The organism is Streptomyces griseiscabiei (assembly GCF_020010925.1).
In the GTDB taxonomy this organism is placed as follows: Bacteria; Actinomycetota; Actinomycetes; order Streptomycetales; family Streptomycetaceae; genus Streptomyces; species Streptomyces griseiscabiei.
Map to the genome: position 1 here is coordinate 2,987,699 of NZ_JAGJBZ010000002.1, position 922,746 is coordinate 3,910,444.

General features: G+C 71.6%; 678 protein-coding genes, 32 pseudogenes and 2 riboswitches (2 of these 712 only partly in view). Of the genes and pseudogenes, 395 read left to right on the top strand and 315 right to left on the bottom strand.

Annotated features, from left to right (window positions below; translation table 11 throughout):
• Positions 1 to 1,324, top strand: partial view of an alpha-L-rhamnosidase-related protein gene (locus J8M51_RS30240; protein WP_086758408.1) — the final stretch only. The gene continues 2,042 nt to the left of window position 1, outside the view; 1,324 of the gene's 3,366 nt are visible here — the last part of the coding sequence; its start codon lies off the left edge, out of view; it ends in the stop codon at positions 1,322 to 1,324.
• A gap of 24 nt (positions 1,325 to 1,348) precedes the next feature.
• Here J8M51_RS30240 and J8M51_RS30245 read toward each other — a convergent pair whose 3' ends face one another.
• Entirely contained in the window at positions 1,349 to 3,304 is a 1,956-nt protein-coding gene (locus tag J8M51_RS30245) for an APC family permease (RefSeq protein ID WP_086758406.1), read from the bottom strand.
• A 223-nt stretch (positions 3,305 to 3,527) separates the two neighbouring features.
• Between J8M51_RS30245 and J8M51_RS30250 the strand changes: the two genes are divergently transcribed.
• The 5 genes from J8M51_RS30250 to J8M51_RS30270 all read left to right on the top strand — a co-directional run bounded on the left by J8M51_RS30250 (position 3,528) and on the right by J8M51_RS30270 (position 8,373).
• A complete protein-coding gene (locus J8M51_RS30250) occupies positions 3,528 to 4,070 on the top strand; it encodes an RNA polymerase sigma factor (RefSeq protein WP_086758415.1) in 543 nt (180 codons plus the stop codon).
• Positions 4,067 to 4,921 (top strand): cupin domain-containing protein, encoded by an 855-nt coding sequence (locus tag J8M51_RS30255; protein WP_086758404.1) that lies wholly within the window; start codon positions 4,067 to 4,069, stop codon positions 4,919 to 4,921. Before J8M51_RS30250 ends, J8M51_RS30255 begins: the two co-directional genes overlap by 4 nt.
• A 292-nt stretch (positions 4,922 to 5,213) precedes the next feature.
• Positions 5,214 to 6,131, top strand: coding sequence for an ABC transporter ATP-binding protein (locus J8M51_RS30260; RefSeq protein ID WP_267299715.1), 918 nt, complete (start codon positions 5,214 to 5,216; stop codon positions 6,129 to 6,131).
• The gene (locus tag J8M51_RS30265; RefSeq protein WP_086758400.1) at positions 6,128 to 7,666 is read left to right on the top strand and encodes a hypothetical protein; all 1,539 of its coding nucleotides are present in this window, start codon (positions 6,128 to 6,130) and stop codon (positions 7,664 to 7,666) included. The genes J8M51_RS30260 and J8M51_RS30265 overlap by 4 nt, the downstream gene beginning before the upstream one ends.
• Positions 7,663 to 8,373: an ABC transporter gene (locus J8M51_RS30270; protein ID WP_179203226.1), complete on the top strand. Its 711-nt coding sequence runs from the start codon at positions 7,663 to 7,665 to the stop codon at positions 8,371 to 8,373. The genes J8M51_RS30265 and J8M51_RS30270 overlap by 4 nt, the downstream gene beginning before the upstream one ends.
• Here the strand turns inward: J8M51_RS30270 and J8M51_RS30275 are convergent.
• Genes J8M51_RS30275 through J8M51_RS30300 form a run of 6 tightly spaced genes read right to left on the bottom strand, consistent with a single transcriptional unit; the run spans position 8,345 to position 13,005 of the window.
• Entirely contained in the window at positions 8,345 to 9,388 is a 1,044-nt protein-coding gene (locus tag J8M51_RS30275; RefSeq protein ID WP_086758398.1) for an LLM class flavin-dependent oxidoreductase, read from the bottom strand. The genes J8M51_RS30270 and J8M51_RS30275 overlap by 29 nt on opposite strands.
• A complete protein-coding gene (locus tag J8M51_RS30280) occupies positions 9,385 to 9,606 on the bottom strand; it encodes a tautomerase family protein (protein WP_086758396.1) in 222 nt (73 codons plus the stop codon). Before J8M51_RS30280 ends, J8M51_RS30275 begins: the two co-directional genes overlap by 4 nt.
• A 1-nt stretch (position 9,607) precedes the next feature.
• Positions 9,608 to 11,095, bottom strand: a complete 1,488-nt coding sequence (locus J8M51_RS30285) for an aldehyde dehydrogenase (RefSeq protein WP_086758394.1) — start codon at positions 11,093 to 11,095, stop codon at positions 9,608 to 9,610.
• A complete protein-coding gene (locus tag J8M51_RS30290) occupies positions 11,088 to 11,819 on the bottom strand; it encodes an alpha/beta fold hydrolase (RefSeq protein WP_086758392.1) in 732 nt (243 codons plus the stop codon). Before J8M51_RS30290 ends, J8M51_RS30285 begins: the two co-directional genes overlap by 8 nt.
• Before the next feature lie 11 nt (positions 11,820 to 11,830).
• Positions 11,831 to 12,382, bottom strand: a complete 552-nt coding sequence (locus tag J8M51_RS30295) for an amino acid synthesis family protein (RefSeq protein WP_216587932.1) — start codon at positions 12,380 to 12,382, stop codon at positions 11,831 to 11,833.
• Positions 12,379 to 13,005 carry an amino acid synthesis family protein gene (locus J8M51_RS30300; RefSeq protein ID WP_086756118.1) on the bottom strand — a complete coding sequence of 209 codons (627 nt, stop codon included), beginning with the start codon at positions 13,003 to 13,005 and terminating at the stop codon, positions 12,379 to 12,381. Before J8M51_RS30300 ends, J8M51_RS30295 begins: the two co-directional genes overlap by 4 nt.
• Positions 13,006 to 13,247: 242 nt before the next feature.
• Here J8M51_RS30300 and J8M51_RS30305 point away from each other — a divergent pair, with 242 nt between their 5' ends.
• From J8M51_RS30305 to J8M51_RS30360, 12 genes are all read left to right on the top strand, one after another.
• A complete protein-coding gene (locus J8M51_RS30305) occupies positions 13,248 to 14,918 on the top strand; it encodes a BCCT family transporter (protein ID WP_086756116.1) in 1,671 nt (556 codons plus the stop codon).
• A complete protein-coding gene (locus J8M51_RS30310; RefSeq protein WP_086756115.1) occupies positions 14,905 to 15,342 on the top strand; it encodes an ester cyclase in 438 nt (145 codons plus the stop codon). The genes J8M51_RS30305 and J8M51_RS30310 overlap by 14 nt, the downstream gene beginning before the upstream one ends.
• Before the next feature lie 26 nt (positions 15,343 to 15,368).
• A complete protein-coding gene (locus J8M51_RS30315) occupies positions 15,369 to 15,872 on the top strand; it encodes a flavin reductase family protein (RefSeq protein WP_086756113.1) in 504 nt (167 codons plus the stop codon).
• 73 nt (positions 15,873 to 15,945) lie between these two features.
• The gene (locus tag J8M51_RS30320) at positions 15,946 to 16,599 is read left to right on the top strand and encodes a GntR family transcriptional regulator (protein WP_086756111.1); all 654 of its coding nucleotides are present in this window, start codon (positions 15,946 to 15,948) and stop codon (positions 16,597 to 16,599) included.
• A gap of 155 nt (positions 16,600 to 16,754) precedes the next feature.
• Entirely contained in the window at positions 16,755 to 18,098 is a 1,344-nt protein-coding gene (gene glnT, locus J8M51_RS30325) for a type III glutamate--ammonia ligase (protein WP_086756110.1), read from the top strand.
• Between the two features lie 11 nt (positions 18,099 to 18,109).
• Entirely contained in the window at positions 18,110 to 18,967 is an 858-nt protein-coding gene (locus tag J8M51_RS30330) for a class II glutamine amidotransferase domain-containing protein (RefSeq protein WP_086756108.1), read from the top strand.
• Positions 18,955 to 19,632, top strand: coding sequence for a GltB/FmdC/FwdC-like GXGXG domain-containing protein (locus J8M51_RS30335; protein ID WP_086756107.1), 678 nt, complete (start codon positions 18,955 to 18,957; stop codon positions 19,630 to 19,632). Before J8M51_RS30330 ends, J8M51_RS30335 begins: the two co-directional genes overlap by 13 nt.
• A 16-nt stretch (positions 19,633 to 19,648) precedes the next feature.
• Positions 19,649 to 20,968, top strand: coding sequence for an FMN-binding glutamate synthase family protein (locus J8M51_RS30340; RefSeq protein WP_086756105.1), 1,320 nt, complete (start codon positions 19,649 to 19,651; stop codon positions 20,966 to 20,968).
• A complete protein-coding gene (locus J8M51_RS30345; RefSeq protein ID WP_267299599.1) occupies positions 20,965 to 22,053 on the top strand; it encodes an FAD-dependent oxidoreductase in 1,089 nt (362 codons plus the stop codon). The genes J8M51_RS30340 and J8M51_RS30345 overlap by 4 nt, the downstream gene beginning before the upstream one ends.
• Before the next feature lie 9 nt (positions 22,054 to 22,062).
• Positions 22,063 to 22,740: an XRE family transcriptional regulator gene (locus J8M51_RS30350; protein WP_256966347.1), complete on the top strand. Its 678-nt coding sequence runs from the start codon at positions 22,063 to 22,065 to the stop codon at positions 22,738 to 22,740.
• A 95-nt stretch (positions 22,741 to 22,835) separates the two neighbouring features.
• Positions 22,836 to 23,762, top strand: coding sequence for an alpha/beta hydrolase (locus J8M51_RS30355; RefSeq protein ID WP_179203537.1), 927 nt, complete (start codon positions 22,836 to 22,838; stop codon positions 23,760 to 23,762).
• Between the two features lie 2 nt (positions 23,763 to 23,764).
• Positions 23,765 to 25,066 (top strand): MFS transporter, encoded by a 1,302-nt coding sequence (locus J8M51_RS30360; RefSeq protein WP_218781495.1) that lies wholly within the window; start codon positions 23,765 to 23,767, stop codon positions 25,064 to 25,066.
• Positions 25,067 to 25,104: 38 nt separating this feature from the next.
• Here the strand turns inward: J8M51_RS30360 and J8M51_RS30365 are convergent, their stop codons facing one another.
• The 4 genes from J8M51_RS30365 to J8M51_RS30380 all read right to left on the bottom strand — a co-directional run bounded on the left by J8M51_RS30365 (position 25,105) and on the right by J8M51_RS30380 (position 31,258).
• Positions 25,105 to 26,784 (bottom strand): glycosyl hydrolase family 28-related protein, encoded by a 1,680-nt coding sequence (locus J8M51_RS30365; protein WP_398857141.1) that lies wholly within the window; start codon positions 26,782 to 26,784, stop codon positions 25,105 to 25,107.
• A gap of 168 nt (positions 26,785 to 26,952) precedes the next feature.
• Complete coding sequence (locus J8M51_RS30370) at positions 26,953 to 29,280, bottom strand: glycosyl hydrolase family 95 catalytic domain-containing protein (protein ID WP_267299600.1); 2,328 nt, start codon at positions 29,278 to 29,280, stop codon at positions 26,953 to 26,955.
• Between the two features lie 228 nt (positions 29,281 to 29,508).
• Entirely contained in the window at positions 29,509 to 30,471 is a 963-nt protein-coding gene (locus tag J8M51_RS30375) for a PfkB family carbohydrate kinase (RefSeq protein ID WP_267299716.1), read from the bottom strand.
• A gap of 88 nt (positions 30,472 to 30,559) precedes the next feature.
• Positions 30,560 to 31,258 carry a TetR/AcrR family transcriptional regulator gene (locus J8M51_RS30380; protein ID WP_179202889.1) on the bottom strand — a complete coding sequence of 233 codons (699 nt, stop codon included), beginning with the start codon at positions 31,256 to 31,258 and terminating at the stop codon, positions 30,560 to 30,562.
• Between the two features lie 93 nt (positions 31,259 to 31,351).
• Here J8M51_RS30380 and J8M51_RS30385 point away from each other — a divergent pair, with 93 nt between their 5' ends.
• The 7 genes from J8M51_RS30385 (at position 31,352) to J8M51_RS30415 (ending at position 40,900) form a co-directional block, all read left to right on the top strand.
• Positions 31,352 to 32,068 carry an NAD(P)-dependent oxidoreductase gene (locus J8M51_RS30385; protein ID WP_086752628.1) on the top strand — a complete coding sequence of 239 codons (717 nt, stop codon included), beginning with the start codon at positions 31,352 to 31,354 and terminating at the stop codon, positions 32,066 to 32,068.
• Positions 32,069 to 32,209: 141 nt separating this feature from the next.
• On the top strand, positions 32,210 to 34,588 hold the full coding sequence (locus J8M51_RS30390) for a SpoIIE family protein phosphatase (RefSeq protein WP_086752630.1): 2,379 nt from the start codon (positions 32,210 to 32,212) through the stop codon (positions 34,586 to 34,588).
• Between the two features lie 155 nt (positions 34,589 to 34,743).
• The gene (locus J8M51_RS30395; RefSeq protein WP_086752632.1) at positions 34,744 to 35,829 is read left to right on the top strand and encodes an S-(hydroxymethyl)mycothiol dehydrogenase; all 1,086 of its coding nucleotides are present in this window, start codon (positions 34,744 to 34,746) and stop codon (positions 35,827 to 35,829) included.
• 313 nt (positions 35,830 to 36,142) lie between these two features.
• Positions 36,143 to 37,900, top strand: coding sequence for a BCCT family transporter (locus tag J8M51_RS30400; protein ID WP_179202890.1), 1,758 nt, complete (start codon positions 36,143 to 36,145; stop codon positions 37,898 to 37,900).
• Between the two features lie 216 nt (positions 37,901 to 38,116).
• Complete coding sequence (locus J8M51_RS30405) at positions 38,117 to 38,479, top strand: bifunctional 3-phenylpropionate/cinnamic acid dioxygenase ferredoxin subunit (protein WP_086753106.1); 363 nt, start codon at positions 38,117 to 38,119, stop codon at positions 38,477 to 38,479.
• Positions 38,476 to 39,639, top strand: a complete 1,164-nt coding sequence (locus tag J8M51_RS30410; protein ID WP_086753108.1) for an NAD(P)/FAD-dependent oxidoreductase — start codon at positions 38,476 to 38,478, stop codon at positions 39,637 to 39,639. Before J8M51_RS30405 ends, J8M51_RS30410 begins: the two co-directional genes overlap by 4 nt.
• Positions 39,640 to 39,769: 130 nt before the next feature.
• Entirely contained in the window at positions 39,770 to 40,900 is a 1,131-nt protein-coding gene (locus J8M51_RS30415) for an aromatic ring-hydroxylating oxygenase subunit alpha (protein ID WP_086753110.1), read from the top strand.
• Position 40,901: 1 nt separating this feature from the next.
• Here J8M51_RS30415 and J8M51_RS30420 read toward each other — a convergent pair whose 3' ends face one another.
• Positions 40,902 to 41,648: an IclR family transcriptional regulator gene (locus J8M51_RS30420; RefSeq protein ID WP_086753112.1), complete on the bottom strand. Its 747-nt coding sequence runs from the start codon at positions 41,646 to 41,648 to the stop codon at positions 40,902 to 40,904.
• 206 nt (positions 41,649 to 41,854) lie between these two features.
• On the opposite strand from J8M51_RS30420, the gene betA reads away from it, so the two are divergent.
• Positions 41,855 to 43,525, top strand: coding sequence for a choline dehydrogenase (gene betA, locus J8M51_RS30425; protein ID WP_086753114.1), 1,671 nt, complete (start codon positions 41,855 to 41,857; stop codon positions 43,523 to 43,525).
• Positions 43,526 to 43,528: 3 nt separating this feature from the next.
• On the top strand, positions 43,529 to 44,365 hold the full coding sequence (locus J8M51_RS30430; protein WP_086753116.1) for a methylenetetrahydrofolate reductase: 837 nt from the start codon (positions 43,529 to 43,531) through the stop codon (positions 44,363 to 44,365).
• A gap of 87 nt (positions 44,366 to 44,452) precedes the next feature.
• Here J8M51_RS30430 and purU read toward each other — a convergent pair whose 3' ends face one another.
• Positions 44,453 to 45,325 carry a formyltetrahydrofolate deformylase gene (gene purU, locus J8M51_RS30435; protein WP_086753119.1) on the bottom strand — a complete coding sequence of 291 codons (873 nt, stop codon included), beginning with the start codon at positions 45,323 to 45,325 and terminating at the stop codon, positions 44,453 to 44,455.
• 219 nt (positions 45,326 to 45,544) lie between these two features.
• Between purU and J8M51_RS30440 the strand changes: the two genes are divergently transcribed.
• The 10 genes from J8M51_RS30440 (at position 45,545) to folP (ending at position 60,843) form a co-directional block, all read left to right on the top strand.
• Entirely contained in the window at positions 45,545 to 47,014 is a 1,470-nt protein-coding gene (locus tag J8M51_RS30440; RefSeq protein ID WP_086753121.1) for an aldehyde dehydrogenase family protein, read from the top strand.
• Between the two features lie 19 nt (positions 47,015 to 47,033).
• A complete protein-coding gene (locus J8M51_RS30445; protein ID WP_086753122.1) occupies positions 47,034 to 48,119 on the top strand; it encodes a quaternary amine ABC transporter ATP-binding protein in 1,086 nt (361 codons plus the stop codon).
• Positions 48,119 to 50,137 carry an ABC transporter permease gene (locus J8M51_RS30450; RefSeq protein ID WP_086753124.1) on the top strand — a complete coding sequence of 673 codons (2,019 nt, stop codon included), beginning with the start codon at positions 48,119 to 48,121 and terminating at the stop codon, positions 50,135 to 50,137. The genes J8M51_RS30445 and J8M51_RS30450 overlap by 1 nt, the downstream gene beginning before the upstream one ends.
• A 13-nt stretch (positions 50,138 to 50,150) precedes the next feature.
• Complete coding sequence (locus tag J8M51_RS30455) at positions 50,151 to 51,128, top strand: ABC transporter substrate-binding protein (protein WP_086753126.1); 978 nt, start codon at positions 50,151 to 50,153, stop codon at positions 51,126 to 51,128.
• Positions 51,129 to 51,376: 248 nt separating this feature from the next.
• Positions 51,377 to 53,815, top strand: a complete 2,439-nt coding sequence (locus tag J8M51_RS30460; RefSeq protein WP_086753128.1) for a GcvT family protein — start codon at positions 51,377 to 51,379, stop codon at positions 53,813 to 53,815.
• A 37-nt stretch (positions 53,816 to 53,852) separates the two neighbouring features.
• Entirely contained in the window at positions 53,853 to 54,713 is an 861-nt protein-coding gene (locus tag J8M51_RS30465) for a bifunctional methylenetetrahydrofolate dehydrogenase/methenyltetrahydrofolate cyclohydrolase (RefSeq protein WP_086753130.1), read from the top strand.
• A 58-nt stretch (positions 54,714 to 54,771) separates the two neighbouring features.
• A complete protein-coding gene (locus J8M51_RS30470) occupies positions 54,772 to 56,004 on the top strand; it encodes a sarcosine oxidase subunit beta family protein (RefSeq protein ID WP_086753132.1) in 1,233 nt (410 codons plus the stop codon).
• A gap of 12 nt (positions 56,005 to 56,016) precedes the next feature.
• Entirely contained in the window at positions 56,017 to 59,253 is a 3,237-nt protein-coding gene (locus tag J8M51_RS30475) for a sarcosine oxidase subunit delta family protein (RefSeq protein WP_267299601.1), read from the top strand.
• Positions 59,246 to 59,848 (top strand): sarcosine oxidase subunit gamma, encoded by a 603-nt coding sequence (locus J8M51_RS30480; protein ID WP_216587951.1) that lies wholly within the window; start codon positions 59,246 to 59,248, stop codon positions 59,846 to 59,848. Before J8M51_RS30475 ends, J8M51_RS30480 begins: the two co-directional genes overlap by 8 nt.
• 41 nt (positions 59,849 to 59,889) lie before the next feature.
• The gene (gene folP, locus J8M51_RS30485) at positions 59,890 to 60,843 is read left to right on the top strand and encodes a dihydropteroate synthase (protein ID WP_256964071.1); all 954 of its coding nucleotides are present in this window, start codon (positions 59,890 to 59,892) and stop codon (positions 60,841 to 60,843) included.
• Here the strand turns inward: folP and J8M51_RS30490 are convergent.
• Positions 60,831 to 61,628: an IclR family transcriptional regulator gene (locus J8M51_RS30490; RefSeq protein WP_086753134.1), complete on the bottom strand. Its 798-nt coding sequence runs from the start codon at positions 61,626 to 61,628 to the stop codon at positions 60,831 to 60,833. The two genes, folP and J8M51_RS30490, sit on opposite strands and share 13 nt — an antisense overlap.
• A 332-nt stretch (positions 61,629 to 61,960) precedes the next feature.
• Between J8M51_RS30490 and J8M51_RS30495 the strand changes: the two genes are divergently transcribed.
• The 7 genes from J8M51_RS30495 (at position 61,961) to J8M51_RS30525 (ending at position 70,115) form a co-directional block, all read left to right on the top strand.
• The gene (locus tag J8M51_RS30495) at positions 61,961 to 63,073 is read left to right on the top strand and encodes an S-(hydroxymethyl)mycothiol dehydrogenase (RefSeq protein WP_086753136.1); all 1,113 of its coding nucleotides are present in this window, start codon (positions 61,961 to 61,963) and stop codon (positions 63,071 to 63,073) included.
• Complete coding sequence (locus J8M51_RS30500) at positions 63,070 to 63,702, top strand: MBL fold metallo-hydrolase (protein ID WP_086753138.1); 633 nt, start codon at positions 63,070 to 63,072, stop codon at positions 63,700 to 63,702. The genes J8M51_RS30495 and J8M51_RS30500 overlap by 4 nt, the downstream gene beginning before the upstream one ends.
• Before the next feature lie 42 nt (positions 63,703 to 63,744).
• Complete coding sequence (locus J8M51_RS30505) at positions 63,745 to 64,878, top strand: aromatic ring-hydroxylating oxygenase subunit alpha (RefSeq protein WP_086753140.1); 1,134 nt, start codon at positions 63,745 to 63,747, stop codon at positions 64,876 to 64,878.
• Positions 64,879 to 64,979: 101 nt separating this feature from the next.
• Complete coding sequence (locus tag J8M51_RS30510; protein WP_086753142.1) at positions 64,980 to 66,161, top strand: NAD(P)/FAD-dependent oxidoreductase; 1,182 nt, start codon at positions 64,980 to 64,982, stop codon at positions 66,159 to 66,161.
• A gap of 64 nt (positions 66,162 to 66,225) precedes the next feature.
• Positions 66,226 to 67,482, top strand: coding sequence for a serine hydroxymethyltransferase (gene glyA, locus J8M51_RS30515; RefSeq protein WP_267299602.1), 1,257 nt, complete (start codon positions 66,226 to 66,228; stop codon positions 67,480 to 67,482).
• A gap of 70 nt (positions 67,483 to 67,552) precedes the next feature.
• Positions 67,553 to 68,935, top strand: coding sequence for an L-serine ammonia-lyase (locus tag J8M51_RS30520; protein WP_086753146.1), 1,383 nt, complete (start codon positions 67,553 to 67,555; stop codon positions 68,933 to 68,935).
• 241 nt (positions 68,936 to 69,176) lie between these two features.
• The gene (locus J8M51_RS30525; protein WP_086754488.1) at positions 69,177 to 70,115 is read left to right on the top strand and encodes an amidohydrolase family protein; all 939 of its coding nucleotides are present in this window, start codon (positions 69,177 to 69,179) and stop codon (positions 70,113 to 70,115) included.
• Between the two features lie 23 nt (positions 70,116 to 70,138).
• Here J8M51_RS30525 and J8M51_RS30530 read toward each other — a convergent pair whose 3' ends face one another.
• From J8M51_RS30530 to J8M51_RS30540, 3 genes and pseudogenes are all read right to left on the bottom strand, one after another.
• Positions 70,139 to 70,954: an SAM-dependent methyltransferase gene (locus J8M51_RS30530; RefSeq protein WP_086754498.1), complete on the bottom strand. Its 816-nt coding sequence runs from the start codon at positions 70,952 to 70,954 to the stop codon at positions 70,139 to 70,141.
• 83 nt (positions 70,955 to 71,037) lie between these two features.
• Positions 71,038 to 71,313 carry a hypothetical protein gene (locus J8M51_RS30535; protein ID WP_086754500.1) on the bottom strand — a complete coding sequence of 92 codons (276 nt, stop codon included), beginning with the start codon at positions 71,311 to 71,313 and terminating at the stop codon, positions 71,038 to 71,040.
• Between the two features lie 51 nt (positions 71,314 to 71,364).
• Positions 71,365 to 71,942, bottom strand: a pseudogene (locus J8M51_RS30540) (LuxR C-terminal-related transcriptional regulator).
• A gap of 39 nt (positions 71,943 to 71,981) precedes the next feature.
• On the opposite strand from J8M51_RS30540, the gene J8M51_RS30545 reads away from it, so the two are divergent.
• The 4 genes from J8M51_RS30545 (at position 71,982) to J8M51_RS30560 (ending at position 75,605) form a co-directional block, all read left to right on the top strand.
• Positions 71,982 to 72,584 (top strand): SgcJ/EcaC family oxidoreductase, encoded by a 603-nt coding sequence (locus J8M51_RS30545; RefSeq protein ID WP_086754490.1) that lies wholly within the window; start codon positions 71,982 to 71,984, stop codon positions 72,582 to 72,584.
• 105 nt (positions 72,585 to 72,689) lie between these two features.
• A complete protein-coding gene (locus J8M51_RS30550) occupies positions 72,690 to 73,802 on the top strand; it encodes an acyl-CoA dehydrogenase family protein (protein ID WP_086754492.1) in 1,113 nt (370 codons plus the stop codon).
• A gap of 141 nt (positions 73,803 to 73,943) precedes the next feature.
• Positions 73,944 to 74,966 carry a sulfotransferase family protein gene (locus tag J8M51_RS30555; RefSeq protein WP_086754494.1) on the top strand — a complete coding sequence of 341 codons (1,023 nt, stop codon included), beginning with the start codon at positions 73,944 to 73,946 and terminating at the stop codon, positions 74,964 to 74,966.
• Positions 74,967 to 75,152: 186 nt separating this feature from the next.
• Positions 75,153 to 75,605, top strand: coding sequence for a GtrA family protein (locus J8M51_RS30560; protein WP_216588182.1), 453 nt, complete (start codon positions 75,153 to 75,155; stop codon positions 75,603 to 75,605).
• 35 nt (positions 75,606 to 75,640) lie between these two features.
• Here the strand turns inward: J8M51_RS30560 and J8M51_RS30565 are convergent, their stop codons facing one another.
• The 3 genes from J8M51_RS30565 to J8M51_RS30575 form a co-directional block, all read right to left on the bottom strand.
• On the bottom strand, positions 75,641 to 77,533 hold the full coding sequence (locus tag J8M51_RS30565) for a rhamnogalacturonan lyase family protein (protein WP_267299603.1): 1,893 nt from the start codon (positions 77,531 to 77,533) through the stop codon (positions 75,641 to 75,643).
• Between the two features lie 119 nt (positions 77,534 to 77,652).
• Positions 77,653 to 79,416 (bottom strand): SulP family inorganic anion transporter, encoded by a 1,764-nt coding sequence (locus J8M51_RS30570; protein ID WP_086751788.1) that lies wholly within the window; start codon positions 79,414 to 79,416, stop codon positions 77,653 to 77,655.
• Between the two features lie 162 nt (positions 79,417 to 79,578).
• Positions 79,579 to 79,812: a three-helix bundle dimerization domain-containing protein gene (locus tag J8M51_RS30575; protein WP_086751786.1), complete on the bottom strand. Its 234-nt coding sequence runs from the start codon at positions 79,810 to 79,812 to the stop codon at positions 79,579 to 79,581.
• A 226-nt stretch (positions 79,813 to 80,038) separates the two neighbouring features.
• Here J8M51_RS30575 and J8M51_RS30580 point away from each other — a divergent pair, with 226 nt between their 5' ends.
• The 3 genes from J8M51_RS30580 to J8M51_RS30590 all read left to right on the top strand — a co-directional run bounded on the left by J8M51_RS30580 (position 80,039) and on the right by J8M51_RS30590 (position 83,892).
• On the top strand, positions 80,039 to 80,875 hold the full coding sequence (locus J8M51_RS30580; protein ID WP_086751784.1) for a PIG-L family deacetylase: 837 nt from the start codon (positions 80,039 to 80,041) through the stop codon (positions 80,873 to 80,875).
• 226 nt (positions 80,876 to 81,101) lie between these two features.
• Complete coding sequence (locus tag J8M51_RS30585) at positions 81,102 to 83,147, top strand: DUF11 domain-containing protein (protein WP_086751782.1); 2,046 nt, start codon at positions 81,102 to 81,104, stop codon at positions 83,145 to 83,147.
• 181 nt (positions 83,148 to 83,328) lie between these two features.
• A complete protein-coding gene (locus tag J8M51_RS30590) occupies positions 83,329 to 83,892 on the top strand; it encodes a snapalysin family zinc-dependent metalloprotease (RefSeq protein WP_086751780.1) in 564 nt (187 codons plus the stop codon).
• Between the two features lie 94 nt (positions 83,893 to 83,986).
• On the opposite strand, the gene ppk2 is transcribed toward J8M51_RS30590, so the two are convergent.
• The 3 genes from ppk2 to J8M51_RS30605 all read right to left on the bottom strand — a co-directional run bounded on the left by ppk2 (position 83,987) and on the right by J8M51_RS30605 (position 86,340).
• Positions 83,987 to 84,868, bottom strand: a complete 882-nt coding sequence (ppk2, locus tag J8M51_RS30595) for a polyphosphate kinase 2 (RefSeq protein WP_086751778.1) — start codon at positions 84,866 to 84,868, stop codon at positions 83,987 to 83,989.
• A gap of 19 nt (positions 84,869 to 84,887) precedes the next feature.
• Positions 84,888 to 85,121, bottom strand: coding sequence for a hypothetical protein (locus J8M51_RS30600; protein WP_086751776.1), 234 nt, complete (start codon positions 85,119 to 85,121; stop codon positions 84,888 to 84,890).
• 64 nt (positions 85,122 to 85,185) lie between these two features.
• Positions 85,186 to 86,340: an inorganic phosphate transporter gene (locus tag J8M51_RS30605; RefSeq protein ID WP_086751774.1), complete on the bottom strand. Its 1,155-nt coding sequence runs from the start codon at positions 86,338 to 86,340 to the stop codon at positions 85,186 to 85,188.
• Positions 86,341 to 86,615: 275 nt separating this feature from the next.
• Here J8M51_RS30605 and J8M51_RS30610 point away from each other — a divergent pair, with 275 nt between their 5' ends.
• Positions 86,616 to 87,050 (top strand): cupin domain-containing protein, encoded by a 435-nt coding sequence (locus J8M51_RS30610; RefSeq protein ID WP_216588176.1) that lies wholly within the window; start codon positions 86,616 to 86,618, stop codon positions 87,048 to 87,050.
• Positions 87,051 to 87,063: 13 nt separating this feature from the next.
• Here J8M51_RS30610 and J8M51_RS30615 read toward each other — a convergent pair whose 3' ends face one another.
• Positions 87,064 to 87,858 carry a class I SAM-dependent methyltransferase gene (locus J8M51_RS30615; RefSeq protein WP_267299604.1) on the bottom strand — a complete coding sequence of 265 codons (795 nt, stop codon included), beginning with the start codon at positions 87,856 to 87,858 and terminating at the stop codon, positions 87,064 to 87,066.
• 129 nt (positions 87,859 to 87,987) lie between these two features.
• On the opposite strand from J8M51_RS30615, the gene J8M51_RS30620 reads away from it, so the two are divergent.
• From J8M51_RS30620 to J8M51_RS30630, 3 genes are all read left to right on the top strand, one after another.
• Positions 87,988 to 88,854 carry an LLM class flavin-dependent oxidoreductase gene (locus tag J8M51_RS30620; protein WP_086760884.1) on the top strand — a complete coding sequence of 289 codons (867 nt, stop codon included), beginning with the start codon at positions 87,988 to 87,990 and terminating at the stop codon, positions 88,852 to 88,854.
• 64 nt (positions 88,855 to 88,918) lie between these two features.
• Entirely contained in the window at positions 88,919 to 89,905 is a 987-nt protein-coding gene (locus tag J8M51_RS30625; RefSeq protein WP_086760882.1) for an LLM class F420-dependent oxidoreductase, read from the top strand.
• A gap of 23 nt (positions 89,906 to 89,928) precedes the next feature.
• Complete coding sequence (locus J8M51_RS30630; RefSeq protein ID WP_267299605.1) at positions 89,929 to 90,756, top strand: class I SAM-dependent methyltransferase; 828 nt, start codon at positions 89,929 to 89,931, stop codon at positions 90,754 to 90,756.
• A gap of 23 nt (positions 90,757 to 90,779) precedes the next feature.
• Here the strand turns inward: J8M51_RS30630 and J8M51_RS30635 are convergent, their stop codons facing one another.
• Entirely contained in the window at positions 90,780 to 91,016 is a 237-nt protein-coding gene (locus J8M51_RS30635; protein WP_086764647.1) for a DUF6480 family protein, read from the bottom strand.
• A gap of 212 nt (positions 91,017 to 91,228) precedes the next feature.
• On the opposite strand from J8M51_RS30635, the gene J8M51_RS30640 reads away from it, so the two are divergent.
• Both J8M51_RS30640 and pgm read left to right on the top strand, forming a co-directional pair.
• Complete coding sequence (locus J8M51_RS30640; protein WP_267299606.1) at positions 91,229 to 92,107, top strand: oxygenase MpaB family protein; 879 nt, start codon at positions 91,229 to 91,231, stop codon at positions 92,105 to 92,107.
• A gap of 93 nt (positions 92,108 to 92,200) precedes the next feature.
• Positions 92,201 to 93,841 (top strand): phosphoglucomutase (alpha-D-glucose-1,6-bisphosphate-dependent), encoded by a 1,641-nt coding sequence (pgm, locus tag J8M51_RS30645; RefSeq protein WP_086762110.1) that lies wholly within the window; start codon positions 92,201 to 92,203, stop codon positions 93,839 to 93,841.
• Positions 93,842 to 93,885: 44 nt separating this feature from the next.
• On the opposite strand, the gene icmF is transcribed toward pgm, so the two are convergent.
• A complete protein-coding gene (gene icmF, locus J8M51_RS30650) occupies positions 93,886 to 97,116 on the bottom strand; it encodes a fused isobutyryl-CoA mutase/GTPase IcmF (protein ID WP_267299607.1) in 3,231 nt (1,076 codons plus the stop codon).
• Positions 97,117 to 97,255: 139 nt separating this feature from the next.
• The gene (locus J8M51_RS30655; RefSeq protein WP_267299608.1) at positions 97,256 to 98,044 is read right to left on the bottom strand and encodes an IclR family transcriptional regulator; all 789 of its coding nucleotides are present in this window, start codon (positions 98,042 to 98,044) and stop codon (positions 97,256 to 97,258) included.
• Between the two features lie 175 nt (positions 98,045 to 98,219).
• On the opposite strand from J8M51_RS30655, the gene J8M51_RS30660 reads away from it, so the two are divergent.
• The gene (locus J8M51_RS30660) at positions 98,220 to 99,557 is read left to right on the top strand and encodes a gluconate:H+ symporter (protein ID WP_086763022.1); all 1,338 of its coding nucleotides are present in this window, start codon (positions 98,220 to 98,222) and stop codon (positions 99,555 to 99,557) included.
• Between the two features lie 47 nt (positions 99,558 to 99,604).
• The gene (locus tag J8M51_RS30665) at positions 99,605 to 100,939 is read left to right on the top strand and encodes an enolase C-terminal domain-like protein (RefSeq protein WP_086763024.1); all 1,335 of its coding nucleotides are present in this window, start codon (positions 99,605 to 99,607) and stop codon (positions 100,937 to 100,939) included.
• A 22-nt stretch (positions 100,940 to 100,961) separates the two neighbouring features.
• Here J8M51_RS30665 and J8M51_RS30670 read toward each other — a convergent pair whose 3' ends face one another.
• Positions 100,962 to 101,774: a hypothetical protein gene (locus J8M51_RS30670; protein ID WP_086763026.1), complete on the bottom strand. Its 813-nt coding sequence runs from the start codon at positions 101,772 to 101,774 to the stop codon at positions 100,962 to 100,964.
• 313 nt (positions 101,775 to 102,087) lie between these two features.
• Between J8M51_RS30670 and J8M51_RS30675 the strand changes: the two genes are divergently transcribed.
• Positions 102,088 to 102,555, top strand: coding sequence for a VOC family protein (locus J8M51_RS30675; protein ID WP_086763028.1), 468 nt, complete (start codon positions 102,088 to 102,090; stop codon positions 102,553 to 102,555).
• A 29-nt stretch (positions 102,556 to 102,584) separates the two neighbouring features.
• Here the strand turns inward: J8M51_RS30675 and J8M51_RS30680 are convergent, their stop codons facing one another.
• From J8M51_RS30680 to J8M51_RS30690, 3 genes are all read right to left on the bottom strand, one after another.
• Positions 102,585 to 103,565 (bottom strand): beta propeller repeat protein, encoded by a 981-nt coding sequence (locus tag J8M51_RS30680; protein WP_086763030.1) that lies wholly within the window; start codon positions 103,563 to 103,565, stop codon positions 102,585 to 102,587.
• A gap of 200 nt (positions 103,566 to 103,765) precedes the next feature.
• Positions 103,766 to 104,656, bottom strand: a complete 891-nt coding sequence (locus J8M51_RS30685) for a class I SAM-dependent methyltransferase (protein ID WP_256966271.1) — start codon at positions 104,654 to 104,656, stop codon at positions 103,766 to 103,768.
• Between the two features lie 193 nt (positions 104,657 to 104,849).
• Entirely contained in the window at positions 104,850 to 105,962 is a 1,113-nt protein-coding gene (locus tag J8M51_RS30690) for a ligand-binding sensor domain-containing protein (protein WP_086763034.1), read from the bottom strand.
• A gap of 216 nt (positions 105,963 to 106,178) precedes the next feature.
• On the opposite strand from J8M51_RS30690, the gene J8M51_RS30695 reads away from it, so the two are divergent.
• Together J8M51_RS30695 and J8M51_RS30700 are read left to right on the top strand one after the other, a co-directional pair.
• Positions 106,179 to 107,720, top strand: coding sequence for an AMP-binding protein (locus J8M51_RS30695; RefSeq protein ID WP_086763036.1), 1,542 nt, complete (start codon positions 106,179 to 106,181; stop codon positions 107,718 to 107,720).
• A 187-nt stretch (positions 107,721 to 107,907) separates the two neighbouring features.
• Positions 107,908 to 108,618: a TetR/AcrR family transcriptional regulator gene (locus tag J8M51_RS30700; protein ID WP_086763038.1), complete on the top strand. Its 711-nt coding sequence runs from the start codon at positions 107,908 to 107,910 to the stop codon at positions 108,616 to 108,618.
• A 1-nt stretch (position 108,619) separates the two neighbouring features.
• Here J8M51_RS30700 and J8M51_RS30705 read toward each other — a convergent pair whose 3' ends face one another.
• Genes J8M51_RS30705 through pdxA form a run of 3 tightly spaced genes read right to left on the bottom strand, consistent with a single transcriptional unit; the run spans position 108,620 to position 112,596 of the window.
• Positions 108,620 to 109,327, bottom strand: coding sequence for an SDR family NAD(P)-dependent oxidoreductase (locus tag J8M51_RS30705; RefSeq protein ID WP_267299609.1), 708 nt, complete (start codon positions 109,325 to 109,327; stop codon positions 108,620 to 108,622).
• Positions 109,324 to 110,136 (bottom strand): DeoR/GlpR family DNA-binding transcription regulator, encoded by an 813-nt coding sequence (locus tag J8M51_RS30710; protein ID WP_216588161.1) that lies wholly within the window; start codon positions 110,134 to 110,136, stop codon positions 109,324 to 109,326. Before J8M51_RS30710 ends, J8M51_RS30705 begins: the two co-directional genes overlap by 4 nt.
• Before the next feature lie 57 nt (positions 110,137 to 110,193).
• Positions 110,194 to 112,596 (bottom strand): 4-hydroxythreonine-4-phosphate dehydrogenase PdxA, encoded by a 2,403-nt coding sequence (gene pdxA, locus J8M51_RS30715; RefSeq protein ID WP_267299610.1) that lies wholly within the window; start codon positions 112,594 to 112,596, stop codon positions 110,194 to 110,196.
• A 214-nt stretch (positions 112,597 to 112,810) separates the two neighbouring features.
• Between pdxA and J8M51_RS30720 the strand changes: the two genes are divergently transcribed.
• The 9 genes from J8M51_RS30720 (at position 112,811) to J8M51_RS30760 (ending at position 122,015) form a co-directional block, all read left to right on the top strand.
• The gene (locus tag J8M51_RS30720) at positions 112,811 to 114,385 is read left to right on the top strand and encodes an ABC transporter substrate-binding protein (RefSeq protein ID WP_267299611.1); all 1,575 of its coding nucleotides are present in this window, start codon (positions 112,811 to 112,813) and stop codon (positions 114,383 to 114,385) included.
• 3 nt (positions 114,386 to 114,388) lie between these two features.
• Entirely contained in the window at positions 114,389 to 115,318 is a 930-nt protein-coding gene (locus J8M51_RS30725; RefSeq protein ID WP_086755655.1) for an ABC transporter permease, read from the top strand.
• A 3-nt stretch (positions 115,319 to 115,321) separates the two neighbouring features.
• Positions 115,322 to 116,227 carry an ABC transporter permease gene (locus J8M51_RS30730; RefSeq protein WP_086755654.1) on the top strand — a complete coding sequence of 302 codons (906 nt, stop codon included), beginning with the start codon at positions 115,322 to 115,324 and terminating at the stop codon, positions 116,225 to 116,227.
• Between the two features lie 3 nt (positions 116,228 to 116,230).
• Complete coding sequence (locus J8M51_RS30735) at positions 116,231 to 117,076, top strand: ABC transporter ATP-binding protein (RefSeq protein WP_086755653.1); 846 nt, start codon at positions 116,231 to 116,233, stop codon at positions 117,074 to 117,076.
• Entirely contained in the window at positions 117,073 to 117,957 is an 885-nt protein-coding gene (locus J8M51_RS30740; protein WP_086755652.1) for an ABC transporter ATP-binding protein, read from the top strand. Before J8M51_RS30735 ends, J8M51_RS30740 begins: the two co-directional genes overlap by 4 nt.
• The gene (locus J8M51_RS30745; protein ID WP_086755651.1) at positions 117,954 to 118,934 is read left to right on the top strand and encodes an aldo/keto reductase; all 981 of its coding nucleotides are present in this window, start codon (positions 117,954 to 117,956) and stop codon (positions 118,932 to 118,934) included. The genes J8M51_RS30740 and J8M51_RS30745 overlap by 4 nt, the downstream gene beginning before the upstream one ends.
• A gap of 25 nt (positions 118,935 to 118,959) precedes the next feature.
• Positions 118,960 to 119,739, top strand: a complete 780-nt coding sequence (locus J8M51_RS30750; protein WP_086755650.1) for an HpcH/HpaI aldolase family protein — start codon at positions 118,960 to 118,962, stop codon at positions 119,737 to 119,739.
• Positions 119,736 to 120,956, top strand: coding sequence for a sialidase family protein (locus J8M51_RS30755; protein ID WP_086755649.1), 1,221 nt, complete (start codon positions 119,736 to 119,738; stop codon positions 120,954 to 120,956). The genes J8M51_RS30750 and J8M51_RS30755 overlap by 4 nt, the downstream gene beginning before the upstream one ends.
• A gap of 135 nt (positions 120,957 to 121,091) precedes the next feature.
• Positions 121,092 to 122,015 carry an ADP-ribosylglycohydrolase family protein gene (locus tag J8M51_RS30760; protein WP_086755648.1) on the top strand — a complete coding sequence of 308 codons (924 nt, stop codon included), beginning with the start codon at positions 121,092 to 121,094 and terminating at the stop codon, positions 122,013 to 122,015.
• Positions 122,016 to 122,073: 58 nt separating this feature from the next.
• On the opposite strand, the gene J8M51_RS30765 is transcribed toward J8M51_RS30760, so the two are convergent.
• The 4 genes from J8M51_RS30765 to modA form a co-directional block, all read right to left on the bottom strand.
• A complete protein-coding gene (locus J8M51_RS30765) occupies positions 122,074 to 123,282 on the bottom strand; it encodes an MFS transporter (RefSeq protein ID WP_086755647.1) in 1,209 nt (402 codons plus the stop codon).
• A 187-nt stretch (positions 123,283 to 123,469) separates the two neighbouring features.
• Positions 123,470 to 124,663, bottom strand: a complete 1,194-nt coding sequence (locus J8M51_RS30770) for an ABC transporter ATP-binding protein (RefSeq protein ID WP_086755646.1) — start codon at positions 124,661 to 124,663, stop codon at positions 123,470 to 123,472.
• Complete coding sequence (gene modB, locus J8M51_RS30775; RefSeq protein WP_086755645.1) at positions 124,660 to 125,547, bottom strand: molybdate ABC transporter permease subunit; 888 nt, start codon at positions 125,545 to 125,547, stop codon at positions 124,660 to 124,662. The genes J8M51_RS30770 and modB overlap by 4 nt, the downstream gene beginning before the upstream one ends.
• Entirely contained in the window at positions 125,544 to 126,371 is an 828-nt protein-coding gene (gene modA / locus J8M51_RS30780; RefSeq protein ID WP_086755644.1) for a molybdate ABC transporter substrate-binding protein, read from the bottom strand. The genes modB and modA overlap by 4 nt, the downstream gene beginning before the upstream one ends.
• A 317-nt stretch (positions 126,372 to 126,688) precedes the next feature.
• Between modA and J8M51_RS30785 the strand changes: the two genes are divergently transcribed.
• The 20 genes from J8M51_RS30785 to hypE all read left to right on the top strand — a co-directional run bounded on the left by J8M51_RS30785 (position 126,689) and on the right by hypE (position 144,763).
• Complete coding sequence (locus J8M51_RS30785) at positions 126,689 to 127,153, top strand: molybdopterin-dependent oxidoreductase (protein WP_398857432.1); 465 nt, start codon at positions 126,689 to 126,691, stop codon at positions 127,151 to 127,153.
• 474 nt (positions 127,154 to 127,627) lie between these two features.
• Entirely contained in the window at positions 127,628 to 128,077 is a 450-nt protein-coding gene (locus tag J8M51_RS30790) for a spore-associated protein (protein ID WP_086755641.1), read from the top strand.
• 104 nt (positions 128,078 to 128,181) lie between these two features.
• Positions 128,182 to 128,847, top strand: coding sequence for a TOPRIM nucleotidyl transferase/hydrolase domain-containing protein (locus J8M51_RS30795; protein ID WP_086755640.1), 666 nt, complete (start codon positions 128,182 to 128,184; stop codon positions 128,845 to 128,847).
• Between the two features lie 118 nt (positions 128,848 to 128,965).
• The gene (locus tag J8M51_RS30800; RefSeq protein WP_086755639.1) at positions 128,966 to 129,280 is read left to right on the top strand and encodes a DUF6400 family protein; all 315 of its coding nucleotides are present in this window, start codon (positions 128,966 to 128,968) and stop codon (positions 129,278 to 129,280) included.
• A complete protein-coding gene (locus J8M51_RS30805; protein WP_086755638.1) occupies positions 129,267 to 129,524 on the top strand; it encodes a hypothetical protein in 258 nt (85 codons plus the stop codon). The genes J8M51_RS30800 and J8M51_RS30805 overlap by 14 nt, the downstream gene beginning before the upstream one ends.
• Before the next feature lie 143 nt (positions 129,525 to 129,667).
• Positions 129,668 to 131,374, top strand: a complete 1,707-nt coding sequence (locus tag J8M51_RS30810; protein WP_267299612.1) for an enoyl-CoA hydratase-related protein — start codon at positions 129,668 to 129,670, stop codon at positions 131,372 to 131,374.
• 138 nt (positions 131,375 to 131,512) lie between these two features.
• Positions 131,513 to 132,601, top strand: coding sequence for an NADH-quinone oxidoreductase subunit B family protein (locus tag J8M51_RS30815; protein ID WP_086754028.1), 1,089 nt, complete (start codon positions 131,513 to 131,515; stop codon positions 132,599 to 132,601).
• 89 nt (positions 132,602 to 132,690) lie between these two features.
• Positions 132,691 to 134,475 carry a nickel-dependent hydrogenase large subunit gene (locus J8M51_RS30820; protein ID WP_086761605.1) on the top strand — a complete coding sequence of 595 codons (1,785 nt, stop codon included), beginning with the start codon at positions 132,691 to 132,693 and terminating at the stop codon, positions 134,473 to 134,475.
• Entirely contained in the window at positions 134,472 to 134,990 is a 519-nt protein-coding gene (locus J8M51_RS30825; RefSeq protein ID WP_086761603.1) for a protein kinase family protein, read from the top strand. Before J8M51_RS30820 ends, J8M51_RS30825 begins: the two co-directional genes overlap by 4 nt.
• A complete protein-coding gene (locus J8M51_RS30830) occupies positions 134,987 to 135,616 on the top strand; it encodes a DUF5947 family protein (protein WP_086761601.1) in 630 nt (209 codons plus the stop codon). The genes J8M51_RS30825 and J8M51_RS30830 overlap by 4 nt, the downstream gene beginning before the upstream one ends.
• The gene (locus J8M51_RS30835) at positions 135,613 to 136,314 is read left to right on the top strand and encodes a DUF6084 family protein (protein ID WP_086761599.1); all 702 of its coding nucleotides are present in this window, start codon (positions 135,613 to 135,615) and stop codon (positions 136,312 to 136,314) included. Before J8M51_RS30830 ends, J8M51_RS30835 begins: the two co-directional genes overlap by 4 nt.
• The gene (locus J8M51_RS30840) at positions 136,311 to 137,771 is read left to right on the top strand and encodes a hypothetical protein (protein ID WP_086761597.1); all 1,461 of its coding nucleotides are present in this window, start codon (positions 136,311 to 136,313) and stop codon (positions 137,769 to 137,771) included. Before J8M51_RS30835 ends, J8M51_RS30840 begins: the two co-directional genes overlap by 4 nt.
• On the top strand, positions 137,768 to 138,313 hold the full coding sequence (locus tag J8M51_RS30845; RefSeq protein ID WP_216588844.1) for a hydrogenase maturation protease: 546 nt from the start codon (positions 137,768 to 137,770) through the stop codon (positions 138,311 to 138,313). Before J8M51_RS30840 ends, J8M51_RS30845 begins: the two co-directional genes overlap by 4 nt.
• A gap of 11 nt (positions 138,314 to 138,324) precedes the next feature.
• The gene (locus tag J8M51_RS46320; RefSeq protein ID WP_398857170.1) at positions 138,325 to 138,429 is read left to right on the top strand and encodes a DUF6893 family small protein; all 105 of its coding nucleotides are present in this window, start codon (positions 138,325 to 138,327) and stop codon (positions 138,427 to 138,429) included.
• A gap of 154 nt (positions 138,430 to 138,583) precedes the next feature.
• A complete protein-coding gene (hypA, locus tag J8M51_RS30850) occupies positions 138,584 to 138,982 on the top strand; it encodes a hydrogenase maturation nickel metallochaperone HypA (RefSeq protein WP_086763622.1) in 399 nt (132 codons plus the stop codon).
• Positions 138,983 to 138,985: 3 nt separating this feature from the next.
• Positions 138,986 to 139,774, top strand: coding sequence for a hydrogenase nickel incorporation protein HypB (gene hypB, locus J8M51_RS30855; RefSeq protein ID WP_086763624.1), 789 nt, complete (start codon positions 138,986 to 138,988; stop codon positions 139,772 to 139,774).
• Positions 139,771 to 142,179, top strand: coding sequence for a carbamoyltransferase HypF (hypF, locus tag J8M51_RS30860; protein WP_086763626.1), 2,409 nt, complete (start codon positions 139,771 to 139,773; stop codon positions 142,177 to 142,179). Before hypB ends, hypF begins: the two co-directional genes overlap by 4 nt.
• 40 nt (positions 142,180 to 142,219) lie before the next feature.
• A complete protein-coding gene (locus J8M51_RS30865; RefSeq protein WP_086763628.1) occupies positions 142,220 to 142,555 on the top strand; it encodes a HypC/HybG/HupF family hydrogenase formation chaperone in 336 nt (111 codons plus the stop codon).
• Entirely contained in the window at positions 142,552 to 143,682 is a 1,131-nt protein-coding gene (gene hypD, locus J8M51_RS30870) for a hydrogenase formation protein HypD (protein ID WP_086763630.1), read from the top strand. The genes J8M51_RS30865 and hypD overlap by 4 nt, the downstream gene beginning before the upstream one ends.
• Positions 143,675 to 144,763 (top strand): hydrogenase expression/formation protein HypE, encoded by a 1,089-nt coding sequence (hypE, locus tag J8M51_RS30875; RefSeq protein ID WP_086763632.1) that lies wholly within the window; start codon positions 143,675 to 143,677, stop codon positions 144,761 to 144,763. The genes hypD and hypE overlap by 8 nt, the downstream gene beginning before the upstream one ends.
• Before the next feature lie 39 nt (positions 144,764 to 144,802).
• On the opposite strand, the gene J8M51_RS30880 is transcribed toward hypE, so the two are convergent.
• Entirely contained in the window at positions 144,803 to 145,972 is a 1,170-nt protein-coding gene (locus tag J8M51_RS30880; protein WP_086763634.1) for an RNA polymerase sigma factor, read from the bottom strand.
• Positions 145,972 to 146,385, bottom strand: coding sequence for a YciI family protein (locus J8M51_RS30885; protein ID WP_216588851.1), 414 nt, complete (start codon positions 146,383 to 146,385; stop codon positions 145,972 to 145,974). The genes J8M51_RS30880 and J8M51_RS30885 overlap by 1 nt, the downstream gene beginning before the upstream one ends.
• A 765-nt stretch (positions 146,386 to 147,150) precedes the next feature.
• Here J8M51_RS30885 and J8M51_RS30890 point away from each other — a divergent pair.
• From J8M51_RS30890 to J8M51_RS30915, 6 genes are all read left to right on the top strand, one after another.
• Positions 147,151 to 151,419 carry a HAMP domain-containing protein gene (locus J8M51_RS30890; protein ID WP_267299613.1) on the top strand — a complete coding sequence of 1,423 codons (4,269 nt, stop codon included), beginning with the start codon at positions 147,151 to 147,153 and terminating at the stop codon, positions 151,417 to 151,419.
• A complete protein-coding gene (locus J8M51_RS30895) occupies positions 151,416 to 153,794 on the top strand; it encodes a SpoIIE family protein phosphatase (protein WP_086756068.1) in 2,379 nt (792 codons plus the stop codon). Before J8M51_RS30890 ends, J8M51_RS30895 begins: the two co-directional genes overlap by 4 nt.
• Positions 153,795 to 153,838: 44 nt before the next feature.
• Positions 153,839 to 154,960, top strand: coding sequence for a lipid II:glycine glycyltransferase FemX (locus J8M51_RS30900; RefSeq protein ID WP_267299614.1), 1,122 nt, complete (start codon positions 153,839 to 153,841; stop codon positions 154,958 to 154,960).
• Between the two features lie 96 nt (positions 154,961 to 155,056).
• Entirely contained in the window at positions 155,057 to 155,473 is a 417-nt protein-coding gene (locus J8M51_RS30905) for an ATP-binding protein (RefSeq protein WP_086760993.1), read from the top strand.
• Between the two features lie 63 nt (positions 155,474 to 155,536).
• Positions 155,537 to 155,890: an STAS domain-containing protein gene (locus tag J8M51_RS30910; RefSeq protein ID WP_107473814.1), complete on the top strand. Its 354-nt coding sequence runs from the start codon at positions 155,537 to 155,539 to the stop codon at positions 155,888 to 155,890.
• Complete coding sequence (locus tag J8M51_RS30915; RefSeq protein ID WP_086760996.1) at positions 155,887 to 156,816, top strand: sensor histidine kinase; 930 nt, start codon at positions 155,887 to 155,889, stop codon at positions 156,814 to 156,816. Before J8M51_RS30910 ends, J8M51_RS30915 begins: the two co-directional genes overlap by 4 nt.
• 50 nt (positions 156,817 to 156,866) lie before the next feature.
• On the opposite strand, the gene J8M51_RS30920 is transcribed toward J8M51_RS30915, so the two are convergent.
• Positions 156,867 to 157,532, bottom strand: a complete 666-nt coding sequence (locus J8M51_RS30920; protein WP_267299615.1) for a GntR family transcriptional regulator — start codon at positions 157,530 to 157,532, stop codon at positions 156,867 to 156,869.
• A 96-nt stretch (positions 157,533 to 157,628) separates the two neighbouring features.
• On the opposite strand from J8M51_RS30920, the gene glyA (J8M51_RS30925) reads away from it, so the two are divergent.
• From glyA (J8M51_RS30925) to J8M51_RS30950, 6 genes are all read left to right on the top strand, one after another.
• Positions 157,629 to 158,981 carry a serine hydroxymethyltransferase gene (gene glyA, locus J8M51_RS30925; RefSeq protein ID WP_267299616.1) on the top strand — a complete coding sequence of 451 codons (1,353 nt, stop codon included), beginning with the start codon at positions 157,629 to 157,631 and terminating at the stop codon, positions 158,979 to 158,981.
• Positions 158,978 to 160,198 carry a sarcosine oxidase subunit beta family protein gene (locus J8M51_RS30930; RefSeq protein ID WP_086759047.1) on the top strand — a complete coding sequence of 407 codons (1,221 nt, stop codon included), beginning with the start codon at positions 158,978 to 158,980 and terminating at the stop codon, positions 160,196 to 160,198. The genes glyA (J8M51_RS30925) and J8M51_RS30930 overlap by 4 nt, the downstream gene beginning before the upstream one ends.
• Positions 160,199 to 160,215: 17 nt before the next feature.
• Positions 160,216 to 160,512, top strand: a complete 297-nt coding sequence (locus J8M51_RS30935; RefSeq protein WP_086759044.1) for a sarcosine oxidase subunit delta — start codon at positions 160,216 to 160,218, stop codon at positions 160,510 to 160,512.
• Positions 160,509 to 163,409, top strand: coding sequence for a sarcosine oxidase subunit alpha family protein (locus J8M51_RS30940; RefSeq protein WP_086759042.1), 2,901 nt, complete (start codon positions 160,509 to 160,511; stop codon positions 163,407 to 163,409). Before J8M51_RS30935 ends, J8M51_RS30940 begins: the two co-directional genes overlap by 4 nt.
• Positions 163,402 to 164,061, top strand: a complete 660-nt coding sequence (locus J8M51_RS30945) for a sarcosine oxidase subunit gamma (RefSeq protein WP_086759041.1) — start codon at positions 163,402 to 163,404, stop codon at positions 164,059 to 164,061. The genes J8M51_RS30940 and J8M51_RS30945 overlap by 8 nt, the downstream gene beginning before the upstream one ends.
• Before the next feature lie 141 nt (positions 164,062 to 164,202).
• Complete coding sequence (locus J8M51_RS30950; RefSeq protein WP_086759039.1) at positions 164,203 to 165,321, top strand: beta propeller repeat protein; 1,119 nt, start codon at positions 164,203 to 164,205, stop codon at positions 165,319 to 165,321.
• 27 nt (positions 165,322 to 165,348) lie between these two features.
• On the opposite strand, the gene J8M51_RS30955 is transcribed toward J8M51_RS30950, so the two are convergent.
• From J8M51_RS30955 to J8M51_RS30975, 5 genes are all read right to left on the bottom strand, one after another.
• Entirely contained in the window at positions 165,349 to 166,002 is a 654-nt protein-coding gene (locus J8M51_RS30955; RefSeq protein WP_086759038.1) for a hypothetical protein, read from the bottom strand.
• A 46-nt stretch (positions 166,003 to 166,048) separates the two neighbouring features.
• The gene (locus tag J8M51_RS30960) at positions 166,049 to 167,461 is read right to left on the bottom strand and encodes an FAD-dependent oxidoreductase (RefSeq protein WP_086759036.1); all 1,413 of its coding nucleotides are present in this window, start codon (positions 167,459 to 167,461) and stop codon (positions 166,049 to 166,051) included.
• Positions 167,462 to 167,642: 181 nt separating this feature from the next.
• Positions 167,643 to 169,229, bottom strand: coding sequence for an oxidoreductase (locus J8M51_RS30965; protein WP_086759035.1), 1,587 nt, complete (start codon positions 169,227 to 169,229; stop codon positions 167,643 to 167,645).
• A gap of 131 nt (positions 169,230 to 169,360) precedes the next feature.
• A complete protein-coding gene (locus J8M51_RS30970; RefSeq protein ID WP_086759033.1) occupies positions 169,361 to 169,600 on the bottom strand; it encodes a chaplin in 240 nt (79 codons plus the stop codon).
• Positions 169,601 to 169,762: 162 nt separating this feature from the next.
• Positions 169,763 to 170,950, bottom strand: a complete 1,188-nt coding sequence (locus J8M51_RS30975) for a hypothetical protein (protein WP_398857434.1) — start codon at positions 170,948 to 170,950, stop codon at positions 169,763 to 169,765.
• 288 nt (positions 170,951 to 171,238) lie between these two features.
• Here J8M51_RS30975 and J8M51_RS30980 point away from each other — a divergent pair, with 288 nt between their 5' ends.
• Both J8M51_RS30980 and J8M51_RS30985 read left to right on the top strand, forming a co-directional pair.
• Positions 171,239 to 172,258 carry a phage baseplate protein gene (locus J8M51_RS30980; RefSeq protein WP_256965543.1) on the top strand — a complete coding sequence of 340 codons (1,020 nt, stop codon included), beginning with the start codon at positions 171,239 to 171,241 and terminating at the stop codon, positions 172,256 to 172,258.
• Positions 172,259 to 172,265: 7 nt separating this feature from the next.
• On the top strand, positions 172,266 to 172,724 hold the full coding sequence (locus J8M51_RS30985; RefSeq protein ID WP_086759032.1) for a PPOX class F420-dependent oxidoreductase: 459 nt from the start codon (positions 172,266 to 172,268) through the stop codon (positions 172,722 to 172,724).
• 32 nt (positions 172,725 to 172,756) lie between these two features.
• Here J8M51_RS30985 and J8M51_RS30990 read toward each other — a convergent pair whose 3' ends face one another.
• Together J8M51_RS30990 and J8M51_RS30995 are read right to left on the bottom strand one after the other, a co-directional pair.
• A complete protein-coding gene (locus J8M51_RS30990; RefSeq protein WP_216588863.1) occupies positions 172,757 to 173,527 on the bottom strand; it encodes a DUF5995 family protein in 771 nt (256 codons plus the stop codon).
• A gap of 105 nt (positions 173,528 to 173,632) precedes the next feature.
• On the bottom strand, positions 173,633 to 176,560 hold the full coding sequence (locus tag J8M51_RS30995) for a WD40 repeat domain-containing protein (protein WP_267299617.1): 2,928 nt from the start codon (positions 176,558 to 176,560) through the stop codon (positions 173,633 to 173,635).
• 134 nt (positions 176,561 to 176,694) lie between these two features.
• On the opposite strand from J8M51_RS30995, the gene J8M51_RS31000 reads away from it, so the two are divergent.
• The 3 genes from J8M51_RS31000 to J8M51_RS31010 all read left to right on the top strand — a co-directional run bounded on the left by J8M51_RS31000 (position 176,695) and on the right by J8M51_RS31010 (position 180,319).
• Positions 176,695 to 177,942: a tryptophan dimethylallyltransferase family protein gene (locus tag J8M51_RS31000; protein ID WP_267299618.1), complete on the top strand. Its 1,248-nt coding sequence runs from the start codon at positions 176,695 to 176,697 to the stop codon at positions 177,940 to 177,942.
• 65 nt (positions 177,943 to 178,007) lie between these two features.
• A complete protein-coding gene (locus J8M51_RS31005; protein WP_267299619.1) occupies positions 178,008 to 179,375 on the top strand; it encodes a tryptophanase in 1,368 nt (455 codons plus the stop codon).
• A gap of 107 nt (positions 179,376 to 179,482) precedes the next feature.
• Positions 179,483 to 180,319, top strand: coding sequence for an endonuclease/exonuclease/phosphatase family protein (locus tag J8M51_RS31010; RefSeq protein WP_086756495.1), 837 nt, complete (start codon positions 179,483 to 179,485; stop codon positions 180,317 to 180,319).
• Between the two features lie 82 nt (positions 180,320 to 180,401).
• Here J8M51_RS31010 and J8M51_RS31015 read toward each other — a convergent pair whose 3' ends face one another.
• Entirely contained in the window at positions 180,402 to 183,428 is a 3,027-nt protein-coding gene (locus J8M51_RS31015; protein ID WP_086756501.1) for an MGH1-like glycoside hydrolase domain-containing protein, read from the bottom strand.
• A gap of 196 nt (positions 183,429 to 183,624) precedes the next feature.
• Positions 183,625 to 185,133, bottom strand: a complete 1,509-nt coding sequence (locus tag J8M51_RS31020) for an MFS transporter (RefSeq protein ID WP_267299620.1) — start codon at positions 185,131 to 185,133, stop codon at positions 183,625 to 183,627.
• A 235-nt stretch (positions 185,134 to 185,368) separates the two neighbouring features.
• On the opposite strand from J8M51_RS31020, the gene J8M51_RS31025 reads away from it, so the two are divergent.
• Positions 185,369 to 185,548, top strand: coding sequence for a hypothetical protein (locus J8M51_RS31025; RefSeq protein ID WP_236067712.1), 180 nt, complete (start codon positions 185,369 to 185,371; stop codon positions 185,546 to 185,548).
• A gap of 66 nt (positions 185,549 to 185,614) precedes the next feature.
• Positions 185,615 to 186,241 carry a class I SAM-dependent methyltransferase gene (locus tag J8M51_RS31030; protein WP_086756153.1) on the top strand — a complete coding sequence of 209 codons (627 nt, stop codon included), beginning with the start codon at positions 185,615 to 185,617 and terminating at the stop codon, positions 186,239 to 186,241.
• Between the two features lie 7 nt (positions 186,242 to 186,248).
• Here the strand turns inward: J8M51_RS31030 and J8M51_RS31035 are convergent, their stop codons facing one another.
• The gene (locus J8M51_RS31035) at positions 186,249 to 187,655 is read right to left on the bottom strand and encodes an FG-GAP repeat domain-containing protein (RefSeq protein WP_086756151.1); all 1,407 of its coding nucleotides are present in this window, start codon (positions 187,653 to 187,655) and stop codon (positions 186,249 to 186,251) included.
• A gap of 155 nt (positions 187,656 to 187,810) precedes the next feature.
• The gene (locus J8M51_RS31040) at positions 187,811 to 189,652 is read right to left on the bottom strand and encodes a serine/threonine-protein kinase (protein ID WP_086756150.1); all 1,842 of its coding nucleotides are present in this window, start codon (positions 189,650 to 189,652) and stop codon (positions 187,811 to 187,813) included.
• Between the two features lie 199 nt (positions 189,653 to 189,851).
• Between J8M51_RS31040 and J8M51_RS31045 the strand changes: the two genes are divergently transcribed.
• Both J8M51_RS31045 and J8M51_RS31050 read left to right on the top strand, forming a co-directional pair.
• A complete protein-coding gene (locus J8M51_RS31045) occupies positions 189,852 to 191,036 on the top strand; it encodes an NAD(P)/FAD-dependent oxidoreductase (RefSeq protein ID WP_256964807.1) in 1,185 nt (394 codons plus the stop codon).
• Between the two features lie 21 nt (positions 191,037 to 191,057).
• Positions 191,058 to 191,987 carry an RNA polymerase sigma-70 factor gene (locus J8M51_RS31050; RefSeq protein WP_398857183.1) on the top strand — a complete coding sequence of 310 codons (930 nt, stop codon included), beginning with the start codon at positions 191,058 to 191,060 and terminating at the stop codon, positions 191,985 to 191,987.
• A 51-nt stretch (positions 191,988 to 192,038) separates the two neighbouring features.
• On the opposite strand, the gene J8M51_RS31055 is transcribed toward J8M51_RS31050, so the two are convergent.
• The gene (locus tag J8M51_RS31055) at positions 192,039 to 193,568 is read right to left on the bottom strand and encodes a hypothetical protein (RefSeq protein WP_086756148.1); all 1,530 of its coding nucleotides are present in this window, start codon (positions 193,566 to 193,568) and stop codon (positions 192,039 to 192,041) included.
• A gap of 12 nt (positions 193,569 to 193,580) precedes the next feature.
• Entirely contained in the window at positions 193,581 to 194,609 is a 1,029-nt protein-coding gene (locus tag J8M51_RS31060) for a LysR family transcriptional regulator (RefSeq protein WP_086756146.1), read from the bottom strand.
• Positions 194,610 to 194,739: 130 nt separating this feature from the next.
• Between J8M51_RS31060 and J8M51_RS31065 the strand changes: the two genes are divergently transcribed.
• Both J8M51_RS31065 and J8M51_RS31070 read left to right on the top strand, forming a co-directional pair.
• Positions 194,740 to 195,939 (top strand): cysteine desulfurase-like protein, encoded by a 1,200-nt coding sequence (locus J8M51_RS31065; RefSeq protein ID WP_086756144.1) that lies wholly within the window; start codon positions 194,740 to 194,742, stop codon positions 195,937 to 195,939.
• 73 nt (positions 195,940 to 196,012) lie between these two features.
• A complete protein-coding gene (locus tag J8M51_RS31070) occupies positions 196,013 to 196,801 on the top strand; it encodes a thioesterase family protein (protein ID WP_086756143.1) in 789 nt (262 codons plus the stop codon).
• A 34-nt stretch (positions 196,802 to 196,835) separates the two neighbouring features.
• Here J8M51_RS31070 and J8M51_RS31075 read toward each other — a convergent pair whose 3' ends face one another.
• Positions 196,836 to 197,114 carry a hypothetical protein gene (locus J8M51_RS31075; RefSeq protein WP_086756141.1) on the bottom strand — a complete coding sequence of 93 codons (279 nt, stop codon included), beginning with the start codon at positions 197,112 to 197,114 and terminating at the stop codon, positions 196,836 to 196,838.
• A 293-nt stretch (positions 197,115 to 197,407) separates the two neighbouring features.
• Between J8M51_RS31075 and J8M51_RS31080 the strand changes: the two genes are divergently transcribed.
• Positions 197,408 to 198,034 (top strand): NAD(P)-dependent oxidoreductase, encoded by a 627-nt coding sequence (locus J8M51_RS31080; RefSeq protein WP_086756140.1) that lies wholly within the window; start codon positions 197,408 to 197,410, stop codon positions 198,032 to 198,034.
• A gap of 35 nt (positions 198,035 to 198,069) precedes the next feature.
• Here the strand turns inward: J8M51_RS31080 and J8M51_RS31085 are convergent, their stop codons facing one another.
• Entirely contained in the window at positions 198,070 to 198,828 is a 759-nt protein-coding gene (locus J8M51_RS31085; protein ID WP_086756138.1) for a DeoR/GlpR family DNA-binding transcription regulator, read from the bottom strand.
• Between the two features lie 73 nt (positions 198,829 to 198,901).
• Between J8M51_RS31085 and J8M51_RS31090 the strand changes: the two genes are divergently transcribed.
• From J8M51_RS31090 to J8M51_RS31120, 7 genes are all read left to right on the top strand, one after another.
• Positions 198,902 to 200,119, top strand: coding sequence for an MFS transporter (locus J8M51_RS31090; protein WP_086756137.1), 1,218 nt, complete (start codon positions 198,902 to 198,904; stop codon positions 200,117 to 200,119).
• Between the two features lie 161 nt (positions 200,120 to 200,280).
• The gene (locus J8M51_RS31095; protein ID WP_086756135.1) at positions 200,281 to 201,465 is read left to right on the top strand and encodes a cytochrome P450 family protein; all 1,185 of its coding nucleotides are present in this window, start codon (positions 200,281 to 200,283) and stop codon (positions 201,463 to 201,465) included.
• Positions 201,466 to 201,625: 160 nt separating this feature from the next.
• Positions 201,626 to 201,835, top strand: coding sequence for a hypothetical protein (locus J8M51_RS31100; protein ID WP_398857188.1), 210 nt, complete (start codon positions 201,626 to 201,628; stop codon positions 201,833 to 201,835).
• Positions 201,832 to 202,875 carry a D-erythronate dehydrogenase gene (denD, locus tag J8M51_RS31105; protein ID WP_086756132.1) on the top strand — a complete coding sequence of 348 codons (1,044 nt, stop codon included), beginning with the start codon at positions 201,832 to 201,834 and terminating at the stop codon, positions 202,873 to 202,875. Before J8M51_RS31100 ends, denD (J8M51_RS31105) begins: the two co-directional genes overlap by 4 nt.
• A gap of 130 nt (positions 202,876 to 203,005) precedes the next feature.
• Positions 203,006 to 203,560: a hypothetical protein gene (locus J8M51_RS31110; protein WP_143673202.1), complete on the top strand. Its 555-nt coding sequence runs from the start codon at positions 203,006 to 203,008 to the stop codon at positions 203,558 to 203,560.
• Between the two features lie 341 nt (positions 203,561 to 203,901).
• Positions 203,902 to 210,102: a DNRLRE domain-containing protein gene (locus J8M51_RS31115; protein ID WP_256964801.1), complete on the top strand. Its 6,201-nt coding sequence runs from the start codon at positions 203,902 to 203,904 to the stop codon at positions 210,100 to 210,102.
• Between the two features lie 150 nt (positions 210,103 to 210,252).
• The gene (locus J8M51_RS31120) at positions 210,253 to 210,903 is read left to right on the top strand and encodes a GntR family transcriptional regulator (RefSeq protein ID WP_086756128.1); all 651 of its coding nucleotides are present in this window, start codon (positions 210,253 to 210,255) and stop codon (positions 210,901 to 210,903) included.
• Between the two features lie 13 nt (positions 210,904 to 210,916).
• Here J8M51_RS31120 and J8M51_RS31125 read toward each other — a convergent pair whose 3' ends face one another.
• Genes J8M51_RS31125 through J8M51_RS31140 form a run of 4 tightly spaced genes read right to left on the bottom strand, consistent with a single transcriptional unit; the run spans position 210,917 to position 216,038 of the window.
• A complete protein-coding gene (locus tag J8M51_RS31125; RefSeq protein WP_086756127.1) occupies positions 210,917 to 211,753 on the bottom strand; it encodes an ABC transporter ATP-binding protein in 837 nt (278 codons plus the stop codon).
• Positions 211,750 to 213,537 (bottom strand): dipeptide/oligopeptide/nickel ABC transporter permease/ATP-binding protein, encoded by a 1,788-nt coding sequence (locus J8M51_RS31130; RefSeq protein WP_256964799.1) that lies wholly within the window; start codon positions 213,535 to 213,537, stop codon positions 211,750 to 211,752. The genes J8M51_RS31125 and J8M51_RS31130 overlap by 4 nt, the downstream gene beginning before the upstream one ends.
• Positions 213,534 to 214,475: an ABC transporter permease gene (locus J8M51_RS31135; RefSeq protein ID WP_086756125.1), complete on the bottom strand. Its 942-nt coding sequence runs from the start codon at positions 214,473 to 214,475 to the stop codon at positions 213,534 to 213,536. The genes J8M51_RS31130 and J8M51_RS31135 overlap by 4 nt, the downstream gene beginning before the upstream one ends.
• 9 nt (positions 214,476 to 214,484) lie before the next feature.
• The gene (locus J8M51_RS31140) at positions 214,485 to 216,038 is read right to left on the bottom strand and encodes an ABC transporter substrate-binding protein (protein WP_086756124.1); all 1,554 of its coding nucleotides are present in this window, start codon (positions 216,036 to 216,038) and stop codon (positions 214,485 to 214,487) included.
• Positions 216,039 to 216,432: 394 nt separating this feature from the next.
• Between J8M51_RS31140 and J8M51_RS31145 the strand changes: the two genes are divergently transcribed.
• Positions 216,433 to 217,440: a LacI family DNA-binding transcriptional regulator gene (locus J8M51_RS31145; RefSeq protein WP_216589421.1), complete on the top strand. Its 1,008-nt coding sequence runs from the start codon at positions 216,433 to 216,435 to the stop codon at positions 217,438 to 217,440.
• Between the two features lie 154 nt (positions 217,441 to 217,594).
• Here J8M51_RS31145 and J8M51_RS31150 read toward each other — a convergent pair whose 3' ends face one another.
• The 3 genes from J8M51_RS31150 to J8M51_RS31160 all read right to left on the bottom strand — a co-directional run bounded on the left by J8M51_RS31150 (position 217,595) and on the right by J8M51_RS31160 (position 222,437).
• Positions 217,595 to 220,237 (bottom strand): alpha-L-rhamnosidase, encoded by a 2,643-nt coding sequence (locus J8M51_RS31150; RefSeq protein ID WP_267299621.1) that lies wholly within the window; start codon positions 220,235 to 220,237, stop codon positions 217,595 to 217,597.
• Between the two features lie 77 nt (positions 220,238 to 220,314).
• The gene (locus J8M51_RS31155) at positions 220,315 to 221,091 is read right to left on the bottom strand and encodes an alpha/beta hydrolase (RefSeq protein WP_216589419.1); all 777 of its coding nucleotides are present in this window, start codon (positions 221,089 to 221,091) and stop codon (positions 220,315 to 220,317) included.
• A complete protein-coding gene (locus J8M51_RS31160) occupies positions 221,088 to 222,437 on the bottom strand; it encodes an MFS transporter (RefSeq protein WP_267299622.1) in 1,350 nt (449 codons plus the stop codon). The genes J8M51_RS31155 and J8M51_RS31160 overlap by 4 nt, the downstream gene beginning before the upstream one ends.
• A gap of 319 nt (positions 222,438 to 222,756) precedes the next feature.
• On the opposite strand from J8M51_RS31160, the gene J8M51_RS31165 reads away from it, so the two are divergent.
• Positions 222,757 to 223,794, top strand: a complete 1,038-nt coding sequence (locus J8M51_RS31165) for a LacI family DNA-binding transcriptional regulator (protein WP_267299623.1) — start codon at positions 222,757 to 222,759, stop codon at positions 223,792 to 223,794.
• Positions 223,795 to 223,940: 146 nt separating this feature from the next.
• Here the strand turns inward: J8M51_RS31165 and J8M51_RS31170 are convergent, their stop codons facing one another.
• The 3 genes from J8M51_RS31170 to J8M51_RS31180 all read right to left on the bottom strand — a co-directional run bounded on the left by J8M51_RS31170 (position 223,941) and on the right by J8M51_RS31180 (position 225,855).
• Positions 223,941 to 224,351, bottom strand: coding sequence for a nuclear transport factor 2 family protein (locus J8M51_RS31170; protein WP_216588214.1), 411 nt, complete (start codon positions 224,349 to 224,351; stop codon positions 223,941 to 223,943).
• Between the two features lie 2 nt (positions 224,352 to 224,353).
• Complete coding sequence (locus J8M51_RS31175) at positions 224,354 to 225,160, bottom strand: MBL fold metallo-hydrolase (RefSeq protein WP_086765202.1); 807 nt, start codon at positions 225,158 to 225,160, stop codon at positions 224,354 to 224,356.
• Between the two features lie 71 nt (positions 225,161 to 225,231).
• The gene (locus J8M51_RS31180) at positions 225,232 to 225,855 is read right to left on the bottom strand and encodes a DsbA family protein (RefSeq protein WP_216588216.1); all 624 of its coding nucleotides are present in this window, start codon (positions 225,853 to 225,855) and stop codon (positions 225,232 to 225,234) included.
• Positions 225,856 to 226,087: 232 nt separating this feature from the next.
• Here J8M51_RS31180 and J8M51_RS31185 point away from each other — a divergent pair, with 232 nt between their 5' ends.
• On the top strand, positions 226,088 to 226,489 hold the full coding sequence (locus tag J8M51_RS31185; RefSeq protein WP_086753406.1) for a DUF6896 domain-containing protein: 402 nt from the start codon (positions 226,088 to 226,090) through the stop codon (positions 226,487 to 226,489).
• 5 nt (positions 226,490 to 226,494) lie between these two features.
• On the opposite strand, the pseudogene J8M51_RS46325 reads toward J8M51_RS31185, so the two are convergent.
• The 6 genes and pseudogenes from J8M51_RS46325 to J8M51_RS31210 all read right to left on the bottom strand — a co-directional run.
• Positions 226,495 to 226,830, bottom strand: a pseudogene (locus J8M51_RS46325) (transposase); the annotation flags it as partial.
• A gap of 11 nt (positions 226,831 to 226,841) precedes the next feature.
• Positions 226,842 to 227,116: pseudogene (locus J8M51_RS46330) on the bottom strand (transposase); the annotation flags it as partial.
• 170 nt (positions 227,117 to 227,286) lie between these two features.
• Positions 227,287 to 228,435 (bottom strand): amidohydrolase family protein, encoded by a 1,149-nt coding sequence (locus J8M51_RS31195; protein ID WP_086753404.1) that lies wholly within the window; start codon positions 228,433 to 228,435, stop codon positions 227,287 to 227,289.
• Between the two features lie 844 nt (positions 228,436 to 229,279).
• Positions 229,280 to 229,774 (bottom strand): MarR family winged helix-turn-helix transcriptional regulator, encoded by a 495-nt coding sequence (locus J8M51_RS31200; RefSeq protein ID WP_086753402.1) that lies wholly within the window; start codon positions 229,772 to 229,774, stop codon positions 229,280 to 229,282.
• Between the two features lie 149 nt (positions 229,775 to 229,923).
• Complete coding sequence (locus J8M51_RS31205; protein ID WP_086753400.1) at positions 229,924 to 230,271, bottom strand: hypothetical protein; 348 nt, start codon at positions 230,269 to 230,271, stop codon at positions 229,924 to 229,926.
• 170 nt (positions 230,272 to 230,441) lie between these two features.
• Positions 230,442 to 231,485: a LacI family DNA-binding transcriptional regulator gene (locus J8M51_RS31210; RefSeq protein WP_086753398.1), complete on the bottom strand. Its 1,044-nt coding sequence runs from the start codon at positions 231,483 to 231,485 to the stop codon at positions 230,442 to 230,444.
• A 257-nt stretch (positions 231,486 to 231,742) separates the two neighbouring features.
• Between J8M51_RS31210 and J8M51_RS31215 the strand changes: the two genes are divergently transcribed.
• The 5 genes and pseudogenes from J8M51_RS31215 (at position 231,743) to J8M51_RS31235 (ending at position 241,287) form a co-directional block, all read left to right on the top strand.
• Entirely contained in the window at positions 231,743 to 232,690 is a 948-nt protein-coding gene (locus tag J8M51_RS31215; RefSeq protein WP_256964084.1) for a carbohydrate ABC transporter permease, read from the top strand.
• Positions 232,687 to 233,508 carry a carbohydrate ABC transporter permease gene (locus tag J8M51_RS31220; RefSeq protein WP_086753394.1) on the top strand — a complete coding sequence of 274 codons (822 nt, stop codon included), beginning with the start codon at positions 232,687 to 232,689 and terminating at the stop codon, positions 233,506 to 233,508. The genes J8M51_RS31215 and J8M51_RS31220 overlap by 4 nt, the downstream gene beginning before the upstream one ends.
• 121 nt (positions 233,509 to 233,629) lie before the next feature.
• Positions 233,630 to 234,856: pseudogene (locus J8M51_RS31225) on the top strand (ABC transporter substrate-binding protein).
• Positions 234,857 to 235,026: 170 nt separating this feature from the next.
• Positions 235,027 to 238,176 carry a family 78 glycoside hydrolase catalytic domain gene (locus J8M51_RS31230; RefSeq protein ID WP_086753392.1) on the top strand — a complete coding sequence of 1,050 codons (3,150 nt, stop codon included), beginning with the start codon at positions 235,027 to 235,029 and terminating at the stop codon, positions 238,174 to 238,176.
• Between the two features lie 75 nt (positions 238,177 to 238,251).
• Positions 238,252 to 241,287 (top strand): alpha-L-rhamnosidase, encoded by a 3,036-nt coding sequence (locus J8M51_RS31235; RefSeq protein ID WP_086753390.1) that lies wholly within the window; start codon positions 238,252 to 238,254, stop codon positions 241,285 to 241,287.
• A gap of 60 nt (positions 241,288 to 241,347) precedes the next feature.
• On the opposite strand, the gene J8M51_RS31240 is transcribed toward J8M51_RS31235, so the two are convergent.
• Positions 241,348 to 242,709 carry an NlpC/P60 family protein gene (locus J8M51_RS31240; protein ID WP_086753388.1) on the bottom strand — a complete coding sequence of 454 codons (1,362 nt, stop codon included), beginning with the start codon at positions 242,707 to 242,709 and terminating at the stop codon, positions 241,348 to 241,350.
• Between the two features lie 292 nt (positions 242,710 to 243,001).
• Here J8M51_RS31240 and J8M51_RS31245 point away from each other — a divergent pair, with 292 nt between their 5' ends.
• Positions 243,002 to 243,976 (top strand): trypsin-like serine peptidase, encoded by a 975-nt coding sequence (locus tag J8M51_RS31245; protein ID WP_086753386.1) that lies wholly within the window; start codon positions 243,002 to 243,004, stop codon positions 243,974 to 243,976.
• A 52-nt stretch (positions 243,977 to 244,028) separates the two neighbouring features.
• On the opposite strand, the gene J8M51_RS31250 is transcribed toward J8M51_RS31245, so the two are convergent.
• Positions 244,029 to 244,556 (bottom strand): DinB family protein, encoded by a 528-nt coding sequence (locus tag J8M51_RS31250; protein ID WP_086753384.1) that lies wholly within the window; start codon positions 244,554 to 244,556, stop codon positions 244,029 to 244,031.
• A gap of 195 nt (positions 244,557 to 244,751) precedes the next feature.
• Between J8M51_RS31250 and J8M51_RS31255 the strand changes: the two genes are divergently transcribed.
• The 3 genes from J8M51_RS31255 to J8M51_RS31265 all read left to right on the top strand — a co-directional run bounded on the left by J8M51_RS31255 (position 244,752) and on the right by J8M51_RS31265 (position 247,697).
• Positions 244,752 to 245,750: a 3-oxoacyl-ACP synthase III family protein gene (locus tag J8M51_RS31255; protein WP_086753382.1), complete on the top strand. Its 999-nt coding sequence runs from the start codon at positions 244,752 to 244,754 to the stop codon at positions 245,748 to 245,750.
• Positions 245,751 to 245,836: 86 nt separating this feature from the next.
• Positions 245,837 to 246,874, top strand: a complete 1,038-nt coding sequence (locus J8M51_RS31260) for a 3-oxoacyl-ACP synthase III family protein (protein WP_216588227.1) — start codon at positions 245,837 to 245,839, stop codon at positions 246,872 to 246,874.
• A gap of 25 nt (positions 246,875 to 246,899) precedes the next feature.
• Complete coding sequence (locus J8M51_RS31265; protein ID WP_086753380.1) at positions 246,900 to 247,697, top strand: SDR family NAD(P)-dependent oxidoreductase; 798 nt, start codon at positions 246,900 to 246,902, stop codon at positions 247,695 to 247,697.
• Between the two features lie 131 nt (positions 247,698 to 247,828).
• Here the strand turns inward: J8M51_RS31265 and J8M51_RS31270 are convergent, their stop codons facing one another.
• Together J8M51_RS31270 and J8M51_RS31275 are read right to left on the bottom strand one after the other, a co-directional pair.
• Complete coding sequence (locus tag J8M51_RS31270) at positions 247,829 to 249,337, bottom strand: class I adenylate-forming enzyme family protein (protein ID WP_086753378.1); 1,509 nt, start codon at positions 249,335 to 249,337, stop codon at positions 247,829 to 247,831.
• Positions 249,337 to 249,588 carry an acyl carrier protein gene (locus J8M51_RS31275; protein ID WP_086753376.1) on the bottom strand — a complete coding sequence of 84 codons (252 nt, stop codon included), beginning with the start codon at positions 249,586 to 249,588 and terminating at the stop codon, positions 249,337 to 249,339. Before J8M51_RS31275 ends, J8M51_RS31270 begins: the two co-directional genes overlap by 1 nt.
• A gap of 219 nt (positions 249,589 to 249,807) precedes the next feature.
• Here J8M51_RS31275 and paaA point away from each other — a divergent pair, with 219 nt between their 5' ends.
• From paaA to kynU, 8 genes are all read left to right on the top strand, one after another.
• Entirely contained in the window at positions 249,808 to 250,851 is a 1,044-nt protein-coding gene (gene paaA, locus J8M51_RS31280; protein WP_086753374.1) for a 1,2-phenylacetyl-CoA epoxidase subunit PaaA, read from the top strand.
• A complete protein-coding gene (gene paaB / locus J8M51_RS31285; protein WP_086753372.1) occupies positions 250,848 to 251,156 on the top strand; it encodes a 1,2-phenylacetyl-CoA epoxidase subunit PaaB in 309 nt (102 codons plus the stop codon). The genes paaA and paaB overlap by 4 nt, the downstream gene beginning before the upstream one ends.
• On the top strand, positions 251,146 to 251,946 hold the full coding sequence (paaC, locus tag J8M51_RS31290; protein ID WP_218781398.1) for a 1,2-phenylacetyl-CoA epoxidase subunit PaaC: 801 nt from the start codon (positions 251,146 to 251,148) through the stop codon (positions 251,944 to 251,946). The genes paaB and paaC overlap by 11 nt, the downstream gene beginning before the upstream one ends.
• Positions 251,940 to 252,440, top strand: a complete 501-nt coding sequence (paaD, locus tag J8M51_RS31295) for a 1,2-phenylacetyl-CoA epoxidase subunit PaaD (protein ID WP_086753370.1) — start codon at positions 251,940 to 251,942, stop codon at positions 252,438 to 252,440. Before paaC ends, paaD begins: the two co-directional genes overlap by 7 nt.
• Positions 252,441 to 252,448: 8 nt before the next feature.
• Positions 252,449 to 253,564, top strand: coding sequence for a 2Fe-2S iron-sulfur cluster-binding protein (locus J8M51_RS31300; RefSeq protein WP_086753415.1), 1,116 nt, complete (start codon positions 252,449 to 252,451; stop codon positions 253,562 to 253,564).
• 77 nt (positions 253,565 to 253,641) lie between these two features.
• On the top strand, positions 253,642 to 254,487 hold the full coding sequence (locus J8M51_RS31305; protein ID WP_086753368.1) for a tryptophan 2,3-dioxygenase: 846 nt from the start codon (positions 253,642 to 253,644) through the stop codon (positions 254,485 to 254,487).
• Positions 254,480 to 255,286, top strand: a complete 807-nt coding sequence (locus J8M51_RS31310; RefSeq protein WP_086753366.1) for an alpha/beta hydrolase family protein — start codon at positions 254,480 to 254,482, stop codon at positions 255,284 to 255,286. Before J8M51_RS31305 ends, J8M51_RS31310 begins: the two co-directional genes overlap by 8 nt.
• A gap of 3 nt (positions 255,287 to 255,289) precedes the next feature.
• Positions 255,290 to 256,561, top strand: a complete 1,272-nt coding sequence (gene kynU, locus J8M51_RS31315; protein ID WP_086753364.1) for a kynureninase — start codon at positions 255,290 to 255,292, stop codon at positions 256,559 to 256,561.
• Between the two features lie 55 nt (positions 256,562 to 256,616).
• On the opposite strand, the gene J8M51_RS31320 is transcribed toward kynU, so the two are convergent.
• Complete coding sequence (locus J8M51_RS31320) at positions 256,617 to 257,204, bottom strand: RNA polymerase sigma factor (RefSeq protein ID WP_256964082.1); 588 nt, start codon at positions 257,202 to 257,204, stop codon at positions 256,617 to 256,619.
• Positions 257,205 to 257,447: 243 nt separating this feature from the next.
• Here J8M51_RS31320 and ccrA (J8M51_RS31325) point away from each other — a divergent pair, with 243 nt between their 5' ends.
• From ccrA (J8M51_RS31325) to J8M51_RS31340, 4 genes are all read left to right on the top strand, one after another.
• On the top strand, positions 257,448 to 258,806 hold the full coding sequence (ccrA, locus tag J8M51_RS31325; RefSeq protein WP_086753362.1) for a crotonyl-CoA carboxylase/reductase: 1,359 nt from the start codon (positions 257,448 to 257,450) through the stop codon (positions 258,804 to 258,806).
• 62 nt (positions 258,807 to 258,868) lie between these two features.
• Positions 258,869 to 259,867, top strand: a complete 999-nt coding sequence (locus J8M51_RS31330) for a 3-oxoacyl-ACP synthase III family protein (protein WP_086753360.1) — start codon at positions 258,869 to 258,871, stop codon at positions 259,865 to 259,867.
• Complete coding sequence (locus J8M51_RS31335) at positions 259,864 to 260,754, top strand: 3-hydroxybutyryl-CoA dehydrogenase (protein ID WP_086753358.1); 891 nt, start codon at positions 259,864 to 259,866, stop codon at positions 260,752 to 260,754. The genes J8M51_RS31330 and J8M51_RS31335 overlap by 4 nt, the downstream gene beginning before the upstream one ends.
• Positions 260,755 to 260,838: 84 nt before the next feature.
• Positions 260,839 to 261,666: a thioesterase II family protein gene (locus tag J8M51_RS31340; RefSeq protein ID WP_086753355.1), complete on the top strand. Its 828-nt coding sequence runs from the start codon at positions 260,839 to 260,841 to the stop codon at positions 261,664 to 261,666.
• A gap of 25 nt (positions 261,667 to 261,691) precedes the next feature.
• Here the strand turns inward: J8M51_RS31340 and J8M51_RS31345 are convergent, their stop codons facing one another.
• Positions 261,692 to 262,528 carry an AfsR/SARP family transcriptional regulator gene (locus tag J8M51_RS31345; RefSeq protein ID WP_086753410.1) on the bottom strand — a complete coding sequence of 279 codons (837 nt, stop codon included), beginning with the start codon at positions 262,526 to 262,528 and terminating at the stop codon, positions 261,692 to 261,694.
• 750 nt (positions 262,529 to 263,278) lie between these two features.
• Here J8M51_RS31345 and J8M51_RS31350 point away from each other — a divergent pair.
• Positions 263,279 to 264,568: a sensor histidine kinase gene (locus J8M51_RS31350; protein WP_086753353.1), complete on the top strand. Its 1,290-nt coding sequence runs from the start codon at positions 263,279 to 263,281 to the stop codon at positions 264,566 to 264,568.
• Positions 264,484 to 265,095, top strand: coding sequence for a response regulator transcription factor (locus J8M51_RS31355; RefSeq protein WP_086753351.1), 612 nt, complete (start codon positions 264,484 to 264,486; stop codon positions 265,093 to 265,095). Before J8M51_RS31350 ends, J8M51_RS31355 begins: the two co-directional genes overlap by 85 nt.
• 44 nt (positions 265,096 to 265,139) lie before the next feature.
• Here J8M51_RS31355 and J8M51_RS31360 read toward each other — a convergent pair whose 3' ends face one another.
• The 3 genes from J8M51_RS31360 to J8M51_RS31370 form a co-directional block, all read right to left on the bottom strand.
• Positions 265,140 to 265,919 (bottom strand): SDR family oxidoreductase, encoded by a 780-nt coding sequence (locus J8M51_RS31360; protein ID WP_086753349.1) that lies wholly within the window; start codon positions 265,917 to 265,919, stop codon positions 265,140 to 265,142.
• Positions 265,920 to 266,156: 237 nt separating this feature from the next.
• On the bottom strand, positions 266,157 to 270,113 hold the full coding sequence (locus J8M51_RS31365) for a type I polyketide synthase (protein WP_256964081.1): 3,957 nt from the start codon (positions 270,111 to 270,113) through the stop codon (positions 266,157 to 266,159).
• Positions 270,106 to 279,018 (bottom strand): SDR family oxidoreductase, encoded by an 8,913-nt coding sequence (locus J8M51_RS31370; RefSeq protein WP_267299624.1) that lies wholly within the window; start codon positions 279,016 to 279,018, stop codon positions 270,106 to 270,108. The genes J8M51_RS31365 and J8M51_RS31370 overlap by 8 nt, the downstream gene beginning before the upstream one ends.
• 503 nt (positions 279,019 to 279,521) lie before the next feature.
• On the opposite strand from J8M51_RS31370, the gene J8M51_RS31375 reads away from it, so the two are divergent.
• From J8M51_RS31375 to J8M51_RS31390, 4 genes are all read left to right on the top strand, one after another.
• Positions 279,522 to 280,238, top strand: a complete 717-nt coding sequence (locus J8M51_RS31375) for a thioesterase II family protein (protein WP_398857208.1) — start codon at positions 279,522 to 279,524, stop codon at positions 280,236 to 280,238.
• A complete protein-coding gene (locus tag J8M51_RS31380) occupies positions 280,235 to 281,059 on the top strand; it encodes an SDR family oxidoreductase (RefSeq protein WP_267299625.1) in 825 nt (274 codons plus the stop codon). Before J8M51_RS31375 ends, J8M51_RS31380 begins: the two co-directional genes overlap by 4 nt.
• A gap of 74 nt (positions 281,060 to 281,133) precedes the next feature.
• The gene (locus tag J8M51_RS31385) at positions 281,134 to 284,181 is read left to right on the top strand and encodes an amino acid adenylation domain-containing protein (RefSeq protein ID WP_267299626.1); all 3,048 of its coding nucleotides are present in this window, start codon (positions 281,134 to 281,136) and stop codon (positions 284,179 to 284,181) included.
• An 83-nt stretch (positions 284,182 to 284,264) separates the two neighbouring features.
• A complete protein-coding gene (locus tag J8M51_RS31390) occupies positions 284,265 to 285,578 on the top strand; it encodes a phthiocerol/phthiodiolone dimycocerosyl transferase family protein (RefSeq protein ID WP_406707628.1) in 1,314 nt (437 codons plus the stop codon).
• Positions 285,579 to 285,647: 69 nt separating this feature from the next.
• On the opposite strand, the gene asnB is transcribed toward J8M51_RS31390, so the two are convergent.
• From asnB to J8M51_RS31435, 9 genes and pseudogenes are all read right to left on the bottom strand, one after another.
• On the bottom strand, positions 285,648 to 287,471 hold the full coding sequence (gene asnB, locus J8M51_RS31395; RefSeq protein ID WP_256966307.1) for an asparagine synthase (glutamine-hydrolyzing): 1,824 nt from the start codon (positions 287,469 to 287,471) through the stop codon (positions 285,648 to 285,650).
• 46 nt (positions 287,472 to 287,517) lie between these two features.
• Positions 287,518 to 288,027 carry an SRPBCC family protein gene (locus J8M51_RS31400; protein WP_216591833.1) on the bottom strand — a complete coding sequence of 170 codons (510 nt, stop codon included), beginning with the start codon at positions 288,025 to 288,027 and terminating at the stop codon, positions 287,518 to 287,520.
• Positions 288,028 to 288,194: 167 nt separating this feature from the next.
• A pseudogene (locus J8M51_RS31405) lies at positions 288,195 to 295,088 on the bottom strand (type I polyketide synthase); the annotation flags it as partial.
• Positions 295,089 to 295,160: 72 nt separating this feature from the next.
• On the bottom strand, positions 295,161 to 300,974 hold the full coding sequence (locus J8M51_RS31410; protein WP_256965983.1) for a type I polyketide synthase: 5,814 nt from the start codon (positions 300,972 to 300,974) through the stop codon (positions 295,161 to 295,163).
• 50 nt (positions 300,975 to 301,024) lie between these two features.
• Positions 301,025 to 307,579 carry a type I polyketide synthase gene (locus J8M51_RS31415; RefSeq protein ID WP_256965985.1) on the bottom strand — a complete coding sequence of 2,185 codons (6,555 nt, stop codon included), beginning with the start codon at positions 307,577 to 307,579 and terminating at the stop codon, positions 301,025 to 301,027.
• 12 nt (positions 307,580 to 307,591) lie between these two features.
• Positions 307,592 to 313,279: a type I polyketide synthase gene (locus tag J8M51_RS31420; RefSeq protein ID WP_086761026.1), complete on the bottom strand. Its 5,688-nt coding sequence runs from the start codon at positions 313,277 to 313,279 to the stop codon at positions 307,592 to 307,594.
• A 74-nt stretch (positions 313,280 to 313,353) separates the two neighbouring features.
• Positions 313,354 to 315,888 carry an acyltransferase domain-containing protein gene (locus tag J8M51_RS31425; protein WP_086761028.1) on the bottom strand — a complete coding sequence of 845 codons (2,535 nt, stop codon included), beginning with the start codon at positions 315,886 to 315,888 and terminating at the stop codon, positions 313,354 to 313,356.
• 380 nt (positions 315,889 to 316,268) lie between these two features.
• Positions 316,269 to 317,120, bottom strand: coding sequence for an ABC transporter permease (locus tag J8M51_RS31430; protein ID WP_267299718.1), 852 nt, complete (start codon positions 317,118 to 317,120; stop codon positions 316,269 to 316,271).
• Positions 317,121 to 317,131: 11 nt separating this feature from the next.
• A complete protein-coding gene (locus tag J8M51_RS31435) occupies positions 317,132 to 318,043 on the bottom strand; it encodes an ABC transporter ATP-binding protein (protein WP_086752707.1) in 912 nt (303 codons plus the stop codon).
• 231 nt (positions 318,044 to 318,274) lie between these two features.
• Here J8M51_RS31435 and J8M51_RS31440 point away from each other — a divergent pair, with 231 nt between their 5' ends.
• Both J8M51_RS31440 and J8M51_RS31445 read left to right on the top strand, forming a co-directional pair.
• Complete coding sequence (locus tag J8M51_RS31440; protein WP_256964054.1) at positions 318,275 to 318,988, top strand: GntR family transcriptional regulator; 714 nt, start codon at positions 318,275 to 318,277, stop codon at positions 318,986 to 318,988.
• 67 nt (positions 318,989 to 319,055) lie between these two features.
• Positions 319,056 to 320,222 (top strand): NAD(P)/FAD-dependent oxidoreductase, encoded by a 1,167-nt coding sequence (locus J8M51_RS31445; RefSeq protein WP_086752703.1) that lies wholly within the window; start codon positions 319,056 to 319,058, stop codon positions 320,220 to 320,222.
• Between the two features lie 19 nt (positions 320,223 to 320,241).
• Here J8M51_RS31445 and J8M51_RS31450 read toward each other — a convergent pair whose 3' ends face one another.
• Together J8M51_RS31450 and J8M51_RS31455 are read right to left on the bottom strand one after the other, a co-directional pair.
• On the bottom strand, positions 320,242 to 321,408 hold the full coding sequence (locus J8M51_RS31450) for a hypothetical protein (RefSeq protein WP_086752701.1): 1,167 nt from the start codon (positions 321,406 to 321,408) through the stop codon (positions 320,242 to 320,244).
• Positions 321,409 to 321,462: 54 nt separating this feature from the next.
• Positions 321,463 to 323,937, bottom strand: coding sequence for an ATP-binding protein (locus J8M51_RS31455; protein WP_267299628.1), 2,475 nt, complete (start codon positions 323,935 to 323,937; stop codon positions 321,463 to 321,465).
• Positions 323,938 to 324,128: 191 nt separating this feature from the next.
• Here J8M51_RS31455 and J8M51_RS31460 point away from each other — a divergent pair, with 191 nt between their 5' ends.
• Positions 324,129 to 324,512, top strand: coding sequence for an SH3 domain-containing protein (locus J8M51_RS31460; protein ID WP_267299629.1), 384 nt, complete (start codon positions 324,129 to 324,131; stop codon positions 324,510 to 324,512).
• A 546-nt stretch (positions 324,513 to 325,058) separates the two neighbouring features.
• On the opposite strand, the gene J8M51_RS31465 is transcribed toward J8M51_RS31460, so the two are convergent.
• The 3 genes from J8M51_RS31465 to J8M51_RS31475 form a co-directional block, all read right to left on the bottom strand.
• Positions 325,059 to 326,276, bottom strand: coding sequence for an NAD(P)/FAD-dependent oxidoreductase (locus tag J8M51_RS31465; RefSeq protein WP_267299630.1), 1,218 nt, complete (start codon positions 326,274 to 326,276; stop codon positions 325,059 to 325,061).
• A gap of 169 nt (positions 326,277 to 326,445) precedes the next feature.
• Positions 326,446 to 327,390 (bottom strand): RNA polymerase sigma-70 factor, encoded by a 945-nt coding sequence (locus J8M51_RS31470; protein WP_086760146.1) that lies wholly within the window; start codon positions 327,388 to 327,390, stop codon positions 326,446 to 326,448.
• Positions 327,391 to 327,467: 77 nt separating this feature from the next.
• Complete coding sequence (locus J8M51_RS31475; RefSeq protein WP_086760187.1) at positions 327,468 to 328,415, bottom strand: DMT family transporter; 948 nt, start codon at positions 328,413 to 328,415, stop codon at positions 327,468 to 327,470.
• Between the two features lie 21 nt (positions 328,416 to 328,436).
• Between J8M51_RS31475 and pdxR the strand changes: the two genes are divergently transcribed.
• Both pdxR and J8M51_RS31485 read left to right on the top strand, forming a co-directional pair.
• The gene (gene pdxR, locus J8M51_RS31480; protein WP_086760148.1) at positions 328,437 to 329,939 is read left to right on the top strand and encodes a MocR-like pyridoxine biosynthesis transcription factor PdxR; all 1,503 of its coding nucleotides are present in this window, start codon (positions 328,437 to 328,439) and stop codon (positions 329,937 to 329,939) included.
• Between the two features lie 266 nt (positions 329,940 to 330,205).
• The gene (locus tag J8M51_RS31485) at positions 330,206 to 330,667 is read left to right on the top strand and encodes a hypothetical protein (RefSeq protein ID WP_143673330.1); all 462 of its coding nucleotides are present in this window, start codon (positions 330,206 to 330,208) and stop codon (positions 330,665 to 330,667) included.
• Between the two features lie 132 nt (positions 330,668 to 330,799).
• On the opposite strand, the gene J8M51_RS31490 is transcribed toward J8M51_RS31485, so the two are convergent.
• On the bottom strand, positions 330,800 to 332,362 hold the full coding sequence (locus J8M51_RS31490; RefSeq protein WP_267299631.1) for an RICIN domain-containing protein: 1,563 nt from the start codon (positions 332,360 to 332,362) through the stop codon (positions 330,800 to 330,802).
• Positions 332,363 to 332,760: 398 nt separating this feature from the next.
• Here J8M51_RS31490 and J8M51_RS31495 point away from each other — a divergent pair, with 398 nt between their 5' ends.
• A complete protein-coding gene (locus tag J8M51_RS31495; protein ID WP_143673331.1) occupies positions 332,761 to 333,381 on the top strand; it encodes a hypothetical protein in 621 nt (206 codons plus the stop codon).
• Between the two features lie 44 nt (positions 333,382 to 333,425).
• Here J8M51_RS31495 and J8M51_RS31500 read toward each other — a convergent pair whose 3' ends face one another.
• Both J8M51_RS31500 and J8M51_RS31505 read right to left on the bottom strand, forming a co-directional pair.
• Positions 333,426 to 334,946: a pyruvate, phosphate dikinase gene (locus J8M51_RS31500; RefSeq protein ID WP_086760156.1), complete on the bottom strand. Its 1,521-nt coding sequence runs from the start codon at positions 334,944 to 334,946 to the stop codon at positions 333,426 to 333,428.
• A complete protein-coding gene (locus tag J8M51_RS31505; protein WP_256965801.1) occupies positions 334,943 to 335,602 on the bottom strand; it encodes a transcriptional regulator in 660 nt (219 codons plus the stop codon). The genes J8M51_RS31500 and J8M51_RS31505 overlap by 4 nt, the downstream gene beginning before the upstream one ends.
• Positions 335,603 to 335,785: 183 nt before the next feature.
• Here J8M51_RS31505 and J8M51_RS31510 point away from each other — a divergent pair, with 183 nt between their 5' ends.
• Complete coding sequence (locus J8M51_RS31510) at positions 335,786 to 336,895, top strand: TetR/AcrR family transcriptional regulator (protein WP_086760158.1); 1,110 nt, start codon at positions 335,786 to 335,788, stop codon at positions 336,893 to 336,895.
• Between the two features lie 98 nt (positions 336,896 to 336,993).
• On the opposite strand, the gene J8M51_RS31515 is transcribed toward J8M51_RS31510, so the two are convergent.
• Complete coding sequence (locus J8M51_RS31515; protein ID WP_086760160.1) at positions 336,994 to 337,863, bottom strand: AraC family transcriptional regulator; 870 nt, start codon at positions 337,861 to 337,863, stop codon at positions 336,994 to 336,996.
• A 202-nt stretch (positions 337,864 to 338,065) separates the two neighbouring features.
• Here J8M51_RS31515 and J8M51_RS31520 point away from each other — a divergent pair, with 202 nt between their 5' ends.
• The 5 genes from J8M51_RS31520 (at position 338,066) to pntB (ending at position 344,251) form a co-directional block, all read left to right on the top strand.
• On the top strand, positions 338,066 to 339,727 hold the full coding sequence (locus J8M51_RS31520; RefSeq protein ID WP_086760162.1) for a bifunctional 3-(3-hydroxy-phenyl)propionate/3-hydroxycinnamic acid hydroxylase: 1,662 nt from the start codon (positions 338,066 to 338,068) through the stop codon (positions 339,725 to 339,727).
• A 65-nt stretch (positions 339,728 to 339,792) separates the two neighbouring features.
• Positions 339,793 to 340,149, top strand: a complete 357-nt coding sequence (locus J8M51_RS31525) for a hypothetical protein (protein WP_086760164.1) — start codon at positions 339,793 to 339,795, stop codon at positions 340,147 to 340,149.
• 350 nt (positions 340,150 to 340,499) lie between these two features.
• On the top strand, positions 340,500 to 341,006 hold the full coding sequence (locus J8M51_RS31530) for a hypothetical protein (RefSeq protein ID WP_143673332.1): 507 nt from the start codon (positions 340,500 to 340,502) through the stop codon (positions 341,004 to 341,006).
• A 248-nt stretch (positions 341,007 to 341,254) separates the two neighbouring features.
• Positions 341,255 to 342,814 (top strand): Re/Si-specific NAD(P)(+) transhydrogenase subunit alpha, encoded by a 1,560-nt coding sequence (locus J8M51_RS31535; RefSeq protein WP_086760168.1) that lies wholly within the window; start codon positions 341,255 to 341,257, stop codon positions 342,812 to 342,814.
• Positions 342,815 to 342,820: 6 nt separating this feature from the next.
• Positions 342,821 to 344,251, top strand: coding sequence for a Re/Si-specific NAD(P)(+) transhydrogenase subunit beta (pntB, locus tag J8M51_RS31540; RefSeq protein WP_086760170.1), 1,431 nt, complete (start codon positions 342,821 to 342,823; stop codon positions 344,249 to 344,251).
• A 102-nt stretch (positions 344,252 to 344,353) separates the two neighbouring features.
• On the opposite strand, the gene J8M51_RS31545 is transcribed toward pntB, so the two are convergent.
• Together J8M51_RS31545 and J8M51_RS31550 are read right to left on the bottom strand one after the other, a co-directional pair.
• On the bottom strand, positions 344,354 to 344,839 hold the full coding sequence (locus J8M51_RS31545; protein WP_256965805.1) for a hypothetical protein: 486 nt from the start codon (positions 344,837 to 344,839) through the stop codon (positions 344,354 to 344,356).
• A 22-nt stretch (positions 344,840 to 344,861) separates the two neighbouring features.
• A complete protein-coding gene (locus tag J8M51_RS31550; protein ID WP_256965806.1) occupies positions 344,862 to 345,227 on the bottom strand; it encodes a hypothetical protein in 366 nt (121 codons plus the stop codon).
• Between the two features lie 255 nt (positions 345,228 to 345,482).
• Here J8M51_RS31550 and J8M51_RS31555 point away from each other — a divergent pair, with 255 nt between their 5' ends.
• The 9 genes from J8M51_RS31555 to J8M51_RS31595 all read left to right on the top strand — a co-directional run bounded on the left by J8M51_RS31555 (position 345,483) and on the right by J8M51_RS31595 (position 353,364).
• A complete protein-coding gene (locus J8M51_RS31555; RefSeq protein ID WP_086760172.1) occupies positions 345,483 to 345,875 on the top strand; it encodes a VOC family protein in 393 nt (130 codons plus the stop codon).
• Between the two features lie 126 nt (positions 345,876 to 346,001).
• On the top strand, positions 346,002 to 346,442 hold the full coding sequence (locus J8M51_RS31560) for a VOC family protein (protein ID WP_086760175.1): 441 nt from the start codon (positions 346,002 to 346,004) through the stop codon (positions 346,440 to 346,442).
• 132 nt (positions 346,443 to 346,574) lie between these two features.
• Positions 346,575 to 347,015: a hypothetical protein gene (locus J8M51_RS31565; protein WP_086760177.1), complete on the top strand. Its 441-nt coding sequence runs from the start codon at positions 346,575 to 346,577 to the stop codon at positions 347,013 to 347,015.
• 127 nt (positions 347,016 to 347,142) lie between these two features.
• Positions 347,143 to 348,030: a YwqG family protein gene (locus J8M51_RS31570; protein ID WP_086760179.1), complete on the top strand. Its 888-nt coding sequence runs from the start codon at positions 347,143 to 347,145 to the stop codon at positions 348,028 to 348,030.
• Positions 348,031 to 348,355: 325 nt separating this feature from the next.
• Complete coding sequence (locus J8M51_RS31575) at positions 348,356 to 348,760, top strand: hypothetical protein (RefSeq protein WP_086760181.1); 405 nt, start codon at positions 348,356 to 348,358, stop codon at positions 348,758 to 348,760.
• Between the two features lie 105 nt (positions 348,761 to 348,865).
• On the top strand, positions 348,866 to 349,795 hold the full coding sequence (locus J8M51_RS31580; RefSeq protein WP_086760183.1) for a hypothetical protein: 930 nt from the start codon (positions 348,866 to 348,868) through the stop codon (positions 349,793 to 349,795).
• Complete coding sequence (locus J8M51_RS31585) at positions 349,788 to 351,299, top strand: efflux RND transporter periplasmic adaptor subunit (RefSeq protein WP_216587394.1); 1,512 nt, start codon at positions 349,788 to 349,790, stop codon at positions 351,297 to 351,299. The genes J8M51_RS31580 and J8M51_RS31585 overlap by 8 nt, the downstream gene beginning before the upstream one ends.
• Entirely contained in the window at positions 351,296 to 352,063 is a 768-nt protein-coding gene (locus tag J8M51_RS31590; RefSeq protein WP_267299632.1) for an ABC transporter ATP-binding protein, read from the top strand. The genes J8M51_RS31585 and J8M51_RS31590 overlap by 4 nt, the downstream gene beginning before the upstream one ends.
• Positions 352,060 to 353,364, top strand: a complete 1,305-nt coding sequence (locus J8M51_RS31595; protein WP_256964152.1) for an ABC transporter permease — start codon at positions 352,060 to 352,062, stop codon at positions 353,362 to 353,364. The genes J8M51_RS31590 and J8M51_RS31595 overlap by 4 nt, the downstream gene beginning before the upstream one ends.
• Before the next feature lie 4 nt (positions 353,365 to 353,368).
• Here J8M51_RS31595 and J8M51_RS31600 read toward each other — a convergent pair whose 3' ends face one another.
• A complete protein-coding gene (locus J8M51_RS31600; RefSeq protein ID WP_086754205.1) occupies positions 353,369 to 353,791 on the bottom strand; it encodes a hypothetical protein in 423 nt (140 codons plus the stop codon).
• 131 nt (positions 353,792 to 353,922) lie between these two features.
• On the opposite strand from J8M51_RS31600, the gene J8M51_RS31605 reads away from it, so the two are divergent.
• The 3 genes from J8M51_RS31605 to J8M51_RS31615 are packed head-to-tail and all read left to right on the top strand — an operon-like array spanning position 353,923 to position 359,775.
• Positions 353,923 to 355,335: a hypothetical protein gene (locus tag J8M51_RS31605; protein WP_086754207.1), complete on the top strand. Its 1,413-nt coding sequence runs from the start codon at positions 353,923 to 353,925 to the stop codon at positions 355,333 to 355,335.
• Positions 355,335 to 356,711, top strand: a complete 1,377-nt coding sequence (locus J8M51_RS31610) for a hypothetical protein (protein WP_086754209.1) — start codon at positions 355,335 to 355,337, stop codon at positions 356,709 to 356,711. Before J8M51_RS31605 ends, J8M51_RS31610 begins: the two co-directional genes overlap by 1 nt.
• A gap of 16 nt (positions 356,712 to 356,727) precedes the next feature.
• Positions 356,728 to 359,775 (top strand): tetratricopeptide repeat protein, encoded by a 3,048-nt coding sequence (locus J8M51_RS31615; RefSeq protein WP_107473680.1) that lies wholly within the window; start codon positions 356,728 to 356,730, stop codon positions 359,773 to 359,775.
• Between the two features lie 24 nt (positions 359,776 to 359,799).
• Here the strand turns inward: J8M51_RS31615 and J8M51_RS31620 are convergent, their stop codons facing one another.
• Entirely contained in the window at positions 359,800 to 362,106 is a 2,307-nt protein-coding gene (locus J8M51_RS31620) for an FdhF/YdeP family oxidoreductase (protein WP_086754213.1), read from the bottom strand.
• Positions 362,107 to 362,320: 214 nt separating this feature from the next.
• On the opposite strand from J8M51_RS31620, the gene J8M51_RS31625 reads away from it, so the two are divergent.
• Positions 362,321 to 363,244 carry a LysR family transcriptional regulator gene (locus J8M51_RS31625; RefSeq protein ID WP_086754237.1) on the top strand — a complete coding sequence of 308 codons (924 nt, stop codon included), beginning with the start codon at positions 362,321 to 362,323 and terminating at the stop codon, positions 363,242 to 363,244.
• Positions 363,245 to 363,383: 139 nt separating this feature from the next.
• On the opposite strand, the gene J8M51_RS31630 is transcribed toward J8M51_RS31625, so the two are convergent.
• The 3 genes from J8M51_RS31630 to J8M51_RS31640 are packed head-to-tail and all read right to left on the bottom strand — an operon-like array spanning position 363,384 to position 367,097.
• Positions 363,384 to 364,262, bottom strand: coding sequence for an aldehyde dehydrogenase family protein (locus J8M51_RS31630; protein WP_179202973.1), 879 nt, complete (start codon positions 364,260 to 364,262; stop codon positions 363,384 to 363,386).
• Positions 364,255 to 364,938 carry a response regulator gene (locus J8M51_RS31635; protein WP_086754217.1) on the bottom strand — a complete coding sequence of 228 codons (684 nt, stop codon included), beginning with the start codon at positions 364,936 to 364,938 and terminating at the stop codon, positions 364,255 to 364,257. The genes J8M51_RS31630 and J8M51_RS31635 overlap by 8 nt, the downstream gene beginning before the upstream one ends.
• Positions 364,935 to 367,097: a sensor histidine kinase gene (locus J8M51_RS31640; RefSeq protein WP_086754218.1), complete on the bottom strand. Its 2,163-nt coding sequence runs from the start codon at positions 367,095 to 367,097 to the stop codon at positions 364,935 to 364,937. The genes J8M51_RS31635 and J8M51_RS31640 overlap by 4 nt, the downstream gene beginning before the upstream one ends.
• Positions 367,098 to 367,193: 96 nt before the next feature.
• Here J8M51_RS31640 and J8M51_RS31645 point away from each other — a divergent pair, with 96 nt between their 5' ends.
• Positions 367,194 to 367,562, top strand: coding sequence for a PLAT/LH2 domain-containing protein (locus J8M51_RS31645; RefSeq protein ID WP_086754220.1), 369 nt, complete (start codon positions 367,194 to 367,196; stop codon positions 367,560 to 367,562).
• A 98-nt stretch (positions 367,563 to 367,660) separates the two neighbouring features.
• Positions 367,661 to 368,179, top strand: coding sequence for a carboxypeptidase-like regulatory domain-containing protein (locus J8M51_RS31650; protein WP_086754223.1), 519 nt, complete (start codon positions 367,661 to 367,663; stop codon positions 368,177 to 368,179).
• Between the two features lie 216 nt (positions 368,180 to 368,395).
• Here the strand turns inward: J8M51_RS31650 and J8M51_RS31655 are convergent, their stop codons facing one another.
• The 5 genes from J8M51_RS31655 to J8M51_RS31675 form a co-directional block, all read right to left on the bottom strand.
• Positions 368,396 to 369,817, bottom strand: coding sequence for an eCIS core domain-containing protein (locus J8M51_RS31655; protein ID WP_086754225.1), 1,422 nt, complete (start codon positions 369,815 to 369,817; stop codon positions 368,396 to 368,398).
• Positions 369,818 to 370,015: 198 nt separating this feature from the next.
• On the bottom strand, positions 370,016 to 370,948 hold the full coding sequence (locus J8M51_RS31660; RefSeq protein WP_086754227.1) for an ABC transporter substrate-binding protein: 933 nt from the start codon (positions 370,946 to 370,948) through the stop codon (positions 370,016 to 370,018).
• 11 nt (positions 370,949 to 370,959) lie between these two features.
• Positions 370,960 to 371,622, bottom strand: coding sequence for an ABC transporter permease (locus tag J8M51_RS31665; protein WP_086754229.1), 663 nt, complete (start codon positions 371,620 to 371,622; stop codon positions 370,960 to 370,962).
• A 1-nt stretch (position 371,623) separates the two neighbouring features.
• Positions 371,624 to 372,265, bottom strand: coding sequence for an ABC transporter permease (locus J8M51_RS31670; RefSeq protein WP_086754231.1), 642 nt, complete (start codon positions 372,263 to 372,265; stop codon positions 371,624 to 371,626).
• A gap of 43 nt (positions 372,266 to 372,308) precedes the next feature.
• Positions 372,309 to 373,343 carry an ABC transporter ATP-binding protein gene (locus tag J8M51_RS31675; RefSeq protein ID WP_086754233.1) on the bottom strand — a complete coding sequence of 345 codons (1,035 nt, stop codon included), beginning with the start codon at positions 373,341 to 373,343 and terminating at the stop codon, positions 372,309 to 372,311.
• Between the two features lie 142 nt (positions 373,344 to 373,485).
• Here J8M51_RS31675 and J8M51_RS31680 point away from each other — a divergent pair, with 142 nt between their 5' ends.
• The 4 genes from J8M51_RS31680 (at position 373,486) to J8M51_RS31695 (ending at position 379,356) form a co-directional block, all read left to right on the top strand.
• Positions 373,486 to 374,994: an aromatic amino acid ammonia-lyase gene (locus J8M51_RS31680; protein WP_267299633.1), complete on the top strand. Its 1,509-nt coding sequence runs from the start codon at positions 373,486 to 373,488 to the stop codon at positions 374,992 to 374,994.
• Positions 374,995 to 375,095: 101 nt separating this feature from the next.
• Positions 375,096 to 376,760 (top strand): urocanate hydratase, encoded by a 1,665-nt coding sequence (gene hutU, locus J8M51_RS31685; RefSeq protein ID WP_267299634.1) that lies wholly within the window; start codon positions 375,096 to 375,098, stop codon positions 376,758 to 376,760.
• Between the two features lie 59 nt (positions 376,761 to 376,819).
• Positions 376,820 to 378,022 (top strand): allantoate amidohydrolase, encoded by a 1,203-nt coding sequence (locus J8M51_RS31690; protein WP_267299635.1) that lies wholly within the window; start codon positions 376,820 to 376,822, stop codon positions 378,020 to 378,022.
• Positions 378,019 to 379,356: a formimidoylglutamate deiminase gene (locus tag J8M51_RS31695; protein WP_267299636.1), complete on the top strand. Its 1,338-nt coding sequence runs from the start codon at positions 378,019 to 378,021 to the stop codon at positions 379,354 to 379,356. The genes J8M51_RS31690 and J8M51_RS31695 overlap by 4 nt, the downstream gene beginning before the upstream one ends.
• A gap of 115 nt (positions 379,357 to 379,471) precedes the next feature.
• Here the strand turns inward: J8M51_RS31695 and J8M51_RS31700 are convergent, their stop codons facing one another.
• Positions 379,472 to 380,086, bottom strand: a complete 615-nt coding sequence (locus J8M51_RS31700) for a HutD/Ves family protein (RefSeq protein ID WP_086753960.1) — start codon at positions 380,084 to 380,086, stop codon at positions 379,472 to 379,474.
• Between the two features lie 471 nt (positions 380,087 to 380,557).
• On the opposite strand from J8M51_RS31700, the gene J8M51_RS31705 reads away from it, so the two are divergent.
• Positions 380,558 to 381,868: an MFS transporter gene (locus J8M51_RS31705; protein ID WP_086753985.1), complete on the top strand. Its 1,311-nt coding sequence runs from the start codon at positions 380,558 to 380,560 to the stop codon at positions 381,866 to 381,868.
• 39 nt (positions 381,869 to 381,907) lie between these two features.
• Here the strand turns inward: J8M51_RS31705 and J8M51_RS31710 are convergent, their stop codons facing one another.
• Positions 381,908 to 382,834, bottom strand: a complete 927-nt coding sequence (locus J8M51_RS31710; protein ID WP_086753962.1) for a LysR family transcriptional regulator — start codon at positions 382,832 to 382,834, stop codon at positions 381,908 to 381,910.
• Positions 382,835 to 382,955: 121 nt separating this feature from the next.
• Here J8M51_RS31710 and J8M51_RS31715 point away from each other — a divergent pair, with 121 nt between their 5' ends.
• The 10 genes and pseudogenes from J8M51_RS31715 to J8M51_RS31760 all read left to right on the top strand — a co-directional run bounded on the left by J8M51_RS31715 (position 382,956) and on the right by J8M51_RS31760 (position 393,490).
• On the top strand, positions 382,956 to 383,942 hold the full coding sequence (locus J8M51_RS31715; RefSeq protein ID WP_086753964.1) for a fumarylacetoacetate hydrolase family protein: 987 nt from the start codon (positions 382,956 to 382,958) through the stop codon (positions 383,940 to 383,942).
• Complete coding sequence (locus J8M51_RS31720) at positions 383,939 to 384,898, top strand: cyclase family protein (protein WP_086753966.1); 960 nt, start codon at positions 383,939 to 383,941, stop codon at positions 384,896 to 384,898. Before J8M51_RS31715 ends, J8M51_RS31720 begins: the two co-directional genes overlap by 4 nt.
• A 46-nt stretch (positions 384,899 to 384,944) precedes the next feature.
• Entirely contained in the window at positions 384,945 to 386,075 is a 1,131-nt protein-coding gene (locus J8M51_RS31725) for an FAD-dependent oxidoreductase (RefSeq protein WP_086753987.1), read from the top strand.
• A gap of 59 nt (positions 386,076 to 386,134) precedes the next feature.
• On the top strand, positions 386,135 to 387,133 hold the full coding sequence (locus tag J8M51_RS31730) for an amidohydrolase family protein (protein WP_086753988.1): 999 nt from the start codon (positions 386,135 to 386,137) through the stop codon (positions 387,131 to 387,133).
• 25 nt (positions 387,134 to 387,158) lie between these two features.
• Positions 387,159 to 388,097, top strand: coding sequence for a VOC family protein (locus tag J8M51_RS31735; RefSeq protein WP_086753968.1), 939 nt, complete (start codon positions 387,159 to 387,161; stop codon positions 388,095 to 388,097).
• 36 nt (positions 388,098 to 388,133) lie between these two features.
• A complete protein-coding gene (locus tag J8M51_RS31740; protein WP_086753970.1) occupies positions 388,134 to 389,105 on the top strand; it encodes a fumarylacetoacetate hydrolase family protein in 972 nt (323 codons plus the stop codon).
• Positions 389,102 to 389,851 (top strand): SDR family NAD(P)-dependent oxidoreductase, encoded by a 750-nt coding sequence (locus J8M51_RS31745; protein WP_086753972.1) that lies wholly within the window; start codon positions 389,102 to 389,104, stop codon positions 389,849 to 389,851. Before J8M51_RS31740 ends, J8M51_RS31745 begins: the two co-directional genes overlap by 4 nt.
• A 62-nt stretch (positions 389,852 to 389,913) precedes the next feature.
• On the top strand, positions 389,914 to 390,669 hold the full coding sequence (locus tag J8M51_RS31750; RefSeq protein ID WP_086753974.1) for a CoA transferase subunit A: 756 nt from the start codon (positions 389,914 to 389,916) through the stop codon (positions 390,667 to 390,669).
• Positions 390,666 to 391,340 carry a CoA transferase subunit B gene (locus tag J8M51_RS31755; RefSeq protein WP_086753976.1) on the top strand — a complete coding sequence of 225 codons (675 nt, stop codon included), beginning with the start codon at positions 390,666 to 390,668 and terminating at the stop codon, positions 391,338 to 391,340. The genes J8M51_RS31750 and J8M51_RS31755 overlap by 4 nt, the downstream gene beginning before the upstream one ends.
• A 197-nt stretch (positions 391,341 to 391,537) precedes the next feature.
• Positions 391,538 to 393,490, top strand: a pseudogene (locus J8M51_RS31760) (alpha-L-fucosidase).
• A 67-nt stretch (positions 393,491 to 393,557) separates the two neighbouring features.
• Here the strand turns inward: J8M51_RS31760 and J8M51_RS31765 are convergent.
• The 3 genes from J8M51_RS31765 to J8M51_RS31775 all read right to left on the bottom strand — a co-directional run bounded on the left by J8M51_RS31765 (position 393,558) and on the right by J8M51_RS31775 (position 396,683).
• On the bottom strand, positions 393,558 to 395,573 hold the full coding sequence (locus J8M51_RS31765; RefSeq protein WP_406707527.1) for a serine/threonine-protein kinase: 2,016 nt from the start codon (positions 395,571 to 395,573) through the stop codon (positions 393,558 to 393,560).
• Between the two features lie 229 nt (positions 395,574 to 395,802).
• Positions 395,803 to 396,294 (bottom strand): SRPBCC family protein, encoded by a 492-nt coding sequence (locus tag J8M51_RS31770; protein WP_086753978.1) that lies wholly within the window; start codon positions 396,292 to 396,294, stop codon positions 395,803 to 395,805.
• Positions 396,291 to 396,683, bottom strand: coding sequence for a metalloregulator ArsR/SmtB family transcription factor (locus J8M51_RS31775; protein WP_086753980.1), 393 nt, complete (start codon positions 396,681 to 396,683; stop codon positions 396,291 to 396,293). The genes J8M51_RS31770 and J8M51_RS31775 overlap by 4 nt, the downstream gene beginning before the upstream one ends.
• A gap of 296 nt (positions 396,684 to 396,979) precedes the next feature.
• On the opposite strand from J8M51_RS31775, the pseudogene J8M51_RS31780 reads away from it, so the two are divergent.
• Both J8M51_RS31780 and J8M51_RS31785 read left to right on the top strand, forming a co-directional pair.
• Positions 396,980 to 398,080, top strand: a pseudogene (locus tag J8M51_RS31780) (pectate lyase family protein); the annotation flags it as partial.
• Between the two features lie 207 nt (positions 398,081 to 398,287).
• Positions 398,288 to 398,953 (top strand): response regulator, encoded by a 666-nt coding sequence (locus tag J8M51_RS31785; protein ID WP_086753983.1) that lies wholly within the window; start codon positions 398,288 to 398,290, stop codon positions 398,951 to 398,953.
• A 5-nt stretch (positions 398,954 to 398,958) separates the two neighbouring features.
• Here J8M51_RS31785 and J8M51_RS31790 read toward each other — a convergent pair whose 3' ends face one another.
• Together J8M51_RS31790 and J8M51_RS31795 are read right to left on the bottom strand one after the other, a co-directional pair.
• Positions 398,959 to 400,452: a sensor histidine kinase gene (locus J8M51_RS31790; RefSeq protein ID WP_267299637.1), complete on the bottom strand. Its 1,494-nt coding sequence runs from the start codon at positions 400,450 to 400,452 to the stop codon at positions 398,959 to 398,961.
• Between the two features lie 196 nt (positions 400,453 to 400,648).
• Positions 400,649 to 401,935 carry a DUF418 domain-containing protein gene (locus tag J8M51_RS31795; protein ID WP_086754100.1) on the bottom strand — a complete coding sequence of 429 codons (1,287 nt, stop codon included), beginning with the start codon at positions 401,933 to 401,935 and terminating at the stop codon, positions 400,649 to 400,651.
• A gap of 395 nt (positions 401,936 to 402,330) precedes the next feature.
• Between J8M51_RS31795 and J8M51_RS31800 the strand changes: the two genes are divergently transcribed.
• The 3 genes from J8M51_RS31800 to J8M51_RS31810 are packed head-to-tail and all read left to right on the top strand — an operon-like array spanning position 402,331 to position 404,489.
• Positions 402,331 to 402,783 carry a hypothetical protein gene (locus tag J8M51_RS31800; protein ID WP_086754098.1) on the top strand — a complete coding sequence of 151 codons (453 nt, stop codon included), beginning with the start codon at positions 402,331 to 402,333 and terminating at the stop codon, positions 402,781 to 402,783.
• Complete coding sequence (locus J8M51_RS31805) at positions 402,784 to 403,647, top strand: DUF3592 domain-containing protein (protein WP_086754096.1); 864 nt, start codon at positions 402,784 to 402,786, stop codon at positions 403,645 to 403,647.
• Complete coding sequence (locus J8M51_RS31810) at positions 403,644 to 404,489, top strand: hypothetical protein (RefSeq protein ID WP_143673104.1); 846 nt, start codon at positions 403,644 to 403,646, stop codon at positions 404,487 to 404,489. The genes J8M51_RS31805 and J8M51_RS31810 overlap by 4 nt, the downstream gene beginning before the upstream one ends.
• 79 nt (positions 404,490 to 404,568) lie before the next feature.
• Here J8M51_RS31810 and J8M51_RS31815 read toward each other — a convergent pair whose 3' ends face one another.
• From J8M51_RS31815 to J8M51_RS31825, 3 genes are all read right to left on the bottom strand, one after another.
• A complete protein-coding gene (locus J8M51_RS31815; protein ID WP_086754092.1) occupies positions 404,569 to 404,892 on the bottom strand; it encodes a MoaF-related domain-containing protein in 324 nt (107 codons plus the stop codon).
• A 52-nt stretch (positions 404,893 to 404,944) separates the two neighbouring features.
• Positions 404,945 to 405,706 carry a nuclear transport factor 2 family protein gene (locus J8M51_RS31820; RefSeq protein WP_086754090.1) on the bottom strand — a complete coding sequence of 254 codons (762 nt, stop codon included), beginning with the start codon at positions 405,704 to 405,706 and terminating at the stop codon, positions 404,945 to 404,947.
• Between the two features lie 182 nt (positions 405,707 to 405,888).
• Positions 405,889 to 406,080: a Rossmann-fold NAD(P)-binding domain-containing protein gene (locus tag J8M51_RS31825; protein ID WP_086754088.1), complete on the bottom strand. Its 192-nt coding sequence runs from the start codon at positions 406,078 to 406,080 to the stop codon at positions 405,889 to 405,891.
• A 221-nt stretch (positions 406,081 to 406,301) separates the two neighbouring features.
• Here J8M51_RS31825 and J8M51_RS31830 point away from each other — a divergent pair, with 221 nt between their 5' ends.
• A complete protein-coding gene (locus tag J8M51_RS31830; protein ID WP_179202964.1) occupies positions 406,302 to 407,255 on the top strand; it encodes a helix-turn-helix domain-containing protein in 954 nt (317 codons plus the stop codon).
• Here J8M51_RS31830 and J8M51_RS31835 read toward each other — a convergent pair.
• From J8M51_RS31835 to J8M51_RS31845, 3 genes are all read right to left on the bottom strand, one after another.
• Complete coding sequence (locus J8M51_RS31835; protein ID WP_086754085.1) at positions 407,243 to 408,703, bottom strand: aldehyde dehydrogenase family protein; 1,461 nt, start codon at positions 408,701 to 408,703, stop codon at positions 407,243 to 407,245. The two genes, J8M51_RS31830 and J8M51_RS31835, sit on opposite strands and share 13 nt — an antisense overlap.
• Before the next feature lie 56 nt (positions 408,704 to 408,759).
• Positions 408,760 to 409,866 carry an NAD(P)-dependent alcohol dehydrogenase gene (locus J8M51_RS31840; RefSeq protein WP_086754083.1) on the bottom strand — a complete coding sequence of 369 codons (1,107 nt, stop codon included), beginning with the start codon at positions 409,864 to 409,866 and terminating at the stop codon, positions 408,760 to 408,762.
• 189 nt (positions 409,867 to 410,055) lie between these two features.
• Positions 410,056 to 410,895, bottom strand: a complete 840-nt coding sequence (locus tag J8M51_RS31845; protein WP_086754081.1) for an IclR family transcriptional regulator — start codon at positions 410,893 to 410,895, stop codon at positions 410,056 to 410,058.
• 153 nt (positions 410,896 to 411,048) lie between these two features.
• Between J8M51_RS31845 and J8M51_RS31850 the strand changes: the two genes are divergently transcribed.
• The gene (locus tag J8M51_RS31850) at positions 411,049 to 412,551 is read left to right on the top strand and encodes an aldehyde dehydrogenase family protein (protein WP_086754079.1); all 1,503 of its coding nucleotides are present in this window, start codon (positions 411,049 to 411,051) and stop codon (positions 412,549 to 412,551) included.
• Positions 412,552 to 412,842: 291 nt separating this feature from the next.
• Positions 412,843 to 413,001 (top strand): hypothetical protein, encoded by a 159-nt coding sequence (locus J8M51_RS31855; RefSeq protein WP_236067103.1) that lies wholly within the window; start codon positions 412,843 to 412,845, stop codon positions 412,999 to 413,001.
• A gap of 211 nt (positions 413,002 to 413,212) precedes the next feature.
• Here the strand turns inward: J8M51_RS31855 and J8M51_RS31860 are convergent, their stop codons facing one another.
• Entirely contained in the window at positions 413,213 to 413,629 is a 417-nt protein-coding gene (locus tag J8M51_RS31860; protein ID WP_086754075.1) for a hypothetical protein, read from the bottom strand.
• 130 nt (positions 413,630 to 413,759) lie between these two features.
• The gene (locus J8M51_RS31865) at positions 413,760 to 414,356 is read right to left on the bottom strand and encodes a TetR/AcrR family transcriptional regulator (protein ID WP_086754073.1); all 597 of its coding nucleotides are present in this window, start codon (positions 414,354 to 414,356) and stop codon (positions 413,760 to 413,762) included.
• A gap of 70 nt (positions 414,357 to 414,426) precedes the next feature.
• Here J8M51_RS31865 and J8M51_RS31870 point away from each other — a divergent pair, with 70 nt between their 5' ends.
• Positions 414,427 to 415,020, top strand: coding sequence for a dihydrofolate reductase family protein (locus J8M51_RS31870; protein ID WP_086754071.1), 594 nt, complete (start codon positions 414,427 to 414,429; stop codon positions 415,018 to 415,020).
• A 95-nt stretch (positions 415,021 to 415,115) separates the two neighbouring features.
• Here the strand turns inward: J8M51_RS31870 and J8M51_RS31875 are convergent, their stop codons facing one another.
• Entirely contained in the window at positions 415,116 to 415,553 is a 438-nt protein-coding gene (locus tag J8M51_RS31875; RefSeq protein ID WP_086754069.1) for a glutaredoxin domain-containing protein, read from the bottom strand.
• A gap of 105 nt (positions 415,554 to 415,658) precedes the next feature.
• The gene (locus J8M51_RS31880; RefSeq protein WP_179202963.1) at positions 415,659 to 417,575 is read right to left on the bottom strand and encodes a pentapeptide repeat-containing protein; all 1,917 of its coding nucleotides are present in this window, start codon (positions 417,573 to 417,575) and stop codon (positions 415,659 to 415,661) included.
• A 118-nt stretch (positions 417,576 to 417,693) separates the two neighbouring features.
• On the opposite strand from J8M51_RS31880, the gene J8M51_RS31885 reads away from it, so the two are divergent.
• On the top strand, positions 417,694 to 418,281 hold the full coding sequence (locus tag J8M51_RS31885; protein WP_086754065.1) for a 3'-5' exonuclease: 588 nt from the start codon (positions 417,694 to 417,696) through the stop codon (positions 418,279 to 418,281).
• An 84-nt stretch (positions 418,282 to 418,365) separates the two neighbouring features.
• Positions 418,366 to 418,557: a hypothetical protein gene (locus J8M51_RS31890; RefSeq protein ID WP_086754063.1), complete on the top strand. Its 192-nt coding sequence runs from the start codon at positions 418,366 to 418,368 to the stop codon at positions 418,555 to 418,557.
• 107 nt (positions 418,558 to 418,664) lie between these two features.
• Here J8M51_RS31890 and metE read toward each other — a convergent pair whose 3' ends face one another.
• Positions 418,665 to 420,983: a 5-methyltetrahydropteroyltriglutamate--homocysteine S-methyltransferase gene (gene metE, locus J8M51_RS31895; protein ID WP_086754061.1), complete on the bottom strand. Its 2,319-nt coding sequence runs from the start codon at positions 420,981 to 420,983 to the stop codon at positions 418,665 to 418,667.
• A 181-nt stretch (positions 420,984 to 421,164) separates the two neighbouring features.
• Positions 421,165 to 421,364, bottom strand: a riboswitch (cobalamin riboswitch).
• Between the two features lie 132 nt (positions 421,365 to 421,496).
• Positions 421,497 to 421,673, top strand: a riboswitch (cobalamin riboswitch).
• A 205-nt stretch (positions 421,674 to 421,878) separates the two neighbouring features.
• On the opposite strand from metE, the gene J8M51_RS31900 reads away from it, so the two are divergent.
• The 4 genes from J8M51_RS31900 to J8M51_RS31915 all read left to right on the top strand — a co-directional run bounded on the left by J8M51_RS31900 (position 421,879) and on the right by J8M51_RS31915 (position 425,034).
• On the top strand, positions 421,879 to 422,295 hold the full coding sequence (locus tag J8M51_RS31900) for a hypothetical protein (RefSeq protein WP_086754059.1): 417 nt from the start codon (positions 421,879 to 421,881) through the stop codon (positions 422,293 to 422,295).
• 255 nt (positions 422,296 to 422,550) lie between these two features.
• Positions 422,551 to 422,997, top strand: a complete 447-nt coding sequence (locus J8M51_RS31905) for a GntR family transcriptional regulator (RefSeq protein WP_086754057.1) — start codon at positions 422,551 to 422,553, stop codon at positions 422,995 to 422,997.
• A 4-nt stretch (positions 422,998 to 423,001) separates the two neighbouring features.
• On the top strand, positions 423,002 to 423,934 hold the full coding sequence (locus J8M51_RS31910) for an ABC transporter ATP-binding protein (protein ID WP_086754055.1): 933 nt from the start codon (positions 423,002 to 423,004) through the stop codon (positions 423,932 to 423,934).
• On the top strand, positions 423,931 to 425,034 hold the full coding sequence (locus J8M51_RS31915; protein ID WP_267299638.1) for an ABC transporter permease: 1,104 nt from the start codon (positions 423,931 to 423,933) through the stop codon (positions 425,032 to 425,034). The genes J8M51_RS31910 and J8M51_RS31915 overlap by 4 nt, the downstream gene beginning before the upstream one ends.
• A 399-nt stretch (positions 425,035 to 425,433) precedes the next feature.
• Here J8M51_RS31915 and J8M51_RS31920 read toward each other — a convergent pair whose 3' ends face one another.
• On the bottom strand, positions 425,434 to 426,756 hold the full coding sequence (locus J8M51_RS31920; RefSeq protein WP_086755372.1) for a hypothetical protein: 1,323 nt from the start codon (positions 426,754 to 426,756) through the stop codon (positions 425,434 to 425,436).
• A 115-nt stretch (positions 426,757 to 426,871) separates the two neighbouring features.
• Between J8M51_RS31920 and J8M51_RS31925 the strand changes: the two genes are divergently transcribed.
• Positions 426,872 to 428,134 (top strand): molybdopterin-dependent oxidoreductase, encoded by a 1,263-nt coding sequence (locus J8M51_RS31925; RefSeq protein ID WP_086755373.1) that lies wholly within the window; start codon positions 426,872 to 426,874, stop codon positions 428,132 to 428,134.
• A 349-nt stretch (positions 428,135 to 428,483) separates the two neighbouring features.
• On the opposite strand, the gene J8M51_RS31930 is transcribed toward J8M51_RS31925, so the two are convergent.
• From J8M51_RS31930 to J8M51_RS31940, 3 genes are read right to left on the bottom strand one after another with little or no spacing between them, the layout of a single operon-like run.
• Positions 428,484 to 429,251, bottom strand: a complete 768-nt coding sequence (locus tag J8M51_RS31930) for a class I SAM-dependent methyltransferase (RefSeq protein WP_086755374.1) — start codon at positions 429,249 to 429,251, stop codon at positions 428,484 to 428,486.
• Positions 429,248 to 429,865: a TIGR04282 family arsenosugar biosynthesis glycosyltransferase gene (locus tag J8M51_RS31935; protein ID WP_086755375.1), complete on the bottom strand. Its 618-nt coding sequence runs from the start codon at positions 429,863 to 429,865 to the stop codon at positions 429,248 to 429,250. Before J8M51_RS31935 ends, J8M51_RS31930 begins: the two co-directional genes overlap by 4 nt.
• Positions 429,862 to 430,578 (bottom strand): glycosyltransferase family 2 protein, encoded by a 717-nt coding sequence (locus J8M51_RS31940; RefSeq protein WP_086755376.1) that lies wholly within the window; start codon positions 430,576 to 430,578, stop codon positions 429,862 to 429,864. The genes J8M51_RS31935 and J8M51_RS31940 overlap by 4 nt, the downstream gene beginning before the upstream one ends.
• Positions 430,579 to 430,693: 115 nt before the next feature.
• On the opposite strand from J8M51_RS31940, the gene J8M51_RS31945 reads away from it, so the two are divergent.
• Positions 430,694 to 431,503 carry a response regulator transcription factor gene (locus J8M51_RS31945; protein WP_086755377.1) on the top strand — a complete coding sequence of 270 codons (810 nt, stop codon included), beginning with the start codon at positions 430,694 to 430,696 and terminating at the stop codon, positions 431,501 to 431,503.
• Positions 431,504 to 431,505: 2 nt separating this feature from the next.
• Positions 431,506 to 432,618, top strand: a complete 1,113-nt coding sequence (locus J8M51_RS31950; RefSeq protein ID WP_086755378.1) for a sensor histidine kinase — start codon at positions 431,506 to 431,508, stop codon at positions 432,616 to 432,618.
• 28 nt (positions 432,619 to 432,646) lie between these two features.
• Here the strand turns inward: J8M51_RS31950 and J8M51_RS31955 are convergent, their stop codons facing one another.
• Complete coding sequence (locus J8M51_RS31955) at positions 432,647 to 433,648, bottom strand: NAD-dependent epimerase/dehydratase family protein (RefSeq protein ID WP_267299639.1); 1,002 nt, start codon at positions 433,646 to 433,648, stop codon at positions 432,647 to 432,649.
• 192 nt (positions 433,649 to 433,840) lie between these two features.
• Between J8M51_RS31955 and J8M51_RS31960 the strand changes: the two genes are divergently transcribed.
• From J8M51_RS31960 to J8M51_RS31970, 3 genes are all read left to right on the top strand, one after another.
• A complete protein-coding gene (locus J8M51_RS31960) occupies positions 433,841 to 434,416 on the top strand; it encodes a DM13 domain-containing protein (RefSeq protein ID WP_086757489.1) in 576 nt (191 codons plus the stop codon).
• A 105-nt stretch (positions 434,417 to 434,521) separates the two neighbouring features.
• On the top strand, positions 434,522 to 435,262 hold the full coding sequence (locus J8M51_RS31965) for a flavodoxin family protein (protein WP_107473751.1): 741 nt from the start codon (positions 434,522 to 434,524) through the stop codon (positions 435,260 to 435,262).
• Positions 435,263 to 435,575: 313 nt separating this feature from the next.
• Positions 435,576 to 436,418 (top strand): PhzF family phenazine biosynthesis protein, encoded by an 843-nt coding sequence (locus J8M51_RS31970; protein ID WP_086757492.1) that lies wholly within the window; start codon positions 435,576 to 435,578, stop codon positions 436,416 to 436,418.
• A 73-nt stretch (positions 436,419 to 436,491) separates the two neighbouring features.
• Here J8M51_RS31970 and J8M51_RS31975 read toward each other — a convergent pair whose 3' ends face one another.
• Genes J8M51_RS31975 through J8M51_RS31985 form a run of 3 tightly spaced genes read right to left on the bottom strand, consistent with a single transcriptional unit; the run spans position 436,492 to position 438,882 of the window.
• Positions 436,492 to 437,628, bottom strand: a complete 1,137-nt coding sequence (locus J8M51_RS31975; protein ID WP_086757490.1) for an ABC transporter substrate-binding protein — start codon at positions 437,626 to 437,628, stop codon at positions 436,492 to 436,494.
• Between the two features lie 46 nt (positions 437,629 to 437,674).
• Entirely contained in the window at positions 437,675 to 438,325 is a 651-nt protein-coding gene (locus J8M51_RS31980; RefSeq protein WP_086757491.1) for an NAD(P)-dependent oxidoreductase, read from the bottom strand.
• Between the two features lie 44 nt (positions 438,326 to 438,369).
• A complete protein-coding gene (locus tag J8M51_RS31985; protein WP_179203185.1) occupies positions 438,370 to 438,882 on the bottom strand; it encodes an allene oxide cyclase barrel-like domain-containing protein in 513 nt (170 codons plus the stop codon).
• A 123-nt stretch (positions 438,883 to 439,005) separates the two neighbouring features.
• Between J8M51_RS31985 and J8M51_RS31990 the strand changes: the two genes are divergently transcribed.
• The 4 genes from J8M51_RS31990 (at position 439,006) to J8M51_RS32005 (ending at position 444,333) form a co-directional block, all read left to right on the top strand.
• On the top strand, positions 439,006 to 439,443 hold the full coding sequence (locus J8M51_RS31990; protein WP_086757495.1) for a MarR family winged helix-turn-helix transcriptional regulator: 438 nt from the start codon (positions 439,006 to 439,008) through the stop codon (positions 439,441 to 439,443).
• A gap of 810 nt (positions 439,444 to 440,253) precedes the next feature.
• On the top strand, positions 440,254 to 441,777 hold the full coding sequence (locus J8M51_RS31995; protein WP_267299640.1) for an ABC transporter substrate-binding protein: 1,524 nt from the start codon (positions 440,254 to 440,256) through the stop codon (positions 441,775 to 441,777).
• Between the two features lie 6 nt (positions 441,778 to 441,783).
• Positions 441,784 to 443,634, top strand: a complete 1,851-nt coding sequence (locus J8M51_RS32000; RefSeq protein ID WP_267299641.1) for an ABC transporter permease subunit — start codon at positions 441,784 to 441,786, stop codon at positions 443,632 to 443,634.
• Between the two features lie 150 nt (positions 443,635 to 443,784).
• Positions 443,785 to 444,333, top strand: coding sequence for a snapalysin family zinc-dependent metalloprotease (locus J8M51_RS32005; RefSeq protein WP_086752072.1), 549 nt, complete (start codon positions 443,785 to 443,787; stop codon positions 444,331 to 444,333).
• A gap of 104 nt (positions 444,334 to 444,437) precedes the next feature.
• Here J8M51_RS32005 and J8M51_RS32010 read toward each other — a convergent pair whose 3' ends face one another.
• Positions 444,438 to 445,259, bottom strand: coding sequence for a hypothetical protein (locus J8M51_RS32010; protein ID WP_143673066.1), 822 nt, complete (start codon positions 445,257 to 445,259; stop codon positions 444,438 to 444,440).
• A 628-nt stretch (positions 445,260 to 445,887) separates the two neighbouring features.
• Here J8M51_RS32010 and J8M51_RS32015 point away from each other — a divergent pair.
• Positions 445,888 to 446,340 (top strand): nuclear transport factor 2 family protein, encoded by a 453-nt coding sequence (locus tag J8M51_RS32015; RefSeq protein WP_086752068.1) that lies wholly within the window; start codon positions 445,888 to 445,890, stop codon positions 446,338 to 446,340.
• Between the two features lie 597 nt (positions 446,341 to 446,937).
• On the opposite strand, the gene J8M51_RS32020 is transcribed toward J8M51_RS32015, so the two are convergent.
• Positions 446,938 to 447,162: a hypothetical protein gene (locus tag J8M51_RS32020; RefSeq protein ID WP_143673065.1), complete on the bottom strand. Its 225-nt coding sequence runs from the start codon at positions 447,160 to 447,162 to the stop codon at positions 446,938 to 446,940.
• A gap of 103 nt (positions 447,163 to 447,265) precedes the next feature.
• Between J8M51_RS32020 and J8M51_RS32025 the strand changes: the two genes are divergently transcribed.
• The 11 genes and pseudogenes from J8M51_RS32025 to J8M51_RS32075 form a co-directional block, all read left to right on the top strand.
• The gene (locus J8M51_RS32025; protein WP_179202869.1) at positions 447,266 to 448,240 is read left to right on the top strand and encodes an acetamidase/formamidase family protein; all 975 of its coding nucleotides are present in this window, start codon (positions 447,266 to 447,268) and stop codon (positions 448,238 to 448,240) included.
• Positions 448,241 to 448,371: 131 nt separating this feature from the next.
• The gene (locus J8M51_RS32030) at positions 448,372 to 449,418 is read left to right on the top strand and encodes a substrate-binding domain-containing protein (RefSeq protein WP_086752061.1); all 1,047 of its coding nucleotides are present in this window, start codon (positions 448,372 to 448,374) and stop codon (positions 449,416 to 449,418) included.
• Between the two features lie 111 nt (positions 449,419 to 449,529).
• Positions 449,530 to 451,008, top strand: coding sequence for a sugar ABC transporter ATP-binding protein (locus J8M51_RS32035; RefSeq protein WP_086752059.1), 1,479 nt, complete (start codon positions 449,530 to 449,532; stop codon positions 451,006 to 451,008).
• A gap of 23 nt (positions 451,009 to 451,031) precedes the next feature.
• Complete coding sequence (locus tag J8M51_RS32040; protein WP_218781393.1) at positions 451,032 to 452,015, top strand: ABC transporter permease; 984 nt, start codon at positions 451,032 to 451,034, stop codon at positions 452,013 to 452,015.
• Positions 452,012 to 453,049, top strand: coding sequence for an ABC transporter permease (locus tag J8M51_RS32045; RefSeq protein ID WP_218781392.1), 1,038 nt, complete (start codon positions 452,012 to 452,014; stop codon positions 453,047 to 453,049). The genes J8M51_RS32040 and J8M51_RS32045 overlap by 4 nt, the downstream gene beginning before the upstream one ends.
• 160 nt (positions 453,050 to 453,209) lie before the next feature.
• Entirely contained in the window at positions 453,210 to 454,493 is a 1,284-nt protein-coding gene (otnK, locus tag J8M51_RS32050; RefSeq protein WP_267299642.1) for a 3-oxo-tetronate kinase, read from the top strand.
• Positions 454,490 to 455,131, top strand: coding sequence for a class II aldolase/adducin family protein (locus J8M51_RS32055; protein WP_086762864.1), 642 nt, complete (start codon positions 454,490 to 454,492; stop codon positions 455,129 to 455,131). The genes otnK and J8M51_RS32055 overlap by 4 nt, the downstream gene beginning before the upstream one ends.
• Before the next feature lie 14 nt (positions 455,132 to 455,145).
• Positions 455,146 to 455,949: a 2-oxo-tetronate isomerase gene (otnI, locus tag J8M51_RS32060; protein ID WP_086762866.1), complete on the top strand. Its 804-nt coding sequence runs from the start codon at positions 455,146 to 455,148 to the stop codon at positions 455,947 to 455,949.
• Entirely contained in the window at positions 455,946 to 456,974 is a 1,029-nt protein-coding gene (gene denD, locus J8M51_RS32065; RefSeq protein WP_267299643.1) for a D-erythronate dehydrogenase, read from the top strand. The genes otnI and denD (J8M51_RS32065) overlap by 4 nt, the downstream gene beginning before the upstream one ends.
• A 9-nt stretch (positions 456,975 to 456,983) precedes the next feature.
• Positions 456,984 to 457,688 (top strand): FadR/GntR family transcriptional regulator, encoded by a 705-nt coding sequence (locus J8M51_RS32070; RefSeq protein ID WP_086759139.1) that lies wholly within the window; start codon positions 456,984 to 456,986, stop codon positions 457,686 to 457,688.
• A gap of 77 nt (positions 457,689 to 457,765) precedes the next feature.
• A pseudogene (locus tag J8M51_RS32075) lies at positions 457,766 to 458,097 on the top strand (aldehyde dehydrogenase family protein); the annotation flags it as partial.
• Here the strand turns inward: J8M51_RS32075 and J8M51_RS32080 are convergent.
• Entirely contained in the window at positions 458,096 to 460,555 is a 2,460-nt protein-coding gene (locus tag J8M51_RS32080; protein ID WP_267299644.1) for a SpoIIE family protein phosphatase, read from the bottom strand. The pseudogene J8M51_RS32075 and the gene J8M51_RS32080 sit on opposite strands and share 2 nt — an antisense overlap.
• An 837-nt stretch (positions 460,556 to 461,392) precedes the next feature.
• Here J8M51_RS32080 and J8M51_RS32085 point away from each other — a divergent pair.
• Positions 461,393 to 464,434 carry a S8 family serine peptidase gene (locus tag J8M51_RS32085; protein ID WP_267299645.1) on the top strand — a complete coding sequence of 1,014 codons (3,042 nt, stop codon included), beginning with the start codon at positions 461,393 to 461,395 and terminating at the stop codon, positions 464,432 to 464,434.
• Positions 464,435 to 464,730: 296 nt separating this feature from the next.
• Positions 464,731 to 465,399, top strand: a complete 669-nt coding sequence (locus J8M51_RS32090; RefSeq protein ID WP_179202987.1) for a helix-turn-helix transcriptional regulator — start codon at positions 464,731 to 464,733, stop codon at positions 465,397 to 465,399.
• Positions 465,400 to 465,543: 144 nt separating this feature from the next.
• On the opposite strand, the gene J8M51_RS32095 is transcribed toward J8M51_RS32090, so the two are convergent.
• Positions 465,544 to 466,512 carry a LacI family DNA-binding transcriptional regulator gene (locus J8M51_RS32095; RefSeq protein WP_218781410.1) on the bottom strand — a complete coding sequence of 323 codons (969 nt, stop codon included), beginning with the start codon at positions 466,510 to 466,512 and terminating at the stop codon, positions 465,544 to 465,546.
• 245 nt (positions 466,513 to 466,757) lie between these two features.
• Between J8M51_RS32095 and J8M51_RS32100 the strand changes: the two genes are divergently transcribed.
• The 9 genes from J8M51_RS32100 to J8M51_RS32140 all read left to right on the top strand — a co-directional run bounded on the left by J8M51_RS32100 (position 466,758) and on the right by J8M51_RS32140 (position 477,482).
• Positions 466,758 to 467,669, top strand: a complete 912-nt coding sequence (locus J8M51_RS32100; protein WP_398857438.1) for a carbohydrate ABC transporter permease — start codon at positions 466,758 to 466,760, stop codon at positions 467,667 to 467,669.
• Positions 467,662 to 468,564 carry a carbohydrate ABC transporter permease gene (locus J8M51_RS32105; RefSeq protein ID WP_086754637.1) on the top strand — a complete coding sequence of 301 codons (903 nt, stop codon included), beginning with the start codon at positions 467,662 to 467,664 and terminating at the stop codon, positions 468,562 to 468,564. The genes J8M51_RS32100 and J8M51_RS32105 overlap by 8 nt, the downstream gene beginning before the upstream one ends.
• 108 nt (positions 468,565 to 468,672) lie before the next feature.
• Positions 468,673 to 469,995, top strand: coding sequence for an ABC transporter substrate-binding protein (locus J8M51_RS32110; RefSeq protein ID WP_179202988.1), 1,323 nt, complete (start codon positions 468,673 to 468,675; stop codon positions 469,993 to 469,995).
• 92 nt (positions 469,996 to 470,087) lie between these two features.
• A complete protein-coding gene (locus J8M51_RS32115; RefSeq protein WP_086754641.1) occupies positions 470,088 to 471,203 on the top strand; it encodes a Gfo/Idh/MocA family protein in 1,116 nt (371 codons plus the stop codon).
• Positions 471,200 to 472,138, top strand: coding sequence for a DUF6807 domain-containing protein (locus tag J8M51_RS32120; protein WP_086754643.1), 939 nt, complete (start codon positions 471,200 to 471,202; stop codon positions 472,136 to 472,138). Before J8M51_RS32115 ends, J8M51_RS32120 begins: the two co-directional genes overlap by 4 nt.
• Positions 472,139 to 472,295: 157 nt before the next feature.
• Positions 472,296 to 473,054, top strand: coding sequence for a cupin domain-containing protein (locus J8M51_RS32125; RefSeq protein ID WP_256964181.1), 759 nt, complete (start codon positions 472,296 to 472,298; stop codon positions 473,052 to 473,054).
• Positions 473,055 to 473,131: 77 nt separating this feature from the next.
• On the top strand, positions 473,132 to 475,486 hold the full coding sequence (locus J8M51_RS32130) for a family 43 glycosylhydrolase (protein WP_143673117.1): 2,355 nt from the start codon (positions 473,132 to 473,134) through the stop codon (positions 475,484 to 475,486).
• Positions 475,487 to 475,911: 425 nt separating this feature from the next.
• Positions 475,912 to 476,670, top strand: coding sequence for a hypothetical protein (locus tag J8M51_RS32135; RefSeq protein ID WP_143673118.1), 759 nt, complete (start codon positions 475,912 to 475,914; stop codon positions 476,668 to 476,670).
• A gap of 44 nt (positions 476,671 to 476,714) precedes the next feature.
• Positions 476,715 to 477,482, top strand: coding sequence for a hypothetical protein (locus tag J8M51_RS32140; RefSeq protein ID WP_143673119.1), 768 nt, complete (start codon positions 476,715 to 476,717; stop codon positions 477,480 to 477,482).
• A gap of 122 nt (positions 477,483 to 477,604) precedes the next feature.
• Here J8M51_RS32140 and J8M51_RS32145 read toward each other — a convergent pair whose 3' ends face one another.
• The 11 genes and pseudogenes from J8M51_RS32145 to J8M51_RS32195 form a co-directional block, all read right to left on the bottom strand.
• Positions 477,605 to 478,084, bottom strand: a complete 480-nt coding sequence (locus J8M51_RS32145; RefSeq protein ID WP_308114108.1) for a LuxR C-terminal-related transcriptional regulator — start codon at positions 478,082 to 478,084, stop codon at positions 477,605 to 477,607.
• A gap of 395 nt (positions 478,085 to 478,479) precedes the next feature.
• Positions 478,480 to 478,902 carry a hypothetical protein gene (locus J8M51_RS32150; RefSeq protein ID WP_086754649.1) on the bottom strand — a complete coding sequence of 141 codons (423 nt, stop codon included), beginning with the start codon at positions 478,900 to 478,902 and terminating at the stop codon, positions 478,480 to 478,482.
• A 572-nt stretch (positions 478,903 to 479,474) separates the two neighbouring features.
• Positions 479,475 to 479,801, bottom strand: a pseudogene (locus J8M51_RS32155) (response regulator transcription factor); the annotation flags it as partial.
• 26 nt (positions 479,802 to 479,827) lie between these two features.
• Complete coding sequence (locus J8M51_RS32160; protein ID WP_256964183.1) at positions 479,828 to 479,998, bottom strand: hypothetical protein; 171 nt, start codon at positions 479,996 to 479,998, stop codon at positions 479,828 to 479,830.
• Between the two features lie 68 nt (positions 479,999 to 480,066).
• Positions 480,067 to 480,366: a hypothetical protein gene (locus J8M51_RS32165; protein WP_256964184.1), complete on the bottom strand. Its 300-nt coding sequence runs from the start codon at positions 480,364 to 480,366 to the stop codon at positions 480,067 to 480,069.
• 169 nt (positions 480,367 to 480,535) lie between these two features.
• On the bottom strand, positions 480,536 to 480,910 hold the full coding sequence (locus tag J8M51_RS32170; RefSeq protein ID WP_086754650.1) for a toxin Doc: 375 nt from the start codon (positions 480,908 to 480,910) through the stop codon (positions 480,536 to 480,538).
• The gene (locus J8M51_RS32175; protein ID WP_086754651.1) at positions 480,910 to 481,149 is read right to left on the bottom strand and encodes a hypothetical protein; all 240 of its coding nucleotides are present in this window, start codon (positions 481,147 to 481,149) and stop codon (positions 480,910 to 480,912) included. Before J8M51_RS32175 ends, J8M51_RS32170 begins: the two co-directional genes overlap by 1 nt.
• Before the next feature lie 106 nt (positions 481,150 to 481,255).
• Positions 481,256 to 481,450, bottom strand: a complete 195-nt coding sequence (locus J8M51_RS32180; protein WP_086754652.1) for a helix-turn-helix transcriptional regulator — start codon at positions 481,448 to 481,450, stop codon at positions 481,256 to 481,258.
• Entirely contained in the window at positions 481,447 to 481,866 is a 420-nt protein-coding gene (locus tag J8M51_RS32185; RefSeq protein ID WP_086754653.1) for a hypothetical protein, read from the bottom strand. The genes J8M51_RS32180 and J8M51_RS32185 overlap by 4 nt, the downstream gene beginning before the upstream one ends.
• 42 nt (positions 481,867 to 481,908) lie before the next feature.
• A complete protein-coding gene (locus J8M51_RS32190; RefSeq protein ID WP_256964185.1) occupies positions 481,909 to 482,313 on the bottom strand; it encodes a type 2 periplasmic-binding domain-containing protein in 405 nt (134 codons plus the stop codon).
• Between the two features lie 375 nt (positions 482,314 to 482,688).
• Positions 482,689 to 483,576, bottom strand: a complete 888-nt coding sequence (locus tag J8M51_RS32195; protein WP_086754654.1) for a LysR family transcriptional regulator — start codon at positions 483,574 to 483,576, stop codon at positions 482,689 to 482,691.
• A 120-nt stretch (positions 483,577 to 483,696) separates the two neighbouring features.
• Between J8M51_RS32195 and J8M51_RS32200 the strand changes: the two genes are divergently transcribed.
• A complete protein-coding gene (locus J8M51_RS32200; RefSeq protein ID WP_086754655.1) occupies positions 483,697 to 484,692 on the top strand; it encodes an NADP-dependent oxidoreductase in 996 nt (331 codons plus the stop codon).
• 83 nt (positions 484,693 to 484,775) lie between these two features.
• Here the strand turns inward: J8M51_RS32200 and J8M51_RS32205 are convergent, their stop codons facing one another.
• Together J8M51_RS32205 and arsM are read right to left on the bottom strand one after the other, a co-directional pair.
• Entirely contained in the window at positions 484,776 to 485,492 is a 717-nt protein-coding gene (locus J8M51_RS32205) for a hypothetical protein (protein WP_143673120.1), read from the bottom strand.
• Positions 485,493 to 485,746: 254 nt separating this feature from the next.
• Complete coding sequence (gene arsM / locus J8M51_RS32210) at positions 485,747 to 486,646, bottom strand: arsenite methyltransferase (RefSeq protein ID WP_086754657.1); 900 nt, start codon at positions 486,644 to 486,646, stop codon at positions 485,747 to 485,749.
• 104 nt (positions 486,647 to 486,750) lie between these two features.
• Here arsM and J8M51_RS32215 point away from each other — a divergent pair, with 104 nt between their 5' ends.
• The 4 genes from J8M51_RS32215 (at position 486,751) to J8M51_RS32230 (ending at position 489,281) form a co-directional block, all read left to right on the top strand.
• Complete coding sequence (locus J8M51_RS32215; RefSeq protein WP_086754658.1) at positions 486,751 to 487,125, top strand: ArsR/SmtB family transcription factor; 375 nt, start codon at positions 486,751 to 486,753, stop codon at positions 487,123 to 487,125.
• The gene (locus J8M51_RS32220) at positions 487,122 to 487,856 is read left to right on the top strand and encodes an aquaporin (RefSeq protein WP_086754659.1); all 735 of its coding nucleotides are present in this window, start codon (positions 487,122 to 487,124) and stop codon (positions 487,854 to 487,856) included. Before J8M51_RS32215 ends, J8M51_RS32220 begins: the two co-directional genes overlap by 4 nt.
• A gap of 31 nt (positions 487,857 to 487,887) precedes the next feature.
• Complete coding sequence (locus tag J8M51_RS32225; RefSeq protein WP_179202990.1) at positions 487,888 to 488,319, top strand: arsenate reductase ArsC; 432 nt, start codon at positions 487,888 to 487,890, stop codon at positions 488,317 to 488,319.
• 86 nt (positions 488,320 to 488,405) lie between these two features.
• Complete coding sequence (locus J8M51_RS32230; protein WP_086763787.1) at positions 488,406 to 489,281, top strand: acyl-CoA thioester hydrolase/BAAT C-terminal domain-containing protein; 876 nt, start codon at positions 488,406 to 488,408, stop codon at positions 489,279 to 489,281.
• Positions 489,282 to 489,671: 390 nt separating this feature from the next.
• On the opposite strand, the gene J8M51_RS32235 is transcribed toward J8M51_RS32230, so the two are convergent.
• Complete coding sequence (locus J8M51_RS32235; RefSeq protein WP_256966305.1) at positions 489,672 to 490,196, bottom strand: hypothetical protein; 525 nt, start codon at positions 490,194 to 490,196, stop codon at positions 489,672 to 489,674.
• 199 nt (positions 490,197 to 490,395) lie between these two features.
• Complete coding sequence (locus J8M51_RS32240; protein ID WP_267299646.1) at positions 490,396 to 491,835, bottom strand: VWA domain-containing protein; 1,440 nt, start codon at positions 491,833 to 491,835, stop codon at positions 490,396 to 490,398.
• Positions 491,836 to 492,090: 255 nt separating this feature from the next.
• Between J8M51_RS32240 and J8M51_RS32245 the strand changes: the two genes are divergently transcribed.
• The gene (locus J8M51_RS32245) at positions 492,091 to 492,480 is read left to right on the top strand and encodes a S24/S26 family peptidase (RefSeq protein WP_086751876.1); all 390 of its coding nucleotides are present in this window, start codon (positions 492,091 to 492,093) and stop codon (positions 492,478 to 492,480) included.
• 140 nt (positions 492,481 to 492,620) lie between these two features.
• Here J8M51_RS32245 and J8M51_RS32250 read toward each other — a convergent pair.
• Positions 492,621 to 492,917 (bottom strand): annotated as a pseudogene (locus tag J8M51_RS32250) (FCD domain-containing protein); the annotation flags it as partial.
• A 237-nt stretch (positions 492,918 to 493,154) separates the two neighbouring features.
• On the opposite strand from J8M51_RS32250, the gene J8M51_RS32255 reads away from it, so the two are divergent.
• Positions 493,155 to 496,856, top strand: coding sequence for a WD40 repeat domain-containing protein (locus tag J8M51_RS32255; RefSeq protein WP_256964017.1), 3,702 nt, complete (start codon positions 493,155 to 493,157; stop codon positions 496,854 to 496,856).
• A 111-nt stretch (positions 496,857 to 496,967) separates the two neighbouring features.
• On the opposite strand, the gene J8M51_RS32260 is transcribed toward J8M51_RS32255, so the two are convergent.
• The 4 genes from J8M51_RS32260 to J8M51_RS32275 form a co-directional block, all read right to left on the bottom strand.
• Positions 496,968 to 497,759: an NPP1 family protein gene (locus J8M51_RS32260; RefSeq protein ID WP_256964016.1), complete on the bottom strand. Its 792-nt coding sequence runs from the start codon at positions 497,757 to 497,759 to the stop codon at positions 496,968 to 496,970.
• Positions 497,760 to 498,096: 337 nt separating this feature from the next.
• Positions 498,097 to 499,020, bottom strand: coding sequence for an alpha/beta hydrolase (locus J8M51_RS32265; protein ID WP_267299647.1), 924 nt, complete (start codon positions 499,018 to 499,020; stop codon positions 498,097 to 498,099).
• Positions 499,021 to 499,190: 170 nt separating this feature from the next.
• Complete coding sequence (locus J8M51_RS32270) at positions 499,191 to 499,886, bottom strand: type 1 glutamine amidotransferase domain-containing protein (protein ID WP_086754301.1); 696 nt, start codon at positions 499,884 to 499,886, stop codon at positions 499,191 to 499,193.
• A 111-nt stretch (positions 499,887 to 499,997) separates the two neighbouring features.
• Positions 499,998 to 500,174 carry a hypothetical protein gene (locus tag J8M51_RS32275; protein WP_179202975.1) on the bottom strand — a complete coding sequence of 59 codons (177 nt, stop codon included), beginning with the start codon at positions 500,172 to 500,174 and terminating at the stop codon, positions 499,998 to 500,000.
• Between the two features lie 392 nt (positions 500,175 to 500,566).
• On the opposite strand from J8M51_RS32275, the gene J8M51_RS32280 reads away from it, so the two are divergent.
• Positions 500,567 to 501,298 carry a nuclear transport factor 2 family protein gene (locus tag J8M51_RS32280; RefSeq protein ID WP_267299648.1) on the top strand — a complete coding sequence of 244 codons (732 nt, stop codon included), beginning with the start codon at positions 500,567 to 500,569 and terminating at the stop codon, positions 501,296 to 501,298.
• Between the two features lie 190 nt (positions 501,299 to 501,488).
• Here J8M51_RS32280 and J8M51_RS32285 read toward each other — a convergent pair whose 3' ends face one another.
• Positions 501,489 to 503,348 carry a ricin-type beta-trefoil lectin domain protein gene (locus J8M51_RS32285; RefSeq protein ID WP_086754305.1) on the bottom strand — a complete coding sequence of 620 codons (1,860 nt, stop codon included), beginning with the start codon at positions 503,346 to 503,348 and terminating at the stop codon, positions 501,489 to 501,491.
• A gap of 91 nt (positions 503,349 to 503,439) precedes the next feature.
• Positions 503,440 to 505,671, bottom strand: coding sequence for an alpha-L-fucosidase (locus J8M51_RS32290; protein ID WP_086754307.1), 2,232 nt, complete (start codon positions 505,669 to 505,671; stop codon positions 503,440 to 503,442).
• Between the two features lie 554 nt (positions 505,672 to 506,225).
• Between J8M51_RS32290 and J8M51_RS32295 the strand changes: the two genes are divergently transcribed.
• Both J8M51_RS32295 and J8M51_RS32300 read left to right on the top strand, forming a co-directional pair.
• Positions 506,226 to 506,840 (top strand): TetR family transcriptional regulator, encoded by a 615-nt coding sequence (locus J8M51_RS32295; RefSeq protein WP_218781405.1) that lies wholly within the window; start codon positions 506,226 to 506,228, stop codon positions 506,838 to 506,840.
• 520 nt (positions 506,841 to 507,360) lie between these two features.
• Positions 507,361 to 508,644 (top strand): sensor histidine kinase, encoded by a 1,284-nt coding sequence (locus J8M51_RS32300; protein ID WP_267299649.1) that lies wholly within the window; start codon positions 507,361 to 507,363, stop codon positions 508,642 to 508,644.
• A 278-nt stretch (positions 508,645 to 508,922) separates the two neighbouring features.
• Here the strand turns inward: J8M51_RS32300 and J8M51_RS32305 are convergent, their stop codons facing one another.
• The 9 genes from J8M51_RS32305 to J8M51_RS32345 form a co-directional block, all read right to left on the bottom strand.
• Positions 508,923 to 511,148 (bottom strand): ABC transporter permease, encoded by a 2,226-nt coding sequence (locus tag J8M51_RS32305; RefSeq protein ID WP_086754311.1) that lies wholly within the window; start codon positions 511,146 to 511,148, stop codon positions 508,923 to 508,925.
• A gap of 721 nt (positions 511,149 to 511,869) precedes the next feature.
• Positions 511,870 to 513,624: an ABC transporter ATP-binding protein gene (locus tag J8M51_RS32310; protein WP_256964155.1), complete on the bottom strand. Its 1,755-nt coding sequence runs from the start codon at positions 513,622 to 513,624 to the stop codon at positions 511,870 to 511,872.
• A complete protein-coding gene (locus tag J8M51_RS32315; protein ID WP_256964156.1) occupies positions 513,621 to 515,381 on the bottom strand; it encodes an ABC transporter transmembrane domain-containing protein in 1,761 nt (586 codons plus the stop codon). Before J8M51_RS32315 ends, J8M51_RS32310 begins: the two co-directional genes overlap by 4 nt.
• Complete coding sequence (locus tag J8M51_RS32320) at positions 515,378 to 516,574, bottom strand: alpha/beta hydrolase (RefSeq protein WP_086754313.1); 1,197 nt, start codon at positions 516,572 to 516,574, stop codon at positions 515,378 to 515,380. The genes J8M51_RS32315 and J8M51_RS32320 overlap by 4 nt, the downstream gene beginning before the upstream one ends.
• A complete protein-coding gene (locus J8M51_RS32325; RefSeq protein WP_256964157.1) occupies positions 516,567 to 517,421 on the bottom strand; it encodes an ABC transporter ATP-binding protein in 855 nt (284 codons plus the stop codon). Before J8M51_RS32325 ends, J8M51_RS32320 begins: the two co-directional genes overlap by 8 nt.
• Positions 517,418 to 518,464 carry a FecCD family ABC transporter permease gene (locus J8M51_RS32330; RefSeq protein WP_086754351.1) on the bottom strand — a complete coding sequence of 349 codons (1,047 nt, stop codon included), beginning with the start codon at positions 518,462 to 518,464 and terminating at the stop codon, positions 517,418 to 517,420. Before J8M51_RS32330 ends, J8M51_RS32325 begins: the two co-directional genes overlap by 4 nt.
• 8 nt (positions 518,465 to 518,472) lie before the next feature.
• Entirely contained in the window at positions 518,473 to 519,516 is a 1,044-nt protein-coding gene (locus tag J8M51_RS32335) for a FecCD family ABC transporter permease (RefSeq protein WP_256964158.1), read from the bottom strand.
• Positions 519,513 to 520,493 carry an ABC transporter substrate-binding protein gene (locus J8M51_RS32340; RefSeq protein ID WP_086754315.1) on the bottom strand — a complete coding sequence of 327 codons (981 nt, stop codon included), beginning with the start codon at positions 520,491 to 520,493 and terminating at the stop codon, positions 519,513 to 519,515. The genes J8M51_RS32335 and J8M51_RS32340 overlap by 4 nt, the downstream gene beginning before the upstream one ends.
• Positions 520,494 to 520,534: 41 nt before the next feature.
• Positions 520,535 to 522,400 carry an SIP domain-containing protein gene (locus J8M51_RS32345; protein WP_086754317.1) on the bottom strand — a complete coding sequence of 622 codons (1,866 nt, stop codon included), beginning with the start codon at positions 522,398 to 522,400 and terminating at the stop codon, positions 520,535 to 520,537.
• 127 nt (positions 522,401 to 522,527) lie between these two features.
• Between J8M51_RS32345 and J8M51_RS32350 the strand changes: the two genes are divergently transcribed.
• Positions 522,528 to 524,162 carry an AraC family transcriptional regulator gene (locus J8M51_RS32350; RefSeq protein WP_086754319.1) on the top strand — a complete coding sequence of 545 codons (1,635 nt, stop codon included), beginning with the start codon at positions 522,528 to 522,530 and terminating at the stop codon, positions 524,160 to 524,162.
• Between the two features lie 23 nt (positions 524,163 to 524,185).
• Here the strand turns inward: J8M51_RS32350 and J8M51_RS32355 are convergent, their stop codons facing one another.
• Complete coding sequence (locus J8M51_RS32355; RefSeq protein ID WP_086754321.1) at positions 524,186 to 524,551, bottom strand: VOC family protein; 366 nt, start codon at positions 524,549 to 524,551, stop codon at positions 524,186 to 524,188.
• Positions 524,552 to 524,643: 92 nt separating this feature from the next.
• On the opposite strand from J8M51_RS32355, the gene J8M51_RS32360 reads away from it, so the two are divergent.
• The 5 genes and pseudogenes from J8M51_RS32360 to J8M51_RS32375 all read left to right on the top strand — a co-directional run bounded on the left by J8M51_RS32360 (position 524,644) and on the right by J8M51_RS32375 (position 529,460).
• Positions 524,644 to 525,615 carry a helix-turn-helix transcriptional regulator gene (locus J8M51_RS32360; protein WP_086754323.1) on the top strand — a complete coding sequence of 324 codons (972 nt, stop codon included), beginning with the start codon at positions 524,644 to 524,646 and terminating at the stop codon, positions 525,613 to 525,615.
• Between the two features lie 74 nt (positions 525,616 to 525,689).
• Positions 525,690 to 525,761: pseudogene (locus J8M51_RS46155) on the top strand (DNA-binding response regulator); the annotation flags it as partial.
• Between the two features lie 95 nt (positions 525,762 to 525,856).
• A complete protein-coding gene (locus tag J8M51_RS32365) occupies positions 525,857 to 526,288 on the top strand; it encodes a hypothetical protein (RefSeq protein ID WP_086754325.1) in 432 nt (143 codons plus the stop codon).
• A 66-nt stretch (positions 526,289 to 526,354) separates the two neighbouring features.
• Positions 526,355 to 528,586 carry a protein translocase subunit SecD gene (secD, locus tag J8M51_RS32370; protein ID WP_086754326.1) on the top strand — a complete coding sequence of 744 codons (2,232 nt, stop codon included), beginning with the start codon at positions 526,355 to 526,357 and terminating at the stop codon, positions 528,584 to 528,586.
• 91 nt (positions 528,587 to 528,677) lie between these two features.
• On the top strand, positions 528,678 to 529,460 hold the full coding sequence (locus tag J8M51_RS32375; protein WP_086754328.1) for a maleylpyruvate isomerase family mycothiol-dependent enzyme: 783 nt from the start codon (positions 528,678 to 528,680) through the stop codon (positions 529,458 to 529,460).
• A 61-nt stretch (positions 529,461 to 529,521) separates the two neighbouring features.
• Here the strand turns inward: J8M51_RS32375 and J8M51_RS32380 are convergent.
• Positions 529,522 to 529,737, bottom strand: a pseudogene (locus J8M51_RS32380) (endo-1,4-beta-xylanase); the annotation flags it as partial.
• 234 nt (positions 529,738 to 529,971) lie between these two features.
• Between J8M51_RS32380 and J8M51_RS32385 the strand changes: the two are divergent.
• The gene (locus tag J8M51_RS32385; RefSeq protein WP_086754332.1) at positions 529,972 to 530,424 is read left to right on the top strand and encodes a DUF5707 domain-containing protein; all 453 of its coding nucleotides are present in this window, start codon (positions 529,972 to 529,974) and stop codon (positions 530,422 to 530,424) included.
• A gap of 105 nt (positions 530,425 to 530,529) precedes the next feature.
• Here J8M51_RS32385 and J8M51_RS32390 read toward each other — a convergent pair whose 3' ends face one another.
• Positions 530,530 to 531,672, bottom strand: coding sequence for a GH12 family glycosyl hydrolase domain-containing protein (locus tag J8M51_RS32390; RefSeq protein WP_086754334.1), 1,143 nt, complete (start codon positions 531,670 to 531,672; stop codon positions 530,530 to 530,532).
• 899 nt (positions 531,673 to 532,571) lie between these two features.
• Between J8M51_RS32390 and J8M51_RS32395 the strand changes: the two genes are divergently transcribed.
• Both J8M51_RS32395 and J8M51_RS32400 read left to right on the top strand, forming a co-directional pair.
• Positions 532,572 to 533,135, top strand: a complete 564-nt coding sequence (locus tag J8M51_RS32395; protein WP_086754336.1) for an MBL fold metallo-hydrolase — start codon at positions 532,572 to 532,574, stop codon at positions 533,133 to 533,135.
• 301 nt (positions 533,136 to 533,436) lie between these two features.
• Positions 533,437 to 535,902: a SpoIIE family protein phosphatase gene (locus J8M51_RS32400; protein WP_086754338.1), complete on the top strand. Its 2,466-nt coding sequence runs from the start codon at positions 533,437 to 533,439 to the stop codon at positions 535,900 to 535,902.
• Positions 535,903 to 535,934: 32 nt separating this feature from the next.
• Here J8M51_RS32400 and J8M51_RS32405 read toward each other — a convergent pair whose 3' ends face one another.
• Positions 535,935 to 536,705, bottom strand: a complete 771-nt coding sequence (locus J8M51_RS32405; protein WP_216586204.1) for an SDR family NAD(P)-dependent oxidoreductase — start codon at positions 536,703 to 536,705, stop codon at positions 535,935 to 535,937.
• A 216-nt stretch (positions 536,706 to 536,921) separates the two neighbouring features.
• Between J8M51_RS32405 and J8M51_RS32410 the strand changes: the two genes are divergently transcribed.
• Entirely contained in the window at positions 536,922 to 540,134 is a 3,213-nt protein-coding gene (locus J8M51_RS32410; protein ID WP_086754392.1) for a bifunctional cytochrome P450/NADPH--P450 reductase, read from the top strand.
• Between the two features lie 200 nt (positions 540,135 to 540,334).
• A complete protein-coding gene (locus J8M51_RS32415; RefSeq protein WP_086754395.1) occupies positions 540,335 to 541,522 on the top strand; it encodes an MFS transporter in 1,188 nt (395 codons plus the stop codon).
• A gap of 118 nt (positions 541,523 to 541,640) precedes the next feature.
• On the opposite strand, the gene J8M51_RS32420 is transcribed toward J8M51_RS32415, so the two are convergent.
• On the bottom strand, positions 541,641 to 542,264 hold the full coding sequence (locus tag J8M51_RS32420; RefSeq protein ID WP_267299650.1) for a TetR/AcrR family transcriptional regulator: 624 nt from the start codon (positions 542,262 to 542,264) through the stop codon (positions 541,641 to 541,643).
• A 266-nt stretch (positions 542,265 to 542,530) separates the two neighbouring features.
• On the opposite strand from J8M51_RS32420, the gene J8M51_RS32425 reads away from it, so the two are divergent.
• Positions 542,531 to 543,169, top strand: a complete 639-nt coding sequence (locus tag J8M51_RS32425) for a restriction endonuclease (RefSeq protein WP_267299651.1) — start codon at positions 542,531 to 542,533, stop codon at positions 543,167 to 543,169.
• 84 nt (positions 543,170 to 543,253) lie between these two features.
• Here the strand turns inward: J8M51_RS32425 and J8M51_RS32430 are convergent, their stop codons facing one another.
• On the bottom strand, positions 543,254 to 545,311 hold the full coding sequence (locus J8M51_RS32430; protein WP_267299652.1) for an RICIN domain-containing protein: 2,058 nt from the start codon (positions 545,309 to 545,311) through the stop codon (positions 543,254 to 543,256).
• Positions 545,312 to 545,581: 270 nt separating this feature from the next.
• Positions 545,582 to 546,646 (bottom strand): LacI family DNA-binding transcriptional regulator, encoded by a 1,065-nt coding sequence (locus J8M51_RS32435; RefSeq protein WP_086754842.1) that lies wholly within the window; start codon positions 546,644 to 546,646, stop codon positions 545,582 to 545,584.
• 330 nt (positions 546,647 to 546,976) lie between these two features.
• Between J8M51_RS32435 and J8M51_RS32440 the strand changes: the two genes are divergently transcribed.
• The 10 genes and pseudogenes from J8M51_RS32440 to J8M51_RS32485 all read left to right on the top strand — a co-directional run bounded on the left by J8M51_RS32440 (position 546,977) and on the right by J8M51_RS32485 (position 556,529).
• Positions 546,977 to 548,287 (top strand): ABC transporter substrate-binding protein, encoded by a 1,311-nt coding sequence (locus J8M51_RS32440; protein WP_179203011.1) that lies wholly within the window; start codon positions 546,977 to 546,979, stop codon positions 548,285 to 548,287.
• Between the two features lie 212 nt (positions 548,288 to 548,499).
• Positions 548,500 to 548,817: pseudogene (locus tag J8M51_RS32445) on the top strand (carbohydrate ABC transporter permease); the annotation flags it as partial.
• 42 nt (positions 548,818 to 548,859) lie between these two features.
• Positions 548,860 to 550,899 (top strand): beta-galactosidase, encoded by a 2,040-nt coding sequence (locus tag J8M51_RS32450; protein WP_086754844.1) that lies wholly within the window; start codon positions 548,860 to 548,862, stop codon positions 550,897 to 550,899.
• 39 nt (positions 550,900 to 550,938) lie between these two features.
• Positions 550,939 to 551,235 (top strand): hypothetical protein, encoded by a 297-nt coding sequence (locus J8M51_RS32455; protein WP_236067110.1) that lies wholly within the window; start codon positions 550,939 to 550,941, stop codon positions 551,233 to 551,235.
• A gap of 12 nt (positions 551,236 to 551,247) precedes the next feature.
• A pseudogene (locus J8M51_RS32460) lies at positions 551,248 to 551,505 on the top strand (sugar-binding domain-containing protein); the annotation flags it as partial.
• A gap of 49 nt (positions 551,506 to 551,554) precedes the next feature.
• Positions 551,555 to 552,565 carry an MMPL family transporter gene (locus J8M51_RS32465; protein ID WP_256964244.1) on the top strand — a complete coding sequence of 337 codons (1,011 nt, stop codon included), beginning with the start codon at positions 551,555 to 551,557 and terminating at the stop codon, positions 552,563 to 552,565.
• Between the two features lie 238 nt (positions 552,566 to 552,803).
• On the top strand, positions 552,804 to 553,739 hold the full coding sequence (locus tag J8M51_RS32470; protein ID WP_086754846.1) for a ribosome-inactivating family protein: 936 nt from the start codon (positions 552,804 to 552,806) through the stop codon (positions 553,737 to 553,739).
• A 197-nt stretch (positions 553,740 to 553,936) separates the two neighbouring features.
• Entirely contained in the window at positions 553,937 to 554,392 is a 456-nt protein-coding gene (locus J8M51_RS32475) for a hypothetical protein (protein ID WP_086754847.1), read from the top strand.
• A 97-nt stretch (positions 554,393 to 554,489) separates the two neighbouring features.
• Positions 554,490 to 555,167, top strand: a complete 678-nt coding sequence (cseB, locus tag J8M51_RS32480; RefSeq protein WP_086754848.1) for a two-component system response regulator CseB — start codon at positions 554,490 to 554,492, stop codon at positions 555,165 to 555,167.
• Positions 555,168 to 555,230: 63 nt separating this feature from the next.
• Positions 555,231 to 556,529: a sensor histidine kinase gene (locus J8M51_RS32485; RefSeq protein WP_086754849.1), complete on the top strand. Its 1,299-nt coding sequence runs from the start codon at positions 555,231 to 555,233 to the stop codon at positions 556,527 to 556,529.
• Between the two features lie 42 nt (positions 556,530 to 556,571).
• Here J8M51_RS32485 and J8M51_RS32490 read toward each other — a convergent pair whose 3' ends face one another.
• Together J8M51_RS32490 and J8M51_RS32495 are read right to left on the bottom strand one after the other, a co-directional pair.
• Positions 556,572 to 557,579: a Gfo/Idh/MocA family protein gene (locus J8M51_RS32490; RefSeq protein WP_086754850.1), complete on the bottom strand. Its 1,008-nt coding sequence runs from the start codon at positions 557,577 to 557,579 to the stop codon at positions 556,572 to 556,574.
• A gap of 85 nt (positions 557,580 to 557,664) precedes the next feature.
• Complete coding sequence (locus J8M51_RS32495; protein WP_086754851.1) at positions 557,665 to 558,957, bottom strand: glycoside hydrolase family 1 protein; 1,293 nt, start codon at positions 558,955 to 558,957, stop codon at positions 557,665 to 557,667.
• Between the two features lie 341 nt (positions 558,958 to 559,298).
• Between J8M51_RS32495 and J8M51_RS32500 the strand changes: the two genes are divergently transcribed.
• Together J8M51_RS32500 and J8M51_RS32505 are read left to right on the top strand one after the other, a co-directional pair.
• Positions 559,299 to 560,309 (top strand): LacI family DNA-binding transcriptional regulator, encoded by a 1,011-nt coding sequence (locus J8M51_RS32500; RefSeq protein WP_086754852.1) that lies wholly within the window; start codon positions 559,299 to 559,301, stop codon positions 560,307 to 560,309.
• A gap of 249 nt (positions 560,310 to 560,558) precedes the next feature.
• Positions 560,559 to 561,551 carry an alpha/beta hydrolase gene (locus J8M51_RS32505; protein WP_086754853.1) on the top strand — a complete coding sequence of 331 codons (993 nt, stop codon included), beginning with the start codon at positions 560,559 to 560,561 and terminating at the stop codon, positions 561,549 to 561,551.
• Between the two features lie 350 nt (positions 561,552 to 561,901).
• Here J8M51_RS32505 and J8M51_RS32510 read toward each other — a convergent pair whose 3' ends face one another.
• From J8M51_RS32510 to J8M51_RS32525, 4 genes are all read right to left on the bottom strand, one after another.
• Positions 561,902 to 563,413: an alpha/beta hydrolase gene (locus J8M51_RS32510; protein WP_086754854.1), complete on the bottom strand. Its 1,512-nt coding sequence runs from the start codon at positions 563,411 to 563,413 to the stop codon at positions 561,902 to 561,904.
• A gap of 283 nt (positions 563,414 to 563,696) precedes the next feature.
• Positions 563,697 to 565,715 (bottom strand): FtsX-like permease family protein, encoded by a 2,019-nt coding sequence (locus J8M51_RS32515; RefSeq protein WP_086764114.1) that lies wholly within the window; start codon positions 565,713 to 565,715, stop codon positions 563,697 to 563,699.
• Between the two features lie 20 nt (positions 565,716 to 565,735).
• Positions 565,736 to 566,419 carry an ABC transporter ATP-binding protein gene (locus J8M51_RS32520; protein WP_086764116.1) on the bottom strand — a complete coding sequence of 228 codons (684 nt, stop codon included), beginning with the start codon at positions 566,417 to 566,419 and terminating at the stop codon, positions 565,736 to 565,738.
• Positions 566,420 to 566,444: 25 nt separating this feature from the next.
• On the bottom strand, positions 566,445 to 566,756 hold the full coding sequence (locus tag J8M51_RS32525) for a hypothetical protein (RefSeq protein ID WP_256966331.1): 312 nt from the start codon (positions 566,754 to 566,756) through the stop codon (positions 566,445 to 566,447).
• 608 nt (positions 566,757 to 567,364) lie between these two features.
• Here J8M51_RS32525 and J8M51_RS32530 point away from each other — a divergent pair.
• The 3 genes from J8M51_RS32530 (at position 567,365) to J8M51_RS32540 (ending at position 570,047) form a co-directional block, all read left to right on the top strand.
• On the top strand, positions 567,365 to 567,874 hold the full coding sequence (locus J8M51_RS32530) for a GNAT family N-acetyltransferase (protein ID WP_086764120.1): 510 nt from the start codon (positions 567,365 to 567,367) through the stop codon (positions 567,872 to 567,874).
• A gap of 890 nt (positions 567,875 to 568,764) precedes the next feature.
• The gene (locus tag J8M51_RS32535) at positions 568,765 to 568,905 is read left to right on the top strand and encodes a hypothetical protein (RefSeq protein WP_179203526.1); all 141 of its coding nucleotides are present in this window, start codon (positions 568,765 to 568,767) and stop codon (positions 568,903 to 568,905) included.
• 251 nt (positions 568,906 to 569,156) lie between these two features.
• Positions 569,157 to 570,047 carry a S1 family serine peptidase gene (locus J8M51_RS32540; RefSeq protein WP_086764122.1) on the top strand — a complete coding sequence of 297 codons (891 nt, stop codon included), beginning with the start codon at positions 569,157 to 569,159 and terminating at the stop codon, positions 570,045 to 570,047.
• Between the two features lie 114 nt (positions 570,048 to 570,161).
• Here the strand turns inward: J8M51_RS32540 and J8M51_RS32545 are convergent, their stop codons facing one another.
• Positions 570,162 to 571,319, bottom strand: a complete 1,158-nt coding sequence (locus J8M51_RS32545; RefSeq protein WP_256966332.1) for a sensor histidine kinase — start codon at positions 571,317 to 571,319, stop codon at positions 570,162 to 570,164.
• A gap of 303 nt (positions 571,320 to 571,622) precedes the next feature.
• Between J8M51_RS32545 and J8M51_RS32550 the strand changes: the two genes are divergently transcribed.
• The gene (locus J8M51_RS32550) at positions 571,623 to 574,583 is read left to right on the top strand and encodes a glycosyl hydrolase (protein ID WP_267299653.1); all 2,961 of its coding nucleotides are present in this window, start codon (positions 571,623 to 571,625) and stop codon (positions 574,581 to 574,583) included.
• 203 nt (positions 574,584 to 574,786) lie between these two features.
• On the opposite strand, the gene J8M51_RS32555 is transcribed toward J8M51_RS32550, so the two are convergent.
• Positions 574,787 to 575,698, bottom strand: a complete 912-nt coding sequence (locus tag J8M51_RS32555) for an alpha/beta hydrolase (protein WP_086755663.1) — start codon at positions 575,696 to 575,698, stop codon at positions 574,787 to 574,789.
• Between the two features lie 174 nt (positions 575,699 to 575,872).
• Positions 575,873 to 576,886, bottom strand: a complete 1,014-nt coding sequence (locus tag J8M51_RS32560) for an NADP-dependent oxidoreductase (protein WP_086755664.1) — start codon at positions 576,884 to 576,886, stop codon at positions 575,873 to 575,875.
• Between the two features lie 148 nt (positions 576,887 to 577,034).
• Between J8M51_RS32560 and J8M51_RS32565 the strand changes: the two genes are divergently transcribed.
• The 3 genes from J8M51_RS32565 (at position 577,035) to J8M51_RS32575 (ending at position 581,380) form a co-directional block, all read left to right on the top strand.
• Positions 577,035 to 577,508 (top strand): winged helix-turn-helix transcriptional regulator, encoded by a 474-nt coding sequence (locus J8M51_RS32565; RefSeq protein ID WP_086755665.1) that lies wholly within the window; start codon positions 577,035 to 577,037, stop codon positions 577,506 to 577,508.
• A 536-nt stretch (positions 577,509 to 578,044) separates the two neighbouring features.
• Positions 578,045 to 578,818, top strand: coding sequence for an ABC transporter ATP-binding protein (locus tag J8M51_RS32570; RefSeq protein ID WP_086755666.1), 774 nt, complete (start codon positions 578,045 to 578,047; stop codon positions 578,816 to 578,818).
• A gap of 42 nt (positions 578,819 to 578,860) precedes the next feature.
• A complete protein-coding gene (locus J8M51_RS32575; RefSeq protein ID WP_086755667.1) occupies positions 578,861 to 581,380 on the top strand; it encodes an ABC transporter permease in 2,520 nt (839 codons plus the stop codon).
• 214 nt (positions 581,381 to 581,594) lie between these two features.
• Here J8M51_RS32575 and J8M51_RS32580 read toward each other — a convergent pair whose 3' ends face one another.
• The 3 genes from J8M51_RS32580 to J8M51_RS32590 all read right to left on the bottom strand — a co-directional run bounded on the left by J8M51_RS32580 (position 581,595) and on the right by J8M51_RS32590 (position 586,247).
• Positions 581,595 to 582,230 (bottom strand): TetR/AcrR family transcriptional regulator, encoded by a 636-nt coding sequence (locus tag J8M51_RS32580; RefSeq protein ID WP_086755668.1) that lies wholly within the window; start codon positions 582,228 to 582,230, stop codon positions 581,595 to 581,597.
• A gap of 55 nt (positions 582,231 to 582,285) precedes the next feature.
• The gene (locus J8M51_RS32585) at positions 582,286 to 584,733 is read right to left on the bottom strand and encodes a beta-glucosidase family protein (protein WP_267299654.1); all 2,448 of its coding nucleotides are present in this window, start codon (positions 584,731 to 584,733) and stop codon (positions 582,286 to 582,288) included.
• A 101-nt stretch (positions 584,734 to 584,834) separates the two neighbouring features.
• A complete protein-coding gene (locus J8M51_RS32590) occupies positions 584,835 to 586,247 on the bottom strand; it encodes an MFS transporter (RefSeq protein WP_086762943.1) in 1,413 nt (470 codons plus the stop codon).
• 623 nt (positions 586,248 to 586,870) lie between these two features.
• Between J8M51_RS32590 and J8M51_RS32595 the strand changes: the two genes are divergently transcribed.
• Together J8M51_RS32595 and J8M51_RS32600 are read left to right on the top strand one after the other, a co-directional pair.
• Positions 586,871 to 589,678, top strand: a complete 2,808-nt coding sequence (locus tag J8M51_RS32595; protein WP_267299655.1) for a glycoside hydrolase family 78 protein — start codon at positions 586,871 to 586,873, stop codon at positions 589,676 to 589,678.
• A gap of 340 nt (positions 589,679 to 590,018) precedes the next feature.
• Entirely contained in the window at positions 590,019 to 590,315 is a 297-nt protein-coding gene (locus J8M51_RS32600; protein ID WP_086763284.1) for a hypothetical protein, read from the top strand.
• On the opposite strand, the gene J8M51_RS32605 is transcribed toward J8M51_RS32600, so the two are convergent.
• Positions 590,291 to 592,942 carry a family 78 glycoside hydrolase catalytic domain gene (locus tag J8M51_RS32605; protein ID WP_086763286.1) on the bottom strand — a complete coding sequence of 884 codons (2,652 nt, stop codon included), beginning with the start codon at positions 592,940 to 592,942 and terminating at the stop codon, positions 590,291 to 590,293. The two genes, J8M51_RS32600 and J8M51_RS32605, sit on opposite strands and share 25 nt — an antisense overlap.
• 146 nt (positions 592,943 to 593,088) lie before the next feature.
• On the bottom strand, positions 593,089 to 594,129 hold the full coding sequence (locus J8M51_RS32610) for an alpha/beta hydrolase (protein WP_143673460.1): 1,041 nt from the start codon (positions 594,127 to 594,129) through the stop codon (positions 593,089 to 593,091).
• 840 nt (positions 594,130 to 594,969) lie between these two features.
• Here J8M51_RS32610 and J8M51_RS32615 point away from each other — a divergent pair.
• The 6 genes from J8M51_RS32615 (at position 594,970) to J8M51_RS32640 (ending at position 602,693) form a co-directional block, all read left to right on the top strand.
• Complete coding sequence (locus tag J8M51_RS32615; protein WP_086762803.1) at positions 594,970 to 595,587, top strand: TetR/AcrR family transcriptional regulator; 618 nt, start codon at positions 594,970 to 594,972, stop codon at positions 595,585 to 595,587.
• A gap of 252 nt (positions 595,588 to 595,839) precedes the next feature.
• Complete coding sequence (locus J8M51_RS32620) at positions 595,840 to 597,420, top strand: ABC transporter substrate-binding protein (protein WP_086762801.1); 1,581 nt, start codon at positions 595,840 to 595,842, stop codon at positions 597,418 to 597,420.
• Positions 597,421 to 597,573: 153 nt separating this feature from the next.
• On the top strand, positions 597,574 to 599,001 hold the full coding sequence (locus tag J8M51_RS32625; protein WP_216586234.1) for an amidase: 1,428 nt from the start codon (positions 597,574 to 597,576) through the stop codon (positions 598,999 to 599,001).
• Positions 598,998 to 600,029 (top strand): ABC transporter permease, encoded by a 1,032-nt coding sequence (locus J8M51_RS32630; RefSeq protein WP_086758134.1) that lies wholly within the window; start codon positions 598,998 to 599,000, stop codon positions 600,027 to 600,029. The genes J8M51_RS32625 and J8M51_RS32630 overlap by 4 nt, the downstream gene beginning before the upstream one ends.
• Positions 600,019 to 601,875: a dipeptide/oligopeptide/nickel ABC transporter permease/ATP-binding protein gene (locus J8M51_RS32635; RefSeq protein ID WP_086758136.1), complete on the top strand. Its 1,857-nt coding sequence runs from the start codon at positions 600,019 to 600,021 to the stop codon at positions 601,873 to 601,875. Before J8M51_RS32630 ends, J8M51_RS32635 begins: the two co-directional genes overlap by 11 nt.
• On the top strand, positions 601,875 to 602,693 hold the full coding sequence (locus J8M51_RS32640; protein ID WP_086758138.1) for an ABC transporter ATP-binding protein: 819 nt from the start codon (positions 601,875 to 601,877) through the stop codon (positions 602,691 to 602,693). The genes J8M51_RS32635 and J8M51_RS32640 overlap by 1 nt, the downstream gene beginning before the upstream one ends.
• Positions 602,694 to 602,806: 113 nt before the next feature.
• Here J8M51_RS32640 and J8M51_RS32645 read toward each other — a convergent pair whose 3' ends face one another.
• From J8M51_RS32645 to J8M51_RS32690, 10 genes are all read right to left on the bottom strand, one after another.
• Positions 602,807 to 604,294, bottom strand: a complete 1,488-nt coding sequence (locus tag J8M51_RS32645; protein WP_086758140.1) for an FG-GAP and VCBS repeat-containing protein — start codon at positions 604,292 to 604,294, stop codon at positions 602,807 to 602,809.
• Positions 604,295 to 604,827: 533 nt separating this feature from the next.
• Positions 604,828 to 605,133, bottom strand: coding sequence for an NIPSNAP family protein (locus J8M51_RS32650; protein WP_086758142.1), 306 nt, complete (start codon positions 605,131 to 605,133; stop codon positions 604,828 to 604,830).
• The gene (locus J8M51_RS32655) at positions 605,130 to 606,821 is read right to left on the bottom strand and encodes a bifunctional 3-(3-hydroxy-phenyl)propionate/3-hydroxycinnamic acid hydroxylase (protein WP_086758144.1); all 1,692 of its coding nucleotides are present in this window, start codon (positions 606,819 to 606,821) and stop codon (positions 605,130 to 605,132) included. Before J8M51_RS32655 ends, J8M51_RS32650 begins: the two co-directional genes overlap by 4 nt.
• Positions 606,818 to 607,666, bottom strand: coding sequence for an alpha/beta fold hydrolase (locus J8M51_RS32660; protein WP_086758146.1), 849 nt, complete (start codon positions 607,664 to 607,666; stop codon positions 606,818 to 606,820). Before J8M51_RS32660 ends, J8M51_RS32655 begins: the two co-directional genes overlap by 4 nt.
• 1 nt (position 607,667) lies before the next feature.
• Positions 607,668 to 608,279 carry an amino acid synthesis family protein gene (locus J8M51_RS32665; protein WP_267299656.1) on the bottom strand — a complete coding sequence of 204 codons (612 nt, stop codon included), beginning with the start codon at positions 608,277 to 608,279 and terminating at the stop codon, positions 607,668 to 607,670.
• A 37-nt stretch (positions 608,280 to 608,316) separates the two neighbouring features.
• Positions 608,317 to 608,880, bottom strand: coding sequence for a VOC family protein (locus J8M51_RS32670; protein WP_267299657.1), 564 nt, complete (start codon positions 608,878 to 608,880; stop codon positions 608,317 to 608,319).
• Positions 608,880 to 609,902: a WD40/YVTN/BNR-like repeat-containing protein gene (locus J8M51_RS32675; protein WP_267299658.1), complete on the bottom strand. Its 1,023-nt coding sequence runs from the start codon at positions 609,900 to 609,902 to the stop codon at positions 608,880 to 608,882. Before J8M51_RS32675 ends, J8M51_RS32670 begins: the two co-directional genes overlap by 1 nt.
• 34 nt (positions 609,903 to 609,936) lie before the next feature.
• A complete protein-coding gene (locus J8M51_RS32680) occupies positions 609,937 to 610,731 on the bottom strand; it encodes an SDR family NAD(P)-dependent oxidoreductase (RefSeq protein ID WP_086759226.1) in 795 nt (264 codons plus the stop codon).
• 42 nt (positions 610,732 to 610,773) lie between these two features.
• Complete coding sequence (locus J8M51_RS32685; RefSeq protein WP_256965592.1) at positions 610,774 to 612,324, bottom strand: aldehyde dehydrogenase family protein; 1,551 nt, start codon at positions 612,322 to 612,324, stop codon at positions 610,774 to 610,776.
• 29 nt (positions 612,325 to 612,353) lie between these two features.
• Positions 612,354 to 613,958: an acetolactate synthase large subunit gene (locus tag J8M51_RS32690; RefSeq protein ID WP_086759224.1), complete on the bottom strand. Its 1,605-nt coding sequence runs from the start codon at positions 613,956 to 613,958 to the stop codon at positions 612,354 to 612,356.
• A gap of 154 nt (positions 613,959 to 614,112) precedes the next feature.
• Here J8M51_RS32690 and J8M51_RS32695 point away from each other — a divergent pair, with 154 nt between their 5' ends.
• Complete coding sequence (locus J8M51_RS32695) at positions 614,113 to 614,859, top strand: IclR family transcriptional regulator (RefSeq protein WP_086759223.1); 747 nt, start codon at positions 614,113 to 614,115, stop codon at positions 614,857 to 614,859.
• A gap of 182 nt (positions 614,860 to 615,041) precedes the next feature.
• Here J8M51_RS32695 and J8M51_RS32700 read toward each other — a convergent pair whose 3' ends face one another.
• On the bottom strand, positions 615,042 to 615,995 hold the full coding sequence (locus tag J8M51_RS32700) for an AraC-like ligand-binding domain-containing protein (RefSeq protein ID WP_086759221.1): 954 nt from the start codon (positions 615,993 to 615,995) through the stop codon (positions 615,042 to 615,044).
• Positions 615,996 to 616,342: 347 nt separating this feature from the next.
• Here J8M51_RS32700 and J8M51_RS32705 point away from each other — a divergent pair, with 347 nt between their 5' ends.
• The 4 genes from J8M51_RS32705 to J8M51_RS32720 all read left to right on the top strand — a co-directional run bounded on the left by J8M51_RS32705 (position 616,343) and on the right by J8M51_RS32720 (position 621,168).
• Entirely contained in the window at positions 616,343 to 617,824 is a 1,482-nt protein-coding gene (locus J8M51_RS32705; RefSeq protein ID WP_256965589.1) for an APC family permease, read from the top strand.
• A gap of 258 nt (positions 617,825 to 618,082) precedes the next feature.
• Positions 618,083 to 620,026, top strand: a complete 1,944-nt coding sequence (locus J8M51_RS32710) for a primary-amine oxidase (protein WP_086759218.1) — start codon at positions 618,083 to 618,085, stop codon at positions 620,024 to 620,026.
• A complete protein-coding gene (locus J8M51_RS32715; RefSeq protein WP_143673298.1) occupies positions 620,019 to 620,546 on the top strand; it encodes a hypothetical protein in 528 nt (175 codons plus the stop codon). Before J8M51_RS32710 ends, J8M51_RS32715 begins: the two co-directional genes overlap by 8 nt.
• A gap of 34 nt (positions 620,547 to 620,580) precedes the next feature.
• The gene (locus J8M51_RS32720) at positions 620,581 to 621,168 is read left to right on the top strand and encodes a TetR/AcrR family transcriptional regulator (RefSeq protein ID WP_086759215.1); all 588 of its coding nucleotides are present in this window, start codon (positions 620,581 to 620,583) and stop codon (positions 621,166 to 621,168) included.
• 149 nt (positions 621,169 to 621,317) lie between these two features.
• Here the strand turns inward: J8M51_RS32720 and J8M51_RS32725 are convergent, their stop codons facing one another.
• The 5 genes from J8M51_RS32725 to J8M51_RS32745 form a co-directional block, all read right to left on the bottom strand.
• A complete protein-coding gene (locus tag J8M51_RS32725) occupies positions 621,318 to 622,763 on the bottom strand; it encodes an aldehyde dehydrogenase (protein ID WP_086759213.1) in 1,446 nt (481 codons plus the stop codon).
• A 278-nt stretch (positions 622,764 to 623,041) separates the two neighbouring features.
• Positions 623,042 to 624,388 carry a UDP-glucose dehydrogenase family protein gene (locus J8M51_RS32730; protein WP_086759212.1) on the bottom strand — a complete coding sequence of 449 codons (1,347 nt, stop codon included), beginning with the start codon at positions 624,386 to 624,388 and terminating at the stop codon, positions 623,042 to 623,044.
• Positions 624,389 to 624,443: 55 nt separating this feature from the next.
• Positions 624,444 to 625,742, bottom strand: coding sequence for a right-handed parallel beta-helix repeat-containing protein (locus J8M51_RS32735; RefSeq protein ID WP_086759210.1), 1,299 nt, complete (start codon positions 625,740 to 625,742; stop codon positions 624,444 to 624,446).
• Positions 625,743 to 625,774: 32 nt separating this feature from the next.
• Positions 625,775 to 627,793 carry a right-handed parallel beta-helix repeat-containing protein gene (locus tag J8M51_RS32740; RefSeq protein ID WP_256965585.1) on the bottom strand — a complete coding sequence of 673 codons (2,019 nt, stop codon included), beginning with the start codon at positions 627,791 to 627,793 and terminating at the stop codon, positions 625,775 to 625,777.
• Positions 627,790 to 629,043, bottom strand: a complete 1,254-nt coding sequence (locus J8M51_RS32745; protein WP_086759209.1) for a glycosyltransferase family 2 protein — start codon at positions 629,041 to 629,043, stop codon at positions 627,790 to 627,792. Before J8M51_RS32745 ends, J8M51_RS32740 begins: the two co-directional genes overlap by 4 nt.
• Before the next feature lie 966 nt (positions 629,044 to 630,009).
• Between J8M51_RS32745 and J8M51_RS32755 the strand changes: the two genes are divergently transcribed.
• Positions 630,010 to 630,690 (top strand): DUF6308 family protein, encoded by a 681-nt coding sequence (locus J8M51_RS32755; RefSeq protein ID WP_086759206.1) that lies wholly within the window; start codon positions 630,010 to 630,012, stop codon positions 630,688 to 630,690.
• 329 nt (positions 630,691 to 631,019) lie between these two features.
• On the opposite strand, the gene J8M51_RS32760 is transcribed toward J8M51_RS32755, so the two are convergent.
• Positions 631,020 to 632,213, bottom strand: a complete 1,194-nt coding sequence (locus J8M51_RS32760) for a hypothetical protein (RefSeq protein ID WP_143673297.1) — start codon at positions 632,211 to 632,213, stop codon at positions 631,020 to 631,022.
• A gap of 449 nt (positions 632,214 to 632,662) precedes the next feature.
• Positions 632,663 to 633,748, bottom strand: a complete 1,086-nt coding sequence (locus J8M51_RS32765) for a helix-turn-helix domain-containing protein (RefSeq protein WP_216586252.1) — start codon at positions 633,746 to 633,748, stop codon at positions 632,663 to 632,665.
• Between the two features lie 124 nt (positions 633,749 to 633,872).
• Between J8M51_RS32765 and J8M51_RS32770 the strand changes: the two genes are divergently transcribed.
• Both J8M51_RS32770 and J8M51_RS32775 read left to right on the top strand, forming a co-directional pair.
• Positions 633,873 to 634,088: a hypothetical protein gene (locus tag J8M51_RS32770; protein WP_086759371.1), complete on the top strand. Its 216-nt coding sequence runs from the start codon at positions 633,873 to 633,875 to the stop codon at positions 634,086 to 634,088.
• A 1,452-nt stretch (positions 634,089 to 635,540) separates the two neighbouring features.
• Positions 635,541 to 636,830, top strand: a pseudogene (locus J8M51_RS32775) (hypothetical protein); the annotation flags it as partial.
• Positions 636,831 to 637,432: 602 nt separating this feature from the next.
• On the opposite strand, the gene tpg reads toward J8M51_RS32775, so the two are convergent.
• Positions 637,433 to 637,744: a telomere-protecting terminal protein Tpg gene (tpg, locus tag J8M51_RS32780; protein ID WP_398857295.1), complete on the bottom strand. Its 312-nt coding sequence runs from the start codon at positions 637,742 to 637,744 to the stop codon at positions 637,433 to 637,435.
• 112 nt (positions 637,745 to 637,856) lie between these two features.
• Entirely contained in the window at positions 637,857 to 638,690 is an 834-nt protein-coding gene (locus J8M51_RS32785; protein ID WP_086759360.1) for an SDR family oxidoreductase, read from the bottom strand.
• A gap of 819 nt (positions 638,691 to 639,509) precedes the next feature.
• Between J8M51_RS32785 and J8M51_RS32795 the strand changes: the two genes are divergently transcribed.
• The gene (locus tag J8M51_RS32795; protein ID WP_256965619.1) at positions 639,510 to 639,653 is read left to right on the top strand and encodes a hypothetical protein; all 144 of its coding nucleotides are present in this window, start codon (positions 639,510 to 639,512) and stop codon (positions 639,651 to 639,653) included.
• Positions 639,654 to 639,883: 230 nt separating this feature from the next.
• On the opposite strand, the gene J8M51_RS32800 is transcribed toward J8M51_RS32795, so the two are convergent.
• Positions 639,884 to 640,501 carry a TetR/AcrR family transcriptional regulator gene (locus J8M51_RS32800; protein WP_086759362.1) on the bottom strand — a complete coding sequence of 206 codons (618 nt, stop codon included), beginning with the start codon at positions 640,499 to 640,501 and terminating at the stop codon, positions 639,884 to 639,886.
• Positions 640,502 to 640,661: 160 nt separating this feature from the next.
• Between J8M51_RS32800 and J8M51_RS32805 the strand changes: the two genes are divergently transcribed.
• Positions 640,662 to 642,071: an aldehyde dehydrogenase family protein gene (locus tag J8M51_RS32805; RefSeq protein ID WP_086759374.1), complete on the top strand. Its 1,410-nt coding sequence runs from the start codon at positions 640,662 to 640,664 to the stop codon at positions 642,069 to 642,071.
• Positions 642,072 to 642,230: 159 nt separating this feature from the next.
• Positions 642,231 to 643,001, top strand: coding sequence for a maleylpyruvate isomerase family mycothiol-dependent enzyme (locus tag J8M51_RS32810; RefSeq protein WP_086759364.1), 771 nt, complete (start codon positions 642,231 to 642,233; stop codon positions 642,999 to 643,001).
• Between the two features lie 25 nt (positions 643,002 to 643,026).
• Here J8M51_RS32810 and J8M51_RS46335 read toward each other — a convergent pair whose 3' ends face one another.
• Positions 643,027 to 643,650 (bottom strand): nSTAND1 domain-containing NTPase, encoded by a 624-nt coding sequence (locus tag J8M51_RS46335; protein WP_398857441.1) that lies wholly within the window; start codon positions 643,648 to 643,650, stop codon positions 643,027 to 643,029.
• A gap of 250 nt (positions 643,651 to 643,900) precedes the next feature.
• On the opposite strand from J8M51_RS46335, the gene J8M51_RS32815 reads away from it, so the two are divergent.
• The gene (locus tag J8M51_RS32815) at positions 643,901 to 644,872 is read left to right on the top strand and encodes a ribosome-inactivating family protein (protein WP_086759366.1); all 972 of its coding nucleotides are present in this window, start codon (positions 643,901 to 643,903) and stop codon (positions 644,870 to 644,872) included.
• 296 nt (positions 644,873 to 645,168) lie between these two features.
• Here the strand turns inward: J8M51_RS32815 and J8M51_RS32820 are convergent.
• Positions 645,169 to 645,417 (bottom strand): annotated as a pseudogene (locus J8M51_RS32820) (transposase); the annotation flags it as partial.
• A 321-nt stretch (positions 645,418 to 645,738) separates the two neighbouring features.
• Between J8M51_RS32820 and J8M51_RS32825 the strand changes: the two are divergent.
• From J8M51_RS32825 to J8M51_RS32835, 3 genes are all read left to right on the top strand, one after another.
• Positions 645,739 to 645,981 carry a hypothetical protein gene (locus J8M51_RS32825; protein ID WP_086759368.1) on the top strand — a complete coding sequence of 81 codons (243 nt, stop codon included), beginning with the start codon at positions 645,739 to 645,741 and terminating at the stop codon, positions 645,979 to 645,981.
• A gap of 65 nt (positions 645,982 to 646,046) precedes the next feature.
• Positions 646,047 to 646,850 (top strand): alpha/beta fold hydrolase, encoded by an 804-nt coding sequence (locus J8M51_RS32830; protein WP_086759370.1) that lies wholly within the window; start codon positions 646,047 to 646,049, stop codon positions 646,848 to 646,850.
• A gap of 18 nt (positions 646,851 to 646,868) precedes the next feature.
• Positions 646,869 to 647,129, top strand: a complete 261-nt coding sequence (locus J8M51_RS32835) for a hypothetical protein (RefSeq protein WP_267299659.1) — start codon at positions 646,869 to 646,871, stop codon at positions 647,127 to 647,129.
• Positions 647,130 to 647,395: 266 nt separating this feature from the next.
• Here J8M51_RS32835 and J8M51_RS32840 read toward each other — a convergent pair whose 3' ends face one another.
• The 3 genes from J8M51_RS32840 to J8M51_RS32850 are packed head-to-tail and all read right to left on the bottom strand — an operon-like array spanning position 647,396 to position 649,313.
• Positions 647,396 to 647,998 carry an RraA family protein gene (locus J8M51_RS32840; RefSeq protein ID WP_086754426.1) on the bottom strand — a complete coding sequence of 201 codons (603 nt, stop codon included), beginning with the start codon at positions 647,996 to 647,998 and terminating at the stop codon, positions 647,396 to 647,398.
• Entirely contained in the window at positions 647,995 to 648,651 is a 657-nt protein-coding gene (locus J8M51_RS32845; RefSeq protein ID WP_086754428.1) for an RraA family protein, read from the bottom strand. The genes J8M51_RS32840 and J8M51_RS32845 overlap by 4 nt, the downstream gene beginning before the upstream one ends.
• Positions 648,651 to 649,313, bottom strand: coding sequence for an RraA family protein (locus J8M51_RS32850; RefSeq protein WP_086754430.1), 663 nt, complete (start codon positions 649,311 to 649,313; stop codon positions 648,651 to 648,653). Before J8M51_RS32850 ends, J8M51_RS32845 begins: the two co-directional genes overlap by 1 nt.
• A 74-nt stretch (positions 649,314 to 649,387) precedes the next feature.
• Here J8M51_RS32850 and J8M51_RS32855 point away from each other — a divergent pair, with 74 nt between their 5' ends.
• Positions 649,388 to 650,350, top strand: coding sequence for a LysR family transcriptional regulator (locus tag J8M51_RS32855; RefSeq protein ID WP_086754432.1), 963 nt, complete (start codon positions 649,388 to 649,390; stop codon positions 650,348 to 650,350).
• Here J8M51_RS32855 and J8M51_RS32860 read toward each other — a convergent pair.
• The 9 genes from J8M51_RS32860 to J8M51_RS32895 form a co-directional block, all read right to left on the bottom strand.
• On the bottom strand, positions 650,342 to 651,184 hold the full coding sequence (locus J8M51_RS32860) for an HpcH/HpaI aldolase/citrate lyase family protein (RefSeq protein WP_086754434.1): 843 nt from the start codon (positions 651,182 to 651,184) through the stop codon (positions 650,342 to 650,344). The genes J8M51_RS32855 and J8M51_RS32860 overlap by 9 nt on opposite strands.
• Complete coding sequence (locus J8M51_RS32865) at positions 651,181 to 652,044, bottom strand: hypothetical protein (protein ID WP_086754436.1); 864 nt, start codon at positions 652,042 to 652,044, stop codon at positions 651,181 to 651,183. The genes J8M51_RS32860 and J8M51_RS32865 overlap by 4 nt, the downstream gene beginning before the upstream one ends.
• Before the next feature lie 24 nt (positions 652,045 to 652,068).
• Positions 652,069 to 653,415: an MFS transporter gene (locus J8M51_RS32870; protein WP_086754438.1), complete on the bottom strand. Its 1,347-nt coding sequence runs from the start codon at positions 653,413 to 653,415 to the stop codon at positions 652,069 to 652,071.
• 83 nt (positions 653,416 to 653,498) lie between these two features.
• A complete protein-coding gene (locus J8M51_RS32875) occupies positions 653,499 to 654,965 on the bottom strand; it encodes an aldehyde dehydrogenase (RefSeq protein WP_086754440.1) in 1,467 nt (488 codons plus the stop codon).
• Positions 654,966 to 654,980: 15 nt separating this feature from the next.
• The gene (locus tag J8M51_RS32880; protein WP_086754442.1) at positions 654,981 to 655,577 is read right to left on the bottom strand and encodes a thiamine pyrophosphate-dependent enzyme; all 597 of its coding nucleotides are present in this window, start codon (positions 655,575 to 655,577) and stop codon (positions 654,981 to 654,983) included.
• A complete protein-coding gene (locus J8M51_RS32885; RefSeq protein ID WP_086754444.1) occupies positions 655,577 to 656,116 on the bottom strand; it encodes a thiamine pyrophosphate-binding protein in 540 nt (179 codons plus the stop codon). Before J8M51_RS32885 ends, J8M51_RS32880 begins: the two co-directional genes overlap by 1 nt.
• A 122-nt stretch (positions 656,117 to 656,238) precedes the next feature.
• On the bottom strand, positions 656,239 to 656,568 hold the full coding sequence (locus tag J8M51_RS46160; RefSeq protein WP_317852994.1) for an alpha/beta fold hydrolase: 330 nt from the start codon (positions 656,566 to 656,568) through the stop codon (positions 656,239 to 656,241).
• Positions 656,466 to 656,801, bottom strand: a complete 336-nt coding sequence (locus J8M51_RS46165; RefSeq protein ID WP_317852987.1) for an alpha/beta fold hydrolase — start codon at positions 656,799 to 656,801, stop codon at positions 656,466 to 656,468. Before J8M51_RS46165 ends, J8M51_RS46160 begins: the two co-directional genes overlap by 103 nt.
• A gap of 327 nt (positions 656,802 to 657,128) precedes the next feature.
• Positions 657,129 to 658,112 (bottom strand): LysR family transcriptional regulator, encoded by a 984-nt coding sequence (locus J8M51_RS32895; RefSeq protein ID WP_086754446.1) that lies wholly within the window; start codon positions 658,110 to 658,112, stop codon positions 657,129 to 657,131.
• Positions 658,113 to 658,273: 161 nt separating this feature from the next.
• Between J8M51_RS32895 and J8M51_RS32900 the strand changes: the two genes are divergently transcribed.
• The 4 genes and pseudogenes from J8M51_RS32900 to J8M51_RS32915 all read left to right on the top strand — a co-directional run.
• Positions 658,274 to 659,473 carry a CaiB/BaiF CoA transferase family protein gene (locus J8M51_RS32900; protein ID WP_086754448.1) on the top strand — a complete coding sequence of 400 codons (1,200 nt, stop codon included), beginning with the start codon at positions 658,274 to 658,276 and terminating at the stop codon, positions 659,471 to 659,473.
• A gap of 29 nt (positions 659,474 to 659,502) precedes the next feature.
• The gene (locus tag J8M51_RS32905; RefSeq protein WP_086754450.1) at positions 659,503 to 660,669 is read left to right on the top strand and encodes an acyl-CoA dehydrogenase family protein; all 1,167 of its coding nucleotides are present in this window, start codon (positions 659,503 to 659,505) and stop codon (positions 660,667 to 660,669) included.
• A 14-nt stretch (positions 660,670 to 660,683) separates the two neighbouring features.
• Positions 660,684 to 661,262: pseudogene (locus tag J8M51_RS32910) on the top strand (electron transfer flavoprotein subunit beta/FixA family protein).
• Positions 661,255 to 661,504, top strand: a pseudogene (locus tag J8M51_RS32915) (electron transfer flavoprotein subunit alpha/FixB family protein); the annotation flags it as partial. The pseudogenes J8M51_RS32910 and J8M51_RS32915, both read left to right, overlap by 8 nt.
• A 198-nt stretch (positions 661,505 to 661,702) precedes the next feature.
• Here J8M51_RS32915 and J8M51_RS32920 read toward each other — a convergent pair.
• On the bottom strand, positions 661,703 to 662,107 hold the full coding sequence (locus J8M51_RS32920; protein WP_086754452.1) for an FKBP-type peptidyl-prolyl cis-trans isomerase: 405 nt from the start codon (positions 662,105 to 662,107) through the stop codon (positions 661,703 to 661,705).
• Between the two features lie 393 nt (positions 662,108 to 662,500).
• Between J8M51_RS32920 and J8M51_RS32925 the strand changes: the two are divergent.
• A pseudogene (locus tag J8M51_RS32925) lies at positions 662,501 to 662,980 on the top strand (MFS transporter); the annotation flags it as partial.
• A gap of 147 nt (positions 662,981 to 663,127) precedes the next feature.
• On the opposite strand, the gene J8M51_RS32930 reads toward J8M51_RS32925, so the two are convergent.
• A complete protein-coding gene (locus J8M51_RS32930) occupies positions 663,128 to 663,688 on the bottom strand; it encodes a hypothetical protein (RefSeq protein WP_179202980.1) in 561 nt (186 codons plus the stop codon).
• Between the two features lie 341 nt (positions 663,689 to 664,029).
• On the opposite strand from J8M51_RS32930, the gene J8M51_RS32935 reads away from it, so the two are divergent.
• The 3 genes from J8M51_RS32935 (at position 664,030) to J8M51_RS32945 (ending at position 667,904) form a co-directional block, all read left to right on the top strand.
• Complete coding sequence (locus J8M51_RS32935; protein ID WP_086754455.1) at positions 664,030 to 664,692, top strand: class I SAM-dependent methyltransferase; 663 nt, start codon at positions 664,030 to 664,032, stop codon at positions 664,690 to 664,692.
• Between the two features lie 1,319 nt (positions 664,693 to 666,011).
• Positions 666,012 to 666,671 carry a response regulator transcription factor gene (locus J8M51_RS32940; RefSeq protein ID WP_086757185.1) on the top strand — a complete coding sequence of 220 codons (660 nt, stop codon included), beginning with the start codon at positions 666,012 to 666,014 and terminating at the stop codon, positions 666,669 to 666,671.
• A 288-nt stretch (positions 666,672 to 666,959) separates the two neighbouring features.
• Positions 666,960 to 667,904 (top strand): sensor histidine kinase, encoded by a 945-nt coding sequence (locus J8M51_RS32945; protein ID WP_179203172.1) that lies wholly within the window; start codon positions 666,960 to 666,962, stop codon positions 667,902 to 667,904.
• 108 nt (positions 667,905 to 668,012) lie between these two features.
• Here the strand turns inward: J8M51_RS32945 and fabG (J8M51_RS32950) are convergent, their stop codons facing one another.
• The 25 genes and pseudogenes from fabG (J8M51_RS32950) to J8M51_RS33075 all read right to left on the bottom strand — a co-directional run bounded on the left by fabG (J8M51_RS32950) (position 668,013) and on the right by J8M51_RS33075 (position 694,612).
• Positions 668,013 to 668,759 (bottom strand): 3-oxoacyl-ACP reductase FabG, encoded by a 747-nt coding sequence (gene fabG / locus J8M51_RS32950; RefSeq protein WP_086757181.1) that lies wholly within the window; start codon positions 668,757 to 668,759, stop codon positions 668,013 to 668,015.
• A gap of 484 nt (positions 668,760 to 669,243) precedes the next feature.
• The gene (locus tag J8M51_RS32955) at positions 669,244 to 670,317 is read right to left on the bottom strand and encodes a beta-ketoacyl synthase N-terminal-like domain-containing protein (RefSeq protein WP_086757200.1); all 1,074 of its coding nucleotides are present in this window, start codon (positions 670,315 to 670,317) and stop codon (positions 669,244 to 669,246) included.
• A 5-nt stretch (positions 670,318 to 670,322) separates the two neighbouring features.
• Positions 670,323 to 671,579, bottom strand: a complete 1,257-nt coding sequence (locus J8M51_RS32960; RefSeq protein WP_086757179.1) for a beta-ketoacyl-[acyl-carrier-protein] synthase family protein — start codon at positions 671,577 to 671,579, stop codon at positions 670,323 to 670,325.
• Between the two features lie 50 nt (positions 671,580 to 671,629).
• Positions 671,630 to 671,887: an acyl carrier protein gene (locus J8M51_RS32965; protein ID WP_086757177.1), complete on the bottom strand. Its 258-nt coding sequence runs from the start codon at positions 671,885 to 671,887 to the stop codon at positions 671,630 to 671,632.
• 162 nt (positions 671,888 to 672,049) lie between these two features.
• Positions 672,050 to 673,594, bottom strand: a complete 1,545-nt coding sequence (locus tag J8M51_RS32970) for an acyl-CoA carboxylase subunit beta (RefSeq protein ID WP_086757198.1) — start codon at positions 673,592 to 673,594, stop codon at positions 672,050 to 672,052.
• A 98-nt stretch (positions 673,595 to 673,692) separates the two neighbouring features.
• A complete protein-coding gene (locus J8M51_RS32975) occupies positions 673,693 to 674,505 on the bottom strand; it encodes a hypothetical protein (RefSeq protein ID WP_086757175.1) in 813 nt (270 codons plus the stop codon).
• Between the two features lie 2 nt (positions 674,506 to 674,507).
• Complete coding sequence (locus J8M51_RS32980; protein WP_086757172.1) at positions 674,508 to 675,521, bottom strand: 3-oxoacyl-[acyl-carrier-protein] synthase III C-terminal domain-containing protein; 1,014 nt, start codon at positions 675,519 to 675,521, stop codon at positions 674,508 to 674,510.
• 11 nt (positions 675,522 to 675,532) lie between these two features.
• The gene (locus tag J8M51_RS32985) at positions 675,533 to 676,921 is read right to left on the bottom strand and encodes an NDP-hexose 2,3-dehydratase family protein (protein WP_086757170.1); all 1,389 of its coding nucleotides are present in this window, start codon (positions 676,919 to 676,921) and stop codon (positions 675,533 to 675,535) included.
• A gap of 9 nt (positions 676,922 to 676,930) precedes the next feature.
• Positions 676,931 to 677,719, bottom strand: coding sequence for an NAD-dependent epimerase/dehydratase family protein (locus J8M51_RS32990; protein ID WP_086757168.1), 789 nt, complete (start codon positions 677,717 to 677,719; stop codon positions 676,931 to 676,933).
• Positions 677,716 to 678,699: a dTDP-glucose 4,6-dehydratase gene (gene rfbB / locus J8M51_RS32995; protein WP_267299660.1), complete on the bottom strand. Its 984-nt coding sequence runs from the start codon at positions 678,697 to 678,699 to the stop codon at positions 677,716 to 677,718. The genes J8M51_RS32990 and rfbB (J8M51_RS32995) overlap by 4 nt, the downstream gene beginning before the upstream one ends.
• Positions 678,696 to 679,766 (bottom strand): Gfo/Idh/MocA family protein, encoded by a 1,071-nt coding sequence (locus J8M51_RS33000; RefSeq protein ID WP_267299661.1) that lies wholly within the window; start codon positions 679,764 to 679,766, stop codon positions 678,696 to 678,698. Before J8M51_RS33000 ends, rfbB (J8M51_RS32995) begins: the two co-directional genes overlap by 4 nt.
• A gap of 2 nt (positions 679,767 to 679,768) precedes the next feature.
• Entirely contained in the window at positions 679,769 to 680,836 is a 1,068-nt protein-coding gene (locus J8M51_RS33005; RefSeq protein ID WP_086757164.1) for a glucose-1-phosphate thymidylyltransferase, read from the bottom strand.
• 43 nt (positions 680,837 to 680,879) lie between these two features.
• Positions 680,880 to 682,025: a glycosyltransferase gene (locus J8M51_RS33010; protein ID WP_086757162.1), complete on the bottom strand. Its 1,146-nt coding sequence runs from the start codon at positions 682,023 to 682,025 to the stop codon at positions 680,880 to 680,882.
• Positions 682,022 to 682,492 carry an acyl-CoA carboxylase subunit epsilon gene (locus tag J8M51_RS33015; RefSeq protein ID WP_256965075.1) on the bottom strand — a complete coding sequence of 157 codons (471 nt, stop codon included), beginning with the start codon at positions 682,490 to 682,492 and terminating at the stop codon, positions 682,022 to 682,024. The genes J8M51_RS33010 and J8M51_RS33015 overlap by 4 nt, the downstream gene beginning before the upstream one ends.
• A 45-nt stretch (positions 682,493 to 682,537) precedes the next feature.
• Positions 682,538 to 683,113 carry an NADPH-dependent FMN reductase gene (locus J8M51_RS33020; protein ID WP_256965073.1) on the bottom strand — a complete coding sequence of 192 codons (576 nt, stop codon included), beginning with the start codon at positions 683,111 to 683,113 and terminating at the stop codon, positions 682,538 to 682,540.
• Between the two features lie 106 nt (positions 683,114 to 683,219).
• Positions 683,220 to 684,728, bottom strand: coding sequence for an MFS transporter (locus J8M51_RS33025; protein WP_086757158.1), 1,509 nt, complete (start codon positions 684,726 to 684,728; stop codon positions 683,220 to 683,222).
• A gap of 92 nt (positions 684,729 to 684,820) precedes the next feature.
• Positions 684,821 to 687,111, bottom strand: a pseudogene (locus J8M51_RS33035) (SDR family oxidoreductase).
• 2 nt (positions 687,112 to 687,113) lie between these two features.
• Positions 687,114 to 688,058, bottom strand: a complete 945-nt coding sequence (locus tag J8M51_RS33040; RefSeq protein WP_086757151.1) for an aromatase/cyclase — start codon at positions 688,056 to 688,058, stop codon at positions 687,114 to 687,116.
• A 62-nt stretch (positions 688,059 to 688,120) separates the two neighbouring features.
• The gene (fabG, locus tag J8M51_RS33045; RefSeq protein ID WP_086757149.1) at positions 688,121 to 688,906 is read right to left on the bottom strand and encodes a 3-oxoacyl-ACP reductase FabG; all 786 of its coding nucleotides are present in this window, start codon (positions 688,904 to 688,906) and stop codon (positions 688,121 to 688,123) included.
• A gap of 65 nt (positions 688,907 to 688,971) precedes the next feature.
• The gene (locus tag J8M51_RS33050) at positions 688,972 to 689,241 is read right to left on the bottom strand and encodes an acyl carrier protein (protein ID WP_086757193.1); all 270 of its coding nucleotides are present in this window, start codon (positions 689,239 to 689,241) and stop codon (positions 688,972 to 688,974) included.
• 55 nt (positions 689,242 to 689,296) lie between these two features.
• Positions 689,297 to 690,511, bottom strand: coding sequence for a ketosynthase chain-length factor (locus J8M51_RS33055; protein WP_086757147.1), 1,215 nt, complete (start codon positions 690,509 to 690,511; stop codon positions 689,297 to 689,299).
• Between the two features lie 32 nt (positions 690,512 to 690,543).
• Positions 690,544 to 691,806, bottom strand: a complete 1,263-nt coding sequence (locus J8M51_RS33060; RefSeq protein WP_086757145.1) for a beta-ketoacyl-[acyl-carrier-protein] synthase family protein — start codon at positions 691,804 to 691,806, stop codon at positions 690,544 to 690,546.
• Between the two features lie 79 nt (positions 691,807 to 691,885).
• Positions 691,886 to 692,215 carry a TcmI family type II polyketide cyclase gene (locus tag J8M51_RS33065; protein WP_086757143.1) on the bottom strand — a complete coding sequence of 110 codons (330 nt, stop codon included), beginning with the start codon at positions 692,213 to 692,215 and terminating at the stop codon, positions 691,886 to 691,888.
• Between the two features lie 70 nt (positions 692,216 to 692,285).
• Positions 692,286 to 693,740: an FAD-dependent monooxygenase gene (locus tag J8M51_RS33070; protein WP_086757141.1), complete on the bottom strand. Its 1,455-nt coding sequence runs from the start codon at positions 693,738 to 693,740 to the stop codon at positions 692,286 to 692,288.
• A gap of 455 nt (positions 693,741 to 694,195) precedes the next feature.
• Positions 694,196 to 694,612 (bottom strand): hypothetical protein, encoded by a 417-nt coding sequence (locus J8M51_RS33075; protein ID WP_179203171.1) that lies wholly within the window; start codon positions 694,610 to 694,612, stop codon positions 694,196 to 694,198.
• A gap of 534 nt (positions 694,613 to 695,146) precedes the next feature.
• Here J8M51_RS33075 and J8M51_RS33080 point away from each other — a divergent pair.
• From J8M51_RS33080 to J8M51_RS33150, 15 genes and pseudogenes are all read left to right on the top strand, one after another.
• Complete coding sequence (locus J8M51_RS33080; protein ID WP_143673233.1) at positions 695,147 to 695,536, top strand: hypothetical protein; 390 nt, start codon at positions 695,147 to 695,149, stop codon at positions 695,534 to 695,536.
• Between the two features lie 81 nt (positions 695,537 to 695,617).
• Complete coding sequence (locus J8M51_RS33085) at positions 695,618 to 696,850, top strand: MAB_1171c family putative transporter (protein WP_086757137.1); 1,233 nt, start codon at positions 695,618 to 695,620, stop codon at positions 696,848 to 696,850.
• Between the two features lie 373 nt (positions 696,851 to 697,223).
• Entirely contained in the window at positions 697,224 to 697,628 is a 405-nt protein-coding gene (locus J8M51_RS33090; RefSeq protein WP_216586292.1) for a hypothetical protein, read from the top strand.
• Positions 697,629 to 697,967: 339 nt separating this feature from the next.
• Positions 697,968 to 698,747, top strand: coding sequence for an enoyl-ACP reductase FabI (fabI, locus tag J8M51_RS33095; RefSeq protein WP_086757135.1), 780 nt, complete (start codon positions 697,968 to 697,970; stop codon positions 698,745 to 698,747).
• A gap of 65 nt (positions 698,748 to 698,812) precedes the next feature.
• A complete protein-coding gene (locus J8M51_RS33100) occupies positions 698,813 to 700,240 on the top strand; it encodes a DHA2 family efflux MFS transporter permease subunit (RefSeq protein WP_086757133.1) in 1,428 nt (475 codons plus the stop codon).
• 154 nt (positions 700,241 to 700,394) lie between these two features.
• Positions 700,395 to 700,922, top strand: coding sequence for a YceI family protein (locus tag J8M51_RS33105; protein WP_086757131.1), 528 nt, complete (start codon positions 700,395 to 700,397; stop codon positions 700,920 to 700,922).
• A gap of 249 nt (positions 700,923 to 701,171) precedes the next feature.
• Complete coding sequence (locus tag J8M51_RS33110; protein ID WP_086757128.1) at positions 701,172 to 702,041, top strand: NmrA family NAD(P)-binding protein; 870 nt, start codon at positions 701,172 to 701,174, stop codon at positions 702,039 to 702,041.
• Positions 702,028 to 702,678, top strand: a complete 651-nt coding sequence (locus J8M51_RS33115) for a hypothetical protein (RefSeq protein ID WP_086757126.1) — start codon at positions 702,028 to 702,030, stop codon at positions 702,676 to 702,678. Before J8M51_RS33110 ends, J8M51_RS33115 begins: the two co-directional genes overlap by 14 nt.
• A 128-nt stretch (positions 702,679 to 702,806) precedes the next feature.
• Positions 702,807 to 703,607 (top strand): class I SAM-dependent methyltransferase, encoded by an 801-nt coding sequence (locus J8M51_RS33120; protein ID WP_179203170.1) that lies wholly within the window; start codon positions 702,807 to 702,809, stop codon positions 703,605 to 703,607.
• 278 nt (positions 703,608 to 703,885) lie between these two features.
• On the top strand, positions 703,886 to 704,464 hold the full coding sequence (locus J8M51_RS33125; protein WP_256965064.1) for a nucleoside/nucleotide kinase family protein: 579 nt from the start codon (positions 703,886 to 703,888) through the stop codon (positions 704,462 to 704,464).
• On the top strand, positions 704,451 to 706,169 hold the full coding sequence (locus tag J8M51_RS33130) for a GH3 family domain-containing protein (RefSeq protein ID WP_086757123.1): 1,719 nt from the start codon (positions 704,451 to 704,453) through the stop codon (positions 706,167 to 706,169). The genes J8M51_RS33125 and J8M51_RS33130 overlap by 14 nt, the downstream gene beginning before the upstream one ends.
• Positions 706,166 to 707,062, top strand: a complete 897-nt coding sequence (locus J8M51_RS33135) for a class I SAM-dependent methyltransferase (protein WP_256965062.1) — start codon at positions 706,166 to 706,168, stop codon at positions 707,060 to 707,062. Before J8M51_RS33130 ends, J8M51_RS33135 begins: the two co-directional genes overlap by 4 nt.
• Entirely contained in the window at positions 707,059 to 708,237 is a 1,179-nt protein-coding gene (locus J8M51_RS33140; protein ID WP_317852988.1) for a hypothetical protein, read from the top strand. Before J8M51_RS33135 ends, J8M51_RS33140 begins: the two co-directional genes overlap by 4 nt.
• Positions 708,234 to 709,127, top strand: coding sequence for a DUF6182 family protein (locus tag J8M51_RS33145; RefSeq protein WP_086757122.1), 894 nt, complete (start codon positions 708,234 to 708,236; stop codon positions 709,125 to 709,127). Before J8M51_RS33140 ends, J8M51_RS33145 begins: the two co-directional genes overlap by 4 nt.
• 167 nt (positions 709,128 to 709,294) lie before the next feature.
• Positions 709,295 to 709,794, top strand: a pseudogene (locus J8M51_RS33150) (transposase); the annotation flags it as partial.
• A 30-nt stretch (positions 709,795 to 709,824) separates the two neighbouring features.
• Here J8M51_RS33150 and J8M51_RS33155 read toward each other — a convergent pair.
• From J8M51_RS33155 to J8M51_RS33175, 5 genes are all read right to left on the bottom strand, one after another.
• Positions 709,825 to 711,036: a cytochrome P450 gene (locus J8M51_RS33155; protein ID WP_267299662.1), complete on the bottom strand. Its 1,212-nt coding sequence runs from the start codon at positions 711,034 to 711,036 to the stop codon at positions 709,825 to 709,827.
• 41 nt (positions 711,037 to 711,077) lie between these two features.
• Positions 711,078 to 711,530, bottom strand: a complete 453-nt coding sequence (locus tag J8M51_RS33160; protein WP_086758683.1) for a flavodoxin domain-containing protein — start codon at positions 711,528 to 711,530, stop codon at positions 711,078 to 711,080.
• Between the two features lies 1 nt (position 711,531).
• Entirely contained in the window at positions 711,532 to 712,833 is a 1,302-nt protein-coding gene (locus tag J8M51_RS33165; protein WP_086758681.1) for an FAD-dependent oxidoreductase, read from the bottom strand.
• 151 nt (positions 712,834 to 712,984) lie between these two features.
• A complete protein-coding gene (locus J8M51_RS33170) occupies positions 712,985 to 714,400 on the bottom strand; it encodes an APC family permease (protein WP_218781464.1) in 1,416 nt (471 codons plus the stop codon).
• A gap of 242 nt (positions 714,401 to 714,642) precedes the next feature.
• Positions 714,643 to 715,626, bottom strand: coding sequence for a C-terminal binding protein (locus J8M51_RS33175; RefSeq protein ID WP_086758680.1), 984 nt, complete (start codon positions 715,624 to 715,626; stop codon positions 714,643 to 714,645).
• Between the two features lie 220 nt (positions 715,627 to 715,846).
• On the opposite strand from J8M51_RS33175, the gene J8M51_RS33180 reads away from it, so the two are divergent.
• The 4 genes from J8M51_RS33180 to J8M51_RS33195 all read left to right on the top strand — a co-directional run bounded on the left by J8M51_RS33180 (position 715,847) and on the right by J8M51_RS33195 (position 721,031).
• Positions 715,847 to 716,773, top strand: coding sequence for a LysR family transcriptional regulator (locus tag J8M51_RS33180; RefSeq protein ID WP_179203237.1), 927 nt, complete (start codon positions 715,847 to 715,849; stop codon positions 716,771 to 716,773).
• A gap of 233 nt (positions 716,774 to 717,006) precedes the next feature.
• On the top strand, positions 717,007 to 718,629 hold the full coding sequence (locus J8M51_RS33185) for a flavin-containing monooxygenase (RefSeq protein WP_086758675.1): 1,623 nt from the start codon (positions 717,007 to 717,009) through the stop codon (positions 718,627 to 718,629).
• 36 nt (positions 718,630 to 718,665) lie between these two features.
• Positions 718,666 to 720,036 (top strand): NAD-dependent succinate-semialdehyde dehydrogenase, encoded by a 1,371-nt coding sequence (locus J8M51_RS33190; RefSeq protein WP_086758673.1) that lies wholly within the window; start codon positions 718,666 to 718,668, stop codon positions 720,034 to 720,036.
• A 107-nt stretch (positions 720,037 to 720,143) separates the two neighbouring features.
• Positions 720,144 to 721,031, top strand: a complete 888-nt coding sequence (locus tag J8M51_RS33195; RefSeq protein WP_086758671.1) for a fumarylacetoacetate hydrolase family protein — start codon at positions 720,144 to 720,146, stop codon at positions 721,029 to 721,031.
• Positions 721,032 to 721,121: 90 nt separating this feature from the next.
• Here J8M51_RS33195 and J8M51_RS33200 read toward each other — a convergent pair whose 3' ends face one another.
• Positions 721,122 to 723,914 carry an FAD-binding and (Fe-S)-binding domain-containing protein gene (locus J8M51_RS33200; RefSeq protein ID WP_267299663.1) on the bottom strand — a complete coding sequence of 931 codons (2,793 nt, stop codon included), beginning with the start codon at positions 723,912 to 723,914 and terminating at the stop codon, positions 721,122 to 721,124.
• Positions 723,915 to 724,035: 121 nt separating this feature from the next.
• On the opposite strand from J8M51_RS33200, the gene J8M51_RS33205 reads away from it, so the two are divergent.
• From J8M51_RS33205 to J8M51_RS33215, 3 genes are all read left to right on the top strand, one after another.
• Entirely contained in the window at positions 724,036 to 724,686 is a 651-nt protein-coding gene (locus J8M51_RS33205; protein WP_086761789.1) for a TetR/AcrR family transcriptional regulator, read from the top strand.
• Between the two features lie 27 nt (positions 724,687 to 724,713).
• Positions 724,714 to 725,109 carry a cupin domain-containing protein gene (locus J8M51_RS33210; protein WP_086761787.1) on the top strand — a complete coding sequence of 132 codons (396 nt, stop codon included), beginning with the start codon at positions 724,714 to 724,716 and terminating at the stop codon, positions 725,107 to 725,109.
• Between the two features lie 133 nt (positions 725,110 to 725,242).
• The gene (locus J8M51_RS33215) at positions 725,243 to 726,490 is read left to right on the top strand and encodes an MFS transporter (protein WP_086761785.1); all 1,248 of its coding nucleotides are present in this window, start codon (positions 725,243 to 725,245) and stop codon (positions 726,488 to 726,490) included.
• A gap of 660 nt (positions 726,491 to 727,150) precedes the next feature.
• Here the strand turns inward: J8M51_RS33215 and J8M51_RS33225 are convergent.
• Together J8M51_RS33225 and J8M51_RS33230 are read right to left on the bottom strand one after the other, a co-directional pair.
• A complete protein-coding gene (locus J8M51_RS33225) occupies positions 727,151 to 727,807 on the bottom strand; it encodes a response regulator (RefSeq protein ID WP_086761783.1) in 657 nt (218 codons plus the stop codon).
• Complete coding sequence (locus tag J8M51_RS33230) at positions 727,804 to 728,943, bottom strand: sensor histidine kinase (RefSeq protein ID WP_086761781.1); 1,140 nt, start codon at positions 728,941 to 728,943, stop codon at positions 727,804 to 727,806. Before J8M51_RS33230 ends, J8M51_RS33225 begins: the two co-directional genes overlap by 4 nt.
• 163 nt (positions 728,944 to 729,106) lie before the next feature.
• On the opposite strand from J8M51_RS33230, the gene J8M51_RS33235 reads away from it, so the two are divergent.
• A complete protein-coding gene (locus J8M51_RS33235; protein ID WP_086761779.1) occupies positions 729,107 to 729,598 on the top strand; it encodes a DUF6326 family protein in 492 nt (163 codons plus the stop codon).
• Between the two features lie 197 nt (positions 729,599 to 729,795).
• On the opposite strand, the gene J8M51_RS33245 is transcribed toward J8M51_RS33235, so the two are convergent.
• The 3 genes from J8M51_RS33245 to J8M51_RS33255 form a co-directional block, all read right to left on the bottom strand.
• Positions 729,796 to 730,782, bottom strand: coding sequence for a S8 family serine peptidase (locus J8M51_RS33245; RefSeq protein WP_267299664.1), 987 nt, complete (start codon positions 730,780 to 730,782; stop codon positions 729,796 to 729,798).
• A 374-nt stretch (positions 730,783 to 731,156) separates the two neighbouring features.
• Positions 731,157 to 732,158: a cyanobactin maturation protease PatG family protein gene (locus J8M51_RS33250; RefSeq protein WP_179203257.1), complete on the bottom strand. Its 1,002-nt coding sequence runs from the start codon at positions 732,156 to 732,158 to the stop codon at positions 731,157 to 731,159.
• A gap of 49 nt (positions 732,159 to 732,207) precedes the next feature.
• Complete coding sequence (locus J8M51_RS33255) at positions 732,208 to 732,435, bottom strand: hypothetical protein (RefSeq protein WP_086758992.1); 228 nt, start codon at positions 732,433 to 732,435, stop codon at positions 732,208 to 732,210.
• A gap of 313 nt (positions 732,436 to 732,748) precedes the next feature.
• On the opposite strand from J8M51_RS33255, the gene J8M51_RS33260 reads away from it, so the two are divergent.
• Positions 732,749 to 733,033, top strand: a complete 285-nt coding sequence (locus tag J8M51_RS33260) for a hypothetical protein (RefSeq protein WP_086758994.1) — start codon at positions 732,749 to 732,751, stop codon at positions 733,031 to 733,033.
• A 499-nt stretch (positions 733,034 to 733,532) separates the two neighbouring features.
• Here J8M51_RS33260 and J8M51_RS33265 read toward each other — a convergent pair whose 3' ends face one another.
• The 3 genes from J8M51_RS33265 to J8M51_RS33275 form a co-directional block, all read right to left on the bottom strand.
• Positions 733,533 to 736,304, bottom strand: a complete 2,772-nt coding sequence (locus J8M51_RS33265; protein ID WP_086758997.1) for a helix-turn-helix transcriptional regulator — start codon at positions 736,302 to 736,304, stop codon at positions 733,533 to 733,535.
• 238 nt (positions 736,305 to 736,542) lie between these two features.
• A complete protein-coding gene (locus J8M51_RS33270) occupies positions 736,543 to 737,115 on the bottom strand; it encodes a hypothetical protein (protein WP_179203258.1) in 573 nt (190 codons plus the stop codon).
• On the bottom strand, positions 737,076 to 737,594 hold the full coding sequence (locus tag J8M51_RS33275) for a hypothetical protein (protein WP_256965532.1): 519 nt from the start codon (positions 737,592 to 737,594) through the stop codon (positions 737,076 to 737,078). Before J8M51_RS33275 ends, J8M51_RS33270 begins: the two co-directional genes overlap by 40 nt.
• Positions 737,595 to 738,320: 726 nt before the next feature.
• Between J8M51_RS33275 and J8M51_RS33280 the strand changes: the two are divergent.
• The 10 genes and pseudogenes from J8M51_RS33280 to J8M51_RS33325 form a co-directional block, all read left to right on the top strand.
• Positions 738,321 to 746,174: pseudogene (locus J8M51_RS33280) on the top strand (type I polyketide synthase); the annotation flags it as partial.
• Between the two features lie 2 nt (positions 746,175 to 746,176).
• Complete coding sequence (locus tag J8M51_RS33285; RefSeq protein WP_455568216.1) at positions 746,177 to 761,338, top strand: type I polyketide synthase; 15,162 nt, start codon at positions 746,177 to 746,179, stop codon at positions 761,336 to 761,338.
• On the top strand, positions 761,335 to 776,364 hold the full coding sequence (locus tag J8M51_RS33290) for a type I polyketide synthase (RefSeq protein WP_434976794.1): 15,030 nt from the start codon (positions 761,335 to 761,337) through the stop codon (positions 776,362 to 776,364). The genes J8M51_RS33285 and J8M51_RS33290 overlap by 4 nt, the downstream gene beginning before the upstream one ends.
• An 81-nt stretch (positions 776,365 to 776,445) precedes the next feature.
• Complete coding sequence (locus tag J8M51_RS33295) at positions 776,446 to 788,175, top strand: type I polyketide synthase (RefSeq protein WP_267299668.1); 11,730 nt, start codon at positions 776,446 to 776,448, stop codon at positions 788,173 to 788,175.
• Between the two features lie 49 nt (positions 788,176 to 788,224).
• Entirely contained in the window at positions 788,225 to 803,152 is a 14,928-nt protein-coding gene (locus J8M51_RS33300; RefSeq protein WP_267299669.1) for a type I polyketide synthase, read from the top strand.
• 36 nt (positions 803,153 to 803,188) lie between these two features.
• The gene (locus J8M51_RS33305) at positions 803,189 to 809,344 is read left to right on the top strand and encodes a type I polyketide synthase (RefSeq protein WP_086753813.1); all 6,156 of its coding nucleotides are present in this window, start codon (positions 803,189 to 803,191) and stop codon (positions 809,342 to 809,344) included.
• A gap of 1 nt (position 809,345) precedes the next feature.
• Entirely contained in the window at positions 809,346 to 810,218 is an 873-nt protein-coding gene (locus J8M51_RS33310) for a 3-hydroxyacyl-CoA dehydrogenase family protein (RefSeq protein WP_086753815.1), read from the top strand.
• Entirely contained in the window at positions 810,215 to 810,493 is a 279-nt protein-coding gene (locus tag J8M51_RS33315) for an acyl carrier protein (RefSeq protein ID WP_179202948.1), read from the top strand. Before J8M51_RS33310 ends, J8M51_RS33315 begins: the two co-directional genes overlap by 4 nt.
• Positions 810,486 to 811,601, top strand: coding sequence for an acyl-CoA dehydrogenase family protein (locus J8M51_RS33320; protein WP_086753818.1), 1,116 nt, complete (start codon positions 810,486 to 810,488; stop codon positions 811,599 to 811,601). The genes J8M51_RS33315 and J8M51_RS33320 overlap by 8 nt, the downstream gene beginning before the upstream one ends.
• On the top strand, positions 811,598 to 812,755 hold the full coding sequence (locus J8M51_RS33325) for an HAD-IIIC family phosphatase (protein WP_086753820.1): 1,158 nt from the start codon (positions 811,598 to 811,600) through the stop codon (positions 812,753 to 812,755). Before J8M51_RS33320 ends, J8M51_RS33325 begins: the two co-directional genes overlap by 4 nt.
• A gap of 121 nt (positions 812,756 to 812,876) precedes the next feature.
• On the opposite strand, the gene rfbB (J8M51_RS33330) is transcribed toward J8M51_RS33325, so the two are convergent.
• From rfbB (J8M51_RS33330) to J8M51_RS33375, 10 genes are all read right to left on the bottom strand, one after another.
• Positions 812,877 to 813,857 carry a dTDP-glucose 4,6-dehydratase gene (gene rfbB, locus J8M51_RS33330; RefSeq protein WP_086753822.1) on the bottom strand — a complete coding sequence of 327 codons (981 nt, stop codon included), beginning with the start codon at positions 813,855 to 813,857 and terminating at the stop codon, positions 812,877 to 812,879.
• Complete coding sequence (gene rfbA, locus J8M51_RS33335) at positions 813,854 to 814,762, bottom strand: glucose-1-phosphate thymidylyltransferase RfbA (protein ID WP_086753824.1); 909 nt, start codon at positions 814,760 to 814,762, stop codon at positions 813,854 to 813,856. The genes rfbB (J8M51_RS33330) and rfbA overlap by 4 nt, the downstream gene beginning before the upstream one ends.
• A 161-nt stretch (positions 814,763 to 814,923) precedes the next feature.
• Positions 814,924 to 816,876, bottom strand: coding sequence for a carbamoyltransferase family protein (locus tag J8M51_RS33340; protein ID WP_256964137.1), 1,953 nt, complete (start codon positions 816,874 to 816,876; stop codon positions 814,924 to 814,926).
• A 609-nt stretch (positions 816,877 to 817,485) separates the two neighbouring features.
• On the bottom strand, positions 817,486 to 818,229 hold the full coding sequence (locus J8M51_RS33345; RefSeq protein ID WP_086753828.1) for an NAD-dependent epimerase/dehydratase family protein: 744 nt from the start codon (positions 818,227 to 818,229) through the stop codon (positions 817,486 to 817,488).
• Positions 818,229 to 819,278 carry a Gfo/Idh/MocA family protein gene (locus tag J8M51_RS33350; RefSeq protein WP_086753830.1) on the bottom strand — a complete coding sequence of 350 codons (1,050 nt, stop codon included), beginning with the start codon at positions 819,276 to 819,278 and terminating at the stop codon, positions 818,229 to 818,231. Before J8M51_RS33350 ends, J8M51_RS33345 begins: the two co-directional genes overlap by 1 nt.
• A complete protein-coding gene (locus tag J8M51_RS33355; RefSeq protein WP_086753831.1) occupies positions 819,278 to 820,777 on the bottom strand; it encodes an NDP-hexose 2,3-dehydratase family protein in 1,500 nt (499 codons plus the stop codon). Before J8M51_RS33355 ends, J8M51_RS33350 begins: the two co-directional genes overlap by 1 nt.
• Before the next feature lie 107 nt (positions 820,778 to 820,884).
• Entirely contained in the window at positions 820,885 to 822,138 is a 1,254-nt protein-coding gene (locus J8M51_RS33360; protein WP_086753833.1) for a glycosyltransferase, read from the bottom strand.
• A 697-nt stretch (positions 822,139 to 822,835) separates the two neighbouring features.
• Positions 822,836 to 823,504 carry an O-methyltransferase gene (locus tag J8M51_RS33365; protein WP_086753835.1) on the bottom strand — a complete coding sequence of 223 codons (669 nt, stop codon included), beginning with the start codon at positions 823,502 to 823,504 and terminating at the stop codon, positions 822,836 to 822,838.
• A 127-nt stretch (positions 823,505 to 823,631) separates the two neighbouring features.
• Positions 823,632 to 823,955: a hypothetical protein gene (locus tag J8M51_RS33370; RefSeq protein WP_086753837.1), complete on the bottom strand. Its 324-nt coding sequence runs from the start codon at positions 823,953 to 823,955 to the stop codon at positions 823,632 to 823,634.
• A gap of 20 nt (positions 823,956 to 823,975) precedes the next feature.
• Positions 823,976 to 824,761, bottom strand: a complete 786-nt coding sequence (locus J8M51_RS33375; protein ID WP_086753839.1) for a thioesterase II family protein — start codon at positions 824,759 to 824,761, stop codon at positions 823,976 to 823,978.
• 203 nt (positions 824,762 to 824,964) lie between these two features.
• Here J8M51_RS33375 and J8M51_RS33380 point away from each other — a divergent pair, with 203 nt between their 5' ends.
• The 5 genes and pseudogenes from J8M51_RS33380 to J8M51_RS33400 all read left to right on the top strand — a co-directional run bounded on the left by J8M51_RS33380 (position 824,965) and on the right by J8M51_RS33400 (position 831,108).
• On the top strand, positions 824,965 to 825,786 hold the full coding sequence (locus J8M51_RS33380) for a metallophosphoesterase (protein ID WP_086753841.1): 822 nt from the start codon (positions 824,965 to 824,967) through the stop codon (positions 825,784 to 825,786).
• Positions 825,783 to 826,463, top strand: coding sequence for a 4'-phosphopantetheinyl transferase family protein (locus J8M51_RS33385; RefSeq protein WP_086753843.1), 681 nt, complete (start codon positions 825,783 to 825,785; stop codon positions 826,461 to 826,463). Before J8M51_RS33380 ends, J8M51_RS33385 begins: the two co-directional genes overlap by 4 nt.
• 114 nt (positions 826,464 to 826,577) lie before the next feature.
• On the top strand, positions 826,578 to 828,683 hold the full coding sequence (locus J8M51_RS33390) for an AfsR/SARP family transcriptional regulator (protein WP_086753845.1): 2,106 nt from the start codon (positions 826,578 to 826,580) through the stop codon (positions 828,681 to 828,683).
• A 177-nt stretch (positions 828,684 to 828,860) separates the two neighbouring features.
• Positions 828,861 to 830,249, top strand: coding sequence for a crotonyl-CoA carboxylase/reductase (gene ccrA, locus J8M51_RS33395; protein ID WP_267299670.1), 1,389 nt, complete (start codon positions 828,861 to 828,863; stop codon positions 830,247 to 830,249).
• Positions 830,246 to 831,108, top strand: a pseudogene (locus J8M51_RS33400) (3-hydroxybutyryl-CoA dehydrogenase). The gene ccrA (J8M51_RS33395) and the pseudogene J8M51_RS33400 overlap by 4 nt, the downstream one beginning before the upstream one ends.
• 472 nt (positions 831,109 to 831,580) lie before the next feature.
• Here J8M51_RS33400 and J8M51_RS33405 read toward each other — a convergent pair.
• The 4 genes from J8M51_RS33405 to J8M51_RS33420 all read right to left on the bottom strand — a co-directional run bounded on the left by J8M51_RS33405 (position 831,581) and on the right by J8M51_RS33420 (position 835,379).
• Positions 831,581 to 832,279 (bottom strand): hypothetical protein, encoded by a 699-nt coding sequence (locus J8M51_RS33405; protein ID WP_256966367.1) that lies wholly within the window; start codon positions 832,277 to 832,279, stop codon positions 831,581 to 831,583.
• A 421-nt stretch (positions 832,280 to 832,700) separates the two neighbouring features.
• The gene (locus J8M51_RS33410; RefSeq protein WP_267299671.1) at positions 832,701 to 833,537 is read right to left on the bottom strand and encodes an LLM class flavin-dependent oxidoreductase; all 837 of its coding nucleotides are present in this window, start codon (positions 833,535 to 833,537) and stop codon (positions 832,701 to 832,703) included.
• On the bottom strand, positions 833,534 to 834,391 hold the full coding sequence (locus J8M51_RS33415) for an alpha/beta fold hydrolase (RefSeq protein ID WP_086761527.1): 858 nt from the start codon (positions 834,389 to 834,391) through the stop codon (positions 833,534 to 833,536). The genes J8M51_RS33410 and J8M51_RS33415 overlap by 4 nt, the downstream gene beginning before the upstream one ends.
• Positions 834,392 to 834,485: 94 nt before the next feature.
• Positions 834,486 to 835,379 (bottom strand): LysR family transcriptional regulator, encoded by an 894-nt coding sequence (locus J8M51_RS33420; protein WP_086761514.1) that lies wholly within the window; start codon positions 835,377 to 835,379, stop codon positions 834,486 to 834,488.
• A 231-nt stretch (positions 835,380 to 835,610) separates the two neighbouring features.
• Between J8M51_RS33420 and J8M51_RS33425 the strand changes: the two genes are divergently transcribed.
• Together J8M51_RS33425 and J8M51_RS33430 are read left to right on the top strand one after the other, a co-directional pair.
• Complete coding sequence (locus J8M51_RS33425) at positions 835,611 to 836,786, top strand: cytochrome P450 (RefSeq protein WP_086761516.1); 1,176 nt, start codon at positions 835,611 to 835,613, stop codon at positions 836,784 to 836,786.
• Between the two features lie 1,027 nt (positions 836,787 to 837,813).
• The gene (locus J8M51_RS33430; RefSeq protein WP_086761518.1) at positions 837,814 to 838,104 is read left to right on the top strand and encodes a hypothetical protein; all 291 of its coding nucleotides are present in this window, start codon (positions 837,814 to 837,816) and stop codon (positions 838,102 to 838,104) included.
• Positions 838,105 to 838,125: 21 nt separating this feature from the next.
• On the opposite strand, the gene J8M51_RS33435 is transcribed toward J8M51_RS33430, so the two are convergent.
• The gene (locus tag J8M51_RS33435; protein ID WP_179203391.1) at positions 838,126 to 838,806 is read right to left on the bottom strand and encodes a protein kinase domain-containing protein; all 681 of its coding nucleotides are present in this window, start codon (positions 838,804 to 838,806) and stop codon (positions 838,126 to 838,128) included.
• A gap of 687 nt (positions 838,807 to 839,493) precedes the next feature.
• Between J8M51_RS33435 and J8M51_RS46340 the strand changes: the two are divergent.
• Positions 839,494 to 839,562: pseudogene (locus tag J8M51_RS46340) on the top strand (hypothetical protein); the annotation flags it as partial.
• Between the two features lie 229 nt (positions 839,563 to 839,791).
• On the opposite strand, the gene J8M51_RS33440 reads toward J8M51_RS46340, so the two are convergent.
• The 4 genes from J8M51_RS33440 to J8M51_RS33455 form a co-directional block, all read right to left on the bottom strand.
• Positions 839,792 to 843,337, bottom strand: a complete 3,546-nt coding sequence (locus J8M51_RS33440; RefSeq protein ID WP_086761522.1) for a trypsin-like peptidase domain-containing protein — start codon at positions 843,335 to 843,337, stop codon at positions 839,792 to 839,794.
• Positions 843,334 to 843,534 carry a hypothetical protein gene (locus J8M51_RS33445; protein ID WP_086761524.1) on the bottom strand — a complete coding sequence of 67 codons (201 nt, stop codon included), beginning with the start codon at positions 843,532 to 843,534 and terminating at the stop codon, positions 843,334 to 843,336. The genes J8M51_RS33440 and J8M51_RS33445 overlap by 4 nt, the downstream gene beginning before the upstream one ends.
• Positions 843,535 to 843,721: 187 nt before the next feature.
• The gene (locus J8M51_RS33450; protein WP_267299672.1) at positions 843,722 to 846,973 is read right to left on the bottom strand and encodes a tetratricopeptide repeat protein; all 3,252 of its coding nucleotides are present in this window, start codon (positions 846,971 to 846,973) and stop codon (positions 843,722 to 843,724) included.
• On the bottom strand, positions 846,970 to 847,296 hold the full coding sequence (locus tag J8M51_RS33455; RefSeq protein WP_086756425.1) for a trypco2 family protein: 327 nt from the start codon (positions 847,294 to 847,296) through the stop codon (positions 846,970 to 846,972). Before J8M51_RS33455 ends, J8M51_RS33450 begins: the two co-directional genes overlap by 4 nt.
• Positions 847,297 to 847,448: 152 nt before the next feature.
• On the opposite strand from J8M51_RS33455, the gene J8M51_RS33460 reads away from it, so the two are divergent.
• Positions 847,449 to 852,167, top strand: a complete 4,719-nt coding sequence (locus J8M51_RS33460; RefSeq protein WP_179203131.1) for a trypsin-like peptidase domain-containing protein — start codon at positions 847,449 to 847,451, stop codon at positions 852,165 to 852,167.
• Positions 852,168 to 852,737: 570 nt separating this feature from the next.
• Here the strand turns inward: J8M51_RS33460 and J8M51_RS33465 are convergent.
• Both J8M51_RS33465 and J8M51_RS33470 read right to left on the bottom strand, forming a co-directional pair.
• Positions 852,738 to 853,580 (bottom strand): transposase family protein, encoded by an 843-nt coding sequence (locus J8M51_RS33465; RefSeq protein WP_086756428.1) that lies wholly within the window; start codon positions 853,578 to 853,580, stop codon positions 852,738 to 852,740.
• Between the two features lie 62 nt (positions 853,581 to 853,642).
• Positions 853,643 to 854,098, bottom strand: coding sequence for a hypothetical protein (locus J8M51_RS33470; RefSeq protein WP_256964870.1), 456 nt, complete (start codon positions 854,096 to 854,098; stop codon positions 853,643 to 853,645).
• A gap of 458 nt (positions 854,099 to 854,556) precedes the next feature.
• On the opposite strand from J8M51_RS33470, the gene J8M51_RS33475 reads away from it, so the two are divergent.
• The 3 genes from J8M51_RS33475 (at position 854,557) to J8M51_RS33485 (ending at position 855,817) form a co-directional block, all read left to right on the top strand.
• Positions 854,557 to 854,997, top strand: coding sequence for a transposase family protein (locus tag J8M51_RS33475; protein ID WP_256964872.1), 441 nt, complete (start codon positions 854,557 to 854,559; stop codon positions 854,995 to 854,997).
• 203 nt (positions 854,998 to 855,200) lie between these two features.
• Positions 855,201 to 855,440 (top strand): hypothetical protein, encoded by a 240-nt coding sequence (locus J8M51_RS33480; RefSeq protein WP_086756430.1) that lies wholly within the window; start codon positions 855,201 to 855,203, stop codon positions 855,438 to 855,440.
• A complete protein-coding gene (locus J8M51_RS33485; protein WP_086756432.1) occupies positions 855,440 to 855,817 on the top strand; it encodes a fic family toxin-antitoxin system, toxin component in 378 nt (125 codons plus the stop codon). Before J8M51_RS33480 ends, J8M51_RS33485 begins: the two co-directional genes overlap by 1 nt.
• 330 nt (positions 855,818 to 856,147) lie before the next feature.
• Here J8M51_RS33485 and J8M51_RS33490 read toward each other — a convergent pair whose 3' ends face one another.
• The 3 genes from J8M51_RS33490 to J8M51_RS33500 form a co-directional block, all read right to left on the bottom strand.
• Entirely contained in the window at positions 856,148 to 856,666 is a 519-nt protein-coding gene (locus J8M51_RS33490) for a hypothetical protein (protein WP_143673211.1), read from the bottom strand.
• Between the two features lie 213 nt (positions 856,667 to 856,879).
• Positions 856,880 to 857,269: a hypothetical protein gene (locus J8M51_RS33495; protein WP_086756435.1), complete on the bottom strand. Its 390-nt coding sequence runs from the start codon at positions 857,267 to 857,269 to the stop codon at positions 856,880 to 856,882.
• A 454-nt stretch (positions 857,270 to 857,723) separates the two neighbouring features.
• Positions 857,724 to 858,032, bottom strand: a complete 309-nt coding sequence (locus J8M51_RS33500) for a transposase (protein WP_256964882.1) — start codon at positions 858,030 to 858,032, stop codon at positions 857,724 to 857,726.
• Positions 858,033 to 858,370: 338 nt separating this feature from the next.
• Between J8M51_RS33500 and J8M51_RS33505 the strand changes: the two genes are divergently transcribed.
• Positions 858,371 to 858,625 carry a hypothetical protein gene (locus tag J8M51_RS33505; protein ID WP_179203130.1) on the top strand — a complete coding sequence of 85 codons (255 nt, stop codon included), beginning with the start codon at positions 858,371 to 858,373 and terminating at the stop codon, positions 858,623 to 858,625.
• Positions 858,626 to 858,661: 36 nt separating this feature from the next.
• Here J8M51_RS33505 and J8M51_RS33510 read toward each other — a convergent pair whose 3' ends face one another.
• Positions 858,662 to 859,201 (bottom strand): hypothetical protein, encoded by a 540-nt coding sequence (locus J8M51_RS33510; RefSeq protein WP_086756437.1) that lies wholly within the window; start codon positions 859,199 to 859,201, stop codon positions 858,662 to 858,664.
• Positions 859,202 to 859,694: 493 nt separating this feature from the next.
• Here J8M51_RS33510 and J8M51_RS33515 point away from each other — a divergent pair.
• Positions 859,695 to 859,838 (top strand): annotated as a pseudogene (locus J8M51_RS33515) (cobalt-precorrin-5B (C(1))-methyltransferase); the annotation flags it as partial.
• A 120-nt stretch (positions 859,839 to 859,958) separates the two neighbouring features.
• Here the strand turns inward: J8M51_RS33515 and J8M51_RS33520 are convergent.
• From J8M51_RS33520 to J8M51_RS33535, 4 genes are all read right to left on the bottom strand, one after another.
• A complete protein-coding gene (locus tag J8M51_RS33520; RefSeq protein ID WP_086756439.1) occupies positions 859,959 to 860,303 on the bottom strand; it encodes a hypothetical protein in 345 nt (114 codons plus the stop codon).
• Between the two features lie 219 nt (positions 860,304 to 860,522).
• Positions 860,523 to 862,214 carry an ISAzo13 family transposase gene (locus tag J8M51_RS33525; RefSeq protein ID WP_256964874.1) on the bottom strand — a complete coding sequence of 564 codons (1,692 nt, stop codon included), beginning with the start codon at positions 862,212 to 862,214 and terminating at the stop codon, positions 860,523 to 860,525.
• 134 nt (positions 862,215 to 862,348) lie between these two features.
• Complete coding sequence (locus J8M51_RS33530) at positions 862,349 to 863,032, bottom strand: haloacid dehalogenase type II (RefSeq protein WP_086756466.1); 684 nt, start codon at positions 863,030 to 863,032, stop codon at positions 862,349 to 862,351.
• A gap of 459 nt (positions 863,033 to 863,491) precedes the next feature.
• Complete coding sequence (locus tag J8M51_RS33535; RefSeq protein WP_179203132.1) at positions 863,492 to 864,709, bottom strand: PucR family transcriptional regulator; 1,218 nt, start codon at positions 864,707 to 864,709, stop codon at positions 863,492 to 863,494.
• Positions 864,710 to 865,128: 419 nt separating this feature from the next.
• Between J8M51_RS33535 and J8M51_RS33540 the strand changes: the two genes are divergently transcribed.
• The gene (locus J8M51_RS33540) at positions 865,129 to 868,155 is read left to right on the top strand and encodes an aminotransferase class III-fold pyridoxal phosphate-dependent enzyme (protein WP_086756443.1); all 3,027 of its coding nucleotides are present in this window, start codon (positions 865,129 to 865,131) and stop codon (positions 868,153 to 868,155) included.
• A 185-nt stretch (positions 868,156 to 868,340) separates the two neighbouring features.
• Here J8M51_RS33540 and J8M51_RS33545 read toward each other — a convergent pair whose 3' ends face one another.
• Genes J8M51_RS33545 through J8M51_RS33560 form a run of 4 tightly spaced genes read right to left on the bottom strand, consistent with a single transcriptional unit; the run spans position 868,341 to position 875,124 of the window.
• Complete coding sequence (locus tag J8M51_RS33545) at positions 868,341 to 869,786, bottom strand: purine-cytosine permease family protein (protein WP_086756445.1); 1,446 nt, start codon at positions 869,784 to 869,786, stop codon at positions 868,341 to 868,343.
• Entirely contained in the window at positions 869,783 to 872,827 is a 3,045-nt protein-coding gene (locus J8M51_RS33550) for an aminotransferase (protein ID WP_086756447.1), read from the bottom strand. Before J8M51_RS33550 ends, J8M51_RS33545 begins: the two co-directional genes overlap by 4 nt.
• Positions 872,820 to 874,253 (bottom strand): amidase, encoded by a 1,434-nt coding sequence (locus J8M51_RS33555; protein ID WP_086756449.1) that lies wholly within the window; start codon positions 874,251 to 874,253, stop codon positions 872,820 to 872,822. Before J8M51_RS33555 ends, J8M51_RS33550 begins: the two co-directional genes overlap by 8 nt.
• A 58-nt stretch (positions 874,254 to 874,311) precedes the next feature.
• Positions 874,312 to 875,124 (bottom strand): SDR family NAD(P)-dependent oxidoreductase, encoded by an 813-nt coding sequence (locus tag J8M51_RS33560; protein WP_086756451.1) that lies wholly within the window; start codon positions 875,122 to 875,124, stop codon positions 874,312 to 874,314.
• Positions 875,125 to 875,405: 281 nt separating this feature from the next.
• On the opposite strand from J8M51_RS33560, the gene J8M51_RS33565 reads away from it, so the two are divergent.
• Positions 875,406 to 876,050 carry a TetR/AcrR family transcriptional regulator gene (locus J8M51_RS33565; RefSeq protein WP_179203133.1) on the top strand — a complete coding sequence of 215 codons (645 nt, stop codon included), beginning with the start codon at positions 875,406 to 875,408 and terminating at the stop codon, positions 876,048 to 876,050.
• 421 nt (positions 876,051 to 876,471) lie between these two features.
• Here J8M51_RS33565 and J8M51_RS33570 read toward each other — a convergent pair.
• From J8M51_RS33570 to J8M51_RS33585, 4 genes and pseudogenes are all read right to left on the bottom strand, one after another.
• A pseudogene (locus tag J8M51_RS33570) lies at positions 876,472 to 876,606 on the bottom strand (IS5/IS1182 family transposase); the annotation flags it as partial.
• A 47-nt stretch (positions 876,607 to 876,653) separates the two neighbouring features.
• Positions 876,654 to 876,896: a hypothetical protein gene (locus tag J8M51_RS33575; RefSeq protein ID WP_256964877.1), complete on the bottom strand. Its 243-nt coding sequence runs from the start codon at positions 876,894 to 876,896 to the stop codon at positions 876,654 to 876,656.
• Between the two features lie 163 nt (positions 876,897 to 877,059).
• Positions 877,060 to 877,134, bottom strand: a pseudogene (locus tag J8M51_RS33580) (hypothetical protein); the annotation flags it as partial.
• A gap of 90 nt (positions 877,135 to 877,224) precedes the next feature.
• A complete protein-coding gene (locus tag J8M51_RS33585) occupies positions 877,225 to 877,362 on the bottom strand; it encodes a hypothetical protein (protein ID WP_256964878.1) in 138 nt (45 codons plus the stop codon).
• Between J8M51_RS33585 and J8M51_RS33590 the strand changes: the two genes are divergently transcribed.
• Positions 877,355 to 877,516 carry a hypothetical protein gene (locus J8M51_RS33590; protein ID WP_256964880.1) on the top strand — a complete coding sequence of 54 codons (162 nt, stop codon included), beginning with the start codon at positions 877,355 to 877,357 and terminating at the stop codon, positions 877,514 to 877,516. The two genes, J8M51_RS33585 and J8M51_RS33590, sit on opposite strands and share 8 nt — an antisense overlap.
• Before the next feature lie 20 nt (positions 877,517 to 877,536).
• On the opposite strand, the gene J8M51_RS33595 is transcribed toward J8M51_RS33590, so the two are convergent.
• Both J8M51_RS33595 and J8M51_RS33600 read right to left on the bottom strand, forming a co-directional pair.
• Complete coding sequence (locus tag J8M51_RS33595; RefSeq protein ID WP_179203134.1) at positions 877,537 to 879,489, bottom strand: RICIN domain-containing protein; 1,953 nt, start codon at positions 879,487 to 879,489, stop codon at positions 877,537 to 877,539.
• A 307-nt stretch (positions 879,490 to 879,796) separates the two neighbouring features.
• Complete coding sequence (locus J8M51_RS33600) at positions 879,797 to 882,448, bottom strand: RICIN domain-containing protein (RefSeq protein ID WP_086756456.1); 2,652 nt, start codon at positions 882,446 to 882,448, stop codon at positions 879,797 to 879,799.
• 402 nt (positions 882,449 to 882,850) lie between these two features.
• On the opposite strand from J8M51_RS33600, the gene J8M51_RS33605 reads away from it, so the two are divergent.
• From J8M51_RS33605 to J8M51_RS33615, 3 genes are all read left to right on the top strand, one after another.
• Positions 882,851 to 884,272, top strand: coding sequence for a non-reducing end alpha-L-arabinofuranosidase family hydrolase (locus J8M51_RS33605; protein ID WP_086756458.1), 1,422 nt, complete (start codon positions 882,851 to 882,853; stop codon positions 884,270 to 884,272).
• 284 nt (positions 884,273 to 884,556) lie between these two features.
• Positions 884,557 to 885,408 carry an ABC transporter permease family protein gene (locus tag J8M51_RS33610; RefSeq protein ID WP_267299673.1) on the top strand — a complete coding sequence of 284 codons (852 nt, stop codon included), beginning with the start codon at positions 884,557 to 884,559 and terminating at the stop codon, positions 885,406 to 885,408.
• Positions 885,405 to 886,046 (top strand): ABC transporter permease subunit, encoded by a 642-nt coding sequence (locus J8M51_RS33615; RefSeq protein WP_267299674.1) that lies wholly within the window; start codon positions 885,405 to 885,407, stop codon positions 886,044 to 886,046. Before J8M51_RS33610 ends, J8M51_RS33615 begins: the two co-directional genes overlap by 4 nt.
• Here J8M51_RS33615 and J8M51_RS33620 read toward each other — a convergent pair.
• Complete coding sequence (locus J8M51_RS33620) at positions 886,015 to 887,709, bottom strand: PucR family transcriptional regulator (RefSeq protein ID WP_179203135.1); 1,695 nt, start codon at positions 887,707 to 887,709, stop codon at positions 886,015 to 886,017. The genes J8M51_RS33615 and J8M51_RS33620 overlap by 32 nt on opposite strands.
• Positions 887,710 to 888,035: 326 nt before the next feature.
• Between J8M51_RS33620 and J8M51_RS33625 the strand changes: the two genes are divergently transcribed.
• From J8M51_RS33625 to J8M51_RS33640, 4 genes are all read left to right on the top strand, one after another.
• A complete protein-coding gene (locus tag J8M51_RS33625; RefSeq protein ID WP_086756460.1) occupies positions 888,036 to 889,304 on the top strand; it encodes an aspartate aminotransferase family protein in 1,269 nt (422 codons plus the stop codon).
• The gene (locus J8M51_RS33630; RefSeq protein WP_267299675.1) at positions 889,301 to 892,204 is read left to right on the top strand and encodes an FAD-binding and (Fe-S)-binding domain-containing protein; all 2,904 of its coding nucleotides are present in this window, start codon (positions 889,301 to 889,303) and stop codon (positions 892,202 to 892,204) included. The genes J8M51_RS33625 and J8M51_RS33630 overlap by 4 nt, the downstream gene beginning before the upstream one ends.
• A complete protein-coding gene (locus tag J8M51_RS33635; RefSeq protein WP_267299676.1) occupies positions 892,201 to 893,640 on the top strand; it encodes an NAD-dependent succinate-semialdehyde dehydrogenase in 1,440 nt (479 codons plus the stop codon). Before J8M51_RS33630 ends, J8M51_RS33635 begins: the two co-directional genes overlap by 4 nt.
• A gap of 127 nt (positions 893,641 to 893,767) precedes the next feature.
• The gene (locus J8M51_RS33640) at positions 893,768 to 894,121 is read left to right on the top strand and encodes a cupin domain-containing protein (RefSeq protein WP_267299677.1); all 354 of its coding nucleotides are present in this window, start codon (positions 893,768 to 893,770) and stop codon (positions 894,119 to 894,121) included.
• 14 nt (positions 894,122 to 894,135) lie between these two features.
• Here J8M51_RS33640 and J8M51_RS33645 read toward each other — a convergent pair whose 3' ends face one another.
• Together J8M51_RS33645 and J8M51_RS33650 are read right to left on the bottom strand one after the other, a co-directional pair.
• Positions 894,136 to 894,879: an IclR family transcriptional regulator gene (locus J8M51_RS33645; RefSeq protein WP_267299719.1), complete on the bottom strand. Its 744-nt coding sequence runs from the start codon at positions 894,877 to 894,879 to the stop codon at positions 894,136 to 894,138.
• A gap of 343 nt (positions 894,880 to 895,222) precedes the next feature.
• On the bottom strand, positions 895,223 to 895,969 hold the full coding sequence (locus J8M51_RS33650) for an IclR family transcriptional regulator (RefSeq protein WP_267299720.1): 747 nt from the start codon (positions 895,967 to 895,969) through the stop codon (positions 895,223 to 895,225).
• Between the two features lie 280 nt (positions 895,970 to 896,249).
• Here J8M51_RS33650 and solA point away from each other — a divergent pair, with 280 nt between their 5' ends.
• The 14 genes from solA to J8M51_RS33720 all read left to right on the top strand — a co-directional run bounded on the left by solA (position 896,250) and on the right by J8M51_RS33720 (position 911,606).
• Positions 896,250 to 897,389 (top strand): N-methyl-L-tryptophan oxidase, encoded by a 1,140-nt coding sequence (gene solA, locus J8M51_RS33655; protein WP_267299678.1) that lies wholly within the window; start codon positions 896,250 to 896,252, stop codon positions 897,387 to 897,389.
• Between the two features lie 2 nt (positions 897,390 to 897,391).
• A complete protein-coding gene (locus J8M51_RS33660; RefSeq protein WP_267299679.1) occupies positions 897,392 to 898,453 on the top strand; it encodes a M14 family metallopeptidase in 1,062 nt (353 codons plus the stop codon).
• A 77-nt stretch (positions 898,454 to 898,530) separates the two neighbouring features.
• On the top strand, positions 898,531 to 899,637 hold the full coding sequence (locus J8M51_RS33665; RefSeq protein WP_267299680.1) for an ABC transporter substrate-binding protein: 1,107 nt from the start codon (positions 898,531 to 898,533) through the stop codon (positions 899,635 to 899,637).
• Positions 899,630 to 900,769: an ABC transporter ATP-binding protein gene (locus J8M51_RS33670; protein ID WP_086752423.1), complete on the top strand. Its 1,140-nt coding sequence runs from the start codon at positions 899,630 to 899,632 to the stop codon at positions 900,767 to 900,769. Before J8M51_RS33665 ends, J8M51_RS33670 begins: the two co-directional genes overlap by 8 nt.
• Positions 900,770 to 900,772: 3 nt before the next feature.
• Positions 900,773 to 901,669, top strand: coding sequence for an ABC transporter permease (locus tag J8M51_RS33675; protein WP_086752421.1), 897 nt, complete (start codon positions 900,773 to 900,775; stop codon positions 901,667 to 901,669).
• Positions 901,669 to 902,532, top strand: a complete 864-nt coding sequence (locus J8M51_RS33680; protein ID WP_256964042.1) for an ABC transporter permease — start codon at positions 901,669 to 901,671, stop codon at positions 902,530 to 902,532. Before J8M51_RS33675 ends, J8M51_RS33680 begins: the two co-directional genes overlap by 1 nt.
• Complete coding sequence (locus tag J8M51_RS33685) at positions 902,529 to 903,911, top strand: aminotransferase class III-fold pyridoxal phosphate-dependent enzyme (protein WP_086752417.1); 1,383 nt, start codon at positions 902,529 to 902,531, stop codon at positions 903,909 to 903,911. The genes J8M51_RS33680 and J8M51_RS33685 overlap by 4 nt, the downstream gene beginning before the upstream one ends.
• Positions 903,912 to 903,934: 23 nt before the next feature.
• Positions 903,935 to 904,888 carry a succinylglutamate desuccinylase/aspartoacylase family protein gene (locus tag J8M51_RS33690; protein ID WP_086752415.1) on the top strand — a complete coding sequence of 318 codons (954 nt, stop codon included), beginning with the start codon at positions 903,935 to 903,937 and terminating at the stop codon, positions 904,886 to 904,888.
• Positions 904,885 to 906,345, top strand: a complete 1,461-nt coding sequence (locus J8M51_RS33695; RefSeq protein WP_086752412.1) for an aldehyde dehydrogenase family protein — start codon at positions 904,885 to 904,887, stop codon at positions 906,343 to 906,345. Before J8M51_RS33690 ends, J8M51_RS33695 begins: the two co-directional genes overlap by 4 nt.
• Positions 906,342 to 907,280, top strand: coding sequence for an aldo/keto reductase (locus tag J8M51_RS33700; RefSeq protein ID WP_086752410.1), 939 nt, complete (start codon positions 906,342 to 906,344; stop codon positions 907,278 to 907,280). Before J8M51_RS33695 ends, J8M51_RS33700 begins: the two co-directional genes overlap by 4 nt.
• Before the next feature lie 44 nt (positions 907,281 to 907,324).
• The gene (locus J8M51_RS33705; RefSeq protein ID WP_059085101.1) at positions 907,325 to 907,990 is read left to right on the top strand and encodes a haloacid dehalogenase type II; all 666 of its coding nucleotides are present in this window, start codon (positions 907,325 to 907,327) and stop codon (positions 907,988 to 907,990) included.
• 48 nt (positions 907,991 to 908,038) lie between these two features.
• Positions 908,039 to 909,322 carry an NAD(P)/FAD-dependent oxidoreductase gene (locus J8M51_RS33710; protein ID WP_086752407.1) on the top strand — a complete coding sequence of 428 codons (1,284 nt, stop codon included), beginning with the start codon at positions 908,039 to 908,041 and terminating at the stop codon, positions 909,320 to 909,322.
• 90 nt (positions 909,323 to 909,412) lie between these two features.
• Positions 909,413 to 910,822: an aspartate ammonia-lyase gene (gene aspA / locus J8M51_RS33715; protein ID WP_086752405.1), complete on the top strand. Its 1,410-nt coding sequence runs from the start codon at positions 909,413 to 909,415 to the stop codon at positions 910,820 to 910,822.
• Positions 910,823 to 910,871: 49 nt separating this feature from the next.
• Positions 910,872 to 911,606, top strand: coding sequence for an SDR family NAD(P)-dependent oxidoreductase (locus tag J8M51_RS33720; RefSeq protein ID WP_086752403.1), 735 nt, complete (start codon positions 910,872 to 910,874; stop codon positions 911,604 to 911,606).
• A gap of 53 nt (positions 911,607 to 911,659) precedes the next feature.
• Here the strand turns inward: J8M51_RS33720 and J8M51_RS33725 are convergent, their stop codons facing one another.
• Positions 911,660 to 914,359, bottom strand: coding sequence for a SpoIIE family protein phosphatase (locus tag J8M51_RS33725; protein ID WP_086752401.1), 2,700 nt, complete (start codon positions 914,357 to 914,359; stop codon positions 911,660 to 911,662).
• 225 nt (positions 914,360 to 914,584) lie between these two features.
• Positions 914,585 to 915,682 carry an ABC transporter substrate-binding protein gene (locus J8M51_RS33730; RefSeq protein ID WP_086752399.1) on the bottom strand — a complete coding sequence of 366 codons (1,098 nt, stop codon included), beginning with the start codon at positions 915,680 to 915,682 and terminating at the stop codon, positions 914,585 to 914,587.
• 285 nt (positions 915,683 to 915,967) lie between these two features.
• On the opposite strand from J8M51_RS33730, the pseudogene J8M51_RS46345 reads away from it, so the two are divergent.
• Both J8M51_RS46345 and J8M51_RS46350 read left to right on the top strand, forming a co-directional pair.
• Positions 915,968 to 916,519 (top strand): annotated as a pseudogene (locus J8M51_RS46345) (ABC transporter substrate-binding protein); the annotation flags it as partial.
• A 425-nt stretch (positions 916,520 to 916,944) separates the two neighbouring features.
• Positions 916,945 to 917,247 (top strand): annotated as a pseudogene (locus J8M51_RS46350) (transposase); the annotation flags it as partial.
• A 67-nt stretch (positions 917,248 to 917,314) separates the two neighbouring features.
• Here the strand turns inward: J8M51_RS46350 and J8M51_RS33745 are convergent.
• Positions 917,315 to 917,920: pseudogene (locus tag J8M51_RS33745) on the bottom strand (IS256 family transposase); the annotation flags it as partial.
• Positions 917,921 to 918,022: 102 nt separating this feature from the next.
• A complete protein-coding gene (locus tag J8M51_RS33750; protein ID WP_086752397.1) occupies positions 918,023 to 918,568 on the bottom strand; it encodes an IS1096 element passenger TnpR family protein in 546 nt (181 codons plus the stop codon).
• A 174-nt stretch (positions 918,569 to 918,742) separates the two neighbouring features.
• On the opposite strand from J8M51_RS33750, the gene J8M51_RS33755 reads away from it, so the two are divergent.
• The 6 genes and pseudogenes from J8M51_RS33755 to J8M51_RS33780 form a co-directional block, all read left to right on the top strand.
• Positions 918,743 to 920,329 carry an ISL3 family transposase gene (locus tag J8M51_RS33755; RefSeq protein ID WP_267299183.1) on the top strand — a complete coding sequence of 529 codons (1,587 nt, stop codon included), beginning with the start codon at positions 918,743 to 918,745 and terminating at the stop codon, positions 920,327 to 920,329.
• 82 nt (positions 920,330 to 920,411) lie between these two features.
• Positions 920,412 to 920,747: pseudogene (locus tag J8M51_RS33760) on the top strand (transposase); the annotation flags it as partial.
• 17 nt (positions 920,748 to 920,764) lie between these two features.
• A pseudogene (locus tag J8M51_RS33765) lies at positions 920,765 to 921,049 on the top strand (transposase); the annotation flags it as partial.
• A 38-nt stretch (positions 921,050 to 921,087) separates the two neighbouring features.
• On the top strand, positions 921,088 to 921,801 hold the full coding sequence (locus J8M51_RS33770; RefSeq protein ID WP_086757294.1) for a prepilin peptidase: 714 nt from the start codon (positions 921,088 to 921,090) through the stop codon (positions 921,799 to 921,801).
• A gap of 202 nt (positions 921,802 to 922,003) precedes the next feature.
• Positions 922,004 to 922,552: a hypothetical protein gene (locus J8M51_RS33775; RefSeq protein WP_107473746.1), complete on the top strand. Its 549-nt coding sequence runs from the start codon at positions 922,004 to 922,006 to the stop codon at positions 922,550 to 922,552.
• A gap of 93 nt (positions 922,553 to 922,645) precedes the next feature.
• Positions 922,646 to 922,746, top strand: partial view of a hypothetical protein gene (locus tag J8M51_RS33780; protein WP_256965112.1) — the 5' portion only. The gene runs 16 nt beyond the window's last position; the window shows 101 of its 117 coding nt (coding positions 1-101); the start codon lies at positions 922,646 to 922,648; its stop codon lies off the right edge, out of view.

Genomic DNA, 922,746 nt, shown 5'->3' on the forward strand with positions numbered 1-922,746 from the left:
CGCCGGTGTCCGCCCCACCGAGCCGGGCTGGGAGACGTACGAGGTGATCCCGCGGACCGGCACGCTCACGAAGATCAGCACAGTGACGTCCACGGTGGAGGGGGACATCCGCTTCGGCATCACCCGAGACGGAACGCGGGTGACGGTGACCCTCACCTCCCCGGGCGGAACGACCGCGCGGGTCGGTGTGCCCACCTACGGCGGCGCGTCCCCGGTCATCGAGGCGGGTGGCACCACCGTCTTCACCGCGGGCTCCGCCACCGGGAACGTCGGCGGACTGCGCTATGACGGCAAGGACTCCGCGTATGTCTACTTCCTTCTCCAGCCGGGCACCTGGACGCTCACGGCGACGGGCGTGGGCCGTCTCGACGATCTCGCCCTCGGGCGGCCGGTCACCAGCAACAACAGCCTGGAGAACGGCGAGTGGGGCAGGAACCGGCTCACCGACGGCAGGCTCACCGGCGTGTCCGGCGCGCGAGGCTACACCAGCGGCGAGTTCACCTCCGCAGAGGTGAGCGCGAACCCGGTCTGGGTCGAGATCGACCTCGGCGCGGACACCGACCTCGACGCCGTACGCCTCTTTCCGCGCACCGACACCCCGGCCGCCGGCGGCGGCACCGCGGGCTTCCCGGTCGACTTCACCGTCCAGACCCGTCCCGACGGATCGAGCGCGTACACCACCGTCCGCACGGTCACCGGGCAGAGCGACCCCGACGGCCGGGTCCAGACGTACGGCTTCCGGACGGTCACCGCCCGCCACGTCCGCCTCCAGGCCACGCGGCTCGGCGCCCCCGCCGCGGACGAGACCACCAAGTACCGCCTCCAGCTGGCCGAGCTGACCGTCCCCACCGCCGCGACCACCGTCACCGCCGACTGCGCGCTGGAGAACGGCGACTGGGGCAGGACGCGGGTCCTGGACGGTGCCCCCACCAGCGTGGCCGGGGCCAAGGGCTTCACCAGCATCGACTTCCCCGCCGCGGATGTCGGCGCGAACCCGGTCTGGGTGGAGGTCGACCTCGGCGCCGACCGGCCCATCGGCACGGTCACCCTCCACCCCCGTACGGATGCGGGCGCCGCGAGCGGCGGTACGGCCGGTTTCCCGGTCGACTTCACCTTCCAGACCCGCGCCGACGGCGCCACCACGTACACCACCGCCCGCACCGTCACCGGTGAACCCAACCCGAACGGGGCCGCCCAGAGCTACACCCTCGGCTCCGCGAACGGCCGTCATCTGCGGCTGCGGGTCACCAGGCTCGGCCGGCCCGCCTCGGACGAGACCACCAAGTACCGTCTCCAGCTCGCCGAGATCCGTATCGGACGGTGATGAGGCCGAGGTGAGCGCCGCCGGTCAGCCCACGTGGACGCGGGGGCGGCGGGACCGGTCGCGTTCCGCCTCGCGCAGGACCTCGCGGGTGACGGGGGCGACCTCGCCCTGGCCGAAGAGGAAGAAGCGGAGGAAGTTGGCGAAGGGGCCGCCCTCGGTCCACTCGAAGTAGATGTGGGGCAGGGCGCCGGTGGAGTCGCGGACATGGAGGAGCAGGGCGGCCAGGGCGTTGGGGATCGAGGAGGACTCCAGTGTCAGGACGCGGTAGCGGCCGTGCATCACCTCGCCCCGGACGGTCAGGCCCGCCTCGAACTCCGAGGGGTCCGTCACCGTCACCTCCACGAAGACGAAGTCCTCGGCGACGGGGACGTCGTTGTCGTGACGGATCTGCTCGATCTTCTCGCGGTACTCGGCCAGGTCGCGGCTGTCGGGTTCGTTGGCGATGAAACGGATCCTGCGGTGGGCGATGTCGCGGACGAATCGTTCCGCCATGGCGTCGAGCGTCACGCTCGTCACCCGCAGTTCGAAGGCGCGGGCGAGGCGGGAGAGGAGGGAGACGAGGATGATGCCGGCGATGAAGCAGGCGCCGATCTTCACACCGTCGGGGCGTTCGACGACGTTCAGGGCGGTGGTGTAGAGGAAGACCGCCGAGATGACGCCGAAGGCGATGGTCCAGTTGCGCTGGCCTGCCTTGCGGGCGGCGATGGTGACCGCGATCGCCGCCGAGGAGATGAGGACCAGCACGCCGGTGGCGTACGCGCCGCCCTGGGCGTCCACGTCCGCGTCGAAGATCCAGGTGACGAGGAAGCCGACCAGGGTGAAGACGACGACCATGGGGCGGACCGCGCGGGCCCAGTGCGGGGCCATGCCGTAGCGCGGGAGGTAGCGGGGCATGAGGTTGAGCAGGCCGGCCATCGCGGAGGCGCCCGCGAACCACAGGATGGCGATGGTGGAGACGTCGTAGACCGTGCCGAAGGCGCTGCCCAGGTAGTCGTGGGCGAGGTAGGCGAGAGCCCGGCCGTTGGCGTCGCCGCCCGGTTCGAACTCCTTCTCCGGGATGAGGAGGGTGGTGATGAAGCTGGTGCAGATCAGGAAGACGCTCATGATCACGGCGGCGGCGGTGAGCAGCTTCTTGGTGTCGCGGATACGGCCCTTGGGGTTCTCCTCCGTGTCGCCGGGGTCTCCCTTCACATGCGGCATGACGGCCACGCCCGTCTCGAACCCGGAGAGGCCGAGGGCAAGCTTGGGGAAGACGATCAGGGCCACGCCGATCATGACGAAGACGTTGCCGTGCTCGGCGGTGAGCGCGGTCGACCAGTCGGTGACGACATGGCCCTCGGTGACGACGTGCCACAGGCCGACCGCCACGACCACCACGTTCAGCCCCAGGTAGACGGCGACCAGGGCCACCGCCACACCGATGGCCTCCAGGAAGCCCTTGAGGAAGACCGCGCCCAGCAGGGCGATGAGGATGAGCGTGATCAGCAGCTGCTTGTCGTGCAGGGTGTCGGTCAGATGGGGGTTCTCGATGAGGTGGGTGGAGGCGTCCGCGGCCGAGAGGGTGATGGTGATCAGGAAGTCGGTCGCCGCGAAGCCCAGCAGGGTGAGGACGAAGAGCTTGCCCTTCCAGAACGTCAGCAGGCGTTCCAGCATCGCGATCGAGCCCTCGCCCCGGGGGCTCTCCTCGGCCACCCGCCGGTAGACGGGGAGCGCTCCCGCGAGGGTGACGACCACGAGGACGACGGTCGCGACGGGGGAGAGCAGACCGGCCGCGAGGGCGGCGATGCCGGGCTGGTAGCCGAGGGTGGAGAAGTAGTCCACGCCGGTCAGGCACATCACCCGCCACCAGCGCTGACCCTGGTGCGCGGGCTCCGGCCGGGCGTGCGGTCCGGTGTGTCCGCCGCCCTTTCCCATGTCGGACAAACCCTCCAGCATCCACGCCCGCAGGCGGGTGCCGCGCTTGTCCTCCGTGGTGGCCATGAACGCTCCAGACGTGCGGTGCTACGAACAGTTCCGGCCATCGGGGGACCGCCGCATCAGCGTAAGCAAGGGGTGATGCCCAGGCCATGGGAAGCGGGGCCGGGAGGCGTCAAGACCGCGTTAAGGTCTGCCGCCGGACGCACACGGGGCACTGTCGGAGAGGCTCCCGGAAGACGCCGTGAACCGTCGAGGGGGGCTCGTCCGATGAGGGGGTGTGAGCGAGATGAAGCGGGGGAGTCCGGGCGACGCCGAGCTGATGCGGGCGGTCGCGGACGGGGACCGTCGGGCCTTCGAGGAGCTGTACCGGCGGTACGCGCCGTGGCTGGTGCTGCGGCTGCGCGGACGGTGCGCCGACCCGGTGCTGGTCGACGACGTCGTACAGGACACCTTTCTCGACGTGTGGCGGGGCGCCGCCCGCTACCGGCGCGAAGGCGATGTGGCGGGCTGGCTGTGGCGGATCGGATCGCGGCGTCTGGTGGACGCGCTCCGGGGCGACGGGGCCCGGGGGCGGCTGCGGCAGGCGCTCGCCCGGCTGCGGCACCGCGACGAGGAGTCGGCCGAGGAGCAGGTGCTCGCCCGGGTGCGGCACGGCGACCTCGCCGGGTCGCTCGCCGGACTCTCGCCGGAGCTGCGGGCGGTGCTGCAGGCCACGGTCATCGACGGCCTGACGACACGTGAGGCGGCGGTCCTGCTCGGCATCCCACCGGGCACGGTCAAGACCCGGGCCATGCGCGCCCGGAAGCACCTGCGGGAGGGCCTGACATGAGCTGGCACGCCGACGACGGGGATCTGCGGGAGTACGCCCACGGAACGCTGGCGGCCCCCCGGCTGTGGTCCGTCGAGACACATCTCGCCGCCTGCGGCGACTGCCGACAGGCGCTCTCGGCCCATGTCCCCCGCGCCGAGACCGACGCGGGCTGGGCGCGGCTGGACGCCGAACTGGACGCCCCGAGGCCCGGCTTCGCGGAGTCGCTGCTGCTCCGGCTCGGGGTCGCCGACCACACCGCGCGCCTGCTCGCGGCGACTCCGGTGCTGCGCCGCTCCTGGCTCGGCGCGGTGGCGCTCACCCTGCTGCTCGCGGTCGGTGTGGGGCTGGTCGCGTCGCCGCTGATGCTGCTGGCCACCGCGCCGCTGCTGCCGCTGGCGGGGGTGGCGGTGTCGTTCGGGCCGGGGCTCGACCCGACGCACGAGATGGCCGTGGTCGCGCCGATGCACACCTTCCGGCTGCTGATGGTCCGGACGGTCGCCGTGCTCTCGACCACGACGGTGCTGAGCGGGCTGGCGAGCCTCGCACTGCCGTCGTTCGGGCCGGCCGCCCTCGGCTGGCTCCTGCCGGCGCTCGCGCTGACCGCGACGGGCCTCGCGCTGACCGCCCGGCTGGGCCCGGTCCTCGCGCCCGCGCTGGTCGGCGCCGGCTGGACCGCGCTGGTGGTGCTCAGCCGGCTGGCGGCCTCGGGCACACCGCTGCCCTTCACCGCCGAGGGGCAGGGCGCGGCGGCGGCGGTCGCCACGGTGGCGACACTTCTGCTGATCGCGGCCCGGGACCGCTTCGACAGCGGCCGACCGCTCGGCCCCTCCCTCCGACCCCTTCGCTTCGCAGCCAGGAGGCTGTCATGACCCACCCCTCGGCCTCGAACCCTCCGGCGGGCCCCACCCCTTCCACGGCCTCGTCGGAGCGGACGGCCTCGACGGGCCGGACGACGCCGACCCGCCCCTCGGTCTCCGCCGCCGGGCTCACCCTGAGCTTTCGCGGCACCAGGGCCGTCGACGACGTGAGCGGCCGACCGCTCGGCCCCTCCCTCCGACCCCTTCGCTTCGCAGCCAGGAGGCTGTCATGACCCACCCCTCGGCCTCGACCCCCGCGGCGGGCCCCACCCCTCCCACGGCCTCGTCGGACCGGACGACCCCGATGGACCGGACCGCCTCGACGGACCGGACGACCCCGACGGACCGGACGACGCCGACCCGCCCCTCGGTCTCCGCCGCCGGGCTCACCCTGAGCTATCGCGGCACCAGGGCCGTCGACGACGTGACGTTCCGGCTCACCGAAGGTGTCACCGGTCTGCTCGGGCCGAACGGCGCGGGCAAGACGACCCTGCTGCGGATCCTGGCGACGGCGACCCCGCCGGACAACGGCGCCTTCACCGTCCTCGGGCACGACCCGAGGACGGTCCGCGGACGGCAGGACGTACGACGGACCCTGGGCTATCTGCCGCAGAACCCGGGGTTCCACCCGGACTTCACGGCCTTCGAGTTCATCGACTACGTGGCGATCCTCAAGGAGCTGACGGACCGTCGGGCCCGGCACGCCGAGGCCCGCCGGGTCCTGGACGCGGTCGGCCTCGCGGATGTGCGCGGCAGACGGATACGGCGGCTCTCCGGCGGTATGCGCCAGCGCGTCGCGCTCGCCGCGGCCCTGGTCGGCGACCCGGGCTTCCTGGTCCTGGATGAGCCCACGGTCGGCCTCGACCCCGAACAGCGTATGCGGTTCCGGGAGTTGATCGCGGACGCCGGCGAGGGCCGGACCGTGCTGCTGTCCACCCACCAGACCGAGGACGTGGCGATGCTGTGCCATCGGGTGGTGGTGATGGACAGGGGCCAGGTGCGGTTCGACGGGACGGCCGCCGAGCTGACGGCGGTGGCGGCCGGCCGGGTGTGGCACAGCGCGGAGCGGCAGCCGGGTGCCCGCGCCGGATGGCGCACCGGGACGGGCGAGTACCGCAACATCGGGGACCCGCCCCCGGGCGCCCGCCCGGCCGAACCGACGCTGGAGGACGGCTACCTGCTGGCCCTCGGCGCCGACCGGGCCGGGGAGGTCGCGGCATGACGGCGTCGATCGGGACCCGGGTCCCCGCGCCCGCGACCGGGCCGGCACCGGTGCCGGTCCACGGCGGCCGACGGGCGGTCCTCGCACTGGCCCGGGTGGAGGCGCGGCGCCTGCTGCTGCACCCCCTCGTCGTGCTCGCCCTGGTGGCCTATCCGGCGCTGCTGCTCTGGCCGAGCGGCGAGACCGAGGACGCCTATCCGGTCCTCCAGGACATCGACCGCGAGACCCAGCTGGGCCAACTGCTGCTCGGGCTCGCGGTGATGGTCGCGGTGAACCTGGCGGTGCTGCGCTCGCACCGGCGGGGCACGGACGCGACGTTCGCGGTGCTGGCCCTGGAGCCTTGGCGGCGCACGGTCGCCCATCTGCTGTCGGTGCTGCCGACGGTACTGGTCGGAGCGCTCATCGTGGCCGGACAGTTCACGGCGGCGGCGCTGAAGCCCGGGGCGGTGGGCCACGGTTCGGTGTCCGAGCTGGCGACCGGGCCGCTGCTGATCCTGCTGCCCGCGGCCGTGGGCGTACTGCTCGGCAGGGTTCTCAGAACGGCGTTCGCGGCGCCGCTGGCGGTGATCGCCTTCCTGGCGCTCACCATGGTCTTCGTCGCCGACTCGGAGAGCCCGGCCTGGCTGCGCGGGACGGCCCCCGTGCTGTTCGACGAGGGCTCCCGGCCGCTCCCGTCCGAGCTGTTGGGGCGGCCCGCGGCCTGGCACGCGCTGTATCTGCTGGCGCTCGCGGCGCTGGTGGCGGCGGGGGCGGTCCTGCTGAGCGGCGGCCGGACCCGTGCCGTACGGGCCACCGTCCCGGCCGCGCTCGGAGTGGTCGTGGCTACCGTGGTCCTCCAGGGCATGGCGCCGTCGGACGCGGTGCGCGAGGCACGCGAGGTGGCGACCCGTGACCCGGCGAGAACGCAGGACTGCCAGCGGCGCGGGGCGACGACGTACTGCGCCTTCCCCGAGTTCACGCCCTGGATCGGCGAGTGGGCCCGGGTGACGGACCGCGTCCGGTCGCTGGCCGGCGGCACCGGGACGACGCGGGCCCTGACCGTACGGCAGCAGGTCGCCGCGCTCGACGGGCCGTCGGCCACCGCGGAGATCCCGCCCGCCGCGCCCGGCGAGGTGACCGCGACGACGGCGTGGGGCGGCGAACGCGAACTGGAGTTCGCCGCGAGTGTGGCCCGGGGACTGGTCGTGGGACACGAGCGGTACGAGGGCGCGCACTGTGACGCGCGGGGCGTCCTGCTGGTGTGGCTGGCGGTCCGCGGCACCCGGGACGGCGAGGCCATGTTCGAGAAGGCCGGGGAGGGCTTCAACAGCCCCGGTGTGATTCAGGCCCCGGCGGGCGCGGTCGCCCTGCGGGGACGTGAACTCGCCGTGGTGCACGAGCTGTTGGCCGCGCCGCAGGCGGAGGTGGGGCGCCGGGTGAAGGCGTCCTGGGCGGAGCTGTCCGCCGCCGGTACGTCCACCGACCGCGCGGCGGCCCTGCTGGGCGTCACCGCCCCGGCCGAGACCGCCGACGACCGGGAGTACCTGTGCGCGTGAGACGACGGCTCCTGGTGACGGCGGCCCTGGTGCGGCCCACGGCGCGGTCGCTGCCGTGGATCCCGTTCGCCGCCGGCTGGGCCCTGGGACTCGCCGTCGCCGCCGTACCGGCGCTGTTCTCGACGGACCTCCCGGCGGAGGTGCTCGTGAACCTGCTGCGGGTGGCCGCGCTGTGCGGGGCGGTTGGCACGGCGTTCGTCCTCGACGATCCGGCCCGGCACACCACCGGCGTCCCTCCCGTGCCGCGCCCGCTGCGGCAGGCGCTGCGGGTGGCCGTCGTCCTGCCGGTGTGCGCGGTGTGGTGGGCGGCGGTGCTGGCCCTCGTACGGGCGGGCGCCGCACCCGAGGAGTGGGCCGCGCTCCCGCCGGGCGCGCTGACGGTGGAGGCCGGCGTGTTCACCGCGTCGGCGCTCGCCCTGGCCGCCGCGACCGTGCGGTTCAGCGCGACCCTGATGCCGGGCCCGGCGGTGGCGGGTGCGGTACTGGCCCTGCCGATCACGGCCGGGGTGCTCCTCCCGCCCCACCTCACCCTGTTCGTGCCGCCGGGCGACCCGCGCTGGGACGACGCCCATGTGCTGTGGGCCGTCTGCCTCGTCGCCGCCCTCACCGGCTGGCTGCTGTGCGGCCCGGAGCCTCGCCGCCGCCTCGCGGGCAGGCGGCCGGGACGCCGGGGCACGCTCACTGGAAAGCCGGCACGACTTCCTTGATGAACAGCTCCAGCGACTTGCGCTTCTCCTCGTGCGGCAGGCTGTTGTCGATCCAGAAGCTGTACTCGTCGACACCGAGCTCCTGGTAGAAGCGCAGGCGTTCGACGACCTCGGCCGGGGTGCCGATCATCGCGGTGCGGTGCAGGGCCTCCGGCGCGAACTCCGGGCGGCCCTCGAACTTCGACTCCGGGCTGGGCGGCAGGAAGCCGTTGACGGGGGTGGCCTTGTTGCCGAACCAGGCGTCGAAGGTGCGGTAGAAGCGGTTGACGGCCTCGGCGGCCGGGCGCCAGCCCTCGGGGTCGTCGGGGGAGTGGACATGGGTGTGGCGCAGCACCATCAGCTCGGGGCGCGCCACCTCCGGGTGGTTCGCCACGGCGGTGTCGAACTTCCGCTTGAGGTCGACGACTTCCTCGTCGCCCTTCATCAGCGGGGTCACCATGACGTTGCAGCCCTCGGCCACCGCGAAGTCGTGGGAGGCGGGGTCGCGCGCGGCGATCCACATGGGCGGGGTGGGCCGCTGCACCGGCTTGGGCACACTGGTGGAGGTCGGGAACCGCCAGATCTCGCCGTCGTGGGCGTAGTCGCCCTGCCACAACGCCCGGACGGCCGGGACGAGTTCGCGCAGGTGCTTGCCGCCGTCCGCCGCCGGCAGCCCGTCCGCGAGCCGGTCGAACTCGAACTGGTAGGCACCCCGGGCGAGTCCGACCTCCATCCGGCCGTCGCTGATGACATCGAGCAGCGCGCACTCACCGGCGACCCGCAGCGGATGCCAGAACGGGGCGATGATCGTCCCCGCGCCCAGCCGGATGACCGAGGTCTTCGCGGCCAGATGCGCCAGCAGCGGCATCGGGCTCGGGGAGATCGTGTACTCCATCGAGTGGTGCTCGCCGATCCACACCGTGCCGAAACCGCCGGCCTCGGCCATCAGCGTCAGCTCGGTGAGGTTCTCGAAGAGCTGCCGGTGGCTGACCTCCTCGTCCCAGCGCTCCATGTGCACGAACAACGAAAACCTCATGACTGCTCCTCTGCTGCGGCGTGTGCGGCGGCGTCCATCTCCGTGAGGGTGAGGTCACCGGTGGCCCAGTGCGTGCGGGGGACCTCGTGGACGACGACACGGATGTACTCGGGCCGGGTGTTCACGGTGCGCAGGACCGCCTCGTGCACCTCGTGGATCAACTCCCGGATCTGTGCCGGGCTGCGGCCCTCGGCGAGGGTGACGGTGACCTGTGGCATGTCAGCTCCGCATGGTGAACGGGTCGGCCACGGGCTCCTCGCTCGTGTTGATCCAGACGCTCTTGAGCCGGGTGTACTCCTTGACGGTCTCCGTGCCGTGCTCGACACCGACCCCGCTCGTCTTGAAACCCTGGCGCGGTGACATCGGCGACATGGCCCGGTAGGTGTTGACCCACACGGTCCCGGCCTCCAGGCGCGCCGCCATCCGGTGCGCCCGGGACAGGTTCGTCGTCCACACACCGGCCGCGAGCCCGTACTCGGTGTCGTTGGCCAGCCGGACGACCTCCTCCTCGGTGTCGAACGGCATCACCGCGAGGACCGGGCCGAAGATCTCCTCCCGTACGACGCGCATGCCGTTGTCGACGTCCACGAGCACGGTCGGCTCGTAGAACCAGCCCCCGAGGCCGCCGTCCGTGGCCCGGCCGCCGGTCAGCACCCGGGCGCCCTCGTCGCGGCCGAGGTCGACGTATCCGGCGACCTTGTCGCGCTGCCCCTCGAAGGCCAGCGGGCCCAGCTCGGTCTTCTCGTCCAGGGGGTCGCCGATGACGATGCTCCGGGCGCGCTCCGTGACGCGTTCGAGCAGCTCGTCGTAGACCGACCGGTGTGCGAAGACCCGGCTGCCGGCGATGCAGGTCTGTCCGGCGGCGGCGAAGATGCCCGCCACCACCCCCATCGCGGCGTTCGGGACGTTCGCGTCCTCGAAGACGATGTTGGGCGACTTGCCGCCGAGTTCGAGCGTGGAACCGATGAAGCGGCTCGCGGTGGCGGCGGCGATACGCGCCCCCGTCGCCGTGCTGCCGGTGAAGGAGATCTTCGCGAGGTCGCGGTGGTCCACCAGGGCCTGCCCGGCCTCGGCGCCGAACCCGGTGACGACGTTCACCGCGCCCGGCGGGAAGCCCGCTTCGAGCGCCAGCTCGGCGAGCCTCAGCACGGTCGCCGAGGTGTACTCCGAGGGCTTGATCACGACCGTGTTGCCGGCGCACAGCGCGGGCGCCAGCTTGCTGCTGGTCAGGGTCAGCGGGGAGTTCCAGGGGGTGATCGCGCCGACCACGCCCAGGGGTTCGCGGGCCGTGTAGTTGAGCACCCGCCGGTCGGAGGTGGGGATGAAGTCGCCGTGGATCTTGTCGGCGAGCCCGGCGTAGTAGTGGTAGTACTCGGGCAGGGTGGCCAGCTGCCCCCGCATCTCGCGCAGCAGCTTGCCGTTGTCCCGGGTCTCCATACGGGCCAGGTCCTCGGCGTTCTCCGCGATCAGATCGCCCAGCCGGCGCAGCAGATGCCCGCGCCGCGTCTGGCTGAGGTCGCGCCAGCGCGGGTCCTCGAACGCCTTGCGCGCGGCGGTCACGGCCCTGTCGATGTCGGTGGCGTCGCCGCGCGCGGCCCGGTAGAGGACCTCGCGGGTGGCGGGGTTGGCGCTCTCGAAGTACTCGCCCGACGCGGGCTCGACCGATGCCCCGCCGATGACGTGCCGCAGCGTGGTGAGGTCAGACATGGGCGCACTCTCCGATGAAGGTGGTGAGGCGGTCGGCGAACGCCTCCGGGCGCTCGACGGGCAGCATGTGACGCGCTCCGGGGACGATCTCCGCCCGGCAGTCGGGAAGCGCCGCCGCGAGCCGGCGGGTCATCTCCGGCGTGGACCCGGGATCGCGCTCACCGGTCACCGCCAGCGCGGGTACGGCGATGGCGGGCAGATCCGGCGCGAGGTCGGCGTCGGCCGTGGCGAACACGCGGTAGCAGCTCAGGAAGGACCCGGTGTCGTTGGCGAGGAGGGTGGCCTCGGTACGGGCCACCTGGTCGGGCGCGACACCGGTGTCGTCGTACCACCGCTTCAGGGACGCGGCGGCGCTCGCCGGGAAGTCGGCCTCGGCGGCGCGCAGCCGGTCGAGCACGGACGCCCGCTCCTCCGCCGTACGCGCGCACACCGAGCTGACCGAGGTCAGCGTGGCCACCAGCTCCGGGCGGTGCAGGGCCAGGTGCTGGGCGACCAGGGCACCCAGGGAGAACCCGACCAGATGGGAGCCCGCCGGGATGTCGCCGGCCACCCCGGCGGCCAGTTCGGCGAGGGTCACCCCGTCGCGTACGGGCGGGCGGGCGCCGTGGCCCGGCAGATCGGGGGCGATCACGGTGAAACGGTCGGCCAGGAGCGCGGCGGTGGGCTCCCACATGGTGTGGTCGAGCCCGACACCGTGCAGCAGCACCACGGGGGGCTTGCTCATGTATGCCTGGCCTACTGCTCGGTCGAGAGGGGGGCCAGACGCTGCTGGGGGCGCCCCTGGGCGGCGGCGGCCAGCGCGATGACGATCTCGTGCGGATGGGGGGCGTCGGCGATCCGGACCTCGACGGTCTGGTGGTGCGAGCGGATCGTGGCATCGGTGATGTGCTTCAGCGGAATGTCGAACAGCACCCCGGCGGGCCCGCGCTTCTCGACCGCCGGCAGCAGTGTGGTGGCGTTCGCGGCCTTGCGGAAGTGGTCGCCGAACTTCAGCGTGTGGATCAGCGCCGAGCCGTGCTCGATCTCGCCGTCCAGGCCGACGATCGCCGCCTTGCCGTACGCCTCGGCGGGCTCCTCCAGCGCGTCGAGCACCGCCGGGGCCAGCAGCGCGCCGAGGTCGGAGGCGTGCGCCTCGATCCCGGGGTGGAGGTCCTCCACGAAGCCCTGGCCGGCCCAGGGGTTGTCGATCACCGCCGCGACGACCGCGATCCGGGCCGGGCGGGCGAGCGCGCGACCGCCCTCGGTGCGGATCTCCTCGACGACGGTCACGATCTTGCGGACGCTCATGAGGGAACAACCTCCAGGGTTTCGGTGGTGACGACGGGATCGGTCATGCGGTCCCCGATACGGGGGTGCGGACGGGGTCCCGTGGACGCCGCCGCCACGACGACGATCTCGTCGGAGCGCGGGGCGTCGGAGACCCGGGCACTGATGGTCTGGTAGTGGCTGCGGGTCGAGGCCCGGGTCTTGTGCCAGAGCGGGACGACCAGCGTCTCGCCGGCGTCGGCCCGGGTGTCGGCGAAGCAGATGATCGACTCGCCCTGGAGGAACTCGCGCACCAGGTTGCCGAAGTACGGGGTGTGGATGAGGGCCCCGGCGTGCTCGATCTCGCCGGCCGCGCCGACGACGGCGGCCTTGCCGAACGCCTCGATCGCGTCCACGCCGCCCAGGGAGGAGACGAGCCGGTCGGTCAGCAGCCGGGCGAGCACCGGGCCGACACGGGCCTGCTCCCCGGACAGATCGGCCGCGGGGCCGGTGCCCGCCCAGGGGTTCCGGACGACCGCGGCGACACTGGCGCGCCGCGCGGGCCGCGCGGGTCTCTCCCCGGCCTCCGTGAGGACGACGTCGCGGTAGACCACGAGCTTGCGGAGACCGATGCGCTCGTCGAGGTGATCCATGCGCTCTTGCATGCCACAGGACGATAGGTGTCGTCTGTTGGTCGGTCAAGAGGGCGGACGGAACGGCGCTCCGGACGCTCACCTTCCTCTCCGGAAGCGCTCGTTGCAGGCTCTTAACCTGCGGTGATCAGCGATCTTTCGTGTCGGTGCAGGATTCCGCGTACCGAACCCTTGACGCTCCATCGGTGGCGTGCCTTACTGCTGCTTGTATGCCAGACCAGGTGGCCATCGGGCCCCCGGACCCAAGGAGTTCCATGTCCAGTCACCTTGGAGCGGGCGCGGACACAACGCCCGTGTCGACATCGGGGAGCGAGGGGAAGAGCGCCGCGAAAGGCGTCGCGCAGGGCGCCGGGGAAGGAAGCGGAGCCGGCCCCGACGGCGGCAGACTCGGTTCCGTCTTCTGGACCTCGCTCGGGATCTCCGCGATATTCGTGGCCTGGGCGGTGCTCTTCACCGACAACCTGAACAAGGTCACCAACACCTCGCTGAACTGGGTGACGTCCACCTTCGGCTGGTCCTACCTGGTGATCACGCTCGCCATCCTGATCTTCCTGGTGTTCCTGGCCTTCAGCCCCGCCGGCGACATCCGCCTGGGCAAGGACGAGGACCGCCCCGAGTTCTCCACCCCGACCTGGTTCGCCATGATCCTCAGCGCGGTCATGGGCATCGGCCTCGTCTCCTACGGTGTCGCCGAACCGATCTCCCATCTGGCGACGCCCCCGCACGGCCTCGCCGAACCGAACACACCGGCAGCGGCGGTACGCGCCCTGCAGTACTCCTACTTCGACTGGGGTCTGCAGGCCTGGGCGATCTTCGCCGTCTTCGGTCTGGCCATCGCGTACTCGACCCACCGCAAGGGCCGGCGCACCCTGGTCAGCCAGCTGTTCGAGCCGCTGCTCGGCGACCGGGTCAACGGGCCGATCGGCAAGGCCATCGACGTACTCGCCGTGTTCGCCACGCTGTTCGGCACCACGACGTCGCTGGGCCTCGGCGCCCTCCAGGTCAACAACGGTCTCGGCCGGCTGTGGGGGATGCCCGTCAACAACGTGAGCCAGGTGCTCATCATCGCGGTCGTCACCGCGGTCTTCACGCTGTCGGCGGTGACCGGGGTCAGCAAGGGCATCAAGTTCCTGAGCCAGGGCAGCACCGTGCTGGCGATCGCGCTGTTCGTCTTCATGCTGGTCGTCGGCCCGGCCGTGTTCATCGCCAACCTGTACATCGAGTCCGTGGGCCAGTGGGCCACCGACTTCTTCCGGATGAGCCTGCAGGGCACCGCCTTCGGCGGGCTCGAATGGATGCAGTGGTGGACCTACTTCATGATGGCGTGGTGGGTCTCCTGGGGCGCCTTCGTCGGTGTCTTCCTGGCCCGGATCTCGCGGGGCCGCACCATCCGCGGCTTCGTCATGGGTGTCCTCGTCGTCCCCAGCGTGGTGTTCTTCACCTGGTTCACCGTCTTCGGCGGCACCGCCATCCACGTCGACATGTTCGAGAAGGGCGACATCGCCAAACAGACCGCCGCCGACATCAACAGCGCGTTCTTCGCGACCCTCGACCACTTCCCGCTCGCCGGTCTCACCTCGGCGATCGCCGTCCTGCTGGTCGTGATGTTCTTCGTCTCCGGCGCGGACGCCAACACCTATGTGCTGTCGATGATGACCTCCGACGGCTCGCTCACCCCGCGCCGCCCGGTGCTCATCCTCTGGGGCGTCCTCACCGGCGTCACCGCCGTCGTCCTCATGCTCGCCGGCGGACTCAACGCCCTGCAGAACACCGTCATCGTGACGTCCCTGCCGTTCCTCGTGATCATCGCCGGACTGGCGGTGTCCTTCTGGAAGGAACTGCGCTCGGACCGACACGCGTCACGTGCCGCCCTCGCCGCGGACGTCGACGCGGAGACCAAGGAGAAGGCCGATGCCGCACTCTGACCCCCTCACCGACGCCCGTCGCGCGCTCATCGAGAAGACCTGGGCCGCCGCCTGGGGCCACGGTGACGTCGACGCCCTCGACGCCCTGCTCAGCCCGGACTACCTCCGCCACGGCGGGGACCCGCACCCGCAGGACCTGACCGCCTTCAAGGCGGCGATCGTCTCGACCCGCGCGGCCTTCCCCGACCTGGTGACGGCCATCGACGACCTCGTGGTCGAGGGCGACCGGGCCGCGATCCGCTGGCACAGCAGCGGCACCCAGACCAACTCCTTCCTCGGAGTCCCGCCCACCCGGCGCCAGGTCGACGTCAGCGGCGCCACGTTCGCCCGCTTCGAGGGGGACCGGATCGTCGAGGAACATGTGACCTGGGACCCCCGGGCGCTGCTCTCCGCGCTCGGTGTGATCCGGGTGGGACAGGACTGACGATCACGATGACAAGGAGCATTCTCATGGCCCCGCTCGCGGCGAAGCCCGACCTCGACGTGATGAAGCAGGTCAACCGGCGGTTCGTCACCGGTGTCACGGTCGTCACCGCCATGGACGGGGAGACCCCCAGAGGGCTGGCGGTCAACGCGTTCTCCAGCATCTCGCTCGACCCCGCCACCGTGATGGTCTGCGTCCAGCGCACCTCGACCACCCACGACTGTCTGTTCCGGGCGACCCACCTCGCGATCAACATCCTCTCCACGGACCAGCTCGACGTCGTCGCCACCTTCGCCGGCAAGTCCGACGACAAGTTCAAGGAGGTGGAGTGGGAGAGCGGCCCCTTCGGCAGCCCGCTGCTCGCCCGCAGCAGCGCGGCGATGGAGGTCGAGATCCGCGAACGGCTGCAGGCCAGCACCCACACCGTGTTCATCTGCCGTGTGGTGCACGCCGAGGTCGCCGAGAACCATCCGATGGTCTACAGCGCGGGTAAGTTCTTCGACGGCGGCGCGCTGGCGCCACTGGGATGAGGAGGGTTCGGTGAATCGCGAAAAGGGCGAGCCGAAACGGGGGTCTGCCCGGCCGGAGGCCGGTGGAGGGTCGATGCAGGCCAGAGTGATCGCCGACATGCGCCGGCGGATCATCAAGGGCGACATCGAGCCCGGCGCCCCGCTCTCGGAACTCGCCCTCGCGGAGGAGTTCGGCGTCAGCCGTACACCGGTGCGCGAAGCCCTCAAGCAGTTGCAGACCGAAGGACTGGTCGAGATCAGGCCCCGGGTCGGGACGTTCGTCTCCACCCCCTCGCGCCGGGAGATCACCGAACTCTTCGAGATGAAGGAACTCATCGAGGGCGCCGCCGCCCGGCTGCTCGCCCGGCGCGGACGCGTCGCGGAGATCGACCTGCTCGAACGCAATCTGGTCGAGGCCGACGAGGCGGTGGCCCGCGACGACCGGGAGCGGTACGCGGAACTGGTCCAGGAGTTCCACGACCTGCTGATAACCGGAGCCGACAACAGCAAGCTGGAGGCCCACTACCGGATGCTGATGAACCAACTCGCCTACTACTCCCGGCTGGTGCACACCTCGCTGAGCCGGCCGGGCCGCGCCCTGCAGTCGGACCGTGAGCACCACGTCGTCCTCGAACTGATCCTGGAGAAGGACGGCGACAGCGCCGAGCAGGTGATGCGCGAGCACGTCAGGGCCAGCAGACGCGCACTCCTGGCCGGGCTGCCCCTCGGCGGTTCGCACACCTCCTGAGGGTGCGTCAGGGCCGGGTTCCGTCTCCTCGTGGGACGGGACCCGGCCTTCGCGCTTACCGGGAGCTTCCACGGCGGAAATCTCTCCGTAACGCCCAGTGTGTCTACTCGTATGCAACAACGATTCACCACAGTGGACACCCTAAGGAGGGGCCCATGGTGACCGCATCCCCCGATCTCCCTGCTCTCCCCGCACCCCCCGATCTCGCCGAACTCGTCCGCGCCGACGGCGTCGAGTTCGTGCTCGCCCTCTTCGTCGACCTCACCGGCAAGCCCTGCGCCAAGCTCGTCCCGGCCCAGTCCGTCGAGGAACTCCGCGACGAGGGCGTCGGGTTCGCCGGATACGCGGCCGGCGCGCTCGGCCAGCGGCCCAGCGACCCCGACGTCGTCGCCCGCCCCGACGCCACCTCGTACACCCCCGTCCCCTTCGTCAGGCCCGGTCTCGCCCTCGTCCACTGCGACCCGTACGTGGAGGGCGAACCCTGGCCCTACGCCCCGCGCGTCATCCTGCGCCGACTGCTGCAACGGGCCGCCGCGCGGGGGCTGTCGCTGTCCGTGGGCGCCGAGGTCGAGTACTTCCTCGTCGACCGCGACGAACACGGTGTGCTCCGCGTCGCCGACGCCCGGGACACCGCCGCCCGGCCCTGTTACGACGCACGCGGGCTGACCCGGATGTACGACCACCTCACCGCCGTCTCCAGCGCCATGAACTCCCTCGGCTGGGGCAACTACGCCAACGACCACGAGGACGGCAACGGCCAGTTCGAGCAGAACTTCAAGCACGCCGACGCCCTCACCACCGCCGACCGCGTCATCACCCTGCGGTACCTGGTCTCCGTACTGGCCGAACAGCGGGGCATGACGGCCACGTTCATGCCGAAGCCGTTCACCGACCGCACCGGCACCGGCATGCATCTGCACATGTCGCTGTGGCGGGGCGAGGAACCGGCGTTCCCCGACCCGACGGACGAGCGCGGTCTAGGACTCTCCCCGCTCGCCTACTCGTTCGTCGCCGGGATCGTCGAGCACGCGCGGGCTCTCCAGGCCGTCATCGCACCGACCGTCAACTCCTACAAGCGCACCGGTGCGGTGAACACCCACTCAGGCGCCACCTGGTCCCCGCGCATCGCCGGGTACGGCGGCAACGACCGCACCCACTTCGTCCGCGTCCCCGACGGCAACCGCGTCGAACTGCGCGGCGGGGACGGCGCCGCCAACCCCTACCTCGCCGCTGCCGCCGCCCTCGCCGCGGGCCTCGACGGCATCGAACGCGGCCTCGACCCGGGTGAGCCCGGCGCGGCGGGCAAGGGCCCGGAACTCCCGCCGACCCTGCTGCACGCCATGGACGCCCTCCAGGAGGACGAGGTGATCAGCGGTGCGCTGGACGCCGCCGGGACCGGTGTGAGCCGGTACTTCGCCGACCTCAAGCGCGAGGAGTTCTTCGACTGGCACGCCACGGTCGGCCCCTGGGAGCTGGACCGCTATCTGACCGCGTTCTGAGAGGAGTGGGTATGTGCGGAATCGTCGGGCTCCATCTGCGGGAGCCCGCACTCGAACCCCGGCTGGGGCGGCTGCTGGCCGCGATGCTGGGCCAGGTCGTGGAACGCGGCCCCGACTCCGCGGGCGTCGCCGTCTACGGCGACCCGCGCCTCACCCCGCCGGGCACGAACGTCGTCTCCCTGCTGGGCACCTCGAAGGCCGAGGTGGAGGCGGTACTGCCCGGCACGGTGGCCTACGACGCCGACGCCACGACGGTCGTGCACGCACAGGCGGCACGGCTCGCCGCCGCGCTCCCGCACGCCAGGGTCATCGGCTCCGGCGAGGGGTGCGCCGTCCTCAAGGGCACGGGGAATCCGGTGGAGCTGGCGGACGCCTTCGGCCTCGCCGACGTCACCGGCTGGCAGGGTGTCGGCCACACCCGGATGGCCACCGAGTCCGCCGTGACACCGGAGGGCGCCCACCCCTTCTCCGTCGGCCCCGGACAGTGCCTCGTACACAACGGCTCCTTCGCCAACCACGCCACCATCCGGCGTGAACTGCGGGCGCGGGGCGTGGAGTTCGACAGCGAGAACGACTCCGAGGTCGGCGCCCGGTTCGTCGCCGACCAGCTGGCGCAGGGCGTGGACCTGGAGAAGGCCCTGAAGCTGCTCTGCGAACGCTTCGACGGCTTCTACACCCTGCTGGTGTCCACCGGCGACTCCTTCGCCGTCGTCCGGGACGCCATCGCCTGCAAACCGGCGCTCGTCGCCGAGACCGACGCGTGGGTGGCGATGGCCTCCGAATACCGGGCCCTCGACGTCCTCCCGGGCATCGAGCACGCCCGTATCTTCGAACCCGAACCGGAAGAGGTGTACGTATGGCGACGCTGATCGACCTGGCGAACTCCCCGGTGCGGGAGCTCAACCGGGCCCTGCACGCGCCCGGCGGCGCGGACACCTGGCGGGTGCTGAACCCGCGCGGGGCGCACGCCGTCGCCTGCGGCATCCGCGACCGGCTCACCGTCGACATCGAGGGGCACGTCGGCTACTACTGCGCCGGCATGAACCAGCACGCCACGGTCACCGTCCACGGCAACGCGGGCACGGGTGTCGCCGAGAACATGATGTCCGGCACGGTCCGGGTGCACGGCAACGCCTCCCAGTCGGCCGGGGCCACCGCCCACGGAGGTCTGCTCGTCGTCGACGGCGACGCCTCCGCGCGGTGCGGGATCTCCATGAAGGGCGTGGACATCGTGGTCGGCGGCGACGTCGGCCATATGAGCGCGTTCATGGGACAGGCCGGGCGGCTGGTGGTCTGCGGGGACGCGGGCGACGCCCTCGGCGACTCCCTGTACGAGGCCCGGATCTATGTGCGGGGCACGGTCAAGTCCCTCGGCGCCGACTGCGTGGAGAAGGAGATGCGCGACGAACACCGCGTGGAACTCGCCGAGTTGCTGAAGGCCGCCGAGCGGGACGAGGACCCGGCGGACTTCCGGCGGTACGGGTCGGCCCGCGAGCTGTACCACTTCAAGACCGACAACACGGCAGCGTACTGAGGGAGTCGACACCACCATGGAACCCGCGTCCCACGGCCTGCGCGAGTCGGCCACCTTCGACCGCGCCACCGTCCACGCCATCCAGCGTGCCGCCGAGACCGGCGTCTACGACATCCGGGGCTGGGGCGCCAAGCGCAGCCTCCCGCACTTCGACGATCTGCTGCTGCTCGGCGCCTCCATGTCCCGCTACCCCCTGGAGGGCTACCGCGAGCGCTGCGACACGGACGTCGTCCTCGGCGGCCGGAACGCCAAGCACCCGCTCCGTCTGAGGACGCCGGTCACCATCGCCGGGATGAGCTTCGGCGCGCTGTCCGCCCAGGCCAAGGAGGCCCTCGGCCGGGGCGCCAGCGAGGTCGGCACCTCGACGACCACCGGCGACGGCGGGATGACCCCCGAGGAGCGCGGCCACTCCACCCACCTCGTGTACCAGTACCTGCCGTCCCGGTACGGCATGAACCCCGACGACCTGCGCGCCGCCGACGCCATCGAGATCGTCCTCGGCCAGGGCGCCAAACCCGGCGGCGGAGGCATGCTCCTCGGGCAGAAGGTCACCGAACGGGTCGCCGGCATGCGCACACTGCCCGTCGGCGTCGACCAGCGCAGCGCCTGCCGGCACCCCGACTGGACCGGCCCGGACGACCTCGCCATCAAGATCCTCGAACTGCGCGAGATCACCGACTGGGAGAAGCCCGTCTATGTGAAGGTCGGCGCGACCCGCACCTACTACGACGTGAAGCTCGCCGTGCACGCGGGCGCCGACGTCGTCGTGGTCGACGGCATGCAGGGCGGTACGGCCGCCACCCAGGACGTCTTCATCGAACACGTCGGCATCCCCACCCTGGCCGCCCTGCCCCAGGCCGTCCGCGCACTCCAGGAACTCGGCGTCCACCGTGAGGTCCAGCTCGTCGTCTCCGGCGGCATCCGCGGCGGGGCCGACATGGCGAAGGCGCTCGCCCTGGGCGCGGACGCCGTCGCCATCGGCACGGCCGCGCTGATCGCGCTCGGCGACAACCACCCGAAGTACGACGCCGAGTACCGCGCACTCGGCTCGGCGGCGGGCTACTTCGACGACTACCAGGACGGCCGCGACCCCGCCGGCATCTCCACCCAGGACCCGGAACTCGCCGCCCGCCTCGACCCGGTGGCCGCCGGCCGCCGGCTCGCCAACTACCTCCGGGTGATGACCATGGAGGCCCAGACCCTCGCCCGCGCCTGCGGCAAGGCCCACCTGCTGCATCTGGAGCCCGAGGACCTGGTCGCCCTCACCGTCGAGTCGGCGGCGATGGCCCGCGTCCCGCTCGCGGGCACCGACTGGATCCCGGGAGCCGCCCGGTGATCGCGGTGATCGGCGCCGGACTCATGGGCGCCGCCACCGCCTGGCAGCTCGCCCGGCGCGGCCACCAGGTCACGCTGATCGAGGCGTACGCCATCGGCCACCGCCACGGCAGCTCGCACGGCAGCTCCCGGATCTTCCGCCGGGCCTACGCCGACCCCTTCTACGTACGGCTGACCGGGCAGGCGTACGAGCAGTGGCGGGAGCTGGAGCACGACAGCTCGACTCCCCTGCTGCGGAAGACCGGTGGCCTCGACATGGGCGAGGACCGGGACACGGGCGCGATCGCCGCTCTCCTGGAAGCGGCCGGTGTGCCCCATGAACTCCTCGGCCCCGAGGAGGCCGCCGAACGCTGGCCGTACATCCGGGCCACGGGGCCGGTGCTCCACCATCCTGACGCGGGAGTCGTCGACGCCGACGCGACGGTCGCCGCCTGTGTGCGGCGGGCCGTCGAGCACGGCGCGGAGGCGGTCGTCGGCACGCGCGTCACGGGCATCGAGGTCCGGGGCGGGGGCAGGGTGGGGCTGCGTACCGACGACGGCCGGGAGATCGTCGCCGACACGGTCGTGGTCGCGGCCGGAGCCTGGCTGCCCGACCTCCGACTCCCCGTCCCGCTGCCGCCGTTGACGGTGACCCAGCAGCAGGTCTTCCACTTCGGGCAGCGGGACCCCTCCGTCCGGTGGCCGACGCTGATCTGGGACGGAGCCGTGCACCTCTACGGCCTGCCCTCGGGCGGCGACGGCGGCCCGCTCCCCGCGATGAAGATCGCCGAGCACGACCGGGGCCGGCCCACCACCGCCCGCACCCGTGACGGGGTCGTCGACCCGACCTCGCGCGCCCGGGTCAGCGGCTTCGTGAGCGACCGTCTGCCCGGTCTCGTCCCCGACCCGGTGGCCGAGGCGACCTGTCTCTACACCACCACCCCCGACGAGGACTTCGTCCTCGACCGGCACGGTCCCTTCGTCGTCGTCTCCCCGTGCTCCGGCCACGGCGCCAAGTTCACTCCGCTCATCGGGGCGATGGCCGCCGACCTCGCCACCGGCCGGGCGGAACCCCACCCCCGGTTCCGGCTGGACCGGCCGGGCTAGGATGCGGCGGTGGCCGAGCACCCCGAACCCGCAGCCGATTCCCAGGACGCCCAGGAGGCCCGGGACGCCCAGGACGCCCGGGAATCGCGGGGCCTCCAGGACCCCGACGACAAGGCGCTGGAGCGGGTCATCGCGGTCCGGGCCCGCGAGTACCGGCAGGCGGTCGGGCTGTCGGTCGGGGAGATGGCACAGCGGGTCGGGATCTCCAAGGCCATGCTGTCGAAGATCGAGAACGCGCAGACCGCGTGCAGCCTCACCACCCTCTCCCGCCTCGCCCGCGGCCTCGACGTCCCGGTCACCGCGCTGCTGCGGGGCATGGACGACGAGCGCGAGGCCGTCTTCGTCCCCGCCGGGCACGGCGCCCTGATCGTGCGGCGCGGCACCCGGGTCGGCCACGAGTACGCGCAGCTCGGCTCGTTGCGGGGCGCCCACAAACGCATGGACGCCCTGCTGGTCACCCTGACCGAACAGAGCGAGGTCTTCCCGCTCTTCCAGCACGCCGGAACCGAGATCATCTACATGCTGGAAGGCGTCATGGTCTACGGCCACGGCAAGTCCAGCCACACCCTCCACCCCGGCGACGCCCTCCAGTTCGACGGCGAGGCCCCGCACGGCCCCGAACGCCTGGTCGAACTCCCGATCCGCTTCCTCACGGTGACGGCGTTCGGGGACAGCCCGGCCCACTGAGCCCCGCCGCCCCGTTCACCCACCCGTGGCGGCGCGGGTGCGGCCACCGACCGGGCGGGAGACCCTTGGCTGCCCCCACCCGGAGGAGAGCGACCATGACCGGACCGGCCCACACGGCCCCGCACGAGGTGCGCCGGATCACCCTGGACGCGGCCGGACTGCCGCTGTCGGCCCTGCTCTGCGAGCCGTCCGGCGGCTCCCCGCGGGCCGTCGTGGTCGCCGTGCACGGTGGCGGCATGAACGCGGGCTACTTCGACTGCCGGGCCCACCCCCGGCAGTCGCTGCTGACCCTGGGAGCGAGCCTCGGCTACACGGTGCTCGCCCTGGACCGGCCGGGCTACCGGCACTCCGCCGCCCGGCTGCCCGAGGGCCAGGAACTGGCGGAACAGGCCGTGTCCCTGCGCGCTGCCCTGCACGACTTCGCCTCCCGTCACGACACGGGCGGGGGCCTGTTCCTGCTGGCCCACTCCTACGGCGGCAAGGTGGCCCTCACCGCCGCCGCCGACCCCGCCCCGCCGCACCTGCTGGGGCTGGACATCTCCGGCTGCGGCCATCTGTACGCCGTCGAGCCGCACGAACTGCCCACCGACCCCGACGACCGGGGCCGACTGCGCCGGAGCTGGGGGCCGCTGCGGCTGTATCCCTCGGGCACCTTCCTGGAGAGCGGCACGATCGTCGAGCCCGTGCCCGCCCTGGAACGGGCCGAGCTGGCGCGCTGGCCGCGGCTGTTCCGCACCACGGCACCCCGGGTCCGGGTACCGGTACGGCTGACCTTCGCCGAGCACGAGGCATGGTGGCGCCACGACGAGGAGGCCCTCGCCGATCTGGCCGCGCACTTCACGGCCGCGCCGCGCGTGAGCGTGGACCGCCAGCCCGGGGCCGGGCACAACATCAGCCTGGGCTGGGCCGCCCGCTCCTACCATCTGCGGGCCCTCGCGTTCCTGGAGGACTGCCTGACCGCCCGGGAGACCACCCTTCCGCCGCGCGCCGCCCGCCCCGAGCCGTCGGCGACGCTCTCCTGACCGTGCCCGGCGGGCCGCGGACCGCGCCCGGCGGGTCCCGGGGCGTACCCAAGGCGCTCAGGACCGTCTTCCGGTCGCTGGCCGTCCGCAACTTCCGGCTCTTCGCCTGCGGACAGGTGCTCTCGGTGTCCGGGACCTGGATGATGGTCGTCGCCCAGGACTGGCTCGTCCTCTCCCTCACCGACGACTCCGCCACCGCCCTGGGAGCGGTCACCGCCGCGCAGTTCGCCCCGCTGCTGCTGCTCACCCTCCACGGCGGCCTCATCGCCGACCGGTACGACAGACGCCGGACGCTGACGGTGTGCAACCTCGTCTCCGGTACCTGCGCGCTCGGGCTCGCCGTCCTCGACCTCGGCGGCGCGGTCCGGCTGTGGCACGTGATCCTCTTCGCCCTCTGCCTCGGTACCGTCAACGCCGTCGAGGTCCCCACCCGGATGTCCTTCGTCAGCGAACTGGTCGGCACCGACCTGCTGCCCAACGCGTCCGCCCTGAGCGCCGCGTACTTCACCATCGCCCGGGTGATCGGCCCGGCCGTCGCCGGTCTGCTCATCGCCGGCTTCGGCACCGGCGCCGTCATGGTCCTGAACGCCGTGAGCTATCTGGCCGTGGTCGCCGGGCTGCGGATGATGCGGCCCTCGGAACTACGGTTCGTCGACCGGGACGGCCGGGCCCGGATCACGGACGGCCTGCGCCACCTGGCCTCCCGCCCGGACCTCGTCACCCCCCTGACGCTGGTGCTGTTCATCAGCTTGTTCGGCCTGAACTTCCAGCTCACGCTTCCCCTGCTCGCCAAGACGGTCCTCCACGCCGACGCCGCCTCGTTCGGACTGCTCACCGCCGCCTTCGCGGCGGGCTCCCTCGTCGCCGCCCTCGCGGGCACGGCCCGGCGGGGACGCCCGTCCGCCCGTACGGTGTTCGTCGCCGCGCTCGCCTTCGGCGCGATGGAGACCGCGGCGGGCCGGGCCTCCACCTTCGCGAGCGCGACCGTGCTGCTGGCGGGCACGGGATGCGCCGCCCTCTGGTTCACCCAGGCCGCCAACCACCGGATCCAGCTGGGCAGCGACCCCCGGTACCGGGGCCGGGTGCTCGCCGTCCACACCCTGATCATGCAGGGCACCACCCCGCTGGGCGCCCTCCTCATCGGCTGGGCGACCGTGCGGCTCGGCGCCCGGGGCGGTCTGTACGTGGGCGGCGCGGTCTCGGTGGCCGCGACCCTCGCCGTCCTGCTCGTCGACCGGATCCGAGCGCACCGCCGGACGGTACGACCGGAACCGGCCGAAGCGATCGAGCGTTCAGGTGGGTGAACAGCGCCGACCTGCCCACGGCGGACGCCGGCGTACCGTCACGAGCCTCCGACGGTCGGACGCGTGGGCGCGGGAAAGCTCTCGCGCTGGGCCTCGTACAGGTTGGCCGGCCGTACGGCGTGCGGGCGACCGTACAGCTCCAGGCGCGTGTGCAGGTCGCCCGTGAAGTCGGGGACGTCGATCTGGTCGAACTCCCGGACCTCGTCGATGCCGACGGTGGCCGAGTACGGGGCCAGCCCGTCGATTCTGACCAGGCCCGCGCGGGCGTTGGTGACCCGGATGTTCCAGTGGGTGAAGCGCGCCCCGAACAGTGGCCCGGCGCTCGCGTCCCCGCCGTGGCGGCCGTTGTTGTTCAGGGTGATGTCCGTGCGGACGTTGGCGAAGGGCAGGCCGCGGTGGCTGTCGAAGGTGCCCATCCGCATGTCGCCGCGTGACCAGACGTTGTAGGAGGACAGCCCCTCGACGTTGATGCCGTGCAGTTGGGTGTTCGAGGGCGCGGGGCCGGTGCGCTCCTCGATGGTGAAGTCCTCGATCAGGTTGTCGTGCGAGCCCTCGCGGCAGAAGTAGGGGTGGTGGGAGCCCCGGCCGGTGACACGTGTCCGTCGTAGGGTGCACGCCGAGGAGGACACCAGACCGAAGCCGTTGTCGACGTGCCGGACCGTCACGTCGTCCACCCAGCAGTCGTACGCGCACTGCAGCACGACCCCGTTGTGCCCCTTGTCCAGCAGATGCGGCTGCTGCGGGGTCTCCGCCGCCTCCAGCGTCAGGCCCTCCACCCCGGAGCCTGTCAACTCCGTTGCGTGCGTGGTGAGCCGAGGGTTCCACTCGGGGCGTACGTCGAGCGGGAGCGGTCGTTCGAGGGTGACCTTCCGGCCCCGCACCCGGACGATCCGCACGGGCCACTCGTAGGGGACGTACGACGTCAGTTTCGTCTTGTCGTCCCAGGAGTAGGCCGCCGGCCCCGGGCCGTCCCCGCACATGTGCCGGAGCAGGGTGTGGTCCGCGTCGTCGGCCAGCCGGAGGAGGACCAGGGCGCCGGGGCGCAGGGGCGACGGGTCCGTCACCGTGATCGTCCAGGAACCGCGCCGGGCCGGGGCGACCGCCGTGAGGGGACGCCACTCGTCGCGCGCGTTGCCCGTCCACCCCTCGAAGGGCCATGCCTTCGCCCGGATCGCGGCGACGAGAGAGGCCAGGCGGTCCCGGGGCGCCAGCCAGATGAGCCCTCCCGCCCAGGACCAGCCCGACTTGTCGCCGCCGTAGCGGGAGCCGTACGCCCCGATCAGCTCGGTGAGGTTCCTGGTCGCGTACAGCGTGGTACGGCCGCTGCCCGCGCCCTTGAGGATCACCTGCGACCGGTCGAGGCGGATCACGTCGTCGATGCGGAAGGTGCCGGGCGGGAGGGCGACCGTGCCGCCGCCGGCCCGGCCCGCGGCGGCGATGGCCCGGTTGATCGCGGGAGCGGAGTCGGTCGTGCCGTCCGCCACGGCGCCGAAGTCCCGTACGTCGGCGACCACGGGGCGCCGGGGCGGGCGGACCGCGCCCGCGTGACAGCCCGCCCGTCCGACGTACGGGATCTGCGGATGCGTGAAGGGGGCGCGGATCAACTCCCGCCACAGGAGCGGGGTGCCGTTCGGCCGGGTTCCCGGTCCGGCCGCCGCGGCGGCACCGGAACCGGCCGCGACGGCGATCGCGCTTCCCAGCAGGGTTCTCCTGGTCATGCTTCCAGTCATGCCCATGACATTCAGATGGCCGCTCGTGGCCCTGTGTGCGTCTCTCATGCCCGTTCGCCCTTCCCATGGTCTTTCATGGATGTGAACGACGTTCAGATGTGCGCTGAGCGGTGAGCATGCCACGAGCTGCTGAAGGGGGAAAGGCCTGATGCGGACTCAGTCGCCGGGCAACCCCCAGCGCGGTGTGGGCCCGTTCGGGCGTACGGGCCGGACGCCCAGGTCGGGGCGGTCGCCCCGGGCGGTGATCAGCGCCGACTCGCCCCTGCGCAGCGACACCCGGATCGCGCCGTCACCGGCGGGGGAGTACCGCAGTGGACGCCCCCGCCCGTCCCGTACGTCGACCGGCCCCGTGATCCCGTGCCGCACCACGCAGGGGGCTCCCGCCTCACTGGCCAGCCGCACCCAGCGGGTGGCACCGCCCTGACGGCGCGCGCTCAGCAGGAAGGCGCCCTCGGTGCGGAAGTCGTGCACCGCCACCTCGGTCCACGCGGCGGGCAGGGCGGGAAAGACCCGGATGACGCCGCCCCACGACTGGCACACCATGTCGTGCAGCGACTGGGCCGCGGACAGGGGTGTCTCGATGACCGGCCCCGACTCCTGGTACATCGTGTTGGGCTTGATGAAGCGGGTCATCAGCTCACCGAGGTACCGCAGCGCGTCCTCGCCCTTGCCCAGCAGTGCGGAGATCGAGGCGGCGCCGGTGAAGGTGTAGCCCTGGAGGGCGCCCTCGAAGCCCACCCAGTGTTCCAACGACCGCTCGATCAGGGCGCGTTCGGCGGGATCGCGGCCGGTCACCTCGTACAGCGGGTAGACCGCGAGCAGATGGGAGTAGTGCCGGTGCGACTTCGCGAACGGAAGGTCCGCGCCGATCATGAACCCGTTCTCGTCCGTCGGATACGGGGCGCGCTTGCGCAGCACCTCTCGCCAGCGGGGCGCCGACGGGTCGTCCACGCCCAGGAGTTCGGCGGCTTCGAGGAGGGTGCGGCAGCCCCAGGTCAGGAGCATCAGGTCGTAGTTGCAGTCCCGTGAGTTGCCGCCGTACTCGGGGGAGAAGGTGGCGGGCAGATGCAGCCGGCCGTCGGGGCCGGGTTCGAGGAAGTGCAGGTAGTAGTTGATCGCCCCGCGCAGCAGCGGGAACAGGACGTCCCGCAGGATCGACTCGTCCATGGTGTGCCGGTAGCTGAGCCAGACGTTGTGCAGCGCCCAGGTCAGATTGCCGACCTCGGGTGTCGGCGGGTCCTGGCCGGGGACACCGACGCCGTATCCCATCAGGGCACTGGCCGCGCCGTTGACCAGGCTCGGATCGGTGGTGCGGGGGATACCGAGCGAGTCGGCCCGGTACGGGGCGGGCACCTCCTTGGCGAGATTGTCCCGGTACTCGCCCAACGCCCGTGTGATCGCGTCGAGTTCGAGATGGTTGGAGCCGTGGACGAGCCAGTACTCCAGCTGTGCGTTGAGGTTCCACCAGGTGTTGGGCCAGGGCGTCGGTTCCAGCCAGGGGCCGCAGGTCGCCATCACCGGGGCGTCGCGGCGGGCGGCGGAGGCGGTCTTGTAGAGCTGGATCCAGTAGAACCGCTGGATCCGGGCGTCCGGGACGGACAGGAAGCCCTTCCGGTAGAAGGCGTGCCACCAGGAGCGATGGGGCGCGGCCAGCCCGGAGTACGGCAGCCGGGCCGCGGCGCGGACCGCCGCGAGGGCCCGGCCCAGAGCGGTCGTCCGCGGATACGAGTGCGCGACATGCGCGTACAGCGTCCGCGTCCGCCCCCCGGTCCGCTCCCGCCACGCGGTCACATGCTGCCCGCCGGCCAGCAGCGGCTGTACGGCGGCCCGTACGCCGTCGTGGTCGCGGACCTCGGCGGGCGGGTTGCCGCGATAGCCGTCCGGCAGGGGTTTGAAGGCGGCCCGGGGGCTGATCGCGTCCGCCGGGTGGAACACCCAGCGGAAGTCACGCTCACCCCTGCTGGGTGTCACCTCCACGGCGAGCAGGGAGCGGTCGTTGTGCACGAGTGCCCGCAGGGACAGCGTGCCCCTCTCCGTGGTGAGGGTGCCGGTCAGCTCGGCGTCCCGCAGGGACAGCCGCCAGTCCACACCGGTGATCGCACCGACCGGCTCCAGCGTGAAGTGCCCGATCGGCAGCCGGGCGAGCCCGAACAGTGAGCCGAACTCCGGCCTGTGGTCCTGCACCTCGGAGTGCTGGACATTGAAGCGCACGGCCGTCGGCGCGGCGCCCGGCGCGCTGCCCGGCTCGGCGTAGATCCCGGAGCCGAGGAGGCCGTTGCCGAGGAAAGGGCCCTCGTACCAGGTCGTCGGCAGCCGCCGCCAGACCATGTCGGCGTCGTCGAGGACGGCACGCCAGGGGTCGACGGGAGGCGCCGCCGCGGCGGTCTGCGCGGGCAGCCCCGTGGCCAGCAGGGCGCCACCGACGGCGGACCCGGTGGCGAGAACGGTACGTCTGGACGGATCGGACGCGGAGGGAGAGGTCATGGTGCCTCCAAACAGGCTCACGCGAATCATCGGAGCAATACCGCGATGAAACTTAGGGACAGAGGTGAGCGTGCGTCAATGAGGCAGTCAGTAAGGCGTCAATGAGGCGCCAATATGGCGAAAGATGGGCAGTGGGGGAGAGGTGGGGGAGAGGTGGGGCGGCGGTGGGACGGCGGCGAGGCGAGTCCATAGCTCCGATGTATGGACGGGAGTTGACTCAACGTCGGCTCACTCCGGCCGCATCCACGCCCGGGTCCCGAACGACGCGCACGCCCTGGACGCCACCTCGGCGGCTCCACGCAGCGCCTCGGCGAAGCCCCGTGCCGTCACCTCGTCCCGGACCGCGAGGCCATGGGCGAGCGCCCCGTGCAGGACGTCACCCGCGCCCAGCGTGTCCACCACCCGTGCGGCCGGGACCTCCACCGTGCCCCCGCCGTCCGGACCCGCCCACACCAGGGGCCGCCCGCCCCGGCTGACCGCCGACCACCCGACCCCGTGGTCCCGCAGGAACCGCAGGGTCTGTGCCGGTGCACTCGTGCCGGGCGGACGGAAGTCGTCGGAGCAGACCGCCACGTCGACCGACGCCAGCAGCCTTTCCGTACCCCTCTTCCAACTGCCCCCGTCGAAGACGGTCCGACGGCCGGCGGCACGCGCCGCGCGGGCGGCGGAGACCGCCAACTCCATGTGATGACCGTCGAGTTCGACGATGTCGCAGGCCGCCACGAGCGCGTCGAGATCGTCGGGCGGGGCGAGCCGGTGACCCGCGGCGTTGGTCGAGGCGACGGCACGTTCCCCGGTGGACGCGGTCACCAGCACGGACGACACGGCGGGCGGACCGGCCGAGTCACCCGCCAGATCCACCACGGTCACCCCCCGCTCCTCCAGGTCCGCCGCGACCACGGCCCCCAGCGGATGCCGGCCGATCGCGCTCAGCAGCGTCGCCGAGCCGCCCAGATGCGCGAACGCGACAGCCGCGTTCGCCGCCGGACCGCCCGCCGCCACGACCTGGTCCCGAGCGGTCAGCTTCTCGTTCGCCCCCGGCGCCCGGTCGACGAGCTGGACGACATCCAGCGTGCACAACCCGACGAACAGACCACGAGGCTCCCGCCCCGCCACCGACCGCACCGGCCCCGGCGCCGACTCCGTCACGACGACCCACTCTCCCGTCGCCCGGCCGCCCCGGCGACGCATCACGGCCTCGACTCTCCCTGGGCGGAGGGTACGTCCACGGACGGTCACCGAGTCTTCGAATGATGCGAAGCATGTCGCCGGGTCGCCGTCAGTCCCGTACGGGCTCGTCCGGGCGGAGGCCGTCGAGGATGAGGTCGAGGCCGAAGGTGAACTCGTCGGAATGGTCGTACCCGGGCCTGAGGACGTGCTCGACGGCCAGTTCGGTCAGATGGGGGTAGGCGTCGGCGGGCATCTCGCTCAGGATGGCGCCCGCGACCTCGTCCACCTCCTCCGGGCCCGTGAACGGCAGGCTCTGCTCCTGGAGCACGAAGCCGTACAGATAGCTGTCGACGAGTGAGACGGCGTGCGCGGTCATCGTCACGGAGAAGCCTCCGGCGCGCAGGGCCCCGATCACCGCGTCATGGTGGCGCAGGGTCGCCGGGCCGGGCCGGGAGCGGGAGTCCATGAGGCCGATGGCCCAGGGGTGGCGCCCGAGGGCGGCCCGGGCGGAGAGCGCGCGGCGGCGCATCGCGGTCTTCCAGTCCGTGTCGCCCGGCGGCAGCTCGATCTCGCCGAAGACCGTGTCCACCATGCCGTCGAGGATGTCCTCCCGGCCCGCCACATGGTGGTAGAGCGACATCGCCTCGACCCCCAGCGGCTCCGCGATCGCCCGCATGGTCAGCGCGGCCGACCCCTTCTCGTCGGCCACCGCCACCGCCGCGCGGATCACCCGCTCACGACTGAGTGGAGCGCGTGCCGCCGCACCACGCCGTCCCCCGCCCCGCGCACCCGTCCCCGCCGCGCCCATCCGCTCTCCCTCTCGCGCCCCTTGACCGCCTTACGGCATAAGGCTAGCTTGCCTTACAGCATAAGGTGGACAGTTCGGTGAGGGGGCCGCGCCATGGGCACGGAACGAGTGAAGAAGATCTGCGTCGTCGGAGCCTCGGGGAAGCTCGGGCGCTACATGGTCGGGCACGCGCTGGAGCGCGGGTACGAGGTGGTCGGTGTGTGCCGGGAGCGCAGTGTGCCGAAGCTGGCCGCGTTCGAGGGCCGGATCACCGTCGTACCCGGACAGACCGACGATCCGGAGGTGATCCGGCGGGCGGTCGCCGACTGCGACGGGGTGCTGACCGTGCTGGTGCCCTGGGGCGTGCGGCAGTACTCCTCGGGCACCGCGCAGGCGGTCCTCGACCACGCCCGGCCCGGTGCCCGCCTGGTCTTCTCCTGCGGCTGGCACATCACCCGCGACGGCAAGGACCGGTACTCCCGGATGTTCACCCTCGGTGTACGGATCGCCGCCGTGCTGGGCCGGCTCGTCCGCGCCGTCGAACTCGACGACCAGGTGGAGGCGTGCCGGCGGGTCTTCGCCAGCGACACCCGCTGGACCGTGGTCCGCGGCAGCAGCCTGGAGGAGGGCGAGAGCCAGGGCCTGCCCGTGTGGAGCCGGCATGTGGGCGATCCGGTCCTGGCCAGCGACCTGACCCGGCGGGTGGACTTCGCGCTGTTCATGGTGGAGGCGCTCACCGACGACACCCTCGTCAGGGAGGCCCCCGCCATCGTGGGCCGTACGACCCCCAGTGCCCTCGCCCACGCCCACGGTCCGCACGACCACGCATAGCTGCTGTCGGGGTTCGGCGGATTCGGGCGGTCGCGCGCGAGGTGCGGTGCGTCCGGAGCACAATGAACCCGTCGAGCAGTGCTCGCCGCCGGTCCGTGGGCCCATGGACCGACGGCTGGGGTCGTACGGAGAGAAGGAACGATGGGCGAGCAGGGTGTCGCCTCGGCCGCGGTCGACGCCAGGGGGCTGGTCACCGCGTGGAGCGCCGACGCCCGACGCGTGCTCGGGTACGAGCCCGGAGAGGTGATCGGCCGCCGGGCCTCCGACCTGCTGGCCGACGCCCTTCCCGCCTCGGCCCGCGCCCGTCTCGCCCAGCCCGCCGACTGGCGTGGCCCCGTGAACGCCCGGCACCGCGACGGCCATGACGTGGAGCTGGAGCTGGAGGCCCATCCGCTGCTGGACGCGGCGGGGGAGACCCAGTGGTTCCTGACGGCCACGGTGCCGGAGCCCGCCGCGCGGCTGCGCCGGTGGGCCCTGGACCAGCTCCCCGTCCCGATCGCCCTCTTCGACCAGGACGGACTCGCGGTGTCCGCGAACTCCGCGATGGAAGGGGTGATGGGCAGGCCGCAGGAGGACCTGCTGGGCCGACGCGTCGGGGTCTCGGTCGACGGCCGGCGCCGCCTCCCCGGCTTCGAGGGGCTCGACGACGCCGTCCAGCGGGTGCTGCGCACCGGCGAGCCGAAGCCGTACGAGGCCTGGCTGCGCGCACCGGGCGAGGCCCGGGAACACGCGTGGCTGGTGTCGCTCAGCCCGCTGAAGGACGCCGGCGGCGAGGTGCGGGGCATGTGCCTGGCCGCGATCGACAGCACGGAGCAGTTCCTCGCCCGCCGCCGGCTGAGCATGCTCAACGAGTCGGGCAACCGCATCGGCTCCACCCTGGACATCACCCGTACCGCCGAGGAACTCGCCGAGGTGTGCACCGACCATCTCGCCGACTTCGTCATCGTCGACCTCCTGGACTCGGTACTGGCCGGCGAGGAGGCCGCCGTCTCGCCCGGCGCCGACCCCCAGGTCTTCCGCCGCACCGCCCAGCGGTCCGTGCTGGAGGGCTGCCCCGAGGCCGTGATCCCCGTCGGCAGCAGACACACCTATGTCGACGGTTCGCCGCCGGGCCGCTCCCTGACCAGCGGCCGGGCCCTGCTGTACGAGATCGACGACGTCACCGCGCAGCTGTGGGCGGCGGGCTCCCAGGAGCGGGCCCGCAGCATCGAGGTGCACGGCATCCACTCGATGATGGCGGTGCCGCTGCGCGCCCGCGGCATCACCCTCGGCCTGTCGATCCTCTCCCGCCACCGCACCGCCGAGCCCTTCGGCGAGGACGACCTGCTGCTGGCCGAGGAACTCGCGGCCCGCGCCGCCGTCTGTGTCGACAACGCCCGCCGCTACACCCGCGAACGCGCCATCGCCCTCGAACTGCAGCGCAGCCTCCTGCCCCACCGCGCACCCCGGCAGGCCGCCGTCGAGGTCGCCTCCCGCTACCAGCCGGCCAGCACCCGCGCCGGGATCGGCGGCGACTGGTTCGACGTCATCCCCCTGTCCGGCGCCCGGGTGGGGCTCGTCGTCGGCGATGTCGTCGGCCACGGCGTCCAGGCCTCCGCCACCATGGGCCGCCTCCGCACGGCCGTCCGCACCCTGGCCGACGTGGACCTCGCCCCGGACGAGCTGCTCACCCAGCTCGACGACATCGTCCTGCGCCTGGACTCCGAGCGGACGGCGGACGAGGCGGAGGACGCGGAGAGCCCCGGCGAGATCGGCGCCACCTGTCTGTACGCCGTGTACGATCCCGTCGCGCGCCGCTGCTCCATGGCCCGGGCCGGCCATCCGCCACCGGCCCTGATCGCCCCGGACGGCGAGGCCGCCTTCCTCGACCTGCCGATCGGGCCGCCGCTGGGCGTGGGCGGGCTGCCCTTCGAGACCGCCGAGTTCGACGTTCCCGAGGGCAGTGTGTTCGCCCTCTACACCGACGGCCTGGTCCAGGCGTCCGGCCGGGACCTGGACGACGGACTCGACCGGCTGCGCCGGGCACTGTGCGGCACGGACCGCCCCCTGGAGGAGACCTGCGACGGGGTCCTGAGCAGCCTGCTGACGGACCGGCCCGTCGACGACGTGGCCCTGCTCCTGGCCCGGACCCGGGCCCTGGACGCCGACCGGGTCGCCACCTGGGAGATCCCCGCCGACCCCGCGTACGTCGGCCACGCCCGCAAACTGGCCACCGACCAGCTGGCCGCCTGGCGGCTGGAGGAGGTCTCCTTCGTCACGGAACTCGTCGTGAGCGAGCTGGTCACCAACGCCATCCGCTACGGAGGCTCCCCGATCCAGCTGCGGCTGATCCGTGAGGCCACCCTGATCTGCGAGGTCTCGGACTCCAGCGCCACCGCTCCGCACATGCGCCGGGCCCGCGCCTTCGACGAGGGCGGGCGCGGTCTGCTGCTCGTCGCCCAGCTCACCCAGCGCTGGGGCAGTCGCCACACCCGCACGGGCAAGACCATCTGGGCCGAGCAGGCTCTCCCGGGCGCGTAGCCGCGCGCAGGGGCACCAGGTCCCGAAACAGGGCGGACGGCTGTGGAACTTCTTGACCGCCCGTCGGCCCTCCACGATGCTGTGTTGCGGTACGCGCGCCGCGTACCGCGATAAGCAACTTCAGACTCAGGTCTCGTACCAGCCGAGGAGTGGCCATGACGCACCAGGTCCGTGCTGTCGTCGCGCGGGGCAAGGGCGCCCCCGTCAGCCTGGAAACGATCATCGTGCCCGACCCCGGCCCGGGCGAGGCGCTGGTGAAGATCGAGGCCTGCGGGGTCTGCCACACCGATCTGCACTACCGGGAGGGCGGCATCAACGACGAGTTCCCCTTCCTGCTGGGCCACGAGGCGGCGGGCGTCGTGGAGTCGGTGGGGGAGGGCGTCACCGATGTGGCCCCCGGTGACTTCGTGATCCTCAACTGGCGTGCGGTGTGCGGAAATTGCCGGGCCTGTCTGCGCGGGCGCCCCTGGTACTGCTTCAGCACCCACAACGCCAAGCAGAAGATGACCCTGCTCGACGGCACCGAGCTGTCGCCCGCGCTGGGCATCGGCGCGTTCGCCGAGAAGACCCTGGTGGCGGCCGGTCAGTGCACCAAGGTGGACCGGGCCGCCTCGGCCGCCGCGGCCGGTCTGCTGGGGTGCGGGGTGATGGCCGGCATCGGTGCGGCGATCAACACCGGGAACGTGGGCCGCGGTGACAGTGTCGCCGTCATCGGCTGCGGCGGTGTCGGCGCCGCGGCGGTCGTCGGCTCGAACCTCGCGGGCGCCGCGAAGATCATCGCGGTGGACATCGACGACGCCAAGCTGGAGACCGCCCGGAAGCTCGGCGCGACCCACACGGTCAACTCCAAGGACACCGACGCGGTGGAGGCGATCCGCGAGCTGACCGGCGGCTTCGGTGCCGACGTCGTCATCGAGGCGGTCGGCCGCCCGGAGACGTACAAGCAGGCGTTCTACGCCCGCGACCTGGCCGGCACGGTCGTCCTGGTCGGCGTCCCCACCCCGGAGATGAAGCTCGAACTGCCCCTGCTGGACGTCTTCGGCCGTGGCGGCTCCCTCAAGTCCTCCTGGTACGGCGACTGCCTGCCCTCCCGGGACTTCCCCATGCTCATCGACCTGTACCTCCAGGGCCGGCTGGACCTCGACGCGTTCGTGACGGAGACCATCGCGCTGGACGACGTGGAGAAGGCCTTCGAGCGGATGCACAAGGGCGACGTGCTGCGTTCGGTGGTGGTCCTCTGACGGCCGGGCGGGCCGTGCCCGCGCCGGCGTAGCCGCGGAGCGTGACGGACGAGCCGTGGTCGGGGACGCCCCCGACCACGGCTCGTCGTCGTTCCGGGGGTGACACGTGGCTCGACTCTTCTTTGACACGACCCTTGACAGCCTCTCTGAGGCGTCAGATTGTGTTGCCCATAGCGAATCCAGATGCGCAATCCGCAACACGAATCGAGCGGCGCTCGCCGCCCTCGCCCGCGTATCCCCCCTTTTTTCCCGGTCGCGCAACCGTCGTCCGCGACAGGAAGCGTCCCCTGCCGTCTGTGGAAAGGACGAGCTGATGAGCAATGCCCGCGAACGGAACGGGAGCCCAGGCCATCCCGTCGAGGCGGAACTGCCGGGAGGTGGTGCGGCCGGCGCCCGACCCCAAACCGACCTTGTCGTCTTCGGTGTCGCCGCGGCCCTCACCCTGGCCTTCGTCGTGTGGGGAGCCACGGCGACCGACACGCTGGAGAGCGTGTCGGGGAAGCTGCTGGACGGAACCATCCGCAACGGCGGCTGGGCCTTCGTCCTCGCCGCCTCGGGCTTCGTGGTCTTCGCCCTCTGGCTGGCGATGAGCCGCTACGGGCGGATCACCCTCGGAAAGGAGGGGGAGGAGCCCGAGTTCCGCACCGTCTCGTGGATCGCCATGATGTTCAGCGCGGGCATGGGCATCGGCCTGATGTTCTACGGAGTGAGCGAGCCGCTCTCCCACTTCATGACGCCACCGCCCGGCACCGACCCCGCCGACGCCAACCAGGCCATGGAGACCGCCATGGCCACCACCCTCTTCCACTGGACGCTCCATCCCTGGGCGATGTACGCGGTCGTGGGTCTCGCCATCGCCTACAGCACCTTCCGACGCGGACGCCGCCAGCTGATCAGCGCGGTGTTCACCCCGTTGCTCGGTGAGAAGCGGGTGAACGGCTGGCCGGGCCGGGCCATCGACATCCTCGCCATCTTCGCCACCCTCTTCGGGTCGGCGGCCTCCCTGGGGCTCGGTGCCCTCCAGATCGGCAGCGGCTTCACCGGCCTGGGCTGGCTGTCGTCGGTCGGCACCGGACTGCTGGTCGTCGTGATCGCCGTGCTGACCGTGGCGTTCGTCGCCTCGGCGGTGTCCGGCATCGAGAAGGGAATCCAGTGGCTGTCCAACACCAACATGGTGCTGGCGGTGGGGCTCGCCCTCTTCGTCTTCCTGGTCGGCCCGACCATCTTCATCCTCGATCTGCTGCCCACCTCCGTCGGTGCCTTCTTCGGCGACCTGGCCCAGATGGCGGGCCGTACCGAGGCGTCCAGCGGCAAGGGCGTCGCCGACTGGCTGGCCGGCTGGACGGTCTTCTACTGGGCGTGGTGGATCTCCTGGACGCCCTTCGTCGGCATGTTCATCGCGCGCATCAGCCGCGGCCGTACGATCCGGCAGTTCGTCGGCGGTGTCATCCTGGTCCCCAGCAGCGTCAGCCTGCTCTGGTTCGCGGTCTTCGGCGGCTCGGCGATGCACCTTCAGGAGTCCGGCCGTCTCAATGACGCCGCGACCGCCCAGGGGCAGCTCTTCGACGTGCTCCAGCAGTACCCGATCGCCACGGTGACGAGCATCGTCGTCATGGTCCTCGTCGGCATCTTCTTCGTCTCCGGCGCCGACGCCGCCTCCATCGTGATGGGGACGCTCTCGCAGCGGGGCTCCCTGGAGCCGTCCCGGGGCGTCGTGGTGTTCTGGGGTGTGCTGACCGGAGCGGTCGCCGCCGTCATGCTGCTCATCGGCGGCGGCAAGGGTGACGCGCTCACCGGGCTGCAGAACCTCACCATTCTCGCGGCGGCCCCCTTCACCCTGGTGATGATCGGGTTGTGCATCGCGCTCAACCGGGATCTGCGCCACGACCCGCTCATCATCCGCGGACGCATGGGCAAGGAGGCCATCGAGACGGCCGTCATCGCCGGCCACGAGAAGTACGACGGGGACTTCGAACTCCGCATCGGCCCCGCCACGTCCACGGACGGCACGGAGCCCCTGCCGCCCGAACCGGCCGGGGAGTCCGCGCGTTCCACCACCTCCGCCGTCTGAGACCGAGGCACCCACCGCCCGGTGGGGCCGTGGCACCGCCCTGCGCGGCCACGGCCCCACCGGGCCTTTGTTGTTCTATGTGAGGTGAGTTGTGAATACCGCAACGCTCTAAGTGGCTCCGAACGGCCCCCTGGATGCCTTGACAAGGGTTCTGGGCGACTCCAGACTGATGTTGCGCTTACCGCAATCCGTTTCGTTATATGCACCCGAGGTGTCATGATGATTCCCGCGTGCCGTCTCGCGGATCTCCCGCGAGGTGAGGCCTTCCGGCTCGACACCGACCCGCCGGTGTCGGTGTTCCACACCGACGACGGCGAGGTCTTCGCCATCGACGACACCTGTACCCACCAGGACGCCTCGCTCGCCGACGGCTGGCTGGAGGGCTGCGAGGTGGAATGCCCGCTGCATGCCTCCAAGTTCGACCTGCGCACCGGCGCGGTCGACTCCCCGCCGGCCAAGCTGCCGGTCCGGACGCACGAGGTCGTCGTCGAGGACGGCATGATCTACGTCCGGCTCTCCACGGACGCCCCGAACCTGCCGCCCTGCATCTCCGCCCGGCTCGCCGGGGGTCCCGCGTGAGGACCGTCGCCGTGGTCGGCGCCTCCCTCGCCGGCCTGTCGGCGGCTCGCTCCCTGCGCAAGCAGGGCTTCGACGGGCGCCTGGTCGTCATCGGCGACGAGCTGCACCGCCCCTACGACCGGCCCCCGCTCTCCAAGGAGTTCCTGGCCGGCACCCTCGGCGAGGCCGAACTCTCCCTGGAGACGGAGGGCGAGGACCTGGCGGCGGAGTGGCTGCTCGGCACCCGAGCCACCGCGCTCGACCACACCGCGCGCGCCGTTCGCCTCGGCGACGGCCGCGAGGTGCGCGCCGACGGCTTCGTCATCGCCACCGGCGCCGTGGCGCGGTCCCTGCCCGGCTCCGAGGGCCTCGCCGGGGTGCACACCCTGCGCACCCTGGACGACGCCCGCGCCCTGCGGGACGAACTGGCCGGCGGCGGACGCCTGGTGGTGATCGGCGGCGGTTTCATCGGCGCCGAGGTCGCCTCCACCGCGAAGGCCCTCGGCCTGGAGGTGACCGTCGTGGAGGCGGCGTCGACCCCGCTCGCCGGACCGCTCGGCGACACCATGGGCGCCGTCGTCTCCGGCCTCCACTCCGACCACGGTGTACGGCTGTTGTGCGGCGTGGGGGTCAAGGGGCTGAGCGGCGAGGACCGGGTCGACGCCGTCCTGCTGGAGGACGGCCGCAGCGTCCCCGCCGACATCGTCGTCGTCGGCGTCGGGGCCCGCCCGTGCGTCGAGTGGCTGCAGGGCTCCGGCATCGCGCTGGACAACGGCGTGACCTGCGGCGCCGACGGCCGTACCAGCCTCGCCGGAGTGGTCGCGGTCGGCGACTGCGCCAACTGGTACGACCCCCGCGCGGGCCACCACCGCCGCGTGGAGCACTGGACCGGCGCGCGCGAGCGCCCGGAGGCCGCCGTCGCCACCCTGCTGGCGGGGGGCGCGGTCGAGCCCGGCGTGCCGAGGCCGCCGTACTTCTGGTCGGACCAGTACGGCGTCCGCATCCAGTTCGCCGGTCACGCGGCCGAGGCGGACAGTGTCGCCGTCGAGGCGGGCACGGTCGACGACCGCGACGTCCTCGCCGTCTACCGGCGCGCCGGCCGGCCGGTCGCCGTGCTCGGGATGAACCAGCCGCGGCTGTTCATGAGGGTGCGCAAGGAACTGGCCGCCACCACGTCTTGACACCGCCCCGGCGTCACCCCATGCTGCGGTTGCCCACAGCGCGCAGTGTTGCTCCATACACAACGCCGACCGGAGTCGTTCCTCCCGGCGTCCGCATGACCCCTCCGCGACGTTCCCCGAGGAGTGCCCCGTGACCTCGACCAGCCTGCCCGACAGCCTGATCGCCACTCTTCCCGGCTCCTCCTACACCGATCCGGTGGTCTTCGCCCAGGAACAGGAGCACATATTCGAGACCATGTGGTTCTGTGTCGCCCGCGCCTCCGAGCTGGCGAAGCCCGGTGCCTTCCGCACCGTCGACGTGGGCCGCGAGAGCATCCTCGTCACCCGCGCCCGGGACAACTCGATCCGCGCGTACTTCAACGTCTGCCGGCACCGCGGCGCCAAGCTCTGCACCGAGGAGACCGGTGAGGTCAAGCGGGCCTTCCAGTGTCCGTACCACGCCTGGACCTACGGCCTGGACGGCAAGCTGGTCGCAGCCCCCAACCTCACCAAGATGCCCGACGTGGGACGCACCGAGTACGGCCTGGTGAGCGTCGCCGTGCGGGAGTGGCTCGGTTATGTCTGGGTCTGTCTCGCGGAGAACCCGCCGTCCTTCGACGAGGACGTCATCGGTGAGGTCGTCGCGCGCCTGGGCGACGTCGAGTCGATCGAGCGGTACGACATCGACAACCTCTCCGTCGGCCGCCGGATCACGTACGACGTGAAGGCGAACTGGAAGCTCATCATCGAGAACTTCATGGAGTGCTATCACTGTGCCACGATCCATCCGGAACTGACGGAGGTGCTGCCGGAGTTCGCGGACGGGTACGCCGCGCAGTACTACGTGGGGCACGGTGCGGAGTTCGGTGAGGAGGTGCGGGGGTTCACGGTGGACGGTTCCGAGGGTCTGGACCGTATCCCGGGTGTCGCCGAGGACCAGGACCGCCGGTACTACGCGATCACCGTCCGGCCGCAGGTGTTCATCAACCTGGTGCCCGACCATGTGATCTTCCACCGGATGTACCCGGTGTCCGTGGACCGCACGGTCGTCGAGTGCGACTGGCTCTATCTGCCGCACGTCGTCAAGAGCGGCAAGGACGTCAGCCGGTCCGTGGAACTCTTCGACCGGGTCAATCTCCAGGACTTCGAGGCCTGCGAGCGGACCCAGCCCGGCATGAGCTCCCGGCTGTACGCCAAGGGCGGTGTGCTGGTGCCCAGTGAGCACCACATCGGAGCGTTCCACGACTGGGTGAACGAACGCCTCGGCACCCCTCAGGGGTGAATCAGCCCAGGAAACCCATCCGGTGGCTGATCTCGGCGGCGCCCTGGAGCAGTACCGGCGACATCTCGTGCAGGCGCTCCTCGGTGAGCCGGTAGGAGGGTCCGGAGGCGCTGAGGGCGGCGATGACCTCGCCGTCCCGGTTGCGCACCGGAGCGGCCATGGCGTGCAGGCCGATCTCCAACTCCTCCAGGGTGAAGGCGTAGCCCCGCTCCCGCGCGGCGACGAGGTTCTTCTCCAGCTTCGTCTTCGCGGTGATGGTGTGCGGGGTGACCTTCTTCATGCCCACGTCGGAGAGGAGCGCGGCGCGCTCCTTCGCCGGCAGGTGGGCCAGCAGGATCTTGCCGCTGGACGTGGCGTGCAGGGGAGTCAGCTGGCCCACCCAGTTGTGCGCGGTGATGGCTCCCGGTCCGCGCACCTGGTACAGGTTGATCGCGTACTGCTCCTGCATCACGGCGATGTTGACGGTCTCGCCGATCTCCTCGGCCAGCCGCTCGCAGACGGGACGGCCCTGCTGGGTGATGTCGATACGCCCCGTGACCGCGCCGGCCAGCCGCACGATGCCGAAGCCGAGCCGGTACTTGCCGCGCTCCCCGGCCTGCTCCACCAGTCCGCGCGCCTCCAGGGCGCCGAGGAGACGGAAGGCGGTGGACTTGTGCACCTCGATCTCCGCCGCCACCTCGCTGACGCCGGCCTCGCCACGCTGCGCGAGGATCTCCAGGACGCTGATGGCGCGGTCCACCGACTGCACACCGCCGGCGCCCGCGTGCGAATTCGACGTTTCCGTGTCAAGGCTGTAGTTGCTCACAGTGAAACTATACGCGCAGTAAACAACACACCTGCAAGTAACCTCCGCGAAACGAAGATCCCGAAGTTGCGCGTTTCGCAACCTGGTGCGTATAGCGCTACCCGTCTAGCATGCCTCGCATATCTACGGCGCGAGCGAGACGAGGCACCATGGCTCCTGTGCAGTACGACTTCGTCATCGTCGGTGGTGGTTCCGCGGGCAGTGCACTGGCAAACAGGCTGTCCGCCGATCCGACGAACCGGGTCCTGGTCCTGGAGGCGGGCCGGACGGACTTCCCGTGGGACGTCTTCATCCACATGCCCGCGGCGCTGACCTACCCGATCGGCAGCCGCTTCTACGACTGGAAGTACGAGTCCGAGCCCGAGCCCCACATGGGCGGCCGGCGCGTCTACCACGCGCGCGGCAAGGTACTGGGCGGGTCCAGCAGCATCAACGGCATGATCTTCCAGCGCGGCAACCCCATGGACTACGAGCGCTGGGCGGCCGACCCGGGCATGGAGACCTGGGACTACGCGCACTGTCTGCCGTACTTCCGGCGCATGGAGAACTGCCTCGCGGCCGACCCGGACGACGAGTTCCGCGGTCACGACGGTCCCCTCGTCCTGGAGCGCGGCCCGGCGAGCAACCCCCTCTTCGGCGCCTTCCTCAAGGCCACCGAGGAGGCGGGCTACGCGCCCACCGACGACGTCAACGGCTACCGGCAGGAAGGCTTCGCCAAGTTCGACCGGAACGTCCACCGCGGACGCCGGCTCTCGGCCTCGAAGGCGTATCTGAAGCCCGTCCGCAAGCGCCCCAACCTGACCGTCACCACCCGCGCCCTCGTCACCAGGGTCCTCTTCGAGGGCAAGAAGGCCGTCGGCGTCGAGTACCGGCGCGGCAAGGGAGCCCCGAAGCAGGTCCGCGCCAAGGAGGTGATCCTCTGCGGCGGCGCGATCAACTCCCCGCAGCTGCTCCAGCTCTCCGGCGTGGGCAACGCCGAGGAACTCCGGGCCCTGGGCATCGACGTCGTCCACGACCTCCCGGGCGTCGGCGAGAACATGCAGGACCATCTGGAGGTCTACATCCAGTACGCCTGCAAGCAGCCGGTCTCCATGCAGCCGTACCTGGCGAAGTGGCGTGCGCCCTTCATCGGGCTCCAGTGGCTCTTCCGCAAGGGCCCCGCCGCCACCAACCACTTCGAGGCCGGTGGGTTCGCCCGCAGCAACGAGGACGTCGACTACCCCAACCTGATGTTCCACTTCCTGCCGATCGCGGTCCGTTACGACGGCTCCGTGCCGGCCGGCGGCCACGGCTACCAGGTGCACGTCGGACCCATGTACTCGGACGCCATCGGCTCGGTGAAGATCAAGAGCAAGGACCCGCGGCAGCACCCCGCCCTGCGCTTCAACTACCTCTCCACCGAACAGGACCGCCGCGAGTGGGTCGAGGCGATCCGGGTCGCCCGCAAGCTGCTCAACCAGCCCGCGCTCGCCCCCTACAACGACGGGGAGGTCTCGCCCGGACCGTCCGTCGAGTCGGACGAGGAGATCCTCGCCTGGGTCGCCAAGGACGGCGAGACCGCCCTGCACCCGTCCTGCACCTGCAAGATGGGCACCGACGAGATGTCCGTCGTGGACCCCACCAGCATGCGTGTGCACGGCGTGGACGGCCTGCGGGTGGTGGACGCCTCCGTCATGCCCTACGTCACCAACGGCAACATCTACGCGCCGGTGATGATGATCGCCGAGAAGGCCGCCGACCTGATCCTCGGCAAGCAGCCGCTGCCGGCGTCGAAGGCCGCGTACTACCGCCACCGCGACGCCCGGACGCAGGCGGAGTAGGCCTTGGGCGCTGCGGGGCTCCGCGCACTGCTGAGGACGGTCCGCTACGAGGTGCTGCCGGCGAGGGCCACCGAGGAGAAGGTCCTCGCCCATGTCCCGCGCGACGTCGTCGTCACCGTGACGGCGTCGCCGGTCAAGGGCCTGGAACCCACCCTCGACCTCGCCGGCCGGCTCGCCGCGCACGGCTACCGGGTCGTCCCGCACGTCCCCGCCCGGCTCCTGCGGGACGACCTGCACCTCAAGGAGGTCGCGGGCCGGCTGTGCGAGGCGGGCGTGGACGACGTGTTCGTCCCGGCGGGTGACGCCGACCCGCCGGCCGGATCGTACGACGGGGCGCTGCCGGTGCTGCGCCGGCTGAGCGAGCTGGGACGGCCGTTCACCCACGTCGGCGTCACCGGCTATCCCGAGAGCCATCCGCTCATCCACGACGACATCACCGTCCAGGCGATGTGGGACAAGCGCGAGCACGCCACGTACATCGTGAGCAACCTCTGCTTCGACCCGCGGGTGCTGGGGGACTGGCTCGCGCGGGTAAGCCGCCGGGGTGTGACCCTGCCGGTGCACGTGGGCGTCGCGGGGCCCGTGCAGCGGGCGAAGCTGCTGGCGATGGCGACGAGGATCGGGGTGGGGGAGTCGACCCGCTTCCTGACCAGGCACGCGTCGTGGTTCGTGCGTTTCGCGGCGCCCGGCGGCTACTCACCCGAGAAGCTGCTCACGCGCACGGAGAACGCCCTCACCGACCCCGTGTCCGGGGTGGCGGGGCTGCACCTGTTCACCTTCAACCAGATCGCGGAGACGGAGAGATGGCGGCGGTCCGTACTGGACCGGCTGGAGGGCTGAGCACGTCGCCGGACAGCGGAACGCCGAACGCCGGGACGGATGTGGACCCGTCCCGGCGTTCGGCTTCGTATACGGAGGAGCTTCCGCTCAGCGGAAGACGACCGTGCGGTTGCCCTCGACCATCACCCGGTTCTCGCTGTGCCACTTCACCGCGTGCGCGAGCACCTGGGCCTCCACGTCCCGGCCGACCGTGACCAGCTCGCCGGGGTCCAGCGAGTGGTCCACCCGGACCACGTCCTGCTCGATGATCTGGCCCTCGTCCAGGTCCGAGGTCACATAGTGCGCCGTCGCGCCGACCAGCTTCACACCGCGGTCGTAGGCCTGGTCGTAGGGGCGCGCGCCCTTGAAGCTGGGGAGGAAGGAGTGGTGGATGTTGATGGCGCGGCCGTCCAGCTCCTTGCACAGGTCGTCGGAGAGGATCTGCATGTAGCGGGCCAGGACGACCAGGTCGATGTCCAGCTCGCGGACGAGTTCGAGCAGCCGGGCCTCGGCCTCGGGCTTGGTGTCGCGGGTCACCGGCACGTGGTGGAAGGGGATGTCGTACGTCTCCGCGAGCTTCTCGAACTCCCGGTGGTTGGAGACGATCGCGGGGATCTCGATGTTGAGCGCGCCCGCCTGCCGGCGGAAGAGCAGGTCGTTCAGGCAGTGCCCGAACTTGGACACCATGATCAGGGTCCGGGTCGGTGTGGCGGCGTCGCTGAGGGACCACGAGATGCCGTAGGCCTGGGCGACGGGGCCGAAGCGGTACCGCAGTCCCTCCAGGTCGACGTTCGGGTCGGAGACGTCGAAGTGGACCCGCATGAAGAAGCGTCCCTGACGTCGGTCGTCGAACTGCTGGCTTTCCAGGATGTTTCCGGAGTTCCTGACGAGGAAGCCGCTCACGGCGTGAACCAGCCCGGCACTGTCGGGGCAGGAGAGGGTCAGGACGAACTCGCGGCCGGGTTGCGGTCGAGGGGACATGTGCGGGCCTCCGTCGGTGCGTATTGCACAACAAGGTGAGCGATACGCAACATGGTCGGCTCGGTGCGGCTTGTGGTCAAGGGTGGGCGGGTAAGTGATCACATGGTCAAATCGTCATCCGCCAACATCTTGACGTCCGTCTGACCAGCCGACAGGGTGTTCCATCACAAGCAATCGGGTGCACGATGCGCAACGAATTTCAGTCGGAAGGCTCGGCGCGTGGCAGACCTGTATGTGAATGGCGAATGGCGGGTTCCGGTGGCCGGCGGCCTCCGGGAGATCCGATGTCCCGCTGACGGCACGCTCACGGCGACCGTCTCGGAAGGAACGCGCCCCGACACCGAGGCGGCGATCGCCGCGGCCCGGGACGCCTTCGACACCGGCCCCTGGCCGGACACCCCCGAGCGGGAGCGCGGCGCCCTGCTGCTGCGCACCGCCGACATCATCGAGCGCGACACCAAGGCCTTCGCCCGCGCCGAGTCCCTCGACACCGGCAAGCGGGTCGTGGAGAGCGAGTACGACATCGCCGACGTCGTCTCCTGCTTCCGCTACTACGGCGGACTCGCGGGCACCGACGCCGGCCGGGTGATCGACACCGGCCGCGACGACGCCGTCAGCCGGGTCGTCTACGAGCCGGTCGGGGTGTGCGCGCTGATCACCCCCTGGAACTACCCCCTTCTGCAAGCCAGTTGGAAGGTCGCCCCGGCGCTCCTGGCCGGCAACACGATCGTCCTCAAGCCCAGCGAGCTGACCCCCTCCACCTCCGTCCTGCTGATGAGGGCGCTGGAGGAGGCCGGGCTGCCGGCCGGCGCGGCCAACCTGGTCCTGGGCGCCGGCCCCGAGGTGGGCGCCCCGCTCTCCGAGGACCCCCGCGTCGACCTGGTCTCCTTCACCGGCGGCCTGGACACCGGCCGGCGCATCATGGCCACCGCCGCCGCGACCGTGAAGAAGGTCGCCCTGGAGCTGGGCGGCAAGAACCCCAACGTCGTCTTCGCCGACGCCGACTTCGAGACGGCCGTGGACTTCGCCCTCACCGCCGTCTTCCTGCACTCGGGCCAGGTGTGCTCGGCCGGCGCCCGGCTGATCGTCGAGGACTCCCTGCACGACCGCTTCGTCGACGAGGTCGTCCGCCGCGCCCGGCTCATCCGGCTCGGCGGCCCCTACGACACCGAGGCCGAGACCGGGGCGCTGATCTCCGCGCAGCACCGGGACAAGGTCGAGGCGTACGTCGCCTCCGGCCTCGCCGAGGGCGCCGTGCTGCGCTGCGGCGGCGCCCGCCCCGACGACCCCGCGCTGGCGGACGGCCACTACTACCTGCCCACCGTCCTCGACGAGTGCCGGCAGGACATGCGGGTGGTGCACGAGGAGTCCTTCGGCCCCGTGCTCACCGTGGAACGCTTCACCGACGAGGACGACGCCGTACGGATCGCCAACGACACCGAGTACGGACTGGCCGGGGCCGTCTGGACGCAGGACGCGGGCAAGGCCCAGCGGGTCGCCCGGCGACTGCGCCACGGCACCGTGTGGATCAACGACTACCACCCCTATGTGCCGCAAGCGGAATGGGGCGGGTTCGGGCATTCGGGTGTGGGCCGGGAGCTGGGACCGACCGGCCTGAACGAGTACCGAGAGCCCAAACACATCTGGCAGAACATCCAACCCCGGCCGCAGCGCTGGTTTAGCGGCTGACGCCGAAAGAAGGTCGAACATGACCACGCAGACCGAGGTGCCGCAGCGGCGCGGCACGCCCCAGGACTCGGGTCCCACCCCGGTCATCTCCGTGCGCAGGCTGTGGAAGGTGTTCGGGCCCAAGGCCGACCGGGTGCCGGAGTCCGAGGAACTGTGCGGACTCACCCGCCGTGAACTGATGGACCGCACCGGCTGCACCGCCGCCGTGCGGGACGTGAACTTCGACGTCTCGCCCGGCGAGGTCTTCGTCGTCATGGGCCTGTCCGGCTCCGGCAAGTCCACCCTGGTGCGATGTCTGACCCGGCTGATCGAACCCACCGCGGGCGAGGTCGTCTTCGAGGGCGAGGACATCCGCCAGGCCGACGACAGACGCCTGCGCGAGCTGCGCCGCCGCAAGTTCTCCATGGTCTTCCAGCACTTCGGGCTGCTGCCCCACCGCCGGGTCGTCGACAACGTGGCCTTCGGGCTGGAGATCCGCGGCATGGGCCGGGCCGAGCGCGTCAGGCGGGCCCAGGAGGTCGTCGAGCTGGTCGGCCTCGCCGGTTACGAGAAGTCCTACCCCGACCAGCTCTCCGGCGGTATGCAGCAGCGCGTCGGGCTGGCCCGCGCGCTGGCCGGCGATCCGGACGTGCTCTTCTTCGACGAGCCGTTCTCGGCGCTGGACCCGTTGATCCGCCGCGACATGCAGAACGAGGTCATCCGGCTGCACCACGAGGTCGGCAAGACGATGGTCTTCATCACCCACGACCTCTCCGAGGCCCTCAAGCTGGGCGACCGCATCCTGATCATGCGCGACGGCAAGATGGTCCAGTGCGGCACCGGCGACGAACTGGTAGGGGCCCCGGCCGACGACTACGTGCGCGAGTTCGTCAAGGACGTCCCGCGCGGCGATGTGCTCACCCTGCGCTGGATCATGCGGCCGCCGGCGGACGGCGACGCCCTGGACGGCCCCGAGCTGGGACCGGACGTCGTGGTCAAGGAGGCCACCCGGGCGGTGCTCGCCGCCGACAAGCCGGTCAAGGTCGTGGAGAACGGCAAGCTGCTCGGCATCGTCGGCGACGAGGAGATCCTCGCCGTGGTCGCCGGGCAGGAAGGCGGCGCCTGATGACCGTCGTCGTGGAGAAGACCGAGCCGCCGGGGAGACCGGAGGAGACCCGCCCGGTCGAGGAGCCCGCCGCGGCCGCGGAGCCCCGGAGGATCAGCCGCTCCGTGGTGCTCGGCGCGATCGTGGTCGTCTGGCTGGTGCTGTTCGCGATCCTGCGCGGCAGGCAGACCCTCGCGCTCGGGGCGGCGGACCTGACCGATCTGCACCGGTGGTTCAACGAGGTCAACGACTCGATCGGCGCGAACCGCAACTCCAACCCGCTGTTCCTGTACTTCTTCAACGAGATCCGCCTGGTCATCGATTCCCTGGCGACCTTCGTGCAGGAGCTGATCTCCCAGCCCTCCGCCGGGCGGCCCCTTCCGCAGATCGGCTGGCTCGGCGTCGTCGGCATCGCGGGCTACGTCTCCTGGGCCTTCGGCAACTGGCGGGTCGCGCTGCTGGCGGTGGCCGGCTTCACCTTCCTCGGCCTGCAGGGCCTGTGGCAGGAGAGCATGGACACCCTGGCGCTCACCGTCTCCGCGGTCCTGGTGGCGCTGCTGTTCGGGATCCCGCTGGGTGTGTGGGCGGGGCTGTCCGACCGGGTCAACCGGATCGCCACGCCCCTGCTGGACTTCATGCAGACGATGCCGACCTTCGTCTACCTGGCCCCGCTGACCCTGTTCTTCCTCATCGGCGGAGCCTCCGCCACCATCGCCACGGTGGTCTACGCGGCGCCGCCGGCGATCCGGATCACCGCGCACGCCATCCGGACCGTGCCGGAGACGACGGTGGAGGCGGCCGACTCGCTCGGGGCGACGCGTGGGCAGGCCCTGATGAAGGTCCTGCTGCCGATGTCCAAGCGGACGGTGGTGATGGGCGTCAACCAGACCATCATGGCCGCCCTGGCCATGGTGACCATCGCGGCCCTGATCGACGCTCCCGGCCTCGGCAAGACCGTCGTCCAGGCGCTGCAGTCGCTCGACGTGGGCACGGCCTTCAACGCGGGCCTGTCCATCGTCGTCATGGCGATCGTCCTCGACCGGGTCACGACCGCGGCCAGCGCCCGCGAGGAGGAGGCCCGGCGCTCGAAGAACCGGTTCCTGGCCTGGCGGCGGCCCCTGCTGGGGGCGGGCGCGGTGGTCACGGCCGTCCTGGTCTTCATGTCGCACACCTATGTGTGGGCGGCGGAGTTCCCCGGCGAGGGCGGTCTCGGCAGCTCCATCGCGAGCGCGGCGGACACCACGACGACCTGGGTCCAGGACAACCTCTCGGGCGTCACCAACACCGTCCGCGACCTCATCACCAACGGGCTGCTCAACCCGTTCCAGTCGCTGCTCACCGACTCACCGTGGTGGCTGGTCGGCGCGGTGCTGATCGCGCTCGGCGTCGTCCTCGGCGGCCGCCGTGCCGGAATCACCACGGCGGTGTGCGTGGGGCTCCTGGTCGCCACCGGTATGTGGTCGGACAGCATGACGACGCTGGCCTCGACCGTGGTGGCCACCATCCTCGTGATGCTGCTCGGCATCGGCTTCGGCGTCTGGATGGGCCGCAGCCGGCTGGTGGACCGCATGCTGCGGCCGAGCCTGGACGCGGCACAGGTCATGCCGCCGTTCGTCTATCTGGTGCCGTTCCTCGCGCTCTTCGGCGCGACCCGTTTCACGGCGATCGTCGCCGCGATCGTCTACGCGGCCCCCGTCGCCATGAAGATCATCGCGGACGGGGTGCGGAACGTGCCCGCGACCACCGTGGAGGCGGCCACCTCCGCCGGGTGCAACACCTGGCAGATCATCACCAAGGTCCAGCTGCCGATGGCGCGCGGTGCCCTGACTCTCGCCACGAACCAGGGTCTGATCTATGTGCTGTCGATGGTTGTGGTGGGCGGCCTGGTAGGTGCCGGCGCCCTCGGCTACGACGTCGTGGCCGGTTTCTCGCAGGGCCAACTGTTCGGGAAGGGGCTCGCCGCAGGGCTCGCCATCGTCCTTCTCGGAGTCATGTTCGACCGCATCACTCAGGCCGCGGCGCGGCGAACCAGCGCATAAGGAGCAACTGACCATGTCAAGGCAAGCAAGACGATGGAGAGTCGGCGCGGCCGGCATAGCGGTCCTCGGTCTCACCCTCACCGCCTGTGGCGGTGCGAAGGTCGGTGACGAGTCCTCCGGTACGAGCGGCTCGGGCGGCTCCGCCAAGTGCGGCACCTTCAACCTCGCGGTCAACCCGTGGGTCGGCTACGAGGCCAACGCGGCGGTCATCGCCTACGTCGCGGAGAACGACCTCGGCTGCAAGGTCACCAAGAAGGACCTGAAGGAGGAGATCGCCTGGCAGGGCTTCGGGACCGGTGAGGTGGACGCGGTCGTCGAGAACTGGGGCCACGACGACCTGAAGAAGAAGTACATCACCGACCAGAAGACCGCCGTGGACGCCGGCGCGACCGGCAACGAGGGCCTGATCGGCTGGTACGTACCGCCGTGGCTGGCCAAGGCGCACCCGGACATCACGGACTGGAAGAACCTCGACAAGTACGCGGCGAAGTTCAAGACCTCCGAGTCCGGCGGCAAGGGCCAGCTCCTCGACGGCGACCCGTCGTTCGTCACCAACGACGAGGCGCTGGTGAAGAACCTGAAGCTGGACTACAAGGTCGTGTACGCGGGCAGCGAGACCGCGCTCATCCAGACCTTCCGCAAGGCGGAGAAGAACAAGGAATGGGTGATCGGCTACTTCTACGAGCCCCAGTGGTTCATGTCCGAGGTGCCGCTGGTGAAGGTCAAGCTGCCCGACTACAAGGCGGGCTGTGACGCCGACGCCGAGAAGATCGCCTGCGACTACCCCGTCTACACGCTGGACAAGATCGTCGCCAAGAAGTTCGCCGACTCGGGCAGCCCCGCCTACGACCTGGTGAAGAACTTCAGCTGGACCAACGACGACCAGAACATCGTGGCCAAGTACATCGCCGTGGACAAGATGACCCCCGAGGCCGCGGCGAAGAAGTGGGTCGACGCCAACCGCGTCAAGGTGGACGCCTGGCTGAAGTAGGGGCGAGGACCGGACGCGGGAATCCGGTCGGATCATGCCCGGTGGGCGGCGCGCGCCACACGCGCCGCCCACCGGGCATCGCCGTGTCCGGGCCCGTTCCCCGGCTGCTTCTCCGGCCCGTTTTCCGAGGTCCCGGGAACCCTTGACACCCACCAGTGCGGAGGGCACATTGAGTTGCGCAACCTGAACCGCGTTGCGTAAACAGCAACTCGATCGGCTCGGCTGATCAACAGACCGGAGGTGCGGCGATGGCGGGACCCCGAGTGGTCATCATCGGAGCGGGAGTCGTGGGAGCGGCTCTCGCGGACGAGATCTCCGCGCGAGGCTGGACCGAGGTGACCGTGGTCGACCAGGGCCCGCTTCCCGCCACCGGGGGCTCCACCTCGCACGCCCCGGGCCTGGTCTTCCAGACGAACTCCTCCAGGACGATGACCGAGCTGGCCCGGTACACCGTCGAGAAGTTCTGCTCCCTCGACGTGGACGGCAAGCCCTGCTTCCTCCAGGTCGGCGGCCTCGAAGTGGCCACCACCCCCGAGCGCCTGACCGAACTGCGCCGCCGCCACGGCTGGATCACCGCCTGGGGCATCGAGGCCCGGCTGCTCACCGCGGACGAATGCCTCGCACAGCACCCGCTGGTCAACCCCGACAAGGTCCTCGGCGGCCTGCTGGTCCCCACCGACGGCCTCGCCAAGGCCGTCCTCGCCGTCGAGGCGCAGATCCGCCGGGCCACCGAGCGCGGCGTGACCTTCCTGCCGCGCCACGAGGTCCTCGACGTCCTGAAGGCCGACGGCGAGATCACCGGCGTCCTCACCGACCAGGGCGAGATCCCCGCCGACATCGTCGTGTGCTGCGCCGGCATCTGGGGCCCGAAGATCGCCCGCATGGCCGGCATGAACCTCCCGCTGACCCCGCTCGCCCACCAGCTCGCCTGGACCGGGCCGATCCCGGCCCTCGCCGGTCAGACCGAGGAGGCGGTCCGGCCGATCCTGCGCCACCAGGACGCCGACCTCTACTACCGCGACCGCTTCGACGGCATCGGCATCGGCTACTACGGCCACCGCCCGATGCCCATCACCGCCGACGAGATCCTCTCCGTCGACGAGGCCGACGACATGCCGTCGGTCCTGAAGTTCACCGAGGACGACTTCGCCGACGCCTGGACCGAGACCCAGTCGCTGCTGCCCGCCACCAAGGAGGCGGACATCGCGGAGGGCATCAACGGCCTGTTCTCCTTCACCACCGACAACTTCCCGCTGCTCGGCGAGTCGCCGGACGTCAAGGGCTTCTGGGTCGCCGAGGCGGTCTGGGTCACCCACTCCGCCGGAGTCGGCCGGGCCATGGCCGAATGGCTGGTCGACGGCTACTGCTCCTCCTTCGACCTGCACGAGTGCGACGTCAACCGCTTCGAGCCGCACCAGCTCTCCCCGGAGTACGTCCTGGCCCGCGACTGCCAGAACTTCGTCGAGGTCTACGACATCCTCCACCCCCTCCAGCCGTCCGGGGACCCCCGCCCGATCCGCACCAGCCCCTTCCACACCCGGCAGAAGGAGCACGGCGCCTTCTTCCTGGAGGCCAACGGCTGGGAGCGCCCGCAGTGGTACGAGGCCAACTCCGGCCTCGTCGAGGGCCGCTCCATCCCCACCCCGGGCGACTGGGCCGCGCGGTACTGGTCCCCGATCGTCGGCGCCGAGGCCCAGGCCACCCGCGAGACCGTCGCGATGTACGACATGACGGCCCTCAAGCGCCTGGAGGTGAGCGGCCCCGGCGCCGCCGACCTCCTGGAGCGCCTGTGCACCGGCAAGGTCGCCAAGTCCGTCGGCTCGGTCACCTACACCCTCTTCCTCGACCACGACGGCGGCATCCGCAGCGACGTCACCGTCGCCCGGCTCGCCCGCGACACCTTCCAGATCGGCGCCAACGGCAACCTCGACCTGGACTGGATCAGCCGCCACCTCCCCGCCGACGGCACCGTCCAGGTCCGCGACATCACCCCCGGCACCTGCTGCGTCGGACTGTGGGGCCCCCTGGCCCGCAAGGTCCTCCAGCCCCTCACCGACGCCGACTTCAGCAACGACGGCCTGAAGTACTTCCGCGCCAAGCACGCCTACATCGGCTCGGTACCCGTCACCGCGATGCGCCTGAGCTACGTCGGCGAACTCGGCTGGGAGATCTACACCACCGCCGACCAGGGCCAGAAGCTCTGGGACACCCTGTGGGAGGCGGCGAAGCCCCTCGGCGGCGTCATCGCCGGCCGCGGCGCCTTCAACAGCCTCCGCCTGGAGAAGGGCTACCGCTCCTTCGGCACCGACATGACCTACGAGCACGACCCCTACGAAGCCGGCGTCGGCTTCGCCGTCAAGCTCGACAAGGACGACTTCATCGGCAAGGACGCGCTGCTGCGCCGCAAGGAGAACGTCCGGCGCAAGCTGACCTGCCTCGTCATCGACGACCCCCGGTCGGTCGTCCTCGGCAAGGAACCCGTCCTCGACGGCGACCGGCCGGTCGGCTACGTCACCAGCGCCTCCTACGGCTACACCATCGGCAAGGGCATCGCCTACGCCTGGCTCCCCACGGAACTCACGGCCCCCGGGACCGTGCTGCACATCGGCTACTTCGACCAGCGCGTCGAGGCCGTCGTCACCGAGGAGCCCCTGTTCGACCCCACCATGTCCCGCCTGCGTGGCTGACACCCGGCCACGACCGACGAGGGAAGGAACACCGCCGGTGAACGCACAGTTGCTCGACGGCAAGGCGACCGCCGCCGACATCCGCCGCGAACTCACGGAGCGCGTGGCCAAGTTGACCGCCACCGGCGCCCGCCCGCCGGGCCTCGGGACCGTCCTGGTCGGCGAGGACCCCGGCAGCCACGCCTATGTCGCCGGGAAGCACCGCGACTGCGCCCAGGTCGGCATCGCCTCCATCCGCCGCGACCTGCCCGCCGACGCCACCCAGCAGCAGGTCGAGGACGTCATCGACGAGCTGAACGCCGACCCGGCCTGCACCGGCTACATCGTCCAGCTCCCGCTGCCCCGCCACCTCGACGCCAACGCCGTACTGGAACGCATGGACCCGGCCAAGGACGCCGACGGACTGCACCCCGTCAACCTCGGCCGGCTCACCCTCGGCGTCGACGCCCCGCTGCCCTGCACCCCGCGCGGCATCGTCGAACTCCTGCGCCGCCACGACGTGCCGCTCGCCGGCGCCCGGGTCTGCGTGGTCGGCCGGGGCATCACGGTCGGCCGTCCCATCGGCCTGCTGCTCACCCGCCGCTCCGAGAACGCCACCGTCACCCTGTGCCACACCGGCACCAAGGGCCTCGCCTGGCACACCCGGGAGGCCGACATCGTCATCGCGGCCGCCGGTTCACCCGGACTGATCACCAAGGACATGCTGCGCACCGGCGCGGCCGTCCTGGACGTCGGCATCACCCGCACCGACCAGGGCCTGGTCGGCGACATCCACCCGGACGCCGCCCAGGTCGCCGGCTGGATCGCGCCGATGCCCGGCGGAGTGGGCCCCATGACCCGCGCGATGTTGCTGGCCAACGTCGTCGAGGCCGCCGAGAGGAACGCCACCGCCGTATGAACGCGCACGTCCCCCAGGATCCGCAGCATCCGCACCTCTCAGCCGAGGGAGACGCCCGATGAGCCCCCGCACCCCCGGTGCCGACCTCCCCGAGCACCCCGAGTGGCTGTGGCGGGACCCCGAGCCGAAGAAGTCGTACGACGTGGTGATCGTCGGCGGCGGCGGACACGGCCTGGCCACCGCCCACTATCTGGCGAGGAACCACGGCATCACCGATGTCGCGGTGCTGGAGAAGGGCTGGCTCGGCGGCGGCAACATGGCCCGCAACACCACGATCATCCGCTCCAACTACCTGTGGGACGAGAGCGCCGGCATCTACGAGCACGCCCTCAAGCTCTGGGAGGGACTGGAGGAGGAACTCGACTACCCGATCCTCTTCTCCCAGCGCGGTGTGCTGAACCTCGCGCACAGCCTCCAGGACGTCCGCGACAGCGTGCGCCGGGTGGAGGCCAACCGCCTCAACGGCGTGGACGCCGAGTGGCTCGACGCCGACGGCGTCAAGGACGTCTGCCCGATCGTCAACATCTCGCAGGACGTGCGCTACCCGGTCCTCGGCGCCACCTACCAGCCGCGCGCGGGCATCGCCAAGCACGACCACGTGGCCTGGGGCCTGGCCCGCTCCGCCGACGCGGCCGGCATCGACATCATCCAGAACTGCGAGGTCACCGGCCTCGACGTGGTCGACAACCGCGTCGTCGCAGTCCGCACCACCCGGGGCCGTATCGCGGCCGGCAAGGTCGCGCTCTGCTCGGCCGGCCACACCTCGGTCCTCGCCGCCATGGCGGGCATCGAACTCCCCGTCCAGTCCCATCCGTTGCAGGCACTCGTCTCCGAACTCCTGGAGCCGGTGCACCCCACGGTCGTGATGTCCAACGCCGTCCATGTGTACGTCAGCCAGGCACACAAGGGCGAGCTGGTGATGGGCGCGGGCATCGACGCGTACAACTCGTACACCCAGCGCGGCGCCTTCCACATCATCGAGGAGCAGATGGCCGCGGCCCTGGAGCTCTTCCCGGTCTTCGCCCGCGCCCACGTCCTGCGCACCTGGGGCGGCATCGTCGACGTCAGCCCCGACGCCTCGCCCATCGTCGGGCTCAGTCCCGTCGACAACCTCTACCTCAACTGCGGCTGGGGCACGGGCGGCTTCAAGGCGACCCCGGGCGTCGGCTGGGTCTACGCCCACACCATCGCCCACGACACCCCGCACGCCCTCAACGCCCCCTTCTCGCTCGACCGTTTCACCACCGGCGCGCTCGTCGACGAGCACGGCGCGGCCGCGGTGGCCCACTAGGGAGCCCCACACATGCTGCTCATCACCTGCCCGTGGTGCGGGCCCCGCGACGAGGCCGAGTTCCACTACGGCGGCCAGGCCCACGTGGCCTACCCCGAGACCCCCTCGGCCCTCACCGACGAGGAGTGGGCCCGCTACCTCTTCTTCCGCGACAACACCAAGGGCCCCTTCGCCGAGCGCTGGAGCCACGCGGCGGGCTGCCGCCGCTGGTTCAACGCGATCCGCGACACCTCCACGAACGAGATCCTGTCGGTGTACCGCGCGGGCGAGGAACGCCCCCCGACCCCGGAGCCGAGCCCGGTCACGTCGCAGCCGCGTCCGGCACCACCAGCCCGTCCGGCGTTCGAGGACGAGGCCGTTCAGGCCGAAGGGGGGTCCGGGGGCGCAGCCCCCGGGGATGGGACGGGTAGGGGCGGCGGGGGCGGGACAACCCAACCGTTCCGCCACCCCACCCGAGGCCGCGTCGACCGCGACACGACCCTCACGTTCACCTTCGACGGCACCGAGTACCAGGGCCACCGGGGCGACACCCTCGCCTCCGCCCTCCTCGCCAACGGCGTGATCCACGCGGGCACCAGCATCAAACTCGGCCGCCCCCGAGGCATCTTCTCCGCCGGAGTCGAAGAGCCCAACGCGGTCATCCAGATCGAGGAACCCTTCCCCGAGCCGATGCTCCCCGCGACCACCGTCGAGCTGTACGACGGCCTGGTCGCCACCAGCCTCCCCGGCCAGGGCCGCCTCGCCACCGACCCCGACCCGGCCCGCTACGACGCCGTACACGCCCACTGCGACCTCCTGGTCGTCGGCGCGGGCCCGGCCGGCCTCGCGGCAGCCGCCGCGGCGGCGAACAGCGGAGCCCGCGTCATCCTCGCCGACGACCAGCCCGAACCCGGCGGCAGCCTCCTCGGCACCGCCGAACACCTCGACTGGGTGGGCGAGACGGCAGGCCTGCTCGACGCCGCCCCCGAGGTCCGCGTCCTGCGCCGCACCACCGTCTTCGGTTACTACGACGACAACCACCTCCTCGCCGTCGAGCGCCGCACCAACCACCTCGGCGGCGCGGCCCCCGAGAACATCTCCCGGGAACGCGTCTGGCGCATCCGCGCCCGCCGCGTCGTCCTCGCCACCGGCGCCCACGAACGCTCCCTGGCCTTCGCGGACAACGACCGCCCCGGCGTGATGCTGGCCTCCTCGGCCCGCACCCACGTCAACCGCCACGGCGCCCTGCCCGGCCGCCACGCGGTCGTGTTCACCACCAACGACAGCGCCTACGCGGCGGCCCTGGACCTCGCCTCGGCCGGTCTGGACATCGCGGCGATCGTCGACACCCGTCCCGAGCCGGGGGAGTGGGCCGAGCGCGCCACGGCCGCCGGCATCGAGGTCCTGGCCGGGCACGCCGTCACCGGCACGTCGGGCGAGCCCCGTCTCACCGCCGTGACCGTCGCCCCGTACGGCGAGTCCGCAGGCCAGCGGGAGTGCGCCGCCGACCTGCTGCTCGTCTCCGGCGGCTGGAACCCGGCCGCGCACCTGTTCAGCCAGTCCGGCGGCAAGCTGCGCCACGACGAGACACTGGGCTCCTTCGTGCCCGACACCGGCCGCCAGGCCGTCGAGGTCGTGGGCAGCGCGAGCGGTCTCCTCGACACCGCCGGTGTCCTCGCCCAGGGCGCCGCCGCCGGTGCCCGCGCGATCGAGGCCGAGGGGTACACGTCCGAGGCACCCCGTCTGCCCGCCGTGCCGGCGCGGCCGCGGCCGACCCCGGTGATGCAGGTGTACGTCGTCCCGGGCGAGACGGACGCCCCCAGGTTCGTCGACCTCCAGCGCGACGTCACGGTGGCCGACCTGGCCCGCGCGACCGGCGCCGGACTGCGCTCGGTGGAGCACACCAAGCGCTACACGACGGCCGGTACCGCCAACGACCAGGGCAAGACCTCCGGCGTGCTGGCGAGCGGGGTCGTCGCCGAACTGCTCGGCGTGGACGTCTCGTCCCTCGGCACCACCACCTTCCGCCCGCCGTACACCCCGGTCTCCTTCGCCGCCCTCGCGGGCCGTGACCGGGGTGTGCTGAGCGACCCGGTCCGTACGACCGCCCTGCACGAGTGGCACGTCGGGCACGGCGCGCTGTTCGAGAACGTCGGCCAGTGGAAGCGCCCCTGGTACTACCCGCGGGACGGCGAGGACATGGAGAGCGCCGTGCTCCGCGAGTGCGCCGCGACCCGTGAGGGCGTGGGCTTCATGGACGCCTCCACCCTCGGCAAGATCGACGTCCAGGGCCCGGACGCCGGTGTCTTCCTCGACCTGCTCTACACCAACATGATGAGCACCCTGAAGGTCGGCATGATCCGCTACGGCGTCATGTGCCGCCCCGACGGCATGGTCTTCGACGACGGCACGGTCATCCGGGTCGAGCGGGACCGCTACCTGGTCACCACGACGACCGGCAACGCGGCCACCGTGCTCGACTGGATGGAGGAGTGGCTCCAGACGGAGTGGCCCGAACTCAAGGTCCACTGCACCTCCGTGACCGAGCAGTGGGCCACGGTCGCCCTGGTCGGTCCGAGGTCCCGCGAGGTGATCGGCTCCCTCGCACCGCAACTCGCCGTCGCCAACGAGGACTTCCCGTTCATGGCCTGGCGCGAGACCACCGTCGCGGGCATCGACGCCCGGGTCTGCCGGATCAGCTTCTCCGGCGAACTCGCCTACGAGATCAACGTGTCGCCGTGGGAGGCCCTGACGCTCTGGGAGGCGCTGTACGAGGCCGGCGCCCCGTACGGCATCACCCCGTACGGCACCGAGACCATGCACGTCCTGCGCGCCGAGAAGGGCTACCCGATCATCGGCCAGGACACCGACGGCACCGTCACCCCGCAGGACCTCGGCATGAGCTGGGTCGTCTCCAAGAAGAAGTCGGACTTCGTCGGCAAGCGGTCCTACACCCGCCCCGACACCGTCCGGCCCGACCGCAAGCACCTGGTCGGCCTCCTCCCCGAGGACCCGGGCGACTTCCTCCCCGAGGGCACCCACCTGGTCGCCGACGGCGTGCTGCCGCCCCCGCCCGTCCCGATGCTCGGCCACGTCACCTCCAGCTACCGCAGCGCCGCCCTCGGCCGGACCTTCGCGCTCGCCCTGGTCAAGGGCGGCCGGGACCGCATCGGCGAGCGGCTGTACGCCCCCGTGGGCGACCGACTGGTCCCCGTGACCGTCGCGAGCCCCGTCCTCTACGACCCCGAGGGAGCCCGCCGCGATGGCTGACACCGCCCTGACCGCCCGGCCCCGCAGCCCCCTGTCCGGGGCCGCCGACCGGCTCGCCGCGGCCACCCGTGACTCCGGGGGCACGATCCGGCTGGCCGAACTCCCCTTCCTGACCCAGCTCGACGTACGTCTGGACGCCAAGGGCGCGGCGGCGGACGCCGTCGGTCTCGCGTTGGGCCTCCCGCTGCCGCTGGAGCCCGACACCGTCGCCCGCGCGGGGGAGTTGACCGCGCTGTGGCTCGGCCCCGACGAGTGGCTGCTCGTGGGGCCGCCGGGCGGCGAGCGCGAACTGGAGAGCCGGATCCGGGAGGCCGCCGGAGAGGAGCCGGTCTCCGTCACCGACGTGTCCGCGCAGCGCACCACGGTCCTCGTCGCGGGCACGGGTGCCCGCGACCTGCTGGCCCACGGCTGCGCGCTGGACCTGCACCCCAGGGCCTTCGGTTCCGGGCGCTGCGCCCAGACCACCCTGGCCCGCACCCAGGTCGTCCTGGTCGCGCGGGAGGGACTCGGCGCCGGTTTCTGGATCCTGGTGCGTTCCTCGTTCGCCGGCTATCTGGCGGACTGGCTGCTCGACGCGGCGACGGAGTACGTCTGAGTCATGCGAGCCCCTGTCAGCGCGTCGAAGGCCGGTCACCGGTGACCGTCACGGCCCACGACCACGCCCCGCCGCCGTACCCGGGCACCCCGGACCCGCATCCGCACGGGCTGCCGAGGCCCGGACGGGCGCTGGTCATGGGCGTCGTGAACGTCACGCCGGACTCGTTCTCCGACGGCGAGCTGTCGTTCGCCGCCGACGCGGCCGTGGCACGTGGCCGCGCCCTGCTGGAGCAGGGCGCGGACATCGTGGACGTGGGCGGCGAGTCGACGCGTCCCGGCGCGGTGCGCCCATCGGTCGAGGAGGAGCTGCGACGGGTGCTGCCCGTCGTCCGGGACCTCTCGGCGGCGGGCGCGGTCGTCAGTGTCGACACCATGCGGGCCGAGGTCGCCGCCCGCGCGCTGGACGCGGGCGCACGGCTGGTCAACGACGTGTCGGGAGGCCTCGCCGACCCCGCGATGCTGCCCCTGATGGCCCGGGCGGGTGTGCCGTACGTGCTGATGCACTGGCGTGGACACTCCGCCGGGATGCAGGCGAACGCCGTCTACGGCGATGTGGTCGACGACGTGCTCCGGGAGCTGCGGCTGAGGATCGACGCGGCCCTGGAGGCGGGCGTGCCCGCCGGTTCGCTGATCGTCGACCCCGGGCTGGGCTTCGCCAAGGAGGCCTCCCACAACTGGGAGTTGCTGGGCCGGCTCGGGGAGGTGCGCGCGCTGGGCCGTCCCGTCCTGGTCGGCGCGTCCCGCAAGGCGTTCCTGGGGCGGCTGCTGGCGGACCCGGCGACGGGGGAACCGCGCCCGGCGCGCGAGCGCGACGCCGCGACCACCGCCGTGTCCGTGCTCGCCGCCGCACAGGGCGCCTGGTGTCTGCGGGTGCACGACGTCGCCTCGACGCTGGACGCGGTACGGGTGACGGCCCGTTGGGGCGCCGAGGCGGCGATGGCGGCGCGGTCGCCGCTGGGTGGGTCGCCTCTCGTGGGCGGTCAGCCCAGATAGCCCATCCTGCGGCTGATCTCGTCGGCGCCGCGCGTCAGCACCGGCACGAGTGCGTGGATGCGTTCCTCGGTGAAGCGGTAGGCCGGGCCGGAGGCGCTGAGCGCGGCGATGACCTCGCCCTCGCGAGAGCGGATCGGGGCCGCCATGGCGTGCAGGCCGATCTCCAGCTCCTCCAGCGTCACCGCGTACCCGCGCTCGCGCGCCTCGCTGAGAGCCTTCTCCAGCTGCGTCCCGGCCGTCAGCGTGTGCGGTGTCAGTCTGCGCAGTCCGGACGCCTCCAGCACCTCGGCCCGCCGCCGCTCCGAGAGATGGGCCAGCAGGATCTTGCCGCTGGACGTGGCGTGCACGGGGGTGAGCTGGCCGACCCAGTTGTGGGTGCCGACCGCGCCCGGGCCGCGCACCTGATGGAGGTTGACCGCGTAGTGCTCCTGGAGCACGGCGATGTTGACGGTCTCGCCGATCTCCTCGCTGAGCCGCTCGCAGACCTGCCGGCCCTGCTGGGTGATGTCCAGCCGGCCCGTGACGGCGCCGGCGAGCCGTACGATGCCGAAGCCGAGGCGGTACTTGCCCCGGTCGGCCGACTGCTCGACCAGTCCGCGTGCCTCCAGCGCCCCGAGCAGCCGGAACGCGGTCGACTTGTGGACGTCGATCTCGGCGGCGACCTCGCTGACACCGGCCTCGCCGCGCCGGGCGAGGATCTCCAGCACGCTGACGGCGCGGTCGACCGACTGCACACCGTTCACCGCGGGACCCGTTGTTGCGCCCTCTGCCGCGTAGTTGCTCATGGTGCAACTATACGCAGCCGCCCCGACGGTTCCGAGGGGTTCGAGGAGTGCGGTGACCCTGGCCGGAACCGGTCGCCCGCATGCTCGCACGGCCCCTCCCGTCCGGGGAAGGGGGAGGCGTCGAGGCGAAGCGGACAAGTCGGCGCGACCAACCTCTTGACAGTGGGTGCCCCCAAGGAGACAGTTTGGTCGTCGTTGCTCATAGCGAAGATGGTTGCGCTATATGGAACGCAGTGGTCTGCGGCCCGGCCACGGTCCCGTCCCGGCCCGGTGCAGTGAAGTCCCTCCCCCACTCCCTCCCTTCCTCCCCTTCCTCGACGAGGAGATCGACCGTGACACACGAGGTACGCGCCGTCGTCGCCCGCAAGAAGGGCGCCCCGGTCTCGGTGGAGACCGTCCTGGTGCCGGACCCCGGCCCCGGTGAGGCGCTGGTACGGGTGCAGGCCTGCGGTGTCTGCCACACCGACCTGCACTACCGGGAGGGCGGCATCAACGACGAGTTCCCCTTCCTGCTCGGCCACGAGGCGGCGGGCGTGGTGGAGTCGGTCGGCGAGGGCGTCACCGACGTCGCTCCCGGCGACTTCGTCGTCCTCAACTGGCGCGCCGTCTGCGGCACCTGCCGTGCCTGCCGCCGTGGCAGGCCCTGGTACTGCTTCGCCACCCACAACGCCACCCAGCCGATGACCCTGGCTGGGGGCACCTCCCGGACGAAGTCTGGGGGAGGCACCCCGCTCTCCCCGGCCCTCGGCATCGGCGCCTTCGCCGAGAAGACCCTGGTCGCCGCCGGACAGTGCACCAAGGTCGACTCCATGGCCTCACCGGCCGCCGCCGGGCTTCTCGGCTGCGGTGTGATGGCCGGGTTCGGTGCCGCGGTCAACACCGGGGGCGTGGGACGCGGTGACTCCATCGCGGTGATCGGCTGCGGCGGCGTGGGCATGGCCGCGATCGCGGGTGCCAAGGTCGCCGGAGCGGGCCGCATCATCGCCGTCGACGTCGACGAGCGGAAGCTGAAGTGGGCGGAGCGGTTCGGCGCCACCGACACCGTCGACTCCTCGCAGGCCGACGCCGTCGAGGCGATCCGCGAGCTGACCGGCGGCTTCGGCGCCGATGTCGTCGTGGACGCGGTCGGCCGCCCCGAGACCTTCCGGCAGGCCTTCTACGCCCGCGACCTGGCCGGCACCGCCGTCCTCGTGGGAGTCCCCACACCCGAGCTGAAGCTCGAACTGCCGCTGCTGGACGTCTTCGGCCGCGGCGGCTCCCTCAAGTCCTCCTGGTACGGCGACTGCCTGCCCTCCCGCGACTTCCCCGCCCTGATCGACCTCTACCTTCAGGGCCGCTTCGACCTGGGCGAGTTCGTCACCGAGACCATCGGCCTGGACGACGTCGAGGCCGCGTTCGCCAAGATGCACCACGGCGACGTCCTGCGTTCGGTGGTGGTCCTGTGACCGCCCGCATCGAGTGCCTCGTCACCTCCGGCACCTTCGAACTGGACGGCGGCAGCTGGGAGGTCGACAACAACGTCTGGCTGGTCGGCGACGACGAGGAGGTCCTCGTCGTCGACGCGGCCCATGACGCGGACGCCATCGCCGCCGCCGTCGGCGACCGCCGTCTGGTCGCCGTCGTGTGCACCCACGCCCACAACGACCACGTCAACGCCGCCCCGGCCCTGGCCGCCCGTCATGGCGCGCCCATCCTGCTCCACCCGGACGACACCGTCCTGTGGAAGATGGCGCACGGCGAGGAGGCGCCCGCCTTCCGCCCGCTCGTCGCGGGCGAGACCCTCACGGTCGCCGGCGTCGGGCTGACGGTGCTGCACACCCCCGGCCACTCGCCCGGCGCGGTCTGCCTCCACGCACCCGAGCTGAACGCCCTGTTCTCCGGCGACACGCTCTTCCAGGGCGGCCCCGGGGCCACCGGCCGCTCCTTCTCGGACTTCGGCACCATCATCGTCTCCCTCCGGGACCGGCTGCTGACGCTGCCCGCCGGCACCACCGTCCACACCGGTCACGGCGACACCACCACGATCGGGGCCGAGGCGCCCCACCTCGACGAGTGGATCGCCCGCGGCCACTGAACCGCCCGCCACCGCCTCCCGACATTTTCCGAAGGTGACTCGATGACCCTCACGAATCTGCCGCCCAGCCTGATCCCCACGCTGTCCGGCGAGTACTACACGGACCCCGGAGTCTTCGCCCAGGAGCAGGAGCGGGTCTTCGAGGCCATGTGGTTCTGTGTGACCCGCGCCTCCGAACTGGCCAAACCCGGCGCCTTCCGCACCTGTCAGGTCGGACGTGAGAGCGTTCTCGTCTCCCGCTCCCGTGACGGCTCGATCAAGGCCTTCCTCAACATCTGCCGGCACCGCGGCGCCAAGCTCTGCCTGGAGGAGTCCGGCGAGGTCAAGCGGGCCTTCCAGTGTCCGTACCACGCCTGGACCTACGGCCTGGACGGCAAGCTGGTCGCCGCGCCCAACCTGACCTCGATGCCGGACATCGACCGGACCGAGTACGGCCTGGTCAACGTCCATGTGCGGGAGTGGCTCGGCTATGTGTGGGTGTGCCTGGCCGACGAGCCGCCGTCCTTCGAGGCCGACATACTGGGCGCGATCGTCGAGCGGCTCGGCGACCTGGAGTCGATCGAGCGCTACGACATCGACAACCTGCGGCTGGGGCGCCGGATCACGTACGACGTGAAGGCGAACTGGAAGCTCATCATCGAGAACTTCATGGAGTGCTACCACTGCGCCACGATCCATCCGGAACTGACCGAGGTGCTGCCGGAGTTCGCGGACGGGTACGCCGCGCAGTACTACGTGGGGCACGGCGCCGAGTTCGGTGAGGAGGTGCGGGGTTTTACCGTGGACGGTTCCGAGGGGCTGGACCGTATCCCGGGTGTCGCCGAGGACCAGGACCGCCGGTACTACGCGATCACCGTCCGGCCGCAGGTGTTCATCAACCTCGTGCCCGACCATGTGATCTTCCACCGGATGTACCCGATGGCCGCCGACCGCACGGTCGTCGAGTGCGACTGGCTCTATCTGCCGCACGTCGTCGAGAGCGGCAAGGACGTGGAGCGTTCGGTGGAACTGTTCCACCGGGTGAACCAGCAGGACTTCGACGCCTGTGAGCGCACCCAGCCGGCGATGAGCTCGAAGGCCTACGCCAAGGGCGGTGTGCTGGTGCCCAGCGAGCACCACATCGGTGAGTTCCACACCTGGCTGCAGAACAAGCTCGACGTGGGACCCACGCACTGACCGGAGCCCGGCCCCTTGACACCTCAGAAATCCATCGAAACCATGTTGCACATGACGCGTGTCGTTGTGCGATGTGAGACATCCTCTCGTCTGGAGCCCGCATGAGGAGCATCACCGTCGTCGGAGCGTCGCTGGCGGGCCTGAGCACGGTCCGCGCGCTGCGCGCGGAGGGCTACGACGGCGAGATCGTCGTCGTGGGGGAGGAGCGCCACGCTCCCTACGACCGTCCGCCGCTGTCCAAGGACTTCCTCAAGGGTGACCTCGACGCCGAAGCACTCGCCCTCGGCGACGCCGACGAGTACGACGACCTGGATGTGCACTGGCTCCTCGGGGAACGGGCGGTGCGCCTCGACCCCGCCGCCCGGACCGTCACCCTGGCCGGGGGCCGGCAGGTGCGCACCCATGGCGTGGTCGTCGCCACCGGCGCGAGCCCGCGCACCCTCCCCGGCTCCGACGGACTGGCCGGTGTCCACACCCTGCGCACCCTGGACGACGCCCAGGCCCTGCGGTCCGAGCTGCTGACCGGCCTGCCCAGGCTGGTCGTCATCGGCGCCGGTTTCATCGGCGCCGAGGTGGCCTCCACCGCCCACCGGCTCGGACTGCACGTCACCGTCGTCGAGGCGGCCGAGGTGCCGCTGGAGCGCCAACTGGGCCGCGAGATGGGCCTGGTCTGCTCCTCCCTGCACACCGACCACGGCGTCGACCTGCTGTGCGGCACCGGCGTGGCCGAACTCCTCGGCGAGGACCGCGTCACCGGTGTCCGGCTGGCGGACGGACGGGTGCTGCCCGCCGACGTCGTCGTGGTCGGTGTGGGAGTACGGCCCAACACCGACTGGCTCGCCGGCTCCGGAGTGCTGGTGGACGACGGCGTGGTGTGCGACACCGGCTGCGCGACCACCGTCGCGGGCGTCGTCGCCGTCGGCGACGTGGCCCGCTGCCCCCACCCGTTCACCGGACGGCACGCCCGCGTCGAACACTGGAGCAACGCCACCGAGCAGGCGAGGACCGCGGCCCGCACGCTGCTGACCGGCGTGCCCGCGCCCGCCCCGCTCACCGCCCCGTACTTCTGGTCCGACCAGTACCGCACGCGCATCCAGCTGGCCGGGTACGTCCCCCCGGGCGCCGTGCCCGAGGTCGTCGAGGGCGATCCGGACAGCCGTACCTTCACGGCCGTCTACCGCCACCAGGGCGACCCGGTGGCCGTGCTCTCCCTCAACCAGCCGAAGTTCTTCAACCGGCTCCGCCGCACCCTCGTCCCCGTGGCCGCAGTCGCCGTGTCCTGAGCCTTCTGCTCGTGAGCGTCCCGCCCTCGCCTCCTCCCTCCGGAACCCGCACAGGAGACCGCCGATGACCCTGTTCAACCAGTCCCTGCACGAGCTCGACCCGGAGGTCGCCGCGGCCCTCGACGCCGAGCTGGACCGTCAGCAGTCGACCCTGGAGATGATCGCCTCCGAGAACTTCGCCCCGGTCGGGGTGATGGAGGCGCAGGGTTCGGTCCTGACCAACAAGTACGCCGAGGGCTACCCGGGCCGCCGCTACTACGGCGGCTGCGAGCACGTCGACGTCACCGAGCAGATCGCCATCGACCGGGTGAAGGAGCTGTTCGGCGCCGAGTACGCCAACGTCCAGCCGCACTCGGGCGCCTCCGCCAACCAGGCCGCCCTGTTCGCGCTGGCCCAGCCCGGCGACACCATCCTCGGGCTGGACCTCGCCCACGGCGGTCACCTCACCCACGGGATGCGGCTGAACTTCTCCGGCAAGCAGTTCAACGTCGTGGCCTATCACGTGGACGACGCCGGACTCGTCGACATGGCCGAGGTCGAGCGCCTGGCCCGGGAGCACCGGCCGAAGGTGATCATCGCGGGCTGGTCGGCGTACCCGCGGCAGCTGGACTTCGCGGAGTTCCGGCGGATCGCCGACGAGGCCGGCGCGTATCTGTGGGTGGACATGGCGCACTTCGCCGGCCTGGTCGCGGCCGGCCTGCACCCCAACCCGGTGCCGTACGCCGACGTGGTCACCTCCACCACCCACAAGACGCTCGGCGGACCGCGCGGCGGCATCATCCTCGCGAAGAAGGACTTCGCGAAGAAGCTCAACTCCTCCGTGTTCCCCGGCTTCCAGGGCGGCCCGCTGGAGCATGTCATCGCGGCGAAGGCGGTGTCCTTCAAGGTCGCGGCGAGCGAGGAGTTCAGGGAGCGCCAGCGGCGCACGGTCGACGGCGCCCGCATCCTCGCCGAGCGGCTGACCGCCCCCGACGCCCGCGAGGCCGGGGTCGACGTGCTCTCCGGCGGCACCGACGTGCACCTGATCCTGGTCGACCTGCGCAACTCCGACCTGGACGGCCGGCAGGCCGAGGACCGCCTCCACGAGGTCGGCATCACCGTCAACCGCAACGCCGTCCCCGACGACCCCCGCCCGCCGATGGTGACCTCCGGACTGCGCATCGGCACCCCCGCCCTGGCCACCCGCGGCTTCACCGCCGAGGACTTCACCGAGGTCGCCGACGTCATCGCCGAGGCACTCAAGCCGTCCTACGACACGGAAGCACTGAAGACCCGCGTCAAGGCCCTCGCCGACAAACACCCGCTGTACCCGGGCCTGTAACCGACAACCTCCCGCACGGGGGCGTGCCGTCACCGATCGGCACGTCCTCTCCAACTCCACGGAGCGTGGCGTGGCAATCAGTGTCTTCGACCTGTTCTCCATCGGCATCGGCCCGTCCAGCTCGCACACCGTGGGCCCGATGCGCGCCGCCGGGATGTTCGTCAGGCGGCTGAAGCAGGACGGAGCGCTGGCCCAGACCGCCGCCGTGCGGGCGGAGTTGTTCGGTTCCCTCGGCGCCACCGGCCACGGCCACGGCACCCCCAAGGCGGTACTGCTCGGCCTGGAGGGCAATGAGCCGCACACGGTCGACGTCGCCCAGGCCGACCTGGACGTCGAGCGGATCCACGCGACCGGGCGCATGCGTCTCCTCGGCGCCGAGATCGGCCCCGCCCACGAGATCGCCCTCGACCCCTCGAACGACCTGGTCCTGCACCGCAGGCGGTCACTGCCGTACCACGCCAACGGCATGATCCTCTTCGCGTACGACGCCGATGGTGTGCCGTTGCTGGAGAAGACGTACTACTCGGTCGGCGGCGGCTTCGTGGTCGACGAGGAGGCCGCCGGCGCGGACCGGATCAAGCTCGACGACACCGTGCTGCCCCACCCGTTCAGCACGGGTGACGAACTGCTGCGGCTCACCCGGGAGACCGGCCTGTCCATCTCCGCGCTGATGCTGGAGAACGAGAAGGCCTGGCGCACCGAGGCGGAGATCCGCACGGGCCTCCTGGAGATCTGGCACGTCATGGAGGCCTGCATCGCACGTGGCCTGGGCCGCGAGGGCATCCTCCCCGGCGGTCTGAGGGTCCGGCGCCGGGCCGCCGCTGCCGCCCGCGCGCTGCGCAGCGAGGGCGATCCGCTGGCCCGCGCCATGGAGTGGATCACCCTCTACGCGATGGCCGTGAACGAGGAGAACGCCGCCGGGGGCCGTGTCGTCACCGCGCCGACGAACGGGGCGGCCGGGATCATCCCCGCCGTCCTCCACTACTTCCTGGAGTTCGTGCCGGGCGCCGACGACGAAGGCATCGTGCGGTTCCTGCTCGCGGCCGGCGCCATCGGCATGCTCTTCAAGGAGAACGCCTCCATCTCCGGCGCCGAGGTCGGCTGCCAGGGCGAGGTCGGCTCCGCCTGCTCCATGGCCGCCGGCGGCCTCGCCGAAGTCCTCGGCGGAAGCCCCGAACAGGTCGAGAACGCCGCCGAGATCGGCATGGAGCACAACCTCGGCCTCACCTGCGACCCCGTCGGCGGCCTCGTCCAGATCCCCTGCATCGAACGCAACGGCATGGCCGCGGTGAAGGCCGTCACCGCCGCCCGTATGGCGATGCGCGGCGACGGCCGTCACCATGTCTCCCTCGACAAGGTCATCAAGACCATGAAGGAGACCGGCGCCGACATGAAGGTCAAGTACAAGGAGACCGCCCGCGGCGGGCTCGCCGTCAACGTCATCGAGTGCTGAGCGCGGAACCGCGTGCTGGGCGCGGGCCACGTCCGTGTGGGCGGGTCAGGCGCGTGTGGCCGGGGGCGTCGGCGGTCGGACTGGGCCGTCCGGGTGGTTCGGGGGTGGGGCGTACCGGCTGTCCGGGGGCGGCTCGGCCCGTCCGGCAGGGCCGTGCCGGGGCAGGGGGTACGTCGTCGGGGCGAGCCGTCTCGACGCCGGACCGCATCCGCACCCCCCAGCCGAGGAGGCCCGCACCGCCATGCCGGACGCCGCGCGCATCGACGTACATCAGCATCTGATCCCACCGCACCTCGCCCGTGCGATGTCCGAGCGGGCCGCGGCCCTCGGCTGGCCCGCTCCCGCGTGGGACGTCGCCGGCGCGCTCGCGATGATGGACCGCCGGTCGATCGCCACCGGCCTGCTGTCGTTCCCCGCACCGGTCGCGGCCCCGGACGACCCCGACGGCGCCCGTACCGGGGCCCGGAAGGTCAACGAGTACACCGCCGAGGTCGTCAAGGACCGGCCCGACCGCTTCGGCCACTTCGCCGTCCTCCCGCTGCCCGATGTGGACGCCGCCCTCGCCGAGGCCGTGTTCGCGCTGGACGAGCTGGACGCCGACGGACTGATGGTGCTGTCCAACGCGCACGGCCGGTATCTGGGCGACCCGCTGTTCGAGCCGCTCTGGACCGAACTCGACGCCCGCGGCGCGGTCGTCCTCGTGCACCCCACGGCCCCGCCCGTCGCACCGGTCCCCGGACTGCCCGGCCCCCTGGTGGACTTCCCGTACGACACCGCCCGTACGGCCCTCCATCTGGCGGTGAACGGGGTGCCCCGACGCCACCCCCGTCTCAAACTGATCCTGCCGCACGCCGGTGGCTTCCTGCCCTACGCCGCCCACCGCTTCGCCGTCGCGGCCCGGGTCCACCCGGAGTCCACCCCCGAGGAGCTGCTGAGCGACCTCCGGAGCTTCTACTTCGACACCGCCATCTCCGCCGGCCCGGCCGCCCTGCCCTCCCTGCTCGCCTTCGCCGAGCCCGGCCATGTCCTGTACGGCAGCGACTTCCCGATGCTGCCGGAGCAGTGGGCCACCGGCTTCGACAGTGGACTGGACGACTATCCGCACTGGCGGCCGGGGGAGTTGCACGCCGTCAACCGCGGCAACGCCGAACGGCTCGTCCCCCGGCTCGCCCGGCCCTGATTCCGCGCGAGCGCGGGCGGTCGTCAGGGCTTGCGTGCCACGGCCCCCAACTGGGGTACGACCACGGGCTCGTCACCGGGATCGGGGCGCCACAGGGAGCAGGAGACGAGGCCCGGTTCCAGGAGTGTGAGGCCCTCGAAGTACCGGCCGACGTCCTTGACGGCGCGTGCGGTGACCGGCGGCTTCGCGTGCGCGTTCCAGAACTCCATCGCCTCCAGCTGGAGGTCGCCGCCGAGTTCGGGCTCGGTGGTGGGGTGCGTCAGCACCAGGAAGCTGCCGGGGGCGAGCGGTTCCAGGAGCCGGCGGGCGATGTCCAGGGCCTCGGTGTCGTCGAGGACGAAGTTCAGGATGCCGAGCAGCATCAGGGCGACGGGCTCGCCGAGGTCGAGGGTCCGGGCTGCGCCGTCGAGGACGGTGTCGGGGTCGCGCGCGTCGGCGTCGAGGTAGACCGCGGCGCCCTCCTCGGTACCGCTCAGCCGGGTGCGGGCGTACATGAGCACCGTCGGGTCGTTGTCGACGTACACGACCCTCGACGCGGGCGCGACGCGCTGGGCGATCTCGTGGGTGTTCTCCAGGGCGGGCAGACCGGTGCCGACGTCGAGGAACTGGCGTATCCCCTGCTCCTCGGCGAGATGCCGTACGGCGCGGACGAGGAAGCGCCGGTCGGCGGAGGCGATGTCCCGGATGACGGGGATGAGGCCGGCGACGTGGTTACCGACCTGCCGGTCGACCTCGTGGTGGTCCGTGCCGCCCTGCCAGTAGTTCCAGACGCGGGCGTTGTGCGCCGTACCGGTGTCGGGGCGCCGCTGCGGGGTCTCCTCGGCCTGGGTCTCGCTCACGTCCACGTCCGTCCTCTCCTCCTCGCACGCCCAAGGATGCTACGGCGGCGGGCAGTTGATGCCCGCCGCGGCGTGACGTGGCGTCATTGTGCCGTCGGACCGGCGTCGGCCGCCTCGTCCTTGGCCATGCGCAGGAAGCGCTGGATCGCCCCGACCGACATGTCGAGGGCGTCGGACGCGGCCTGCTCGTCGCCGAACATCTGCACGGCCTCGGCGACGGCCACGGCCAGTTCGGCCTCCGCCTTGCGGACCTTGCCCTCGGCCTTGTCGACGGTGTCGACGACGGCCAGCTGACGGCGCTGCTTCTCCTGAAGCCGCTGTTTACGGGAGAGGGTCTTGTCGGTGCTCTGCACAGTCATGACCAAGATCATAATTCCTCGGAGGCCAACGCCCGTACAGGTCCGGGAAGTTCACCCCGGCCGACCGGGGTCTGTCCGGTCCGGCCCACTGTTCCGCCACACCCAGGCCGCGATGCCGACACGATTGCGGGCACCGAGTTTGCGCTGGATGTTGGCCACATGGGTCTTGGCGGTGCCGGCGCTGACGAAGAGCGCGGTGCCGATCTCCGCGTTGGTCCGTCCCTGCGCCACCAGCGCCGCGACCTCCGCCTCCCGGTCGGTCAGCGGTTCCGTCGGACCGGGTGGTGCGGGGCGTCGGCGCGGGGGCCGAGGTGGCGCAGCAGTCGTACGGTGACCGACGGGCTGATGAGGACGTCGCCCGCCACGGCCGCGCGGACGGCCTCGGTGAGCAGGGCGGGCCCGGACCGCTTGAGCAGAAAGCCGCAGGCGCCGTTGGCCAGGGCGGTGTGGACGTACGCGTCGAGGTCGAAGGTGGTGACGACGATGACCTTGGTCGGGTCCACCGCGTCGGGGCCGGCCAGGACGCGGGTGACCTCCAGTCCGTCCGGTCCGGGCATACGGATGTCGGCGAGGACGACATCGTCCGGCGGGCGCACCCCGACGCTGGTACCGGTCCCGAACCGGCCCACGACGGGCCGGAACCCCAACTCGCCCTAGGGAGCACTGACATGACGTCATCCACGCCCGCGCCGGACCACCGCCGAACCGCCCGACGGCCGACCGGTCCGCGCCGCCCCCGTGTCCTCGCCCTGGCCGCCGCCCTGTCGTTCACCCTCGCCACGGGCGCGAACGCGGCGACCGGGTCCGCCGGGTCCGCCGCACCCCGAGAGTCCGACGCACGCACCCACCCCGCCGGATCCGCCCTTCCGCAGCTCAAGCGCCTCATCCAGCGCCAGGCGGACGCGTGGAACCGGGGAGACGGCACCGCCTTCGCCGGCACCTATGCCGAGGACGCCGAGTTCATCACCTTCGACGGCACACACCTGCGCGGCCGGGAGGAGATGGCCCGCGACTTCCAGATCTACTTCGACGAGTACACGAAGGGGACCCGCCTGGTCTTCACCGAGGTACCCGTGACCCTGCGCCGTCCGACGCCCGACACAGCCGTCATGATCACCACCGGCTGTGTCGCCGACCCCGGTGAACCGGAATGCCGTCCGGACAGCCATTCCGTCCAGACCTATGTGGCCGCCCACCGGGAGCGCGGCTGGGAACTCGTCTCCTTCCAGAACACCCGGGTCCGGGGGCTCCTGCCGTCGCCGCGCGTGTGACGGACCCCGCCCCGGGGAGGCGAGTTCGGTCTTCCCTCCGGCAAGTCGCGGCGAATGGGGGAGAGTTGGGGAGGCGAACCACCCGGCGACGCGAAGGGATCCCTCATGGCACGGACGTTGGACCGGGTGCTGGCGGTGGTGGCGGAGCGGCGGGCCGAGTTCGAGGAGAAGCGGCACATCCCGCGAGACGTGATCGCCGTGTTCAAGGAGGCGGGACTCTACCGGGCGAGCGCGCCGAGGCGATTCGGCGGCGACGCCCTGCCGCCCGCCGAGTTCCTCCGTCTCGTTGAGCGGATCTCGGTCGTCGACGGCTCGGCCGGCTGGGTCGCGAGCTTCGGATCGGCCCTGGTCTATCTGGCCGCCCTGCCGCTGGACACCCAGGCCGAGTTGTACGCCGACGGGCCCGATGTCGTCTTCGCGGGCGGCCTGTTCCCCGTACGGCCCGCCAAGCGGGTCGCGGGCGGCTACCGGGTCGCGGGCCGCTGGAGGTTCGCCAGCGGCTGCATGGCCGCCGACGTGCTCGGCGTGGGCATCAAGGCCGGAGCGGAGCGGGCCGGACGGCCTCTCACCGCCGTACTGCGCCCCGACCGGGTGAGGATCGCCGAGAACTGGGACGTGGTCGGTCTGCGCGGCACCGGCAGCCATGACCTGGAGGTCGACGGCGAGGTCGTGGGCGAGGAGTGGACGTTCGTGCGCGGCGGCAGGGCCACCGTCGACGAACCCCTCTACCGGTACCCGACCGTTGCGTACGCCTCCCAGGTCCTGGCCGTCGTCGGCCTCGGTGTCGCCCGTGCCGCCCTCGACCACGTCGTCGCACAGGGCGGCAGGCCCGGCCACACCGGCGCTCCCAAGCCGGCCGAACGCGCCACCTACCGCATCGCGGTCGGCCGGGCGGAGGCCCGACTGCGGTCCGCCCGCGCCTTCTTCTACGAGGCCACGGAGGAGACCTGGGCCGCGGTCGAGGCGGGCGACCCCGCGACCGCCGGGCAGGCGAGCACCCTGCGCCTGGCATCCGCCCACCTCGCCAGGACGTCCTTCGAGGTCGTACGGGCCGCCTACCAACTCGGCGGTATCGACGCCGTCGACGAGGCGAGCCCCCTGCAGCGGTACCTGCGTGACGCGTCGGTCGTACCGCAGCACGCCTTCCTCCAGGAAGGCGTGTACGACGGTGCGGGCGCCGTCCTCATGGGCGTCGACCCCTTCCCCGGCTACCCCTGAACCCGTGCGGTCCGCCCGCGCGGCGTGACGGGTGCGCGGCCCGGCGGACCGGGCAGAGTGGGACGGCGCGCACACGCCGTGCGCCGCCGGGCGTGGCGCCGGTCGCACGAGCCCACCCGGTGAAACATGCGAAAGGGGACCATGACCTCTCCGACCTTCGTCTACGGCACGGGGCGCAGCGGTTCGACGGCGCTGTCCCGCATCCTCAACGCCCACCCGGACGTACTGAGTCTGAACGAGTACATGGCCTCCGTCGGCGACGCGGCCTTTCCCGCGGGGGAGGTGGACGGGGAGCAGTTCTGGCAGGCCCTCTACCGTCCGGCGCCGCACTTCGAGCGGATGATCCGCAGCGGTGTGCCGCTGCCGGAGTTCCTGTACACCCGCAGGCCCGGCAGATACGCGTCCGGGACGACGGGTATTCCCGCGCTCTCCCTGATGGTGCTGCCCCATCTCACCGACGACCCGGACGGGCTCCTCGACGAACTCGGCGCGGCGGTGGTCCACTGGCCCCGGCGCACCGCCGCCGAGCACCACCGGGCCCTGTTCGGCCTGCTCTGCGCCCGGTTCGGACGCACCGCCGTCGTGGAGCGCTCCGGCTATTCGACCGGCTGGGCACCGAGACTGCGGGCGGCGTTCCCCGACGCCCGGTTCGTGCACCTGTTCCGTGACGGCCCGGACTGCGCCCTGTCGATGAGCCGCCATCCCGGCTACCGCGCGATCTCCCTGCTCCGCGAGATCAAGGCCCGTTGCGGTGTCGACAGCTTCGCCGACCTGACCCCCGAGCACGTCCGCGCGCTGCCCCCGGACCTGGCACCCCTGCTCGGTGAACGCTTCGACCCCGCCCTGGTGCGCGACCGGCACATCCCGCTGCGTGTCTTCGGCGCCCTGTGGTCCGAACTGGTCACCGAGGCGACGGAGTTCCTCGTCCGGCTGCCCGCCGACCGGCGTGCCACCCTCTCCTACGAGCGTCTCCTGGACCACCCCGCCGAAGAGCTGACCCGCCTGGCGGAGTTCATCGGTGTGGACCCCCTGCCGCACTGGCTGCACACCGGGTCCGCCCTGCTCGACCACGGCCGGCGCGGCTCCGCCCTGAGTCTGCCCGCAGCCGAACTGGCCGGACTCCGGGACGACTGCGCTCCCGGCGCCCGCGTCCTGCGGGCATAGCGTTCACCCTCATTGATTGCAACGAACTGAGGAGATCTCGTTGCGTTGAAAAGTGATTGAGTGCAACGAAATATCGGCTCCCACCTGCCAATATCTCTGATCTACGCAATAACTATGTTGCTGACCTTGTGAATGCAACGTAGCGTTTGCGTATCGAGAAACAAGCGGGCGATCAGGGGGCCGGTCATGGAGGCAGTACAGAGTCGGCAGCAGGCGGCACCCGGCGCCTTCACCGCCTTCGCCCGCTTCGTGGTCTGCGGCGGTGGTGTCGGCGTCGCCTCCAGCTTCGCCGTGGCGGCCCTGGCCTCACGGCTGCCCTGGGCCCTGGCCAACGCCCTGATCACCGTGGTGTCCACGCTCCTCGCCACCGAACTGCACGCCCGCTTCACCTTCGGCGCGGGCGGGCGTGCGACCTGGCGTCAGCACGCGCAGTCGGCCGGGTCGGCGGCGGCGGCGTACGTGGTGACCTGCGGGGCGGTGCTCGTCCTGCGGGAGTCGGTCGCCGAGCCCGGTGCGCTGCTCGAACAGGTCGTCTATCTGTCGGCCTCCGCGCTCGCCGGGGTCGCCCGCTTCGCGGTGCTGCGCCTCGTCGTCTTCGCGCGGAACCGCCCCGGCCGGACGCTCTGCCTCGTCGCCTGACCGTCGGGCGGGGGCCGGGCGGGCCGGGTGCCGCGCTACTCCGCGGAGCCGCTTCCGGCGTAGGCGATGTCCGGCCGGGGCGGCTGTGCCATGCCGGCCCCGAGGAAGTAGTCGGGGTGGTGGGACTGCATGTAGCCCTTGAACGTCATGGCGTTGCGGTAGGCGGGGTTGTGGGCGAGGGTGTACAGCCGGGTGCTGGTCGGCTGGTTCGTGGTGAACACGATCAGCTCGTCGTGGGCGGCGTCGGTGTACACCGCTTCCTCGCGCCAGTCGCCGACCAGGTCACCGACGAGGGTGGGCCCGCCCTGCGCGGCCGTGACCGCGCCGTGGTTCCAGGTGCTGACCAGCCGGGGCAGACCGCCGGTCGGCGTGGGGTTCAGCGGGTTCCACTTCTCGATCTTGCCGTCGTTGAGCAGTTCCATGGTGAGGTCGCCGTCCCACCACAGGCCCAGCTGGGGCCACGGGCGCAGCGCGCTGTTCGGTTCGGTGAGGCGGTCGGCGGCCGCGTTGTACAGGCCCGAGAAGGACCAGACCTCCATGCCGGGGAAGCGGGCGTCGACATCACCGGCCATGCCGCGTCCTACGTCGGCGGGGGCGCCGGTGTGCCGCCAGATCACGGAGCCGGTGGCGGCGTCGTAGGTGTACTCCAGCAGACCGCTCGGGTTGTCCTGCTGGACGCCGTAGCCTTCGAGCCCGGGGCGGCCGGGGTCCAGGTCGGCGAGGTGGAAGCGGTCGCCGTGGACGATGCCCTGGGGTCCCATCGAGTACCGCAGCGAGCCGTCGCCGTCGAGCACGAACCCGATCTCGGCGACCTCGTCCGTGCCGTCGCCGTCGACGTCGACGGCACGGGTGTTGTGCCCGTCGGGCGCGTTCCGGTCGCCGCGCAGCCAGGTCCACTCCTGCCGGAGCGCACTGCCGGTGAAGCGCCAGGCGGCCATCATCAGGTTGAAGGACCCGTCGTCCCGCCGGTTCTTCATGTACGCGACGAGGCTGGGCGTGGTGCCGTTGAGATACGCGACCCCGAGCCGGGCGCCCATCGGACCGTCGGCCAGGTAAGTGGTGGGCACCGCCGCCCAGTTGCGCAGCGCCCCGGTGCGGCCGTCGAGGACGGCCATGAACTGGCGTGCGTCGTCCGCGTGCGTCCAGGTCGTCCCGTCGCCGAACCGCACGCCGTCGGCGATCTTCAGGGCGACCTCCGCGCGGCCGTCGCTGTCGAAGTCGTAGACCGTGACACCGTCCCAGTGGCCCACGTCGATCGTGGACGACCCGGGCTCGATGTTGTCCTGGTTCCGGCTGTTCGGGCCCAGGTCCACGTCCCACAGGAACTGCCCGCGGCCGGTGTACGCCTCCAGCCGCTGGGGCGAGGTCTGCCGGTCCACGACGTAGTCGTACTCGCCGTCGCCGTCGAGGTCACCGGCCCAGACGAACTTCACCGGGCCGCCGGAGCGCAACGGCACCCGGACCACCGGCTCCGTCGCGTGGTTCGCCGTCAGGGTGAAGGCCCCGCTGGGCGCCTGCTCCTGACCGCCCACCACCGGTGCCACGCGATAGCTGTTGGCGCGGGTCAGGTCGGCCGTGGTGTCGGTGAAATTGGTCCCGCCGGTCAGGACGGACGCGGTGAGTCTGGTGTACGCGCCGCCGCCGGTCGACCGGTAGACGTGGAAGCCGATGCCCTCCGGGTCGAGCCCCAGCAGCCGCCAGGAGACCAGGACTTGAGCCGAACCGGAACGCACCGCGACGACCCCGCGCCCGAGGTTCTCCATCATCCGCGCGGCCCGCACCGCCGGGGCGCCCGCCGGGGCGCCCGCCGGGGCGCCCGCCGGGGCGTCCGCCGGAGCCGCGGCGGTGCTCGCGCCGGACGGCGCGAGGCTCGTCGGCCCGGTGAGCAGCGCGGCACAGACGGCCAGTGCCATTGCAGTCATGCGCATGACAATCACTCCTCTTCGTGCGGAGTCGAAACCCGGGGAGAACCGGGGGAGTTGAACCGTTTACACGCTTGCGATGGAAGCAGCGAGAGGTAGGACAGTCAAGGCGCCTGCAAACGCTTTCACACCCGCTTGCCCTCGGGACGGTCGTCGCCGTCCTCCGTCCACTCCGCCCCGGTACGCAGCCGGAAGGCGGCGACGGCCGCCTCCACGGTGGGGAAGAAGTGCCGGGGGTCGATCGTGCGCGTCAGCCCGTACCGTTCGATCTTGCCGCGGACCGGGTCCTTCAGCTCGGCGAACACCAGATGCACACCACGGGCGTTGAGCGCCTCGTCGAGCTCCTCCAGGACGTCCGAGGCGGTGGTGTCCACATCGGTCATGGGCTCCGCCGCGATCACGATCCAGGTCGGCCGCGGGTCGGCGCCGGCCAGCCGGTTGATCTCGTCACGGAAGGCCTTGGCGTTGGCGAAGAAGAGCGGGGCGTCGAACCGGTAGATCACCAGGCCCGGCAGCCGCCCGGCCCCCGGATGGGAGCGGATGTCGTGGTACCCCTCCAGGCCGGGGACCCGCCCCAGCACGGTGTTGTACGGCCACCACGCGCGCCGGAAGACGTTCAGCACGGACAGGCCCACGGCGACGGCGATGCCCGGCAGCACCCCGAGCAGCGCCACGCCGACGAACGCCGCGAGACAGAGGAGGAACTCCGCCCGGCGCTGCCGCCACAGCCGTACGGCGCCCGGAATGTCGGCCAGGGACAGTGACGCGGTGATCACCACGGCGGCCAGGGCGGGCTGGGGCAGATCCCGGAACAGACCCGGAACCAGCACGAGCATGAGGACGATCAGCGCCGCGCCGACCACGCCCGTGAGCTGGCTCCTCGCCCCCGCGCGCTCCGCGACCGCCGTACGGGAGCCGCTGGTGCTGACCGGGAAACCCTGGAAGAGACCGGCCGCCAGGTTCGCGACGCCTACGCCGGCCATCTCCTGGTTGCCGCGGACCTCCTGACCCGTGCGCGCCGCGAAGGCCGACGCGTTGGAGATGGTGTCGGCCAGGGACACCAGCGCGATGCCCAGCGCACCGGCGAACAACGGCGCGAGATCGGCGAGCCGGATCTCCGGGACCGTGAACGGCGGGAAACCCTCGGGCAGTTCACCGACCAGCTTCACCCCGTGCCCGCCGAGGTCGAACACGACGGCCGCGCCGATCGCCAGCACCACCATCACCAGCACGGCGGGGATCTTCGGCAGCAGGCGCTGCAGGACGAGGATCAGCGCGATGCCACCGATGCCGACCGCCGCCGCGGCCGGTACCACCGCCCCGTCGGCGAGTCCCCGGACGAGACCGGCGCACTCGCCGAGCAGATCGTCCGCGTCGACCTTGAAGCCGAGCAGCTTGGGCAGCTGCCCGATCAGGATCGTCAGGGCCAGGCCGTTCATATAGCCGATCATCGTCGGCTTGGAGATCAGATCGGCGACGAAGCCGAGCTTCGCCACCGAGGCCAGGATCATGATGGCCGCCACCATCAGCGCGAGCACCGAGGCCAGCGCCACGGCCCGGTCGGGGTCGCCGTCCGCCACCACCAGCGGCAGCACGGTCGCGGCGATCATCGGCCCGAGCGAGGAGTCCGGACCCAGCACCAGGATCCGGGACGGCCCGCACACCGCGTAGCCGAGCAGACAGAGGATCGTCGTGTACAGCCCGGTGATGGGCGGCAGACCCGCCAGCTCGGCGTACGCCATGCCCTGAGGCACCAGCAGTGTGGTGAGGACGACCCCCGCGACCAGATCCTTGACCAGCCACTCGCGCCGGTACGACGACACCGCGCGGACCCCGGGAACGGCCCGCAGCCGGGGGAGCAGTCCCCGGCCGTTGTGCTCGGTTCTCACAGACCGTCCTTCCGTCCTGCCCCGCCGCTCCCGGTCTTCCCCGGCCGGCGTCACGAGTGCGTCGAGCGTGCACGCGCGGCAAGCGTGGCACGAGAACGGTGGTCCCGTGCGCGCGAGGTCAGGCGCCGGCCCCCGGATGCCGGGCGTACGACGCCCCCGGACTCACCCGCTCTTCGCTCCGAGCGCCTTCCGGGCCCGGCGTTCGGCCAGGATCGGGACGTAGGCCCGGACCCTGGCCAGCCGGAACGAGTCGTACGCGGCCCTCACCGTCGCCTCGACGGTGGCCGGGTCGACCGAGGGGAAGGCCGCGCTCAGCCGCGCCGCCATGTTCCGGACGGACGCGAGTTCGTCCTGCGAAAGCTGCTCTTCGACCGCCATGGACGCACTGATCCCCATGTCCCACGACCTCCGCACCGCAGAACCACGGACCCCGCCACCGCCTCGACAGGATCCCTCGGCCCCATTGTCCGCGCGCTCACACAAGATCGCCTCTCCCCGAGCGGCCGGTTCGGGAACAGCCGGTACGGCCGGTGCGGTTGCATCGACCGAGGGACCCGGGTGTGCCGCACGCGCACCCGGACCCGGACGTGGACGCAGACGGATTTCGCAGGAGGACTTTTCCATGACTGACCGGCCGTTGACGCTGATGGCGGTGCACGCTCACCCCGACGACGAGGCGACCGGAACCGGAGGGGTCCTCGCGCGGTACGCGGCGGAAGGCATCCGCACGGTTCTCGTGACGTGTACCGACGGCGGTTGCGGTGACGGGCCGGGGGGCGTCAAGCCGGGCGATCCCGCACACGATCCGGCGGCGGTCGCCTCGGTACGCCGCCAGGAACTCCGGGCGAGCTGCGACGTCCTGAAGATCAGCGACCTGGAGACCCTGGACTACGCGGACTCCGGGATGGCCGGCTGGCCCGGCAACGACGCCCCCGGATCGTTCTGGCGGACCCCCGTGGCGGAAGGCGCGGCCCGGCTCGCGGACCTCATGCGGCACTACCGGCCCGATGTGGTCGTCACCTACGACGAGAACGGCTTCTACGGCCACCCCGACCACATCCAGGCCCACCGCATCACCATGGCGGCCCTGGACCTGCTGACCACGCCGGCACCGAAGGTGTACTGGACCACGATGCCGCGCTCGACGATGCGGCGGTTCGGCGAGATCATGCGCGAGTTCCATCCGGACATGCCGGAGCCGGACCCCGCCGAGGCCGCCGCGCTGGCCGAGATCGGTCTCCCCGACGAGGAGATCACCACCTGGGTGGACACCACCGCGTTCAGCGGTCAGAAGTTCGACGCGCTGGCCGCGCACGCCAGCCAGGGCGAGAACATCTTCTTCCTCGGGATGGGCAAGGAGAGGTTCGGTGAGCTGATGGGCACGGAGACCTTCGTACGCGTCCGGGACACCACCGGCGCGGCCGTACCCGAGAACGATCTCTTCGCCGGACTGCGCTGACCCGCCCGGTGAACCCCGGGGCCCGGGGCGGCGTTTCGCGTCCGTGGCGCGCGTCGGAGCCCCTGCCCCGGGCCGTGCGCGGCCCGTGCTCCGGGCCGCGCGTGGTCCATGCCCCGGCCGTGCCTGGCCCGCGCTCACCCGCGCGGATGGATTCCTGCGGCCGGCGAGGGCAACGCCCACCCCTGGAGCCCGTCAGTGTGTGCGAAAGCCGTCAAGGCTGTCGCACATGCCCACACCTCATGTGCGACCGGCCCGGCTGCCACGGGGCGTACGCCCCCGCCGGGCCTTCCCGGCCAGGGCCGCGACCGTCGCGGCCACCGTGCTGGCCCTCCTCCTGACCTTCCCCGGCACCGCCACCGCGGCCCCGGGCGACCTCGATCCCGCCTTCGGCGGCGACGGCAGGCTGCTCACCGACCTCGCCGACGACGACCGCGCCCACGACGTGGCCGTACAGCCGGACGGGAAGATCGTCTCCGTCGGTTCCTCGGCCGACCACTCGGTGACGGAGAGCCGCTTCGCGCTGACCCGGCACCACGCCGACGGCACCCCGGACACCGGCTTCGGCGGTGACGGCACGGTGACCACCCCCGTCAACAACATGGACCCCGACCTCCAGTGGAGCGAGGCCCACGCCCTGGCGCTGCAGCCCGACGGCAAGATCGTCGTGGTGGGCTCCAGCTGGCGCGGGTGGGAGAACTGCTGCTGGTTCACGGTGGCCCGGTACAACGCCGACGGCACCCTGGACTCCGGTTTCGGCGGCGGTGACGGCCGGGTCTTCACCGACTTCGGAGGCCCGGACGAGGCCCGGGACGTGGTCGTGCAGCCCGACGGAAAGATCGTGGCCGTCGGCAGTGCGGGCGGCCGGGTCGCGCTGGCCCGGTACCAGGCGGACGGCTCCCCGGACACGGGTTTCGGCGGGGGTGACGGCCAGGTGGCCACCGACCCGGCGCCGGGGCTGAACGAGGGCGGCGACGGGCGCACCCTGGCGCTCCAGGCCGACGGCAGGATCGTCGTCGGCGGCCAGGTCGGGTCCACCCGCTTCGACTTCGTCGTCCTCCGCTACACCGCCGACGGCACCCTGGACCCGTCCTTCGGCGGCGACGGCATGGAGCGCACCGACTTCGGCGCGTACGAGTCCGTCGAGGGGATCGCCGTCCAGCCCGACGGCAGGGTCGTCGCCGCGGGCGGCAGCAGCGGCCGATTCGCCCTGGCCCGCTACCGGACCGACGGCACCCTCGACCCGGCGTTCGACGGCGACGGACGGGTGCTCACCCCCGGAGGCGGCGGAGCCGCGGACGTGGCGCTGCAACCGGGCGACGGCCGGATCGTCGTCGCGGGGAGCAATGGGCCCGGCGGTGACTTCGCCGTCCTGCGCTACAACCCCGGCGGCGGCCAGGACACCGGCTTCGGCACCGGCGGCGTCGCGACCGCGGACTTCGGCGGCGGCGACGCGGCCCAGGGCGTGGCGCTCCAGCCCGACGGCCGCATCGTCGCCGCCGGCTGGGGCGGCCCCGACACCGACTTCGCGCTGGCCCGCTTCGAGGGCGGCGGCACGCCACCACCGGCCGGCGTGGACCTGTCGGTCACGAAGTCCGGCCCCGCCACGGCCGCCATCGGTGACCGGCCCGTCCACACCGTGCGCGTGACCAACACCAGCGCCACGACCTCCGCCACGAACGTCTCCCTGTCCGACACGCTCAGCGGCGTGGCCGCCTCGGTCGTCTCGGCGACCACCACCTCGGGCACCTGCACCACCACGGCCACGAGCGCCAGTTGCTCCCTGGGCACCCTCGCCCCCGGAGCCGTCGTCACGGTGACGGTCGCCGTCGAGCCCCGGGCCGCCGGCACGCTCACCGACCGGGCCACGGTCGGCGCCACACAGGCCGACCCCGTCGCCGGGAACAACACGGCCACGGCGACCACCACGGTCACCAACTCCCGTGGCTGCACCCGTATCGGCACCAGCGGCAACGACACCATCACCGGCACCTTCGGCAACGATGTGATCTGCGCCCTCGGCGGCGACGACACCGTCAACGCGGGCTCCGGCAACGACACCGTCCACGCGGGCCACGGCAACGACCGGATCGACGGCGGCGCCGGGAACGACACCCTCGGCGGCGGCCCCGGCAACGACAATCTGATCGGCAACAGCGGCACCGACAACCTCAACACCGTCGACAGCGTCTCCGGCAACGACACCGCCAACGGCGGCCTCAACACGGACACCTGCACGACCGACCCGGGCGACATCCGCGTCAGCTGCCCCTGACCCGCACGGCACATCGACACCCCCGGGCCCCGCGCGACCGTACGCGGGGCCCGGCGGCATTCGGCCGGTGCCCGTCTCGGATTGACGGATTCACCGCCGCCTCCGCCGGGTAGCGAACCGCTAATGTCATGAGCACGATCAATCTCGATCAGTCCTTCCTTCCCCCACAAGGAGGTCGAACATGCACATCCGTACGCTGACCGGCGGCCTGGCCGCCGCCCTGCTGGTGTCCTTGTCCCTGACGGCGGGCCAGGCCGTGGCCGCCCCCACCGACACGGCCGACGCCACCCTGGCCGCCCGGGTCTTCACCTACGACGCCAGCGGCTCCGCCGAGTTCAGGAGCGCGGTCGACCGGGGCGCGGCGATCTGGAACGAGAGCGTCGACGCCGTCGAGCTGCGCCCGTCCGCCACCGGGCAGCGCGCGAACATCCGGGTCGTCGCGGACAACGGCTGGCCCCGCGCCCTGACCACGAGCCTGGGCAACGGCACCGTCTACATCGGCCGCCAGGCCGTCGACCAGGGCTACGACACCATCCGTATCTCCGCCCATGAACTCGGCCACATCCTGGGCCTGCCCGACCGCAAGCCCGGCCCGTGCTCCAGTCTGATGTCCGGCTCCACCGCGGGCACCGCCTGCACCAACCCGTACCCGAACGCGGCCGAGAAGGCGGAGGTCGAGGGCAACTTCGGCGGCCTCCTCGCCGACCGGGCCCCGGCCGCGCGCCCCCAGCTGATCGTGGACTGACGTCCGCCGCACCACGGACGAGGGCCGCACCCGCTCCGGGTGCGGCCCCCGCCATGACGGAGAACACGGTCGCCCCACCGACCGGTGAATCGCCCTACCGGTCGTCGTCCTCCCCGGCCTCCAGCAGGGTCGCCGCCTCGCCGACGATCCTGCGGTCCGGTTCGCCGACCACCTCGTGGTCCCTGCCGGTGTAGTCGAAACGGGCCAGCACACTGCGCATGGCCTCCACCCGGGCCCGCTTCTTGTCGTTGCTCTTCACCACGGTCCACGGCGCCTGCTCGGTGTCCGTCTCACGGAACATGGCCACCTTCGCGGCGGTGTAGTCGTCCCAGCGGTCCAGGGAGGCCAGATCCATCGGGCTGAGCTTCCACTGCCGTACGGGATCGACCTGACGGATCGTGAAACGGGTGCGCTGCTCGCCCCGCGACACCGAGAACCAGAACTTCACCAGGTCCACGCCGTCGTCGACGAGCATCCGCTCGAAGGCGGGCGCCTGCCGCATGAAGCGCCGGTACTCGTCGTCCGTGCAGAAGCCCATCACCCGCTCCACACCGGCCCGGTTGTACCAGGACCGGTCGAAGAGCACGATCTCCCCGGCCGTCGGCAGATGCTCGACGTAACGCTGGAAGTACCACTGCCCGCGCTCGCGCTCGGTCGGCTTCTCCAGCGCCACCACCCGGGCGCCGCGCGGATTGAGGTGCTCGGTGAACCGCTTGATCGTGCCGCCCTTGCCGGCCGCGTCCCGCCCCTCGAAGACCACGACCAGCCGGCGCCCGGTCTCCTTGATCCAGCTCTGCAGCTTCAGCAGCTCGATCTGCTGCAGCCGCTTGTGCCAGTCGTACTCGCCGCGTTCCATGCGCCGGGCGTACGGATAGTTCTCCCGCCAGGTGTCCACCGGGCTGCCGTCGGGGCGGATCAGCACCGGGTCGTCGTGGTCGCTGTAGTCGACACGCATGTCGGTCAGCAGTTCGGTCATCGCTTGCTCCCGAGGAGAGTCAGTGGAACTGCGGCACGATCAGGAAGATCCCGTACGCCACTACCGCGGCGCACGCCAGGAAGCACAGCCCGGCCACGCCGAGGCCCACCGCGTCGGTGCCCCCGTCGTCCTCGCGCGCGGTCTCGGCGCGGGCCAGGCCCAGCACCCCCAGGGCGAAGACGACGACCACCCCGACCGTGACTCCGGTGCTCACCGCGGCGACCTCGCCGAGGGCGCTCCAGTCCAACTGCATCGTTCCTGCTCTCCTTGCTCTCGCGGACCCGGGCTGCTCGACGGACTCGGCAGGGGGATACGGCTCAGGCGGCGGTGGAGACCTCGGCCGGCACCGCGCCGCGGACGCCGACCTCGTGGGTCTCGTTGACGTTGGACGCGTGCACCGGGTCGCGGCGCGACATCAGGACGATGACGGCGGCGACGGCCAGGGCGAGCAGCGCGATGACCACGAGACCGAGGTTCCCGCCGTGCGTCACCACGCTCGCGGCGAGACCGCCGACCAGGGCGGCGGCGGGCAGGGTCACCAGCCACGCCACGACCATCCGCCCGGCCGTGCCCCACCGCACCTCGGCCAGACGCCGGCCCAGACCGGCGCCGAGGATGCCGCCGGAGCAGACCTGCGTGGTCGACAGCGCGAAACCGAGATGCGCGGAAGTCAGGATGACCGTCGTCGAGGCCGCCTCCGCCGCGAAGCCCTGCGGCGACCGGATGTCGGTCAGCCCCTTGCCCATCGTCCGGATGATCCGCCAGCCGCCCAGATACGTGCCGAGGCCGATCGCCAGTCCGGCCGACCCGATCACCCACAGCGGCGGTCCGGCGTCGTGGCCGAGCGCCCCGGCCGAGATCAGGGTGAGCGTGATGACGCCCATCGTCTTCTGCGCGTCGTTGGTGCCGTGCGCGAGCGAGACCAGCGACGCCGAGGCGATCTGCCCGAGCCGGAAGCCCTTCGTCACCGTCTTCTGCCGGGCGCGGGCGGTGACCCGGTAGGCCAGATACGTCGCGATCAGCGCGGCGACGCCCGCGACCAGCGGCGAGGCGACCGCCGGGATGAGCACCTTCTCGACCACCTTGGCGAAGTGCACCCCGTGCTCGCCCGCGCCCACCCACACGGCCCCGATCAGACCGCCGAACAGCGCGTGCGACGAACTGGACGGCAGCCCCAGCAGCCAGGTCGTCAGGTTCCACAGGATCGCGCCGACCAGACCGGCGAAGATCATGCCCGGGGTCACCAGGGTGTCGTCCACGATGCCGCCGGAGATCGTCCTCGCGACCTCGGTGGACAGGAACGCGCCGACGACGTTCAGGACACCGCTGATCAGGACCGCTGTTCTGGGCCGCAGCGCGCCGGTGGCGATCGAGGTCGCCATCGCGTTGGCCGTGTCGTGGAAGCCGTTGGTGAAGTCGAAGGCGAGGGCCGTGACGATGACGACCGCCACGAGGAACGTGATGTGGTCCATGCCGACGATGCAAGCAAGCCGAGGCATACGGGCGGCGAAGCGGAGGCAAAGCCCACGCGTGCGCGCGGTCATGCCACCTACAAGTCCGCCGCTCCGCCGCCGCACGCCCCGACGACGTCGGCCCGCGTTCAGGCGGACGCGGCCCGACTGTCGAGAACGCGTCGTTTTCTCGGGGGACGGGTGCCGATCCACGCCATGTTCCCCCGACCGGCCCCGCCGCCCCCTATGTTCACGGCGGTAGCCGCCGTCGTCACCGCCCCCGCAGGAGGCCCCGCATGCGCCGCACCCCCCGTACCGTTCTCGCCGGGGCGGTCACCGCCGCCGTCCTCGTGGCCGGCGGAACCGCCCATGCCACGCCCGCGGGGCCGGGGGTCACCGGCCGTGTGATCAGCAAGACCACCGCGCACGGCACCGACTACGTCCTGCGCGAGGTCACCGTCCCACCGGGCCAGGCCACCGGCTGGCACTACCACGACGGCCCCCTGTACGGGGTCGTCGAGCAGGGCACCCTCAGCCACTACGACTCCACGTGCGAGACCGACGGCGTCTACTCCACCGGCGACACCATCCAGGAACCGGCCGGATCCGACTACGTTCACATCGGCCGCAACCTCGGCGACACCCCCCTCGTCCTGGTCGTCCTCTACGTCCTGCCCCAGGGCGCCCCGTTCTCCGAGGACGCCCCGAACCCGGGCTGCTCCTTCGAGTGAGCGTCGGTCGGTGTCAGGCGCGGCGGCCGACGGCGACATAGGTGTGGGCGAAGAAGCGGAGGCCGGACAGGTCCTTCTCGACCTCCGCGAACGCCGCGTCCCAGCGGGCGATGTCGTCGGCGGTGACGATGCCCTCGGCGAGCAGCGCGTCACGGGCGGCCCAGGCGGGGCCGCGCATGCCGGGCGGGGGAGTCATCACGTCGATATGGCCCTGGTGGACGACGACGTCGAGTCCGGCGGCGGTGAGGAGTTCGTCGAGCCGGACACCGACGGAGAGGTCGTTGCCCCGGCGCCGGTGCAGCTCGCGGTAGCACTCGTCCATCTCGTCGTACGCGGCCGGCGCGCCCCGCAGCCGGAAGCCGGTCGCGTCGACGTCGACGAGGTACACCGTGCCGCCGTCCGGCCCGGCCAGCTCGGCGAGGTGGTCCACGATCGCCTGCTCCCGGCCGCCGTTGTGGGCGAGCACATGCCGGAGCATCACCACGTCGAACGTGCCCTCGGCGAGTCCGGTGGCCTCGGCGGAGCCGGCGGAGGTGTGCACGGGCACACCGGAGTGTCCGGCCAGCGCGGAGGCGACGGCCAGCGCGTCACCGTCCCGGTCCACCGCCCACACACCACCGTCCGGTGCGGCGATCCCCGCCAGCCGCACCGCGATCGCCCCCGGCCCGCACCCCACATCCGCGATCCGCGCCCCCGCCACCACCCCGGCAGCCGTCCACAACTCGCGTTCCCGCCGCTCGGCGATGTCGGCCATGAGCCGGTACCGCGCGATCTCCGACTCGTCGAGCGCCAGTGAGTAATCGGCCACTTGAGGACTCCTCCCATGCTTCGTCGACGGCCCATTGTGGACGCCAGGCCCCCACAGCCCATGACGCACACGGCGTCTTTCCGGTTTACGTCGTTGATCCGATTGCCGGGCGGCGCATAGGTTCGCTGTATGACGAACGTACGGATCGGTGTGATGCACGACCGCGACTGGGCCCCGGAGGGGCTGCCCGAGTTCGCGCGGCGGGTCGAGGCACTGGGTGTGGACGATCTGTGGGTGGTGGAGGACCTCAACTGGAACGGCGGCGTGTCGGCGGCGGCCGTGGCCCTCGGGGCGACCCAGCGCCTGCGGGTGGGCATCGGCATCACCCCGGCCCCGCTGCGCAGCCCCGCGCTGCTGGCGATGGAACTGGCCACTCTCGCCCGGGTGTTCCCCGGTCGGCTGGTGGCGGGCATCGGGCACGGTGTGGGGGAGTGGATGGCCCGGGCCGGTGTCGCGCCCCGTTCCCCGCTGGCCCTGCTGGAGGAGACGATCACCTCCGTACGCACCCTGCTGCGCGGTGAGCGCGTCGAGCTGGCGGGTCGTGAAGTACGGCTGGACGGCGTCGAGTTGGTGCATCCACCGGCCGAGGTCCCGCCGGTCGTCGCGGGTGTGGTGCGCCCCCGTTCCCTGGAGCTGTCCGGCCGGGTCGCCGACGGCACACTGATCGCCGAGGGGCACGGCCCGCGCGACCTGGAGCGCGTCCGCGAGCTGACGGCCAAGGGCGGCGCCACCGACGACCACACCCTGACCGTGTTCGCCTTCGCCCGTGTCGGCGACGACCCCGACGAGGTGGCCCGCGCCCTGCACCCCCACACCGAGGGCCACGGCGCCTGGCTGGGCCGCCCCCAGGAGGAGGTCTTCACCGTCTCCGGCGACGCCGCCCGCGCCGCCGACGGCATCCGCGCCCTCGCCGCCGCCGGCGCCGACACGGTCGTCCTCCGCTTCGTGGGCGACGATCCGCTGCGCCAGCTGGAGGCCGTGCTCGGGGCGCGCTGAGCCGGTCACCTCCACCCGGGCCGGGCGGCTGTTTTCATCCGCCCGGGCAGGGGACCCGGGCCCCATGGTGCACATCGGATACACGATGATGACCGAGCAGGCCGGACCCCGTGAGCTCGTCGACCATCTGGTGCGGGCCGAGGGCGCGGGGTTCGACTTCTCGGTGACGTCCGACCACTACTTTCCGTGGCTGCGTTCGCAGGGTCACTCGCCGTACGCGTGGACCCTGCTGGGCGCGGCCGCCCAGGCCACCTCGCGCATCCCCCTGATGACGTACGTGACCTGCCCGACGTTCCGCTACCACCCGGCGGTGGTGGCGCAGAAGGCGGCGACGACGCAGCTGCTGTCGGAGGGCCGGTTCCGACTCGGGCTCGGCGCGGGCGAGAACCTCAACGAGCATGTGGTGGGCGGTGGTTGGCCCTCGGTGAACGTGCGGCACGAGATGCTCCGGGAGGCGGTGGAGATCATCCGGGCGCTCTTCGAGGGCGGCCATGTGAACCACCACGGCGAGCACTACGACGTGGAGTCCGCCCGGCTCTGGGATCTCCCGGACGACCCGCCGCCGATCGGTATCGCCGTCTCCGGCGAACAGTCCTGCGCCCTCGCCGGCGAACTCGCGGACCTGGTCATCGCCACGGAACCCGAGCCCGGACTGCTCCGGGCCTTCGACCGGCACGGCGGCACGGGCAAACCGCGCGTGGGACAGCTGCCGGTCTGCCACGACCCCGACCGCGACACCGCGATCCGGCGCGCCCACGACCAGTTCCGCTGGTTCGGCGGCGGCTGGAAGGTCAACTCCGAGCTGCCGCACCCGGATTCGTTCGCCGCCGCCACGCGGTACGTCACGCCCGACGACGTCGCCGCGTCCATCCCCTGCGGCGACGACCCGGAGGTCTTCGTCGAGGCCGTACGGCCGTACGCCGAGGCCGGGTTCACCGAGATCGCCCTGGTGCAGATCGGCGGCGAGTCGCAGCCGGCCTATCTCGACTGGTCGGAGAAGACCCTGCTGCCGGCGCTGCGCGACGCCTTTGGCGAACCCGCCCACCGCTGAACCCGGCGCGCTAGTCTCGCGCCATGTCCGAGGCATCCGCGGCGCGCTTCTACGACGAACTGGCCGACGACTACCACCTGATCTACGCCGACTGGGACGCGAGCCTGCGCCGGCAGGGCGCCGCCCTCGACGCCCTGATCGGCCGGTCCGGTGCCGATGTGCTGGACTGCTCCTGCGGCATCGGCACCCAGGCGATCGGCCTGGCCTTGCGCGGGCACCACGTCACCGGGACGGACCTCAGCCCTCGCGCTGCCGCCCGCGCCGCCCGTGAGGCCGTCTCCCGGGGCGTCCGCCTGCCCACGGCCGCCGCCGACATGCGGCGACTGCCGTTCCCCGACGGCCGGTTCGACGCGGTCGTCTGCGCCGACAACTCACTGCCCCATCTGCTGACGGAACGGGACGCGCGTGCCGCCCTGACCGAGATGCGCCGCGTACTGCGTCCCGGCGGCCTGCTGCTGGTCAGCACCCGCCCGTACGACGACCTGCTGCGCGACCGCCCCGCATCGACGCCCCCACAGGTCCACCTCCACCGACCCGCCGGCCCCGCCCCGGCCGACCTCGCCGGTCCCGGCGCGGGCACCGGCGGCGGAGAGCGCACCGTCACCTTCCAGCTCTGGCACTGGCACGACGACGGCGAGCACTACGACCTGGAGCACTTCCAGCTCCTCCCGGAAGGCGGCGGATGGCGGGTCGAGGTCCGCCGCACCACGTACTGGGCGCTCGGCCGGGACCGGCTGGCCGGCCTCGCCGCCGAGGCCGGGTTCGTCGACGGCGTCTGGCGCACGCCCGACCGGACCGGCTTCTTCCAGCCCCTGTTCATGGCCCGTGCCGCACTCCGCCCGGAAAGCTGACCCACGTCCTCGACGAGGCGCCCTCAGAGCACCACGGCCATGCTGATCAGGCCGATCGCCACCAGGACCACCACCAGCATGATCACGGTGAGGGACATCGCCTCCCAGCCCTTGCGCGGCGCGGGCGGCTCCGGGTGGGAGATACCGGACGTGGAGCCCTCGGCGGGTGGTGTCTCGCCGGGCGGCACAGCGTGGAGTGGTTCCACTGTCATGGGCCGCGGCGCGGCGGGATGCCGGAGGGCGGGATCAGGAGTGGCCATGACGCACGCTCCCTTCGGTGCTCAGGCAGGCTCAAGTACTGTGACCTACGTACCCATATCGTATGAAAAGGAACGTCATTCCTCTTTCCCGTGTGCCTTCTTTCCTCTGTGCCTTCGCCGCACAGGGTCGCCCGTGGTGACCGTGAGTGTGCGGGGACGGCGTCGCGGACACTGGAAGGACAGCTGGAAGGACAGCAGAGGGGAGGCCGACCATGCTGACCGCCGTCCGTGAACAGCTGGGCCAGGCCCTGTTCCGCCGGGTCGCCGGTCCCGACGGACCCGACACACGTGCCCGTATCCATGAGACCCCCGGCCCGCGCTGGTTCGGTCCGGACCGCCCCATCCGCACCGTCCACGGTGACGCCTCCATGTTCATCGGCGGGCTGAGCGCCCTGCTGCTGCAGTCCCTCCACCCGCTCGCCATGGCGGCCGTCGCCGGGCACTCCGGCTACCGAGGAGACCCCTGGGGCCGGCTCCAGCGCACCAGCACCTTCCTGGCCGTCACGACCTACGGCACCGCCGAGGACGCCCGGCGGGCGGTCGACCACGTCCGGGGCATCCACGAGCGGATCCGCGGGACCACGGCCGAGGGCGTGCCGTACCACGCGGCCGATCCGCGGCTGCTCGGCTGGGTGCACACCGCCGAGACGGTCAGCTTCCTGCGCGCCCACGAACGCTTCGGGGCCCAGCCGCTGGACGCCGCCGGCTATGACGCGTACGTCGCCGACACCGCGCGCGTCGCCGAAGAACTCGGCGTCACCGACCCGCCGCGCGACCGCCGTGAACTCGCCGAGCGCCTCACCGCCTACCGGCAGGAGCTGCGGGCCACGTCCGAGGCCCGCGCCGCCGCCCGCTTCGTGCTGTTCCAGCCGCCCCTGCCACTCGCGGTACGGCCCTTCTACGGCGGGCTGGCCGCCAACGCGGTCGCCCTGCTGCCGTCCTGGGCCCGCGGCATGCTGTGGCTGCCCCGGGTGCCGGTCGTGGAGCACCTCGCCGTACGCCCCACCGGCCAGGCCCTGACCCGGACGATCCGCTGGGCCATGGCACCGTCCCGCCCCTCCCGTCCCTCCCGTCCCTCCGGCCCCGGGTGAGCCCACGGCCCCCGATGCCCGTGCGTCCCGGTGGGGCGCGCGGGGGAGAATGAGGGCCGTACTCAACTCGACCTCTGCGACAGGAGCGGGGACATGCAGGACGCGCGAGCGGGACAGGTCGCCGGGCCCGAGGATCTCATCGACGTGGCCCGTCTGGTCACGGCGTACTACGCGCTGCACCCCGACCCGGCAGACCCCGGGCAACGGGTGGCGTTCGGGACGTCGGGACACCGCGGCTCGTCCCTGACGACGGCGTTCAACGAGGACCACATCGCGGCCACCAGCCAGGCCATCTGCGAGTACCGCGCCGCACAGGGCACCGACGGCCCCCTCTTCCTCGGCGCCGACACCCACGCCCTGTCCGAGCCCGCGCGGATCACGGCACTGGAGGTGTTCGCCGCCAACGACGTGACCGTCCTCATCGACGCCGCCGACGGCTACACCCCCACCCCGGCGGTCTCGCACGCCATCCTCACCCACAACCGCGGCCGGACGTCCGCGCTCGCCGACGGCGTGGTGGTCACCCCCTCCCACAACCCGCCCGCCGACGGCGGCTTCAAGTACAACCCGCCGAGCGGTGGCCCCGCCGGTTCGGAGGCGACCTCCTGGATCCAGGACCGCGCCAACGACATCATCACGGCCGGCCTGAAGGACGTACGGCGCATCCCCTACGCCCGTGCCCTGGCCGCACCCGGCACCGGCCGTCACGACTTCCTCGGCGCGTACGTGGCCGATCTCCCGAACGTGCTGGACCTGGAGGCGATCCGGTCCGCCGGAGTGCGGATCGGCGCCGACCCGCTCGGCGGCGCGTCGGTCGCCTACTGGGGGAGGATCGCCGAACAGCACCGGCTCGATCTCACGGTGGTGAACCCGCTCACCGACCCCACCTGGCGTTTCATGACGCTGGACTGGGACGGCAAGATCCGGATGGACTGCTCCTCGCCGTACGCGATGGCCTCGCTCATCGAGGCCCGCGACCGGTTCGACATCGCCACCGGCAACGACGCCGACGCCGACCGGCACGGCATCGTCACGCCGGACGGCGGACTGATGAACCCCAACCACTACCTGGCCGTGGCGATCTCCTATCTCTTCGCGCACCGGGAGCAGTGGCCCGCGGGCGCGGGGATCGGCAAGACCCTGGTGTCGTCGAGCATGATCGACCGGGTCGCGGCGGACGTCGGCCGCCCCCTGGTCGAAGTCCCCGTCGGCTTCAAGTGGTTCGTGGACGGCCTGTCCGACGGGACGCTCGGCTTCGGCGGCGAGGAGTCGGCGGGCGCCTCCTTCCTGCGCCGCGACGGCTCGGTGTGGACCACCGACAAGGACGGCATCATCCTCGCCCTGCTCGCCTCCGAGATCACGGCGGTCACCGGACAGACCCCGTCACAGCACTACGCGCGGTTCACCGACCGCTTCGGCGCCCCCGCCTACGCCCGCGTCGACGCCCCGGCCTCCCGCGAGGAGAAGGCGCTGCTCGCCAAGTTGTCCCCGGCCCAGGTCACCGCCGACACCCTCGCCGGTGAACCCGTCACCCAGGTGCTCACCGAGGCCCCCGGCAACGGCGCCGCCCTCGGCGGCATCAAGGTCGCCACCGCCAACGCCTGGTTCGCGGCCCGCCCTTCGGGCACCGAGGACGTCTACAAGATCTACGGGGAGTCCTTCCTCGGCCCGGACCATCTGCGCCGGGTCCAGGAGGAGGCCAGGTCCGTGGTGCTTGCGGCACTGAGCGCCTGACGGGACGCCGCCGGACCGGTTCGGCCGGCCCGGCGGCACCCGGTTCAGACGTTACGGCGGTACTGGCCGCCCACCTCGAAGAACGCCTCGGTGATCTGCTGCAGCGAGCAGACCCGGGCGGCGTCCATCAGGACGGCGAAGACGTTGGTACCGCTCACCGCCGCGTCCTTGAGGGCGACCAGCGCGGTGTGGGCCTCGTCGCGGTGCCGGTTCTGGTGCTCCCGTACGCGGTCGAGCTGGGACTGCTTCTCCGTCTCGGTGGCACGGGCCAGCTCGATGACGACCGGCTCGGCGGTGTCGGCGTGCGGGTTGCGGAAGGTGTTGACGCCGATCACGGGCAGCGTGCCGTCGTGCTTGCGCTGCTCGTACAGCATCGACTCGTCCTGGATGCGGCCGCGCTGGTAGCCGGTCTCCATCGCGCCGAGCACACCGCCGCGTTCGCTGATCCGCTCGAACTCCCTCAGGACCGCCTCCTCGACCAGGTCGGTGAGTTCGTCGATGACGAAGGAGCCCTGGAGGGGGTTCTCGTTCATGGCCAGCCCCCATTCCCGGTTGATGATCAACTGGATGGCCAGGGCCCGGCGCACGGACTCCTCGGTGGGGGTGGTGACGGCCTCGTCGTAGGCGTTGGTGTGCAGGCTGTTGCAGTTGTCGTAGATCGCGATGAGCGCCTGGAGGGTGGTGCGGATGTCGTTGAAGTCCATCTCCTGGGCGTGCAGGGAGCGGCCGGAGGTCTGGACGTGGTACTTGAGTTTCTGCGACCGCTCGCCCGCCCCGTACTTGTCCCTCATCGCCACCGCCCAGATCCGGCGGGCGACCCGGCCCAGCACCGCGTACTCGGGGTCCATGCCGTTGGAGAAGAAGAACGACAGGTTGGGGGCGAAGTCGTCGATGTGCATGCCCCGGGCGAGGTAGGCCTCGACATAGGTGAAGCCGTTGGCGAGGGTGAAGGCGAGCTGGCTGATGGGGTTCGCGCCGGCCTCGGCGATGTGGTAGCCGGAGATGGACACCGAGTAGAAGTTGCGGACCTTCTGCTCGATGAACCACTCCTGGATGTCGGCCATCATCCGCAGACTGAACTCGGTGGAGAACAGACAGGTGTTCTGGCCCTGGTCCTCCTTGAGGATGTCGGCCTGGACCGTGCCGCGCACGTTCGCCAGCGCGTGCGCGCGCAGCTCGGCGGCCTCCGCCGGTGACGGGTCGCGGCCCTCGGCGGTCCGGAAGGCGTCGATCCGCTGGTCGACGACGGTGTTGAGGAAGAACGCGAGGACGGTCGGCGCGGGCCCGTTGATGGTCATGGAGACCGAGGTGGTCGGCGCGACCAGGTCGAAGCCGTCGTAGAGGGCCTTCATGTCGTCGAGGGTGGCCACCGACACGCCCGAGGTGCCGACCTTGCCGTACACGTCGGGGCGTTCGTCGGGGTCCCGGCCGTAGAGGGTGACCGAGTCGAACGCCGTGGACAGCCGGGTGGCGGGCTGGCCCTCGGAGAGCAGCTTGAAGCGGCGGTTGGTGCGGAACGGATCGCCCTCGCCGGCGAACATCCGGGCGGGGTCCTCGCCGTCCCGTTTGAAGGGGAACACCCCGGCGGTGAAGGGGAAGTGGCCGGGGAGGTTTTCCCGGCGCCAGAAGTTCACCAGTTCCCCGTGGTCGGTGAACCGGGGCAGCGCCACGCGGGGAATGCGGTTCCCCGACAGCGACTCGCGGGTCAGTTTGGTGCGGATCTCCTTGTCCCGCACCTTCACGACCTGCTCGTCCCCGGAGTACGACGCCACCAGGGCGGGCCAGTTCGCGAGCTGTTCGCCGAGATCGTGCGGGAGCTGCCGGCGGGCGTCCTGGAGCAGGGCCCGCACGTCGTCCGTGCCGTGGCCGGCGTCGGCGAGTTCACGGCCGACCAGGTCCAGGCGCTGCACCCGGCGGGCGGCCTCGGCGAGCCTGCCGGTCTCGGCGTGGTAGCCCCGGACGGAGTCGGTGATTTCGGCGAGATAGCGCACCCGGTCCGCGGGCACGACCTGCCGGATGCCGGAGGAGTGGCGTACGTCGACCGGCGCCAACGCGCCCTCGGTCAGCGGCAGTCCGTGCTCGGCCAGGGCGGTCCGCACATGCTGGTAGAGCGCGGTGACGCCGTCGTCGTTGAAGGTGGCCGCCGAGGTGCCGTACACCGGCATGTCCTCGGGGCGCAAGCCGAACGCCTCGCGGTTGCGCACCAGTTGGCGTCCCACGTCACGCAGCGCGTCCTTCGCGCCCCGCCGCTCGAACTTGTTGATCGCCACCATGTCGGCGAAGTCGAGCATGTCGATCTTCTCCAGCTGCGAGGCGGCACCGAACTCCGGTGTCATCACATACATCGAGGTGTCCACGAACGGGACGATCGCCGCGTCGCCCTGTCCGATGCCCGGGGTCTCCACGATCACCAGGTCGAACCCTGCGGCCTTGACCACGTCGATCACATCGGGCAGGTGCTCGGGCAGCTCGCGGCTGCCCCGGGTGGCCAGGCTGCGGAAGAAGATCCGGCCGCCGTCCAGGGAGTTCATCCGGATCCGGTCGCCGAGCAGCGCGCCACCGCCCCGGCGGCGGGTCGGGTCGACCGCGATCACGGCGATCCGCAGCTTGTCCTGCTGGTCGACACGGAACCGGCGCACCAGCTCGTCGGTCAGCGAGGACTTGCCCGAACCGCCGGTGCCGGTGATGCCCAGCACCGGAGTCACCCGGGCCGAGGCGGCGGTCCGCACCTGGGCCAGGAGGTCCGGCGGGAGCTTCCCCAGCTCGGCCCCGGTGAGGGCGCGGGCGATCGCGAACCGGTCCCCCGCGAGCACGGCGGCGGCATCCGCCGGCCCGCTGTCCCACAGGTCGAAGTCGCAGTCCCGTACGACCGTGTTGACCATTCCGGCCAGCCCCATCCGCTGACCGTCCTCGGGGGAGAAGATGGTCACCCCGCTGCGGCGCAGCCGGGTGATCTCCTCCGGCACGATGACACCGCCGCCACCGCCCACCACCCGGACGTGGTCGGCGCCCCGCTCGCGCAGCGACTCGACCAGGTACTCGAAGTACTCCACGTGTCCGCCCTGGTAGGACGAGACCGCCACACCGTGGGCGTCCTCCTCCAGCGCCGCGTCCACGACCTCCCGCACCGACCGGTTGTGCCCGAGGTGGATCACCTCGGCGCCCTGGGACTGGAGGATGCGCCGCATGATGTTGATCGACGCGTCGTGTCCGTCGAACAGGGCCGAGGCGGTGATCAGACGGACGGGGTGCACGGGGCGGTGCAGGTCGCTCATGGGGGCCTTCCCGGGCGGGTCGGGGGAACGCTGTCTGAAGAGATAGTAGGACGTCCTAGTAAATTATCGGTAGTGGCCTCGCCGCGCCCGCGCGGCCCCCGGCCCGCCGGGGCCGCTCGGGCGCGGCGAGGCCGCCGGCTCAGCGCCAGGCGGGTGCCCCCGGCGCGGGCGGCGGCCGGGTCTCGATCCTCGTGCGGATGTCCCGCATCACGGAGACGATGCGGGCCTCGTGGTCCGGGGTCAGCCGGGCCACCGGGACCGAGCAGCTGATGGCGTCGGTGGCCGGGGTGTCGTACCGCAGGGCGAAGCCGAAGCCGGCGATACCGGTCACCGTCTCCTCGCGGTCGACGGAGTGGCCGCGCTCGCGCACCTGGGCCAGGTCGGTGAGCAGGGCGGCGCGGTCGGTGTGGGTGGTCCCGGTGAGGGCGGTCAACGGCCCGTCGGGGAGCGGAAGTTCGTCGTCGGGCCGCTCGGCGAGCAGTGCCTTGCCCAGGGCGCCGGCATGGGCGGGGACGCGGCGGCCGACCCGGCTGATGGTGCGCAGATACTCGTGGGACTCGCGGGTGGCCAGATAGACGACGTCGGGGCCGTCGAGGCGCGCCATGTGGATCGTCTCGCCGAGTACGTCCGACGCCTCGTCGAGGAAGGGGCGGACCGCGCGGATGTGCCGGTCGCCGTCGAGGTAGCCGGTGCCGGTCAGCAGCGCGCGGATCCCGATGCCGTAGAGGGAACCGGTGGCGTCGGTGCGGACCCAGCCGCAGTCGACGAGGGTCTGCAGCAGCTGGTACATGCTGCTGCGCGGTACGCCCAGATCCTCCGCGAGCTCGTCCAGACGCGAGGGTCGCTCGCCCCGCGCGGCGAGCAGTTCCAGCAGCGCGACGGTCCGGGACGCCGACTTCACGCCGCGGACCCCTCTCCCCTCGGTCATCCGCCCATCGTAGATCCGGGCCGATTGGCCACCGCACACCCATTGACCGCCCGATGTTCACACACCTAGCCTCCATCTGCATACGTGGACAACATCTTCATATGGGGATGGAGGGATGTCTCCGTCGCCCGTCGTGCCCCGGTCCCCGCCCTCATCGGTTCAAAGGAGAACTGTCTTGCCCCTCCTCGTGGTCGCGGTCGGTGTTCTGATCCTGCTTCTCCTCATGACCCGGCTGAGACTGAACGGATTCGCGGCTCTTCTGCTCGTCGCGGTCGGCGTGGCACTGGTCCAGGGCATTCCGGTGGCGACCATCCCCGACGTCCTCTCCGAAGGCATCGGGGGCCAGATCGGCGACACCATGCTCACCATCGGACTCGGTGCCATGGTCGGCCGTGTCATGGGGGACTCCGGCGCCGCGCAACGGATAGCCGGCAAGCTCCTCGACGCCTTCGGCCCGCGCTGGGTGCAGGTGGCCATGGTGGTCACGTCCATGCTGATCGGCGTGACCATGTTCTACGAGGTCGCGTTCATCATCATCGTGCCCATCGCGTTCACCCTGGTCAGGGTCACCGGTGCGAAGCTGCTGTGGGTGGGCCTGCCGATGTCGATCGCGCTCTCCACCATGCACAGCTTCCTGCCGCCGCACCCCGGCCCCACCGCCGTCGCCGCGACCTTCCACGCCTCCGTCGGACTGACGCTGTTCTACGGCCTGTTCATCGCCGTCCCCGCCGGCGCGCTCATCGCCCTGACCTGGCCGCGCCTCCCCTTCGTACGGGCGATGAACCCGTCCATCCCCCAGGGTCTGGTCACCGAGCGCGAGTTCACCGACGAGGAGATGCCCGGCCTCGGCTGGTCGCTGTTCGTGGCCCTCTTCCCCGTGGTGCTCATCGTGGCCGCCGCCGTGACGGACATGGCCACCTCCACCGAGAGCCCGCTCCTGAACACGGTCGCCTTCGCCGGCTCGGCACCGATCGCGCTGCTGCTGACCCTGTGCCTGGCGATCTGGGCGTTCGGACCGCGGATCGGGCGGAGCCTGGACGAGGTCGGCGCCTCCTGCACCTCGGCGGCGAAGGCCATGGCGATGATCCTTCTGGTGATCGGCGCCGGCGGGGCCTTCAAGAACGTCCTCGTCGAAGGCGGCATCTCCGACTACATCAAGGACGCCACCGACAACTGGTCCGTCTCACCCATCATCCTCGCCTGGCTCGTCGCCGTCATCCTCCGTATCGCGCTCGGCTCGGCGACGGTCGCCGTCGTCACCGCCTCCGGCGTGGTGCTGCCGCTCCTGGCGGGCAGCGGGGTCCACCCGGAGATGATGGTGCTGGCCGTCGCCTGCGGCTCCATCGCGTGCTCCCATGTCAACGACCCGGGATTCTGGCTGTTCAAGGAGTACTTCAACCTCTCCGTCATCGAAGCGATCAAGGTCCGCACCTCCTATACGACGGTGCTCGCGATCCTCGGTCTGGGCGGCGTCCTGGCGTCCGAGTGGGCCCTCGACGTCCTCGGCCTCTGAACCCCACCCGTGTTTCCCCGAACCACCTCACCCTGGAAGGGCACCAGATGAGCAGCGGACAGCCGACCGTCACGGCGTTCTCCGTCTACCCGGTCGCCGGACGGGACAGCATGGAGCTGAACCTCTCCGGCGCCCATGGCCCCTACTTCACCCGCAACATCGTCGTCCTCACCGACTCCGAGGGACGCACCGGGCTGGGGGAGGTCCCCGGCGGGGAGAAGATCACCCGCACTCTCCGCGACGCCGAACCCCTCGTCCTCGGTGCGAAGTTGGGCGACCACAAGCGTGTCCTGCGCGAGATCGGCGAACGGTTCGCCGACCGCGACACCGGCGGACGAGGCGCCCAGACCTTCGACCTGCGGACCACCGTGCACACGGTCACCGCCGTCGAGTCGGCGCTGCTCGACCTCCTCGGGCAGCACCTCGACGTACCCGTCGCGGCACTCCTCGGCGACGGCCGGCAGCGGGATTCCGTCCGGGTGCTGGGATATCTGTTCTACGTCGGCGACCCGGACCGGACCGACCTGGAGTACGTCCGCGAACCCGACGCGGACGCACCGTGGCACCGCATCCGCCACGAGGAGGCACTGACCCCCGAGGCGATCGTCCGCCAGGCGGAGGCGGCCCACGACCTCTACGGCTTCCGTGACTTCAAGCTCAAGGGCGGCGTCCTGGAGGGCGCGCGGGAGGTCGAGGCCGTCCAGGCGCTGAAGAACCGCTTCCCCGAGGCCCGGATCACCCTCGACCCGAACGGCGCGTGGTCACTGCGCGAGGCGATCGACCTGTGCCGGCCCCTGCTCGGCACCCTCGCCTACGCCGAGGACCCCTGCGGCGCCGAGGACGGGTACTCCGGACGGGAGGTCCTCGCCGAGTTCCGCCGCGCCACCGGACTGCCCACCGCGACCAACATGATCGCCACGGACTGGCGGCAACTGGCCCACGCCCTGACCCTCCAGTCGGTCTCCATCCCGCTGGCCGACCCGCACTTCTGGACCATGCAGGGCTCCGTACGCGTGGCACAGCTGTGCAACGCGATGGGTCTCACCTGGGGCTGCCACTCCAACAACCACTTCGACATCTCCCTGGCCATGGTCACACACTGCGGCGCCGCCGCCCCGGGCGAGTACAACGCCCTCGACACCCACTGGATCTGGCAGGAGGGCCTGGAACGGCTCACCACCGCCCCGCCCCGCATCGTCGACGGTGAGATCGCCGTGCCGGCCGCCCCGGGCCTGGGCGTCCACCTCGACCGGGAACGCCTCCTCGCGGCCCACGAGCTCTACAAGGAGAAGGCGGCCGGATCCCGCGACGACGCCGTCGCCATGCAATACCTCATCCCCGACTGGAAGTTCGACAACAAGCGCCCCTGCCTGGTGCGCTAGACGGCCGAGCGGTTGTGCGGACTCACTCGGACTCGGCGGCCTCGGACGAGGCCTGGTGCTGCTCCCGCGGCTGGTCCTGGGCGGGTTCCTGGGTGTCGGGGGCGGTGTAGTAGACGGACGAACCCTGCCTGGTGCGCTGCGCGTTGCTCTTGGCCACCAGGCCTTCGAGGGTGGTGCGCACGACGTTGGTCTGGATACGGCGGTCGGGGTGCGCCTGGGTGAGCGCGGTGGCGACCTCGGCGGCGGAACGCGGTTCGCTCTGCTCGGTCAGGTGACGGCGGATCAGCTCGACGAGAGTGGGCTGTGTCTTCTTGGCGGGCGCGGGCTTGGCCGCCGTGGTCTTGGCCGCCGTGCTCTCGGCCGTGGAGCTCTTCGCAGTCGCGGTCTTCGCCGGGGCGGCTTCGGCCGTCGCGGTCTTGGCCTGGGTCTTGGCCTGGGCCTTGGGCTTGGTGGCGGCGGGCTTCTTCGCCTGCTTGCCGGTCTGCGGGGCCGGAGCCTTCTTCGCTCGTGTCCGCTTGCCGGACGTCGGAGCGGTGGCGGTGGCGGTGGGGGTGGCGGTCTTCTGCCGGGGTACGGACGGCGCCGCGACCTCCTCGGTCACGGAAACCGGTTCGGCGGCTGATCCGGCGGCGGGCCCGGGAGTCACGACGCCCAGTGCCTGCTGCATGTTCGCCAGCACGCTCCGGTCCTGCTGGAGGCTCTGGAGCTGCTCCTGCAGAGCGTCGATCTCCTGGCGAAGACGCTCCTGCTCCTTCGCGTTGCGTTCGAGGTCGGCGGAGACCTGGGCGGTGTACTGGGCCTTGAGGTCGGTTGTCTCCGAAGGTGTTTCGGTCATGGTGGTTACCTCCCGGCAACGAATGGGGTGTGTGCGGATGTTACTCACCCTCCCTGTCTCACCGTTCGTGAGTCCGCGCAGATTCCCACGGAGAGGTGGAGTACGGCAGCCGGTATGTCTGTGGTCCGCGGCCGACGGGATTCCCACGAAGGAGCGACGGCGCGGACCCGCTGTCTGGCTGCGTGGACCGGTGAAGAGTGCCAGGCTTGACGTGTGTCCCGGTATTCACCGGGGTGACGAGCGTGTCCGGGCAGCGGCGACGGCAGCCGCGGGGCCATGGGCACGGCCATCACCTGTCGGAAGGTGGCAGACAGTGAGCACACAGCCCTTCTCCGAGGACTATCCCCGGCTCACGCCGTACCTCTGCGTGGACGGCGCGGCGGCCGGGATCGACTTCTACATCGCCGTCCTGGGCGCCACGGAACGCATGCGGATGGCGTCGCCCGACGGCAAGGTCCACCACGCCGAGCTGGAGATCGGCAACTCGGTCGTCATGGTCGCGGACGAGTTCCCGGACCTGGGGTTCCGCAGTCCGAAGACGCTCGGCGGGACACCGGTGAACCTGTATGTGTACGTCGAGGACGTCGACGAGGTGTTCGCCGCCGCCCTGTCCCTGGGCGCGACCGAGGTGACCGCGGTCAAGGACGAGTTCTACGGCGACCGGGTCGGGCAGTTCGAGGACCCCTTCGGCCACCGGTGGCATGTCGCCACACATGTGGAGGACATCTCGCCGGAGGAGATGGAGAAGCGCGCCAGGGAGGCCATGCCGGGCGGGGACTGAGCCGGGCGGGGACCGCCCCGCCCCGGGTGTCAGTAGTACCGCCGGTGCCACTCGCCGGTGGTGAGGTCGAGTTCCGAGTACGCGGCCTCGCCGGGTGTCTCGGTCACGTAGACGCGGCTCTCTCCCCCGGTGATCGACCACGGGACGAGGTCGGCGCGCAGTGTCCTCGGGCCCTCCGGGGTCAGCTCCAGGACGCCGCCCTTCGGTGCGGCGAGGAACAGGCGGCCGTCGACATGCGCGAGGTCGATGACGGGGATGTCGTAGCGGCCCAGTACCGAGAAGCCATGGGCCGCCGAGCCACGCAGTACGCGCCCGCCCCGGGACTTGCCGGAGAGGTAGACCCGCCCGGTCTCGTCGAAGGCGATACCGGACAGCAGGTCGCCCGCGTCGGGTCCGTCGGGATCCGTGAGCCGGGTCCATCCGGCGCCGTCGAAGTGCAGCATCGTGCCGTGGCGGCCGACCGCGTAGACGTCGTCGCGTGCCCGGCCGCGCAGGGCGCCGACGGACGCGCCGCCCCCTGGCCGGAACTGCGACCAGTCGCCGCCGTTCCAGTGGTAGAGGACGCCACCGAAGGTCGCGACATGCACGTCGTCGTCCGAAGTCCCCCAGATCGCCGTCGGGTTGGGCCGCGCCCGATCGTGCTCCTGCGGCGGCAGCGCGGCGTGGTGCCAGACCACCCCGCCCTCCGGTGTCTCGAACTCCAGGTCCGACGGCATGACCTCCGGCCACGACACCGGGGCGCTGGTCCAGATCAGACCGGTACTGCTCGCCGTCCACACATGACCGTTCGGCGAACACCACAGCTCGCGGAGCGTGTCGTTGGTGGCGAGGATGTTCTCCGCCGGCCCGTCGCCGCCGACCGGACGACGGAACACATAGCCCGCCGCGTTCCCCGCGTGGCCGGGCCGGTAGGTGATCAACAGGAAGTACACCGTGCCACCGGTCTCCTGGACGACGACGATGTCCTCGACGAAGTCGTTCGAGAGCCCGTCGGCGGCGTCGTCGGACATCGGGCAGCCCCTCACACTCGGCGTGGCGTGACGTGGCGCCGTGCACCACGTTCGACCGCACGATAGACGCGGCCGGCCGCACTCCCGTCCCCGGTCCGGCCCCGCCACCGGGGAATCAGTGACTGGTTACGTGCTTCCACCTATGTGCGGTACTTCTGCGCCCGTCCGGCCCGACCCGGAGCGACGTGGGACGGGGCAGCTCAGCGCGGGCCCGCCCCCGGCTTCCGGCCCCAGGCGGTGAGCATGCCGGCCGACAGCGCGGTGCACTCGTCGGAGTCGAGGTAGCGGATCGCCTCGTCGAGCGTCGCGTCGTCGACCAGGCCGGTCGCGACCATCGCCGCTCTGCTCCGCTCCCAGGTGTCGGCCCAGAAGCGGCTGAGCGGGCTTCCCGGCAGCAGGGGCGGCACATGGACCTCGGCGGCGACGGGCATGAGTCCTGCCGCACGCAGCAGGCGCGGGTAGGAGGGCACCCAGGAGACGTCGGTGCCGATGGTGTCCCGCAGCCCCTGCCACATCGCCCGCATCGCCGTGTCGTACGGCGTAGCGGGCGTCCGGCCGCTCGCGACCCCGGTCGGAGCCGCTGGAGCCGCCGGAGCCGCCGGAGCTGTCGGGACGGTCACGTGCGTGAGGTCGATGGCGTCGCTCAGGACCAGTACACCGCCTGGCTCGACGAGTTCGGCCAGTGTCGCGACCAGACGGTCACGCTCGGGCAGATGCATCAGGACGAAGCGCGCGTGGACGAGCCGGAAGCGGCCGGGGGAGAAGTCCGGGGCGGTGATGTCGGCCTCCAGCACGTCCAGCCCGGGCACGGGGCGCGCGGCGAGGAACCGTACGTCGCGGTCCACCGCGAGCACACTCTCGACCCCGCCCTCGTCCAGCAGCCGCCGCGAGACCGTGCCCGTGCCGGCCCCCACATCGAGGCAGCGCCACCCGGGTCCGACCCCGAGTGCCCGGAACCGCGCCATGCTGACGTCGTCGTAGGCGAGAGCGCCGTAGTCGATCCGCTCACCCTCACCGGCCAGCTCCGGACGGAAGACGTCCTCTCCGTAGCGGCCCCCGCCCGGCCCGTCCCCGCGCACCGCGCCGGTCACATCGCACCCGGCACGGTGCCGAGACAGGATGCCTGCGGGTCGTCGTACGTGTGCATGGCGGGACCTCATCGCTCGGTGGGCGGGGTGGTGGTGCCGGGCGGCGCGAACCGACGGCGCCGCCCCACCGATCCTCCTCCGGCATCGGTCCACGAGGCCGAGGCGCGCCGGGCCCCGGCCGATCGGCACAGGTGCGTCAGGACCGCAGGTGCTCGGTATAGGCCTCGGTCGGCGGGTAGGGCGCGGGGCGGGTCATGCCCACCGACCAGAAGCCCGTGGTCCCGGGAACGGCGGTGACGTCGTTGAGATACGGCGCCGGGGCGGGGCCGGCCGGACCGCGGACGACGGTCCAGGTGTCGCCGTCGCGCCGGAGGTACGTACTGCGGCTCTGGTCCTGGTAGTTCCAGCCCGAGATCCACGCGGCGCGGCCCCGCGCATCGCCCGCGATGCCGGTCAGCGACCCGAGGGTGAAGCCCGCTTCGACCCTGGTCCAGGCCGTGCCGTCCCAGTGGGCGAGGGCGGGGTTGCCGGGACGCCCGACCGGCCCGCCGACGCCGGCCTCGGTGCCCACCGCCCATACGTCGTCCGGGCCGGCCGCGTGCAGATCGGCGATGCCGAGCCGCAGCCCCGCGATCGGCGGCAGGGCCGTCCACGCCCCGTCCCAGCGGGCCACGGTCCCGGACCAGCCGCCGCCGTTGGACTGGTCGCCGCCCACCCAGACCTCGCCCCGCGAGCGCACCACGACCCGGTAGAGGTTCACGCTCGCGACGGGCAGGGGGTCCAGCCAGCGCCAGCGTCGCCCGTCCCCGTGCAGCAGTCGGGCGGCGCCGCCCCGGCTGCCGCAGATCCACACCTGCCGGTCGCGCCCGACCGCCACCGAGTTGAGCCGTACGTCCGGCTCGCCCCGGCCGGGGAAGTCGGCCTCGCACCAGGTGGTGCCGTTCCAGCGCAGCAACGGGCTGCCGTCCCCGGTGGGCAGGCCCACACTCCAGGCCGCGTTCGCCCGTACACCGGCGACATCGGTCAACCGGGTGTGGGCGAGATGGGACAGGTCGGTCTTCGTCCAGGCGGTGCCGTTCCACAGCATGGCCAGCGGCCGCTGCTGGGCCTGGGGGACGAGGTTCTCCTCGCCCACGGCCCAGGCGAGCCGGGGCCCGGCGACGGCGACGCTGCGCAATTGCGCGGCGGGAACGCTGCCGGGAGCGGGCACGGCCTGCCAGTCCCGCACACGGGGTGCCCGGGCACCGGCCAACGCCGGTGTCGGGGCACCGAGCGCCAACCCCGAGAGCGCGCCGACGGTGCCTGCCACAAATCGCCTTCGTCTCACTGCGTAATCCCTCCGGACGGTCGCGCGGACAGGAGGAACCACCGTGAATCAGTGAACCCGAAACTTCTAGCTATGTACGTGACAAACCGTGCGGTACTCGATCGGGTGACGAACCAGCGGTGTGTGCCGCCCGTTGTGCGAGGAACAACCTGTGGCAAGTGACCAGTGACCGACCACGAATGACGAGTGGGGAGACAGATGCGCGTTCCGATGACCATTGCCGACTTCCTGGACCGGGCCGAGCAGGGGTTCGCCGACAGCCCCGGGGTGATCGACGAGCCGGACCAGCCCGCGACGCCGGTCGCGCCCTCGACGTACGGGCGGCTGGGTGAGCGGGTGCGGGCCTGGCAGGCGGGGCTGGACGCGCTGGGCGTCGGGGAGGGCGAGCGGGTGGCGGTGGTCAGCCACAACTCGGCCCGGATGCTGGAGCTGCTGTTCGCGGTGCCGATGAGCGGGCGGATCTGTGTGCCGGTCAACTTCCGTCTGAAGGCGGAGGAGATCGAGTACGTGGTCCGGCAGAGCGGTGCCTCGGTGCTGCTCGTCGACCCCGAGGTGCAGGACACCGTGGCCGGGGTGAAGGCGGCCCACCGGTTCACGCTGGGGGAGCAGACGGAGAGCGAGCTGATGCGGTTCGGGGTGGAGCCGAGGCGCTGGTCGAACCCGGACGAGGACGCCACCGCGACGATCAACTACACGTCCGGAACGACCGCACGCCCCAAGGGAGTTCAGCTCACGCACCGCAACATCTGGGTGAACGGCCTCACCTTCGGACTGCACACCCGGGCCTGGGAGCGGGACGTCTATCTGCACACGTTGCCGATGTTCCACTGCAACGGCTGGGGGATGCCGTTCGTGATGGCCGGGCTGGGCGCCGAGCAGGTGGTGCTGCGCAAGGTCGACGGCGCCGAGATCCTGCGCCGGGTGGACCGGCACGGTGTGACGCTGATGTGCGGTGCGCCGGCGGTGTGGAACGCGGTCCTCGACGCGGCGGCCGACTGGGAGGGCCCGGTACCGGGGCGTGACCGGGTACGGATCGTGTGCGCGGGCGCGCCGCCGCCGAGCCGGATGATCCAGCGGGTCGGCGAGGAACTGGGATGGGAGTTCACCCAGATCTACGGTCTGACGGAGACCTCACCGCTGCTGACGTTCAACCGCGCCCGGCCCGGCGACGAGGCCCTGCCGGGCGAGGAGCGGGCGCGGAAGCTGTCGCGCGCCGGACTCCCCGCGCTCGGGGTGAAGCTCGAAGTGGCCGACTCCGGTGAGGTGTTGGCACGCTCGAACGTGGTCCTCGACGGCTACTGGGAGAAGCCCGAGGAGACGGCGGCCGTGTTGGAGGACGGCTGGTTCCACACGGGCGACGGCGGGACCCTCGACCCCGTGGACGGACATCTCACGATCTCGGACCGGAAGAAGGACGTCATCATCACCGGCGGCGAGAACGTGTCGTCGATCGAGGTCGAGGACACGATCTTCAGTCACCCCGGGGTGGCCGAGGTCGCCGTCATCGGGGTGCCGGACACCAAGTGGGGCGAGACGATCAAGGCGCTGATCGTCCGTGCCGACGGTGCGACGGTCGGCGAGGCGGAGATCATCGCGCACTGCAAGGAGCGGCTCGCCGGGTACAAGGCCCCGACGAGCGTGGAGTTCCGCGACGCCATTCCACGGACGGCGACGGGAAAGATCCAGAAGTTCAAGCTCCGCGAGCCGTACTGGGCCGGGCAGTCCCGGAACGTCAACTGAACCGCCGTGCCGGCCAGGGCCCCGGCCGTGTCGGGTCCTAGTCCCAACAGCCGAGGCGGGCCGGGACCGCGGTCGCATCCCGGCATCGCCGCACCTCGCTAGCCTGGCCGTCGGCCGCGCCCCGGCGGACCCGGGGACCACGTTCTCACGCATCGCAGCAGTACGTACGCCTGACGGGAGATGGTCGATGGCAGCACCGGACGTCAGCGCGGCCGCCGTCGAACGCGCCGACGGGTCGTGCTCCGGCGAACGTGCCGACGCCGCTCGCAACCGCGCCCGGCTGCTGGAGGCCGCCCACCGTCTGGTCGTCGAGTGCGGCGCGGAGCACATGACGATGGAGGCGGTCGCGAAAGAGGCGGGCGTGGGGAAGGGAACCCTCTTCCGCCGGTTCGGCGACCGGGACGGCCTGCTGTGCGCGCTCCTCGACGAGGTCGAGGCGGAGTTCCACGAGGCCTACCTCACCGGCCCGCCGCCCCTGGGCCCCGGAGCGCCCGCGGCGGACCGGCTGACGGCCTTCGGATGCACCCTGATCGCCCGCATCGCCGCGGCCGAGGACCTCGGCGCGTCCCTGGCCCGCCGGCTCCGCCTGCGTGACCGCAACGCCTCCGAGACGGGGCGCGCCTTCCACCGTCACGTCGCGGCCCTGCTGCGGGAAGCGGGAGTCGATGCGGACCACGACCTCCTGGCCCACGCCCTGCTGGCCTGCACGACCTTCGGGACGGCGGACTGTCCGGGGCACGAGGACGACGTCTCCACCGAGCGCCTCCAGGCCACCTGGACGGATCTCGTACGCCGGGTGACCCGGCCGGAGGGCCCCACGGCAGCCGCGGACGCCCCCACCGTCCGACAGCCGGGCCGGCCAGGTCGGTCGCTTCGGCCCGCTCCGCCCGGCCGGTAGGTCAGAGCGACGCCCCGGCGCACTGGACGAGTTGCTGGCCGGTGATCGCGCCGCCCTCCGGGCCGAGGAGGAACGCCGTCAGACCGGCCACCTCGTCGGGCGAGACGAACCGGCCGAGGGGCGGCGTGGCCGGGGGCGTACGGGCGCGCGCGGGATCGGACAGCATCGGTGTGTCGGTCGGACCGGGGGCGACCACGTTGACGGTGATGCCCCGGCCGGACAGTTCGGCGGCCCAGGACCGCGCCAGCGCGGGCAGGGCGGCCTTGGTCGCGGCGTACTGGCTCTTGCCGGGAACCCCGGTCGCGGTGCGGCTGCCGACGAGGACCACGCGGGCTCCGTCGGGCAGCCGGCCGGCGAGCGCGTCGAGCAGGACCACGGCGGCCTGGACGTGCACCCGCCACATCAACTCGCCGTCGTCGGACGAGAGTTCGCCGAGCGGTGCCGAGCGCTGGAGACCGGCGGCGTGCACGACCGCGTCGGGCGCGGGCAGCCCTTCGAGGGCGGTCGGCAGCGTGGCGGGCTCCGCCAGGTCCGCCCGCAGCCAGGTCAGCCCGGCCGCGGGTACGGGCGGGCGGCGGCTGATCCCGGTCACCCGCCACCCCTCGCGCAGCAGCCGCCGGCAGATCGCCTCCCCGATCCCCGAACTGACCCCGGTGACGAGCGCGTGCGGCGACGGTTCGGCCCGCCCACCGGCCTCCCGGACGGTCATGCGGCCGACGCCCTGTGCTCCGGTTCCGGAGTCGGCGGTACCTCGGCCAGCACCACCTCGACGCCGCGCCCCCGCAGGTCGTCCACGATCGACGGGTCGGCGTCGGTGTCCGTGACCAGGGTCCAGCCGGCGGGGAGCGTCGCCCAGGCGTGGAACGGACGGCGACCGAGCTTGGCCGCGTGGGCGAGGACGTACACCCGGTCGGCGCGGCGGGCCATCAGTTCCTTCAGCCGGGTCTGCCGCAGATCGGCCTCGCAGATGCCGTGCTCGGGGGAGATGCCGTCGGTGCCGAGGAAGACCCGGTCGAACGTCATACGTTCCAGGGCCGCCTCGGTCAGCGGGCCGACGAAGCCCTGGCTGAGCGGGCGTAGCGTGCCGCCGAGGCATTCGACGTGCACGGTCTCGACGTCGGAGAGTTCTTGAAGGGCCGTCAGCCCCGTGGTGGCGACGGTGAGTTCCTTCGCCGCGCGCAGTTCGTGGGCGAGGGCGCCCACCGTCGATCCGGCGTCCAGCAGCACGGTCTCACCGGCGCGGACCTCGGCGGCGGCCCTGCGGGCGATGGCGCGCTTGGCCTCGAACGCCTCGCCCGTGCGCTGCCGCAGCGACGCCTCGGGGTGGGCGGTGAGCGCCATCGCGCCGCCGTAGGTGCGGGCCAGCCGGCCGTCGGCGGTCAGCTTCGCGAGGTCGCGGCGGATCGTGGAGGGTGTGACGCCGAAGCGCCGGGACAACTCCTCGACGCTGGTGAGGCCGGTGGTGGTGGCCACATGCAGGATGCGTTCGCGCCGGGCCTTGGAGCTGAGGGGAGACATGTGTCGTGGAGTCCTTCTCTGCGCGGGAGACGGGCCGCGGGCCGCTGGACGGTGGCCTCAGCGGGCCGGTACGGAGGACATCTCGGCTGCCTGGCGCAGGGCCTCGACCATGCTACCGGCCTCGGCCACGCCCTTCCCCGCGATGTCGAAGGCCGTTCCGTGGTCCACGGAGGTACGGATCACGGGCAGGCCCACGGTCAGGTTGACGCCCGCCTCGATGCCCAACACCTTGACCGGGCCGTGCCCTTGGTCGTGGTACATCGCGACGATCAGGTCGTAGTCGCCGCGCCCGGCCAGGAAGAAGGCCGTGTCGGCGGGGAGCGGGCCCCGTGCGTCGACGCCGTCCGCGCGCAGCACGTCGAGGGCGGGGACGATCTTCTCCTCCTCCTCGCCGTACCCGAACAGGCCGTTCTCCCCGGCGTGCGGATTGATACCGCAGACACCGATCACCGGCTCGGCGACCCCCGCCCGCACCATCGCCTCATGGCCCCGCCGCACGGTGCGTTCGACGAGACCGGGCTCGATGCGCCGCACCGCGTCGATGAGACCGATGTGGGTGGTGACGTGGATGACCTTCACCTTGGGCGTCGACAGCATCATCGACACCTCCTCCACACCGGTGAGCCGGGCGAGCAGTTCGGTGTGCCCCGGGTAGAGGTGCCCGGCCGCGTGCAGGGCCTCCTTGTTGAGCGGCGCGGTGCAGATGCCCTGTACGGCCCCGCTCATGGCGAGGTCGGCGGCCACCCGTACGTACTGGTAGGCGGCCTCGCCGGCGGTGGCCGACAGCACGCCCCACGGCAGGTCGGCGGGGAGCAGACCGAGGTCGACGACGTTGACGCGGCCGGGCGTGAACTCGGCGTCCGCCGGGCCGTCCACCGCCACGATGTCGCAGTCGACGCCCAGGATCGCCGCGGCCTGCTGCAGCCGCCTGGCGTCACCGACGACGACGGGACGGCAGCACGCCAGGGTGTCGGGATGCAGCAGCGCCGGGACGATCACCTCGGGGCCGATGCCCGCGCCGTCCCCCATGGTCACCGCGATCAGCGGCAGCGGGTGGGGGGCGGCGCCGGTGGGGGTGGTCGGGGTGGTCGGTGTGGCGTTCACCAGGGAGTCTCCTTGCGGTGAGAGCGAGAGTGGGAGAGGGGGGAGTGGCTGCCGTAGCGCCGCGGTGATCCGCAGCAGGGAGTCGGTGTCGCCGAAGCTGCCGGGCCGGGTGACGACCCGGCGCCCGTCGGGCGTCAGTGCCTGCACGGCGCCGTGGTGGATCTGGCCGAGCGGCGTCAGCCGCGTGACTCCGAGCGCGTCGAGGACCCGGCGGGCTGTCTCGCCGCCGGTCAGGACGAGATCGGCGTCCCCTGCGCGGTCGGCGGCCAGCCGCGCGAGCCCGTCCACCGGACGACGGGCCGAACCGGGCCGTGCGCGGGGGCTGTCGCCGATGCTGAGGACGGTGACGGCGGCGGGTGCGGCGGCGCGCGGGAACGACCGGTCCGCCCGCCCCGGCAGGAGGTCGTCGGGGGACAGGACGAGGTGCCGCGCGCCACGCGCGGTGAGTTGCGCGATCTGCGCAACCGCGTGAGGTTCGGCGGTACCGACGACGACCAGGACGGACCGCCGAACGCTGCCGGGTCGTCCGGGAGTTGCGGCCGGTTCGGCCGGTTCGGGTACGCCGGCCGGTTCGCCCGGCTCGGGTACGCCGGGCGGTTCGGGCATCGCCGCCTGCGTGCCCCGCGCCGCCGATCCCGCCGATCCCGCAGATCCCTCCGTGCCCGTACGGCCGAGGACGCGCCCCACCGCGGCCGCCAGACCCCCGGTGCCGACCAGCCGGACCCCGGGGCCGGACGCGAGCGCCGCTTCGGCGATCAGGTCCAGGTCGGCGTCCGACTCGGCGTCGCACAGGGCCAGGTGCCCGGTGCCGATCACCGTGCGCAGCACACCGGCGAGCGTGCCGCCGCGCACGGCCGCCAGCGGTACGACGGTCGTACGGCTGTCCCCGAGCGCGGCGGCCAGCGACGGCGGGGGAGCGCCCGCCTCCGCCCGCCAGGCGTCCGTGCGGTGCAGGGGAGTGTCGCCGAGGCGCACCACCCCGTCACGAACCGTGCGCCCCAGCGCCGGCAGGGCCGTCGCGACGACGACCCCCTCGGCCCCGTCCGCGAGGGCCGCCGTCTCCGCCGCGAGATTGCCCCGCAGCAGCGAGTCGGCCTTCTTGAAGACCAGGGTGTCCACGGGTGCCGCCCGCAGCGCGTCGTGTACGCGCCGGGCCGCGTCGGCCCCGGGCAGCTCGCGGCAGTCGAGATCGACGACGACGGTCTCGCCGTGCACGGGCGGGTCCCAGGGCGCGGGAGCGAGCACGATCCGGCCCGGACCGCCGAGGGCCACCGCGGTCTCCGCCGCGCCGGAGAGGTCGTCGGCGAGCGCGAGCAGCGGCCGGGGCGCCCGCGTACGGCGGGGAGGAATGGACATGTCCGCCTCCAAACGGTGTGCGCGACCGGCCGGCGCCGACCGGCAGGGTGGCCCGGCGTCAAATGATGACACGGAGTGCGCGATTCGCGCGAGACCCCTTGCGTGATTCGCGCAACCGTGGAACGGTTTCCGGCGCGACAGAAACCGATGGCGCCCCGCGAGAGCGGACGCCGTCCCGAGCCGGTCGCCGCACGAGAACCCCGAGAGGTCGACGATGACCCGAACTCCCCCGAGTGAGACGCCCAGCCGTCGCACCCTGCTGCGTTGGGGCGCGGCGGGCGGCGCCGGCCTCGCGCTCTCCCCCCTGGCCGCCTGCGCCGGACCGACCGGAGCCCCCGGCCCCGGCACCCTCACGCTCGGGCTGAACCGCTCCCTGGTCAGCCTGGACAACAAGCTCAACCAGTTCGACGCCGCGGTGACCGTGCAGCGGGCCGTACGGCAGGCCCTCACTGCCATCGGCCCGGACATGCGGCCCGGCCTGGTCCTCGCCGACCGGTTCGAGATGACCGCGCCCACCACCTGGAGCGTCCGGCTGCGCGACGGGATCCGCTACTCCGACGGCCGGCCCGTGACCGTCGAGGACGTGTCCACCGCCGTCCGCATGTACGGCGAGGTCGCCGGATCGTTCATCCTCGGGCTGTTCCCCGAACTCCCCGAGGTCGAGGCGACCGGCGAGCGCACCTTCCTGCTCCACACCCGCGCACCGGTGCCCGTCCTGGACCGGCTGATGGCCAACATCCTCATCACCCCCGCCGCGGACAACCGCCCCGAGGAACTCCGCTCCGGCGTCGGCACCGGCCCCTACCGGGTGACCGGCGCCGACAGCGGAGCCGGCGAGTACACCCTGGCCCGCGTCCCCGAGTACTGGGGGAAGCGACCCGCCGTCGACCAGGTCCGGGTCCGCTTCGTCCCGGAGGAGTCGAGCCGCGTCGTCTCCCTGCGCAGCGGTGAACTCGACGTCATCGACACCATCACCCCCGACTCCGCCGAGCAGCTCACCGGCCTGCCCGGGGTGCACCTGGAGGAGACCTCGGGGGTCAGGATCTGCCAGCTCTTCTACAACTTCCGCAAGCCGGGCAAGCACCCCCTGGCGGACCCCCGGGTACGCCACGCGCTCACCTACGCCATCGACGGCGAGTCCCTCGTCCGGGACGTCCTCACCGGCTCGGCGGAGCAGGCCGAGGGTGTCGTCCCGCTCTCCCTCCAGGGCGCCGAACGCACCGGCCGCTACACCTACGACCCGGACCGGGCGCGGAAGTCGCTCAGCTCCCTCGGCGCGGACGGGCTGAAGGTCAGGATCATCTGGGAGTCGGGCGAGTTCGCCGCCGACGCCTCCGTCATGGAGGCCGTCGCGGAGATGCTGAAGGACGTCGGTGTCCGCGCCGACCTCCTGCAGTTCGAGCCGGGCGGCGACATCCTCAAGTGGCGTCAGGGCAAGGGCGGCGACTGGGACGTCATCGGCAACGGCTTCCCCGGACCCACCGGCCAGGCCGTCACCATGCTCCAGGCGATGTACGCCGGCACGGCCGAGGACGAACGCACCGGGGACGCGTTCATGGGCTACGTCATCCCCCGCATCGCCCGCCGGCTGTCCGCCGCGGCCACCGAGTCCGACGCCGCCACCCGGGACCGTGAGCTGGCCGCCGCCCAGCACGCCGTCTGGGACACCTGGCCCTGCCTGTGGGCCTTCGTGCCCAAGACCGTGCTCGCCCGCCGCACCCGCGTCGACGGCATCGGGCTGCTGCCGGTCAACTCCTACGACCTGTCGACCGTACGACTGGAGGGCTGAGCCATGCCGAAGTACCTCGCCCGCCGTCTCGGCCAGAGCCTGCTGACCGTGTTCATGACCCTGACCACGGTCTTCGTCCTGGTCCGGCTCGCCCCGGGCGACCCCGCCTCCGCCTACGCGGGACCCACCGCCACCAGCGCAGACCTGGCTCTGGTCCGCGAACAGTTCGGCCTCGACAAGCCCCTGATCACCCAGTACGGGATCTTCCTGCGCGACCTGCTGAGCGGAGACCTCGGCACCAGCTACTCCTTCCACGAGTCCGCGCTCGGCGTGGTCCTCGACCGGATGCCGTACACGATCACGCTCTCCGTCGCGGCGATCGCCGTCACCGTGGCCGTCGCGGTCCCGCTGGGTGTGTGGATGGCCCGCCGCGCCGACACCTCACGCGAACTGGGCGCCAACGTCCTCACCATCGCCGGGCAGTCCATGCCGGACTTCTGGACCGGCGTGATGCTGCTGACCGTCTTCGCCGTCCTGCTGCCCGTGCTGCCCGCCTCCGGTTTCACCTCCTGGAGCGGGCTGATCCTGCCCACGGTCACCATCGCGATCCTCCAACTCGCCCTGATCTCACGCCTCGTACGACGGGAGATGACCACGGCGCTCGCCTCCCCGTACATCACCGTCGCCCGCTCCCGCGGGGTCTCCGAACGCGCCCTGACCTGGCGCTACGGCCTCGCCAACTCGGCCGTGCCGCTGGTCACCGCCGTCGGCACCCGCTTCGCGGCGCTCCTCAACGGCGTCGTCGTGGTCGAGGTCGTCTTCGGCTGGCCCGGCGTCGGCTCCCTCGTCGTCCGCGCCCTGGAGACCCGCGACTACCCGCTCATCCAGGCCACCGTCCTGGTCACGGCGACCCTCGCCGTCCTCGTCCAACTCCTCGTCGACCTCGCCTACCCGCTCCTCGACCCGCGGGTACGACTCGGAAAGGCGGCCTGAGCCATGACCACCCCCGTGGCCGAGACGGAACGGCCCAGCGCCGTCACCGCACGGCACCTCGCCCGCGCCACCGCCACCCGCCGGCGGCGCGGCGCCCGGATCAAGCTGTGGGCCGGAGCCGTCTGCACCGCGCTCGTCGCCCTGCCCGTGGCCCTCGCGAGCCTGCTGCCGCTGCCCGACCCGAACGCCCAGGACCTCTCCGGGCGCCGACTGCCACCGCTCACCGACGGACACCTGTTCGGCACCGACCAACTCGGCCGCGATCTGCTCTCCCGCCTCCTGCACGGCGGCCAGGTCTCGCTGTCCGTGGGCGTCCTCGCCGTCGTCGTCTCCGGTCTCATCGGGATCGTGGCGGGCTCGGCGGCCGGCTACTTCGGCGGCTGGATCGACACGGTCGTCAGCCGGTTCCTCGAAGCCCAGCTGGCGCTGCCGTTGCTGATGATGCTGCTGCTCGTCGTCGCGCTCTTCGGCCCCTCGGTCACCGTCATCACCTGTGTGATCGCCATCGCCCAGTGGCCCGAAGTGGCCCGGCTGACCCGCTCCCTGGTCCTCGTGGAACGCGAGAAACCCTATGTGGCGGCGGCCCGGCTGCTCGGCATGCGCGGCTGGTCCGTCCTCGCCCGGCACATCGTCCCCAACATCGTGCGCCCGGCGAGCCTGGTGGTCCTGCTGCTGCTCGCCCAGGCCGTGCTGCTGGAGAGCGCCCTCAGCTTCCTGGGCGCCGGCCCCCAGCGGCCGTTCGCCACCTGGGGCCGCATCATCTCCGACGGCCAGGACTACATCACCACCTCCTGGTGGCTGGTCACCCTCCCCGGGCTGGTCATCGCCCTCCTGGTCGTCGGGGTCAACCTGCTCGGCGACGGCCTGCGCGACCGCGTCCGCGCCCGCAGGACACCGAAGGGAGCCTGAGCCATGAACCCGCTGCTGGAAGTCGAGGACCTCCAGATCGAACTGCTCACCCCGCACGGCGTCGTCCGCGCCGTCGACGGCGTCGGCTTCACCGTCGGACACGGCGAGACCGTCACCCTCATCGGCGAGTCCGGCTCCGGCAAGTCCACGACGGCGATGGGTGTGCTGCGGCTGCTCCCCGAGGGACTCGCCGTCCTCTCCGGCACGGCACGTATCGCCGGTGAGGACGTCGTCGCGGACCCCGGAGCCGCCCGCCGGGCCCGCGGCCACACCGTGTCCCTGATCCCCCAGGACCCGATGACCGCCCTCAGCCCCGTCCACACCGTCGGACGGCAACTGGGCGACGCCCTCCGCCTGCGCCACCCCGGCCTGTCCCGGGCCGACGCCCGCGAGCGCGGCACCCTCCTGCTCGACCAGGTACGGATCAGCAGGCCCGAGACACGCTGGAAGGCCTACCCGCACCAGTTCTCCGGCGGCATGCTGCAACGCATCCTCATCGCCGTCGCGCTCGCCGCCGAACCACGGCTGCTGATCGCCGACGAACCGACCTCCGCCCTCGACGCCACCGTCCAGGCCAGCGTGCTCGACCTGCTCATGGACCTCCAGGCACGCACCGGCGTGGGCATGCTGATGATCACCCACGACCTCGGCGTGGCCCGGCTGGTCTCCGACCGCATCCATGTCATGAAGGAGGGCAGGTTCGTCGAGTCGGGACCGGCCGAGGACATCGTCGAGCGACCGGCACACCCCTACACCCAGAAGCTCCTCGCCGCCGTCCCGAGCCTCGGCCCCTGGGACGAGGACGAGGACGGATACGCGGGCCGGACCGCGCAGGGAGCCGCACGATGAAGCAGACGACATCACAGGAACCGTTCCTCGCCGTCGAGGACCTCGTCGTCGACTACCCGACCCCGGCCGGGAACGTCCGCGCCGTCGACCACGTCAGCTTCAGCGTGCCGCGCGGCGGCTCGCTGGCCGTCGTCGGAGAGTCGGGCTGCGGCAAGTCGACCCTCGCCCGCGCGATCGTACGGCTGCTGAAGCCCGTGTCCGGGCGGATCGTGCTGGACGGCACCGACCTCGCCGCACTGTCCGAGCGACGGCTGAGGCCGCTCAGACGCCGTGTCCAGATGGTGTTCCAGGACCCCTACGGCTCCCTCGACCCTCATCTGACCGCCGAGGAGATCGTGGCCGAACCGCTGCGCCTCGCGGGCGTCGGGGAACGGGCCGAACGGCACCGCCGCGCCGCCGCGCTCCTCGACCGCGTGGGACTCCCGGCGACCGCGCTGCAGCGACGGCCCGGCGAGTTCTCTGGCGGACAGCGCCAGCGCATCGGGATCGCCCGTGCTCTGGCCTCCGGCCCCGATCTGCTGGTGTGCGACGAGGCCACCTCGGCACTCGACGTCTCCGTACAGGCCCAGGTCCTCGATCTGCTGCGGGAGTTGCAGGCCGAGACCGGCACCACGTACATCGTCATCGCCCACCACCTCGGCGTGGTGCGCGAGATCAGCACCGAGGTCGTCGTCCTGCGGGCGGGACGCGTCGTCGAGAGCGGCCCCACCGCCGACGTGCTCGTCTCGCCCACCGACCCGTACACGCGCGCGCTGCGCCGGGCCGCCCTCGATCCCAAGGCGATCCACGGACTCAAACCCCGCGCCCCGGCGGCCACCACCGCGCCGCCGGAACCGTCTCGCACCCCCCTGACCGTCCCACCGGAAGGAACCGGCAAGTGACCACCGGCATCGCACTGCCGAACGTACCCGTGCCCCTGTCCCGTCTCGTCCTCGGCACCATGACGTTCGGCGACACCGTCGACCGGGCGGGCGCCGCGGACATGCTCGCGGCGGCGCTGGAGGCCGGCGTCACCGGCGTGGACACCGCCAACGGCTACGCGGGCGGGGAGAGCGAACGCATCCTGGCCGGCCTGCTGCCCGCCCACCGCGACCGGATCGTGCTCGCCACCAAGGCCGGCATCCCCCACCCCGACCAGGGCGAGCACGCCCCGCTGTCCGCCGCCGGACTGCGGGCGGCCCTGGAGGGCAGCCTCAAGCGCCTGGGCACCGACCACGTCGACCTGTTCTATCTGCACCAGCCCGACCGGACCACGCCGCTGACGGAAACCCTCGCCACCGTCGCCGAGTTCGTCACCGAGGGCAAGGTCCGCGCGCTCGGCGTCTCCAACTTCGCCGCCTGGCAGATCGCCGAACTCGCCCGCACCGCCGACGAGGTGGGCGCCCCGCGCCCGGTCGTCGCCCAGCAGCTGCACAATCTGCTCGCCCGCCGGATCGAGGAGGAGTACGTCGAGTACGCGGCCGTCACCGGACTGCGCACCCTGGTCTACAACCCGCTCGGCGGCGGCCTCCTCACCGGACGGCACAGCTACGGGCAGGCCCCCGGGTCCGGCCGGTTCGGCGACTCGCGGCTCGCCGGGATGTACCGGCAGCGCTACTGGGACCCCCGCCTCTTCGACGCCGTCGCCGAACTGGCCCGGATCGCCGGCGAAGCGGGCGTCCCGCTCACCGAACTGGCGCTGCGCTGGCTCCTCGACCGCCCCTCCACCGACGCGCTGCTGCTCGGCGGTTCCCGGACCGCGCACCTGACCGCCAACCTCGCCGCCGCCCAGGCCGGCCCCCTGCCCGCCGATGTCACCGCCGCCTGCGACGCGGTCGGCGCGACCCTGCGCGGCCCCATGCCCGCCTACAACCGCTGAGCCCCCTCTCCGCAGAAGGAACCCCATGACCCCGGCAGAGTTCACCGCCGCCCTGCGCGCCCGCGAGCAACTCCTCGGCTACTGGTGCCTGTTGGACGCGCCCGTTGCCACCGAACGCATCGCCCGCCTCGGCTACGACTACATCGCCCTCGACGCCCAGCACGGCCTGTTCGGCTACTCCGGCATGCTCAACAACCTCCTCGCCGTCGACTGCCAGGGCTCCACCGCTGTCGGCCTCGTCCGGGTGGAGGCCAACGACCCCGGCCCGATCGGCCGCGCCCTGGACGCGGGCGCCACCGGGGTGATCGTGCCCCTGGTCGACACGGCCGCACAGGCCGCCGAGGCCGTGGCCGCCGTCCGTTATCCCCCGCACGGCCGGCGCTCCTACGGACCGATGCGCTCGGCCCTGCGGATCGGCCCCGACCCGGCCGCCGCGCACGACGCCACGGTCGTCCTCGCCATGATCGAGACGGCGGAGGGACTGGCCGACGTCGAGGCGATCTGCGCGACCCCCGGCCTGGACGGCGTCTACGTCGGCCCCTCCGACCTGCGCCTCGCCCTCGGCGGCGCCACGTCCACGGACCCGGCCCTCGCCGACACCTTCGAGGCCGCGCTCGTCACCGTCCGCGAGGCGGCGGCCTCCGCCGGTATCGCCGCGGGCATCCACAACCCGGACGGGGCGAGCGCCGCCAAGCGCCTCGCCGAGGGCTTCACCTTCGCGACCGTCGCCTGCGATCTGGTGCACCTGGAACAGAGCGCGCGCCGCCACCTGTCCGCCGCCCGCACGCCCGGGGAGGCGCTGTGACCGACCACCTGTCCGAACTCTCCGACCTGTCCGCCACCGTCGACCGCACCGACACCACACTCCCGGCGCCGGCCGTACAGAACCACGCCGCCAACCTCACCGTCCTGCCCGGCGGCGACCTCGGCTGCGTCTGGTTCGGCGGCACCCAGGAAGGTGTGGCCGACATCTGCGTCTGGTTCTCCCGGCTCACGCCCGGCGCCACCACCTGGACCGACCCGATCCGGCTCTCCGACGACCCGGCCCGCTCCGAGCAGAACCCCCTCCTCTTCCCCGCACCCTCCGGTGCCCTGTGGCTCCTGCACACCGCCCAGCGCGGCGGCGACCAGGACACCGCAGAGGTACGGCTCCGGGTCAGCCACGACAACGGCGTCACCTGGGACGAGCCCCGCACCCTGTTCCCCGCGACGCCCGGGACCGGAGGTGTCTTCGTCCGCCAGCCACCCGTCCTCCTGCCCACCGGCCGACTGCTGGTGCCCGTCTTCCGCTGCCGGACCACACCCGGCGAGAAGTGGTCCGGCGACCTCGACACCAGCGCGGTGATGATCAGCGGCGACCAGGGCGGCACCTGGCGCGAGCAGCCCGTGCCCGGCTCCACCGGCCTCGTCCACATGAACGTCCACCCCCTCCCGGACAGCTCCCTCCTCGCCCTCTTCCGCAGCCGCCGCGCCGACGCCGTGCACCGGTCCGTGTCGCTGGACGACGGCGACACCTGGAGCGAGCCGCAGCCGCTCGACCTGCCGAACAACAACTCGTCGATCCAGTACCTCCCCCTGACCGACGGCCGCCTCGCCCTCGTCTACAACCACAGCAGCGCCGCCGACGCCACCGCCCGCCGCGTCTCCCTCTACGACGAGATCGACGACTCGGGCGCGCTCGGCGACAGCGGGGGAGAGGCCGCCCACGCGACACCCACGGCGGCCCGGCGGGACGTCGCGACGCCCACCGCGTCCACGGCCCTCGCGGCGGCGCCCGGCGCCTTCTGGGGTGCTCCCCGCGCCCCGCTCAGCCTCGCGCTCTCCTCCGACGCCGGCCTCACCTGGCCCCTGCGCACCGACCTCGTCACCGGTGACGGTCACTGCCTCACCAACAACTCCCGCGACGGCCTCAACCGCGAGCTCTCCTACCCCTCGATAGCCCAGACCCCGGACGGCGCCGTCCACATCGCCTACACCCACCACCGCAAGGTCATCCGCCACATCCGCCTGGTCCTGCGGTAGCGGCGGCGAGGCGGCAGCGGCCCTCAAACGCGGTCGCGCGCATGACAGGGTTGCGACGAGAATGCCGTGGCGATGCCGGAACCCACCCGCGTCGCACCCACTCTCCAGCGCACCCACTCTCAGAGGAGCACTCCGATGGCCGGCCCGCCGCACGCACACGCCAGCCTGGACGGCCTCGTGTGGGGCGATGCCTTCGGGGACGGCTGGTTCACGAGCTCCGACGAGAACGCCGAGGAGCTGTGGGGCGCGCGGACGCCACGCCCGAGTCCATGGCTGTGGACGGACGACTCCGCGATGGCCTTCGTGCTGTTCGCCCATCTGACGGCCCATGGTGAGGTCCGGCCGGACGGGCTGGCGGAGGAGTTCGCCGCCGAGTACGAGCGGGACCCGGAGCGCGGGTACGGGCCGTCGATGCACGGTCTGCTCCGGGGCATTCGCGAGGGCGCGGACTGGCGGGCCGTCACCACGGCGCAGTTCGGCGGGCAGGGCTCCCACGGCAACGGTGCCGCGATGCGGGTCGCCCCCCTCGGAGCGTGGTTCCGGGACGATCTGCCCCTCGCCGCCGAGCAGGCCCGGCTGTCCGCGCTGACCACGCACGCCCACCCCGAGGCCGTCGCCGGCGCCGTGGCCGTGGCCGTCGCGGCGGCACTGGCGGCCACCCACGAGGGGCCGGACACCCCGCCCCGCCCGGAGTTCCTGCGCGAGATCGCCGGCCATGTGCCGGACAGCGACGTCCGCTCCCGGCTGCTCGTGGCCGCGAACTTCTCCGACCGCACCTCGGTGCGCCACGCGGCGTCCGTGCTCGGCTCGGGGACGCTGATCTCGGCCCAGGACACGGTTCCCTTCGCCCTGTGGTCCGCCGCGGGACACCTGGACGACCTGACCGAGGCGCTCTGGCAGACCGTGGCCGGATGGGGCGACCGCGACACCACCTGCGCGATCGCGGGAGGCGTCGTCGCGGCCCACAGCGGTACGGCCCAGATCCCCGACGCATGGCGCGAAGCCCGCGAGGCCATCCCCGCCCGGAGCCGCTGGGACGCCGCCACGGGCGTCCGGTAGGGCACGGTGCGGGCCGGACCCGGCGCGCGGAGCCGGTGCGGGGAGCAGGTGCGCGCGGTCAGCGCGCCCGCTCCGTCTCCCGCGCCGCTACCGGCCGCCGCCGCAGCAGATAGACGGCCGCGACCGACACCAGAAGAGCCATGCACGCGATGAACACCAGCCCCGCACCCTCCAGTCCGATCGGTTCCGCGAGCAGGCCCACGCCGATGACCGGTACCGAGATGCCCGTGTAGGCCACCACGAACAGGGTCGAGATCACGGCCGCGCGCCGGTCCGGGTCGGACGCGGCGGCCACCGCGGACAGGGCCCCACGGAAGGCCAGCCCCTGCCCGGCCCCGCCCACGACGGCGCTCAGCACCACCAGGGCCAGCAGTTCCCACCACAGCGCCCCGGCCAGCAGTGCCAGCCCGGCCAGCAGCCCGGCGCAGCCCAGCGGCAGCGAGCGGGTCGTCCCGACCCGGCCGACGGCCAACTGCCCGGCGGTCGAGGCGAAGAAGGCCAGCGCGACGACCAGCCCGCTCACCGCGTGATCGTGTACGTCCAGGGACTGGGCGAGGAAGGCCGGGCTGACCGAGGTGAACACCCCGAACAGGGCGAACCCCACGAACGAGGCGGTGGCGGCCGGCCCGAAGACCGCTCGCACCCGTGGCGGCAGACTGGGGCGTTGCGGCCGTACGGCGCCGAGCGGCCGACGCTCCCGCACGGTTTCCGGGAGCCGCAGCAGGACGGCGGCCGAGCACACCACCAGGGCGAGATGGACGGCGAACGGCAGGTACAGCGGCCGGTCCGCGTACTGTGCGAGCACCCCGGCGAGCAGCGGACCGCAGCCGAGGCCGCCCATGTTCGCCGCCGTCGCCACGAACGTGGCCCGCGAGGCGCCGCCCCGTGGTGCCAGCTCCATGACGTAGGCCGTGGCCGCCCCGGTGAACAGGCCGGCGGACAGCCCCGACAGCAGCCGCCCCGCGTACAGCCAGCCGAGCGCGGTGGCACACAGGAAACAGACGGCACTGGCCGCCGCGAACCCGAGGCCCCACAGCAGCACGGGCCGTCTGCCCACGCTGTCCGAGGCGTTGCCCGCCAGCAGCAGTACGCCGATGACCCCGAAGGCGTAGACGGCGTAGACGACGGTGACCGTCAGCTCGGAGAAGCCGAACTTCTCCTGGTAGAGGCCGTAGAGGGGGGTCGGCAGGGTCGTGCCCGCCATGCACACGGCGAACACGGCCCCGGCGAGCAGGCACGGGCGCCAGCGTCCAAGATCACCGTCCATACCGCCGAAGGTAACCTCGCCCGCCGCCGCACGCGCCCCGACGCCGACCCTCTCGGGGGGCACGCGGTCGGTTCGCCGCCCGCGTCGGTGACACTGACGGAGGCCATCGCCGCACCCGCGGCGAGGCCGAGTTCGCACACCGGACCGGTGCGATCCGGTCCGGGCGACAGCCCTCCCGTACGCGTCCTCAGACGGGATAGGCGTGCGTCTGTGTCGCCTTCACCGCCGCCCAGACCTCGGCGCCCGGGTGCAGTTCGAGTTCGGCGGCGGCGACCGTGGTCAGATCGGCGGCGAGCGCCAGCTCTCCCGTGAGGTCGGCGCGGATCTGGTCGCCGTGGGTCTCCAGACCGGCGACCTCGCAGCGCCAGAGGTTGCGGGCGCTGGCCCCGGTCGGACGGTCGCGGTAGAGGGTGACCGCGCTGGGCCGGAACGCCACGAAGACCGGACCGGACAGCACCTCCGTCGTGGTGACGGCCGGTCCGGTGCCGAGCCGGACGGTGTGACCGTCGGCCTCGCCCCGGTAGAGGTTCAGGCCGACCAGCTGGGCGATGTAGTCCGTACGGGGATGGCGGGCGATGACGGACGGGGCGCCCTCCTGGACCACCCGGCCGTCCTCGACGACGACCAGCCGGTCCGCCAGCACCATGGCGTCCAGCGGATCATGGGTGACCAGTACGGCCACGGCCTCGAAATCGGCCAGGTGGCGCCGGAGCCGGGCCCGGACCTCCAGCCGGGTACGGGCGTCCAGCGCGGCCAGGGGCTCATCGAGGAGCAGCAGACGGGGGCGGGTGGCCAGGGCGCGGGCGAGGGCGACCCGTTGCGCCTGGCCGCCGGAGAGCCTGCGCGGCTTGGACCCGGCGTGGTCGGCGAGCCCCAGACGGTCGAGCCACTCGGCGGCCCGCGCACGCGCCTCCGCCTTGGTCGCCCCCTGGCAGCGCGGGCCGAACGCCACGTTGTCCAGGGCCGTCAGATGGGGGAAGAGCAGATAGTCCTGGAAGACGACACCGACCGGCCGGGACTCCGGCGGCGTACGCTCAAGCGCCGCGCCGTCCAGCCGCAGACGGCCGGCGGTGAGCGGCGTCAGACCGGCGAGGGCACGCAGGGCGGTGGTCTTCCCCGCACCGTTCGGACCCAGCAGCGCGACGACCTCACCGGGCGCCACACGCAGCGTCACATCCAGCCGGAACGCGTCACGCTCGACGACGAGACGGGCGTCGAGCCCTTCCTCGGAGGACGCGGAGGACGCGGAGAACGCGGAGGACGCCGAGTCACGGGAAGCGGCAGCGGCCCCGGCAGGGGTGCCGGAAGCGGCATCGCCGGGGAACCCGCTCGTCCCGCCGCGGCGCGGCTCGTTCGTCCCGCCGGACCGACGCGCCCTCATCCCGCCGTCATCCAACGGTCACGCAGCCCCGCCAGCACCGCGACGGACACGGCCAGCAGGACCAGACTGAGGGCGATGGCGGCCTCCGGGTCGCTCTGCAGGGCCAGATACACGGCCAGCGGCATGGTCTGGGTGCGGCCGGGGAAGTTGCCCGCGAAGGTGATCGTCGCTCCGAACTCACCCAGCGCCCGCGCCCAGGCCAGCACGGCACCGGCGGCGATGCCCGGCATGATCAGCGGCAGGGTGACCCGGCGGAAGGCGGTGAAGCGGGAGGCGCCGAGCGTGGCGGCGGCCTCCTCGAAGCGCGGGTCGGCGGCGCGCAGGGTGCCCTCGACGCTGATGACGAGGAAGGGCATCGCGACGAACGCCTCCGCGACCACGACGCCCGCCGTGGTGAACGGCAGCGTGATCCCGAACCAGGCGTCGAGCGACTTCCCTACCACGCCGTTGCGGCCCAGCGCCATCAGCAGCGCCACACCGCCGACCACCGGCGGCAGCACCAGCGGCAGGGTGACCAGAGCCCGGACGAGTCCGCGTCCGGGGAACTCGACGCGGGCCAGCAGCCAGGCCAGCGGCACTCCGATGACCACGCTCACGGCGGTGGCGGCGGTGGCGCACACCAGGGAGAGCCGCAGCGCCTGCCACACCTCGGCGCTGGTCAGCAGCGCGGGCAGACTGCGCCACGGGGCCCGTACGAGCAGCGCGACCAGCGGCACGATCAGGAACGCCAGGCCGATCAGCGCGGGCACCAGCAGCGGCAGGGGCGCCCCCCGGCCGCCGTGGCCGCCCCGTCCGTTCCGGCCGTACGCGCGGACGCGCCGACGCCGCGGACCGCCCCGGAGGGTGTCGGCCGCGGCGTCGGTCGCGTCGGTCGGTCGGGTCACGGCTTGAGGAACCCGGCCTCGGTCAGGACCTTCTGGCCGTCGGCGGACCGCACCAGCTCGATGAACGCCTCGGCGGCGTCGGCGTTCCGGGCGTCCTTGAGCTGGACGATCGGGTAGTCGTTGATGGCGTCGGCGGACTCGGGGAACTCCACGCCCTCCACCTTCTCACCCGCCGCGCGCACATCGGTCCTGTAGACCACGGCGGCGTCGGCCTCCTTCAGCTCGACCTTCGTCAGCGCGGCCTTGACGTCCTGCTCGTAGGAGACAGGGGTGAGCTTCAGCTTGCCGGCGTCCAGGGCCTTCTGCGCGGCGGCGCCACAGGGCACCTCCTTGTCGCACAGGACGACCTTCAGACCGGACTTGGTGAGGTCCTTGAGGGAGGCGATCCTGTCGGGGTTGCCCGGCAGGGTCGCGATCTCCAACTGGTTGCGGACGAAGGTGGCCGGAGTCCCGGACGCGTCCCCGGCGTCCGTCACGATCGCCATCGTCCTGGGGCTGGCGGAGGCGAACACGTCCGCCGGGGCGCCACCGGTGATGCTCGCGGCGAGCGAGTCGCTGCCGCCGAAGCTGAAGGTGACCTTCGTCCCGGGGTGCTCCTTCTCGAACTGCTCGCCCAGCGTCGTGAAGCTCTCCTTCAGCGACGCGGCGGCGAACACGGTCACCGTGCCGGACGGCCCGTCCGACGACGAGGCGGACGCGGAGGAGTCCGACTTCGCCGACGACGGGCCGTCGGACGACGAGCACGCGCTCAGGGCCAGCAGCGCGGAGGCCCCCAGCGCGGCCAGCTGCAGCGGCCGACGGGTCCGGCGCGCGGTTCGGGTCATCACGGGTCCACTCCCTCTGGTCCTGACGGACACGATCACCTGCGGTCCTGGCGGACCGTTCCGCACCCCCGTGTGCGGCAGGTGTGCGTGCGCCGATGATACTGCCGCAGATGCGAGCGGAATGTCGCCTGTAGCTTCGCATGAGCTGGGAGGAGAACGGGCGGGGCTGGCATGTGCGTTTGCACGGGGCGCCCGCCCGGGTACTGTCCTCCGGGAGGTGACAGCCCATGAGTCAGCCCCTCGCACCCGCGGGCAGGACCGCCGGCAAGGCCGCGGCCGGAGCCGCGGACAGGGCCTTCGGTCCGGCCGCCGTGCCGATGGCGGAACTGGCCCTGGCCGGTGATCTGGCCCGGCCGTCCCGGCTGACGGTGCCCGATCTGTTGACCTGGCCGCAGCACGAGACCGACGTCGCATTCGAGTGCGCCACCAGCGGCGTCCGGCACCACCGCTTCACCGGACCACTGCTGCACGACGTGCTGTCGGCGGCGGGCCCCGGCTTCGACCCCGTGCGCCGCAAGGACCGTCTGCGCTTCCTGATCGCCGTCACCGGCGTGGACGGCCACCACGCCCTGCTCTCCTGGGCCGAGATCGACCCCGACTTCGGGCGGGCGCCCGTCCTGCTCGCGGTCACCCTCGACGCCGCCCCGCTCGACCGCACCGGACCCCAGCTCGTCCTCCCGCAGGACCGCTGCGGCGCCCGGCACATCAGCGGCATCACCGAGATCCGCGTGGACGGCGGCTACCGGGCCGGTGCCACGGACCCGTCGCCGGGAGCGGTCTAGGGCCCTTCCGATGGATCTCCGCGGCGTCGCGACGCCCGGCACGCACTCCCCCACTGCCTCAAGGGCGTGGGGGGACCCCCAGCCGCACGGCGCGAAGGGCCAGGTGGCTCCGCCACAAGACCCTCCACGCCGCACGCCGAGCGCACGCACCGAACGCCGCTCCTTCGCCCACGGAGATCCATCAGAAGGGCCCTAGGCGACGACGTTCGCCTCATCGCGGACGGCGAACAGGGGAGCACCCGCCGGACCGGGCGGTGCCGCCGGCGGATCCTGCGGCTCCCGGAGATCCATCTCGTCGGCCAGGGAAGCGAGTTCGCCGGTTTTCCCGGGGCACTCCACACCCCCTGACAAGCACGGACGCCCCACCCCGCTCCGCCGACGGCCGACCACCTCCGAACCCGGTACAACCATCCGCACCACTCGCGGGTCATATCAAGTGGGAGCAAAGGTGCTCCCATGACCCAAGGGGGAAATATGCGATCCATCCGCAATCTGGCGACCGTCGGAGCGTTAACGGCTCTGGCGGTGGGCTCCGCGACCGCGTTCAGCGCGACCGCGTCCGCCGCTCCCAACGTCACCCCGCAGGGTGTCTGCGGGAAGGCCTACAAGACCGTCAACTCGGCGCCGATCGGCACGCTGGGCAAGGTGTACCTGACGTACAACTCGTCGAACGGCGAGAACTGCGTCGCGACCATCCGCACCAACCCGGGCTCGCTCAAGCCCATGTCCACGTGGATCTACGTCCCCGCCACCGACGAGTACGCCAGTGACGCCGACAACTACTCGTCGTACGCGGGGCCGGCCTACGTCTACGGCAAGGGCCACTGCGTCAGCTGGGGCGGCAGCATCGACAACGTGTACGTGTCGGTGGAGAACTCCAACTGCGGCTCCCTGAAGGAGACCCGGACCACCGAGATCCGCTGATCCGGAGCCGCGGTCACTCGTGAACCGTTCGGCTGCGCGGGCGCGCGACCGCGCAGCCGAATATCGCGTGCGCCGCTGTCGGTGGACGTAGCAGACTCCCCGGCATGGGCGACATACGGATGTTCCGGGACGAGGTCACCGGCTGGGCGGCCGGTGGCTCCGGCGGGCCCGCGAGGGAACTCGCGGAGCACCTCGGAGTGCACACCGCGGTCCTGCTGGAAGGGCTCAGCGACCTCGCTGCGGTCGAGGCGCTGGCCGAGCGGCGGGGCCGTGACCTGGCCGCCGAGGGCGTGTGCGTGATGCCGATGGGCGGGGCGATGAGCGTCGGCCGCTACGCGGGACTCCTCGGACCGTCCGGCCTGGGCCTGCGTCTGCTCGGCCTGTGCGACGAACGCGAGAGGCCCTTCTTCGACCGTGGCCTCGGCGGCGGAGACCGCGCCGACCCGAACCGCGCCGACCGCCACCGCGACGACCCGGCCCCGGCACCCCGCCCGAGCGTCTTCGTCTGCACGGCGGACCTGGAGGACGAGCTGATCCGCGCGCTGGGCCCGGCCCGGGTCGAGCAGATCATCGAGGCGGCGGACGAACTGCGCCCCTGGCAGACCTTCGTACGGCAGCCCGCCCAGCACGGCCGCTCCCGGCACCAGCAGCTGCGCCGCTTCCTCGGCACGAAGAAGGGCCGCAAGATCCGCTACGGCCGCCTCCTGGTCGAAGCCCTCACCCCCGAGCAGGTGCCCGCCCCGCTGGACGATCTCTTCGCCGGTCTGTGAGCGTCGGCGAGCAGACCTCCGGCCGCCGCCCCCGAACCCCAGTCCGGCGCCCTGACCTGGTGTGACTTCTCCCACTGGCTCTTGCCGGGGCGGAGAAGGCTTACCTACGTTCGGTCATATGTCCCACCATGGCCGTGCCCTTCCCGGTGAACCGGATGAACCCGTCACCGCGAGCGAACCCGCCGAGGCCCGTCCCGACGCCTCCCCGACGGTCGACCTGGTCGTCGACCTGACCGCGCACGAAATGCTCCGGCGCGCCCATGTCCTCGACGCCCTCGGCCCCGACTGGGACCCCGTGGCCGCCCTGCACGACGAGGAGGCGGCGTACGCGCTCCTCTACTCCGGCCTCAGCGCGGAGCAGCAGCGGGTGTACGACGAACTGGTCGCGGCCGGGGTGCTGCCGGGCGGAGGCGGCGGCCGTGCTGCCGCTTGACCCGCAGGCCGACATCGGACGCCGTGCCTGGGTGGCCTGCCCGAACTGCGATGACCGGCGCGGATGCGGCACCTGCGAGGAGGGCCGCACCTGCTCCGAGCACTGGCGCTACCTCCTGGCCCACCACGGCAGCCTGCTCCATCTGCAGTGCCGCTCGTGCACGCACATCTGGGCCCACGAGACCCACTTCGGCGCCACCCGCACCCCCTGGGAGCGCATCGTCAGCGGACTGCGACGCCGCTGAGGGGCCGCGCGCGGCCGTACGGCGGAGCGCCGCCCGCTTTCGGATGACCCGGCCCGTCTGTCGCCGGGGACGGCGGACCCCCGTGGCCGAGGATCTCGGTCGGCGGTCATCCCTGCCTGCCGTTCGTCCGCCCGGAGGCAGCCGTGCACATCCTGATCCTGGCCAGCGCGTTCAACAGCCTCACCCAGCGCACCCATGCCGAGCTGCGCGACCGCGGCCACACCGTGGCGGTCGAACTCGCCCTGCCGGACAGCCCGTTGGCGGAAGCCGTACGACGCCACGCGCCCCGGCTGATCGTCGCCCCGATGCTGCGGACGGCGATCCCCGAGGAGGTCTGGTCGGCGCACACCTGCCTCGTCGTCCACCCCGGACCCCTCGGCGACCGGGGACCCTCCTCCCTGGACTGGGCGATCCACGAGGGCTTCGAGGAGTGGGGCGTCACCGTCCTCCAGGCCGACGCGGAGATGGACGCCGGAGATGTGTGGGCCACCGTGCCGTGCCGGATCCCGCCGGTGTCCAAGAGCGAGCTGTACCGGGGCGAGATCGCCGACGCCGCCGTCGAGGCCGTCCTGCTCGCGGTGGAGCGCTTCGCCGGGGGCGTCCACGTACCGCTCCGGCAGAACGCGGCAGCCGGGACCGACCCCCGGCTGCGCACACGTCCCTACCTCGACCAGGGCGTCCGGCGCATCGACTGGGCCGAGGACTCCACCGAGGACGTGCTGCGCGCGCTGCGGGCGGCCGACTCGCAGCCCGGTGTGCTGGACGCCCTGCTCGGCGGCGAGTGGTACCTGCACGGTGGACATCCCGAGAGCGTGCTGCGCGGCCGGCCGGGCGAGCTGCTGGCCACCCGCGCCGGGGCCCTCTGCCGGGCCACCAAGGACGGCGCCGTGTGGATCCCCGAGCTGCGGCCCCGGCGCGCACCCGGGCAGCCGCCCACCTTCAGACTGCCGGCCGTACGAGCCCTGGGTGACCGGCTGCCGCCGCTGCCCGAACACGCCCTGCCCCCGTTGCCCGAGGTGCCGTACGACACGTGGTCGGACATCCGGTACCGGGAGGACGGGAACGTGGGCTTCCTGTCCTTCTCCTTCCCCGGCGGCGCCATGAGCACGGACCAGTGCCGGCGGCTGCTGGACGCCTACCGGGAGGCCTGCGCGCGGCCCACGACGGTGCTGGTGCTGGGCGGGGAGCGGGACTTCTTCTCCAACGGCATCCACCTCAATGTCATCGAGGCCGCCGCCGACCCCGCCGCCGAGTCCCGGGCGAACATCGAGGCCATCGACGACCTGGTCGAGGCCGTCCTGACCACCACCGACCGGCTCGTCGTCGCGGCGGTCGCGGGCAACGCGGCGGCGGGCGGGGTCATGCTCGCCCTGGCCGCCGACGAGGTGTGGTGCCGCGCGGGCGCCGTGCTGAACCCGCACTACCGGCTGATGGGCCTGTACGGCTCGGAGTACTGGACGTACTCGCTGCCGCGCCGGGTGGGACCGGAGGCGGCCGAACGGCTCATGCGCGACGCCCTGCCCGTGAGCGCGGCGGGCGCCCTGCGCCTCGGGCTCGTCGACCGGGTCGTCGACCGCGGTCCCGGCGCGTTCGCGGGGGAGGTCGGCGGCCTGGCGGCGCGTCTCGCCGCCCTTCCGGCGACGGCGGCACGGATCACCGCGAAGAAGGCCGAGCTGGACCGGCTGGAGAGCACCACCCCGCTCGCCGGCTTCCGTGAGCGGGAGCTGGCCCGGATGCGCCGGACCTTCGACGACCCGGCCGCCCCGTACCACGCCCTGCGTCGCGCCTTCGTCCACAAGGAGCGGCCGGCGCACACCCCACCGCATCTGGGACCCGCCCCGGTTGCGTGAACCGCCCGGTTCCGCTCCTCGGCCGATGTCACCGGAACGGCCCCCGATGGCGGCCCGTCGCGGCCGATCGGCTGATACGAAGAGAACCGATGGTCGAAATCAAGGCTTTCATCCCTTACCTCCCCAGGAGGCGGTCCCATGACTGAGGCGACGCCGGCAACAGTCGATGCCACGAACGCGGGCGGCGCGCCCGCCGACGAGGCCCCCACGATCCACATTCTCTGGATCAACGCGGGCCTCAGCTGCGACGGCGACTCGGTCGCGCTGACGGCGGCCATGCAGCCCAGCATCGAGGAGATCGTGCTCGGCGTGCTGCCGGGGCTGCCCAAGATCGCCGTCCACTGGCCGCTCATCGACTTCGAGTGCGGTCCGGTCGGCGGCGCGGACACGTTCATCGAGTGGTTCTTCAAGGGGGAGCGCGGCGAGATCGACCCGTTCGTGCTGGTCGTCGAGGGGTCCATCCCCAACGAGGCGATCAAGCCCGAGGGCTACTGGTGCGGCTTCGGCGACAACCCCGAGACCGGCCAGCCGATCACCACCAGCGAGTGGATCGACCGGCTCGCCCCGAAGGCCCTGGCGGTCGTCGCCATCGGCACCTGCGCCACCTACGGCGGCATCCACGCCATGGCGGGCAACCCGACCGGCGCGATGGGCGTCCCGGACTACCTGGGCTGGGACTGGAAGTCGCAGGCCGGCATCCCCATCGTGTGCGTCCCCGGCTGTCCGATCCAGCCCGACAACTTCTCCGAGACGCTCACCTATCTGCTCTACCAGGCCGCCGGCGCCGCCCCGATGATCCCGCTCGACGACAAACTCCGCCCCACCTGGCTGTTCGGGGCCACCGTGCACGAGGGCTGCGACCGGGCCGGCTACTACGAACAGGGCCAGTTCGCCACGTCGTACGACTCGCCGACCTGCCTCGTCAAGCTCGGCTGCTGGGGCCCGGTCGTCAAGTGCAACGTCCCCAAGCGCGGCTGGATGAACGGCATCGGCGGCTGCCCCAACGTCGGCGGCATCTGTATCGCCTGCACCATGCCCGGCTTCCCCGACAAGTTCATGCCGTTCATGGACGAACCCCCCGGCGCCAAGCTGTCCAGCAACGCCAGCGGGGCGTACGGCGCCGTGGTCCGCAGGCTGCGGTCGATCACCGCCAGGACCGTGGACCAGGAGCCCAAGTGGCGCCGTACCGGAGAGAAGATCACCACCGGATACCGGCCCCCGTGGTGAGCGGCCCCCGCACGTAGCCGGCCCCCCGCCCAGCGCACCCCCCACCCCAACCTCCCGCGCAATGACGCAACGAAGGGCACGCACCCAAGATGGCACCGAAGACGAAGACGGCCGGTGACGGCAGTGGCCTGGTGGAGATGGCCTGGGACCCGATCACCCGGATCGTGGGCTCCCTCGGCATCCACACGAAGATCGACTTCAAGCAGAAGCGGGTCGCCGAGTGCTACAGCACGTCGTCGGTCTTCCGCGGCTACAGCGTCTTCATGCGCGGCAAGGACCCCCGCGACGCGCACTTCATCACCAGCCGCATCTGCGGCATCTGCGGCGACAACCACGCCACCTGCTCGGTGTACGCGCAGAACATGGCGTACGGCGTGAAGCCCCCGCACCTCGGCGAGTGGATCATCAACCTCGGTGAGTCGGCGGAGTACATGTTCGACCACAACATCTTCCAGGAGAACCTGGTCGGGGTCGACTACTGCGAGAAGATGGTCAAGGAGACCAACCCCGGCGTCCTCGAACTCGCCGAACGCACCGAGGCCCCGCACGCCGCCGAGCACGGCTACCGCACCATCGCCGACATCATGCGCTCGCTCAACCCGCTGGAGGGCGAGTTCTACCGCGAGGCGCTCCAGGTGAGCCGCTACACCCGCGAGATGTTCTGCCTGATGGAGGGCCGCCACGTCCACCCCTCCACGCTCTACCCGGGCGGCGTCGGCACCATCGCCTCCGTCCAGCTCTTCACCGACTACATGAGCCGCCTCATGCGGTACGTCGAGTTCATGAAGCGCGTCGTCCCCCTCCACGACGACCTGTTCGACTTCTTCTACGAGGCACTGCCCGGCTACGAGGAAGTGGGCCGCCGCCGCGTCATGCTCGGCTGCTGGGGCGCGCTCAACGACCCCGAGCACTGCGACTTCACCTACGCCAACATGACCGACTGGGGACGGAAGATGTTCGTCACCCCCGGCGTCGTCGTGGACGGCAAACTCGTCACCAACGACCTCACCGAGATCAACCTCGGCATCCGCATCCTGCTCGGCAGCTCCTACTACGAGGACTGGCAGGGCCAGGAGCAGTTCGTCACCCACGACCCGCTCGGCAACCCGGTCGACCCGCGCCACCCGTGGAACCAGCACACCATCCCCGCCCCGCAGAAGCGGAACTTCGACGACAAGTACAGCTGGGTGATGTCCCCGCGCTGGTTCGACGGCAAGGACCACCTCGCCCTGGACACCGGCGGCGGCCCCATCGCCCGCCTGTGGTCCACCGCCCTGTCCGGGCTCGTCGACATCGGCTACATCAAGGCCACCGGCCACAGCGTGGTCATCAACCTGCCGCGCACCATGACCAAACCGGAGACCACCTTCGAGTGGAAGATCCCGAAGTGGTCCAACGCCCTGGAACGCAACCGCGCCCGTACCTACTTCCAGGCGTACGCTGCCGCCGTTGCCCTGCACTGCGCCGAGAAGGGCCTCGCGGAGGTCCGCGCCGGACGCACCCAGACCTGGGAGAAGTTCGAGGTCCCGGACGAGGGCATCGGCGTCGGCTTCACCGAGGCCGTACGCGGCGTCCTCTCCCACCACATGGTCATCCGCGACGGCAAGATCGCCAACTACCACCCGTATCCACCGACCCCCTGGAACGCCAGCACCAGGGACACCTTCGGCACACCGGGCCCGTACGAGGACGCCGTGCAGAACACACCCATCTTCGAGGAGAACACCCCGGAGAACTTCAAGGGCATCGACATCATGCGCGCCGTCCGCAGCTTCGACCCCTGTCTGCCCTGCGGCGTCCACATGTACGTCGGCGGCGGCAGGACCGTGAAGTCGATGCACGTGCCCACCGGCCTGAGCGGACTGGGCGGATGAGCGCCGCCACGACGGCCCGGCCCGTCGACGCGCAGCAGACCGGACGCCGCGTCGAGGAGATCCTCGACCGGCTGGCGACGAGCGGCGACCCCGCCGTCACCACGGCTGCGGAGGAACTCGTCCGGTCCCTCATGGACTTCTACGGCGCGGGCCTCGCCCGCGCCCTCCACCTGCTGTCCGCCGCCCCCGGCGACCCGACGGCGCGCCTGCTCGGAGACGAACTGGTCGCGAGCCTCCTCGTCCTGCACGAGCTGCACCCCGAGGACCGCGACACCCGCATCGCCCGCGCCCTCGACAGCGTCCGCGAACACGCCCTGGAGATCGAGGACTTCGACGAGGACACCGGCACGCTCACGCTGCGGTCCCCGGAGAGCGGCGGCGGCTGCGGCTGCGGCTCGGGCGAGGACGCCCGGCAGGCCGCCGAAGCGGCGCTCACCTGCTTCGCACCCGAGGTCACGGTCGTCGAACTGAAGGCCGCGCCCACCCTGTTGCAGATCGGGACGAAGAGCCGGTGACCGCCGCCACAGCCGGCCTGCGCCGGTTCGTCACCGAACGCCCGCCGCGGCCCGAACGATGCGAACTGTGCGCGGTGGCGGTGCCCGGGGAGCACCGCCATCTGGTCGACACCGAGAAGCGCGCCCTCGTCTGCGCCTGCACCGCCTGCGCGCTGCTGATGGAACAGCCGGGCGCCGCCGCGGGCCGCTTCCGCGCGGTCCCCGCCCGCTACCTCACCGACCCCGGACACCGCCTGGACGACACCGCGTGGGAGGCCCTGCAGATCCCGGTCGGCGTCGCCTTCCTCTTCCGCAACGCGGCGCTCGACCGGCTGGTCGCCCTCTACCCGAGTCCGGCCGGAGCCACCGAGAGCGAACTCGATCCGGCCACCTGGGAAGCGGTCCTCGGCGGCAGCCGCCTCGCCGCACTCCTCGAACCCGACGTCGAGGCGCTCCTGCTGCACCGCACCGGCGAACGCGGCCGGTGCCACCTCGTCCCCATCGACATCTGCTACGAACTCGTCGGCCGTATGCGCCTGTTGTGGCAGGGCTTCGACGGCGGGGCCGAGGCCCGCGCCGCCCTGGACACGTTCTTCGCCGAGGTCGCGCGCCGTGCCCGTCCGGTGGCCGAGGCGGTGCGCCCATGACGACGGAGTTCTCCTTCGCCTGCACCGGCGTCCGCGCCGACCGCTACGCCGCCGGCCCGACCCTCGTCTTCCGGCTGCGCGTCACCGCCGCCGACAACGCGCGCGTGCACGCCCTCGCGCTGCGCTGCCAGATCCGTATCGAACCCGCCCGGCGCGGCTACGAACCCGCCGAGGCCGACGGACTCGCGGACCTCTTCGGCGACCGCTCCCGCTGGGGCAGCACCCTCCAGCCGGTGCAGTTCGCCCAGGTCGCCGTCATGGTCCCGAGCTTCACCGGAGAGATCGAGACCGACCTCGTCGTGCCCTGCACCTACGACATGGAGATCGCCGCCACCCGCTACCTCACCGCCCTCACCGAGGGCGAGGTCCCCCTGCTGATGCTCTTCTCCGGCACGGCGTTCACCGGCGACGGCGGCTTCCGGATCGAACCCGTCCCCTGGGACCGGGAGGCCACCTTCCGGATGCCCGTCACCGCCTGGCGGGAGATGGTCGAGCAGCACTTCCCCGGCTGCGGCTGGATCCGGCTGCCCCGCGCGACCATGGACGCCCTCCTCGCCTACCGCTCCCGGCACGCGCTGCCCTCCTGGGAGGCGACCCTCACGGCCCTGCTCGACGGGAGCCGCGCCGCGGACGCGCCCGCGCCCGCGCCGGACCCGTTCCGCGCGCTCACCGGCACCACCGGAAGGACCGACCCGTGACCGTCACCGCGTTCGCCGCCGAGACCGAGGAACGGTTCGCCCTCGCCCGGCAGGTGGCCGACGCCGTCCTCTTCGAGGGCTATGTGCTCTACCCGTACCGCGCCTCGGCGGCCAAGAACCGGCTGCGCTGGCAGTTCGGGGTCCTCGTGCCGCCCGGCTGGGGAGCCGAGTGCGAGGAGCACGACTTCCAGCACACCGAATGCCTGATGGAGCCCAGGGCGGGTGCCACCCTCTCGGTCGAGGTGCGGTTCCTGCACGCCCGGCGGCGCACCGTGCAGCGGCTCCGCCCGGACGGCGGCTACGACACCGTCCCCCAACTCGACCTCGACGACCGGGTGCTGGTGCCCTGGGACGAGGGGTTCGAGGAACGCGTCGAGGTGATCGCTCTGGTCGACGACCTCCTCGGCGACGGCGTCACCCACCCCTTCCACCTCCTCGCGCGGGAGGACACCGCACCCGTCCTGGACGCGGCCGGTCGCGGCGTCGGCCGGCTGGTCCGGCGCTGCGAGGAGATCAGGGGGACGGTCCGCCTGTCCGCCCGTGAACTCGACGGCCCCTACCGGGTGCTGCGGCTGACCGCCGTCGTCGAGAACACCAGCGGCTGGACCCCGCCCGAGGGCCGGGCCGCCGACCGGGACGCGGCACTGCCGCACTCCCTGGTGGCCACCCACCTCCTCATGGCTCTCAGCGCCGGCTCGTTCCTGTCGATGACCGATCCCCCCGAGTGGGCCAAGGGCGCGGTCGCCGCCTGCCGCAACCTCCACACCTGGCCCGTCCTCGCCGGCGAACCCGGCCGCGCCGACCTCGTGCTGTCCTCGCCGATCATCCTGGAGGACCACCCGGCCATCGCCCCGGAGAGCCCCGGCGCGCTCTACGACGCCACCGAGATCGACGAGATCCTCGCCCTGCGCACCGCGGCCCTCACCGACGAGGAGAAGCGCGAGGCCCGGGGCACCGACGAACGGGCCGCCGCCGTCATCGAGTTGGCGGACTCGATGCCGGCCGAGGTCCTGGAACGGCTGCACGGGGCGGTGCGCAGCCTGCGCGAGGTCACCGGCCCCGATCCCGCCGGACCCACGCCTCCCGGCCCCGATCCCGCTGTGCGGGCCGACGGCTTCCCCGACGAGTGCGGGGTGCCACGGCCGGACACCCCCTGGTGGGACCCCGCGAGCGACGCGGGCTTCGACCCGGAGCGGGACCGGGTCGTCGTGGACGGCCGGCCGGTGGGCAAGGGCAGCCGTGTCGCACTCCACCCCGGCCTGCGGCGCACCGACGCGCAGGACATCTTCCTGCGGGGCCGCACCGCGACCGTCGAGGCCGTCCTGCACGACGTCGACGGCGGAGTGCACCTCGCCGTCACCGTCGAGGGCGACCCGGGCGCCGACATCCGCCGCGAACAGGGCCGCTTCCTGTACTTCCAGCCCGACGAGGTCACCCCGCTGGAGGACCCCGCATGAACCCCACGGACCCGCCCGGCCCTCGGACCCTCGTCGCCGGTATCGGCAACGTCTTCCTCGGCGACGACGGCTTCGGCGTGGAGACCGCGCGACTGCTCGCCGAACGCGAACTCCCGGCGCACACCGAGGTGGTGGACATCGGGGTGCGGGGCGTGCACCTCGCCTACCAGCTCCTGGACGGCTACGACACCCTCGTCCTCGTGGACGCCACCGCACGCGGCGGAGCCCCCGGCACGCTGTACGTCATCGAGCACGACGTCGGCGGCGCGAGCCCGTCACCGGCCGCGCCCGCCCTGGACGGCCACCGGATGACCCCCGACACCGTCCTTGCGCTGCTGGGCACCCTCTGCGCCGGTACCGGCGGCGAACCACCGCGCCGGGTCCTGGTCGTCGGCTGCGAACCGGCCTCGGTGGACGAGCGCATCGGCCTCAGCCTGCCGGTGTCCGAGGCCGTACCGGAGGCCGTCCGGCTGATCGAAGAGCTGCTGCGGAACGGTGAGCCGTCCGCGGCACAGGCCTCAACCGCTGAGGCCGCGACATGAGGAGAGACGGGATGAAGAAGATCGTCATCGGAGGAGCGGCCATGGCCGCCCTGGTCGCCGTGGCCGCCGAGGTGCTGCCGGACATCAGGCGCTACCTCCGGATCCGCCGGATGTGACACGCGGGGCGGCGCGCGGTGTGTCGCCCGCCGCGCGGTTGCGTCGAACGGCGTACCCGCCGGCCGGTGACGGCGTGCCGGGCCGGGTGACCCGGGCGGACACCCCTGTAATGAACCCCGGCTGAGGCAGGCGGCGAAAGGACGGCGACGACCCATGCACGAGATGTCCGTCGCGCTGGCCGTGGTCGACCAGGTCGCCGAGGCCGCCGACCGGGCCGGGAACGTCACGGCGGTCCGATCGGTACGGCTCCAGGTCGGCGAACTCGCCGGTGTCGTCCCCGACTCCCTCACCTTCTGCTTCGAACTGGCCTGCGCCGGAACCCTGTTGGAAGGCGCCGAACTCGTCACCGAAGCCGTGCCGGGACGGGCCCGCTGCACTGCCTGCGCGCACGAATGGGCTGTCGGCATGCCGCCCCACCTGACCTGCCCCGCGTGCGGCGGGACACGGACCGATCTGCTCGCCGGCCGGGAACTGCAGATCGTCGACGTGCGCTGGGAGGACGGCGGCCCCGCGCACACCCCCACCCGCGAACCGATCCCCGAGGAGCGCTGACCCATGTGCCGTGTCGCCGACCTGCGCCAGGCCGTCCTAGCGAAGAACGACGCGAGCGCCCACGCACTGCGCTCCGTCCTCACCGAGCGGGGCACCGCCGTCGTCAATCTGCTGTCCAGCCCGGGCAGCGGCAAGACCGCGCTCCTGGAGCAGGAACTGCTGCGGGCACGGGAACGGTCCCTTCCCGTCGCGGCGCTCAGCGCCGACCTCGCCACCGAGAACGACGCGGTCCGTCTGGCGCGCTCGGGCGTCCCGGTCAAGCAGGTGCTCACCGACGGACTGTGCCATCTGGAGGCCGGGATGCTCGCCGGACACCTCGACGGATGGCTGCCCGACGACACCCGGCTGCTGTTCGTGGAGAACGTCGGCAACCTCGTCTGCCCCGCCACCTACGACCTGGGGGAGACCCTCAGGGTCACGCTCGCCTCCGTCACCGAGGGCGAGGACAAACCGCTCAAGTACCCCACCGCCTTCGGCCTGGCCCAGCTGGTCGTGGTCACCAAGACGGACCTCGCGGAGGCCGTCGAGTTCGACGACTTCGCGTTCCGCGCCAATGTGGAGCAGGTCAACCCGGGAGTCGAGATCGTCATGACCTCGGCACGGGCGGGACGGGGGATCGGCGCCCTGCTCGACCGGGCGCTCGCGGCCCTGGACGGCGCCCCCGTCCACACGCCGGTGATGGCCCGGCAGCCCCACACCCACGGTCACCCGGACTCCCACTCCCACTCCCACGACGGCCACACGCACGCGCACCCGGAGGTCCCCGGCGCCATGGCCCACACCCACTCGTGAGCGGTCCCCAGGCACCGGCCCAGGCCCCCGTCGTCGCTGCCGCCGTCGCCGAGGAGACCCCGTCACGCCGCCGGGTCACCGTCCGGGGAGTGGTGCAGGGCGTGGGCTTCCGGCCCTACCTGTACGGCCTCGCCACCGAACTCGCCCTGGCGGGCCATGTGACCAACACCCCCGAGGGCGTCGTCGTGGAGGTCGAGGGCTCCGCCACGGCCGTCGCCGGGTTCTGCGACCGGATCGCGGCCCAGGCGCCCCCGCTGGCCCGCGTCGAGTCCGTCGACCACCGGGAACTGCCGCCCGTAGGCGGCACCGCCTTCACCATCCTCGCCTCCCGCGCCGGCGGACCGGCCCGCACCCTGGTCTCCCCGGACTCCGCCACCTGCGCCGACTGCCTCGCGGAGCTGGCCGACCCGGCGGACCGGCGCCACCGCCACCCGTTCGTCAACTGCACGCACTGCGGCCCGCGGTTCACGATCGTCACCGGAGTGCCGTACGACCGGGCCCACACCACCATGGCCGGCTTCGCGATGTGCGCCGACTGCTCCCGCGAGTACGCCGATCCGGCCGACCGGCGCTTCCACGCCCAGCCGGTCGCCTGCCCGGCCTGCGGGCCCCGGCTGCGGCTGATCGCCGGACCGGACACAGGGACCGTGGGCGCCGACGGGACGGACCCGGTCGCCGGGGCGCGCGCCCTGCTGGCGCGGGGCGCCGTCGTCGCCGTGAAGGGGCTGGGCGGCTACCACCTCGCCTGCGACGCCACGAACGAGACCGCGGTCGCCCTCCTGCGGCGCCGGAAGGCACGCGGCGACAAACCCTTCGCCGTGATGGCCGCGACGGCGGACGACGTCCGGCACCTCGTACGGCTGAGCCCCGAGGAGCGGAACCTGCTCGAAGACCGGGCCCGGCCGGTCGTGCTGCTCCGGCGCCGTCCGCACGCACTCGGCGATCCACGCCCCGCCGACGCCGTCGCGCCCCGCAGCCCCGACCTCGGGGTGATGCTGCCCTACACGCCCCTGCACCACCTGCTGTTCGGCCTGCCCGGTGACCCGGACGGCCCCCGGCTGCTCGTCATGACCAGCGGCAACGTCTCCGGCGAACCGATCGTCACCGACGACACCGAGGCACTGGAACGGCTGGCGCACCTGGCCGACGCCTGGCTCACCCACGACCGGCCGATCCATGTGCCCTGCGACGACTCCGTGGTCCGGGTCTGCGACGGCGAGCCGCTGGTGCTCCGCCGCTCACGGGGCCATGCCCCGCTCCCGGTCGACCTGCCGCTGCCCGTACGCCCGGCCCTCGCCGTCGGCGGCGACCTGAAGAACGCCTTCTGTCTGGGGTCGGGGCGACAGGCCTGGCTGTCGGCGCACATCGGCGACATGGACGACCTCGGCACCCAACGGGCCTTCGAGCGCGCGGAGGCGCAGTTGGAGTCCATCACGGGCGTACGGCCCGAGATCCTGGTGTCCGACCGGCACCCCGGCTACCGCTCCGCCCGCTGGGCCGACCGGAACGCGGCGGGGCGGCCCGTCGGGCGCGTCCAGCACCATCACGCGCACATCGCCGCCGCGATGGCCGAGCACGGGCTCGACGGCACCCGGCCGGTCATCGGCGTCGCCTTCGACGGCACCGGCCACGGCGACGACGGCGCCGTGTGGGGCGGGGAGTTCCTGCTCGCCGACTACGACCGCTTCACCCGGTTCGGACACCTCGCCTACGTCCCGCTGCCCGGCGGCGACCTCGCGGTGCGCCGGCCGTACCGCATGGCGCTGGCCCATCTGCGGGCGGCCGGGATCGACCGGTCCGCCGACCTCCCCTGCACGGCCGCCTGCCCGCCCGACGAACTCCGGGTCCTGGAGCAGCAGTTGGAGCGGGGCCTGAACTGCGTCCCCACCTCCAGCATGGGCCGGCTCTTCGACGCCGTGTCCTCGCTGGCCGGTGTGTGTCACCACGCCGGGTACGAGGCACAGGCCGCCGTCGAACTGGAGGGCGCGGCGCTGTGCGCACCGGCCCGCGACACCACGGCGTACACCTTCGCCCTGCACGACCCGGAGGCGGGGGAGGGCGCGGCCGTACGGGCCGATCCGGCGCCCGTGCTCGCGGCGATCGTCGGCGATCTGCGCGCGGGCGCCGAGCCGACCCTGATCGCGGCACGCTTCCACCAGGGTGTGACGGCCCTGGTCCACCGGATGTGCGCGCGGGCGCGGCAGGGGCACGGAACGGACACGGTCGTGCTGTCCGGGGGCGTGTTCGCGAACACGCTGCTCTCCTCCGCCTGCGCCGCCGCCCTGCGCGCGGACGGCTTCACGGTCCTGCGGCATCACCTGGTGCCGCCGGGCGACGGCGGACTGGCCCTGGGCCAGTTGATGGTGGCCGGGCGGGCCACCCCCGCCGCGGCCCCCACCGACTGAGCGACGCGCCACCCACAGCGAGGACAGCGAGGAGAGGCTCATGTGCCTGGCGGTACCCGGCAGAGTGCTGGACATCGAGGAACGGGACGGCACCCGGATGGCCACCGTCGACTTCGGCGGCGTGGTCAAGGAGGTGTGCCTGGAGTATCTGCCCGACCTCCAGGTCGGCGAGTACGCCATCGTCCACGTCGGGTTCGCCCTGCAGCGGCTGGACGAGGAGTCGGCCCGGCAGACCCTCGAACTCTTCGCGGAACTCGGCATGCTGCAGGAGGAGTTCGGCGACCCCTGGGAGACGGCGGCGAAGGAGGCGGGCGTGGACCCGTTCGCGGAGGTGCCGGTGGAAGAGGTGCCGGTGGAAGAGGTGCGCAACCCGTGAAGTACATCGACGAGTTCCAGGACCCGGAGCTGGCGCGCCGGCTCCTCGACGACATCCACGCCACGGTGACCCGGCCCTGGGCGTTGATGGAGGTGTGCGGAGGGCAGACGCACAGCATCATCCGGCACGGCATCGACCAACTCCTCCCGGACGAGGTCGAGTTGATCCACGGCCCCGGCTGCCCGGTGTGCGTGACCCCGCTGGAGGTCATCGACAAGGCGCTGGAGATCGCCTCCCGGCCGGGGGTGATCTTCTGCTCCTTCGGGGACATGCTCCGGGTGCCGGGCACCGGCCGGGACCTGTTCCAGGTCCGGGGCGAGGGCGGGGACGTACGGGTCGTCTACTCACCGCTCGACGCCCTGCGGATCGCCCAGCTGAACCCGGACCGCGAGGTGGTGTTCTTCGGCATCGGCTTCGAGACGACCGCACCCCCCAACGCCATGACGGTCCATCAGGCCCGCAGGCTGGGGATCGGGAACTTCAGCATGCTGGTGTCCCACGTCCGCGTACCCCCCGCCATCGAGGCGATCATGTCCTCGCCGAGCTGCCGGGTGCAGGGCTTCCTCGCGGCCGGACATGTGTGCAGCGTGATGGGCGTGGAGGAGTACCCGGAGCTGGCGGAGCGCTTCCGGGTGCCGATCGTCGTGACCGGCTTCGAACCCCTGGACATCCTCGAAGGCGTACGCCGGGCCGTCCGTCAGCTGGAACGCGGCGAACACACCGTCGACAACGCCTACGCCCGTGCCGTCCGGCCGGAGGGCAACCCGGCCGCCCGCGCCATGCTGGAGGACGTCTTCGAGGTCACCGACCGGGCCTGGCGCGGCATCGGCGTGATCCCCGACAGCGGCTGGCGGCTGGCGTCGAAGTACCGCGACCACGACGCCGAGCACCGCTTCGCCGTCGAGGGGATCAGGACGAGTGAACCCGCCGAGTGCCGCAGCGGCGAGGTCCTGCAAGGACTGCTCAAGCCGCACGAGTGCGGGGCCTTCGGCACCCTGTGCACACCGCGTACGCCGCTGGGCGCCACGATGGTGTCCAGCGAGGGGGCCTGCGCGGCGTACTACCTCTACCGGCGGCTGGACCTGCCCGCCGCCACCGCGGTCCGGGAGGCGAGCCCCGTTGTCTGACACCACCGCGTCCGGCGTCACCGGTCCGCCCGTCCTCGACGTCGAGGCGTGGACCTGCCCCCTGCCCGTACGGGACCGGCCCCGGGTCGTCATGGGGCACGGCGGCGGCGGGGTCCTCTCCGCCGAACTGGTCCAGCAGATCTTCGCGCCCGCCTACGGGGGCGAGACGCTGTCCCAGATGGGCGACGCCGCCGTCCTCTCCCTGGGCGGGGCCCGGCTGGCGTTCTCCACCGACTCCTATGTCGTACGGCCGCTGTTCTTCCCCGGCGGCAGCATCGGTGACCTCGCGGTCAACGGAACCGTCAACGACCTCGCCATGAGCGGGGCCCGGGCCGCCTACCTCTCCTGCGGGTTCATCCTGGAGGAGGGCGTCGAACTGGACGTGGTGACCCGGGTGTCCCAGGCGCTCGGCGCGGCGGCGCGCACCGCCGGGGTGGAGGTCGCCACCGGTGACACCAAGGTCGTGGAGGCCGGGCACGGCGACGGGATCTTCATCAACACGGCGGGCATCGGCCTCGTCCCGGCGGGGGTCGATCTGAGGCCCCAGCGGGTCGTCCCCGGCGATGTCGTGATCGTCAGCGGCGCCATCGGTGTCCACGGCGTGGCGATCATGAGCGTGCGCGAGGGGCTGGAGTTCGGGGTGGAGATCGCCAGCGACTGCGCGGCGCTCGGCGGTCTGGTCGAGACGATGCTCGCCGTCACCCCGGATCTGCATGTGCTGCGTGACCCCACCCGAGGAGGCCTCGCCGCCTCGCTCAACGAGATCGCGGCGGCCTCCGGCACCGGCGTCGTCATCCGCGAGCGTGCCGTCCCGGTTCCCCCGGCCGTGGCCAACGCCTGCGCCATCCTCGGACTGGACCCCATGTACATCGCCAACGAGGGCAAGCTCGTGGCCTTCGTGCCCCGTGAGCACGCCGACGCGGTGCTGGAGGCGATGCGCGCCCACCCGCTCGGCGCGGACTCCGTGATCATCGGCGAGGCCGTCGAGGAGCACCCCGGCATGGTCGTGGCCCGCACCGGGCTGGGCGGGACACGGGTGGTCGATCTGCCGATCGGGGAGCAGTTGCCTCGTATCTGCTGACGGGGCCGCCGCGGACCCGCCCATGGTCGGCCGGGCGGCCTACCGGGCGGGTCCGCGCCCGTCGGTGTCGAGCCGACCGGTGTTGAGCCGGGCCGCCTGGCGGGTCAGATGATCGCGCTCGGCGACCGTGGGGGCCTTGCGGGCCGCCTCCGCGTAGAGCCGGGCCGCCGTCGGCAGATCGCCGTCGCGCTCGTGGAGATGGGCCGCCACGGCCGTGTAGCGGGGCAGCGAGTCGTCCAGGACCGCGAGTGCCGCCAGACCGGCGCGCGGTCCGTCGGCCTCGCCGACGGCCACCGCCCGGTTGAGCCGGACGACCGGGCTGTCGGTGAGCCGCGCCAGTTCGTCGTACCACTCGACGATCTGCACCCAGTCGGTCTCCTCGGCGGTGGGCGCGTCCGCGTGCAGGGCGGCGACGGCGGCCTGGGCCTGGAACTCGCCGAGACGGTCCCGGGCGAGAGCCGCCTGAAGGATCATGACGCCCTCGGCGATCAACGCCTTGTCCCACCGGCCGCGGTCCTGTTCGGCCAGCGGGACGAGACTGCCGTCGGGAGCGGTCCGGGCCGCGCGCCGGGCGTGGTGGAGCAGCATCAGGGCGAGCAGCCCCGCCACCTCGGGATGGTCGACGGAGGCCGCGAGCTGCCGGGTGAGCCGGATGGCCTCGGCGGCCAGGTCGACGTCACCGGAGTAGCCCTCGTTGAAGACCAGATAGAGGACGCGCAGCACGGTGGCCACATCGCCGGGCCGGTCGAGCCGCACCTCGGAGACGGTGCGCTTGGCCCGGCTGATGCGCTGCGCCATGGTCGCCTCGGGCACCAGGTAGGCGCGGGCGATCTGCCGGGTGGTGAGGCCGCCGACGGCGCGCAGGGTGAGGGCGACCGCCGACGACGGGGTCAGCGACGGGTGGGCGCACAGGAAGTACAGCCGGAGCGTGTCGTCCACCCCGGGCGCGGGGCCGGGCGCCGGCTCCTCGTCGACGAGGTCCTCGCGCCGGCGGCGGGCGGTGTCGGCGCGGGTCGCGTCGAGGAACTTCCGCCAGGCCACGGTGACCAGCCAGCCCTTCGCGTCCCGCGGCGGGTCGGCGGGCCACACACGGACCGCCTCGACCAGCGCGTCCTGCACGGCGTCCTCGGCCGCCGCGAAGTCGACTCCGCGGCGGACGAGGACGGCGAGGACACCCGGGGTGAGGCTCCGGAGCAGGGCCTCGTCCATCAGTGGCAGTCCGTGGTGTTCGGCTCGACCGCCAGGAACGGGCGCAGTTCGAGCCACTCGTGGATGGGCTTCCCGCCCGCCCCGGGAGCGGCGGACAGCTCCCCCGCCAGCTCGACAGCCCGCTCGTGGCTGTCGACGTCGATCACCATCCACCCGGCGATGAGGTCCTTGGTCTCGGCGAACGGGCCGTCGGTGACCGGCGGACGCCCCTCGCCGTCGTAGCGGACCCAGGTCCCCTCCGGTGCGAGCGCCTGACCGTCGACGTACTCGCCCGTCTTCTCGAGCCGGTCCGCGAAGTCGCGCATGAACTGGATGTGGGCCGAGATCTCCTCGGGCGTCCACCGGTCCATCGGTACGTCGTTGACGGCGGCCGGGGCGCCCCGGTAGTGCTTGAGCAACAGGTACTTGGCCATCGTGGGTCTCCTCGGTACTGGTGCGGCCATTCTGGTCGCGTTCACACCGGGGACGGAGCGGGGCACGGGATCTCGACATCGGCGGCCGAGATTTTTTCGCGGACCTTCGGGCCTTCGGAAACGCGTCGGCCGGTCGGGTCCGAGAACGGCGGCGTGGTGGCCCCCGCACGACCGGGTCCGCGACTTCGCCGTGGCCCTGCGCCCCCCGTGGCCGCGCGACCTCGCGGCGACGTCGGCGGCCTGCGGGAATGCCGAGAGGCCGGCCGACGACGACGGTCCGAACGCCGCCCGCGATGGTGGAGGCGGGTGACGACGGCGGGGCGGCAGGGCGGGAGCGGTGTCGGGACGGCGAGCGGGGGAGGGACAGCGGGCGTGGGAGGGACAGCGACGCCGACGGCTACGAGGAAGGCGACGGTCGCCCTCCCGGGGGACGCGATGGCCGCGGCTGCCAGGAGGGTGAGGGCGACGGCGGGCGGCGCGGTCTCGCAGGGGTCTCGCGAGGGTCTCGGAATCGTCGGGACAACCGTACCGAGTGCCCCTCGTCCGGCCGGTTATTCCGCCTCGGGCGGTATCTTTTCGGGGCGGCCGCGATCTCCGTGACAGGCTTTGGTTGTCGGACGACAACTGCGTTAACCTTCACCGGATTTTCTCATCCGGTCGTTCCGTGAACTGCGGAAACGCGGGCGGTGAGCGGGCCGTTCACGGCCCGGCGCGGGTTCCGAGTCCTCGGCGCGGGGGCTCTTGGGGAGCGGAACGAGGGTGCGCATGAGCAGCAGGACGACCGAGGCCACCGACCGGGCGCCGGGTGAGCAGGAGCTTCGGCAGCTGCTGGCCGGTCTGACCGCCGTACGGGACGGGGACTTCGGTACCCGACTGCCCTCCGACGGGGAGGGACTGCTCGGCGACATCGCCACCGTCTTCAACGGCATGGTGGACCAACTCTCGCTGTTCACCTCGGAAGTGACCCGGGTGGCGCGCGAGGTGGGCACCGAGGGCACGCTCGGCGGTCAGGCCGAGGTGCCGGGGGTCTCGGGCACCTGGGCCGACCTGACGGACTCGGTCAACGCCATGGCGGGCAATCTGACCACCCAGGTGCGGGACATCGCGCAGGTGGCGACCGCGGTCGCCCGGGGTGATCTGTCGCAGAAGATCGACGTGCCCGCGCGGGGCGAGATCCTTCAGCTGAAGGAGACCGTCAACACGATGGTCGACCAGCTCTCCGCGTTCGCCGACGAGGTGACCCGGGTCGCCCGTGAGGTCGGCAGCGAGGGCCGGCTCGGCGGCCAGGCCCAGGTGCCCGGTGTCGGCGGCGTCTGGCGGGACCTGACCGATTCGGTCAACTTCATGGCGGGCAACCTCACCTCCCAGGTCCGCAATGTCGCCCAGGTGACCACGGCGGTGGCGCAGGGCGATCTCTCGCAGAAGATCACCGTGGACGCGCGGGGTGAGATTCTGGAGTTGAAGAACACGATCAACACGATGGTGGATCAGCTGTCGGGGTTCGCGGACGAGGTCACCCGCGTCGCGCGCGAGGTCGGCACCGAGGGGCGGCTCGGCGGTCAGGCGGACGTGCAGGGGGTGAAGGGCACCTGGCGCGATCTCACCGACTCCGTGAACTTCATGGCGGGCAACCTCACCGCGCAGGTCCGCAATGTCGCGCAGGTGGCCACGGCGGTGGCGCAGGGCGATCTCTCGCAGAAGATCACCGTGGACGCGCGGGGTGAGATTCTGGAGTTGAAGAACACGATCAACACGATGGTGGATCAGCTGTCGGGGTTCGCGGACGAGGTCACGCGCGTCGCGCGTGAGGTCGGCACCGAGGGCAATCTCGGCGGACAGGCCATCGTCCGGGGCGCCTCGGGCACCTGGAAGGACCTCACGGACAACGTCAACGTGATGGCGTCCAACCTGACCGGCCAGGTCCGTTCGATCGCCCAGGTCGCCACGGCCGTCGCACGCGGCGATCTGTCCCAGAAGATCACCGTCGAGGCGAAGGGCGAGGTCGCGGCCCTCGCGGACGTCATCAACACCATGGTCGACACGCTCTCCGCGTTCGCGGACGAGGTCACGCGGGTCGCCCGCGAGGTCGGCACCGAGGGGCGCCTCGGCGGCCAGGCCCATGTGCCGAACGTCGCGGGTACCTGGAAGGACCTCACCGACAACGTCAACTCGATGGCGAACAACCTCACCGGCCAGGTCCGCAACATCGCCCTGGTGACGACGGCCGTGGCGGGCGGCGACCTGTCGAAGAAGATCGACGTGGACGCCCGCGGCGAGATCCTGGAACTGAAGACCACCATCAACACGATGGTCGACCAGCTGTCGTCGTTCGCTGCCGAGGTCACCCGCGTCGCCCGCGAGGTCGGCAGCGAGGGCCGGCTCGGCGGACAGGCCGAGGTCGAGGGCGTCGAGGGCACCTGGAAGCGGCTCACGGAGAACGTCAACGAACTCGCCGGGAACCTCACCCGGCAGGTCCGCGCGATCGCCGAGGTGACCAGCGCCGTCGCCGAGGGCGACCTGACGCGCTCCATCACCGTGGTCGCCTCCGGCGAGGTCGCCGAACTCAAGGACAACATCAACTCCATGGTGGAGTCCCTGCGGGAGACCACCCGCGCCAACCAGGAACAGGACTGGCTGAAGACCAACCTCGCCCGGATCTCCGGCCTGATGCAGGGCCACCGCGAACTGCCCGTCGTCGCCGAACTCATCATGGACGAACTCGCGCCGCTGGCCTCCGCGCAGTACGGCGCCTTCTACCTCGCCGAGGACACCGAGCGCGGACCCGAACTGCGGCTCGTGGGCTCGTACGGCTACCCCGACGACACCGACCGGCCGCATCGCATCCCCGTCGGCCGCTCCCTGGTCGGGCAGGCCGCGCGCAACCGCCGTCCCATCAGCGTGGAGGAGCTGCCGCCCGGCTATGTGACCATCTCCTCCGCTCTCGGACAGGCCGTGCCCAGCGCCCTGGTGGTGCTGCCCATCGTGGTCGAGGACCAGGTCCTCGGCGTCATCGAGCTGGGCTCCGTCACCCCGTTCACCCAGATCCACCAGGACTTCCTGACCCAGCTGATGCCGTCCATCGGCGTCAACCTCAACACCATCGTGGCCAACGCCCGCACCGACGAACTGCTCGGCGAGTCCCAGCGGCTGACCGCCGAACTCCAGGCCCGGTCCGAGGAGTTGCAGGTCCAGCAGGACGAACTCCAGCGCTCCAACGCCGAACTGGAGGAGAAGGCGTCCCTGCTCGCCTCGCAGAACAGCGACATCGAGGCCAAGAACCTGGAGATCGAACAGGCCCGGCAGGAACTGGAGACCCGCGCCCAGCAGCTGGCGCTGGCGTCCAAGTACAAGTCGGAGTTCCTGGCCAACATGAGCCATGAACTGCGCACCCCGCTCAACAGCCTGCTGATCCTCGCCCAGTTGCTCGCCCAGAACCCCTCGCGCAACCTCACGCCCAAACAGGTCGAGTACGCGGGCATCATCCACTCGGCCGGCTCGGACCTGCTGCAGCTGATCAACGACATCCTCGACCTGTCGAAGGTCGAGGCGGGCAAGATGGACGTCACCCCCGAACGGGTCCCGCTGCGCAAGCTCCTGGAGTACGTCGAGGCCACGTTCCGGCCGATGACGACCCAGAAGAGCCTGGACTTCACGGTCGCCACCGCCCCCGGCACCCCCGCAGACCTGCTCACCGACGACTCCCGGCTGCGGCAGATCCTGCGCAACCTGCTGTCGAACGCGGTGAAGTTCACCGAGGAGGGCGGCGTCGCCCTGCGCATCGAACCCGCCGCCGACCGGGAGGTGCCCACCGGCGTCCTGCGCGGCGGTCCCGTCGTGGCCTTCCGGGTGAAGGACACCGGCATCGGCATCCCCCAGCAGCAACTGGAGACGATCTTCGGGGCCTTCCAGCAGGCGGACGGCACCACCAGCCGCAAGTACGGCGGCACCGGCCTCGGCCTGTCCATCACCCGGGAGATCGCCCATCTCCTCGGCGGCGCCGTCACCGTCGACAGCACACCCGGCCAGGGGAGCACCTTCACCCTCTATCTCCCCGTGGCCCGCGCCGACTTCGAGGATCTGCTCGACGGCGACGGCAGGCCGGCGGAGCACCCGCAGACCGGCGGCCGTGAACTCACCTCGGCCGCACGGCCGGACACGGCCTCCCCCGCCGTGCCCGAGCAGCGCAGGCGCCGGCTGCTCGTGGTCGAGGACCGCCCGCGCGGACTGCTGACCCTCGTCGCCGAACGCGCGGTCGCCGACCTCGCGTCCGACGGCGACCCGCTCGGGGCCATCGACATCATCACGGCGATCGGAGCACAGGAAGCGGCGAGCAACCTGGCCGCCGAACCCTGCCACTGCGTCGTCCTCGAACTCGGCATGCCCGACGACGAGGGCGCACGCCTCCTGGAGGCCATGGAGGGCGACTCCGCGCTGGCCAGCGTGCCCGTGCTGGTGCACACCGGCCACCGCGTGGACCTGGCGCACGAGCGGACGCTGCGCTCCCGGGCGGACGGCCGCCCGCTGGACTTCCTGTCCAGCCTCGACGAACTGCGCGAACGGATCACCCTGCACCTGTCCGCCGAGGAGCCGGGCGACGTGCTGTCCCTGGTCCGCGCCGAGGAGGCCCAGCGCCCGGCCGCGCAGATCGTCGACGGCGCCTTCGCCGGCCGCAAGGTGCTCGTGGTCGACGACGACGCGCGCAACCTCTTCGCCCTCAGCGGCATGCTGGAACTCCACGGCTTCCACGTCCTGCACGCCGAGAACGGCCGCAAGGGCATCGAGATGCTCCTCGCCCACCCGGACATCGCCCTGGTCCTGATGGACGTGATGATGCCGGAGATGGACGGCTACACCGCCACCGCCGAGATCCGCGCGATGCCCCAGTACGCCGAGCTGCCCATCATCGCCGTCACCGCGAAGGCCATGCCCGGCGACCAGGAGAAGAGCCTCGCGTCCGGCGCCAACGACTACGTCACCAAGCCGGTCGACACCAACGACCTGATCGGCCGCGTCCGGCGCTGGCTCTCGGCATGACGGGCCGTCACACCACGCAGAGCACGGGCCCTTCCGCCGTCGGCCGGCTCGCGGCGACCGTCGAACGGCTGCGCCGCGAGGTGCAGGCGGCCCAGGCGGAGGCGGACGGACGCGCCCTGATCGAACTGGCCAAGGGCATCCTCGTCGAGCGGCTCGGCTGCGGGCCCGCCCAGGCGGCCCGCCAGCTCGCCGAACTGACCGAGCAGGCGGGCGCGACACCCCTGGAGTTCGCCGTCGAGGTCATCAACCAGGCCGCCCGCGACCGGCTCTCCGAGGTCACCACCGCCTTCCTCAACCTCACCGCGGCCCGCGCCGACACCGGCGACCCGTCACCGGGGAGCGACTCCCCGGCCGTACGGCTGCGGACCGCCGAGAGCGCCGCGCTGGCCGCGCACGACGCCCAGTCCGTCGCCGACTCCCTGCTGGAACACGCCCTGACGCCGCTGGGCGCGGAGGCCGTGGCCATCTGGGCGCTCGGCGCCGACGGCTCCCTCACCCTGGCCGGCAGCGCCGGATTCTCCACGGCGGAGGCGGCCCGCTGGCGGTATGTGCCGCCGGGCGTGGTGACGGTGGCCCGTCATGGCCTCGGTGAGCGCACGGGCCGCTGGATCGGCTGCCTGTCGGAGACCGGTCTGCCCTCCATCGGCCGGCACCACCACCCCGACGGCGGCCGGGTCGCCGTACCCGCGGGCACCGGCGGCCGGATCCACGGCGTTCTGGAGATCGTCTGGCCCGTACCGCTGGAGGCCCAGCCCCCGCAGATCGTCCGCCAGATAGAGGCGCTGGCCGAGCTGTGCGCGCACACGCTGGAGACCTGTGCCCCGCACCACGCCGACGGGGACGGGCGGCCCGGCGTCCTGCCGGACGTCGCCGAGCTGATCGATCTGGCCGACGGTCTGCGCGACCCCGCGCTGGTGCTGGTCCCGCACCTGGACTCCGCCGGGGACCTCGTCGACTTCCGTATCCACCACGTCAACAGCCGCTTTCTGGACCCGGCCGGACGGCCGCGCGGCGTCGTCAACGGGGCGCTGCTCCTGGAGACGTACCCGATGGCCGCGGGCGAGAGCGAACTGTTCGAGCAGATCGAACGCGTCTACGCCACGGGGGAGGCGTTCCGGGCCCGCCGGATGCGACTCACCTCCCTCGTGGAGGACGTCCCGCTGGCCGCTGTCGCCGACATCAACATCAGCCGGCACGGCGGCAGCGTCCTGCTGATCTGGCGGATAGAGGACGAGACCGCCCGGCTCGCGAGCCTGCTCCAGCACGCGCAGCGCCTCGGCCGTATCGGCGGATTCGAGGAGAACCTCGTCACCGGCGAGATCACCTGGAACGGCCAGCTCTACAGCCTGTACGGCAAGCCCGCCGTCAGCGGCCCGGTCCCGCTGGAGGATCTGCCCGCCCACGCCCACCCCGACGACGCCGTCGCCATCGGCAGGTTCCTGCGCACCCTGCTGCACCACCGCCGCCCCGCGTCCGAGGCCTTCCGGCTCCAGCGGCCCGACGGAGTGACCCGGCACATCCGCGTGGTCGCCGAGCCGGTCCTCGACTCCGACGGCAGGCTGTCCGCCGTCCGGGGCGCCTACCAGGACATCTCCGCCCATCACTGGACCGAGGTCGCCCTCGCCGCCACCCGCGACCAGCTCGCCCACTCCGAGCAGCAGGCCAGCGAACGCGACCGGCTCACCCTGCAGCTCCAGCACGCGATCATGCCCCCGGCGCAGGCCCCGCTGGAGGCCCCCGGGCTGCGGGTGGCCGTGCGCTACCGGCCCGCGGAGACCCAGCACCTGGTGGGCGGCGACTGGTACGACGCGGTGGTGCTGCCGTCCGGGCTGGTGCTGCTGTGCGTGGGGGACGTCGCCGGACACGGCATCGAGGCGGCCACCAGCATGGTCGTCCTGCGCAACGCGTTGCGCGGGCTCGCGGTGACCGGCGCCGGTCCGGGACAACTGCTGTCCTGGCTCAACATGGTGGCCCACCACCTCACCGGCTCCGTCACCGCGACGGCCGTCTGCGGTCTGTACGACCCCGCCCGGCACACCCTGCGCTGGGCGCGGGCCGGCCATCTGCCGCCCGTCCTGGTGCGCGTCGGCGAGGCGACCTCGCTCCCCCTGATCAAGGGCCTGCTGCTGGGCGCCCTGCCCGAGGCGACGTACGAGGAACACGAACTCCAGCTGGCCGTCGACGACACCCTCCTGATGTACACCGACGGCCTCATCGAACGCCGCGACCGCTCCATGGAGGAGTCACTCGCCCAGCTCCTCACCGCCGCCCGCACCGTCCCGCCCACCCTCGACCAGCAACTGGACCGCCTCCTCACCCACAGCAGATCCGACACGGACGACGACACGTGTCTGGTGGGGGTGCGGGTGGCTTAATACTCCGGGAGTGAGCCTGTGGGTCGAGCAGAGGAGCAGGGCGCATGAGCCATCGCCTGAAGGCGATCACCCGAGAGGAGCATCTGGCCTTCGTCTCGGCCCGGCCCTCGGTGAGCCATATGCAGATCCCCGCATGGGGAGAGGTGAAGCCGGACTGGCGGGCGGAGAGCCTCGGCTGGTTCGACGAGGACGACCGCCTCGTCGGCGCGGCGCTGGTCCTGCTGCGGCCACTGCCGAAGCTGAAGCGGTATCTCGCCTATCTGCCCGAGGGCCCGGTCATCGACTGGACCGACCCCGACATCGAGCGATGGCTCCGGCCGATGCTCGCGTATCTGAAAGCGCGGGGCGCGTTCTCGGTGAAGATGGGGCCACCCGTGGTCACCCGCCGCTGGAGCGCCGAGGCGGTCAAGGCCGCGATCGCCGATCCGCGGGCCAGGAAGCTGCGCGAGGTGGAGGCCACCGAGACCGAGCCGTGGGCCCTCGAACTCGCCGACCGGCTGCGTCGGTCGGGCTGGCAGCGGACCGAGCCCGGTGGTGAGGACGGCTTCGCCGCGGGCCAGCCGCGCCATGTGTTCCAGGTGTCCTTCGCCGGGCGGACCCTGGAGGAGATCCACCGGGATCTCAACCAGCAGTGGCGGCGCAACGTCAAGAAGGCGGAGAAGGCCGGCGTCAAAGTGGTCCAGGGCGGCTACGACGATCTGCCCGCCTTCCACGAGATCTACGTCGAGACCGCCGAACGGGATCGGTTCGTCCCACGCCCCCTGGCCTACTTCCAGCGCATGTGGACCGCGCTGCGCGCCGAGGACGAGGACCGGATGCGTCTCTACCTCGCCCATCACGAGGGCGAGGTGCTCGCCGCCGCCACGATGCTCACCGTCGGCGAGCACGTCTGGTACTCGTACGGCGCCTCGACCAGCCGTAGGCGCGAGGTCCAGCCGAACAACGCCATCCAGTGGCGGATGATGTCCGACGCCCATGAACTCGGGGCGGGCGTCTACGACTTCCGGGGCATCACCGACACCCTGGAGGAGGACAACCACCTGCTGGGACTGCTCCGGTTCAAGGTCGGCACCGGCGGCCGGGCGGTGGAGTACCTCGGCGAGTGGGACTACCCGCTCAACAAGGTGCTGCACCGGGCCCTCGGCCTCTATGTGTCCCGCCGCTGAGACCGCACCGCCTCATACACGTCTGCGAACGCGGGTCGCGGGCACACGAGGGGTACGAGGTGTCGAACGGGATCGGACGACAGGACGGGGAAGTCGGTGGCGATCAAGGCGATGGGCTGGGCGCATTCGTTTCCCGTGGCGGGCGGGATCAGTGCCGGGCGGCGGTGGACGCGGCGGCAGCTGGAGTCCCTTCCGTGGACCGCGGCCGAGCCCCAGACGGTGGACGCCGTCGTGCTGGCGGTGTCCGAACTGCTCACCAACGCGCATGTGCACGCGCACAGCGACGCGCGTCTCATCCTCACCTGGGACGGCGACTGCCTGCATGTGAGCGTCCACGACGAGGACCCGACCATGCCGCGTCAGCGCCATCCGCAGCCGGGCGAGGTCTCCGGTCGTGGGGTGGGCATCGTACGGATGCTCGCCGACGAGCTGGAGATGAAGGGGCAGCGGCACGGCAAGACGGTGTCGGCGTGCTTCCGTCCGGCCGGCACCGAACGACCGGACGGCGATTGAGCGTTGCCGCAGGGGCGGACGCTACGATGACGCCCGGTGGCGGGTGAGACGGGGGAGGGGACCGTGGATGTCTCCCACGGCACGGGGCGGACGGCCGCGGCGCGCGGCGGTGCGGTGCTGGAGGTCCTTGCCCTGTCCGGGCGCCCCGGGATCCGTGCCACCGGAGAGATCAACGTGATCACCCGCTCCCGCTGGGAACGCGGCCTTGCGGAGCTGGCCGACGCCCACACGGACGTCTCCTTCGTGGAGTTGTCCGATGTACGGTCCATCGACGTGGGCGGCGCGGCGGCGCTGGCGGTCACCGCCCAGCACCTGGGCACCGGCCGTATCGTGGTGGACCGTCCGCCGCCGGAACTGCCGCGCATCCTGGGCCTGTTCTGGCCCGGCCTGACGACGATCGAGGTGGCGGGGCGATGAGGACGGCCGGCGGAGGTGAACCCTTCGCGCACCCCGCCCTGTTCTACCGGGGCGACGAGCAGTACACGGCCGGCACGGTCCCGTTCCTCGCGGAAGGGCTGGCCGCCGGCGAGGCCGTCGCGGTCGCGGTCCCCGGCCCCCGGCTCGCACTGATCGAGTCGGCGCTGGGAGCGGACGCCGCCGGAGTCGAGTTCCTCGACATGACCCGGGCCGGCCGCAACCCGGGGCGGATCATCCCCGGTGTGCTGCGGGCCTTCGCCGACGCCCATCCGGCCGAGCGCGTGAGGATCATCGGGGAACCGATCTGGGCCGGCCGTTCGGCCGCCGAGTATCCGGCGTGCGTCCAGCACGAGGCCCTCATCAACGCGGCCTTCCAGGGCCGGGAGGCGACGATCCTGTGCCCCTACGACGCGGACGGCCTGGCGCCGGAGGTGCTCGCCGACGCCCATGCCACGCACCCCGTCGTCATCGACACCGGCGTCGAGCGGGCCAGCGACGCCTACGATCCCGGGCACGTCGTCGCCCGCTACAACCAGCCCCTCGCGCACCCGCCCGGAGCCGCGTCCCTGCCGTTCGACGCGCAGGCGCTGCCGGGCGCCCGCGCGTTCGCGGTGCGGGAGGCCGGGCGGCTCGGGATCGCCGGGGACCGGGTGCAGGACCTGACGCTGGCGGTCGCGGAACTGACCACCAACAGCGTGGTGCACGGCGGTGGTTCGGGCACGCTGCGGATCTGGGCCGAGGGCGGGCAGATCGTCTGCGAGGTCCACGACCGGGGCCGGCTGACCGACCCGCTGGCCGGCCGTCGGCCACCGGCCCGCGACCAGCTGGGCGGACGCGGGCTGCTGCTCGTCCACTACGTCACCGACCTCGTACGCCTCCACACGGCCGAGGACGGCACCACGGTCCGCTTCTACCTTCCCCTCTGACCACCCCACGGCCCGGGCCCCCGGCCCGCACCGCCCGTGCTCCGGGGCCGTCAGATCGCGGCGCGGACGGCCTCCTCGAAGCCCACGACATGGCCGCGCGCGAGATGGGCCGCCTTGTCGGCGTCGCCCGCGACGATCGCCTCGATCAGCGGACCGTGCTCCCCGACGTGCCCGGCCATGTCGGGGAGCCGGTCCACGAACAGACACCAGATGCGGGTGGCGAGGTTGTCGTGGCGGACCAGGGTGTCCTCCAGGTACGGGTTGTGCGTGGCGGCGTACACGGCGCGGTGCACCTGGAGGTCCAGCTGCATGAGTCCGGTGGCGTCCTCGTGCAGGGAGCCCGCGCCGTCCAGCCGCCGTCGCAGGGCCGCCAGAGCCGCACGGTCCGTGGCCGTGGCCCGTCGCGCGGCCTGGGCGGCGGCCAGGGGCTCCAGCTCCTGGCGGACCTCCGAGATATGGGCGAGGTCGGTGATGTGGACATCGGTGGCGAAGGTGCCGCGCCGGGGGTAGGTGGCCACGAGGCGCTCGTACTGGAGCCGCTTGAGCGCCTCGCGCACGGGGGTGCGTCCGACGCCGAGGGACTGACCCAGCTGCTCCTCGTTGATCGGCGCGCCCGGCCGGATCTCCAGCATGACGAGCCGGTCGCGGATGACGTGGTAGGCCCGCTCGGCGAGGGACGGCTCCGCACCCTCGCGCTCTGTCGCCGGCTGCTGCATTCAACGCCCCCTTGACCTGTCCCGCAAGCTCCCATACCTTACCGCACAGGTTGATATATCAGTGGTTCATTAGTCGGCTCTCAGAATGGTGTGCAGATGGCAACCACCCCGTCCACCACCACGGTCGCCCCCACCCTGTCCCTCCCGCTCGGCACGCTCGACCCGGAGATCGCCACCGCGGTCGACGCCGAACTGCGCCGCCAGCAGTCCACGCTCGAAATGATCGCCTCGGAGAACTTCGCCCCGGCCGCGGTCATGGAGGCCCAGGGCTCGGTCCTGACCAACAAGTACGCCGAGGGCTACCCCGGCCGCCGCTACTACGGCGGCTGCGAGCACGTCGACGTCACCGAGCAGATCGCCATCGACCGGGTGAAGGAGCTCTTCGGCGCCGAGGCCGCGAACGTCCAGCCGCACTCGGGCGCCCAGGCCAACGCCGCCGCCATGTTCGCGCTGCTGGACCCCGGTGACACGATCCTCGGCCTCGACCTCGCGCACGGCGGCCATCTGACCCACGGCATGCGCATCAACTACTCCGGCAAGCTCTACAACGTCCTGCCGTACCACGTGCACGAGTCCGACATGCGCGTCGACATGGACGAGGTCGAGCAGCTGGCCCTCGCCCACCGGCCGAAGATGATCGTCGCGGGCTGGTCCGCCTACCCCCGGCGGCTGGACTTCGCCGAGTTCCGGCGGATCGCCGACGCGGTCGGCGCCTACCTGATGGTGGACATGGCGCACTTCACCGGGCTGGTGGCCGCAGGCCTCCACCCGAACCCCGTGCCCTACGCCGACGTCGTCACGACCACCACCCACAAGACCCTCGGCGGCCCGCGCGGCGGCGTGATCCTCAGCCGCGCCGCCCTCGCCAAGAAGATCAACTCGGCGGTCTTCCCCGGCCAGCAGGGCGGCCCGCTGGAGCATGTCATCGCGGCCAAGGCGGTGGCCTTCAAGGTGGCGGCGAGCCCCGACTTCAAGGAGCGCCAGCAGCGCACCCTCAACGGCGCCCGCATCCTCGCCGGACGGCTGCTGGCCGACGACGTCGCCGAGGCCGGGATCACCGTGCTGACCGGCGGCACCGAGGTCCATCTGGTCCTCGTCGACCTGAGGAGGTCGGCGCTCGACGGGAAGCAGGCCGAGGACCGGCTGCACCGCGTCGGCATCACCGTCAACCGCAACGCGGTGCCGTTCGACCCGCGCCCGCCGATGATCTCCTCGGGCCTCAGGATCGGTACGCCCGCGCTGGCCACCCGGGGCTTCGGCGAGACGGAGTTCCGGGAGGTCGCCGACATCATCGCCCAGGCGCTGAAGGAGGAGGTACTCGGCGACGAGCGCGCGGGCCTGCTGCGCGACCGGGTCGAGAAGCTCGCCTCCGCCTTCCCGCTCTACCCGCACCTGCCTCACCCGTCCGACCTGTCCGACCCGTCCCACGCGAACGGAGACGCTGCATGACCAGCACGGCGCTGCCGGAGCACCCGGACTGGCTCTGGCGCAACCCCGAGCCGCGCTCCTCCTACGACGTCGTCATCGTCGGCGCGGGCGGCCACGGCCTGGCCACCGCCTACTACCTCGCCAAGAACCACGGCATCACCAACGTCGCCGTGCTGGAGAAGGGCTGGCTCGCGGGCGGCAACATGGCCCGCAACACCACGATCATCCGCTCCAACTACCTCTGGGACGAGAGCGCGGCGATCTACGAGTACGCGCTCAAGCTGTGGGAGCGGCTGCCCGAGGAGCTGGACTACGACTTCCTGTTCAGCCAGCGCGGTGTCCTCAACCTCGCGCACACCCTCCAGGACGTCCGCGAGGGCGTACGCCGGGTCAACGCCAACAAGCTCAACGGCGTCGACGCCGAGTGGCTGGAGCCGGACGAGATCGCCAAGGTCTGCCCCATCCTCAACCTGTCGTCCCGCACCCGGTATCCGGTGCTCGGCGGCACCTTCCAGCCGCGCGCCGGCATCGCCAAGCACGACCACGTCGCCTGGGCGCTGGCCCGCCGCGCCGACGAGATGGGCGTGGACCTGATCCAGGGCTGCGAGGTCACCGGCTTCCTCAAGGACGGCGACCGGGTCGTGGGCGTCGACACCAACCGGGGCCGCATCCACGCCGGCCGCGTCGGTCTCGCCGCCGCCGGGCACAGCAGCGTGCTGGCCGAGCGGGCGGGCGTACGGCTGCCGGTGCAGTCGCATCCGCTGCAGGCGCTGGTCTCCGAACTGCACGAACCGGTGCACCCCACGGTCGTCATGTCGAACCATGTGCACGTCTACGTCTCGCAGGCCCACAAGGGCGAACTGGTCATGGGCGCGGGCGTGGACGCGTACAACGGCTACGGCCAGCGCGGCTCGTTCCATGTCATCGAGCAGCAGATGGCCGCCGCCGTGGAGCTGTTCCCCGTCTTCGCCCGCGCCCATGTGCTGCGGACCTGGGGCGGCATCGTCGACGTCAGCCCGGACGCCTCCCCGATCATCGGCACCACCCCTGTCGCGAACCTGTACGTCAACTGCGGCTGGGGGACCGGCGGTTTCAAGGCGACCCCGGCCGCCGGCTGGGCCTTCGCCCACACCATCGCCACCGGCGCACCGCACCCGCTGAACGCCCCCTTCGCGCTCGAACGCTTCGCGACGGGCGCGCTGATCGACGAACACGGCGCCGCGGCCGTGGCCCACTGACGGACGAGGAGAACACCGTGCTGCTGATCACCTGCCCATGGTGCGGGCCGCGGAACGAGACCGAGTACCACTACGGCGGCCAGGCCCACGTCCCCTACCCCGAGAACCCCGCCGACCTCACCGACGAGCAGTGGGCCGAGTACGTCTTCTACCGCGACAACCCCAAGGGCCCCTTCGCCGAGCGGTGGATGCACGGCACCGGCTGCCGCCGCTGGTTCAACGTGCTGCGCGACACCGTCAGTTACGAGGTCCTGTCCACCTACCGGCTCGACGAGCCCCGCCCCGCACTGCCCCAGGCCGGAGGGAACCGATGACCGACCAGCACTTCCGGCTCCGGCAGGGCGGTCGCGTCGACCGCGGCACCGTGCTGCGGTTCACCGTCGACGGACGGGAACTGACCGGCCACCCCGGCGACACCGTCGCCTCGGCGATGCTCGCCAACGGCGTCGTCGAGGTCGCCCCGTCGCTCTACCGGGGCCGACCGCGCGGTATCGTCGCCGCCGGTGTCGAGGAGCCCAACGCCCTGCTGCAGATCGACGGTCCGTGCTCGGAGGGCATGCTCCCGGCCACCACCGTCGAGCTGTACGACGGTCTGTCCGCCACCACGGTCTCCGGGATGGGCCGCCTCGACGCGACCCCCGACCCCGCCGTCTACGACAAGAAGTACGTCCACACCGACGTCCTCGTCGTCGGCGCCGGACCCGCCGGACTCGCCGCGGCGGCCGCCGCCGCGGGCTCCGGCGCCCGGGTGATCCTCGTCGACGACCAGCCCGAGCCCGGCGGATCACTGCTCTCCGGACGCACCGAGCGGGTCGGCGGCCAGAGCGCCCTGGAATGGGTCGCCGAGGTGCGCGCGGCCCTCGACGCCGCCCCCGAGGTCGTGGTCCTGCCCCGCACCACCGCGTTCGGCTCGTACGACGACAACTACCTGCTGGCCCTCCAGCGGCGCACCGACCATCTCGGCGCCGACGCCCCCGAGGCGTCCTCGGGTGTCTCGCGCCAGCGGCTGTGGCACATCCGCGCCCGCCAGGTGGTCCTGGCCACCGGCGCGCACGAACGCCCGCTGGTCTTCGCCGGCAACGACCGCCCCGGCGTGCTGCTCGCCGCCGCCGTGCGCTCCTACCTCAACCGGTACGCCGTGGCCCCCGGCTCACGCGCCGTGGTGAGCACCACCAACGACAGCGCCTACGACACCGTCGCCGACCTCCACGCCGCCGGCATCGACATCGCCGCCGTCGTGGACGCCCGCCCCGAACTGTCCCACCGCGCCGCCGAGACCGCCGTGGCGACCGGGGTACGGGTGCTGACGGGCAGCACGGTCGTCGGCACGGACGGGGACGGCCGACTCACCGGAGTCACCGTCCGGGCTCTCGACGGGCACGGCGAACTGGGCGGCGAACCGCAGTCGTTCGCCTGCGACCTGCTCGCCGTCTCGGGCGGCTGGAGCCCGGTGGTGCATCTGCACAGCCAGCGCCAGGGCAAGCTCCGCTGGGACTCCGGGCTCGTGGCGTTCGTCCCCGACGGCACCGTACGGGACCAGCTGGTCGTGGGCGCGGCGCGCGGGACGTACGGCCTCGACGGCTGCCTCGGCGAGGGCGCGCACGCCGGTGCGCGGGCCGCCACGGACGCCGGGTTCCCGGTGCCGGTGCCCACGCTCGCGCCCCAGGAGACACCGGCCGAGGAGACCCGGCCCGAGGCGCGAGCCCTGTGGCTGGTGCCCGGCGCCGACGGCGAACCCGGCGGCTGGGACACCCACTTCGTCGACCTGCAGCGCGATGTCACCGTCGCCGACGTGTGGCGCTCGACCGGCGCGGGCATGCGCGGCGTCGAGCACGTCAAGCGCTACACCTCGCTCGGCACCGCCAACGACCAGGGCAAGACCTCCGGTGTCAACGCGATCGGGGTGATCGCCGAGGCCCTCGGCGCGGGCGCCTCCCCGGGCGAGATCGGCACCACGGCCTACCGGGCGCCCTACACCCCGGTGGCCTTCACCGCCCTCGCCGGGCGGGAACGCGGCGACCTGTTCGACCCCGAGCGGACCACCTCCATCCACGGCTGGCATGTCGCCCAGGGCGCCGAGTTCGAGGACGTCGGGCAGTGGAAGCGGCCCTGGTACTACCCCCGGGCCGGTGAGGACATGGACACCGCCGTGGCCCGCGAGTGCCGCGCGGCCCGCGAGGGGGTGGCGTTCATGGACGCCTCCACCCTCGGCAAGATCGAGATCTGGGGCGCGGACGCCGGCGAGTTCCTCAACCGGATCTACACCAACGCCTTCAAGAAGCTCAAGCCGGGACTCGCCCGCTACGGCGTCATGTGCAAGCCCGACGGCATGATCTTCGACGACGGTGTGACCCTGCGCCTCGACGACAACCGCTACTTCATGACCACCACGACCGGCGGCGCCGCGAACGTCCTGGACTGGCTGGAGGAGTGGCTGCAGACCGAGTGGCCCGAACTCGACGTCCACTGCACCTCGGTCACCGAGCAGTGGGCGACGATCGCGGTCGTCGGCCCGCAGTCGCGCGAGGTGGTGGCCCATCTGGCACCGGACGTCGACCTGTCCAACGACGCCTTCCCGTTCATGTCCTTCCGCGAGACCACCCTCGCCTCCGGCATCCCCGCCCGGATCTGCCGTATCTCCTTCTCCGGCGAACTCGCCTACGAGATCAACGTCTCGGCGTGGTACGGCCTGGCGGTCTGGGAGGAGGTGTACGCGATCGGCCGGCCGTACGACATCACCCCGTACGGCACCGAGACCATGCACGTCCTGCGGGCCGAGAAGGGGTACATCATCGTCGGGCAGGACACCGACGGCACCGTCACCCCGCAGGACGCGGGCATGTCCTGGGTGGTGTCGAAGCAGAAGGAGTTCATCGGGAAGCGGTCCTTCGCCCGCGCCGACACCTCCCGCACCGACCGCAAGCAACTGGTCGGCCTGCTGCCGGCCGACCGCACGACCCGGCTGCCGGAAGGCACCCAACTCGTAGCAACGGACGTCTCGTTGGAGACCGTCCCGGTTCCGATGCTCGGCCACGTCACCTCCAGCTACCACAGCCCGGCCCTCGGCCGCCCCTTCGCCCTCGCCCTCGTCGCCGACGGGCGGGCCAGGATCGGCGAGACCCTCCTCGCCCCGGTGGGCGACAGCCTGGTGCCGGTCGAGGTGGCCGACTTCGTCCTCTACGACCCCGAAGGGACCAAGCGAGATGGCTGAGCCGACGATCGAGGCGGGTGCGGGCATGGGCACGGACATGGGCGCGGTATCCGGGCCGGTGGCGCTGCGCAACAGCCCGCTGGCCCACCTGGAGGAGCGGATGCGCTCCGCCACCGTGGACGGCGCCCGAGGGGTCGAGCTGACCGAGTGGCCGTGCCTCGGCATGGTGAACCTGCGGGTCGACCCCGAGTCCGAGGCGGCCGACCGGATCGCGAAGACCCTGGGGGTGCCGCTCCCGGCGCGCTGCGGGCAGACCTCCACTTCGGGCAGCCGTACGGTTGTGTGGCTCGGCCCCGACGAATGGCTCGTGCTCTCCCACACCGAAGCGGGCACGGTGGCCGCCGAGTTGCGGGAGGCGCTCGCGGACACCCCGGGCTCGGTCGTCGACGTCTCGGCCAACCGCACCACCCTGGAGCTGACCGGTCCGGCCGCCCGCGAGGTCCTGGAGAAGGGCTGCCCGCTCGACCTCCACCCCCGTGCCTTCGCCCCGGGCCAGGCGGTCTCGACCACGGTCGGCCCCGTCGCCGTACTCCTCTGGCAGGTCGACGACACCCCGACGTACCGTCTCTTCCCCCGGTCCTCCTTCGCGGACTACCTGGCCCGCTGGCTCATCGACGCGATGAGCGAGTACGGCGGCGCCGAGGTCCCCTGACGGACGGTCGGCCGGACAGGCGGACGGTGTGGACGATGCCCCCGCGACTGGCATGATCGGCCGCACAGTTCGAAGGCCCGGGGCGCGAGCTGCCGCCAGGCCGGCCGGCGCCCCGGGACAGGATGCGGCTATGAGGTGGCTATGGGGCGGTTGAGGGAACGCGGGCGGCGGGCGGCCGGACTCGCGGCGGTCGCGGGCGCGATGGCGGTGGCGCTGAGCGCCTGCGGTCAGAGCGCCTCCGCCGAGAAGGGCCCCGAGAGCCGTGAGGAGAAGTACAAGCGGGTCATCGAGGACCCCCGCCCGAGTCCCGCCGACGTCATCGAGATGGCCGGCGCGCCGACCGGCGTGTCCCGCGCGGACGACGGCTCGCTCCTGCTGACGTACGACGCCGGCAATGTCGAGGACGACGAGGGGCCCGCAGCCCGCGCCTGGCGCATCCTCGGCCCCGACGGCCGCACGGTCGCCGAGCACGCGGAACACGCGAACGCGGAGGACGTACGGGCCGCGTACAAGGGGGTGCCCGGGGGCTTCGTCGGTGTGCCGCCGGAGGAGGGGACCGGACTCGACGTGCGCGGCAAGCGGCACACGGTCGCCATCGCCGAGACCCCGGCGCGTGTCCGGGCCGGCGACATCCTGCTCTCCGACCGCGAACCGGCCCTCGTCTACCGCCCCGCCACGCGCACCCTCGCGCCCCCGGCCGACATCGCCGAGGACGTGGTCGGCCTCGCCGTCGACGAACGGGGCACGGTCTGGAGCCTGGAGCAGCCCCTCACCGACGAGCCCAACCGTGTCGTCTGGCGGCGCGACGGGCGCACCCTCGGGTCCAGGACCGTCCCGAAGACGTACTCGGGCGACGGTCTCACCGCCCGGGAGGGCACCGCAGCCCTGTCCCTCAGCACGGACGACGGCGTGCGCGGTCTGCTGGTGACGACGGACGACGGTGAGTCCTGGCGCACGGTCGTGGACGGCGGCATTCCCTGGGAGAGTCTGAACCGTGGCGCCGACCTGCTGATCCTGGAGGTGTTCACGGACGGGCGGCTCCTCGTCGGAGAGGAGGGAGGCCGCTACTGGCTCGCCGACGACCCCACCAACCAGACCTTCCACGAGTTCGAGACACCGGCGACCTTCACGTCGTTCACCGTCGAAGGCACCACGCTCTACGGCATCGCCGACGCGACGACATCGACGTACGACCTCGTGAAGGGCGAAGGGCTGTGGATCTCCGAGGACGGCGGCCAGACGTGGGAACGCCACGAGTGACGCGGCGAGAGCCGTCCGCCGGGGCGGCTACGCCCGGTCCAGGCCCGCGAGTTCCAGCGCTCGGGTCATCGCGGGCCGGTCCGGCTCTCGCCCGTCGAGCCCGTCGGGTCCGCTGAGCAGGGACAACAGGAGGGCCGACGGCAGCCGGTGGGCCTCGGCACGGCCGAGCAGGGTTTCGGCGTCGTGGGTCGTCATGGCGCCGTGGTCCTCGTCGGCGACGGTCCTCAGCACGTCCTTCCTGTCGACGAAGCGGCTCATTCCGCAGTCGAGTCCGTCGTCGTCCAGGGACGCCGGGTACGGGGCCCTGGCCCAGATGCCGTTCTCGTACCAGTAGACGCAGCCCAGTTCATCGCCGCCCAGCAGGTCCCGCAGCCGCTCGTGGGGAAGCCAGTCGGGGGCGCCCGCGAGCATGTCGACCGGCGGGTTGTGCCACTTGACGCCGCTCGACTCGTCCTCGCCGAAGAGCACGTACCGGCCCTCGCCCCGCCGTGCGAAGCCCCACCAGGTACTGCCGGAGTCGTCCAGATGGAGCCCCTGGTCGTCCACCCAGGTTCCCGTGCGGTGACGGCCCACCCGCTCGGCCGCCGTGGTGGCCTCCAGTACGGCGACGAGCGCCCAGCGCGCCCACAGCACCTCCGCCGGCGGCAGGTCCCCGGGCAGTCCGGGTCGGTTGATGGTCATTGCTTGCCCTCCGGGCTCCACGCCGATCATGATCGACGCAACACTCTCACGGACGCGTCGGCACGTGGGCGGAATGTGCGGCATGACCACCGACGCGAGCCCGCGCCTGCGTCTGTCTCTGTTCCGGCGCGGTACGGGCCGCCGTCTCGGCCGCGGTGAGTCCGAAGACGAGGGCCGACGCGATGCCGCCGGCGTACGCCCGGTGCCAGAGGCCGCCGGTGTCCGAGCCGGCCGCGAGGAGTCCCGCGACGGGGTGTCCGTCCTCGGCCAGGACACGCGCCCGGTCGTCTACGAGCACCCCGTGGAACGGGAAGGTGAGGGCGGGCACCGCCTCGATCACGTAGTAGGGCGGCTGGTCGAGCGGCGCCCGGTCCAGCTGCCGGCCCGGGGTCGGGGCCCGGCCCGCCGCCGCCTTCGCGTTGAACTCGGCGACCGCCGCGCGGACGGCCGGTCCGTCGTAGCCCCACTCCTCGGGAAGATGGTCGAACTCGTCGAGGCTCTCCGCGAAGCCGGTCCGTCCGCCCCGCCGGGTGGCCAGCGCGAACTTGTCGACGGCGACCGCGCCCTCCACGTACGCCCCCACGACCCAGTCGCGGAAGACCCGGGAGTCGGCGACGAGGAGCCCTCGGCTCTCGGGCTGTTCCAGCAGTGCCATCGTCGTGAGATGGTCGCCCAGCGTCTCGTCGGTGAACCGCTCACCGCGCAGGTTCAGCAGCAGCGCGTGCTCGCTGTAGTAGAGCGAGAGGTCGACGAAGTCGGAGGGGTCAGCGAACGGGACGCCGCTCGGCACGAGATGCCCGTAGAAGCCGGCCCCGGTGTGCCCGGACGCCGCTCCGGCGGAGGCCGCCAGACGGTATCCGGCGCCGCGGCTGTACGGGTTGGAGCGCAGCAGCATACGGCCGGCGTGGGGATGGACGAACTTGTCGCGGAGTTCCGCGTCGCCCTGGAAGCCGCCGGTCGCCAGCAGTGTCGAGGCGGCGCGTACGGTACGTCGTGTCCCGTCACCGGTGACCAACTCCGCCCCGGTCACGGCCCCGTTCTCGATCAGGAGCCGCTCGGTGTCGGTGTGCGTCAGGACCTCGCCCCCCGCCGCGACGACGATACGGCGGCATGTGTCCACGTAGTGGTTGGTGTCGAACTGATGCCCACGGCCGAAGCCGAGGACGGGCTGAGCGTCCTTGACGTCGACCCCCGTGCTCCTGATCCAGGAGACGCCGTCCGCGAAGCGGTCCACGAGAGCGCGCTTGAGCGAGGTCTCGCCGCGGGGGTTGTGCCGCTCCATGACCTCGTGGCTCGGGGCGGTCCAGGCGTAGCCGGCGTACCGTGCCGATCCCCCGACGTCGTCGGCGATCTCGGTGACCACGACGGACAGCCCCTCCCACGCGGCTCGCGCGCCCGCGGTCAGCCCCGCCATCCCCGCTCCGACGACGAGCAGATCGACCGCCTCTTGATTCGGCATCCGCGTCCGGCTCCTTCCTCATACCTGAGGTGACTTCATCTTGTGCTCAGAAGTCGTCGCGAGGTCGCGTCGCGCTCGCCATGGGCCTACCAGGTTGCCGGATGGCGAGGAGGAGCGCCACCCTCGGGCGGGAATCGCTCTAGTGAAGTGAATTCACTTATGTAGATCTCCGGAGACTTCGTCACTGGCGGTTGATCGCCCGGGTGACTCCGGCGGCGGTGGTCGTGGCCAGGATCCAGCCGGCGGCGGTGAGGGCGTGGGCGAGCCATTGGGCGGGGCCGCGTGGGGCGAAGGCGAGGTCCTGGCCGAAGGCGGGGATCGGGATGAGGAGGTCGAGGGTGTAGACGAAGGCGTTGAACGGCGGCGCCTTCGCCGCTTCGAGAGGCGCCGGAGGGTGGGCCGCGAAGAAGAGCGCGCCGCAGGCGAGCATCGCCGCGAGCCACAGGCCGGCACGGAGCGGCCGGTAGCCGTAGCCGACGGTCGCGTCCTGGACGTAGCCCCAGACACGGGTGTACGGGGGGAGCGAGGCACGGTGATGGCGCTGTTTGGCGAGCAGTACCGTACGGGCCTCGTCCTCGTGCCCCAGCCGTCGGTAGGTGGCCGCGAGCTGCTCGTACGGCTGGGGCAGGTAGGTGTCGGCGCCGCGCCGGAGCCAGTCCAGCCGCTCGGCGGCCGGCAGGGACGTGGCGAGGGCGTCGTAGGTGGTGTCGGCCAGCCGGAGGGCGGCGGGCCAGGTCTCGGGGGCGTCGTACAGGGTGCCCAGCCGGGCGCCGCCCGCGTCGACGGTGCCGTCGATCGGTTGCCGGGTGCGCAGATCGGTCTCCCGGGCCTGGGCCAGCCGCAGGGACAGGGCGGTGCCGCCGGGGTTCGTCAGCGTGGTGTCGTGGAAGCTGAGCCGTGTGCCGACGCTGCTGCCGTCGAGGGTGATGCCGCCGTCGACGTGGAGCCCCCGGCCGAGATCGAAGTTGCGGGCCACGGTCACGTCCACCGCCTCCAGCGCGACGTCGCCGGGGTTGCTCAGCCGGGCCCCGCAGAAGCCGATCGCCGCCCCGACCGTGGCACCGGAGAGGATGATCCGGCCCTCGGAGCTGAAGCCCGGGTGGAAGGTGAGGTCCTCGGTGACCTGGACGTGGTAGGCGTCCAGGGCGTGGCCGCCGGGATGGTGCAGGGCGGCGCCCTCCAGATCGAACTCGCCGGCGATGGTGGCGCCCGAGCAGCGGAACGTGCCCCGGACGGTCAGGCCGGTGCACAGCACGTCCCCGCCCGCGACGAGGTGGACGGCGGAGATCGCCTCGGTCCCGGGCGCGGTGATCACGGTGTGGCGGAGATCCAGATCGCTGTGGATCTGGGCACGGGTGAGGACGAGGGGCCCGGTCAGCCGGCAGTGGGAGAGGACCAGCCGGCCGTCGATCTGGGCCGTGTCGGCCGCGAGACCCGGGAGGGAACATCCGGTGAGGGCCAACTCCCGGACTCTGGCGCCCCGGAGCGACGGTGCCTCGTCGAAGCTGCACGCGTCCAGGGCGACCGGTACGGGGATCTCGGCGAAGCCCAGATCCAGCCTGCCGGTGATACGCGCGCCCGTCAGCCGCAGTGCCGGGCGGTCACCGGGGGCGGGTTCGGCGCCGGCGCCCAGCAGCAGCGCCGCGACGACCTCGGCCCGTACGGCGGTGTCCTCCGCCCGTGGGCCGTGGCGGACGTCGACAGTGCCTCCCCGGGCGAAGGAGTGCCACAACTGACGTTCACCGGCGTTGAGTTCGTCGACACGCATGATCGACGATCATCCAGGCCCCGGCCCACGCGGAACAAGTCCTCGGGACGGGATCCTGCGCGGCCCCACCCCGCTGGTGGCCCCAAGTGGCTCGGGCCACCAGCATCGTGCCGCGGTGCGGTCGCGGAACGTCAGTCGTTCGCGCAGATGTTGCCGAACGTCGGGTTCAGCACCCCGATCACCTTCACCGAGTTGCCGCACACGTTGACCGGGATGTGCACCGGCACCTGGACGGCGTTGCCCGAGGCGACACCCGGCGAGCCCAGCGCCTCACCCCGGGCACCCGCGTCGGCCGCCGCCGCTCCGGCACCGGCGAGCACGAACCCCGCCACTCCCAGGGTCACCGTCACCGACTTCGCCACACGAGACACGCTTTCTCCTCTCATAGGCCTGCTGAGCAGCCATTGCGATGACCACACAGCAAGATCATCCAATCGCCCACTCAACGACCCACCCGGGGGCGGGACACGGCCTGCGGCAACCCGGTGTCCCCCGGACCCAGACGAGCTGCCCCGACGAGCTGCCCCGACGACTTAGCGCTCCGGGTCGCCGGGCCCGGTTCCCGCGTCGGGAGCCGCTCCCGAGCCCGTCCCTGTCCCCGTCCCCGTGTCCGCGCCCGCGTCCGTGGTCTCCGCGCTCTGGGGCCCGCCCTCGGCCGCGGGACGCGTGGCCTTGGTGCCGCCCTTCCAGCGCTCCAGTGTCCGGGTGAACTGCTGGAACGCGGACGTCACCGTCGTCGCCGGTGTCCCGGGCTGCTGCGGCGCGGGCACGACGGGCGCGGCCTCGGCGGACTCGCGGTAGGCGGCGAGTGCCTCGTGGGCGCGCTCGGTCGCCTCCCGGTACAGGTCCCGGGACTTCGTCATCGCCTCCAGCGCCTCGGCGTACGCGGCCACCCGCTTGCGTTCGCGGACGAGTTCCTCCTCGAGGGTGAGGAGATCCCAGTCGTCCCGGAGCGCGGTGAGGGCCTCGTCGGCGCCGTCCGGCAGCGGTCGCGGCAGCGCGGCGAACCGGGTGACCGCCCGGACCAGGTCGGTCGGCTCCGAACCGTCCAGGAACACCGACCGTACGGTGAAGTCGTCCGCGTCGTGGCCGGCCGGGCCCGGAAGGCCGGGCAGCACCACGGCGCCGCCGCGTGGCACCTCCGTGTCGAAGTCCCGCAGCGCCCAGTTCACGACCCGCAACTGATGCGGGGCGGCCCGGTGTTCCACGACACGATGACGCAGACCCGGCGACAGCCAGCGCGCGAGGGGCAGCCGGCCGCGCTCGTCCGTCGTCATGGCCTCGTGGACGACGACATGGACACACCATCCGTCGCGCCCGGAGTCCCTGAGCAGACGCCGTACGTCCTTGTCGTCCTCGGGCAGGGCGTTGATCCGGCTCAGCGACAGACCGGTGGCGGCGTCGTGGTCCCAGTCGCCGTACTCCGGCCAGAACCGGGTGACGGGGGAGGGCCAGGACGGATCCCACGGCTGCTCCGCCTCCGCGAGCAGGGTCCACTCCCGGCCGCCGCCGAGGTCGGGCGCGAGGGTCAGGCGCGCGCGTACGGTCACCTCGCCGGGCATCCGCCAGCGGGCCTCGAAGACCCGCTCCGGTGCGTCGCCCCCGGCGGCGGGCGCCTCCCGGAAGTCGTCGATGACCTGGCTGTCCTTGAGCTGTCGCAGCGTGCGACGGAGTACGTCTTCGGCGTCGGGCCCCACGTGGCGGCCGCGAGCCGGCCACACCGTCGGGGGAGTCACGGGACGGGCTGTGCGGGAGGTCGGCATAAGTCCATCGGGAAGCAGGGACACGTGCACCCACCAGTATCCCCGCCACGGCCCGGCCCGGACCAACCGGGGTCCCGCCGGCCGGGTCCGGGGCCCGCGGCGCCGCCGGCCGGCCCGGGTGTGGACACATTGGCAAGGGAGCCCGCGACGGAGTGACAACACGGCGGGCGACACGCGGGCCATACTCGAACGCGGATGCCGGGACCCGCACTTCACGGTGTCCCGCCGTACGTCACTTGGAGACACATGAACGGGACACCCGCGAACGACCGCGGCCTCAGCCGGCGGCGGCTGCTCGGGACGGGCGGTGGTATCGCGGCGGCGGCCCTGTTCGGCGGCGCGGCCACCCTGCTCGGTGCCGGTCCCGCGTACGCCGTCGTGGGCGACTCACCGCGGTTCAGGCTGGACGGCGCCGGCGGCAACCCGGTGTGGAAGAAGTCCCTGCACGCCAACTGGGTCATGCAGTCGTTCGCGTACGACAACGTCAACCAGCACATCTACTTCGCCCAGACCAACTCGGCGAACACGGACCCCGACCGGGTCGGAGATCTGTGGATCACCAAGACGGACACCTCCGGCAACGAACTCGGCGCGATGGCGCTGCACAACTTCGGCCATGGCGTCCAGATCGGGGTGGAGCCCTACCAGGGCGCCGTCCACCTGTGGACCGAGTGGCAGAGCAGCGGCTCCGGATTCGGTACCAGGGTCGGCCGGTTCAGGTTCGTCGACGGGGCCACGCTGGAGAAGAACGACAGCGCGATCCAGGACCGTACGCCGGTGATCGCCGACACCATGGTCAATCCGCAGCCCGCGATCGACCCGTCGACCGACCGGCTGTGGGTGCGCTACAAGGTCGCCGCGGACATGCCCCGCATCGTCGGCTTCACCATGAGCGACGCCCGCGCGGGACGGCTGACCGAGAGCCCGGACAAGCGGCTCGCCGAGCGGGCCCTGCCCTCCCGGGGCGACTGGGGAACCGCCAACCCCTTCCAGGGCTTCGCCGTGTACGGCCGCTACGCCTATCTGCTGGAGGGCGCGGCGAACGGCCCGTCGTACCTCACGGTCATCGACCTCAACAGCAGCGGACAGTCCACCGTCGTCGACCGCTGGGAGACGACGGCCGGTCAGTCGCTGCCCGGCCGTGAACCGCAGGGCATGGCGATCTGGCAGGTGTCCGGCGCCGCACGCCTGGCCTTCGGCTTCCACTCCAACACCGGGGGCGTCCGGCAGTCCAGCGTCTTCTACAAGAGCCAGTTCGAGAGTTGATCACTTCATGACACAAGGACCAGCGCCTCGCCCCCTGTCCGAGGAGGCCCTCTCCGGCCTCCTCGGCAGACAGCGGTTCGGCACGCTCGCCACCGTCAAACGCGACGGCCATCCCCATCTGACCACCATGTTGTACGACTGGGACCCCGAAGCGCGGGTCGTACGGTTCTCGACGACCGCCGACCGCGTCAAGGTCACGCACCTGCGACGCAACCCGCGAGCGGCGCTGCATGTGCAGGGCGGCGACGTGTGGTCGTTCGCCGTCGCCCAGGGCGAGGCCGAGGTCACCGCGGCCACCAGGACCCCCGGCGACGCGGTCGGGCGTGAACTGCTCGGGATGATCCCGCGGGAGGCCGCACCCGAGGACGAGGACGCCTTCCTGCGGCAGTTGGTCGACGAACGCCGGGTGGTCATCCGGCTGAAGGTGGACCGGCTCTACGGAACGGCCCTCGACATCGACGGCTAGAACCCTGGGCCCCGGCGGGGCCCGCCGCTGCACTACGTCGCCGGCCCCTCGATCGCGCTGTCCAGGTGGGCGATGACGGCGGGTACGTCGTCGCTCTCGGTGGACCGGATCAGTTGCAGGGCCGGGCGGACGAGACCGCTCGGCCGGGCGATCAGCCGGGCGAGGACGGCGGACCGGACGTCGAGCCGCTCGATGGTGTCCTCGCGCTCCTCCTCGGTCTGCCCGGCCAGCAGGACGGCGTTGTGCCAGGCCTCCGCGCGGGACTGGCGGATGCTGAAGTCGAGGAGCCGCTCGTCGGTGCGGGCGCCGACCCGGTCCAGCAGCGACAGCAGTGGCGACACGGCGCCGACCGAGTCCTGCACCGTCAGCGACACCCGGGCGAGGATGTCGTTGATCAGCAGGAAGTCGCGCCGCAGCGCCCGGATGTCCTCACCCGGGCTGGTCCGCGCGGCGGCGACGGCCAGATCGAGGTTGATGTGGGCGTTCACGCCGAGCACCAGGTGCTGGACGATGACGGTGTCGGCGTCGTCCAGCAGCCCGAACGCCTCACGCCAGCAGCGCGGCCCGCCCCGGTCACGGCGCCAGGCGTCGTACGCCTCGAAGTAGCGGTTGCCGAAGTGTGTGTCGAACCGGTCCATCCGTGCGCCGTCGTCGAACAGCCCCTGATGGATGGCCGTACGGACCTCGACGGTCACCTGCCGGTACAGTGCCGCGAAGTACCCGATCCGGTCACCGTCACGGACCGCCTCCCGCACGACCCGGGCCAGCCCGTCCACGACGTCGTCGATGTTCTCTGCCGCCACACCCAACTCCCTTGTCCGGGGCCCATGGTGGACCCGAAACCGGATTGCCGCACGTGCTGCCGATCACAGCCTCGTTCTACCACTCGGCGGCCGGTCGGGGGTGGTTCAGGTGGGGCCGGCGCAGGGCGGGTCGTACGGGAGGCCGGGGAAGTGACGGGTCCACTGGGCCGGGGTGAGGGGGGTACGGACGTGGGCGCAGGCGCGGGTCCGGGCGGTGGTGGGGTCGGTGGGCCAGATCTCGATGGTGTGGTCGTTGCTCAGGGTGACGACGGCGTCGTGCGCGGCGAGGGGCAGGGCGGCCGCGAGGCCTCCTGAGAGGCCGGTGAGGGTGGCCCGGCCGGTGGGGCGGGAGCCGTCGCCCGTGTCCCAGAGGCGGGCCGTGCCGTCGAGGGCTGCGGTGACGGCGAGACGGCCGCCGGGCGCGAACTCCACCGAGGTGATCACATCGGTGTGGCCCTGGAGCCGGCCCAGGCGCCGGGGACGGTGTGGTTCGGAGACGTCCCACAGCAGCGCGGTGTGGTCGTCGCTGCCGGAGAGCAGGGTGCGGCCGTCCCGGCTGTGGGCGAGGGCGTCGACGAAGTTGTCGTGGCCTTCGAGGACGGCGACCGTGGACACGTCGCGTGGATCGGTGACGTCCCACAGGCGGACGGTGCGGTCGTCGGAGCCGGAGGCCAGGAGGGTGCCGTCGGGGCTGAAGAGGACCGGTTTGACGTTCAGGGTGTGGCCGGTCAGGGAGTTCAGCAGCCGGGGCCGGGCCCGGTCGGCGATGTTCCACAGCCGGACGGTGTGGTCGTAGCCGCCGGTGGCGAGGGTGCGGCCGTCCGGGCTCAGGGCCAGGGAGAAGACGATGCCGGTGTGACGGGTCGGGGTGGTGGACAGCACCCGCGGGCGTCCGGGGTCGGACACGTCCCAGAGCCGGATCTCGCCGTCCCGGCTGACCCCGGCCAGTGTCTCGCCGCCGGGACCGAAGGCCAGGGCGTAGAAGCTGTCGGGGTGGCGGCGGTTCTCGCCCAGCGGGGCGGGGCGCCGGGGGTCGGTCGGGTTCCACAGCTTGAGGCTGCCGTCGTCGCAGGCGGTGGCCAGCGTACGGCCGTCGGGGCTGACGGCGAGGGCGTGGACGTACCGGGTCAGTGTGCGCGGGGCGACGCTGAGCAGGGCGTCGCGCGTGACCGGGCCGGGGTCCAGCCGGTGTGCGGCCAGGGCCAGTTGGGCGGCGAGGGAGCGGTCCCGGGTGCGCAGGGCCGTCGAGGCGTCGGCGGCCTTGAGGGCGAGGGCGTGGTTGCGCTGCGCGGTGACGGTCCGCTCGGAGCGCACCGCGAAACCGACGGCCGTCGTGGCGCAGACGAGCAGGGCGACGAGGGCCGCGACGAGGCGGCGCAGCCGGCGGATGTGGTGGCGGGCGCGCAGCGCCTCGGCCCGTTCCGCGGTCTCGCAGGCGTCGAGGAAGGCGCGTTCCCGGGCGGTGAGCACCTCGTCGGGCAGCTCCTTCGCGGCGGCCAGACGCAGACCGCGGTAGAGGGTGTCGGGATCGCGGTCCAGGGATTCCCAGACGGCGGTGGCCTCGGTGAGCGCCCGGTGCAGCCGCAGCCGGTCCCGGTCCTCGTTCAGCCAGCGGCCCAGCCTGGGCCAGCAGCGGATGAGCGCCTCGTGGGTGATCTCCACATGGTCGCGGTCGACGGTCAGCAGACGGGCCCGGGTGGCCTGTTCGAGGACGAACGCGGTATCACCGGTGCCGTCGGTGCCGTCGGTGCCGTCGGTGCCGTCGAGTTCACGGCGGGGCACGCGGCGCTTGGTGTCCTCGGTGCCGTCGCCCAGGGCGACGAGCCGCAGGAAGAGCCGGCGGGTGAGGGTCCGCTGGGTGTCGCTGAGCCCGGTGTGGAAGGCTTCCGCGGTCTGGGCGAGGGCACCTTCGAAGCCGCCCGCCGCCTGGAACCCGGCGAGGGTGAGGGCGTTGCCGCGCCGGCGGTGCCAGGTCTCCAGGAGCGCGTGCGACAGCAGGGGCAGTGCGCCGGGGCGGCCGTGGGCGTCGGCGACGAGGGTGGCGAGCAGCGCGCCCTCGACGGTCAGCCGGGCGCGGGCGGCGGGCCGCACGATCGCCGCCCGCAGCTCGTCCAGGGTCATCGGGCCGACCGGGAGATGGGCGTCCGCCAGGGCGTCGACCAGGGCGGGAAGCCGGGTGCAGTGCGTGTAGAAGTCCGACCGCACCGCCAGCGCCACCCGGCAGCGGCTGTCAGGGGTGCGCGCGGCGTGCAGGAGGGCGGCGACGAAGGCGTCACGTTCCCCCGCGTCGGGGCAGAGCGTGAACACCTCCTCGAACTGGTCCACGACGATGATGAGTTCGGCCTCGGGGTCCGGTGCGGCGGCCAGGATCTGGCGCACCAGCCGGTGCAGGGCGCGCGGCTCCGACGCGAGTTCGGCACGCACCGATCCCGGCGTGAGACGGGCGCGGGCCGCCAACTGGATCGCGCATTCCTCCAAAGGGTGTGCGCCGGGCGTGAGAATCAGCGCGGGTGTTCCGGGAAAGCGCGGAAGCACTCCGGCGCGCAGCACGGAGGATTTCCCGGATCCCGAGGCCCCGAACAGAACAAGGAATCTTTTCCTCTTCAGGTGTTCGACCAGCCGGTCCGTGAGTCTCTCGCGACCGAAGAACGTGTCGGCGTCCGACTGCCGGAAAGAGGCCAGACCCGCATAGGGCGCGGAAGCCGTGCCGGCGTCCTCGACGCCACGGACCGTCCCGGCGCTCTCGACGCCACGGACCGTCCCGGCGGCGCATTCGGCGACCGTCGCGCGCCAGATCCGCTCCCATTCCCGCACGTCACCACCACAGGCGCGGACGTAGGCGAGGGTGACGGCGAGGGTGGGCAGCTGTCGTCCGGCCGCCGCCGCGGAGAGCGCGGCGATGGAATAGTGCGCCCGCCGCGCGAGGTCCCGATAAGTGGGGCTCCCGGCCTTTTCCCGCAACTTCCGTAAGCGCGCGGCGAAATCCAGCAGCGGGCCGCCTTCCGCTTCCAGCGGGCGTTCTCCACGTGGCACCTGCACGCACCTCCCCCGAGCTCTTCGGGATTGTTCACCATGCGTTTGTTCAGCGCCAGCCCACCGATCGTGAACAACGGACCGCGATTACAAAAGGTGCCAGGAACAACCCCACGACCGGTCCGGGAGGACGAATGAACGCCCGCACACGACACCGAGCCGGACGGCCGGGCACCGCCGCGGACACCCCGCCCCCACGGACGGACCCGGACCGGCTGGGGGGATTCACCGCCGGGCAGTTGGACCGGCTGTGCGAGGTGGTGGGCATCGGCGCGCGGCAGCGCGTCGCCCCTCAACGGGTGCTGTCCGAGCTGCTGGGACCGGCCGCGGCACGGCCGTTGGCCGATCCGCCGCCCTCGCCGTCGTTCGTCTCCGACGACCACACGCCCGTGGAGTTCTCGCTGACCTTCCCCTCGGGCGCCGCCCCGGTGCTGCGTGTCCTGGCCGACCCGGGGTGTGCCGCGCGGACCCTGCCGGACAACGCCCGGCTGGCCTGGGCCGCCGTGGCACGGCTCGCGGCCCAATGGGGGGTCGGACTGGGGGAGTTGACGCGGGTGAGCGACCTCTTCCTGCCGCCGGTGCCGCAGGGCCCGCTGACCCTGTGGTGCGCCCTCGAACTGCGGCCGGGCGGCCCGCCGGGGCTCAAGCTGTATCTCAACCCCGGTGCGCGGGGCGCCGAACGGAGCATGGACACCGTGGGCGAGGCCATGGACAGGCTCGGCCACGCACACGCCTTCGAGCCCCTACGGCGCTGTCTGGAGCCGCGCTTCCCGGAGCGGGCCGGCCTGATGTTCTTCGCCCTCGACGTGGGTCCGTGGGCCGCGCCCCGGGCCAAGGTCTATGTCGTCCACCGCCACGCCACGGCCGCCGACGCGGCGGACGCGGCGCGCCTCGTGCCCGGGGCGTGCCCCCGACGCGTGGCGGACCTGTGCCATCGCATCGGCGGCGAGGAGCCCTTCGCGGGCCTTCCGCTCATCTCCGGCTACTCGTTCACGGGGGCACGCGGTGGCGGTGGCGGAGGCGGGGGTGGAAGCACGGGTGGCGGCGTCGCCGCCGGCCCTGCTCATCCCACCGGTCACACCCTCTATCTCCCCGTCCGCGACCTTGTCCGTGACGACCGCGAGGCCCGCGACCACGCCGTGGCCCTGCTGCGTCAGTACGGCGTGGCCGACGCCCCGCTCGACCGCGCGCTGGCCGCGCTCACTCCCCGCCCGCTGAGCGCCGGGCGGGGCCTCATCTCCTACCTGGGCCTCGTCCAGGCGGGCGGGCGGCCACCGCGTATCACCGTCTACCTCTCCTCCGAGGCGTACGGAGTCCTGCCGCCACGAGACGACACGGGACCCACGAACCCGGTCCCCGGCCACCGGGCCCCCACCACCTGACGGGCCCCACCCCTGACGGGCCCCACCCCCTGACGGCCCCCACCACCTGAAAGGACACCGCCACCATGGAGCCGTACCGCATCAAGGTCGTCGAGCCGATCCCCGTCACCACCCGTGAGCAGCGGCAGGCCGCTCTCGCCCGCGTCCACCACAACCTCTTCGACCTGCGCGCCGACGAGGTCACCGTCGACCTGCTCACCGACTCGGGAACCGGCGCGCTGTCCGCCGCGCAGCTGGCCGCCGCGATGGACGGCGACGAGTCGTACGCGGGGTCACGGTCCTTCCACCGCTTCCACGACACCGTCCGGGAGCTGACCGGTTTCCCGCACATCCTGCCGGTGCACCAGGGACGCGCGGCCGAGCGGCTTCTGACCGCCATGCTCCTCGGCCCCGGCAAGCTCTTCCTGAGCAACACCCACTTCGACACCCTGCGGGCCAACATCGCCCTGTGCGGCGGCGAGGCCCGGGACCTGCCCTGCCCGGAGGCCGCGGACCTGGACAGCGCCGAGCCCTTCAAGGGGAACATCGACACCGCCCGGCTCAAGGCCGTCCTGGACGGACCGGAGGGCGCCCGCGTCGGCGCGGTGATCATGACGCTCACCAACAACGGCGGCGGGGGCCAGCCGGTGTCCATGGCCAACCTGACCCTCGCCTCGGCGCTCTGCCGGGAGCACGGCGTGCCGCTGATCCTGGACGCCGCGCGGTTCGCCGAGAACGCCTGGCTGGTCACCCGGCGGGAGCCCGCGTACCGCGACCGCAGCCCCCGGCAGGTCGCCGAGGAGGCGTTCCGGCTCGCCGACGGCTGTGTGATGAGCGCGAAGAAGGACGGCCTCGCCCATATCGGCGGCTTCCTGGGCCTGCGTGACACCGCGCTCGCCCGGCGCTGCGAACTGCTGCTCATCGCCACCGAGGGCTTCCCCACCTACGGCGGACTCGCGGGCCGCGACCTCGACATGGTCGCCCGGGGCCTGGCCGAGGTCACCGACCCGCGCTATCTGAACGCCCGGGCCGAGGACACCGCGTACCTGGCGGGCCTGGTGCGGTCGGCCGGCGTCGACATCGTGGAGCCGCCGGGCCTGCACGCGCTCTACCTCAACGCGGGCCGTCTGCTGCCGCACATCCCGCCCCACCGCTTCCCCGGCCAGGCGCTGGCCTGTCAGCTGTATCTGGAGGGCGGCATCCGTTCCGTGGAACTCGGCTCCCTGTATCTCGGCACGGAGGACGAGCACGGAGCCCCGCTCACCAGCGCTCCGTACGAGCTGCTGCGTCTGGCGATTCCGCGCCGGACGTACACCCGCGGCCACTTCGACCACGTCGGGCGGGCGCTGGCCCGCGTGGCGCGCGACGCCTCTCTCGTCCCCGGCCTCAGGATCACCGAACAGCCCGCCACCCTGCGCCAGTTCCGCGCCAAGCTGGCACCCGTGGCCGGATAGGCCGGGGGGAGGGGAGGGGAGAGGGTGGCGCTCACAGCCTCGTCGCTTAGTCTCGTGCTTGGGCACGCCGGAACGGCGCCGGCGGGGGCCCGCGCGAGGAGGCGACGGTGTTGGCAAGGGGCACGCGGTGGCTCGCGGGAGCCGTCACCCTCGCCTGCGTGGCGCTGGTCGGCCCCAGCGCTCCGGGCGACGGCCTGTTCGCCGGGGCGCTCCCCGCCGACGCCGTCCGTGAGGTCGTACCGAACCGGGTCATGACGTGGAACATCTGCAATCCCTGCGAGGTGAGCAACGTCGACCGGGCGGCGGAGATCGCCGCGTACGCGCCCCAGGTCATCGGCATGCAGGAGGCGTGCGTACGGGACGTCGAGCAGATCCGGGAGTATCTGGAGAGCCTGCACGGGCTGGTCTACCACGTCGAGTACGGCTCGGTGCTGCGGCACTGGGGCCGCTGCGGGGGAGTGCCGTGGAGTCCGGGCGGCTTCGGTCAGGCGCTGCTCTCGGCCGCGCCGATGACGGACCGCGTCAACGTGGAGTACCCCGACGGCGGTTCCGAGGACCGGGGCTATCAGGCCGTGACGATCACGGTGGGCGGCCGGTCCGTGCGGGTCTTCAACACCCACCTCGCCCAACGGCGCCAGGAGGAGGTCCGGGAGGGCCAGGTCCGTGTGCTCGCCTCGGCCGTCTCCCGGTACGACCGTGCCGTCGTCCTCGGTGACTTCAACGCCGTGCCGGACGCCCCCGAACTCGCCCCGATCTGGGAACTGGCCACGGACGCCGACCCCGCGTGCCGGCCGCCGGCCGACGGCGACTGCAAAGTGACCACGGACTGGCGGAGCAAGTTCGACTACACCTTCCTGCGGGGCTTCACCCCGCTCGGGCAGGGGGTGCGGCAGTCCGCGTACTCGGACCACGACCTGGTGCGCGCCGACCTGGACATGGGCTGAGACGTGCCCCGACCGCTGACGGGGATCGGCCGCTGACGGGGATCGGCCGCGGCCCTCGGGGAGGGCCGCGGCCGATGTCCGGTCAGGAGGTGAACGGTGTGGAGCCGTCCTCCGCGGTGATCTTCCACAGGTGGTCGGCGGTGCCGGTGTCGTCCCACTGCAGGGTCTGGGCCCCGGACGCGGTGGACATGTCCTTGACGCCGAGCACCATGCCGCTGTTCTTGTTGACGAGCTTGGCGTAGCCGCCGCCGGCGTCGACGATCGACCACAGATGGTCGGCGGTCAGGGTGTCACCCCACTGCAGCGCGGTGGCCCCGGCAGTCTTGGAGGCGTCCTTGATGCCGAGCACCTGCCCGCTGTTGGTGTTGAAGATCTTGTAGTAGCCGTTCTCGGCGGGGACGATCTTCCACCAGTGGTTGGCCGTGCTGTTGGCGGTCTGCTGCTGTACGGCGCCTCCGGGGGCGATCGAGGAGCCGTCGACGCCCAGCTCCAGGGTGCTGTTCTTGTTGGTGATCTTCACCCGGGGTGTCTCGGGGTACCAGGACTCCAACTCGGTGACGCCGACGAACTTGCCCGTCTGCGGGGTGAGGACGACCCGGAACTGGGAGGTCGTGACCGTCGGGAAGGTCACCTCGTTGGGGTTGTTCGCGACCGGGGCGGCCGGGCTCTTCGTCTGCCCCGGCACGGTCACCCAGGCCCCGTCCTTGAGGTACTGGACGGTGTAGCTCGCCGGGACACGGATGTCCGCGCCGTCGTCGTAGGTGTAGAACTTCACCTCGTTGATCTTGCGCGGTGCCCCGAAGTCGACGCCGAGATGGTCGGTGGCGTTCGGTGAACCGGAGTTGGTCCAGCGGTCGTCGGGGATCTTGTCGTAGCGGATCCAGCCGTCGGTGGCCCGCAGCGGGGCGTCGAAGGTGGTCGGCTTGCAGGTCTGACCGCTGTGGCAGTGCGGGCCGTTGGAGACGGTGTTGGTGTAGGAGGCGAAGGCCTTCGGGTAGGGCTGGGTGACCGTGCGGCCCAGCCAGTCCTGCTCGGCGGTCAGCGGGTTGGCGGCCACGTTCATCAGCCGGGCGGGCTGCGCCGGGGTGACGGGCGCGGCCACGTTCACGGTCGTGCTGGTGCCGAGGGCCGCGGACTGGTGGATGCGGACGCCGTCCTGGAAGATCTGCAGGCCGCTGCCCTTGCCGTAGTGCGAGCCGTCCCGGTCCCAGCGGATCGAGTACGTGTGCCCGTGGTACGGCAGGCTCTCCACCGCGAACCAGTCCCAGCCGGACGGGACCAGCGGCTTCAGCACCAGCGTGTTGTCCGCCTGCGGCTTGATGCCCAGCAGCCCGGAGAGCACCAGGTCGTTGAAGCTGGAGTGGTTGTAGTGCTCGCTGAAGTTGAACCCGTCGTAGATCCACTCGCCGGTGTCGCCGTTGGCGGCCTCGGCGACGTAGGGCTTGCCGTCCTTGTGCTGGAGGTCGGCGAACTGGGCGAGCATCGACTGGTAGTCGGCCTTGGTGACGAAGTTCTGCGCGGGGTAGTCCTGGAGCAGGTTCGCGAGGCCGGTGAGGATCTGGCTGGTCTGGTACGGCCAGCTCGGGCCGTTCCAGTGACAGCAGTTGGCGTCGTCGCGCTTCTGCTCGGCGGGGATCGCCTGGTAGTTGAAGTACGGGTTCGCGGTGATCCGGTCCAGCTCCGCGAAGCCGGTGCCCTTGGTGAACTTCAGCGTGTTCGCGCCGGTCTTCATCGGGACCTGCACGGTCACGGACTTCGATTCCGCGAACTGGCCCCAACCGCCGCCGGGGGCATAGCTCACGGTGACCGGGTTCGCGGTGTCGCCGTTCACGACGACCTTGTGCGTCGAGGTGGCGGAGGTGGCGTTGGCGTAGTGGACCGTCACCGGGTACGTGCCGTTGCCGGGCGCGTCCACGGTGAAGGTGACCGCGCTGTCGTCGAAGTCGATCTGCCCGACGTACTTGCCGTTCGAGGCCGTCGAGGAGTTGTGGGTGTTGGCGTGGACGACGGCTGCCTGCTCGGCCTCGAAGTCGTGCACCCGCTCCAGGGTCGTCGGCCCGAACGGGGCCTTGAACCGCTTGGCGTCGGTCAGGTACTTCCACGCCGACGAGTACTGCGCGTCGGGGAGACTGAACGCCCAGGGGGCGAAGCCCATCGCCTCGCGCCAGGTCGTCCGGGTCTGCTTCAGCGTGCCGTTGGTGCTGTCCGTGTTGTAGACCTGCATGAAGAAGTTCCGCTGCGGGTCCCACAGCGAGTTCTGCACGGCGGACTTCAGCTGCGCGGCCTTCGCGTCGTAGTCGCTCGCGGTCGCCGTGTCCCCGTTCAGGGTGGAGATCTTGCTGATCGCCTGGGCCGCGGCGAACATGTACGCGTTGATCGTGGGCCGGTAACCCCGGCCGCCGCTGAACCAGTTGCTGCTGTGCATCGATGTCTCGGTGTACTCCGTGGCGTCGGACAGCGGCGTCTGGTGGAACAGGTCGCTGGAGGACTGGGCGCCGTTCACCGTGACGTCGGTGTCGAAGTTCGAGTCCCACCGCTTGTACAGCGCGATCAGATGCGGCAGCGCGGACTTGATCTGCGCGGCGTCACCGGTCACCAGATAGCGCTGGTACGCGGCGCTGGTGATCCACTCGCTGAAGTTCCGCGCGCCCGAGTTGCCCGCCCCGCGCAGCCAGAAGTCCAGATAGTCACCGGCGTAGTCGCGGTTGTGCAGCCAGCGCCCGTCCAGCAGGTGGTAGCCGGTCGCGTCCGGCAGCGCGGTGTACGGGTTCCCCGCGTACCCGATCGGCACGTCGTACTCGGTCGACACGTACCCGGTGCCCGGCACGGTGTAGCGCAGCGCGCGCTTGAACGTGCTCCACCGGTAGTAGTAGACCTCGTCGATGTCGTTGTCGGGGGTGTCGAGGAACGGGATGTTGTCCTTGTACCACTGCCGCTCGTCGAGTTGGTTCGCGGCGAGGATCGCGTCCTTGTCCAGCGCGACCGCGTTGGGATCGTCGGCGGCGTGCGCGGGACCCGCACCCGGCCCGGCGCTCAACAGGCTGACGGACAACACCGATCCGCACAGGGCGGCCAGTGCGCGGTTGCTACGTCTGAGGCGTCTACGCATCGAGGTGTCCTCCATTGGGCACTCATGCGGTGGTTCGAAATGTTCGATATTGCGAACGATGTTCGAAATGCTGCGCGACGGTAGTAACAGGTGGGTTGGGAAGTCAAGAGGTCGAAGGTAGGGAGACGCACTGCCGCGGCCCGCCGGATGTCCGGCGGGCCGCGGCGGCGGGGGTGTCCCCTGGGCGGAGCGGGTTCTACATGTGGACGACGGGCGCGGCGTCCGGGTTGTGGACGGGGGTGCCGCGCCGGTAGAGGAGGACGCTGACGACGAGGCCGGCGACGAAGAACGCGGCGGACCACCAGTAGGCGGTGGAGTAACCCTCCAGTCCGGCCTCGGCGAGGACCGTGGGGTCCTTGGGGTTCCTGCCGTCGAGGTAGCTGGTGACGGCGCTGGAGAACAGGGTGTTGAGGAGCGCGGTGCCCAGCGAACCGCCCACCTGCTGCATGGTGTTGACGGCGGCGGAGGCGACGCCGGAGTCCTCGGCGGCGACCCCCTCGGTGGCCAGGCTCATGGCGGGCGCCATGATCAGGCCCATGCCGAGTCCGGCCACGATCAGCGGGGGCAGGATGTCGCCGGCGTAGGAGCTGGTGAGGTCGAGACCCGTCAGCCAGACCATGCCGGCCGCCGCGACGCCCATGCCCAGCGGCACGACCGGCTTGGGGCCGAAGCGGGGGACGAGCGAGGTGGTGGCGAGGGTGGAGGTCACCATCAGCGCGGCGATCATCGGCAGGAACGCCAGGCCGGTCTTGATGGGCGTGTAGCCGAGGGTCTGCTGCAGGTAGTAGGTGAGGAAGAGGAAGACGCCGAACATGGCGGCGCCGATGATCAGTACGGAGACGAAGGAGGCGCCGCGGTTGCGGTCCAGCAGGATCCGCAGCGGCAGCAGCGGGTGCGCGGCCCTGGTCTGCCACCAGGTGAACACGGCCAGCAAGGCGCCTCCGGCGAGCAGGAAGCCCCAGGTCCGCGGGGAGCCCCAGTCGTGGCTCTCGGCGTTGGAGAAGCCGTAGACCAGGCAGAACAGTCCACCGCCGACGAGGAGGGCGCCCGGTACGTCGATCTTGGCGTTCTTGTCGCGGGTGGTGCGCTGGAGGAGCAGCATTCCGCCGACGAAGGCGGCGGCGGCGAAGACGAGGTTGACGTAGAGGGTCCAGCGCCAGTCGAGGTACTCGGTCAGCACCCCGCCGAGCAGCAGACCGACCGCGCCGCCGGCCCCGGCGATCGCGCCGTACACGCCGAAGGCCTTGGCGCGTTCCCTGGCGTCGGTGAACGTGACGGTCAGCAGGGACAGCGCGGCCGGTGCGAGGAGGGCGCCGAACACGCCCTGGCCGGCCCGGGCGACGATGAGCATCTCGAAGCTGGTGGCGGCACCGCCCAGGGCGGACATACCGGCGAAGCCGACCAGCCCGACGAGGAACGTCATCTTGCGGCCGAAGAGGTCCGCTATCCGGCCGCCGAGCAGCAGCAGACTGCCGAAGGCGAGTGCGTAGGCGGTGACGACCCACTGCCGGTCGCCGTCGGAGAAGCCCAGGTCCCGCTGGGCCGAGGGCAGTGCGATGTTCACGATCGTCGCGTCCAGCACCACCATCAGCTGGGCCAGACCGATGACGACCAGGATCCACCAGCGGTGGGGCGGGGGTGCGACGGCGGGGGGTGAGGCGGACACGGCGGGCTTGTCCGGTGTGTCGGTCGCGGTGTGGGGCATGACGGAACTCCAGTAGGGGCGGGCGGGACGGGAGAGGTCGGCTGAAGCGCGGAGGGGGGCTGCTTCGACGGAGCCCGTCGCCTGACACATGTCAGATTAGCTGTAATCTGACATGTGTCAAGTAAGATCCGGGGGTGCCCGGACGCCCCGGCGCGGGCGCACCCGCGGTGCCGGACGAGCGGCAGGTCCTCCGGCGTGGGCTGGAGGCCTTCGCGGAGCTGGGATACGACCGGACGTGCTGTTCTTCGCCGTCATGGGCCCCGTGTCGGGCATGCTGGAGGTGCCCCTGGCCCGGCGCCCGGGCCGACCGGAGAACGCCTCGCCGCGACACCTCGCGGCGACCGCGGAATCACTGGCGGCGCTCGTCGTCGGCGGACTGCTCGCCACGGGTGCGAGCGGCACGGACCGGGCATGATCCGGTCAGGGCGATGGCAGCGCTCCCGTCCCCGGTGGGCGGGGCCGACCGGAAGGCGTACGGAACATGGCTGGGCAACGCGACCGTTGGGCGGAACTGACCGGAGGGGAGGCCGGAGAGGCGTATGCCCTGCGCTTCGCCCGCCTCGCCGAATCGGGCCAGGACGTCCACGGCGAGGCCACCTTCTGCGCCGCGCTGCTGGAGCCCGCCGCCCGGATCCTCGACGCCGGCTGCGGCACCGGCCGGATCGCGATCCGGCTCGCCGAACTGGGCCACCGCTGCACCGGCGTGGACGTCGACCCCTCGATGCTCGCCGTCGCCCGCCGCGAGGCACCCGCGCAGGACTGGCTCCTCGGCGACCTCGCCCACCTGGACGCCCTCGACCTGACACCGGGCTTCGACCTGGTGCTCGCCGCCGGAAACGTCATCCCCCTGCTGGCCGCCGGCACCGAACCGGCCGTCGTCCACCACCTGGCCGCCGCACTGCGCCCCGGCGGTCTGCTGGTCACCGGCATGGGACTCGACGCGGCACACCTGCCGCTGCCGGAACCGCCGGTGACCCTGACGCAGTTCGACCACTGGTGCGCCGAGGCCGGACTGACCCTGCGTCAGCGCCATGCCACCTGGAGCGGCGACCCGTACCGGCCCGGCGGCGGCTACGCCGTCAGCGTGCACACCCGGCCCACCACCTGAACTCCGCTCAGGACAGGTCCTCGGTGGTGAAGTGCTGTTGGTACGTCATCCCCGCCCCGGTGCCGCGCAGCACCCAGAACGCGTCCAGCTCCTGCTTCTTGGCGTTCAGGAAGCCGGGCGCGCCGACCACGACGTCCAGGTGCTCGTCACCGTCGGTGTCGAGGAGCGGGCCGACGACGGTGATGCCGTTACGGGTCGGGCCACGGCCGGCGGCGGGTGTGTCGCTGCCGGGGAGGCCGGGGCTGTCGAGGGTCACCGCCCGGACCGTCCCGGCGGTGGCCGCCCGCAGATCGGGGACCAGCCAGACCACGCCGTCGCTGTTGTTGGCCCCGGTCGCCGAGGTGACCAGATCGGCCCGGCCGTCACCGGTGACGTCGCCGAGGGCGGTGCCGCCCATACCGCCGTACTGCGTCTCGTTCCTGAGCCCCGGCGGAGCGTCGGTGCTCAGACCGCCGTGCTCGCCGCTCTCGGGCCCCGAACGGGTGCTGAGCCAGTAGCCGACGCTCAGCTGCTCACGGAAGGCGACGAAGCTCGCGGTGTACAGGTCGTCGACGCCGTCCCCGTCCACGTCCCCGGGCTGCCCCTCCAGACCGGTGACGGGCCGTTCGCGGTCCTCCTCCGGCCGCAGTCCCTGCGGGCCGCCGCGCAGATAGAGCAAGTCGGCGAGGGCGACCTCGCCGTCCCCCTCACTCTCCGGATCGCTCCAGTGGTACCGGACGGCCAGATCGGTGGCCCTGTCACCGTCGAAGTCGCCGGCCAGGAAGTGGTACGGAACCGAGTTCGGCCGGCCGTCTCCGGCCTGCTCCTGCACCCGGGCGGGTGCGCCGCCGCGCCGGACGGGGCCGAACCACACGGTGCCCAGCGGGCCTTCGGCGCCGCCCGGGAGGAACAGGTCGGCGTTGCCGTCCCCGTCGAAGTCGCCGGTCGCCACGGGGCTCGCCGGTGCTCCGGTGAGCGGCTGGGCGTCGCCCACGCCGCGCGCCCCGCCCCACAGCACGGCGGGCTCGCCACGCTGCGGCGCCGACACGAGATCGGTGAAGCCGTCATGGTCCAGATCGAGACGGAACAACCGCGTCTGCTCGGGCCCCGCCGCCGGAGCCGACCACGGGACCACGGTGTGCCGACGTGGATCCAGCCCCGTCGCCGACCCGTAGACCACCACGAGGCTTCCGCCCGCGACCACGGCGGCGAAGTCGTCGTAGCCGTCGCCGTTGACATCCCCGGGCCGGGGATGCGCGGAAGGTCTTCCGGCGCCCGGCCGCTCGCCCTGAAGACTGGCCGGGTACCGCTCTCCCGTGCCGCTCGCGCCGCTCCCGCCGGCGGCAGGACGCTCCCCGGCACCACTGCAGGCCGCCGCCGGCAGCACGACCGTGAGAGCCAGACACCACCGGGACACCCGCGTCAGCCGTCGCATGAGATCTCCCGCCTCCACCCGCACCACGGACCGTGTCGACACACACGACTGCCCACCGCCCCGAAAGGTTGCGGATCCGTCGGTGTGCCCGGCGCGGCCGTTCTCGCGCCCCGTGCGCGGCGGTGCCACGGCGGTGCTCGCGGCACGGCGGGGGATCAGCCCTCGGCGGGCATCACCCGGGTCACCTTGCCGTCGGTGTCGGCCTCCAGATAGCCGGACTGGTTGTACTCGTCGCTCAGGTACACGGCCATGCCGGCCGGTGTGTCGAAGACGTCGTTGGGCTGTCTCACCAGCAGGTAACGGTTCTCGGGATCCTTGACGTTGAGCTTCTTGTCCGCCTCCTTCAACAGGGCGGGAACCTTGTCCCAGTTGAAGTCGTCGAGGCTGACGGGCTGTTCGCCGCCGGCGAGCGTGCCCTTGATGATGCCCTTCTCCACGCCCTGCCCCGGCCGGTAGGTGTAGGTGTCGTACTTCGTGTCACTGCCCTCGACCATGAGCTGGGCCGACACGAAGTCCGGGTAGACCGAGAAGTCGCCGAACATGTCCCGGCCGGTCTCCTTCTCGAACGCCTTGATCGCGGTGCGGATGCCGTCCGGTGTCAGCATGTCGCCCGGCGCGACGTCCTTCGACTCCTCCGTCGCCCGGTCGTCATCGGCCGGTGAGGCCGTCGACTTCGGGGTCGAGGCGCTGGACTTCGAGGCCGAGGCGGTGGGCGCGACGGTGGACGAGCCGCTCGCCTGCGAGTCGCCGGCGTCCCCTCCCACGGGCAACAGCCACCACAGCAGGACCAGCGCACCGACGAGCGCGGCCCCCGACACGCTCAGCAGTGCGGCACGGCGCGGCGTGCGCGGGCGGACCGTGCCCACGGCCGCGGTCGTCGCCTGATACGGAACCTTTCCCGGCGGTGCCGGCACGGGCGGCGGCCCGAACCCGGTGGCCCCGAAGGGGCTCGTCGGGCCGGAGGCACCCGGGCCGCCCCCGGCCGTGTGGGCGGCGGGTGGCGGGACGGGGACGCCGGGCGGGCCGAACGTGTTCGGTGGCGTGAAGCCGCCCGAGTGCGACGGGGTGACCGGGTGGCCGGAGGACGACGGCGGAACCAGCGGATACGAGGTGGGCTCGTCCCACACCGCCGGAGCCTGAGGAACGGCCGGACCCGACTCGATCTCGGCGAGCCGCCGCTCCAGTTCGGCCGCCGGGGGCCGCGCCGACGGGTCCCGTACGAGCACGCTCATCAGGACGTCACCCAGTGCCCCGGCGCGCACCGGGGGCGCGACGTCGTCGTTGAGGACCGCGGCGAGGGTCGCCAGGGTGTTGCCCCGGCGCAGCGGATGGTGGCCCTCCACCGCCGTGTACAGCATCATCGCCAGCGACCACAGGTCGGAGGCGGAGCCGCCCTCGTGCCCCGAGATGCGCTCCGGTGCCATGAAGTCGGGCGTACCGATGACGGAACCGGTGGCGGTCAGACCGGTGGTCTCGCGGATCGCGGCGATCCCGAAGTCGGTGAGGACGGGCCGCCCGTCGGGGCGCATCAGCACATTGGCGGGCTTGACGTCCCGGTGCTGGATACCGGCCTCGTGCGCGGCGGCCAGCCCGGCCAGCACCTGCCGGCCGATCCGTGCCGCCTCGGCGGGCGGCATCGGTCCCTCGGCCAGCCGGTCGGCCAGCGAACCACCGCTGACCAGCTCCATCACGATCCACGGATACGTGCCGTCGCCGCCGTCGACGATGTGGTGGATGGTGACCACGTTCGGATGGTCGATGCGGGCCAGGGCCCTGGCCTCCCGCAGCACCCGCTCGCGCAGCGTCCGGGCGCCTTCCGGGTCGTACTCGGCGAGGTCCCGGTCGGGCGGCCGGACCTCCTTGACGGCCACGAGCCTGTGCAGCACCAGATCCCTGGCCCGCCACACCGTCCCCATCCCGCCACCGCCGAGACGGGTCTCCAACTCGAAGCGCCCGTCGACGACTCGTCTGCCGGGCCCTCTGTCGTCCTCGTTCATGGCGGGAGCATAGTTCCCGCCACCGACAGCCTCCGAAGGAGGTCTTGTTGGCCGATTCCGGTCGCCGCCGCGGCGCGGTCCGCCGCCCCGGACGGCCGGAGGGAGAACGTGAGGCATGTGTGAGCCACGTCTCATCCGAGGGCTGTCACAGGCCCCGCGCGGCCGGTGTCTCCATGGCGAGTCCAGAACCGAGGGAGACATGATGAACGGCAGCGGCAGCAGTGGCGGGAGCGGCGACGGCGACGTGCGGGTGGTCGTCGTCGGCGGTGGCTACGGCGGCGTGACGGCGGCCAACGCCCTGGCGCGGCGCGCCGGTGTGTCGGTGACCGTGATCAATCCGCGTCCCGAGTTCGTCGAGCGGATCCGTCTGCACCAGCGCGTGACCGGCTCCGACGACGCCACCGAGAGCTACGGCCGGGTCATGGGCCGGAACGTCCGGCTGGTGGTCGACACCGCGACCCGGATCGACGCCGCCGAACGCCGGGTGGCCCTGGAGAGCGGAGGCACGGTCCCCTACGACTACCTCGTCTACGCGGTGGGCAGCGGTGCCGCCGATCCCGGTGTGCCCGGAGCGGCGGAGTTCGCCCACCGGGTGTCGGACCTCGAAGGGGCGGAGCGTCTGCGGGCCGCGCTGGACGCGGCGCCCGCCTCGGCCCCGGTGACCGTGGTCGGCGCCGGCCCGACCGGGCTGGAGACCGCCGCCGAACTGGCGGAAGCGGGCCGCGAGGTCACCCTGGTCTGCGGCGCCGTACTCGGCCCCTCCCTGCACCCCCGGGTCCGTCGCCCGGTCGCCCGCCGGCTCGCCGAGGTGGGGGTGACCGTCCTCGAAGGCCCCGGCGCTCAGGTGAAGGAGGTGACCCACGACGCCGTACGGCTCGGCGACGGCCGGGAGGTCCCCAGCGCGGTGACGATCTGGACCGCGGGATTCCGTGTCCCGGACCTGGCCGCGCACAGCGGGCTGCGCACCGACGCCGACGGCCGTCTGGTCACCGACACCACCCTGACCAGCGTGGACGACGACCGAATCGTCGCCGCCGGGGACGCGGGCGTGATGCCGGACCACCCGTTCCGGATGAGCTGCCAGGCGGCCGTACAGCTCGGCCCGGCCGCCGCCGGCACGATCCTGCGCCGGATCGCGGGGAAGAGGCCCGCGTCCGTCCGGATGTTCTTCGCCGGGCAGTGCCTCAGTCTCGGCAGGGACGCGGGCGTCACCCAGTTCTCCTACCCGAACGACAAGGTGAACGCGCTCGGCATCGGCGGGCGCACGGGTGCCGTCGTCAAGGAGATCGCCTGCACGTTCACCCTCAACAAGCTGGTGTCCGGCGCGCGCAGGGCCGGCTCCCGGGCCGACGGTGACAAGGCTGCCCAGCCCCAAGGTGTCTGATCGGCGAGAGACGACCGAACCATGACCGGACCGGAGAGTGAAGCGCACGACATGAACGACGACGACGTCACCGACCCCGCGACCGAGGCCTTCGTCGCCCACCGCGACCTGCTGTTCACCGTCGCCTACGAGATGCTCGGATCGGCCGCGGACGCCGAGGACGTCCTCCAGGAGGCCTGGCTGCGCTGGGTGCGGGCCGACCTGGAGCAGGTACGGGACCGGCGCGCCTACCTGGTCCGGATCACGACCCGGCAGGCACTCAACCGGCTGCGCACCCTCAAACGGCGCAAGGAGGCCTACGTGGGCCCCTGGCTGCCCGAGCCCCTGCTCACCGCGCCGGACGTCGCCGAGGACGTCGAACTCTCCGAGAACCTGTCGCTGGCCCTCATGTACATCCTCGAAACCCTCTCGCCGACCGAACGTGCCGTCTTCGTCCTGCGCGAGGTGTTCGACTTCGGCTACGACGACATCGCCGCCGCGATCGACAAGACCCCCGCGGCCGTACGCCAGATCGCCCACCGCGCCCGCCGGCACGTGGAGGCCCGCCGGCCGCGTACGGCGGCCTCCCCGGAGGAGACCCGGGAGGCGCTGCACTCGTTCCGGCGGGCGCTGGTGACCGGGGACCTGCAGGGGCTGCTCGACGTACTCGCCCCGGACGTCGTCTTCGTCAGCGACGGCGGCGGCCTCAGGCTGGCCGCGCTGCACCCGGTCGTCGGCGCCGACAAGGTGCTGCGCTACATGGCCGGCAGTGTCGCCAAGGCCGGCGGCGTCCTCGTCGGCGAGCCCACGACGGTCAACGGCAACCCGGGACTCGTCCTGCGCCTGGACGGCGAGATCGACGGCGTCCTCGCCTTCCGCGTGGAGCACGCCCGCGTCACCGGCCTCTACTACGTCCGCAACCCCGAGAAACTGACCCGCGTCGAGCAGGAGACGCCGCTCGCCTCGCGCTGAGCCGCCGGTGTCCCATGTCCTCGCGACACGCGTGGGCCGACGGGGCGGGCGTCAGCCCTCGACGCCCGTCACCGTCTCGACCCCCGCCACGCCCGCCACGTCGAGCAGCCGGTGCATGAGCGCGGTGGGCAGCGCCGGGTTGCCGGCCGCCGCGCGGGGCATGCCGTCCGCGCCGAGCAGACCGACGAGCCGTGCGCGGGGCAGCCGCGGGTCGGCCGCCGCGTGCCGGCGGACCATGCCGTCCCCGTCGTACGAGAGCCGGTCGACGAGTTCCGGCGAGGCGTCCGGATCGAAGAGGGCCGCATAGCGCAACCGGTGGTGGGGATGGTCCGCGAACCGGGCCAGACCGGGGCGCGCGAAGTTGCGGCGGTACGCCAGCAGGGCCCAGCTCAGCCCGGTCCAGCCGGCGAACATCTCCACGAGGAGGTCGTGCGGGGCGTGGTCGTTCTCGCAGAGCATCAGCCGGACGAAGTAGTCCTCGTCGGCCGCCAGCCGCTCGATCACATCGGGGGCCAGTTCCGGCGCGCAGGTGACGGCCCGGCGCAGCAGCACATGGCCGGAGGCCGCGAGCTCCCGCAGCGCGTCCTGATCACCGAAGCGCTCCGCCACCCAGCCCGGCACCGGATGGCGGCCCTCGGGGACGGTGTGGTCGAGCGCCGCCCGCTGCTCCTCGGTCAGGTCCGCGCGCAGGGACAGGGCGAGGCGGACCTCGGGCTCGGCATCGGCGGCCAGCGTGAGGGCGAGCGCCTGCGACACATGGGGGTTGCCGGCCGCACCGTGGCGTATCCACCTGTCCTCGTGCGCCACGAGGAGGACGGCCAGCCCCGTGTCGACGGGCGCGGCGCGCGCGGAGTCACGGCGGCGGCGGTCGTCCGTCTCGGCGAGGAAGTCCTCGACCGTCGTCGGCAGGGGTACGTCGACGAAGGTGGCGCGCCCGACCGCCTCGCGCACCCGAGGGTGCGGGTCGGCCTCGGCGGCGGTCCGTACGTCCGGGCGCAGCACCGGCCAGGTCCGGGGGTCGATCGCGGCGGCCCGGACCCGGGGGTCGGGATCCTCGGCCAGCGTGAGCAGCGTCGCCTCCGGCACCCCGGGCAGCCGGGCGGCGAAGTACCGCACCATGGGCTCCGGGTCGGCCGTCAGCCGCGCCACCGCCTCTGCCGGCAGCTCGGCTTCGTGCTCCTCCGCCATCACCACCGCGATCCGCCGTACCTTCGGGTCGGGGTCCTGGGCCAGCACGGCGAGCGCGTCGCACGGCAGGTGAGGGTTCTCCGCGACGAGCTTGCGGATCGCCGGGTCGGGGTGTGCGACGGCGGCGTGCGCGACGGCGGGGGACAGGGCGCGCTGCACGAGCCAGTACTGCGGGTCGGGCAGCGGATCGACGGTGAGCACGCGCCGCAGCACCTCGTCCGGTGCGGCCGTGTTCATGGCGAGCCCCGCGACCCACTCCGCGTGCAGCGTGGTGTCGGCCGCGAGCAGCCGCAGGGCGTCGGCACGGTCCGGGTCCGCCGGTGTCTCCGGGTCCGCCGGTGTCTCCAGGTCCCCGAACGCGGCCCAGGTCAGCTGATCGTCCGTACGCGCCATGGCGTGATTTTCTCAGGGCCCTTGCCCGCCGGGCCGCCCGGGAGCGCCTCGCACACTCTCCACGGCGCGGGTCAGGAGCGTCACCAGCTCGTCGATGACCGGGGGGCGTGCGCCGGGGCGGCTGACGGCGAGGATCTCGCGGTGCAGCGGGGTGATCCCGGGCGGCAGCACCACCCTGTCGACTCCGGCGTCGCGCCCCGGAGCGTGGCCGCGCCCGTGGCCGCCGTCGCTATCGCCGTCGCCGTCGCCGTCGCCGAGCAGCGTGGCCGGGATCAGGCCCACCGCGAGGCCGGCCCGGATCATGGCGAGCATGCTGTGCAGGTCCTCGGTCTCCAGCGTCACCCGGGGCGCGATCCCCAGCTCGCCCGCCCAGCGGTGCAGCAGCCGCCGGTCGGGGTTGTGCGGGTGACCGGAGACCCACTCCTGCTCCAGGCAGTCGGCCAGCCGCACCGGGCGCGGGCGCACCGGATCGCCGCCCGCGACCAGGACCAGCGGTTCCCGTCCGAGGGCGGTGATCGTCAGCGTCTCGGACGGGGCCGGCGGATCCTCGGGCAGATAGCGGTAGGCGACGAGCAGGTCGAGGTCGCCCGACCGCACCCTCGGTACGCCCTCGTCGGTCTCCATGACGACGAGACGGATCCGGGGACCCGGGCGGCGGGCCCTGAGCGTGGCCAGGACCCGGGGCAGCAGATAGGTCATCGCGCTGGGATAGACCCCGACGCGCAGTTCGGCGAGCTCACGGCCGGCGATGGCGTGGGCGGCGTCCTGGAAGCGCGCGGTCGCGTCGAAGAGCGTTTCGGCCGCCTGTGCGAGGGAGCGTCCGGCCGCCGTGAGGATCAGCCGGCTCCCGGGGCGGCGGACGATCAGTTCGACGCCCAGCTCGCGTTCGAGCGCGGCGATGTGCTGGGACACCGCCGAGGGCACATAGCCGAGTTCCGTGGCGGCCTCGGCCATCGAGCCCCGGCGCACCACGGCCAGAAAGGTGGCCAGGAGCTTCAGATCCGGCTGGGACTTCGCGGAAGACCTCCCGGCAGACTTCACGGCTCGTGAACTTTCTCTTCGAGATCCATCGCTTTACGTGTCGCGCGGTCGACGACAGAGTAAAGGTGCCGCCGACCCCAGGCACGCTGCCCGATCCAGCCGGGCGCCGTGCCCGAAAGAGAGCGAGACCATGGCCATCGACCTCACCGCCCTGCGCGCCCACTTCCCCTCCCTGGACACGGGCCTCGCCTTCTTCGACGGCCCGGGCGGCACCCAGACTCCCCGCCCCGTCGCCGAGGCCGTCACCGCGACGCTGACCGGCCCCCTCTCCAACCGGGGGACCGTCAGCCCTTCCGAGGCCAACGCCGAACGCGCCGTCGCCGACTTCCGCGCCGCCTACGCCGACCTCCTCCATGTGCCCTCCGCCGGCGTCGTGCACGGCCGCAGCGCCACCCAGCTGACGTACGACTTCTCCCGCCACCTCGCCAAGACCTGGCATCCGGGCGACGAGATCGTGCTCAGCCGTCTGGACCACGACGCCAACGTCCGCCCGTGGACCCAGGCCGCCGAACGCGCCGGGGTGACGGTCCGCTGGATCGAGATCGACCCGGAGACCACGGAACTGGACCTCGACTCGTACGAACGGGCCCTGACCTCCCGCACCCGGCTGGTCGCGCTCACCGCCGCCTCGAACGTGCTCGGCACCGTGCCGCCCGTCCGCCGGATCGCCGACCGCGCGCACGAGGCCGGCGCCCTGGTGTACGTGGACGGCGTCCACTACGCCGCCCACCATCTCGTGGACGTACCCGCCCTCGGGGCCGACCTGTTCGTCTGCTCGCCGTACAAGTTCCTCGGGCCGCACTGCGGAGTCCTCGCGGCGGCTCCCGAGTTCCTCGAAGCCCTGCGCCCGGACAAGCTCCTGCCGTCCCCCGACACGGTCCCGGAGCGGTTCGAGTTCGGCACCCTGCCGTACGAGATCCTGGCGGGCGCCACCGCCGCCGTCGACTTCCTCGCCGACCTGGACCCCGGTACGGGGACTTCGCGCCGGGAGCGCCTCATCCGCTCCTTCGACGCCCTGCACGAGCACGAACTGACGCTGCGCGCACGGCTGCAGGAGGGGCTGGGGTCCCTGGGTGACGCCCTCACGCTGCACTCGAAGGCCCCGGACCGCACACCGACCCTGCTGATGACCCTCGAAGGGCGCGACGCCCGCGAGGCCCAGACCCACCTGGCGGCGCGCGGCGTGGTGGCACCGGCGGGCTCCTTCTACGCGTACGAGCCCTTCACCGCGCTCAAGCTCGACGCCCCCGCCCTGCGCGCGGGCCTGGCCCCCTACAACACCACGGACGACGTGGACCGGTTCCTCGACGGACTCGCCGACTTCCTCTGAGGACGGAGGCCGGTCCGCAGGGGCGGGTGCCTGACATCCGGGGTGCCGGGCGCGGGTCGGTATCGTCGCCCAGATGATGAGCGAGCCCTTCTACCACCGGACCGGAACCGGCACGTTCGAGCCGACGCGGGCCACCGAGAGCCCCTGGGACCAGTCGCTGCAGCACGGCGGCCCGCCGTCCGCGCTCCTGCTCGGTGAGATCGAGAGAGCGGTGGCCGGCCACGGGCGGATCACGGCGGCCCAGATCGACTTCCTCGGCGCGATCCCGCGCGAGCCCGGACAGGTCGAGGTCCGCACGCTGCGCCCCGGCCGCCGGGTCCGGCTCGACGCGGCCACGCTGACGATCCGCGACCGGGTGGTGGCCGAGGCCAGGTGCTGGACGATGGCCACGGGCACGGGCGCGGACCGTCAGGTGGAACACCGCAGGTCGCCGCTGCCCGCTCTCCCGGACACCACACCCGGCGATCACCCGTTCCCAGGATTCCCGGGAGCCTGGCACTACCCCGACGCGATCGAATGGCGGTTCGTCCACGGCGGCGGCGCGCAGCCGGGGCCCGCCGCGGTCTGGACCCGGGTCCGGGTCCCGGTGGTCGGGGGCGAGGCCGTCACGCCGCTGCAGCGCCTGGCCGTGGTCGCCGACTCCGCGAACGGCATCTCCGGTGAACTCCCGCTGGACCGCTTCCTGTTCGTGCCCACGGCACTCCAGCTGAACCTGCACCGCCATCCGGCGGGGGAGTGGATCCTGCTGGACGCCCGGACCTCCCTGTCCGGCGACGGCATCGGGGCCACGGTGACCGACCTGTACGACCTCTCCGGGACACTCGGCACCGGAACCCAGCCGCTCCTCGTGCAACCGCGCTGATCCGGTGTCCGGTGAGAAGGCGGGTGGCGAGGACTCACACGTAGACGCCTTCTTCGAAGCCGAGTCCCTCCCATCGCTCCGCGGTGAGGACGGAGCCTCCGTCCGGGGACACGATGCAGGTCACGTCGATGTCCCAGCGGTCGTCGTCGCCGACGAGCACGCTGTCGACGTTGACCACCTCATAGGTGTCCAGGCGAATGCCCAGCCCGGGAAAGGGCGGGACCGGCAGACGCAGTTCACGCAGCCAGGTGCCGTCGGGCGTATAGGCCACCAGCAGCGCTCGTATGGGGCCGTCGGCAAACCGCTTGCTCATGTCGCGTCCTTCGCACCGGTGATCGGCCCACAGCGGCGTGCGACGGGCCCGGCGCCACGCTATCAGCCGGTTCGTCCGCTCAACGGAGGGCTGTGGGCGCCGAGTTGAGGGTGCCGGCTGCGATTCCCCGCCCAGGACGGGTTGATGAAGCGGACAGCTGTCCGGTACGTTTTCCTCAACGTACCGGACGGCTGTCCGCTTTTCGGTGCCGTGGCTCCACTGTGTCGCGGTGCCGTCGTGTCGCGCGGCGCTGTGCCGTTCTCCCCCATCCCCGCACGGAAGATCTCGCTGCCATGAAACTGCTGGTCCTCGGCGCGACCGGCCCCACCGGTCGCCATGTCATCGACGCGGCCCTGCGATCCGGGGACACGGTCACCGCCCTGGTGCGCGACCCCGCGGCCCTGGGCGACCTGGCCGACCGGATCACCCTGGTCACCGGCGACGCCACGTCGCACCGTGACATCGCCGGAGCGGCGGCCGGACAGGACGCCGTCATCTCGGCTCTGGGCAGGGGCAACTCGGTACGCGCCGACGGCCTCTTCACCCGCTCCTCGGCGGCCGTCGTCACGGCGGCCCGGGAGACCGACGTCGCCCGCCTGATATGGCTGTCGTCCTTCGGCGTCGGCCACACCTACGACTGGAGCAGCACCACGCAGAAGGCGATCTACAGCACCCTGCTCCGGGGGCTCTACGCCAACAAGGAGATCGCCGACGAGGCCGTACGCGGCAGCGGCCTCGACTGGACCGTCGTCTACCCGACCCGGCTGACCGACGGCGCCGCCAAGGGCGGCTACCAGGTGGCCGACCGCCTGCCGATGAAGGGCAATCCGACGATCAGCCGGGCAGATGTCGCGGCGTTCATGCACCAGGCCGCCCACGGCGTCGAATGGATCCGTCGCAGCCCCGTGATCAGCGACTGAGAAAGGGACGCGCCGGCACGGAGGCGGTCACCGGATCACACCTTCCGAACGATCACACCCGCCGTGCCCAGCCGGTCGGTCTGGTCGGCGGGGGCGGACTCGTCCGTGACGACGGCGTGCAGGGCGGAGGCCGGGGCGACGAAGCCGAGGGCGGTACGGGAGAACTTGGTGCCCTCGGCGACGGCGATGACCCGGCGGGAGGAGGCGATCGCGGCGCGCTTGACGGTGGCGTCGTCCAGGTCGTAGGCGGTCAGGCCGTTGTCCGCGTCCAGTCCGCAGCAGCCGAGGACCGCGGTGTCGAACCGCAGGGCGGCCAGCGACGCCGTGGTCAGCGGGCCGGTCAGCGCCAACTCGCCCGGCCGCGGCCGGCCGCCGGGGACCAGCAGGGTCAGCTGAGGGGCATCCGTCAGCGCGTTCACGGCGTGCAGGGACAGCGGCAGTACGGTCAGTCGCCGCTGCTCCAGGGCGCGGGCCACCTCCAGACAGGTGGTGCCGCTGTCGAGGACGACGGACTCCCCGTCGGAGATCAGCCCGGCGACCTCGGCCGCGATACGCCGCTTGGCGTCCATCCCCTCCTGGGCCCGCAACGCGAACGGCGGCTCCTCGCCGCGCAGCAGCAGGCTCCTGGCTCCGCCTCGATAGCGCTCCAGCACCCCCTGCGCGGCCAGGACTTCGAGGTCGCGGCGGACGGTCATCTCCGAGGCTCCGGTGAGCCCGGCCAGTTCCGCGACACCGATGCTGCCGGCTTCCCGTACGGCGTCGGTGATCTGCCTGTGTCGATCTGTGCCAGCCATACGATGGATTGAACACCATGAGAGTTTGAATGGCAATCTTTCGAACATGAAAACTGTTCGATATGTTCGATGCATGCGACAAGATCTACGGGCCGGCCGGCTCGCCACCTTCGCCTACTTCACTCTCAACGGCTTCCTCATGGGCATGTGGGTCGTCCACATCCCGAGCATCGAGCACCGCGCGGGCATCAGCCATGCCGTGCTCGGCTGGCTTCTGCTGCTCCTCGGCGCGGGGGCCTTCGCCGGTATGCAGGCGGTCGGTCCGCTCACCGACCGCTTCGGCGCCCGCACCGTCGTCCCGCTCGGTGCGGCGCTGTGCAGCGCGGCCCTGGTCCTGCCCGGTCTGGCGACCAGCGCGTGGACGCTCGGTGCCGCGCTCTTCGTCCTCGGCGTCGGCAACGGCTGTCTGGATGTCGGCATGAACGCCCACGCCGTCCAGGTCGAGCGCGGCTACGGGCGGCCCGTCATGTCCGCCTTCCACGCCGCCTTCTCCATCGGCGGGGTCGTCGCCGCCCTCGCGGGAGCCCTCACGCTCGGCCTGGGCTGGAGCCCCGCGCTGACACTGGGCGTCGTCGCCCTCACAGGCCTCGCCGCGGCGGCGTTCGCTGCGCCCGCGCTGCTGGGCCGCGACAGCGTGCGCCCCGCGCCCGGGGCGGCGCCCTCGGTCGACGACGCCGCCCCGGCCGCGAAGCCCCGCACACGAACACCCCGGCGTATCTGGATGCTGGCCACGCTGGCACTGATGATCATGCTGTGCGAGGGCGTGGCGAACGACTGGAGCACCCTCCATCTGCGTCAGGTCCTCGACGCGCCCGCCTCCACCGCCGCCCTCGCCTACGGGGCCTTCGCCACCGCGATGACCGTGGGCCGTCTGCTCGCCGACCGGGCCTCCGCGCGCTTCGGACCCGTGGCCATCCTCCGCCACGGCGCGTCCGTCGCGGCGCTCGGCCTGACCGTGGCGGCCCTCTCGCCCTGGATTCCGCTCGCCCTGGCAGGCTGGGCCCTGTTCGGGGCGGGGCTCTCCGGCTGCGTGCCCCAACTCCTCAGCGCCGCCGGGCATTCCGACCAGGACGCAGCCGGGGTCCATGTCTCCCGCGTCGCCGGACTCGGCTACCTCGGTATGCTCGCCGGGCCCGCCGTCATCGGTCCGCTGACCCAGGTCATGCCGCTCAACCTCACGTTCTTCCTCCCGGTGGCGTGCTGTGTCGTCGCCGCCTGCTCCGCCGGCATCCTGCGCCAACCCCACCCGGCCCCCGCGCCCTTGAAGGCCGAGACGGCAGGATCGGTCTGACGAGGTCTGACGAGGAACAACCGCCGTTCGCCTCGGCCTTCGGCGCGCGGGCGCGGAGGCGCGCCGATGCGCCGATGCGCTGATGCGCTGATGCGCGGGCGCGGAGGCCGGGCGTACGGCCCGGCAACCCTCACGACACCTGCCGGGCTAGGCTGCTGATCATGTCTTCCGCATTACCTGACTCGTCCGAACTGCTGGCCGACCCTCATGGCGTGTACGCCCGGCTCCGGGAGGCGGGGCCGGCCCATCGGATCGTCGGGCCGGACCGGTTGCCCGTGTGGATCGTCACCCGGTACGCCGACGTACGACGGCTGCTGGCCGACCCACGGCTGTCGCTGGACAAGACGCACCGGCTCCCCGGGCACTACCGAGGCTTCACGCTGCCCGCCGCGCTCGACGCCAACCTGCTCAACATGGACCCGCCGGACCACACCCGGATCAGACGGCTGGTCGCCCAGGCCTTCACCTCCGGCCGGGTCGAGCGCATGCGCCCCGGCATCCAACTCCTCGCCGACAGGCTGCTGGACGGCATCGCCGACCGGGGACGCGCCGACCTCGTGGCCGACTTCGCCGCACCGCTGCCCATCACCGTCATCTGCGATCTGCTCGGTGTGCCGGACGACTCGCGCCCGGACTTCCGTGCCTGGACCGACGCACTGGTCGCCCCGGACCCCGCACACCCCGAGGCGACGAAGCACGCGGTGGCCGCCATGCCGGCCTACTTCGCTCGGCTGATCGCCGACAAGCGCCGCACCCCCGGCAGCGACCTGCTGTCCGACCTGGTCGAGGTACGCGACGGCGGCGACAGGCTCACCGAGGACGAGCTGACCTCACTCGCCTTCCTCATCCTGTCCGCCGGTTACGAGAACACGGTGCAACTCATCGGCACCGCGGTGCTGGCCCTGCTGGACCACCCGGAACAACGTGCCGCGCTGCGCGACGACCCGGCCAGGATCGCGGGCGCCGTCGAGGAGTTCGCGCGCCACGACGGGCCCGCGCTGCTCGCGATCCGCCGCTTCCCGGTCGAGGACGTGGAGTTGGACGGTGTGACGATCCCGGCGGGGGAGACGGTCCTGCTGTCGCTCGCCTCCGCCAACCGGGACCCGGCCCGCTTCCGCGACCCCGACCGGCTGGACGTGGACAGACAGGACGGCGGACATCTGGCACTCGGCCATGGCATCCACTACTGCGTCGGCGCCCCGCTGGCCCGGCTGGAGACACAGATCGCCGTGAGTACGCTGCTGCGCCGCCTGCCCGCGCTCCAACTCGACGTGCCACGCGACGAACTGCGATGGCGCCCGTCGATGCGGGCCCGCGGACTCGTCGCCCTGCCGGTGCGATTCTGAGGCCCAAGTCCGATCCGAGTCCGCCCCGAGTCCGCCCCGAGTCCGTTTCCGAGTCCGACCGGGGTCTCCCCGAGTCCGCCCCGAACCCCGCCCGTGCCACTGGTCCCTGAACGCCTTGCCCGGCGCCGCGTTGTCAGTGCTCCGCCTTAGGGTTCTCGGTATGAGAGCAGAAACATCCATGTCCCTGGACACCCCGATCTACAGCCGTCTCGTCGCCGAACGCGGTGACATTCCCGCGCGGGTGCGCGACGAGGCCGACCGTGTGCGCCGTCAACTGGAAGGGGTCATCCCTGGTTCGGGGAGCGCCGACGCGTCGCCGGGCGCCGCACAGAGGGGCTCGTTCTTCGGTACCGGGCCGCTCTCCCCATGAGGATCGTCGTCACGGGTGGCTTCGGCTTCGTCGGGCGGCTGGTCGCGAGCGCACTGCTCCGGACACGGACGTTCCGAGGTGTCCCGATCCGGAGCCTGGTGCTCGTCGACAGGATCGTGCCATCCGGAACGCCCTTCGCGTCGCCGTCCGTGTCCGACCCGCTCGTCCCGCTCGTGGAGACGGTGCACGGCGACCTCCGCGACCGCCTCGACGCGGTGTTCGCGGAGCCGGTGGACCTGGTGTTCCATCTCGCCGCAGCCGTCTCCGCCGAGTGCGAGGCCGACTTCGACCTCGGCATGACCGCCAACGTGGACACCACCCGAGCCCTCCTGGAAGCCGCCCGGGCCCAGTCGGCCGCCGGCGGACCGACGCCGCGCCTGGTGTTCTCCAGCAGCGTGGCGGTCTACGGCCCCGACCCCGCGCTCCCGCTCCCGCCCGTCGCCACCGAGGCGACCCTGCCCACGCCCCGGACCAGCTACGGCATCCAGAAACTCGTCTGCGAGCAACTGATCGCGGACTACACCCGGCGGGGGTTCGTCGACGGGCGCGTCGCCCGCCTGATGACCGTGGCCGTACGACCCGGCCGGCCGAACGGTGCGGCCTCCGGCTTCCTGTCCGGGATCATCCGCGAGCCCCTCGCCGGACTCCCCGCCCTCTGCCCCGTACGCCCCGGCCTGCGGGTGGCCCTGGCCTCCCCGCGACGCACCGTCGAGGCGCTCCTGCGCATCGCGGAAGCGGAGCGCGGGCAGGGGCCGGGCCGGTTCGACGGCGGGCTGCCGGTCAACCTCCCGGCGCTCACCGTCTCGGTCGCCGAGATGCTGGCCACGCTCCGGCAGGTGGCCGGGGACGCCGTCGCCGACCTGGTGACGGTCGCGCCCGACCCCGCTGTCGAGGCCGTCGTGGGCTCGTGGCCCTCCGCCTTCGACCACACCCGTGCCACCGCGCTCGGCCTGGCTCCCGACCCGGGCTTCGCGTCCGTGGTCCGGGACTACCTCGCCGACCACCCCGGCGCGGTCCGCGCCGTACCCGAGAGGGGATGAACACCCGCCGGGGCGAAGCGAGTTGACTCCGACCGGGATCGGCGGAAGAGATGGTAATGTCACCGATCGCACGTATTCGGTATCAGGCAGTGAAGTCCGCCGCCTCGGCGCGTCAACCGTAGGAGTCGACTTGGCACCTCGTAAGGCAACCGGCCGGTGCGCCTCCGCCCTGTTGACGGCCGTGCTGGCGACCGGCGTTCTCACCGGATGCGAGCTCGCGGACGCCGCCTCCGGCTCGGGTTGCGACGGGACCGGGAGCCGGGTGGGCGAGCTGAAGGCGTACGGCGTTCTCGACGCCCGGCCCCAGGGGACTGTCGTACCGAAGGGCTTCGAGAGCCTCGACGCCGGCTGCTGGGCGGACAGCGGCGAGGCGTGGCTGTATGCCGAGCGCACCTATGTCTTCCCCGGTGACAAGGCCGAGGTGACCCGGTTCTACAAGGCCGCGGCGGAGCGCGAAGGATGGCGGCTGTCCCGCGCCGGCGAGAAGTCCTCGAAGAAGGACCCGGCCGCGAACCTGTGCTTCACCCTCGGCGAGAAGGACGACTCGACGATCCTGGACGTCTATTTCCTGACCAAGACGATCCTCGAGGACGAAGAGAGCGAGCCCGGGCCCGAGTTCGACACCGGAGTCGGCTACCGCGTGTCCGTCACGTCCACGGCCGACGGTTCCGCGACCAGCTGCTAGGTCGTGTCCGCGAAGTCCCGCCTGCCCCGCGCACGACCTAGGACTGAGGCGGGCCCGGTCGCGCCTCGCGCGCGGCCCGGTGGCGCGGTGGGCAAGTCATCTGCTATCGGCCAACGTTGGCCGGAAGTGATCACTTGTCATGCAACGGATTGACTTCTGTAAGCACGCTGTGAAGATCGTCAGGTGCTTGCGGGAAGAACCCGCGACCGTTGCAAGGAGTGAGCTTGATAGCCACGTTCCTCAGAGCGGGCCGGAGGGCGGGCAGACCGTCCGTCCGGCCCTTCCTTCCTCCGGCCCGGCGAAGACGCCTCCGCTCGGTGGCGGCGACCGTCGTCCTGGCGATGGCGTTCGAAACCGCCCTGATCGCCGGAACCTCCACCGTCGCGGTCGGCCTGGGCCGTGAAGCCCCGGCCGCCGACCGGGAGAAGAAGGCGAAGGACCTCGGCGCCGCGACCGCCGGATCGGTGGCCGCAGCCCGACTGAAGGCGAAGATCCAGAACCGTCGGATCGAGGCGCTGGACGCCCGTACCGAGACCTCCACGGTGTACGTCGAGCCGAACGGCTCCGTGACCGAGGAGGCGTACGCCGGACCGATCCGGTTCCAGGACGACCAGGACCGATGGCAGGACATCGATGTCTCGCTGCGGAAGCTGTCGGACGGCGCGGTGGGCGCCCGAAAGCATCCGCACGGACTGCGCCTGGCCGGGAGGACCACGGCCCCCAAGGGGCTGAAGAGTGTCGGCGAGAGCACGGGTTCGGCCGGTGTGCCCCTGGTGACGCTGGAGGGCCGGACCGGGCAGCGGATGCGGCTCGGCTGGTACGGGGCCCTTCCCGCGCCGGTGATCGAGGGCGCGGAGGAGAACATCGCCCGCTACCGGAGCGCCCTCCCCTCGACCGACCTGCTGATCGAGTCGACGCGTACCGGATACGAGCAGTTCCTGGAACTGAAGGACCGTTCCGCCGTCGACGCGAGCGGCGCGATCACCTACAGCCTGACGGCCAAGGGCCTGACCGCGAAGGAGAACAAGGACGGCTCGGTCTCCTTCACCGATGGCAAGGGCAAGTCCGTCGGAGTCCTGCCGACCCCCGTGATGTGGGACGCCCAGGTGGACGCGAAGTCCGGTGAGCACAAGCGCACCGCCCCGGTCGGCGTGAAGGTGGCCCAGGACGGCGACACCGTCACCCTGACCCTGACCCCGGACGCGAAGTTCCTGGCCGACAGCGCCACACGGTTCCCGGTGACGATCGACCCCGCGATCAACGTGGGGTCCAGCTTCGACACCTTCGTCCAGGACGGCACCACCACCGACCAGTCCGCCTCCACGGACCTCAAGCTCGGCAACAACGGCTCCTCGCAGGTGGCGCGGTCGTTCCTGTCGTTCCCGATGAAGAACATCACGGGCAAGCAGGTCTCGGCGGCGAAACTGAACCTGTACGCGTACCACTCGTGGTCCTGCACCGCGAAGGCCTGGGAGGTGTGGTCCACCGGGGCCGCGAGCACCTCCTCGCGCTGGTCGGCCCAGCCGTCCTGGGGGACGAAACACGCCACCAGCACCCAGACCAAGGGCTTCTCCAGCGCCTGCGCCGACGGCTGGGTCAACGCCGACGTGACCTCCCTGGCCAAGGCGTGGGCGGCGGGCGGCAGCGCCACCAACCACCTCGGGCTGCGGGCCACGGACGAGACCGACCCGTACGGCTGGAAGCGGTTCTACTCCGGCAACGCCGCCTCGAACACGCCCTATCTGTCGGTGACCTACAACTCGGTTCCCGAACTGCCCACCCTGATCGCCCCGTTGAGCGCGGCGGCCACCAACGACACCACCCCGACGCTGGCGGCGAAGGCGCTGGACGGCGACGGCTCGCAGGTCACCCTCGACTACGAGGTGTGGACCTCCACCGGAACCGCCGCCCTGCGCACCGGCTCCAGCGCCGCGGTCGCCTCCGGCGCCCAGGCCAACTGGACCCCCGCAGCCCTCGCGGCCGGCTCCTACAAGTGGCGGGTCCGCGCCGGTGACGGTTCCGCCACCAGCGCCTGGTCGGCGTTCCGCACCCTGACCGTGGACACCGCCTCCCCGGCCGCGACCTCGGTCTCGTCGAGCGACTTCCCCGCCGGGCAGTGGTCCGGCACGCCCAACGGCAGCGGCGACTTCACCGGAAGCTTCACGCTCGCTCCGCCGTCGACGGACGTCAAGGAGGTCCAGTGGCAACTGGACGGCGGAGTCTGGCAGACGATCGCCACGACCGGCGCGACCGTGACGGCGAAGCCGGTGTTCCGCGCGGGCAGGCACACCCTGTCCGCCCGCACCAAGGACGCCGCGGGCAACGCCTCCGCCACCACCCCCTTCGTCTACTACGCCGGCTCGGGCGCGGCCCTGCTGACCCCGGCGCAGGGGGACCGGCCGGCACGGCGGACCGTGCTGTCCGGCCAGGGCAAGACCGCCGACACGGGGGTCCGCTACCAGTACCGGCGCGGTGAGACCGACAGCTGGAAGGACGTCCCCGTCGCCGATGTGCGCCGCAAGGCGGACAACGCGGCCGTCACCGCGTGGCCGGTGAAGGTGACCGGCGGGCTGCCGGAGGAGCTGGTGTGGAACATCACCGACACCCTCGCCGAGGACGGTCCGGTGGACATCCGCGCGGTCTTCACCGACGGCTCCAGCACCGACGCCTCCCCGGCCACCTCCGTCACCGTCGACCGTGACGCGGGCGCCGCACCGACCCAGGCCGCAGGCCCGGGCGACGTCAACATGCTCACCGGTGACCACACGCTCGCCGCGAGCGACGCCTCGGCGTTCGGCCTGACCGCCAACCGCACCGCCTCCTCACGCCGTCCGGCGGCCGGCGGGCAGCAGGAGGGGCAGGTCGCCGTCTTCGGTCCGCAGTGGACCGCGGGCGCCGCCGCCGAACTCACCGACTCCGAGTCGCTGTATCTGCGCAAGACGTCGGACACCTCGGTCGCGCTGGTGGACGTCGAAGGCGACGAGACCGGGTTCACCGCGACGAGCGGCGGCGGATGGAAGCCCGAGGAAGGGGCCGAGGCCCTGACCCTCACCGGCAGCCTCACGGGCTCCTTCACCCTGAAGGACACCGAGGGAACCACCTCGCAGTTCACCAAGATCGACGCGGCGGCGACGACCTGGCAGCTCTCCAAGAGCTCCCTCTCCACGGAGAACTCCACCACCTCGCTGTACTCGGAGAAGGTCACGGTGGGCGGCAAGATCCTGGCCCGCCCCAAGTACGTGATCGCGCCCTCGTCGGCGGTGAGCAACGAGACCTGCGCCAACGCCCCGTCCACCAAGGGCTGCCGCATCCTGGAGTACCAGTACGCCACCACGACCACGGCGAGCGGCGGCACGCTCGGCGACTACGCCGGACAGGTCCACCGCCTCCGCCTGTGGTCCACCGACCCGGGCGCGTCCACCGCGACCGCCACGGTCGTCTCCAGCTACGCGTACGACGCCTCGGGCCGGCTGCGTGAGCAGTGGGACCCCCGGATCTCCCCGGCGCTGAAGACGGCCTACACCTACGACAGCGCGGGCCGCGTGGTCACCCAGACCCCGCCGGGCGAGCTGCCGTGGACGTTCGAGTACGGCAAGGCGGGCGCCAGTTCGGTCGCGGGCGACGGCATGCTGCTGTCCGTGTCCCGGCCCACGCTGAAGCCGGGCAGCAAGGACGAGCCCGACGGCGGCAGGGCGGCCGTCTCCCTCGTCTACGACGTACCGCTCTCCGGCACCAAGGCGCCCAACCAGGTCTCCCCGGCCGATGCCAGGACCTGGGCCCAGACCGACACCCCCACGGACGCCACCGCCGTCTTCCCCGCCGACCAGGTGCCCGCCTCGCACAACGGCAACGACCTCGCCGCCGGCGACTACGACAAGGCGACCACCACCTACACCAACGCCTCCGGGCTCCAGGTCAACACCGGCCTGCCCGGACGGCATCTGACCACCACCCAGTACGACGCGTTCGGCAACGTCGTTTTCGAGTTGGGGGCCACCAACCGCGAACTCGCTCTCGGCAGCGAGGAGTACCAGGTCAACACCCAGAGCGAACTCGGCATCCTCTCCGATTCACCGGCCGAGCGCGCCCAGAAACTGGCCACCGTCGCGAAGTACTCCTCCGACGGCAGACGGCCGGTGGACCAGCTCGGGCCGCTGCACCTGGTCACCCTGACCAAGCAGCTCCAGGGCGACACCGACAGCCCCGACATCCCGGCCGGCACCCAGGTGCCCGCACGGGAGCACACCGTCACCCGGTACGACGAGGGCCGCCCCACCGACGGGTCCGCCCAGGTCATGGACCAGCCGACCACGACGGCCACCGGCGCCTTCGTCGAGGACTACCCGGCCGACGGCGACATCCGGACCAGCACCACCGGCTACGACTGGGCGAAGGGCCTGCCCACCAGCACGGTGACGGACCCCGGCGGGCTCAAGCTGACCCGCTCCTCCGCCTTCGACGCCCAGGGCCGCATCACCAGGAACAGCCAGCCCAAGTCCAACGGCACCGACGCCGCAACCGTGGTCTCCCGGTACTGGACCGCCGACGGCAGCGGAGCCTGCTCCGGCCGCCCCGAGTGGGCGGACCTGCTCTGCTCCAGCGGCCCGGCCGGAAAGATCACCGGCGGCGGCTCCAACCCCGATGAACTGCCCACCAAAACCCTCGAATACGACCGCTGGGGCAATGTCACCAAGGTCACCGAGACCGCCAACGGCGTGACCCGCACCACCGTCACCACCTACGACGCGGCCGGCCGCGGAAAGCAGATCCAGATCAGCGGCGGCGTCGGCACAGCCGTACCGACGCAGACCCTCACCTTCGACTCCGCCAACGGCCAGGTCGCCACCATGTCGGACGGCACCGGCACGGTCCGCCATGTCGCCGACAGGCTCGGCCGGGAGATCTCCTACGACGACGGCGCGGGCAATGTCACCCGCACCGAGTACGACGCCCGCGACCGCGTCACCAGGCGATCCGACTCGGCTCCCTCGGAGACGACGTACGACTACGACAGCCTGACCGGGCAGCCGACCCGGATGCACGACTCCGTCATGGGAGGCGTCGGTGACGTCACCGGCTCCTACGACTCCGACGGGCGCCTGTACAAGCAGAAGCTGCCCTGGAACATGGACGTGGAGTTCAACCTGGACCCCACCGGGGCCGAGACCTCGCGCTACTGGCACTGGGAGTCCGGCTGGACCGTCCAGGGCGAGTCGCTCAGCGAGAACATCCACGGCCAGGTCGTCTCCCGCACCACGTACACCGGCGGCGGCGCCTACCAGGAGTACACCTATGACGCGGCCGGCCGGCTGACCAAGGCCGACGACACCCAGACCGGTGTCACGACCCACCGCGGCTACGGCTTCGACGACAACACCAACCGCACGTCCCTGGTGACCACGGTCGACGACGTGGACGGAGGAGCGCCCACCAGCACGACGGTCGACTCCACCTACGACAGCGCCGACCGGCTGATCGCCACCGGCACCTCCTACGACGCCTTCGGCCGCACGACCACCCAGTCGAGCGGGGCCGAGAACGCGTACTACGCCAACGATCTGGTGCGCCGGATCACGGCGCGCGGCGAACGCACCACCTGGGGCCTCGACGCGGCCGGCCGCCTCGCCTCGTCCACGACGGAGAGCCAGGACGACAACGGCGCCTGGTCCACCACCGCGACCACACGCAACCACTACGGTGCGGACGGGGACAACCCCACCTGGATCGGCGAGGGCGACGACAAGATCACCCGGAACCTGTCCGACCTGACCGGTGGCCTCATCGCCACCACCGGCGCCACCTCCGCCGAGGTGGTCCTCCAGCTCGCCAACATCCACGGCGACATCGCCACCCGGATTCCCCTGGTGGACGCCACCACACCCGTCGTCAACAGCTACGACGAGTACGGCAACCTCCTCCCCGGGACGGACACGGCACGGTACGGCTGGCTCGGCTCGGAGCAGCGCTCGTCGGAGACCCCGAGCACGGTCACCCTCATGGGCGTCCGCCTCTACGACTCCGACTCCGGGCGCTTCCTCTCCGTCGACCGCATCGTCGGAGGCAACGCCAGCTCCTACGACTACTGCTTCGCCGACCCGGTCAACTGCTACGACATCAGCGGCAACTACAGCATCAACGGCCTCGTGCCCGAGGCCGCGATCTGCGCCCTGTTCCTGCTGTGGTGCGCGGACATGGCCTACATCACCTACTGGGCGCTCGGGGAGGCCAAGAAGAGGTACTCGAACGGGGCGAAGCAGAACGCCTACCGCCACTGCATCTGGCAGGCGATGCTGACCTGGGCGGTCGGCTCCACCCTCGCCAAGGCGCTCGGCAACGCCCATGAGAAGAACGCGGGCAGCTCCAAGGCCGCCAAGCGCGACTCCAAGGCCGACCAGTACAACAACAAGATCGGCAGAAGCATGGGAGGCAAGATCACGGCCTGGACGTACGGCAAGGCGAAGGAGACCGCCTGCCGCTTCTGCAAGGACAAGGTCAAGAAGCACAAGCTGAAGTCCAACGCCGCGGGCAAGACCTGGGTCTGACCGCGTCCGGCGGTCCTTGGGACCCGCCCGCGTGCGGGCATGCGCAGGACAGGGCGGGGTGGCGCGGAGGTCGCGCGCCACCCCGCCCTGCTGTATCGATCGCTGCGTTAACGTGGGCGGTGTCGGAGCCACCGTGAGGAGGGCGTGCCCATGTCGGTCGCCGTGTCGCAGGGACAGCCCTCCCTCGCGGAGCGGGCCTATCAGGTGCTGTGCGACCGCCTGGTGACGCTGAGGATCGCCCCCGGTACGCCCATCAACGACGAACAGGTCGCCGCCGAGCTGGGCGTGGGACGCACCCCGGTGCGCGAGGCCCTCAAACGCCTGGAGGCGGACCGACTCGTGGTGGCCTTTCCCCGGCGCGGCACCTTCGCCTCCGAGGTGCAGATCACGGACCTGGGCCATCTCACCGAGGTACGCCTCCAGTTGGAGCCTCTGGCCGCCGACTGCGCCGCACGCCGGGCCGGCCCGCGGGACCGCGCCGTACTGACCGGCCTGCTGGCCGAGTTGGACGCGGACCCCGGGCGGGAGGTCGGTGAACTCATCGAACTGGACCTGCGGTTGCACCGGGCGCTCTACGCCGCCACGGCCAACCCCTTCCTCTGTGACACGCTCGTGCGCTACGACAACCTGGCCACCCGCATCTGGTGCCTCTTCCTGGGCCGGCTGCCGGGGCTGGGCGGCCATGTGGTCGAGCACGGCCCGCTCCTGCGCGCCGTGCTGGCGGGCGACGGCGATCGCGCGGCGGGTCTGGCCGCCGACCATGTGAAGAGGTTCGAGACGGCGATCCGTTCCCTGCTCTGACCCCCGGTTCATGTCATGAGCGCGCTTCCACGCTCGGCCGCCGTTCGCGGCGGTGACGCTGGCCGATCGGGTCGGGGACGGGCGCGGCGGCCACCAGGCGTCGCGTGTACGGGTGTTGCGGCCGGTCGCACACATCGACGCTCGGCCCCTCCTCCACGATGCGTCCGTGCTGCAGGACCAGCGTGCGGTCCGCGAACTCCTTGACCACGGCGAGGTCGTGCGTGATGAACAGATACGCGCACCCGAGGGTGTCCTGGAGTTCGGTGAGGAGGCTCAGCGCGGCGGCCTGGGTGGTGACGTCGAGGGCGCTGGTCGGTTCGTCGCAGACGATGAGCCGGGGCTCGCGGGCGACCGCCCGGGCGATGGCGATGCGCTGGCGCTGACCTCCGCTGAACTGGGCCGGGTAGCGGTCGGCCGCGTCCTCGGGCAGCCCGACGCGGTGCAGCAGCCGGCCGATGCGCTCGCGGACCTCCCGGGGCGAGCTGTTCGAACCGGCGAGGAGGGGCTCCGCCAGGGTCCGGCCCACGGGCAGCGCGGGGTTGAGCGACCCGTAGGGGTTCTGGAAGATCGCCTGGAGGTCGGAGGCGAGCAGCCGGCGGGCCCGGCCGGTGAGGTGGGTGATGTCCCGCCCGTCGAGCAGGACACGCCCGCCGCCGACCGGGGTCAGGCCGAGCACCGCCCTGCCGATGGTGGTCTTGCCCGAGCCGGACTCGCCGACGAGGGCGACCGTCTCGGCCCGGCCGACCTCGAACGACACGTCCTCGATGACGGTGGTCGGCGGCTTGCGGAAGCCACGGCCGGGATAGCGGACGGCGAGGCCGTCGATCTGGAGTACGGGTGTTCCGGTCACGCGGTCCTGCCCTGGGTCTCGGTCTCGGTCGCGTCCTCGGCCCGCCCCTCGGCGCGGGCGATGCTGGGCGTGCTCGCGATGAGCTTCTTGGTGTACGGATGCCGGGGCCGGTAGAAGATGTCCTCGACCGTGCCCTCCTCCACGATCCGGCCGCGCTCCATCACGATCGCGCGGTCGCAGCTGTCGGCCACCACACCCAGGTCGTGGGTGATCAGCACGATCGCCATGCCGTGCTCGTCGCGCAGCGACCGCAGCAGATCCAGGATTCCCGCCTGCACGGTCACGTCCAGCGCGGTGGTGGGTTCGTCGGCGATCAGCACCTTCGGCGACCCGGCGAGCGCCATGGCGATGACCACGCGCTGGAGCATGCCGCCGGACAGCTCGTGCGGATGGCGGCGCGCCACGTCGTCCGGATCACGCAGCTGGACGCTGGTCAGCAGCTCGCGGATCCGCTGCCGGACGGCGTCCTTGCCGCCGTCCGCCTCGTCGCCGGTGCGCCGGATGACCTCGGCGAGCTGGGAGCCGATGGTGAAGTACGGGTCGAGCGCCACCATGGGTTCCTGGGAGACCAGGGCGATCTCACGGCCCCGGATCCGCCGCAGCTCCCGTTCCGGGAGGTCGCTGATACGGGTGCCGGACAGCCAGGCCGCGCCGCTCGTCACCGCTCCGCCCGGCGGGAGCAGCCCGAGCAGGGACAGCCCCGTGACCGTCTTTCCGCTGCCGGACTCGCCGACGAGACCGAAGATCTCACCGGGGCGGACCGTGAAGCCGATGTCGTCGACGACGGTGCGTGGCCCCCGCGCGGCGCCGAAGGCGATCGAGTAGTCCCGGACGGTCAGTACGGCCCCTTCCGGCGGAGTGGCGGTGACGGGGGGAGCCGCCGCGGGGACGGGCCGCCGTACCGTGCCGTTCGTGGCCTGCCGCCGGTCCTGTTCGAGGTCGCGCAGGCCGTCGCCGACGAGCCCGAAGGACAGTGACATCAGACCGATGACACCACCGGAGACGAACAGCAGATAGGGGTCCTGCTGCATGATCTGCGCGGCCTCGCCGACCATGCCGCCCCAGCTCGGGGCGGGTGCCGGGGTGGCCAGCCCGAGGAAGCCGAGGCCGGTCTGGATGGCGAGGGCGTTGCCGGAGAAGAGGAAGACCGGGACCAGCAACTGCCCGGTCAGCCGGGGGAGGATGTGCCGGGCCATGATCCGCGCCGGGCCGAGCCCGGAGACCCGGGCGGCGTCCACGAACAGTTCCTCGCGCAGCGCCAGACACGAGCTGCGGATGATCCGGGCGAGGCCGGCCGAGGCGAAGAACCCCAGGGTGAGCATGGCGGCGACATTGCTCTGGTAGAAGATCGCGAGCACGGCGAGCGTGATGATGACCGCGGGAACCGAGAGCATCACGTCCAGCACGGCGACGATGATCCGGTCGGTCCAGCCGCGCAGATAGCCGGCCAGCACCCCCAGCGTCATCCCGACGAAGGCGTAGACGAGTACGGCGGCCGCCACACCGAGCAGGGTCGGCCGCCCGCCGTACAGCAGCCGGCTGAGCACATCGCGGCCGAGGACGTCGGTGCCCAGCGGATGGGCCGCCGACGGCCCGGACAGGATGTGCTGCAGGTCCTGCGCCAGCGGTGGGCGCGGCGCCAGGAGCGGGGCGAGGATCACGGCGACCGTGATGCCGACGACCACGAGGAGCGCCGTGGCGGTGACGGGGCGGCGGCGTATTCCGGCGAAGGGGTTGTTCCTCGCCCGTGATCGCGGCTTCACAGATGCCTCGACAGTGGTCATTCCGTCCGTACCTTCGGGTTGAGGAGGCTGTAGAGGACGTCCACGAGGAGGTTCACCACGATCACCATGGCCGTGAACGTGAGGGCGAGGCCCTGCACGACCGGCAGATCGTGCTGGTTGGTCGCCTCCACGACCGTGGTGCCCAGACCGGGCAGGGTGAAGACGTTCTCGACGAGGATCGTGCCGGGGATGAAGGTGATCATCATCAGGCCGATGGTGGTCACCACCGGCAGTCCGCAGCCCCGCAGGGCGTGCTTCCAGATGATCGACGCGGGTCCGATGCCGGAGGCCCTCAGCGTTCTGATGTGGTCGAGGCCGAGGGTGGTCAGCATCGCGTCGCGGGTGACCTTGGAGATGAACGCGACCCCGCCGATCGCGAGCGAGATCACCGGCAGTACGAGGCCGTTCGCCCAACTCCCCGGCGATTCGGCGAAGGGCGTGTACCCGGTCGCGGGGAAGAACGCGAACTTCACGGCGAACACGGCTACCAGCAGCAGCGCGATCCAGAAGTTCGGCACCGCGCTGCCCAGCAGCGACACGACGTCGAACACCCGCCGGCTGACCCGGCCCCGGGTCGCGCTGAACACCCCGAGCACCACGCCGACCACGGTCGCGAGGACGGTCCCGCCGATCACCAGCGCCAGGGTGACCGGCAGGCGTTGCCCGATCAGCCCCAGCACCGACTCACCGGAGAACAACGAACTGCCGAGATCACCGCGCACGGCGTCCTGGAGGTACAGCCAGTACTGCACGACGACCGGCTGGTCGAGATGCATCGCGGCCCGCAGCGCGTCGTACTGCTCCGGCGTCGCGTTGATGCCGAGGAGGGTGCGTGCCGGGTCTCCCGGCACGAACGACTCCAGGAGGAAGGTGATCGCCGAGACGATCACCAGCAGCGGCACGGACAGCGCCAGCCTGCGGAGAATGATGGGAAGCATCGGCCCTCGTCAGCGGGTGGTCCACAGGGTGTTGGAGGTCAGCTGAGCGCCGCCCTCCGGGAACTTCACCCCGTCGAGCTTGCTGTTGAACAGGGCGATCGTGTCGGTGCCGGACACCGGCAGCGCGAGCGCCTTGCGCGCGATCACGTCGGTGAGGTCCACCGACGCCGCCGCGCTGGACTTCGGGTCCGCCGCGGCGAGCCGGGCGTACGCGGCGTCGACGTCCGGGTCGGCCACACCGAAGACGTTCATGATGCCCGTCTTGGTGAACGGCGGCTGCTGGGCGTAGAAGTTGGCCTCGCCGCCGGTGCCGGGGGACAGGACGGTGGCCGCGTACTTCTTCGTCAGCAGGTCGTTGATCCAGCCGCCGAAGTTGGTCGCCGCCCGCAGCTTCAGCCTGACGCCCACCTGGGCGAGCTGGTCCTGCACGGCCTGGACCAGCTTGGTCGTCGAGGGGTCGAACGACCCGTAGTTCACCGGGATGGTGAGCCCCTTCTCGTACCCCGCCGCCTTCAGCAGGCTCTTGGCCTTGGCGGGGTCGTAGGGGTACATCTTCGCGGCCACGGTGCTGTAGCCGTCGTACCCGGGCATCTGCGGCTGCGAGACGGGGGTTCCGTAGTCCCCGTAGACCGCCTTGGTGATCGCGGCGCGGTCGACGGCGAAGTTCAGTGCCTGGCGCACCCGTTCGTCGCCCAGGCCCTTGACGACGGTGCCGTCGCGGTCGAGGAGGAACAGGCCGGCCCAGGTGGTGGGCTTCTGCAGCGTGGTGATCGCCTTGTCGCCCTTGACGGTCGGCGCCACGTCCGGGGTGCCGTACATGAGGTCGATCTGCCCGGACCTCAGGGCCTGGACCTGGGAGTTGACGTTCGGCATCACCCGGACGGTGATCTTCTTGAAGTGGATCGCGGACTTGTCGTAGAAGTTCTTGTTCGGGACGTAGACGTAGTGGTCGCCGGAGACGGACTGCTTGGCGTCGTACACGTACGGTCCGGCGCCGAAGGTGGTGGAGGCGAGCTTCTTCGGGGACCTGAGCCCGGCCGGGCTGATGACGGCACCGCCCATGTACGCCGGGGTGAACAGGGTGCCCATGTCGGGGTTGGGCGTCGGGCTGGTGACCAGCACGGTCGAACTGTCCGGTGCGGAGAAGGTCAGCGGGCGGAACCAGGCGACGGTGGGTCCGCTGCCCTTCTGGAAGTACTTGAAGGAGTCGATGACGGCGGCGGCGGTGACCGGGGTGCCGTCGGCGAACTTCACGCCCTTGCGCAGGCGGAGTTCGAACGTGGTGTTCTTCTTCCCCACGTAGCCCCACTTGTCGGCCAGGCCTGCCCCGAGGTCGCCGTTCGCCTCGCGGGTCAGCAGCGTCGCGTAGGCGGGATCCATGTAGTTGAGGAACGGCCCGACGGCGACCTGGGCAGGGTCCAGGCTGTTGGGCGCGGAGGACAGGGCGATGGTCAGGTCCACCGGGCCGGCGCTGCCACCGCCGGTCTGTCCGCCTCCGCAGGCGGCGAGCGTGAGCGTGGCCACCGCGCAGATCGAGGCCTGGAGTGCGGTTCTTCTCTTCATCGAGGGTCTCCGGAAGAAAGGGCGAGCCGAGAGCTAGAGGTCGCGAAGGAGGGTCACCGGGGCGGGCTGCCCGGTGCGGGGATTTGCGAGTGTTCAGGTGACGGTCCGGCGTGCGGGGCCGGCGGACGCGGAGGGCGCCGCGCGGGCCGATGCCGCGTGGTGCGGGGGCCGCGGGCGCCACGAGGGGCCCGGAGGATCACTCCGTCTCGTGGGCGCCGTGGGCCGTCTGCTTCAATGTCGGCGATCGGAAGGGCCGGTGGGGCGTCCCCTCGCACAACCTCAGGACGTGACTACTTTGAGTAGCTTTAACGTGTCGCTAACACGTTAAAGTGGATGCCCGTAAACTAACTGTGTCTCCTGCGTCGCGCAAGAGGTTCGTGGAAGGTGGTTGTCGATGGCACCGCGAAGCGGGAGAGTGACGAGCGCGGATGTGGCCCGCGAGGCGGGTGTGTCACGGGCGACGGTCAGCTTCGTCCTCAACAACACCGCCCATCAGAAGATCACCGACGCCACCCGTCAGCGGGTGCTGGAAGCGGCCGACCGGCTCGGCTACGCCCCGTCGGCCGCGGCGCGGACCCTTCGGTACGGGCGATCGGACGTGGTGCTCGGCCTGCTGCCGGACTGGCCGCTCGGCCATGCCACCGGTCGGCTCATCCAGGAGCTGACGCTTGCGTTCGCGAAGCGCAATCTCACCTTCGTGGTGCACTCCGGGATCCGCGGCGCCCGCTCGCTCGGTGAGATCTGGAAGGCCCTCACACCGGCCGCCGTGCTGGCCTTCGCGCCGTTCTCCGACTCCGACGCCCAGGCGATGCGCGCCGCCGGCGTCGAGGTGATCGCCGCCCTGTACGACGACAAGGGGTTCGGCGGCGACGAGGGCATCACCAGCGCGAACGCGATCGGCGCAGTCCAGGCCCGTCATCTGGCCGTCTCCCACCGGCGCCTCGGGTACGCCTACCCCGACGACGAACGGGTCGCCGTCTTCGCCAGGCCCCGGCTGGAGGGTGTCCGCAAGGTCTGTGCCGAACTGGGACTGCCCGAACCCGACGTCCGCACAATCCCGTTGACCCCCGGCGCCGCCGCCGACGCCGTACGGTCCTGGCTCGCGGCCGAGCCCCGGGTGACCGGCATCTGCGCGTTCAACGACGACGTGGCCATGAGCGTGCTCGCCGGTCTGCGGCACCTCGGACTCGAAGCCCCCCGCGACATGGCGGTCGTCGGCGTCGACGACAGCCCCGCCGCCGCGGTGTCGCACCCGCCGCTGACCAGCGTCGTCCAGGACCTCCCCGGCATCGCCGAGCTGTACGCGGACTCGGTGCGCGCCGCACTCGACGGCGCCCGGTTCCCGGGCGACGGGGGCCTGTCGGAGCCGCGCGTCCGCCTGGAGGTCCGCGCGTCGGCGTGACCCCGTGCGGACGGACCCGTACGCACGGGGAGGCCCCGCGCACGAGGAAAGGCGGCCCGCCGCGTGTCAGGGAGCGGCGGGCCGCCGACTGTGGGCCCCCGGGTCTCGGGACCGGGAGCGCGGGAGCCTGCTCCGACAGGCTCCGGTGGTGGCCTCAGGGGCGGGTGACCGGACGCAGGGACAGCACATGGCTGCCGGACGCGAGGCCGTCGACGGGCTCGGCGGGGTGCCAGCCCTCGGGCGCGCTGAACCGTCCGCCGGTGCCGGGCGGGAGCACGGCCTTCACGGTCAGGGTGTCCCCGTCGAGCGACCAGGCCACGGACGCGATGCCGTACGGGGTGACGACCGAGGCCTCGGCGGAGGTGAGCGTGGCACCGGGGCGCGGGGCGATCTCCAGCGTGCGGTAGCCGGGCGAGAGGGGCCGCAGACCGGCCACGGAACGGTAGAGCCAGCCGGCGACCGCCCCGTAGGCGTAGTGGTTGAACGACAGCATCGTGCCGGCCTTCTCCACGTCCACGGTCCCGTCCGGGCGGACGGCGTCCCACCGCTCCCACATGGTCGTGGCGCCACGGTCGACCTGGTAGAGCCAGCCCGGACACTCGGGGTTGAGCAACAGCGCGTACGCCTCGGCCACATGGCCCGCGTCGCCGAGGGCCGGCAGCACGAACGGCGTCCCCAGGAAACCCGTGGCGACACGGCCGCCGCCCGCGCGCACCAGTCCCGCCAGGGCCCTGCCCACGTCGGCGCGTTCGGCGGCGGGCACGAGGCCGAAGACCAGCGCGAGCGCACAGCCCGTCTGGGTGGTCCGGGCGTGGTCGCCCCACTTGCGCCAGGCGGCCCCGGCGGTACGCCGGTGCAGGGACGCGTACCGCTCGGCGTCGTCGGCGTGGCCCAGTTCGCGGGCCGCGTCGGCGAGCAGCCGGGCGCTGTGCGCGACGAACGCGGTGGCCACATAGCCGGAGTCGGTGGTGGCGCGTGCCGGGTCCTCCGGCGGCGCGGAGGGGTCCAGCCAGTCACCGAGCTGCGCGTTGCCGCTCCAGGTCCCGTCCTCGTCCAGACGGCCGACGGTGAACTCGACCCAGGCCCGCATCGCCGCGTAGTGGCGCTCCAGCATGCCGGGCCGGCCGTACGCCTCGAAGAGCGCGGTGGGCACGACCGTGGCGGCGTCGCCCCAGCCGGCCGCCGAACCGGCGTACGGCAGCTCGGTGGGCGGGAGTTCGCCGAGCGGCACATCGGGGATCACCAGCGGGACCGCGCCGTCCGGCCGTTGCCGGCCGCGGAGGTCGGTGAGCCAGCTGTCGAGGAAGGAGCCGCTGTCGAACGTGGCGCACGCGGTGGGGGCGAAGGCCATGATGTCGCCGGTCCAGCCGAGCCGTTCGTCGCGCTGCGGACAGTCCGTGGGCACCGCGAGGAAGTTGCCGCGCTGGGAGCGTACGACGTTGGCGTACAGGGTGTTCACCCGCTCGTCGGAGCAGCTGAACGAGCCGATACGACGGAGGTCGCTGGCGACGACCTCGGCCTCGACGGTCTCCACGGTCACACCGGGGGAGGTGACGATCTCGGCGTACCGGAAGCCGTGGAAGGTGAACTCCGGGATCAGGTCGGCCGGTCCGCCGGCCAGGGTGTACCGGTCGGTGGCGCGGGCGCCGCGCAGGATGCTGGTCAGCAGCCGCCCGTCGCCGTCGAGGATCTCGGCGTGCCGGACGGTGACGGTGCCGCCCGGCGGCCCGTCGACGCGCAGGCGCAGCCATCCGGTGAGGTTCTCTCCCGCGTCGACGGCGATGGTGCCGTCGGGCAGAGCGCTCCGCCGGGGCCGGAGGACCTGGACGACCCGCACGGGCGGGTGGGCCCGCTGTGCCAGCCCCTGGGGCAGGGGCAGGACGGAGACCGGTTCCCAGGCGTGGTCGGCGAAGCCCGGCAGCTGCCAGCCGTCGGGTTCGAGGCGCAGATCGCGTTCGCAGCCGTCGTACAGGTCGGCCGCCAGCAGTTCGCCGTATCCGCCCTTCCAGTGCCGGTCGGTGGTGACCGTGAGCCTGGTGCCGTCGGCCAGGTCGACTTCGAGCTGGGCGAGCAGGGCCGTGGTGTCGCCGTAGACGTCGCGGTTCTTGTGCCAGGTGAGGTGGCCGCGGTACCAGCCGTCGCCGACCGCGGCCGACAGGGCGTTCGCGCCGGGGCGGAGCAGGGCGGTGACGTCGTAGGTGGCGTAGAGCAGCCGGTCGGGGTAGTGGGTCCAGCCCGGTTCCAGCAGATCGGCGGAGACGGGACGGCCGTTGACCGCCGTGCGGTGCACCCCGAGCGAGGTGACGTACAGGCGCGCGGACACCGGCTCCGCCGGGAGGTGGAACTCCCGGCGGAGCAACGGCACGGGGCCGGGGGAGGTACGGCCCCGGTCCTCGGGGAGATGGACGGGGCGGGCCGCCCAGTCCACGTCGTCGAGCAGGGCGGCCTCCACCCGGGCGGGCTCGCTCCACGGCGTCCGGCCGAGGTCGGTGCGGACACGGACCCGCCAGTACCGGGTCTCGCGACTGGCCAGCGGCTGGGCCGGCCACGGGTGGTCGGTGACCGTGTCGGCCGCGGTCTCGCCGCTGGACGTGGCGGCGGCGAAGGACGGATCGGCCGCCACCTCGATCTCGTAGGCGTGCTGGAGGACGCCGGGACGCTCGCCGGTCAGCGACCAGGAGAGGCGCGGCATGGCGTGCGGGGTGGCGACGAGACCGGAGTCGTCCGCGGTGCGCAGGCCGGTGACGGAGGTCGTGGTGTCCGTCGGGTCCGGTGCCGTCGGGGCCGGAGAGTTCATCGGGTTCACGGGGGTCCCGGGATTCACGCGGTTCCCGGAATTCACGCGGTGCACGGGGTTCACGGGGCTCGTCGGGTTCATCGCTGGAGGTGCTCACGGAAGAAGCGCAGCGTGGACTCGTGCAGCGTGGTGCGGTGGGGGACGGATCCCCAGGCGTGGTCCGCGCCCGCCACGACCTCCAGCTCCGCGTTCCCGTCGTAGTGGTCGAGATAGCGGCGTACGTACTCCAGGGGCGCGATGTCGTCCATGTCTCCGTGCAGGATGTGGACCGGCCCGGTGTACGCGCCGGACCGTCCGTAGACGTCCAGGCCGGCGATGTCCTCGACGAGGGCGGCACTCATCCGGTGGCCGCCGGTGTCGACGTAGCCCTTCTCCGCGATCTCCGGAGCGAGCGGGCGGCCCTTGAGGTGGCCGCCGCCGATCTCGAAGGGGGCCACGGCGGCCGGGGACCACAGACACAGCGCGCCGATCCCGGTCTCCTCGGCGGCCGTGATCCCGGCGACCACACCGCCCATGCTCATACCGACCAGGCCGATGCGGTCGGGATCCACGAAGTCGAGGGTGCGGACCGTCCGCAGGACCGCGCGGGTCTCGGCGATCTCACCGGTGATGGTGACGTCGAAGAAGTCGCCGTCGCTCTCCCCGTGGCCGGAGAGGTCGAAGCGGACGGAGGCGATCCCCTCGGCCGCGAGCAGGCGGGACATGGCGACGAAGTTCGGCAGTTCGAGCCGGTTGGAGGTGAAGCCGTGGACGAACACCACGGTCGGACGGCGGGTCCCCGCCGGTGCTTCGGGGATGTGCAGCGTGGAGCGCAGCGTCAGCCCGTTGTGCTGGAAGTCGTGATGCCGGATCAAGGGACAGCCTTTTCGGTCGTTGCGGGAGTGGGAGTGCCGCTCTGGCCGGCGGGCCGGGGCCGGTCGGCGGGCCCGGGCCGGGCGGTGTCGGCGGGCGCCTCGGACCGGGCGGCCCCGGGCAGGCGTGGCACCCAGAGGAGGCCGATGACCGCCGAGACCACGGTGACGCCGAGGAGCAGGCCGAAGAACAGCTCGGTGTGGCCGAGGGCGAAGGCGGGGGTGGCCAGCGCGGCGAGTCCGGCGACGGCCCGGGTGAAGGCCATGGTCACGCCGGTCGCGGTGGCCCGCAGCAGGGTGGGGAAGAATTCCTGGGACCAGATCTTGTAGATGGCCTCGCCGGCGAAGGAGTTGCCGAGGCCGGAGACCAGCATGACGGCGACCAGGGTGACTTCGCCGGGTCCGAACAGCGCGGGCAGGGACCAGGCGACGACGAGCAGGGCGGTGCCCGCGGCGAACCAGGCGTGCCGGGCGGGCCGGTCCACCGCGCGCATGAACACCAGGCCCGCGGCGAAGCCCACCGGGAGTCCGAGGAGCGTCAGTTGTGAGTACCGGGCGACCTCCCCGTGGGCCAGCGCGGTCCACAGGAAGGTGCCGAACTGGCCGAGGGTGTTCGCGCCGAGGTTCCAGGTGGCGTAGTAGAGGCCCGTCGCGAGCAGCGCGTGGACGGTGGGTGCGCGGAACAGGTCCCGGACCCGGCCGAACTCGATGCTCCCGGCAGCGGAGTCCGGACGCGTGTCGGCGGCCCGGCGGGCGGCGGTCCACTCGGCCGACTCGCGCAGTGTCAGGCGCAGCAGCAGCACGACGACGGCGACGGCCAGCAGATGGGCGAAGAGGATACGGCCGCCGAGCATGCCCCGCGCTCCCATGAAGGAGCTGAGCAGCAGTACGGCCACGATGCCGGCGAGCCAGAGCATGCCGGAGAACACCACCATCGTGCCCTTCCTGCCGGGCGGCGCCTCCTCGTTGACGAGCGCCAGCGACACGGGCAGATCCGCGCCGATGGCCAGGCCGGTGGCCACGACCCCCGCGAACAGCAGGACGGGGCTCGCCGCCACCAGGAGCAGCAGGACACCGGCCGCGTACAGGACGAGCGAGCAGGTGAAGACCGTCCGGCGGCCGAACCGGTCCCCGAGCCGTCCGCCGAACAGAGCGCCGACGGCGAACGCCAGGGTCTGCAGCCCCAGCAGGAGTCCGATGGTCCCGGGGTCGAGTCGCAGGGGTGCGGCGTAGTAGCCGCCGATGGCGATGCCCGACGTCACCAGAGCGGCGGCATCGAGGTAGGAGGCCATGCCGGCGAGCGTCGCGGTCTTCCAGGGATTGCTCGTGGTGTCGGTCGTGCCGGGCATGGGTCCTCTTCGCTGAGTACCGGGGACGGGACGGGGACGGGGCGGGGGTAGGGATGGGGATGGGGTCGTGGTCGGGGACGGGGACGGTGGGGACGTACGGACCTGATGAGGCGCGAGGCCGGGAGCGAGGGCCGCGTACGGCTGCCGAATTCGACTACCGACCGTTACTTAATCGCGCCACTTAAACGTGTAGGTTGACTGAGCGGGTAAGCTAGCCCGCGATCGTCGGGTTTGGCAAGAGGTCTGTCGGAGCCCGTGGATCCGTCGGATGCCGTCGGAGGGGTGGGGGCGCATGGCCGGGACGTCCAGAGGCGGACGGGTGACGAGCGGGGACGTCGCGAAGGAAGCCGGAGTCTCGCGGGCGACGGTCAGCTACGTCCTCAACGACACCCCGCACCAGAAGATCGCCGAGGCCACCCGCCGCCGGGTCTGGGAGGCCGCCGCCCGGCTCGGCTACGCGCCCTCGGCCGCCGCGCGCGCCCTGCGCACGGGCCGTTCCGACATCGTGCTCGGCGTACTGCCGGACTGGCCGATCCAGCATGTGCTCGGCCGGCTCATCCAGCAGCTGACCAACGCCTTCGCCGAACACGAACTCACCTTCCTCGTGCACTCGTCGGCGCGGCCGGCCCGGCCGCTGCGGGAGGTCTGGAAGGCCCTGACACCCGCCGCGGTCCTCGCCCTGAACGAGTTCCCCGAGGCGGAGGCCGAGGCGATGCGCGCGGTCGGCATCCAGGTCGTCATGACGATGCACGGCGCGGCCCCCGGAGGCGCCCGGTCCCCGCTGGCCGCACCCCTGGTGGCCGAGGAGCCGATCGGCGCGCTGCAGGCCCGCCATCTCGTCGACACGCACCACCACCGGCTCGGCTACGCCTACCCGGACCTGCCCCGCCTCGACGTCCTGGCCCAGCCCCGGGTGGACGGCGTCCGGCGGGTCTGCGCGGAACGCGGCCTTCCGGAGCCCGACGTCCGCACCGTCCCGCTGGAGCTGAACGGCGCCATGGAGACGGTGAAGGCCTGGCTCGCCGCCGATCCGCCGGTGACCGGGATCTGCGCCTTCAACGACGACATCGCCATGGCGGTGCTGCTGGCCCTCCAGGCCCTCGGGCTGCGCGCCCCGCAGGACCTCGCCGTGATCGGGGTCGACGACATCCCTGGCTCGGCCCTGCTGCGACCGGCACTGACGACGGTCGTCCGGGACACCGAGACCCTCGCGCGCGGGCTGGCCCGCCGGGTCGTGGACGCGCTCGACCAGGGCCTCGGCCATCACCACGACCCCGACCGCGGCCTCGACGAGCCGTCGGCCCGCCCCCGCCCTGTCGAGGATCCGCTGAGGATCGAGGTGCGGGACTCGACCTGAGGCGAGGCTCGGGGGCGCGGGGAGCTGTGCGACCGGCCCTCGCCGGTCCCGAGCCGAAGCCGGGGGCTGTGGCGTCGTGCCCCCGGCGGCTCACTGCCGACACCGGTCGTGCTCGGTCGGGCTGTGTTGGACTGGGTCGGGCTCGGTCAGGTGGTCATGGCCTCCCGGACGAGGGCGGTGTCCACGAACTGTTCGAAGCGGACGATGAGGCCGCCGCGTACGACGAAGTGGTGGGCGACACGGACGGCGACGGGGCGGCCGGTGGCCTTGTTGGTGGCCGTGTAGCGGGCGAGGACGACGACGTTCTCGCCGTCGACGACATAGGTGTCGTCGTGGGCGGTCCAGCCGTCCCAGTCCTGGCCGAGTCGCTCCATGACGCCCGCGGTGACCCCGTCGGGCGTGCGATAGGTGCCGGCGAGGGGGAAGCCGGCCATCTCCGTCCACTCCACGTCGGGGGCGAGGGTGGCGCGCAGGGCGTCCAGGTCACCGGCGGCGGAGGCGAGGTACTGGCGGCGTACGACGTCGGCGGGCGCGGGGGAGAGGGCGAACTCGCTCATGTTCAGCCCCACTTCATCTCGCCCTTGGCGACCTTCGCACCGATCTGGGCGGCGATCTGCATCCCGTTGTCCGGGTGACGCGCGACGAGGGCGGCCGTGAGAGAGGCGCCGTCCGCGGCCTTGTCCAGTTCCTCCTCGAAGGCGAGCAGATAGTCACGGGTGGCGGTGATGGCGGAGGCGTCGGCGGGGGTGCCGGGCAGCCGGTGGCCGGGGACGACGAGGTCCGGCCGGAGCGCGGCCATCTCGTCCAGCAGGTCGATCCAGGCGGCGCGGTCGCCCGGGGTGGGGGTGTCGGCGACCCAGACGTGCTCCTGCTGGAAGAGCAGGACGCCGCCGAGGATTGCGCGCCGCTCGGCCTGCCAGAGGTAGTGGCGGTCGGGGAGAGCGGCCGGGCCGCCCCGCAGTTCGAAGCGGTGGCCTTCGAGGGTGAGGTCGCCGGTCAGCGGGGTCAGCTCGACCAGGCGGGTGGGGAGGTTCGCGCCGAGCGCCGCCCACGCCTTGAGCTTGCCCTCGTACGAGTGCCGGATGTGGTCGATGACGAGGGGAGTCGCCACGAAGACCGCGTCGGGGAAGGCGTCGGCGATCACTTCGGCGCCGAAGTAGAAGTCGGGGTCGCCGTGGCTGACGAAGACGGTCGTCAGCGTCTTGCCGGAGTCGAGGATCTCGGCGGCCACCCGGTGACCGTCCGCCCGGGTGAAGGCGGCGTCGACCAGCAGCGCATCCGTCTCACCGGTGACGAGGGTGGCCGTCTTGTTCTTGACGCCGGCGGGGAAGTCGAGGTCGAGGACCTTGAAGGAGAGGGTGCTCACGGGGAACTCCTTGAGGGGTGTGGGAGGTGGGGTGTGGGGCGTGGGAGGTGGGACGGTCAGGAGGTTCGTGGTCAGGTTCGGGTGGCCGGGTGGGACGCGAGCCGCTGGTCGATCTCGTCCGCGGTGGCGCGACCGTAGGCCAGGGGGGTGAGGGACGTGCCCTCGACGGCGAGCAGGGTGGGGAAGCCGGTGACACCCAGTGCGGCCGAGCGGCGGAAGTCGGCCTCGGCCGCGGTCTTCGCCTCGGCCGACGCGAAGGCGGCCACGACGGCGTCCGCGTCCAGACCGGCCGCCTCGGCGACCGCGCGGTACGTGGCCGGGTCCGAGAGGCTGTGGCCGCCGGCGTAGAACGCGTGCTGCAGGTCCGCCGCGAGGAGCGCCGCCCGGTCGGGGGCCGCCTGCCGCAGGGCGGCCGTGCCGCGGGCGGCGGCCTCGGAGTCCATGACGAACGAGCCGTCGGCGACCAGCCGTTCGTAGCCCGCGCCGAACACGGCGCCGGTCAGCTCCGCGATCTGGGCGTTCGCGCCCCGGACATGGCCGAACTCACGGATCGGCACCCGGCGCGCCCCGGTGAACAGACCGCCGGAGACCACCTCCACCGGCAGCCCGGGGTGGCGGGCGACCACCTCCCGGAGCGTTCCGGAGAAACCGTGGGACCAGCCGCAGTAGGCGTCGAAAACGTAGACCAGCTTCATGGTGACCTCGACAGGCGCGGGATCGTCCACCCGGTGCGGGCGATCGCCTGACAGAACAGTAACTGACGTGTCAGATATTTCGGCAGTCTGGTGTGAGGTGGGTGACGCGGCCAAGCAGTCCTGACTCGGACACCAGGGAATAGCTGATCGTCTCAGAATGCCGTCCTGCGGAGACGCTGGCGGCCCCATGGAACAATCCCTTCGGCCACGGGCTCAGGGGGAATGACGCCGTATGGAACGGGTTGGGGCTGCGCGAGACCTCGTGCTCGGTTACGTCCGCGCTCTGAACGCGATTGATGAAGCCATGAGGGTGGCGATCCCCTCGCCGGAGCGATCGGCGGACGTCGTCGGCCTGGTCCGTGCGTGCCGGATCAACCGGAGTGATCACATCGGCACCTACTCCTACGAGGTTCATGGGGCAGGGTGCCGCTTCGTGAGCGACGACGGCACTGAGGTCGACGTGGACTTCGCAGCCGACGGGAGTGAAGTCTTCGACCTCTGGCGGCTGCGCGGGTATGGGCTGAGCCTGCCGGAGCCTCTTGACGTCACGGATCAGGACCTGCGGTCCGCAGTGCGGTCGCTGGGACCACTTCTGCACGAGGTGCGGTCGGGGTGGTTCGGCGTAGCCAACTGATCGCTTCAGGAGGAGGTTCGCAGGCGGCGGAGGCATGTGAGGCTGCAGGCCAGTGCGAGCAGAGCCTGATGGAGATCGGCGCGTCGTTCGTATCGGATGCGGAGCCGTTCGAACCGGTGCAGCCAGGCGAAGGGGCGCTCGGCCACCCAGCGCACCTTGCCCAGTCCGGAACCGTGGGCGACGCCGCGTCGTGCGATCAGCGGCTCGACGCCGCGCTTCCGCAGCTGGCGGCGGTACTTGTCGAAGTCGTAGCCGCGGTCCGCGTACAGCCGCCGGGGCTTGCGGCGAGGGCGTCCCCGCAGACCTCGAAACGATGGGACGGCGTCCGGCAGGGGCAGGAGCAGGAGTTGGGTGAGCCGGAACGGGACCGGTCGACGGGCGAGGGAGCGGCGTGATCCCCCCGTTGAGAGCCCGGACGTGTGACCCGTCCACTGGGCATTCGTCCAAGTCCAGCGGGCCGGTGCGGCGCAGCTCGGTCGGCAGGGCCGCGTGCAGGCGTGGCCAGACGCCGGCCGCGGTCCAGCCCCGCAGCCGACGCCAGGCCGTCACCCCGGAGCGGCCCACGGTCTCCGCCGGGGCATCGCGCCACGCGACACCGGTCCGCAGTACGTACATGACCCCGGACACCCTGCCGACCAAGATCGCCGAGCACGGGACCCGCGACTCAACTCATTCTGAAACGATCAGTTGGAAGAGTCGGCATGGGGCCGCGTCATGGAGCAGCCGCGCATCGCATACTTGGGCCGTACTCTCGCCTTACGGCAAGGCATACTTTCGCTCCGGCCGACGCCGGCGCATCACTTCACGGGAACTTTGATTCCGAACAGTTTCTCCGCATTTCGGAATGCAATCTTTTCCTTGTCTTCGCGTGGCAAATCGACTCCGCGGAACCAGTCGGTCTGCTCCTTGATGTCCGCGAACGGATAGTCGGTTGCGAACATCACTCGATCCACGCTTATGTACTTCAGCAGGAGATCGAGCAGTTCGGTCTGGGGGAATGCGCTGGTTGTGACCCAGAAGTTGTCCTGGAAGTATTGCCCGATGGGTTTCTTGAGAGATTCTTTGGTCGGCTCGCCCATGTCGTTGACGATCCGCTCGTAGTAGAAAGGAAGGCCTTCGCCCATGTGGCCGATGATGATTTTCAGTTTGGGGAATCTGTCGAAAACCCCGTACGTGATCATCCGAACGCATTGGGTCAGCACCTCCTGGTGCCAGCCATATCCAGACCCACTGAAAATGTAGTCCTGGTAATCTTCCGTGTATTCAGACCGTGTGGTGCTGTAGTAGATCTTGAAGACCTCGTCAGCTGGATAGCCGGGATGCAGATAGATCGGCACGTCGAGAGCAACGGCACGTGCCAGTACGGGCTCGAAATCGGGATGATCGAGATACTTCTTCGCGATGTGACCGTTGGTCAGTGCGCCCAAGAAGCCATCTTCCCGAACCGAGCGTTCCAGTTCGTCCGCCGCCGCCTCCGGGCTCTGCAAGGGCAGGGTGGCGAAAGCCTTGAAGCGGTCCTGATATTTGGCGATCGGCCCGTCTACAAGTTGCCGGTTGAGGCGATAGGCAAGGTCGATGCCCCTCTGGCCAGGGACATTTTGTACGGAGGGTGTATGAGCAGAGAGGATTTGAACGTTGAGTCCACCCGCATCCATGTCGCCGATGCGGCGCTGGCCTAGATCCGCAAGGCCGATTTCCTCGAGGAATGCTATGTGATCCTGATTGATGGAGTTCAACTTCAACAACGTGGGAGTCGAAAAGGTCTCCTCCGTGCCGATGAAGGGCAGGTCCTGGTCCCGCCGTAAAATGTCCGACGTCTTGTCCGAAGCCTTGTCCGATGTCTCGCTCTCGCTCGCTTCCGAGAGAATGGCGTGCGTGGACAAGCCGGCACCAATGCCAAGTGCCGTGCTGGCGGCGAGAAAGCCGCGACGTCCCATGGGCTTCATGTCAGTCCCTCTCTTCGGGCGTTTGTGTGGTGAGGTATCCGTTCGGCATCCGTCTGCGAGAGATGCTTTAGGGGTCTTCGCGTCCTGCTCGCGCACCCCGGCAGCGCTCAGGCCGAGGAACCGCTCGTCGGTGTGCAGCGGCTGTGGTGGAGCAGGCGACCGCCCGCGTGCGCGCTGTGCGGACCCGCACTGTGTCGGCGTGTGACCCCGCATACGGCGACAGGGAACGCTGTCACCAGCGCCCTGGTGGCCACCCCGAACTTCCGCAGTGGACTATCAAGTTCCGGCATAGCCCCAACGCTAGGCCCGATTCCGTTCTGTTTCGTCATGCTGCGGTCGTCATCCCTCGGGAGACAGGCGGCACGACGTTACTCCGACGGGAGTACTCTCCGGAGCGCCGTTCGACACCCGCACGAGAATCAAGGCCCGTCGCAACTGGGCCCGAAGTGCAGAGATGGGCCGGGCTGGGCTTTCCCCGATGGCGCTGCGTCGACTGCCATCACCAGCCTTCTCCATACGGATTGCATCGCTTATCCGCATGCCTACTTCCTACCGAGCGAACCTGCGACAAACATCAAAGAGCTGCTCACACACTCTGCTGAATGATCAGTCGTGAGAGCTTCTCGAGCCGTTGCTTCCACCATGGCCCGATGAAGGCGCCCGGTCCGCGGCCGGTACCGGATCGGCAGTGCCTGCAGGGCATTCCTGCTTGCCCAGCTGAACGCGGCAGACGAGATCGACTGGTCCCGGGCGGTGATCGACGGCAGCCACATCGACATGAAAAAGGGGGTCCAGGACCTTGAGTTCGCCCCCATTTCCAGCCCTCACGTGAGCCGCGCCCGCGTCAGGGCAGGCGGGGCAGTACGTCGCGTGCCGTGTGGCTGAGGATGCGCAGATCCTCGGCGAACCGCTCACGGTCGGCCTCGGGGAGGGGGCCGACGAAGTACTCCTTGATGTTCTCCACGTGGACGCGGGCGGCGCGCACGGCTGTCTCCTCGCCGAGCGGCGTCAGCCGTACCAGCTTCCCGCGGCGGTCGGTGGGGGACTCCTCCCGGGTCACGAGGCCCGCTGTCTCCATGCGGTCCACCAGGCGGGTCACGCCACCGGTGGTGAGCACCTGCTCCTGGGCGATGGCCCGCATCGGCAGTCCCGGCTCGCCCGCCCGCCCGAGGATCAGCAGCACCTCGAACATCAGATGGCTGATGCCGCACTCGACCTCCAGGGCGCGCCCGAGGATGTACTCCAGCCGGTTGGCCGCGCCCTGGAGCCGTCCGAACGCGAGGACGAGTTCGTGGTCGGCGGCCTCCTTGGCCGTACTGATGCCTGTCTGCTCGCTCATGGCCGCGCCGCCCCTCTCCCGGTCCCGACTGCCACCGTACCGATCATGCCTCGGTGGTACGGGCCGGTCGACGGGCCAGGGCCGCCGCATGGGTCCCGGGGCGCCGGGGAGCGCCGGGGCGGCCCCGAGGCCGACCGGACCCTGTGCCGTCAGACCTCGAGTCCGTAGGACGTGAACGCGTAGACCCCGGGGGCCTGCTGCTCGACCTTGTGCGACACCCTCGCGCCGTACCGCGTCCAGTCCGCCGCCTCGTCGGTCTTGAGTTCCTCGGGCATGTCGGCCCACGCGTAGGAGTAGTACACCAGGATGCCCAGCGCCTTCTCCTCGTCCTGGTGGTAGCCCCGGTTCGACGGTCGTACCGGATCGCCGTGATCATCTGTCATCTTCAGGCTGAGGCAGGCGTCTTGGACGAGCCGGAAGACCGTCGCCTGCTCCTCCTCCGAGAGGTCCGCGCCGTCCTTCCTGGACACGAAGACCACGGGGCCGTACGCCGACATGGATTCCTCCTGATCATCGGGATCTTGATGGAGCGGGCCGGACGCCCGTGGCGGTTCAACGCTTCCTCGGGCCTGGTCGAAGCAACCTGGTGCGCCCGGCTGTCGTCAGCCATGGATCGATGGATGGGTAACGTTACCCAGCGGCGGCGTTCTCGCCGCCGGCGGCGGTGTCACTCCGGTGCCCGTGCCGTGGACCGGCGCGGTACGAGTGAGGGGGTCAGGGTGACCCTGGCCGTGGGGCGGTCGCGGTCGTCGATGCGGGCCAGGAGGAGGCGTACGGCGTTGTGGCCCATCTCCTGGCCGGCCTGGTCGACGCTGGTGAGCGAGATCGGGCCGAACGCGGCGAACGTGGTGTTGTCGTATCCGGCCACCGAGAGGTCACCGGGGACGGACAGACCGGCCTCGGCGACCGCTTCGAGCACACCCATGGCGACGATGTCCGCCCCGGCGAAGAGCGCCGTGGGCCGGGCGGAGGCGGGCCGGGCCAGCAGTTCCCGTACCGCCTCGTGGCCGCCCTCCTGGGTGTAGCTGGTGGAGAGCACGTCGATGGACTCCTCCAGGCCGTGCGCCCGCATGGCCTGCCGGTATCCGTCGGCACGGCGGGCGTTGGGCATCTCCGCGAGGCGTGTCGGGTCGGTCTCGTGGTGCTCGACGTGGGAGATCCGGCGGTGTCCGAGGCCGGCCAGGTGGCGGACCACCAGCGCGGCGCCCTCGATGTCGTCGTCGGCCACGGTGTCGTAGACGGGCGAGGAGCCGTGGCGGCCGACGACGACGGTGGGGACCGCGGCGGCGACATGCTCCAGATGGGCGCGGGAGGAGACCGGCGCGACCAGGACGAGCCCGTCCATGCCGCGGTCGATCATCGCCTCGGTGACCCGGGCCTCCGCCTTCTCCCCGTTGCAGCCGGGGCCGAGGAACACCTGGTAGTCGGTGTCCTCCAGCGAGTCGGTGATCCCGTCGAGGATCTCGGGGAAGAACGGGTTGCGGATGTCGGGCAGCATCACGCCGATGGTGTAGGTCCGCCCCCGCAGCGCACGGGCGCCGGCGTGCGGCCGGTAGCCCAACTCGTCGATGGCGCGGCGCACTTTGGCCTGCATCTCGGGGCTCGCCCCGTACGCGTTGCGCAGCACCTTGGACACGGAGGTGACGGACACCCGGGCGTGTCGCGCGACGTCGACGATGGTGATCCTGCGACGTGATGCGGTCGGCTCCATCCGGTCCTTGCCTCTCGGGGTGCGTCGGGGCGGCCGAGTCTAAGCCTGATTCCCCAGCTCAGGGGACGGCTCGAAGGCGGAGGGCGGCGGCCCCCGTAATGCCGTCGTCTTGTCTGCGCAACATCTTGACGTCGCGCGGGAGGCTCCTTAAGGTCTGGCCACACCCCTTGGGAAACGTTACCCAAAAATCCATGCCCGGTCTTCGGAGGGCTGATCCGCCCGATGCGTTGAATCGATTCAAGAGAGGAGGTTCGCCGGTGACCGTCATCCCGCACAAGCGCCCGCCGGACGTCGACCGGTCCCCGGGCGCGGAGCCGGCTCCACGGGGCCGACGCCCCCGAACCGCCCCGCCGTGGTGGTTCGCCCTTCCCGCGATGGCGCTGTTCGCCTTCGTCGTCCTGGTGCCGAGTGCGCGCGGGGTCTACTACGCCTTCACCGACTGGGACGGGCTGTCTCCCGACTTCTCCTTCGTCGGCCTCGACAACTTCACCGAGATGCTCGGCGACGAGGACGCGACCCGGGCCGTCCGCCACACCCTGCTGATCGCCGTGGCCATCACGGTCGTGCAGAACGCGGTGGGACTGCTGCTGGCCCTCGGCGTCAACTCGGCCATCAAGTCCCGGACCCTGCTCCGGGTGTTCCTCTTCGCCCCGGCCGTGATCACCCCGATCGTCACCGCCTACCTCTGGCGCAACCTCCTCGGTCCGGACGGCGCGGTCAACAGCCTGCTCGCCGCCGTGGGCCTCGGCGGATGGCGGCAGGACTGGCTCGGCGACCCGGATCTGGCGCTGTGGTCGGTCGTCGGGGTGATCGTCTGGCAGTTCGCGGGCTATTCCATGGTCATCTTCCTCGCCGGACTCCAGTCGGTGCCCAAGGAGGTCCACGAGGCGGCCTCCATGGACGGGGCCGGTCCGGTGCGCCGCTTCTGGTCGGTGACCAGGCCGCTCCTGGCCCCGGCCCTCACCATCAACCTGATGCTGTCGATCATCGGCGGGATCAAACTCTTCGACCAGGTCTGGGCGCTGACGGGCGGCGGACCGGGGCACGCCACCGACACCATCTCGACGCTCATCTACAAGGACGCCTTCACCCTCGGCGAGTTCGGCTACAGCATCGCGCTCGCCGTCGTCCTCACGATCATCGTGGCGGTCGTCTCGACCGGACAGTTCCTCGCGCTGTCCCGCTACGAGAGGTCCGCGTCATGAACCGCTACCGCCGCCGCACCTTCGCCCTGGAACTGGCGATGATCGCGGCCGCCCTGTTCGTCGCCTTCCCGGTGTACGTCCTGGTCAATCTGGCGGTGCGGCCCTCCTCGGACACCTCCTCGCCGATCAGCCCGACCGGTTCACCGACCCTGGACAACTTCTCCCAGGCCTGGCAACAGGGGGCGCTGGGCGGGGCGTTGGCCAACAGCCTGCTGGTGACGGTGTGCAGTGTCGCCGTCGTCCTCGCGGTGTCCGCGCTCGCGGCGTACCCGCTGGCCCGCGCCACGGCCCGCTGGTCCCGGGGGACGTATCTGACCTTCCTGCTCGGCCTCGCCCTCCCCTTCCAGCTCGCGTCCCTCCCGCTGTACCAGACCCTGCGCGACCTGGGACTGCTCGGCTCCCCCTGGGCGCTGGTCCTCTTCTACTCGGGGCTGCAGGTGCCGTTCACCGTCTTCCTCTACGTCGGGTTCCTGCGCGCTCTGCCGCGTGACTTCGAGGACGCCGCGCTGATCGACGGCTGCACCCCGCTGCAGGGCTTCCGGTTGGTGGTCCTGCCCATGCTCAAGCCGATCACCGTGACCGCGCTGGTGCTCAACACGGTCGCGGTCTGGAACGACTTCTTCACCCCGCTGCTGTACCTCAGCGGCAGCGACCGGCAGACCCTGCCGGTGGCGATCTCCGGTTTCGTCGGTCAGTACGTCACCGACTGGAACCTCATCTTCGCGGCGCTGGTGATCAGCGTCCTACCCGTCCTGCTCGTCTACCTCCTGCTGCAGCGCAGCATCATCAACGGCTTCGCGGGCGGGCTGCGGGGATGACCCCGACTCCCGGCCGACCCTCACGCACGGCGGCACTCTCCCCGAGGGGGGCATCATGAAGGCACGTTCACTTCCGATGAGGAACCGCGCACTGCCGGTCCTGATCGCGGCGGTCACATCCATGTCCGTGCTCGCCGCGTGCAGCGGCGGCACCAAGGCGGGCTCCGAAGGCGGTTCGGGGGGCTCGAAGACGCTGACGCTCGCGTCCATCGACCAGGGTTCGGTCGAAGACGTCGTCAAGGCGTTCGAGAAGGCCAACCCGGGCGTCAAGGTCCGGTACACGACCAGCGGCGCCGACCAGTACCAGCAGCAGATCCGCACCCAGCTGTCCTCCGGCACCGCGCCCGACGTGATGTCGGTCTGGCCCGGCAACGGCAACCCGGGCGCCACCTTCGTCCTGGCGAAGCCGGGCTATCTGCGGGACCTGTCGGACCGGCCGTGGGCCGCCGAACTGCCGGACGCCATGAAGTCGGTCGCCCAGTACGAGGGCAGGACGTACAACGCGGTGTTCGGACAGAACGGCATCGGCGCGGTCTACAACGACTAGGCCATGGAGAAGGCGGGGCTCACCCCGCCCGAGACCTGGAAGGACCTGCTGGCCTTCTGCAAGGCCGCGAAGGCGAAGGGGACCCCGGCCTTCGCGCTCGGCAACCAGGACAACTGGGTGACCCAGCTCGTGCTGTACGCGCTGGTCGCCACGACCGTCTACGGCGAGGACCGGGACTTCGACAAGAAGCTGCAGGCCGGCGAGACCTCCTTCGCGAAGTCTCCCTGGGCCGCCGCCGTCGACAAGTACATGACCATGGAGAAGACGGGCTGCTTCCAGAAGAACCCCCTGGGCACCAACTACGAGGCCAGCCAGCAGCTCGCCGCCACCGGCAAGACCCTCGGCATCGTCCAGGGCAACTGGGTGATCGCCCTGCTCAAGCAGAAGAACCCGAAGGGCACGTTCACGCTCAAGGCGCTGCCCGCCACCGACGACCCGGCCCGGACCCTCATTCCGGCGGCGGCCGGCGCCGGGTACGGCGTCAACGCCAAGGCGAAGAACGAGGAACTGGCCCTGAAGTTCGTGGACTTCGTGATGTCGCCCAAGGGCATGACCACGTTCGTGGAGAAGCAGGGCAGTCTGCCCACCCTGCCGGACACGGGCTACAGGACCGATCCGTCGCTGGCCGAACTCACCGAGTTCATCGAGTCGGACCGCACCGTGCCGTTCATGGACCAGCTCTGGCCCAACCCCAAGGTCCAGCAGACCATGCTCAGCGGCCTCCAGGAGATCTTCAGCGGCCAGTCCACCCCCGAGAAGCTCCTCGACGAGATGGACGCCGACTACACGTCCGGGAACTGACCCGGCCGTCGGGCCGCCGGCCGCCCTCCGTGGCCGGCGGCCCTTTCCGGGCGCCCGACTGAAACGTTCAAATCGCCAGGGTCAAGTCGCCAGGTTCGCATCACCAGGCATCACGAGGCATCACCTGGCATCGCCAGGTTCAAATCCCCCCGAGTGACCGGAGGTTCGGTATGCCAGACGTCCCCGATGAGCCGTTGAGCCGGAGGAAGGTGGTCGGCACCATGGCCGTCTCGGCGGCGGGACTGGCCGCGCCCGTCGTCCCCGGGCTGCCCCTGACGGCGGCAGCCCACGCCGCCGAGCGGGACGGCGGACAGGGGGCCCGGGTGACGGGCCTGGCGGTCGACGGCCGTGAGGACGGCCCGCTCGGTGTCGACGACCCCGCCCCACGGCTGAGCTGGCGGGTGGCGGGAGCCGGGGCCGGCTGGACCCAGGCCGCCTACCGGATCCGCGCGGCGCGCACCGAGGAGGACCTGGACCGGGGCCGCCCGCTGTGGGACAGCGGCAAGGTCCGCTCCCCGGCCCAGACCGACATCCCCTGGCACGGCCCCGCACCGGCCTCGCGCGACCGTGTGGTGTGGCAGGTGCGGGCCTGGGGCGCGGACGGGCGGGCCATACCGTGGAGCCGTCCCGGCACCTGGGAGACGGGGCTCCTCAGGCGCACCGACTGGGGCGAGGCCCGCTGGATCGAGTACCCGGGCCGCACCGTCGACCAGCCCCTGCCCCTGTTCGCCCGCGCCTTCCGCGTGGGCGGACGCGGGGGCAGGGTCGTCAGGGCGAGGCTGTACCTGTCCGGCGTCGGACTGCACGAGGCCCGGCTCAACGGCGAACCCGTCACCGACGAGGTGCTCGCGCCCGGCAACTCCAACTACCAGCTCTCCCTCGAATACCGGGTGTACGACGTCACCCGGCTGATCCGCTCCGGCGCGAACACCCTCGGCGTCGAACTGGGCCACGGCACAGCCCTGGTGACCCGCTCCGTCACCGACCCCGCCACCGGCCGCACCGCCCCGTACAGCTGGTGGCAGAGCCAGTTCAAGGGCAGCGGCAGCCTCGTCGCGCCCGCCGCCCGGGGCGCCACCACCGTCAGGGTGAGCAGTGTCGCGGGCTTCCATGTCGGCGGCACCGTGAACATCGACACCGGCGACGGCGGCGAGCGTCTGGAATCCCGGACCGTCACCGCGATCGGCACCGCCGGGGCCGACGGCACCGGCATCACCTTCGAGCCCGGTCTCACCGCCGCGCACGACGGCAATGCCGCCGTCACCGGCTCCGGCAACTCCCTCGCCGCCACCGACCCGAGCGCGGGCGCCGCCGTCTCCCCGCGGCTGATCGCCCGGCTGGAACTCACCCGGGCCGACGGCACGGTCCGGACCGTCGTCAGCGACCGTTCCTGGAGAGCCGCCCTCGGTCCGACCGTCACGGCCAACTGGTACTCCGGCTCCGACCACGACGCCCGCCGCGAGCAGCCCGGCTGGACCGCCCCCGGCGCGGACCTCACGGCCACGGCGAAACGCCGCGACGGCACGGCCATGGGCTGGACCGCCGCCGGAATCGCCCCACCACCCAATCTCACCACCGAACTGGTGTGGCGGGCGGCCGAGCCGCTCAGGGTCGTCGACCGGCTCCGCCCGGTCGAGGTCACCCAGCCGCAACCCGGCGTCTGGGTCTTCGACTTCGGGCAGAACTTCGCCGGCTGGCCGCTGCTGAAGCTCGACGGCCCGCTGCCCGCCGGGACCACGGTCAAGCTGCTGCCCGCCGAGTCGCTGAACGCCGACGGCACCGTCCACCAGGCGTCCCTCATGGGCGGCGGCCCCGCCCGCGGCACCGACCTCTTCGCCGCCTACACCACGTACGGCGACCAGCGGGGCGAGAGCTGGCACCCGCGGTTCCACTACTTCGGCATGCAGTGGCTCCAGGTGACCGGCCTGCCCGAGGGATACGTACCTACCCGGGACACGGTGACCGGCCTCCAGATCCACGCGGACCTGCCCGCCGCCGGGTCCCTGCACACCTCCGACGACCGGATCAACCGCGTCCACCGCATGGCCCGTTACTCGATCATGAGCAATGTCATGTCGACCTTCACGGACTGCCCCGGCCGGGAGAAGCTCGCCTACCCCGCCGACTACGTCCAGCCCTTCGGCTCCCTGCACCGCGCCTTCGGCTACGCCGCCTATCTGCGCACCATGCAACGCCACCTGGTCGAGGGCCAGTCCAGGGCCGGCGACGACATCGGCAACGTGGCGCTCAAGGCCCCCGTGTACGACTGGGGGTACACCGGCCGGTTCGGCGACGAGATCAACTGGGGCAACGGCATCGTCCTGGTGCCCTGGCTGCTGTACGAGACATACGGCGACACACAGACGATGAGCCGCGCCTACCCCCGGATGCAGGCCTTCCTGCACTACATCAGGACCCGGAAGGCGGGCACCGGCGCGGACGCCCACCTCGTGGACGCGGCCCTCGCCGACTGGATCGCCGGTGAGAACACCTCGGGCCGTATCACCGGTACCTGGGGCTACCACCAGGTCGCCGACCGGATGGCCCGCATGGCGGCACTCATCGGGCGGGACACCGACGCCGCCGAGTACCGCAACCTCGCGGCCAACATCAAGGACGCGTTCAACGACGCCTTCTACCACACCTCCCTCGGCCGGTACACCGCCGAGGGCGACCGGGGAACCGCCGGAGCCACCCAGGCCGCGCAGGCGCTCGCGCTCGACGAGGGCCTCGTACCGGACGGCGAACGCGCAAGGGTCCTCGACGCGCTGGTGGAACTGGTCCACGCCCACCGCCCGTTCGGGGGCGGTCCGCACTTCAGCGGTGGCACCATCGGCCTCGCCCCCATCGTGCGCGCCCTGCACGAGGGCGGCCACGACGACCTCCTGTGGGACGTCCTCCAGGAGGACACCCGCCCCGGATACGGTCACTTCATGGCACCCACCACCGCCAACCCCCGGGGTCTGACGACCGTTCCGGAGGACTGGGAGATCGGCAGCTCCAAGAACCACATGATCCTGCTGCAGATCGAGGAGTGGTTCCACGGCGGTGTCGTCGGCATCCGCCAGGCGCGCGGCAAGGCCGGCTACCGCGAACTGGTCGTCGACCCCCGCCCGGTCGGCGACCTCACCCACGCCGAAGGCGGCTACCGCACCCCGTACGGAGTGGTGTCCGCCCGGTGGACCCGCCGCGACGGCAGGTTCCGGCTCGACGTGGAACTCCCGCCCAACACCACGGCGGAGATCCGGCTGCCCTCCGGCGACGGTGCCCGCCGGGTCGTCGGCTCGGGGCGCCACACGTTCACCTGCCGTGTCGCGTGACCTGACCCGACCTGACCTGACCCGACCTCCCGACCGGCAAGAGATCCCAAGGGCCCCTCGAAAGGAGCCAGCGCCATGGCAAGCGGAACGAGTGCGGCGGCGGAACCGTCCCGCCGCCCGCACGGCAGCCCCGTCCTCGGGCTGACGGTGGAACACCGCACCGATCCCCTCGGTGTGGACGCAGACCGCCCCCGCTTCGGCTGGCGCACGGAGTCCGCCACCCGGGGCCGGCGGCAGGGGGAGTACCGGATCCTCGTCGCCACGTCCCCGGACAGGCTGACCGCCGACCGCGCCGACGTCTGGGACAGCGGGCCCGTCCGGTCCTCGAACTCGGTCGCGGTTCCCTACGCGGGCGAACCGCTGCGCCCCTCGACCCGCTACCACTGGACCGTCGCCGTCCGGGACACCGAGGGCCGCCCGACGGGTACCGCAGCCCCCTCCTCCTTCGAGACCGGCCTGCTGAGCACCGACGGTGTCACCGGCTGGGACGGCGCCCAGTGGATCGGCATGCGGGGAAAGACCCCCGGCTCGCCGGGCGCACCGATGCTGCGCACCGAGACACCGCTGCGGGGCCCGGTCCGCGAGGCCCGGCTGTACGTCTCCGCCCTCGGCGTCTACGACGTGTACGTCAGCGGCCACCGGGTGACCGTCGAACAGGACGGCGCCCCCACGGTCGAACTCCTGCCGCCGGGCTGGACCAACTACGACACACGCGTCGACTACCTCACCTATGACGTCACCCGCCTCGTCGCCCGCGAACCGGTCGTCACCCTCGCCGCCGTGCTCGGCAACGGCTGGTACAACGGCCGTGTCTCCGAGGGCAGCACCTATTACACGAAGGACGGCAACGAGCTCGCCCTCAAGGCGAAGCTGCTGATCCGCTACGCGGACGGCACCGCACAGTCCCTCGTGACCGGCACGGACGGCGGCTGGAAGGCCACCGACACCGGCCCCTACCGGTCCGACGACCTCTACGACGGCCAGACGTACGACGCCCGCCGGGAGCTACCGAACTGGACCGCGCACGGCTTCGACGACACCGCCTGGTCGGACGTGACACGCGTCGCCTTCGAGGACCGGTACCCGGACGTGCGGCTGACCGCCTACCCCGGCGAGAGCGCGCGCTTCGTCGACCGCTGGGACCTGAGGCCGCGGTCCGTCACCGTCGTCACCGGGGTGACCGGACAGGAGGACAGCCCCCACGGCAGGGGACGCGTCGTCGTGGACCCGGCCCGCACGGTGACCGACCCCGCGAAAGCGGCCACCGCCCCGGTCACCCTCGGCAGCGGCGAGACCGCCGTCTACGACCTCGGCCAGAACATGGTCGGTGTCGCCCGCTGCACCGTGCGCGGACCGGCCGGTGCCCGGGTCGAGTTCAGGTTCGCCGAGATGCTCAACGACGACAGCGCCGGCGCGGACGGCCCCGAGGGCTCCGTCTACCGGGCCAACCTCCGCAGCGCCGAGGCCACCAGCACCTACATCCTCAAGGGCGACCCGCAGGGCGAGACCCATCAGGACACGCTGACCTTCTACGGCTTCCGCCATGTCTCCGTCACCACCTCGCGGACCGTCACCCTCACCGGGCTGACGGGCAAGGTCGCCACCTCCGCCGTCCGCGAGACCGGGACCTTCACCACGAACGATCCCGACGTCAACCAGCTGGCGAGCAACATCCGCTGGGGCCAGCGCGGCAACTACCTCTGGGTGCCCACCGACTGCCCGCAGCGCGACGAACGGCTCGGCTGGACCGGCGACACCCAGGTCTTCGCCACCACCGGCCTCTACAACGCGGACGCCGCCGTCTTCCTCGGCCACTTCCAGGACACCGTCGTCGACTCCCAGACCGTCTACGGCGCGGACAAGGCCCAGTACACCGGCGTCGCCCCCGGCGGACGCTACAACTTCCCCGGCGGCGGAAGCGGTTGGGCCGACTGCGGTGTCGTGCTGCCCTGGACGCTCTGGCAGATGACCGGAGACACGACCGTCGTCGAACGCAACTGGCCGTCGATGACCCGCTACCTGGACTGGATCCGACGACAGACCGGCGACACCTACGCCGGACAGGGCTCGCTCACCGGCGACTGGCTCGCCCCGCAGCAGACCAGCGCCCAGTTGATGAGCGACGTCTACTACGGCTACTCCGCCCGGCTGATGGCGAGCATGGCCCGGGGGACCGGCCGGACGGCGGAGGCCGAGGAGTACGAGCGGCTCTTCGGGCACATCAAACGGGCGTTCATCGCCAAGTACCTGAGCACCGACGGCGGCCGGATCACCGTCAGGTCCGGCCTGGGCGAGGCCTCCCCGATCGAACCCGGCTCCGATCCCGACCAGAGGACGGAGGACAACACCCAGACCGCGCTGTTGTGGGTCCTCAAGCTCGGTTTCTACGAGACGCAGGCCCAACGCCGGGCCCTCGTCGGCCACTTGGCGGACAACATCGGCAACGACGCGGCCCACAGGGCGGCGCACCCGGACAGTGTCCGTGTCCGCCACGCCGAGAACACGCTGTCCGTCGGATTCCTCGGCGTCAACGTCCTCGCCCCCATCCTCACCGACGAGGGACGCGCGGACCTGGCGTACCGGCTCCTGTACCAGGACGCGCTCCCGTCCTGGCTGTTCTCGGTGCGGAACGGCGCCACCACGGTCTGGGAACGCTGGAACTCCTACTCCGAGGGCGCCGGCTTCGGCCCGGTCGGCATGAACTCCTTCAACCACTACGCCTACGGCGCGATCATGGAGTGGATGTACGCCTACATGGCCGGCATCGCCCCCGACCCGGCCGGCCCCGGCTTCCAGCGCTTCCTCCTGCGGCCCCACCTCGATCCCACGGGCCGGATCACCCGGGTCTCGGGCACCTACGTCTCGCCGTACGGCGAGATCCGCAGCGCATGGGAGACCGACTCCGGGGGCCGCACCCTGGCGTACGAGGCGGTCGTGCCGGCGAACAGCGAGGCCACCCTGCGGCTGCCGGCGGCCTCGGCAGACGCCGTACGGGAGGGACGCACCCCGTTGGCGCGGGTGGACGGGGTGCGGTTCCTCGGCCACGCCGACGGGGTGGCCTCGTACCGCCTTCCCTCGGGCCGCTACCGGCTCACGGCGGACCTGCGCTGACTGCGGACGGCCGAGCGCGCGCGGGGCGGCGAGGACGCCGCCCCGCGCACGGCGGATGGGTCAGAACCAGTCCGTGCAGGCGATCGTGCCGCCCTTGCCGTTGGTGCCGCAGGCGCGCATCACCAGTCCGTTGTCGTTCCACTGGCTGGTGTAGGCGTCGGTGCCGGAGGTGATCTTCGCGTAGCCGAGCATGGGGTCCCAGGTCTTCCCGCCGTCGGCGCTGCGGTCGACCCAGATCTCGTCGCCGATCGTGCCGCCGATGATGCGGCCCCAGGCGCACGCGGTCGTGCTGTTGTAGCGCAGTTCGACGGTACGACCCCATACGATGGTCGACTTGGCCGTCCAGGCGCCCGAGCCGTTCGGTTCGGTGCCGTCACCGCACGAGGTGTTGGAGTCGGCGCCGGCCAGGGTGCCGCCGATACGGGAGTACTCCCCGCAGGACGGCACTCCGGGCATGATCGCCGGTCCTTGGAGGAACAGGTTGCTGACCCAGCTGCGATAGTCCGGCAGATACGTCCAGACGTTGTTGACCATGCCGTTGTACGTGGCCCGCTCGCCGACCCGCTGGCACAGGCCCCGCACGGCGACCGAGATGCCGTTGCGCAGCTGCCAGTTGATCGCGCTGCCCGTGTGGGAGTCCGCGCGCAGGTTCGGCTGCCCCCAGGTCTTCAGTTCCTTGCCGTGCCCGTCGTACTCCCAGACCGGGAACACCCCGTCGGCCAGCGGCCGCAACGCGCCCCGGTAGCGGTCCCACTTGTCGTTCCCGATCCGGATCGGGTATCCGGATTCGGGTGCCTCGATGTACTTGCCGTCGCCGAGGTAGAGCGCCACGTGGGTGAGGTTGGCGCCGAAGTAGAGGATGTCACCGGGCAGCAGGGGTGCCTCGCCCTGTTCCTTGGTGAACCGGGTGTGCGCGTAGCCCGGGTTCTGCCAGGTCGACTGGGTCGTGCGCTCGCTGATGAGGTCCTGGCGGGTCGCCTTGTACCAGGCCCAGCGGACCAGGCCGATGCAGTCGAAGCTCCAGTACTCGGTGTCGTGCTGGGCCATCGGGTCGAGGGAGGGGATGCCCTGGCTCGGTCCGGGGAGGCCCTCCGCGTGGCCGCCGCCCCATGCGTAGATCTTGCCGAGGTAGCGGCAGGCGGTCTCCACCGCGTCCACGGCGGCGATGCTCCCGCCCGCCTTCAGCGGCGCGCAGGTGTCGGTGGCGGCGGCCGGCGCGGCGGTACGGACCGCGGCGGTCTTCGCGGTCGCGGTGGTCGCCTGGGCCGCGGTGGCGGTGGCGGTGGTGGCCTGGGCCGCGGTGGCGGTCGTGGTGGGCAGGCCCAGACAGGCCGTCGTGACGGCGGCGGTCAGCAGCAGCCGCAGCGGGCGGAAGCGGCGGCGCCGTGCTGGGCCGTCGTCACCAGGCGTGGTTCTTCGCATGTCGGTCGTTCCCCGGTTCTCTCAAGTCTTGTTCGCGGGCGTGCTCACCGGCGTCCCGAACCCTGCGGCAGTGGGCCGCGAGACGTCCACACCAGCACGGTTGCCCGCTGGGACGGGCAACGGGAAACCCCTGGGAAACCCCTCGATGGGGTCGCCTCCCCACGGAGTGCGGGGCACGGGCCGCTGGGGTGATTTCGCGCCCATTATGACGTGTACCTGTCCAAGCGGGCGGTGGGCTGGCACGCTGCGTTGCGCGAGTCCGTCCTCGTCCCCCACCGCTGAAGGAGTACGCGTGAGAGACATACGCCGCTCGTCCCGCCCCCTTCGCAAGCCCCGTCCCGTCGTCGCCGCCCTGCTCGGTGCCGCCGCGCTGCTCGGCGCCGGCGTGTTCGCCACACCCGCCGGGGCGGCCACCACCGCCGACCCCGCCTCGTTCTGGACCGCCGAGCGGATGCGGCAGGCCGTGCCGTTGGACCTGCCGACCGTGGACCGGACCCAGGCGAAGGCCGCACCCGTGGACAAGGGCAGGGCGAAGACCGTCGCCCCGACCGTCCCGGGCGCCCGCAACGACGTCGGGGTGCTGGCCTTCCCCAACAGTGGTGGGCCCTGGTCCGGGGGCGGGGCCGTGCTCTCCACGGCGGGACGGGTGTTCTTCACCTACCAGGGACGCACGGCCTCGTGCTCCGGCAACGCCGTCACCAGCTCCAACAGGAGCACGGTCATCACCGCCGGGCACTGCGTGAAGCTGGAGGGGGCCTGGCACACCAACTGGGTCTTCGTGCCCGGCTACCACGACGGCCAGGCCCCGTACGGCAGATGGAGCGCCACCAAGACCCTCTCCACGCCGCAGTGGACCGCGAGCGAGGACATCAACTACGACATCGGCGCGGCCGTCGTCGCCCCGCTGGACGGCAAGCTGCTCACGGACGTCGTCGGCGGGCAGGGACTCGCCTTCAACACCGGCTACAACCAGGCGATGTACGCCTTCGGCTTCCCCGCCGCCGCCCCGTACGACGGGGAGAAGTTCATCTACTGCAGCGGCACCACCAACCGTGACTTCCTGCTCTCCAACGACCACGGCATGACCTGCAACATGACCGGCGGCTCCAGCGGCGGCCCCTGGTTCACCCAGTTCAACGAGTCGACGGGCACCGGCCTGCTGTCCTCGGTGAACAGCTTCAAGTACAACTTCCTGCCCAACCGCATGTACGGCCCGTACTTCGGCACCGACGCGCAGAACCTCTACCAGACCGCGCAGACGTCCTGACCGGCAGGGCCCGGGTGGCGGCGCCGTGCGACACGGCGCCGCCACCCGGGACTCACGCACCGGTGACGCCGTCGATCCGCTCACGCAGGAGATCCGCGTGGCCGTTGTGGCGCGCGTACTCCTCGATCATGTGCACCATGATCCAGCGCAACGAGACCTCCGGATCGCCGACGTGACCCGCCTCGTGGTCGGGCAGACGGCCGGAGTCGTCCAGCGAGGCGTCGGCGATCAGTTCACGGCCCCGGGCGACCTCCGCCCGCCACACGGCCAGCACCTCGTCCGCCCGCCGGTCCGCGCACAGGGCGAAGCCGTCGGCACCGCTGTCCGCGAAGACCGGTGGGAGATCCTGGCCGGCGAAGACCCGCCGGAACCAGTTGCGCTCCACCTCGGCCACATGCTGGACGAGGCCCAGCAGCGTCATCGGCGACGGTGCCGCCGCGGGCAGCCGTAACCGGTCGTCCTCCAGGCCCGCGCACTTCAGGGCGAGCGTCTCGCGGTGAAAGTCCAGCCAGGCTTCCAGCATGGGGCGTTCGTCGGCGTGCGCGGGCGGAACGGGCCGTCCGTCGGGTGTCGTGGTCATGGACTCACCCTCACAGAATCGGCGTGACCGCACGACCGACTTCCGCGACCGTACGGCCGACGTCGCGGTGCCCGATCGGCGCTCCAGCGATTGTCGAGGCCGCCGCCGCAAGGTGGGACGGTCAGCCCCGAGGGAGGGAGCCCCGCGATGCAGCTCACCGCCCGGCTCCGGTTCCCGTGAGAGGTGCACGCGACAGTGGCGAACGACTGTGTCGGAATCCTGGCGACCGGCTCCTATCTCCCCAGGGACGTCATCAGCAACGAGGAACTGGCGCGACGGGTCGGCACCAGCGCCGCATGGATCGAACGCAAGACCCAGATCAGGAACCGGCGTTACGCGGCACCCGACGAGGCCGCCTCCGATCTCGCCGTCCGCGCCGCCGAACAGGCCCTCGCGCAGGCCGGCATCACCGCCGACCGGATCGACTGCGTCATCGTCTCCACCTCCACCGGCGACGCCCCGCTGCCCCCCACCTCCCACCTCGTCCAGCGCGGGCTGAAGGCCCACAACGCCGCGTGCCTCGACCTGAACGTGGTGTGCAGCGGATTCGTCTACGGTCTCGCGCTGGCACGCGCCTTCGTCTCCTCCCACCCCGGCAGCCATGTGCTGGTGATCGCGGCGGAGGTCTACTCACGCATCCTCGACTTCGACGACCGCCGCACGGCCGTGCTGTTCGGTGACGGCGCCGGCGCGGCGGTCGTGGGCCCCGTGCCGTCGCCGTACGGGTTCGTCGCCTTCGACCTGTCCAGTCACGGGGAGGGACGCAACCTGGTCAGGGTGGAGGGCGGCGGCAGCCGCAGACCCGCCTCGCACCGGACGGTGGACGCGCGGGAGCACTACTTCCGCATGGACGGCCGGCAGGTGCGGGACTTCGTGATGACGGAGGTCCCGCCCACACTGGAACGGCTGTCGCGACGCGCGGGCATCCCCTTCGACCGGATCGACCACCTGGTGCCGCACCAGGGCAACGGCGCGCTGCTGCACGCCCTGGTGGAGGAGGCGGGGCTGACGCATGTCATGACCCACCGCACCGTGGAGGAGTACGGCAACGTCGGCAGCGCCTCCATCCCCGTGACGCTCGACGAGGCCAGCCGGGCGGGCCGCCTGCGGGACGGCGATCTGCTGATGGTCAGCGGCTTCGGCGGCGGCCTCTCCCTGGGCTCCTGCCTGCTGCGCTGGGCGGCGCCCCGGTGAGGAACACACCGGCCCCCGCCGGGTGACCGGGCGGCGAGCGAGTACGACGACCGTACGTCCCCCTTCCCCGAAAGGCGTTGCCGACGGTGGCCGAACACTCTGCCGGAATCCTTGCGACCGGCTCCTACGTACCCAAGGACGAGATCGACAACGCGGAGGTCGCGCGACGGGCCGGTGCCACCGCCGAGTCGATCGGACGCGAGACCCGGACCAGGACCCGGCGCTACGCGGCACCCGACGAGGCCGCGTCCGACCTCGCCGCCCGCGCCGCCGAACGGGCCCTCGCCCGGGCCGGCGTCCCCGCCGACCGGATCGACTACCTCGTCGTGTCCACCGCCACGGGCGACTTCCCCCAGCCGCCCACCGCGCATCTGGTGCAGAACGCCATCGACGCCCACCGCGCGACCTGCTTCGACATCGGCGCCTCCGGCAGCGGTTTCCTCTACGGACTGGACCTGGTCCGCGGTCTGCTGCGGCTGCACGGAGACGGACTCGCCCTGGTGATCTGCACCGAGGTGTTCTCGCGGTTCATCGACTTCGCCGACCACCGTACGGCCGCGCTCCTCGGGGACGGCGCCGCCGCGGCCCTGGTCGGGCCGGTGCCCTCCGGCCACGGCCTCCTCCGCACGGTCCTGTCCGGACCCGGCGACGCCCCCGGGGCGCTGCGGATCCGGGCCGGGGGCAGCCGGGTCCCGCCGTCCCACGCCTCGGTCGCCGCCGGCGGCCATCACGTCACGGCGGACCGCCGCGCGACACCGGACTCCGCGCGGGCGCACGGACCCGCCGCGCTGGCCGGGCTGGTGCGGGACGCCGGATACGGGCCGGAGCGGATCGACCACCTCATGGCGCACCGGTCCGCCGGGCCCCCGCCGTGGGAGCTGGCCCGCGCGTCGGGTCTGCGCAACGCCAGGGCGCACTGCACCGTCGAGGAGTACGGCGACATCGGCAGCGCCTCCCTGCCGCTCACCCTCGACCTCGTCGACCGGGCGGGACTGCTGCGCGACGGCGATCTGGTCCTGCTGGCCGGCCTCGACGGCGGTACGGCGATCGGCGCGTCACTGATGCGCTGGTCGGTGCCGGGACGGACGACGAGCGACGGCCGGGACGGCCGTCGACACCCGTGATGTGCGAAGTGCGAAGGAGACCGGCATGCCTGTGACCCCCCTGGTCCGTGACTACGCGGACGCCGCCGTCGTGATCACCGGCGGCAGTACCGGAATCGGTCTCGCGAGCGCGCTGCGGTTCGTGGACGCCGGTGTGCGCCGGGTCGCGCTGCTCGGCCGGAACCCCGAGCGCGGCAAGGCCGCGAGGACGGCGGTCGAGAGCCGCTGCCCGGAGGCCGAGGTCGTCTTCGTCCGGGTGGACGCCAACGAGGTCCCCCAGGTGGAACGCGCCGTGGCGGAGGTGCACCGCGCCCTGGGCTCGATCGACGTCCTGGTCAACTCCACGCCCCCGCCCTCGCGTTACGGACCCGAGCTGCTCCATCGCACGCCGCTGGCCGACGTGGCGCCCATCCTCGCCACCCTGGCCGTACCGCCGATGCACATGACCCGGGCGGTGTTCCCGGTCATGCGCGAGCAGGGCGGGGGAAGCATCGTCAACATCGCCTCCGACGCCGCCAAGATCGCCACGCCGGGGGAGAGCGTCATCGGCGCGGCCCTGGCCGCGATCGTCATGTTCTCGCGGACGGCGGCGATCGAGGGGAAGCGCGACGGGATCCGGGTGAACGCCGTGACCCCTTCTCTGGTGGTCGGGACTCCGCTCGCGGACCGTGTGCTCGCCGACGGGTTCGGCAAGAAGATCTTCGAGAAGGCCGCGCGGCTCGCCCACCTCGGTGTGGCCGAGCCGGACGACCTGGCCTCGCTCATCGTCTTCCTCGGCGGCCCCGGCGCGGCCAGGCTCACCGGCCAGGCCATCAGCGTGACGGGCGGCATCTCCGCGGCGTGACCCCGGTCGCCGCGACTGCCGTACACCGCCGCGACTCCCGCACACCGCCTCGACTCCCGTCCCGCGCAAGCACGTCGTGCGGGGCCCCGGCCGGAGCCGGGACCCCGCACGACGTGCCGGGAGAGCGCGGGTCAGACGGGCAGCAGCCTCTTGAGGATCTTGCCCGCCGGGTTCCGGGGCACCTCTTCGATGAAGCGGATGTGCCGGGGCCGTTTGTACGCGGCGAGAAGTCCGGCTAGATGCGTCTGCACCTCCTCGGGGGTGGTGCCTTCCTCGGCCACCACGAAGGCCAGCGGCGCCTCGCCGTAGTCGGCGTCCGTCACCCCGACCACGGCGGCGTCGTGCACCGCGGGATGGGAACGCAGCGCCTGTTCGATCTCCCTGGGGTACACGTTCTGCCCCGCCCGGATGATCAGGTCCTTGCTCCGGTCGACCAGGTGCACCCGGCCCTCACCGTCGATGAAACCGAGGTCACCGGTACGGGTCCAGCCGTCCACCGTGATGTCGGCGGTGGCCTTCTCGTCGTCCCAGTAGCCGCGCATCACACCGGGGCCGCGCACACAGATCTCCCCGATGACACCGGTGGCCGTCTCCCGGTCCTTCGCGTCCAGGGCCTTCACCGACATACCGGGGATCACCCGGCCGGCCGGGATCACCTCGGCGCTGCCGGGGGCGGGGTGCTCGTCCGGACCGAGCGTGACGAACGGACCGCCCACCTCGGTCATCCCGTAGACCTGCCGGAAGCCGCACCCGAGCCGCTCGGCGGCCTCGGCGTGGATCTCCGGCGGCATCGGCGCCGCGCCGTACAGCACCTCGCGCAGACTCGACAGGTCCGTGCTCTCCAGCGACTTCGCCCGCATCAGGAAACGCAGCATCTGGGGCACCAGCCAGACGTGCGTGGCCCGGTTGTCCTCGATCGCCGCCAGCGCCCGCTGCGGCTGGAAACCCGGCGTGAGGACCACGGTGGCGCCCGCGGCCATGTACGTGAGGGAGACGACCATGCTGCCGTGGTACAGCGGGCAGCAGTTGACCATCACCATGCCGTCCGTGGGCCCGGCCTGGGTGAGCCAGCCGAGCGCGATGGCCCGGAACGAGGCGTGGTCGACGGCGACGCCCTTGGCCCGGCCGGTGGTCGCCGAGGTGTGCAGGATCGCCGCGAGCGCGTCGTCCGGCACCTCGGGCAGGCCCGCGCCCCCCGCGGTGTCCGCCGCGGACCCGTCGCCGGGGACCGGTCCGTCCCCGGCGCACATCGCGGCGAACTCCGCGTCGTCCAGCGGCACCCGGATCCGCACCGGCAGATCCGGATGCCGGTCCAGCAGGGCCGACTCACCGACGACCGCCGCAGGGGTGCAGCGTTCCGCGATCCCGGTCACCTCGGCGGGGGTGAGGCTGTGGTTGAGGGGGACGAAGACCGCGCCCAGCCGGGCCAGCGCGAAGTACGTCTCCAGCACCTCGATACGGTCCAGCGAGAGGACGGCCACCCGGTCGCCGGCGCGGATGCCGCGCCCGGCGAGCCCGTGCGCGAGCCGGGCCACCCGGTCGTCGAACTCGGCCCAGGTGACCGAGCGACGGGCGTCCACCAGCGCCTTGCGGTCCGGGAAACACTGGCGGTTGCGCCGCAGCAGCTGGGTCAGCCACATCACGCACCGTCCGGCCGCGCGGCGGCGGGGGCACGGTCGGCGAGGAACCGCTCGTAGTCCCCGATCGTGGACAGCTCCTCCATGTCCGGGGCGGTGATCTCCACCCCCATGCGCTGCTCGACGAGGAGGACCAGACGCACCAGGTCCCCCGAGTCGATGCCGCTGGCGGCCAGATCGGTGTCGTCGCCGAGTTTCTCGGCGTACTCCGACGTGCCGGTCAGTTCGGTGAGTAGCTCACGGATGGTGCTCATACAGGTCCACCTTTCGAAGCGCCAAGCGGTGTCTCGGATCGGAAGGAGGAGCGGCGGGCCGCCCGCAATCCCCGCCACCGCTGTGGTGTTGCTCACGCCCTCGCCGCACACGGTGAGGGATTGCGCCCGCCGCCCGGCCACTCCTCCCTCTGTGAAGCCCCGCACCGGGGGCACTTCACACGGTCCGGACAGCGGGGCAAAGGGGAGCGGAGGTTCCAGATGGCCACCGAGGCAGATGCCACGGCCGTCGCGGCGGACGACGACACACACCTCGACGCCCGCGACGACACACACCTCGACGCCTACTTCGAGGAGCTCGTCGCGGCCGGCGAGCGGATAGAACCCCGCGACTGGCTGCCCGACGGGTACCGGCGGATGGTGATCCGGCAGATCGCCCAGCACGCCCACTCGGAGATCATCGGGATGCAGCCGGAGGGCTCCTGGCTGACCCGGGCCCCCTCCCTGCGCCGCAAGGCCGCCCTCCTCGCCAAGGTGCAGGACGAGGCCGGACACGGCCTGTACCTGTACGCGGCGGCGGGCACCCTCGGCGTCACCCGGGCCGAACTCCTCGACGCGCTGCACAGCGGTCACCAGCGCTCCTCGGACACCTTCAACCACCCCGCGCTCACCTGGGCCGACACCGGGGCGATCGCCTGGCTGACGGACGGCGCGGCGGTCATCAACCAGGCCCCGCTGTGCCGCACCTCCTACGGCCCGTACGCGCGGGCCATGCAGCGGGTGTGCCAGGAGGAGACCTTCCACGTCCGCCAGGGGTACGACCTGCTGTGGTCCCTGTGCCGGGGCACGCCGGCGCAGCGGGAGATGGCGCAGGACGCCGTCGACCGCTGGTGGCTGCCCGCGGTCGCCCTGATGTTCGGCCCGCCGGACACGGTCGAGGGCAGCGGCGGCGACGCGCGGGCCGCCGCCGTGGGCGCCGCGGTCAGCCGCCGCTCGATGGCCTGGGGCATCAAGGCCCACACCAACGACGAGCTGCGGCAGCGGTTCGTGGACACCGTCGTCCCGCAGGCCGAGCGGCTCGGGGTGACCCTGCCCGACCCGGCGATCCGCTGGAACGCCGAGCGCGGACACCACGACTTCACCCCGGTCGACTGGCAGGTGTACCGCACGGCCCTGGCCGCCGGCGCGCAGTGCGGCCGGCAGCGGCTGGCGCACCGGATCGCCGCCCACGAGAACGGGGCCTGGGTACGCGCGGCGGCCGACGCCTACGCGGCACGCCGCACGACGGAAGGACGCCAGCAGTGAGCCGCGCGCACGAGACCGCCGGGGCGCAGCAGCCCTGGGAGGTGTTCATCAGACCGCGTCGGGGCCTCGCCCACCAGCACGTCGGTTCCGTGCACGGCGCGGACGCCGACATGGCCATCGCCAACGCCAGGGACCTCTACACCCGGCGCGGGGACCCGGTGTCGATCTGGGTGGTGCGCTCCGACGGCGTACGGGCCTCGTCGCCGGGCGAGAAGGACCCCTTCTTCAGCAACCGGGCCGACAAGCCCTACCGGTATCCGCAGCAGTACGTGCCACTCAACGAGGCGGACGACCATGACGAGTGAACCCACCGCCGATGCCGGCATGGTGGCCGCCGGGACACGGGACCGCGACGTCGCCGCATACGCCCTGCGCCTCGGCGACGACGCGCTGATCCTCTGCCAGCGCCTGTGCGCCTGGGTGACCCACGCGCCCACCATCGAGGAGGACCTGGCCCTCTCCAACATCGCCCTGGACCTGCTCGGCCACGCCCGGACCCTGCTGAGCCTCAGCGGCCGCAGGGACGGCACGGACCTCGACGACGAGGATCTCGCGTACCGCAGGACCGAGCGGGAGTTCCGCAACGCGCTGCTGCCGGAGCTGCCGGGCGGCGACTTCGCCGCCACGATCGCCCGGCAACTGGCGTACACGCACTACTCGACCCTGCTGTACGCGGAACTCGCGGCAGCGGCCGACCCGGACCTGGCGTCCTTCGCCGCCCGCGCGGTCAAGGACGCCGAGTACCACCGCCTGCACGCCTCGCAGTGGACCGTACGGCTGGGCCTGGGCACCGAGGAGAGCCGCCGGCGGATGCGGGCGGGGCTGGAACTCATGTGGCCCTACGCGGCCGAGCTGTTCGAGGCCGACGACCTGACGGCCCGGCTCGACACCGACGGCACGGCGGTCGCCCCGGCCCGCCTGAGGACCGCCTGGGAACGGTCGACCGCCGGGGTGCTGACGGAGGCGGGGCTCACCGTCCCGGCGCCGTCCTGGCGGGCCACGGGCGGGCGTTCGGGCCTGCACACCGAGACCTTCGCCCCGCTGCTGGCCGAACTCCAGTCGGTCTTCCGGCAGTACCCCGGAGGTGAATGGTGAGCGCGGCCGTGCGGATGGACCTCGACCAGGTCGGGGCCCGGGTGGGAGCCGTACCGGACCCGGAACTGCCGATGGTCACCCTGGCCGACCTCGGCGTGCTCCGGTCGGTGCGGGAGGACGCGGACGGGGTCGTGGAGGTCGTCGTCACGCCGACCTACCTCGGCTGCCCCGCGCTCCCGGTGATCGAGAGCGACCTGAGGACCGTACTGGCCGACTGCGGTCACCCCGACGGGCGGGTGACCTGGGCGCTGTCGCCCCCGTGGACCAGCGACCTGATCAGTGAGGCGGGCCGCAGCAAGCTCGCCGGACACGGCATCGCGCCCCCGGGCCCCGCCGCGGCACCGCTGCCGGTCCGGCTCGGCCTCGGCCGGCCCTGCCCGCACTGCGGCTCCGTGGCGACCCGGCCCCTCGGCCCGTTCGGGGCGACGGGCTGCCAGACGGTCCTGACCTGCACCGCCTGCCACGAGTCCTTCCCCCACATGAAGGCGGTGTGACGGCGCCCATGACGACGACCGAGCAGGGCACGACGACCCAGCAGAGCCCGGCGGCCCCCGGCACGCCCGGATGGCACCGGCTGCGGGTGGCCCGCGTGCGGCCGCTCACCGACGACGCGGTGGCCCTCACCCTGGACGTCCCCGACCGGCACGCCGACACCTTCGCGCACCGGCCCGGTCAGCACGTCACCGTCCGGCAGGTGCTCGACGGGACCGAGATCCGCCGCAGCTACTCGATCTGCCCGCCGCCCACCCGGCCGCGCGAACTGCGCCTGGTGGTCAAGCGCCTCGGACCGGGCGGCTTCGCCGAGTACGCCACGACCGCGCTGACCGCCGGTGACACGCTGCACCTCGCACCCCCGGCCGGCGGCTTCGGACTCATCACGCACCCCGGCGCCCACCATGTGATGGTGGCCGCCGGCAGCGGCGTCACCCCGCTGCTGAACATGGCCGCGACGGCACTCCGGGACGACCCGCACTGCCGGGTGTCCCTCGTCTACGCCAACCGCACGCACCGGTCGGTGCTGCTCGCCGACGAACTCGCCGACCTCAAGGACGCCCACGTCGACCGGTTCCAGACCCTGTACCTGCTGACCAGGGAGACCCGCGGGGCCCCACTGCTCTCCGGCCGCGTCGACACCGCGAGGCTGCCGGGACTGCTCCGCGCGGTCGGCGCCGAGCCCGACGGCGAGACGTACTTCTACCTCTGCGGGCCCTGGGGGCTGGTCACCTCGGCGCGCGAGGCCCTGACCCGGTGGGGCGCCGACCCGGCACGGACCCACGCCGAACTCTTCTCCCTCGCCGCGCACGACCCGGCACCCCCGGCGGCCGGACTCCGGGACCGCACCGCGCGGATCACCGCCTCGCTCGGCGGCGGCACGGCCACGGCCGTCATGGAGGAGGGGGACGCCACGATCCTGGACGCCCTGCTGCGGGTCAGACCGGACACCCCGTACTCCTGCCGCGAGGGACTGTGCGGAAGCTGCCGCGCCCGGGTGACCCGCGGAACCGTCACGACCGGCCGCCAGTACGCGCTGGGGCCCGCGGACCTCGCCGCGGGATACACCCTCGCCTGCCGTGCCCGGCCGGAGTCCGACGACACGGGGCTCGACTTCGACCTCTGAGCGGACCAGAAGGACACGGCACGACCGCCGTCCGCTCCACCAGCACGCCGAACAGCGCACCCTGTTGAGGAGACGCGATGACCGACACCACATCACTGCCCTGCGACCCGGGGACCGACGATCCGCTGCTGAGCTTCACCGGGAGGACCCCCTACGACGACTACGTCCACGCGTCGGTGCTGTCCTCCCTGCAGCAGCCCCTGACCAACGACCCCAACGAGATGCCGTTCCTGGTCACGACCCAGGTGATGGAGCTGTGGTTCACCCTGGTCGTCCACGAGTGGCGGGCCGCCCAGGACCACCTGGCCAAGGACGACCTCGAACGGGCCATGGACGCCCTGCGCCGCAGCATCAGCGCCCACCACGCCCTCAACGACTCCCTCGGCCCGATCGCCAGGATGACCCCGGCCCAGTTCAACGGGTTCCGGGAGGCGTTCGGCGCGGCCTCCGGCTTCCAGTCGGCGAAGTACCGGCAGCTGGAGTTCCTCCTCGGCGACAAGTCCCGCTCCCTGATGAACCCGCAGCGCGCCGACCCCGGCGCCTACGCCGAACTGGAGGACATGCTGAACCGGCCCTCCCTCTACGACGCGGCCCTCGGCTATCTGCACCGCCGTGGCCTGCCCGTTCCCGAGTCCGTCCTGCGGCGGGACGTCACCGTCGCGTACGAGGCCGATCCGGGCGTCGCCGAGGCCTGGCTGCGGATCTACTCCGGCCCGCAGAACGACCCGCTGATGGAGCTCGGCGAAGCACTGACCGACATCGCCGAACTGGTCCTGCGCTGGCGCGGCGACCATCTGCTGGCCACCCGGCGGGCGATGGGCTCCAAGGCCGGCAGCGGCGGATCCTCGGGCGTCGAATGGCTGGAGAAGCGCGCCGCCCGTCCCGTGTTCCCCGAGCTGTGGACGGCCCGCGGCCATGTCTAGGACCATCTCCGAGGCCGCGGCGGAGGAGGAGCAGCGGGTGCTGAGCCTCAAGCCGGTGCTCGCGCCGTTCCACCACTCCTACGGCGACCACCCCAGCCAGGTCTACGACCTGTGGCCCGCCGACGACCCCGACGCCCCGCTGGTCATCCTGCTGCACGGCGGCTACTGGCGGTACAACCGGATGCATCTGACGCCCTTCGCCGCGTATCTCGCGGCGAACGGATTCACCACCGTGCTCCTGGAGTTCCGGCGCTCCGGCGGCGACGGCGGCTACCCGGGCACCTTCGACGACATCGCCCTCGCGCTGGCCACCGTCCCGGCCGGCCGCCCCTATGTCCTCGCCGGCCACTGCTCCGGCGGCCATCTCGCCCTGTGGGCGGCCGCGCGCGGGCTGCTGCCCGCCGACTCGCCGTGGCACACCGACGACCTGCCGACCTCCGTGCTCGCGCTGGCCCCCGTCACCGATCTCGCCGCGACGATCCGGGACAACCTCAGCAACGGCGCGGCCCTGGAACTGCTGGGCGGCGCCGACCACGCCGAGGCCAGGATCCCGGTCACCGATCCGCTCACCCTGCTCCGGGAGAAGGGCGCGACCGGCGTGCCGACGGTCGTCCTGCACGGCGCCGCCGACGAGGAGGTGCCGCTGGAGCAGTTCGCCGACTACCTGGCGGCGCACCCCGAGGCCGAACCGGTCGTCCTGCCCGAGACCGGGCACTACACCCTCATCGAACCCGGCGCGCCGGCCGCCCGCGCGGTCACCGATGTCATCGCCCGGCTGTCACGACACGGGAGGGGATGACCGGTGACCGTCTCCGCCGACACCGCGCCCGCCCTCGACGAACTCCGGTCACGGGCGTCCGCCCTCGACACCGCCGACCCGCTGGCCGCCCACCGCGCACGCTTCACCCTGCCCGCCGGAACCGTCTACCTGGACGGCAACTCCCTCGGCGCCCTGCCGGCCGCGGTGCCCGAGGCGCTCGCGGACGCCGTCCACCGGCAGTGGGGCGAGGACCTGATCGGGTCCTGGAACGAGCACCGGTGGTGGCAGGCACCGCAACGGGTGGGGGACACGATCGGCCGGCTCATCGGGGCCGCGCCCGGGCAGACCCTCGCGGGCGACTCCACGAGCGTGCAGCTCTTCAACGCGCTTGCGGGGGCGGCCCGTTCGCGTCCCGGACGGCGTCTGCTGCTCACCGACCCCGGGCACTTCCCCACCGACCAGTACATCGCCGACTCCGTGGCCCGGCTGCTCGGCCTGGAGGTCCACCGGATCGCCGTCGACGGCCTGCCCCGGTTCCTCGCCGAACGGGGAGCCGAGGTGGCGGTGGCCGGCTACTCCCCGGTCGACTACCGCACCGGCGAACTCCACGACATCCCCGCGGTCACCCGCGCCGTCCAGTGGGGCGGGGCACTGATGCTGTGGGACCTGTGCCACGCGGCCGGAGCGCTGCCCCTCCGGCTGGACGAGTGGGGCGTCGACCTGGCCGTGGGCTGCGGTTACAAGTTCCTGTCCGGCGGGCCGGGCGCCCCGGCCTTCGTCTACCTCGCCCGCCGCCACCAGGCCGCCTTCGACCAGCCGCTCACCGGCTGGAACGGACACGCGGACCCCTTCGCGCTGAGCGGCGACTACACCCCCGCCCAGGGCGTGGAGCGGGCCCGGATCGGCACACCGCCGATGCTCTCCCTGCTCGCCCTGGAGGCGGCCCTCACCGCCTTCGACGGGGTCGCCATGGAGCAGATCCGGGCCAAGAGCCTGTCGCTGACCGGGTTCTTCACGGAGTGCGCCGACACCCTGCTGGACGGCCTGGGCTTCACCGTCGTCACCCCGCGCGCACCGCACCGGCGGGGCAGCCAGGTGGCCCTGCGGCACCCGGACGCGTATCCGCTGGTGCGCGCGCTCGCCGCCCGCGGTGTCATCGGCGACATGCGGGCCCCGGACCTGCTGCGGTTCGGCGTCAACGCCCTCTACGTCTCCCACGACGACATGCTGGCGGCCGTACGGCACCTGCGGGAGGCCGTGCTCCACGAGGAGCACCTGGACCCGCGCCTCCGGCGGCGGGCGGCGGTCACCTGACGGCGGTCACCTGACGGCGGTCGCCCGACGGCGGTCGCCCGACGGGCCCGGCCCGTCAGGCGGACTGCTGGTGCCAGGCGTCGTGGAAGTTGCGCCGGGCGCGGTACAGCCGGGAGCGGATCGTCCCGAGCGGCAGGGCGAGCGCGGTGGCCATCTCCCGCTCGTCCAGGCCGTAGACCACGCGGAGGGTGAGGACCTCGCGATGGTGGTCCGGCAGCCGGTCCAGGACGTCACTGATGTGCACGGCGGCCATGGGATTGGTGTCCTGCACCAGGTCGGGCAGATCCTCGGCCGCGAAGTCCCCGAGCCGCCGGTGGGTGCGCACGGCCTCCCGGACCGTGACGGCGCGGACCCAGGCGTAGAAGGCGTTGGGCTCCCGCAGTCCGCGGACGCCGCGGTAGATCGCGAGCATGGCCTCCTGCGCGGCGTCCAGGCCGTGGTGCCGGGTGACGCGCTGCGACAGCCGTACGACCAGCGGGGCGACGTGCTGCAACAGGTCGTTCATCGCCTGCCGGTCACCGGCCTGGGCGCGCGGCAACAGGACGCTCACCTCGGGGACCTGACGGTCGTGGAGGGCGATGACGTCGGCGCCGCGGGGCTCGGCGCCGGTCTCGGACGGACGGGACACAAGGGTGCTGGACACGGGGCTCCCACGAGTACGGCGGGCGGTCGGGGGCCGGCTTGCTCGGCTGCGGCGAGCCTGTCCAGCCGGCCTGGAATCTGCCTGGAGCCCGGGCGGAACGGCCCCGGGGCGGGCGGTCCAGCGGAGTTCGAGGGGCGTTCCAGACCGCCGGTGGAGGGTGGGTGCGAAGCGTTCGCGCCCGGCCGGATCACGCGGGTCGAGGCCGTGGGAAAGAAGCTGTTCCTAGTGGCATCGGAGGAATCCATGTTGTCCCTGACCGAGGCGGTAGTGGCCGGGGCGGACCCGGACGAACTGCGACGGCGGAGCGTTCCCGACACCTACCTCGCCGCCCACCTGCGCAAGGAGGACGTCGGCATCTTCACGGGTGTCGAGGACAAGGACGTCCGGAAGTCGCTCCACGTGGGCATGGTTCCGATGCCGGAACTCGCCCCGGACGAGGTGCTGGTGGCGGTGATGGCCAGTTCCGTCAACTACAACAGCGTCTGGTCGGCCATGTTCGAGCCGCTGCCGACCTTCACCTTCCTGGAGCGCTACGGCAGGGAGGGCGGCCACGCCGCCCGGCACGACCTGCCCCATCACGTCATCGGGTCCGACGCCTCCGGCGTCGTCGTCCGCGTGGGCGCCGGCACCCGCAGATGGCAGGTGGGCGACCACGTCGTCGTCAGCCCCTTGCAGGTCGACGACCAGGAGCCGATGACCCACGCCGACGGAGTGCTCGGCGGCGGACAGCGGGCCTGGGGCTTCGAGACCAACTTCGGCGGACTGGCGCACTACACGGTCGTCCGGGCGAGCCAGCTGCTGCCCAAGCCGGCCCATCTGACATGGGAGGAGGCCGCCGTCAACCTGCTGACCGCAGGGACCGCCTACCGCATGCTGATCAGCGAGCGGGGGGCCCGGATCAAGCTCGGTGACGTCGTCCTGATCTGGGGAGCGGCCGGCGGCCTCGGCGCCTACGCCGTCCAACTGGTCAAGAACGCGGGTGGCATCCCGGTCGGCGTCGTCGGCTCGGAGGAGAAGGCCGAACTGGTGCGGGCCCTCGGCTGCGACGTGGTCGTCAACCGCGCCGAGATCGGCATGGGCGACGGCACCGCCGCCGAGGACCAGATCGCCCTCGGCAAACGGCTGGGCCGGATCATCCGCAGGGAGACCGGCGAGGACCCGCACGTGGCCTTCGACTTCGTCGGCAGGGCGACCTTCGGGATCTCGGTGTTCGTGGTCCGTCGCGGGGGCACGGTCGTCACCTGCGGATCGAGCACCGGCTACCAGCACCAGTACGACAACCGCTATCTGTGGATGAACCTGAAGCGCATCGTCGGCAGCCACGCCGCGAACCTCCAGGAAATGGCGGAGTGCAACCGGCTGTTCGGCCTCGGGAAACTGGTTCCGGTGCTGTCCGACGTCTTTCCCCTCGAAGAGGCCGGTGAGGCGGTGCGCCTGGTGCAGCGGAACCGGCACGTCGGCAAGGTCGGGGTGCTCTGCCTGGCCCCGCACGGGGGACTGGGTGTCACCGATCCCGAACTGCGGGCGCGCATCGGGGAGAAGCGGCTCAACCCGCTGCGGAAACCCGCCCTGAGCACCGCCCGGAATTCAGGCCCCGAGTGACGCCCCGACCGACCCGGAACCGGAGTGGATCCGGAATCCCGCCCGAAGGAGCGACCGCCGCCATGACGCCCCCGTCCATAGGAATCCTGAGCACCGGATCGTATGTACCGAAGCAGGAGGTGAGCAACGAGGAGATCGCCGAACGCGTCGGTGTGGAGACCGAATGGATCGAACGCAAGACCGGGATCAGGAGCCGCCGTTACGCGGCCCCCGACGAGGCGACGTCCGATCTGGCCGCCCGAGCCGCCGCCGAGGCGCTGGAACGCGCCGGTGTGGCCGCCGAGGACGTGGACCATCTGATCGTCTCCACCTCGACCGGTGACTCGCCGCAGCCCCCCACCGCCTTCCTGGTCCAGGACCTGCTCGGCGCCACACGTGCCGCCTGCTTCGACATCAACGTCGTGTGCAGCGGCTTCGTCCACGCCCTCGCGCTCGCCCGCGCCCTGGTCGCCCAGGAACCGGACAGCCTCGTCCTCGTCGTCGCCGCCGACCTGTACTCGCGCTGCCTGGACTTCTCCGACCGCCGTACGGCCGTACTGCTCGGCGACGGCGCCGGGGCCGCGCTCGTCGGCCGGACCGGGGACGGCTCCGGGTTCGTCGACTTCGAACTCGTCGGCCGCGGCGACGCCCGACGGCTCATCCGGGTCGACGCGGGCGGCAGCCGCCTCCCGGCGTCCCCCGAGACCCTCGCCCGCGGTGACCACTTCTTCCGCATGGACGGCCGGGGCGTACGGGACTTCGTCATGGAGAACTTCCCGCCCTTCGCCCTGCGCCTCGCCGAGCGCACGGGCATCCCGCTCGGCGAGGTACGGCACTTCGTCCCGCACCAGCCCAACGGCGTCCTGCTCTCCCAACTCGTCGAGGTGAGCGGCCTGTCCCACGCGCACACCCACCGCACCCTGGAGCGCTACGGGAACACCGGCAGCGCCTCGGTCGCGCTCACCCTGGACGACGCCGCCCGGGCGGGACATCTGCGCCCGGGCGACCTGGTCCTGCTCGGCAGCTTCGGCGGGGGCATGTCGATGGCCGCCTCCTATCTGCGCTGGGGGGCCGCCGCATGACGCCGCCGGAGACCCACGGGGACGAGCCCGGCCGGGTGGGGCGGGTCGGAGTCGTCGGCTGCGGACTGATGGGCTCGGGCATCGCCGAACTCTCGGCGCTGGCCGGATACGACGTACGGGTGGCGGTCTCCTCACCGGACTCGCTCACGGCCGGCCGCGGCCGGGTCCTCGCCTCCCTCGACCGCGCGGTGCGCGCGGAACGGATCGGGGCGGCCGACCGGGACGCCGCGCTGGACCGGACCTCCTTCACCACCGACGTGTTCGATCTGGCGGACCGCCAGCTGGTGATCGAGAGCATCGCCGAGGACAAGGCCGCCAAGATCGAGCTGTTCACCCTGCTCGACAAGGCGCTGGAGGACCCCGGGGCGATCCTGGCCTCCAACACCTCCTCCCTGTCCGTCACCGCGATGGCCGGCGCCACCGGCAGGCCCGGCCAGGTCCTGGGCCTGCACTTCTTCAGCCCGACACAGCTCATCCCGCTCGTCGAGGTGATCCCCGCCCTGCACACGTCCGAGTCGGCGCTGACCCGGGCCGAGGAGTTCGTGACCGCGGGCCTCGGCAAACAGGCCATCCGGTCGGCGGACCGCACCGGTTTCGTGGTGAACTCGCTGCTGGTGCCGTACCTGTTGAGCGCCATGCGGATGGTCGAGTCGGGCTTCGCCACCGCCGAGACCGTGGACCGCGGTATGACGCTGGGCTGCTCCCACCCCGTGGGACCGCTCAAGCTCGCCGACCTGATCGGCCTGGACGTCCTGCACGCGGTGGCCGAGGCCCTCTACGCCGAGTACAAGGAGACGCTCTACGCCCCGCCGCCGCTGCTGACGCGCATGGTCGAGGGCGGGCTGCTGGGCAGGAAGACGGGGCGGGGGTTCTACCGCCACGGATGACCCGGGCCCACCGACGAGCGACACCGACCACCGACCACCGGCGGGGCACGTGCCCCCTGCGTGCCGCCGGAAGGGAGACGATCCATGACGCGGGTCTCCTCCGCCGAGACCTGGCTCACCCTTTACTGCCTGCCGCACGCCGGTGGCGGCGCGCGGGCGTACGGCCGCCTCCAGGCCGTGGTGCCCCGCGGGGTACGGGCGGTCCCGCTGGAACTGCCCGGCCACGGCAGACGCCTGCGGGAGCGCCCGCTGCGGGACATCGACGAGGTCGTGACCGAGGTGATCCGTCTGATGGGGGACGACCGGGAGAGCCAAGGGGAGCGGGAGGACCGGGACGGCCGAGCGGACTCCCGCGCCGGCCGGCGCTTCGCCCTGTTCGGCCACAGTTTCGGCGCGCTCGTCGGCTACGAGACCGCGTGGCGGCTGCGGGGGTCGGGCACCTCGCCCGAACTGCTCCTCGTCTCCGCGCGCAACAGCCCGGCGTGGCCGCTGTCCCACGAACCGCTCCACCGGCTGCCGGACGCGTCGTTCACGTCCGGGCTGGGCCGGATGGGCGGCATCCCGCAGGCCCTGCTCGCGGAGCCGGCGGTGATGCATGTGTACCTGCCGTCGATCCGTGCCGACCTGCGGATGGTCGAGACCTACGCGCACACGCACACCGAGCCCCTGGAGGTGCCGGTCGCCGCCTTCGCGGGACTCCAGGACCGGCTGACCGACCCGGAGGGCATGCGGGCCTGGGCCGAGCGGACCTCAGGGGGCTTCGACCTGACGTCGCTGAGCGGGGGTCACTTCTTCCTGGGCGAACCGGAGTTCCACAGAGCGCTGTCGGCCCGGCTCGACCGGCTCGACCGGCTCGGCCCACCGGAACGCCGGCCGGACGGACAACCCGTGGAACCCGGCCGGCGCAGGTGACCGCCGTGGGCGGGGCCGTGCGACCTCAGGCGGCGGTCCGACGGCCGCTCGGCCGGGCCGCGGCGCGGCTGTGGGACGCGGCGACACCGCGGTCGTCGGGGATCTCCTCGCCGGAGAGCACCACCTGGTGCAGCCGCTTCAGCCGTTCGGAGGGCTCCAGGCCCAGCTCCTTGACGAGGGCCGAGCGCAGTCGCTGGTAGACCTCAAGGGCCCGCCATGAGCCGCCGGACCGGTACAGCGCCGTCATGAGCTGCGCGCAGAAGGTCTCGTGCATGGGGTGCCGGGCGGCCAACACGGAGAGTTCCGGGATCAGTTCGCCATGACGGCCCAGCCTGAGGTCCGCGGCGATCCGCTGCTCCAGGACGGTCGTCCGCCGCTCCTCCAGGCGGACCACGTCCAGTTCCAGGACGCTGCCCACCTTCACGTCCACCAGCGCGGGCCCGAGCCACAGCCCGAGGGCCTGGCCCAGGAGGTCGGAGGCCGTGCGGTCGTCGCCCGCCTCCAGGGCCCTGCCTCCCAGCGCGGCCAGCTGCTCGAATTCCTGTGCGTCCAGCCGCCCGGGCCGGGCCCGCAGGAGATAGCCGCCGTGCCGTGTCATCAGCACGTCCTTCGCGTCCACGGCGTCGCACTCCAGGGCGGCGGAGAGCTTGCGGCGCAACTGCAGGATGTAGGTCTGCAGGGTCGTGGCGGCGCTGCGGGGCGGTGCCTCGCCCCAGATCTCCTCCATCAGGGTCGGCACGGTGACGACGCGATCGGCCTGCAACGCCAGGAGCGCCAGAACTTGGCGGGGTTTGGTGGCGCTGGGGACGAACGACGACTGTCGGTGGGTTGCGGTGAACGGCCCGAGAACCGTGATGCCCATCATGTGCGTCCTCTGCTGTCTTACGGGAACGTGCCCCGAACACTGACAGGGCTTCCGCCGCGGGGCCCAGTGCTGCTGTCACGAGTCACCACATGAAGATGTCATGGCATGGCTCAAGCGGTACCGGAGGTGTGTCATGTCCACCGACCGGTCGGGTTCCGGTCATCTGCCGGACATCCTGTCCACAAAAGCGCGATCCGTTCGCAACGGTGACGTGGCTTATAACTTTCAAGATCTTGCACGAAGGCTTCAAAGCCCGCCATCATGGATGCATGAGCCTCCCCCCGATCAGTGCCCCTATTTCTGTCATGTCGGAATTATCTCCGCGCGGTATGTACCAAAATCACGGTCCTTTGTTCGGCATTTGTCCGGGGGTGTCGCGGTCGGCTCGCCGGGGCGCATATGCCATCGGTGACACGCGCCACTTTCCGGCCGTTCGGGCGGTTGCCGCCGGAACCGGTTGGGCAGGGACTTCGTGGAGCGAGCGGAATGCCGAGACGTGTCCTCGGCATTCTTCTGCGCGTATTTGTGGTGCCCTGACTATTTCATTTCCTCGCGGGAAACCAAACGGCGTCGAGCGCGGCGGGAAGTCCCGCATTGCGCGGCACGTTCGAGGTGGGACCGCTGCCGCACCGCGAAACGGGCGGCGCTCGTGAGGAGATTGTCGTGGGTGCTGCCCGGAGTGTGGGAAGGTGCGTCGGCGCCTTATGCAGAGCGTTTCGCGGATTTCTCGGGCGGCGGTGGCCGCGCGTGCTGGGCCGGCTGCCGGACCATGATCTCCGTACCTACCGGCTGACGCGGATCATCACCGTCGTCCCGCTGGCGTGGATCGCGTCGCGGAGCCTGCTCGACGCGCTGGCCGAGCGGCCCGGGCCCGCCCCCGTCATCGCCCTCTTCCTGCTCTTCGCCTTCGTCTTCGCCGCCCAGTGGGCCGTCGTGACGATCGGGGCGCGGTGCCGGGCGAAGGGGCGACTGCCGGCGATCCTCGGCGCGCAGGCCGCCCTCACCTATCTGCCCGTCCTCTGGTACGGCACCTCCTGGGCCCAGATGGCCGGGCCGCTCGCCGCTTCGGTCCTGCTGGTCAACATGCGCGGGGTCTGGCTCGTGTGGTTCCTGGTCGTCGCCGGCGCCCTGGGCATCGTCTGGACGCAGGCGCCGTTCCACACGGCTGTCGGGTACGCCGTGTGCACGGTGCTGACGGGGTGGACGGTCTGGGGGTTCAGCAGACTCTCCGCTCTCGTCGTCGAGGCACGCGCCGAGCGGAGCGAGCTGGTCAGCGCGGCGGTGGCACGGGAGCGGCAGCGCTTCTCGCGTGACCTTCACGACCTGTTGGGGTGCAGTCTGTCCGCCGCCGTCCTGAAGGCGGAACAGGCCCACCGGCTGGTTCCCGCGGAGGCGGGGGACGCCCGCCGGGAGATCGCGGCGATGCTGGACCTCTCCCGCCGGGCCCTCACCGAGCTGCGGGTGGTCGCCAACGGCTATCGGTGCCCGATCTCGTTCGCCGCCGAGGCGGAGTCGGTGCGGTCGGTCCTCGCCACGGCCGGCGTGGACGTCACCGTGGTGCACGATCACGACCCGCTGGACCCGGCGCTCGACGCCGTCCTGGCCGTCGTGCTGCGGGAGGGAACCACCAATATCCTCAGGCACAGCAGGGCCGGGAACTGTCTCGTCACCCTCACCGTGTCCGCCGGCGTCGCACGGCTCGACATGGTGAACGACGGCGTGCTGCCGCCCACCGGTCTCGGCGACGGCCAGGGGCTGGCCAATCTCGCCGCCCGCCTGGCGGACCTCGGCGGCCGCAGCGAGGCGGGCCTCACCGAGGACGGCCGCTTCCGGCTCGTCGCGGAGGCACCGCTGCCGCCGTCGCACGGTCGGGCGGCCGCTGCCGAAGCAACGGGGGTCAGGGAAAGTGCACCGGTGTGGAGCCGGAGCGCACGGAACGAAAGTAAACGATCATGCACACCAGAATTCTGCTCGCCGAGGACCTCGACCTGGTCCGCGGAGCACTGGCCGCCCTCCTGGAGCTGGAAGCGGATCTGACGGTCGTGGCCTCGGTGAGCCGGGGGGACGACATCGTCCCGACCGCTCTGGAGACCCGTCCCGACGTCGCGGTCCTCGACATCGACCTCCCCGGCACGGACGGGCTCACCGCGGCGACGGAACTCCACCGGAGGCTCCCGAGCTGCCGGACCCTGATCCTCACCTCGTTCGGGCGCCCCGGCATGCTGCGGCGGGCGCTGGCCGCCCAGGTGCCGGGGTACCTCCTCAAGGACGCCCCGCCGAGCCAGCTCGCCAAGTCGGTGCGCGCCGTCGCCGCCGGCCAGCGCGCCATCGACCCCGAACTGCTGCTCGACGCCTGGAACTGCCAGGAGAACCCCCTCTCGGCCCGGGAGACGGAGGTCCTGCGGCACGTCGCCCGGGGCGCCGACGTCGGTGACATCGCGAACAGCCTGTGCCTGTCCAAGGGAACCGTGCAGAACTACCTGACCTCCGTCGTCACCAAGCTCGGCGCCCGCAACCGCATCGACGCCGTCCGTATCGCCTACGACCAGGGCTGGTTGCCCTGAGCCGGGACCCCGGAGCGGCCCGGCGGGCGGCGGCGGCCGGATACTCAGATTCCCAGGAGCAGCCCACCGCTCGCGTCCACGCACTGGCCCGTCACCCAGCGGGCGTCGTCGCTCGACAGGAACGCGACCACGTCCGCGATGTCCTCGGGGCTGCCCAGCCGGTTGAAGACGGAGAGGGCCTCGTAACGCGCCCTTGTCTCGGGCTGCTTGAGGGTCGGGTTGATCCCCGTCTCCGTGATACCGGGGCAGACCGCGTTCACGGTGATGCCCCGCGGGCCGAGTTCCTTGGCCAGCGTGCGGGTCAGTACGTCCGTCGCGCCCTTCGACATCGAGTAGGCGATGACCCACGAGAAGGCGACCCGGGTGACCACCGAGGAGATGTTGACGATCCGTCCGCCGTCCCGCATCCGCCCGAGAGCCTGCTGGACGACGAAGAAGGGGGCCTTGGTGTTGATCGCGAAGACCCGGTCGTACTCCGCCTCGGTCACCTTCGAGATCTCCACCGGGAGCGTGATGCCCGCGTTGTTGACCAGGATGTCCAGCCCGTCCTCGCGGTCCTGCCCGGCCAGCCCCGCGTCGAAGGCCTCCCAGAGCGTCGCGGCGTCCCCCGGCACACCGAGTTCCGCGTGGACGGCGAAGGCCCGCCCGCCCGCCGCGGCGATCTGCCCGACCGTCTCCTCGGCGGCCACCGCGTCGTGGCCGTAGTGCACCGCGACCAGCGCGCCCTCCGCCGCCAGCCGCGTCGCCACGGCCTTGCCGATGCCCCGGCTGCCGCCCGTCACCAGCGCCGTCCTGCCCGAAAGCCTGCCCACTGTGGTCCCCATTCTCCGGCGTCCGCGGGCAGCGCCCGACGGCACGCGATCGGTACTTCGGATGGTGATCGGTACTGCGGATGTCGACGGCCGAGGTCGTCCCGGCCGGTTCTTCGAGTCGTGTCCTGAGTCGCCTCACCGAGTCGCCTCACTCAAGGAGGAGTGCCGGGGCGGCCCCCGGAATCCCCCGCCCCGTGCGACAGCGGCGTGAGCCACGCCATACCGGTGGGTACGGCCCGTGCCGTCCCGTCAGTCGTCGAGCGCCCGCAGGGCGGACGCCACCACCTCGCCGATCCTGGCGATCGGCTCCGGCTCGGTCATCTCGTAGTGGCCGCAGGGCACTTGGTGGTCGTCGATCACGCCGTCGACGTACGCGCTCCACTCCTCGGCCTTGTCCGGAGCGTCGGACGGGTCGTCCGACGGATCGTCCGACGGGTCGTCCGAGCCGTCGGCACCGGCCGCCGCACCGCCGATCGCGCTGAAGAACAGCACGTCGCCGTGGAACACACCGAGGCTGAACTCGGGCGCGACGCGCAGGTTGTTGCGCATGACCCGGGCGATGGCGGCCGCCTCCTCGGCCGTCACCTCCGCGCCCGGTGCCGGGCCGGAGGTGTCGAGCAGCCGCAGCAGCGCGGCGACATCGGCCGGCGCGCCGGGCGGCGGGTGGACACCGGTCAGCCGGGAGACCAGGGCCGCCACCTGCCGCTCCGCCACCTCGGGGGACGGTGGATGCAGGTGCAGCAGCGGGGAGTCCAGCATGGCCAGCAGTTCCACTCGCTCCCCCTCGCCCTGCAGCGCCGTGGCCATGGCGTGGGCCACCATCCCGCCGTAGGACCAGCCGAGGAGCCGGTAGGGGCCCTCCGGCTGGATCTCGCGCAGCAGTTCCAGGTAGAAGGCGACCATCTCCTTCGCGTCGCCGGCGGGCGGCGCGACCCCGTCCAGCCCGCGCGCCTGGAGGGCGTGCACCGGCTGCTCCTCCCCGAGGTGGGCGAGGAGCCCGGCGTACCGCCAGCCGATGCCGCCGCCGGGGTGCAGACAGAACAGCGGGCGCCGGTCGCCCGCCGTGCGCAGGGGGAGGACCGGGGCGAAGGCGTCCCGGCCCGCGCCACGGCGGCCCGCGCGGTCCAGCAGATCCGCGACGGTGGGGGCGGCCAGCACCGCCGAGCCCGGCACGTCGAGCACACCGGCCCGGCGCAGCCGCCCGGCCAGGATCACCCCGCGCATGGAGTCGCCGCCCAGGTCGAAGAAGTTGTCGTGGACGCCGACCGGCTCCACCCCGAGCACCTCCTGCCACTGCCCGGCGACCGTGCTCTCCAGGTCGCTGCGGGGAGCCACGTACGGGGTCCGCAGATGCGGCCGGGGAGCCAGGGCGCGGGTGGACGACGGGCCGGTGGTCGCGGGGGAGGGGCCCGTCGCCGTCGAGGTGTCCGCGCCGTCCGCGGGGTGCGGCGGCGGGGCGCCGTCGGGCCCGGGGTGTGCGGACATTCGAGGCGGGTCGATCCAGTGGCTCCGGCGGTCGAAGGCGTAGCCGGGCAGCTGAACCCCCGGTCCGTGGTCCCGGTCGCCGCCCAGCGGGGCAAGGTCGACCGGCACACCGGCCGTCCACAACCGGGCGAGCGCCTCGGTGAACACCTCGGCGTCCGACCGCGCGGAGCGGGCGTGCCGCATCGTGACGACCGTGGTCGGCGACGCCTCCGGCAGACACGCCCGGGCCAGCTTCGACAGCGTGTCCCCGGGGCCGACCTCCACCAACAGCGGCTCGCCGCCCTCCCACAGGGCCGTGACCCCGTCGGCGAAGCGCACGGTCCGCCGGAGCTGGTCGACCCAGTGCCCGACACTCGTCGCCTGCTCGTCGGTGACCCAGGTGCCGGTGGAGTCGGTGACATAGGGAATCCGGGGCGGGCGCAGGGTGACCCCGCGCACGGCCTCGGCGAACTCACCGAGGATCGGGTCGAGCAGATGGGAGTGGGCCGCGAGCGCCAGCGTCAGCCGGCGGTGCGGGACCTCCTCGGCCAGCAGCCGCCGCTCCAGCGCGGCCACCGCCTCCTCGTCCCCCGCGACCGTACAGGCGTCCGGTCCGTTCACCACGCTGAGCGAGAGCCCGTCGGTCAGCCGGGGGCGCAGCTCCTCCTCGCCCAGGGCGACGCTGACGGTGGCGCCCCCGGCCGCGACCATCAGCCGGGCCCGCTCCGCCACCAGCGGCAGCATGTCCTCAAGCTCCATCACCCCGGCGAGACAGGCCGCGGTGAACTCGCCGAGGGAGTGGCCGATCAGGGCGTCCGGACGGACCCCGCGCTCCATCAGCACGGTGGCCAGGGCGTATTCGGTGACGACCACCGACAGCAGCCCCAGCACCCCGGGGTCGGCGGTGTCGGAGCCGTACAGCGACTCCCGCAGATCCCGGCCCAGCACGGGCCGCAGGATGCCGGCGCAGTGGTCGACGACATCCCGGTACGGGGCACAGGAGCGGTACAACTCCGCGCCCATACCGGGGTGGTGGGCACCCCCGCCGGGCAGCAGGAAGGCGGTGCGCGGGGACCGGTCCGCGCCCTCGGCGGGGGTGTCGGACAGCGGACGGCGCAGGGCCTCGACGGCGCCCCCGCCGCTCCCGGCGACCACCGCGGCCCGGTGGGGCATCGCGGGACGACGGGTCCGCAGGGTGTGGGAGACCTCGGCCAGGTCCGCGCCGGGGCGGTCCGACAGATACGCGGCGAGCCGGTCGCCCTGGCCGCGCAGGGCGCCGGGGGTCCGCGCGGACAGCGGCAGCACCTGCCACCGGGGGCCGGGGGCGTCCTCCCGGGGCTCCGGCCGCTCCGGTACGGCCGGAGCCTCCTCCAGGACGACATGGGCGTTCGTCCCGCCGATTCCGAAGGCGCTGACCCCCGCGCGGCGCGGACCGTCCTCGGACCGCCACTCCTCCAGGCCGGCCGGCACCCGGAACGGGCTCTCGGCCAGGTCGATCAGCGGGTTCGGGTTCCGGAAGTGCGCGACCGGCGGGATCTTCCGGTGCTCCAGGACCAGTACGGCCTTGATGAACCCCGCCAGCCCGGCCGCCGCCCCGAGATGGCCGATGTTGGGCTTGACCGACCCGAGCGCGCAGAACTGCCTGCGGTCGGTGGTCTCCCGGAACACCCGGGTCAGCGCCTCCACCTCGATGGGGTCGCCGAGACTGGTGCCCGTGCCGTGGGCCTCCAGATAGCCGATGGAGTCGGCGTCGACACCGGCCAGCGTCTGGGCCATGAGGATCGCCTCGCACTGCCCCTCCGTGCTGGGCGCGCTGAAACCCACCTTCCGGCGGCCGTCGTTGTTGACCGCCGACCCCTTGACCACGGCCCTGATCCGGTCCCCGTCCGCCAGGGCGTCCGACAGCCGCTTGAGGACCACCACACCCACCCCGTCGCCCGGCACCGTGCCCGCGGCCTCCGCGTCGAAGGCCCGGCATGTGCCGTCCGGGGAGAACACCCCGCCCGGGACGTGCTGGTAGCCGAGCTTCGCCGAGGGGTTGACCGAGACCGCGCCGGCCAGCGCGATGTCGCAGGAGAGGTTCAACAGGTCCTGGCAGGCGGTGTGGACCGCCACCAGACCGGTCGAGCATGCCGTCTGCAGCGACAGGCTCGGACCGGTCAGGCCCAGTTCGTACGAGACCCTGGTGGCCAGCGTGCCCAGCGAGTTGGCGGCGGTGGTGTGGACCAGCTCCACCGAGCCGGGCCGGCCGGCGAACCTCGGGTACACATGTGAGGCGTAGTAACGGCTGTCCCCGGCGCCCGCGTAGACGCCGATCGTCCGGCCCTCCCGGTCGGCCGCGTACCCGGCGGCCTCCAGCGCGTGGTAGGCGCACTCCAGCAGCAGCCGCTGCTGCGGGTCCACGATCGCGGCCTCGGCCGGGCTGTAGCCGAAGAAGGCCGCGTCGAACAGGTCGATGCCCTCGATGACCGACGCCCGGCGCACCAGGGACGGGTCGGACAGGTCCGCCGGGTCCCCGCCGGCGGCGAGGAACTCCTCCTCGCCGACCGGGCGTACCGACTCCCGGCCGGCGGCGATGTTCTCCCAGAACTCCTCCACCGTGTCGGCCCCGGGGAAGCGCCCCGCGAGGCCGATGACGGCGATGTCGTCGTCCGCGAACCCGTGGGATCCGTCGAAACCGTCGGATCCGACGGACCCGTGGGACGTGTCGGTCCGGTTCTCGTGCTCCGGCATGTCAGTCATCGCTGCCGTCCCCCTTGTTCTGCTCGCTCCGCCTGTTCTGCCGACCGGTCCTGCCGGTCCTGTTCCGCGCGGTGCGCTGCCGCTGTGCCTGCTGCCGGGCGCGTGTCAGGGCGCCGCCCGCCGCCGGTGCCGACGCGGGCACCGGCACCTGTACCGGAACCCGGTCGGCCAGATGCCGGGCCAGCGCCCCCACCGTGGGATGGCTGAACAGGTCCACGACGGTGAGCTCGCAGCCCAGTTCCCGGTTGACCTCGGTCATGACCCGGACCAGCAGCAGGGAGGTGCCCCCGAGGTCGAAGAAGCTGTCGCCGACACCCACCCGGTCACGGTCCAGGACCCTGCGCCAGACACCGCACAGCGTGTCCTCCAGCGCCCGGCGCCGGTCGGCGTCCGGGTCGGCGGGCCGGGACACGGAACCGCCGGACGCCGTACCGGAGTTCGCCGTCCCGGCCGTGCGCAGGACCCACCGGTCGCCCGCCCCCGACAGCCGGGCGCCCTCCTCGGCCGCCCGGTGCAGCGCCCCGAGGTCGGTGCCGTCGCGCAGCGCCACCCGGGCCGCAGGCCGGTGCACCGGCCGCGCCGGGCCGTGGAGATGGCCGCGCACCCAGGGAGCACCCCGGTCGACACCGATCAGGACGTGCGGCTCGTCCAGCGACCGGGCGAGGTCGAAGGAGCGCAGCGCGGCGGTGTGCTCCAGGACCCGGTAGCCGCGCGCCTCGGTCAGCGCCCTCAGCCCGTAGCCACGGCTCATGCCGATGTCGTCCCACATGCTCCAGGCCAGACTGTGCGCGTGCGTCCCGCTCCGGCGCCGCTGATGTACGGCCAACGCGTCGAGGAAGGCGTTGGCGGCGGCGTACGCGCCGGTCATCGAACCGCCGAAGAAGCCGTTGACCGACGAGAAGGAGAGGAACGACGACGCCGCGCACTCCTCGGCCAGCCGGTGCAGCACCCAGCCGCCGGTGACCTTCGCGTCGAGCGCGGCACGCCACCCCGTCAGGTCGTACTCGGCGACGGGCCGCTGGTCGAACGCGCCCGCGAGATGCACCACCCCCGCCAGCGGCACCGACCACGCGGCGGCGGCCTTGTCCACCACGGCACGCACCTGCGCGGGATCGGTGATGTCGGCGCACGCGTAGCGCACCTCCCCGCGCTCGCGCAGCCTGCGGTAGGCCTCGACCCGGCGGGCCGTCTCACCGTCCGTCTCCGCCGGGGAGTCCCCGGGGTGCTCGGGGTGCTCGGGCGGGAGTTCCGTGCGGCCGACCAGCAGCAGCCGGGTGCCCGGTGCCTTGAGCAGGTGCTCGGCGACGAGGGTGGCCACTCCGCCGAGTCCGCCGCTCACCAGGAGGAAGCCGTCGGCCGTGGCCGGACGCCTGCGGGGCAGTGGGTCGGGCAGCCGTGTCAGGCGGCGCACCCAGCGCTCACCGTCCCGGTAGGCCACCTCGGCGTCGGTCACCGGGCCGCCCGTCTCGTCGAGGATCAGCCGGGCGGCTGCCCCAGGGGCGGCGACCGGGAGGTCCAGCCGGCAGGCTCCGAGCCAGGGCAGCTCCTCCCGCAGGCTCTTCAACAGGCCGCCGGCGGCGGCATGGAGGCAGGACGGCCGGTCCTCCGGCAGCACGTCCTGCGTCCCGCCGGTCACCAGGTGGAGGCTGACCGGGCGGTCCGGGCCGCCGCTCGACGCCAGGGCCCCGGCCAGACACACCAGGCTGTCGACGCCGTCGCGCTGGGCCTCCCGCAGATCCTCCGCCCGCTCGGGCTCGTCGCCGCCGACGGTGAGCGACCCCAGGTGGATCACCGCGTCCACCGGGCGGCCGTCCGCGGCCAGACCCGCGAGCAGCGCCCGATAGTCCTCGGGCCGGTCGACGCGTACCTGATAGCGGGCCATGTCGACGCGCTTGAACGCGTCGGCCGCGGTGACGACCGTGCACAGCGCGCCGTCGCGCCACAGCCGGCCGGCCACCTCCTCGGCGACCCCGGCGCCCAGCGCGTCCCGCCCGGCCAGCACCAGCGTGTGCCGCGCCGGGGACACCGTGCCGTGCGGACGCCGTACGCGCTGCCAGACCGGGCGCAGGAACCAGTCCGGTACGGTCGCCGCGGTGCCCAGCAGCACCTCGGTGCGCCGTACGGTCTCGTCGAACTCGCCCGCCTCGAAGCGGGTGCGCAGCTGGGTCCGCTGGATCTTGCCGATCTCCGTCTTGGGTATGGTCTCCGGCTCCACCGGCACCAGCTGGGCCGGGGTGATCCCGATCTCCCGGGTCACCTTGCCCCGTACCGTGCGCAGCGCGTCGGCCAGGTCGGTGCCGGGGAGGACGCGCAGGAAGAGGGCCAGCTCGTCGGTGTCCGCCGCCGGGTCCGGGCGCACCGCGCACGCGGCCGTGAACGACCGCTCCACGAACGGCAGTTCCTCCACACAGGCCTCGATCTCGTGGCTGTAGTGGTTCACGCCGTTGACGATGATGACGTCCTTGGCCCGGCCCGTGATGTACAGCTCGCCGGAGCGCAGGAAGGCCAGGTCACCGGTGTCGAACCAGCCGTCGTCGGTGAACGACTCGGCGTTCTTGGCCGGGTTGTCGTGGTACCCGGAGGTTACCGAGGTCCCACAAACCTGGAAGTGTCCGACCGTGCCCTCCGGCACGACCTCGCCCCGGTCGTCCACGACCCGCATCGCGAAGCCGGGGTAGGGCAGCCCACAGCTGACGAACTGGTCCTCGCCCACCGCCGGTTCGGCCGGCAGCACGGCGTCCGTCACCACCGAGCAGGTCTCGGACATCCCCCAGCCGGGGTGCACCACCGTCGGCGGCAGCCCGAACGGCGCGAGCACCTGCAGGAAACGGCGGACGGTGGCGGCCACCACGACTTCGCCGCAGTTCATCACCATGCGCATCGGCGACAGATCCCACTCGCGGCCGTCCATCCGGTCCGCGTGCTCCACGGGCAGACCGAAGGCGAAGTTGGGCGCCCAGGTGACGGTGACCCGGTGCCGGTCCGCCAGGTCCATCCAGCGCAGCGGGTCCTGGAGCACCCAGGACGTGGGCGCGTGGACCTGACGGCACCCGAGGTACACGTCCCGGAGGTGGAACATCACGACCCCGGTGACATGGTCGAGGGGGATCCAGTTCAGCGACACGTCGTCCTCGGTCAGGCCGTTGACCTGTGCGGTGGCCGCGGACCGGGTGAGGACGTTGCGGTGGTTCAGCTCGACGGCCTTGGGCAGGCCGGTGCTGCCGGAGGTCAGCAGCATGAGGATCAGGTCGTCGGGCTCCGCCGGATGCCACTCGGTGTCGGCGGGCCCGGAGCGCAGCGCGTCCGCCGTGGTCAGCCTGGCCTCCTCCCAGGCACGCCGGCCGGCGAGAGCGCGCAGCCCCTCCTCCTGCGCGGCCGAGGTGATGATCCAGGGGCGGCCCAGCATCCGCCAGACACCGTCCAGCTTGTTCACCGCCGCCGAGTCCTGCCCGTAGGAGGCCGGGACGGTCAGCGGCACGGTGACGATGCCGCCCAGAATGCAGCCCCACAGAACGGCGAGGAAGTCCTCGGTGTCGTCGCACTGCAGGATGATCCGGTCGCCGGGGCGCAGCCCCAGCCCGCGCAGCGCGCCCAGGACCCGGGACGCCTCCTCGGCGAGGCTCGCGTAGCTGCGGCGCACGGTGCCGCCGTCGGCCCGGACATGCACCACCTCGGCGTGCGGTCCGCCCGCCGCCGCCCGGCGCAGCGCCTCCGCCCAGGTCCGCACGGTCGGCTCGGCCAACGGGGGCCCCTCACTCACCGAGGGAACGGCCGTCCGCCCGGCGGCACTCGACTCCGGGCCCGAGGACCCTTCGGCCGCCGTGCCGACCGGTACGGCGGGGCCGGAGGCGGCGGGACCCGCGTGCAGCCGGCCCAGGGGCTCGTCGTCCTCCTCCAGTTCCACGGTGACGTCGTCCACACCGGGCACCGCCGCCAGCGCCCGCCGCCACCGCTCCGCCTCCTCGGTGCCGATCCTCGGCAACCGTGCCGCCGCGGCGGTGTCCACGGTCCCGTCCGGGGTGCGGGGCAGGGCGGATACGGCCACGACCCGTGGTGCCCGCCCGCCTGGGGCCGTACGGCCGAGTGCCCGCTCCGCCTGCCCGGCCGCGTTCGCCCGGGTGGGCACGGCCAGGACGGTCGGCCGCCCGGCGTCGCCGTCCCCCGGGGGCAGCGCCAGGCACTCCCGGACGCCCCCCAGCGCGAGCACCGACCGTTCCAGAACCTCCGCGTCGAAGGGCGGTTCGTCCGCCGCCGTGGCCCGGGGCGGCCGGAGGCCGGGGTCGGGCAGTCCGCTGATCCGTACGTCCGGGTCGGCCGCCACGGCGGCGAGCGTCTCGTGCAGGCCCTCGGCCAGCCGGAGCGCGGTGGCCTCGTCGAAGAGGTCGGTGCCGTACTCGACGTGGCAGGTCAGCCCGTCGGGCGCCCCGTCGGCGCCCCGGCGCTCCGTGAACTCCACGAACAGGTCGAACTTCGCGGTGCCGGTGGCCGTGGGATGCAGGGCGGCCTCGTTGCCGCCGAGCCGCAGCACGGCCTCCGTGTTGTTCTGCAGCGCCAGCATCACCTGGAACAGCGGGTGCCGGGCCGCCGTACGGGCCGGGTTCAGCTCCTCCACCAGCCGGTCGAACGGCAGGTCCTGATGGTCGTAGGCGGCCAGGTCGAAGGCCCGTACCCGGGCCAGCAGATCGTGGAACGCGGGGTCCCCGGAGGTGTCGGTGCGGGTGACGAGGGTGTTGGTGACGACACCGACCACCTCGTCCAGGGCCTCCTCGGACCGTCCCGCGACCGGGGTGCCGAGCGGGATGTCGGAACCGGCGCCGCAGCGGGTGAGCAGGGCGGCAAGGGCGCTCTGCAGGACCATGAACAGGCTGGCCCCGCCGGTGTCGGCCAGCCGCAGCAGGGCGCGATGGAGGTCGGCGCCGACACCGACGGTCAGGCCCCGGCCGCGACGGCCGGGCACGGCCGGACGGCCCCGGTCGGCCGGCAGCGGGATCTCCTCCGGCAGGCCCGCCAGGGCCTGCCTCCAGAACGCCAGCTGACCGCCCATCGGCGTGGCGGGATCACGGAGCCCGTCGAGCAGCCGCTCCTGCCACAGGGTGTAGTCGGCGTACTGGATCAGGGGCGCGTCCCACACGGGCGCCCCGCCGTCCAGACGGGCCGCGTACGCCGCCGAGAGATCCTTGGCGAACGGCACCAGCGACCATCCGTCGGCCGCGCTGTGATGCAGGACGAGGACCAGTGCCCGGCTGCCGTCCCGGGGGCCGTACAGCCCCGCCCACAGGGGGATGTCCCGCGTCAGGTCGAACGGCCGGCGCAGCGCGGCGGCGACCTGCGCCTGCACCTCCCGGGCGGGGCAGTCCACCACCGCCAGCTCCGGGCGCACCGTGCCGGGCGGGCGGATGTCCTGGTACGGGGTGCCGTCGGCCTGCGGCAGCAGGGTGCGCAGACTCTCGTGCCGGTCGACGACGTCCGCCAGGGCCGCCCGCAGTGCCTCGTCGACGACCGGGAGGTCCAGCCGTACGACCAGCGGCATGTTGTAGGTCGCGACGGTGGTGTCCACCTGGTTGAGGAACCACATGCCCCGCTGGGCGGAGGACAGCGCGACACGCTCCCCCCGCTCGGCGGGCGCGAGCGCCGGCCGGACGGGCGCCGCCGGGGCGGACGGGAGCGACAGCCGGGCGGCGATCCGCGCGGGCGTGGGCCCGGTGAACAGCGTCCGCAGGGACACCTCGGCGCCGGTGACGGTCCGCAGCCTGGTCCGCAGCCGGGAGGCGAGCAGGGACTGACCGCCGAGGTCGAAGAAGTCGTCGTCCGGACCGACCGCGCCCGCGGGCAGCCCCAGCAGCTCCTCGAAGAGACGGCAGACCGGCGCCTCGGCCCCGGTGGCGTCGCCGCCCGGTGCCGCGACGTCGGCGGCGGCCAGCGCCCCTCGGTCCGGTGTGCCGTCGGCGGTCAGCGGCAGGGCGTCCGTCACCACACAGGCGGCGGGCACCAGGTGCTCCGGCAGGACCTGGGCCAGCTGCGCGAGCAGCTCCGCACGGGTCGGGCGGCGCCCGGGCCCGGGCACGGCATGCGCGACGAGCACCCGGCCGCCGCTGTCGCGCAGGTCATGGGCGACCACGGCGGCCCCCGTGACGGCCGGATGCCGCAGGAGCGCGGCCTCGACCTCACCGGGCGCGACGCGGAACCCCCCGGTCCGCACCTGCTCGTCGGTCCGGCCCACATACTCCAGGCCGCCGTCGGCGCACCGGCGGACGAGGTCACCGGTGCGGTACATCCGCTCGCCCGGAGGCCCGAAGGGGTCGGGGACGAACCGCTCGTCGCCGGGTTCCGTGCGGGACAGCCGCGCCCCGGCCACGTACAGGTCGCCCACCCAGCCGGGCGGCACCGGCCGCCGGGCGTGGTCGAGGACGTAGAGCCGGGTGTCCGGCGGCGGGTCGCCCAGGAGACGGCGGCCCTCGGCGAGCTGATCGCCGGTCACCCGCCGGAAGGCGACGGGCCCCGTGGTCTCGGCGTCGCCGTACAGGGTGACCAGGGCCGGGGCGTCGTCGCCGTACCGCTCGACCCAGGGCCTCAGATCGGCGGGCCGCGGTGCCTCGGACGTGAGGAGGAGGTGACGCAGTGCCAGGGGAGCGGGGGCGGGCCCGGAGCCACGCGTGCGGGTCTCGTCGGCCCGGACCAGCGCGGGCAGGGCGGAGGAGGGCTGGGCGAGGACGGTGACGCGCTCCCGGCGCAGCAGGTCGAGCAGCTCGTCGGGCGAGCGGGCGGTGTCGTGGTCCACGACGGCCAGCCGGCCGCCGTTCAGCAGCGCCCCCCAGACCTCCCGGACGCCGGCCGGGGAGGCGCACGAGTGGAACAGCGCCCATACGTCGTCCGGACCGGAGGGCACCGGCGCGGCGGTCGCCTCGAAGTGGCCGGTGAGGCCGCCGTGGTCGATGAGCACGGCCTGCGTGCTTCCCGTGGCGTCCGGGGCGTGCAGGACATAGGCCACGGCATCCGGGGTGAGCGGCGCGCCGCGGTCGGTGTCGCAGAGACGCGCGGCGCAGTGCCCGGCCAGCTCGTCGCGGGTGGCGGGGGTGTCCAGCACGACGGCCGGGACGTCCGTGCCGGACAGCGCGTCGGCCGTACGCGCATCGGTCAGCAGCAGCGCGGGCCCGGCTGCTTCGGCCCGCGCCCGCAGATGACCCGCGGGGTGCGCCGGGTCCAGCGGCAGACAGGCGGCGCCGGTCTTCAGCACCGCCAGCTGCCCGGCGACCAGGTCCGTGGAGCGGGGCAGCGCCACGGCCACGGTCCGGCCGGGGCCCGCCCCGCGCGCGAGCAGCAGCCGCGCCAGCCGGTTGGCGCGGGCGTCGAGGTCCGCGTAGCTCAGGGCGTCGCCGTCGTGGGTGACGGCCGTCGCCCCGGGAGCGCGGTCGGCCAGGGCCTCGAAGCGCGCGGGCACGGTGGCGTCCGGCGCGGCGGGCACCGGCTCGGGAGTCACATAGGCCGGGTCGTCACCCGGCAGCAGCAGGTCCGCCCCGGCGACGGTGAGCCCCGGGTCGGCCTCGGCCAGCCGGTCCAGCAGGATCAGGAACCGCTCCAGATGACCGGCGAGCACCTCCTCGGAGTAGAGCGCCGGGTTGGCGTCGAAGGCGAAGCCCAGACCGGTGCCGTCGGCGCCCGGCCGCACGGTGATCAGCAGGTCGTCGACCGCGCCGCCCGACAGATGGTGCGGTGTCGCGGGATGGCCGTCGAAACGCAGCCGGTGGGAGAACGGGACCAGATTGACGAGCGGGCCGAACAGCCGCCGGTCGCCGCCGAGGAGCTTCACCTCCCGGCGGAGGTCCTCGCCCCGGTACTGCTGGTGCCTGCGGAGCGCCCGCAGCTCGACCGTGGCCGCCGCGATCAGCTCGGCCACGGTGGTGTCCGGCCGCACCGCCAGCCGCAGCGGAAGGTTGTTCGACACCGTGCCCGGGGTCCGCAGGGCGGCGGACCCGAGCCGGCTCATCGTGGTCACACCGAGGATCACGTCCTCGTGCGCCGTCACCCGGTGCGTGTACAGCGCGACGGCCGCGAGCAGCAGTTCCGTCCGGCTCGCGCCCACCGCGGACGCGGCGGCCGAGAGCCGTTCGGCGGCCGACGCCGACAGCGCCGCCGTACGCCGCACGAAGGCGGGCGACGGCGGCGCGGTGCCCTCGGCGAGCGAGACGGCCCCGCGATGACCGGCGAAGCGCCCGGTCCAGTGGGCGCGGTCGCGCTCGTAGCGGTCCGAGGCCCGGTAGGCGGCCTCCTCGTCCAGGAGGGTCCGCACGGGGGCGAACGCGGTGCCGGGCACCTCCTCCCCGGCGGCGAGAGCGCTGTAGATCTCGGCGGTCCTGCGGAAGACGAGCAGATAGCCGTAGCCGTCGAGAAGGATGTGATGGGCCCTCATGAACCACAGGTAGCGGTCGTCGGCCGCCTTGAAGAGGGCATGGGTGAACAGCGGGCCCGCGCCCAGCGGTGCGGCGGTGGCGCGGTCGGCGCGCATCCACTCCTCGGCCGCCGCCGTGGGATCCGGCTCGGCACTCACGTCCCGTGTGTGCAGCACCCGGTCGGCGGCGGGCGTCGGCACACAGCGCGGCCCCCCGTCCGTGTCGACGAAGCGCAGCCCGAACGCCTCCGCCTCGGCGACGGTGCGCCGCAGCGCCGCCTCGAACAGGTCCGGGTCGACCGGGCCGTGGATCTCCAGGTACTCGCCCGTGTTGTAGGCCGGGCTCCCCGGATCGAGCTGCTGCGCGTACCAGATGCCGCTCTGCGCTCCGGTCAGGCCCAGCGGCGCCGGGTCCCGTACGGCCTTCGGCACGGTGGCTGCGGCCGGGGTGGCGGCCGGCTCGGGAGCGCGCCGCCGCGGCGATACGGAAGCTGTTGATCCGTCTGCGTCTTGGAGCACGGTAATCATCCTCGTCAGACAAATGGAGACGAACGGCCTGCGCGGTCTCGCACGCCGTGGAGCGGTGACACGGGGCCCCGGCCGATCCGGCCGGGTCGGTTCGGCGGGCGGTGTGCCGCGCACCGGCCCACCTCGCCCGTCGGCGGGTGCGCGGGGCGCGGGCAGCCAGCTTCGGCACCGCGGCTAGAGCGCCGGTCAAGAACCGGTGCAGGGGCGGGTGGAGGGGGCGGTCCCGGGCGTCGGTGCGGGGGCGACCCGGGTTGCCCCGGGGCACGCGCCCGGCCGTCTCCAGGCAGGCTCCAGAGCCGTTCGAGCAGGCCCGCGCACGGTGAAGGCGCCTCGCGCGCCGCAGCGGGCACGTGGCGTCGAACCGGCCTCGGACCGGCCTCGCACCGAGCGGAGGGCATCGCGGACCGGGCCGCCGTGCCTGCCGTACGGACCACCCGTCGCCCGCGGACCCCACACCCCCGACCGACAGCCCGTACAGGCGACCGACAGGAGCCATGCCCACCATGACCGTCCCGCTGTTGTGCTTCCCCTTCGCCGGAGCAGGCGCGAGCTTCTTCACCCCCTGGCAGCGCTACGACCTCAAGGCCACCCGCGTCCACCCCGTCCAACTCCCGTGCCGGGAACGGCGCCTGGACGATCCGCCCTTCCCGGACGTCCGCACCGCGGTCGAGTCGCTCGCCGGTGAACTCCTCGCGGACCCGGACCTGGCGGCGGGCCCGGTGGCCCTCTTCGGCCACAGTTTCGGAGCGGTGCTCGCCTACGAGATGGCACGTCATCTGCGTGAGGTGAAGGGAACTCCGGTGGCCCATCTCTTCGTCAGCGGCTCGGCCGGCCCCACGACCCGGCGCGAGGCCGGAGCCACCGGCCTCCCGGACGACGAATTCCTCGCCCGGGTACGCGAGTTCGCGGGGTACGACCACCCCACCCTCCAGGACCCGGAGCTGCTGGAACTCCTGCTGCCGGCACTCCGCGCCGACGTGGAGCTGCACGAGGCGTACGTCCCGGGCGCGGACGGCCCGCTCGACGTGCCCCTGACCTCCCTGCGCGGCCTCGACGACACCCTGGTCTCGGCCGGGCAGGCACAGGAGTGGGCCACGGTCACCCGGTCCGGGGCCCGTTTCGAGGAACTGCCCGGCGGCCACATGTACCTGACCGAGTACCCGGGGCCGCTGCTCAAGCTCATCGACGACGAACTCAAGGCGTGGGCATGAGCCCGCGCGGCAAGACGGTCGTCGTCACCGGCGCCGCCCGGGGCATCGGCCGTGCCTGCGCCGAACTCCTCGCCGCCGCCGGCGCCGACCTGGTGCTGGTCGACGTCCCCGACGACCTCCCCCTCGTGCCCTACCCCCTCGGCACCGAGGGACAGTTGGCCCACACGGAGAAGCTGTGCCGCGCGCACGGTGCCGCCGTCCTCTCCTGCCCGGCCGACATCCGTGACCTCCGCGCCGTCGAGGCCGCCGTCGCCGCGGCCGTCGCGCGCTTCGGACGCCTCGACGCCGTCGTGAACAACGCCGGTATCGCCGCCCCCTCCGGCAAGGTGGTCCACGAGATCGGCGAGGACGAGTGGAGCGTCATGCTGGACGTCGACCTCTCCGGCGCCTGGCGCATGACCCGGGCCGCCGGTGAGGTGATGACCCGCCAGCGCTCCGGCAGCATCGTCAACATCTCCTCCACCGCGGGCCTCGTCGGCTACCGCGACTTCGCCGCCTACGTCACCGCCAAACACGGACTGATCGGCCTGACCCGGGCCGCCGCCCTGGACTTCGCGCCGCTCAAGGTACGGGTGAACGCGGTGTGCCCCGGGTCGGTACGGGACGACCCGGGGCTCGAAGGGCGGATGCTCTCCGAGATCGCCAAGTCCCTCGACGTGCCCGTCGCCGAGCACGAGGAGATCTTCGTCCAGGCCCAGCCGACGAACGAGCTGGTCGAGGCGGGCGACGTCGCCGAAGCGGTGCTGTGGCTGGTCGGCGACGGCTCGCGCGGTGTCACCGGCAGCGTCGTCACCGTGGACGGCGGATTCACGGCCAAGTAGCCACGGCGGCACGCCACGCGCACCCCACCGATCGAGCCCGCACACCGGCGCGGCAGCCCAGACAGGGAGCCCAGATGTCAGCGGTCCTGACCGCCTACGAGTCGTACGCCGCCCTCCCGCCCACCGAGCGTTCCAGGCCCCTCGACCAGCACGCGGTCGTCCTGAGCGGCGGCCCGCGCGTGACCCCGGAGATCCTCGCGGAGCGCCTGCGGGACGTCCTCGCCGGGTGCCCCGCGTCCGAGGAGCGGGACCTCCGCCCGGCCGTACGGCAACCCGGGGCCGTGTGGCTGGAGAACGTGCCCTTTCGGTCGGACGACCCCCGGGCGGTCCAGGCACTCCACCGGGAACTGCTGCGACCCGTACCCCGGTTCGGCCCGCCGCCGGTGCGTCTCGTGGTCCTGCGCTGCGAGGACGGCGACCAGCTCGTGTTCACCGCGGCCCGCTCGTGCCTCGACGGGGCCTCCCTCACCTCGGTCGCCCGGGCCGTCGCCGACGGCTCCGGGCCACGGCTGTGGTGGGACCTCCCGGCCGCGCGACCGGACGGCGACGAGAGGACCCGGGCCGACGCGGGGGCGGGTGCCGATCCGGCGGCCCGCGCCGGAGGCGCCCCCGGCAGCCGCGCGGCGCACCGCTTCACGGTCCCCCCGGCCCCGGCCGACCACCGCCCGGCACCGGACGCGGCCGAGCTGCGCGCCGCCCAGCTGGCCGCGGTCACCCACACGGCGATGCGCTATCTCGACCGTACGGACGTGACCGTGGGCGTCGTCCGGCGCCGCCACCGCAGCACCGCCGTACTGGGCGCGACGGAGGACGCCGTACCGCTGACGCTGACGGCGGCCGGCACGACAGGTGAGCTGCTCGCGCGGGCACGGACCGCCCTCGACGACCTCGACCGGTCCGGCGGCGCCCCGCGGGAGTCCCGGGGCGGCCACGAGCGGGGGGAGCCGTCGCGGATCACCGTGGCGTTCGACGGGGCGAGCCCCGACCCGGGCCTCGCTCACGAGGTGGCGTACTTCCCTGGCACCTGGCCCGGCGCACCCCTCGTGATCCACTGGCTCGCCGAGGGAGCCGAGGGAGCCGAAGGGCCGCAGGCGGTGTGCCTCTTCGACGAGAGCCGCCACGGCCGAGAACTGGTGGAGCAGTTCTGCCGGCATCTGGCCGGGGCCCTCCGGCAGTTGCTCGACGAGCCGCCCGCGACACCCGTGGACCGCCTCGGTCTCCTGGACGGCGATGAGGACGCCGCGATCCGCGCGCTGGGAGACGGCGGCCCGCTGGACGCCGAACCCCGCTGTGTCCACCGCGCGTTCGAGGAGGTCGCCGCCGCGCAGCCGGACGCCGTCGCGGTCGGCCACAAGCGGGAGACACTCACCTATCGGCAGCTGGACGAGCGGGCGAACCGCTTCGCCCACGCGCTGAGGGACCTCGGAGTGGAGGGCGGGGACCGCGTCGGGGTCTGCATGGAACGCTCGACCGATCTGGTGGTGGTGCTCCTCGCCGTCCTCAAGAGCGGCGCGGCGTACGTCCCGATGGATGTCGGCTATCCCGTGGAACGGCTCGCCTACACGGCGAAGGACGCCGGTCTGCGCCTGGTGATCGGCTCCGAGGAGACCTCGGACCCCGGCATCCCCTCGGTCCGCACGGTGTCCGTGGCCGACCTGGCGCTGCGCGCCGACGCGCGACCGCCCACCCCGGTGACCGACCGGACCGACCCCGGCCGGCCGGCCTACGTCATCTACACCTCCGGGACCACCGGCCAGCCGAAGGGAGTGGCCGTCCCGCACCGGAACGTCACCGCGCTCGTCGAGGCCACCCGCCCGGACTTCGGGTTCTCGGACCGTGACGTGTGGTCGCAGTTCCACTCGGTCGCGTTCGACTTCTCCGTGTGGGAGATCTGGGGCTGTCTGCTCACCGGAGGACGGCTGGTGCTCGTGCCGTACTTCGCGGCCAGGTCACCGGAGGCGTTCCTCGAACTGCTGGTGGCGGAGAAGGTCACCGTGCTGAACCAGACGCCTTCGGCGTTCGGCGAACTCGTCCGGCTCCACCGGCCCGGCGCGGCCGTCGGGACGGTGTCCGTGCGGCTGCTCGTCTTCGGCGGGGAGGCGCTGGACCCCCGTGTCCTGCGGCCCTGCCTGGACGAGGACGGCTGGTCGCGGTGCCGGTTCGTCAACATGTTCGGCATCACCGAGACCACGGTGCATGTCACGGCCCAGACCGTGACCCGCGCGGAGATCCTGCACGGTGACCGGTCGGTGGGCCGACCCCTGCCGGGCTGGAGCGTCACCGTCCGGGACAGCGGGGGCCGGCTGCTTCCGCGGGGCGTGCGGGGCGAGATCCACGTCGGCGGAGCCGGGGTGGCGCTCGGCTATCTCGGCCGCCCGGAACTCACCGCGGAGCGCTTCGTCGAGGACCCGGCCACCGGTGGCCGCGTGTACCGCAGCGGCGACTGCGGCAGGCTGCTGCCCGACGGCCGCATCGAGCACCTGGGGCGGCTGGACAGCCAGGTCAAGATCCGCGGCTACCGCATCGAGACGGACGAGGTACGGGCCGTCCTGCTGGAGGACCCGGCCCTGTCCGACGCCGTGGTGATCCCCGGCCCCGACAACGCCGGCGGTCTCCGGCTCGACGCCTACCTGATCTTCCGGGACGGTACGGGAACCGCGTACGGCACGGCGGAGGTGCGGGAACGTGCCGCCAAGGTCCTGCCGCAGTACATGCTGCCCAGCACCTGGACGCCGATGTCCGAGATCCCCCGCACGCTCAACGGCAAGCTGGACGCCGCGAAGCTCCCTGCGCCACGGCCCGCCTCGGCCGGGGACGCCCGCCCCGCCGAGGAGACGTCCGGCCGTCGGGCGGACGGACCCTCCGGGCCTCGGGCGGACGGACCCTCCGGCCCCCGGGCGGACGAGCCCGACGGGCCGCTCGCCCTGGTGTGCTCGGCCTGGAGCGAGGTGTTCGGCTTCACCGTCGGGCCCGACGACGACTTCTTCGGCATCGGCGGCAACTCCCTGCTCGCCACCCGTCTGTCGGCCGTCTTCCGGGAGAAGGGCCTGCCGCCCCCGCGGACCCGCGACATGTACCGCAATCCCACCCCGAGAGCGATCGCCGCACTGCTGGACCGGTGACCGGACCGATGACCGGACAGGCGACCGATCGGGCGTCCGTCTCCCCAGAAAGGCTTGTTCCCATGCGACGCGCGCTATGCCCCGTGGAAAACATCTACGTCGCCCAGCGAAGCCGGGCGCTCCTCTCCTGCGCTCTGCACGGTCCCGTCGACCCCGCGGTCCTGGCCGCGGCGTTCGACGCCGTCACCGCGGAGCAGCCGCTGCTCCTGACCCGCATCGTCCCGGACGGCGACGGAGACGGAGACGGCCACGCCCTCGAACTCCTCCCGGAGGCCGAGCGGCCCCGGCTGCGGGTGCGCACCGGGGGCGAGGAGGTGTACGCGGAGGAGCTCAACACCCCGCTCACGGTGGGCGGACCGCTGACCCGGGCGGTCCTCGTGACCGACCCCGGCGAGGAGCGCCACACCCTGTATCTGAGCATCGACCACGTCATCGCCGACGGACACAGCGCGGTCGCCCTGCTCAACACCATCTGGGACCGCTACCGGGAGCGCATGGGTGGCACCCCGGCCCCGCTCCCGCCCGTGGCCGGGTTCCCCGACCCCGTCAGCACGCTGCTGCCCCCCTCGGACGCGGCGGACACCGAGAAGCACCTGGAGCAGCGGGTGGAGCAGATCGGCCGCCACCCGGCCGAACTCGTCCCGTACGACGTGAAGCCGGCGCCCGCCGCGTCCGGCGAACCCCACGGCGCCACGCCCGGTGAACCCCACCGCATCGAGGTCCGGCGGCTGCTGCTCGACACCGGACAGACCGCGCGGCTGCGCGAACGGGCCCGCGCGGAAGGCGTGTCCGTGCACAGTCTGATCAGTGCCGCCGTGCTGCTCGCGGCCCGCCGGCGCCTGGACGGCGACGCCGGCCCGCGTCCGCTGGGCTGTCTGTCCCCGGTCGATCTGCGCTCGCGTCTGTCCCCGCCGGTGCCCGCCACCGTCATCGTCGCCGCGGTCACCATGCATCTGCAGATCCTGCCCGTCGGGCAGGAGAGCGACGTACTGGAGCTGGCGCGTGAGGTCGGCGACGGCCTGCGGGACTTCCTCGACCGCGGCGCCCACTTCCAGGAGACGCGGATCATGCCGTCGACCCGGACGCATCCGACCCTCCACCTCGGCACGGTCATCGTCACCAACATGGGCCCCGTGCCCGGTCCGCGCCTTCCCGAGGGCACGCGCGTCACCGACGTACGGCTCGCGCCCGCCCGCGAGAACTACTTCCCGCAGGCCGGCCGGAGCCCGGTCATGGCCTGCGTCGCGACGTTCGACGGCCGCCTCGGCATCGAACTCCCGCACCACACCGCCTGCTTCAGCCGGCCGTTCATGCGCGAGCTGGCCGGCGAGGTCCGCACGACACTGCTGGCACTCGCCAAGTCCGACGAGGAGCCGCACCCGGCCACCGCCGTCTGACCCCGCACCGACAGCGGACCGCCGCCGGGGCCGAGCCCCGGCGGCGGTCCGCTGTCGGATGCCGGTCCGTCAGGACAGCTTGACCGTCGGGCGGTAGAGGTCGAACCAGACGGCCAGGTCGAGGACGCGCTCGATGGCGTCGCGCCCGTCCCGCGTCATGGTCTCCGGCTTCCCGTGCACGGCCCCGGTGAGGGTCTCCCGGTCGAAGAACTCCACCGCGCGGTGGTCGTCCGCCAGCAGCTGACCGGCCTGCCGCTGCACCTCCGCGAGGTAGCCCAGCTCCTGGGTCAGCGGGTAGCTCGCCTTGACCCGGTCCGCCACCGAGGCCGGCATCGTGTCGCGCACGGCGGCCCGCAGCAGGCTCTTCTCCCGGCCGTCGAAGGTCTTCATCGACCACGGAGTGTTGAAGACGTAACTCACCAGCCGGTGGTCGCAGATGGGCACCCGCACTTCCAGCCCGACCGCCATGCTGATCCGGTCCTTGCGGGCCAGCAGCGTGCCGAGCCAGTTGGTCACATGGACATAGCAGAACTCGCGCATCCGGCGCTCGTGCGCGTCCTCGCCCGGCAGGACCGGCACCCGGGCGACCGTGTCGGACCAGCGCTGCGCCCAGAAGCCGGGCAGGTCCAGGGTGTCGAGCGTCAGCTCACGGTCGTACGTCCTGGCGGGCTGGGCAGCCGTCAGCCAGGGGAACATCGCGGTCTGCTGCACGGCGGGGACGTGGAACCACGGGTAGCCGCCGAACGTCTCGTCGGCGGACTCACCGGACAGGGCCACCGTCGAGTGCTCGCGGATCGCCTTGAACAGCAGATACAGGGAGTTGTCGCCCTCGCCGAAGCCGAACGGCAGATCCTGGGCCGCGATCACGGCCCGGCGCACCTCGGGGTCGGCCAGCTGCTGGTGGTCCAGCCGGATGTCGGTGTGCAGCGTGCCGACATGGTCCACGACCTCGCGGGCGAACGGGGCGTCCGGCGAGGTACGGAACTCGTCCCCGCGGAAGCCGTCCGCGTCCTCGAAGTCGACCGTGAACGTCCTGGCCCGCCTGCCCTCCTCGCCCAGCTTCCGGGCGGCCAGGGCCGTCAGGGCGCTGGAGTCCAGACCCCCGGACAGCAGCAGACACAGCGGCACGTCCGCGACCAGCTGCCGTTCGACGCTGTCCTCCAGCAGCTCACGGACCCGTCGTACGGTCGTCTCCGTGTCGTCGCGGTGCTCCTCCACCTCCAGCCGCCAGTAGACCCGCTCGCGCACCCCGCCCCGGTCGACGATCAGCATCGTGCCCGGCCGGACCTCCCGTATGCCGCGCCACGGCGTCCGGCCCGGTTCCTTGACGTAGCCCATCATTTCCCGGAAGCCGTCCGCGTCCACCACGGCCTCCACGGCGGGATGGGCGAGGACCGCCTTGGCCTCCGAGCCGAACAGCACGCCGTCCTCGGTCTCGTACACGTGCAGCGGCTTGATGCCCAACTGGTCGCGCAGCAGGATCAGCCGGTCCTTCCGGCCGTCCCAGATGCCCAGCGCGAACATGCCGAGGAGACGGTCGGCGACCTCCTCGCTCCACTCCAGATAGCCGCGCAGGACGACCTCGGTGTCACTGGAGGTGCGGAACGCGTGGCCCCGGCGCCGCAGTTCGTCGCGCAGCTCCCGGAAGTTGTACGCCTCACCGCTGTACGTCAGCACCACCGGGCCCTCGGGGGTGTCCACCGTCATGGGCTGGACACCGCCCTCCAGATCGATGACCGACAGCCTGCGGTGCCCCAGGGCGGCGTGCCGGGAGACCCAGGTGCCCCCGGCGTCCGGGCCGCGACAGGCCATGGTCGCGGTCATCGCGTCCAGGGTGGGGCGTTCCTTCTCCAGGTCACGCTGGAAGGCGATCCAGCCGACGATCCCACACATGTGCGTCCTCTCCTGCTCTCCTGCTGATGCTTCGGTCGGTCGGGGGTCAGCGGCCGGCGGCCATGGCCGCCATGTGGGCGGGCAGACCGTCGATGTGCGAGCGGGCGGTCGGCTCCAGGACGAGCCGCTTCAGCACGGGTTTCAGGTACGACCAGGGGCGGTTCAGCTCACCGGCCCACTGCCAGGTGAGCCGGGAGCCGTCGGGCGTGGCCTCGACGACGTAGTCCTCCACGAGATGCCGGAACAGGTTCCGGGTGCTCGCGACCACGGTGAACGTCTTGCGGTGCCCCTCGTCCCAGCGGTAGAAGCGCTCCCGCAGCACGAAGCCGCCGAGCGTCTCCACCTCCCGGGTCGTGCCGACCCCGAACGGCCGGGGAGAGGTCCAGGTCAGCCGCTTCACGCCCTTCGTCCAGTGCGCCGGACCGCTGTCGTCGGTCAGCGCCGCCCAGGTCTCCTCGGCCGGGTAGGGGATCTCGACGGAACGCGTCATGTAGAGGGACGCGGAGGAGAGGAGCGCGTCGTCGGCCGCTTCGACCGGGTACCAGCGGGTGGGCATCGGGGGTGTCCTTCCGGAGTCTGACGAGAGCAGGGGAGGGGGAGAGGGAGGAGGGGGTGAGGGGAGGAGGGGAGGAGGGGGGAGGAGGGGGGAGGTGATGACGGGAGGCCAACGCTTCAGCGGGGCGGGCGTGTCAGGCGCGTCAGGTGTGCGCGGACCGCGTCGAGCGTGGTCGCGGCGTGCTCGGTGAGCATCGTGAAGTGGTCGCCGGGCACGTCCACCTCGACGGGCGCGGGCCGGCCGGGCCACCGCGCCCGCCAGCCGGACGCGGGGGACCCGGGCTCCGGCAGCGGCTCCGTCGCGCGGACCTGGAGGGCGGGCACGTCGATGCCGGCCGGGTGCCAGTCCCGGAAGACCCGGGCGATCCCGCCCATCGCGGTCAGCACGGTGTCGTCCAGGAGGGCGGCGGCGCCCTCGGCGGGGGACTCGGCCATCCCGCGGCCGATGTACTGCCCGATGTGCGGCAGTACGGGGCTGCCGGGCGCGTAGCTGTCGAGGAGGACCAGGGCGACGGGGTGCCTGCCCCTGCGCACCAGTTCGGCGGTCACCGCGTCGGCGAGCCAGCCTCCGGCGGAGTGCCCGAGGAGGGCGAAGGGCCCGCCGTCCACGCACCGTTCGACGTCGGCGGCGTGCAGCCGGACCAGCGCGTCGAGGTCGGCGGGCAGCGGTTCGTCCGTGACGAAGCCGGGCGCGGGCAGCACCCACACGTCCCGCTCGCCGCGCGCGCCCGCGGCGAGCCGGGCGTACTGATGGGCGCCGGACCTGCCCGCGAACGAGGGGAAGCACACCAGCGCGGGCCCGTCGCCGCCACGCGTCAGCCGTACCGGCGCAGGCCGCCGTACCCGCCCGGCCTCCACGTCCGCCGCGTCGAACGTCTCCCGGAACCGCGCGGTGTCCTGGAGGAACACGGTGAACTCGGCGAAACGGCCGTCCTGCGCGGCCCGCGCGCCCAGCGAGGCGAGGACGCCCGCACCGGACGCCTCGGACGCACCGGGCGTGGGGGCGGGAGTCTCCCCGGGTTCCTCGTCACCCGGCGGGGGCAGCAGCGCGGCGGTGACCAGCACGGTGTGCAGATGGGCGGCGAACCCGTCGAGCGTGGGGTGTTCGAAGAGGGCCGTGGCCGGGAGCCGGGCTCCGGTGGCCGTCTGGAGCTGGGCGCGGATCTCCGCCGCCATCACGGACTCGATGCCCAGCTCCGGGAGGCCGAACGCCGCCTGGACGTCGGTGGTGTCGGTGTGCCCGAGAGCCGTGGCGACCTGCCGGGCGACCAGGGCGCGCAGGGCGTCCGTGCGGGCTTCGGCCGTGAGGGGGGCCAGACGCGCGTGGAGCAGGGCCGCCGCGCCGTCGGCCGGCCCTTCCCCGTCCGCGCCGCCCGGCGTCGCGCCCGTCGTGGCGCCCGCCGCCGGGAGTGTGCCGTCCGGCCAGAACCGGCGGCTCTGGAACGCGTACGTGGGGAGGTCGACATGAACGGCGGCCGGGAGGTCCAGGGCGGCGGACCAGTCGACCCGCACCCCGCGCACATGCAGCCGGGCCAGCGCCTCGAACGCGCTCCGCGCCTCCGGGTGGTCGCGCCGCAGCAGCGGCACCGCCTCGACGGCCGGGCCGGGGCGCTCGGCCGCCGCGTCCCGGACGAGCGCCGTCAGCACCCCGCCCGCGCCCGGCGCGACCACGGTGCCGACCCCGGCGTCCAGCAGCGCGCCCACGACCTCGGGGGCACCGGCCCGCTCCCGCACCCGGCCCACCCAGTACGCGGCCGTGCTCACCTCCCCGGCCGCGCCGCCCGGCACCAGCGTGATGCGCGGCGGCCGGAAGTCCAGGGTGTCCGCCACCCGGGCGAACTCCTCCGCAGCGCCGCCGGACAGGGCCGGGCCGCCCTCCTCGGACGATCGGCCGGCCTCGCCGGGGGTCGTCCGCGAGGCCCGGTCGTCCGGCCCGGAGGCGGTCCGCAGCAGCCGTCCGCGTGCCGCGACCAGCCGGCAGGCGTCCTCGGCCGACAGCACGCCCGCCGCGTAGGCGGCCGTCAGTTCGCCGACCGCGTGCCCGCCCAGCACGTCCGGGACGACGTCCCAGGACTGGAGCAGCCAGAAGGACGCGGCGCCTACGGCGAACAGCGCGGCCTGGCCGTGCGCGGCCTCGTCCAGCAGGGCCGCCGCCGGGGCGCCTGCCTCGGCGAAGAGAATCTCGCGGAGCCCGGGGCCGGCCGCGCCGTCCTCGGCGGCGAGTTCGCGGTCCAGCAGGGCGCACAGTTCGTCCAGCGCCCGCGCGAAGACCGGGTACCGCTCGTACAACTCCCGGCCCATGCCCGGGAACTGGCCGCCCTCGCCGGGGAACAGGAAGCCGAGGCGGCCGGTGGCGGGCGTACCGCGCACCAGACCGGGCACCGAACCGCCCGAAGCCAGGGCCGCGAGGCCCGCGTCGAGGGCGGAGCTGCCGGCGCCGACGATCACCGCGCGGTGTGGCAGCGCGGCACGGGAGAGGGCCAGCGTTCCGGCCACGGCGGTCAGATCCGTTCCGGGCCGCGCGGACAGATGCTCACGCAGCCGCTCCGCCTGCTCCCGCAGGGCCGTCGCGCTGTGCGCCGACAGCAGCCACGGCAACGGCCCCGGCCCGCCCGCCCCCGCGAGGGCCTCGGCCCGCGCGCCATCGGTCACGGGTTCCGCCGTGTTCTCCTGCTCCGGCGGCTGTTCCACGATCACGTGCGCGTTCGTGCCGCTGATGCCGAACGCGGACACCCCCGCGCGCCGGGGCCGGCCGCTCTCCGGCCAGGGCACCGCCTCGGACAGCAGCTCCAGTGCACCGGCGGACCAGTCCACGTGGGGTGTCGGCTCGGTGAGATGCAGGGTGCGCGGCAGCGAGCCCCGCTCCATCGCCTTGACCATCTTGATCACCCCGGCCACACCGGCGGCGGCCGCCGTATGGCCGATGTTGGACTTCACCGACCCCACCCGCACCGGCCGCCCGGCCGGTCGGTCCTGCCCGTACGTCTCCAGCAGTGCCTGTGCCTCGATCGGGTCGCCCAGGGTCGTGCCGGTGCCGTGCGCCTCCACGGCGTCCACGTCGGCGGGGGAGAGCCCGGCGTTGGCCAGGGCCTGACGGATGACGCGCTGCTGGGCGGGGCCGTTGGGCGCGGACATCCCGTTGCTGGCGCCGTCCTGGTTGGTGGCGGTGCCGCGGACGAGAGCCAGGACGCGGTGCCCCTTGCGCCGGGCGTCGGACAACCGCTCCAGCAGCACCAGCCCGATGCCCTCGCCCCAGCTCGTACCGTCGGCGTCGGCCGAGAAGGGCTTGCACCGGCCGTCCGGGGACAGCCCCCGCGTCCGGCTGAAGCCGATGAACGCCTCCGGCGTGGCCAGCACCGTGGCACCGCCGGCCAGCGCCATCTCGCACTCGCCCGCCCGCAGCGACTGCGCCGCCAGATGCAGTGCCACCAGCGACGACGAGCAGGCGGTGTCCACGGTCACCGCCGGGCCCTCCAGACCGAAGGTGTACGCGACCCGGCCGGACAGCACGCTCGCCGCCGCGCCCGTCATCAGGAAGGCCTCGACGCCCTGCCGTGCGGAGGTCCGCGCCACCAGCGTCGGATAGTCCTGCCCGCTGATGCCCGCGAAGACGCCGGTACGGCTGCCCCGCAGAGTCGTCGGGTCGATGCCGGCGTCCTCGAACAGCTCCCAGGAGGTCTCCAGGAGCAGCCGCTGCTGCGGGTCCATCGCGAGCGCCTCACGGGGACTGATGCCGAAGAACGCGGCGTCGAAGCGGTCGACGCCGTCGATGAAACCGGCCTCGCGGGTGTACGTGTGCCCGACGCGCTCCGGGTCGGGATCGTAGACCGCCGCCACGTCCCAGCCCCGGTCCTCGGGGAAGAACGAGATCGCGTCGGTGCCGTCCGCGACCAGCCGCCACAGGTCCTCCGGCCCCCGTACGCCGCCGGGGTAGCGGCAGGCCATCGCGACGATCGCGATCGGGTCGTCGTCCACGGGCGCGTCGGGCCGTACGACCGGTGCCGTTTCCCGGCCGCCGGAGAGCCGGTCGAGGAGATGCCCGGCGAGGGCCCGCGGGGTCGGGTGGTCGAAGACGACGGACGCCGGCAGCCGTGTCCCGGTCGCGGCGCGGAGCCGGTTGCGCAGCTCCACCGCCGTCATCGAGACATAGCCGAGTTCGTCGAAGGTGCGGTCGGACGCGACGGGGCTCTGATGGCCCAGCACGGCCGTGGCCTCCTCCACCACCACGTCCAGCAGCAGCTGCCTCCGGTCGGCCTCGCCCAGCCCGGCGAGCCGGCGGGCCAGGTCCGTGCCCTCGGCACCGCCCCCGGATTCCTGGCCGGCGCCCGCCGGGGCGAACGCGGGAACGGCGCCCGGATGCGCGGCGACGGTGTCCGCCGGCCCCGCGTCCACCCAGTAGCGCCTGCGCTGGAAGGGATAGGACGGAAGGTCCAGGACCCGGCCGGGCGGTGTCGTGAACCCGCTCCAGTCCACGGGCAGTCCATGGGCGTGGGCCTGCGCGGCGGAGGCCAGCACACGCGGCCAGCCGCCCTCGTCACGGCGGAGGGTGCCGGTGACGAAGACATCGCGCTCGGCCTCCTCGGCGTTGGCCTCCAGGGCGAGCGTGAGGACCGGGTGGGGGCTGCACTCGACGAACGCCGTGTGCCCCTCGGCGAACGCGGTGCGCACCGCGTCGATCAGACGAACCGGCTGCCGCAGATTGGCGTACCAGTAGGCGGCGTCGAGACCGCTCGTGTCCAGCAGTTCGCCGGTGACCGTCGAGTAGAACGGGACGGCGCTCGCACGGGGTGTGACGCCCGACAGGGCCCGTACGAGGTCGTCCTCGACCGGTTCGACGTAGGGGGAGTGGGAGGCGTAGTCGGCGTCGATCCGGCGGGCGCGGATCTCCTTCTCCTCGCAGAGGGCCACGAGGTCGTCGAGGTCCCGTGGTTCTCCGGCGACGACCGTGGCCGCCGGGCCGTTGAGGACGGCGACGGACATCCGCCCCTGCCAGGGCGCGATCAGCTTCTCGGCCCGCTCCGCCGACACGGCCAGGGACACCAGACCGCCCTTCCCGGACACGGCCCGCATGACCTGGCTGCGCAGCGCGACGATCCTGGCCGCGTCCTGGAGGGTGAGTGCTCCGGCGACGACGGCGGCGGCTATCTCGCCCTGGGAGTGGCCGATGACGGCGGCGGGTTCGATGCCGAGGGAGCGCCACAGGGCGGCGAGGGAGACCATCACCGAGAACAGCGCGGGCTGGACGACATCGGAGCGGGAGATCCGCTCCCCGCCGCACAGCAACTCGGTGAGCGACCAGTCGACGTGCGGGGCGAGTGCGGCCTCGCAGCCGGCGATGGAGCGGGCGAACACCTCGGAGGTGGTGAGGAGTTCGGTGGCCATGCCGATCCACTGGGAGCCCTGGCCGGGGAAGACGAACACCGGGCGCTCGTAGCCGCCCTGCCCGGTGACCACCCCGGGAGCGGCGGCGCCGGTGGCCAACGCCTCCAGTCCCGCCCGGAGTTCGTCCCGGTCCGTGCCGAGGACCACCGCGCGGTGGTCCAGGGCGGCCCGCTGGGTGAGGAGGGCGTGCGCGACCTCGCGTACGTCCGGCAGATCGTCGAGGCCCGCGGCCAGGCCCTCGGCCCGGGCGCGCAGCGCGACGCTGTCGCGGGCGGAGAGGACGAGCGGGACTACCGGCGCGAGGACAGTCCCGCCGGAGGGCCGCGGGGTTTCGTCGGGCGCCTGCTCCAGCACCACATGGGCGTTGGTGCCGCTGACACCGAAGGAGGAGACGGCGGCCCGGCGGGGCCGGTCCGCGGCGGGCCACTCCCGCCGCTCCGTCAGCAGCTCCACCTTGCCCGCCGACCAGTCCACGTGCGGGGTCGGCGCGTCGACATGGAGGGTCGCGGGCAGCACCCCGTGGCGCATGGCCATGACCATCTTGATCACGCCGCCCACACCAGCGGCGGCCTGCGCGTGTCCGACGTTCGACTTGAACGAGCCCAGCCACAGGGGCTCTTCACGCTCCCGGCCGTACGTCGCGAGCAGCGCCTGCGCCTCGATCGGGTCGCCGAGCGTGGTGCCGGTGCCGTGCGCCTCCACCGCGTCCACGTCGGCCGGGGTGAGACGCGCGTCGGCGAGGGCCGCCCGGATCACCCGTTGCTGGGCGGGGCCGCTGGGCGCGGTGAGGCCGTTGGAGGCACCGTCCTGGTTGACGGCGGAGCCGCGGACGACGGCCAGCACCCGGTGCCCGTTGCGCCGCGCGTCCGACAGCCGCTCCAGGACGAGGACACCGGCGCCCTCGCTGAAGCCCGTACCGTCCGCGGCGGCGGCGAAGGCCTTGCAGCGGCCGTCGGGCGCCACACCGCGCTGACGGGCCGTCGCGGTGAACATCCCGGGCCCGGCCATCACGGTCGCGCCACCGGCCAGGGCCAGTTCGCTCTCGCCGCGCCGCAGCGACTGCACGGCCACGTGCAGGGCGGCCAGCGACGCCGAGCACGCCGTGTCGACGGTGAGCGCCGGGCCCTCGAAGCCGAAGAAGTACGACAGCCGCCCCGACAGGACGCTCGCGGCGAGACCGCCGATCAGATAGCCCTCCAGCTCGGGGGCACGCCGCACGAGCGCCGCGTAGTCCTGCTGGCCGGTGCCCATGAACACCCCCGTACGGCTGCCCCGCAGCGCCGTCGGGTCGATGCCCGCGTGCTCGAACGCCTCCCACGCGGTCTCCAGCAGCAGCCGCTGCTGCGGATCCATGGCGAGGGCCTCACGAGGCGCGATGTCGAAGAAGGCCGCGTCGAAGTGCCCGGCCTCGTCGAGGAACCCGCCCTCGCGGTTGTACGTCGTCCCCGGCACGTCCGGGTCCGGGTCGTACAGCGAGTCCAGGTCCCAGCCCCGGTCGGCCGGGAAGGGCGACATCGCGTCCCGGCCCTCCAGGACCAGCCGCCACAGCCCGTCCGCCGACCCGACACCGCCCGGGTAGCGGCACGACATGCCGACGACGGCGACCGGCTCGCCCGCGACGGACTCCAGCTCCGTCAGCCGTGTACGGGTCTGCCGGAGGTCGGCCGTCACCTTCTTCAGGAAGTAGCGGAGTTTGTCCTCGGTGCTCTCGCCGTTCGCCACGGTGGCGCCGTCCTCTCTGTTCCGCACGGGTCAGGAGATCCCGAGTTCGTTGGTGATGAAGTCGAAGACCTCGTCGTCGCCGGCCGAGTCGAGGTGCAACGCCCCCGTGTCCGGAGGTGCTTCCGTGTGCGCCGCCGGACGCGGGACCCAGTCGGCGACGACCGCGCCCAGCCGGGCGGCGATCCGGGCCCGGTCGGGGTGATCGGCGGCGACGGCGGCCAGCGCACGCTCCAGCCGGTCGAGTTCGGCCAGCAGCGGTTCGGCCGACGGGACGTCGTCCCGGGGCAGCGCGCCGTCCACGTACCGGGCGAGCTCCTGTGCCGTCGGATGGTCGAAGACGAGGGTCGCGGGCAGCCGGAGCCCGGTGACGGCGCCCAGCCGGTTGCGCAGCTCCACGGCCGTCAGCGAGTCGAGGCCCAGGTCGCTGAAGGGGCGCCCCGGTGCGACGGCGGAGCTGTCGGTGTGCCCGAGCACCTCGGCGACCGTCCGGCGCACCAGGTCGAGGAGGATCCGCCGCCGCTCCCGGTCGTCGGCCCCGACGAGCCGCCGCAGTTCGCCGGAGACCTCGTCCCGCGCCGACGTCTCCGCCCCCGCCACCGTGGCCGGCCGGCGCACCAGCTCGCGCAGCAGCGCGGGAACGGGTCCGCCCGCGCGCCCGAGCGCGGTCGTGTCGAGACGCACCGGGAGCAGCGTGCGGTGTCCCTCCCGATGGGCCGTCAGCGCGGTGTCGAACAGGGCGAGTCCGTCCTCGGCGGACAGGGGGAGGACTCCGGAGCGCCGCATGCGCCGTACCGCCGACTCGTCCAGCCGTGCCGCCATGCCCGCGTCCCACGCGCCCCAGGCCAGCGAGACCGCGGGCAGTCCCAGCGCCGCGCGGTGCTCCGCGAGGGCGTCGAGGAAGGAGTTGGCCGCCGCGTAGGAACTCTGGCCCGCCGCGCCGAGCGTGGCCGTGGCCGAGGAGAACAGGACGAAGGCGGCCAGGTCCCTGTCCCGGGTCAGCTCGTGCAGCCACCAGGCCGCGTCGACCTTCGGACGCAGTACGGCGTCCACCGCTTCGGGGGTCGCCGCGTCGAGGACCCCGTCGTCCACGACCCCGGCCGCGTGGATCACGGCCGTGAGCGGGTGCGCGGCGGGAATCCGGTCCAGTACGGCCGCCAGCGCGTCGCGGTCGGCCGCGTCGCACGCCTCCACGGTCACCTCCGCGCCGAGCGCGCCCAGCGCCTCGGCCAGCTCCCGGGCCCCGGCGGACCGCTCCCCGCCACGGCTCAGCAGCACCAGCCTGCGCACCCCGTGGTCCGTCACGAGACGGCGGGCGACGAGGCCGCCGAGCGCGCCCGTACCGCCGGTGACGAGGACCGTCCCGTCGGGGCCGAACCCCTGGGCCGGTGCCGGACCGGCGGAGGGCGGCGCCGGGGTGCGCACGAGCCGGGGTGCCGTCAACGTGCCCCTGCGCAGGGCGAGGTGTGGCTCGGTGCGGTCGAGCGCCGTGCGCCAGGCGGCGGTGTCTCCCGCCGACGCCCCGTCCACGTCCAGCAGGACGAACCGGTCGGGGTGCTCGGCCTGGGCGGCCCGGGTGAGCCCCCACACCACCGACTGCCGCAATCCCCGTACGGCGTCACCGGCGTCGACGGCGACCGCGTCCCGCGTGACCACGAACAACCGTGTCCCGGCGAGTCGCGCGTCCGCCGCCCAGGCCACGAGCACGGACCGCACCGCACGCTCGACGGCCCGGGCGGCGGCCGGGACGTCCGTGTCGGCGGGTACCGGTGCCGCGCAGTCCCACACCACCGCGCCGGGCACCGGCCGACCCGCCGCGAGGGCCGCCCCCAGCGCCGCCACGTCGGCGTACGTCTCGTCGGCCAGGCCGACCGGCAGCGTGCCGCCGCCCACGGCGACGACGTCCCGCACGGTCCCGGTTCCGGAGGAGGCCGGCGGCTGCCACGCGACGTGGAACAGACGGTCCGTCCGCCGCTGCCGGGAGGCGGCCCGCAGCTGTCCGGCGGAGACCGGCCGGGTCCGCAGCGCCTCCACCGACGCCACCGGCGCCCCGTCCGTGTCCGTCACCAGCACCGCCAGCGCGTGGTCGCCGACCGGCGACAGCCGCACCCGCAACGCGACGGCGCGGGCGCGGTGCAGCCGTACGCCCTGCCAGGCGAACGGCAGCCGCACCTGTTCACCGGTGGCGCCGACCAGGGCCGCGTGCAGGGCGGCGTCCAGCAGCGCGGGATGGACGCCGTACCGGGCCGCCTCCGCCCGGAAGGGTTCCGGCAGCTCCACCTCGCCGAACAGGTCCTGGCCCGAACGCCACAGGGCGCGCAGCCCCCGGAAGGACGGTCCGTACGCGAAGCCGTCGAGGGCGACCGCGTCGTAGAAGCCGGTGAGGTCCACCGGCTCGGCGCCGGCGGGCGGCCACGCGCCGATCGGATCGCTCTCGGTGCGGGCCTCGGCGCCGGCTTCCGACAGCACCCCTTCGGCATGCCGCGTCCAGGGCGGCGCGGCGGCCCCACTCTCCATGGGCGCGGCGGGCGTGGTGGGTGCGGAGGCGGGCCGGGAGGCCACGGTGAACGGCCGCCGCCCCTCGCCGTCGTCCGGTCCCACGGTGAGCCGGAGGTGCACGGCCTCGCCCTCGCCGAGGACCAGCGGGCTCTCCTGGACCAGCTCCTCCACCGTGCCGCACCCTGTCAACCTGCCCGCGTGCAGGGCCAGTTCGAGATAGGCCGTGCCCGGGACCACGGTCGAGCCCAGCACCACGTGGTCGGCGAGCCAGCCCTGAGCCCGGGACGACAGCCGGCCGGTGAGGGCCGGCCCGCCGCCGTCCGCCGGGGCGAGCAGGGCACCGAGCAGCGGATGCCCGGCCGGGTCCAGCCCCAGATCACCCGGCTCGACCGGGGCGGCCGGACCGGCGGACAGCCAGTAGCGCTCGCCCTGGAAGGCGTACGTCGGCAGCTCCAGCGGCAGCCGCCGTCCCGCACCCGCACCGGCACCGGCATCGGCACCCGCACCGGTATCGGTGGGGGCACCGGCGGCCTTGAGCTGTGCCCGCCAGTCCACGGTGACGCCCCGGACGTGCGCCTCGGCCACGGCGGTGAGGACCGTACGGGCCTCGGATCGGTTGCGGCGCAGCAGCGGCAGGGCGAGGACGGCGGAGCGCTCCTCCTCGGGCAGCACGGCGGCGGCGCTCTCGCGGGCCATCGCGGAGAGCACCCCGTCCGGCCCCAGCTCCAGGAACGTGCGCACCCCGAGGCCCAGCAGCGTGCGTACGCCGTCGTGGAAACGCACCGCCTGCCGGACGTGCCGGACCCAGTGGTCGGGGGAGCGGATCTCCGCCGCGGTCACCGGGCGGCCGGTGACGTTGGAGACGACGGGGATCTCCGGGTCGCGCGGGGTCAGCGACGACAGGACCGTGCGGAAGGCGTCCAGCATGCCGTCCATGCGCGGTGAGTGGAAGGCGTGGCTGACGGCCAGCTCCCTGGTCCGCCGTCCCCGGGCCCGCAGCGCCCCGGCCACCGCGCGCACCACGTCCTCGTCGCCCGACACGACCACGGAGTCCGGGCCGTTGACGGCGGCGATACCGGCCAGGTCGGTGCGGCCCGCGAGCAGTTCGGCGACCTCGTCCTCGGTGGCCCGCACCGCCGCCATCAGCCCGCCGGCCGGCAGCTCCTCCATGAGCCGCCCGCGTGCCCCCACCGCGACGACCGCGTCCTCCAGGGAGAAGACACCCGCGACATGCGCGGCGGCCAGTTCGCCGACGGAGTGGCCGAGGAGGTGACCGGGACGCAGTCCCCAGGACTCGACCAGCCGGTACAGGCTCACCTCGACGGCGAACAGCGCGGCCTGCGTCCACCGCGTGCGGTCCAGCAGCGCCGCCGCCTCCGACCCCTCGTCGGCGAGGAGCACCTCGCGCAGCCGCAGATCCGCCCGCTCGGCGAACAGTGCGCAGATCCGGTCCAGCGACTCGGCGAACACCGGCTGGGACGCGTACAACTCACGCCCCATGGCGGCCCGTTGGGCACCCTGGCCGGTGAACAGGAACGCCGGACCGGTGCCCCGCGCAGCCATGCCGGTCACGACCCGGCCGGGCTGGGCAGGACCGGCCCCCCGCAGCGCGTCCAGGCCCGCGAGCAGCTCGTCGCGGCCGGTTCCGATGATCACGGCCCGGTGGGTGAGACTCGCCCGCTCGACCGCCAGGGGCAGGGCGAGCAGGGCCGGGTCGAGGTCCGGGTGGGCGAGGACCGCGTCGCGCAGCCGCTCGGCCTGGGCGGCCAGGGCCCGCGGACCGGCGGCGGACAACTGCCAGGGCACGAGCGCCGGGACGGCCGCCCCGGTCGCCTCGCCGCCGGTCGTGCGCCGCCCGCCGTCCTCACCGGCGGTGTACGCCCCGCCGTCGCTGTGTCCATGGCCGTCTCCGCCGTCTCCGCCGTCTCCGCCGTCTCCGTACGCTTCGGCCTGCTCCAGGACCACGTGTGCGTTGGTTCCGCTGATGCCGAAGGACGACACCGCCGCGCGCCGGGGTCGGCCGGTCGCCGGCCACTCCCGCCGCTCGGACAGCAGCCGTACGGACCCGCTCGACCAGTCGACATGCGGGGTCGGCTCGTCCACGTGCAGGGTCGCGGGCAGCACACCGTGCCGCATCGCCAGCACCGTCTTGATCACTCCGGCGACACCGGCCGCGTGCGAGGTGTGCCCGATGTTGGACTTCGCCGAGCCCAGCCACAGCGGCTCCGCCCGCTCCCGGCCGTACGTGGCGAGCAGCGCCTGCGCCTCGATCGGGTCGCCGAGCGTGGTGCCGGTGCCGTGCGCCTCCACCGCGTCCACGTCGGCCGGGGTGAGACGCGCGTCGGCGAGGGCCGCCCGGATCACCCGTTGCTGGGCGGGGCCGCTGGGCGCGGTGAGGCCGTTGGAGGCACCGTCCTGGTTGACGGCGGAGCCCCGCAGCACGGCCAGTACCCGGTGTCCGTTGCGGCGCGCGTCCGACAGCCGCTCCACCAGCAGGACGCCGACGCCCTCGCCCCAGTTGGTGCCGTCGGCGGAGGCGGCGAACGCCTTGACGCGTCCGTCGGGCGCGAGCCCGCGCTGCCTGCCGAACTCCACGAACAGGAAGGGTGTCGCCATCACCGACGCCCCGCCGACCAGCGCCAGTTCGCATTCGCCGTCCCGCAGCGACCGCGCCGCCAGATGCAGGGCCACCAGGGACGCCGAGCACGCCGTGTCGACGGTGATCGCCGGCCCCTCCAGCCCGAGCGTGTACGCCAGCCTGCCGGAGGCGACGCTGGTCGTGGTGCCGGTCAGCACATGGCCCTCGGTGCCCTCGGACGCGGCTCCCGTCCCGGTGCCGTAGCCGAGCTGCGCCGCTCCCACGAACACCCCCGTGCGGCTGCCGCGCAGCGACGTCGGGTCGAGACCGGCGCGTTCGACGGTCTCCCAGGAGGTCTCCAGGAGCAGCCGCTGCTGCGGGTCCATGGCGAGGGCTTCACGTGGGCTGATCCCGAAGAATCCGGCGTCGAACCGGTCCGCGTCCCGCAGGAACCCGCCACCGCGCCCGTAGGTGCCGCCCGGCCGGTCGGGGTCCGGGTCGCACAGCGAGTCCAGGTCCCAGCCGCGGTCCGACGGGAACGGGGTGATCGCGTCCCGTCCCTCGACGAGCAACCGCCAGAAGTCCTCGGGCGAGCGCACCCCGCCCGGGAACCGGCAGCCCATGCCGACGACCGCGATCGGCTCGTGACGGGCCTCCACCAACCGTCGGTTCCGCTCCTGGAGGTGCTTGTTCTCCTTCACGGAACGGCGCAGCGCCTCGGTCAGCCGCTCGGTCCGTGTGCCCGGCGTGTCGTGCGTTTCCCGCGTCACGGGGATTCCCTCTCCGCTCATGGTCGTTCCCGCCCCCGGCCCGCGCGAGGTCACTGCTCACCCGCGCCGAGCGCCAGCTCGATGAGACCGTCGGCGTCCAGGTCGTCGATGTCGTCCGGGCCGCCGGTCGTCTCCCCGGCGGGCCCGGCCAGCTCCCACAGGGCCGCCAGCAGCCCGGACTCCCGCAGCCGGGCGGGCGGGATCGTGGCGAGCAGCCGGCGTACTTCGTCGTCGGTGGCGTCCGTGACATCGGTGACGTCCGTGGCGTCGGCCCGCGCCGGTGGCACCGGGCCGAGGCCCAGCTCGCGCAGCAGGTGTCCGGCGAGCGCCGTCGCCGTGGGATGGTCGAAGACCACCGTCGCCGGGAGCCGCAGACCGGTCGCCGTGGCCAGACGGTTGCGCAGCTCCACCGCCGTGAGGGAGTCGAAGCCCAGCTCCTTGAACGCCTGGTCGAGGCCGATGGCCGTGCTCGTCCCGTGCCCCAGGACGAGCGCCGCCTGATCGCGTACGAGATCCAGCAGCGTCCGGCCGCGCGCGGCGCCCGGCAGCGCGGCCAGCCGGTCCCGCAGGCCGGGCTCACCGGGCACCGCACCGGCAGGGCCGCCCGTGGACGCCACCGCCCGCCGGGCCGGGGCGCCGGTCAACTCCCGCAGCAGAAGAGGGACATCGCCCGACGCGCGCACGGCACCGAGGTCCAGCCGCATCGCCACCACCGGCGCCCGATCCGCGCCCAGCGCCGCGTCGAACAGGTCGAGCCCCTCGGCGTCGGTCAGCGCGCCCACACCGACCCGGCGCAGCCGCGCCAGATCCTCGGCGTCCAGATGGCCGGTCATCCCGCTCGCCCGGCCCCACAGACCCCATGCCACCGAGACACCGGGCAGCCCCTGGGCCCGCCGCCGCTCCGCGAGGGCGTCGAGGAAGACGTTGGCCGCCGCGTAGTTGGCCTGCCCCCGGGTGCCCAGCGTGCCCGACGCCGAGGAGAACAGGACGAAGGCGGCCAGATCCATGTCCCGGGTCAGCTCGTGCAGATGCCAGGCCGCGTCCACCTTGGGCCGCAGCACCGCGTCGACCCGCTCGGGCGTCAGCCTGCCCAGCCTCGCGTCGTCGAGGACACCGGCCGCGTGCACCACCCCGGTCAGCGGATGCTCCCGGGGCACCTCCGCCAGCACGGCCGCGAGCGCCTCGCGATCGGCGCCGTCACAGGCCGCGACGGTCACCTCCGCGCCCGCCGCGACCAGTTCGGCACACAGGGCGTCGGCGCCCTCGGCCGCGGCACCACGGCGACCGAGCAGCAGCAGCCGCCGTACACCGTGCTCGGCGACCAGGCGGCGCGCCACCAGCCCGCCCAGCGCGCCCGTGCCGCCGGTGATCAGCACCGTCCCGTTCGGATCGAACGCGGCCGGCGGCATGGTGAGCACCAGCTTGCCGATGTGCCGGGCCCCGCTCATGAAGCGGAACGCGTCCTCGGCGCGCCGCACGTCCCAGGACGCCGTCGGCAGGGGCCGCAGCACCCCGCTGTGGAACAGCGGCATCAGCGCGGCCAGCATCCGGCCGACATGCTCGACGTCGGCCGAGACCAGGTCGTACCAGAGATAGGAGACGCCCGGGTGGTCGGCCGCGACCCGCTCGGCGTCCCGGATGTCGGTCTTGCCCATCTCCAGCAGCCGGCCACCGTCGGAGGTGAGCAGACGCAGCGAGGCGTCCACGAAGTCACCCGCGAGCGAGTTCAGGACGACGTCCACCCCGCGCCCGCCCGCCGCCGACCGGAGACGCTCCTCGAAGTCCAGGGTCCGGGACGAGGCGATCCGTTCCTCGGGCACGCCCAGCCCGCGCAGCGTCTCCCACTTGGCGGGGCTCGCCGTCGCGAACACCTCCGCACCCAGCTGCCGGGCCAGCTGCAGCGCGGCCAGGCCCACACCGCCGGTGGCCGCGTGGATCAGCACCGACTCACCGGCCCGCAGACCCGCCAGCTCGACCAGGCCGAGATACGCCGTCAGGAACGCGACCGGCACCGAGGCGCCCTCCGCGTACGTCCAGTGCTCGGGCAGCGGTACGAGCAGCCGGCGGTCGACGACCACGACCGGGCCGAAGGAGCCCCGGACCATACCCATCACCCGGTCCCCGGGCGACAGGTCCGTGACGTCCGGCGCCACCTCCAGGACCACGCCCGCCGCCTCACCGCCCATGACGGTCTGGTCGACCACACCGAGGCCCAGCAGCACATCGCGGAAGTTGACGCCGGACGCCCGCACCGAGAGCCGCACCTGCCCGGGGGCCAGCGGCGCCGACGCCTGCGGGCACGGCACCAGCGCGAGGTTCTCCAGCGTGCCCCTGCCCTCGGTGTCCAGCCGCCACGCCGAACCGTCCACCGGCGGCACGAGCGCCCGCCCGGCCGACACCCGGACCAGCCGGGGTTTCGTCAACCGCCCGGCACGCAGGGCGAGTTGAGGCTCACCGGCGGCGAGAGCCCGGCCCAGTGCGGCACGCGAGGACTCCCGCCCGTCCACATCGGCCAGCACGAACCGGCCGGGGTGCTCGGACTGCGCCGAGCGCAGCAGGCCCCACAGAGGGGCGTGCACCAGATCCCGGGCGCTCTCGCCGTCACCGGCCGCGACCGCGCCCCGGGTGACCACGGCCAGCGTTCCGTCGGCGAACCGCTCGTCCGCCAGCCACCGCTGCACGAGCGCGAGGACACGGCGCACCTCGGCGCGCACGGCCCCCGGCACATCCGCCTCCGGCCGATCCTCCCCCGCGCAGGACAGGACGAGCGTCGCCGCGGGGGCCAGCGCCGCCAGGGAGTCCAGGTCGGCGCATGTCTCGAAGCCCAGGTCCAGGCCGTCCGCACCGAGGACGACCACCCGGTCCGGGGCGGTGTCCGGGAGCGGGAGACCGGCCCAGTCCACCGTCAGCAGCGGGTCCCGCCCGGGCCCGCTCGCGGCATCGAACCGGTCCTCGCCCACCGCCCGGGTCACCAGCGACCCCACCTCGGCGACCGGAACCCCGTCCTGGTCCGCGACGGCCAGCGCGAATCCGTCCTCGCCCCGGGGCGTGAGACGGACGCGCAGGGTGGTGGCACCGGTCGCGTACAGCGTGACGTCCGTCCACGAGAACGGCAGCCGGACCGTGTCGACGCCCTCGGCGAGACTGGCGTGCAACGCCGCGTCCAGCAGCGCCGGATGGATCCCGTACGCCCCGGCGTCCCCGTGCTGTTCCTGCGGGAGCACGGCCTCGGCGAACAGCTCGCCGTCACGGCGCCACACGGCGCGCAGCCCCTGGAACACCGGCCCGTAGCCGAGCCCGCTCCCGGCGAGCCGCGGGTACAGCCCGGACAGCTCCACCGGCCGCGCGCCGGCCGGGGGCCACTGCGCCAGATCCCAGTCCGGCCGGCCCGCGCCGGGGGTGACGCATCCGGTCGCATGACACGTCCAGGGCGCGTCGCCCGCCGCCTCGTCCCCGGAGCGCGTCGCGTGGTCGGCCCGCGCGTGAACGGCCACCGCCCGCCGACCGCCGTCGTCGGGCCCTCCCACCGTGACCCGCAGCCGCAGCGCACCGTCCTCGGGCAGCACCAGCGGCGCCCGGAGCGTCAACTCCTCCAGCACCGCGCATCCGACCTGGTCGGCGGCGCGTACGGCGAGGTCCAGCAGCGCCGTTCCCGGCAGCAGCACCGTGCCCCGCACGGCGTGGTCGGCGAGCCACGGCTGTGCCTTCGACGACACCCTGCCGGTCAGCACCACCTCGTCGTCGGCGAGCGTGAGCGTGGCACCGAGCAGGGGGTGGTCGGAGGGGTCGAGTCCGGCGGCGCGGACGTCGCCGGGGGCGCTCGGCGGGGCGTCCAGCCAGTAGCGCTCGCGCTGGAAAGGGTACGTCGGCAGATCGGGGTCCCGGTCGCCGGTTCCGAGGACGGTGGCCCAGTCGACGGGCAGACCGCTGGTGTGGGCGTGGGCGGCGGAGGTGAGGAAGCGCGCCCAGCCGCCCTCGTCCCGGCGCAGGGTGCCGACGGCGAGGGCGTCGGCGCCGGTGTCCTCCAGGACCTCGTCGACGGCGTGGGTGAGGACGGGGTGCGGAGCGCACTCGACGAACGCGCTGTGGCCCGCGCCGACCGCCGCCCGGAGCGCGTCGGTGAGCCGTACGGTCCGGCGCAGGTTGGTGTACCAGTAACCGGCGTCGAGCCCGGCCGTGTCGACGGGTCCGCCGGTGACCGTGGAATAGAACGGGACCGTGCCGGTGCGGGGCGAGATGCCCGCGAGGAGGCGGGCGAGGTCGTCCTCGATGGCCTCCACGTGCGGGCTGTGGGAGGCGTAGTCGACGTCGATCCGGCGGGCCCGGATCCCCTGCCCCTCACAGTGGGTCAGAAGCTCGTCGAGCGCCCGCACGTCACCGGCGACGACGGTGGCACGGGGGCTGTTGCGGGCGGCCACACCGATCCGGTTCCCCCAGCGGGCGACCAGCTCGGCGGCCTCGTCGTGGGGGAGCGGCAGCGAGACCATGCCGCCCTGCCCGGCGAGCTTGAGGATGGCCCGGCTGCGCAGCGCGGCGACCTTGGCACCGTCCTGGAGGGTGAGTGCTCCGGCGACGACGGCGGCGGCTATCTCGCCCTGGGAGTGGCCGATGACGGCGGCGGGTTCGATGCCGAGGGAGCGCCACAGGGCGGCGAGGGAGACCATCACCGAGAACAGCGCGGGCTGGACCACATCCACCCGGCTCAACGGCTCACCACCGCCCAGGACTTCGGTGAGCGACCAGTCGACGTGCGGGGCGAGTGCGGCCTCGCAGTCGGCGATGGAGCGGGCGAACACCTCGGAGGTGGTGAGGAGTTCGGTGGCCATGCCGATCCACTGGGAGCCCTGGCCGGGGAAGACGAACACCGGGCGCTCGTACGTGCCCTGCCCGGTGACCACCCCGGGAGCCTCGGACCCCGCCGCCAACGCCCGCAGACCGGCGAGGAGTTCGTCCCGGTCCCGGCCGAGGACCACCGCCCGGTGACCGAACCCGGTGCGCCCGGTCAGCAGGGCGCGGGCGGTGGACCGTACGTCCGCCCGGCCGTCGGCGACATGGGCGGCCAGGCGCCCGGCCTGGGCGTGCAGCGCGGCGGTGTCGCGGGCGGAGAACACCAGGGGCACGAGCGGAGTGAGCGGCTCGGCGGACTCGTCCGCCGGCTGGGGTGCTTCGGCGGGCGCTTGCTCCAGGACGACGTGGGCGTTGGTGCCGCTGACACCGAAGGAGGAGACGGCGGCGCGGCGCGGGCGGCCCGTGGTCGGCCAGTCGCGCTGCTCGGTCAGCAGCTGCACCTTCCCCGTCGACCAGTCCACGTGCGGGGTCGGCGCGTCCACGTGGAGGGTCGCGGGCAGCACCCCGTGGCGCATGGCCATGACCATCTTGATCACGCCGCCCACACCTGCGGCGGCCTGCGTGTGCCCGACGTTCGACTTGAACGAGCCCAGCCACAAGGGCTCTTGGCGCTCCCGGCCGTACGTCGCGAGCAGCGCCTGCGCCTCGATCGGGTCGCCCAGCTTCGTCCCCGTCCCGTGCGCCTCCACCACGTCCACCAGGTCGGGGGAGAGCCGGGCCTCGGCGAGCGCGGCCCGGATGACCCGCTGCTGCGAGGGGCCGTTCGGCGCGGACAGACTGCTCGTCGCGCCGTCCTGGTTGACGGCGGAGCCACGGACGACGGCCAGCACCCGGTGCCCGTTGCGCCGCGCGTCCGACAGGCGCTCCACGAGCAGCATGCCGGCGCCCTCGCTCCACGTCGTGCCGTCGGCGGACGCGGCGAAGGACTTGATGCGCCCGTCGGGCGCCAGCCCGCCCAGCCGGTCGAAGCCCGTGAAGGTGCCCGGCGTGGCCATCACGGTCACGCCGCCCGCCAGCGCCATGGTGCACTCGCCGCGCCGCACCGCCTGTACGGCCAGATGCAGGGCGACCAGCGACGACGAGCAGGCGGTGTCGACGGTCGCGGCAGGCCCCTCCAGCCCCAGGGTGTAGGAGATCCGGCCGGAGGCGACACTGCCCCAGGTGCCGCTGCCCAGGAAACCCGCGGCGTCCTCGTCCCCCTCGTCCAGCCGGGTGGCGTAGTCGTGGTACATCAGCCCCGTGTAGACGCCGACCCGGGTTCCGCGCCGTGTCGTCGGGTCGATCCCGGCGCGCTCGAACGCCTCCCACGCCACCTCCAGCAGCAGCCGCTGCTGCGGGTCCATGGACAGGGCCTCGCGCGGGTTGACGCCGAAGAACGCGGGGTCGAAGTCGCCCACCGCGTCCAGGAAGCCGCCCTGCCAGGCGGGGGAGGAGCCTTTCCGGGCCTCGCCGGCGCCGGTGGACTCCCCGGCGGCCCAGCCCCGGTCGGCCGGCACCGCGCCGACCGCGTCCCGGCCCTCCGCGACCAGCCGCCACAGCGACTCGGGGGAGTCGACGCCGCCGGGGAACCGGCACGCCATGCCCACGATCGCCACGGGCTCGTGGCCCGCCCCCTCCAGCTCGGCCACCCGGCGCCGTGCCTCGCCCAGTTCGGCGGTGGCCCAGCGCAGGTGCTCACGGAACCTGTCCACCTGCGACGGCGACTCGCCCTGCGGCGAGGGCGACTGCTGCGACGGTGACGTCGATGACTGCGACACGGGAGCCCGCTCCTAAAGACGCTGGTGGTTCGACGGCACTCCGCTGTCGGCGGAGCGCATCTGCTGGAGGACCTCGAAGAGTTCGTCGTCGGACGCCGAGGTGAGGTCCGCGGACGCGAGGTCCATCGGCGGTGATCCGTCCGTGCCGGTGACCAGGAGGTCCGGGCCGACGCGGTCGTCCGTTCCCGTGCCACCCGACCACCGGGACACCAGCTCCCGCAGCCGGCGGGCGACCGACTCCCTGGCCTGGCCATCGGCGTGCTCGGCGAACGAGGTCAGGAACGCCTCCAGCCGGTCCACCTCGGCGAGGGCGGGTCCGGCGGAGGCGACGACGTCCGCCGTACCCGCGGCCAACTCGGCGCACAGGTGGTCGGCGAGCGCGGCGGCGGTCGGGTGGTCGAAGATCAGGGTGCTCGGCAGATCGACGCCGGTGGCCTCGTGCAGCTTCTCCTGGAGGTCCAGGCTCGCCAGCGAGTCGACGCCCAGATCGACGAAGCCCCGGTCCGGGTCGATGTCCTCGGCCGTCCCCTCGCCCAGCGCCCGCGCCGCGTGCGCCCGGACCAGGTCGAGCAGCGCCCGCCCGCGCTCGGCCTCGGACATCGCCCGCACGCGCTCCGCGAAGGAGGAGGCCGCCGCCACCCGGCCGTTCACGTCGGTGCCGTTGGTGCTCGGAGTGGTGGGGGTGCTGGGGATGGCGGGTGCGCCCGGTCGCGGCACGCTCCCGGAACCCGCCCCGGAGCCGCCGTCCACCAGCGAGCGCAGCATCGGCAGGAGCCGTCCGGCGGAGTGCCGCTGCCTCACCTGGCCCATGTCGAGCCGCAGGGCGACGAGTACGGGCTCCTCGACCGCCTCCGACGTGACACGGGCGGTGTCGAAGAGGGCGAGCGCGTCCCGCGTGGGCAGGGCGCGTACACCGTCCCGGCCGATGCGGGCCCAGTCCGCCTCCGTCAGATCCCCGGTCAGGGCGCTGCGTTCGGCCCATGGCCCCCAGGCCAGCGACAGACCGGGCAGCCCCTGGGCGCGCCGGTGGCGGGCGAGGGCGTCGAGGAACACATTGGCCGCCGCGTAGTTCGCCTGCCCGGCGGCGCCGAACGTGCCGGACACGGACGAGAACGTCACGAACTCGGCGAGGTCGAGCCCGCGCGTCAGCTCGTGCAGCCGCCAGGCCGCGTCCACCTTCGGCCGCAGCACGGCGCCGAGCCGGTCGTCGGTCAGTGAGGCGAGGACCCCGTCGTCCGTCACACCGGCGATGTGCACGACGGCGGTCAGCGGATGCTCCTCCGGCACACCGTCCAGCACCGCCGCCAGGGCGTCCGCGTCCGCCGCGTCGCAGGCCACCACCCGCACCTCGGCCCCTTCGGCGGTCAGTTCCGCCGCCAACTCGGCAGCCCCCGGCGCCGCTTCGCCACGCCGCCCGGTCAGCAGCAGACGCCGGGCTCCCCGGCCGACCAGATGCCGGGCCACCAGCCCGCCCAGGGTGCCGGTCCCCCCGGTGATCAGTACGGTGCCGTCGGGGTCGAGGGCGGACGGCGTCCGCGCGTACGGCGCCGCCGCCGCTGCCTCCGCCAGGCGCGGCACCCACAGCCTCCCGTGCCGTACGGCGATCTCCGGCTCATCCCGCAGGGCGTCCAGCGCCTGTGCGAAAACCTCCGGTGCCGGCGTCTCCCCGTCGGCGAGGGACAGCAGCCCGAACCGGCGCGGGTGCTCGCCGCGGGCGCTGCGGACCAGGCCGCGTACGGCGTCGTCGACAAGGCCGGCCTCACCGTCCCGCTCCCGTACCACGGCCACCAGCCGGCTCGCGGTCGGCGCCTGCACGGTGAGCCAGGACCGCAGCGCGGCCAGGACACCGGAGGTCGCCGTGTGCACGGCCCCCGGGACATCCGCGAGGTCACGCTCCCCGGTGATCGGCAGCAGGGTCACGTCCGGCGCGCGTGCCCCGGCCGCGAGCGCCGCAGCCAGCTCGGTGAGGCCGCTGTACCGGGTGTCCACGGCCACCGGCAGTGCCCACGGCAGCGCGTCCGGCCCTCCGAGCGCGGCGACCACTCCGGCGTCGCCCGGCAGACCCGGCCCGGCGTACGGCACCCACCGGGTGCGCAGCAGAGTGCCCGCACCCGCATCCGAGTCCGCACCGGCATCCGAGGCCGTACCCACAGCCGCACCCGCACCCGTGTCGGCACCGGCACCGGCACCGGTATCGGCGCCGACCCGTCCCCGACCGATGGGCCTCAGTCGCAGCGCCGTCACCGCCACCACCGGCGCACCGACCGTGTCGACGACCTCCATGGACACCGAAGTACCGCTGCCGACACCGGCGTCGGCAGCGAGGGCGCTGTCGTCCACGCCGGCGCCATGAGCCGCCTCGCCCGCGGGCGCGAGCCGGACCCGCAGCACACCCGGTCCGGTGGCGCCCGACACCGTCACACCGTGCCAGACATAGGGGACCAACCGCCGCTCCACCGCCTCGGGGTTCGCCGCGTACCAGGCCTGGAGCGCGGCGTCGAGCAGGGCCGGGTGCACTCCGTGACGCCCGGCCTCCTGCCGCGCCCCCTCCGGCAGGGCGACCTCGGCGAACACGTCGTCGCCGCGCCGCCACACCGCCCGCAGGCCCCGGAACGCGGGCCCGTACTCGATTCCATGGGCCGCCGCCCGCCCGTGGAAGCCGTCGATGTCGACGTCGGCGACGTCCACACCGTCGGCGCTCGCGGGCGGCCAGGTGACCAGGTCGGGCCGGGGGGCCGCAGGGCCCGCGCCCGTCGTGTCGAGGGTTCCCGTGGCGTGGCGCGTCCACGGCCCGTCCGGGCCGGGCCGGGAGGAGAGGGTGAGGCCTCGGCGTCCCGTCGCGTCGGTGCCGGTCAGCCGGAGGCGGATCGCCCGGCCCTCGCGCGGATCGGCGGACAGGTCGAGCGGGCTGTGCAGGGTCAGGTCGGCCACCCGGTCGCAGCCGGTGAACTCGCCCGCCCACCGGGCCAGTTCGAGCATCGCCGTGCCCGGCAGCAGCAACCGGCCCGCCACCTTGTGGTCGGCGAGCCACGGCTGAGTGGCCGTCGACAGCCGGCCGGTGAACAACAGGCCGCCGTCCTCCGGGAGTTCCACGGTCGCCCCGAGCAGCGGATGGTCCGCCGGAGCGAGTCCGGCCGCGGCGGTGTCGAGGACGCGGGGGCCGTCCTCCAGCCAGTGCCGGCGGCGCTGGAAGGCGTACGTCGGCAGGTCGGCCGGCGGGCGGCCCGCCAGCAGCAGATCGGGGAAGGCCGCGGGCCAGGCCACGGCCGTGTCGCCCACATGCAGCCGGGCCAGCGTGGGCAGCAGGTCGTCCGCACCGCTCGCCCCGCCCACCGGAGAGACCACGACCCGGGCCGTACGACCGTCCCTGGCCGTACGACCGCCCTGGTCCGCGCGTTCCTCCCGGGCCACCTGATCGTCCTGGTCCGCGCGCTCCTCCGGGTCCGCCCGATCCTCCAGCGCCGCCGTGAGACGGGGAGCGACGGCCGAGGCGGCACCGACCTCCACGAACAGCGTGGCCCCCCGCGCCCGCAACGTACGGACGGCGTCGTCCAGCGGTGTCGAGGACGTCCCCAGCAGCGGTATCCGGCCCTCGTCGGGCTCCACCCCGAGACCGCGCGTGGCCCCGCCGCCGTGCGCCACCGCCTGCGCGCCCTCCTTGAGCGACAGCGCGCCCGATACACAGGCCGCCGCGATCTCGCCCACACCCTCACCGACCACCGCCGAGGGCTGTACGCCGTGCTCCTCCCACACCCCGGCGAGCGCCACCAGCACCGCCCAGCGCACGGTCGGTGCGGACCCCGGGAAGGCACCGCCGCGCAGCGCGTGGTCGCCGACCTTGGCCAGCGCCCGCTGGCAGTGGGCCAGCCGCCGGGAGAACGCCGGCGAGGTCAGGACCAGCCGGGCCGCCCAGTCGAGGTCGCGCGCCAGGCCGTGGTCGGAGAGCACCAGCACGGTACGGCTGTCGGAGGTGACCCGGCCGTGGAACAGGCCGGGCGCCGGGCGGCCCTCCGCCAGCGCCGTCAGGCCCGCGAGCAGTTCGGCCCGGTCGGAGCCGAGGACCACCGCCCGGTGCTCGAACACCGACCTGCCGCGCGCCAGCGCGGCACCCACCTCCGCACGCGTCAGCTCCGGACGCTCCCGCACATGCGCCGCCAGCCGCCCGGCCTGCGCCCGCAGCGCGTCGCCGCTCCGCCCGGACAGCACCCACGGCACCCCGGTGGGCCACGTCCGTGACTGGTCCGCTTCCGCAGGCGGCTCGGGATCGGTGCCCGGCTTGGGCTGTTCCGGCTGCTCCAGGATCAGATGGGCGTTGGTGCCGCTGACGCCGAACGACGAGACGCCCGCCCGGCGCGGACGTCCCGCGTCCGGCCACTCCCGGGCCTCGGTGAGCAGTTCGACCGCGCCCGCCGACCAGTCCACGTGCGGGCTCGGCGCGTCCACGTGCAGGGTGCGCGGCAGCAGCCCGTGCTCCATCGCCTTCACCATCTTGATCACACCGGCCACTCCGGCGGCGGCCTGGGGGTGCCCGATGTTGGACTTGAGCGAGCCGAGCCACAGGGGCCGTTCGGCGGGGCGGTCCTGGCCGTAGGCGGCGATCAGCGCCTGGGCCTCGATGGGGTCACCGAGCTTCGTACCGGTGCCGTGCGCCTCCACCACGTCCACGTCGGCGGGCGCCAACCCCGCCCGTTCCAGGGCCTGTTGGATCACCCGGCGCTGCGCGGGGCCGCTCGGCGCGGTCAGTCCGCTGCTCGCGCCGTCCTGGTTGACGGCGGAGCCCCGGACGACGGCGAGGATCCGCCGACCGCCGCGGCGCGCGTCCGACAGGCGCTCCAGCAGCAGCATCCCGGCGCCCTCGCCGAGCGAGGTGCCGTCCGCGGCGGCGGCGAACGGCTTGCACCGCGCGTCCGTGGCCAGCCCGCGCTGCCGGCTGAACTGCAGCAGCCACAGCGGGGACCCGATGACCGTCACCCCGCCCGCCAGCGCCAGATCGCACTCGCCCGCCCGTATCGCCTGCGCGGCCTGGTGCAGGGCCACCAGCGACGAGGAGCAGGCCGTGTCGACGCTGATCGCCGGCCCTTCGAGGCCGAGCGTGTACGCGATCCGGCCGGACGCCACACTGCCGGTGCTGCCGTTGCCGAGGTAGCCCTCGTACTCGTTGGGGGAGTTGCGCAGCCGGCCCGCGTAGTCCTGGGAGATGACGCCCGCGAAGACACCGGTACGGCTGCCCCGCAGCGACGCCGGGTCGATACCGGCCCGCTCGACGGCCTCCCAGGAGGTCTCCAGGAGCAGCCGCTGCTGCGGGTCGGTCGCCAGCGCCTCCCGGGTGCCCATCCCGAAGAACGCCGGATCGAAGGCACCCGGGTCGTCCAGGAAGCCCCCCTCCCGGACGTAGACCGTGCCCTGCCGCGCCGGATCGGGGTCGTACAGGCCCGCGTCCCAGCCCCGGTCGGTGGGCAGCGGCGCGATGACGTCCCGGCCCTCCGCGACCACGCGCCACAGGTCCTCGGGGGACTCGACCCCGCCGGGGAAGCGGCAGGCCATGCCGACGATCGCGATCGGCTCACGGGCCGACTCCTCGACATCCCGAAGCCGCTGCCGGGTGTGGCGCAGATCGAGGGTGAGCCGCTTCAACGTGTCGATGACCTTGCCGTCGCCGGTCGTGGCACCGGCCGTCCCGTTCTTCGCACCGCTCGTCATGGGGCGTGGCCTTTCGTGTGCGTGGGGGGCTTTGCGCTTGTTCCGCTGTTCCGCTGTTCCGCTGTTCCGCTACGTCATGACCGGCGCAGTTCGTGGTCGGCGAGGTCGAGCAGCTCCTCCAGGGACACGTCCCCGAACTCGTCCTCGCCGCCCGGCGCCAGCCGGTCCAGCAGCTCCCGCAGCCGTGCCGTCACACGCTCCCGCCCGGGAACGCGCTGCGGGTCGTCGTCACCGTCGTGCAGCAGACCGGAGGCGACCAGGTCGTCTTCCAGAGCGTCGAGCCGGTCGAGCACCGCCGCCTCCGCGCGCCGCCCCGGCCCCGGCCCGCTCCCGGCGGTCAGCAGCTCCTCGACGAGACGCGCGACGGACGCGGGGGTCGGATGATCGAAGATCAGCGTCGGGGGCAGCGGCAGCCCGGTGGCCCCGACCAGCCGGTTGCGCAGCTCCACCGCCCGCAGCGAATCGAAGCCCGACTGCAGGAAGCCGTCCTCCAGGGCGACGGAATCCGGGTCGTCGTGCCGCAGCACCGCGGCCACGTGGTGCCGTACGAACTCCTCGGCCGCGTAGGCCCGTTCACCGGCCGTGAGCCCGGTGAGCGACAGCCCGTCGGGGCCGGGGGCGGCGGGATTCGTGCCCCGGCCCGGTACACCGTCGGCCGCCTCAGCGCGGGCTTCCGCCCCCACCGCCGAGCCCTCGGCCCGGTCCGTCGCCTCGGCGCCGAAGGGGTACGTCGGCAGGGCGATACGCCGGCCGCCACGCCCCCGGAAGAACGCGGCCCAGTCGACGTCGACCCCGCGTACGTGCAGCCGTGCCATCGCCGTCAGCCACTCCGTGACCCCGTCCTGCCCCCGGCGCAGGGTGCCGACGACCCCGGACGCGGCGGCCCCGGGCCCCGCGCCGGCGTCCTCCAGCGTCTCCTGCACCCCACCGAGCAGCACGGGATGCGGGCTGATCTCGACGAACGTGTCGTGCCCGGCCGCCCACAAGTCACGTACGGCCGTCTCGAACCGGACCTCGGAGGCGAGGTTGCGGAGCCAGTACGCGCCGCCCAGCCCCGTCGTCCCGAACTCGCCGCCGGTGACGGAGGAGTGGAAGGGCACGGTGGCCGGAGTCGGTACGATCGCGGCCGTCCCGGAGAGGAACGCGGCGGAGTCGACGGCCACCCCCGGTGTGTGCGCGGCGAGACCGAGGTTCAGCCCCGTGGCCGGTACGCCCCTGGCCGTGAGCCTCTCGACGACCTCGGCCACGGCGGTGCGCTCCCCGCCGAACAGCACGGAGCGAGGACCGTTGCTCCCGGCGAAGTGGACGCGCCCGCGCAGCTGTTCGGCGTCCAGCAGCGGACGGAGTTCGTCGGGCGACAGGGCGGCCGCGGCCAGTTCGCCCGCTCCGGCGGCCTCCGCCTGCATCCGGCTCCACAGGACGACCACCCGCGCGGCCTCCTCCAGCGTCAGCGCACCCGCGACATGGGCGGCGGCGATCTCACCGAGGCTGGCGCCGACGACGGCCGCGGGCTCCACCCCGCACGACCTCCACAGCGCGGACAGCGACACACTCACCGCGAACAGGACCGGCAGGACGACGTCCACGTCCTCCAGCGACGGCGCGCCCGGGGCACCGTGCAGCACCTCGTCGAGCGACCACGCGACGAGAGGTTCGAGGGCCCGCCCGCACTCCTCCATCCGGGCACGGAACACATCGGAGGCGTCCAGCAGGTCCAGCGCCATGCCCCGCCACTGGGACCCCAGTCCGGGGAAGACGAACACCGCGCGACCGCCGCCCTCGGCCCTCGCACCGGGTTCCGTACGGAACAGCAGCGGGACGGACCCGCCCTCGGCGACGGCCCGCAACCCGCGGACCACGTCCGTCCGTTCGGCGGCGAGGAGCACGACCCGTCGCCCGAGTCCGGTCGTACGGGTCGTGGCGAGCGACCCTCCCAGGTCGACCGGCGACAGTCCGGGATCGGCCTCCAACCGGGCGAGCAGATCGCGGGCCAGTGCCGCCACGGCGGCGTCGCTCCGCCCGGACAGCACGATCGGCACGACCGGCGCCGGCGGCAGGGGCGGGAGCGCCTGTCCGCCGCCGGTGGCGCGCTGACCGTCGGACCCGAACGCCTCCACGGGCGCGAGCACCCGCTCACCGGCCCGTACGGCGGTGGACTCCCTCCGCAGGACCACCACCGCGGCGGTGCCGGAACCCGCCACCGCCACCTCGCACCTGCCCTGGCGCAGCTGCTCGGCGGCCGAGTCGACCGCCGTCACCGGCAGGTCCGCGCCGAGCGTCACCCTGGGTCCCCGCCCCCAGCCGAGATCGCCCCCGACGAGCGCCGCCAGCCCCTCGGAGCCGTCGCCGTCCCCGGCCTCCGCCGCCACCAGGAACACACCCGCGGCGGAGTCGCGCAGCGCACCGGGAACGATCCCGGCGTCCTCCAGCGCGGCCCACACCAACCGCAGCGCACCGAGCCGCTCCTGGGAGGCGCCTCGCACGGAGTCCCCGAAGAACGCGGCGACCCCGTCGGCCGCCCACGACACCCGCCTCCCGACCGGTCCGCCCCCGTCGGCCCGCCGTACGGCCTCGGCAGCCCCTTCGAGGGCGGCCAGCCCGACGATCACGACCGGCGTCTCGTGGCTGCCGGAGCCGCAGGCAGGGTCGAAGTCGGAATCGTGGCTGTGGCTGTGGCTGTGGCTTCGGCCAGGGCATGGGCCGTCGTCGGGTCCGGGATGGGGCCGAGGCAGTCTGCTGATCACGCCGTGGTCCGCCTTCTCGTCACGGTGTCGTCGGGCGCGTGGACCGGCGGTCGCGTCCGCGCGGCCGTCACCGGCTCCCGAACGCCCCGCCACCCCTTTGCTTGATCGACGACACCCTGACGGCGCCCGCTTGACCAGACCTTGAGACTGGCTCGACACCACCGCGGAGACACGCCGGACGAGCGGGGAACTCCAGCGCGGGACGCCCCGCGGGACACCGGCGGGAAGGTGCCGACAGGCCCTGGCTAGGCGGGAGCCGAGCCGCTCCGCTCCGCCTTGCGGTGGCGGGCCACGAGGCGGGAGCCGGACTCGCGGCGGGCCGCGCGGCGCAGCAGGACCAGGGCGAGGAAGAACCCCAGCACCGCCCAGGCGGTCAGCACCAGGGCGACCAGGGGCAGTTCCCAGGAGCCGGCCGGTTCGGCGGAGCGCGCCGAGTCCGGGAGCAGCGCCGAACGCAGGCCCTGCGCCATCCACTTGAGCGGGAAGACCGCGCTGACCCGCTGCACCGGCTCGGGAAGCGCGGCGATCGGGAACACCACCCCGGAGGTGAGCAGCAGTGCCATCGTCGGCAGCATGATCAGCGCCAGCGCCTCGCGGGGGTTGGGCAGTACGGCGCCGATGGCCGCGCCGAGCGGGACGACGGCGAGCAGCCCGAGCGCGGTGACCCACAGCAGGGTCAGCCAGGCGCCAGGACCGCGCGGCAGCGGCCCGTCCACCAGCAGCGCCGCGGACGCGAGGAGCAGGGTCAGGGTGCCGACCGCCACGGCGACGATCAGCAGGCACTTGGCGATGAGGTAGGCGGGTATCCCGCCCGGTGTGGCGCGCAGCCTCAGCAGCGTGCCCTCCTCCCGCTCGGTCACGAGGATCTGCGGGAGGTTGATCAGCCCGACCTGGAAGAGCAGGTAGGCGGCGAAGCCCGCGAGCACCAGATGGGTCATGGGGGTCCGGGTGCCGGGCACGTCGTCGCCGAGGTAGGCGGCGACGAGCAGCGCGACGGCCACGTTGGTCAGATGGCTGCCCATCTCCTTGCCGTTGCGCGCGAAGTGCCGCAGTTCGATGCCGGCTCGCTGGAGTCCGGCCCGCCGGCTGTTCTTCATGAGTGCCCGGTTCACGCGGCCTGTTCCTCCTCGTCGGCGGCCTTGTCCGCCTTGGCCGCGTCCTGGCGCACCATGCGCAGATAGGTGTCCTCCAGCGTCGGGCGGCGGACCTCCAGGCCGGCGATCGGGCCGTCCGCGTCCCGGTGGAGTTCCCACACCAGACGTGAGGGGTCCTCGGTGCGTTCGCGGCGGGGCGTCCCGTCGTCGGCGGTCCAGCGGACCTCGGCCTGGGCGGCGGCCCGCCGCGCGAGTTCCGTGGGTGTGCCGAGGGCCCGGACCCGACCGCCGACCAGCATGGCGATCCGGTCGGCGAGCCGCTCGGCCTCCACCAGGTCGTGGGTGGTGAGCAGCACGGTGACGCCCTCGTCGCGGGCCAGCCGTTCGACCAGGACATGGAAGTCGTGCCGGGCCTGCGGGTCGAAGCCGGTGGTCGGCTCGTCCAGGAAGAGGAGTTCGGGACGGCCGACGATGCCGAGCGCGACATCGAGCCGCCGGCGCTGGCCGCCGGAGAGCCGGTCCACCTGTTGGCCCGCCTGGTCGGTGAGGCCGACCAGGGCCAGCAGGTCGGCCGGGTCGCGCGGGTCCGGGTAGTACACCGCGAAGTGCCTCAGCAGTTCACCGACCCGCCAGCGCCGGTGGTCGCGCCAGGACTGCAGGACCAGCCCGATCCGGGCCCGCCACGCGTCGCCGCCCCGCTCGGGATCCTCACCGAGAACGCTCACCTCGCCGCCGGACCGCCGCCGGAAGCCCTCCAGGATCTCCACGGTGGTGGTCTTCCCGGCGCCGTTGGGCCCGAGCAGCGCGAACACCTCGCCGCGGTGGATGTCCAGGTCGACGCCGTGCAGGACGTCGACCGCGCCGTACGTCATCGTCACCTCGCGCGCGTGGACGACGGGTCCTCCGGGAGTGTGCTGCCGCGTCATCGCGCCGCCCCCGCGCGCCCACCGCTCGCGCGGCGTACCGCTCGACCCCGTCGTACGCCGACGTACTCACGACTCACGTCCCGCCTCCGATATCCGTCGTCTGTCAGGAAAGTCATCCTCGAATTCCCCGGCAGGCGAGTCAACGCTTCTCCCGTGCAGGCGGGTCGGGCAGGTCCGATCCATATGTTCGCGCTTATTGACCGGTCAATTCACCTTTTGTACGGTCCAGTCGTGACCGGGCCGCTGCACGTGAGGATCAGGCGGGAGTTCGAGGCGAGGATCCGGGACGGTGTTCTGCCGCCCGGCTCGCGTCTGCCGAGCGAGGCGGACATCCGCGCCGAGTACGGTGTCAGCCGTGCCACGGCCCAACGGGTCCTCAACGACCTGGCCGGGGCGGGGCTGGTGGTCCGCCGACGACGCCACGGGACGTTCGTCGCTGAGGTGACGCGGCAGCTCGATCTGCTCGGCTTCGTCACCCCGGCGGTGGCCGCGAAGGGAGTGCCGGGCAGACACGACGTGGTGTCCGCGCGGATCGTCAGGGCCGCCGACGCCGTCCTGGCCCTCCCGGGCGCCCCGGCCGACACGGCCGTCGTCGAACTGGTCCGCCGCAAGTTGGACGTGCGCGAGGAGCCGCAGTCGGTCGAGCGGCATGTCGTGCTCTTCGCCGCCGCCCCCGACCTGCTGCAGGAGAACCTCGACGACGTGGTCACCCTCGCGTATCTGCGACGCCGGGGGGTGCCGATCGACGCGATCCGGCTCTACCTCGACCCGGTGGTCCTCGGTGAGCACGACGCCGCCCTGCTGCACAGCGAGAGGGGAACGCCGGCGCTGAGGAGGCGCAGGGAGTCGCGTGCCGCCGACGGGAGTGTGGTCGAGGTGGTCACGACCCTGGTCCGGCCGGGAACCGCCGAGTTCTTCCTGGAGCTTCCCGTACCCGACATGTGACCCACCCACCATCTGAACCACCCGAGATGTGAGCAGCGTGCCGCTGCCGGAGAGGAAGGGCGGACGAATGAAGGTCATCGTCGTCGGTGCCGGGGTCCTCGGTGTGAGCGTCGCGAGGGAACTCGCCGTCGCCGGTGCGGACGTCCTCCTGCTCGATCGGCGGGGAGCCGGCACCGGCACGACCGCGACGACGTTCGCCTGGACCAACTCCAGCCGCAAGCCCGACCCCGCCTACCACCGGCTGAACCTCGCGGGGATGCGGGAGCACGCCAGGCTCGCCGGACAACTGCCCGGCCCGCCCTCCTACTTCCGCAGCGGCGCGCTGCAGTGGGCGGACGCGGCGAACGAGCGGCGGCTCTCCGACAACGTGGCACGGCTGCGGGCCCTCGGCTATCCCGCGCGGTGGGTCACCCCCGCCGAAGCCGTACGGCTCGCGGGCGGCCTCCGAGTCCCGGTGTCCATCACGGCCATCGCCCACTTCCCCGACGAGGGTTACGTCCTCCCGGGCCGCTTCCTCGGCAACCTGCTGGCGGACGCCGAACGGCACGGGGCGACGTACACACTCGGTGAGGTCCGGGCCGTGGACGACCGGCCGGACGGGGTGACGGTCACCCTGGCCGGAGGCGAGGTCCACACCGGCGACCGGGTCGTTCTCGCGGCAGGGCGCTGGACACAAGACCTCGCCGCCCGGGCCGGGATCGACATCCCGATGGTGACCGACACCGGACGCGGAGCGCAGACCGTGGGACTGCTCGGCCACGTCAGGTCACCGGAGATCGACCTGCGCTGTGTGGTCCACAGCCCCGGCCTCAACCTGCGCCCCGACAGCGACGGGCGGACGGTCGTACAGGCCCTCGACCTGAACGCCGGCATCGACCCGGCCGACCCGCCCTCCTCCGACAGTGCCGTCGCGCGCACCCTGGCCCGGCGGCTCACCGCACTGCTGCCCGAACCGGTCCGCACACCGCGGATCGACCTGCGCATCGGTCTCCGCTCACTGCCCGCGGACGGTCATACCGTCGCCGGGCACGCCTCCGTGCAGTCCCGTGTCTACTGCCTCGTCTCCCACAGCGGGATCACCCTGGCACCGGTCCTGGGGCGCCTGGCCGCGGCCGAGATCTCGACCGGCCGGACACATGACCTGCTCGCCGCCTTCCGGCCCACCCGGTTCACCGGCGTGGAGCGCTCGGCCGTCGAGGTGGACCAACGCGCCACCGGCCTGGGCGAGCAGTAGCCGGCCGAGCGCGCGGCGGTCACCAGTCGCGGACGGACTCCACCCCTTCGATCAGCGCCGCGCGAGCGGCGGTCAGATCCTGTCCGGTGGACGTCCGCGCTTCGTCCACCAGGAAGTCGAGGGCGTCGAACAACTCCTCGCGTTCCACGGTCTCGATGAAGGGTGAGCGGCTGTCCAACTCGTTGAAGGCGACGGCGAAGGCGCGCCCGATCTCCGTGACGTCGCCGTGCCGCCCGTCGCCGTGCTGCCCGTCGCCGGTGACCGCGGTGAGGAAGGCCTCCCGGGTGGCCCTGTACCGGGCGACGGCCCCGCGATACCCGGCGTGGGGAATGTGCTCGCGGCCGTCCCACTCGCGCAGCGGATTGGCGGCGTTGGCCGCCACCCAGTCCGGCTTACGGGCCCCGCGGACGTCGAGCTGTACCCCGTGCCGCACGTGGGGACGCCAGGCCTTGCGCATCGCGGTCGCGTAGTCCGCCGGAACGCCGTTCAGCCACACCTCCTCCACCTCCGTGGCACGGGCCGGAAGGAGGCAGTCGGCGGCGTCCATCCCGAACAGGTTCCGGATCGTGAGCCCTTGCAGCAGCGGCAACCGGTTCAGGGCCGCCGCCGAAGTGAGCGTGCCCAGGTTCCCCGAGAGCGTCAGGCGGGTCAGGTCCGGGAAGTCGTCGGCGAGCCGGGCGCAGTCGAGCCGGCCGATCCCGTGGACGGTGAGGTGCCTGACGGCCGCCCGCCGGGAGCCGGGGAGGCGTGCGCCGACCAGCTCGTCGGCCGCGCACGTCAGGGCGTACGGGGCGGTCCAGTCCCCGCGGTCGCCGCTGTCCCAGTGCCGTTGCCGGGCCAGTTGCTCGCCCCGTCCCCACCCCGAGGTGTAGGCGTTCGAGGGCTCGGTCACCAGCGGGGGCAGGGAACCGATCACCGTGAAACTTCTCGGCAGGACCCACCCGTGGTTGGTGTGCGCGAGCGTGCCGTTCCAGCTGTGGTGCGTGAGCCGGAGCGGCCGTACGCCGTCCAGGTCGGCGACGGTCGCGGGCCCGGGCCCGGACCAGTCCAGTTCGGCCACCTCGGCGCACTGGTCCGCGGCGTCGACGGCGGTGATCTGCGAGGCGGTCCAGGCCTCCAGCGCCTCCGAGTACACCGTCACGACATCACCGGCGGTGATCGGTCTCGGAGGTTGGTCGCGTGCCATGGCCGCATGCTAACGGCCGGCCGCCGGCCCACCGAGTGCGGGGCCACCGCCGCCTCATCCATGGAGGGCGTCGGGCGGAGCCGTGTCCGCGAACGGCGCCGAAGCCCCTTCCGAAGCCCTCTTCGGGGGAGTCCCCGGAGCCTCCGCCGCGTCCAACCGCGCGCGGATCCGCTCCGCGCCCCCGTGGCCCAACTGCTCCAGCAGTTCCAGGGCTTCGTGCCAGCACTCCATGGCCCGGGCCCGGTCGCCGAGGGACAGCTGGGCCTCGGCCAGGTGGTCCAGGGTCTCCGCGATCTCGCCCAGATCACCGCGCTCCCGGCGCAGACGCAGCGCGCGGCCGAGGCAGCCGATCGCCTCGCGGTGGTCGCCCAGGTGATGGTGAGCGCTGCCCAGGCTGTTCCAGGCGGCGCCCTCGCCGTCCCGGTCGACCAGGTCCCGCACGATGTCCAGGGACTGCCGGCAGTAGTGGACGGCCTGCCGGTGGTCGCCGACCATCGACAGATGCCAGCCGATCTGGTTCAGGACCCTGCCCTGCCCGATGCGGTGACCGGCCGTCTCGAACAGGTCCAGCGCCCGCTGCGCCAGGTCCAGCGCGTCCGTGTGCCGGTGCCGGCGGCCGAGGACGGTGCTCATGTTGCGCAGTGCCTGGGCCTGGGCCACCGGGTCGTCCAGGTCGCGGGCGAGGCTCTCGGAGTGCCGCAGGAGGACGAGGGCGTCCTGATGGCGGCCCTGGCGGGAGCGGACGCGGGCGAGGTTGCGGAGGGTGCGTGTCTCCCCGACGGTGTCACCGGAGCGTCGGGCCGCGTCCAGCGCCTGCCGGTGCGTGGTCACCCACTCCTGCCAGTGGCCCGCCAGGTCGAAGAAGGCGGTCATCGTCCAGGCGAGCTGCCAGGCGTGGGACTCGAAACCGCTCCGGGAGGCCCGGCCCACCGCCGCGGTCAGGTTCGGCAGTTCCGCCGCGAACCAGGCCGACGCCCGCGCGGGGACGGTGAGTTGCTCCGGTACGACCGTGGCGTCCGGCTCCGTCAGGGGTATCGGGTCCCGGTACCAGCTGAGGGCGTCCGACGCCGTGGCCGCGCTGTGCAGGTAGTGGTCGAGGAGACGGCGCAGGGCGGTGCGTCCGTCGTGCTCCGGGTCGTGTTCTCCGGTCAGTTCCGCGGCGTACGCGCGAAGCAGGTCGTGCAGGGTGTAGCGGCCCGGCGCGTGCTGGTTCAGCAGGTGCGCCCGCGTCAGCTCGCCCAGGTGCGGCCGTACCTGCTCGGGGCTCAGGCCCGTCAGACCCGCCGCCGCCGGGGCGGTGATGTCGGGGCCGGGATGCAGCCCGAGGAGCCGGAACAGCCGGGCCGCGCCGGGGCTCAGGCGGTGGTACGACCAGGAGAAGACGGCCCGTATGTCCGTCGCGGGGTCGTCGTCGGTGAACGGGTCCAACCCGGCGTCGGAGCAGTTCAGTTCACGGGCGAACTCGGCGAGCCCGAACTGCGGATCGGCTGCCGCGCGGGCGGCCACGATCGACAGGGCGAGGGGGAGACGGGCACAGCGGTCGATGATGTCCGCGACCGCCGCGGGCTCCGCCGCCAGCCTGGCGGGACCGAGCCGGCGGGCCAGCAGTTGCCGGGCCTCGGGCTCGGTCAGGAGGTCCAGGCGCAGCGGCCGGGCGCCGTCGGCCGCGACCAGGCCGGTGAGCTGGTTGCGGCTGGTGACCAGGGCCAGACAGCCGGGCGCACCGGGCAGCAGCGGTCTGACCTGCTCGGCGTCACGGGCGTTGTCCAGCAGGACGAGTACCCGCCGCCCGGCGCACAGGCCGCGGTACATGTCGAACTGCGCCTCCGGAGCGGCCGGGACGCGCTCGGCCGGCACCTCGAAGGCGTCCAGGAACCTCCGTACCGCCTCCGCCGACGTCATGACCTCCCCGGTCGCGTGGAAGCCGCGCAGGTTCACGTACAACTGCCCGTCCGGGAAGCGGGCGGCCACCCGTGACGCCCAGTGCACCGCCAGGGCCGTCTTGCCCACACCCGCGGTGCCCGCGACGGCGGAGATCACCATGGCCCCCGGGCCGGTCCCGGTGTCGGCCCCGGACTCGGTACGCCACTGGTCCCGGCTGTCGTCCAGGAGCACGTCCAGCTCCGCCAGTTGCGCGGTACGGCCACTGAAACCCGGGAAGGGGGCGGGCAGTTGGGCCGGAGTCGCCAGGGCCGCCGTGCGACCGACGATCACCCGCTTCTCCGGAGCGGTATCCGGTACCGGGGGAGTCGACCCCCGGGGCGGTGGCGGGAGGCCGTCCGCCGTCCGCCGGAACTCCTCCCGACCCGCTCCCGACAGCGCCAGCGCGTCCGCCAGCTGCCGCACCGTGGCAGGCCTCGGGCGCTCGATACGGCCCGTCTCCAGATGGCAGATCGTGCGCACGCTCACGCCCGCCCGTTCCGCCAACTCCTCCTGTGTGAGCCCCAGTCGGCGCCGGTGTCCGCGCAGCACCTCGCCCAGCATCGGCACCCCCGGCACTGCTGTGTCCCCCCACTCGGTCGCCCTCACCCTCCCACCCCGCGCCCACGGTCGGGTGAGAGGGCATCAGGCCACGTGCGGGGCGAACTCGGCGCGGTTGCCGGTCAGTTGCGTGCCGCTTTCCTGGCCGCCCCGGGTGTCCCGCTGCGACTGTTTGCCACGTCGACACACATTCGTACGCCATCGCACCACCCTCACGGATTCCACACACAGGAGGAAAAGTGACCTTGCGCCTCGGATCCAAGCTGGCCAGATACGCTCTCGTGAGCGCGGCCGTGACCGTCGTCGCCGTTCCGGTGACCGTGCTCGCCACCGCCGGGCCCGCCGCCTCGGCGGCCTACTGCGGCCGGACCGTCTCCGACATGGACAACAGGTCGTGGCCGAGGCAGACGGCGGGCGTCAGCGCGAACCAGCGCAGCGGCTCCAGCGCGGACTGCGGCGTCACGGGCTACGCCGACAACCGGAACGTCCTGGACTACCACTGCTGGACCGCGGGCGACGGCGGGAGCTGGACCTACCTCAGGAACGACAGCGACGGCACCTCGGGATGGGTCAAGGACACCCTGCTGCCCGACGGCGGCTCCCGCATCTGGTGCGGCTTCTGACCGACGGCCGCACGCCGCCGGGAGCCTCGTGGGCCGTCCCTGCGAGGATTCCGCCGGCTCTTTCCCCGGCTGCGACGACCGGCCGATCCACCGCCGGAACGGCTGTACCGGTCCGGCCCGGTCCTTGCCGCCGCCGGTCGCGCTCCGGTCCGCCGGCCGCCCGTCCGGGCCGGGCGACCCGATGACGGTCAGGGCCGCGCGGTCCGGCGGGGCATGGGGGGCGATCGAGTATCTCGATGTACATGATCCGGTCGTCCACGACGTCCGGGATCAGCATGCCCTTCGAGGGAGAGAGGCACACACCGATGGCCGGGGCCGTACGGCCGCCCCCGCCGATGGTCTGCCGTCCGGATGCTCCGGCAGAAGCCGTCCCCGCAGCCGCACTCGTCGACCAGCCGTAGATCCGCCGCGCGGACGGCCGGGGCATGCTCTCCCTCGACCTCCAGGAGAACGGTCAACTCGGCGACGAGATCCGGGAAGACGTCGCGAACGAAGGGCTGGTCCGGCTCCATCAGCGGATGGTAGCCGGAACCGGCGCCGTACGGCTCAGGCCGCGGCCTCGGCCGCCGGGTCCAGCTGACCCGTCGGGCTCACCCCGTCCGCCGGCCGCACCGTACGGCGGCGACGGACCGGCACCCCCACGGTCGGGTGGGCGACGGCCCAGGCCGCGCCCTTGCAGATGATCTCCTTGTAGAAGGCGGCGAGGCGGCCGGTGAGGGCCTTGGGGACGGCCTGGTCGTCCGGGGTGACGAACTGGATCAGGCCCTCCTTGCGGCCGAGCGAGACGCACTGCTGGACGTAGCGGATCGGCACCGTCGGCAGCTTCGCGCCGGTCAGCCGGGCCGCGAGGGCGTCGGCGGCCTGCCACGCCGTGGGGACACCGGAGGCGCACGACATCCGCAGCGGCTTGTCGCCGGGCCCCATCACGAGGGCCGCGTCACCGATGGCGTACACCTCGGGGTGCGAGACCGAGCGCATGGTCGCGTCGACCACGATCTGACCCGTGCCGGAGACCTCCAGCGTGCTGGCCCCGGCGATCGGGTGGACGGCGAAGCCGGTGGCCCACACGGTGACCGCGGCCGGGACGGGCGCGGAGTCGGTCAGGACGCGGTCGGCCTCGACGGCGGTGACGGCGGTGTGCTCGTGCACGGTGATGCCGAGCCCGGCGCAGACCTTCCGCAGATGGTCCCGGCCCTTGTCGGAGAGCCAGTCGCCGAAGCCGCCGCGGGCCACGAGGGCGACGTCCAGGTCCGGGCGGTTCTCGGCGATCTCGGTCGCGGCCTCCAGGCCGGTGAGTCCGCCGCCGACGATCACCACGGGCTGTCCCGCCTCCAGCCGGGCCAGCCGCTCGCGCAGCCGGAGCGCTCCACGCCGGCCGGAGATCTCGTGGGCGTGCTCGGCGGTGCCGGGGACACCCTGGGGGTTCCAGCCGCTGCCGAGGGCGTAGACGAGGGTGTCGTACCGGAGTTCCCGCTCCCCGGCGCCGTCCTTGTCGACGACGGTGACGGTCCTGCGGTCGGCGTCGATGCCGGCGACCTCGGCGAGCCTCACCTCGACGCCGGTGCCCGCGAACATCTTGTCGAAGGGGCGGGCCTTGAGGTCCTGGCCGGCCGCGAGCTGGTGCATCCGGACGCGTTCGACGAAGTCGGGCTCGGCGTTGACGAGGGTGATGGCGACGTCCGCGCGGTGCAGCCGCTTGGCGAGGCGGCCGGCGGCGGTGGCTCCGGTGTAGCCGGCTCCGAGGACGATGATGCGGTGCTGCATTTCCTGCTCCTGTCTGCGCGGGTCCGACGCTTGCTTGCTCGGTGACGCCCCTTGAACCGGGCAGCCCGCGGTTTCCTGACAGGATCGGAATGTGAAGCAGGTCACACTCTCACCGGAGGGTGTGACCTGCTTGGTCGAAGGCGCGGTCAGACCCGCGCCACGGCGTTCGTCAGAAGGCGTGGAACAGGGGCTCCCCGTGCTCGGTGGCCGCCCACACCTCGGTCGCGCGCTCCAGCTTGTCGGGGTTGACCTGGCTGCGGAACGCGACGATGCCGTCCGGGCCGATCTCCAGACAGATCACCCCGACGACCCGGCCGTCGACGACCGCCAGGACCGCGGGGCCGCCGTTGGCCGTCCAGATGTGGATCTCCGGTGAGCCGCCGACCAGGGCCCGCTTGACCGGGGCCGGCTTGAACAGGCCCCGCATGAACTTCGCGACCGCGATGGCCCCTTCGAACGCCCTGGCGCGGGCCGGGACCTTGCCGCCGCCGTCGCCGACCGCGATGGCGTCCGAGGTGAGCAGTTTGACCAGCGGCTCGGTCCGCCCGCTGGTGGCCGCCGCGAGGAACTCCTCGACGATCCGCCGGGCCGCCGCCTCGTCGATCTCCGTACGGGCCTTGCCCGCCGCCACGTGCTTCTTCGCCCGGTGGAAGATCTGCTGGCTGGCGGCCTCACTGATCTCGACGATCTCGGCGATCTCCCGGTGCGGATAGTCGAAGGCCTCCTTGAGCACGTACACCGCCCGCTCGTTGGGCGTGAGGCGCTCCAGCAGCGTGAGGACCGCGTACGAGACGGATTCGCGCTGTTCGGCGGTGTCGGCCGGGCCGAGCATCGAGTCGCCGGCCAGCAGCGGCTCGGGCAGCCACTGGCCCACATAGGTCTCCCGGCGCGCCCGGGCCGAGGTGAGCTGGTTGAGGCACAGGTTGGTGAGCACCTTCGTCAGCCAGGCCTCGGGCACCTCGATCCGGTCGACGTCGGTGGCCTGCCAGCGCAGGAACGTCTCCTGCACCACATCCTCCGCCTCGCCCGCCGAGCCCAGCAGACGGTAGGCGATCGCCTCCAGCCGGGGCCTCGTCGCTTCGAACCGGTCCACGTCGTCCATCGTCAGCGGCATGACCCGAATCCTAGGCCGCGTCCGCGCAGTCCCGCCGTCCGCCCGGAGGGCGGGCCCAGGCGTCGCGGGGCGGACGGCTATCGGGAGCGCGTCGGGGCGGGCGGGGGACCGGCCGGGGCCGTGCCGTCGCGCTCCGGGACCTCTTCGACGGGCACACCCCGGGGCCGCAGACCGACGACCAGGCCGACGATCACCACGGCGATGCCCAGCCACACCGACGGTCCCGGCACACCGGTTCCCGACAGGGCGCCGACGACCGCCGCCGAGAGCGGCGCGATGCCGGTGAGCAGTCCGGCCCGCCCGGCACCGACGGAGCGCACCGTCGAGTACCACAGGACGAACGCGACCGCCGTCACCATCAGCGCCAGATGACCGACGGCGGCCCACTGCGTCCCGGTCAACTCCCCTACGGCGGACGGTTCTTCCCGTACCGCGCCGAGGACGGCCAGCATCACGGCGCCCAGCCACACCGCGTGCACGGACACCCCCCACGGGGTGTGCCGCCGCAGCACCGGCACCGCGAGCAGCGTGAACGCGGCCTCGCAGGCCAGGGCGAGCGCCGCCCAGGCCACCCCGACGGCGTCCGTGCGGCCCGTCCCCTGCACCAGCACCGCGCCCGTCATGACGACCGGCGCCGCCAGCAGCACCTGCCGACTGGGCCTGCGCCGTTCCAGTACGGGACCCACCACGCCGAGCACCAGCGGGACGCAGGCCACCGCGACGGCGACGACCGCGGGCTCCGCGTGCGCGACACCCCGCACCACGGCCACGTTGAACAGCACCAGACCGGTGAGCGCGAGCCCGCCCAGATACAGCCACTCCCGGCCGCGCGGCCACACCAGGCGGGCACCGGCGAGCCGGGCCATGACGAGGAGGATCACCGTGGCGGCCGTATACCGGACGGCCTGCGTGCTGAACAACGGGGCGTCGACGAGGGCGTGCGAGACGGTGACGCTGCTGCCGACCAGCACCATGCCGACCATGCCGGGCACGAGCTGGGCGAACGGAGGGGAGGGGGTGTCCATGGCGACCACCCTGCCCCCACAATGGATGCCATGGGCAGGTCCACGACACCACGGTCCGAGGGGTCCAAAACACGCTCCGCGAGCGGTTCGGACTTCCTCCAGCTGGACATCGGCCAGGCACCGCCCGGCGGTCGCACCACCTGGCTCACCGACCGGCTGCGGTCCGCCATCACGGACGGCCGGCTGCCCGTCGGCACCCGGCTGCCCGCCAGCCGCGTACTCGCCGAGGAACTGCGCGTCACCCGGGGCGTGGTGACCGAGGCCTACCGGCGGCTCGCGGAGTCCGGCCAGATCGCCGGTCGCGGCCGACACGGCACCGTCGTCGTCGCGGCACCCGCCGCGCCCCGCGCCCACGCCCGTGACACGGCGGGGCCCGGTCCCGCGCTGTTCGGCTCGGCCGACCGCGAAGGCATCGTCGACGCGCTGCGCGCCCTGCCCTGCCGTATCGACCTCTCCCCGGGCGTCCCCGACCTCGCCGCCTTCCCGCGCACCGCCTGGCTGCGTGCCGAACGCGCCGTCCTCTCGGGCGTCACCCCGGCCGACTTCGGCTACGGCGACCCCCGGGGCGCCCCCGCGCTGCGCCGGGCCGTGGTCGGCTGGCTGGCCCGCAACCGCGGTATCCGCGCCGACGCGGACGAGGTCGTGATCGTCGCCGGGGTCGCGCAGGCCCTCTCCCTGCTCGGACGACTCCTGCGGGCGGAGGGGACCCACCGTCTCGCCGTCGAGGACCCCGGCTCCCTGGGCGCACGCCAGCAGCTGGAGTACGGGGGCCTCACGATCGTCCCGGTCCCGGTGGACGGCGACGGGCTCGACGTGGGCGCCCTGCGTGCCTCGGGTGCCCGAGCGGTGCTGATGACCCCGGCCCACCAGTTCCCCACCGGTGTGGTCCTCGGCGGGGAACGCCGCCGCGACCTGCTGAGCTGGGCGGCCGAGGGCGGCGTGGTCATCGAGGACGACTACGACGCCGAGCACCGCTACGACCGGCCACCGGTGCCGGCGCTGCGCTCGCTGCTGCCCGAGGGCGTCTGCCACACCGGCAGCGTCTCCAAACTGCTCGCGCCCGCGCTGCGGGTGGGCTGGCTCCTCGTCCCCGCGCACCGGCACGACGCCGTCGTCGCCGCGAAGCGCTACGCCGACCTCGGCAACGGCGTCCTCACCCAGCTCACCCTGGCCCACCTCATGGACTCCGGCGAACTCGAACGCCATCTGCGCCATGTCCGGCTGCGTCACCGCCGGCGCCGGGACATGATGCTGCGCGCCGTCGAGACGCATCTGCCCGGTGCCCGTGTGCACGGGGCTGCCGCCGGCCTGCATCTGATGATCAGCTTCGAAGGCGCGCGGGCCGGCTTCCACGACAGCGACCTCGCCGCGGCCGCCCTCGCCCGGGGCGTCAAGGCACACCCCCTGTCCTGGCACCGGATGACCCCCGGCCCGCCCGGCCTGGTCCTCGGCTACGCGGCCGGCCCCGCCCACGAGATCGACGAGGGCATCGCCCTCCTCGGCGAGGCCCTGCGCGAGATGTGACGCCACCGGCAGGGACCGGCAGGGACCGGAAGGGACCGGAAGGGAAGAGCCGACCCCTGCCCGTGCCGACCGCTCGGCACCCTCGGACGGCCCCGCACCCTGCCCCTGGCATCCCAGCGCCGTCCCAGAGGCTTCCCGTTTCCGCAGGTCGACAGGGGCGGGACGGTCCCACCGTCCCGGCGGGGCGGCAGCGGTTGCCGTCGAACGCCCGGCGCCCTGGAATCACTGGACGTCGTACCTGAATGTCACCCACCGAAGGAACCCATGTGAACAAGCCCCGTATGGGCCGCGCGGCCACGGCCCTGGCCGTGCTGATCGGCAGCGGCGCCCTTGTGTTCGTCCCCGCGTCGGCGGCCTCGGCCACCGAGGACGACTGTGACGGCATCGCCGTCGTCGGCGTCTTCCGCGCCGTCGAGTCCGGAGCCTCGTTCGACTTCCGCGGCCGCCGCGTCGAGCTGCAGAACGAGTCGGCGCTCGACCGCTACAGCCGCGCGGAGATCAAGTCCGGCCGCAAGGCCGGCGACCGGCTGTGGGTCGACCGCAGCTTCCGCTCGTTCCCCAACTTCAAGGGCGTCAAGGCCGACCAGGACGCGAAGCGGGACGGCTGGAAGATGTGCGGCCCCTACACCGGCAGCCGCACCCAGTCCGTCTACAACGCCGACTACGCGGCACGCGCCTGCGGGGAGTTCGACGGCATCACCAAGTGCGGCAAGTGGTGGGTGGACTGACCTGTCCCGCCGGCGGTGCCCCGAAGCGGTGCCCCGCCGTGTGACCGCACCCCGCGAGGCCGCCACCCCGTCCCACACGGACGGGGTGGCGGCCTCTCGGGCTGTCCCGGACCATCCCCGCCGCGGCGACCCTCAATCCCCGGACGTGGACGTTCCCGAGGCCGGCTCGACCAGCCAGCGCTGTTCCGCCTCCCCGTTCCGGGGACTCGGTACGAGGATGGTGTCGGCCTCGGGCGAGGCGGGCGCGATCACGAGGTCGCTCTCGTCGCGGGTGAGGAGTTCCCCCTCGGGGCTGAGGTCGAAGCGGAGACCGAACGAGACATCGCCCGAGGAGTCGCAGAACTCCAGATCCAGCACCTCGTCGTCCCCGCCGGCGTCCAGACACAGCTTCGGCTCCGCGAGATTGCGCAGCAGCCCGTCCTCCAGGTAGGTCCACCGCTGCGTATCGGAGGCCGAGCAGGCGGACAGGGTGACCTCCGCGCCACGCTCGGGCGGCGTCCCCCGGACATCCATGCACAGGTCGGCGGCGGCGTTGCGCAGTCGGCCGCTGTCCGGGGGGACGGGGAGGCCGGTCGAGGTCGTGGGCGACGCGGGCGACGGCGTGGGAGTGGGCGTGGGCGTGGGCGTGGGCCGCTGGGTCACCGGAGCCGTCGAGGAGCTGTCGGACGACGTACCGGCCACGACGAGCGCCGCCGCGACAGCGGCCGAACCGACGGCGATCCCGACGATGAAGAACTTCCTGCCCCTGCGGGCCGGAATCGCCCGGGGCCTCCCCCTCCGCGCGGGCCGCTGCGGCGTCGGCGCGGCGTCCGAGGGGCGGGCGTCGGGTGCCCCGGCGGCCGTGGCACCGGACGCCGTCCGCGCCGGCCGTGCCCGGCACGCGGCGAGATAGGGGTGGGCACTGTCGCCGAGGAGCGCTTCGGCCAGCAGGACGCCCGGTTCCGTGGCGCAGAGCCTGAGCTGCTCGGCGGTGTCCTGGCAGTAGGAGCACCGATCCAGATGCAGTTGCACCTCGGGCAGCGTGGAACCGGCACCGTGCGAGGGCGCGTCGAGGAGACGGCTGTAGTCCCGGCACTCTCTCCCGGCCGAATTCTCGACATGGGTGCGCAGGAGCGCCGAGCGCAACTGCTCCCGCGCCCGGTCCAATTCGAAGGGGGGTATGTCCCCCTCGACACCGAGCAGGGCCGCGGGAACGGCCGACGGTTCGGCCTCCACCTCCAGATGCCACAGAACGTACTGCGTGGTCCTCGGCAGCCGCAGAAAGGCGACATGGCTCAGATGCCGGTTCTCGGTGACCGAGGGCGGTGACGGCCCGTCGCCCTCGGCGGTCCCCGCCCGGTCGTACGACACCCTCGGGGCGGCGCCTGTCTGTGAGCGCGCACGCGCGCTGTCCCGAACGGCGACGAGCAGGCGCGGACGCAGGGCATCGGTGGACCCGGCCCTCTGGAGGTCCCGCACCACATGACGGAACGACGCGGAGGCGAGTACGCGCGCGAGGGCGGACGAACCGAAGGCGCAGATCTCCGCGTAGTCGGAGACCGCGGGCCCGTGGCGCGCGATCAACGCCGCGACCGGCGTCGTCCCTTCGACGGTCCGGGACATCCGCAGCGCGGCGACGAGGGCGTCGTCGGACATCCCCGGAGCGGTCTCGGGGTCGGGAGCCTGGCTTGCGGGAAGCGGGTCGGCGAAAGACACAGGGGCTTTCCTTCTCCCAGGGCGCGCTGGGCAGCCTCATCCCGGGCCGATGCGGGAACAGCGGCAGTGCGGACCTGGCTGTGGCCGTGCGGAGAGAGAGGTGGTGCGGTGGTGGTGACCGCCCGGGCGATGCCGCGCGACCGCCTTGTGGGGGAGCGGGCAACGCCACGACCCGTGCGGGCCGATAGGCCGGTTACGGATTGTTCTAAGCGTGAACCACCCTGTCACACGGGCCAGATGTCCAACAAGGGGCGCCGTGACGAAAGAGAACGGGATCGACTCCGACCGGCTTTGGGCGCGCCTCCGGGAACGCTCCAGGTCCGGCTCACGACCCGCCGGGAACGGCGCCGGATCCGTGCGGGTGGACCGAACGCGTGGTCGACGGCCACACTGGCCGGATGATCGTCGTACAGCGCGTCATCACGTGCTGGACCAGGCAGTCCAGAGGCGGAGGCGCGGCGACCCGCCGGAACGCCGTCCCCGAGGCGTTCCCGGTACATGTGCCCGGTACGGCCGAAGTGCTCGTCCAGGAGGCCGAAGCGCACGAGCGCGACGGCTTCGTGGCCTCCCACACCGTCCGCACCCTGGACCGGCTCCCCGAGTGCGACCCGGCACGGCTGCGGGAGCCCGGCGGGCAGGACGAGGAACTGCACTGGGGCGTGGCAGGCGTGACCCGGAAAACCCGTGACGCCATGGCTGTCCGTGACGCTGTCGCCCCGGTCACCCGCGGGGTGTTCCTGCGGGAGGCCGAGGGCCGGCTGGACGTGGTGGTCTCACCGCCGGCCGCGCGGTCACCGGCGTACGGGCCACGCCGGCTGTTCTCGCTCGAACCCGGGCAGCGCGGATGCTGGTGGTTCAACGGTCGTTTCACCCCGGACGGCTGCGGCTGTTACGCCCACCGCTGGTGGTACGAGAAATGGGTCGTCCACGTCGCGTACGTCGGCGGGACGCCACCCGTCGACCTGTTCACCCGGCGCGAGCCGACCCACCTCGTGGACGACCTCGTCCGGCTCTTCTGACGCGGTGCCCGGCCGGGGCCGGGTCCGGCGTCAGGTGTCAGGCGTCAGGTGTCGTGGTGGGACGCCAGTTCGGCGTGGGCCGCGGCGAGGCGCTCGGGTTCGCCGCGTGGCGAGTGGTCGCCGGAGACGTCGTCGGCCCAGGCGAGCAGTCGGCGCAGGTGGTCGCCGGCCGGTTCGGTGACGACATCGGGGCGGCCGAGGACGACCTCGCCACTGGTCCCGTCGATGGTGACGAGGGTGCCGTCGTCGAGACGGAGACCGCCGGCCGTCACAGCGCCGGCGCCGCTGTCGAAGCCGAGGCCGCGGGCACCCACGACCGCGGGCTTGCCCAGGGCGCGCGCGACGACCGCGGCGTGACTGGCCGGTCCTCCTCGCGCGGTGACGACTCCGGCGGCGACGGCGATGCCGTGCATGTCGTGCGGGGAGGTCTCCGGGCGTACCAGGACCACCGGGGCGTCCCTGGCCAGGCGCACCGCCCGCTCCGGGGTGGTCGCCACCAGGCCGACCGCGACGCCCGGACAGGCGCCGACTCCCCGGGCGAGCACAAGAGTCTCCTCGGACGAGGCGATGCGCGGTGTGCGGACGTGTCCGAGGTGCTGGGCGGAGATTCTGCGCAGCGCCTCGTGACGGTCGATGACCTGCTCGTCGACGAGGTCGGTGACGAGGCGGACGGCGGCGCCGCCGACGAACCGGCCGGGCCTGGCCTGGAGGAGCCACAGTTCGCCGGACTGGTAGGTGAACTCGGTGTAGCAGGCGTCCCGGTAGTGCCCCTCGATCCGGCCCAGGGCGTCGCGCAGCTCCGCCCACACCGCCGGTTCCCGGTCGGCGAGGGCGTGCAGCGGCCGGGTCGTGGACCTGCCGGACACGACGTCCTCTCCCTGGTGCCCGAACAGGACCTCGCCGTACGGGGTGTTCGCACCGGTGTCGGGGTTCCGGCTGAACGCGACCCCGGTGCCGCTGTGGGCGTCGCGGTTTCCGAACACCATCGACTGGACGATCGTGGCCGTGCCGAGATCGTGCGGGATGTCGTGCAGGGCGCGGTAGGCGCGGGCGCGTGGCGCGTTCCAGGACGAGAACACGGCCTCGATCGCCAGCTCCAGCTGCTGGTGGGCGTCGTCCGGGACCGGCGCGTCGGTGGTGGTCGCGTCGGCGAGGCCCGCCAGGAACCGCTGCCGCGCGTCCTCGGCGAACGCCCCGTCGCCCGTCTCGGCGGCCAGGCCGGCGGTGGCCCCGGTGGTGAGGCCGAGGTTGAGGACCGTGCTCATCATCCCGGGCATGGACACACGGGCGCCGGAGCGGACGGACACCACGAGCGGTTGCCGCGTCCCGCCGAAGGCGCGGCAGGTGACCCGTTCGAGGTCGGCGACGGCGGCCGCGAGCTCGTCGTGGAACCCGTCGGGCATGTGGCCGTCCCGAAGGAAGGCGCGGCAGGCCTCCGCGGTGACGACGAACCCGGCCGGTACCCGCAGCCCGAGGCGGTGCAGGAGGACGAGACCGAGCGCCTTGCCGCCCAGCGTGTCCGCTCCCTCGCCGACGTCGGCGGAGAGCGCGCGGATCCATCTCATCGTCGCTTGCCCAGGGTGGCCAGCAGATCTTCGTGCAGTTCGGCCCACACGGTGTGGTACGAGGTGGTGCCGTCGGTGACGTACACCAGCTCGCCGGCGGCGGCGCGGGCGAGGGCGTCGCCGAGGCGGATCCGGTAGCGGCCGAAGCGGGGCAGGGCGCCGGAGAGTTCGGCGCAGACGGGGGCGACGCGCCGGTCGAGGTCGGCGAACCGGTCGAGGACCCGGGCGTCGTAGGCGGGGTCGCGATGGTCGTTGGCGCTCACGACGCCGTCGACGGTACGCAGTTGCCAGGCCGCGCAGAGGTCGAGCAGCTCCGGGTTGAGGACGAGGAACCGGTCGAACGCCGCCTCGACGGCACCGCGGGCGCCGGCCGTGGCGAGTTCGTCCGCGATCCGCTCGGCGTCCGCGGTACGGCCCGCGTCGGTGAGCGCCCAGCAGGGCGTGTCCCCGGGGAACCGGGTGACGAGACCGGCGGCCCCGAGGTCGATGAGCTGGGTCTCGACGGTGGCTTCGCCGAGCCCCGTGACCGCGTCGAGGCGGCCGAGGCTCGCGGCGCCGACACAGCGCAGGGCGTGCAGCACCCACGGACCGGTGTGTGCCGTGCGAGGCGCGGTGTGGGCTTCGTGCGGTGCGGTGTGAGCTTCCGACCAGGTCATGTCGTGTCCCCCGGATCTGTGGTTCGCGCGCTGTACGGCTGGGTGCGTACCGCGTCGTGGGCGGGCTCCTTCGGTGCGGTCGACCGCACTTCGGTCGCCGCGAACTCCGATGTTAGCTGTTTTCCGATGATGACGTCATCCGAATGCCAGCTGTATCATGCCGCGAGAGCGGAGGTGGGCACGATGGCGCGGTTGACCCGGGCACAGCGGCAGGAGCAGACGCGGGCCGCGGTGCTGGTCGCGGCCCGCGAGGAGTTCACCGAACACGGCTACGCGGAGGCCAAGGTCGACCGCATCGCCGAGCGGGCCGAGCTGACCCGGGGCGCTGTCTACTCCAACTTCACCGGCAAGCGCGCCCTCTACCTCGCGGTGCTCGCCGAGGCCGCCGAGCGGTGCGTGGCCGCCGCCGAACCGCCGGTGGAATCGCCCGACTCCGCCAGGCGGGCGCTCGGCGCGTTCGCCCGGGTCTGGCTCGAACGCCTCCCGCTCGCCGGCGACACCCCGGGGAGCGGGCAGTTGCAACTGCGCTCGCTGTCCGGCGTGCTCGACACCGCGCCCGCCCGGGCCGCGCTCGCCGAACTCGTACGGTTCGAGGCCCTGTTGCTCGCCCTCGCCCTGGAGTCGCTCCCCGGGTCCGGCGCCCGGATGGTGCGCCGTGCCGCGCTGGCCCTGACCCTGCTGCACGGCGCGGCCGGCCTCGCGGAGAACGCCCCCGGGACCGGCGACCCGTTCGACCTGGCCGGCGCCGCCGAGCACCTGGCCGGCATCGCCCTCACGGACGACGCGGAGCCGCCCCACGTCCCCTTCGTCGCTCCGGCGCGGCCGGTGCAGGACCGATGGGTGCCACCCGGTGGTCCGCGCGACGAGATCACCGGCCGCCCGGTCGACCTCGACGACGACGGCGTGGTCGTCGTGTTGGGCGTGGCCCGGCTGTCGGCGGCCGAGGAGGCGGTCCGCGCGGCCCGGCCCGGTGACGAGGTGACGCTCGTCGTCGTGACGGGCGACCCGGCCGAGACGGGTCGGCTGGCCCGACTCCGGCTCCTCGACCTCGTCGGCTGTCTGCGTCGGGTCTTCGCGGCCGGTGAACTGCCGCGCCTGCGCGTCGTGTTCGGCGAGGACGGTGCGATCCCCGCGGCTCTCGGCGCGGACCCGGTCGACGACGGCACCGAGTTCGCGGTCCGGGTGGCCGACGGACTGATCGTGGCCCGCGCCGAGGGGCGCGGTGCGGGCCACGCCGCGGCCGCCCACGGCGCCGTCGGCCGCAGCCGCCGGAAGCGGCCCGAAGCCACCTGAGGCACGGTCGGCGGACTCTTCCGCGCCCCGGGTGTCACGTACCCGCCCGGCGACCGGCCATGGCCCGGCCGGCGCCGCGGCCGGTCGTCGTCGGCCCGTCAGGCCGGTTCGACGGGAAGCCACAGTTCGCAGGTGGCGGTCGTGAAATCGTCCGAGCGGTCGAGGATCGCGACGACGGAGGGGCCCGGCCGCAGCCGCCACGGGTTGGACGGGAACCACTCGGTCGCGGTGGCCGCCCAGGTCGTCTGCAGGGCCTGCGGATGCGGTCCGCTGGTACGGAAGACCGCCCACATCCCGGCCGGTACCTCGATGGCGTCGAGCCCGTCCGGGAGCGGTGTGTCCCGGGTGAGCGCGACCCCGTGCAGATAGGTCAGTTCGCTGCCCTCCCGGCCGTCGGGATCGACGTCGTCGCTGACCTGCAGCAGGCCCTCGGGCTCGGTGTCGCTGAGGGCCTTGAGCCGCAGATGCTCCTGCGGCGGCAGCGCGGCGATGTGCTCCTGGATGTGCGGGTTGACGCCCTGATGGATGAGCGGGACCCGGGTGGCGTGTCCGGCGAGCCGGAACGCGGGCCGGTCGACGAGGCGGGTGTCCATGGGGATGTTCCCTTCGACGGTCAGGCGGAACCTGATCTGTGGTTGTGTGCGCAAGGGGCCTCCGTCACGGCGCACGTCGCCGGGGCCGGCCCCGTGGACCGCCCTGAACGCGCGTCCGAACGCCTCGCTGGAGCCGTATCCGTGCCGGACGGCGATGCTCAGCAGATCCCGCTCGCCCCGGACGACCTCACCGGCGGCCACGGTCATGCGCCGCCGGCGCACGTACTCCGACAGCGGCATACCGGCCAGCGACGAGAACATCCGGCGCAGGTGGTACCCGGTCGTGCCGAGCGCCCCGGCCAACCCGTCGACGTCGAGTTCCTCGGACAGGTGCTCCTCGACCAGATCGACGAGTTGGTTGAGCGCCGAGATCATGGGGCCTCCCTTTTCTGATCTCACTCTGGCAGCAGGCATCCCGGCCGCACCCGATCGCTGGGATCCGATCCGATCTGGTCCCGCACCCGGACGGACAGGGAGGCACCGCCAGTTAGTTAGACCCTTGACGGTCAAAGTCCTTACCAATATGGTCCCGCTACATGGCCGCGGGTGAGCGAAGCCGGCCGGAAGGGGCGGGCGTATGACGGGCAGCACGGGCAGCACGGGCAGCACCGGAAGTGCGGACATGGACATGGACATGGACAGGAACGCGGACGGGAATGTCGACACGGACGTGGACGTCGCGGTCGTGGGCCTGGGCCCCGTCGGCGCCACGGCGGCGAACCTGGCGCACGACCTCGGTCTCCGGGTGGTCGCGTTCGACCGGGCCGCGGAGGTCGAACCCCGCCCGCGCGCCATCGGCTTCGACCAGGAGGTGATGCGCGTCCTCGCCGGCTTCGGGCTGGCCGACGCGATCGCGGACCACGTCATGCCCTACCGGCCGTCCGAGTACCACAACGGCGACGGCCGGGTCATCAAGCGCATCCACACGGCACCGCCGCCCCATCCCCTCGGCTGGGAACCCAACTACGTCTTCCTGCAGCCCCAGGTGGAGGGCGCCCTGCGGCAGCGTCTCGCGCGGGCGGACGGTGTCGACGTACGCCTCGGTACCGAGGTCACGGAGGTGCGCCTCGACAGCGACGGGGCCACCGTCGAGGCGGTCGACGCGACCGGGCGACGGCAGACGCTGCGGGCCCGCTACGTGCTGGCCTGCGACGGCGGCGGCAGCCCCCTGCGCAAGCGCCTGGGCCTGCGCATGGACGACCTGGGATTCGACCAGCCGTGGCTGGTGGTCGACCTGCGCCTGCGCCCCGGCGCGGGGGCCGGACTGCCCACCACCAACGTCCAGTTCTGCGAGACGGCGCGGCCGAGCACGTTCATCGTCGGACCGGGGAACCACCGCCGGTGGGAGTTCATGATCAACCCCGATGAGCGGCCCGAGGACGTCTCCCACCCGGATTTCATCCGCGCCCTGCTGTCCCGCTGGCTGCCTCCCGACGACTACGACCTGTGGCGCGCGGCCACGTATCGGTTCCACGCGCTCGTCCTGGGGCAATGGCGGGTGCGCCGGCTGTTCTTCCTCGGCGACGCGGCGCACATGACCCCGCCGTTCCTCGCCCAGGGAATGTGCCAGGGCATACGTGACGCCTCCAACCTGATGTGGAAACTCGCCCTCTGCCTACGGTCGGGCGCCGCCGAGTCCCTGCTCGACACCTACCAGCAGGAGCGCGTGCCGCATGTCCGTCAGGTGACGCTCACGACGAAGGAGTTCGGGCGGCTCATCTGCGAGCGCGACGAGGCCACCGCGGCCAAGCGGGACGCCGACCTGCTGGCGGAGCTGGCGGCCGAGCCGGGAGGAACCATCCGCCAGTCCCTGATCCCCGGCCTTCGGACGGGCTTCCTGGCCCCGGAGGGTCTCCCCGCTCGCGGCGATCTCCTGCCCCAGCCCAGGGTGACCGACGAGCGGGACCGCACCGGCCTGCTGGACGAGTTCACCGGCAGCGTCTTCCGCCTCGTCGTCCGCCATGACGCGGATGCCGCGGCGGCCGAGTCCGCGCTGCGCGCCCACCGGGCCGACGGCGGTTTCCCCGTCCACCTCGTCCGCCTCGTACCGCCGGGCAACGAAGCCGCGCCGAGCGAGCGCCACGAGTACCGTGAGGAACAGCCCGTCCTGGACTCCTGGATGCGCCGGCGGTCCTGCGCGGCGGTGCTGGCGCGCCCCGACCACTACGTGTTCGGCGGCGTCCCTTCCACGAGCGATCTCGGCAGCCTCCTCACGTCCGCCCGCCGACAACTCGGGTGAGACCGACGAGGACTTGCCCCCGGGACCGAGCTGTGGCTGACTGGCCACGGCGCTGAGGGGGAGTCATGGGCAACTGGTGCGTGATGGTGCAGTACGCGCACGGCGAGACGTACAGGACCGAGTTCGTCGTCCGTGGCCAGGCGACGAAGGAGGAGGCGCTGAAGGCGCTGCGTGCCGCCGTCCACACCTATGTGCCGAGCAGGAGCCTCATCGAGAAGCGGCGCCAGGTGTACCGCTTCACCGACCAGGAGGCATATCTGGTGGTGATCAAAGGCAAGTTGACGGAGTGGGAGTGCACCCTGCGCGTCATGGAGCTGATCTCGGACTCGACCGATCCGGCCGTGGCCGAGCGGGCGCGGCCGGAGCATGGCACGACAGAGGCCGCCGAGGGACCGCAGGACCGGATCCCGCCCGGGTATTGAGCGGCGGGCCGGATGCCGTCCCGCTCTCGACGCTTCGCCCTCGATCGCTGTTCCCGCCCCCTGGTGAACCCAGGGGGTTCTTTCACGTGACGTGCCTCCCGGCTTCCGTCCCGACCCCCTCCCGGCGTGCCACGCGTCCCATTCCGTTCGCGACGCACCAGGTCAACAGCGCACCGCGCGTCCCAGGGCGACTTGGAACGCGGGACGACTGGTCCCGGGCCGGGCCGGAACAGCACAGTTGATCTCGCCGGGCGGCGAGCGCACCCGGCACGGGACGAACGAGACGCAGAACGGGGACGAACCACATGTCACGAGTCCGAAGCACACTGACGGCCACCACCGTGGCCGCCATGCTCAGCACTGCCCTGGCCGGCGGAACGGCCGTGGCCGACGAGGTCGGCACGATGGCGCAGGGCGGCAAGTGCACCTACAACCAGCTGGGCAAGCCCGCCATCAGGAGCCACAAGGGCAAGGGCGACGACCGGTACAACGACGGCAGGACCAAGAAGTACGGCCGTGAGCTGATCCTCTCGACGGGGACGGCGATCAGCGACGACAACTCCGCGGCGATGCTCAGCGGCAAGGTGAGCAAGGACGACGAGGTGTGGGTCGACATCAGCCACGACAAGGGCAAGAACTGGAAAGGCCCTTGCGGCAAGGTCAAGGCCGCGAAGAAGGGGGAGAAGATCTACTCCAAGTGGTTCGCCCACTATCGCGAAGACATCACGAAGCGGGTGATCCGCGCCTGTGCCCGCACCACCTCGGGCGCCGACGGCACGGGAAAGCGCGTCACGTGGTGCGCGGACATCGGTGACGTCAAGAACGGCGTCGCCCGCTGGTGGTCGGACAAGGACTGACAGCCGGGCACGGGACTGACATGCGAGGGGCGGCCCTGCCGGGGCCGCCCCTCTCGGCGTGCTGCCCGCACTCTTGACTCACACGAGGCCGAGGCCGAGGTCGAGGCCGGTACGGTCGACGGCGGCCTCGTCCGCCGGTCGGTCGGTGATTGAGCGCACCGGTTCCGTATCCACCTCGTATTCATGGGGCATGGGTCAACAAGCGGGCACAGGAATGACAGGGAAGAGAGAAGGAAGAGAGGCAGAGGATGGTCCAAGCGGAACCCGAACCCCAGAGCATCGGCGTCCCGGCCGAGTCCACCGCGGGCGAGATGAGGGTGGCGGCGACCCCGGTCACCGTGGCGAAACTCGTCGCGCTCGGGTACGACGTGGTGGTCGAACCGGGGGCGGGGGCGTCGTCCCGCTTCTCCGACGCCGCCTACGCGGAGGCCGGCGCCCGGCTCGGCGACCCGTGGGCGGCCCAGATCGTGCTCAAGGTGAACGGCCCCTCCACCGAGGAGATCGGCCGGCTGCCCGACGGGGCGACACTGATCGCGCTGATCAGCCCGGCACTCGACCCGGAACTGGTCGAGGCTCTGGCCCGGCGGCCGATCACCGTCCTCGCCATGGACGCCGTACCCCGTATCTCCCGGGCCCAGTCGCTGGACGTCCTCAGCTCCATGGCGAACATCGCCGGATACCGGGCCGTCGTCGAGGCCGCCCACGCCTTCGGACGGTTCTTCACCGGCCAGGTGACCGCCGCCGGCAAGGTGCCGCCCGCCAAGGTCCTGGTCGCCGGCGCCGGGGTCGCCGGACTCGCGGCGATCGGCGCGGCCCGCAGCCTCGGCGCCGTGGTCCGCGCCACCGACCCCCGGCCCGAGGTCGCCGAGCAGGTCCGTTCCCTGGGCGGCGAGTTCCTCACGGTCTCCGCCGAGCAGGAGGTCGGCACCGACGGCTACGCCAAGGCCACCTCGGACGACTACAACCGGCTCGCCGAGCGCCTGTACGCCGAGCAGGCGGCCGACGTCGACATCATCATCACCACCGCGCTCGTCCCGGGCCGTCCGGCACCGAGGCTGATCACCGCCGCCGACGTCGCGCGCATGAGGCCCGGCAGCGTCATCGTCGACATGGCGGCCGCCCAGGGCGGCAACGTCGAGGGCACGGTCGCCGGCAAGGCCGTCGTCACCGACAACGACGTGACGATCATCGGCTACACCGATCTGCCCGGCCGGCTCCCCGCCCAGGCCTCACAGCTCTACGGCACCAACGTCGTCAACCTGATGAAGCTGCTCACCCCCGGCAAGGACGGCAGGCTCGTCCTCGACTTCGACGACGTCGTGCAGCGCTCCATGACCGTGGTCCGCGAGGGGGAGAAGACCTGGCCCCCGCCCCCGGTGCAGGTGTCGGCGGCTGCGGCCCCCGACGCGGCCCCGCGACCCGCGGCACGCCCGGCCTCCGGGACAGCGGCGAAACCCGCACGTCCGGCCCGGTCCGCCTACGCCCTCGTGGGCGCCGGAGCGCTCGCCCTGTTCCTGGTGACCGCCTTCTCGCCGAGCGAACTCATCGGCCACTTCACGGTGTTCGTGCTGGCGATCGTCATCGGCTTCTACGTCATCGGCCAGGTGCACCACGCGCTGCACACCCCGCTGATGTCGGTCACCAACGCCATCTCCGGCATCGTCGTGGTCGGCGCGCTGCTGCAGATCGGGCACGGGAACACCGCCGTCACCGTCCTGTCGTTCGCCGCGATCCTGCTGGCGAGCGTCAACATCTTCGGCGGATTCGCCGTCACCCGCCGCATGCTCGGCATGTTCTCGAAGGGCTGATCAGGGATGACCACCGTCACGGCCGCAGAGGCCGCCTACGTCGTCGCCGCGCTGCTGTTCATCCTCAGCCTCGCGGGGCTCTCCCAGCACCGGACGTCCCGCTCGGGAGTCGTCTGGGGCATCACGGGCATGGCCGTCGCCCTGGCCGCCACCGTCGGGCTTGCCTCCCGGAGCATCACCGCCACCGGTCTCGTACTGATCGCCGTCGCCATGGCCCTCGGCGCGGGCGTCGGACTGTGGCGCGCCCGCGTCGTCGAGATGACCGGCATGCCCGAGCTGATCGCCATCATGCACAGCCTCGTCGGCCTCGCCGCCGCCTTCGTCGGCTGGAACGGCTACCTCGACGTCGACGCCGAGCTCACCGGTTCGCTGCTGGGCATCCACCACGCCGAGGTGTTCATCGGTGTGTTCATCGGCGCCGTCACCTTCACCGGCTCCGTCGTCGCGTATCTGAAGCTGTCCGCACGCATCGACTCCCGTCCGCTCACGCTGCCCGGCAAGCACATCCTCAACGTGGGCGCCCTGGTCGCCTTCGTCGTGCTCACCGTCGCGTTCGTGGCCCGCCCCGGTATGGGCCTGCTCATCGCCGTCACCGTGATCGCGCTCGCCCTCGGCGCGCACCTGGTCGCCTCCATCGGCGGCGGTGACATGCCGGTGGTCGTCTCCATGCTCAACAGCTACTCCGGCTGGGCCGCGGCGGCCTCCGGTTTCCTCCTCGCCAACAACCTGCTCATCGTCACCGGGGCGCTCGTCGGCTCCTCCGGCGCCTACCTCTCGTACATCATGTGCAAGGCGATGAACCGCTCCTTCATCTCGGTGATCGCGGGCGGCTTCGGCACCCCGGCGGCGGCCGACGACGGCGAGGAGGGCGAGCACCGGGAGATCAACGCCGAGGAGACCGCCGAACTGCTGCGCGACGCCTCCTCGGTGATCATCACCCCCGGCTACGGCATGGCGGTCGCCCAGGCCCAGTACCCGGTGGCCGAGCTGGCGCGCAAGCTGCGCGAGCGGGGCGTCGAGGTGCGGTTCGGCATCCACCCCGTCGCCGGACGGCTGCCCGGACACATGAACGTGCTGCTCGCCGAGGCCAACGTGCCCTACGACGTCGTCCTCGAAATGGACGAGATCAACGACGACTTCCCCGCCACCACGGTCGTCCTCGTCATCGGCGCCAACGACACCGTCAACCCGGCCGCCATCGACAACCCGGCCAGCCCCATCGCCGGCATGCCTGTGCTGCATGTGTGGGAGGCGGCCCATGTGGTGGTCTTCAAGCGGTCCATGGCGGTCGGCTACGCCGGTGTGCAGAACCCGTTGTTCTTCCGCGAGAACACCCAGATGCTCTTCGGCGACGCCAAACAGCGGGTCGAGGACATCCTGCGGGGCCTCGACGCCCTCGACTCACCGGTCCCGGAGATGGCCGGCACGTCACGCTGACCGCGAAGCGGCACCTGTGTCCCGGACGGTACGTCCTCCGGGACACAGGCCCGCGACGCCACCGCGACATCACCGGGACGCCGTCGCGATGTCACCGCCACGTCACCGGGATGCCCGGTCGTCCTGGCCGGTGCTCCCGCTCGGCAGCCAGATCCGGCGGGCCCACAGGCCCAGCAGCGCCATCCCGCCCACCAGCAGCGGTACCGGGTCGTCGGCGAGCGGCGCCACCGCGTAACTCAGCGCCGACACCGTGCAGACGGTCAGCGGGACGAACGCCGCGGCGCCCTCCATGCCCGACCGCAGCGTCGGCCGGCCGGCGCCGAGGACGCTGGCCCCGCCCGGCACCCATGGACCGACGGCCACGATCAGCAGCCCCGCGGTGCCGCAGACATCGGCCACGGGGAAGGACATCGCCTCCTGCCCCGGTGGACCGACCCGTGACAGACGCAGGGTGTCGCCGACCAGCAGGAGGAACACGCCGACGACGGCCGCCCACAAGGTGGCCCGCTGGTCGCCCCGCACGAGACGTCTCAGGGCGAGCAGAAACCCGAGGAACACCACTTCCGAGGTCCACAGGACGCCGAGCATCCCCGTCTCCCAACGCCAGCCGTCACCGGCCCTGCCCAGCCGCCATGAACCCGGCCCCGGCCACGACGGCCCCGTCGAGGACGCGTCGCAGCCACGCCCGCCACCCCGTACCGGCATCGGCCGCGACCAGCAGACCGGCCATCCCCAGCCCGACCGTGACCGTCGCCCCGGCGACCACCGCCAGACCGGCCGGCCCCGGTGCGTCCGGTGCCGGTGAGGGACGGCTCGCCAGGGCGACGACGGAGGCCCGGTAGAAACCTCCGGCGGTCGCGGAACCCGCCACCAGGAGCAGCCGGGTCCGCACCCGCCCATGGGTGCCCCGGGCGCGGAGCAACAGGGAGAGGGTCAGCACCAAGCAGCCGACGGCCGGTCCGAGGCACACCACCATCCACCCTCCCCACGGCTGTCGGATCCCGACAGAGACCGTACGAAACATGCACCGGCACCGAGCGGTGAAGCGGGCCGATTCACTCGTGTTGCGTACGGAGCGGCCGGACCGTGACCGTGCCCGGTCGGCCGTCGCCGCGTGCGGGTGAAGGCGCGCGACCATCCGGACGCCGACCGCGTGGCGTGCCGCCGACCGTGGTGCGGGTGGTGTGGCCTGTGGCCTCGGGACGACTCACACGTGAAGGAGACACACGGCATGTTCGGACAGTCACAGGCGTTCAGCGGCTTCGCGGTCGACGACCTCGGCGCGGCCCACAGGTTCTACGGTGAGACTCTCGGCCTGCGGGTGGAGGAGTCCGGGGAGGGCGACATGCGGATGCTGACCCTCACCCTCGGCGGTGGCGCCCGGGTCTTCGTCTATCCCAAGGAGACGCACACCCCCGCGACGTTCACCCTGCTCAACTTCCCCGTGGACGACATCGAGTCCGCCGTGGACGAACTGCGGCGGCGCGGCGTGACCCTGGAGCGCTACCCCGAGTTCGACCACGACGAGAAGGGCATCGTCCGGGTCGGCGACGGCGGCCCGGCGGCGATCGCGTGGTTCACCGACCCGGCCGGGAACGTCCTGTCCGTACTCCAGGAGAACTGAACTCCAGGAGAACCGGCGAGCGGGGTCCGGTGGTCCGAGGAGCGGATGTCGAGAAGACGCCACCGGCTCCGTCCCAGGGGCATCAGCGGCCACCACCGGCCGCACGAGGAAGAGGGAGGGACCGGCATGGCGATCCAGCGGATGGACAACGTCGGCATCGTCGTCGAGGACTTGGAGGCCGCCATCGCGTTCTTCGTGGAACTCGGTATGGAACTGGAGGGCAGGACGGAGGTCCAGGGCCCCGTCGCCGACCGGTGCACCGGACTCGACGGCGTCCACTGCGACATCGCGATGGTCCGGACCCCGGACGGTCACAGCCGGCTCGAACTGGCGAAGTACCGCAGCCCCGAGGCGATCACCGCCGGGCCCCGCGACCGGCCGCACAACATCCTGGGCACGCACCGCGTCATGTTCGCCGTCGACGACCTCGAGGACACCGTGGCCCGTCTGCGCCCCCACGGAGCCGAACTCGTCGGCGGGATCGCCCGGTTCGAGGACAGCTATCTGCTCTGCTACGTCCGCGGCCCGGAGGGCGTCATCGTCGGACTGGCCGAACAACTGCGCTGAGAAGGAGGACCCGGGCCGCTCTCCACTCCTCCGGATCGGGGGGTTGTCTGTCGGGCCCGGGTGTCCGAAGGTGTAGAACCGCCGACTCCCGCACATGGAGCGCGAGTCGGCCGGTACGGGAGGGGATTTCTCATGTCACCACGCAAGTTCGCCGCGGCTCTGTTCACGGCAGCGGCGATCGTGTCCTCGACGATCGGGCTCGACGGCACGGCCGCCGCGCACAGCGGCACCGCGGCCTCGGGGGAGGCCCGGCAGCCGTCGCTGACGGCGGCGCAGATGAAGAACGCCGTCGTACCCGAAGCGGCCGAGTCCGGCACCGCCGCCGCCTCGCTGAACTGCGCCTACTACTACGTGTGCGGGATGGGTGCCAACGGCAACAGATTCGACTACACCAACTGCAACACGACCTACACCCTGCCCAACCTCGTCGGCTGGGGCTCCCTCCACAACAACCAGACGCCGGGCACCAGGGCCCACTTCTACGACGCCAACGGCACCTGGATGTTCTCCATCGACGCCCCCGCGAGGAACGACGTGTTCTGGACCCCGGTCTGGTACGTCATCGCCTGCTGAACCGACCGCCGTGAGCGTCCGCCGACCGCCTTGAGCGTCCGGGGAACCACGCAACCGGCTACGTAATCCTGTGCCGGCGCGTCCGGGACACGGGGGGTGCGTCGGCGGGGTCCGAAATGATGCCGCCATGACCGATGAGCATCACACCCGGACCGCTGCCGAGCACCTTCCCGGTGAGCTGGCCCAGGGCTGGGCAGCGCTGCTGCGTCCGTGCGTACGTCTGCGCCGAGCCGCCCATACCACCGTCGGCGCCGACACCACCGACGGCGCCGACGAGCGGATCGTGGCCGTTCTCGGCGGGGTCCCGGAACTCCCGGTGGGAACCGTCTGGCCCGAGTGGCCCGGACACGGCCCCTTGTCCTTCGTCGCCGAGGTGCGGTGTGCCGAGCTGCCCCGGGACGGACTCGCCGAGGAGTTCCCCCGGGAGGGGACTCTGCTCTTCTTCTACTTCGACGGTCAGGCGGACGAGGAGGCCTTCGTCTCCGTCGACGATCCCGAGACCCGGGCCGGGGCCCAGGTGCTGTACGTCCCGGAGGGCACCCCCGTCCTCCCGGCGGACACGCCCCCTGCCCTGGAGGCGTTCCGGCGCGTGGAACTCGCCGCGGACACCGGGCGGAGCGCCCCGGACCTGTGGCTGCCCCAGGCCCGGCGCGCCCTGCTCGGCGACCACCGGCCCTGGCCCCACCCCCGCGACACCCCGGCCGAACTGAAGGCCTTCGTCCGCGCCTTCCGGACCTCGCGCACCCGGATCGGCCATCAGATCGGCGGTCACGCCGTGCCCGTCCAGGGCCCGGTGGAGTACGAGATCGCGAACGCGGCACTCGGCGGAACCCACGCGTGGGGCGATCAGCCGCTGGACGAGGAAGCCGAACGCTGGCTCCTGCTCGCCCAGTTCGACAGCGACGGCGCCGCCCGCATGACCTGGGGCGACGAAGGCACCCTCTACTGGCTCATCCGCCACGACGACCTCACCGCCCACCGCTTCGACCTGGCCCGCCTCACGGTGCAGAACTGACCGGCCCGGGCGTCCCGGCGAGGGGGTGTTTCCGGTCCACCTTCCGTTGTGTACATGCCGTTTGGGCAGGGTGTGAAGTTTCCGTCGAGTATCTGTAAGTACCCTGTGTATTGCGGCGCGGGTGATCCACGAGGGTCGGGACGGCAGTGCCGGGGCTTCTGGACGGGCGGTCAATTCCCGTGTCCGGAACGCGAGTTGGCGATTTGCCCGCGGCTGTCGACTGCCGCACAGTGAGGCGGCTCCACTCTCCGGGCCCGTGCCGGCCACGGAGTCGTTCGCAGCACGTTTCCGTTCCATCTCGTCGTAAGAGTGAGAGGAAACAGTCATGCGCGTCAGATCCTTACTCGCCTCCGCCGCACTGACCGGTGCGGCGGTGTTCGGGGCCGTGGCCCCGGCCCAGGCGGCGCCCACCAACGACAAGAGCCAGGACATGGGCGCTCTCGCGGTGGTGCACGTCGTCCTGTACCAGCACAGCAACTACGGCGGTGCGTCGTTCACCCTGAACGGCGACTACGGCTGTGACACCAATCCCGATGTGGACTGGCAGCTCGGCTCGTACTCGCCCTCCGGATGGAACGACATGGTGTCGTCCTTCCTGGGCTACTCCAGCTGTGAGACCAGGGTCTGGGAGCACGACAACTACGGTGGGGCCAACTACGGCGCCTACACGAACAGCAGTTACGTGGGCGACGCGATGAACGACAAGACCTCGTCGTCGCAGAACTCCTGAGCTGATCCTCGCCCGGTGAGCGGTGGCGCCGACGGCCGGAATCCGCCGGCGCCACTGGACGGAAGTCTCCCAGAAGGTTCTCCCACCCGGAGGTTCGGACCACCCATGAGCCGGATTCGGTTCCCTGTCGCCCTGCCGGCCCTGGCCCTGGCCGCCGCCGCTCTCGTGTCGGGCTGCTCCGCGGACGGCGACGACTCGGGCGCGTCCGCGCCGAAGCTCGGCGAGGTGCCGCGGGTGCGCAGCAGCGCCGACATCCCCGACCTGCCGCTGGACGCCTATGTGCTCACCAAGGAGCAGTACCAGTCCTATCTCAAGGCGCAGCGGCTGCTGATCCGGGAGTGCATGTCCCGCTTCGGCTTCGACTTCCGGGCACTGGACGCGGTGCTCGACGCCGAGCAGGTGCCCGACCTCCGGCCCGACAAGACCCGCTACTACTTCCTCGTCGACGCGAACTCGGCGGCGGTGTCCGGGTACCGGGCGCCCGACCGGGCTCCGTCCGGCGGCAAGGACGAGGACAGCGGGGAGGACACCACCCCGACGGCGGCGGAGCGCGCGGTCCTGGTCGGCAGCAACGCCGGCAAGCAGGTCGCGGGCGAGCGGGTCCCCGAGGGCGGCTGTCAGGGGGAGGCGAACCGCGCGACCCTCGGCGCGGACGGCACCGACACGTTCATGAAGCTCCCCAACGAGCGGGTGGCGATCCGAGCCCGTGTGGACGCCGACGAACGGGTGCGGGACGTCTTCGGCGAGTGGAGCACCTGTATGGACAAGTCGGGTCATGACTACGACGACCCGATGCAGGCCAACGACGACGACCGCTGGAAGACCCCGGCCCCGGCGGGCGGGGCGGAGATCCAGGTGGCCAAGGCGGATGTCGACTGCAAGCGGCGGACCAATGTCGTCGGCGTGTGGTGGGCCGTGCAGGCCGCGTACGAGAAGCAGTACATCGAGAAGAACGCCGAACGCATGGCCGATGTGAAGCACACGGTCGACGCCGTCCTCCGCAACTCCGGACGACTGGCGGGCAGCGGTGCCTGAGAAGCACGACGCCGCGCCGGACGAAACGCCGGAGGAGCCGGAGGCGCGGGAGGAATCAGACGGGCCGGAGGAGTTGGAGGGGCCGGCCGAGGAGTCGCCGGGTGGGCGCGGCCTGGTGGCTCGGCGGCGGACCCTGCTGATCACCGTCGTCGCGGCGGCCGTCGTCCTGTCGGCCGGCGGCATCGGGGCCGCCACGCTCGTCAAGTCCCCGGCGGAGCGGGCCGCTTCGGAGGGGCCGCCCCCGGCCGATGTGCTGACCGCCCCGGTCGAGTACCGCGTGCTCAAGGACTCCGTCGTGCTGCGCGGCACGGTACGGGCCGACCAGACCGTCGAGATCACGGCCCTCTCGGCGGGGGGCGGGGACGCCGTACGCGCGGTGGTCACCAGGACCCCGCTCCGGGAGGGCGCCGACGTCGACGCGGGCTCGCTCCTGATCGAGATCTCCGGCCGCCCCCTCTTCGCCCTGCAGGGCACCCTCCCCGCCTACCGGGACCTGAAGCCCGGAGCGCACGGCGCGGACGTGACCCAGCTCCAACAGGCACTCGCCCGCCTCGGCCACACCACCACCCCCGACGCGAAAGGCACGTTCGGCACCGGCACCAAGCGCGCCCTCACCGCCTTCTACGCCTCCCGGGGCTACGACCCCCTGCCCGCCACAGCCGACGGCGGCGCGGCGCTGGCCGCCGCCGAGCGCACGGTGACCCAGGCCGAGCGCGCCTGGGAGGACGCCCCGAAGGGCAAGGCCAAGGGCCGCGCCGCCGAGGACCTGGCCACGGCCAAGGCCGAACGCGCCGCGCTGGAGGCGGTCGACGGGCCCATGCTGCCCGCCGCCGAGGTGGTCTTCCTGCGGAGCCTCCCCGCCCGGGCCGACCGCCTGGGCACCCGGGTCGGTGCCGAGGCCGGGCCCGGCACCGAACTCCTCACGGTGTCCTCCGGCGAACTGGTCGTCCAAGGCGCGCTCGGACCCGAGCAACGCGCGCTCGTCCGCGCCGGGCAACAGGTGGAGATCCTCTCCGAAGTCACCGGCACCACGGCCGACGGCACCGTCTCCACCGTGTCCGAGCAGCCCGACCGGAACACCGGCGACAGCCAGAACTCCGGGGACGGCGGCTCGGGCGAGGGAAACGGCGGGGGCTACGTCGTGCTGGTCGACCCCGTGAGGAAGCTTCCCGTGAAGCTCGCCGGTGAGGACGTCCGGCTCACCGTGACCGCGGGCTCCTCCAAGGAAAAGGTGCTGATCGTACCGGTGAGCGCGATCTCGGCGGGCGCCGACGGCAAGGCGGTCGTCACGGTGTACGGGCCGGACGGCCGCCACCGCCGCACGGAGGTGACGACGGGTACCACGGGCAACGGCTTCGTCGCCGTACGCCCTGTCGGCCGGGCGCCCCTCCGTGCGGGCGACCGGGTGATCGTCGGTGTCACGGGTGGGACGCCGGACGGGGACACCGGCGACGGCACGAGCGGGCGGACGGACAGCGGCACGGTCGGGGAGAACGCGGGATGACGGACCCCGTGGGCGCGATCCCGACCCCCGTCCTCGAACTCCGCGGTGCCGCGCTCACCTACCCCGGCCCGCCCCCGGTGGAAGCGCTCAGACCCTGTGATCTGCGGGTGGAACGGGGCGAGTACGTCACCGTCGTCGGGCCCTCCGGCTCGGGCAAGTCGACGTTCCTCAACATCGCGGGGCTGCTCGACACGCCGACCGCGGGCGTGTGCCTGCTGGACGGTCATGACATCGGCGCGCTCAAGGACGCCGAGCGCACGGCGTTGCGGGGCCGGCGCATCGGCTTCGTCTTCCAGTCCTTCCATCTCCTCGCCCACCGCAGCGCACGCGAGAACGTCGAGCTGGCGATGATGTACGACGGACGGACACGGCGGGCGGCCCGTGCGGCGCGTGCGCGGGAGGCGCTGGAGCGGGTCGGGCTCGGTCCGCGCGCCGATGCGCTGCCCACGCGGCTCTCGGGTGGCGAACGCCAGCGCGTGGCCATCGCCCGCGCCCTTGTCGCCCGCCCCTCGCTCCTGCTCTGCGACGAACCCACCGGCAGTCTGGACACCGCGACCGCCGAATCCGTGCTCCGCCTCCTCGACGCGCTGCACCAGGACGGTATGACCCTCGTGGTGATCACCCACGACCCCGCCGTCGCCGCCCGGGGCCGACGCACCGTCACCATCCGGGACGGAGTCCTCAGCGAGGACGCCCCGGAACGAGAAGCCCCGGAACGAGATGCCTCGCAGAGAGATGCCTCGCAGCGAGGAGTCCCGGCGTGACGTGGCCCGGCGTGAGGTGGCCCGGTAGGAGGACGCGATCCCGCACTCCGGGTGTCACGGACGGGAGGACCGGGTCCGCCGGGAGCGTCGCCGAGCGCTCCCGGCTCGCGCCGCGCGACCTCCTCTCCGAAGCCGTCGCCGGTGTGCTCCAGCGCCCCGGGCGCTCCGTGCTCACCGCGCTCGGAACCGTGCTCGGTGTCGGTACCTTCGTCGCGATCCTCGGGCTGACCGCGACGGCCTCCTCACAGATCGACTCCCGCTTCAACTCCCTGACCGCGACCGAGGTGACCGTCGAGGACACCGGTGGCGACGCAGCGGTGAAGCCCGCACTCTCCTTCCCGGACGACGCCGACCGCAGGATCGAACGGCTGGGCGGCGTCGAGGCCGGCGGGGTCTACTGGACCGTCGACGCCCCCGCGGCCCGCCGGGTGCGTGCCGCTCCGGTCGGGGAGGGCGCGCGGGGCGACGAGGTCCCGGTCCTCGCCGCGTCCTCCGGTGTGCTCAGGGCGGCTCGGGCCACCGTCGCCCAGGGCAGGGTGTTCGACGCGTGGCACGACAGGGAGCGGCAGCGGGTCGCCGTGATCGGCACGGGCACGGCGGCCCGGCTCGGCATCACCACCCTGGACACCCGCCCCGCCGTCTTCATCGGCGAGGTCCCCTTCACGGTCGTCGGCATCGTCGCGGACGTCGAACGCAAGGCGGATCTGCTGCTCTCCGTCGTGGTACCGCGCACGACCGCGGCCGAGCTGTGGGGACCGCCCGAACAGAACCGCGCCGGGATGCTGATCTCCACCCGGGTCGGCGCGGCCGTCCAGATCGCCGAGGAGGCGCCGCTCGCCCTGCGCCCGGACGTGCCGGGCCACTTCAGGGCCGTACCACCCCCCGATCCGAAGTCCCTGCGGACGTCCGTCACATCCGACCTGGACCAGCTGTTCCTGGTCCTCGCCGCGATCTGCCTGGTCATCGGGGCCGTGGGCATCGCCAACACCACGCTCGTGGCCGTCCTGGAACGCACCGGGGAGATCGGGCTGCGCCGCTCGCTGGGGGCGCGGGGGCGCCACATCCTGGGCCAGTTCCTCGCGGAGTCCGGGGCCCTCGGCATGCTGGGCGGACTGGTCGGCACCTCGCTCGGTGTCCTCACCGTCCTCACCGTCGCCGTCGTACGGGACTGGACGGCCGTCATCCACCCCGGCACGGTTGCCGCGGCCCCCCTCATCGGCCTCGTCACCGGCGTTCTGGCGGGCCTCTACCCGGCCTGGCGAGCGTCCCGGGTCGAACCCGCCGAAGCCTTGCGAAGGTAGAGAATCAGGGTGTCATGCCGTCCCCGGCGTAGAGGTAGGCGCCGGGCCGGGCGGGGTCGGCGATCAGCAGGACCCGGTCGCCGGTGCGGGGGATCCGGAGCTTGGAGACGATGGTCTGGAGGGTGATGCCCTCGCTGGCGCCGGGAAGTTGGAGAACCAGATCGACGACCGGGTCGAAGTTGACCAGCTTGCCGGTGTCGCCGATCGACACGACGGTGGCCGGTGTCGTCGGCACGCCCGCGGCGAGCAACTGCTGTACCTCGATGCCGGAGTTGTACGCGCCGATCGACTGCTGGACCCTGGCGAAGTCCTCGTTGCCGAGGAACGCGCGTGTGGCCCGGCCGTAGAAGCCCTTTCCGCTCGCCACCTTCCCCGCGATGTCGGCGGTCCGCTCCTCACGGCTCTTGCGCCGTCCGAAGATCCCCATGGCCCTGGTCCTTTCTCGTACCGGTGTCGGCTCGCTGCCGTTCCTGCCTGGCGGAATGGACGTTAGGCGGCCCGGAGCGCCTACCGATCCCAGGTTCGTGCACCTGTTCCCCCTCGGCGTACGCTCCCCACATGCCGTTTCCCAGCCAGTCGGCCGACGAGAGCCGACCGCGTGCCTTGGTCATCGACCACGCCTGGCGCGGTCTCGGGCCGGGGCTGGAAACGCTGAGCGGCCCCGGTGGCGCGCCGTTGACCCGGGCGGTGAAGCTGATCGTGCTGCCGCTGATCGTCAGGCCGGCCCTGCGCCCCGAACTCGCCGCGGACTTCCTCCCGGCCGCGCAGGCGGCGCGTCTCGACGCGCTGATCCAGGACTCCGGTACGTGTCTCGCGGCGACGGCACAGTGGTTCACCCTCCTCAAGAAGGCCCGCCGGGCGCTCGGCGTGGTCGGGGGCAACCCCCAGGACCTGTACTTCCAGCGCTGCTTCGAACTGGCCACCGAGTACGGAGCGCCCACGGCCGGGGCCGACGCGACGGCGAGGGCCGTGGTCGAGGAGATGGCGGACACGCTCGGCGGGCGCACGGTGGACGCGCTCAGGGACTGGCTGGCCGACACCGGCCGGCGCTCCCGACTCGACGAGGAACTGACCACGGCCTGGGAGGACCGTGTCCCGGCTCCGGTGGTCGACCCCCACACGACCAGCGCCACCCGCACGGCCACCGACCTGGGCACGGTGGTCGTACGGGCCGCCGAGGCGCTGGACGCCTGCGGGGCGCCGGGCGGGGCCGGCACCCGCACCTCACCGGCGTACGCGGCCATGGTGGAGGCGGGTCACGGAGAGCTGTTCGGCCGGGCCCTGTGGGCGGGTGCGAGCGGTGTCTGGGTCCGCGACGGCCTGCCGACCCCGCTGGGGCTGACGGGACGGCGGGTCCCGCCGCGCCCGGAGGTCGGCCGCGGCGCCTCGACGGCCACGCTGCCCGCGCCGCTGGACCGCACCCTCTTCGAGCGGCTCTTCGTCGTCCTGCAGTCGTCGGCCCGCCGGGACGAACTGCCGATGGTGCCGGAACTCGTCGCACGGGAAGTCGGCCGCAGCTGCGCTCCGCTCGGCCTGTGCGACGAGACGCTCCGCGTCACCGTGGTCCTCGGCGGCCTCCTCGCGGCCGGCCTCGACCCGCTGGCCACCGGGTCCGGCGCGCCGGGGCGGACGGCGGCACACCGAGCCGTCAACAGCCGCTGGCAACGCGAGGCTTCGGTCCTGCGCGCCCGCAGGATGACCGTCTCGCCCCGCCCCGACCCCGACGGCGGCACCCTGGACGCCCTCGCGCGGGACCTCCGTGCCCCGTGGGCCGCGTACATGCGGAGACTGTGGGTGCGGTTGCACGGGCGGGACGTCCGCGAGGCACCGCTGCGGGATCTCGCGTCGGCCTGGGCGGTGCTCGACGGGGTCGCCCGCTCGGTGATGATGGACCATCGTGCGCGGGTACGGGCGGCACTGCGCACCCTGACGGCGGGCCCCGCGCGGCCGGCCGGGGCGAGGAGCGCGTGATGGCGGGGGCACGGCACGTCGGCGTGCAGGTCGCGTGGGGCGGCGACGGCACGGTCCGGATCACGGATGGTTCGCCGGTCGGTGGCGCTGATGCCTACGACGGTGAAGTCGCTGCCGGGGGCCTCGACTTCACCCGGGCCGTCCTCGATGTCGCGGGAGCCGTGCTGACCTGGCCCGTCCTCGGCGACCCGAGCCTGCCGTCGGCGTGGATCCATGACCCGGCGCGGGCGCAGCAGTGGCTGTGGGCCCTGTACGGGGAGCGCGTCGCCGCCGCCGTCCACGACGGTGTGACATGGGAGCCGGGCGGTACGCGGAAGCCGGGCGAAGCGCAGACGGTGGACGGTGTGCGGGTGGCGGCGGAGCCGACCGCCCTCGCGGGCTGCGCCGCCCGGCTGGCCTTCGCCCACTGGGCGGCCCGGTGGTGGCCGGCCTCGTACCTGGACGGCATCCCGGCCCTCGAACCGGCCGTGCTCGGCCTGGAGTCGGCCGCGCTCACCCACCGCTGTCAGCAACTCTTCGACGACGAGGGCGATCAGCCCGACGACTGCGCGGCCGAACTGATCACGGAGCACGAGGCCGCGCTCGACCCGCTGATCCGGTGGTGGCGCGAGGCACCGCAACCGCCGTACACGGCACGGCATGTGGAGAGCGTCCTGCGGCTGATCGACGACGCGGCGGACAGCCGCGGACTGGACGGGCCGGCCCTGCGCCGTCTGCGCTCGGCCTTGGACCGGCCGGACCCGGCGGGGGCAGGGGAACCGCTCGACATCGGCGCCCTGTTCACCTGGTCCGGCGGCTACGCCCTCGCGGCGGGCGAACCGCTCGGCGCGGGCGGTCGCGTCATCGCCCGGGGCGCGGGCACCAACGACTGGCGCCGCTACCCGCCCGGCTTCGTCGACGCGACCGAGACCGCGGTGTCCTGGACCGTCCGCGCGCTCGGCGCACGGCGGCGCGTCGAGGTCGAGGCCGTCGCGCACGACGCGGCGCCCACCGCCGGCCTTTCACTCGTCGCGGAGGTCCATGCGAACGGCGACGGCCCGCACCGGGTGCCGCTCGCCCGACGCGACGACCTGTGGACCGGCCGTCTCGACCTGGCGCCGGATCTGCCGGTCGAGACGCTGTCGCCGCGGATCGAGGTCGGGCTCCTCCTGCCAGGCTTCGACCCGGGCCCAGGCACGTCGGGCGCGGCCGACGACCGCGCCGGCCGCGAAGCCGTCCGGGCCCTGGCACGGCGGCGACTGGCCACCGCCGCGCGACCACCGGCCTACGACGGATCGCCGTACGACGGATCGCCGAACGGCGGATCACCGCACGACACCCGAGAGGCCGCGCTCCTCGCCGAGACCGTCGCCGCTGCCGCCGATGAGGACTACTGACAAGGACCACCGACGTATGTCGCACGATCCGTACGAGCAGAACGGGCAAGGTGCGCGGCAGGAAGCGCCAGGCGCGCAGCAGGAGGGCGCGGGGGTGACGCCGCTGTACGGGGAGCCGTTCGACAGTGGTCTCGCCCTGGCCGAGGAGCGTCACCTGGCGGCCGACCTGACGGCCGCGTGCGCCGTCTACGAGGAGTTGCTCACCGTGGCCGAGTCCATCGAGGACTCGCCCGACGTACGGTTTCTGCGGGCGCACCTGCTGTGCGACCTCGCGAGCGTCCGGCTCACCGCCACCGACCTGCCCGGCGCCGAGGACGCCGTCGAGCGCTCCCGTGCCCTGCTCGACGGCATCGCCTCGGCGCCGATGGGACCGCGGGGCCGCCAACTGTGGCTGGAGACCCTGCTCAAGACCATGATCGGCAGGACCGACCTGCTCCGCAGAACCGGACGCCTGGACGAGGCGCTGGTCTGTCTCGACGAGGCGGCGGCCAGACTGTCCGAGTTCGACGACCCCGAGCGCCTGCGCGCGGCCGAACTGGGCCTGAACCGGGTGCTTCTGCTGATGGACCGGGGTGAGTGGGGAGGCGCGGAGGAACATGCCTCGACACTCCTGTCCACCCTGGAGTCGACCGAACTGGAGGCCGTCCCAAGGCTGTTGACCGCTCTCGCCACGATCTGTTCGTCGACCGGACGGTACGACCAGGCCGAGGACCACCTCGCTCGGGCGGAGGAGCGCTTCCGCGCGCTGGGGGACACCGGTGAGCAGCGGACGCTGCTCGCGCACCGGGCGTCCGTCGCGCTGCACCGGGGCGAACTCGACCTGGCGGAGCGCCTGTTCACCGAGGCCTCCGCGTTCTTCGAACAGCAGGGGCGGTACGGCGACCTGGCGGTCTGCGAACAGGCCCGTGCCTTCCTCGCCGGCAGGCGCGGCGCGGTCACCCGCGCGGACGACCTGACAACGGCGAGCCTGGCCAGGTTCGAACGACTCGGCGCGTCGATCGCCGCCGCCGACACCATGCTGCTGGCCGCCCACCACGCCTACGACCGGGGCGACATCGAGGAGACGCGGCGATTCGCCCAGCGGGCCCGCGACGTCTACCAGGCGCGGGAGATGTACGAGCGCTGCGCACAGGTCGACCTCATGCTCGCGAGAGCCCTGGAGGACAACCTGAACCGGACGGACCACGGCGACCACGAGTCGCGGTCCGTCGGCACCGCGCTCTCCCTCGCGGTGCCCGCCGCACTGGCCCTGCAGGCGGCGCGGTTCGACTTCGTCACCGCCCACGCACGCCATCAGTGGCTCCAACTGGCCGACGAGGCAATGGAGTTGGTTTTCCGTCTCGCCGTTCGCCGTCAGGACCAGGGGCTGCTCTTCGAGCTGGTGGAACACCGTGGCGCGGGCGCCTCCCTGGCCTGGGACCGCACCCCGAGGTCGGCGCCGCGCACCACGGCCACCGGGCACCGGGACGACCCGGCCTCCGCCGACCGGCTCGCCCCCGCCGACGGGAGCGCGTCGTTCTTCCCCGGCGCGGCGATGAAGACGTACGGGCAGGCCGACTCCCCGATGGCGCTCGGGGGAGTGGCGGCGGAGGCCGCCGCCTCCGTCGGCCTGCGTGTCGCGCCGCCGCCGAAGGTCCGGATGGCGGCACAGGGCCCCGGCCGTGTCGCGCTCCAGGAGTACATCGCGGCGGCCGAACACCGCTATCACCGACGGCTGGTGAGCGAGGAGGAGGTCCCGTTCTGGATCACCGACGACCTCACGGGCCGCCCGGTGGTGCAGGTCCGACTGGCCGACGCCGGTGATCTGTTCATGACCTGGACCTGGGCCGGTGGCGCGCGGGGATTCGGCACCGGCCGCGCGCCGGCCGACGAAGTCGACGTGGCGGTGCGGGAGTTGGCCGCCGCGCTGCCGGAGGCCGGTGCGGGAGCGGAGGGGATGCGGCACGCGCTGGGCTCGGGCGCGCTGGCCGATCACCGGGCCGAGCAGGGGCTCGCCCGGCTGCTGGCCGAGGCGCTGTGGCCGGAGGGACTCACCGCGCAGATACGCCAGGTGTCGGAGCGCGCGGGCCGTCCGCTGGTCCGGATCCAGCCGTCACCCCGGGTCGCCCAGGTCCCCTGGGAACTGCTCGCCGTCGACGCCGCGACCGACGTACGGCTCATCGACCTCGCGAACGTCGTGACCACGGCGCCGACGTCGTTGCGGAGACGGCACCCCGACGCTCGGCGGACCCTCGACACACCACCAACCCCGGACACCGACATGGACACCGATGCCGATGCCGATGCCGGCAAGGTCGTTCTCGTCCTCGACCCCCGAGTCCCCGGCTTCCGCGCCGACTCCCCGCTCGGCTCGGTCCTGGGGCCGCCCGGCTCGGACCCGGAGCTGCTGTCCTTCGTCCGGGGCCGTCTCGACGCGGGCGACGTCGTACCGTCCGTCACGACCCCGGCGGAGCTGTTCCGCCGCACCGACCTGGACCGGGACTGGCTCGGCGGTGTGCTCCGCGACGGGGCGCGCCGACTCATGTACGTCGGGCATGTGAGCGGCGCGCCGGTCGAGGGCGGACAGAGCGAGGACGGCACGCTCCATCTGTGCTGCGGCCCGGACGCGGCGGGCCTGGCCGATCCGGTCCGCACCCATCGTCCGCTGTCGGCCAAGGATCTGCTGCTGGGCACACTGCCGCTGCGCGCCGACGGGGAGCCGGGGGCGAGCATCTGGCCCGCGCCGCCGCGGGTCGCCCTCATCGGCTGTGAGAGCGGCGGCGACTTCCGTTTCGCCGAGTCGTTCGGCCTGGCGACGGCGATGCTCCACAACGGTGCCGAACTCGTCACCGCCACCCGCTGGGCCCTGCCGACCAGTTTCGCCTTCCACCGGCTGGCCGGTGTGCCGGACTCCGTGCGTCCGCTGACCGAGGCGATCGTCGCGGTCGACGCCGCCCATGAACACGCCGACCCCGTGGACCGGCTCGGCCGCTGGCAGCGCGAGCAGCTCGACCGCTGGCGGACCGGCGGCCGGACCGAGCACTCACCCCTTCTCTGGGCGGCCCTCACCTGCATCGTCACCTGACCGCGGATGGCCGAGGGGGGCGCGTCACGTCGCGTGAAGTGGCTCCGCGGCGGCCGGTTCCAGTCGGATGATCACGCTCTTCGAGGTCGGGGTGTTGCTGATGTCCGCGACGCTGTCGAGGGGGACCAGGACATTGGTCTCCGGGTAGTACGCGGCGGCCGAGCCCGGGGGAGTGGGGTAACCGACGACGTGGAAGGCGTGCGCGCGGCGTTCCGAACCGTCGGTCCAGACACTGATCAGATCGACGAGGTCGCCCTCGGCGAAGCCGAGTTCGGTGAGGTCGGACGGGCTGACGAGGACGACGCGACGGCCGCCCTTGATACCGCGATAGCGGTCGTCCATCGCGTACGGGATGGTGTTCCACTGGTCGTGGGACCGCAGGGTCTGCAGGACCAGATGGCCCTTGGGGGCCTGGAGCATGGCGAAGTCGTTGACGCTGAAGACGGCCTTGCCGACGGGCGTGTTGAACACCCGGGAGTTCACCGGGTTGGGGAGGCGGAAGCCGCCCGGCCGACGGACTCGTGCGTTGAAGTCCTCGAAGCCCGTGACGACCCGGGAGATGCGGTCGCGGACGAGGTCGTAGTCGGACTCGAAGTCCGCCCAGGGGATGTCCGGTCCACCGTCCAGCACCTTGCGGGCGAGGCGGCTGATGATGGACACCTCGCTCAGCAGATGCGGGGAGGCGGGGGCGAGCCGGCCCCGGGTGGAGTGGACCTCGCTCATGGAGTCCTCGACGGTCATGAACTGTTCGCGGCCCGCCTGCACATCACGGTCGCTGCGGCCGAGCGTCGGCAGGATCAGGGCCCGGCGCCCGCACACCGCGTGGGACCGGTTGAGCTTGGTCGAGATCTGCACGGTCAGCCGGCAGTTGCGCAGGGCCCGCTCCGTGACGTCGCTGTCGGGGGTCGCCCGGACGAAGTTCCCGGCGACACCGACGAAGACCTTGGCCCAGCCGTCGCGCATGGCCCGTATGGAGTCCACGGAGTCCAGACCGTGCGCCGTCGGCGCGGTGAACGCGAACTCGCGGCCCAGCCGGTCCAGGAACGGCTGGGGCATCCGCTCCCAGATGCCCATCGTGCGGTCGCCCTGGACGTTGCTGTGGCCGCGCACCGGACACACACCCGCTCCGGGCCTGCCGATGTTGCCGCGCAGCAGCAGGAAGTTGACGACCTCACGGATCGTGGGCACGCCGTGCTTGTGCTGGGTCAGCCCCATCGCCCAGCAGACGATGACACTGCGGCTGTTCAGGACCCGCTCGTGCACCTCCTCGATCTCGTCCCGGCTCAGCCCCGTGGCCTCCAGGACGGCGTCCCACGAGGTGGCGCGGATGTGCTCGACGAAGGCCTCGTACCCGCAGGTGTGCGCCTCGATGAACTCGCGGTCCAGGACGGTGCCCGGTTCCTTGTCCTCCGCCTCGACCAGCAGCAGGTTGAGCGCCTGGAAGAGGGCGAGATCGCCGCCGGGCCGGATCTGCAGGAACTGGTCGGCGATCTGTGTGCCCCGGCCGATGACACCGCGCGCCTTCTGCGGGTGCTTGAAGCGCAGCAGCCCCGCCTCGGGCAGCGGATTGACGGCGACGACCCGGCCACCGCGCCGTTTGGTCTCCTCCAGGGCGGACAGCATGCGCGGGTGATTGGTGCCCGGGTTCTGGCCGACGACGAACACCAGGTCGGAGTCGTACAGGTCGTCGAGGGTGACACTGCCCTTGCCGATGCCCAGGGTCTCGCCCAGCGCCGAACCGCTGGACTCGTGGCACATGTTGGAGCAGTCCGGCAGATTGTTGGTGCCGAAGGCCCGCGCGAACAGCTGGAGCAGGAAGGCGGGTTCGTTGGCGAGCCGTCCGGAGGTGTAGAACAGCGCCTCGTCCGGGCTCTCCAGGGCGCGCAGTTCGTCGGCGAGGAGGTCCAGCGCCTCGTCCCAGCCGATCGGCTCGTAGTGGGTCGCGCCCTCGCGCAGCACCATCGGTTCGGTCAGCCGGCCCTGCTGGTTCAACCAGTAGTCGGAGCGGCGGCTCAGCTCGTCGACGGAGTGCCGACGGAAGAACTCGGCGGTCACCCGGTGGGAGGTGGCCTCGTCGGCGATGTGCTTGGCACCGTTCTCGCAGTACTCGTTGCGGTGCCGTTGCCCCGGCGCGGGCTCGGGCCAGGCGCAGCCCGGGCAGTCGAAGCCCTTCGCCTGGTTGATGTTGAGCAGGGTCAGCGCGGTGCGCTTCGGCGAGGTCTGGCCCAGCGCGTACTTGAGGGCGTGCACGACCGCGGGTGCGCCGGTCGCCCATGTCTTGGGAGCCGTGACCGACAGCTCGCCCTCCTCGGGTTCGTCGACATCCCGCACGCAGCACCACGCCGCCTTTCCGCTGACCGTCCGTACGACACCTCACGAAACTGTCGACCGGGCGGTCGCCCCAGGTCAAAGCGGAAGTTCCTATCATCTGACAGGCCGCACCGATCACGGCCGATCGCAGCCGATGGGAGCCGATCAGTGATGAACGGCCCTGAACGGCGGCCCACCGGGGCAGGACCGTCCGACGCGGGAGATCATGGGAGGCGTGCTGCTGCGCCAACTCGAATACCTCGTCGCCCTCGCCCGCTCCCGCCACTTCGGCAACGCGGCGCAGGCCTGCTATGTCTCCCAGCCGACCCTGTCCGAGGGCATCCGGAAGCTGGAGGACGAACTCGGCATCCCCCTCGTGCGGCGGGGGCGCCGGTTCGAGGGCTTCACACCGGAGGGCGAACGGGTCGTGCTGTGGGCGCAGCGCATCCTCGCCGACCGAGACGCGATGCAGAGCGAGATCGAGGCGCTGCGGGCCGGGCTGAGCGGCCGACTGCGCATCGGCACCGTCCCGACCGCCTCCACGGCCGTCGCGCTGCTGACCCAGCCGTTCTGCGCCGCCAACCCGCTGGCGACGGTCCAGATCTTCGCCGACCTGCAGAGCGAGGACATCGTCAACCGGCTCCGGGCGTTCGAACTGGACGCGGCCGTCACCTACCACAGCACCGTCGTGGAGAACGAGTTCAGATTCGTCCCGCTCTACCGGGAGCGCTATGTCCTGCTGACCCGGCGATCCGCTCCCGGCGCAGACGGCCCCGCCGAGATCTCCTGGGCGGAGGCCGCCGCCTACCCCCTGTGCCTGCTGCACCCGCTGATGCTGGGCCGGCAGGTCCTCGACGCGGTGTTCGAGACGGTGGGCGTCTCGGTCACCCCACGCGTGGAGACGGACTCGATCGCCTCTCTGTTCGCCCAGGTCAGAGCGGGGCAGTGGGCGAGCATCGTGCCCCACGCCTGGCTGCACGTCTTCGGTGTGCCCGCCGGGATGCACGTCGTACCGCTCGTCCGCCCGGTCCGCACGGAACGGATCGGCCTGGTCCTCCCGGCCCGCGAACCCGTCTCCATGATCGGCCAGGCCCTCCTGGACGTCGCCACCCACGCCGACATCTCCACCGCGCTGGAACACCTCCCGGACCGGCCCTGAGCGGCCCGGTGACCGGCCGTGGGAGGGGCCCAAGCCCTTGGCGGTGAGGGTGTGCGTGCGGTCGGGAGCGGTTCATGGCGACCAGGCCGTTCTCCATGTCGCGGAAGACGAGAACCGGCGCGACAGGTTTGATCAGAACCTAAGCGACTCGGAGGAACCTCAGGCAGCCGTCGACTCGTGTCGGAATGCCTGCGTGGTCGTCACGCAACTCGGCGGGCAGGACCTCCTGTGGGGCGTCCTGCCAGGTCAGAGGGCGTAGGAAGCGGCAGATCGCGGTCGCGCCGACGGACGTGTGCAACGCGTTGGTGGTGGCGGGCCACGGACCGCCGTGATGCTGGGCCCAGGTGACCGCGACCCCGGTGGGGAACCCGTTCCACACGAGGCGGCCCACCCGGTCGGCCAGGGTTTCCGACGCGAGCCGGGCGAAGTCCGTCTCGCCGTCCCGGGTGTGAACCGTGGCGGTCAGGGCCGGGGGCAGCCTGTGCAGGAGTTCTTGGAGTTGTCGCCGGTCGTGGTAGCGGCAGACCAGCAGGAGCGGTCCGAAGCATTCCTCCAGTGCGGCGTCCGCCAGGCCCTCCGGGGTGACCTCGAGGAGGGCGGACCGCGCCGCGAATCCGTCCCCGGACACGTCGGCGCCCGACGCCAGCTGTTCGACGCCCGGTAGTGCCAGTCGCTCCTTGACACCTTGCTGGAACGCGTCGTTGATGCCGCCGGTGAGGAGGAAACCTCCAGGGTGGGCATCGAACACGGCACGCAGCCGATCCACGAGTTCGTCGCCGTGCTGTGAACGGGGGACGAGGGCCAGGCCGGGCTTCGTGCAGAACTGGCCCTCTGCCAGCAGGGCTGACCGTGCGAGCCCCTCTCCGATCTCCCGGGCACGGTCTCCATGTGCTGCCGCGCCGAAGACCTGGGCGGCAGCTTCCGTATCGTCTGTGACCGCCAGGGTCACCGCGTGTACGTCCGGCTCCCCCTGCCGGAATGAGACGACCCGTCCTGCCCCGGAGGTGTCGTCATTCACGGTCGCGTGCACCGCCCTGCGGGCCCGCGAGTCCTGCGTCGCGCGCACGGGCCACCACGGCCGCCCTGCTGGCGGCCCCGAGTTTGTTCATGATGGCCGACACATGGTTGCGGACGGTCTTCTCGGCGAGGAAGAGGCGTCGGGCGATGGCGTGGTTGCTGCCCCCTTCGGCCACGAGTTCTAGGATCTCCCGCTCGCGGTCGGTCAGTTCGGGAAAGACCTGCGCCGCGTACCTAGGCCGGGGCTGGGTGAAGAAGGCGCTGATGCGCCCTGCGACGGCCTCACCGTAGACCGCGCTCCCGGAGGCGACGGCCAGCACCGCACGCGCGATCTCGGTACGGTCGGCGCCCTTGAGGAGGTAGCCGCGTGCACCCGCGCGGAGGGCTCCCACGAGTGCCTCGTCGTCCTCGTGCATGGTCAGGACCAGGATCCCCGTATGAGGGTGGGTGTCCTGCAGTTGGCGGATGGCCGCGGTTCCGTCCAGGTGGGGCATGGCGAGGTCGGTGAGGACGACGTCGGGCCGTGTGTCCTCCACCAGCGCGAGCAGGGCGTTGCCGTCCTCCGCTTCGCCCACGACTTCGATGCCGTCATGGCTCGTCAACGCGGCGCGCAGGCCGAAACGGAACATGGGGTGGTCGTCGGCGATGACCACACGCACCGGGCTGTCCGTACTCATCGGGGCCTCTCCAGGGGCAGGGTGGCGGTGACGACGGTCCCGTACTCCGCGGGCGCCATGACGAGCCGCCCGCCCACGGCCTGGGCGCGACGGTGCATCGACGCCACTCCCACGCCTGCGGAAGAGCCGGACGGGATACCGGCTCCGTCGTCGCGGACGGTGATGTGCAGGGTTCGGCCTTCGGCGCTCACCACCACCTCGGCGCGTTGCGCGCAGGCATGGCGGGCGACGTTGGTGAGGGCTTCGCCGATGATGCGGTAAGCGGCATTTTCTACGTCGGGGTCCAGCGCCGGCAGCATCGACGTCCGCACCTCGATTGCCACCGACGGCGCGAGAGACAGTGCGTGCCGGCGGATGGCCTCGGCGAGCCCGTGGCGGTCGAGAGCTGCCGGGCGCAGGCCGTCGATGATGCGGCGGATCTCGGCGACGGCACCGCTCACCTCATCGCGGGTGCGCTCCACCAGGTCCGCGGCAGAGGCTGTCTCTCCCTTGGACAGGCTGTCGGTCGCGGCCTGCAGGCCGAGGCCGATGCCGGCCAGCGACGGGCCGAGTCCGTCGTGCAGGTCGCGGCGCAGCCGGTCGCGTTCGACTCGGGTCGCGTCGACGACCCGGTCCCGTTCGGCGGCGACGTCGTCGGTCAACCGGCGCGCTCTGACCACCACCGCGATCTGGTGCCCGAGGGCCGTGAGCAGTCGCTTGTCGTCCGGGCCGTAGGGTTCGCCGGGCGTGCGGTCCGCGACGGCCATGGTCCCCAACGTTCTCCCGGCGAGACGCAGTTGGAGCGTGTGTCCCTCGGGCGGGACCCGGCCCACAGTGGCCAGGACGTTCCCGTCCGGGTCGGCCACGGCCACGGCAGGGGAACGGACGGCCTCGCGCACGGCGCCGAGCGCGACCGGCAGAAGATCCTTGTCCTCGACGTCTGCCATCCGGTCACCGAGCCCGGACAGCGCCCGCAACGGATCGCGCCGGGCGCCGTAGATCCACCAGTCCACCGCCCGCTGCAGCCGCTCCCGTGCCGGAGTGAAAGCAATGGCCACGACCGCGGCCGCGAGGACACCGGGCAGCGGGCCACGGCTCCAGAGCGCCCCGAGAACAGTGGTGGCCAGCAGATAGACGACGATGACGACCATCGTGAGCGTTCCGTAGACCAAGCCGCGGCGCATGATGGCCTCGACACCGAGCATCCGATAGCGCAGGATGCCGATCGCCACCGCCACGGGAACCAGACCGATGAGGCAGGCACGTGCGGCGGGCCCGAGGACGAACTGAAGCGTCAGCAGGAGGATGAGCACCGCCACCATCCACGCCAGCTGCTGGCGTTCGGGAGGCCGGGACCTGATCAGACGCGCCAGCGTGTGCCCGGTGACGACCACGGAGCACAGACCGATCACCGCGAGGCAGGTGCCGTTCACCACCCCGCTCACCGAGGGTGAGAAGGCCACCGGCGGTGTGCCGCCGGGCACGATGTCGTCGTACGCCGAGGAGTCGAAGGGCGCGCACACGGTCAGCACGACGATGGCCGCCGCTGCCGCGCCGACCGGCCACCACAGCCACCCACGCTCCGGACGGCCCCGCGGATACAGCCCCATGACGATCGTCGGCAGGGAGAACACCACCAGGTAATGGGCCCCGCTGGCCACGGCGACGGCCATGGGTGCACCAGGCCAGTCCGCATCGGTGACGAACATGCCGTAGCCGCCGTATGCCGCGAGCCCCACCTGCCAGGCCCCGACCGCGCCCAGCACGAGGAACATCCACCCGAGCGCATTGCGCGGGCGCAACGACGCCACAACGGCGCCGGTGACGGCCCAGGAGAAGATCGCCACGCCGAGCAGGATCTCGCCGAGATCGCCGCCCTGCGGCTGAGGAACGCCGTCGGGCAAGGCTGCGACCCAGCCGGCGAACCCGACCGCAGCCGCGCTGGACACCACCACCGACCACACGATCGCGCGCACGGCCACACCGCCATTCTTCTGGACCCCACCCTCGATGGCCAGCCACCACAAGCGCCTTCTCCTGAAGTGGTGTTGCAGGAAACAGTGCGCGAGGCGCGAGGTCCGCGCATGAGGCAGGAGGCCCGGTCCAGCGGGACACCGTGCCCAGAACACCGCCCTTGGCGCCGGGCGACGTGCCCGCCCCGGCCGGGACAGCCGGCTCATGCCGCCGGGCTCCTGGGCGGATGACAGTGGACCTGCCTCGGCCGGGCGATCGGAGCACGGAGCCGAGGACCACAACACAGCTCGAAACGAGGGGTCATGGCGATCTACCGAGTCAACGTCCACACCGGAAACCTGAGTCCGCTCGCGGGTGCCGGCACCGACGCCAATGTCTACATCACCTTGTACGGCGACAAGGACGGCAGCGACGAGCTCAACCTCGACAACGCCGGCAACAACTTCGAACAGGGAGCGGTCGACACGTTCGCGCTCCACCTGGCCGACCTCGGCGACCTGCGGCGGGTCAGGGTCCGGCACGACAACAAGTTCCCCTTCCCGGGCTGGTACCTCGACCGGATCTTCATCCGCAACGAGGACACGAACCAGGAGTGGACGTTCCCCTGCAACAGGTGGCTGGCCCAGGACGAGGACGACGGTGAGATCGAGCGCGTCCTCGACCGCGCCTAGCAGAAGAGGACCCGGGATGCGCGCACGAGGCAAGGGCGCATCCCGCGGCCCGTTCACTGGATGACCGAAGAAGACCGAAGAAGAAGGAGAGAAGAGCGATGTCGCCCACTATGGCGAGCCGCAAAGCACGCGCTGCCTCACGACTGGGCGCAGCGCTGTTGTGCCCCCTGTTGTTCCTCGTCGGTGCCTGCGCTGACGTGGGGGAGGACGACGAACCGGGGTCCTTCCCGATCCAGGTTCCGACCGAGGTGGACACCACCCCGCCCCCGAACGCCACCGGCGGAAACGCCACAGGCGAACCCAGCGGAGGAGGAGAGGAGACCACCGAGGAGAGCAGCCGGGTCGAAGGGGTGGTACAGGACGCGCAGGGCAACCCGGTCGAAGGTGTTCAGGTCACCTTCTATCCCCAGCCGCGGACCTATGGCGCGTTCTACGAGACCTACACGGATGCCGGCGGGGCCTACGCCATCGACCTGCCCGAAGGCGTCTACCAAACCTTTGCGTTCTACGGGATGCCGGACGAAGGGCAGCTGATACCGGACGGCACCGGATACGGAAGCTCGATCACCCTGCCACCGGGCACGCAGGTCAACTTCCTGTGGGAGCCCTACCTCTAGCCTCGATCCTTCGCGACGGCCCGTCAGTTCATCTGGCGGGCCGTCGCGGGCAACCACAGCCGACCACGGACTTCGGACCGCAGATCGTTACTGGCCAACGGCGCCACGGCTCAGGCCACGGATCCCCGACGCCCTCGACGCGGAAGGCCGCACGCACGCTCGGCCCACTTCGCCGGCCCTCACCCCCGTGAACCGTGATCACTCGTCAGAGACGACCTAGGGCCCGTACACCGCCTTCTTGTAGGCGAGCATCTTCTGCATCTCGGCCCCCCTCTGCGAAGGCTCGATCGAGTTCATATGCTCTGCCCTGGTCATCGGATCCTGCAACTTGAGAAGGAACTCGGCCATCTCTTCCTTCTTGACCACCTCGCGGAACTCCCCCTCGGTGAGCGGAGTCAGTTTCTCCACCCCCCGCTCCTTCCGCTCGATCCCGACGATGTCGTAGGGCGCTCCCTGCCGCGCGATCCAGCCGCTCTCGCTACCGGTCGCGCCCTTCGCCAGGTACTTCCTCTTGACCTTGATGGTGAGCACGATGCCGAAGGAGGCTTCCGAGGCGAACCCGGTGGCGATGTGGGACTTCGTCGAGAACTCGATGAGCTTGGCGACATCGTCGTTGAGCTCCTGGTTCACATATCCCCGGACATGCTCGGGATCGGGCTTCGTGGACTCCTCGTCGGGCTTCGCCGTCATCTTCGAAAGGCTGACGAAGGAGCCGCGGATGACCTCCTTCTCCATGGCCTTCCGCTGCGTGGGCGTGATGCCACGTTGAAGGATCACTTCTTGTTCGCTGTCCTCGGCCAGCGACGCGATGTGGTCCTCCCCGCTGAGGCCCAGCGGACCGTCCTCGAGGGCGATCCGCCGCCCTTCCTCCGACGACTGTCCTTCCTCCAGCATCCGCTGCACGGGCCCGGCGGAGGCGTTCGCCCCCGTATGCGACGCGACGAGGGACGGGGCGGTCCGCTGACCGGCGGAGTAGGCGTCACCGTCCCGCTCGGCTGCCCGCTCGGAGTCCTGGCGCGGGTTGGTGACGGTGACTCCGGCGCCGTTGCTGTGGCCCGTCTCGGGCACACCCTTGAGGTTCTTGTCGACGTGGCTGAGTTCGTGGCCGAGCAGCTTCTCGCTGGCCGCGGCCCCGGCGGAGAGAAAGATGTGGTTGCCGACGGTCATGGCCGCGGCCCCCATGGCCTCCGTGGCACGCTGGGCCACCACGTCGCGGTGGACGCGCGTGGAGGCGAGGGCGTCGTTCTGGTAGAACTCCCCGGCCTTCGCCACAACTGACGGGGGCAGCGCCTCACTCGGCGACTTCATGGCGGCGGCCAGCAGCGCGCTCTGCCCTTCCGGCCCGGTGTCGTGAGCGTGCGCATGCTCGTCCTCGGCCCGCGCCACGGTGACATCGGCCGCGGACCGCTGCACCGCCGCCTGCGCCCGGTGCCCGCACGCCGGACCGTGCTGATGGGGCGCCTGCGCCTCCGGCAGCCCGCCACGCCGAGCCATCTCGGCCACGGCCCTGTTCCCGGCGGCGCTCTGGAGGTCGAGCATCCGTTGCACGGTCGTTCCGGCGGAGGAGGGAGCCACTCGCGACCGCTGGGGTGCCTTCCCCTTCACCGTCATGACGCCCTCGTCTCGGGCCAGGCTCATACCTTTTCCTCCAGCGGTCCGAAGCACAGTGAGCTGCTCACCCTCGCACGGCCGACGGGGACACCACCAGAGTCTTTTGGGCAGGTCTGAGGCCCTGCGGGGGCACACTGTTCACAGCCGTCGAATGCCTCGCTCCGACACGGCGGGGCCACAGGGCCACACGGTCGCGGGTGCGGTCCCCGCCGGGACCGCACCTCGCTACTTCGCCAGTCCGTGCTGCTTCGCGTACGCGTTGGCCACGTCCTCCGGGTCCTTCTTGTCGCTGTCCACCTGGCGGTTGAGCTCGGTGAGATCCGCGGTGGTGAGGACGTTGCCGAGCCGGGCGAGGGCCTTGCGGACCGTGGAGTCGGCCTTGCGGTCGGCGATGAGGGGGACGACGTGCTGCCCGGGGATGAGGTCCTTCGGGTCGCTCAGCACCACCCAGTCGTTGTCCTTGATGTCCGTGTCGGTGGTGAAGAGGTTGGCCACGTCGACGTCCCCCTTCTTGAGGGCGCCCTTGACCAGCGGACCGGAGGAGTCGAGCGACTTGAACTCCTTGAACTCGACGCCGTACACCTCCTTGAGGCCGACGACGCCCACCTTGCGCTTCTTGACCTCGGGGGCGGCACCGAGGATCAGCTTGCCGTTCTGCTTCCTGAGGTCGGCGAGCGAGGTCAGCCCGTACTTCTCGGCCGTCGCACGGGTCACGGCGAACGCGTCGGCGTCCTCGGCCAGGCCGTACGGGAGCACCTGGAGACCGGCGGGGAGCGCGATGGTGAGGGCGTTCTGCATCTCGCCCTCCTCGGTCGCCGTCGAGTCGTGGTCGAGGTAGTCGAGCAGGGCGCCCTGGTACTCGGGCAGCAGGTCGATGTCGCCGCCCTTGAGGGCGGGGATGACGATCTCGCGGGTGCCCAGGTTCGGCCGGACCTTCACCTTCACACCGGCCTCGGTCAGGACGGCCGCGTAGAGGTAGCCCAGTATCTGGTTCTCGGTGAAGTTGGCGGTGCCGATGGTGACGCCGCCCTTGCTGGAGCCGCCGCCGGAGGTGCCCGAGCCCTGGCTGTCGAGTGAGGTGATGCCGCTGGAGCAGGCGGAGAGCGCGGGGACGGAGGCCGCGGCGAAGAGGCCGCCGAGGAGAGTACGTCGGTTCATGGTGAGGTTCCCTAGGCGGTGCGGTGGCGGAAGAGGAAGCGCTGGAGGCCGCTCAGCATCAGGTCGAGGGCGACGGCCACGACGGCTACCAGCACCGCGCCGCCGAGCACCTGCACCAGGTCGCGCTGGGCCAGTCCGTCGAAGACATAGCGGCCGAGGCCGCCGAAGGAGACGTACGCGGCGATGGTCGCGGTGGCGACGACCTGGATGAGCGCCAGCCGCAGGCCCGTCATGATCAAGGGGAGGGCGAGCGGCAGTTCGACCTGGAACAGGACCTGGTGGCCGCGCATGCCCTGGCCGCGTGCCGCGTCCTTCACGTCCGGGTCGACGGCCGTCATGCCCGCGTAGGTGTTGGTGACGATCGACGGGACCGCGAGGGCGACGAGAGCGACGTACACCGGCAGCATCGAGAGCCCGCCGGCCAGGAAGACCAGCACGACCAGGCCGACGGTCGGCAGGGCGCGGCCGAAGGACGCCAGGTTGATGGCGACGAAGGCGCCCTTGCCGGTGTGGCCGATGAGCAGGCCCAGCGGGAGGCCGATGGCCGCCGCGATGAGTGTGGCGAGCAGTGAGTACTGGAGGTGCTCGGCCAGGCGGTGGGCGATGCCGTCGGAGCCGGACCACTGGGCGCCGCTGGTGAGCCAGGAGCCGAGGTTCTTGAAGAGTTCGTACATGTCAGGCTCGCCGCCTCTTCCAGGGAGTGAGGGCGTACTGCAGGGCGACCAGCGCGGCGTCCGCGACCACGGCGAGCAGCAGCGTGAGGACCACGCCCGCGATCACCGGCGTCGGGAAGTCCCGCTGGAAGCCGTCGGTGAAGAGCTGGCCGAGGCCGCCGTCGCCGATGTACGTGGCGACCGAGACCAGGGAGATCGACATGACGGTCGCGATTCTGACCCCCGCCATGATCACGGGGAGCGCGAGCGGGAACTCGACGGTCAGGAGTGTGCGCAGCGGGCGCGTACCCATGGCCACGGCCGCCTCCTTGGTCTTCGCGGGCACCGCGTCGAGACCTTCGACCGTGTTCCGCAGCAGCACGACCAGGGTGTAGACGGTCAGGCCGATGACGGTCGTGGTGCGGGTCAGACCGCTGACGGGCAGCAGGAGCACGAAGATCGCGATCGACGGGATCGTGAACAGCACGTTCGACAGTCCGAGGAGGACGCCGCGCAGCGGGCGGACCCGGTGGGCCAGAACGGCGAGCGGAAGCGAGATCAGCAGGCCGAGGAGGACGGGCAGGAGCGCGGCCTGGAGATGGGAGATCGTGAGCGAGAGCAGGTCGTCGGTGTGGCCCGATATCCAGGACCAGTCGATGGTCATGCGGCTCTACCTTCTTTGCTCGTCTCATGACGGGGCACAGGCATCAGGCGGCCCGCCGTGCGTCGGTGTGCGCCTGTCCGGCGTGCTGGTTGATGTCATCGCGCGAGGTGACACCGGTGAGCACACCTTCGGGGTCGACACGGGCGACCAGGCCGGTGGGGGAGGCGACGGCCTCGTCGAGCGCGGCGAGCAGGGAGTCGGAGTCCTTCAGGGGGCGGACGGGCACGTCGCCGTCGCCCGACTTCCAGTGCTGCGGCCTGCGGGCCTCGTCGAGTACGAGGCTCCAGGTGCCGCCCTCGGGAGCCGGGCCCTGCGGGACGTCCTTGAGGGTCCTGAGCGAGAGCAGCTTCAGGCCGCGCTCGGCGCCGAGGAACCCGGCCACGAAGTCGTCGGCCGGCCGGGCGAGCAGTTCGGCGGGTGTGGCGCACTGGACGAGATGGCCACCGGTGCGGAAGACGGCGATACGGTCGCCGAGACGTACGGCCTCGTCGATGTCATGCGTGACGAAGACGATGGTCTTGTTCAACTCCTTCTGGAGCCGCAGCAGTTCGTCCTGGAGCTGGGTGCGTACCACGGGGTCGACCGCGCCGAAGGGCTCGTCCATGAGCAGCACGGGCGGGTCGGCGGCGAGCGCGCGGGCCACACCGACACGCTGCTGCTGGCCGCCGGAGAGCTGGTGGGGGTAGCGCTTGCCGGCGTCGGCGGAGAGGCCGACCGTCTCAAGCAGCTCGGCGGCCCTGGCGCGGGCCTTGCGACGGCCGTGGCCGAGCAGCAGCGGCACCGTGGCGATGTTGTCGAGCACCGTGCGGTGCGGGAAGAGCCCGGACTGCTGGATGACGTACCCGATGGAGCGGCGCAGTTCCGCCGCGTCCTGCTTGGTGACGTCCTTCCCGCCGACTCGGATGGTGCCGGAGGTGGGATCCACCATGCGGTTGACCATGCGCAGGGTGGTGGTCTTGCCACAGCCGGAGGAACCGACCAGGACGGTCACGCCGCCTTCCGGCATGTCCAGGGTGAGGTCGTGCACCGCTGTCGTCCCATTGGGGAACCGCTTGTGGACCGCGTCGAATTGGATCATGAGTTGTCCCTTGCCCGGGCTGCATAACGTCATGCAGAGTTCATCGCGTCTGAATAACTTGTCAACGGTTCGGCGCCAATCCGTCGTGGCGAGCGATCGATGGACGAGAAGAAGTGTCCATATAGGGGAGGTTTTGGAAGCAATGTCGTCTCAGATTGTGGACACTTCGAAAGTGAGGCGCGGCGGTTCCGTCGTCCTCGACGGTGTCGCCCTCGACGTCCTGGATGTCGTCCGACTCGCCGACGGCTCCGCACGGCCGCTGGTCGACGACCACGCGATGGGGCGGATGGCCGACGTCTGGGAGGCCGCCCGCCGGATCGCCGCCGGCGGACGCGTCTACGGCCGCTCCACCGGCGTGGGCGCCAACCGCGACGAGGGCGTGCCCGCCGAGGAGGCCGCCGCGCACGGCCTGCGGTTGCTGCGCAGCCACGCCGGCGCCATCGGCGAGGAACTCCCCGCCCGGCAGGTGCGCGCGATGCTCGCCGTGCGCGCCAATCAGCTCCTCGCCGGCGGCGCGGGACTGCGCCCCGGCGTCGTCACCGCCCTGTGCGAGGCGCTGGAGAGCGGGGCGTATCCGGCCGTCAACGAGTTCGGCTCGGTGGGCACCGGAGACCTCGCGGCCCTGGCGCAGGTGGGGCTGGCACTGGCGGGGGAGCATCCCTGGCTCGGCGACGGCGCCCCCGAGCCCCAGCTCCTCGACAACAACGACGCCCTGGCCCTCATCAGCAGCAACGCTCTCACTCTCGGCCAGTCCGCCCTGGCCGTACGCGAGCTGCGCGGACTGCTGGAGGCCACCCAGGTCGTCGCGGCGCTCTCCCTGCTGGCCGTGGACGGCTCGCACGAGGCGTACGCGGCCCCCGTCCACGAGGCCCGCCCGCACCGCGGTTCCGGCGAGGTCGCCCGCCGGATGCGGGAACTGGTCGGAGCCGAGGACCGGCCCGTCGCCCCTCTCGGACGCCTCCAGGATCCGTACGGCTTCCGTTGCCTGCCCCAGATCCACGGCCCGGCGCACGAGGCCGCCGACGCCCTGGAGGCCGTGCTCGGCGTCGAGATCAACGCCGCCGCCGAGAACCCCCTCATCTGCCCCGAAGATCAGGCGGCCTATCACCACGGCGGCTTCTACCAGGCCCAACTCGCCCTCGCCCTGGACCACTTCAGGCTCGCGCTGGTCCAGGTCGCCCGGCTGTCCACCGCTCGGCTCTCCACCCTGAACGAACCCGCCTACACGCGCCTGCGGCCCTTCCTCGCGGAGGATCGGCCCGGCTCCTCCGGTGTGATGATCCTGGAGTACGCCGCCGGGGCCGCCCTCGGTGACCTGCGCGCCTTCTCCGCCCCCGCCTCGCTCGGCCACGCTGTACTCTCCCGGGGCGTCGAGGAACAGGCCAGCTTCGCCTCGCTCGCCGCCCGGCAGACGCTGCGGGCGTGCGGCGCGTACCGGCTCGTCGTCGGCTGCGAACTCGTCGCCGCCGTACGGGCGCTGCGCCAGCGCGACCTGAAGCCGGACCCCGAGCTGCCCGTCGGGCGGGCGCTGGACCTGGCCGCGTCGGTGCTCGACGCCGAGCACGCCGACCGGTCGCTCACGGACGACGTCAGCGCGGCGGCCCAACTGCTGGACCGGTTCACGGGCATCTGGCGGGGTGACGGGACGTGATCCCTTCACCGAGGTGTTGACTGGAATTATTCAGAAATGCAAGATGTGAATATCTCTAACCAAGAGCTGTTGGTGACACACTCATCCGCCAGGAGGCTGCCATGTCAGGACCCCGCCCCGTTCGAGCGTCGCGTGGTACGGAGCTCAGTGCTCTGGGCTGGCAGCAGGAGGCCGCTCTGCGGATGCTGCAGAACAACCTCGACCCCGAGGTGGCCGAGCACCCGGACAAGCTGGTCGTGTACGGCGGGACGGGCAAGGCGGCCCGGGACTGGCGTTCCTTTGACGCCATGGTCCGCACCCTGCGCACCCTCAAGCAGGACGAGACCATGCTCGTCCAGTCCGGCCGCCCCGTCGGCGTCATGCAGACCCACGAGTGGGCTCCCCGCGTCCTCATCGCCAACTCCAACCTTGTCGGCGACTGGGCCAACTGGGAGGAGTTCCGCCGACTGGAACAGCTCGGGCTGACCATGTACGGCCAGATGACCGCCGGCTCCTGGATCTACATCGGTACGCAGGGCATCCTTCAGGGCACCTATGAGACGTTCGCCGCGGTCGCGGCGAAGAAGTTCGGCGGCACTCTGGCGGGGACGATCACGCTCACCGCGGGCCTGGGCGGGATGGGCGGCGCCCAGCCGCTGGCGGTGACGATGAACGACGGTGTGGCGATCTGTATCGATGTCGATCCGCGGGCGATCGAGCGCCGGATCGTGCACCGGTACCTGGATGTGAGGGCCGAGAGCCTGGAGGATGCGCTGCGGCTGGCGGTGGAGGCGCGGGATGCCCGTCGTCCGCTGTCCATCGGTCTGCTGGGCAACGCGGCGGAGCTGTTGCCGCGGATGCTGGCGGAGGGCGCGCCGGTCGACATCGTCACCGACCAGACCTCGGCGCACGATCCGCTGGCCTACCTTCCGGTGGGCGTGGACTTCGAGGACATGGCGGATGCGGCGGCGAAGGACCCGGCCGGGTTCACCACCCGGGCCCGTGAGTCCATGGCCCGGCATGTGGAGGCCATGGTCGGTTTCATGGACGCGGGTGCGGAGGTCTTCGACTACGGCAACTCGATCCGGGGTGAGGCGCAGCTCGCGGGATACGACCGTGCGTTCGCCTTCCCGGGCTTCGTGCCCGCCTATATCCGGCCGTTGTTCTGTGAGGGCAAGGGGCCGTTCCGGTGGGCGGCGCTGTCGGGTGAGGCGAGCGACATCGCCAAGACGGACAGGGCGATCCTGGACCTGTTCCCGGAGAACGAGTCGCTGCACCGCTGGATCAAGATGGCCGGGGAGCGGGTGCACTTCCAGGGTCTTCCGGCGCGTATCTGCTGGCTGGGCTACGGCGAGCGGGACAAGGCCGGTGAGCGGTTCAACGACATGGTCGCCTCCGGTGAACTGGCCGCGCCCCTCGCCATCGGCCGCGACCACCTCGACTGCGGCTCCGTGGCCTCCCCCTACCGCGAGACGGAGGCGATGCTCGACGGTTCCGACGCGATCGCCGACTGGCCGCTGCTGAACGCGATGGTCAATGTGGCCTCCGGTGCGTCGTGGGTGTCCATCCACCACGGCGGCGGCGTCGGCATGGGTCGTTCCATCCACGCCGGTCAGGTCTCCGTGGCGGACGGGACGAAGCTGGCGGGGGAGAAGGTGCGGCGGGTGCTGACCAACGACCCCGGGATGGGCGTCATCCGGCACGTCGACGCCGGCTACGACATCGCGGACTCCATCGCCGACGAGCGGGGCGTACGCGTACCCATGCGTGAAGGGGACGACGCGTGACGTTGGGCGGCACCTCTGGGACTGTCCAGGGCCACAACAACACGACTTCCTTCCATGAGATGTGGCGGGACCTTGCACCCATCGGGCGGCACCCCGACTCCGGTGGATATCGGCGCTTCGCGTGGACCGGTGCGGATGCCGAGTGCCGGGCCTGGTTCGAGGAGCAGGCGCGGGACCGGGGCCTGGACTACGAGGTCGACCGCAACGGCAACCAGTGGGCCTGGCTCGGCGATCCCACGGCAGGGGATGCCGTGGTCACCGGCTCGCACCTGGACTCGGTGCCCGACGGCGGGGCCTTCGACGGGCCTTTGGGGGTGGTGTCGTCGTTCGCCGCGCTCGATGAACTCCGCGCCCGGGGCGCCCAGTTCGACAAGCCTTTCGCCATCGTCAACTTCGGTGATGAGGAGGGGGCGCGGTTCGGGCTGGCCTGTGCCGGGTCACGGTTGGCTGCGGGTCAGCTGACCGTCGAGCAGGCACACCGGCTGACCGACGCCGACGGAATCACCCTGCCCCGGGCGATGGAGGCCGCCGGCTACGACCCTGAGGCCATCGGGGCGGACCCCGAGCGGCTGGCCCGGATCGGGGCGTTCGTCGAACTCCACGTCGAGCAGGGCCGGGCCCTGGACCTGTCCGGGGACGCGGTCGGCATCGCGAGTGCCATCTGGCCGCACGGGCGGTGGCGGTTCGACTTCCGGGGCGAGGCCAACCACGCCGGCACCACCCGCCTGGCCGACCGCCGCGACCCGATGCTGTCCTACGCCCAGACCGTCCTGGCCGCCCGTCACCAGGCCCAGCTCGCCGGGGCGGTGGCCACCTTCGGCAAGATCTCCGTCGAACCCAACGGTGTCAACGCCATCCCCTCCCTGGTGCGTGGCTGGCTCGACTCCCGCGCCGCCGACCAGGAAAGCCTCGACACAGTGGTCGGCGGGATCGAGGAGGCCGCCCGCGACTACGCCCAGGCGCATGGCATCGATCTGGACATCGTCCGGGAGTCCTTCACCCCGGTCGTGGAGTTCGACCACGCCCTGCGCACCGAACTCGCCCGCATCCTGGGCAAGGACACCGGTCTGACGGTCCCGGTCCTGGGCACCGGTGCCGGACACGACGCCGGGATCCTCTCCGGGACCGTCCCGACCGCCATGCTGTTCGTGCGCAACCCCACCGGCATCTCCCACTCCCCGGCCGAACACGCCGCCGAGGACGACTGCCTGACCGGAGTGAGCGCCCTCGCCGACATCCTGGAAGGGCTGGCCCGCAGGTGACATCGACGACCTACTGGCTCGAACACGCCTGGCTCGACACCCACGTCGAGCCCGGCGTGACCCTGACCGTGACGGACGGCCGCATCACCGCCGTCCGCCAGAACCTCGACACCCCGCCGCCCGGCGCAGTGGTCCTGCGCGGCCTCACCCTGCCCGGCCTGGCCAACGCCCACAGCCATGCCTTCCACCGGGCCCTGCGCTCCACCGTCCAGGTCGGCTCCGGCACCTTCTGGACCTGGCGGGAAGTCATGTACCGGGTGGCGGACCGGCTCACCCCCGACACCTACCACGCCCTCGCGCGTGCGGTGTACGCGGAGATGGCGCTCGCCGGGATCACGGCCGTCGGCGAGTTCCACTACGTCCACCACGCCCCCGGCGGCACCCCCTACACCGACCCCAACGCCATGGGCGAAGCCCTCATCGCCGCCGCCGACGACGCCGGCATCCGCATCACCCTCCTCGACACCGCCTACCTCTCCGCCGGCTTCGGCAAGGCCCCCGATACCCACCAACTCCGCTTCTCCGACCACACAGCCGACGCCTGGGCCGAACGCGCCTCCCTCCTCAAGGACCGGGACCACGCGAGGATCGGCGCCGCGATCCACTCCGTACGCGCCGTCCCCGCCGGCCAGCTGGCGACCGTCGCACACTGGGCCCAGGAACGCCACGCCCCGCTCCACGTCCACCTCTCCGAGCAGACGGCCGAGAACGACGCCTGCCACCAGACCCACGGCTGCACCCCCACCCGCCTCCTGGCCGACCACGGCGTCCTGGGCCCCCGCACCACCGGCGTCCACAACACCCACCTCACCACCACCGACATCACCCTGATCGGCGACACCGGCACCGGCACCTGCATGTGCCCCACCACCGAACGCGACCTCGCCGACGGCATCGGACCGGCCGTAGCCCTCCAGCAAGCCGGCTCACCCCTTTCCCTGGGCTCCGACAGCCACGCGGTCATCGACCTCCTCGAAGAAGCCCGCGCGATGGAGCTGAACGAACGGCTGCGCACCCGCACCCGCGGCCACTGGACAGCCGCCGCCCTCCTGCGCGCGGCCTCCGCCGACGGCCACACCGCGCTCGGCTGGGACCAGGCCGGCACCCTGGAGACGGGCGCGCTCGCCGACTTCACCACCCTCGCGCTCGACACGGTCAGGACAGCGGGGCCGCTGCCACGGCTCGGCGCGGAGACCGCGGTATTCGCCGCGTCGGCAGCGGACGTGACCCACACAGTGACCGCGGGACGGCACGTCGTACGCGACGGGACACACACACGCGTCCCGGACGTGCCACAAGCCCTCGCGCACGCCATCGCAGCACTCCGCGGATGACCCGCGAGCCCGTTCTCGCCTCAAAGCCCGCCACCTGCCACCTGCAACGTGCCACCCGCATCCCCGTGCGACCGGCGCTCACATACCCCCAAAGGCCGGCCGCCGACTCCCACCATCAACCAGCCGCGGTGATCCTGATCTCGGCCACCGTGCCGTCGCCCCGTAGCGTCAGAGCGCCCGGGCTTTCGTGACGGACGCAGTCAAGACGGCCAAGTGCCGTTTCCTGCCCGTCCGGTCCGCTGACCACGATCCCCTCGGTGACGGCCATGACGAGCAGGATCTCGCCCGCCGCGCAGGCCAGCTCCCACCCCTGCGCGGCGGTGATGGTGTCCATGTGCACCTGCGCTCTCGCCCGGCCCCTGCGAGTCATGACATTCATGTCGCGCACGGCGCCCCCCTCCAGCCGACAGTCCGTCGTCGCGTCTCCGGAGAAGGCGAACGGGCTCAACGGGCCGACCGGATGTGAGGTCCCGTCCACGGTCAACACCATGCCTACGCCCTCGACCAGGGTGATCACGCGGTCGATCCCGGGAAAGGCCGAGAAGGAGCCTCCCGCGTCCACGTCCGCGACACTCACCCGCCAGTCGAAGCCGTCGCCGCGCTCCGCCGGAGCCGGTGGCACGGGCGCGGAGGTGCGTACGTCGCCCGACGCAACTTCCCTGGTCGTACCACCGCCGTTCTTCCACGGCATGCTGCGGTATTCGCTCCAGCGCAGAACATCTCCGGCCATCCGCCGCCACCTCCTTCTTCTTCTTCTGTTTTCTTCTGTCTTCTTTTTCTTCGTCTTCGTCCACTTCGGGCACGTGATCACTGAGCCCGGGCCCAGCCTACGTGTCGGCCAGGGAGCGGCTGTTCAGCTCAGCTGACCGTCCGATGTACGGTCGGACCGAGAGGAAGGGCCTGATTTCCGGGACTCCGGGACACCGTCGCCCGCGCGCGAGCCTGGAACAGCTGTCCGTGCCGACGCTGATGCCTCCTGGGTGCATCCACCGGGTGGATGACCCGGATACGGGATTCGGATCGCTCCGAGGATGGTGGCGGGGCGCCGGGCAGCCCATAGTCGTCCCTACCCGCACCCCCCGCTGACCGGACCAGCGGCTGGCGTGCGGCCCGTCCTCCCTGCATGCCGGGCGCCCGTCGGCGCCTGTGAAAGGCATGCCCGCTCCCGCACCACCACCGTCCCCATGGAGTCGCCATGCCCATGCCTGGTTCCGTCCCGCTGTCTCCCGCCACGGTCGACGAGGTCGCTCCGTCGCCCGTCGTCGCCGTCTCCGGACCGGCTCATCTACTGCGCGTGACCCTGCTGATGGCGGGCAGCTGTCTCCCGATCCTGGGAGCCGTGCTGATCGCCCCGGTGCTGCCGAAGATGCAGGACCACTTCGCGTCCGTCCCGGGGGCCAAGGCACTGGTCCCCCTCGCCCTGACCGTCCCGGCGCTGGCGCTGGCGCTGCTCGCACCGTTCGCCGGTGTGATCGTGGACCGGCTGGGCCGCAAGCGTCTGCTGATCGTGGCGACCGTGCTGTACGCCCTGTTCGGAACGGCCCCGCTCTACCTCGACTCGCTGGGCGCCATCATCGCCGGTCGCGCCCTGGTGGGTGTCGCCGAGGCCGCGATCATGACGTGCTGCACCACGCTGATCGGCGACTACTACTCCGGTCGGCAGCGGGTGAAGTACCTCGCGCTGCAGACCATGTGCGCCTCCGCCTCGGCCACCGTCTTCTTCGCGGTCGGCGGTGCCGTCGGCTCGGCGGGCTGGAAGGCGCCCTTCTGGATCTACGCCGTGAGCCTCGTCCTCGCCCCGCTGATGGCCTCCGCGCTGCCCAACCCGACCACCCGCGCGGCCACCGACACCACCGACACTGACGACGCCACCAGCACCACCGACATCCCGGCCGACACCTCGGCTGTACGGGCCCGACGCGCCTTCCCCTGGCGGCAGATGGCGGGCATCTGTGCGCTGACCTTCTTCGGGGCGATGGTCTTCTACACCGTCCCGGTGGAGATGGCCTACCTCCTCGACGACCTCGGTGTGGAGAGCACGGGCGTCATCGGTCTGGCCACCGCGGTCGCGAGCGCCGCGACCGTCGGCGGAGCGATCACCTTCGCCCGGCTGAAGCGCTCCCCGGATCCGATGCTGCCCGCGGTCCTCGCGGTCTGCGCGGTCGGCTTCGGGGTGATGTTCCTGGCGAACAGCGTGCCGCTGCTGGTCGTCGGAGCGGTGGTCAACTGTGTCGGTACGGGCATGCTGCTCCCGGCCCTTCTCACGAGTGCCATGTCGCGCCTGGCGTTCGAGGACCGCGGTCGTGGTACCGGGCTGTGGATGGCGGCCTTCTTCGGTGGCGAGTTCGTCTGCCCGCTGGTCCTGCTGGCGGTGGAGGCCGGGGTCGGCAGTCTCGCCGGTGCGGTGGGTGTGCTGGGGCTGGCCACCGCCCTCGTCGCGGGGGGAGTGGCCGTGGCCCGTCGGCGAGTCGGGGTCGCTGATCCCAGGCCGTTGCCGGAGCAGTTGGCCTGAGTCGCGCAGTTCCCCGCGCCCCTGTAGGGGCGCGACCAGCTACGTTGCCCGCTCCGACCTGTCGCCCGTCAGTGTCGCGCCCACCTCCACGGCCTTCTGCCGCAGCCAGATGTGGGCCGCGTCCTGGGTGTGTACGGGGTGCCACCACAGCGCCTCCTGTACCGGTACGGCCTCGAAGGGGCAGGGCAGGACGCGTACCGCCGCGAAGCGGACCGCCTTGCGGGCCAGGCGTTCCTGGATCATCGCGACCCGGCGGGTGCCCTCGACCATGTGGGGCAGCAGCTGGAAGGTCTGCACGGAGACCTCCACCCGGGGGCTGATGCCGAGCATGCTGAGCTGGCGGGCGGCCGGGGCGTCGTAGGGGCGTTGGTAGACGGCCCAGGGCAGGCCGGCGAGCTGGTCGAGGGTGAGGGTGTCGCCGATCTCGGGGTGGTCGTCGGCCACGAGGCACACCCAGCGGTCCTGGTGGAGGTCGACGACGGGGAAGCCGTCGATGACACCGTGCGGCATCAGCAGTCCGTCGACGGTACTGAGCACGGTCGCGGTGTTCTCCACGACGCTCGGCGTCGGATGCCGGAACGTGAGCCGGAGGCCCGGTGCCTCCCGGTGCAGGGCGCGGGCGAGGGCGGAGCCGAAGACGGCGGCGCCGTAGTCGGAGGCGAGCAGGGTGAACTCCCGGGTCTCGGCGGCCGGGTCGAAGTCGGCCTGGCTGGAGAAGACGCGCTCCAACAGGTCGCACGCGGTGCCGCTGCGGTCCCGCAGGGCCACACCGAGCGGTGTCAGTTCGTAGGCGTTGCCGGTGCGGGAGAGCAGCTCGTCGTCGAAATGGCGGCGGAGCCGGGACAGCGCCGCGCTCATGGCGGGCTGGCTCAGTCCGACGCGCTCGCCGGCCCGGGTGACGTTGCGTTCCTCCAGCAGGGCGCGCAGGGCGACGACCAGGTTGAGGTCGAGTCGGGACAGGTTCATCGGCACCACCGGGCATCACTGAGACATATCCACGGCATGGATGACAGTCATCCACAGGATTCATTTCCGCGATCACATGATCCAGGTCAGAGTAGTCCGCAACTCAGCAGGAGGACATCTCATGGCAACGCTCACGCAATCCGCCGGCCCCTTCGCGCTCGGCACGCTCTCGCGGCCGGACGGGAGCCCGTTCCCCGGCCTGGTGGTCGGGGAACGTGTGCTGGACCTGGGCCGGGCCCTGGCCTGGAGGCCGGTCGATGTGCGTGCGGTGCTGGAGCGCTGGGAGGAGGCCCTCCCGGTCCTGCACGTCCTCGCGGACGAAGAGGCCCTGGAGTGGCAGCCCCTCGACGGCCTGCGGGTGCACGCACCGGTCGAGCCCCGGCAGATCTTCCAGTCCGGCGCCAACTACCGCCAGCACGTCATCGACCTGGAAGTGGCCCACCGCTCCCCGGACGACCCCCGCACCGTCGAGGAGGCACGCGCCGAGATCGCCGCGGTGATGGACCGCCGGGCCGCGGAGGACCTGCCGTACGTCTTCATCGGTCTGCCGAGCGCGATCACCGGCCCGTACGACGATGTCGTCCTCCCGGCGTGGGCCGAACAGCCGGACTGGGAGCTGGAGTTGGCGGCCGTCGTCTCCCGGCCCGCCCATCGGGTGTCCGTCGAGGAGGCCCTGGACCACGTCGCCGGGTACACGATCGCCAACGACCTCACCGACCGCGCCACCGTCTTCCGCCGGGACATGAAGGCCATCGGCACCGACTGGCTGCGCTGCAAGAACGCCCCCGGCTTCACCCCGCTCGGGCCCTGGATCGTCCCCACCGGTTCGATCGCCGACCCGGGCGACCTGCGGGTCACGCTGAAGCTGAACGGCGAGACCATGCAGGACGAGTCGACCAAGGACATGCTCTTCGGCATCGCGCGCCTGGTCTCGTACATCTCGCAGACCTCCCGACTCCTGCCCGGCGACCTGGTGTTGACCGGCAGCCCGGCCGGCAACGGCATCCACTGGGGCAGGCTGCTGCGCGACGGCGACGTCATGGAGGGCTCGATCACCGGACTGGGCGCCCAGCGCACCCGCTGTCTCGCCGAGGGGGCCGGCGCATGATCGACCGTACGGATCCCGAGGGCGCGATAGCCGAGGCCGCGAAGGCGTACTCGAACTGGGGGCGCTGGGGCGAGGACGACGTGCTCGGCACCCTCAACTTCCTCACCGAGGACAAGCGATGCGAGGGCGCCGCGCTCGTCCGGCGCGGAGCCAGCTACTCGCTCTCCCAGCGGTTCGACATGAACGGCCCGCAGAAGGGCTGGCGGCGCCGGACCAACCCGGTCCACACCATGCTCGACACCGGCACCGACGCCGCCCTCGGCAACCAGGGCTTCCCGCACGGGATCGGTGGCGCCGACGACGTGATCGCGATGCCGTTGCAGTGCTCGACCCAGTGGGACGGCCTCGGGCACATCTTCGACCACGGCCACGCCTGGAACGGGCGCCGGGCGGAGAAGGTCGTCACCTCCGACGGAGACCTGGTCACCGGCATCGAGCACATGGCGCCGCACATCGCCGGGCGCGGGGTCCTCCTCGACGTGGGCCGGGTGATCGGCGCCCAGGGGGAGTTGCCCGACGGGTTCGCCGTCACCGAGGAGCACCTGACCGCGACCGCCGGGGCGCACGGCGTGCGGGTGGGCCGCGGGGACATCGTCGTCGTACGGACCGGGCAGCTGGCCCGTGTCCGCCGGGACGGCTGGGGCGAGTACGCGGGCGGACCCGCGCCGGGACTGTCGTTCACCACCGCCGGCTGGCTGCACCGCACCGAGATCGCCGCGATCGCCACCGACACCTGGGGCTTCGAGGTACGGCCCAACGAGTTCGAGCACGCCTTCCAGCCGCTGCACCAGGTCGTCATCCCCAACATGGGCCTGGTGATCGGTGAGATGTGGGACCTCGACGCGCTCGCCGAGGACTGCGCGGCGGACAGCGTGTACGAGTTCTGGCTCACCGCCGCCCCGCTGCCCATCACCGGAGCCGTCGGCTCCCCGGTCAACCCGATCGCCGTCAAGTAGCCACCCGGTTCGCCGCCAAGTGGACTTCGGAACGAAGGAGTTCCCCGTGAACACAGCCCGCAGAGTGCTCGTCGTCGGCGGAGGTGCCTCCGGCAACGCCGTGACCGTCCTGTTGCGCCGCGCCGGTCTCGCCGTCGACCTGGTCGAGGCCAGGCCCGACTGGAACGCCACCACCGGCTCCGGCATCACCCTCCAGGGCAACGCCCTGCGCGTCCTGCGGGAGCTGGGCGTCTGGGAGCAGGTGAGCGCCTCCGGCTACGCCTTCGGCACGCTGGGCATCACCGCCCCCGACGGCACGGTGCTGCACGTCGCCGAGGACATCAGGACCGGCGGCGACGACCTGCCCGCCACGCTCGGCATGCAGCGCCCCCGGCTGCAGCAGATCCTCATCGACGCGGTCCGCGCCTCGGGCGCCACCGTCCGCCTGGGCACCACCGCCGAGGCCCTGGAACAGGACGCCGACGGCGTCACGGTGCGCTTCGGCGACGGCACCGAAGGCCGCTACGACCTGGTGATCGGCGCCGACGGCCTCAACTCCGCCACCCGCGCCGCGATCGGCATCACCGACAAGCCGGAGCCGACCGGGATGGCCATCTGGCGCGTCGCGGCCCCCCGCCCCGAGGGCGTGGAACGCTCCGACCTGGCCTACGGCGGCCGGGCCTACATCGCGGGCTACACCCCCACCAGCGAGAACACCCTCTACGCGTTCGTCGTCGAGGCCTGCCGCGACCGCGCCTCGATCGACCCGGCCTCCTACGCCGACGAGATGCGCCGCGCCGCGCAGGGATACGGCGGGTGCTGGCCGGCGATCGTCGAACACATCACCGACCCGCGGAAGGTGAACTACACCTGGTTCGACCGCCTGCTGGTCGACGGCTCCTGGCACCGGGGCCGCGTCGTGCTGATCGGCGACGCCGCCCACTGCTGCCCGCCCACCCTGGCCCAGGGCGCCGCCATGTCCCTGGAGGACGCCCTCGTCCTCGCCGAACTGCTCACCGGCGGCCGGGACTGGGACGACGAGCTGTTCCGGACCTACCACGAGCGCCGCGTCGCACGTGTGCGGCCGGTCGTCGAGGCGTCCGTGCAGATCGGGCAGTGGCAGCTGGACGGGGTGCGCGACGCCGACGTGCCGGGCCTGATCGGCCGCACCATGAGCATGCTCAAGGAACTGCCGTGACCGCGCCCACGGCGGACGCCCACGCGGCCACGGCGGATGTCCACGCGCCCACGGTGGACATGCACGCGCCCACGGTGGACGTGCACGCGCACGTCCTGCTGCCCGAGGTCGACGCCCTGGTGGCGGACCTGCCGGGACTCGCCGAGGCCCGGGCCCTCGACGCCCGCCGCAACGGCCCCGCGGCACTCGCCGTCAGCGGCCCGATGGTCCGCGAACGCGCCCCGAGGATGATCGACGTCACCGCACGGCTGGCCGCCATGGACGCCCAGGGCGTGGACGTCCAACTCGTCAGCCCGTCCCCGTCGCACTACCACTACTGGGCGGACGAGGAGACGGCCGAGAAGGTCCACCGGCTCGCGGGCGAGGCGACCGCCGCCCACTGCGCCCACGCCCCCGAGCGCCTGCACGGACTCGGGCTGGCCCCCATGCAACACCCCGAGTTGGCCGTACGCGCCCTCGAACACGCTCTGGAACTCGGCCTGTCGGGCATCGAGATCTCCAGTAATGCCCCGGGACGTGAACTCTCCGACCCGGCCTACGAACCGCTCTGGACCCGGGCCGAGGAGACCGGAGCCATCCTCTTCCTGCACCCCTTCGGCTGCACGCTCGACGAGCGTCTCGACCGGTGGTACCTGTCCAACGTCGTCGGCCAGCCGGTGGAGAACGCGGTCGCGCTGTCGCACCTGATCTTCTCCGGCGTACTGGACCGCCATCCCGGTCTGAAGCTGATCGCGGCCCACGGCGGCGGCTATCTGCCCACCCACATCGGCCGCTCCGACCACGCCTGGTCTACCCGCCCCGACGCGGGCGCCGGCTGCGCCCGTCTGCCCAGCAGCTACCTCCGACGCCTCTACTTCGACTCCCTCGTCCACGACCCGCACGTCCTGCGGGAACTCGTCCGGGTGGCGGGCGCGGACCGGGTCCTGCTCGGCTCCGACTACGCCTTCGACATGGGCACCGAGAACCCGGTCGCCGCCCTGCGCGCCGCCCGGCTGCCCGACCCCGACTTCCACGCCGTCCGCGGCGGCAACGCGGCAGCCCTGCTCGACCTCAACTGAAGCCTGAAGCCAGAAGAAGGCCCCCATGACCAACCGTCTGCTCACCCACCTGCGGCACGTCGACCTCGCCGTGCCCGACTACGACAAGCAGCTCGACTTCTACGCCGGCGTCTGGGGCCTCACCAAGGTCGCCGAGGACTCCGGCATCTCCTTCCTGGCCGCCGAGGGCAGCCCCGAGCAGTACGTCGTCCGGCTGCGCAAGGCCGACGAGAAGCGGCTCGACCTGGTCTCCTACGGAGCCGCGAGCACGGCCGACGTGGACGCCCTCGCCGAGCGACTGCTCGCGGGCGGTGTGCGGTTGGTCTCCCGGCCGGGCAAGGTCGACACCCCCGGCGGCGGTTACGGCTTCCGCTTCTTCGACGTCGACGGCCGCACCATCGAGGTCTCCGCCGACGTCGAGGTGCGGCGGCACCGCAAGATCGAGGAGAAGGAGTCGATCCCGGTCAAGCTGTCCCATGTCGTCCTCAACTCGCCGGACCTCGACAGGACCCGCGACTGGTACGAGACACACCTCGGCTTCCGCCTCTCCGACACGCTCAGCTCACCGCACATGGGCGAGGTCATGCACTTCATGCGGATCAGCAACCAGCACCACTCCATGGCCCTCGCCAAGGGCCCGCACACCTCCCTGCACCACGTCTCCTTCGAGATGCGCGGCATCGACGAGTACATGCGCGGCTCCGGCCGGGTCATCAGGGCCGGGTTCAAGAAGGTGTGGGGGCCGGGCCGGCACATGGCGGGCGACAACACCTTCACGTACTTCCTGGACCCGCACGGCAACACGGTCGAGTACACCACCGAGTTGGAGCTGCTGGACGAGGACACCTGGCACCCCCACGTCTACGACTTCTCCCAGCCCGAGGTCACCGACCAGTGGGGCACCGCCAACCCGATGAACGAACTGGTCGCGAAGGAGTCGTTCAACGACGTCGACCGCGGCGTGTTCGTCGCCCCGCCGGTCTGACCAGCGCCCGTTCGCCTCCCGCCGACAGGACCCACCATGCGTCTCGCCACCTACGAGTACCGCGACCGGCACCATGTGGCCGTCGTCGAAGAGGACGGCACCCTCCGCCCCCTGCCCGGAGGCCACTCCCTCACCGGCCTGCTCACCGAGGGAGGCGGCCTGCCCGACCTGCTGGACTCGGGCTCCGACCTGCCCGGCGTCCCGGCCGGCCCCCATGTCTCCGAGGTACGGCTGCTGACCCCGCTCCAGCCGCCCACCGTGCGGGACTTCGTCACCTTCGAGGAACACGTGGAGGGCGTACGACGGTCCGTGGACGGGGCCGCCGGTGTGCCGGAGCGGTGGTACGCGGCCCCCACGTTCTACTTCACCAATCCCTACGCGGTGTACGGCCCGTACGACGACATCCCGATGCCGCCGGGCTCGGCCGTCCTCGACTTCGAACTCGAAGTCGCCGCGGTGATCGGCAAGGAGGGCCGCGACCTCACCCCCGAGCAGGCCCGCGACCACATCGTCGGCTACACCGTCCTCAACGACTGGTCCGCCCGCGATCTGCAGTCCGCCGAGATGAAGGTCGGCCTCGGCCCCTGCAAGGGCAAGGACACCGCCACCACGCTCGGCCCGTACCTGGTCACCGCCGACGAGCTGGAGCCGTACCGCGACGCCGACGGCTTCCTGCGGCTGGCGCTCAGCGCCGAGGTCAACGGCGAGGTGGTGGGCACGGACCTGCTGTCCAACATGAGCTGGACCTTCGAGGAGATGGTCGCCTACGCCTCGCGCGGGACCTGGGTGCGCCCCGGCGACGTCCTCGGCTCCGGCACCTGCGGCAACGGCGGCTGCCTCGCCGAACTGTGGGGCGTACGCGGCCGGCGGGACCCGGCGCCGCTGCAGCCCGGGGACACGGTCACCCTCACCGTCGAGGGCGTCGGCAGCACCTCCAACACCGTGGTGACCGGCGCCGACGTCAAACCGGTTCCCCTCGGCCGGCGCCGCCCCCGGGAGCGGCCGTGAACGCGGCGCGTCCCCGGCGGCTCCCCGGCAAGGTCGTCGTGGTCACCGGCGCGGCACGCGGACAGGGCGCGGCGGAGGCCGAGGCACTGGCCCGCGAGGGCGCCCGGGTGATCGCCACCGATGTGACGGAGACGGCCGGCTGCCGCCGCCTCGACGTCACCAGCGAGCAGGACTGGGCGGCGCTCGCCGCCGATCTGCGCGAGGCGTACGGGCAGGTGCACGGGCTGGTCAACAACGCGGGCGTCACCTGGCGCGCCCGGATCGACGACGTACGCCCCGAGGACATGGCCCGGGTCCACGCCGTGAACGTCACCGGCCCACTGCTGGGGATCCAGCACCTGACGCCCCTGATGAGGCCGGGGGCGTCCATCGTCAACGTCGGTTCGTCGGCGGCCCTGACCGCCCACTACCCGGTGGCGTACACCGCCAGCAAGTGGGCGTTGCGCGGGCTGTCGAGGACCGCCGCCATGGAACTGGGGCCGCGCGGCATCCGGGTGAACACCGTCCACCCCGGCTTCATCGAGACCGAGATGACCGCCTCGGCGGCGCCCGCGTTCCGGGCGGCCAACCTGCGCGAGACACCGCTCGGCCGCACCGGAACCGTGGACGACATCACCCCGCTCGTCGCCTTCCTCCTCTCCGACGACTCCGCCTTCATCACCGGGGCCGACATCCCGGTCGACGGCGGATTCACCGCGCACGGAGGGGCCAAGCCGATCTCGGACGCGCTGCACGGGGACGCCTGAGCGGCACGACCCCAGCAGCAACCCAGCAGGAACAGAGAAGGAACAGAAAGGCCCCCTTCCCCATGGACAAGGTCTGCGCGAGCGCCGCCGAGGCGGTCGCCGACATCCCCGACGGGGCATCACTGGCCGTCGGTGGCTTCGGCCTCAGCGGCATCCCCGCCGTGCTCATCCGGGCGCTCCTCGCCCAGGGCGCCCGCGGTCTGAAGGTCGTGTCGAACAACTGCGGTGTGGACGGACAGGGCCTGGGCGTCCTGCTGGCCGCCGGCCGGATCGTCCGCGTCACCGGCTCCTACGTCGGCGAGAACAAGGAGTTCGCCCGTCAGTACCTGTCGGGCGAGCTGGAGGTGGAGCTGGTGCCGCAGGGCACGCTGGCCGAGCGCCTGCGCGCGGGCGGCGCGGGCATCCCCGCCTTCTACACCCCCGCCGGGGTCGGCACCCAGGTGGCCGAGGGCGGCCTGCCCTGGCGGTACGCCCCCGACGGCACGGTCGCGCTGGCCTCCCCGCCCAAGGAGACCCGCGAGTTCACCGACCGCGTCCATGTGCTGGAGCACGGCATCACCACCGACTTCGCGCTCGTCCGGGCCTGGCGCGGCGACCGGCACGGCAACCTCGTCTTCCGTCGCGCCACCGCCAACTTCAATCCCCTGGCCGCGATGGCCGGCCGGATCACCGTGGCGGAGGTGGAGGAACTGGTCGAGCCGGGCGCCCTGAGCCCGGAGGACGTCCATGCGCCGGGCGTCTTCGTCCAGCGGGTCGTGCCCCTCACCTCCGCCGAGGCCGCGGACAAGCACATGGAGAAGAGGACCGTACGGGCATGAGCACCACCGCCGACACCCCACCGGGCTGGACCCGCGAGCAGATGGCCGCCCGCGCCGCCGCCGAACTCACCGACGGCTCCTACGTCAACCTGGGCATAGGCCTGCCCACCCTCATCCCCGGCCACCTCCCGCCCGGCGTCCATGTCGTCCTGCACTCCGAGAACGGCATCCTCGGCACCGGGCCCTACCCGACGGAGGCCGAGGCCGACCCCGACCTGATCAACGCGGGCAAGGAGACCGTCACGGTCCTGCCCGGCGCGAGCTTCTTCGACTCGGCGCTGTCCTTCGGAATGATCCGCGGCGGGCACATCGACACCGCCGTCCTCGGCGCCATGGAGGTCTCCGCCGCCGGTGACCTGGCCAACTGGATGATCCCCGGCAAGATGGTCAAGGGCATGGGCGGTGCCATGGACCTCGTCCACGGTGCCCGCCGCGTCGTCGTCCTGATGGAGCACACCGCCAAGGACGGCACCCCGAAGCTCCGCACCGAGTGCACCCTGCCGTTGACCGGCGAGCGGTGCGTCCACCGGGTCATCACCGACCTGGGCGTTCTCGACATCACCGAACACGGCCTCGCCCTCGTCCAGACCGCACCGGGCGTCACCGTCGAGCACATCACGGCCCGCACCGAAGCACCGCTCCACCTGGACCGGTTCACATCCGTTCGCTGATCTGCTCAGCCCCTCCGATGTTTCGATGCTCCACTCCAGAAATCACGACGCAACCGGCAGTTATGGTCTGCGATTTCCTCTGAACCTCTAGACAGGGCATGGGGCGGTGCCCCTTAATACATCCGATGTCAGTGCGGCGAACGCACACGGCGTGCGGCATCTGTCGCCCCACCTGCACTCGGCCCTCAGGAGTGAGTATGTCCACACGCAGAATCACTCGCCGCACGTTCCTCGGCGCGGCCGGGGCGGCGACCGCCGCGACCGCCCTGCCGATCGTCCCCGGCTTCTCCGGCCTGTTGCCGCAGGCCGCCGCCGCGGACACGCAGACCAACCTGAGCAGGATGGTCGACATGCGGTTCGGCATGTTCAACCACTTCAGCCTGGGCACGTTCACGGACCAGGAGTGGGCCGAACCCCACCAGAGCCCCGCCCTGTTCGCTCCGCCGAGTGTCAACTGCGGTCAGTGGGCCGACGCGGCGGCCGCCGCGAAGATGAGCTACGGCATCCTGACCACCAAGCACCACGACGGTTTCGCCCTGTGGCCGAGCGCCCATGGCACCCAGAACGTCATGAACAGCTCGTACAAGCACGATGTGGTGCAGGCGTACTGCGACGCGTTCCGGGCGAAGGGGCTGAAGGTCGGGTTCTACTACTCGATCTGGGACCGCACCTTCGGCGTGGAGGCGTGGGAGAGCCGGCACAAGGTGACCGGGCTCGAACTCACCGACGCCATCCAGCCCGGCGACATGACCTTCATGCTGGGGCAGATCACCGAACTGCTCAGCGACTACGGCACCATCGATATGTTCATGACGGACGGTTACGCCTGGCAGATGGGTCAGCAGGCCGTCTCCTACCAGCGGATCCGTTCGCTGGTGAAGCAGTTGCAGCCGGACTGCGTCATGATCGACATCGGCGGGATGTCGGAGCCCTTCCTGAGCGACGCGATCTTCTTCGAGGAGCCGCTCGGTGTCACGGCGCCGACGGGCAACACCTACGCCGGCATGCAGGGCCAGACCATCAGCAACGGCTGGTTCTGGCACCCCTCCACACCGACCGAGAGCCTCATGAGCAAGGACGCGATCCTGTCCCATCTGGCCGACCTGGAACCGAAGTACACCTCGTTCATCCTGAACTGCCCGCCCAACCGCAACGGGTTGCTGGACACCAACGTCGTCAACCGGCTGGCCGAGGTCGGCGCGGTGTGGAGCCCCGACGCCTCCAGGCCGGCGCTGCCGACCCAACTGCTGCGCGCCGAGCACCCCGTCACCCCGGTCAGCGCCTACGCGACCGCCTCCCGCACCGGCGAGGGACCGCTCAACGCCATCGACGGACTGAGCGACGTCCGCTACGAGACCTGCTGGTCGACCTGGGGACTGTCCCCGGCTCTGCCCCACTCGCTCACCATCGACCTGGGCGGTGTGTGGAGCAACGTCTCCACCCTGGAGTACCTGCCCAAGCAGTGGAACCGCAACGACTCCACCGACGGCGACATCACCTCGTACACCATCTCCACCAGCACCGACGGCACCACCTTCACCCAGGTCGCCACCGGCACCTGGGCCGGCAACCGCAAGACCAAGGTGGTCGAGTGGGCCGCCCGGAACGTGGGCTTCGTACGGATCCAGGCGAACGCGGCCACCGGCGGCTACGCCAACATCGGCGGTGTCCGGATCGGCGGCCGGACGGCCAGGCCCGCCCTGGTGTCGAGGGTCCTGCCGGGCGACGGCACCGTGTACCGGCTGGTCAACCGCAACAGCGGCAAGGTCGCCGACGTGTACGACTTCGGCACCGCCAACGGCACCAGGGTCCAGCAGTGGCCCTGGCTGAACAACGCGACCCAGAAGTGGACCTTCGCCTCCACCGGCGACGGCTACTAGGAGATCAAGGGCGTCAACAGCGGCAAGCTCATGGAAGTGGCCGGGCTCTCCCGCGACGACGGCGGCAGCGTGGCGATCTACGCGGACTTCGACGTCCCCCAGCAGCACTGGGCCGTCACCCCCACCGGTGACGGGTACCACTTCCTCGTCAACCGCTACAGCGGACTCTGCCTCGCCGTCGACGAGGGCAGCACCGCCGACGGCGCCGCCGTCGAGCAGCAGCCGTACGCGTCCCTGACACGGCAGCAATGGCAGATCGTCACCTCCTGACCCCCGAGTCCACCGCCCCTCCCACGGCTGACCGCCGGGGGAGGGGCGGCGACGATGTCCTCGACCGTCATGGGCGGCTTTCGGAGGGCAGGCAGTTGCCGGAGGCGAAGAGCTGGGGCCAGGCGCTGTTTCCCTGGTAGGCGGCGATCGTCCAACGGGTGTATGTCCAGCGCTTGTCGGCGTTGTACTCCGTGAGGAGCCTGGGGCAGGCGGTCTTGGCGACGACCTCCCGGAAGTGGGACTGCTGGGCACGGCCGGAGAGAACGCCGGAGCCGTCCAGGGCCCATACGTACATCATCTCCTCGACGGGGTCGAACCCGAGGGTGATGGCGTCCTCGTGGTCGAAGGGCTCCAGTCCGTGCCCCTCCGCGACGCGGGTGTCCCAGGCGCTGGTGATCGCTTTGACCGTGGCGTCGGCGACACGGATCTCGCTCTTGTCGCCGCTGGGCAGTTGGGCGGTGACGATGCCCTCGTCGGTGCCCTGGCGCTGTCCGGCCTCCTCGGCGTAGCAGCCCGTGGTGGCCCTGCCGAAGCCGAGGACGGTGGCCTCGTCCTGGCCGTCGTGGTCCTTCCAGTAGACGGAGAAACGGCCGTACGGCCAACTGGTCGGGGAGTCCTTGAGACGGTGGGCCAGGGTGACGCAGGCGGCCGTCTCGCTCGCCCGGCGGAAGACCTCCTTGTAGTCGTCGGTCAGGGTGGAGATGGGTCCCCCGGTCACCATCACGGTCTGCGCCTGCCGGTTGAACGTCACCGTCGGCTCCATGAAGGCCATGTCCTTCGTGGCGAGCATGGCGGTCACCCGATCCGCGATGTCGGCCGCGGCCTCCTGCTCCTCCGTGCCGTCGGCGCCCCTGCTGGCGCGCCACTCGCCGGGCACGGGCTGGGCTTCGTCGTCCGCGCGGGTGAAGGCGGGATCGGCCACCCCGGCGAGCGGGTCGACCGGGACGGGGACGGCACGCGGATCGGTCGCCGTCCGGCCGGTGGCCCGTGTGCCGGAGCCGGCGGAGGGCGTCGGCCCGGAGTCCGCACCGGAGCCGGAAGCGCCCTGGGACGCCGCCGTCGAGGCGGTTGTCCCGGAACCGCCGACCGTATCCGTGTCGCGGCCGTCGCGCCCGTCGTGGCGCAGGGCCAGTACGCCGCCGACCGTCGCGCCCACGACGGCCGCCGCGACGACGACGGCGACAACGGCGCGGCGCCGGGCTGAACTTGGCGGACGGACGGGTGCCGGTGAGGGCCAGGGCAGGTCGTCGGCGACGGGTATGGACCACAGCGCGGTGACCAACTCACCGACGAGCGTCCGGTCGTCGCCCGCTTCCGCCGCCCGGTGGCCGTCGAGCAGCTGGGTGGACTCCGCCGCCAGCAGCCGCGCGCAGGCGTCGGCGGCACCGGCGGCGTCCGGCCGCTCGGCGGGTTCCTTGGCGAGGGCCCGATCCAGGATCTCCTTGAGGGCCTCGGGGACGCCGTCGAGGTCCGGGCTGCCCGACATGACACGGTAGGCCACGGCTTCCGCGGCACCGGTGCCGAAGGGGAGCCGGCCGGTCGCCGCGTACGCCACCAGCCCGCCCCAGGCGAACAGATCGCCCTCCGCCGAGGTGACGCCACCGCGGTAGTGCTCGGGACTGATCCAGCCCGGGGTGCCGGTCAGCACTCCGGTCCGTGTGACGCTGGTGCCGTCGGCGGCGTGCGCGATGCCGAAGTCCAGGACGCGGGGCCCGGCCGGGGTCAGCAGCACGTTCTGAGGTTTGACGTCCCGGTGTACGACCCCGGAGGCATGGATGGCCGCGAGGGCTTGCGCGGTGCCGGTGGCGAAGGCGTACAGGGTGCCGCCGGTCAACGGTCCATGGGCGGCGAGGTGTTGGGCCAGGGTGGGGCCCGGCGCGTACGCGGTCGCCAGCCAAGGGGCGTCGGCCTCGGGGTCGGCCGCCAGGAGCGGCAGCAGGAACGGGCCCTGGACCTGGGCGGAAAGCCGCACCTCACGGCGGAACCGGGCCCGGAACTCCGGATCCTCCGCCTGCACGGAATGGATCACCTTCACCGCGACCCGGTCCCCGCCGTCCGTGAGCGCGGCGTACACGGTTCCCATGCCGCCCGCGCCGAGTCGGCCGACCACACGGTAGGGACCCACACGAGACGGATCACCGGGGCGAGCGGGCTGGATCCGCCCGACGGGACCAGCAGTACTCACAGATTGTCCGATCCATCAGCGTGGCGAGGCAGATGAGGCTGGATGGTATCCGCCTCCGCGCACCGGATCGTAGTCGGCTCGGGCCTTCTCGCCGAGGCCGACGGGGGTGGGTGGCCGCCTGCCGCGGTCAGGCCAGGGACTCGAAGTAGGCCTTCTGCGCGGGGTAGTAGTCCTGGAAGTCGGGTCGTGGTCCGCCGTCGCGTGCGGCGGTGAGCATGTCGAGGTAGTACTCCCAGCCCGGGCCGGTCTCGGCGAGCCGGTCGGTGGAGGTGAGGTGGTGGACGAGCCGGAGTTCGGTGGTGCCGTCGGACTCGGTCAGCAGCAGTTCCAGTTTCCAGGAACCGGCGTCGTCCTCCGTCGAGACGGCGAGCCTGCGCGGTGGTTCGCACACGTCGATCCGCAGGGGGCACCAGGGCGCCGAGTCCTCGAACAGCATCTGCACCTCGATGGTGCCGCCGGGCGCCGCCTGGCCTCGCCACGGGCCGAACCAGCGGGCGGTGCGCTCCGGTTCGGTGACGCTCGCCCAGACGTCGTCGGCCGAGGCGCGGTAGGTGCGGGTGAGGATCAGGTCGTGCCCCGTCGGGGTGGGAACGAGCTTTCCGGTGGGCTCGGGCGTCATGCGGTGTCCTCCGTGGGGTGATGTGCGGGCGGTCGGCCGTGGGCGGGGCCGGTCCGCTCGCGGTCCCGCCGCGTGCGGTGGACCTCGGTGTCCAGCGCGGCGAGGCGCTGTGTCCAGTCGGTGTGCCGGGTGTCGAACTGCGTGAGCCAGGCGGCCAGGTCACCCAGCCGTGGGCGGACGAGCGAGTAGTGCCGGTGCCGTCCGGTCTGCTGGTCCTGGACCAGGCCGCTCTCCCGCAGGACGCGCAGATGGCGGCTGACCGCGGGCCGGCTGATGGTGAACTGGGCGGCGATGTCGCCGGCCGTCAGCGGTGTGGTGCGCAGCATCATCAGGATCTCCCGGCGCACGGGGTCGGCGATGGCGTAGGCCACCTCGCTCAGTTCGTCCACACGCTGAAGCGTAACCCATCGGTTACGCGTTGGGACAGGGCTGGGCAGGGCAGGGTTGGGTGGAGTTCACGTACATGTCTGTTGATCATGTCCATAGCGTTGACGTGTTCGCGCCATGCGCTTACGGTCCCGGAAAGCGCTTTCTCCGGCTTCGATGCCCTGTAATGCTGTCCGGCTCGTTCATATTCTCGAACAGTTCGCATCGTCGCCACCACAGTCCGCCATGAAGTGAGCGGACAGATCGGTACTCAGCTCAGTGCTCGGCATTCGACGGCGCATGGCGAAGGGGAGAAACGATGAGGCGATCAACCACCCGGCGACTCCGTACGGCACTGGCCATGACCGGCCTCGCCGCCGCGATGGGAACGGTTCTGCCGTTGTCCGAGGCGTCGGCGGCGACCGGTGGCGTCACGGGCTACGCGACCCAGAACGGCGGCACCACCGGCGGCGCGGGTGGACAGACGGTGCGCGCCACCACCGGGACGGCGATCCACGCGGCCCTGTGCGGACGTGCCGCCACCAGTACGCCGATCACCATCGAGGTCCAGGGGACCATCAACCACGGCAACACCAAGAAGGTGTCCGGGGGCAGTTGCGACACCGCCGACGGCGTGATCGAGCTCAAGAAGGTCAGCAACGTCACGATCATCGGAGTCGGCGCCGGTGCCGTCTTCGACCAAGTCGGCATCCACCTCCGGGAAGCGAAGAACGTCATCATCCAGAACGTGACGGTCCGCAACGTCAAGAAGTCCGGCTCGCCCACGTCCAACGGCGGGGACGCCATCGGAATGGAACGCGACGTCCGCAACGTCTGGATCGATCACACCACCCTGGAGGCATCGGGCGGGGAGTCGAAGGGGTACGACGGCCTCTTCGACCTCAAGGACAACACCCAGTACGTGACGCTGTCGTACAGCGTGCTGCGCAACTCCGGCCGTGGGGGGCTCGTCGGGAACAGTGAGAGCGACCGTTCGAACAGCTTCATCACCTACCACCACAACCGGTACGAGAACATCGACTCCCGCGCCCCACTGCTGCGTGGCGGGACGGCGCACATGTACAACAACCACTACCTGCGCCTGAACGAGTCCGGCATCAACTCCCGGGCCGGTGCGCGCGCCAAGGTGGACAACAACTACTTCGAGGACTCCAAGGACGTCCTGGGCACCTTCTACACCGATGTCGCCGGATACTGGCAGGTCGGCGGCAACACCTTCGACAACGTGACCTGGTCCAGCCCCGGCAGTGAGAACCATCCGGCCGGCCCCGACCCCAAGTCCAACACCACGATCGGCATCCCGTACGCCCACAGCCTCGACGCGGCGAACTGTGTGCCGAGCATCGTGAGCCGGACAGCGGGCGCCAACAAGGGACTGCAGGTGTCGGACGGCAAGTGCTGAACGCTGTTTCCGGACCTCGGTACCCGGATGCGGGAAATACCGTCGGACAAGCCTGAAACACCGTACATCGCCGTTCGGTCCGCGCTTCCACGCCGTCCGTTCATAATCGGAGTGCCAACACCCGCGACATTCGTCGCGACCTGGCCGGAGCCGGCTCGCGCGTCGGCCGTCAGGGACGTAGCGGCCGACCGAGGGGGTGGCAGGGTGATTCGGGTGCTCCTGGTCGATGACGAGACATTGATTCGCGCCGGGATCCGGTTCGTGTTCGACGTCGCGGACGACATCGAGATCGTGGCCGAGGCGGACAGCGGTGCCGACGCCGTCGAACTCGCCCGCAAACACCTCGTCGACGTCGCGCTGCTGGACATTCGCATGCCCGGCGTCGACGGGCTGGCCGCGGCCGCCGAGATGAGAAAGGTGGCACCGCGGACCCACGTGGTCATGCTGACCACCTTCGGCGAGGAGGACTACGTCACCCGGGCGCTGCGCTGCGGCGCCGCGGGGTTTCTGCTCAAGGACACCCCGCCCGACGACCTGATCCGGGCCGTCCAGGCGGCGGCCGCCGGTGAACCCGTCCTCTCGCCCCGGGTCACCAAGCAGCTGATCGAACGCCACGTCAACCGCGACCTGAGCCAGGTCGACGAGGCGCGGCGCCGCGTCGAGGCCCTGACCGACCGCGAGCGCGACGTGCTGGCCCTGCTCCATGAGGGCTCGTCCAACGCTGAGATCGCCAAGGCGCTCCTGATCAGCGAAGGCACCGCCAAGGCTCACGTCAGTCGCATCCTCGCCGCCCTCGGCTGCACCAACCGGGTCCAGGCGGCCATCCTGGCGCACGACGCAGGAGTCGTTCCGCCGGTCGGCCGTTCCTGATCCGACTAGAAGGAGAAGTCGTAGTAGGCGCTGAGGCCGATGCCGCCGCCGATCAAGGTGGCGGCTCCGGCGAGGGCGACGAAGGCCGTCCTGGTCTTCTTCCGTGACGCGTCGTGGGAGGGCCCTTCCTCGGAGCCGGCGGGGGAGGGGAACATCTGCCGGTCGGCCCGAGCGGATCGATCGATGGCCGGGCTCAGTTCGCCCGGGCTTCCCTGGCGCAGGGGAAGCTCGGCGGTGACAGCGTATTCGCCGGTGACCGGGTCCGTGCCGGCGGTGAAGCCGCCGCCCGCCAGGTGGGCGCGTTCGCGCAGGCCGGCCAGTCCCAGACCGCTCCTGGGCGGCGGGACAGCGGGCGGGCGCGGGGCGTTGCGTACATGGACGGTGAGTTTCTCGGCCTCGACGGTGACGGTCAGCCGGGTGGGCGCGCCCGGGGCGTGCTTGTGGACGTTGGTGAGGGATTCGCGGACGATGCGGTTCACCGCCCGGCGGATGCCGGCGTCGGCGTCGGTGAGGTCGTCGCCGTGCCAGGACAGGGTGAGGGGCAGGCCCGCGTGCTGGGCCTCGGTGACCAGGTTGCCGACGTCCTCGCGCGTGCCGGTCACCGATTCGGCGCCGTCGGTTCGTTCGGCGCCGTCGAGGCGCAGGATGCCCAGCACGGTGCGCAGCTCGTCGAGTGCGGTCCGGGAGGTGGTCCGCAGCAGGTCGGCCTGCTCGTTGATCTCCGGGGCCGTGGTGCGGGTGCGCATCTCCAGGGCCCCGGCGTACAGGACGATCAGGCTGAGCCGGTGCCCGAGCAGATCGTGCATCTCGCCGGCGATGCGCGCCCTTTCCTGCATACGGGCCTGCGACTCCCCGAGCAGGTTGGCGCGTTCCAGCAGGACGTTGCGTTCGTGCAGGGCGTCGATGGCCCGGGCGCGCTCCCCCTGCAGCATGCCGATGGCGCCCGGCAGCACCACCAGCAGCACGGCGGAGACGACGATGAGGCCGACATCGCCCAGGTCGGCCTTCAGCTCGACGCCCCGGTTGACAAGGTTGCTCACGGCTTGCACGCCAGTGGCGAGCGACAGGGCGGCCACGGCGCGGCGGGTGGCCGGCACCTGGCGGCCCACCGCGTAGGCGAGCATCACGCTCACCGGCCAGAGAAAAGCCGACAGGGCCAGGCTCGGCCAGATCAACGCCATGATCGCGACGCCGGTCCCGACCAGCAGCGAGGCGATCGGCCGGGTGAACCGGAAGAGCAGGGCGACCGCGGCGACCAGCAGGCCGATCGCCGTGGCGGGCTGCCCGGGCACGTTGACGACGCCGGTGACGATCGCCGCGACGGGCAGGCACAACCACCACGCGAACAGCAACCGGCCCTGTCGTGGCGGGTACTGCCGGGTCGTCACCGCGCCGGCGGTCACGACCTCGGCCAGCTTCGCCCAGCGGGCCACGGCACCTCCACGACGACGGCGGTGACCGGCGAGCCGGGTGGCCGCCCGGCCGAGGAGCGCGGCCACGTCCGGGCCACACCGACCGGGGTACCAGCCCCAGCGGTACGGCGCGGACGACAGGCGGCTCGTGGTCGGCGCCGAGCGTACCCGAGGACACGAGCCGTGGTCACCGTGTCCGGGCCCGGCCGGGAGCCGACCTTGTTCGAGCGAAGGGCGAGCGCGCCGTTCGGGCGAAGGGCGCTCGCACCCTGACCCCTCTGTCTCACCGGACGAACTTCGCCAGTTTGGTGGCGCTGTTGAGCAGGTACTCCAGCGGTCCGCGACGGAAGAAGCGTGACCAGATCGCGGCGAACAGGATCGCCCCACCGATGAAACCGAGCAGCGGCACGAAGGTGTCGGTGGAACCGTCGGGCAGCTTGGTGTAGGCGACGACATGGGCGACGTAGAGGGTCAGGGACATGGTGCCCACGGCGATCAGCGGGCTCGCCAGCCGACGCAGCCACGCCACCCGGGACATGGCCACGGTCGCGAGGAGGAGCACGGTGATCGCCACGCCGAGGCTGCCGACGATCTCGAAGGTCGTCCCGCTGTGTCCGTCGGCTCCCAGCAGCGACAGGTACTCGGTCGAGTCGTCCGTGAGCTTCTTCTGTACGGCGTCGAAGGCCGGGTCTCCCGGTTCCAGAGCCTTGATCTGCTCCGGGCTCATGTCCCCGATGAGGTCCTTCAGGTCGGTGCTCATGCCCTGGATCGGCGGGTACAGCTTCCCTATCAGCCAGGCGGAGCCGTATCCGAGCGCCATCATCGCGGGGCCGACCGCGGCCAGTCGGCGTTGCACCGCGCCGGCGGTCAGGTCGAGCCGGGCCAGCGCCATGCCCGTGACCACGAACGGCATCCAGGTGATCGCCGGGTAGGTGCCGTTGAGCAGCAGATTCAGCGGTCCGTCGCCGCCGATCCGGGTGATCGGGTCGTACCTCTCGATGGTCTCGATGAGCGACGGGGTCAGCAGTCGGTTCAGGCCGAACGCAGCCTGTGGCGTGACGACCGCGAGCACGGCCGCGATGATCGCGAGCGTCCTGGCCCGCAGCCGTACCAGGGGCAGAGCCAGCAGGAAGTACACCCCGTAGAAGGCGAGGATCACCAGGATCCCGGTCCTGAGCATCGTCAGCGCGGTGCCCAGCGCCAGCAGGACCACGGCACGGATCACGATCCGGGCCATCGCCTGCCGGCCGGCCAGGCCGGTCTTCGGCTCCCGGCGGCCTGCGATCAGCATCAGCGAGAACCCGGCGAGGGTGGCGAACAGGATCGACGACCGGCCGTCGGCCAGTTCCAGCATCCAGCCGGCAAAGCCACTCCTGTCCTCGGCGGGCGGGGCGACGTGTACGGCGAACATGCCGAACACCGCCAGCGCGCGGGCCAGGTCCACCCCGACCAACCGCCCCACCGACGACGGCTGTTGCGGCTGCGGTTGCTGTTCGACCACGACGGCGGGCTCAACCGGTGCCGTGCGCCGCGGAGGTGACGTCTCGTGCGAGACCTCTGTCTGAGTCATGTGCCCAACGTCGCGGCTCCGGACGTCCCGACACCTCTGCCGAGCTTCCGGACCGCCCCTGCCGAACGGCGAAGGAAGACTGGCCGATCGGCCATCCCGTCGAGCGACTCGGGAGCCGCGGTGGGAGTCGGGACGCGCCTGAGCGGTGTCCTTGCGGCCCTGTCCGTGTCGCTCGCCCGCATGGGAGGGGCCGAACCTGGGATCGGTAGGCGTCCTGGGCCGCCTAGCGTCCGCACCATGAACGGCACCGGCACCGGCCCGAGCAGCGGCACAGGTGGTCACCACCAGGAGAAGAGGAGAAGCGGATGGGAATCCCCAGCGTGGGGGAATTCGCCCTGGTCCAGAGTGGTCATGCCGGTCGGCGGCACCGCCCGACCGAGACCGCGGAGCACTGAATGACCGACGACGGGGACGGGATCCAGTGGACGCGGATATCGAGAGGCGGCTTCGGGCAGTACGAGACGGCTGCCGTGATGTGCTTGTCCGGGCCGGTCATGTTGGGTTTCGCCGTCTTCACCGACGCGGACGTCCTGGTCGTCGGCATCGTCTTCACGGTGGTCTTCCTCCCCCTGGGCCTGGCGTTCTGGCTCCAGACCACCGAGGAGCGGAGGCAGAACCGGCGGCTCGACGCCGTCGGGGTCCCGGCGACCGCGGAGATCACCGAACTGACCGACTTCGACTGGGACGGAGAGACTGCCGGCGTCGAGGTCGGTCTGCGGGTGAGCGGGCCGGGATTCCGGACGTTCGAGACGACGTGGAGGCGCACACGCGATGTCTCCTTCCGCCTGGGCCAACGGCTTCCGGCCGCCGTCGACCCCTCCAGCGGCGTCTTCCGAGTGGATGTCTGAATGAGCGGGCACGCGGTACTGGAGTTCTGGTGGCTGGTGCCCACGGGGCTCGCCCTCCTGGGATACGGGCGCGTCCTGGCCGGGGTCACCCGGGCCCAGCGGGCGGTGTGGGTGACGGCGCGGATCGTGGAGGTGGGACAGCCGGCCCACGGTGACTCGCAGAAGCCCGGGATACCGGTGACCCTCGCCTTCCAGGACCCGGCCACCGGGCGGGAGTTCACCCTGTCCAACACCGGCGAGCACGGCGACGCCGTCCAGCAGGCGTGGGTGGGCCGGGAGATCGAGGTGCGCTACCCGCCCGGCCGACCGCTCCGGTTCGCCGTCGTGCTCGACACCGACGGTGAGAAGAGCGGGCGTACGGGCCCCGATTGCGCGGTCATGCTTCTCCTCGTCGGCCTGGTGATCCACGCGACCGTCCACTGGGGATACCCATGGGCGCTGCTCGGCTTCGGCGCCCTGCTGACCGCCGCCGCGCTGCGCAGCCCCGACATCCGCGCGGTGCGGGCCCGCGACGCCCTGCTGGCCTCGGCCGTCGCCGTACCGGCGCGGGTCGTGGCCGTCACCAGGGACGTCCACACCGACGACGAGAGCGGTGGTGAGATCGTCTCCCACGCTCCCGTCATCACGTTCACCACCGGCGCGGGCACCCATGTCACCGCTCTCGCCCGCGACGACGTTCCCGATCCCGGCCGCTCCCTCGACCGCGACCTGACCATCCACTACGCCCCCGACGACCCGTCCGTGTACACACCCGACCGCGAGGCCGACCGTCGCTCCGGAGCGATGACCGTCGCCTTCGTCGTCGCCCTCCGACTCGCTGGGACGGCGGCGATCGTCGTCGGCGCGATCAAGGCGACGCGGTGATTTTCTTCGGCGCGGCTGTCGACCTGCGCCAGCCCTGGTTCGAGATCTACCGTGGCCCGGGCGTGTACTCGGCCAGGTGTTCGGAAGGCATGGCTAGAGTGGCTGGTCGCGGGCGTACGGCATTCCGTTGTGCGAGAGCGTTGTGGGTGCTGCCTCAGCGGGGAGCGTTGGTGAAGTTGACGATGCTGGCCGTCGAGGCGGCCGACGATGTGTCGATGTCGAACGGAGTTCCGTTTCGGTGGCTGGTCCATCACGTCCGTGAAGGCGTGGTCGCGCTGTTGCCGAAGGGGCTCGACGTCGACGGCTGCTCGAAGATCCAGATCACGTGTGTTCCCGGCAGAACGCAGTCCGAGCAGTACTGGCAAGCCCTCGGGGCGTCGGAGTACGTCGTCGAGGACGTCGACTTCGGCCGTCTCCATGCCCTTCCGCCACGGGCGCGTGACACCTGTCTGCTCGCCGTGGTCGAGGAAGCGCTGGTCGATCTTGCAGGACGCAATGACCGGGGCGATGCCGTCGAGACAGCGATCCGCGAGGCGTGTGAGGCGCTGCGCCACCAGGACTTCAGCCTCGTACTGCCCATCGCTCGGCTGTCGAAGACCTCGCCGGACAGGGCGGCAAGGGCACGTGTCGTGCGCTGTCTGAACCGCGAGGTCGGGGAAGCGTGGCGCGTCGAGATCACGAGGAAATCCGGGGCGGCACCTGACGTTCGGTGGATGACCGAGCGACCCCACTACCTGGACATGCGAGACGTCTTCGCGCGTTCCGAGTGGTCGGAGGGACGGTTCGTCGTCCGGAACCGGCTCGGAAAGGTCACGTACGAGTTCGAGGAACGGGTCGGCTGACTCGGTGTGCCGGTGTGCCGGTGTGCCGGTGGGGCGGCGTCGCGTGTCGGTGTGCGACGCCGCCCCACCGGCGGGTGGATCACATCTCTTCGAGGCTGCCGAGGTGCAGTTCGCCGATTCGGCCCCCGTCGACGTCGTAGGTCCAGAAGGCGTGCACCGTAAGGGTGTTGAGGTTCATCGCGTGGGTCACGGTCATGCCGGACTTCTCCACCCAGCCGAGCAGGAAGACGCCGGGGGAGACTTCGGCCGTGTGCAGCGTGACGTCCTCGCTCGCGCCGGCGGTGGGGCCGGCCACGGTCTCGTAGTGCAGCGTGGTGCCGTCGGGGCTGTAGGTGTTGTGGAAGACGACGCCGTTGTCGACGCTGAACCGGTACGTCTTGCCCGCGTAGGTGAGGTCGCTCATGCCTGTGCGCTCCGTCGAGGTGGTCGGTGATCCTGGGGCGTGCGCGGGTCGGTCAGAACAGACCGTTGCCGTGCGGCAGTTCGGCCGGGGCGGGCGCGATGACGTCCCAGTGCTCGACGATGCGGCCGTCCGCGACGCGGAAGAGGTCGTAGTAGGCGACCGGCACACCGAACTCGCCCTCGGACTGCGTCAGGACGAATTCGCCCTCGGCGATGACCTTGTGGACCTTCTTGTAGATCAGGTTCTTGCCCTGCTCCGCCCACTTGGCCGCGGCCGCGCCGAAGCCGTCGAGGCCGTCGGCGGCGTCGGTGTTGTGCTGGTGGTAGGTCTCGGTGGAGATGTAGTCGGTGAGGACCGAGTAGTCGGCGCCGACGAGGACCTTCTCCGCGAACTCGGCCACCAGGGCACGGTTGGCGTCGATCCTGCCGGGCTCGGTGACCGCGGCGGGACCGTCGGTCTGGGAGCGGCCGGAGAGGGTGTCCTTGACCAGCGGCGTCAGGGCGTCCCAGTGCTCGGCCAGCTTGCCGTCGGCGTCGACGCGGAAGATGTCGAACCCGACGAGCGGGTCCGGACCGAAGCCGTGGTAGGTGCCGTGCAGGGCGACCAGGTCACCGTCGGCGATGACCCTGGCGCCCTCGTAGCGGAAGTCCTCACCCAGACTGGCGACGAGCCCGCGCAGGGCCTCGGGCCCGTCGGCGGCGAGCGCGCTGTGCTGCCTGTAGCCCGCGGCCACCCAGCGGTCCACGGCGGAGGGGTCCTTGTCGCCGAACAGTTCGGTGGCGGCCTGAAGGACGGAGTTCTTCGCGTTGCTCATGACTGTCTTCCTTGCTCGGGGGCCCGGCCGGGACGGATCGATGGTTCCGGCGGAGATGTGTTCAAACTATGCCGAGGGAGACGGTTTCTTCCGGAGGATTGGCGACTGATGATGGTCAAAATGCGACACGCTGCCGTCCCTGTCTGGCAGGTCGGTGCGATTCCTCCGCGTGTGTCGGCGCATCAGCGCGCCGTGGCGCGGACGACGTCGGCCTTCTCGACCGTCTCGGTCCGGTAGGTGACGGCGCCTCCGAGCTGCTCGGACCGGATGAGTGCCGCGTCGTCCGGCGAGAGCGACTCGGGCCCGGTCGGGCCGTACGTCATGCCCGCGTGGTCGTCCGGCCGGGACGGCACCGCGTCGGCCGCGTCGGCCATGTCGTCCTCGCCGACGAGGTTACGGCGCCCCGGACGGTGTGGTCGCCGTGCACGGCGACGCCCGTGGCGGGCCGGTGAAACCGGTGACGACGGTCGTGGGGGAGGAGCCGGCGGTTGCTTCGGACATGTGGGGGGGGCTCCTTCTTCGGACGTTCCGTTTCCGCAGCGGCACGACCAACGTACGAAGAGCGCCGGGAGGAAGCCGGATAAACTTCCGACTGATGATGGCCAAAAAGCGACACGACTCCCCGCGCGAGATCCCGGAGATCCTGTTCGCCGCGCCCGCCGGCACCCCCGCCGGCATCGAGGTCATGTCGCTGGCCGAGCTACGGCGGCGCGTCCCCGAGCGCACCCTCGCCCGGCCCCAGCGGCCCGACTTCCATCATCTGCTCACGCTCACCGCGGGCGGCCTCCGGCACGTCGTCGACTTCGACGACCACGCACTGCTGCCGGCCTCCTGGCTGTGGGTGCGCCCGGGGCAGGTGCACCAGTGGGGCGACCTCGCCCGCGCCGAGGGCACTCTGATCCTCTTCCGGGAGGACGTGCTGGACCCGGCCACGGCGACAGCCGCCAGGGTCGACGATCCGCACGCACCGGTCGTCACCACTCCCGTCGCCGCCGACGCCGACGCGGTGACCCTGGCCGCGGACCATCTGCGCCATGAGTTCCAGTCGCTCGGTCATCTGCCGCTCGACCTGCACATCATGGCCCTGCGTCACCTGCTGGCCGTCCTCCTGCTGCGGCTGGCCCATCTCACCGTCCCGGTCGGCGGCCCCGCTCCGGAGCCCGACGAGACCTATCTGCGTTTCCGGGACGCGGTCGAACGGCACTTCACCGCCACCCGGCGGGTGGAGGACTACGCCCAGATGCTCGGCTACTCGGGGCGCACCCTCGCCCGGGCGGCCCTGGCGGGTGCCGGGCTCAGCGCGAAGGAGTTCATCGACCGCCGTGTGGTGCTGGAGGCCAAGCGTCTGCTGGCGCACAGCGACGAGAGCGCGGCACAGATCGCGGACCACCTCGGCTTTGTCACGCCCTCCCAGTTCAGCAAGTTCTTCATCCAGCGCGCGGGCCGTACCCCGATCGACTTCCGCCACGGGGTACGGGGGCGGGCCGAGGACCCCGGGCTGTCGGCGGGCGTCGTCCTGAGCCCGGGGCGGACGGCTCAGAAGGGGTAGTGGGCCTGCTGGGTCGCGATCGTCACCCAGCGGGTGTTGGAGAAGGCCTCCACACCCCACCGTCCCCCGAACCGGCCGTACCCGGAGGCCTTGACGCCCCCGAAGGGCGCGTGCGGCTCGTCGGCCACGGACTGGTCGTTGATGTGCACGATGCCGGTACGGACGCGGCGGGCGACGGCCAGTCCGTGGGTGGCGTTCTCGGTGATGATGCCGCAGGTCAGACCGTTGTCGGTGTCGTTGGCGACGGCTGCGGCGGTGTCGTCGTCGGTGAACGTCTCGACGACGCAGACCGGGCCGAAGGCCTCCGCGTAGTACAGGTCCGCCTCCTTGGGGACGCCGGTGAGCACGGTCGCCGGGTGCACCGCGCCCTCAGGGCGTCCTCCGCCGGTCAGCACGGTGGCGCCCTTGGCGACCGCGTCCTCCACCAGAGCGGCGACGCGGTGTGCCGCGGAGGCGGTGACCAGCGGGCCCACCACGGTGCTGGGGCGGGCGGGGTCCCCGGTCTGGAGGGAGGCGACCTTGGCGGTGAACTTCCGGGTGAACTCCTCGGCCAGTGACTCGTGCACGAGAACGCGGTCGCCGGACATGCAGATCTGCCCGGAGTTCATGAACACGCTGAAGGTGACGGCGTCGACGGCGTAGTCCACGTCCGCGTCGTCGAGGACGATCACCGCGTTCTTGCCGCCCAGTTCGAGCACGGCCGGCTTGAGGTGCTTCGCCGCGTGGGTGCCGATGATCCGGCCGACTCCGGTGGAGCCGGTGAAGTTCACGGCACGCACCCGGGGATCGGCGATCAGCGCCTCGGCGATCCCGGCGGCGTCCTCGCGCGCGTTGGTGACCACGTTGAGCACCCCGTCGGGCAGCCCTGCCTCGCGCAGTACGTCCGCGACGAGCAGTCCGCAGGCGATCGGCGCGTCCTCGCTGGGCTTGACGACGACCGTGTTGCCGGCGGCCAGCGGTGCGGCGACGGCCCGGACGCCGAGGATGACCGGCGCGTTCCACGGCGCGAATGCCGCGACCACGCCCAGTGGTTCCCGCACGGCCAGACCCAGCGCGCCTTCCTTCTGCGCGCTGAGGACCTCACCGCGCGGGGCGGTGATCGCGGCCGCCGCCTCACGCAGGATGTTCGCTGCCAGCGCCACGTTGAAGAACGCCCAGGGCCGGGTACCGCCGGCTTCGTGGGCCATGATCTCGGCCACCTGCTCGGCACGTCCGTCCAGCAGGTCGGCGGCCTTGAGGAAGATCGCGCGGCGGGCGAACGGCGCGAGCGCGGCCCATTCGGTGAACGCCGCGTCGGCGGCGTCCACGGCCCGGGCGACGTCCTCGGGGCCGGCCGCGGCGACGGTCGCGTAGACCTCGCCGGTGTAGGGGTTGATGTCCTCGGCGGTGCGGCCGGAGAGGGCGGGGACGTCCTTGCCACCGATGTGGAGGTCGCGGGTGACAGACATGAAGGGCTTCTTTCGGTGAGGCGCGGTCGTGGGCGGGATGTCGGGACGCGCGGGGCTCAGGCGGGCATGCGGACGATGGGCTTGATGACATCGCCGGCGTACGACGCCTCCAGGGCCTGCTCGATCTGGTCGAAGGTGAACCAGGTGACGAGGCGTTCCATGGGGAAGCGGCCCTGGCGGTACAACTCGATGAGCGCGCCGATGAGTTGGGTGCTGCGACCGCCGCCGCCGAGGACGCCGACGATGCGCTTGCCCCACAGGGTGGTGAGGTGGTCGAGGGTGAATTCGGCTCCGGCCGGGGCGCCGCCGATGAGCGCGCAAGTGCCGAGCATGCCGACGGAGTCCGCGGCCTGGCGTACGACGGAGACGATGCCGGTGCACTCCAGGGCGTTGTCGGCGGGCCCGCCACAGATGTCGTGCACAGCGGCGACGGGGTCCGTGTCGGCGGCGTTCACGGTGTGTGTGGCGCCGAGTTCCGCCGCCAGCTCCAGCCGGGAGGTGTGCCGGTCCACCGCGATGATCGTGGTCGCGCCGCTGTTGCGGGCCGCCATGACCGCGGCGAGTCCTACCGATCCGGTGCCGTAGATCACCAGACTGGAGCCGGTCCGCGGGCGCAGGGTGTTCAGCACGGCGCCGGCTCCGGTGGACAGCCCGCAGGCGAGGGGGCCGAGCAGGTCGAGCGGGACGTCGCGGGGGACCTTCACCAGGCTGGTGGCCCGGGTCAGGGCGTGTGTGGCGAACGAGGACTGGCCGAAGAAGTGTCCATGGAGGGCGCCGCCGCCGGGGCGCCGCAGGGCGGAGACCCCGGTCCCCGGCCGGACTCCGCCGACGAGGAGTTCGCCGAGCCGGGCGCAGTAACGGGGTTCGCCGTCCAGGCAGTTGCGGCACTCGCCGCACCAGGGCCAGCCGATCACGACGTGGTCGCCCTCCGCCACCGACGTGACACCGGGACCCACCGCGGTCACGACGCCCGCGCCCTCGTGGCCGAGCACCCCCGGGGTGGGGAAGGGGAGATCACCGTGACGCGCCAGGCCGTCGGTGTGGCAGATGCCGGTGGCCGCGATCCGTACGAGAACCTCGCCGGCCTCCGGCTCGTCCAACTCGACGTCCTGAAGCAGGAACGGGCCGTCCTGCTCCTCGAACACGGCGGCTTGTATGAGCATGGCGGCCTCCCGGGCCCAGGGAACAGCGCTGTTCTCCTGGTGAAAATGAATCCACGGACTGTGGCGGCGCGAGTCTGCGCCCGTCCGGAGCCGGTGTCAATGAAACGAGACCGTACTGTTCCGTATGTAGGGACTAGTGATCCGGATAATCAAACAACATCATCTGAGATCCCTCGCGATCCCTCGCGATCATGGCTGGGGCCGATGACCGAGCCGGGTGGAGATCTCCGTCGTGGCGCGCCGCAAGGGGGCTTCCAGGCGTGGCATGACGGATTCCACCGAGGCGTTCCACACCGTGAGGTGCATCGCGATGTTGACCGCGGCCACCACCACGCCGGAGCGGTCCCTCACCGGTGCGGCCAGCGACCGCAGCCCGGGCGCGAGTTCCTCGTCGTTCAGCGCGAACCCAGTACGCCGGACGCGTGCCAGCGCGACCATGAGCTGTTCCCGCGCGGTGATCGTCTTCGGCCCCCGCCGGGCGAGATCGGTGCGATCGACCAGGTCACGCAGTACGGCCGGCTCCTGGTGTGCCAGCAGGACCTTGCCCATCGAGGTGCAGTAGGCCGGCAGTCGGGAGCCGACATGCAGATGGAGCCCCATGGCGAAGGCGCCCGCGCGAGCGCTGCGCCGCCGGTCGACGTACACGATGTCCGGGCCGTCGAGCACGGCCATGCTCACGGTGTACCCCGTCCCGTCCGACAGGGCCTGGAGGAACGGCCCGGCGACACGGGTGATCTCCATGGAGTTGATCGCCGCGAAGCCGAGGTCGACGACCCTGGGCCCCAGGGAGTACTTCCGGGAGTCCGGATCTTGTCGCAGATAGCCGAGTTTGGCGAGTGTGGCCACGTACCGGTAGGTGGTACTGCGATTGAGGCCGACCGTGCGCCCCAGGTCGGAAATGCCCAGCACGGGGCGATTCTCGCTGAACGAGGAGAGGATCAGCAGCCCGCGTTCCAGCGACTGGGAGAACCCCGCGGCGGCCCCCTTCGGAGGCTCGTCGGATGCCGACGGCGGTGTCCGTGAGGTCATGCCGCATGGTAGCGCCGGCTGTTTCACCTATTCGAACGCCATGTTGACTACCGTGACAACCACTCCTGCCTTCCCCCTCCCCTTGCTACCCGTCGGTTACCATCTGCGGCGGCAGGGGGGTACTCCCCGGTCGTCGAAGAGGGAGATGACCAGGTGAGCGTTCCCGACCCCACGGCGACGGACACGGGCCGACCGGCTCGTCCGGTCACGGTGCGCCACCACATCGGTGGCGCGTGGACCGAACCGCTGGGTGGCGGAACCTACCCCGATCACGATCCGTGGACCGGAGCCGTCATGGCGACGGTCGCCGCGGGGGACGCGGAGGACGCCCGCCGGGCGGCGGACGCCGCCCAGGCGGCCTTCGCCGGATGGGCCGAGGCGCTGCCCGCCGAGCGACAGGGGATCCTCCTGCGCGCGGGCGACATCCTCGACCGCCGCCGCGAGGAGGTCGTCGACCTGCTGACGAGGGAGACGGGCTGCGGCCGCCACTACGCCACGGTGCAGGTGGACTTCGGCGTCGCGTTGCTCCGACAGGCCGCCGGACTTCCCTACGCCGCCGTCGGACAGGTGTTGCCCTCGGACATCCCCGGGACCCGGGCGCTCGCCGTCCGCCGGCCCGTCGGAGTCGTCGCCGCCATCGCCCCGTGGAACGCCTCCCTGGTGCTGTCCGGACGTAGCGTCGTCGGCCCGATCGCCCTCGGCAACACGGTGGTCCTCAAGCCGTCGGAGGAGTCCCCCCTCACCGGAGGCACCCTCTGGGCGGAGATCTTCGCCGAGGCCGGGCTCCCGCCGGGCGTCCTCAACGTGATCACCCATGCTCCCGGCGATGCCGGCGCCATCGCGGACGCGCTCCTCTCCCACCCCTCGGTGCGTCGCGTCAACTTCACCGGCTCCACGCCCACCGGCCGTCGGCTGGCCGAGACCGCCGGCCGCCACCTCAAGCGCGTCGTCCTCCAGCTCAGCGGCCAGAACCCGCTGCTCGTCCTCGCCGACGCCGACCTGTCCTACGCGGTCGACGCCGCGATCTACGGCGCGTTCGTGCACCAGGGACAGGTGTGCATGTGCGCCCGCCGGATCTACGTCGAGCGACCGATCGCGGAGGAGTTCACACACCGCTTCACCAAGAAGGCGGCCGCGCTGCCCGTCGGAGACCCGCACGATCCGCGCACCGTGGTCGGGCCGGTGATCAACAAGTGGGCGCTGTCCCTCCTGGAGCGCCGTGTCGAGGAGGCCGTCTCGATGGGCGCCCGCCTCCTGACCGGGGGAGTGGCCGCACCGCCCTGCTACCCGCCCACCGTCCTGACGGACGTCCCCGAGGACGCAGAACTCGCCTTCGACGAGACCTTCGGCCCGGTCGTGATCCTGGAGACGGTCGACGACGCCGACCACGCGGTGGAACGCGCGAACGCCTCCCGCTACGGGTTGACCGCGGGTGTGCTGACCGGCGGCGCCCATCGTGGGCTGGACATCGCCCGCCGCCTCCAGGCGGGGACAGTGCACGTCAACGATCAACCCGTCAACGACGAACCGAACATGCCCTTCGGTGGCGTGAAGGACAGTGGCTGGGGCCGCTTCGGCACGGGCTTCGCGGCGGAGGAGTTCACCGAACTCCGCTGGATCACACTGCGCGGAGAGCCCCGCGACTTCCCGTTCTGAACGGATCAGGACCACGCGTCGATGGTCCGGCGCCACGACGGCTTGCTCGACTTGGGCAGCTTCGTGAACGGCACGACGTCCTGGTCGTCGCCGGAGTGTTCGCCGCCGTACGGGACAGATGACGACCGGGGCACAGGACGTACGGGGGCGGTTGAACCTACGTATTCGGCTTCGATTACGTAGTTCTACTGGCGCCTTCGGAAGCCGTCGTTGGGAGACTCGCCCCATCGACAGCCCGGCTGAACAGGGGAGAGTCCTCCGTTGGTTTCCACGATTCGTGTCCTTCTGGGCATGCTCCTGCTCGTGGCGCTGGTCATCGGCGCCATCGCCCTGCTGCTGGCCATGGAGGCCGGTGCCACCTGGTTCACGATCGTTCCTCTCGGCATCCTCACGGGCGGCGCGACCGTCCTCCACTCGCTCGGTTGGTTCAACAAGAAGGTCCGTGACTGACCGCCGGCCACAGATCCCGAGGGTCAGGCCGTGAGGCTCTCGCGTACCTGGCGGGCCACGCGGAAGGCGCTCTCGACGGCGCCGGCGCAGGGTTCCCCGGCCCGGCCCGGCCCGGCCCTCGCCGTACGGCCCGACAGGTCCCGGCACCCCCACCGGCCTGTCGGGGAGCCGCCGCCACAACCGGCGCCGCGGGCAAGCCGCCCGGCGAAGGCTACGACCCGGCGATCTCCTGCCGGAGTTGATGGGTGAAGCGGCGCAGGAGGTCCAACGTCTCTCGGAACTCCGCCCGGCGGTCGTCCCTGCCTTCGGTGGGCCGGGTGCCCCAGACCCGGCGCGCGAGAGCGTCGGCGAGGTCGACGGTGTCGCTTGAGCAGAGCAGGTAGAGGGCCGAGCGTGCTTCCTGCAGTCGGTCCGCCAGCTCGTTGGCACCGGGACCGTCGTCACTCAGCTGGGTTTCCTTCAGATGGTCCAGCAGCTGAACCACGGCCGTGCTGAAGCCGATCCCGGCTTTGAGCTTCTGTTCGCGAAGCCACATGTGGTCCTGCCGGCGCGCGGTGAACCACGAACCGAACACCACCCCCATCAGGCCGATGGCGGCCCCGATGGCCACGGACACGATGTTCTCCACGGTCGACTCCCCCCGACGAACGGCGACGCCAGGCTACAGAGATCGTCGGAGGTACCGGACCGGCTCGACAGGCACGCTCGCTCGCTCACCTGTCGGGGTTTCGGATCGAGTCGTCTGCTCCGCTGCTCCGCTACCCCGCTGCTCCGCTCTGCTCCGCCGCCACGATGCGTTCCACCGCGGCTGTCACCAGTTGTTCACGCTCGGCCTCCGTGAACACGTCCGGCAGGGTGAGCTGTTCGACGATCAGCCAGTTCAGCGTCAGCATGAGCAGCTTGACGGCGGTGGCGTCGCCGGGGAGGCCGGACGCCTCGTGATAGGCGACGTTGGCGTCGACGTCCGCCCTGACCCGCTCGGTGAGGACCTTGCGCAGTTCGGGGCGCCGGGTGGCTTCCAGTCGGAGTTCCAGCAGCGCGAGGTAACCGGTGCGGAAGGAGGCGACGCGGCTCACGAGTTCGCGCATCAGCACGACGTAGGTCTCCCGGTCGCGGCCGGCCGTCCGCTGGCGGGCGATCGTGGCCTCGTCGGGCTGGAGTCGCTCGTAGACCCGGGCGCCGGCCTGGGTGAGCAGGTCGTCGCGGCTGGCGAAGTAGTTGGACGAGGTGCCGACGGGCACGGCGGCCTCGGCGTCGACGGCGCGGAACGTCATGCCGCGTGCGCCTTCCCGGGCCAGTACCTCGATCGCCGCGTCCACGAGGGCAGCGCGCCGCTGGTCGTTCCGTCTCACCATTGACACCACTCCAGGTGTAGTACTACGTTCAAACCACTTCAAGTAGAGTACTACGTGTTGGGGGACCAGTATGCGAAAGCTCGTCTATTACGTCGGCGTCTCGCTCGACGGCCGCATCGCCGGCCCCGGCGGCGAGTTCGACTTCTTCCCGCAGGGCGACCAGCAGCAGGCCACCGCCTACGCGGCCTGGACGAACGCGCTGTACCCGGAGACCGTCCCGACCGCCTACCGCGCTGCCGCCGGTGTCGCCGACGCGCCCAACCGGCGTTTCGACACCGTCGTGATGGGCCTCGGAAGCTACCGCCCCGCCCTCGACAACGGGATCACCAGCCCGTACGCGCATCTGCGCCAGTACGTGGTGTCCAGCACCCTCGCGCCGGACACCGACCCGGCCGTCACCGTCGTGCCGGGCGATCCGCTCGCCCTCGTCCGCGAACTCAAGGGCGAGACGGGCACCGGCCTGGACATCTGGCTCTGCGGGGGCGGCCGGCTCGCGGGCACCCTGTTGCCCGAGATCGACGAACTGCTGATCAAGACCTACCCGGTCGTGGCCGGTGCCGGAATCCCGGTGGTCGACGGCGCCTTCGACCCCACCGCCTTCGACGTCGCAGAGCGCACCGCCTTCCCCAACGGTGTCACCCTCACCCGCCTCACCCGCCCCTAGGGAGAAGGCGTCCGGATCACCGGGCGGACCGGACGAAGACGCCCGCGTTGTGGACCCGGGCCCGTGGGCGCTTCTCCGGCGGGAGAGGTCTCCGATCACGTCGTGGGGGAGAGGCGTTCGCGCACCCATGCGGGATCGGGGTTGGTGTGGGGCCGGCCCGCCACGACGACGGTCGGCACGGTCTCGTTGCCGTCGTTGGCCGCCCGCACCGCCGCGGCTCCTTCCGGGTCACGCCAGATGTTGACCCAGTGCGCCCGGCGGGCCCCGCGGCCCAGCCGGAGGCGCAGTCGCATGCAGAACGGGCAGCCGGGACGCCAGTAGACGATCGGTCGGCCGTCGGCCGCGCTGCGGCGCTCCGCCTCCCGTGCACCGATCGACCTCGGGAAGATCAGGGGTGAGGTGATGCCGGCGAGTGTGAGGAACACCAGCAGGAGCACCCCGCCCGAGCCGGGGCTTCCCCTCAGGAACTGCCCGGTCGCGAGGGCTGCGCCGCTGAGTGCGAGCAGCGTCGGCGGGATCCAAATGCGCATCATGAGGACGCAGGCTATCGCCGAGCCGAGCCGGACAGAGCCGAACCGCTCCTCGAACCAGGCCGACCCGCCTGACTGTCCGCAGGACGTCGAGGCAGCCGTCGTGGGTCAGTCCGCTTCGAGTGCGCCCAGGAGAAGGGTGATGACGCGGGTGGCGGCGGACCATCGCTCCGGGGTGAGTTCGGGAAAGTGCTCGGCGACGGAGGGCGGGACGGGGGAGTCCTCGATCCGCGCCGCCACGTCGGAGACCAGGATGTCGGTGCCGGCGATCCTCAGCCCTGCCCTCTCCCGCTCAGGGGCGTACGGGGGCCCCGGCACCGTGCCGTACTCCAGGTGCTCGACGCAGGCGAGATTGTCGGGGGTCTCCGAACCGGCCGTCAGGAGTGCCTTCCGGAAGCCGGTGGTGACGTCGGCGGGGGCCGAGGTGCCCCTGGCTCCCAGCAGCATCCGGACCAGATCCTGGGCGGCTCCGGTCGCGCGTACGGAGTCGTCCGTGTGGAAGACGCAGTGCCGCAGCATCCAGTGGGAGAGCCGCGCACCGGAGAAGTCGGCCGGGCCGTGGAAGGAGGCGCGCCCCTCCCGCGTGTGGGGCAGGCTGAACGACACCTCGCCGAACGAGGCGCCCGCGAACGACGTCCTGCCGTGGAACTGCGTACCAGTGAAGTCCCCGTGAGCCAGCCGGCATCCGCTCGCGTCGAAGTCGACCAGTGTGGCTCCGGAGAGCCGTAGACGTATGTCCTCCCAGAAGGGCCGGTCGGCGGCGGGGCGCGTACGGTCGGCGAGCAGCCGCTGAGCGTCCCGCCGGGTTCGTGCTTCGCCGAACTGGGAGGGGGTGAGCGCGAAGACGTCGGAGGTGACGTCGAAAGCGGGCGGCGTCCGCAGATACGCGCAGACGTGGTCCACCACACGCTGCCTGAACCGGGGGTCGGTGTCCCCGAGTTCGCCGAGGATGCGCAGTCCCGTGAGACGGACCTCGGGGTCGGCGTCGGCGAGATGGCGGTGGTACGGAGCGACGGACTCGTCGGGGATCAGGTGCCTGTGGCTCGCCTTCTCGGCCTCCGGCGCTGCCGAGGTCCAGCCGAGGGGCCAGACCTGTTCCTCGGCATGGGTGGTTCCGGAGAGCCTGGCGCCGGTGAGGTCGACCGTAGGCTGCACAAGATGGACCCGTCCACCGAAGACGGCCCGCTGGAACAGCGCCGCACCGCCGAAGCGCGCCTTCCAGAACCAGGCGGCCCTCTCGAACCGGACGTCAGCGAACGACACCCGGCCGCTGAACCGTGCCCCGTCGCCGCCCTCCTCCCAGCTCTGGTAGTCCTCCTCCAGCACGGCCAGGGGCCAGAGCGGGTCGTCCTCGCCGCGCTCGTCCCAGGCGACGGGACGCCATGTCTCGACCTCCTCCCACGCCGCCTCGTCCTCGGGCAGCGCCTCCTCGCCCCGGCCGAACCAGGCCGTCCCCTGGAAGCGGGCGCCCGTGAAGTCGGCGCCCGCCCGGAACCTCGTACGCCCGAACACAGCCGTGTCACCGAACCGGACACCCGTGAAGCACGCGTCGCCCTCGAAGACCGCCCTCTCGAACAGGGCTTCCCCGGCGAAGCGAGCGCCGTCGAACACACCCGCGCCACGGAAGTGGGCGTCCGCGCAGCGGACCCGCCCGAAACGACAGCCGCTGAAGTCGACGTCCGGCAGTACCGCGCCGGTGAGGTCGATGTCGAGGTCGATTGTTGGGGCCTCGTCCGTGACCGGACGTCGGCGTGCCAGGTTGGCGAGCAACGCAGCGGCCGCATCGGCCGCGGCCGTGGGCGATGCAGCCGCTGCCTCCGCCCCCAGGCCGACGGAACTGCCGCCACATCTCCCGACCGCGCCCCGCAGGTAGCGGCACACGACGTCGGCCACGGGGCGCCGCTGCGCGGGATGCTCCTGGGCCAGTACCTCCAACTCCCGCAACGCGGCGCGGTGTGCGTCGATGTCCGGCCCGGCCAAGCGCTCGGCGGCAGACTGACACACCTCGGAGACGTCCGCCCGCATGCTCGTTGTCTCCCGGTCTCGCTGTTTCCCTGTCACGGAACAAACAGAACACGAAAGCCGGTCGTCGGCGGACATATTGAGGTGCGTGATCCAGGTGCGTATCCCTACCCTCGGCTCCATGCACCAGGAATCCGCCCTGCTCAACGTCATCGATGTCGAAGCCACCTGCTGGGACGGGCAGCCGCCGCCCGGCTCGGTGAACGAGATCATCGAGATCGGTCTGACGGTCGTGGACGTGACGGCACGGCGCCGAGCCTCCCGCCACCGTGTCCTGGTACGCCCCGCGCGGTCGGCGGTGAGCGACTTCTGCACCGAACTGACCGGACTGACACAGGCGGAGGTGGAGCGGGGCGTCACGTTCGCGGAGGCGTGCCGGATCCTGGTCGAGGAGTACGGGGCGGGCGAGCGCCCCTGGGCGAGCTGGGGCGAGTACGACCGCCGGCAGTTCGCCCGGCAGAGCCAGGCCGACGGAGTGGCCTACCCCTTCGGCTATCCGACGGAGCGCACCCACACCAACGCCAAGGGTGTGTTCGCCGAGTCCTACGGGCTGCGCAGGAAACCCGGCATGGACCACGCCTTGCAGATCGCCGGACTGCCGCTCGAAGGACGCCATCACCGAGGCGAGGACGACGCGTGGAACATCGCCGCCCTCGTCCTGGACCTGGTGGACCGCGGGGACTGGCCCGCCACGCCCGCGACCGCCTAGAGGTTGTGGCGCGCCCGAGGAGTCGGCGACCATGGAACAGGTCGGCCTGACACGGCCGTCGGCATCCGGCCGGAGGAGATCATGATGCGCGCTGTTGCTCGGCTGTCCGCCGGTCTGCTGGCCGCCGTCGCACTCACCCTGGGTTTCGCGCCCGCCGCCTCCGCGGCCGGGCCCGGCCGCACCGCCCCCACCGAGCCGCAGCCATGGGAGGCATCCCGTCTCCCGGCCGGTGCGGGGGAGTTCACCGCCCAGTGCGCCGGCGGCTGCCCCCAATAGCGCCGCCCCAAGCTGCTGCACGGCTCCATGAGTGCAGGTCGGCACGTGGGCCGGGGCGCCTGTGGCATCCCGGCCCACTGGGGACTACGGCTCCGACCGCCCCCGGGTCAGGTGGCCGGCAGTTCGTCCCGGAGCGTGCGCGCGGCGGTGACCAGGTTCTCCAGGGAGGCGCGGGTCTCGGGCCAGTCGCGGGTCTTGAGGCCGCAGTCGGGGTTGACCCACAGACGTTCGGCGGGGATGGCCTTCAGCCCGGTGCGCAGCAGGTCGGCGGCCTCCTCGGCGCTCGGGACGCGCGGGGAGTGGATGTCGTACACACCGGGTCCGGCCTCCCGGGGATAGCCGTGGGCGGCGAGTTCACGGGCGACCTGCATGTGCGAGCGGGCGGCCTCCAGACTGATGACGTCGGCGTCGAGGTCGTCGATGGCCTGGACGATGTCGCCGAACTCGGCGTAGCACATGTGCGTGTGGATCTGGGTGTCAGGCCGCACTCCTGCGGTGGTGAGCCGGAACGCCTCCGTGGCCCACGCGAGATAGGCCGGGCGGTCGGCGGCGCGCAGCGGGAGCGTCTCCCGCAGCGCGGGCTCGTCGACCTGGATCACCGAACTCCCGGCCGCCTCAAGGTCGTTCACCTCGTCGCGCAGGGCGAGAGCGACCTGGCGGGCGGTGTCGCCGAGGGGCTGGTCGTCGCGGACGAAGGACCAGGCGAGCATGGTGACCGGCCCGGTGAGCATGCCCTTGACCGGGCGTGCGGTGAGGGACTGGGCGTAGGTCGTCCAGCGGACCGTCATCGGTTCGGGGCGGGAGATGTCGCCGGCCAGGATCGGCGGGCGGACGTAGCGGGTGCCGTAGGACTGGACCCAGCCGTGCCGCGTGGCCAGGTACCCCGTCAACCGCTCGGCGAAGTACTGGACCATGTCGTTGCGTTCGGCCTCGCCGTGCACCAGGACGTCCAGCCCGGCCTTCTCCTGGAAGGAGATCACCTCCTGGATCTCCGCCCTTACACGCTCCTCGTATCCGGCGGTGTCGATCCGTCCGGCGCGCAGATCCGCCCGCGCGACCCGCAGTTCGCCGGTCTGCGGGAACGATCCGATGGTCGTGGTCGGCAGCAACGGCAGCCCGAGATGGGCGCGCTGTGCGACGGCGCGTTCGGCGTACGGCTGGGAGCGGCGGATGTCCGCGCCGGTGACCGCCCGGGCACGGTCGCGTACGGCCGGGTCGCGGGTGATCGGTGACCTCGCGCGGGAGGCCAGGTCGGCGCGGTTGGCGGCGAGTTCGGCGGCGATGGAGTCGGTGCCCCGGCCGAGGCCCTGGGCGAGGGTGACGATCTCCGCTGTCTTCTGCCGGGCGAAGGCCAGCCAGCGCAGCACCTGCGGCTCGATGTCCCGCTCCACCGCCGCGTCGAGCGGCACATGGAGCAGGGAGCAGGAGGCGGAGACATCGACCCGGTCGGCCAGGCCCAGCAGGGTGCCGAGGGTGGACAGCGACTTCGACAGGTCGTTGATCCAGATGTTGCGGCCGTCGACGACACCGGCCACCAGCCGCTTGCCCGGCAGTCCGCCGACGGCGGCCAGGGCGTCGAGGTGGGCGGCGGCACCGTCGGTGAAGTCCAGGGCGAGCCCCTCGACAGGAGCCTTGGCCAGGACCGGAAGGGCGTCGCCGAGCCGGTCGAAGTAGGAGGCGATCAGCAGCTTCGGCCGGTCGGTGAGCGCGCCGAGCTCGCGGTAGGCGCGGGCGGCGGCGTTCAGTTCGGCCGGGGTGCGGTCCTGCACGAGGGCGGGCTCGTCCAGCTGTACCCACTCGGCGCCGGCCGCGCGCAGATCGGAGAGGATCTCGGCGTACACCGGCAGCAGCCGGTCCAGAAGGGTGAGCGGCTCGAAGTCGGCGGCCACCCCGGGCGCGGGCTTGGCGAGGAGCAGATAGGTGACGGGGCCGACCAGGACCGGCCGCGCGGTCAGGCCGAGAGCGAGGGCCTCCTTCAGTTCCGCGACCGGCTTGCCGGAGTTCGCGGTGAAGACGGTGCCGGGACCCAGCTCGGGCACCAGATAGTGGTAGTTGGTGTCGAACCACTTCGTCATCTCCAGCGGCGCCACGTCCCGGGTGCCGCGGGCCATCGCGAAGTAGCCGGCCAGTGCGTCCGCCTCGACGGCGGAGCGGTGCCGCTCGGGGATCGCGCCCACCATGACGGTGGTGTCGAGCACATGGTCGTAGTACGAGAAGTCGCCGGTGGGCACCTCGTGGATGCCGGCGTCGGCGAGCTGCCGCCAGGCGGCGGCACGGAGACCGGTGGCGGTGGAGCGGAGGGCGTCGGCGGTGACGCGGCCCTTCCAGTAGCCCTCGATCGCCTTCTTCAGTTCCCGGTCCGGGCCCTGGCGGGGGTAGCCGTACACGGTGGCCCGTGCTGCCGCGGCTGCGGTCCTGCTGGTCACGGAGATCTCCTTCGCGAGACGATTCCCTGAGATCCCGGAGACGGGACGAGAGCGCGAAGGGATGACGAACCGGACGGCGACGCCCCCGCGCGACAACGGCACGGTCGTTCCGTCTGGTATGTACGCCGACCCGCCCACGAGGTCACCGGGGTATCCGCGCACGGAGTGGTCCGCGCACGGGCAGTTGGCAGGTCTTCGGACTCGCGGGCACGCCCTCCGGTCTCCCGGTGGACACCTACTGGCCGTCGCTTCCCAGGTCCGGTACGTCGGACCCAGTGCGTATGACGGCGGTCGCTCCCACTCACCGCTGCGGGGCAGTCCCGGATTCCCACCGGGTTCCCTCTTGCGACACCCCGCCTGGCGGACGGGGCGAACCAGCTGCTGCGGCCACCATACGGGGTGTCGGCACCGAAATGCCCGACGGTCAGCTCCATTTGCGGACCCTCCGCGCGGTCCGCCGGCACCGGGACGGCCGGGGCGAGCCGGGCAGGGCCCCGGTGCGTACGGCGATATTGATAGCCTCATCGGGCCAGCCGAGCCACATCCGAGGCCAGGGAATCCGGTGCGAATCCGGAACTGACGCGCAGCGGTGAGGGGGACGGGCGGGGCACGCACGCCACTGGGAGACCGGGAAGGCGCCCCGACCGGACGAACCCGAGTCCGAAGACCTGCTGGCACCTCCGTGCCCCCGCGCGGAGGGACGTCCGCAGGCCAGGCTCCGCGAACGAGCCCCGACCCCCGAGGCACGCCCGTGTTCCGTACCTTCGCCCCCTCTCCGCCGCCGGTCACCCGGCCACCCTCGGCCACCCCGGTGACAAGACCACGATCAGGTCCGGTCCTGATCCTGCCTCACCCGGTCCGCGAGGGAATTCCCGCGAGAGGAGCCTGACGAGCGATGCCGCCACGCCCACCTCGACCTGAGGAACGACGTACCGAGCACGCCCCCGCCGCACCGGCGCCCAGCCGCGTCGTCGTCTGCCGGGACTGCTGCTGCGGAACCCCGAAGGTGCCCGGAGTCGATCACGACCAGCAGGTCGCGCACCTGACCGAGAACATCCCCGTGCGCGTCTCGGACTGCCTCGACGTCTGCGAACACGCCAACGTGGTCGTCGTCCAGCCCTCCGCCACCGCACGGGCGGCCGGTGCCCGCCCGGTCTGGCTGGGCCTCGTCAACGACACCGACGCCACCGAGGACATCGTCGCCTGGGTACGGGCCGGCGGCCCCGGTGTCGCCCCCTGCCCCGACATCCTCGACCTCTATGTGTTCACCCCGCCCAGAGCGGCAGGCGGTCGGCCTTCGCGGGAGTCGTAGGCCCGGTGGCCGCACCCGACCTCGGGTGCGGCCCATCGGGGTGAGTTCGTGCCGGAGCCATGAGCGACTCGCGTCCATGACGGGGCGGGTCGACGCCCTCCCGACGCCGGTTCGCTGAACCGCGCCCTCCGCGCCGACCCCGGCGCCACCTCCGGTCCCTGTGGGCAACTCCGACTCCGCCACGCCCGCTTCCCGGATCTCGTTGACAACCGTCCGCGCATCCCTCCATCATCATTCCACTAATCAAGTAGTGGAATGATGAAGGGGGTGGTCGTGGAGTACCGCATCGACAGGCGGAGCGGCGTCCCCGCCTTCCAGCAGATCGTGCAGCAGACCAAACAGGCGCTGCGGCTGGGCGTGTTGGTGCCGGGCGACCGGCTGCCGACCGCCAAGGACGTCGCCGAGACCAGCGCGGTCAACCCGAACACCGTCCTCAAGGCGTACCGCGAGCTGGAGCGTGAGGACCTGGTCGAACCCCGGCCGGGGCTGGGCACGTTCGTACGCCGCACGCTGGCCCGCCCGCAGACCGGCACCGACTCGCCGCTCTACGGGGACCTGCTGACGTGGATGTCGAAGGCGGCCGAGGCGGGGCTGGAGCAGGAGGACGTGGCCGCGCTGGTCGCGTCGGCGATGGAGAAGCAGTACGGCGCCGCGAACGCGCCGACCACGGGGACCAAGACAACGAGGAGCACAGGTGAGTGACGGTATGTACGCGGGGGAGCCGGCGCTTGAGGCGTACGGCCTGGGGATGCGCTACCGGCGGGGCTGGGCGCTGCGGGACTGTTCCTTCCGGCTTCCGGCCGGCCGGATCTGCGGGCTGATCGGACCCAACGGGGCGGGCAAGACCACCCTGTTGAGCATCGCGGCCCATGTCCTGCAGCCCACGCACGGTTCGATCAGCCTGTTCGGGGAGGCGCCCGGCTCCGCGGAGTCCGGCCGGCGTACGGCGTTCCTCGCCCAGGAGAAGCCGCTGTTCCGCCGGTTCACCGTGGCGGAGACCCTGCGGATCGGGCGGGAGCTGAACCCGGGCTGGGACCAGCGCGCCGCCGAGGACATCGTCCGCGCGGGCGATGTGCCCTTCGACGCGAAGATCCACACCCTCTCCGGCGGCCAGCGCACCCGCGTCGCCATCGCCCTCGCCTTCGGCAAGCGGCCCGACCTGCTGCTCCTCGACGAGCCGATGTCGGACCTCGACCCGGTCGTGCGCCATGAACTCATGGGCACCCTCCTCGCCGAGGCAGCCGGGCGCGGCACCACCGTCCTGATGTCCACCCACGTCCTCGCCGAACTGGAGAACGTGTGCGACTACCTCGTCGTGGTCTCCGGCGGCGGAGTGCGCCTCGCCGGTGACGTGGACGAGCTGCTGGCCGTGCACACCCTGGTCACGGGGGTGAAGGAGGGCGACGGCATGCCCGCCGCCCTCGACCACCACACCCTCGTCGAGTCGCGGACCAGCGGACGCCAGTTCACCGCGCTGATCCGCCCCGAGGGCCCGGTCGCCGGCCCCTGGGACACGGACACCCCGAGCATGGAGGAACTGCTGCTCGCCTATCTCCGCTCACCCGGGGCGGTGCCCCTGATCACCCCCACCGCCCAGGTCCAGGGTCAGGCGCACGGCATCGGGACGGTGGCGGCATGAGCACCTTCACCAGCGCCTCGGCCACGAACGGCAGCACCGGCGGCGGTACCGAAGGCCCCAGGAACGGCAGCACCGGCGACGGCGAGAACGGGACCATGAACGCGACCCTTGACGCCACGACCGTGAAGGCCGGCCCGCGGCCCCGCCTCAGCGGAATGACCTGGCTGGTCTGGCGCCAGCACCGCGCCGCCTTCTGGACCGTCCTGGCCGCCGCGGTGCTCTCCGTGGCCTGGATCGTCTACCAGCGCGGTCGGATGGTCGACTTCCTCGACGGCTACGGCTACCCCGCCACCAGCCTCGACGAGCTGAGCAACGAGTTCACGGAGTACGCCAACGCCTTCACGTCCGTCTCGATGGGCCTCCAGGTGATACCGATGCTGCTCGGTGTCTTCCTCGGCGCCCCGCTTCTCGCGGGCGACCTGGAGAACGGCACGGCCAAGCTGGTCGCCGCCCAGTCCGCGAGCCGCACCCGCTGGCTGGCCACGAAACTGGGGATGACCGGGCTGGTGGTCCTGGTGACCACGGTCGCGCTGTCGGCCGCGTTCGGCTGGTGGTGGAACCCCGTCAAGTCCGAGGTCACGGTCATGGACTGGACGGCCGGCTCCGCGTTCAACACCACGGGTCCGGTGCCCGTCGCCCTCACCCTCCTCTCCGTCTTCGGCGGGGTGGCGATCGGTGCGGTGCTGCGCCGCACGCTGATGGCCATGGTCGTCACCTTCGGTTTCACCGTCGCCGTCCAGCTCGTCTGGTCCCACTTCCTGCTCTCGCTCGGCAACCCCGTCACCGCCACCACGGACAAGGGCGTGCTGGCCGAGAACTCGTTTCCGACGGTGCCCAAGGGGGCGTACGAGCTCGACCAGTCCTACCTCACCAACAGCGGTGACCTCCTCGGCTGGAGCACGTGCTCGGGCGCGTCGGAGCAGGGACAGCAGGCACAGCAGGCCTGCCTGGACAAGGCGCAGGTCGTGGGCTGGCACGTGGAGTACCTGCCCATGTCGCAGATGAACGGGATGCAGTGGTTCGGCGCGTCGGTGCTGTTCGTTCTCACGGCCGCCGTGACGGTGTTCCTCTTCACCTGGGGCCGTAAGCGGCTCGTCTGAGGCCCGCCGCCCTCACCACGACCCTGCTGGGCGCCCCCGGCACCCAGGCCGCACCGGGCAGCGGTACGGCGGGAACGCAGCGGACGACGGGGGCGCAGGATACGGCGGGTACCGTCGGCGCCGGCCGGACCGTCACCCTCGTCACCGGCGACAGGGTCACCCTGGACGCCTCCGGGAAGGTCACCGGAGTGCGGGCCGCCGAGGGACGGGAAGGCACCACCTTCCGTATATCCACTGCGCGTCACCTTCACGGACCAGCACGGCAACACCCTGAAGCAGACGATCCACCGGGCCTACCGGACCACCAAGTAGGCCTCCGGAGCCGGACGCTGATCGTGCGTCCTCTCGTTCTCGGGGGCGTCGTGCAGGGCGGGTTCCACCGGACCCGGCGCGGGCCGTTCACCAGCCCGTCAGCAGGAGATGGTTGAGGAGCAGGGCCAGGGTCGCCTGGGCCGTCAGCCAGGCGCGGGGGCGGTCGACGAAGGCACCCGCCGCGAGCAGCCACGTCGTGAACGGCAGCCAGATCCGTTCCGTCTCCGCCTTGCTCATCCCGGACAGGTCGGCGGCGAGCAGCATGAGCAGCGCCGCGCACAGCAGCAGCCCGAGGCGGCGCTCGGCGACGGGGGAGGCGTGCCACCGGGTCAGGCGGGCGCCCGTGCGGCGCAGTCCCGCCACCGTGGCGGGGCCCACGACCAGGACGGCGCAGGCGAGGTTGGCCCACACCCAGTAGCCGTACGGGCGAAACCCGCCGGCGCCCTGGTGGTAGCGCTCGACCAGCAGGCGGTACGCCTCCCACCAGTCGAAGCCCGCCAGGGTGAACGCCGCCGGGACGACGACGAGCCCGGCGCACACATAGGGCAGGACCCGCAGCCGCCGGGAGCCGAGCAGCAGGACGGCGGCGGCCATCACGGCGAGGAGAGTGAGGCCGTACGACAGATAGACGGTGAGGCCGAGGAGGAGCCCGGAGGCGAGGGCGGTCGTGCGCGGCCGGTGTCCCGTCACCGCGAGGGCGAGGAACGCCACCGCCCAGGCGGCGACCGCCGCGAAGTACCCGTCGGCGGAGGTGCCGGCCCACACCGCCGCCGGGGCCAGGACGAGGAAGGGCGCGGCACGGCGCGCGAGGCTCTCGTCGGCGAGCGCGCGCACGGTGACCAGGACCGCGGCCGCCGCGGTCGCCCCGACGGCGATGACGAGGACGCCTGCCCACGCCCCGCCGCCCAGACCGGCCCGGTCGAGGAGGACGAAGGTGAGGGTGGCCCCCGGCGGATGGCCCGCGACATGCGGGGGCCAGTGGTCGGGGGAGCCCAGCAGGATGTGGCCGGTGAAGTCCCGCAGGGCGCGCGGGATGTCGTCGAAGCGGTCGATGACCTGGAGGTACTCGTACCTGGTCGTCAGCCGCCGGGCGACACCCCGGTGCCAGCCGTCCACGAGGGCGAGGGAGAACGTCCAGGCCATGGCGGTGGCCCAGCAGCTCCACGGCAGGGCGCGCCAGGGCAGCCGGGTGGCGAGCGCGGGGCCGTACGCCACGACCGCGACGGCGACGATGATCGCCGCGGGGGTGCCCGGGCCGGTGTGGGGCAGCCAGTTGGCGTACAGGGGTGGCCAGCCGACGTGCAGGACGTCCTTGTCGCGTTTGATGGCGATGCCGGCCACCGCGGCTGCCGTGACGAGCAGGGCGGCGACGGCGACGGCGTACAGGTCCCGGCGGAGATCGCGGTTCACGCTCGGAGACGTTAGGCCGAGCGGCGGCCGGTGGACTCCCGACAGGCGCGGACGTCAGGGTTTCGTCATGAGTCGCACGGCCCTCCAGCAGGTGTCGGGGGCCTAGCGTCGGGGCATGGAACGGTCTCCTTCCTCGCCCGCCTTCTGGCGCAGCCCGCTGCGCGGCGCCTGGTTCACCTCTGTCCTCGGCGTGGTCCTGCTCGCCGGGATCACGGTGCTGTTCGTGACGGGGCTGCTGTCGTACGCCGCCTACAACCCGGATCTGTCGCCGGTGAACGACAAGACCCCGGACAAGGGGATCCTCGGTTTCTATCTGTTCCCCTGGCCGACGGACCCGCACTGGCTGTACCGGCTCACCCAGGGCGTGCACGTCACCCTGGGGATCGTGCTGGTCCCCGTCCTGCTGGCCAAGCTGTGGTCCGTCGTGCCCAGGCTGTTCCAGCTGCCTCCGGCACGGTCCGTGGCCCACGCTCTGGAGCGGATCTCGCTGCTCCTGCTGGTCGGCGGCGTGCTGTTCGAGTTCGTGACCGGTCTGCTCAACATCCAGCTCGACTATGTCTTTCCCGGCTCTTTCTATCCGCTGCACTTCTACGGCGCGTGGGTGTTCTTCGCGGCGTTCGCCGTCCATGTGGCGCTGAGGGCGCCGACGGCCGTACGCAATCTGCGCCGGCTCCGGGAGAGCGGAGCGGACGGGACGCCTCCTCCGGTGCCTGCGGAGGAACCCTCGCTGGTGTCCCCGGACCCGGCTGAGCCGACCGTGTCCCGGCGCGGTGCCCTCTGGCTGGTCGGGGGCGGGTCCCTGCTGCTGTTCGCGACCACGGTGGGGCAGAGCTTCGACGGTCCGCTGCGGCGGACGGCCCTCCTCGCCCCGCACGGCGGCGCCGAACCCGGCAGCGGACCCGGCGGTTTCCAGATCAACAAGACCGCCGCGTCCCGGGGCATCCGCGCGAGCGAGACGAGCGAGGAGGCATGGCGGCTGGTCGTCACCGGCCGCACCGGCACCGTCCGGCTCAGCCGGGCCGAACTGCTCGAACTCCCCCTGCACAGCGCGGCCCTGCCCATCGCCTGCGTGGAGGGCTGGTCCACCTCCGACCAGTGGTGGCGGGGCGTACGGCTACGGGACCTCGCCGCGCTGGTCGGGCACGACACCGGGACCGCACCGGACGCCCTGGTGGAGTCGCTGCAGCGGCGCGGCGCCTTCCGCCGGGCCGCCCTGCGCGCCAACCAGGTCCGCGACCCGCGCTCCCTGCTCGCCCTGGACGTCAACGGCGAGCCGCTGTCCCCCGACCACGGCTACCCGGCGCGGATCATCGTGCCCGCCGCGCCCGGTGCGCTCAACACCAAGTGGGTGGCCCGGATCACGTTCGGAGACCTGTGATGGACAAGTTCCGCCTGCCGCTCGGCAGCCCGGTCCAACTCCTGCTCCTGGTGTGCTCGTTCACGCTCGCCGGGTACGCGGGGGTGCGGTTGCTCGCGGACGACTGGGCAGGCGTCGCGCTGTGGTTCGTGGGCGTCGCGGTGGTGCACGATCTGGTCCTGCTGCCGCTGTACGCGGCGGCGGACCGGGTGCTCGTCCGGGCGGCAGGCGCGGACGGCCACCGGGCGGGAGCCCCGCCCACCTCGGTGGCGCGGCGGGCGCGGGCCGCGTATGTGCGCGTGCCCGCCGCCCTGTCCGGGCTGCTCCTGCTGGTGTGGTTCCCGTTGATCAGCGGGCGGGTGGCAGACCGCTACGAGTCCGCCACCGGGCTGCCGGCTGACGGGTTCCTCGGCCGCTGGCTCCTGATCACGGCCCTGCTGTTCGGCGGTTCGGCGCTGCTGCTGGTGCTCCGGCTGCGCAGGGAGACGAAGGAGCGCCCGCCCGCCGTCCACTGATCGGCGGCCCGCCAGCCGAGAGGGCGGGCGTGCCGCATCAGCGCCGGGGTGCCGAGCCGCGCCCAGGGGAACGCGGTCCCGGCCGCACCCTCGGTCCCGGCACCGCCCACGAGCCGTACCTCGGCACGCTCGTCCACATCCATCGGTACCGTCTCGGCGATCAACAGCCCACCGGGGCACAGCAGTTCCGCCAGACGGCGCAGGAGGGCGGACGGGGCGCCGCCGATGCCGAGGTTGCCGTCGAGGAGCAGGACGGTGCCCCAACGGCCCTCACCGGGCAGCGGCTCGAACACCGAGCGGATGAGGGCCTGGCCGCCGAGCCGCAGGGTGTGGGCGACGGCCGCCCGGCTGACGTCGATACCGAGCGCGGGCCGCCCGCGGGCGGCGAGTTCCGCGACCAGCCGTCCCGGTCCGCACCCCACGTCGAGGACGGACCCCTCGCTCCGCTCCAGGGCCTGGAGGTCCACCACGTCGGCCCGGGCGCACCACCGCTCCACCTCCAGGGGCAGCAGCCAGCCGTCGCCGCGGCGCAGGAAGAGCGGTCCCCGGCCGGTGCGCAGGGCCTCGGAGTAGGGGTCCGCGGACCAGGTCCGCCGCATCGTGTCCTGCCCCGGCGCGGTCATCGGCCGCTGACCGCGCGCAGCCGTGCCAGTTCCGCCGCGAACCGCGTGCGCGGTGCGAGCGCGGCGACGGCTTCGGCGTCGGCGGCCGTGTCGACGTCCCTGAGCACCGGCAGATCGCGGACCCGCAGACCGGCGGCGACCAGCCGGCGGCGCTGGACGGCGCCGGTGACGGGCGTCGACATGGGCACCCCGCGCAGCAGCGCGGGATCCGGTTCGGCGAGCCCGAGCGCCCAGAAGCCACCGTCCGCGGCCGGACCGAAGCACGCCTCGCCGCCGGCGAGGTCCACGGTCAGCAGCTCCGGCGTGACCTGCGGGGTGTCCATACCGATCAGCAGGGCGGGCCCGTCGCAGCCGGCGAAGGCGGCGGCGAGCCGCTCGTCCAGCCCGCCCCCCTGCTGCGCCACCACGTCGAAGCCGGGCGGCAGCCAGGGGCCCGGTGCGCCGGCCAGCACCAGGACACGGCGGCGGGCGGGGGTCGCGGCCACCGCGCGCAGCGTGTCCACCAGGGCGGCCTCGGCGAGCCCCGCCGCCTCGGCAGGGGCGAACGGAGGACACAGCCGGGTCTTCACCCGGCCCGGCCTCGGCTCCTTGGCGATGACGAGGAGCGTGGTCATCGGCGGACTCCTCCCGCCTCGGCGGGCGCGGGCGTCTCGTTCAGGACGCGGCTCATGTCCCGTACCGCCTGCCAGGTGCCCCGCCAGGTCCCGGTCACCTTCGAGGCCCCGGTGCGCGGCAGATACGGCACGTCGTGCTCCGTGACGCGCCAGCCCGCGTCGGCGGCGCGCACCACCATCTGCAGCGGGTAGCCGCTGCGCCGGTCGGTCAGCCCGAGGCCGAGGAGCCCTTCGCGGCGGGCCGCGCGCAGTGGGCCCAGATCGTGCAGACGCAGCCCCGTGCGGCGGCGCAGCATCCGGGCGAGCGCCAGGTTGCCGGCCCGGGCGTGCGCCGGCCACGCGCCCCGGCCCTGCGGGCGCCGCCTGCCGAGCACCAGGTCGGCCTGTCCGTCCGCCACCTCGCGGACGAAGGGGAGGAGCAGCGACGGGTCGAGGGAGGCGTCGCAGTCGCAGAAGCACACGATGTCGGCCGTGGCGGAGGCCAGCCCGGTGTGGCAGGCCGCGCCGAAGCCACGGCGAGGCTCGTGGACCACGTGCGCGCCCAGGTCGCGGGCGATGTCCGCAGAGCCGTCGGTCGAACCGTTGTCCACGACCAGGGCCCGCCATCCGGTCGGGATCCTGGCGAGCACCCACGGCAGCGCCTCGGCCTCGTCCAGGCAGGGCAGCACGACGTCGACGTCCAAGGGTGGGGGAGAGGTAGTCACGGCTTTCACCCTACGAGGACGAACTTCGTATAACGGTCCTCGCGTCCTTACGAAACGAGGACGTCGAAGGGCCCGCGCGCGCTTCGCACCGTCCGGGCGCGGCACGGGGTGCGAGGCTTGCCCCATGGAACAGCAACCGAGCGCACCGGGGGCCGCGCGCGTCCTGGTGGTGGACGACGACCCCACGGTCGCCGAGGTCGTCACCGGGTATCTCGACCGGGCCGGATACACGGTGGACCGCGCCGGGGACGGCCCGGCCGCGCTGGCGCACGCCGCCGCGCACCGGCCCGATCTGGTCGTCCTGGACCTGATGCTGCCCGGCATGGACGGCCTGGAGGTCTGCCGTCGGCTGCGCACACGCGGCCCGGTGCCCGTCATCATGCTCACCGCGCGCGGCGACGAGGACGACCGCGTCCTGGGGCTGGAGGTCGGCGCCGACGACTATGTGACCAAGCCGTTCAGTCCCCGCGAACTGGTGCTGCGCGTCGAGTCCGTGCTGCGCCGCACCCGGCCCGCCCCGGACACCCGCCCGCTGAGCGCGGCCGGCCTCCTCCTGGACCCGGCCGCCCGCCGCGCCACCCGACACGGCGCCGAACTCGCCCTGACCCTGCGCGAGTTCGACCTCCTCGCCTTCTTCCTCCGCAACCCGGCCCGCGCCCACAGCCGCGAGGACCTGATGCGCGAGGTGTGGGGCTGGGACTTCGGCGACCTGTCCACGGTCACCGTCCATGTCCGGCGGCTGCGCGGCAAGATCGAGGACGATCCCGCGCAGCCACGGCTGATCCGCACGGTGTGGGGCGTCGGCTATCGCTTCGCCCCCGACCACGAGCCGGCCGACGGCGAGGAGCGCTCCGTCCGCTCCGCCCGCTCCGACCGAAGGCCAAGCGGCGAGGAGCGGCCCGCCCTCTCCGACCGCCGGAACGGGGAGGACTGACGATGCGCGACACCCTGCTCATCGCGCTGTACGCGTTCCTCGGCGCCGGTGCCGCCGGACTGCTGGGCGCGCTCGCGCTGTGGCCGCTGCGCCGCCGCTCGCTCACCGCGTCGCTCACCGTCGTCGCGGCCGTCGCGGTGACCGCGATGCTCGCCGGTACCCTGGCCGTCGCCTGGGCGATGTTCCTCTCCCCGCACGACCTGACCGTCGTCACCACGGTCGTCGCGATGGCCGCCGTCGTCTCGCTGGCCACCGCGCTGCTGCTCGGCCGCTGGGTCGTCGCCCGCAGCCGCGCCCTCCAGATCGCCGCCCGCTGCTTCGGCGACGGCGGCGACTTCACGGCCCCGGACGGTCCCGCCACGGCCGAACTCGCCGCGCTCAGCACCGAGTTGGCCACCACCAGCGCGAAACTCGCCGCGTCCAGGGAACGCGAACGCGCTCTGGAGTCCTCCCGCCGTGAACTCGTCGCCTGGATCTCCCACGACCTGCGCACCCCCCTGGCGGGCCTGCGCGCGATGGCCGAGGCGCTGGAGGACGGGGTGGCCACCGACCCCGACCGCTACCTCAGGCAGATCCGCACCGAGGTCGACAGCCTCGACACCATGGTCGGCGACCTCTTCGAACTCTCCCGCATCCACGCCGGCAGCCTGACCCTCTCCTTCTCCCGGATGTCCCTGTACGACCTCGTCGGCGACGCGCTGGCGGGCGCCGACCCCCTCGCCCGCGAACACGGGGTGCGGCTCGTCGGCCACCGCGTCGATCCCGTTCCGGTCGAGGTCGACGGCAAGGAGATGAGCCGTGTCCTCGCCAACCTGCTGGTCAACGCGATCCGCCGCACCCCCGCCGACGGCACGGTCGCGGTGGCGGCCGAGCAGGCCTCGGACGGCGTACTGCTCTCCGTGACGGACGGCTGCGGCGGCATCCCCGAGGAGGACCTGCCGCGCGTCTTCGACACCGGCTGGCGCGGCACCCACGCCCGTACACCACCGGCCGGCGCGGGGCTGGGGCTCGCCATCGTCCGGGGGATCGTGGAGGCCCACCGAGGGCAGGCGTCCGTACGCAACATCCCCGGCGGCTGCCGGTTCGAGGTGGTGCTGCCCGCGGCCGCTTCCTGAACACGGGCAGCACCACCGGTCCGAGGGGCTACGCGCCGTGCATCCCGGCCCGCGCGAACTCCACCATTCCCTTCGCGAATCCGACCTCGGGCTTCCACCCCAGCTCGGCCCGCAGCCGCCGGGAGTCGGCGGTGATGTGCCGGACGTCCCCGAGCCGGTACTCCCCGGTGACGACCGGCTCGGGACCGCCGTACGCGGCGGCCAGCGCCCGCGCCATCTCCCCGACGGTGTGCGGCTCACCGCTCCCGGTGTTGTAGGCGGTCAGCGCGCCCACCGCCGAACCCGCCTCCAGCGCCGCTGCGTTGGCCGCCGCGACATCCCGCACATGGACGAAGTCGCGCCGCTGGCGGCCGTCCTCGAACACCCGGGGTGCCTCTCCCCGCGCGAGCGCCGAACGGAAGAAGGACGCCACCCCGGCGTACGGTGTGTCGCGGGGCATCCGGGGCCCGTACACGTTGTGGTAGCGCAGCGACACGGCCGTCCCGCCCGTCGCCCGGGCCCAGGCCGCCGCCAGATGTTCCTGAGCGAGCTTCGTCGTCGCGTACACATTGCGCGGGTCGGCCGGCGCGTCCTCCTCCACCAGCCCCGGCGCCAACGCGGCTCCGCACCTGGGACACGGCGGCTCGAAGCGCCCCGCGCCGAGGTCGGAGGCGTCGCGCGGCCCGGGCCGCACCACCCCGTGGCGCCCGCACTCGTACCGCCCTTCTCCGTACACCACCATCGATCCCGCCAGCACGAGCCGCCGCACACCCGCGTCCGCCATGGCGGCCAGCAGCACGGCCGTCCCCAGGCCGTTGCGGGAGACGTACTCCGGGGCGTCGGCGAAACCCGTGCCGAGACCGACCATCGCCGCCTGATGACAGACGGCGTCCACACCGTCCAGCGCGCGGGCCACGGCCTCGTGGTCCCGTACGTCCGCGCCCGCGTCCACCGCCACGTCGAACACGACGGGTTCGTGGCCGCGTTCCGCCAACGCCTCGACAACATGGGATCCGATGAATCCGGCACCGCCGGTGACCAGTACTCGCATACGGCCCACGCTAGGACCGGGCACCGGCCGCGGACCGCGACCACGCCCGGCACGTCACGCTTCCGTAAGGGACCGGGACGTAAGGGACCGTGACGTAAGGATTTCGTCATCGGCCGCGACGGGGCGGGTCGACCGCGCGCTGCGTTGAATGAGGTGACGGCATGGACTCGCGGAGCGGGAAGAGGGGTTGGCATGGGGCGCGTGCGCAGGGGGCCGATGATCACCGGGCTGGTGGCGGCGGTGGTCGTGGGCCTGACCGCCGGGCTGTACTGGTTCCAGCCGTGGAAGCTCTGGCAGGACGAGACGGTGACCGAGTCCCTGCCCGGCGCCGTCGTGGAAGCCTCCCGGACCCCTGCGGCGAACCCGGGAGCATCGCCCTCCCCCTCGGCGTCGGCCGGCCCCGTGACACTGGCGAGCGGCGGGCTGATCAGCCACGAGCACACGACGACGGGCACGGTGAGACTCCTGCGGCTCGCCGACGGCACCCATGTGGTCCGGCTGGAGCGGCTCGACACCAGCAACGGCCCCGACCTGCGTGTGTGGCTGACCGACGCCCCCGTGAAGGAGGGACGGGCCGGCTGGCATGTCTTCGACGACGGCGCCCATGTCAGCCTCGGCAGCCTCAAGGGCAACAAGGGAAGCCAGAACTACCCGCTGCCCGCCGACGTCGACCCCTCCCGGTACACCAGCGTCACCATCTGGTGCGACCGCTTCGACGTCTCCTTCGGCGCGGCCGAACTCACCGACGTCCGACCGCAGCACACATGACCGCACCGCCGAGGAGGCGAGAGTGCCCGGTCACGGGCGCGTCAACGGGACAAGTCCGTGTCCCCGCGAGACGCTGCCCCACACCTTCAGCAAGGGAGAACAGCCATGGCAGCGTCGCCTTCCGTCTCCTCCCCGGACGACCCGTACCGCTTCGACGACCTCACCGCCCTCTTCGTCAACTGCACCCTCAAACCGTCCCCGCGGCTCAGCCACACCGAGGGCCTGGTCGACAGGAGCCGGGCCGTCATGGAGGGACGTGGTGTGACCACGGAGGTGATCCGCGCCGTCGACCATGACATCGCCACCGGTGTCTACCCGGACATGACCGAACACGGTTTCGCCACCGATGCCTGGCCGGCGCTGTACGACAAGGTGATGGCCGCCGACATCCTGGTGCTGGCGGGGCCCATCTGGCTGGGTGACAACAGCTCGGTGACGAAGAAGGTGATCGAGCGGCTGTACGGCTGTTCAGGACTGCTCAACCCCCAAGGGCAGTACGCCTATTACGGCCGCGTCGGCGGATGCCTCATCACCGGCAACGAGGACGGGGTGAAGCACTGCGCGATGAACGTCCTCTACAGCCTTCAGCACCTCGGCTACACGATCCCGCCCCAGGCGGACGCGGGCTGGATCGGCCCCGCCGGGCCGGGGCCGTCGTATCTGGACCCCGGTTCGGGCGGCCCGGAGAACGACTTCACCAACCGCAACACGGCCTTCATGACCTGGAATCTGATGCACCTCGCCGCCCTGCTCAAACGGTCCGGCGGTGTCCCCGCCCACGGAAACCAGCGCTCCGAGTGGGACGCCGGCTGCCGACCGGACGCACCCAATCCCGACCACCGCTGACGGCTTGCGGGACCGTCGCCCCGCAGCTGGACGAGGATGAACGCGGCTACCCGTTCGACCTGGCCCGCGCCGCCCGCCCCATCGCCCACAACGCGCTCGGCAGGGCCCTGCACGCGCTGATGTTCGGGAGCGACCGCGCTGAGCGACCTGCTCCTGCCGAGGATTCGCAACACCACGTGCTCGGCCGACGTCATGGCCCTCATCCGACACTTCGAGCGATCAGTCCACTCAGCCGTGACTGGCCCTGTCCCGGTGGTGCGGGCGTCCGCTGAGATGGACCGCCTGACGACCCCTGACGAAAGGTTCGATGACCATGCCGCGTACCCGTCCGTTCGTGCAGGTCGACGTGTTCTGCACAAGCCCCTACTCCGGCAATCCGGTGGCGGTCGTTCTCGACGGGACGGACCTGGGCGACGAGGAGATGCAACGGCTGGCGCGCTGGACCAATCTGTCCGAGACCACGTTCGTGCTGCCCCCCACCACCCCCGAGGCGGACTACCGGCTGCGGATCTTCACCCCGGGCGGCGAACTGCCCTTCGCCGGGCACCCCACCCTGGGCTCCGCGCGCGCCTGGCTGGACGGCGGCGGGCGGCCTCGGCACACCGACCGCATCGTGCAGGAGTGCGCCGCGGGCCTGGTCACCGTACGCCGCGGCGAGGGCACGCTGTCCTTCGCCGCCCCGCCCCGGGTGCGTGAGGGGGCGCTCGACGAGGAGTATCTGGAGCGGATCGTGGCCGCGTTCGGTATCGCACGCGACCGGGTCGTCGCCCATCAGTGGGTCGACAACGGCCCCGGCTGGGCGGTGGTCCAACTGCCCACGGCCGAAGAGGTCCTCGCCCTCGAACCCGATCTGGCCCTCGTCCCGGACGCGATGGTCGGCGCGATCGGCGCCTACCCCGAGGGGTCCGCGTACGCCTTCGAGATGCGTACGTTCGCCCCGGGCGCCGGTGTGCCCGAGGACCCCGCGTGCGGCAGCATGAACGCCGGCGTCGGGCAGTGGCTCACCTCCACCGGCGCCGCCCCCTCCACCTACCGGGTCTCCCAGGGCGCGCGACTGGCACGGGCCGCGAGCATCGGGGTCACCGCCGACGAGGACGGCACCGTCTGGGTCAGCGGCGCCGCCACCGTGTGTGTTCGGGGCGACATCACGGTCTGAACGTCTCACCGCGGCGGTGCCGGGCGGGAAGGCCGTCCCCAGTCAAAGGCTTCCGCCGCCGGAGGTGTCCGCGTCAGCGGCCCGGGTGCAGGCCGAGCCGGCCCGGGGAGGGTGCGCCGCTCACCTCTCCCACGTAGAGGGTGAGTTGCTGCTTGAAGCGCTCGACGAGGCCGCGGTCGGTCATGAAGCGCTCGAAGCCGTCGAGGTGGGCGTTGGGGTAGTCCCAGATGGGCCGGTAGCCCGTGTGCGGGGTCACGTCGGTACGGACGGACCACATGGAGAAGTCGGTCTGGGTCCGCTTCGACAGCCACCAGTTCAGGTACAGCTTGGCGGCGGCCGGGTGGCCGGCGTCCCTGAAGATGGCGGCGCGCTGGGCCCAGGCCATGAACGGGTCGCGCTCGGGCAGGACGAAGCGGGTCTTCATGCCGTCGGCCGGGGTGAGCATGCCGTCCGTGCCGAGCGCGACGGCGGCGGTGCCGGCCTCGACGCGGTCGGCGGGTTCCTGCGTGCCGCGTACCCAGGCCACGTCCTGGGCGACGAACCGGCGCAGCCAGTCCCAGCCGTACTTGTCGATGATGACCTTGTACAGGTAGAGCACCGCGTCGTCGTCGTTCGGGAAGGTGGAGACGATCTTCCCCTTGAGGCGCCGGTCGAGCAGGTCGCGAGCCGTGGCCGGTGCTGGCCCGGCGCCAACCTTCTCGATGTTGTAGATGGTGGAGAAGGCGTCGACGAAGATGCCGGTCCACGCGCCCTCGGGGTCCTTGAAAGCAGGGTGGACGCGGGAGAAGCCGGCCGGTTTGTAGGGGAGCAGGACGCCTTCCTTCTTCCAGCGGGGGAAGTCCTGGAGGGTCTGCAGCTGGACGACGTCGGGGACGAGGGTGCCGGTGGTGAGCTGGTTGTCGATGCGGGCGTCATGGAACTTGCTGTAGTCCACGACGATGTTCATCGTGATGCCGGGGAACGCCTTCTCGAAGGCGGCCTTGTTGCCGTCCTGCTGGGTGGCGGTGTCACCACCGGCGTACACGATGAGCGTGCCGCCCTCCGCCTTCGCCTCGCGGTACAGCCGCTCCAGACTCCTGGTCTCCTCACGGGTGCGGGGGTGTCGGTCCGATGTCCTCGGGGCCGTCGCGAAACCGCTCGCTCCTGCGAGCGCGAGAGCGGCGGAGGCGACCGAGCCGCCCACCAGTACCTGACGTCGTGCCATCGGCATGGCCGATTTCCTTTCTGAGCGGTGACGCGAACGGGGAGCGGGCCGGTCAGTACGCGAGGGTGATGCGGCGGCGGATCGCCGTGCTCTTCTCGGCTTCGTCGACCAGGGCGACGGCGTAGTCCTCGGCGCTGATGAAGCTGGTGCCGTCCTCGGCGGTCAGCAGGTCGTCGCCGCCGAGGCGGAAGGTGCCGGTGCGCTCACCGGGGGCGATCTCGTCGGCCGGGGAGACGTAGGTCCAGTCGAGGTCGGTCACTTCGGCCCGCAGCAGCCGCAGCACCTCGCGCTGGGCGAGTGACTCGGCCTTGTACATCGCGGGGAAGTCCGGGGTGTCGACCCGGTCGCGGCCCGAGGTCGTCCGCAGGCTGCCCGCGCCGCCGACGACCACCAGGCGGCGAACGGCGGCGGTGCGCAGTCCGTCGGTCAGGGACCGGTACGTGGCCAGCAGCGGCGTGGTCGGGTCGGAGCCGTCGCGGGGCGGGGAGACGGCGGATATGACGACATCGTGTCCGGCGGCGGCCCGGGCCACCTCGTCCGTCACGGAGGCGTCGAGGGCCAGGGCCGTCAGCTCGGGGTGCTCGGGCAGCGTGTCCGTGCCGCCCGAGCGCGTGGCGGCGGTGACCTCATGGCCTCGGCCGAGCGCTTCCGCGGTGACGCGGGAGCCGATCATGCCGGTGGCGCCGATCAGGAGGATCTTCACAGGTGACTCCGTAAGTACTCGCGTGTGTCGTACGTGTCGGGTGGTCAGTGGTGGATGGAGAAGGTGACCTTCGCCCGTTCCACGGTCTCCTGCACGACGCGGACCTGGCCGGTGGCGTTCTTGTAGGCGCCGGTGCCTCCGGTGATGGCGAACTTCTCGTCGAAGACGGGACCGGTGGCGGAGAGCCTGGCGGTGCCGGACGTGGTGATCTTTCCGTCGGGCAGCTCATAGACGAAGGTCAGCAGTTCGGCGGTGCGCGGCTTGGCGTCGGTGGAGACGCCGACGAAGCTGCTGGTGCCGAGTTCGCGGCCTGCGGGGGTGGTGAGGTCGCCGGTGCCGATGAGTTGGTCGCCGAGGGCGGAATCGGCGGGGGCGACGTCGACCATGTTGATCGCGGTGCCCTTCTCGACGGCCTTGATGGTGACCGCGCGGTGCGGGTGCGGGTGCGGGCGCGAGGCCGGGGTGGCGTCCGCGGCGGCGGGGGTCAGCGCCAGGCCGAGGGCGAACGCGCCGGTCGCGGCGGCTGTCGCGAAGACGGGGCGGATGGGCTTGCGCATGGTCGGCTCCACATCGGGGGTGAGCGGCACGAGGATTATCTGCCGATGCAGACAATATATCTGCCGAGCAAGATATTGCAACGGCAGCTTCTTCCGTGAGTGGCTTTCTGGCACTCTGGGGTGGTGAACGAAGAGCTGCTGAACGATGACGATGTGACGCTCTACGGGCTGCTCGTAGAGGCGTTCACCCGCCTCAGGCCTCTGGTGCACAGAGACCTCGGCATACCGGAGACCTGGTTCGAGGTGTTGCTGCGCCTGGGACGAACCCCCGAACACCGGCTGCGCATGACGGACCTGGCGGATGCCGTGGCCTTCAGCTCCGGCGGCTTCACCCGGCTCGCCGACCGCATGGTGAAGGAAGGGCTGATCCGCCGCGACCCCGATCCGAGCGACCGGCGGGCCGCACTCGCCGTACTGACCGGGAAGGGCGCAGAGGCATTGGACCGCGCCATGACCGCGCACGTCGCCCATCTGCGCACCCACGTCTCCGGGCCACTCCCGGAGGCGGACCGGCGTCACCTGGAACGCACCCTGCGCACCCTGCGCGACGCACGGGGATGAGAAGCCGATCGCCGATCGAACTGCCGGCCTCGGGACGGTCGGACGCCGGAGGCCCGTCAGCCGCGCCCGACGGGCGACGGAACGCGGTTGGCGTGGAGGCTCGGGTGTGGGCGCCCGGGCCTGCCGGGGCGTCGCGCAGCATGGCGAGTGCGAGTGCGAGTGCGAGTGCGAGTGAGAGTGAGAGTGAGAGTGAGAGTGAGAGGTGAGTGGAGGCCGGAGTCCGGGGCGGGCCGGGCGGGTTCGGGATCCTGGGCCCGCCACCCCTGGGAGAACTCAGGTCTGCGGGGTTCCGGGGGGTGAAGCGGATGAGTTCTCCCTCGAGGGAGAGGGGCCCGGCGCCTTAGGTACCGTGAACCGCTGTGCGGCGCGGTTCGGGGTTCGGCCCGACCGGCTCGACACCCTCCAGGACCGGGCTCCTTGAGGCCGACGGTCGCGACGTCGGCGAAATCAGGGTCCCTGGCCACGGCCTCCCGGTCGGCGAGAGCCTGCAGTTCCGAGGTGTCGGGCAGCGTGGCCACACTGCCCGTCCGTGGCATCGCGTCGCTCGGCGTCGGCGGGCAGGTCCAGCGGCCGACCTGCCTCGGCGTTGGCCGGCAGCAGCTCTCCCGCGCCGGCGAGGACCACCGTAAATTCTGTGGTCGCGGGGTGCCGTGACCAGGCGATGGCAAGCCCGAGACGTCTCATCGGTTGAGAATCCACCGGCCCGGCTAGATCAAGTAAGGCTTGCCTTATATGCTGGCCCGGCTCGCCGCGCTCTCATCGTGGCGCCCAGGGGATCACTCCCTCGTCTCTCGCCTGACAGGACCCTCCATGCGTACGACCCCCCGTGGTCTCCTCCTGACCCTTGCCCTCACCCCGCTGCTGACCGGTTGCTTCGTGGCCGACGAAAAAGGCTCCGGTTCGGAGGCGGACAGCGGGTCGGCGGGACGGCTGGGCGTCGCCCTCGCGGTGCCGCCGGTGCAGGCGTTGTCGCCCTACAGCAACGACGCCACGGTGTTGAGCAAGCTGTCCGTGGCCGAGGGGCTCACCGCGCTGGACGAGAACGGCGTCGCCGTGCCGGCGCTGGCGAAGTCCTGGAAGAAGACCGACGCCACCACCTGGACCTTCGAGCTGCGCGAAGCCACCTTCCAGGACGGCACGCCGGTGACGGCCGAGTCCGTCGTCGACGCGCTCGGCCACGCGGACGCAGCCGAACCCAAGCCCCGCGTCCTCAGCGACGTGACCCTCACGGTGAAGGCGGAAGACGCCGACACGGTCACCATCGGCACCAAGTCCGCAGACCCGGTGCTCCCGCTGCGGCTCGCCAGCCCGGCGCTGGCCGTCCTTGCGGGCAAGGCGTACGGCGAGGACGGTACGGTCAGCCCCGTCGGCACCGGGACTGGCCCCTTCGAGATCACGAAGCTCACCGGCAAGTCCAAGGCCGTACTCGACCGCTACGACGGCTACTGGGGCGGCAAGGCCAAGGCGTCCGGCATCGACGTCACCTGGATAGCCGACGGCACCGCCCGTGCCAACGCCCTGCGCGCGGGCGATGTCGACATCGCCGAGTGGATCCCCACCGCGCAGACGAAACTGCTGGACACCAAGACCCGCCACGAAGTGCCGTCGGTCCGGACCGACAGCCTGATCCTCAACACCGGCGGCGGCCTCTTCACCGACCCGGCCCTGCGCGCGGCCGTCCGGGAGGCCGTGGACGGCTCGGTGCTCGTCGACTCGGTCTTCAGCGGATACGCCGACCCGGCGCAGGGACTGTTCGGGCCCGCCGTGCCATGGGCGGCCGACAAGCGTGTCGAGGTCACCGGTCGCGCCGAGGCCGCGAGCACCGCGCGGGTGAAGAGCGAGACCAAGGGCAAGACCCTGCGCCTGGCCACCTACACCAACCGCTCGGAACTGCCGGAGGCCGCCACCGTTCTCCAGCAGCAGCTGGAGAAGGCCGGGTTCACCGTGCGGCAGGACGTGCGCGAGTACACCCAGATGGAGGCCGATCTCCTCGGGGGCAAGTACGACGCCCTCGTCTTCTCCCGGGTGACCCTCCTCGACACCGGCGACGCGGTCGCGTACCTGGCGAGCGACTACACGAGCGGCGGCGTCTACAACATCGCCGGTCTCAAGGACTCCGAGGTGGACGAGGCCATCAAGTCCGCCGCGGAGGAAGGCGACACGGCGAAGCGACAGCAGAAGATCATGTCGGCCGAGGCGGAGATCCTGCGTACCGACGCGGTCGTGCCGCTGGTCCACGAGAAGGTGGTCCAGGGGATCTCCACCGATGTCGAGGGCGTGCTCCTCGACCCTCGTGAGCGCTCCCTGATCGACGTCGACACCCGCCTGAAGTAGCAGCTGGTGAGCTTCACTTCGGTCCGTACCGAGGCCTCCCCGTCCCGGTGGCGGGCGGGCCTCGGCCGCCTCACCGCGGGAGCGGCGCTGCTGACGGCCGTGGCCCTGCTGCCCTGGCTCTCCGGCAACGACCCCGCGCTGACCGTCCTGCGGGCCCGTTCCGCCGACCACGATCCCACTCCGCGGCAACTGGCCGTCGTCCGGGAACAACTGGGGCTGGACGAGGGGCCGTTCGCGCATCTCGCGCACTGGCTGGGCGGACTGCCACGTGGTGACGCGGGCACCTCCTGGGTGTCGGGCGAAGCGGTTCTTCCCCAGGTGACGGGTGCCTTCGCGGTCTCGCTCACGCTGATGCTCGGAGCGCTGGCGGTCACGATCGTGGTGGCCGCCCTGGTCAGTGTCCGCACCCTGTATCTCGGCTCCCGGCGACGGCTGCACCGGGGGAGAGGGACCATCGGGGTCGCCGTGCTGGCCGCGCTGCCCAAGTTCCTGCTCGCCTCGCTCCTGGCCACTGTGTGCGGGGTGTGGTGGGGCTGGTTCCCGTCCAGTGGGTGGGCGGGGCCGGCGTCGATGGTGCTGCCCGCGCTCGCCCTCGGTGTTCCGTCCGGAGCGATGATCGGCGGTCTGCTCGACCAGTCGTTGCCCGCCGCCTTCAACGAACCGTGGACCCGGACCTGGCGCGCCTACGGATACGCGCCCGGTCGCATCGCCCGGCACGCCCTGCGCCGCACCCTGGCCGGTGTGCTTCCGCAGCTCCTGCCCACCGTCGTGGCCCTGGTCGGCGGCGCCGTCGCGGTGGAGAAGATCTTCAACATACCCGGGCTCGGCCGCCTCGCCCTGGACTCCGCAGTCGCCCAGGACCTCCCGCCGCTGCAGACCGCGACACTCACCCTCATCCTGCTCGGCGTCGGCGCCGGCCTCGTCATCCGTGCCGTACGCCGCGCACTGCTCGGCCCGGCCCTGCGGGACGGTGCCCTGCCCGCCCTGCACGCGCCCGCCCTCTCCCGGGGGAGCCTGGCCCGCTGGTCCGCCGCTGCCTGTGCCCTCGCCCTGCTCGTCCTGGTCACCGCCGGACTGCTGCGCGACCCCCTCCACGTCGACACGGCGGCCCGGCTGCTCCCGCCGTCCTCCGCACACCCGTTGGGCACCGACGCGCTCGGCCGTGATCTGCTGGCGAGGCTGGGCCACGGGGCGCTGCGCACGGTCGGTGTGGCCCTCGTGGTGACCGCCGTGTGCGCGCTCACCGGACTTGTGCTGGGCCTGGCGGCGCAGATCGGCGCGGGGCTCACGGAAGTGGTGTCGACGATGCCGGCGGTCCTCGCCGGACTCCTGACCACCGCGGTGACCGGCCCGTCCGCCTGGGGTGCCGCGCTCGCCGTCTGCCTGGTCGGCTGGACCCCCTACGCCGCCCAGGCGGCGGCCCTGCTGGAACAGGAGCGGGCCAGCGGCCACATGCTCGCGTCCGTCTCCTTCGGTGCCGGTCCCGGATATCTCCTCCGGTACCACCTGCTGCCCGCCGTGCTGCCGTCCCTCCTGCGCAACGCCCTCCTGCGCCTGCCGACCACGGTCCTCGTCCTGGCCTCGCTGGGCTTCCTCGGTCTCGGTGAGCAGCCGCCCACGGCGGAGTGGGGCCGTCTTCTGTCGGAGAACCAGCCGTACGTCGAACTCGCGCCCTGGACCGTACTCGGCCCCGCTTGCGCACTCGTCCTCCTCTCCGTCCTCGCCCTCTCCGGCACGGACGCCGTGACCGCCGGACGGCCTACGGCCGGCGGGACCGGTCGGACGATCCGGCGGCACATGACGGTGACGGTGCGTGCGCTCGGCCGTGGACCGTGGACGACGACTCGAGGGCGCTGAGCCTCTGCGACGACATGGCCCCCAACAGCACTGCGTCGACCGCCCGTTGGCCGCATCGGCACCGTGGGTCTTGGCCGGATGCAATCTTGAGGTGCACATGCAAGGTCACTACGTTGCGTTGTTGTTCGTCAACGCGTGGAGGCAACTTCTGTGGTCCGAGTACTGAAACCGCTGTCGGCCGTCGTCATCGCCTGCGCGGCCTTGACGGGTGTCGGCACGCCTGCCGGTGCGGCCGCCCCGGAACCGGAGATCATCCCGATCGACCTGCTCCTCGCCGGCTCCTACACCGACGCGTCCCGCGAGGCGATCGCGATCTGGAACAAGGCCGTCCCCACGATCAAGTTCGTCGAGCAGGACACACCGGCGGCTCTGCGGGTCATGGAGTACACGACGGCCAGGGGAGTCCAGTCCCACGTCAACATCAAGGGCGCGGGCCGCGGTTGGGTGTATCTCGAGGTCGGGGACGCCCGGTTGTACAAGCCCACTCGGATCGTCGTCCACGAGCTGGGACACATCCTCTCGCTTCCCGATGCGGGCCGGGGCCCCTGCTCCAAGGTGATGACGGGTGCCGCAGGCGGAGCGGACTGCCCCAACGACCAGCCGGACGCCGCCGAGACCGCCGCCGTCGCCGACTTCTTCGCCAAGTACGACGTCGGTGCCCGGGTCCCGTGGTGGGCGTCGTCGAGCGCCACACGCTAGGCGTTCGCCGCCGCGCCACCACGCACACGTACGTCCGTCGGCCCGCTTCCTCGCGGACGTCGCAGACATCGCGGACCTCTCGTGTGGCCGGCCCGCCGGTGGCATCAGCAGCGGTCGGAGTTGTTCACCGCGCGGTCGCGCGCCACGTACTGGCCCTTCGGTGTGCCGTCTGAATTGAGCACGTTGCCCACGGCGTCGTAGTAGGCGCCGTAGGACGTGATCTCGTTGTAGCCGCGGCCGCGCCAGGAGTAGGAGTCGACCTGCTTGCGAGTGCCGGGCGCGCCCCACGAGTAGCGGGTGACGTGGAAGACGGGATTGCTCCGCACGGTGCGCATGAGCGGGCGCATCGCCATCCAGCCCACCCGCTTCGGCGGGACGGTGATGCCGGTGGTCGTGGACCAGCCCGAGGACTTCGCGTATGACCAACTGCGGGAGTAGCCGGCGCCCGCATCGACCGACAGGACCTTCTCGATGATGTTCCACTCGATGCCCACCGAACCGGTGACGCTGTGGGTGGTCGTACTGGTCGTCTGGCCGTTCATCTGAAGGTTCTGGCTCAGCTGAGAGCCGGAGCTGCAGTTGACCAGTGTGTCGCTGACCTGCTTCTCCGCTCCGGTCCAAGTCCAGCTGGACGACTGCGGGTAGGTGCAGTACCCCTGGAAGCGTTCCCAGGGGTGGGGGATGCTCTCGCCCGGGATGCCATGGACGCCGTCCTCCATGACCTCGCCGGTCTCGATGTTGAGCCACCAGTAGGTGGGCCAGTCGGTCCGGCCGTTGCAGACGGTCATGAGGAGTTTGTCGGTGTTGAACGGCTCGATGCCTCTGAGGTTGGTCGCGGCATTCGCCGGCGACACACAGGTCAGGACCGATGCAAGGCCGAGTGCCGCGGCTACCGCGGTGCGCTTGATCATGGTGCGTGAACTCACGTACGGATCCCCTGATCGTTTCAGGAAGGGTGGACGCGACGTCTGCGTCGCATGCGTGCTGTGCCCGACGCCTCGGCAGCAGGATGCCTGAGGCGTCGCCGAGCGATGCTAGGGAGCGCGCGATTGATCAGCAACCATGATTCATGGGACTAATCAAGGGTCATTGCGGCGATTTGAGTGTCGGTCTCTGGGGCGAGGGGGCTGGGTGGCGGGTGGCACAGGTGTCGGCCGCGGTCATCCGCCAACAGGTATTTGCCAGTTCAGAGGGCTATTGAGCGGGTCTCGGCGAGGTCTCGGTCAACAATCAAGGTCGACCATGGACAGTGGACCGATGGGGCACATGGAGATCTCCACCCCACAGTCATGGGATGTATCTTGGCGAAAAAGTGTCGAGCGGGCGTTCTGAGGATGTCACTGACCGGGCTCCTGCTGTTCATCTTCCGCCTCGCCTCGCACAGGACGTCCGGCTTCCAACGGGCAACAGGCCTGCCGTACGCAGCGCGGCACGGGGCCGGTAGCCGCGACAACGCCACAGCCCGCACGGCGGAACCCGCCACCACGCAAGCCCGTCACCACTCTGATATTCGGACATCTAGACGCGCTGCTCATATGGTCATATGATGACGTCATGACTGAGACCAACCTCACGCAGGCCCCGTCGGGCGGGGAGCTCGGCTCGAACGGCCGCCGCAGCCCCATCCGTTCACGCGAGTGGCAGGACGACGACCTTCGTAGCTTCCTCGACGCCTTCAACAAGCACGACGTCGACCGCATCATGGAGTTCTTCGCGGACGACTGCGTGCTGGAGACTCCTCGAGGACCGGAGACGTGGGGGACCCGCTTCGAGGGGCAGGCCGCGGTTCGCGAGATCCTGTCCTACCGGTTCGGCTGGTTGCCCGACATGCACTACGGCAGGGACGAGCACTGGGCCATGGGCAAGCTCGGGGTGTCGCGCTGGGTGCTCACCGGGACCTCTGTGGATGGTGAGCGCATCGAGGTGCAGGGCTGTGACCTGATGCAGCTGGACGACGCGGGCTTCATCAGCCGCAAGGACTCGTACTGGAAGATCATCCAAGCCTGAGTCGTCTTGTCGGCCACGACAGTCCGGGCCTTGTTCCCAAGTCGTCGAGCCGCGATTCTCCGCCTCGGCCGCCGGCCGAACCCCGACCTGAGAGGTTGTCTCGCGTGATGATGCTTGCGAGCTTCCTGAAGCACATCAAGGCGCAGGCGACGGCGAGGATGACGAGCAAGTGGCCGCCCTTACCTCACGTCGGACGGTGAGCCGACGGTAGCCGAGCAGCCAGGAGATCGACCGCTCGATCATCCTGCGACTGCGACTGCGACTGCGACTGCGACTGCGACTGCGACTGCGACTGCGACTGCGACTGCGACTGCGACTGTGGCTGCGACTGTGGCTCTGCCGCTCGCCGCACTCGACCGGTCGTCATGGGCCCGGCCCACGCCTGGAGCGGACGACGGGCAATCGCCAGGATCAGCGGTCCGCACCCGTGGCTGCCGTGCAGGTTCGTCCTGGACACCGCGACCGACCGGCGGGATGCCCTGAGCGTCGGACAGGTCGTGCGGTTCGCTGCCTTTCTCGCCGCGATCAACCGTATTCGGTCCGGTCAGGTTTCCCTCTTCTCGTCCCGGCGGACACCGCGTCGACGATCGCGGAGGTTCAGTCGACGTCGCCCCCGAGGCGAATATCGTCCGACACCCCAACACGACCCTGTGCGGTCGAAAACTCCACCAGCCCGACTCGGTCCGCATCGGACATACCGAATGTCGGTGACGGATACCGCCATGCGAAACCGGCGGCCGACACGTACATCAACGGCGGCAACGGGGCGATCAGCTCCCACAGTTCATCGGAAACCAGCCGCTGTGACAGATCGACACCCACGACCGGCATCATGCCGCGCGGACATCAGGCCACGTGAGACACCCCTTGGCCGTTCGCACTCATCAGCATGTTCAAGCACCTTGCTGTCGTAAAGGAGAAACGCGTGAGCGCACCCCGACGAGTCCGCCGTGAAGACGCGACCTCGTACGAATTCGCCGTCAGGGAGCCCCAGCTTCGAGTCGCCCAAGGGGAACCCTTCGTCCTGGAAACGCGAGACGCGCTGAACGGCCACATCCGCACCACGGAGGATCACCTCGACGAGGCCACGCTGGGGCGAATCTTCACCGAGGGGTTCTCGAATCCGGCCGCTGGTCCGGTGTTCGTCGAAGGAGCCGAACCGGGCGACACCCTGGTCGTCGACGTCCTGGACATCGTCCCGGGCCCTGTGGGTTTCGTGGCCACGCAGGGCGGTGTCGGTCCACTTCTGGGGACGAAGTACCCCGAGCTCAGTGAGCCGTTCACCGAGCTGGTCGAACATCGCGCCGGCGAGAGCGGAACAACCGCCGATGGCACGGGGCACCTGAGCAACGGGACGAGCTGGGCCCTGGAGCCGCACATCGGTTGTCTGGGCGTCGTCCCCCAGCGGCCCGAGCAGGGGCACGACACCTTCACGATGCAGACCCGCTTCGGCGGAAACCTCGACGCGGTGGACATCAAGAAGGGCCACCGCATCTATTATCCGGTCGCGCATGAAGGGGCACTGCTGTACGCCGGCGACGTACAGGCGAGCCAAGCCACCGAGTTCGTGGGTTCAGCGGACGAATGCGAGGCCGACGTCACTCTCGCGTGCGGGGTCATCAAGGGGAAGCAGCCTCCCTTCGTCCGTATCGAAAGCCCCACGCATCTGATCCAGCTCGCCTCCCAGCGGCCGTGGGAGGACGCCGTCAGACAGGCGCACCTGTGGCTGCTCGATTGGCTCGTCGAAGACTTCGGAGTCGACCCGCGAAAGGCGGTCACCCACTTCAACGGCAATCCCGAAGTGCAAGTCCGGGTCTACTGCACGTATCTCGGAGAAAAGACAAAGGGCTGCGTCGGTGTCCAGTTTCCCAAGGAGGCCCTGCAGAGCTCTCAGCGATGACTCTCGTCATCCCTGTCGCGTCATCCGTGTGGCACGTGCAGGTCCGGTGAACCGACACAAGGTCGGGGAATCCATTCGATTCGATCTGGGCCGCAGCATTCCTGAACCTGTTGAGAAAGTAGGGCACCTCCATGATGCGTACCAGAGCACTGACCGCCCTGGCCACGACATTCGTCCTCGCCGCATCCGCCACGGCATGCGGCAGCGGTGACACTGCGGCTGCCGGCGGCGGCGGAGACGGCGGCAAACTCGTCGTCGGTGTCAGCAACACCCTTGCCGGCAACGGATGGCGCGAGGAACTGATCTGTTCGATCAAAGCCGAGGCACTCGCCAGTGGCGATGTCTCCAAGGTCGTGGTCGTGAGCAAGAACGGCGGACCCACCGACCAGATCCAGGATCTCCAGAACCTCGTGTCGCAGGGCGTCAACGTCCTCATCGTCAATCCGTCCGACCCGGAGAAGCTCAACTCGATCATCGCCGAGGCCGACAAGCAGGGCATCACGGTGGTGGCCGTCGACTCCGCCGTCACCGCGCCCGAGGCGCACGTGGTGACCAACGACCAGGTCGCGTGGGGCAAGCTCGAGATGCAGGCGCTCGCCAAGATGATCGGCGGCAAGGGCGACGTCCTGTACATGCGTGGAATCCAGGGCGTTCAGGCGGACACCGACCGGGACAAGGGCGTCCAGGCGGCCCTCGCCGACCATCCCGGCATCAAGCTCAAGGAAGTCTGGACCGGCTGGGACTACACCAAGGGCGGCGAGATCGCGGTTCAGGAGTTGACCACCAAGCCGTACGACGCGGTGTGGACCTCTGGCACCGAGTACACGGCTGTCAACGCCATCAAGACCGCGGGACGCACTCCGGTGCCGGTCGGGGGTCAGGAGTCCAACGAGTTCGTCAAGCAGTTGGCTGCGGGTGCGCCGGGCGTGATGGTCACGAACCCGGCCGTCATCGGCGGCGCGGCGCTGTCCGTGGCGCTGCGCGTGGCCAAGGGCGAGGACGTCGAACGGGACTTCAAGATCACCCCGAAGGTGTTCACCTCGGCCGACAAGAAGTCGCAGTTCCAGTCGATGTACGTCCCCGGCCAGGACCAGACCTTCAACACGACCATGTCGATCGACGGTCTGACGCACTTCACCAAGGACCAGCTCCTGGCCTGCAAGGGCCCCGGCGAGTAGAGCGACTCGCGAACCCTCGCACACATGGACGGTGGCTGCGTCAGCACGGGGGGCGACGCGGCCACCGGTCACCCGGTCATTCGTGCCGGACACCAGAGAATCGAGAGTTTGATGGCTGAACCGCTGCTGACCGCGAAGGGTGTGTCCAAGTCCTACGGACCCGTGCGCGCGCTGAAGTCGGTCGACCTTGAGGTACGCCCCGGCGAGGCCCACGCCCTTCTCGGCGCCAACGGAGCCGGGAAGTCGACCTTCGTCAAGATCCTCACCGGCGTGGTGGGTCTGGATGCGGGCGAGTTGACGATGGACGGCGCGCCGCTGAAACTGGCGAACCCTCACCAGGGTCTCGGCAGGGGCATCGCGTCGGTCTTCCAGGACCCGGCACTCGTTCCGGATCTGACCGTCGTCGAGAACTGCCGTCTCACCGGCAGTTCCACCGAGCGCGTACGTCGGGAACTCGGGCGGATGGGGCTCGGGACGCTGGATCTGCGGGAGAAGGCCGGTGACATTCCCCTGCCCTTCCAACGGATGATCGACCTCGCTCGCGCACTGAGCCACGAACCGCGTCTGCTGATCCTGGACGAGATCACGGCCGCTCTCCCTCGTGACCTCGCGGAGAAGGTCTTCGAGGTGATGGCCGCGCAGGTCGAGCGGAACCGAACGGTGCTGTTCATCTCGCACCGTCTGGACGAGGTGATTCGTCACTGCACGAACTGCACCGTCTTCCGGGACGGACGCACCGTCGCGTCCTTCGTGCCCAGGGAGGGCGGCGAACAGCGCATCGTCTCCTCGATGCTGGGCGGGGACGCCGACGTCGACCGTTCGGACATCGTGGAGCGCGCTCCGTCGCAGCTCGGTGAGAGCTTCCTGGACGTGCGCGAGTTGGCGTACGGGCAGGTCCACGACGTCGGCTTCGAGGTCCGTGCCGGTGAGGTGGTCGGGCTGATCGCGCTCGAAGGCCAGGGCCAGGACGAACTGTTCGCCTGTCTGGCCGGCGATCAGCGCTCCAGCGCCGGAACGATCGCCCTGCGTGGCAAGGAGATACGGGCGCGGCACCCCGCGGACGCCATCAAGGCAGGGATGGTCCTCGTGCCGAGTGACCGACTGATGGCGCTGCTCCCTCAGCGACCCATTCACGAATCGGTGGCCCTTCCCCTCCGAGCCTCGGTCCGGCACTGGGGCCCCTTCAGCGCCCGTCGCGAGCGCGAGGTCATGGGTAAGGTCGTCAAACGCCTCTCCATCGACACCCGGGCTGCCGCGCAGAGCCGACGACTCTCCGGCGGCAACCAGCAGAAGCTCACCATTGCCCGGTGGCTGGCGGCCGGCTTCGACACCCTGCTGCTGTTCGACCCCACCCGCGGGATCGACATCGGCGCCAAGCATCAGATCTACGAACTGGTCCGAGAACTGGCAGCCGACGGGAAGGCGGTCTTCATGTACACCAGCGAGCTGCGCGAAGCCAACCTCGTCTGCGACCGGATTCTGGTTCTACGGCGGGGGACCATCGTGGGTTCCCTGCTGCCAGGCGCCACCGAGGAGCAGATGCTGCAGGCCATGTACGGCGTGATCGTGGACCAGGAGGTCGTCGGATGAGTACGGTCCCGGTCCAGGACTCGGTGACCAGCCTGCCGACGCCGTCGACCACGTTCCAGCGCTTCCGCAGGAGGCACGGCTGGCTGCTCACGATCGCAGTGATCCTTGTGGGCATGCTTGTCTGGCGGGCCGGACAGATTCCGGTTTTCGGCGGCTTCGCGGTTCGCACCATAACGGCCGGAACACTCTCGCTGGCACTGGTCTCGATCGCCCTGGGAGTCGTCATTCTCACCGGCGGCTTCAACTTCGCCGTCGGCTCCATGGTTGTCTTCATCAACTGCTTCTCGGCCTGGCTCATGCAGGGCAAGGGGCTTGCGGCCTGCCTCCTCGTAGCCGTGCTGGCCATCGCGCTCTCAGTGGTGTTGTCAGCTCTCATGGGCTGGATCTCGGTCGTGTCCGGCGTCCCCGACATCGTCGTGACGCTCGCCGTCAGTTTCATGCTGCCGGGTGCCGCGCTCCTCCTCCTGGGAGGTCCAGGAGGAGGAACCTCTCCCGAATTCGTCGATCTCGTGGTCGGCGGGCTGGCCAACCCCTGGCCGTCCCTCTGCTGGCTCGTGGCATCCATCGGTCTCATCTGGATTCCCTTGGCCCGCAGCCGGTTCGGGAAGGCGTTGTACGCCCTGGGTAGCAGCAAGCAGGCCGCGTTCCTCGCCGGTGTGGACGTGGGACGCACACGCATCAAGGCGTACGCCCTGTCCGGTCTCTTCTGCGGACTCGCCGGCGTCGCGACAACCGCCTACACGGCCAGCGCCGAGCCCCGGGCCTCGACCGGGCTGGGCATGCTGCTCAGCGCGGTGGCAGCCGTGGTCCTGGGCGGCGTCGCGCTCCAGGGCGGGACGGGAGGCATGGCCGGACCGGTCCTCGCCGCCTTCATCCTCAGCCTCATCCCGGCGGTCATGCTGGGCATGGGCGTCGACCCCAACACGGCCGAAACCGTACGGGGCGTGATCCTCATCATCGTCGTCCTCGTCGGGGGCTGGCTGCAGGCACAAAGGAGATCGGCATGAGCGGCACCCTGAAGCCTTTGGAGCAGGCGGACATGGTGACTGTTGCCCAGGCGCAGGACGCTCACGGATCGCGCCGCAGAGCGCTGGCCGAGCGGCTGCGCGACCAACCGGTGCTGGCTCTCGGTCTGGTCTTCGTCGTCCTCTACCTCATCTCCGGCAGCCAGGATTCCGCGATGTTCTCCGCGGAGGGTGTCCGCTCGCTGCTGCTCCTCGCCGCGCCGCTCGGCATCTTCGCCGCGGCACAGACGATCTGCATGCTCACCGGGGGCATCGACCTCAGCATCACGATGACGGCGAACCTGGCCGCCTACGTCTGCGCCAATCAGGCGGGGGCCGGCCAACTGCAGGCTCTCGCCCTCGCGTTCGGCGTGGGAATACTCGTGGGCGTCGTCAATGGCATCGGCATCGGCGTCTTCAAGGTCAACGCACTCATCATGACCCTGGGTCTGTCGTCGGTACTGCTCGGCATCATCGTGGTCGGCATGAAGAGCGGCGGCTTCCTCTCCGGCTCCAAGACGGTCATCCCCCTCGTCACCTACCTCGGAGGCGGGTCGCTCATCGGCCCGATCCCGGCAAGTGCGCTGCTCTGGGTGCCACTTTCGATCATTCTCATCTGGGGCCTGAGGCAGACCGGTCTCGGACGCTGCATCTACGCAGTGGGTGACAACCCGGTGGCGTGCAGGCTCGGAGGCGTCCGGGTCTGGATGGTCCTGACCGCCGTCTATGCCATCGCCGGAGTCCTGGCCGCGCTCGGGGGGCTGCTCTTCTCCGGTATCTCGTCATCCCTCGGGCCTGACCAGACCAACGGATACCTTCTCCCCGCGATCGCCGCCGTGGTCATCGGCGGGACATCGATCATGGGTGGGATCGGGGGCTACTCAGGCACGATCATGGGCACCTTGATCCTCACCCTGCTCAACCGGCTTCTGCTCACCCTGGACACCAGCGAGGGCATGCGGCAGATCATCTACGGCGTCATCGTGCTCACTCTTGCGTGGGCCTACGTCAGGATCTCGGGCCAGCGATCGGAGTAGCAGGCCAGTCGCACCGCGCCTCCCTTCCCGGGGCGTCGAACGGCACGTGGACACGCTGAGCGGAGCAGTCGAACCCTACCCCCTTTGGGTGAGAGGATCATATGATGACATGCGTGCAGTGCATGCTGGACGGGTCGAAGCGCACAGTAAGGAGCCGGCCGTGACCATTCGCCTCGGCGCCATCGCCGACGACTTCACAGGTGCCACAGACCTGGCCAACAACCTCGTACGCTCCGGCATGCGCACCACGCAGGTCATCGGGGTGCCCACAGTCGGCACGCTCAAGGAGTTCGAGTCGGACGCGGTCGTGGTGGCCCTGAAGACGCGGACCGCGCCGGTGGCCGATGCGGTGCGAGAGTCGGTGGAAGCGGCCAAGTCGCTTCGCGAAGCCGGTGCCGAGCAGCTCTACTTCAAGTACTGCTCGACCTTCGACTCGACCGACGAAGGCAACATCGGACCGGTGACCGACGCCCTGTTGGACCTTGTGGGGGCTGACTACACCGTTGCGGCCCCCGCTTTCCCGGCCGTCGGACGAACGGTCTATCAAGGCCATTTGTTCGTAGGCGACCGGCTGCTCAACGAATCCGGCATGCGGAGCCATCCGCTCACACCGATGACGGACGCCGATCTCGTGCGCGTTCTGGGCAGGCAGACGATCCATCCGGTGGGACTGATCGCCGAGGCGACGGTTCTCGCCGGCCCGGAGGCTGTCGCGGACGAGCTTCGACGACTGCGACGTGACAACGGCGTGCGGATCGCCGTACTGGACGCTGTCTCCGATGCCGACCTGGTCACCCTGGGATCCGCCGTGGCCGACCTGCCCCTCGTCACGGCGGGCTCGGGGCTCGCGCTCGGCCTCGCGCGCGGCTGGTCCCGTCGGCCTTCGTGCGAAGCGCAGTTGCTTCCGCCGGCGTCGGGTCACGCGGCAGTGATCGCGGGTTCGGTGTCCAGAGCGACCAACGCCCAGGTGGACGAGTTCATCGCCACCGGAGCTCCCGCCGTGTCCCTGGACCTGGACCGGATCGCGTCGGGCGTCGATGTGGTCCCGGAGGTGCTCGACCGCTCGTCCCGTGCGCTGGGGCGTGAACCCGTGCTCGTGTACTCGACGCGCTCGCCGGCCGAGGTGAAGGCCTTCCAGGATCTCGTGGGACAGCAGCACGCCGGCGAGCTCATCGAGTCCGCCTTGGCGCGCATCGCCGTCGGGCTGGTGGATCTCGGTGTGGGCGCTCTGGTGGTCGCCGGTGGAGAGACGTCCGGTGCCGTCGTGCACGCGCTCGCCGTCGACTCCCTGCAGATCGGCGCCCAGATCGACCCCGGGGTTCCGTGGTGCGCCACCCGCCGGTCCGGTCGAACGCTCCATCTCGCGTTGAAGTCCGGGAACTTCGGGGGCGCCGACTTCTTCACGCGTGCGTTCACCCAGCTCGACCGGAAGGCGGACACATGACCCGGGAACCACGCGATGAAATAGTGCGAGTCGGCCGGAGCCTGTTCGAGCGCGGTTATGTCCACGCCGCTGCCGGGAACATCAGCATCCGGCATTCCGAGGGGTTCCTCATCACGCCGACGGACGCCCCGCTGGGCTTTCTCGAAGCGGACCGCCTGGCCGAGTGCGATCTCGACGGAAATCAGCTGAGCGGCGCGCGGGCGAGCAAGACCCTGCGACTGCACCGGCGTATCTACGCGGAGGTGCCCGATGCCGGTTGTGTCATCCACACGCACGCCACGCATCTGGTGGCCCTGACGCTCCGCGGAGTCTGGTCGGCCGAGGACATCCTCCCTCCCCTCACCCCCTACTACGTGATGAAGGTGGGTCACACGCCACTCGTGCCGTACCGGCGTCCCGGACATCCCGACGTGGCTCACCTGGTGGCGGAACGCCTCCGAAGGAACCCGCGTCTGCGCGCCGTGATGCTTGATCGCTTGGGTCCACTGGTCTGGGCCGAGAACCCGTCGGTGGCGATGGCGATCCTCGAGGAGCTGGAGGAGACCGCTCGGGTATGGCTCGCGTCAGGGCGGTCGGACTCGGGGTTGCCGCCAGATGCGATAAGGGACTTGGCCGTCACGTTCGGTTCGCACTGGTGATGAGGGAGTTACAGATGGTCAGGCTTGCTGCCAATGTGTCGATGCTCTACGGAGAACACGACTTTCTCGATCGTTTCGAGGCTGCGGCCGTGGACGGCTTCGACGCCGTCGAATATCTCTTCCCGTACGACTTCGAACCCTCGGTACTTCGCCGACGTCTCGATGAGAACGGTCTCACCCAGGTGCTGTTCAACGCGCCGCCGGGCGACTGGGGCGCGGGGGAACGCGGAATCGCCTCACTGCCCGGCAGGGAACGCGAATTCCGGGCAGGGCTCGACCGAGCCCTGTGGTACGCCCACGAGTTGGGATGCGGGCAGGTGCATGTGATGGCGGGTGTCGTGCCGAACTCCGCGGACCTGTCCGACTACCGGGCCCGCTATCTGGAGACTCTGGCCTGGGCCACAGAGAGGGCCAAGCCGGCCGGTGTCCGGCTTCTGCTCGAACCGATCAATCACCGGGACATGCCCGGCTATCTGCTCACGCGTCAGCGAGAAGCACACAGGGCGGTGGCCGACATCGATGCGTCCGGGCTCGGGGTTCAGCTCGACCTGTACCACTGCCAGATCACCGAGGGCGACCTCACGACGACGCTGCGCAGGGACCTGCCCTCCGGACGTGTCGCGCACGTACAGATCGCCGGAGTTCCCGACCGGCACGAACCGGACCGGGGTGAGGTGGACTTCGCCCATCTGCTCGGTGAGCTCGACCGTCTTGGATACGGCGGTGCGGTGGGACTGGAATACCGGCCGGCTGCCGGCACCAGCAAGGGATTGACGCGTTTTCGACAGTACCTCCGCGACAGGGGAGTCTCGGTATGAGAGTTGTGATCACTGGCGGATCTGGCTTTCTCGGCAACCTGTTGGCCAAGGAGTTGTTGAGGCGCGACCTGTTCCGCGGAGAGAGAATCAGCGAACTGGTACTCCTCGACCGCGTCACTCGGCCGGCCGAGTGGGGGGACGAGAGGGTCACAGAGGTCCAGGGCGACCTTCTCGCCGTCCTCGAGGACGTGTTCTCGGAACCAGTCGACGCGATCTTCCATCTGGCCGCAGCCGTGAGTGCCGACTGCGAGGTCGACTTCGATCTGGGGATGCGGAGCAACGTCGACACCACCCGCGGACTCCTCGAGGCGACCCGGAAGCAGCAGGGCGCCGGCGGGCCTCGTGCCTTGGTCGTCCTCGCGAGCAGCGTCGCCGTCTACGGCCAGGACCCCGAGGTTCCGGCTCCGGAGATGATCTCCGAGCAGGTCCTTCCGCTTCCGGCGTCCAGCTACGGGGCCCAGAAGACCATCTGCGAACAACTGACGGCCGACTACACGCGGAAGGGTTTTCTCGATGGCCGGGTGGTTCGACTGATGACTGTCGCCATCCGGCCCGGCACGCCGAACGGGGCCGCGTCCGGGTTCCTCTCCGGAATCATTCGGGAGCCACTGAACGGCCAGGCGTCGACCTGCCCGGTAGACCCGTCTCTGCGGGTTGCCATCGCATCGCCGCGAAACACGATCTCCGGACTGGTGAAGGTCGCCGAAGCACGTCGTGGGAAGGGTGCGGGCGACCTGGCCGGTCGACTGCCGATCAACCTTCCCTCGCTGACGGTCTCTGTCGAACAGATGCTTGAGGAGTTGCGCCGTATCGCGGGAGACGAGGTGGCCGGGCTGGTCAAGGTGGATCCCGACCCGTCCATCGAGGCGATTGTGGGGTCGTGGCCCGCGCGGTTCGACAACAGAAGGGCGATCGACCTGGGTATCGAGGGCGATTCCTCCTTCCACGATGTTGTCCAGCAGTACATAGCCGACTACGTACCGGCACGTAGTCATGGCGGCTTCCGCGCCGACGGGCGAAGGTAGGCTGAGGACATGCTGTCCAAGATGACCTCGTCGACACGACTGACCGACCGGGTGGCGGCGACTCTCGCCGAGGAAATAGCGAGTGGGCGGATCGGAGTCGGCGAACGACTTCCCACCGAATCGCAACTGGTGACCCAACTGGGCGTCAGTCGAACCGTCGTGCGCGAGGCGATCACGCTGCTGCGCAACTCCGGTCTGGTGGAGTCGCGGCAAGGGGTCGGGGTCTTCGTGCTGCCCGGCCGCATCCAGCCGTTGGACCTGGCAGGTGAGCCGGAACCGAGCATCGCGGCCACGCTGCGCGTGCTGGAGGTGCGAGAGGCGATCGAGGTCGCCGCGGCTCGTTTGGCTGCTCAACGCGCCTCGGCGCAGCAACGACGCAGCATTCGTCGGGCTCTCGACGCCGTTGCCGACGCTGTCGCGAAGGGCGGGGACGGCGTCAAGGAAGACCTTGCCTTCCATGCCGAGATCGCGCAGGCAACCGGCAATGAGGTACTGGCCTCGACTGTCTCCTACCTCGGAGAGGTGATGGAGAGCGGCATCCGCGTGAGCCGCGAGCGCGAAGCGCTTCGGGCCGACTTCATGTCAGCCGTCACAGCCGAGCACGAAGCGCTCTTGGCGGCTATCGAGGCCGGTGACGGTGACGCAGCCGCTGCGGCTGCGTCGACGCACCTGCACAACGCCGCGACTCGTCTTCGGACCAGCGGCGAGAGCTGACGCTTCCGACAGCGGGCTTGACGCGCTTTCGAGGGCCTGGGCGGAGTGGTGGACGCCGCAGACTCCGCCGCGGCGGAGTCTGCGGCGTCCGGGCCGTGGCGGCACCGCTGGCCGTCGGCAACCCGCTTTTCGTCAAGCCCGGCGAGGACGCGCCGATCGCCTGCGGACTGCTCGCCGCAGAGGCACTGCGCGAGGCGGGACTGCCCGACGGAGTGCTCGACGTGGCCACCAACGCCCGTAAGAACGCCGCAGGGGTCGCCGAGGTGCTGATCGCCGCCCGCGCGAGTACGCGCAGTGAACCTCACCGGCTCCACGGGCCGCGCTCGAAGTGGGCGGCGAGAACGCGGAGATCGTCCTGGACGACGCGGACGTGGACCATGCCGTCGAGGCCGTGACGTTCGGCGTGTTCAGGTCTCGGCAGGGGTTCGACTCACGGCCGTCTCGGCCCAGATGGTCTTGCCGTCGCGGGTGTGCCGAGTGCCCCATCCTCGACTGAGCCGGGCCACGAGCAGCAGACCACGACCGCCCTCGTCGTGCGCGCGGGCGCGGCGCAGGTGAGGGGCTGTGCTGCTGCCGTCGGAAACCTCGCAGGTGAGGTGGTGCTCGTAGATCAGCCGCAGCCGGATCGGGGGAGAGGCGTGCCGGATGGCATTGGTGACCAGCTCGCTGACCAGCAGTTCGGTGACGAAGGAGTCCTCCTGCAGGCCCCAGTCGCCGAGTCGGGCGGAAACGAGCTTGCGGGCCTTGGAGACGATGGCCGGGGCGCCTGGCAGGTCCCAGGTCGCGACGTGTCCCGGGTCCAGGACCCGGGTGCGGGCGGTCAGCAGCGCGATGTCGTCGGTGTGACGGTCGGTGGGCGGCAGCGCGGCGAGCATACGGTCGCACAGGTCGTCCAGATCGGTGGCGGGCCGGGCGAGCGACGCGCGCAGTCTGGTGAGGCCCTTGGCGAGGTCGTGGTCGGGGGTGTCGATCAGGCCGTCGGTATAGAGCGCGATCACGCTGCCCTCGGGGAGGGTGACCGAGGTGGTCTCGAAGGGCAGGTCGCCCAAGCCCAGCGGGGGACCGACGGGCAGTTCCAGAATGTCCACGGTGCCGTCGGGGCTGACCACGGCCGGCCCGGGGTGGCCGGCGCTGGCCAGTGTGCAGACACGTGAAACGGGGTCGTAGACCGCGTAGAGGCACGTCGAGCCGAAGCCCCCGGCGAGTTCGGCGGCCTGGTCGTCCGGCGTGCTGCCGTCGGCGTCGGCCGAGAGCCGTACGACCAGGTCGTCGAGGTGGGTGAGCAGCTCGTCCGGCGCGAGGTCGACATCGGCGAGCGTACGTACGGCGGTGCGCAGGCGACCCATGGCGGCCGACGCCTGAATGCCGTGCCCGACCACGTCGCCGACGACCAGCGCGACCCTGGCGCTGGACAGGGGGATCACGTCGAACCAGTCGCCCCCCGCACCTCCCGGCCCGTGGGCGGGCAGATAGCGGTAGGCCACGTCCATGGCGGCCGGACGGGGCAGCCTCTGCGGCAGGAGGGTGCGCTGGAGCGTCGCCGCCGTGTCGCGCTCACGGGTGTAGCGACGCGCGTTGTCGATGGCCACCGCGGCCCGTGCCGAGATCTCCTCGGCGAGCAGCAGATCGTCCCGGTCGAAAGGATCCGGCGTCCGGTGACGGACGAGAACGGTCACCCCCAGCGTGGCACCCCGGGCCCGCAACGGCACGGCCATGACGGAATGGACACCGAGAGCGCGTACCTCCGCCTCCAGGAGCGCGTTCCCGAGGAGCGACGCGTCGTACCGGGCCCGCAGTACGGACCGTCCCGTGGCCAGGCACCGCGCCGTCGCCGAGTCACCCGAGTAGGAGACGACATCACCGAGGGCGAAGACCGGTTCGGGCGCTCCTGGGATCTCCGGCCGGCGAGCGACCAGGCGCAGCCGGACCGGCCGCCGCGGATGGGTTCCCGAACCCTCGGACGAAGGGCCGGTCGCCTCGGCGGCATCGAGGTCGGGGAGCAGCGAGACGACGACCAGGTCGGCGAACTCCGGAACGGTGACGTCGCTGAGTTCCGCGGCCGTACGCGCCACGTCCAGGGTGCTGCCGATGCGGACACTGGCGTCGTTGAGCGTCTGCAGCCGCTTACGGGCCCAGTACTGTTCCGTGATGTCGTGGGCGGTCACACCCACACCACGCATCACGCCGTCCGGGTCTCGCACGGGGAAGGTCTGCTGGGACCACGCGTGTTCGCGGGACTCTCCGGGAACCCGCCCGTAGGCCTCCAGGTACTGCGGTTCGCCGGTCTCGAGCGTCCGCGCCATGGCCCTCTCCAGCCGGTCGCTGCTCAGGTGGGGCGCCATCTCCGAGACCCGCAGCCCGCGCCACTCGCTCTCGGGAAGGGACGTCGCTCGTTCGGCGGCCCGGTTGGCGCGACGCCGACGCATGCGGATGTCGTGCACGCCGAGGGCGCAGGGAGTCTGCTCGAAGGCCCACACCCCCAGCGACTCGTCCCACGGACCCGAGGCCTCGTCGAGGGGGGAGACCACGAACCATTCGGGGCCCGTGTCGGCCCCCGGCCGGTGATGAGCCAGCAGCCGAGTCTCCACCCGGTGCCCGTCCCGGTGCCGCAGTGCAACGGTGCCGCTCCACCGCGGCAGGTCATGGAGCTCGCTCACTCTTTCCGCGGGGAGGGCTTGATCGAGCAGGTGGACGGCGGGCCGTCCGACGACCTCGGCGGACGAATAGCCCAACAGCCTGCGGGCACCCTCTCTCCAACCCGTCACCGAGCCGTGCTCGTCCATGGTCGCCCTGGCCGTAGCCACCTCGTCGAACCTGTCGTCGGGCGAGAACGTCTCCGCGGCCTCAGGTGGATTCGGTTGCTCCATCGCTGTCTCGCTTCCAGCCGACCACACGCCTCTTCGAGAGAGGGGCAGCCGAGACCGGCCGCCGGGGACCGTGATCCACCCCAAGGGTACGCCGCTCGGTGCCGCCGAGCCCTGCCCAGATCCACGCCGAGGTGGCGGGTGTCCCGGAGGAGCTGAGCACCACACGGGCCGATGCGGTGCCCGGACGGTGCGCGTCCGCCATGTGGTCATGAGGGGCGCGGTACCGCGAGGCGCGGTGCTGCGTCGTGAGGCCGAGCGGCGCGAGCGCCCTGTGCGACTGCTCACGCGTAGCTGGAACACGTTCGCGGCTGAGCAGGCAGCCGTTCCCATGTCCGGGCGGAGTCGGCGCAGGTTGTTCCTCTCCGCGGCCCCCGCTTCGGACGTGGCCCTCGTCACCGTGGGGACGCCCGGCGTCATGACCGTGGGGCTCGGCGGCCACGGTCATGTCGTCGTCGGTGAACGCCTCGACGACGCGGACCGCTCCGATCGTGTCCGGGCACTACGGGTCCGCGTCCTCGTGCGGTGGCAGTCAGGCCGTACCCGACGTGCACCTGGATGTGCGGTGAGCGTGGCCAACGTGCCTGCGGAGAGAAGGAGTTGATGTTGGGGGCAAATGCCCCTAGTGCGAGCCGGTTCCGGAAGACATGGTTGACGCGCCCCCTGGACCAGCACTGGACGACGCCCGGCGCTCGTGTGCCGAGCGTGTCGGCTGGTCAGTGGCCCGAGTCCCAAGTCAACGAAAACGGAACCGAGTTGAAACACAGCGACAGGCACGGCAGGTCGACCGCCCGACGCCTGACGGCTCCCTTGGCCGTGTCCCTGGCAATCGTCTGCACCGTGGCGCCCGCCCACGCCGGCCCCGTCGGCACGCCCGGCGACGCCGAGGCCCGCATGTACGTCGTCAAGCTCGACGAGCCGCCCGTCGCCACCTACCAGGGCGGTCTGAAGGGTCTGGCGCGCACCGCCCCGTCGCCCGGGAACCGCCTCAAGGCGGGCACGAACGCCGTGAAGGCCTATGTGCGACACCTGGACAACCGCCGGGACGAGGTGCTCGACGACGTCCCCGGTGTCAGGAAGAGCTACGAGTACAACTACGCCCTCAACGGCTTCGCCGCGAAACTGACCCCCCGTCAGGTGGCGCGGCTGTCCGCCACTCCCGGGGTGCTCTCACTGACTCCCGACAAGGCCGCCTCGCTGCCCCCGGCACCAGGCCGGCCCGGCTCGCCCGCGGTGGCGTGGGACGCCCGTACCCCGGCGACGGCCCGCGGCGACCAGCCCCGGCCTGGGCGGTCCGTACCCGACGCCGAAGGACGTGCGGCCGGTGCGAAGGGGAGCACGGACACGGCCGACGGCTCTCTTCCCCCTCCCGAGATCCCGCGCTTCCTGGGGCTGGACGGCGAGAAGGGGCTCTGGTCGAAGCTCGGCGGCCCCGAACGCGCCGGCGAGGGCACCATCATCGGCGTGATGGACACCGGCATCGACCCGACGAACCCGATGCTCACCCCCCTCTCCGAACCCCGCCCCGACGCCGACGCCATCGCCAAGAAGTGGCACGGCACCTGCGACGCGGGCGACGACCCCGCCCACAAGGTCACCTGCAACAACAAGCTCATCGGAGCCCAGTGGTTCCGCGAGGGTGTCCCGGACCCCACCCCCGAGGACATCCCGTCCCCCTGGGACCTGGACAGCCACGGCACCCACACCGCCACCACCGCCGCCGGCAACCACGACACCCCGGTGGAGCTGCCCGACTACGGCATGCGCGGCACGGTCAGCGGTATGGCTCCGGCCGCCCGGGTGGCCGCGTACAAGGTCTGCTGGCACGACGGCTGCTGGGACACGGACACCACGGCGGCGATCGACAAGGCCGTGGCGGACGGTGTGGACGTCATCAGCTTCTCCATCGGTGGCGCGCTCACCACCTCCACCTCCATGGACGCGATGTTCAACGCCGCGAGGGCGGGCGTGTTCGTCTCCGCGGCGGCCGGCAACAGCGGACCCGAGACGGCGGACAACACGGCGCCGTGGATCACCACCGTCGCCGCCGAGACCCACGACAGCGGCTACACCTCGACGCTGGTCCTGGGCGACGGCCGCCGTTTCACCAACGTCAGGCTGCCGTCCCCCTCGGTCCCCACGGCCCCGTTGGTCAGCGCCGGCGACGCGCGCAGGCCGGACGCGGACGCAGCGCAGGCCACGCTGTGCGCGCCGGGCACGCTCGACCCCGCCAAGGTGAAGGGCCGGATCGTTATGTGCGACCGGGGCGGGGTGGCCATCTGGGACAAGGGCCGGGAGATCGCCGACGGGGGCGGCGTGGGCATGGCGGTCGCGAACACGTCGACCAGCGCCCAGGAGTTCTTCCCGAACGACTACGTCGTGCCCACGGCCCACCTGAGCCAGGAGGACGGGAAGGCGGTCAGGGAGTACGCCACCGGCGCCGGAGCCACGGGCGAGTTCGTCTCCGGCACCGTCCGGGTCCGCGCTCCGCAGATCACCTCGTTCTCCTCCGGCGGTCCCGACCCCTACAGCGGAGGCGACCTGCTCAAGCCCGACATCGCCGCCCCCGGCCACCTCGTCCTGGCGGGCATCGTGCCCGACGACGAGTCCGGTTCGCGGGACCGGCTGGGCTTCGCTGACGGCACGTCGATGGCCACCCCGCACATATCCGGCCTCGCCGCCCTGCTGAAGCAGCTGCACCCCGACTGGTCGCCCATGGCGGTCAAGTCGGCGCTGATGACGACGGCGACGGCCACCGACAACGAGGGCCGGCCCATCGGCCGGGACGGCGCCGGGACCGCGACCCCGCTCGACTACGGCGCCGGCTCACCCCGGGCCGCCCTCGCCGCCGACCCGGGGCTGGTCTACGACTCGACGTCCGCGGACTGGACGTCGTACCTCTGCGGGCTGCGGCTGCTGCCCACGGCCGGGGTCGGCGATGACACCTGCGGGACCTCCCGTCCGATCGACCCCAGCGACCTGAACCACCCGTCGATCGCGGTCGGGGACCTGTCCGCACGGCAGACCGTGACCCGCACGGTCACCAACGTGGGCAAGGACACCGCCACCTACAGCGCGACGCTCCAGACACCGCCCGGTTACGAGGCCCATATCACCCCGCGGCGCCTGACGGTGGCCCCCGGCGACTCGGCGACCTACCGGGTCACCTTCACCCGCACCGACGCCGCCTACGGCACCTTCTCCTACGGCTCCCTCACCTGGAGCGACGCCCACAGCCACCACCGGGTCACCAGCCCGATCGCGCTGCGCGCCGCCCGCATCGCCGCACCGGCCGAGATCGCCCTCACGGGCGAGCGGTCCACCCAGCTCACCGTACGGACGGAGTGGAAAGGAGAACTGACCGCGCGGGCGGAGCTGTACGGGGACGAGAGGATCACCGGCACCCTCACCGGCGAGGACCAGGACTTCCTGTCGAACCCGCACGCCGGTGACGCCGCCGCGAAGATCCCGGTGCACGTCCCGGAGGGCGCCCCCTTCACCCGGGTCGGGGTCGACGCGGCGGACCACGTGCCCGGGAGCAAGGTGTTCCTCGCCGTCTTCGACCAGAACGGCGGGCGACTCCCGTCCGGGGACTACGCCGACCTGCCTCCCGGCGACTACGACGTCTACGTGGTGCAGTACGACACGCCGGAGGGCACCGACAGCCAGCAGTACACGCTGCGCCTGTGGAAGGTCGGCCAGACGGCCCCGGCCGTCCGGCCCACCGTCACCCCCGCCACCCGGTCCGTCACGCCGGCCGCCCGGAGCCGGCTGACGGTGAAGTGGTCGGACGCCGCGCGAGGCGAGCGGTACGTCGGCCTCATCGAGTACGGCGACGGGTCCCGGCCCGAGGGCCTCACGAAGCTGGCCGTGACGCGGTAACAGCCACCCACGGCAGAAAGCGCCCGCCCGTGAACCCCGCGAGGTTCGCGGGCGGGCGCGGGCGGGCGCGCGTCGAGTGCGGAGTTGTGCGGGTGATGTGAACGCGGATGGTACTCAAGTAGGAGTCGAGGAGGTGGTTTTTAGTTCTCCGGACCAGAGGTCGCAGGGGAAAGGGGTCATACCCTTTCTGGCTGTAGGCGGAGTGAGTCGCCCCCCAAGGCTCCGTCATGCCCCCCACAACTGGAGTCGCAATGCCGCCCTGTGTGGTCACTGGCTCATCCACTTCCAGACTTCCCTTGACACTCGCGCTCGCCACCGACAGCGGCCTCGTTCCGAACGATCTGTCGGCGGACCACGTCCGACTGGTCACCGAGCCATCCGATGTCCGAGCGGACGACGACGTCCTGCTGTTCTACGGACAGGGAATGGCACGCGAACTGATGCGCTTCCGCGTCGAACTCGAGGGTGTGCTGCCACCGACGGCGGTGCTGGCGTACTCGTTGGACTGGGACGACGTGTTCCTCGCGCTCGAACAGGGGGCCACCGGCTATCTGTTGGAGAACCGGTACGCCTTCCTGCTCAACGAAGCAGTGCTGTGCACCTCCCGTGGCACCGGATTCCTGGACCCCGTCGTCGCGGCCACATGGGTGAGGGCGGTTACCGGCCCGGCGGGGGAGACACCCGGCAGGAAGCCTTCGCGAACGGTGCCCGAGCTTCGCCCGGACCGGCGTTCGGCGCTTTCACAGCGGGAACGCCAGGTCATGAATCTGCTCGCCTCCGGCATGAAAGTCCGCGAGGTCGCGCGGCACATGGTCCTCACCGAGAAGTCGGTCAGGAACTATCTGAGCCGCATCTACCACAAGCTCGACGTACGAGGGCAGTCCGAGGCGATCCTGTACTGGATCGGCCGTCTGGAGCCGGCCACCATGCCACGGCGGGCCTGCCATCCCCTAGGGCCCTTCTGACGGATCTCCGCGGCGTCGCGACGCCCGGCAGGGAGGGGACACAGCGTGGCCCCCTCGTACAGGGCGTCGAGGGCCGGCTCGACACAGGCCCCCGCACTCCGGCGGCCTCGCCCTCCGTCGTCCCTGTCCCCGGCCGCCGGAGCCCTACGTCGTAGGTGCTCCGGCGGTCGACTCCCGCCAGACGATCCGGAAGAGGGAGTCCTCGTTCACTTCGGGTGACTCGCCCCTCAGTCCCGCGATCAGCTTGGTCATGGCTCTGCCGCCGACTCGCTCGAGGTCCACGTCGACCGTGGTCAAAGACGGGGTCATGAACTGTCCGAGCTCGGCGTTGTCCCAACCGGTCACGCTGATGTCGCCCGGCACGCTCCAGCCGCGGGCCAGCGCGCCCCGGACGACGCCGGCGGCCACGAGATCGTTGGCCGCGATCACGGCGGTCGGCCACGATCCCTTCGGCAGCGACCGGATCGCCTCGATGCCGGACTCGCCCGACCAGTCGCCGTCGAAGACGCCCATGGATTCGAGACCGAGACGTTCGACCGTGTCCAGGTAGCTCTGCTTGCGTGCCCTCGCGGAAGCGAACGCCGCGTCACCCGCGACATGGAGGAACCGCGCGTGGCCGAGCGACGCGAGGTGCTCGACCATCCGGATCACCGGGGCGCCGTCGGCCAGTTCACCGATGCCGCGCATGTCGTCGTCGAGGTCGGCGGAGATCACCACGACCGTTCTCTGCTGCAACCTCGCTTCCGCCGTGGGGAGCGCGGGGGCGAGGCAGAGGATGCCCTCGTACTGTCCGGAGTCGGCCATCTCCAGCAGTCGTTCGCTCCTCGCCTCCACACCGCCCGCGGCACTCACCACGTCGGTGAAGTACCCCGCCGACTGCGCCGTCGAGCTGGCTCCCGCCAGCATGCGTGAGGGGTTGAAGGTCATGGCCGGCATGAGGATGGCCAGGCGGCCGGTCTTCCGGGTGCGCATGGACCGTGCCACCAGGTTGGGGCGGTAGTCGAGCTGCCGGACAGCGCTCTCGACGCGCTCCACGGTCGCGGGCTTCAGCCCGCCGTTGAAACGCAGATACCGCGACACCGTCTGGGGTGACACACCGGCGAGTCGCGCCACATCGGTGATCGTCGGTCGCCGTCGCGCCGTGCCAGCGCCGTCCATCCGCTTCCCCCACCCTTTCGCCGGAACTCACTGAAGCCAGAGCCTACACACTCTTGACGCAAAAAGAGATCGTTCACTATCGTCCCTGCCAGCCCGGAAGTGAACGTTAACTTTTTGGCAGGCGCGGGACCCGGGGGACGGGGTCCGCACCACATTCAGTGTGCCGATGCCGCCACCTAGGGAGCAGTGCCGTGAGCTCCATCAACGAATTACGCCGGCTGCGGGGGTCCCGACGGGGAGCCCGACAGCAGAACAAGGCGGCGTTCCTCTTCCTCCTGCCCTGGTTCGTCGGGCTCTTCGGGATCACGCTCGGCCCGATGCTGGCCTCGCTCTACCTCAGCTTCACCAAGTACAACCTCCTCCAGCCGCCGCAGTTCAGCGGGCTGGACAACTGGACGCGCATGCTGGGCGACGAACGACTGCACACGTCGCTCCAGGTGACCTTCACCTATGTCCTGGTCTCCGTACCGCTGCAACTCGCCCTGGCCCTGGCGCTGGCCCTGCTGCTGGACAGGGGAGTGCGGGGACTGTCCTTCTACCGCTCCGCCTTCTATCTGCCGTCCCTGATCGGGGGCAGCGTCGCGATCGCCGTGCTGTGGCGCACGATCTTCGGCACGACCGGCCTGGTGAACAAGGGTCTCGGCGTGTTCGGTGTGGAAGGGCAGGGCTGGATCTCGGAACCCGGCACCGCGCTGTCGACCCTCATCGTGCTGAACGTCTGGACGTTCGGCTCCCCGATGGTGATCTTCCTGGCCGGTCTGCGGCAGATCCCGGCCTCCTTCTACGAGGCGGCCTCGGTCGACGGCGCGACACGGTGGCGGCAGTTCCGCAGCATCACCGTGCCGATGCTGACGCCCATCATCTTCTTCAACCTGGTGCTGCAGATCATCCACGCCTTCCAGACGTTCACCCAGGCCTTCGTGGTCTCGGGCGGCACGGGAGGCCCCGCCGACTCCACGCTCTTCTATTCGCTCTACCTCTACCAGCGGGGCTTCGGCCAGTTCGACATGGGCTACGCCTCCGCGCTTGCCTGGCTCCTGCTCCTCATCGTGGCGGTCTTCACCGCCATCAACTTCTGGGCCTCGAAGTACTGGGTGTTCTACGATGACTGACCGCACCGTGGCCAAGATCGGCACATTCGCCCCGCCTGTCGCCCGTACGCGCACGACAGGACCGACCCGGCGCCGAGTCCGCTCCCTGCTCAAGCACGCGGCGCTGATCGCCTGCGCCCTGCTGATGCTCTACCCGGTCCTGTGGATGGTGGTCAGCTCGTTGCGTCCCAGCAACGAGATCTTCCGCAACGCGGGGATCGCCCTGACGGACCTGCGCGTGCAGAACTACTCCAACGGCTGGGACGCCTTCGGCCGGCCGTTCAGCCACTACCTGGTCAACTCGCTGATCGTCGTGGTCGGCGCGATCATCGGGAACCTGCTGGCCTGCGCACTGGCCGCCTACGCCTTCGCCAGGCTGGAGTTCCGAGCCAAGCGCCTGTGGTTCGCCCTCATGCTCGTCACGATCATGCTGCCGATCCACGTACTCATCGTCCCGCAGTACGTCATGTACTCACAGCTGGGCTGGGTCAACACGTTCCTCCCGCTGATCGTGCCGAAGTTCCTGGCGACCGACGCCTTCTTCATCTTCCTCATGGTCCAGTTCATCCGCGGCATCCCCCGCGAACTCGACGAGGCGGCCACGATCGACGGCGCGGGGCAGGGGCGGATCTTCTTCCGGATCATCCTGCCGCTGATGATCCCCGCCCTGGCCACCACCGCCATCTTCACGTTCATCTGGACCTGGAACGACTTCTACACCCAGCTCATCTATCTGACCGATCCGGACAAGTACACGACCCCCATCGCGCTGCGGGCGCTGGTCGACCAGCAGAGCGCGACCGACTGGGGTTCGGTGTTCTCCATGAGCGTGATGACGCTCGTCCCCGTCTTCCTCGTCTTCCTTTTCGGGCAGCGGTTCCTGCTGCGCGGAATCGCCACCACCGGCGGCAAGTAGCCACCACGTCGGGGCGAGCCGGCGATGCCCCGCTCGCGAGCCGCAGCGCCACACCGTCGCCCCACCTCGCACAGCCGCAGCACACCGCGCCACGCCAAGGAGACACCCATGAACGGCAGACCCGTCAGACCCGCCAGACCCGTCGGACGACTCGCGCTCGCCTCGGTGGCCGCGCTCTCACTGACGCTGACCGCCTGCGCCGGCGGCAGCGCCGGCCCGGTCGACAAGCTCGGCGACAAGCCGGTCACCATCAGCATCGACTGGTGGGGAGACGCGAACCGCGCCAAGGCCACCAACGAGGTCATCGACGCGTTCGAGAAGAAGCACCCCAACATCACGGTCAAGGGCCAGTACAAGGACTGGACCGGCTACTGGGACGCCCTCGCCACGACGACCGCGGCCAATGACTCGCCCGACGTGATCCAGATGGACGAGCTCTACCTCGCGTCGTACGCGAACCGCGGCGCGCTCTACGACGTCAGCCAGGCGGGGAAGCTTCTGGACACCTCGCGGTTCGCCGAGGAGGCCCTCGCCACCGGTCAGGTCGACGGCAAGCAGTACGCGCTGCCCATCGGTGTCACCGCCCTGGCCATCGTCGTGAACACGGATCTGTTCAAGAAGTACGGGGTGCCGCTCCCCGACGACAAGACCTGGACGTGGGACGACTACACCAAGATCGCCGAGGAACTGACGGACAAGAGCGGCGGAAAGATCCGCGGCGCCTCCGGCACTCCCGGCTTCGACGCCGGCACGCTCAAGTACTGGGCCCGGCAAGAGGGAGGCAGCGTCTTCGACAAGGACGGCACAGTCACCCTGAAGCCCGAAGTGCTCGTCGGCATGTGGGACTTCGCCATGAACCTCATGTCCTCCGGCGGCGGCATCAGCGCCTCGGCCATGGTCGAGGACCAGACCGCGGGTCTCGCCGGTGCCAGCCTCGCGACCCGCAAGTCCGCCATGGCCCCGGCCTACAACACCCAGATCACCGCGCTGCGGCAGGCGTCGGGGGCCAACCTGAAGCTGCTGCAGATGCCGCATGCCGGTACCGCCGAGGCCAACTTCTTCAAGCCCTCCATGTACTGGTCGGTCTCCAGCCAGACCGAACACCCCGCCGAGGCAGCGGCGTTCGTCGACTTCCTGCTCAACACCGACGCGGCGGCCGACATCCTCCGTACGGAGCGCGGAATTCCCGCGAACAAGGACGTCCTGGAGCATCTGAGCCCGAGCCTCTCGGGGACCGACAAGGCGGCGGCCGAGTACTCGAACGCCGTCACGGTGGGCGACGCGCCGGTCGTGACCCCCAATGGTGCCAGCGGGATCGAGACCATGCTCCAGCGCTACAGCCAGCAGGTCTATTTCAAGAAGACCTCGCCCGAAGCCGCCGCGAAGGCCTTCATCAAGGAACTGCAGGGCGAGATCGACGCCGCCAAGTGACCTTCTCCCGCCGGGGGCTGCCGCCGCTGACCGCGGCCCCCGGGCAGAGCCCCGCCGAGCGCGGACGGAATCCAAGGAGAGAGAAAGCACCCATGTCCACCTCCCGGCGCCCCTACCGTGTGGCCATCATCGGCACCGGCGGCATCGCCCAGGCACACGCCGACGCCCTCACCGCGCTCTCCGACCGGGTGAGCCTGATCGCCGTCGCCGACGTCGACCCCGCTCGCGCCGCAGAGTTCACCGCCCGCAACTCCGTACCGAACGTCTACAGCGACCCCCAGGCGCTGCTCGACAACGAACAGCTGGACCTCGCGCACATCTGTACACCGCCCGAGACCCACTCGACGCTCGCCGTCCTGGCGATGCGAGCCGGTGCCGACGCCCTGGTGGAGAAGCCCACGGCACTGAGCCTGCGCGAGATGGACCGGCTGGCCGCGGTGGAGGAGGAGACCGGGCAGCGGGTCCTGACCGTCTTCCAGCACCGCTTCGGCGCGGCAGCCGCCCGGCTGCGCCGGCTGGTCGGTGACGGCGCGCTGGGCCGGCCGCTGGTCGCCACGTGCGAGACCCTGTGGTACCGGCCCGACGAGTACTTCGACGTGCCGTGGCGCGGACGCTGGGACATCGAGGGAGGCGGCCCCACCATGGGGCACGGCATCCACCAGTTCGACCTGCTCCTGTCGATTCTCGGCCCCTGGTCCGAGGTCACCTCGCTGGCCGGCCGCCTGGCCCGGCCGACGGACACCGAGGACGTCTCGGTCGCCGCGGTCCGGTTCGCCAACGGAGCCCTGGCCACGATCGTCAACTCCCTGCTGTCGCCCCGGGAGACCTCGCGGCTGCGTCTCGACTTCCAGTACGCGACCGTCGAACTGGAGCACCTCTACGGCTACCGCGAGGAGCACTGGAGGTTCACCCCGCTGGCCGGCCACGAGGAACTCGCGGCCCTGTGGGCTCCCGGCGACGAGCCGGACGTCACCAGCGGCCACGCGCTTCAGATCGAAGCCGTCCTCGACGCCTTGGACGTCGGCGAGGCGCCCGGTGTCTCGCTGGCCGACGCGCGCCGCACCCTGGACCTGGCCGCCGCGACCTACGCCTCGGCCTTCCGCAAAGCCCCGGTCGCCGCGGGTGAGTTGACCCCCGACGACCCCTTCACGCTCAGCATGGACGGCGGCGCCGTGCCGTGGGAAGCGGTCAAGGAGGCCCTCGTATGAACGCCCTCGACCTACGTCACGACGTCGGTACCTCCGTCACCGTCCGGGACGGCGACACGGAGCTGCTGCGCTACGTGTACCGGCCGGACACCGTCCGACTGGAGTCCCCCAAGCCGTACATCGACCCCCTGCGTACCCGGGCCGGCCATGTGGTCAGCCTGTTCCGCCCGCACGACCACGTCTGGCACAAGGGCATCGCCTGGTCCCTGCCGCACGTCGGCGAGGAGAACTTCTGGGGCGGCCCGACGTACGTCCACGGGCGGTTCTACGTCCAGCTGGAGAACAACGGGACGCAGGCGCACCGCCGGATCGTCACCCTGGAACGGGAGGACGGCACGGCGACCTTCAGCCACGACCTGGACTGGATCACGCAGGCCGGAGCCCTGTTCCTCACGGAGCGCAGGACGCTGCGGGCGCACCTGATCTCCCCGCAGGTCTGGGTGCTGACGTTCGAGACACGGATGACGAACGTCTCCGGAGCGGATGTCGCGATCGGGTCCCCGACCACGAAGGGACGCGAGAACGCCGGCTACGGCGGCCTGTTCTGGCGGGGCCCCCGCTCGTTCACGGGCGGCCGGTTCGTGACCGAGGAGGGCCTGGGAGGCGACGAGGTCCGGGGACGGCGGCTGCCGTGGATGGGTTTCGAGGGCCGTCACGACGTGACGGCCGAGCAGTCGCTCGTGCTCATGGTCGACGACACGGCCAACCCCAACCACCCGCCCCAATGGTTCGCCCGGACCGAGGAGTTCGCCTGTCTGAACCCGGCACCGTTCTTCAGCGAGGAGCTGACCGTCGCGCATGGCGCCACCGTGCGCTTCCGCTACGGCGTCGCCGTGGCCGACACGGACGCGAGCGCGGCGCCCGAGATCGCCGACGCGGTACGCCGGATACTCACCCGCTCCGAGACACCCGTCATCGCCGGGGAACCCGTATAGGAGCGCGGGAACGCCGATCGAGGTGCCGGGAGGGCCCGGCATCTCGCTCGCTCCCGAGGAGCCCGTTCTCAGGACTCCGCCGCCGACGCCCATGCCTGAGCATCGTGAGTCCTCCTCACCCAGTCGCCCCGTGCACCCTCGCGGAAAGGTTCTCATCGTGACCGGTCGTCCCGGCCCGCTCCCCGACTTTCCCGGCTCGGTGGGCCTGAGCCGGCTGAGCGTCTATCCGTGGCCCACCGCCGACGACGCCCACGGCGGCACCCCGCACATGCACCTCGCGTGCGACGAGTGCTACGTCGTCGTCGGTGGCCGAGGCCGGCTCGAAACGCTCGGCAACCAGGGCCACCAGGTCACGCCGCTCGCTCCGGGGGACGTCGTCTGGTTCACCCCCGGCACCATCCACCGCGCCGTCAACGACGGCGACCTGCGGGTCCTCGTCGTGATGCAGAACAGCGGCCTGCCGGAGGCCGGCGACGCCGTGATGACGTTCCCGCCCGAGTACCTCACCCCGCGGACCTACCCGGCCACCGCGTCCGTGCTGGACGGCGACGGCCGGGCCGACGCGGACCGGGCCAGGGCCCGCCGGGATCTGGCCCTGGAGGGATTCGCCGAACTCACCCGCCAGTGGCGGCGCGGCAACCGAGCCGCCTACGAGGACTTCTGCCGGGCGGCCGCCGCCGTCGTCCGTCCCCGCCTCGCGGCCTGGCAGGAGACCGTCCAGGCCGGCCCGCTCGCCTCCGCGCAGCGGAGCCTGCGGCAGATCGGCGCCCTGACCGACGGCGACTGGAGTCATCTGCTCGCCGCCGAGGTCACGCGTATCGCCCAGCCCGAAGAACAGTCGCTGGGCATGTGCGGCTACCTCCACGCCTACGACCCCATCCGCAGAGCGGGGGGAACCCCCACACCCCACCCATAGGCCCTGACTGGACAAAGATGTCGCAGAGAGGAAGAGAAGTGAGGGAAAGTCAACGAACGAGAGTTCACCGACTTGTGGTGACCGTCGGCGTGCTGCTGCTCGCGCTGGTGGCCGGCCCCCTGGTCGGCACGCCTCGTGCGGAAGCCGCGGTCACATCGACGACGGTCACGTTCAAACAGACCACGACCGTCCGGGGGACACCCGACCTGACCTACTACGAATGCCCCGCCGGGAAGCAGTGGGACTTCTACCCCAGCCTCGCGTGGGGCCCGGACGGATGCTCCTTCGAAATCTCCTTCACCGGCCACACGGTGGAGCTGTTCGGACGGACACGGACGGGGCACGGCTCAGGAAACGTGTTCGTCGACGGCACCCAGGTCGGCACCGTCGACTACGGCGCACCGACGAACAACACCACACGGCTGCTCTTCACCAAGGCCGGTCTGTCCGACACCACCCACACCCTGCGCGTGGTGGTCGCGGGCCAGGGCATCGACCACTCCTCGGCGGTCTTCGAAAGGGGCACCCCCGACGGGCCGGACGCTCTCGACCTTCTGTACGCCCAGGTCCGCGATCACAAGAAAGCGGACCACACGTCGGCCAGTTGGGCTCCCTTCGCCTCCGCCCTCGCCGCGGCGCAGGTGTTCGTCGACCACGACACCGGCACCCAGGCCGAGCGCGACGCCGCGGAAAGCCGCCTGAGGTCGGCGTCCAAGGGCCTGGTCCAGGTCAGCGGTCTCCGCGGCATCCTCGCGGACTACGGAACCCGCACGGCCGCGTCGTACACGAGCGCGTCCTGGCAGCCCTTCGCCGCCGCGCGCTCCACCGCGTCCGCCGTGGCGGCCGACTCGCACGCGTCGGCAAGCGAGGTCGTCGCCGCGAAGAACGGCCTGCTGTCCGCGGCGGCCTCACTGGTGACCGTGTCCTCGGGCGAGTTCACCCCGATCAGGAACGACACCTTCTGGACCGACACCGACGGAAACCCGATCTACTCCCAGGGCGGCGGCGTCTTCCGGTTCGGCGACACCTACTACTGGTACGGCGTCCACTACGCCGGGGCCGAGACCTACGCGGCCGACCCGAGGGCGAGAACGACCAACACCACCTTCGTCTCCATCCCGGTGTACTCGTCGAAGGACCTGTCCCGCTGGAAGTACGAGGGCGATGTCGCGTCCGCCGGCACGCCCCTGCGCATCCCCGCGTCCCTGGGCGCCGGGTTCGCGCAGATGTCCAGCCTGGCCGACGCGTCGTGGCTGGGCCGCCTGGGCGTCTCGTACAGCGAGAACACCGGCAAGTTCGTGCTGTCGATCCAGATGAACGAGACCAAGTTCCCGGATCCGGCCGGACAGAACGGCGTGCTCTTCCTGCAGGGCGACTCACCGACCGGCAGCTTCGGGTTCGCGAACATCCAGCGCCAGATCACCAATGTGCCGACCATCTCGACGGGCGACCAGACGGTCTTCACGGACGACGACGGCAAGGACTACCTGGTCTTCGCCAACAGCCGCGGACGCGGCGGCGCCTACGTGTCCGCGCTCGCCGGCGCGGACAACCTGTCGGTCGAACCGGCGGTACGGGTCGGCTTCAACGCCGCCGGGCGCGAGGGCAACGCGATGTTCCGGATCGGCGACTCGTACTATCTGGCGGCGTCGGACCTCCACGGCTGGAACGCCTCCGCGACCCATGTCCTCAGGTCGCAGACCTCCGCCATCCAGGGCGCGTACGGTTCTGAGTTCGTCCTTCCCGGCACGGAGTCCGACTACAGCCACGTGACCCAGACCGGATTCTTCATCAAGGTCCAGGGCACCAAGAACGACCTTGTCATCTACAGCGGCGACCGCTGGGCCGACTTCGCCGGGAACGGCATCGGCTACAACCAGTGGATGCCGATCACGGGTTCCGGGGACGACCTTCGGTTCCACTCCCTCAGCGACTGGCAGCTGAACGCGGTGACGGGGGAGTGGAAGGTGGGCAGGAAGAACAACTACGCCCTCAATCCGCACTTCGAGGCCGACCGGGTCGCCGTCTCGCCGGTCCAGGGGTGGACCTACTCGGGGAACACGTCCGCGATCGTCAACCAGGCCGACACGAGCGGACGCGTCGGCAACTTCCATCTGGCGTTCACCGGTTCCGCGCAGTTCTCGGCGGGCGCCTCCCAGGACGTCACCCTTCCGGACGGCGTCTACGACCTGACCGCGGCCGTCCGCAACGGGGTGACCGGTTCCGGCGCATCCGCCACCATGTCCGTCACGTCCGACGGAAGGACGACCTCGGCCGACCTGAAGCAGCAGGGCTCCACCTGGAGCCAGGTCACGATCCCGGACGTGCGGGTGTCCGGCGGGACGGCCCGGATCAGCTTCTCCGCCACCGACGTGCCGGGAGGCCAATGGCTCAACATCGACGACATCTCCCTGGTCGCAGCCGACTCCTGAGAACTCCCGGCCCCGCTCCGTACGCCAAGTCCGCCCGCGCCGTGTCCGGCCAGCACCCCGGCCACGGCGCGGACCCATGTCCTTCGGCATCTGGGGGACGTCGCCCAGCGCGCCCGAGGGACCCGTCGCGCGGGCCGGACTGGAGCGGGGACTGTTCCGGCTGGGACCCGCGGCGTGATCCCGTTCCTGCTGATCGAGTTCCTGCCGCGCATTCGCTGACCTGCCGGGCGAGGCCGCTCGCGCCCCGCCGGGACAGGCGGACGCAAGTTACCCGTGGGTCGGGTAATTCACCCCTGTCGACCGGTTCTGGAAATCCTTAGGCTGTAAAGAAGTGGCAAAGTCCAGTTAATGGACATCGCCTTATTTCAGTCCACTGCAGAAAAGGGATATTCATGTCGGCCTCGCATCACCGAAAGAAGCGCGGAGTGCTGTCCTTGACGCTGGGGATGTCGCTTGCCGCAGGGCTCGGCGTCGCCGGGATCGTCGCCACGAATCAGTCGGCATCGGCCGCCCCGAGAACGGTGGAAGACCCGAAGGAGGCGGCTCAGATGGTCACGATATGCAACAACGTCATGGCGGCGAGGGCGGCGGGCGAGGACGAGGGGCTGGTCTCCACCTGTGTCTGGACGAACACCAAGGTCAGCAACCCCGCCGACGCGAAGAGCACGGTCGTGGGAGACGACAACAACGCCCAGAAGTTCGTGAACTGCGGCGACGGCACGCTCAAGGAAACCGTGTCCTGGTCGCGGTCGTCCGACACCACCACCTCCCTGTCGGGAAGCGTGATGGGCGCCACCGATGTCAGTGCCCTCTTCGTGAGTTTCGAGGCGACGGTCACCTACTCCGTCGGCGGCGAATGGACCAGTGGCCGGAACTACACCGCCAGCACCCTTCTGGAGGTTCCCCCCGGGGAAACCGGCTGGATCACTCACACGGAAAAAAGGGTAAAGGGCACCGGGGATCTCCTCCTCAACCTGAAGGATACGGGAGAACTCCTCATCAAGGATGTCGAATTCGACGCGCCGGCCAAGGAATCCACCGGGACGATCGGCACGCACACGCGAAAGCACACGGCCTCCGACACGGAGATATGCAAGAACGCCCCGGCTCCGATCATCGTCGAGGGATCCGAGGCGGGGGGCCTCAAAGTGGCGGACGGCAGTGATCTGCCGGACCTCGGCTGATCTTCGCAGTCCCCCTTCGGAACAACGAGACGAAAGGCATCAGCATGTCCGCGAACAGGCGCAGGAAGCGGCGTGTGCTCACCGGAGCCCTCGGGCTGGGGAGTGCGGGAATCGTGGGGGCGAGTCTCCTCGCCGTCATCGGCAACAGTGCCTCGGCGGCGACGGTCGAAGTGGACCCGTCCACCGACCGGGCGCGCGCCGAGAAGGTGCTGAAGGACTGCGACAACCCCAGTGGTTCAGGGGCGAGTTGTACGTGGAGCGACGTCAAGGTCGAGGACGGCACCGACAAACTGGAGCTGGTCACGGACGACCAGGGCGTGGCCAAGTGGGTGAACTGCGGTAGCACCCAGGCCGAGGCGTCGGTCCAGTGGTCGCACACCTCCTCGCACGACTGGTTCCTCGGCACGGACGCGTCGGCCACGTTCCAACTCAACGGACTCTTCGCCGGGTACAAGGTGACGGCGTCGGTGTCGCACAAGATCGACTTCGAGGACAGCAAGTCCTTCTCGTCGACGTCGACCATCCTGGTCCCTCCCGGACAGACCGGATGGCTGGTCCACGGCAGCAAGCGCATCAAGGGCACCGGCACCCTGACCGCCAAGATCGGCGGCGACGACCTCGTCCTCAGAAACGTGTCGCTCGACGCCCCCAAGGCCGACGACAGCGGCACCATCTCCGCCCACACCCGCAAGCACAACGGGGAGGACACGGCCATCTGCCAGAACGCCCCCGCGTCGGTGAACGGAGCGGAGGACCCGAGTGAGGGCCTCGTGGAGTCGACCGACGGGGGAGACCTGCCCCTGCGGCCCTGACCCCTGGCGACCTGACACGGCCCAGACCTCCGCTCCGCGACTGACAGGGCTCATTGAACTGACCGGGTGGACCGTCGCCTTCGGGAGACGGTCCACCTCTCTTGGGTCCATCGGCGGCGGTGTCAGCGGATCCGCTGCCCGGCCAGCTCGGCGCCGGCCCGCCAGGGACTCGCGCCGAGCCACAACAGCACCGCCTCCCTGCTGCTGCGCACATCCAGTTTGGTGTAGATGCTGCAGAGGTTGTTGCGCACGGTCCGCTCGGCCAGACTCAGCCGTACGGCGATCTCCCGGGCGCTCAAGCCGGTCGAGAGCAGCTCCAGGACCTGTCGTTCGCGCGGAGCGAGCGCGGCCCGCAACCGCTCCCGGCCCGCCGTGTCGGGCGGCGTCTCGGCCCGCTGTCCGCAACTCTCGCGTACCGCCGTGCACGCGATCGGCGAGAGATGGGTGTGTCCGATCACCGCTCCCACCACCACCCTGGAGAGCATGCGGACGTCGTAGTCACCGTCGACCAGGTACCCCGCTCCGCCGCGGAAGACCTCGACGATCGCCTCGGGATCCCGGCACGGGCTGACGACCACCACCGGAGGGACCGCGTCGCGCACGGCGGACCGTAAGCTCCGAAAAGCGTCCACCGGATCCTGGCACCGCAGCACGACGGCGTCCACGGCTTCGCGGTGGCGGGGGTCGAGTGAACGGTACGGCGGCGGCACGGGAACCGTACGACCGACGAAGGGGTCCTGTGGCCCCGGCCAGTCCTCATGCGGCCAGGCGCTCTCCTCGCATGCCAGGGCGACGGTCAGTCCGGCCACCCGGGGAGGAAGGGGTGATGCCGATCCGGCGTGCACAGGTTCGTGGTCCTCGCCTGTGTGCCTGAAAGGTCGCACGTCGCCTGTCCCTCCGCCCGGGTTCATGACATCCGTGCATACGCGGCCCGCGGCCCAATTGTTCAAGGATTCAAGGAGCGTTTGGGCTCACAACTCGGGCTCACAACTAGGGCTCAAGGCTTGGGGAGTTCTCCCCGCTCGGTGATCATCCGCATCCACCCCTCAAGGGTGGCGATGAACTCGCCGAGGTCGGACGTGCTGAAGGAGGCTCCCTCGTGGTGCCAGTCAGGGTCGAGGACGACGATGCGGAAGCCGTGGCCGTGGTACCAGCCGGCGTCGATGCTGATCTCCCGGGCCTGCAGGCCACCCCTCCGCTCCGCCTCCTGCGCGGTCAGCCACGGCGGTCGTGCGGTGCGTGCCCAGTACAGGTCCTCGGAGTCGTTGATCTCGACTCTTCCGTCCGGCAGTCGTCGGGCCAGCAGGGTGTTGTAGACGATGTTCCAGCCCATGGGGACACGCAGCGGGAGCAGACTCCACTCCTGGGAAGCGGTCGAGGCCAGCGGAAACTGAGGCGGAAGTTCGAAGATCGCGTCCATGTGCTGCCAGCGTAGTCAGGGGATGCGTCCCCTGCTCAGCGTGTGTCGACCACGACCGGCCGGATCAGCTTGACGGGCTCGTCGCCTGGCTCCTCGCGGAATCCGTCGGCGTCACACACGGTGTACGGACCCATGAGCCGTGTGCCGGCGGTGCTGGCCAGGTGCCATCGACCGCCGACCAGCGCCAGGCGGTAGTACGGATCGAGGGGGTCGACATCGCTCACGGCCGGATCGACGCCGCACAGGACGTCCACGCCGTGCCGCGCTCCCAGGTGCTCCGCGACGCGGAGGTCAGGGTACGGCCCAAGGCCGCGGTCGTAGCCGCCCAGCACATCCAAGGAGAGCGGCCACGCCGGATCTTCGTTGCCCACGAGGCGTATCCACAGGTCTCCCGTGTCGTCCGGGATGTCGGCCTCGTCCGGCTGAACCACCAACCGCAGTCCAGGCGGGACCAATTCCACGAACGCGGCACTCACGTCGGCGACGGTGAGCACCCGTGACACGGTGAGACTGAACATGATCGCCACATAACCATGCCCGGCGACTTCCACGAACCGCGTCTCGGAAGACGGACTCCCGATGTGCTTGTTGACGGCGGCGTCGGTGACGTACAGCTCGCGGGCGATCTCGGCGTTGGCGTGCCCTTCGGCCATGAGGGCGAGGACCTCGCGCTCACGCGGGGAGAGGCGTTCGAGGGGGTCGCGGCGCCGGTTGAGGAGGTGGGCGGCGTAGGACTGTTCGATGTACTGGCTGAGGACGAGGACGGGCAGGTCGGGGTGTGCGCGGCGCAGGGTGACGGCGGCGAGCACCTGATGCCCGAAGCGGTTGAGCACACCGGTCAGGCCGTCGCGCATCAGTGGGGAGTCTTCGGCGAGTACGACGGTCAGGGTCGTTGGCATGGAGGGCTTCCTGGGGTGGTGCGGGGTCAGCGGCAGGGGAGTTCCACGTGCAGGGTCGTGGGACCGAGGAGGTCCATCCACCACAGCGCGGTGGCCGAGACCGCTGTGAATCCCAGCTCGTGCAGAACAACGGGGGTGTGTCGGCCGAGGGACGCCGTACCACCGCCCTCCAGCACACGGGCCAACTCCTCACCCACAACTCCATGGCGACCCTGCTCCCCGGCACCCGGACCGGCATCGCGGTCGTCACCGACACCGGCCTGATCTACGGCGACGACGCCGCCCAGATCACCCAGGGCCTGGTCGACCTGGCCCAGGGCAGGGACCCGGAGGTGGAGGCACCGTTCTCGATGACCGCCGACTGGTTCCTGGCGACCCTGATGCTGCTGGCCGTGGCCCTGGGCACGCGCGGTGTCGTACGGGTCGGCCGCTGGGCCCGTCGCACGGCGGACCGCCCCTGGTGGCGGGTGGCCCTGCGGTTGCTTCCCCAGGCCCTGCCCATCCTCCTCCCGGCCCAACTCGCCACGCTGATCGGGTTGTTGATGAACCGCGTCGGCACCCTCACCCAGACGGCCTACGCCTGGCCGGCACTGGTCCTCTGTGCGGCCGTGGCCGCGCCGGCGTCGACCGCGGTCATCATGGCCCGCCTCATCGCGGCATACCGCCACCGCCGCCAACGCTGTATCCAGCCGACCGCACTCGACCACTCCGGCGCGCACAGCCCCGAACCTGGGTCAGATACGCCAGATCCGGATCCGGTCGGCCGCCTGATAGACGGTGGCTTTGCGGGCCTGGATGTCCCGGACCAGTTCCACGAGCGCGCCGTAGGGCGGGTCGATGCCCTCGCCGCAGGCGTGCATGTAGGCGACGGCGAGCTGGCAGGCGTACAGCGAGTTCCGGTACGGCAGGGGCTCCAGCCGGACGATCGTGTGGAGCAGGGCAGCAGCCCGCCACGCGGCGTCCGGCGGGGCGATGCCGGGGCGGGGGATACGTGTCTTGTGGCGGGCGACCGCGGCCACGAGGGCGGAGTAGTCCCCGACGGTGACGTCCTCGGGGACGGCTTGTTCCTGGACGTCGAGCAGCCAGGAGATGTCGATGTGGAGCACCATCAGGCGGCTTCGGCTCCCTGATGGCGGCCGGCGGGCGGGACCTCGTCGGGAAAGGCCTCGTCGAACTCGTCGCGGTGCTGCTCGCCCCAGGAGACGGCATAGCGCACGAACTGCTGACGCTGGCGCTCACGCAAGGACAGGTCGTGGACGTACTGCTTGAGAGAGGTGCCGGTAGCGGCGGCGGCCGCGCGCAGCTCCTCCATCTCCTCTTCGGTGTAGCTGATGTTCAAGGACGGCATACGGGCATGGTACCTACTAGGTACCAGTGCGTCCATGGCGGCTGTGGATGGACTGGCCGCACTGGCCGCACTGTCCGCGCTCCGGAGTGATGGCCAGGTGTGCGTGTCATTGATCGTCGAGGAAGAGCTCTTCGATCTTCAGGCCGAAGAGCCTGGCGAGGCGGAAGGCGAGGGGAAGGCTTGGATCGAACTTCCCCGTCTCGATGGCGTTGATCGTCTGCCGGGACACGCCGGCAAGCCGAGCCAGGTCGGCCTGCGTCCAGCCGTGTTCGGCACGAAGCTCCGTGATGCGGTTCCTCATCGGTATCGGATCTTGCCGACGGTGAAGGCGATCGAGAAGACGACCCCCATGAGCGCGGGCAGGAGGGCGATGTCGACATCACGGGCGACGAGGCCGGCGGCGTCCGCGACGGCGTAGGAGAAGCCGATGATCCACCCCACGCCCAGGGTGATCGCCAGCGCGTCCTGCGTGATCTTCCGCTGTAGCTCGTCGAGTGCGCCGAGGAAGCGTGTGAAGGCGACGATCCAGCCGACACCGACGCCGAGATTGACGGCGACGGCGGCCCAACTCGCCCCCCGCTGTGGCGAATCCCAGAAGAGCTGCGGGCCGAACTTGGCCACGGCAAGGGTTACCGCCCAGGCGACTGTCCAGAACGCGAGCCGAACGCTCGCCTTGAGCTCGTTCTGTGCTTGCACGGATGCCCCCTCCAGCGTCATGTCAAGTTTCCTTGACACGCTAGAAGGGTTCCTGTTGGCGTGTCAAGTGTCCTTGACATCAGGCGCTGCCCGGTCACCGATCGCCGCCCGGGCGCTGATCCTGGGCTTGACCCACCGCCGCGCTCGGCGTCGAGCGGCCCGGCGTGGTGCCGAAGTGCATCGCCGCCGCCCGAGAGAAGGGCCGGGGTGCCGACGGCGGCCTTGGCGTACGACTGTGAAGATGCGACCGGTGCGCCGGCCGCGCGGGAGCCGCCGCAGGGCGACCGTCGGGGGCTGTCCGCCGAACACGAGGTCGGGGAGGAAGGCCGCGGCATGCTGCTCGACGAGGCGCTGGTGGAGCAGAAGGTCGGTGGTCTCGAAGCGCACATCGGGTTCGAAGCCGGCGTCGCGGCACAGGGTCATGGCCCACTGCCGGGTGAGGGTGCCTTCGGGCTCCATCAGTCCCAACGAAACGACGGTCGACCAGGGCCTCAGCCATGCCGGCTCGACGGCTCCCGAGGGCGTGACAAGAACGCGCCGAGGACGCCTCTGAACTGCGAACCGGCAACGCACCCCGCCATGGCCACCTGGCGCAACCTCGTCATCGGAGTCCTACCGCTGCTGTCAGGCACCAGGAACATCGCGGCCGGGGAACGCCGTACGGCTCTGGACGACGTCCTACCGGGAAGTGCTGATCGCCGCCCTGAGGGCCTGCGGCCTACGGAAGGCCGTGGTGGCGCGAGAGCGGTCGGCGACATGGCGGGCAGTTCGTGCGTCGAGCGGTGTTCAGCCGGTGGTGGGCCGGTGGGACTCGGATGCTTGGCGCGGACCCGTCTCCCACGGTCATCGCCGGCCGGGTCCGGTCAGGGTGGCCTCGGCGGCGAGCCGGAGGTTGGTGATCATCGGATTCGGGTCGTGCTCGCGGCTGGCCAGGACGACCTGGCTGGGGGGAGCGCCCTCGATCGGGACGGTGACGAGGTCGAGACGCAGTGAGCTGCGCCGGTCGCCGACCGGTAGTACGGCGATCGCCTCGCCGCTGGCGACGAGTTCGAGCTTGTCCTCGTAGCTCTCGACCGGCGGCACACCCGTCCCGAGGAGTCGGTAGGACGTCCAGTCCGCGGTCTCGAACGCGCACGGCGCCGCCTCTTCACCGGCCAGCTCTTCCGCCGTCACCGACGCGCGGCCGGCCAGGGGGTGGCCCCGCGGGACCACGAGCATCCGGGGCTCCCGGTACAGCGGGGTGATGAACAGGTCGTCGGTGGCGAGCGGCAGTGGGGCTCGCGCGATCAGGGCGTCGACGCGCTTGTCGGATAGGTCGGACAGTGCCCCGACGTCACGGCAGCTCAGATGCCGGGTGGAGATCTCGGCGTCCGGGTGGCGGGAGCGCAGTTCCCGTACGGCGGCAGTGATCACCAGGTCTTCGACGTAGCCGATGGTGATTCGTTGGGTCCGGGCTTGTTCACGCACGGCTGATTCGGCCTGGCGGGCGGCCTGCAGCAGGGCTTGGGCGCGGGGGAGGAACGTCTGACCCGCAGGGGTCAGTCGGGTGCCCCGGGGCGTGCGGTCCAGCAGTCGTGTGCCGAGGTATTTCTCGAGCCGCTGGATCTGGCGGCTCAGCGCCGGCTGGGCCACGTGCAGTTCGTCTGCGGCCCGGCCGAAGTGCTGATGCGCCGCCACCACGGTGAAGGAGCGCACCAGCCGCAGTTCCAGATCCTGCCCGAGATCGTTCACCGTTGCAGCGTACGCGTCATGCCGTTTCGGAATGACCGGTTGCCGAACGGGTCTTGGACGGCCGAACCGTCCTGGGCCTTGACTGGAGGAGCAACGTTTCCCGAGAAAGCGACAGGCGTGATGAAGGCGATCCAGTTCCATGAAGCGGGCGGGCCGGAAGTTCTGCGGTACGAGGAGGTGCCGGTTCCCGGGATCGGCCCGGGTGAGGTGCTCGTCCGGGTGCACGCGGTGGGCGTCAACCCGCCGGATCGGTACCTGCGGGAGGGGATGAAGGTCATGCCGGCCGAGATGAGGCCGGCGCTGGAGTTCCCCCTGATCCCGGGAACGGACATGTCGGGTGTGGTCGAGGCGGTCGCTCCGGACGTGTCACGGTTCGCCGTGGGCGACGAGGTCTTCGGCATGCTGCGGTTCCCCGGCTTCGACGGCCGGACGTACGCCGAGTATGTGGCCGCGCCGGCTGCGGACTTGGCGCACAAGCCGACCGGTGTCGACCATGTGCAGGCGGCTGGGGCGCCGATGGCCGTGCTCACGGCCTGGCAGTACCTGGTTGATCTCGGCCACGACGTGCCGTCTCCTTTCACCGGCCGGGTGCACCGGCCGGTGCCGCTCACGCCGGGCATGACCGTGCTGGTCAACGGGGCTGCCGGTGGAGTGGGCCACTTCGCGGTGCAGTTGGCGAAATGGAAGGGGGCACATGTCATCGCGGTGGCCTCGGGCCGGCACGAACAGTTCCTGGGCAAGCTCGGCGCCGATGAGTTCATCGACTACACCACCACCCGGGCCGAGGACGTGGTCGGCGGCGTCGACCTGGTGATCGACACCGTCGGTGGCCCGGACAGTTCACGCTTCCTGAGCGTGCTCAAGCACGGCGGCACCATGCTTCCGGTGTTCTTCGCCCAGTACGACCCGGAAGAGACGACGCGTCTGGCCATCACCGTCTCGAACATTCAGGTACGGTCCAACGGCCCCCAACTCGCCCAGATCGGCCGCCTGTTCGGCGAGGGCAAGCTCCAGGTCGGGGTGGACAGTACCTACGCGCTGGCCGAGGCGGGTCGCGCACACACGCGGGTCGCGCAGGGCCATATCCAGGGCAAGATCGTGCTGCGGGTGGTGTAGCGATCGCCGAACTCCGACTCCAACTCCTGCGGGCGGTAGCGAAGTTCGCCCACGCTTGGACGAGCCGAAGGTGCCCGAGACCGTCAGCTGATCGGCTGCCGAAGCTCGGCCCGGATGCGGAGGGTCCGTTCGGCGAGACTTGCCAGGTCCACGTCCTTGGGGTCCTTGGAGGAGATCGCGGGGTCGACCTCGCCGATCAGGGCGCCTGTGTTGCCGTCGTTCCAGGCGCACATCGGCATGATGGTCCGCATGTTCAGGTCCTCATGGGCGATCAGCTGGCAGGCGACGGTGACGTCCGAGCCGGAGGGGCGGATGTCCTCGGGTGCCCGGGCGACCGACACGCCGTCCGGGCCGGCGGCGTCCTTCAGCATGGTGTCCCGGGCGTCGTCGGCGTCCTTGAACCGGCCGTACACACCGGTGACGTTCAGTTGGCCGCCACGGTTCGTGGGTGAGTAGATCGCGACGGCCGCACGGACGTCAACGCCACCCAGGGCGCTCTCGGCATGCTGCTCGAAACTGTCCTGCGGGGAGTCGGAGAAGTCCCGCTCCATCTTGTATTCACCGTCGAGCAGGGTCTTGGGCAGGGTCAATCGGTACCGCGCCTCGGGCAGGTCTCCGTCGGTGCCGCCGTTGCCGACCACGACCACCACCGCGGCCCAGGCGATGACCAACAGGGTCATGACCCCGCCGACGACCCCCAGGACGACACCGGCCCGTACCCGGCTCCTCTGCGGCGGGGGAGGAGGCGCCAGGTACGGCTGGGACGTGGGGTACGGCTGTGGCGGCGGGGGCGTGGACACGCCTTGAAGCTACTGCACCCCCGACGCGTCCAGTACGTGGTCGCCCGTCGACCGCCGCCTCTTCAACGCTGGTCCCGACACCGTTCACCCCCGCGTCGGTTGCCGTCTTTCTCTCCGCGAGGATGTCCGGGCGGGGGAGCCGGCGGTCGGCGTCGGAGCCGTTGAAGTCCCGCACCTTGCGGGATCCGAGACGTACCAGGGGTGGTGGCGCCACCGCCGTGTCGAGCGACAGCGCCATCCTGGTGGGCGCGTCGTCAGCCCTGGCAGCCGCAGCCAGCGGCGCTCTTGGCCTCGCTGACGGTGGCGGACGGGTCCGCCGCCTGCTCGGCCGGGGTGCAGCAGGCGGTGACGCCGCAACAGGAGTCGACCGTCGCGGAGGCGTCCGGTCCGGTGGCGGTAGCCGTGGCGGGCTTGGTGGCGCGGATGATGGCGGAGTGCATGCCGTCGGCGACCGGGTGGGTGGCGGTGATCTCGATGCCCGAGAACCCGGCTGTCTCCAAGCCTGCGCGGTATTCGGCGAAGGACAGTGCGCCGGCGATGCAGCCGACGTAGTCACCGCGCTCGGCCCGCTGTTCAGCGGTGAGGGCGTCGTCCGCGACGACGTCGGAGACGCCGATCCGGCCGCCGGGCTTGAGGACGCGGAAGGCCTCGGCGAAGACGGCGGGCTTGTCGACGGACAGGTTGATCACGCAGTTGGAGATCACGACGTCGATGGTGCTCGCGGGCAGCGGGACCGACTCGATCGTGCCCTTGAGGAACTCCACGTTCGTCGCACCCGCCTTCGCCGTGTTGGCCAGGGCGAGGGCGAGCATCTCCTCGGTCATGTCCAGCCCGTACGCCCTGCCTGCCGGGCCGACGCGGCGGGCGGAGAGCAGGACGTCGATGCCGCCGCCGGAGCCGAGGTCGAGGACACGTTCGCCCTCGCGGAGTTCGGCGACGGCGGTCGGGTTGCCGCAGCCCAGCGAGGCGGCCACGGCTTCGGTGGGCAGGGCGTCGCGCTCGTCGGCGGCGTACAGGGTCGAGCCGAAGTTCTCGTCGACCTCGACCGGCTCGGGCCCACAACAGGCGGTGCCGCCCTCGGTGACCTTCGCGGCTGCCGCGGCGTACCGCCGGCGGACGGTTTCGCGCAGGTCGGTGGTGGTCTGCTCGCTCATGACTCACTCCTGGATGACGGGCCGCGGAACGGCCCGGAACGGCCTGTATTGATGTTCGTTGATGCAAGCTTGCGTCTTGAATCGAAAAACGTCAACATAGAGGCATGTCGAAACAAGAGCTTCAGGTGATCGGCCAGGACGCCGCCTGCTGCCCGAGCCTGTCCACCGCGCCCCTGGACGAGAACCAGGCCGCAGACCTGGCGAAGGTCTTCAAGGCCCTGGGCGACCCGGTCCGGCTGCGCCTGATGTCGATGATCGCCTCCCGCGGCCAGGGCGGGGAGGTGTGCGTGTGCGAGCTGACTCCGGCCTTCGACCTGTCCCAGCCGACGATCTCCCACCACCTCAAGCTCCTGCGCCAGGCCGGTCTGATCGACTGCGAGCGCCGCGGGACCTGGGTGTACTACTGGGTGCTGCCCGGTGTCCTCGACCAGCTCGCCGCGTTCCTGGCCACCGCCCGGCCCGCCGGAATCACCGCGTGAACGCCTCCCTCGGCCGTCGCGTCGCCGCCGAAGCGATCGGCACCGGACTGCTGGTGGCGGTGGTGGTCGGCTCCGGTATCCAGGCGACCGAGCTGTCGCACGACGTCGGTGTGCAGTTGCTCGCCAACTCCCTGGCCACGGTCTTCGGCCTCGGCGTGCTCATCCTGCTGCTCGGTCCCGTGTCCGGCGCGCACTTCAACCCGGTCGTCACACTCGCCGCCTGGTTCAGCGGCCGTCGCCGTCCCGGCGGACCGGCCCTGCGGGACGTCGCCGCGTACGTGCCCGCCCAGATCACGGGCGCGATCGGCGGCGCGGTCCTGGCCGACGCGATGTTCGCCAAGCCGCTGGTCAGATTCTCGGCCCATGACCGGTCCGCCGGGCATTTGCTGCTGGCCGAGGTCGTCGCCACGGCCGGGCTGATCCTCCTCATCCTCGGCCTCGGCCGGATCGGCCGCACCGCGCTCGCCCCGGCCGCGGTGGCCTCCTACATCGGTGCCGCGTACTGGTTCACCTCCTCCACCTCCTTCGCGAACCCGGCGGTGACCATCGGCCGGGCGTTCACCGACACCTTCGCCGGTATCGCCCCGGCCTCTGTCGCCCCGTTCATCGCGGCGCAGCTGCTGGGAGCCGTGCTCGGGCTGGGGGCCGTGGCCGTGGTCTACGGCCGCCCCGCTCCCGCCGTGGACGAGGCCGTCGTCCCGCACGGCGAACCGGCACCAGCCGTCGTCTGACCGACCCGCTCTCCCGAGAAAGCCCCCACCCATGAACTCCTCCGCCATGCCGCGCCATGCCGCGCCGCGCCCGTCGGTGCTGTTCGTCTGCGTCCACAACGCCGGTCGCTCCCAGATGGCCGCCGCCTTCCTCACCCACCTCGCGGGCGACCGCGTCGAGGTCCGCTCCGCCGGCTCGGCTCCCGCGAACACCGTCAACCCGGCCGTCGTGGAGGCGATGAAGGAGGTCGGCATCGACATCTCCGCCGAAACCCCGAAGATCCTCACGACCGAGGCCGTCCAGGCGTCCGACGTCGTGATCACCATGGGGTGCGGCGACACCTGCCCCGTCTTCCCCGGCAAGCGATACCTCGACTGGCAACTCGACGACCCGGCCGGTCAAGGCGTCGAGGCCGTACGCCCCATCCGCGACGCGATCGAGACGCGCGTGCGGGCGCTGATCTCGGAGGTGGCTCCCAACTGACGGCAGGACCACACGCACACACTCGGCCGTGCTCGCGAGGCTGCCAGGCAACCTCGCGAGCATGGCGCATCGAACTGGGGGAGATCGTGGACGTTGTCGAGCAGGAGCTGACCCATCCCTGGGAAGGATTCCTGGCCGTTCCCACTCACGGCAGTGACGTCGGCTTGCTGGTCCTGGCCGGTTCCAGCGGACGCATCGAACGTGAGAGAACGAGCATCCTTGCTCAGCAGGGCATCGCGGCCCTGTCCATCCGTTGGTTCGGCGGACCGGGACAGTGCCCGGGGATTTGCGAGATCCCCCTGGAGACCTTCACGGCCGCGGTCGACTTCCTCGCAGCGAGAGGGGCACGACGCATCGGCATCCTGGGCGTCTCCAAGGGGGCTGAAGCAGCTCTGCTCACGGCCGTGCACGACCCGCGCGTGGACGTGGTCATCGCGCTGTCACCCAGCTCGCGAGTCTGGTGCAATGTGGGTCCGGGCCACGATGGAGAGCAGCGCCCGTATCGCTCTTCCTGGACATGGCGGGGGCACCCCCTGCCATTCGTTCCGTTGGACGATTCCTGGACCCCAGCGGTCGACGCGGGCAGCGGTCCTCCGGTTGCCATCCGCGGATGGTACGAGGCCAGCGAGCAGCGCTTCGCTCACCTGCTCCCCATGGCTGAGATCCCCGTGGAGAAGGCCCGGGCGGATCTGTTGCTCGTCGCCGGTGCCGACGACGCGATGTGGCCTTCTCTCCCCTTCGCCGAACAACTGGCAGAACGCCGACGCTCGGCCGGGGCCACGGTGCGCCTGATCGCCCACCACGACGCCGGCCATCGACCGCGCCTTCCCGGCGAGAGCCCGGCGCCGGCCTCCCCGCATTTCCTGTACGGAGGCACACCCGAAGCGGACATGCTCCTGGGAAAGGCCGCGTGGCCGCACATCCTCGACAGACTCCGAGGCCCGGCCCCTCGCGGCTTCTGACGGATCTCGACAGGAGGCTTCTCCGTCGAGCCGTACGACGATGCCCGCGGACGGTCCTGCGCCTGGCAGACCACCACATCTCACGTCAGCGGTGGCGGTGTCCCAACAGCGGCGGGTCAGACCAGCAGCTCGGTCAGCGCGCGGCGAAGTCGGTGGGAGTGTGGCGTACGTAGAACTATTCGTGAGCGAATACATGCGTCAGAGCACCGGCAGACATGACGTGACCTATGAGCGATGCCGCAGCAGGGACAGGAGCACTCGACATCTGTGCTTTCCAGACCCTGCCGCAGCGAGTATCTCGGGCTCAGCTTGCGTTCTCACCTCGGCCTCGATCAGCTTCTGGCTGGTCGCGGGAGGCGCGAGAGCTCTCATGGAGCTGAGTGCCGGCTCTCAATCCTCATGCGACACACCGAGGTCGTGACGCATGGCGGTTCTCATGGTTCGGAGATTCTCCCAGACCTCGTACTGGGCCTGGGCCGCGGTCTCCATCGTTTCGCCCGGTTCGGGGGCGCCACGTTCGAGGCGCTTGACCTGGCCGTAGACCTTGTTCAGGGCTTGGTTGACGACACTCGCTCGCATGAGTACGTCCTCGGGGGCGATCATCTGTGCTTCGGAGTATCGATCGCGGTGCGCGTTCTTTGCCTCCTCGAGCGCGTCGGTGTCGGCCTCCTCCACGCCGCGTTCCCTCATGACGTGCAGGTGCCGGTTGAGTGCGGTGGTGAACTGCCGGGCATCTCGGTTGAGTTCCGCGTAGCAGGTGCGTCGCAGCGAACGGTTCTCGCGGACCTCCTCATGGTTGCGAACGAGCTCTATCTCCAGGCGCTTCGCTCGTTCGGAGCCGCGCTGGGTGAGCAGCGCCCCTCCCAGGGTTCCTGCGACGCCTGCCACAGCTATGATGACTGAGCTGAGATCCACCGACGTACCCCGTGAAATCTTCGGCCTCGTGCCCGCTGCACATGGCCCGGGCCGTCAAGTCTGCCGCTCCTCGGCGCGCGTCGACGTCGGCCGTGGTGGCGGTGCCCGACCACCCAGCCGGACCGGCGCAGTCACCCCGCCGCAGGGCAGCCAGCCCGTCCACGGCCAGGGCTCAAGCGAACCGGGACCGGTCGTCGGCTCAGATGATGCCCAGCCGTCCGGCCTCGCGGATCCATGACGGGAACTCGGACAGCAGTCGGTCGTAGAGCTCCGCGTCCGGTACGCGGCTGATGTCGTCGACGGCGAAGAAGCCCACGTTGTCGACGCGCCGGCCCGGCAGGTTGTCGAAGCGTTCCAGCACGCCGTAGTCGGAGCGCCCCAGCCCGACGAACTGCCAGAAGACCGGTTCGTCCACGGCCTCCCTCAGCTCGGCCTCGATCTCCTCGTTCCGGTAGACGCCGCCGTCGGAGAAGAAGAGCACCAGCGTGGGTGCTGCGGCCGGGTGTTCACGGACGTACGTCCGCACTTCGGCGATCACCTTCTGTTCCTCGTTCTGGATTCCGACCATCCGCATGTCCACCTGGCCCGGCAGGAGCCCCTTCCGGGGCTTCTTGCGCCGGAACAACGTCAGTTCACCGACCCGGACATGACGCTGCAGCCACTCCGGCAGGTCGCCCAGGGCGAGGTCCGGCAGCCGGGCCGGGTTCGACGCGAAGGTCCACGCCTGCATCTCACCGTCGTCGTCCAACTGCGCGGCCACGGCGGCCATCCGCTCCACGACGTCGGCCACGACACCCTTGGAGTACAGGAACGACATCGACCCGGAGGCGTCCAGGACCAGGATGACGCGCGCGGTCACCCCCTCCGCCCCGTGCTTGCGCAGACTGACGGCTATCTGCTCCTTGCGCAGGGAGAGCCGCTTGCGCATGTCCACCGGCAACTGTTCCTCGCCCTTGACGAGACGCGGGGCGGGAGCCGTCGGGGCCTGGGGCGGGACGGGAGCGTCGGTCCGGGGCGCGGCGCTCGCGACGGTGGGCCTGGGTGCCGGAGGAGCGGGTGCGGACGGGAACGCGGGTGCGGGCGCGGCCGCCGTGGCGCCTGGTTCGTCGTCGACGCCTATCCCGAAGTCGGTGGCCAGTCCCGCGAGTCCGGAGGCGTACCCCTGTCCCACCGCGCGGAACTTCCACTCACCGGCCCGCCGGTACAACTCCCCGCCGATGAACGCGGTTTCCGTCGTCGCCTCCATGTCGAACAGCGCCAGTTGCTCACCCGTCCCGGCGTCGAGCAGCCGCAACCGTAGGCCGGACAACTGGCCGAAAGTGCCCCCGTCCGCCGAAGCACCGAGAACGACCCGGTCGATCTCCGGCTCGAGGGCCCGCAGATCCACCCCGATGGTGTCGGTCGTACCGCCGCCGTCGCCTCGTCGCTTGCCCAGATGACGCACAGCAGTCGAAGCGTGCTGGGGCTGGTTGTAGAAGACGAAGTCCCCGTCGTCCCGCACCCGGCCGTCGGCACGGAGCAGCAACGCCGACGCGTCGGCGTCCGGTGCACCAGGGCCCCCGGACCAGCCGAGCTCGACCTGCACCGCCTCGGCGGCGATGGGTAGGTTGCCGCCCTTGCTCATCGATGTCGCTGTCATGCGCCCAGTCTGCCCACAGAACCCGGTACCGGGACCGTTCGATACCCAACTCCAGGGGCGCGGTTACGTCTTCCCAGGCGCTGGGCAAGTCCCGGTTCGCTCCTGCCGTCGACAGCCATCGACAGCCATCGACAGCCATCGACAGCCGTCGACAGCTGTGGAAAGTCGTGGACGACGCGCTCCGCGAGTCACGCCACGTGGAGCCCACCCCGTAAATCAGTGGGCTGATCGGGAGGAATCTGCCACGATCACCGAATGGGTGCATTGGACGCAGTGGCGGGCAGGGTCGCCGGCGGGGCCACCGTGACGTTCCGGCCCAGTGGCTTCTCGATGATCCCCCTGATACGCAGTCGGCAGCAGGTGGTGGTTGCTCCGGTCGATCCGTCGAGGCTGGAGGTCGGGGACATCGTCCTCGCCCGTGTCGCGGGGACGGTCTACTTGCACTTGGTGTCGTCCGTGGACCACGCCAGGAAGCGCGTGCAGATCAGTAACAACCGTGGCCGCGTCAACGGCTGGACCAGCCACGATCGTGTCTTCGGCATCTGCGTGGCGGTCGACGGCGTCACCCGGTCGAGAGCCGCGGGCAAGACCCTCGCGGCCGGACCCAAAGACTCCTCCGGACCCAAAGACTCCTCCGGAACCTGACACTCCTCCGGAACCGGACACTCCAGCGGCATCGGGCCGCCGAGCCGCGCGGGCGACAGATCGAGTGCGTGTGCGCGAGATCGACCACGACGAGGGCCGCGGTCACCGTGGACAGACAGTCCGCAGGGGAGTGGCTCCGTTCAGCCGCGACGGAGGGTGTCTGGACGTTCCGGCGGACCTACCTGGATGTGCGCGCGTACCCATCGCTCGGTGTTGCTGACGTGCAGCAGGGCCGCGGCCACGCCCCGCGATGCCTTCGAGCAGGTGAGAAGTGATTCGTCGCCGGTGGCCGACACGACGGCGCGGTGAAAGGCCGCGTCGTGGGCGCTGAGCCGCTCGACGTCGCCCTGTGCTTCCCGCATGGCGTCCAGGTGCCGCTTCACCTCCACGAGGCCCTCGTCGGAGATCCGGATGGCGGCCGGCGCGGTGGTGGCGGGTCCCCTGCCATCGGTCTGATCAATCCCGAAGGCACCCTCGGTCGGTAGGCACCCTCGGTCGGTTCGGATTGGGGCGTCGATCGGCGTGATCAATGCCTCATGCCGGAGCCAGGGGTTGGTTGCGGGGACTCCCATACATAGATTTGCCATGGATTGCAGGCCTTTTTCAGTTGATATTCGAGGGGGTGCCCGCCGGTGGGGCGTCCTGAGGTTCCGGTGGATCCATCGGCTGGTCCGGTGCAGCACCTCGCCCACGATCTGCGGGAACTGCGCAGGTCGGCCGGTGCGCCGTCGTACCGGTCGATGGCGGAGGCCGCGGGATGTTCCGCGTCGTCTCTGTCCCAGGCGGCGGCGGGGCAGCGCCTGCCCACCCTGGTCGTTCTGCGAGGGTATGTCCGGGCGTGCGGCGCCGACCCGGCGAAGTGGGAGTCGCGGTGGCGAGCCGCCGAGGCCGCGAGCAGCGTTGCGGCACGCGAGGAGAACGAGGAGTCGGCGCCGCCGTATCGAGGACTCGCGAGATTCGAACCCGATGACCGGGGAGTGTTCTTCGGGCGGGACGAGCTGGTGGAGGAGCTGCGGGAACTGGTGTGCAAGCACCGGTTCGCGGTGGTGTTCGGTGCGTCGGGCAGCGGGAAGTCCTCACTGCTGCGGGCCGGACTCATCCCCTGCCTCCAGGAGTCGGCCGCGAGGACGAGCGGCCCGGCGGTGGTGCGGGTGCTGACACCCGGGGCCAGACCGGCGGAGACATACGGGCGGCTGCTGACCCCTGCGGAGGGGGAGCCGGACAGCTGGGTGGTGGTCGACCAGTTCGAGGAGGTGTTCACGCTCTGCCGGGACAGGCAGGAGCGGAAGCGCTTCATCGATCTGTTGCTGACCGCGCGAGAGCCGGACAGCAAGCTCCGCGTGGTCGTGGCGATGAGGGCGGACTTCTTCGAGCGGTGCACGGAGCACTCGGAGCTGGCGAAGGCGCTCCGAGGGACCGCGTTGCTGGTGGGACCGATGAACGCGGACGCCCTGCGGGAGGTCGTCGTCAAGCCGGCGGCGGCGGCCGGATTGCTGGTGGAGCGGGAGCTGACCGCACGGATGGTCGCGGAGGTCGTCGACCAGCCCGGTGGGCTGCCGATGCTCTCGCACGCCCTGCTGGAGACCTGGCGGCGGCGTCAGGGCCGGGTCCTGACGACGGCCGCGTACGAAGCCGCGGGCGGTGTGCGCGGCGCGATCGCGGCGACCGCCGAGCGTGTGTTCCACGAGTTCTCCCCGGCCCAGGCCCGCACCGCCCGGCATGTCCTGCTGCGGCTGGTGGAGCCGGGGGACGGCACCGCCGACACCCGGCGGCCGATGGGGCTGGCGGAGTTCGAGGAGTGGGCCGACCCAGAGGTGCCCGTGGTGGTGGACAGGCTCGCCCGAGCCCGGCTGCTGACCATGGACGAGGAGCGGGTGGAACTGGCCCACGAGGCCCTCATCACGTGCTGGCCCCGTCTGGCCGAGTGGATCGAACAGACCCGGGAGCGACTGCGCTGCCACCTGCACCTCATCGGGGCGGCCCGCGCCTGGGAAGAGACCGATCGCGACCCGGGCGCCCTGTACCGGGGCATCCGTCTGGCCCGCGCGGAGGCACTCTTCGTCGAGAGCGCTCGCCGGGGGAAGCCGGTCGTGATCACCGACGAACTGACGAAACCGGAGCAGGAGTTCCTCGCCGCCGCCCTCGACGCCCGCGAAGCGGAAGGACGGGCCGCGACGCGCACCATCCGCAGAGTGAGGCTCATGGCGGGCGCCCTGTCCGCTGTGCTCGCGGTGGCGCTCCTGCTCGGCCAGATCTCATGGCGGCAGCACCGGGACAACGAACGACAGCGCGCCGACACGGTGGGCCGCCAGGTGGCCCAGACCGCCGCCTCCCTGCGCTCTTCCGACCCTCGGACCGCGATGCTGCTCGGCGCCGCCGCCTGGCGCCTCGCGCCGCAGCCCGACACCCGCCGGGCCCTGCTCGGTGCCCTTGCCCAGCCCGAGCTCGACGCCTTCACCGACTACGCGCCGAGCGAGGGAGTGGAACGGTTCCTCGCCGACTCCGGCCGGACACTGCTCACGGTCCGGGGACGCGCCTGGCAGACATGGGACGTGCCCGAACACCGCCTCACCGCGTCGGGGCGGCTTCCGGACGGCCAGGTGCTCGCGACCAGTCCGGACGCCCGGGTCCTCGCCCTGCTCGCCGGGAACGACGTGCGGTTGTGGGACAGGGACACCGGACGCTGGACCGGCGGCTCCAGTTCCTACGACTACCGGTTCACCCGGTTCGGCTTCGCCCCCGCCGGTCGCGCGTACCTCGTCGACCGGTTCGACAAGGAACGGGTGCAACTGCGCTCCCTTTCCGACGGCCGGCTGCTGTTCGAGACAGACAAGGCCGGTTCGGCGGCCGTGAGCACCGACGCCCGCCTGGTGGTGGCCTGCTCTGCCGGGCGCCCGCAGATCTGGGACGTACGAGCACGGCGCACCCTGCCCGGCGCCTGGCAGCATGACGGCGCCGTCTGCGGCCACAGTCCGACGTTCGTGATCGGCGGCAGACGGGGCGGAGAGCGGCTCGTCACGCTGTCGGACACCTCGGCCGCGGTCTGGGACATACGGTCCGGCCGCCACGTCGCCTCCCTGGGGGAGCGAGGTGTGCAGCACCCCGCTCTCAGCGGCGACGGCCGCTTCCTCGCGGCTGTCGCGGGCGAGGAGATCCGCGTGTGGCGGCTGTCGGATCCGGAATCCCCCGTGTTCCGGTACGGCCTTCACCAGGAGGTCGACGGTGGCCTCGCCTGGGATCCGGATCATCCGGTCCTGCGCTATCCGCAGGGCGACACGGTCCGCTCACTGGACCTGGGGGCGGCCATCACGACCCCATGGCGGGTCGGTCGCCCCCTGAGCGGAGTGCTCCTCAGCCCCGACGCGCGTACCTTCGTCACCGCCGGCCCGTCCGGCGCCGACTCCTTCGAACTGCGCGACACCCATGACGGACACCTTCTGCGCACCCTGCCGTCCCCGGTCCGCCCAGGCCCACGGGCGGCGGACAGCCGGGGCCCCTCCGAGGAGGCCCTCCCGCTGATGGCCTTCAGCCCCGACGGAGACGCCCTTGTCTACGGCGTCGTCGCCGATTCGTCCACCCCCCAACGGCTCGGCGTCTGGGATCTTCGTCGCGGACGACAGCGCGGCACCCTCACTCTGCCCGTCTCCGCGTCCTCTCCTGTCTCCCTTGCTCTGGGGCCCCACGGACACACCCTCTATGCCAGTCTCCAGTCGGACACCGGCGAGATCAGGGACGAGATCTGGGACACCGTACGCCGGCGCAGGACGGCCACGGTCGCCCCGTCGGTCGGCGCCGTCAACGCCCTCCGCCCCGACGGCCGGCTGGTCGTGGGCGACGGGGGCGTGCTGCGTCTGCCCTCCGCTCGGAGGTCCGCGCAGACGCTGGGCGCGAACACGAACGCCGTCGCCCTCGCCTTCGGCCCCCCGGGCACCCTGCTCGCGGTGGGCGACAGCACGGGCAGGGTCGCGCTCTGGGACGACACTCTCCGCCACCGGACGGGCCTGCTGGAGATCGTCTTTCCCACCCTGGAGGGTGACCTCTTCGCCTCGGAGTCCATCAGCGCCCTCGCCATCAGCCCCGACGGTCGCACCCTGGCCGTCGGCGGCAACGCCGGTGCCCTTCAGCTCTGGGACCTCAAGACGCGGCAACAACTCGGCGTACCGCTGACCACTCCCGGCGAAAGGATCGACACCCTCGCCTTCAGCACCGACAGCGGCACCCTCTACGCCGGGAGCGCCCATGCGCCCTTCCAGCGCTACCCCGTCGACACCGACCGCGCCGTCGCCCGGATCTGCGCCCGCGCGGACGGTGCCAACCTCTCCAGGGCCCAGTGGCGCACGGTCGTCGCGGACACGCCGTACCGCCGCATCTGCTGAGGAGCCGGACCTGGAGGCGACGGTGCGGCGGAGGCCGTTCGGTGAGATCCCGACAGCCGTGGCCGCACCGTCACCCCTCTGTTAGCCAGGTCGTGGACGGTGATCCGGGCGTCAGCTCCAGGCGTTGAAGGAGATGTCGGACGGCTTGGCCTTGTTCAGGGTGTTACGGAAGCGGTCGCCCTTGTCCTGGATCGGGAAGTTGGCCTTGCCCCAGTCCGAGTTCGCCAGCGCGTTCCAGGCCGTCCGGTTCGTGCCCCACAGGCTGTCGTAGGGCACCAGGCTCGGGCGGTCCCAGTTGTCCGGGCCCCAGGCCTCCGCCTGCTCCCCGACCTTGGCGAAGCGGAAGGCGTGCGTGCTGCCGCCGTCCTTGTGGTAGACGACCTTGAAGCGCTTGCCCACCCGCTCCACGTCGTTGAACCGCTTGGTCGTGTAGTCCCCGTGGGCGGAGGTGGACACATAGCTGGGCCACTCGTCGTTGCCGTGGTACCAGACCACGGCGGCCTCCCAGTCGTGCCGGTGTCCGAAGGCGTCGGCGCCGGCGACGACCTGGTCCTTCTCGAAGTACAGGGCGTACACGATGCCGCACCAGCCGGTGCCCTTGTCGCACTTGGCCCGCGAATAGGTGTTGGCGTTGCCGAGGTGGCCGGTCTTGCAGCCGCCCGTGATCGACCCGGAGTTCTTGAGACCGCCGTTGAGGTTGCCGCTCGCGTCGACCGCGGGCGCCGGGTAGCAGCCGTCCGAGTCGTAGTCGAAGAGCGGCTGGAACATCTCCTGCTTCGGGGCGCCCTGGCCCATGTACGGGAGGGGTTTGATCCCGTCGTCGGCATGGGCACCGCCGGTCAGTCCGAGGGTCAGCGCGGCGACGCTGCCCGCCACGAGCGCGGTCCTACCGAGGCGGGACATCCGCCTCGTCCTGGTTGTCTGGGGCATGGGGGTTCTCTCCAGTTGCTCGGTCCGCCGGGATCCGGCGCTGTCCGTGCCGGGGAATCCGGCGGGGTGAGATCGAGACTGGAGGGCGAAATGTTGATTGAAAGCCCCTGCCCCGGGGGCTAATCAATTGATTTTCTCTGTGCGGACCTGGTGTTTTCCGGGAGTCCGCCTTCGTTCCCGTGGTGGCGGCCGTCGTTCACCTACTGTTCGCCAAGTCCGGTCGAGAGGACCGAACCCCCGGCGCGCGGAGACTCGCCGGACCCGGGTCGGTGTCTTCCGCGCAGTTCTTCGGCGCGTGCCGTCGGGACGGTCAGGAACCCGTGGCGCCACGGATGTGACGGGCCATGAGGGTGTAGACGCTCCGGGCGGTTTCGGCGTCCTTCTGGTCGTACCCGTGATCGGCGTCGGGAACGTCGTGGTGGTCCACCAGCGCGCCGACGCCGCGCAGCCGCTCGGCGTAGCGGACGCCCTCGTCACGAAGAAGGTCGTACTCCGCGGTGACGACGAGGGCCGGGGCGATCCCGGTGAGGTCGTCCGTGTCGGACGGATGGGCGGGGGAGATCAGAGGGCCGACGCGGTGTCCCGGATTCGGGACGTACGAGTTGTTGAACACGTCGCCCATCCACGGTCGCAGCAGTGGTTTGGCGAGGGTGGACCGCTTGTCCCGGATGTCGGTCGCGAGATCGAGGGGAGGGTAGTGCAGGACCTGGAGAGCTATGGCGGGCGCGCCCTTCTCCAGGGCCTGACGGGCGACCGCCGCGGCGAGCGCGCCTCCCGCGCTCTGGCCGCCCACCGTCAGTCTGCTGCCGTCCCACCCGTTCTCGGCTCCGTTCTCGGAGACCCATCGAACGACGTCGTACGCCTGGTGGGGAGGTGCGGGAAACGGGTGCTGCGGAGCCACGGCGTAGTCCACGTTCACGACCGCCACGCCGGCCTCCGCCGCGAGCAGACGGCACAGCGGGTCGTCGAGCTCGATGGGGGGCAGCACGAAGCCGCCGCCGTGGAAGTTGACGTGGACCGGCAGGGGAGCGTCGTGCGGGGGGCGGGGCAGGTACACGACGGCACGGGCGGGGGCGACGGACGTCGGGATGGTCAGCTCGGTGCTGATCCGGGGGTATTCGGGGTACCGAGTGTGCAGGTTCTTCGCGGCGTGGCGGTCCGCGAGCAGGCCGTCGAGGACCTGCATCATCCTGGCGGCGGACGAGGCCAGCGTGGGCCGGGAGAGCAGAGACATGGGGGATCCGTTCAGCTGACTGGGACTCGCGGCGGAATGCACAGGCTAGGCGTTTCCGAACCGGTGGCCACGGGACCATGGACCCCAAATCGGTTGTCGTCAGTAGTACCTGAGTACTGCCCCGCCCCCACCGGAAGAACGAGTGTGGTCAGGCGGGGCAGGTGGGGGCGTCAGCCAAGGTGCCGGACCACCGCTTCGGCGACTGCCTTGGCGCTGCTGGGGTTCTGGCCGGTGATGAGGCGGCCGTCCTCGACGACGTGCGGGGCGAACGCTGTCTCAGCGGTGCCGTAGTGGGCTCCGAGCTCCTTGAGCCGGTCCTCCAGGCTGTACGGGACGGCGTCCGCCCGCTGGGCCAGTTCTTCCTCGCGCCAGGAGAAACCGGTGACGTTCTTGCCCTTCACCAGGGGCTCACCGTTGCTCAGCGTGACGTCGAGCAGGCCGCATGCTCCGTGGCAGACGGACGAGACGATTCGGCCGGTCTCGTGAAACCGCGCGATGAGTGTCGCCAGCGTCTGGCTCTGAGGGAAGTCGAACATCACGCCGTGACCGCCGGTGAGGTAGATGGCGTCGTAGTCGTCGACGCTGACCTGGGCCACGGCGAGGGTGTCCTGGAGCTTGTCCATGAACCGCCGGTCGGCGTACCGCTTGTCGGTGCCCAGGTCGCCGAGGACGTTGTGGGCGAGGCTCTCCGGGTCGAGTGGCACGGGTCCGCCCTCGATGCTGGCGATGGTGAGTTCGGCTCCGGCCTGCTCCGCGACGTCGTAGAAGTGGGTCAGTTCGCCGAGCCAGAGACCGGTGCGGTACCCGACCTTCTCGTACTCGCCGACGCTGGTGACGATGACGAGGATGCGGTTCGTACGGGCCATGGAGTTCCTCTGTGAAGTAGGGGTTGGCAATGAGGGGAGGAGGGCCTCTCGGCCGGCACGCTGTTCCCGCGCGGCCGACAGGCCCTGCCCCGATCAGGGTATGCGCGCGGATCAGTAGTGGCTGCAAGCCGTTCCGCTGCGGTTGCAGTCCCACGGTGCGTCGGCCTGCGCGCTGCCCTTGTCCATCGTCACGGCGCCGATGATGATCCCACCGACCGCAGCGGCCACAGCCAGACCAGCGGTGAGCCGCCTGAAGTAGGGGGATCCATCGTTTCGAGAAGAGCTCATGGGAACTTCCTTGTCTGACAACGTCGGGCACAGAGCCCGGAGCACGTGTGTGTGTTCGGGCGCAGCCTCAATGTAGGAGTGGGTTCCAAGGCTCCCCCCGTACCCAGGAAGTGAATGGGGAAGCGGCGATTGCTACGGAAGTACTACGGCGCCTCGTCCAGAAGATCCAAGGCCGCGCTCGCTGACCACGACCCTGGGACCTGGCGAACGCGCGGTGCCTCACCGCATGATGGGCGATCCGGTGCTCCGATGTTCCCCGTGGCGACGGTCCCCGATGGCGACGAGGAACGTACGGTCGGACCACCGCCCGCCGCCCGTTCACGCCCAACGACACGCGAAAGCAGGTGCGCGCCGATGCCTCGGCCGACCCTGTCGCCCTATTCGTGCGTGCCTTGAACGACCGCGACATCCACGACCTCGACCTGGCGTGGCCCGGCAGCGTGGTGGTCCACGACCCCCGTGAAGGCGAAGTGCGCGGACACCGCCGACTGAGTGGATTCGTGGAGCGCAGCGGCGCCTGGCTGCGCGAGCACCACGCCACGACCACGGTGGTCGCCACCACGGCCGGCAACGGCCGCGCCGTCGTCGAGTTGCTGGTCCACCTGGACATCGACGGCCGCGAGCTGGACTGGCCGATCGCCGTCGTCGCCGAGACCCCCGACGACACCTCGGCCATCTTCCGGACCTACTACAGCCAATGGCCGCTCATCGGTCGGCACCAGGTCAGGCCGCCGTTGCTCGCCGCGGGTGACGCCCACCCCGCCGATGTCGTCGGCCGCTACCAGGCCGCGCTGGACGCCGGAGACACCGAGGCGATCGTGGGCGCCTTCACCGCCGACGGCTACTTCCGCGAGCCCAGCGGACCCGGGTTCGTCCACCGCGGCACCGACCGGCTCCGATCCTTCTTCACGATGTTCTTCAGCGCCGGCGGCGGCATCGGCCTCCAGCACTGCACCGTCACCGACGACGGCACACGCTGCGCCCTGGAGTACAACTGCGTCCGCTGGGGCGAGTCCGACCTGCCGCCCCAGGCCGGGATCGGCGTCTACGAGCGCGGCCCCGACGGGCTGCTGGCCGCCGCCCGGGTCTACGACGACGTCCAGGCGCCCGTCGAGGATTCCTGAGATCTCCCTCTGCGCCTTCGACGGGAACGGAGCCAGGATCCCGGCCCGAGGGCTCGACGAGGCTGGTCATCACGCCGTAGCACTCGTCACCCGACAACAGCGGGGGAGAACCGCTCGTGAACCCGCACGGTTCGCGAGCGGTTCGGGCTCCGTGGGCAGGACCGGCCCGGCCCGCCGTGTCCTTCGTCCGTCAGCCTCCGCTGGAGGCCGACCATGTCTGGTTGGCTGCGCCGGTGCAGCTCCACAGCTGGATCTTGGACCCGTTCGCCGTGGCCGTACCGGTCACGTCGAGGCAGAGGCCGGACAGGTCGTTGGTGACGCTGCCGTCCGCGTGGAAGGTCCATTTCTGGCTGGCGCCGCCGTTGCAGTCCCAGGTGATGACCTTGGTGCCGTTGGTGGTGCCGTTGCCGTTCGCGCCGAGGCACTTGCCGGCGACCCGGAGTTCACGGCTCGCCGAGTACAGGTACTGCTGGTCGGCGCTTGCCTGCACGCAGTCCCAGATGCGCTGCTGGACACCGTTTGCCGCGTTGCCGGTATCGTCCAGGCACCGGTTCGACCCCTGGCCGACGATCTGGCCGGCGGCCGTCTGCGCGCCGCGGGTGAAGGTGACCGTGGCGTGCGCGGGCAGCGTGTACGAGAACGATCCGGCGTTGTTCCAGGTGGTGGTGAACGTGGTGGCGGAGGAGTTGTTGTTGTAGGCGACCAGCACCTCACCGCCGTCGGGGTTCTTGTAGGCCTGGGCCCAGATACCGCCGCCGTCGCTGTAGCCGATCCGGGTCGCGCCCGGGACGACGAACTTCGAGAACTGACCGAGCTGGTAGTAGTTGTCGGTGTACGTGGCCTTGCCGGTGGCCTGGTCGACGGTGACCAGCCCGGTGCAGTTGGTGCAGCCCACGCCCATCTTCGGCCCGCCGGCGGTGTCGAGCGCCAGGTTCCACAGCAGGGCGCCGTTGGCCCAGTTGAAGGTGGACTGCAGGGCGAGCTGGGCGGCGTTCATCGGGGCGATGCCGGGCCCGGTGGAGCATTCGCTCTCGTAGATCCGCTTGTCCGGGTAGGAGTTGTGGATGGTGGTCATCTTGCCGAGGTCGTTCTGGTAGCAGTGCCACGCGGTGCCGTACATCGCGTCGCGGGCCGCCTGGTTGGCCATCAGCGTGTTGGCGTAGTTGGTGTCCACGTGGTCGGCGTCCCCGCCGATGATCTTCGTGTCGGCGAAACCGGCCTGCTGGAGTGCCGGGGCGAGGTCGTCGGCGATGAATTTCGCCTCGTTGCTCGCGGACCACAGCATCGCCGAGTACGTGGACGGTGAGATCGTCGGCTCGTTCTGCGGGGTGATGCCCCAGACGTCGACGCCCTTGGCCTTGTACTCCTGGAGGAACTTCACGTAGTACTGCGCCAGCGGGCCGTACATGTCCGAGCGCAGGGTGCCGTTGCCCTGGCCGAGCATGGTGTTGGTGGTCTTCATCCAGGCCGGCGGGCTCCAGTTGTTGGCGAAGAGCTTCATGGACGGGTTGAGCGCCTGGGCCTGCTTGATGATGGGGATGATGTAGGCGTCGTCGTGCGCGGTGGAGAAGTTCGCCAGACTCGGGTCGGCCACGCCGCCGTTGTCGTCGTAGGAGTAGGTGCCCGGGTTGTTCGCCGGGGTCGCGGTGTAGTCGGAGGACCCCATCGGTGTCCGCATGAGGGACAGGCCGATGCCGGAGCCGCGGGTGAACAGGTCGCGCATCACCCGGTCGCGGGTGGTGGCGCTGAGCTTGTTCTGCAGGAGGTACGCCGAGGTGTCGGTGAAGGCGGCACCGAAGCCGTCGATGGTCTGCAACGACTGAGTGTCGTCCACCGTCAGGTTCACACTGCCCGAGGACACCGGCCCCAGGGCGATGCCCGGCTGCGGGGTCAGTGCCTGACTCAGGTCGGACGTCGTCAGGGTCACGCCGATCGTGCCGCTCGCGGCCTGCGCGGGCGCCGAGGCGAGGGCCGCCACGCCGCCCGTGACTGCCAGCGTCAGCGCGGTGACCTGCGCACTCAGGCGGCGGAGCCGTTGTCTCTTCTTCATTGAAGTCTCCCTGTTCACTTGTGGTGGGTGGTTCGCCTTCGGCGCGGGCCGGAGTTCGACCCGCACCAGGTCATGGGCTCGCGGAGACGGGTCACACGGGGCTGACGGTCCACTGCATGTTCGTGCTGTTGCCCCAGTCCCACAGCTTGGCGACAGCGCCTTCGGAGACGTTGCCGCCGCCGTCCAGGAGCTTGCCGGTGGTGCGGTTGACGATGTTGTACTGGCCGCCGCCGCGGTGCGTGATCTTCCACTGCTGGTTGGTGTGGCCGTTCCAGGCCAGTTGCTTGCAGGTGGCGCCGTTGGAGGTGGCTCCCCAGCTGTCGGCGACCATGCCGTTGGCGCGGTTGACGAGCTTGTAGTAGCCGCCTCCGACCTCGACCGCCTGCCACTGGAGGTTGGCGCTGTCGAACCAGTGCCACTGCTTGAGGGCGGATCCGTCGGCGACGTTGCCGCCACTGTCCAGGGCCAGCCCGTCGGTGTAGTTGACGATCTTGAGGTAGGTGGAGGGGTCGAACTGCACCTTCAGCGAAGTGATCTTGTCGTTCTGGCCGGTGACCCGCAGGTCGGTGTTGTCGGCGGTGAACGTCCACTGGGTGCCGGTGAAGTTGTCGCCGGAGTAGGCGATGATCCGCTGCCCCGGGGCGATCCTCAGCGAGGAGATGCTGAGCGCGGGCAGCCCGTGCAGGTCCAACTGGTCGGCCGTGTAGTCGCCGAGGCCGAGCGCGGCCGAGGTACCGCCGTAGCCGACGTCCGTGAAGACCAGGGCGCCGTCGACCGGTCGCAGGGTGGGGATCTGGCCGGAGAAGGTCAGCTTCAGTACGTACATGGGTGCCGAGTACGGCGCCGACGACGGCAGGGTCACCTTGAGCCCGGAAGCGTCCTGGGTGCGGGTCGGGAGGTCGATGTAGGTACCGGCCGTGTTGTCCAGCAGCTTCACCGAGGTGAGCGAGCCCAGGTCGACGCGACCGGAGCCGAGCGTCCTGACGGTCAGTGAACTGCCGGGCCAGCCGAGGACCGTGGCGTACAGGGTGGTGTTCGCCTTGTTCCGGGTGAAGCGGATGTCCTGCGCGGTGCCGGCGCTCGGGTTCATGAAGGTGCCGCCGCCCATCTTCGTCGGCCCCTCGCCGTAGGCGGTCCAGGCCCGGGTCGAGTACACCGACTCGCCGAAGCGCTTCAGGTAGTCGCCGATGCCCAGCAGGATGTCGCGCTGGCCCTGGGGGATGGTGCCGTCGGCCTTCGGCGCGATGTTGAGCAGGACGGTGCCGTTCTTGCTGATCCGGTCGATCATGGCGTGCAGCAGCAGCTGCGGCGTGTAGTAGCCGATGCCCTCGGTGTAGCACCAACTGCTGCTGGAGACGCTGTCGTCGGTCAGCCAGTACGGGGACGTGAGGTCGGCCGGGCCGCCGCGCTCGTAGTCGAAGACCTCGCCGTGACTGTTGTAGCCGTCCTTGTAGGTGGCGACGACCTCGCGGCCCCAGGAGTTGGCCCGGTTGTAGTAGTAGGAGAGGAAGTTCAGCAGCTGCGGCTCAGCGATCTTGTCCAGGTGTACGTCCTGGTAGATGATGTCCGGCTCGGCCAGGTCGATGACTTCCTTGAGCTTGTCGTACCACAGCTGGTCCTCCGTGGCCTTGTCCAACTGTCCGTAGAGCTTCTTCAGGCTCGGGTCGGACTGCGCCGGTACGCCCTGGAAGTAGCCGAGGTAGTTGTAGGCATGGTGCATCGACACCAGCAGTTTGAGGTTCTTCGCGCGGACGGCGTCCGTGAACAGCTTCAGCAGGTTCAGCTGCGGGCCCTTGTCGACCGAGTTCCACTCGTTGACCTGGCTGTCCCACATGGAGAAGCCGTCGTGGTGCTCGGCGACCGGTCCGGCGAACCTCGCCCCGGCGTCCACGAACAGCTGCGCCCACTCGGCGGGGTCGAAATTGCCGCCGTCCGACTTCAGTCTGGGCTTGAACTGGGTGAAGTTGCCCGCCTTGTCGTTCGCCCCGTTGATGAAGTTGTGGTACGGCCACGCGGACGTGGTGCCGTAGGTCGCGACATGGTGCTGGTTGACCCCGCTGTTGTTGAAGTACATGTTGCGCGGGTACCACTCGCTGTCGTAGGCGGGGACGCTGAAGACACCCCAGTGGAAGTAGACGCCGAACTTGGCGTCCTGGAACCACTCGGGAGACGCCGGGTGCTGGTTCACCGAGTCCCAGGTGGGCGTGTAGGTGGACGGCGCGGCCAGGGCGCGACCGGCGCCGAACAGGCCGCCCGAGACCACTGCCGCAGCGACGGCCGTGGTACCGGCGAGGAACCGCCGTCTGTTGATCGCTCTCGGCATGGAGAAGCCTCCAAGGCAACTGAGGGTCCCGGTGGTGGACAGCGAGGACCGCGGGAGAGGCCCCAGTGCGGGCGTTCGGCGCCCGGCTGGGGGAGGGGTGAGGGAAGAGGGTCCACGTGCTTCAGGCGGAAACGCCGTGCAGAGCAGCTGCGGATTGCTCCTATGTCTCTGAGCGGTGAGGACGTTACGTCGAGGTTGCCGACCATGACAAGAGTTCGTTCGTAGTGATTCACGCGCTACCGGGTCGCGGAACGACGCGTGAACGTCTGTGGCGGGCCTGAACGGCACTCTCGCGTCTGACCATGGGTTATGAGTGGATCGCGAGTCAAGGGGCTGTGCGCGGCGAGGTCGCAGAATTTGCCAAGGCGTTTGACGAAATGCGTGGAGGCCCTGCCGCGTCCCCCGTGGAGGGCTGGATCGAGTGCTCGCTGAACGGAAGTCGGCAGCCACCATCGCTCCATTCATCCCATGTATGGCGACCGCTCCTCCACACCGTGAGAGTCACTCCCATCTGTGTAGTGCCTTCCAGCTCGGTACCTGCTACCGTCACGCCTGTGACTGGTAAGCCGGATCTGCGGGAACGCCGCCGCCTGGCAACGCAGGCCGAGATCGAAGACGCCGCCCTCGACCTGTTCGAGAAGCAGGGCTGTGAGCGCACCACCGTGCTTGAGATCGCGCGAGCGGCCGGCGTCTCGCAGAGCACGTTCTTCCGGTACTTCGCGACGAAGGAGGACACGGCGCTGGGGCCGCACCGGGCCTTCGAGTCCGCTTTCGTCGCGCGCCTGGGCGATACCGAGGGCAGGTCCTTGAACCTTCGCGGCATCGAAGAGGTCATCGCCGCGGCGCTGGGTGACCTGAGCGTCGACGCGGCCGACGTGCTCGACCGCATTCGGCGGGTCCGCGCCCTGTTCATGCGGGACACGGCCCTGCGCAGCGCGGCGCTGGGTCAGGAGGCCGAACAGGGCCAACGATTCCTCCGACTTCTGGCCGGCGCCACCGGTACCGAGCGCGTGGACCTCCGGGTTCGGATGATGCTCGAGATCGTGGGCGTCACCCTGCGCGCCGCGTTCGACGAGTGGGCTTCGGACCGGGCGCCGGAGGGCGACGCCGATCTGGTCGAGGTCTACCGCCGCGCCTGCGCCCGCCTGCGTGATGTGGTCTCGGACTGACTCGTCCGCGCCCGTCCGCGGGACTGACTCGTCCGTGCCCGGCCGCGCCCACGAGCCTCTCTGACCCGTCCGCCGGCGGTACACCTCGGCCCCGCCCTTGGTGCCCTGTGGCGTGTGTCCAGGCCGGTGATCTTCTGCGGGACGAGCAGGGCACCTGAGAAGCGAAAACCACGGGATTGACCGGTAGTTGCGTAGGAGTGACCCTCTCCGGAAGGACAGGTGGGAGTCACGGCACTCGGTGTGCGTCCCTTCGGAGGAAGGTGACCCCTACCGTGGTAGTAACTGCCGCCCCGGTATTGGGTTCTCCGGTCCTGCGCGCTGTCGAGGCATCGCCCTTAACGTGAAGTACGGGCTGCGCGACGGCCCCTCCGCACTTCTTCCGCGACGAGAACGGATCGCGGGCGTGAGCCGCTTCCTGTCAGCCGCCGTCCGCCGGTCCTTCCCCCTCAGGGACGGCGGACGGTCCGCATGCATCCCGGAGACGCATCAAGTGACCACCCCTTCCTCGAGGGTTCGCCCGGTGGAACCCGGCAGTCTGCTGGGCGGCCCGGAGCATCGCACGGTAGTGCGGCTGCTGGCGTGGCTGGTATCGATACAGCGGGCCAGTCAGGAGCACCCCCGAGTCAGGCAGTGGGCAGCGCCACTGGTGTGCGCGGCTCTCGGTGTCCCGGGTCTCCTGGACAGCGCCGTCGGGTCCGATCCGGGTTTCCTGGTCGCGCTCATGGTGATGATCGGGTTCACCGTCCCCCTGCTCGCGCGGGAGCGTCGTCCCTTCCTGGTCTTCGCCGTCATCACGGCCTTCTCCGTGGCGGAGGCCGTGTCCGGGGTTCTCACCTACGCTCATTTTCTCGCGCAACTGATCATTCTGTACAATCTTGCCCGGTTTGCTCCTCCGGTCCAGCTGGTCGTCGCCGTCGCGATCACCGTTCCCCAGACCATCGTGACGATCATGACGTTCGCGCCGGACAAACAGATCGAACGGATCGACAGCCCCCTGGCCGTGACCACCGACCTGGTGCTCTGCATCCTCGCGATAGCCGGCCTGGGGCTGGCCGGCCGCGTGGCGCGCGCCTACATCGCCGCCCTGGAGGATCAGACGGCGCGTCTGGAGGTGGAGCGCGACCAGCGGGCCCGCCTCGCGGAGGCCATGGAGCGGGCACGCATCTCCCGGGAGATGCACGACATCCTCGGGCACACCCTCGCCGTCGTGGTCGGTCTGGCCGACGGTGCGGCAGGGCTGGCTGAGACCAAGCCGAAGCAGACCGCGGACACCCTGCGGATCATCGCTGACAGCGGGCGTGGTGCCCTGGCCGACCTGCGCCGGCTCCTCACCGGGATTCGCGAGGAGGGGCCTCATGAGGCTCCCTTCCGCCCCCAGCCGGGTGTCGGCGACCTCGGCGCTCTGCTGGAGCGGATTCGTGCGGCCGGTCCCGACGTCGGCCTCCATACGGCCGGTGACCTGACCGGCCTGCCCGCAGGACTGCAACTCGCCCTGTACCGCATAGTCCAGGAAGCCCTGACGAACACCCTCAAGCACGCCGTCTACGACACCACGGTCCGTGTCTCCCTGATCGCGGAGAAGGATGCCGTGCACGTCACCGTCGAGGATTCGGGTCCCCCCGCCGTCGAACGGCATCAGTCCCGGGAAGGCGGCGGGCAGGGGCTTCTCGGCATGCGTGAACGCGCCGCGCTCTACCAGGGGATGGTCACCGCCGGCCCCAACTCCGAAGGCGGCTGGAGCGTTCGAGCTGTACTGCTTCGGACCCCGCTCGCGAACATGGCCTCGGACGCACACCCGGCATGACCTCTGCCGACTCGGCGGCACGAAGCTGGGCGGCTGGGTGGACGGGGGAGGTCGGTGGATGCAGTCTGGTCCGGTGGGGTCGTCGTGCAACTGACGGTATCGGGCGCCGACTTCGGGCTGTGCCTAGCAGTTCCAGGACCACCGCCACTCGGCCACCTGTCCGTGGAACGAGTGCGGCCGGCCTCCCGCGCCCACGGTCGCCGGTCGTCACACCGGGACAGTGGGCGCGGGAAGCCGGACAGTCGCACACCAAGGGGTTCAAGCCAGTTCGCTCACGGTCAGGAACGTGTGCGAGCGATCCGCCTCCGTCCGCGGCGGGAGGGGGCGGCGGTGTCACCTGCGCCGGTGTCGCCTGCGCCGGTCAGGCTGAGGGCGGGTTCCTCGGTTTCCGGGCCGGCCCCGGGAGTGCCGGAATCGCCGTCCGTGTCGGTGCCGCCTGACTTGAGGTCACGGCGCGCCATCCACCGGTCGATCACCACGTTGAGCAACAGGCATACGGCGCCCCAGCCGACGATCGTCGCAAGGTGGCCACCGATGCCGGCGCCGTCGAAGTAGACAGCGGCGCGGGCCACGTCGACCGCGGCGGGCAGGGGCAGGACGTTGTTCAGGTCGCGGAAGACCTCGGGGACCATGTACAGGGAGATGGCTCCGCCGGATGCCGGGACCCCGATCATCAGGGCGATCACCAGCACGGGAATGACGCCGGCGATGCCGAGGGTGCGGGTGAACACCGCGGTGAACAGCGAGATGCTGAAGATCGTCAGTGCTCCGAAGCCGACCATGGCCCAGCCGTGACCGTTGATCGCGCCGATCAGGATGTCGAACAGCACCCACAGCCACACGGCCATGCCCACGGCCCAGCCCGCCATCATCGGCAGCAGTTGACGCAGCCGCCTGATCTCCGGTGCGCCGCCGCGCAGCGCCGCCATGATCAGAAAGCCCGACATGATCCACGACATGGCCGCGTACATGCTGTTGCTGCCGTTGGAGTCGGAGGCGTTCAGCGGCTTGATGTCGGTCAGTTCCAGCGGTGTCTTCTGGCTCTGGGCGATCTGCTGGAACATCCCCCGCAGTGCGTTGTGCTGGCCGGCTCCCGCCGCCGCGGAGGTGTAGAGCGTCGCCTCGCCGCCCTTGGCGGTGGGCAGCACATACACGCCGACGACCTCGCGTTCGCGGATCCGATCGGTCGCCTTGTCGAGGGAGGTGCTGGTGGTCAGGGAGACCAGGTCGCCCAGTCCCTCCCGAAGACCGGTGGCCGCCTGCTCCGCCTGCTCCTGGGAGGCGCCGACGACCACGACGGGCATGTCGCGAATCTCCGGCTGGTGCAGCGAGGCGCTCATCATGCCGACGACGACGGTGAGGATGGCCAGTGGGAAAGCGGCCACCGCGAAGTACCTCAGCCGCTTGGAACGCACCGGGCCGCCGGACATCGCGGGCCGCGGAGCGTCGGGGTTGTCGGACTCCGGAACGTTCGCGAGGGCGGCACCCTTACGGCGCTCCATGAGGAGGGCGAGCGCGAGGGCGGCGACCATCCAGACGGCGAGTGTCAGCAGGTGCTTGCCCACTCCCCGGCCGTCGAAGTAGATGACCGACCGAAGTGCCTCACCCGCGGCCGGCAGCGGCAGCACGTCGTGCAGGAAGCCGAAGAAGCCGGGCATCGCGTGGATCGGCGTGGCGAGGTTGGAGGAGGGCACGCCGAAGACGACCCACAGCAGCATGCCGGGCAGCAGCGCCAGCCCGCCCAGGAACCTGGCGAACAGCAGCTGACCGATGCCCACGGCTCCCGTCGCCAGCAGGCCGATCCCGACGAACGACAGGTAGTGACCGTCGACCGCCCCTACGATCGGCCCCAGGATCAGCCAGGTCACGGTGCTCGTCATCACCGCCCAGCCGGCCAGCAGCGGCAGGAACCTGCGCAGGGCGAGCAGGTGGGGCACCGCCGTCATCATCCCGCTCAGCGGTACGTACCCGACCATGATCATGCCGATCGCGGCGAGCAGCACGGCGATGCCCGCACTGTCCCCGGAGGGCAGTGGCGCGATGTCCTGGTTCTTGGTCGTCCAGTCGTGGCCCGCCGCCACGGGGGCCAGGATCTGCTTGACCATTCCCGCCTGCGAGGCACCGGCTCCCTGGGCGGTGTAGACGGTCGCCTCCGTGGAGCCGTCCGCGGGGATCAGCAGGACACCGGCGACGTCACGGTCCTCGAGCAGGCCGAGCGCCTTCCCGCGGTCGGTGACCAGTCGGGGATCGGCGGCGCCGTCCTGAACGGACTCCAGTTCGCTGACGACGGACTTGGCCAGAGCCCCCGAGCCGACCACGGCGACCGGCATGTCCCGGGTCTTCGGTGAGTGCATGGTGCCCATGTAGGTCGCGTACATCATCGTGACCATGAGGAAAGGAATGAGGAAGAGAAAGGCGCGCTTGACGATCTCTCGCTTCCGGTCCGCGTCCGGTGAATCCGGCTCGCGCCCGCTCATCTCGGCGACGGGGGTCGGTGTTTCCATGACGTGCTCCTGATGGGCGTAGTCGGGCGCAACATGCGCCGGCTGTGCAGAGTGCGCAATTGCGGTGCGCGGATTCCCGCTCCCCGCTCTGAGTTCGCCGGGCAGCCGGATGAGTTCTTCGATGCGGGCGGGGAACTGCACGGACTTGTCGGCCAGTTCCGGGCTCACGGCTCGATGCGGTCCAAGGCGGCATTGGCCCGTGGGTTCTGGCTCATACGGTCACCGCCACGAGGGCACGCCGATGTCCCGCAGATGCCGTCTGCAGGGTGACGGTGATTTTTCCTCAGGCCGCGGTGACAAGAGCGAGTCCTTGGTCAGAGGCTTGAAGAAGTGAGATTTATTGTTTCGTGCGGAGCTCGTGAAAAGGTTCCATTCTGCCAATGACGTGCATAGAGCTATGAGCCATAGAGCCATTGAGGATTAGAGCCTCTTAAGGGTTCGCCCCCATTATGTGAGTGGTTCCCCGCGCGCCCCCGGTACCCCGGAAGTGAATTGGGAGGCGGCGGTTGCTACTGGAGTACTACCGGGCCTCATCCGGAAGATTCGGAGGCATGGTTCGAGCCGGGCCTTGATTCTTCGGTGGGGTTTGGCCGTGGAGCGGCACGTGGGCGCCTCGGCCGACCGGCCGTCAGGTCACCGCCCGACGGCCCCGCCACCCCGACCGACCCACCCAGGACGGCAAGCTCCCCAGGCCGCGGCGAATCCCGGCCCGGTGACGCTGCTACCTCCGAGCGGCCTCCCATGCCGTCCACAACCCGGCGTACACACCACCGGCGTCAACCAGCTCTGCGTGCGTGCCGGTCTCGATGATCCGGCCGTGCTCCATCACCATGATCCGGTCGCAGGCTGCCGCTTGGGAGAGACGGTGTGCGACCACGACGGCGGTGCGCCCGGCGAGGACGGCATCAGCAGCGCGGTCGAGCTGTCCGGCGTAGGCGGAGCCGGCCTCGGCGGTCGCTTCGTCGAGGATCATCAGGTCGGCGTCGGTGAGTAACAGGCGGGTCAGGGCGAGTTGCTGCGCCTGGGCGTCGGTGAGCGGGTGCCCGCCGATACCCAGCAGGGTGTCCAACCGGTCGGGGAGACCATCGAGGATCGATGTGGCGCCGGTGGCTTCCAGCGCCGTATGGAGGTCGTGGTCGGTGGCCCCGGGTGCGGCGAGGGTGAGGTTGTCGCGCAGGGTGCCCGCGAAGACGTGGACCTCCTGGGTGATCATCGCAGTACGGCTGGGGCGGGTGACCGTCCCTGCCTCAGGCAGGTGGGTGCCGGCGACCACACCGACGAGCGTGGTCTTGCCTGCCCCGGACACGCCGACGACGGCCACGCGCTGACCGGACGGGATGGTGAGGGTGATGTCGTCGAGCACCTGTGGACCCCCGTCGAAACGGAAGGAGACCTCATCGAGCTGTACGGCGGTGCTCGCGGCCCGCGCCGGGACGTCCGACGAGCTGAACGGAATCGTGACCACCCCGATCATGCGGCTCAGCGACGCGAGGGCGGACTGGAGGGTGTCGATGACCAGCAGCAGCTGGTTGACCGGTCCGAGCAGGCGCAGCACGAGCAGCATGGCGGTGGTGGCGCCGCCGACGGTCGATGCGTCGTGGTCGATGAGGACGAAGCCGACGACGAGTACGGCGGCCAGGCTCAGGCACTCCCCGAAGTTGAGCCGGGCGTTGAGCATGCTCAGCACGGTGCGTGCGCGCAGCGACTGCCCCGCGACACGCCAGGAGTTCGTCATCACAGCCCGGTGCCGTTGCTCGGCGAGCCCGAAGCCGAGCACGGTGGCGTAGCCGCGCTGGGACTCCAGGATCTGCTGGGCTCGCGCGCTCATCGCCGTCCGCTCGGCGCGGTAGACCCCTGGTCCGACGCGCGTGTACCACCGTACGGCCAGCGCGTAGACCGGCAGCACGACGGCGAAGGCGGCAGCGTAGGGCCATTCCAGGGCCGCGAGCCCGCCCAGCGACACGACGATGGTGAAGGCGGTGACGGTGAGCACCGGGATCACGGCGGGGGCGGCGTCGGCGACGGCGGTGACGTCGTCGCTGGACCGGGATATGAGGTCTCCGGTGCCGGCGCTCTCGACGAGATGCTGGGGGAGCGTCATGGCGCGGCTCACGAGCCGTTCGCGCAGCTCGGCGAGGACGGAGTGGTAGACGCGGGTGGCGAGCACGATCGTCAGCGCGGTGCCCGCGGCACCGAGGACCGCCGAGAGCGTCATGACGGCCGTGACGGTCAGCACTGTGGCGAGGTCCGCGGTGCCGGCCTGTACGCGGTCGACGAGGGAGCCGATCGCCACGGGAACGATCAGGTTGGCGCCGGTGCTGACGATCCCCAGCACCCCGGTCGCGGCGAGCCGGAGCCGGTAGCCGTGGCTGAGCCGCCACACCTCCCTGACCGTCTCGCGGCCGCTCGCCACCGGCAGCCCGGGCGGCCCGGCATCGGAAGCCGCGGTTTCGGGCGCGGCGGAGGTGTCGTTCACTGCGCGGTCCTCAAGGTCGCGGGTACGTCGTCGGACAGCTCGACGACGCGGTCGCAGGCAGCGAGCAGCGCCGGGGCCGAGGCGATCAGCAGCGTCGAGCGGCCCGCCCGGACACCGCGCAGCCGGCCCGCGATCGTGTGCTCGGTCACCGAGTCGACCGCAGTGGTCGGGTCGTGCAGCACGAGCACCGGCGCGTCGCTCGCCAGGGCGCGGGCGAGCGCGACCCGCTGACGCTGGCCGCCCGAGAGCCGGTTGCCGCCCTCGCCCACCGGGACGTCCAGGTCGGCCGCGAAGTCGTCGCAGGCGGCGGCCCGCACCGCGGCGTCCACCCGCTCCGGCGCGCCCGCGATCACGGCGACGTTGTCGCGGAGGCTGCCGCTGAACAGCGTGGCGCGGTGCGGCGCGACGGTGACCCGGGAGCGGTACTCGACCGGGGACAGCCTCCGCGCCTCGATCCCGTCGAGCCGTGCCTCGACCCCTCCTTCGGCCCGCGGGTCCAGCAGTGCCTCGACGACACGGGCGGCGGTCCGGTCGTCGGCGCGCACGCCCACGAGCTCGCCGGGCTCGACCCGGATCGTCACGCCGGGCCCGGAGGCGTTCGGCACGACCACGTCCAACTCCGGCAGCGCGGTGACCTCTTGCGGGGTCGCGACCTCAGGCCCCGCCGGTGACGTGGCGTTGTCCCGCAGCACGTCGAGGACACGTACGGACGAGGCGCGGGCGCCGGCGAGGTTGGGGACGGACGTGCTCGCGATCGCCTGGATCTGCGGCAGCAGCGCCTGGGCGAGGCCGACGGCGGTGATCAGCCCGCCGATGCTGAGCTGTCCGTCCACGGCGAACCACCCCGCCAGCCCCACCACCGCGGCGACGAACGTGCCGCTGACCACGCCCGAGCCCACCAGGAACCTCCCGAGCAGGCCCGCGTTGCGCCTGGCGCCGACCAGGGTCTTCCGGCTTGCCTGCCGGTAGCGGCTGGTCGCCTCGGCCTCGGCCCGTATCCCTTTGATCACCCGGTAGCCGGCGACGAGGTCCGTGGCCTGGCCGACCGTGGAGGCCAGCAGCTCCTGGTACTCGCGGGTGTCCCGGGAGAGCCGTTCGCTGAGCAGCCCCATCGTCCAGACCGCGACCGGCGCCCCGAACAGCACCACGAGTCCGAGCAGCCAGTGCGTCGCCAGCAGCGACACGGCGATGAACGCGATGGCCGTGATCCTCGACACCGGGATGATCGCCAGGATCACCGCGTTCGACAGGCGTGCGACGTCGTTCGTCATCACCGAGACCACGCTGCCGCCCGGCGCGCGGGCGGAGCCGCCGACCGGGTGCAGCACGCCCCTGGACAGGGTGCCGCGGAGCCGGTGCTGCACCACCTGCACCGCATGGGCGGTCAGCCGCAGCGAGAGTCTCGCCGCCGACGTCAGCGCGAGGTAGAGGGCCACCAGCACGCCGAGCCACAGGACCAGTTGTCCCTCGTCCCCGGTCGCCAGCGCCCGGTCGATCGCGAGTCCCATCACCACCGGGACCGCGGACTCGCCCACCTGCCACACGATCGCCAGCAGCATCGCGGGAACGCTGATCCGCCTCACCGAGAAGATCACGCGCAGGAGGAACCGGCCCGGGGTGGTCCCCGGCCCGAACTCGAACGGCCGGGCTCCGACGGGCTCGGCGGGAGCGAGCAGAAGCACCGGCAGCCTGCGGGTGAGCGGCCCTCGCCCCAGTCCCGCGATGTCGGTGCCCGAGGAACGCGGGGAGTTCGTCATGCCTGGCTCCGATCCGTGTTCCTGAGCGGGAAGCACCACAGCAGGGCATCGGCGAAGACTCCTCGCCACCACGCGTAGTCGTGTCCGCCGGCGAACTCCCGGTAGAGGGTGTCGTAGCCCTTGCCGGTCAGTACGTGGTCCAGCCAGCGGCTGTGGGTGATCGAGCTCTCCAGCTCACCGACGTCGTGGAAGATCCGGATCGGTGCCGTTTCCGCGGCCAGGCAGTCGGCGATCAGGGTCGGTACGGGGGTGCGGCGGAGCAGTTCGCCCGCCCCGGTGCCCCATCGGAGGTCGGGGTGGTACCCGCACGACGGGGACTGGAGGATGGCGTTGCCGAACGTCGTCGGGTGGTGGAGTGCTGTCCAGCCGGCGCACAGACCGCCGAAGCTCTCGCCGGCCAGCGCGACGTCACGGGGGTCCCGTGAGAGCGGATACCGGTCGCGGAGCCACGGCAGCAGTTCTTCGGCCAGCATCCGGGAGAACGCCGGGTTGCAGAGCAGCTCTTCGTCGCGCCGCGGCGCGGGCTGAGCGACGAGGACCACCACGCAGGGGCGGATCAGTCCCGCCCGGACCAGGGCGTCGCGGACGCTCGGCGCGCTGTGGTCCGGCGTCCCGTCCAGGTGGATCACGACGGGCAGCGCGCTCTCGTCCGAGAACGCGCCCGGGGGCATCGAGACCCAGATGCGACGCTCGTCCCCCAGAAGCTCGCTCACCGGCACGGCGGTGTCCCCTGCCGGGGCCGGCCGTGCCTCGGCCTGATCGAGCCAGGGCAGCGGCACCGCGTCGGGCAGCACGGCCACCGAGGCACCGGAGAACCGCTCCACCGAGCACTCCGAGAACCTCGGGGCCGGGTTGAACGGGTCCGGGACCCGTTCGCCCTCACCCGTCGGCCCACGTCGTGTGAACACGTACGAGAAGCGCAGGTCGGAACGCATGCGCAGGGTGAGGACGCGGAACGGCGTCCCCGCCACCGGGGCGAACTCCGCGTCGATCGGGTTGAAGCCGATCCTGGGGCCGATCACCACCGAGAGGGTGGTGACCGTGTCGTCCCCGGACTCGTCGACGAACGTCACCTCCACCTCGTCCGCGGAGACCCGCTCGACAAGCGGTGCACCCGTCGCCGCGAGGTGTCGTCCGAACCTCTCCGGGCTCCACGCACCGGTCGCCAGTTTCCCGACAGACGGATCAGCCATTTCTCGCACCTTCCACGTCGGTGTCGCCGACGGACCAACGCCGGGTTCGTTCGCGGCCGAGCGGTACCACCTGGGGGCTGCCGGCCACCGGATCGGGCACCACCAGGCAGGGCAGACCGAACACCTCCTGGACCAGCTCGACCGTGACGACCTCGTCCGGAGTGCCCTCGGCGACCACGGCGCCGTCCTTCATGGCGATCAGATGGGTGCCGTAGCGGGCGGCGTGGTTCAGGTCGTGCAGGACGGCGACCAGGGTGTGGCCGAGGTGGTGCAGGTCGGTGAAGAGCTCCATCAGCTCGATCTGGTGGGTGATGTCGAGGAAGGTGGTCGGTTCGTCGAGCAGCGTGATGTCGGTGTGCTGCGCGAGCGCCATCGCCACCCACACACGCTGGCGCTGCCCGCCCGACAGCTCGTCCACCAGGCGCCCGGACAGGTCGGCGACCGACGTCTGGTGCATCGCCCTGAGCACGGCCTGCTCGTCGCCCTCGGTCCACTGCCGGATGAACCCCTGGTGGGGGTACCGTCCCCGGGCGACGAGGTCGGCGACGGTGATCGCGTCCGGGGCGATCGAGGTCTGCGGGAGCAGACCGACCCGGCGCGCCACCTCTTTGGTCCTGTAGGAGTTGATGTCGGCACCGTCGAGGACGATCTGACCGGCCGACGGCTTCAGCAGGCGGGACAGGCTGCGCAGCAGGGTGGACTTGCCGCACGCGTTCGGGCCGACGATGACCGTGAACGACTTGTCGGGGATCGCCACCGAGAGGCGTTCGGAGATGACCCGCCGGTCGTAGCCGATCGTCGCCGACTCCACCCGGAGGCGCGCGGTGTCCGGCGGGGTGGCGCTCACAGGCGTCTCCTGGCTTGGGTGAACAGCAGATATCCGAGGTAGCCGCCGCCGAGCACCACGGTGATGATGCCGACCGGCAGCGGGGTGGGGGCGACGTGCTGGGCGAGATAGTCCGACACCAGACACAGCAGCGCGCCGACGAAGGCGGCCGGGGCGAGGGTGATCCCGGCGGTGCGGGCGAGCCGGCGTCCGATCTGCGGGGCGACCAGGGAGATGAACACGATCGGCCCCGACGCGGCCGTGACCGTCGCCGTCAGCGCCACTCCCACCAGGATCAGGCCGAGGCGTACGGGCGCGACCCGTACCCCCTGCGAGGCCGCCGCCTCGTCACCCAGCTCCAGCTGCCGCATCGGCCGGCTCAACATGCCGGCCAGCAGCAGGAGTACGGCGATGCAGACGCCGCCGACGACGACCTGGTCCCAGGACACGCCGTTGAGCGACCCGGCACCCCACGCGGCGGCGGACATCGCCTGGTCCAGGTCGGCCTTGAGGATCAGCCAGATGTTGAGCGACTCGAGCATCGCCGAGACGCCGATGCCGACGATGATCAGCCGGAACCCCTGCACCCCTCGTCGGTAGGCGAGCACGTACACGGCCACGGCGGTGGCCGTCCCGCCCAGCAACGCCCCGCCGACCAGCTGCGCGTAGGTGCCGTTGAGGACCAGGATCACGACCAGAGCGCCGGTGTAGGAGCCCTGGGTGAACCCGACGATGCCGGGGTCGGCAAGGGGGTTGCGCAGCAGTGACTGGAAGACCGCGCCGCTCACACCGAGGGCGGCGCCGAAGACCAGTGCGGCGGCCACCCGGGGCAGCCGCCACTCGACCACGATGTCGTGGACGATGTCGTTCTCCCGGCCGGTCAGTGCGGAGAGCACCTGCCCGGGGCTCAGCGCGTACGAGCCGGTCATCAGCGCGAGCACGGCCGTGCCGGCCACCGCGACCGCGAGCACCGCGCAGACGACGATCGAGCGCCACTGGAGCCGTAGCGCGATCCGCCGGCGCCGCAGCACCAGCACCCGCCGCCCGAAGTCCACCCGCGACATGTGCGTGTTCACAGTCCACTCGATTTCTTGCGCCGCACCAGCGTGACGAGAACGGGTGCGCCGACGAAGGCGGTGACGACACCCACGGGGATCTCGCCGGGGCGCAGCACGAGGCGGCCGAGGATGTCGGAGACCAGGAGCAGGCTCGGGGCGAGGAGGATGCTGTAGGCGAAGATCCAGCGTTGGTCCGGGCCGACGATCCAGCGCGCCACGTGCGGCACCATGAGTCCGACGAATCCGATGGGCCCGGCGATCGCGGTGGCGCCACCGGCAAGGAGGGTGAGTGCGATGACCGCGAGCACACGGGTGCGTGTCAGCCGGACCCCTTGGGCGACCGCCAGCTCGTCACCCAGAGCCAGTGCGTTGAGCGGGCCCGACACCGCGAACGCCAGGACGAATGCCACCGCGAGGAACGGCAGGACCGGCCACACCACGTCGAGCGGGCGCCCCGCGATCGACCCGGCGTTCCAGTTCCGCATCGCGTCGAAGGCGTCGGGGTCGGTCAGTTGGAGCGCCTCCCTGGCGCCGCCGAGCACGGCGCCGACGCAGACCCCGGCGAGCACCATGACCACCGGCGAGGAACCCTGCCGTGTCGATCCGAGGACGAGCAGCAGGAGCGTGGCGATCAGGGCCCCCGCGAACGCGAACCACATGTAGCCCCGCGGGTCGCGGACGCCGAGCAGGCCCACGGCGACCGTCACCGCGAAGGACGCGCCGGCATGGACTCCCAGGACACCCGGATCGGCCAGGGGATTGCGGGTGAGAGCCTGGATCAGCGCGCCCGACAGGCCGAGGGCGACGCCGACGACCAGACCCACGATCGTGCGCGGCAGCCGGAAGTCGCGGATCGCGTACTGGTCGATGTCGGCCGAGGAGCGGAACAGCGCGTCCCACACCACGGACGGCGCGATCGCCGTCGACCCGATCATGACGCTCAGCACCAGCAGTACCACCAGCGCCACCAGTGCGACGACCAGGCCGAGCAGACGACGACGCGGTCCGGGCACCGTCACGGTGCCCGGACCGTCGTGCCGCAGGGCGAGGGCTGTCACCGCTTGCCGGGGAGGGTCGCCAGCGCGCTGTCGAGCGAGTCCAGGTACCGGTTGACGGGCCCGTAGGAGTTGTTGCCGGGGCAGAAGACTCCCAGCGCCCGGCCGGAGCCCACGGCAGGCAGCGCCTTCCAGGTGTTGGTCTTGACCACCGGCCCGAACGGCTCCGTCGGCCGGCCGTCGGCGCCGACGGGGTAGGTGATCACGTCGTACTCGGACAGCTCACCGATCCGCTCGAACGGCAGGGACTCGTAGGCCAGGGGGTCCTTGCCCTCGGCCGCCTCGGGGAGGTCCAGGCCGATGTCGTCCCGGGCGATCTCGGAGCAGCCGATGTCCGCTATGTAGAACGTTCCCGGATCGCTCCAGTCCCCGCGGGAGACGTCGACGAACGAGGTGTTCCTGATGGTGTCGGCGTAGGTCTTCTGGATCTTGGCGACCTTCGACTTGAACTCCGCCTCCTGCCGGCTGAGCACATCCGAGACGTTGCCGGCCTCCGCGATCGCTCCGGCGAAGGTCTTCCACTCGGTGTCGAGCCCCCAGTACACGGTCGGGGCGACCGTCTCGAGCTTCTTGCCGACCTTGTCCCAGTCATTGGAGTGGAACTGGACGAGGATGAGGTCCGGCTTGAGGGCGGCGAGCTTCTCGACGTCCACCTCACCCCCATTGCTGCCGACGATCTCGGCCGCCTCGTACGCGGTCCGCTGTTCCTCCGGCAGCACGTCGAGGTCGGACTCGGACACCTCGGTGACGCCCACCGGCTTGCCACCCAGATCGATGAAGGGGAGGTTCGTGTTGCCGATCGTGACGATGCGCCGGGGATCGACGGGAACTTTGACCGTGCCGTTCTCGGCCTTGACGCTGCGGGTCTCGGCGGCCTTGTCGCCGGTGTCGTCGCCGTCACTGCCGCAGGCGGTGAGGACGAGCGACGCGCTCATCAGTGCGGCAGCGAGGGCTGCGCCGCGCCTCGGGGCGTTGCTCATGGGTGCTCTCTTCTTTTCTCTTCTTCTCGGTGTGGAGGGGGTCAGTCGGAGGCGGGGCGGAGGAGTTCCTGGACGGTGACGCCCAGGCCGACGGTCCGCGCCGCCCCGCGCGTGAGGCCGGCCCGGGCGATGACGGCGTCCAGCTCCGCCGCGGTGCGAAGGCCGGAGCCGTGGCAGACCAGACCGATCAGGTCTTCCTCGCCGTCGTGCTCGTCGAGTTCGTCGGTGTCGATGACCTCCTCGATCAGCAGCACCCGTCCGCCGGGGACGAGGTTCTCGGCTGCCCGGCGCAGTGCGTGAGCGGCGTCGGCGTCGGGGAGGGTCTTGAAGGCGCGGCTGATGAGCACGGCGTCGGCTGCCGGGCCGGGCTCGAAGACGGACTGCTCCAGCACGCCGACCCTTGTGCGCTGCCGCTCGTCGGGGATCGTGGCGGGCAGGTCGCGGCGCAGCCAGTCGGCCTGGGCGGGCAGGGCGCAGATCGTCACCCGCAGGCTTTCGTAGGCCGCGACGTACTCCCGGGCATGAGCGCCGGCACCACCGGAGTGGATCACCAGGTGCCCGACTCCGTCGAGCAGACCGGACGTGGCGATCGGTTCGGCGAGGGCGGGCTGGAACTTCGCCAAGCGCTCCAGATGACGGTCCTCGTAGTCCTGTTCGGCTCGTACATCGGCAAAGGTCTGGCCGGTGACCGAGGCGTAGGCGGGCCGGCCGGTGCGGACCGACTCCGTGAGGCCGTGGATACCGAGCATCTCGCGACCGACCACCCCGGCGGAGTGGAGCCGGTCGGCGATGAAGTCGAGCGTGAGGACGTCGCCGACCGGCGTCAGGGCGTAGTGACCCTGCTCGGTCTCGGTCACCACGTCCAGGGCGTGCAGGTAACGCAGCAGCTTGCCCAGAGCGCGCGCGTCGGCGCCGACCTCGGCGGCCAGTTCGGTCACGCCGGCCACGCCGCGGGAGAGCAGATCGGGAACGCCCAGTTCGACGGCGGTGCGGAGCGCGATCGGCGCGACGAGCCCGGTCAGGTCATGGAGCTTCTGGAACGGGGTGACCGTCCTCTCCGGGTCGGGTACCGCCCCGTCGGACGCCAGAGCGACGACCGCGGAGCGACGCCAGTAACCGGCGAAGTCGATGTCCTCCTTGGGCACGCCACGGTCCTCGACCAGGTGCCGGCGGATGTCCCGGACGGCCTTGTGCTCGCCGGCCAGCCACACGAACGCCTGGCCGGACCACCACCGCGCACCGCGGACGGCCTCGGTGAGCGGCGACACGGTCCCGGTCGTCGCGTCGGGGCGAACCAGCCATGTCACGTCGACCCCGGGCGGTTCGCGCAGCTCCTGGCGGTGGGCGTCCTCGGCGATCTCGATGAACACCTGCGCCCGGGTGTCGGGCGGGAGTTCGTCGAGAAGGCGGCCGATCGCGGGGAGCGCGGTGTCGTCGCCTGCCACGAGCAACCAGTCGGCGCCGGTCGGGAACGCCTTGGACGTGCTCGGGCCGCTGAGGTGGATCCGGTCACCCGGCCGGGTGCGATGGGCCCACGTCGTTCCCGCGCCCACCCCGTGCTTGACGAAGTCCACGTCCAGCTCGCCGGCCTCGGGGTCCCACCGGCGGACCGTGTAGGCCCTCGACAGCGGTCGAGGCCCCTTGGGGACGGTCAACCTGGCCTCGCCCTGGACCGGGAGCACCGGATCGCGCCGGCCCGGGTACGGGAAGTAGAACGCGAGGTCGTCGTCGAAGCCCGGGGACTCGAAGGCCGGCCGCACGAAGCCGTCCGCCGTGGTGAACGCGCGCAACTGTTCGCCGCTCAGCGTGATCCGCCGCATTCCCGGGGTGATGTCGACGGTCCGGACCACTTCGACCTCACGCAGGGTCGGCGGGCGCACGGTGAGTCGGCGCGAGGTCTTGGGCATGCGGGAACTGACCTTTCCGGTCACTGCGAGGGCAGGAGTCGCGCACCGGCTTCGGGAGGGCGCGCACTGCTAAAGTTAGGCAAACCTTACCCACAATGGTGTGCGCAGACTGCCGCATGGTTAGGACATGGTGGATCCCTCCTCCCTCGCCGCAGGTGCCGGCGACCCGCCGCCGATTCCGGCCGCGCGGTTGGATTCGGCGGACGCCCCCGCTCGACCGCTGCTGCTCTGGGTTCGCACCGGCGTGGCGCGACTGCGCCCCGACCGCGGGCCGTTGCTGTGCCTCAAGGCCGGCGAAGGCGCCTGGATCCCCGCAGACGACAGGGGGGAGCGGGAGATCGTCACTGAGCCGGGTACGGTCGCCTTCCCGCTGTGGCCCCACGCCGGAGTCGGCGCTCGGGGGCTGTCGGAACTGACGCGGTTCGACGTTCCCAGTGGCTGGCAGGACTGGTTGATCCAGCTCTTCAATCTGCAGGTCACTCCTTTCAGTGGCCGCGGGTATGCCCCCGAGGCGATCGAGGAACTCCTTCGGCGCCCCGGCTCGCGCTCGTCGGCACCCGGCGAAGTCAGGCGAAACCAGGGCTCGGAGAAGTTCGCCTCGCCTGCGATGCCGCGAGCCCTCGGCGCCGGAGCGGTCGCCGAGGAACTGGTTCGCGACCCCGCGCTCGACCTCACGGTCGAGCAATGGGCATCGCGGGTGCTCTCCAGCGCGCGCACCCTGCGCCGTGACTTCCTCGCCGACACCGGGCTCACGTTCGAGCAGTGGCGGCTGCACTGCCGGCTCGGCGCCGCCGTGGAGTTCCTCGCCGCCGGTTACGACGTGGACCAGGTGGCCGCCCGAGTGGGCTTCGCCAGCCGCAACGGCCTCACGCGGGCCTTCAAGGGACGTTTCGGACTGACCCCCCACGAGTTCGGACGGGAGATCTCCGCCCGACCTGGCGCCGACCGGCTGACGCAACGGGCGACAGCGGCACGGCAGACCGACGACCTGATCCGGATGATGCGCAGGACGGACACTCCCGCCGCGCCGGAGATGCTGCCCGCGGCCAGCACGCCGTCGCACACCAACGACATCCACGTCCTCAGCTGGATGTATCGAGGCAGCGGGTACCTGGACATCGGCGACCGACGCTACGAGCGGGAGCGAGGGGTGGCGACCTGGATCCCCGCGGAGAAGGAGCATGTCACCGGCCTCCGCGAGAACTCCGTCTCCCTGCCGCTGGGCAACGCGAGCACCGGCGACCTCCGACTGACCGTGCCGCTGCAGGTGCGGTTCTCGCCCGCGTGGGACGACTACTTGATGTTCTGCTCGATCAGCGCCCGGTCCGGACTGCGTCCCGACGACCACGACCCCCGCCACATCCTGGACCTGTTCGCGGAACAGGTCGCCGCGCAGCGAGCGCTGTCGGTGCCGATGCCCACGAATCCGCGCGCCCGTGGTGTCGCGATGGAGTACTTGCGCGGTATCGGCGAAGCCGGCGGGAAGCACGGTGGCGAGGTCGGTGCAGAGGCCGGTGCCGAGGTCGGTGCTGAGATCCACCGTGCCTTCCGTGACGAGACAGGGATGACCCTGAGTCGCTGGCGCTATGCCGCCCGCATGCGCATCGCTCGCGACCTGCTCGCCGGGGGCGCGCCACCGAGCGCCGTCGCCCGCCGGATCGGGTACGCCCACCTCCCCACGTTCAGCGTCGCCTTCTCCCGCTTCCACGGACTCTCTCCGCGCGACTACCAGCAGCGCGAGTCCGAGCGGAACCAGTACTGAGCCCGTTGCCGCGTCGTGGCCCTTCAGCCCCGCGGTGCCACGCGGATTCGGTTCCCGTCCGGGTCAGCCGCGAGGAAGGTCAGCCCGAACCCCGGATCATGAGGCTCGTGAAGGATCGTGACGCCCTTGGACTGCCACTGCTTGAAGATCGCGTCGACCTCGTCGGGTCCGCCGTCGGTGGCCAGGCAAACCTCGCTGGTACGCGGGACATCGGGCGACAGACCCTCGAACCGACCCGACCACAGACCGAGGTCAGCGCCTGGCCCGAGGTTGAAGGTGATGTAGCCCGGAGTCGCGAACGACGGCTTCATGTCGAGGAGGTCGCCGTAGAAACGAGCTGCAGCGGGAGCGTCGCTCACGTAGACGATGGACACGACGGATGTGGTCATGGCTGTTCCTTGTCGCAGGTCGAAGGTTCGTATCCACCAGCCTGGGCTGGATATGCGCCGCATCGTGTCGCAATTGCTGAAAAACTTGGTCGGTGACCCCCGACCGCTTCTTCTCCCTGATGCTGCTCCTCGCATCGAGGGATGCCGTGACCACCCAGGAACTCGCCTCGGCGCTCGGGGTGTCCCTTCGAACCATCACCCGGGACCTGAACTGGCTCCGCGACGCCGGTCTGCCGGTGACCGCGCAACGGGGCCGCCTCGGAGGGGTGACCATGCTGCCCGGGTCCGGGCTGGACCTCACGCGACTCACACCGGGCGAGCGTGATCATCTGTCGCTCACCGGGCTGGACGAGAAGCAACGTGCGGAGCTCGACGCATCCGCCGAAAGCCGGCGCGCACTCTCCAAGATCGGTGCCGCACAGTCACGTCGGGCTCATGAACTCCTGCCACTCACCGACGTGGTGCACGTGGACAGCCGCCCCTGGCTCCAGGCCCCTGCTTCCGGCACGACTCCGGCTGCGCTGCTCGGCCCGGTGCGGCGAGGTCGCCGACTGCGGATCGAGTACGACAGCCCACGCGAAACAAGCCCACGCGACCTGGTCGTGGATCCCTACGGACTGTTCGCCAAGGCCGGCGTCTGGTACCTCGTCGTCGACCGTGCCCGAGTGCCGCGGATGTACCGACTCGAACGGATCACGACGTGGAACGAAGTCGACCAGCCACGACGGATCCGCGAGAACCAGACCCTGGCCACCGTCGCCGCAGCGCTCATCGACCAGTGGGAGCACAACCATGCGATAGAGGTCAGCGCCACCGTCGACCGGACCCAGATCGAGCGAGCGCAACGGATCTTCGGCCGACGACTCGTCCGGGACGACCATGACGAATCCGCCACCGGCCACAAGGTGACGATCCGCTTCCTCAACCTGGGGGACGTGCGAGCACTCCTCCCGTTCGGGAGCACCATCACCGTGCACGGCCCCACCGAAGCCAGGGCTCACCTCCGTGACCTCGCCACCGACCTTGCCCACCACTACGCGCCACCGGGTCGGGCGAGCATGTGACTGCTGCTGATGGGTCCGGGGAAGCTCTGGACGACGCTTTCGGCTCACCTGCCCCGACATGCCACGACAGCCCGCACAAGCCCGGCCTGCGCGACCGTCCGGAACTCACGCGCTCCGCCATCCGCGCTGGCCTCATCGAACCCTGACACCGTCCCCCACGGTCGGAACTCTCGGGCGGGGCGAGCGCGTTGGCACTGACGAGGCACTTACATCAGACACCGGAGCGGGGAGGGGACGACGCATGGCACGCGGCTCGTCCACCGCCCCTCGCAGGGTCGGACATGGTCCGGCGGCGGCGCTCGCCGTCCTGTTCGCCGTTCTCACCGCCCTGTTCCTGCCGCCTTCGTACGGCGGTGCTGCCGAGCACCGTCCGTCCTCCTCCGTGGCCTCGGTGGTCGAGGGCCGCGTCACGGCGGCCTTCGAGATCACGCGGGCCGACAGCGGGGCACAGGCGGACGACGGGCACAGTGCGGCCCTGCTCCGCAGTCTCCGTGATGTTCCGGGGGAGCGGCCGACGCCCCCGCACACGGCCGTCGTCGTCGCACCGCGCGAGACGGTCGGCCCGCCTCGGCGCGGGCCCACGGACGCCCCGGCCCTCCTCGTCCCACCGGCTTCGGCCCCTCCGACGGGCTGTCACCAGGGGCGCGCACCGCCCCTTCCGCCAGGCACCTGAGCTTTCCTTCTTCATTTCCGTCGACCGCGGCCATGAGCTGCCGCGGTGTGCCTGCCGGAGGCCCCTTTGACCCGCGCCCCGCGTGTCCGAGGGCTGCTCGCCCTCGCCGCCGTCGCCCTGTCCCTCTTCATCGCCCTCACCACACCCGTCCACCTCGGACTCGACCTGCGGGGCGGCACACAGATCGTGCTGGAGACCCGCCCCACCGACACCACCGCCGCAGACAGCGAGGCCACCGACCGCACCCTGGAGGTGCTGCGCGGCCGCATCGACGCGCTGGGCGTCGCCGAGCCCACCCTCGCGCGCTCCGGCGACAACCGGATCGTCGTCGAACTGCCCGGTGTGCAGGACCCGGCCGAGGCCGCCGAGGTCCTCGGCCGTACCGCCCGGCTCACCTTCCACCAGGTCCTCGGCACGACCACCGCCGACGCCACCGACCGGAACACCGGCAAGGACAAGCGGCCGGGGCGAACGGTCCTGGCCGACGAGTCCGGCCAACTCCTGCGCCTGGAAACGGCCGCGCTGACCGGCCAGGACGTCAAGGAGGCCGCCGCCCGGCTCGACCAGCAGACCGGCACCGGATGGCATGTGACCGTCGACTTCGAGGGGGCCGGCCGTGACGGCTGGGCCCGTCTGACCGGCGGGGCCGCCTGCGCCCCGGCGGGAGACCCGGCCCGCCGCATCGCCATCGTCCTCGACGACAAGATCATCTCCTCGCCCCAGACCGATCCCTCGGTCCGCTGCGACACCGGCATCAGCGGCGGGTCCACACAGATCACCGGCTCCTTCGACGCCGACGAGGCCAAGGAACTCGCCCTGCTCATCAACGGCGGCGCCCTGCCCGTACCGGTGGAGAACGTCGAACAGCGCACCGTCGGCCCCACCCTCGGCGCCGAGGCCATCAAGGCCAGCGCCTGGGCCGCCGCGGTGGGCACCACCCTCACCGCGCTGTTCATCATCGCCGTCTACCGGCTCATGGGCGTCCTCGCCACCGTGGCCCTGCTCTGCTACGGCCTGATCTCCTACGCCGCTCTCGCCGCCCTGGGCGCCACCCTCACCCTCCCCGGCCTCGCCGGTTTCGTCCTGGCCATCGGCATGGCGGTCGACGCCAACGTCCTGGTCTTCGAACGGGCCCGGGAGGAGTACGCCGCCCAGCGGCGGCCCAGTCCCCGATCGGCGCTGACGGCGGGATTCCGGGGAGCCTTCAGCGCGATCACCGACTCCAACGTCACCACCCTCATCGCCGCCGGCCTGCTGTTCTTCCTCGCCTCCGGACCCGTGCGCGGCTTCGGCGTCACCCTCGGCATCGGCGTCCTCGCCTCCATGTTCAGCGCCCTGGTCATCACCCGCGTGCTCGCCGACCACGCGGCCTCCCGGCCCTCCGTCCGCCGCCGTCCACGCCTCACGGGCATCGCCAGGACCGGCGCCGTACGCGACCGCCTGACGCGCACACCACCGCAGTTGATGCGCCGGCCCCGCCGGTGGCTGGCCGCCTCCGCCGTGGTCCTGGCCGTCGCCGTGGCCGGGATCGGTGTACGGGGCCTGGACTTCGGGATCGAGTTCACCGGAGGCCGCCTCGTCGAGTACACCACCGCCACCCCGGTCGACCCCGACCGGGTGCGCGCCGCGCTCGCCGACGCCGGGTTCCCCCGGGCCGTCGTCCAGACCTCCGGCGACAGCGGACTCACCGTCCGTACCGACCGGCTGAGCGAGGCGCAGGCGGCCGCCGTGACCGACGCCGTCGGCACGCTCACCGACCACGCCGACAAGGTCCGTGACGAAGCCATCGGCCCCAGCCTCGGCAAGGAGCTGCGCAACGGTGCCCTGATCGCGCTCGTCGTCGCACTCGGCGCCCAGCTCCTCTACCTCGCGGCCCGTTTCCGCTGGCTGTTCGGCACCTCCGCCGTCGCCGCCCTCGCCCATGACGTGGTGATCCTCGTCGGCGTCTTCGCCTGGCTGGGCAAGCCCGTCGACGGCGTCTTCCTCGCCGCCCTGCTCACCGTCATCGGCTACTCGGTCAACGACTCCGTCGTCGTCTTCGACCGCGTCAGGGACCTCGCCCGCGTCGACCGCACCGCACCCTTCGCGTCCGTCGCCAACCGGGCCCTGCTGCAGACGCTGCCCCGGACCGTCAACACCGGCATGGGCGCCGCCTTCATCCTCACCGCCCTGGCGGTCCTCGGCGGGGACTCCCTCACCGACTTCGCCCTCGCCCTGCTCATCGGTCTCGCCGTGGGCACGTACTCCTCGATGTTCACCGCGACCCCCCTCGCCGTCGAACTCCACAGGCGCCGCTGACGCGTCGGGCGCGCGGCCGGTGCCGCGCGCCCCGTGGGGCGGCCGTCAAAACCGGTGTCCGGGCGGCGGAGCACGGTGATAGACAGTCGGCGTGACGAAGACTGAGGCCACGACCCCGGAGTTCCCCGCACTGCTGCGGCTGATCGAGGAGCGCTCCGCCGCGTTCCGGGCCGCGGTCGCCGCCGCCCCCGACCTGGCACAAAGGGTGCCGACCTGCCCCGAGTGGACGCTGCTGGACCTGGTGGAGCACCTGGGCTCGGTGCACCGCTTCTGGGCCGCTACCGTCGCCGCCGGCCCCGCCGACGCGCCCTTGCCCGAGGCGGCCCCGGACGCGCCCCGGGAACGCGCGGCCCTGCTGGCCTGGTCGGCCGAGTCCACCGGGCAACTCCTGGACGCCCTGCGGGAGTCCGGCCCGGACCGCGGCTGCTGGACCTGGTGGGGCACGTCGCCGTCGCCGCAGACCAGCGGCGCGGTCGCCCGGCACCAGGTCCAGGAGGCCGCGGTGCACGCCTACGACGCCCAGCTCACCACGGGGACCGGGCAGCCGCTGCCGGACGAGGCGGCCCTCGACGGTGTCGACGAGTTCCTGTTCACCTGCTGTGCCGGCACGGCCCCCTGGCCCCACGCGCCCGCCGCCCTCGACCTCCACGCCACCGAGGGCCGTTCCTGGCGCCTCACGCTTTCCGCCGACGGCACACGGGCCACCCGCCTGACCACCCCCGCCGCGACGCCCGCCGACGCCTCCCTGCACGGCACGGCGGGCGAGCTGGTCCTGGCCCTGTACGGCCGCATCCCGGTGGACTCCCTGAAGTCCGACGGCGACGGCCACCTCTTCGACCTGCTCCTGGCCTGGGACCCGGAGGAGGACGAGTAGGCCGTCGACGGGAGGGGACGCCACGGTGGGCCGGCGCGACGGGCGGCGCCGGCCCGCTTCACGCGATCGAGCCGCCCATCGCGTTCAGCGCCGCCTGGCAGGCCTGCTTCTTGTTGCCGTCGCGGTCGAACAGCAACGCGTTCTCCCCGCTGCGCCAGGAGTCGCTGTCGCGGATGCCCCAGACCGTGATGCCGGTGCGGCGCGGCACCTCCATGCACGCCCGGACCGTGTTCGCGTACGCGGACCCCGGTGCCTGCGCGATGTCCAACTCGGCGACATGAGCGCCGCCAGGCCCAGTACCGACGCCCGGCGTCGGCCGAGCCGTTTCCACTGGTTCATCGTTCTCCTCCCGCCGCCCCGTGCCCTGCGGTCGGCAACATCGGCCTACTCAGGCTGAGTTGAGTAGGCGCGCTCATGCCCGGCGGGCCCCGCCGCGGCGAGTATCGGTGCAGCGGCGCGGGCGAGAGGCGCCGATCCTGTCCAGTTCAGTTCGGATTTCTTGGAGTCACTCATGTCGCGTCGTACCGTTCTGTGCGTGGCCGTCGGTGTCGTCGTCCTCGGTGGCGCCGGTGCCCTCACCCTTGCCCACGCCGGGGACCAGTCGTCGACGCCGGCGCACAGCACGGCCCGCTACATCGCTCCCGACGGCGACCGTGACGGTTCGCTCACCTTCTCCACCGACGTCACGGAGTCCTCCGGCGTCAAGAGCGTGAAGGTGCTGGCATGGCCGCAGGACTCGTCCTTCGCCGAGGACAGGCCGACCGCCAAGGACATGGCCGGCGTGGACTCGGCCGCCTGTGAGCCCGCCGGAAAGGACACCGCGCACTGCACGTACCGCGTCGAGGTCACCGCCGCCGACGCGAAGTCGTCCCCGCGCGGTGCCTGGCACGTCGCCGTCCTGGTCACCGCCAAGGACGGCAGCACGACCCTGGACGCCGAGGCGGCCGACTTCACCGTCCGGTGATCCGTCCGGTGATCCATTCGGCGCGGGACCGAGACCGAGACCGAGCGAGAGCGCGGGTGTGGACGGCGGCACGCGCCCGCCCGCGCTCGCGCTCCCGCGCTCGCCTCATGTCCGCGTGCAGGCCGTCCCGTTGAGGCTGAACCCGCCCGGCGCGGCGAAGGTGCCGCTGTAGGCGCCCTGGAAGCCGAACGACTGTTTGCCGCCGGGGGAGATGCTCGCGTTGTGGGCCAGGCCGCTCGCCGTCACCGATCCCGAGGACGGGGAGACGGAGGTGTTCCAGGCGCTGGTGACGCTCTGGCCGGACGGCAGGGTGAAGGCGAGGCTCCAGCCGTCGACGGGCGATGAACCGGTGTTGGTGACGGTGACGTTCGCGGTGAAGCCGCCCTGCCAGACGTTCGTGGTGTACGCGACCTCACAGGCGCTGCCGCCGCCCGGACCGCCGGGACCACCACCGCCGGTGTTCACGCTCGAAGAGAAGGAGTTCACGGTCAGCCCCGTCCCGTTCTGCCAGGGCTCGAAACCGGCCTGAACGCTCGTCAGGTACCAGTTGTTCTGCGCCAGTCCGCGCGCCACGGCCTGACGGACGAAGTCCATCACGTCGAAGCTCCAGCTGCCGATCGCCGACGGTGCCACGAAGGACAGCACGTCATTGGTGCCGTTGCCGCCCGACCACACCTGCCAGGAGCGCCCGCCCACGGAGGCCGTGCCGACCTGCGAGCCGATCGGCTGGATCGGGCCCACCTTGTTGAACCAGATCATGATCTCGGTCCGGTTGACACCGTCGGTGCGGGGTGTCGGGTCGAGCCAGATGTCGTACGAGGCGTTGTAGACGGCATCGCCGACATAGCCGTACGAGATGCTGCTCGGCGCGCTGGAGATGGTGGAGAGCTGCGCCGGGAGGCTGGTTCCGGGGGAGCAGTTGGTGTAGTGGCAGCCGTTGAACAGGGACGGGTAGGACTTCGGCGCGCCGTTGGTGGGGACGGAGCCGTCGGCCCGGGTGAGCCGGAAGCCGGTGTCGGTGGCGGTGACGCACTGGGGGGCGTCGGTGCCCCAGCGGTTGTTCTGGACGACGTAGCGCCCCTGGACGACGGTCGAGCCGAACTGTTCGCAGACGGTCGTGTCGGCCTGGGCGGGTGGCGTGGCGGCGAAGAGTGCCGCGACGGTGACGAGCGCGGTGAGGAGCGCGCCCAGCGCGCCCCGCAGGGAACGCCCACGGGGAGCACGCGGAGGGTACGGCGACGGTCGCATGGGGGCCTCTTTCGGAGGTACGGCCGGGAGGTGGGGGTGGTGCCGGGCGCTCCCCGCATCCCCCGCCTTGGGAGCGCTCCCATTTCCGCTCTGCCCAGGACTGTAGAAGCGCGGCATCGCCCTGACAACCCTGTCGCGACGGTCCGGTTGCCCGCGCACCGGCCGCGGCGCACCGGCGGCGGCGCGCCGTGCGGAACGAGGCCGGAGAGTCGCCAACAGGGCTTCGTGCGCGCGGCTGTGCGCGCGACGCGGCCGTGCGCGCGACGCTGCCGGGCCGTTTTGGTCTGACGTACGAGCAGGCCGTCCGCCGCCTTCCCCGCCTGCCACACACCACCGGCGGAGCCGACGGACTGATGCAGCTGGGCGGCCGTGGCGCCGTCGCACGTGGGTGTGCCGAAGATGTATCCGCCGGCGCACTCCGGATCGGCGGGTGTGGCGACCTCCAACGGCCGACTCCGTCTCCTCCCGGTGTGCGATCGAGGCCGGGTTCGAGGCGATCGCCTCGGCAGGTACGGGTTCGGCGCCCCCGCGCAGCCATGCCTCGGCGACTTCGGCCACCGCCCGCGCGCAAGCCGGTGACCGCCTCGGGCGGCAACCCGTACGGAACCTCGCGGCCCGCCGGCTTCCCCTCCACGGCCCCCGACGACGCACGCTCGACCGTGCCCACCTACAGGGAGGGGCGACCGGCGCGGTTCGCGACGCCGCTCGCGGCGGGGAGCGCACCCGGGTCCGCCGCCCGACAGAGAACGCGGTCCGCGTCCCCGTGGACCGGACGGCGCCGCCGGACACCTCGCGCACCGACCACCGGCTTCCGGGCGCCGCCTCCCCCATGGCAGGATCCCAGGACCGCACACCAGGCCCAGACGTCCGGCACGTCGGGCCACACCGGAGGACCCGTCATGACCGCCACGTTCCACGTCCTGACCACCGGCTACGCGGACACGCGGGTGGCGGGGACCGTCACCCTGCTCCTCGACGGGGCGACCGTCGCGGTCGTCGATCCCGGGATGGTCGCCGACCGCCGACTCATCCTGGACCCGCTCGTGGACCACGGGCTGACCCCCGAGGACATCACCGACGTGGTCTTCAGCCACCACCACCCGGACCACACCCTGAACGCGGCCCTGTTCCCCGAGGCCCGCTTCCACGACCACATGGCCGTCTACCGCGACGACATCTGGGAGGACCGGGACGCCGACGGCCACCGGCTCTCCCCGTCGATCACGCTGATGACCACCCCCGGCCACACCGCCGAGGACGTCAGCACCCTCGTGACGACGGCGGAGGGGCTGGTGGTCCTGACCCACCTGTGGTGGACCGCGGAGGGGCCGGCGGACGACCCCTTCGCCCCCGACCGGGAGCAGCTCCGGGCGGCCCGGGAGAAGGTCCTGGCCCTGGACCCGGTCCTGATCGTCCCCGGCCACGGCGCCCCCTTCGCGCCCTCGGCCTCGACTCCGCTCTAGGGCCCTTCTGACGGATCTCCGCGGCGTCGCGACGCCCGGCACGCACCCTCGCCGCAGGCGCGAAGGGCCAGGTGGCTCCGCCACAAGACCCTCCACGCCGCACGCCGAGCGCACGCACCGAACGCCGCTCCTTCTCCCACGGAGATCCACCAGAAGGGCCCTAGGACCCGGCCGAGGACGCGCGGGCCCAGGGAGCCGGTTGAGCGGGTGGTGCCGTGGCGGGATGCTGGAGGCAGCGCCCGTGCGGGGTGACCCGTCGCCCGTGCCCGGGCGACGCAGGGGACGAGGTCGGTAGACGCCCATGTACAACGAACCCGACACCACCACAGCGGCACCCGAGGACTTCGCGGTCGTCATCGACGCCCGCGGGGCCGTCATGGTGTGGAGCGCGGGAGCGGCACGGCTCCTCGGGCTCGGCCCCGACGACGTGGTGGGCAGGCCCGCCTCCGGTCTGCTCGGCGGAACGCTGCCGTTCGCGACGCGGCGCCACCTGGCCGCAGGCGAGCAGTGGACGAGTGATCTGGTGCTGCGCAAGCGCGACGGTGACCGCGTCACCGTGCGGCTGCGGGGCACTCCGCTGGCGGACGCGGACGCCGGCACGTACTGGGTCGTCACTCCGGTGGGGGTGAGCTATCCCGCCGGTCCGACGGAGGCGGAGTCGGCGGAGCTGTGGGACCTCACGCTGGCGCAGCTCCCGCTGCCCGTGGCCATCTATGACAGCGAGGCGCGGTTCGTCACCTGCAACGAGGTCATGACCAAGGCGATGGGGCTGAGACGGGACGAGATGCGGGGGCGGACCCTGTGGGAGATCTACCCCGCACCGCCCCTGGACGAGATCGACCGCCTCCAGCACCAGGTGGTGCGCACCGGCGAGATGGTCTTCCGCGAGGAGCAGCCGTTCCGCGCCTCCGGCGAGGTCCGCGACCACGCGTGGTCGGTGTTCCTCTCCCCGCTGAAGAACCGCGAGGGCACGGTGCTGGGCGTCTCCGCGCTGGTCATCGACATCACCGAGCAGTACTGGGCCCGGCGTCGCCTCGCCGTGCTCAACGACGCCGGCGCGCGCATCGGCAGCACCCTCGACGTCACCCGCACGGCCGAGGAACTGGCCGAGGTCGCGGTGACGGGGTTCGCCGACTTCGCCACCGTCGACCTGCTGGAATCCGTCGTCCAGGGGCACGAGCCGCAACCGGTGCCGCCCGACACACCGGTCGTCTGCCGACGCACCGCGCAACGGTCGGTGCTCACGGGATGCCCCGAATCCGTGGTGCCCCCGGGCGGCACCGACGTCTACCCGCCCGGCTCACCCCCGGCCCTGACCCTGATCACAGGCCGGGCGAACCACTACGGCATGGGCGACGCGTCGCTGCGCGCGTGGGTGGCGGCCTCCCCGGCCCGCGCGGCGAGCATCCGCCGCTTCAAGATCCACACGGTGCTGATGGTCCCGCTGCGCGCGCGGGGCGTCACGCTCGGCGTCATGCACCTCATGCGGCACCGGACCCCGGACGCCTTCGGCCCGGACGACCTGATCCTCGCGGAGGAGATCGCCGCCAGGGCCGCGGTGAGCATCGACAACGCCCGCCGCTACACCCGTGAGCGCCGCACCGCGCTCACGCTGCAACGCAGTCTGCTGCCCGAACGACTGCCCGATGTGGCGGCCGTTGACCTGGCCTACCGCTATCTGCCCGCCGGGCCCGGCGACGAGATCGGCGGGGACTGGTTCGACGTCATCGCGCTGTCGGGGGGACGGGTCGCGCTGGCCGTGGGCGACGTGGTGGGCCACGGGGTGCGCGCCTCGGCCACCATGGGCCGTCTCCGCTCCGCGGTACGGACCCTCGCCGACGCCGACTTCGCGCCCGACGAGCTGCTCACCCGGCTGGACGATCTGGTCGTCCGGCTCGACCGGGAGGAGGGCCCGGACGCGCGACGACAGGCGGAGGAGGCGTCCGGGGAGGTCGGGGCCACCTGCCTCTACGCCGTCTACGACCCCGTCGCCGGCCGGTGCGACCTGGCCCGGGCGGGACACCCGCCGCCCCTGCTGATGGACCCCGACGGCACCGTGCGCGTGCTGGACCTGCCGGCCGGCCCGCCCCTCGGCCTCGGCGGACTGCCCTTCGAGGCGGCCCGGATCGACATGGCCGAGGGCAGCGTGCTCGCCCTCTACACCGACGGTCTGATCGAGGCCCCGGACCGTGACATCGACGTCGGGCTCGACCTGCTGGGTGAGGCCCTGCGCCACCCCACCGCCGGTCTGGAGGAGACCTGCGAGGAGGTGATGCGCAAGGTACGGCCCGACCCGCCGGCCGACGACATCGTCCTGCTCCTGGCCCGCACCTCCGTGCTCGGCGCCGACCGGGTACGCAGCTGGCCGGTCCCCGCCGATCCCGCCGCCGTCGCCGGAGCCCGCCGCGGGGCGAGCGAACAGCTGGCCGCCTGGGGGCTGAGCGAGCTGGAGTTCGCCACCGAGCTGATCGTCAGCGAACTGGTCACCAACGCCATCCGCTACGGCACCCCGCCCATCCAGCTGCGCCTGGTCCGGGCCGACGCGCTCATCTGCGAGGTCTCCGACGGCAGCGCCGCCGCCCCGCATCTGCGGCGGGCCCGCACCTTCGACGAGGGCGGACGCGGACTGCTCCTCGTGGCGCAGGTGGCCGAGCGCTGGGGCAGCCGCCACACCTCGGTCGGCAAGACGATCTGGGCCGAGCAGTCCCTGCCGGCCGGCGCCCCGGCAGCCGAACCGGTCACCGTGCCGCCCGGCCCGCTCGTGTAGAGGCCCCCTGCCCCGCGGCCCGGTTTCGCGGGTCAGGCGGAGGCCAGCCGCCGGAGCACGGCGGCGGAGACGGGCGCGGGGAGGGCGCGCAGGGTGCGGACCAGCGCGGCCGTCGGCCAGGGGAAGTACGCCTGGGCCGGTTCGCGTTCCAGGGCGCGGACGACGTACCGGGCCGCCCGCTCCTGGCTGATCTGGAAGGGCTTCGGCAGCCCGTCGCCGCTGACGCGCTCCGTGGCGACGAACCCCGGGTGGATCGAGGTGAACCGGATGCCGTGGGGCGCCAGTTCGACGCGCGCCGCGTCGATCAGCGTGCGCGCGGCGGCCTTCGCCGCCGAGTACGGACCCTGGCGGGGTAGGCCCATCAGCCCCGCGAGGGAGTTGGTGTGGGCGATCAGACCGCCGTCCGCCTGGGAACTCATCCGGTCGATCAGCGGGACGAGGTAGTTGACCACCGTGTCGTAGTTCAGCGCCATGATCCGGGCGACGTCCGCCACGCTCACCCGGTCCATCGCCATGTCCGGGCCCTGGCCCGCGTTGAGCAGCGCCACGTCGATCGTCCCGTACTCCGCGACGCCGGCCGCGACCACCTCGGCCGCGGCCCGGGGGTCGAGGGCGTCGGCGACGAGGTCCAGGCAGGCACTGCCCGCCGACCGCACCTCCTGCGCGACGCGGGCCAGTTCGGGGGCGCGTCGCGCCGTGAGGACGAGGCGGTTGCCGTCGGCGGCGAGTTGCCGTGCCACCTGCGCGCCGATGCCCGAAGAGGCGCCGACGATCAGGACCGTGCGGTCGGTGACGCGTGCCATGGTCCTCCTTCGCTCCGAGCCGGAACGCTCACCGGCAGTCCGTGCCGGTCACCCTACGGGGGCCGCAACTCCCGCTCGTCCCCAGGACGTTCCCCCTCCCGCCCCGGTTCCATCATTCGACTGTGTCACCCAACACAATCGACCGACATTGTCACTCGACAATGTCAGTCGTATGGTGGTGCCCGGCGACAGCCAGTGCGGATGAAAGGCAAGCCCATGACTCACGCGACCGAACGCGGAACCGAACCGATCCCCGAGCGTCCCGCCCTCCCTCTGGTCGGCCACGCGTTCGACATACCCGGTGGTGCCGACGGCCTGCTCCATGTGATGAAGGAGGCCAGGGAACTCGGTCCGCTGTTCAAGGTGCGGGTCTTCGGCAACGAGATCAACATCGCCTCCGGCCTCGACCTCGTCACCGAGCTGGCGGACGAGAGCCGCTTCCGCAAGAACGTGCACGCCGACCTCGTGCTGCTGCGGGAGATCGGTGGCGACGGACTGTTCACCGCCTTCAACGACGAGCCCAACTGGCGCAAGGCGCACGACGTCCTCATGCCGGCCTTCTCCCTCGGCGCGATGCGTGGCTATCACGCGACGATGCTCGAGGTGGCGCGTGAACTGATCGGGAAGTGGGACGGGGCGGCCGGGACGGAGCCGGTGGACGTCGCCGACGACATGACCCGGCTGACCTTCGACACGATCGGACTGTGCGGCTTCGGCTACGACTTCGAGTCGTTCGGCCGCCAGGAACCGCACCCCTTCGTGACCGCGCTGTCGCGCGCGCTCGGCTTCGCCCAGGCGAAGGGCGAGTCCATCCCCGGCCTGGACCTCTTCAAGTGGAAGCAGGCCGAACAGTTCCGGACCGACGTGGCCGAGATGCGGGACCTCGTCGACGACGTGATCCGGGAGCGCAGGGCCACCGGCGACACCGGCACCGACGACCTGCTCGGGCGCATGCTGCACACCCGCGACCAGATCACCGGCGAACCGCTGGACGACGTCAACATCCGTCACCAGGCGATCACGTTCCTCGTCGCCGGGCACGAGACCACCAGCGGGGCCCTGTCGTTCGCCCTGTACTACCTCACCAAGCACCCCGAGGTCCTCGCCCGCGCCCAGGCCGAGGTCGACGCCCTCTGGGGCGACACGGACACCCCCGACCCCGACTACGGGGACATCGGGAAACTGACGTACATCCGGCAGGTGCTCAACGAGAGTCTGCGGCTCTGGCCGACCGCCCCCGCCTACGCCGTGGAGCCCGTGGAGGACACCGTCATCGGCGACAGGTACGCCGTGCGCCGGGGCGAGACGATCCAGGTGCTCATCCCGCAGCTGCACCGGGACCCCGCCTGGGGCGAGAACGTCGAGCTGTTCGACCCCGACCGGTTCCTGCCCGAGCGGGAGCTGGAGCGGCCGGTCCACCTGTTCAAGCCGTTCGGCAGCGGCGAACGCGCCTGCATCGGCCGCCAGTTCGCGCTCCACGAGGCCACGCTCGTCCTCGCGCTGGTGATCCACCGCTACCGCCTGATCGACCACACCGACTACCGGCTGAAGATCAAGCAGTCGCTCACGATCAAGCCCGACGCGTTCACCCTGCGCCTGGCCCGGCGGACCGGCGGGGAGCGCCGGCTGCCGCCCGTCACCTCGGGCCGGGCTCCGGCGGAGGAGGCCCGGCCCGTGGTCCGCAGGGCCGCCGGAACCACCCTGACCCTGCTGCACGGCTCCAACCTCGGCACCTGCGCCGGCATCGCGCGTGAACTCGCCCAGGACGGCGAACAGCACGGCTTCGCCCCGGCCGTCGCCTCCCTGGACAGCGTCGCCGGCCGCCTCCGCGCCGACGACGGGCCGGTGGTGATCGTCGCCGCCTCCTACAACGGCAGGCCCACCGACGACGCCACGCGGTTCATGGAGTGGCTCGACCGACTGGCACCGGGCTCGCTCGACGGCCTCCGGTACGCCGTGCTCGGCGTCGGCGACCGCAACTGGGCCGCCACCTACCAGCGCGTGCCGACCCTCATCGACGAACGGCTGAGCGCGGCCGGCGCCACCGCACTGCTGGAGCGCGGCGCCGCGGACGCCTCCGGCGACTTCGCCGGCACGGTGGACCGCTGGACCGGCGAGCTGTGGACCACACTCCTCGACCACCACGGAACCGCCCAGGAGGCGCCGGCGGCGCAGCCGGACACCGAGGCGGAGGGCGGCCTGTACGTACTGGAGGACACCACCGACTCGGTCACCGGCGGCCTCGCGGCACGGCACGGCGTCCAGCCCATGGAGGTCCTCGACGCCCGCGAACTGGTCGACATGTCCCACGGTCTGGGCCGCTCCAAGCGCTTCCTCAGGCTGCGGCTGCCCGAGGGGATCACCTACCGCACCGGCGACCACCTGGCCGTCCTCCCGCGCAACCCGGACCACCTCGTCCAGCGGGTCACGGACCGGTTCGGCCTCGACCCGGACCGCACCGTCCGGCTGCGCGCCCGCCGGCGCGGCCGCAACACCCTCCCCGTCGACCGCCCGCTCACCGTCCGCCGGCTGCTCACCGACTTCGTGGAACTCCAGGACCCCGCCACGCAAGGGCAGATCGCCGTGCTCGCCGAGCACACCGCCTGCCCGCCGGAGAAGCGTCCCCTGACGGAACTCGCCGCGGCGGACCCGGACAGCTTCCGCGAGCGGGTGACCGCCGCCGGACACAGCGTCCTGGACCTGCTGGAGCGCCACCGCGCCTGTGAGCTGCCGTTCGAGCGCTTCCTCGAACTGCTCCCCGTACTGCGCCCCCGCCACTACTCGATCTCCTCGTCCGCCGAGGCGGCACCCGGCGAGGTCGATCTGATGGTGTCGCTCCTCGCCGCTCCCCACCGGGCAGGCGAGGGCATGTTCCACGGCATCGGCTCGCACTTCCTGCAGACCGTGCGGCCTGGCGACACCCTGCAGGCGCGGGTCCTGCCGTGCAGCGAGACGTTCCGTCTGCCCGAGGACACCTCCGCCCCCGTGATCCTGGTGAGCGCGGGAACCGGGCTCGCGCCCTTCCGGGGTGCCGTCCTCGACCGCCGTCACACGGGCTCCACCGGGACGCTGCTGTGCTACTTCGGCTGCGACCACCCGGATGTCGACTACCTGCACCGCGCGGAGTTCGAGGCGGCCGAGGCCGCCGGAGCCGTCAGCATGCGGCCCACCTTCTCCTGCGTGCCTGAGGACGGGGTCCGCTTCGTGCAGGACCGGATCAGGAAGGAGGGCGCCGAGGTCTGGGCGGTGCTGGAAGCGGGCGGACGCGTCCACGTCTGCGGCGACGGCCGTCGTATGGCCCCGGCGGTGCGCGAGGCGTTCAGGGCCCTCTACCGCGAGAACACCGGCGCCGACGACACCGAGGCCGCCGCATGGCTGGACGCCCTGACCGAGTCCGGCCACTACGTCGAGGACGTCTGGGCCGGCTGACCGACCACGGCGGTGCGGCGCCGGCCCAGCGCCGCACCCGCCCTCCGGCGGGGCCTCGGACGTGCCCCTCGTCCGAGGCCCCGCACCTCGAAGAACCCCTGACTGCCGCCCCGAACTCGTGAGGTTCCCATGCCTGTTGCACGCTCGGCCCGCCGCCGAGGACCGACCGTCCCGCCCGGCCACCCGCACCGGAGCGGACGGTGACCGCGCGGGGCGGCTCCGCCCTCACCCTCGGCGTCGCGGTGGCACTCGTCGCCGGAGTGACCCTCGGCAACGGGGGAGCGAACGTGATGCCCGTCTTCGTCGACGACTTCGCCTCGCGCTTCGCGCTGTCGGACTCCGGCGCCGGTCTTGTCGCGGCGGTCCAGCTGACGGCGACCGCGATCGTCACCCTGCTGCTCGCCGGGCGCGCCGCGCGCCCCGGGCGGGTGCGGATGGCCCGACTGGGGCTGGCCGTCTCCGGGGCGGGCTTTCTCGGCGCGACGGCCGCCTCCGACCCCGTCGTGCTGATCCTGGCCAACCTCGTGATCGGAGCCGGGCTCGGCGCGGTCTACGCCTCGGCCACCGCGGCCCTCGCCGCCACCGACGACGCCGACAGGACCTCGGCGGTCGCCGTCTGCGGCACGGTCTGCGCGACGGCGCTGCTGCTGATGGGCGTCGCCGCCGCCAACCACGACGTGGGCGGGGGCACCGGCTTCCTGCTCATGGCACTGGGCTGTCTGCTCGCCTGGCCGCTGGTGCGCGGACTCCCCGACGGCCCCGGGGCACCGGCCGGCCTGTCGCTCGGGGCGGCCGGGTCCGTCCCGGCGAGACCGTCGGTCGTACTGCTCGCCGGAACCGCGCTGCTGTGGGCCGTCACCCAGGGGGCGTGGTCGTACACCTCCGTCCTGGGGCGGGAGCACACCGGTATGTCCCACTCGCTCGTGTCGGGCGTTCTCGCGGCGGCCAGTGTGGTGGCACTCGTCGGCGCGGTGGCGGGCCCCGTCGCCGCCCGGCGCTTCGGACGCATGCGGTCGATGGCGTTCTTCGTCACCCTGCAGGCCCTGGCGATGGCGGCCCTGATCATCACGCACGACCCCGTGCTCTTCGTCGGCGCGGCCGTCCTGTGGCAGACCTGCCAACTGGCCGTCCTGGTCCAGATGCTGGCCGCCGCCTCGCTGATCGACGCGAGCGGCCGGCTGGTGGCCTCGCTCAGCGGGGCGGGCGCGCTCGGCACGGGCGTCGGCCCGCTGGCCGTCGGTGCCCTCCTCGACGGTGCCGGGGCCGGTGCCCTGGGCGCGGTCCTCGCCGTCGGCACGTTCGTCGCCTCGCTGCCCCTGCTGCGGATGACGGTGGACGGCGCCACGGCCTACGGCGCGCGCCCGTCCGCCCCCACGCCCGCACCCTGATACGCCCGCGTCCACGCAAAACGGTCGCCGTCCCCCTCGTGAGGTGGGGACGGCGACCGCTTGCGTGGACGCGCGGCCCGCGGCGGGCACCGCGGGTGACTCGCGCGGCCTCGGCCGTTCACAGCACGGGCAGAGCCACCAGCTCCAGCCGGCCGCCCGCGAGGGCCACCACAGCCGAGACCAGGGCCTGGAGACCGACGCGTTCGGCTTCCTCGTCGGGCAGGGAGAGGTGCTGGACGGACAGTCCGTCGAAGCCGGCGAGGAAGAACCGGGCCAGGTTCTCCGCGGGCTGGGCCAGTGGGTGACCGGAGCGTTCGGCCGCCTCGGTGACCAGCTTCGTCGTCGAGGCCGTCACCTCGCCGTAGTGGGCGAGGAGGGCCTCCTGCAGCCGGGGCGTGCGCAGGGCGAACATCGACAGCTCGGTGAGCAGTTGATGCGTGGTCGGCTGTTCGCGCAGGGTCTTCCACAGGGCGGCGGCGAGGGAGGCGACGCTCTCCTCGAAGCTGCCCTCCGACGGCGCGGCCGCCTGGACCTGGGTGATCAGGTCGTGGGTGAGCTGCTCCATGACGGCGCGGTACAGATCCTCCTTGGTGCCGAAGGTGTAGTGCACCGTCGCCTGCGCCACGCCCAGCTCGGCGGCGATGGCACGGGTGCTCCCGGCGGCGACGCCCTCCCTGGTCATGAGGTCGATGGCGGCCTTGATCAACTGGGGGCGGCGCTCCGCCGCGGACACATGAGCCATACACCCCATCATACGACTGAGTCGACCGATCCAGTCGACTCGTGACCCGAACGCGCGACGGCCACGCCGGTCGGGACGGTACCCCGGGGCGCTGTCTCCAGCCATGGCCGGCTCGCGCCCTTCTCCTACTGCCTCAGGCTGCTCAGACTGCCGTACACGAACCTATCGGGGGAGGTGCTCCGAACGTGGCTGGGCGGGGGCGGGGGCGGGGGCGGGGGCGGAATGCGGCTGCGCGCAGGCGGCGGGTCGCGCGGCTGAAGGCTGGGGTGGTCGGCGGCAGCCTCGTGCTGGTTCTGCTGGTGGTGTTCTGGTCGGCGGTGTGGCCGTACATCACGGGGGCTGTGCTCGTGGGCGGTGTCGCATCGGTGGGATGGTGGCTCTGGCGTGCGGATCGGCTCGTCCGTGGCAGGGACCGTCTGTGGCGGCAGGAAGAGGCGGTGAAGGCCGGGCACCGCACGCTTGCCGAGGTGGACGCGATGACCGGTACCGAGTTCGAGGACCTGGTCGCGGGCCTGTGCCGACGGGACGGTTGCACGGAGGTCCGGCGGGTGGGCGGTGCGAACGACAACGGCGCCGATGTCGTCGGCCGGCTCCCGGACGGCCGGAGCGTGGTGATCCAGTGCAAGCGCTATGCGCCGAGCAGCACGATCGCGAGTCGCGAACTGCGTGATCTGCTGGGTGCCAAGGTGCACTTCGAGGCCGACGTGGCGGTGTTCGTCACGACCACGCGGTTCAGCCGCCCGTCCGAGAAGTTCGCGCTGCGGCACGAGATCCTCGCCGTGCACCGAGATCACTTCGGGCTGTGGAACAACGGGGCTTCCCTCCTGTCGCTGAGCGAGGTGAACGGCCAGGGGCAGGGAGACTCCCGCCACCGAGCCCGCTGGAAGCGGGCGTACGGCAAGTAACCGGCTTTGAGGATGCCTCCTGGCAGGCGCGGGAGCCGCTTCGTCGGCGGTTCCCGCGCCTGGTCATGGCACGGGTGGGAGCGGTCAGTTGACTCGTACGATCTTCCAGAGCTGGTCGTCCAGGCCGGCGGTGCCCCACTGGACGACGGCTGCCCCGTTCGCGGTGGAGGACTGGGCGACTCCGGCGACGAGGGTGCTGTTCACATTGCGGAGTGTGTAGTGACCGCCGCCCGCGTCGGTGAGGGTCCACTTCTGGGAGTCGGAGCCGGAGGCGGTGTTCTGGACGAGGGCCGCGCCGGCGGCGCCGGAGGAGCCCTGGATGTCCAGGTTGAGGTTGCTCTTGACGTTCTTGATGGTCCAGGCGCCGCTGCCGGCGGACTGGAAGGTGAAGAGCTGGCAGGCACAGGCCGTGTTCTGCCACTGGCCGACGGCGGTACCGGCGGTGGTGGAGCCGGCCGGGATGTCGAGGTACTTGCCGCTGTTCTTGTTCACCAGGACGTACTGGCCGGTGCCCAGCGGCGGCAGGGCGGTCTGGGTGAGGTTCCAGCGCTGGCAGCCGCAGGTGGTGCCGCTCCACTGCCCGGCGGCGGTGCCGACCGTGGTGGAGGCACTGGGTATTTCGAGGAGCTTCCCACTGACGCGGTTGGTGACGCTGTAGCCGCCGGACGGATGCGGCGCGACGGCCCACTCGTGGTCGAGGGTGCCGTTGTCGTCCCACTGCAGGACGGCGGCGCCGTTCGCGGTCGACTGGTTCTGCACGCCGAGCACCTTGCCGCTGGCCGCGTTGCGGATCTTGAAGTAGCCCGAGGACTGCTGCTCGAAGCGCCACTGCTGGTTGGTGGAGGTGGTGGGGTTCTGCTGGGTGGCGCCGGTGCCGTTGGCGGTGGAGCCGCCGGCGATGGTGAGGTTCAGGGCACTGCCCGCGTTGGTCATGGTGTAGGTGGCGCCGTCGGAGACACCGCCGCCGAGGTCGACCGTGCTGTACGTGACCGGGTTGCGGCGGTTGTCGCCGCCGAAGCCCGCGCTGAACACCATCAGGCTGTGTCCGTCGGCCAGCGGAAGCAGACCGCGGCTGTAGCCGCCACCGACGTTGGAGGGCATCCGCGTCCAGGTGTCCGCGGCGCCGTTCTGCGTGTTGACGAACAGGTCGTCGCTGCTGTGGGCGGTGGCGACGAGGGTTCCGTCGGGGCCGCCGGTGGGCAGCCAGACGATGTAGGGCGTGCCCTGGGGGACCTGGCCGTCGGTGGTGCGCAGCGGGATGCCGGTGACGGAGTCGAACGCCTCCGGGTCGGCGGAGATCTTGTAGTGGACGGCGAAGTTGCCCGCCGCCGACCCGCCGTACTCGTACGTCATGATGTATTTGCCGTTGGGCATTCTCGCGACGGTCGGCATGCCGGGGCGCTGGCTGTAGGTGGGCATCGCCACGTCGTCGACGACCGGACCCCAAGTGCGGATGTCCGTGGAGACCTGGTGGACGATCTTCTGGCCGTGGTCGGTGTCGCGCTGGTCGGAGTAGTAGACGATGAGCCTGTCACCGGAGACCAGGAAGAACGGCTCCCACACGGGGGTGTTGCCGTTGACGTCGGTGGCCTTGCCGCCTGTCGCGATGTTGGTGACGAAGGTCCAGCTCTGGCCTCGGTCGGTGCTGGCGTACAGGTCGATCTTGCTGCCGCCCCGGTCGTACGGCACCGAGTCACCGGCGGCGAGGATGGTGCCGGCGGGGAAGCCGCCCATGGCCTTGGGCAGTTCGAACAGCTCGGGCTGCCAGCGCATGCCCCAGCCGTTCTGGGTGTCGGCGACCTCGGAGATCTTCGTCCAGGACGTGCCGTTGTCGGTGGAGCGGTAGATCGGGAAGACGGGCATGTCGACGCGGTACTGCTCGAACGTGGCGAGCAGGGTGCCGTTGGCCGAGCCGTTGTGCTGCAGGCGCATCGCCCGCGGGTAGTAGCTGCCGGGGGAGAGCGCGTCGGAGGGCGGGGTGTAGAGCGTCTGGGCGGGGCGGGAGAGAGCGTCCGCCCTGCCCGCGCCGGGCAGGACCAGCGTCGCCGCGGCGACGAGCAGCGAGAGCAGCAGGAAGAAGAATGTCGTGGGGCGGGAACGCGGAGCGGCGCCGGGTCTGGCGCCTGTGCGAGCGAGGGACATGTGCGGCTCCGATGGCGGGTGAGGTTCTCTGCGGGCCCGCCGCCCCCGGGATGATCGAGCGGGGGCGGCGAGGTTCAGGGGCGGGTCGGCCGGCGGGGGACGGACGGCACCGCGGCTGGGGCATGGTCGGCATCCGTGTGAGGAGACGGCTGCGGGGTGGCGCGGTGGGACGGCTGCGCGGCTGACGGCCGTTGCGTGCGGGCTGCGGCGGCGCGCGGCGTGTGTCCCGCGTCGGCCGGCCGGGGGTTTAGGGTGGTGCTCAGGTGGTGCTCAGGTGGTGGGCGAGGGGCTCTGGCTCCTGCGGGACGGCGGTGGTGCGGTCGAGCCGCGGACGACGAGTTCCACCGGTGGGTCGCTCGCCGGCGGCAGTTCCCTGCCCGGTTCCTCGATGGCGTGGACGAGCAGTCCGACTCCCTGCCGCGCCGCGGCGTCGAAGGGCTGCCGCACGGTGGTCAGCGGTGGGGAGACATAGGCGAAGACCGGGTTGCCGTCGAACCCGACGACACTGACGTCCTCCGGAACACGGCGCCCTGCTTCCCGCAGGGCGTGGATGAGGCCGATGGCCATCTCGTCGCCCGCCGCGAACACCGCTGTCACCGAGCTGTCCGACGCCAGCTCACGACCCGCCGCGTACCCGGAGGCGGGCGACCAGTCGCCGTTGAGCAGGGGCGGTTCGTGCGCGCCTCGTGCGGCGAGCGCCGCCTGCCATCCCTCGATCCGGTCCTTGGTGGCGTACCACTGTCTCGGGCCGGCGAGGTGGTGGACGGTCGCGTGCCCCAGGTCGAGCAGGTGCTCGGTGGCCGCTCGTGCCAGGGCGTACGACCCCACGCTCGCGGTGACCGTGCGGGTGGCGGTGAAGGCGGGGGGTGCCCCGAGGAAGAGGACCGGCACGTCGACACGGAGGGAGACCTCCCCCTCCACGATGGGCTCGGAGACGACGACGCCGTCCACGCCCTGCTCCAGGAGTGATTCCACGGCGCCGGCGATGCCTTCCGGGTCGCCGTCCGGCGTGTTGACCACACGGAGGGCGTATCCCGCGTCCCGTACGGCCTGTTCGATGTGCACGAGCAGTGAGGCTGTTCCGTATCCGGCCGTTCCCAGAGCGACCACACCGATGGAACGGGTGCGTCCGGAAGCGAGCGCCCTGGCCGCGTGGTTCAGCCGGTAGCCGAGTTCCTCGGCGGCGGCGAGGACGCGTCGGCGGGCATCGTCGGAGACGTACGGCTCGTCGTTGAGGACCCGCGAGACGGTCTTGCGCGAGACACCGGCCAGTCGAGCGACATCCGCGCTGCGCGGCGCGGACACGGCCGCGTCCCGTCCCACACCTGGTGCCATGAAGTCTCCCGAAGCCGTGTGTCTGTATTGAGTGAGGTCAACCGCATGACCGCGCGGTCTGACCGCGCGGTCATGTCTATGCAGTCCCGGGGGTCACGTCAAGAGGTCCGGCGGAACAACTTGTTCTCCGGGCGGCGGACCGAAGCCCCCGGTCGGCCTTACGGTGACGGGTCTTGACAGTGGGCCCCAAGAGCGTTCAGTCTTCCTCGCAGTCGCCGATCGGCTCTGTTCGATCGTGTTTAGTCCTGGTCGCTTTCCGTCGACCGCTTCTCCTCGCATCCCCCGGGCCGCGCGCCAACGCTGGGGACGTCAGCCCTGTCAGGAGCCGATATGCACCGTTTCTCCCCTGGTCGACCCATGCCTGCCCCCGGCCGTCGTACCGTCCTGCGCGGCATCGGCGGGGCCGTTGTCCTGGGTGGTGGCATCCCCTTGCTGAGCGCTTGTGCGGGCAGTTCGGGGGCGGGTGACACAAAGGCCGTCTCGCTCGGCTCGAACGCGTCCGACGCGGTGCCGAAGAAGGCGTTCGCCGAGATCTACGCGGCCTTCACCAAGAAGTCCGGGATCACGGTCGACGTCAACACCAAGGACCACAACACGTTCCAGGAGCAGATCAACTCCTATCTGCAGGGCACACCTGACGACGTGTTCAACTGGTTCGCCGGCTACCGCATGCAGTTCTTCGCCGCCAAGGGCCTCGCCACCCCGATCGACGACGTGTGGAAGACCATCGGAGGCAACTTCCCCGAGGCGATGCACAAACTCAGCAAGGGCGAGGACGGCAAGTACTACTTCGTCCCGCTGACCACGTATCCGTGGGCGGTCTTCTACCGCAGGAGCGTCTTCCGGAAGCACGGCTACGAGGTCCCCGCCACCTGGGACGAACTCATCGCGCTGTGCAAGCGGATGAAGAAGGACGGGCTGGTCCCGATCGCCTTCGGCGACAAGGACGCCTGGCCCGCGCTCGGCACCTTCGACCAGCTCAACTTCCGTACCAACGGCTACGACTTCCACGTCGAGCTGATGGCGGGCAAGGCGTCCTGGACCGACGCCAAGGTCCGCTCGGTCTTCGACCACTGGAGCGAGATCCTGCCCTACCACCAGGAGGGCGCGGTCGGCCGGACCTGGCAGGACGCGGCACAGACCCTGGTGGCGAAGAAGGCGGGCATGTACCTGCTGGGCACCTTCGTGGCGCAGCAGTTCACCGACCAGGCCGACCTGGACGACCTCGACTTCTTCCCCTTCCCGGAGATCGATCCCGCCCACGGCCAGGACACCGTCGAGGCGCCCACCGACGGCCTCATGCTCAGCAAGGCCCCCAGGAACAAGCAGGGTGCTGTCCAGTTGCTGGAGTTCCTGGGCACCCCGGAGGCCGAGGAGATCTACCTCAAGGCCGACCCCAGCGTGGTGGCCGCCTCCACCAAGGCCGACACCTCCTCGTACAACGCCCTGCAGAAGAAGGCGTACGACATGATCGCGGGCGCCAAGAGCCTGACGCAGTTCATGGACCGCGACAGCCGTCCGGACTTCACCTCCACGGTGATGCAGCCCTCGCTGCAGAAGTTCATCCGCGACCCCAAGGGCATCGACAGCCTGCTCTCGTCGATCGAGCGCCAGAAGAAGACGATCTTCGCCTCGTCATGACGACGACCGAGACCCTGACCGAGACCCTGACCGAGAACCCGGAGACGGCCGCCGAGCCGTCTCCGGGCGCGACGCCCCGCAAGAGCGCGACGCCCCGCGAGAGCGCGACAGGCCACCGCCGTCTCCTCACCCGCCGCGACCGGCTCGTCCTGGGCGTCATGGCGGGCGTCCCGACGGTCCTGCACATCGCCCTCGTGTGGGTGACGGCCCTCGCCTCGATCGACGGCGCGTCCGTGTGGCGCCTGTACTGGCAGATCGTGCTGCCGCTGTGCAGACCCGCGATGGCCGCCCTCGCCACCTTGCTCTCGATCTGGATCTACAACGACTTCTTCTGGGCGCTCGTCCTGATCTCCACCGGCGAGAACATGCCGATCACCTCGGCCCTGAACAACCTCTCCGGCCAGTACTTCACCGACCCCAACCTGGTCGCCGCCGGAGCGCTCCTCACCGCGATCCCCACGCTGATCGTGTACTTCGTGCTCCAGAGGCAGTTCGTCAGCGGCCTGACGCTCGGCGCCAACAAGGGCTGACCGCACCCTCCCGTCGTTCCCCACACCCCCGGAGTCCCACCAGTGACCACCGAACGCAGTCTCCGCCTGCCCGGCATCGCCTACGGCGGCGACTACAACCCCGAACAGTGGCCCGAGGAGGTGTGGGCCGAGGACATGGCCCTGATGCGCGAGGCCGGGGTCACCATGGTCAGCGTCGGCATCTTCTCCTGGGCCCTGCTGGAGCCGTCCGAGGGCGTCCATGACTTCTCCCGCATGGACAAGATCCTCGACCTTCTCCACGAGAACGGCATCGCCGCCGACCTCGCCACCCCGACGGCCGCCCCGCCCGCCTGGTTCTTCCGGGCCCACCCGGAGGCCCTGCCGGTCGACCGCGACGGCCGGAGGCTCTCGTACGGCAGCCGCCAGACGTTCTGCCCCTCCAGCTCCGCCTACCGCACCGCGGCGCTGCGCATCGCGGGCGCGCTCGGCGAGCGGTACGCCGACCACCCGGCCGTCGCGATGTGGCACGTCCACAACGAGTACGGCTGCCACAACGCCGCCTGCTACTGCGACACCAGTGCCGCCGCCTTCCGCACCTGGCTGCAGGCGAAGTACGGCAACGATCTGGCCGCGCTCAACCACGCCTGGGGCACCACCTTCTGGAGCCAGTGGTACTACGACTGGGAGGAGATCATCCCGCCCCGCGCCACCGGCGCCGACCCCAACCCCACGCACCAGCTGGACTGGCGGCGCTTCTGCTCGGACGAACTGCTGTCGCTGTGCACCGCCGAGCGCGACGTGCTCCGGCGCGCCGCCCCGGACACCCCCGCCACCACCAACTTCATGGTGATGCACAACTTCGACAAGCTCGACTACTGGCGCTGGGCCCCCGAGCTGGACATCGTCTCCAACGACCACTACCTGCTCTCCACCGACCCGGAGTCGGAGATCGACATCGCGCTCTGCGGGGACCTGGTCCGCTCCCTGGCCGGCGGGCGGCCGTGGCTGCTGATGGAACACTCCACCGGAGCCATCAACTGGCAGCCCGTCAACCGGGCCAAGGGCCCCGGCGAAATGCGCCGCAACGCGCTCGCCCATGTCGCGCACGGCGCCGACGGCATCGCCTACTTCCAGTGGCGGGCCGCCAAGGCGGGTGCCGAGCAGTGGCACTCGGCGATGCTCCCGCACGCGGGCACCGACAGCCGCATCTGGCGTGACGTCGTCCAACTCGGCGCGGACCTCGCGGCGTTGGCCGAGGTCCGCGGCAGCACCAGCCCCGCCCAGGTGGCCATCGTCTGGGACTGGAACGCCCGCTGGGCCATGGAACTGCCCTGCCAGCCCAGCGGCGACCTCCGCTTCCAGGACCTGGTGAGGCACTGGTACACACCGCTGTGGAAGGCCGGGGTGGCCGTCGACTTCGTGCGTCCCGGCACCCCGGACCTCGACCGCTACCAGCTGGTCCTCGCGCCCAGCCTGTATCTGGTCGACGACGAGGGAGCTGCGGGTCTGGCGGCGTTCGTCGAGCGCGGCGGCACCCTGGCCGTCGGCTTCCACAGCGGTGCGGTGGACGAGAACTGCCATGTCCGGCTGGGCGGTCACCCCGGAGCCTTCCGGGAGATCCTCGGGGTGCGCGGAGAAGAGCCGTTCCCCCTGCTGCCCGGACAGACGGTCGGCCTGACCGGCCGGATCCCGCAGGACGCGACCGCCGACCTGTGGACCGAACGCCTCCGGCTCACCGGAGCGGAGGCCGTCGCCACCTACGCGGACGGACCTCTGGCCGGTGTCCCGGCCATCACCCGCCACGCGCACGGCGGCGGCACCGCCTGGTATCTCGCCACCCACCCCGACCCCGCCACCCTGACCGCCGTGCTGGAGCACATGCGCCAGGACGCGGGCGTGCACCCGGAGCGTGAGGTCCCGTCCGGCGTCGAGGTGGTGAGGCGACGGGGCGCCGACGCGGACTACCTCTTCCTGATCGACCACGCAGGCCACGGCGCCGAGATACCCGCCGAAGGGGTCGAACTCCTCACCTGCAAACCGGTCACCGGCACGGTCACCGTCCCCGAGGGAGGCGTCGCGGTCGTCCGTGAGCCGAGGGCGGATCTGCGGGAGCGGCTGTAGGGAACGTCCTGCTTCAACTCGACGGAAGCGAGTTCCGACATGACAGGTCTGCCCAGCCGTCGACAGGTGCTCAGCGGGGCGGCCGCGGGAGCGCTGGCCTCGCTGGCCGGGATTCCGCTCGCCGACTCCGCAGCCGCCGCCGTGACGTACACGGCGCCCGATCCGCGAGTGTGGATCCACCTCAACACCGGATGGCGGTTCATCCGAGCGGACGTCACGGGCGCGCAGGCACCCGGGTTCAACGACTCCGGCTGGACGTCGGTCACCACGCCCCACACCTGGAACGCCGTCGACGGTGCCGACGGCGGAAACAACCACCACCGCGGGGTGGGCTGATACCGCCGCCACTACACCGTGCCGTCCACCCTGGCCGACAAGCGGCTGTACCTGCAGTTCGCCGGGGTCAACCAGGTCGCCGACGTCTGGGTCAACGGCACGTACCTCGGGCAGCACAAGGGTGGGTACTCCCGCTTCAGGTTCGACGCCACCGGTGTGCTCGTCCCGGGCGGGGACAACGTGATCGTGGTGAAGGTGACCAACGCCCGCGACACCGCCGTCGCCCCTGTCGGCGCGGACTGCACCTTCCAGGGCGGCATCTACCGCAACGTGAGCCTCTGGGCCGTCGACGACCTCCACCGACTACGCCCTGTTCATCATCTCCCGCCATCGCGAGCAACTCGCCGACCCCGAGCAGGATGTGGACGACTCGATCGCCCGAGCCGTGGCCACGGCCGACGGAGCGGTCGTCTTCGCCGGCGCCACAGTGATCATCGCGCTGGCCGCTCTGGCGGTCACCGTCCTGCTCGCCGTGCTCATCGCCGCCAGTCTCGTGCCCGCGGCCCTCGCACTGTTCGGTGAACGCCTGCGTCCCCGCGCACATCGGACCGAGCGTGCCGGGGGTCGCGCACGCACCCCTGGCTCCTGGGGTCTGGCCTGGGGCCGTGCGGTCACCCGCAAGCCCCTGCTCGTCCTGCTGGCGGGTGTGATCGGCCTGCTCACCCTCGCCGTACCCGCCCGCGACCTGCGCCTCGGCCTGCCCAGCAACGCCTCGCAGCCGGTCGACAGCACCCAGCACAAGAGCTCCGACCTCCTGACAGAGGGCTTCGGCCCCGGTTTCAACGCCACGATGACCGCGGTGGTCGACATGAGCGGCATCCCGGCCGCCGACCGCGCGTCGACCGTGACCGAACTGCGGAGCACCCTGGCGGGCGACCGCGGTGTGGCCCTTGCCGCCCAGCCGGTCACCAACGCCGAATCGACCCTGGCCGTCATCGCCGTCATCGCCGTCGTCCCGACGACCGGGCCCGACACCCGGGCCACCACCGACCTGGTGCACCGGCTGCGGGAGAACGCGCCCGCCGTCGCCGAGGCGGGCGGCACCCTCTACATGGAGTACGAGGTGTTCCTCGTCAGCCGCATGCGCGAGCACTACGAGCACACCGGCGACGCCGTGGAGGCCGTCACCCAGGGCGTCACCCGCAGCGGGCGGGTCGTCAGCGCAGCCGCTCTGATCATGGTCGCGGTCTTCGGCGGCTTCGTCTTCAACCAGATCACGCCGGACGTGGACATCGAAGGGGCGAAGCTCCCTGGGCGCGGCGCCTCGGTGGAGGCGCGGTCCGACGAGGCCGAGCGGCAGGAGGAGGGGCACAAGGCCGGCGTGCGCTGAGCCCGGTCCCCGTCCGTCGACGACCAACCCGTTCGGCCCGCACCTTCCACGATCGGTTGAGACAGCCGATCGACGGTTGTGATCGGACAGCCCGGCCACTGTTACACAGCCTTGGTTTCTTTACGCACGTTCCAACTCCCCCTGAGGGAAACGAGGAGATGCGCGTAGGAGAAGCAGCTCGTCGACTCGTCGCATTCCTCCATTCCCTCCATCAGCGTCAACCACGGACAGGACATCGATGCCCACTCTCACCGTTCGCCGTCTTGCGGCGACAGCAGCCGTTCCCGCCATGCTGGCCGGCGCCGTGCTGCTCTCCGGAACCTCCGCGGGGCACTCCGCCGATTCAACGGCCGGCGCCGCGAAAACAGTGCAGCTCGATGCCGGAAAGATCGAGCTGTCCGCCAGCCACCAGATCTACTGGGACCTCGACGACGGTCCGGACGGAGCTGAGTCCTACAAGAACCTCATCCGTGATCTGCGGGACCAGGCGCGCACCTCGGCAGGAGCCACGCGCAGGTTCGTCCGGGATGCGAACGGCACCACCAGGGCCGTCGACACGACCGACTCGGCCCGGGACAACGAGTTCGCGGACATCATCATCCGGCCGGTCACGGGCAGCCCACTCCACGCACGGGTTCGGTTGAGCAACATGTACGTCGTGCAGTTCTACTATGTGCGGGGCGACGGCAAAACGGTGAACTTCAACCTCGCTCCGGATATGGGCAGCGGTTCGGGACACACGGAAAGCGGAATTCCCGAAGGCTACGATGCCCTCTCCGGGAGGAACTGGGCCAACCGACCGCTCACATCCGTCACACTCGGCCACGATGCCTTTCACAACGCGGTGGCGGCCCTGCGAAATCCGGCAGCCGACCAGCAGGCCTGGGGGCGGGCCATGCAGACCTTCATCATCGGTATATCCGAAGGAGCGCGCTTCGGACCCATCAGCCTGAACGTCTACAAGGCGATGAGGAACTTCGGTCAGTACACCTTGACGGATCAGGATGTGCACGCCATGCACAACTGGTCACGGATGAGTCAGATCTACCGTAACGACGGCGCCAGCAGCAGCACCAGCCCCACCGTCTACGGACGCGCGATCAACAGCGCACGGACCGCCGCACTCTTCCTGCTGGAAGCGCTCGGAGGTCCCACCGCGAAGGATGAACTGTGATCCCCAGGCCCGTCGGCCTCAACTTGCCCGCCGAGTCGGGGGATTGTGAGGCCACTGCCGCCGGCAGCCACTGCTGAGCCGCCGACGCGGCCCCGCAGTTCACCTGCTGCTTGCTGTCAGGACATGGCTCATTCACCGGCGGTGGCCAGGGTGGGTCTCGTTGGCTGCCGAACGGAACCGGAGGAAAGGAGAGCGGCATGCGAGGCGCCGGACCGGCTCTGAGCCTGCTGCTCGCCATGAGCCTGGCCGGATGCGGGACGGCGGTCGGCGGCACGCGGGTCGAGGGCCCGGCGCCGACCGCCGTCCCCTGGTCGGGCCCGGTCTACGTCGACGACGCGAACTCGGTCCCGCGTCAGCAGCCCGGCCTGGTGGATCTCACCGAGACCACCACCCTGTTCGGCCTGGAGTGGCGCGGCTGGGGAACGTCCCGGGCCGTCGCAACCGGTCTGGTGATCGACTTCGTCTGTGTGTCCGGCTGCCCCCACGGCGAGTCGAACCCGCCGTCCTTCCTGGCCCACCTCGAGCTCAGCGGCCTCGTCAAGCGCGAGTACGCCGCGTACTACGGGCACGCCGTACTGACCGCCGACCACTCGCCCGCACCCGTCTGGGCGCTGGACATCGGTGACGTTCGCCTGCGGGTGCCGAAGGCATGACCGCGTATCCGCCGTGCGGCCGTGATCCGGCCGCCGGGTCACCGACACATACGAGTGGTCCCCTTGGGGCCGGAGCACGAAGTGCCAGGAGACACACATGCACGAGGTCCTGCTGGTCGAGGACGACGAGTTGATCCGCGAGGCGACCCGGCTCACTCTGCAGTCGAGCGGATACGCGGTGCGCACCGCCGCCGACGGGACGACCGGACTCGCCCTGTTCCGGGAACGGGTGCCGGACGTGGCGGTCCTGGACATCATGCTGCCGGGCCTGAACGGGGTGAGCCTGGCCAGCCGTATCCGCGAGGAGTCCGGGGTGCCGGTGCTGCTGATCTCGGCCCGCAACGACCCGGTGGATGTGGTGATGGGTCTGGAGGCCGGCGCCGACGACTACGTCACCAAGCCGTTCGACGGGATGGTGCTGGCCGCCCGGATCCGTGCTCTGCTGCGCCGCGCCGAGCCCACCGAGCCCACCGAGCAGCGGCCGGACAGCACCCCGCTCGTCTTCGGTGACCTGTCCTTCGACTCGGAGACCCTGGAGGTGCACCGCGACGGGAAGCCGCTCGCCCTCACCACCACCGAGCTGAAGCTGCTGCTGGAGTTCGCCGCCTCGCCGGGCATGGTGCTCACCCGGGACCTGCTGCTGGAGAAGGTGTGGGACTACGTCTGGTCCGGCGACACCCGGGTGGTGGACATCCACATCCGACGGCTGCGCTGCAAGATCGGCCATGAACGCATCGAGACGGTGCGCGGCTTCGGCTACAAGCTGCGGCCGTAGCCGCTCAGGACAGTGGCACGGCTTTGATGGCCCGGTACGGCTCATGAACTCGGTACGGCTCCCATGAACATCGGCACGAAGGTGGCTCTGGCCGTCGCCGCGGCGGCCATGTGCGTCGCGAGCGCGGTCGGGCTGCTCGTCCACCGCGTCACGGCCGCCGACCAGCTGGCCACGGCCCGCTCGCACCTCGACGGGCAGCTGATGAGCGCCGTCTACGACCAGGCCGCCGGCCGCAAGTCCGCAGCCCGGCTCGACCCACCGGACCTGCCCACGGCCGTGTCGGGGGAGGTGCGTCGCGGTGTCCGCGTCACCTACCTCCAGGACGGACCCGATCCGGTGCTGTGGGCGGCGACCCGCGTCTCCGACCGTACCGTGCTCGCGCTGACGCGTTCCTACGGCCACGAGACCGACGAACTGGCCGCGCTGGACCGGACGTTGGTCACCACGGGGGTGGCGGCCACCCTCGGGGTGTCCCTGATCGGTCTGGTCCTCGGTGTACGGATGGGCCGCCGGGCCACGGCCGCCGCCCGGACGGCGGAACGCATCGCCCACGGCGACCTGGACGCCCGTGTCGACCCGCAGGGGCGGGACGAGATCGCTCGGCTCGCCGCGTCCGTGAACGCCATGGCCGACGCGCTCGGCGCCCGGCTGGAGGCCGAGCGCCGGGTGACCGCCGACATCGCGCACGAACTGCGCACCCCCGTCGCGGCCATGGTGACCGCGACCGGCCTGCTGCCGCCCGGCCCGACCACCGATCTGGTCGTGGGCGGAGTGCGCAAGCTGCGCGGGCTGGTCGAGGACGTCCTGGAGGTCGCCCGCCTCGACGCCCACGCGGTGTCGGTGGAGACCGAGCCCCGGCAGATCAGCGCGATGGCCCGGCGCGCGGTCGCCGGGCTGGACGGGGCGGAGGGACGGGTGGATGTGCGGATCGTCGCGGACACGCTCGCGGAGACCGATCCGCGGCGCGTGGAGCGGATTCTCACCAACCTGGTCACCAACGCGCTGCGGCACGGCGCCCCACCGGTAGCGGTCGAGGTGGACGTCGAGACGGACGCCGAGACGGGCAGGGGCGGGGAGGCGGCGGGCGGCCGTGTCCGCGACGGTTCCGGTGTCCCGGTCGTCCGGATCCGCGACCACGGCCGCGGGTTCCCGCCCGATCTGCTCGCCGTCGTCACCGCCTCCGGCCCTCAGCGGTTCCGCACCGGCTCCGCGTCCACGGGAACCGGTCTGGGCCTGACCATCGCCTCCGGACAGGCCCGGCTCCTCGGCGCCCGCCTGACCTTCCGCAACCATCCCGACGGGGGAGCGGAGGCGACCCTGCGCCTCACCGCGGACCACGCTGCCGACAGGGACACCGGATGATGCGCCGGCATCCCGCCGGACACGGATTGCCGCCTACGGATGTCAGTGGGCGTCGTACCTCAGGCCGATCTGGTCGCGTGCGATGTCGAGCGTGCGCATCACCGCCAAGGTCTCGTCCAGAGGCATGATGTCGCTCTCCGACTCCCCTGCGCGGAGCCGCTCGTGGACGTGCCGGATCTGATGGTGCAGTCCTCCGCCCGCCGTCTCGTCGCCGTCGCCGTCACGTGCGGCGGGCAGACTCAGCCGCTCGGTGACGCCCCGGGACTGAACGGTCAGTTCGTCCGGGCAGTGCATCAGGAACGGCAGTTCGATGTAGCCCTCGGTACCGGTGACCCGGGCGGTGCAGCCGAGGGTCGCCCGCACGGAACTCTGGGCCAGCGCGACCGCGCCGCTGTCGTACCCGGAGAGGACGGCGATGTGCTCGTCGACGCCGGTCGGGCCGAGCGTGCCGTACGCCGTGATCCGGTCGGGCGTGCCCAGCACCATGCTGGCCAGCGACATGGGATACACACCCAGGTCCAGCAGGGAACCGCCCCCCAACGCGCGATCGAACAGGCGGTGTCCGGGATCTGCCGGGAAGCGGAGACCGAAGTCGGCCTCCAGGCACTGGACTTCGCCGATGATGCCCTCGGCGAGCAGCTCTCTGACTTTGACGTAGACCGGCAGGAACCGGCTCCACATCGCCTCCATCAGGAACAGGCCCCGTTCCCTGGACACCGCCACCATGTCGGCGGCCTGCTCGGCGTCCAGCGCGAAGGCCTTCTCGCACAGCACCGGGCGCCCCGCGTTCAGGAACAGCAAGGTGTGCTCGTGATGGTGGGAGTGCGGCGAGGCGACGTAGAAGACGTCGACGCTGTCATCGGCGGCCAGGTCTTCGTACGAGCCGTGCCGGTGGCGCGGTGCGATGCCGTACTTCTCGCCGAACGCGTCGGCCTTGTCCCGGCTGCGGGAGCCTACGGCGATCAGTTGTGCGTCCGGCAGGCGTCCCAGCGCGTCTGCGAAGCCGTTTGCGATGGCACCGGTGCCCGCTATGCCCCAGCGGAACGACATGAGAACTCCTTGTTGGTGTGGTGGTGGGGAAGGGGAGTCGGAGCGACCCGGCACCCCGGGCCGTTCCGCGTCGCCCGGCGGAGGGTCATGCGGGCACCTGGTTGGTGCGGGCCACGTCGCTGTACCACCGGGCCGATGGCTTGACGACCCGGTCCTGAGTGGTGCGGTCGACCGCCACGAGTCCGTACGTGGGCCGATAGCCGTCCCACCACTCGAAGTTGTCCAGCAGCGACCAGTGGACGTATCCGGTGACGGGCAGTCCGTCAGCGATCAGCCGGTGCACGACACGCAGCCCCGCCCGCAGGTACTCGACACGGTCGGCGTCGTCGTCGGTCGCGACACCGTGCTCGGTGATGACGATCTCCTTGCCCGGGAAGAGGTGCGCCACTCGCCGGATCGTGGCCCCGACCGCCTCCGGCGCCCACCGATAACCCATCAGGGTGCGGCGGATCCCGTCGTCGGGTGCTCCTTCCACCGGTACGGCGGCTGCCGCTTGGCGGCGCAGGTGCGGCAGGACGAGTGACTGCGTCAGGCGGCGGCTGCGCAGAAGCGCCGCACTGATGTGCCCGAGGATCCGGGGCGCGTTGACGTCGAGGCGGGTGTAGGTCTGGACGCCGACGAAGTCGTCCTCGTTGGTCTCGGCGAAGAACCGGTCCTCGTGGAGCTCCCGAGCCCATTCCAGGGTCGGGGCTCCGCCCGCGTCGGCGTGCCAGTCCTGCAGCGCGTGCGCCATGCCGACCTTGACGCCGGGCGCGAGTTCGCGGATGACCTCCCGGGCGCCCCGATGTGCGGCGTTCACTCCTGCCGCCGCGGAGTCGAACGCGTCGAGGCTGCGGACGAAAGGCGGAGTCGGGAAGGTGCCCAGATACCCGCGCGTGATCATGTTGCCGGGTTCGTTGATCGTGCAGATGTAGGGAGCACGGTCCTGCAGGTGTTCCATCACGCGCCGGGTGTAGCGCGCGAACCAGGCGGGAAGGCCGGGGTTCGTCCAGCCGCCGGCACGGGTGACCCAGGCCGGCAGCGTGAAGTGCTGCAGCGTGACGACCGGGGTGACGCCGTGCTTCAGGCAGGTGTCGGCCATGTCGGCGTAGTGCCGGAGCGCCTCGTGGTCGAACTGCCCTTGGCGGGGCTCGATGCGCGCCCACTCCACGGAGAAGCGGTAGGTGTTCAGCCCGAGATTCGCGAGCAGCGCGATGTCGTCCTGATAGCGGTTGAAGTGGTCGCAGGCGATGCCGGAGGGGTCGGCCAGGGGTGCCTTGGGAGTGGGGTCGGTCTCCCATTCCCACCAGTCGCTGGTCGTGTTGTCGCCTTCGACCTGGTGCGCGGCGGTCGCGGCGCCCCACAGGAAGCGCTCGGGGAAGATCAACGGTTCTGGCATGGTCGGCTCCTGAGGTTCTGTGCTCGTAGCTCGTAGGAGGTCGGGCCGGATGGCGTTGCGGCTCGGCCGTCTGCCGAGCCGCCGGGCGGAGGCGTCAGGCACGTGGCCGTCGTACGGACGGGAATCTGCGCGCGGCGTCGAACCGCCGCGACCGGCTGCGTCGGCTCGTGGCCGCACCGGCCGCCGGACGGGTGCCTCTCGGGCTGCCAGACGGTTGTTGATGAAACGACATGACAGGTTTTGCTTCACATGGCGACGGTCACCCGCAACTACTAACGCGCGTTAGTAGTTGCGGGTACAGTACATCCGGGGTGGGGCACCCACAAGAGGGAAGGGGACGAATGGCAGGCAAGGCCACCGCTCGGCCGGGAGGCCGGGCCACCAGTAGCGATGTCGCTCGGGAGGCCGGGGTCTCCAGGGCCACCGTCAGTTTCGTGCTCAACGGCACCAAGGGGCAGACGATCTCCGAGACGACGCGGCAGCGCGTCCTGGAGGCGGCCGCACGGCTGCACTACTCGCCCTCGGCGGAAGCCCGCACGCTCAGCCGCGGCCGCAGCGACGTCGTACTCCTCTACCAGCCCCCTCAGCTGCCGCTGACCGACCTCGGTGCACTGGTCGAGTTCCTGGCGGAGGAGTTCGCGGCGATCGGGCTCACGGCGGTGATCCACCCGTGGTCCCGCAAGGCCGACGGCGATGTGTGGACCGCCATCACGCCCGTGGCCGTCGTCGCATGGGATCTGTCCGACCGTGACGTCGCCGCGATGCGACGCGATGGAGTGCGCGCCGTGGTCTCCCTCACCGCGGAGTCCGACCCTGTCGCGCAGTGGATCTGGGGAGCCCGGGAGAACAGCATCGCCCGGCTGCAGGTCGAGCGACTGCTCAGAGCGGGACACCGCCGGATCGGCTATGCCCGCCCGCACGACGAACGCCTGGCCGAGGCAAGCGAGATGCGCCTGCAAGCCCTCCGGCGAGCCTGCGCGGAGCACGGTGTGCCCGCCCCAGTGGCCCTGGACATTCCCCGCGACGAGGCAGGAGCCCAGGCCGCCGTCGACGCCGTCGCGACGTGGCGCGAGATGGCCGTCACCGGCGTGGGCGCCCATGACGACGTGGCAGCCCTGGCCGTCCTCGCGGGTCTGCGTGAGCACGGGCTGACCGCACCGGCGGACCTGGCGGTGATCGGGGCCGTCGACTCCCCGGCCGCGCGCCTTGCCGCCCCGCCGCTGACGATGGTGGCGGTGGACATGCGGGACACCGCGCGCCACCTCGTCGAGGCGGTCACCAGCCTGCTCGAAGGCCGGCCCGTACCGGCCGGCCCCGAGGTCACCAGGGTGATCGAGCGCGGCTCGGTCTGATCTCGGCACACGCCCCGCAGAACGGCCCGGCAGCGTGTCTGCCGCTGCTTCTCACCGCGGTGGGGAACGCGGGCAGCCACTTGCGCCCACGCCACTAACGCGCTTTAGTAGCGATCGCGTGAGGGGACGGGACGGAACAGGCGGCAAGGCTCGTCGACGCGAGAATCCGGCTGCAGTGCGGGCAGGACGCCCGCCTCCCCGAACGCTCTCCGCATCCTCGCGGACAACGCGTCCCCTGAAGGAGCCTGAGTGACTCACCCCGATGCCGTCGCCGCGACGCTCGTCGCCGAGCGCCCCAGCCTGTCCATGCGGCTCTTCAGCGCGGTGCTCAGCCGACGAGGACGCCGCCGGGAAGGTACGCCGGCCGACGTGGCCGCGGATCGTCGGCTGCTGCGGCGCCTCACGTCCCTGGCTCGCGTACCCCGAGGCGTGAAGCTGACCGAGGAGGTGATCTCGGGCGTCCCGGTGCTGCGCGCGTCATCCGGAGCAGCGCGGGCCCGCGGCACCGTCCTGTACCTGCACGGCGGGGCCTATGTGGCCGGCAGCGCCCGGGACTGCGTCAACGCAGCCCACTTGTCCGCCGACGGCGGTCCCGACCTGGTCAGCGTCGAGTACCGGCTCGCACCCGAGCACCCCTACCCCGCCGCGGTGGATGACGCGTTGGCCGTCTATCGGGAACTGGTACGCGCTCCCGGCCCGGATCGACTGGTGGTCGTCGGCGAGTCGGCCGGCGGCGGCCTGGCGCTGGCCCTCCTGCAGAAGGCCCGCGAGGAGGGTTTGCCGATGCCGGCCGCCGTAGTGCCGGTCTTCCCCTGGGTCGACCTGACGCTCAGCGGCGCGAGCGCTACGGCGAACATCGGACGCGACATGCTCACCCGCTCCCATCTGCTGGAGGCAGCGGACGGGTACGCCGACGGGCGTGATCCGCGCGATCCCGGACTGTCACCGTTGTTCGGTTCTTTCCGCGGCTTCCCGCGCACCTACGTTCCGGTGGGCCGGCACGACCTCCTGCTCGACGACGCACGGCGGCTGGTGGCGCGGATGCGCGCCGAGGCCGTCCAGGTCGTCCTCGATGAGTGGCCGGGAACGATCCACGGTTTCGTCCGAGTGCCCTCGGCGGAGGGGCGGCAGTGCCGCCGGCGGATACAGGACTTCGTGCATGAGGCTCTCCCCGGGGCAGCCTCCGCGGTCGGCGCGGAACGTTCCCAGAGCTTTCGCGACAACGGTCCGATGGGCGCATGACCACGTGCTCGACGACGCGCTGTTCGGTCGCGGCGCAGCGCCGCCCCCCCGCGAAGGCCGCCGGGGCGATGAAGTCGGCGAGGGCGACGAACGCGACGTAACCGATGGCCGCGACGAGGCTGACCCGCGGCACGGAGACTCCGGCCACCACCGCGTTGCCCGAGGCGATCACGGGGAGCCGACCCAGTGCCCCCGGCCTGCGCTGACGCGCAGACCGGGGCATGGCCGAAGCGGCGCAGGGCAGAAGGGGGCGGCGAATCACCCCAGGGTTCGTGCCGTGTTGGGGCCCGACGTGCCTTGGAAGGACTGGCGGGCCCCCGGCAAGCAGACGCCGCAGAGGAATGCGACCCCTAGGCGCGGCAGGTGAGGTCGGCGCCGGGCAGGCGGCCTGTGACCAGGTAGGTATTGACCGTCTTGGTGGCGCAGGCGGGGGTGCCCGGGACGCCGTACACGCCGTGGTCCCGTCCGCCCTGGACCTGGACGAGGCGTGAGCCGTGCAGGGCGCGGTGCATGGCCCGGCCGCTCGCCGCCGGTGTCTGGGAGTCCCACTGGTTCTGCAGGACGAGTGCGCGCACCGTGTTGCCGACACGTGTGGCCGGTTCGGCGCCGCGCGGCCAGAAGGCGCAGGGGGTGATGTTGGAGGTGAAGTCTCCGTAGAGGGGGAGGCGACGACCGTCGCTGATGGCGTCGTGCCGGTAGCGGGCCGGGTCGCGGGGCCAGGAGGCGGAGTTGTCGGCGCACATGACCGCCCAGTGGAGCGCCTCGATGTTGGCGTCGGTGGTGTCGGCGCGGCCGTCGGACGGCTGCGGGTCCGGGCGGGTGGCGCGGGCCTTGCGGAGGCTGACGACGTCGCGTGCGGCCTGGTAGGGGTCGTAGAAGAACATCTGCCGCAGTGAGTCGCGGATGTCGACGCCGGTGACGGCCCGGTCCTCGTAGTCGAGATCGCTGCCGTTGTACTTGAGCGGTGTGCGGTCGGCGCGGGCGATGAGGTGGAAGAAGGCGGCGCGGACCTTCGCGGGGGTGTCACCGAGGTGGTAGGTGCCGTCCCGGCGGGCGACCAGACGGGTCCAGTCCTGGAACGCGGGCTCGACGCCCTTGGCCATGGCCTGGTAGGTGCCCCGTCCGAAGCGGTTCGGGTCCGCCGAGCTGTCGAGGACGACGCGGTCGCTGCGGGACGGGAAGAGCTGGGTGTACACAGCGCCGAGGTAGGTGCCGTAGGACAGGCCGAAGTACGAGATGCGCTTCTCGCCCAGGACGCCGCGGATGACGTCCATGTCCCGGGCGGTGTTACGGGTGGTCAGATACGGCAGCCGGGCGCGGTCCCGGGCGACGCACTTCGAGGCGAAGCCGCGGGCGAGAGCGGTGTCCTCGCGGAAGGACTTGGTGGTGTACGCACGGGGCCAGTTCAGTTCGTTCTTGGTGAGGCCGCAGTTGAGGGGGCTGCTGGCGCCCAGACCGCGGGGATCGAAGCCCACGAGGTCGTACCGGTCCAGGACGCTCTTGGGCATGGCCTCCTTCAGCCCCGAGGGGTCCAGCCCTCCGCTTCCCGGCCCTCCCGGGTTGGTCAGCAGCACACCGCGCCGCTTGCCGGGCACGCTCGTGCGCAGCCGGGACATCTCCACGCGCACCGTGGGTCCGGTGGGCCGGGTGTAGTCGAGCGGCACCTTGACGGTGGCGCACCGCAACGCGGCGGGGTACTGCCCCTTGGCGCCGCAGCGGTGCCAGGTGGGGCGCTGGTCGTAGTAGCGGTCGAGGGCAGCGGCCGGGGAACGGTCGGGTGCGGCGGCCGCCTGCGCGGTGGGAAGACACAGACTGACGACCAGTCCGGCCGCGACGAGGGCGGCCTTGTGTGAGGTAGGCATGACGGGGACTCTGCCTCCCCGCCCGACCGCCCCGCCTCGGCCGAAAGGCCACAACCGAACACCGTCGTCCTGGGCCCCTCGGCCGAAAGACCGATGAAACACCCGCAGGCAACCGGTGTGCAGCACCGCCTTGTTGAGCATGTCGACGAGCGGCACGACGCCCATCGGCGTGGTTGACCGCGGGGCCGCACCACCCACGATGGGCTCCGCCGGTCACCGGCGGAGCCCATCGTGGGTGGTGCGTATCGGACCGTCCGGAGTCGGACCGTCCGAGCGGCGGTCATCAGTCCGCAGTCTGCGTCACGTCCCTCGTCACCTGGCGCAGGAGCGGCTTGCTGCAGGCGATCGCGGCCAGCATGGCGAGCGCGCCGACGACCACGCAGGCGGCGAGCTGGACGGCGCCGGAGGTGTTCATCGAGATCCCGGCCAGCTTGTTGAACTGGTACGCGCCGTAGACGCCCATCGCGGTGGTGCCACCGGCCAGGACGGTCAGGGGAAGGACCGTCTCGCGGATCCGCGCCCGGTCCAGCATCTTCAGCGGGGTGCCGGCCAGCCGCAGCAGGCCGTAGACACGGCGTCGGTCGAGGACGTTCGCGGCGGCGGTCAGCCCGGCCGAGGCGGCCGCGACGACGAAGCTCATGACCAGGGTGGCGATGCCTACCACACCGACGCGGTCCGCGCTCACGTTGTCCGGGGCGCTCACATAGTCCTGGCTGAACGGCAGCAGGCCCGCCCCGAGGGGTGTCAGCGCGGTGAGCGCGGTGTCCACCTGGTCCTCGCCCCCGGAGACTTGGGCGATCAGGCCCGCGCTGCCGCTCAGCACAGTGTCGAAGTCGTCCTCGGAGGGGACCTTGACGGTGGCGGTGACGCCCGCTTCCCGCAGCAGGGCACGGGCCTCCGTGGCCGCGTGCCGGGCGGCGGCGCTGTCCGCGGTCACCACGGCGACCTGGCCGTGGTTGGCGGAAGCGTCGATGTCCAGCCCGATGACGGAGAAGAAGCCGGCCACGAATCCGGCCAGGACCAGGCCGCTGACGGTGCGCCAGGCGCCGCGCGGGTCGTCGCTGAGCCGTCGGGCCGCCAGCAGGGTCGCCGGGCGGCGGGCGAAGCGGCCCGCGATCCGGCCCAGCCGGTCCACCACCCATGGGCCGAACAGCCAGAACGCGCCGTAGAACAGCGCCAGCATGGCGATCAGCTGCGGGATCTTGAGCTGGCCGCCCTGCGTGGAGAAGAAGACGTATCCCAACACGACGGCGAACAGCACGAGGCGGATCATGCGGGTGCGGCGCGGATCGGCCTGCTGGGCGACGCCGAGCGGTGAGGTGGCCACCTGGCGCAGCATCGACACGGCGCTGACGGTGATGAGCGCGGTGACCGACGCCACCACCGCGGCGAGCCAGGGCAGTCCCACCCACAGCCGGCCGGTGTACCAGCTGCCGATGCCGTAGGGGATCTGTGCGAGGGCGGGCAGCAGGGCCGTGTAGGCGAGCGCGCCCGTCAGCGCTCCGGCCGCGCCCACGGTCGCCGCCTCCGCGGCGGTCATCGCGATGATCTGCCGCGGGGTGGCCCCGGCCAGCCGCAGCGCGGCGAGCCGCTGCTCACGCCGTGCGGCGCCCAGCCTTCCGGCTGCCGCGGCCAGCACGATCACGGGCGCCACCAGCAGCGTCGCGCCCAGTACCGCCATCTGCTGGTCGCTGGCGGTGAAGATGCTCGGCTTGGGCTTGGCCGCGGAGAACCCGACGATGTGGGCCCGGTCGGTCTGCCCCTCGTCGAACCAGTTGTCTCCGCCGGCCGCCTTGGACACCGCCGGGTCGGACGGGGCCCGGCCCACCACGGCCACCAGCTCGTCAGGAGAGGCGAGTCCGGCCGCGCCGATGGTGCCGTAGGACGCCGGTTTCGGGAAGCGGTCGGCCAGTTGGTCTGCGGGCAGTTTGTGGATCAACTCGGCCAGTGCGGGGGACAGGTAGACCTCGCCCTTCTTCGGGAAGGCGCTCAGACCAGGCGGGGCGGGGGTTGCCTCGCGGCCGGGCAGCTGGGCCAGCGACACCACGGAGACGGGATCGTGGCGGACGTACGTCGTGGTCATCGCCTGGACGGCGGTCGCCCGCCCGGCGGAGACGGCGGCCGGGGTGCGCCAGGTCGTGTGATCGGCGCGAGCACCGGAGCCGAGGGAGGCGGCGATCATCACCAGCAGTACGAACGCGCCGACGGCGGCGGCTCCTGCGGCAAGCAGGTGGCTCTGCAGACCGCGGCGGCCGGAGGACCTGGTCAGATGCCAGGTCAGGGGCAGGACAGGGGAAGGCATGCAAGTCTCCGGGGCTCTGGTCAGGCGACGGTGTATTGGGTGTGACCGCTGATCCGGCCGTCGCGGACCTGGAGGATCCGGTCGCAGTGGGCCGCGACGTCGGCGTCGTGGGTGACCATGACCAGGGCGGCGCCCGTGTCCCGGGTGGCGAAGGTCAGCAACTGGATCACCTCCGTGCTGGTGGTCTGGTCGAGGGCGCCGGTGGGTTCGTCGGCGAAGACCACGTCGGGTTCGACGGCCAGGGCGCGGGCGATGGCGACGCGTTGGGCCTGGCCGCCGGAGAGTTGGCCGGGGCGGCGCTGTTCCAGGCCGGCGAGGCCGAGCGGCGCGAACCAGCGGCGGGCCCGTTCGATGGCCTGCCTGCGGGGTGTGCCCTCCAGCATCAGCGGCAGCGCGGCGTTCTCCTCGGCGGGCAGTTCGGGCAGGAGCTGGCCGAACTGGAAGACGAACCCGAACCGCTTGCGGCGCAGCGCGCTGAGCCGGTTCTCGCCGAGGTTGTCGATGCGCTCGCCGCGCAGCAGCACCTGGCCGTCGTCCGGGCGGATGATCCCGGCGAGCGTGTGCAGGAGGGTGGACTTGCCGGAGCCGGACGGGCCCATGATGGCCAGTGAGTCGCGCTCACCGACCTGGACGTCCACACCGGCCAGCGCGGTGGTGGAGCCGTACTTCTTGGTCAGGCCGTGACCGGCCAGGACGATGCTCATGGGGCGGCTGCTCCAAGGTGTGTGGTCAGCGTTGGAAGGTCCAGGTGACGGAGGAGTCCGTCACCTGGATCCCGGACGACGGACGACGGGGGATGGGGGATGAGGGATGGGGGATGCCAACGCTCTCGCCGTCGTTCTTCTTGCCGGTCCAGGTACCTCTGGCGACAGCGTCGAAGTCGGAGTCTGCGAACGCGACGGCGACCGCGACGGCCTTCAGGCCGGTCGGGGAGGACGAGGTGGTCGACTCGCTGTCGGCCAGCAGGTGGGTGCCGACACCGAAGAGGGCCGTGACAGCGGCCGCACCGCCGACGACTTCGCTGAGGAACCTGCGCCGCATCACGAACCCCTAGGCGTCCAGGGAAGAGGAGAGGAAGTGAATCCAGCCTCGCCCGCGGACACCGCCACCCGCCTCGGCCGAACGGCCAGCGTCGCGCCCGGGCTCCTTAGCCGTTTGGCCGATACCGCGGACGCCTCGGCCTCGAACAGCTCCATCGCGGATGCTGTGGTTGAGCCGGCGGAACGCGGCGAGGCGGACCTCGCGTTCGCTGAACCAGGTCTTGCGGCCCTCTCATGGACTGGCGGACGCCGACCCGACGGCGGGCGCCGGCGAAGGACCGGCTGGTGTACAGCCGCTTCACGCCGTAGCGGCCATCGTGGTCGGCGACGAACTGGAAGCGGCTCACCAGCGCGCCTCCCCGGCGATACACCACGCAGCCTTCCGCAGGGTCTCGCGATCCACCTCCAGATCGCGGACCTTCTTGCGAGAGCGGCGTTCTCTGCCTCCAACGGCGTCGGAGGCTCGGTCGGCACCGTCGCCGATGTCCCCGCGGTCGGCGGCCGGCGGCTGGCGGCCCGGAGGATCAAGGGTCAAGGCCCTGCCTCCTGCCGGGGCTCACGAAGCCAAATGGTTCGCGGATCAACCGACTGATTCGTAGCCTGATCTCCGTGATCACCCTTGGGCTTTCTGACAGAGCGGGGCGACGTGTTGTCCTGCATGAAGTAAATGACGAGAACTGGCGTGCTGTCGCGGACGTCGCTCCGCTGGACGAGCAGCGCCGATACGTGCCCGCGTTGGCGGCTCGCTACCTGCTTCTGTCGGTGCGGGAAGGCATCTGGCACTCGTTGGCGGTCTGCGCCGATGACGCGGTGGTCGGTCACATCATGTGGGGTCGTGACGAAGACGGCTCGTACTGGCTCGGGGGCATGGTCATCGATGGCACCGAGCAGGGCAAGGGGGTCGGGCGGGCGGCGGTGCGAACCCTCATGGAGTGGCTGGCCCGACGTGAGGACTGCCGGGAGCTTCGTCTGTCCTATCACCCGGACAACGCCGTGGCCGCGAGGCTCTACGCCTCCGTGGGCTTCCAGCCGACGGAAGTTGCTTCCGGTGACGAGGTCGTTGCCAGTCTGTCTGTGCTCGACGGCGATCCGAAGGACCTGAACTCCCCGTCGCCGTGACGAGTAGAGACGAGCCGAGCCGAGACGAGACGAGACGAGAATGATGTCGGGCTGGGTCAGTTCGCGGATGCGTCCTGCGCTCGGGCGGCCCGGGCGCCGTCCCGCCCACCGTGGGCAGCCTTCGCCGCTTCCCACCCGTCGTCGTGGGCCGGTGTGAACTTCCCTGCTGAACGCGCTTGTTCGAGCGTAGTGGCCCCGGGAAGCGCGTAGTGCGACCGGAACGCCGTCCACCTCTCGCTCTCCATGCGTGACCGCGAGTTCGGCACCCGGGAGACCGCGGGGCGTAGGTTGTCGTAGCGGACCTTGCCGGTCGGGACTCCGCCCGGCTCGCTGAGAGCGTGGACGTGGTCTTCGACAGGCGCACGGTGGCGCTGGTACGGAGCGGTGCGCCCCGGTGCACCGCCTTGCCGGAGTACGACAGCCGCAGCGAGAACAGGCAGCAGCGAGTGGGCACCCCCGCCAGCACGATGTGTCGCCCACGGCCGACGGCTCTTCGAACGAGTCAGCGCTGGCGGCGAAGGCAAAGGCGAGGGCACGGGCGGGGGCGAGGACGAGGACGAGGCGCCGCCCGGCTCGGCTGATTGTCGGCCGAACGGCCGATGCGGTGGTGAGGGTGTTGTCGGTATGCGGCGCGTCTTGCCGGTGAGGTTCGCAGTCCTACGGCAACCCATCTCCCAGTTGGTTCCTCAAGGGCGTCATCCTCGGGGCTGACACAGCGGCATACCTGGGACGGATGAGGCCTGGTTCGGAATCAGCTTCAGGTGGTCGGTACTTCGGCTGATCCGCGGAGATCGCACGAACCCGGACGATGAACAAGTCCCCCCAGCCACACGCAAGTTCGGACTCGCACCCGCGCTCCGTGCTGCCGGCCTTCGATCAGAGTGGACCCCTTGATCACCTCGCCGCCCGCTCCCCGTACTTCCTCCACGGCCACCCACGCCACCACCGATCTCTCCGAGACTGCCGGCCACCCTGTGGCGCGCCCGGCGCGCGCCCGGCCGGCCATGCTCACCGCCGTCAAGGCCGAGTAGAGCGGGTCGCGAAGACGGTCACGCCCTGGCTCCGGCGACGACCGTCAGCAATCAACTTTCCGCCCCCACCGCCTGTGCGGTGGGGGCCAGGAAGCGCCTGGCCCGCAGGCGAGCCAGCGGGCAACTCCACCCCTGGTGGTCTGCGCTCCGACCGGCACACCGAGTGTGCGGCACTTCGCTTTGTTTGCGGGGAGTCGGGTCGCGAGTGCGGGTCCGCGGAGGTGGTGATTCATCCGAAGACTGGAGATTCCATGCACCTGTTCCATGCCCCCGCCCACAGAAGGGCGGCTCGGCGGAGCGCCCCCGTCGCAGTCGCGGCCGGCACGGTCCTCGGGCTCGTCGGCGTGTCCGTCGGCACGGCCCACGCCGCGACCCCGGCGGACCACGGGCGCCCGGTCGTGCAGGTCATCGGCGGTGTCGCGAAGCCCGACGGTTCGTACCCGTTCATGGCGGGGCTGCTGATCAAGGGCAAGGGCAAGCCACTCGACCGGCACTTCTGCGGCGGCAGCCTGCTCAGTCCGGATGTCGTGTTGACGGCCGCGCACTGTGTCGACGACGTGAAGCCCAAGCAGATAGAGACCGTCGTGGGCCGGACCGTACTGTCGAACACGAAGCAGGGCCATCTGCGCAACATCCGCTCGATCACCCTCCACCCCCGCTACAACGGGGACTACGACGTCGCGTTCCTGGAGCTGGACAAGCCCGTCTACGGCATCGCCCCGGTCAACCTGCCGACACAGGGCACGGACGCGCTCATCCGTCCTGGCGTCAAGGCCACGGTCGCCGGCTGGGGCAACACCGACACCGAGGTGCCGAACCATCCGGACCGGCTGCGCGCGGTGAACGTCCCGATCGTGTCGCACATCGAGTGCAAGGCGTCGTACCCGAGCTACAACAAGAAGGTCCATGTGTGCGCGGGAGTGGAGGGGAAGGATTCCTGCCAGGGTGACAGCGGCGGGCCGCTCTTCCGCACGCTGAAGGGCCGCAAGGGCGTGTACCAGATAGGTGTCGTGTCGTACGGCGACGGCTGCGCGGCGCAGGGTGCTCCCGGCGTCTACACCTACACCGGCTCCGCCGAACTGTGGGGCACGCTGGGAGAGTCCACCAAGGGCAAGCGGATGAAGCGTCTGCTCGGCCGCTGATCCGGTGCCCGCGCGGAACACCTGTTCCGCGCGGGTCCGGGGGCTGTGGCCGCCGACCCGCGGATGGGCCTGGCCAAGGACTGTCGGGCGGCGTGGCCGGGGACCGACAGAGCATCAACTCCCTTGCCGCACGGCAGGCAGGAGGGCGATGACCTCCCAGCCGTGGTCCTTGCGCGGGCCGGTGCGCAGTTCACCACCGAGGGCGGTGACACGTTCGGTGAGGCCGACGATGCCGAAGCCTCCGCCGCGGGCGGCGTGCGGCAGCGGGGCGCCCCCGCGGCCGTTGTCGCGCACCGTCACGCGCAGGGTGTCGTCTGCGTGAGCGAGGGCGACGGTGACCTCGGTGGCGTCGGCGGCGTGGCGCCGTACGTTCGTGAGGGCTTCCTGGACGACGCGGTAGGCGGCGGCCTGCACTTCGTGGGGCAGATTCCGGGGTACCGAGGCGTCACGGTGCAGTTCGGCCTGCGAACCGGTCGGACCGCCGAACCCGTCGACCAGTTCCGCGAGCGCTGTCAGATCGCCCACCGGGCGGCTCTCGCCCGGCTCGAGCCGGGCCGCCCGCTCCGGGCCCTCGCGCAGGATACCGACGGTCAACCGCATGGAGTCGAGCGCTTCGGTCGCCGCGTGCTCGATTCCCGCCAGGACCGGGTCCAGACGGCCGGGATCACTGGTGACCATCATGCGGGCCATCTGTGTCTGGACCAGAATGCCGGTCACATGGTGGGCGACGAAGTCGTGCAGGTCGGCAGCCATGGCGAGGCGTTCGGAGCGGCGGGTCTCGGCGACCGCGACGCCGCGCCTGTGGTCCAGGGCACGCAGGTAGCCGCCGAGACAGGCGGCGATGCCGGTCAGCAGCGCTACTGCCAGCGCGAGACCCAGGATCAGGTTGTCGTCCTGGGTGCCGATGGCGTAGAAGCGCAGCGGCGTCGCGATGGCCGCCGCCCCGACGAGTACGGCGCACAGGCCCGCCCACCGTGGTGGCGCGGTACGGACGGTGATCAGCAACAGGCAGAGCAGGACGGCCACCTCACCCGGGCCGAACATGCGTATGGGCTCGGCCTGCCTGGCGACGGCGGTCAGGGCCAGGGAAGCACCCGCTGGTACGGCTGCGCGCAGTTGGGGAGTGAGCCGTCCCGGCCGACGGGCGGAGGGCCACAGAATCGCCGCGAGGCCGAGTGACAGGAGCACCAGCACCGGCCAGAGCGCCTTGTCGTCGACGACGGCTATGAGCACGTCCATGGCTGCCAGCAGGACCAGCGTGGTGATACCCACCCCACGCAGGCAGGACTGCCGACGAGACCACGTCGGGGTGGGGCAGGCAGTCGCAGGCAATGGATTCACATCGGTCACCGTAGGGAGGAGTGGTCACCCGCGCATCGGCCGATCGGTCGATGCGGAGCCAGGCGCAGGATCCCGCTTCCCCCTGCTTCCCGCGACGACTCCCGGGCCTGGTGGCCGGGATCACTGCGCCTCGCCAAAGTCAAATAATATTCGCTTTTTATCTTGACGGCTGCCACGGCGCGACTTAGGTTCGCCCCACTCCCTTGGGGATGAAACGTTTCACTAGGAGTCGACATGACCCCCATATCCCGCAGGCGCCTGTGCGCGGACGTCGCAGCGCTGTCGGTCGGCACGCCCGCGCTCCTCTCCGTGGCCGGGGCCGCTGCCGCAGGCACGACCGGTTCGGCAGGTTCGGTAGGTTCGGCTGTGACCGCGGACCACCCCGCGTTCCCGGCGATCGCTCGCGGATTCGCCTCCATCGGCGAATCCGTCCGGCCCAAGATCCGGTACTGGTGGCCGTGCGGCGAGATCTCCGCGGAGGCGGTCGAGACGGAGATGCGTCAGATCGCCGGCCGGGGCTTCGCCGCCGCCGAGATCCAGTGCATCTTCACCGCCGATCCGGACCGGTTCGGGTGGGGCGGCGCGACATTGACCGAGCGGCTCGAACAGGCAGTCGCGGCGGGTCGGCGGCATGGGCTGCGCATCGATCTGACCGTCGGTCCGGCCTGGCCCCTGGTGGTGCCCGGACTGGGCCCGGACAGTCGGCAGGCCGCACAGGAACTGACGTACGGCAGGTCGGTCGTCGCGGGCGGCAGTACGTACACCGGTCCGGTACCGGCGGCTCCCGAACCGCACACGGGGGTGACCGAGCAGACGCTCGTGGCAGTACAGGCGTTCCGCCGTACGGGTTCCGGCGGGGCGAAGCCCGTTGTGCTGGAGCGGAGTTCGAGGGTGGACCTGACCGATGCCGTGCACGACGGCGTCCTTTCCTGGACCGCTCCGGCCGGTGGGCAGTGGCTGGTCCTCGGCTTCTGGCAGCGCGGTACCGGACAGGCGGCCGTGGTCGGGCAGAGTGTCTCCGCTCAACCGGCCTATGTGCCGGACCACTTCGCCGCCGCGGGCGTCCGTGCCGCGACGGGCTACTGGGACGAGCATGTGCTCACTCCCCGGCTCCGCCGTCTGCTTCGGGACAACGGCGGTGACCTGTTCGAGGACTCTCTGGAGCTGGATTCCGCTCTGCACTGGACCTGGGACCTGCCGAAGCGATTCGAGAAGCTGCGCGGCTACGCGCTGCGCCCCAACCTGCCGGTGCTGTTCATCGACGGCATCCACCGGCAATACACGTCCGTGACCCTCGATGCCACACCGGACTTCGAGTTCACCGACGGGAGTGGCGCGCGCGTCCGCGAGGACTACTGCCAGACCCTGACGGACCTCTACATCAGCGACCACGTAGAGCCGCTGAAGAACTGGGCGCACGCCCTCGGCCTGCGATTTCGCGCTCAGCCCTACGGCACGACCATCGACACGCCCACCGTCGCCGCCGCGCTGGACGTGAACGAGACCGAGTCGCTCGGCGTCGGCACCGGCTACGAAGACGATCCCTCCCGGTGGATCTCCTCAGGCTCCGTCCATCTGTCGGGCCAGAAGATCTTCTCGCTGGAGGGTTGCGCGACCTTCAACGAGGCGTACGCGCAGACCTGGCCCGACATGCTGAAGCACTTCAACACCGCCTTCGCGCACGGCGTGAACCAGATCGTCTACCACGGGTTCGCCACGGGAACGGGTATGGGGGTGACGGGCTGGCCCGGATTCTCGCCGTTCACCACGGAGGGCGGCAACGGCTTCTCCGAGGCGTGGGGGCCGCGCCAGCCCACCTGGGCCGACACCCACCTCGTCACGGACTGGACCGCACGCATGCAGTGGGTCCTGCGGCAGGGCCGCCCCTCGGTGGACCTCGCGGTCTACCGGCACAGGTACGGCCCCGACGTCCGTGTGCCCGACGGTGCGGCCGGGTTCACGTACGACTTCACCGGCCCCGCGCAGTTGGAGGGCACCCGGGTCGGTGGTGGCCGCCTCGCTCCGGACGGGCCCGCCTACCGGGCGCTGATCCTGGACCGCCAGCCCACGCTTCCCGTGGCCACCGCCCGGCTCCTCCTTTCCCACGCCCGAGCCGGACTGCCGGTGGTGGTGGTCGGGAACCTGCCGACGCGCACCCCCGGCGCCCATGCGGCCGAGGAGCAGACCGCCCGGCTCACCCGCCTCCTGGGCCAGTTGCTCGATCAGCCCTCGGTGCGCCGGGTCGCCGACCAGCGTGACCTCGCCGGCGCGCTGAAGGCCCTCGGCGTCGCGCCCAGCGCCGACGTGCGCGCCGCTCCGGGCCTGCTGACCGTGCGCCGCACTCTCCCGACGGGAGAGCTGTACTACGTGCACAACCCCACGTCCTCCTCCGTCACCGCCGACATCCGGGTGGAGGGAACGGGCCGGCCGTACGAACTCGACGCGTGGTCCGGGAAGGTCACGCCACTCGGCCTCTACCGCACCGGTCGCGGCCACATCACCCTGCCCGTCGACCTTGCTCCCGCAGGCTCCACGGTGATCGCTCTCGACGGCCGCCGTGTCCGTCATGCCACGGCCACCACGGGCGGGACGGTGACCGTGAGCGACAGCGGACGTCTGCGGCTGCGGGCGACCGCCTCCGGCAGGTACACCGTCACCCTCGACGACGGCCGCAAGCGGCACGTGGTCATCCCGTCCCCGGGCGAGGAACAGCGCCTCGACTCCTGGCACCTCACCGTCGAGGACTGGCGCCGCGGCCCCGACGGCGAGCGCGCCACCACCGTGCACGAGCTCGACCTGGACCAGCTCTCGCCCTGGTCCGACATCCCCGGTCTGCGAGACGTCTCCGGCATCGGCACCTACACCACGACCGTGCGTCTGGGCCGGTCGGACGGGGCCTGGCTCGACCTCGGCCGGGTCACGGACACCTTCGAGGTCACGGTCAACGGCCGCCGCCTGCCCCCGCCGGACCAGATCAGCCACAGGCTCGACCTGGCAGGTCACCTCAGGGAGGGCGCCAACACGATCACCGTCCGCGTAGCGACCCCGCTCCGCAACCGGCTAAGGGTGACCGACGGCTTCCCCGGGCAGGCCGGGATGCCCCGTCAGGAGTACGGCCTCATCGGCCCGGTCAGCCTCGTCCCGTATCGCGAGTCACCGATCCTGGACACCACTACGGGAGCGGTTGCGGGCTGAGCACCGCAATCCGCCGGCGGCCACCTGCCCGAGCCTGACGTGGCCGGTCGCGGGGTGAACGTGCCCGCACCCCGGCAGGTCAGGCTCGGACGCGTTCTGGTCTGGAGGGTGAGGCCGGTCCATGGCCAGACGCTGACGATCGCGCCAAGGCCGCCACACTCTTCGCGAGCTCGGGAGGCCCTGTGGTCACATTCGGGTCCTGCTCAGGCACCCAGGTGCCGGCGCAGCCACTGGCCCATCTGTTGGACTGCCCGGTCCACTTCGGGCACGCGCCCTGCGCCCAGGACGAACGAGTGCTGTCCTTCGGGCAGCGGGTGGACCTCGGAGGTGACCTTGAAGTCCTGGAGGCGGCGGGCGAGTTGGGCGCCGTCGTCGGCGAGGGTCTCGTGTTCGCCGTAGTGGACGGTGGTGGGCGGCAGGCCGGTCAGGTCGGCATGGACGAGGCTGATCTCGGGGGCGGCGAAGTCCACTTCGGGCTCCTGCAGCCAGGAGGCCCGGAAGAGTTCGAGGATGCTTCTGTTGAGCATCTTGTCGTTGCCCTCGTTCTCGTCCACCGACGCGTTCTGGAGGGTGAGGTCGGTCCATGGCGAGACGCTGACGATCGCGCCCGGGGTCGCCTCGCCCTTCGCGAGCAGCCGTAGCGGGAGCATCACGGCGAGGGTGCCGCCGATCGAGTGGCCCGTGCTGCCGATGTTCTGCGGCTCGTAGCCCTGGGAGAGCAGCCATCGGTAGGCGGTCTCGGCGTCGTCGAGCTGTGCCGGGTAGGGGTGTTCGGGTGCCAGGCGGAAGTCCACGACGAGGGAGCGGGCGCCGGCGGCCTTGGCTATGTGGCCGGCGGCCTTGCGGTCCGAGTGCATCGAGGCGGTGACCGACCCGCCGAAGTGGAAGTGGAGGAGCGCGCGGTCGGGGTGAGCGTCCTCGGGAACGCACCACAGGGAGGGGACGCCGCCGGCGTCGATTTCGGCGTAGGTGACGCCTTCCGGTTCGGCCGAAGCGCGGTGGTTCGTCTCGACGATGTCGCGGACGACGGCGAGGTCGAGCCCCGGTGTCGAGGCCTTCGCACTCACGCTGTCCAGGAACTGCGCGAACTTCTGTGCCTCTGGGCTTGCTCCCATGGCGGTGCTCCTTCGCGGTTCGGTGCCATGCCCACTGCTCGTGGGGGGACCGGTTGATGTGCGGTAGTGGTCATTCGGTAGATTTCCGCCCCTTGCTCGGCGCCGCTCGCACACTCGATGCGTGACGCCGAGCGCATGATGCAACGCCTGGTGGGCGGAGGTCTGCGGGCGCGGTCAGGCGTTGTCGGGAGCCATGGAGACCACGACCTTGCCGGCCCTGGTCCGGCCCTGCTCGACGTATGCCAGCGCCTCGAGTGTCTGGTCGAACGGGAAGACCGTGTCGATGACCGGGCGGAGCTTCCCGCTGTCGTACAGGGCGCTGAGCTTGCGCAGCTGGGAGCCGTTGGCCTCCATGAAGAAGAACTCGTAGCGCACTCCAAGTGCCTTGGCCTGCTTGCGGACCTTGCGGCTGAGGGTGTTCATGAGGGCGCCCAGGGGAAAAGGGGCTCCCAGCTGCTTGGCGAACGGGGCGTCCGGCGGGCCGACGACACCGATGGCCAGGCCGCCGGGCTTCAGCACGGTCAGTGATTTCTGCAGGTTCGCCCCGCCCAGGGAGTCAAGTACCAGGTCGTAGCCGGACAGTGCCTTCGAGAAGTCTTCTTTGGTGTAGTCGACGACGACGTCGGCGCCGAGACTCCTGACCAGCTGTTCGGAGTCGGTGCTCGCCGTCGTCGCCACCGTGGCGCCGAGGTGCTTGGCGAGCTGGACGACCGTCGATCCGAGGCCCCCGGCGCCGGCGTGGACGAGCACCTTCTGTCCCGGCGCGAGGCGGGCGCGGTCGACGAGGATCTGCCAGGCGGCCAGGCCGACCAGAGGCACCGCGGCTGCCTCCTCGGCGGTGAGGGAGGCAGGCTTGGGAGCGACGTCGTCCTCGTCGATGGCGATGAACTCCGCGAAGCCCCCGATCCGAAGATCGCGCGGACGGGCGTAGACCTCGTCGCCGACCTTGAAGCCGCGTACGCCGGAGCCGACCCGCACCACCACGCCGGCCACGTCGTGGCCCAGCACGAACGGGCGCCTGTACTTCAGGAGGAGCTTGAACTCCCCGTCGCGGACCATCTTGTCCAGCGGGTTGATGCCGGCGGCGCTCACCCGCACCAGGACGTCGCGGTCCCGGACGGTGGGGTCGGGCACCTGTGCGGCACGTGCGCCGTCCTTGCCGTACTTCTCGACGACGAATGCCTTCATGCCGGCCGCCTTACTGCGTGGTCTTGTCGGTGGTCGACGCGCGTCCCGCGCCTGCCGTGACGCTACCTGCTGAGTATATGAAAGTAAACTCAGCTGGCGATAGAATCACCCCATGAATGCGTGGACCGAAGCTGTTCAGGACGCCGGCATGGACCCTCGTCTCGACCGGGACGTGTCGAACTGTTCCATCGCGCGGACCCTTGAGATCGTGGGGGAGAAGTGGACGATCCTGATCCTGCGCGAGGTCTGGTACGGCTCGTCCCGCTTCAGCGACTTCGAACGTGTCCTCGGCTGTCCTCGCAACCTCCTCGCGGCGCGGCTTCGCATGCTCGTGGACGAAGGGATCCTGGCCACCGGGACCTACAAGGAGCCCGGCTCGCGGAGCCGGCCCAAGTACGTGATCACTCCCAAGGGCATGGATCTGGTCCCGGCCGTGCTGGGACTCCTGCAGTGGGGTGACCGATACCGTGCCGACCCCGAGGGGCCCGCGGTGCTGGCGAGGCACCGCGCATGTGGCGCGGACGTCGATGTCCAGATCCGCTGCGAACAAGGTCATGCCGTGCAGGCGGAAGACATCGAGAGCGTTCCCGGCCCTTCCTTTCGCATGAAGCCCGCCGAATGAGGAAGCGCAGTTCCACCGCACCCGCAGGCTGCGCAGGTCCGCTCCTCCCCGCACACGGTCGCCCAGCCGGATCCGCTCGATCCGCAGGAAGCGGTGGCGGGCGCGGTCGGCGAGACGGGCGGGCCGGTGGAGGGGCTCAGGGCCGCGGGCCGCAGCCCGTGAGCCGCCGGCCCGCATCAGTGCCTCCGTTGTGACGGCCGCAGAGCCCCATTGCTTCGGACCTGGCCCCGTTGCCTTGTCTGCGCATCGGCCGAATGGCTGAGGCGGGACGGGGCGGTTTGTCGGTCGACGCGCGTGGCGTCACGAGCGGATCGCCGACTCGTGCCCCTTTCCCGAGGCGCTTCTCCTGGGCGTCATCTTCGTGGATGACGCAACGCCCTACCTGAGGATGAGCAGGCCCGTTCAGCCATCGGCTTCAGGTGGTCAGTACTTCGGCTGATCCGGAGAGAGCGGTGTGGACCGGACGATGAAGGAGTCCCCAGCCATGCCGCACGCGCGCACTGTGCTGTCCGCGCCCTCGATCGGAGCAAGACCTCGTGACCACCTCGCCGTCCGTTCCGCGTACTCCCACCCTCGCCGCCCGTGCCACCGAGCTGTCCAAGGTCTACGGGCAGGGTGACACCCGGGTGGTCGCCCTCGACCGGGTCAGTGTCGGTTTCGGGCAGTCCCAGTTCACCGCCATCATGGGGCCCTCCGGGTCCGGCAAATCCACGTTGATGCACTGCGTGGCCGGACTGGACAGCTTCTCCTCCGGATCGGTCCGGGTCGGTGACATCGAGCTCGGGTCCCTGACGGACCGGCAGCTCACCGAACTCCGCCGGGACAAGGTCGGCTTCATCTTCCAGGCGTTCAACCTGCTGCCGACCCTCACCGCGCTGGAGAACATCACGCTCCCGATGGACATCGCCGGCCGGACCCCGGACAAGCAGTGGCTGGACTCGGTCATCCGGATGGTCGGCCTGTCCGGCCGGCTCACCCACCGCCCCGCCCAGCTCTCGGGCGGCCAGCAGCAGCGTGTGGCCGTCGCCCGGGCACTCGCGTCCAAGCCGGACATCGTCTTCGGGGACGAGCCGACCGGGAACCTGGACTCGCGTGCCGGTGCCGAGGTCCTGGGATTCCTGCGTGACTCCGTACGGGAGTTGGGCCAGACCGTCGTCATGGTCACCCACGACCCGGTGGCCGCCTCCTACGCGGACCGGGTCGTCTTCCTCGCCGACGGACGGATCGTCGACGAGATGTACGAGCCCACCGCGGACGGGGTCCTCGACCTCATGAAGTCCTTCGACACTCCCGGCTTCCGTACCACCTGACCGACCCCCTTCCTCCCCTCACCTCATCGGGACCACATCACCATGTTCCGCACAGCCCTGCGCAATGTCCTCGCGCACAAGGCCAGGCTGCTGATGACCGTGCTCGCCGTCATGCTCGGCGTCGCGTTCGTCTCCGGCACCCTGATCTTCACCGACACCTACAAGAGCGCCACCAACAACCAGACGGCCAAGAGCTACGCCCACATGGACGTCGAGGTCGCGGAGAACACCGACTACTCCGGAGAGTCCCCCGGCATCGGCCGGAAGACGCTCGACGAGGTCGCCAACGTCGACGGGGTCGCCGAAGCCGTCGGACGGGTCTCCGGCAGCGCCTACGTAGCCGACAGGGACGGCGGGCTCATCGCCGGCGGCCAGTTCAACGCGGCCGCCAACTTCGCACCGGGGAAGGACGGCAAGGACCCGCTCTACGTGTTCGCCGACGGGAGCGGGCCCACGACGGCCGGGCAGATAGCGCTCGACAGGGGCACCGCCGACAAGGGCGGCTACCGCGTCGGAGACACCGTGCCTGTCGCCGTCGAGGGTCCGGCCAGGACGTACCGACTCTCCGGCGTCTTCACCACCGAAGACGACCTGGTGGCGAGGGGCGGCAGCCTGGTGCTGTTCGACACCCCGGTCGCGCAACGGCTGTTCCGCCAGCCGGGCTTCTACGAGTCCGTCACCGTCACCGCCGCCCCCGGCGTTTCGAGTGCCGACCTCGCCGCCGCCATCGGCAAAATGCTCCCGAAGTCCGCGATGGCCGAGACAGGTCGGCAACTCGCCGACGAGAACGCCAAGTTGGTGGAGGGAGACGCCACGCTGCTCGGCGGGATCCTGCTCGCCTTCGCCGGTGTCGCGCTCTTCGTCAGTGTCTTCCTGATCGCCAACACCTTCACCATGCTGGCGGCCCAGCGCACCCGCGAACTCGCCCTGCTGCGCGCGGTCGGCGCCTCCCGCGGGCAGGTCACCCGGTCCGTACTGGTCGAGGCGATGGCTGTCGGCGCGGTCGCCTCCGCCGCCGGGCTCGGAGTCGGCGCCGCCATGGCAGCCGTAGCACGAGCCACGGTCGATCTCGGCGGCGGAAAGATCCCGGACGGGCCGCTGGTCGTCTCGGCGTCGACCGTCCTGGTCGCGGTGGCCGTCGGGGTCCTGGTCACCATGGTGGCCGCCTGGCTGCCGGCCCGCCGCGCCGCGAAGATCCCGCCCGTCGCGGCGATCGGCAGCGCACACCTGCCCGCCACCACCAGGTCCCTGGTGCTGCGGAACCTGGTCGGCGGCTTCATCACGCTGCTCGGCGCGGCGATCGTCGTCGCCGGTGCCGGGGCCGCCGGCACCGAGGGCAAGGGACTCGTCGGGTTCGGTGCCCTCCTCGCGGTGATGGGTGTCATCGTGCTGATCCCGCTGCTGTCCCGGCCCGTGATCGCGGTCGTACAGCCGCTGCTGCGGCGCGGCTTCGGGATCTCCGGCAAGCTCGCGGGCCAGAACGCCGTACGCAGCCCGCGCCGCACCGGAGCCACCGCCTCCGCGCTGGCCATCGGCCTGACGGTGGTCAGCGCCATGACCGTGCTCGCCGCCACCCTCGGCCAGTCCACGGACAGGATGACCACGGACATCGTCAAGGCCGACTACATGGCCACGGCCGACGGGGTACGGCTCGACACCTCGGCGGTCGCCGCACTGCGCAAGGTCCCCGGTGTCACCACGGCGTCGCAGGAGCAGCATTCCTGGATGCGACTCGACGGCGTCCAGGAGGATGTCTCCGCCGTCACCCCGGCGGACTTCGACAAGGCCATCCGCCTCCCCGTCGTCTCGGGCTCGCAGGGCGCGCTCGCGAAGGGGCAGGTCGCCGTCGCCGATGACGAAGCGCGGGCCCACGGCTGGAAAGTGGGGGACACCCTGCCGGCGGTGTACGGGGACTCCGACAAGAGCCGCAAGCTGACCGTCGGGGCCGTCTTCGAGACCAACGCGGTCGTCATGCCGGTCGTCGTCTCGGCTGAGGTGATCGCACCGCGCGCCACCGGCACCGCCTTCGTCTCGGCGGTCTACCTCAAGACGGACGGCAGCACGGACGAGAAGGCGCTCGCCGACGCTCTCGCCGGGCGTCCGGGGATCGAGATCGATGACCGGCAGGCCATCCGCGACGAGTTCAGCGGAGCCTTCGACACCGTGCTGAACGTGCTGTACGCACTGCTGGCGATCTCCCTCATCATCGCGGTCCTCGGGGTGGTGAACACCCTCGCGATGTCGGTCTTCGAACGGCAGCGGGAGGTCGGCATGCTGCGCGCCGTCGGACTCGACCGGCGGGGTGTGACACGGATGATCCAGCTGGAGGCCGTGGTCATCTCCCTCTTCGGCGCGGCGACCGGCATCGCGGTCGGAGCCTTCCTGGGCTGGGCGGTCTGCGAGGTCACGAAGGCGGAGATCCCGGGATACGCGCTGGTGCTGCCGTGGGACCGGTTCGGGCTCTTCCTGCTGCTGGCGGCGCTGGTCGGCCTGCTGGCCGCCATGTGGCCGGCCCGCAGCGCGGCCCGCCTGAACATGCTCACCGCCATCAAGACCGAGTAGACAGTCCGAGCGCACCCCGAGTCGAGCCGTGCGGCGGTGGCGCGGGCTTGCCTCGCTCAGGAGGCGGCAATGACCCTCACCGCCCTTGGCCAGGCTGCACAGCACGGTGGATGCCCTGCCCGAGCCACCGCTGGTGGCCAGGGCAGGGCGCGGAGTCCTCAGTGGCGGTTCGTGTCGCTCCTCCCACGCCGGACATGGGGAGAACGCGCACGCTTCAGCCGGGGTCGCCGGGAGCCGCCTGCTGGGCGTCTCCGTCCCGTTCGGCCGTCCCTCCCAGGCACATCCGATTGAACGCTTCGAGGGTTTCGGCCATGTCGACGCTCGGGTCCAGCAGCCACTGCAACTGGAGCCCGTCCGACAGGGCGAGCAGCATGCGGGCCATCTGGTCGGATCTGACGTCCGTGCGGATCTCGCCCCGCTCCTGGGCCGTGCGCAGACCGTCCTCGATACCTTCCGTCAGATCCGCGTACCGCCGAGTGAAGAACGCGTGGGCGGGGTGCTCCGGATCCGACGCGGCGGCGGACAGGGTGACGAACAGGTCCACCAGACCCCGCTGCTGGGTGTTGTGGGCCGCTGTTCGGGCGACAGCCTCGCCGGCCGACGTCACATCGGCGCTCGCCTCGGCGTCCAGGGCGTCCCGCTGGGCGAGCACGGCCAGGAGCAGTTCCTCGCGGGAGTCGAAGTAGTGCAGCACACCCGCCTGGGACATGCCCGCACGGTCGGCGATCTCCTTGAGGGACGCGCCCCGCTCGCCGTGCTCGCTGAAGACGTCCAGAGCTGCCCGCAGGATCTGCTCCCGGCGCTCGATGCCTTTGCGGTAGGGGCCCCTTGGCTTGCGAGGTGTGCTCACGATCCGACGTTACTTCACGTAGGGATTCCTCCGGCCGTCGGGGCGCCTGTCGCGATCACGAGGAACGCGGGACGCGCGGGACGACGGCCGTGAGCCGGATGTCCGCCGACGAGCGCCCCACGCGCAGCCGGTGGCCTCCCGCGCGTGCGGCCCAGCCCTCGCCGGTCCAGGTGGCAAGGGCCTGTGCCGGCACACCGATGGTGGCGATGACCGTCTCGCTCGGGCCCGCCTCGACGGCGGAGAAACCGACCAGGCGCGGTGGCTCGGAAGCGTCGGCCGGTTCCAGGTAGGCCTGGACGACCTCGCGCCCTGCCCGGTCGCCGGAATTGCGGACGGTGACACGCGCGGTAAGTCCCCGGGCCATGTCGCCGGAGACGACGACGTCCTGGTAGTCCCAGGTGGTGTACGACAGACCGTGCCCGAACGGGAAGAGAGGGGCGGCACGCCCGCCCGCGTAGGCCCGGTAGCCGATTCTGCTGCCCTCCGTGTAGGCGAGCACTCCCGCGACCGGCCGGGTGGACAGGACGGGCACGTCCGCCTCCGCGGCCGGGAAGGTGGTCGGGAGCCGTCCGCCCGGTTCGGTACCGGTGAGGATGTCGGCGATGGCGTCTGAGCCTTCCTGGCCGGGGAACCACGACCACAGCAGGGCGGCGGGGCGGTCGGCCCAGGGGAGGACGAAGGGGGACCCGGCGTTGACGACGACGGCTGTGCGCGGGTTCGCGGCGCAGACCCGTTCGACGAGTTCGTCCTGCCGTCCGCGCAGGGCGAGCGTCGTACGGTCGACGTTCTCCGCCTCGGTGTCGGCGTCGCTGCCCACCATGAGGACGACCATGTCGGCCTTCGCCGCGGCGGCGACCGCGGCTTCCAGTTCCTCCTCGTCGCTGCCGCGCGGGACGTCGTAGCCGAGGCCCAACAGGGTGATGGGATAGGGGAGATTGCGCTGTGGCCGTACCCGCACCATCACCTCGCTCTCGCCCTGCGCGGCGGCGAAGGCGAAGGTGTGCGAGGGCGGGTTGAGCAGCAGGGCGGCGATGTCGTCGCCCTCCTGGAGCTGCTCGTGGGTCTGCGGTTCGTTCCCGGGGGTGTGGAGGGTGAAGTGCCCGGTGCCGAGGACGGACAGCCGGTGGGTGCCCGCCTCCTGGAGGGTGAGTCTGGCTCGCAGGGTCAGTTCCTCGACTCCGTCGCCGAGGACGAGGGGGAACCAGTAGCTCGCAGGGTCCTTGTGCTCGTCGGACATCAGGCCGCCGTCGGCGGCACGGTACTCCAGGCGCACGCCAGGAGCGCCGTCCACCGGATCGGTGGCCGTCGCACCGTCGAGCGGCAGGAGTGCGGCGTGCGGAAAGACGCCCTGGTGGACGGTGATCTCGACGTCCTCGCCCAGCGCCCTGCGCAGTCCTTCGAGGGGGGTGACGATGTGCTCGGGGGTGACGTGTGCGCTGCCACCGCCCTGAGCGGCGAAGCGGACCGCGTTGGGGCCGACGAGGGCCACCTTGCGCACGGCGTCCGGGTTGAGGGGCAGCAGTCCGTCGTTGCGCAGCAGGACGGCACCCCGGATCGCCAACTCCCGCAAACGGGAACGTATGTCCTGGGGGAGGGGGTCGCTCACCGGCCCTTCGGTGCCGTCGAGGGCTCCGACCCTGGCTGCGAGCCGCAGAATGCGCAGCACCTTGTCGTCGATCACGGACGGGGGGACCTTGCCCTGCTCGACCGCGGCCAGCAGGGCGTCACCCCACGGTCCCTCCGGGCCGGGCATCACCAGATCGAGCCCGGCCAGCGCCGGGCTCTCGGTCGTCCGGGCCGCCAGCCAGTCGGAGACGACGACCCCGTCGAAGCCCCACTCCTCCTTCAGCACTCCGTTCAGCAGCGCGGCGTTCTCGGTCATGGTCGTGCCGTTGACCGAGTTGTAGGCGGCCATCACGACCCACGCCCCGGCCTCCCGCACAGCGGCCTCGAAGGGAGGCAGATAGACCTCGCGCAGGGTCCGCTCGTCGATCCGGGCGTCGTAGGTCATGCGCTCGGTCTCGGAGTCGTTGCCCACGAAGTGCTTGACGGTGGCGGCCACGCCGGCCGACTGCACGCCGCTGACGAAACCGACGGCGGTGCGGGAGGAGAGGAGAGGGTCCTCCGCGTAGCACTCGAAGTGCCGGCCGCCCAGTGGGGAGCGATGGAGGTTGACGGTGGGGGCGAGGAGAACGTGAATGCCCATCTCCCGGGCCTTGAGTCCCATCAGCCGACCGGTCTCGCGGGCGAGGTCCTCGTCCCAGGCGGCGGCGAGCGAGCTGGGGCTCGGGAAGAGCAGGGCGGGCGGGGTGTCGCCGCCGAACGATGTTCCACGGGGGCCCACGGGCCCGTCGGACAGGGCGAGAGAAGCGAGGCCGGCGGCGGCGACCGGTGTCAGGGTCCAGGCGTCGCCGCCGGTGAGCAGGGTCACCTTCTCCGTGAGGGACATGGCGTCGAGGCGCCGGGTGAGATCCGCTTCGTCGACCTGGTGCCGACGGGTCATGGGAGGTCCTGTCTTTCGAGGGGGAACCGGGGATCGCGGTACCGGGAACGCCGTGGCGGGGGAGTGGTCGCACGGCGCTCCCGGGTTCCGCGGTGGCGGGGTCAGGCGGCGGCCGTTCCCGCCTCGACGTCCTGCGCCCGCCTCAGCTTCGGCACGAGGCATACGGTGACCAGCCCGGCCGCTGCGAGGACGGCGCTCAGGAGCATGGCGGACTTGTAGCCGGAGTCGACATAGAAGCGGGTGCCCTCAACGACCATGCTGTCCTGGGCCAGGGCCACGTACACGAGCTGGGTGATGACGGTGATGAACAAGCCCTGCATCAGATGCTGCAGTCCGTTGGCGGTGGCCTGTTCCTCGGGCGTCACGGCCTCGATGACGAGGACCGGCACGGCCGAGACGACCATGCCCATCCCCACCGCGGCGATCGTGCCCAGGAACATCAACTGGAGGTCGGTGTAGTGCCACTGCCACTGGACGAGGAAGCCCGCGGCGGTGAGCAGCGCGCCGAGGCCCAGGGGCAGCCGGGCGTCCAGCTTGCGCAGGGCGACACCGGTACCGAAGCCGACCAGCAGGATCAGGACGCTGGACGGGATGCCGATCACGGCGAGGTGGGTGGCCGACATGCCCAGGCCGTCGGAGACCTGAGGGATCTTGGGAAAGAGCGCCAGGAGCTGGGTGGTGACGCCGGTGCCGTAGACCGTCGCTCCGATGAGGGCCGTGGACAGCAGGACCGTCCAGACCGGGCGGCGGGCCAGCATGGTCAGGTCGAAGAGCGGATGCCTGCTGCGTGTGTCGGTGACGACATAGAGCAGCACGGCCAGGACGCCGCCCAAGGTGAAAGCGAGTGTGCCGGAGTCGGTCCAGCCCCGCTCGCCACCTTCGCCGATGCCGTAGGCGAGGGCCGCCGCACCGCCGCCCAGCAGAACCCCGCCGAGCCAGTTCACCCTCGTACGCGCCACGCGCTGCGGGGTCTCCGGAACGACGGTGAGCAGGAGCAGCAGTCCGATGGCGGTGGCGATGGTCAGCGCCCAGAGCACTCCGCGGAAGCCGTATGCGTCCAGCAGCCAGCCCGTGAGGAAGGGGCCGCCCAGGGCGACGAAGGCGATGCCGCTGCCGATCATTCCACTGGCCGCGCCGACCTGCTTGGGCGGGAACAGCTCACGGACGCTGGCGTAGGCGAGCGCTCCGATGGGCCCGTAGAGGCCGGCGATACCGCGACCGACCAGCAGCATGTCGTAGCTGGTGGCCAGGGCCGCGATGACGTCGCCGACGAGACCGAGCACGGTGATGACGATCATGACGTTGCGCTTGCCGTAGAAGTCGGCGAACTTCACGACGAATGGTGTGACCACTGTGGCGACAATGCCGTTGACCAGGATGAACCAGCCGATTTCGGCCGTGTGGAAGTGCTGGGCGACGGAGGCTTGCGCGCTCCCGCCCAGCAGGCCGGCCAGGGTGAGCAGCTGGGTCGGCCACATGAGGGCGAGGGCGACGAGCGCCAGGCGGGTTCCCATCCCGGCTGACCGGGATGCGGTGGCCGCGTCCGGTGCGGACGCGGGAGGTGTGGTGGAGGTAGGCACAGCGATGTGACCCTCTCATGGCTGGGGAGGACCTCGCGGCTCTGCGGTCCTGTGATGGTGACCGCATCGGACGCGGGACGGCCCGGGGTGATGTGCGGCGGTGGCGGGAACGACTCCGGCGGAGACGGCGGAGTTCAGCAGGGGCGGTGGGGGATCGCCCATGTCAGCGGATTGGAACCTTTCAATTCCGTGGCGGCCATGATGGGAATCGCCTGTTTCGCTGTCAACCTCTCGCCCGAGTTGATTTTCGGACACGTGGGGCGGGGGTGTGCGCGGTGTGCGAATCCTGGTCCGAGCTTGGTGTTGATCAGGTCATTGATCAGGTCGCCGGTTGGACGAGGAAGTTCTCGCATCGGAAACCTAGCGTTGTTCGGGATTCATGGCTAGGGTTTCGGCCATAGATTCCGAGCCGCCGTGATCGGGTCGCATCGGGCCGCGTTGAATGAATCGATTCATTCGACGAGTGGCGACGGATGATGGACATGAGCGCACCCTGTGCCCGGCGTGAGACGTGAGGACGCTTCGTGAGGCAGGGAAACCGCAGGGGGACAGCGACCGTGACCGATGTCAGGTTCGAGCACGTACGCGATGCGCCGGGGATCGGCACGGACCGTCCGCGCTTGTCGTGGACGACGCTCACCGACGCCGAGAACTGGTTCCAGACGGCGTACGAGATCGAGCTGTCGACCGCCGACGGGAGCACGACGGCCGAACTGCGGTCGGCCGACTCCGTCCTCGTCCCCTGGCCGTTCGAGCCGTTGGCGGCGCGCGCCAGGGCCGGCGTCCGCGTGCGCGTCACGGACTCCGACGGTCAGGTCTCCGCGTGGAGCGAGCAAGCCGTGATCGAGGTGGGCCTGCTGTCCGCCGAGGACTGGTCGGCCGACTTCGTCACCCCCGACCGGGACGAGGACGCGCAGACCGATCAGCCCTCTCCACTGCTGCGCCACGAGTTCGAGCTGCGCGGCCCCATCCGTTCCGCTCGCCTGTACGCCACCGCGCTCGGCGTGTACGAGGCCGAGATCAACGGCCGACGCGTCGGCGACCAGATGCTCGCGCCGGGCTGGACCGCGTACGACAAGCGCCTGCGCTACCAGACCTACGACGTCACCGCTCGGCTGCGGCCGGGCCGCAACGCCCTCGGCGTGACGCTCGGCGACGGCTGGTTCCGGGGCCGCATCGGCTTCGACGGCAAGACCCGCGCGGTCTACGGCGACCGGCTCGCCTTCCTGGCCCAGCTGGAGGTGGAGTACACCGACGGCACCACGGACCGTGTCACGACCGACGACTCCTGGCGGGCGGCCACGGGCCCGATCGTCTCCTCCAGCCTCTACGACGGTGAGGTCCACGACGCCCGGCTGGAGCGATCCGGCTGGTCCGAGCCCGGCCACGACACCACCGGCTGGAGCGGCGTACGGGTGCTGGAGCGGGATCCGGGCACGCTGGTCGCCCCCGACGGCCCGCCGGTGCGCCGCACCGAGGAGGTCACTCCGGTGGAGATCACCACCTCACCTTCGGGCAGGACGATCGTCGACTTCGGCCAGAACCTCGTCGGCCGGCTGCGCCTGACCGTCTCCGGCGAGGCGGGCCGCACCGTCACCCTGCGGCACGCCGAGATCCTGGAGGACGGCGAACTGTGCACCAGGCCGCTGCGCACCGCCGCCGCGACCGACACCTACACCCTGCGCGGCGAGGGCACCGAGGTCTTCGAACCCCGCTTCACCTTCCACGGCTTCCGCTACGCCGAGATCACCGGACAACCCGAAGGCTTCGACGCCGCAACGGCCGTCACGGCGGTGGTGATCCACTCCGACCTGACGCGCACCGGTCACTTCACCTCCTCCGACGAGCTGCTCAACCGTCTGCACGAGAACGTCGTGTGGGGCATGCGCGGCAACTTCCTCGACGTGCCCACCGACTGCCCGCAGCGCGACGAACGCCTCGGCTGGACCGGCGACATCCAGGTCTTCGCGCCGACCGCCTCCTTCCTCTACGACAGCTCAGGCTTCCTCGGCTCCTGGCTGGCGGATCTCGCCGCCGAGCAGGGGGAGAACGGCATCGTCCCCTTCGTCGTGCCGAAGGTCGTCCCGGGCGCCGACACACCCACCGCCGCATGGGGCGACGCCGCGACGGTCGTGCCCTGGGTGCTGTACGAGCGCTACGGGGACAGCGGCATCCTCGCCACGCAGTACGAGTCGATGCGCGCATGGGTGGACCACGTGACCTCGCTCGCGGGCGAGAACCGCCTGTGGGACAGCGGCTTCCAGTTCGGCGACTGGCTCGACCCGACGGCCCCCGCCGGACGCCCGGACGCCGCCGCGACCCCGGGTGAACTGGTCGCCACCGCCTACTTCTTCCGCTCCGCCGACATCGTCGCCCGCACCGCCCGGATCCTCGGCCGGACCGGGGACGCCGAGCACTACCGGACGCTCGCGGACGAGATCCGCACCGCCTTCCGGGCCGAGTACGTCACCGGCACGGGACGCATGATGTCCGACGCGCCGACCGCGTACGCCCTCGCCCTCTGCTTCGACCTGCTGCCCTCCGACACCCAGCGTGCCCACGCCGGCGACCGGCTCGCCCAGCTCGTCCGGGGCAACGGATACAAGATCGCCACCGGCTTCGTCGGCACGCCGCTCGTGTGCGACGCCCTCACCCGGACCGGTCACACCGACACCGCCTACCGCCTGCTGCTCCAGCGGGAGTGCCCGTCCTGGCTCTACCCGGTCACCATGGGCGCGACGACGATCTGGGAGCGCTGGGACAGCCTGCTCCCCGACGGCACCGTGAACCCCAGCGGTATGACGTCCTTCAACCATTACGCGCTCGGCGCCGTGGCCGACTGGTTGCACCGCACGGTCGCGGGCCTCGCCCCGGCCGAGCCCGGCTACCGACGGCTGCGCATCGCACCGCGACCCGGCGGCGGCCTCACCCACGCGGGGGCGACGCTGGCCACGCCCTACGGGGAGGCGGAGGTGTCCTGGTCCCTGGCGGACGCCGAACTCACCGTCGAAGCGCTCGTCCCACCCGGTACGACCGCCGAGGTGCTGCTCCCCGGTGACAGCGAGAACCGTGAGGTGGGCTCCGGCCGCCACAGGTGGACCGTGCCGTTCGGTGCCGACACCGCCGAGCGGGCTCCGCTGTCGGTGGACATGTCTCTGGACGAGCTGCTCGACCGCGAGGACGCCGCCCGCGTCTTCAAGGACCTGCTCATCAGCTACATCCCGGAGGCGGCCGCCTTCATCGACAGTGGCTCAGGCGCTCCGGCCGGCACCACCGTCCGGGCGATCGCCGGGATGCTGCCGGGCGGCGACAACTTCCTCACCGATCTGGAGGAGAGGTTCGCGGCGCTGGAGGCCCGCGCATAGTGCTTCGCCGACGCCGGGCCGCGGCCCGCTGCCCGAGGAGCGCGGCGCGGACCGGCCCGGTCGTGCGGGACGGAGCACGCAGGTCCGGCATGCGCGGTGTTGCTGTCCGCGGATGACCCCAGCAGGGGTGGGCAAGGAGTCGTAGCGATGCCCAGTGCCACGTATGCCCTGATGGAGGGGTGGTTCCGGGAGACCGTGCGCCGACGCGGTCCGGTCGACCTCGCAGCGGAGCGAGAGGCGGCGGCAGGCTTCGCCCAGCGGATTCCCGACCGGACAGGCTGCCGGAGTACGCGGCCTGGGAGCCCAGCCGGCCCTGGTCGCCCGGGCGGCGCGGGCGGGGGTGTACGTCGAACTGGAGGTCTGGCCGCGGATGTTCCACGCCTGGCAGGTGGCCGCCGGGTTCCTTCCGGAGGCCACTGAGGCGCTCACCCGCGGCGCCGCGTTCATCAGCTGTGTCGCCGAGGGGAAGACCGTCGACGGCGTCGCGCTCGCGGGCGGCCCCGAGAGCGGGGACGAGGTGATCAGCGGACGACTCCGGTCGGCAGAGAGAGGAGCCGGAGCCTCGGTGAGGCTCCGGCTCTCTTTCGGTTCTGCGGCGGCCCCGCTGGGCGGTCAGTTCATCGCGCAGGTGAAGTGATGGTCACCGGGCGCGGCTTCGCCGGTGGTTCCGTCGGGCAGCACGACGGTGGCCGACGCGGTGGGTGGCACGGTCAGATCCAGGTGGAAGCGTCCGCCGTCGATCCGCCAGCGCACGGCGATACGGCCCCGGACGGAGTCGAACTCGGCCTCGGCGGCGGTGAGTCCGCCGCCGGGACGTGGGCGGACGTCGAAGTGACGGTAGCCGGGGGCATCCTCGCGGGGGCTGATGCCGGCGACGTAGCGGTGCAGGAAGGAGACGACGGCGCCCTTGCTGTAGTGGTTGAGCGACGTGGTGACCGATCCGTCCGGTGCCGTGCCCTCCCAGTTCTCCCAGATCGTCGTCGCACCGCGCTTGATCATGCCGAGCCAGGACGGGGTGGAGTCCTGGAGCAGCAGGTCGTAGGCGACGTCCAGATGGCCGGTGTCGGCGAGGACGGGAAGCAGGTGCGGGGTGGCCAGGAAGCCCGTTCCGGGATGGTCGCCCGCCTCGCGGACCAGCTCGACCAGGCGCTCGGCCGTCGCCGCGCGCAGTTCCTCCGGTACGAGACCGAAGGCGAGGGCACGGACGTAGGTGGCCTGGGTGTCGCGTGCGAGGCGGCCGTCGGGACGGATGAACTCGGTGCGCCAGGCGTCCCGCACCTGCCGTGCGTAGGCGCCGTAGTGGTCGGCGTCCTGCTGTCTGCCGACGACGGCGGCGGCACGGGAGAGCAGCAGCGAGGAGTGATAGAGGTAGGCGGTGGCGACGATGCCCTGGTCCTGGGCGTAGAAGGGGACATCGTCGTCCTGCTCGGGTTCCAGCCATTCGCCCCAGTGGAAGCCCGAGTCCCACAGGAACCGCTCGTGCGGCGCGGGCTCCGGGCGGGCGGCGACCCGTTCACCGAAGCGCGCGTCACGGGCGGCGCCCGCCGCGAAATCCACCCAGCGGACCATCGACGCGTACTGCTCCGCGAGGATCTGCTCGTCCCCGTAGAGCTGGTGGATGAGCGACGGCACGATGACCGCCGCGTCGCCCCAGCCGGCGGAGCCGTTCATGTACGCGTAGGTGGGGTCGGAGTGCCGGGCGAGCCCCGGCTCCGGGGCCCAGTTCGGCACGCGGCCGTCGGGCCACTGGTCGGCGGCCAGGTCGGCCAGCCACTTCGCCGAGAACCCGGCCACGTCGTAGAGGAATGCGGCGGCCGGGGTGAAGATCTGCCAGTCGCCGGTGAAGCCGGCCCGCTCGCGAGTGGGACAGTCGGTGGGCACGTCACAGGCGTTGCCCCGGAAGCTCCACACGGCGGCCTCGTGCAGCCGGTTCAGCATGTCGTCGCTGCACCGGAACCAGCCGGTACGTCGCAGGTCACTGTGGACGACCACGGCGTGGACCGCCTCCGCGGCCAGCGGACCCGGGTGGCCCTCGACACGGACGTAGCGGAAGCCATGGGTGGTGTGGCGCGGTTCGAAGACATCCTGCGCGCGGCCCGCGGAGATCACCCGGTCGATCTGCCCCACACCGAATGTCTCGCCACTGCCGGCGTCGACCGCGTCCAGATGAGCGGTCGTCACATCACCGTCGGAGTCCAGCGACTCGCCATGGGTGAGCGTCAGCTCGGTGCCGCGCGGACCGAGATCCGACAGACGTACCCAGCCGTTGAGGTTCTGGCCGAAGTCCACGACGTGAACGCCCGGCCCGGGCATGGTGACGGCCACGGCGGGCAGCTCCTCGACCCTGCGGACCGGTGGTGCGGGGCTGGTCGTCAGCCGGTCCGGGTCGGCGTACAGCCTGCCCTCGGCGACATCTGCCGCTGCCCAGCCGCTGATGTCCAGCCCGGTCTCCGCCCAGCCTTCCAGCGCCTGTGTGAGATCGCTGGCCTGCCCGTCCATCAGATCGGCGGCGACGATCTCCGAGGGGCGGGAGAGCCAGCCCGGGCCGGTGGCGATCTCCGTCGTGGCCTCGTCGGCTTCGCAGCGAAGGACCGCCCACAAGGCCGTTCGCGTGCCGTAGCCGTCGGGGACCCGGTGGAATCCGGTGCGACCGCGGAACCAGCCGTCGGAAAGGACGGCGCCGATCACGTTGGCGCCCCGGCGCAGCAGGCCGGTGACGTCGTAGGTCTGCACATGCAGCCGGGAGCGGTAGGCGGTGAACCCGGGGGAGAGCTCGTGGTCGCCGACGCGGACACCGTTGACGTACAACTCGTACAGGCCGTGCGCGGTGGCGTGCACACGGGCCCGGACCGGAGCCGCGTCCAGGGTGAACTCGTGGCGCAGCAGGTGGGCGGGGCGCTGTCCGGCCTCCGCGGGCTCGGCCTCGGCAGGCTCGATCCAGCGGGCCGTGAGCGAGGCGTCCGGAGTGAAGGGGAGCGTCTCCCAGAAGGCAGGCTCGGACCAGTCGCTCTCCCCCCGGTCGGTCCAGACCTTGACCTGCCAGGTGACCCGCTCTCCGGGCGCGGGCTCGGGGCCGGGGTAGGGAACCAGCACGCCGCTGTCTCCCTCCAGGCGCCCGGAGTCCCAGGTGCGGGTACGGATCCGGAAGGCGGACTGCCGGGCGCTCCCGGCCGGCAGCCACCAGGACAGGCGCGGCCGGATTCGATCCGTGCCCAGGACGGCGTCGTCCAGGTGCTCGACGCGCAGATGGGTGGGCTTGGTCATGTCTGGCCTCCTGGCCGTGGTGCGGTCGTTCGTGTGAGAGGGCGTGCGCTGACGGGGCCGTGTCGCTGACGTGGTGTCCCGGCCGTCGGCGGTGGTGTCCCGGCCATCAGTGGTGGGCCCTCGCCGGGCAGCCGGAGTGATCGCGCTCAGGAATGAGCCGTGATCCAGCCCTCGATCAGCGCGAGGGCTTCCTGTCCGTCCGGTGCCGTCGGCCGGTCGAGCGAGCCGTGCGACGCGCCGGAAAGCAGGTGCTCTCCGCACGGGACGCCCGCGGCGGCCAACTGCTGTGCGAAGCGCTCGGCCGAGGGCCGCACCGTGTCGTTCTCGCAATTCACCAGGAGCGTGGGCGGATGCCCGGGCAGGGGCTCGCCCTCGCCCGGGAACGCCGCCGGATCGTCGAAGTGGTCCTTGCCCGCGTAGTGGAGGTTCTTGTCCGTCAGCCAGTCCGGCTCGAAGCAGGTGCCGTGCGTCGCCTCCCGCACGGCGGCCAGAGCCGCGGGTTCCCACGCCGGTACGGAGCCGTGCAGAGTCGCATAGGCCAGTGCCAAGGAGCGGGGCGGCGGGGCACCGTGTTCCAGCAGATACCGGGTGGCGGAGGCTGCGAGGTTCCCTCCCGCGCTGGCGCCGCCGAGGTGCAGTGCGTCCGGCGCGACGCCCAAAGCCTCCTCGCTGTGCTCAACGGCCCAGTGCCAGCCCGCCAGCACGTCGTCCCGTGGCACGGGATAGCGCACACCGTGCAGAGCCTTGCGGTAGTCGAGGGCGAGCACGGGGATGCCGCGGCCGGCGAGGGCCGACGCCACCCAGTCCGACTCGTGCATGTCGAGGCTTCCGCTGACGTACGCGCCTCCGTGCACCCAGACAAGGGCCGCCCTGGCTGGAACGTCCGGGTTCCGGTACACCCGTGCGGGCACTTCCGCCGGGCCGATCCGTAGTGGGCGATGGCTTACGGCGGCCAGTTCGGGAAAGCGCGTCCGCAGGTCGATGCCGTCGTTCCGGGACATCACGCGTTCGGCGGCGGGGCCCATGGCCTCCAGGAACGCCACCAGATCATGGAAGGGCGGCATCGGTGCCCCCTTTCCATCGGCCCGCCGGTGCATGACGGCCCGCAGCAGCGGAGCGGGCAGCCACCGCATGATGCGTCCGGCAAGCGCGAAGCGTGGGCTTCGTGAGCGATGGGAGGTGGACACATGAGCTCCTGGGTCGGCGAGTCATTCGGCGAGACATTAGGTGGGGACATCGACAGGCTGGGTGGTCTTCGGTGTCGGACTCCGGAGTCGCAGAGAGCCCTGCCGAGGGCTTCACCGGTTCGGCGAAGAAGCCGGGCTGTCTCATCTCGGTGCCCGGATGCCCGGATGCCCGGGTGCGCGACGAGCGGTGCCGCGGAGGCGTACCGACGGGACGGATTCATGCAACCCGGTTCAATGTGTTCCGTGGGCCACACCATAGCCACCAATCCCGAATGTCACTAGGTTTCTTGACTGTGACATTCCCATCCGCCGGGCATCAGCGGATTCGGCGTCCCTGACCCGACCCGCCCGACCGGCCCGACCCGCCTCGCCAAGGTCGCCCGCGGCTCGTTTGGTAGGCGATTCCTCCAAGATCATTCAACTCCGGAACACCGCCGTGTCACCGTGGCGATGTTCGCCGACACCTCCGCCGACGACCGAACCCTGCGCCGGACGACCCCACGCGGCTCCAAGTTCACCGTCGACACGGCCCCGTTCGGAGGATTCATCGCCGCGATCTGACACGCACGCGGCGCGCCGGCGTTACTTGTCGGGGGTCGCCGAAGTGGGGAAATCGCGTACGGAGGAATGGCCGGGGCCCTGGCCACCCCGGTGGCCGGGCCCGGGCCCGGGCCGATCCGCTCAACACCGGTCGCATACTCTGGTCTCCTTGTCGCCGGTAAGAAGGCGCAGGTCGCGGCGGCGTACGCTCGCCGTCCGTTCGAGGGAGGCGTTCGAGTGGCAGTTGGCGGCCGGTCGACGAAGCGACTCCAGCGGGGGACGCTTTCCCAGGGGCTCATCGTGGGGACGGCGCTGCGGATCCTCGACGAAGACGGGCCGGACGCGCTGACCTTCCAGCGACTCGGCAAGGAACTGTCCTCCTCCGCGACCGCGGTCTACCGGCACTTCGCGAGCCGCGACCACATCATGGTCGCCGTCGCGGAGGAGCTCGACAGGATCTCCCTCGAGGGGTACGAGCCGCACGAGTCGTGGACCGAGTCGCTGCGGGACCTGGCGATCCGTGCCTGGAACACCGCGCTGGGCCACCCGGCCGCCGCCGCGCTCTGCATGGGGAGAGTCACCCGGGGCGTGCACGAGCTGCGTGCCGTGGACGCCGTCCTGGAAGCGTTCCACCGCGGCGGCTGGCGCGGCCGGGAGGCCGTCCTGCACTACCAGGCGTTCTCGAACTTCATCCTCGCCATGGCGAGCAACAACGCCTGGCGGCTCGTCAACCAGCGGTTCGGCACCGAGGTGAACTGGGTGCAGGAGTACCAGCCGGCGGATCCTGCCACGTATCCCTACGCCGAGGCGGCGAAGGAACACCTGCGCAGCATCGACATGACCGACGTCTTCAGCCGGCAGACGGACATCCTCCTCGCGGCCCTCGAGGCCGAGGCGGCGACGCTTCCGCGCGACTGACGCGCGCCCTCCTCCACGCTGCACGGCCACCTTCCGGACAACGTTCCGCAGCGGCATGCACCAACATAGTTAACGCTATTGACTATGCCGTTCACTTGGCTGCATCCTCTCCACACCGAGTGCTCCACGGCTCGCTCCCACGCGGCGCCCAACGAGGGCCGCGCGCACCGCCTCCGCCCTGAACTGCTCGCGCTCCCCCCGCCCTATCCCGTGCGGCCTGCGCGGCGCCCGACATCCCTCTCAGGAGCACCCATGCGCCAGACCCGTACCCGCGCGGTCCCCGTGACCGCGGCAGTCGCCATGACGGCCGTGCTCGCCGGCTGCACCACCACGGGATCCACGTCCGGAGACCCGAGCAGCGGCGGTGCCGCGAAGGCGACGAAGATCCGGACGACGATCGACGTACCGGCCGGCTTCGACCCGGCCAAGGCCCTGTCCCTGCCGGACTACCAACTCGCCCGGAACAGTTACGACACCCTCGTGCGCAAGGACGACGGCGGGCTCGTCGGCGGGCTCGCCACCAAGTGGAAGAGCACGCCCACCTCGGCCACGTTCACCCTGCGCACCGACGCCACCTGCGCCGACGGGACACCGATCACGCCGACGGTCGTCAAGGCGTCCCTCGACCGATACGCCGACCCGAAGACGGCGGCACCCGATCTCCCCACGGTCTTCGGCCCCGGCAACAAGGTGAAAGTGAGCGCCGACGACGCGGCGCGGACAGTGAGGATCACGCTCGCCAGGCCATGGGGCGACATGACCACGGGCCTGTCGATCGCGAGCACCGGCATCGTCTGCCCGGCGGGACTCAAGGACCTCAAGGCCCTCGCCGCAGGCAAGGCCAAGGGCTCCCAGTCCGGCCCGTACCTCCTTCAGAAGTCCCAGTCCGGCGTCTCGTACGCGTACACCCTTCGCCCGGAGTACAAGGCATGGCCGGCCTGGCGCACGAAGATCCCCGGCAAGGTCGCCGCGACGATGGAGTACCTGGTCTCGGCCGACCCCACGGCGACCGGCAACCTCGTCACGAGCGGCCAGCTGGACATCGGCAAGATCGACGCCTCCGGCATCCCGCGCTTCGACGGCGTGAACGGCCAGTCCGTGAGCGTCAGCCGGTTCTCCGACTTCTACCTGCTCTTCAACGAACGACCCGGCACGGTCTTCGCGGACGTCGCCACCCGCAGGGCGGTCGCCCAGGCCGTCGACCGCGCCGCCTTCACCAAGGTCGTCTCGAAGGACACCGGTGAGCCGTCGACGATGTTCGTGCAGAAGAGCACCCCCTGCAACGACCCGGGCTCCTCCTTCCTCGTACCGACGGACAAGGCCGCCGCCGCGGACGTCCTCAAGGGCAAGAAGATCCGCCTCGTCGGCCCCCAGGTCGTCGGGCCGGCCGGTGCCGGAAACCAGTACATCCAGGAGGCGCTGCGGGCCGCGGGCGCGGACGTCACCCTCGCCAACGTCGACGTCGGGGCCTGGGTCGGGACCGTGTTCGGCAAGCCCGACGCCTGGGACCTCACGGTCTTCGCCGACCTCAACTTCCTCGGCACCCTCGCCAACCCGCTCGGCCACTTCGTGGGCCCGACCGTCCCCGAAGGCGGCGGCAACCTCGGCGCGGTGAAGAACCCCGAGCTGGACAAGGCCTTCGCCCAGGGCGCCGAGGCCACCACCGAAGAGGCCCGCTGCGCCGCCTACCAGAAGGCCGCCAAGGCCATGATCTCGCAGGTGGACGCGGTGCCGCTGGTCAACGACCCGTTCATCTACGCCCTGCGCAAGGGCTTCAGCGCAACGATGCTCGGCGGCTCGCTCGACGACCCCATCCTGCGCATCACCGGCTGACGGACGCGCCGTCCGGCCGCGGGGGAGACCCACGCGGCCGGACCCGAGCGTCCCGCAGGAGGAACCCCGCGCCGTTCCGGCGCCCTGCGCCCAGCCCTCCGCACCGAGCTCTCCGCACCGAGCCCCCAGCACCGTTCCGACAGGAGCCCCCTGGTGATCGACCCTTTCAGCACCGCCCAGCAGATCGCCGACCTCGTGCGCACGAAAGAGGTCAGCCCGGTGGAGGTGGCCGAGACCTACCTCGACCGCATCGAGCGGATCAATCCCGCCGTCAACGCCGTCGTCTGGCTCGACGCCGACGCCGTGCGCGCGGCGGCCGTCCGGGCCGAGCAGGCGGTACTGCGCGGCGATCCGCTCGGCCCGCTGCACGGTGTCCCCGTCCCCATCAAGGACCTCAACTCCGTCGCCGGACAGCCCAACACGATGTCCTCACTGGCGATCCGGGACACCCCGCGGACCGTCACGGACCCCGACGTCCAGCTTCTCCTCGACGCCGGCGCGATCCCCCTCGGCCGGACGAACTCACCGGAGTTCGGCGCCCTGACCGTCTCCGAGAACGCCCGGCACGGCAAGACACGCAACCCGTGGAACCCGGCGCACACCTCCGGCGGGTCGAGCGGCGGCGCGTCGGCGGCCGTCGCGGCCGGGCTCGCCCCGGTGGCACACGCCTCCGACGGCGGCGGATCGATCCGGGTCCCGGCGTCCGTCACCGGCCTCGTGGGCCTCAAGCCGAGCCGGGGACGCGTACCCGCGCTCGTCAGGGGCTGGGAACACTCGACGACCGAGGGCGCGATCACCCGCACCGTGCGCGACGCGGCCCTGATGCTCGACGTCATGGGCCGTGCCGACCGGCTCGCCTGGTACAGCGCGCCCGACCCGCGTCGCCCGTACATCGAGGAGGTCGGTGCCGATCCCGGGCGGCTGCGGATCGGCCTGCTCCTCGACGCGCCGACCGGGCTGCCGGTCGACGAGGAGTGCCGCAAGGCGGCGTTGACCGCCGCGCAGGCACTGCGCGACCTGGGGCACGACGTCGTCGAGGCCCGTCCGAGGATGTTCTCGTACGACGCCATCATGGGCTTCACCTGGACCATCATCAGCGCCTCCACCTACGCCATCGAGGTCGACGATCCCGACGCGGTGGACCCCTACATCCGGCGCCGCCGCGAGACCGCCCTCGAGGTCACCGCGGGCGACTACGCGCGGACGGCGGCGCGTCTGCAGGCCGAGTCACGCGATGTGGTCGCCCAGTGGGGCAGGGACTTCGACGTCCTCCTCACCCCGACCACGGCGGTCGTGGCGCCGCCGGTCGGCCCCGTGTACGACGAGGCGAACTCCGACCCGGACGGCCCGCGGGCCACCGAGACCCGGATGGTCTCGTTCACCGCGTTCGTCAACATCGCCGGGCTGCCCGCCGTCTCGCTGCCCGTCCACACGACCGCGGACGGACTGCCGGTCGGCGCGCAACTCGTCGGCGCGCCCTACGACGAGGCGACGCTGCTGCGTCTGTCCGCCCAGCTCGAACCGCTGTTCCGCTGGCACGAGCGGCACCCGGACGACGCGGCACTCGCGGGGGCGCTGTGAGCGCCGGGTCCGCGGTCCCGACCGGGCCGCTGTCCGCCGCCCCTGTCCGGCGCGCTCCCCGACTGCGGCTGAGCGGAGGCTGGGCCGGGTTCGCCGTCCGCCGGGCGGGCGGGCTGCTGATGTCCATGCTGCTGCTCGTCCTCGTGACGTTCCTCATCGTGCCCCTGCTGCCCGGGGATCCGGCCCGCGCGATCGCCGGCACCAACTCGTCCCCGGCCACGCTCGCGGCGATACGCGAACGACTGGGCCTCGACGAGCCGCTGGCCACGCGGTTCGTCCACTACCTCGGCGACATCGCGTCCGGACGGCTCGGCACCTCGTTCCGGTTCGACACCCCGGTCGCGGACATCGTCGCGACCCGGTTGCCGTACACCGTCCAGCTCGTCATCCCGGCCGTCCTGCTCTCCCTGGTCATCGCCGTCCCGCTGGGCATGACCGTCGGTGTCCTCACCCGTGACGGACGCCGCCGCCGGCTCGGCGTCCTGTTCGGCACGGTCGCCGGGTTCCTCGCGTCGGCACCGGTCTACGTCGTCGCGACCCTCCTCATCGTCCTGTTCTCCATCAGCCTCGGGCTGCTGCCGTCCGGCGGCGCCACGACACCGAGCGCGCTCGTCCTGCCGATCGCCGCGCTCTGCGTCGGCCCGGCCTTCGCCATCGCCCGGGTCGTCCGGCAGGAGACGGCCTCCGTCCTCGCCCAGGACTACATGAGGACCGCGCGCGGCCACCGCCTGGGAGCCGTACGTCTCCACCTGCGCCACGCGCTGCCCAACCTGGTGACGAGTGTCCTCACCCTGAGCGGACTCGTCCTCACGTCCCTGCTCGGCGGGACGATCATCCTGGAGAACGTCTTCACCTATCCAGGGCTCGGCACCGAGGTCGTCCAGGCGATCATCTACAAGGACTATCCGGTGATCCAGGGCATCATCCTCGTCGTCGGCATGCTCGCCCTCCTCGTCAACCTCCTCGTGGACGTCGTCCTCGGGATCGTCGACCCCCGCACGCTCGAGGGAGGTCGTCGTGGCCACTGACACGACCGTGCGCCGGTGGCGCCGCAACCCGTCGCTGCTGTCCGGCGCGGTGATCCTCGGACTGCTCCTCGTCGTCGCCCTCGTGGCCCCGCTGCTGCTGAGCGGCTCCGCCGAGACCCTCACGGACGACGCCCGGCTCGGGCCCGACGCCGAACATCTCCTCGGCACCGACGCCTTCGGCCGGGACGTCCTCGCCCGGGCGCTCGTCGCGACCCGGCTCACGCTGCTCATGGCCGCCGCCGCCACCGCCGCGTCGTTCGTCGTCGGCGTCGCGCTCGGCGCGCTGGTCCACCTCGCACCCGGGTGGCTGCGCGAGACCAGCCTGCGGCTCATCGACTCGGCGGTGGCCTTCCCCTCGCTCGTCCTCGCCCTCGTCATCGCGGCGGTGCTCGGACCGGGCACGGGGTCCGCGATCGTCGCGATCGCCGTCGCGGGCGTCCCCGGATTCGCACGGCTGACGGCGAACCTCGCCGCGACCGTCGCCGACAAGGACTACGTGCTCACCGCGCGCCTGCTCGGCGTTCCCGGCCTGCGCATCCTGGGCCGGCACGTCCTGCCGAACATCAGCGGGCCGCTGCTGGTGCTCCTCAGTTCGAGCTTCACCCTGTCCCTGCTCGACATCAGCAGTCTGTCGTTCGTCGGCCTCGGTGTGCAGAACCCGCAGTACGACTGGGGCCGGCTGCTCAACGAGGCGCTGCCGTCGATCTTCGCGCAGCCGTCGCTCGTCCTCGCTCCGTCGATCATGCTCATCGTCACCGGCGTGGGCGCCATGCTCCTCGGAGACGGCGTGGCCTCGCTCGTCGACCCGCGAACCCGCGGCACGGCGCCCGCGTCGACCGGGACGGCGGACACGGCGGACACGGCGGACACGGCGGCGACGGCCGCTCCGGCGCGGGCGCTTCAGGCGTCGGGCGTTACGGGGGCGGGAGCGGGAGCCGGTACGGAGCCGGACGGCCTGCTGAACGTCGCCGGGCTGACCGTACGGGCCGGTGACCGGACACTCGTCGACGACGTGTCGTTCACCATCGGGGCCGGCCGGATCGTCGGCCTCGTCGGGGAGTCGGGCTCGGGCAAGTCCACCATCGCCATGGCGGTCGCGGGCCTGCTCCCCGAGGGGGTGCGGGCGAACGCGGCACGCCTTTCCCTCGACGACCTCGACCTGCTGGGCACACCGCCGGAGCGACGCCTCGCGACCGAGATCGGCATCGTCTACCAGGACCCGATCGGCACGTTCAACCCCGCGCTGCGGCTCGGTACCCAGCTCACCGAGGTGGCCCGCGTGCATCAGGGGACGCCCCGGCGTCAGGCCGCCCGGGACATGGTCCGCGCCCTGGCCGACATCCACGTCACCGAGCCCGAGCGGCGGCTGCGCCAGCACCCGCACGAGCTGAGCGGCGGCATGCTCCAGCGCGCCTCGATCGCCTCCGCGATGACGACGAACCCGCGGCTGCTCATCGCCGACGAGCCGACGACGGCCCTCGACGTCACCGTCCAGGCGGAGGTGCTGCGGCAGTTCCGGCGCATCAACCGCGAGCACGGTACGGCGATGCTGTTCATCTCGCACGACATCGGCGTGGTCGGCGTGCTCTGCGACACCGTCCTGGTGCTCCACGGCGGCCGGGTCGTCGACCGGACGACGGGCGCCGACCTGCGCCGGGGGACGGTCACCCATCCGTACACCCGCGCGTTGCTCGCGGCGACGCCCGCCGCGGTGGAGGCCGGCGGAACACTCAGCGCGGTCCGGTGGGCGGCCGACGCGCAGGCGGCGCAGCCGAACCAGACGCCGCCGGACGACCTTTTCGACAAGGCCGCGGACCGCCCCCCGGCCGCGGAAGGGAGCCGCTGATGTCCGCCACCGCCACACCGGACCCGCAGGGGGCCGACCCGCTGCTGCGCGTCGAGGATCTCACCGTCGAACTCGGCCACGGCGTCGCGGCCCGCAGGGTGCTCAAGGGGATCTCGTTCGAGATCCCCCGGGGCAGCACCCTCGCCCTCGTCGGCGAGTCCGGGTCGGGCAAGACGACGCTCGCGCGGACACTCGTCGGCGTCCACCGGCCGTCGAGCGGCCGGATCCTCGTCGACGGCGCCCCGCTGCGCACCTCGCGCGGACGGGCGGGAGCCACGACGGTCCAGATGATTCCGCAGGACCCGTACTCCTCGTTCGACCCGCGGCGCACCGTCGCGCAGTCGCTCGCCGAGGCACTTGATCCGATTCGGGCCAGGGTCAAACCGGTCCGGACCCGGATCGCCGAGCTGCTCGTCCAGGTGAGCCTCGATCCTGACACCATGGACCGCTACCCGCACGAGTTCTCCGGCGGCCAACGGCAGCGGCTGGCGATCGCGCGGGCCCTCGCACCGCGTCCCCGGTTCGTCATCGCCGACGAGATCACCTCGGCCCTCGACCTGACGACCCAGGCCGAGATCCTCAACCTGCTCGCCGATCTGCGCCGCCGGCTCTCGCTGACGATGCTGTTCATCTCGCACGACCTGGCCGTCGTCCGGCACGTGAGCGACACGGTCGCGGTCCTGCTCCACGGCGACCTCGTCGAACTCGGCCCGACCGGCACCACCTTCGCGAAACCGAACCACCCGTACACCGCCCAACTCCTCGCGTCCGTCCCCGGCGACCCGAGGTTCCGCCTCGACGAACCCGCCGCGACGTGAATCGACCGGACACCGGTACGACTTCCGGCCGCCGACCGGCCCCTGCCGGCCGGACATGACGGTGGGGCGGCACCAGGCCGCCCCACCGAACCCCCGTTGCCCGATCGGCTCGCTCAGCGCAGGAGCGCGCCGAAGTGGGCGCCCGTGGCGGGCGCCGAGAGGTCGCCGGCGCCGAAGGCGAGGGACGACGTGGCCGTGAGGCCGGTCGCCGTGCCGCGCAGCACCCAGACCGCGCCGTTCCAGCCGTTCTCGGCCGGGGAACCGGCCGCGAGGTCGGCGTGGCCGTCACCGTCGACGTCCAGCAGCGCGCTGCTCGCGCCGAACTGGTCGTCGTTCTCGGCGACTCCGGGTACTCCGGCGGTGTCCTGGTGGAAGGTCTGCGTACCGGCGCCCGTGACACCGGAGGCGCTGCCCGGGACCAGGGCGACGGACCCGGCGTCGGTGATGTCGCCGATGTCCTCGCCCGGGATGCCGAGCGCGATGTCGCCGAAGCCGTCACCGTTGACGTCCGCCACCGAGACCGTGGAGCCGATCCCGTCGCCCTCCTCCTCCACGCCGGGGAAGCCGGGCAGGTCCTGGTCGAAGGTCTGTACGCGCTCCCCGGACAGGCCGGAGGCCGACCCGAACGCGATCTGGACCTTGCCGCCGTTCCAGTAGTTGCCCACCACGACGTCGTCGAACCCGTCGTTGTTCACGTCCCCGATGCCGGTGCCCGTACCGGTCGCCGTGCCGTCCGCAGGGACCCAGCCGCTGGTGAAGCCCGTGCCGCCGCCGCCGAGGAACAGACGGTTGCCCCACTGGCCGTCGCCCGCGTACTTCCAGGCGACGATGTCGTCCTTGCCGTCGCCGTTGACGTCGCCGGTCCGGGTGGAGCGGATGGGCCCGCTGATCGAGTCGCCGTCCTCCTGGCAGCCGCCGTTGGTGGCGCAGGACGCGTCGCCCGCGTCGTAGCCCCACCAGTCGGCCTTGTCCAGCAGCGGCAGGGTGGCAGTGGGCTGTCCGGCACGGGTGACCGGGCCCTTCCACACGGTGGCGTCACCGCTCGCCGGGTCGTCGCCCGCACCGGACAGGTAGGAGAACAGGGCGAGGTCCGTCTTGCCGTCGCCGTCGAAGTCGCCGGTCGTGGGGGACTGCCCGTACCCGGGTACGGCCGTGCCGCCGGTGAGTCCGGAGGCGGAGCCCCAGAGGATGACGGAGCCGGGACTGCCGCCCGAGACCACCAGGTCGCTGAAGCCGTCGCCGTCCAGGTCACCCTTGGAGAAGTTGGTCCCGAAACGCTGGTTCGCGGTGGCGGAGCCGGGAACGCCGCTGGTGGAGCGGCTGACAAGCTTCCTGTTGGCGGCGGAGACCCCATCGGCGGAGCCGTACATGACGGCCACGTAGCCCGCCTTGGCCTTGCCGGAGATGGTGGCGTCCGGAGCCGACACGACCAGGTCGGCGTATCCGTCGCCGTTGAAGTCGTCCTGCGTGTCCGCGGACCCGGTGGCCGCCAGCGCCGGGCCCCCGGTGAGAGCCACGGCGCCGAATCCTCCGGCGAGCAGCACCGCGGCTGCCAGGGGTGCGGTGAGCGCGGTACGGGTTCGGCGGTGTGCTCGGGACATACGTGAGCCTTTCGAGTCGGTCGGTTCTGCACGCGGAAGGCCGCGTTCAGTGGGTACGACTCGAGCCGGGCGATGCCAGTTGTACGTCCCCATGTCATGGATTCGTAACCGAGGAGACAGGTGTGGCGCTGAACTCTCTTGGTTTCACGGGGAGTTCAGCGCCTGTCACCGTCGGCCTACCGGATCGCCCCGACCCACTCGGGGTGGTCGATCTCGCTTCACCGCCCACGCCCTGCTCGCCGCCCACCCGGGCCGACCTCGTCGAACACCTCGCCGACCACGACCGGGTACCCCGCGAGAGCCCTGAACGCTCACACCACCACCAAGGGACAGTTGCTGGACCTCTCCTGGCCGAGCGGATCGGTTCGAGTGTGCCGTGGTGACCCACCCGGGACCACGGGGGCCGGCCTCTGCGGTGGACCTGCGGGAAGCATCGCGATCGGCTCGTCCGTCGTCGGGCTGCCCGCCCAGGTGTACGCCCCGGCGGCCGTTCCGGTGGCCGTGTCAGCGGCTGCTCCGTCTCCGTCCGGGTCTCAGAGCGGGACGGCCGGTGTCAGTACGCGGTTGGTCTGGCGAACGAGGAGGTCCCTGACCTGGTGGCGGAAGCGGGCGAAGTCGGGGTCGGTGGCCAGTTCGGCGCGCCGCCCGGCGCGGTCGGCGTGGCTCTCGTAGCCCCAGAGGTAGACCAGTGTGTTCAGCTCGCCCACCTCGGTGGTGTAGAAGCCGAGGAGGTTGCCGAGGATGCGGGTCTGGGGCTCCCGGCCCAGCTCGGCCCACAGGCGGGCGTACTCGGCTGCGGCACCCGGCTTGACCAGGTACTCGCGTTCTTCCACGATCACGACGCGCCTCGCAGGGGTTCGACGAGAGAGGGGAAGGAGGGCTGGTCCTTGGCCGCCGGATCCCGTCGGGGGCGGAGGAGACGCTCGAACTCGATGCTGACGGAGGGCAGTTGCAGCGGTTCGGTGATCGCGGCCACATAGCGGTCGGGGCGGATCACGGCCACGGTGCCGGCCGGGGAGGCGAACCAGTCGCGCAGGGAGCCGTCGATGTCCTCGACCACGACCGAGTCGGTGGGGGAGGCCGGGCGTTCGGTGCGGGAGCGGCCGGAGCGGGACTCGGCCACGGTGACATAGCGGGTGCCGAGGCGGTCCCAGAAGGCGCGGGACTCGGCGTCGAGATGGATCAGCGGGTCGGTGCCGTAACCGATCAGGGTGAACCAGGTGCCGAGTGCGTCGTCCAGGAGGACCGAACGGCCGTCGGGGGTCTCGACCTTCGGCTGGATCATCATGCGGCCCACGGCACCGGACTTCCTTGGTCCATGTCCGCGTTCCAGGACGACGCCGCCCTCGGCGTAGCGGGGCATCGGTTTGAAGCGCATCTGCAGGAGCCAGTCGCGCACCGCCGGGGCGAGGCCCAGACCGCGGAACAGGGTGTCACGAGGGCGCGCGATCCAGCTCCTGGTCGTCGAGAGGACACGGCCGAGGGTGTCCGAGAGGTCCACCATCGCCTTGGCGTGCGCGCGGCGTTCGCGGTCGTACGTCGACAGGATGTGCGGGTGGGCCCGGCCGGTCACCGCGGCGGCCAGCTTCCACGCCACGTTGGTCGCGTCGCGGATGCCGGTGTTCATGCCCTGCCCGGCCCACGGCGGCATCAGATGGGCGGCGTCCCCGACCAGAGCGATCCGGCCCTCGACGAAACGGCTCGCCACGCGGGAGTGATGGGTGTAGACCCGGGAGCGGATGATGTTGAGGGCGGTGGGATCCGGGACGTGTCCGGTGAGCAGTTCACGGACCTTGTCGGGCCGCAGCATCGCCTCGGCGTCCTCGCCGGGGAAGAGCATGAACTCCCAGCGACGGTAGTTGTAGGGCAGGTCCAGACAGACGTACGGGCGTCTCGGGTCGCAGTGCAGGCCGGTGTACGGGGCGTCGAGGGGGTCGTTGTCGCATTCGATGACCACCCACTTGCGGGGGTGGGTGTCACCGACCAGCGGGATGTTCAGCTGCGTGCGGATCGTGCTGCGTCCGCCGTCGGCCGCGACCACGTAGTCGGCACGGACCAGGACGCGTTCGCCGTCGGAGCCGGTGAGATGCAGCCGGACCTCGGTGCCGTCCTGTTCCAGGCGCACGAGTTCGTGGCCGTACAGGGGCTGTACGTGCGGATAGCGCTCCAGGCCCTTGCGCAGCGTCGCCTCGGCGAGCTGCTGCATGAAGATGTTGCGCCGGGGCCAGCCGAACTCCCTGGTGGCCGGGCGGATGTCGGCGAAGCAGCGGCCGTCCGCGCCGAACATCTTCAGCGGGATGTTCTGCAGCATGTCGGCGAGCATCTCGTCGGCCAGGCCGACGCCCTGGAAGCTGCGCAGGCACTCGTCGTCCATGCCGACCGCCCGGGGGTAGTCGACGATGTCCGTGGCGCGGTCGATGAGCAGGCTCTCCACGCCGTACAGGCCGAGGTAGTTGGCGACGGTGGTTCCGACGGGGCCGGCGCCGACGATCGCCACCTGGGTGCGGAGTTCTGCGGGTGCGCTCATGGGGTGGCCTCCAGACTGGTCAGGAACTCTTGGAGCTGCTGGTGGAACGCGTCGGGCGCGTCGTCGTGGACGTAGTGCCCGGCGCCGGGGATCTCCACGGCCCGCACGAGCGGATTGCGTACGGTCATCTCCGTGGCCGTGGCGGCGGACAGGAAGTCGGAGGCGCCGCCGCGCACCACGAGCGTCGGGCAGCGCAACGCCTCCACGCTGGGCCAGAGGTCCACCTGCCGGGCAGGGTCGGTGTCGAGGCGCGCCCTGGCGATACCGGCGACGTCGAGCTTCCAGTGCCGGCGGCCGCGGGTGCCGGGCCGCAGGGTGTGACGGATCCGGGACTCCAGGGCATCGTCGGTGATGCCGGGCCGGATGCCCCGCCAGTACGTGCGGGCCGCGTCGAGCGAGGGGAACTCGGCCGGGGTGGCGGCGACTTCGCGCTTGATGCGTTCGGCCCCGGTCCCGCTGAGGGACGATCCCGGGCCGATGTCCTCGACGACGGCCCCGATGACCCGCTCGGGGTGGCGGGCGGCATAGACGTAGGTGGTGGCGCCGCCCATGGAGTGGCCGAGGAGGACGAATCGGCCGAGGCCGAGGCGGTCCGTGAACTCCTCGAGGTCGGCGACGTAGGAAGGCGTGTAGTACGCGCCTTGCGGGTCCCAGGCGCTGTCGCCCCGGCCCCGGGCGTCCAGTGCGAGGACCCGGTAGCGGCCTGCGAGACGGGTGGCGAGCGGCTCGAACGTCTGGGCGTAGCTGCGCAGACCGTGCAGCATGACGACGGCCGGGCTGTCGGGGGCGCCCCATTCGACGTAGTGGGCGCGCAGACCGCCGAGGGTGGTGAAACGGTCGTGCATCTCAGTGCAGTCCGTCCTGGCCCTGGACCTGGTCGGCGCGGATGCCGCCGAGCCGTGCGTGGAGCCGGCCGCGGGTGGCGAAGGCGAAGATGACGACGACCTCGTCGGGGTTCGGGGTGTCGGTGAACGTGGTGGTGACCGTGTCGTAGTGGGAGCGGACGTACAGCGCGTCCTTGTGCGCGAGGGGGATGTCGATGGCGGTGCCCGGCGCACCGCGCTTGCCGGTCGAGGGCACCCAGGACTTGCCGCCGCCGACCGCGTCGCGCACCGGGTCGGCGAAGATCGCGGTGAGGAAGGCGTTGCCGTGTTCGTACTCGCCGTGCGCGCCGACCAGGCAGGCCTTGCCGTAGCTCTCGATCGGGCGGCCCGCGGCGGCCTCGGCGACGCGACGGCCGAACTCCTCGCCGAGCTTGGGGGAGTCGGCGACGATCAGGGAGAGATCCTCGCTGAAGCAGCCGGCGTAGGGGTTGTGGATCGCGGCGGCCACGACGATCTTGCGGACCGGGTCACCGTCGGCGAGCGCTCCGGTCTCGTTCGCGTGGGTGTCCTCGATCTGGGTGAACCATTTGCGGACGTGGTAGCCCGCGAAGTTGGGCTGAGGGGACTCGGGCATGGCGTGCTCCTGAGACATCTGAGGAAAGGGGGCGGCGTCAGCCGTAGAGGGGCTCGACGTTGAGGGGTTCGCTGGGGGCGCCGTAGAGGCCGAGGACGCGCTTGCCCTCCTCGTCGTCGGTGACCGTCTCGTGGAAGAACTCGAAGCGGTTGCCGTCGGGGTCGGTGAAGTACAGGCCGAAGCCCACCTTGTGGTCGGTGGTCTTGACGACGTGTACGCCCTTGGTGAGGAGCATCCCGTACAGCCGCCGCCACTCGTCGAGGTCGCCGGCCACCTCCAGGCCGTAGTGCTGGAGGCCGACGCCGCCCGCCGCGGCGCCCTCCTCGGCGCGGATCAGGGCGATGTCGTGGTGCTTCTTGCCGAAGGACAGGAACACCCACTGCGGCCCGCGCGCGGTGACCTCCATGCCGAGCACGTCCTGGTACCAGACGGCCAAGGCCTCCGGGTCGCGGACGAAGAGGGAGAGGTGCGTGCGGACGACGCGCGGCCTGATCGTGTGGCTGTTCTCGTCGATGAGCGGGGTCGGCGGCTCGTGCTCGGCCAGGGGGCGCTCGCCGGGGTCGATGTCGGTGGGGTGGGGGGCGTGCGGGTTGTCGCTCATCAGTGTCCTTCCGGGGCCGGGGCGACGGCGGGTGTCCACGCCACGTCGGTGATCTCGCTGAACTCGCGCCACTCCTTGGACCAGGTGCGGCCCGCGTCGGTGGAGCGGAAGAGGTGGCCGTACTTGGTTCCGGCGAAGGCGAGGAGGGGGTCGGCGGGGTGGACGCCGAAGGCCCAGACGGTGGAGTTGGCGGGGGTGTCGAGGGTCGACTCCTGCCAGGTCCGCGCGAGGTCCGTGGAGCGGAAGATCCTCGTCAGGGTGCCGGGGGTGGCGTCGCCGATGCCGAGCAACAGGTCGTCGGTGCCGGGGAGTTGCTTGATGAGGCGGGTGTAGTAGATGCCCCATTCCTCGCGGGTGTCCGTGCGCGTCCAGGTCTGTCCGTCGTCCTGGCTGACGAACAGCGCGTTGACGACCGCGACCACGATCGTCCTGGGCGGGCCTCCGAGGACGACGACACAGTGGATGTCCGAGTTGGTGACGCCCCGGGGGAGGCTCGCGGGGGTGCCGTCGATCCGGGTCCAGGTGTCGCCGCGGTCACCGCTGCGCCACAGCCCGCCCTCCTCGACGCCGAACCAGAGGTTCTTCGGGTCGTGGCGGTCGACGGTGGCGGTGAGGATCCGGGGCCTGCTGACGCCCGCGCAGAACTCCGGTATCTCGGGCGGCAGTCGGTCCCAGGTCGCGCCCGAGTCGGTGGTCCGGTACATGGCGGCGCGGGAGGGGGCGCCGGTGCCGACGACGATGAAGTCGGGGTCGGTCGGGTCGATGGCGAGGGACCAGACGGTCCGGCCGTCGAACGGCGAGACGACGCGGTGCCAGGTCGCTCCGGCGTCGTCGCTGCGGACGAGGCCCGCGTCGGCGCCCGCGTAGACGACGTTCGGCTGCTGGGGGTGGACGGCGAGGCAGCGGACCACGGCGTCGAACTCGATGTCCTGGCCGAGGCCGAGACGGTGCCAGGTCCGGCCGTCGTCGCTGCTGCGCAGCACCGCCTGACCGGCGGTGGCGACGAGGATGGTTCCTTGCATGGGTGTGGCTCCTGTCAGAAGGGGGTCGGACGGTTCAGAGGAAGACACCGCGGGTCAGACCTCCGTCGATACCCAGCGACTCCCCGGTGATCGCCGCCGCTCTGGGCGAGGCGAGGAAGGCGATGGCCTCGGCGATCTCGCCGGCCGTCAGAACCCGGCGGATCGGGGTCCGGGCGACGAAGTCGGCCTCGACCTCGGCCGCCGTGATGCCGCGCTTGGCGGCCTCCTTCTCGTACAGCTCGTGGATGTGCTCGGTCTCCACGACCCCGGGGTGCACGGTGTTGACGGTGATCCCGGACGGGCCCAGCTGGTCGGAGAGGGCCTTGGTCATGTGGACGACGGCGAGATTGCGCATCCCGGAGAGCGCGTGGCTGGAACGGCCGGTCAGTCCGCCGATGTTGACGATCCGGCCGTAGCCGTTCGCCTTCATGTGCGGGGTGACGGCCTGGGCGCAGCGGAAGTAGCCGACGACCTTCGTGTCGATGTCGGCCAGCAGCATTTCGGGGTCGGCCTCCTCGACGGAGTTGCGGACCAGTCCGGAGGGGGCGGCGGCGCCGTTGACGAGGATGTCGACGCGGCCCAGCTCCGCGACGGCCGAGGCCACCATCGCCCGCACCGACTCGGTGTCGGTGGTGTCCGAGACGAGCGGGACGACCCGGCTGCCGGTCTCGGCCTCGATCTCCTTCGCGGTGTGCTCCAGGGCGGCCTGCCGGCGGGCGGTGATCACTACGTTGACGCCCTCGCGGGCGAGTTCGCGGGCGACCGCCCTGCCGATGCCGAGGCTGCCGCCGGTGACGACGGCGACCCGGCCGGTGAGTTCCAGATCCATACGATGCTCCTGATGGACGGTGAGCTGTTGGCTGACGTCGTGTCAGCCGAGGTTGACCCAGACGCTCTTGACCTCGGTGTAGAGGTCGAGCACCTTGCGGCCCATTTCGCGGCCCCAGCCGGACTGCTTGAAGCCGCCGAAGGGGGAGCCCGGGTCGGTGAGGTTGAAACAGTTGATCCAGACGGTGCCGGCCTGGAGTTCGTCGGCGATGCGGTGGGCGTGGCCGAGGTCGGACGTCCAGATGCCCGCGGCGAGCCCGAAGGGCGAGTCGTTCGCCCGGGCGACCAGGTCGTCGACGTCGCTCCAGCGCAGGGCGGCCAGGACCGGGCCGAAGATCTCCTCGCGCACGATCCGCATGCCGTGGTCGGCCTCCGCGAACACCGTCGGCCGCAGGAAGTAGCCCTCCGCGTACCGGTCGTCCAGGTCGGGGCGGCCCCCGCCGGCCGCGAGCCGTGCGCCCTGGCGCCGCCCCGCCTCGATGAAGGAGGTGACCCGCTCATGGTGCCGTGCGGAGACCAGCGGGCCCATCTCGCTGGCCGGGTCGGTGCCCGGTCCGACGGCGATCTTCTCGGCCCGTGCGGCGACCGCGTCCAGGACATCGTCGTAGAGCGCGTCGTGGACGTAGAGCCGGGAGCCCGCCGTACAGGTCTGTCCCTGGTTGAAGAAGATCGCCTCGGCGGCGGCCTCCGCGACCGCCTCCGGGTCGGCGTCGGGGAGCACGATGTTCGGTGACTTGCCGCCGAGTTCGAGGGAGACCTTCTTCAGGTTGCCCGCCGCGGCGTGCACGACGGCGCGGCCGGTCTCGGTGGAGCCGGTGAAGGCGATCTTGTCGACGTCGTCGTGGGCGGCCAGAGCCGCTCCGGCGGTCGCCCCGCGTCCGGTGACCACGTTGACGACTCCGTCGGGTATCCCGGCCTCGACCAGGATCTCCGCCAGCCGCAGGGTGGACAGCGGGGTCTCCTCGGCCGGCTTGAGGACGACGGCGCAGCCGGTGGCCAGAGCGGGCGCCAGCTTCCAACAGGCCATCGACATCGGGAAGTTCCAGGGCACGATCAGACCTACGACGCCGACCGGCTGGTGGGTCGTGTAGTTGAGCACGCGCAGCCCGCCGCGCGGCGAGACCGGGATCGTGCTGCCCTCGAACTTGCTGGGCCACCCGGCGAAATAGCGGAACAGCTTGACGCTGGTGCCGACGTCGACGGCGCGGGCCACCGAGACCGGCTTGCCGTTGTCGCGGGACTCCAGCAGCGCGAGTTCGTCGGCGTTGGCCTCGACGAGGTCGGCCACGCGATGCAGCAACTGGCCGCGGTCCAGAGGGCTCAGCCGCCGCCAGCCGGGATCGCCGAAGGCACGGCGGGCGGCGGCCACGGCGCGGTCGACGTCCTCGCCGTCACCGTCGGCCACCTGGGTGAGGACCGTGCCGGTCGCCGGGTCGACGGTGTCGAAGACCCGACCGGAGGCCGCCGGGACCCAGGAGCCGCCGATCAACAGGGGGCGGGGGGAGGCGAGAAAGCGCCGCACCTTGTCCTGGGCGTTCTGGGCGTTCTGGGCGTCCTGGGCGTCCTCGGCGGAGGCGATGACGGGGGAGGACATGCTGGCTCCTTTCACAGGACCGGCCGGGTTCACAGGACCATCTCGATGAGGTGCGGACCGCCGTCGGAGAGCGCCCGGCGCAGCGCCCGGACCAGTTCGCCGCCGGTCTCGGCACGTTCGGCGGACACGCCGTACCCCGCGGCCAGGGCCATCCAGTTCAGCGGAGGGTCGTCCAGGCTGGTCAGGGCGGCGGACGCGGATCCGGCCGTGCTCCCGCCGTGCCTGTCCAGCTCGGTGCGCAGGATGCCGTACCGGCGGTTGGACGCGATGAGCGTGATGACGGAGACCCGTTCGCGGGCCATGGTCCACAGCGCCTGGACGGTGTACTGGGCGCTGCCGTCGGACTGGAGGGCGATCACCTGGCGCTCCGGGGCGGCGATCGCGGCACCCAGCGCGGCGGGGAGCCCCTGGCCGATCGCTCCGCCGGTGTTGGTCAGCGTGGTGTGCCGGGCGGCCTTCGCCGAAGCGGTGAAGAAGGGGTAGCCGCAGGTGCCGCCCTCGACGGAGACGACGGCACCCTCGGGCAGGAGAGCGGAGACGATCAGGCCGATCGCGGCCGGTGTCAGTGGGCCACCGGACCGGCCGGTGCCGTCCGGCAGGTCGGAGACGCGCGGGAGGTCCGGGGTGCGGTGGGCCGGGGCGGCGCCCGGACGGGTCCGGGCCGCGCCGAGTGCTTCGGCCAGATCCTCCAGCGCCTGCTCGGCGTCCTCCGCCGGTTCGGCGAGAACCCGCACGGCCGACGGCTCCGCCAGCTCGCTGGGCGTTCCGGCGTAGCCGAAGTACGCGACCGGAGCGAGGGCCCCGGCGAGCACCACGGTCCCCGCGCCGGCCAGGGCCTTGATCGCCACCTCGGGGAAGTACGGCAGCCGGTCCAGGGAGGGCAGCCCGCCGCCGCGCTCGGCGGTCGCGGGGAAGGTCTCGCCGTACAGCGTGGCACCGGTCGACCCGGCGACGCGCTCGGCGGCCCGCTGCCCCCGCTCGGTGAGCGCGCCCGCGCCGAGCAGCAGGACGGAGGGGGAGCCGTCGCGCAGACGCCTCGCGATCGCCTCCACCGTCGCCGCGTCGACGCGTGCCGGAGCCTGCCGGGGCGGTACGGCGGCCAGTGGGCCGGTGACGGTCTCCTGCTGGAAGTCGGCCGGGACGATCAGGGTGGCACCGTGTCCGGGTGGCCGCCGGGCCGCGGCGATGGCCTCGGCGGTGACCTCGCTGGTTCTCGCGGCGGAGTCGACGGTGCCGACCCAGCCGGACACCGGCGTGGCCAGCGAGACGATGTCGCTGGTCAGTGGGGCGTCGTAGGGGAGATGCCAACTGGCGTGGTCCCCGACGACGTTGAGGACGGGCGAGTGGGCCCGGCGGGCGTTGTGGAGGTTGGCGATTCCGTTGGCGAAGCCCGGCCCCAGGTGCAGCAGGGTCATGGCCGGCTTGCCCGCGATCCGTGCGTAGCCGTCCGCCGCGCCGGTGCACACCCCCTCGAAGAGCCCGAGGACGGGGCGGACGGCGGGTACGTCGTCCAGCGCCGTCACCAGCGGCATCTCCGTGGTGCCGGGGTTGGCGAAGCAGACCTCGATGCCTCCGGCGGCGGCCGTCTCGACCAGCGCCCGTGCGCCGGTGACACCGGCAGTGCGCTCTGTCATGGGGCGGGACTCCTCTCGTGGATCGCCCGAAATCCCCGCCGAGGTGCACTAGGTGCACGCATGCCGTGCGGAGAGTGCACTCAGCTTGAGCGTGTGGAGACCGATACGTCAAGGCCTGACATCACGGATTCCGGCCCTTGGATAGACTCCCGGCATGAGCGGAAGTGCGCAGAGCGCAACTGGTGAGGGCGAATCCGGTGCGACCGAGGCGGCGAAACGTCCCAGCCAGCCGGCCGCCCAGACCCTCATCCGGGGCCTCGCGGTCCTGCGCGCCGTGGCGCAGCGACCGCAGGGACTGACGGCCACCGAGATCGCGACCCAGACCGGGCTGCACCGCACCGTCGTCCATCGCCTCGTCAACACCCTCATGGCGGAGGGCTTCGTCGCCAGGGACGCCGCGGGGCACTACTGCCCGGGGCGTGAGCTGCACAGCCTCGCCAACATGTCGCAGCCCACGCTCGTCGAGTTCGTCCAGCCCCATCTCCAGCGACTGGCGGACGACCACGGGGGCACGGCCGTGGTCTTCGTGGCCGAGCACGACAGCGTCGTCGCGGTGGCGACGGCCGTGCCCGCCGAGGGCGACTACCACCTCGCCTACCGCAAGGGCAGCCGCCAGCCCCTCGACCGGGGTGCCGCGCCCTGCGCGATCCAGGCCGGTCGTCCCGCGAGTGCCGAGGACTCCGAAGCCGTACGGGAAGCCCGGCGCCGGGGGTGGGCCGTCAGCCACGGAGCGGTGGAGCCGGGCGCGCACGCCGTCGCCGCGCCGCTGGCCCGGGACGGCGACGTCGTGGACGCCTGCGTCACGTTCGTCTCCCACCGCCGGGACCGCGTCGAGGAGGCGACACGCGACGTCCTGAGGGTGGCCGAGGCGACCCGGGCCTTCTGCCTGGGGGCGCGGTAGGCAGGCGGAGCGCTCCGCTGGAAACGCGGCGATGTGTCGTCGCTCGGCTGCGGCGCCGTCGTGGCCGGTCGCGCGGTTCCCCGCGCCCCTACGGGGTGCTGCGAACCGTAGCGTCCTGGACGGGCGCGGTGAGGTGGCTTGGCGGAGGCGCAGGACCCGCCGAACGCAGGGAAAGCCCCTGACTAGCCGCCGGTGGACGTCCGCCGTCGGAAGTCCCGGGGCGTCTCGCCGTACGCCGTCTTGAACACCCGGCTGAAGTGCCGGCAGTCGAGCAGCCCCCAGCGTGCGGCGATCATGCTGATCGGCTGGTCGGCGGTGGCCGCGCTGGACAGGTCGCGGGCGCAGCGTTCCAGGCGCCGGGTGCGGATCCAGCCGGCGACGGTCGTGCCGTCGGCGGCGAACAGCTTGAACAGATAGCGGCGGGAGATGCCGTGCGCCTCGGCGATCGCGTCCGGGGTGAGATCCGGATCGGAGAGCCGCTGCTCGATCCAGGTGCGGATGCGCAGCGTCATCGCGTCCTGCGGAACGGTCGGCGCGGACAGCGCCAGGCGCTCCATGACCAGGGCGGTGACCAGGGAGACGGCGCCGTCCATCAGGCTCCTGGCGGCCGGCCCCGTACAGTCACGGGCCTGTTCGCCCAGCGACCGCAGGAACGGCGCGACCACCGCTCCGACCCCGGCGTCCGGGGCGATCCGCCGGGCGGTGAGCTCGCGCAGGGCCTCGGGGCGCACCGGCAGCATCGGACGCGGCACCAGCATCAGCACCGTGCTGAAGTCGCTCTCGTAGGTGAAGGAGTAGGGGCGCGAGGTGTCGCAGATCGCGATGTCCCCGGGCCCCAGCAGGCCGCACGCCCCGTCCTGCTCGATCGCCGACGTGCCCGCCACCTGGAGCGCGACCTTGTAGAAGTCCTCTTCGTACCGGGCGATCAACTGCTCGGTCCGACGCACCCGCAGCGGCCCCGCACTGACGGAACTCAGCTGGAGCAGGCCGAGGTCACCGCTGGTGGCGCGCCCGTGGAAGGGGATCGGAGAAGCCGGCCGGGTGTCCAGACCGGTGAAGACCTTGGACATCTCGGCTGTCCAGTGGTCGAAGCGTTCCGTCCGGGCGACGGAGTCGGTGGTCACGATCGTTCGCATAATGTGCTCCACCCGCCGGAGGTCTCTCGAACACGTTAGCCCACGGCCGTTCACCACGGGCTCCTTGAATGTTTTTCCCTGTGAGGCACGAGAGGAAGACGTCGGCCGTCCGCAGGGCGTGCATGGATTGGCGAGTACGGGTGCACGCTCACGCCACTTCGGCGGACCGGAGTGGGCGCACAGTACTCCACACCAGGCGGGGGAGACCGGTGTCCGTTCAGCGGGCCGCCGAAGCCGACAGCCGATGGGCCTTGCGCGTGCCCGTGCCCGTGCTCCGCGCCCGGCTCCCTCCGCCGTATCGCTCCTCGGCGAGCGCTCGGCCTCCGCCGTATCCTCAGGGAGTTCCCGTGACCCAGCAGTCCCCGCCCCCGGACCACCGCACCCACCTCCGGCAAGGAGCCGTGGGCGTGGCCGGGATCCTGTTCTTCGTCCTGTCCGCGCAGGCCCCGCTCACGGGTGTCGCCGGAACCCTTCCCGTCCCGCTGGGCCTCGGCAACGGAGGCGGCGCCCCCGCCGCCTACCTGGCCGTCGGCGCCATGATCGCCCTGTTCTCCGTGGGGTTCATCGCCATGAGCCGCCATGTGACCGACGCCGGGGCCTTCTACGCCTACGTCTCCCGAGGGCTGGGCACACCGCTCGGGGTGGGCGCCTCCCAGGCCGCGGTGCTCTGTTACAGCGCGGTCCAGGCCGGCATGTACGGGCTGTACGGCGTGACATGCCAGGCCCTGTTCCGGCAGTACGCCTCGGTCGACCTGCCGTGGTGGGTCTGGACGGTGGCGACGATCTTCCTCGTCCAGCTGCTCGGTTCCCTGAACATCGAGTTCGGGGCCAAGCTCCTCGGCGTCCTCGTCGTGGCGGAGACTTCTCTGCTGGTGGTGTTCGCGCTGTACGAGCTGCTGTCCGGCGGCGGCCCCCAGGGGCTGGACCCGGCGGGCTCGTTCTCCCCCTCGGCCCTCTTCGCCGGAGCGCCCGGAGTCGCCATGACCTTCGCCATCGCCTGCGTCGTCGGCTTCGAGTCCACCGCGATCTACGCCAGGGAGGCGAAGGACCCGGCCCGCACCGTCCCCCGCGCCACCTACCTCTCGGTCGCCGTGATCTCGGTCTTCTTCGCCTTCGTGTCCTGGATGTTCGTCAGCTTCTACGGCTCGGACAAGGTGCAGGGCGTCGCGTTGCAGGCCCTGCGGAACGGGGACGCCACGGCGGTGGTCTTCGACGCGGTGAGCGCGACGCTGGGCTCCTGGGCCACCGACACCATGCAGATCCTGCTCGCCACCTCGCTGATCGCGGGTGTGCTGGCCTTCCACAACGGCATCAACCGCTACTTCCACTCCCTCGGCGTCACCGGTGTCCTGCCCGGCTGGCTGGCCCGCACCAACCGCCAGGGTGCCCCGTACACCGCGAGCCTGGTCCAGACACTGGTGACGCTGGCCATGGTCGTCCCCTTCGCCGTCGCCGGAGCGGACCCGGTGATCACCCTGCTGACCTGGGGCGGCGGAGTCGGCGTGCTCGCGCTCCTGCTGCTGTACGTGCTCACCTCGCTCTCCGTCGTGGTGTTCTTCCGCAGGACCGGCCTCGACACCCGGCGCTGGAACACGCTGATCGCGCCGCTGCTGTCGATGGTCCTGCTGCTCGGCGTCACCGTGATGGCACTGAACAACTTCACCACGCTGATCTCCGCGTCCTCCACGACCGCGCTGATCCTGGAACTGACCGTGGTCGCCGTGTTCGCCGGCGGTGTCGTCCTCGGGTACGCACGTCGCGGTGCGCTCGGATCGGCCACCACGGATCCGGTGCCGGACGATCCGCGGCACGAGTCGGCGTCTGTCTGACCGCTGTCCGTCTGATCGCCGTCCGTCCGACCGACGTCCGTCCGACCGGAGCGCCGGGTGGATCGACGGGGCGCCCCCCCGCATCGGGGCCCCCGCCGAACCGCCGTCGAGTGCACCGCGGTTCTCCTTTCCGTGCCCGGATACGGGCCGCGCCGAGAAAGTCCCGCCCGGTCTCTGGACCGGGCCTACGCCCGCCGTTTTTCCTCTACCTACGTAGAAAAAAGAAGTGCGTCACCAGCGCACACCTGGAGGAGCCCCATGACCGCCACAGCCCACCCGCTCGCCCCCCTGACCGGCGACGAGATCGACCGCATCCGCTCGGTGGTGGACCGGGCCGGTCTGCTGCGGGACACCTCACGGTTCGTCTACGTCGGTCTCGAAGAACCCGACAAGGACGATGTGCTCGCGTTCCCGGCGGGGGACTGTCCCGACCGCCGGGCCCGGGTGCTCCTGCACGACGTCGCGGGCGCCCTCGGCCAGGACGTCGTCGTCTCCCTCACCGGCCAGGACGTGGTCGCCGTACGGAGTCTGGACCCCCTCACGGACGGCCAACTCCCCGTCCTGGAGGAGGAGATCGCCGCGGTCGAGGAACTGCTCACCCAGGACTCGCAGTGGCTCGCCGCCCTGAAGAGCCGGGGCCTCGACGTGGCCCGTGTCCGCGTCGCCCCGCTGTCCGCCGGCGTCTACGCCGACGAGTACCCCGACGAGGCCGGCCGCCGCATCCTGCGCGGCCTGGCCTTCGTCCAGGAACACGACCGCGACCACGCCTGGGCCCACCCCGTGGACGGTCTGGTCGCCTACGTCGACATGATCAGCCGTACGGTCCACCGGATCGTCGACCTCGGCCCGGTCCCGCTGCCCGTCGCGTCGTCGGGAAACTTCGACGACCCCGCGGTCACAGGCCCCGCCCGCACCACCCAGCGGCCGATCGAGATCACCCAGCCCGAGGGCCCCAGCTTCGCCCTCGACGGCAATCTCCTCACCTGGGAGAACTGGTCGGTGCGCATCGGCTTCGACGCCCGCGAGGGCCTTGTCCTGCACCAACTGGCCTTCCACGACCGGGACAAGGGCCGCGAACGCCCGATCGTCCACCGCGCCTCGATCGCCGAGATGGTCGTGCCCTACGCCGACCCGTCCCCGGTCCGCTCCTGGCAGAACTACTTCGACACCGGCGAGTACCTGCTCGGCCGCTCGGCCAACGCCCTGGAACTGGGCTGCGACTGTCTCGGCGACATCACCTACCTCGACGCGGTCATCGCCGACGAGTCGGGCCGCCCGCGGACCATGCCCAACGCCATCTGCCTGCACGAGGAGGACCACGGCATCCTCTGGAAGCACAGCGACCTGTGGACGGGGTCCCACGAGACCCGCCGCCAACGCCGCATGGTGCTCTCCTTCTTCACCACCATCGGCAACTACGACTACGGCTTCTACTGGTACCTCTACCTCGACGGCACCATCGAGTTCGAGGCCAAGGCCACCGGCGTCGTCTTCACCTCCGCGTACCCGGGCGACGCGTACCCGTACTCCGCCGAGATCGCTCCCGGCCTCGGCGCCCCCTACCACCAGCACCTGTTCTGCGCCCGCCTCGACATGGCGGTCGACGGTACGGCCAACCGGGTCGAGGAGGTCGACGTCGTACGCGTCCCGATGGGCCCCGGCAACCCGCGCGGCAACGCCTTCACCTACCGGCACACACCGCTGACCCGGGAGAGCGAGGCGCGGCGCCCCGCCGACATGACGGTCGACCGGGTCTGGCACATCACCAACCCCGGCTCGCTCAACTCGCTGGGCAAACCCGTCGGTTACGGGCTCCACCCGGAGGGCAAACCGACCCTGCTCGCCGACCCGGACTCCTCCGTCGCCGCCCGCGCCGCGTTCGCCACTCAGCACCTGTGGGTCACCGCCTACGACCCCGCCGAGCGCTATCCGGCGGGCGACTTCGTCAACCAGCACCCCGGCGGCGCCGGACTTCCCGCCTACACGGCGGCAGACCGGGACATCGACGGCCGGTCCCTGGTCGTCTGGCACACCTTCGGCCTCACCCACGCGCCCAGGCCGGAGGACTGGCCGATCATGCCGGTCGACCACACCGGTTTCAAGCTGCGGCCGGCCGGCTTCTTCGACCGCAATCCCACGCTCGACGTTCCCGCGAACCCCTCCGCCGCGCACGGCTGCTGCGCCGGCGGCGGCCATGAGTGACGTGCTGACGGCGGCCGGTCTGGCAGGGGCGCTGCTCTGCCTGGCCGGTCATCTGCCGGGGCCCGTGCATCGCTGGGGACCGCAGGTCGTGGCGCTGGGCGGCATGGCTCTGACGGCCGGTGGCCGACCGGCCTCCGGCACCTGCGCGGTCGGGGCCGCGTGCCTGTGGAGCGTCGTCCGGGCCTGTGCCGAGCGCCGGGGCTGGACCGGCTCCCTCGACCTCGCCGCCATGACCCTGCTGATGGCGCTCATGGCCGGTGGCACGGGGTTCGGCGACCCGCATCCGCACATGACCGCGATGGCCGTGGGAGGCGACCGGCCGATCGGCGCAGCGGCTGTGCTGACCGTCGTCGTCTGGGTGACGGCCCGAGCGGGCGGGGTCCTGCTCCGGCAGGTGTCGAGCCCTTCACCGGCCCCTTCACCGACCACTTCGCCCGCGCCGCCGTCCCGCCGGACCCGGGCGTACCGGGAGGCGGGGGCCGCGCTCATGATGGTCAGCATGGCGGCCATGCTCGTATGACGCCCGGAGGCAGGTGTGAGGGGAGAAGGAGCGGATGCCGAAGATCGTCGACCACGACGCCCGCCGACGTCTGATCATCGGGTCGGTCTGGACCCTCATCGGCCGCCGCGGGCTGGCCTCGGTGACCATGCGGGAACTGGCGGCCGAGGCCGGGTTCGCCAACGGCGGACTCGTGCCCTACTTCCGCGACAAGGACGAGATCCTGCTGGCCGCCTTCCGGTACGCGTGCGACGCCACCGAACGCCGTCTCGCTCCCGCCGTCGCCGAGTCCAGCGGCCTGGCCGCCCTGCGCGCCCTCTGCCACGAGCTGTTGCCGCTGGACGACATCCGGCTGCTGGAGGCACGGGTCGTGATCGCCTTCTGCGACCGGGCGCTGTACGACGAACGCATGTCCTCGGCGTACGAGGCCACGACCGCCCGATGGCGGACCCTGATGCACGGCTGCCTCGCCCAGGCCAGGATCCTCGACGAGGTGACGACCTCCACCCCCGACGAACGCATCGTCGAGACACTGGTCGCCGTCGTCCTGGGCTTCCAGGCCAACGCGCTCCTGACCCCGCTGGCCACCACGCCGGAACGGCAACTGGACGTACTGGAAGGGCTGTTGGAGTCGTACGCCTGAGCAGGCCGAACACCGCGGCTTTGCGCTGAGTGCCGGATGCCGGCAACCGGGCCATGGCACGGAGAGCGGCCCGCAGTCAATCGAGGGCGGGCGGCCCCGGGAGCGTGGCTCGCCCGGGCCGCCCAGTCTGTCCGCTCGACGGCGGAGGGTCAGCGGTACACCGACTGCGGTCGCAGATACGACCTCAGACCCTCGGGGCCGAGTTCGCTGCCCAGCCCGCTGGCCTTGGTGCCGCCGAAGGGGGCCACCGGGTCGGGCAGATAGCGGTTGACCCCGATCGTGCCGGTGCGGATTCGACGGGCGACGGCCGCCCCGCGCTCCGGGTCCGACGTCCAGACGGTGCCGCCGAGACCGTAGTCGGAGTCGTTGGCGATCCGGACGGCGTCGTCGATGTCGTCGTACGGCACGACGCACACCACCGGTCCGAAGATCTCCTCCTGCGCGATGACCGAGCCGTTGTCCACGTCGGCGAAGACCGTGGGCTCGACGAACCAGCCCTTGTCCAGGCCCGCGGGCCGGCCGCCGCCGGTGGTGACGCGGCCTCCCTCGCTGCGGCCCTTGGCGATGTAGCCCTCCACCCGCTCCCGCTGCTGGGCGGTGGTCAGCGGCCCGATGAGGGTGCTCTCGTCCATCGCGTCGCCGATGGGCAGGGAGCCGGCGAGTTCGGTGAGCAGGTCGACGACCTCGGTGTAGCGGCCGCGCGGGGCGAGGACGCGGCTGCTGAGGTGGCAGGTCTGGCCGCTGTGCGTCAGGGTCACCCGGACCAGGCTCTCGCCGATCACGGCGGGGTCCAGGTCGGCGTCGTCCAGGACGATGCCCGCCGACTTCCCGCCGAGCTCCAGGGTGACCGGGCGCAGCAGCCGTCCGCAGATCTCGGCGATGGCCCGGCCGGCGGGCGTGGATCCGGTGAAGGCGACCTTGTCCACGCCCGGATGCGCCACGAGATGGGCGCCCGCCTCCCGGCCGCCCGGCACGATGTTGAGCACCCCGGCCGGAACACCCGCGGCCTCTGCCGCCTCCGCGACGACGAAGGAGTCGAACACGGTCTCCGGGGACGGCTTGAGGACCACCGTGCAGCCCGCCGCCATCGCCGGTGCGATCTTGAACAGGGACAGGACCTGCGGATAGTTCCACGGCACGATCGCCGCGACCACGCCCACCGGAACCCCGCGCACCTCGACCGGGCCGCCCATCAGCCCGGCACGGATCTCGGAGAAGTCCGTGGTGCGGGCCAGCCCGGCGTAGTAGCGCAGCACCTCCGTCGGGTAACCGACCTCCAGCTGCCGCGAGATGCTGATGGGCATCCCGTTCTGCAGGCTGACGAACTCCGCGATGCGGCCGGCCCGCGCCTCCAGTTCGGTGGCGAGGCGCTCCATCACCTCGGCCCGACGCCCGGGCTCCCAACTCGCCCAGCCACCAGGCTCGTCGAAGGCCCGACGCGCGGCATCCACCGCGCCGTCGACATCCGCCTCCAGTGCCTCCGGCACACTGCCCAGCACCGTCTCCGTGCTCGGGTTGACGGGAGTGATGACACGGCTGGAGGAGGGCCGTACCCACTTCCCGCCGATGTAGAAGTGCTCGTGGCGATACTTCATCGGTACTCTCCTGACGACCCGGCGCCCGCTCCGGCTCGGGTAGGGGACTTTCCCCGACCTTCGCCCGCCGCGCCGGACCCGAGGTGCCGCTGGGTGCACGGGCCGCCGCCAGGGAATGCACGGGGTCACCGGACCCAACCCCGCTGCCGCAGACCCGGGACGCGCTGAGGGCCGGAGCCACCGAGCAAGTGGCCCCGGCCCTCGGCGGAGACTCGTACACCCCGAGCACACCTGTCCTCGCTGAACGAGGAGCCGGAGGCGAGGCGGGCGGCTGCCCGTCAGGGGCGGCCCAGTGCGCGGTAGTCCCACCCGGCGGCACGCCACTGTGCGGGGTCGAGGGCGTGGCGGCCGTCGACGATCCGCCGCCGGGACACGACCGCGCCCAGGGCGTGCGGGTCGATCTCCCGGAACTCGGCCCATTCGGTGAGCAGCACCACGACATCGGCTCCGGCGGCCGCGGTGAGGACGTCCGTGCCGTAGTGCAGGTCCGGATAGGCGCGGCGGGCGTTGTCGACGGCGGCGGGGTCGATGACGGTGACCTGGGCGCCGGCCTGGTGGAGGGTGCGGGCCACGTCCAGGGCGGGAGCGTCGCGGATGTCGTCGGAGTTGGGCTTGAACGCGGCTCCCAGCGCGGTCACCCGGGCGCCGGCCAGTTCGCCGCCGGCCAGCTCGCGGACCAGGTCCACCGTGCGGGCCCGGCGGCGCTGGTTGATGGCGTCGACCTCGCGCAGGAAGGAGACCGCCTGGCCGACGCCCAGCTCCTCGGCGCGGTGGCTGAAGGCCCGGATGTCCTTGGGCAGGCATCCGCCGCCGAAGCCGAGGCCGGGCTTGAGGAACCGGCCGCCGATCCGGTCGTCGTACGCCAGTGCCTGGGCGAGCGCGGTGACATCGGCGCCGGTCGCCTCGCAGACCTCCGCCATGGCGTTGATGTAGGAGATCTTGGTGGCGAGGAAGGAGTTGGCGGCGGCCTTGACGAGTTCGGCGGTGGGCAGATCGGTGACGACCACCGGGGTGCCCTGGGCGATCACCGGGGCGAAGGCGGCGCGCAGTTGCTCCTCGGCCCACGGCGACGCGATGCCGAAGACCAGCCGGTCGGGCCGCAGGGTGTCGTCCACGGCGTAGCCCTCGCGCAGGAACTCAGGATTCCAGGCGAGTTCGACGTCCGCTCCGGCCGGGGCCGTCCGCCGGACGATGTCCGTGAGCCGCGCGGCGGTGCCCACGGGGACGGTCGACTTGCCGACGACCAGCGTACGGCGGTGGAGGTGGCGGGCGAGTTCCCCGACCGCGCTGTCGACGTGACGCAGATCCGCCCCGTACGAATCGGGGAGCTGGGGCGTGCCCACGCAGACGAAGTGGACGTCGCCGAACTCGCCGGCCTCGGCGAAACTCGTGGTGAACCGCAGTCGGCCGCTGTCGAGGGCCTTGGCGAGCAGTTCGGGCAGACCGGGCTCGAAGAAGGGCACCTCGCCCGAGTTGAGCCGTTCGACCTTGGCCGGGTCGACGTCCACGCCCAGGACGTCGAAGCCCAGGACGGCCATGCAGATGGCATGGGTGGCGCCGAGGTAGCCGGTGCCGATGACGGTGAGGCGGGGGGTGGTTCTGCCGGTGCCGTCCGAAGCGGTCATGGCGGTCTCCAGAGCTGTGCGCGGGCAGGTCGGCCTGCCGCGGGGCCGGTGGTGGTCAGGAGGTGCAGTCGACGTTGGCGAGACCCTCGGCCGCCTTGGTCACCTTGTTGTCGCAGGTGACCGTGTTGCCGTCCGACGTGAGACGGAAGCCGTAGCCGGGGCCGTCCACGTTCGCGGTGTTGTCCCGGAAGATGTTCCGGGTGCCCCAGCCGTTGACGATCTTGTGGGTCTGGAAGCCGTCCTCCGTGGAGTTGCTGCCGGTGTTGCCCTGGAGCAGCCAGCCGTTGCCCTTCACGTCGACCCAGGAGTCGTTGTTGTGGGAGCCGCTCAGCTTCGATCCGTCGAAGGTGTTGTCGATGACCTTGCCGTCGCTGGTGCCCTCCTTGATGTCGATGGACTCCGCGGTGGTGTCGCTGATGTCGTTGCCGAGCAGCACGTTGCGGTCGCTGGCGTCCGTCTTGCAGTCGCTCACGGTGCACCAGTTGGACTCGGCCGTGCCGATGTAGATGCCCTCGCCGTACTTCTCGCGGCGCAGCCCGGTGGTGCGGATGGTGTTGTCCCGGACCATGTTGTCCGAGCTGAAGTTGCGCAGGTGGATGGCCTCGTCGCCGATCTGTTCGACGGTGAGGCCCTGGATGACGCTGCCCACCGTGCCGTCCGCCATCACGCCCTTCTGGGCGTTGCGGACGGTGAAGCCCACCAGCCGCCAGTGGCTGACGCGGTCCAGGTGGAAGGCGTAGCCGTCGTCGGTGTCGCCGCCGTCCATGACGGCGCCGGAACCGCCGCACAGGAAGATCGGCTTCTCGGCGGTACCGGAGGCCTCGGCGGTGAAGTTGCCGAGGTAGACGCCGTTGGCCAGCGAGATGCTGTCCCCGGGCCGCGCCTGCGTGAGGGCCTGCTCCAGCGAGGCGGTGTCGTTCACCTCGACGGAGGCCTTCGGGCAGTCGACGGCGGAGGACGGCACCGAACCGCTGGACGCGCGGGCGGTCGGTGTCGGCTCGACTTCCTCCGTCGGGGTCGGCTCGGCCGACGGTTCGTCCTCGGCCGCTGACGCCTCGGGCACCCTGGGCCCGGCCGTGGTGGCGCCGGCCGTCACCTCCGGGCCCGAGTCGCCGCTGTTCGCCACCGCCACGACGAGCGCCGCCAGGGCGACGAGGAACGCGCCCGCCGCCAGCCAGAACGTGGGCTGCCGTGCGGGGCTGTTCGCGGGCGTGGCGGGTTGCGGAGGCGTCGCAGGTGCGGGAGGCAGGGCAGGGGGCGGAGGCGAGGCAGGTGCGGGGGGCGAGGCAGGTGCGGGAGGCGAGGAGGAGGACACGGTCGGCGTGTCATCGGACTCGGACTCGGATTCGGACATGGGTGGCTGCTCCGGATCGGCGGGCGGTGTCGTCATCGGGGCGGGCGGACGGACTGGGAGGTCAGGGCGCGCAGCGCGGCGGTGTCTTGATCGTCCCGGCCGTCCCGGTCGTCCCTGTGGTCCCGGTCGTCCCTGTCCCTTCTGCCGTTCTTGTCGTTCCTGTCGTCCCTGGAGTGGGAGAACCAGTCGTGCCCGGAGCTGCGCGTGGGGGTGACCTCGACGACGGACGCGCTGTCGGTCACCGGCAGCTTGTCCTCGTACGGGTGCCTGCCCGTACGTTGTCCACCGCCGCGTTGTGCCCGGCGGCGTCGGCCGAGGACGGCGGAGAACAGGATGAGCAGCAGGATGAAGGTCCACAGCAGCGTCATCGGACTGGCGTAGTGCCGGAACTTGATCCAGAAGGAACTGGTGTCGTGCCAGGCGAACGTCTGGTTCTGCTTGACGGCGATGTCACCGTGCGCCCGGGTGGTGTCCACGGCGCTCGGGCCGACGCCGGAGATGACGTTGTACGTGATGACCGACTCCGAGACGCCCCCGACGAGGGTGATCCCGTGGTTGGTGCCGTCCTGGATCGTGTTGCCGCGTACCTCGCCGACCGAGTCCCGGATGTAGATACCGGTCTCGGTGCCTTCGACGATGTTGCCGGTGATCGTCGCGGCGGTCACTCCGTCGCGCACCGAGATGCCCTGCCGTGACTGGCCGACGAGCCGGTTTCCGGTGATGGCCACCTTCGTGGCGTCCTTGCGGGCCACGATGCCCATGTCACCGCCCTCGACCCGGTTGTTCTGCACACCGACGTCCTTGCCGCCGAAGATCTCGATGCCGTAGTGGCCGTTCTCCCGGGCGGTGCTGTCGGACACGGAGTTGGAGCCGTAGCTGCTGATGGACTCGCCGGACGCCGAGGGGCCGCTGGCGAGCGGTCGGCCGCTCAGCGTGAACCCGTTGCCGCCGTTGCCCTCGGCGGTGGAGCCGCTGACCCGGACCTGCTCGGTGGCGCGGGCCAGCACGAATCCGTCGCCGCCGTTGTTCCGGGAGACGGTCCGCTCGACCACGGCGTTGGTGACGAACCGGTGCAGGACCAGGCCGTGTTCCAGGCTCTTCTGCACGGTGCTGTCGCTGATGCTGACGCCGTTGGCCCCGGACAGGAACAGACCGAAGGCGTTGCCCGTCAGGGTGGAGTGCCCGATCTCCGCGGAGACGTAGGAGAGGCTGGGCACCGAGAACCGGGTGTCCGGCGTGGCCAGTGAGCCGGAGGGCTGGGCCACCACGCCTCCGCTGCCGCCCTTCGTACCCGGTGCGACCGCGGTGTCGTCGACGTTGCCGGTGTCGGGACGGTCGGTACCGGTGAGGCTCAGACCACCCGTGCGACCGCTCCAGAACCCGAGGTCGCTGACCTTGGCGTAGTTCATGGAGAACTGGCCGCCGATGGCACGGACATAGGCCCTGCCGTCCCGCACGTCCTTGTCCGGCTTGTTCTTCTTGTCGTTCCAGCTGGTGATCTTCAGGGGCGCCTGCGGGGTGCCCTCCAGCGTGAGCCGGCCGCCGAACGAGACGATGCTGACGAAGCCCCGGTTGCTGCTGGCCATCCTCAGGGTCAGTCCACCGGGGTTGGACAGCTTCAGCTTGGCGCCGGCGTTGAGATAGATGTTCTCGGTCAGCAGGTAGGAGCCGTCCGGCTTGCGTACGAACGTCTGCGGGGCCAGTTCGAGCAGGTCCGAGACGGTGTAGGCGTTGCTGCGCTTGGTGAGGACCAGCGTGTATCCGTCGCCGGTGTCCAGCCGGTACGGCGCCTTCCACTCACCCCCCTTCAGAGGGGCGACGGCGGCGACGGCTCGGACCTGGTCCAGACGGTGGTCCTCGGCGGCCACGAGCGCGGTCTCGTTCTCCGCGTCGGCGGCGTTGACCTGTGGCTTGTCGTCGCCGTCGGCGGCCGGGGCAGCCGCGGCGGAGGCGGCGAGGAGACCGGTGGCGAGCGACAGCACGGCCGCGCCCCGAAGTATGCGCAGGGCGGGGGGAAGGCGCAGGGCGGAGGGCAGTTGAAGACGGTTCACGACTGCTGCACCTCCGGCCACGTGGCCGTGGCGGTCCGCGACGTCCCACCGAGGGACGCCGAGTTCTGTCCTTCGCCGCCGATGCTGTCGCTGGTGCGGGTCAGCCAGCCCTGCTTGTTCATGGTGAGGAAGGCGAACAGCTTGATCGGCAACGAGATCATGATGACGACGAGGGCCAGCAGAGGGAGCAGCAGCAATTCCTGTGGATGTCTGCGCAGATGGGAGTAGCCGCGGATGCCACGACCCACGACCAGCCAGATCAGCACGAGGACCACACCCCGGCCGGTCAGCTCCAGGCGGCTGAACAACAGGTACCCGAGCGCCATGCCCATCGTCACCGGCGTCAGCAGGATCTGCAGCACGGTGATCTTGGTGACCATGGGAACCCGCCACAGCCAGCCCTTGTACAGGGCGGTCAGATAGCAGCGGTAGGAGTTCCTGCTCCAGCGCACCCGCTGCTTGACGAAGGCGCGGAAGGACGAGGGGAACATCGAGATGGCCCGTGCCGAGGACTGGTGCACGGTCTTGTACCCGGAGGCCAGCACCAGCCAGGTCAGCCGTCCGTCGTCACCGGCCACGCAACGCCGGCCCAGGAAGAACTCGTTCTCCAGGTTCTCCAGCACGGGCTCGATCGCGGCCCGCCGGTAGGCGGCCGTCCGGCCGGACAGACAGGCCACGGCGCCGGCACGGCCCATCGCCGGGACGTAGTCGTAGTAGCGGAGGTTGACCAGCCAGTCGGCGATACGCCGCCAGACGCTGGTCCGGCGCTGGTAGACGTTCTGCTGAGTACCGACACCGCCGACCTCGGGATCGATGAACGGCATCTGGACGGCGGCCAGCAGCCCCGGCTCCCACCGGGTGTCCGAGTCCACCAGCACCACGAGCTCGCTCGTCGCCGCCCGGATACCCACCCCCAGCGCCGACCGCTTGCCGCGGTGCTCGAACGCCAGCACCCGGACCCGGGGATCCCTCACCTGCGCCAGCCTGCGCAGGACTTCCGTGTCCTCCACGTCCGGGACGATGATGACCTCGGCCGGATCCTGTTCCAGCCAGGTGTCCAGGCAGTCCAGCAGAATGTCCGCGTCCTCCCGGTAGGCCGGGACCACCACGGACACCGTGGTCCGGTAGTTGTTCACCACAGGCTTGGCGAACCGGGAGAGCACCGCCCGATAGAGCCACAGGCCCCAGACGAAAGCGCCGGCGATACCCAGCGGCATCACTTCACGCCATGACGTCTCGGCGGTGGCCATGACTATCCATGACCACAAATCGTCGAAAAAGCTCGACACGAACCCAGAACCCCCACCCCGGAGCCTTGCCCAATGTACGGGCGAAATGTGCGCTGTTCGCGGCCTACTACGCGAAATCTAGAGCTGAAACGATCCCACTCGACACATGGGAAACACAAAGTTCACCTTACCCATCCAATACATGTTCACAAAGCGAAGGCCCCTCTCGACGGACGGCCCCCGCCGCGCCACACGGACCGGGTCTCCGGCCAGCACTCTGACGGATCGTCACATGCCGGTCACGGCAAGGGACATGGCCGCATCGCCGGATGCGGCGCGAGCCCTCCCGGCCCCTCTTGCGGCCAGGGTTCGTGGCGTTCGCACACGCAATGCATGTGTGATGTACCTCACATGAAATGAACATGGCCTAGTGAAAGGTGTCACCGCCTTCAGCGCGCTGGCTCCGGTGCGTCACGAGGTCATCGAGCGGTGGGCTCCGCTATCGACGCCAGTGAGTGATCAGGCGGTCAGGGGGTTTCTGGCGGTTGTTGGTGGGCGGGGCGGATCTCGTGGTCGACCGTGCGGGGCGCTCCTGTGGTGCGGCGGCACGGGCTCGCGGATGTGCAGTGGTGGAAGGTCGAGGCTGTCCTGTCCTGTCCGGGGACGGTGGGCCGGGGTGCTCTGGCCTGCCCTGCTCTGCCCTGCCGGAACGGTACGGTCCCTGGGAGACCGTCTGTACACGTCATCGCCGCTGGTCGGCCGACGGCACCGGGACGGCTGTCCTGGACGAGTTGCAGATCGAGGCGGATGCCGGCGAACGGGACGGGTCGGGACGGGACGCTCGCCCGCCGGACGGGACGCTCGCCCGCCGGACGGGGCGTCGGGAGCCGGGCTGAGATCATCGACTCCACTTCCTGGTCGGCGCGCCCACGTGGCCGCCCTGCTGCAGACTGGCTCGCTCACGATCTCGATGAAGGATGGATTCGCATGATCTCTCCCGGTGGAGCGTTGCTGTCCCCGTTGGGGCAGCGGTTGAGCGAACTGCTGAGTGCCGAGCGTGTCGTTGGTGATCTGCGGCGTTACTTCGGCATAGGTGTGCCGCCCGGCGGGATGCCGTTCACCGGGAGCCGGTTCGAGCATCTGGCGGGTGGGGGAGACCGTCTGGAGGTCGCCGATCGGATCACGGCGGAGGACCTGGTCGCGGTGCAGACCCTGTCGGTCACCGTTCCAGCGTCTGTCGCGCTGGATGTCCTGGAGGGCCCACTCGGCGCGCGGTTGTCCGGCCTGCTGCAGGCCGTTCCGAGGGACATCGACATGGCTGATGCGGAGGAGGCTGTCGTGGCCGACGGTTCGCCGGCGGACAGGGCCTGGCACCTCCTTCGTGACCAGCCCGACGTCGGATGGGTGATCGCGGGGAAGCTTCTGGCGCGCAAGCGCCCGCGGTTGATCCCGGTCTACGACCGCGTCGTTCGCTGCGCCGTCGGCCGGCCGCCGTCCTTCTGGCTCGCTCTCCATGCCGCGCTGCGCGAGGACGACGGCGCTGCGCACCGTCGGTTGCTCGAGCTGCGCCAGGCCGCGGGGGTACCGGAGACGGTGAGTGCGCTGCGGGTATGCGACGTGGCGGTGTGGATGGGGCACCGGGCGGAGGGTCACGCCTGTCCTCGCTGACTTCGTTCGGCAGCGAGGTTGCCGTTCTGGCGTTCCGGCGTTCTGGCGTGTGAGGGTGACGGGCTCTACCGGAATGTCGGTGATTTCGACGTCACTCGGGCGCTGGGCGAGGGCAGCGGTAGGTAGTGGCGGGCTTGGGCAGCACGTGGCTTTGGGGGAGGACCGCGTGCACCGGGGCGTCCGGGGATGTGTCTCAGGTTCAGCGGACAGCGATCATCCGGTGCGCGAGGTGTTCAGCCGGTCCGATGCCCGGCAGGGTGGGGGCATGACGGTGGGATTCAGTGGCGCTGTGGCCGCCCTCAAGCGCCGGGCGCGCCTTCCTGTGGCGTTCACTCTCCAACGTGGCCGGCGCAGCGGTTCGCTCCTGGCTCACAGAACAGGCCGTATCCCCTTTTGTTGATGCTGATGTCGATGGCCATGTAGGGCTCACGGCTGATGGTGATGGAGGATCCTGCCGGGTCGTTCGGGAGGGCGTCGACCACCGTGCCGACGGCTGTGTCGGCTGCGCGGCCTTGGTGAAGGGTTCCGGAGGCTCTGCCTCCCATTTTGGTGCCTTGGTCGCACGGAGGGGCGTGCTCGGAGCACTGCACCATGGTCAGGTAGCGGTAGGTGAAGGAGCCGTCGGCCTTGATGGTGATGCTGGCTCCGGACCAGCTCCAGGTCCCGACGAACTGGGCCAGCGGCCGACGACTTGCCGACGGGGACGGGCTGGGCGAACCCGGGGCGAGGTCGCCGATCCAGATACGGGCATGTGCGGGGTCGGAGGTTTCCCAGGCCCTGTGGGAACCGAGGACTACGACCTTTTTCTTCCACACGGTCAGTGTTGTCAGCGATCTCAGCTTGTCGAATCCGTTGGCCCGGGTCGGCTGTTTGACCCACTTCTTTCCGTCGGCGGAGAACCAGAGGGCGCCGACTGCGGAGTCGTCGTCCGAGCGTGCGGATCCGATGGCGATGAAGCCGCTGCCCCTCGGTGCGACGGCGAGCATTTCCTGGTCCTTGCGGGGGACGACGCCGGCGTCCGGCAGACGGCCCGCGTCGAGTGGAGCGCCGGTGTGCCATCTGCTGTTGCCTTGTCTGTACCAGGTGTGGGGCTCGGTGGTGTGCTCGACGCTGTCGTCGGCCAGGCCGCCGGCCAGCACCATGGTGTCGCCATTGCGCGCCAGGTGGTCGAACTCGTTGCCGTTGTTCGGCAGCGGATCCTTCTTCCACCCGTGTCCGTCACGGGATGTGAAGAGCTGGTCCGCGGGCCGGAAGTCACCGGTGGTGCAGTTCGTCAGCAGGTGGGAGGCGTCATCGGCGACGAGCACCTCCGCCGAGGCCTCACTGCCCTCGTGGCCGCCGCAGGGTGTCTCGAACAGCTTGGTGGGGCGCCCGGCCTTCTTCACCAGCCACACTCGCAGACTCGCCAGCTGCTCGTCGGGCTTCCCGCTGCCCGGCGTCACCTTGGTGACCACCAGGGCTCCCCGCTCTCCGGCCGCCACCGCAACGGGTATCTCCGTGTCCGGGGACGTGGGCAACAGCATCGGGCCCTTCCACGATGACCCGTCGTTGTCCGTACTCCAGAGCGCCGTGCGGGCAGGCGAGAACCCCTGTCCGCCCAGGAGCCACGTGGTCGATCCGTACGCTGCGAGGGACTGAACGGTCGCTGCCGTGCTCATTTCTTCCGGGGTACGGTCCCGCCATCGACGGCCGTCGCGACTGGAGAACACCTTCTGGGGCACATCGAGTGAGGTGGTGGGCAGGTAGCCACTCGCGGCGAAGAGAGCCCGGCTGGAGGAGGACATGGACGACGGATAGAAGTCGACGAAGTCTGCCGGGAGTTCGGCCACGGGGATGTTCTCCCAGACTGGTGCTTTCGACAGTGCCTGAGGCTTGTCGGACCCGGACTTCGACCCGGACCCGGTGCACGCGGTCAGAAGACACAGGGCTGCCAGGCACACGACGGCCCTGCGGCTTGTGGCGAGGCGATGGTTCAGGAGGCGCATGTCTTCCCATCCTTCAGCGGCACGAGTCGGGTGGAGCTGGCGTCCGGACACAGCCAGGTCGCACGCCCGTCCGCCGTCGTCCGGAAGGGCTTGCCCTGGTCGTCGATACGAAGCTCGCCCCGTTCCCCGTTCCACGCCCACTTCAGCCGCAGCGTGAAGGTCACGTCATGCGCACGGGTGGACGGCCGGACGACGAAGTGCTCCGGGTCGCTTCCGCTCACGGTGTAGGGCCAGCCGGTGTCGGACGCGCTGCCCCCGTCCCCTGCGCGGGGGGCGGCTTTGACCACCTGGGGACGTGTCTGGTCAAGGTCCACGAAGAGGTTGCGATTGGGTGGATCGCCCTGACACACCACGGGCACCCGGGTTCCTCGTAGCGGCTCGTGCCGGGAGACCACCTCCACCGACAGGCCGAGGAGGGTCACGGTCTGTCCGTCCCTTCCCTGAACCGTGAAACCCAGGCCCGTCTTCGACGTCGAGACGCCATCCGTCGGCCGGGGACCGGGAACCATCTGCGAGGCACCGACGGACCCGGGAACCACGACAGCGTCGCCGCACTGCCAACTCGGAGCATCTGCCACGAACGTCAGGGGCACCGATTCCGAGCCGGACGAAGCGGCGTGCGAAGGCTCCTTGGAGGAAGGGTCCTTGTCGTCGGCGCTGAAGGAGCCGCTCAGCCAAAGCGGGATACCGACGGCCAGCACAGCTGTGCCCGCTGCGGCAGCAATGAGCCATGTACGCGGCCTTGTTCGGGACGGCGACCTCGGCGCAACGGCGTCTGCGGAAAGTGCTGGAGACGGCTGGAGGGGCGGCTCCGATCTCTTTGGGTCTGCGCGTTCCCATAACTCGTGCAGCGCCGAGATCTCCTCCTCGCTGAAGCGCAGCGCCTTCGCGATCGCGGCGACGGTGTTCCACGAAGGCCGATCGTGACGGTCGTTGAGGGCGTTGCTGATCGTCGTTCTGCCCCGATGCGTCCGGCTGCTCAACTTGCCGGGGCTCAGGTCTTCGGTACCGGCTCTTTCTCGGAGCCGCTGCCGCAGCTGCGCCAGCGCATGACTCGCCTCACTGCTCTCCATGCCTCGTCCCCCTGGCAAAAGCGCTGTTCAGGATTGTTCATCTTCGTACGGCTGCACCCTGCCGCACACCCGAATCGGCAATGTCGCTGCATCGCTTCCGTACATGCAGATGAAGGAGCTAGTCGTGACATCGCCCTACACCGCTGTGATCGCTCTCCTGGCCGTCAGCGTGGCCGTGACCATCGCACTGCTCGCGGCGATCCTGGCCGGCTTGCTCGCCCGGGCTGACGGAGCCACTCGCGCCACCGCGGTCAGCCGCGGCGGCATGACCTTTGCGGCCACTCTCACCCTTGTCGCAGTTGTCGTAGCCACCGTCGCGGACATCCTCACCCGACTGTGACCCCGCGTAGCGGCCGACGGGCACGGGCGTCCGTCTGAAACGTGACGCTGAGGCCGCGGGTCGGCGGCGCAGGCGCCAAGTGCCGTAGGAAACAACATCGAGTCACACCTCAGACGTCCACGCCCACGCCCGTCGAGCCGGCTGTCTCCCAGCCGGAACCTGCGCCCGCCGCGGCAGGTCCGCACCCCCCGCTCCTCGACGGCGTGGTCCTCTTCGTCCTCCTCGCCACGTGCGCAGGTTCTTCGTCACCACCGCTGCCGTCGCCGTTCATGGCTGCAGCACACCGCTTCGAGTGTTCCGGATCCCAGTTCCTCGTACGGTCTCGCTGGAACGCTTGTGGCGCCTTGTTCGGGCCGTCGGCCGCACGGTGGCCGCCGGGACCGGGGCCGGGCCACAGCGACATGAGTCCTGGTGCTGGTGGGTCACTCTCCAGCGCTGTCACCGCCTGCGCCGAACCCGCCCGCCCGCGGCTGTCGTGCGGCCTTCATCAAGTCAGTGCGGTGGCGCACTCGGACACCGGACAGCATCGACACGGTGGCCAGGAGACCTGACAGAACTGCCCAGGCGCCAGCGCTCCGCATGTCCCTCCGCTCGTCTCGCGACCGAGGTCGCGCCCCACCGAATCCGTGTCCCTCCCGCCATCCCAAGCTCTTCCGCCATTCGGCGGCAGTCTGCCGTCCAGCGGCCGTCCGCCGCTCCCTGCACGCGTGACGTTTCGCAAAGGACACTCCGGCGTCGTACAGTTCGCCGCACTTCCAGCACGTGTAGTTGTTCACCGTGTCGCCTCCCCGCTCAGGCCCGTAACCGTAGCGAGCGCAGCGGCAGCCCAGGAAGAGGCATTTCACCCCTCTGTATCGCGCCCGTGTTCTGCCTGACGGCCGGGCTGGGGCGGGTGCGGTTCATGCGGCGGCTGCGAAGCCGGGGGCGTGCGAGACCAGGAGCAGGCTGCGGGCACGATCATGATCGGTGAGGCCATGCCAATCGCCGTGGTCTCCGAGATCTTGCGCTACTCCACTTGGGCCGCCACACGGCTGTCTGCTCGCGTGCGCCGTGGTGCTGCCTGGCGCCCGCGATGCCGGGCTGCCACTCGGCTGACATGGGATGCGGTGAGCCCCCCGGGCCTGGTCCGTCACGGGCGCTGGTGCTCTCCCCGCGTCGATGTTCATGACTACGGATCACCGGGCTGATGGTGGCTGTCACCCGAAGCTGAGCTTTCCCGTTGGCACGTGTGGACGCGCCGCCCTTGGCGATCACGGGTCAAATTTCGCGCGCCCAACGCGAACCCCGCCCCTACGATCACCTGGTACGGCTGCTGGAGGGGCGGGAATGCTTGAGGACATCGACGGCGGGGCAGGGGCAGCGACGCGGCTTGCGGGAGGTGCGCCGCTTCACAGCACGCTTGATGTCGCCGACCCCGGTGACTGGCTCGCGCTGGACGCAGGGGTGCGTGAGATGGCCTGGCATCGCCCGGAGTTCCTGCCGGCGTGGGAGCACACCGCCCCGCTGCCCGCCGACCTGACTCGGCTTGGCGAGTCCCGGCTCGCACTCGCTCTCTGCCACCGCGACGGGAGGATCCGTCAGAAGGCGGTGCGTCAGTCGGTCCGGTACCCCGGTCTGCTGCCGTTGGTCGTGATCCGCTGCGCCGATTGGGTCGGCCCGGTGCGCGACCACGCCCGGCAGTTGCTGCGCGAGGCCCTGAACGTGGACTCTGCCCTCGGCCTCGCGCCGCTCATCCTTCGTGTCGGCCGCCGCGACAGAGGTGACGCCGGCGTCGATGTGCTCGGCCGGGTCCTGCGCCAGGCATCCCAGGGGCAGCTCGCTGTGCTCTTCTCCGACCCCGACCGCAACGTCCGGCGGTTCGCGTACCGGCTGGCCGTCGAGGGCCGGCTGCTCCGTGCCGCCGAGCTGGCCCGCGCCGCCGCCGGGGACCAGGACACCGTGGTCCAGGACCTGTGTGCCACGGCGGCGCTCACGGCTCTGGGGAATGGGGACGCCTACGAGGATGTGCTGCCTCCACTGCTGTCCGCGCGGAACCCGCGTGCCCGTTCGGCCGGCGTCACGGCGCTGAGACGGGCAGGGCGGTCAGAGCAGGCGAAGCGGTTTCTCGGTGACCGTTCCACACTCGTGCGTGCTTGTGCCCGGTATGTCGTACGACAGCACGGAGGCGACCCGGCAGCCTGGTACCGCGAGCGGTGCACGATGCCGGACGACCCCGAGTTGGCACCCGGCGCGGTCATCGGGCTGGCCGAGTGCGGGAACCGCGCGGACGCCGGACTGCTGCGACCGCTGCTCATGCACCCGGCGGCCGGGGTGCGGGCACGAGCGGTGGCAGGGCTGCGAACATTGGACTGCGTGGATGCGGAGCAGTTGTGGCCGCTCCTTGAGGACCCTGCCGCCGGAGTCGTCCGCGAGACCGCCGCCACCCTGCTGCCCTCGGCCAAGGAGCTGCCCGCCGACTGGCTGTTGGAGCGCACCGGTTCCGATCGGCCGCGGCACGTCCGCGTCGGCGCATTCCGGCTGCTCGACACGTGTGGCGGCATTGTGGCGCTACGGGCGGCGGTCGGTCTGCTCGAGGACCCGGACATGAAGCTGCGCACCTGGGCCGCGCAATCGGTACAGCGCTGGCATCCGTCGCCGGACGAGCGGCGCGGCGACGCGGAGGTGGGTGAACTTCTCGACCGGAGCGGGCACCTCTTCAGCGATTACGTACTGCGCCGACGCAAGTGGGAAGCCGGGCTGGACATTGGGGACTGTATGGTCCGGAACTCTGCTCAGTACGCGAAGATCGACAGCCTCTGGCTCCCCGAGACGACTCCATGCGGCGTCACTTCACCACAACCGCGTCCTACTCCCGTGCGTCCTACCACTGAGCGCCGGCAGAAGTCGGCCACCCCGGGGGAGCGGGACCGAGTCATGCAGAAGTACGCGATCATCCAGCACATCACGCGGTTCTTCCGGCCCCCGCGTGAGGCAAGACGACAACCGCCCACCTTCGCCCGGCAACTGGCGGGGCTCTGGCTGTTCGCGCTCGCCTTCGGGGCCGGGCTCAGCGCGCTCGGCTGGGACGTCGAATTCGGCATGGTGCTGCTGCTCCTCTTTTATGGCGACATCATCGAAGGGGTACGGCACCGCTGGCCGGCCGCACTGGCCGCGGTAGCAGCCCTGTGGGGTGGCGGCCGGCTCACAAGCGCCGTCCTGCCCGGCGCCCTCGACAATGCCTGGGCGCAGAGCGTTGAATCCGCTGTCGGTGTCACGCTCGGGCTGGCAGTGAGCGCCGCGATCACACGGCTCCCGGAGCGCCGACGGCATCGGCCCGCCGGGGGACACGACTCCGGGTTCGGCGGTCAAGATTCCCGGTAAAGGAGAGGGCCGCCGACCTCGGTGACAACAAACGAACAGGCGTTGTGCGTAGGCCGGGAGGAGGGGAGGTGGACGGTGAGGCGCCGGAAGCGTCCGTCGTCGGTCGTGCCGATGGGCGCGGTGTAGCCGAAGCGGGCCCGGGTCTCCACAGTGATCCCGCCGCCGGTGGTGGCGTGCTGCTGTCGGCGCTTGCGGACCTGGGGCTGCCATTGCTGCCGGACCGCGTCGTCGATCTTCGCGGCGACGTCGGCGCGGGCGTACTTGCCGGCGCCGCGCCGGTGACAGCAACGCTCCACGAAAAGGACTCCTACGGCCTCGCCCGGACCAATGCCCGCGCCGAACAGGCCGGCACACACTGCCCCCACCATCGGGAGCCGCCTGACGACCAACTCTGACGGGCAGGGTGTCTCAGCGGAAGGAGTCGGCGTTCTCCGCAGCCCACTGCTGGAACGGTCTGGCGGGGGAGCCAGTGAGCCGTGAAACCGTGTCGCGCACCAACAGCAGCTGGTCGTTGATGTCTCCGCCCGTGACGTCGAGCACCGCGTCCGCGGCCTCGACCCCGAAGACGGCGGCCATCGGAAGGTGGGCCTCCTGCCGACTGATCTCGATGAAGGGCACATGTCGCCCGAGCGTTGCCCCGATGACCTCGACCTGCTGCCGGGCGGTCACCGACTCCGGGCCGGTCAGCGCATATGTCCGTCCCCGGTGGCCTGGCTCCGTCAGGGCCACCCGCGCCACCGAAGCGATGTCCGCGGGGTGGATCGTGGGCAGCCCGGTGTCCGCATACGGCGCGCGGACCGTCCCGTGGTCGCGAATCGACTCCGCCCACATCAGGGCGTTCGAGGCGAACTGTGTCGGCCGCAGGATCGTCCAGGCCATGCCGCTGTCCTTGAGCAGCCGCTCGACCGCGAGGTTCTCGCCGGCGGGGCCCAGATGCGGATGGGTCTGGACGGTGATGGACGACACCAGCACCACGTGCCCGACACCCGCCCGCCGGGCGGCTTCGATGATGTCGGCATCCGAGCCCAGACGCGACACAAGGAACAGCGAGCGCACCCCGTCCAGAGCGGGCTTCAACGACTCCGGCTCCGCGAAGTCACCCTCGACAGCCTCGACCCCGTCGGGGAACTCGGCCCGTGCACGGTTACGGGTGAGCCCTCTCAACGGCTCCACACCCCGTGCGTGCAACTCCCTCAGCAGTGCACTGCCTGTGTTTCCGGTGGCTCCGGTCACGAGGATCATGGGCGCGTTCTCCTGCCGTCGGGTGATCAACTTGAGAACACGCTAGAAACTCAATCGCGCTTCAGGTCAAGGAACTCCTGGTCCTTCCTTCCGGCTGCCAGGCACGCGCGCGAACACCCCGGCGCTTTGCACCGGGGACTGCTCTCCATCGATCTATCACCGCCTTTGCCACACACGTGAGTGACACCGAGACTCACCGCTCTGGCACACATTCCGTGAGGACGATCACCGAGTCAGGAAGCCGTCACCAGACGTGGGCGACGGCTTTCAACCGGCCCAACCCTCGCTGTTCTCCTTGCGGTCCGGCTGGTAGAGCGCCCATGACAGTTGTTCGGCGAAGCCGATGACCAGCGGCAACGGCAACTGGGCACGTCGCAGTCCGGGTACGGCACACCACGGCCCCGCGTCCTGGCCGAGACTCGAACCGCCCCACACTCAAGGAACACCCGCTCTACCAGCACCGCGCTGAAGTGCGGAAACAGCACGGCCATGAGGTCGTCACACCGCACCACGCTCCCACATGACGCGACGTCACAGGACTGGATCCCCGCTGATCGTCCTCACGGAATGTGTGTCAGATCCCCTCCCTCAGCTACAGCCCCCGACGTGCCGGGACGGTGGTGCCCCCTTCCCGGCGGCAGGAGATTCGCGTAGTCGACGAGAGCGGCACCGCGCAGGGACCGGGAGACAACGGCGAGATCCTCACCAGGGGCGCCACCATCATGCGTAGACATCTCGGACGCCCGGACGAAGCAGCCTGGACCGTCGTCGACGCGTGGTTGCACACCGGTGACGTCGGCCGCCTCGACGCCGACTGGTATGTATCCGACTCTGGTCGGGCGCTCGAAGGCCATAAGCATCCGCGGCCGGGAGGACATCTACCGCAAGGAGATCGAGGACATCCTGGCCGGAGATCCGTCCATCCTTGAGGTGGCCGTGATCTGTGTACCCGGCGAGAAGTGAGGAAAGGTCGTCGTTGCCTACGTGCAGCCGCGACCAGGTCGGACGGTCGGTACGGCAGTGCTGGACGCACTCTGTGCGCGCAGTCTCAGCGGCTGCAAGCGGCCGATCTCCTCCCTCGTCGAGGAGAGGCCATCCCCAAGAACGCGGTAGGCGTGATCGACGAGATCGCGGTGCGGGCAGCCCACGCCGCGGGGACAGCCGGCGCCTGACGTGCTCGGGGAGGGGCACGCTCAGGGCTGTTCTGTGCCCCCGACGGCGCGCAGGAGGAAGGGCAGCAGGCGGTCGGCCGTCTCCGCGGCGGACGCCGCGTCCACGTCGTCCGGCATCAGCGGGGTGAGGAAGAACCTGCTCATCATGGGGCCGATCACCAGGTCGCCGAGGAGGTCGGCGTTCTCGACCGGTGGGATCTCACCCCGGGCCACCGCGTGGCGCACGATCTCCACCGTACGTTGGCGCACGGGCGTCACGAAACTGCTGGTGAGCGCCTCGGCCAGAGGCACGTTGTGGGCGGCCTCGGCGATCAGGGACCGCAGTACCCCTCCCTCCTTGCCGGTCATGGAGGCGGCCTTGTCCCGGAGCAGAGCGCGCAGATCCCCTTCGAGGGTGCCGGTGTCCGTGGCCGCCGTGAGTTCCTGGGCATAGGCCGCGGCGGCGGCGACGACCAGGACCTCCTTGGAGGGCCAGCGGCGGTAGAGGGTGGCGGTGGACACTCCGGCGCGGGCAGCTACGGCGGCGGTGGTGAGCCCCCCGTAACCGCTCTCGCCCAGGACGGCCAGTGTCGCGTCCAGCAACGCCCGGTCTCGGGTGGCGTCGCGAGGGCGCCCCCGGCGCCCGGCCGCCCCGGTCATCGGCTGTCACCCGCGGGCATGTGGAAGGCGGCGGTGTCAGAGTGCCGAAAGAGTTGATCGGGGAGTGGTTCGACGAGTTCGAGATACGTGGGAGAGGTCACACGTCAAAGCTTACACTCTTACGAAACGAAATGACTTCGTTTCGTATATGCTCGCCCTCATGACCCAAGACACTTACGTGGATGTCACCCCCTCGGCGGATCACGCCACGGAAACCGTGACCCGGCTGCGTGCCACCTTCCAGACCGGTCGCACCAAGCCTCTGGCCTGGCGGAAGCAGCAGCTGCGAGCGCTGCGCACCCTGCTGACCGAGCACCAGGACGACTTCGAGGAGGCGCTGCACACCGACCTCGGCAAGAGCCCGACCGAGTCGCACATGATGGAGATCGGCTTCCTCGTCAGGGAGATCGACCACACCCTGCGCCACCTCGACCGATGGCTGCGCCCGAGCAGGGTGTCCGTGCCGCTGTCACTCATGCCGGGCCGCGCCTGGACGGTACGTGAGCCGCTGGGCACGGTGCTGGTCATCGCTCCCTGGAACTACCCGCTGAACCTGGCACTGGCCCCTCTCATCGGTGCACTGGCCGCCGGGAACTGCGTCGTCCTCAAGCCCAGCGAGGTCGCCCCGGCGACCTCGGCCGTGCTCGCCCACTGGCTGCCCCGGGTTCTGGACCCGCAGGCCGTCGCCGTCGTCGAGGGAGGCGTGCCGGAGACGACCGCCCTGCTGGACCAGCGGTTCGACCACATCTTCTACACCGGCAACGGCACGGTCGGGCGCATCGTCATGGCCGCCGCGGCCCGTCATCTCACCCCGGTCACCCTGGAGTTGGGCGGCAAGAGCCCCGCCGTCGTCGAACCCGGCGCCGACCTCGCGACGGCCGCGCGCCGCATCGCCTGGGGCAAGTTCGTGAACGCGGGCCAGACCTGTGTCGCTCCCGACTACGTGCTCGCCATAGGCCGGGCGGGCATCGAGATGGAGGCGCACCTGCGTGATGCGGTCCGCGAGATGTACGGCACCGAACCGGCCCGCAACAGTGACTACGGCCGCGTCATCAACGAGCGTCACTTCGACCGGCTGAGCGGCCTGCTGAACGACGGCCGGACCGTCGTCGGCGGCGACCACGACCGCGACGCCCGCTACATCGCCCCCACCGTCCTGGCTGACGTCGACCCCGACTCGGCCGTGATGCGCGACGAGATCTTCGGTCCCATCCTGCCCATCGTCCGGGTCCCCGACCTGGACGCGGCGATCTCCTTCATCACCGGGCGCGACAAGCCGCTGGCCCTCTACGCCTTCACCGCGTCCAAGCGCTCCAAGCGACGACTGATCGCCGAGACCTCCTCCGGCGGATTGACCTTCGGAGTCCCGACCGCGCAGCTCGCCGTGCCCGGCCTGCCCTTCGGCGGCGTCGGCGAGAGCGGTATGGGCCGCTACCACGGCTCGTACTCCCTGGACACCTTCAGCCACACCAAGTCCGTCCTGGACAAGCCGCTCCGGCCCGACACGCTGCGCGTGACCTACCCGCCCTACACCCCCTCCAAGGACCGCATACTGCGACGGATCATGTGAGCCGGGCGGGCAACGAGTCGCGATGCCGCCGAGGACTGCACGAGGCCTCGATCCCCACATTCACCATGTCAACGAAACCACCGGCCGACCGATACCGCGGAACACGGCGGGCCCCCGCTCTCGCGGGAGAGTGCCTGAGGGCCGGCGAAAGGATCACCGATGAAACCTGACCGTGCGGAAGCCTTCCGCCTGGAGCGCGCCGAGTGGCTGCGCTTCTGCGGGGAATTGGACGAGAAGGAATGGAGCGCGGCGAGCGCTGCGGCCGGATGGAGCGTGCAGGACGTGGTGGCGCACGTCGGCGCCACGTGCCGCTCCTTCTTCACGCCCTCCGTAGTGACCATGATGCGCATGAGGGACCTTGAGCGGACCAACGACCTGTTTGTCGACCGGCGCCGCGGCCGGCCGGTTTCACAGACACTCGCCGAGTACGAACGGTGGAGCCGGATGATCGGCGTGGCCGCCCGGCTGCCCCTCGACCGGATGCGTCTGCCGATGGCCGAGCTCGGCTGGTACCCGGGCGGGATGATGATCGCCGGCGCCATGACGTTCGACCACCACACCCACCTGCGCCATGACATCGCTCCCGCGCTGGGGCGTCCGGTTCCCGGCACCGACGCGAACCGGATGGCCGTGGTGCTGGAGTGGATGTTCGCCGTCGTACGGAACCAGCTGAAGTCGGCGCGGCCGGAGTGGTTCGACCGTCCCGTCACCATCGAGCTGGAAGGTCCCGGTGGGGACATCTGGACCGTGGGCCCGGGCGCCGCGGCGAAGGCCGGACCGTCGGACAAGCCGGCCGCCACGATCACCGGACTGGCCGTCGATTTCCCGGAATGGTCCACCCACCGCGCCGACTGGCGCCATCGGGACCTGCGGATCTCCGGCGACGCCGACTACGCCGCCCGGTTCCTGGACTTCGTGCGGGTGGTGTGACCGTCTGCCCTGACCCGGAAGTCGATCAGGCTTGGGAGCTGCCCCATGGTCGGAGAGCCTTCCGTGAGGCCGAGTGATGAGATGCGTTCGGCCGTGGCGAGTGTGCGCCCGTCGGGCTGAGCGGCACGCTGTCCGGAAACGCATCGCGCCGTCGCTCGGCGCAGGGTCGGTGAAGGAGTATCCGCAGCACCGTCGGGCGTCCCATCTTTCGGATCGCCTCCTGGAGCTGGGGATCAGCCCGGCTCGCGGCAGCGAGGACTCCGCTGCCGGAGGCGCCGAACACCACCGCGAACCGATGCCCGCACACCGGCTCCCGCAGTTCCTCCCTCAGCCGGGCCCGCCCGAAGAACACCTCTCGGTCCTCCGGCCTGAACCTGGCGAGGCCCCGGCAGGGCGGCGTCGCTTCCTCGTCCTGCTTGCGGGCCGACCGGGCCGACCCTGCGGTCTGGGCCGGCGAAGTCGCCGAGCAGCCCGCGCTCCGGGCCATCGCCCGATACGACAGTCCACCGGCTGCCGTGCGCGGCTGCCGCGGCTCATGCGCGAGGCGCTGTACCGGACCGGCTGCCGGATCCACCGGTCTTTCGGGACGTCCCACAGCCGGGTACCTCCGTCCTGCAAGGGGAGACAAGGGCGGCTGCGCAGCAGACATGCGTTTCGCGTTCGTTGCCAACCCATCCCCTTGCCATACGCATCCTTGATCAGACGTGACGGGTCTCTGACCTCGAACAATCCGCTGCGCCGAACCGAATTGATTGTGCCCTCGGCAGGTAGGTGCTGATCAACCTTCCGGTCGTCATCGTTGGCCGTGGCGTCGACCGGTCCGGCGTCCGAGCACCGGACAGCGACGCGCTTCAGAGCACCTCCGGAACACTTCAGGAACAACGAGGACGGACACGGATATGAGCAGCCAGATCTTTCCCCGCACGAGACTGATCGGCACCATCGCCACGGCCACGGTCGGCGCCCTGCTGGTCGGCGGGGCCTGCACGTCGCTTCCCCACGCCGCCGCACCCATCAAGTCCCTCCAGACCCAGTTGGTCGCGAACGACAAGATCAGCAACAGCTTCTCCATCAGCTTCGGTGCCGACCGGGCCACGATGGCCGCGCGCTACCGCACGGTGATCCAGCAGATCAGGGAGCGTGTGCGGAGCCAGAAAATGCTGACGTACACCACCCGCGACGGGAGATCGGTCACGGTCCGCGAGTCCCTGTACGACTCTGTCCTCCCGGAGGCGTCCAGCAGCACGCAGGACTACTTCGCCGTGCACCTTCAGGACCGGGACGGCACCTCCCAGGTCAGCCTCGTCCTGGACACGGGCAACCTGTACGTCGTCGGTTTCTGGGACCACGCGACCAGCACGTACTACCGCATGGGGGCGGGGCCCACGAACCCCGTAGGGGCGCGCACCGTCAGCGACGACTGGCTCACCAGCGGCCACTACGCGTACCTGACCGGAAACCAGGCGGGCAACTTCAACCGCCGGGACCAGGCGATCAACATCAACTCCATCAGAACCGCAATCGCGACCCTACGGAACCCCCACTCCTTCAGGCCCCAGGACGCGCAGGCGATCACCCTGCTCATCACGGCGTTCTCCGAAGCCGCTCGCTTCGACTACGTCTCCGACAGCATCGCGCGGACGATCGAGAACGGCGCGAGCTGGAACCTCGGCAACGTGGGCGTGTCGTTCACCAACAACTGGAGCAGCCTGTCGGGCTACCTCCGCAGCCGCCTGCGCGACGGAGAGCCGGTCCACTACTGGATCGACAGCAGGCTCCTGACCTCCCTGCAGGACATCGTCAGGCACCTCGCCGTTGCGTACATGGCATCCAACTGGCGCTACTCCGCTCCTCCGAAGGACGAACTCTGACCGACACCGCGCGACGACAGGGCCTCCTGGCAGCCCGGGCGGTGATCTCCCGGGCACGAACAGAGGGCCCTGACGCGTGTCCCGGCGAGAAGGTCTCGTCGTCGGTTCGGATTCGGTCGATGCCGTCGGTCGGCGAACCGGCTCGGCCGGCTCGGCGGCCTTGCCGAGGGGGCACTCCAGGGGGCCGCGGCGGAAATACGGGACCAGGATCAAATAGATGCATACCTGGCGCGGCGGCCTCGCCTTCAGTGTCCGATGGCGTTGACGGTGAGGCCGCGCGTCAACCGGAAACCTTCGGCCTTGATCCCGCGTCTGTGCAGGTAGGAGCGGTTGCTGCGGGAGCCGTACGCCTTGTCGGCCCGGATCCGGTCCGGATGATTGCGCGGCGTGCTCGGACCCAGCCTCGGGATCCGGATGGCTTCCAGGACCGCTTCGAATTGCGGGGAATCGCCCCGCTGCCCGGCCGTGATCACCACGGACAAGGGCTTCTGCCCTTGCTGGACCGCCAGGTGGGTCTTGCTGGTGAGTCCCCTGCGGGACGGACCGTCCGAGGGCATGGTCGAGCCGCTCGGCGGTGTCCTGATCTCCATGTGCAAGAACTCGGCGGTCGTCGGCGCGTTCGGCGTGGGCCGCGACGTGTTCAGCGTCAGCGCCACCCTCACCAGTGCCCAGGGCTACGCCGACCTGCCCGTACTCATCGGCATCACCATCGGCTATCTGGCGATGACGCTGCCCGCCGCCCTGTTCTTCCACACCGTCGAGCGAAGGTGGCGATCGTCCGATGAAGGCAGCCCCGAACGTCCTGGACGACGAGCCCGGCCCCAAAGCCCGTCGGCGCATCCGCCAGGGAAGTGCCGTCGCCTACCGTGCTGCTCGCCCTCCTCGGCGCGGTCGTCGTGCGCCTGGCCGGCGCCGGCCGGTTCACCGCCGAGAATTGGGGCCCGGTCCTCTTTCCGAGCGACGAGAACTTCGATGCCCTGTGGAATGTCCTGGGCGCAGGGATGCGGCACACCCTCGTCGCGGCCGTCGGCCCGACCGCCTACAACTCGGTGATCATCGCCGGGCTTGTGAGGGCCGGTGTGGAATCGCTGCCGCCCGTCAAGAGGTGATCCATATCGTTGGCAGTCAGAATCAGACTTTGAGTCTATGGACAGTGTCTGGTGGACTCGATGCCATGGCAGTGATGAACGAGCGCCTCGATCTGCGGGTCGACGGTGTGGATCTGAGTGTCGCAGCGAGCCGCCGGGACGGAACCGGCGTCCCCGTCGTCTTCCTGCACGGTTTCGGCTCCACGAAGGAGGACTACGCCGACGTCGCGTTCCACCCCGCGTTCGCCGGACGGCCCTTCCTCGCCTACGACGCTCCGGGCTGCGGAGAGACGGCATGCGAGGACCTGTCGAGGGTCTCGATCCCGTTCCTGGTACGGACCGCCCGGGCAGTGTTCGAGCGGGCGGGGATCCTGCGGTTCCACCTGGTCGGGCACTCCATGGGCGGGCTGACCGGACTGCTGCTGGCCCACCAGGAACCCGACCGCGTCCTCAGCTTCGTCGACATCGAGGGCAACGTGGCCTCGGAGGACTGCTTCCTGAGCCGCCAGATCCTCACCCACCCCTCGGGCGACGCCGAACGCTTCCTGGCCGACTTCACCGAACGGGCACGCCGTGCACCGCAGTTCGGCAGCGCCCTGTACGCGGCGGGTCTGCACCACAAGGTCCGGGCCGACGCGGTGCGTGGGATCTTCGAGTCGATGGTCGACCTGTCCGACCACGGCGACCTGATGACGAAGTTCCTGTCGCTGCCCTTCCCCCGCATGTTTCTGTACGGCGAGCAGAACTCCTCCCTGTCGTACCTGACGAAACTCGCCGCGAACGGCGTCGAGTTGGCGGAGATGCCACACAGCGGGCACTGGCCGATGTACTCCAACCCGGTCGCGATGTGGGAACGGATCGCCGACTTCCACGCCCGCGCCCAGCACTGACCAATCCCGACGGCACCGATGCTTCCCTTCCGGCCTTCCCAGGCCATCTCCCGTGTCCACGCGACCACCCCCGCCGAGGTCGCCACCGCTATCCGCCACGTCCACCGCACCTTCAACGGTCCCGTCAACGCCGCCGTGCAGCGCGCCGCCCTCACGGCCCTCCGGCTGGGCCCCGAGATCGCCGCGCCCATGTTCAAGGCGTACCAAGAGCGCCTTCTACGCGTTCGCCCGCTACGACGCCGACCTGCCGTCGACGTAAGTGACGCGCTTCCTCCTTGAGGAGGGCATCACCCGCATCACCACGGCCCGCGAACGGCTCCGGACCACCGGGGTGCCCTCGGCTCACGCATAGCCGCCGTCGTCTCCGCCCGGTTCATACGCGCCGTTGCCCGGGCGGGAACAGCCCCGGCCGCCCCACCCCTTGGCGGCCGGGGCCGTACGCATGCCCGTGGGGAGCGAGAAGAGAAGAGGGGCGCGGCGTGCTGCCGCCGGGGCCGGCAAGGCTCACGGCGGCAGCACGCCGCGCCAGGTGGATCTTCGTCAGCTCATCCGGTCGGCAAGTCGTAGTACCGCAGGGTCGTCACGCCCGTGCGGATGGCTTCGAGGGCCCGCTGTTCGGCGGCCACACGGGCGTCGGCCCGGTCGAGGGTCTGAGTCACGCCCTGCGCGGGGACGACCACCACGCCGTCCGCGTCGCCGACCACGAGGTCGCCGGGGTGCACCACGACATCCGCTACGCGTACCGGGGAGGCGAACCGGCCGGGATGTTCCTTTCCGGTGCCGACGACGGTGATGTGCCGGGCGAAGACGGGGAAGCCCAGCTCCGCCTGTTCGGCGGTGTCCCGTACCCCGCCGTCCACGACCAGGCCGAGGACGCCCCGCTGCTGGGCGGCGACCGCCAGGATCTCGCCCCAGTGGCCGTGCCGGGCGCCCTGGAGGTCGACGACGAGGACACTGCCGGCGGGGGCCTCGGCCACCGCCCGGTGCAGGGCGAGGTTGTCGCCGCCGATGCCCTGGACGGTGAACGCCGGGCCGGCCACGCAGGCTCCTGGCCAGGCGGCGCGCAGGGCGGGATCACAGGCGTGGGCGGTACCGGCGGAGGCTTCGTAGAGGGTGGCGGTGCTGTGCCCGCGGGCCATGTCCGTCATGCCTGGCTCCTGGTCTGAAGGGTGTGGTAGCCGAACTCGACGCGGGCCTCGCGCAGGGTGCGGCCGGCGCGTGCGGCGGCGACGATGTCCGCCTCGACGCGTTCGATGCGTTCGGCGCTCTCGACGATCCGCTCGGCCTCGGCGGCCGGTACGACGACCACGCCGTCGGCGTCGGCGCACACCAGCGCACCGGGGCGGACCTCGATGCCGCACACCGTCACCGGATCGCCGACGGCCACGAGCCGTACCCGGTCCTTGCCGGTGCGCATGAACCTGCCCCGGCTGAAGAGCGGGTAGTTCTGCGTGAGGGACGCCGAGACGTCGCGGCAGACGCCGTCGATCACGGTGCCGGCGATGCCGCTGTGGGCCGCGACCTCGGTCATGATGCCGCCCCAGACGGTGACGTCGGTACGGCCGGAGTTGTCGATGACGACGACGGCGCCCGGCGGTACGTCGTCGAGGAAGTCGCCGACCGTGCCGGGGCCGGCCTCGTCGACCGGTGCGTAGCGGACGGTGAAGGCCGGGCCGACCGCGCGGAAGTCGTCGGCCAGCGGAGTGATGCCGCGCAGGGCGCCCTCGATCCCGATCCGGTCGAGGGCGTCAGAGATCGCGGCGGTCGGCAGTGCACTGAGCCGCGCGGCGAGGTCGCTCATCACCGCACCTCCGTTCCGGCCAGGCGGGCGTCCCGCATCGCTTCCGGCAGCGGGACCCCGGCCCGTACCTCGGCCTCGACGGCGGCCTCCCGGTCCGCGAGCCGCCGGGCCTCCCGGAGCACCTCGGCGGCGCGCTCGCGCGGGACGACCACGACACCGCCCTCGTCAGCCAGCACCACATCGCCGGGGTGGACGGTCACCTCACCCAGCGGGACCGGCACGCCGGACGACTTCTGCCGCAGCCGGCCGCGCGCGGTCACCGGCACCTGGGCGCGGGCGAACACCGGGAAGCCGATCGCGCGCGCCTGCCCGACGTCCCGGCAGGCGCCGTCCGTGATCACGCCGCGGACGCCGCGCACGGAGGCGCCGACGCTGACGATTCCGCCCCACGAGGACACATCGGTACGGCCGCCGTTCGCGACCACGACGACGTCCTCGGCACCGGCCTCGGCGACCGCACTCGTCAGGATGTGCGCCCCGCCGTGCTCACCGGTCAGGGGTGCGAGTTCGATGGTCCGGGCGAACCCGGTCACCTTGGGAGTGCCCCACATCGGAGGCAGACCGCCCTGTCCGGGCGGAAGGCCGCAGGCGTCGAGGGCGTCGGACACGGTGGCGCTGTCCAATGCCTCGAACTGCGCCAACAGGGAAGTTTCAACGGTCATGCGGTTCAGTCAAACCCAACAGATTCATATACTGAAGGTCTGATTTCCTCTCTCTTCGATATGTGGAGCGTCTGATGATCGAGGTCCGTCAGGCCCGCTACTTCCTCGCCGTCGCGGAGACGCTCCACTTCGGCCGGGCGGCGGAACGGCTGAGGATGTCGCAGCCGCCGTTGAGCCAGGCGATCCTGCAGCTGGAGCGGCAGCTCGGCGTGCGGCTGTTCGACCGCAGTGAGCGCAGGGTGCGGCTGACGGAGACCGGCCGGGCTTTCGCCGAGGAGTGCCGCAAGCTGGTGGCGGCCGCCCGGCACGCTCATGACGTGGCGGCCCAGGCCGAGGCCGGGCTGGTGGGCACCTTGCGGATCGGGGTGGTGACCTCGGCGTTGAGCGAGCCGCTGCTGGGCACGCTGGCCGCCTTCCGTGAGGCCCGGCCACGCGTCGACCTGCATCTCACGGAGGTCGACACGGGGGAGGGGCAGGAGGCGGTCGCACGGCACGAGATCGACCTCGCCGTCATCCGGCCGAGCGCACCGGTGCGCGGTCTGCGGATGCGGCCCTGGCGGCACGACCAGTTCGTGATCGCGCTGCCGGAAGGCCATCCGCTGGCCGGGGACGCCACGGACCCGGTCGACCTCGCACGGTTCGCGGACGAGCCCTGGGTGTGGCTGCGCCGAGGCGCCTCCCCCGACTACCACGATCAGCTCATGGCGACCTGCCGCAGAGCCGGGTTCACCCCCGACGCACGCCACATCACCAATTCCATCCTCACCCAACTGGCGATGGTGGCCTGCGGTTTGGGCGTCACCCTCGTACCGAACGTCGCGGTCCGCTCGCTCCAGGGCCCCCTCGCCTACCGGCCCCTCACCGACTCCGCAGACATCGTGGAACTGTCCCTCGTCACCCGGGACGGCACGCACGAGCCGCTCGTGGAGGAGTTCCTGCGGCACGCGGCGAGGGACAGGCGGGAGACGGACCAGGCACACTCCCGCGACTCGGACCAGGCACGCGCCCGTGACCCGGACCAGGCACGCTCAACGTGACTCACCCGCCCGGGCCAGGACACCCCGCGCGTGTTCGAGGACCGGCCGGTCGACCATCCGTCCGTCGACGGTCGTGACCGAGTCACCGGCGTCGAGGACGCCACGCGCCCAGCGCAGTTCACCGGCGGTGGGAGTGAATCCGTCGGCCACGGGCCCCACTTGAGCGGGATGGACGCAGAGTTTTCCGGTGAACCCCAGTCGTCGGGCATGTGCGACGTCCGTGTCGAGCGCGTCGGCGTCCCGTACGGCGGTGGTGACACCGTCGAGGGGCGGGTGGACACCGGGAGTCGCCGCGGAGGCGAGGACCAGCCGGGAGCGGGCGTGGGTGAGGGCGAGGTGGTCGTCGTGGGCGACGCCGAGCTGGGTGGCCAGGTCCACGTTGCCGAAGGCGGCGCGCACGACACCGGGCACGGCGCACACCTCACGGGCCCGCTCGATGCCGAGAGCGGTTTCGACCAGCGGGATCAGCGGGCAGCGTCCGGCCGTACGGGCGGCGATCTCCGCGAGGACGGCCGGGTCCTCGGCCTTGGGGACCATGATCGGGCAGCCGTGGTCGGCCGCCCGTGACAGGTCCGCCTCGAACCACGCGCTACCGGGCGGATTGACGCGTACGACGGCTCTGTTGCCGAGGGTGAGCCAGGTGTCGGCGTTGTCGCGGGCGCGGTCCTTGTCGTCGGGGGCGACGGCGTCTTCGAGGTCGACGATGACGAGGCCGGCGCCGGAGGCGGTGGCCTTGTCGAAGCGGTCGGGCCGGTGACCGGGGACGAAGAGCAGGGTTCGCGCGGCGGCGATGCGGGCGGTGTCCGGGTGGCTCGGGGCCGGGCTCGGGCTCATACGAAGGTCACCTCGGCGGTGGCGTGGCGCGCCTCGCGGTGGGTGGCGAGGCGCAGCCGGGCGTGGCCGTCGGTGGGTGTGCCGTCGGCGAGGAGGTGCTCGCCGAGGAATGCCGGCCGGTGCAGCCGGTAGGACAGCGAGCGCACCTGCCGCTCCGGGGCGTTACGGCGGACCAGTTCCAGCATGAGCAGGGCCAGCAGCGGGCCGTGGACGACGAGTCCGGGGTAGCCCTCCACATCACGGCAGTACGGGGTGTCGTAGTGGATGCGGTGGGCGTTCGCGGTGAGCGCGCTGAACCGGAACAGCAGGGCCTCGGTCGGGTGCAGACGCAGGTGCCACGGTCCCTCGGGCTCCGGTACGGCCCGTACGTCGAGTGCGACCGGGTGCCGGGGTGCGGAGCCGGTGCCCGACCGGTAGACGATGTCCTGCTCCTCCACCAGACACAGACGGCCGTTCTGCCGGAACTCCTGGCGTTCGGTGACGAACAGCAGCTCACCGCTGCGGCCCTGCTTGGGGGTGACGGCGGCCAGGCTGCCGATCCGCTCGGTCGGCTCACCGAGCCGCAGCGGCTCGGTGATCTCGCAGCGCCCGCCCGCGAACATGCGCCTGCGGTCGGGGACGGGCGGCAGGAAGCGGGCGTCGCGCGGATGCCCGTCGGGGCCGAGGGCCCGCTGGGGTGCCCAGTGCAGGAAGTGGAGCCACTGCCACAGCGGCGGCAGCGGGTCGCCCGGCTTGGCGGCGGGCTCGGCCAGGTCCAGCAGCGCCGACAGCGCCGCCGCCGGAGCGGGTCGCAGGGCGTCCTCGTCGGTGACCGGTTCGGGGTGCCATGACTCCACGTGGGAGGCGAGGGAGACGGGCATGGGTTTGTTCCTTGCGTGATGGAGTCAGGTCAGCGGGGCGGTGGTGGTGGTCCGTGGGGCGGGCGTCGAGTCTTCCAGCAGGGAGGTGCGGGACGGTTCGGGTACGACCAGCGTGGCCAGGAAGGTCAGGCCGATGCACGCGGTGACGTACCAGAAGAAGACCGTCTCGTGGCCGCCGTTCTTCAGGGCCAGCGCGATCGGCTCGGTCAGACCGCCGAAGGTGGCGGTGACCAGGGCGTGCGGCAGGCCGACGCCCAGGGCCCGGACCTTGGTGGGGAACATCTCGGCCTTGATGACGGCGGCCAGGGCCGAGTAGCCGCTGAGGAAGGTCAGCGCCGCGGTCATCAGGGCGAAGGCGAGCCACGGGCTGCTCGTGTGCCCGAGGGCGGTCATGATCGGGACCGTCAGGAGCATCCCGCAGACGCAGAAGACGAACATGACCGGGCGGCGGCCGTGGCGGTCCGAGAGATGGCCCGCGACCGGTTGCAGCAGCATGTAGACGAAGAGCGCGGCGAAGCCGATGACGGAGACCGTGGACTTCGGGATGCCCGCGGTGTTCACGAGGTACTTCTGGAGGTACGTGGTGTACGTGTAGAAGGCGACGGTGCCGCCGATGGCGAGCCCGAAGACGGCCAGCAGCTGACGCGGGTACTCCGTGAACAGGGCGTACAGACCCTTGCGTTCCTGCGCCGTGGCGGCCTTCGCCTGCTCCTGCTCGAAATGCCGCGACTCCTGCATCGTGCGGCGCAGATACATCACGACCAGACCGGCCGCCGCGCCGATCACGAACGGGACGCGCCAGCCCCAGCTCTCCAACTGGCCCTCGGTGAGCAGGTTCTGCAGGACGATCGCCACGAGGAGCGCGGCGAGCTGGCCGAGCACGATGGACACGTACTGGAAGCTGGAGTAGAAGCCACGCCGTCCGGGCGGGGCGACCTCGGCGAGGTAGGAGGCGCTGGAGCCGAACTCGCCGCCGACGGACAGTCCTTGGAGCAGGCGTGCGAGGACCAGCAGGACGGGGGCCCAGAGCCCGATGCTCCGGTGGCCGGGGGCGAGGGCGATGGTGAGCGAGCCGACACTCATCAGGGTGACCGACAGGGTCAGTGCGCGGCGGCGGCCGTACTTGTCGGCATAGGCACCGAGGAGCCAGCCGCCGAGCGGGCGCATCAGGAATCCGACGGCGAACACGACCGCCGTGGACAGGAGTTGGGCGGTCCGGTTGCCCTCCGGGAAGAAGGCGGCGGCGAAGTAGATGCTGAAGGTGGCGTAGGCGAACCAGTCGTACCACTCGACGAGGTTGCCGAGGCAGCCGCGTACGACGTTGGCGGTGACCTGGGAGCGTGCGGGGACGGAGGTGCGGCTCTGCGACATGGGAAGCTCCGTTGCTCGTGTCGCGGTGGGGAGGGACGCGCGCGGTTCTCTTCGGCGGAGGCCGAATTCAACGGAAAAAGAGATCAGCGGAGGACGAAAGGGTTGCCGGCCGGGGCGCCGGTGTTGATCCAGACGCTCTTGTCCTCCAGGTAGGAGGTGATGGCTCCGATGCCGTTCTCGCGGCCGATGCCGGAGTCCTTGAAGCCGCCGAAGGGAGCCAGATAGCTCACCGCGCGGTAGGTGTTGACCCAGACGGTGCCCGAGCGGATGCGGTCGGCCATACGGAAGGCGCGGCCGATGTCGCCGGTCCAGACACCGGCGCCGAGGCCGTAGCGGCTGTCGTTGGCGAGGGTGACCGCTTCGTCCTCGTCCTTGAAGGGGATGACCGCGAGGACGGGCCCGAAGACCTCCTCCTGGGCGATGCGCATGCTGTTGCGCACGCCCGTGAAGACGGTCGGTTCGACGAACCAGCCCTGGCCGCCGACGGGTCTGCCACCGAGGGCGAGCCGGGCGCCTTCCCCCTGCGCGATGTCGATGTAGTCGAGCACCTTGGCGTACTGGGCGGGCGTGGTGATGGGCCCGACCTGGGTGGCCTCGTCCATCGGGTCGCCCGTCCGGGCCATGCGCGCCAGGTCGACCAGACGGTCCACGACCTCGTCGTGCACGCTCTCCTGGACCAGCAGCCGGGATCCGGCGATGCAGGTTTGTCCGGTGGCGGCGAAGATGCCGGAGACGGCGCCGTTCACGGCGGCTCCGAGATCGGCGTCGGCGAAGACGACGTTCGGTGACTTGCCGCCGAGTTCGAGGCTGACGTGCTTGAAGTCGCGGGCGGCGGCCTGGTTGATGTGACGGCCGGTGGCGTCCGAACCGGTGAAGGTGACCTTGCGGACCAGCGGGTGCTCGACGAGGGTGGCGCCGACGTCCCGGCCGAACCCGGTGACCACGTTGACCACCCCGGGCGGCAGCCCCGCCTCGTGGAGGAGCCGGACGAGTTCGAGGGTCGACGCGGAGGTGAACTCCGACGGCTTGATCACCACCGTGCAGCCCGCCGCGAGCGCTGGCGCGATCTTCCAGGCCAGCAGCAGGAGGGGCGAGTTCCAGGGCGTGATGACGGCGACGACCCCGACGGGCTCCTTCTTCGTGTAGGCGAAGTAGCCCTTCTTGTCCAGGGGCGGGACGGTGCCCTCGACCTTGTCCGCGAGCCCGCCGTAGTAGTGGAACCACTGGGGTACGTAGCCGACCTGGCCGTGCATCTCGGTGAACAGCTTGCCGTTGTCGCGGACCTCGGTCTCGGCGAGCCGACGGGCGTTCGCGGCGATGGTGTCACCGAGCCGCCGCAGCAGGGCACCCCGGGCGCTGGCGGTCAACTCGGCCCAGGGGCCGCTGTGCAGGGCGCGATGGGCGGCTCGCACCGCGTCGTCCACGTCCCGCTCGGTGCCTTTGGCGATCTCGGCCCAGGGCGTGCCCAGGTAGGGGTTGTCGGTCGGGAACCACTCACCGCCGGCGGCTTTGCGGCTCTCCCCGTCGATGAACATCTCGTAGCGCTGCATCCGCAATCCCGTCCGCTAGAAGGTGCCGAGGCCGAGGGCGGCGCGGAAGCCGTTCTTGTTGGCGACACCGTCGCGGGGTGGCAGCGCGCGCGGGGGCTCGGTGGTGTCGATGAGGACCTGGGCGTATGTGGTCGCCGCGCGGGCGGCGATGCGCGTGGCGAGGCCTTCGACCTGGGCGAGGGCGGTGATTCGCTCGGCGTCACGGATGCCGAACCCCTGGGCGACCGCGACGAGGTCGGTGCCCAGACCCGTGTGGCTGGGCTGCATACCGGTCTCGCCGAAGTGGGCGTTGTCGAGCACGACGACCGTGAGGTTGGGCGGGAGTCGGGCCCCGATGGTGGCCAAGGTGCCGATGCCCATGAGGTGTTCACCGTCGCCGGTGATCGCGACGACCGGGCGGTCCGGCCGGGCGAGGGCGAGGCCCAGGGCGAGGGGTGCGGCGCCTCCCATCGCGCCCCACAGGTAGAAGTTGGTGGGCCGGTCGCCGGCGGCGAACACGTCGTAGCTGGGGGAGCCGAGGCCGGTGACGACGAGCGTGTCCTCCGGGAGCCGGGCGATCAGGTCGGCGACGAAGCGACGGCGGTCGAGACGTACGTCAGAGGTGGTGGTCATCAGTTGCGCTCCCACTTCTTGCGGCCGATCAGCTTCTGTCCGAGGAGCACGGCGACCCGCTCGCCGGCCTCGAACACCGAGTCCAGAGCGGCCTCGACGGTCTCCGCGACGTCCTCGGGCTCGTCGGCCCGCAGCACGGTGATGCCCATGAGTTCCAGGGCCTGCCGGGTGGTGCTGCCCATGGGGCTCTGCCAGGGGTTGAACTCGGCGTACTCGCCGCGCATCGTCACCAGCGTCAGGAAGGGGAACCGGCACATCTCCAGCAGGGAGAACATGTTGACGCAGTTGCCGACCCCGCTGCTCTGCATCAACAGGACCGCGCGCTGACCACCCAGCCAGGCCCCGGCGACCACACCGACACCCTCCTCCTCGGTGGTGAGCACCACGTCATGGATCGCGGGGTCGCGCCGCGCCTCGACGAGAGTGTGGGAGTGGCCGGCGTCGGGCACGTAGGCGATCTGCTGGACGCCGCGCTTCTTCAGCGCGGCGAAGACGTCCTTCTGCCAGGAGGGCGGCGCGAGGGTGGGTGTCTCGTTCATGGGGCACATCATGGGTACTGATGACTGACCCTGGACAATAGAAGTTTGTGATGCCCGCATGCGCCGCCCGCATAGCGAGCGGTTGTGAGCCGTCGTGGGCCCTGCGACCGCGCGCGTGGCTACTACGGTCCTGCGCTGAGAAAGCCCGAGACGAGGGCGCCGGACGCGGTGCGGCATTTCTCGAAGTACGCGTGCCGGGCACCCGGGAAGACATGGCTGGTGACCCGGGGGATACGGGCGGCGAGAAGGGGGAGGTCGTCCGGCGGGGTGAGCCGGTCCTGGCCGCCGTGGAGCAGCGGCGCCGGCGCCGTGACGCCGGGGAGCGCGTCCCAGGCATCGTGACTGTTGCTCACCACCAGATGGCCGTGGCGGGCGCGCGGGGGCATGCCCGGGTCGCCGAGGGCCGTGGACGGGCCGGGGTGGTCGGCGAGCCAGGCGGGGGAGCACAGCACATCAGGTCGATCAGTGCCCGGCGGGCGGCTTCCCGGTCGGCCTGGGCCAGGGCGCGTCGTACGGAGGCGTCCCTTCGACGGCGTGCGGACCCGCCGGGAGAGGTGCGGCGCAGGACGAGGCGCCGCACCCGGTCGGGGTGGCGTGCGGCGACCCACTGGGTCACGCGCCCGCCCATGGAGGTGCCGTACGCATCGGCGCGCTTGACGCCCAAGTGATCGAGCACCGCGATCACGTCGTCGGCGAACTGCTGGGTGGAGTACGGCCCTTGGGGCTTGACGCTCTAGCAGGTGCCGCGCATGTCGACGGTCATCGTGGAGTGGGTGGTGCGGAAGTCCGCGCGTAGGGCGTCCCGCCAGTGGTGGTTGTTCGCCTGCCTGGCCAGGGGGACGAACGGATGCCCGTCTCCCTGGCCAGGCAGGCCAGTGCCGTCCCGTGCCGTGCCGTCCTGGGCGCGGGCGATGGTGGTGGACGGATGTCGGATGTCGGGTGTCGCGTGTCGGTCATGCGGTGCCCCGGTGTCGTCCGATGGTCCTCGCGGACGGCTGGATCAGTGTGGTGGTCAGGCGCTCTCGGCGTCAGTGCCAGTGCCAGTGCCAGTGCCGGTGCCCGCGCCGGAGCCTTGGGCCTGGGCAGAAGGCCATCTGCCCTGCCGCACGGCCGAGTTGACCTGACGGACCAGCTCGCGTGCGACGACTTCCACGGAGGGAGGCGTGCGCCCGTGCCTCGGGGTGCCGAGGACGACCGAGCGCCACACGTCGGGTTCGCTCAGTGGCGCGGCGCTCAGCGTGCCCCGCGCGACGTCCTCGGCGATGCCCACACCGGGCAGGACGGTCCAGCCGTGCCCTGCCTGGACGAGCTGTTTCTGCACCCGCATGGAGTTGGTCTGGACGACGACGTCCATGGCGGCCCCGGACCGAACCGCCGCCGCGTCGATCAGGCGGCGCAGAGCGTGGCCCGAGGCGGGCATGATGAGCGAGTGCCGGGCCGCCTCCGTGAAGGGCACCGGGTCGTCGGCGCGGAGACCGGCGGTGGCCGGGGCGACCGCCCACAGACGCTCCCGCACCAGCGGGTAGGCGTTGAGGGAGGGCGTGCTGTCGAGGTTGTAGAGCAGGGTCAGATCGAGGTCGCCGACGTCGAGCCACTGCTGCAGATGGCCGGAGTAGGCGGTCATCAGACGAAGCTCGACGCCGGGGTGGGCGTGGGCGACAGCGGTCACCAGCGGCTCGGCCAGCAGATCGCTCGTGCTTTCCAGCAGCCCGACGGTGACGATGCCCGTCACCACACCAGGGCTCGGCTGTACCTCGGCGCGCGCCCGCTCCAGTTCGTCGAGGGCACGTCGAGCGCGGTCCACCATGATCGCTCCGGCGTCGGTGGGCCGCATGCCCTGCCCGGTCCGCTCGAAGAGGTCGATGCCCAGTTCCTGTTCCAGGGTGCGGATCTGCCGGGTGACCGCGGGCTGCACCAGATGCAACAGCTCCGCGGCACGCGTCACACTGCCCACCTCGGCGACCGTGACGATCGCCTTGAGCTGCTTGATGTCCACAGGGTCTGTCCTTCCCCAGCCGCCCCTGCCGGGGGTGCGTGAGTCATCCGCACCCCGCATGGGGGCATCACGCTTTGTTATTTCCTCTACGTTGTCATGAGCATCAATGATGGTACTCCCGGTACGGGAGCCGGGACCCGCACGCTCCTGGAGGCCGCCTCATGACCGAGCACCCCGAAGAACCACCGCTGGCCGGCATCACCGTCGTCAGCGTCGAGCAGGCGGTGGCCGCTCCCTTCGCCACCCGCCAGCTGGCCGATCTCGGCGCCCGGGTCATCAAGGTGGAGCGGCCCGGCGGGGGCGACTTCGCCCGCCGGTACGACACCACCGTGCACGGCGAGTCCAGCTACTTCGTGTGGCTCAACCGGTCGAAGGAATCGGTCACGCTCGATCTGAAGTCGGACCCGGGCCGCAGGATCCTGGACCAACTGCTCGCTGGAGCCGACGTGTTCGTGCAGAACCTGGCGCCGGGCGCGGCCGACAGGATGGGCCTGGGTCCCGAAGACCTCGCCGAGCGCTTCCCCGGTCTGATCCCCTGCTCTGTCTCCGGCTACGGCACCAGCGGCCCCTGGGCCGACCGCAAGGCGTACGACCTGCTGATCCAGTGCCAGACCGGCCTGGTTTCCCTGACCGGCGACGAGCACGGGGCGGCGCGCGTGGGGATCTCGATCGCCGACATTGCCGCCGGCATGTACGCCTACTCCGGCATCCTCACCGCCCTGCTCACCCGGGCGACCTCGGGCGCCGTACGGGCCGTGGAGGTGTCGCTGTTCGAGGCCCTCGCCGAGTGGCTGAGCCAGCCCGCCTACTACACCCGCTTCGGCGGCACCCAGCCCCCGCGCATCGGCACCCAGCACGCCACCATCGCCCCCTACGGTGCCTACCGCTGTGCCGATGGCAAGGACGTGCTGTTCTCCATCCAGAACGAGCGCGAATGGACGGCCCTGTGCGAGCGGTTCCTGGGGCAGCCGGGGCTTGTCGCGGACCAGCGGTTCGCCACCGGCTCGGCCCGTGTCGGCCACCGCGTCGAGCTGAACGCGATCGTGGCCGAGCGGTTCGGCGAGCTGACCAGTGATGCGGTGACGAAGCTGCTGGACGAGGCGGGCATCGCCAACGCGGGGGTGAACGGCATCGAGGAGTTCCTGGCTCACCCGGTGCTGAGCGAACGGGGCCGCTGGCGCGACGTACGAATCCCTGGGGAGGCCATGGTGCCCGCGCTGCTGCCGCCGGTCGACCTGGCCGGAACCGTCCCGCGCATGGACCCGGTGCCCGCGGCCGGGGAGCACACCGAGTCCGTCCTGGCCGAACTGGGATACGGCAGCACCGACATCGAACGCCTCAGGGCCGACAACGTCATCTGAACCACATCTGCACCACAAGGAGTTCCCGTATGAGCACCCTCGACATCCTCGCCGAGGACGAGCAGTTCATCGTCCGCACGGTGCGTGACTTCGTCGACAAGGAGGTGAAGCCGGTCGTCCAAGAGCTGGAGCACGCGAACACCTATCCCGAAGCCCTGATCGAGCAGATGAAGCAACTCGGCATCTTCGGCCTCGCGGTCCCCGAGGAGTACGGCGGCACCCCGGTCTCCACCCCTTGCTACGTCCTGATCACCGAGGAAGTGGCCCGCGGCTGGATGAGCCTGGCCGGCGCGATGGGCGGGCACACCGTGGTCGCCAAGCTGCTGCTGCGCTTCGGCACGGAGGAGCAGAAGCGCCGCTATCTGCCGCAGCTGGCCACGGGAGAGATCCGCGCGACCATGGCCCTGACCGAGCCTGGCGGCGGCTCCGACCTCCAGGCCATGCGTACGGTCGCCCGCAGGGACACCGACGGCTATCTGGTGAACGGCGCGAAGACATGGATCACCAACTCCCGGCGCTCTGGCCTGATCGCCCTGCTGTGCAAGACCGACCCTGAAGCCACGCCCGCTCACCAGGGCATCTCGATCCTCCTCGTCGAGCACGGGCCGGGCCTGACCGTCTCCCGTGACCTCCCCAAGCTCGGCTACAAGGGCGTGGAGAGCTGTGAGTTGTCGTTCGAGGACTACCGGGCGCCCGCGGACGCGGTGCTCGGCGGTGTCGAGGGCGTGGGTTTCGCCCAGATGATGAAGGGGCTGGAGACCGGCCGCCTCCAGGTCGCCGCCCGCGCTCTCGGGGTCGGCCGGGCGGCCTTCGAGGACGCGCTCGCCTACGCCCAGGAGCGCGAGTCGTTCGGCAAGCCGATCTGGAAGCATCAGTCCATCGGCAACTACCTCGCCGACATGGCGACCTCCCTCACCGCCGCCCGCCAACTCACTCTGTACGCCGCCCGCGAGTCGGACGCGGGCCGTCGTGTGGACATGGAGGCCGGCATGGCGAAGCTCTTCGCCTCCGAGACGGCCATGCAGATCGCCCTCAACGCCGTCCGTATCCACGGCGGTTACGGCTACTCCACCGAGTTCGACGTCGAACGCTATTTCCGGGACGCTCCGTTGATGATCGTCGGCGAAGGGACCAACGAGATCCAGCGCAACGTCATCGCAAGTCAGCTGGTCAAGCGCGGAGGTCTGGACGTATGAGGATCGTCGTCACTATGAAGTACGTGCCCGACGCCGTAGGTGCCCGGCACTTCGCCGATGCCCTGACCGCTGACCGCTGACCGCTGACCGTGCCGACGCCGGCAGCCCGCTCTCCGGGATGGACGAGTACGCGGTCGAGGCAGGCGCTGCGGATCGCGGAGTCAGGGGATGCGGCGAGGGATGAGGTCGACGATCTGCACGGCACCGACGCGACCGGCACCTCGTTGGTGCTGGCCAAGGCGATCGAAAAAGCCGGCTACGACCTGGTCATCTCCGGCAGGGCATCGACAGACGGTGCGATGGGCGTCGTTCTCGCGCTGCTGGCGAGCGAGGCGCTTTACCCCTCCTTCAAGGGCATCATGGCCGCCAAGAGGAAGCCGGTCGAGACGTGGGACCTGTCCACTGGAGATCGGCGCCGACCGGGCCGGGCTCGACCGTGCCCGCACGGTCGGGGAGTCGGCGATGGAGCGTCCGGCCCGTACCGCGCGGGCGTGATCGCCAACGACGAGGGCGAGGGCGGCAAGCAGCTCACCGAGTTCCACGCGGGCCAGAAGTGCCTCTGCATCAAAAGGAGTAGTTGTTCTGATGGGTGAAGTTCTCCTCTACGTCGACCACGTGGGCGGTGCCATCCACAAGTCCACCCTGGAGCTGCTGACCCTGGCCCGCCCATCGGCGAGCCCGTCGCCGTCGCACTGGGCACGGGTGCGGGTGACACCGCTGCCGCGCGCGCCGAACACGGCGCGACCCGCATGCTGACCCACGAGCGCCTGAATGCGCCGACTACCTCGTCGTACCGAAGGCCGACGCACTCGCGGTGTCGTTCTCGGCAACAGCGACCGGCAGGCGGCGGCGCCGGGTTGGCCGTTGGGGAAGTCGGTCGCCCGGTGGTCTTCGGCGGTCAACGAATCGCAGCGGGACTGCTTGGACGCTGCGGAGGCGGAAGCCTGGGCGACACGAGGTGCACGAGGAGCACGGTGGTGCCCACCTCTGCCGACGACGCGGTGACGCTGCAGCGGAGGAGCGGCCGGGGGCTCTAGGCGTTGCTCCACCCGGTTGTGCTGGAATACGAGTCAAGCAGGTCCACCACGAAGATCAGGGTCGAGCCCGCCGGGATCAACGGCGAAGGCGACTGATTGCCGTAGCCGAGACGCGGGGGAACGATGATCTCGCGCCGACCGCCGACCTTCATCCCCCGCACTCCCCGGTCCCAGCCCTTGATCACCTTGCCGCTGCCCAGGGCGAACTTGAACGGCTGACCGCGGTCCCACGAGGCATCGAACTCCTTGCCGGACTCGCAGGTCACCCCGACATAGTGGACCCTGACCACCATGCCCGGCTTCACCTCAGTCCCGTCCCCGACGACCAGATCCCGGATGGTCAGCTCGGTAGGAGCGTCACCTTCCGGAACGTTGACCACGGGCTTCGTCAGTTCACTCATCGCAGCCTCATCACTTTCAGCCGGAAGCCGTCGCGCGGACCGGTCGGGCACTCCCTGCAGCAGATGGTCACGCTACCGAGAACGCCCGTCCCCTTTCGCACGGCCGATGAATGCGACCAGCGACGCGGTGCAGAGTGCGGCCGCGGGCCGCACCGACGGCGAGCGGACGGTGGGATGCGGCACGGTCGGCCCGGTTTACGAGTTGGTGTGTGATGGCGGGTGAGGCGTCGCGCCTGGCCGGTGGCATGATCCTGGTGTGGCGCTCGTGGTCAATCGGGCGGTCCTGTCGCATCGGCTGTTCACGGGGATCTCTCGTCGCCATCTCGCTTGCCTGGCCAAGAAGTTGGCGGTGCCGGGGCAAGCCGGGGTCCGAGGGCCGTCGCGATGCTGTGCGAGGCCGTCGCGCTGCCTGCCGCGATGGCCACCATCGTGATGTTCCCCGAAGGTCCGCGTCGGTCGCGGGCTCTGAGCGTGTGGGCGGCAGTGGCCAGTTGCGGTCCAGTGCTCGGGTTCGTTCTGTCGGGAAGCTGAGCGGGGCGTTGTCGACCTCGTTCCTGCTGTTCACCTTCCATCTGCAGGACCGATCGGGCATCGGCCCGCTGGGCGCGGGCCTGACGATGCTGCCGCCGGCGGTCTCGCTGATCGTGTTCTCTTTGCTCGGCCATGCTCCTCGTCGCGGCCGGGATGGGATTCGGCATCGTGGGGCTGCAGTACATCGCAGTCAGCGGCGTCACCGAAGGCGATGCCGGGATCGCCGCCGGCATCCAGCTCGCGGCTGACCAGCTGGGTGGTGCGTCCGGGGCAGCGGTGTGTGTCGAGATCGGGCTCGCTCCGGGTCTGCATTCCTTCGATCCGTTCCTGACCGCCGCTCTGCCGGGCAACGTCTTCCACGGCCGAGCGAAGGTCACGTGCCCGTCCTTTGAGCGTCGACACCCGCGGTCCTGCTCTGTGAGATCCGTTCCTCTGCGGCTCGGATGCGGCGGAGCGCGTCGTCGTCAAGGCTCTGCTGCCATGACGGGGTCAGCGCGCGAACGCTTCGGTGAGGCGTACTCGGTAGCCGTCCTCTTCCATCAGCACGACGGTGACGCCGAACGGGGAGGGGTGATCCAGCTCAAGCGGGGTGAAGGAGAAGTCCACCGCCGCCTGGATCGGCGGCACCAGCTCGCCACCGGGCTGCGGCGCGAGGGCCGGACTCCAGTCGGGGGCGACCGACGCCCAGCCCTCGGGACCGCGTGCCAGGAGCTGTTCGGTGTAGGGGAACTGGTGCAGGACGTGCCCGTCGCGCGTGGCGAGCACCATGTTCAGGCACGGCACCGGGCCGACGACCGGCAACTCGCAGGCGGTGGCAACGTCGTGGGTCTCCCAGACGAGGACCACCTCGTCCGCGCCGGCAGCCGCGGCGACGTTCGCGAGTTCCGCGATCCCGGTGAGCGCGTCCTGGCCGACCTCGATCGGGCGGACCCAGATCATCCCGACCAACTCGCCGCGCACCAGCGGCATCATGAGCGGACGCGGCACCGCTCCCTCGCCCAGCCCGGCGGTGTACGCGCTCTTTGCCACGCCGACCAGTGCGTCCCACATCTGTGCTTCCACGGAAGCTCCCTCCGTCTGCCCGATCCGATCACCGCACCCTGTCACGGGGGTTGGGGCCGTGTCAGCCTGATGATCAGCAAGCCCCCGGAGGCGCATCCGTGGGCGGGCGCAGGGCTGCCCTGTGGCAAGGGACATCGCCGCCCATCCAACCGTTCCCATCCGCCAACCTCGGGAACGTATAGGGTCATACCACTGGACAGCTGTTCGGCCGCGTAGTCCGGCCCAGGCGGCTGACGGTCGTTCCGGGCCGGACGCCCCGGCCGGCTCGCATATTGCTTCGGCTGAGGTTCGCAAGCGACCGAGGGGCTGATGGGCTGATGGGCTCACGCATGACGACATTGCTGCCCGGCATCATGCGGGCACTTGAGCAGTTTCATGCCACCCGCCCCTGGGACCACAACGCCCACTACCACCGGTGGATCCTGCGCCGGCTCCCGAGACGTTTCAACAGGGCTCTGGACGTCGGATCGGGCAGCGGCGACCTCGCCAGACTGCTGGCCTCACGGGCCCGAGCGGTGCACGGGGTCGACGTCGATGCCTCGATCGTCGATCGCGCGCGGGAGCTCACAGACCCCGCCGCCCCGGTGACCTTCACCGTCGCAGACGCACTGGAGGGGGTGCTGCCGCCCGGCCCCTACGACGTCATCACATGTGTCGCCACCATCCACCACATGCCGTTCAGCGACGCCCTCGCCTGCTTCCGGCGGCACCTGGCGCCCGGTGGAACCCTGGTCGTCGTCGGCGTCTATCGCCCCCGGTCTCGCAGCGATTACCTGATCGACGCTGTGGCCATTCCGGCGAACATCGCCATGGCCTGGATCAAGAACAAAGGCCGCAGGACACCGCGACCAGCCTCAATGACCGCCCCGACCCGACCCGCGACCATGGCCTTCACAGACATCGTTCGCGATGCCCACCAGGTGCTACCCGGTGCACGGTTGCATCGACGGCTGTTCTGGCGGTACACGCTGGTCTGGCACCGGCACTACTGATCTTTTCGTAAGTCCGGTGGGTGTGCCGGGTGGATGGTCAGGCCGGTGTGGGCGAGGAAGGACTATGGCAGTTGTGGGTTGTGGGTTGTGGTTGATGCGGTGGATGCCTTTGATCACCTGCCGGTGATTCCGCCACGGCTGACCACGACCGTCAACACCAGGCAACAGGGGCGCTATCCGATCCGTTCCCGGCGAGTCCCTTCGCGTGTCCCCCCGCTGCGCGGGAACGGCCGGGGACGGCGCCCGACGCGGGGTCGTGTGGTGAGGGTCTCGGAACTGTTCCCGTCGCCGCCTTGTCGCGGCAACCGGCTGATAGCAGCAGGGTCTTGCCGCGTACGTGCGCACGTGCGACGGATTTGACGTCCTCGAAGGAACCTGGACGACCGCTTGGACATCCACATGGGCAGCGGCATGAACAGCAACCTGAACTGCAGCCTGAACACCCCATGGTTCAGCGGCGGTTGATCGTAAGGAGAGGAAGAAGTGAGCCCCGAGAGCGAGACCAAGGCGGACGGCGAACCGCGCTTCTCGGTGCTCAGACCTCTCAGAGCCTGGCGGCACGGGATGCGACTCGTCCTGGGGTCACCGAAGCAGCGGTCGCTGCTGGCACTCCTTCTCGTGCAGGCGGACCGGCCGGTGCCGCGGCACCGGATGGTCGACGGCCTGTGGGGCGACGCGCCACCGGAGCGTGCCGTCAACGTCGCCCGCCAAGACGTCGGCGCCTTCGCGCGGTTACTCGAACCCGAGCTGACCCAGCGGGCCCATGCCCGCGTCCTGGTGCGCGCGGCAGGCGGCTGCCGACTGGGCGCCTCGGACGAGGCGCTGGGGCTGCTGCGATTCCGGAATCCGCGTGACGCGACGCGGACCACGTCCGCCGCCGGGCGGACCGCAGCCGGATTTCCCCGCACGGTGTACTCCCACACGGTCTTCGCCGGGGTCGACCCCGAGTACCTGCGTGCTGTTCACCGGCCGCAGACCCGAACTGAAGTGGATGCGCGGGCTGTTGCCGGTCGTGGGGAGGGCCGCCCTCGCCCTGAGGTAGTTCGTTGTCATGGCCAGATACAACCTGCCCGCCGCGAGCGCGGACCTTCGCCCCGTGCTGCTTCGCCCCGGTTCTCAACTGCCTCTGTAATCAAGGCGTTTGCGGTGCGAGGGAAGCGACACCCCAGACCGCGAGGGACGTGAATCCGGGCGTGTCCGGAGCTGTCAAGGTCGGCGACGTACACTATAGTTATCCAATAGGTGGCGGGTTCCGGTCAGTGCCACCTCCCAGGACTCTTTCGTCACCACGATCATCGGCGTAGCCAGCGGAGGGCCCCATGCGAGTTCTGATCGTCGAGGACCATGCTGAAATCGCCGACGCGCTCAGGAGCGGACTCAACGACCACGGCTTCGAGACAGCGATAGCCGACACCTGCCAGACGGCCCTGGAACGCTACGCGGATGTGGACGCGGTCCTGCTGGACGTCGGACTGCCGGACGGCAACGGCATGGACGTCTGCCGCACCATCCGCGCCTCGTCCAGCGTTCCCATCATCATGGTCAGCGGTCGCGACGACGAGTTCGACCGCGTCCTCGGCCTGCGCATGGGGGCCGACGACTATGTGGTGAAGCCGTGCGGCCTGCGTGAACTCGTGGCCCGTATCGAGGCGGTGGTCCGGCGCGCCGTCGGCTGGGCCCGGTCGAGCGGCGGATCACGGGTGGTCGGCCCCCTTTCCATCGATCTCAAACAGCGCCGCGCGTTCATGGAGGGAGCGGAACTGCTCTTCACCCGCAAGGAGTTCGATCTGCTCGTACTGCTCACCGGAGAGCCGGGCAAGGTCTTCGACCGGGAGACGATCATGCGCCATGTCTGGGGCCAGCCCAGCGTGGGGGACACCCGGACCCTCGGTGTCCACATGGTCAGCCTGCGCCGGAAACTCGGAGCGCCCGAGCTGATCCAGACCGTGCGCGGAGTCGGTTTCCGTTTTGCGCTCTGACCTGCTCGCGCTCCGGCCTGCGGGGTCACGTCCTGGGCGACACTGCGTCCCGGAATCCGCGGGTCACGTCCGCAGGCCCCAGGTGTGCCGCGTGGTGCCGGCAGGGTGCGGTGCTTCTGTCCGATCGTTGTGAGTCAGCTGTGCGTCCGTGCCACCGGTCTCCGCTCCACCGTGGCAGCAGACCGCCCTACGCCGTACGAGAGGCACCCGCCGATGCTCCTGACCCTGTTCGCTTCTGTGGTGGGTCTCGCCGCGGCGCTCCTGGGTGCTGCCTACCGTTGCTGGTGCGTGAGACTGCTCGCCTCCCTGAACGCGGTCACCCGGACCATACGCCAGCTGGAGCGCGGCGAACCCGTGGAGCTCCTGGCCGAGCACGCCGGCCCGGCGCAGACCCGGGAACTGGTCGAATCCGTCAACCGCATCGCCTCCACCACCCAGGCCGTCGACGAGCGCTACCGCATGCTCCTGTCGGACATCGCGCACCAGCAGCGCACCACCCTCCACCTCCTCGGTATCCGTATGGAACGGCTGGCCGCCCATCTGTCGGCCCCCGGCGCCGAGGTGCACCACATGATCACCAATGACCTGGAACGGTTACGTGCCACCGTGTCGGATTTGCGCGAGGCGTCGACCGCCACCGTCAGCCCGCCCATCGAGGTCGACGCCGCCCTCGTGGTACGGGAGCGCGTCGCCGCGTGGGCCGATGCCGCCGTCGACCGCCAAGTGGTCCTGGACGCACCGTTCATGACCGGCCGAGCGACCGTCATGACCCGTAGCGGCACGCTGGAACGGGTGATCGACATCCTGCTGGACAACGCCGTCAGGATGTCCCGGCCCCGCGGTGCCGTCGTCGTGCGCACTGTGACGACCGGCGACCAGGTGCACATCCGGGTCACCGATGAGGGGCCTGGCATGACGCAGCGGGAACGGGAGGAGGCCGTGCGGGGAGGGCGGTTCGGCGGCCGGAGCTCCCGCCAGGGCGGGGGCGGCCACGACAGGAGTGATGACGGCGGCAGGGGCGCGCGTCCAGGGAAGGCCGGCAGCGAGGGGTGGGGTCTCGGGCTCTCCATCGCGCACATGCTGGTCGTCTCCCACGGAGGTGAACTCACCCTGGAGAACGGCCCCGGCGGGCGCGGGCTGACGGCACACATCCGGTTCCCGCAGGTGGCTCCCGTCGGAGCCGACCCGCTCCACCGGCCGCTGGACGGCCCGTCGAGCCGGGCCCGCGAGTAGGGATCGTGAGCAGGGATCGCGAGGAGAGGACGGATCGCCGTCAGGACGGTCGTTCCTGCGGTCACCCCTGCGGAGCGGCCGTCCTGACGGGAACCCACGTCCCTCCGGTCACCCGACGACTCCGCCGTCCACCCGCAGGACAGACCCGGTCACGTATGTCGCGTTCACCAGATAGGACACGCTGTCGGCCACTTCCTCCGCGGTCCCGAAGCGGCCCAGTGCGATGGAGGACACCAGGGTGTCACGGGTCTTCTCGGACAGTCCGCGCAGCATCTCGGTGTCGATGAAACCCGGCGCGACGGCGTTGACCCGGATGCCGAACCGGCCGAGCTCCTTGGCCAGGGAGCGGCTGAAGCCGATGATTCCCGCCTTCGTGGCCGAGTAGTTGGTCTGGGTGGCGTTGCCGAGGACCCCGGACACCGAGGACACGTTGATCACGCAGCCCGACTTGCGCTTGATCATGGGGAAGGCGGCGGCACGGCACACGTTGTAGGTGCCGGTCAGGTTGACGTCCATGACGTTGTGCCAGTCGGCGTCCTCCATCGTGGCGAGCGGGCCGTCCCGGACGATACCGGCCGAGGTGACGACCACCCGCAGCGGGCCCAGGTCCTGTTCGGTCCGTGTCACCCACTCGCCGACGGCCTGCGGATCGACGACGTCGGCCCGGGTCCCGACGGCGCGTCCGCCCAGGTCGGTCGCCTCCTTCTCCAGCGTCCGGGCGGCGTCGTCGCTGGAGCGGTGGCAGAAGGCCACGTCGAATCCGTCCCGCACCAGGCGGAGGACGACGGCCCGGCCGATGCCACGGGAACCGCCGGTCACCAGGGCGACGGGGCGGGCTTGTCCGGTGCTCTGCATACAGGTCTCCTGGGATCGTGCCTCGGTGGGCGGAGCCCCGGCGAGGGCCGCCGGGCGGCGACCGCGGAACGAGGCGACGGGGCGAACAGAAATGACTCGGGCGGACCCGGCGACGGCGAAGCCGGTGGGTCGGCCGGGTCACTCGGACCGACCGGACCGACCGGACGAGCCAAGCCAGCCAGACCAAGAAGGGCGGCCGACCGGACTAGCCAGGCGAGCCGACTCAGCAAGGTCGGCCGGACCTGCCGGGCCGACCGAGCCTGTTGGTTCATCCGGGACGGCCCGACCGGTCAGGCCAGCCGTACCCTGCCGCCCCGACCGGGCCAGTCGGCCGACCCGGACCAGCCGGACGACCCGGGACCAGTTGGATCAGCGGGATCAGCCGGACCAGCCGGACCAGACTGGGCGGACGGGCGGACGGGCGGACGGACGGACGGGCGGACGGACGGGCGGACGGGCCGCTCGGCCCGCCGCGCGCGACGCGTCAGGACTCTGCGATGCGCAGCAGGGCGGCGGCCGCCATCCCGCTCGGGTCGACCGAGGTGATCACCGCGGTCCGCCCCGCGGACGCCGGGTCCTGCTCGGCGAGGCTCAGGACCGACGCGATCTGGAACGCCGAGGACACCGAATGGGTCTCACCGATCAGGTCCGCCACCGGCGGCACGAGCGTTTCGGCACCGAACAGCTCGGTCAGCCGGGCGTGTTCGGCCTGACCCGCCCCGTCGGCCGTACCGGAGTGGGACACCGCCCAGACCTGGTCCGCCTTCTCCTCGACGGACGACAGGGCCGCCTCCACACAGTGCCCCACCGCCGCACCCCAGTCGCCGTCGGCGACCATACGGGTCCGCACCGAGAGCACCGACGCGAGCGGCCTGGTGCCGGGCGCCGGCTCCAGGCCGAGCAGGAAGATCGCGCAGCCCTCGCCGAGCGCGGTCTCGGGCTCGTCCTCGAACCGCCCGTAGTGCTCGACCAGGGACCGTGCGGTGGAGAACTCCTCCGCGGCCCCGCAGAGCACCTGCCGGGCCCGCCCGGTCAGCAGCAGTCGGCGCGAGTAGGTGAGTCCGACCATGCCGGTCGGCCGGCCGGCGCCGAGCGTGCTGTTGGGGCCGCGCAGGCCGTACCAGATGGCGCAGCGGCCGGCCGCGCCGTTCATCACCGCGTACGGGATCGTCGCCGGCTCCACGTGATACGGCCGGGCGCCGGTCAGGGAGCTGTGGGTGATCTCCATCGAGCTCTGCAGGCTGCCCGCGGTGGTGCCGAGCACGAGTGCGACGTCGTCGGCGCCGTCCTCGGGGTGGGCGACCTCTTCGAGGACGTGGCCGACCGTCGTGATCGTCAGGCCGGTCACCCGGTTCATCATCCGGGTGCCCTTGCGGCCGAGGCTCGCACGGATGTCGAAGCCGGGCACCACGGCGCCGTGGGTGGTGGGCACCTGCCATTCCAGGGGGTCCAACGGCCCGACGGCCGACCGGCGTTCGGCGATCCCGGCGGTGAACGCGGAACGCCCGACGCCGAACGGCGAGGTCGCCGACCATGTGCTGATCACCGGATAGGGCATGCCGGTCACCGTGCTTCCTTGTCGTAACGGCCGAGGACGACCACGGAGTTGTTGCCGCCGAAGGCCAGGCCGTTGTTCTGTACGATCCGCAGGTCCGCCGCGACCGACTCGTTGGGCACGCAGTCGATCTCGCACTCCGGGTCGGTCTCGACGTGGTTGATCGTGGGCGGGATGAAGCCGTGGGTGATCGCCAGTGAGCAGGCGATGGTGGCCAGCGCGCTCGCGGCGCCCATGGCGTGCCCCAGCATCGACTTCAGCGAGATGGTGCGGGGCGGCAGGTTGTCGTAGACGTCGCGGATCGCGCGCGACTCGGTCGTGTCGTTGGCCTTGGTACCGGTGCCGTGGGCCGAGATCAGGTCGACCTCGTGGGGCGCCACGCCCGCGTTCTCGAGCGCCGAGGTCATGCACCGGGAGACGCTGGACTGGTCGGGTACCGCGGGGTGGTGGGCGTCGCAGCTCAGCCCGTAGCCGAGGACCTCGGCGTAGATGCGGGCACCGCGGGCGAGTGCCGACTCCAGGCTCTCCAGCATCACCACCCCGGCCCCCTCGCTGTTGACGAGGCCCCGCCGGTCCTTGTCGAACGGTCGGCAGACGTCGGGGGCGACCGTGCCCAGCCGGTAGAACGAGACGAAGTTCTTCAGGCAGATGGCGTCCGCCCCGCCGCACAGGGCGAAGTCCGCGTCACCGACCCGGATCGCGTCGAAGCCGTTGCCCACGGAGTAGTTGCCCGCCGAGCAGGCGGTGCCCAGGGTGAGCGCCTCGACGTCCGTGAGGGCGAACTCCCGGGCCACCGCGGCGGACAGGCCGTTCACGCCGAGCCGCCGCGCCAGCGCGCGGTCCATTCCCTGCGGACCGCCCGCGACCCGCTGCGCCACCAGGGTGTCGGCGTCCCGCGACTCCCCGTCGGTGGTGCCGATGGAGATCTGGCCGCGCAGACCGCGCAGGTCCTCGTCGGTGAGACCGGCGTCCTCCACGGCCATCCGGGCGGCCGCCACCGAGAACTGGGTGGCCCGTCCCAGTTCCTTCACCGGAGTGTGGTGAATCCATTTCTCCGGTTCGAAGGCGGCCACTTCGCAGCCGTTGGCGTATTCGAAACCGGAGGTGTCGAACGCGGTGATCGGTGCGACGTTGCTGCGCCCGGTGCGCAACCCCTCGGTGAACTCAGCGACACCCGTGCCTATGCTGGAGAAAACCCCGAGCCCGGTGATGACAACGCGTTGGGACGCCGGCCTGCTGTCAGCTCGGGCAAGAGTTGAATTCATGAATACCCCTCATGGGTCGGTTCCGGTTCCTGCTGAATCCCTGCCGACCGCTACTTGGCCTTCGCCCTCGCCTCCTCCAGCACCTCGTAGATGCCTTCGAGGTTGATCATGCGCTTCATCTGGGCCTGCTCGATGGAGACCTGAAGGGAGACCTCGACGGAGGCGAGGATCTCGATGGAGCGCAGGGAGTCGGCGCCGTGCTCCTCGGCCAGCAGGCTGGTCTCGGTGACCTCTTCGGGCTCCACTTCGAGGATGTCGCAGACAATGCTCTTCACGTGCTTGCGGGTTGCTTCGTCGATGGTGGACACAATGCCTCCTGTGAGGAATGAGGGGATGGAATCGGCGGCGCGGCGCAATAGCGGCAGACGGAGCCGCCCGTAATTCACCGTTCCAGCTTTCCGGTTCGGTGCCGGGCGGGCAAGATGATGTTCTCTAAGATTGCGCGAAATTCGGCGGCCTGGATGGCTGGTTCACTGCGGCGGATTTCCGTGCTTGCGCGACGGAAGTTCGGAGTGCTTGTCCGCCAGCATCGTCAGCGAGCGAATCAGCACCTCGCGGGTGTCGGCCGGATCGATGACGTCGTCCACCAGCCCGCGCTCGGCCGCGTAGTAGGGATGCATGAGCTCGGACTTGTAGGCGGCGACCATCTCGGCCCGTACGGCGTCGGGGTCGTCGGCCTGGGCGATCTGCCGGCGGAAGATGACGTTGGCGGCACCCTCGGCGCCCATCACGGCGATCTCGTTGCTCGGCCAGGCGAAGGTGAGGTCGGCGCCGATGGACCGGGAGTCCATGACGATGTACGCGCCGCCGTAGGCCTTGCGCAAAATCAGGGAGATACGGGGCACGGTGGCGTTGCAGTAGGCGTACAGCAGCTTGGCGCCGCGCCGGATGATGCCGTTGTGCTCCTGGTCCACGCCCGGCAGGAAGCCCGGTACGTCGAGAAGGGTGACCAGCGGGATGTTGAAGGCGTCGCACATCTGAACGAAGCGTGCGCCCTTCTCCGAGGTGTCGATGTCCAGTACCCCGGCCATGGACTGGGGCTGGTTGGCCACGATCCCCACCACCTGGCCGCCCAGCCGGGCGAGTGCGCAGAGCAGGTTGCCCGCCCAGTGCTCGTGGACCTCGAAGTACTCGCCGTCGTCGACGATCTCCTTGATGACCCGCCGCATGTCGTAGGGCGTGCCGCCGTCGAGCGGGACCACCTCGGCCAAGGTCTCGCAGCGGCGGTCCGGCGGATCGGCGACGGGCAGGGCCGGCGGGTGCTCGCGGTTGTTCTGCGGCAACATCGACAGCAGGTAGCGCACGTCCTCCAGGCAGGACTGCTCGTCCGCGTGCGCGAAGTGGGCCACGCCCGAGGTGGTGCTGTGCACGTCGGCGCCGCCGAGCCCGTTCTGGGTGATCTCCTCGCCGGTGACCGCCTTGACGACGTCGGGCCCGGTGATGAACATCTGCGAGGTCTCGCGGACCATGAACACGAAGTCCGTCAGGGCCGGGCTGTAGGCCGCGCCGCCCGCGCACGGGCCGAGCATCACGCTGATCTGCGGGATGACCCCGGAGGCCCGGGTGTTGCGCTGGAAGATGCCGCCGTAGCCCGCGAGGGCGCTGACGCCTTCCTGGATGCGGGCGCCGGCGCCGTCGTTGAGGGAGACCAGCGGTGCGCCCGCCGCGATGGCCATGTCCATGATTTTGTGGATCTTCGCCGCGTGCGCCTCGCCCAGCGCGCCGCCGAAGATCCGGAAGTCATGGGCGTACACGAAGACCGTGCGGCCGTTCACCGTGCCCCAGCCGGTCACCACGCCGTCCGTGTAGGGCCGTTTGGCCTCCAGGCCGAAGCTCGTCGAGCGGTGCCGCCGCAGGGCCTCCACCTCGGTGAACGAGCCCGGGTCGAGGAGCAGGTCGATGCGCTCGCGCACGGTCAGCTTGCCCTTGGCGCGCTGTGCGGCGGTGGCCCGTTCGCCCGGTCCGTCCAGCACCGACCGCCTGAGCTCGGTGAGTTCGGCGACCCGGTTGTGCATGGTGGCGGGTTCCTCGGCGAGGCGCTCGGCGACCTGCGGAGAGGCCGGAGCGGAGGCCGGAGCGGTGTAGGTCGCCCGCTCCGCCTCCGGGGGCGCGCTCATCGGCCCCGTCCCAGGACGGCGATGTGCGCGGTGTCCGACCTCGGGTCGGTGTCGCACAGCACCACGGTGTCGTAGCGCTCGCGCCAGTGTGCCCAGTGCTCCGCCAGCGCCGCCCAGACGCTGGTGCAGTAGCCGCCGGGCGGCACACGGTGGACGTCGAGGCCGGGCGGCGCGGCCGCCTGGCCGGTCCAGGGGCCCATGACCACCAGCGGGCGCGGCGCGTCCACGGTCAGCTCGGCCAGCCGCGGGCCCAGCTCGCTCGCGTCGGCCAGGCGCAGGACGTCGGAGACCTCGCCGAAGCCGGAGCCGCGCTCGAAGAGCAGGAGCACACCTGAGTCCCGTACCGAGACGCCGTCGTGGACCACGGGGTCGTGGGCGGGCAGTGTGGTCTGCTCCAGCACCGCCAGCGCGAACACCGTCGACCGGTCGGTCTTCTCGTGCGCGGCGCCGATGCGCAGCGCGGTGAACGCGGCGCCGAGCCCCTGCTCGGTCACCGAGAAGCACTGTTCGGCCTTGCCGCCGGTGATCAGCCCGAGATGGGCGGAGACCGCCCGGACCGGGTTGACGTCGGGCAGCGCGGCGGCCAGCACGACCAGGTCGGGGACCGCGACGTCGGCGGGGAGCCGCTGGACGAGGAGGTCCACCATCTGGGTGTGGCTGGCCTGGCCGCCCGAGCGCAGCAGGTCCTCGTCCATCTTGCCGCCGAAGAGCTCGACCAGGTCGCGGTTGTAGCGCAGGACCGTCTCGTCGGGTTCGTAGGTGTCGCCGGGCGGTGTCACCACGGCACCGGCGCTCAGTCGCAGAGGCATGGTCAGTGGCCTTCCGTTCCTGTAGTCGTGTCCGCCAGGACGCGGGAGCCGGTCGGCCCCGGCTCGTCCTGTTGCGCGGCGGTGAAGACCATGGCCGTGAACGTGGAGCCGATCCCGGTGGCCAGGAACAGGTAGTTGCGGCCGGGCACCAGACGGCCCTCCTCCCGCAGGGTCACGTAGTTCACCATCAGGTCCGCCGTCAGGCAGTGGCTGTAGCGGGCGAGGTTCTCCAGATAGAGCTTGTCGGGCGGCCACCCGAGGTCCTGGACGATCTGGCCCCAGAACGTCCGGTTGGGGTGGGTGGGGATCACGATGTCGATGTCGTCGAAGGTGCAGCCCGCCGCCGTCACCACCTCCTCGATGAGTTCGCCCATCACCCTCGGGCGGTCGGCGCCGGCCTCCCGGTGTTCCTCCGCCGTCATCTGGACGCCCGCGGCGTACTCGCCGAAGGTGCGCACCGCGAACGAGCGCACCGGATCGCCGGGGCCGTTCCACGACAGCAGGCAGGCGCCCGCCGCCTCGCCGATGACACAAGAGTTGAAGATGATCTGGAGGTCGCGGGTGAAGATCTTCTCGCCCGTCAGGACCAGAGCTCGCGCCTCCGGATCGCCGTCGGCCTGCAGTAGCCGCCCGGCGACGTCGACGGCCGAGACCGTGCCCGCGCAGTTCTGCTGGGTGAGCGCGAACGCCGTGGCGTGCTCCAGGCCCAGCATCTTGAGCATCTCCTGCACCGGGTCCACCGTCGAGGGACCGGCGTGCGGGACGGCGTGCGGGTACACCACGTACTTGACCGAGCGGGGGTCGACGTCCGCGAGGATCTTCCGGGCGGGCGGCAGCACCAGGTCGTAGAGGCTGAGGTCGGGGTCGTAGCGGAGGGTGTCGAGGCCGTGGATGCTGCGGAACAGGTGGACCTGCGCCGGGCTCAGACCGAAGGCCTCGGCCCGCTCCTCGACGGTGGTTTCGCGTTCCGGCAGGAATATCTCGACGGCGTCCAGGGTGAGTGTGCCGCTCAGCATGACGGTTCCTCTCAGGTTTCCATGGCGTACAGGCAGGCCAGCAGCGTGCGGGCCTGGACGTTGATGTAGTGGGCGTGCCGGACCAGCCAGGTGAGCTGCCCCGCGCTCACCCACCGGTAGCCCTCCGGCGGGGTCAGCGGGGCCTCCTCCTCGTCCGCCTCCACCACCAGGTAGCGGCTCTCGGCGTTGAGGAAGCGGCCGCCCTCCTCCGAGTGCACGGCCTCGTAGCGGATCCGGTCCGGCTTCGCGGACAGCACCGTGGACAGGAAGGGCGGTTGCCGGTCGGGCGGCAGGTGGGCGAAGTTGCCCGGCACGCACTGCACGGTGGGCCCGAGTTCGACGGTGTCGAGGAAGCCGCCCTCCACCCGCGCGTGGACCAGGTAGTGCGGCACCCCGCCGATGCGCCGGGTCAGGAACGCGGTGATCCCCAGCCCCCGTGGTTCGAACAGCGGCTGCGTCCATGAGGTGACCTCGCGGCTGCCGGCCCGTACCTTGACCGCCACCACGTCGAAGTACCGCTCGTGCTCGTGCCGGATCCGGTGCTCCTCACGGATCCAGCCGCGCACCTGGGCCAGCGGCACCAGCTCGGTGCGTACGTCGTGCCGGGAGCGCTCGCCGGTGATCCAGGACAGCACCTCGGTGTCCGCATGCAGGGCGCCCGGCGCGGAGTCCGGGAACGGCAGGCAGGACAACACGGTCCGGGCGTCCATGTTGACGACGTTGTCGCACCGCAGCAGGGCATGTATCTGACCCAGCGTCAGCCAGCGGAAGTCGTCGTGCGCCTCCACCTCGCGGTCGGTCTCGACGATGAGGTTGCGATTGGCCTTGCGGTAGAACCACGAGCCGTGCTCCGACTGGAGGGTGTCGGCGACCACCCGCTCGGGCCGGACGAAGTGCTCCAAGTACCGTACGGGCGCTCCCTGGTGGACCCGGGTGTAGTTGCTGCGGGTGGCCTGCACGGTCGGCGACAGCTGGAGCAGGTTGCGATTGCCCGGCTCCATCTTGGCCTGCATCAGGAAGTGCAGCACCCCGCCGAACTCCTTGGCGAGGATGCCCAGGATGCCCACCTCGGGCTGCTCGATCACCGGCTGCTCCCACTCGGTGGCGGGGTCACCCTCGACCCGCGCCCGCAGCCCGCGCACCGTGAAGAACCGGCCGGTGCGGTGGCCCAGATCACCCGTGTCCGGGTGGAAGGACCAGGCGTCGAGACCGGCGAACGGGATCCGCTCCACCTCGAAGCGGTGCGCCCGGTCGCGGTCGGTGAGCCAGCCGTGGACGTCCTCGATCCGCAGATGTGCGCCCGCCGTGGTGGCCGCGGACAGGGCGAGCCGGCCGGACAGCCCGGCGTCGCCTCTCGGGCGCGGTGGTACGAGCACGGGGCTCGCGGCATGCCTGGTCATGGGTGGTTGCTACCTCTCCGATCGGTGGGGCGACGGGGCCAGGGAGGCGGCGTACGCGTCCAGCACCCCGCGGTGGTAGCCGGGTCCGAAACCGAGCCCTGCCACCTCGGGCACCAGCGCGCGCAGCCGCTCGACGGAGACCGCGCAGCCCGAGCCGGTGTCCCGGAACTCCCGCCGGCAGTCCAGCCCGAGCACCCGCTCCAGGTGGTCGACGATGTCCGCGACGGGCACGGCCGCGCCGGAGGCCACGTTGACGACCGTGCCGGGCGGGTCCTGCGCGAGGAGCCGGTCCACGACCGTGACCACGTCGGCCACGGCGATCAGGTCCCGGGTGGCCCGCAGATGGATCTGGACCAGGCCCTCGCGCAGCTGGCGCACCAGGGTGGGCAGCAACTGGTGCGACGGCTGGCGAGGGCCCACGACATGGCTGAGCCGCAGGATCAGGTGCTCGGCGCCGGACGCGCGCAGCCGTTCCTCCAGAGCGAGCTTGTGCCGCGCGTAGGGCGTGCCCGGGACGACCTGGTCGTCCTCCCGGCCGGGGCCGGCGAGGCCGCCGTACATGCCGGTGGACGAGGTCGAGAAGAACAGCAGGCGCCGGCCGTCGGCCCGGCACGCCTCGATGGTGTCGTCCAGGAGCGCGGCCTCCCGGGCGAACGCCTCCGGTGCCGTCGTGCTCGCCAGGGAGACGCCGGCGGCCAGGATCACGGTGTCCGGGTGCCGTTCGGCGACCGGGGCCAGGCTGTGGGCCAGGAAGCCCCGGCCCACCACCGTGCCCGCGGTGGCCCGACGCGTACTCATGAGGTCTGCCTCGTGAGTTCCTTGGCGGCCTTCCACCAGTCCGGGTTGTCGCCGTACCAGGCGATGGTGGCGGCGAGGCCCTCGTCGAGACCGATGGCCGGCTCGAAACCCAACTCGTCGCGGATCTTGCCGGCGTCCAGCGAGTACCGCAGGTCGTGGCCCTTGCGGTCGGCGACCCGGGTGATCATCGACCGGTCCGCGCCGCACAGGGCGAGCAGTCGCTCGGTGAGTTCCAGGTTGGTCAGCTCGTCGCCGCCGCCGATGTTGTAGACCTCACCGGCCCCGCCCTCGGTGAGCACCAGGTGCAGGGCCCGGCAGTGGTCCTCCACGTGCAGCCACTCGCGGACGTTGGCGCCGTCGCCGTACAGCGGGACCGGCCTGCCCTCCAGCAGGTTGGTCGCGAACAGCGGGATGACCTTCTCCGGGTGCTGGTGGGGGCCGTAGTTGTTGGAGCAGCGGGTGACGGACACCTGCAGCCCGTGGGTGCGCCAGGCGGCACGCGCCATCAGGTCGGAGGCAGCCTTGGACGCCGCGTAGGGGGAGTTGGGCAGTAGCGGGCTCCGCTCGGTCCAGGAGCCCTCGGCGACGGAGCCGTACACCTCGTCCGTGGAGACGTGCAGCAGCCGCGGCACCCCCGTGGCGCGGCAGGCGTCGAGGAGGTTCTGGGTGCCGATCACGTTCGTACGGACGAACTCCGCGGCGGACACCAGCGAGCGGTCCACGTGCGACTCCGCGGCGAAGTGCGCCACCGCGTCATGGCCGGGCAGCACCTCCAGCAGGAGCGGCAGGTCGCAGATGTCGCCCTCGACGAAGTCCAGGCGGTCGTGGCGGGCCGGCAGGTTCGCGCGATTGCCCGCGTAGGTCAGGCTGTCGACGACCGTGACACGCACGTCCGAGGTGCCCGGGTAGGCGCCGTCCAGCAGGGCGCGGACGTAGGCCGAGCCGATGAAGCCCGCCCCGCCCGTGACGAGGATCCTCATGAGTACTCCGTTGTGGATGGGGGCGTGAAGGTCCGCGCGAGGTCGCGGCCGGCGCCGCACAGCACGTCGGCGAGCAGGTCCGCCTGCCGCAGGCTCGCCTCCTCGGACCGGTCGACGGTGTCCGTACCGGCCGGGGCGGCCGGACCGGCTGTGCCGGACGGGCCGTCGGCGGCCGCCGCGCGCACGGCCCGGGCGAACGCACGGACCGTGGCCGCCACCTGGTCGTGCGCGCCGACGCCCACCTCGCGGGTGGTCGCCCCCCGGTCGAGGCGCAGTACCGCGGGGCGGTCGGCGGGCGGGGTGAAGGCGTGGTCGACCGTGATCCGCCCCTCGCTGCCCCGGAGTTCGTAGGACGAGCGGTAGGCGTGGTCCAGGCCGAAGTCCAGGTGGGCGCCGACCCCGTCCGGGGTGCGCACCAGCGCGCTGCCCGCGATGTGCACGCCTCGCCCGTCCCGTCCCTCGGTGAGAACGGCACCGGCCACGCGCAGGCCCGCGCCCAGGAAGTGGACGGCGGCCCGCACCGGGTACACGCCCACGTCCCACAACGCCCCGCCGCCCAGCGCCGGATCGAGCCTGATGTCACCATCGGGACGGCGCGGCACCGCGAACGACGCGTGGAACGAGCGCGGTTCGCCGATCGCGCCGTCGGCCAGCAGCCGCAGTACGGCCGCGTGCTGCGGGTGATGGACGAACATCACGTTCTCGCGCAGCACCAGTCCGCGGGCCCGGGCCAGCGCGAACAGTCGGCGACTGCGGTCCGGGTCGGTGGTCAGCGGCTTCTCCGCGAGCACGTGCTTGCCCGCGAGCAGCGCGGCCTCCACCCACTCGGCGTGCAGCGCCACGGGCAGCGGCACGTACACCGCCTCGACCTCGGGCAGCGCGAGCAGCGGCAGGTAACCGGCCACCGCCCGGCAGCCGTACGGCAGGGCGGTGCGGGCCGCCTTGCCGGCGTCCCGGCTGGCGACCGCGGCGAGGACCGTGTCCCCGGCGGCCGCCAGGGCGGGCAGCATCCGGCGGCGCGCGATGTCGGCGCAGCCGAGGACGCCGATCCGGACGGGATCGAGCACGGCTACCCCGCCACCTGTACGCGGCTGTGGTCGCCGATCACCAGCCGCTGGCGGCCGCTGTCGTCGGTCACCGGGCCGACTACGGCGGAGCGCCCGATGACGGACCCGTGCAGCCGGCCGGCCCGGTGGATCTCCGCGCCGTCCAGCACGATCGAGTAGTCCAGGCGCGAGTCCCGCAGGCCGCACTCCCGGCCGACCGAGGTGTGCGGGCCGATCGTGCAGTCCTCGACCCTGGTGCCCGCCCCGATGATCACCGGGCCCTCGATCCGGGACCGCACCACCTGGGCGCCCGCCTCCACGACGACCGCGCCGCTCAGCGCGGCAGGATCGTCCACGTCGCCGTCGATCCGGCGAACCATGCCGTCCAGCAGCTTGCGGTTGCACTCCAGTACGTCGTCGATCCGGCCGGTGTCCTTCCAGTAGCCGTGGTACTGGCCGGCCCGGACCTCGGCGCCGTCCGTGACCAGCCACTGGATGGCGTCGGTGATCTCCAGCTCGCCGCGGGCGCTGGCCTCGATGGAGTCGATCGCGCGGTGGATCTCCGGGGTGAAGAAGTACACGCCGGTCAGGGCGAGTTCGCTGCGCGCGTCCGTCGGCTTCTCCACCAGCCGGCGCACGGTGCCGTCCGGGTCCATCTCCACCACGCCGAAGGCGGAGGGGTCCGCGACCTTGTGCACGATCACGTGCGCGGGGGGACGGGTGCGCGCGAACTCCTCGGCCGCCTCGGTGACCCCTTCGACCAGCATGCAGTCGCCGAGGTACATCACGAAGTCGTCGTCGCCGAGGAAGTCCCGGGCGACGGACACGCAGTGGGCGAGACCGAGCGGGGAGTCCTGCCGCAGATAGGTCAGACGGGCGCCCAGCCGGGAACCGTCACCGAGCACCGCGGTGATCTCGGACTCCCAGCCACCGACGATGACGCCGATGTCGGTGACTCCCATGGCGACGATGTTGTCCAGGACGTGTTCGAGCACCGGCTTGTTGGCGACCGGGATGAGCTGCTTGGGCATGGAGTGGCTGAACGGCCGCAGGCGGGTGCCCGCCCCGCCCGAGAGCACCAGGGCTTTCATGGGAAAATGCCTCCTCGTGCGGCCGTGGATCCGGCCGTCGCGGTCACAACTTCTCGAGCACGCCCACCAGTTCGGCCGGCGGCGGCATCGCTGAGATCTCCTGGGCGAGGGCCGTGGCCCGTGTGGTGTACGAAGGCCGCGTCAGCAGGGTTCGGCAGGACTCCGCGAGGCGTTCCCTGGTGGCCTCGGCGGGCGTCAGTGTGATCGCCGCGCCGTAGTCGGCCAGCCGCCGCGTCGGGGGGCCGAGGATGCCCCACTGGGGGAGCAGCAGCTGCGGTACCCCCGCGTGCATGGCGTTGAGGGTGGTGACACCGCCGGCGTGGCCCACCAGCAGGTCGCAGGTGCGCAGAACCACATCCAGCGGGACCCAGCCCGCGTGCACGTCGCCGAGTTCGGCGCGCAGGTCGGCGGCCACGTTCTCGGGGGCGGCGATCACCACCTCCGCGTCGAGCGCGGCCACGTCCAGGGCCAGGGTGCGCAGGAACTCGTAGGCCTGGCGCAGGTATTCGGTGCCGTCGTCGTTGGCGACCCGGCTGCCGGCCGTGACGCACACCCGGGGGCGCTGGCCGCGGGTGTACATCCACGGCTGCAGCTCCCGCTGGGTATTGGCGGGCAGACAGGCCATCGGATGGGCGGGGGCCGCGTCGGCGGGCCGCAGACTGGGCGGGCAGACGTCGATGAACAGGTCGGGGGCGGGGAGCCCCGGAAGTCCGAACAGGTCCAGTTCCGGGCGGAGTTCGTCCTCCGCGGCCGGGTCGAGCAGGGTCGCCTCGACCGCGTCCCAGGCATGCCGTACGTAGGGCACGCCGAGACGCCTGGCGAGGAGACCGGCGGCGTACATCATGGTGCCGCCGACCACCACGTCCGGCCGCCAGTCATGCGCGAGGCGGGTGAGCGCGTCCAGCGTGGCGGCGGCCATCCGGCCGAACCAGCGGCCGGTGAACGCCGGTTGCTCGGCCGGGTCGGTGGGCGGCGTCAAGGTCGTGCCGTCCCGGTCCCGGTAGATGAAGTCGCTGATCGGGGAGGACGTCATCGACACGGCCGGCAGACCGACCCCGGCGACGACCGGCACGATGTCCCCGACCGAGGCCATGATGACCTCGTGTCCGGCCCCGCGCGCGGCGGTGGCCAGCGGGGCCAGCGCGAACACGGTCGCCGCGCTGCCGCCGGCGACGAAGAGGATCTTCACAGCGCTCCCCGTACCGCGTGCCGGGGACGCCGGCCCGCCTGCCAGCTGTGGGCCGTGCGGTAACCGTGCCCGCGGCCGAACCGGCGCCAGCGGGGCGAGGGCCGCACCAGGTGGCCCCCTGCGGTGTCGTCGTCGGAGCCGGCCGCCGCACGGGCGAAAAGCACGGTGACCACGGCAGCCAGTTCCTCCGCGGTCGGGTTGCCCCGGTCCACCCGGATCAGTCCGGCGAACGCGAGGGCCGCCGGGCCGTCCCGGTCCACCGCGGTGCTCGCGCCCTCAGTGGCGGGTCCGGGGTCCGTGACCTCGTCCGCGGGTCGCGGGGGCGTCCCGGTCAGGCCCGCGGCACGCTGTCCGTCACCGGTCCCGGTGGCGCGCGCGGGCAGGACGCGGGGTACGTCGACGTCGGGTGCTGTCCCCTCCTCGGCGACGGTGTCGTAGGGATGCTGGAGCAGGCCGGTTGCCGGCACGGTGGCCCCCTTGTCGTAGGTGTGGTGGTGCGGTCGGGCTGCCGGTCAGACGCTGTACGGGTCCTCGGTGCGGCCGGTGCGCAGGGTGCGCGCCCACCACACGAGCTGGTCGAACATGGTCTTGGCGGCGGCGTCGCAGCCGGCGGGGTCGACGGGGAACTCGCCCTCGTCGCCGATCTGCTCCCAGACGTTGTGGAAGCTCACCGTGTCGCGTACACCCACGGTGTGGGTCTCGGCGAACACCTGGCGTAGCTGTTCCACGGCGCGCAGCCCGCCGGCCATGCCGCCGTAGGAGACGAAGCCCACCGGCTTGGCCTGCCACTCCGTGCGGAAGCAGTCGATCGCGGTCTTCAGAGGAGCGGGGAAGCTGTGGTTGTACTCGGGCGTGACCACCACGAAGGCGTCGGCCGCCGCGAGCCGCGGCGCCAGCGCGGTCACCTGCGGGGAGCTGCCGTCGAGGTCGTCGGGGAGAGCGGCCTCGGCCAGGTCGACGAGGTCGACGTCCAGGCCGCCGTGGCGGTCGGCCCGGTCGGCCACCCAGGCCGCCACGAGGGGCGCGATGCGCCCCGAACGGGTGCTTCCCACGATGACGGCCAGCTTCAGCGGAGCGATCTCGGACACGGGCTTCCTCTCGGGTGGTGCGGTGACAGGGTGTGGGTGGTGCGGGAACGGGTGTCGGGCCGGGCGGAGGGGGCGCATCGGGCCGAGAGGCGCGGCGGTGTCGCCGTCAGCCGTCCCGGTGCGCCGGTACGGCGGTCGGGCGCGAGCGGCGCGGCGGCAGCAGCCCCATGAGGGCGACCGCCGTGCCGGCCGCGCCGACCACGGTGACGAGCACCAGGGCGGTGTGGCGCGCGTCGTCGGCCCCGGCGCCCAGGAGCGCTGCGACCAGCGCGGTCACCAGGGCGCCCGCCAACTGCACCGAGGTCTGGTAGATGCCGCCCGCCGCGCCGCGGTCCGCGTCCGGGACAGCGGACATGGCCTGGGTGTTGAGCGCGGCGAACTGGAGCACGAAGCCCAGCCCCACGAGCAGCAGGGCGGGCAGGGTCGCGGACGGATAGGAAGGGTGGTCCCCGGCCAGCAGGTACCACAGGTAGCCGGCCGGGGGTGCCCAGGTCCCCGTCGCGATCAGCCGGGTCGTGCCGTAGCGGCCCGCCAGCCGCGCCGAGAACCCCGCCGCCACCGCCACCGCCAGCGGCAGGGCCGCCGGCAGCAACGCCGCACCGGTCCGCAGCGGCGGCCAGCCCCGCGCCTCCTGGAGATCGAGGGTCACCACGAACAGGAAGCCGAGATACGAGCCGTTGAGCGCGGCCGCACCCGACGCGGAGCGCACCAGCAGCCTGTCGGTGAACAGCCGGGTACGCGTCAGTGGCCGGGGCGCGGCCCGCTCGACGTGGGCGAAGGCGGCCCCCAGAGCCGCTGCGAGCAGCAGCCCGGTGAGGGTGAGGGGGTCCGCCCAGCCCGCTTCCGGCCCTCTGGTGAGAGTCCATGCCAGGGCCGCGAGCGCGCCGATGGAGGTGACGGCGCCCGGCAGGTCGTACCGGTCGGAGACGCCGGCCCCGGCGGACAGCGCGTCGGCGGGCGTGTGCGTCGCGGCCTTGGGCCGGCCCGCCGGCCGGGCGGGCGCGGTGGCCGGCTCGCCCGGTGCACGGCCCGGGACGAGGCGCAGCCCGAACAGGAACAGCACCAGGGCGACCGGCGCCGGGAACAGGAACGTCCAGCGCCAACTCACCTCGGTCAGCAGCCCCGACAGCAGCAGCCCGGCCGAGAAGCCGCCCGCCCCGAACAGGGAGTACACCGAGACCGCCTTGTCGCGTGCCGACCCCGCCGGGTAGGCCGCCGCAATGATGGCCAGTCCGGTGGGCGCGGTGAGCGCCGCGCACACGCCCTTGACGAACCGTCCGCCGATCAGCAGCGGCCCGCTCGTCGCCAGCCCGCCCAGCAGGGAGGCCACCGCGAACACCAGCAGCGCCGCGAGGTACACCCGGCGGCGGCCCAGCAGTTCGACCACGCGTCCCGCGAGGAGCAGGGAACCGCCGAAGCCGAGGGCGAAGCCGCTCACCACCCAGCCGAGAGCGGTCCGGGACAGACCGAGATCGGAGCCGATCGACGGCAGGGCGACGACGGCAACCGACACCTCCAGGGCATCGATGAGCATGTTCGCGGACAGCACGCACAGCAGGCCCCACCCGAAGGCGGTCCTCGCGGAGTCGGCCGTCGCGGCCCTGTCGGTGGTCATGCGCCTGGCTCCTCGCCCTTCGTCCCGTCCGTCGGCCCGGCCGACCTCGTCCGGCCGGACCGCGGGTGTACGTGTTCGCGGCTGTCCGTGTGTCAGCCGCCGAGCAGGGTGCCGCCGCTGGCGTCGATGAACCCGCCGGTGATCCAGCGGGCGTCGTCGGAGGCCAGGAAGGCGACCACGTCGGCGATGTCACGGGTCTCGCCGACCCGGTTGAAGGCGGACAGGGCCGCCATCTGCTCGACGACCTCCGGGATGTCGAAGACCGGGGTGCCGTTGTTGGTGATGCCGGGGGCCACCGAGTTGACCGTGATGCCCCGGCCGCTCAGGTGCTTGGCGAAGTGCAGGGTGAGCTGTTCCACCGCGCCCTTCGTCATCGCGTACGCCACTTCCTGCGGGTTGGCGAAGCGGGTCAGCCCGGAGGAGATGTTGATGATGCGCCCGCCGTCCTGGAGGATGCCGAGCATCCGCTGGACGATGAAGAACGGCGCCTTGGCGTTGACCGCGACCAGCCGGTCGAAGATCTCCGGAGTGACCTCCTCGGGGGCCACGCCGCCCATGACGCCCGCGTTGTTCACCAGGATGTCGAGCCCGGTCGCGCCGTGCTCCTTGAGGCCCGCCTCCAGTGCCTCGAACAGCGCGTCCACGTCACCGGGGACACCCAGTTCGGCCCTGACGGAGAACGCCTTGCCGCCCGCCTCCGCGATACCGGCGACGACCCTCCCGGCCGCGTCGGCGTCGGTGTTGTAGTGCACCGCGACCAGTGCGCCGTCCTGTGCGAGACGCTCGGCGGTCGCCCGGCCGATTCCTCGGCTCGAACCCGTGACGAGCGCGGTATTGCCGGCGAGCCTGCTCATGAAAGTCCTCCAGAGATGGGGTGTTCGTTGTGGGGCAACCCGAGCCAGCGATGCAGCGCCGCCTCGGGACTCGTTCCGTCGGACCCGGTCCAGACGACATAGCCGTCCGGCCGTACGAGCACGGCGTCCAGGTCCGACAGGAGACCGCCGTCCGTGACGGTGGCGGCCACGGTGTGCACGCGGTCGCGCCAGGGCGCGGCCACGGCGGCCGGCTCCGACGTGCGGCCGCCGTCGCCGGAGAGGTCGAGCAGCAGTCCGCGGCCGCCGCGCAGCAGCTCCGCGGTGCTCGTCGGCCTCCCGTCCGCGGTCTCCAGCGCGGACGGCGGGAGACGCCTGCCGAGCAGGGGATGGTCGCCGGGGCCGACGTCGTAACGGATGTCCAGGCCGCTGATGGTGGCTGCGAGATGCCGACGGGTGTCGTCGGAGCGGATCAGTTCGCCGAGGACCGCCCGCAGGGGGTTCACCTCCGGGCCGCGGAGCAGCAGCAGCGCCTGCGCCCGGATCCCGGAGAGCACCCGTTCGCCCACGGCGTGCCGTTCGGCGTGGTAGCTGTCCAGCAGCCCCTGCGAGCCCTTGCGGGCCACCTGCACGGCCAGCTTCCAGCCCAGGTTGGCGGCGTCCTGAAGGCCGAGGTTCAGCGCCTGGCCGCCGATCGGCATCTGGGCGTGGGCGGCGTCGCCGGCCAGCAGCACCCGTCCGTCGCGATAGCGCGCGGCCTGCCGCGAGACGTCGCCGAAGGCGTTGATCCACAGCGGGGTGCCGCCGCTGACGTCCTCGCCGGTGACCCGCTTCCAGGCGGTGGCCAGCTCGGCGAAGTCCGGGGGAGAGGTCCTCGGCACGGCGGTGCGTCCGAACTCGTGCACCATGATCCGGGTCACGCCGTCCCCGCGCCGGGCCGCGATCGCGAGCCCGGCGTCCAGCCGCTCGAAACGCCGGTTGGGCACCTCGATGCCCGCCACGTCCGCCCGGATCAGCTCCCGGGCCGCGTTGGCACCGGGGAAGTCCAGCCCGGCGAGGCGGCGGACCGTGCTGTGCTCGCCGTCGCAGCCGACCACACACAGGGCCCGTACCGTCAGCGGACCGGACGGTCCCACGGCCTCGACGTCGACATGGTCCTCGGTCACCGTCAGCGCGGTCACCTCGTGACCGCGCCGGACGTCGGCGCCGAGCCCGCCCGCCCAGGCACCGAGCAGTGCCTCGGTGCGGTCCTGCGGCACCTTCCACTGGCCGGGGTGGCTGGTGGGCAGCGTGAGGTCGAGGGGGATCCCGCCGAAGTGGCCCCGGATGTCACCCGGCGCGGTGCCCAGCGCGTCCAGCAGGCCCCGGCTGTCGAACAGCTCCATCGTCCGGGCGTGCAGGGTGGACGCCCTCGACTCCGAGGTGGGCGCGAGCAGTCGCTCCAGCACGATGACGTCCGCGCCGCCCAGGCGCAGCTCGGCGGCGAGCATGAGCCCGACCGGCCCCGCTCCGACGACGACCACCTGGGTGTCCACCCGGTTCCCGGCCCTGGTCCGCTGGTCCTCTGCCATGGTCAGCGCCGCCGCTCCGCGTGGTCCTTGGCGTGGCCCAGCGTCGCCCGGCTGTTGGTGCTCAGCGCCGAGCGCACGTACTCCCGGGCGTCGGCGACGGTGGCCTCGTCGCCGAGGATCTTCGCGATGTTGGCGGTGTTGAGCACCACCGTGTGCTGCGAGGTGGCCCGGACACCGCCGTCGTTCTCGGTGAAGGTCCAGATCCCGGTGTGCAGCGTCATCAGCGCGGGCAGGGTGACCTGCTTGTACGCGATCTTCCGGTGCGGGAAGGCCACCCGGTACGACTTGGTGGTGTGCGTCGAACCGTCCTTGGCGCGGGTGTCCATCTCCAGGACCTGCAGTCCCGGGGTGTCCTCGGAGAATCGCACGGACGCCACGTGCGGCAGCCGCTCGACCCACAGGTCGGCCTCGTCGATGAAGTCGTACGCGTCCTTCGCGGAGCCGGCGATCTGCACGGTGTCCTCGAAGGAGAACGTCAACTCCTCTGTGCCATAAGCGAGTTCGACGTTCGACTTCAGTGCGGCCAGCTCGGAGCGGGAGTTGCGGTCGACGGCCTCGTCGATCCACTTCAGCCCCTCGGGGTCGTCGTCCACCGCCCGGTAGTCGTGCAGCAGCCGCACCCGCGAGGAGGAGTCCGACAGCGGCTCGATGATCCAGGTGCCGCCCATCGCCGCGACCGGCGGCGTGGAGACCTCCTGGCGGAAGGTGATGCGCAGCGCCCGCGGATCCAGGGTGCGGCGCGAGGTCCAGTTCTTCGCCTCGCCGTTGGCGGTGGCCCAGATCCGGATGCGCTCCTGGCCCTCGCCGCGCTCCACGTGGTCGACGTAGATGGTCGGCGGGAAGATCCGCGGCCAGTTCTCCACCTCGGCGACAAGCCGGTAGACGGCGTCCGCCGGGGCGTCGATCGTGATGTCGTGCTCGACCTCGCGGAGGCCCTCCTGCGACATGTCCTTACTCCTTGCTGGTCGATGCCGGTGGTGCCGGACGCGGTACGCGTCCGGCGGGCGGGTCAGAAGTTGCCCAGGCCGCCGCAGACGTTGAGGGCCTGCGCGGTGATGGAGGCGGCGGTGTCGGTGGCCAGGTAGCCGATCAGCCCGGCGACCTCCTCCGGTGTGGAGTAGCGGCCGAGCGGGATCTTGGCCTGGAACTTCTCGAGGATGGCGTCCTCGCTGGTGTCGTAGGCCGCCGCGTAGCCCTGCCGGACCCGCTGGGCCATGGGCGTCTCGACATACCCGGGGCAGACCGCGTTGACGGTGATGCCGGTCGGCGCCAGCTCGTTGCCCAGTGCCTTGGTGAAGCCGACCACGCCGTGCTTGGACGCCGAGTAGGGGGCGCCCAGGACCACACCCTGCTTGCCGGCGGTGGAGGCGATGTTGATGATCCGGCCGCGGGCCTTCTCACGCATGCCCCCGGTGGTGAGCACCTCTCGGGTCATGAGGAAGACGCTGTTGAGGTTGGTGTCGATGACGTCGAACCACACGTCGTCGGCGAGGTCGGCGGTGACTCCGCCGCCGCTCCGACCCGCATTGTTGACCAGCACGTCCACCGGCCCGAACGTGTCCACGACCGCCCGCACCAGCGCCTGGATCTCGTCCCGCGAACGGACGTCGCAGGCGGCGCCGCTCGCGTTGATGCCCTCCTCGCGCAACTGCTTGACCGTCGAGTCGACCTTCTGGGCGTCCCGGGCACAGATGAACACCCGGTGTCCGGACCCGCCCAGGGCCCGCGCGGCGGCCAGCCCGATTCCGCTGGTGGCCCCGGAGATCAGGGCCACCCGCTCGCCTTGCTGTGACATGTGCTCCCCTTTGTGGATCGGTGGCGCGGCCCGGCGAGGCGAGACCGCGGTGGTGGCTGCGTCGGTCAGGTCGTGCTGGGCACCACGAGCTGCTCGTTGACAAGCCGGAGGAGGGTACGCGGGGTGTCGGTGATGCCCAGCGCGTCGTCGTCGAGGCTGATCCCGAACTCGCGCTCGATGCTCCCGCAGGTCTCCAGCAGCGCCAGCGACTCGTAACCGAGGCTGTCGAAGGCGATGTCGAGGATGTCGGCCCCGGAGTCGACCCCCTCGGGGACACCGGCGGACGTGTGCAGGATCCGCTTGAGATCGTCGATGGTGAACTCGTGCTTGCTCATCGTGTGGGTCACTCCCTGTCGTGTGGGGCGTCCGTCGCGGGCGCTGTGGCCCGGCTCAGCCGGCCCGTCGTACGACGACGGCCGAGTTGAATCCGCCGTGTCCGCGGGCCACGACCAGAGCGGTGTGGACGTCCGCGGAGCGGGGCCGGTCGGTCACCAGGTCGAGTTCGTACGCCTCGTCCGGCGACACGTTGACCGTCGGTGGGATGGTGCGGTCGCGGATGGACAGCAGGGCCGCCACGACGTCCAGCGGCGCGGCACCCGAGTGCAGTCGGCCGGTCATCGTCTTGGGCGCGGTCACCGGCACTCCGCCGGGGCCGAACACCGCCTTGAGGGCGTCCGCCTCGATACGGTCCAGCTCGGGGACGGCCGCCGCGTCCGTGAAGACGACGTCGATGTCGCCCGGCGCCGATCGGGCGTCGTCCAGGGCCAGTTCGATCGCTCGGCGCAGACCGGGCGGTCGCCCGGTGGAGGGTGCGGGATCGAAGGTGGCCGCGTACCCGGCGAGTTCGCCGTACACCCGCGCCCCGCGCCGACTGGCCGCCTCGGCGTCCTCCAGGACGACGATCGCGCCGCCCTCGCCCGGTACGTGCCCGGCCGCCGCGGTGTCGAAGGGCAGATAGGCCCGGTCCGGGTCGTCCGAGGGGCTCAGCCTGCCGCCCGCAAGCTGGGCGACCCAGCCCCACGAGCAGATCGAGGCGTCCACCCCGCCGGAGACGATGACACGGGAACCCTTGCGGATCTGCCGCCGTGCCTGGGCGAGGGCGTCGAGGCCGCCCGCCTGGTCGCTGACGACGACCCCGCTCGGCCCGCGCATCCCGTGCCGGATGGAGATCTGGCCGGTGTTGACCGCGTAGAACCAGGCGAAGGACTGGTACGCGCTGACGTGCGCGCCGCCCTTGCTCCACAGGTTGCGCAGCTCGCGCTCGCCGAACTCGAACCCGCCGGACGAACTCGCGGTGATGACACCCGCGTCGAACTCCGGCAGCTCGTCCGGCTTGATGCCCGCGTCCTCCAGTGCCCAGTCCGCGGCCAGCAGCGCCAGCCGCGTCATGTGGTCGGTCTGGGCGATCAGCCGGCTCGGCAGATGCTCCTCCGCCACGAACCCGGGTACTTCGCCCGCCAGCCGGGACGGGTAGCTGTCCGGGGTGAAACGGGTGACGGGCCCGATACCGCTGCGCCCCTCGCAGGTCGCCGTCCAGTAGTCCTCGACGCCCAGCCCGTTGGGGGCCGTGACGCCCACTCCGGTGACCACCGCTGCGTGTGTCACGCCATGCTCCTTTCCACCTGTGCGGTCGGCTGTCAGCCGCGGTCGGCCGTGGTCAGAACCATGGCGCTCTGGAATCCGCCGAATCCGCTGCCGACGGTCAGGACGGTGTCGGTGCGCCACTCGCGGGCGGTCAGCGGCACGTAGTCCAGGTCGCACTCCGGGTCCGGGGTGTGCAGGTTGGCGGTCGGCGGCACCAGGTCGTTCTCGATGGCGAGAGCCGACGCCGCGATCTCGATGGAGCCGATCGCGCCCAGCGAGTGGCCGACCATGGACTTGATGGAGCTGACCGGCACGCGCCGGGCATGCTCGCCGAGACTCTGCTTGAACGCGGCGGTCTCGTGCCGGTCGTTCTGCTTGGTGCCGGAGCCGTGCGCGTTGATGTAGTGGATGTCCTCGGGGTTGAGCCGGGACTCGTGCAGGGCCATCCGGATCGCCTCGGCCATCTCGCGGCCGTCCGGCCGGAGCCCGGTCATGTGGAAGGCGTTGCACCGTGAGGCGTACCCGGCGATCTCGGCGTACACATGGGCGCCGCGCTTGAGGGCGGCCTCCCGCTCCTCCAGCACGAAGACGGCGGAGCCCTCACCGAGGACGAATCCGTTACGGGTCCCGTCGAAGGGCCGGGACGCGTGCTCGGGGTCGTCGTTGCGCGACGTGGTCGCCTTGATGGCGTCGAAGCACGCCACGGTGATGGGCGAGATCGGGGCGTCGGTTGCTCCCGCGATCATCACGTCGACCGAGCCCTCCCGGATCAGGTCGACCGCGTGGCCGACCGCGTCGAGACCGGAGGTGCAGCCCGTGGAGACCACCGTGGAGGGCCCCTCGGCGCCCACCGCCCACGCCACCTCGGCGGCGAACGAGCTAGGCACGAAGTGGTCGTAGAGGTGGGGGACGGCGTAGTTGTGGTCGACCGGGTCCAGCCGGCCGCCGTCGCTGACCACCTTGTATTCCTGGTCGAGGCTCATGGTGGCGCCGACCGCGCTGCCGATGGTGACACCCGTGCGGCACGGGTCGAGATCGGTGATCTCCAGCCCGCTGTCGGCCAGTGCCTCGCGGGTGGCGACGGTGACGAACTGGGCAGCCCGGTCCATCCGTCTGATCTCCTGCGGAGTCAGACCGTGTGCCTCGGGCGAGAAGTCGATCTCGGCGGCTACCCGTGAGCGGAACTGCGACGGGTCGAAGAAGGTGATGCCGCGGGTCGCGGTGCGGCCCTCGCTCAACAGGCTCCAGAAGTCCTTGACGCCGACTCCTCCGGGAGCCAGGACCCCTATTCCGGTGATGACTATGCGACGGCCCACGGGACGTGATCTCCGTTTCCCACCTCGTCGGGTGCTCGGTTCGCCGGTTCGGACGGCGCGGCTGTTGCTGCGGGCGCGCTCATGTGGCCGAGTCCCAGTGGTAGAAGCGGGTGGCCATCGCGTCGGCCGGTGATCGCCAGGTCGCCGGGTCGTAGGCGTTGATGAACGGCTTCAGGTCCTCGCTGATCCCCACGAAGGCGGGGTGGTGCCTGGCCTCCTGGATGGCGGCGCCGCCGTCGTCGGTGTCGAAGTCCTGGAGGTGGAGGTACAGGCCGCGGTAGGAGAAGAGCTGCCGCCGCCGGGTGCCCATCAGGTGCGGCATCTCGGTGGTGTCGAACTCGCCGAACAACCGGGCCACGTCGCCGCTGGAACCGGGTTCCATCCGGGCGACGATCAGGGTGCTGTGCATGAGGTGCGTCTCCTTTGCCTGCGCTTCGGCCGGGGCGTGGTGGCCCGCCGTGGATTCCTCGAGTGGTGTCTCAGGCAGGGCCGAACCAGCGCTCCAGGACGGGCGCGAGGTCCTCCGGGCGGGTCGCCGTCCACGCCACGTGGCCATCCGGGCGGACCAGTACGGCGGTCGTGCCGGCCAGCGGGCCGGGCTCGTGCGGGGCGGCCGTGACGACGTCCACCCGGTCCGCCCAGGGCGCCGCCGCCTCACGTAGCGGAGCGTCGTCCGCCAGGTCCAGCAGTACGCCCCGCGCGGGGTGCAGCAGCTGCGTGGTGCTGGTCTTGGCTTCGCCGCCGACCAGTTCCACGTGCGGCAGCCGGCGACCGAGCAGCGGGTGGTCGCCCGGACCGACGTCGTAGCGGATCTCCAGACCGCTCACCATGCGGGCCAGGTGCACGGTCACGTCCGGATGGGCGGTCAGCTCGCGCAGCACGTCACGCAGCGGCTGCATCTCCGAGCCGCTCAGGAACAGCAGTCCCTGGGCCCGGGTGTTCATCATCAGGCGCTCGCCGACGGGGTGGCGCTCCGAGTGGTAGGTGTCGAGCAGCGACTGCGGTGCGGTACCGCGCACCACCGCGGCGAGCTTCCAGCCGAGGTTCACCGAGTCCTGGAGGCTGGTGTTCATCCCCTGGCCGCCGGCCGGCAGATGGATGTGGGCGGAGTCACCGGCCAGCAGCACCCGGCCCCTGCGGTACTCGGTGACCTGCCGGGTGGCGTCCCCGAAGGAGCTGATCCAGACCGGCTCGCCGTGGGAGATGTCCTCGCCGGTCAGCCGCTGCCAGGCCGCCGCCACATCCGTGTAGGGGACGGGCTCGGTGCGCTTCTTCGGCGGGGTGCCGTTCTCGCACACGATCAGACGGGTGATGCCGTCGTCGAGGTGACCGACCATCACCATGCCGCCGGGCAGCGTCTCGCCGATCATGCGCTGCCGCAGGTCGAGACCGCGCACGTCGGCCAGGTACATCTCCAGGGTGGCGGCCGTGCCGGGGAAGTCGAAGCCGGCCATCCTGCGTACGGTGCTGCGCCCGCCGTCGCAGCCGACCAGGTAGGCGGCGCTCAGCGACAGCGCCCCCTCGGGACCGCGGACCTCGACCTCGACGTGGTCCGTGTGCTCGGTGAACGAGACCAGCTCGTGTCCGCGCCTGAGGTCGGCGCCCAGTTCGACGGCCCATTCCTCCAGTACGCCTTCGGTGCGCGACTGGGGGATCGTCTTGTTGGGAAGGTGCGCGCCGTCGAGAACGGACAGGTCCAGCGGTACGCCGCCGAAGTGGCCCTGTGCGCTGGTCTCCAGTTCGCCGAAGCGGGGCAGCAGCCCCCGCTGGTCGAACACCTCCATGGCGCGTGTGGTGAAGCCCAGTCCGCGGGACTCGCCGGTGGACTCCGGAAGCCGTTCGAGCACCGTCACCCGGATGCCCGCCAGGCGTAGCTCACCCGCCAGCATGAGCCCTGCCGGACCGGCTCCTACAACTATCACCTCGGTGTCCATGAACCCCTCCTCGCCCGAACTGCTCGGTGCTGCTTTTGGCATCGTGAAACCGTGGATCGCCTAATCGTTGAAACTCGGGAGACACCGGTCCGGACACACCGAATCCACAGGCGAACCTGCGTCGGTAAAGCGGGTGGGGAATTCCGGTCCGTTTCAGGGATCGCTGCGATGAGTGGTCCGTCGCAATACGGCGATCGGTTGTCTTTCCGTGGCCGTCGGCGAAAGTCCGCCAGGCGCTGTCCTTAGCTTCGTTGTTCGATGGAGGAAGGGTCAAGGACCTTCCTCTAAGCCAGGATGAAGTTTTCGCTAGGCATTGCCAGGTGATCGTTTAGTGCCATATGTACGCTCTATCGCTGAGTGTGAACTTAGTGACCTGATTGTCGGGCTGTGGCCGCCGGGCGTCGAGGCGCCCGGGATCGCAGGGCCCCGGCGTCTGCCCGGTTCGTCCGATGCGGTCATGTGACGCTGTGGAGGGTGAGAGCGCGTGGACGTTCGGTGTGTTCTCGGCGTCCGGCGGCGAGTACGGCAGGTGTGCTACGGCCCGAGCTCGTCTGCTCGGCGGGCGGGGAACGCGGCGGTTCGGTGCGGGTGGCGGCCCGGTGGCCCCGGGGCTGTTCGCGCTCGGTCGTGCCGTCGGGCATGAGCGGTTCCGGCAGGCGGGAGGGCGCGGACGGCGACTCCGCCGCCGCGGTGAGGGAGTCTTGGCCCGCCGGCGTCATCGCGCCGCGCAGACCACCGGGGCCGGCGGCGAGGAGAGCCGGTGGCGCACCCCGCTCACCTCGCGCGGAGTAGGTGACCGACTCGAACCGGCCGACCGGACCCCGGACTCGGTCCCGTACGGCGTGCGAGCCGAGGGCTTCCCGGCCGGGCACCGGAGTTGCCGGAGTGACGGCGGAGGATGACGGGGAACGAACACGGCCGGGGAGAGCCGGGCACTCGCCGGGCCTGGCCGGGATTCTATGTGTATATATGGCCGACATCTTTCCGCGCGCCGTTGCTGATTTCGGCTCCCCGCCCGGTGTAATTGCCAGGTGAATAGGGGTCCAGGGCGTCGGTTGCGCGGTGCCGGAGTGATGGGTATTACGTGTCGCATCCGCCCCGTTGTCGACCAGGACATTTCCGGCAGGTGACGGTTGGGTGAGGGGAGCACGCATGGCGGTTGTACTTTTCGGCAAAGCGCGACCGATGAATGTTACGCCGTTGTTAATTTTTTGGGTGGATCTGCTGTGCTGGGTTAGGGTCGGCCGAGGTTGCTGGAATTCGCATGGAGCTTTGGGGGGAGCATGATGAATCGCAGGGTGCGGCGGCGATGCCGCAATCTCTTACGTGACCTTGAAGTCGGGTATCCGCTCGATGTGCACGACTTATGTGCCCGACTGGGCGCCCGCCGGAATCGAGAAATTCGGTTGATCCCGTACCCTCTGGAGTCGCCCGGGCCGTTGGGTGTCTGCGTCGCGACCGAGACGGCCGACGTGATTTTCTATCAGCAGGACACCACCCGTCCGCACCAGGACCACATCATTCTCCACGAGGTGGGCCACATTCTGGTCGGGCATCTCTCGGTCCCCGCGGCCGAACCTCTCGGTGACGGACCGGGGGCCGACGGAGAGCACGTGCGCATGCGAACGGTCTACGACTCCGAGGAGGAGTTGGAGGCCGAACTGATCGCCACGATCATCCTGGAACGGTCCGCCATGCGCGGTGCCTGCCGGGGCATGGACAGCACCGCCGGGGCCGAGGACCCCGTACTCGAACGCATGGGACAGGCACTCATGAGCCGGACCTCCTGGCTGTGACCTGTGTGACGGCTTCCGGGGGACGGCTCTCCCGGCGGTCGGATCACCGGACGTGACCACACTCTCGGTACGGGGTGAGCAGTGCACATCAAGATCTTCATCTGCACCTACATCGACGTCATGGTCTGTCTCTGCGCGGCGATCCGGGTGGTCCATGTCCGGCGGTCGCCGGCCGACCTGCCCCTCAAGGCCATCACCAGGTGCACCGTCTGCATCGCGCTCGCGCTGGTGCTCTTCCATCCCTACGTCTACGCCTGGTTGTTGACCGCGACCAGAGGCGTCAACGTGCTCGTGACAAGTGTGGTCTGCATGACCGCGGCCTTCTGGCTGTTGAGGTTCTTCCACCTCTCGGCCGCGGGACCCGAGGGGGACCGCTCCCAGCTGGCCTCGGTCCTGTGCCTGCTGCTGTTCGCGTCGGCGGCCACCGCGGTGTGGGCGGCCTCGCCGGGGGCGCTGCGCGCCTCGCCCTCCGAGTGGCTGAACCGCGACGACGGCAGCGCGGCCGGGTTCGTCCTGGTCGTGTCCGGCTACATCGGCGGTGTCGCCGCCATGGCGATGCGCTGGTCCCTGGTGTACTCCGTCGTCACGATCCGCAGGAACCTTCGCATGGCGCTGCGCATCCTCTCGGTCGCGCTGGTGGCCGAGTTGTGCGCCAGTGTCTTCAAAGTCCTGTCCTTGGCCGCCCAGTTCGCGTTCACCGTGGACTCGGAGGTACTGAACGGCATCTGGTACGTGACCACCCTGTTCGGCGTGTGGACGCTGGTCGCCGGCGTGACCCACCCCGTCACGGTCGAGGTCGTCGCCCGTATCGCGTCCGCGTTCGTGCGACGTACCAGGTTCCGTGAACTCGGCCCGCTCTGGCGTGCGTTGCACGACACCTTCCCCGAACTGGCCCTGCCCCAGGTCTCCGAGTGGTGGTGGACCCGCGGCTCCTATGTCTGGCCCTGGCGGGCACGCGCCTACTACCGGCGGGTGATCGAGATACGGGACGGCCTGGTGCGCCTCACGCCGTACTGCGCCCTCGGTGACGAACGCGCGGCGCGGGCCGCCGGGGAGGCGAAGGGCCTGACGGGCCGCGACCTCGAACTGTATGCCGGGGCCGCGGTGGTGGCCGCGGCACTGGCGCGCAGAGCCAGGGGCGCCCCGGTCGACGAACCCTGTGCGGTCCCGGACGGCGGCGGCCACGACCTGGACTCGGACGCGCGCTGGCTGGTGAGTCTGTCCAGGGCGTTGACAACGATCGAGGCTTCCGGCAGTGTGCCCGCGGACCAAGCGGGCTCGTACACCGAGACGGCCGGGTCCGTACGGGACTGACACCGCGCGCCGGACGATGCAGCGGCCGGCCGGGGACGCCCGCTGCGGCGTGTCCGGCCGGCCGTCGGCATCAGCCGCCGCGTGCCGTCGGCCGTGCCGCACGCTCGGGCGCTGCTCCACGGCAGCCCCACTCTTCGCTCGCGTTACCGTGCCGTGACCCCGTACGCCGTACGCTGCAGGGGTCCGGCACCGTCCGTACCGGAGCGGGCCGACGCCGTGCAACACGGTGTCTGTCTCCGCTAAAGTCTGAGGGCACATCACTTCGACCACGCACGGAAGGGAGCGTCCTGTGCCGGGTGGCGAGAGCGGGGCCGCGAACCGGCATCAGCCCGCCGGTGACTTCACCCAGTGCCTGAACGATCTCTTTGCGTCCGTGACGTACCAGAGTGACAAAGGCCGCACGCAGTCGTACTCCACGCCGTACGTGGCCCGGAAGATCACCGAGGACCCCTCCCACGACACGACGGTCTCCCGCGTCTATCTGGCGGGGCTGCGCTCCGGGCGCAACACCAATCCGACCATCGCGGTGGTCAAGGCCCTCGCCAAGTTCTTCGACGAGCGCCGTACGCCGGACATGCCGCCCATCACGGCGGCCTACCTGCTCGGTGTCGAGGAGGTCGAGGAGGTCGAGGAACTGGAGCGCAAGCTCACCGACCGCCAGGTGCGCACCATCGCGATGCGGGCGGGTGAGATGACCCCCGCGATGCGCCGTCAGCTCCTGCGGATGCTCGACGCGCTCGACGAGCAGGCCCTCCCCGCCGCGACGGACCGGGACTGACGCCGACCGCACCCCACGCATGGCGTGACGCACGGTTGTTGCGAGCGAAACCATTGCGAACCTGCCCCAGGGTAGGGCTTGTTGCGCTGTCCCAAGGGTAACTGCCGTACCTCTCCCGTCAGTGCCCCCTGCTTACGGCCAACCCCCCGTGTTTTCCGGTCTGTTGCCGGGCGTAGGGGGGCCGTGTGTGGCCGTCGCGATCCCGCGTAAAGTATAGTTTACGAGCAGGCCGGGCGATGAATGCCGTGCGCCTTCATGAACCGCAGCCTCACACACCGCTACCACTGGAGCCGTCCTGTCCTGACGGGGCGGCGGATTGGGTATGGGTCACTGAGCACCATGAGTGGAATCCTCGCAGGCAAGCGCATCCTGGTCACCGGCGTCCTGACCGACTTCTCCATCGCCTTCCATGTGGCACGCCTCGCCCAGGAGGAGGGCGCCGAGGTCGTCCTGACCGGCTTCGGTCACCTCCCGGTCGTCCAGCGGGCGGCCCGTCGGCTGCCGAAGCCGGCCCCCGTCATCGAGCTGGACGTCCAGAACCAGCGGCACCTGGACGAGCTCCCCGCCCGCGTCGCCGAGCACCTCGGTGAAGGAGTCGGCCTCGACGGGCTCGTGCACTCCATCGGCTTCGCCCCCCAGGACGCCCTCGGCGGCAACTTCCTCAACGCGCCCTGGTCGTCGGTCGCCACGGCCGTCGAAATCTCGGCGTTCTCCCTGAAATCCCTCACCACGGCCGTGCTGCCCCTCATGGAGCGGCGCGGCGGATCCGTGGTCGGAATGAGCCTCGACTCGCAGGTCACCTGGCCGATGTACGACTGGATGGGCGTGGCCAAGGCCGCCCTCGAATCGGCGTCGCGCTACCTCGCCCGTGATCTGGCCGACAGGAACATCCGCGTCAACCTGGTCTCCGCCGGCCCCGTCAAGACGGTCGCCGCCCGCTCCATCCCCGGCTTCGCCCATCTCGTCAAGGTGTGGGACGACCGCTCCCCGATGGAGTGGGACATCAACGACCCCGAGCCCGCGGCCCGCGGCGTGGTCGGCCTGTTGTCCGACTGGTTCCCGAAGACCACCGGCGAGGTCCTCCACGTCGACGGGGGACTGCACGCCATCGGCGGATAGCGCCGCCGAGGCGCGCCGGCCGGACCACGGTCACCGCCCACCCACTCCACTCCTGAAGGAGCGTCATGCAAGAGGGACCGGCAGCCCGTCGCGACACCGCGTCGTGGGCGCTGATCATCGCCAGTGCCGCGGGCTTCATGGCCGCACTCGACAACCTTGTCGTCACCACCGCCCTGCCCTCGATCCGTGCGGACCTGGGCGGCGGACTCGGCGATCTGGAGTGGACGGTGAGTGCCTACACACTCACCTTCGCCGTGCTCCTGATGCTGGGCGCCGCCCTCGGCGACCGGTTCGGGCGCCGGCGGCTCTTCGCCGTCGGCCTCGGGATCTTCACCGTCGCCTCCGCCGGTGCGGCGCTGGCACCCGGGATGGAGGCACTCATCGCGGCGCGGGCCGTGCAGGGGCTCGGCGCGGCGATCATGATGCCGCTGACACTCACCCTGCTGTCCGCCGCCGTCCCGCCGGAGCGGCGGGGATTCGCCTTCGGTGTGTGGGGCGCGGTCAACGGCCTCGCCGTGGCGGCCGGCCCGCTGATCGGCGGCACCCTCACCGAGCACATCTCCTGGCAGTGGATCTTCTGGATCAACGTCCCGCTGGGAGCCGTACTCCTCCCGCTGGCCCTGCTGCGGCTGAACGAGAGCCGCGGACCCTACCCACGGCTCGACCTGGTCGGCACCGCCCTCGCCAGCGTCGGCATGTTCGGCATCGTCTACGCCCTCATCCGCGGCAACAGCGACGGCTGGTCCAGCTCCGCCGTCCTGGCCGGACTGATCGGCGGCGCGGCCCTGATCGTCGTGTTCATCGCCTACGAGAGGCGGGCGGCGACCCCGATGCTGCCGATGCGCCTCTTCCGCAGCCGCGCCTTCAGCGCCGTGAACGCCGCGAGCCTGTTCATGTTCGTCGGCATGTTCGGGTCCATCTTCCTGCTCAGCCAGTTCCTCCAGGACGTCGGCGGCTACTCACCCATGGAGGCCGGGGTGCGGATGCTGCCGTGGACCGCCATGCCGATGATCGCCGCGCCCATCGCGGGCGCTCTCTCCGACCGCTTCGGCGGACAGCCCGTAGTGGTCACGGGCCTGGTGTGCCAGGCCACCGGAGTCGGGCTCCTCGCCCTGGCGGTCTCCACCGACGTGTCGTATCCGCAACTCGTACCGTCCCTCGTGATCAGTGGCATCGGCATGGGCTTCTTCTTCGCCCCGACGGCCAACCTCGTCATGAGCAGCGTCCGCCCTGAGGAACAGGGCATCGCCTCCGGTGCCAACAACGCGCTGCGCGAGGTCGGCGGCGCACTGGGCGTCGCGACCATGTCGGCCGTCTTCTCCGCCCAGGGCGGCTACCTGTCGGCCCGGCAGTTCGTCGACGGACTCACCCCCGCGCTGTGGGTCGGCACCGGGTCCGTCCTGCTCGCCGCCGTCGCCGCCGCGCTGGTACCCCGTCAGACGGGACGGATCCGCGACAAGGGCGTCGAGCGCCCGGACCCCGTCACGGCCTGACAAGCCCTCGTTCTCTCCCGCCCCGGACGCCCCGGTGACCCTGCGAACCACCTGGGGTCCCCGCCGTCACGTCCGGGAGGCGGGGGTGCCGTACGGAGCCGGTGGCGCCCCCCGCGCGCCGGTTCCCTTTTCCGACAGCGCAGAGGAGCGCAATATGGCCATTCATGGCAACGCCGTGCACCACAGGCCCGAGGTGGGCACGTACGTCATCGACCCCGCACAGTCGGCCGTCCGTTTCCGTATCCGCAACTTCTTCGGACTGGTCGTCGTCCGCGGCACCTTCGCCGTCTCACGGGGCGAGGTGGTGGTGGCGGACCCCGCGACGTCCTCGACCGTCGAGGCCGTGATCTCCGCGGCGAGCATCGACACCGGCAACGAGAAGCGGGACACCCATGTCCGCGAGGCGGCGTTCCTCGATGTCGCCACCCACGCCGAGATGCACTTCCGCGGCGAGCGCGTAGAGGCCGGTGACGAGGCCCATCTGTTGCACGGGCGTCTCACGGTGCGCGGGATCAGCAAGCCGGCCGCCCTGACGCTCGACACCGTCTCGGGCGACGAACGACGACTGGTGGTCCACGCGGTCACCACCGTCGACCGGTACGCCTTCGGTGTCACCAAGGGGAAGGGGTCCATGGGCCGTCACCTCACCCTGGACCTCGACGTGGTCGCCGAGCGCCGCTGACCGCGTCGGCTCCCTCGGTCGACAACTTCGCGGAATCTTAGAAGAAAGTTCCTTGCCCGTCGGATTCCCGGACTGTGAAACTGAAGCCCGAATTCCCGGACAATAACAACGGCGAATAACGGTCGCGGCGCCGCACGTCCTGTGCGTGCGCGCACCGCTATTCGTCCTGGCCGGATAAAAGTCGCTCGGCCGAGGGCCCCCAGCGGGACCCCACGGGAATCCAACGGAGTCAAGGGAAAGGAAAGAGTCATGGGAGCGGACAATACGGCTCTGGTCATCGGAGCCACCGGAAACGTGGGCCCCATCGTCGTCCGACAACTGATCGACGAGGGTGTCACCACGCGAGCCCTGCTCCTGGCGGACGACCCCAGGGCGGGACGCCTGCCGGACGAGGGGTTCGAGGTCTTCCACGGCGACCTGGCCGACCCCGACAGTCTGCTGCCCGCCCTCGACGGAGTCGAGTCGGTCCTGCTGATGTGGCCGTTCTTCACCCTGAACGTCGACACGGCGCCGGCGGTCCTGGAGCGCATCGCACGACAGGCCAAGCGCATCGTCTTCGTCTCCTCGATCGGCGTGCACATCGGCTACGAGCACACGGACAACAACTGCCACGCCTACCTCGAGGAGCTGATCGAGAAGACCGGTCTGGAGTGGACCTTCCTGCAGACCACCGGGTTCGCGGCCAACGCCCGGCTCTCCTACGCCCAGCAGATCAAGGCCACCGGAATCGTGCGGTCCCCCTACGGCGCCGCCGCCCGCTCCTCCATCCACGAAGGCGATGTCGCCGCGGTCGCGGTACAGGCCCTGCAGAGCAGTGAACTCGCCGGCCGGCGCCTGGTCGTCACCGGGCCCGAGGTCCTCACCCAGATCGAGCAGGTGAAGATCATCGGCGAGATCATCGGGACCGAGCCGACCTGGCAGGACGTACCGGCCGAGGCCGCGCTGAAGGCCATGGTGTCCGCGGGCTGGCCGCCCGCGTACGCCAGCGGCGCGCTCGAGTACTTCGAGATGCTCACCAAGGAGCCCGAGCTGATCACCACGACCGTCGAGGAGGTCCTCGGCCGTCCGCCGCGCACCTTCCGCGAGTGGGCGGTGGAGTTCGCCGATGACTTCCGCTGACGCGGCACGCGAGGGCTTCCGCACCTTCCTGGTCCTGCGCACGGACGGGACCGGGGTGGCCCAGGAGGCCGTGCGGGCGCTGGTGGAACAGACCTCGGACCCGAGCCGCCCCGACGGATTCCTCTCCTCCCGGATCCACCTCGGTCTCGACGGGGACGTCGTCGTGCACTCCGTCGCCTGGCGCGACGAGACGAGCGCCCGCGACGGCTACCCGGCCCGCGTCGAAGAGGCACTGCTGGACCGGCTCGGCAGGAAAGCCCTGCTCCGCACCGACCTGGTCGGCGGCACGCCGGAACCGGGTGTACGGGGCCCGTCGGCGAACAGCCCTCCCGGTCTGGTCTGCGTCGCGGTCCGGCACGTCGCCGACCGGGCGGCCGCCGAGGCCATGGCGGACCTGCTGCGCCGCAGCGGGGACTGGAAGAAGGACTTCCCCGGGTTCGTCTCGGCGACGCCGTACATCGGCACCGACGGCCGGACCTATGTCAACTACCCGCAGTGGACGGACCGCGGCGCGTTCGACGCGTACATGAGTGATCGGCGCAACGTGGACGGGCAGCAGGGCATCAGCGCCCTGGAGGTCGCGCCGCCGGACCTGTTCCTGTGCACCCTGGTCGCCGAGACCGTCGCGGCCGGCTGACCGAATGACCGGACGACCGGATGAGGGGAGCGGCCCTCCAACCGGGAGCGGCGCGCTCCCCGGCCCTCCGCGTCCTCCCAGGTCCCGCCCACCGCCGCATCCGTATTCGCCCGGAGGAAGAGACAGGCATGACAACGGACGCACGGTCCACCCGAAGCACCGGATCACTGACCCAGGGACACCTCTCCCCGCTCGACCAGATCCGGCTGTTCGAGAAGAAGTACGACGTGGTGAGCACCTCCATCGTCGACCGGTTGGACCCCGCCCCGACGTGGCGCTGTCTCGACCTCGGAGCCGGCGCCGGATCCATGTCGTACTGGCTGGCGGAACGGGTCCGCGAGGGCTCGGTGCTCGCGCTGGACACCGACACCGGGTACCTGGAGCCCGACCGGGCGGCCAACCTGAGCGTCCTTCAGGCGGACCTGACCACGGCGGAGTTCCCGGACGGCTCGTTCGACCTGATCCTCGCCCGAGCCGTCCTCGAGCACGTGCGGGAGCCGCAGAAGGCGCTCGGCCGCATCACCCGCTGGCTGGCGCCGGGCGGCTGGCTGGTGGCCGAGGACTTCTACTACCTGCCCGCGGATCACGCCCCCACCCCCGTCGGCCGGGCCCTCGTCGGCGGCTATGTGCGCCGGATGGAGGCCCAGGGCGCCGACATGCGGTGGGCCAGGGCTCTGCCGGCCGCCCTCGGCCGGGCGGGCCTCACGGACGTCGAGTCCAGGGTGACGCCCGCCGGTCCCGGCCAGTCGCCCGCCGACGACGAGCTGATCGGCACCCGGCTGCGCCAGGAGGGCCACACCCTGGTGGAGAGCGGCCTGGTCACGGCCGAGCAGCTCACCGACTTCCTCGACGCCCTCGGCACGCCCCGCGGCCAGGACATGACCACGCTGCTGGTCTCCGCGTGGGGACGCCGGCCGACGGAGGGCTGACCCGCCGGCCCTCAGCGGGTCGGCCACCCCCGGTGCCGACAGAGCCGGGCGCCGCCTCGTCACGCCGTTCTTCTCGTCCGGCGTCCGCAGCGCGTGAGAATTCCGTGACATCCGGTAGGGAGAGGAAAAGAGCTATGCCCTCCAGCCGTAACAATTCGGTGCCGCACCGAAAAGCCTCGAATGCGCTGAACGACACAGGGAACGAAGACAATTGCCGGGACGATTCCGTCCCTCGGTTCTTCGTCCTTCTCGGGCCGGACTACGCGGGAAAGTCCTCGGTGCTCACCGAATTGCGGCGCTCGGCCGCACCCTGGCGGCTCGTCTCCCTCGACGAGACCTTCCTGGCCCCGGAACACGCCCTCATCGCCCGGCTGCGCAGGGACGTTGTGCAGGACGTCGCCCCGCACGAGACCCGGTGGTCCCCGGACTTCCTCGCCGCGATGGTGCACACGGCGGTCGTGCATCTGCGGGACCAGCTCCTGAACGGCGATCCCCGCATCCCCGCGGTCGTCGACTCCTACTACTACAAGTTCCTCGCCAAGTGCCGGCTGGCCGGTGTGCCCGACGACCCCCTCCTCACCTGGTGGCGGTCCTTCCCCCGGCCGGGCCGGGTCATCTACCTCGACGTCACCCCCGAGAGCGCCTGGACCCGCTCGCGCGAGGGCGCCGACCTCAACCCACTGGAGCACTACGGCCCGCTGCCCGGCCCGTACGGCTTCAAGCGCTACCAGACCGACCTCGACCGGCTCGTGCGCGAGGAGATACGGGACCTGCCCATGACCGTCCTCACGGAGCAGAGCGACGCCGCGCGGACCGCGGCCACCGTACGGGAGCTGATCACCAATGAACTCGGCTGACCCAGGGACGATCACGGACCGCGCGGCACGCTACACCGCGCGTGTGCAGGCGGAACGGGCACAGCTGAGCTCCGCCCTCGACGACCTGGCCGGACACCAGCGTCACGTCCTCACCGACCTCCTGCGGTTCAACGCCGGAACCGACTACGGCACCGCGCACGGCTTCGGCCGTGTCCGCACCCTCGACGAGTACCGCCGGGCGGTGCCCATCCAGACGTACGCCGATCTGGAACCCTGGATCGAGCGGAGTGCGGCCGGTGAGGCGAACGTCCTCACCGCCGACCGGCCCGCCGTCTTCTTCACCAGCAGCGGAAGCACCGGCGCCCACAAGAAGATCCCGGTCACCCCCCGGTTCATGCGCACCACCTTCTTCCCCTTCTACTACGCGGCCTGGGCACCGCTGCTCACCCACTTCCCCGAGGTGCTCCAGCGCTCGGACGCGGTGCTCAACCTCAAGCACGACCCGCTGTCCGCCCCGCCCACCACCAGCTCCGGCAAGCCCCATGTCGGCGCGAGCCAGGTGAATTTCGGGGACACCTTCGGTGAGCCCCTGTCCGCCGAGCCCGGCACGGTCGACACGGCCTGGGCGGAACTGCCCGTACCCGTCGACGCGCGGGACCACCTGGAGAAGGCGTATCTGCGGCTGCGCATGGCGGTGACGGGCGACGTCCGCTGCGTCATCGGGATCAACCCCGCGATGGTCGCCGCCCTGCCCCACCAACTGCGGCTGTGGTGGCCGCGGATCGTCAAGGAGATCCGCGACGGCACCCTCGGCGGTCACCCGCACGGCAGCCCCGACCCGCTCCGGGCAGCCGAACTGGAGGCCCTCGCCGACCGGTTCGGGACGATACGCCCCGCTCATGTGTGGCCCCGGCTGCGGGCCCTGTTCTGCTGGACCACCGGCCTCGCCACCCTCTATCTGCCCCGGCTGCGCGAGGAGTTCGGCGCCGGCGTCAGCGTGCTGCCCGCCCCGGTCGCGGCCTCCGAGGGCCCGGTGGCGGTCGCCCTGGACCGCCACGGCAGCGCGGGAAGCCCCGTCGCCACCGCCTCCGTGTACGAGTTCGTCGACGCGGACGACGACCCGACGCCCGACGCCGAGACCCTCTCGCCCGAGGACCTCGAACCGGGGCGCGACTACCACGTCGTCTTCAGCCACGTCGGAGGCCTCTACCGCTACGCCGTCGGCGATGTCGTCCGGGTCGTCGACCGGACCGGCGGAGTACCCCGCCTGGCCTACGCGGGCCGCGCCACCCGCAGCGACCACGCGGGGGAGCGGCTGCGCGACGCCCAGGTCACCCGGGCCGTGGCCCGTGCCCTCGACGCGAGCGGACTCGAATTGCGCAACGTCTCCGCCCGGGTGGACACCACCGACGGAACCGGCCGGTACGTCTTCGCGGTTTCCCCCGCGGGCACCCCGTGGCACGACGACGAGACCGCCGCGTTCGATGCGCGGCTCGACGACGGACTGGCCCGCGAGTCGGCGGGCTACCGCGCGGCCCGGGCCGACGGCCGACTCGCCGCGCCCACCACGCTCAGGCTGCCCGCCGACGCCTTCCTGCGCGACTGGCAGGACACCGTCGCCGGCGGTGTCAGGCCCACCCAGGTCAAGGACCGGCTCTTCCGACAGGATCCCGGCCAGTGGGAGCGGCTCGTCGGCCGCTACGGCGTGGCACCGGACCCGCTGCCCCAGAAGGAGCGCGCATGACCATGCACGAGACCCCGACCGTCACGGACGCGGTGCCCCTGGGCCCGCTGGAACGCACCGCGCTGCTGACCGCGGCGCTGCGCGCCGCCGAGACGAGCCGTTCGGACCGCCTCTACACGGACCCGTACGCCGCCGGTCTGGCCGGCGCCGCGGGCTGGGCACTGCTCGCCGAGATCGCCGCGGTCACCGGCCGCCGCACCGACGAGTCCGACGTGCCGAGTACCCCCGACTTCAACGCCATCCGCACCCGCTTCCTCGACGACCACCTGCGCCGCCTCACCTTCGAGGGCGGCATACGCCAGGTCGTGATGGCGCCCGCCGGCCTCGACACCCGGGCCTGGCGGCTGCGCTGGCCGGCCGGCACCCGCTGGTTCGAGATCGACCAACCGGCTCTGCTCGCCCGCAAACGGCAGCGGATGGCCGAGGCCAGGCCCTGCGCGGACCTCCGTACCGTCCCGGCCGATCTCACCGGTCTCGACTGGGAGACGACACTGCGGGAGCGCGGCTACGACCCGGCCCGCCCCTCGGTGTGGGTGCTGGAGGGACTGCTGTACTACCTGCCGTCGGACGAGGTGCGCCGACTGCTGACCCGCATCGCCGCCTGCTCCGCCCCCGGCAGCAGGATCGCCGCCGACATGGTGAACACCGCCGCCCTGACGCTGCCCGAGATGGAGCCGCTGCTCTCCGTGTTCGAAGGCTGGGGCACTCCCTGGGTGTCCGGCTGCGATGTCCCCGAGCGTCTCTTCGACCAGTGCGGCTACACGGTGAGGGCCGTGCAGCCCGGCCAGCCCGGGGCCGACTTCGCCCGCTGGCCCGACCCGGTGCCGCCCCGCAGCGCACGAGGAGCACGCCGGGTGTTCTTCGTCCACGGCGCCCTCCGGATCCCGCGGTGAGCGAGGCAGCCACCGCCGTCACGACCGTGCCGCGGCCCCGGACCGGGACCGGGAGCCGATCGGCCCGGCACCGGGTCCTGCTGGCCCCCGTCACCGTCACGCCGTCCAAGCCGCTCACCCCGAGTCACCTCAAGGGACTGCTGTGGTCGGACGTGATGTACCGCGCCACCCGCCAGGTGGCCGAGGTGAGCCTCCGCTACAGCCACACCACCTACCACCCCACCGAACAGACCCTCGGCTTCTGGGAGTTCCTGGACCGCCGCTACGGCGACATCGACTACGCCTCCCTCGACGAGTGCGGCATCGGGGAGCTGTACGTGGCCTTCCGCGCCGCCGGCGATACCGTCCCCGCGGCCGCCCTGCGTCCCTACGCGGACGCAGTCGAGCAGGGCTGGACGCATCCCGCCGCCACCCGGGTCCTCGGCATCTGGACCCGGCAGTACGAGGCGCTCGGCCTGACCGACCCCGGACTGCTCGCCCACCAGCCGCCGGGGCTGGGCCTGACCGAGATGATCGACAGGCTCGGAGCCCTCGGGATGTGCCTTGACCACCGGCCGCTCGGAGGCCCCGTCTTCCTCGACCTCACACGCCACGGGCTGCCGCTGCGCCCCCTGGTCGGTTCCGACGGCCGGCCCAACTACCTGGCCTGCGCCCTGCGTGAACTCATGCCGCTGGCAGCCGAGTACGACGAGGTCGTCCTGCTCTACGACAGTCAGCTGGACCCCGACTACCAGCGCCTCGCCCGGGTCCTCACGGCGCTCGGGCCCTGTGTGGTCCGGGTGCCCGTCGGACGGGTCCCGATCGACGGCACGATCCGCTCCGCACGCGAGGGCGGCTGGCGCGATCACCACGCCGGCGCCCTGCTCGACGCGGCCGGATCCGGGCACAGTCCGGCCGCCGTACGGCTCGGTATGCGGCTGTACTTCATCGCCGTACTCGGTCCCGGGCACGCCGAGGGCTACCGGTCGGAGCTGCTGCGCCAGTATCTCGGCCGCGCCGAACGTCTCATCGCCGCGGCGCTCACGGATCCGCGGTCACCGGAGCGGTCCCTCGCCGAGCGGGTGGACGGGCACAGAAGGGTTCGACTGCACGTCGATCCCTATAAGTTGACCTCGTCCCTCCTCGGCCGACGCCACCGGCCGGCGGGCGACCTCCTGACAGAGGTGTATCTGTGACCTCGGACCACGACCCATACGGGGACACGACCGCGCCGGTATCCGCAGCCGCAGCCGGAGACATCGACGCCGGTACCGACACGGTGCAGCGAGCCCTGCGGACCGCCCTGCGGGAACGATTCAGCCGCGCGCATCCCGAGCTGACCTCACGGCACGACCTCTCGACGACGGAGGGACTGGCCTCGGTGGGCGCCGCGTCCGCCGAGGCCGACACCACTCTGGTCGCCGTGGTGGTGCGGGACCTGGACCTCGCAGCCTGGGCCGGGCAGACCTGCGCGTTCGCCCTGGGCCTCGACGCGGCGCAGGGCGCCGCCTGGCGGCGGGCCTTCACCCGGACCGTGTTCCTCGCGGGTAACCCGGCGGAACTCAGGGCCCGGTTCCCGTTCGCCCGGATGACCCGGGACGCGTCGGTCGCCTGGACCGCGCCCGGGCCACCCGCGGCCACCGCCGCGCTGCGCCGCCTGCTGAAACTGCTGCATGCTCCGGCGGAGGTCCCGAACGGCGGGGACATCGCCTTCGACGTGCCCCACCCGAAGCTCCAGGTGCTCCATCCGGTGCTCCGGGTGCCAGGGCCGGCGTCCGGCGGCGCTCCGGCGCCGTCCTGTCCGCCTGTCGGCGGAGTGGTCCACCTCGCCACTGCCGACTGCACGATGTCGGCCGCCCTGGTCCACCTGAACCACCTGCTGACCGAGGCCGTTCTGGACGGACTGGTCGCACCGGGAGACCGCTTCGTGCTGCGCGGGGTTCCCCGCCTCACAGCAGGACCGGAACCCTTCGACGCCGTACGTGTCGTCCCGGACGAACGCCTCCCCGACCGGCTGCGACTGGCCGCCGCGCTGACCGCGACCACGCGCCGGACTCCGGCTCGATCGAGGACGGGGCGGTTCTGACGCTCCTCGGAGTCACTCGCACCGGGTGACTCGGCCTCCGGCGAGGACGTCCGGCCGGGTCGATGCCTCGCCGTTCTCGACGCGGTACACCTTTCGGCGCTGCGGCTCGACCTCGGCAACCGCCACCGTCGGCACAACCGCGCGCCCGGCGGCGTTCGCCGCCGACCGTGCGGCCGCCGGCATTCGACTGTCTGCCGGCCCGTGCGGACGCGTACTTCGAGCCGGCCGACGCGCTGTTGTGCGCGGACGGTCCGGTGAAGAAGCCGGTGGAGCTGTCGCTGAGGCCGAGCATCGCCGGGGCTACGGCTCGCTGCACGGTGCTTTGGACCACGGCCGTCCGGAGACGGACCGGCTGCGGGATCTGCTGGCATCGATGCCGCTGCCGCGTTGCGACGGACGGCTCGTGCTCACGGTAGACGTCTCCCCGTGGCTGCGCTCGGACGCGGCGTGTTCGCCGGAGCGGTGGTTCTGCCACGTCCGGGGCCGCTTCAAGGAGACCGCGCAGATCATTCCTGGCTGGCCGTACTCGTTCGTCGCCGCGCTGACGCCGGACCGCACCTCGTGGACCAGGGTGCTGGACGCGATCCGTCTCGGCGCCGACGACGACGCTGCGGCCGTAACGGCCGACCGGCTCCGGCAGGTGACGCGGCGACTGATCACGGTCGGGCCGCGGCGAGGCGTGCTCCGGGGACCTGGCTCAGGAGAGGCGGACAGGCAGTTTGTCGAAGGCGACCAGGCGGTCCGTGCGGACCTCCAGCGGATCGCCTACGAGTTCGACCGAGGAGTGGCGTTCGGCGACGAGGCCGAGGATCACTCTGGTCTCGGCCCGCGCCAGCAGCTGTCCGGCACAGGCGTGGGTACCGAGCCCGAACGTCAGGTTCCGGCTCGCCTCCGGCGGCCGGGCGTGGTCGAACTCGTCCGGGTTCTCGAACACCGCCGGGTCCCGGTTCGCGGCGCCGATCGGGTACTTGACGCAGGACCCGGCGGGGATGCGCACGCCCTGGATCTCGACGTCCTCGTCGGGGAAGCGGGTGACGATGAGTTCCACGGGGTTCAGCCGGGCCAGTTCGTTGATGAACGCGTCCCGGATCTCCGGCCTTTCCCTGAACTCCGCCATCAGGTCCGGTCGTTCGGCGAACAGCTTGAAGCCGGCGCCGATGAGGTAGGCGGGGTTCGGGCCGCCCGACATGTACAGCAGCACCGTGGTCTCCAGGACCTCGCGCCAGGTCAGCTCACCGCGCCCGTGGGCGGCGAGGAGCTCGTCGACCAGACCGTTCCCGGGCTCGTCGGCGCTCTGCTTCTCCCGTACGTACCGCTCGGTCTCGGCGAACATGAAGGTCATCCCGGCCAGCGACCTCGCGTGGATGTCCTCACCCGGTGCGGTCGCGTTGATGAGCATCGCGTCCCACAGCGCCCAGAACATCCCCTCCACATCACCCACGGGCATGTCGAGGATGCGGCACATCGTCAGATGGGTCGGCATCACGCCCAGGTCGAAGTGGGCGTCCACCACATCGCCGGGGCCGAGCCGGTCGAGTGCCTCGACGGTGAAGTCGTGCGTCAGCCGGGCCCAGGTGCCGATCATCTTCGGTGTCAGCCAGCGGTTGGTCAGCCGCCGCATCCGGGTGTGCTCCGGTGCGTCCTTCGACAGGACCGTGTTGTCGAACGCGGTCCACGGGTGCGGCGGCGCACCGGGGACGGCGAAGGACGGCGGCTCCGCGATCCGCATGCACGGACGTTTCGCGTGGTGCATGGTGTCCGCGTGGTTCAGCACCACGTAGGTGTTCTCCCTGGTCCGGTGCACCGGCGCGATCGCCCGTGCCCGCTCGTACGCCGGGTACGGGTCGGCCCGGAACCGCTCGTCGTTCCACGGGAACAGGGCCGAGGCGTCCTCGATGGTCAGGCTCATCTACCGGTCACTCCTTCTGATCGGGGCGGGGCGGGGCGGGGTCAGACGGTCACGAGGGCCAGGAGGTCACGGGCCCACGCGGCGGCGAGGTCCGTGGCGGGGGTCGTCGACGCGGCGTCGTGCCTGGCCGTGGTCCCGAGCTGCTCCGCGCCGAGCTCCAGGAGGGCCGTACGGAGGGTCTCGATCGCGTTGTTGAACGTCTCGTAGACGCTGTCGCCGAGCCCGAACGCCGCGAACCGCACACCGGTCAGATCGGGGCGCTCCGCCATGAGGGCCTCGTAGAACGGCGCCGCCGTCTCCGGCAGTCCGCCCTCCCCGTAGGTGGAACTCACGAACACGGCGATCTCCATGGCCGGAAGATCGGACACCTCGATGTCGGTCAGCTCCGTGGTGACGGTCTCGAATCCCTGGCCACCGAACGCGGCGGCGATGTCGTCGGCGGCCATCTCCGCGTTGCCCGACTCGGTCCCGAACAGGACGTGTACGACGGTCATCTCATGTCTCCTGGGTTGCGGACGGTCCGGTCGTGGCCGTCGGGGTGGGGAGCAGGGCATCGGGTCCCGTCGCCGCGGCGAGGAGCTCGTCCCTGGTGGTGAACTTCGTCCGGCATCTGTCGGGACGGGCACGTCGTCGCTCCGCCTCGTCGATGCGCTGCCACGCCTCGAAGCCCACCGCCGAGGCGGGCAGCCGGTCACGCAGCCCGGCCAGGCCCGCACGGCGGCGTGGTTCCTGGCCGCGAAGGAACGCGAGGATGTCCTTCGCCGTCTCCGCCGCCAGCTTGCGGTTCTCCGCCAGATTGCCCAGCCGGCCGGTGGCGGGCCCGCCCACGCGGAACACGTTCGGCGCCTCAGGACCGTTCGACCGGGCCAGATGTGCGGCCGGGGCGTCGAAGCCGATCGCCGTGATGACGGTGTCGGCGTCGAGGTGGTCGACCGGGCCGCCGCCCGCGCGGCGCGTCGTCACGCGGACGCGGCCGTCGTGCCGCCGGATCGAGGTCGGAACCCGCTCGAACCGCACGTCCACCGTCGTGCGCGGGGGCACCGAGTCCTCGTCGACCAAGGGGGTTCCGTCCACGCGTACCTGGACACCCACGACGTGCGCGAGTTCCTTCACCATCGACGCGTCCCACTTCGCCAGCCGCGACGGACATCGCCCCAGGATGTGGATGGTCCGCACCGGGTCGGGTGCCACCGTGCGCAGGGCGTCGTCGTCGACGTCGGACGCGATGAAGTCCAGGTCGGACTTCGACAGCAGCCGCGCGACGTCCACCGCGACGTTCCCGGTGCCTAGGATGACGACCTCCGAACCGAGCCCCCGGAGACCGTCCCGCCGGTGCCGCAAGCGGGCGTCCGGGTCCGAGTTCAGAAGCCGGACCAGGTCTCCGGCGCCGACGATCCGGGCGTCCGGGTCCTGGTCGATGTCCAGTGGCCGGTCCGCCCCCAGCCCGGTCGCGAGGACGACCGCGTGGAAGTTCTCCAGCAGCGTGTCGAAGCCGAGGTCGGTCCCGACGGACACGTTCCCGACGAACTCCACTCCCGGCTGGGCGAAGAGCCGCTCGAACTGACGCGACACCGCCTTCGCGCCCTGGTGGTCCGGGGCGATGCCGTACCGCACCAGCCCGAAGGGCGTCGGCAGCGAGTCGAGGACGGCGACCTCGATGTCCGGTTGTCCCTTGCGCAGGGCCTGGGCCGCGTAACACCCGCTGGGGCCGGCGCCGACGACCGCCACCCGGAACGGGGACCCGTCGCCGGTGGGGGAGGCCGCGCGGCTCGGCGCTGTCTCTGCCGGAGTTCTCATGGCTACCTCGGTTGCTGCGGAAGGGTCTCTACGGGTGCGATGAACGGTAGCTAACTAACGATAGTTAGCATGGGGCGCCGACCTCGCTCGTGCGAAGGACGTGAACGGCGTGATCGCTCGATCGAGGTCGGCCGCCGTCAGCGGAGGGCCGTCACAGTTCCTGGCGGCCGATGCGCTGGTAGACCTCGGGACGCCGGCTGCGCAGCACCCGCGCGTGGACCATCCCGACGGCGAACAGGGCGAAGGTGAAGAAGAGGAAGAACGACGTGACGAAGCCGGAGCCGCCGAGCAGGTCCGCGTAGTTCGTCACCGCGAGGTACGCCACCACACCGACCCCGGCGGCCGACACGAGCGGTGCCACCGTGGTCTTCCACACGGGCTCGGAGGACGGATTGCGGCGGAAGTAGCAGAACACCGCCACGCTCGCCGCGAACAGGAGCAGCAGGATCGCGAGGGACCCGATGCCGGACGCACGCGCGTACAGGACGTTCGGGTCGCTGCCCAGTGCCACGAACAGCACCACGCCGATCGCCCACAGCACACCGATGAGGGACGCGGCCACGTACGGCGACCCGTGCCTGACATGCACCTTGCCCAGCGCCGTCGGCACCACGCCGTCGGTGCCGAGGGAGTGCAGGTACCGCGCCGCGACATTGTGGATGGACAGCATCGACGCCAGGATCGAGGTCATCAGCAGCACGGTGACGACGTCCATGACGGTCTTGCCGACCATCGCGGTCATCGAGTCGGTGAACAGCCCGCCGAGGTTGGCCGTGGCGACCGCCTGTGCCTCGTCGGCGCCGGTGAAGGCGAGGTACGCCCACGCGGCCAAGGCGTAGAAGACGCCGATGCCGGCCACGGACAGATAGGTGGCCCGGGGGATCGTCCGGTCGGGGTCCTTGACCTCCTCGCGGAAGATGACGGTGGCCTCGAAGCCGAAGAAGTTGCCGACCACGAACAGCAGGGCGAGACCGATGTTGGGGTCGGTGACCCAGGGCAGGGCCAGCGAGGCACCTCCGGTGCCGGCGGGGGCCCCGTGCGTGAAGGACGCGATGTCGAAGACGACGACCACCACGACTTCGAGCACCATGACGACGGTCAGCACCTTCGCCGAGAGGTCGATGCGCCGGTAGGCCAGCGCGGTGGTCACCGCGACGATCGCCACGGCGTACCAGCCCCACGCGATGTGGGGACCGCCGAGGTTCTTCTCCACATAGCTCTGGACGGTGATGGCGAAGAACGGCGGGGCGAAGAACCCGATCATGAAGTAGCCGAACGTCGCCAGGAACGCGCCGCCCAGACCGGCCGGGCGGCCGAGGCCCTGGGTGACGAAGGCGTAGAAGCCGCCGGGGTTCGCCACCGTGCGGCCCATCAGGGTGAAGCCGACGCAGAAGGCCAGGAGCACGACCGTCGCCACGATGTAGATCGCCGGCCCCGTCTTGCCGCCGAACATCAGCAGCACCGGGATGAACCCGGCCACCGTGGTCAGCGGCGCGGAGAACGCGAGCACGCTCATGGCGAGCTCTCCGACGCCCATGTTGCCCTGCAGTCGTCGCGGCTGATCCACGACTTCCGCCTTTCCTCTCGCACCACTCACGGTGGGGACCTGCTCGTGTCTTGCCATGAGTTTCTCTTCCTGGTGGGGCCCACCCGTACAAGCGCCGGGCTGGTCGGGGTTGGTGTCGCCTCCCCGGGGATGCCGTCCTGTTCAGGAACGTGCTCACCGCGTGGAGCTCGCTGCGCCGGGGCTGGTGCCCGCGCAGACGTTCTGGTGTGGGGGGAGGTGGCCGCGCCGGGACGCCGGTCCGGTCAGGTGACCAGGTCCGACAGCGGCAGGCCCGTCAGGGCCTGGCGGGCACGCAGGACGACGGCCTCCTGGAGCGCGTCCATCGCCAGGTCGGACCGCCATGCGACATGCGGGGTCATCACCAGGTTCGGCACGCCGCGCAGTACGTGGTCCGCCGGCAGCGGCTCGGTCGTGAAGGTGTCCAGACCCGCGCCCGCCAGATGGCCGGAGCGCAGGGCGTCCGCCAGCGCGGCCTCGTCGACGAGCCCGCCGCGCGAGACGTTGACGAGCACCGAGCGGGGCCGCATCCGGCCGATGACCTGCGCCGACACCAGGTTCCTCGTCGTGGCCGACAGCGGCAGGTGCAGCGACACCACATCGGACTGTTCGAGCAGTTCCCCCAGCGGCGCGGCCGGCACCGAGTCGAAGGTCGAGAACGGGTCGTAGGCGCGGACGTTCGTGCCCAGCGCCGCGTACCACCGGGCGACCTGGCGGCCGATCCGGCCCATGCCCACGACCGCGACGTCCAGCTGGGAGAACCGTGGTGTGTCCATCCCGACGCTGCCGGCCCACTGGCCCGCCTCGATGGCCGACTGCCCGGCCGGGATGCGCCGTGCCAGCAGCAGCCCCATGGTCAGCGCGTGCGACGCGACCTCCTCCGTCGCCGCACCCGGCACGATCGCGACCGGCACCCCTTTCGTCCGGGCCGCCGCCACGTCGATGTTGTCGTAGCCGATGCCGTACCGCACCACGGCGACGCACTTCTTCATCGCCTCGAAGTCCTGGGCCTCCACGGGGGCGTACGGGGTCACCATCACCACGGTCGCCTCCGGGATCGTGGCGCGGAACGCGTGCCGGTCCGGTGCGATCACGAACTCCAGACCGAACTCCTCGGCCAGTGCCCGCTCCCGCTCCAGACTCGGGTATTGCTGCGGACCGACAAGGAGCAGACCCCCCGTATGACCGGCGGCGCCGGCCGGAATTTCGGTGCTGCTTGCAAGAGACATTTCAACAGCCGCCTCAACCTGTTCGTGGGGAAAGTGAAATGAAACGTAAGGACCGGCGAACAGCCCGTCAACGGGTCCGGTGCCGTGAAATCGGAATACGCCCGAACTGGAAATGGTGTGTTGTCGGAACCGGATCAATCTCGTTGCGCAGAGACTCTAGCTAACTAACGGACGTTAGCCTATGGTGGGTGCCGAGCATCACAAGCGGAGGTGTACGACCGTGAACGTCCGACAACTTCAGGCTTTCCTCGCGGTCGCCGAACACCTGCACTTCGGCCGTGCCGCGGAGCAGCTCTTCATGGCCCAGGCTCCCCTGAGCCGGACCATCCAGGCGCTCGAGAGCGACCTCGGCGGCCGCCTGTTCGAGCGCAACACGCGCTCGGTCTCCCTCACGCCCGCCGGCAAGGCCCTCATGGGGCCCGCCCGCGAAGTGCTCGCGGCGGTCGCCGTCGCCGAAGCCGCCGTCGGCGCCGCCGTCTCCGGCGAGTCCGGGACCGTCCGGGTCGAGTTCTGCGGCGTCGCGGCCCACCCGCTGGTGGCCGCCCTCTCCCGCGGTATGCGCGCCGACAACCCCGGTGTCCGCCTCGATCTGACCTCGCAGGCCGTCTCCCGGCCGACGATCCGCCGCCTGCTGGACCAGGAGGTGGATGTCGGGCTCGGCCGCTTCGACAACCTGCCCCCCGGCCTCGACAGCGAGGTCCTGATCAACGATTCCCTCGTGGTCGCGGTGCCCCGGACCCATCGGCTCGCCGCCTGCCAGGTCGTCTCCTTCCAGGACGTGGCCGCCGAGCCGTTCGTCTCCCTGCCCTATGCCACCGGGTCGGTCACCACCGACCGGCTGTGGCGCCTCGGCTACGCGCACGGCGCCGGCGGGGTCAACAACGTGCAGTTCGCCCCCGACACCCCCTCGTGTCTGGCCCTGGTCGGAGCCGAGGTCGGCTGTCACCTCGCCCTGCGGTCCGTCGCCCGATCGACGGCCAACCCCAACGTCGTCTTCATTCCACTCGCCCATCGCGAATGCGAACTCGTGCCCGATGTCCACCTGCGTGCGGCCTGGCGATCCGGATGCGTGGACCCCCCGGTCGAGGCAGCCCTCGGGCATCTGCGTCGCTGTCTGCCGCACGGTCGCCCGGCCGCCGTCGCCTGAGGCTCCCCTGTGGCCGCATTGATCATTTCAGTTCCGGAAACAATCGGCCGTCACCTTCGCATCAATAGCATCTGGCGATCATTATTTCCTGGACGTAACGTCGCGTTGTCGAAATCGCACGCGACTCCCGTTCGGATATCTCGGCGAAATGAATGACCGTATGCAGGAGCATGCTGTCCGCCTCTCCGACCGAGTCGCTTTTCCGTGCGCGAGACCCCGCAAAGGAGCCATAAATGGGCAGCGAAGAAACCGTGCGTGAGATCGACGCACTCGTCGTGGGAACCGGCATGGGCGGCGTCATGGCACTGCGCACCCTCACCGCCGACGCCGGTCTCGACGCGATCGCCATCGACAAGGCGCCGAAGGTCGGCGGCACTTGGTACTGGAACCGCTATCCCGGGGCCCTCTCCGACACACAGAGCTTCATGTACCAGCTGCCCTACGACCGGGAACTGTTCCAGCGGACCGACTGGCGCACCCGCTACGTCCCCGGCCCCGAGATCCGCCGGTACGTCGAGGACGCCGTCGACTTCTGGGACCTGCGCTCCCGCATCCGGCTGGAGACCACCCTGGTCGGCGCCGCCTTCGACGAGGAGAGCGCGCGCTGGCACGTGGTCACCGACAGGGGCGAGTTCCATGCCCGCTTCCTCGTCACCGCCGCCGGTCTGCTCTCCCGGATCAACGTCCCCGACTTCCCGGGCATCGACCGGTTCGAGGGCCGTGTCGTCCACACCGCCGACTGGCCGGACGACCTCGACATCACCGGCCTGCGTATCGGCGTCATCGGCAACGGCTCCACCGGCATCCAGTTCATGACCGAGGCCGCCAAGACCGTCTTCCACCTGACCTCGTTCCAGCGCACCGCGCAGTACACCGTCCCGGCCGGCAACCGCGAGTGGTCCGAGGCCGAGCTGGAGCAGTTCAAGGCCACCTGCGAGGACCGCTGGGAGGAGTTCCGCACCTCCAAGATCGGCTTCGGCATCGACGAGACCACGCGCAGCATCTGGAGCGTCTCCGAGGAGGAGCGCGAGGCCATCTTCGAGTGGGCCTGGCGCAAGGGCGGGAACTACACCTTCGCCAACGAGACCTTCTGCGACGTCACCAGCGACCGCGCCGCCAACGAACTGGCCGCCGACTTCATCAAGCGGAAGATCAAGGAGATCGTCAAGGACCCGGAGACCGCGCGCAAGCTCACCCCGACCGAGCTGTTCGCCCGGCGCCCCATCTGCGACTCCGGTTACTTCGAGATCTTCAACCAGCCCCATGTGACCCTGGTCAGCACCCGGGAGAACCCCGTCGAGGAGTTCGTGGCCGAGGGCATCGTCACGCGGGACGGCACGCTTCACGAGCTCGACGTCCTGGTGCTGGCCACCGGCTTCGACGCCGTCGAGGGCAGCTACCGGAACATGGACATCCGCGGCACCGGCGGCAGGACCCTCAAGGAACACTGGGCCGACGCCCCCCGCAGCCACATGGGCATGACCGTGTCCGGTTTCCCGAACCTGTTCATGGTCCTCGGACCCAACGGCCCGTTCGTCAACAACCCCTCCGGCATCGGCGTCCAGGCCAAGTGGATCGCCCGGGCCGTCGAGAGCGTCAAGGACACCCCCGGCGCCTCCATCCGGCTGCGCGCGGAGGCCGAGGAGAACTGGCTCCAGACCTGCCTCGACGCGCTCAAGGGCTCCCTGTTCCTGGAGACCGGCTCGTGGATCTTCGGCAACAACATCCCCGGCAAGCGCAAGGCCCGCACCGCCAACTTCTACGTCGGCGGCCTCGACAGGTTCATCGCGCTCACCGAGGCCGAGGCGGCCCAGGGATACCCCAGCTACGAGGTCCGCGTCCCGTCCGCGGTCTGACCCCCCACCCCCGCAAGCGGTTTGGAGAAACCAGCCATGCCCACGTACCAGACCATCTCGCCGCTCGACGGCGAGGTGCTTGCCGAGTACACGATGATGACCGACGCGGAGGCCGCCGAGGCGCTCGCCCGTGCCACCGACGCCTACCGCGACTGGGCCCGGACCGGCGTCGAGGACCGGGTCGCCCTGCTGGCCCGTATCGCCGGGCTGCACCGCGAGCGCGGCGCCGAACTCGCCGAGGCGATGGCGACCGAGATGGGCAAGCCGCTCGCCCAGGCCGAGGGCGAGGTCGACCTCGCGGCGTCGATCTACGAGTACTACGCCACCGCCGGCGCCCGGCTGCTGGCCGACGAGGTGATCGAGGTCGCGGCCGGGGGACGGGCCGTCGTCCGGACGGCTCCCACCGGCCCGGTGCTCGGGATCATGCCGTGGAACTTCCCGCTCTACCAGGTCGCGCGGTTCGTCGCCCCCAACCTGCTGCTCGGCAACACGGTCCTCCTCAAGCACGCCCGCTCCTGCACCCGCACCGCGCTCCTCATCGACGCCGTCGTCGCCGACGCCCGTGCCCCGAAGGGCGTCTACGAGAACCTCATCGTGTCCTCCTCGCAGATCGGCGCCCTCATCGCCGACGTACGGCTGCGGGGCGTCTCGCTGACCGGCTCCGAGGAAGCAGGCCGGATCGTGGCCGAACAGGCCGGCCGCCATCTCAAGAAGTGCGTCCTCGAACTCGGCGGCTCGGACCCGTTCATCGTCCTGCCCGACGCCGACCTCGACCTCGCGCTCGACCTGGCCGCGACCGGCCGGTTCGGCAACGCCGGCCAGTCCTGCACGTCCTCCAAGCGCCTGATCGTCCACGGCGACGTCTACGACCGCTTCCTCGAAGGGTTCGTCGAGCGGGCGAAGCAGTGGAACACCGGCGATCCGCTCGCCCCGGGGACCCGTATCGGCCCGATGGCGTCCGAGGCGGGCCGCCAGGAGATCGCCGAGCAGGTCGAGGACGCCGTGGTCAAGGGCGCCCACCTGCACCTGGGAGGCGTGCTCCCCGACGGCCCCGGCGCGTTCTACCCGGCCACTGTCATCACCGGGGTCACCCCGGACATGCGCGCCCACAGCGAGGAACTCTTCGGACCCGTCGCCGTCCTGTACCGGGTCGACTCCGTGGAGGAGGCCGTCGAGCTGGCGAACGACTCCCGGTTCGGCCTCGGGTCCGCCGTGTTCACCCGCGACGAGGACCTCGCCGCGGACATCGCCGAGCGCCTGGAGGTCGGCATGGTCGGCCTCAACACCCTCATCCGCAGCCGGCCCGACCTGCCGTTCGGCGGCGTCAAGGCGTCCGGGATCGGCCGCGAGCTGGGCCGCCTGGGCCTCGACGAGTTCGCCAACAAGAAGATGATCCGCCTCTCCTGACGCCTCCTCGGCCCTCACACGGCGCCCTGCCCGCGACCCTCCCCGGCGGGCAGGGCGCAGCCATGAACGGCACACACCGCCCTACGACCCACCCCGAAGGACATGACGTGAAGCTCGTCTCCTACGCATCCCGCACCGGCTGGAAGCCCGGCCTTCTCGACAGCGACCAGGTGTTCGACCTCAACTCCGCGCTCCGGGCCGCCGGTCACCGGCCCTCCCCGGACCTGCCGTCCGTCCGTGCCTTCCTCCAGGCGCACGGCGACCGGCTGGCCCGGATCGCCGCCGCCGTCGGACCGGTCCTCGACGGCGGAGCCCTGGAGCCCGTGGGGAGCCTCGACTCCGTGGTGCTCGGGCCACCGGTCACCGACCCGCTCAAGGTCCTGTGCGTGGGCCTGAACTACGCGGACCACGTCGGTGAGACCGGCCGCGCCCTGCCGGCCCACCCCGATCTGTTCGCCAAGTTCGCCAGCAGCCTGATCGGCCCCTACGACGCCATCGACCGGTCCGACGTCACCGACAACCTCGACTTCGAGGGCGAACTCGCCGTCGTCATCGGCAGGGAGTGCGCCCGCGTGGAAGAGGGCGACGCCCTGTCGTACGTGGCCGGCCTGTCCGTCCTCGACGACATCACCGCCCGCGACCTCCAGTACCGCGGCACCCAGTGGCTCGCGGGCAAGGCCGTGGACCGGGCGACGCCGTTCGGGCCGGCGATCGTCACCCTGGACGAGATCGGCGACCCACAGAACCTGGACATCGAGACCTTCGTCAACGGCACCCGGGTCCAGGGCTCCAACACCAAGAACATGATCTTCCCGATCGCCCGGATCATCGCCTACATCAGCTGGTTCCTCACCCTCAGCCCCGGCGACGTGATCGCCACCGGTACCCCCGAGGGCATCGGCGCGAAGCGGAACCCGCCCCTGTGGCTGCGCCCCGGCGACAAGGTCGAGGTCGTCCTGGAGCAGGTCGGAACCCTGCGCAACGAGATCCACTGAACCGTCCCTCCCCGGGGGTGACACGTCTGCGGAGCCGGACCCTCGGGCCCGGCTCCGCAGACGTGTCACCAGGGGGCGGCGGAGGCGGGCTCAGACACGGGACGCGAACAGTTCGGCCAGATGCAGCGTCGGCACCTGGGCCAGGTCGTCGAGCTGGATCCGGCAGGACATGCCGTCCGCCAGGAACACCGCGTCCGCGTGGGCCCGCACCGCCGGTAGCAGATGCGTCTCGGCGACCGCGACGCTCACCTCGTAATGCCCCTTCTCCACACCGAAGTTGCCGGCCAGACCGCAGCACCCCGGCACCTTGGTGACCGTCGCGCCCGCCCTCTCCAGCAGCCGCCGGTCGGTGTCCCAGCCGATGACCGCGCTGTGGTGGCAGTGCGGCTGCGCCACGACCTCCACCCCGGCCAGGTCGGGCAGCGGCAGGCCGAGGCGCTCGACGAGCTCGGCGAAGCTGAGCAGTCCCGACGCCACCACGTCCGTCTCCTCGGCGTCGGACAGTTCGCTCGCGTCGCTGCGCAACGACGCGAGACATGAGGGCTCCAATGCCATGACGGGGACCCCGCCCCGGACGTAGGGCGCGAGCGTCCGCACGGTCCGGTCGACGATGGTCCGGGCCCGGTCGAGCTGACCGGTCGTGATCCAGGTCAGGCCGCAGCAGGCGTCCTCCCCGATGACGCGGACCGTGAGGCCGTGCGCCTCCAGGAACCGGATCGCCGCCAGGCCGGACTCCGGGAAGAAGTGGTCGGTGAAGGAGTCGGCCCAGATCCACACGTCGGGCGACGCGTCTCCCGCGCGCGACGCGGCTGACGCGGCCGTCGCCCTTCGCAGCGTGGGGGAGGCGAACTCCGGTACGGACCGCCGGTGGTCGATGCCCGCGGCCCACTTGGCCAGCGCGGCGAACGGTCGGACCCGCAGCAGCAGGTTGGCGGGCCGCGCCAGCGGCGCCGTGAGCCGCGCCCATTTCGGCAGCCGTCCGAGGAACAGATGCGAGCGCGGCCGGCGCAGCCCGGCGACGTCGTGCCGCTGGTGCAGTACCTCGCTCTTGTAGGTGGCCATGTCGACGCCACTGGGACAGTCGCTCGAACACCCCTTGCACGCGAGACACAGATCGAGCGCGTCGGCGACGGCCGGGTCCTTCAGACCACCGCGCAGCAGACCGCCGTCGAGGGCCTCCTGCAGCACCCGGGCACGCCCGCGGGTCGAGTCCCGCTCGTCGCTCGTGGCGAGATACGACGGACACATCACCCCCGCCGTCTTCGGGGCCACGCACTTCCCGACGCCCGTGCAGCGGTGCACGGCGGCACCGAGGTCCCCGGCGTCGTGCACCAGCCGCAGCCCGGGACGCACCGGCGACCGGGGGCGCACGGGGCGCAGGTCGTCGGTGATCGGGACCGGTTCGGCGATGATGCCGGGGTTGAGGATGCCGTCGGGGTCGCACACGGCCTTCACCTGCCGGAACAGGGCGAGGGAGGTCTCGTCGTACATCAGCGGCAGCAGTTCGCCGCGGGCCCGGCCGTCGCCGTGCTCGCCCGACAGGGTGCCGCGGTAGTCGCGCAGCCGTGTCGCACAGGCGGTCATGAACGCACGGAAGACCCCGGCCGAGGCCGGGTCACCGGGCCGGAACGGGAAGTCGATCCGGCAGTGCACACAGCCGTCGCCGAAGTGCCCGTACGGGACGCCCTGGAGGTTGTGCGCACGCAACAGTTCCTCGAAGTCGCGCAGCCACGCCCCGAGATGCTCCGGCGGAACGGCGGCGTCCTCCCAGCCGCCGTACGCCGGGGTCGGCAGCGACCGGCCCGCGAGCCCGGCGCCGTCCTCACGGATGCGCCACAGCGCCGCCGCCTCACGCGCGTCGACGACCAGCCGCGTGTCCAGCGCGGCGCCGGCGGCGACGAGGCGCCGTACCGCGTCCGCCGCGTCCTCGCCCGCCACCTCCGCGAACAGCCAGCCGTTTCCCCGCGGCAGGTCGGGTACCGCAGAGCCCTTCTCGCGCACCAGGTCCACGATGCGCGAGTCCATGCCCTCGCACGCGACGAGACGGCCCGGCGCGGCGGCGAGCAGCGCCGGTACGGCATCGGCCGCGTCGGCCATCGTCGGGTAGCCGAGCACCAGCATCCGGCGTTCGACCCGGTCGTCGACCAGCCGGACGGTGGCCTCCAGGACCGTGGCCAGTGATCCTTCGCTGCCGACCAGGAACCGTTCGACGCGGCGCCGCTCCGGGAGCAGGTGTTCCAGGCCGTAGCCGCTGACCTGGCGGCCGAAACGGCCGAACTCGGTGCGCAGATGGGCCAGGTTGGCGTCGCCGACGGCCGCCAGCCGCCTCGCGGTCTCGCCGGCGGCCGGGCCGCCCCGCTCCACGGCGAGTTCGCCGTTCCCGTACAGCACCCGCAGCGACTCGACGTTGTCCACCGTCCGCCCGTAGCCCAACGCCCGTGACCCGCAGGCGTTGTTGCCGATCATTCCGCCGACCGTGCAGCGGCTGTGCGAGGACGGGTCCGGCCCGAACCGCAGACCGTAGAGAGCCGCCTCGCGCTGCAGATCCGCGTGCACCACGCCCGGTTCCACCCGCGCCGTGCGCGCGACCGGGTCGATGCCGAGCACCCGGTTGAAACGACGGGTGTCGACCACGATGCCGCTTCCGACCGCGTTGCCGGCGATGCTGGTGCCCGCGCCGCGCATCGTCACCGGTACCCGAAGCTCGCGCGCCACCTCGTGGGCCGCGATCACGTCGTCCTCGCCACGCGCCTTCACGACCGCGGACGGGACGACGCGGTAGAGGCTCGCGTCCGAGGAGTACAGGGCTCGGGTCGCAGGAGTGTCGTCGCACTCGACTCCCGCGGAGCGAAGAGCGGCGGCGAGGTCTGTCTGAACGGGCATGCCTCAGGCTAACTAACGTACGGTAGTTTCGCTAGTGCGGGGTTGCCGGAGACTGACTAACGTAAGGTAGTTTCCCGCGTTGCAGGCAGGTGAAGGTTGCGGGCAGGCGAAGGAGGAGTCGGTGAGCGAGGAGCGGTGGCCTCGTGCCGTCGAGGAGTTCGACAAGCACCTCGGGGAGCTCGACTGGAGTCGCCAGAGCGCCTCCCGCAGGGCGATCCTGGAGGCGTTCCTCCGGCTGGCCACCGAGAACGGCTTCAACTCGGTCACCATGCGGATGATCGCCAAGGAGATGTCGATCAAGGCCCCGAGCCTGTACAACCACTTCCCGGAAGGCCGCGACGAGATCGTGGCCGAGTCCCTCCGCTGGCACTTCTACAAGTTCGGCATCGCCCTGCTCGACGAGGTGCGGGGTGTCCCGGACCCCGGGGAGGGCTGGCGCCGGATGGTGCGGGTGCATCTGACACGGCAGATCGAGCTTCCCGAGAGCAACCTGTGGGACCTGCTGGTGGCCACCGACCAGGTCGTCCACTTCCTCCCGCCGGCGCTCCGCGAGGAGGTCGACGCCTGGGTGGACCTGTACGAGGCGCTCTACCGCGCGGCGGCCGAGGACATGGGCTTCGGGCCGTCCGTCCAGCAGGTCAAGCTGGTGATGACCGTCCTCGAAGGCGCGAACCGCTGGGCCATGTGGGACGGGAAGAAGCGGTCGCTCGCACCCCTGGCCGAGAAGGCGAACAGCGCGACGCTCGCCCTGCTGGAACTCGCGAAGGGCTGAAGGACTGAGGGACTGAAGGGACGAACGATGGCACCGCGGAGATATCCGGCCGGCCCCCTCGTCAGCAGGGAGGGACGGCCGAAAGGCCACGCCTTCGTGCCGCCGGGCGAGGGCCGACGGCCGGGAGTCGCCCTCATGGAGTGGGAACTGCGGGGCGAGTCATGGACGGACGAGCACCCGCACGACGAGTTCAACTACGTCGTGGAGGGCCGTCTGTTCGTCGCGTGCGACGGTGAGACCGTCGAGGCCGTCACGGGCGACGTCGTCCAGGTGCCGGCCGGAAGCGTCGGTCGCTACTGGGCGCCGGAGTACGCCCGTATGGTCGCCGTCTACGCCCCGAACCCCCAGGGGCTGGAGAGCCGCGTACACGCCTACGAGCGTCTGGAGCCGTCCACGGAGGAATCCGGCGGGTCCGCCTCATAGGGTTCCGCGCATCGGTCCAGCGATCTGAAAGCGCTCTCTGCCGCGGGTGAAATGGCATGTACATTTATCCGAGCCGGGCGGGGTGACGAGGCCCGGCCGCGAGCCGCCCCACTCCGGACGGAGAAGTGTTCTGATGGACGAGGCCGTGCGTCGGCGGCGTCACGCGCTGTTCCTGCTCTTCCTGCTGGCCGGGATCACGATGTCCTCCTGGGTGACACGCACACCCGCGATCCGGGACCGGCTGGAACTCTCCACCGCGCAGATGGGGCTGGTGCTGTTCGGGCTGTCGCTCGGCTCGATGGCGGGCATCTCGTGTTCGGGACGGCTGGTGTCCAGGTTCGGGACGCGGCCCGTCATCGTCTGGGGGACCTGGCTCCTCGTCGCGGGGATGGCCACGATCTCCTGGGGGAGCGGTTCCGCCTCGGTGCCGATGGTGACCGCGGGCCTGTGCGCCTTCGGCGCCGGGATGGGCGTCGGTGACGTGGCCGTCAACGTCGACGGCACGGATGTCGAGCGGATCGGGGGCAGGACCACCCTGCCCGCGCTGCACGGCTGCTTCAGCCTGGGCACCGTGCTGGGAGCCGGGGCGGGCATGGCGGCGACGGCGGCGGGCGTACCGGTGTCCTGGCACCTCGCGGCGATCGTCCTGCTCGCCGCCGCCCTCCTCCTTCACGCGATGCGTGCCGTCCCCGAGGGCACCGGCCGCGCCGCGCCCTCGGGGCATGATGATGCGGGCGTCGGGAGGCGTCGCCCGGCGGTGTGGAAGGACGGACGGCTGCTGCTCATCGGCGCGATCGTGCTGGCGATGGCGTTGGCCGAGGGGGCGGCCAACGACTGGCTGCCGCTGTTGATGGTCGACGGCCACGGCATGGACGCCACCGCGGGGTCCCTGGTGTACGCGGGTTTCGCCGCCGCGATGACACTGGGCCGTTTCGGCGGCACCTACTTCCTCGACCGCTTCGGCCGCACCGTCGTCGTACGCGCCAGCGCCCTCTCCGGAGCCCTCGGCCTGCTCGTCGTCATCGTGTCCGACAACGCTGCCATGGCCGGGGCGGCCGTACTGCTGTGGGGACTGGGCGCCTCGCTCGGCTTCCCCCTCGCGCTCTCGGCCGCCGGGGAGTCCGGCCCCGACCAGACGGCCCGGGTCAGTCTCGTCGCCGTCATCGGCTACATCGCCTTCCTCGTCGGACCACCCGGACTCGGTTTTCTCGGCGACCAGGTCGGCCTGCGCCCCGCCATGCTCGTCGTCCTGGCCTGTGTGGTGTGCGCCGCCTTCCTGGCCCCGGCGGTCGAGACCGGGGCCCGTACCGGGGGTCCGGCCGCGGGCCGCGCCACCGATACCGACGTTCCCGCCACCGCCGACGACGCGGGCTCGCTGTAGCGCGCGTCCCGCACGGTGCTTGCGGGTCGGCATGCGTGAGCGGCGGCGTACGTCGCCCCCGTCACCAGGCGCGCGACAGCAACCCTGCCGCCAGGATGACCTGCCGGGGCTGATGCGGCCGGGCTGATCGTCTGGGAGGTCGATGTCGACTCCACCATCTGCCGGGCACACCAGCATGCCGCCGGTCTCTCAAGGCCGGTAACCCCGTTGTGGGGCTACGAAGTCGGTAACGGGCGGGGACCACGAACGGCGGGCTGCCACCGGGAGCCAGACGAACGAACCGCCCCGCGTCGGCGGGGACCACATCCATGGAGACCCCGGGGGCGGGCCACTGACCGGGGCTTCCGGCGCCCATTGAGTCTCTTGCCTGCCGGAACGTGTATGTCGGTGTCTTTCGCAGGGGGACCGGTTTGTGTCGCTCCAACTCCCCAGAGCCTCCCCGAGCGACGAGAAACTCCCCAGCAACTCCTCAGAGGAACCGCTGGGAAGGCCCCGGCCGATTGTCGGCCGCCTGTGCTTCTGGGGTGCGGAGGAAAGGTTCCATGGTGGGCTCCATGGCGATTGCAGCCTCCGGGTGGGCATGGCTGGCTCCGCAAACAGCTAGGGAGCAAGCGGCCGTTTCGTCGTCCACAGACCAACCACAGCGCGGTGGACCCGGGCTCAGGCACCCACCCGGCCGGTGTCGTACGCCCACATCGCGATCTCGACCCTGTTGCGGGCGCCGATCTTGGCCAGCAGGCTGGCGACGTGGGTCTTGGCGGTCGTCAGGCCGATGAACAGCTCGGCGGCGATCTCGGCGTTCGTGCGGCCACGGGCGACCAGCGTCAGCACCTCCTCCTCGCGTTCGGTGAGCGGCTCGATCGGTTGGGTCCGTCGGCTCGACGGTTCCCTGGCGGCGAGGGTGGCCAGCAGCCGTCGGGTGATGTTCGGTGCGATCAGGGCATCGCCGACGGCGGCCGCATGGACGGCCTGGACGAGCAGCGCCGGCCCGGCGTCCTTGAGCAGAAAACCCCGGGCGCCGGCCCGAAGCGCGCCATGGACGTATTCGTCGAGGTCGAATGTCGTGATCACCACTACCGCGATCGGGTCCGGGACGCCGCGCCCTGCGAGGAGCCTGGTCACCTCGATGCCGTCGAGGCCGGGCATCTGGATGTCGACCAGGCACACGTCGGGGCGGAGCCGATGCGCCAGCTCGACGGCGGCGTGGCCGTCGGCGGCCTGGCCGACGACCTCGATGTCGGGCTGCGCTTCAAGGATCATCGACAGGCCGGTGCGCACCAGATCCTGGTCGTCGGCCACCAGCACGCGCACCGTCATCGCCGTACCTTCGTCGGCATCTCGGCGTCGACCGTCCACCCGCCCTCGGGCCCCGGCCCGGCACGCAGCGTGCCGCCGAGCAGCTGCGCGCGCTCGGTCATCCCCAGCAGCCCGAAGCCGTGGTTCACCGACCGTGCCCGGTCGATCTGTCCGTCGTCGCTCACGCGCAGTCGCAGCCTTCCCGCGCCCTCCACGACCCGGATCTCCACACGCGAGGCGTTGCGGGCGTGCCGCAGGGCGTTGGTCAGCGCCTCCTGCGCCAGCCGGTAGACCGCCGCGTCGATCTGGGGCGGAAGTTCGCCCATGTCGTCCGGCAACTCTACGTCGACGACCGGGACCGGGGCGCGTCGGGCGAGGGACGTCAGGTCGGCGACGCCGGGCTGGGGGGCGCACTCCGCCGGCGCTCCGTCGCGCAGCACCCGGACCATCGCCCGCATCTCCGCGAGCGTCCGAGACGCTTCCCCTTCGATGACCTCCAGCGCCTCGAGCGCCGCTCCAGGTCGCTGCCCGGCCATCGCCCGGCCCGCCTGCGCCTGCACAGCGATCGCCGAGACGTGGTGGGCGACGATGTCGTGCAACTCGCGCGCGAGGCCGACCCGCTCCTGGGTGCGGCTCTGGTCCAACGCCCGGCGCCAGCTCTCGGCGCGGTAGCGGAACGCCGCTCCGTTTGCCGCCGCGGCCAGGACGGCGAACACGCCGATGACGTCGGTCGGCCCGGTGTAGTCGGCGACCGTACCGATTCCCGCGGCGACCGCCACCACCGCCAGCCCGGTCACGATCTCACGCCCTGAGCCCCAGCGGACCAGCGCGTAGACGAGCACCAGGACGTAGATCATCGTGTCGAGGCCCACGCTCGGGGCCCCGCCCAGCAGGCTCGCCAGTCCCAACGCCATCGCGGTGCCGAAGGCCACCACGACACAGGCCAACGGGTGGGTACGCCGCCACAACAGCAGCGGCGCAAGTCCGACCGCCACGATCGTCGCGAACGGCCGCCAGGCGACGTCGTCCCGGAGGACTCCTTCGAGCAGCGCCGTCACCATCACCACCCCGACCAGCACCCAGTCGCGGGACACCCGTTCGGGAGCGTCCGCGGCGCGGGGCTCGGCCCACAGCGGGCTCAGGGCATTGGTGGTCACGCACCCAGCCTAGGGGCCACCGAGGCGTCCCGGACCGACCGAAAGAACGAGACGCCACTCCTCTCAACGGCCGAGGCGGGTCCGGCCTCGACGCCGATGTGCCCGCCGCCCGGACCCAGTGATCGTGGGCCTACCAGTCCTCACCACGACAACGGAGCCCACGATGAGAACGCGTCAACCCACCACGACCGCACTGGAGAACCAGCGGATCCCGGTGAGAGCCAAGCTCGCCGCGGCGTGGACAAGCTTCATGTTCCTGTACGTCTACGTGGACATCCTCGCCTTCTTCAAGCCCGGTGTCATCGATGACATCCAGGCCGGCGTCGTCTGGGAGTTCAGCATCAGCCAGACGTTGTTGACCACCTTCCTCGTGCTCATGGCGATCCCGATCCTCATGATCGTGCTGTCGGCGGCGCTGCCCGCCCGGGCGAACCGCATCACGAACCTCGTCGTGGCCTCGGTACAGGTCCCCTTCGCGGCCTTCAACGCGGTGGGCGAGTCCTGGACGTACTTCTACGGCCTCGGCGTCGCACTGGAAGTGATCGTTCTCGCCCTCATCCTGCGGTACGCCTGGACCTGGCCCCGCACCACACCGTCGGCGACCCCGGCGACCGGTCCGGACCGTGAAGCCGTTCGCGCCAAGCAGCAAGCGTGAAAGGGCGAGAAGCAACGTCACGGTATGAACGGGCAAGTCCTCGCCGACCCCTTCGTCCGCCCGCTGGGGGCCTCGCCCGCGCTCCCCATGCGCCACCCACGATCTGACCGTGGCACGTGAGCACCGCATTCTGGATGCGCTCGGCACCGGCGAAGTCGATACTGCCGGTCGGGGCGCGTCGATGAGGAACACCGTGATCAGCGGAGGGACTCCGGACTCTTGAGTGGCCGGTTGCCGTGCGGGAGGGGGGCGTTGCCGGTCCGGGCGAGGGCGGTGTAAGCGGCCCAGGCGTCCAGGAAGGGTGGGACGACCGTGCGGCGGGGGCCGACGGCGGTGAGCAGGAGGGCGGACCGGACGTCGGCGGGTGGGGCGGTGGGGAAGGCCGACAGCAGCAGTGCGACGGCGCCGGCCACGAACGGGGCGGCCGCGCTCGTGCCGGTGACCGCCAGCGGGCGGCCGTCGACGCCGAGGCCGACGACTCCCTCGCCCGGAGCACCGAGGCCGCGTGCGCCGATCGAACCTCCCAGATTGGAGAGGTTCATCGGCCGACCTCGCTGGTCGTACGCGACCACGGGGACGGTCCACGGGTGGCGGGTGAGGACGGAGGTGCCGACCGTGCCCTGGTTCCCGGCGGCCACGATCGTGATCACGCCCCGGTTGGCCGCGTGGTCGAGCGCCCACTCCAGCTCGCGGTGGTCCGTGCTGGAGGGACGGTCGGGCGCGACGCTCAGGTTCAGCACCCGGGCGCCGGCGTCGACGCACTCGACGATGGCGGCGGCGAGGTCCTCCGGCCGCGCGGCCGGGGTGGCCGGGACGGCGGGCGTGGCAGGCATGGCGGGCGCGGAGGGGCGGCCGGTGACGTGGCCCGCCGCGAAGATGGGGCGCAGCAGGAAGGTGCAGCCCGGGCAGATGCCGGGCGGCCGCGAGGTCCGGTCGGCGCCGAGGAGTCCGACGACGTAGGTGCCGTGGCGGCAGGACGCGTCGTTGCCTGTCGGGCGGCAGGCAACGTCACCTTGCCCGCCCCGGTCGCCGGTCCCGCCGGGCAGCACGCGCAGGTGTCGGCCGGCGAGTCCCGGGTGGCCGAGGGCGACGAGGCCGTCGACCACCGCCACGACGATCTCCGGCCGGCCGGCGCCGCGCGCCATCAGGCGCGCGAGCCCGGTCTGTTCCAGCGGTTCCGCCATCGCACCGTCCTCGGTGTGTCGTCATCCTCGGGCCGTTCGGGGCATCCTCACCAGACGTTCACGGCGACGCGACGCGCGGACGTTCCGTCGGAGCCGGGGTTGGTGCACCCGTGACGGCACTCCTTCAGGCACTGCTGGCACCGGAATCCGTAGGGGTTGCCACGGCACGCCGAGCGGCAGACGGCGGGGCACTCCACCACGCTGCAGAATCCCGCCGCATCGTCCTGCGGGATGACGGCGGACAGGCGGCCGGCACGGCCACCGCCGGACGTCCGATAGTGTCCGCCGGTCCGCTGGAGCGCCGATTCGGCGGTGAAGCCCGGAACACTCATCTCTCACACCTCCTTGCTCCCGCGCCGGTCGGGCGGCGCGCATCAACGGTCGTAGTAGGGAGCCAGCTTGTTCACCAGGAACGGGAAGACTTCGGTCACGTCCACCCGGACGAAGAACTTCTCGGTCACGTCCGTCTGGCGGCCCGTGTAGGAGAGCACGACGTCGAGGATCCTGCGGGCACCGCTCAGCCGGGACTCGCGGAAGACGACCCCGCTGAGGCTCGCGTCGGCGGCGAACGCCTCCACGGTCTTCTCATAGATGCGGGGGTACCGGACCGCGAGGTAGTTGATGGCGCGATGCTCGTCGGTGTCGCCCGCGTTGTCCCCCAACTGCAGGACACGGCGCAACAGTTCGTTGGACGAGCGGGTGAACCACTTGTCGCTCGTCCCCTCCGGCTTGCCGATCCCCGCGATCAACTCGTCGCTTGTGAAGGAGTAGACCTGCTCGAAGGCCACGACCGGGAGGGTCAGACCGTTGCAGAGCGACGGCGGGGCGAGCGGCCCCCGGTGTCCGATGACCACATCCAGGTCGGTGCCCTTGGGTTCGGGGCGGACGGCTTCCACGAGCCTGTCGAAGTCCACGGGATCCCGGGGCCGGAGGAGGTACGTCTCCATGCCCTGGACGCTCAGCACGTAGCACAACTGCCGTGCGAGGTAACGGTTCTCCGGCCGCGCGATGGCCGCGCAGACCGCCTGGCGGTCCGTCAGGTTCGCGTTCGCGGACCGGGCCACCGCCTGGGCGACCTCCTTCTCGACCGCCAGGCTCGGGGCCCGGAAATCGATCTGGCCGAGCACGTACACGTAGTTGTTGGCGGTGTCCGAGGCGACCTGCTCCGCCCGCGCGGCCCCGCATTCGGCACAGGTCGGGACGATGGCGGCGTCGGCGGCGGCCGGCGCGAGGAGCGGGTCCGGATGCACGGGGTGTCCCTCGGTGATCGGCGAGTCCGTCGCGGGACCGGTCCCGCGACCGGTCGGGAGGTCTGCCGGGAGATCCGTCGGGGGACCGGTCGGGAGGTCCGCCGCGGGTTCCGTCGGGTGGTCCATGGGTGACTCCTTGTGCCTTGCGGAGCTCGTGCCGTACGGACCGTCGTCCTCACGATCGGTGACCGCGGCCCGTCGAGAACACCAGCCATCGGTTGAGCGCGGCCGCGCGTTGTTCGCAGCCGCCGCAGGGCTTCCTCACCCCCATCGTGCTCGTCACGCGCTTGACGGCGTCACCGAGGCCGATGGACTCGTCCGTGACGAAGCCGGGAAGGCGCACCCGGTGCGGGCGGTGTTCACCGGCCCGGGCGGTGCCGTTCTGCTTTTCACCCTCGGTCATCCTTCTCACCCCTCGGGTGGCGGGCGGTCGCGGTCCGCGGCGGCCCGGCCGGGAGAACCGGCGGAAACGACCGGATAGCAACCGGAGATCCGGGAACGGACAGTGACGAACGGTGGTGGGGGATGGGCAGTTGGGCACGAGGACTCGCACACACTTGCGCTGATTCCAGACTGCGCCGGCCTGCTCCGTCGTGCACCTCGGAGCGCGCACCCTGCGCGTAACCTGGACGGTGAGGGCTGCTCGCTCGGGGGCGTCGGCCGACCTACGGTCGGCGCGGCCTGCTCGTCCGGATCACCCTGACGGGAGCGACACCATGACCATCCCCGGTTTCCACGCCGAGGCGGCCGTCCGCCGGAGCTCCGGCCGGTACACGACGGGCCGGCCCACCCGGAGCAGGCGCCGCGCCGCCGCCGAGCGGATCGTGCCCAGCTTCACCGAGGAGGAGCGTCAACAGCTGATCTTCTGCAACCAGGGCGTGGACAACTGCCTGCGCGACTGCGAACCCCTGGCGGACGACTTCTACGAGTGGCAGCGGTGCAGCCAGACATGCTGGGGGTACTACGACCAGTGCGTCGCCGATCCACCGCTCGAATGGTAGGCGCCCGTCGCACCCGCGTCATGGCGGGCCGGCACTCCGGCCGCGGCCCTGGTGATGGTGTTCAAGCTGGTGGAGTCCGCGCACATGCGCCGGACCCGCCGCTGCAGGCCGCACCGTCGGACACCGGCCCGGGTCGGCGCGACACCCTCACCCGGCTCGCTGCGGGTCGCGGCATCGTCCGTGCAAACCGTCCGTGCCGGCGGGGGTACAGGGACGGAGGCACTCGGCAGTGAGCCGATGGGCGCGTGAGGCAGGCCGAACGTGCGCCGCCTTGCCCGGCCCGGTGGCGTGTGCCTCGACGGTTGTGCGAAGCCGATGCCCGGCCGCCGCCCGAACGCGTGACAGGCTCCCACGGCTGAAGACGATCGACGCCCCGGCAACGGCGCCAGGGCGCCACGTGACGGGTCAGCCGCAGGAGCTGTGGTGATCCACCGCGACGGGCGCCAGGGGCGCCACGAGACTCGGCGGCGCCCGTGATGGGAAGGGCGGCGCGGTTCGGTCAGATGGATCCTACGGCCAGGGTTTTGAACTCACTGGGCAGATCCGCGCGCCTGGTCACGTTGAGCTTGCGGTAGACGCGGGTCAGATGCTGTTCCACCGTGCTGATGGTGACGCACAGTTGGTCGGCGATCTCACGGTTGGAGTTGCCCAGGGAGGCCAGGGACGCGACCCGTCGCTCCGCGGCGCTGAGGGGATCGCGTGGAACGGTGCCCGGGGCGGGCGGTGTCTCCTCCCTGCAGCGCGGCGGCAGGGAGAGCTGCAGAGGTCCGGCGCCGCACACATCGGCCAGGTGCAGCGCCTGGTATAACGCTCGCCGTGCCTGTTCCGCCTCACCGATCGCGCGCTGCGCGGAACTCAACGCGGCCAGGGCCCGGGCCAGTTCGAGCCTGTCCCCGGTGAGCCGCAGGACACCGACCGCCTCCAGCAGCAGGCTCGCCCGGCGCCGCGGTTCGGCGATCTCGGCGAGCAGGCACATGGCGACACCGCGGCTGCGGGATTTGGCGCTGCCGGGGCGGGCCAGCTCCGCGTCCGCGAGTCGGCGGACCTGGTCCCGCTGCCCGAGGCGCAGATGTGCGGCCGCCGCGCCGCTGCGCCAGGGCAGGAAGGCGGGCAGATCCATGTCCCAGGCGCGGGCCTGGTCGCCGCAGCGCAGAAAGTCGTCCAGGGCCGCGTGCACCCGGCCCGCGGCAAGGTGGTGATGGCCCCGGGCGTAGAGATACTGCAGGCCGTACCGTGACTCGAAAATCGCCTCCGGCACCGAGTGCCGCAGGTACTCCTCGGCGACGTCGTCCGCCCCCATGGCGGTCGCGGCCAGGACGAGCGTGCTCAGCGGCGCACCGACGGCGACTCCCCAACTGCGGGGGGAGAGGTGGGTCATGGCGGAGCGGGCGAGGTCGCAGGCATCGTTCAGATCGCCCTGTCGCAGGGCCAGTTCGGCGCGGATCGCGGTGAACTGCGCCTGCCAGGTGGGCGCCTGCCGGACGGTGGCCTCCTGCAGGAGCTTGGCCGACCAGACGGAGGCCTGGCCGAGCCGGTCCGCGTAGACGAGCGCGAGCAGCGCCGACTCCAGCGCGTACAGACTGGTGTCGCCCAGGGGGCAGGAGCGCAGCACCTGTTCGGCGCTCCAGGCGCTGGACTCGTCGCCGCCGTTGCGCAGTGTCGAGCCGAGGACGGTCTCGGCGAGCAGGACGGGTCTGGTGGCCGCCGGTTCTCTGCCGTCGCGGATGCCCGGGCCGTCATCGGCGGCGGGCAGGAGAGGCACCATCACGGGGTAGCGGTTCCGCAGCCACTCCCTGATCTCCGTGAACAGGCCGTGCGGGCCCGGGACCTTCGGGCCCAGCGCGCGGATCACCTCGGCGGCCTCGTCGAAGCGCCCGTGCCACAGCAGGGCACGGGAGAGCGGAACGGCCAGATGGGCGGGCAGGCCGCCCGCCAGCAGCGCTTCGGACAGCGGCCCCAGACGGGGAGCCACCGTGGAGGGGTTGAGCTGCCACTCCAGCCGCGCGAGCATCGTCGTCGTGAGCGCCCGTTCCCGCGCGTCGTCGGAGCCGGACAGCGCCAGTTCCAGGCACTCCAGGGCGAAGCCGACGTCGTCGCTTCGGCGCGCCTGCTCGGAGGCGTCCAACAGCACGGGGACGGCCCAGCAGGGTGGCACATGTCGCGCGGCGACCAGATGCCGGGCGACCGTGGGTGCCGGAAGTCCTTCGTGGTGGAGTAACTCCGCGACGTCGACTCGCTGTTGCCGCAGCACGCCGCAGGGGATGTCGTCCAGGACGGCCGACCGTGCCGCCGGATGACGGAAACGGTTGTCGGTGACGAGCCCGGCGGCCTCCATGTGCCGCAGCGCGTTCGCCACCGAGGACGGACCGCGCCGGAGCAGGCGGCCTATGCGGTCGGGGGAGGAGCAGGAGTCCAGCAGCGCCATCGTGCGGGCCACGCCGAGGATGTCCGGCTCCCGGCCGTGCAGACAGGCAAGCACCGCTTGCGCGAACTCCTCTCCCGCGGGCGGGATTTCGGACCCCGCGTCGCTGTCGCCGTCCACCAGCCGGTCGCGGTGGTCCCTCAGCAGGGCGTGGACGAGCAGCGGATTGCCTCCGCTGAGGGAGTGGTAGACGGGGCCGAGGCCCTGTGACTCCTCCGTGCCCAGGGCCTTCGTCGTGAGCTCGGTCGTGCCCTCCGGGGACAGGGGAGCCAACCGGACACGCCGGTAGAAGGGATGGCGGAGCAGTTCGGTGCTCAACAGCGGGAGACGGTGGCGGGCACTGTCCGGGCGGCTGAACACGACCATCACAGGGGCGGATCTCGTGTGCGGGAGCAGTTGCAGCAGACAGTTCAGGGAAGCGGAGTCGGTGTGCTGAACGTCGTCGACGCAGAGCAGCAGGCCGCCCGCCCCGCCTGCGTGCAGCAGCGCACGGCACAGGCCGCGGGCGACATGGGCCTGCAGGGCGGCCGAATCAGGACGGGCGGGAGGATCGGAGGCGTAACCGTTCTCCAGGACGGTCATCTGCGTACGGAGCGGGGCGGGCAGCGAAAGGTCCCGGACGAGCTGATGGACGACACCGAACGGGACGTCGCGCTCGTCCTCCCGGCCGACGGCTCGCAGGACCTCGGAACCGGTCGCGGACGCCTCCTCGGCTAAGGCATAGAGTAACTCGGACTTGCCGATGCCCACGGAGCCGCTGACGAGGACGACGTGTCCATTGCCGCGGCGGCTGCTCGCGAGGAATTCGTGTAACGTGAATATTTCGTCTTTGCGGTCGATCAGTATCATGCGTGTATTCTTTGCAGCACGTCGGAATCCATTCGTAAACTGACGAGTAGATTTCCAGAGGCTGGAGATGTCCTTGCAGAGGGCGGCCATCTCGAGCCGGTGTCGTAACGCAGCACCTGGTCGCGTTCGAGGATGCCGGGAAGGAACGGGCCTTCATGCAGCACGGTCAGTCGAACCTGTCCTACGGTGCCGTATTCCACGGCTGTTGACCAGTCCTCTTTGCGTAAGAGATTCATTATCACCTGCGGGGTAATTCGGCACATAGGGCATGAGTTCGGCGTACTGCTCGACGGGCAGGCCCGCCGCGTTGATGTCGACGGCGTACACCTGCCCGGCATACCGGTCCGACACCTCCCACACCGTTGTCGACCAGATGCGGTCCCGTACGGGTCGCCTGGAGGCAGGTCCGTCCCTGGGCGAACCCCTCGGTGACGAAGGACCGGCGGCGCCGTGCTCCGCGGTGCAGCAGCATGGCGGGCGTGGAGAAGACCCGGCAGGGGGTGCCGGTCGTGCCGCCGGTGTCCCGGACACGGCCGGTCGGCGGGCGCGGCACGTCGAGCGGCACCAGGTCCGCCGGGTCCTGGGAGGGCGGGATGTCCACCGGGAACGGACCGAACGCCGTGAGCCGCTCATGGCGGGTGATGCCCCGTGCGTCGAAGTCGGGTCGGGCGGCGCGCCGCAGCCGGTACGGGCTGCCGGCCTCCGGGTGGAAGTGCCGCGCCACCACCTTCCGTGTCCCCGCGTCGAGGTCGGTTTCGAGCCGGTCCTCGATCAGCGTGTCGCACTCCGTGCCCCCCACGCTGGAGGACACGTCGGCCGCCGCGCCCACCGGGCCCGCAGTTGCGAGAGGTCCCCGCCGAACTCGTACACGCTGGTCAGCACCTGCTGGATGTGCTCCTGCTTGTCGACGTGCACCACCAGGAACGGGAACCCGAGGATGCCGTCCGGGATCGAGCTGCCCAGGATGAGGCCGAGGCGCACGCCCTGGTCCTTCGTCTCGTCGCAGACGTCCACGAGGCTGATCGGGTCCGTGGGGCTCCGGTCGGACAGATCCCGGACGTCCTCCGCCGTGGTCAGGGGCTTGCGCTTCGGGCAGGAGACCAGTGGCGGTTCGGGCGCCTCGAACGGCATCGCGTCGATGTACGGCGCCATGAACTCGCGGAAGTGACCGCGCAGCGGCGAGTGCACGGCGATCGGCCGGTCCGGCAAGGGGGCGACGGTGCCCGGCGGAAGTCCGGCAGCCGACGCGTCCAGCGCCTTCCGCCCGCCCGACAGCAGCAGGATCCGCATGGCCCCGTCGGACGTCGGCCGTCGGACGTCGGCCCGAAGTCCCCGGACAGATGCACCCCGGTCCGGCCCTCGCCCCGGTACGCCGCCACCAGGTCGCCCTCGGCCGGCGCGAACGCCGGCGCGAGGCCCTGTTCCGGTCTCCTCGGCGGACAGTTCGGGGGTATGACGGGTGTGCGCCAGCATCGCGAACAGTTCCCGCCGCTCGATCGAGCCCGCCAGGCGGCTCGCCGTCATGGTGTCGTCGAGACTCGGTCGGCCCGGCACCGCAGGGCTGAGCCCCCTGCTCCGCCGGCACGTCGCGGGCACCGAGGGCGAGTGCCGTCTCGCGGATCGCCAGGGCGCTCCGCCGCTCCTCCTGGGGCTCCGGCACCCGCATCACGGGATGGGCCTCGTACATCTCCAGACCATGCACTTCCGTGCCGACTCCGCCGCCGAACAGAAAGCCCAATGCCATAGCCGACTCCCATGTATCTCGAAAAGAAAAGGCGTGAACAGGACAATGGTGCTCTCGGTGTGCCAACCGCGCGACAAGGCCTTCGAGACCACTGATGCGCAGCTACCGTACCCATCGCCCGGCCCTGCGAGAAGGGTCATCCGACTCTGTTTCGAGCCACCGCCGGGTGTCGCGGGCCGCGCTACCGAAACGATATGCGGGACTGTCAGAGTTCTTCCGTGGCCCGAGTAATTCCTCTTGCCCGGATGGCCGGGAAGCCGGAAACGGAAGAAATGCCGAACAAGGACGACGGGGATCCCCGCAGGCCGATTGCGGTCGTCGGATACTCCTGCCGACTGCCCGGCGCGCCCGACCCGGAGACGTTCTGGCGGCTCCTCGCGACGGGGCGGCACGCCATCACCGAGGCGCCGTCCGACCGCTGGGACGCCGACGCGATCATGTCGGCCGGGGCGGCACCGGACGCCGCACGCGTGCGGTGGGGCGGCTTCCTGGATCGGGCCGACCTCTTCGACGCCTCCTTCTTCGGGATCTCCCCGCGCGAGGCCACCGCCATGGACCCCCAACAGCGCCTGGTGCTGGAACTCGGCTGGGAGGCCCTGGAACACGCCGGCATCGTCCCCGGCACCCTGGCCGACACACCGACCGCCGTCTTCGTCGGCGCCGCCACCGACGACTACGCGACCCTGCGCGCCCGCCTGGGCGCCGCCGGCATCACCCGCCACACCGCCGTCGGCACCCAGCGCACCATGATCGCCAACCGGCTGTCCCACGCCCTCGACCTGCGGGGGCCGAGCCAGACCGTCGACAGCGGACAGTCCTCCTCCCTGGTCGCCGTCCAACTGGCCTGCGAGAGCCTGCGCGCGGGCGACTGCACGGCCGCCCTGGTCGGCGGCGTCAACCTCAACCTCGCCCTGGACGGCGCGCTCGTCGCCGCCGGCTCCGGCGCCCTCTCGCCGGACGGGCGATGCCACACCTTCGACGAACGCGCCAACGGCTATGTACGCGGCGAAGGCGGAGCCCTGGTCGTCCTCAAGACCCTCGACCGGGCCATGGCCGACGACGACCGCATCCGCTGCCTGATCCTCGGCGGCGCCGTGAACAACGCCGGCAACGCCTCCTCCGGGCTGACCGTCCCCGACGAGAGCGCCCAGCGTGAGGTGATCCGGCTCGCCCACCGGCGCGCCGGGACCCGCCCCGACCAGGTGCAGTACGTCGAACTGCACGGCACCGGGACGAAGGCAGGCGACCCCGTCGAGGCCGCGGCCCTCGGCGCGGCCCTCGGCACCGAGAGGACACCCGGCAGGCCCCTGGCCGTCGGCTCCGCCAAGACCAACGTGGGCCATCTGGAGGCCGCCGCCGGTGTCGTGGGTCTGCTCAAGGTCATCCTGTCCATCGAGTACCAGGCCCTTCCACCCAGCCTCAACTTCACCGCCCCGCCCCCCTCGGTGCCCCTGGAGCGCCTCAATCTGACGGTCCAGCGAGAACTGGCGCCCTGGCCCCACGACGACCTGCCGAGGACCGCGGGGGTGAGCTCGTTCGGCATGGGCGGCACCAACTGCCATCTGGTGCTGTCCGACTGGTGCGGCCGGGGCACCCCCGCGGCCCCCGACCTGTCGTACGCCCCGCTGCCCGCCCCCGTCGCCCTCTCCGGCCGCGACGAGCCCGCCCTGCGCGCCCAGGCGGCACGCCTGCTCGGCCATCTCGCCGACCGCCCCGAACTCGGGACCGGCGAGATCGCGTACTCCTGCGCCACGACCCGTACCCACTTCGCGCGACGCGCGGTCGCCCTCGCCACCGATCGCGACGACCTCCTCGCGTCGCTCGCGGCCCTGGCCGAAGGCCGCCCCGTGCCGCGTCTGGTGGAGGGCACCGCGCGCGAGGGCGGCCTCGCGTTCCTGTTCACCGGGCAGGGCAGCCAACGGCCCGGCATGGGCGCGGCGTTGCACGCCACCTTCCCCGTCTTCGCGGACGCCTTCGACGCGGCGTGCGAGGAGATGGACCGCTATCTCGACCGGCCGCTGCGGGATTTGGTCCTCGACAGCGGCGGCACCCCTGACGCGGCCCTGCTCGACCGGACCGGCTACACCCAGCCGGCGCTCTTCGCCTTCGAGACCGCGCTCTACCGGCTGCTCGAACACTGGGGTCTGACTCCGGACGCCCTACTGGGCCACTCCGTCGGCGAACTGGTCGCGGCACACGCGGCCGGCGTACTGGACCTGCCGGACGCCTGCGCGCTCGTCGCGGCCCGAGGCCGGCTGATGGACGAACTGCCGGGTGGCGGCGCCATGGTGTCGGTCCAGGCGTCCGAGGAGGAACTCCGCCCCGACCTGGCCGGTTTCGCCGGCCAGGTCACCGTGGCCGCGTTCAACGGACCCGCCTCGACCGTGCTCTCCGGCGACGAGGGCGCCGTGCTCCGCCTCGCCGGACGCTGGCGCGACCGCGGCCGTAAAACCAGACGACTGCGGGTGAGTCACGCCTTCCACTCACCCCACATGGACGGCATGCTCGACGAGTTCCGCCAGGTCGCCGAGAGTCTCACCTACCGCACACCGCACCTCCCCGTGGTCTCCAACCTGACCGGCCGGACCGCCACCGAGCACGAACTCCGCTCTCCCGACCACTGGGTCCGCCACGCCCGCGACGCGGTCCGCTTCCTCGACGGGGTCAGGACCCTGCACGCCCGCGGCATCGTCCTCCACCTGGAGATCGGGCCGGACGCGGTGCTCTCCACCATGGCCCGCGACTGCGCGCCCGACGGCGCCGACCAGCTCTTCGTCCCCGCCGTTCGGGGGGACCGCGACGAAGGGTCCACTCTCTACTCGGCCCTCGCGGAGCTGCACGTGGGCGGCGCCACCGGGGCCCTGAACCAGCTCTTCGCCTGCTCCCGAGCACGTCGCGTCGCCCTGCCCACCTACGCCTTCCAACGGCAGCGCTACTGGCTCGGTTCCCCCGTCGCCTCGCTCCCGCAGGACCCGGCCGCGCCGGAACTCCCGTCACCGGAACCCGGCATGGCCTCCCCGACCGTCCCCGGCGACCGACGGCCCGCACCGGAGGAGCTGGTCCGCGCACACGTGGCCCACGTCCTCGGCCACGACTCGCCCGACGCCGTGCAGATCGGCACCTCCTTCAAGGAGCTCGGTTTCAGTTCCCTCATGGGCGTCGAACTGAGCGACCTTCTCGGCAGATCGACCGGCACACGCCAGCCCAGCACGCTGATCTACGACCACCCGACGCCCGAGGCACTGATCCGGCACCTGGGGAACGCGCCGGCCGACGGCACGCCGGCCCCGGAGGACCTCGCCCAGGCGGGTGTGGGGGAGCCGGTGGCGGTGGTGGGGATGGCGTGTCGGTTGCCGGGTGGGGTGGGTTCGCCGGGTGAGTTGTGGGAGTTGGTGGAGGCCGGGCGGGATGGTGTGTCGGGGTTTCCGGTGGACCGGGGTTGGGATGTGGAGGGGTTGTTCGATCCGGATCCGGATCGGGTGGGGACGTCGTACACGCGGCATGGCGGGTTCTTGCATGATGCGGCGGAGTTCGATGCGGAGTTCTTCGGGATCTCGCCGCGTGAGGCGTTGGCGATGGATCCGCAGCAGCGGTTGTTGCTGGAGGCGTCGTGGGAGGCGGTGGAGTCGGCGGGTGTCGATCCGCACGCGCTGCGCGGCAGCCGCACCGGCGTCTTCGCCGGCACCTTCACCTTCAGGGATTCCGATACCGGCTCCACCCCACCCGACTCCTCCTCAGAGGGCCGACGCCTGACCGGAGGCGCGGCGAGTGTGCTCTCCGGCCGGGTGGCTTTTTCGTTGGGGCTTGAGGGTCCTGCGGTGACGGTGGATACGGCGTGTTCGTCGTCGTTGGTGGCGGTGCATCTTGGGGTGTCGGCGTTGCGGGCGGGGGAGTGTTCGCTGGCGTTGGCGGGTGGGGTGACGGTGATGTCGTCGCCGGGGACGTTTGTGGAGTTTTCGCGGCAGCGGGGTTTGTCGGTGGATGGGCGGTGCCGGTCCTTCGCGGCGTCGGCTGGGGGTACGGGTTGGGCCGAGGGTGTGGGGCTGCTGGTTCTGGAGCGGCTGTCGGATGCGCGGCGCAATGGTCACCGTGTGTTGGCAGTGGTGCGGGGCAGTGCGGTCAATCAGGACGGTGCGAGTAATGGGTTGACGGCGCCGAGTGGTCGGGCGCAGGAGTGGGTGATCCGGGCGGCGTTGGCGTCGGCGGGTGTGGCGGCTGCTGACGTGGATGTGGTGGAGGCGCATGGCACGGGGACGCGGTTGGGTGATCCGATCGAGGCGCAGGCGTTGCTGGCGACCTATGGGCGGGATCGGCCGGCCGAACGGCCTTTGTGGCTGGGGTCGTTGAAGTCGAACATCGGGCATGCGCAGGCGGCTGCGGGTGTGGCCGGTGTGATCAAGATGGTGATGGCGCTTCAACAGCGCGCGTTGCCGCGGACGTTGCATGTGGATGAGCCGACGCCGTTGGTGGACTGGGCTTCGGGCGGGGTCGAGTTGCTGACCGCGCAGCGGGAGTGGGAAGCGGTGGCCGGGCGTCCGCGCCGGGCGGGGGTGTCGTCCTTCGGGATCAGCGGGACCAATGCCCACCTCGTCCTGGAGGAAGCACCCCCCGCCCCCGAACCGCAAGCGACCCCCGAGCCGTCGCCCGGAACGGTCCTGTGGCCGTTGTCCGGCCGGACCGAGCAGGCACTGCGCGCGCAGGCGCGGCGGCTGCGTGAGCATCTGAGCGTGACGCCCCGGGCCGGACTCGCCGACGTGGGTTTGTCGCTGGGCACCACGCGCGCCGCGCTGGAGCACAGGGCCGTACTGGTCGGCGACGACCCGGACCGGATGCTCGTGGATCTGGCGGCGCTCGCGGACGGCGACCCGCCGTCCCGTGTGCCGTACGGCGTGCCGAGCGGCGGGAAGACGGCGTTCCTCTTCACCGGGCAGGGCAGCCAGCGCGTCGGCATGGGACGTGAACTCCACGCCAGGTTCCCGGTGTTCGCCGAGGCACTGGACGAGGTCTTCGAGGCGTTCGGCGACCGCCTCGGGCGCCCGCTGCGCGAGGTCGTCCTCGCCGGGGCGGACTCCCCGGACGCCGCCCTGCTGGACCGGACCGTGTTCACCCAGGCCGGGCTGTTCGCCGTCGAGGTGGCCCTTTTCCGGCTCCTCGAACACCTCGGAATACGGCCGGACCGGGTGGCCGGCCACTCGGTCGGCGAACTGGCGGCGGCCCACGCCGTAGGGATGATGTCACTGCCGGACGCGGTGACGCTGGTCGCCGAGCGCGGCCGTCTCATGGAGGCGCTGCCCGAGGGCGGCGCGATGGTCTCGGTCCGGGCGCCGGAGGAGGAGGTCGCCGCACTGCTGCGCGGCCGGGAGGCGCGGGTGGCGATCGCCGCCGTCAACGGGCCGCTCTCCTGCGTACTGTCCGGTGACGAGGACGCGGTCGTCGAGATCGCCGGTGAGCTGTCGGCGCGCGGTCGCAGAACCAGGCGGCTGCGGGTCAGCCATGCCTTTCACTCGCCCCGCATGGATCCCATGCTGGAGGAGTTCCGTCGGGTGGCTCAGGGGCTCGACCTGTCGGAGCCCGCCGTACCGCTGCTGTCGGACATGACGGGACAGCCCGTCACCGGGCCGGTCGACGGCAGCTCGGCCGACGGCAACCCGGCCGACGCTGGCTACTGGGCGCGGCACGTCCGGGAGACGGTGCGGTTCGCCGATGTCGTACGCGCTCTGCGGGCGGAGGGAGTGACGACGTTCGTCGAGATCGGCCCGGACGCCGTCCTGACCGCCATGGGCCGCGACTGTCTCCCCGACGACGACGACGAGGACGAGGCCGCAGCCGTAGGCGCCCAGGTGGAGTTCGTTCCCCTGCTGCGACGCGGCCACCCCGAGGAGCGGACCCTCGCGGAGGCACTCGCCCGGCTCCACGTCCGAGGCGTCGGCCCCGACTGGGCGGCGGTGTTCGCCGGCACGGGCGCCTCCCGCGTCGATCTGCCCACGTACGCCTTCCAGCGCAGGCGCTACTGGCCGAGCGCCGGACCGGTCACTGCCGGGGACGCTTCCGCGCTCGGGCTCGGTACCGGCGGGCATCCCCTCCTCGGTGCCGCGGTGCGACCCGCGGACTCCGACACGCTGGTCCTCACCGGGCGGCTGTCCCTGGACACCCATCCCTGGCTCGCCGACCACACCGTCCTCGGCACCGTCCTCTTCCCCGGCGCGGGGCTGGTGGAACTGGCCCTGCACGCCGCCCGCCGCACCGGCTGCGACCTGCTGGAGGAGCTGACCCTGCAGGCACCGCTCGGGCTGCCGGACGAAGGCGCCGTCGAGCTCCAGGTCCAGGTGGCGGGTGCCGACGCCGACGGCCGGCGGTCCGTCACCGTGCACACCCGGCCCGCGGCGGCCTCGGCCCGGGACCAGGAGAACGGCGGGACGGACGGCGGCGACTGGACGCTGCACGCCGTCGGGGTGCTCGCCCCGGCCGCCGGGGCGGTGGCCGATGCCGACCACTTCGCGAACTGGCCGCCCGACGCCGAGGAGGTGGACCTGACCGGCTGGTACGACGCACTCGCCGCACAGGGCTTCGGCTACGGCCCCGCCTTCCGCGGGCTGCGTGCCGCGTGGCGACGCGGCACGGAGGTCTTCGCCGAACTGGCCCTCCCCGAGGAACAGTCCACCGCCGCGACCGGGTACGGACTGCACCCCGCGCTGCTCGATGCCGCACTGCACGCCATCGAACTGGGCGCGCTGCCCGGCGGCGACGAGACCCGGCTGCCCTTCGCGTGGAGCGGGGTACGCCTGGACACGGCCGGGGCCACCGCGGCACGCGTCCGGCTGGCACCCGCCGGGCCCGACGCGGTCACCCTCGCCTTCGCCGACGCGGCGGGGCGCACGGTGGCGTCGGTGGGCGCGCTGTCGCGGCGCCCGGTCTCCGCCGAGGGACTCCGCGCGGCACCGAGCGGGGGACACGACCCGCTGTACCGGGTGGAGTGGACCGCGCTGCCCGGCATCGCCGGTCCGGGCTCCGGCGCGCCCCCCGAGCGGTGGGCGGTCGTCGGCGACGCGGCCGACGCGGCCCTCACGGCCGGAACGCCGACGGCTGCCGGTGCCGCCGTCCGAGCCCATCCGGACCTTCCGGCGCTCGCCGAGGACATCGACCGTACGGCCGACGCCCCGGCCGTCGTCCTGGCACCGCTGACCGGCTCATCCCCGGACGGTACGGAGGACGGTACGGACGTGGCGCGGGCCGTCGGGCGGGCGCTGGTCCTGGCCCAGGGCTGGCTGGCCGACGAGCGATTCGCCGCCTCCCGTCTGGTCGTCGTCACCCGGGGCGCGGTCGCCGCGCGGCCCGACGAGGACGTGTCCGACCTCGCGCACAGCGCCGTCTGGGGGCTCCTCCGCACGGCACAGACCGAGCACCCCGCCCGGATCACCCTGCTCGACCTCGACGACGAACCCGCCTCGCGGCGGGTCATGGCGGCCGCCCTCGCCGCCGCGGAGGCCTCGGGCGAAGCCCAGCTCGCCGTCCGTGCCGGGCGCGTACTCGTCCCCCGAATGACACGTGCCACGACGCCCGTGCCCCCAGGGCCCGGTGAGGGGCCCTGGCCGGCGGACGGCACCGTACTGATCACCGGCGCGACCGGCGCCCTGGGCGCCGCCGTGGCCCGCCACCTGGTCACCGCGCACGGCGTACGCGATCTGCTGCTCGTCGGCCGACGCGGCGACGCCGCCCCCGGTGCCGCCGAACTCCGCCAGGAACTGGGCGAATCGGGGGCCAGGGCCACGCTCGCCGCCTGCGACGTCTCCGACCGTGCGGCGCTCGCGGCACTGCTCGCCACGGTGCCCGCCGACCGTCCGGTGACGGCCGTCGTCCACGCCGCCGGTGTCCTGGACGACCGTGTCTTCGACGCCCTCACTCCCGAGAGCCTCGAAGCGGTCCTCCGACCGAAGGCGGACGCCGCCCGGCACCTCCACGACCTCACCCGCGATCTCGACCTGACCGCCTTCGTCCTCTTCTCCTCCGTGCAGGGACTGCTCGGCGGCGCGGGACAGGCCAACTACGCGGCGGCCAACACCTACCTGGACGCCCTGGCACAGCATCGGCGGGCCGGCGGTCTCATGGCCACCTCACTGGCCTGGGGCCCATGGGCGGAGGGCGGCATGGCCGCCGGGCTCGGCGAGACCGACCGCCGCCGGTTCGCCCGTGCGGGCATCCGCGCGCTCACCCCCGGCCAGGGCCTGCGACTCCTCGACGCCGCGCTGGCCTCCGGCGACGCCTGCTCGGTGCCGCTCGCCCTCGACACCGCCGCGCTACGGGCCGCCGGCACCGGCGTACCGCCGTTGCTGCGCGGGCTCGCCCCGGCGCGCATCCGCGAAGCGGCGGGCCCCGGCCCGAGCACGTCCGGCGAAGCGCCGGGCGCCCGGCTCGTGGCCCGGCTCACCGAACTCGACGCCGCCGCCCGGGAGAAGCAGCTGCTCGCCCTGGTGCGGACCGAGGCCGCCGCCGTCCTGAACTACGACCGCGCGGAGACGGTCGACGCGCGCCGGAGCTTCAAGGAACTCGGCGCCGACTCCCTCAGCGCCGTGGAACTGCGCAACCGGCTGGGCAGGGCGACGGGACTACGGCTGTCCGCGACCGTCGTCTTCGACCATCCGACCCCCACCGCACTGGCCGGACGGCTCCGGGCCGAACTCTTCCCCGCCGCGGGCCCGGAGGTCACGGGGAGCGGGGAGAACCGGGCACACGACACCGTCCCCGACGGACCGGACCCTGCGGCCGACGCGGAGGAACTGGCCGCCGAGGAACAACTGATCGACGCCATGGATGTGGCGGATCTGGTCCGGATGGCCCGCGAAGGCATCGAGTCCTGAACAGCACTGGGAGAAGAAAGCTCATGACCCGAACGCCGTCGTCCTCGTCACCTTCTTCGTCCTCCTCCGACACGAACGTCGTGGAGGCCCTCAGGGACGCCCTCAAGGAAACCGCCCGGCTGCGCCGCGAGAACCGGCAACTCCAGGCTGGTGTGGGGGAGCCGGTGGCGGTGGTGGGGATGGCGTGTCGGTTGCCGGGTGGGGTGGTGTCGCCTGCGGGGTTGTGGGAGCTGGTCGAGTCGGGTCGGGATGGTGTGTCGGGGTTTCCGGTGGACCGGGGTTGGGATGTGGAGGGGTTGTTCGATCCGGATCCGGATCGGCCGGGGACGTCGTACACGCGGCATGGCGGGTTCTTACATGATGCGGCGGAGTTCGATGCGGAGTTCTTCGGGATCTCGCCCCGCGAGGCCCTGGCCATGGACCCGCAGCAGCGGTTGTTGCTGGAGGCGTCGTGGGAGGCGGTGGAGTCGGCGGGTGTCGATCCGCAGACGCTGCGCGGCAGCCGCACCGGCGTCTTCGCCGGAATCATGTACCACGACTACGGACCCGCACTGCACATCCCCGCCGGAGGCGTGGACGGCCAGCGGTTGACCGGTGGTGCCGGCAGCGTGTTGTCGGGTCGGGTGGCTTTTTCGTTGGGGCTTGAGGGTCCTGCGGTGACGGTGGATACGGCGTGTTCGTCGTCGTTGGTGGCGGTGCATCTTGGGGTGTCGGCGTTGCGGGCGGGGGAGTGTTCGCTGGCGTTGGCGGGTGGGGTGACGGTGATGTCGTCGCCGGGGACGTTTGTGGAGTTTTCGCGGCAGCGGGGTTTGTCGGTGGATGGGCGGTGCCGGTCCTTCGCGGCGTCGGCTGGGGGTACGGGTTGGGCCGAGGGTGTGGGGCTGCTGGTTCTGGAGCGGCTGTCGGATGCGCGGCGCAATGGTCACCGTGTGTTGGCAGTGGTGCGGGGCAGTGCTGTCAATCAGGACGGTGCGAGCAATGGGTTGACGGCGCCGAGTGGTCGGGCGCAGGAGCGGGTGATCCGGGCGGCGTTGGCGTCGGCGGGTGTGACGGCTGCTGACGTGGATGTGGTGGAGGCGCATGGCACGGGCACGCGGTTGGGTGATCCGATCGAGGCGCAGGCGTTGCTGGCGACCTATGGGCGGGAGCGGTCGGCCGAACGGCCTTTGTGGCTGGGGTCGTTGAAGTCGAACATCGGGCATGCGCAGGCGGCTGCCGGGGTGGCCGGTGTGATCAAGATGGTGATGGCGCTTCAACAGCGCGCGTTGCCGCGGACGTTGCATGTGGATGAGCCGACGCCGCTCGTGGACTGGGCTTCGGGCGGGGTCGAGTTGCTGACCGCGCAGCGGGAGTGGGAGGCGGTCGAAGGGCGTCCGCGCCGGGCGGGGATCTCCTCGTTCGGGATCAGTGGCACCAACGCCCACCTCATCCTGGAGGAAGCACCACCCGCCCCCGAGCCGGACGCGCCACCCGCCCCCGAACCGCAAGCGCTCCCCGTTCCCGACACCTCCCCGGTCCCGCTGGTGCTCTCCGCCCGTACCCCGGACGCGCTGCGCGACCAGGCGCGTCGCCTGCTGCCCCTGCTCCGGGACACCGCCGGGCCCGCCGCCCGCGACCTCGCCTTCTCCTTGCTGACGTCCCGTTCGCTGTTCGACCACCGTGCCGTGGTCGGCGGGGACCGGCGTACCTGGGAGGAAGGACTCGCGGCACTGGTCGACGGCGCGCCCGGCGCGGATGTGGCGCACGGCGAGGCCTCCGCCACCGGACCGGTCGTCTTCGTCTTCCCCGGCCAGGGCTCGCAGTGGGCCGGTATGGCGGGGGAGTTGCTGGCGGAGTCGCCGGTGTTCGCGGCTCGGATGGAGGAGTGCGAGCGGGCTCTGGCGCCGTTCGTGGACTGGTCGTTGCTGGACGCCGTGCGCTCGGGGCGGGCGTGGGACCGGGTCGATGTGGTCCAGCCCGCCCTCTTCGCGGTGATGGTGTCGCTGGCGGAGGTGTGGCGGTCGTTCGGTGTGGTGCCGGACGCGGTCGTGGGCCACAGCCAGGGCGAGATCGCCGCCGCCGTCGTGGCGGGCGCGCTGTCCCTGGAGGACGGGGCCGAGGTCGTGGCCCTGCGCAGCCAGGCGCTGGGTGTGCTGGCCGGACGCGGTGGCATGGTCTCCGTGGCCCTCGGGCACGACCGCCTGGCCGACTTGCTCGCCGACCGCCCCGGCCTGTCGCTCGCCGCCGTCAACGCCCCCTCCGCCGGGGTGGTGTCCGGCGACCCCGACGCCCTGGCCGCGTTGCTCGCGCACTGCGAGACCAAGGGCGTACGGGCCCGGCGCATCGACGTCGACTACGCCTCGCACTCCGCCCACGTGGAGGAGATACGCGAGACGCTCCTGGACGCCCTGGCCGGACTGCGGCCGTCGGCCGCCCATGTGCCGTTGTACTCCACCGTCGAGGGCGGCTGGCTGGACACCGCTCGGATGGACGCCGACTACTGGTACCGCAACCTGCGGGCCACCGTCGGCTTCGCACCCGCCGTCCGCACCCTCGCCGAGTCCGGGTACACGGGGTTCATCGAGGTCAGCCCGCACCCCGTGCTCACCATGGGCATCGAGGAGACCGTCCACGAGGCGGGCTGCGAGGCCGTCGTGCTCGGTACGCTCCGGCGCGACGAGGGCGGGCTGCGGCGCCTGCACCACGCGCTCGGCGAAGCCTTCGTACGAGGGCTCCCCGTCGACTGGAAGCCGGCCCTCGCCGGCACCGGTGCCCGCCTCGTGGACCTGCCCACGTATCCGTTCCAGCGCCGCCGCTACTGGCTGGAGACCCCGCGGGCGTCGGACCCGGCCGCCCCGGCCGACGACGGACTGTGGCGGGAGATCGAGGCCCAGGACTCCGCGGCCCTCGCCGACACCCTGGGGGTCGACCCCGGGGCGGTGGGCGAGGTGCTGCCCGCCCTGTCCGCGTGGCGTTCCGAACGGATACGGGGGCGGCGTGCCGACAGCTGGCGTCACCGGGTGGGGTGGCGCCCGCTGACGCTCGCGCCGAGGGCGTCGCTGTCCGGGCGGTGGCTCGTCGTGCTTCCGGCGGACGACAGCGGCGGCGGCGCCGACGTACTGGCCGCGCTGACGGCGGCCGGGGCCGAACCGGTCCCCGTCGTCGTCTCCGCCCCCGACCAGGACCGGGAATTCCTCGCGGCCTCCTTGCGTGCCGCGTCGGGCGCGGAGCCCGTGGCCGGTGTGTTCTCGTTGCTGGCCGAGGAGACACGCCCGCACCCGGCCCATCCCGACGTACCCGCCGGGCTGTCCCTGACCCTCGCCCTCGTCCAGGCGCTCGGCGACACCGGCACGGACGCCCCGCTGTGGTGCGCCACCCGGGCCCTGGCGGCCGTGGGCGGCGGCGAGCGGCCGGGAGCGAGTGCGCAGGCCGCGGTCGCAGGACTGGGCCGGACGGTCGCCCTGGAACGGCCCGGCCACTGGGGCGGCCTCGTCGACCTGCCCGCCGTGCTGGACGAGCGGGCCGCGGACCGGCTGGGCGCGGTCCTCGCCGGCGTCACCGACGAGGACCAGGTCGCCGTGCGCTCCTCCGGCGTCTACGGGCGCCGCCTGCTCCCGGTCGGTCCCGGCCGTCCGGCGGAGGCCCGCCCCAGCCCGAGCGGCACCGTCCTCATCACCGGCGGCACCGGCGGGATCGGGGCCCAGGTCGCCCGCGAACTCGCCGAGCGGGGAGCCGCCCATCTGCTGCTGCTCAGCCGCCGCGGACCCGACGCCCCCGGCGCGGACGAACTCCGCACCGAACTGACCGCGCTCGGCGCGCGGGTGACCGTCGCCGCCTGTGACGTCGCCGATCGCGCGCAGCTGACGGCGGTCGTCGCCGCCATCCCCGAGGAGGAGCCGCTCACCACGGTCGTGCACGCGGCCGGGGTCCTCGACGACGGCACCCTCGACGCCCTCGACCCGGCCCGTCTCGCCACCCTGATGCGCGTCAAGGTCACCGCCGCCCGCACCCTGCACGAGGTCACCGACGGCATCGGCCTCGCCGACTTCGTCGTGTTCTCCTCCTTCATGGGCGTCCTCGGCAGCGCCGGCCAGGGCAACTACGCCGCCGCCAACGCCGCGCTCGACGCCCTGGTCGCCGAACGCCGGGCCGCCGGACTGCCCGGCACCTCCCTCGCCTGGGGCGCCTGGGCCGGCGGCGGCATGGTCGACGACCGGATCGCGGACCGCCTCCGCCGCCTCGGCATCACCCCCATGGAGCCCCGGGCGGCCGTCCGGGCCATGACCGCCGCCCTCGCGGACCACGACGAACTCTGCGTCGTCGCCGACGTGGACTGGCAGCGTTTCCGCGAGGCCGTCGGGCTGCGCGCCACGGCGCTGCTGAGCGGCCTGCCCGGAGCCGCCGACGCTCGGACCGGGGCACCGGCAGGACCCGCCGGGCAGGAAGGGCAGGACGGGCAGGTGCGCGGGCAGCTCGCCGCGCTCCCCGCCGCCGAACGGTCCCGCCACATCACCGACCTCGTGCGCACCCACGCCGCGACGGTGCTGCGCCACGGCGCGGCCACCGACATCGCCCCCGGCCGGGCCTTCGCCGAACTCGGCTTCGACTCCCTCACCGCCGTGGAACTGCGCAACCGGCTCGGCGCGGCCACCGGACTGCGGCTGCCCACCACCCTGCTCTTCGACCACCCCACACCCCGGGCGCTCGCCGCCCGCCTCCTCGCCGAACTCGCCCCGTCGGACCCCCCGACCGAGGAGACCGGCGCGACCCTCCCCGGGGGGACGACCGCCGTCGACGACGACCCGATCGCGATCATCGGCATCGGCTGCCGCTTCCCCGGCGCCGTCCACGGTCCGGACGCCTTCTGGCAGTTGCTCACCGAGGGACGGGACGTCATCGCCGACTGGCCGCCGGACCGGGGCTGGGACACCGACCGGCTCTACGACCCCGACCCGGACCGGCCCGGCACCACCTACAGCCGGCGCGGCGGATTCCTCCACGACGCCGGAGGCTTCGACGCGGCCTTCTTCGGGATATCGCCCCGCGAGGCCCTGGCCATGGACCCGCAGCAGAGGCTGCTCCTGGAGACCTGCTGGGAGACCGTCGAACACGCCGGTATCGACCCCACCGCACTGCGCGGCCTGCCGGTCGGCGTGTTCGTCGGCACCAACGGCCAGGACTACCCCGGCGTCCTCGACGGCGCGCCCGGCGTGTCCGAGGGCCACGTCATGACGGGCAACACCGCCAGCGTGATGTCGGGCCGGATCTCGTACGAACTGGGCCTCGACGGGCCCGCGCTCACCGTGGACACCGCGTGCTCCTCCTCGCTGGTGACCCTGCACCTGGCGGCCCAGGCCCTGCGCCGGGGCGAGTGCGCGCAGGCCCTCGCCGGGGGTGTCACCCTCATGACCACGCCCAAGCTGTTCGTCGAGTTCAGCCGCCAGCGCGGACTGGCCCCGGACGGCCGCTGCAAGGCGTTCGCGGCCGGCGCCGACGGCACGGGCTGGGCCGAGGGCGTCGGCATGCTCCTCCTCGAACGCCTCTCGGACGCCCGCCGCGCAGGACACCGGGTGCTCGCGGTGCTCAGCGGCACCGCCGTCAACCAGGACGGCGCCAGCAACGGCCTGACCGCGCCCAGCGGGCCGGCCCAGCAGCGCGTCATCCGGGCCGCGCTCACCGACGCCCGGCTCACGGCCGCGGAGATCGACGCCGTGGAGGCGCACGGCACCGGCACCCGGCTCGGCGACCCCATCGAGGCCCAGGCGCTCCAGGCCGTGTACGGCGCCGGACGGACCACCGACGAGCCGCTGTGGCTGGGGTCGGTCAAGTCCAACATCGGCCACACCCAGGCCGCCGCCGGCGTCGCCGGCGTCATCAAGATGGTGCTCGCCATCGGCCACGGCGAACTGCCCCGGACCCTGCACGCCGACGAACCCAGCACCCACATCAACTGGGACACGGCGGGCCTGCGGCTCCTCGGCGAGCCCACCCCGTGGCCCCGGACCGGACGCCCGCGCCGCGCCGGCGTCTCCTCGTTCGGCATCAGCGGCACCAACGCACACGTGATCGTGGAACAGGCACCCGACGCGGACGACGCGGACGACGCGGAGGGCACGGGCGAGGCGGACGGCACGGCCGGAGCGACCGCGACCGGCGGCGCGGAGGAGACGCGACCGTCCCCGGCCCGGACGCTGCCGCTGCTCCTGTCCGCCCGGACGCCCGCCGCGCTGCGCGCCCAGGCCGCCCGACTGCTCGCCCACCTCGACACGAGCCCCGGCACCCCGCTGCCCGACGTGGCCCTGGCCCTCGTCCGCGGCCGGGCCGCGCTGGAGCACCGGGCCGCCGTGCCCGGGGACGACGAGACGACCGCGCGCCGGGCGCTGGGCGCCCTGGCCGCCGGGACGTCCGACCCGGATCTGGTCACCGGCCTGGCGGCACCCGGGCGTACGGTGCTGCTCTTCCCCGGTCAGGGAAGTCAACGGGCCGCCGCCGGAGCCGCGCTGTACCGCGACGAGCCGGTGTTCGCCGACGCGCTGGACGACGTACTCGCCCACTTCGCGCCCCACCTCGACCTGTCGCTGCGGGACATCCTGTTCGCCGCCGAGGACGACGAGCGGGCCCCGCTGCTGCACCGCACCCGGTACACCCAGCCCGCGCTGTTCGCGCTGGAGGTGGCCCTGTTCCGGCTGCTGGACCACTGGGGAGTCGTCCCGGACCTGCTCATCGGCCACTCGGTCGGCGAGCTGGCCGCCGCGCACGTCGCCGGGGTGCTGGACCTGCCCGACGCCTGCGCCCTGGTCGCCGCCCGCGGCCGTCTCATGGACGAACTGCCCGGCGGCGGCGCCATGGTGGCGGTCGAGGCCGGTGAGGACGAAGTGCTCCGGGTGCTCGGCGAACTCGGCCTTCCCGGAGAGACCGCCGACGCCACGGTCGGTGTCGCGGCCGTCAACGGACCGGCGGCCACCGTGCTCAGTGGTGACGAGGACGCCGTTCTGCGCGCGGCCGAGGAGTTCCGCCGCCGAGGGCGCCGGACCCGGCGGCTCACCGTGAGCCACGCGTTCCACTCCGCCCGGATGGACGGCATGCTCGACGCCTTCCGCGAGGTGGCCGAGGGCCTGTCGTACGCCGAGCCCCGCATCCCCGTGATCTCCAACCTCACTGGTGAGCCCGCCTCCACCACCGAGTTGTGCTCCCCGGAGTACTGGGTGCGGCACGTGCGCGGCGCGGTGCGGTTCATGGACGGCGTACGGCGGCTGGCCGACGACGGGGCGACGACGTTCCTGGAGGCCGGGCCGGGCGGTGTGCTCTCCGCCCTGGTGCCGGCCTGTCTGCCGGAGGACGGGCCCGGCGTCGCGGCGGTCCCGCTGCTGCCCAAGGGACAGCCGGAGGGGGCCTCGGTCCTCGCGGCCCTCACCCGCCTGCACGTCCGCGCGGTCGCCGTCGACTGGACCGCCGGGCACAGGGACACCACCGCCCCGCAGGTCGACCTGCCCACCTACCCCTTCCAGCACGAACGGTTCTGGCCGCGCCCGGCCGCGGCGAAGGACGCGGACCGCGCCATCACGGACCCGGACCCTCTCTGGGACCTGGTCGGTACGGCCGACGCACCGTCGGTCGCCTCGCTGCTGGGACTCGACGAACGGGCGCCGCTCGGTGACGTACTGCCCGCGCTGTCCGCCTGGCGTGCGCGCCGGGACCAGGAGTCTGCCGCCGCCCGGCACCACCACCGCGTCGAATGGCAGCCGCTGGCCCTGCCCGCCCGCATCCGGTTGTCCGGCTCGTGGCTCCTCGCGGTGCCGGACGACCCCGCGGTCACGGAGACGGCGGCGGCCGTGGAACGAGCCCTCGCGGAGCACGGCGCCGAGACGACCGTCGTCCGGATCGCCGCCGGCGCCGGACGCACGGAACTGGCCGAACGGCTCCCCGCCGGGGCCACCGGCGTGCTCTCCCTGCTTGCCCTGACCGACCTCCCGCACCCCGACCACGCGCCGCTCGGGGCGGGGCTCGGGGCGGGGCTCGCCCTCACCCTGACCCTGCTCCAGGCCCTCGGCGACACCGGCAGCCGCGCCCGGCTGTGGTGCGTCACGTCCGGCGCGGTCGGCGCGGGCCGGGACACACCGCCGTCGCCCGCCCAGGCCCGTTTGTGGGGATTCGGCAGGGTCGCCGCCCTGGAACACCCCGACCGCTGGGGCGGCTTGGTCGACCTCCCCGAACGGCTCGACCCCGCCGCACTTCGCGGTCTGTGCGCGTGCCTGGAGGGCCCGGACGGCGTCGACGCCGAGCACGGCGACGGCACGACGGACGGACTCGCCGGTGAGGACCAGATCGCGATCCGCCCGTCCGGCCTGCTCGGCCGGCGGCTGGTAGGCGCTCCGCAGGGCCTTCCGCAGGGCCTTCCGGCCTCCGGCGGCCGGGTCGTGCCCGGCGACGTGCCGGCCCCCACCGGCTGGCGCCCCCGGGGAACCGTGCTGGTCACCGGCGGCACGGGCGGTATCGGTCGGCACGTCGCCCGCTGGCTGGCCCGGGAAGGGGCCGGGCACCTCGTGCTGGCGGGCCGGCGGGGCGCCGCCGCCCCCGGCGCGGCGGCGCTCGTCGCCGAGCTGGAGCAGGCGGGCGCCCGGGTCACCGTGGCCGCCTGCGACCTCGCCGACCGGACCGCGACGGCCGCGCTCGTCGAGCGGCTCCGGGCGGCCGGGGACACACCGCGCGCGGTCTTCCACGCCGCCGGCACCGTCTCCGACACCCGCACCGAGCAGTGCACACCCGCGCAGCTCCACGCCGAGCTGGCCGCCAAGGCGGACGGAGCCGACCACCTCGACGCACTCCTCGCCGACGAACCGCTCGACGCCTTCGTGCTGTTCTCCTCCATCGCTGGCATCTGGGGCAGCGGCGGCCAGGCCGCGTACGCCGCCGCCAACGCGCACCTGGACGCCCTCGCCGCCCGGCGCAGGGCCCAGGGGCGCACCGCGCTCTCCGTCGCGTGGGGCCCCTGGGAGGGCACCGGCATGGCCGACGGCGACGCGGGCGCCGGGCTGCGCCGGCACGGCCTCGTCGGCCTGCGACCCGAAACGGCGCTGACCGCACTCCGCCAGGCCCTGGACACGGGACGCACCGAGGTCGTCGTCGCGGATGTGGACTGGCGGCGGTTCGTCCCCGTCTTCACCTCAGGACGCCCCAGCAGGCTCCTGGGCACACTCACCGAGACCGCCGCTGCCCCCGGACCCTTCGAGGGCCGGCCGTCGGCCGGCACCGAGGCCCCGGAGGACCACGCCGGCCGGTGGCGCGACCGGCTGACGGCCCTCCCCGACGCGGAGGGCGACCGGCTCCTCGTCGAACTGATCACCACCGAGGCGGCCGCCATCCTCGGCCACGGGTCGGCCGGGCGGGTCGACCCCGAACGCCCGCTGCGCGACATCGGCTTCGACTCCATCACGGCCGTCGAACTCCGCAACCGGCTCGTCGCCGCCACCGGCTTCCGCCTGCCGGTCACCGGCCTCTTCGACCACCCCACGGCGACCGGCCTCGCCCGGCACATCCGCGAGGGCCTCACGGGGGCCGCACGGCCCGCCGCCGACCCGGACACCACCGCACCCCCGGCCCCGCACACCACCGATCCCGCCGACGACCCGCTCGCCGTGGTCGCGATGGCCTGCCGCTTCCCCGCGGGCGTGCGTGCCCCGGACGACCTGTGGCGGCTGGTGGCCGACGAGGTGGACGCCATCGGCGCCTTCCCCACCGACCGGGGCTGGGACCTGGACTCCCTGTACGACCCCGACCAGGACCGGCCGGGCACCTTCTACAGCTCAGGCGGCGGGTTCCTCGACGGGGCGGGCGACTTCGACGCCGCCTTCTTCGGGATCTCGCCCCGTGAGGCGCTGGCCATGGACCCGCAGCAGCGGCTCCTCCTGGAGACGTCCTGGGAGGTCCTCGAACGCGCCGGGATCGACCCGCTGTCGGTCCGTGGCAGCCGCGGTGGCGTCTTCGTCGGAGTGGCCTCCCAGGGCTACGGCACCGGACCGGGTACGTCGGCCGACGGCGTCGAAGGGCATCTGCTGAGCGGCAACGTCACCAGCGTGGCGTCCGGGCGGATCGCCTACACGCTCGGCATCGAGGGCCCGGCCGTCACCCTCGACACGGCCTGCTCCTCCTCACTGGTCGCCCTGCACCTCGCCGGTCAGGCGCTGCGCGCCGGTGACTGCTCCTTCGCGCTCGTCGGCGGCGCCGCCGTGATGGCCGCCCCGGACGTGTTCGTGGAGTTCGGCAAGCAGGGCGGTCTCTCGCCCGACGGCCACTGCCGCTCGTTCGCCGACGGCGCCGACGGCACCGGCTGGGGCGAGGGCGCCGGCATGATCCTCGTCGAGCGGCTGTCCGACGCCCGGCGCCTCGGCCACCCCGTGCTCGCCCTGGTCCGGGGGACGGCGGTCAACCAGGACGGCGCCAGCAACGGCCTCACCGCCCCGAGCGGCCTCGCCCAGCAGCGGGTGATCCGCGAGGCGCTCGGCCACGCCCGCCTGACCACGGCCGACGTCGACATGGTCGAGGCGCACGGCACCGGCACCGTCCTCGGCGACCCGGTCGAGGCACAGGCACTGCTGGCCACCTACGGCCAGGGCCGCCCGGCGGACCGGCCGCTCTGGCTGGGCTCGCTGAAGTCCAACCTCGGCCACACCCAGGCCGCGGCGGGCGTCGCGGGACTGATGAAGACCGTCCTGGCCATGGGGCACGCGACGCTGCCCAGGACCCTGCACGCCGACGACCCCACCTCCCGGGTCGACTGGTCCGGCGGCGCCGTCCGGCTCCTCGACCGGGCCCGCCCCTGGCCGGCCCCCGGCCGCCCCCGGCGCGCCGGAGTCTCGGCGTTCGGCATGAGCGGCACCAACGCCCATGTGGTCCTGGAGGAGGCGCCCCCGGAGCCGGCCGTCCCGGAGCCGCCGACCGCCGCTCAGGACACCGGCGCCCGGCCCGGCGCCCCCGCGTCGCCCGCGCTGCCCTGGCTCCTGTCCGCCCGCTCGCAGCCGGCCCTGCGCGAACAGGCCGCGCGGCTGCACGCCCACCTCAGCGACCGACCCGAACTGCGGCCGGCCGACGTCGCCCACGCGTTGGCGACCACCAGGTCCGCCCTCCCGCACCGGGCCGTCGTCGTCGGCAGCGACCGCGGTCAACTGCTGGACGCGCTGGCCGCCCTCGCGGACCGGTCGGCCGCGTCCGGGGCCGTCGAGGGACAGGCCCGCGGCGGCGGCCGTACCGTCTTCGTCTTTCCCGGCCAGGGGTCGCAGTGGGCGGGGATGGGGGCGGATCTGCTGGATGCGGCGCCGGTCTTCGCGGAGCGGGTGGCGCAGTGCGAGCGGGCGCTGTCGCCGTACGTGGACTGGTCGTTGACCGGTGTGCTGCGGGGTGAGCCCGGTGCGCCGTCGTTGGAGCGGGTGGATGTGGTGCAGCCCGTGTTGTGGGCGGTGATGGTGTCGTTGGCCGCGCTGTGGCGGTCGTACGGTGTGGAGCCGTCGGCGGTGGTCGGGCACAGCCAGGGGGAGATCGCGGCCGCCGTGGTGGCCGGGGCGTTGTCCCTGGAGGACGGGGCCAAGGTCGTCGCCCTGCGCAGCCGGGCCCTCGTGGCGCTGGCCGGGGCCGGTGGCATGGTGTCCCTCGCCGTCTCCGAGGACCGGGCCCGCGCTCTCCTGGCATCCCACGGCGACCACGTCTGCGTGGCCGCCGTCAACGGCCCCGACGCGGTGGTGGTGGCCGGCCGGCCGGACGCGCTCACGGACCTCCTCGCGGCCTGCGAGAGGGACGGCGTACGGGCCCGGCGCATCCCCGTCGACTACGCGGCCCACTCGGCCCAGGTGTCCCGGGTCCGCGACGACCTGCTCGCCGCACTGGCCGACGTGACGCCCCGCACGGGCGGGACACCGCTGTACTCCACGGTCACCGGCGAACCCCTCGACGGATCGCTGCTGACGGCGGACTACTGGTACCGGAACCTGCGCGAGCCCGTGCAGTTCGCGCGGGCCACCGCACGGCTGCTGGACGCCGGATTCGACCTCTTCGTCGAGGCGAGCCCGCACCCCGTGCTCACCGCCGGAGTCGAGGGAACCGCCGAAGGGGCGGGCCGGACCGTCACCACCGTCGGGACGCTGCGGCGCGAAGACGGCGACCGGGCGCGGTTCCTCGCCTCGCTCGCCGAGGCCTGGACCACCGGAGCCGAGGTGGCCTGGCCGGACGTCGTGGCCCACGCCGCGCCCGGCGCCCGACCCGTCCCCCTGCCCACCTACGCCTTCCAGCGGACCCGGTTCTGGCTGCCCACCCCGGGCCGCACCGCCCCGGTGGCCGGCGCGGCGGCCGACGCCGCGCAGGACCGCTTCTGGGCGGCCGTGGACAGCGGCGACCCGGCCGGGCTGGCCGCCGCCCTCGGCGCGGACGCCGACGCCACGCCGGAGGGCTTCGCCCCGGCGCTGCGCGAGGTGCTGCCGGTGCTGTCCGGCTGGCGACGCGCCCGGCTCGACCGGGACGCCGTACGGTCCCTCGGTTATCGGGTCCGCTGGCAGGCGGTGGCCGACCCGCCCGCCGCGCCGCTCGACGGCGACTGGCTTCTCGTCGTACCGAAGCAGCACACCGACGACCCGCTCGTCGGCGCGTGCCAGGACGCGCTGCGGCTCGGCGGCGCGCGGGCCCGTACCGTCACCGTCGACGCGGGCGACGCGGCCCGGACCGCGCAGGACGTCGCCGACGCCGTCGCGGACGCCGCCCGGCCGGTCTCCGGCGTGCTGTCCCTGCTGGCCCTGGACGAGCGTGCGCCGACGCAGGAGGCCCTGGTGCTCGCCGGGACCGCCACCACCCTCGAACTGCTCAAGGCCCTCGACACCCTGGGGATCGACGCCCCGCTGTGGTGCGTGACCGGCGGCGCGGTCGCCGTCCGCCCCGACGAGCGGCTCACCCGTCCGGGCGGGGCCCAGCTGTGGGGGCTCGGCCGGGTCGTCGGCCTGGAACAGCCGAGGCGCTGGGGCGGCATCGCCGACCTGCCGCCGCACCCCGGCCCCGCCGAGGCGCGCCACCTCGCCGCCTTCCTCGCGGGCGGCCACGAGGAGGACCACCTCGCCGTACGGCCCACCGGCGCTCTCGCGCGCCGACTCGTCCACGCCCCGGCCCCCGACGCCTCGGCGGGCCGCGACCGGACACCGGCCGGAGGCACCGCCCTGATCACCGGCGACACCGGGGTGCTGGGCGCCGACATCGCCCGCTGGCTGGCCCGGCGCGGCGCCCGCCAGGTCGTCCTGGCCGGGGACCGGAGCGCGGATCAGGTGGCCGTGGCCGCCCTGCGCGACGAACTCGCCGAACTGGGAGCCGAGTTGACCGTGCCCGACGGCCCGGACGCCCTGGCCGGCCCGACCGGCGGGGCACCTCTGACCGTCGCCGTCCACCTCGCCCGCGCCCACGACCCCGGCGCCTCGCTCGCCGAACTCACCCCCGAGGACCTGGAGGGCGCCCTGCGGTCCGTCCTCGGCCCGGTGGCCGACCTCGACGCGCTGCTCGACGGCCACCCGGCACCGGACTCCGTCGCCCTCGCCGTGCTGTTCCCGTTGAGCGGTGTCTGGGGGGCCGCCCGGCGTGGCGCCGCCACCAGCGCCTACGCCGCCCTCGAAGCGCTGGCCCGCGACCGCCGCGACCGGGGGAACCGCTGGGTCACCCTCGCCCTCGGCGGCCAGGAACCCGCGCCCGCCGGATCCGACGCGGTGGAGCGCCCCCTGGACGCGGACACGGTCCTCGCGGCCCTGCAGCGGTCGCTGGACCACGACGAACCCGCCGCGATCCTCGCGGACGTCCGCTGGGACCGCGTCGTGGCCGCCGTGCCCGACCCCCGGGCGCTCAGGCTGCTCAGCGAACTGCCCGAGGCGGCCTCCGCCCCGGACGAGACCACGCGGGACGACCAGGACGACGACGCCGCCGAACTCGCCCGCCGGCTCGACCCGTTGGACGAACCCGCGCGACGCCGGCTGCTGCTCGACCTGGTGTGCGACCACGCGGCGGCGGTCCTCGGCCACTCCGGCCGCCAGGCAGTCCCGGCCGACCAGGCGTTCTCCGCCGTCGGGTTCGACTCGATGCTCGCCGTGTCCTTCCGCAACCGGCTGCGCACGGCGACCGGCGTCCCCATCGCCGCGACGGTGGTGTTCGACCATCCCACCCCCGCCGCCCTCGCCGACCACCTGTACGACGGGTTGTGCGCCCGGCCCGGCCCGGCCGTTCCCGCGCTCGCCGAACTCCGGGCGCTGGAGGCGGCCCTGACCTCCGCCGACCCCCGCGCCCGGGGCGCCGACGAGCTCGGCGCGCGCCTGCAGGACCTCGTACGGACCTGGGCCCGGCGCACAGCGCCCGACACCGGCCCGGCGGACGCCGACGCGATCGGTTCGGCCAGCGCCGACGAGCTGTTCGACCTGCTTGACAACAACTTCGGAATGGCCTGAGGAGCACCGCGAAGATGCCGGACGAACAGAAGCTTCTTGAGTACCTCAGGCGGGCGACCGCGGACCTCGGGCAGGCGCGTCAGCAGCTGCGCGAGGAGGAGGACGCCAGGCACGAGCCCATCGCGATCGTCGCGATGAGCTGCCGCTACCCCGGTGGCGCCGACGACCCCGAGCAGCTGTGGGACCTGGTGTCCTCCGGCACCGACGCCATCTCCGAGTGGCCGGCCGACCGGGGCTGGGACACGGCCGCCCTCTACGACCCGGACCCCGACCGGCCGGGCACCTCCTACACCCGGCACGGCGGATTCCTGCACCGGGCGGGGGAGTTCGACGCCGCGTTCTTCGGCATGTCACCGCGCGAGGCCCTCGCCACCGACCCGCAGCAGCGGCTCCTGCTGGAGACCTCCTGGGAGACGCTGGAGCGCGCGGGCCTCGACCCGGCGGCCCTGAAGGGCTCCGCGACCGGCGTCTTCGTCGGCGCCATGACCAACGAGTACGGCGACGGCTCCCGAGACCGGTCCGACGTCCAGGGCCTGCTCCACACCGGCACCGCCGGCAGCGTGATCTCCGGCCGGATCTCCTACACCCTGGGACTGGAGGGCCCGGCGGTGACGGTCGACACCGCGTGCTCGTCCTCGCTGGTCGCCCTGCATCTCGCGATACGCGCGCTGCGCTCCGGCGAGTGCTCCCTCGCCCTCGCGTGCGGTGTCACCGTCATGCCGCACCCCGACCCGTTCGTCGCCTTCAGCCGACAGCGTGCCCTGGCACCCGACGGCCGCTGCAAGGCCTTCGCGGCCGGCGCCGACGGCACCTCGTGGTCCGAGGGCGCGGGCGTGCTGCTGCTGGAGCGGTTGTCGGACGCGCGGCGGCACGGTCGGCGGGTGCTGGCGGTGGTGCGGGGCAGCGCGGTGAACCAGGACGGGGCCAGCAACGGTCTGACGGCGCCGAACGGTCCCTCGCAGCAGCGGGTGATCCGGGCGGCGCTGGCGGACGCCCGGCTGCTGCCCGGTGACGTGGACGCGGTGGAGGCACACGGCACGGGGACCCGGCTCGGGGACCCGATCGAGGCGCAGGCGCTGCTCGCGACGTACGGCCAGGACCGTGAAGAGCCGCTGTGGCTGGGGTCGTTGAAGTCGAACATCGGGCACTCCTCGGCGGCCGCCGGGGTGGGCGGTGTGATCAAGATGGTGCAGGCGATGCGGCACGGGGTGCTGCCCCGGACACTGCACGTGGACGCGCCCTCCCCGCAGGTCGACTGGTCCTCCGGCGCGGTCCGGCTGCTGACCGAGGAGCGTTCCTGGCCCACCGGTCCCGAGCGCCCCCGCCGCGCCGCCGTGTCCGGATTCGGCGTGAGCGGCACCAACGCCCACGTGATCCTGGAGGAGGCACCCCCGGCGGAGGACCCCGCCCCCGCCGGGACCACCGAGCCCGACGACACCGTCCGGGCCACCGAGCCCCACGGTGACCCGATGCCACTGCCTCTGGTGCCCTGGGTGCTCTCCGCCCGCAGCGAGGAGGCGCTGACCGAGCGGGCGCGGCAGCTGCTCCCGCTCGTCGACCTGCTCGACGCGGACCCGGGCCTCCGTGCCGGCGCCGTCGCGCGGGCCCTCGCCACCGGCCGGTCGGCGTTCGAGCACCGCGCGGTGGTGGTCGCGGGCGACCCGGACGGATTCCGTGCGGGACTCACCGGCCTGGTGACCGGCGGCGAGGCGGCGGGGGTGGTCCGCGGTGTCGCGGGACCCGCGGGCCGTACCGTCTTCGTCTTCCCCGGGCAGGGCTCCCAGTGGACCGGCATGGCACTCGGCCTGCTCGACTCCTCGCCGGTCTTCGCCGCCCGCATGGCCGCCTGCGAACGCGCCCTGGCCCCGCACGTGGACTGGTCGCTCGCCGCCGTCCTGCGCGGCGACGCCGGCACCCCGCCGCTGGACCGCGTCGACGTGGTCCAGCCCGCGCTGTGGGCGGTGATGGTCTCCCTGGCCGCGCTGTGGCGTTCGGCCGGTGTGGAACCGGACGCCGTGCTCGGCCACTCGCAGGGCGAGATCGCCGCCGCGGTGGTGGCCGGAGCCCTGTCCCTGGAGGACGGCGCCAAGGTCGTCGCCCTGCGCAGCCAGGCCCTGACCGCCCTCGCCGGCCGGGGCGGCATGGCCTCGGTCCCGCTGCCGCCGGAGGAGCTGGCCGACCGCCTCCGGCAGTGGGACGGCAGGCTCTTCGTGGCCGCCGCCAACGGCCCGGCCGCCACGGTGCTGTCGGGCGACACCGAGGCGATCGACGGCGTGGTGGCCGAACTCCAGGGTGCGGACGTACGGGCCCGCCGCATCCCCGTCGACTACGCCTCCCACTCCGCGCACGTCGAGGAGATCCGCGAACGGCTCCTGGAGTGCCTCGCGGACATCGAGCCGACGACCGGCCAAGTGCCGTTCTTCTCCACCGTGGACCTGAGCTGGCAGGACTCCGGCGCGCTGGACGCCGAGTACTGGTACCGCAACCTGCGGCAGACCGTGCGGTTCGAGGAGGCCACCCGCACCCTGCTCGCCCAGGGCTTCCGCTTCTTCGTCGAGTCCAGCGCCCACCCGGTGCTCACCGTGGGCATCAGCCAGACCGCCGAGGCCGAGGAGTGCGACGCCGTCGCCGTCGGCACCCTCCGCCGCGACCAGGGCGGCCTCGACCGGTTCCTACTCTCCCTCGCCGAGGCCCACACCGGCGGACTCGCGCCGCACTGGGACACGCTGCTCGCCGGGCACCCGGGCGACACCGTCGACCTGCCCACGTACCCCTTCCAGCGGCGCAGGTACTGGCTGGAACGGCCCCGGGCCGGCGCCGAGAACACCGCCGGCGCCACCGACCCGGCGGACGCCGCCTTCTGGGAGAGCGTCGGCGGACAGGATCTCCCGGCGCTCACCACGACGCTCGGCGTCCGCCCCGAGGATCCGCTGACCGTCGTCCTGCCCGCCCTGGCCGACTGGCGCAGGCGGCGCGACGAACGCGCGACCGTGGACTCCTGGCGCTACCGGATCGACTGGCGGCCCCTCGCCGCCGCCCCGGCGGGCCGCACCGAAGCCGCCCCGACCGGTACCTGGCTGGTGGCGGTCACTGACGGCACGCAGGACGACCCGGCGCGGGACGCCGTGGTCCGGGCGCTGCGCGAGGCCGGCGCCGTCCCCGTGCCCGTCGTCCTGACCGAGGCCCACGCCGACCGGGCCACGCTGACCGCGCACCTGTCCGAGGCGGCCACCGGCCCCGTCCACGGCGTCCTCTCCCTCGTCGCCCTCGACGAGCGCCCCCACCCGGGCCACCCCCACCTTCCCCTCGGCCTCGCGCTCACCCTGACCCTCGTGCAGGCCCTGGGCGACGCGGGCGTCACCGCCCCGCTCTGGTGCGCCACCCGGGGAGCGGTCACGACGGGCCGCGACGACGCGGTGACCAGCCCCGGACAGCACATGGTCTGGGGCCTCGGCCGGTGTGCCGCGCTGGAGCACCCGCAGCGCTGGGGTGGTCTGGTCGACCTGCCCGGCACGCTCGACGAGCGGTCCGCCGCCCTGCTGTGCGGCGTCCTGGCCGGCCGGGACGACGAGGACCAGGTCGCCGTACGCCGTTCCGGCGCGTACGGCCGGCGGCTGGTTCGCGCCCGGCCCGCCGACCCCGCCCGCGCGGACGCCTGGCAGCCGCGCGGCACGGTTCTGGTCACCGGCGGCACCGGCGGCGTGGGCGCGCACCTCGCCCGCCGGCTGGCCGAGAGCGGTGCCGAGCACCTCGTCCTGGTCGGCCGCCGGGGCGCCGACACCCCCGGCGCGGCCGACCTGGCCGCCGAGCTGACCGCGCTCGGCACCCGGGTCACCGTCGCCGCCTGCGACGTCGCCGACCGCGACCGGCTCGCCGAACTGGTGGCCGGTATCGAACAGGACGGCTCCCGGATCAGGACCGTCATCCACGCCGCCGGCACGGGCCTGCTCGTGCCACTGTCCGACACCGACCCCGACGAGTTCGCCGACATCCTCTACGCCAAGGTCGCCGGCGCGGAGAACCTCGACGCCGTCTTCGACCGGGACGACCTCGACTCCTTCGTCCTGTTCTCCTCCATCTCCGGCGTCTGGGGCAGCGCCGACCACGGCGCGTACGCCTCCGCCAACGCCCACCTCGACGCGCTCGCGGACCGGCGCCGCGCCCAAGGCCGCACCGCCACCTCCGTGGTGTGGGGCATCTGGGACCCCGAGGGCGGCGCGGGCATGGCCGCCAACCTCGTCGAGGAGCAGCTGCGCGGCCGGGGCATCCCCTTCATGGCCCCCCAGGTCGCGCTGACCGGGCTCCAGCAGGTCCTGACCGACGACGAGACCGTCGTCCTCGTCACCGCCGTCGACTGGGACCGCTTCGCACCCGTGTTCACCTCGGCCCGGCCCAGCCCGCTCATCGGCGACCTGCCCGAGGTCCGCCGCGCGCTCGCCGAGGAGACCGCACCCGCCCAGGACGGCGACGACACCGCCTCCTCGCTGCGCGACCGCATAGCGGACCTGCCCCCCGCCGACCGCGACCGCCTGCTCACCGACCTCGTACGCGGCCACGCGGCGGCCGTGCTCGGCCACGGCTCCGCCGACGCCATCGCCCCCGAACGCGCCTTCCGTGAACTGGGCTTCGACTCGCTGACCGCCGTGGAGATGCGCAACCGGCTCAACGCCGCCACCGGTCTGCGGCTCCCGCTCACCGTCCTCTTCGACTACGCCTCGGCCGACGCGCTCGCCCGGCATCTGCGCGTCGAACTCCTCGGCCCCGACACGGCCGCTCCGACCGGACCGGCCGTGCCCGCGCACGTGCCCGCCGACGCCGACGACCCGATCGCCATCGTCGGCATGAGCTGCCGCTACCCCGGCGACGTCCGCACCCCGGAGGACCTCTGGCGGCTCGTCGCCGAGGGCCGGGACGTCATCTCCGCACTGCCCGCCGACCGCGGCTGGGACCTGGACGGCCTCTACGACACCGACCCCGACCGGCCCGGTACGACCTACAGCTCCGAAGGCGGATTCCTCTACGACGCCGGGCAGTTCGACCCCGCCTTCTTCGGGATCTCGCCGCGCGAGGCGCTGGCCATGGACCCGCAGCAGCGGCTGCTCCTGGAGACCTCCTGGGAGGCCCTGGAGCGGGCCGGCATCGACCCCGCCTCCCTGCGCGGCGGCCAGGTCGGCGTGTTCGCCGGCGCCGCCTACCAGGGCTACGGCGGCCTGAGCGACGTACCCGAGGAGGTCGAGGGACACCTCATCGCCGGTATCTCCACCAGCATCCTGTCCGGCCGGATCGCCTACACCCTCGGCCTCGAAGGACCGGCGGTCACCGTCGACACGGCCTGCTCGTCCTCGCTGGTCGCCGTGCACCTGGCGGCCCAGGCCCTGCGCTCCGGCGAGTGCTCCCTGGCGCTCGCGGGCGGTGTGACCGTCATGGGCACCCCGCTGTCCTTCACCGGCTTCAGCAGACAGCGGGGTCTCGCCGCGGACGGCCGCTGCAAGTCCTTCGGCGCCGCCGCCGACGGCTTCGGCATGGCCGAAGGCGTCGGACTGCTGCTCCTGGAGCGGCTGTCGGACGCCCGGCGCAACGGCCACCGTGTGCTCGCCCTCGTACGGGGCTCGGCCGTCAACCAGGACGGGGCCAGCAACGGGCTGACCGCCCCCAGCGGCCTGGCGCAGCAGCGGGTCATCCGCAGCGCGCTGGCCGGTGCGGGCGTGGCCCCGGCCGAGGTCGACGTCGTGGAGGCGCACGGGACGGGCACCCGGCTCGGTGACCCGATCGAGGCGCAGGCGCTGCTCGCGACGTACGGTCAGGACCGCCCCGCGGACCGGCCGCTGCTGCTCGGCTCGCTGAAGTCCAACATCGGGCACAGCCAGGCCGCCGCGGGCGTCGCCGGGATCATCAAGATGGTCGAGGCGATGCGCCACGACATGCTGCCCCGCACCCTGCACGCCGAGGAGCCGACCCCCGACGTCGACTGGTCGGCGGGCGCCGTGGAACTCCTGTCGGAGCCCCGGCCGTGGATCCGCAACGGTCACCCGCGCCGCGCCGGCGTCTCCTCCTTCGGTCTCAGCGGCACCAACGCCCACGTGATCATCGAGGAGCCGTACGGCGAGGAGCCCGCGCCGGAGCCCGAGGGGGACGCACCCGCGACCGCCGTGCCGTGGCTGCTCTCCGGCCGGACCCCGGAGGCGCTGCGCGAGCAGGCCGCGCGGCTCCACACCCATCTGAGGGACCGTCCGGAACTGCGGCTCCACGACGTCGGCCTCACCCTCGCCACGTCCAGGTCCGCCTTCGAACACCGTGCCGTCGTCGTCGGCGCCGACCACACCACCCTGCTCACCGGCCTGGCCGCACTCGCCGCCGGACAGGACGACCCCGCCGTGGTCCACGGCACCGCGGCCACCCCGGGCCGTACCGTCTTCGTCTTCCCCGGTCAGGGTTCGCAGTGGGCGGGCATGGCAGTGGGGCTGCTGGACTCGGTCCCGGTCTTCGCGGAGCGGGTGGCGCAGTGCGAGCGGGCGCTGTCGCCGTACGTGGACTGGTCGTTGACCGGTGTGCTGCGGGGAGAGCCCGACAGCCCGCCGCTCGACCGGGTCGACGTCGTCCAGCCGGTGCTGTTCTCGGTGATGGTGTCGCTGGCCGCGCTCTGGCGGTCCTGCGGTGTCGAGCCGTCGGCGGTGATCGGGCACAGCCAGGGGGAGATCGCCGCCGCAGTGGTGGCGGAGGCGCTGTCCCTGGACGACGGCGCCAGGATCGTCGCCCTGCGCAGCCGCATCCTGACCGCGCTGGTCGACCGGGGCGCGATGCTCTTCGTCGCCCTCCCCGGCGACCAGGTGCGCGAGCGGATGGCGCCCTGGGACGACCGGTTGTCCGTCGCCGCCGTCAACGGGCCCGCCGCCGTGACCGTCTCCGGCGACCCGGAGGCCCTGGAGGAGTTCGGCGACCGGCTGTCCGAGGACGGCGTCATGCGGTGGATGATCCCGGGCGTCACCTTCGCCGGGCACTCGCCCCAGGTGGACGGGTTGCGCCGAGAACTGCTGGACGCGCTCGCCGGGGTGACACCGCGCCGGACCGACATCGCCTTCTACTCCACCGTCACCGGCGGCGCCCTCGACACCACCGCCCTGGACACCGAGTACTGGTACCGCAACCTCCGCGAACCCGTGGAGTTCCACCGCGCGGTCGCCGCGCTCATCGACGCCGGGCATGTCACCTTCGTCGAGGTCGGCCCGCACCCGGTGCTGGCGGTGTGGCTGGAGAGGAGCCTGGAGGCGGCCGAGGTCGCCGGGCTCGTCACGGGCACGCTGCACACCGACGACGGCGGCCCCGGCCGGTTCCTGACCGCGCTCGCCGGGCCGCACGTCCACGGTGTCCCGGTGGACTGGCGGGCGGTGTTCGCGGGCACCGACGCCCGCCCCGTCGAACTGCCCACCTACGCCTTCCAGCGCCGACGGTACTGGCTGGAGCCGACGGCGGCGCCCGCTGCCGGGGACGGCGCTGCCCAGCCCGCCGACACGGCCTTCTGGGACGCCGTCGAACGGCACGACCTGCCCGCCGTCGCCGCCGCGCTGAACCTGCCGGACGAGGACACGACGGCCCGTGCCTCCCTCGACGGGGTGCTCCCCGCACTCGCCGACTGGCAGCGGGGCCGCCGCGGCCGTACCACGATCGACGGCTGGCGCTATCGCGTCACCTTCAAGGCCCTGCACCTCACCCCCGGCACCCCCGCCCTCACCGGTACCTGGTGGGTCGTCATACCGGCCGGCGCCGCCGCCCACCCCGTGGTCGCGGGCGCGCTGCGCGCCCTCGAACGGCACGGCGCCACCGCCGTACCCGTCGAGATCGCCGCCGACGGCACCGACCGGGCCGTCCTGGCCGCCAGGCTGGGCGCCGAGGCCGCCCCGGACGGCGGCGTGCTCTCGCTGCTCGCCCTCGCCGAGCAGCCGTACGCCGAGGGGACCGCCCTGCCGACCGGGCTCGCCCTCACCACCCTCCTCCTCCAGGCACTCGGCGACGCCGGGATCAACGCCCCCCTGTGGTCCGCGACCTGCGGCGCGGTGTCCGTCGGACGCTCCGACGCCCTCACCGCACCCGCCCAGGCGACCCTGTGGGGACTCGGCGCCGTGGCCGGCGTGGAGTATCCGGAACGCTGGGCCGGAATGCTCGACCTGCCCTCCGACCTGGACGAACGCGCCGGTGGCAGGCTGGCCGCCGTACTGGCGGGCCTCGACGGCGAGGACCAGATCGCGATCCGGCCCTCGGGCGTCTACGGCCGCAGACTCGTCCGGGCCCGGCCGGCCGAGGAGACGACGGCGGACGCTTTCGCGCCCGACGGCACGGTACTGATCACCGGCGGCACCGGCGCCCTCGGTGCCCATGTCGCCCGCCGGCTCGCCCGCTCCGGTGCCCGGCACCTGCTGCTCACCGGACGCCGCGGCCCCGACACCCCCGGCGCGGCGGAACTGGTCGCCGAACTCGCCGGCCTGGGCGCCGAGACGACGGTCGCCGCCTGCGACGCCGCCGACCGGGACGCGCTCGCCGCCCTGCTCGCGGACATCCCCGAGGACCGCCCCCTGCGCACCGTCGTGCACGCCGCCGGCCTCCTGGACGACGGCGTCCTCGACACCCTCACCCCCGAGCGGGCCGCCGGGGTCCTGCGCCCCAAGATGGACGCCGCCCTCAACCTGGACGCCCTCACCCGCGACCTGGACCTGACCGCGTTCGTCCTGTTCTCCTCGCTCGCCGGCACCCTCGGCGGCACCGGACAGGGCAGCTACGCCGCCGCCAACGCGTTCCTGGACGCCCTCGCCGAGCAGCGGCGCTCGCTCGGCCTGCCGGCCACCTCCGTGGCCTGGGGCCTGTGGGCGGGTGACAGCGCCGCCGACGCGGCCCGGGAACGGCTGGTGCGCAACGGACTGCCGCCGATGGACCCGGAGCTGGCGGTCACCGCCCTGGAAGAAGCCATGGGCCGGTCCGAGCCCAGGCTGGTGCTCTGCGACTTCGCCTGGGACCGCTTCGCGCCGGCCTACACCGCCCTGCGGCCCTGCGCGGCCCTGCGCGACCTGCCCGACGCGCGTGACGTCCTGGCCGCCGGCGGTGCCGACGGGCAGGACACGGAGGCGGACTCCCTCGCCACCCGCCTCGCGGCCCTGTCCGCGCAGGAGCGGCAGGAGGAACTGACCCGCCTGGTCGCCACCGAGGTCGCCGCCGTCCTCGGCCACCCCGACCCCGACGGCATCGACCCCGGCCGGGTCTTCAAGGACCTCGGCTTCGACTCGCTCACCGCGGTCGACCTGCGCAACCGGCTCTCCGAGGCCACCGGACTGCGCCTGTCGGTCACCCTGGTCTTCGACCACCCCACCGTCACCGCCCTGGTGGACCACGTACGGACCGAACTCGGCGGTACGGCACCGGTACAGGCCTCCGTACCCGCGCCGGCGTCCTCACCCGTACAGACCGCGGTGGCCGACGACGACGCCATCGCCGTCGTCGCGATGAGCTGCCGCTACCCCGGCGGCGTCACCACCCCGGAGGACCTGTGGCGGCTGGTGACGTCGGGCTCCGACGCCATCACCGAGTTCCCCACCGGCCGGGGCTGGGACCTCGACGAGCTGTACGACCCCGACCCCGGGAAGCTCGGCCGGACGTACGCCCGCGAAGGCGGCTTCCTGCACGACGCGGACCACTTCGACCCGGCGTTCTTCGGGATCTCCCCGCGTGAGGCGCTGGCGATCGACCCGCAGCAGCGGCTGCTCCTGGAGATCTCCTGGGAGGCGTTCGAGCGGGCCGGCATCGACCCGGCGTCGCTGAAGGGCAGCCGGGCCGGGGTCTTCGTGGGCTCCAGCTACCGCGACTACGGCTCCCGCGTCCAGCAGCCCACCGAGGAGACCGAGGGCTACCTCGGCATCGGCAGCGCGGGCAGCGTCGCCTCCGGCCGGATCTCCTACACCTTCGGCCTCGAAGGACCGGCGGTCACCGTCGACACGGCCTGCTCGTCCTCGCTGGTCGCCGTGCACCTCGCGGCCCAGGCGCTGCGCTCCGGCGAGTGCTCGCTCGCCCTCGCCGGCGGAGTCACCGTGATGTCCACCCCCGACGCGTTCATCGAGTTCAGCCGGCAGCGCGGGCTCGCCGCCGACGGCCGCTGCAAGCCCTTCGCCGCCGCGGCCGACGGCACCGCCTGGGCCGAGGGCGCCGGCATGGTCGTCCTGGAACGGCTCTCCGACGCCCGGCGCAACGGCCATCCGGTGCTCGCCCTGGTGCGGGGCTCGGCGGTCAACCAGGACGGCGCCAGCAACGGTCTCACCGCCCCCAACGGCCCCTCCCAGCAGCGCGTCATCCGCCAGGCCCTCGCCTCCGCCGGGCTCGCCGGCGCGGATGTCGACGCGGTGGAGGCGCACGGGACGGGCACCCGGCTCGGTGACCCGATCGAGGCGCAGGCGCTGCTCGCGACGTACGGCCAGGACCGCCCCGCGGACCGGCCGCTGCTGCTCGGCTCGCTGAAGTCCAACATCGGGCACGCCCAGGCCGCCGCCGGTATCGCCGGCCTGCAGAAGATGGTGCTGGCCATGCGGCACGGAGTCCTGCCGCGCACCCTCCACGTCGACGCGCCGACCCCGTTCGTCGACTGGTCGGCGGGCGCCGTGTCGCTGCTCACCGAGGACACCCCCTGGCCCGACCAGGGGCGACCACGCCGGGCCGCGATCTCCTCCTTCGGCGTCAGCGGCACCAACGCGCACACGATCCTGGAACACGTCCCGGACGAGCACGCGCCGGACGGCGTGACGGCTCCGGCGGGCGCCGACGAGCGGCCCGCAGGGGAAGAGGCCGGGACCGGGGGCGACGGCGCCGCGGTGCCGTGGCTGCTGTCGGCGCGCAGCCGGGTCGCCCTGCGGGCCCAGGCCCAGCGGCTGCTGGAGCACGCCGACGCCCGTCCCGCCCTGCGTCCGGCCGACATCGCGCTCACGCTTGCCGCGGGCCGCGGCGCCTTCGAGCACCGGGGCGCCGTCGTGGGCGACAGCCGCGAGGCGCTGATCGGCGGCCTCAAGGCGCTCGCCACCGACGGCGGCGCGCCCGGCACCACCCAGGGCACGGCCGTGGCGGGCAGGACCGCGTTCCTCTTCGCCGGGCAGGGCAGCCAGCGCGCCGGAGCGGGCGCCGAACTGTACGCCCGCCACCCGGTCTTCGCGGACGCCTTCGACGCGATCTGCGCCGAACTGGACCCGCTGCTCGACCGGCCGCTGCGCGAGGTCGCCTTCGCCCTCGCCGGGTCGCCCGAGGCGGCCCTCCTGGACCGCACCGAGTACACCCAGCCGGCGCTCTTCGCGATCGAGGTCGCCCTCTTCCGCCTGGTCGAGCACTGGGGCGTGGTGCCGGACCTGCTGTTCGGGCACTCCATCGGCGAGCTGGCGGCCGCGCATGTGGCCGGGGTGCTGTCGGCGCCCGACGCCGCCGCGCTGGTCGCGGCCCGGGGCCGGCTGATGCAGGCCCTGCCCGAGGGCGGCGCCATGGTCGCGCTGACCGCCTCCGAGGAGGAGGCCGCCGGGCTGCTCGCCTCCCACGAGGGCCGCGTCGCGGTGGCCGCCGTCAACGGCCCGGCCTCCGTCGTCGTCTCCGGCGACGAGGACGCCGTCCTGGACGTCGCCGAACGGTGGCGCGAACGCGGCGGCAAGGCCCGGCGGCTCACCGTCAGCCACGCGTTCCACTCGCCGCACATGGACGGCATGCTCGACGAGTTCCGGCGGGTCGCCGAACGCCTGGACCTCCGGGCGCCGCGCATCCCCCTGGTCTCCGACGTCACCGGTGAACTGGCCACCCCCGAACAGCTGACATCGCCCGAGTACTGGGTGCGGCACGTCCGTGAGGCGGTCCGCTTCCACGACGGCATGCGGCGGCTCGCCGCCGAGGGCGCCGTCACCTACCTCGAACTCGGCCCCGACGGCTCACTGACCGCCCTGGGACGAGACTGCCTCACCGAGGACCCGGCGGCCCCCACGGACCTCGCGGACCCGTCGGCCGCGGGCGCCCTGGTGCCGCTGCTGCGCAAGGACCGGCCGGAGTCCCGTGCCGTGACCGACGCGCTCGCCCACCTCCACGTCCGGGGTACGGCGGTGGACTGGCCGACCGTGCTGGACGCCGGTGCCCCCGGCGGGCCCGGCAAGGTCGACCTGCCCACCTACGCCTTCCAGCGCGAGCGCTACTGGCTGGAGGCCACCGCACCGGCCGGCGGCATGGCCGCCGCCGGACTCCTGTCGGCCGACCATCCGCTGCTGGGCGCGGCCGTCCCGCTCGCCGACACCGACGGAGTCCTGTTCACCAGCAGGCTGTCGGTACGCACCCACCCGTGGCTCGCCGACCACGGCGTCTACGGCACCGCCCTCCTCCCGGCCACCGCCCTGCTCGAACTGGCGGTCCGGGCGGGCGACCAGGTCGGCTGCGGCCAGGTCGAGGAACTCACCCTGGAGGCACCGCTGGTGATCCCCGCGCGGGGCGCGGTGGTCCTCCAGCTCTCCGTCGGCGCGCCGGACGCCTCGGGCGCCCGGCCGGTCGGCGTCCACACCCGGCCCGAGGACACCTCGTCCGCCGACCTGCCGTGGACCTGCCACGCCCGGGGGCTGCTGGTCCCCGCCGCCGAGGAGGCGGCACCCGCCCCGTCCGCGACATGGCCGCCGGCCGGCGCGGAGCCCGTGGAACTGGACGGGCTGTACGAGCGGTTCGCCGAAGGCGGGTTCGGATACGGGCCCGCGTTCCAGGGGCTGCGCGAGGTGTGGCGGCTCGAGGGCGAGGTGTTCGCGGAGGCGAGCCTGCCGTCCGAACAGCAGGCCGAGGCCGCGCGGTTCGGGCTGCACCCCGCGCTCCTCGACAGCGCCCTGCACGCGCTGATCTTCGGCGTCCTCGAAGGGACCGACCAGGGGTGGCTGCCGTTCTCCTGGAACGGCATACGCCTGCACGCCTCCGGGGCCCGCGCCCTGCGCATCCGCCTGACCCCCGCGGGCAACAACGCGGTCTCCGTCCGGGCCACCGACACGTCCGGGCAACCGGTCGCCTCCATCCGGTCCCTGGTGCTCCGCCCGGTCTCCCCGGACCAGGTACGCGCCGCCCGGACCGCGCACCACGACGACCTGTACCGCCTCGAATGGCCCACACTGCCCCGGCCCGCCGACGCCGGCTCCGACGGGTGGGCCGTCATCGGCGCCGAGGCACCCGACTGGGCGGCTCACGGCATCACCCGCTCCGCCATCGACCTCAAGGCGCTCTCCCGGGAGGTCACCGAGGGAGCCGCCCGGCCCACGGCCGTCCTCGCCCACGTCCCCGCCGCACCGGCGGGACAGGGCACGGCCGACGCCGTACGGCACGTCACCGGCCGGACCCTCACCCTCGTACGGGAGTGGCTGGCCGACGACGCGTTCGCGGAGTCCAAGCTGGTGCTCGTCACCAGGGGCGGCGTCCCGGCCGGCGCCGACGGGGACGCGCCGGACCTGACCCACGCCGCCGCATGGGGGCTGGTGCGGTCCGCGCAGACCGAGAACCCCGGCCGTCTCGTCCTCGCCGACCTCGACGGGACGCAAGGCTCCCGGGACGCTCTCGCCGCCGCCGTCGCGTCCGGCGAACCCCAACTGGCGTTGCGCGAGGGCCGTGCGCACATCGCCCGGCTGGCCCGCGTACCCGCCGCCGAGCAGCCTGAGACACCCGACTGGGGACGCCCCGGCACGGTCCTGATCACCGGCGGCACCGGCGCCATCGGTTCCGTGCTCGCCCATCACCTGGTCGCCGAACACGGTGTGAGGCGCCTGCTGCTCACCAGCCGCCGGGGTCCCGCCGCCGAGGGCGCCGCCGACCTGGTCGTCGGACTCGCCGCACTCGGCGCCCACGCGGAGGTCGTGGCCTGCGACGTCGCCGACCGGGACGCACTGGCCCGGCTGCTCGGCTCGCTGCCCGAGGCCCACCCGCTGACCGCCGTCGTGCACGCGGCGGGGACCATCGCCGACGGGGTCGTGGACACGATGACGCCGGCCCGGCTGGACACCGCCCTGCGGCCCAAGGTCGACGCAGCCTGGAACCTCCACGAGCTGACCGAGGGCATGGACCTGTCCGCGTTCGTGGTGTTCTCCTCCATCGCCGGGATCTTCGGCGGCATGGGCCAGGGCAACTACGCGGCGGCCAACGCCTTCCTGGACGCGCTCGCCCACCACCGCCGGGCGAACGGCCTGCCCGCCGCGTCGCTCGCCTGGGGCCTGTGGGCGAACAAGAGCGGCATGAGCGGAGGCCTCGACGAGGCCGACTTCCGGCGCATCGCCCGCGGCGGCATCGTCGCCTTCTCCCCGGCCGAGGGCGCGGCCCTGTTCGACTCGGCCAACGCCACCGGCGAACCCGTCGTCCTGCCGCTGCGGCTGGACACCGGGGCCCTGGCCGCCCAGACCGGCACCGGCGGCGTTCCCGCGCTGCTGCGCGGACTCGTACGCCCGCCCGCCCGCCGTAGCGCGGCCGTCGGCGAGGTCGCCCCGGACGCGGCCGACACCCTGCGCCGCACCCTGGCCGGCCAGCCCGAGCAGCGGCGCGAACGGACCCTGCTCGACCTGGTGCGCGGGCACGCCGCCACCGTGCTCGGCTTCCCCGGCCCCGCCTCGGTGGACGCCGAACGCGGCCTGCTGGAACTGGGCTTCGACTCGCTGACCGCGGTCGAACTGCGCAACCGGCTCGGCGCCGCCACCGGCCTCAGGCTGCCCGCCACCCTGCTCTTCGACCACCCCACCTCGGCGGCCATCGCCCGCCAACTGTCCGTCGAACTCGCCCCCGACAGCGCCGCCACCGGCCTCGCCGCCGACGCCGCGGGCCTGGCCGAACTCGGCCTGCTGGAAGGCGCCCTGGACAACGGCACGGCCGGGCCCGAACTGCTCGGCCGGCTCGAAGAACTGATCAGCAGGCTGCGCCCGGGAACCGGTGGCGCGGCGCGGGACCGCCTGGAGGAGCGGATGGACACGGCCAGCGACGACGAGCTCTTCGAGTTCATCGACAACGAACTCGGTATGTCGTGACCCCCCTGCCCCCCTCCGCGCGACGGCGGCTCCCCCTGCCCGGCCCCTCCCGCACGAAGGCCCCGAAGGTGACGGTGCACAGTGACTGACGGCACGCTCAACGACGACAAGCTCCGCGACTACCTCAAGCGGGTCGCGGCCGACCTGCACCGCACCCGGCGACGGCTGCACGAGGTGGAGGCCCGGCAGCAGGAACCCGTGGCCATCGTCGGCATGGGCTGCCGCTACCCGGGGGGCGTCGTGTCCCCCGAGGAGCTGTGGCAGCTCGTCGCCTCCGGCACCGACGCCGTCGCCGGCTTCCCCGCCGACCGGGGCTGGGACCTCGCCGCCCTGCACGACCCCGGCCGGGAGCGTCCCGGTACGACCTACGCCGCCGAGGGCGGATTCCTCACCGACGCCGCCGACTTCGACCCCGGCTTCTTCGGCATCTCGCCCCGCGAGGCGCTCGCCATGGACCCGCAGCAGCGGCTGCTGCTGGAGACCACCTGGGAGGCCTTCGAACGAGCGGGCCTCGACCCGGCCGGACTGCGCGGCAGCGACACCGGGGTCTTCGTCGGCGTGATGTACCAGGACTACGGACTACGGCTGCGCCAGGTCCCGGACGACATCCAGGGGTACATCGGCAACGGCAACTCCGACAGCGTCGCCTCCGGCCGCCTCTCGTACACCTTCGGTCTGGAGGGCCCGGCGGTGACGGTGGACACGGCCTGCTCGTCCTCCCTCGTCGCACTGCACCTGGCCACCCAGGCGCTGCGCCGGGGGGAGTGCGGGCTGGCGCTGGCAGGCGGCGCCATGATCATGTCGACACCGGTGCCGTTCGTCGAGATGAGCCGGCAGGGCGGGCTCGCCGCCGACGGCCGCTGCAAGTCCTTCGCCGCCGGGGCCGACGGCACCGGCTGGGGCGAGGGCGTCGGCATGCTCCTGCTGGAGCGGCTGTCCGACGCCCGCCGCAACGGCCATCCCGTGCTCGCCCTGGTACGCGGCACCGCCGTCAACCAGGACGGCGCGAGCAGCCGCCTGACCGCCCCCAACGGACCCGCCCAGCAGCGGGTCGTCCGACGGGCGCTCGCCGACGCCGGGCTCACCCCCGCCGACGTCGACGTGGTCGAGGCGCACGGCACCGGTACGCCCCTCGGCGACCCCATCGAGGCACAGGCCCTGCTGGCCACGTACGGGCAGGACCGGCCCACCGACCGGCCCCTGCTGCTCGGCTCGCTGAAGTCCAACATGGGCCACACCCAGGCCGCGGCGGGCGTCGGCGGTGTCATCAAGATGGTGATGGCGATGAGCCGGGGCGTCGTGCCGCCCACCCTGCACGTCGAGCGGCCCACCCCCACGGTCGACTGGTCCTCGGGCGCGGTGGAACTCGTCACCGAGGCGAGGCCCTGGCCGGAGACCGGCGCACCGCGCCGGGCGTCCGTCTCGTCCTTCGGGATCAGCGGCACCAATGGACACGTCGTCCTCGAACAGGCCGGACACGAGCCCGAGTCCGCCCCGGCCCCGGGAACGGAGCCCGGCACCACCGATGAGCCCGGCCTCCCGACCGCCCTGCCCTGGCCCGTCTCCGCCCGCAGCCGCGAGGCCCTGCGCGCCCAGGCCCGCCGCCTCGCCGCCCACCTCGACACACACCCCGGACAGCGGCCCGTCGACATCGGCCACGCACTGGCCACCACCCGGGCCGCGCTCGAACACCGTGCCGTCGTGGTCGCCGCGGACGAGGAGGGGTTCCGGCGCGGCCTGCGGGCCCTGGCCGAGGACACCCCCGAGCCCGGGCTGCTCCGCGGCACCGGCGGCCCCGGAGCCGACACCGCGTTCGTCTTCCCCGGCCAGGGCTCGCAGTGGACCGGCATGGCAGCCGAACTCCTCGACACCGCCCCCGTCTTCGCGGAACGGATCGCCGACTGCGCACGCGCCCTGGCCCCCCACACCGACTGGTCCCTGACCGACGTACTGCGCGACGCCCCCGGCACCCCGCCGCCGGACCGCGTCGACGTGGTCCAGCCCGCGCTGTGGGCCGTGATGGTGTCGCTGGCCGCGCTGTGGCGGTCGTACGGTGTCGAGCCGTCCGCCGTCGCGGGGCACAGCCAGGGCGAGATCGCCGCCGCCGTGGTCGCCGGGGCGCTGTCCCTGGAGGACGGCGCCAAGGTCGTCGCGCTGCGCAGCAGGGCCATCGTCGCGCTCGCCGGGGCGGGCGGCATGGCGTCCGTGCCGTTGCCGGTCGACGAGGTCCGCGCCCTGCTGAGCGACGGGGACGGCCGGCTGTCCGTCGCGGCCGTCAACGGGCCCGCCTCCGTGGTCGTCTCCGGCGACCGGGCGGCGCTCGACGACCTGATCGACCGGCTCACCGCCCGCGACCTCAGAGTCCGGCGGATCCCCGTCGACTACGCCTCGCACAGCGCCCACGTCGAGCGCGTCCAGGACGAACTGCTCCGGCTGCTGGCCGACATCACCCCCCGCCCCTCCGACATCCCCTTCTACTCGACCGTCACCGCCGAACCGCTCGACACCACCGGCCTCGACGCCGGCTACTGGTACCGCAACCTGCGCCGGACCGTCGAGTTCGAACAGACCACCCGCGCCCTGCTGGCCGCCGGCCACCACGTCCTCGTCGAGATCAGCCCCCACCCGGTGCTCACCGTCCCGATGGAGGAGACCGCCAGGGCCGCCGGGGTCGACGAGGCCGTGGTCATCGGCACGCTGCGCCGCGACGACGGCGGCCGGGCCAGGTTCCTCGCCGCCGTCGGCGAGCTGTACGTCCACGGCGTACGCGTCGACTGGCGTGCCGCCTACGCCGCGTGGAGCCCCCGCCGGGCCGACCTGCCGACGTACGCGTTCCAGCGCCGCCGGTACTGGCTGGAGGACTCCGCCGCGCCGCAGGGCGACATGGCCTCGGCCGGCCTCGCCGCCGCCGACCATCCGCTGCTCGGCGCGGTCGCCGCCCTCGCCGACGGGGACGGACTGCTCCTCACCGGCCGTCTCTCCACCCGCACCCACCCCTGGCTCGCCGACCACGCCGTCCGTGACGCCGCCCTGCTGCCCGGCACCGCCTTCCTGGAACTGGCGGTCCGCGCGGGCGACCAGGTCGGCTGCGGCCAGGTCGAGGAACTCACCCTGGAGGCCCCGCTCGTCCTGCCCCCGCAGGGCGGCGTCGCCGTCCAGCTCGCCGTCGGCGCCCCGGACCGGGACGGGCGCCGCCCGCTGAGCCTGCACGCCCGCCCGGACGGCACCGACGACCTGCCGTGGACGTGCCACGCCCGGGGGCTGCTGGCTCCCGCCGCCGAGGACGCGGAGCCGGAGCCGGAGGCGGCGGACTGGCCGCCGGCGGGCGCGGAGCCGGTGGACCTGGACGGTCTGTACGAGCGCTTCGCGCAGGGCGGCTTCGCGTACGGGCCGGCGTTCCAGGGGCTGCGGGCGGCGTGGCGGCTGGGGGAGGAGGTGTTCGCGGAGGCGAGCCTGTCGTCGGAGCTGCGGGCCGAGGCGGCGCGGTTCGGGCTGCATCCCGCGCTCCTCGACGGCGCCCTGCACGCGACCGGCCTCGGTGAGGCCGCCGAGGGCCGGATGCCGTTCGTCTGGACCGGGGCCGTCCTCCACGCGCAGGGCGCGACCGGTCTGCGGATGCGCATCACCCCCGCCGGCCCCGACACGGTGACACTGCGCGCCCTCGACCAGGCCGGACGGCCCGTCCTGACCGTGGCGGGCCTGGCCCTGCGGCCGGTCGGCGCCGGGACTTCCACGGCCCCGGCCGCCGGACGCCACCACGACTCCCTGTTCCGCCTCGACTGGACACCGGTCCGTCCGGTGCCCGGCCCCACGGCGGCCTCCTGGGCGGTCCTGGGCCCCACCGAGGACACTCCGGGAGTCGCCCGCCACGCGGACCTCGCCGCGCTCCGGGACGCCGACGGGCCCCTGCCGGAGTTCGTCCTCGCCGACCTCGGCGCGGCCCCGGACGACCAGTCCGACGGGCTCGCCGACACCACCCGCACCGCGGTGCACGACGCCCTCGCCCTCGTCCAGGACTGGCTCGCCGACGACCGGTTCACCGGGACACGGCTCGTCCTCGTCACCCGGGGCGCGATCGCCGCCCGGCCCGGCGAGGACGTACCGAACCTGCCGCACAGCGCGGTGTGGGGGCTGGTGCGCTCCGCGCAGACCGAGCACCCGGACCGCCTCCACCTCGTCGACCTCGACCCGGACGCCCACCTCCCGGCCGCCCTCGCCGCCGTGCTCACCGCCACCGCCGAGACACAGTTCGCGGTGCGCGGCTCCGAGGTCCTCGTACCGAGGCTGGCCAGGATTCCCGTACGGGACGACGACGCGGCCCCTTCCCTGGACCCCGACGGCACTGTCCTGATCACCGGCGGCACCGGTCTGCTCGGCGCCCGCGTCGCCCGTCACCTCGTCACCGGACACGGCGCACGGCACCTGCTGCTGACCAGCCGCAGCGGCCCGGACGCCCCCGGTGCGGCCGAACTGCGCGACGAACTGGCCGCGCTCGGCGCGGAGGTGAGCGTCGTCGCCTGCGACGCGGCCGACGCGGAGCGGCTCGCCGAGGTCCTGGCCGGCGTACGGCATCCGCTGACGGCCGTCGTCCACGCCGCCGGAGTGCTCGACGACGGCGTGATCTCCTCCCTCACCCCCGAGCGGGTCGACGCCGTCCTGCGGCCCAAGACCGACGCGGCACTCAACCTGCACCGGCTCACCGCCGACATGGACCTCGCGGCGTTCGTGCTCTTCTCCTCCGCCGCCGGTACCTTCGGCGGCCCCGGACAGGGCAACTACGCCGCCGCCAACGCCTTCCTGGACGCCCTGGCCCACCACCGCCGGGCCCGGGGCCTGGCCGGACGGTCCGTCGCCTGGACGCTGTGGGAGCGGCGCAGCGCCATGACCGGGCACCTCGGCGACGACGAGGTCCGCCGTGTCGCCCGCTCGGGCCTGCCGCCCCTGACCGACGCGCAGGGCCTCGCCCTCCTCGACTCCGCGCTCACCGTCGACGAACCGCTACTGGTGGCCCTCAGGCTGGACACGGCCGCGCTGCGCGCCCGCGCCGAGAGCGAACCCGTACCCCGTCTGCTGCACGGAGTGGTCCGGCTGCCCGCCCGCCGCCAGGCCGCCCTGGCCTCCGCCACCGACGGTGACGGTGACCGCGGCCCCCTGGCCGAGCGGCTCGCCGCCCTGGACGCCCCCGCCCGCCGCCGCGAACTCCTCGACCTGGTCCGGGGCCAGGTCGCCGCCGTCCTCGGCCACCCGTCGCCCGAGGCCGTCGAGGCGGGCCGCGCCTTCCGGGACCTCGGCTTCGACTCGCTGGCCGCCGTCGACCTCCGCAACCGCCTCGGCAACGCCACCGGACTGCGGCTGCCCGCCACCCTCGTCTTCGACCACCCGACCCCCGAGGTCCTCGCGGCCCACCTCGGCGGCGAACTGCTCGGCGCGGACCCCGGCCGCGTGGCGACCGCCGTCCCGGTCGGCGGCGGGGGAGCGGCGACCGACGAGGACCCGATCGCCGTCGTCGCCATGGGCTGCCGCTACCCCGGCGGCGTCCGCTCGCCCGAGGACCTGTGGAACCTGGTCTCCTCCGGCACCGACGGCATCGCCGCCTTCCCGGCCGACCGCGGCTGGGACCTGGACGCCCTCCACGACCCCGACCCCGAACGCCACGGCACCTCGTACGCGCGGGAGGGCGGCTTCCTGTACGACGCGGGGGAGTTCGACGCGGGCTTCTTCGGCATCTCGCCGCGTGAGGCGCTCGCCATGGACCCGCAGCAGCGGCTGCTCCTGGAGACCTCCTGGGAGACGCTGGAGCGCGCGGGCCTCGACCCGGCGGCCCTGAAGGGCTCCGCGACAGGCGTCTTCGTCGGCGTCATGCACCAGGACTACGCCGCCCGGCTCCTGCCCCACATCCCCGAGGAGGTCGAGGGCTTCCTCGGCGCCGGCAACTCGGGCAGTGTCGTCTCCGGCCGCGTCGCCTACGTCCTGGGACTTGAGGGCCCGGCGGTCACTGTCGACACCGCGTGCTCGTCCTCGCTGGTCGCCCTGCATCTCGCGACCCGGGCGCTGCGCTCCGGTGAATGCGCCCTCGCCCTCGCCGGCGGTGTCACCGTCATGTCCAGCCCCGAACTGTTCGTCGAGTTCAGCCGCCAGCGGGGCCTGGCCCCCGACGGCCGCTCCAAGCCCTTCGCCGCGGCCGCCGACGGTGTCGGCTTCGGCGAGGGCGTGGGCATGGTGCTGCTGGAGCGGTTGTCCCACGCCCGCCGCAACGGCCACCGGGTGCTGGCCCTCGTGCGGGGCAGCGCGGTCAACCAGGACGGCGCCAGCAACGGGCTCACCGCGCCCAACGGGCCCTCGCAGCAGCGCGTGATCCGCGCGGCGCTCGCCGACGCCCGGCTCTCGCCCGGTGACGTGGACGTCGTCGAGGCACACGGCACCGGAACCCGGCTCGGGGACCCGATCGAGGCGCAGGCGGTGCTTGCCACCTACGGCCAGGACCGTGAACAGCCGCTGTGGCTGGGGTCGTTGAAGTCGAACATCGGGCACACCTCAGCGGCCGCCGGCGTGGGCGGTGTCATCAAGATGGTCGAGGCGATGCGGCACGGGGTGCTGCCCCGGACACTGCACGTGGACGCGCCGACCCCGCAGGTCGACTGGTCCGCCGGCGCGGTGGAACTGCTGACCGAGGAACGCTCCTGGCCCGCCGGCCCCGACCGGCCCCGCCGCGCCGGAGTCTCCTCCTTCGGCATGAGCGGCACCAACGCCCACCTGGTCCTGGAGCACGTCGACGAGGACATCGAGCGGCCCGCGCCCCCCGAGGGACCCGCCGTCCCCTGGGTCCTCTCCGGCCACACCCTCGAAGCACTGCGCGCCCAGGCCGAACGGCTCGCCCGCCACGCCGACGCCCACCCCGGGCAGGACGCCGCCGCCATCGGACTGGCCCTCGCCACCACCCGCACCCGGCACGACCACCGGGCCGTCCTCGTCGGCGACCGCGATCAACTGACCGCCGGACTGCGGGCCCTGGCGGCCGACGCACCCCTCGCCACCGTGGCCCGGGGCACCGCGACCGCCGTCGGGCGCACCGTGTTCGTCTTCCCCGGCCAGGGCGCCCAGTGGACCGGCATGGCACTGGACCTGCTCGACTCCTCGCCGGTCTTCGCCGCCCGCATGGCCGCCTGCGAACGCGCCCTCGCCCCGCACGTCGACTGGTCCCTGACCGGGGTCCTGGCCTCCGCCACGGACCTGGAGCGCGTGGACGTGGTCCAGCCCGCGCTCTGGGCCGTCATGGTGTCGCTGGCCGAGACCTGGCGGTCCTGCGGCGTCGAACCGGACGCCGTACTCGGCCACAGCCAGGGCGAGATCGCGGCGGCGGTCGTCGCCGGGGCACTCACCCTGGAGGACGGCGCCAAGGTCGTCGCCCTGCGCAGCAGGCTGCTGCGCGCCGTCGCCGGGCACGGCGGCATGGCCTCGGTGGCGCTGCCCGCCGACCGCACCCGCGAACTGCTGGCCGGCTGGGGCGAGAGGATCTCGGTCGCCGCCGTGAACGGCCCGCGCTCCACCGTGGTCGCGGGCGAGACCGCGGCCCTGGCGGAACTCCTCGCCTCCTGCGAGAAGGACGGCGTACGCGCCCGGCGCATCGAGGTCGACTACGCCTCCCACTCCTCCGGGATGGACCCCCTGCGCGCCGAACTGCTCGATGTCCTCGCCGACATCACCCCCCGCGCGGCAGGCACCCGGATGTTCTCCACCCTGGAGGCCGACTGGATCGAGGGGCCCGAACTCACCGCCGACTACTGGTTCCGCAACCTGCGGGGCACGGTCGAGTTCGCACCCGCCGTACGGGCCCTGACCGGCGCCGGATACACCACCTTCGTCGAGTCGAGCCCGCACCCCGTGCTCGCCCCGGCCGTCCAGGAGGTGCTGGAGGACGCCGCCGTCCCGGGCGTGGTCGTCGGCTCGCTGCGCCGCGACGACGGCGGCCGGGACCGGCTGCTGCTGTCGCTGGGCGAGGCCCATGTCCAGGGCGTGCCCGTCGACTGGCCCGCCGCCCTCGGCCGCACGCGCGGTCCGGCGGACCTGCCGACCTACGCCTTCCGGCGCACCCGCTACTGGCTCGACGCCCCCGTCCGCACCGGAGACGTGGCCGCCGCCGGACTGGGCGCCACGGACCACCCGCTGCTGGGGGCCGCCGTGGACCTGGCCGATTCGGGGGAGCGGTTGCTCACCGGGCGGCTCTCGACCCGGACCCACCCGTGGCTCGCCGACCACGTCGTCTCCGGGACCAACCTGCTGCCCGGCACCGCCTTCCTGGAACTCGCCCTGCGCGCCGCCGACGAGGCCGACAGCGCCCTCGTCGACGAACTCACCCTCCAGGCCCCGCTGGTCCTCCCCGAGCGGGACGCGGTCCACCTCCAGCTGCGCGTCGGACCGCCCGACGACAGCGGCAGGCGCCCCCTCGGCCTGTACTCCCGCCCCGAGACCGCCCCGGGCGCGGACTGGACCCCGCACGCCACCGGCACCCTCGCCCCCGGCGACCGCGCCCACGGCCCGTCCGCGCCGCACGCCTGGCCCCCGGCCGGTACCGAGCCGGTCGACCTGGAGGGCGTCTACGACCGCTTCGCCGAGGCCGGTTACCGCTACGGCCCCGCCTTCCAGGGGCTGCGCGCCGCCTGGCGCGACGGCACCGACGTGTACGCGGAGGTCGCGCTCGAACGGCAGTCGGACAGCGGCGGCTACCTCGTCCACCCGGCACTGCTGGACGGCGCCCTCCAGGCGTCCGCCCTCCTCGGCGACCGGCCCGGCCCCGCCCGGCTGCCCTTCTCCTGGAACGGCGTCACCGCCCACGCCGCCGGCGCGTCGGCGTTGCGCGTCCGGATCGGCCCGGCCGGGCCCGACGCGGTGAGCCTGGACGCCTGGGACCCGACCGGGCAGCCGGTGCTGTCCGCCGAGTCGCTGGTGCTGCGGCCCCTGTCCCCGGACCTTCTCACGGCGGCCGCGACGGGCCGGGACGGCCTGTACCGCCTGGACTGGACCCCGGCCCCCGGCGGCACCGACACCGCCGGCCCGCTCACCGGCTGGGCGGACCACGACGACATCGGCTCCGGCGCGCAGCCCACGGCGGTCGTCTGGACCTGCCCCACCGCCACCGGCCCCGACGAGGCCGCCCGCGTCCGGGACATCGCGACCGCCGCCCTCGCCGTCGTCCAGCGATGGCCGTCCGACCCCCGCTCCGGCGACGCCCCCCTCGTGGTCGTCACCCGGCACGCGGTCGCGACCGGGCCCGGCGGACACCCCGCCGACCCGGCGCACGCCGGCGCCTGGGGCCTGGTCCGGGCCGCCCAGACCGAACACCCGGACTGTTTCGTCCTGCTGGACCTGGACGACACCGAGGAGTCGGCGGACGCCCTGCCCCACCTGCTCGGCCTCGCCCTCGCCACACGGGAACCACAGCTCGCCGCCCGCGCGGGGAACCCGCTCGTCCCCCGGCTGGCCAGGGCGGGACGGCCCGGCACGCTGACACCGCCGGCCGGCGAAGCGCTCTGGCGGCTGGACACCACCGGAGCGGGCAGCCTCGACGGCCTCGCGCTCGTACCGTCCCCGGAGGCGGGCGCCCCGCTGGCCCCCGGCGAGGTCCGGGTGGCCGTCCGCGCCGCCGGCCTGAACTTCCGGGACATCGCGGTCTGCCTCGGCCTCGCCCCCGACCAGCGGATCCTCGGCAGCGAAGGGGCGGGCACCGTCCTGGAGACCGGCCCCGGCGTGAGCGACCTCGCCCCCGGCGACCGCGTGTTCGGTGTCTTCGGCGGTGCCTTCGGCCCCGTCGCGGTCGCCGACCGGCGCACCCTCGCCCCGATCCCGCCCGGCTGGTCCTACGCCCGCGCCGCCACCGTGCCCATCGCCTTCCTCACCGCCCACTACGGCCTGTTCGACCTCGGCGGCCTGAAAGCGGGGGAGACGGTCGTGGTGCACTCCGCGGCCGGCGGTGTCGGCATGGCCGCCGTCCAGCTCGCCCGGCACGCCGGGGCCGAGGTGTACGGCACCGCGAGCCCCGGCAAGTGGGACGTCCTGCGCGGCCTCGGCCTCGACGACGCCCACATCGCCTCCTCACGCACCCTCGACTTCGCCGACCGCTTCCTCGACGCGACCGGCGGACGCGGCGCCGACGTCGTACTGGACTGCCTGGCACGGGAGTTCGTCGACGCCTCCCTGCGGCTGCTGCCGCGCGGCGGGCGCTTCTTGGAGATGGGCAAGACCGACATCCGCGACGCGGACGGCGTGGCCGCCGACCACCCCGGGGTCCGCTACCGGGCGTACGACCTGGCGGAGGCGGGCCCCGAGCGGATCGCGGAGACGCTCGACCTGATCCTCGACCTGTTCCGCGAGGGCACGCTCACCCCGCTGCCGCTCACCTGCTGGGACGTACGGCGGGCCCCCGAGGCGTTCCGGTACGTCGGCCGGGCCCGGCACACCGGCAAGAACGTGCTGCTGCCGCCCACCGCCCTCGACGCCGACGGCACCGTCCTGATCACCGGCGGCACGGGCACTCTCGGCCGCCTGGTGGCCCGTCACCTCGTCACCGAGCACGGGATACGGCACCTGCTGCTGACCAGCCGCAGCGGCCCCGACGCCCCCGGCGCGGACGCACTGTGCGCCGAACTGGCCGCGCTCGGCGCCGAGGCGAGCGTCGTCGCCTGCGACGCCGCCGACCGCGACCGGCTCGCCGAGGTCCTGGCCGGCGTGACACGCCCCCTCACGGCCGTCGTGCACGCCGCCGGACTCCTCGACGACGCCGTGGTCTCCTCCCTCACCGCCGAGCAGCTGGAGCGCGTACTGCGTCCGAAGACGGACGCGGCGGTGAACCTGCACGAGCTGACCCGGGACCACGACCTCGCCGCCTTCGTCCTGTTCTCCTCCGCCGCGGCCCTGCTCGGCGGCGGCGGACAGGCCAACTACGCGGCCGCCAACGCCGCCCTGGACGCGCTCGCCGAACGCCGCCGCGCCGAGGGCCTGCCGGGCCTCTCCATCGGCTGGGGCATGTGGGAGGAACGCAGCGGTATGACGGGCCATCTCGGCGACGTGGACCTGCGGCGCATGAGCCGCAGCGGGGTCACCCCCCTGACCTCCGAGGAAGGGCTGGCCCTCTTCGACGCGGCCCTCCGCTCCGAGGACGCCTATCTGCTGGCCGCGCGACTGGACACCGCCGCGCTGCGCGCCGGTGGCGGACAGGACGTCCCGGCACTGCTCCGCGGCCTGGTCCGGGCACCGCGCCGACGGGCCGCCGCCGTGAACGGTGACGGCGGCGGCCGGGCCGCGGGCCTCGCCGAACGGCTCGCCGGGCTGTCCGAGGCCGACGCCCACGCCGCGCTGCTGGACCTCGTGCGCGGCCACGCGGCGGCCGTCCTCGGCCACCCCTCGCCCGAACTGGTCCAGCCCACCCGGGCGTTCAAGGAACTCGGCTTCGACTCCCTCACCGGCGTCGAGCTGCGCAACCGGCTGTCGTCCGCGACCGGCGTCCGGCTGCCGGCGGGCATGGTCTTCGACCATCCCACCCCCGACGTACTGGCCCGCCATCTCGCGGCCACCACCGGCCGGCCGGGCCCGGCCAAGGCGTCCGCGCCGCTCGCCGAGCTGGACCGGTTCGCGGAACTGGTCGCCGGCCTCGCGCCGGACGCCCCCGACCGCGACCGGCTCTCCCAGCGGCTGCGCGAGGTGCTGGCCCGCCTCGAAGCCACCGAACCCGCCGACCAGGTCACCGCGGACCACATCGAGTCCGCCTCGCACGACGAGATCTTCGACCTCATCGACAACCAGCTGGGCATCTCGTGACGCCCCGGATCCACGTACAGCCGTTTCCAGGAGAAGGCGAGACCGCACAGTGAGCGACCGCACCGAGCAGAAGCTCCGCGACTACCTCAACCGCGTCACCATCGACCTCCAGCAGACCCGGCGACGCCTGCGGGACGTCGAGGAACGCAGCCGTGAGCCCATCGCCGTCGTCGCGATGAGCTGCCACTTCCCCGGCGGGGTGCACAGTCCGGAGGACCTGTGGGAGCTGGTGGCGGACGGCCGCGACACCTACTCCGGGATCCCCGCCGACCGGGGCTGGGACGCCGCCGGGCTGGCCGGCTCCGGCGTCCCTCTCACCGGGGCCTTCCTGGACGAGGCCGGGGGGTTCGACCCTGCCTTCTTCGGCATCTCGCCCCGCGAGGCGCTCGCCATGGACCCCCAGCAGCGGCTGATGCTCCAGACCTGCTGGGAGGCCGTCGAACGGGGCGGCATCGACCCCGTGTCGCTGCGCGGCAGCCGTACCGGCGTGTTCGCCGCCTCCATCGACCAGGGGTACATGTCGCTGGCCGACGGGGCGCCCGAAAGCGTCCAGGGTTTCCTGATGACCGGCAACGCGATCAGCGTCATGTCCGGGCGCGTCTCCTACGTCATGGGCCTGGAGGGGCCCTCGGTCACGGTCGACACCGCCTGCTCCGCCTCGCTGGTGGCGCTGCACCTCGCCGCGCGGTCGCTGCGCGACAACGAGTGCTCGCTCGCGCTCGTCGGCGGCGTCAACGTGATGGCCCTGCCGGGCGCCTTCGTGGAGATCTCCCGCCAGGGCGGCCTCGCCGCGGACGGCCGCAGCAAGCCCTTCGCGGCGGCGGCCGACGGCGCCGGCTGGGGCGAGGGCGTCGGCGTGCTGCTCGTGGAGCGGCTCTCCGACGCCCGCGCCAACGGCCACCCGGTCCTCGCGGTGCTGCGTGGCAGCGCCGTGAACCAGGACGGCGCCAGCAACGGCCTGACCGCCCCCAACGGTCCCTCGCAGCAGCGCGTGATCCGCGCCGCGCTCGCCGACGCCCAGCTGGCACCGGCCGACGTCGACGCCGTCGAGGCGCACGGCACCGGCACCCGGCTCGGCGACCCCATCGAGGCCGACGCCCTGCTCGCCGCCTACGGCCAGGACCGCGCCGAGGACCAGCCGCTCTGGCTCGGCTCCGTCAAGTCCAACATCGGCCACACCCAGGCCGCGGCGGGCCTGGCCGGTGTCATCAAGGTCGTCATGGCGATCCGGCACGGCGTCCTGCCGCAGACCCTGCACGTGGACGCGCCCACCCCGCACGTCGACTGGAGCTCCGGCGGCGTGCGGCTGCTCACCGAGCGCCGCGACTGGCCCGTCGCGGACCACCCGCGCCGCGCGGGCGTCTCCTCGTTCGGCATGAGCGGCACGAACGCGCACGTCATCATCGAGCAGGCATCCGAGGCCGAGCAGCGGCCCGCCGACGAGGGGGCGCCCGAGGACGGCCGGCCGAGCGCGGCAGAGCCCCTGCCGGAGGCCGGGCCGCGTACCGCGCCGGACGCCGGGTCCGGGTCCGTGCCGGGCGCGACACCCCTGCCGGCCGCCGTGCCCTGGCCGCTGTCCGCCCGCAGCCCCGAGGCGCTGCGCGACCAGGCCGCCCGGCTCGCCTCCTGGCTCGCCGACCGGCCCGGCCTCCGCCCGGCCGATGTCGGCCACTCGCTGGCGGCCACCCGCTCCGCCTTCGAGCACCGGGCCGTCGTCGTGGCCGACCGGCCCGAGGGCTTCCTGCGCGGGCTCGCCGCCGTCGCCGCGGGCACCAGCGCCGCCGAGACGGTCACCGGCCGCACCGGCGCGGGCGACGGCAGGACCGTCTTCGTCTTCCCCGGCCAGGGCTCGCAGTGGGCGGGCATGGCACGGCGCCTCCTGGACGAGTCACCGGTGTTCGCCGCCCGCATGGCCGCGTGCGAACAGGCCCTCGCCCCGCACCTGGACTGGTCGCTGTCGGCGGTCGTGCGCGGCGAGCCCGACGCGGCGCCGCTGGACCGCATCGACGTCGTCCAGCCGGTGCTGTTCGCCGTGATGGTCTCCCTCGCCGCCGTCTGGCGCTCCTACGGGGTCGAACCCGACGCCGTCGTGGGCCACTCCCAGGGCGAGATCGCCGCCGCGTACGTCGCCGGCGCCCTGTCGCTCGACGACGCCGCCCGCATCGTCGCCGTGCGCAGCCGCGCCCAGCTGGAACTGTCCGGCGCAGGCGGCATGGCCTCCGTGGCGCTGCCCGCCGACACCCTGCGGGACCGCTTGCGTGCCTGGGACGGCCGTCTGTCGGTCGCCGCCGTCAACGGCCCGGCCTCCGCGGTGGTTTCCGGGGACCCTGAGGCACTGGAGGAGTTCCTCCGCCAGTGCGAGGAACGCGAGGTGCGGACCCGGCGGGTCGCCGCCGACGTGGCGGGCCACTCCGCGCACATGGACCGGCTCCGCGACGGCCTGCTCGACGCGCTCGCCGGCGTCCGGCCCACCGCCGCCACGATCCCGTTCTGCTCCACGGTGACCGGCGGATCCCTCGACACGACCGGCCTGGACGCCGACTACTGGTTCCGGAACGTGCGGCAGACCGTCGAGTTCGACGCCGCCGTGCGCGACCTCGTCCGGCGCGGCCACAGCGTCTTCGTCGAGATCAGCCCGCACCCCGTGCTCACCGTCCCGACGCAGGACACCCTCGACGACCTCGCCGACCCCGACGCGGCGGTCCCGGCCCCGCCGACCCTGGTCACCGGCACCCTGCGCCGCGACGAGGGCGGCCTGCACCGGGTGCTCACCGCCCTCGCCCAGGCGCACGCGCACGGCGTGCCGGTGGACTGGGCGGCCGTGTTCGCCGCTCACCGGCCCGAGCGGGTCGAACTGCCCACGTACGCCTTCCAGAACCGGCGCTTCTGGCTGGAGCCGCAGACCCGGCCCGGCACCACGCGGGACACCACCGACCCGGCGGACGCCGCCTTCTGGGAAGCCGTCGAACGCGAGGACGTCGCCGCGGTCGCCGCCACACTCGGCGTCGAGGCCGCCAGCTGGAGCGACGTCCTGCCCGCCCTCTCCGCCTGGCGCCGCGACCGCCGTGACCGGGCCGTCCTCGACGGCTGGCGCTACCACGTCTCCTGGCAGCGGCTCACGGCCAAGGCCGCCGGACCGCTGCGGGGCCGCTGGCCGGTCCTCGTCCCGGACGGTCACACCGGCGACGCGGCGGTGACCCGTGCCGTCGAGGCCCTGCGCGAGCGCGGCGCCGACCCCGAACTCGTCGTCCTCGACCACACCCACACCGACCGGTCCCGGCTCACCGGCCACCTGCGCGAACTGCTGACCACCGGGCCCGGCACGCAGGCCGCCCCCGCCGGAGTGCTGTCCCTGCTGGCCCTCGACGAGCGGCCGCACGACGGCCTGCCCGCCCTGCCCGTCGGCCTGGCGCTCACCACGGCCCTCGTCCAGGCGCTGGACGACCTCGGGCTCCGGACCACGCTGTGGTGCGTCACCTCTGGCGCCGTCCCCGTGCACCCGTCCGAACCGGTGCCCCACCCGGTCCAGGCCCTCGTCTGGGGCTTCGGCCGCACGGCGGCCCTGGAACACCCGAGCCTGTGGGGCGGTCTGATCGACCTGCCCGAGCAGTGCGACGAACGCGCCGGACACCTGCTCGCCGACCTCCTGGCCGGAGCCGGCGACGAGGACCAGCTCGCGATCCGGGCCTCCGGCGCCCACGCCCGCCGACTCGTCCGCGCCACCCCCTCCACCCCCGCACCCTCGGCTCCCTGGCGGCCCTCCGGCACGGTCCTCGTCACCGGCGGCACGGGCGGACTCGGCGCCCACGCCGCCCGCTGGCTCGCCCGGGGCGGCGCCGACCACCTGGTCCTCGTCAGCCGCCGGGGCGCGGGCGCCCCCGGCGCCGACGAGCTGGCGGCCGAACTCACCGCGCTGGGCACCGGTGTGACCCTGGCCGCCTGCGACATCACCGACCGCGAGGCGCTCGCCGCGCTCGTCGACCGGGTCGCCGCCGAGGGCCACCCCGTCCGCGCCGTCCTGCACACCGCCGCGGCGGCCCAGCTGTTCCCCGTACGCGACGAGAACCCGGAGAGCATGGCCGCCACCTTGGCCGCCAAGGTCCAGGGAGCCGCCCACCTCGACGCCGTCTTCGCCGACACCGACCTCGACGCGTTCGTCCTGTACTCCTCTGTCTCCGGTGTGTGGGGCAGCGCGGACCACGCCGCCTACGCGGCGGGCAACGCCTACCTCGACGCCCTCGCCGCCCACCGACGCGGCCGGGGCCTCGCCGCCACCTCCGTCGTCTGGGGCATCTGGAGCGCCGAGGGCGGCGGCCTCGCCACCAGCGACCTCGAACGCGCCCTCCTCGAACGCGGCATCCCCTTCATGGACCCGCGGCTGGCCGTCGGCGCCCTCCAGCGCGTCCTGGACGACGACGAGACCGTCGTCGTGGTCGCCGACGTCGACTGGGCCCGCTTCGTGCCCGTCTTCACCTCCGTACGGCCCAGCCCCCTCATCGCCGACCTCCCCGACGTCCGTGCCCTGGCCACCGCCGAGGACCGGACCGAACCCGACCCGGACGCCGCCGACGGCGCCGCCGGACTGCGCCGCACCCTCGCGGGACTGCCCGAGCCCGAGGTCCGGCGGACCCTGCTGGAACTCGTCCGCACCAACGCCGCCGCGGTCCTCGGCCACGACTCCGCCGACGCCGTCCTGCCCGAACGGGCCTTCCGCGAACTGGGCTTCGACTCACTGATCGCCGTCGAACTGCGCAACCGGCTCAACCAGGTCACCGGCCTGCGGCTGCGCGCCACCGTCGTCTTCGACTACTCCTGCGCCGCGCTCCTCGCCGAGCACCTGCGCACCGAACTCCTCGGCGACACCGCCCCGGCCGCGGCCACGACGGCCGTCGTCCCCGTGGCCGACCCCGACGAGCCCATCGCCGTCGTCGCGATGAGCTGCCGCTTCCCCGGGGGCATCGACACCCCGGAGCGGCTGTGGCACCTGCTCGTCGACGGCGGTGAGGTGCTCTCCGGCATGCCCGCCGACCGCGGCTGGCCCCTGGACCGCCTCTACCACCCCGACCCCGACCACCCGGGCACCTCCTACGTCCGCGAGGGCAGCTTCCTGCACGACGCGGGCGACTTCGACCCGGCCTTCTTCGGCATCTCGCCGCGCGAGGCGGTCGCCATGGACCCGCAGCAGCGGCTGCTCCTGGAGACCTCCTGGGAGGCGTTCGAACGGGCGGGCATCGACCCGGCGTCCCTGCGCACCACCCCGACCGGTGTCTTCGCCGGCGTCAACTACCAGGACTACACCTCGCTCGCGGGCTCCTCGCCGGAGGGCGGCGAAGGACATCTGGTCGCGGGCGGAGCCGCCAGTGTGGTCTCCGGGCGCGTCGCCTACACCCTCGGTCTGGAGGGCCCGGCGGTCACCGTCGACACCGCCTGCTCCTCCTCGCTGGTCGCCACCCACCTCGCCGCGCAGGCCCTGCGCGGAGGCGACTGCTCGCTCGCCCTCGCCGGCGGTGTCGCCGTGATGGCCACCCCCGGTGTCTTCGTCGGTTTCTCCCGGCAGCGCGGCCTCGCCGCCGACGGCCGCTGCAAGGCGTTCGGCGCCTCCGCGGACGGCATGGGTCTCGCCGAAGGCGTCGGCGTGGTGCTCCTGGAGCGGCTCTCGGACGCCCGCCGCAACGGCCACCCGGTGCTCGCCGTGCTGCGCGGCAGCGCCGTCAACCAGGACGGCGCCAGCAACGGCCTGTCCGCCCCCAACGGCCTCGCCCAGCAGCGGGTCATCCGCCAGGCCCTCACCAACGCCGGGCTGACCGCGGCCGACATCGACGTCGTCGAGGCGCACGGCACGGGCACCACCCTCGGCGACCCCATCGAGGCGGACGCCCTGCTCGCCACCTACGGACAGGACCGCCCGCACGGCCGCCCGCTCCGGCTCGGCGCGCTCAAGTCCAACATCGGCCACACCCAGGCCGCCTCCGGAGTCGCCGGAATGATCAAGACCGTGCTCTCCCTGCGGCACGGCGTCCTCCCGCGCACCCTGCACGCCGACGAGCCCTCCCCGCACGTCGACTGGGCCTCCGGCGAGGTGGAACTGCTCACCGAGGCACGCGACTGGCCCGACACCGGCGCACCCCGCCGCGCGGGCATCTCCTCCTTCGGCTTCAGCGGCACCAACGTGCACGCCATCCTCGAACAGGCACCGCCCGCCCCCGAGGAGACCGAGGCCGGGACCGAGCCCGAAACCGGGCCGCGGGACGTGCCCTGGGTGCTGTCCGCCAAGTCGGCGCAGGCCCTGGCCCACCAGGCCCGGCGTCTGCGCGACCGCCTCGCCCAGGCGGACGCCCCCGGCCCGCTCGACACCGGCTGCTCCCTGGCGACAGGCCGCACCCCCTTCGAACACCGCGCGGTGCTCCTCGGCACGGAGGGCGGCGCCCCGTCGGCCGCCCTGGACAGCCTGGCTGCCGGTGAGGACGTCCCCGGGCTGATCCGAGGCACCGCCGACACCGACGGCCGCCGCGTGTTCGTCTTCCCCGGCCAGGGCGCCCAGTGGGCCGGCATGGCGGTGGAACTCCTGGACACCTCACCGGTTTTCGCCGCCTCCGTCGCCGCCTGCGAGCAGGCACTGGAGCCTTACGTCGACTGGTCGCTCGACGCCGTGCTGCGCGGCGCCCCGGACACGCCTCCCTTCGAACGGGTCGACGTGGTCCAGCCCGCGCTGTGGGCCGTGATGGTCTCGCTGGCCGCGCAGTGGCGCTCCTGGGGCGTCGAGCCCGACGCCGTCCTCGGCCACAGCCAGGGCGAGATCGCCGCCGCCGTGGTCGCCGGGGCCCTCTCCCTGGACGACGGCGCCAAGGTCGTCGCCCTGCGCAGCCGGGCCATCCTCGCCCTCGCCGGGCACGGCGGCATGGTCTCCGTGGCCGTCCCGCGCGAGCGAGCCGTCGAACTCGTCGCCCGGTGGTCCGGGCGCCTGTCCGTCGCCGCCGTCAACGGACCGTCCGCCGTGGTCGTCTCCGGCGACGCGGAGGCGCTGCGCGAGCTGATCGCCCACTGCGAGGAGGCAGGCGTACGGGCCCGCGCCATCGCCGTCGACTACGCCTCCCACTCCACGCACGTCGAACGCATCCGCGACGAGGTGTCCGAGGTGCTCGCCGGTGTCAAGCCCGTCACCGGACAGGTGCCGCTGTTCTCCACCCTCACCGGCGACTGGCTCGACACCACGGAGATGGACGCCGGGTACTGGTACCGGAACCTGCGCGAGACCGTCGAGTTCGACGGTGCCGTGCGCGCCCTCGCCGACCAGCGCCACCAGGTCTTCGTCGAGGTCTCGCCGCACCCGGTGCTCACCATGTCCGTCCAGGACACCCTGGAGGCCGTAGAGGCCCCGCAGACCGTCGTGACCGGCACCCTGCGCCGGGACGAGGGCGGCCTCGCCCGCGCGCTCACCTCGGCCGCCGAACTGTGGGTGCGTGGCGTCCCCGTCCAGTGGCCGGTCCTCTTCGAGGGCACCGGCGCCCGCCGCGCCGACCTGCCCACCTACCCGTTCGAGCACAAGCGCTACTGGCTCCAGGGCGCCGAACCCACCGCGCGGGCGGGCACCGGGGACGAGGCGGACTCCGAGTTCTGGCGGATCGTCGAGCGCGGCGACGCCGAGGAGGCCGCCGGAGACCTCGCCGTCGACGCCGAGACGCTCGGCACGGTCCTGCCCGCCCTGAACGCCTGGCGCCGCAGGCAGCGAGACGGCGCCGCCGTCGACACCTGGCGCTACCGCGTCGACTGGCAGCCGGTCACCGACCCGCCCGCCGCCGCCCTCTCCGGCACCTGGCTCGTCGTCCTGCCCGAAGGCCACCAGGACGACCAGCTCGTACGGGACGCCCTCCTGACCGTCACCGAAGCCGGCGCCGAGGCCGTCACCGTGCTCCTCACGGACACCGACGTCGACCGGGTCGGCCTCGCGGACCGGCTCACCACCGCCCTGGACGGCCGCACCCCGCACGGCGTCCTGTCGCTGCTGGCGATCGCCGGACGGCCGCACCCCGACCACCCCGCCGTCTCCGCCGGTTCGGCCCTCACCCTCGTCCTGGTGCAGGCGCTCGGCGACCTCGGCGTCGAAGCCCCGCTGTGGTGCGTCACCCACGGCGCGGTCTCCACCGGTGACAGCGACCCGCTCACCGCACCCGACCAGGCACTGGTCTGGGGCACCGGCATGGTCGCCGCCCTGGAGCACCCCACCCGCTGGGGCGGTCTGGTCGACCTGCCGCAGGCCCTCAACTCCCTGTCCCGCGACCGGCTCCGCGCGGTCCTCGCCGACGCCACCGGAGAGGACCAGCTCGCCGTCCGCTCCGCCGGACTGCTCGGCCGACGCCTGGTCCGCGCCCCCCGCCCGCCCGGCACCCGGCCCGCGTGGAAGCCCCGGGGCACCGTCCTCGTCACCGGCGGCACGGGCGCCCTCGGCCCCCACGTCGCGCGCTGGCTCGCCCGAGGCGGCGCCGAGCACCTCGTCCTTCCCGGGCGGCGCGGCGCCGACGTCCCCGGCGCCGACGAACTGCGGGCCGAACTCGCCGAACTGGGCACCCGGCTGTCGCTGCCCGCCTGCGACGTCGCCGACCGCGCCCAGGTCGCCCGGCTGCTGACCTCACTGGAGGAACAGGGCACCCCCGTCACCGCCGTGTTCCACGCCGCCGCCTACATCCAGCTGGCCTCCCTGGACGACACCCCGCTCGACGCCTTCGCCGAGGTCGTCGCCGCCAAGGCGGACGGCGCCCGGCACCTGGACGAACTGCTCGACCACGAACTCGACGCGTTCGTCATGTTCTCCTCCATCGCCGGCGTCTGGGGCAGCAGCAACCACGCCGCCTACACCGCCGGCAACGCCTACCTCGACGCCCTCGCCGAACACCGCAGGGCCCGGGGCCTGAGCGCCACCACCGTCGACTGGGGTGTCTGGTCGGCCGCCAACCCCTGGACCGTCCGCGACACCGTCGACGACTCCGACTTCTACCGTGTCCAGAAGCAGGGCCTGCCCCTCATCGAGCCCGACCTCGCGCTCACCGGCCTCCAGCAGGCCCTCGACGACGACGAGACCGTCATCGCCCTCGCCGACGTCGACTGGGAGCAGTTCGCGGACGTCTTCGGCTCCGTACGCCCCAGCCGCCTGCTCACCGGCGTACCCGAGGCCAGGCGGCAGCTGGAGGAGGCCGCCGCGCCCGGTACGGACGCCACCCCGGCCGCCAACGTGCTGCGCGAGCGCCTGGACGGGCTCGCCGAGGCCGAGCAGCGCCGCATCACCCTGGACCTCGTCCGCACCCACGCCGCGGCCGTCCTCGGCCATGACTCCCCGGAACAGCTGCGGCCGGGCAGGGCGTTCCAGGAACTCGGCTTCGACTCGCTGACCGCCGTCGAACTGCGCAACCGGCTCCGCGCCGCCACCGGCCTCCCGCTGCCCGCCACCCTCGTCTTCGACTACCCGTCCGCGGCCGTGCTCGCCGAGCACATCCGCGCCGAGCTGCTCGGCGAGCACCGGACGCCCGCCACACGGGAGCCCGCGCCCGCCGGCACCGGGGCGGCCGACGAGCCGATCGCGATCGTCGCGATGAGCTGCCGCTTCCCCGGCGGGGTGCACACCCCCGAACAGCTGTGGCGGCTGCTGGAGGAGGGCGGCGACGTCGTCTCGGAGTTCCCGACCGACCGCGGCTGGCCGCTGGAGTCCATGTTCGACCCCGACCCGGACCAGCCCGGCACCAGCTATGTGCGGCACGGCGGATTCCTCTACGACGCCGGTGACTTCGACGCCGACTTCTTCGGCATCTCCCCGCGCGAGGCGGTCGCCATGGACCCGCAGCAGCGACTGCTCCTGGAGACCTCCTGGGAGACCTTCGAACGCGCCGGTCTCGACCCGGACCGCCTGCGCGGCACCGACACCGGCGTCTTCACCGGCGTCAACTACCAGGACTACGGCGCCTCCGTGGCCCAGACCCAGGAGAACGAGGGCCACCTCCTCACCGGCAGCGCGGCCAGCGTGATCTCCGGCCGGATCTCCTACACCCTCGGCCTGGAGGGCCCCGCGGTCACCGTCGACACCGCCTGCTCCGCCTCCCTCGTCGCGGTGCACCTGGCCGCCCAGGCGCTGCGCGCCGGGGACTGCTCCCTCGCCCTGGCCGGCGGCGTCGCGGTGATGTCCAGCCCGGGCGCCATCATCAGCTTCGCCCGCCAGCGCGGCCTCGCCGCCGACGGCCGCTGCAAGGCGTTCTCCGACGCCGCCGACGGCATGGGCATGGCCGAGGGCGTCGGCGTGATCCTCCTCGAACGGCTCTCCGAGGCACAGCGGCACGGGCACCCCGTGCTGGCCGTCCTGCGCGGCAGTGCCGTCAACCAGGACGGCGCCAGCAACGGCCTGACCGCTCCCAACGGCCCCTCCCAGCAGCGGGTCATCCGCGCCGCCCTCGCCAACGCCCGGCTCTCGGCGGCCGACATCGACGTCGTCGAGGCGCACGGCACCGGCACCACGCTCGGCGACCCCATCGAGGCCCAGGCCCTGCTCGCCACGTACGGGCAGGAGCGCTCCGACGGGCGCCCCCTGCTGATCGGCTCCCTGAAGTCCAACATCGGCCACACCCAGGCCGCCGCGGGCGTCGCCGGTGTGATCAAGACCGTCCTGGCGCTCCGGCACGGGCAGGTGCCGCGCACGCTGCACGTCGACCGGCCCTCGACCCAGGTCGACTGGACGGTCGGCGCCGTGGACGTGGTCACCGACGCGACCCCGTGGCCGGCGACGGGCCGCCCGCGCCGCGCCGGGATCTCCGCGTTCGGCATGAGCGGCACCAACGTGCACGCGATCCTGGAAGAGGCCCCGCAGGAAACCCCGCGGCAGACACCTGGTCAGGCACCGGACCGGCCCGTCGCCTGGCCGCTGTCCGCGAAGTCCCCGGACGCCCTGCACGGCCAGGCCGCGCGCCTGACCACCCATCTGACCGAGGCACCGGACGACACGCCCGCCGACATCGGCCGGGCCCTGGCCGCCCGCACCGCCTTCGAACACCGCGCCGTCCTCGTCGGCGACGGCACCCGGCTCCCCGCCGCGCTGACCGCGCTCGCCGACGGAGGCACCGCCCCCGACCTCGTACGCGGCGTCGCCGGCACCGTGGGCCGTACGGTCTTCGTCTTCCCGGGTCAGGGTTCCCAATGGGCCGGTATGGCACGGGAGCTGCTGGACGAGTCGCCGGTGTTCGCGGCCCGGATGGAGGAGTGCGAACGGGCACTGGCGCCCTTCGTCGACTGGTCGCTGCTCGACGCCGTGCGCTCGGGCAGTGCCTGGGACCGGGTGGACGTCGTCCAGCCCGCGCTGTTCGCGGTGATGGTGTCGCTGGCCGAGGTCTGGCGGTCCTTCGGTGTCGTACCGGACGCCGTCGTCGGCCACTCCCAGGGCGAGATCGCCGCCGCCGTCGTGGCGGGGGCGCTGTCCCTGGAGGACGCCGCCCAGGTGGTCGCCCTGCGCAGCAAGACGCTCGACGCGCTGGCCGGTCGCGGCGGCATGGCCTCCCTGTCCCTGCCCGCCGACCAGGCCGAGGCCGCCCTCGCGCCCTGGTCCGGCGCCCTGTCGGTCGCCGCTCTGAACGGCCCCGCCACCACCGTGGTCGCGGGCGACGCGGAGGCCCTGGCGGCCCTGCTCGCGCGGTGCGAGGCCCAGGGCGTACGGGCCCGGCGCATCGACGTCGACTACGCCTCGCACTCCGAGCACGTCGAGGAGATCCACGGCATCCTCATGGACGCCCTGGCGGGCATCAAGCCGCTGCCGAGCGAGGTCCCGCTGTACTCCACGGTGGACGGCGGCTGGCTCGACACCACCGGCATGCACGCCGGCTACTGGTACCGCAACCTGCGGCGGACCGTCGGCTTCGACCCCGCCGTCCGAGCCCTGGCCGCCGAGGGGTTCACCTCCTTCGTCGAGGTCAGCCCGCACCCCGTGCTCACCATGGCCATCGAGGAGACCACCGAGAGCGCCGGACGCGAGGCCGTCGTCCTCGGCACGCTCCGCCGCGACGAGGGCGGCCTGCGACGCGTCCTCAAGTCGGCGGCCGAACTGTGGGTGCGCGGAGGCGCGGTCGACTGGACCGCCGCGTTCCCCGGCGACAGCACGGCCGAGCTGCCGACGTACGCCTTCCAGCGGCGCCGCTACTGGATCCAGCCGCCCGCGGCGACGCCCCGCGGCCCTGGTGCCACCGGCCACCCGCTGCTCGGCACGGCCGTCGAGGTCGCCGACACCGGGGACCTCGTGCTCACCGGCAGCCTGTCGACCCGCACCCACCCCTGGCTGGCGGACCACGCGGTCTCCGGGGTGGTCCTGCTGCCCGGCACCGGCTTCGTGGAACTGGCCGTACGCGCCGGCGACGAGGCGGACTGCCCCCGGGTCGAGGAACTGACACTCCAGGCACCGCTGGTGTTCGACCGGGACGCCGTCCGGATCCAGGTACGGGTCGGCGCGCCCGACGACTCCGGGCGGCGCACCCTCGGCGTGTTCTCCCGGGCCGAGGACGGCAACGGCACCCCGTGGACCGGCCACGCCACCGGCGTCCTCGCCCCCGCCGGGGCCGACGACGCGACGGCCCACCCGTACGGCCCGGCCTGGCCGCCCGCCGGAGCGGAGCCGGTGCCCGTCGACGGCCTCTACGACCGGTTCGCGGACGCCGGCTACGGATACGGCCCCGCCTTCCACGGCCTGCGCGCCGCCTGGCGCCTCGGCCAGGACGTCTACGTGGAGGTCCGGCTCCCGGAGGACCAGCACACGGGGGCCGCCGGCTTCGGTCTGCACCCCGCGCTGCTGGACGCGGCCCTGCACGGTCTGTGGCTGGCCGCCCCGGACGGCGCCGACCAGGACGACGCGCCCGGCACCGCCAGGCTGCCCTTCGCCTGGGAAGGCGTGCGCCTGCACGCCTCCGGCGCGACCGAACTGCGCGTACGGCTGAGCTACGACGACACCGGCTCGGTCGCCCTGTCCGCCGCCGACCCGGCCGGCCGGCCCGTCGCCGACGTGGCGGCACTGGCCATCCGGCCCATCGCCGTCGACGCCCTGCGCGGCGCCGCGGCGCCGGGACGCGACGCGCTGTTCACCCTGGGCTGGACCGCCCTGCCCGCCACCACCGAGCCGCCCGTCGGCCGGTGGGCCGCCCTCGGCACCGAGCGACTGCTGCCCGAGACCCACGAGAACCTCGACGCGCTCACCGCCGCCGTGGACGGGGGCGCCGCCCTGCCCGACGTGGTCGTCACGCTCTGCCCGCCCGGCGGGAACACCGCGGACGCGGCCCGTACCGCGCTCGCGGGCACCCTGCGCCTGCTGCAGACCTGGCTGGCCGACGACCGCTGGGCCGACACCCGCCTGGTCCTCGTCACCCGGGGCGGTGTCGCCACCGCGCGCGGCGAGGACATCGGCGACCTGGCCGCCGCCGCCGTGTGGGGGCTCGTGCGCTCCGCGCAGTCCGAACACCCCGACCGGTTCGTCCTCGTCGACGCCGAGGACCCGGCCGAGGCGCTGAAAGCTCTGCCCGCCGCGCTGTCCGCCACGGAACCCCAGCTCGCGGTACGCGACGGACGGACCCTCGCACCCCGCCTGACCAGGACCCCGCCGACGGACGCCGAGGCCGCGGCCGGCAAACCCTGGGACCCCGAGGGCACGGTGCTCGTCACGGGCGCCTTCGGCGTCCTCGGCGGCCTGGTGGCCCGTCACCTGGTCACCGGGCACGGGGTACGGCACCTGCTGCTGACCGGGCGGCGCGGCGCCGACACCCCCGAGGCGACCGCCCTGGTCGACGAACTCACCGCCCTGGGCGCCCGGGTGGAGACCGCCGCCTGCGACACGGCCGACCGGGACGCCCTGGCCGGACTCCTCGCGGGCGTCCCCGACACCCACCCGCTCACCGCCGTGGTCCACTCGGCCGGCGTCCTCGACGACGGGGTCATCGGCTCGCTGACCCCCGAGCGCCTCGACCGCGTCCTGCGCCCCAAGGCGGACGCCGCGCTCCACCTGCACGAGCTGACCCGCGACCTGCCGCTGGCCGCGTTCGTGCTCTTCTCGTCCGCCTCCGGCACCGTCGGCAGCTCCGGGCAGGGCAACTACGCGGCGGCCAACGCCTTCCTGGACGCGCTCGCCCAGCACCGTCGCGCCCGGGGCCTGCCCGCGCAGTCGATCGCCTGGGGCATGTGGGCCGAGCGCTCCGCGCTGACCGGCACCCTCGACGAGGTCGACCTGCGGCGCATGGCCCGCGGCGGCGTGGGGGCACTCACCTCCGACGAGGGCCTCGCCCTGTTCGACGCCGCCCTCGAACGGGACGACGCCGTGCTGGTCCCGGTCCGGCTCGACCTGGCCAGGCTCCGCGCCAGGGCGGGCACCGGCGCCGTACCCGCCCTCTTCCGCGCACTGGTGCGCGGCGCCGCCCGCCGGACGGCGGCCACCGGCGGCGCCGTCGACGGGGCGGACGCCCTGCGCGGGAGGCTCGCGGGCCTGGCCGCCGACGACGCCCGCGCCGTCCTCGCCGACCTGGTGTGCGCGCACGCCGCCGACGTGCTCGGGCACGCCGGAGCCTCGGCCGTCGACCCCGAACGCGCCTTCCGGCAGCTCGGCTTCGACTCGCTGACCGCGGTGGAACTGCGCAACCGCCTCAACGCGGCCACCGGACTGCGGCTCCCGGCCACCCTGGTGTTCGACTACCCGAGCCCGGCGGCCGTCGCCGGGTACTGCGCCGACCGTCTCGCCCCGGCCGGCCCCCCGCGGGCCGCGGCGGCGCCGGCTCCGGCCGACGAGGAGATCACCCGTGCGCTGTCCACGATCCCGCTGGACAGACTGCGCGACTCCGGCCTGCTGGAGGCACTGCTGCGTCTGGCCGGACCGGACCGGGAGGGCGGCACACCGGAGTCGTCCGAACGGACGGCCGACATCCAGGAGATGGACGTGGACGGCCTCGTACGGCTGGCACTGGGGAGCGAGAGTGCCTGACCGCGTACCGGCCCGGAACGGGATGTGAGGAGAGGGATGTCCACGGACAAGGTGGTCGAGGCGCTGCGCGCCTCCCTGCTGGAGAACGAGCGGCTGCGGGGCGAGAACACGCGGCTGCGCGACGAGTCGCGGGAACCGGTCGCCGTCGTCGCCATGAGCTGCCGCTTCCCGGGCGGGGTCCGCACCCCGGAGGACCTGTGGCGGCTGCTCGTCGAAGAACGCGACGCGGTCGGCGAGTTCCCCGCAGACCGGGGCTGGGACGCCGCCGCGCTGTACGACCCCGACCCCGACACCCCGGGCACGTCCAACACGCGCGAGGGCGGCTTCCTGCACGACGCCTGCGGCTTCGACGCCGGCTTCTTCGGGATCTCGCCCCGCGAGGCCCTGGCCATGGACCCCCAGCAGCGACTCCTGCTGGAGACCTGCTGGGAGGCCGTCGAGCGCGGCGGCATCGACCCGCTGTCCCTGCGCGGCAGCCGCACCGGCGTCTACGCGGGCGTCATGTACAACGAGTACGGCGCCCGGCTGGCCCGGATACCGGAGGACGTCGAGGCGTTCATCGGCACCGGCACCGTGCCCAGCGTGGTCACCGGCCGGATCGCCTACACCCTCGGCCTGGAGGGCCCGGCCGTCACGATCGACACCGCGTGCTCGTCGTCGCTGGTCGCCCTCCACCTGGCCTGCCAGGCGCTGCGGGCGGGAGAGATCTCCCTCGCCCTGGCGGGCGGCGTCACCGTGATGTCCACACCGAGCCTGTACGTCGGATTCAGCCGCCAACGCGGCCTCGCGCCCGACGGCCGCAGCAAGTCGTTCGCCGCAGCCGCCGACGGCGCCGGCTTCGGCGAGGGCGTCGGCGTGCTGCTCCTCGAACGCCTCTCGGACGCCCGGCGCAACGGCCACCCCGTGCTCGCGCTGGTCCGGGGCTCGGCGGTCAACCAGGACGGCGCCAGCAACGGCATGACCGCGCCCAACGGCCCTTCCCAGCAACGGGTGATCCAGCAGGCCCTGGCGGCGGCCGGCCTCTCGCCGGCCGAGGTCGACGCGGTGGAGGCCCACGGCACGGGCACCCGCCTCGGCGACCCCATCGAGGCCCAGGCGCTGCTGGCCACCTACGGGCAGAACCGCCCGGCGGGCCGGCCGCTGCTGCTCGGCTCGCTCAAGTCCAACCTCACGCACACCCAGGCCGCCGCCGGGGTCGGCGGCGTCATGAAGATGGTGCTCGCGATGCGCCACGGCCTGCTGCCCCGCACCCTGCACCTCGACCGTCCCACCCCGCAGGTCGACTGGACCGAGGGCGACATCGCCCTGCTCACCGAGGCCACCCCCTGGCCGGAGACCGATCACCCCCGCCGCGCCGGCGTCTCCTCCTTCGGCGCCAGCGGCACCAACGCCCACACCGTTCTGGAGGCGCCGCCCGCCGACGTACCCGCCGATGGCGCGATACGTGACGAGGTACCAGGCCCGGTCGCCTGGGCGCTGTCCGCGAAGGGCGAGGCGGCACTGCGCGGACAGGCCGCCGCCCTGCACGCCCATCTGACCGACACCCCGCAGGCGCACCCCCTGGACGTGGGCTTCTCGCTGGCCACCGCCCGGTCCGGGTTCGCCGACCGAGCCGTCGTCGTCGGCGACGACCGTCCCGCGCTGCTGTCCGGTCTGGCCGCGCTGGCCGCCGGACGGCCCGACCCGGCGGTCGTCTCCGCCCGCGCGCGGCCCGGACGCAAGGCCGTCTTCGTCTTCCCCGGCCTCGGCTCGCAGTGGCCCGGCATGGCCGCCGGGCTGCTCGACGAGTCACCCGTGTTCACGGCCAGGATGGCGGACTGCGCACAGGCACTCGCCCCGCACATCGACTGGTCGGTCACCGACGTCCTGCGCGGCGCGCCCGGCGCGCCGTCCCTGGACCGGGTGGACGTCCTCCAGCCCGCGCTGTTCTCCGTGATGGTGTCGCTGGCCGCGCTGTGGCGGTCGTACGGCGTCGAGCCCGCCGCCGTCGTCGGCCACAGCCAGGGCGAGGTCGCCGCCGCCTGTGTCGCGGGCGCCCTCACCCTGGAGGACGGGGCCCGCGTGGTCGCGCTGCGCAGCCGGGCGCTGGCCGGACTCGCCGGTGGCGGCGGCATGGCCACCGTCGTGCTCTCCGCGGCCGAACTCGCCCCGTACCTGGAACGCCGCTCGGGCAAGGTCACGGTCGCCGCCGTCAACGGGCCGCGCGTGCTCGTCGTCGCCGGACCCGGCGACGAGGTCGGCGCCCTCGTCGACGAACTCTCCGCCGAGGGCGTCATGGCCTGGCGCATCCCGGTGGACTACGCCTCCCACTCGGACGACGTGAGCACCGTACGCGACCGGCTGCGCGAGGACCTGTCCTCGCTCGTCCCCAAGGCCCCGGCCGTGCCCCTGCTGTCCACGGTGGACGCCGACTGGATCGGGGCCGGCGACCTCACCCACGCGTACTGGTACCGCAACCTCCGGCAGACCGTCCGCTTCCACGACGCGATACGCCTGCTCCTCGACGCCGGGCACCGCACCTTCGTCGAGGTGAGCCCTCACCCGCTGCTCACCTACGGCATCGGCGACACCGCGGCCGACGCCGGCGCGGACGACGCCGTGGTGCTGGGCACCCTGCGGCGCGACGAGGGCGGTCTGCACCGGATGTTGCTGGCGCTCGGCGAGGCGCACGCGAACGGCGTGGCCGTCGACTGGCGGCGCGTGTTCGACGGCACCGGGGCCCGTCCCACCGACCTGCCCACGTACGCCTTCCAGCGCACCCACTACTGGCTCGACGTGCCCGCACACGCCGGGGACCCCGAGTCGGCCGGCCAGACGGAGACGGGCCACCCGCTGCTCACCGCGGCCGTGGATCTGCCGGACGGCGACGGAGTCCTCTTCACAGGGCGCCTGTCACCGCGCACCCATCCGTGGCTGGCGGACCACGCGGTCTCCGGCACGGTGCTGCTGCCCGGCGTCGCCTTCGTGGAGATGGCCGCCCACGCCGCCGCCCACGTCGGCTGCGCCACGGTCGAGGAACTCACCCTGGCCGCACCCCTGGTCCTCGCCGCCGACGAGGCCCGACTGCTCCGCCTGACCGTGGACGCGCCCGATCCCGAGGGCCGCCGGGCCGTGGCGCTGTACTCCCGCCCCGACGACCCCGAGTCCACCGCACCGTGGGTACGCCACGCGGGGGGCACCCTGGCCGGGACGCCCGCCTCCGCGCCGGGTGACCCCGGCCGGTGGCCGCCCGGCGACGGCGCCGAACGCCTCGACCTCGACCACCTGTACACGGACTTCGAGGCGGCCGGGGTCCACTACGGCCCGCTCTTCCAGGGCCTGCGCGCCGCCTGGCGGGTCGGCGACGAGATCCACGCCGAGGTGGCTCTGCCCGAGCCGGTGCCGGGGACCCGCGAGAGCGGCTTCGCCGTCCACCCGGCCCTGCTCGACGCCGCGCTCCAGACGGTCGCCCTGCGCCCCGAGGGCACCGACCCCGGCCGTACGGGAAGCGTGCCGCTGCCGTTCTCGTGGCACGACGTGACGATCGCCCCCACGGCGGACCCGGTCCTGCGAGTCGTGCTCGCTCCGGCGGAGCAGGGCGGCGACGCCGTGTCGGTACGGATCACCGACCGCACCGGCCGCCCGGTCGTCACCGTCGGCGCGCTGACCCTGCGGGCGGCGGCGGGTGCTCCGGCCGCCGCCGAGCGGTCTCTGTTCCGCCTCGACTGGACCCGGCTGCCCGGCACCGAACCGTCCACCGGAACCTGGGCTGTGCTCGGCACCTCCGACGGCGGTCTGCTGCCGGCCGGCTTCCGGGCCGCGCCGTGCCCGGACCTCGCCGACGTGCCCGCCACCTCCGACGCCGTGCTGGCCCTGTGCCCGCCCGCCGAGGGCGCGGGCCCCGAAGCGGCCCGAGCCACCCTGGGCGCCGTATTGGACCTGCTCCAACGCTGGCTGGCGGAGCCGAAGTTCACCGAGACCCCCCTGGTGCTGCTCACCCGTGGCGCGGTCGACCTCACCGGCGCCCCTGCGGACCTCGCGGGCGCCGCCGTATGGGGGCTGGTGCGCACGGCCCAGCTCGAACACCCCGGCCGCTTCGTCCTGCTGGACACCGACGGCGGTGACGGCCTCGAAGCGGCACTCGCCACCGCCCTGGCCGAGGGCGAGCCCCAACTGGCCCTGCGCGACGGCACCTTGTACGTACCCCGCCTGGCCCGCCCGCCCGTCGCCGACCGGCCCGCCGGGTTCGGCCCGGAGGGCACCGTCCTCGTCACCGGCGGCGCAGGCACCCTGGGCGGACTGGTGGCCCGTCACCTGGTCACCACCCATGGCGTACGGCATCTGCTGCTGCTCGGCCGCCGGGGTGCCGCCGCCGAAGGCACGGCCTCTCTCATCGAGGAGCTGAGCGCGGCGGGAGCCGAGGTCACCGTCGCGGCGTGCGACGTGGCCGACCGGGAGGCGCTCGCCGGCTGCCTCGCGGCGATCCCTCCCGAGCATCCGCTGCGCGCCGTGGTCCACACGGCCGGCGTGCTGGACGACGGGCTGTTGACCGCACTCACCCCCGAGCGCCTGTCGGCCGTCCTGCGCCCCAAGGCCGACGGCGCCTGGAACCTGCACGAGCTGACCCGGGACCACGATCTGACGGCGTTCGTCCTGTTCTCCTCCTCCGCCGGTGTCTTCGGCAGTCCGGGCCAGTCCGCCTACGCCGCCGCCAACGCCTTCACCGACGCCCTGGCCGCAGCCCGCCACCGGGCGGGGCTGCCCGGCACCTCCCTGGCCTGGGGCCTGTGGGAGCAGCGCACCGCTCTCACCGACGGCCTCGGCGACACGGATCTGCGGCGGATGGCCCGGAGCGGGGTGCGTGCCCTGCCCAGCGAGGAGGGCCTGGCGCTGTTCGACGCCGCACTGGCGGGCGACGACCCCGTCCTCGTCCCGGTGGGCCTCGACCTGCGGGTCCGCTCCGGCGGCCCGGTGCCCCACCTGCTGCGGTCACTGGTCCGGACCCCCGCCGCCCGTCGGCGTGGCCCGGAGACCGACGCGTCGCTGCGGCCCCGGCTGGCCGCCGCGCCGGAGGCCGAACAGGGCGAGATCCTGCTGCGGCTGGTGCGGACCCAGGCGGCCGAGGTGCTCGGCCACACCGACCCGGACGCGCTGTCCGAGGGGGACGCCTTCCTGGAGAGCGGGTTCGACTCGCTGACCGCCGTCGAGTTGCGCAACCGCCTCGCCGCCGCTCTCGACCTGCGGCTGCGCCCCACCGCCGTACTCGACTCGGGAACCCCCGCCCGGCTGGCCGAGCACCTGCGGGCGGAACTGACCCGCGGTACCGCTCCCGGAGCCGGGGGACAGGCCGGAGAACCGCCGTACGACCCGGTCAGCGCCCTGTTCCGGCAGGCGTGCGAGGTGGGCCGGATCCACGAGGGCATCCAGATCCTTCAACAGGCGGCGAAGCTCCGCCCCGACTTCGGGTCCGGCCCCGAGCTGCTGAGCTCGTCCGGACGCCGTCCGGAGCTGCTGCGGCTGCACGTCCGCGACGACGCGCCCGAACTGGTCTGCTTCGCCTCGGTGGTGGCGCTCGGCGGAGCCCATCAGTACAGCCGCTTCGCGTCCGCCTTCGAGGGCCGCTACGGCGTCAGCGCGCTGGACGCGCCCGGCTTCGCCCCCGACGAGCCGCTGCCCGCAAGCATGTCCGCCCTGCTGGACTTCCAGACCGAGGTCCTCCTGCGGCGCCTCGGCGACCGGCCGAAGGTGCTGCTCGGCTCCTCGTCGGGCGGCACCCTCGCGCACGCCGCCGCCGCCCGCCTGGAGGCGCTCGGCGCCGGCCCGGCCGCCGTGGTGCTGCTGGACACCTATCTGTCCGGGGACGAGGCGATGACCCAGTTCGACGACGTCCTGGTCAGCGGCATGTTCGAGCGCGAGGACCGGGCCGCCCCGATGGACGGCACCCGGCTGACCGCCATGGGCCGCTACTTCCAGCTCCTGGACGACTGGGAGCCGCCCCCCGTCGCGGCGCCCGTGCTGCTGGTGCGCGCGTCGAGCCCCCTGGCGGAACCGGCACCGGACAGCGACATCGACTGGCGGGCCTCATGGCCGTCCGCGCATTCCGTCCTGGACGTTCCGGGAAATCACTGGTCGATGATGGAAAAGCATCTCAAAACGACGGTCGAAGCCGTCGGTGGATGGCTCAGCAAAACTGTGAAAAATGAAGGGGAGTGAAATGCCGGAAAACAATGCCGGTGTTGCTGAAAAGGCGCCTCGTCTCACCGTCCTGGGCGCAGGCGTCATGGGCGTCGGCATCACCGCGCTGGCGGTCGGACACGGTGTCCCGGTGACACTCATCGACGTCGACCAGGCCAAACGTGCGGAGGCGGAGGCCCGCGTCGCCCACGAACTGCGGCTCGCGCGGCTGATGGGCGCCCTGCCGGACGATCTTCCCCTCGGGCCGCTCATCATCGGTGAATCGTTGTCGGAAGCGGCCGGGTCGACCGCTGTCATCGAGGCCGTCACGGAAATAGCGGAAATCAAGGAGAAAGTGATCGCGGAGGTTTCCGCGGTCGTTTCCCCTGGTACTGTCCTGGTGTCCAACACATCGTCCATTCCCATTGACGAACTGGCCTCGGCCGCCGTGCGTCCGGCGGAACTCGTCGGCACGCATTTCATGAACCCGTCCTATCTGATCCGTACGGTCGAGGTCATCCGCGGCGCCCGCACCGGCGAGGCCGCCATGGACTCCGTACGGGCCCTGCTCACCACCCTGCGCCGTCAGCCCGTCGTGGTCCGGGACGCCCCCGGCTTCGTGACCAGCCGGGTCCTGCACCCGATGATCAACGACGCGGCCCGGGTGGTGCAGGAGGGGACCGCGACCGTCGAGGACGTCGACGCCCTGATGCAGGGCTGCCTGGGGCACGCCACGGGTCCGCTGCGCACCGCGGACCTCATCGGCATCGACAACCTCGTCGACTCGCTGAACGTGCTGTACGAGCGCACCGGTGACAGTGGCTGCCGTCCGTGCGACCTGCTGCTGGAGAAGGTGCGGGCGGGCCATATCGGCCGGAAGTCCGGCCGTGGTTTCTACGAATACGAGGGATGAAAGCCATGACCATGCCATCCGAGGGGACCGTGGAGAAGGAACTCCTCGACTTCCTGCACCTACGCACCAAGACCGTCTGGGAGGAGGACACCGAACTCTTCGCCGCCGGCGGGCTCTCGTCCCTGTTCGCCATGGAACTCGTCGTCCACCTGGAGAAGTCCTACGGCATCGCGATCCGGGGCGCCGACCTGCGGCTGGACAACTTCCGTACCGTCACGGGAATGGCGGCACTGGTCCGCCGTCTGCGCGCGGCAGCAGGGGACGGCGGTGAGTGATCCCCTCGCCGAGGCGACGGCCTCGGTCACCGGCCTCGTCGGTGACCGGGCCGGTGACTGGGACCGCTCGGGCCTGCTCCCCGCCGAACTGCTGAGAAAGCTCGGCGCCGCCGGGCAGTTGTGCACCGGTGTGCCCACCGAGTACGGCGGCCTCGGCTGGGACAGCCGCACCGGCGGCGAGTTCACCGCCCACGTCGGCAGCCTGTGCAGCTCCCTGCGCAGTGTCATGACCTCCCAGGGCATGGCCGCCTGGACCGTCGAACGGCTCGGCGACCAGGCGCAGCGCCGCGCACTGCTGCCCCGCCTCACCTCGGGCGAACTGGCCGCCGTCGGCTTCAGCGAGAGCCAGGCCGGCAGCGATCTGTCGGGCATCGACACCCGGATCACCGTCGACGGCGACACCGTCGTGGTCGACGGCCGCAAGGTGTGGATGACGGCCGCCCACTACGCCGACCTGCTCATCGTCTTCGGACGGATGGGCGACGGCGCCGCCGCCGTGGTCGTACCCGCCCGGGCCCCGGGCGTCGACGTACGACGGGTCGCCGACCCCCTGGGCTGCCGCGCCGCCGGACACGCCGAGGTCCGCCTGGACTCCGTACGCCTCCCCGCCGACAGCGTGCTGGGCGGCGAGGGCCTGTCCCTGCCCCTGCTCGTGACCACCGCCCTGGCCTACGGACGGATGTCGGTCGCCTGGGGATGCGTCGGAATCCTGCGCGCCTGCCTGGCCGCGACCACCCGGCACGCCGCGTCCCGCGAGCAGTTCGGGCAGCCGCTGGCCCGTCACCAGCTCGTCGCCAAGCACCTGGCCGATCTCTTCGTCGCGGAACAGGTCGCCTCCCGCGCCTGCGAACACGCCAGCCATCGCTGGGACGACGGGTCTCCCGACATGGTGGTCGCCACCATCCTCGCCAAGCACGTCAGCGCCGGCCACGCCGCCCGCGGGGCCGCGTCCGCCGTACAGGTCATGGCGTCGGCGGGAGCCCAGGACGGCCATCCGGTGGCCCGCGCCTACCGGGACGCCAAACTGATGGAGATCATCGAGGGCAGCAACGAGATGTGCGAACTCCTGCTCGCCCAGCACGCGTTGACAAGTGTGGAGCCGACATGAGCGACAAGACCGGCCCCGGCACGCCGGCCCTCGTGAAGTGCCTGGTCTGGGACCTCGACAACACCCTCTGGCAGGGCACGCTGCTGGAGGACGCGGAGGTACGGCTGCCCGAGGCGATACGGGCGGCGATCGTCGAACTCGACGCGCGGGGCGTCCTGCAGTCCGTCTGCAGCCGCAACGACCACGACCTGGCCTGGGCCCGACTCGAAGAGCTGGGCGTCGCCGAGTACTTCGTCCTGCCCGAGATCGGCTGGGGTCCCAAGTCCGAGGCGGTCCGGCGGATCGCCGAGGGCCTGAACTTCGCCCACCGGACCATCGCCTTCATCGACGACCAGCCCACCGAACGGGCCGAGGTCGCCTACCACCTCCCGGAGGTCCGCTGCTACCCGGCCGAGGAGGCGGTCACCCTCACCGGCCTGCCCGAGTTCAGCCCCGCCGTGAGCACGGTGGACTCCCGGCGCCGGCGCGAGATGTACCAGGCCGGTTTCCGCAGGGAGACCGAACGGTCCGCCCACGAGGGCCCCGACGAGGAGTTCCTCCGCTCCCTCGGCCTGGTCATGCGCATCGGACGGGCCACCGAGGAGGAGATCACCAGGGTCGAGGAACTCACCCTGCGCACCAGCCAGATGAACGCCACCGGCGTGCACTACTCCGACCGGACACTGCGCGAGCTGTCGGCCGACCCCGGCCACGAGGTCCTGGTCACGACCCTCACCGACCGGTTCGGACCGCACGGGGCCGTCGGCGTCACGCTGGTCGAGAAGCACGCGTCCGTGTGGCACCTGAAGCTGCTCGCCACCTCCTGCCGCGTGGTCTCCTTCGGCGCCGGATCGGTCATCCTGAACTGGCTCGTGGACCAGGCCGCCGCGGCCGACGTGCATCTCGTGGCCGACTTCCGGCGGACGGACCGCAACCGCATGATGGAGGTCGCCTACCGGTTCGCGGGCTTCGACGAAGAGCCCTGCGCCTGCCGCGACGCCGTGCGGACCGCGCCGGCACGGGCGGCGGAGACAGCGGAACAGCGGGAGACGACGGAGGTCGAACGTCTGCATCTCGTCGCCGCGCCCCGGACCCCCTCCACGACGGTCCGGCTGATCGCGCCCGATCTGACGGGGCGGCCCGCCACCGACACCTCGGTCGTGGCCCCTGCGTGAGGTTCCCCCTGCCGAGGACAGCACACGGCGGGCTCCCGGACTACCTCGTCCGGGAGCCCGCCGCCGACTCGTACGAACATGGGCGCGGCCGGTCCGCCAGGAGCGCACCGGCCACGCGCTCTCAGGCGGGCTGCCGGCGCTTGAGGGGCTCCCACCAGTCCCGGTTGTCGCGATACCAGGCGAAGGTCTCGGCCAGCCCGGACTCGAAGTCGTGCCGCGGACGGTAGCCCAACTCGGTCCGCGACCTGGTGCAGTCGATCGCATAGCGCCTGTCGTGGCCCTTGCGGTCCGGTACCCGCCGTACGCGCGCCCAGGACGCGCCGACTGCCGCGAGCAGCCGCGCGGTCAGCTCCCGGTTGCTCAGCTCGATACCGCCGCTGATGTTGTAGACACGGCCCGCGACACCGCCGGCGCGGACCAGCTCGACGGCCGCGCAGTGGTCCTCGACGTGCAGCCAGTCGCGCCGGTTGAGCCCGTCGCCGTACAGCGGGACGTCACCACCGTCGAGCAGCGTCGTGAGGAACAGCGGGATGATCTTCTCGGGGAACTGCCGCGGCCCGTAGTTGTTGCTGCACCGGGTGACCCGCACGTCGAGGCCGTGGGTGCGGTGGTACGCCAGGGCCAGCAGGTCCGAGGCCGCCTTGGAGGCGGCGTAGGGGGAGTTGGGGTCGAGGGGGTCCCGCTCGGTGCGGGAGCCGCTCTCCACCGAGCCGTAGACCTCGTCCGTGGACACGTGCACGAAGCGGTCGACGCCGTGTCGCAGCGCGGCGTCCAGCAGGGTCTGGGTGCCCATGACGTTGGTGCGCACGAAAGCGTCGGCGGAGGCGATCGAGCGGTCCACATGGGACTCGGCGGCGAAGTGCACCACCTGGTCGGCCTGTCGCATCAGCTTGTCGACGAGGGGGGCGTCGCAGATGTCGCCCCGGACGAATGTCAGCCGGGGATCGCCGAGATTGAGATTGTCCAGGCTCCCGGCGTAGGTCAGGCTGTCCAGCACCGTGACCTGGGACACCCCGCCGCGCTGTGCGGTGTCGCCCGCGAGCAGCATCCGTACATAGGCGGAGCCGATGAAGCCGGCGGCGCCGGTGACCAGCAGATTCACAGCCCCTCCGAAGGAAGCGGACGCACGATGCCCGCCTTGCGCAGGCGCGCCCGCTCCACGACGTACTCGCCGTAGGGCGAATTGCCCATGCTCGCACCCAGCGCTTGGCAGTCGTCCGGGTCGATGTATCCCATGTGCATGGCGATCTCCTCGATGCAGCCGAGGCGGGTGCCCTGCCTGCGCTGCGTGTCCCTCACGAAAGTGCCCGCTTCGAGCAGGGATTCGTGAGTGCCGGTGTCCAGCCACGTGACGCCCCTGCCGAGCCACACCAGTTCGGCGGTGCCCATCCTCAGGTAGACGCGCAGCAGGTCGGTGATCTCCAACTCGCCCCGGGGGGACGGCTCCAGGTCTCTGGCGATGTCCGTGACCTGGGCGTCGAAGAAGTACATCCCAGGGATGGCGAGCTTCGAGCGCGGATTGAGGGGCTTCTCCTCGATGGAGACGAGTTCGCCCTGCGCGTCGATCTCGGCGACTCCGAACCGCTGCGGGTCGGCCACCTCGTGGCCGAACAGCACACAGCCACCCATCTTGAGCGCCGTGCGCCGCAGCATGGCGGGCAGGTTGGCGCCGTGGAAGAGATTGTCGCCGAGGACCAGCGCGCACTGCTCGCCGCGGATGTGGTTCTCCCCCACGAGGAAGGCGTCGGCGATGCCGCGTGGCTCGTCCTGCGCGGCGTATTCGAGGGACAGCCCCAGCTGCCGGCCGTCGCCCAGAAGCGCCTGGAAGGCGGGGAGGTCGGCAGGGCGCGTGATGACGAGGATGTCCCGGATGCCCGCCAACATGAGCATGGAGAGCGGGTAGTAGATCATCGGCTTGTCGTAGACCGGCGCGAGTTGTTTGGAACCCGCGAACGTGAGGGGCTGCAGGCGGGTGCCGTTGCCGCCCGCCAGGATGATCCCCTTCATCGCGCCACGCTCCCTCGTGATCGGTGTTCGGCCATCGTCGGGACCCGTCCCAAGCCGTTCTCATGCGCGTCTCGGGGGAGCGGGGCCGACGACCGGCGCGGGGGACTTCGAGCAGGGCCATCGCGTGTTCGGGATCGGTCCGGTCTCTTACATGACGGGCGTCAGGCCGGGGTCAGCGTCAGGTACCGCTGCTGCCAGAGTTCGTACAGCTCGGCACGTACCTCGTCGGGGACGACGCCGGCCTCCTTCGCCAGCTCGCCGACGGTGCGCACGCCGTCCACGACGCTGAGCAGCGTGAACAGCTCCTCCGACATCCTGGCCACCGGAGCTCCGGCGTAGTCCAGGGAGATCTCGTGCCAGGCGGGACCTGCCGCGACGGCCCCGGTGCCGAGCCGACGCGCCAGCCTGGTCACCGGCCGCAACCGGGGAACCAGCGCGTCCAGGTCGGATGATGGGGCCGCCGAACGCCGGCGCACCAGGAAGTCCTCGACCACCAGGTGGTCCAGATCGGTGGTGAGGAAGCACGTCACCACGTCGTCGATGGTCTGCACGATCGGCTCTGCGTTGTTGTTGAAGGATGTGTTGAGCAGCACCGGTGTCCCGGTGCGCTCGCCGAAGGCCGCGACGAGCCGGTGGAAGCGTTCGTTCGCGACCGGGTCGACGACCTGCACGCGCGCGGTGCCGTCGATGTGGGTGACCGCGCCCAGCTCCGGCCGGCGCTCCTCGCGGACGGGAACCACGTAGGACATGAAGTCGTAGTTCGCCTCGGTGGCGGGCAGGTCGAAGTAGTCGGCGGCGGCCTCGGCGGTGACCACGGGCGCGAACGGCCGGTAGCTCTCCCGCTGCTTCACCATCGCGTTGATCCTGGTCTGGTTCTCCGCCGGCCGGGCGTCCGCGATGATGCTCCGGTTGCCCAGCGCCCGCGGGCCGAACTCCGAACGTCCTTGCGCCCAGCCCAGGACGGCGCCGTCGGCCAGCAGTCCGGCCGCGACCGGCACGATGTCCTCGTGCCGCTCGAAGTCGAGCACCGCACCCCACGCGCCCAGGCGGTCGCGGACCTCCGCCTCGGTACCCAGCGCGGGGCCCGAGTTCGCGGTGCGGGACCGGCGGACCGGCCGGGCCGCACCGCCCAGCTGGTCGGCCGCGAGGAAGGCGGCACCCTCGCTCGCGCCGGCGTCGTGCGACGCGGGGTGCACGAACACCTCGCGGAACAGCCCGGAGCGCAGGATGTTGCCGTTCAGGGTGGAATTGTGGGCCACACCGCCGCCGAAACACAGCCGGGACAGGCCGGTCGACTCGGCCCAGTGCGTCAGCACGTGCAGCACGATCCTCTCCAGCGCCTCCTGGGTCGCGGCGGCGAAGTCCTTGTGCTGCTGGGTGAACGGCTCGCCCTTGCGGCGCGGTGTGATGCCCCTCGCGAGCATCGACGGGCCGACCAGGTCGGGCACCGTCATGTTCGGCAGCAGGTTGTAGTCGCCCTTGTCGCCCAACAGATACAGCGAGCTGACGGCGTCGCGGAAGGTCGCCGGGTCGCCGTAGGGGGCCAGGCCCATCACCTTGTACTCGTCGCCGAAGCCGTAGCCGAGCAGTTGGGTGGCGTTGAGGTAGAGCATGCCCAGTGACTTGAAGACCGGGTAGTCGGCCAGCTTCTCCAGCTGTCCCCCGCCTGCCCGGTAGACGGTGCCGGAGTTCTCCTCGCCGCGGCCGTCCAGGACCAGCACCAGCGACTCCGGTATCCCGGACCTGGCCACCGCCGCTACCGCGTGCGCGTCGTGGTGCGGGGTGAAGACGAGCTTGTCGTCGCCGAGATCCCAGTCGAACTCCTCGGCGAACCACTGCTTGATCAGCTGGCGGCAGTACACCGTGGGCACCTTCGGGTGGACGGTGTAGAAGAAGTTGAGCGTGGTGTCGACGAAGTCCTCAGGGAAGTAGTACGCCACGCCGTCGAGCTGGTCGACCGTCACCCCCGCCACATCCAGGCACGCGCGGATCGCGTTGACCGGGAACTTGGTGGTCTTCTTGATCCGGTTGAACCGTTCCTCCTCGACGGCGGCGATCACCTCGCCGTCCCGCACCAGACACGCAGCCGAGTCGTGGAACAACTGGTCCGGCATGAGGGGGACCAGATCCGAGTCCCGCGCGGAGAAGTTTCCGCTCAACCCGAGCACCAACATCGTGACCACCCCAACTCGTCGTTGACTTGGCAACCCGCCTGACGTCAGGCTGCGGCCCCTGCCGGACCACGACACTGAGTGGATGCGGGCCCTGTGAGCGCTGCAGCAGCCTAGGTGGGACGGATAGCGGATGAATATCGCGGTTCTGTCGACGATCTTGTGACCCGATGGGTTGGGGCAGGCCCGGGTCCCAGGTCCCAGGTCCCGGGCCGGGTGCGTGTCCGCGCCCGGTCCGGTAACGCCGCCGGCAGTGCTGGACAGCCAACTCGCTTCCCGAGTGGCCGAGTTCGCGGATCTCCCGGTAGAGCGGACGCCGGTCGGGCTCCTGCCCGGCCGGCCAGGGCCGAGCCGATCTGCGTCAACACCACGCGCAGCAGCGCGGTATGCCGACTGTGTCGGGTGGTCAGCCCCAAGACCTGCCCGGCAAAAGCCACCCGTGCAAGCAGGGTTGTCGCGGCGGAAGCGGCGCACGACTGACCGACATCGCCGACGGCTGGACCGGACGCGCCCGGTCAGGACGGCCATCCTGAAACACCGGCTGGGGCGCGCTCAGCCGGCGTAGTCGGCCACGTACCGGTCGAGCAGCCGATCGAGGTGGCCGGCGCCGCCCGGCAGGACGGCGGTCGGCAGCAGGGCCCGCAACCGGGCGGTGGAGACCGTCGTGCGCGCCGGCGGGGCGTCGACGACTTCGAGCCGGGCCGGCAGGCCCATCCGAGCCCGCACCCCGGCGGCGATCGCCGTCACCGGAACCGGTGTGCCGGAGGCGACGTGCACCACCTCGCCGTGCACGCCGGCCGCCAGCAGACCGTCCACGGCGGACACGACATCGCGCACGTCGACCAGATCTCGGTAGGTGTCCCGGTACAGTCGGACGGTTCCCGACCGCACCTGCTCGACGAACGCGGGCAGCAGTTGGTGCTGCCGCTGTCGTGCGCCGACGACGTGCGTCAGCCGCAGCACGAGCCAGTTCGCGCCCGAGTCCGCCACCTGCCGCTCCAGCCCGAGTTTGTGCCGCCCGTAGGGCGAACCCGGCGCGACGGGTTCCCGTTCCTCCACGATGTGGTCGGTCGAGCCGTACATCGCGTGCGACGCGGTCGACAGCACCACCGCGGTCAGGTTCTCCCGCAGGCAGCGCCGCGTCACCTCGGCCATGAGCGCCCGCTCCCTGGCGAACTCCGCCGGATCGGTCACCCGTGTGCTGGAGACACCGGCAGCCACCACCACGGCGTGCGGGTGCCGGTCGGCGATCGTGCTGAGGTGGCTTGCGATGAAGCCCCGGCCGATGACGAGCATCAGTGTCCTCCGGACACGGTGACGACGCGAGCGGATGCCCTGATGGCGTCAAGAAGTTCGGCGGTGCACAGGGTGTCGGCGTCGGACGCCGCTGCCGAGTCCGGCACGCCGGCTCGGCGGGCTCGGACCTCGGCGGCGAAAGCGGCAGCCGACCGGGCGAACTGGTCGGCGGCCGGCGTCACGATCTCCTCGGCATGGTCCTGTTCATCGATGCGCAGCACCGGCTGGTGGGTCGCGGGTGGGGTGAACGCGCGCTCCAGCAGCAGTTGGGCGGACGAGCCCCACAGCCGGTAGCGGGAACCGTAGCTGTGCCGGAAGCCGAACTCGGCCGTCACGACCACGTTGCCGGTCGTGAGCAGCACGCTGCCGGACACGTCGACCCCGGTGACCGGATCCACCTGCAGCACCGCGCCGGCGACGTCGATCTCGTTGCCGAACAACAGTTGTGCCGCCCGGATCGGGTAGACACCGGCGTCCAGCAACGCGCCGCCGCCCAGTTCGGGCCGGTAACGCACGTCGGCGGCGGGAAGCGGCGGGAAGCAGAACGAGCCGGCGAAGTGCCGAGGCTCGCCGATTCGGCCGGCGGTCACCAGGTTCCGCACGACGGCGTGCACCGGGTGGTGCAGGAACGTGAAGTTCTCCCGCAGCGCGAGGTTGTTCACTTCGGCCAGGCGCACCAGATCAGCGGTGTCGGCGGCGCACGTCGTCAGCGGTTTCTCCGCCAGGACGTGCTTTCCGGCCGCGAGCGCGGCGGAAGTCCACTCGTGATGGAGGGAGTTCGGCAGTGGGACGTAGACGGCGTCGATGTCGGCGCGCTCCAACAGCGCCGCGTACCCTTCGATCGGCTCGCCGCCGAACCGCTCGGTGAACGCCGCGGCCCTGGACCGATCCCGGCTCGCGACGGCCGCGACCGTCACCCCGGCCGTACCGGTCAGAGCGGGGAGCATGCGCCGCCACGCGATGGATGCCGCCCCCAGCACACCGATCCGCACCGTCGCCGCCGGGTCGAAGCCGGCTCCGGGGGCGGGTTCCGCGAGAGGCCGGACCATCAGGCGCCCCCACCCGGCGCGACCGGAGCGTCGTCGTCGAAGCGAGCCACGAGGCTGTGCAGGCACGCCACCAGACTGCGGGCCTGCACGTTCACGTAGTCGCTGTGCCGGAGCAACCCGACGATCTGGGCCATGGTCATCCACCGGTGCCGGGCCGGTCCGGCACCGTTCGCCACCACCGGGTCGACCTCGACGATCATGTGCCGGGTACGGGCGTGGAAGAACCGGCCGCCCTCCTCGGAGAGTTCGGTGTCGAACCGGATCCGGTCGTCCGGCGCGGCCAGCACGTCGTCCAGGAAGGGCGGCCTGGCCTCGGCCGGCAGGTGCTCGTAGTTGTCCGGCGTGCACCGCACCGTCGGCGCCAGCTCGACGAAGTCCAGGCCCGGTTCCACCTGGGCGCCGACCAGGATGTGCAGCACCCCGGAGAACCGGGCGACCAGGAACGCCACGAGGCCGATCCCGTGCGGGGCGAGGATCGGCTGCGTCCAGCTGTCGATCTCGCGGCCCCCGCCGTCCACCGCGACCGCGCGGATGTCGAAGAAGGCGCCCGTGTCGTGAGTGATCCGGTCGGGCCGCCGGCGCCAGCCGCGCACCTCGCACAGCGGGATCGGGGTGGCCTCGACCTCGCGGCGGGACCGCAGGTCGGTGATCCAGCTCAGGATCTCGCCGTCGGTGTGCAGTGCGCCCCACTCCGTTCCGATCGACCGCACGAGGGCAGCCCGGAACTCGGACGTGCCACGGCCCAGCTCGTCCACGAGGTTCGGTCCGGAGAAGGACAGGCAGGACAGCACCGTGCGCGTGTTCATGTTGACCACGTGGTCCTCGGTGAGCAGCGCGCGCACCTGGCCCAGCGACAGCCAGCAGAAGCCGGGCAGCACCTCGACGTCCGCGGTGGTCTCCACGACGATGTTGCGGTTGCGTTTGCGGTAGAACCACGAGCCCTGCTCGGACTGCAGCACGTCGGCGAGCACCGACCGCGGTGGCGCGGACAGGAACAGGTCCAAGTAGGGCACCGGGCGGCCGCGGTGTACGGCGGTGTAGTTGCTCTGCGTGGCCTGCACGGTCGGGGAGAGTTGCAGCACGTTGCAGTTGCCCGGCTCCATCTTGGCCTGCATCAGGCAGTGCAGCACCCCGTCGAACTCCTTGACCAGGATGCCCAGCACGCCGGTCTCCGGCTGATTGATGATCGGCTGTGACCAGCTCGCCACCGGGCCGTGAGCGGCGGCCACCGACAGGCCCTGGATGGCGAAGAACTTTCCGCTGTCGTGCACCAGGTTGCCGGTGCCGTCGGCGAAACGCCAGCCGACCAGGTCGGCGAAGTCGATACCGGCGACCGTGGTGGTCCTGGCCATGGCCAGCCGTTCGGCGAACCAGGACCGGAAGTCCGGTGTGGCCGTCACGGTGCCCCGGGTGGACAGTGCTGATCGGACGACACGCAGCGCCGCCGACGGGTCGTGGGTCCGAAGCAGACCACCGGGGGTGACCGGGGATGCGGTCATGCGGACTCCTTCGTGCGACTCGCGAGGGTCGGATCTCTCCGCTGCGACCGGGAGAGCGGTCAAGGTTCCTCCGGTTCCGGCTGGGGAGGGGCTGTCACCGGAAGCCGTCAGCGCCAGGTGACGGCGTGCTTCTCGATGACGTCCGCGGCGGCGGCCACGCCTCGATCGGCGAGCACCGCCGCCGCCAGCTCCGCGGCCCGAGTGGCGATCGCCGGATCGTCGATGGCGGTGCGCACGGCGGCGGCCAGCCGGTCGCCGGTCAACCGGGAGAACGGCACCGGCGGCGGTGCGACGCCCAGCGCGGCCATCCGGCTCGCCCACACCGGCTGGTCGGCAAAGCAAGGTACGACGACCTGTGGCACACCGGCGGACACCACGGCCGCGGTGGTGCCCTGGCCGCCGTGGTGCAGTACGGCGGCGGCGCGGGGCAGCAGCCAGACGAAGTCGGCGCTCTCGGTCCGGATCGCCTCGACGCCGGCGGGCAGCGGGCCGTCCGGGCCGCCGACGACCAGCAGCCGGTGTCCGGTCGTCGCCGCTGCCGCCACGCTCGCCGCGAGCAGGCCGGGACCGTCCACCGCCCAGGAGCTGCCGAAGGTGGCCACCAGCGGCGGATCGCCGCGTTCGACGAACTCGGTCACCTCCGCCGGATTGTCCCAACGCATGTTGTCCGACCAGTACCCGGTGATGTGACAGTGCTCCGGCCAGTCCGCGGGCGGCGCGAACACGTGCGGGCTGAACTGGTACAGCAGCGGCCGGGTGACCCCGTCGTCGCGGAACGGTGAGCGGAGCCCGAGCCGCGGCAGCCCGGCGGCGGTCCGGCCGCGGTTCACGCTGGGCCGGTACACCAGCCACTCCAGCGTGCCCATGGCCCGGTGGGTGAACCGGTTGTAACCGCCGCCCAGCGACAGCTCCGGCGCGCCCAGCGCGGGCCACGCGGCGGTCTCGGTCACCGGCCAGGACGCGACCGAACACCACGGCACGTCCGGCCGGGCCAGCGCGCCGATCCGGGTCAGCGTGGTGTTGACGACCATGTCCGCGCCCTCACCGGCGGCCACCATCTCGTCGATCAGGGCCTGCTGCTGGGCACCGGTCAGCCGTGGCGCCGCCATGGCCATCCGGTACATCGACGGCCCACGCCGCAAGGCGGCCTGCACCTTCGGATCGCGCAGCACCGAGTCGGCGTACCCGGCGGGCAGCGCTTCGAGAGCCCGGAAGCCGAGACCGGCCCGGTCGGCCAAGCCCTTGAACTCCGCCCCGGCCGCCAGCACCACCTCGTGCCCGCGAGCCTTCAGCTCGACGCCGAGCACCACGAACGGCTGCACGTCACCGCGCGAACCGATGGTCAGCAGGACGATCCGCATCGTTCTCCTCGAGTCCGTCACTCCGCCGGACAGGCGTCAGGCCGGGGTCAGCGTCAGGTACCGCTGCCGCCAGTGGTCCTCACCCGTCGATGAGCCGACAGCCCGCCCGCCACCGAGCACTCGCGGCCGGGCCGAGCCTAGGCGGGACGGATAGCGTCCGAATATCGCCGGACAGCGGAACCCGGCGACCTTCGGCCGACGGGTCTCGTCGTGGTCGTGGTGCGGGTGCGGGAGCCGCGCACGGGGTCTCACCGCCGACCGAGGTCGCCCACGAGGTCGCCCACAGAGCGGGCTTCGAAGGCGGTTCGGACGGCGGTCGTGCACTGATCACCGGCGAGCGCCGTGCCTGTTCTGCTTCCCGGGGAACATCCCTGCCCAGGACGGGACATGACGCGACGTCATATACGGGACTGGCGAACCGGACCGGCGAACCGGACCGATTCGGAACATGCGATGACCCTGGGGACCGGCGTACGTCTCGACGTCCAGGACCGTGGGACGGTGACCTTGCGCCGCAGTTCTCCGGGCCCTGACGGCGTCGGCCCGCCCGGCGCGGCACGTGGCCGGGCGGGCCGACGCCTGGAGGCGACGTGCCACGGCCCCCGTGATGGTGGACCGGCCTGGACCCTTCTCCCGCGCAGATCCGTCAGAAGGGCCCTGTCCTCGCCCGGAGCCCGGAGCCCGGAGCCCGGAGCCGTCAGGCGTCCTTGCGCCGGGCGAGCGTGATGCCGTCGGCCATCGTGAGCATGCTCAGGTCCACCCGCTCGTCCGCGCGCAGGCGGGCGTTGAGTTCACGGATGCCCTCGGTGTCGGCGTCCGTGAACTGCGGATCGGTGACCCGGCCGAAGAAGAGCGTGTTGTCCACGACGACGAGGCCGCCGGGTGCGAGCAGTTGCAGGGACAGTTCGTAGTAGCGCGGGTAGTTCGCCTTGTCCGCGTCGATGAAGACCAGGTCGAAGACGCCCTGTCCCTCGTCGGCGAGCAGCTTCTCCAGGGTCTCCGCCGCGTCGCCCACCCGGAGGTCGATCAGCTCGTCCACCCCGGCCCGCTTCCAGAACTCCGCGCCGATCGACGGCCAGCGGTCGGTGATGTCGCACGTCACCAGTCGTCCGTGGGCCGGCAGGGCGCGGGCCATGCACAGGGTGCTGTAGCCGGTGAAGGTGCCGATCTCCAGGACCGTGGCCGCCCGGGTGAGCCGGACCAGCAGCGCGAGCAACTGCCCTTCCTCCGCGGGCACCTGCAGGGCGACACCACCGGGCAGCCCGGCCGTCGCTTCGCGCAGTTCCAGCAGGATCTCGTCCTCGCGCAGCGAGGTCTGCCGGACGTACTCGAGAAGCCGAGGCGTCATGCCGATCTGCTCAGCCATGGGGGATCTCCGTCCCGGTGGGAGTCGGTGGGAGTCGGTGTGAGCGGCACGCCGGGCGGCGGGGGAGCGCCGGACGACGAGCCGGGCGTGCTGGGGTACGGACCCGCCTCGGCGTCGTTCCGCGCGGTCAGCGCCCGGCGTGCCCGGGAGCGGGGGAGACCTCGGGGCCGTGGCCGCCCACACCCTCGTCGTCCGCGCCGTGCCACAGCCTGACGTCGTAGGGGACGTCGGAGACCGCAATGGTGGCTCGTTCTCCGGCCGGCGGGCGGGCCGGCACGGCGTCGGCCGGTTCACCGACGAGTGCGCGGACACGGAGGCGCAGCCTTTCCACGTCGTCGGCCAGTCCGCTGAGCGTGGGAGGCTCGCCGAATCCGGCGGACCGCAGCGAGCCGACGCAGCGCGCCAGCCGGTCGACGGTGCGAAGCAGTTCTCTGACGGCGGCTGGCGGCATCGAGCTTCCTCCGAGTCTGCCTAGTGAGCGCCCGCGCCGAAGACCGGAAGCGAGCTCAGTCGATCGCGGACCGTGCTGTGCACCGCGTCTGGATCGTCATTGAGAAAGAAGTGACCGCCCTTGAACACCTGCGTGGTGAACGGCCCCTCCGTGTACTCGCGCCACGCCTCGACCTCCGCCACGGCCGCACGCGGGTCGGCGTCCCCCGTCAGCGCCACCACCGGGCAGCGCAGTGACGGTCCCGGCACATGCACGTAGGTCTCCGCCGCGCGATAGTCGCCGCGTATGGCGGGCATGACCATCTGGAGGATCTCCGGATCGGCCAGTGCCCCGGCGCCGGATCCGCCCAGCAGCTCCAACTCCCGCAGAATTCCCCGGTCGTCGCGCTGGTGGATGTACTCACTGCGTTCGAAGCGCGGCGCCCGGCGCCCGGAGAGAAACACGGTGACCGGGCTGTTCGCCCCGCCCTCCCGTTCCAGCCGGCGCGCCACCTCGTAGGCGAGGGTGGCGCCCATGCTGTGCCCGAAGAGCGCCAGCGGCCGGTCGTCGGCCGACGCGGTCAGGACCGGCACCAGCCGGTCGACCAGCTCCGGAACGTTGTCGACGCACTTCTCGGCCCGCCGGTCCTGACGGCCCGGGTACTGCACGGCCAGCACCTCCGCGACAGGCGGCAGCGCGCCCGCCATGGCGTGGTAGGCACTCGCCGATCCTCCGGCGTGCGGGAAACACACGAGCCGTGTCCGGGCCCGGGGGGAGGCCACGAAGGACCGGAGCCACAGGTCCGGTTCCTCGGCGCTTCGATCCATCGTCCGTCCTTCGCCCTGGCAGGTCATGTGCCTGTCGGCAACGTAACGGAGGTTAGGCAGCCCGAATCGGCGGCGGCCACCCCTAGCCACCCCCTACAACCCCCAGAGATCTTTCCAGCCACCCCAGATCCGCTGCCTCGGCGCGGGCAGCAGCCGGTAGAAAGTGCTGCATGAGATCTTCCGGACGGGTATCAGGCAGGCTCATGGCAACAAGTGATCTTCATGTGGCCTATCCGGAGAACCGGCACATCGTGGCCGGCATGCGTGCCCAGTCCGACGACGACTGGCTCATCGTGGCCGGCGACGTCGGTGAGATTACCGAGGACTTCACGTGGGCGCTGACCCTGCTGCGAGAACGATTCGACACTGTTATCTGGGCACCGGGGAATCACGAACTCTGGACCCCGCCCGGCGACCCCGTCCAGCTGCGCGGGGAGGAACGCTACCGTCACCTCGTGGACATCTGCCGCAGGCTCGGCGTCCTCACCCCGCAGGACCCCTGTCCCGTGTGGGACGGACCGGGCGGCCCCGTCACCGTCGCCCCCCTCTTCGTCCTCTACGACTACAGCTTCCGCACCCCCACCGCCGCGACCAAGGAGCAGGCGCTCACCCAGGCATACGAGGCCGGTGTGGTGTGCACCGACGAGATGCTCCTGCACCCCGACCCCTACCCGAGCCGCGAGGCGTGGTGCCACGCCCGGCTGGTGGAGACCGAGCGCCGGCTCGCCGAGCGCGATCCCGAGCTGCCGACCGTACTGGTCAACCACTTTCCCCTGGTCCGGGATCCGACAAGGGTCCTGTACCACCCGGAGTTCGCCCAGTGGTGCGGAACCGAACAGACCGCCAAGTGGCATGTGCGCTTCGACGCCAAGGCCGTGGTCTACGGCCATCTGCACATCCCCCGTACCACCTGGCACGACGGAGTCCGCTTCGAGGAGGTCTCGGTCGGTTACCCCCGCGAGCACCGGCAACGCGGCATGCCCCGAGGGGTCCTGCGCCAGATCCTTCCGGCGGTGACCGCGTGATCGACCAGTTGCTGCCCGCCACGGTCGCCTCCGCCTGGGCCCGGGAGGACCTGCCCGACACCCGCCTGTTCCCCGAGGAGGAAGCGGCACTCGGCGACGCCGTCGACAAACGCCGCCGCGAGTACACCACCGTACGGGCCTGCGCCCGCAGGGCCTTCACCCGACTCGGCATGGAACCGGCCCCCGTCGTCCCCGGCCACCGCGGGGCGCCGCGGTGGCCGGACGGGCTGGTCGGAAGCATGACGCACTGTGCCGGCTACCGTGCCGCCGCCCTCGCCCGGGCGTCCGACGCCTTCGCCCTGGGGATCGACGCCGAGCCCCACCAGCCCCTGCCGGAGGGGGTCCTCGACGTCGTGGCCCGGCCCGAGGAACGCTCCTGGATCGCAGGTCGGGGCGGAGGTGCCGGAGTGTGGTGGGACCGGCTGATGTTCGGTGCCAAGGAAGCCGTCTTCAAGGTCTGGTACCCGCTCACGGGCCGGGAACTGGACTTCGACGAGGCCGTCGTCGACTTCCGTCCCCGGGACGTCGCCCCGGGACATGCGTCGGGTGCCTTCGACGCCCGGCTGCTGGTGCCCGGTCCACGCACGCTCACGGAACTCTCCGGCCGCTGGCTGGTGCGGGACGGCCTGTCCGTCACCGCGATCGTCCTGCCCGCCCGGCCACCCGGACACGGGTGACGGCTGCGGAGAAGGTTCCACCCACTGTCGCGTCGGGTGGTGCGCGCCCAGCGTGCCACGGGGGAGCTCGCGATCGACGGAATCGCATCATGTTTTCGTAGGGGTGAGGCAGTTATGGAGTTCTTGTTGTTAGGTCCCCTGGTCATCCGGTCGGGCGGGCACGAGCTGAGGGTGCCCGCCGCGAGGCAGCGGGTGATTCTCGCCGCTCTCGTGCTCAACGCGAACCGAGTGGTCCCGGTGGACAACATCGCGAGCTTTGTCTGGGACGGCACCCCGCCGCCCAGCGCCGTCGCCACGATCCGCACCTATGTCATGAGGTTGCGTCAGGTCCTGGGCCTGGCCGGGAGGGCGCGGATCACCACCCGGGCGCCCGGCTATCTGATCGAACTGGAGGAGGACGAGACCGACCTCGGGCGGTTCACCGTGCACCGGAAGACCGCCGACGCCCTCGTCCGGGCGGGCCGCACCGCGCAAGCCGCCGAGGAACTCCGCAAGGCGCTCGCCCTGTGGCGGCACGACCCGCTGATGGACGTACCCTCGCGCGCCCTTCAGGACATGGAGGTCTCGCATCTGCAGCGGCTCCATCTGCAGACCCGCATCTGGTGCGTGGACCTCGACCTCGATCTGCAGCGCCATGCCGAGATCCTGCCCGAGCTGTGGCAGATGGTGCGGGAACACCCGCTCCACGAGGGGCTCATCGGCCGTCTCATGCTGGCGCTGTTCCGCTCGGGCCAGCAGCCGGAGGCCCTCGACCTGTTCCAGCGGACCCGCGCCGCGCTCATCGACCAGCTCGGCACCGAGCCCGGCTCCGAACTACGGGCCGTCCAGCGGCGCATCCTGCGCGCCGAGGACGAGCCGCCGCGGCCCCGGGCCGCCTTCGAGGAGCGCCCCGAGGTGCACGGCGGCCCCGGCCGGGCCTGGCCCGGCTGGCCGACCCCCGCCCAACTGCCCCAGGGCGTCGCCGACTTCACTGCCCGAGACCGGGAGACCGCGGCGCTGGGACGGCTGCTGCGCGGCAGGGCGCCCGCCGCGGGCCCGGCCACCACGGTCGTGATCAACGGTGCCGCCGGCATCGGCAAGACCGCGCTGGCACTGCACGCGGCCCACGCCGTCCGCGGTGACTTCGCCGACGGACAGGTCTACGCGGACCTGGAGGGCAGCACGGGGAAACCCGCGCAACCCGCCGAGGTCCTCACCCGCTTGCTCGTCGGCCTCGGGGTGCCCGATGTCGCGGTGCCGAGAACGATGGTCAACCGCACCTCGCTCTTCCGGTCCCTGGTTGCCGACCGCCGCATGCTCATCGTGCTCGACGACGCCGTGAGCACCGCCCAGGTCCGCCCCCTCATCCCGGGCAGCGGCGGAAGCAGGGTGATCGTCACCAGCCGCCACCGGCTCGCCGACCTCGAAGGGGTCCACGACGTCACCGTGGACGCGCTCGACGAGGAAGCCTCGCTGCACCTGCTGGAACGATTCGTCGGTCGTTCCCGTGTGAACGCCGAACGCGCCGCCGCACACCGGCTCGTCGAAGCGTGCGCCGGTGTGCCGCTGGCCCTGCGCATCGTCGGCACCCGGCTGCGCGCACGACCCCGCCGCGGCCTCGGAGCCCTGGCCCACCGCCTGCTCGAACAGCGGCGTCTGCTCGACGAGCTGCACATCGGCGACCTGTCGGTCCGCACAGGACTCGACGCGGGATACGCCGCCCTGCGCGACCGGTCCGTGCACGGCATCGATCTCGCGGCGGCGTTCCGCAGACTCGGCGCGGGCAACATGCCGTACGTCCGCGGCGAGACCGCCGCGGCGCTGCTCGGCTGCTCCCGGGAGAACGCCGAGGACGTGCTCGACGTACTGGTCGACGCCCACCTGCTGCGCGAGCACGACCACTTCCGCTACCGCCTCGACGCCCTGGTGCGCGCGTACGCCCGTGAACGCGCCGACGCCGAGGAGGGTCCGGAGTACCAGGTGGACACAGTGCGCTGCCTGCTCCGGTGGTATCTGCACACCCTCTTCCGGAGCGCTCGCCCGGACCGGACGGGGGAACCGGAAGGGACGTACCTCCTGCGCCCGCCGACCGTGAACTGGACGGACGACGACCGCGCCGGACTCGTCGAGGCCCTCGCCGAGGCGGACCGGATCGGCGTCGACCTGGTCGGCAGCCGACTGGTCGGTGAACTACGGGCACGGCTGCCACCCGTCGTGGCGTCCCGGGCCGCGTCCAGGTGAACCCCGGGCGGGCGCGGACCGCCGCCCGGCCCGTTCCCCCGGACGCCGCCGCGTCCCTCTCCCCATCCCGCCGTCCCTCTCCCCGACCTCCCGCAGCCGGCCTCTCCGTGCTGCCGCCCCCTCGGCCCGTCCGCGCCCGCCCGCGGACCGCCCAGTGACGACACCTCAGGAGCCCCCATGGACCCCTTGACCGAAGCGGTGCTCGCCGGCGCGCCCCCCGACCGGCTGGCCAAGGAACCCCTGCCCACCGAGTACACCGCCGCCCATCTGCGCGCCGAGGACGTGGACGTGTTCGGCGACGCCGCCGACCGGGACGTACGCCGCACCCTCCGGGTCGGTCCCGTGCCCATGCCCGAACTGGCCGTGGACGAGGTACTGATCGCCGTGATGGCCAGCTCCATCAACTACAACACCGTCTGGTCGGCGACCTTCGAACCCGTACCGACCTTCACCTTCCTGCGCAGACTGGGCCGCCAGGGAGGATCCGCCGCCAGGCACGACCTGCCCCGGCACGTCGTCGGATCCGACGCCGCCGGAGTCATCGTCCGGACGGGCGCCGGGGTACGGCGCTGGCAGGTGGGCGAACACGTCGTCGTCAGCTGCGTCCAGGTGGACGACCAGGAACCCGCCACCCACGCCGACGGCATGCTCGGTGCCGAGCAGCGCATCTGGGGTTTCGAGACGAACTTCGGCGGACTGGCCCACTACGCGGTGGTCCGGGCCAGCCAACTGCTTCCCAAACCGGCCCACCTCACCTGGGAGGAGGCCGCCTCGACGATGCTGTGCGCCGCCACCTCCTACCGGATGCTCGTCAGCGACCGGGGCGCCCGGATCAAACAGGGCGACATCGTGCTGATCTGGGGCGCCACCGGCGGACTCGGCGCCTACGCCGTCCAGCTGGTGAAGAACGCCGGCGGCATCGCCGTCGGCGTCGTCAGCACGGAGGAGAAGAGCCGACGGGCGCGGGCGCTCGGCTGCGACGTCGTCGTCAACCGCGCCGACATCGGCCTGGACGGCGATCTCGCCGACGACCCGGACGCGAGCATGGAGGCCGGCAAACGCCTCGGCAGGATCATCCGCGCCGAACTCGGCGAGGACCCGCACGTCGTGTTCGACTACATAGGCAGAGCCACCTTCGCCGTCTCGGTCTTCGTCGTCCGCCGCGGCGGCACCGTGGTCACCTGCGGATCCAGCACCGGCTACCAACACCGCTTCGACAACCGGTACTTGTGGATGCACCTCAAACGGATCGTGGGCAGCCACGCCGCGAACCTCCAGGAACAGGCCGAGTGCAACCGGCTGTTCCGCCTCGGCCACCTCGTTCCCGTGCTCTCCGCCGTCCACCCGCTCGCCGAGGTGGCGCAGGCCGCCCGGCTCGTCCAGACCAACCGGCACACCGGCAAGGTCGGTGTCCTGTGTCTTGCGCCCCGGCCCGGTCTCGGAGTGACCGACCAGACCCTGCGGGACCGCGTGGGCGAGGACCGGCTGAACCTGCTGCGCGACGCCGCTCCGGCGACCCCCGCGCCCGGGCAGCTCGTCGCCGGACGAGGAGGGACCGGGCGATGAACGCCATCCAGAAGGTCGGAGTGGTGGGCTGCGGCACCATGGGCTCGGGCATCGCCCACGTCTGCGCCCTCGCCGGAGTCGACGTCATGGTCGCGACGTCCTCACCCGCGTCGCTCGCCAGGGGCAGGGCGCGTCTCACCACCTTGCTCGACCGCGCGCTGGGCAAGGGCCGGATCACCGACCGGGACCACGAGAACGCCCTGGCCCGGGTGTCGTACACCAGCGACCTGGCGGAACTGGCCGACCGGCAGCTGGTCATCGAGTCGATCAGCGAGGACGAGCAGGCCAAGCGCGACCTGTTCGCCAGGCTGGACCAGGTGCTCCAGGACCCCGAGACCATCCTCGCCTCCAACACCTCCTCCCTCTCGGTCCTCAGACTGGCCCGGGCCACCGCCGACGGCGGCCGGGTGCTGGGCGTCCACTTCTTCAACCCGGTGCCCGCCCTGCCGCTGGTCGAGCTGGTCCCCACGCTCCTCACCCGGGAGAAGACCGCGGTACGGGCGGAGGAGTTCGTGACGGACCTGCTCGGCAAGCGCGTCATCCGGTCCCCGGTCGCGCCGGCTTCACGGTCAACGCCCTGCTCATTCCGTACCTCCTGGCCGCGGTACGCATGGTGGAGGCGGGCCACGCGTCGGCGGAGACGGTGGACGAGGCCATGACTCTGGGCTGCTCCCACCCGATGGGCCCGCTCCGGCTCGCCGACCTGATCGGGCTCGACGTGGTCACCTCCATCGCGGAGGCCCTTCACGAGGAGTTCCGCGAGCCCCAGTACGCCCCGCCACCGTTCCTACGGCGCCTGGTCGAGGCCGGCATGCTGGGCCGCAAGACGGGCCGGGGGCTCTACGACTACGCCCCTTGACCGCCGCGCGGAGGAGGCGGGCACCGTCCACGAGCCGATGTCGGTCCCGGCGGCGGGGCTGTCGTGTCGTCCGCCTCAGTCCTTTCCTTGCCCCGCGCACCCGCGAGCCGCCGGCCCGAGTCGCAGGTCCTCAGTGCTGGTCAGCACTCGTTTGCCGGTCCCGGCTTCCCCGTCCGCCCGGAGCGTCCGGCTCGCGGCGAGTTCGACCCTGCTGCCGTTGCCGAAAGCTGGTCGTCGGCCGGGATGTCGCGGTCACCGGGGACGTCGAGGACGATCTCTGCCGAGGGGCGGAGAGTCGTCGGGTGGGTCGGGCCCGTCGAGCGCCTGCCGTTGCGTCAGGCACGTACCTTCACTCTCGTCCCAGCCAGTCGACACATATCGACACGGCTGTCGCCAGGGCGCCATGGGGAATCGTGGTGGCGAGTGATTGCTCAACGGCAGCGACAGGCCCGACCTCGCCTCTCCCCGCCGTTCACATGCACAGTGGGTCGACCGGCGGCCATGGGTAGCCCAGTCGCTCGGCATCATGCGAACCTCCCCAGACCTCGGCGGTGGCACGGGGATCGGCTGCGGTCAGCCGTGCTTCAAGGCGCTCGGCCTGGTCCGACGGGGCGTCCGCGGAGACCGGGAGGGTCATCCCGAACTGGAGCCAGGGCAGATCCGCATCGGCCCGGTTACGGGGATGCCTCAGGACGACGTGGATTCGATCGGGTTCCTTGCGGGAGGCCCAGACGCCTTCCACCTCGCAGTCCCACCGGACGAGCCAGTCCCCGCGTCCCCTCAGCCCCGCCTCAAGCAGCCGCGCCACCGCTCCTGCCGGCCACTCCCCACTGCGGTCCTCTTCGGCTCGCAGAACCTCGGCCTCGTACTGACCTGCGGTGAACCGAAGCTCCGGCAGATCGAAGTCCTGATGGGCCAGGTCGCGCCAGCCCGACCAGACAACGTGATCCCCGTTGCGCGTGATCGTCATGTACAGCGCGCCACAGCACTCCTCCACACCGCACCCGGACCAAGCGAGACGAACCTCGTGGGGCGTCGCCGTAGCATGCAACGGCCCGTCCTGGCCCAGCAGATGCCTGGGGCCCACTCCCAGGTAGTGGGAGCCTCCCACGCCACCGGGGACCGCTTCGGCCAGAAGATCCCGGCCATTGACGATCGGGCGGACCTCCACGCCCCCCTCGTCGGGTGGAGGGCACGCGATGCTCAGACTGAGAAGGTCCGCTCTCGTGGTCATGGGCCCATGATCGCGGGGCTGGTTCACACCTGTCCTGTGAATTCGTGTGGCTTCCGCTCAGGGCGGCAGTTCGGGTCGCCTTCAGGTCGCCCCGGTCCCTGCCTTCCGCCCGACGCCCGCAGGCGACGAGGAACGGCACGAGGTCCATCCCCGCCGGGCCCGGCGAACGTGCCCCGGTACGCCCCAACACCGCTGACAAGACGGACGATCGACCGCCCGCACCACGCCGAGGGACACCACCTCGGCTCGGCGGACCCATGCCGTGGCGCATCCTCGTGGGGGACCGGATTCCGGGCGGGATGCGCGAGCGGAAGCCCCGGGGGCCGAACTTCGCTGCCCAGACTCCGGGTCGGCTCAGTCACCGGCTCTCGTCGACATCGGTTTCGGCCGGGCCGTCGCGGAGTACGCCTCGTACCTGGTCCAGTGTCACTGCTTCCGGATCGAATTCGGCCAGCCACCAGGTGGCGCCCGCCTTGATGTAGGGCGTCGGGTCGGTGCCGGGCGGGAGAGGGACGGCGATGTCGTACGGGGTCGTTTCCTGCCGGCGGAGATCGGTCAGGGTGGTGACGACGTCGGCGAGTTGGTCCGGGTGTTCGAGGTTGACCGGGAAGAACCCGTCATACCGGGAGGCGCGGCGCATCGGTTTGGCCTTGCCGGGAAAGCCCGCGGCCCACACGGGCACGCCGGGCCGCTGAACCGGTCGTGGAAGGAAAGTGACGCCGTCCACGGTGTAGTGCGGGCCGTGGTGACGCACCGGTTGGCCGGACCACGCGGCGGTGAGGATCTCCAGTGACTCGTCGAGCATCTGGCCCCGGAGCCGGTCGTCGAGTTCCTCGCCGGTCGTGCTCAGTTCGCCGGCGAAGCGATCGCTGCCGAGACCGACGCCGAGTGTGAGGCGGCCGTTGCCGAGCCGGTCCAGAGTCGCGGTTTCCCTGGCGACCTTGGTCGGCCGGCGGCGGGCGAGGGGGGTGACCATGGGGCCGAACCGGAGGCGCTCGGTCACGGTGGCGATCGCTGCCAGCGTGATCCAGGGGTCGGCCACCCGCGAGACCGGCTCTCGCCAGCGCAGGTGGTCCCATACGAACAGGCCGTCCCACCCCGCCTCCTCGGCCTCGGCGGCCAGCCGCGCGACCGCCACCGGGTCGGCGAGATCGTTGAAGAGCGGCAGCCAGAGTGCCGAACGCAACCGGGTCATCGTCGTCCCTTTTCCGTGTGCTGGAGCAGAGCCGGGACGAAGTCGTCCCACAGCGGCCTCGGCAGGTCGTGCCCGGCCCCTTCCAGGATCAGCAACTCGGCGCCAGGAACCGCGTCGCGCAGCGCATGACCGTGGGGGAGCGGGAGAACCGGGTCGTGGTCACCGTGCACCACGAGGGTCGGTGCCTTGAGAGATCCGAAATCGCGGGACGACCCCTCGAAGGTCATCGCGTAGTGGTTGACGAGGGTGGACGCGATGTGGCGGGTTCGGGCCACGTCCCGCTCGACCAGCGCGCGCGTGGCGGTCTCGTCGAAGTAGGGCGAGCCGCCCGAGCAGGCCTTCGCCGAGGCGACGACGTAGTCCACCACCGCGTCGGAATCGGCGGGGTCCGGCTCGGCCGGGATGCCGTCGGCGAGCTGCTCCGACGGCGACGGGAGGCCGTCCGCGCCCGTGGATGTGGAGACGAACGTCAGCGACTCCACCCGGTCGGGATGGTCCACACCGAGGATGAGCCCGATGCCGCCCGACATGGACCGGCATACGACATGCGCGCGTTCGACGTGCAGGGCGTCCAGGACTCCGAGCGCGTCTCTCGCCAGGTCGGTGTACGCGTAGCCGGGCCGTCCGGGCGGATAGCTGGTGGATCTGCCGGTGTCCCGGTTGTCATAGCGGATCACGAACCGACCGCCGTGCGCGATGCGTTCGCACAGGTCGGTCTCCCACCACAGCATCGAGGCGGTCGCACCGTCGATGAGCAGGACGGCGGGGTTCGCGGGGTCGCCGAAGGTCTCGACGCACAGCTCGACATCGTTGATCTCGACGAGCTGCTCGCCGTTCGAAGGATGAGAGGTCATGAACAGCACGCTAGACACTCTGATGAATCACGAAAAGCGATATTTTCTTATCAAGTCAATCGCTCTGAGCGATGATTACGTGCCCTGATCGATGTCACATCTGGTCCACCAGTTCTTCGGCCACTTCGCGTGCGACGTCGATGGCTCGGGCGGCGAGCGGTGACTGAGTGCGTCCGGCCGGCCAGTACAGGTACCACGTGCTGACGGGCGATGGCTCCAGCCGGTGAATGCTGAGCCGGTCATCGGACCAGGCCTCGGATCCGTGGAGGGCGAGTGCCGGCAGTACCGCCGAGCCGATGCCCGCCCGCACCATCGACACGATGGACTCGTGACCGGCGGTTCGAAAAGCGATCCGAGGCCGCGCGCCACCGTCGGCCAGCGTCCGCTCCAGCCACCTCTGGTGAAGGGTGGAGGGCCAGGCGACCATCGGCGCACCGTCGAGCAGCTCTACCGGTACGGGCCCGACGGGGAACGCGCCGGCATGCGCCACCAGGAGATACGGCTCGTCGAGCAACACGACATGCTCGACGTCGCCTTCGAGCCGACCGTAGTGGAACAACAGGTCACGATCTCCGATCTGCGGATTCTCCGGTTGCACCTCGGACAGCCTGATGTCGCAGCCGGGATGCTCGCTCAGCAGCCGACGAACGACCGCCGGCAGGATCGTGTTGGTCGCGCCCTGGAAGGTACCGATGTCGATCCGGCCGCTGCCCGCCCTGAAACGATCGACGGCGTCGCTCAGCGCTCCCGCCTTCGTGAGCAGATCGCGGCCGTAGGCCAGGACGATCTCGCCGAGAGGGGTGATCCGCACCCGCCTGGGGCCCCCGGGCCTGTCGAAGACGGCACCGCCAACGGCCTTCTCCAGCGCGGCGATCTGCTGACTCACCGACGATTGCGTGTAACCGAGTCGGCCCGCCGCTCCCCCGAACGTTCCCTCGTCGGCGATGGCGGCCATGGTCCTCAGGTGGCGCAGTTCGACGTCAGTCATGACATCCACTATGACGACCCGCGGAACTCCCACTCCGCATACGACCGTGTCCGATCGCCGGATGCCCCACCTTCGGCCGGACCTGCGGGTGGGGCGGACCGGGAACGAGTTCGTCAACCTGGGGCAGTTGCTGCGTGCGTGCCGCAGTGCAGATCCTTGATCCGCACGTTCGGAGCGCTTTGTTAGTCTCGGCAGCGTGATCAGTTCCTCACTGCCGGGTCACGGCACACCGTGAGCGTCGTCGACTCCTTTCCGCTGGGTGGCGCGACCACGCTCGCCGAGCTCGCGCGAGATCCGCATCCGCGCCTGGCGCTGCTGCGTACGCAGGAGCCGGTCTCCTGGATCCCCGCACTGGACGGCTGGCTGGTGACCCGCCGTGATCTCGCGCTGAGCGTGATGCGGGACGCCGAGACCTTCACCGTCGACGACCCCCGGTTCTCCACGGCACAAGTCGTCGGCCCCAGCATGCTGTCCCTCGACGGCGACCACCACACCCGGCACCGCGAACCCTTCACCGCCCCCTTCCGCCCCCGCGCCGTGCGGGACGGGTTCGCCGCGTTCATCGAGCGGGAGACGGACCGGCTCGTCACCACACTGGAGTCGGCGGGCGCCGCCGAGCTGCGACGGGCCTTCGCCGGCCCCCTCGCAGTCGCGGTCGTGACCGAGGCACTGGGGCTGGTCGGCGCCACCGGGGACACGGTGCTCGCCTGGTACGACTCCATCGTTCTGTCGGTCTCGGACATCACCGCCGGCCACGAGGCAGGACCCGCGGGTGCGGCGGCGTACACGCAGCTACGACGTGCGGTGGAAGCCACCGTCGCCGACCGGAATTCTTCGTCACTCCTTGTCTCGGCCGCCGGGCGGCTGACCGTGCCCGAGGTGGCATCCAATGCGGCGGTGCTGATGTTCGGCGGCATAGAGACCACCGAGGCGATGATCACCAACGCGCTGCTGCACCTGCTGAGACACCCTGACCAACTCGCACTGGTCCGGGCCGACGTCGATCTGCTGGACGCCGCGATCGAGGAATCACTGCGCCTCGAACCCGGCGCCGCGGTCGTGGACCGCTACGCCACCCGGGACACGGTCCTGGGGCCGGCCGCGATCCACCGCGGTGACCTCGTCACCGTCTCCCTGACGGGAGCCAACCGCGACCCGGCCGTCTTCCCCGACCCCGACCGCTTCGACGTGCGCCGCGAGAACGCTCGTCTCCAACTGGCCTTCGCACACGGCCCGCACTACTGCCTCGCCGCACATCTGGCCCGCCTCGAAACCCGCATCGCGCTACAGCACCTCCTCGAACGCCTCCCCGCCCTGCGCCTCGACCCCGACCGCCCCGCGGCCCCGTACGGCCTGGTCTTCCGCAAGCCCACCACCCTCCATGTGCTGTGGGACAGGGCCACCTGACCGGACTGGCGCGGCGGGGATTGGCCGCGTGGCCGCAGAGGCGTTCGGCTTCGGTGATCCTCGCTCTGAGGTTGCCGCAGATCTTTTCCAGGCGGGGCTTCTCGTCCCTGGCCACGATCGGGACCGGGCAGCGAACACAGGCGTGTTGATGGATGCAGTCGGTTCCGTAGGAGCGCCCGCACTCGCCCCAGAGCCAGCTTCCTCCGCTCGAAGTGAGATCGGCCCCGAGCGACAACTGGTGCCAGGTTCCGCCGACAAAGCCACCGTGCCCACGACGAAGGCCCTGACCGGTGATAGGGCTCTCTTGTGCCCGACTACACCTCGTTGAAGCCACGCGACGCGTCGTAGATGTCAGCCTCGATGACGACCACGAAGAGGCTCGTCACGACGTAGTGGACCATTACCTGGTCTTCCCAGGCCGCGCGTGTCACAGCGTCGCTCGTGTAGGCGAGGTGACTGTCGGCGCCTTCGGGCTCGGCTGCGATCCTGGCAACGAGACGCAGGAACTTTCCCGGTCCGCGGCCGGCATGTAGTCACGGAACCGGACAACCTTCTCGGTGAACTGCACGCGTCTCTTCATCGAAGCAGGATTCTACGGACACGGTGAGGTCCCCTGCTGGGAACATCGGCCGGGGCCTACTCGCCCACAGGTAGCTCAGAGGGCGGTTTTCTCCCGGAGGTCGGAAACGAGGCCAGATTGTCGAACTCCAGGATGGTGCGGCAACGGCCGCACGTGTACTCGATGCCGCCGTTGCCTAGCTTCACGGCGTCCGTGTCGTCGTCGCAGCAGACCGGCGCTCTGCAACTGAGCACGTTTGTCTGTGCCTAGTTCTGTGCCTAGTTGAGCACCTCTCAAGTACGCCGACAGGGGGCTGTTGCCTGAAGATCCGGGCGAGGCCGAGCACCCCGAGGCCGCGTCGCGTACCGGCGCGACGGCTGCCTGGGACGGCAGGCCTTGCCGGGTAGCCGCAGCTGAGACAACGCTCCACTCGGCGACAGCCCGCTGCGGGGCTCGTAGGATGCCTGAATGCCTGAGCCGTTACGGATGAGCCGCCGCACATGGGTTGCCGCGTGGGCGGTGCTGTGCGTGGCCGGTATCGCTGCCACCGCCGCACTGAACGCCTTTCCGGCGCCTGACCCGCGGCCCGAGAAGCCGGTCAGCGCCGAGTGTGCCGAGCACATCGCGGATATCGAGGCGCAGTTGGCGAAGGCCAGGAAGAAGGGCAACGACGACGGCGTGCTGGCCTTCGCGCGGAGCCGGGGCCGCGCGGAGGACTGCAATGATGCAATTCTCGACCACTTCAACGGCGACCGGTGAGCCGCCGTACCGGTCTCGCCGTCATCGCGGGTCTACCCTGTCGTCCTGCTCGCTGTCCGACTGACCGTGTACGGAGAGTTCCGGGCCCCGTAGCTGCATACGAGCGCGAGCGCCGCACCGCCGGCCGGTGAGCCACGGCGGACAGACGGTAACGCGAGACACCCAGTCGCTCGGCTCGCTTGTCGGGATGTTGGTGTCCGGGCCGTCGAGCGACCGGTCAAGGGTTGTACGACGTTGCCGGATGGCGGACGCGGGATGCCGGACGAGGTCATGATCAGTCATGCGGTCGGGGAAGGCTCGGTCCGGCCGGGGCGAGGGGCGGGGCCTGTGCCCCCGCGGCTTCCTGTCAACCTGATGTAGCAGTGCGTACGAGCCGCTACGAAGTACCTGGTCGGTCGCCAGCCCCTGCGGGGTGCGGTTCAGGACGGTCTCCAGATTGTGCCCGTCCAACAGTTCCAACACCAAGAACGGCTGCCCCTGATGGGTGCTCACGTCATGGACCGCGGCGATCGCGGGACGACTGAGCCGCGCGGCGGCCTTGCCCTCCCGCCGGAAGCGGGCCAGCGCCTCCTTGTCGGGGAACGGGCCGGGCCGCAGCAGTTTGATTGCCACCGGCCGTTCCAACTGCAGGTCCAGACCGCGCCAGACCGCGCCCATTCCGCCGCTGCCCAGCTGTTCCTCCAGCCGGTACCGGTCCGTCAACTCTGCTCCCGATCCCATCGGTTGGATCATGGCGTCACGCCTTGAGGGTGCGGCGGCCGTGACTGTTGTGCGAGCTGTCTCACGACGGTGCTCTTCTTCGGCCGATGAGGCACGGCCTTGGTCTCGTCGAAGGGGAGCAAGCTGCGTTTCTTGATAATGTCTGTCATTCTTTTCTCATCCCTGACCGGCCCGTGATTGTTTGACGTCGCAGGCCGACTGGATTCGGTTGATGGCGGAATGAGACCTGTGCGCATTGCGGGCTCTGCCGCCTTCCGGTATTCCGCACCAGTCCGCGGGGCGGACGAAAATATAGACCAACTTCCAGGCTCACGCGAAACCACGATCTAGGCCACTGATCTGCACTTTTGACATAACGGACGACAGGACCCAACGGTTGCGGCCCAGGAAATCCGACGGCGGTAGGGGTGTGCGGTGTCGTGGTCTGGATCCGCGCCGGCTTCCTTCGAGGACCCATGCACGGAAGGCGCCGGAACCGACGGCGCGCCCGCACGGAGCCGGCACTCGGAATCAGCTTTCCAGCCTCACCCTTGTGGGTGGCAAGCCGCAGGCGAGAACTGGGGGCGTACTTCAAGTCGACGTATTCGCGGAGCTTGCCGCAGACGTGGGCCGATGATCGTCATTACGGACGCCGAGGGTGGGTAGCCGCTCGGTCATCCGCCAGGGCTGATGCGTTCTCACTCGGTGCCGTGGGAGCTGATCGGCCGCAAGGTCGGTGTCCGCTCCACCGCCACGATGGTCCAGGTCTGCCACGACGGTCGGCTCGTCAAGACTCACACCACACTTGGCCAGGGAAAGCGCACCGACAAGAGCCACTGTCCGCCGGAGGAGATCGCTTTCCGGATGCGCACGCCGGTCTGGTGCCGCAGCCAGGCGTTCGAGGTCGGTGACGCCTGCCGCAAGGTCGTCGACCAGCTGATGGAGGTCTATGTGCTCCATCGACTCCGCGCTGCCCACGACGTCATGCTCATCCTCGGTGATCGCGCAGCCAGTCCGGTACGCCGCCGGTCAGTTCGCGGACGAGATCGGCCACAGTGGGATCAGCCTGGTACGCGTCGACCAGCGCCGCCGCCAGACGTAGACCCGTCTCCCGGTCCTCGGCCTCCTGGGCTCTGCCCAGTCCTTCCAGCAGCGGCCGTACGCTCTCCCGCGGGCGCAGTGCCGCCAGCACCATGCCGTGGAGCAGCAGGGCCTCCACCTCCTCGTAGGCGAAGGCTCCGGCGTCGTCGGTGGCGAGTTCCCTGCGGAGTGCGAGGGATCGCGCCGCGAACGGTTCAGCTTCGGCCGCCCGCCCCTGTTCCAGGAGTACCGCCGCGTGGTTGCGGGACGCGTCGGCCAGCGCGCTCCGCGTCCCGGGGCCGCCGTGCGCGTGCAGGTCCTCCAGTGCGTCGACGGCGCCGCGTCCCACCTCCACGGCCTGCCGGTCGTGACCGCACTCCGAGAGGGCGACGGCCCAGCCGTCGGCGGCCCGGGCCCAGGCGAAGCCATGAGTGCGCGGCGCGGCCGGTCGCAGCGCGCCGTAGAGTTCGACGGCTTCCCGGGAGCGCTGCTCCGCCTCCTCCCAGCGGCCGAGAGGCCCCAGACAGCGGGCTAGACAGTGCAGTGTGGCGGCACGGTCACCGGCGTAGGGGTCGGCCGGCCCCGTGGCCAGGCCTTCGTATGCCCGGTGAGCCTCGCCCGCGTCGTGGAGGGCGCGTTCGTAGGAGCCGGTGTCCACCAGGAGATCGGCGCGGGTCGCCAACGCGGCGGCGAGCGGGCGCACATGGGCATCGGGGTACCGGCTGGCCAGTCGGCGGTAGTGGACGACCGCCCGGTCGACCGCGTCGATGGCGGCGTCGTACTCGGCCAGTTCCGCGAGGCACACGGCTTGGGCCAGCAGCGCGGCGGCGTTCTCGTCCTCATGGGCCGACACCGTCCGTGCGGGAAGTTCCGCGTAGATGGCGACGGATTCGGCGCTCGCCTCAGCGGCGTCCACGACCTGTCCGAGGCTGGACAGGTGGTGGGCGTATCCGGTGAGGGCCACCGCGAGCGCGGCGCGGGAGACGGGTCCGTCGGCCAGTTCGCGCCGTAGGGCGACCGCGCGCTCGGCGGATGCCAACGCGTCCTGGCGACGGCTCTGCAGATGGAGCTGGTGGGCGTACCCCTCGTGCGCGGTGGCCAGATCGTGCGCGTAGCGGCCGGGTTCTCGACCGGCGATGCCCTCGTAGAGCCGTACCGCCATCGCGCCGCGCTCCAGTGCCTCGTCGTGCATGCGAACGGCGGTCAGCCAGTGGGCGTGGTCGTTGAAGGCGGCGGCCAGCCGCGCCCAGGCGGTGTGGTCCGGCTGTTCACCGAGTGTCTCTCCGGCCAGGGTGACCAGCGTCCCGGCGAGTTCGGCTCCCCACTCCGACAGGTTGCGGGAGTGCGCGGGCAGCCTGGTGAACATGGTCCGCAGGAGCGTGCCGTCGTCGGGGTGGTCGCGCAGGACCTCGGCGAGGGCGGTGTGCAGGGGGCCGGGTTCCGGTCCGCCGCTGGTTGCCGCGGTCACGGCCGGTCCGGCGAGCCGCTGAGGGTGGCGGACCACGACGGAGTGCAGGGGTCCGCCGAGCCGGTCGTGCCGAGGGGCTGCCCGGGCGGCCACCCGTAGAGCGTCGGTGGCCTGGGCGGGCGGCGCCGTGGCGAGCAGTTCGTCCAGCAGCTCCGGGCGATGCCCGACGGCGAGTCCTACGAGGTGCTCCCCGATGCGGTCGGGGCGCAGTGGCCCCCAGAAGGTGTTCGGGTCGGGATAGAGGGTGGCGAGCCAGTCCGCGGCGGGGCCGACGGGACCGGGTGGGGTACCGGTGTCGGTGACGTCCGGTGTCCCGGGCGTGAGGGTGGACAGGCGGGCCAGGATGTTCCGGGCCTCGTCCCGGTCGGCGGGTGAGCCGCACAGGGTGGCCGCGGCGACCAGCTCTCGCCGGGCGCTCAGGGTCAGGGCCCCCAGCCCGTGGCTGTGTGCGGTGTGCCGCCAGATCTTCTGCTCATGGCGCAGCAGTACGCCCTCGTACGGTTCGTCCGCCGGGCCGTCCTCGGGGTCGAGCGCCTGCAGCAGCGCGACCAGGGCCGCCATGTGCAGGTCCAGGGCCCGATGATGACGGGGGTCGCTCAGATCGGGAACCACCAGGGTGCGCAGGACGGCGGGGTCCACGGGCGCCGTGACGCCGGGCAGGCCGGTCAGTGCCGCGGCGAGGTTCTCACCGATCTCACGGAAGGCGGTGTCGTCCAGTGGCTCTGTGCCGTCGCCGTAGAGGTCGAGCAGCTCCATCTCCGTCCCGGGTGGCGGGTCGCGCAGGGGAAGGGCCTCGCTGCACAGGTTCTCCCACCAGTCGCCGGCTTCCTTGTCCCGGGCGAGCAGCAGCAGCCGCAGAGCCGTGGTGCCGCTGTGTTCGTACCGGTCGACCAGGTCGAGGAGGGTCTGGAGTTGCTCGACCCTCGTTTCGGCGTAGTCGACGACGAGCAGCAGCGGGGTGCGGGTCTCGGTGGCCAGGGGCAGAAGGTCCGGGGCCGCTGCGGCGGCCAGGAAGCCTGCGCTCCAGTTCCGTAACCGCAGACGGCGGACGAGTTCCGCGGCAAGCCGGGTCTTGCCCTGACCGCCGGGTCCGGTGACCAGCCGTACGGAGAACCGGCCGGGCTGTTCGCACCAGGCGCCGAGGCGGGCCAGGACGTCCTCGCGTCCGGTGAACGGTACGACGGTCGCCTCCGGCCTGAGCAGGGAGACGGGGGTGTTGGCCGGTCGGGACGGCTCCCGTTCCAGCAGCGGCTGGAGTTCGGCCGGTTCGGTGACGGCGTGCGGGAACAGCGCGCGGAAACCGGGGTCGGCCAGGAGTTCCTCGGCCGGTATGGCACGGGCCCTGCCGTGACCGGGTTCGTCCTTCGCCATGACGACGACACCGCACAGCAGGTCGTGGCTGAGCAGTGCCGCTCCGGAGGCCCCCTCCCAGCGGGACACGGCGGCGGCCGGCGAGTAGGGGATCGGCTGCGCGAGGACGATGTGGTAGCGCCTGGCCTTGACGGCTGTTCCGGCGTTCACGGTTCCCCGCACCCTGACGGTGTCGCGCAGCACGAGCCTGCCCGTGGCGTCGTCGCGTCGTACGCCCATGCCGGACGGGTAGCCGACGAGGTCGGCCGAAACCTCCGGCAGCCCGGTGACCAGCCGTCCCCAGCGCAGGGGCGGCAGACCGTCCTGAGGCGGCACCGTTGCCGACGGGGAGATCCGCAGGACTGCGGCGTCCATACGGGTGTCGGTGGGTTCATCGGCTTCGTAGCGGTACCACTCCACGTCGCACGGCAGGTAGTCCCGCGAGCCGGGCAGCCGCACGGTGACCTCGGCCTGTGTGGGGTCACCGCGGCTGACGACGTGACCGGCGGTCAGCACGAGGCCGCCGTCGAGGAGATACCCGGTGCCGCTGCCCCGGCCTTCGGGTCGGCGGCTGTAGACCTCGACGACGCGGGGGTCCGTACGGTGGTCGACGGATGCCGGGCCGGGTGGGATCACCGCTCGGGCAGCTCGTCTTCTTCGTCGCCCACTTCGGAGAAGTTGGACCATGTCTCGCCGTTCAGTTCGTCGAGGTCCGTGTCCTGGAGGGTGGGGTCGGCGGCCTTCTGCGCGGGCGCGGCGGGCGTGGGCGCCGACGGCTGCGGGGTCGGAGCGGCTTGGGCGGCCTGCTCCGAAGTCCTGGGTTTCTTGGGCACGTTCGAACTCCCTTGGCGGGGTGGCCGTTCACCGGGGATGCCGTTCACCCGGGGTGCGTCGGCCTCAGCCTAGCGGCGATATGCCGCAATGGTCTCCACCCGGACGACGCGGTGATCGCCCCTCTGCCCGAGTGATCCCACAGTGACAATTTCCCTGTCCGACCAATCACGCAAAGGCGGTTGGCGGTCATGAGCCGGCGTGAATCCTGTCGATTTCCGTCAGACACCGTCGGAGCAGCGCGGTGTGCTGCCCGGTCCGGGCCGCGTCCGCAGCCTCCTCCAGGACCTTCACGGCTCGCCCGGGGTCCCTGGAGCCGAGAGCCAGACCGTGGACGCACAGGATGCGGGCCCGTTCCTCGTCCGCCGGCGTACCACCGCGTCCGGTCGAGTCGCGCAGGGCCAGGACCGATTCCTCCGAGGCCGCCACCGCCGCCTCGTCGTCGCCCACGCGACGCAGTGCCAGCGTCAGATCGGCGAGTGCGCAAGCCAGTTCGCCCACGGCCCGGGGGTCCCGGCCCCCGGCCAGCTCACGCCGCACGCGCACCGACTCCTGTGCGATCTCCAAGGCGCCGGACAGGCGACGCACCGCGGTCAGCCGCATGCTCAGCCCACCCAACAGCCTTGCCAGCAGCGCCAGTTGGGCGGGGGTGGGGTCGTCGTCCAGCAGACCCCGCTGGATGGCGACGGCTTCCTCGGCCAGATCCAGCGCCGCCCTGTGCTCGCGCAGCATCGCGCTCAGGCGGGACTGGTTGTGCAGGGCTTCCGCCAGCCGTCTCAGGTAGGCGTCAGGGTGATCCTCCGCCAGCCCGCGCAGGATCGCCACGGCTCGCGCGGTCTCCCCGGCCGCCTCCGTGGTGCGACCGTTGTGCTGAAGGTAGAGCGCGAGCTGCAGGCGTGCGTCCGCCATCTCCACCGGGGGTCGCCGCGGGTCCCGGTGGAGCAGCCGTTCCCTCAACCGTACGCTTGCGGAGCCCAGGGCCAGAGCCTCGTCGTGGCGGCCCAACCGGTACGACCAGAGAGCCTGTTGGTGCAGTACGGTCGCCCGGCGCCCCTGAGCCTCGGGGGTGTCCGACGGGTTGTCCGGGCCGAGCGCGGTCAGCAGCCGCTCGCCGACGTCGACTGCCTCGCGCGTGCGGCCGGCCTCGTCCAACCGGGCGCCGTACCCCAGCAGAACGTCCATGAGCTCCGGGTCCTCCTCGGCGCCGAGAGTGTCGCCTCCCCGTACGCGGAGGCCCTCCTCGCAGGCCTGAAGTGCTTCGGCGTACCGTCCCGCCCGGGCGAGCCGATAGGCCAGGGCGTGGAGCGCCGAGGCCAGATCACGGGGTGCGCCGGTCGCGGCCCGGGCATGCGCCACCAGCTGTTCGGCCATCCGCACCGCCCGACCGGCGAGCACGACCGTGTGGTGGGGTACCGCCGCGAGGAGTTCGGCGCAGAGCGGGCCTCGCCCCTGCGGCCCGTCCAGCACCGCGTCCACCGCGCGGCCCAGGGTGTCGTACCCCTCGCGGGCGAGCACGTCGACGGCGGCGGGCGCCAGCGGCCGGGGCCGGCCGGCGACCAGGCGGACGATCCGCTCGTCGAGTTCCGGGAAGCTCCGTCCGGTCCTGCACAGGACGCGCAGCAGGTGGCCCGCGTGCTCGGCGTCGGGCAGTTCGGCGAGAGCGGGCAGCAGTTCGGGGAAATCCCGCGCGGTCGTACCGACCAGATGCTCGCCCAGCAGGTCCGGCACCAGTCCCACCCAGTGGCCGTCGCGGCCGCCGTAGAGCTCGTTCAGCCACATCGCTGCGCCGAGGACCGTGTTCGCCGTCTCCCCGCGCAGGATCCCGCTTCTCTCCAGCAGTCTTCTCGCCTCGTCCGAGGTGCGGGCCCGGCACAGTGTCGCGGTGACGACCAGCTGCCGCAGGGTCTGCGTGTGCAGACGCCCGATCCGGTGTACGGACGTGGTCCGGGGCCAGTACGCCTCCTCGTGCCGCATGAGCAGATCCATGCCCTGCGTGAGAGAGGCGTCGGGCACCGGGAACAGATGCTGCAAGAGCGCGGCCAGCGCGGTGCTGTGCAGTTCCAGGGCCCTGGCGAACCGCGCGTCCGACAGCTGCGGAGGCAGGACCGACTCGGGGCGGAAGCCGGGCGGCGTCGCGGGCAGACCTGGCAGCCGGGCCAGAGCGTGCGCCAGGCCCTCGACCGCGTGGCGGAACGCCTCGGGCCGGGTCGCGGGATCGTCGGCGAGCGGACCCAGCTCCTCCACGGTTCCCGGCGGCGGTTCCCGCAGCGCACGGCTCTCTCGCCGCAGGTCCTGCCACCACTCCCCGGCGCTTCTGGCGAGCATCAGAAGACGCACCGGCGGCCCCGTCCCCTTGGCGGCCGACGTCCCGAACAGCCTCAGCAGTTCGATCAGTTGCTCGTGCCGTGCCTCTGCGTAGTCCACGACCAGCAGCAGGGGCGCGGACAGTTCACCTAGTGCGGCCAGGTCGGTGTCGGGGGCGACGTCCAGGAAGCCTGCGTTCCAGTCCAGGCCGGCGATGCGGTCCACCAGCTCGGCCGCCAGCCGCGTCTTGCCCTGGCCCCCGGGCCCGGTCAGCAGCTTCGGTGACCACGGGGACGGATCCAGGCACCACCGGAGGAACTCCTCCATCAGTGGTTCTCGGCCGTGGAAGCCGACCGGGCTGACCTCGGCCCGCAGCAGACCGACCGGTGACCGGGCGGGCGGCGGCGGGGGCTGCAGGACGGAGGGGAGCCCGACGTCGTACGCGCGCGGCCTCCCCAGCAGCTTCGTCACCCGCTCGTCCGCCAGCAACGCGGCCGACGGAACGGCGGTCAGCGCTCCGCCGGGCCCGCCCCGGTCGGGGTCGACCGCCACCAGTCCCACCACCAGCCCCCCGGAGGTCACCGCGGCCCCCGACATCCCGCTCCAGCGGGACACGTTCTCGGTGCCCTGCCCGGTGTGCCCCGCACGGACGACGGCGGGTACCGGGTTGTCCACCTTGATCTCGTGGCGGACGGACTTGAGCCTGCTGCCCGGTGCGATGGAGCCGGTGATGTGCGCGGTGTCCCTGAAGGCCGGTGCGCCCTCTTCACGCACCCGCATGCCGGCCGGGAATCCCACCGCCTCGACGGGACAGCGGGATCCCGTACCCAGTCGTCCCCAGAGCAGCGGTGGCAGCCCCTCGGGCTCCCGGAAGGAGTCGTCGTCGATCCGGAGCAACGCCGCGTCGATCCCGGTCCCGGCCGCGCTGTCGTAGCGCCACCAGACCACCGAGCAGCCCCACACCGAGCCGTCGTCGAGCAACCGGACACTGACCGTGGCCGCTCCGCCGACGGCATGACCGGCCGTCAGCACCAGCCGGTCGTCGAGCAGGTGGCCCGTGGCGATCCGGTGCCGGCCGTCACGGCTCCGGTAGACCTCCACCACGCGCCGGGCGACCGGTGGGACCCTCGGGCTCACCGCTCCGGCAACTCCTCGGCCGCGTCCGAGACTTCGAGCGGTCCGCCGTCCGGGCCCCGGGGTGTCAGGGTGAGCCGGATGGTGTGGGTGGAGGTCCGCTCCCGGCGCTTGGACGCACCGCCCGACAGGACGTAGAAACGGGCACCCCCGGTGACCTCGCTGCCACTCAGCAGGGCAACCTGGAACTCCAGTTCCACCGGCCCGACCTCGAAGGAGAGACCCCCCTCCGGCACCAGCCGCCGGGCCGTGTCCAGTTGGTCGCGCAACGAACCTATGGCCTGCGCGAGTTCGACGACGTTCTCCGCGGAGTCCTGATCGGACATGTCATCCCCCTGTCGTACTGCGTCGGTCAAGCCATCGTTACCCACCGGAAGTACCCCGTCACCCTGTCTCACACGGTCTGCCACCCCGCCCCGCACTGTCTGTCAGGATGGGGCTCCGGAGCGTGCGTGGAACCGGTGGGGTGGGGGAGCGGATGAGTGAGCGTGCCGTGGCGGCGGACCCGCGTGTGGTCGAACTGGCGTCACTGGGGGCCGGCGCGAAAGCCCACACCGCCGGATCCGGTTATCTGCTGCACGACGGACTGGTGATCACTGCCGCGCACACCGTGCCCGCGCCCGGAACCGGCGAGGTGCGGGTCCGCCCCGGCGGGACCGGCCCCTGGCTCCACGCCCGGGTCCTGCTGCGCCGCTACCCGGACCGGACCGCGCCCGAGGGCCAAGAACCCCGCGCAGTACGGGACTTCGCCGTACTGCGCGTCGAGGACGCGGCCGGGCTGCCCACCGAACTGCCTCCGGTCCGCTGGGGACGACTGGCCACCCGGCCGTGTCCGGCCCTGATCGAGGCCACGGGCTTTCCCGCGGGTCTCAAGGTGTACGAGGACCGGGGCGGCCCCCGACTGGCCACCGTACTGCGGGACACGGCTCACATCAGCGGCACCATCGTCGCCTCGGACACCCATGGTTCACGGCACGTCGTCCATGTCGTCCATCCCGTCCCGTCGCCGCCCGAAGGAGCCGGGGCGAGCGGCAGGCGGAGAACACGCTGGGACGGCATGTCCGGCTCCGCCGTGGTGTGCGAGGGGATGCTCGTCGGTGTCGTGGTGCGCGCCGACACGCTCGCCGGTGTGGAGATCGAGGAGACGGCCGCGCTGTGGGACGACCCCGAGGCCCGCGCCCTGCTGGGTCTCCAGGGGCTGCGCCCCCGACCTGCCGAACTCTCGCGGGTGCTGCACCGGACCACCGCGCGCCCGGCGCTGTCCCCGATCTCACTGCTCAGGCCCGAAGTGGCCGCCGTCCGCTTCCACGGCCGCGAGAACACACTCCGCGATCTCCGCGCCTGGCGGCACCGCGATGCCGATGCCTCGGTGCGCCTGCTCACCGGCCCTGGCGGCCAGGGCAAGACGAGAGTGGGCCTGGAAGCGGTGCGCGAGGCCGAGAGGGCCGGCTGGACGGCCGGTTTCCTCGCCGACCGCGCTGATGGCCGGTTACTGGCCCGCCTGGCCGCGCTCGACACACCGTTGCTGCTCGTCGTGGACTACGCCGAGACCCGCTGGTCACAACTTCACGAGCTGCTGGATGTGTTCGGACCGTCCGGCCGGGCTCACCACCGCCATCCGGTCCGGCTCCTGTTCCTGGCCCGCAAGGCCGGCCAGTGGTGGAGCGGACTCCAGGCGCACGCGCACTTCCCTCGTGACGCCTCCGTGAGTCCGCTGCCTCCCCTGGAGCACACCGCCGCACTGCGTGCCGTCGCCGTCAGCGACGCCATGGGCAGCCTCGGGGAAAGGCTGGCCGCCCTGTATCCGGGACGGTCGGCACAGAAGGCGATGCGCGCGGCGGTCCCGCCGTCCGTCGCCGAGGACCGCTACTCCGGTGCCCTCAACCTCCAGATGGCCGTCCTCGTCGCCCTGTTGCAAGCCGTCGACCCGGTGCGCGTCACGAACGGCGAACGCGACGAGGCGGTTCTCCTGCGTCACGAGCAGAAGGTCTGGAGGCGCACGGCGGACAGCCATGGCATCGGCGGCCTGCCCCTGTTCGAGTACCGGCGGATGGTCGCCGCGGCCACCCTGTGCCCGGCCGAAGACGAACAGGAGGCGCTCGCCGTCCTCAGCCGGCTCCGGCCGACCGGTCTCGTCCGGGAACCCGCGACACCACCGCCGGACCCCGCGGCCTGCGGACGGTGGCTGTCCGGTCTCCATCCGTCCGACGACGACTACTGGGGTCCGCTCCAGCCCGACCGGCTGGGCGAGTACCTCCTCGGAAACGTCCTCGCGGAGGACCCCGAGCTACTGGGACGTCTCCTGCCCACCACCACCGAACGCCAGACCTCGGCCGCGTTCCATCTGCTGTCCCGGGCCCAGCCCCACCAGCCGCACATCTGCGAACCTCTCCGCGTCGTCGTCACCGCCCACCCCGATCCGCTCGCCCTGCGGGCCGTCGACGCCGTGGTCGCGGTGGAGAACCCTGCCGCGCTCCGGCAGGCCCTGACCGCCGTCCTGGAGGAGATCCGAGGCGCGATGGACCAGTACGCGCCACTGGCGGAGCGGTTGTACGAGGCGGTGCCCCTGCCCTCGCTGGCGCTCGACGAGTGGGCGGCCGATCTCGCGGGCCTGCTGGCCCGGCACCCACCGAACGCGACAACGGCAGACCCTCACGAGGCGTCGGCCGAACACGCCCGGTGGCTGCACCGGTACGCCGTCCGGCTGGTCGAGATCGGACAGCTCACGGCGGCCCGCACCGTTGCCGAGAAGTCCGTCGCCCTGTGGCACGATCTCGGCGCACACGGTCGGCCAGGTGCCGAGAGCGGTCTCGGCCTGGCCCTCAACACCCTGGCACTGGCGAGTGACCACGACCGTTCCCGCCCGGAGGCGCTGTCGCTCTCCCAGGACGTACTGCGCCACTACCAGGACCTGGCGGAACGGGATCCCGACACCTACACGGCCGATCTCGCGATGGCCTGGCACAATCTTGCGAACCGGCTCGCCGACGCGGACCGGCTCGACGATGCCCTGCGAAGCGCGCTGACCGCCCGTGATCTCTACCGTGCTCTCGCCGACGACGATCCGGAACACCTGCCCGATGTCGCCCTTGCCGAGTACGGCCTCACCCGGATCCACAGCGCGCTCGGGCAGTTCGGGGCCGCGACGGCCGACGCCCGCCGGGCCACGGACCTCTACCGGGATCTCGCCGTCCGGTGGCCGGACCGGTACCGTTCGCGCGTGCCGGAAGTCCTCGGCTCCCTGGCCGAACTCCTCCGTACGACGGGCCTGTTCGCGGAAGCCCTGGAGGCGGTCGAGGAGTGCCTGACCGAGTCCCGGCGCCTCGTCGCACTCGACCCGAAGCGCTTCGGGCAGGACCTCGCCGAGAGCCTCTCCGACGCCACGGCGGTCTTCGACGACCTCGGGGACGAGGAACGGGCCCGCGCGGCGGCGGAGGAGGCTGTGGAGCTGCTGCGGTCCCTGGCGGAACGGGACATGGGCGTGGCACCGTCGTTCGCCAACGCCCTGATCGCGCTGTCCCACCATCTTCCGGAGCGGAGCATCGACCTGCGACGTGAGGCGGTCGCGATCTACGAACGGGCGGAGGCGGCGGCCCCGGGCGTCCACGGTTCCGCCCCGGCCGTCGCTCGTGCCGCACTCGGGGAGGCCCTCACCGATGCCGGCCAGTACCCCGAAGGCCTACGCGCCTTCGACGCATCGATCGCCGCCCTGCGTCCTTACGCGGACCGTCTGCCCGCCGCGCACGGACCGGAGCTCGCCCGGGTACTCGATCTCCAGTCCTACGCCCTGTTCGACGCGGGGGACCCCGAGGGTGCCCTGAGCACGGCGACCGAGGCGTTCGAGGTGTTCGCGGTCGCGGTGACCGAGGAACCCGGGGCCTTCCTGGACGAGTTCGCCCGTGTCTCGGGGAACTTGGTGTTCCACCTGGCCCGGCGGGAGCGCTGGTCGGAGATCCTCACACGGACCGGGCGGGCACTGGCCCTGTGCGGCCCGCCTGCCGCCGAGGAGTTCCACCAGCGGTTCGACGCCATGCTGGAGTTCCTGGACCATCGAAGCCTGGCGTTGGGGCAGCTGGGCCGTCACGAGGAGAGCGCGGACTGCGTACGGGACATGGTCGCCCTGCGCCGCCGGATGGTGGAGGCCGATCCCGGCGACGACGGCCACCGCCTCTCGCTGGCCGGGGATCTGTCGCGTCTCTCCGACACGCTGGCCGAGGCGGGACGACCGTGCGATGCCGTCGACCCCGTACGTGAGGCCCTCGCCCTGACACGGGGCGTGTCCGCGAACGCGGACAGCGGGGACGACGGTGACGAAGAAGCCGACGGAGAAGGCGAGTCCGAGGTGGATGAGGAGGTGAACGAGGGCGCGCTGCTCGTCCAGCTGGCCGTGGCGCTGCAGCGGGCGGGCGGCACAGGGGCGCTGGCCGCCGCCGTGGAGGCTGTTCGTCATCACGAGGATCCAGCAGGTCTGCCCATGGAGGGGTGTGAGGACGGCTACTGCCAGGCACTGCACCTGTACGCCGCCGCACAGTCGGCCGCCGGGCACTTCATAGCGGCGGTGGACGCCTGCCAGTACCTGGTGGTGCTGCGCGCCCAGTACACGGCCGGTGCGGCGGATCACGGTCAGGAGGGCCGACGTCTGGATCTGGACGAAGCCCTGACCTCACTGGCCTGGGCACTGCTGGACGCCGGCGCGTGGCCCCGGGCGCTGGGGCTGTCTCGCGGCGTACTCAGGTCACTCACCGCGCCGGAGGCCCCACCTGCGGACACCACACCGCAACACCGCGTCGCACTCGGGGGCGTCCTGCACGTCATGGCCCTGGCCCTCACCGCGGCGGGCCACCACCAAGAGGCCGTGCGCACCGCACGGCGGGCGTTCGCCGTCCGTCGCCGCCTGGCTGCCCGGTTCCCCGGAACACACATGGCCGAGTTGGCGGAGACGATAGGCGTTCTCGCGCTCACTCTCCACGCCGCGGGCCGCGCCACAGAGGCCGCGACCATGATCCGACGGGCCATCACCCTTTGTACCCGCCTCGCGACCGCCGCCCCCGCCGCCCACCGGGACGGCCTCCGCCAACTGCTCCGCCATCAGGCACACATCGAGGCGCCGGCACCTCGGAGCCGCTCGGCCGGACCGGTCTCCACGGGCACGTGTCTCGAAGCCGCCTGCGAGGGCCCGGAGGACGCTCTGGCCTGATCGCGTAGGCTCCCTGCCCGGCCCGGTGGGGCGGCGCGCCCGGCCGGGAGCGGTGATGCGGGGTCACCGGGAGCAGCCATGGTCCCATGGAGCACGGTGTCCGTTCCGGTGGCCGTGGTCCTCCGGACGGGACCGCCACCGATCCAGTGGGTATTCCGGTGCGAGCCGGGACAGTGCTGCCGTCAGGCGGTCGCTTGCCTCCTCGCTCTCCCGGAATGTGCGTTGCCGCTCGTTGATGAATGCCGGGAGCACGAGAGTGGCCGGTGACACGGTGCCGTTGAAGGTTTGCGGGATGACCATCGGCGAGGGCACTGCCCGATGGCCGCTTCACCACCCGCCTGTGACCGGGGACGCTATCGCTCCCAGTGGTGCGCCGTAGGCGTAACCACGGTGCCCCCGGTCGCCGTTGGATTTGTGTGACGAAAACCAAGGAACGCGCCGAGGACACCTGCCTGCTTGTTTACCAATGAGCAGTGTGCATCGTGAAGTCGTAGGTCACGGGTCTGGCGTGAGTCGTCTTCGGGATGCTCGGGCTGGTCGTGGGCGGATGCCTCTCGCGAAGATCATCGGTCAGCGGGCGATTTCGCGGTTGGTCAGCACCAGCAGGGCCCTGACCAGGACGGTCGCCGACTTCGGGTCGGTGCGGAGCTTGGTGAGGACGCGCCAGTTCTTCAGGTGGGCGAAGCCGTGCTCGACTGGGGCGCGGACTGCGGCCAGCACGGTGTTTGACAGTTTCTGGCCGGGGGTCAGGGGCCGGTTGCGGGCGGCCCTGTAGCCGGTGATCACGGCCGGGTCGGCGTCCGGGTCGTCGTTGTCATCGAGGCCGATGAAGCCCAGGTCGGCGATGGCGCCGAGGCCGGTCGCGCGCAGATGGGCGGTGAGGTGGTCGTGCCGGCAGGCGGTGATCTCCGAGGCGCGTCCGGGCCGGGCCGCGGAGACCCAGAGCAGCCGGCCACGATCGTCGGTGAGTGCGATCACGAGTAGTCCGTGGCATTTGCTCTTGCCGGAGTAGTTCTTCCGGTTCGCGTCTCCGGTGCGGCGCCGGGTGCGTATCAGCGAGCCGTCCAGCAGTACGATGCCGCCGCCCGTTCGGGCGATCTTCTTGAGCGCGCGGTCCAGGCGCGGGGCGCGGGCGGCCAGCAGGCCGACGACCTCGCGCACCCACCGGCTCACGGTGGTGCGGTGGATGCCGTTGCCGCCGGCCGGGTCGCCGGGCCGCTGGTCACAGCGCAGCACCGCCAGCACGATCCCGGCGATCTTCCCGGCGGGCAGCGCCCGCCACGGCGAGCGGATCTTCTTGCAGTGGCCGCGGATCAGATCGGCGAGATAGTTCAAGGCGGCGCTCGACAGTGGCAGGCGGGCGGTGTAGACAAGGCCGTCAGGGCCCTCGACGGTTTCGTTGTTTTTCTTCACACCAAACTCAACTGCCGCCGGGGGCCCGCCGGTTACGCCCACTCGCTCTTCGAATCCGGCTACTACGGGCGCACAGTGAACTTGCCGTCACCCCGCTTGTGCAGCCAGCCGCGATCGGCCAGCTTGGTCAACTTCCCGCGCAGCGGCTCCAGCTTGCCCCGCACCCCGGTGTCCAGACCCAACGCCTCGCCGACGGCCCGGGTGGCGACCGGCCCGCCGGCCCGCCGCACGACAACCAGGATGCGCTGGTAGTCCGCCGGCAGCGCGGACTCGGCCACCCCTGACGCCCGGTCCGGGACCAGCCGCACCCCCCGACCCGCCACCTGCACCACCGGCGACCCGGCCGTTGCCCGATCATCAGCGAGCTGCTCGCTCATCCGCTGCCACACCCGCACCGCCACGGCCAGCTCGTCCCGCTCGGCCCGCACCTCGGACAACTGCTTGACCAACTGCTCTTCGAGTTCATCCAGCTCCGCGCGGCGCGCGGTGATCCGCTCATGCACCTCGGGGTCCACCATGCGCCGGAGCGTACGAGCGCAACCCGAGACGGCGGGCGAGAAACCGCAAACCCCGCGCCTGCCAGACGATCTACACCTCAGACTGCCGCCCACGACCAGCACGAGTACGCCGAAGACAACTCACGCCAGACCCGTGACCAGCACCTTCACGCTGCACACCGCTCAATGCCGTATGCCTCTGTCCACGCGCACCGTCAACCACCTCGCAGATCTCCTGCGTCGCCACCTGAAGGCGATACGGTCCCGGTGGCGGATCCTGCCGCCCGGGAAGATCGCGGTGATCGTCCTGGCCGTGCTCCGCCACCACCAGCGCCTGGCCGACATGGCTGGCGGCAACAACGTCTCCGAGTCCACCATCCGCCATCCGCCGCTGGCGCGACGAGCTGACCGGACTGCTCGCCGCCCAGGCCCCGCGCCTGGACCGCGCCCTGAAGAAGGTCGCCAAGCAGGGCGGGGAGGTGGTCCTGATCGACGGTACCCTCATCCCCACCCAGCGCCGCACCGGAAAGGCCGACCGGCGCAACTACTCCGGTACGCACCACCATCACGGCCTTCGCTTCCTCGCCCTGACCGACGAGAGAGGCCGCCCGATCTGGATGTCAGCTGCCAGGCCCGGCCGCACCCACGACAACACCGCCGCCCGCCATGACCACATCCTGGCTCAGCTACGCGCCGCCGGCCTCGGATTCCGCGGCCTGGACAACGACGTACGCAACCCCGTGATCGTCACCGGCTTTCACGCCAGCCGCACCCACAAACTCACCTCCGTCGAGAAAACCGCCAACCGAGTCCTCGCCGTCGGACGCGCGCCGGTCGAGCACGGCTTCGCCCACCTCAAGAACTGGCGAATACTCACCAAGCTGCGCACCGATCCCGCTCGCGCAACGGGTCTTCTATGAGCCCTGCTCATTTGACGAACCTCGAAGTCAACCGCTGACGGACGATCTGCTCAGCGGACTACCGCCCGCGAACAGCGTGAGCACCCAGAGGAGCGGTCACGCCAGCCCTTTTGACCTGTGTCTTCAGGCTGGCGGAGGCTCTGTCGACCACACCGTGGTGTATTTTGCCACCACCGCCCGGTAACGACTGTTACCATGCCGGTATGGCGAAGACACAGCTGGGTGCGCGTGTGGATGAGGACGTGGCGGAGCTCGCGAAGAAACGAGCCGCTGACCTGGGACTGAGCATCGGGGACTACCTCGCCAGGCTGGTGCAGGACGATGCCAGCGGCCTGCGCGCCCGAGCGGTGGACGCGGCTGCCCGCTTCCTGGCCGAACACCAGGCGGTCTTCGACGACGCCGAACAGGCCCAGCAAGCGCCAAGGGGGGCGCGTGCGGCCTGATGGATCTGCACATTGACGTTCCCTGGATCCTGCAGGTCGCCGAGGCTGCGGGGGCGGACGATCCGGCCCCCGACGACTACGGTGTTCCCGTCTCGGCGGTCGCTCGCCACCGGGCCGAACTGTTCGAACAGCCCGTCTACGGCAGCCCCTACGCCAAGGCCGCCGCCCTGGTGCACACGCTGGGCCGGTGCCGCTGGCTGGAGCGCTCCAACATGGCCGTCGCCGCGGCGTCCGGCGTCATGTATCTCGAAGCCGCGGGCATCTCCGTCAAGCCCGGCCGTGAGGACGCCATCGCCCTGAAGGACCTGCTCCTTGACCCCGCCTGCACCGCGGGGAAGATCGCCGCTCTTCTGCGGACCTGGCCCACCACCACCTGACGCCCACAGCCCGCCACTGCCCGAGGGCGGGGCTGAGGGAGCAGGTTTCTGTGATCGTCACCGGTTTGAAGGAGGCGTCAGCTTCCAGCACCTCTCTGCTGGAGCATGGGATACCGGCGAGGAAATGCGTTATGACCGCGTACTCGTGATTTCTTTATTAGCACCTTGCCCGGCTCGGTGGGCAGTTCGCCGCTCTGCTCAAGGTGAAGTCGGCTGTTCTTGTATAGCTACGACCAGGTGGTGTGTAGCGCTGAGTGACGGTCCGGGGGCCCGCCTGCGGACCCCCGGCCGGCATTGATCCCGCCACGCGCGATCCGGAGTGCGGCACGATCATTTGTGGTCGACGTACCACTTCGTGCAGCTCTTGCCTCCGCTCTTCGGGAAGAGACAGGTCCGCACGGCGTAGCTGTAGCCGTCGCCGGTCTGCAGCCGCACAGCACGCGTCGCCAGCTGGTCCTCGACGTTTGCCTCGTAGGCGTTCGCTGTGTCCCCGCAACTGTCGTAACCGCCCACCGTGGCGGGATGCTGCGGCTTGCTGCTCATCTTGAACTTCTTGTCGCTGCGCTGGACCTCGACCCGGTCACCCTTCACGATGTCCTTGGCATAGGCGCGGGCCTTGTTGTCCTTAATCCGCTCGGTCCACAACTCGGCGTGCTTTCCCTTGTAGTCCAGCTCACCCGAGACCCCGTAGATCCCCGCGACGCTCCCGCAGAACTCCGCAGTCGCCCGCACCGACGTCCCCACGCCCTTGGCGACAGCGCTCGCCGGCGCCCCGGCCACAGCGATCCCGGCGCCCGCGAGCAGGAACGACGACACCACCACGCCGCCGACCATACGCTTCTTCCTCATAACTCTCCCCCGTACGTCCTGAATTGGGGCGCCCCCTCCGGGGACGCCCCGGCGGAACAACGCGTCCCTTGACCAACGCGTGATCCGCCATGGGCCACGTGAACGTGCTACGCCCGCCAGAAGGTCACTTCAGCGACTTCGGAAACGGGCATTCAGGCATATCAGCTGGCGGGAAGCGGAAACCTGCACGCCAGCCCGCCTACGTTGATCGTCCTACCAGTACAGGAACCTGCCGGTGCACGGGTCATCCGCGTTGTTCACGTTCTCGCAGACCCGCGCTGCGTAGAAGCCACCGTCGTCGTACGCCTTGGTAGAGCAGCCGGCCGCTGATCCGTTGGCGTCATACGTCCGCTTGTGAAAGAGCGACGGCCCCCACCTGACTTCGACGTACGCCTGATTGCCATCAGCCTCCTTGTCGCAAATGGTGATGAGGCCGTTGCTGTCGAGCAGGGCAAAGTCGCTGCCCTGGTAGATGTACGTCGATTGTGCGTAGGCCGACGTCGCGGAGGTCACCGCGAGCGTGAGGGCTGCTCCAGCCACCCCAGCGGAGGTCAGCAGGGCCCGACGCTTGGACTGCAGCGCGGTTCTTACGGAAGTGCTCACAGATGCTCCTGTATGTGATCGTGGACAGAGGGACCGGACTGGAACCTGGGCAAGTGCGCAGGCAGTCGGTCGCCATGAGTGTGTGGACGGTTTCAGTAACGCGGCGGCCATGGACGTCAGGGTCCCGGTTCCCGTGGCGGGCAGCACTATGACGGATGCCACCGAGTCGCTGCTTCAGCCTCATTCCCCCGATGTGTGTGGTGGGCGCACCCTGTGAGAGCCCGATGCGGCAATGACAGCAGGTGAGTTCAGCAGGGTGCGGATCGGTTCAGTGCCTACACCTCATGTCGGCGAGATCAACTGTGCTATTCCGCCCCGGCCGAGGGCCAGTGGACTCGCGTTCCAAGACGGCGTGGGACGCACGCTGCCTAGCTGACCTGGTGTGTTGCAAACAGAATGGGATGCGCGTGGAATGCTGAGCTTGACTCTGTCGGGGATCTTGGAGTTGCCGAGGTCAGGTGCCGAGGGTTCGCCAGGACTTCGGCCGAGGTATCTCGCGCCGGTCGAGGTAGTTCTGGAAGGCAGTCGGCCGGCGGGGCGTGGGGGTTTCCTCGGTGGGCGGCAGTCCGCTGAGGCGCTCGATGTTGACGGCGATGGCGGTCAGGATGTGCTGGATGTGGGCCTTTCCCTGTCCTCGGTAGCGGCAGTGGCGCATGCCGTGTCCGTGGGCGAACTCGTTGACTGTTCCTTCCGCCCCGGAGCGGACCGCGTAGCGGGTCTTCCACTCGGGTGTCTGCTGCTCGGTGCGGACGCGGAGTTGCAGGTCGCGGAGTTCTCGTGGGGGAACCCCACGGTGCGGGTGCCTTCACGGGAGGCGGTGCACTGGGCGCGGGCCGGGCAGGGGTGGCACTGGCTCTTGGTGAACCTGGCCAGGGTCAGTGGGGCCGCGGTGGGTGAGGTAGTTCTCTGCACCATGATCTGGCGCAGGGCCTGGACACGAGGGCCCAACGCGCGGTCCGCTCCGGGACGGTAGAGGTGCTCCAGGAGCCGGACGGCGTCGTTTCCGGTGGCGAGGATCCTGGTCTTGGGCGTGGTGGGGTTCTTGCCCAGGCAGACCGGGCGGCCGTAGAGGCGTCCCCAGTCCTCATCCTCCGGGACCAGGTGGAACGGCTCGAACTCAGCCCCATCGACGCCGATGCCGTGCGGCCGTTCTGGGAAGGCATGCAGATTCGGGAAACCACTGGTCAGCTGGCCACCGCGATCGCCGCTCTGCACGGCAGTCCCATCCTGATGCGCCTGGTGGCCCGCCGGGTCACTACCCGCCGCGACGGCGACGTCGGCGCATGGCTCGTCAAAGAGAAGGCACGCATCACGCAGACCGACGATGTGGACGTACTCAGTCAGCTGGGGCTATGACCTGCGTCGTCACCTGACGAATGACGGGCGGTGGGGTCATGACAGGCTCAAGGCGGCCTCGATCTCCCGGGCAAGGGCAGCGGTCGCCGCCTCGCAGGCCCGGCTCCGGGTCCGGAACGCTTCCTCCCAGCTGTCCGGCTCGCCCTGTTCACGCCGGTGGTAACGGTCCTCGGTGACGCGGTCGAGCGCCATAAGAGAGTCCTGCAGCCGGTCTGCCGCTGCCCGGACCTCCGTATCGGTGGTGAACACCTTCGCCGCTGTCGACATCGCCGCGAACTCCTGCCACCGTTCGACCTTGCGGCGGCGGGTCTCGGTGCGCACCTCTGCCTCGACCGAGAGGGAGAGCGCGTTGTGCAGATCCCAGGTGGCCGACTGCCACAGGGAAGCGGACTTGAGAAGCTGAAAGTAGACGTCACGCTTGTTGTCCAGCCTCCACCGCAGCTCTGCCGCGCCGAGTTGATCACGCGTCTGCCGTCGCTGCGACCTGGCTGTCACCGATCCCGCCCAGACCGAGCCACCGGCGCCCAGGGACACACCGAGAAGACCGACCAGCCCGGTGAGCAGTTCAGATGCCATGCCGTCATCATCGGCCTAGCATGAAGAACCCAACCAGACCCACGGGGTCGAGGTTCAGGTCGCGGCCACGGGCGAGGACGGCTCGGTCCCGCCGGCCCCGTTCTCATCGACGTTTTCGAGCAGTCTGATCACTAAGTGCCCAAACCGTTGACAAACGTTGCTCGCTCTCGCTTACGAAACCAGCCAGGCCGCGCTCGATGGCGACGCTGATGCGCTCACCCAGATCTGCATGGGAAGGCACGGTGGTTGGGGTGGGGTCTGTGCCCTGGACGAGGGCCACGAGGCTTGCTTGAGGAGCCGTACCGGGGCGAGGCTGCCCGGGCCGACGCCTTCCGCTACATCGAGATCGAGCACAACCGCAGCCGACTCCGCAGACACCCCGAGTATGGGTACGTCACCCCACTCGAAACGAAACCTTGCTCAGGCAAGACCTCACCCCCGCAGCGTAAACACCCGCTGTCCAGGGCCCGTGGGGAACTTCAAGGCGCTGGACGCGGGGGTGCCTCTCGGGGACCTGGTGGCGGCGAAGGCCCGCGACGAGGCGCTGGCCGTGTTGCGGGGGGCGCCGGTCGCGGTCGATGTCATCTACATCGACCGGGCGGGCGCGATAGTGGGCCGCAGCACGGTCCGCCACTGACTTCGCCGGCGTGGTGTCGTAGCTCTCCATCGCCGCCCCGACCAGTGGCCGGTCGGACCTGGTGGGGCGACGGGGAGCCGGGCACGTACCGCAGCAGTGCGGTACACGCCCGGAGGTCGGTTACGGTACGAGAACTATGGAGTTGATCGGCGTCATGTTGTACGGCGCGTATTCACCGGTCGCACGGGACACTGAGGAACAGTTGCCACCGTTGTACTCGTAGCAGACCTTGAAGCCCGCGCCACCGGTCTGGCTGTTGACGATCACGCGATCGCCGGTGACGTTCGACAGGTTGTGGGCGCGATAGCTGTAGAAGATGTTCCTGCTCAGGATGCTGCCGTTCGTCTCACGGATGCAGACTGCTCCGGACGGGCAGGGAGTTGCCGCACTGGCGCTGGGCGCCATGACGAGCCCGCCTCCTACAGCCAGGGCCAGTGCTGCGATGGTCGTCGCGATCTTGCGCATGTCTACTTCCCCCTAGTCGTGGCACCCGCTACAGGGCGCGCCACAAGAGTCCCCACGCTGCACCTGCGCCGCCAACGACGCTTCCGGCCATTCTCATCCTTCGTATCAATTCACGTGATACGCGGGCCCGGCCACCATGCCGCGACTCCGTACGGCCCGTAGCCGTCCACGATTCACGGTGGTCCACTGAATGTCGTGTCCCTTAGGGCTCGCAGAGAATCAACATACGGGTTTGATCTTCGTGGGGCTGCTGTTCGCGAGGAACGCGGTGACGTCAGCAGATGTGCGGAACCGGGCTGTCGAGGGTGGGATGGTGTAGCCGTGCTCGGCAAGGAGGGGCTGGACTTGGTGAACGGCCCTGGTGAGGGTGCTGCCGTTGACTCCGAAGAGCTGGGCGAGCAGGTCTCGGGTGCCGAGTTTGCGGAGGTAGAGCACGGTGGCCAGGACTCTGTCGGCCGTGGTCAGCCTGTCCTTCGCCCCTGCGCCGCGAGCGCGGATGCGCTCACCTCCTCGTTGGTGGAGCCGTCTCTGCTCGCGTAACTTATCGAGCTTCGTGGTCAGTTGGTCGACGGGTTCGTCCAGTGCCGGTTCGGGCATGCCGGTCAGCTCCGGGTTGCGCAGACACCCAGTGCCGGGCGGCAGGGATGGGCCGGCTGATTGCGGGTTCTTGGCTTTGCCGGCTGCGCTGGTGGTGTCGCTAGGCTGAGGGTGGAGGGTGTAGTTCCAGTCGCCGTGGAAACGGTGCCGGTCCATTGGCAGGGCATCGATGTCGCTGTCGGTGACCTTGATGCCGGTGTTGTAGGTGCCCGGGTCGAGTTCGGCGTGGACCTTCAGCCCGGCGTGGGTCGTGGTCGCCGCGATGCTGTTCACGATGACGTCGTGGCTGGTCAGTGGGCGACCGCGCCAGTTCATGGAGATGTGGGAGAACAGCCGGTGCTCGATCTTGTTCCATTTCGAGGTACCCGGCGGCATGTGGCAGACCGTGATCTCCAAACCCGTCTCGGTGGCCAGGGCGGCGAGTTCAGTCTTCCAGGCGCGGGTGCGATAGCCGTTGGATCCGCCTGCGTCCGCGGTGATCAGCAGACGTGTGGCGGCCGGGTAGTCGTGTCGGCCGCGGGCATGCCACCAGCGGCGGATGGAGGCGACAGCGAACGCGGCGGTGTCGTGATCGGTGCCGACACTGACCCAACCCGTATTCGCGGCGATGTCGTAGATCCCGTACGGGATCGCCTTGCCCGGTCCCGTACGGTCCAGGAAATCGTGCGTCTTGACTAGCACCGGCTCACGGGTCGGCCGCCACTGGTGGCCCGCGTTCTTGTAGTAGCCGACGAGTTCCTTCTTCTTGGCGTCCACGCTGATCACCGGCTGGCCGGCACTCATGTGCTGTGTGGCCTGCTCGTTGATGTAGCGGAACTGCGCATCGCGGTCCGGATGCTGCTTGCCCTCGATCGTCTTGGCGCCGGCCTGCAGACTGAAGCCCTCCTCGCGCAGCAGGTCTCCGACCGTGTCCGCGCTCACCCTGTGCCCCTGGAGAGTGAGCTGGCCCGCGAGGTTCCTGGTCGACTTCACCGTCCAGCGCAGCGGCGACATCGGATCGCCCCGCTCGTCCGGTTCCACCAAGGCCAGCAACGCGGGCCGCAGCCCCGGATCAAGGTCCACGGCCTTCTTCCGTCCGCCACCGGGCCTGCGGTCCCGGCCCAACGGCTCCTCGCCGGCCTCCAACTCGTCCACGCCCTTGCGGACCGTCGTCTCGCTGACCTGGGCCGCCCGTGCGACCGCCCGGATACCACCGTGCCCCAGGATCCGGGCCTCGGCCCCCATCACCAGCCGCCGCTGTCGCTCGTCCAGATGCGGGAACAACACCCCGAACTTCACAGCGAGTTGACCACGAACCTCATCGGAGACGCCCATAGCAGACCAACGAGCCGAAGCACGCGAAGCAACACCTTGATTCTCTGCGAGTCCTAAGCTCACGCTCGCCGCGTGATTGACGAAGCGTGTCCACCATCACGCGGGAAGGCTTGTGTGTTGTCCGGTTCCCGGCTTCAGCAGCCGAGCAGGGCCGGCAGGCCGGACAGGTCGGGCAGCTCGTCGAAGGGCTGGTAGTCGGCGCTGCCGCGGGCTCCGATGGAGCCGTTGTGGCCGTAGCGGTTGATCCACACGCGGCGCGCGAGGCCGAGGTCGCGGGTGGGGATGAGGTCGTACTCCCAGCCCTGCGCGACGTGGATGACCTGGGCGGGGTCGATGTCCATGGCCTGGAAGGCGTACTCGAAGGCCTGCCGGGACGGCTTGTACGCCTTGGCCTGCTGGGCGGTGATGACATGGTCGAATTCGACGCCCATGTTGACCAGGTTCTGGGCGATGAGGTCGTCGTCCGTGTTCGAGATGATGGCGATCTCGTACCGGGACTTCAGCGCCTCCAGGGCGGCCGGGACCTCGGGGTGGGGGCCGAAGGTGGGCACGGCCGCGACCAGAGCCTCACCGTCGGACTGCCGGTACTCCAGGCCGTGCAGACGCATCGCTATCTCAAGGCTGGCGGGCAGCAGCTCGCGGAAGGGGCGGTATGCCTCCAGGACGGCGTGGAACCGCATGATGCGGAAGTCGTCGAGGAACTCGTCGACGTTCAGACGGTCCAGGTCCAGCCGGTCGGCCAGTACCTTCAGGGTGGTGGGACCGAGCTGGAAGTCGACCAGGGTGCCGTAGGCATCGAAGGTGACGATCTGACGCATGATGTTCAACCTCTTTCCGGACATATAGGAAATTCTTCTTACCGGGAGTCGCGATCTCGTCGAGTGCGGCTAGGTCGGCCGCATCGGATCGCCAGGAGGCTGCCGACGCGTTGGGGCGGCAACCTGTTGAGGGGGTATGGCGACCGAAGGGGGTGCCCGAGGAGCCGCCGCCGGAGGACGAGCTCCGTTGCGATGAGCCACTCTCCGGCTCAAGGTGATGCGTCAGTGAAGCACTGTGGAGAATCCGGCAACAAGGGACGTGAGGCCACGAGATCGACCGCGTATTTTGTGCCTGTGCACAATTTCCTGTCAGGGATCCGACACAGTTCTGCTCGAACCGAACGCTCTCCGAGGCTGCCGCCCTCATGAGGGCATGTGGCCTGTGACCGCCGCGCCTCGGCTTCAGCTCTCTCTGTCGGGGCCCGTCCGGTTGCTTCACTCCGTCCAGCGATTGGTGGATCAGGACATCGTCGCCCGGAAGCGGGCGCCCGAGTCCGTCTCCAGCCAAGCCAAGGCGAGGACCAGCCGGGCGGCGTCGTTCGGTCGGGACAGCTTCAGCCCGGTCGCCTCCTCCACAGCCTGCAGGCGATTGCCCACCGTGTTCCGGTGACGGTAGGTGCGTGCGGCCACCTCGGCGACCGAGCCCAGGTCGAGGTACCAGCGCAGGGTCTCGATGATGCTGTCGCGGTCGCGCAGCTCGAGCAGTGGGCGCAGCACGCCGGTGGCCATCGCACCGGTGAGCTCCTCCTGCGCCGACATGATCGCCCCGATCCAGTGGCCCTCCACGTGCCGCACTCCGGACTGCGCGGAGCTGCGGATCGCGGCACGTGCGAATCGGATGCCCCGCGCCGTCAGCGCCAGGTCGGGGACTTCCGCGACGCCGCAGCGCCACGGGGCGAACGGCCGGAGCATGGCAAGCATCGCCTCTTCATCGCACCGTCCGTGACCGATGATCCCGAGGAGCTCGTCGCCCATCCATCCGAAGTGACGTACCAGGCCGCCCCGACGCAGCGCATCGTCGACCTGGGACACAGCCGGGTCCCCGGTAGGAACGGATTCGACAACGACCACGGTCAGGGCGACGTTCTCGGAGAAACCCAGCAACGTGGAGGCCTCGGCGACGGTGGAAGGGTCCTGTTCCCCTTCCAGGACCAGGCGGCTGAAGGCGCGGTTGCGCACCTCCGTACGACGGCTCGCCAGGTCGCGCTCGGTGCGGCGGTAGGCGTCGACGACCTCGACGCTGTTGGCGTCCGTCGCCTCCCAGACGCGGATCAGCCCGTCGAGGAAGTCGGGATCGGCGCTGATGCCACGTGCTCGCCCCTCTGCGAGCACGGCCTCCCACAGGGTCCTGAGGTCCAGCTGGAAGGAGTGCATCAGAGCGGTCAGGGAGAACGCCTGCTCCGCTCGCTCGCGTCCCACGTCCTCGGTGGCGCGCGAGACCGCCGCAGGCACGGGACCCCCGGCCAGCCGGGTCAGGGCGAGTTCGAGGGTTCGTCGCATCCCCTCCCGTTTCTGGACCGGATCCCAGTCCGCCGACGCGTAGGCGGGCTCCTCGGCTTCCAGTTGTTCGAGAGCACGAGAGGTCAGTTCGTCGAGTCGTTCCTCGAGGAGCCGGCGCGCGATCGCCTGCACGGCGTCGTGGCGCGCCCCGCCCTGACGGCGTCCCGGGCCGCTCATGAGGACCGCCTCTCCCGACGGCAGCTGCCACCGGACGGATCCGGGGCCGTCTCCGGGCAATGCCGCTGACATGTCGCTGGGGCTTCCTGGCAGAGATTGTGCACAGGCACAAAATACGGGGTCGATGTCGCGGCCTCGAGTCCCTTGTTGCCGGATTCTCCGCGGTGTTTCATCTGACGCGTCACCTCGGGCTGGACAGCGCTGGTGCCATAAGCACGCATCTGGAGCACAGCCATGGCACTTCCGTAGGCACCCGATCCCCCAGTCCGTCACCTTGAGCAGGCGCTGCTGAGGGGCGCCGCGTACCTCGGCTCAGTATCGGCCCTCCAAGCTGCGGGGGACTGGCCACGACCTGAGCGTCTTGGCGCGGGCCCACGGTGAGTGATGAGCGACCTGACGATGAGAGAGAGAACGCACCGATGACCTCAGCGACCACCACCGGCCAGGACGGAACGACCGTCCCCGGTCCCACCGGCCACCTGCCGGGCCCGTTCCTCGATCACGTGCTGCGGCAGTCCTTCGGACTGGAGGGATACGTCCAGCACCCCCTGGGAGGGGAGGTCGACCACAACGTTCGGATCACCGGCGACGACGGCATGCGCTACTTCGTACGGGTCACCCGCGCGGAGCCGGACTCGGCCGATGTTCTCTGGCAGAACTCGCTCCTGCAGCATCTGGCCTTCACCGTTCCCGACCTTCCGGTGCCACGGCTGATCCCGACACGCGAGGGGAAGTCCCTTGCCGCCGTCGTCCACGAGGGCCGAACGCACGTGGTTCGCGTGATGAGCTGGATCGAGGGCCGGGTCCTGGCGGATCTCGACGACCACCCCGCGGCGCTTCTGCGTCAGCTGGGAGAATCCGCCGGGCGGCTGAGTCTCGGCCTGTCCAGCGTGGAGCCACCGGTGGGCTTGCAACCGCACGACTGGGACATGCGCCGGGCCGCCGAGATCGTCGAGGCGTCGCTGCACGCCGTACAGGACGCGGACCGGCGGGAGTCGGTGCGCACGATCATGGGCTGGTACGACGATCTCCTGCCCGTATGGGACCGACTGCCGCAGAGCGTCGTGCACCAGGATCTCAATGACGCCAACGTCCTCGCCCACGCCGACGAGCACGGGATGCTGCGGATCTCGGGCATCGTCGACCTGGGCGACTCGCTCCACAGTGCGCGCGCGGCGGAGGTGGCGATCGCGGCGGGCTACGCCATGGTCCGCAAGGCCGACCCGCTCGCCGCGGCGGCCGAGGTCGTGGCCGGCTTCCACTCGGTGCTCCCCCTCACGGCCGAGGAACTGGCGGCTGTCTATCCGCTGGCGGCAGCCCGGCTGTGCATGAACGCCGTGACGTGGACGCGCCGGGTCGCCGAGAGCGACACGCCGTACGGGCGAATCCGCATGCAACACACCTGGCCGGCGATCACGCAGGTCGCCGAGGTCTGCCCCGAGGTCGCCGAGGCGACGTTCCGGGTCGCGTGCGGGCTCCCCCCGACGCAGGAGCAGCGGGGTCTGGGAGAGGCCCTGGCAGATGCGGCCCTAGACGGTTCCCCGTACGCACCGGCCCCACAGTTGCTCGACCTGCGACCGGCAAGTGATCTCTACGACGAAGTCGACTGGCACGACGCGAGGGCGGTGCGCGCGAGCATCGACGACGTCCTCGACGGAAGACGGCGACGGGGCTACGTGCCCCACCTCAGCGCATCGCTGCTCCCGGGGGGCCGACGCCGCCCGGGAGCCGACGAGCCCGCGACGGTCCAGGTCGGCGGTTCGCTGATCCTGGCAGACGCCGAGGAGGCAGCCAGCCCGCTGCCCGGCGTAGTCGAAGCCCGCGGTGGCGCCGGGATGCCGTTGGTGCTGCGACACGCGGTCGAGGGGCTGGAGTTCTGGACGTGCTGGTGGGGCCTCGACGACACGCCGCCCGTCGCGGCGACAGTTCCGGCCGGGGCGCCGTTGGGACGAGCCGGCGGGAGCGAGGAGACGGACCCGCTCGGGCCCTGCGTCCAGGTACAGGTCCATCGCACCGCGCGGATGGCCACGTGGCCGCCGCCTCGTGTCGTGCCGCCCTCCGCACGGCAGGTGTGGAGCCACCTGTCACCCGACCCCGCCCGGCTCCTCGGATTCACCGAATCCTCCGCCGCGGCCCCCACCGTCGACGACGTCGTCTCTGTGCGCCGTCGCCACATCGCTCGCTCCCAGCGCAACTACTACCGCACCCCGATGAACCTCGTGCGCGGGCGGGGCGTGTGGTTCCACGACGAGGACGGCCTGGCCTATCTGGACTCGCTGAACAACGTCACCCACGTCGGCCATGCCGAACCACGCGTGACGGCCGCCGCCACTCGACAGATGCGCAAGCTCAACACCAACAGCCGTTTCGTCTACCCGCAGATCGCCAGTTACGTACAGAAGCTGGTAGCCACCCTGCCCGAGCCGCTCGAGGTGGTCTTCCTGGTGTGCACGGGCAGCGAGGCGAACGACCTGGCGCTGCGGATCGCCCGCCAGGTGACAGGTCGTCAGCACATCGTCAACATCGACGGCGCGTACCACGGAAACACCGGCGTGGTGACCGGTATCAGCCCGAACCGTTACAAGGGCCCCGGCGGCTCCGGTGCACCCGCGACCACCCACGAGGTCGTCATCCCGGACCGCTACCGCAGCACCTACGGGTACGACGACGGGGACGCCGGAGTCAAGTACGCCCGCGACGCCGCGGCTGTCATCGAGCGGATCACGGCCGACGGCCGACCCCCTGCCGCTTTCATCGCCGAGTCCCTGATGGGATCGGGCGGGAACATCGTGTTCCCCGACGGCTACCTCGACGGCGTGTTCACCGCTGCCAGGCGAGCGGGCGCCCTGTGCATCTCCGACGAGGTCCAGGTCGGCGTCGGACGACTCGGGCCCTGGTGGGGGTTCGAGCTCCAGGGGGTGGTCCCGGACATCGTCACGATGGGCAAGCCACTGGGGAACGGGCATCCCCTCGCGGCGGTGGTCACGACTCGGGAGATCGCCGACGCGTTCGACACGGGCATGAAGTACTTCAACACCTTCGGCGGCAACCCTGTCTCCTGCGCGATCGGCGAGGCCGTGCTCGACATCGTCGAGCGGGATGGGCTGAGGGAGAACGCCGTGAGCGTGGGCGGGTACTTCGCCCAGTCGCTGCGTGAGCTCCAGCAGCGCCAACCGCTCATCGGTGACGTGCGGGCGGAAGGGCTCTACCTCGGCGTCGAACTGGTCCGTAGCCGCACCACCAAAATGCCGGCCACCGAGCAGGCCTTCATGGTCACCGAGCTCATGAAGGAGCGAGGCGTCATCGTGTTCCCCAATGGCGTGCACGACAACGTATTGAAGATCAAACCGCCCATGACCTTCAGCCGCGAGCACGTGGATCTTTACGTCGACGTGCTGGACGAGGTCCTGTCCTTGCCCGAGCTGCGCTCGGCCGTACAGTCCTGAGACGGGCAACCGTCCAGTGCGGCGGACCTCGCCCTTCAGGGCCGCACCTCCCATCCGATCGACTTCATCACCACAAACGGCCACTCCGCGGCCTGAGTCGAAACAGGAAACACACGACCCTGACCATCGGCGCCCTGACGGCTGAGCCTGGCCGGAAGACCCGCGGGAGCCTCCGCCGCCACCCCTCACACGGGAGACGTCCGGTGCGGGGGCGCGACTGCCGCGGACGACTCTCCATGGGTGGTGCGGCCGACGCGGACGAGCGCCAAGTAGACGGCCGAGGTGACGACCATGCCGGGAATCCAGGACAGGTCGGCGTTGGCGAGCTGTCGCGCGACGGGCCCGACGTACCAGGCGTTGCTCATGGCCGGGATGCCGGACACCACGCCGGTCAGGAAGGCGATGAGGACCTTGAGGTTGACCCCGTAGTGGGTCCACGTGGCCGGATCGCTCCAGTACTTTCCGCTGCGGGTGTACATGCCGGGGACGTCGTACTCTCCGTGCTGGACGAGGTAGAAGTCCACGAGGTTCACCGCTCCCCAGGGAATGAGCAGCAGGAGCAGGAACGACAGGAACGCCGTCAGGTTGCCGGTGAAGTCCTGTGACGCCGTGACGGCCAGGCCCAGGCCGATGACGAGGGTCGGCAGCATCATTGCCGCACGGGTCCTGAACGAGTTCGGGATCTTGACGAAGGTCGAGAGGCCGGTGATCAGGTTCAGCATCCCGCCGTAGAGGTTGAGCATGTTCGTCACGGCCAGGCCCAGGGCGGTCACCACCAGGACGACTGTCGCGAGTGCGCCGCCGCCGAGCGCGGCACTGGCGCTCTGGAAGACGTCCGCGGCCGCGAACCTGGCCGCGAGCAGCACACCGATGACGCAGCAGAAGGTGGAGGACAGGAACACCCCGGCCGCCGTCCACCAGAAGACCGCCCGGCCCGACGCGTCGCTCGGCAGGTAGCGCGAGTAGTCCGAGACGGCCGTCGCGTAGGTGAGCGCGAACGTCACGGCGACCCCGGTGCCGGCCAGGAACGACGTGAGCGACACCGGACCGGACGCCACCGCCACGCCGTCCCCTCGGAGGAGCGTGTAGACGCTGACGACGATCAGGCTGACGGTGAGCGGCCACGTCGCACAGCGGGCGACGACGTGGATGGCCCGGTTGCCCATCAGTGCGGGGACCACGCTCAGCGCGGCGACCAGTGACGTGGCCAGGGGCAGCGGGATGCTGTCGTCCGTGGCCACCTTGAGCGCGATACCGCCCGCGAGCGAGACCGAGACCGTGAACCCGACGTACATGACGGACCCCACCACCACGGGCACCAGGGCGCCGAGGTAGCCGAACTGGCCGCGGCTCTGGATCAGTTGGGGAATCCCCAGCCTGGCACCCTGGATCGAGTGCAGGGCCATGAGGACGGTTCCGACCAGGTTGCCGATGACGGCGGCGAGCAGCGCCAGCGGGATGTTGCGGCAGACCGAGTAGATGATCGCGCCGAAGATGGCGTTGCCGACGTTGAGGTTGGAGGCGAACCACACGTGGAAGAGGTCGCGGGGGCGTCCTCGGCGGTGGGATTCGGGCACCGGATCGACGTGGTGCAGTTCGATCCCGGTTTCAGTGGCGGGTGTTCCGGTCATGGGCTCTCATTCCTTTCATCGGCAGCCTTGCTGGTCGTGGGGTGCCGGTGAATCGATCGTGCCGAGGCTGTGCGGGACCGTGCCCGCTCCTCGAGCACCCGGGTGAACTGGGCGACGAAGTGGTCGGCGGCCGCTGTGTCGAAGCAGAGGGGCGGCTTGATCTTCAGGACGTTGAGCTCGACTCCGGTGGGTTGGATGACGACACCGAGTTCGAGCATGCGTTTGCACATCTGGGTCGCGGCGGCGGGCGCCGGCTCCTTGCCGCCCGGTACGACGATGTCGACCCCGCGGTAGAGGCCCTCCCCGTGGACGGTGCCGATCTCGGGGAAGCGTGCGGCCAGGGCGTCGAGCTCTGCGCCGAGGTACGTGCCGACCGTACGCGCGTTCGCCGCCAGGCCTTCGTCACGGAGGACGTCGAGGACCGCCGTACCGATCCGGCATGAGACCGGGCCGCCGCCGGTGGAGGAGAAGAATCCTGCTCGTCGGCCGAACGCCGCCGCGATCTCGGGCCGGCACGCGACGACACCGATCGGGTGTCCGTTGCCGGTGGCCTTTGCCGCGGCGACGATGTCGGGGGTCGCGCCTTGGCCTTCGAACGCCCAGAAGGCCGGACCGGTCCGTCCCATCCCGACCTGGATCTCGTCGGCGACGCACACCCCGCCCGCCTCGCGCACGGCGGCGTAGGCCCCGGCCAGGTACCCCTGGGGAGGAACGATTCCTCCCTGACTGCCGAGCAGGGGTTCGGCCACGAACGCGGCCACGCCACCGCCCGGGCCGGCTTCGGCGCAGGCTCGCCGCACGGACTCCACGTACGGTTCCGCGCGTGCACCGTGCCGTCCGCGGTAGGGGTCGGGTGTCTCGGCGACGTGGACGTGTGAGTCGAGTTCCTCGCGCCACCGCGGGCGGTCGTGGGGGAGCGTGTCCAGCGCGAACACGTCCGAGGTCCAGCCGTGGTAGGAGCCCTCGACGACGACCACCGAGCGACGCCCGGTGTGGACGCGGGCCAGCTGGACGGCGAGGTCGACGGCCTCGCTGCCCGAATTCAGGAAGAAGAAGGTATGCAGTTCCTCGGGCAGGGTGGAGGCGAGTCGTTCCGCGTACTCGCCCATGGCGTCGTACAGGAAGCGGGAGTTGGTGTTGAGCAGCGCCATCTGCCGTGCCGCCGCCGAGGTGAGAGCGGGGTGGGAGTGCCCGACGATCGCGACGTTGTTGATCATGTCGAGGTATCGTCGGCCCGCGCTGTCGTAGAGCCAGTGCCGCCAGCCTCGGACCATGTGTACGGGAGTCTCGAAGTACGTCGACTGGGCGCCGGCCACGTACTTCGCCCGCTGCTCATGCACACGTTCGACCGCCTTTCCGTGCTCCGCCCTGGTGGGCGTCCCGACGAGCGGTGACGGGTCCGCACAAAGCGTCAGGAGGGCCGCACGGTCCCGTACCCGGCCGAGGCCCGGCAGGTCGGGCGAGAGGCCGAGTTGGACGTGGACGTGGGCAGGCAGCGGGCCGGTGGACGGCGCGACCACCGCGACCTCGGCTCCACGGCGCACGGTGTGCCCGACGGGGAAGTGCGCGGCCACTCCGGCGACCCGGACGTAGAACGTGGTGGTGTCGACGCGGCTCTGCAACACGACGGCTTGAGCCTCGGCCCGGACTACCGTGGCGTCGAGCGGAGCGAAGACCTCCGTGCCGACGGGGACGAACAGATCAGCCCCCAGGTGCAGTGCGGCGGGCGCCTGGTCGGTGGGGTCCGGCCGGCCGAGGCGGACCTCGTCGAAGCGCCCGACGGCCGTCTCCGTGTCGGCTCCGAGCGGCGGGAAGGCCGCGTCGTCCAGCCAGTTGCCCGCGGAGAACAGCTCCGACTCGACGCTGAGATCGACCGGCCGGAGCGGACCGAAATCCTGGCCGCGGAGGATCGGGCTCGGTGACTGCCGGGCGACGAGATCGGCCAGGTCGGTCTCCGGCGCGCCGAAACCGCAGGCCTCGCGCACCACCGCGGTGGCGAGAGCGGGGTCGACGTCCAGCACGGCGCGCAGTGCTCGCCAGTCCTCGGCGGCGATCTTGGCCGCCCCCTCGTCGTCCGGATCCTGGTGCGACGCGACGGTCTGGAGCGCCGCGCAGAGCACGGCACGCGCGCGGATCAGCGTCCACAGCGCGTTTGCCTCCGCCTCGGACAACGACAGCACGTCGAGGTATCCGGCGAGGACGGGCAGCGCCGCACCCACGGGGTCCTCGGGCCCGCGTGCGATGGCGGCCAGCATCGGCGTGGCGATCTCGCCGGCCCGCCACGTCCACACCAGGTCACCGAAGTCGATGATCCCGGTCGGTACGAAATCTCCGTCGGCGTCGAAGTCACCGACCACGTTGTGCTCGTGGATGTCGGTGTGCACGGCTTGTTCCGGCAGCCGCCCGGCGATGTCGCCGGTGATGAGCTCGGCCACCGGAGCGAGTGCCCGCTCGATGAGCGCGTTCTCCACGTCCGTGAAGTGATCGGTGAGGTCCGCCACGGTCTGGACCGCGTGGCGCGGATCCCATGAAGAGCGGCGGTGCAGCCCGGGGTGGTCGAACCCGGCAAGTGCGGTGACCGATCTCGCGGCCAGACGGCCGAGGCAGCGCAGGGCCCTCGGCAAGAGGTGCGCGGCGGCGCCCATCGGTGCGCCCGGAACCCAGTCCAGCAGCCGTATGCGGAGCCCGTCGAGATCGACCAGCTCATGGTCCCGCAGCGTCGGGACGGCTTCCGGCACCACGAGGCCCGGATCCCGGGACCGGAAGTGACGGATCGCCAGATGTTCGGCGTGGGCCGCCTCGGCACCGCTGTCGGCCAGGGTCGCCCTCAGGACGTGTCGTCGGCCGGTCCCGGCGTTCTCGACCAGCATGATCTGGTCCTGCGTGCTCCCCAGGTCGGTGAGCCGACCGGTGATTCCCCACTCCTCGCGCAGGAGGCGGGTCGCGTCCTGCGCCGACAGCGTCGGGCCGGTGACGGGGGCGGCTGAGGCGGCCGCGTCCACCGTGCCTTCGTCGGTGAACGACCGTTGCGTCTCAGCCATGGTGGGCCAGCTTCGGGCGCCAGTCCGGGTCGTTCCAGAGGCCGAGACGTGCTTCGGCGGCCGCGCCGAGGCGGAACGCGGTCAGATCGTCGTACGGTCGAGCGACGATCTGCACCCCGGTCGGCACCCCGTTGCCTGCGCGGCCCGAGGGCACGTTGAGGACCGGATGTCTGCTCGCGATGTTGAAGAGCTGGGTCAGGCACTGGCTCACGAGGTTGTCGAAGTGCACGCCCTCGGCGAGTTCGACGGACTCCACGGACGTGGCGTCCGCCGGGTAGCCGGTGGTGGCCATGGTCGGGCAGATGATGGCGTCGTGGTCGCGGTAGATCTCGGCGAGCACGGCGTGCATACGGCCTTCCTCCTCCGCGATCCGCAGGGAACCGATCTTCTCCAGGGCCGCCTCGCACGCCTCGACGACGTCGAGGACGTTCCGGGACCAGCGCGGGTCGTCGGCCGGCGCCGCCTCCCGTACGGAAGGCGCGAGGAGGAGGCCGTAGTGGGCGAACGCGGTGGCCATGATCGACTGGCGGGTGATCGGGATCTCGACCGGGGTCACCTCGGCTCCGGCGTCCCGCAGGGCGTTCGCGAACCGCTCGATGTTCGCCGCCGCCTCGGGGACGACGGGGAAGTCACCGATGGTGACCGCGAGCGCGACCTTCAGTCCCGCACACGACCCGAAGGCCGTCGGGAGCGGTGGAGCGGCGGGTACCGAGACATGGTCCAGGAGGTCCGGTCCGGCGATGACGTTCTGGAAGAGAGCGCAGTCAGTGACCGTGCGGGCCATCGGCCCGTCCTGACAGTAGGTGTCGAGACTGAGCGGCGGCAGCGACGGAATCCGTCCGTAGGAGGGGCGGAACCCGACGATGCCACACAGAGCCGACGGAACCCGGATGGAGCCCGCGATGTCGGAGCCGGTGGCCAGTGGGGCGAGTCCGGCGGCCAGTGCCGCACCCGAGCCGCCCGAGGAACCGCCGGGGCTGTGGTCGAGGTTCCATGGATTGCGTGTGACGCCCCACAGCTCGGAGTGGGTGGTCACGGCGATCGAGAACTCCGGCGTCGTGGTCCGCAAGTGCAGGACCGCACCGGCGTCGATCAGCCGCTGGACCATCGGCTGGGTCTGCGTCGCGACGTTGCCTTCGGTCAGCAGGGAGCCGAAGCGATGGGACCTGCCGGCGATCGGCATCTCCTCCTTCACCGCGACCGGGACGCCTTCGAGTGCCCGGGGCGCCGGGCCCCTCCCCGCGTACCTGGCCTCGGCGGCCCGCGCGACATCGTGGGCCTCGTCGAACATCTCCTCGGCGACCGCGTTGACCTCGCTGGTCTTGGCGACCCGTTCGATCAGCGAGTCCAGGACTTCCACCGGGGACAGCTCGCGCCGCCGAAACGCCCCCAGCATCTCGTCGGCCGACAGATAGTTCAGGTCCATCCTTCGCTCCTCTTGGCGATGGGCAGTACGGGTAAAGGCCATACGGGCGTGCAAAGAGCTAATGCGTGAAAAGTGACGCGGGGGCGCCTGCCGGGCTCAGCCCGCGCTCCTCCTGGATGGAGTTGCCGCCGTCCACCACGAACAGCTGTCCCGTGACGTAGGACGACTCCGGCGAGGCCAGGAACCCCACCAGTGCGGCCACCTCCTCGGGACGCCCGGCACGACCGACCGGCGTCGCCGCCCCGAGAGCGTCGACGTGCTCGTCGAGCCCCCCGGTCGCGATCCAGCCGGGCGCGACGGCGTTGACCGTGATGCCCCGCGAGGCCGTGTCCATGGCTGTCGAGCGGGTGAGGCCGAGCAGGCCGGCCTTGGCCGCGTGATAGGCGACGTCGCCCCTGTAGGCCATCACCGGACCCGAGAGCGACGACATGTTCACCACCCGGCCGTACCCCCGGTCGAGCATCGGCCGGAGTGCGGCGCGGGTCAGGTGGAAGGTGGTGTCGAGGTTGCGCGCGAGGGTCGAACGCCACTGCTCGTCGGAGGCCGTCGCGAGGCTGGACGGGTCTTCGGGCTCGGCCACGGAGACCATGCCGGCGTTGTTGACCAGCACGTCGACCCGGCCGAAGGCGTCCATCGCCTGCGCCACCACCGACTCGGCGAACCGGGGATCGGTCAGGTCGCCCGCCATCCCACGGACGGGGCACCTCCCCGCCAGTTCGGCCACCCGCTCGTGAATCCGCCCGGTGGTCGAGGTGATCAGCAGCGCGTGGTCGTCGGCCAATCGCCTGGCGCAGGCGAACCCGATGCCGGATGCGCTGCCGACCCCACTGATGATCGCGACGGGGCGGCCGTCGGTGCTGTTCGGGTTCATGTGGTGCTCACCCTCGGATCCTGGACGCTCGATGCCGTAAATGAGTTGGACGTTCGTCACAGTAAGGATGTCTAGGCGCTATGGCAATGGCCTATCAGCCTGCACATTCCAGATCGATACAAGTTGTACGTTCGTTCAAATTGAACCTGAGATGGTAGGCTGCGGCAGCCTCACCGCTCAGGCGGGCTGCTCCGCGATTGCTACCGTGCGGCCACTGCGCCATGCACCGCCGTCGTGCGACGCCCGACGGTCACCCACAGGGGAAGAGGACGAGGAAAGACATGAGCCGGCCCGGCGGATCCGCCCACCAACGAGACACCCCTGTACTGACCGAGCGCGGTGAGGTCCGCAAGGCGGCCATCCTCGAAGCAGCCCTGCGGGTCATCGGGGACAAGGGACTGGCCGGGCTGTCCATGCGTACCATCGCGACGGAAGCGGGACTGCCGCTCGGAGCTCTCGGCTACTACTTCAAGACCAAGGACGATCTGATCCTCGAAGCGTTCGAGTTGCACACCCGCCGCGAGGCGGACCGGGTCCTCGCGGCTTTCGCAGGGGTGGAGGACGGCGACCACGCCGACGATGTCGCCGAGCACCTCACTGCGTTCATCCAACACGGACTGACCGAGTCACGAACGAGGCTGGTCGCGGAGTACGAGTTCCTGATCGAAGCAACCCGTAGGCCGGATCTCGCGCGCGTCTCGCGGGCATGGCGCCAGGCGATGCAGATCCAGGTCGGCCATGTCGCGAGCCGGCTCGGCTCGGACGATCCCGAGGTAGATGCAGAGATCATTCTCTCGGTCGTCGCGGGTCTGGAGATCGACCACCTCTCCACTCCGCTCGACCCGTCGACAACGCAGGCGATCCGCGCCGCGCTCCGCCGCACGATCACCAGGCTCGGGCTCCACGGCCACGCCGCGCGGCCATAGATCCCGTCCGGCAGGCCGGCCGCACGATACCTCTCTGCGACTCGGCGGAATCCTTGATCTTGCCGTCGAGGTTCGGTTCGCGGGCCCCGGTCCGGCGAACCCATGCGATCCAAGCGGTAACGGGCCAAGGGTGGCCGTCGACCGCCGCGCTGGTGGCGCTCAGGTGTGGTCGTCGGACTCGGCCAACTGGGAGCCGGCCAGAGCCGTGTGCTCCTGCAATACATTCGACGCGTCGGTCTCGTAGCCGCGTTCGAAGACGTCGACGATAGTTCGTGCCGAGCGGCGGACATGGGCAGGCGGCCTTGCTCGTTGTGCCCAAGCCCCAGCAGGGAGCGCCGAGTTCGTGCCGGTACCCATATGCCCCAGCTCGTGGGAAGGGCAGCGTCGTGGAGACGTACGAGGAAGCGCAGTGATCCCTGGTGTCGTGCGCGGAGGAGGCCAGCACCACGACGCCGATGACCAGCCCCAGAACATCCACGGCCAGGCCTCGCTCGCGGCCCCGTACCTTCGTGTGGGCGTCCAGGCCCGTCGTGTTCTTCGGTAGACCCAGACGCACGACAGGTGGCCTCCGCGATCCTGGGGGCGCAGTCCGTGGTCGAACTGTCAGCCGCGCCGGACCGCTCCTATTTGAGTGCGGTGCAGGTCTGGTGCGATGAACCGCTGCCACCGCGCGCAGGACGCGGGCCATCGCCTGGGGGCCGGGACGTCGGAGGCGAGCGGCAGGAGGCGTACGTCGCTGCGTCGGCTGGTGAGGGCCAGGCGGGAGCTGCGGCGCAGGACGTCGGCGACGGGGTGGTTGTCGGCGCGGATGATCCACTCCTGGTCGGCGAGGTCGCCGAGGCGCACGGCGGGATGAGTGCGCAGGGGTGAGTCGCGGGGACGACCAGCACCCTGGGGCTGTCCAGGAGGTGGGTGGGGGGAGCGCCGGATCGTCGAGGCGGTTCCATTCGTAGCCCCAGAGCAGGCTTTGCTCCACCTCGCCGGTGTGCAGCATCTCCCTGAGCCCCGCAAGGACTCCGGCGCGCGCATCGATGCGGATTCCTGTGTGGCGGCGGCGGAAGCGGGTGAGCGCGAGCGGCAGCAGGGACGCACTCGGCGTGGGGAACGAGCCGAGTCGAACGTGCCCTGGTCGAGGGCAGTGAACGAGTCCAAGTCGGCTTGCGCTGCGCGTAGTTCACGGCGGATGGCCATCACCTCCGCCTTCGCCTCCTTCACCGCGATCACCCCCGACGCCGTACCGCTGCTGCTCCAGCCACCTCAGCGCCGCCGGGCTGATCGCCGCGCTCGCCGTCTCCACGACGATCGTGGACACTTCGCCCTTCTCCACCAACGGAGCACTCGTCCTCAGCCACGCCCGTGGTGTGGACGCGCGCCGCTTCTACCGTCAGGTCATCGGCTACACCGGTGGAATCGTCGCCCTCGGCCCCGTCGTCGCCTGGGGTGCCCTGGTCCTGCCCTGGTCATAGCGCCGCCCGTTGCCGGGGTGTCAGAGCGCGATGATCCGCCACTGCTGCTCGGGTGCGCGGGTGTAGGTGAGCTGGTCGATGTTGGCCCCGTCGGCGGTCGAGCCCGAGTCGACGTTGAGCGACAGCCCGCTGTACCGGTTGGTGAGGTAGTGGTGGCCGTCGCCGGTGGGCGTGACCGCCCAGTGCTGCTGGGGAACGTTGTTGTCCGCGTAGAGGGAGACGTTGCCACCGTCCGTCCGCGAGAGTCCGGCCACCTCCATCAGCTTGCCGCTGTTCACGTTCTTGATCTCGTAGTAGCCGTCGCCGGTGGAGGCGAAGGTCCATTTCTGGGCGGTGTTGTTCAGCCACGGCCACTGCTGGATGTTGGTGCCGTTGGCGGTGCCGAAGTTGAACACGTCGACGACCTTGCCGCTCTTGCGGTTGACGATGCGGTAAACCGTGCCGTCCCCCGGGAGGACCCTCGACACCAGGGCCGGCTCGGCGGTCCGGCCGCCGATGTGGAGGCCACCGATGTTGGCGTAGCCGCCGGTGGCCGCGTTGGCCTGGATCCGCACGAATCCCACGTTCCGAGCGGGCCACTCGACCACCTTGGGGGCGCGTCCGTCGGCCCAGGTGCCGGTGGCGACCTGGGTGAAGTCCGTGCCGTCGGTGCTGGTGGAGATGGTGTACGAGGTGATGTCGCCGTCGGTGGTGTCGGTGCGGCCCCACTGCTTGGGCAGGTACTCCAGAGTGGAGACGTTGCTCCACACCCCGCCCAGGTCGATCGTGATCGAGTGGGGCAGGGCCGGGGACAGGCCCCATGTCGACCAGCAGGTCTCGTAGTTCCTGTCGCTCAGTCCGTCGATGGCGTGGAGCGGTCCCTCGCCGGTGCGGAACGCGGTCGCGTAGGCGCTGACCGGGGTGACGGGGTGCTCGGCGCGCAGCATCTGCGTCGGCAGTGGCGGGCGGGAGGTGTCCGGGCTCCAGGCCGCGCCGACTTCGGCGAGCCGGTTGACGATGTTGGTGTCGAGCCTGCCGTTGCGGTTGGGCGGGCAGTTGAGGATGAAGGAGGTGTACTTCGGTTCCAGGTCCGCCAGATGGGACAGGATGGCGTCCTTGCTCATCAGGCTCTCGGTCGGTGTGGCCGGATGCCAGAACCAGCCGTTGCTGATCGTCTGCCCCTGCGTGGCGGCGTACGTGTTTCCGGCGGGCGCGCTGACGCCCAACGGCTCCTCGAAATAGATCGCGTCACCGAGGAACGGCACCGACAGGGCACCGTGGTCGATCATGACGATGTCCGGCTGGAGGGACTTCACGTGCTCGCGGATCCGCTGGTAGGAGACGGCCTGCTGGCCCATCTGCCACGCGTAGCCGTCGGTGATGAACATGTCGATGGTGCCGTAATTGGTGAGCAGCTCGGTGATCTGGCCGAGCATGAAGGTCATGTCGCCGGGCTGGATGGCATCCGTGATCTCGAGGCCCGACACCTTGTGCCGGCTCTCCCACGCCTCGACGCCGAAGGTGCGGTCCCATATCGAGTAGTAGAGTCCGACCCTCAGTCCCTTGGCCCGGAAGGCGTCGCAGTACGCCTTCACCACGTCCTGCTTGTAGGAGCTGTTGGCGACGTTCTGGGTGCCGTAGGCGCTCGGCCACAGGGCGAAGCCGTCGTGGTGCTTGGTCGTCAGGATGCCGTAGCTCATCTTCGCCGCCGCGGCGGCGTCCGCCCACTGGGCACAGTCCACGGCTGTGGGGGCGAACAGAGCGGGGTTCTGGTTCGGCTCGGCCCACTCCTGATCGGTGAACGTGCCCAGATTGAAGTGGTTGAACATGCCGAACCGCATGTCGACCAGTTTCTCCAGGTTGGTCTGCGGGTCGGCGGCCGCCGCCTGGGACACCAGGCTCGAGAAGGCGGGCGCGACGGGCAGCACCGTGGCGGCGGCAGCGCCGGTGGCGGCCCCCAGGAAAGTGCGGCGGGACAGTCTTCCTGACGACATGGGTGTACTCCCGGTCGGGGGGGGCGGCTCTCCGGCCGGACTCCAAAGCGCCGGATGTTACGCATGAAGGTCAGTCACATAACTGCCTTGTGTCAACAGGTGAACGGATGAAAGTGTCCGTGCGCAGAGCGGAATAGTGTCCTTGATTACCTCAAGTACCTTTTCGTCTGTCGCAGACATTCCATGTTCCGCAGAAGTCGAAGAGCGACCAGAAGGAGCTCGTGCGGGGCGAAGTGAACTCTTTCAACCACGGCGGGTCCGCAGGCAGTTGTGCCTGCGGCCCCGCCGCGTGCGTTGGGGACTGCGATCAGGACGGGTCGCCGTACTGGAGGCCGCGTCCGTTGGTGCCGACGTAGACGCGGCCGTAGGTGTCGGGGTCGCCGGTGATGACGCCGACGCTGCCGATGGCGCCCCACTGGTGGGCGTCGTCGTTGACGCGGACCCAGGTGGCGCCCTTGTCGGTGGAGCGGAAGACTCCGGTGACGTCCTTGACGGTGCCGACCAGGTACAGCGCCTGGTACGAGGTGCCCGGCTTGGCCTTGCCGAAGCCGAGGGCGGAGGCGGACTTCACCGTGGTGAGCGTGGTGAAGGTGCGGCCGCCGTCGGTGGAGTGCAGCAGCCCCTTGTCACTGCCGGCGATCCACAGGTCTCCGGCGATGCCGGGGACGGCCGTGAGGCGGCCGGAGGGCAGGCCGGTGGCGCGGGCGGTGAAGGTCGCGCCGCCGTCGGTGCTGGCCATGAGCTTGCCGCCGGACAGGGAGTAGAAGGTCTTGGCTGTGGAGCGGTCGGCGACCACCACGGCGTCGGTGCCCAGGCCGCTGACCTTGGACCAGCTCGCTCCGTTGTCGGTCGAGCGGTAGGGGGCCTGGCCAGCCTCGGTCCACACGATGGTGGAGCCGTCCGTGGCGAGCGCGATGTGGCCGTCCTGGGCGCCGGCCACCGGCTCCGCCTTGAAGCCGGTCCAGGTGCTGCCGCCGTCGGTGGAGTAGGCGCCGTCCTGCGCGCCGCCCCGGCCGACGCGGACCATCATCGAGGGCTTGGACTGGGCGAAGTCGATGTCGGTGCTGTTGGCCATCAGCGGGTTCTTCAGCCGCCCGGCGGGAACCTCGGTCAGGGAGTCGTGGCGGAAGCCGCCCTGGTCACCCATGGAGGTGATGACGGTGGCGCCGCCCGGAGGGGCGATCGCGTCCAGCAGTGCGGTCTCCTCCAGCCCTCGGGCCCCCATGCTCCAGTGGCTGGTGTCGCCGCTGTCGGAGGCGTTCGCGTCCTTGCTGCGCAGGATGCCGTTGCCGGTGCCGTACAGCACGTGTCCGGAGTTGAAGGGGTCGATGGCCAGGGCGGTCATCCAGTGCCCGGTGTGAGTACCGACGTAAGGGGCGGCGGAGGCGTTGCGCACCGACTTGTCGGCCAGTGCCTTCCAGGTCGTACCGCCGTCGGTGCTGCGGTAGATCTCGTCCTCGGGCCACCAGCGCCCCAGGGTGGTGACCATCACCGTGGACGGCTTGCGCGGGTCGACGGCCAGACCGGAGAAGCCGTAATCGCCCTTGGACGGGGAGACGTTCTTCCACGTCCCGCTGCCCGGCGTGTACTTCCACACCGAGCCCCCCGTCACGCCGTTGGGGCCGAGGTTGTCGGTGTACGTCAGGTACAGCGAGCCATCACCGGAGAGCACGCCGTGCTGCGGCAGCTGGCCGGTGGGCTGACCGGAGACGGCCTGCCAGGTGCTGCCGCCGTCGGTGGAGCGGTACAGGGAGGTGGACTTGTCGCCGACACCGACGTAGACCGTCTTGCTGCCGACCTTGCCGTACGTCACGAACGAGATACCGCCGCCGCTGCCCGCCCCGTCCTTGACGGGGAACGAGGAGACCTGACGCCATGTCACACCGTAGTCGGTGCTGCGCCACAGGCCGTTCTTGCGGGTGCCCAGCAGCAGGGTGCTGTTGTCCGCGGGGTCGACCACGAGTCGTTCGCCCGCGCCGCGGCCGTCTTCGTTGGCGCCCAGCTTGAAGGGCAGGTTGGTGCGCTTGAAGGTGCGGCCCTTGTCGGTGGAGCGCAGGATCGCGCCGTTGCCCGCCCAGTCGCTGGTGTAGGTGCCCGCGCCGAGGTAGAGCCGTTTGGGGTCGAGGGGGTCGGTGGCCAGCGAGTCGATGCCCAGCAGGTTCCAGTCCTTCTCGCCGATCCAGTCGGTCAGCGGGATCCACTGCTCGGCCGCGGTGTCCCAGCGGTAGGCGCCACCCATGTCGGTGCGCGCGTACAGCAGGCCTTTCTCCTTCTGGTTGAACACCAGCCCGGTGACGTAACCGCCGCCCACCACCTGGGCGTTCTTCCACACATACGGCCCTGCCGCGGCCGTCGTCTGCTCCCCACCGGCCCCTGACGCCTGGGTCTCGGTCACCTTCTCCAGCTTCCACTGCTGGTTGGTGGTGCCGTGGCCCGGATACTGGATGACCGCCGCGCCCTGGGCCGTTGAGCCCCCGGACACGTCCAGGACCTGGCCGCTCCTGCGCGAGGTGAGGGTGACGGCGTCGGAACCGCTCACCTCGTCGACCTTCCACTCCTGGGAGGTGGCGGAGCTGTCGGTCTGCTGCTCGGCGGCGGCCGCCCGAGCCGTGGAATTGCCTGCTATGCCCAGCACCTTGCCGCTGTTGCGGTTCACCAGCTCGAAGTAGCCGTCCCCGGCGGCCTTCAGCTTCCACTGCTGGTTGGCGGTGTTCTGGTCGGTCCACTGCTGGATACGGGTGCCGTCGGCGGTGGAGAAGCCGTTGACGTCCAGGACCTTGCCACTGCGCACCGAGACCAGCCGGTAGTAGGCGCCTGAGTCGATCGTCGCGGCCTGTGAGTCCTCCTGCGCGAACAGGAGATACGGCACGACGAGAGCGGGCGCGCCGAGCAGCAGACCGGTCGCGGTCCAGCGACGGCGATGACGCCCGCGGCGCCCGCCGTTCGTGGGGTTGTCCATGAGGGGAGGTTCTCCTTGCGCGCTGTTCACCAGAGGAAATCCGGATCCCGGCCAGCCGAACTGTCCGGATCCGCTCCCTTGTTGCCACAGGCCGTGCACAGGGTTGCCTTGAGCCGGAACCTTTCTTCAGGGGCACCTTGTGGTGCGGCAGGCACTGAGCAGCGCCTGGGCGGACCAATGCCCTGCACTCCCACGCGTGGGAGTCGTGGCGACGCGCGGCACGAGCCGCGAATCGTGTGAGAAGTATTGACGCCGTTCGTCCGGTCTCTCATTATCTCAGCTTGATCGACATTCCGACCTGAGTTCGACATATCGATCAGTGTTGAGTCGCATCGCGTCGGCAGTCGCACAGCCTCCGTCGAAGGCCACCAGAGCCGCTTACTCGAGGATGACGAGGTCTCCATGCGTAGACGTACCTCCCGCCGCAAACCTCTGTCCGTACTACTCACCGCCACGGCCGCGGCCCTGGCCTTCCTGGGTGCGGTGCTCGTTGCCGGCCCGGCTCAGGCGGCCACCACCAGCGCCGTGCGAGGCGTTGCCTCGAACCGATGTCTCGACGTGTCGGGCGCCAACCAGACCGATGGCACGAACGTGCAGATCTGGGACTGCCACGGCGGGGCCAACCAGCAGTGGACACTGACGGACAGCAACCAGCTGACCGTGTACGGCAACAAGTGCCTGGACGTCCCGGGTCACGCCACCACGGCCGGCACCCGCCCGGTGATCTGGTCCTGCAACGGCGGCACCAACCAGCAGTGGCGGGCGAACCCCGACGGCACGATCGTCGCCGTGGAATCCGGGCTGTGCCTGGATGTGTCGGGCAACGCCACGGCCAACGGCACGGCGGTGCAGCTCTGGAACTGCACCGGCGCCGACAACCAGAAGTGGACCGGCCTGTCCGGCGCGTCCAACTCGTGCGCTCTTCCCTCGACGTACCGGTGGAGCTCGACCGGCCCACTGGCGCAGCCGACCAACGGGTGGCTCGCGCTGAAGGACTTCACCACCACGACGTACAACGGCAAGCACCTCGTCTACGCGACGTACTCCGACGGCAACTGGCACTCGATGGGGTTCAGCCCCTTCACGAACTGGTCGGACATGGCGTCGGCCGGACAGACCGGCATGAGCCAGGGTGCGGTGGCCCCCAAACTGTTCTACTTCGCGCCCAAGAACATCTGGGTGCTGACCTCGAACGGGTGGGGCACCCAATGGCCCTTCGTCTACCGCACCTCCAGCGACCCCGCCAACCCCAACGGCTGGTCCGCGGCGCAACCGCTGTTCACCGGCAGCCTCCCCGACGGCAGCGCGATCGACCCGACCATGATCGCCGACGGCCAGAACATGCACATGTTCTTCGCCGGTGACAACGGCAAGATCTACAAGTCCACCATGCCGATCGGGAACTTCCCGGCCAGCTTCGGCTCCTCGTACACGACCGTCATGAGCGACACGGTCAAGAACCTGTTCGAGGCACCCGAGGTCTACAAGGTCCAGGGCCAGAACCAGTACCTCATGATCGTCGAGGCTCGGGGGGCGACGGAGCAGCGCTTCTTCCGCTCGTTCACGGCCTCCAGCCTGAACGGTCCGTGGACCCCGCAGGCCGCCACCGAGAGCAACCCCTTCGCCGGCAAGGCCAACAGTGGCGCCACCTGGACCAACGACATCAGTCACGGTGACCTGGTCCGCAACAACCCCGACCAGACCATGACCATCGACCCCTGCAACCTGCAGTTCCTCTACCAGGGCCTGTCCCCCAACACACCCTCGGGCACCCCCTACGTGCAACTGCCGTACCGGCCGGGCCTGCTCACCCTGCAGCGCTGAACCGCCCCCCGCATCGAGGAACCCCAGCCGTGCGTCGGCTGGGGTTCTCTCTTGGCTGGCATGCGAGTCGTTTGCCGTGTGGCGAAACCGGCGTACTGGGCGACCGCCGGCGGGTGATCCGGTCGCGGAGGGCGTTGCCTTGTACAGGCCCTGACCGACCGCGACACCCACCTGAAGTAGCGGCCGATGGGCGTCATGTCGGCCGGTACCGAGGCCGGCCCGTCCCGGTGGCGCGCGGGCCTCGGCCGCCTCACCGCCGGGGCCGCGCTGCTCACGGCCTGGCCATGCTGCCCTGGCTGTCCGGGAACGACCCCGCGCTGACGGTCCTGCGGGCCCGCTCCGCCGACCAGGACCCCACGCCCGCCCCAACTGGCCGCCGTACGAGAACAACTGGGCCTGGACGAGGGACGTTCAGCCATCTCGCGCACTGGCTGAGTGGACTGCCGCAGGGCGACGCGTGCACTTCCTGGGTGTCCGGTGAGGTGGTGCTGTCCCAGGTGACGAGAGCCTTCGCGGTCTCTGTCACGCTGATGCTCGGCGCACTCGTCGTCACCATCGCCGTCGCCGCACTGGTCAGCGCCCGCACCCTGTACCTCGGCTCCCGACGACGGCTGCACCGGGGGAGCGACGCCATCGGTGTCGCCGTCCTCGCGGCGTTGCCCTCGCTCGCCCTCGGGGTGCCATCGGGAGCGATGATCGGCGGTCTGCTCGACCAAACGCTGCCCGCAGCCTTCAACGAACCGTGGGCCCGAACCTGGCACGTCTACGGCTTCGCACCCCACCACGTCGCCCGGCACGCGCTGCGGCGCCCGCTGGCCGGTGTCCTCCCGCAACTCCTTCCGACCGTGGTGGGGTTGGTCGGCGGTGCCGTCGCGGTGGAGAAGATCTTCAACATTCCCGGACTGGGCCGCCTCGCCCTGGAGGCTGCCATCGCCCAGGATCTCCTGCCCCTGCAGACCGCGACACTCGCCCTCATCCTGCCCGCCCTGCACACACCCGCCCTCCCGCGAGGGCGCTTCATCCGCTTGGCCGCCGGAGCCTACGCCCTCGCCCTGCTCATGCTGGTCCTCGCCCGACTGCTGTGCGACCACCTGCACGTGGACACGGCGGCCCGACTGCTCCCGCTCTCGCGGTGACCGCGGTGTGCACGCTCACCGGGCTGCTGCTCGGCATGGCGGCACAGGTCTGTGCGGGGCTCACGGAAGTGGTGACGACGATGCCGGCTGTCCTCGCGGGAATGCTGACCACGGCGGTGACCGGCCCGTCGGCCTCGGGTGTCGCCCTCGGGGTCTGCCTGGTCGGCTGGACCCCGTACGCGGCCCAGGCCGCCGCCCTGCTCGAACAGGAACGGGCCAGCGGCCACTCGCTTGCGTCCCTCTCCTTCGGCGCCGGCCCGGGCTACCTCCTTCGCCACCACCTGCTCCCCGCAGTAGTGCCGCCCCTCCTGCGTAACGCCCTCATGCGCATGCCCACCACCGTTCTCGTACTGGCCTCCCTCGGTTTCCTCGGCCCGGGCGAGCAGCCGCCCGTCGCGGAGTGGGGCCGTCTGCTGTCGGAGAACCAGCCGTACGCGGAGCTGGAGCCCTGGATCGTGCTGGGCCCGGCGTGTGTGCTTGTCCTGCTCTCCGTCCTCGCCCTCTCCAGCATGGACACCGCGACCGCGCGCAGCTCGGCGCCAGTCCGGTGCCGGGCGAGCCGAATCCCCTGTCCCACCGGGCCGAATGCGCTGACGCACACGCCCCTCAGCAGACCCGCAGGACGTCGAGGGCCGTGAGCGCCACGTGGAGTTCGGTGCGCTGTTCGCCGGATTCGAGGTCGCAGTCGAGGATGCGCTCGATGGTGCGCAGACGTTGGTAGACGGTCTCGCGGGACAGGCCCCCGGAGCGGGCGGCCACCGTCTTGTTGCCCGCGGCCTCGAGGTAGTGGCGCAGGGTGGTGAGCAGGTCGGTGCCGTGGCGGGCATCGTGGTCGGCGAGTCGGCCGAGCCGGCGTTCGGCGTAGTCCTGGATCCGGGTGTCGTCGCGGAGGGCGAAGAGCAGGCGGCGCAGGCCGATGTCGGATCGTTCGTGGTACGAGCGGTCCGGGGGGAGCGGCTGACCCGGCCCGGTGGCTTCGGCGACGCGGGTCGCCTCACGGAACGAGCGGGCGACGGCGGGGAGGTCGGCCGCCTCGCTGCCTGTGCTCACCGTCGTCCCGGGAACCAGGTCGAGCGCGGTGCGGCTCAGGTGTTCGACGGCGGGTCGCCACGGCTGATCGGGCCGCAGGGACAGAAGGATGCCGAGGCGGGTCGGTCGGAGGAGGCCGATGAGGGCCTGTGTTCCCTTCTTCCTCAGCTCTTCGGGGAGGAGTTCCTCGGCCTTGGCCGTGTCGCCCTCGCAGGGGACGTCCGCGAGTACGGCGACGAAGCGGCAGCCCGCCGTGGGCAGGCCCAGTGCGGCGATCCGTGTCTCGGCGTCGGCGGGCGAGCGGTGGTGCTGTTCGACGAGGTCGCGCAGCACGCTGCGGTGAGCGGCGCGTTCCCACGGCGTGGGGTGGGTGAGACGGGCGATGGTGAGGGCCATCGCGGTTCTCTCCAGGATCGTGACGGCTTCGGGACCGAGGGGGCCGAAGGCCGAGTGAGGGGCCGGGCCCGGCGGGGTCGGGAGCATGGCCACCCTGCCCCAGCGTTCGCCCTGGTACTCGACGGGTGCCACCAGCCAGCCCTCGGGGCCGGAGACGGTGGTGTGGTCGGTGGGCGGTGTCGCTCGGGAGCGCTGTTCCCAGGAGGCGAGCGCCGCCCCGGCCGTGTCGACGGAAGGCTCGCAGACGAGTGCCTGGTGGACCAGGTTCTCCAGCACGACGGTGTGGCCGCTCATCTCGGCGGCGGCGCGTACGACGTCCTCGGGCCCGGCGCCGCGCAGGGTGAGGGCGGTGAATGCCTCGTGGACGCGCTGGGTCCGCCGCATCACCTCGGCCTGGTTGCCGAGGATGAACGCGTGGACGACCTGGGTGACCTCCAGGAAGTTGACGTCCTTGGCCAGGGTGACGAGGGGCAGCCCGCGGACCTCGCAGGCGTGGACCAGGGCGTCGGGCGGGCGGTGGTAGCGGCGGACCAGTTCGATGACCAGGGCTGCCGCGCCGATGTCGGCGAGTTCGTCGACGTAACGGCGTACGCCGGCCGGTTCCTCCGGCAGAGGCATGCCGGTGGTCAGGACGAGTTCGCCGCCCTTCAGGAAGGAGGCGGGGTCGGTCAGCTCCGTGATGTGGACCCAGCGGACGGGCTTGTCGAGCCGGGAGAATCCGGTGACCACCTGCGGCTGTCCGGCGGCCAGGACGGGAAGGGCCAGCACGTCGGCCACGGTGAGCGAGCGGGCGCCGGGGTTCATGTCGCGGTCCGGCAAGCAGGCGTCGGGGCCGTCGGCGCCCGGCCCTGGAGCCGTGGGGTGGTTCTCGCTCACGGTGCCTCCATGGGGGTCCCGGCTCCGGTGAGTCCACAGAACTCGGGGAATGCCACGTCACTCTGACAAGCGTCGCCGACCTGCGCAAGAGCCTGGAGACGGTAGCGGGGAGGCGGAGGGGGCGGCGTGAGAGCCCGGCGTGCCTGACACAACGTCTGGATACCGCGTCCTTGCCGGACAGATCGCGCGTTGGCGCGGCCCCGGTCCGCCGAGATGCTCGTCGGACCGCAGCGGAACACCAGCAGAACCCCAGCGGAACCAACGCGGAACCCCAGCGAACCGACGCGGAACCGCAGCAGACCGAACACCGAGGCCGGGAGACGAACATGACCGCACTGTCGCCGCACCTTCGCCAGGCCACGCCCGTGGTGGCGGCCCGGGGCGAGGGCGTCCACCTCTTCGACCAGGACGGCCGCCGCTACCTCGACTTCACCGCCGGCATCGGCGTCACCAGCACCGGGCACTGCCACCCCAAGGTCGTCGCGGCGGCGCAGGAGCAGGTGGGCACGCTGATCCACGGCCAGTACACGACGGTCATGCACCAGCCGCTGCGGCGTCTGGTCGACAAGCTCGGCGAGGTGCTGCCGGCCGGCCTGGACAGTCTGTTCTTCACCAACTCCGGCAGCGAGGCCGTCGAGTCCGCGCTGCGGCTGGCCCGCCAGGCCACCGGCCGCCCCAACGTCATCGTCTGCCACGGCGGCTTCCACGGCCGTACGGTTGCCGCCGCCTCCATGACGACCTCCGGCACCCGCTTCCGCTCCGGCTTCTCGCCGCTGATGAGCGGTGTCGTCGTCACCCCCTTCCCGTCGGCCTACCGCTACGGCTGGGACGAGGAGGCCGCGACCCGCTTCGCCCTGAAGGAACTGGACTACACGCTCCAGACGATCTCCTCGCCCGCCGACACGGCCGCGATCATCGTCGAGCCGGTCCTCGGTGAGGGCGGTTACGTCCCCGCCACCCGCGCCTTCATGGAGGGCCTGCGGGAGCGGGCGGACCGCCACGGCTTCCTGCTGATCCTCGACGAGGTGCAGACGGGTGTCGGCCGCACCGGCCGCTTCTGGGGCCACGACCACTTCGGCGTCACACCCGACATCCTCGTCACCGCCAAGGGCCTGGCCAGCGGCTTCCCGCTGTCCGGCATCGCCGCCTCCGAGGAGCTGATGGCCAAGGCGTGGCCCGGCTCGCAGGGCGGCACGTACGGCGCCAACGCCGTCGCCTGCGCCGCGGCCTGCGCGACCCTGGACGTCGTACGCGACGAGAAGCTCGTCGAGAACGCCGAGGCCATGGGCAAGCGGCTGCGCCAGGGCCTGGAGGCGGTGGCCGACCGGACGCCGGGCATCGGTGACGTGCGCGGCCTCGGCCTCATGCTGGCCACCGAGTTCGTCACCGAGGACGGCAGCCCCGACCCCGAGACCGCCGCCCGCGTCCAGCGTGCCGCCGTCGACGAGGGCCTGCTCCTGCTGCTGTGCGGCGCCTGGAACCAGGTCGTCCGGATGATCCCGGCGCTCGTCATCGACGAGACGGCGGTGGACGAGGGCCTCCAGGCATGGGCGACCGCGGTCGAGGCCGGCACATCGGGAGCGGCAGGGCGATGACGGAGACCACCACGGCCCTGGAGCCGCTGGTCGCGCGTCTCGCCGAGACCGCGCCCGGCCTGCGGGTGGAGACCGGCCCCGGATCCACCGGCAGCTACGCCTACGACGCCTCCAACTACCGGGTCCCGCCGAGGGCCGTGGTCCTTCCCCGCAGCGCCGACGACGTCGTCGCGGTGCTGCGGGCCTGCCGCGAGGCGCACGTGCCGGTCACCGCGCGCGGCGGCGGCACCAGTATGGCGGGCAACGCCGTCGGTCCCGGCGTCGTGCTGGACTTCTCCCGGTACATGAACCGGATCCTGGACATCGACCCGATGGCGCGCACCGCGCGCGTCGAGGCCGGAGTGATCCTGGACGCGCTGCGCAGCGCGACCGCACTGCACGGACTCACCTTCGGCCCCGACCCGTCCTCGCACAGCCGGTGCACCCTCGGCGGCATGATCGGCAACGACGCCTGCGGCAACCGGTCGGTGCGGCACGGGCGCACGAGCAGTCATGTCGAGGCGCTGGAGATCGTGACGGCCGACGGCGTGCGCGCCGTCGCCGACCGCACCGGCCTGCGGGCGGCCGACCCGGACGACAAGGACGCCGTCGAGCGGGTCGCCCGCCTGGAAGCGGATGTGCGGCGCCTGATCGAGGCCGATCTGGCGCCGATCCGCACCGAGCTGGGACGTATTCCGCGTCAGGTCTCCGGCTACCAGCTGCACCACCTGCTGCCCGAGCACGGATTCGACATGGCTCGCGCGCTGGTGGGCACCGAAGGCTCCTGTGCGGTCGTCACCGCCGCGACGGTCCGCCTGGTGGCGACCGCACAGGCTTCCACCCTCCTCACCCTCGGATACGACGACGTGGTCGACGCCGCCGAGGACGTGCCCGAGATCCTGCGCTGGAATCCCACCGCTGTGGAGGGCATGGACGAGGCGATCGTCGCCACCATGCGTGCCCGGCGCGGCCCGGACTCCGTCACCGGACTGCCGGAAGGGCGCGCCTGGCTGTATGTCGAGCTCGACGGCGACGACCAGGCGGCCGTCGACGCCCGCGCCGACGAACTGCTGGACGTGCTCGCGGCACGGGGCCGGACGACCGGTGGGCGGGTCGTCCGCAGCCCGGCCGAACAGCGCTCGCTGTGGCGGGTCCGGGAGGACGGGGCGGGGCTCGCCGCCCGCCTGGTCGACGGCGGGGAGTCCTGGCCGGGCTGGGAGGACGCGGCCGTCGCGCCCGAGGACCTGGCCGCCTACCTGCGCGACTTTCGCAAGCTGCTGGCCGCCCACGGGCTGACCGGCGTGCTGTACGGGCACTTCGGCGCGGGCTGCGTCCACGTACGCATCGACTTCGACCTCGCCACGGACGCGGGGCGGACCGCCACCCGCCGGTTCCTCTCCGAAGCCGCCGCCCTGGTCGTCGAGCACGGCGGAACCCTGTCGGGCGAACACGGCGACGGGCGGGCCCGCGGCGAGCTGCTGGAGGTCATGTACAGCCACCGCATGATCCGGGCGTTCACCGCCTTCAAGGAGATCTTCGACCCCGAGGGGCTGCTCAACCCCGGCGTCATCGTGACCCCGGCCCGCCTCGACGCCGACCTAGCCCTGCACACGCCCTCCGACCCGTTGCCCGTCGAGACCCTCTTCTCCTTCCCGCACGACGAGGACGGCTTCGCGGGCGCCGTACGCCGCTGTGTCGGCGTCGGCCGGTGCCGCAGCGACGCCGGTGGCGTGATGTGTCCCAGCTACCGGGCCACGGGGGAGGAGAACGACTCGACGCGGGGCAGGGCCCGTCTGCTCCAGGAGATGGTGCGGGGCGGGACCGTCCAGGACGGCTGGCGCTCCACCGAGGTGCGTGACGCCCTCGACCTGTGCCTGTCCTGCAAGGCCTGCTCCAGCGACTGCCCGGTCGGCGTCGACATGGCCACGTACAAGGCGGAGTTCCTCCACCAGCACTACAAGGGCAGGATCCGGCCCCGCTCCCACTACTCGCTGGGCTGGCTGCCCCTGACGTCCAAGCTCGTCGGATACGCGGCGCGCCCGGTGAACGCGCTGCTGCGCGGCCCCGTCGGGAGGCTGCTCGCGCGCCTCGGCGGTGTGACCACGAAGCGCAGGATCCCCGCCTTCGCCTCCCGGCAGGCGCTGAGCCGGGCGCTGCGCACGGCAAGGGCCGGCGAACCGGCGAAGTCGCTGCTGTTCGTGGACAGTTTCACCAGGGCCTTCCGCCCCGAGGTAGCCGGAGCGGTGAGCCGCGTGCTCGCCGACGCCGGCCTACCCTGCACGGCGGAGGACGATCTGTGCTGTGGCCTGACCTGGGTGAGCACCGGACAGCTGTCCCGCGCGCGCCGCATCATGGCCCGCACGGTCGCCCGCCTGGACAACGGCGACGACCGGCCCATCGTCGTGGCCGAACCCAGCTGCGCCGCGGCGCTCAAGCGTGACGTGCCCGAACTCCTCGGTACCGACGCCGCCCGGCGCGTCGCGGCCCGCGTCCACACCCTCACCGGAGCCCTCACCGACCTCGCCGCCCCCGGCTGGACGCCACCGGAGCTGCCGGACCACGTCGTCCTGCAGACCCACTGCCACGAGTACGCCACCTTCAAGGGCCGCCACCCCCGTGACCTGCTCGGTCGCCTCGGCGTACGGAAGGTCGACGAGGCCGAGGGCTGCTGCGGACTCGCCGGCAACTTCGGCTTCGAGGAACAGCACTACGACACCTCGATGGCCGTCGCCGGCCTGGCCCTGCAGCCGTGCCTCGACGACATCGACCAGGACACGCCGACGGTCGTCGTGGCCGACGGCTTCAGCTGCGCCACCCAGATCGACCACCTCGCCGGAGACCGGGGCGTCCGCGCCCTGCACCTCGCGGAACTGCTCGACCCCGCCGCCGACCGATCCGGACAACCAGGAGAGAACTCATGACCGACACGCCTACGCAGTTGTTCATCGGCGGTGCCTGGGTGGATGCCTCGGACGGCGCCACCACGCCCGTCGACGACCCCGCCACCGGCGACATCCTCTGCCATGTCGCCGACGCCGGTCCCAAGGACGCGAAGCTCGCCGAGGAAGCGGCCGTGCGGGTGCAGCAGGAGTGGGCGAGTACGGCGCCCCGGGTACGCAGCGAGATCCTGCGCCGCGCCTACGAGATCATCATCGAGCGCACCGACGAGCTCGCCCACCTGATGACGGCCGAGATGGGCAAGCCGCTCGCCGAGGCCAGGGGAGAGGTGGCGTACGCGGCCGAGTTCTTCCGCTGGTTCTCCGAGGAGGCCGTCCGTATCGACGGCGGTCTTGCCACCCTGCCCGACGGCCGCAACCGCATGCTGCTCTCGCGTCGCCCGGTCGGCCCCTGCCTGCTGATCACCCCGTGGAACTTCCCGCTGGCCATGGGCACCCGCAAGATCGGCCCGGCTGTCGCCGCCGGCTGCACGATGGTGCTCAAGCCCGCCCCGCAGACCCCTCTCTCCAGCCTTGCCCTCGCCGCGATCCTCAAGGAGGCCGGGCTGCCTGACGGCGTGCTGAACGTCGTCACCACCTCCCGTGCGGGGGCGGTGTGCGAACCGCTCCTGCGCGGCGGGCGGATTCGCAAGCTGTCCTTCACCGGTTCCACGGCCGTCGGGCAGCTGCTCCTCGCCCAGAGCGCTCAGGCGGTCGTGCGGACCTCGATGGAGCTGGGCGGCAACGCGCCGTTCGTCGTCTTCGAGGACGCCGACCTGGACAAGGCCGTGGACGGGGCGATGGTCGCCAAGATGCGCAACATGGGCGAGGCGTGCACGGCCGCCAACCGTTTCTTCGTGCACCGGTCGGTGGCGGAGGAATTCGGGCGTCGCCTGGCCGAGCGGATGGCCTCGCTGGTCGTAGGTCCGGGCACCCGGGACGGCGTCGACGTCGGCCCGCTGATCGACAGGACGGGGCGCGGCAAGGTGGAGGAGCTGGTCGCCGACGCGGTCGAGCGGGGGGCTCGGGTGCTCGTGGGCGGCCGTACTCCCGAGGGCCCCGGCTGCTTCTACCCGCCGACCGTGCTCACCGACGTCGATCCCGGCAGCCGCCTGATGGACACGGAGATCTTCGGTCCCGTCGCCGCGATCCTCACCTTCGACGACGAGGACGAGGTGATCCGCCGGGCCAACGACACCCCCTGGGGCCTGGTCGGCTACGTCTTCACCGAGGGCCTCGACCGAGCCCTGCGGGTGAGCGAACGGCTGGAGGTGGGCATGGTGGGGCTGAACACGGGTCTCGTGTCCAACCCGGCCGCCCCCTTCGGCGGCGTCAAGCAGTCCGGGCTGGGCCGCGAGGGCGGCCGGGTGGGGATCGACGAGTTCCTGGACTACCAGTACCTCGCGGTGCCCGTGAGCTGACGGCGGTCATGCCCTGACCGCGCCGCAGCACGCACCGCGAAGGGCCTCACCCGTGCCCGGTTTTCCACGCCGCCGGGCACGGTTCGGCCCGCGGCTACCGATTCTTCGAGTACATCAAAGGAAGAACATGTCGCTCCTGAAGACCATCGACACCCACCCCTCCTTCGCGCCGCACCAGTCCGGCCCGCTCCCGGAACGTCTGGTTTCCGGCGACCCCGCATTCATGACCTGGCCGCAGGACGTCGCCCGCGGGGAGATGATCCATACGGGGGTCTGGGAAGCGACGCCCGGCGAGACGCGCTCGGTCAAGGGCGAGACCTTCGAGTTCTGCCACATCCTCGCCGGCATCGTCGAACTCACGCCGGAAGGTGGCGAGGCCGTGGTCTACAAGGCGGGTGACAGCTTCGTCATGAAGCCGGGCTTCGTCGGTGTCTGGAAGACCATCGAAACCGTGCGCAAGATCTACGTGATCGTGAAGTGATGCCGGGGCTGTCGTCAGGCCAGGTGCCGGGCGGTGATCTCCGCCGCCGTCTCGGCGACGAGCCGACCCAGCTCGGGCAGCCTGTCGGCCTCGAAGCGTGAGTCGGGCAGGGAGACGGCCACGGCGGCCAGCGGGGTGTCCGCACCGTCGAGCACGGGTGCCGCGATCGCGCAGACCCCCCGTAGGTACTGGTTGTGGTTGACGGCGTAGCCACGCTCTCTCACGCGGCGGAGCTCCGCGCGCAGTTCTCCCGGATCGGTGATGGTCTCCTCGCCGTAGCCCTCCAACGTCCCCGCGGTGACCTCCTCTATCTCGGACTTCCCCAGATGGGCGAGGACGGCGTTACCGGCGGCCGTGGCGTGCAGGGGCGAGGTGTCGCCGATGGCGTGGAAGGTGCGTACGGCGTGGTCGCAGTCGACGCGGTCGACGACGACCATGCACTGCAGGGCGTCCGGTACTGACAGGTGGATGGTCTCGTTCGTCGCGTCGCGGAGCCGGATCATGGGTTCACGGGCGGCGGCGAACAGGCTGGAGCCCTGGAGTGCGGCGGGGCGTACGGCGAGGACGCGGGCGCCGATCTCCCAGCGGGTGGTGTCCTTTCGGTTGGCGCGCAGCCAGCCGGCCTCGGCCAGGGTGACCAGGCTGCGCTGCACGGTGGACTTCGGCAGTCCGAAGAGCTTCGTCAACTCCCCCACGGTCACGGGCTGATGCTGGGCGACCGCCTCCAGGACGCGCAGCGACCTGGTGACGCTCTTCATTTCCATCCGATGCCCCCTGAGACCTGTGGATTCCTGTTTCGCGCATCGTGACTCCAGCAAGGAGTCACCGCGTGGTCGTGCCGGAAGCTAGCATAGCGTTCCATAATATGGCACACCTTGGTGCGACGCGGACGCGAATCCCGATTCCCCGCGGCGATGGACAGCAACAGGGCTCTGACCGTCCCTGCCGTGCCGCGTGGTGCGGTCGCCCTGTGTCCGGCCTTCCCCCTGGCCGGGCGCAGGGCGGCGGCTGTGGTGGCGCGAAGCCGAGGGCCGGGGGGGGCGCGGGGGGGGGGGGGGGGGGGCCCGGCCCTCGGGTGACGGCGGGGCAGTCGTCTGTCGTTCAGGCGCTCAGGCGGCGCTGTGAGATCTCCGCGGCCGTGTCGGCGACGAGGCGGCCCCACTTGGGCGTCCGTTCACCGTCGTACCGCGCCTCGGGCATCGAGACGGCCACGGCTGCCAGCGGGGTGCCGTCCTCGTCGAGCACGGGTGCGGCGACGGCGCAGACGCCCGGCCGGTACTGGTTGTGGTTGACCGCGTAGCCGTCGGCGCGGATCCGGTCCAGCTCGGCGCGCAGCTCGTCAGGCTCGACGGGGGTCGTGTCGCTGAACCGCTCCAGCCCCGCCGCGACGAGTTCGTCGACGTCCCGCCTCGGGAGGTGGGCGAGAACGGCGCGCCCGACGGCGGTGGCGTGCAGAGGTGAGGTGTCGCCGATCGTGTGGAAGGTACGCACGGGGTGGTCGCAGTCGACGCGGTCGACGACGACCATGCACTGCAGGGCGTCCGGCACCGACAGGTGGATGGTCTCGTTCACCGCGTCCCGAAGGCGAACCATGGGTTCACGGGCGGCGGCGAACAGGCTGGAGCCCTGGAGTGCGGCGGGGCGTACGGCCAGGACGCGGGCGCCGATCTCCCAGCGGGTGGTGTCCTTTCGGTTGGCGCGCAGCCAGCCGGCCTCCGCCAGCGTGACCAGGCTGCGCTGCACGGTGGACTTCGGCAGTCCGAAGAGCTTCGTCAACTCCCCGACAGTCACGGGCTGATGCTGGGCGACCGCCTCCAGGATCCGGAGCGACCTGGTGACGCTCTTCATTTCCATCCGATTTCCCCCTGTTGATCCGAAAAATTTCTGCTGGACACCCTCTTGACTCCTCCCGGAAGCCACTGCCATTCTCTGTGCCAGATTCTAGCACAGCATTCCACATAGTGGCACGGCCTTCGGGGGATCCCCGGAAGTGAGCCGGACTGCGAGACGCGGCGGTTGCGAGCCACAGGTCCACGAGGGGACCTGACTCCCGCCCAAACCCTCTCGAATCGAACAGCCTCACGTCGAGGGCCCAGCATGCGCCTCGGCGATACGAAAGGAAAGTCCTGTGTCAGCTGCCAGGAAGCGCGTCGCGGTCGTCGGCGTCGGAACGATGGGCAGCCAGGCCGCCTGGCGGCTGGCGGCCCGCGGCGCCGAGGTCGTCGGATACGACCGGTTCGCCCCCGGCCACGACCGCAGCGCCGCAGGCGGTGAGACCCGGATCTTCCGCAGTGCGCACTTCGAGGACTCCCGGTACGTTCCGCTCCTCAAGCACGCCGACACCCTGTGGGAGCAGCTCCAGCAGGAGACCGGCCGTGAACTGCGCCGCCTGACCGGATGCCTGCTCATGGGGCCGACCGACCACCAGCAGATGGCCACCGTCCTTCAGTCCATCGCCGACCACGACCTCGACCACGAGGTGCTCGACGCCGACTCCCTCGCCAAGCGCTTCCCGCAGTACCGCATCGAGGACGGCGACGCGGCCGTGCTCGACCGCCGCGCCGGTGTCATCCGCCCGGAGCTGACCATCCAGACCGCCGCCCGCCGCGCCGAGCAGCTGGGCGCCGTGATCCACCGCTACAGCACGGTCCGCGAAATCGTCCCCGTCGCGGGCGGCGTGGAGATCCGCACCGACTCCGGCAGCGAGCGCTTCGACACCGCCGTCGTCACACCCGGCCCCTGGGTCAACGACCTGCTGCCCGACCTGCCGTGGGAGGTGGAAGTCCGCCGCCTCGTCAGCGCCTGGTACGTGCCCACCGACCCCGGCGCCTGGTTCGGCGAGGAGCGCCCGGCGTTCATCCGTACGGCACCCACCCACTGCTACGGCCTGCCCTCCCCGGACGGCATCTCGGTCAAGCTCGGACTTTCCCGTGCGTTGCACCGGCTCGCCGACGACCCCAACCAGCTGGACCGCACCGTACAGCCGGACGACCTGGAGATCTTCGCCGAGCTGATCGGGCGTCACCTGCCCGACCTGCACCCGGACCCGACCCGCCTCTCCGTCTACATGGAGGGCTACACCGAGAGCAGCCGCCCCCTGATCGGCCCGCTGCCCGGCGCCGAGAACGTCATCCTGCTCGCCGGGTTCTCCGGGCACGGCTTCAAGCTCTCGCCCGCCTTCGGCGACATCGCCGCGGACCTGGCGCTGGACGGCGCCTCGCCCCAGCCCATCGACTTCCTCTCCACCGTCGGCCGTACGGAGGCATGACCATGAACGACACCACGCTCTCCGTCGGCACCCTCGTTGCCGAGCCGGGCACCAAGGACCGCGGTACCGTCCCCGCCGACCTCGGCACCCTCACCGCGGACATCCCGCTGACCCTCGTCAACGGGGCTCGCCCCGGCCCCCGGGTCGTCATCACCGCGGGTGTGCACGGCGGCGAGTTCACGCCCATCGACGCCGTCGTGCGACTGGCGGAGGGGCTGGAGCCCTCCGAGGTGCACGGACAGGTGATCATCTGTCCGGTCGCCAACCCACCCGCCGTGTACCAAGGCCGGCTCAACATCTCCCCGGTCGACGGCGTGAACCTCAACCGCGTCTTCCCCGGCGACCCGGCCGGCGGCCCCACCGAACGGCTGGCCGCCTGGCTCTTCACCCACCTGATCGACGGCGCCGACGTCTACATCGACCTGCACTGCGGCGGCATCGACCAGGTCCTGCGGGACTTCGTCGGCTACCGCGTCACCGGTGACCCCGACCTGGACAAGGCGACCGCCGAACTGGCAGGCTCCTTCGGCATCGAGGACGTCATCCTCGGGCTGACGCCCGAGGGCGGCAACAGCCACGCGGCCGCCGCCCGCCGGGGCATCTCGGCGGTCCTCGTAGAGGTGGGCCAGCTCGGCCGGCGCGACGAGGCCACCGCCCTCCGCCGCGTCGACGGCCTGCTGAAGGCACTTCGCCATCTCGGCGTCCTCGACCAGGACGGTTCCACTCCGGCACCGATCCGCGAGTGGGTCTGGTCCGCCGGCGCCACCGCCGAGGCCACCGGCCTGTGGTACCCGGAGTTCTCCTTCGACGCCGAAGTCATCGGCGAAGTCGCCGAGGGCGACATCCTCGGCCGCATCATCGACCCGACCGACGGCACCGAGCACACCGTCCACGCACCGGCCGACGGCCGGATCTTCTACGGCATGCACGGCCTCACCGTCGCCCCCGGCAAGGAACTGGCCGCCCTGGCCGTCCCGTGGAACCCCGATACGGCCGCGCGAGCCGACACCCTAAGGGCCCCCGGCCTCGGTGCCGGATCAGACGAGGCGGATCCCCGCCCCTAGACCCCCCGTTTCAGCCGCCCCCCTTCCCACGTCCCCAGCCGCCCATTCTTACGGCTTGTACCACCAGGAGGCACCAAATGAAAGATGCCCGAATAGACCGCAGACTGTTCCTTCGAGGAATAGGAGGGGTCACGGCGGGTGTCGCCGCCGCGACCACCCTCTCCGCCTGTGGTACCGGCTCCAGCCGGACCGCCGGTGGGAGTGGTGGCAAGGGCGGCAAGACGGTGGTTGTCCGTGACAGCGGCGGTTCCTACGGCGCCGCGCTGCAGAAGGCGATCTACACGCCGTTCACGCAGGAGACCGGCATCCAGGTGAAGGTGCTGAACCTGGACGACGCCCCGCTGCTGGCGCAGATCAAGCAGGGCCGGCCGCAGTGCGACCTGATCAACAACTCGATGATGTCGCATCTGAAGTACGTCAAGCAGGACGCCCTGGAGGCGCTCGACCTCGACCGGATCAAGAGCGCGCAGAGCGCGAAGATCCCCGAGGCCCAGGTCACCGAGCACGCCGTCGGCCACAGCTTCTACGGCCAGTGCATCGCGTACCGCACCGATGCCTTCGGAGGCAAGAAGCCGGAGTCGTGGGCGGACTTCTGGGACACCAAGGCATTCAAGGGCGGCCGTTCGATGTGCAGCCCGGACGGTGACCTGCCGGAGCTGGAGTTCGCGCTCCTGGCCGACGGCGTCCCGCCGGACAAGCTGTACCCGCTGGACGTCGACCGTGCCTTCAAGGCACTGACCCGCCTGCGGGGCGACATCAAGAAGTTCTGGGACAGCGGCCCGCTCCCCGGCGTGCTGCTCAGCCGCCAGGAGGTCACGATGTCCACCGTCTGGGACGGCCGGATCGCCGACCTGGAGAAGCAGGGTGTCCCGGTCACCCGGCAGCTCAACGGGATGCGCCGCCAGTTCCAGGGCTACGCCATAGCCAAGGGCGCGGCCAACACGGACAACGCCTACAAGCTCATGGACTTCTCACTGCGGGCGGAGAGCCAGGCCGGCCTGGCCAAGGCATTCCCGTCGAACCCGTCGTCCCCGCTGGCCTACGAGAAGCTCACCGAGGACGAGCGCAACGCACTCGCCGGTGCGCCGAAGTACTACGACAAGGGCTTCGACACGGACGTCAACTGGTGGTTGAAGAACGAAGCGGCCGTCACCAAGCGCTGGCTGGAGTGGGCTCGTGGCTGAATTCGGTGTCGCCGCACCGTCGGTGAAGGCGGCCGGCGTCAAGCTGGCCGCCGCGACCGGCAAAGCACTGTCGGTAGTGGCCCTGCGCAAGACCTACGGCGGCGTCGTCGCCGTGGATGAGGCGTCGATGGAGATCGCCGCAGGGGAGTTCGTCACCTTCCTCGGCTCCTCCGGCTCGGGCAAGACCACGACGCTGATGATGATCGCCGGGTTCTGCGAACCCGACTCCGGCACCATCACCGTCGGCGGCCGTGACGTCACCCGCCTCGCCCCGCAGAAGCGAAACCTCGGCTTCGTCTTCCAGCAGTACCTCCTCTTCCCGCACATGACGGTCAGCGAGAACGTCGCCTTCCCGCTCACCCTGCGCGGGGTGGGCAAGGACGAGATCCGTCGGCGGGTGGGGGAGACCCTGGAGATCGCGGGTCTGTCCGGGTTCGGCGGGCGTAAGCCGCGGGAGCTGTCCGGTGGTCAGCAGCAGCGTGTCGCACTGTGCCGGGCGCTGGTCTACCGCCCGCCTGTCATCCTCATGGACGAACCGCTCGGGGCTCTGGACAAGAAGCTCCGTGACCAGCTGCAGGTGGAGATCAAGTCCATCCAGCAGGAACTCGGCCTGACCGTCATCTATGTGACGCATGATCAGGAAGAGGCGCTGGTGATGTCGGACCGCATCGCGGTGATGCGCAACGGCCTGATCGAGCAGTTCGACACACCCCGCGAGCTGTTCGAGCGGCCCAGGACGCCGTTCGTGGCGGACTTCCTGGGTGCGGCCAACTTCCTGCCCGGCCGCATCGAACAGCACACCGATGCCCACACCCTGGTCCGCCTCGACAACTCCGGCGGCCTGCTCAAGGCCCGCCGCCACGACCTCGCCACGGGCACCGAGGTGAAGGTCGCGGTGCAGCCGGGCCGGCTGCGGGCCTCGGCCGCGGACGACGGCTTCTGTTCCGGCACGGTCGAGATGGCCACCTACGTCGGCACCCTCGTCCGCGCGGGTGTGCGCATCGACGGCGGCCAGGGACCGTTGCTGCGCCTGGAGGTCCCCGCCGGCCGCGGGCCGGTTGCTGGCGAGCGGGTCGGGATCACCGCCGATCCCGAGGACATCAACCTCTTCCCCGAAGAAAAGGCGGGGTAAGCCATGGCAGCCACCCTCACCGCAGGCGCTCCCGCCCGCCCGCGCAAACTCCTCGCATCACGCAAGACCCGTGTCGGGATCCTCTACGCCCTCCCGGTCGTCATCTACCTGCTGGTGCTGTTCGTCTACCCGATCTTCTCCACGCTGCTGCTGAGTCTGAAGGACGCGGACGGCTCCTTCACCCTGCACTGGTACGCCGACGCCCTCACCGGCGTGAACCTGTCGGTGCTGTTCACCACACTCAGGATCTCCGCCGAAACAGCCGTGCTGAGCCTGGTGTTCGGGTTCGTCCTGGCCCAGGCGATCTCCCGGCTCAAGCCCGTCTGGGCGGGCCTTGCGATGCTGGTGGTAGTCGTGCCGCACTTCGTGTCCGCGCTGGTGCGCACCTACGGGTGGATCATCATGCTCGGCGACAAGGGCCTGGTGAACGAGACCCTCACCAGCATGTCGATGCCCGGCGCACCCTTCCAGCTCCTCTACAACGAGCTGGGTGTGGTCATCGGAACGACCTCGATGATGCTCCCCTACACGGTGCTCCTCCTCTACGGGGTGATGCGGGGGGTGGACCGGCGTCTGCTGGCGGCCGCCGCCAGCATGGGTGCAGGCAAGGTGACCATCTTCCGCAGGGTGTATCTGCCGCTGGTCGCGCCGGGTCTGGCCAGTGCCGGTCTGCTCAGCTTCATCCTCTCGCTGGGCTACTACATCACCCCGGCCCTGATGGGCGGACCCAACCAGACGATGATCGCCACCCTCATCAACCAGCAGGTCACCAAGGAGAACCAGTGGAACGGGGCCGCCGCACAGGGCGTCATCCTGCTGGTCCTCACCCTGGCCGGACTGCTCCTGGTCAAGGCCGTGACCTCGCTCGGCGCCAGCCGTAAGAAGAGGAGTGGGTCCTGATGGAACTGCGCAAGACCCTCACCGGGCGGATCGCCCTGACCGCCATCGCCACGCTGATCCTGCTGTTCCTGGCGCTGCCGATCGTGGTCATCCTCGTCACCTCCTTCAGCAACAACGCCTTCGCCGCCTTCCCGCCCCAGACGTGGACGCTGAACTGGTACAAGGCCCTGTTCGCCGACGGCAGCAAATGGCCGGCCGCACTCTCCCTGTCCGCGCTGGTCGCCGCCCTGAGCACCGTCTTCTCCCTCGTCATCGGGGTGACCGCGGCGACCGCGCTGGTCCGCAGTGAACTGCCGCTGCGCTCGGCGGTGTTCGCCCTGGTCCTGGGACCGCTGCTGATCCCGCAGATCGTCACCGCGCTCGGACTGTTTCTGCTGTTCGAGCCGGCCGCGATGCTGGGCAGCCCGATCGCGATCGCGCTCGGTCACACCGTGCTGGCCTCCCCCATCGCGGTGCTGATCCTGATCGCGACCCTGCGCGGCATCGACGAACGTCTGGAGGACGCCGCGGCCAGCATGGGCGCCGGCCGGCTCACCATCGCCCGGAAGATCACCTTCCCGCTGGCGGCACCCGGCATGATCGCGGCGGCGATCTTCTCCTTCATCACCAGCTTCGACGAGTTCTACATCTCCCAGTTCCTGTCCTCCGTCGACACTGTCACCCTCCCGGTGCAGGTCTACAACTCCCTCACCTTCGAGATCGACCCCAGCGTCACCGCCGTCAGCGCCATCCTCATCGCCTTCGCCATCCTCGCCCTCGGCCTCGTCGCCCTGGTCCGCTGGCTCGGCTCCGGACGACAGGACTCCCTCCTCTCGGTGGAGAACACGGTCGGCGTCGCCAACCCCGGAGGCGAAGCCGTATGACCACCGCCGCCGCTCAGACGACCGCGGCCACCGCTCAGCGGCACCTGCTGCTGAACATGACCGCCAACGGATCGCTCGGCGACGAGGGCCAAGACCTCCTCGTCGTCCGGCGAGGGGAGGGCCCGTACGTCGACGACGCCGACGGCAGGCGCTACATCGACGGTCTGTCGGGGCTGTACTGCTGCCAACTCGGCTACTCCTACGGCCCCGAGTTCGCCGAGGCCGCCGAACGGCAACTGCGCGAGCTGTGCTACAGCCCGCTGTGGACCGGCTCCGCGCACCCCACGGCGATCGAGCTCGCAGAGCGCCTGTCCCGGATCGCCCCCGTCGACATCGAGCACACCTTCTTCTCGAGCGGTGGCGCCGAAGCGGTCGAGACCGCCTGGAAGATCGCCCGCCAGTACCACGCCCTGCGCGGGGAGCCGGGACGGGTGAAGGCGATCGCCCGGCGCGGCGCCTACCACGGGCTGACCGTCGGCACCCTGTCGTTCACCGACGAACCCGGTCTGACACAGCCCTACGGCCCGCCGGCGATCGACACCAAGTTCGTGTCGAACACCAACCGCTTCGGCCTCGCACCGGAGTTCGCGGACGACGAGGTGTACGCGGCCTGGCTGCTCGCCGAGCTGGAGGCCACGATTCTGGCCGAGGGCCCGGAGACCGTAGCGATGCTCATCGCCGAACCCGTGCAGAACCGGGGCGGCTGCATCACTCCGCCCCAGGGCTACTGGCAGGGGCTCCGGGCGCTCGCCGACCGGTACGGCTTCCTGCTCGTCGCCGACGAGGTGATCACCGCCTTCGGCCGGATCGGCGAGTGGTTCGGCGGAGACCGTTACGGCGCCCGCCCGGACATGGTCACCGTCGCCAAGGGCATCACCTCGGGATACGCCCCCCTGGGCGCGACCCTCGTCGGCGCCAAGGTCACCGATGTCATCAACCGGCCCGGCGCCGTCCTCAACCACGGCTACACCTTCGCCGGGCACCCGCTGAGCACGGCCATCGCCCTGCGCAACCTGGAGATCATGGAGCGGGACCGGATCCTGGACAACGTCCGCGATCTCCAGGGCGACCTCGCCGCCCGCATGGCGGCCCTCAAGGACCTGCCGATCGTCGGCGACGTCCGCGGCACCGGGTTCTTCTACTCCTGCGAACTCGTCGGCGACCTCGACGGCGGAGGCTTCAGCGACAGGGCCCGCGCCGAACTGATCACCGACCTCATCCCGCGCCGACTGCGCGAGGCCGGCCTGCTGGCACGCGTCTACGACCGGTCCGCGCCGTTGGTCCAGATCGCGCCCCCGCTGATCAGCGACCGCGCGGTCCTCGACCGAATCGCCGCGATCATCGCAGGCGTCCTCGCCGAGGCCTCGTCCCGTATCTGACGCACGTTTTGGGAAGGAACCACATGTACTCCATCGGTCCGCTGACCGTCGCCCCCGGCGAACGCGCCCAGGGCCTGATCCCGGTCGGCACCAGCAGCTACGGCGTGGAGCTCGGCATTCCGCTGATCGTCGTCAACGGCGTCGAGGACGGCCCCGTCCTGTGTGTCGACGCGGGTGTGCACGGCGACGAGTACGACGGCCAGGAAGCCATCCGCCGTGTCCTCGCCGAGCTCGACCCGGCCACCCTGCGCGGCACGGTCGTGGGCATTCCCTGCCTGAACACCCCGGCCTTCGAGGCGGCGGCCCGCGCGAGCGGCATCGACCACCTCAACCTGAACCGGATCTTCCCGGGCGACGCGGAGGGCTCCTACTCGCAGCGCCTGGCCGCGACCTTCGTCGAGCAGGTGGTCCCCGTCGTCGACGCCGTGGTCGACCTGCACACCGGTGGCGCCTACGGTGAGATCGCCCCGCTGGTCATCCTCCAGGGCGGCTACGAGGACCTGGCGACGGACATCGCTCTCGCCGCCGGGCACGAGCTGGTCTGGAAGGGCGGCAAGTGGGGCGGCACGGTCCGCCACCCCGTCCTCGAAGCGGGCAAGCCCGCCATCACCATCGAGTGCGGCGGCGCCACGTACCGCGAGACCAACGTCGAGCACCACATGAACTCGATCCGTAACATCCTGCGCCGGCTCGGGATCATCGAGGGTGAGGCGGTGCTGCGGGAGACCTACACGACCGTCTCCGGCACCTTCGCCCGCTCCGCCGCCGGCGGCTTCTTCGTCGCGCACGCCGAGCCGGGGGAGACCTGCAAGGAAGGCGACCTGATCGCCACCATCACCGACCACTACGGCACCACACTGGAAGAGGTCCGCGCGCCGCAGGAAGGCATCGTGCTCTGGGTACGCCGCATCCGCACGGTCCGCCCCGGCGACGAGGTCGTCATCTTCGGCGAGGTGCTGGGAGAGATCCGGCCATGAGCGACGCGACGCAGCCGACCGAGCTGCTGATCGACGGCAAGCAGGTCCCCGCCACCGACGGCCGCACCTTCACCGTCCTCGACCCGTCGAACGGCACGGCGATCGCCCAGGTGGCACTGGGCGGCAAGGCGGACGTGGACGCCGCGGTGGCCGCCGCCCGTACGGCCTTCACCTCCCCCGAGTGGGCCGGGATGCGGGCCGCCGACCGCGGCCGGATCCTGTACCGGATCGCGGAGGCCATCCGCTTCCAGGGCGAGCGACTGGCGCGGCTGGAGAGCCAGGACGTCGGCAAGCCGCTGCGCCAGGCGAAGAACGACGTCGAGGCGGCGGCCCGCTACTTCGAGTTCTACGCGGGCGTCGCCGACAAGCTCGGCGGCTCGACCGTTCCGCTCGGGCCCGGCCTGATCGACTACACCGTGCGGGAGCCGATCGGGGTCTCCGGTCAGATCATCCCGTTCAACTACCCGCTGCAGAACACCGCGAGGGGCTCCGCCCCCGCGCTGGCCGCGGGCTGCACGGTGGTGCTCAAGCCCTCTCCGGAGGCGCCGCTCACCCCGCTGGAGATCGGCAGGATCGCCCTGGAGTGCGGTCTCCCGCCGGGCGTGCTGAACGTGGTCCCCGGTGACGGCGAGACCGGCGCGGCCCTCGCCGGGCACCCGGACATCGACCAGGTGACCTTCACCGGCTCGGTGCCGACCGGCATCAAGGTCGCGCAGGCCGCCGCCGCCAACGTGGTGCCCTCGGTGACGGAACTGGGCGGCAAGTCCCCGGTCGTCGTCTTCGCCGACGCCGACTTCGACGCGGCGCTCGGTGCCGTCGCCGCCTCCGCCTTCGGCAATGCCGGACAGACCTGTTCGGCCGGCACCCGGCTGCTGGTCCAGCGCGGTGCCGAGGAGTTCCTGGACAAGCTCGTCGCGCACGCCTCCTCCCTCAGCGTCGGCCCCGGACTCAGCGATCCGGACGTCGGCCCGCTCGTCGCCGCACGGCAGCGGGACCGGGTCCTCGACTACCTGGAGGTGGCGCGGGCGGAGGGCGCGGTGGCACGGGCCGGCGGAAGCGCCCCCGCCGACCCCGAGCTGGCCGACGGCTACTACGTGCGGCCGACCGTCCTGACCGGAGTGGACAACCAGGCCCGGTGCGCCCGCGAGGAGATCTTCGGCCCCGTGGTCACGGTCATCGAGTTCGACACCGTCGACGAGGCCCTCCAGATCGCCAACGACAGCCCGTACGGCCTCGCCTCCTATGTGTGGACCCGCGACATCGACAAGGCGATGCGTCTGGCCGAGGGCATCCGCGCCGGCCAGGTCTACGTCAACGCCACCGGAGTCGGCACCGGCGTCGAGCTCCCCTTCGGCGGCTACAAGCACAGCGGCTGGGGCAGGGAGAAGGGCCTCGAAGGACTGGCGAGCTACCTGCAGACCAAGAACGTCTGCATCGGGTTCGGAAACCGGTCATGAGATACCGCACGCTCGGAGAGCGCGGCCCGGTCGTCTCGGTGGTCGGCGTGGGCGGCAACAACTTCGGCAGCCGCCTCGACGAGGACGGCACGAAGGCCGTCGTCCACGCCGCCCTCGACGCCGGGATCACCCTGTTCGACACCGCCGACATGTACGGCGGATGGGGCGATCGGGGCGGCCTCCGCGGCGACGGTGAGCGGCTCCTCGGGGCCGCGCTCAAGGGCCGCCGCGACGAGGTGGTGCTGGCCACCAAGTTCGGCATGGAGATGAGCCGGGAAGCCGACCTCTACGGTCCGCGCGGGGCCCGCCCCTACATCCGGTACGCCGTCGAGGCGTCGCTCAGCCGGCTCGGCACCGACCGGATCGACCTGTACCAGTACCACGAGCCCGACGGCGTCACACCGCTGGAGGAGACGGTCGCCGTGCTCCGGGAACTGGTCGACGAGGGCAAGATCCGGTACATCGGCTGCTCCAACCTCCCGGCCGAACAGATCACGGACGCCTTCGTGTCCACCCAGGAGCGCTACCACCTGCTCGACCGCGGCGCGGAACAGGATCTGGTCCCTGCCTGCCTGCGCCACGGCCTCGGCCTGCTGCCGTACTACCCGCTGGCCAACGGCCTGCTCAGCGGGAAGTACCGCCGCGGCGAGGAGCCCCCGGCCGGCAGCCGCCTGGCCTCGCGACAGGGCTGGCTCACCGACGCGGCCCTCGACAGGACCGAGGCGCTGACCCGATACGGCGCCGACCGCGGCCTGACCCTCCTCCGGGTCGCGGTCGGCGCACTGGCGGCCCTGCCCGCCGTCGGCTCCGTCATCTGCGGAGCCATGACCCCGCAACAGGTCGCCGCCAACGCGGCGGCGGCCGACTGGATACCCGGCACGGCCGACCTGGCCGAGCTGGACGCGATCGTCGCCCCCGGCGAACGCGTCGTCTGAAGCCCCACCCCTTCCGAAAACCCGCGACCCCGAGGCTGGACACCATGCGAGAGATCGTCACCTTCGACGCCTACGCCACCCTGATCAACTTCGAGCTCGGTCCCACCACCCTGAAGGTCCTGGAGGACCGGCTCGACCTGGACAACCTGGACGTCGACGAGTTCCTCGACGACTTCCGCGTGATGCGCTTCCAGGCCGTCCTGGAGGCCTACCGCCCGTACCACGAGGTCCTGCACTCCAGCCTGCGCAACGCCATGCGCCTGCACGGCCTGGAGTACCGGGAGACCGACGGCGAGGCCCTCGTGGACGCCGTGCCCACCTTCGGTCCCTGGCCGGAGGTCCCGGAGGCCCTGCGGCAGCTCAAGACCAAGTACGAGATCGCCATCATCTCCAACTCCGACGACAACCTGATCGCGCGGAACGTCGAGAACATCGGCGTCGAGTTCGACTACGTCATCACCGCCCAGCAGGCCGGCGCCTACAAGCCGGACCGCCAGACCTTCAAGCACGCATTCCGGACCATGGGTGTCGAGTCGTCGCAGGTCATCCACGTCGCCCAGGGCTGGGAGTACGACCACATCCCGACCCGTGACCTCGGCCTGAAGCGCCGCGTGTGGATCAACCGCTACGGCCGCAAGGGCAGCGCCGACTACCAGCCCTACGACGAGCTGCCCGACCTGTCGGGCCTGCCGAAGCTGCTCGGCTGCTGACTGACGGCTCACCGGCGAAAGACACCGAGAACACTGAGGACGCACGCCATGAAGCAGATCCCCTACTGGATGGACACAGCCCCCGCCCTGCCCGACCGTTCCGGGAAGGACCTGCCCGACGAGGCGGATGTGGTGGTGATCGGCGGCGGCCTCACCGGCCTGTCCACCGCCTACCACGCCGCCCGCAAGGGGGCCCGGGTCGTCCTCGTCGAGAAGGACCAGGTCGGTTCGGGCGCCTCCGGGCGCAACGGCAGCCACTGCAACCCCGGCATCACCATCAGCCCGGCCCAGGCACGCAAGCGCTACGGGCAGGAGCGTGCGCGCGAGCTCTACGACGCGTTCCTCGTCGCCGTGGACCTCGTCGAGGAGATCGCGGTCAAGGAGAAGATCGACTGCGACTTCCACCGTGCCGGGCGCCTCGGCCTGGTCTGCAAGCCCCAGCACCTTGAGGGCATGCACGCAAAGCAGCGCGACCTGGCCGAGAACTTCGGCCACGAGACGGTCGTCCTGAGCAAGAGCGAGCTGCGCGCCGAGCTGGGCTCGGACTACTACCACGGCGCTCTGCTCGACCCGCTGGGCGCGGCCCTGCACGTGGGCAAGTTCGTCGTCGGCCTGGCAGACGCCGCCGAGCGTGCCGGTGCCGAGATCCACGAGCGCAACGCCGCCACCGGCCTCACCCGCCTCCCTGGCGGCGGCTTCGTGGTGGAGACCATGCACGGCACCATCCGTGCCAAGCAGGTGATGGCGGCGACGGATGCCTACACCGACAATTCGATGCCGTGGTTCCGCAAGCGGCTGATCAACGTCGGCAGCTTCATCATCGTCACCGAACCGCTCGGGGAGGCGCGCGCCAAGGAGCTCATCCCCAACGGCCGCCTGCTGGTTGCCCACAAGAACGTCGGCAACTACATCCGTCTCACCCCGGACAACCGCCTCGCCTTCGGCGGCCGGGCCCGTTTCGCCCCGTCCAACCCGGCCTCCGACGTCAAGAGCGGTGACATCCTCAAGCGGGAGATGACCGAGATCTTCCCGCAGCTGGCGGGGGTGCGCATCGACTACGTGTGGGGTGGCATGGTCGGCTTCTCCTGGGACCGCATTCCGCACGCGGGCGAGGTCAACGGCCTCTACTACTCCATGGGTTACTGCGGCCACGGGGTCCAGATGGCCACGTACATGGGCCGCGCGGTCGCCGAGATGATGGACGGCAACCCGGAGGCCAACCCGATGCGTGGCTTCGGCTTCCCGAAGGTGCCCGTCCCCTTCTACAACGGCACTCCCTGGTTCCTGCCGTTCGGCGGCGCCTACTACAAGGCGAAGGACCGCCTGCTCTGAGCAGGCACCGACACCGGTGACACCACGGGGGCCTTCCGCACGGCCGCGCGGAAGGCCCCCACTCATGCCTCCCGAGAGAGCCCAAGCCCCATGAACGTCGTCACGCGCATCGAGCACGATCTGCTGGGCGATCGGGACGTTCCCGTCGATGTCTATTGGGGTGTTCACACCCTGCGGGCCACGGAGAACTTCCCGATCACCGGGACGCCGATCTCCGCCCACCCTCACCTGATCGACGCCCTGGCCGCCGTCAAGGAGGCCGCCGCTCTCGCCAACGAGGAGCTCGGTCTGCTGGAGCCGGAGAAGGCCGCCGCCATCGTCGCCGCCTGCCGCGAGATCCGCTCCGGCCGGCTGCACGAGCAGTTCGTCGTCGACGTCGTCCAGGGCGGCGCGGGCACCTCGACCAACATGAACGCCAACGAGGTCGTCGCCAACCGGGCGTTGGAACTCCTGGGGCACGCCAAGGGCGAATACCAGTACCTGCACCCCAACGAGGACGTCAATCTCGGTCAGTCCACGAACGACGTCTACCCGACCGCCGTGAAGGTCGCGACGGTGTTCGCGGTGCGCGGGCTGCTCAAGGCGATGTCCGCGCTCCAGGACTCCTTCGCCCGCAAGGCCGTCGAGTTCCGTGACGTGCTCAAGATGGGCCGTACGCAGCTGCAGGACGCGGTACCGATGACCCTCGGTCAGGAGTTCTCCGCGTACGCCGTCATGATCGACGAGGACCGGTCCCGTCTGGCCGAGGCGGTCGAGTTGATCCATGAGATCAACCTGGGCGCCACGGCCATCGGCACCGGCCTCAACGCCCCCGCCGGTTACGCCGAAGCGGCCCGTCGCCACCTCGCCGACATCACCGGCCTCCAGCTGGTCACCGCCGCCAATCTGGTCGAGGCGACCCAGGACTGCGGGGCATTCGTGCAGATGTCCGGCGTGCTCAAGCGGATCGCCGTCAAGCTCAGCAAGAGCTGCAACGACCTGCGCCTGCTGTCGTCCGGGCCGCGCGCGGGCCTGAACGAGATCAACCTGCCTCCGATGCAGGCCGGTTCGTCGATCATGCCCGGCAAGGTCAACCCGGTGATTCCCGAGGTCGTCAACCAGGTCGCCTTCGAGGTCATCGGCAACGACGTCACCATCACCATGGCCGCCGAGGCCGGACAGCTCCAGCTCAACGCCTTCGAGCCGATCATCCTGCACAGCCTCTCGAAGTCGATCACCCATCTGCGGGCGGCCTGTCTGACGCTCGGCGAGCGCTGTGTGGACGGCATCACCGCCAACACCGAGGCGCTGCGCAGGACGGTGGAGAACTCCATCGGCCTGGTGACCGCGCTGAACCCGCACATCGGGTACACGGCGGCCACCGACATCGCCAAGGAGGCCCTCGTCAGCGGTCGGGGCGTGGCCGAACTCGTCCTGGAGAAGGGCTTGTTGCCCGCCGACACCCTCGCCGGCCTGCTGCGGCCCGAGGTCGTGGCCGGCAGCGGCCAGGTAGCGCCCTGACGGCCGCCGGCACCCGTACCGGCCCGCTCGCGACTGAAGAGGAACGAACATGAGACTACAAGGTGTGAACGCCGTGATCACCGGAGCGTCGAGCGGCATCGGTCAGGCCGTGGCCTCCCACTTCCGCCGCGAGGGTGCCAACCTGCTGCTCACCGGACGGCGGCCCGAGCTGCCCGAGGGGCACCCGGACGATTTCTACCTCCCGGGCGACCTCAACGACGAGGGCTTCGTCTCCGAACTCGCCGCCGGAGCGGCGGAGCACTTCGGGGACGTGGGAGTGGTCGTCCTCTGCCACGGACTTCAGAAGTCCGGCCCGCTCTCGGAGACGACCGCCGATGACGCACGCGACCTGCTCCACAGCAACCTCCTGAGCGCCTTCCTGGTCATGAAGCACCTGATGCCGCTGGCTCCCTGGTCCGGAGGGTCGATGGTGTGCGTCAGCTCTCGCCTCGGGATGGTGGGCATGCCCAACCAGACCTTGTACTCCGCCGCCAAGGGTGGCCTCATCGCGCTCGCCCGCGGCGCTGCCATCGAATGGGCGCCTCGCGGCATCCGAGTCAACGTGGTGGCGCCCGGTCTGACCATGACGCCGATCATCGAGGCCTCGTTCCAGCGACGTCCCGACCCTGCTGCCTACCGGCGCGTCAGAGAGGACTCCATCCCGCTCCGCAGGCTCGCCGCACCCGAGGAGGTCGCCGACGCGGTTCTCTTCCTCGCCTGTCCGGAGTCCTCGTATGTCACCGGTGCCGTCCTTCCCGTGGACGGAGGCTACACAGCGTTCTGAGCCCCACGGCGCGGGCGCCCGTCATGGCAGGGCCTGACCGCGCGTCACGGCGATCACCAGTCCGCGTCGCTCCATTGGTCCAGCAGCGATTCGGCCATGTCCGCGGCTGGTTCGGCCGACGTGCTGTGGAGCGACTGCTCGGTCCAGATCACCTTGCCCCGGGGCAGGTAGCGGGTGCCCCAGCGCTGCGTGAACTGGGCGACGAGGAACAGGCCCCGCCCGCCCTCGTCGGTGTCGGCAGCCCGGCGCAGGTGTGGTGAGGTGCTGCTGCCGTCGGCGACCTCACAGATCAGGCTGGTGCCGTCCCGGAGGATCCGCAGCCGTCTTGGCTCGGCGCCGTAGCGGATGGTGTTGGTGACCAGTTCGCTGATCACGAGTTCGGTTGCGAAGGTGAGCTCCTCCAGCCCCCACTCCGCCAGGCGGCGGGCGACATCGGCTCGGATCCCGGCGACGGCGGCCGGGTCTGCGGGCACTTCCCAGTCGGCGACCAGGGAGGGGTCCAGCAGGTGGGTCCGGGCGACGAGCAGGGCGATGTCGTCGCTCGGGCGGGCCGGCAGCAGGGCGTCGAGTACCGCCTGGCACGTTTCGTCCGGGGTCCGGCCAGGGCCTGCCAGGGCCTCGCGCAGCATGTCGAGACCGGTGTCGATGTCCCGGTTACGGTCCTCGACGAGACCGTCGGTGTACAGGACCAGCTGGGAGCCCTCGGGCAGGGTGAGTTCGGCGCTCTCGAAGGGCAGGCCGCCGCCCAGCCCCAGCGGTGGGGAGACAGGCACCCGCACCTGCTCGACCGTGCCGTCCGGGTGTACCAGGGCTGGTTCCGGGTGCCCGGACCTGGCAAGCGAGCACCGCCCGGCCACCGGGTCGTAGACCGCGTACAGGCAGGTCGCTCCCGTGATTCCGCCGCTGTCGTTCCGCTCGTCGTCGTCCCCTTCGCTGTCGACCCGGGTGACCAACTCGTCCAGATGCCTGATCAACTCGTCCGGTGGGAGATCGAGGGAGGAGAAGGTGCGCACCGCGGTGCGCAGCCGGCCCATGGTGGCCGCGGCGTGCAGGCCGTGGCCGACGACGTCGCCCACGACCAGCGCGACCCGGGCCCCGGGCAGCGGGATGACGTCGAACCAGTCGCCGCCCACGCCGGCCCGGGCGGGCAGATAGCGGTGGGCGACCTCGACGGCGGACTGGTCGGGCACGGATCGTGGCAGCAGACTGCGCTGCAGGGTGACGGCGAGGGCGTGCTCGCGGGTGTAGCGGCGGGCGTTGTCGATGGCCACCGCCGCACGGGCGGCCAGCTCCTCGGCGAAGGCCAGGTCCTCTTCTTCGAAGGCGTCCTGCTCCACACGCCAGAAGTTGACCATCCCCAGCACCACGCCGCGGGCTTGCAGCGGCACGGTGATCAGGGAATGGAGACCGGCATCCAGGATGCGCCGGGCGCGTTCGGGGGCCTGGGCCCGCCAGCCGTGCGAGGCGGTCAGGTCGGAGACCATCACGGGTCGGCCGTGCTGGACGCTGACGGCAGTGGGGTTGCCGGGCAGGAAGCGGATGAGCTCGCCCACCGGGTAGAGCGGCCTGGCCCCCTTCACCCCGTGTACCGCCGTGCGGCGCATCTCAGGGCTTGGCCCGACCGGTTCGTCACCCTCCAGGACCGGATCCTGAAGGTCGACCGTGACGACCTCGGCGAATCGGGGGACCGCCACGGCGGCCAGTTCCTCGGCGGTGCGCTTCACGTCCAGCGTGGTGCCGATGCGCACTCCCGCTTCGTACAGCAGGCGGAGCCGTTCTCCGGTCACGGCTGCCCGGCCCGCCAGGGCCTGCAACTCCGTGGTGTCGCGCAGCGTGGCCACACTGCCACGCCGGCCGCCGTGCCCGTCCACGGGCCGGATGTTGAGCGCGAGCAGTCGGTCACCGGCCAGATGGATCTCGTCAGTGACGGTCCGGCCCGAGCGGAGCAGCTCCGTGGTCCCTGCTTCCAGTCCCAGTTCCGTGACGCGGCGCTGCTCGGCGTCCGCGGGCAGTTCCAGCAGCCGTCGTGCCTCGTCGTTGGCCAGCAGCAGCAGCCGTCCGTCGCCGCCGACGATCAGGACCCCCTCCCGCACCGCGTGCAGCACCGCGTCGTGGTGCTCGTACATCCGGGTCATCTCGGCCGGGTCCAGACCGTGTGTCTGGCGACGCAGACGCCGCGACACCAGTGCGGTACCAGCCGTGACCAGGGCCAGTGCGCCGCCGACGGAACCGAGCAGGAGCGGCATCTGGTGCCGCACGACGGCGTTCACGCTCTTGACCGTGACCCCGACCGACACAAAGCCGACGATCCGCTCCCCACCGGTGTCGAAGACCGGAACCGTGGATTCCACAGCCAGGCCGAGGCTGCCTTCGAAATCCTGGGTGAAGGGCCGGCCGGCAGCCGCCCCCTCGCGAAGGCCGAAGACATGTTCCCCGATCAGTCTCGGGTCCGGGTGGGTCCAGCGGTATCCCCGAGGATCGATCGCGACGACGAAGTCGACGCCCGTCAGCTCACGTGTCTCCTCCGCCCGGGGCTGCAGTACCGCGGTCGGGTCGGCCGACTTCATCGCTGCAACCGTCCCGGGGGCACGCGCGAAGGTCTGGGCGACCCCCAGCGAGAGCTGGCGGGCTTCCTGCGTGCTCGTGTACCGGGCTTGCAGGACGAGCGCCACGCCCGCCGCGGCGGCGAACAGGACGACCAGCACCAACTGCCAGAGGAACACCTGCCCTGCCACGCTGCGCGCGTTCAGCACGGAACGCGCCCGGGGCCCCGGCGACGGGGCGGCGGGTTCTCGGAGTCGATCCCCGCGGTCGCGTGGCGTGGAGGGGGACACCGTACGCGGATGCCGACCGCCGAAGAGACCGGACAACCGATCAGTGACGCTTTTCCTCTTCACGGGACGTTCCTCCGGCGCGGTGCACGGGGCGGTGGCATCGGGAGGGCGAGGTCACGCGGGCCGGGGCCGGCTCCCGCCGTGTCAGGGCCGCGCCCATTTCTGCCAGCGCTTGGTCACGGCTTCCAAGTTCTTCACCCACCAGTCGACGTCGAGGTCGAAACCGGTGTAAAGGTGCTCCGGGGAGCTGGCCAGGTCAGCGGCCTCTCTGGGCAGGTACCTGTAGGCGGCGGGCACGACCGGGCCCATGGGATAGGCCTTGGCGAAACCGGACTGCACCTCGGGGCGCAGGGCGAAGTCGATGAGCCGGTAGGCGGCGTCGACGTTACGTGCGCCCTTGGGGATGCCGAAGCCGCTGCTCTGGCGACGGGCGCCGTTCCACTGGTACGCCAGCGGTGTGCCCTGCTTGATGAGCGCGTTCGGGCGGCCGTGCCAGACGCTGGAGAGCAGGACCTCTCCGCGTTCCAGCAGGTCACCCGGCGTGGCCCCGTCGACCCAGAATTCCCGTACGTCGTCCCTTACGGCGTCGAGGACGCGGAAGGCGCGGTCGATGTCGAGGGGATAGAGCCGGTCGAGGGTGACTCCGTCGGCGAGGAGGGCGAACTCCAGCTCCGGCGGGCCCGCGTCCGGGCTCTGCAGGGCCCGGCCGCCCGGAAACGCGCCCGTGTCCCAGAAGTCCGCCCATGACCGGGGCGCTCTCCCGTCGAACTGGTCGGTTCGGTAGGCCATGACGCTGGCCCAGTAGTTCTTGCCGATGCCGTGGGAGGCGAGCAGGGAGTCGGCGATGCCGGCGTTCCTCGCGTTCCCCAGCCGGTCGTAGTCGAGCTCCAGCGTGGCGTCGGCCCTCGCGAAACGAGCCAGCGCGCTCATGTCGATGTCGATGAGGTCGAACTGCGGCCGGCCCTCCTTGATCTGCGCGAGCATCTGCGCGTACCGGGGGATGTTGACCACATCGACCTCGATACCGGTCTCTTTGCTGAATGGCTCGTAGACCGCCTTGCGGTTTGCTTCACCGTAGGCGCCGCCGATGTCGCGGACGACGAGCGTCTTGCTGCTCCTGGGGGCGTCGCCGCTGTTTCGGGCACGGTCACCGCATGCGGTGATGGACGTGACGGCGATGCCTGCCGCGGCTCCGCCGATCGCGCGCAGGATTGCCCTGCGGCCGATCCTGACGTCCGTCACGTCTGCCTCCCGCGAAGCCGGGTTGCGGTGCCCACCGGCGGGACTGTTCACGGGGGCGCCGCCAAGGCTTTGCTGCAGAGGCGCAAGCCGGATTATGGGCCAGCCGGGTCGGGTTTGTCCGGTCACGTCATGGTAAAGCCATCCGTCGAGGATGGCGTGATCTGTACCCCGAGCTCATCCGTTGAGAATTCACTACCGAGGTAGATCAAGTTAGGCTTGCCTTATGTGCTGGCCAGGTCCCCTCGCCTCCATGGCGCACAGTCCTCAGGGCACCCCCGCTCTCGCATGACAGGACCCCATGCGTTCGACCTTCCGCGGTCTCGCTTGACGCTTGCTCTCACCCCGCTGCCGGCCGGCTGTTTCGTGGCCGGCGAAGAGGGATCCGGTTCGGGCAAGGAAGGCGGGTCGGCCGGATGGCTGCGGGTCGCTCTCGCGGTGCCGCCGGTGCAGGTGCTGTCGCCCTACAGCAACGACGCCACCGTGCTGAGCAAGCTCTCCGTGGCCGAAGGACTCACCGCCCTGGACGAGAACGGCGCCGCCGTGCCCGTGCTGGCGAAGTCCTGGAAACACGCCGACGCCACCACCTGGACCTTCGAGCTGCGCGAGGCCACCTTCCAGGACGGCACGCCGGTGACCGCCGAGTCCGTGGTCAACGCCCTCGGCCACGCGAACGCAGCCGAGCCCAAGCCCCGCGTCCTCAGCGATGTCGCCCTCACCGTGAAGGCGGAAGACGCCGACACGGTCACCATCGGCACCAAGGACGCCGACCTGGTGCTCCCGCTGCGCCTGGCCAGCCCGGCGCCGGCCGTCCTGGCCGGCAAGGCGTACGGCAAGGGCGGCACGGTCAGCCCGATCGGCACCGGGACCGGCCCCTTTAAGATCACGAAGCTCACCGGCAAGTCAAAGGCGCCAATGCCCTGCGCGGCGGCGATGTCAACATCGCCGAGTGGATTCCCACCGCCCAGGCGAAGCTGCTGGACGCGAAAGCCCGTCACGAGGTGCCGTCCGTACGGACCGACAGCCTCGTCCTCAACACCGGCGGCGGCCTCTTCACCGATCCGGCACTGCGCGCGGCCGCCGCGAGGCCGTCGACGGTTCGGCGCTCGTCGACTCGGTCTTCGGCGGGTTCGCCGACCCCGCGCAGGGTCTTTCGGGCCCGCCGTGTCATGGGCGGTGCCCGCCGACCAGCGCGTCCAGGTCACCGGCCGGGCCAAGCCCGCGACCCCCGCACAGGTCAAGGCCGAGACGAAGGGCAAGACCCGTGCCCCGAGATGGCCCAACTGGCAGCAGGCATCAGGGGTTTCGCACCTCTCCTTGTATCTCACGGCGACGATACCGACGCGCCGGCGCGCTGGATCAGCCAGGTCGGCGGCGTCGACCTGCCCCACCTGCACGCCTTCACCCGAGGTCTGGAGCGAGACCTCGACGCCGTAATCGCCGCCCTCACGCTTCCTTACAGCAACGGCTCCACCGAGGGTGTCAACACCAAGACCAAACGGATCGCGCGCCAGATGCACGGACGGGCAGGCTTCTCCCTGCTCCGCCACCGCATCCTCCTCGGATAACGGCACGCTCCGTCACCACCGAATATGAGACAGGGCCAATTTAACGGCTGATCTTGATTGTTGATGGTCAGTTGTTGCTCGGGGTCAGGCGTCCCTCGAAGGCGATCTGGAACGCGTTGAGGGGTGCTTTCCAGCGCATGGTCCACCTCTTGCGGCCCTTCCCGGTCGGGTCCAGGCTCATCAGTGCCATGTAGATGCACTTGAGGGCGGCGGCCTCGTTGGGGAAGTGCCCGCGGGCGCGAACAGCTCGGCGGATGCGTGCGTTGACGCTCTCGATCGCGTTCGTGCTGCAGATGACCTTGCGGATCTCGACGTCGAAGGAGAGGAAGGGCACGAACTCGGCCCAGGCGTCGGACCACAGCTTCACGATCGCCGGATACTTGTGGCCCCATGCCTCCTGGAACTCCAGGAAGCGTTCCGTGGCGGCGTCCTCGCTGGGAGCGGTGTAGACCGGTTTGAGTGCCTTGGCGACCTTGTCCCAGTCCTGACGGGCGGCGTAACGGAACGAGTTCCGCAGCAGATGCACCACACACGTCTGGACGATCGTGCGAGGCCAGACGGTCTCCACGGCCTCGGGCAGACCCTTGAGCCCGTCACAGACCAGCATGAGCACGTCGTCCAGACCGCGGTTCTTGAGCTCGGTGAACACGTGCAGCCAGTACTTTGCTCCCTCTGTCAGCGGCCAGTTAGATTTCCCCACGCGCGGCCACTTCGTCTCCCCACCACGGCCACTTCAATTCCCCACTGGCGGCCACTTGGTGTACGCAGCGTGACGTCATCCCCGGCGGTGTTCGCCCCACCACGGCAGGATCGGAGGCAGGTCGCTGAGGCCGCGGACCGGCCGCTTCGGCATCGGCGACTCCCCATCATCCCCGTCCCACCGGCGCGCGTACTGGTCCGGGAGGGTGCCCCAGCCCCAGTAGGGAACCGGGCGGTCGGGCACCTCGCCGAGTTCCTCAAGGGGATCAATACGCTTCTCCGCCACCGTGCACAGGTGCGCCCAGTCATCGCCCATGTCGAAGACATAGGCGAACTGTTCGCCAGCCTGCAGCCTGCTCAGCTTGGTCACATGGCCGTCCACGGTGCCGTCCGGGGCCTCGCCGTCCCACCAGTCCAGGGGGCTGATGTGGGTGGCGCCGGACAACGTGAACAGGTGCAGGTGAGACAAGTCCCAGCGCGCGAAGGCGAGATCGATGGCCGAGGCGAGCTGCGCGAAGGAGTGCGACCGAGCAGCGGCGAACACCCGGCCGGGACGCGGCCAGAGGTCCGCACCGTGACCGGAAACCAACTCCACCCGGATCGACAGCCAGGTACGAGCCACGTCAAAACCCCCTCTGCCAGATTCGCGAGCCGACACCGAGGCTACTGACTGTGACAGCCGACTGGGGAATCGAGCTGACCGTACATGGGGAATTTCTAGGTTCAGGCCGCGATTCCGTGAATCCCCAGGTCATCGCCCGACTGCGGGAACGTTTCTTGTGGGGATTGCCCTGGCATGGGGGTTGTGGCGGTCGAGGATGTGCTGTTTCCCGGGATCGATGTGCGAGTCACGGCGGTGCACGTCACTGCAGAGAGAGTCGCCGTCGAGGCCACGTCATGCGGGCGACCACCTCCCTGTCCAGACTGCGGCTGTCCGGGACGTCGCGTGCACTCTCGATACGTGCGCCGGATAGCCGAACGCCCGGCTGCGGGACGGCCGTTGGCCATCTCGCTCAGCGTGCGTCGGTTCTTCTGCGACCGGCCCGAGTGCCGCCGGCGGACGTTCGTCGAGCAGGTCTCGGAGCTGAGCGAGCGGTACCGGCGTCACAGCGTCGGGCTGCGGCGATGGATGCAGGCCATCGCAACGTTCCTGGGCGGACGCCCAGGTGAACGCCTGTGCCAGGCCCTGCAGTTACCCACCGGCCGCACCTACCTGCTGGGGTTGCTCACTGCCCCGGCAGTGCCCGAGCGGTCGCCTCGGGTGCTGGGTGTTGACGAGTTCGCCTTCCGCAAGGGCTGGCGTTACGGCACCGTCCTGGTCGACATCGAGGCGGCCCAGGTCGTGGACGTCCTGCCGGACCGGGACGCGGTGACCTTCGCTGCCTGGCTGCGTGAACACCCCGGCGCGGAGATCATCTGCAGGGACCGGGCCAGCGCCTACTCCAAGGCCGTCCGCGACGCCGCCCCCGGCGCTCAGGAGGTCGCCGACCGATGGCACCTGCTGCACAACCTCTCCTCCGCGGTCGAGAAGACATGCCACCAGCACCGCCCCTGCCTGCGCAAACAGGCCGAAGCCGACCAAGACGCAAAGCCCAGGCGGATCATCAATCCGCTTCCTCCGCCGACTCTGCCGCCCACAAAGATGGCCGTCCGTACCGTCGACCGGTACTCGGACATCCACCGCCTGCTGGCACAGGGGCACACCATCTCCGAGATCGCCCGGCGACTGCACCTGGACCGCAAGACCGTCCGCCACTTCCGCGACACCGGCCTCGACGAGCTGCTGGCCTCCGCCCGGTGCGGCCGCCCCAAGGGAGTGCTGGAGCCGTTCACCGCCTACCTCACCGAACGGTTCACCGACGGCGTGACCAGCCCGACCGACCTCTTCCGCGAGATCCGCCAACGCGGCTACCAGGGCAGCGATCTACCCGTGCGCCGTTACGTGGCCGGACTCAAGACCGGGACCGTCGAACCCGCCCGCGGAGCCATCCCGAGCCCACGCAAGATCACCACTTGGATCATGGTTCCCCGCAGTGCCCTGAAGCACCAAGAGGAGGACGAACTCCTCAAAGTCCGGCTGGCGTGCCCGGACATCGCCCGGGCCTGCGACCTCGCCTGGACCTTCCACGACCTGGTCCAACACCGGCGCGGTCACCGGCTCTTGGAGTGGGTCCGCCAAGCCGAGCACGACGCACCCGCCCCGGTCTTGTCCTTCGCGCAGAGTCTGTGCCTCGACCTCGACGCGGTCACCGCCGGCCTCACACTGCCGTGGAGTTCGGGCATCGTCGAAGGCCACGTCAACCGCATCAAGACCATCAAGCGGACCATGTACGGCCGAGCCTCGTTCCGCCTCCTCCGCACCCGAATCCTGCTCCGATCATGATCTGCGGATTCACGGAATCGCGGCCTGAACCTAGAAATTGCCGTCGCCCACAACAGGTTCCGAGCATTGCTCCCGCTGCGCTCTGTTGATCGCCGCCGGCGACAATCCGGAACGGCTGGCCAGCGAAGCATCGTTCGCTGCTCTATGCGGCGTCAGCCCGGTCGAGCAGTCTTCCGGAAAGACGCAGCGACGGAGACTGAACCGCGGAGGAAACCGGCAGGCCAACGCTGCCCTCTACCGCATCGTCATCACTCGCCTTCGCCGTGACACCCGCACACGTCTCTACCTTGAGCGACGGACCAAGCATGGAATGTCGAAACGCGAGATCACCCATTGCTTCAAACGCTACGTTGCTCGCGAGATCTACGGTCAGATCCAGCGGACGCCAACTCTTGGAGTCCCGTCTGCTGCTGCTTGACGCAACATAGGGGCATCTTGAACGTGCACAAGGACCGCCGACTGAGGGAGTTCATCGACACCCACGCCTGGATCACCTGCTACTTCCTACCGCCCTATGCACCTGACCTCACCCCTGTCGAGGGCATCTGGTCACCGCTGCGGCGCAGCAGCCAGGCCAACACCGTCTTCACCGACCCTGACCACCTCATGAGCGCGCTTCGGCACGGTCTCCGCCAGATCCACTACCGCAGCAACCTCATCGACGGATGTCTCGCCGAAACCGGACTCACTTTGACGACATCACGGCACCAACGTCAGTAGAGCCAGTTAGGCTCCGGCTGGTGGAGAGGTTCTGGGGCATGGCGATGGCGGTCGTGTGGGGTGTGGGTACCGGCCTGCTCATACCGCGTGCTGCGTACCGACTTTCCGTTCCGCGCGGCGAGCCGTGGCGAGAAGCGTGTCCCGCCGGTCACCCGATCGTCGGTGCGGGCCGCGGATGGCTGGGGCGGGCCCGCTGTCGCGACGGCGGCTCCTACGGACCCAGAACGCTCTTCCTCGCCGCTGTCACCGCCATGCTCTGCGCTGGCCTGGCGGCCGCCGTCGGCGCGCGGCCGGAACTGGTGGTCTGGCTGCTGCTTGCACCGACCGGCGTGCTGCTCGCCACCGTGGACTTCATGGTGGAACGGCTGCCTGACATCGTCACCCTGCCCTCCGCCGTGATCACGCTGACCCTGCTGGCCGTGGCGGAACAGGTGCCCGGCGCCGGTGGCAGCTGGATCACCGCGCTGTTCGGCTCCCTCACGCTCAGCGCCTTCTTCCTCGGACTCTTCCTGACCAGTCCTCCGCGCTTCGGTTTCGGAGACGTGAAACTGGGCCTGACCCTCGGGGCTGTGACCGGCTGGTACGGGTGGGACATCCTCGTCGCCGGCACCTTCGCGGGCTTCCTGCTCTTCACGCTTTACGGCCTCAGTCTCATCGTGACGCACCGGGCCGACCGCAAGTCGGCTCACCCACTTGGACCGTTCCTCCTCACAGGCGCCTGTGCTGGCGTGCTCCTCGGCGCCGTCGCCTGACCAAGGCGACGTCCTCCATGCCCAGCCGCCGATGCGTAGGGGGTCGACCAGAACTTCGGCACTGACGGATCGGGGAGATCTATGCTGTGCAGGTTGCGGAGCTTGGTGTGCGTTGCTTCGGCCGGTGGCCACGACGGTCACGGGTGCTTCCCTGCGAGAATGTGCTGCCCACACCGGACGAGGCCATCGGAGAGCGACAGGTATGACGTATGGCTTCCTGACCGCGTCTGTCATCAGGGCCGAGGACGGACTCATCGGCCACATCCGGCAGCACGCCGAGCTTGCCCAGGACGCCTACCGCGGGACGGAGGGCTGGAAGCACCGGAGTCTGTTTCATCTCCTGCTGGCTGTGGGCCGCCGGTTCACTCCGGTGCCCAGCCCTGATGATCTGATCGGCATGCCGGCCCGGCTCTGCTACAGCAACGCCGCCCGCTACGCCCTCGCTCATCGTGACGAGGGTTTCGTGTACACCGAGGGGTTTGCCTGCACCCCTGTCGGGCCTGCCGTATATCTGCCGCACGCCTGGGTCGTGCGTCCTGACGGGACTGTGCTGGACCCGACCTGGCATGACACGCCGGGCCGGGCCTACATCGGCATTCCGGTCGCTGACTTCCGACTATGGCCCGTTGAGAGCGGCGGACTCCTCCAGGATTTCCCACGCCACCTGCCCCTGCTGCGCGACGGCTTCCCTCTCAACGCGGTTGATGATCGCGGACGAACTCTCGCAAGCAGTGCGGACCTGGGCGGGTGACGGTCTCGACGCCTTCCTCCCCTCGTTGGCCGAGGACTTCCATGGCAAGGAGCGAGTGACTGGCGCTCTCTGGGCAGCGACCTGACCGTCTCCGTGGAACACGGCCCGGGCAGCCACGTCCACCCGACGTTGTGCATCCACGCCCGGCCTCCGTCTGGGGACTGGCACTTCGAAGCCACCACCGGCGGCGGGCC

What these genes read in the sequence shown, in the direction of transcription:
- J8M51_RS31905 (WP_086754057.1), top strand. Translation starts at nt 422,551, where the DNA reads ATGATGAAGGGGGTGGTCGTGGAGTACCGCATCGACAGGCGGAGCGGC.
- J8M51_RS31000 (WP_267299618.1), top strand. Translation starts at nt 176,695, where the DNA reads ATGAACGCCCGCACACGACACCGAGCCGGACGGCCGGGCACCGCCGCG.
- J8M51_RS33415 (WP_086761527.1), bottom strand. Translation starts at nt 834,391, where the DNA reads ATGACCTCTCATCCTTCGAACGGCGAGCAGCTCGTCGAGATCAACGAT.
- J8M51_RS46320 (WP_398857170.1), top strand. Translation starts at nt 138,325, where the DNA reads ATGAAGAAGATCGTCATCGGAGGAGCGGCCATGGCCGCCCTGGTCGCC.
- J8M51_RS32105 (WP_086754637.1), top strand. Translation starts at nt 467,662, where the DNA reads ATGACTGACCGCACCGTGGCCAAGATCGGCACATTCGCCCCGCCTGTC.
- J8M51_RS32510 (WP_086754854.1), bottom strand. Translation starts at nt 563,413, where the DNA reads ATGCCTACCTCACACAAGGCCGCCCTCGTCGCGGCCGGACTGGTCGTC.
- J8M51_RS30305 (WP_086756116.1), top strand. Translation starts at nt 13,248, where the DNA reads ATGTCCAGTCACCTTGGAGCGGGCGCGGACACAACGCCCGTGTCGACA.
- J8M51_RS32665 (WP_267299656.1), bottom strand. Translation starts at nt 608,279, where the DNA reads ATGCCCGAGTCCCCTCAGCCCAACTTCGCGGGCTACCACGTCCGCAAA.
- J8M51_RS32260 (WP_256964016.1), bottom strand. Translation starts at nt 497,759, where the DNA reads ATGTCCCGCCTCGGTAGGACCGCGCTCGTGGCGGGCAGCGTCGCCGCG.
- J8M51_RS31385 (WP_267299626.1), top strand. Translation starts at nt 281,134, where the DNA reads ATGTCAGCGGTCCTGACCGCCTACGAGTCGTACGCCGCCCTCCCGCCC.
- J8M51_RS31100 (WP_398857188.1), top strand. Translation starts at nt 201,626, where the DNA reads ATGAGAGCAGAAACATCCATGTCCCTGGACACCCCGATCTACAGCCGT.
- J8M51_RS32730 (WP_086759212.1), bottom strand. Translation starts at nt 624,388, where the DNA reads ATGACCGCTTCGGACGGCACCGGCAGAACCACCCCCCGCCTCACCGTC.
- J8M51_RS31360 (WP_086753349.1), bottom strand. Translation starts at nt 265,919, where the DNA reads ATGGGGACCACAGTGGGCAGGCTTTCGGGCAGGACGGCGCTGGTGACG.
- J8M51_RS31880 (WP_179202963.1), bottom strand. Translation starts at nt 417,575, where the DNA reads ATGCGGGCGGACGTCTCCGAGGTGTGTCAGTCTGCCGCCGAGCGCTTG.
- J8M51_RS31180 (WP_216588216.1), bottom strand. Translation starts at nt 225,855, where the DNA reads ATGAAGCTGGTCTACGTTTTCGACGCCTACTGCGGCTGGTCCCACGGT.
- J8M51_RS30720 (WP_267299611.1), top strand. Translation starts at nt 112,811, where the DNA reads ATGACCCGAACTCCCCCGAGTGAGACGCCCAGCCGTCGCACCCTGCTG.
- J8M51_RS31195 (WP_086753404.1), bottom strand. Translation starts at nt 228,435, where the DNA reads ATGAAGCCCATGGGACGTCGCGGCTTTCTCGCCGCCAGCACGGCACTT.
- paaD (WP_086753370.1), top strand. Translation starts at nt 251,940, where the DNA reads ATGGTGAGCGCGGCCGTGCGGATGGACCTCGACCAGGTCGGGGCCCGG.
- J8M51_RS32680 (WP_086759226.1), bottom strand. Translation starts at nt 610,731, where the DNA reads ATGGATCTGGAACTCACCGGCCGGGTCGCCGTCGTCACCGGCGGCAGC.
- J8M51_RS31300 (WP_086753415.1), top strand. Translation starts at nt 252,449, where the DNA reads ATGACGACGACCGAGCAGGGCACGACGACCCAGCAGAGCCCGGCGGCC.
- J8M51_RS32940 (WP_086757185.1), top strand. Translation starts at nt 666,012, where the DNA reads ATGCGAGTTCTGATCGTCGAGGACCATGCTGAAATCGCCGACGCGCTC.
- J8M51_RS30445 (WP_086753122.1), top strand. Translation starts at nt 47,034, where the DNA reads ATGACCACGCAGACCGAGGTGCCGCAGCGGCGCGGCACGCCCCAGGAC.
- J8M51_RS32030 (WP_086752061.1), top strand. Translation starts at nt 448,372, where the DNA reads ATGATGCGTACCAGAGCACTGACCGCCCTGGCCACGACATTCGTCCTC.
- J8M51_RS32170 (WP_086754650.1), bottom strand. Translation starts at nt 480,910, where the DNA reads ATGGTGCTCCACATCGACATCTCCTGGCTGCTCGACGTCCAGGAACAA.
- J8M51_RS31380 (WP_267299625.1), top strand. Translation starts at nt 280,235, where the DNA reads ATGAGCCCGCGCGGCAAGACGGTCGTCGTCACCGGCGCCGCCCGGGGC.
- J8M51_RS32245 (WP_086751876.1), top strand. Translation starts at nt 492,091, where the DNA reads ATGGGTGCATTGGACGCAGTGGCGGGCAGGGTCGCCGGCGGGGCCACC.
- fabG (WP_086757181.1), bottom strand. Translation starts at nt 668,759, where the DNA reads ATGCAGAGCACCGGACAAGCCCGCCCCGTCGCCCTGGTGACCGGCGGT.
- J8M51_RS31580 (WP_086760183.1), top strand. Translation starts at nt 348,866, where the DNA reads ATGAGCCGGATTCGGTTCCCTGTCGCCCTGCCGGCCCTGGCCCTGGCC.
- J8M51_RS31530 (WP_143673332.1), top strand. Translation starts at nt 340,500, where the DNA reads ATGCTCAGCACTGCCCTGGCCGGCGGAACGGCCGTGGCCGACGAGGTC.
- J8M51_RS31115 (WP_256964801.1), top strand. Translation starts at nt 203,902, where the DNA reads ATGGCGTTCGAAACCGCCCTGATCGCCGGAACCTCCACCGTCGCGGTC.
- J8M51_RS32035 (WP_086752059.1), top strand. Translation starts at nt 449,530, where the DNA reads ATGGCTGAACCGCTGCTGACCGCGAAGGGTGTGTCCAAGTCCTACGGA.
- J8M51_RS30885 (WP_216588851.1), bottom strand. Translation starts at nt 146,385, where the DNA reads ATGGCCAAGTACCTGTTGCTCAAGCACTACCGGGGCGCCCCGGCCGCC.
- J8M51_RS31250 (WP_086753384.1), bottom strand. Translation starts at nt 244,556, where the DNA reads ATGACCACGACACCCGACGGACGGCCCGTTCCGCCCGCGCACGCCGAC.
- J8M51_RS33245 (WP_267299664.1), bottom strand. Translation starts at nt 730,782, where the DNA reads ATGGCGGAACCGCTGGAACAGACCGGGCTCGCGCGCCTGATGGCGCGC.
- pgm (WP_086762110.1), top strand. Translation starts at nt 92,201, where the DNA reads ATGCAGGACGCGCGAGCGGGACAGGTCGCCGGGCCCGAGGATCTCATC.
- J8M51_RS33645 (WP_267299719.1), bottom strand. Translation starts at nt 894,879, where the DNA reads ATGAAGAGCGTCACCAGGTCGCTGCGCGTCCTGGAGGCGGTCGCCCAG.
- J8M51_RS32735 (WP_086759210.1), bottom strand. Translation starts at nt 625,742, where the DNA reads ATGTCCGAATCCGAGTCCGAGTCCGATGACACGCCGACCGTGTCCTCC.
- J8M51_RS30400 (WP_179202890.1), top strand. Translation starts at nt 36,143, where the DNA reads ATGAGCAATGCCCGCGAACGGAACGGGAGCCCAGGCCATCCCGTCGAG.
- J8M51_RS30535 (WP_086754500.1), bottom strand. Translation starts at nt 71,313, where the DNA reads ATGACTGTGCAGAGCACCGACAAGACCCTCTCCCGTAAACAGCGGCTT.
- J8M51_RS31635 (WP_086754217.1), bottom strand. Translation starts at nt 364,938, where the DNA reads ATGAGTACGGACAGCCCGGTGCGTGTGGTCATCGCCGACGACCACCCC.
- J8M51_RS33390 (WP_086753845.1), top strand. Translation starts at nt 826,578, where the DNA reads ATGGAGTTCTTGTTGTTAGGTCCCCTGGTCATCCGGTCGGGCGGGCAC.
- J8M51_RS31515 (WP_086760160.1), bottom strand. Translation starts at nt 337,863, where the DNA reads ATGATCTCGGCGCTCAACCAACTCGTCGATCTGGTCGAGGAGCACCTG.
- J8M51_RS31805 (WP_086754096.1), top strand. Translation starts at nt 402,784, where the DNA reads ATGAGCGGGCACGCGGTACTGGAGTTCTGGTGGCTGGTGCCCACGGGG.
- J8M51_RS30255 (WP_086758404.1), top strand. Translation starts at nt 4,067, where the DNA reads ATGAGCTGGCACGCCGACGACGGGGATCTGCGGGAGTACGCCCACGGA.
- J8M51_RS33255 (WP_086758992.1), bottom strand. Translation starts at nt 732,435, where the DNA reads ATGACCGAGGGTGAAAAGCAGAACGGCACCGCCCGGGCCGGTGAACAC.
- J8M51_RS30735 (WP_086755653.1), top strand. Translation starts at nt 116,231, where the DNA reads ATGAACCCGCTGCTGGAAGTCGAGGACCTCCAGATCGAACTGCTCACC.
- J8M51_RS31335 (WP_086753358.1), top strand. Translation starts at nt 259,864, where the DNA reads ATGACGCCGCCGGAGACCCACGGGGACGAGCCCGGCCGGGTGGGGCGG.
- J8M51_RS31820 (WP_086754090.1), bottom strand. Translation starts at nt 405,706, where the DNA reads ATGAGCAACGCGAAGAACTCCGTCCTTCAGGCCGCCACCGAACTGTTC.
- J8M51_RS30820 (WP_086761605.1), top strand. Translation starts at nt 132,691, where the DNA reads ATGGCACCGAAGACGAAGACGGCCGGTGACGGCAGTGGCCTGGTGGAG.
- J8M51_RS32585 (WP_267299654.1), bottom strand. Translation starts at nt 584,733, where the DNA reads ATGACCCGTCGGCACCAGGTCGACGAAGCGGATCTCACCCGGCGCCTC.
- J8M51_RS30545 (WP_086754490.1), top strand. Translation starts at nt 71,982, where the DNA reads ATGACGTCATCCACGCCCGCGCCGGACCACCGCCGAACCGCCCGACGG.
- J8M51_RS33105 (WP_086757131.1), top strand. Translation starts at nt 700,395, where the DNA reads ATGGCCATTCATGGCAACGCCGTGCACCACAGGCCCGAGGTGGGCACG.
- J8M51_RS31890 (WP_086754063.1), top strand. Translation starts at nt 418,366, where the DNA reads ATGCGCGCTGTTGCTCGGCTGTCCGCCGGTCTGCTGGCCGCCGTCGCA.
- J8M51_RS32905 (WP_086754450.1), top strand. Translation starts at nt 659,503, where the DNA reads ATGAGCACCCTCGACATCCTCGCCGAGGACGAGCAGTTCATCGTCCGC.
- J8M51_RS32865 (WP_086754436.1), bottom strand. Translation starts at nt 652,044, where the DNA reads ATGCCCGTCTCCCTCGCCTCCCACGTGGAGTCATGGCACCCCGAACCG.
- fabI (WP_086757135.1), top strand. Translation starts at nt 697,968, where the DNA reads ATGAGTGGAATCCTCGCAGGCAAGCGCATCCTGGTCACCGGCGTCCTG.
- J8M51_RS32185 (WP_086754653.1), bottom strand. Translation starts at nt 481,866, where the DNA reads ATGACGCTGGAGGGGGCATCCGTGCAAGCACAGAACGAGCTCAAGGCG.
- J8M51_RS32555 (WP_086755663.1), bottom strand. Translation starts at nt 575,698, where the DNA reads ATGGGAGCAAGCCCAGAGGCACAGAAGTTCGCGCAGTTCCTGGACAGC.
- J8M51_RS32180 (WP_086754652.1), bottom strand. Translation starts at nt 481,450, where the DNA reads ATGAGGAACCGCATCACGGAGCTTCGTGCCGAACACGGCTGGACGCAG.
- J8M51_RS32640 (WP_086758138.1), top strand. Translation starts at nt 601,875, where the DNA reads ATGTCCGCCACCGCCACACCGGACCCGCAGGGGGCCGACCCGCTGCTG.
- J8M51_RS30670 (WP_086763026.1), bottom strand. Translation starts at nt 101,774, where the DNA reads ATGACCGAAACACCTTCGGAGACAACCGACCTCAAGGCCCAGTACACC.
- J8M51_RS32560 (WP_086755664.1), bottom strand. Translation starts at nt 576,886, where the DNA reads ATGAAGGCATTCGTCGTCGAGAAGTACGGCAAGGACGGCGCACGTGCC.
- J8M51_RS31795 (WP_086754100.1), bottom strand. Translation starts at nt 401,935, where the DNA reads ATGACTCAGACAGAGGTCTCGCACGAGACGTCACCTCCGCGGCGCACG.
- J8M51_RS33325 (WP_086753820.1), top strand. Translation starts at nt 811,598, where the DNA reads ATGAGCGACAAGACCGGCCCCGGCACGCCGGCCCTCGTGAAGTGCCTG.
- J8M51_RS32970 (WP_086757198.1), bottom strand. Translation starts at nt 673,594, where the DNA reads ATGCACAACCGGGTCGCCGAACTCACCGAGCTCAGGCGGTCGGTGCTG.
- J8M51_RS30290 (WP_086758392.1), bottom strand. Translation starts at nt 11,819, where the DNA reads ATGAGCAAGCCCCCCGTGGTGCTGCTGCACGGTGTCGGGCTCGACCAC.
- J8M51_RS32385 (WP_086754332.1), top strand. Translation starts at nt 529,972, where the DNA reads ATGTCGCGTCGTACCGTTCTGTGCGTGGCCGTCGGTGTCGTCGTCCTC.
- J8M51_RS30315 (WP_086756113.1), top strand. Translation starts at nt 15,369, where the DNA reads ATGGCCCCGCTCGCGGCGAAGCCCGACCTCGACGTGATGAAGCAGGTC.
- J8M51_RS33510 (WP_086756437.1), bottom strand. Translation starts at nt 859,201, where the DNA reads ATGGCATCTGAACTGCTCACCGGGCTGGTCGGTCTTCTCGGTGTGTCC.
- J8M51_RS31665 (WP_086754229.1), bottom strand. Translation starts at nt 371,622, where the DNA reads ATGTACGAACTCTTCAAGAACCTCGGCTCCTGGCTCACCAGCGGCGCC.
- J8M51_RS32215 (WP_086754658.1), top strand. Translation starts at nt 486,751, where the DNA reads ATGTCGAAACAAGAGCTTCAGGTGATCGGCCAGGACGCCGCCTGCTGC.
- denD (WP_086756132.1), top strand. Translation starts at nt 201,832, where the DNA reads ATGAGGATCGTCGTCACGGGTGGCTTCGGCTTCGTCGGGCGGCTGGTC.
- J8M51_RS30390 (WP_086752630.1), top strand. Translation starts at nt 32,210, where the DNA reads ATGGGCGAGCAGGGTGTCGCCTCGGCCGCGGTCGACGCCAGGGGGCTG.
- J8M51_RS32710 (WP_086759218.1), top strand. Translation starts at nt 618,083, where the DNA reads ATGACCGCCACAGCCCACCCGCTCGCCCCCCTGACCGGCGACGAGATC.
- J8M51_RS30605 (WP_086751774.1), bottom strand. Translation starts at nt 86,340, where the DNA reads ATGGACCACATCACGTTCCTCGTGGCGGTCGTCATCGTCACGGCCCTC.
- J8M51_RS31865 (WP_086754073.1), bottom strand. Translation starts at nt 414,356, where the DNA reads ATGGTGAGACGGAACGACCAGCGGCGCGCTGCCCTCGTGGACGCGGCG.
- betA (WP_086753114.1), top strand. Translation starts at nt 41,855, where the DNA reads ATGGCTCCTGTGCAGTACGACTTCGTCATCGTCGGTGGTGGTTCCGCG.
- J8M51_RS32725 (WP_086759213.1), bottom strand. Translation starts at nt 622,763, where the DNA reads ATGAAGTATCGCCACGAGCACTTCTACATCGGCGGGAAGTGGGTACGG.
- J8M51_RS30705 (WP_267299609.1), bottom strand. Translation starts at nt 109,327, where the DNA reads ATGACCGTCCGGGAGGCCGGTGGGCGGGCCGAACCGTCGCCGCACGCG.
- J8M51_RS31700 (WP_086753960.1), bottom strand. Translation starts at nt 380,086, where the DNA reads ATGGCCGGAGATGTTCTGCGCTGGAGCGAATACCGCAGCATGCCGTGG.
- arsM (WP_086754657.1), bottom strand. Translation starts at nt 486,646, where the DNA reads ATGAGCGAGCAGACCACCACCGACCTGCGCGAAACCGTCCGCCGGCGG.
- J8M51_RS33185 (WP_086758675.1), top strand. Translation starts at nt 717,007, where the DNA reads ATGGGCAGCGAAGAAACCGTGCGTGAGATCGACGCACTCGTCGTGGGA.
- J8M51_RS31545 (WP_256965805.1), bottom strand. Translation starts at nt 344,839, where the DNA reads ATGCTCGGCGTCCTGTGGACCTCGGAAGTGGTGTTCCTCGGGTTTCTG.
- J8M51_RS33155 (WP_267299662.1), bottom strand. Translation starts at nt 711,036, where the DNA reads ATGAGCCTGACCATCGAGGACGCCTCGGCCCTGTTCCCGTGGAACGAC.
- J8M51_RS33595 (WP_179203134.1), bottom strand. Translation starts at nt 879,489, where the DNA reads ATGTCGTCAGGAAGACTGTCCCGCCGCACTTTCCTGGGGGCCGCCACC.
- J8M51_RS33430 (WP_086761518.1), top strand. Translation starts at nt 837,814, where the DNA reads ATGCCTGAGCCGTTACGGATGAGCCGCCGCACATGGGTTGCCGCGTGG.
- J8M51_RS30630 (WP_267299605.1), top strand. Translation starts at nt 89,929, where the DNA reads ATGTCCGAGGCATCCGCGGCGCGCTTCTACGACGAACTGGCCGACGAC.
- ccrA (WP_086753362.1), top strand. Translation starts at nt 257,448, where the DNA reads ATGTTGTCCCTGACCGAGGCGGTAGTGGCCGGGGCGGACCCGGACGAA.
- J8M51_RS31525 (WP_086760164.1), top strand. Translation starts at nt 339,793, where the DNA reads ATGGGCAACTGGTGCGTGATGGTGCAGTACGCGCACGGCGAGACGTAC.
- J8M51_RS31365 (WP_256964081.1), bottom strand. Translation starts at nt 270,113, where the DNA reads ATGACTGACATGCCGGAGCACGAGAACCGGACCGACACGTCCCACGGG.
- paaA (WP_086753374.1), top strand. Translation starts at nt 249,808, where the DNA reads ATGGCCACCGAGGCAGATGCCACGGCCGTCGCGGCGGACGACGACACA.
- J8M51_RS30555 (WP_086754494.1), top strand. Translation starts at nt 73,944, where the DNA reads ATGACCTCTCCGACCTTCGTCTACGGCACGGGGCGCAGCGGTTCGACG.
- J8M51_RS31680 (WP_267299633.1), top strand. Translation starts at nt 373,486, where the DNA reads ATGTCGTCTCAGATTGTGGACACTTCGAAAGTGAGGCGCGGCGGTTCC.
- J8M51_RS31030 (WP_086756153.1), top strand. Translation starts at nt 185,615, where the DNA reads ATGGCTGGGCAACGCGACCGTTGGGCGGAACTGACCGGAGGGGAGGCC.
- J8M51_RS30895 (WP_086756068.1), top strand. Translation starts at nt 151,416, where the DNA reads ATGACGGGCCGTCACACCACGCAGAGCACGGGCCCTTCCGCCGTCGGC.
- J8M51_RS30265 (WP_086758400.1), top strand. Translation starts at nt 6,128, where the DNA reads ATGACGGCGTCGATCGGGACCCGGGTCCCCGCGCCCGCGACCGGGCCG.
- J8M51_RS32605 (WP_086763286.1), bottom strand. Translation starts at nt 592,942, where the DNA reads ATGACCAAGCCCACCCATCTGCGCGTCGAGCACCTGGACGACGCCGTC.
- J8M51_RS33065 (WP_086757143.1), bottom strand. Translation starts at nt 692,215, where the DNA reads ATGCACAGCACCCTGATCGTCGCCCGGATGGAACCCGGTTCCAGCGGC.
- J8M51_RS31730 (WP_086753988.1), top strand. Translation starts at nt 386,135, where the DNA reads ATGCACGCGCCCACGGTGGACGTGCACGCGCACGTCCTGCTGCCCGAG.
- J8M51_RS31830 (WP_179202964.1), top strand. Translation starts at nt 406,302, where the DNA reads ATGATGGCCAAAAAGCGACACGACTCCCCGCGCGAGATCCCGGAGATC.
- J8M51_RS31070 (WP_086756143.1), top strand. Translation starts at nt 196,013, where the DNA reads ATGATGAGCGAGCCCTTCTACCACCGGACCGGAACCGGCACGTTCGAG.
- J8M51_RS32240 (WP_267299646.1), bottom strand. Translation starts at nt 491,835, where the DNA reads ATGACAGCGACATCGATGAGCAAGGGCGGCAACCTACCCATCGCCGCC.
- J8M51_RS32685 (WP_256965592.1), bottom strand. Translation starts at nt 612,324, where the DNA reads ATGTCCTCCCCCGTCATCGCCTCCGCCGAGGACGCCCAGGACGCCCAG.
- J8M51_RS31035 (WP_086756151.1), bottom strand. Translation starts at nt 187,655, where the DNA reads ATGCGACGGCTGACGCGGGTGTCCCGGTGGTGTCTGGCTCTCACGGTC.
- J8M51_RS30890 (WP_267299613.1), top strand. Translation starts at nt 147,151, where the DNA reads ATGAGCAGCAGGACGACCGAGGCCACCGACCGGGCGCCGGGTGAGCAG.
- rfbB (WP_267299660.1), bottom strand. Translation starts at nt 678,699, where the DNA reads ATGAGGATCCTCGTCACGGGCGGGGCGGGCTTCATCGGCTCGGCCTAC.
- J8M51_RS32410 (WP_086754392.1), top strand. Translation starts at nt 536,922, where the DNA reads ATGACTCACGCGACCGAACGCGGAACCGAACCGATCCCCGAGCGTCCC.
- J8M51_RS30940 (WP_086759042.1), top strand. Translation starts at nt 160,509, where the DNA reads ATGACCGACCAGCACTTCCGGCTCCGGCAGGGCGGTCGCGTCGACCGC.
- J8M51_RS32070 (WP_086759139.1), top strand. Translation starts at nt 456,984, where the DNA reads ATGCTGTCCAAGATGACCTCGTCGACACGACTGACCGACCGGGTGGCG.
- J8M51_RS31420 (WP_086761026.1), bottom strand. Translation starts at nt 313,279, where the DNA reads ATGACGAGCGGTGCGAAGAACGGGACGGCCGGTGCCACGACCGGCGAC.
- J8M51_RS30965 (WP_086759035.1), bottom strand. Translation starts at nt 169,229, where the DNA reads ATGCGTGTCGACGAACTCAACGCCGGTGAACGTCAGTTGTGGCACTCC.
- J8M51_RS32900 (WP_086754448.1), top strand. Translation starts at nt 658,274, where the DNA reads ATGACCGAGCACCCCGAAGAACCACCGCTGGCCGGCATCACCGTCGTC.
- J8M51_RS31985 (WP_179203185.1), bottom strand. Translation starts at nt 438,882, where the DNA reads ATGCGCAAGCCCATCCGCCCCGTCTTCGCGACAGCCGCCGCGACCGGC.
- J8M51_RS33050 (WP_086757193.1), bottom strand. Translation starts at nt 689,241, where the DNA reads ATGAGCAAGCACGAGTTCACCATCGACGATCTCAAGCGGATCCTGCAC.
- J8M51_RS30320 (WP_086756111.1), top strand. Translation starts at nt 15,946, where the DNA reads ATGCAGGCCAGAGTGATCGCCGACATGCGCCGGCGGATCATCAAGGGC.
- J8M51_RS32350 (WP_086754319.1), top strand. Translation starts at nt 522,528, where the DNA reads ATGGTGGATCCCTCCTCCCTCGCCGCAGGTGCCGGCGACCCGCCGCCG.
- J8M51_RS31330 (WP_086753360.1), top strand. Translation starts at nt 258,869, where the DNA reads ATGACGCCCCCGTCCATAGGAATCCTGAGCACCGGATCGTATGTACCG.
- J8M51_RS30930 (WP_086759047.1), top strand. Translation starts at nt 158,978, where the DNA reads ATGACCAGCACGGCGCTGCCGGAGCACCCGGACTGGCTCTGGCGCAAC.
- J8M51_RS33470 (WP_256964870.1), bottom strand. Translation starts at nt 854,098, where the DNA reads ATGGTGGACCCCGAGGTGCATGAGCGGATCACCGCGCGCCGCGCGGAG.
- J8M51_RS31615 (WP_107473680.1), top strand. Translation starts at nt 356,728, where the DNA reads ATGTCGCACGATCCGTACGAGCAGAACGGGCAAGGTGCGCGGCAGGAA.
- J8M51_RS33705 (WP_059085101.1), top strand. Translation starts at nt 907,325, where the DNA reads ATGCGAGAGATCGTCACCTTCGACGCCTACGCCACCCTGATCAACTTC.
- J8M51_RS32670 (WP_267299657.1), bottom strand. Translation starts at nt 608,880, where the DNA reads ATGAGCGACAACCCGCACGCCCCCCACCCCACCGACATCGACCCCGGC.
- J8M51_RS30505 (WP_086753140.1), top strand. Translation starts at nt 63,745, where the DNA reads ATGACCCTCACGAATCTGCCGCCCAGCCTGATCCCCACGCTGTCCGGC.
- J8M51_RS31230 (WP_086753392.1), top strand. Translation starts at nt 235,027, where the DNA reads ATGCCAGACGTCCCCGATGAGCCGTTGAGCCGGAGGAAGGTGGTCGGC.
- J8M51_RS31240 (WP_086753388.1), bottom strand. Translation starts at nt 242,709, where the DNA reads ATGCGAAGAACCACGCCTGGTGACGACGGCCCAGCACGGCGCCGCCGC.
- J8M51_RS31475 (WP_086760187.1), bottom strand. Translation starts at nt 328,415, where the DNA reads ATGGACACCCCCTCCCCTCCGTTCGCCCAGCTCGTGCCCGGCATGGTC.
- J8M51_RS32975 (WP_086757175.1), bottom strand. Translation starts at nt 674,505, where the DNA reads ATGCCTCTGCGACTGAGCGCCGGTGCCGTGGTGACACCGCCCGGCGAC.
- J8M51_RS30580 (WP_086751784.1), top strand. Translation starts at nt 80,039, where the DNA reads ATGACTGACCGGCCGTTGACGCTGATGGCGGTGCACGCTCACCCCGAC.
- J8M51_RS31305 (WP_086753368.1), top strand. Translation starts at nt 253,642, where the DNA reads ATGACCGACACCACATCACTGCCCTGCGACCCGGGGACCGACGATCCG.
- J8M51_RS31340 (WP_086753355.1), top strand. Translation starts at nt 260,839, where the DNA reads ATGACGCGGGTCTCCTCCGCCGAGACCTGGCTCACCCTTTACTGCCTG.
- J8M51_RS31140 (WP_086756124.1), bottom strand. Translation starts at nt 216,038, where the DNA reads ATGAAGAGAAGAACCGCACTCCAGGCCTCGATCTGCGCGGTGGCCACG.
- J8M51_RS32985 (WP_086757170.1), bottom strand. Translation starts at nt 676,921, where the DNA reads ATGACCAGGCATGCCGCGAGCCCCGTGCTCGTACCACCGCGCCCGAGA.
- J8M51_RS33130 (WP_086757123.1), top strand. Translation starts at nt 704,451, where the DNA reads ATGAACTCGGCTGACCCAGGGACGATCACGGACCGCGCGGCACGCTAC.
- J8M51_RS33775 (WP_107473746.1), top strand. Translation starts at nt 922,004, where the DNA reads ATGACGTATGGCTTCCTGACCGCGTCTGTCATCAGGGCCGAGGACGGA.
- J8M51_RS31900 (WP_086754059.1), top strand. Translation starts at nt 421,879, where the DNA reads ATGCCGCCACGCCCACCTCGACCTGAGGAACGACGTACCGAGCACGCC.
- J8M51_RS31675 (WP_086754233.1), bottom strand. Translation starts at nt 373,343, where the DNA reads ATGATCCAATTCGACGCGGTCCACAAGCGGTTCCCCAATGGGACGACA.
- J8M51_RS32835 (WP_267299659.1), top strand. Translation starts at nt 646,869, where the DNA reads ATGCTTCCCTTCCGGCCTTCCCAGGCCATCTCCCGTGTCCACGCGACC.
- J8M51_RS31050 (WP_398857183.1), top strand. Translation starts at nt 191,058, where the DNA reads ATGACCGGACCGGAGAGTGAAGCGCACGACATGAACGACGACGACGTC.
- J8M51_RS30375 (WP_267299716.1), bottom strand. Translation starts at nt 30,471, where the DNA reads ATGCGTCGCCGGGGCGGCCGGGCGACGGGAGAGTGGGTCGTCGTGACG.
- J8M51_RS32830 (WP_086759370.1), top strand. Translation starts at nt 646,047, where the DNA reads ATGGCAGTGATGAACGAGCGCCTCGATCTGCGGGTCGACGGTGTGGAT.
- J8M51_RS33315 (WP_179202948.1), top strand. Translation starts at nt 810,215, where the DNA reads ATGAAAGCCATGACCATGCCATCCGAGGGGACCGTGGAGAAGGAACTC.
- J8M51_RS31535 (WP_086760168.1), top strand. Translation starts at nt 341,255, where the DNA reads ATGGTCCAAGCGGAACCCGAACCCCAGAGCATCGGCGTCCCGGCCGAG.
- J8M51_RS31430 (WP_267299718.1), bottom strand. Translation starts at nt 317,120, where the DNA reads ATGAAGAACAGCCGGCGGGCCGGACTCCAGCGAGCCGGCATCGAACTG.
- J8M51_RS30610 (WP_216588176.1), top strand. Translation starts at nt 86,616, where the DNA reads ATGCGCCGCACCCCCCGTACCGTTCTCGCCGGGGCGGTCACCGCCGCC.
- J8M51_RS31270 (WP_086753378.1), bottom strand. Translation starts at nt 249,337, where the DNA reads ATGTGGCTGACCCAGCTGCTGCGGCGCAACCGCCAGTGTTTCCCGGAC.
- J8M51_RS32265 (WP_267299647.1), bottom strand. Translation starts at nt 499,020, where the DNA reads ATGTCTCTGCTCTCCCGGCCCACGCTGGCCTCGTCCGCCGCCAGGATG.
- J8M51_RS33710 (WP_086752407.1), top strand. Translation starts at nt 908,039, where the DNA reads ATGAAGCAGATCCCCTACTGGATGGACACAGCCCCCGCCCTGCCCGAC.
- J8M51_RS30825 (WP_086761603.1), top strand. Translation starts at nt 134,472, where the DNA reads ATGAGCGCCGCCACGACGGCCCGGCCCGTCGACGCGCAGCAGACCGGA.
- J8M51_RS32765 (WP_216586252.1), bottom strand. Translation starts at nt 633,748, where the DNA reads ATGGAGAGCAGTGAGGCGAGTCATGCGCTGGCGCAGCTGCGGCAGCGG.
- J8M51_RS31345 (WP_086753410.1), bottom strand. Translation starts at nt 262,528, where the DNA reads ATGGGCATCACGGTTCTCGGGCCGTTCACCGCAACCCACCGACAGTCG.
- J8M51_RS33005 (WP_086757164.1), bottom strand. Translation starts at nt 680,836, where the DNA reads ATGAAAGCCCTGGTGCTCTCGGGCGGGGCGGGCACCCGCCTGCGGCCG.
- J8M51_RS32525 (WP_256966331.1), bottom strand. Translation starts at nt 566,756, where the DNA reads ATGCGGCGCAGGTTCCTCAGCGAAGTCGTCGGCGGTGCGGCCGCTGTC.
- J8M51_RS32430 (WP_267299652.1), bottom strand. Translation starts at nt 545,311, where the DNA reads ATGTCCCTCGCTCGCACAGGCGCCAGACCCGGCGCCGCTCCGCGTTCC.
- J8M51_RS33610 (WP_267299673.1), top strand. Translation starts at nt 884,557, where the DNA reads ATGCTGCCCTGGCTGTCCGGGAACGACCCCGCGCTGACGGTCCTGCGG.
- J8M51_RS30565 (WP_267299603.1), bottom strand. Translation starts at nt 77,533, where the DNA reads ATGCGCATGACTGCAATGGCACTGGCCGTCTGTGCCGCGCTGCTCACC.
- J8M51_RS31660 (WP_086754227.1), bottom strand. Translation starts at nt 370,948, where the DNA reads ATGAACCGACGTACTCTCCTCGGCGGCCTCTTCGCCGCGGCCTCCGTC.
- J8M51_RS31495 (WP_143673331.1), top strand. Translation starts at nt 332,761, where the DNA reads ATGATCGTCGTACAGCGCGTCATCACGTGCTGGACCAGGCAGTCCAGA.
- J8M51_RS33345 (WP_086753828.1), bottom strand. Translation starts at nt 818,229, where the DNA reads ATGCTCGTCATCGGCCGGGGCTTCATCGCAAGCCACCTCAGCACGATC.
- J8M51_RS31720 (WP_086753966.1), top strand. Translation starts at nt 383,939, where the DNA reads ATGATCGACCGTACGGATCCCGAGGGCGCGATAGCCGAGGCCGCGAAG.
- J8M51_RS32720 (WP_086759215.1), top strand. Translation starts at nt 620,581, where the DNA reads ATGCCGAAGATCGTCGACCACGACGCCCGCCGACGTCTGATCATCGGG.
- J8M51_RS32850 (WP_086754430.1), bottom strand. Translation starts at nt 649,313, where the DNA reads ATGACCGTTGAAACTTCCCTGTTGGCGCAGTTCGAGGCATTGGACAGC.
- J8M51_RS31235 (WP_086753390.1), top strand. Translation starts at nt 238,252, where the DNA reads ATGGCAAGCGGAACGAGTGCGGCGGCGGAACCGTCCCGCCGCCCGCAC.
- J8M51_RS33040 (WP_086757151.1), bottom strand. Translation starts at nt 688,058, where the DNA reads ATGTCGCAGGAGGGCCTCCGCGAGGTCGAGCACGACATCACGATCGAC.
- denD (WP_267299643.1), top strand. Translation starts at nt 455,946, where the DNA reads ATGAGAGTTGTGATCACTGGCGGATCTGGCTTTCTCGGCAACCTGTTG.
- J8M51_RS32365 (WP_086754325.1), top strand. Translation starts at nt 525,857, where the DNA reads ATGGCACGCGGCTCGTCCACCGCCCCTCGCAGGGTCGGACATGGTCCG.
- J8M51_RS33640 (WP_267299677.1), top strand. Translation starts at nt 893,768, where the DNA reads ATGTCGCTCCTGAAGACCATCGACACCCACCCCTCCTTCGCGCCGCAC.
- J8M51_RS33700 (WP_086752410.1), top strand. Translation starts at nt 906,342, where the DNA reads ATGAGATACCGCACGCTCGGAGAGCGCGGCCCGGTCGTCTCGGTGGTC.
- J8M51_RS31220 (WP_086753394.1), top strand. Translation starts at nt 232,687, where the DNA reads ATGAACCGCTACCGCCGCCGCACCTTCGCCCTGGAACTGGCGATGATC.
- J8M51_RS31750 (WP_086753974.1), top strand. Translation starts at nt 389,914, where the DNA reads ATGGACAAGGTCTGCGCGAGCGCCGCCGAGGCGGTCGCCGACATCCCC.
- J8M51_RS30620 (WP_086760884.1), top strand. Translation starts at nt 87,988, where the DNA reads ATGACGAACGTACGGATCGGTGTGATGCACGACCGCGACTGGGCCCCG.
- J8M51_RS31510 (WP_086760158.1), top strand. Translation starts at nt 335,786, where the DNA reads ATGGCGCGGTTGACCCGGGCACAGCGGCAGGAGCAGACGCGGGCCGCG.
- pdxA (WP_267299610.1), bottom strand. Translation starts at nt 112,596, where the DNA reads ATGTCCATTCCTCCCCGCCGTACGCGGGCGCCCCGGCCGCTGCTCGCG.
- J8M51_RS32345 (WP_086754317.1), bottom strand. Translation starts at nt 522,400, where the DNA reads ATGCCCAAGACCTCGCGCCGACTCACCGTGCGCCCGCCGACCCTGCGT.
- asnB (WP_256966307.1), bottom strand. Translation starts at nt 287,471, where the DNA reads ATGTGTGGGATCGTCGGCTGGATCGCCTTCCAGCGTGACCTGGAGAAG.
- J8M51_RS31275 (WP_086753376.1), bottom strand. Translation starts at nt 249,588, where the DNA reads ATGAGCACCATCCGTGAGCTACTCACCGAACTGACCGGCACGTCGGAG.
- J8M51_RS33605 (WP_086756458.1), top strand. Translation starts at nt 882,851, where the DNA reads ATGCGTAGACGTACCTCCCGCCGCAAACCTCTGTCCGTACTACTCACC.
- cseB (WP_086754848.1), top strand. Translation starts at nt 554,490, where the DNA reads ATGCACGAGGTCCTGCTGGTCGAGGACGACGAGTTGATCCGCGAGGCG.
- J8M51_RS30275 (WP_086758398.1), bottom strand. Translation starts at nt 9,388, where the DNA reads ATGAGGTTTTCGTTGTTCGTGCACATGGAGCGCTGGGACGAGGAGGTC.
- J8M51_RS31520 (WP_086760162.1), top strand. Translation starts at nt 338,066, where the DNA reads ATGACGGGCAGCACGGGCAGCACGGGCAGCACCGGAAGTGCGGACATG.
- J8M51_RS32140 (WP_143673119.1), top strand. Translation starts at nt 476,715, where the DNA reads ATGTCCGCGAACAGGCGCAGGAAGCGGCGTGTGCTCACCGGAGCCCTC.
- J8M51_RS33260 (WP_086758994.1), top strand. Translation starts at nt 732,749, where the DNA reads ATGACCATCCCCGGTTTCCACGCCGAGGCGGCCGTCCGCCGGAGCTCC.
- J8M51_RS30310 (WP_086756115.1), top strand. Translation starts at nt 14,905, where the DNA reads ATGCCGCACTCTGACCCCCTCACCGACGCCCGTCGCGCGCTCATCGAG.
- J8M51_RS31150 (WP_267299621.1), bottom strand. Translation starts at nt 220,237, where the DNA reads ATGAACTCTCCGGCCCCGACGGCACCGGACCCGACGGACACCACGACC.
- J8M51_RS32785 (WP_086759360.1), bottom strand. Translation starts at nt 638,690, where the DNA reads ATGATCCTCGTGACCGGAGCCACCGGAAACACAGGCAGTGCACTGCTG.
- J8M51_RS32700 (WP_086759221.1), bottom strand. Translation starts at nt 615,995, where the DNA reads ATGCGAACGATCGTGACCACCGACTCCGTCGCCCGGACGGAACGCTTC.
- J8M51_RS31310 (WP_086753366.1), top strand. Translation starts at nt 254,480, where the DNA reads ATGTCTAGGACCATCTCCGAGGCCGCGGCGGAGGAGGAGCAGCGGGTG.
- J8M51_RS32275 (WP_179202975.1), bottom strand. Translation starts at nt 500,174, where the DNA reads ATGAGCTCTTCTCGAAACGATGGATCCCCCTACTTCAGGCGGCTCACC.
- J8M51_RS32845 (WP_086754428.1), bottom strand. Translation starts at nt 648,651, where the DNA reads ATGAGCGACCTCGCCGCGCGGCTCAGTGCACTGCCGACCGCCGCGATC.
- J8M51_RS32520 (WP_086764116.1), bottom strand. Translation starts at nt 566,419, where the DNA reads ATGAGCATCGTCCTGGCCGGTCACGGCCTGACCAAGAAGTACGGCTCC.
- J8M51_RS31160 (WP_267299622.1), bottom strand. Translation starts at nt 222,437, where the DNA reads ATGCCCGGCACGACCGACACCACGAGCAATCCCTGGAAGACCGCGACG.
- J8M51_RS30945 (WP_086759041.1), top strand. Translation starts at nt 163,402, where the DNA reads ATGGCTGAGCCGACGATCGAGGCGGGTGCGGGCATGGGCACGGACATG.
- J8M51_RS33600 (WP_086756456.1), bottom strand. Translation starts at nt 882,448, where the DNA reads ATGGACAACCCCACGAACGGCGGGCGCCGCGGGCGTCATCGCCGTCGC.
- J8M51_RS31015 (WP_086756501.1), bottom strand. Translation starts at nt 183,428, where the DNA reads ATGCGTAGACGCCTCAGACGTAGCAACCGCGCACTGGCCGCCCTGTGC.
- J8M51_RS32455 (WP_236067110.1), top strand. Translation starts at nt 550,939, where the DNA reads ATGACAGGTCTGCCCAGCCGTCGACAGGTGCTCAGCGGGGCGGCCGCG.
- J8M51_RS31020 (WP_267299620.1), bottom strand. Translation starts at nt 185,133, where the DNA reads ATGCCCCACACCGCGACCGACACACCGGACAAGCCCGCCGTGTCCGCC.
- J8M51_RS31735 (WP_086753968.1), top strand. Translation starts at nt 387,159, where the DNA reads ATGACCAACCGTCTGCTCACCCACCTGCGGCACGTCGACCTCGCCGTG.
- J8M51_RS32870 (WP_086754438.1), bottom strand. Translation starts at nt 653,415, where the DNA reads ATGTCGCAGAGCCGCACCTCCGTCCCCGCACGCTCCCAGGTCACCGCC.
- J8M51_RS33660 (WP_267299679.1), top strand. Translation starts at nt 897,392, where the DNA reads ATGAACGACACCACGCTCTCCGTCGGCACCCTCGTTGCCGAGCCGGGC.
- J8M51_RS33545 (WP_086756445.1), bottom strand. Translation starts at nt 869,786, where the DNA reads ATGACCGGAACACCCGCCACTGAAACCGGGATCGAACTGCACCACGTC.
- J8M51_RS32760 (WP_143673297.1), bottom strand. Translation starts at nt 632,213, where the DNA reads ATGCTGTTGCCCACGTCCCCGGACACGGAGATACCCGTTGCGGTGGCG.
- J8M51_RS30900 (WP_267299614.1), top strand. Translation starts at nt 153,839, where the DNA reads ATGAGCCATCGCCTGAAGGCGATCACCCGAGAGGAGCATCTGGCCTTC.
- J8M51_RS33420 (WP_086761514.1), bottom strand. Translation starts at nt 835,379, where the DNA reads ATGACTGACGTCGAACTGCGCCACCTGAGGACCATGGCCGCCATCGCC.
- J8M51_RS33340 (WP_256964137.1), bottom strand. Translation starts at nt 816,876, where the DNA reads ATGCCGGACCAGTTGTTCCACGACTCGGCTGCGTGTCTGGTGCGGGAC.
- J8M51_RS33635 (WP_267299676.1), top strand. Translation starts at nt 892,201, where the DNA reads ATGACCGACACGCCTACGCAGTTGTTCATCGGCGGTGCCTGGGTGGAT.
- J8M51_RS30640 (WP_267299606.1), top strand. Translation starts at nt 91,229, where the DNA reads ATGCTGACCGCCGTCCGTGAACAGCTGGGCCAGGCCCTGTTCCGCCGG.
- J8M51_RS33490 (WP_143673211.1), bottom strand. Translation starts at nt 856,666, where the DNA reads ATGAGGAAGAAGCGTATGGTCGGCGGCGTGGTGGTGTCGTCGTTCCTG.
- J8M51_RS33455 (WP_086756425.1), bottom strand. Translation starts at nt 847,296, where the DNA reads ATGTCCGATCAGGACTCCGCGGAGAACGTCGTCGAACTCGCGCAGGCC.
- J8M51_RS31130 (WP_256964799.1), bottom strand. Translation starts at nt 213,537, where the DNA reads ATGACCACTGTCGAGGCATCTGTGAAGCCGCGATCACGGGCGAGGAAC.
- J8M51_RS31265 (WP_086753380.1), top strand. Translation starts at nt 246,900, where the DNA reads ATGCCTGTGACCCCCCTGGTCCGTGACTACGCGGACGCCGCCGTCGTG.
- J8M51_RS30950 (WP_086759039.1), top strand. Translation starts at nt 164,203, where the DNA reads ATGGGGCGGTTGAGGGAACGCGGGCGGCGGGCGGCCGGACTCGCGGCG.
- J8M51_RS30385 (WP_086752628.1), top strand. Translation starts at nt 31,352, where the DNA reads ATGGGCACGGAACGAGTGAAGAAGATCTGCGTCGTCGGAGCCTCGGGG.
- J8M51_RS32355 (WP_086754321.1), bottom strand. Translation starts at nt 524,551, where the DNA reads ATGACCACATCCGTCGTGTCCATCGTCTACGTGAGCGACGCTCCCGCT.
- J8M51_RS30365 (WP_398857141.1), bottom strand. Translation starts at nt 26,784, where the DNA reads ATGACCAGGAGAACCCTGCTGGGAAGCGCGATCGCCGTCGCGGCCGGT.
- J8M51_RS31185 (WP_086753406.1), top strand. Translation starts at nt 226,088, where the DNA reads ATGGAACGGGTTGGGGCTGCGCGAGACCTCGTGCTCGGTTACGTCCGC.
- J8M51_RS32420 (WP_267299650.1), bottom strand. Translation starts at nt 542,264, where the DNA reads ATGGCTCATGTGTCCGCGGCGGAGCGCCGCCCCCAGTTGATCAAGGCC.
- J8M51_RS30725 (WP_086755655.1), top strand. Translation starts at nt 114,389, where the DNA reads ATGCCGAAGTACCTCGCCCGCCGTCTCGGCCAGAGCCTGCTGACCGTG.
- glnT (WP_086756110.1), top strand. Translation starts at nt 16,755, where the DNA reads ATGGTGACCGCATCCCCCGATCTCCCTGCTCTCCCCGCACCCCCCGAT.
- J8M51_RS32810 (WP_086759364.1), top strand. Translation starts at nt 642,231, where the DNA reads ATGAAACCTGACCGTGCGGAAGCCTTCCGCCTGGAGCGCGCCGAGTGG.
- J8M51_RS31005 (WP_267299619.1), top strand. Translation starts at nt 178,008, where the DNA reads ATGGAGCCGTACCGCATCAAGGTCGTCGAGCCGATCCCCGTCACCACC.
- J8M51_RS32540 (WP_086764122.1), top strand. Translation starts at nt 569,157, where the DNA reads ATGCACCTGTTCCATGCCCCCGCCCACAGAAGGGCGGCTCGGCGGAGC.
- J8M51_RS30750 (WP_086755650.1), top strand. Translation starts at nt 118,960, where the DNA reads ATGACCCCGGCAGAGTTCACCGCCGCCCTGCGCGCCCGCGAGCAACTC.
- J8M51_RS30585 (WP_086751782.1), top strand. Translation starts at nt 81,102, where the DNA reads ATGCCCACACCTCATGTGCGACCGGCCCGGCTGCCACGGGGCGTACGC.
- J8M51_RS33380 (WP_086753841.1), top strand. Translation starts at nt 824,965, where the DNA reads ATGGCAACAAGTGATCTTCATGTGGCCTATCCGGAGAACCGGCACATC.
- J8M51_RS32935 (WP_086754455.1), top strand. Translation starts at nt 664,030, where the DNA reads ATGACGACATTGCTGCCCGGCATCATGCGGGCACTTGAGCAGTTTCAT.
- J8M51_RS31975 (WP_086757490.1), bottom strand. Translation starts at nt 437,628, where the DNA reads ATGCCGATGGCACGACGTCAGGTACTGGTGGGCGGCTCGGTCGCCTCC.
- J8M51_RS30960 (WP_086759036.1), bottom strand. Translation starts at nt 167,461, where the DNA reads ATGCCGAATCAAGAGGCGGTCGATCTGCTCGTCGTCGGAGCGGGGATG.
- J8M51_RS33365 (WP_086753835.1), bottom strand. Translation starts at nt 823,504, where the DNA reads ATGGCTGAGCAGATCGGCATGACGCCTCGGCTTCTCGAGTACGTCCGG.
- J8M51_RS32150 (WP_086754649.1), bottom strand. Translation starts at nt 478,902, where the DNA reads ATGGACGCGATCTTCGAACTTCCGCCTCAGTTTCCGCTGGCCTCGACC.
- J8M51_RS31970 (WP_086757492.1), top strand. Translation starts at nt 435,576, where the DNA reads ATGCCGCGTACCCGTCCGTTCGTGCAGGTCGACGTGTTCTGCACAAGC.
- J8M51_RS33100 (WP_086757133.1), top strand. Translation starts at nt 698,813, where the DNA reads ATGCAAGAGGGACCGGCAGCCCGTCGCGACACCGCGTCGTGGGCGCTG.
- J8M51_RS31170 (WP_216588214.1), bottom strand. Translation starts at nt 224,351, where the DNA reads ATGAGCGAGTTCGCCCTCTCCCCCGCGCCCGCCGACGTCGTACGCCGC.
- J8M51_RS33650 (WP_267299720.1), bottom strand. Translation starts at nt 895,969, where the DNA reads ATGAAGAGCGTCACCAGGTCGCTCCGGATCCTGGAGGCGGTCGCCCAG.
- J8M51_RS33190 (WP_086758673.1), top strand. Translation starts at nt 718,666, where the DNA reads ATGCCCACGTACCAGACCATCTCGCCGCTCGACGGCGAGGTGCTTGCC.
- J8M51_RS33480 (WP_086756430.1), top strand. Translation starts at nt 855,201, where the DNA reads ATGGCGAAGACACAGCTGGGTGCGCGTGTGGATGAGGACGTGGCGGAG.
- J8M51_RS32860 (WP_086754434.1), bottom strand. Translation starts at nt 651,184, where the DNA reads ATGAGCCCGAGCCCGGCCCCGAGCCACCCGGACACCGCCCGCATCGCC.
- J8M51_RS32115 (WP_086754641.1), top strand. Translation starts at nt 470,088, where the DNA reads ATGTCCACCTCCCGGCGCCCCTACCGTGTGGCCATCATCGGCACCGGC.
- J8M51_RS31740 (WP_086753970.1), top strand. Translation starts at nt 388,134, where the DNA reads ATGCGTCTCGCCACCTACGAGTACCGCGACCGGCACCATGTGGCCGTC.
- J8M51_RS32655 (WP_086758144.1), bottom strand. Translation starts at nt 606,821, where the DNA reads ATGAGCGCACCCGCAGAACTCCGCACCCAGGTGGCGATCGTCGGCGCC.
- J8M51_RS31915 (WP_267299638.1), top strand. Translation starts at nt 423,931, where the DNA reads ATGAGCACCTTCACCAGCGCCTCGGCCACGAACGGCAGCACCGGCGGC.
- J8M51_RS30450 (WP_086753124.1), top strand. Translation starts at nt 48,119, where the DNA reads ATGACCGTCGTCGTGGAGAAGACCGAGCCGCCGGGGAGACCGGAGGAG.
- J8M51_RS30985 (WP_086759032.1), top strand. Translation starts at nt 172,266, where the DNA reads ATGACACAAGGACCAGCGCCTCGCCCCCTGTCCGAGGAGGCCCTCTCC.
- J8M51_RS30700 (WP_086763038.1), top strand. Translation starts at nt 107,908, where the DNA reads ATGGCAGCACCGGACGTCAGCGCGGCCGCCGTCGAACGCGCCGACGGG.
- J8M51_RS33565 (WP_179203133.1), top strand. Translation starts at nt 875,406, where the DNA reads ATGAGCCGGCCCGGCGGATCCGCCCACCAACGAGACACCCCTGTACTG.
- J8M51_RS31450 (WP_086752701.1), bottom strand. Translation starts at nt 321,408, where the DNA reads ATGGCACGCGACCAACCTCCGAGACCGATCACCGCCGGTGATGTCGTG.
- J8M51_RS31950 (WP_086755378.1), top strand. Translation starts at nt 431,506, where the DNA reads ATGCGCGACACCCTGCTCATCGCGCTGTACGCGTTCCTCGGCGCCGGT.
- J8M51_RS30680 (WP_086763030.1), bottom strand. Translation starts at nt 103,565, where the DNA reads ATGTCCGACGACGCCGCCGACGGGCTCTCGAACGACTTCGTCGAGGAC.
- J8M51_RS31765 (WP_406707527.1), bottom strand. Translation starts at nt 395,573, where the DNA reads ATGGGAACCGTGTACGCCGCGCTCACGGACGGCGGGGACCGGGTCGCG.
- J8M51_RS31825 (WP_086754088.1), bottom strand. Translation starts at nt 406,080, where the DNA reads ATGGCCGACGCGGCCGACGCGGTGCCGTCCCGGCCGGACGACCACGCG.
- J8M51_RS31960 (WP_086757489.1), top strand. Translation starts at nt 433,841, where the DNA reads ATGGGGCGCGTGCGCAGGGGGCCGATGATCACCGGGCTGGTGGCGGCG.
- J8M51_RS31210 (WP_086753398.1), bottom strand. Translation starts at nt 231,485, where the DNA reads ATGGAGCCGACCGCATCACGTCGCAGGATCACCATCGTCGACGTCGCG.
- J8M51_RS31120 (WP_086756128.1), top strand. Translation starts at nt 210,253, where the DNA reads ATGTCGGTCGCCGTGTCGCAGGGACAGCCCTCCCTCGCGGAGCGGGCC.
- J8M51_RS32500 (WP_086754852.1), top strand. Translation starts at nt 559,299, where the DNA reads ATGGCAGGCAAGGCCACCGCTCGGCCGGGAGGCCGGGCCACCAGTAGC.
- J8M51_RS32120 (WP_086754643.1), top strand. Translation starts at nt 471,200, where the DNA reads ATGAACGCCCTCGACCTACGTCACGACGTCGGTACCTCCGTCACCGTC.
- J8M51_RS33350 (WP_086753830.1), bottom strand. Translation starts at nt 819,278, where the DNA reads ATGGTCCGGCCTCTCGCGGAACCCGCCCCCGGAGCCGGCTTCGACCCG.
- J8M51_RS31965 (WP_107473751.1), top strand. Translation starts at nt 434,522, where the DNA reads ATGGCAGCGTCGCCTTCCGTCTCCTCCCCGGACGACCCGTACCGCTTC.
- J8M51_RS30915 (WP_086760996.1), top strand. Translation starts at nt 155,887, where the DNA reads ATGAGGACGGCCGGCGGAGGTGAACCCTTCGCGCACCCCGCCCTGTTC.
- J8M51_RS30865 (WP_086763628.1), top strand. Translation starts at nt 142,220, where the DNA reads ATGTGCCTGGCGGTACCCGGCAGAGTGCTGGACATCGAGGAACGGGAC.
- J8M51_RS31815 (WP_086754092.1), bottom strand. Translation starts at nt 404,892, where the DNA reads ATGAGCGACCTCACCTACGCGGGCAAGACGTACCGGTTCAGCGTCGAC.
- J8M51_RS30800 (WP_086755639.1), top strand. Translation starts at nt 128,966, where the DNA reads ATGTCCCACCATGGCCGTGCCCTTCCCGGTGAACCGGATGAACCCGTC.
- J8M51_RS31755 (WP_086753976.1), top strand. Translation starts at nt 390,666, where the DNA reads ATGAGCACCACCGCCGACACCCCACCGGGCTGGACCCGCGAGCAGATG.
- J8M51_RS30730 (WP_086755654.1), top strand. Translation starts at nt 115,322, where the DNA reads ATGACCACCCCCGTGGCCGAGACGGAACGGCCCAGCGCCGTCACCGCA.
- J8M51_RS33120 (WP_179203170.1), top strand. Translation starts at nt 702,807, where the DNA reads ATGACAACGGACGCACGGTCCACCCGAAGCACCGGATCACTGACCCAG.
- J8M51_RS31885 (WP_086754065.1), top strand. Translation starts at nt 417,694, where the DNA reads ATGCACCAGGAATCCGCCCTGCTCAACGTCATCGATGTCGAAGCCACC.
- J8M51_RS30635 (WP_086764647.1), bottom strand. Translation starts at nt 91,016, where the DNA reads ATGGCCACTCCTGATCCCGCCCTCCGGCATCCCGCCGCGCCGCGGCCC.
- J8M51_RS33135 (WP_256965062.1), top strand. Translation starts at nt 706,166, where the DNA reads ATGACCATGCACGAGACCCCGACCGTCACGGACGCGGTGCCCCTGGGC.
- J8M51_RS31135 (WP_086756125.1), bottom strand. Translation starts at nt 214,475, where the DNA reads ATGCTTCCCATCATTCTCCGCAGGCTGGCGCTGTCCGTGCCGCTGCTG.
- J8M51_RS32930 (WP_179202980.1), bottom strand. Translation starts at nt 663,688, where the DNA reads ATGTGGGACGCACTGGTCGGCGTGGCAAAGAGCGCGTACACCGCCGGG.
- J8M51_RS30380 (WP_179202889.1), bottom strand. Translation starts at nt 31,258, where the DNA reads ATGGGCGCGGCGGGGACGGGTGCGCGGGGCGGGGGACGGCGTGGTGCG.
- J8M51_RS33275 (WP_256965532.1), bottom strand. Translation starts at nt 737,594, where the DNA reads ATGCGGATCCTGCTGCTGTCGGGCGGGCGGAAGGCGCTGGACGCGTCG.
- J8M51_RS32470 (WP_086754846.1), top strand. Translation starts at nt 552,804, where the DNA reads ATGCCCACTCTCACCGTTCGCCGTCTTGCGGCGACAGCAGCCGTTCCC.
- J8M51_RS31600 (WP_086754205.1), bottom strand. Translation starts at nt 353,791, where the DNA reads ATGGGGATCTTCGGACGGCGCAAGAGCCGTGAGGAGCGGACCGCCGAC.
- J8M51_RS31955 (WP_267299639.1), bottom strand. Translation starts at nt 433,648, where the DNA reads ATGCGAGTACTGGTCACCGGCGGTGCCGGATTCATCGGATCCCATGTT.
- J8M51_RS30710 (WP_216588161.1), bottom strand. Translation starts at nt 110,136, where the DNA reads ATGTCTCCCCTCAGCTCCAAGGCCCGGCGCGAACGCATCCTGCATGTG.
- J8M51_RS33550 (WP_086756447.1), bottom strand. Translation starts at nt 872,827, where the DNA reads ATGGCTGAGACGCAACGGTCGTTCACCGACGAAGGCACGGTGGACGCG.
- J8M51_RS31500 (WP_086760156.1), bottom strand. Translation starts at nt 334,946, where the DNA reads ATGAGATGGATCCGCGCGCTCTCCGCCGACGTCGGCGAGGGAGCGGAC.
- J8M51_RS32980 (WP_086757172.1), bottom strand. Translation starts at nt 675,521, where the DNA reads ATGCTGAGCGGCACACTCACCCTGGACGCCGTCGAGATATTCCTGCCG.
- J8M51_RS30480 (WP_216587951.1), top strand. Translation starts at nt 59,246, where the DNA reads ATGGCTGACACCGCCCTGACCGCCCGGCCCCGCAGCCCCCTGTCCGGG.
- J8M51_RS33360 (WP_086753833.1), bottom strand. Translation starts at nt 822,138, where the DNA reads ATGCGGATCGTCCTGCTGACCATCGGTTCGCGCGGTGACGTGCAGCCG.
- J8M51_RS32340 (WP_086754315.1), bottom strand. Translation starts at nt 520,493, where the DNA reads ATGAGCAACGCCCCGAGGCGCGGCGCAGCCCTCGCTGCCGCACTGATG.
- J8M51_RS30250 (WP_086758415.1), top strand. Translation starts at nt 3,528, where the DNA reads ATGAAGCGGGGGAGTCCGGGCGACGCCGAGCTGATGCGGGCGGTCGCG.
- J8M51_RS33370 (WP_086753837.1), bottom strand. Translation starts at nt 823,955, where the DNA reads ATGCCGCCAGCCGCCGTCAGAGAACTGCTTCGCACCGTCGACCGGCTG.
- J8M51_RS31575 (WP_086760181.1), top strand. Translation starts at nt 348,356, where the DNA reads ATGCGCGTCAGATCCTTACTCGCCTCCGCCGCACTGACCGGTGCGGCG.
- J8M51_RS33630 (WP_267299675.1), top strand. Translation starts at nt 889,301, where the DNA reads ATGACGGAGACCACCACGGCCCTGGAGCCGCTGGTCGCGCGTCTCGCC.
- icmF (WP_267299607.1), bottom strand. Translation starts at nt 97,116, where the DNA reads ATGAGCGACCTGCACCGCCCCGTGCACCCCGTCCGTCTGATCACCGCC.
- J8M51_RS30335 (WP_086756107.1), top strand. Translation starts at nt 18,955, where the DNA reads ATGGCGACGCTGATCGACCTGGCGAACTCCCCGGTGCGGGAGCTCAAC.
- J8M51_RS33560 (WP_086756451.1), bottom strand. Translation starts at nt 875,124, where the DNA reads ATGAACCCGAACAGCACCGACGGCCGCCCCGTCGCGATCATCAGTGGG.
- J8M51_RS32745 (WP_086759209.1), bottom strand. Translation starts at nt 629,043, where the DNA reads ATGGCCACCGCCGAGACGTCATGGCGTGAAGTGATGCCGCTGGGTATC.
- hypA (WP_086763622.1), top strand. Translation starts at nt 138,584, where the DNA reads ATGCACGAGATGTCCGTCGCGCTGGCCGTGGTCGACCAGGTCGCCGAG.
- J8M51_RS31770 (WP_086753978.1), bottom strand. Translation starts at nt 396,294, where the DNA reads ATGACGCCCGAGCCCACCGGAAAGCTCGTTCCCACCCCGACGGGGCAC.
- J8M51_RS31465 (WP_267299630.1), bottom strand. Translation starts at nt 326,276, where the DNA reads ATGCAGCACCGCATCATCGTCCTCGGAGCCGGCTACACCGGAGCCACC.
- J8M51_RS31710 (WP_086753962.1), bottom strand. Translation starts at nt 382,834, where the DNA reads ATGAACCTGTCCCGACTCGACCTCAACCTGGTCGTCGCCCTGCGCGCC.
- J8M51_RS31065 (WP_086756144.1), top strand. Translation starts at nt 194,740, where the DNA reads ATGGCCATCGACCTCACCGCCCTGCGCGCCCACTTCCCCTCCCTGGAC.
- J8M51_RS31925 (WP_086755373.1), top strand. Translation starts at nt 426,872, where the DNA reads ATGGAACGGTCTCCTTCCTCGCCCGCCTTCTGGCGCAGCCCGCTGCGC.
- J8M51_RS33375 (WP_086753839.1), bottom strand. Translation starts at nt 824,761, where the DNA reads ATGGATCGAAGCGCCGAGGAACCGGACCTGTGGCTCCGGTCCTTCGTG.
- J8M51_RS30550 (WP_086754492.1), top strand. Translation starts at nt 72,690, where the DNA reads ATGGCACGGACGTTGGACCGGGTGCTGGCGGTGGTGGCGGAGCGGCGG.
- J8M51_RS33525 (WP_256964874.1), bottom strand. Translation starts at nt 862,214, where the DNA reads ATGGGCGTCTCCGATGAGGTTCGTGGTCAACTCGCTGTGAAGTTCGGG.
- J8M51_RS31145 (WP_216589421.1), top strand. Translation starts at nt 216,433, where the DNA reads ATGGCACCGCGAAGCGGGAGAGTGACGAGCGCGGATGTGGCCCGCGAG.
- J8M51_RS30475 (WP_267299601.1), top strand. Translation starts at nt 56,017, where the DNA reads ATGCTGCTCATCACCTGCCCGTGGTGCGGGCCCCGCGACGAGGCCGAG.
- rfbA (WP_086753824.1), bottom strand. Translation starts at nt 814,762, where the DNA reads ATGAAGGGGATCATCCTGGCGGGCGGCAACGGCACCCGCCTGCAGCCC.
- J8M51_RS33115 (WP_086757126.1), top strand. Translation starts at nt 702,028, where the DNA reads ATGACTTCCGCTGACGCGGCACGCGAGGGCTTCCGCACCTTCCTGGTC.
- J8M51_RS31095 (WP_086756135.1), top strand. Translation starts at nt 200,281, where the DNA reads ATGTCTTCCGCATTACCTGACTCGTCCGAACTGCTGGCCGACCCTCAT.
- J8M51_RS33665 (WP_267299680.1), top strand. Translation starts at nt 898,531, where the DNA reads ATGAAAGATGCCCGAATAGACCGCAGACTGTTCCTTCGAGGAATAGGA.
- J8M51_RS31055 (WP_086756148.1), bottom strand. Translation starts at nt 193,568, where the DNA reads ATGGCGCGTACGGACGATCAGCTGACCTGGGCCGCGTTCGGGGACCTG.
- J8M51_RS33685 (WP_086752417.1), top strand. Translation starts at nt 902,529, where the DNA reads ATGACCACCGCCGCCGCTCAGACGACCGCGGCCACCGCTCAGCGGCAC.
- J8M51_RS33485 (WP_086756432.1), top strand. Translation starts at nt 855,440, where the DNA reads ATGGATCTGCACATTGACGTTCCCTGGATCCTGCAGGTCGCCGAGGCT.
- J8M51_RS31705 (WP_086753985.1), top strand. Translation starts at nt 380,558, where the DNA reads ATGCCTGGTTCCGTCCCGCTGTCTCCCGCCACGGTCGACGAGGTCGCT.
- J8M51_RS32645 (WP_086758140.1), bottom strand. Translation starts at nt 604,294, where the DNA reads ATGTCCCGAGCACACCGCCGAACCCGTACCGCGCTCACCGCACCCCTG.
- J8M51_RS30300 (WP_086756118.1), bottom strand. Translation starts at nt 13,005, where the DNA reads ATGCAAGAGCGCATGGATCACCTCGACGAGCGCATCGGTCTCCGCAAG.
- pntB (WP_086760170.1), top strand. Translation starts at nt 342,821, where the DNA reads ATGACCACCGTCACGGCCGCAGAGGCCGCCTACGTCGTCGCCGCGCTG.
- J8M51_RS30835 (WP_086761599.1), top strand. Translation starts at nt 135,613, where the DNA reads ATGACGACGGAGTTCTCCTTCGCCTGCACCGGCGTCCGCGCCGACCGC.
- J8M51_RS33305 (WP_086753813.1), top strand. Translation starts at nt 803,189, where the DNA reads ATGTCCACGGACAAGGTGGTCGAGGCGCTGCGCGCCTCCCTGCTGGAG.
- J8M51_RS32290 (WP_086754307.1), bottom strand. Translation starts at nt 505,671, where the DNA reads ATGCCGAGAGCGATCAACAGACGGCGGTTCCTCGCCGGTACCACGGCC.
- J8M51_RS31845 (WP_086754081.1), bottom strand. Translation starts at nt 410,895, where the DNA reads ATGACCTCACGGACACCGCCGTCGGCATCCGACGAGCCTCCGAAGGGG.
- J8M51_RS31875 (WP_086754069.1), bottom strand. Translation starts at nt 415,553, where the DNA reads ATGATGCGCATTTGGATCCCGCCGACGCTGCTCGCACTCAGCGGCGCA.
- J8M51_RS30525 (WP_086754488.1), top strand. Translation starts at nt 69,177, where the DNA reads ATGCCGGACGCCGCGCGCATCGACGTACATCAGCATCTGATCCCACCG.
- J8M51_RS31565 (WP_086760177.1), top strand. Translation starts at nt 346,575, where the DNA reads ATGTCACCACGCAAGTTCGCCGCGGCTCTGTTCACGGCAGCGGCGATC.
- J8M51_RS32875 (WP_086754440.1), bottom strand. Translation starts at nt 654,965, where the DNA reads ATGCAGCGCTACGAGATGTTCATCGACGGGGAGAGCCGCAAAGCCGCC.
- J8M51_RS33175 (WP_086758680.1), bottom strand. Translation starts at nt 715,626, where the DNA reads ATGTCTCTTGCAAGCAGCACCGAAATTCCGGCCGGCGCCGCCGGTCAT.
- pdxR (WP_086760148.1), top strand. Translation starts at nt 328,437, where the DNA reads ATGGATGCCATGGGCAGGTCCACGACACCACGGTCCGAGGGGTCCAAA.
- J8M51_RS31470 (WP_086760146.1), bottom strand. Translation starts at nt 327,390, where the DNA reads ATGCCGCTGACGATGGACGACGTGGACCGGTTCGAAGCGACGAGGCCC.
- J8M51_RS30395 (WP_086752632.1), top strand. Translation starts at nt 34,744, where the DNA reads ATGACGCACCAGGTCCGTGCTGTCGTCGCGCGGGGCAAGGGCGCCCCC.
- J8M51_RS30760 (WP_086755648.1), top strand. Translation starts at nt 121,092, where the DNA reads ATGGCCGGCCCGCCGCACGCACACGCCAGCCTGGACGGCCTCGTGTGG.
- paaC (WP_218781398.1), top strand. Translation starts at nt 251,146, where the DNA reads ATGACGAGTGAACCCACCGCCGATGCCGGCATGGTGGCCGCCGGGACA.
- J8M51_RS33110 (WP_086757128.1), top strand. Translation starts at nt 701,172, where the DNA reads ATGGGAGCGGACAATACGGCTCTGGTCATCGGAGCCACCGGAAACGTG.
- J8M51_RS31870 (WP_086754071.1), top strand. Translation starts at nt 414,427, where the DNA reads ATGCGAAAGCTCGTCTATTACGTCGGCGTCTCGCTCGACGGCCGCATC.
- J8M51_RS31655 (WP_086754225.1), bottom strand. Translation starts at nt 369,817, where the DNA reads ATGAGCCTGGCCCGAGACGAGGGCGTCATGACGGTGAAGGGGAAGGCA.
- J8M51_RS32805 (WP_086759374.1), top strand. Translation starts at nt 640,662, where the DNA reads ATGACCCAAGACACTTACGTGGATGTCACCCCCTCGGCGGATCACGCC.
- J8M51_RS32960 (WP_086757179.1), bottom strand. Translation starts at nt 671,579, where the DNA reads ATGAATTCAACTCTTGCCCGAGCTGACAGCAGGCCGGCGTCCCAACGC.
- J8M51_RS32565 (WP_086755665.1), top strand. Translation starts at nt 577,035, where the DNA reads ATGGACCCTCGTCTCGACCGGGACGTGTCGAACTGTTCCATCGCGCGG.
- J8M51_RS31835 (WP_086754085.1), bottom strand. Translation starts at nt 408,703, where the DNA reads ATGTCTGTCACCCGCGACCTCCACATCGGTGGCAAGGACGTCCCCGCC.
- J8M51_RS32660 (WP_086758146.1), bottom strand. Translation starts at nt 607,666, where the DNA reads ATGCACGACCGTTTCACCACCCTCGGCGGTCTGCGCGCCCACTACGTC.
- J8M51_RS30980 (WP_256965543.1), top strand. Translation starts at nt 171,239, where the DNA reads ATGAACGGGACACCCGCGAACGACCGCGGCCTCAGCCGGCGGCGGCTG.
- J8M51_RS30575 (WP_086751786.1), bottom strand. Translation starts at nt 79,812, where the DNA reads ATGGGGATCAGTGCGTCCATGGCGGTCGAAGAGCAGCTTTCGCAGGAC.
- J8M51_RS32305 (WP_086754311.1), bottom strand. Translation starts at nt 511,148, where the DNA reads ATGGAAACACCGACCCCCGTCGCCGAGATGAGCGGGCGCGAGCCGGAT.
- J8M51_RS30625 (WP_086760882.1), top strand. Translation starts at nt 88,919, where the DNA reads ATGGTGCACATCGGATACACGATGATGACCGAGCAGGCCGGACCCCGT.
- J8M51_RS30245 (WP_086758406.1), bottom strand. Translation starts at nt 3,304, where the DNA reads ATGGCCACCACGGAGGACAAGCGCGGCACCCGCCTGCGGGCGTGGATG.
- J8M51_RS32405 (WP_216586204.1), bottom strand. Translation starts at nt 536,705, where the DNA reads ATGGCACGCGTCACCGACCGCACGGTCCTGATCGTCGGCGCCTCTTCG.
- J8M51_RS31445 (WP_086752703.1), top strand. Translation starts at nt 319,056, where the DNA reads ATGAAGGTCATCGTCGTCGGTGCCGGGGTCCTCGGTGTGAGCGTCGCG.
- J8M51_RS33265 (WP_086758997.1), bottom strand. Translation starts at nt 736,304, where the DNA reads ATGATACTGATCGACCGCAAAGACGAAATATTCACGTTACACGAATTC.
- J8M51_RS31085 (WP_086756138.1), bottom strand. Translation starts at nt 198,828, where the DNA reads ATGGCTGGCACAGATCGACACAGGCAGATCACCGACGCCGTACGGGAA.
- J8M51_RS32270 (WP_086754301.1), bottom strand. Translation starts at nt 499,886, where the DNA reads ATGGCCCGTACGAACCGCATCCTCGTCATCGTCACCAGCGTCGGCGAG.
- J8M51_RS32435 (WP_086754842.1), bottom strand. Translation starts at nt 546,646, where the DNA reads ATGGCACCAGGTGTGGGACGGGACGCGGCCGTGTCCGCGCCGCGCAGC.
- J8M51_RS32575 (WP_086755667.1), top strand. Translation starts at nt 578,861, where the DNA reads ATGTTCCGCACAGCCCTGCGCAATGTCCTCGCGCACAAGGCCAGGCTG.
- J8M51_RS30355 (WP_179203537.1), top strand. Translation starts at nt 22,836, where the DNA reads ATGACCGGACCGGCCCACACGGCCCCGCACGAGGTGCGCCGGATCACC.
- J8M51_RS30510 (WP_086753142.1), top strand. Translation starts at nt 64,980, where the DNA reads ATGAGGAGCATCACCGTCGTCGGAGCGTCGCTGGCGGGCCTGAGCACG.
- J8M51_RS33555 (WP_086756449.1), bottom strand. Translation starts at nt 874,253, where the DNA reads ATGGACCTGAACTATCTGTCGGCCGACGAGATGCTGGGGGCGTTTCGG.
- J8M51_RS31590 (WP_267299632.1), top strand. Translation starts at nt 351,296, where the DNA reads ATGACGGACCCCGTGGGCGCGATCCCGACCCCCGTCCTCGAACTCCGC.
- J8M51_RS33625 (WP_086756460.1), top strand. Translation starts at nt 888,036, where the DNA reads ATGACCGCACTGTCGCCGCACCTTCGCCAGGCCACGCCCGTGGTGGCG.
- J8M51_RS32840 (WP_086754426.1), bottom strand. Translation starts at nt 647,998, where the DNA reads ATGACGGACATGGCCCGCGGGCACAGCACCGCCACCCTCTACGAAGCC.
- J8M51_RS32490 (WP_086754850.1), bottom strand. Translation starts at nt 557,579, where the DNA reads ATGTCGTTCCGCTGGGGCATAGCGGGCACCGGTGCCATCGCAAACGGC.
- J8M51_RS32110 (WP_179202988.1), top strand. Translation starts at nt 468,673, where the DNA reads ATGAACGGCAGACCCGTCAGACCCGCCAGACCCGTCGGACGACTCGCG.
- J8M51_RS31560 (WP_086760175.1), top strand. Translation starts at nt 346,002, where the DNA reads ATGGCGATCCAGCGGATGGACAACGTCGGCATCGTCGTCGAGGACTTG.
- otnI (WP_086762866.1), top strand. Translation starts at nt 455,146, where the DNA reads ATGGTCAGGCTTGCTGCCAATGTGTCGATGCTCTACGGAGAACACGAC.
- J8M51_RS33720 (WP_086752403.1), top strand. Translation starts at nt 910,872, where the DNA reads ATGAGACTACAAGGTGTGAACGCCGTGATCACCGGAGCGTCGAGCGGC.
- J8M51_RS33535 (WP_179203132.1), bottom strand. Translation starts at nt 864,709, where the DNA reads ATGAGCGGCCCGGGACGCCGTCAGGGCGGGGCGCGCCACGACGCCGTG.
- J8M51_RS30560 (WP_216588182.1), top strand. Translation starts at nt 75,153, where the DNA reads ATGGAGGCAGTACAGAGTCGGCAGCAGGCGGCACCCGGCGCCTTCACC.
- J8M51_RS31435 (WP_086752707.1), bottom strand. Translation starts at nt 318,043, where the DNA reads ATGACGCGGCAGCACACTCCCGGAGGACCCGTCGTCCACGCGCGCGAG.
- J8M51_RS30815 (WP_086754028.1), top strand. Translation starts at nt 131,513, where the DNA reads ATGACTGAGGCGACGCCGGCAACAGTCGATGCCACGAACGCGGGCGGC.
- J8M51_RS33160 (WP_086758683.1), bottom strand. Translation starts at nt 711,530, where the DNA reads ATGACCGTCGTACACGTCCTGTTCGGGACCGAGTCGGGCAACGCGGAG.
- J8M51_RS33520 (WP_086756439.1), bottom strand. Translation starts at nt 860,303, where the DNA reads ATGCGCAAGATCGCGACGACCATCGCAGCACTGGCCCTGGCTGTAGGA.
- J8M51_RS32800 (WP_086759362.1), bottom strand. Translation starts at nt 640,501, where the DNA reads ATGACCGGGGCGGCCGGGCGCCGGGGGCGCCCTCGCGACGCCACCCGA.
- J8M51_RS30490 (WP_086753134.1), bottom strand. Translation starts at nt 61,628, where the DNA reads ATGAGCAACTACGCGGCAGAGGGCGCAACAACGGGTCCCGCGGTGAAC.
- J8M51_RS32285 (WP_086754305.1), bottom strand. Translation starts at nt 503,348, where the DNA reads ATGAAGAAGAGACAACGGCTCCGCCGCCTGAGTGCGCAGGTCACCGCG.
- J8M51_RS33310 (WP_086753815.1), top strand. Translation starts at nt 809,346, where the DNA reads ATGCCGGAAAACAATGCCGGTGTTGCTGAAAAGGCGCCTCGTCTCACC.
- J8M51_RS31840 (WP_086754083.1), bottom strand. Translation starts at nt 409,866, where the DNA reads ATGCTCATACAAGCCGCCGTGTTCGAGGAGCAGGACGGCCCGTTCCTG.
- J8M51_RS32515 (WP_086764114.1), bottom strand. Translation starts at nt 565,715, where the DNA reads ATGCCTTCCCCTGTCCTGCCCCTGACCTGGCATCTGACCAGGTCCTCC.
- J8M51_RS31205 (WP_086753400.1), bottom strand. Translation starts at nt 230,271, where the DNA reads ATGTCGGCGTACGGCCCCGTGGTCTTCGTGTCCAGGAAGGACGGCGCG.
- J8M51_RS30655 (WP_267299608.1), bottom strand. Translation starts at nt 98,044, where the DNA reads ATGACCGAGGGGAGAGGGGTCCGCGGCGTGAAGTCGGCGTCCCGGACC.
- J8M51_RS32475 (WP_086754847.1), top strand. Translation starts at nt 553,937, where the DNA reads ATGCGAGGCGCCGGACCGGCTCTGAGCCTGCTGCTCGCCATGAGCCTG.
- J8M51_RS33460 (WP_179203131.1), top strand. Translation starts at nt 847,449, where the DNA reads ATGAGTGAGCGTGCCGTGGCGGCGGACCCGCGTGTGGTCGAACTGGCG.
- J8M51_RS33680 (WP_256964042.1), top strand. Translation starts at nt 901,669, where the DNA reads ATGGAACTGCGCAAGACCCTCACCGGGCGGATCGCCCTGACCGCCATC.
- J8M51_RS32015 (WP_086752068.1), top strand. Translation starts at nt 445,888, where the DNA reads ATGACTGAGACCAACCTCACGCAGGCCCCGTCGGGCGGGGAGCTCGGC.
- fabG (WP_086757149.1), bottom strand. Translation starts at nt 688,906, where the DNA reads ATGTCACAGCAAGGCGAGCGGGTGGCCCTGATCTCCGGGGCCACCAGC.
- J8M51_RS32880 (WP_086754442.1), bottom strand. Translation starts at nt 655,577, where the DNA reads ATGACCACCACCTCTGACGTACGTCTCGACCGCCGTCGCTTCGTCGCC.
- J8M51_RS33675 (WP_086752421.1), top strand. Translation starts at nt 900,773, where the DNA reads ATGGCAGCCACCCTCACCGCAGGCGCTCCCGCCCGCCCGCGCAAACTC.
- J8M51_RS32330 (WP_086754351.1), bottom strand. Translation starts at nt 518,464, where the DNA reads ATGTCGCGGGTGGACTTCGGGCGGCGGGTGCTGGTGCTGCGGCGCCGG.
- J8M51_RS33770 (WP_086757294.1), top strand. Translation starts at nt 921,088, where the DNA reads ATGGCGATGGCGGTCGTGTGGGGTGTGGGTACCGGCCTGCTCATACCG.
- J8M51_RS30740 (WP_086755652.1), top strand. Translation starts at nt 117,073, where the DNA reads ATGAAGCAGACGACATCACAGGAACCGTTCCTCGCCGTCGAGGACCTC.
- J8M51_RS32675 (WP_267299658.1), bottom strand. Translation starts at nt 609,902, where the DNA reads ATGCAAGGAACCATCCTCGTCGCCACCGCCGGTCAGGCGGTGCTGCGC.
- J8M51_RS31945 (WP_086755377.1), top strand. Translation starts at nt 430,694, where the DNA reads ATGGAACAGCAACCGAGCGCACCGGGGGCCGCGCGCGTCCTGGTGGTG.
- J8M51_RS32620 (WP_086762801.1), top strand. Translation starts at nt 595,840, where the DNA reads ATGCGCCAGACCCGTACCCGCGCGGTCCCCGTGACCGCGGCAGTCGCC.
- J8M51_RS32885 (WP_086754444.1), bottom strand. Translation starts at nt 656,116, where the DNA reads ATGAACGAGACACCCACCCTCGCGCCGCCCTCCTGGCAGAAGGACGTC.
- J8M51_RS31090 (WP_086756137.1), top strand. Translation starts at nt 198,902, where the DNA reads ATGCGACAAGATCTACGGGCCGGCCGGCTCGCCACCTTCGCCTACTTC.
- J8M51_RS33210 (WP_086761787.1), top strand. Translation starts at nt 724,714, where the DNA reads ATGGCACCGCGGAGATATCCGGCCGGCCCCCTCGTCAGCAGGGAGGGA.
- J8M51_RS33530 (WP_086756466.1), bottom strand. Translation starts at nt 863,032, where the DNA reads ATGCGTCAGATCGTCACCTTCGATGCCTACGGCACCCTGGTCGACTTC.
- J8M51_RS32390 (WP_086754334.1), bottom strand. Translation starts at nt 531,672, where the DNA reads ATGCGACCGTCGCCGTACCCTCCGCGTGCTCCCCGTGGGCGTTCCCTG.
- J8M51_RS30785 (WP_398857432.1), top strand. Translation starts at nt 126,689, where the DNA reads ATGGCGGAACTGGCCCTGGCCGGTGATCTGGCCCGGCCGTCCCGGCTG.
- J8M51_RS32795 (WP_256965619.1), top strand. Translation starts at nt 639,510, where the DNA reads ATGTATCCGACTCTGGTCGGGCGCTCGAAGGCCATAAGCATCCGCGGC.
- J8M51_RS32055 (WP_086762864.1), top strand. Translation starts at nt 454,490, where the DNA reads ATGACCCGGGAACCACGCGATGAAATAGTGCGAGTCGGCCGGAGCCTG.
- J8M51_RS30590 (WP_086751780.1), top strand. Translation starts at nt 83,329, where the DNA reads ATGCACATCCGTACGCTGACCGGCGGCCTGGCCGCCGCCCTGCTGGTG.
- J8M51_RS46335 (WP_398857441.1), bottom strand. Translation starts at nt 643,650, where the DNA reads ATGTCTGCTGCGCAGCCGCCCTTGTCTCCCCTTGCAGGACGGAGGTAC.
- J8M51_RS32815 (WP_086759366.1), top strand. Translation starts at nt 643,901, where the DNA reads ATGAGCAGCCAGATCTTTCCCCGCACGAGACTGATCGGCACCATCGCC.
- J8M51_RS31995 (WP_267299640.1), top strand. Translation starts at nt 440,254, where the DNA reads ATGCGTACGACCCCCCGTGGTCTCCTCCTGACCCTTGCCCTCACCCCG.
- J8M51_RS31570 (WP_086760179.1), top strand. Translation starts at nt 347,143, where the DNA reads ATGACCGATGAGCATCACACCCGGACCGCTGCCGAGCACCTTCCCGGT.
- J8M51_RS32920 (WP_086754452.1), bottom strand. Translation starts at nt 662,107, where the DNA reads ATGAGTGAACTGACGAAGCCCGTGGTCAACGTTCCGGAAGGTGACGCT.
- aspA (WP_086752405.1), top strand. Translation starts at nt 909,413, where the DNA reads ATGAACGTCGTCACGCGCATCGAGCACGATCTGCTGGGCGATCGGGAC.
- J8M51_RS30765 (WP_086755647.1), bottom strand. Translation starts at nt 123,282, where the DNA reads ATGGACGGTGATCTTGGACGCTGGCGCCCGTGCCTGCTCGCCGGGGCC.
- J8M51_RS30405 (WP_086753106.1), top strand. Translation starts at nt 38,117, where the DNA reads ATGATGATTCCCGCGTGCCGTCTCGCGGATCTCCCGCGAGGTGAGGCC.
- J8M51_RS31935 (WP_086755375.1), bottom strand. Translation starts at nt 429,865, where the DNA reads ATGACCACGCTCCTCGTCATCGCCAAGGAGCCGAGGCCGGGCCGGGTG.
- hutU (WP_267299634.1), top strand. Translation starts at nt 375,096, where the DNA reads ATGTCAGGACCCCGCCCCGTTCGAGCGTCGCGTGGTACGGAGCTCAGT.
- J8M51_RS30285 (WP_086758394.1), bottom strand. Translation starts at nt 11,095, where the DNA reads ATGTCTGACCTCACCACGCTGCGGCACGTCATCGGCGGGGCATCGGTC.
- J8M51_RS31645 (WP_086754220.1), top strand. Translation starts at nt 367,194, where the DNA reads ATGGCGATCTACCGAGTCAACGTCCACACCGGAAACCTGAGTCCGCTC.
- J8M51_RS30845 (WP_216588844.1), top strand. Translation starts at nt 137,768, where the DNA reads ATGAACCCCACGGACCCGCCCGGCCCTCGGACCCTCGTCGCCGGTATC.
- J8M51_RS30795 (WP_086755640.1), top strand. Translation starts at nt 128,182, where the DNA reads ATGGGCGACATACGGATGTTCCGGGACGAGGTCACCGGCTGGGCGGCC.
- J8M51_RS31075 (WP_086756141.1), bottom strand. Translation starts at nt 197,114, where the DNA reads ATGAGCAAGCGGTTTGCCGACGGCCCCATACGAGCGCTGCTGGTGGCC.
- J8M51_RS30280 (WP_086758396.1), bottom strand. Translation starts at nt 9,606, where the DNA reads ATGCCACAGGTCACCGTCACCCTCGCCGAGGGCCGCAGCCCGGCACAG.
- modA (WP_086755644.1), bottom strand. Translation starts at nt 126,371, where the DNA reads ATGACCCGAACCGCGCGCCGGACCCGTCGGCCGCTGCAGCTGGCCGCG.
- J8M51_RS32485 (WP_086754849.1), top strand. Translation starts at nt 555,231, where the DNA reads ATGAACATCGGCACGAAGGTGGCTCTGGCCGTCGCCGCGGCGGCCATG.
- J8M51_RS31375 (WP_398857208.1), top strand. Translation starts at nt 279,522, where the DNA reads ATGCCCACCATGACCGTCCCGCTGTTGTGCTTCCCCTTCGCCGGAGCA.
- J8M51_RS33690 (WP_086752415.1), top strand. Translation starts at nt 903,935, where the DNA reads ATGTACTCCATCGGTCCGCTGACCGTCGCCCCCGGCGAACGCGCCCAG.
- J8M51_RS30340 (WP_086756105.1), top strand. Translation starts at nt 19,649, where the DNA reads ATGGAACCCGCGTCCCACGGCCTGCGCGAGTCGGCCACCTTCGACCGC.
- J8M51_RS32690 (WP_086759224.1), bottom strand. Translation starts at nt 613,958, where the DNA reads ATGACAGAGCGCACTGCCGGTGTCACCGGCGCACGGGCGCTGGTCGAG.
- J8M51_RS33215 (WP_086761785.1), top strand. Translation starts at nt 725,243, where the DNA reads ATGGACGAGGCCGTGCGTCGGCGGCGTCACGCGCTGTTCCTGCTCTTC.
- purU (WP_086753119.1), bottom strand. Translation starts at nt 45,325, where the DNA reads ATGTCCCCTCGACCGCAACCCGGCCGCGAGTTCGTCCTGACCCTCTCC.
- J8M51_RS32590 (WP_086762943.1), bottom strand. Translation starts at nt 586,247, where the DNA reads ATGGGAACCCGCCTGGCGCTCGTCGCCCTCGCCCTCATGTGGCCGACC.
- J8M51_RS32395 (WP_086754336.1), top strand. Translation starts at nt 532,572, where the DNA reads ATGACCGCCACGTTCCACGTCCTGACCACCGGCTACGCGGACACGCGG.
- J8M51_RS31800 (WP_086754098.1), top strand. Translation starts at nt 402,331, where the DNA reads ATGACCGACGACGGGGACGGGATCCAGTGGACGCGGATATCGAGAGGC.
- J8M51_RS30455 (WP_086753126.1), top strand. Translation starts at nt 50,151, where the DNA reads ATGTCAAGGCAAGCAAGACGATGGAGAGTCGGCGCGGCCGGCATAGCG.
- J8M51_RS33165 (WP_086758681.1), bottom strand. Translation starts at nt 712,833, where the DNA reads ATGAGAACTCCGGCAGAGACAGCGCCGAGCCGCGCGGCCTCCCCCACC.
- J8M51_RS30470 (WP_086753132.1), top strand. Translation starts at nt 54,772, where the DNA reads ATGAGCCCCCGCACCCCCGGTGCCGACCTCCCCGAGCACCCCGAGTGG.
- J8M51_RS31650 (WP_086754223.1), top strand. Translation starts at nt 367,661, where the DNA reads ATGTCGCCCACTATGGCGAGCCGCAAAGCACGCGCTGCCTCACGACTG.
- J8M51_RS30330 (WP_086756108.1), top strand. Translation starts at nt 18,110, where the DNA reads ATGTGCGGAATCGTCGGGCTCCATCTGCGGGAGCCCGCACTCGAACCC.
- J8M51_RS33025 (WP_086757158.1), bottom strand. Translation starts at nt 684,728, where the DNA reads ATGACCACCGACAGGGCCGCGACGGCCGACTCCGCGAGGACCGCCTTC.
- J8M51_RS31610 (WP_086754209.1), top strand. Translation starts at nt 355,335, where the DNA reads ATGGCGGGGGCACGGCACGTCGGCGTGCAGGTCGCGTGGGGCGGCGAC.
- J8M51_RS30460 (WP_086753128.1), top strand. Translation starts at nt 51,377, where the DNA reads ATGGCGGGACCCCGAGTGGTCATCATCGGAGCGGGAGTCGTGGGAGCG.
- J8M51_RS32955 (WP_086757200.1), bottom strand. Translation starts at nt 670,317, where the DNA reads ATGCCCTATCCGGTGATCAGCACATGGTCGGCGACCTCGCCGTTCGGC.
- J8M51_RS33355 (WP_086753831.1), bottom strand. Translation starts at nt 820,777, where the DNA reads ATGACCGCATCCCCGGTCACCCCCGGTGGTCTGCTTCGGACCCACGAC.
- J8M51_RS30880 (WP_086763634.1), bottom strand. Translation starts at nt 145,972, where the DNA reads ATGGACGAGGCCCTGCTCCGGAGCCTCACCCCGGGTGTCCTCGCCGTC.
- J8M51_RS32715 (WP_143673298.1), top strand. Translation starts at nt 620,019, where the DNA reads ATGAGTGACGTGCTGACGGCGGCCGGTCTGGCAGGGGCGCTGCTCTGC.
- J8M51_RS30770 (WP_086755646.1), bottom strand. Translation starts at nt 124,663, where the DNA reads ATGAGGGCGCGTCGGTCCGGCGGGACGAACGAGCCGCGCCGCGGCGGG.
- J8M51_RS33235 (WP_086761779.1), top strand. Translation starts at nt 729,107, where the DNA reads ATGAGAACGCGTCAACCCACCACGACCGCACTGGAGAACCAGCGGATC.
- J8M51_RS30260 (WP_267299715.1), top strand. Translation starts at nt 5,214, where the DNA reads ATGGACCGGACCGCCTCGACGGACCGGACGACCCCGACGGACCGGACG.
- J8M51_RS30790 (WP_086755641.1), top strand. Translation starts at nt 127,628, where the DNA reads ATGCGATCCATCCGCAATCTGGCGACCGTCGGAGCGTTAACGGCTCTG.
- J8M51_RS32550 (WP_267299653.1), top strand. Translation starts at nt 571,623, where the DNA reads ATGACCCCCATATCCCGCAGGCGCCTGTGCGCGGACGTCGCAGCGCTG.
- J8M51_RS31505 (WP_256965801.1), bottom strand. Translation starts at nt 335,602, where the DNA reads ATGACCTGGTCGGAAGCTCACACCGCACCGCACGAAGCCCACACCGCG.
- J8M51_RS31605 (WP_086754207.1), top strand. Translation starts at nt 353,923, where the DNA reads ATGCCGTTTCCCAGCCAGTCGGCCGACGAGAGCCGACCGCGTGCCTTG.
- J8M51_RS31910 (WP_086754055.1), top strand. Translation starts at nt 423,002, where the DNA reads ATGTACGCGGGGGAGCCGGCGCTTGAGGCGTACGGCCTGGGGATGCGC.
- J8M51_RS31040 (WP_086756150.1), bottom strand. Translation starts at nt 189,652, where the DNA reads ATGAACGAGGACGACAGAGGGCCCGGCAGACGAGTCGTCGACGGGCGC.
- J8M51_RS33070 (WP_086757141.1), bottom strand. Translation starts at nt 693,740, where the DNA reads ATGGACACCGAGGTGATAGTTGTAGGAGCCGGTCCGGCAGGGCTCATG.
- J8M51_RS31555 (WP_086760172.1), top strand. Translation starts at nt 345,483, where the DNA reads ATGTTCGGACAGTCACAGGCGTTCAGCGGCTTCGCGGTCGACGACCTC.
- J8M51_RS32695 (WP_086759223.1), top strand. Translation starts at nt 614,113, where the DNA reads ATGAGCGGAAGTGCGCAGAGCGCAACTGGTGAGGGCGAATCCGGTGCG.
- J8M51_RS31690 (WP_267299635.1), top strand. Translation starts at nt 376,820, where the DNA reads ATGTGGCGGGACCTTGCACCCATCGGGCGGCACCCCGACTCCGGTGGA.
- J8M51_RS32315 (WP_256964156.1), bottom strand. Translation starts at nt 515,381, where the DNA reads ATGACGAACTCCCCGCGTTCCTCGGGCACCGACATCGCGGGACTGGGG.
- J8M51_RS30955 (WP_086759038.1), bottom strand. Translation starts at nt 166,002, where the DNA reads ATGACCATCAACCGACCCGGACTGCCCGGGGACCTGCCGCCGGCGGAG.
- J8M51_RS32080 (WP_267299644.1), bottom strand. Translation starts at nt 460,555, where the DNA reads ATGGAGCAACCGAATCCACCTGAGGCCGCGGAGACGTTCTCGCCCGAC.
- J8M51_RS32400 (WP_086754338.1), top strand. Translation starts at nt 533,437, where the DNA reads ATGTACAACGAACCCGACACCACCACAGCGGCACCCGAGGACTTCGCG.
- hypB (WP_086763624.1), top strand. Translation starts at nt 138,986, where the DNA reads ATGTGCCGTGTCGCCGACCTGCGCCAGGCCGTCCTAGCGAAGAACGAC.
- ccrA (WP_267299670.1), top strand. Translation starts at nt 828,861, where the DNA reads ATGGACCCCTTGACCGAAGCGGTGCTCGCCGGCGCGCCCCCCGACCGG.
- glyA (WP_267299602.1), top strand. Translation starts at nt 66,226, where the DNA reads ATGACCCTGTTCAACCAGTCCCTGCACGAGCTCGACCCGGAGGTCGCC.
- J8M51_RS33250 (WP_179203257.1), bottom strand. Translation starts at nt 732,158, where the DNA reads ATGGACCACCCGACGGAACCCGCGGCGGACCTCCCGACCGGTCCCCCG.
- J8M51_RS31855 (WP_236067103.1), top strand. Translation starts at nt 412,843, where the DNA reads ATGCTCCTGCTCGTGGCGCTGGTCATCGGCGCCATCGCCCTGCTGCTG.
- J8M51_RS30665 (WP_086763024.1), top strand. Translation starts at nt 99,605, where the DNA reads ATGAGCAGCGGACAGCCGACCGTCACGGCGTTCTCCGTCTACCCGGTC.
- J8M51_RS31400 (WP_216591833.1), bottom strand. Translation starts at nt 288,027, where the DNA reads ATGCCCACCCGCTGGTACCCGGTCGAAGCGGCCGACGACGCGCTCCTC.
- J8M51_RS32855 (WP_086754432.1), top strand. Translation starts at nt 649,388, where the DNA reads ATGATCGAGGTCCGTCAGGCCCGCTACTTCCTCGCCGTCGCGGAGACG.
- J8M51_RS32755 (WP_086759206.1), top strand. Translation starts at nt 630,010, where the DNA reads ATGATCTCTCCCGGTGGAGCGTTGCTGTCCCCGTTGGGGCAGCGGTTG.
- J8M51_RS33695 (WP_086752412.1), top strand. Translation starts at nt 904,885, where the DNA reads ATGAGCGACGCGACGCAGCCGACCGAGCTGCTGATCGACGGCAAGCAG.
- J8M51_RS33755 (WP_267299183.1), top strand. Translation starts at nt 918,743, where the DNA reads ATGGGGGTTGTGGCGGTCGAGGATGTGCTGTTTCCCGGGATCGATGTG.
- J8M51_RS30920 (WP_267299615.1), bottom strand. Translation starts at nt 157,532, where the DNA reads ATGCAGCAGCCGGCGACAGAGCGCGAGGGTGCGGAGCCGTCCCTCGCC.
- J8M51_RS31045 (WP_256964807.1), top strand. Translation starts at nt 189,852, where the DNA reads ATGATGAACGGCAGCGGCAGCAGTGGCGGGAGCGGCGACGGCGACGTG.
- J8M51_RS32990 (WP_086757168.1), bottom strand. Translation starts at nt 677,719, where the DNA reads ATGAGTACGCGTCGGGCCACCGCGGGCACGGTGGTGGGCCGGGGCTTC.
- glyA (WP_267299616.1), top strand. Translation starts at nt 157,629, where the DNA reads ATGGCAACCACCCCGTCCACCACCACGGTCGCCCCCACCCTGTCCCTC.
- J8M51_RS32045 (WP_218781392.1), top strand. Translation starts at nt 452,012, where the DNA reads ATGAGCGGCACCCTGAAGCCTTTGGAGCAGGCGGACATGGTGACTGTT.
- J8M51_RS32175 (WP_086754651.1), bottom strand. Translation starts at nt 481,149, where the DNA reads ATGCCGTCCTTGAACATCAGCTACACCGAAGAGGAGATGGAGGAGCTG.
- J8M51_RS32495 (WP_086754851.1), bottom strand. Translation starts at nt 558,957, where the DNA reads ATGCCAGAACCGTTGATCTTCCCCGAGCGCTTCCTGTGGGGCGCCGCG.
- J8M51_RS33285 (WP_455568216.1), top strand. Translation starts at nt 746,177, where the DNA reads ATGGGCGGAGGGCGGCATGGCCGCCGGGCTCGGCGAGACCGACCGCCG.
- J8M51_RS31550 (WP_256965806.1), bottom strand. Translation starts at nt 345,227, where the DNA reads ATGGTGGTGTGCCTCGGACCGGCCGTCGGCTGCTTGGTGCTGACCCTC.
- J8M51_RS33225 (WP_086761783.1), bottom strand. Translation starts at nt 727,807, where the DNA reads ATGACGGTGCGCGTGCTGGTGGCCGACGACCAGGATCTGGTGCGCACC.
- J8M51_RS33200 (WP_267299663.1), bottom strand. Translation starts at nt 723,914, where the DNA reads ATGCCCGTTCAGACAGACCTCGCCGCCGCTCTTCGCTCCGCGGGAGTC.
- J8M51_RS30370 (WP_267299600.1), bottom strand. Translation starts at nt 29,280, where the DNA reads ATGACCTCTCCCTCCGCGTCCGATCCGTCCAGACGTACCGTTCTCGCC.
- J8M51_RS33540 (WP_086756443.1), top strand. Translation starts at nt 865,129, where the DNA reads ATGACCTCAGCGACCACCACCGGCCAGGACGGAACGACCGTCCCCGGT.
- J8M51_RS31715 (WP_086753964.1), top strand. Translation starts at nt 382,956, where the DNA reads ATGGCAACGCTCACGCAATCCGCCGGCCCCTTCGCGCTCGGCACGCTC.
- J8M51_RS31930 (WP_086755374.1), bottom strand. Translation starts at nt 429,251, where the DNA reads ATGACCGCGCCGGGGCAGGACACGATGCGGCGGACCTGGTCCGCGGAC.
- J8M51_RS32440 (WP_179203011.1), top strand. Translation starts at nt 546,977, where the DNA reads ATGCACCGTTTCTCCCCTGGTCGACCCATGCCTGCCCCCGGCCGTCGT.
- J8M51_RS31355 (WP_086753351.1), top strand. Translation starts at nt 264,484, where the DNA reads ATGCACACCAGAATTCTGCTCGCCGAGGACCTCGACCTGGTCCGCGGA.
- J8M51_RS30695 (WP_086763036.1), top strand. Translation starts at nt 106,179, where the DNA reads ATGCGCGTTCCGATGACCATTGCCGACTTCCTGGACCGGGCCGAGCAG.
- J8M51_RS31640 (WP_086754218.1), bottom strand. Translation starts at nt 367,097, where the DNA reads ATGAGCCGGCTGTCCCGGCCGGGGCGGGCACGTCGCCCGGCGCCAAGG.
- J8M51_RS32320 (WP_086754313.1), bottom strand. Translation starts at nt 516,574, where the DNA reads ATGGCTGATCCGTCTGTCGGGAAACTGGCGACCGGTGCGTGGAGCCCG.
- ppk2 (WP_086751778.1), bottom strand. Translation starts at nt 84,868, where the DNA reads ATGACCGAACTGCTGACCGACATGCGTGTCGACTACAGCGACCACGAC.
- J8M51_RS30295 (WP_216587932.1), bottom strand. Translation starts at nt 12,382, where the DNA reads ATGAGCGTCCGCAAGATCGTGACCGTCGTCGAGGAGATCCGCACCGAG.
- J8M51_RS31080 (WP_086756140.1), top strand. Translation starts at nt 197,408, where the DNA reads ATGAAACTGCTGGTCCTCGGCGCGACCGGCCCCACCGGTCGCCATGTC.
- J8M51_RS32200 (WP_086754655.1), top strand. Translation starts at nt 483,697, where the DNA reads ATGAAGGCGATCCAGTTCCATGAAGCGGGCGGGCCGGAAGTTCTGCGG.
- J8M51_RS33410 (WP_267299671.1), bottom strand. Translation starts at nt 833,537, where the DNA reads ATGACCCGGTTGCGTTCGGCACTCTGGCTGCCGCTCTTCAACGATCTC.
- J8M51_RS32225 (WP_179202990.1), top strand. Translation starts at nt 487,888, where the DNA reads ATGAACTCCTCCGCCATGCCGCGCCATGCCGCGCCGCGCCCGTCGGTG.
- J8M51_RS31200 (WP_086753402.1), bottom strand. Translation starts at nt 229,774, where the DNA reads ATGAGCGAGCAGACAGGCATCAGTACGGCCAAGGAGGCCGCCGACCAC.
- J8M51_RS30600 (WP_086751776.1), bottom strand. Translation starts at nt 85,121, where the DNA reads ATGCAGTTGGACTGGAGCGCCCTCGGCGAGGTCGCCGCGGTGAGCACC.
- J8M51_RS31670 (WP_086754231.1), bottom strand. Translation starts at nt 372,265, where the DNA reads ATGACCATCGACTGGTCCTGGATATCGGGCCACACCGACGACCTGCTC.